This is a genomic window from Pseudomonadota bacterium (assembly GCA_008501635.1).
GTDB lineage: Bacteria > Pseudomonadota > Gammaproteobacteria > QQUJ01 > QQUJ01 > QQUJ01.
In genome coordinates this window covers 57,672-795,078 of record QQUJ01000010.1, presented here as the reverse complement: position 1 = coordinate 795,078, position 737,407 = coordinate 57,672, and the positions used below count along the sequence as shown (strand labels likewise).

Sequence of the window (737,407 nt, the reverse complement as noted above, 5' to 3'; positions counted from 1 at the left end):
CTTTCATCGACTGGGCATCCTCAACCAACGAACCAAACAAATACTGATGCCAAAACAATGGCATCACATCAGTGACTAAGGTGTAAACCATGTGCCCGGTTCAATTCGTAAACAATGTTCGGGTTGCGCAGGAGACTCAGGGAATTGCCGCGCTGCGCAGGGCGCCGCCAAGTGTATCGATGATCTGCGCGATCTGCGCCTCTTCGACGATCAGCGGTGGCGACAGGGCGATGATGTCGCCGGTGGTGCGGATCAGCACGCCGCGCTCGAAGCATTCGCGAAACACGGCCATGGCGCGTGCGGTGGGTTCGCCGGGCTTGGGCTCCAGTTCCACCGCGCCGACCAGCCCGAGGTTGCGGATATCGATCACGTGCGGCAGTCCGCGCAGCGAGTGCAGCGCCTCCTCCCACACAGGTTCCAGTTCGCGGGCGCGTTCGAACAGACCCTCCTCGCGGTAGACCGCCTGCGCCGCCAGCCCCGCAGCGGCGGCCAGCGGGTGGCCGGAGTAGGTATAGCCGTGGAAGAGCTCGATGGCCTGGGGCGGACCCTGCATGAAGGTCTGATAGATATCGCCCTGGACCAGCACCGCGCCCATGGGTACCGCGCCGCTGGTCAGGCCCTTGGCACAGGTGATGAGATCGGGCGTCACGCCGAAACGCTGGGCGGCAAAACTGGTACCCAGGCGCCCGAAGCCGGTGATCACCTCGTCGAAGATCAGCAGAATGCCGTGACGATCGCAGATGGCGCGCAGCCGCTCCAGGTAGCCCTGCGGCGGCAGCAGCACGCCGGCCGATCCCGCCATGGGCTCGACGATCACTGCGGCGATGGTGGAGGCATCGTGCAGTGCCACCAGGCGTTCCAGTTCATCGGCAAGATGCGCGCCCCACGCCGGCTGGCCGCGCGAGTACGCATTGTGCTGCAGATCGTGCGTGTGCGGCAGATGATCCACCCCCGGGAGCAACGGTCCAAACGCCTTGCGGTTGTTTCCCAGGCCGCCCACCGAGATGCCGCCGAACCCGACCCCGTGATAACCCTTCTCGCGCCCGATCAGCCGGGTACGCGACGCCTCGCCGCGCGCGTGGTGATAGGCCAGCGCGATTTTCAACGCGGTGTCCACCGCTTCGGAACCGGAGTTGGTGAAGAAGACGTGATCCAGCCCCGTTGGCGCCAGGTCGGCGAGCCGCTCGGCCAGTTCGAAGACCTTGGGGTGGCCCATTTGAAACGCCGTGGCGTAGTCCATTTCGCCCGCCTGGGCACGGATCGCCTCGACGATACGCGGGTGGCAGTGCCCGGCATTGCAGCACCACAGGCCGGCGATGCCGTCCAGCACCTGACTGCCGTCGACGGTCCGGTAATACATCCCCTGCGCGCCGACCATCAGCCGGGGGTGCTGCTTGAAGGCGCGATTACCGGTGAAGGGCATCCAGTAGGGTTCGAGGTCGAGCGGGGGCGGCTGTATAGCGGTCATGACGCCGATTCCTGGGACAGGTGTGGGGTGTGTGAACAGCCTAGCTTGGCATCGAATTTTTAACAATATTTGAACGCAATGAGTTAACTCATTGTATTTACGATAATAAACTTCTATTTTGTTAAGTATGTTCAACGCTTAAACAGGAGAACTGGACTTTGGACGATATCGGACTTCGTTTGCGCCGCCTGCGCGAGCTCCGCGGTCTCTCGCAGCGCACCCTGGCGCGTCTCTCCGGCGTGAGCAATGCCACCATTTCACTGATCGAGAACCGGCGCACCGACCCCTCGCTGGGGCTGTTGAAAAAGGTCCTCGACGCCATCCCCATCTCGCTGGGCGACTTCTTCGGCATGGACGTGCACCGTGCCGAACAGGTCTTCTACGGTGCAGAAGAGCTGGTGGAGATCGGTAGCGGGCCCATCTCCTATCGCCAGGTGGGGGGCGATCTCGGCCAGAGCAAACTGCAGATGCTGTACGAGACCTATGCGCCGGGTGCCGACACCGGGCAGTCGCTCCTCACTCACGACGGCGAAGAGTCCGGCGTGGTGATCAGCGGGCGCTTGGAAGTGACGGTAGGTGAGCAGGTGCGGGTGCTGCGCGCGGGCGATGCCTACCGCTTCAGCAGCAGCACCCCCCACCGCTTTCACAACGTCGGGCGGGAACCTTGTGTCCTGGTCAGCGCCTGCACGCCACCGAGTTTCTAGAACCTATCCCGCCATTCGCCGAGGATTTCAAGACAGTTTCGAAGGAACTACCCCATCGGGAGCGGTCCAAGAGAAGTCGGGAGGGAGCGCATAGCGCAGGCCGGTGACCACCTGGAAAGGCGGGATACCCACCCGGTGCAACTCGAGAGAAGGACACTATGACACGCAGCCACTTTACCAATCCTTTTGACGCACTGCCAAACACGCTTCCGATCTTCCCTCTGCCAGGGGCGGTGCTCCTGCCCGGTACGCAACTCCCCTTCAATATCTTCGAACCGCGCTACCTCAACATGGTTTTTGATGTGCTGGGAGAGCATCGGCTGATCGGCATGGTGCAACCCAAACCCGCCAGCCTCCACAGCCGCAAACCCGAGGTGATGGGCACGGGCTGCGCGGGACGCATCAGTTCGTACTGCGAAACGGCGGACGGGCGTCTGCTGATAGCGCTGAGCGGGGTGTGTCGGTTCGACGTCGGCGAAGAGATCCCCACCACCCGCGGCTACCGCAAGGTGGTGGCCGACTGGTCGCACTACCAGGGCGACTACGCCATCGAACAAGCCAAGCTGACCGAACGGCGCCTGCTGCTGAGCCGCCTGCGTATCTTTTGCGACACACACCGCATGGAGATCGCCTGGAACGCACTGGAGCGGATGGGCGATGGCGGCATGGTCAATTTCCTCGCTACGCAACTACCGCTGGAAGACGGAGACAAACAGGTGTTGCTGGAGGCACCGGATATCGCCGCGCGGGCACGTCTGCTGATGGGGATGCTGGAACCGGCTCATCGCCGCGAAAAGCGGCCGGGCAGGCTGCACTGAAGCGACGACGACTGGTTCAGGGACACCGGACTTGACAGCTCGCGGTACCCTGGCAGCCCAGCGTTATGGGACGCGATTGCAGGCGCCCGCCACCGATGCATCGGCTCATGTTTCGGGAACCCTGCGCATCACCAGTATTCCGCGGACGAACGCGACGATAGCCATGGGTATCAGAATGAGGAATCCGGCGATAACGAAGGTGATCAGGGCGGCAAAAATAGCGAAGCCCGTATCACCGGGTTTGGATGCCGCCATATTGTTCCAGAGCGGTACCGCCAGCAGCGCCGCCAGCCCCAGATGTGCGGCGAACGGATAGAGCGCGGACACCGCCCCGAAAAGCTTCCGGTAAGAGCGCCGCGTGCTCTGGTTGCGCGCCGCAAACCAGGCGCCCTCCTTGACGCCCCAGACGCTCACTTCGTCGCCCTCGGTGCAGGGCACAAGGAAATTCACCAACTCGACCACGCTGCGATTGCCGTCGCCGTCCTTGAGGTGGATGACCTGATACCGGGTGGTCTTCGATTTGATTTTACCCTTGACCGGCAGTGACATGTTGGGTGCCAGCTTGTGCGCGAGATCCGGGGTGCTGACGCTGCCCGTGGTCTCCGTTTCGCTGCGTGTCACCTCTTTGATGACAGTGCCGGAGACCTCGTACAACGCAAACTTCCGCAACAGTGCACTACCCTCTGCAATTTTCTTCATCGGTGCATCCCCCACGTTCACGTTTCACTCCCATCACGGATTTTCAGGTGATCCGCTACCTGGCAAGCTGCCAGCCGGCATCGGTTTCGACGAAGGCAACCTTCGCCTGCAGCGGCTGACCTGACTTTGCGGCGTTGATGAGCCGTTGCATCTCACCCTGCCGCACCCCCGCGGCGAACTGGGGGTCCAGCGCAAAATCGGGCAGTATCGCCGCGTACTTCGCAACCGCTGTCACGTAGTTACGACCGCCGCGCTGAAACGGCTCCGAGACGTTCACTACGTCCTCAATCTTGGTTGCGGCAAAACAGAGCCCGTTCCGTCCCTTGAAATAGGGCTGGGCCATCCCGGTCAGGGTATAGGTGTGCGCATTCAGCCCCGTTCCGCCCGGCGGTGGTGGCCGCTTCTTGACCGAAACCTCGAACAGGCCAAGTTTTGCCAGGGTTTCGAATTGGTGAATCGTCGCCGTGGAAAGCCGATCGGCTTCCACCGTGACGGGGAAAGCTGTCACGCTCTGCACATCGATGGCGCGCACGCATCCCGCCGGTTCCGCATCGAAGACCCTCTGGACCAGCGCCATCAGCTTTTTTCTGGACGGCCCGCTGCCGGCGCCGGTGAGGCTGCCCGCCAACTCCTGCCAAGCGGCCATGCTCAACTCTTTGGACGTCGTTGCGTCCTTGATGCGGGTGCCGACCAGCATCTTCGGTTTGCCGGCCACCGCCTCCACCGACTTCATCTCGACGGTGACGGTGGTGCCCTTCGGGGTCAGCATGGTCAAGGTATGCGTGCTGCCAAACAGTCCAGGCGCCTCGTAGCTCGAAAACTCATGGCCACTGTCGGGGAGGCTGCAGACGAAAGCACCGAGGCTCGATTCCCCGTCCGGTCCAAGCAACGGGGTTCCAGCCTCCTTGGCGATTCCGTGTTTCTCCAGCGCCTGGTTGCAGGCGATGACTTGCAGTTGTGCATCGATTTCATTGAGCCGCTGCGCGACAGCGGCATGGTAATCGGGAATGTTTCGGGGTGTGGGCTGGTGGGTGAACAAGCCGGCAACCGCCGTGCGAACCTGCTCCTTGCCCTCCGCACTCACGGGGACTGCCTTCAGCTCGGCGACGAACTCCGGCAGCGCCGCCTGCGCCAACTCGTTCAGCTTGGTGGCGTAGGCGTTGTTAAAACCCTTCCAGTTGCGGCTTTTGAGCTTGCCCAGTTCGGTGGCGGTCTTGACCCGGAAGGCGATCATGTCGCGCATTCCCGCGAGCGTCTGCGGAAACTTGTAGAACTCGGCGCTCGCGGTGCTCAGTAACAGGTCCGTGAGTTGAAACGCATGCTCCTGCAGCGCCTTGAGGTGCGACTGGTATTCGGCACCGAGCCCGGCAAGCAGCGGCTCTTTGGTCATCGCTTCGATCTTGGCGATATTCTCCTGCGTGGGCTGCATCCTGCGCATCGCCTCAAGCTGGGCAGCGCGCAGAGCAGCTGCTTCGCCATAGGTTTTGTAGTTCGCCTTCTGGCGTGCCATATCCTCGAGCACGTGGACTTTCTGTCGCGAGATGTTGCGGAAAACGAACATGATGTAGCTGTCGGCGTTGCCGAGCGTCACGCGGCGCGGATCACGCGGCCCGAGCTGGCGAAACAGCCCCCGGTTGGCAAGCCGGCACGACTCGGCTTTCTCGGCCAGTTTGACCAGTTCATCCGGAGTCGCTTCGGGGAACGGCGCACCGAACACCGGCACCCAGTTCTCGTCCTTGAGTCCCGAGAGCAGACCCTTGCCGGAACGGAATTGGTGTTTTGCCATCTGGGTATTGACGTTATCCACCGCTCCCCCTTTGGCGGCCCAGTTTATGATCGCGACACAATCGGGGATGGTGATCCTGGCGGCGACCGGCATGCTCGTCGCAACACCGAGGATCACCGTGAGAAGCGAGGTGGAGATCAGTCTACGGTTCATGACAACTCCCTGGAGATAGAGTGCGGCCCAGGAATTCAGTGTCATGATCTGGAGTGTCGGACGCACCCCCCAATTGGGGGTTTCCATCGCCTGTCAGACGAACTGAGAGGGCAGCGGGAGACGCCCCCAGCTATGGCCTCCGCCATGGCTGGCCATCACATACCGTGAAGAAATACCTGTTCCGACAGGATCTTGCGGACCAGTTCCAGTTGTCTGGCCGAACCGGTCTTCTGCAGTGCCAGCTTGAGATAGCCACGCGCGGTTTCGTAGGTGACACCCATTGCCTCCGCGCTGCCGCGCAGCGTATCGCCCCTGACGAGGTGACGGGCGAGCCGCGCCTCCGCGGAGGTCAGACCGTAACGCCGCCGCAGCCACTCGGCCGGCACCATGGGTTCCGATTCAGGATCGTTGATCAACAAGACAGCGGCATCACGACCGCCAAGAAACGGGGTTTCCACATCGCACGGCAAGGGGAGCGCCATCAGATACAGGGGACGTTTCATGTCGGGACGCCGCAGACTGACCCGACGCGGCACCGCGTCAGCCTGCCCGCCATGGAGATTCAGGGCCAGATGCACCATCCCATCGAGCCTGCGGCGGTCGTCGCGGTGGGCAGCCGTTACCATTCCATCGCGCAGGTAGATGCCGTCGCGCTGATCGAGAAGTGTCTGTGCAAACCGATTCGCCAGCGTAATCCGCGCCTGTCCGTCGAGAAATATCACGCCAAATTTGAGGCGGTCGATGACATGCAGCGCCGCATGCAGCCTATGCTCCTGTATGGCCAAGCGGCGCGCCATGTTTACAGCATGCGCCATATGGCCGGAAAGTTGTCCGAAACGTGTGATTTCCCGGCGGGTGAAAGCTCTGCCGGCTCGCGGTCGGTAAACAAAGAACTTTGTGCGCTGCTGGCCTTGGTGAAGCAGAGTGGTTCCGAGAGTGTGGATAAAATCCTGCGGCTTCATCCACTCGTTGTATAGAGCGGTACGGCGGTAATAGCCGGGGGTGCCGTGGTACTCATCGAGCGAACGGTCGGTGCGGATGGTTCTGGGCGCCTGCAGCTCGGGAATTTTCGCCCAGGGATTCCGTTGCAGGAAGCGTTCGATATACGAGGAGAGATAGTTTTCGTCGACACCACGCAAGTGCAGCAGCGACACATTCGGCGTGCGCCGTTGGGTAGTCTCGAACGTGTACAAGCCGGAGGCGATGCCCCCGAACTGCTCCTGCATCGATGTCAGCGCAACCGGCCAGGCCGATGCATCCAGCGCTGCGCTGTAGATCTGAGCAATGATCGGACCGTTACTATCCATTTCCTGCTCTTCGCCACTCCGGGAGGCAACCACACGGGAATTGGCATTTAACCTGCGGGTATTATGCTTTTTATGCTTTTATAGAAGCCTCTGAGCCGGAGATTGTCAATTTTTTGCGGCGGACTCCCCACCCCGCGCTCCCGACAACGACCGGAACCGGGGAAATGTCAGAGGATTGGCCCGCGAAGGAGAAACCTCATGGAAGCCGGACTTCCGATCAAGGTGCTGCTGCCGTTCGTCATCGCAATCCTGATGTTCGGCATCGGCATGAGTCTTACGCTGGGCAACTTCGTCAGTCTCAAATCGGCACCCAAAGCAGCCGTATTGGGCCTGCTCAACATGTTCGTACTTTTTCCACTACTGGCATTTGTACTCGCGTGGGCATTGGATCTCCCGCCGCACCTTGGCATCGGCCTGGTGTTACTGGCCGCGTGCCCTTCCGGCTCGACATCGAATCTGTTTACCTACCTGGCCCGGGGTGATGTGGCCTTGTCCATCACGTTGACCGCAGTCAGTAAAACGCTACCGGTGCTGACCATCCCCCTCTACGTCGGTCTGGCATCCCTGATATTCGCGGGCGAAGAACGCTCGCTATCGCTCCGCTTCGCCGACATCTCGGAACGCATAGCGGTGGTGGTGCTGTTGCCGACCGCCGCCGGAATGGCGCTGCGCCACTTTCAGTCCGGCTGGGCACAGCGCATCCGCCCGTATGTCACCCGCATCGGCGTGGTGCTGCTGATCGCTCTTATCGCTGCGCTCGTTTGGCGTGAGCGCAACACCCTTCCGGGCATGATGCTCGCTGCCGGCCCCGCGACGCTGGCACTGTGCCTGCTCGGTGTGGCGTGCGCCTATCTCACTGCGACCCTGTTCAGGTTAGCGGATGAGCAGCGCATCACCCTCATCCTCGAGATCTGCATCCAGAGCGGCGGAACCGCTATCGCTATCGCTGCCGGTATCCTCGGCTCTCCTGCGCTGGCGATTCCCGCAGCCGTCTATTCGCTGATCATGTACCTGGTCGCAACGATGATTGTCGTCGGCAAACGCCTGCGCAGCGCGGCTCCTGAGGCGGCACGCGATTCCCTTTCAGGATGAGCCGCACCGGTTCTCGCCTGCAACCGGCAATGGCCCGGATCTGCTCGAGCAATGTACGTGGGGGTTGTTGATCCAGGGAACCTCTGATTAAGTCTGTTTAGATGAGAGTGTTGTCCAGAAACGACGAGTTCAAGGCGGAAAGCGCGGGTAATAGGCAGTTATTACCAAGCTTTCCAACGCCGAAATCGTCGCTTCTGGGCCGCAGAATCGCTGAACACGACTTGATCAGAGGTTCCCTAGGTTACAACTGAATGGCGGGGCCCAGGCTGGCTGGCCGCAATTCGCCGGCTATCGTTCAGAACGCTACGGCAAACGTGAGTGACACTTCCGCCTGCCAGAGCGCATCGCTGTCGAGCGTGATTCGGCAACGGCCATTGGTGCAGAACAATTCGCCTGAGCTGTTGAACGCGGTACCGATGGCTCGCGCCTCGAGGCGCAGATTGGAGCTGCGCGTCACAGGAAACAGGTAACCGGCACCGAGCCCGAGGGAAAACCGGGTTTCGGATTCCAGCAATGCGCCTTGCGGTTCAAAACGGGTAAGCCCCACCGATCCCATCACATAGGGACGGTTGAGCGCGTCGTTCAATTCATAGATACCGCCGATATGCAGATAGCGTACGTTCATGTCGAACAGCGGATCGCCCGTCAAGAGTCCGCCGGCCTGGGTGCGTGTCGATTGTTCCGTGTAGAGAATTTCGACGAAGGTGCGGCTGCTCTGGGCTATGCGCACCACCACACCGCCGCTGGTGCCTTCGTCCAGATCGAGCGTCTCGCCGGTGACGGCATCCTCAAAATTACCGCCCGAACGAAAGCCGCTGAAAATGCCAATGTCGTAGGTCGTGTGCGAGCCATTGCCGTTCTGCCCGAACGCCGCGAACGAAGGCAGGATGAGGCAGACGCCAAGAATCAGTGAACGGGCATTGAGCACGGCAATTTACGATCCGGTGGACACGAGCACGCCCTTAGCTTAGCCCGGGCGGCCCTTGAATACAGGGATCTGGGTCACTCTCGGATTGTGACCTGGTTGCTCACGCGGCATCGACCGCCAGCACTTCTGCAGGGCGCCCCTTGCGATCACGCTGCGCCCAGACCGCATAACGGCCCGCCGCCAGGGGCTGCTGCCGACGTCGATTGATCACCTGTACCGCCTCGGGGCCAAGCTCCAGCACCGGCATGCGTCGATTGCCGAAGGTGCGGAACAGCTGCTCGGCAGCGCGCAGGCGCTGTGCGATCCAGTCCGGCGTTCTACCCGTCACCAGACTGTGATGGGCGTAATCCCACAAAAGGAGCTGCGCAGCGACGGGATCGGCTGCCAGCAGGTCGGCCAGCGCGGCGGCCAACAACCCAAAGGCGTGATCGGGCTGCACGCGATCCGTCGCCAGCGGCTGCGCAGCACCGGTCAGCAGATGATCGAAGAGCTTGCTGACCTGCTCATCGAAGTGGCGGCCGACCATCCAGGCCAGGGTGTTGCGGGCCAATCCACTGTTCCAGAGCCGCTCCAGCAATTCCGCGTAGTGTTTGAAGCGCATCAGTTCGGCATGGGAAAGGTGCGCATGGCAGAGTATTTCGTAGGGAGGCTCGGCATCCCAGCGGTAGCCGAATCGTTCAGCCTGTGCGCGCAATGGTGTGCCTGGCAGCAGTTTGAGAATACCCAGTTGCAGGTGGTCCGCGCAGAGGAGAAACACGGCATCCAGTGATTGACGGCAGGATTCCGCGTCCTCGTCGGGCAAACCGACGATGAGATCCAGATGCACGGGGTGTTTGTGCAGCGCCACCAATTGGCGAATGCGCGCCAGTCCGCGCGGCACATCCATCACCCGCTCGATGCGCTCCAGGACGGGGCCGGACAGCGTCTGCAAGCCAATCTCGAACTGAAATTTGCCGGACGGTGCCTGGGCAAACAGGGCAAGCGCCTGATCGGAGACGCGGTCGGGATTGAGCTCGAGGTGAAAACGCAGGGTATCGGGGGTGGCCAGGAAACGTTCCAGCAACTGCAGGGTGTGCTCGGCACCGAGATGAAAACTTCGGTCGAGCAGTTTGATGGTCTTGTTTTCGAGTCGAGCGAAAACCGCGAGATCCGCATCCACCTGCGCCAGCGATGCCGTGCGCAGGCGATCGGTGCTGCTGGTGCAGAAGGTGCAACGGTAAGGACATCCGCGCGAGGTCTCCCAGTAAACCAGATGCTTGTCCAGCGCGCCCAACCCGCAGCTATAAGGCGACACCCACTGCGACGGATCCAGCATCTGGAGCGCGTTACGGTGAATCCCGGCGCAGTCGTCGCGCCACACCAGCCCGGATACTCTCTCGCGAGCACCGTCCCCGTAGAGGCACCAGCGCGCCAGATCGCGAAACCCCGGCTCGCCCTCGCCATCGATGACAAAGTCGATGCTTGCCTCGTTCGCCAACAGCTCCTCGCCACGCGGCCCTGCCTCCGGGCCGCCGAGCACGATCTGCACGTCGGGCACCAGCTGCTTGAGATTCCTTGCCAGTCGCAGCACGGGCTGGATGTTCCACAGATAGGTCGAGAATCCCACCAGCCGGGGTTGCGCCTCCACCAGTTCGGCGAACAGCGCTTCGTTGCTCGATTTGACCAGCCCTTCATGAATCGAGAGCCCGTCGAAATAGGGCTCGTCGCGGCAGAACGCCGCAATCGAACGCAATGCCAATGAACTGTGGTGATACCCCGCGTGCAGGGTGACCAGGGCAATGCGCTGAAGGGGGCTCTGTTCGATGCTCGAGTTCATTCGCAGCGGAAGGGGTGGCGGCGGTACCTTGCCCATTGTACCCCGCTCATCTCATCCGTGCCCCGATGCGCATCGGCGATGCAATCGACCCTGCAGACAGGGTGCGCGGACGATCCTGGGCAGGTACACTCCCACTGCTCATGGAAATCCTCGCGAACGACATCCTCCCCGATGGGACAACCGACGCCTCCGAACGCCCGTCGCGGCTGCTCAAGTCCCTGGGCGCCGTCCCCTATCTGCGGCTTCGCACCACCGAGCAGGTCGGCGATCTCCCGATCCACTGCGAGGTCTTTGCATCCGCCCCCGCGGCACCGCTGCTGGTTTTTCTGCCGGGCATATCCACCTATTCCGCCCTCTACGCAAAGATGCTCTACCGCCTTTCGCAGCATGGCTTCAACGTCGTGGGCATCGACCTGCGCGGGCACGGTCATTCGGGCGGCCCCCGCGGCGAGTACACGGTGGAGGCGGTACAGGAGGATGTGAGAGCCGTCATCGACCACTTCGCACCACGGTTTGGTGGCCCCGTGATGCTCTATGGATACTCTATCGGCGCCCCCCTGGCGCTGGCAGCCGCCGAAAACGACGAACGGGTCAAGGCGCTACTCTGCCATACACTGTTTGTCAGCGAGCATGCACCGGACCTGCTGCATCTTTGGGGCTGGCACTGGCTGCGCTATCTGAGCTTCTTCGCGCCGCACATGCATCTGACGCTGCAACGCCTGTTTCGTCTGCAGGATCTGATCCCGCAGCGCAGGTTCCACAAGCTGATCGACAAGGATCCGCTGCTGGTCAACAGTTATCCGCTGATGACCTTCTCCAGCGTCTTCAATCGCCGCACTCGCGTGGCGCATGAAGAACTGCCGTTTCGCGCCGCGATTATCTCCGGTGACCAGGATGAACTGGTCTCCTTCGGCTACCTGGAGCGGCTGGTCAGCACGCTGACCCATCCCTTTGAACTGATTCCGATTGCCGGCGGCACCCACATGCTACCCTTCTGGCAACCGGAGCACTGCGCCGAACTGGCGGCAGAGTGGCTGAGACGCGAACCCTGATCGCACCCACACCAAAATGAAAACCATCGGTAGCGAGTCTCGCGCGAAAGGTGAGGCAAAAACCCTTGGAGGATACCCCCGCCACCACACCAGTGCTGGTGCCTGAGGCACCCGCCTCGACCGAAGCGCGCTGGGGAGCGATTTACGCAACCCTGGCCTTTCTCACCTGGGCCGCACTCCCCATCTATTTCAAGGCCGTCGCCGAGGTACCGCCATGGGAGGTGCTTGCGCATCGTGTCTTCTGGTCGGCGTTGTTCGTGGCGTTGCTGCTGTTGCTGTGGCGCAAAGGTGACGGGCTGCTGACGGTACTGCGCAAGGGCCGCCTGATCCTATGGCTGACGCTTTCGGCGCTGCTGGTGTCGACCAACTGGCTGATCTTTATCTGGGCCATCGCCAACGATCACGTGCTCGAATCGAGCCTCGGCTACTACATCAATCCGCTGCTGAATGTCGCATTGGGAGTGCTGGTGTTGCGCGAGCGTCTGCGCCGCGCGCAATGGATAGCCATCGCCATCGGCACTGTTGGCGTTTCCAATCTGATCTGGCAGTACGGACAGATACCGTGGGTGGCACTCAGCCTGGCGCTCACCTTCGCGTTCTACGGGTTGATACGCAAACGCCTGCCGGTGGACGCGTTGACGGGGCTATTCGTCGAAACGGCGCTGCTCGCACCCCTGGCGGCGGGTTACCTGATCTATCTCGGGTTGAGTGATGCCGGCGGCGCCTTTGGCGGCGTGCGCTGGCAACTGGATGTGCTGCTGGCGATAGCGGGCGTATTGACCGCGTCACCGTTGATACTGTTCGCGGCCGCCGCGCGGCGCCTTACCCTCTCGACACTGGGTCAACTGCAATACACCGTACCCACGGGGCACTTTCTATTGGCGGTGCTCGCCTTTGGCGAACCGTTCACCAGCGCGCACGCGGTGACCTTCACCTGTATCTGGATTGCCCTGCTGATCTACGCGCTGGACACCTACCGCAGTGGTGCCACAAGCTTGCGCACCAAGACGCCGCCCGCCAGTTGACCGCTACTCCACCGCCACGGCCGTGCCGGTAATGCTCACCATCAGCATACCGTTCTCCTTGCCGAGCACCTCGTAATCGACGTCGACGCCGACGATGGCGTTGGCGCCCATCTCCTCGGCCTGTTCGGTAAGCTCTTCGAACACCTCTTCGCGCGCTTTGCGCAATACCTTCTCGTACGAACCGGAGCGCCCGCCAACGATGTCACGTATTCCGGCGAACATATCGCGAAATATATTGGCGCCAACGACAGCGTCGCCCGCCACGACACCCTTGTACTCGCGGATCCGTTTGCCGTCGATGCCACCCGTAGTTGTGATGATCATGGAGTTCTCCCTTGCAGGTTATCGCCACTTTTCGCTAATCGTAGCCGAACCGCACCAATGGCGCAGTGGCAAACAACGGTGGCTAGTCGAGCGCTTGCGGCTCGGGGAGCGCAGCGGACGGAGGTTCGATCCCGACTGTCTCCTGGAGCGGACTGTTCAGGGGGTGGCCCTGAAAGAAGCGCCATAGCCACTCCGATACAGGCGGCGCCTCAGGATAACTGAACCGTCCGGGACGTCCTCCGTACCAGCCATGCCCGACTCCCGCCAGGAACAGCGTTTCGATGAAGGTGCGGCGCTGGTCGCCGCGGTATTTCACATGCTCCCACCGCGTAGCTCCTGAAGCACCCCGCCGCGAACTGGCCCGCTTGTGCAGATCGATGCCAAAACAGAGCGCCCAACTGTCGCGGAGATTGCGTGCCGCCTGGATTGCGACCGTTGCATCGTCTTCGGAGTGGACAACGAACAGCGGCACCGGGCGTTTCTTGGCGCCCATCTCCGCATCCATCTCCCGTACCAGTTCGCGGATGGGACGGTAATGCCCGGCAATGTGGTGAACGAACGCCACCGCACGCGCTGTTTCGCCGTAAGGGACTCCGGCAACGGCGGCACCCGACGCGATCTTGGTCGCACGCGCCACCATCAGCGCGACCGCCATACCCGCTCCGGAGGAGAGTCCCGCAACGTGAACACGGTGCCTGTCGACCTGGTAGGTGGCCTGCACCTCGCGCAGTATCTGCCACAGATCTTCGACCTCGCCGGCGCCCGCGTGTATCTCGCTGCGCAGCCACCAGCCCCAGCAATTGCGGTTGCGCAATCCGGAATAGGTGGTGACGAAGGGATACACGACCAGGAACCCTTCCCGATCGGCTACCTTGTCGAAGGCCGAGATGCGCTGGATATCGGCATGGGTCTGCCGGCAACCATGCAACACCATCACCACGGGCAGGGGAGTTCGGCCGTTGTAGTTGGGCGGCACGTGCACCCGGTAGCGGCGATCCCGTGAGCCCGCATAACGACGCGCGCGAAACCGGTAGTCGGCATCCTGTCTGCCCGTCCGGCGCCGTTCCAACCACGATTCCTGAAGGGCGCGCAGCAGCTTTGGGAAACGGGCCACCGATTGCGCCAGCCTGCGCGGTAAAGTCCAGACAGCGGGCGATTGCCGCGTCGCGATGCGCTCAGCCGTCGATGCCAGCCACTGCGTGGCGCCGCGGCGCCACCCGGCCATCGCGTACTTTGTGTTGCCGCTCATCTCGCGCAACCGGCGTACCCATTCACCCATTGCGCTGCGTATCGATCCACACACCGGACACCGGCGCAGCCACGATCCGCTGGGGCGCGGCGGATTACCGCGATACCGGGCACGCGCACGGTCCAACGCCGCGCGGTAGGTGCCGGAGGGAGCGGTGTCTCGTTTCCGTTTTACCATCGAACAATCTGGGATTTCTTCGTCTACGCCGCCGCGGGGGCAACGTTCGAACTGCAACGTATCGTGACCGGGCTTGCCATTCTTTCCCAAGCTGCGCGGACATCGGCCAACGCTGCGCAGCCCGTTGGGAGCAAGGCACAGAGTTCAGGTGTCAACCGCAAGGAGCGCTGAGGAACCTCTATCGAGCTACAGGGACTACGGTGGCCATTGTAGCGTTGATACCCGTTCGACCCGGGTGATCTCGTTCACAGCATCGGCGTGCGTGGAGATCCGACGGCGTTCAGACCGTGGATTTCCAGTGTTCCGTTGGACGCACAAGGCTTCCGCCATCGACGACCGCATCGCTTCCCCTATATACCCGCTTCCTCCTCCTCAAGGATCTCCGACTCCTGATCGGCGTCTGCTGCCCACTTCTGGATATCCGCATCGGCCAACAGGTGATCCATGTAACGGTGCGCCACCGCATCGACCGGCACGTCGTAGGTTTTGAAGCGCAAGACCACGGGTGCGTAGAAGGCATCGGCAATGGAAAATGCACCGTAGAGCCACCCACCGCCGCGGCCAAAGCGCTCGCGCGCTTCACCCCAGACCGACATGATCCTGTCGATATCGCGTTTCAATGCTTTCCCCACATCCACTTTCCGTCCTTGAGCCCTGCAGTTCATGGGCAGGGCCGAGCGCAACGTATCGAATCCTGAATGCATCTCGGCGCACGCTGAGCGCGCATGGGCACGCGCCATTCGCTCTGCCGGCCACAACCGATGGTCGGCGCACTCGTTGAGGTATTCGCAAATCGCCAGGGAGTCCCACACCGATACCCCATCCACCATCAGGACCGGCACGCGCCCCGCCTGCGTATAGTCACCGATGTGGTTATCGAACGCCGGTTGCAGCAGCGAGAGATTGACCTCATCGAACGGCAGGCCGGATTTGCGGGCGGCGAGCCATGCCCGCAGCGACCAGGAGGAATAATTTTTGTTGCCGATTACCAGTGTCAACTTGTTCATGCAGTCCTCACTCAACCTTCCCTCATCGCCACGCGGCCCTACCGCGCACGAAACATAACGCACCCGTATTCGCGCCGCGTCTGAAAATGGGCCAGTTCGTCATCGAGGCGGGCGATTGCCCGCAGCGGATTGTCTTTCTGCAGTTCGACGCTTTCGCAAAGCCCGAACCCGTCCTGTTCATCAGAAGATTGCAGGTTGGGATTGAACTCGTAGCGCCAGTGGGTGCATTGCTCACAATTGCCACACTCAACCATACCGTCGCCCCTGTCAGTTGCCCGTCAACCAAGTGTAGCCGTGCAACACCAACCCATCGACTACCCACATCAAAGCCACATAACGAATGTTCCATGCTACGAAATTAGCGCCTGGAATGCCGAATCTGCCCTGCATTGCCAGGTGCATGCCCGAAAGCGGCGAAGCGCACAGCCCCAGCGACCACGCCATCAGAAAGAGCAGTCCCAACAGGTTTGGATCCGCGACAACGGGCATGAGGATTCCGCCCGCCACCGAAATGCTGATGACCGGATGCACACCGGCGATCGCCAGAAGGATCATGACAGCGAGCAGTCCCGTGGCGTCCAGCGGACCAAAGTCGCTGATCAACGCGCCCAACCCGAGGCCCTCCGCGGTACTTGCAATTCCGGCGGCGAGAACACCGGCGGCCAGGAACAGCAACAGCTCACCGGCCATCTGCGGCAATCCCCGCCGTACATGCCGCGACAGCACTGGCAGCGCACGCGCGCCGTCGCGGTACAGCAAGCCGACGCAGGCGATCAGGGGTGAGAGCAGAGAGATCCAGGTCAGGATGCGCACCTCCGACCAGATCTCGTGCAATACGAGCACGCAGACCGTGAGCAGTGCGGGTAGAGCGAGCGCAGCGAAGTGCATTGGATACCCGCGAAACGCGTTCACCTCAGGATCGCGTCCAAGTCCGAAGCCCGTAACGGCCAATGCCACCAGCGCAACGGGTAACCCGACCATCGACAGGGTCTGCAACTGCGATCCAGGGGCGCTGGTCAGCGCCACACCCATCGCCGCAAAGAACGGAGACCAATTGGCCGCGGTGCTAAATCCGCGTGACAATACCACGGCCTGTAGTCGCGTCAGTGGCGCGCGCGCCGACTGCCTCTCACCGACAATCATGAGCGCCGAGAGATTGATGAACGCACCGAAAAAGTGGATACCCAACAGCGTGCGCCACATAGCGCGTTTACCCTCGGGCAACGACTCGTGCCGCTCGGCGACAGGGAGCGCTATCAAGCGCAGGAAACCCACGCCAACCAGCATTGCCAACAGGATCTGGTTGGCGCTGACAGCCGCACCGAGGCGCGAGCCGACGCCAAGCGTCGTTCCCCAGACCAGTCCTGCGATCCCCACGGTGAGCATGGCAACCACCTGAACGCGCAACGCGCCATTCAGTCGTCTGGCCAGCAGCATTCCCGCGCCCCACCCCGCCAGCCCCGCCCATTCGGCGGGAAACGATCTGCTGAAGCCGTTCACGAGCGAAAGCACAAGAAGCGCCAGCAACAGCCAGCCGGCGCTTGCGTCTTTCAGCTGCTGGTTACTCCCCATCGGTCCAACTATTCCTGCCGTTGCCGGGTTTCATATCCAAAAGCGGTGGCACTCCCCTTGTCTCGATTTCGCCTTGCGATTGCGCGCGACAGGAGCGCAATCTATCATCCTTCAACCATGGAACACGCGCGTTTCTTAAGGAATCACTATTCGATGGGACGAATAGTGGTGATGATTGCCTTGGCACTGACGGTACACGCCTGTGTGCCATCCGCCAATGAGATGCACGCCGATCAAGCCACAGCACAAGCCCTGCAAGCACTGGTCTGGGTGGAGAGCGCTGACGCGAAAGCTGATGCGGAGAAAGCAATTCTGGCCGGCGACTTTCGGGTCTTCGTGCCCGCCGGCCGGGGACAGAGCGTCCCGGGGCTGGCAGTCGAGGATGGGTCCAGAATTCGCCAATCCTGCGGCGAAAAGATTCTACCTGGATCCACCGACGTTGTCCGGGGAGAACGCCATCTGCATCTACTTCAAGCGGTACACCGGTACGCCGAGCACTACAACCGTATCGTGGTCAAACGCTGCGGGTTCTGAAGCGGCGGTGCAATCCCAACAACAGACCGAGTAACGCCAGCGACCAGGGCCCAAACGCACCTCCGCCACCACCTCCGCCACTGCTGAGATTCGTACCGGCATCGACAGACACCGTTCCGTGTTCGCGGTTCGACCCATCGGTAGTGACACAGTTTGTTGGCTCCGACGAGGCAGCACCCGATATCGTGATGTCCGAGTTCGAGATGTCGTAGAAAATATTCGTGCTACAACTGATTCTGATTCTGGCATTTGCGTTATTTGCGGTCGTTACCAAAAGCCCGTTCTCTATTCCGTCATTGGCAGTGTCGTCCGCCAGGAGTGTCGAGCAGTAACTTGTATGGCTGGCATTAAAGGTCAAAAGCTCAATATCCACATTCGCACAGCTCACCGGTGCCAGGTTGGTACTGGCAACGTTCCACGTTACATTCACCGTACCGAATGGAGCCGCCAGATTCTCTCCTCCATTCGGAAAAACCACAGTGAATGGACCAGCTCCACTGTGAACGACAACCTGCATATCATCTTCGTCGACCCCATACCTGCCATCGCGCGCTGTCAAACGAAAATTCAGAGTGCGTGCTGTGGAGGGGAGCGTCTCACCGATATTGGGGATGTTGGTCAGCTGGTCGGCCAGGCGCGGGAAATGTCGATGAGAAACGTCTTTGGGCAGATATGACCGGAACAACGCATTGCTACCCAGGTCAGTTCCAATAGTTCCACCCGTTCCACTGGTCGTAGCAGTACCGACATCCATCTCATCCCATTGATACGACAGCGCGTGTCCATCGGGATCCATGGTGGCCGGATTGGCTGTGAGAACAAACGGCGTCTGCCGGGGTATCGTGAAATTGCCGCCAGCGTTAACCGTCGGTGCACTGTTACCGGTTGCCGAGTTGGAGAAACACGCGCCAGCCCCCACCACATAGGTGTTGATTTCAGCAATACTCGCGGCATGAAAAGTCGCATCACTGCTGGACTGCAGGTTTTCTAAACCACAGATACCTGCATAAGCCATCACGGTGGAGCCGCTACCTGGCTCGTAAGCCGTCGCAGCGTTGCGATTGGGCGCAACACAGTTTGAGGTGGTGCCGTTAAAGGTGTGATTGGCACCCATCTGGTGGCCAATTTCGTGCGCCACATAGTCGATATGGAAGGGATCTCCAGTAGGGCTGGGCAAGCCGGTCGTACCTGCCGCCTTCATCGAATTGTTACACGCAACCCCAAGCCCCGCCAGGCCACCGCTACCGGTGCTGAATACATGGCCGATATCGTAATTCGATGAGCCAATGACGGCGTCCAGATTGGCCTGATTCTGGGCGACTATCACACTCGCATTGCTGTTGTCATAAGGATCCGACGCCGCATTGGTATAGATGATGGAGTCGTTGTTGGAGACCAGAATGAATCCGAGTGCCGTATCCCTGCCATAGATCTGATTGACGCGATTAATGGCCGTAACAATCGCGGCAAGCGCTGAAGATACGCTTCCGCCATGAAAAGCGGTGTACTCGCCGGTTGCAGCCACAGCCAGGCGATAGGTGCGCAACTGATCACCGGTCCGAGGTAACGCAACGCCGCGCCCTTCAGAACTGGCCAAATCACCCTCTTCGGAACCTTCGACCAAACACATCGAACGACCATCGGTCCCACGGCCAAGTGCACGGCCGTAGTCGTGCTTGAAGTAACTGCGGTAGTGACCAGCATCTCCATCAGGATCGATATACAGCGTTTCAGAGGCGCCGATGACCATGGCATGAAAACCCTGGGGCGTGATATCGAGTCGCCCGCTGGCGGTAGGGTCGTCGAGGCCGATCGCGCGATAGGTGCGAATTTCGGGATAGCGCGCCGCCAGGCCCGGTTCCATGATCGGCGATTCCACAATTTCGAAGCGTTGAAACGTGCCGTCCGGGAACGGCAGGCTCAACTCGGCGCCGTGACTGGAGGCGAACTCTCTGGGTGCGGCGTCGAGTTGCGCTTGCAACAGTGCGGTATCCGCACTCAGCGCACGGTAGTAAAGCGGCGGACCGCTGACACGCGACAGCACGGTATCCGTCTGCACATCCTGCCAGACCGTCGTGTCCGCTTTGCTAACCGCTGGCAGGATCGAAAAAACCAGAAGTACAGCGACAGGGCAATACCCTCTACACATCCGCGTTCTCAAACCCGACATCTGCGCCTACTGGAAGACATACCTTATGCACTGCAGGCGTCGCTCACCGTGCAATCTCTGACGACTCGGTTACTCATGATCTGTAGCCGGTACGTATGACCCGGCACCTATTAAAAAGACGATATGGCATGGCCATTATCACCACATCGCACCGTTCAAACCGCGACACCGTGCACGGAGCGAGTACAGACCCAATCAGCTCGGTAATTCGCTCCGACCCATGAGGTATTCGTCGACCGCACGCGCCGCCTGCCGCCCTTCACGTATCGCCCAGACAATCAGCGATTGTCCACGACGCATATCGCCAGCCGTGAACACCTTGTCCACACTGGTGCGATAGCTCTGAGTATCGGCTGCGACGTTGCCGCGCGGATCGTATCCCACCCCGAGTGCATCCAGCATGCCTTCATGCACCGGATTGACGAATCCCATCGCCAGCAGCACCAGATCGGCCTTGATCTCGAACTCACTGCCGGCAATCTCTTTCATCTGCCACTGACCTTGCTCCTGCACCCATTCAACGCGCACGCCGAGCAGCGCCGTGACCTTGCCGTTCTCGCCTTTGAAGCCTTTGGTGGCGACCGCCCAATCGCGTTCGCACCCCTCCTCATGCGAGGTGGAGGTACGCAGACGCATGGGCCAATTGGGCCAGGTGACCGATTTGTCGGCCCGCTCCGGTGGCTTGGGCATCAGTTCGATCTGTGTGACCGAAGCGGCGCCCTGGCGGTTGGATGTGCCTACGCAATCGGCACCGGTGTCGCCACCGCCGATGACGACCACATCCTTACCCGCAGCCGTGAATTGTGGTCCGCCGTTAATCACTTCACCGCCCACACGCCGGTTTTGCTGCACCAGGAAATCCATGGCGAAATGCACACCATCGAGGTCGCTGCCTGGAACGGGGAGAGCACGTGGCTGCTCGGAGCCGCCGGCAAGTACCAGGGCGTCGAACTCCACCATCAGCTTGTCGACGGGCACATTGACGCCGACGTGACTGTTGACCCGAAAGCGCACCCCCTCCGCTTGCATCTGCGCAAGGCGGCGATCGATCACGCCTTTTTCGAGTTTGAAATCCGGTATCCCGTAGCGCAGCAGCCCACCCACCTTCGCGTTCTTTTCGTAGACGATGACCCGATGACCGGCGCGCGCCAGCTGCTGGGCGCACGCCAAACCCGCCGGACCCGAGCCGATGACCGCCACCTTCTTGCCTGTGCGCCGTATCGGGATCTGAGGTCGCACCCAACCCATCTCCCAACCCTTCTCGATGATCGAATACTCGATGGTCTTGATGGTGACGGGCGAATCCTGCAGATTCAGCGTGCAGGCCTCTTCGCAGGGAGCCGGGCAGACGCGCCCGGTAAACTCCGGAAAGTTGTTGGTGGAGTGGAGTACATCCAGCGCATCGCGCCACTGATGGTGGTAAACGAGGTCGTTGAAATCCGGGATGATGTTGTCGACCGGGCAGCCCTGGTGGCAGAACGGAATGCCGCAATCCATGCAGCGCGCACCCTGCTGACTCACTTCGTCCTCGCGCAGCGGGATGACAAACTCGGTGTAACCCTTCTTGCGCTCGCTGACTGGCGCGTAGGCGCGGTCGCGGCGTTTGATCTCCAGGAACCCTGTTGGCTTGCCCATATCGATCAACCCCCAATCGTCAGGTTGACGCCGTTGCGCTCCGTCGGCTTGCTCTGGGCTTGCATCTGTTCCAGGGCGCGACGGTAATCAACCGGCATTACCTTCACAAACTTCGGCAGGTAGTGATCCCACCGCTCCAGGATCGCCTTACCGCGTGAGCTGTCGGTGTAGTGAACGTGCCGTTCGATGATGGAGCGCAGGCGCTGCGCATCATAGCGCGTCATATCGCGCATCAGTTCCACAAGACCGTGAGTTTCGAGATCGCCACCCTGATGCTCGGTCGCCTCCAGCGCCGCATCCTCATCGGCGATAGGCTCGAGATCGACCATCGCCAGATTGCAGCGCGGCTCGAAATCACCGCTTTCATCCAGCACGTAGGCCACTCCGCCGCTCATGCCGGCTGCGAAGTTGCGGCCTGTCTCGCCGAGCACCACCACGCAGCCGCCGGTCATGTACTCGCAACCATGATCACCGACGCCTTCAACAACCGCCACAGCGCCGGAGTTGCGCACAGCAAAACGCTCGCCGGCAACACCGCGGAAATAGCACTCACCACTGATCGCGCCGTAAAGAACGGTATTACCGACGATGATGTTGGCATCGGGCACAATCTTGCTTTCCGCCGGCGGCCGGATCACGATGCGACCACCCGACAAACCCTTGCCCACGTAATCGTTGCCTTCGCCTTCCAGATCCAACGTCACGCCACGCGCCAGCCAAACGCCGAAACTCTGGCCCGCGGTTCCCTTCAACTTGATGAAGACGGTGTCCTCGTTCAGCCCCTTGTGGCCATAACGTTTGGCGACCTCTCCGGAAAGCATGGCGCCCACGGTGCGGTTGGAGTTGCGAATCTCGGACTCGATGCGCACCGGTTCCTGATTCTCCAACGCGGGCCTTGCCTGCTCGATGAGCCAGTTGTCGAGCGCCTTGTCGAGGCCGTGGTCCTGCACCTCGCAATTGAAGATGTTGACGCCCTCGCGCGCGACCGGCTTGTAGAGCACTCGGGACAGATCGAGTCCCTTGGCCTTCCAGTGATTGATGGCTTTCAGCATGTTGAGGCGATCGCTTTGGCCGATCATCTCCTGCCAGGAACGAAAACCCAGCTTGGCCATCAGTTCGCGCACCTCGGCGGCTATGAACATGAAAAAGTTCACCACATGCTCCGGCTGTCCCGGGAAAAGTTTGCGCAGCTCGGGATCCTGCGTCGCCACGCCCACCGGACAGGTGTTGAGATGGCACTTGCGCATCATGATGCAACCCTCGGCGATGAGCGCCGCCGTACCGAAACCCACCTCGTCGGCACCCAGCAACGCGGCCACCACGACATCACGACCCGTGCGCATCCCGCCGTCGGTCTGCACGGCGATGCGGCCGCGCAGCTCGTTGGCCACCAGGGTCTGATGCGTCTCGCTGAGACCGATCTCCCAGTGCGACCCGGCCTGCATTACCGAGGTGATTGGGCTCGCGCCGGTACCGCCGTCGTTACCCGAGATCAGCACATGATCGGCATGCGCCTTGGAGACGCCAGCCGCCACGGTGCCGACACCCACTTCGGACACCAGCTTGACGCTGATGCGTGCGCGCGGATTCACGTTTTTCAGATCATGAATCAGCTGCGCCAGATCCTCGATGGAGTAGATGTCGTGATGCGGCGGCGGCGAGATCAGTCCGACGCCCGGTGTCGAGTGGCGCACCTTGGCGATCCACTGATCGACCTTGTGACCGGGAAGCTGGCCGCCCTCGCCGGGTTTGGCGCCCTGCGCCATCTTGATCTGAATCTCGTCGGCGTTGACCAGATACTCGGTGGTGACACCAAAACGCCCCGAGGCCACCTGCTTCACCGCCGAGCGCATGGTGTCACCGTTCTCCAGTGGCACAAAGCGGCTCTGCTCTTCGCCGCCCTCGCCGGTGTTGGATTTGCCGCCGAGACGGTTCATCGCGATGGCCAGCGTGGTGTGCGCCTCCCAGGAGATGGAACCAAATGACATGGCGCCCGTCGCGAAGCGCTTGACGATCTCGGTGGCCGGTTCCACTTCATCCAGCGGAATCGGTTGCTCGGCATACTTGAACTCGAACAGCCCGCGCAGGTTCTTCAGTTTCTTGCTCTGGTCGTTGACAAGCGCGGTGTACTGACTGAATTTCGCTTCATTGCCTTCGCGCACTGCATGTTGCATCAGCGAAATGGTTTCCGGGGTCCAGACATGCTCCTCACCGCGCAGGCGATAGGCCAACTCACCCCCCACATCCAGCGCCCGGCGATACAAAGGATTGTTGCCGTAGGCGATCTGGTGACGCCGCACCGCCTCTTCAGCGATTTCATCCAGGCCGATGCCGCCGATGGTGCTGGGGGTGCCGGTGAAATAACGATCAAGGAACTCCTGATTGAGCCCCACGGCATCGAAGATCTGCGCGCCGCAATACGACTGATAGGTGGAGATACCCATCTTGGACATCACCTTCAGCATGCCCTTGGCAACCGCCTTGATGTAGCGTTTGTGCGCCTCTTCGACCGTCAGGTCCTCGGGCAGCTCCGGCAACATCGCGGTAATCGAGTCGAAGGCGAGATAGGGGTTGATCGCCTCGGCGCCGTACCCGGCCAACAGGCAGAAGTCATGCACCTGACGCGCTTCACCGGTCTCGATCACCAGCCCCACCTCGGTACGCAGGCCCGCGCGGATCAGGTGATGGTGTACAGCACTCGTAGCCAGCAACGCGGGGATCGCGACATGGCCCGCGTCAACGCAGCGATCGGAAAGCACCAGAATGTTGTGGCCATCCTTGACCACATCGGTCGCAATAGCGCAAAGCCTTTGGATGGCGGAGTTGATGCCTTTGGCGCCCTGCTCTACCGGATAGCAGTAATTCAGCGTATAGGTACGAAATGCCGAATCGACATGGTTTTCGATACGACGGATCTTCTCGAGGTCGACGTTGGAGAGGATCGGCTGGTGCACCTCGAGGCGCTTGTGTTTCCCGCCCGTCTGCAGATCCAGCAGATTCGGCCGCGGCCCGATCAGCGAGACCAGCGACATCACCAGTTCTTCGCGGATCGGATCGATGGGCGGGTTGGTCACCTGGGCGAAATTCTGCTTGAAGTAATCGTAGAGCATCTTCGGCCGATCGGAGAGGACCGCCGGCGGAATGTCGCGGCCCATCGCGCCGATGGGGTCCTGGCCGCTGGTGGCCATCGGCTTGAGGAAGAACTTGAGATCCTCCTGCGTATAACCGAAGGCCTGCTGGGCGCGCAACAGCGAGGGCGCATCGGGCGCCATGGCCGCCACTTCCGGAGGCAGATCTTCAAGCAGGATCTGCGTCTCGTCGAGCCACTCCTGATAGGGGTACTTGCCGGCCAGATCCGCCTTCAATTCCGCATCGTCGATGATGCGCCCCTGCTCCAGATCGATGAGAAACATCTTGCCCGGCTGCAGGCGCCACTTCTTGATGATCTTCTCCTCGGGGATCGGCAGCACCCCCATCTCCGAGGCCATCACCACCAGATCGTCTTCGGTAACCAGATAGCGGGCCGGGCGCAGGCCGTTGCGATCCAGGGTGGCTCCAATCTGCCGGCCATCGGTGAAAGCCACGGCGGCCGGGCCGTCCCACGGCTCCATCAGCGCGGCGTGATACTCGTAGAAGGCGCGACGCTGCTCGTCCATCAGCGGGTTGTCGGCCCACGCCTCGGGAATCATCAGCATCATGGCGTGCGCCAGGGAATAGCCACCGGCCAGGAGCAGTTCAAGCGCATTGTCGAAGGTGGCGGAATCGGAAGCGCCGTCACCGATCAGGGGCCAGAGCTTCTCCAGATCCTCACCGAGGATCTCGGAACTCATCCCCGAGCGGCGAGCGAGCATCCAGTTGATGTTGCCGCGCAGCGTGTTGATCTCGCCGTTGTGGGCCAGATAGCGGAACGGCTGCGCAAGCGGCCAACTGGGAAAGGTATTGGTGGAAAACCGCTGATGCACCAGCGCCAGCGCGGACTCGAATCGTTCGTCCCGCAGATCCTGATAGTAGACGCCCACGTTGTCTGCCAGCACCATCGCCTTGTAGGTGATCGTGCGCGCGGATAGCGAAGGCATATAAAAGGCGCTGTTGGAGATATCGGCGCTGGTGCGATCCCACACCTTGTGATGCGCTTGCTTGCGGATGACGAACAGTTTGCGCTCGAAGGCATCGGCGTCAACGCAATTGTCGCCCCGGCCAACAAACACCTGGCGGATTACCGGCTCTATAGGCTTGACACTCTCACCCAGGCACGAGCTGTCGACCGGCACATCACGCCAGCCCAGGAAATTCTGCCCCTCCGTAACCACCGTCTCCTCGATCGCCTTTTCGCAGATGATGCGCGCCTTTTTCTCCTTGGGCATGAACACCATGCCGACGGCGTATTCACCCACTTCGGGTAGATCGATGCCCAGGCGCCTGGCTTCCGCGCGGATGAAGCGATCGGGCAGTTGAACGAGGAGGCCGGCGCCATCACCGGCCAGCGGGTCCGCGCCCACCGCACCACGATGCGTCAGATTGGTGAGTATCTCGAGCCCCTGTTTGACGATGGCGTGGCTTTTGCGATTCTTGATATCAGCGACAAAGCCGACGCCGCAGGCATCGTGGTCGTTGGCCGGATCGTAGAGCCCCGCAGGTCGAGACACACCAATTTCGTTCATCACGCGTTCCACTCCCAATCTACCGGCACCGGCTCGCAGCAGGGCCGCAGGATCCTGCGTCCGAATTCCCATGCGCGGACGTAACTCTAACTGTCTAAAAACCGTGTGAAAACATAGTCGGCGAAAGCGGCGCCTGTGTCCGATTGTTGTCAATCCTCCTCGGAACAATGCCAGCCTTCCACGCCGTGTCCCTTTGATCGGGCCCACGCCATTGAACTCCTCAGCCATCTCCGCCTCACTGGGCGGCCTGCTCACGGCAACGGGGAGTCCCTTTCGACACTCCCGCCCAGGCGGGCGGAACGGTCGATTGTACGATAGAAGCGCGACCGGCGTCACTTCACCATCGGAGTATCCTTATCAATTTGCTTGGTAATGCAACCGATCCCAACCCGCCCGCCTATTACCCGGCTGGACCCCGGGGAGAATCCGCGACGACGGTGAATTGTCCCTGCGACTCGATGTCTTGAGGCCCTCAGCCAATATTTCAGAAAGGTTATTCTGAAATATTGAATGATTTGACCAGGATTACCTTCTAACAATCGTTCATTGGCCGGACTACAGTTCCGTCATTCATTGATTAATTTGAACATCTTGAGGATAACAACATGCTCATCACCCGAAAAAGCCAGGAGCGCGGCCACGTCAATCATGGTTGGCTGGACAGCTACCACTCCTTCTCGTTTGGCGGCTACTACGATCCGGCGCACATGGGCGTCTCTGTGTTACGGGTCATCAACGAAGACCGCGTCTCTCCCAGCGGCGGCTTTGCGCCCCACGATCACCAGGACATGGAGATCATCAGCTACGTGCTGGAGGGCTCCTTGCGGCACAAAGACAGCATGGGCAATTCCTCGGTGATCCGCCCGGGTGAAATCCAGCGCATGAGCGCCGGCACCGGCGTCACCCACAGTGAATTCAATGCCTCGGACAGCGAACCGGTGCACTTCCTGCAGATCTGGATTCAGCCCGATGTGACCGGGATTGCACCAAGCTACGAGCAGACCCTGTTTCCCGAGGCCGAAAAACGTGGGCGGCTGCGACTGGTTGCCTCCCCGGACGGAGAGGCGGGCTCGGTAACCATCCACCAGAACGCCCGACTCTATTGCGCCCTGGTGGATGGCAACGAAGTGGATACTCACTCTACGAAGGCAGGCCTGCACTATTACGCACAGGTCGCCGCCGGCACCGTGAGCATCAACGGCGTAGCATTGCAGGCCGGCGATGGTGCGACGATAACCGCTGAGCCTGAAATCCGACTCAGTAACGGCCACGGCGCCGAAGTCCTGCTGTTTGAGCTGCCCTAGCCCGCATACCGCGCGAAGGCGGACCGCCGAGAACAGGAACTGCACTCCTGATCAGATGGTTGACGCGAGATCAGCGCCTGGTGGAAGCACGGTTACGGTTTGTCCTGCTCGGGGCAACATAGGGGCTAGGAGTTCACGATGTCCCGATAGAGCGATTCGTCCTCGAGGCTCTCCAGAAACCACTTGAGCGCTTTACCCTTCTCACGGGTGCGCCAGGCCAGGCAGATCTGCGGGTGAGGGACGTCGGATTCAACCCGACGCTCCAGCAGACGCCCCGTCGCCAGATCCTCGGTCACCATGAAGCGCGGTACCGACCCGACGCCCAGGCCGTAGCGATGCGCTTCGATCTTGGCGGCGAGGTCCGGCACCGTAAACACCTCCTGCCCTTTCAGTAACGCCGACGTGACCGGGGGTAGATTCCGCGAACTGTCAGCTGCGGCGATGGCGCGGTGACCAAGGAGATCTGCCTCGGCCAGCGGTTCTGGCAGCAAAGCCAAGGGATGGTGGGGCGCCATCACGAACACGAATGCCACCTCACCCAGAGGTCGGGTGCTTATGCCGCCGCCGGCCGGGCCCGTGCCCGTTGCGGCGATGGCAATATCCGCACGGCCCGACAGCAGGGCATCCCACACGCCCGAGAGCATTTCGCGCAGCAGCCGAATCTCCGTACCGCGTTGCTCAGCGTAGAACCGGGCCAACAGCGGAAAGAGGCGGGTTATGGGATAGATATCGCCCACGGCCAAGGTCAAGGTGCTCTCCCAGCCGGTGGCCACTCGCTTGACGGCGCACTCCAACTCGCTTGCGGCCCGCAGCAGGTGGCGCCCATCTTCGAGCAATTTGCGCCCTGCGGCGGTCAGTTGCGCGCGATGGCCACGACGATCAAACAACAATGCATCGATATCCTGCTCCAGCTTCTGGACGGTATAGGTTATTGCCGAAGGCACCCGGTGCAGCTCGGTCGCGGCCGCGGCAAAACTTCCCTTGCGCTCGATGGCATCGAGCACCGCTAACGCATCGAGCGTGATTCGCAATCCCATAGTCAAACTCCAACACGGTATGAACCACCCCAAGCTTAGCTCAACAGATTCAAAATAACGCGATCACCTGTTATCAAATAGTCTTTAAAAACAATATTAGGTGCCATTAATAATCTGTTTTTATTGGTTTTTTACAGGTTCATGATATTTGAATGTCTCGATGAGATTATTCCAATTTCATTCCCCTCCGTGAACCATTAGCCTGATACGCAACAGTACTACCCGTCACTTTTCAGGAGCCCACCATGACCGCCACGAAACGCAGCGTAGTCCGCACCCTCGCCACCACCGACCAGTCAGGCAGCCTGCTCCTGCGTATACCGCTGGGCATCATCTTTATTGCCCACGGTGCTCAGAAGCTGTTCGGCGCTTTTGGCGGCTATGGCCTGGAGGGCACCGGTCAATGGATGGATTCGATAGGTCTGACCCCCGGCTACGGGATGGCGCTATTGGCGGGCAGCGCGGAATTCTTCGGTGGTATCGCCCTGGTGCTGGGGCTGCTGACCCGCCCGGCGGCCCTTGTTTTGGCCTTCACCATGTTGGTGGCCATCCTCACGGTCCACATCGGCAACGGGCTTTTCATCAGCAACAACGGGTACGAGTTAGGACTCGCGCTACTGGCCGGTTCGCTGGCCCTGACCTTCCAGGGCGGCGGACGCTGGTCGCTGGACCGCCTCATCGTGCAACGCATCGCAAACTGACCCTTGTGCGTGGGCTCCGAGAGGGGCCCCGCCCCGACTTTGGAGTCGTATCCCATGTATCAATTGAACCAAGGCACCTGGCACAGCGACGGCTTTGAGCCCTCGACCCGCAATGGCGAGTTCGACCGTCAGGAGAGCACCTTCCGCGACTGGATCACCGCTGATGGCAGCAGTGGCTACAAGGCCGAACCGGGGCGCTACCACCTGTACGTTTCCCTCGCCTGTCCCTGGGCGCACCGCACGCTTATCGTACGCTCGCTCAAAGGACTGGAAGCGGTGATTTCGGTGGACGTGGTCGAACCCCACATGGGCGAAGAAGGCTGGGTGTTCGGCACCTATCCCGGGAGCAGCCGCGACACCGTCAACGGTTTGCGGACGCTGCACGAGGTCTACCGGATGGCCGACGCGCACTTCAACGGCATCGTTACGGTGCCGGTACTCTGGGACAAACAGCGGCGACGCATCGTCAACAACGAATCGTCCGAGATCATCCGTATGCTCAACACCGCCTTCAACGCCTGGGGCAGGCACCAGGTCGATCTCTACCCGAAGCCTCTGCGTGAGGAGATCGACGCCATCAACCGTTCCATCTACGACTATGTCAACAACGGCGTCTATCGCGCCGGCTTTGCAACCACCCAAACCGCTTACGAACAGGCCGTAGTGCAGCTGTTCGAGATGCTGGATGTGCTGGAGGCGCGATTGGCCGAACAGCGCTATCTGGTGGGCGATCAGATCACCGAGGCCGACTGGCGGTTGTTTACCACCCTGGCGCGCTTCGACACGGTCTACCACACCCACTTCAAATGCAGCCTGCGCCGCCTGGTGGATTATCCCAATTTGTGGGCCTACACGCGTGAGCTGTACCAGATCCCCGGGATCGCGGAGACCGTGAATCTCGATCACATCAAACACCACTACTACACCAGTCATCCCACACTGAATCCCAAGGGCATCGTCCCGATTGGCCCGCAATTGGATTTCACCGCAGCGCACGACCGCGACCGGTTTACGAAGCCTGAATCAGAAAGGAATCCGACATGAATCAGCCCCTCGATGATGCGGCGCTCAACACCCTGTTCCGCACCGCGCGCACTCACAACCGATGGCGGAATCGCGAAGTGCCCGACGAGTTGCTGGTACAGCTCTACGATACGATGAAATGGGGTCCAACCAGCATGAATTGCACGCCTGCACGGCTGGTTTTCATTAAATCCCCTGCGGCCAAGAATCGTCTGAAACCTGCGCTGGCGACCGGCAACCTGGAGAAGACCCTTGCGGCGCCGGTCACCGTGATCGTCGCGCACGATCGCAGATTCTACGAACATATGCCGACACTCTTTCCACACCAGGACGTCAAGTCCCTGTTCGCAGACAATCCCGCACTTGCAGAATCGACCATGACACGCAACGGCACTCTGCAAGGCGCTTATCTGATCATTGCCGCCCGTGCATTGGGGCTCGATGTCGGCCCTATGTCCGGCTTCGACAACGTCAAACTGGACGCCGAGTTTTTTCCGGACGGACGTTATCGCTCGGACTTTCTCGCCAACCTCGGTTACGGAGACGACGAGGGACTCTGCCCGCGCGGGCCGCGGCTGAGTTTCACGCAGGCCGCCACCATCAATTAGCGATCAACGCGCTACGCAAGTTTACAACCAGCTCGGCGTGAAGTGTGTGATATCACGCAATTCGGCTGTGTTAAGCATTTCCAAACGACTAACCACAAAGGGGGGTTTCGGTTACCCCGCCTGTGAGGTGTTCATCGCCCTGCTCCTTCTCAAGAATGTCACGGTCGGATCCGGGGCTGTTGAGCACCTGATTCGGTCCACTATAAGGTTGCGGTGAACAAAGCAAAATCAAGCAACCAATCCATTCATTTAAGGAGGAAAGCCTTTATGAGGAGACAACTCTTTGCGGGGTCGCTCATGCTCGGTTGCTTGAGTCTCGCGCCTACCGCGCAGGCGGCCCAACCCAGTGGAACGATGCTCGCGGCATCGTGTTCGGCCTGCCATGGAACCAGCGGTAGCAGCGTTGGCATCACTCCCAGCCTGGCGGGCATCAACCAAGAGTATTTCGTTGAAACCATGCAGGCGTTCAAGGATGGATCACGCAAAGCCACGGTCATGGATCGCATCGCCAAGGGATATACCGATGCCCACCTCAAGGCCATGGCCGATTACTTCTCGGTGCAACCGCTCAAGCCGATGAAACAGGCCGTCGCGCAGGCCAAAGCCAACACAGGCAAACAGCTGCATCGGCAGTACTGCGAGAAGTGCCACGAGGACGGCGGCCGCAAATCCGATGACGGCGGGATTCTCGCCGGACAGTCCATGCTCTATCTCACCTACTCCATGCAGGACTTCAAGGCCGGGGATCGCGAAGCACCCAAGAAGATGCGCGCCAAGGTCAGAGAGATGCTGCAGGAACACGGCCAGGGTGCCGTGGAATCCGTCATCCACTACTACGGCAGCCAGCAGTAGGGAGAATGCGCATGACTACTATCAATCGTCGCGACTTTATCAAACTCGGCGCCAGCCTTTCCGCTGCAATCGCACTGCCTGGCTGCGCAAACATGTCAAAAAGCAGTGCCGGAGCCTCCGGCAAGGTGGTGATCGTCGGGGGCGGTCCTGGTGGCGCCACTGCGGCCCGCTACCTGCGGATGCAAAACCCCGGCATCGAAGTCACTCTGATCGAAGCCAATCCCACCTATCACACCTGCTTCATGAGTAACGAGGTACTGGCGGGTGACCGCGCGCTCGACTCGATCGCCTTCAGCTACGACGGTCTGCGCGCCCATGGCGTCAAGGTTGTGCACGACACCGTTACCGCCATCGATCCGCAGGCGCGCACAGTACTGACCAGGAGCGGTCAGAAGTTTGCCTATGACCGCGCCATCGTCTCGCCCGGCATCGACTTCAAGTGGGAAACCATCAGTGGTTACGATGAGACGGTTGCGCAGACCATTCCCCACGCCTGGAAAGCCGGACCGCAAACAGCCATTCTGCGCAAGCAGCTCGAGGCAATGCACAATGGTGGTACGGTGGTGATATGTCCGCCGCCCAATCCGTTCCGTTGCCCTCCGGGACCCTACGAGCGGGCCAGCCTGATCGCACACTATCTGAAGCATCACAAGCCAAAATCCAAGATCCTGATTCTGGATGCCAAGCCGAAATTTTCCAAGCAGGGGCTGTTTGTCCAAGGCTGGAAACGGCTCTACGGTTACGGCACGGCGAACAGCATGATCGAGTGGATCAGCGGCGAACAAACCGACAAGGGTATCGAAAGTGTCGATGCCGCCAGCCGCACCGTCACCACCCGCTTCGGCGACAAGCATCGCGGCGATGTGCTCAATCTCATTCCCGCGCAAAAACCAGGAAAGATAGCGTTTGATGCCGGCCTGGTGAACGAAAAAGGGTGGTGCCCGGTAAACAAGAAGAGTTTTGAATCGACCATTCATCCCAACATCCATGTCCTGGGTGATGCCAGCGATGCGACAAAGATGCCGAAATCAGGTTATAGCGCTAACGTACAAGCCAAGGTTTGTGCCGCGGCGGTCATCGATCTGCTCGCCGGCAATGCTCCGGGCGAACCTTCGTACATGAACACCTGTTACAGCATCGTGGGTGAAAAGTACGGAATCTCGGTGAGCTTCGTCTACTCGCTGGACGAGAATGGCAACAGCATCAATCCAGTGAAAGGCTCCGGCGGTTTGACACCCATGGATGCCAGTGAGCAGAACCTGGAACGCGAGATGAACTATGCCCACGGTTGGTTCAACAACATCACCCACGACATCTTCGGTTGAGTTCTCGTTGTAACACATGACTTTTACGGGGCCTCTGGCCCCGTTTTTTTTCGGCCGGCTGCGCCAATTCAACGACCACTTCGGCTAACGCGTACTACCCCGGCAGCTGGCTGACGACCACTGCCCCGTTTCACTCGCCATCTCAACCAATCCGTCGAAAAGGGCCTGTTGCGCCGGATCATCCTCTACGGTGAGTTCCGGATGCCACTGCACAGCGATCAATCGTGGGTTGTCGATCAGCTCGACCGCCTCGATGACACTGTCTTCGGCCCAGGCCACCGCGCGAAGCCCGGCACCCAGGCGATCGATAGCCTGGTGATGCCAGGAGGCAACCGAAGCGCGCTGGCAGCCCATCAGTGTTGTCAGTCGTGAGCGGGGATGGATGAAAACATCGTGTGGCGTAGGGACTCGTGGCGGTGCGCGGTGCGACAGTCCCTCGCCGAAGGCATCCGGAATATGTACATGCAAGGTACCACCAAGAACGGTATTGACCAGCTGCATGCCGCGGCAGATGGCCAGAGTTGGGATCTCCCTTTCAAGAACCAGTCGAGTAAGACGCAACTCTGCGCTGTCGCGCGCTGCATCCACGTTGTAAACGGTCTCGTGACCGGCACCCCGGTAATGCTTCGGGTCCAGATCGCCGCCGCCAACCAATACCAACCCATCCAGGTGCTCCAGCCACTGTTCAGAAAAGTCTGCCGTCACCGACGGGAGCAGAAACGGAACCGCACCGGCCCTAACTACCGCATGCACATACTCCTCGGGCACACGATAATCGGGCTGTTCGATCGTCCCGTAAGTAGTCAGCCCTATAGCAGGTTTGCACACTCTCATCCGGTTACAGTCTGCCCTCGATGGCCTGCATGAAGAGCTCGGTGAGATTCTTCACTGTCAACGGAACCGGATTGGATCCCGAAGAAGGATCGACCACGGCCATCTCCGCCAGTGTCGGCACGTGACCGGGCGTGACACCAAGCTCCGCCAGGGTGTGCGGAATACCGATCTGTTCGCGCAACTCCACCACCCAGTGCAACACTGCATCCGCATTGGAACCGGGTAGGTCGAGATAGCGCGCCAACGCCGCCAGCTTCTCCTCGATAGCCCGTCGATTGAAGGCCAGCACATAGGGCATCACCACGGCATTGGTCAGTCCGTGATGCATGTCCAGCGTCGAACCGCAAGGGTGGCTCATGCTGTGCATCGCGCCGAGCCCTTTCTGGAATGCCGTAGCTCCCATGGAGGATGCGATCATCATGTGCGCGCGGGCTTCCAGGTTGCTGCCATCTGCACACGCAACCGGTAACCACTGTTTGATCAACCGCATGCCCTCCAGCGCGATACCTTGCGCCATCGGATGGTAGGACGGGCTGCAGTACGCCTCCAGGTTGTGAGAGAGCGCATCCATTCCCACGGCAGCGGTCATGGCAGCCGGCAGACCCACGGTCAATTCCGGATCGGCGATAACCAGGGCGGGCAGCATGCGCGGATGGAAAATGATCTTCTTGGTGTGATCGCGCAGATCCGTAATGACCGAAGCGCGGCCCACTTCAGAGCCGGTACCCGAAGTGGTCGGCACCGCCACCACGGGAGCCATGCCCTTGACGTTGACCCGCGTATACCAATCTTCACGGTCTTCGAAATCCCACAATGGCCGCGTCTGCCCGACCATCAACGCCACCGCTTTGGCGGCATCCAACGCACTGCCACCACCGAAGGCAATCACCCCATCGTGGTCACCCCTGCGATACGCCTCCACCCCTGCGGTCACGTTCTCAGCCACCGGATTGCCCCGCACCTCGGAGAACAGTTCGCAGGCCAATCCGTCCTGACGGCACGCCTCCTGCGCCTGCCGAATCATCGGCAGCGCCGCCAGCCCGGGATCGGTTATCAACAGTGGCCGCTGCATTCCCAAGGTGCGGCAGGCATCAGGTAGTTCACGAATACGTCCCACGCCAAAGCGAATCGCCGTTGGGTAGTTCCAGTTACCTTTCAAAGCAGAAACATCGTTCACACAGGTCTCCGTCTAATCGCTGTAGAGATTGAATTGTTGGAAAGCCGGTCGCGCCATTTGAGCCGCGCACTAGCGCCGAAGCATCGTTGCGGCCGAACTCGCAATGGACGCCACCCGACCCGTCTGTTCATCGTGTCCGTTTTTTCAGATGGTAGGATTTCGGGCGCGTGAGATTGTGATAACCGAGTTCGGAAAGCGCCCCGCCGCGCCCGGTTGCCTTGCAGCCGGTCCAGCACAGGCCAGGGTCCAGGTAATCCGCGCGATTCATGTACACGGTACCCGTCTCGATTCGGGCGCCGAGATTTGCCGCACGGACAGGATCGGAGGTCCACAGCGAAGCGGTGAGGCCGTATTCGCTGTCGTTCATCAGCGCGAGCGCCTCTTCATCATTCGCGACCTTCATGATGCCCACAACGGGACCAAAGCTCTCATCGCGCATCACCCGCATGCCGTGATCCACGTTGATCAGCAGCTGCGGCATCAGGTAGGCAGCGCCATCATCGGCTGGAAAGAGCGCCCGATCGATCAGTTCCGTCGCGCCCGCGGCAACTGCTTCGGCGGCCTGAGCGCGAACGACAGCGGCGAAACGTTGGTGCGCCATGGGACCCAGCGTCGTCGTCTCATCGAGGGGATTACCCAATCGATAGCCGGAGACGATGCCAACCGCTCTCTCCACAAAAGCGTCATGGCGGGAGGCCGTAACGTAGATCCTCTCGATTCCGCAACAGCACTGTCCGGAATTGAACATCGCCGCATCTATCAACGTGTCGACCGCAGCATCCAGATCGGCGTCTTCCATCACGTAACCGGGATCCTTGCCGCCCAGTTCGAGCCCCAATCCGACAAAGGTTCCGGCCGCCGCACGTTCGATGGCACGCCCTCCGCCAACCGAACCGGTGAAGTTGATGAAGTCAAAATGCCTGGCGGCGATCAACTTCTCGGTGATCGCGTGATCGAGGAAGAGATTGATGAAGAGACCACGAGGCAACCCCGCTTCTTCGAACGCACGCACCATCCGCTCACCAACGAGCAGGGTCTGTGTGGCGTGTTTTATCACCACCGCGTTACCCGCGATCAACGCGGGCACGACAGTGTTGATCGCGGTGAGGTAGGGGTAGTTCCAGGGCGCAATCACCAGAACAACGCCGTGGGGTTCGCGAACTATGCGCCGCTCGAAATCTGCCGACTCTTCGACGACCAGGGGTGCAAGTGTTCTTTCGGCAATATCGGCCATGTAGGTGGCGCGTTCGTTCACCCCTCTGAACTCGCCACCGTAGCGGATGGGTCGGCCCATCATCCAGGCCAGCTCCGGTACCACTTCATGGGTCATCTCTCCCAGCCGCGCCACACCGGCACGGACCAGCGCTATGCGTTCTCCCAGGGGGCGCTGAGCCCACTCGCGCTGCGCAACCCGCGCCGCACCAACAGTGCGGGCAGCCTCTGCGGGTTCGGCAATTTGGCGCTCGGCGTAAACCGAACCATCAATGGGGGAGATACATTGCAGGACGTTCAGTGCGGACATCTCGCTTAAGCCCTCTCAAAACCGCGCACCACTTCCCAATCAGTAACGCGGCGATCATATTCGAACTGCTCCCAGCGCGCGGCATGGACGTAGTGGTCCACTACCTCATCACTCAACGCAGCGCGCAACATTTTTGAACCCTCCAGTGCCTCCGCTGCTGCGCGCAACGTGGTGGGTATCTCCCGAACTTCGTTACCGCGATAGGCGTTACCCACGAAGGCGGGTTCCAGTTTACGCCGGTTCTCGATTCCATCGATGCCCGCCGCCAGCAGCGCTGCCATTGCAAGATAGGGGTTCAGATCGGCCCCGCCGACACGGCACTCGACACGCACCGACTCACTGTCCGCACCGCAGATACGGTAACCGGCGGTGCGGTTGTCCAAGGACCAAACCGCCTTGGTGGGTGCAAAGGTGCCCGCCATAAAGCGCTTGTAGGAGTTGATGTAAGGTGCCAGAAAATAGGTGATCTCGCTCGCATGGTGCAACAGTCCGGCGAGGTAGTGTCGCATCAGCTCCGACATGCCGTGTTTCGCCTCAGGATCGTAGAACAGCGGTTTTCCATCCACGCTCCACAGCGACTGGTGGACATGCGAAGAGCTACCCGCCGCCGTGTAGCTCCACTTCGCCATGAAACTGACCGCATGCCCCTTGGACCAGGCGATCTCCTTGCATCCGTTTTTGATGATCGCGTGCCGGTCGGCCATGGTCAGCGCATCGGTATAGCAGACGTTGATCTCTCCCTGCCCGGCGCTGGCCTCGCCCTTGGTGTTCTCCACCGGAATATCGGCACCGTTCAAACCCGTGCGGATGGCACGCATAATCTCTTCTTCCTTGGTGGTCTGGAAGATGTGGTAGTCCTCGTTGTAGGCGCTAATCGGTGTCAGGCTGTGGTAACCCCCCTCCTGCGCTGCCTCATAACTTTCTTTAAAAAGGAAAAACTCCAGCTCCGAGGCCATGCATGCCTTCATACCCATTGATTCCAACCGGGCGACCTGTTTTTTCAAAATCGCCCGTGGTGCGTGAACAACCTCCTCATGAGTATGGTGGTCAAGTACATCGCAGATCACCAGTGCCGTTCCCTCCAGCCAGGGTATACGCCGCAGAGTCGAAAGATCCGCCCTCATGGTGTAGTCACCGTACCCTGTCTCCCAGCTCGTGGATTTATATCCGTCGACTGTCTCCATCTCCATGTCGGTGGCGAGCAGATAGTTACAGCTGTGCGTCTCTCGCCAGGCGCTGTCGACAAAATATTCCGCCTGAAAGCGCTTGCCCATCAACCGGCCCTGCATATCGACCTGCGCGGCAATCACGGTGTCGATCTCACCGTTGGCGACAGACTGTTTCAGCTCTGCAAACGTCAGTTTTCCAGCCATCTGGTTTGTCCACTTTTTGGTTGGTGTATGGATTCTATTGGTACCTGCACGCGGTCGGCGTCACTAGGCTATCGTTTCACTTTCGTGCCGAAACACACAACCCCAGGGGGCTGCACCCCCTGGGGTCGCGCCCTTCAGCGCCAGGTCCTTATCAGGTGTAACGATAGGGGCGGCCTGCCTTCGACATGACGTCGTTGTACTCCTTGAGAATCTTGACCACCTTAGCCGCGCGTGGACTCGTCTTGGCGATCTCATCCCAGAACTTGCGCGCCTCCACCTCGACCGTGCTCCACTCCGCATCTGGAATCGTGGTGAGTTTCAGTTTCGTGCCCTTCACGCGCAGATGCGCCTCGCCGCCCCAGTACCAATGCTGCCGGTAATAGTGCGAGCTATCCATAGTGACACGGAACAACTCTTTCAGGTGCTCCGGTACCGCGCTCCAAGAATCAGAGTTGGCGAAGTAAGAGCCAATCCAGGCGCCGGAGATATTGTTGGTCAGAAAGTAGTTGGTCACATCGGCCCAACCGACAGTGTAATCCTCGGTAATGCCGGACCATGCGATGCCATCCAACTCGCCCGTTTGCACCGCGACCTCGATATCCTCCCAGGGAAGCGTTACGGGTACGACACCGAAGCGCGACAGAAACTTACCCGCTGTTGGAAAGGTGAAGACGCGTTTTCCTTTGAGATCCGCCAAACTGTTGATGGGCTCGACGGTGTTGAAGTGACACGGATCCCACGCACCGGCGCTCAACCAGGTCACGCCTTTGACCTCGGAATAAGCCTCTTCCCAAATCTCCCTCAGACCATACTGGTTAAACAGCACAGGCACGTCCAGGCTGTAACGGCAGGCAAAGGGAAAATAGCCGCCAAAGACTGAAACATCCACAGGCGCGGCAATCGAATCGTCATCGCTTTGCACCGCGTCTATGGTGCCCTTCTGCATGGCCCGGAACAACTCGCCGGTAGGCACCAACTGATCGGCAAAATAGAGTTCGATCACCATCTCGCCATTCGCAATCTTGTTAAAGGCATCGATGGACGGCTTGATGACATGCTCTGCCAAGGCAGGACCTGCATAGGTCTGCAGTCGCCATTTGATTGTGGTCTTTTTTTGCGCGTGTACGTAGGGTGCACCGGCAGTTGCGACGACGGCGGCGGTTCCCAGGCTCGCCTTCTTTAAAAACTCTCGTCTGTTGCTCATTCTCTCAACCTCCTCTGGATGAATACTCCACTTATCGTCGATCCACTTTTTATCACCTGAATCCAGGAAGTGCTTTTACCCGGATCAGACAGCGGCGGATTCAGCGTGGACCGGTTGTGATACGCCGCCGGTTTCCATTCTCAAACAGAGCCGTTTTTTCCCTCATTCAACTGCTCGTCGCGTCATTTCCCGTAAACCGTGTCAGGCAGCCACAAGGCGATCCCCGGAAACACCATCACCAGGGCCAGGCCAACCATCATCACCAGCACGAAGGGAATGATCGACCGGTAGATATCCATGAGCGTGACTTCGGGAGGTGCCATGGCGCGCATCAGAAACAGGTTGTAGCCGAACGGCGGCGTCATGTACGCGATCTGGCAGGTAATGGTGTAAAGCACGCCATACCAGATCGGGTCGAAACCCAGGGCGATCACGAGCGGCACATAGAGCGGCGCGACGATAACGAGCATCGCAGTATCGTCGAGAAAGGTGCCCATGATCAGGTAGGAGACCTGCATCATGATCAGCACACCCCATGGGCTGAGACCCCAACGTTCCACAAACAGCGACTCGATCGCCTTGACCGCACCAAGCCCGTCGAATACGGCACCAAATGCAAGCGCGGCGAGTATCACCCACATGAACATGCAACTCACGGCCAATGATTTGCGCAGCGTCTCCTCCATGACATGTCGCGTCAAGCGCCCCTTGACCAGGGCGGCTACAGTAGCGGCCGTTGCGCCCACAGCGGAACTCTCCACCAGACTGGTGATCCCCATGACGAAAAGGCCGGTCATGGAGAAGAAAATCAAAAGCGGGAGTACACCGGCTCTCAGCAGCTTGAGTTTTTCCATCAACGGCATCTGCCGCTCAGCCTCAGCCAGCGGCGGCCCCAAATGCGGCTGCAGCTTGCAACGAATCACGATGTAGAGAATGAACAGACCCGCCAGCATCAGCCCGGGGAACACACCCGCCAGCCACAACTGACCCACCGGTTGCCGAGCGATCATGCCGTAGAGGACCAATACAACGCTGGGTGGCACCAGAATGCCCAGCGAGCTGCCCGCCTGAATGACACCGGTCACCATGACCTTGTCATAACCGCGCCGCAACATCTCGGGCAGTGCGATGCTCGCTCCGATCGCCATGCCGGCCACGCTCAATCCGTTCATCGCCGAGATCACAACCATCAAGCCGATGGTGCCGATAGCCAGTCCACCATTGAGAGGGCCAAACCAGACGTGGAAGGCTCGGTATAGATCACTCGCAATACCCGATTCGGAAAGCATGTAACCCATGTAGATGAACAGTGGCAACGTCAACAGTGGATACCAATTGAACAGCTTGAAGGCCGCGCTGAAGGGCATCTCGGTTCCACCATCGCCCCACAGGAGCAGCGCAAAAACGGTGGCCACAAATCCGATAGCACCAAAGACGCGCTGCCCGGTCAGCAGCATCAGCAGCATCGAGGTAAACATCAACAGAGCAATCAGCTCATAGTTCATGACAAGGTTTTCCCTCGTGCCCTGGCCAGGTCTTTGAAGAAGGTGGCGATCACCTGCAACAGCATCAATGCAATACCGACGGTCATAACAACCTTGATGGGTGCCATGGGTGGTGCCCACGCCGAATAGTTTTTCTGACCGTATTCGATGGCGTACTGAGTGCTCGATACTCCCCCGTACAGGAGGAAGACGATATAGAACAGCAGGCATGCCGAGGTGATCGTGTCGGCAAACGCCTGCCGCTTGGGCGACCACATGCCGTAGACAAGATCCATCCTGACGTGGGCATCGATCTGCATCGAGTATGCTCCGCCCAGGATGTAGTAGGCGGCCATGGTCATCTGCGCCACCTCCACCACCCAGATCAGAGGTACGTCAAAGAAGGTTCGGGATATCGAGGAGTAGAGCAGCACGCCCATCATGACGAAGATGAGATACATCACCGCCCTGCCCACTCGGCGGTTCAAGGCTTCGACGTAGCGCACGTACATTCTTATCGCTTTAGGCATTTACCCGTTTTTCCACCGTTGCCGAAAAATCTCCCGGTGATAGATTTGATTCCCTAATAAACTGCTCCCGCCTTCACCAGATACTTCGACAGCTTCTCTGCCATCGACTGCTGGCTTGACGGACTGTCGATCAGGTCATTTCGAATCTCGATCATCACATTGGGGAGTCCGTATGGAAGTGCATGCTCGGTCAGAGTGTAGGTCACCCCATCTTCGGGTCCGTAGGGCTCATTGCGCCTGACGATCAACGCACTCTCTTCCGCGAAGATCTTTATCAGCGCATCCGCCAATCGGCTATCGACATCGTGCAGAATGCCGATATCCAAATCGCGGCTGACACCCTTGAAAACCGAAGTGAACGAATGAACGGTGACCAGGATCGGGTTGGACCCACGCGCAAGCTTGTGCTGAACGTTGGCATTCAGTGTGTCGCGAAACGGCTCGTAGAACCGACTGACTCGCGCCTGACGATCCTCAGCGGAAAGACCAACATTGCCAGGGATCTCATAGACCTCACTCTCCGTGGCCACCGCGCTCTGCGCCGATGGGGGACGATTACAGTCGTAAACCAGTCGTGAGATCCGGGGTACTATCAATGGTGCATCCAGTTCGACGGACATCGCCTGCGCAACCAGGAAGGCACCGGGATCCCAGGCGATGTGACTTTGCAACACATCCCCCTCGAGCCCGAGATTCTTCAACTCGTCTGGAATGAAATTCGAGGCGTGCTCGCAAACCAGGATGAACTCTCCCGCGCCCGTCGGATTCAGCACCTCTACCACCCTATCGGGGGGCAGAGCATCCGCCGACATGAGATCCTCCATCGTCACACTTGCCTCCCTCTCCACCTGGTTGTATATATTTCTTCACCTTTTTTACTTGTGTCAAGTTGTTTACTGTTTGATTCTTTTCTTCAGAATATTCCATGACGTATATTTTTCAACTGCGTTCGGAATGGGTGCAGCACGCCGTTAGCCAGGGGAACTGAAGGTTATGGATACAACTCAAGAACTTACCGTTGCCGAGCGGGTGCGCAGCCGATTCACGGAGCTGACCCGGGCCGAGCGTCAACTCGCCAATATGATCCTGGAGAACTACCCGGTCTCCGGCTTGGGCAGTATCACCGCCATCGCCGAGACCTCAGGCGTATCGACCGCCACAGTTGTGCGGATGGCCAGAAAACTGGGATTCGATGGCTTCCCGGAACTCCAGGCGATGTTGCGCTCTGAACTGGAAGCGACCATCTCGAACCCCATCACCAAGCACGACCGCTGGGCAGAAAAGGCACCCGACACCCACATCCTCAACCGATTCGCCGATGCTGTCATGGAGAACATGCGGCAAACGCTCCGGCAGTTGAACCCGGAGACATTCAACGCCGTGGTCGCCCTGCTTTCGGATCAGGCTCACACCGTCCACGTGGTCGGCGGTCGTATCACGCGATCGCTGGCCGACTACTTCTTCACGCATATGCAGGTGATACGCAACGGAATGACATTGGTCGCATCAAACTCGAACACCTGGCCCCACTACGTCCTCAACATGCGGCCCGGGGACGTACTCGTCGCCTTCGATATCCGGCGTTATGAAAGGGATATCCTGCGATTGGCCGAAATGGCGTCGTCAAAAGGGGTAACGTTGGTGTTGTTTACCGATCAGTGGGGTTCCCCTGCCGCCAAGCATGCGACGCACAGCTTTCACTCACGCATCGAAGCACCGTCGGCGTGGGACTCATCGGTCGTCACGCTGTTCATCGTGGAAGCGGTCATTGCCGCTGTGCAAACCGCCACCTGGAAGGAGACGAAAAAGCGCATGAACGCGCTCGAGGAATTGTTCGATCAGACGAAGTTGTTCAGAAAGTTTATCTAGCGACGCGCGCCTCCAAACAGGTCAGCGGCCCCTTGCGGAAGCGGTGCTCAGGGATTCAGCGCCCGGTAAGCCACACGCGCGGCCACCAGCAACTGATCGCGTGTCAGCTCCCCGCTCAGCGCATAAGCAAACGAAGTATCAATCCAGTAGAAAACACCCACGCCTTCGCGCACATCGTAACGAAACGCGACCTGCGAATCGCCATGCTGCATACGGCGCACGTAAAGCGTGAGGCGTTTCCCCGAATCATCCTCGTACATGAATTGCGCCGCGGGGCTACCATCGTTTGCCGGCAGCAATCGACCACCTACCAATGCGAATCCTGCCTCCTGCAACGGCGGTATCGTCACCTTAGCGCCTAGCCGCTTGGTGAGCCACGCGGCCAGATGCTTCTCCTCCTGAGCCGATACCTCGACCGGATGCCGCACTTCGGGCGTATAGACGGCGTGGGCCACCAACGCCGGCATAACGAGCGCCTGATGCAGGGGATCCGCTTGCGGAAGATTCGCACCGCGGATCGACCAGCCGATGACCGCCCCAAGCGCGACCCAGCCGATCCCGGCCGCCACTTTGGGCCAGTAGCTTCGCCGTCTCGACCTCAGCACAGCGGCACTCAACTTCCCGGGAACCGGTTCCGCCGCGATCGCCCCGACACCATTACGCAGCACCTCTTCGATGCGCGCATAGGCCCGCAGGCGTTCAGCCTCTTCCGGGTTGGCCGCAAGATACTTCTCGACAGTCGCACGATGCACCGAATCTTCGATCTGCCCATCCATATAGGCATGCAGATCGCGCTCAGTGACTGGCGTTGTGGTGGTCACTATTTGATGCTCCTGAGACGCGGTGCGCTCTCGCCATCCACCCACCGACGCAGTCGTTCCCGGGCCCGAAACAGCCTCGACATCACGGTTCCCAAAGGCACGTCCAACACCAGCGCAACCTCCTCATAGCGCATCCCTTCCACCGCCACCAGCAAAAGCACCGCACGCTGGTCAAGGGGGAGCCGAGCCAATCCCTTTTGCACATCGTGCCACCCGAGGTGCGCATCGGTGCCATCACGGTGGCACCCCTCGGCGCCCGAATCCAAGGGAACCTCCGTGCCGCGGCGGGCCTCCTTACGAATCCTGCTGACATGGAGATTGTGGAGCATCGTAAACAACCAGGCGCGGATATCGGAACCGGTCCGCCACAGCCGCGACTTGCGACAAGCGCGTTCCAGGCAATCCTGCACCAGGTCATCGGCCTGCGTGGAATCCCCCGTCAACGCACACGCATAGCGCCGCAGACGGGGGATCTGCTCGATCAACAGGCCCTGAAAAGCGTCCTCCATAACGTCAGAGAGACTCGAAAGCTATTCGATTCCCAGCAACTTCATCGCCTGAGCCAACGTTTCGACCGACCGCTGATGATCACCTGCCTTGTGCAACGTTTCACCTTCGGCCCGCAGCTTCTTGACCTCTTCCATCTGCGACATGGTCAACTGGGGATTGGCATCCAGGGCCGCATCGATCGTCTTCATATCCTTGGGACAGTGGAAGGCCAATGCCGGGGCACTGAGCAATGACAGGGTTAAACCAAGTACGAGGGTTCCAGCTTTCATAGCGTTGTCTCCAGTTCCAAATTGGGGGTACTCGACGCTGTTAACGCGCAAGGGCCGCGTTTATTCCGGCGGAGCAGGAAATAGTTTAGTACGGAAGTAAGTTTTAGCGCGGGATACCTGGATAATGCCTGTCGCTGCCAAGCAACGGAAAAACTGCAACACGCCGCGTAGGGTTCTCTTCAAATCCTACCTGCCCAACCAATTAAGAAGGGCCCCGCAAGGGGCCCTTCTTAATTTGGCGGAGAGGCAGGGATTCGAACCCTGGGACCTGCAGAGCAGGTCAACGGATTTCGAGTCCGTCCCGTTCGACCACTCCGGCACCTCTCCTAATACTTTGTTATTCAGCAGGTTAGCACGGCATGTCGCGCTTAATCCAAGCTGGCCAACCAGAGGGCCGGGATTCTACACCAGTAAAAAAGCTATGAGTAGCGGGATACCCGTTTGAACCATTGGGGATAGAGCGTTGACATAAGAGTGCAACTGCGAATACTTACGCCATACTTCAATCAAACTGTTTAAACTGGCAGGCTAATCGGATAGAATGTTGCGATGCAACACGAACGCGCCTATTACCGACTGACAGTCGCGGGGATTCTTGCCCTCTCCACCCTGACGCTGTCGGCCTGCAAAAAACCCGTCTCGCATCTCGAGCGCGTAAAGCAGGCGGGTGAACTGGTCGTTGTAACCCGCGACGCTTCCACCAGTTACTTCCAGGGTCCGGATGGTCCCGCCGGCCTGGAGCATGATCTGGCGCTGGGCTTTGCCGAGCATCTGGGGGTGCAGCTTCGGTTGGTTGTCGCCGAGCGAACTGCCGATATTCTCCCCATGGTGGCCAGTGGCGAAGCCGATCTCGCCGCTGGTGTTACGGTACGCCGCCAGCTGGGGAGCCGGGTCCGCTTCACCCCCGACTACCAGAAAATTACCCAGCAGCTCATCTATCGCAGGGGCGAGCGCGACCCCGCCTCCATCGATGACATTTACGAAGGTTATCTTGAGGTGGTCAGCGGCTCCGCCCACGCCGAAACCCTCGAATCCCTGCGCAAGCAATACCCTGAATTGCGTTGGGTGGAAACCCCCGCGGCACGCACCGAGGAGCTGCTCAATCGAGTGTGGGAGAAACGCGTCGACTTCGCGATAGCGGATTCGCACGAGATAGCCTATGTGCGCCGCTTCTATCCCGAACTCAGGGTCGCTTTTGATCTGTCGGAACCCAAGCGCATTGCCTGGGCTTTGCCGCTGTCGACAGACGATACACTCTACCGCGCGGCCACCAAGTTCATCCGCGGCGCCAAGGAAGATGGAACACTCGCGCAGTTGAAGGAACGGTACTTCGGTCATGTCAACGATTTCGACTACGTGCAGACCAAGGTGTTTCTGCGTCACATCGAAAAGCGACTGCCGCGCTACGAGCCCCACTTCCTGACCGCCAGTTCCCGCTACGAGGTGGATTGGCGCCTGCTCGCCGCCATGGGCTATCAGGAATCAGCATGGAATCCCCGCGCAATCTCACCGACCGGTGTACGCGGAATCATGATGCTCACGCTCGCCACGGCCTCGCATGTAGGCATCAAGAACCGGCTCGATCCCGAGCAGAGTATCCTCGGTGGCGCACGCTACTTCAGCCGCATTCTCAGCCAGCTCCCCGAACGCATCACCAATCCGGATCGTACCTGGCTGGCGCTGGCTGCCTACAACGTGGGATTCGGTCATCTGGAAGATGCGCGTGCCCTGACCCAGCACCTGGGCATGGATCCCGATCGCTGGGTCGATGTGAAGAAGCAGCTGCCGTTGCTGCGGAAAAAGGAGTTTTACGCCTACCTCAAGCACGGTTACGCCCGCGGTGACGAGGCGGTTACCTATGTTGAGCGAATCCGCGATTACTACGAGCAGTTGATGCGGCGCTTTCCGCTAACCGATGAAACCCGCCAGAAATTCGCGGAAGATCTGGTTGCCAGCAACACCCCGAGTTCCTGACACACTAGCGTCGTTCGCGGAAAAACTCCCGCACTCTCTCCCCGCACGCCGACTCCAGCACGCCACCCGTCACCTCAATTTGATGATTGAGTTGTGGGTGGCGCACGATATCCATCACACTGCCCGCGGCACCCGTCTTGGGGTCCAGCGCTCCGTAGACAAGTCGCGCAATCCGCGCATGGATCATTGCACCGGCACACATTGCACATGGCTCCAAAGTGACATAGAGCGTAGTGCCCACCAAGCGATAGTTGCCGACCCGCTCCGCGGCCGCGCGCAGCGCCTGTACCTCGGCATGGGCAGTGGGATCATGACTGGTGATCGGTCGATTCCAGCCTTCACCGATGATTTCGCCATCTTTAACCAACACGGCACCTACCGGCACCTCCCCCTCGCCGGCTGCGGATTCAGCCAGCTCCAGAGCGCGCTGCATAAAGTGCGTATCGGTGTCGTTGCTCATTGACCTGTGGTTTGTGCTCTATGATGAACACTTGAAGGAGCAGGGTGGTGGTCGCGCAATTCTACAGTATGCTGTCGTGAGACAACGAACCACACAGGGAACACTCCATGAATCGATTTGTGATAGCCGGGGTACTTGGCCTGATGGCAATCTCCCCCGCGACCGCGGACTCCCAGCCACTCACCTACGATCGCGTCCACTTGAGCGCCGCCGCCAGCGATCAGGTCGAAAATGACATCGTGGTCGCGACGCTCTATGCACAAGAGGAGAGCCAGGACGTGGCGCGGGCCAGCGATCAAGTGAATCGATTGATTGCCGCGGCCCTGCAAACCGCGAAACAGCAGCACGCGATCAAGTCCCAGACTCTGGAGTACCGGACAACTCCGGTCTATCAATCGGGAAAACCGACGGGGCAGTGGCAGGTCCGGCAGGCGATGCGTCTGGAGAGTCGCGACAGCAAGGCCTTGAGCGCATTACTGGGAGAGCTGCAGAAGACGCTGGCCTTGCGTTCGCTCACTTACGAGCTTTCGCCGGAGTTGCGCAAACACATCGAGGATCAGCTCACCCAGCGCGCCATCGAAGCGTTCAAAACCCGTGCGCAACTGATCACACAAGCATGGGGGCGCAACCAATACCGCCTGGTGGATATGCAGGTGTCCGACAGCGGCGGTTCCTCGCCGCAACCGATGTATCGCGGTGCTGAAATGAGTCTTGCACGCTCAGCGCCTACCATCGAGGCGGGCGATCAGCAGGTGACCGTCACCATTCAGGGGACAATCGAATTGCTTGGTACTCTTTCAAAATGCTATTGACGCCTGCAGTTGGTCTGTCAGCGTTCCTGGCAAGGCGCGGCTCGCTGCGAATGGCCTAGTCCTTTGCAAGAGCTGCAACGCCGTCCAGGGACGCTGACAGGCCAACCCGCAGGGCACCCCTCTGGTGTCCCGCCGCGGCGTTGCGCCGCGTGACAAGGGCTGGGCCATTGCCTGCGCAACGCGCCTTGCGGCGAAACACCACAGGGGCGCTGAAGGCGTCAATAGCATCTTGAAAGAGTACTAGGCCGCCTGCGCCAAAGCTTTCTGCTCCGCGTACCGCAGCAGCAACTCTTTCTCGCGGGCAGCGAATACCTCTACTGAGCGCAACTTGACATGCCCGTAGCCGCGCACGGAGGCCGGGAGGTTTGCGATTTCCACGGCCAGATCAAGATTAGCTTTGCTGAGTGTCGGCAATAGCCCTTTGATGGTTTCCCGATAACTTTCAATCAGTCGGCGTTCCATGCGCCGTTCGGCGGTATGGCCAAAGGGATCGAACATTGTGCCGCGCAATCCCTTGAGCCGCGCCAGGCCACGGAACAGGGGAAGCACCCAGGCACCGAAACGTCGTTTCATCGGTAGTCCCGTGACGGGATCCCTGCGAGCCAGAAACGGCGGTGCAAGGTTGAACTCCAACGCGTAGCCGCCCTCGAACTGTTCCGCGATGGTTGCCAGAAACTCGGGCTCGCTGTGCAGTCGCGCCACCTCGTATTCGTCCTTGTACGCCATCAACCTGAACAGGTCGTGCGCCACGGCCCGGGTGAACGCATCAGCGCCCGCGACTCGCTGATCCACGGCTTCCGACACTTCGTGCACAAACCGGCGATAGCGCTCAGCATAGGCGGCATTCTGGTAATTCGTTAAATAATCGACACGACGCGCGACCATTGCCTCGACACTCTCAGTCGATACCGCCCGGTCCCGCGTTTCGCTCGGGTCGATCCATGCGCGCAATGCGTCCGGATACTCGGCGAGCACCCTGCCCAGGGTAAAGACCTGCTGGTTGGCGGCCACGGCGACGCCATTCAACTCGATGGCGCGTTCCAGCGCCGCGCGGCTCACCGGAACCAGACCGCGCTGCCATGCATAGCCAAGCTGCAGAACGTTGGCGCCTGTGGTACTGCCGGTCAGTCGCTCGGCCCAATGGCGAAACGCCGCCGCATCGGTCCGTTCACGACCGACCTGAGCGCGAATGCGTTGCAGCATCAGCGATGCGTTGAGGTCCTTGTCGGGATTCAGCACCAGTTCGGCGGTCGGCATCACGTCCACCGATGCCACCACCCGCGTATCCGCTTTCAGCGCCGCCAGCGGTTCGGGTTGATTGGCCACCACCAGATCGCAGGCGATCAGGGCATCGGCGCGCGCGCGATCGATACGTACCTGGTGGAGTTTCCCGACATCCCTGGCCAGACGCACGTGACTGATCACCGCACCGCCCTTTTGGGCGAAACCCATGAAATCGAGCACCGATGCTGCATGCCCCTCCAGATGCGCGGCAACACAGACGATCGCGCCGACGGTGACGATGCCGGTGCCGCCAACACCGGTCACGAGGAGATTGAAATCGCCGTCGCCCAGCGCCACTGCGGGTTCGGGCAACCCTTGCGCCAGCCGCGCCAACTCATCTTCATTGACGCGCGAATGCTGCCGTAGCCGCCCACCCACCACGGTGACAAAACTGGGGCAGAATCCGTCGTTGCAGCTGTAGTCCTTGTTGCAGGCCGTCTGATCGATGCGCCGCTTCCGCCCCCACTCGGTCTCGACCGGGGTAATCGCCAGACAGTTCGATGCGGTACTGCAATCCCCGCAGCCTTCGCAGACCTGTTCGTTGATCACCAGGCGCCGTGCCGGATCGGGGTACTTACCGCGTTTGCGCCGTCGCCGCTTCTCGGCCGCACAGGTCTGCACGTAGAGCAATACCGAAACGCCCGGCGTGCCGCGCAACCCCTCCTGAACGGAATTCAGCCGATCACGGGGATAGAAGCGCACTCCAGAAGGGAAACGCTCGCGCGCGAACTGCTGGTCATCGTCCGACACCACTGCCAGCGTCTTTACGCCCTCGCCAGCAAGTTGATGGCAGATGGCGTCGACCGTGGGGCTCCCCTCCACCGGTTGACCGCCGGTCATGGCGACCGCATCGTTTACCAGGATCTTGTAGGTAATGTTCACACCCTCAGCGACCGCAGCGCGTATCGCCAGCGATCCGGAGTGCGAGAACGTACCATCGCCCAGATTCTGAAACACATGCCCGGTTTTGGTGAATGGCGCGAGGCCGATCCAGTTGGCACCCTCACCGCCCATCTGAATCAGCCCCTGGGTATTGCGGTCCATCCACGCCGCCATGTAATGGCAGCCGATACCGCCGTAAGCACGGCTGCCCTCGGGCACCCGGGTGGAAGTGTTGTGCGGGCAACCGGGGCAGAAATAGGGCACACGCTGCCCGAGCGACTCCACCGCCGCGGGTGCTTCAATCACCACGGATTCATCGATCAACTTCAACTGCGGCCGTGTACGCACCAACCAACGCCGCAGGACAGAGCGCAAAAGATAGGGCCGTGTCTCATCGACCTCGGGAATCAACGGCATGCCCTTTTCATCGCGTTTTCCCAACACCAGCGTACCGATCCTGCGATGATCAAAAAGCAGTGACTTGAGCTGCTGCTCCACCACCGGCCCCTTCTCCTCCACCACCAGGACTTCATCCAATCCGGCCGCAAATGCAAGCATGCGTTGTGGTTCCAGGGGGAAGCTCAGGCCCACTTTGTAGAGCCGAATTCCGAGGCTACTGAGATCGTCCGGACTTAGACCCAGATCTTCCAATGCCTGCATCAGATCGAGATGTGCCTTGCCGGTGGTGACGATCCCCAGCGTCGCCTCGCGCGGATCGGCCAGCAGGCGGTCTATGGAGTTGACGACGGCGAATGCCCGCACCGCATCGAGCCGGTTCAACATGCGTTGCTCAATCTCGGCGCTGGGCAGATTGGGCCAGCGGTAGTGCAACCCGTCCGCCGGCGCCGTGAACTCCACCGGTACAGCGAAGCGTGGCATGACCTCGGGCACGGTCACCACACCTGCACTCTCCACCGTCTCGGAGATCGCCTTGAACCCCACCCACGCACCTGAAAAGCGCGACAGCGCCCAACCGTAAAGTCCGAATTCGAGATAATCCTGCAGATTGGCCGGATTGAGAATCGGCATATGCCACGCCTGAAGAGCGAGATCGCTCTGGTGCGACATGGACGACGAGACACAGCCATGATCGTCGCCGGCCACCACCAGCACCCCGCCGTGGGGCGAACTGCCGTTGGCGTGGCCGTGCTTCAACGCATCGCCCGCCCTATCGATGCCCGGTCCCTTGGCGTAGAACAGCCCAAAGACACCGTCGCGAGTCGCCGCTGCACCCTCCGCCTCCACTTGCTGCGAACCGGCCACCGCCGTCGCCCCGAGTTCCTCGTTGATGGCAGCGACAAAGTGGATGTCGTGGCGTTCAAGATGCACCTGCGCCTTCCACAGCGCCTGGTCGTAGCCACCCAGTGGAGATCCGCGGTAACCGCTGATGAATCCCGCGGTATCGAGCTTGGCCGCACGGTCGGCGCGCGCCTGCAGCAACGGCAACATCACCAGCGCCTGCGTACCGGTGACATAGAAACAACCGCTTTCGCGGGTATAGCAATCGTCAAGCGCATAGCGCCTATCAACGGTCGTGCTCACACCTCTTCCTCCTGGTGTTCAAGCCGCTCTACGGCGGTTTCATCACGTACAAACAAAGGCTAGCAAGGGTGAAGCGAAATATTTTTGCTATTATTGCGCTGTATTTGCGTCGACGAGCAATTATAGTTCTTATTTCTCATTAAGGAGCAATTTAAATGCCATACGACCGTTATGAAGCAAATATCCTCTCGATACTTCAGCGTGACGGTCGGATAACCAACCAGGCGCTGGCCGAGCAGGTGGGCCTCTCCCCCGCCCCCTGCTGGCGACGGCTGAAGGCCTTGGAGGAGAGCGGCATCATTCGCCGCTATGCTGCGATCCTCGAGCCGGAGAAGGTTGGGATAGGATTTTGTGTCTTCGCACACGTCACCATCACGCGCCACAGCGAAGGCATCGTCGAGCAGTTCGAACGCGCAGTGATGAACCGGCCTGAAATTCTGGAGTGCTACAGCACCATGGGCAGTTCCGACTACCTGCTCAAGATCATGGTGGCAGATGTCGCCGCCTACGATGCCTTTCTCCACAGCTGCCTTTTCGTGCTACCCGGCGTGCGGGGCGTTGAATCTTTCGCGTCGCTGAGGGAGATCAAATACGACACCGCTCTCCCCCTGGCAGACTCCCAAGGCAGTCAAACCACCCTGTAACGCCACTATTGGACTGCTACCCCTCGCCTCACCCGCCCTCAGTCACGCGACGGAGGCGGTCTCGGTGCCCGAACCCAGCGCCTTCGCACCGTTGGGCATCGGGGTGGTAGGGTTGATCGTCGCGAAACGTTACAAGAAAAAAGACTGAGAACCGCCTGATCGCATCGTGCCGAGCCGACACTCCGGGCCAACGCCATCGGTCCGAGGTTCATTCCACGGTTTCTCTGCCCTGCTCAGCCGGCAATCCCTGAGCCCGCAACCGACGTCGCGTCAAAAGGGGCGCCAGCTGTGCGATCAGCATCCCCGCCAGCATCAGCGCGCCGCCCAGGACCCCCCGCCAGCTCAACCCCTCATTGAGCACGATCCAACCCGCCAACGCCGCAAAAACCGCTTCCAGGCTGAGCAGAATCGCCGCATGGGCGGCCGGGGCGTTGCGCTGGCCGACCACCTGCAACGTGTAACCCACCCCCACCGCCAGCAGGCCGCTGTAGAGAACCGCGTCCATCGCTGCGCCGATACCCGCCAGGGAGATCGGCTCGAATACCAGGGCTGCCGCCAGGCTGAGCAGGGCACAGACTGCGAACTGCACGCACGCCAGCGTAATCACCGGTACGCGCCGCGAGTAGCGGCCCAGCACCAGTACATGCACCGCCCAGAACACTGCGCCTAGGAGTTGCAATCCATCACCCAACGAAACGGCGAGATCTTCGGTCACACTGAGAAAATAAAGACCGACGACCGCGAGGATCGCACCGGTCCAAGTGCCTGTCGGCGTACGGTGACTGGCGAGCAGGCCCAGGAGCGGAACGAAGAGTACGTAGAGACCGGTGATAAACCCGGCATTGGCGACGCTGGTCCAGAGCAGGCCCGCCTGCTGCAATCCGGCGGCAATGAAAAGCACACCGCCGGCCAGCAAACCAGCGTTGAGGCTATCGCGGGTGCGGTGAGTTGATACCTCGAATCGCTGCGCGCGGATCGCCCAGGGCAACAGCACCAGCGCGCCGATGGTAAAACGCAGCGCGTTGAAGAGCATGGGGCCGACCGATTCCATGCCGAGACGTTGGGCGACGAAGCCGGTGCCCCAGATGAGGGCGGCCAAGAGCAGCAGAGCGTCGGCGCGGTAAGTGCGTGGAGTCATGGGAATAGCTGTCAAACCAGAACCTCAGATTACCTGCCTGCCCGCGATCACTACGAGTGACATCTGCTGGCAATGCCTCCGAACCACACCTATTCCACCAACCGCGCCTGCGCGATTGAACACGATCCGCATTACTCCCGCCCGATTGCGAATAGCCCGTAAATATTCAGTACTGGCGCGGGTGTTGCGGTGGTCACAAGTGTTGAAATCATGGGAAATGCCACTGTTAGGATTGTTCGGTTATATTCATGCGTGGATTGCACGCAGAAGCGCGCATCGATTCAATTACCCCACCCTATTACAAATTTTGCATCAAAACTTCAGAGATTCTAAAGCCCGGCTTCTTCCATGGTGGTGGTCGGCACCGAACTTGGAATCCAACGGAAGGAACCAGCCATCACCTCGACACCCTCTCAAAAAAAACGCACAGCCTCAAGCCTACGCAGTGCCGGACAACCTGCGTGGCGCCGGCCCGCAGCCGATCAGATGATTCTGCGTTCTTCTCCTGATCATCTGGTGGCGTGTCCAAAACACGCAACAAAATGTATGCTTACGAAACCTCTGATTAAGTCGTGTTCAGTGATTCCTTAATCAGAAGACGTTCAGCGTACTTTGATTCCCGTCAACACATACTCAGGCCGTCACAAATACGTTGCCGTCCGACGCCTAATGGCATCAAACAGATAATGGGTGAACGATATGCGTTACCTGGCACTCGTGACTGACTACGATGGAACATTGGCCTCGGATGACAGCGTGTCGGAGCAGGTGGCACGCGCCCTGGAGCGCGTGAGGGTTTCCGGCAGGCGGACAATCCTGGTCACAGGTCGCCGGCTCGACGATCTGCTGGCGGTTTGTCCCTGCGCGCAGCTGTTCGACATCGTCGTCGCCGAAAACGGCGCCATCGTCTACGATCCCGCAAGCAGGGAAGAGACGCAACTCGCCAATCCACCGTCCAAGCTGCTGATACAGGGCCTGCAGGAGCGCGGGGTTGATCCGCTGGAGATCGGACAGGTGCTGGTGGCGACGCACGCACCGCACCGTGCGGCGGTTCAGGACGTCATCTGGGAACTCGGCCTCGAGGCCCAGGTGATCGGTAATCGCGGCGCGGTCATGATACTGCCGGCCGGCGTCAACAAGGCAACTGGGCTTGAGTACGCACTGCGCGAACTGGGGCTTTCGCGCCACGAGGTGGTGGGCATCGGTGACGCGGAAAACGATCATTCGTTTCTGGAACGCTGTGAATGCGCCGTGGCGGTGGCCAACGCGGCACCCTCCATCAAGGCGATCGCCGACTTCGTGACGGTGGCCGAGAATGGTAACGGGGTTATCGAACTGATCGATGAGTTGATCGCCAACGATTTACGCCGACTGGCAGGTACACTTCCACAACATTTAATTTTGCTCGGGAAACGCGCGGATGCAACCACGGTGCAACTGCCGCCCTACGGCCACAACATGCTGGTTGCCGGGCCTTCCGGCTGCGGCAAATCCACGCTCGCCGCCAGCGTCGTCGAGCGTCTCATCGAGAAGGACTACCAGGTCTGTGTTATCGATCCAGAGGGCGATTACGGAACGCTACGCGACATCGTGACGCTCGGTAACCAGTGGCGCGCTCCCAGCGTCGGCGAAGTGTTGTCGATTCTCGAAGATCCGAAGATCAATGTGGGCGTCAATCTCCTCGGTATTCCGCTGGATGATCGACCGAATTTTTTCGCCCAGCTCATACCGAACCTGCAGGCCATGCGCGCCCGCACCGGGCGGCCGCACTGGCTGGTGGTGGACGAGGCACACCATATGCTGCCCAGCACCTGGGGTCACGCCGCAGCCGTGCTGCCGCAACAGCTCCAGGAGACCATCCTGGTCACCGTGCATCCAGACCATGTGGCGCCGGCCATCCTCACTCCGATCGACGTGGTTGTGGCCATCGGCCATTCGCCGCAAGAGACTCTCAGGAAATTCGCTGACGCAACGGACCAGCCATTGACGTGGCCGGAAGGTCTGTCGTATCAACCGACCAATGTCGTCGTCTGGTTTGTCCGGGATGGGCAGCCACCGTTTTCGATGCAGGCACAGCGCGGGCGGGCCGAGCGCATCCGCCACCTCCGCAAGTACGCAGAAGGCAACCTGCGCTGGCACAGTTTCTATTTCCGCGGCCCCAACAACCAGCACAACCTGAAGGCGCAAAATCTGATGGTTTTCTGCCAGACCGCCCAAGGCATCGATGAGGCGACCTGGATGTACCACCTCCACCGCGGCGATTACTCGCGCTGGTTCCGCCATGCAATCAAGGATGATTACCTCGCCGACGAAACGGAACGTGTCGAACGTCGTACCGACCTCGAACCCTGGCAGACACGGCGGATGATTACAGAGTTGGTGAATGCCCGTTACACACTGCCGGAATAGAAGGCTGGAAGCCGCCGTCGAGCACCCATGTCCCGCTGAAATTGCACCTCGTTCCTCGGCATCGCTTATCTCCTTGGAAAACCAAGCAATGCCGGTTTGCGCACCCTACTGGTTCACTGGTTGAGCCACATTGGCAATCAGGAAAACGCTTGACCATGATCCCGCAATCTGCCCTCGCCATCGTCGCGCTCTTTGCGAGCCTTGTCCTGCTGGTGATGGGGAACTCGTCCCTTGGAACCATCGCCGCGCTGCGCCTGGAGATCGAAGGTTACGAACCCGGCGCCATCGGCATCGTGCTGGCGCTGACCTCGCTCGGCTTCGTCCTGGGCAGTTTGTTTGGCATACGAATCGTCCAGCGCGTCGGTCACATCAGGGCTTTCGCGGTGTTCGCCGGCATCGCGGCCGTGGCCGCGCTGTCACACCCGCTGCATGTCTCGATACCGGGATGGATGTTGTTCCGACTGGTACTTGGGTTCTGCATCGCCGGACTGATGCTGGTGACGGAGAGCTGGATCAACTCGCACGCGACGCCGCAGTCGCGAGGCTCCCTGCTGGCCACCTACATGGTGCTTTTCTTCCTTGCGGCCTCGAGTGGGCAGTTCATCGTAGCGCTTGGTGACCCCGGCATGTATGGGCTGTTCGTGATCGCCGCTATCTTCATCATTCTGTCGCTCGTGCCGATCTCACTGACCCGGTCAACGCCGCCCCAGATGAAGCGTGGGAAGAGGCTCGCCTTCAGTGTTCTGTGGGCCCGCTCGGAGCTGGGACTGGGCGGCGCTGCGGTCAGCGGCGTCGTCCTGGGAGCATTCGGGATCGTCGGCCCTGTATACGGCTATGAAATGGGCTTGACGGTCGAGGAAATTGCCGTCTTCATGGGCATCTCGATCCTCGCGGCGATGGTGGTTCAATGGCCGATGGGGTATTTGTCGGACTACCTGCCGCGCCGCCTGGTAATCGTGTGCGTTACGGGCGCTGCCGTGGGCATGGCGCTGTTCACTGCCGCCTTTGGCCAACGTTCGTCAATGCATCTCTATGGCGGCGTGGCCTTGTTCTATGCACTGGCCGCCTGCATCTATCCGTTGAGTCTGGCGCTGACGCATGACATGCTCGCCAAGCACCAGATCGTGCCGGCAAGTTCACTACTGCTGCTTGCAAACGGCCTGGGTGCAGTGGCCGGGCCGGCCATCGGCGGCGCGGCGATCACTCTGCTTGGGCCGTCGGGGTTGTTCCTGTTCCTTGCCGCCGCGCTGGGGCTGTTGCTGCTGTTGGCGCTGCATTCGTTCGCGAGTGAGAGGGCTCCCCTGGTGCGCGAGCAGTCGCATTGCGTGGGCATCGCGCCGGTATCGACCGCTGTGATCATAGATCTCGATCCGAGGCAAGAATCGGGTTGACCGCCGCGCCGCCAATGTAGACGATTCATACGGCAGGCAGCAGAGCGCTGTGTCGAAACGGTTTGCTCTCGCGGTGCGCTCGCTCCACCAGGCGCGCGACCAGGTTCGTGAGCGTACCGATGAGATAGGTGGTAGCGATGACCGTGATTTCCAGTCGACTGACTGTCGTGCTCTTCACCCCCATGGCAAGCGCCGACAGCATGACCAGAGCCGCCGCCGTGGTCTCGCTCGCCAACGTATCATGTGCCGGGTACCAGCCAGAGGTAAAGGCGAACAGGAGGAGCGGCTCGAGCGTGAGTGCGAGTGCGACGCCAGGCAGCACGGTGTTTCCCGTCATGTTCGCGGTGAACCCGCGACTGAGCCCGGGGTAGCTGAGGGCATCTATGTAGCCGACAGCGAAGGCAAGCGCCAGCAGCAATCCGTTTCTTGTCGTAATCGAGCATGGTTCAACCAATGGAAAATGCGGCTCAGGTGTGATTCGGGAACCTGATCGGTCGCAGTTCCAAAAGTCTATCGCAGTGGCGTGCATATCGAAGCTAACCATTCGACAGTCATGACGCACTCCCGCTTCCGCCCAACCCAAGCTAGACATCATGCACTGACCCGCCCAAGCTCAATGTTCGCGAGGTTCCCTAGGTGTTAAAAGCACACAGCAAGTGGCAGAGCCACATTGGGGGGGGCAGGAGATGAAAAGTGTAACCCAAAAAATAGTGGAGAGTTGAATCCGTACCGCTTTAGCGTTGATCCGGATGCAGCATACTTCAGTCTGGACCTGCACAAAACACCATAGCGGTGTCCAACCTGGTGACAAGCTTTTTCGTCCACAGTGTCGCGTAGGGCAGATGGCGTAAGGGGTGCAAAAACCTCAACTAACACAGAGAAGTCTGTTAAAGGATTCACGCGGCGTAACTTTGAACGGCGAACACATGACAGGAGTGCCGCTAATTTGTAATCTGCGTTTTCTGAAGTGGTTGTGCTCCGTCTTTTGCCGGCATGTTTTATCACCCACGCGACGTAGCGATTCATCCATTCCTGCAGGAACTTCCTGCTGTCTGCACCGATGTCGCCTGACGGGTCAAATTATCCTTCCTTGGTGTGGATGAATGCTTCGGGCTGTCCCAGCGTCGGCACGTCCAGATATGCAAGGGTGGTGCGCAGATGCTGCTGCGCCACCGCCGTGCCGATGGTGCCGATCGAGGCACCCAACACGCTGGCCGGTTTGCCCGCCCAGACGCTTTCTCCATAAGGGCGCGAGGCATGGTCGATCGCGTTCTTGAGCACGCCCGGAATGGAACGGTTGTATTCAGCTGTGACAAACAGCAACCCCCGGGCAGTCTTGATTTGACCTTTCAAGCGCTTGACGGCCTTGGTCTGGTTTGCGCCGTCGTCCTGGTTGTGGAGCGGCAGGTCGCCGATCTCGACTTGGTTGAACGAGAACTCTGGCGGCGCAAGTTTAGCGATTGCAGTCGCGAGCTTGCGATTGAACGAATCACGGTGAAGACTGCCGATCACTACAGCGATGGGGTATGGGCTCATTCGGACTATCGGTACACCAGTCCACCATCTATGAGAGGGGCCTGTCCTGTCATGTAATCAGAATCGGGTCCCGCCAGGAACGACACGAACGCGGCGACGTCCTCCGGCGTCTGCGCCCGGCCGAGCGCGATACCCTCAACATACTTATCGTAAGTCGCGCCCACCGCCGCGCCTGTGAGCTCGGCGAACCGCTTGTCGATCTCTACCCACATATCGGTACCGACGATGCCGGGGCAGTAGGCGTTGACCGTGATCCCGGCATTGGCATACTCCTGCGCCGCCACCTGCGTCAGGGCCCGCACCGCAAACTTGGTCGCGGAGTAGACGCCAAGCATGGCAAAGCCATCGTGTCCGGCGATGGATGCAGCGTTGATGATTTTGCCCTTCTGCTTGCGCTGTTGAAATTTCTTTGCCGCAGCCTGGATACCCCACAGCACGCCGTTGACGTTGACCTTCAGTATCTTGTCCACTTCCTCAGGCGTGACATCGGCGAGCGGCTGAACCTGCGCGATTCCGGCGTTGTTGATCATGACGTCGAAACCGCCGAGCGCCTTCTCGGCGTGCTCGATCGCGGCATAGACATCGTCGCGTTTCGTGACATCGGCCTTGAAGGTCGTTGCCTTACGGCCCAATTTCTTGACCTTATCCGCGACTGCATTCGTCGTCTCGTCGTTGACATCCACGATCGCGATGTGCGCGCCGTCCTTTGCCAGTCTGAGCGCAATCGCGCGGCCGATGCCCTGGCCCGCGCCGGTAATAAGAACCACTTTTCCTTCGATGCTCATGTTTATTCTCCTATCAAAGCGTCGGTGACGTCGAATGAAGCGCTATCGCATCATTCCTGATCTCATCCGTAGATTGACTACTCTCTTAGTCCCCGAACCGATGATTCGAACGTCCATTTCACATCCATATCACTTCGTCTTCCTGAAAACATCGAGCGCGATCTCGTAGCTCGGGTCGGGGTGCTTGAACAGGTATTCACCGTGGCGGATCGATGCCAGCACGCCGGCGCGCTGGCGCACGGCTTCGAACGGTGAACTGGCGTCCAGCACCAGGAAATTGGCCGGCTTGCCCGCTTCGATACCGTACTGGTCGTCCACGTTCAAGGTCCGGGCGCCATTGTAAGTGATCAGGTCCAGGCACCGGTCCAGCTCGTCGAACGACATGGTCTGTGCCAGGTGAATGCCATTGTCCAGAATGTTCATCAGGTTGCCGTTGCCGGCCGGATACCAGGGGTCATTGATCGAGTCCTGGCCGAAACACACATTGATGCCGCTCTCCCAGAACTCCTTCACCCGGGTCAGGCCGCGGCGCTTGGGATAGGTGTCCTGGCGGCCCTGCAGATAGGCATTCTCGGTTGGCAGCGAGATGAAGTTCAGCCCCGAGCGCTGGAACAGCCCCATCATGCGGAAGGCGTAGGCATTGTCCGCCGAGCCAAACGAGCAGGTATGGCTGGCGGCGGTGCGCGTGCCAATCCCTTCGGCCATCACCAGGGCGTTGAGCAGTTCGACGAAGCGGCTCATCACGTCGTCGGTCTCGTCGCAATGCACGTCGATAAGTTTGTCGTGCTTGACGGCCAGTTCAACGGTGCGGTGGATGGACTTCTCGCCGATCTCGCGTGCCCACTCGAAGTGCGGGATGGATCCGACACAGTCCGCGCCCATCTTCAGCGCCTCCTCGATCATCTCGTCACCTCCCTTGTAGGCGTACATGCCCTCCTGCGGGAATGCGACTATCTGAATGGTGACGTTGTCTTTGAGCTGTTCGCGGACTTCCAGCATCGCCTTCAGTCCGGTCAGTGTGGGATCATCCACGTCGATGTGGGTGCGGATGAACTGAACACCTCTGGAAACCTCTTCCCCGATGCCCTTCAGCGCACGCTCTTTGGCGTCTTCGAGCGTCTGGGTTTTCTTGACATCGTGCCAGCGGGCGATGCCCTCGAACAGGGTGCCGCTGGTGTTCGTGGCACCCTCGTTGCCGGCGGTATACACGTAATCCAGGTGCAGGTGGGCATCCACATAGGGCGGGACCACCAGGCGATCCTGCAGGTCGATTTCCTCGTCCGCCTTGGGCAGATTCTTGCCGATCTGTTTGATGACGCCTTTATCGACCAGGATCTCGCTGGCTTCATCGTGCTGCCGGTAGATCAATGCGTTGGTGAATTTCTTCATGGCTTTCTCCTTTACGGATTGACAACTGCAGCTGATGAAGACCGCAGGGTGTGTTTAGCCAGGAGCGCGATGATGATGGCCAGGATAAAGCAGACCAGTGACATGACCACGATGTGTTTGACGCCAGATGACGGAAAATCATTCAGGAACATACCACCGACCCAGGTGGCGATCATGATCGACAGGTTGAAGATGCTGGACTGCAATGAAGTCGCGACATCCTTGGCTTTTTCGATCTGTTTGCTGACGGCGGTCTGGTACATCGTCACCAGCGGGCCGAAGGCCAGGCCCCAAAGGAAAAATGCGGCATGCGAGACAACGATAGTTCCCCTGAAGACCAGGAACATGGCCATGGAAATCGCGCCGATGGCGAGCATGCTGACGATCAGAGGACGCAGATAAGCGTCAATGTATTTCGCGGAAACAATGACCGAGATGACCGAGCCGATGCCAAAGATCAGCAGCGCCAGGCCGATACCGCCCGCGAAGCCGATCATCTCCACCAGCAGGGTAATGTAGGTGTAGATGCCGTAGTGGGCCGCGACTGACAAAAAGGTCAACAGCAGGACGATCTGGATCGACGGCATTTTCAGCACCGCCAGGGGCGAATTGCTCCTGCTGAGCTTCTCACCTTTCACCGCAGGCAAATAGAAATACGCCAGCACGGCAATGACAGCGACAATCACGCCCAGAGCCAGGAAGACACTGCGCCAGCCAAATGTAAGGCCGATCGTCGTCATCACCGGCAGGCCGATGCTGATGCCCAGGGTGTTGCCCGACATGATGACCGTGATGGCCTTGCCGTGCATGTTTTCGGGCACCAGCCGCGTGCCGTAGGCCGCGATCATCGGCCACATCACACCCGCGCAAATGCCGCCGACAATGCGGAAGGCGATGATGACCGCATAGGACGACGACAGACCAACGACGATATTGGAAGCCGCGAAGCCGATCAGCAGCGCCATCAGCAGCGTTTTGCGGTTGACCGCCAGGGTGGCGCTGATCAGGGGAATGGCGGCAATGGCGGAAGCCAACGCATAAACTCCGACCAGAAAACCGATCTCGCTTTCCTCAACGCCCAGCCCCTCGGTCATCTGCGGCAGAATACCCGACGGCACCAGCTCTGACAGAATACCCACAAAGGTAACACTGGCCATCAGGCCGAAGACCAACAATGGAAGGGTCTGCTTTTCGTTAGATGGGGAAACTGCGGACATCGTGCTCTCTCTAGCTGCGACTCGTTTTAGTTTCATTCCTGTCGGAGCAAGGGCGCATTTCGTCGATGTCCGTGGGGCGACTCGACCTGCCAGGGTCAAGCTGACGCGAGCCGCGTCAAATCAGATCTTCACCAATAGGCCACAGTTGCGCATGCCGTAGTCGGTTGAGCCGCTAGCCTTGCACGTCCTTGGCAATCCGATCCCCCAGATCCTTGTCGACCTTGCGCCAGTATGCGAGGGCCCGCTTGAGCACGGGTGCGGAAACACCGGCCTTGAGGTGACCGACGACATTGCCCACCAACCGGTCGCGCGCCGCGGCGTCCATCACGTCGCGAACCAGCGTGCCTGCCTGGCCGAAGTCGTCGTCATCTTTTCGCAAGGTATAGGCCTTGCGTACCATATCACCGTCGGCATGCCACAGCCCGGCCTCGGCGGCTCGTACCGGGTCAGCCTTCGGGCCACCGTATGAGTTGGGCGCGTACACGGGATCGGTGACATTCTCGGTGCGCATGACTCCGTCCTTGCTGTAACTGTGAACCGGCGCCTGGGGTCGATTTACCGGAATCTGCTTGTAATTGACGCCGAGCCGGGCACGGTGCGCGTCGGCGTAGGAGAAGACACGGCCCAGCAGCATCTTGTCCGGGCTCAAGCCGATTCCGGGCACCAGATTGTTCGGCTCGAACGCGGCCTGCTCGATTTCGGTGTGATAGTCGGTTGGATTACGATTCAAGGTCAGTTTGCCGACATCGATCAGCGGGTAATCCTTGTGTGGCCAGACCTTGGTCAGGTCAAAGGGATTGAAGCGGTAGGTTTTGGCGTCTTCGAACGGCATGATCTGCATCTTCAAAGTCCAGCTCGGAAAATCGCCTTTCTTGATCGACTCGAACAAATCCCGCCGATGATAGTCGGCATCCACGCCGGCCAGACGATCGGCCTCGGCCTGGGTCAGAAACTCAATCCCCTGGTCGGTCTTGAAGTGATATTTCACCCAGAACTTCTCGCCTTTGGCATTGACCCACATGTAGGCATGACTGGAGTAGCCGTGCATGTGCCGCCAGGTTTTCGGGATGCCGCGATCACCCATCAACCAGGTGACCTGGTGCGCCGATTCCGGTGACAATGACCAGAAATCCCACTGCATATCATGGTCGCGCAGACCGCTGTCCGCCCGGCGCTTCTGTGATCGGATAAAATGCTGGAACTTCATTGGGTCTCGAATGAAAAAGATCGGCGTATTGTTGCCGACCATGTCGTAGTTGCCCTCGGTGGTGTAGAACTTGAGCGAAAACCCACGTGGATCACGCCAGGTATCGGGACTGCCGCGTTCCCCGGCAACCGTGGAAAAGCGGATCAGCGTGTCGGTCTGCGTGCCGGGCTGAAATACGGCGGCCCGGGTATACGCACTGACATCGCCGGTGACTTCAAAGTGGCCGAATGCACCGCCGCCCTTGGCATGGGGCTGACGTTCGGGGATGCGTTCGCGGTTGAAATTTGCCATCTGCTCGAGCAGATAGTGATCGTGCAATACGATCGGACCATCCGCGCCAATCGTCAGCGAGTGCTCGTCACTCGCAACCGGTATACCGGCATCATTGGTCGTGGGTTTGGTTTTGTCAGTCATCGCTGTGACTCCTGGATATGTTGATGAGCAGGAATAGATCGTGTCCCGCAGAGAGGTATATGAGTGTATGTCTCTGCTCTGAATGTATTCGCGCGCAGCGATCGACTGTCGACAACCGAGCGGTCTGATTGCCGACCAGCGAATTGCAGGCCCGCGTGAGCTTCGCTGGCAAACCATCCGGCCAACGGCGGGCTTTGTTCCTGCCTATACACAGCACACAGTTTTACTTATTCACCGTCGCCCGTTTGAATCAGGCCACGCTTTGATAGACAGTGGAGGTTGGTCCAATCGACCCATGACCACAGACTACGGGGCAATTTACCGGCTGGTCTGTGCGCCAACGTACATAGTGGTCGTTCGTTGCTGCGGCTTCCTATCCTGGTACTTTTCGATCGATATCATGACCGGCCTTGGCGCAGCAGCGTGCAGCATGCATGAGGGGTAAACAACATTGCATAACTTGCGCCAAGATAGCTGGCGTATGCATGTACGATCTCCTTGACGGCTTCGGTGCCTCAAGAAAACCAAAACGCTGCCATGCATACGCTGTTTTTGCGGACGAAGCTGTTTCGCCTTGGATCATTGATTCGGGATCATGCGGGCGTGACCAGACGTCTGGTTATCGGCTCGCTGACCAAGAAGCTGTGAACGTGCTCCTCCACCGCATGATCGGCTCTGGTCACACGTTTGTGTAAGCGCAGATACTCGAGCCATGACTCGACCAAAAAAGTTTCGATGAATTTGCCGCGCTCCGCCGTGTCTTCAAACACGCCCCACGCGTAAGCCCCATCGCGCCGGCGCTGAGCCGACAGGCGATCAAGTGCGGCGAGAAACGGTTCGCGCTGGTTCGGAAGCACGGTGTATTCGATGGTGACCAACACAGGGCCAGCCTCGTTTTCGATTTGATCCGCGACTATGGGCGCCGGCCAATGCATCGAAGGCGCAAGGTCGATTGCGCCGGACCCCTGCAGCTTCCAGCGCCGCGTCAGCGGAATTGCAAGCAGCGCGCACGCCGCTGCAACGAAGTGTGTCATCGACAGACCGATAACGCTGGCCAGCCATCCCCAAAGCGCGCTGCCGAGCGCCATCGCGCCGGAAAAGATGGTGACGTAGATTGCGAGTCCGCGCCCGCGCACCCAATCGGGCAACGAGAACTGCGCCGAAACATTCAGACTCGAGACCGCGGTGATCCAACAGCTACCGGCCAGCAGGCTCGCGACAAGCGCGGTCCACGGCTCGCATGCAACGCCGAACATCCCGAGCGCCAGGGCGGTGCCCATTGCCGCGCCTGCGACCAGCGCGTTAGGAGTGAAGTTGGCCCGGAGCCTGGGCAGTATCATGGCGCCGACGATGGCGCCGCCGCCAATCGCGCTCAGCAAGATCCCATAGAGCGTAGGGCCGCCACCGATCTGCATGCGTGCAACGAGCGGCAACAAGGCCCAATAGGCGCTTGCGAACAGAAAGAATCCTATCGCGCGGAACAATGTCGCACGCAGAGGTGGATTGTTGCGTGCGTAACGGGCACCTGTTCGGATCGCGGCAAGAAAGCGTTCCGCTGGCAACCGACTGCTCCTCTTCTGCAGTGGGCGCCACCACAGCAATCCGCCGATACTGCCAATGTTGGCGACCGCATTAATCCAGAACGGTGCGGCGACTCCGACGCCAACGGTCAGCACACCCACTAACGCCGGACCAATGGCGCGGCTGATGTTCATGCCAACGCTGTTGAGTGCTACAGCCGCAGGAAGCTCTTCTTTGCGCTTGATCAAAAGCGGGACTATTGACTGCAACGGGGGCGTAACGATCGCAGCGCCTGCGCCGAGCAGGAAGGTGAAGATCAATAATGTGACCGGTGTGATGCGGTCGAGCCAGACAAGAGCCGCGAAAGTCGCCGCGATAACGGAAATGCCGCATTCGGCCGAAATCAGCAGGCGCCGCTTGTCAACGATGTCGGCCAGAGCACCTGCCGGTAGCGCCAGCAGGAACATCGGCAGACTCGACGAGACCTGCACCAGCGAGACCATCAACGGATCAACGCTGAGGTCCGTCATCAGCCAAGCCACTGCAGCGGTATACATCCACCAACCGATATTGGTGGCAACCGTTGCCGTCCACAGCACCGCATAGGGCGGATGGCGCAACGGGTGCAAGGCCTCGGCTAGCGCCGAGACATTTTTCAAAGGATTCACCCAGCGTATCCTAGAACGGCGGTGAAATGACAACAGTGCCACTAACGACGAGCGCTGTCGAATAGATTCTGAAAGTTGTTTTCGGGGTAGCGGATTGATTGGCGGTAGATATCGCGGTAGAAGCGCTCCTCAAAGGAATCGCTATACATGACCGGAGCTTCCAAGCACCGTTGACGGGTATCCCGTGATCGCCATTGCCTCACCGCAATCGCCAATTCGCTGCCGGTCTATCCGGCTGCGGCAAGCCCACGCTCACCGCCAGCGTCGACGGGCGTCTCATCGAGAAGGACTACCAGGTCTGTGTTATCGATCCAGAGGGCGATTACGGAACGCTACGCGACATCGTGACGCTCGGTAACCAGTGGTGCGCTTCCAGCGTCGGCGTGAGCGACGTCACGAAGAACAGCAGCCCACGGGACAAGGGCAGCGCATAGAGACAGGTGCAATCGATAAAGCTCATCAGATGCCTTTTCGATCATGTCTGAGGACACGGCGTCGAAAGTTTAATCAGTGGCTTTGCGTAACCGAAAGGCCAGCAACACGAACAACACACCAAAGGCCAGGGCCCAAAAGCCGATGATCCATGCGATCGATACCAGACCGGCATGCGGCAGTGCAATGATCGCCACGCCGAACGCGATGGACAAAAGACCGCTTACGATCAAAATCCATTCCCCCTCGATCTGTTTGCGCAGCTGGATCGCTGCAAAAATCCGCAGTGCCCCACCCAGTATCGCCCATACGGCCACAACGATCAGCAACGCGAAGGCCGACACACCGGGCATCAGCAACATCAATGCACCGGCGATGATGCCCAGGAAACCATCGAGCAGCCGGACCCGCCAATTCTCCTTGTCATTGCGATATCTGATCGCATCCATCGTGCCAAAGACACCGTCCACCAGGATATAGGCCCCGAACATGAACACCAGCACAGCCAGTGTAAGGCCCGGCCAGAGGAACGCGGCCACTCCGAACACAATGGCTGCAATGCCCCGCAACAGAACGATCCCCCAGTTTCGTGCAAGAAAACTCAACGTCGTTTCCATGGTATTTCCCTTCCTGATACTCTAACGACGACGCGCTGTGATGGTTTCTCCACGCGCTGTCTCAAGGATCAATGCGCCGGTATCATCGACGCTGTACGATATGACCTGTGCCAAAAAATCCAGCAGGTTTTGTTCCTGATTGGCCATCGCAGGTGGACAGGCCATCATCGTGGTGCCGGTCAACTCAAGCGTAAGTGCGCCTTCATCCGCTTCGAACAACCCAATCAGACGGTTGCATGTGGTGTTGCCCGCCAGAGAGCCATCGGGCAGGAACTGCAGACTGGCGGGACTGCGGTCGATCACACCACGCCCTGCAATATTCTCGATCAGCCATTCGCGTCCGACCAGCATCGGGGCGTCGTCCTGCGCCATCAGATACGCGGCCACGGCACGGTATGCGGGCAGGGAGGTCGGATCGTTGCCTGCATTATTCGCCACAGGGTGGGACGCGAACCGCACGATGACCATGTCAGCGGTCGGGTCGATCCAGATCGTCTGGCCGTGAACGCCGCGTGCTGCAAATGCACCGTTGTCGTCATGGCTGACCCACCACTGGCCACGATAGGTCCAGCCGGGCAGCAAATCGTAGCCTGCCCTGGTGAAGGCATCGTGGTCGCCGCCCTGCCGGATGCGATCGATGGCCGCCGCAGGAATTACCTGTTTGCCGTTCCATTTACCACGTTGCAGGATCAACTGCCCAAGGCGCCCCATGTCGCGCAGCGTGGCATTGAACCCACCCCCGGAAAACGGTGTGCTGATTGAATCGACCGTATAGAACGCCTCGCGCTCAGCGCCTATCCGGCGCCAGATACGCTCGGACAGATATTGCGCCACCGACACACCCGTCGTGCGTGCGACCAGCCAGCCGACTGCATCCGAATTCACGGTCTTGTAGGCAAAGGCATCGCCATGCGCGTCCTCGTTCTGCTGCACCGTCATCAGGTATTCATAATAGCTGCGCGGCCCCTCATACCCTTCGGGCCTGGGCAACGGGCTTCCGGCCTCGGCGAACCGCCAGAACTCTGCATCCGGATCACTTTCGTCTTCGGAATAATCCAGCGCAGTCGTCATCTCCAACACCTGTACCACGGTCGCATTTCCAAAGGCGCTGTCGGCCAGTTCGGGGATGACATCGGACATCGGTGCGGTCTCATTCAGACGGCCTTCGGCGATCAATGCTTCGGCCATCAGGCCAGTGATACTCTTGGTGACGGACATCGCGCCGTGGAGCGTGCTTTCCGTAAGACACCCATCGTAGCGCTCATAGACAATGCGCCCGTGGTGAAGCACCAAAAGGCCGTCGGTATAGTTGACATCAAAGGCGGCATCGAAGGTCATCTTCTCGTCACTGTTCAGAACCTTGAATTCAACCGCGTCGATACCCGCATCCAGATCGGCGGGCAGCATGCTGACCGATCCACTGGCATTGGGCACGGAAACGGTGGGCATCAGTTCGCGGAAATGACAGACCGTCCAGCGCAGTTTGGGAAACGAGAAGAAATCCGCATCCGTAAACCGGATCGTCATCGCGGGTGCGGGCGGGAAACCCTGCATCCAGCCCATCGTGACAGGGTCCGATGCGGCCGCGTCCAGCGGAGTGTCTTGCGCCATGACCGAGCCTCCGAATGACAGTGTCGCGGCCATGGCCGCCGTCATCAGCTTGTTCATCCAAAGTCTCCTAGGTCAGTTCCTGCACACCGCCGCCTGATACCGTCAGGATTTGACCAGATACCCAGGACGCCGCGTTCGAGCATAAAAACAGAGCCGCGTTCGCCATATCCTGCGGTTCCCCCAGGCGGTTTATCGGGGTATGTCCCAGCATCGCCTTTTCAATGTCGCCCGTCAGGACAGCGTTCAGCGCATCGGTGCGGGTCGCCCCTGGCGCAATGCCGTTGACGCGGATCCCCCTGGGGCCGAGATCGAAGGCGATGTTGCGGATCAAATGATTGGCCGCGGCCTTGGACGATCCGTAAGATGCCATGCGCTGGTTGGCGTTCTCTCCAGCCATCGACGTGATCGCAAGGATCGCACCGCCGCCCGCCTTTTCCATTTCCGGCGCGGCAAGCTGGGCCAGCCGAAACAACGAAAACACATTCAGCTCATAGGCTCGGCGGAAATCATCCATCGGCATATCAAACGGCTTGGGCCCACCGCCGCCTGCATTGCTCACAAGGATGCTCAGTTTGCCAAACGCCTTGAGTGTCGCGCTGACCACCGTCGCCAGATCTTCCGCGCGCGTCACGTTGCAGGCGCTGGAAACCGCCTGTCCCCCTGCCGCTGTGATCTCGTCTGCGACAGCCTGCGCCGTCTCCAGATCAAGGTCGCTGACCATGACATGTGCTCCTGCGGCCCCCAGGGTCGTCGCAATCGCGCGGCCTATTCCTGCACCTGCACCTGTTACAAGGGCGGCGTCACCTTCAACCTTGAAGTGTTTCGGGTCATACATGGCCTTCTCCTTCTGCAGTTTAAGGCTGAGTTAGCCCTTGCGCCCAAACCTCGTGACCCGGCCGTCCGGCCTGGCATTCGGAACGTCGTTATGCGCTGGTGCGCCCGGCGCGCAAGGGTACTTCATGGCTGAATGCGCTCTAGACGCTGGTGTGCTATCGCCTGATTGATCCGGGCAATAAGTGGTGCTTGCAACGGACCAGCCATTGACGTGGCCGGAAGGTCTGTCGTATCAACCAACTAATGTCGTCGTCTGGTTTGTCCGGGATGGACAGCCACCGTTTTCGATGCAGGCACAGCGCGGGCGGGCCGAGCGCATCCGCCACCTCCGCAAGTACGCAGAAGGCGACCTGCGCTGGCACCGTTTCTATTTCCGCGGCCCCGATAACCAGCACAACCTGAAGGCGCAAAATCTTATGGTTTTCTGCCAGACCGCCCAAGGCATCGATGAGGCGACCTGGATGTACCACCTCCGCCGCGGCGATTACTCGCGCTGGTTCCGCCATGCAATCAAGGATGATTATCTCGCCGACGAAACGGAACGTGCCGAGCGGCGTACCGACCTCGAACCCTGGCAGACACGGCGGATGATTACAGAGTTGGTGAATGCCCGTTACACACTGCCGGAATAGATCTTAAGAGCGTCATTAGAACGGCTTTCAAAAGACGATCAAAAACGATAGATCGCAGCAGCGCCGGACTTCGTTGGCATTCGCTCGGCGGGAACGATCACAACCTCGCCACCGGCCTTGAGTACGTGCTCGCCGAGGTCGTCGAGCACATCGTCAACTTCCGGATGGTTCAGATCACTGGGGATGATATCGCCGCTTGCAACATCGATAACTCCAGGAATCAAACGGTCGGCCTCGATCAACAGTGTTGCGACTCGCCCGGCGATGGCGGCCCTGGCAATGTCGCCAGGCTCATCCGCGCCCTGCCCATTTGCAATGGCCGCGCCAAAGGCTTCCACCAGACCCGCCAGCCGCTCGAGGTAATACGGTTGCACCAGTTGCCAGGCACGTTCACGCAGCGCATCGAGCGACAGATCATCCGGGTGAACGTCGAGCGCTTCTTTTATCAATAACGGGTTGCGGCTGATCCTGCGAAACCGATTGTGGTGCTCGGGTAGCGCCGCCAGTATCAGACGCAGCCCTGAGGGTTGCGAACAATGTTGCAACACCACCTGATCGACCGCGCGGAAAAATTGTTGGGTGTCACGGTCTGCGGCATCCTGTTTGACATCGGTGCCATGTCCCGTGGCGCCGCCGGTAGGCCCGTAGGTGCGATGCGCACCTTCACGAGCGTCGGCCTCTTTGCCCAGCAGTTCGGCAGTCGATTGCGGTACGCCTTCGATCGGCAGAATTTCGTCCAGCGCGTCGCGATTACCCTCGAACACCTTGAACGCCCGCCGGTTCAGACCAAGAATCTGGTAGCGGTCGGCCGACTGTGCGATGCGCATCAGCGGTTTGGTGTGAAAACTGTCGGCGACAACCACCAGTTCGGCAACCGGGCGCTGCAGCCTATAAACACGGAACAACCCGGGCGCACTCAGAATCGCGAGCCCGTCCCCAGTGTGATTCCAGAAAGCCCGGTCTTCAGCCAGAGCCTCGAACGGCTGCATAAGCGACTTGATTTTCTGTTTCGGGTATTTCTGCCGCAATGATTCCTCCATCTTCTTCACCAGGTTGCGGAAGCGGATGGGATCCTGCGCATTGTCCGGGTGTTGTCTATATGTCGGCTGATACAGGGAGAGACAGGGCGGTTGGTGATCGCCAGAGAGAATGGCCGGGTAATCCTGTGCAAGTGAATTCATGGTCGTGGTACCTCCAATAGCTTTCTATAAGGCATGTCACAAGCCCCGTCTCGCCGGTTCAATGTCGGAACAGCCGAGGGTTGCGTTCGATGAACTTTCGAATCCAGGCTTCGATGAAAGAGCGTTCGTCGCGTTTCATATACCACCAGCCCAGCGCGCTGATTGCCAGGGCGCCCAGGGCATTGACGATCATATCCCACATGGTGTCGGTCAGTCCCGATGGATCCCCGAGCATGGGTTTCTGCATATTGGTATCGACGATCTGGTCCATAGCGAATTCAAAGATCTCCCATAGCGTGCCGACCGTCACGGCAAACAAAAACGCGAACAACGCCACGAAATGCGCCCGCATATGAACGTCGATGTTTTCGCTCTCGTTGAGCACATAGACGAGCAGAAAACCGAGAATCCCCATCAGCAGCCCGGAACTGGTGTGCAGCGCGATATCCCACCACCAGAACCGCGCATAGTAGCTGTGGATTTCCCCCAGGAATAACGCCGCGAACACGAATACCACGGCCAGCAGTTGAAACTCCGGGGGAATGTACACCCGGAACCGGTGACCAAGCACAGCGGGTGAAAGGGTGATCGCCATGATCGTCATGATCAGGAACGCGTTGATCCACTGCCGCTCATAGAACACCAGTATCAATTCCACCGCCATGATGACCTGGAGGACGATCAGAACCCCACGGTGAACGCGCGTCGAAAAGTCGGTCGTGTTCTTCTCCGCAGTTGAAGGCCCGGGTCTTGTATCCATTCTGCTCAATACAGGTGGCGATCATCTCGCCGACGAGACAGAACGTGTCGAACCGCATGCCGAACCCGCGCCCTGGCAGACGCGGCGGATGATCCCGACGCTGGGGCATACCCGCTACGTAGTGCCGGTATAACCTTCACTGGCGTTTCAAAATTGCGCGCTAGCGGTGGAAGTCACCAGCCCGCTCGGGTTGGTAGACGACTTCCACAAGACGCACCTTCAGTATTCCGCCACCCGGCCGGGGCCACTCGATGTGTTCACCTGCAGACAGCCCCAACAGCGCACTGCCGACGGGTGCGATTATCGAGATACGGTCGGCGCTGCCATCCATATCCTTCGGGTACACCAGTGTCAGGGAGAACTCTTCTCCCGATTCCAGCGCAAAGCGCACCCTGCTGTTCATGGTCACCACATCGGGCGGGATGTCCTGTGGCTCGACGACCTCGGCACGATCGAGTTCCGCCCGCAGCTCGACCTTGCCCGGAAAGGCGTCCGTCGGTAGTGCATCAAGCAGCGTCTCCAGGCGATTCAGATCCTGCGATGTCAGTATAATTCCTGGCCTAGTGTTCATCAGATTGTCTCATAATTCAGTTCACTGCAGACAACCCAAATCGGCTAACCTAAGATTTGGGTCCGTTAGAAAACGCATCTGCCTTCAGGTTCTGGCAGCGACGGTAATGGTGTGATTCCCCTGTGCACTACAGCGGATTTTACCACTCGGGGAAGGGTGCGGGGCAATTAAGACCTCTTCTCGATACGCCCGAGTAAAGTAAGGGCCTATCTTAGACTTATTCGACAAGGCTTAGAAGCCCTACCGGTGCGGACAGGAAACCGACGGCATGCAAAGACACCGAAAACCCCAAAAACCTTTACTCCTACGCACACATCTATGGCAACAGGTGTTGGTCGCCATGGTGCTGGGCATCGGACTGGGACTTCTTCTATCGCCATCCGGTGTCGCATTGTTACCCGAAGAAACGGCTTACAACGTGGCCCAATGGGTCGCAGTGCCCGGCCAATTGTTCCTGGCAATGATCCAGATGGTCGTCATTCCGCTGGTGATCTCCTCGATTATTCTCGGCATTACCTCCAGTGGTGATGCATCTTTTCTGAAAAAAGCCGGTGTGCGAATCGTGCCTTATTTTATTACCACAACCGTTATCGCCGTGGTGCTCGGTATCACTGTGGCGACAATATTGCGTCCCGGTCATTATATCGCTGCTGATCTGGTGCAATCCATGGTTGGTGATACTCCGCATACCGTGACAACGACCAGTGTCGATGCGCAAGATATCAGTCTCCCACAACGCATCGCGAGTCTGGTCCCCGCCAATCCCTTCAGGTCGCTTATCGACAAGGACATGTTCGCCATCGTGGTCTATGCCATTTTTATCGGCGTGGCGCTGATCGCACTGGAAAAACGTCAGAACAAACTAGTCCTCGACCTGTTAAGCAGCATCCAGGCCCTGACAATGAAAATCGTCAACTGGGCGATGACGATCGCGCCCCTGGCCGTATTCGGTCTGCTGTGCGACATCACGATTCGCGTAGGCATCGACGCCCTTCTCGGTATGTCGGTCTATGTGGCCAGCGTGTTACTGGGGTTGCTGTTGTTGTTGGGAATCTATGTATTGATCGTGGTGTTTGCGGCAAAAAAGACACCGGGCGCCTTCCTGCGCGCAATTCGGGAACCACAGCTGCTGGCGTTTTCCACCTCAAGCTCCGCCGCGGTGATGCCGCTGTCGATGCAAACGGCGCACGAGAAGCTGGGTGTGCGCAAATCCATCGCGCAGTTCATCATCCCCCTGGGCGCGACGATCAACATGGACGGCACTGCGCTGTATCAAGTGGTGGCCGCTGTGTTCCTGACCCAGGTGTTCGGCATCGATCTTACATTGAGTGAGTTACTGTTACTCATCGCAATCACTGTCGGCGCTTCCATCGGCACACCGAGTACGCCGGGCGTGGGAATTGTCGTACTCGCGACTATTCTGCAAGGCGTCGGTGTTCCCATCTCTGGCATTGCCTTGATTCTCGGTGTCGACCGGATCCTGGATATGTGCCGAACCACGGTGAATGTCACGGGTGACCTGACCGCGTGTGTCGTGATGGATCGCTGGATCGGTAAGGAGATTGCCGCGGGTGAGCCCACGCAGCCACTGCCGGAAGTAACCTGAGGGAAGCCCTTTTTCGGAACGGCCGAGATTCACGGGTCTCATGAGCCTCCAATAAGCCGGATCGACCCCGCACTTGGTGGCTTGATCAAGCGCCCCTGATTGGAAATATCAGATGCTGTTCGGAGATACGGACTGATGAAAAAGAACGAAGCGAACCTGGGCGACCCTATACCCCTGGCCGATGCCCCCGACGAAACCCTCCGCCATTTCGTCGAGACGGCGCATGCGGTTGATCTGGCTGCCTGGCTTGCGGGGCTTCCACGCGACCTGGCGAAGGGAGAAATTCTGGCGCTGCCCCTGCCCCGGCGGGCCAAAACATTCAGCTATCTACCGTTTGATGTTCAGGCAAAGCTCGTCGGACAGCTGACTCGCGGAGATCTGGCGGAGATCGTTACCCAGATGGATGCTGACGATCGCGCTGACCTGTTCAATCACCTGACGCCGGAGCAGCAGCAGCGGCTGTTACGCGACCTTGCGCGGGAGGAACGCGAGGATATCCGCCGTTTGTCGGCCTATGCCGAAGGAACCGCCGGGGCAGTCATGACCTCGGACTATGCGACGCTTTCCGCACGCATGTCGGCACGTGAGGCCATCGAACTGCTGCGGCGTGAGGCCCCCGAGAAGGAGACCATTTACCGATCCTATATCCTCGACGCCGACCGCCGGCTGATCGGCTCTATTCGGCTGCATGAATTGATTCTGGCCGCTGCCGACACGCGAATCGAAGAGATCATGGACCCTGCCCCGGTATCCGTCACGCTGGATATGAACCAGGAGGAAGTGGCCCGGATGATTGCGCATTATGACCTGCTGGCGCTGCCGGTTATCGATGAGGATGGCAGACTGATCGGCATCATCACGCATGACGATGCGGCGGATGTAATGCAACGGGAGACGACGGAGGATTTCCAGAAGATCGCCACCGTTCTCCCCTTTTCGCAGAGTATGCGCGAGGCGGGCATGGGTGTGCTTTACACCAAGCGAATTTTCTGGCTTGCGTTGCTGGTGTTCGGCAATCTGTTTTCGGGCGCGGGGATCGCGTTCTTCGAGGACATGATTCTGGCCTATGTAGCACTGGTATTCTTTCTTCCATTGCTGATCGACAGTGGCGGCAATGCCGGGTCGCAGTCGGCCACACTGATGGTACGCGCGCTGGCCACGGGCGATGTGGCGCTGAAAGACTGGCGCGAGCTGATCCTGCGTGAACTTATGATCGCGCTGGCGCTGGGGGCAACGATGGCGCTTATCGTCTCGCCGATCGGGGTGCTGCGCGGCGGGTCCGATATCGCGCTGGTGGTGGGGCTGACGATGGTGCTGGTGGTCATCATCGGCAGCCTGGTGGGGATGTCGCTGCCGTTCCTGCTGAGCCGTGTGCGGCTCGATCCCGCGACCGCCAGTGCGCCGCTGGTCACGACGATATCGGATGCAGTCGGCGTGTTGGTCTATTTCTCGATTGCAACGATAGTGCTGAGCCCCTGATCCAGGCTATTCCTCCTCTAGGGCCGTGCGACAAATCAAAACATCACAGGCCGCGCTCCGCAGCACCCGCCGGGTGACGCTGCCAAGCAGCATCCTCCGGATCATGCCCGTGCCTCCGGGACCCAGCACAATCAGGTCCACCTTCGGGCTCCATGTCGCCCGCACCAGGGATTTCGCCGGATGGCCGGCAACGACCCGCACCGTACTTCGTATCGGGCGATGGGCCAGCTGTTTGGACATATCGCGCAGGGAGGCCTTCGCCTTGCGGATCAGGGCATCGCGATGGGCCTCTACACTTTGACCGGTGCCCGCATGCAGCATCGCAGCTTCGAACTGGAGCGGGATCTCCACGACATGGATCAGGCGCAGCCCGGCCAACGGAAACAACGCAGCGACGAAGGGTACCGCCTCACCAGAGTCATCGGATGTGTCAATGGAGACCACAACACGTTGATAGGCTTGCGTGACCGGCCGTTTGACCACCAACACCGGTGCACGGCTTGCGCGGACCACCCGATCAGTCGTCGAACCAATGAGCTTCGCAAGAATCGAGTCGCCCTGATGCGCCCGCATCACGACCAGATCGGCGTTGATCTCATCGATCAGCTCGATCAGGCGCAGGGACGGCGATCCGGTCTCGATACGAATATCGATCTCGGCAACATCGACTACCTGTTTTTCAACCGCGGTCTCGACGTTTTTGCGGGCGGTGAGCCGTATTTGATGCTGGATGCGCCTCAGGTCCATGGACGCAAAATCAAAACCGGTGAGACTGTCGATGACATGAACGATGGTGAGTCGTGCCCGGTGCGCGCGGGCAATCTCCGCGGCGCGCGCCAGCACCGGGTCATCCTGCGGGAACTGGCTCACAGCAGCAACGATGCTTCTTGTCTGATCCATTACACTACTCCCCTATGATTACGCCACATTTATCACAGACTGCAACAGTCCACTATTGGGCCCTCCCGTCTGGCACGTTTATTCAAGGCTTAAGAGAAATCACACCAGGGCGTACCCAATCCTGATCCCATCGTCCTGACTGCGTGCCCCCACTGAGCAGAATGATGTCAGTTTCTGTCATCAGTTTGATGGGGAGTTTCGGGGACAGTTTACCTATCTTGCTCGCCAGCGGCTGGAGCTGGCTTCTTCGCAACCAATGAGCTGCCTCTCAACGACTCTAACTTTTCTACCTGCCCAATGGCCTGCCGGTGCGCTTATAGCGTCTGATCAACTCCGTTTTACCGACCGCCTCATCCGCACCGGCTAAGTATTTCGCCCAGTTGGGTACGCAGCTCAGCAGCGGGCAGACTCGAGCCAGACCATCGTCCTGGCCGTCCCTATGGGCCTTCGCCCCGGACCACCGCCACTGTTCCGGCCTGGTACACCGTCATGACGCGACCGTATTGTTCCCCACATAACGAACCGTCGCCAATAGGTAGCGCTCGTCCATGACACGCGAATGGAATCGCTCTTGCCAGAGATGGCCTCGCCAACCCTCGCGAAAGTTGATTCGGCGACTCTAGCGGCGCTGCACCTTGGCAAGTATTGCCCGCAATCCATCCACCTGTTCCGGCACCATCACAGGTGGACATGATTGGGAATTAGGCAGTAGGCCCAGACCGCGGTGCGCTTCGCCCGCGCAAACTCAGCCACGAGCTCAACATAGTATGCGTAGTTGGCGTCACTGAAGAACGTTTACTGGAGCCGCTTGCCACGCTGTGTGATGTGATGGGAATACCTCGGTACGACGCGACCCGTGCCATCCTGGCCATGATTCCACTCTCTGGTCCGTATGGAAGGGAAAGGGTAAGGGGCGCAATAAGCTAGGGAACCTCTGATTAGGTCTGTTTAGATGAGAGGGTTGTTCAGAGGTTCCTAAACACCCTACTCGCCCAACCCCCAGGGGGTTTCAGAGTACCGGTTCTTTGCTACCCGAGAATCACTTCGTAAAAAGCTGGCTTGGGTTCACCGTCAAACAGTGGCTCGACACGTTTCCACACCTCGGCCTGTGTCGGGCTGGTGCGCATCGCCGAGAACGTTTCGTAGCTCTCATGCTCTACCAAACCCACAAAATTAAACATCCCACCCCCGTGCGGCTTCAACAAACGGCGACTGATGAATCCCTTGTGTTCGGCATATTGCTTGTTCGACCACTCGAACCACTCACGAAACTCAGCCGACTTTCCGGCCTTAACCGGCGGAAACTGGACAATTGTCACGAACATCGCACCAACTCTCGCTCCTCTACCCTTTATGAAATCATCGATAGTGAAATCATCGGCAGAAATCGGGTATAGGAAGAATAAACACCCTTTTTAACCAAGTCCAGAGGTCGTTCACAGCCCGGTACCCTGCGCGGTAGCCATTCGATGCCGTAGAATCCAGCTTGAGTTCCGCTCCAGCGTCCAAACTGAGACTCTTTTTTCTGACATAGGGTCCTTGCTGAACAGGACAACGGGACAGGTTTATGTTTCAGCTCGCAGGCACCATCCAAATAGTAAACCCTGTTTTTTCTATCTTTTTCTCATTTATTTCCGGTATCGCAATACGAAGGGATGAAGCACGCCAACGAAGGCAGCGATGCCCGCGATGGCCCACCTGTTGTGCCTAGAGATGCTCGCCGAGGGGCACGTCATGCCCCGGGATCGGCGCGCTACGCGATCTGTTACTAACGAAAAGGGGCCACCGTTAGCCGACTCCGGCCAAATGCCTGCAAAAGAATCACCAAAAGGTGCTGAGGCATTCAAGAAGCCGCGTGATAGTCTCCATCCCATTGCTCATGCCGGGGAACCCGATAATAGTGCGCATGGGGCGCCGCATCTTGTTTCGGATGAGGCCAAATTCTGACGGACATGGCGTGGATTATGGATAGAGGCTATATCTCCCAATAGAATGGGTGACAGGTGTTGCGCCTAACGAACAAAGCTCGCCAGCCGATCGCCAAATGCGACGGATGAACCCAGCGTTGGGCCTTCAGAGTGAATCAAAGACATGATGGAATATCTCGCCCAGATCATCCTGCTTCTAGCCGTGGCGATCACTGTCGTGGTTATCTTTCAGCGCCTGCATATCCCGACCAGTCTGGGATATTTGCTGGTGGGGATGATCCTGGGGCCGAACACGATCGGACCGGTGGTTTTGATGCCGGAGCTGGCAACGCTCGCCGAATTCGGTGTCGTTTTTCTGCTGTTCACCATAGGTCTTAATTTTTCTCTTCCGCAACTGCACGCGCTGCGACACCAGGTTCTCGGACTGGGCACCGGGCAGGTAGCGTTCACCACCCTGGGGGTTGGGGTGGTGGTGTGGCTCGCGGGGCTGCCCGTTGCCGCCGCGTTCGTGTTCGGCGCCGCTTTCGCGCAATCTTCCACAACCATCATTGCCAGTCTGCTCACCGAGCAGGGCGAAGAAAACACTCAGCATGGCCGCCTCGGGCTTGCGATGTCGGTTTTTCAGGATGTCACGGCCGTTCCGTTTCTCGTGGTCATACCCGTGCTGGGCATGTCGGTCACAGCGGATGTGCTGGCGGGCATGTTGGGTCTGGCCCTTGCCAAGGCCGTGCTCGCCTTCGCGCTGGTTTTCTTTGCCGGACGCTGGTTGCTGCGTCCGTTGTTTCATCTGATTACCAAACGCAGATCGGTCGAAATGTTCACCCTGGCCGTACTGCTGGTCGCCCTGCTCGCCGCCTGGGTCACAAACAGCCTGGGTTTGTCGCTGGCATTCGGAGGGTTTCTTGCCGGAATGATGCTGGGCGAAACGGAGTTTCGCCACCAGGTGGAGTCCAGCATCGGTCCGTTTCGGGACGTGTTGCTGGGCCTGTTCTTTATCGGTATCGGCATGCGTTTCAGTCCGGCGGCGATACCCCCCATCTGGCACTGGGCCGTGCTGGGCGCACTGCTTATTGTCACGAGCAAGACACTGATCGTTGCCGGCATGGTGCGCAGGGTCGGAGTCGATGCCCGGATGACGTGGCGTACCGGACTGATGCTGAGTGTGGGCGGCGAATTCGGGCTCGCGCTCATCGCTATCGCGCTCGATTCCGGCGTGCTCGACATGCAGCTGGGTCAAATCGCGATAAGTTCCGTGCTTTTGTCGATGATTGCCGGCGCGCTGCTGATCCGTTTCAATGGCACGATAGCGGCCTGGCTGGTCAAACCGCCTCGCGCAACGGCTCAGGATAGCGCGGAATTGTCGGAGGTCGCGGAGCAACAAGTGGTGATCGGCGGTTACGGGCGCGTGGGCCACACCATCGCAGTGTTGTTGCACGCAAGCGGCGTTCCCTTTGTGGCTTTTGACACCGATGCGAAGCGGGTGGCCCAGGGGCGGGCGGATCGGCATGCGGTCTGGTTCGGCGACATCGCCGATCCGGGATTGCTGTCTGCCATTCATGTGGAAAGAGCTGCGCTGGTCGTGATTGCCGTTGACAGACCGGACACCGCCTTAGAGGCGATGGCGTATATACATAGAACCTGTCCACAGGTGCCGGTGATCGTGCGGGCAAAGGATCTCGAAACCAGTACACGCCTGCTTGCCGCCGGTGCCGCCCACGCCTATCCCGAAACAATTGAATCGAGTCTGCACCTTGGTGCCACCGCATTAAAAATGCTCAATGTAACTTCCGCTGAAATCGACGAGATGGTCAAAGATGTGAGAGACCGGGGCTACCGGCCCGTTCTGGAGAATGAGGATAGCAAATCGTAAGACGCTTTATTGGCCAAAGATGCCGCCGGCTGGAGCACCAGCTGTTTAGAAAAGAGAGGTCGATCAAAATGAATCTATTTAAGAACATTCTTTACTTGTCCGAAAGCGCTGTGGCCCAGGAGGCCTCGATAATGCGAGCCGTGTCGCTGGCGGAGAACAACCAGGCGGACTTGACCGTCATCGATGTGGTTCCGGTCATGACAGCGGGCATCGGTATGCCGCGCGGCGGTCCGATATCCAAGGAACTTCAGGCCGCCACGGTGAATGAGCATCGCAAAAGACTCGAGTCGCTGATCGAGCCTTACAAGAAACGTCTCCGCATCCAGGTGGACGTACTGGTGGGCAGAAAGTTTCTCCAAGTTACTCGGACCATTTTACGCAATGACCATGATCTGCTGATCAAACCGGCCGAGAATCCGCGTTTTATCGAACGGCTGTTTGGCAGCGACGACATGCAGTTGCTGCGCAACTGCCCCTGTCCGGTATGGTTAACGCGCGCTAACGAAAAATCGAAATACGAGCATATACTCGCCGCCGTCGATTTCGATCCGGATACACCGGATGCAACAGAGCAGGGTCTCAACCGGCAGATACTCGGATTGTCCGGTTCTCTCGCATTCTCCGACTTTGCCGCACTGCATGCGATCCATGTCTGGGATGCCCCGGCCGAGGCGATGTTACGCACATGGGCAGACAACCCGCGGGCGGCAAGCACTGCCTATGTCGAGGCCGTTCGTTCAAGTCATGAAATCGCCTATAAACGCCTGCGGCAACAGCTGATTGAGCACGTCGGCAAAGACGCCAGCGACTATCTTTCTCCTGTATTCCATATACGCCGAGGGGCCGCCGCCACCGTCATACCCGAAATAGCCAAGGAGTTGCAGGCTGATTTGGTCGTAATGGGGACGGTCGCCCGGACAGGTATCGCGGGTTTGCTCATTGGGAATACAGCTGAAGCCATTCTCGAACAGTTGCAATGTTCCGTGCTTGCCGTGAAACCTCCCGGCTTTGTCTCGCCGGTAAAGTTATCTAGGTAGCGGGAGTCAATTCCTGATTTTCCAACAATAGGATTTTGAGAAGGGTTCTAAAATTTGAGGTACTGACAAGCCAACTCTCGACGTCACGTAAATCGCAGCGAATCCGCTCAAGCAACTGCGGCGTTCCGTTCCGCGAACGCGCTTTCCCTGCCAAGGAACCTCTGATTAAGTCGACAAAAGAGTCAAACAGCGTAACCGCTGATACTTGGATGAAATCGGTAGCGTTTGCAGGTGTTCATACGCCCGTCATCTCGAACAGCCAGGTTGACTTGTCATTGCCCTCCCATCACAGACCGTGAACCAGGCAATTGCCGTTGAGGCAAGTTCCTTTGTGGGATCGCATCCCGGCCGCGCGATCAGGCTCACCCGTCTACGGCTGTTTCGGCGTCTTGTACTCGACTTCTTTCTGGAACGATTTCCAGATGGTTTCGTAACCAACAAACCCCTTTTCGTTTGGTGCCATCTGACGCGTTGTAAAAAAACGCGTATTGCCGTCAGGAACTTTAGTGGTGGGTTTTTGCTCGCTCATAAGTCACCTTTTTTGCCGTGAAGCCAGGATTGTAAGTGCAGTTAATAAAGCCAAAATCTGTCCGATCCATCCAATGCCGCTGCTTAAACAGGTCTCATAAGTGACGGGTCGATATCTGCGTCTGCGATGATCGCCTCGCCCGCCCTTGTCTCTTCGTCAGCTGCATCGCGCACGGTCAGTATCTCGAGCGTAAAGACGACCTCTCTGCCGCAAAGCGGATTGTTGCCGTCGACAGTCAGCGTCTTGCCATCCATCCGCGTCACGATAAAGCTACGGGTCTGGCCCTTGTCATTTTCCATGAGGATGAAGCCGCCGATTTGCCGATATTCCTCGGGGACGTTCTCGATGTGATCGGTAAAAACCAGTGATTCGTCTCTGGGACCGAATATCTGATCGCCATCGATTGGCACTTCAATCACGTCGCCAACGGACTTGCCCTCCAGCTCCTTATGGACGGAAGGAGCCAGAATTTCATTGTGTCCGTGAACATAGCCCAACGGGAATTCAACCCTGGTGAGGACATGCCCCGATTTCGTGTCGGTCACCCTGTAGGTTAGTTCGACAAACTTGCCGTCTTGGATGGTTTCACTCATGTCGAATCCGGACGAACTGCTCAAAAGATGGATGCACCAAAAATCTTGACCTCTCCATTCTCATAGCCGAGAACAAGTCTGCCAAGCCATTCGCCTTGCTTTTTAGTGCTCCGCTGTCGGTAAAGAACCGTCACATGTTCGCCGCGGCGGATAATGCCGAGCGAGTCGACTTCTTCAGACAGACTTCTCGCCAGTTCACTTTTTGCGAACTGGTGGCCCGCCACAACATGATTCATGGCAAGCACCATGGGATTGGAGAAGTTCTTGACGAATTCTCCGTATTTGCCTTCGTTCGAATATTTGACGAGGTCGCGCCACAGAGGATCGGCTAAAGCCTGAATCTCTTCATCGGTTTTTTCAATGATGTTCACGCAAGGATCTCGGCGCCCGGGAGAGGCCAGCTTTATGGTACGCACAACACACGACGTACTGGTCTCTTCTGCGCCAGGCAGAGGGTCACCGCGAGCTTCTGCCTGAGGATATTGCTACTCGTCATCCGCAACCAAGTGATAACAAGGCGCCTTCTCCATGGTGTATTCGCCGGTTTCCGGATCGCGCCGCGAAACAGTCAGCACGTGCCAGTTTTCATCGTCCACCTTCATGGCGTCGCCCCGGTAGTAGTAACCCGGCCAACGGGTCTCCTTGCGGAACAGCGTATGCTGCGTGACGCATTCTGCTGCGCGATGACGGTGCTTCAATTCCCACGCACGCAGCAACTCGTGAATATCTTCTGCGGCCAATTTCTCAAGGTCTTCCTCCATGATCTCGAGCTTTTTGAGACCGATATTCAGGAGCTTCTCGTTGGTCATGTAGTTGACGGTCACTCCGCCGCAATACTCGTCCATCAGCTTCTGCAGACGGTCCAGGCCCTGCTTGGGATTGATGTAGTGCGGGTTGACATCGCCCGCCACGATCGCATTGCGGTAGATCTTGTAATGCTCAAGGGGCTTGTAGATCTCTTGCTTGCGGCGGTTGATCTGCTCATTGGACACGACAATGCCTTCGGCCTTTCCGTCATCGATGTATTTACAGGCAGCCTTCGCGGCGAGACGACCTTCGGTGAACGAACCGGATGAGAAGGCGTGCGGCGTGCCGCCGACTGCATCACCGGCGCCGAACAAGCCCTCGATCGTCGTCATGCGATTGTAGCCCCAGAAATACTCGGGAGGGGAAACGTCCTCGGGACCTGAGCACCACGCACCCGATCCGGTGGCGTGGGAGCCCATTACGTAGGGCTCGGATGTGGTCAGTTCGGGATTTTCGTTCTTGGGATCCACATCGGTGGAGGCCCACAGAACCGCCTGGCCGATGGTCATGCCGAGGAAGTTCTCCCAACCGACCTCTTCCAGATGGGGATCCTGGAAGGCCTGCATGGTCACCATGTGAATGGGGCCGCGGCCGGCATTAACTTCGCTGATCAATGCATGGTTACGCAAACAGGTCGGGATCGGCCGATGGGTCAGGTGTGAGGCTTCCGGATCGAGATATTCCTTGCCGACCAGTTTCTGCAATTCGGGGAACCATTTGGATTCGTACTCTTCGCCCAGACCGTTTTGCGTATAGGTCTTAAGGTGCAGGAAGTAGGCGCCGACCGGGCCATAACCGTCCTTGAAACGCGCCAGTACGATACGATTTTCCATCTGCGTCATTTTGGCGCCGGCGTTGATCATGAGCCCATAGGCAGACGCGGACGACCAGGGTGCATACCAGGTGCGGCCGGAACCTTCGCCCACTGAACGCGGTTTGAAGATGTTGGAGGCGCCGCCCGCGCCGCAGATCACAGTCTTGGACTTGAAGACGTGGTAGTTGCCTGTGCGGACGTTGAAACCAACGGCACCGGCAACCCGGTTCTCCTTGCTTTCATCCATCAGCAGGTGGGTGACGCAGATACGGTTGAAGATCTTGTCGGCCGATTTTTTGGCGGCCTCGGCCACGATCGGCTTGTAGGACTCGCCGTGAATCATGATCTGCCATCGCCCTTCACGCAGATAGCGCCCGGTTTTCGGGTCCTTCATGATGGGCAGGCCCCACTCTTCGAACTGATGTACCGCAGAGTCAACGTGACGGGCCATATCGAACAACAGGTCTTCCCGCACCATCCCCATCAGATCGATACGAGCGTAGCGGACATGGTCCTCCGGCTTGTTTTCGCCCCAGCGGGTGCCCATATAGCAGTTGATAGCGTACAGACCCTGGGCGACCGCACCGGAGCGATCGATATTGGCCTTCTCGGCAATGACAATCTTTTTGTTCTGACCCCAGAATCTGGCCTCCCAAGCGGCACCAGTGCCGCCAAGACCCGCACCGACGACCAGAATATCGATGCCTTCTTCGACGATCGTTTCGTAAGCCATCAGTAATACACGCCTTTCTTCATCGTGAGACCATTGGACTTAAGGGTATGCAAACCGCCGTCATCCAAGCGGATATATTTCGGCTCGCTGTACAACAGCTGGCTGTCGCGCATTTCTTGGCTGGGCCCGGGAACATCCGCGAGCTTGGGGTCCGCAGTCCCCCAGGGCTTGGTGGTGATGGGCGACAGGAAGTTCTTTTCCGCACCATTCCGGAATTTGATCTTCCAGGCGATCGTGCCTTTCTCTTCGTCTCGCTGGACACGAACGCTGTGACCGAGTGGGGCAAAGTCGGCATATCCGCGCACATCGATCGCATTCTGCGGACAAGCTTTGACGCAGGAGTAGCACTCCCAGCACATGTTAGGCTCGATGTTGTAGGCACGACGATAGGTCTTATCGATGTGCATGATGTCCGAGGGACAGATGTCGACGCAATGTCCGCATCCGTCGCACCTTGTCATATAGACGAAGGTAGGCATAAGTCGATTCCTTAATCTGCTGTTATAGAATTTGTGGGCTGTTTTTTAATAGTGGCGGGGCGCTTCGCGCTTGATGCCGAGTCCCATGTTCATCGGAGCGTCCCGCAACAGTTCCATAGAGTGTCTTTTCTGTTGTTCGGGATCGTCACGGGTCAGCGTCGGCAAATTCTCGGCTGTACCATTGGCCTTCGACACTCTTTTCTCGAAGGCCGCGGCGGGCTTGAAGAACATATGAGCAAACTTGGACCAGGGCACCGAACCGAACAACACCGTGGTAGCGATGATGTACAGACCGAAGAACACGCCGGCGCCGGAACTGCCGTTCGTTTGCAGGAAGGCCCAGATCAAACCCAGCGTAACGCTGGCCAGCAGCGAAAGTATAAAAAGATCTGCGCGCATGATCCGGAACGGCGTACCGCCCTCTGCGGCAACATCTACCCGGATGAAAAACCAGAACCAGTATCCGCCGGCGCAGACCATCAGGCCGCCGAGCCACCACAGTTGCGGCAGGATCGCGGGTGTTGCCGTCACCGGCGTTGGGTAACCGAAGATCATGATGGCGGTCGTGATCACGTACAGCACGAAACCGTACATGGTCAGTAGATGGGCAATCCGGCGGCGCACGTTGCAGAACTCTCCGGACAGCAGCACATCAACCAGTCCGGTCCTGACGGCAATCGACACCATTTCGCCGCCACCAACCTCTCTCGCGACTGCGCCTCTGGACTTGCGCCAGTTCTCGAAAAAATATTTTGCGCTGCCCTTGTGAATAATGTCGAACAGCGTGCCGGCCACAACCAGCAGGATCATGGCAACGATAAAAGTCTGCATGACTGCGGGCGCTACGGACGCCGAAATTCCGGCAAACGGATTGCTTGTGAACATCAGATCCCCCTTTTTGTGCTGCAGTCATTCTAACAGCACGGGAACTGCCGTGAGAAAAAAAGTTATGCTTTGAGTACAACGTAAGAATAAAGGCCCCTTTTGTTCAAATCCAGTGGCAGATTGCCGTCCACTGCCCGCCACTTTGCCGCCCGAGCACCCTGACTTCACCCTGAATACCCCCTGCCCCGCTTGAATTCGACCTGTTTTCTCTCCACCTGCGATCCCCAGTCTGACATCCGGCAAGCCGTGTCCCCGCTGCGGCATCACTGCACAGATTCTTGAGTCAAGTGGTCAACTTTGGCGATCAGCCAAACAGGCCAACGGGTGGCTCTCGGATAACGGGAAGGTCGCATCACTTTCGGCTTTCTCCTTCGGGTGATCGAGAGTGATGGTGCAGGGATGCACCGTCCACGAACCCAAGGGTGGAATCTTCTTGATCACCGCCGGGGGTACTGACCAGCCAACCCTCAACGCCACGTCAATCGAAGCGAATCCGCTCAAGCAACTGCTGCGTTACATTCTGCGAACCCAGCTTTCCTGCTGATTCGAGAATGGTTGGCACCGCCCAAGTGTCGACCCAAGCCAAACAGGTTCGATACCGCCGCATGACTTGTGAGAAAACGCAGCATTTGCGGCTTGGATTAAACCAAACAGCCTCCACGATACCCGGGGCGGTCCAAGTTGCGGCAGGTCATGGCAGCCCCATTCAGGGGTGCCGTGCCTATCTATAAGCTTTTCCCCCCGATATAATCGGCCGTACACCTATCCCGCCGGGGAGGACATCCGCCATCACCCCGGCTCGCCACCCAGCCGTGGATTGATACCTGAATTTTCCGATTAAACCTTCTGCCGGAATCGGGTCAGTTAGGGTTACCTGTGATTGCCCACGGACCGATAAGGATTCAGCCATGACAAAACAGACCGACGCTTCCAGACCTTTCGCCACTGACGACGCAAAGCCGGCCCGGCAGGAGCAATCTGCAACCGCTGATATTGATCCACCCGCATCGGACCCATCAACCATTCATGACCTCGCGGAAACCCTGAACAAGGCATTCAAGGCCAACCTGGCCCGGATGACCGCGGGCATCAGCCCGGCGGGGCTGGCCAAGGTCTATTTCGACTGGCTGTCGCACCTCGCGCTTTCGCCCGGGAAACAGCTGGAGCTTGCCGACAAGAGCCTGCGTAAGCTGACACAGTTTGCCCGTTACGCGGGCCAGTCGGCTGTCGATCCTAAGACACCACCCACCATCGAGCCGCTGCCGCAGGATCGCCGATTTAGGGACAGCGCCTGGCAGACCTGGCCCTACAATCTCTACTACCAGTATTTCCTGCTCAATCAGCAGTGGTGGCACAACGCCACCACCGGGATCGACGGCCTGTCACCCGAAAGCGAACGGGCTATCTCCTTCGTCGCACGCCAACTGCTGGATCGCTACTCCCCATCCAATACTCTCTGGCTGAATCCGGAGATCAGCCAGGCGACATTGACCAGTGGCGGCATGAATCTGGCCAAAGGCTGGCAAAACCTGGTTGAAGATATGGAGCGGATCGCCACCGGCAAGCCACCGGTGGGTGCCGAGGCCTATCAGCCGGGAAAAAATCTTGCCCTTACGCCCGGCAAAGTGGTCTACCGAAATCATCTGATCGAGCTGATTCAATACAGCCCGACAACCGATCAGACCTATGCTGAGCCGGTATTGATCATGCCGGCCTGGATCATGAAGTACTACATTCTGGATCTGGCCCCGGAGAATTCGCTGGTCAAGTACCTGGTCGACCAGGGACATACGGTGTTTATGATCTCCTGGCGCAACCCGGACTCTGAAGATCGCGACCTTGGCATGGAGGATTACCGCAAACTGGGACCGATGGCGGCGCTTGACGCCATCGCAACCATCATTCCGGAGCAAAAAATCCATGCCGTCGGCTACTGTCTCGGCGGCACCCTGATGTCGATTGCCGCCGCAGCCATGTCCCGGGATGGCGATCAGCGTCTCGCCTCCCTGACCACCCTCGCCACCCAGGTCGACTTCTCCGAGGCCGGTGAACTGATGCTGTTCATTGGCGAGAGCGCAGTGGACTATCTCGAAAGCATGATGTGGAAGCAAGGATACCTGGATGGCTACCAGATGGCGGGCGCTTTCCAGATCCTGCGCTCCAACGACCTGATCTGGTCACACATGATTCACGCCTACCTGCTGGGCGAACGCCGCCCGATGAACAGCCTGATGGCCTGGAATGCCGATCTGACCCGCATGCCCTATCGCATGCACTCCGAATACCTGCGTCAGCTGTTCCTGAACAACGACCTGGCCAGCAGCCGCTACCAAGTGGATGATCGTCCGGTCACCATCAATGACATCCGTGTGCCGATTTTTGCTGTCAGTACGCTCAAGGATCACGTGGCCCCCTGGAGATCCGTGTACAAGATTCACCTGCTGGCGGACACCGATGAGGTAACCTTTCTGCTCACCAGCGGTGGGCACAACGCGGGCATCGTCAGCGAACCCGGCCATCCTCGCCGACGTTTTCAAATACGCACCCGCCGGGAGGGTGAGTGCTATATCGACCCCGACATCTGGCAGCAAACCACACCGGTCACGCAAGGTTCCTGGTGGCCCGCCTGGCAAAGTTGGCTGGCCCGGTACTCATCTGACAAGACGACTCCTCCCACCATGGGAAACAAACAGTATCCCGCCCTATACGATGCACCCGGTGAATATGTACATATGAAATGAGTGGGTTGGTGATCTGGTGCCCGCAGGGCGGGGTGAGGAACGAACCCCGCGATCATGGCGCGCACGCATGAAACACCGTTGAGGTTTTCAGGATCAGCCAAACCTACGGGCTACCCTACCGCGCGGCTGCCGTGTATCGCTGTGTGGCCTGATAGCTGTTAATGTCAGCGACTTTCAGACAACACTCTGCCCAGCCGCTAGATCGGGGTGGCATGCTCCCGCTCCGGGAGATTGCCGGTCAGGCAGCGCCTCATGTGCTTCCATCAGCGGCGTCAGTTCGCTTGGAACCTATCTTAAAATCTCTGAATACGGCGCGTTGTGTCAGGCGCATATGGTATCCCCCCACTCCGACAACAGGCTGTAGTTGATTTTCTTTACGTCGGCTTTCTTTTTGCTTTTGGGCACGATCTTGTGAACAGGGTATAGGAAGCACAAACGCCATTTTCCAACCCATCCCGGCCGGCAGACCAACCGATCCCCTGCCGTGCCCCGCGGGTAACGGCATCCGGTGTTGAACGGGAGCAAAGGCGTCAGCCAAAGAGCACGCCAGGCGGTGCCGGGCCTGCGATGCAGGCAATCACTCACACCGGACCGCCGCATTGGGTAGAGACTTCGATGTCGATGTTGAACACCCGCTTGAGCCGTTGCACCCAGGTCATGGGTGCGCAGCGTCCGGCCGGGGTTCCATCTTCGGACCCGTTTGACGTTGTACCCTTGCTGCCTCTACCCCGCTTGCCCGGGGTCACCCGCGCACGGTGCTTACTGTTCGGCGCGAACACACCGTGAAATCTCGTCAGATTCACGCGCGGCGTCGGCACCAGGGCGGCCATTCTCACGATGAAGTCGACACCATGCTTTGTGTTCAAGATTCGCACACTAAAAGTCCGGGTGCCTTGCCATGTGATTCCAGCCCGTTCTCGGGGACAAAAAACAAGGGGTGAATCCCTTTAGAAATGGGCTGGCAGAGCCAGCCCAGATGCGTTGCAGAACGCCGGTTTTTTATTAGGAGCCGGTTTTCCTGGGTTTTCTGCTCTTAACGGTACCGGTCATGGCCTTCTCTTTCTTTTCAGCGCGTTTCTCTTTCGGGCTTTTGACCGGTTGACGTTTCTCTCGACCTTTCAATTTGTTCGACATGGCAAATCCTCAATTCTTCAATCATGATCATTGATTCAAAAATTTACGCAATGCCACATGTAAAGGCCATTGATCGCAAGGAACCCAGCGTGCCTTAAAAAGCCCCTGGCACATTTTCGGCGTCGCAGAGCGACGATTAAGGCTCGAACGTACGAGGAAAATCCACGCATGTGGCAAGTCCTGAAACAGGTTTGAGATGACTCAAATCGGGTCCAGGCGCTTACCGACGTTTATCCGGAGAATTTCCAAAAACTGTGTACCGGCAGCGATCGAATACATTTATCCGCAGTTCTAATCAGCGAATCACACTTTACACGTGACAAAACCGACTCTGATCCAGCGATCACCTAATGCTGAAATCAGACAAACGTTAAATGGTCCAATTGTCTGCCCACCCTGTTAATGGATTGAGAGGAAGGACATCTGATTAGAGGACAGGCCACCAGACTTGTCAACCGTCTCCGGTAAAACGCGAAACAGTTAACGAACTGATACCGCCGCGCGACATCCGGTTCACGTGTTTATGTGAGCATTCTCAAGAGCCATCATTATCAAGCCGAAAGTCTGTTTTGAATGCCTGGCGGGAAAAGGCCACATCGAAACGAAAATAATCACCCTGGGTAACGGGTTTCCTTCAACGACATCACGGGCGAGCAGAGGCAAAACACGTAACATACGTGTTCAAGCGCAACCGTTGGCCTTTATTCGGAGAACTGCTATGCTCTCGCGTGATTATTTGGCCGGCTGTCCGTTCCGGCCCTTCCACCGCAGGAGTTCGCCATGTCGTTTTGTCCTCTGCATGTCTGCTGCGTCCCGGCCCTGATGATCCCCACCCCGGTCACTATGGGAGCGCGCACCAAAACGCCGCGCTAGACCGGGGCGCGTTTTTCCCGCGCCCCGGGTTTGTTCCACTCGATCCCGATTATTCCACTCTTCCGTGCAGGCGGGCCGCTCATACGAGCGCGATAAATTCGCTGTGCGGAGTGCGGGGATTCCTATTTGTTTACAGGAGCAGTAGCGATGAATCCGCATACCGACAATCTTTCCCTTCACGACGTCCAGCGTCTGACTCGCTTGATCCAGGATATAAACCCGAGCAGTTACGATACCGAATCCCTGGAGCGGCTGATCGACAAACTCCAGGGCGGCGACCAACTGCCGCCACCGGAGATCCCCCGGGATGTGGTCACCATGCACAGTGTGGTGGTGCTGCAGGACCTGGACCACTACAACCCCATGGAATGCACGCTGGTCTTTCCGCACAGTGCTGACGTCACTCGCGGGCGTATCTCGGTCCTTGCGCCGTTAGGCGCGGCCCTGTTCGGGGCACGTGTCGGGGAGATCATTGAGGTGGCGCTGCCAGCCGTCTTGCGTCGCTGGCGGGTGGAATGTCTGCTGTATCAACCGGAAGCAGCCGGGGATTTCGATCTCTAGCGCATCGTTGAAAAAGTCTCGAAAGTTTCCGTTCTATTCGTCTTGTTGGGGAGCCTCGCACATGTCTATTCATCTGCTCGAACAGCTGGTCCGTAAGCGCGGACTCGATATACAGACCGGATTTGCCGCTGAGGCGGCGAAACGGCTTGGTCCGCAACCGATTGCGATGACGGAAGCCACACCGAGGGGCTTGCGCTTGCTGGCCGAAAACGAGCGAGGACTGGCGGAGGCTACAGCCGCGCTGCGTAATCACTACCCGGAGGTCCTCGAGATCGGCGAGCCCAGGGTCCGTTACCAGTCCGAGCCGGAACCGGCCGAGCCCGTGATGTGGATCGTCATCGACATCCCGTCTGTCCACCTGCCGTTGCTGCGCACCAATCTGCTCGGGCGCCGGGCGGTACTGCGCGATTGCGAGACCTCCTCCGCGACTGGCTCGCCCGAACATACCCGGCTGTGCGCGCTGGCTCCGCTGTCGGAGCTGCTTGGCTATGAAACAGAACTCGACTTCCTGGTCGACGGCCACGCGCGACTCGAAATGGGCTTCAGCCACTATGCACCGCTGCACGGCGGCGGACCGGACGGCGCGGCCTGACCCGCAGCGCGGCATTGCCGAAGTCTGTCCAACACGAGCTCGACGGTCTGTACGAGGTTATCAAAACGATTTATCCCAAAGGCCAAGGTGCGGACCGTCCACCGATCGGTATCGAGCGCATGCTGCGCATTCATCTTCTGCAGCACTGGTTCAACCTGTCCGACCCGGCGGTGAAAGAGCACTTGTACGACTCGCGCGCGACACGCCGATTTGTTGGCATCGACCTGGGCCGGGAGCCGGCGCCGGACGAGACAACGATTTTCAAGCTCCGTCATCTTCTGGAGGTGCATCACCTGGGTGACCGGCTGTTTACGTTGGTTTCGCAGTAGCTTCAAGGAAATGGATTGAAGGTCTGCACCGGAACGATCGTCGATACCATGATCATCAACGCACCGAGTTCGACCTGGAATCGGGCGGGGAAACGAGATCCGGAAATGCATCAGACGAAGAAGGGCAATCAATGGTGCTTCAGCATAAAGGCCCATATCGGGGTCGACAGCCGCACCAGGTCGATCCACCCGGTCGCCTCCACAGCGGCCAACGCGCATGACAGTCAGCTGCTGCATCAACTGTTGCATGGTGATGAAACCCGGGCGCGGGGCGATTCGACCTATACCGGGCAAGCCGATGTCATCCACGAGCAGGCTCCGGGTGCGCAGGACTTTACCAACAAGAAAGGTCACCGCTCTCGCCCACTGACGGTTGAGGACAGTGCGAAGAGTATTGTTTTGCAATCGACGTAGGGTCAGTGCGCCTGGAATCCGCCAGTGACACTCGAAACCGTAATCAATGGCAACTTCCGATGATCATTCAGTTCGAACAGAGCTTTTTCAGAGTCGACGGGCATGCCCGTCGAACGATCGCCCTCAGCATGAATTGAGCTGGGCATTCCTTGATTTAACCCTGCGTTTCCACATTACCCCAGGTTCAGTCGCCAGTCGTATTGATGGAGAATTCTCGCACTTGCGGGAGTTCGGCTAACGTTTCAGCCAGTCGACGGAAGTCATCACGTTTACGGGTACGGATGATCATCACGTATTCGAATATCCCTTTGGCGTCTTTCAGTGAATAACTTGGATTGGCAGCTGTGATGCCGTGTTGCATGATCAGTTCTTGCAAGGCCGCTTGCGGCATGATGCTGTCATGCGCAAAACGCACGCTGAGATTGCCGTAGTGCAGGGAAGGAATCGCGTTCTCGACCCAACGGAACAGCGACAACACCACGAGACTTATGACCGCCGCCTGCATAGCTGGCACGTAGAACTCCAGTCCCAGTAGAATGCCGATCGCCGCGGTCATCCAGATCGAAGCGGCAGTCGTCAGACCGCGGATGGTCAGACCTTCCTTCATTACCACACCCGCGCCAAGAAAGCCGATGCCGGTCATGACGCCCTGCCCCATGCGCGTCGGGTCGATGCGAATAGTTTCGAGTGGTATGTCGCCCATAAGACGCAGCTGATGGGTGGCGACCAACATCAGCAGGCTGGAGGAGACACACACCAGTGCGTGAGTGCGAAAGCCGGCGGGCCGGCCGTGTGAGGTGCGCTCCAGCCCGATTAGCCCACCGGTGACGAGTGCGACAAGCAGCGGTACCAGGGTATCGAGGGACAGAATGCTAATGATGTCGGACGTAGGCATGATGGTGTGAAAATGCTCCTGTGGAGTTGTAAGCGAAGCCAAGGCTACAGTCTAAGGCATCTCTGATTAAGTCCCAAGATTTGCGACGATACCCACATCGTCTGGAACCGGTTTATTTTGATGAAACAACAAACGTTCGCCGCTGGAGATTTTGAGCAGTTTCGAAAGTCCATTCGGCAAGAGAGGTTCTTCGCCGAGATGAATTCGGCTGTTCCCTGGGTCCCGCTTTGTGAGCTGATCGAACCCTATTACCCCAAGGCGGGAAACGGACGACCTCCCGCCGGGTTGGAGCGAAGGCTGCTTTTTGTGACATTGGTTCAACCTGTCGGATCCGGGCGCCGAGCAAGCGCCGTATGAATCCCGCTCCATGTGCCGATTTGCAGGCACTGATCTTGGGCGCGAACCGGTTCCCGACGAGACGACGATTCCGAGTTGCCGCCATGTGTTGGAAAATCATGATCCGGGTGAGGCGCTGTTTCAGGTGGTTGGGCAATCCCTCAGGAGCAGGTCCTGAAGATTGCCAGTGGCACCAGCGTGGATGCCAGCATTGTCACGGCGCCGTGTTCGAACAAAAGCGAAGACAAAACGCAGGATCCCGAGATGCGCCAGACCAGAAAGGGGAGCCAATGGTACTTCGGCATGAAGGCGCATATTAGCGTTGACGGCCGAACCAAGATGATTCATTCGGTGCGCCGACAGTGTGCATGACGTGCAGGTGCCTGATGATCTTCTGCATGGGGAGGGAACTTGGATTTGGGGAGACTCGGCTTATGCGGGGCACAGCTCGCGGGGGATTTTGAGACGGGTTCTAAGCATTTGACGTCACACCGACTTGATGTGCTGACCCGTACGGTCGCCTGTGCCTCGAATCGGAATTTGGCAAGCCGGAGTGTCCGCCACAATGGAAAACAATCGCCAGAGATCAATGTGGATGCGGATGCTGGAAAGTCGCGGTCGGATGTATCCATTCATGAATGGGCCCTCCATCATACCGCCGACACTGCCGCCGGCGGCTGGCCAAGGCAGAGCCGGCCTCGCCAGCCCCTTGCCTTGACACCTTCCAAGCGCTACGCTCGAAGAGCATCCCGGACTATCGAGGGTGTGCGCTGGCACAGATCGGTGCCTGTTTCCACAAACTGCTGACCATGACGCCATGAATGCCCCTGACAATCCCCTCACAAAAGAACAGATCACGCATTTCGCGCAACGCATCGAAGCACGCAAGAACCTTTTGCTGGACGAAATCCGCCAGGTGCTCGCACGCTCCAGCACCGAGCACCTTGTCGATCTCATCGGCGGGGCGGGCGATTCCGGCGATGTGGCGGCAGCCTCCGTGCTCCGCGACATCACCGAGGCCGAGATCATCCGCGACGTGGGAGAGGTGCGTGACATCGCCGCGGCGGAGGACCGCATAGCGGCCGGGCGGTACGGCCTGTGCACCGACTGCGGAACGGCCATCCGGTACAAACGACTGGATGCGTATCCGACCGCCAAACGCTGCTTTGCATGTCAGGTGCGCCGCGAGAAACTGCAGGCGCCTTCACCCTACACGGGCCGCTGATCATCGAGATGGGGTAGGTTCCAACCGCGTGAAGCCCAGCCATCAAACCGTGGGTGATGATCCTGGGTTGGTATTTGGAATTCTTTCCGTGTCATTTCGTGGATTCCGTGGCCAAGGATGGTTTAACTGAGCACATCTGGATCATAGCCAGATGAATTCGTGCCAGACCGAAGCGGTTCGGCACCCGCCAGAGGGCGATTCAAGTCGGACACACTCCCCGTAACCCCATCGACGTAACACGCTCAGTTCCTGCTCGGGGTGCGTCTGTTCATCTCGATGCAGCGGTCGTTGCATTGTCAATCGATCGTCCAGGGACTCGTCTTCCGTGAAACACGGAGAGGTCATGCGTACCAACGGAAAAGCAATCATTGAAACGGAGAGACTCCCGATAAAGCTGTGGCTGGATAAGAATCAGATGGAAGAGGGGGCGCTGGAGCAGGCGCGAAACCTGGCAAACCTTCCCTTCGCCTTCAAGCACATCGCCATCATGCCGGACACCCACCAGGGCTACGGCATGCCGATCGGGGCCATCCTGGCCACTCGGGGTGCCATCGTACCCAACGCCGTCGGTGTGGATATCGGCTGCGGCATGTGCTCCTTGCGGACCAATCTGACCGATGTCGCAACCGCGGATCTGAAGGCCATCTTGGGCATCATCCGCGACACCGTTCCGGTGGGCTTCAATCACCACAAAACGCCTCAGAACGAAGCGTGGATGCCCGAAAAAAAGGGGGAGTTGCCCATCGTCGAGCAAGAGTACGCAAGCGCCCTGTATCAGATCGGCACATTGGGTGGAGGCAACCATTTCATCGAAATACAAAAAGGATCGGATGGCTATATCTGGATCATGATCCACTCCGGCTCCCGCAACATCGGTTTCACGGTGGCCAATCATTACGATGACGCGGCCAAACAGTTGAACCAGGCAGCCGGCGAAGATGTGTCCCAGGACTTGGCGTATATCCCGGAATCCTCTGATTATTTCGAGCTGTATTGGAATGAAATGAACTACTGCCTCGAATTTGCCCTGGCCAACAGAAAGCTGATGATGGAGCGGGCAAAATCGGCATTCAGAGAAGTTCTGCCCGAGGTCGAATTCACCGATTTCATCAATAAGCCGCACAACTTTGCCGCCGAGGAGGAGCATTTCGGCGAGACGGTCATCGTGCATCGAAAAGGCGCGACGCGGGCCCGCAAAGGGGAATGGGGCATGATCCCCGGCTCGCAGGGCACGCGGTCTTTTCTCGTCAAGGGCAAGGGAGAGGCGCAGTCCTTCGAATCGTGTGCCCATGGCGCCGGCAGAATCATGAGCCGGGCGAAGGCCCGCAAGACATTGGACTTGAAAGAAGAGATAAAGGCCCTCAAGGAACGCGGCATCTTACACGCCATCCGCCACCGGGAAGATCTGGATGAGGCACCGGGGTCGTACAAGGACATTGATGAGGTGATGAGAAACCAGCTTGACCTGGTCGATGTGCTAATCGAGTTGCAACCGCTGGCCGTTATCAAGGGGTAAGCCCCGCGCACCTGATTGAGGGAAGGCCATGGGAACAGGGATCGGTGAATCGACCGACCAACCTGTCAGTAGACAAAGGAGACCTTCGAGCGGGCGGTGATTCCTTACGGTTTAGTGACTACTCTGACCCGTTGGCCCGGGGTGTCCACACACCGGAGAAACAACCCAATCCCGCGCAGCGATTGGTATGGTGGAATACGGTGGTAACGAGACATGCTCGGTCGAGTTCCACTTAAGCAGATGCCCCAATAACCGGTGACGCATTTGACTCCGCGTAACTGGCCGCATCGCGAACGACTGCCAGGTCTTCATACGTATCAAGTGCTTTGCGTGCGCGTTCAGCACCAGCCGCCCGTGAACTATGGCAGCATCCCTCGTTTCAGGATTTCCAATCGATGTCAGGGGGCCTCTGATTAAGTCTGTCTAGATAAGAGTGTTGTTCAGCAGCGGCAAGTTCAAGGCGGAAAGTGCGGGTAATAGCCCGCTATTGCCAGGCTTTCCAACACCGAAATCGTAGCTTCCGGACAATGAATTTCCCATGTGATTCGCAGAGCTTTGAATCTCCCTCACAACATTTACAATGGAGCGACTTTTACACCGGGCGGAGACCCGTCAATCGAATAACGGGAGCGTACAGTGGAAGAAAGAAACGTTGATGTCGCCATTATCGGCTCCGGCAGTGCCGGACTCTATGCCCTGGGCCGGGTCAAGTCCGCCAGGAAAAGCTTTGTCCTGATCAATGGTGGTGAACCGGGAACCACCTGTGCCCGTGTCGGCTGCATGCCCTCCAAGGCGCTGATCCAGATTGCCGAGGATTTCCACCGCTGTGGCATTCTGGGACGCTACGGCGTCGAGGGGCACAAAGACCTCACACTGGATGGCGGGGAGGCGATGGGCCATGTGCAGGATCTGCGGGACACCTTCGTTGACCGGGTCATTAGCAACAGCACCGCCAATATGAGTGATGAGCTGTTTATCGAAGGCTATGCCCGCTTCCTGGAGCCGCATCTGCTGGAGGTCAACGATATCCGCATCCGCGCCGACAAGATCATCATCGCCACCGGAACCCGCCCCATTGTTCCCAAACCCTGGCACTCGCTCGGTGACCGGATACTGACCACTGACACACTTTTTGAACTGGAAGAACTCCCGAAATCGCTGGCGGTCATCGGCCTGGGGGTTATCGGTCTCGAGATTGGCCAGTCGATGGCCCGACTGGGTGTTGAGACCACCGGTTTCGACCAGCTGGAAACCATTGGCGGGCTGGATGACCCGGCAGTTGCCAAGGCGGCTATTGAGATCATTGGCCGAGATTTTCCGCTCCACCTCGGCCATGCCGCCGAGATCAGCGAAGCGGGCGATAAGCTGCGTGTAACCGCCGGGGATCATTCCGTGCTGGTGGACAAGGTGCTGGCCAGTCTGGGGCGTCGTCCCAATCTGGACAACCTGCAGATTGAGAATGCCGGTATCGACCTGGGGGCAAAAAACTCCATCCCCGCCTATAACCCCCAGACCATGCAGATTGGTGACAGCCATATCTTCCTGGCGGGCGACGTGAATGCGGAGCGCCCACTGCTGCATGAAGCGGGTGACGAGGGCCGGATTGCCGGCCATAACGCCAGCAGCGACCAGATCCAGGCGTTTCAGCGCAAGTTACCCCTGGCAATCAACTTCGTTGACCCGAACATCTGCCATGTCGGCAAACGCTGGTCTGAACTGGATCACGAGCAGGCAGTGGTCGGTGAAGTCAATATGGCACCGGTCGGGCGCGCCCTGATCATGGGCAAAAACAAGGGCATCATCCGGGTCTATGCGGACAAGGTCAGCGGCAGACTGCTGGGCAGTGAGATGATCTGCGCCAAGGGCGAGAATCTGGCCCATCTGCTGGCCTGGTCTATCCAGCAGGAGATGACGGTGGGAGAACTGCTTCAGATGCCGTTCTACCACCCGGTCATTGAAGAGGCGCTGCAGGCAGCACTGTACGATCTTTATGCCAAAGTCGACGCTAAAAACAGCGGTCCCATCACCGAGTTAAGACCGGTGGGGTGATCGACCGATAAACGGGACAGGGACGTCCCAGCCATAACCACCCTTGCAAAGGACTCGTCTTGTCCATCATGACCCAGGCCCAGCTCACCATCTTTCTTGTGCTAGCCGTCACTATTGCGATGTTCCTCTGGGGCCGCTGGCGCCATGACATGATTGCCGTGGGCACACTGCTGACCTGCGTGCTGCTGGGGCTGGTGCCCGGCGCAGAAGCCTTTGCCGGTTTCGGCCACCCCGCGGTCATCACCGTGGCCTGCGTGCTGGTACTCAGCGCGGGCCTGCAGAGCACCGGCGCCGTGGACGTGCTGGCCCAGCGCCTGCTGCCCGTCACGGGTGGGCCGACCCTGACCATCGCAGCGCTCACGGCGCTGGGCGCCCTGCTGTCCGCCTTCATGAACAATGTGGGTGCGCTGGCGCTGCTGATGCCCGTGGCGCTGCAGATCTCGGCGAAGCAGGAACTGCCACCGGGCAAGGTGCTCATGCCGCTGTCCTTCGGTTCCATCCTCGGTGGCATGACCACCATGATCGGCACGCCGCCCAACCTGATCGTGGCCGGTTTTCGCAAGGAGACGGGCATGGGGAGTTTTGCCATGTTCGACTTCACACCCGTGGGTGTGGTGGTGGCGGGCCTGGGCGTGTTGTTCATCGCCCTGCTGGGCTGGCGCCTGGTGCCGACCCGCCAGCAAGCGGACAGCGGCGGCTTCGATACCGGCGCCTACCTGACCGAGGTGCGTCTTGACAAGGGCAGCAAGGCGGTGGACAAGGCCCTGTCCGAGGTGGAGAAGATCCTCGAGGAGGCGGATGCCCAGGTGATCGGCATGGTGCGCAACGAGTTTCGGGTCAGCGCGCCCAACCCACGGCGGATACTGCGGGAAAACGATATCCTGGTCATCGAGGCGGAACCCGAGGCCCTGGCCTCGGTGCTCTCTTCGCTGGGCCTGAAGCTGGAAGAAGAGGTGGCGGGCGCCATCGAAGAAACCATGGACGCCGACGAGGCGCGGGGCAAGGTGGTCGTTGATGTCCTGGAAGGCGGTTCCGGGACCGGGACCGGGACCGGGACCGGGAAGAAAGGTGACAAGAAGGAGGCCGAAGGTGAAGAGAAAGAGGAAAAGAAAGAGGACAAGGGTCGGGGTGAGCGCGAGGAGATCCTGATCCAGGAACTGGCGGTCATGCCCGGGGCCAGCCTGATCGGCCGATCCGCCACCGGCATCCAGTTGCGCACCCGCTATGGCCTCAATCTGCTGGCCGTCTCCCGACAGGGGCATCGGAGCATCAAGCGCCTGCGCTCCACCAATATCCGTGCCGGCGACGTCCTGCTCATGCAGGGGCACCAGGAGGCGCTGGCGGGCTTCGCGGCTGAATATGGCTGCGTGCCGCTGGCGGCTCGCGCCATCCGTATCCCCGACCGGCGCCAGTCGCTGATCGCCATGGTGGTGATGCTCATGGCGGTGGGCGGCGCCGCCCTGGGGCTGTTGCCGGCGGCCATTTCCTTCGCCGGTGGGGTGCTGTTGTACATGGCCTTGCGGGTCATGCCCCTGCGCAAGGTCTACGAGGCCATCGACTGGCCGGTGGTGGTGCTGCTGGCCGCCCTCATTCCTGTGGCCGGTGCCATGGCCACCACGGGCGCGGCCGACCTGCTCGCGCGTGCGCTCCTGGAGTGGGTAGCGCAGGGGCACCCGGTGCTGGCACTGGCCTTGATCCTGGTGGTGACCATGACCTTGTCGGATTTCATGAACAATGCGGCCACCGCTGCGGTGATGTGTCCCATCGCCATCAGCAGTGCCGCGCTGTTGAACGTCAGCCCGGACTCCTTCCTCATGGCGGTGGCCATCGGAGCCTCTTGCGCCTTTCTCACGCCCATCGGGCACCAGAACAACACCCTGATCCTCGGGCCAGGCGGGTTCCGCTTCGGCGATTACTGGCGGCTGGGCCTGCCCGTGGAAATACTGGTGGTGGCGGTCAGTATTCCCATGCTGCTGTTGGTATGGCCCTTGTAGCTGTCGGGCCGCAGCCCGGCAAAGCAGTCTGAAAACAGCTGGAGTACGACATAGTCAGATGATCGACGGAAAACTGAGCGAAGGCTGGCTGGATGCCGGGACGGAGGGTGGTGAGCTCAAGCACCAAGGAATCCCTTTCCGGAGCTGGGTCACGCCCGATAGCAGCCCCGGTTCCAGCGGCAAGGGCGACTTCAAGGCGCCACCGGTCCGTTATCACCTGTATTTCTCCTAGGTCTGCCCCGGGGCGCACCGCACCCTCATCTTCCGCAAGCTGAAGAAACTGGAGGACACGATTCAGTGTGTCCGCGGTGCATCCCCGCTACAGCGGCATCATCACCGTGCCGGTGCTGCGGGACAAGCAAGGCAAGACCATCGTCAACAACGAATCCGCAGGGATCATCCATAGGCTCAATAGTGCCTTCGATGCTTGGGGGGTATAGAAAGCGTAAACGCCAATTTCCGCAGTGCTTAACGGATCATTCACGGCCCCCGCATGGCAACCAGCCCCGAAATCCTGCTCCATTCAGTCCTTGCCATCGAAACAGCCTGCCTCGCCGGTGCCATTTCCGGCCCAACCCGGCCGGCAGACCGACCGATCCCCCGCTGTGCCCGGCGGGTGAAAGCATTCGGTGTTGAACGGGAGGCAAAGGCATCAGCCGCAGGGCACTGCAGGCGGTGCCCAGCTTTCGGGCTTTGGTACATCTTTGCTCTCCAGGTGATCGAGAGGAGTGGTGCAGGGAGGCACCGTTTTCGGACCTAAGGATGGAATCATCTTGATCACCGCCGGGCGTTCGATGCCGGCCGTTGATCAAGTAGTTTGGATTCTCAACCAGCGACAATTATTGATTGCAAAAACAATCACTCAAGAAACAGCTCTATTCCCACTCTATATGTAAATCAGCCTTTTTTGTCTTTTATATTCATTGGCTTATTTTCCTGCTAAACGGTAATATCATGAAAAATACCATGCTCAGAAATTTCTTCAAAATGCTCAAAATAATTGCCTATTGAACACTGGTACACAGTACCGTAGGCAACCTTCCGGGCGTTGACTGCAGGTGAATCCCTTCCTGCTCCTGCAGGTATCGGATCACCGGCAGGATCGATTTTTCCCTGAGTCTGCGATGCTGCGCTAGGAAAATAACCAAGTCTCGAGTGCAGTGCTGACAAAATCTGATGAGATCCTTTCCTGTTCCAATCGGGTAGACAGGAACCGGCCGGCTGCGAGATCAAGGAACAATTGCTGTTCCTGTCCGGTCAACTGTGCGGGTAGCGTGCTCAACGGTTCGGGTTCCTGCACCATCCGCTCTTCGTGCGCATTGAGCGTAGCCACATCCATCATCAATGGCTCCACTGAGGCCAGACTGGCACGAGCATCGCTTAATATGGATAGCCCCCAGCTGTCGATATCGCCCCAATAGCCAACACGTTTCGCCGTCAACCAGGACGCATTCATCCAGCTAACGTTCCGCCCACCACCGATCACGGCAATGGTATCGTCGAGATCGGGTAAAGCCAGACCCGACTGGAGGTTCTCAACCACCAGGATGTTCGTCGCCGGCAGTTCATGCTGCCTGAGTAGATCTGCGCTCAGCTGGAACAGTGGCAGGCCTTGAAAAGCGTGGCGAATACCCGGGCTCAGCGGACGCACGACCGGCACGCCCTGGGCGAGTCCACGTGGACCGGGCAGACAACCGAGCCACGGATTCAGGCCGCCGGACGCCGCAATCTCTCCATTATGTACCGCATCCAGCAACGCTTCGATCAAGCCCGAACAGTTCTCGACAAACTTGGTATCGACACCCTGTAACGGTAGCGCACGCAGGTAACCTCCCGCGCCGAGCCCGCGACGTAACTGCGGCAACACCCGGGCGAGCAATTCGGCATCAGCTTGACCAAGACCTTCCACGATTTCGATGTGCCTGACCAGAACGGGATATACCTGCTCTTGCCGATACCGCTGCAACAGCGGTTGCATGTTCGTCCGCCATCGTGCGGATTGCGCGTTCGCGGACGGACCGCAGAGCTGCGTGAGCTGCTGGAAGTTGCCGATAGTGATTCGCGCGGGCAGTCGCTGTTGGCCCAGTTGGCGAAAACTGACCGTTTTCCAGTGCAGGAGGTCTGGCAAGGTGAATTTTTTCCAGACTTCGATCCAATCCCGCAGGTGCGCCAGATTCTCCAACGGTTGTCTGGCGTTGGGCGATTTCAGGGGGATATGTAGTGGGAAACCCCGCTCACCGGTCATCAAGGCTTTCAAAACCGGGCGATTGTCCCAGTACCTTTTGCGTGCCAGAGCCGCGGCCTGTTCCGGCATGATGCCCCACGCAGGTACTTCCGGCTCAGACATCGCTGGTCATTCCGGGACGGTCTTCAACTTCGATGTTCAGCCGCAGCAGATCATCCGACAGTTTCGCCTCGTGCTGCTCAGCCAGACGCCGATCCACTTCCTCCCAGGTGATTTCACACAGATGGCTTTCGTGTCGCTCCGCATCGCGTTCGGCAATCAATAGCGCACGGGCCGATTCCCGCGCCAGATTCAGGTTCTTGTACGGGGTTATCAGGTTCACATGCATATGCAGGGCTTTGAAGACCTTCAATACCCGGCGACTGACCGCCTCGGCGGTGTTGGAAAAAGCCTCGTCGAGAAACACGGTGCAATACACCGGCCGGTCATGTCCCTCGGGCGTCAGTACGTAAGCCAGGCTCGCGGCTACGATGGTGCCGGCGAAGGATTCCTTTTCGCCGCCAGATTTTCCACTGGAGGAATCCAGCACGTCGCGCGTTTCGCCGTCTTCGAAACCGACTTCCTCGGCAAAGAACGAAAGCTGGTAACGGGGATCGAGCAAACGCATGCTTTCGAGCGTGCCGGCCGTGCCGACTGCGCTGGCCTTTTCCAGCATCGCCACCACCGTTTCCAGTTGCTGGAAACGAGCCTCATGATCATCGCTGGTGACCTGGCTCAGCACCCGGTTCAACTGCTTTTCGAAATCCTGCACGTGCGGGTATTTTTCCCGGCGCGATCCCAGCTTCAGGTAAGAGCCTTGTTTGAACTCGGTACGCGCCAGGACCTGGTTGATAACATCGATGCGCTCGAGTATGTCTTCGCGTTCGCTGTCCAGGCGCGATTTGATTCGTGCCAGTGACTGTGTGGCATGTCTGTTGAGCCGTTCGACGAATTGCTCCACCAGCGCCGGCAAGCCCTCACTGACCAGTCGATCGAGGTGTTCGAGGAAATCCGTCAGGCCGGCCAGACCCGCGGGCCAGTCCGCAGTCAACGACTGCCAGCGATCCTTACCTCGAAACGAGGACATGACACCGACCGCGGAGTTTTCCGCCTGACTCTTGTCGTTACGCGCCCGGGCCAGCAAACCGTCCAGGTCGCGTTCGATGTCGAACATTATCGCGGATACCCTTTCGAGATCGTCGATTGAAATCGTTCTGACCCGCCCGGCGAGTGATTCACGGCAGGATTCAGAAAGCCCTCTTTCAGCATCCGCGGCCGCCTCACTTTTACGGGTTCGGGCGGATGCGAGCTCACTTTCGATGGCGCCGCGCTGGCGGGCCAGTTCGATGATCGCATCCGATATTTCCTGCAACGCCTGCTTGGCGGCCTCCCACCCCTTGCGCGCCTCCTCCAGGTCACCACCGGAGGATCGCAGTCGCTTCAGTTCGTCGTCCAACCGAGCCAACCGGCCGTTCCAGTAAGGCGCGTCAATGCTCTCCCACTCTGTTTCCCTGATCCGTTGCAACAGGCTTTTGCGTTTGCCAAATCGATCCCAGTCCGCACGCGCCTGTTCCACCTGGCCATTCTCCACCGCCAGACGTGTATTCAGCTCCGCCAGGTGCTGGTTCAACAGTTTCAGCCGCGACGCATTGGAAAATCCAAGTTGCCATTCGTTGCGATCGTCGATGTGCGCCAGATCCTTTTTCTCGAAGCGGCCTTTTTCCTTGTGGATCAGGCCTTCGCGCGTCATGGAAAAGGGCGTGACATCCAAAGTCGCGGTATCCGCAACGCAGGACAGGTCAAAGCGCTGCAAATGCTGTTTCAGCCACTCCCGATAACGATGTTGCCGCCACACCAGCTTGCGCAGAAAACCATCGAGGCGAAACTCGGGCATCGGCGCTTTGACCTTCGATTCCCGCACCACCTGAACTCGAACATGCAGGCCGGTATGCCGCGCATTCAGCCATTTGGTGACCATCGAGAAACTTTGTTCAGGCACTGCAAGTGTGGTGCGCAAACCACCCAGGGCGCGTTCAATGGCCCCCTGCCACGACCGCTCTTCGTCCCTGACATCGAGCAATTCGCCGATGAACAGGCAGTCCTCGGCAGGCAGGCCGAGCGAGTCGACCAGCTCGTCACGCAGACGCTGATAGGCGATATGAATATTCGAACCGGGCCGTGCGGTGATTTCGGCGATCTCACCGGTCGTTGTCCTGATCTCCGCTTGCGTTGCGCTCAACTGCGCGCTGGCTTCAGCGAAACGGTCCTGACTTGCCTTGGTATCGTTCTCGATGGATACCAGGCCCTGCTCCGCCGACACCTGATTTTGCTGGAACACCGACGCTTCCAGAGCGTCGGACCATTCCAATTCGCGCGCGGCTCGTTGATAGCGGGATGACTCCTTAGTGACGAACTTCAATCGTTCCCGGGTGTGCTCCAGCTCCTTGTTGAGCGATTCGATCCGATCACCGCCGAGCTGCAGATACGCCTCGTGCCGACGCTCAACCAGCCGGTTCGCATCCTCCTTTGCCTGTTCCCGCTGTTTGATGTTGATTTCCAGATCCTGCCGCTGCGCGTCCAATCCTGCGATCCGCTCGGCAAGCAAAGCGACCAGCAACTCACCGAAATACACCGGCAGGCCCTGCTTTTCCTCGCCCAATAACCGGATTTCGGCTTCCGCTTTGTCGATCACCGCGTTCAACTCCGGCAATCTGGCGAGGTGCGCCTGCTGCTGCCGCGCGTCGAGCAACTGCGCATGTATCGCCACCAGGTCGGCGAACTCGGCAACCACTTTGCGTGCATCGTCACGGACACCGCTGGGCTCCAGCACCAGTTCGCGGATCAGCAAGGTCAGGTCGTCGATCTTTTTCAAGCCGAGCGCGCGTGACAGCAAGGCCGGCGCGTTGCGGTTCTCCATCATCAGCAGCTTGCGGTACAGCTCCTGGTATTCAGCAAAATTCTCGTCGCAGCAGGTAATCGCCTGATCGGCGCGCAGCCATTGTTTGAGCGCCCGCGCATTGCCCTCGCCGAAGGCATCGAGAACGGACTTCAAGCCGACATTCCTGCGCGCCACCGCGTACACGCGTTTGACGTCCGCCAGTGCATTGTTCGCCTGTGTGGTCCAGAACATCGCCAGCAGCGTCAGCTCGCGGCCGTCATCGGCGCGGTAAGCGGCCCTCAGTGCGGTAACCACGGCGCCCTCGCGCTTGCTCTTGACGCGTGTGGTACCGCCATCGTGCGCGGAACCGAAACTGCCGCGCATGTACGACAGCAAAGAGCGGTCCGCCTTGTCGCCTTGCGCGGCCGCGACATTGAAGCTCGCCTTGCCCGCCGGCAGTAACAGCGCCATCAGGGCGTCGATAAAGGTCGATTTTCCGGAACCGTTATCGCCGGTGACCAGAGTACCCTCCGGGTCGATGCGGGCGCTGTGCAGACCGTGAAACGACCCCCAGTTGTACACGGACAACTCACTGAGACGAATCTGCCCCATGGTAAAAAAATCGCGGCTGTAGTTCGTCGCTTCAGTCGTCATCCTGTTGATCGTCTCGTACCTGTTCGTCACCCGACTGCTCGTCAGCCAGCCGACGATACTCATTTAACATATGCTGAAGAAATTCGGCAGATACCACGTGACGAATCAGCGGCGAAATCTCAAAGCGTTCTTCACTGCCGCGAACAACTACCAGGATTCGCTTTTCGATCATGCGTTTCAGCGAAGTGACCAGTTGTTTGCGATCCGAGCGCGTGCTGTTGGTCAATGGTAAGAACGGGCTCAGGCCGGCTTCCATTGTTTCGATATCGATTATAATCTTGTGCTCGCCCTGGGATTCGCGGTCCTGGAAATACTTGCGCAACACCAGGATCAGCAGGGTATCGTAAAGGGTTAGCGTTCGACGGCTGATCAGCCTGACACTCTCGCCACCGTCGTCCTCGTCTTCGGGGTTTTGCGCGTTGGCGATAAACGCGACGCCGTAGCGCTCATCGATGACCAGTCGCAGGTACATATTCTCGAGGTGGTTGCGCAGGGCATCCTGGTAGCGGCAAATTTGTTCGAATATCTCGGTTTTTTGCCGCGCCAGCGCCGAACCCTGGCGCAACAGATACACCAGCACGCGGCGGGCTTCGTGCGGCAAGGATGCCGGTTGATCATCGGCCGGTGACGGCGCATCCGCTGACACCTGCTCAACACCATTGTCCGCATCCACATTCAGCGGATCGGCCTCGACCGTAACGGTCGATTGCGCCTTGATCAGATCGTCGAAGAAGTCCTTCTCATGCATAGGCTATAGCGTCAGCTCGTCGATGTTGGCGGGAAACAAATCGGCGCTCATCAGAAGACCAGGAATCGAGGCCCGTATTCGTGCACCCTGTTTATCGTGGACTTCGACCAGCTCGGTGGTATTGAGGTCCGTCGCGTGAACGGCCCGGGCCACCCTCATGCAGGCAACCAATTCTTCCAACCCCGCCTGTAGCGGTTGATATCGCGATAACGCGGAAATCGTCATCGGGCCATGTTGGCGCAAGGCCTCCAGGGTACGCTCGGCGACTCGGCGGATCTGTACCACCTCCAGACTGTCGAGCATCTCCAGGCTGGGCTCGCGCTGATTGGCCTGTTCCTCAACGCCTGAGGTATCCAGGTTTTCGTCGGGCTGTCGCAGATTCAGGCTTTCGGGGGACCGAATTCCGGGTACGCCAACCTGCAGCTCCAGCCGGGTTCGGGTCTTCAGATCGCAGCCGTTTTCGCGCAAGGCGACGGCGCTGCGTTCCAGCTCGGACAGCAGGCGCGTCACCGCGCGGTTTTCCTGCGCGGCGCCACTTTCGATATACCCGCGCAAGCCCTCTTCGGTACGCCGACGGATGCGGAACACGCGCTCGCTCTCGCGTGACAATTCGCGCATCAGCCGGGCAAGGTACTGGCGTTGCGCGCGATTGAGGTGATGGGCCACCGGCAGGCTGAGGATACCGCGTAACTGATCGCTGAATTCGGTCGAGCGGTTCTGGTCACACAGCAGCTGAAAAAAGCCTTCGAACGCACTGCCCGCATCGGTATTCGCTAGCAGAATCTCCTTCTCCATCAGTTCGAGTAACACGTCTCCGCGGGTGGAATCACCTTCGATGATCTGGATCCTGAGATCCTTGTCAATGCGTCGAATATCATCCTCCACGCGGCGAAAATCACCGGTCAGCACCGACGCCAACTGGTAGATCTCGCGTATGCGTTCACGCTGTTCGGTTTCACTGAGCTCCGCGCTCACGCCCGCACGCAGATCATCTATGCTGCGCTGAATTTCCTGCTGGCGTTGCTCGAGCTGGGCGACCCGCTCGTCAAGATCCGGGTTGATAGCAACGGCGAAATCGCGCACGGCTTCCTGTACGATTCGAAGATGGGAGGCGGAGGTGCCGGCAGCCGGTTCGTCGAGTGACCGGCAGAATCGTAACGCGGTTTCACTGGCGTCGGTTTTACTCAGCAGGTCGTCCATTTCGCGCAACCAGCCCGCGCGTATCCACTGGCTCAGGTAGGCTCCTGCCCCGCTTTCGCTTTGCCAGTAACCCAGTTCCCGGCCGCGTTCCAGTTCCGCATCCAACGCGATGCGCGCCCGCGCGAAGGGCACCTCGTTCTCCTCCGCGAACAGATCGGCAATGAAGGCGAGAATGATGGGGGCATTGTCCGCACGCAACAGTTTCCAGGTCGCGTGTTCATCCTGTAAACGGCGAAACCTGGCCTGCCAGCCGGAAAAATTCACCAGCCCCTCACAAGCATTGTTGCAAACTGCTCACAACGTTCACTCGCATTCGCCACTATGCTGATCATCAGACAAACGGAGCCACATGCCTTAAGCTGCTAGCTCAATCCTGATGTTCTTGCCCAGCGCTCTGGCTGCGCGTTCCAGCGTCAGCAGCGTCACCGAAGGATTATCGGGATCCAGCAACCGTTCCAATGCAGAACGGCTGGTCTTCATCCGCCTGGCCAGCTGGGCCTTGTTGAGTTTCTGCGCCTTCATCAATTCCTCGAGTTGAAAGGCAAGCACACGTTTAACTGCGATAGCTTCCGCTTCCGCAAGCACACCTTCCTCTTCCAGAAAATCATCGAAGTTACTGCCAATGTGTTTGTTCATGTCACTTCTCCAGGTTGGCTTTGCGATCTATAGCCAATTGCAAATCGGCTTGAGGTGTCTTCTGGGATTTCTTGATGAAGCCATGCAGCAAAATCATCTTTTCACCCTTTACTGTAAACAGAATTCGAGCAATACGTTGATCAAACCGACACCTGACTTCCCATAGTCCGGGCTCCATTTTTCGAACCACTGGCATCCCGATAGGCCAGCCATATTGAACGGTTTTAATATCACCACCGATTATCCTTTTGTCCTGTTTGCTCAGCCCCTGCAACCATGCGCGAACCCGGTTCATTTCCCGATTCCGTTCGGTAAAAAACCACTTCAAGAGGCATATCGGCATCCATGCGAAAAAGTGTACCATATTTGGTACACTTTACAAACCTTTGATCATGAAAGCTAGAAATCTGAGAACAAACAACTATGCCGTCCAGAGAGGGAGGAAAGCGATGTGGATAAGTTCATGGTCCTTCGGGCGCCTGATCCATTGTGGCTCGTACTTGGTCACTAATACTGTGACGGGTGAGACACGCATGGCATGGTATGGGTGCGCCACGCTGATTGTGAGCGTGGCGATACCATGATCTATACCATTAGAAAATGGCACTTACTGCTTGTCGATGCCTGCCAGTGCCAGATGTTGCCAGACAGAAGCGAGGATAAGTTATTGGTTTTGTATTTCAACTGCGTCTTGATGCCTGTAGGCGCCTGTCAGTGCTAGAACTGGTCTACTCCCACTCGATCGTTGCTGGCGGTTTGCCGGAGATATCGTAGACCACGCGCGAGACGCCGTTGACTTCGTTGATGATACGGCGCGAGACGTGGTCGAGGAATTCGTAGGGCAGGTGCGCCCAGTGTGCGGTCATGAAATCGATGGTCTCTACGGCGCGCAGGGCGATGACGTTCTCGTAGCGACGCCCGTCGCCGGTGACGCCCACCGACCTCACCGGCAGAAATACGGCGAAGGCCTGGCTCACCTTGTCGTAGAGTTCGTGCTTGCGTAGCTCGGAGATGAAGATGTCGTCGGCGTGGCGCAGAATTTCAGCGGACTCTTTTTTCACTTCGCCGAGAATGCGCACCCCCAGCCCCGGGCCGGGGAAGGGATGGCGGTAGACCATGTCGTAAGGGAGGCCCAGTTCCAGGCCGATCTTGCGCACTTCGTCCTTGAACAATTCGCGCAGCGGTTCGACGAGACCGAGTTTCATGTAATCTGGGAGACCGCCGACATTATGGTGCGATTTGATGACGTGCGCCTTGCCGGTCTTGGCACCCGCCGATTCGATCACATCAGGGTAGATGGTGCCCTGCGCGAGCCACTTCACGTTGGCGAGCCTGGCGGCCTCAGCCTCGAAGATGTCGATGAAAGTGTTGCCGATGAGTTTGCGTTTCTGCTCGGGGTCTTCGACGCCGGCCAGCTTGTCGAGAAACTGCGCCTCGGCATCGACGCGGATCACCTTGACGCCCATGTGTTCGGCAAAAGTGGCCATCACCTGATCGCCTTCGTTGAGACGTAGCAGACCGTTGTCCACGAACACGCAGATCAACTGATCGCCGATCGCCTGATGCAACAGCGCCGCTACCACCGACGAGTCGACGCCGCCGGAGAGGCCCAGCAACACCTGGTCGCTGCCCACCTGTGCGCGGATGGTGTTGATGCTGTCTTCGATGATGTTGCCGGGTGTCCACAGCGCCTCGCAGCCACAGATCTCGTGGATGAAGCGGCTCAGGATGCGCTGCCCCTGACGGGTATGGGTCACTTCGGGATGAAACTGGATGGCATAGTAGCCGCACGTCTCATCGGCCATGCCCGCCAGTGGTGCGTTGTCGGTACTGGCGATGAGCTTGAAGCCCTCGGGCATCTCGACGACGCGGTCGCCGTGGCTCATCCACACATCCAGCAAACCGTAACCATCGGGTGTGGTGTGATCCTCGATCTCTTTCAGCAGCCGTGAGTGGCCGCGCGCGCGTACCTGCGCGTAGCCGTATTCGTGATGGCTGGAGGTCTCCACCTTGCCACCCAATTGCTCGGCCATGGTCTGCATGCCGTAGCAGATGCCGAGCACCGGCACACCGGCGTCGAACACGGCCTGTGGTGCGTGCGGCGATGCGCGGCCCGCGGTGACCGACTCCGGACCACCGGAGAGGATGATGCCGTTGGGTGCGAACTGGCGAATATCGTCGTCGCTGGTATCCCAGGGATGGATTTCGCAGTAAACGCCCGCTTCGCGCACCCGTCGCGCGATGAGTTGAGTGTATTGCGAACCGAAGTCGAGGACGAGGATGCGTTGACTGTGGATGTTCTGAGCGGTTTCTGCGTTCAACGTTGTGATCCCAATCGGTAGGAGCGGCGGAAGCCGCGATGCTTCTTTCAAGCTGCGCCAGTCGCGGCTTCCGCCGCTCCTACGATCAATCGACGCGGTAGTTGGGTGCCTCTTTGGTGATCGTCACATCGTGCACATGGCTTTCGCGAACACCCGCGTTGGTGATACGCACGAACTCGGGTTTGGTGCGCATCTCGTCGATGGTTCCGCAGCCGGTATAGCCCATGCTGGCGCGCAGGCCGCCGAGCATCTGATGAATGATATTGAGCACGCTGCCTTTGTACGGTACGCGGCCCTCGATGCCCTCGGGAACCAGCTTGTCGGTATCGCCCGTGCCTTCCTGGAAATAGCGATCCGCCGAGCCCTGGCGCTGCGACATGGCGCCCAGCGAGCCCATGCCGCGGTAGGATTTGTAGGAACGCCCCTGAAAGATCTCCACCTCGCCCGGCGCCTCGTCGGTACCGGCGAAGACACTGCCCATCATCACCGAATGGGCGCCGGCAACGATGGCCTTGGCGACGTCGCCCGAATAGCGAATGCCGCCATCGGCGATCAGCGGGATATCGGTACCCTTCAATCCTTCAGCCACATTGGCGATGGCGCTGATCTGCGGGACGCCGATGCCGGCCACTATCCGTGTGGTGCAGATCGAGCCCGGACCGATGCCCACCTTGACGGCATCGGCCCCGGCCCTGGCGAGATCCTTGGCCGCCTGCGCGGTGGCGATGTTGCCGCCGATCAATTGCACATCGGGATAGTTCTTCTTGACCCACTTCACCCGCTCCAGCACGCCCTGCGAATGACCGTGGGCGGTATCGACCACCAGCACGTCCACACCCGCCTCCACCAGTGCCGCGACACGCTCCTCGGTGCCGGTGCCGACACCGACCGCTGCACCCACGCGCAGGCGCGCCTGCGCATCCTTACAGGCGTTGGGATTGGCCTTGGCCTTCTGGATATCCTTGACGGTAATCAGCCCGCGCAGCTGGAAGTTGCCGTTCACCACCAGCACCTTTTCGATGCGGTGCTTGTGCAGCAGTTCGATCACCTCTTCGCGCGGCGCGCCCTCTTTGACCGTGATCAGCTTCTCCTTGGGCGTCATCACCGAGGCGACGGTATCACCGAGGCGCGTCTCGAAGCGCAAGTCGCGGCTGGTGACGATACCGATCAGGTCCTCGCCGTCGACCACCGGTACCCCCGAGATCCCGTAGTGGGTCATCAGGTCCACCACCTCGAGGATCGAGACGTTGGGTTTGACGGTGATCGGTTCGCTGATGATGCCCGATTCGAATTTCTTCACCCGCCGCACCTCGGCCGCCTGCGATTCGGCATCCATGTTCTTGTGAATAATGCCGATGCCACCCTCCTGTGCGAGCGTGATGGCCAGACGCGCCTCGGTGACCGTGTCCATCGCCGCCGACATCAAGGGGATGGCCAGCCGAATGCCGCGTGTCAGCTGGGTGCTGAGATCGACTTCCTTGGGCAGGATCGTGCTGTGGGCAGGCAGGAGGAGGACATCGTCGAAAGTGAGGGCTTCTTGAACAATACGCATAACGCTTCCTGTTCCGGGTGGAGCCGGGCGCTGTCGAAAGGCCCGGGCGAGAGAATAACGGGGCATTATAGGAATTTTGTCGGGGCGGGTAAATCAAGATCCCGTTATTGAGGCCCCGCAACAGGTTGATTGCACAATAAAAGTGCCGTAATGGTGGGCGGCGCTGTTTCTACCGGAAGCGGCAGTGCTGATAGCATAGCCCTTATGCCCCCTGCGTCCCCTGCCGATCGCGAGATCTACACCGTCAGCCAGCTCAACACCGAGGCACGGATTCTGCTCGAATCCGGTTTCGGCACCATCTGGGTGGAAGGCGAACTCTCCAACGTGGCGCGCCCCTCGTCCGGCCACATCTACTTCACTCTCAAGGATGCCGGGGCGCAGGTGCGCTGTGCTATGTTTCGCCGGCGCGGCTATCGCCTGAGCTTCCAGCCCGAAGAGGGGATGCAGGTGCTGGTGCGCGCGCGGGTCAGCGTCTATCAGGCGCGCGGCGACTATCAGCTCATCGTCGAGCACCTGGAGGAGGCGGGAGATGGCGCGCTGCGCCGCGCCTTCGAGGAATTGAAGCAGCGGCTCGCGGCCGAGGGTCTGTTTGACGGTGACCACAAGCAGCAGCCGCCCACGCTGCCAAAGCGGGTGGGCGTCATCACCTCTCCTACCGGCGCCGCGATACACGATATTCTCACCACGCTGGCACGACGCTTCCCCGCGCTGCCTGTCATTGTCTACCCGGTGCCGGTACAGGGCCCAGGCGCAGCGGAGAAGATCGCCCGCGCCATCGCACTGGCCGACGCGCGGCAGGAGTGCGACGTACTGATCGTCGCACGCGGCGGCGGCTCGCTCGAAGATCTGATGGCCTTCAACGATGAGGTGGTGGCACGCGCCATCTACGCTTGCGGGATCCCGGTGGTCGTGGGCGTGGGTCACGAGGTCGATATCACCATTGCCAACTTCGTGGCCGATCAGCGCGCACCAACGCCAACAGCGGCTGCGGAACTGGTTTCGCCCCATCGCGATGAGTGGCTGGAGCTACTCGGCCGTTTCGAGCAGCGGCTGGTCCGGCAGATCGCCGTCCACCTGGCAAATGATACGCAGACGCTGACCTGGTTGAATGGCCGCCTCAACAAGGCCCACCCGGGCCGTCGTCTGCAAGAACGTGCACAGCGGCTCGACGAATCAGAGCAAAGATTGCGCTTGGCATGGCGAGCGACGCTGCGCGAACATCAGGCGTCTGTTCAACACGCGAGCGCGCGTCTGCAGCGTCACGATCCAAGTGAACGGATCCGTGCACTTGCCGCGCAACAGACCCAACTCGCGCAACGCCTGACCAACAGTTGGCGCAGAATACTCGCCGATAGGACCCAGCACCTGCAAAGCCTGGGACGGGAACTGCATGCCGTGAGTCCGCTGGCAACACTCGACCGCGGTTACGCCATTGTCCAAACCACGGGGGATATCACCGTGGTTCGCACCTGGAGCCAGGTTGAAATCGGCGACCGAGTCACCGCGCGCTTAGGCAAAGGCAGGCTTGGATGTCGGATTGAAGAGCGCAGCGAGGATTAAGGAACGGTATCTGACGGCATCTGTTTTACCGCAACACCTCCAGAGTACAGCAGTGCAAAATATGCGTGTACCGTGTGAGCATAGCAGCCAGAATACCGGGTTCGATTGGACCAGACCGGCATGAGATCCGTTACATGTTGGGGTAGTTGGGCCCGCCGCCGCCTTCGGGTGATACCCAGGTAATGTTCTGCGTCGGATCCTTGATATCGCAGGTCTTGCAGTGCACACAGTTCTGCGCGTTGATCTGCAGGCGCGGATTGCTGCCGTCGTCATCGCGCACGATCTCGTAGACGCCGGCGGGGCAGTAGCGCTGCTCGGGCGCATCGTACTGCGCTAGATTGATGGTGATCGGCACCGACGCGTCCTTGAGCTGCAGGTGCACTGGCTGATCCTCCTCGTGATTGGTGTTGGAGATGAACACCGAGGAGAGTTTGTCGAAACTGAGTTTGCCGTCGGGCTTCGGGTAATCGATCGTCGCACACTCGGCCACGGGCTTCAGTTGCGCGTGATCGGCCACGTCATCTTTCAAGGTAAAGGGCAGCTTGCCGCCGAACCAGTTCTGATCGATGTAGTTGAAAGCGCCGCCCAGATACGGCCCCCACTTGTGCAAGGCTGGCCCGAAATTACGGCTGCGGTAGAGCTCATCGCAGGCCCAACTCGCCTTGAACTGATCGGTGTAGGCGGTCAACTCCGTGCCGCCCGTGTCACCCGCCTGCACCGCATTCGCTATCACCTCGGCGGCCACCATGGCGGATTTCATCGCGGTGTGAGTACCTTTGATCTTGGCAAAATTGAGCGTTCCCGCATCGCAACCGATCAATAACCCGCCGGGGAAGGTCATCTTGGGCAGCGCGTAAAAACCGCCTTTGGTAATTGCGCGCGCGCCGTAAGCGAGGCGCTTGCCACCCTCAAGGTGCTGCCTGATCACCGGATGATGTTTGAGACGCTGAAATTCGTCGAACGGACTCAGGTGCGGGTTGGCATAGTTGAGGTCGGCGATCAGGCCCACCACGACCTGGTTGTCCTCCAGATGATAGAGGAAGAAGCCGCCGGAGCTGCCACTTTCACTCAGTGGCCAACCGGCGCCATGGACCACCAGACCGGGCCGGTGCTTCTCCGCGTTGACTTCCCACAACTCCTTGAGCCCGATGCCGTAGTGCTGCGCGGTGGCGTTGGCGTCGAGTCGGTAACGCGCCATAAGTTGCTTGCCCAGATGTCCACGACACCCTTCGGCGAACAGCGTGTACTTGGCGTGCAGTTCCATTCCCGGTTCATAACCCTCCTTGGGTTCGCCATCGGCGCCGACACCCATGTCGCCGGTCGCCACCCCTTTGACGCTGCCCTCGTCATTGAAGAGGATCTCGGCCGCGGCAAAGCCGGGGAAGATCTCCACGCCCAGACCCTCGGCCTGCTCGCCCAGCCAGCGGCAGAGATTGCCCAGGCTGATGATGTAGTTGCCGTGGTTGTGCATGGTCTTGGGCACAAAGGCATTGGGGAACTTGACACCCGATTCGGGGCCGCGGAGCAGATAGACCTGATCGGCTGTGACAGTCGTCTTGAGTGGCGCGCCCTGCGCCTTCCAGTCAGGGAGGAGCTCATCCAGGGCGCGCGATTCGATCACCGCGCCGGAGAGTATATGGGCACCCACTTCGGAACCCTTCTCCAGGATGCAGACATTGAGCTCGGCGTTGAGTTGTTTGAGGCGTATCGCTGCCGACAGGCCCGCAGGACCCGCCCCGACAATCACCACATCAAACTCCATCGCTTCTCGTTCCATACTTCCTCCCCGCGCTTTCATTCTGGATCTCGGTCAGCCGAGCGCAGATCATACCAAATTGCTGGATTCCCAACTTTCCAGGAGATCAGCTGCCGCTGAACCGTATCGCAGGCTCCAACCATCGAACCCTCGACGACGCTTTATCCACAGGCAAGCAGAGGCGTGCACCCGATCAATCCAGAAAGAGATCTTGAAATAACTCCCCCTGGGGATCGACCGCATACGATGCGATATCCGTGACGCCTGCTTCAGTCAACACTTCGTCGTCAATGAAGAAATTACCCGTGCATTCACGGCTCTTGCGCGTCAGGATGGCGTAGGCTGCGTCAGCCACAATCTCGGGCTTGCGGCAATTCTCGGGCTTGACCATATCCCCGAGCATGGCGATGGCCGCGGTGTAGATCGCGGTGCGCGGCCATAGCGCATTGACCGCCACGCCCTGCTTGCGAAACTCCTCCGACATACCCAGCACGCACATGCTCATACCGTACTTGGCCATGGTGTAGGCCGTGTGGTGCTTGAACCACTTAGGTTTCATGGAGAGCGGCGGCGACAGCATGAGAATATGCGGATTCTCCGCCTTGAGCAGATGCGGCAGGCAGGCCTGCGAACTGGCGAATGTGCCGCGTGCATTGACCTGGTTCATCAGATCGTAGCGCTTCATCGGGGTTTCCAGGGTGCCGGTGAGGCTGATGGCGCTGGCGTTGTTGACGAGGATATCGATGCCGCCAAACCGATCAACCGTCTTCTGCACCGCGGCGGCGATCTGCTCCTCGTCGCGGATATCGGTTTGTACGGCGAGTGCCTTGCCGCCGGCCGCCTCGATCTCCTCGGCTGCGGTAAAGATCGTGCCCGGCAGTTTGGGATGCGGCTCCGTGGTCTTCGCCGCGATCACAATGTTGGCCCCGTCCTGCGCCGCACGCAGCGCGATCGCCAGGCCTATGCCACGCGTGGCACCGGTAATGAAAATGGTTTTACCCTGCAAAGAACCCATTGTGCCTCTCCTTGTTTCCGCACCACTTTTAGGAAACACACCGGCGCGGAGTTTGAATTGTGCGAAATGGTGGTGGCGTGATTACCGTCCCGTAAACTCGGCTTTTCGTTTGTCGCAGAAGGCGATGACACCCTCGGTAAAATCATTGCTCAATGCACATTCGGAAAAGCTCTCCATCTCCGCATCGAGCTGCGTCGCCATATCGTTGTTCCACGAGGCGTTGAGCAACGCCTTGGTCCTGCCGTACGCAAAAGTGGGACCTGATGCAAAATGCTGCGCCAGTTTCTGCACGGTCGCGTCCAGCAGAGCGGCCGGTACCGCGCGGTTGATCAAACCGATCGCCTCGGCTTTGGCCGCATCGAACCGCTCACCCAACAGCGCCAGCTCCATCGCACGTTTCATGCCCACCATACGCGGCAGCGCATAGGTACTTCCGCCGTCGGGACTGGCACCGATATGACAATAGGCCAACGTGAACCTGGCACTATCGGCTGCGATGGCCAGATCGCAGGCCGCCAACAGGCTCACACCAAATCCCGCAGCGGCACCCTGGATTCGCGCGACCACCGGCTTCGGCATGGTACGCAAGTGGGTAATGGCGGTGTGGACTTCGTCGATGATCGCCCTGATCTCTTCCCGGCGCGTGGCTTCGCTGCCCTGCAAACCAGCGCGAAAATACTCGATGTCACCGCCAGCCTGAAAGTTATCACCGGCCCCTGTCACTACGACGCAGCGCACCTCCGGGTTTTCGGCGAGTGCGCGTGTCGCAATGGCGAGCTCGCGCGCCATTTCCGCATCGAGCGCGTTCAGTCTGTCGGGGCGATTCAGCAGCAGTGTTGCCACGCCATCGACAATCGACGTTTGTACGGTTTTGCTCATCACCCTCTCCTCCTCGTTGTTCTTGGGTTGCGCTGCGCTAGTAGCTTGCTGACTCACACTCGACCCATTGTGTCACCTCGGGCGGAAACGCGGGTGAGTCCTGCCGATAGTCCATACGCTCCAACAGTTTTTCGGTCGGTACCGAACCGCCGCGCCCGCGAAACAGGCCACGCACTGTTGCCACCGAATGAACACCCTTGCTGCTTTCGATACGTTGTTCCATGTAGAACCACTTTTCGTCCCAGCACAACAGGCGTGTTTTCATCGTGAAGCGTTGAAACGGATCCAACGAACGGCGGAAGCGTATGTTGATGTTGCCAACGACCGGCAACCAACGTTCCTGCATCACGGTTCCCAACATCCCCGCACGAATCAGCAGATCGGTGCGTCCCAGATCCATCATGCTGAGGTAACGCGCGTTGGTCATATGCCGGTTGATATCGAGATCGGTCGGCCATACCCGGAAGTTCACCTCCGAGGTATCGAGCACACCGATACGCGGCTTCAGCAGCGCGCGAAACAGTACCCGTAAAAACCGAAAGATCAAGTTCATTAGGAATCTAAGTCTTCTAACGCCAAGTCGCTAAGACGCAAAGATTGCCAAAAAAGCTGCATTCACCAACACTCCCCTTCGCGTCCTTTGCGCCTTAGCGTCTTGGCGTTAAAAGATCCCTATTCAAAACGCCTCGTCGTTAAAGGCCATCATCGATTTTCCACCCGCGAGGATCGCCCCAAAGAGTCCGCCGCCCTGCGGCAAGAGGCGCTGCATATAGAAACGTGCGGTATCGATCTTGGCCTGATAGAACTGACTTTCGCCGCCGTCCACCTTAGCCAGGGCGATCTCGGCCATGCGTGTCCACAGGTAAGCCAGCGTCGTCAGTGCAAACAGCCGCTGATAGTCCACCGATGCGGCACCCGCTTCATTGGGATCGCGCATTCCCTTTTCGGCGATGAAGGCGGTCGCCTTCTGCAGCCGTCCAAACACCTTGGCCAACGGGCCGATGAACTCGGCGAGGGCTTCATCATCCTTATGCGCCTCGATGTAGTCGGCGACCGGGTGGAAGAAACGGCGCAGATAGCGTCCCATATGGGCGGGCAGTTTGCGACCCACCAGATCGAGCGCCTGAATACCGTTGGTACCTTCGTAAATCTGCGTGATACGCGCATCGCGCACGTACTGTTCCATCCCATTTTCGCGGATGTAGCCGTGGCCGCCGTAGACCTGCACACCCAGATTGGCGCACTCGAAGCCCATGTCGGTGCCAAAGGACTTCAACACGGGTATAAGAAGCGCCACCAGATCTTCCGCGGCCTGCACCTCGTCAGCGTTCTCCGAGCGCTGATAGACGTCAATTTCACTGGCCAGCCAGCCAGCCAGGGCACGCGCACCCTCAACATAGGCGCGTTGGGTGAGCAGCATGCGCCGCACGTCGGGATGAACGAAGAGCGGGTCGGCCGCTTTCTCCGGAAACTGCGCCCCCTTCAGGGCACGGCCCTGGATGCGCTCGCGCGCATATTCGACAGCCCCCTGATAAGCGCTTTCACCGAGGCCGATACCCTGAATTCCGACGTCGAGCCGCGCGGTGTTCATCATGGTGAACATGGCGCGCATGCCTTTGTGTGGCTGCCCCAACAGCCAGCCGGTCGCATCGTCAAAATTCATCACGCAGGTCGATGAGGCCTTGATACCCATCTTGTGTTCGATGGAACCGCACACCACCCCGTTGCGCCCGCCCACATCGCCGTTGGCGTCGGGCAGAAACTTGGGCACCAGAAAAAGACTGATACCTTTTATCCCGGCTGGCGCATCGGGAAGGCGCGCCAGTACCAGGTGCACGATGTTCTCGGTGAGATCATGCTCACCGGCGGAGATGAAGATCTTGGTGCCGGTGATCCTGTAGCTGCCATCGCTCTGCGGGACCGCCTTGGTGCGCACCAGACCGAGATCGGTGCCGCACTGAGGCTCGGTAAGGCACATGGTACCGCTCCACGTTCCATCGGTGAGTTTGGGCAGATAGAGATTCTTCAGTTCCTCGCTGCCGTGTGCCTTGATGGCGTTGTAGGCGCCGTGCGAGAGACCGGGATACATACCGAATGAGAGATTGGTGGAACAGATCATCTCCTCGACCATCACGTTGACGGTATTGGGCAGACCCTGGCCACCGTACTCGGTGTCACAGGCAATGGCGGTCCAACCGCCTGCGACGAACTGCTGATAGGCCTCTTTGAACCCGGCCGGCGTGCGCACCTCGCCATTCTCGAAATGGCAGCCCTCCTCATCGCCGCTGCGATTCAGCGGGAACAGCACCTCGGCACACAACTTGCCGGCCTCTTCCAGCACGGCATTGACGAGATCACCATCAAACTCCTCGCAACCGGGCAACGCCTGCAGGCGCGCCGGGTCGAGCAGTTCATGATAAACGAACTGCAGATCACGTAAGGGTGGGTTGTATACGGCCATGGTTAAGCATCCTTAGTTTCGTAGCGGCTTGCCGGTGGTCAGCATGTGTTCCATGCGCGCCAGCGTATCCGGGTGCCTGAGCAGGCGCATGAAGTGCCTGCGCTCCAGAGCCAACAGGTCATCTTCAGTGAGGGATTCGGTCACATCGGTGTCGCCACCGCTGAGGCAGTCGGCCAACGCTGCAGAAACCACCACATCGTGCCGCGTTGCCTTGCCCAGTTTGACGAAACCATCCACCGCCATCTCCATAGCGGTTTTCGCCGTCGGGCCGGGCAGGCTGATCTCGACCGGCTCCGGTGGCGTGTAGTCCGCAGCCAGCGCCAGGGCGCGGGCCTTGGCGTCGACCAGCAGCCGATCACGATTCATGGTGATACCGTCGTCGTGGCGCAGAAACAGGTAGTCCTTGGCCTCCGCCGCGCTCTTGGCGACGCTGGCGACGCTGATGGTCTCGAAAACCTTGATGACCGGCGGCATGGGACCACCCGGACGACGCTTGTTGGTCACCCAGCGGGTCAGCATCTCCTTGCAACCACCCCAACCCGGAATCACACCCACACCCACTTCGACCAGTCCCATGTAGGTCTCGGCGTGTGCCTGTACCGCATCGCAATGCAGCAGGATCTCGCAACCGCCCCCTAACGCCATGCCGGTAGGCGCACCGACGACGGGGAAGGGCGCGTACTTGAGCGCCTTGTAGGCATCCTGCCCCTCCTTCACCATAGCTTCCGTTTCGGCCCACATGGCCAGGTTGGCCGCGTAGAGCACCAAGCCGAGATTGGCACCCACCGAGAAGTTGCTGCCCTCGTTGTGGATCACCAACGCCTTGTAGCCTTTGGCGGGAATCAGTTCGATGGCGGTACGGATCATGGCGAGAATCTGCGGATCCAGCGAGTTCATCTTGGAGGTGAATTCCAGACACACCACACCGTCGCCGATATCCCACAGGCTGGCAGATCCGTTCTTCGCCAGCGGCTCGCTGCGACGCTTGATATCCGCGAGCAAGGTAACACCTTCGGCACGCGGCACATCGCGGTAATCACCGGTCAACGTGAGGTACTGCAGGACGCCGTTGTTGACTCTATAAAACGATTTATCGCCCGCCACCTCGAGTATCGCGGGCACGACGTGACCATCCGTGCGCAGACGATCGGCGAACCAGGCGCCGCCCAGTTGATCGATCAACTCGAAAGGACCGTATTTCCAGGCGTAGCCAAGGCGCATCGCCTCGTCAACGGCATGGATATCGTCGTTGATCTCTGGCACCAGACCGGCCGCATAACCCAGCACCTTGGAGAGTACCTGCCAGGCGTATCGACCACCCAGGTCGGCGTGTTCGACCAGTGCGCGCAAGCCACCTTTGGCCGCATCGACACTATCGAGGCGTGGCTTTTCCGCGACCCGATACTCGCCACTTTGCAGATCGATCGCTTCCTTGACCTTCTGGCCACCGGCTTTGTTGATGCGATAGAAGCCACCCTTGCCTTTACGACCGGTGTAACCGTCGGCGATCATGCGCTCAATGAGCTTGGGGATCTCGGCAACCGTGTGAAAGGGATCACTGGGCGGCAGCGTCGATTTCATGCTGGTCATCAGGTGCGGCATGAGATCGATACCCACCAGATCGGAGAGCCCGAAGACGCCCGTCTTGGGAATACCTACCGGCCTGCTCAGCACGGCATCGGCCTCTTCCACTGTCACACCCATGCGCATCGCTTCGAGAATCGCGGTCTGGATCCAATAGATACCAATGCGATTGGCGATGAAGCCGGGGGTGTCCTTGCAGTCGACCACGCCCTTGCCCAGGCGGCGATCGCAGAAATCACGCACCGTTGGCACTGCGTCCGCGCGGGTTTTGGCACCGCGGACGATCTCCAGCAGGCGCATGTAGCGCGGCGGATTAAAGAAGTGTGTAATCAGAAAATTCTCGGCGAACGGCCCAGATAACCCCTCCACCAGATGGTCCAGCGGGATGGTGGAGGTGTTGGAGGAGACCAATGCATCGGGCTTGCGCACCGCGTCGATCTTCTTGTAGAGCGCCTGTTTGATATCGAGCCGCTCAATGACCGCTTCGATGATCCAGTCGCAGTCGGCAAGCAGTTCCATGTGATCGTCGATATTACCGGTGGTGACCAGCTTGGCGTTCTTTTTGTGCATGAACGCCGCCGGTTCGGTCTTCAGCATCTTCTGCACCGCGGACTCAGCGATCACATTACGGTTATCCGCCCCCTCGGGGACGATGTCGAGCAGTACCACCGGTACCCCGGCGTTGGCGACGTGAGCCGCAATACCGGCCCCCATGACGCCGGCGCCGATGACGGCAACCTTGTTGATTTCCATGTCCGAGTTCCCCTTAAACGGCTTCGAGGATGGTGGCGATACCCTGGCCGCCGCCGATGCACTGCGTAGCGAGGGCAAACTGCTTGCCCTCGCGTTTTAGTAGCGCAGCCGCCTTGCCCGTGATACGCGCGCCGGTGGCGCCCAAGGGATGACCCAAGGCAATGGCGCCGCCGTCGAGATTAATCTTGGCGATATCGAGTTCCAGATCACGGATACAGGCGATGGACTGGCTGGCGAAGGCCTCGTTGAGTTCGATGATGTCGAGATCGGCTGCCTTCAATCCGGCGCGTTCCAGCGCTTTACGGGTCGCCACTACCGGACCGATACCCATGATCTCGGGCGCGCAGCCGGCAACCGCGATACTCTTGATACGCGCCAGCGGTTTCAGGCCGTTGGCCTTGGCGTACTCTTCGCTGCACACCAGCGTGGCGCTGGCACCATCGGTCAATGGTGACGAGGTGCCTGCGGTCACCGTGCCCTTCTCGTCAAAAGCGGGCTTGAGATCGGCCAGCCCTTCCGGGGTGGTCTCGGGGCGAATGCACCCATCCTGATCCACGACACCGTTGCCGGTATCGATGGCGATGATCTCGTCGCTGAGGCGACCACCGGCACGTGCCGCTCCGGCCTTTTGATGACTGGCAGCAGCAAACTCATCCTGCTCCGTGCGGGAGAGGTTGTATTTCTTCGCGACATTTTCTGCCGTCTCACCCATTCCCATATAGGCGGCGGGCATCGCCTCGTAGAGGGCGGGATTGGGCAGAGGATTGAAGCCCATCATCGGCACCCGGGTCATGGACTCGATCCCGGCGCAGATGAAAGCCTCGCCAGCATTCATCTGGATAGCGCCGGCTGCCATGTGAATCGACTGCATGGAGGAGCCGCAGAAACGATTGACCGTGACACCCGCCACCGACAGTGGCAAGCCGACGATAAATCCGATCAGTCGCGCAACATTCAGTCCCTGCTCGCCTTCGGGAAAAGCGCAGCCGAGAATCAGATCCTCAATATCTGCCGTCTTCACGCCGCTTTTGGCAATCAACCCCTTGATGACCTGGGCGGCCAGATCGTCAGGTCGAACCTTTACCAGTTCACCCTTGCGGGCAAAGGTGAAGGGGGAACGTACATATTCAGCGATCACAACGTTTTTCATTGCCACTCTCCGCAAACTCCTTATGGTGTCAATCGATCGAAGGGCATCACCCCTCCACTGTCTCCGTCCGCTCGCGCATCTCGATGGTGGTGAGACACTCCTGGCGGATCTCCTGCAATTCCTGAAGGGCTGTTTCCAGATCCTCGCGCTGTTGCTCCAGCTCGGAGATTCGCCGATCGATCTTCTGGGTGAGCAAACGCAGCTGCTTCCCCTGCAGGGGATCGGCATCGTAGAGATCCAGATACTCACGGATATCCGCCAGCGAAAACCCCAGCCGCTTACCACGCAGAATCAGCTGCATCCGGGCTCTTTCACGATGGGTATAAACCCGCGTAGTGCCCGCGCGCCGTGGTTTGATCAACGCCTTGGTCTCGTAGAAGCGAATGGTACGCGGGGTAATTCCCAGCTCGTCTGCTAGCTCGGTTACGGTGTAGAAATCAGGGGTGCTGGGCTCCATGCGACGTAATATAGACTTTGTTAACCTTTACGTCAACCTTATTACTTATACGTCATTAGCCGCATAGAAAAGTAAACACCAATTGATATTTCAATGTGTTACAGGAATCGATAGCTGCCAAGCCCAGCTCCGGCTGGTTCAGCCAGGTAGTCGCCTTCCCCTAAACGCTCACCCCGCAGCGCGCCTTGCGCAACTCTCCCCGCCGCTTGTCAAGTTCCGGTTCCCAGATGCTGGGTTGCCTAGAGCCGGTGCGATGCTGCTTCACCAGCCCCTTGATATGTTCAATGCGCCCGACGAGCCAACGGCACTTGGCGCTGAGTCCCCTCAGGGTTTCCGGACTCAGTTTCCCGTCGCGGGAGCGCGAATTTCTTTTTGACTTTCTCACAACCGTCGGTGGGTTACTGGCCGGTTTCGGTGGTGATTGAATCAGCGTAGGCTGAAGTGAGGCCCGTGGAACGCGTTTTAATTGCTGCGCGTCGCTCGGTGCACAATCCCCCATATACAACCGACCGGCGGCATCGCGCCACTGGTACACGAACCCATCGGGTATGCAGCGCTCGATACGCTGGACCAGCGGTTCGGCGACCGAGGCTGACGGCATCAGTTGTATGACCAGAAACCAGAGGGGAAGCAAAGGCATCGTGACTCCTTTCACATCAATCGGCCTTCCTGGCCAGTCGTGGGTTTATCGTTTCTTGACGTGCTGCATCATACGCTTGCGCTGTTTGATCTGACGCGGCGTCAATACGTTCTTCTTGCCCTTGAAGGGATTATCACCGGATTTGAAATCCACTGCCAGCGGTGTACCGGTGATACGCAATGCAGCGCGAAAGGTGTTGACAAGATAACGCCGATAAACCTCGGGCACCTGCTCGGTCTGATTGCCGTGGATGATGATGCGCGGTGGATTCTTGCCGCCCTGATGTGCGTAACGCAGCTTGATTCGACGCCCGTGAACCATGGGTGGCTGATGTTGCATGACCGCCTGTTCGAGTATGCGCGTCAGCTCGGGAGTCTTCATCTCCAGCATGGCCGAGCGATAAGCGTGCTTGACCGAACGGAACAGCGTGCCGATGCTGGTTCCGTGCAGCGCGGAGATGAAGTGCGTATCGACAAATTCGAGGAATCCCAGCTTGCGTTCAGCCTCGCGACGCACGCGATCGCGCTGCTCGCCGCTCAGGTTGTCCCACTTATTGATGCCGACCACCAGCGCGCGGCCGCTCTCGAGGATCAACCCAAGGAGCGAGGCATCCTGATCGGTGACACCCTCGCGCGCATCGAGCACTGCGATCACGACATTGGACTGGTCTATCGCCTGCAGCGTCTTGATGACGCTGAACTTCTCCACCGCCTCGACCACCTTGCCGCGCCGTCGCACGCCGGCGGTATCGATCAGCACATAGGGAGTACCGTCACGTTCGAAGGGGATGGCGATGGCATCGCGTGTGGTACCGGGCTGGTCAAAGGTAACCACCCGCTCCTCCCCCAGCAGACGGTTGACCAGTGTCGATTTGCCGACATTGGGTCGGCCCACCACCGCCACCCGTATCCCCTGCGCCGATTCGGTGTCCGCCGCGGTGGAATCATCGACCGGAAAAAGCGTCAGCGCCCGCTCCATCAACGCCTCGACGCCGCGTCCGTGGCTGGCGGAGATGGGAAACGGCTCACCGAGACCGAGGGCGTGAAATTCCGCGCTCAGAATATCGGCATCCTCGCGGTCCACTTTATTGACCACCAAAAAGGTCTGCTTGCCCTCGGTGCGCAGAAACTGCGCGATGAGTTCATCACCGGCGGTCAGTCCGCCACGCGCGTCAACGATAAAGAAGGTGACGTCGGACTCGCGGATCGCCTGACGGCTCTGTTCCGCCATGGCCGCATCGATCCCCGCCTCCTCGCCGCTCAGGCCACCGGTGTCGACCGCGATGAAGCGCCGCTCGCCGATGCGGCCGATACCGTACTGACGATCACGCGTCAGTCCCGGCTGATCGGCCACCAGCGCATCGCGACTGCGGGTGAGTCGGTTGAACAGCGTGGATTTGCCGACATTGGGACGGCCCACGAGGGCGATGACGGGTTGCATGGTCGACTTTGAAAAACCCAGGCGAAAACGGCGACTATTGTACCTGAGTTGGCGTCTTACCCCACACGCGCGAGCAGCCGGTCATGCCATCGCCCCAGCAGCCATTGCGCCCCGAGGGCGCCGCACAGCGCCATAAACATATCCCACTGGGTATCCCAGACATCGCCCTGGAGGGCGAGAAATTCCTCGGCCGAGCCACCCAACAGCGCGGCGGCCCACCACTCGATAAGCTCGTAGAACGCGCTGATCGCCAACGCAGTACAAGTGACCAAAAAGAAGAGCATCTTCCCAGCCGCGAGGGGAGTGCAACGCAGCAGAATTTCGCGCGCCGCCATGGCGGGAATGAAACCCTGCGCCACGTGCCCCAGCCGATCGTAGTTGTTACGCGACAGCTCCAGCCAATCCTGCACCCAGAAGCCGAGCGGTACTCGCGCGTACGTGTAATGGCCGCCCAGGATCAGGATCAATGCATGAACGAAGATCAGGGTGTAGAGCAGGCGGGTCAGGGAAAAACGCTCACGGGTAAGCCAAAGAACCGGGATTACGAGCAGCACGGGCGCCACTTCCAACCACCAGGTGAGCCGGTCGTAAGGCTTCATTCCCGACACCATCAGCGCCACCAGTGTCAGCGAGAGCAGCCCGATTTCGTAGCGCCACGCACGAGATTCAACGGACAACGTCGTTCTCCCTCGCCTGCAGATACTCACGCAGCGCCACAGCATTGTTGAGCTGTTGCTCGCGCGATGCATAGAGCAGTGTCACCGTTCCCGCGGCGCAGTGCTGCAGCAGTTCACGCACCGCGGCCTCCTGCATGCTCAGTTCCTGCGCATCGCGCGCTCGAAATTCATCCCACCTGGCCGGATCGTGTTGGTACCTATGCCGCAGCGCATCACTCGGCGTGCTTGCACGCCGCCACAGATCGATGGCTGCGCGAGCCTTCGATAGGCCGCGTGACCATAAGCGATCCACCAGCACGCGAAAGCCTTTCTCCCCCGCAGGCGGGTCGTAGGCGCGTGTGACGGCGATTGCCGTCATGACTCCTCTAACGCGGCCAACACCGCTTCGAGATCGACGATGCGCATGGCGCTGATCGCGCACTCCCAGCGCCCCTCGTGACAGAGGCCACTTAGACCCGCGTTCTCGTAACCTTCCAGTGCCGCAGCGATGCACGCTTCGCGCACCGCCTCCGCCAACCGCTTGCTGCGCTCTGCAAGAGCTTCTGTCATCGCCGACTCCTTTGCGACAAAACAAACCGATCCAACCCCGGTATCTGATCGGGGCGGGAGACGTTCATGGCCAAATCGCGCAACACACCATCGCTGATGCTGTAGATGACGCCGTGCACCGCTAGCTCCTGCCCCCGCTCCCAGGCATCCTGCACGACGGTCGTAATGCAGACATTGGCAACTTGCTGCATCACGTTGAGTTCGCAGAGCCGATCGATGCGGACCGTTTCGTCCAGCCCATCGATCTCCTCCGCATGATTCAGATAGAGCCGCCTGATCGTGCGCAACCAATTGTCGATCAATCCGAGCTTGGGATTTTCGTAGGCGGCACGAACACCGCCGCAACCGTAGTGTCCGCAGACAATGATGTGTTTGACCTTCAGCACTTCGACGGCGTATTGCACAACTGAAAGACAATTGAGATCGGTCTGGATCACCAGGTTGGCCACGTTGCGGTGTACGAAGAGTTCACCGGGCAGCATTCCCACGATTTCATTGGCCGGTACTCGACTGTCCGAACAACCGATCCATAGATACTGCGGCGATTGCTGTTTGGCGAGTTCCTCGAAAAAGTGGGGATCTTCGGCCGTAATTCGCTCCGCCCACTCCCGATTCCGCTGGAAAAGATCACTCAGGTCGTTCATGTCTTTCAGTCGATCTCCGAGAACAGCGTTGCCCAATCCTGCTCCTGGGTCGCATCGCGCTCTTTGAGCTCAATGCCAATTTGGAACTTGCGGCACAGCTCATCGGCGCTGCACCAGCGCACTTCGCCGCTCAAATAAAACCGGCCGCGCCGCCCTTTGATCTCCACCCACATATCCAGAACACACCCGGGTGGCGCTTCGCGGTCGATTTCGATCTGTAAACCACTGCTGGAAACATCCACCGATGAGCAGTAGATGGTTTTACCACGCAGTGCGGGCACCTGATCGGATTCGATGATCTGGATGAACAACCTCTCCTTTTGCATCAACCGCCGATGCCGGCGGCGTTCGCGTCGTTTTCTCATCTCTCTGTGTCCACGTCCGGGGAGAGCTGCGTTTCCGGCACTGGAGCAGGGGTCATGGCCCGAACCGCTTCGGCCACACGCTCACGCAGACGCTGTTCGACCGCATCGATCATGCCATTGACCCGCTCATGATGTTCGAGATTTCGCGCCAATCGCAAGTGCTCCTGCGTCGCCGGCCAATCCTGCAACTGCAAGGAGACCTCGGCCAACAGGCACTGGATCAGGCTGCGGTCATTTTCGGTCTGGATATCGCCGGCCGCTGCCAGCAGCAGTTGTTCGCGGGCGTCGGGAAAGCGGCATGTCGCCATCAGCGCCACGCCCCGCATCCAGTGGTAATAAGCGCGCTTGTGCGTCGCCAGCAATCGTGGCCAAAGTGTATGACGCAGCGCGCCGCGCAGCGCATCCTGATCGCCGCGTTTGAAGGCGGCGAAAGCCGCGCTCACTCCACCATCGCGTGCGTACTCCCAAAGCAGCCACAGGCCGAGCGCCGCGGCACCCCAGCCCCACGCGTTATCCGCGGCCGCAAGCAAACCGCCGGCCACCAGACCGGCAAGCGCCAGCAGCAGGCGCAGGAGCGGGGAGTTCATGAGGCCAACGGAAGTATGAACATTGAAACGAGGTTATCAGCCACCCCTGGGGCAGACAACCGACATAGCGCATCGGCTCAATTTCCGCCAATACGCAGGCACACGGGCCAGCGTACCAGGCGCCGCTGCGCGGGATCACCCCACGCCTCAAGCAGCGTATCGCGAATCACATCCTGCGGCTCCTCCCCCCGTGCCTTGCGATAGCGTTGTGCCGCCGACCAGGAATCGAGGTAGCCCAGCACGGAGGGCAGATCGAGTTCAGCCTCCATCGCAATCGATGGTACCGGCCACTCTTCGAAAGGAAACACGATCGAACGATACCCTTCCTCCACCAGTCTGCGCTGCGGCGGCCAGTACGGGCCAACGACCGCCTGGTAGTAGTGATCTATCACCGCATCGATCTGCGGCTTGATCTTCATCAGTTCGTAACACCACACGGCCATCACTCCGCCGGCGCGCAGTATGCTCTTTGCCGCAGCAAAAAAACGCGGCGTGTCGAACCAATGCAATGCCTGGGCGACCGTAATCAGATCGCAACTGGCCGCTGCCAGTGGTGGGCGTTCCGCAGCGGCAACCAGATAAGTGACCCGCGCATGCCGTTCAGCATTAGCAATCTGCTGTGTACTGGGATCGCTGGCGATCACGCTTGCGAAATGCCGGGTCAGGGCCAGCGCAGCCTGCCCGCTGCCGGTGCCGCAATCCCACGCCCGCTCGTGGCACCGAACATGGGTGGCAAGATAGTCGAACAGCGCCTGTGGGTAACGGGGTCGAAATCGTGCGTAGACACCCGCATGATCCGAAAAGTGATCGCTGTAGGCACTCAACGTTATTCAGGTCTCGCGGTACGGCGCCAAACCAGGATACGGTTATTCACCGGCATGACGTAGTCGCCCGTGGGCGCCAGGCCCGATTCCAGCGCCAGGCGATTGAGATCATCCACGTCGCGCACCCCCATCCCGGGATCCCGCGCCCTGAGTGATGCATCGAAGCGGGTGTTGCTCTCGCTTATGTGCACGCCGCCGTAGCGAAACGGCCCGTACAGGCAGAACAGACCGCCGCTACGCAGCATCCCGGCCACGCCTCGAAACATCGCCTCCACCTGCGGCCAGTGCAGGATGTGCGCCGTATTGGCGCTGTAGGCGGCATCGACCACCAGATCGGGCCAGGGTTGCTGCAGGACGTCGAGGGCGATGGGCGCGGGAGTATTGGCCAGCGCCGCCTCCTCCAGCCAGGCACCGATACCGGGAAGTCTCTCCGGAAGTTCGCTCGTCTGCCACTGAATATGAGGTAGCTGGCCGGCGAAGTGAACCGCATGCTGCCCCGTGCCGCTCGCGATCTCGAAGACCGTCGCTGGCACGGTCAACAGCTCACGCAACACCGCCAGGATCGGGGCCTTGTTCTGATCGGCGGATTCGCAGAAGGGTTTCATGTGGGCAAGCTTAGGCGCTGAGCGAAGCGCCGGCAATCGGTCGTGATAGAGTACGCGCCATGACCGATCCCAATCTTCACGACTACGCCACCCTGGATCCCGATACCGTGCTCAATGCGGTCGAGAGCCTGGGTTTGCGCAGCGACGCGCGGCTTCTGGCCCTGAACAGCTACGAGAACCGGGTCTATCAGGTAGGCATCGAAGATGGATCGCCGGTAGTCGCCAAGTTCTACCGTCCGCAGCGCTGGAGTGACGAGGCGATCCGTGAAGAGCACCGGTTCACGCAGGCTCTGGCAGAAGCCGAGCTGCCCGTGGTCACCCCTATTTGCGACGCCCAGGGCGAAACACTGCACCACTACGATCGTTTCCGCTTCAGCGTCTATCCGCGCTGCGGTGGTTATTGGCCCGAGCTCGACAGCGAGGAGAAGTACCAGCGCATCGGCCGGCTGCTGGGGCGCATGCACGCGCTGGGCGCGGCGCGGCGTTTCGAACACCGCCCCACGCTGACCATTGCCGAGTTCGGCGACGAAAGCGGTCGTTATCTGCTGGAGAACGGCTTTATTCCGCCCGAGCTCGAGCCCGCCTACCGCACCCTGCACGACGATCTGCTGGCGCGCATTCGCGCGGGCTTCGAGCGCGCCGGGAAACTCCGCCTGTTGCGCCTGCATGGAGACTTTCATCGCGGCAACATTCTGTGGAGCGATGCGGCGATCCATCTGGTGGATTTTGACGACTGTCGCATGGGGCCGGCCGTGCAGGATCTGTGGATGCTGCTGGAGGGAGATCGGGCATCGATGACGCTGCAACTCGACTGGCTGCTGGAGGGCTACAACGCCTTCCACACCTTCGCCACCCGGGAACTGAATCTGATCGAACCGCTGCGCACCCTGCGCATGCTGCACTACTCGGCATGGCTGGCGCGGCGCTGGGACGACCCCGCCTTCCCCCACCACTTCCCCTGGTTCAACACCAACCGCTATTGGCAGGAACAGATCCTCGCGCTCCGGGAACAGGCGGCACTGATGGACGAACCGCCGCTGGAGCTCTACTGAGGCGGTTCCTCGGTCACAGGTAACGGGATCCGGCCAAGCAGCAGGACATCGCCTTTGTAGACATATCGGATGCTCTCCTGGGCGGGAAATCCCAGCGCAGCAACCTGATCGGCGAGCCGTTCATTGATCAGCAGCCAGCTGCCCGGGGCGGGTGGAGATTCACCCGGCAGCGGCTGCAGAAACCCGCTCGTGCTGTAGTACCAGACCGCCCACGGAACCCCGCTGGCCAGCACCACGTCTTCAGGGCCCACCGTGTTGCGAAGCTGACTGGCAATCAGCGGCGCATTGAGTTCCGCGGCAACACGCTGCACCTTGTCCGGCAGAATGAGATTGAAATAGAGCGCCCTTCCCACCAGGTTTATCGCGCAAAAGAGAACCAGTAACCTGAGCATGGGCCGCAGGTTTTCAGAACGCCACAACCACCAAAGCGAACCCGCCCCGGCAAGGACGATTCCCAGCGTCAGCAGCGTTGGCAACAAGGCGGAGCGCTTGGCGTCGACCCACGGCAGCACCATCGAAACCAGCAGCGCCAGCACCAGCACTGCGCCAATTCCCAGACCGGACCAGTGAATCGCACGCAGATAGCGCCGGCCCCAACGACCCACCTTTTCCTGCTCGTGGAACAAGACCTCAAACACCATCGCCGCCATCAGCAGCACAAAGGGAAACATCGGCAGAAAGTAGCGCACCGACACGTCGCCGCGGAACCAGTAGACGGGCAGATTGACCACGACCCCGATGAGGCAAAAAAGGAACAACTCTCCGAACCGTTCGCTGGCACCCCGCCAGACGGCGGGCGCCGCCAACAACGGCAGCAGCAACGAGAACGGCAGCATCGACGCCAGAAGTTCCAGCGGATAGAGCACGATGTGCAGCACGATCCCGCCCCAGCCCTGCGCGGTCAATCCGCGCTCCAGCACTTCGCGCTGCAGGGTATTCCATAATGTTTCCCAGCCGGTCTGCAGCGCCACACCGACCAACCATCCGCCGACGAGTAATGCGGCGACGCCAATGCCGATGAAGTGCCCCCGCTGCAGCAGCATGCGCCACTGGCCCCGCCAGAGCAGAAACGGTGCCACAGCAAGATAGAAGAAGACCGGCGCCGGTTCGCGCTTGGCCAGGTAAGCCAATGCGACCAGCACCAGAGGCAACAGCCACAGCCGCACCCCCGCGGCACCGCGCCGATAGAGCAGAAACCAGCTCCACAACGAAGCGGCCACCAGCAACGCGAAAAGCGTCTCGATCTCGGCCAGCCGTCCCTTGACCAGAAACTCCGGCGCCAGGATCAACGCCGCAGCCAGAAAGGCCAGCGACCAGGGCCGCAACCAGTGCCGCGCCCCCCAAACCATCACCACCGCCAATAACGCGACGCTGATCACCGCCGGCAATCGCGCCGACCACTCATCGAGCTCACCCGTGACGGTCGCGGTCAGGGCAATCAGCCAGTTGAACAGCGGCGGTTTGGCGGTGTAGATCTCCCCCCCGAGTCGCGGCACCCAATAGTCGCCCGTCTCCAGCATGGTGCGGGCGATGAGCGCACGGCGGGGTTCTTCGAGCAGCAGGTCGAGCAGACCCAACCACGGCAGGTAAGTGAGTGCCCAAACCAAGGCTGCCCCAATGCAGCACAGCAGCGCGTAACCGGCTCGCGTTTGTTTTACGGTGTGTGACGCTGAATCATCAGTCAGAGGCATGATTATCGGAATCGACCGAGCGTGGCGAACCGTGGGTGACAACGGAACAGCGGCAGGTTACTGAACCCCCTCAGGCGTGTAAAGGCGGCTTCGCCTCACGAACTGGCCTCCTTCGCGCACGGGTGATAGAGTGCTGCCGATTCCGCATTTGAACTGTCAGCATCTGTGTTCACTCCGCGCCTCCGACAGATACTCGGTATTCTGCTGTTTCTCGCCTTCCTTGCATTCGTGGAATGGTATCTCGGTTGGCTGCGATTATTGCGTCCCTGGAACACGATGCCACCGCTCCAACTTAGTCTGGCCCTTACCTTGATTTTGTTCAGTTACTGGTTGCGGGCGGTACGCCTGTACCGGTACTTTCACCCCGCACTGGAGGACGGATTTCTACTCTGCTGGCGGCTCATGCTGCAACACAATCTGTTCAACAACCTGCTCCCCATGCGCAGCGGTGAACTGTCCTTCCCTATTCTCATGTCACGCTACTTCAGCGTCGAGATGACCCGTTCGATACCAGCGCTACTGTGGTTTCGGTTTCTGGATCTGCACACCCTCGGGTTGCTGGCTCTGCCGACCATAATCTGGCCTCTGCTGGGACCCACAGCCACCATCGGTACCAGCATCTTGTGGATTGCACTTCCCTGGCTGTTCTTTCGCTGGGGTCTACGCATCGAATGGTGGCTTTCTCAGCACACTCAGCAACGATTACCGGGATTGGCCTCGCGTCTGTTGTCAGGCCTGCCGAGAGACAATCGTACCTTTGCCGAGACTTGGTGGTGGACTTTGGTCAACTGGATAGTAAAGCTGGGTGTCTTTGCCTGGGTGCTCCAGCACTTTATTGACGTGGATCTGTCAATCGCATTGCTCGGCGCTATTGGCGGTGAAGTGACCAGCGTATTGCCTATTCACGGTGTGGCGGGGCTGGGTACCTACGAAGCGGGTATAATGGCTGCGCTGCTGCCCTGGGGTTTGGAACCGAAGGCAACCCTGGAGGCGGCTGTCAATCTACATCTGTTTCTACTGGCCGCCAGTCTTGGCGGCGGCATGGTCACGTGGTTGCTGCCCTACCGACCACATAACTCAACCTCCGATATAACACCTTGACGGGAAGCGATCATGGCGGCAGTGAAAACCGCAAATCGGGTCAGTGAACAGCGTCTCTCGCTGATCGTCCCGATGTACAACGAACAAGATAACGCCGTGCTGCTCACCGAAGAGATTCACGCAGCGCTGGCTGATTACCAACATCCATGGGAACTGATCTATGTGGATGATGGCAGCAGCGATGCCACGGTGGCGCGCTTGCACGAGATGCAGGAACGCTTCGGCGAGCACGTACGCGTCGTGGAGCTGCAGCGCAATTTCGGGCAGACCGCCGCCATGCAGGCGGGTATCGATCTGGCGCGCGGCGAGGTGGTGGTCACCATGGACGGCGATCTGCAGAACGATCCCGCCGACATCCCGCGACTGGTGGAGCGATTGCTCGCCGAGGATCTGGATCTACTCACTGGCTGGCGCCAGAAACGCAAAGATAACCTGTGGCTGCGCAAAATCCCTTCCAAGGTTGCCAATTGGCTGATCGGGCGCATCACCGGCGTCGAACTGCACGACTATGGATGCAGCCTCAAGGTCTACCGTCTCGCGGTGATCCGCAATATCCGCCTCTACGGCGAGATGCATCGCTTCATCCCGGCCTGGGTCGCGGCCAACACCAGCCCGGCGCGGATCAAGGAGGCGGTCGTCAACCATCGCCCCCGCAGCTTCGGCGAGTCCAAGTACGGATTATCGCGGGTCTACCGGGTAATCCTTGACCTGCTCACCGTCTACTTCTTCATGCGTTTCATGTCTCGACCGGGCCACTTTTTCGGTCGCATCGGCCTCGGTGTTGGCGCCCTGGGCGGCATAGTTCTCGTTTACCTTGCCGGGGTGAAAATCTTCCTCGGCGAGGACATCGGTACCCGGCCGCTGCTGCTGGCAGGTGTATTGCTGGTGCTGGTCTCCATACAACTGCTGACCACCGGAATACTGGGTGAGATGATGGCGCGCACCTATTTCGAGTCTTCGGGTGCGCGACCCTATGTGATCCGCAATGCCGTCGAACAGGCCGATCCCGATGAGCGGACGACGTGGCGGCGACCGGAGAAAAACCGCCGCACGCACCGTAATGGTGCCGATTCAGCTGCGTAGGGAAAGACCGCGTCCGATGGCGTAATAGCGAAAGCCGCGCTCAGCCAACCGCTTGGGATCGTAGAGATTACGCCCGTCGAAAATCGTGGGTGTCTTGAGTTGCTCGCGAATGAAATCGAAATCGGGGCTGCGAAAGGCGAGCCACTCGGTGGCAATCACCAGGGCATCGGCCCCGCGCAAGGCATCCTCTGGTGTCTTGCACAGCACCAGGTCATCGCGTTGGCCGTAGATTCGCTCCACCTCCTTCATTGCGACCGGATCGTGAGCTTGAACCCGGGCACCCGCCCGCCACAGCGCCTCCATCAAATCGCGACTCGAGGCCTCGCGCATATCATCGGTGTTGGGTTTGAAAGCCAGCCCCCACAGGGCAAAGGTGCGCCCGGTTAGATTCTCGCCGAACTCGCGGGTGATCTTGCTGAACAGCACCTGTTTCTGTCGGTCGTTGACATCGTCCACTGCTTCCAGCAATTCCGGTGCATAGCCGATCTGCGCGGCGGTGCGTATCAACGCCTTGACATCCTTCGGGAAACAGGAGCCACCGTAACCGCAACCCGGATAGATAAAGTGGTAGCCGATGCGCGGGTCGGAACCAATCCCGATGCGCACCTGCTCGACGTCGGCACCGACATGCTCGGCGATATTGGCCAGTTCGTTCATGAAACTGATCTTGGTGGCCAGCATCGCATTCGCGGCGTACTTGGTAAGCTCGGCGGAGCGCACATCCATCACCAACAGACGGTCGTGATTGCGATTGAACGGTGCATAGAGTTCCTGCATCAATTTTTTGCTTTCAGCGCTCTCGGTGCCTACCACGATGCGATCGGGTTTCATGAAATCGTCGATCGCGGCGCCTTCCTTCAAGAATTCCGGATTGGAAACCACGTCGAACGCGAACTCCGCGTTGCGTTCTCCGAGCACCCGCGCCACTGTCTCGCGCACCCGATCGGCGGTACCTACCGGTACCGTGGATTTGTTCACCAGCACACGATGGCCGTCCATGTGGCGGGCGACACCCGCGGCGACTGCCAGCACGTATTGCAGGTCGGCGGATCCGTCTTCGTCAGGAGGGGTGCCCACCGCGATGAACTGAAGCGTACTGTGGGCGGCGGCCGCGGCGGGATCAGTGGTAAAAGTCAGGCGGCCAGCGGCGATGCTGTCGCGTACGATGTTGTCCAACCCGGGTTCATGTATCGGGACCACGCCGTTGCGCAATCCTTCGACACGTTCGGGAATCACATCCACGCACAACACATGATTGCCGACATGAGCGAGACAGGCCCCCGTGACCAGGCCCACATACCCGCATCCGTATACCGTTACTTTCATGCCACTGCTTCCTTCCGCTTGAATACTGCCACAAAGGGATCTCCCCGATCCCGTCGCAAATCGCCGCCCATTCTAACCCACTCCACGTTCCCGCTCACGGCGGAGTGCGATGCCGCGCATCCGCGGGATGCATTCCGCGTCAGGGATGGAACAGCCGCATGAGGACGATTCCTGCTAGACTCTTGCCCGATCCGTTTCCCTACCACCAACGCCCTGTCGCAGCGCTCCCCGCATGAACGAAAACGATCGCACCGAAGAGCCCAAGAGCAAATCCCAGGTCAAGCGCGAGATGCTGGCCGTGCAGAAACTGGGTGAAGAGCTGGTTGGGTTGAGCAGCTCGGAACTGGCGCGCATCGCCCTGCCCGAGGATCTGCGCGAGGCCATCGACCTAGCCCGTCGCCTGCCCCAACGTGGTGCCCATAAGCGTCAGCTGCAATACATCGGACGCCTGATGCGCGGCGTCGACTGCGAACCGATTCAACAGGATCTCGATCGACTGCGCAATCGCGATGCCGCCCAGACAGCCCAACTCCATCGCATCGAGCGCTGGCGCGACCGCCTGCTCGACGAAGGCGACTCCGCGCTCGAGGTGCTCTTTGTGCATCATCCGCTACTCGACCGCCAGCATTTGCGCCAGTTGTTGCGCAACGCACACAAAGAGCAGACGGCCGGAAAGGCGCCGCGCGCGGCACGCGAGATATTCCGCTATCTGCGCGATCACCTTGATAGTGACGAGTCGTCAGCCGAGTAGCCCCGAGGCGCGAGCTCTGCGCAATCAGATCGGGGCGCAGCGAATCCTGCGGTGATCGAGGCTGGGAAAATGACTGCGCATACTGGCAAGACGTTGCAGATCCACCTCGCCCGCGACCACACCTGAACCCCGGGGCAGCCGGTCCAGAACCACACCCCAGGGGTCGACGATCATGCTGTCACCATGGGTTTCACGACCGTTGACATGATAACCGCCCTGGGCGGCGGCGGCCACGTAACAGAGATTTTCGATGGCGCGTGCCCGCACCAAAGACTCCCAATGAGCCCGACCGGTAATGGCCGTAAAGGCGGCGGGAAGCACCATCACATCCACCCCCTGATCCATCAGAGCGCGATACAGCTCCGGGAAACGCAAGTCGTAGCAGATCGTCAGTCCCAGGCGACCGAAAGGGCTGTCGATCGCCACCAGCTGGTCGCCGGGTTCGATGGTTTCGGATTCGGTGTAGTTTTCGTTGCTGTCGAGGACATGCACATCGAAGAGATGGATCTTGTCGTAACGCGCGACCTGCCGGCCCCGGTCATCAAACACCAGGCATGCCGCCCGCACCCTGGCCGGATCGTCGCAAAGCATGGGCACCGTGCCGCCCACCACCCATATGCCGTGCCGGTCCGCCTGTTTGGCGAGGAACTCCTGCATCGGTCCCGATCCGGGAGGTTCGCGCAATTCCACCTTGTCGGTTTCGGCAAGGCCCATGAGCCCGAAGTTCTCGGGCAGCACCACCAGGCCCGCTCCGGCATCGGCAGCCTGCGAGATCAGGCGCGCGGCCTCCAGGAGATTGGCGTTGACGTTGGGTCCCGACGCCATCTGCACAGCAGCTATGGTATTAACGTTTGATCCCTTCATTGCGCAGGCGCCACCCGTAAATCCAACGCGTCATGCTGCCCACTCCCGGCCAGAACCACGATGCGCCGCGAGGGAACCCCCAGAGCGATCAACCAGGAGCGCAGCTCCTGCACCCAGATCACCCCCTCCTCACCGCCCGGGTAGCGAACGATGATGTTCGAGCGCGGCTGGCGTGTGTAATCACCTATTGCCGCCTTCAGCGCAGGCAGTTCGCGCAACGACTCTCCGCTGCGCGGGCGCGACCACTCCTCGGCACTCAGCAGATAACCGCCGTCAGCCAATGACAGTGTCGAAAACAGCAACAGACTGAGCAGCACGCACGATTTCATCGACATGGAGAATACCACCTCCGTCGTCATTGCAGCACGCGGCCCGACAACTTTACCGTTGCGCATCAGCCTGATCAGCAGCGCCCGGCGGTGTGAGTTTCTCCAGCTGGGGGTCGTCCCAACTTCCGGTGACCCGATATCGGAAGCCGGAACTCTCGTCGATCTTTTTGCCGAACATTTTCTGGAAGAAGAGCATCACCGCCCCCACTGCGGGACCGCCTGCCGCCCACCCGGCCAGCGGCAGCCCACCGGTCACATTGGGTATCACCGTCACCAGCTGATCGTAATCGCGTTGCGCGAGACCCGTGCGTCCAATGATCTCGATGCTGGCCGCAGGGCCTTCCACTCGCAAATTGTCGCTGTAGGCATCACCGCTGTTGATACGGAAATCGCCCTTGATCTCATCGAAGCTGAAACCTTTGAGGAAAAAGTCGCGGAAATCAAAGATCAGTCGCCGCGGCAACGCCTGGAAGCTGAGCAGCCCAAAGATCCTTCCGGCACCGGGATCGATGTCCACCAGACGCCCGCCGTTGATGATCAACGCTATTCGCCCGGTCATGCCCTGCATATCGGGGTTTCCCGGCGGGCCCGGCCAGGTCAGCTGCGCCTCGGCAATGGTACGCCCGTTTTTCACGCCCTCGGCATAATCCAAAGCCTTCAACAATCGGCCCAGACTGGCACTCTCCAGACGCATATTGATCGCACTGCGACTGGCGCGCGCATCGCCCATCCACTCGCCCGATGCATCGAACTGCAGATTCTCACCCTGCACCAGGAATCGCGCGATGCGCATTCCACCCTTCACCCGTGTCGTGCGTAGCGCCAGCTTCCCGAGCGCCTCACCGTTCAACTGCAACTCCGTAACGGTGATATCGATGGAAGATGTGCGCTGCGGATCGGGCCACACGCCGTCCTCTTCCGGAGCGGCTAGTGGATCGCGTGCGAGTTGCAGATGATCGAATCGCAGCAATACCGGGTTGTCGCCGGCGCGAACCGGCACCCGCAGATGACCTTTGGCCCCTGCCCCGTTGACCGACCCCTCCCAATAGTCGTTGTCCTTCACCACGGCCAGGCGGATATCGCGAATCTGCTGCCTGGCGACCAGCAGCGTGCCAATGCGCAGCACGATGCGCCGCAACGCTCCGCCACTCAGATTCCACTCCCTACCCCAGCCGCCCAGCGCCGCACGCCACTCGGCAATGGCCAGCTGCTCGACATCCCCCGCCACCGTGAGCCCCGCTTCGCCCGGTAGACGCGCCCGCGCACCGCCGAGGCGCACCTCACCCCGCTCCAGGGCCCAACCTTTGGCATGGTTCAGCAGACGCAGCCTGGCATCAATTCGATCGTTGTAACGCACTGCCACATCAGTGCGTGAACCGGGCGCCAGTTCGATGCTGATCGAGAGCGGTCTCTCTTCCGATGGGGTCTTACCCGCTGGCTGCGGCAGGTCGATTGCCAGGCCCTGGAGAGTGGAGTTCACGTCAAATTCACTTGCGCCGCCCGTGTTGCGGGGCAGTCGCCAGATCGCTTCCCAGCGAGCCTGCCCCGACAGACGCTTACCCAACGCCGGATGCTGGAGCAGAGCCGCCAGTTCGGCGCCCTGGGCGCGGCCCCGCGCCTTGACGGTCCCGGCCGGCCGTTTAGCACGGAATTTCCCCAGCGGCGCCGCGATCTCGATTTGCGCCTCACCGCCCAATATCCGCCCCTGCAGCCCATCGCTTGTCAGCAGCGCTTCGGTAAAACGCAGCCGTCCGCGCAATCCCTCGACCGCCGACGGCAGCGCATCCGATAACAGTCGCGCACCCTTCAGTTCCGCCGTCCCGACGACCGCGGGCTGGGTTCCCTTGCGCAATGGGATGTTGAGACCGAGGTCGAGCGACACCGCGCCCCCGGCCTTGATTCCCGCCAGGTGTTCGCGAAATCCCTCGGACAATGGCGACTCACGCAAAAACCGAATCCCGCTGGCCACGGGGAATTCAATCTTGCCGTCAACCGTGAGCGCAGGATTGCGTTTCAGGTTGGGAATCTCGGCACTGGCCTGCACAATCTTCGCCCCAAGAGTTTCGCCCTGGTGTGCATCTATGCGCATCGCCGCCTCTTCAAACTCTACGGCGGCACCGATCCCTTCGATCCGCGGCCAACCGGCTTGATAATCGAGCACAGCCCCTTGCGCATCAAAACGAACATGAAACCGACCCTCCTGCGCGACAAAGGGAAACCGCTTTACCACTCCGCGGTAAACCAAATCGCCGCGCGGCACTCTGCCAGCCACGATGCCCCTGTCAAGCCACGCCACCGTGTTCTTCGGCATGATGCCGGCAGGCAGATAGGTGGAGGTGTGCGATCCGTCGGCATCGAAAAACGCCGCGCGCAAATCGAGAAACGTGCCCCCCTCGGGTTGCCACTCGATATCCATTGCCGCACGCGCCTTGACCACGGGATCGCTCAGGGCCGCCCGGCGCACCGCCACACCCCACCCCTCACCCACGCGCGACCACTCCAGCGCCGCATTGACGACTTCAGCGCCAAAGGGGGTACGAAACAGCCGGGGCGCATCGACACGCAGGTTGTTGGCCTCGATCTGCGCACGCCCACTCGTCTCATCGGCGATCACGCGTGCTGACAGCCCCTGAATGCCAGGCACCTTGTTCCAGGGTTGGAAACCGAGCTCATCGAAATCCGCCCAAAAGCGGAATCGCGGTTGCTCGTCAAGTTCAGCCTGCAGCTGAGCAGCCGTCACGGCCCCGGAAGGAGCGAGTTGCGTGATAAGCTCGCGCCACCGTTCCGGTATCGCAGGCGCTGCACCCAGCAACGGTGTGAGATCCTCAATGCGCAGATAGTCCCACTGCGCAGTTATCGAAGCAGAGCTTTCAGCCTGTGCCGCTCGATAGCCGACTTGAAAACCACCGACCGGCCAATGCCTCCCGGCCCGGGCGACACCCACATTGCTGCCCCGTAAATCCCACCCCGCGTCGCGGCGCCGCCAAACGAAATCAGCCTTTAATTCATCGATCTGGTAGCGTGCTTCGGTCGTGGATTGGGCAACCAGTCCGACGATTCCCAAACGCCCGAGCAGTGTTTCAATACGGCCCTGGCGCAGTTCGCCCCACAGCTCGAGGTTGCCGGTACCGGCGGCAAACTCGGGAGCGATTTTTCTGAGCTGCGGAGTCAGCGCGGTCATCTGCACACCGTCGAGTCGTACATGCAACCGTGCATCCCAAGCGTCCGGTGATGCGACCAGATTGCGGGCATCCAGAGAGAGCGTCAGACGGTGACCCAGCGACTCCGGCAACTGCAACCGGCCGGCCAGCTGATGATGATCGCCCGCGTTACGCAGCTCCAGATTGATATCACTGAGCTCCAGGGTCGCCGGGTCGCGACGCCGATCGATCAGAGTCAGATCGGCCTTCTCCAGCAACAGATGCTGACGTGAGAACAGCCACGCAACCCCGGCCGCCCTGTTGCCGCCATCTCCCCCTTCGCCGATGCCCAAACCTTGCAACTGCACCCTGCCATCGCTCATCCGCTCCAGTGTGACGCGGGTGCCGATGACGCGAATGGCCGAAGGCTGAAGCCGCAGTTCGCGCAGAGCGGTGAACAGATCGACCCCGATGTGCACCTCATCGAAACGCAACAACACCGGTCCGTCGACGCTATCGCTCAAACGCACATCGAAAAGCGCCAGTTCCGGCCCCCAGCGATGCCAGCGCGCGCTGATATGCCCCACCTCCACGGGATGGCCCAGCGCCTGCGAGGCCCAGGTGGCCAGATCCTCGCGAAAATTCTCCGCCAGGGGCAGCAACAGACGGGTCACGGTAAGCAGCACAGCGGTGACCACAACCATGACGGCGGTGGTCAGCCACAGGGTACGCAGCACTCTCGCCGTCCGTGCCATCGCATCCCTAGACTGAATCGTGGTGGGGAGAAGCAGGCGCTGTCACATCAACACCACATCGAAGTGTTCCTGTGTATACGAGGATTCGACCTGAAACTTGATGGGCTTGCCGATGAAGGCCTCGAGTTCGGCGAGGCTGGTCGACTCCTCATCCAACATCAGATCGACCACCTCTTGGCCGGCCAGCACCAGGAATTTCTTGGCATCGAACTGGCGTGCCTCACGCAGAATTTCACGGAACACCTCGTAGCAGACGGTTTCGGCGGTCTTCAGTGAGCCGCGCCCGCTGCACGCCGAACAGGGTTCGCAGAGCACATGCTCGAGACTCTCGCGGGTCCTTTTGCGCGTCATCTCCACCAACCCCAGCGCTGACACCTCGCTGATGTGGCTGCGTGCGTGATCTTTGGCGAGACTCTTCTCCAACGCCTGCAGCACCTGCAGTTTGTGATCCTCCTCCTGCATGTCGATGAAGTCGATAATGATGATCCCGCCCAGATTTCGCAGCCGCAGTTGACGTGCGATCGCCTGTGCCGCCTCCAGGTTGGTTTTGAAGATCGTCTCCTCGAGATTGCGATGCCCGACGTAACCGCCGGTATTGATGTCGATGGTCGTCATCGCCTCGGTTTGATCGATAATCAAATAGCCGCCGGATTTGAGTTGTACCTTGCGTTCCAACGCCCTGTGGATTTCATCCTCGATGGCGTAGAGATCGAAAATCGGTCTCTCGCCCGGATAGTACTCAATGCATTCGTGCATCTCGGGCACATACTTTTCGACAAATTTCTGAACCTGCTCGTAGGTGGTGCGCGAATCGATGCGCACCTTCTCCACGTCGACGCCCAACAGATCGCGCAGCGTGCGCAGCGCCAGCGGCAGGTCCTCGTGAACCACGTTGCCGCTGGGGATCGAGGGCGCGCGCTCGCTGATGCTGCGCCACAGCTTTTCCAGAAAGTGCATATCGGCCTCCAGGTCCGCGGCGGTCGCCCCCTCGGCAGCCGTACGTACAATGAACGAACCATTGCCGTTTTGCGCCACGAAACCCGCGACAACCTCCTTCAGCCGATTGCGTTCGGTTTCATCCTCTATTTTTTGCGATACGCCGATATTGCTGCCCCCCGGCATGAATACCAGAAAGCGTGACGGTATCGAGATTTGCGTGGTCAGGCGTGCGCCCTTGGTGCCGAGAGGATCCTTGACCACCTGCACCAGCACCTCCTGACCGTCGCGAACCATCTCGGTAATCGATTCCATCCTTGGGTTCGCAGACAGTGCATCCCTGCACGACCTCTCCGTGTGCCGTTCGATACCGTCCGCTTCCTCGGGAGTCGTGATATCCGAGGCGTGCAGAAACGCAGCGCGCGACAGACCGATATCCACGAAGGCCGCCTGCATACCGGGCAACACCCGGGATACGCGGCCCTTATAGATATTGCCCACCAGACCGCGCTTGGCAGCGCGTTCGATGTAGACCTCCTGGAGCACCCCGTTTTCAACGACCGCGACCCGCGTCTCGCGCGGAGTAACGTTGATGAGTATCTCTTCACTCATACGAATTCCTTGAACTCGATGGCCCCCGCAACTCGCGAGCAGGGGTAAGTTATTCTTATCGCGGTGCGCGCTATTCTAGCGAATCAACGCCGCACGGGTGGCGTATTCACCTACTTGAGGTAGACGCCCGCTGCACTCAGCAGTTCACTAGTTTCATAAAGCGGCAAGCCGACGATGCCGCTGTAGCTGCCTGTTATCCTGGTGATGAACACCGCCGCCCGGCCCTGAATCGCATAAGCCCCGGCTTTGTCCCGGGGTTCGCCGCTGGCCCAATAGGCCGCGCACTCCTCGTTCGTCAAACTGCGAAAACTCACTTCGCTTACGCTGATTCTCACCTGCTCACCGTGATCCCAACAAAGCGCCACTCCGGTGAGCACGCGATGCGTGCGGGCAGACAACAGCCTGAGCATCACCAGGCCCTCCTCTTTATCGGCAGGTTTGCCCAGAATGCGATCCCCGAGCACGACAGCGGTGTCCGCGCCGAGCACCGGGCGTGTAGCACCCTTGCCAGCCTGTTGCCATCCGGAGCGGGCCTTCTCCAGGGCCAGGCGCACGACGTAATCTTCAGCCGGTTCATGTGGCGACAATGGAGTTTCATCGACAGCGATCCGCAGAATCTCGTGGGGTACGCCGATCTGGCGCAGCAGTTCGCTGCGCCGGGGTGATTGTGAGGCCAGATAGATCGACACGGTGGCGGACATGACCCCCATGTTAACCCGGATCAGAGCTCGGGCAATGCGCGCCGTCGCACCCCGGGAACTCCGCAGGGCTCACGCGCGATGGTAGGGGTGATGATTCAGCAGACTCCACGCCCGATAGAGCTGTTCGGCAACAATAACGCGCACCAGCGGGTGCGGCAGCGTCAGCCGCGACAGCGACCAGCTCTCTTCGGCGCGTTCGCGGCAGGCTGCGGCCAGACCGTCGGCACCGCCAACCAGCAACGCAACATCGCGGCCGTCGGCCAGCCACCGCTCCAGTCGCCCGGCACATTGTCGCGTATCCCACTCGCGGCCACGCTCGTCCAGAATGACGACATGCGCATTGGCCGGGATCACCGCCAGTTGGCGCTCGCCTTCGGCGGCAATGCGCCGTTCGACGAGAGAGTTCTTGGTCGCCTTCCCGGCAGGGACCTCGATCAGACGTAATGCGCAGGAAGGGGGCAGACGGCGTGCGTACTCTTCGTAAGCACTGTTGACCCAATCATCCATGCGCGTGCCGACGGCGATCAGGTGAATACGCATGCCGGTGAAACTTCGACCTTATCCCGGATCGGCCTGTTCAGAGGCAGGCGGCGCCGTCCACAGCTTTTCCAGCTGATAGAAATCGCGCACCCGCGGCAGCATCACATGCACGATGACATTTCCCAGATCCACCAGCACCCATTCACCGGTATCCTGGCCCTCGACGCCCAACGGCTGCTCGCCGGCCGCTTTGGCCATCTGCACCACGTTGTCGGAAAGTGATTTGACATGACGGTCCGAGTTGCCGCTGGCGATCACCATGGTATCGGTGAAGCTGGTGCGGTCGTGCACATCCAGCACCTTGAGATCGACCGCCTTGAGGTCCTCGAGGGCGTCGACGACCAGGTCACGAAGTTCTGCTGTTTGCATGTCTTGGGTCTGTTTCTCTCAATTCAGTGAAGGTAGAGTCGATGATCGTGGATATACCTGGCCACCGGGGCGGGCAGGAGGAAATCGATCGAGCGGCCTGCCTGCACCGCTGCACGTATCGCCGAGGCAGAGATCTCCAAGGGCGTGACCGCCTGATACCAGATGCAACCAGCCGGGCGTTCCGCCAACGTTGCCTGATCGTCGATCTGGCGGTCTGCCAGCTCGGTGGACGCAGCCGCCGGTAGCGCAGCTTCCCACCCGGGGCGGTGCATCACCACCAGATGAGCCAGCTCGATGAGGCGTTGCCACTCGTGCCACGCGGTGATTCCCGCCAGGGCATCCGCGCCGATCACCAGGCACAATGGTCGTTTCCCCATCTCGGCACGGAGCTCGATCAGGGTATCCACGGTGTACGAGGGTCCGGCGCGCCGCAGTTCGCGCTCATCGCAACGAAGCTGCAACTGCCCCTGCAACGCCAGCCGCACCATTGCCGCCCGCTGCTCGGAGCTGGCATGGGGCTGCTCTCGATGCGGCGGTTGACGGCAGGGGACGAAACGCAGCTCATCCAGGCACAACGCTTCCCGCACCTCAAGTCCGGTACGCAGATGCCCGAAGTGGATGGGATCGAAGGTGCCGCCGAGGATACCGAGCATGGAATGCGTCAAAGTGAAGCGCCATGGGGAAAGGGACGTGGCGGGGGCAATTGCCCGCACCTGCATTGCACACCCATTGCCCTTTTCTCTCTTGCCGTTGCGCTACTCACGTATCTGCCCGTCACCGAGGACGATGTACTTCTGTGAGGTCAGCCCCTCCAGTCCGACCGGTCCGCGGGCGTGGATCTTGTCGGTACTGATGCCGATCTCGGCACCCAACCCGTACTCGAAACCATCGGCAAAGCGGGTCGAGGCATTGACCATCACCGAGCTGGAATCGACTTCGCGCAGAAAGCGCTGGGCGCGCCGATAGTCAGTGGTGACGATGCTCTCGGTGTGGCCGGAACTGTGCCTGGCGATATGCGCCATGGCGGCATCGATATCTTCCACCACCCGAATCGCCAAAACCGGGGCAAGATACTCGGTATCCCAATCTTTTTCGATTGCCGGCCTGACGTCGGGGAGAATCGCCCGCGTCGCCTCGCAGCCGCGCAACTCCACCCCTTTTTCGCCATAGACGGTGGCCAGCTCGGGCAGAACCCGGTCGGCGATGGCGCGTGCCACCAGCAGGGTTTCCATGGCGTTGCACACACCGTAACGATGGGTCTTGGCATTGTCGGCAATCTTCACCGCCATCGCGGGATCGGCACGATCGTCGATATAGACATGACAGATGCCATCGAGGTGTTTGATCACCGGTACGCGCGCTTCATTGGCGATACGCTCGATCAAACCCTTGCCGCCCCGCGGCACGATAACGTCCACATACTTCTGCATGCGTATCAACTCACCGACCGCAGCGCGATCGGTGGTTTCGACCACCTGGATCACATCGGCAGGCAGTCCCGCCTGCGCGAGCCCCGCGTGAAGGCAGGCGGCAATCGCCTGGTTGGAGTGCAGCGCCTCCGAACCGCCGCGCAGTATCGCCGCGTTGCCCGCCTTCAGGCACAGCGCGGCCGCATCGGCGGTGACGTTGGGGCGCGACTCGTAGATGATGCCGATCACGCCCAGCGGTACGCGCATGCGGCCCACCTGGATACCCGAAGGGCGGTAGCTGAGATGGCTGATTTCGCCTACCGGATCGGGCAGCGTGGCAATTTCACGCAGTCCATCAGCCATGGCGGCAATACGATCGGCCGTCAGCGTCAGGCGATCGAGCAACGCGGCATCCAAGCCGCTGGCCTTGCCGGCCTCCAGATCCCTGGCATTCTCGGCCATCAGGCGCGGCTGTTCCTGTTCCAAACGCAGGGCAATCGCCATCAGCGCGGCGTTTTTGACCCTGGTCTCGGCACGGGCGATCGTACGCGCTGCGCTACGCGCCCTTACACCGACCTGTTGCATGTACTGCTCGACATTCATTGTTACCTGCTCAACTACCTTTGCTTGATGAGGGAGTCGCCAACAGTCCGACCATTGCCTGGGCCGGGATACCGCTCATGGCCACCACCAGGGTCTCCAACTCATCCCAGGGTCGTCCCGCAGCCACGCCCTTGATCACTCGATCGATATGCGCGCACTGCAGCAGGAGCCGCTGCCAATGCCCCACATCTCCACGCCGCAGCGCGGCGCCCACCAGCCGTTTACGGCTCTCCCACACCTTTTGTGCCGCCATGGCGTGGGCAGGTGTCCCGCCCTGGCTCACATCATACGCCATGCTCGCCAGGGCCCGCACCTCACGGGTCAGCGCCCACAGCACGAGGACGGGTTCGATACCTTCGCTGCGTAAACCGTGCAACACCCGGCAACAGCGTGCCGTATCTCCCTGCAGCGCGGCATCCGCCAGTTTGTAGACATCGAACCGCGCGCTATCGGCAACCGCCTGTGCAACCGCCTGAGTATCGATGCGACCGCTGCCATGAAGAAGATGCAGGCGTTCGATCTCCTGCGCGGCCGCGAGCAGGTTGCCTTCGACGCGATCGGCAATCATGGCAATCGCCTCGCTATCTGCTGTCAATCCGCGACGGCGCATGCGCTGCTCAATCCAATCGGGGAGCTGTTGCAGGGAAATGGGCCAGATGGTCGCCACCACGCCGGCACGATCCAGCGCGCTGACCCAGCGGCTGTTCTGTGTCGCCTTATCCATACGCCCGGTGACAATCAGGAGGATGGTGTCCGGCGGCGGGTTATCCGCGTAGGTCTCCAGTACCTTGGCGCCCGCCGCGCCCGGTTTCGGTTCCGGCAGGCGCAGTTCCAGCAGACGCTGTTCGGCAAACAACGACAGGCTGTCGGCGGTCTGTCGTAGACTCGCCCAATCGAACGACCCGCCGGCATCGAGCACCTCGCGAGTCACATGGCCAGCCGCGCGCGCCCGCTCACGCACTCCGTCGGCGGCCTCGCCAACCAGCAACGGTTCGTCGCCGGCGATCAGGTAGATGGGGCCGAGGGACTGGCGGAGCTGTTGCGGGAGCTGGTCGGCTTTGATACGCATGGCAACCCGGTTAACTGCCCTGAGCCTGGAGTCGGCGCAACAACAGGATGACCGCCTCACGGCGCATCTCGCGCTTGAGCAACGCTTCTTCCTCGCCCTTGCCGAGCACCTGAGTCTCGCTGAAGCGGAAATCGCGCACCAGGTTTACTGATTGCGGGGCGACCCGCTCTTTGCCGTCGTGGTCAGTCAAAGCGAAGCGTATCGTGTAGTTGAGCTCATACTCCTGCACTTTGCCAGTTACGCTGTTGACCGACAGGACGCGCCGATCATCGTGCACGCCGAGGATCTTGAGGATCGAGGCGCCGGCCTGCGGGGCGCCCACCAACCGAACCCCGGCCGCCTTCAGGGCCTGGCGCAGCTCAACCAGCAGATCCCCGGGAACCTGCTCCCCGGCGATATAGGTGGTTTGCAATGCCGCGGGCAATTCGACTGATCCGCGCAACTTGAAACCGCAGCCACCGCTCAGTGCCAGAACGATGACCAGTGGTACGGTGCAATAGAGCTTGAATCGTGAGCCAAGAGGCGAAGGCGCAAAGACCGCCAAGAAACAGTTGTTTTGCAGTCTCAAAGTATTCCCTTTGCGTCCTTGGCGCCTTTGCGCGAGATTGAGTTCAACTGGCCACTATATTGACCAGCTTCTGCGGTACTACGATCACCTTGCGCACCGTCAGGTTCTCCCGGAAACGCTGCGCGTTGGGCTCGTCGAGTGCTGCCGCCTCAACGGTTGCCGCATCAGCGTCCGCTGCCACCGCGATCTTGCCGCGCAGTTTTCCGTTTACCTGCACCACCATTTCGATGGTGTCAACCTGCAGCGCCGCGGGATCCGCCTGTGGCCAGGGTTGATCGATCACGGCATCCCGGTGACCCAGCGCCTGCCAGTTGGCATGGGCGATATGCGGCACAATGGGCGAAAGCAGTAATGTGACGGTTTCCAGCGCTTCCTGCAGCACCGCGCGCCCCTGCTCGGATTCATCATCCCATTTGTAGAGCGCATTGATCAGCTCCATCACCGCGGCGATGGCGGTATTGAATGTAAAACGCCGACCGATATCGTCGCTCACCTTGGCGATGGTGGCGTGTACCTGGTTGCGCAGTTTGCGCTGTGCCTCGTCGAGCCGCACTGGCTCCAGCGCGACCGCCGACCCCTTTTCCACATGCGCCGCGACCAGCTTCCACAAGCGTTTGAGGAAACGGAATGCCCCCTCGGTCCCGGCGTCCGACCACTCCAGTGTCTGTTCCGGCGGGGCGGCAAACATCATGAAAAGGCGCGCGGTGTCCGCACCGTAGTGCTCGATCAGTGATTGGGGATCGACGCCGTTGTTCTTCGACTTCGACATGGTGCCGATACCGGCGGAAACCACCGGCTGTCCGTCCGCTTTCAGCACGGCGCCGGTGCGCTGACCTTTGTCGTCGGTGACGATCTCCACCGCGGCCGGATTGAAATACTCCCGACGTCCACCTTGCGGATGACGGTAGAAGATCTCGTTGAGCACCATTCCCTGGGTCAGCAGCTTGGTGAACGGCTCATCGAATGCAACCAACCCCAGATCGCGCATCACCTTGGACCAGAAGCGCGAATAGAGCAGATGCAGAATCGCATGTTCAATGCCGCCGATGTACTGATCGACAGGCATCCAGTATTTCACCCGCTCGTCGACCATCGCCTCCCCGTTGTCGCTGCTGCAATAGCGCGAGTAATACCACGACGAATCGACGAAAGTGTCCATGGTATCGGTTTCGCGGCGTGCCGCAGCACCGCACTTCGGGCATGCGCAGTTGAGAAAGTCCGGCCACTTGTTGAGCGGATTACCCGAACCGTCGGGTACGCAGTCTTCGGGCAGCACCACCGGCAGCTGATCGTCGGGGACCGGCACCTCGCCACAGCGATCACAGTGGATGATCGGAATCGGGCAACCCCAGTAGCGTTGGCGCGAAATGCCCCAGTCGCGCAACCGCCACTGCACCTGCTTCTCACCCAGATTCCGGGAGGCAAGATCGGCGGCGATGGCATCCACGGCCGCCTCATAATCCAGGCCGTCGTATTTGCCCGAGTTGACGCACCGGCCGTTGGCCTTGTCGGCGTACCACTCCTGCCAGGCATCGGTGGAATACTCCTTCCCCGGGACCTCAACCACCTGCGCAATCTCCAGCCCGTACTTTTTGGCGAACTCGAAGTCACGCTCGTCGTGGGCCGGCACGGCCATGACCGCACCCTCGCCGTAGCCCATCAGCACGTAGTTGCCGACCCACACTTCCACGGGCTCACCGCTGATCGGATGGGTGACGAACAGATCCGTGGGCATGCCCTTTTTCTCGATGGTGGCCATATCGGCCTCGATGACGCTGCCCGCCTTGCACTCGGCGACAAACGCCGCCAATTGCGGGTTGTTCCTGGCGGCGTATTCCGCCAGCGGATGCTCCGCGGCAACAGCACAGAAGGTGACGCCCATGATGGTGTCGACGCGGGTGGTGAACACCCAGAGCTCCTCCGGCTTACCGTCCAGTTCGTAGGGAAACGCGAAGCGCACACCGTGGCTCTTGCCGATCCAGTTGGCCTGCATGGTCTTCACGCGCTCGGGCCAGCCCGGAAGTTTGTCGAGATCGGCCAGTAGCTCTTCGGCGTAGGCGGTGATCTTGAGGTAGTACATAGGGATCTCGCGCTTCTCCACCAGCGCCCCGGTCCGCCAGCCGCGCCCGTCGATCACCTGTTCGTTGGCAAGTACCGTCTGATCGACCGGGTCCCAGTTGACGGTTCCGGTCTTCTGATAGGCGATACCCTTCTCCAGCATGCGCAGGAAAAACCACTGGTTCCAGCGATAATATTCGGGCGTGCAGGTGGCCAGTTCGCGCTCCCAGTCGATGCCGAAGCCAAGCGACTTCAACTGCTTCTTCATATAGGCGATGTTGTCGTAGGTCCACTGTGCCGGCGGCACGCCATTGGCCATGGCCGCGTTTTCTGCAGGCAGACCGAACGCATCCCAGCCCATGGGCTGCAGCACGTTCCTGCCCTGCATGCGCTGATAGCGGCTCACCACATCGCCAATGGTGTAGTTGCGCACATGCCCCATGTGCAACTTGCCGCTGGGATAGGGGAACATGCACAGGCAGTAGTATTTTTCGCGGCTGTCATCTTCGACGGCGCGGAAGGTGCCGTGCTCGTTCCAGTAGTGCTGGGCCGCCGCCTCGACGGCTGCGGGATCGTAGAAATCGTCCATTTTAGTCAACCGTTTACGGGAGCTGCCCCGCTGGGAGAAAAGGGAGAAGAATACCGTAGGGCCCCGATCAGCCACAACTCGGCAAAGTCTTTGCAGCCCCGGGGGTGTGGGTCCACACATACTGGCACCCATCTCAAAATCCCCCGCGAACGACCGGCACAGCTCGCGGGGGATTTTGAGATGGGTTCTAATAGGAAGGATATTTTTTTTCAAACTGATGAAGGAACCGATGCCATGAGCGATGAAAAACACCAACCCTACGCCACCGACAAGCTGGTTGAGGCGTACGATCGGATGATGCAGCGCACGCAGGAGTTTGTCGAAAAATCGATTCAGGAACCCGTGAACAAAGCGGTGGAAACGGCCATCGAGTTGGGCGAGTTGACGCGTGACGAGGCCGAGCGTGTGGCCATGTACCTCAAGCGCGATATGCAGGAGACCGCACAGCACCTCTCCGAGAGCGGGCGTGAACTACGCGACTGGTTCCGCTTTGATCTGCAGCAGATCGAGGATCGGATGCTGGAGAGCTTCAGCAAGCTGGTTGACTATTCGCGCATCGAACTGGCGCGCATGAGCGGCAAACTCAAGATCGACGCCACCCGGCATACCGGCGAGGTTACGGGCATAGGTACCCTGGCCTGCGTCGGTTGCGGCACCTTGTTGCATTTCCACGAGACCGGTCGCATCCCACCCTGTCCCAAATGTCACGGCACAACTTTCAAACGTGCCACGGAGGAGTAGCTACAACTCGGGATAGGGGGAGCGCCGGCTCAGACGATCACCCGAAACAGCCGCCGCCAGCATGAGCGCCATGACGATCAAAACCGGTGTGAGACCCCAGCGCACGAACGGGGTGGTGCCCGCCATGGGCTTGATTTCGCCGGTCAGGACGGCGGCTTTATGCTGTGGTGTCACCCCCTGCACGCGGCCACGGTTGTCGATGATCGCCGAGATCCCGGTATTGGTGGCCCGCAACAGATAACGCCCCGTTTCAAACGCCCGCATGCGGGCGATCTGCAGATGCTGGTGGGGAGCGAGCGAATCGCCAAACCAGGCATCGTTGCTCACCGTGATCAAAAATGCCGCGGCGGGGAGATTACTGCGTACCAGATCGCTGTAGGCGATCTCGTAACAGATGGTGATACCCGCGGGTTGGCCCTTGACCATCAGCGGCGGTGGATTTGCGACCCCCGGTGCGAAATCAGCCATGGGGACTTCCAGAAAGTTGAGCCAGCGCAATGCTGAACGGAGCGGAAAGTATTCACCGAACGGCACCAGGTGACGCTTGCGGTAGATACCCAGCTCGTCGCCGACCACTGCCACGCTGTTGTAGTACTGCCGCGGCACCTGGCCCAAGGTGGGCACACCAAAAACCAGTTCGGTACCGGTCTCCTCGACCCGCACCGCCAGTTCGGCGATGAAATCGGCCGCATCACGCAAAAACATAGGCACGGCGGTTTCCGGCCAGACGATGAGATCGCGCCCCCATTCGGTTTCGGAGAGCTTGCGGTAGGATTCGAGAATATTGTCCGCCTCGGCCGGTTCCCACTTGCGCGCCTGCTCGATATTGCCCTGGACGATGCTCACGCTCAGCGGTGCACCGCGCGCCTCGACCCAGTTCAAACCATCGAGCAGCGTCGCCCCCACCCAAACCGCCACACCCATCGCCAGCACCGAAACCCTGAGGCGCCTTCGCCCGGTCGCCAGCACCACCAGCACACCGCCGCTGAACGCCACCGCAGCGCTGACACCGTACACGCCCAGCAGGGGCGCAAGACACGCCAGCGGGCTATCGATCTGGCTGTACCCGAGGTCAAGCCAGGGAAAGCCAGTCAGTGCCCAGCCCCGCAGCCACTCCGCCAACACCCACAGGGCAGGAACGCCCAGCAGGGCAAAGAGCGCTTTGTTACGCGCCACCAAGCGCCGCCCCAGATACCCCACCAGGGCCGGGTAGAGGGCGAGTATGGCAACAAAAACCACCGTGACCAGCGGCGCGACAAAGAGGGCGGCATTGCCATACCGTTCGATACTGACGTAGATCCAGGAGACACCCACACCGAACTGCCCGATACCGAATAACCACCCGCGCCAGAAGGCGCGGCGCGGGTCGGCATGGAGCCATGCACCCATCAGCAGCGCGATACTCAGCGGGGCAATGGGATAGAAACCGAAGGGGGCGAAGGCAAGCGGCAAAACAGCACCCGCCATTAACGCCAGGAGGTCGATACCCCACCCAAACTCGAATTGCCGGCTGGTCACGTGGCGCGCATCTGCAACCAGGATGGTGGGGTATTCACTGACTCGTTTCCTGGGCAAGCTCCTCGTCACTCAGAATATGCAGATGCAGCAGGTGCAGGCGCCGGCTGTCGGCGCGCACGACTTTGAAGCGAAAACGACCCAGGGTGACACTTTCACCACGCCGCGGAACGCGACCGAAGTGCTGCAGCACGAGTCCGCCGACCGTGTCGAACTCCTCGTCTTCGAAATCGCAGTGGAAGAATTCGTTAAAATCCTCGATAGGGGTCAGCGCTTTGACGGCGTACTTGCCGTCTTTATGCGTCAGGATAAAGGCGTCCTCTTCGGTATCGTGCTCGTCCTCGATCTCACCGACGATCTGCTCCAGCACATCTTCGATGGTCACGAGCCCTGCCACCCCGCCGTACTCATCCACCACCACCGCCAGATGGTTACGGCTGCTGCGGAAATCACGCAACAGCACATCGAGCCGCTTGCTCTCGGGAATAAAAACGGCGGGGCGCAGCAGATCGCGCAGATGAAACTCCTGGTGCACGTCTTCGAAGCAGTAATTGAGCAAATCCTTGGCAAGCAGAATACCGGCCACTTCATCGCGGCTCTCGCCAATCACCGGAAAACGTGAGTGTGCAGACTCGATGATGATCGGAAGGATGGTATCGAGCGGGGCATCGCGCTCCACCACCACCATCTGCGAGCGGGGAATCATGATGTCGCGCACCCGCATCTCCGAGACCTGCATTACCCCTTCCATCATGGCCAGGGCATTGTGGTCCAGCAGGTCGCGACTCTGGGCGTCGCGCAGCAGGTCGACGAGTTCGTTCTGATCCTTGGGTTCGCCCAGGATGGCCTGGCTCAGTCTTCCCAGCCAGGAAGGGCGCTGGGTGATGCCACTAGGTCGGTCTTCGCTCATTAATGGGTCAATTTTCGTACGGATTTGGATAGCCTAGCCGCCCCATCAGCGTGATTTCAAGCGCTTCCATGGTCCGTGCTTCGCTATCGTCACGATGATCCAGGCCCAGCAGGTGCAAGGTGCCGTGTACCACCATGTGGGCGAAATGGGCTGCGGTCGGCTTATTCTGCTCCTCAGCCTCGCGCAAAACGACCGGGACGCAGATTACCAGGTCACCACAATGGTCGACGGGAACGCCGGCTGGCGCCTCGAACGGGAAGGAGAGCACATTGGTGGGACCGGATTTGCCGCGATAGGTCTTGTTGAGCTCCGCCCCCTCGGCAGTGTCCACCAACCGGATCACCAATTCACCGCTACCGCGCCCCTGCCCTGTCAGCACCTCCCGCGCCCAGCGTTGAAAGTGCCCGCTGGACGGAACCCCGGCCTTGTCGCACGCGTACTGGACCTCGACTTTCAGCGGCGCGTTCACGAGGCGGGCGGCGCACCATCTTTCGGCCCCGGCGCTTCGCTCTCTTCGTAGGCATCGATGATGGCCTGCACCAAGGGGTGGCGCACCACGTCGCGTGAATTGAAGAAGGTGAAGGCGATGCCATCGATCCCTTGCAGGATCTCGATCACGTGGCGCAGCCCTGATTGGCGGTTGCCGGGCAGGTCGATCTGCGTGACATCACCCGTGATGGCCGCGGTGGAGCCGAAACCTATGCGCGTCAGGAACATCTTCATCTGCTCGACCGTCGTGTTCTGCGCCTCGTCGAGGATCACGAAGGACTCGTTGAGCGTCCGACCGCGCATGTAGGCCAGTGGCGCCACTTCGATGACGCTGCGCTCCAGCAGCTTGCCCACCTTCTCAAAGCCGATCATCTCGTAGAGGGCATCGTAGAGTGGGCGCAGGTAGGGATCGACCTTCTGCGCCAGATCACCGGGCAGGAAACCCAGCCGCTCACCCGCTTCCACCGCGGGGCGCACCAGAACCACGCGACGTACCCGCTCACGCTCCAGGGCATCGACGGCGCTGGCCACCGCCAGGTAGGTCTTGCCGGTACCTGCCGGACCGACGCCGAAGTTGATGTCGTGGGTTGCCAGATTACGCAGGTAGTGCTTTTGATTGACGCCGCGGGCGCGTACCAGAACCCGATTGGTGCGCACCAGTGCATGGGTGTCGTCACCGTCGTCGACCGGCAGAGGCGCCGCGGAGTCCTTGAGCAGGAGATGTACCCGCATCGGGGTGAGGGTCTCCTCGCGTGCTGCCTGGTAGAGGCTGCGCAGCACATCCTGGGTCGTCGCAACCGCAGGGGGCTCGCCGATGATGCGGAAGCGATGGCCGCTATTGCTGATCTCCACGCCCAGACGGCGCTCCACCAACCTCAGGTGCTCGTCGAACTGACCACAGAGATTGGCTAGGCGCCCGTTGTCTGCGGGTTCCAGCTCCAGATCCTGGGCGACCGCGTTGTCGTTCAAGCGCAGCGCGCCGAAAGTGGGGTCACCAACTCGCCGCGCAGCGAGTTGGGCAGTGCCTCGGTAATGCGCACCTCAGCGAAATGCCCCATCAACCGCGGGTGGCCGGGGAAGTTGACCACGCGATTGCTCTCGCATCGCCCGGCCAACTGGTTGGGATCCTTGCGCGAGGGGCGTTCGACCAGGACCCGCTGCACGCTGCCCACCAGGCTCTCGCCGATATGCGCGGCACTCTGCCGCAGCCGGTGCTGCAACAGTGCGAGTCGGCGTTTCTTCTCCTCCATGGGCACGTCATCGGCCATCTCGGCCGCCGGGGTGCCGGGGCGCGGACTGTAGATGAAGCTGAAGGAGGTATCGAAACCGACCGCTTCGACCAGGTCGAGGGTGGCCAGGAAATCGGCTTCGGTCTCACCCGGGAAGCCGACGATAAAATCGGTAGCCACAGTCATTCCGGGGCGACGCTCGCGCAGGCGGCGCACCTTGGACTGGTATTCAAGGGCGGTGTAGCCACGCTTCATCAATGCCAGGATGCGATCCGACCCGCTCTGTACCGGCAGATGCAGATGCCCGACCAGTTTCGGGATATCAGCGTAGGCATCGATCAGGGCATCGCTGACCCAGCCCGGATGGGAGGTGGTGTAGCGAATGCGCTCGATATCCCCGATGGCGGCCACCTGGTAGATGAGTTCCGCCAGTTCCGCCTCGCCGCCGTCGACCGCGCCGCGATAGGCGTTGACGTTCTGCCCCAGCAGGTTGACCTCTTTGACACCCTGGTCGGCGAGCGCCAGCACCTCGGCCACCACATCGGCCACCGGACGGCTCACCTCGCCGCCGCGCGTGTAGGGAACCACACAATAGGTGCAGAACTGGCTACAGCCCTCCATCACCGAGACAAAGGCGTTGGGGCCTTCGGCACGGGGCGCGGGCAGGCAGTCGAATTTCTCGATCTCGGGGAAACTGACATCGACCACCGCATGGCGTTCACGCTCCACCTCGGCCAGCATCTGCGGCAGGCGGTGCAGGGTCTGGGGTCCGAAGACCAGATCCACGTAGGGGGCGCGTTCGCGGATGGCCTCACCCTCAGAGCTGGCCACGCACCCACCCACGCCGATCACCAGATGCGCGCGCTGCTCTTTCCATTCCCGCCAGGTACCGAGCTGCGAAAAGACCTTTTCATGGGCCTTCTCGCGGATCGAGCAGGTGTTTATGAGCAGCACGTCGGCCTGCGCCGCATCGTCCGTGCGCACGATGCCGCACTCGGCCGCCAGCACGTCGGCCATTTTGGCCGAGTCGTATTCGTTCATCTGGCAACCGAAGGTCTTGATGTACAGCTTGCGGGTCATGGTGCTTTGGTCGAGAAAGAGACCGCTCGATTATACCTTAACCAAGCGGTTCACTAGGTCTTGGGTCGGCGCGTGGTCAGAAAGGTATATCGTCGTCGAAATCGGCGATCCCACCAGCGGCGGGTTCAGCGTGCGAACTGACAGAACCGTCACGATCGCTGTCGAAGCCGGTGCTGCCGCCGCGGCCGTCGAGCATCTGCATCTCACCGCCGACGATTTCTGTGGTGTAACGGTCGGTGCCACTCTTGTCCTGCCATTTTCGGGTCCGCAGACGGCCCTCCACGTAGAGCTTCGAGCCTTTCTTCAGGTACTCCCCGGCGATCTCGGCCAGCTTGCCGAAGAAGACCACCTGATGCCACTCGGTCTGCTCCTGGCGCTCGCCGGTCTGCTTGTCCTTCCAGCTCTCGGTGGTGGCCACGCGCAGATTGGCTACGGCGCCGCCGCTGGGCATGTAGCGCACCTCCGGGTCTGCACCCAGATTGCCGATCAGAATGACTTTGTTAATCCCTCGTGCCATGTTTGTCCCCTAAATGCGATTGCCGTAACGCGCTGAGCGGAAAATGCGTCGCGGCATGATATCACGCCTTGACGGGCGAGAATTGCTCCAGCGCCGCCTCATCGAAGCAGGTGCTGTCGACCTTGAGGTAGGCCACCTCCTCCTCGCGTACCACGACCGCCTCGGTGACACCGGCTACCTGGCTGAGACGTCCCGCCAACAGGTGGGCCTGGTCGGGCTCCAGCGCCCCGACATGCAGCAGCACATTGCGCAGCTTGCGCGGCGGCTGCATACCCAGGGCCACCACCAACCAGATGCCCGCCAGCGCCGCTCCGGCAACAAACACGCCGTCAATGCCATAGTGACCGTGCAGCCAACCGCCGGCCGCGCCGCCGACGAAGGCACCCAGAAACTGGCTGCTGGAGTAGACGCCCATCGCGGTCCCTTTGCTGTCGGGTCGCACCTTGCGCGAGATCAGCGACGGCAACGAGGCCTCCAGGACATTGAACGCCGTGAAGAAGATCAACAACGCCAGGCCAATGGCGAGCAGTGTGCCATGCCATTGCCACAGCACCAGTTCGGCGACCCCGATCAAGGCCACCGCGCCGATAAAGATCGGCTTCATCAAGCCCTTTTTCTCCGCGACGATGATCAGCGGCAACATCAGCGCCACCGACAGGGTGAGTACGGCGAGATAGAGGTAGCCGTGTTGGGCGACGGGCAGTCCGGCGAGGTCGCGCAGCGCGACCGGCAACACCACAAAGATCGCGGTCAGCATCAGATGCAGGGAGAAAATACCGAAGTCGAGTCGCAACAGCTGGCCATCACGAAGCACGCTGCCGAACTGCCCCCAGACCGGCTCCGTATCGCGATGCACGGACGTGCGCGATGGGGTCGGCACCAGGGTAAAGAGCACCACCACCCCGGCCAGCGCCAGCAAGGCTGTGAACCAGAAAATCCCCGGTACCCCGACCCAGGTGTTCAGCAGCGGACCCAACACCATCGCCAAGGCGAATGAGGCGCCGATGCTGATCCCCATGAAGGCCATCGCCTTGGTGCGCTGTTCATCGCGGGTGAGGTCTGCCAGTGTCGCCATCAACGCCCCGGCTATTGCCCCCGAGCCCTGCAGCGCGCGCCCGGCGATCACGCCATAGACGGTCTCCGCAAGCGCGGCCACCACGCTGCCCAGGGCAAATAGCAGCAGACCGGCGAAAATCACCGGTTTGCGACCCACGCGATCTGAAATCATACCGAAGGGGATCTGGAGCAGCGCCTGCGTCAAACCATAGATGCCGATCGCCAACCCCACCATGGCCGGGGTCACCTGCTCCAGATGTTCGGCGTAGAGGGCAAAGACCGGCAGGATCATGAACAGCCCGGCCATGCGAAAACCGAAGATCAGCGCCAATGAGCCGGCGGCACGACGCTCGCTAGGGGTCATGGTGTGAGTGGGGTCCGGTTTCACTGAGTGGATCGCCTTTGGTCGGGTTTGCGAAAAGGCCGTATAGTAGCAGGTTGGCCGAACCGGACGAATGATCTACCGCACCCATGGATACCATCCGCATCCGCGGCGCCCGCACCCACAATCTGAAGAATATCGATCTCGACCTGCCCCGGGACAAGCTGATCGTGGTCACCGGACTCTCGGGCTCGGGCAAATCCTCCCTCGCCTTCGACACTATCTACGCCGAGGGGCAGCGCCGCTACGTGGAGTCCCTCTCCACCTACGCCCGCCAGTTTCTGTCGATGATGGAAAAACCGGACGTGGACCATATCGAAGGGCTGTCGCCCGCCATCTCCATCGAGCAGAAGGCCACCTCGCACAATCCGCGCTCCACGGTGGGCACCATCACGGAGATCTACGACTACCTGCGCCTGCTCTACGCCCGAGTCGGGACGCCGCGCTGCCCCGACCACGGTGTGGTGCTCGAGGCCCAGACCATCAGCCAGATGGTCGATCAGGTCTTGGCGCTTCCCCATGAGAGCCGCTTGATGCTGCTCGCTCCGATCGTGCGCGAGCGCAAAGGGGAGCATCAGCAGGTGTTTGAAGATCTGCGTCGCCAGGGTTTCGTGCGGGTGCGCGTCGATGGCGAGACCCACGAACTCGACGAAGTACCGGCACTCGATCTGCATCGCAAACACACCATCGAGGCGGTCGTGGACCGCATCAAGGTGCGCCCCGATATCGCCCTGCGCCTGGCGGAATCCTTCGAAACCGCTACACGCCTCTCCGACGGGCTGGCACGGGTCGCCTTTCTCGATGCCGGCGAGCGCGAGGAATTGCTGTTCTCCGCGCGCTATGCCTGCCCCGAGTGCGGCTACAGCCTGCCGGATCTTGAGCCGCGGCTGTTCTCCTTCAACAACCCTTCGGGCGCCTGCCCCACCTGCGATGGCCTGGGGGTCAAGCAGTTCTTTGACGAGGAACGGATCGTCGCTCACCCGCAACTCAGCCTCGCCGGCGGGGCGGTGCGGGGTTGGGATCGGCGCAACGCCTACTACTTCAGCATGATCACCGCCCTCGGCGCCCACTACGGCTTCGATATCGAGGCCCCTTTCGATGCCCTGCCGCCCGCGGCCCGGCAGGCCGTCCTCTATGGGAGTGGCGACGAGGCCATCCAATTCCGCTACCTCACCGAACGCGGCGGCCATGTGATACGCACCCATCCCTTCGAGGGCATCGTCAACAACCTGGAGCGCCGCTATCGCGAGACCGAATCGAGCGTGGTACGCGAGGATCTGGCCAAATACCTCGCGGTCCGTGCCTGCCCGGGATGCGACGGTACCCGACTCAACCGTGCCGCACGCCATGTCTTCGTCGCCGGGCGCATGCTGCCCGAGATGACAGCGTTACCCGTGGGCGCTGCGCTGCATTTCTTCGAGACTCTCGAATTGCCGGGGAGACGCGGTGAGATCGCCGCTAAAATCGTCAAGGAGATCGGTGACCGGCTGCGCTTCCTGGTCAATGTCGGGCTCGACTACCTCGCTCTCGATCGTAGCGCCGATTCGCTCTCGGGGGGGGAAGCCCAGCGCATTCGGCTCGCCAGCCAGATCGGCGCCGGTCTGGTCGGGGTGATGTACATCCTCGACGAACCCTCGATCGGCCTCCATCAGCGCGACAATCAGCGGTTGCTGGAAACCCTGGTTCACCTGCGCGATCTGGGCAACACCGTCATTGTGGTCGAACACGATGAAGAGGCGATTCGCGCCGCCGACCAGGTGGTGGATATCGGACCGGGCGCCGGAGTACGGGGCGGGCGGATCGTCGCCCAGGGCACCCCCGATCAGATCGCCGCCCACCCGGAGTCGCTGACCGGTCAGTTCCTCTCCGGGCGCCGCGCCATCGCGGTCCCCGAAAAACGCACCGCGGCGCAGCCGCAGCACCAGATCACCCTGCGTGGCGCGCGTGGCAACAATCTCAAGGCGTTGGATGTGGCCATCCCGGTGGGACTGCTGACGTGCGTCACCGGGGTTTCGGGCTCCGGCAAATCCACTTTGATCAATGACACCCTGTACGCCTATGCCGCGCGAGAACTCAACAAGGCGACCCTGCCCCAGCCCGCGCCCTTTGATGCCATCGACGGGCTGGAACAGCTCGACAAGGTGGTTGACATCGACCAGAGTCCGATCGGGCGCACACCGCGCTCCAATCCCGCCACCTACACCGGGCTCTTCACCCCGATACGCGATCTCTTCGCGGCGACCCAGGAGGCGCGCTCGCGAGGCTACGGACCCGGCCGTTTCAGCTTTAACGTCAAGGGCGGGCGCTGCGAGGCGTGCCAGGGGGACGGCGTCATCAAGGTCGAGATGCACTTTCTCCCCGATATTTACGTGCCCTGCGATATCTGCAAGGGAAAGCGCTACAACCGGGAAACCCTGGAGATCCGTTACAAAGGGCGGACCATCCACGAAGTACTGGAGATGACCGTCGAGGAGGCCTACGGCTTCTATAACGCGGTCCCCACCATCGCCCGCAAACTTGAGACGCTGATGGACGTGGGTCTGAGCTATATCCGCCTGGGACAGAACGCCACTACCCTCTCCGGGGGCGAGGCACAGCGGGTGAAGCTGGCCAGGGAACTCTCCAAACGCGACACCGGCAACACACTTTACATCCTCGACGAGCCCACCACCGGGCTGCATTTTCACGACATCGAACAACTGCTGGTGGTATTGCACCGGCTGCGTGATCACGGCAATACGGTGGTGGTCATCGAGCACAACCTGGATGTTATAAAAACGGCTGACTGGGTTATTGACCTGGGACCAGAAGGGGGTGATGAGGGCGGTCAAGTGGTTGCCACCGGCACTCCCGAAGAGATTGCTCAAGTCACCCAGTCCTACACCGGGCAATTCCTACGGCGAATCCTGGCAATTCCCGATCAAGTTAGGGCCGGTTGACCCGTCATCGCGTGGACTTTGATACCGCTGCCCTGCCATGGAGCGGTATGCCTCGATACCGCTGCTTCACAAAAGAGCTCGTCAACCTCGGCGAGACCCGACCGGACATTGCCGCAGAAGTGCCCCAGCTGATCGTTGCGCGCGCGGCCTGCTGTTCGGCACCGGGGTACTCGGAGCTCGATTCCAGGAGGCGCGCCCGTCGACCAGCACAGCATTCAAAATAGGGTTGCTCACTGCACGACGAACCCAAAACCTACATTGAGCACATCCAATGAACGTATTCAATCGCAGTGCTTAGTGGTTTAATCAGTTCCTTGGCCGGTTCATATAAGTTAAGGAACCTCTGATTAAGTCTGTCCAGATGGGAGTGTCGTTCGGAAGCGGCGAGTTCAAGGCGGAAAGTGCCGGAAATAGCCTGCTATGGCCAAGCTTTCCAACACCGAAATCGTCGCTCCTGGGCAACAGAATCATTGAACACGGCCTAATCAGAGGTTCCTCAATAATAATGTGAAACATTACGATTTAATCAGACCTTTTGGGGGGATCAAAATGGGATGGTTTAACTCGCGCTTAGAAAATAATTTAAAAGGGCCGATCACGCCGCAAACGGAGCAATCCCTTGCCGAGTTCACCCAAGCCGTTCGATCTATGGCCGCTGGGCATATCGACGTACAGGTATCACTGAATCAATCCGACGAGGAGACGGGTCATCTCGCGATCGCATTAGCTGATTTGCTCGATTATCTTGCGGGCAAAGATACGCTGCATACCCAGCTCTTCGCACTTCAAGCCAGTAAAGACCGCACTTTCCGGGGTTTGGAAAAAATCACGGTCGAATTCTCCGACAGCGTGCGCAAATCGCTTGAACAGCTGGGCGAATCTGCCAGCATGCTCGAGCGTGCCACATCCCGTACCGGCACCAACAACAACCAAGAGGGTAGTGCCTCACTGCTCAGCATCGTCGAACAGGTGGGACATTCATCCCGCGCAGCCGAGGAGGTAAGCAAACGATCCTCAAAGGCGGAAAACCAGGTGAACGAGCTTTCCGAACATATCCGGGGGATTTCTGGTCTGGGCGAGGTTATTCGCAGTATCGCCGACCAGACCAATCTTCTCGCCCTCAACGCTTCCATAGAAGCAGCAAGGGCAGGAGATGCGGGGCGTGGCTTCGCAGTGGTTGCCGATGAGGTAAAAAAACTTTCCAAGCGCACCGCAGAGGCAACACAAGAGATTGACACGCGTGTCGCTGAAATCCGTAGAGCCCTTGCCACCACCGTATCGGACATGGTCGAGGTCAACCAGCGCAATCAGGAAGTGAGTTGCGGACTCTCGCAAGTGCTGACGAACGCGCAGAACTCCGTTAAATCAGTCAGCGAAGCCGCAACCGGTGTGCGCAGTCGAGCCGACTCCATAAACGAGCAGGCCAGCGCTTACTTGAACGAGGTTAAAGTGGTTTACCGAGGAAGCGCAGACGACGCTGAGAAATTGCTCAACGCCGCCTATCAGGCCATAAAAACTTATGGCAAGCAGACCGCTTTCGCACGATTCAATGATATGGAGGGCGGATTTATCGATCGTGACCACTATGTCATCTGTCAGACAATGGAACCCGTTGTACTCTGCCATGCATTCCGCCCCGGTTTGGTTGGACAGAATTTGTATGACCTACGTGATCCAGAGGGGCGTTACTTCGCCAGAGATATCGTTGAAAGCGTGAAAGAAAAATCACGCGGGAAAGTCAGTTACCTATTCACCAACCCAGTGACGGGGACTACTGAACGCAAGACCAGTCTCTGCATGCGTTACGAGGATGTCGTATTGGCGGTCGGATACTACGCTGAAACCGAAGGTGCTAACTCCAAGTAGAGTTGTATTGCACAACTGTTCGATGGATTGCAGCGCAGATTTTAACAATAAGCGGTATGCCACCAAAGTAGACACGCCGGGAAATACTTCGCAGGCCGACCCGAAGGAGAATTGGAAATCAGTGGTGATTATCCATCCTGAAGTACAACCTCGCGGAGACGGCGCGCAGCCTCCTCAGGAGCAATCGTACTGACAAAAAGTCCGGAACCGAGTTCAAACCCCGTAGGTATCGAGGTGCGCGGGCAGATCTCCAGATGCCAGTGATAGCTGGCCGCGCAATCGTGGAATTCGGGACCGTGGGGCAGCGAGTGCAGAAAATAGTTGTACTGCACCCCCCCCACCACCGCGTCGAGTCGCGCCATCGCCCGGCGCACCACGCGCGCCAGATCCTCCAGATCGTCATCCGCCAATGCCGTGTAGTCGCTCTGATGGCTTAGCGGCAGCACCTGAATCTCCCACTCGTAGCGGCTGGCAAAGGGCTTGATGGCCACGAACCGCTGACCGCGCTCGATGACATACTGCCCGACATCGATACGGCGATGGATCTCGCCGCTGTCGCGATCGTAGATCGTCGCTTCGAAGGTCAACGCTTCGTCGATCAGTGCGCAGAAAATGCAGTGATGGTGCTTGCGGAAATAGAGGCGGCTGTTCTCCACTTCATCGTGAACATTCTGCGGCACCACCGGGGTAGCGATGATCTGGCTATGGGTGTGGGGGATGCTGGCGCCCGCGGCTTGACCATAGTTCTTAAAGACGAGCACGTACTTGAGGCGCGGATTGGCGCTATACAATGCCCGCATCCGATCACGGTAGACGGCAAACAACAGGCTTAAATGCTCGGTCTCCATCTCGTGCACCGCAATGCCGTGCCGCGGGTGATCGATGATCACCTCGTGGCGACCATACCCCTCGATAGCCTGCTGCAGGCCAAAATTGATGCCCCGCGTAAGTGCGGCACTCTCGGCCAGCACCGGGTAGAGGTTCTCCACGATACGAACCGACCACTGCACCTCGTCCGGAACCGCCAGTATGGTTGGTGGAGTGAGGTGCTCGTTACCGCGGCAGAAGGGACAGCTCTCGACCCGCTCGCGCGTATCCCTGGCAGGCGGTTCTTCCGCTTTGCGGGGACGGGTGCCGCGTGCCGTCGAGATCAATACCGACTCGGCCGGGACGACGGGATTGACGCGGATCTCCCGCACCGACTCGGTTTTCGATTCTGTCATCGATCTCCTCCTTCAGGAGACCGAGCATACCCAACCCGTACCTCGATCAGGTTTGAAAGCTTCGATACGGCCATTGGTGGCCTTTATGCCGTAGGCCGATTCAGGGTGCGATCAACCGCACCGGGCTGCCGACCTGCAATCCGTAGTTCGCCGCGGCACTGCCCTGGTTGACGGCAATCTCGACCAGGCCATTGGCATTTTCATACCAAAACCCCTTGCCGGCCGGGACTTCACTGAAGGTGCGCGCCCAGTCGAGTTCCACTCCATCGATGGCGAGACAGGTGCCCTCTCCCACACGCGCAGCGCGCAGCCCGGTAAGCGCATTGCCAAAATGATCGAGGTAGATCACCTCAGCGAGGTCATCGGGCCAATCGCGCTTGAGCGTTTCGGGCTTCGTCGCCGCGACCCCCTCCGGGAAGTGACCACGGGCCAGGTCCGCCGCCACGGGGGCGAACAAGTCACGCCCGTGAAAGCTCGAGGAGAGCCGCTCGGGACGCCAGGTGATTTCCCACGCGTCGATCGCCTGCGCCTGTGTCAGCACGGCATGAAAGAGACCATTGTCAGGCCCCACATACCATCGCTCATCCGCGCGCGCCACCACCGCCCGGCGATCGCTTCCGACGCCGGGGTCGATGACGCAGAGAAATACGCTACCCCGCGCAAACTCTCGGGCATAGGCGGCAAGCAGGTAGCTGGCAGCGCGCGGATTGGTGGCAGGCGCATCGGCAAACAGATCGACAACCGGTACTTTGGGCGCCGCGCGATGCAGTACCGCCTTTACTTGGCCTTGGTAGGGTCCGGCCAGACCAAAATCGGTGAACAGGAGGATCATGACCACCCCCCAAAAGGCTTGCTCTTAGTTGCGGGTAGCCCATTGAACAGGGCCAGGGGGAGCCAGAGTACTACGTCTTACCGGATTGGTAAAAAAACAAAAGCCGGGCTGGGAGCCCGGCTTTGGCGCGCTGTTGTTACGGTGGCTGCCTACTAATCCTGGACAGCGACTTCCTCAGCCTCTTCGACCAGCGGACGGTCAACCAACTCGACCAACGCCATCGGCGCATTGTCGCCAGCGCGGTATCCGCATTTCAGAATACGCAGGTACCCACCAGGGCGCTCCTGGTAGCGTGGCCCCAGCTCGTTGAACAGCTTGGTTACCACATCGCGATCACGCAGCCGCGCAAACGCCTGGCGACGACGGGCAACATTGTCGGTTTTGGCCAGGGTGATCAGCGGCTCGGCAACGCGGCGCAGCTCCTTGGCTTTGGGCAGCGTGGTCTTGATGATTTCGTGATGCAGCAGCGAGGCCGCCATGTTCTTGAACATGGCTTTGCGATGAGCGCTGTTGCGGTTCAGTTTTCTACCAGATTGGCGGTGACGCATCGGTTCGATTCCTAGTACATCAATGGTGTTGCAGCGCCGTCAGGAGGCCTTCTCTTCATCCCGCAACCCAGCCGGCGGCCAATTCTCGAGCTTCATTCCGAGCGACAGACCACGCGAGGCGAGCACATCCTTGATCTCGGTCAGCGATTTTTTACCCAGATTCGGGGTCTTCAGCAGTTCCACCTCGGTGCGCTGGATCAGATCGCCAATGTAATAAATGTTCTCGGCCTTGAGGCAATTGGCCGAACGCACCGTCAGCTCCAGATCATCGACGGGGCGCAGCAGAACCGGGTCGATCTGCGGGTCTTCCTTCTTGGGCGCCGATTCTTCCTTGCCATGCAGTTCGACGAAGACGCTGAGCTGATCCTGGAGGATCGTGGCTGCGCGACGAATCGCCTCTTCGGGATCGATCGTGCCATTGGTTTCCAGATCGATGACCAGTTTGTCGAGGTCGGTGCGCTGCTCAACGCGGGCAGCCTCTACAGTGTAGGCAACACGGCGTGCGGGGCTGAAGGATGCATCGAGCTGCAACGCGCCGATCTGCCGGTCCTCCCCCTCGCCAAGTTGACGCAGATTGGCAGGTTCGTAGCCACGGCCACGACGCACTGTGAGCCGCATATTGAGCTCACCGGCCTTGGTCAGGTTGGCCAGCACCAGTTCCGGATTGATGATCTCGACGTCGTGATCCAACTGAATGTCGCCGGCGGTCACCTCGCCTGGGCCCTTCTTGCTGAGCGTCAGATACGCCTCGTCACGGACATGCATCTTAATGGCGAGGTTCTTCAGGTTGAGGAGTATTTCGATCACATCCTCTTGCACGCCCTCGATGCTGGTGTACTCATGGAGTACACCGTCGATTTCAACATCTGTGACTGCACAACCCGGCATCGATGAAAGCAGGATACGGCGCAGCGCATTGCCCAACGTGTGGCCAAACCCACGCTCCATCGGTTCCAGGGTGACGCGAGCACGACGCTCGCTGATCGTCTGTACATCGACAAGTCGTGGCTTTAAAAATTCTGTAACGGAGCCCATCTGCGGTCCTCTTGGGTCGAAACGGCTTCAGTGCCTTACTTGGAGTACAACTCGACAACCAAGTGCTCGTTGATCTCTGGCGGCAAATCGCTGCGCTCGGGTATGGCCTTGAAAACACCGCTCATCTTCTTGGTGTCGACCTCGATCCAGTCCACGAACCCACGCTGCTCCGCCAGCTCCAGTGCCGATTTTACGCGGTCCTGTTTATGTGCTTTCTCCCGTACGGAGATCACGTCACTCGGTTTCACGAGGTAGGACGGAATACTGACCTTCCGTTCGTTGACCAAAATGCCATCGTGGCGCACCAGCTGACGTGCTTCGGTGCGTGACGCGGCAAAGCCCATGCGATGCACCACTGTATCCAGACGCGCCTCCAGCAACTGCAGCAGGTTGGCGCCGGTATCGCCTTTGCGCCGGGCAGCTTCCTTGTAGTAACTGTGGAACTGCCGCTCGAGCACGCCGTAGATGCGGCGCAGCTTCTGTTTCTCGCGCAGCTGCAACGCATAGTCAGACAGACGCGTGCGGCGCTGGCCATGCTGGCCGGGAGGAAACGGACGGGTCTCCACCGGGCATTTGCTGGTGAAACACTTCTCGCCTTTCAGGAACAACTTACCGCCCTCACGGCGGCACAAACGACACTTGGATCCAGTGTACTTTGCCACTTTGTTACTCCAGGATCAGACGCGACGCCGCTTGGGCGGGCGGCAACCATTATGTGGAATCGGGGTGACGTCGGTGATATTGGTCACCTTGACACCAATTGCATTCAGTGCACGTACTGCAGACTCACGCCCCGGACCGGGTCCTTTGACGCGCACTTCGACGTTTTTCAGTCCAAATTCCTGCGCCGCCTCTCCGGCACGCTGCGCGGCCACCTGGGCGGCGAACGGTGTGCTCTTGCGCGAGCCGCGGAAACCGGATCCACCCGATGACGCCCAGGACAGGGCGTTACCCTGGCGATCGGTGATGGTGATAATGGTGTTATTGAACGACGCGTGGACATGCGCGATGCCATCTACGACGTTCTTTTTGACCTTTTTACGGGTGCGGACACTCGGCTTTGCCATATAAATCGCCTTACTCTGATATTCGTAGCGCTGAAGGATGCGTTAACTTACTTGCGGATCGGCTTGCGCGGGCCTTTGCGGGTACGCGCGTTGGTGCGCGTGCGCTGACCGCGTAGCGGCAAACCACGGCGATGACGCAGCCCACGGTAGCACCCGAGGTCCATCAACCGCTTGATATTCATGGAAACTTCACGACGCAGATCGCCTTCGACAGGGATCTTGGCCACTTCGCCGCGCAACTTCTCAACTTCAGCCTCACTGAGATCCTTGATCTTCATCTCGGGCTTGATACCCGCAGCAACGCAGATATCGTGCGCACGCGAACGGCCGATTCCATAGATAGAAGTCAGTGCGATCACCGCATGCTTCTGAACTGGAATATTGATGCCTGCAATACGAGCCATGCAAACCCTCTCCTGAGAAACTATCTTGCCGTCAGCCGCGCGAAACCCGCGAGCTTACCGATATTCGACGACTGAATCAACCGTATTAACCCTGCCGCTGCTTGTGGCGCGCATCCTTACAGATCACCCGCACCGTCCCACGACGGCGCACGATCTTGCAGTTGCGGCAGATCTTCTTAACCGAAGCACGAACCTTCATTACCTAATCTCCCAACAAATACCGGTTAGCGAATCACGCCAGCGCGGCCCTGGCCCTTCAAATTGGCCTTTTTGAGCAAACTGTCATACTGGTGCGACATCAAATGCGCCTGCACCTGGGCCATGAAATCCATCACCACAACCACGATGATGAGCAGCGAGGTGCCACCAAAATAGAACGGTACGTTCCAATAAAGGATCAGGAACTCGGGCAGCAAACAGACCGCCGTGATATAGAGGGCGCCCGCCAGGGTCAGACGCGTCATCACCTGATCGATGTAGCGCCCCGTCTGCTCGCCGGGACGAATTCCCGGAATCAACGCGCCGGACTTCTTCAAATTGTCCGCCGTCTCCTTGGAGTTGAAGACCAGCGCCGTATAGAAGAAGCAGAAAAATATGATCGCCGCTGAATAAAAAGCGATGTACAGCGGCTGCCCCGGCGACAGAGTAGAGGTAATATCCTGCAACCAACCCATACCCTCGGCGCTGCCGAACCACCCCCCCAATGTCGCCGGGAAGAGAATGATGCTGGAGGCGAAAATGGGCGGAATCACACCCGCCATGTTCAGTTTCAACGGCAGGTGGCTGGTCTGCCCCTGATAAATCCGCCGTCCCTGCTGGCGCTTGGCGTAGTTTACCGGTACCCGCCGCTGACCACGTTCGACGAATACCACGAAAGCGGTCACCAGCATTGCCAGGGCAAACAACACCAATATGGTCAATATATTCAACTCGCCGGTACGCCCCAACTCCAAGGTACCACCTACGGCGGAGGGTAACCCTGCGACGATCCCCGCGAAGATGATCAGCGAGATGCCGTTGCCGACGCCGCGCTCGGTGATCTGCTCACCCAGCCACATCAAGAACAGGGTACCGGTCACCAGGGTAACCGCCGCGGTGAATACGAACCCGACTCCTGGATTGATCACTACCGATCCGGATCCCACTGTTTGACTCTGCAGCGCGATGGAAACTCCAATCGCCTGGAAGCTCGCCAGCACCACGGTTCCGTAGCGGGTGTACTGCGTAATCTTACGCCGGCCCGCCTCGCCCTCTTTCTTCAGCTGTTCCAGGGTCGGCACCACGACGGTCAGGAGCTGCATAATGATCGAGGCGGATATATACGGCATGACGCCCAACGCGAAGATACTCAGCCGCTCCAACGCACCGCCGGAGAACATGTTGAACATATCCACGATCGTGCCGCGCTGCTGTTCAAAGAGTTCGGCCAGTACGACGGGGTCTACACCCGGCACGGGTATAAACGTGCCGATACGAAACACCACAAACGCACCCAAGACAAACAGCAGTCGCTGCTTGAGCTCGGTCAGTTTGCCGATGTCACCCAGACCACCGGTCAGTTTCGGCTTCTGTACCGCCACGGAGAACTATTCCTCGACCTTCCCGCCGGCCGCTTCGATTGCCGCCTTGGCGCCTTTGGTCACACCAAGCCCTTTTACCGTAACCGCCTTTTCCAACTTGCCCGAGAGCATCACCTTGGCGTGTTTGACATGCTCCCCGACGAGGCCGGCAGTCTTCAATGCCAACAAGTCGATAGCCTCGGCCTCAACCTTGGCGAGTTCGTGCAGGCGCACTTCGGCCACAAACCGCATCCTGCGCGAGGCAAAGCCTACTTTGGGCAGGCGACGCTGCAGTGGCATCTGGCCGCCCTCGAAGCCGACCTTGTGAAAACCGCCCGCGCGCGCCTTCTGGCCCTTGTGGCCACGCCCGCCGGTCTTGCCCAGCCCACAACCGATACCGCGGCCCACCCGTTTGGCGGACTGCTTGGAACCGGCGGCTGGTTTGAGAGTATTCAGACGCATCTCACTCTCCCTCGACTTTCAGCATGTATGCGATCTTGTTGATCATGCCGCGATTGCAGGGGGTGTCCTGCACCTCCACGGTCTGGTGCAGGCGACGCAACCCCAGCCCTGCGACACATGCCTTGTGGGCAGCCAGTCGCCCGTGCTTGCTCCGCACCAGCGTCACTTTCAGTTTGCTCGACTTTGCCATGACCTATTCCGTGATCTCTTTGACCGTTTTGCCACGTTTCGCCGCCACCTGCTCGGGATCGGTCATCTCGGTCAACCCTTTGATGGTGGCGCGCACCATGTTGATGGGATTGCGCGAACCGATGCACTTCGCCAGCACATCGGTGACTCCCAGCACTTCGAACACCGCGCGCATCGGACCGCCGGCTATGATGCCGGTACCCTTCGAAGCAGGCTGCATGTAGACCTTGGCCGCACCGTGATCGGACATCACCGGATATTGCAGCGTGGTGCCATTGAGGCGGACCCGGCGCATGTCCTTACGCGCTTTCTCCATCGCCTTCTGGATAGCCACCGGCACCTCGCGAGCCTTGCCTTGACCGAAACCGACCCGGCCCTCGCCGTCACCGACCACGGTCAGCGCGGAGAAACCGAAAATCCGGCCGCCTTTGACCACTTTGGCGACACGATTCACCGTTACCAGCTTCTCGCGTAGCCCATCACTGTTTGGCTGTGCGTTCACATTCGACATAACTTAATCCTTAGAACTCCAGTCCGTTTTCACGTGCTGCATCCGCCAGCGCCTTGACCCGCCCGTGGTATTTGAACCCGGAGCGATCAAAGGAGACCTGCGTAATGCCCTTCGCCTTGGCGCGCTCGGCGATTGCCTTTCCTACCGCTGCCGCCGCGTCGCTGTTGCCGGTGTACTTGACGCCACTGCTCAGATCTTTCTGCACCGTGGATGCCGAGGCGATCACCTCGGAACCGTTCGGCGCGATTACCTGTGCATAGATGTGTCGCGGCGTGCGATGCACGCTGAGGCGATACCCACCCAGTTCGCGGATCTTGAAGCGGGCGCGACGGGCGCGGCGCGCACGAGCTGCATTTTTATCCATTGGTCGTTACCCTTGAATTACTTCTTCTTGGCCTCTTTACGGACGACATGCTCATCCGCATAACGAACGCCCTTGCCCTTGTACGGCTCTGGCGGACGGTAGGCACGAATATCCGCGGCCACCTGGCCGACCTGCTGCTTATCGATACCCCTGACCACGATCTCGGTCTGGCTGGGAGTCTCAATGGCGATACCCTTAGGTACCGAATAGTTCACCGGATGCGAAAAACCCAAGGTCAGATCCAGCACCGCACCCTTGGCCTGGGCACGATAGCCAACACCAACCAACTGCAGCTTCTTCTCGAAACCCTCACTGACGCCGGTCACCATGTTACTGACCAGAGCGCGGGTCGTGCCGGCCATGGCCCACTGGCTATCGTTACTGGGCGCAACCTTGAGTGTGTTGTCCTCGCTCGTCACCGTGATGCCATCGGCAATCTGGTGGCGCAGCTCGCCCTTGGAGCCCTTGACCACAAGCTCCGAGCCGTTGAGTTTCACCTCGACCCCTTTGGGAAGGGTAATCGGATTCTTAGCTACTCTGGACATCTGCTATCACCTATCACGATACGTAGCACAGGATCTCGCCGCCTTCGCCAATCTTGCGCGCGGCGCGATCGGTCATCACACCTTTCGGCGTGGAGATGATGGCGATACCCAAACCATCATCGACCTTTGGCAGGTCGTTTTTGCTAGTGTAACGGCGCAGTCCGGGACGGCTGACGCGATCGATGCGATCGATGACCGGCCGCCCCTGGTAGTACTTCAGGCTCACAGCGATCGTCGGCTTGCCGTCGGCGCTCTGTTCCGCAAAATCGACGATATAACCTTCGTCACGAAGTACGCTGGCGATCGCGGTCTTCACCTTCGAGGCCGGTGCCGTAATCTCCGCCTTGCCGGCAGCCTGACCGTTACGGATGCGGGTCAGAAAATCTGCAATGGGATCTGTCATGCTCATGGTGCTGTTCTGCTCCGTGTTGCCTACCAGCTGGCCTTGACCAGACCGGGAATATCGCCGCGCATTGCCGCCTCGCGCAGCTTGTTTCGACCCAAACCAAATTTGCGGTAACTGCCTCTCGGGCGCCCGGTCAGCCGGCAGCGGCGCACCTGGCGTGCGGGACTGGCGTTGCGCGGCAGCTTCTGCAACTGCTCCAGCGCCAGCGCCAGATCTTCCTCGCTGGTCTTCACACTCTTGATCCTGGCCTTCAGCTCTGCGTGCTTCACCGCGTATTTCTGTGCGGTGCGGACACGCTTGAGTTCGCGCGCGACAATCGATTTTTTTGCCATAATTTCGGTCTCTCAGTTCTTGAACGGGAAGCGGAACGCCTCGAGCAGGGCACGGCCTTCCTCGTTACTCCGAGCAGTGGTCGTTATACAAACGTCCAGACCACGCAGCTCGTCAATCTTGTCGTAATCGATCTCAGGAAAGATGATTTGTTCCTTCACGCCAAGCGTATAGTTCCCACGCCCATCGAAGGCTTTGGCGTCGAGGCCGCGAAAATCACGGATACGCGGTATAGCGACCGAGATCAGTCGATCGAGAAATTCATACATCTGCTCGCGGCGCAGCGTGACTTTGCAGCCGATCGGCCAGCCTTCACGAATCTTGAAACCGGCCACGGATTTGCGCGCCATGGTCACCACGGGTTTCTGACCCGCAATCTTGGTCATATCCCCCACGGCATGATCGATAATCTTTTTGTCACCAATCGCCTCACCGACACCCATATTGAGGGTGATCTTGGTGATCTTCGGTACCTGCATGATGCTCTTGTAACCGAAGCGCTCTTGGAGCTGCGGGACAACCGTCTCGCGATAATGCTGTTGTAGTCTTGCCATCGTTCGCTATCCAGATGAGTTCAAACGTCGACGACTTCGCCGTTCGACTTGAAGAAGCGCACCTTGCGGCCATCCTCGAGCGTGCGGAAACCGACACGATCACCCTTGTTGGCTTGTGGATTGAAAATCGCCACGTTCGAAACCTGCAACGCTGCCTCCTTCTCCACTATACCGCCGGTCTCCCCGCGGTTCGGGTTGGGACGCACGTGCTTCTTGACGATGTTGACGCCTTCGACCACGACGCGGTTCTCAGCCAATACCTTCAACACGGTACCGCGCTTACCCTTGTCCTTGCCGGTTATGACGACAACCTCGTCACCCTTTCTGATCTTACGCATTGCTAACTCTCCACCCTACAGAACTTCGGGGGCCAGCGAGATAATCTTCATGAACCGCTCAGAGCGCAGCTCACGCGTGACCGGGCCAAAGATACGGGTACCGATGGGCTGCAACTGATTGTTCAGCAATACCGCCGCATTGGTATCAAAGCGGATGACCGACCCGTCGTTGCGGCGCACACCTTTACGGGTGCGCACGACGACGGCGTTGTACACCTCGCCCTTCTTGACCTTGCCGCGCGGGTTCGCCTCTTTCACGGTAACCTTGATAATGTCACCGACACCGGCGTACCGGCGCTTCGAGCCCCCGAGCACCTTGATGCACTGCAGCCTGCGGGCACCGCTGTTGTCCGCAACCTCCAGACTCGTCTGCATCTGAATCATGGCTGTGTCCGATCGCTTTCTTAACCGTTATCGGGCGCAAGACTCGGCTTCGAGACTTCGCCACATACCTACTCTTAACGAGCCCGCACCAGCACTTCGACCAGGCACCAGGCCTTGGTCTTGGAGATGGGCCGGCACTGCTCTATCGTTACCGTATCGCCCTCGTTGCATTCATTGTTGGCGTCATGCGCATGCAATTTGGTCGAGCGGCGAATGTATTTCCCGTAAATCGGGTGAGGTTCGCGGCGTTCGACCAACACCGTGATGGTGCGATCCATCTTGTTACTCACCACGCGCCCGGTCAGGGTGCGAGCACTCTTTGCAACCTCACTCATGACGCACCACCTGCCTTTTCGTTCAGCACCGTATTGATGCGGGCAATATCCTTGCGCACGCGATTAAACAAATGCGGGCGCGGCTGCTGCCCGGAGCCCCTCTGCATGCGCAGATTGAACTGTTCGCGCAGCAGGCTGTTCAGCTCTTTTTGCAACTCTTCGGTCGACTTCTCTCGCAATTCGCTGGCTTTCATCACATCACCGTCCGGGAAACAAAGGCCGTCTGCACCGGCAGCTTGGCTGCTGCGCGATCGAATGCCTCGCGGGCAACCTCTTCGGTCACGCCCTCGATTTCATAAAGCACGCGTCCAGGCTGAATCTGAGCGATCCAATACTCGACGTTACCCTTACCCTTGCCCATGCGCACTTCGATAGGCTTCTTGGTGATCGGCACATCCGGAAATATACGGATCCACAGTTTTCCGCCGCGCTTGACGTGGCGCGTGATAGCGCGACGGGCGGCCTCGATCTGGCGCGCAGTTACACGTCCGCGAGTCGTCGCCTTGATGCCGAACTGGCCAAAGCTGACCTTGTTGCCAACCTGGGCCAATCCGCGGTTCCGCCCCTTTTGGGTTTTGCGGAATTTGGTACGTTTGGGCTGCAGCATGGTTCGCGTATCTCCTTAGCTCGCCGCCGATTTTTCCGACGCTTCGGTCGGCTGTTCGCCTTCGCCGAAGACCTCACCCTTGAAGATCCACACCTTGACGCCTATGACACCGTAAGTGGTATTCGCCTCGGCGAACCCATAATCGATGTCAGCGCGCAACGTGTGCAGCGGCACGCGGCCCTCACGGTACCACTCGCTGCGAGCAATCTCCGCGCCGTTCAGGCGGCCGGCCACGTGGACCTTGATACCCTGTGCGCCTATGCGCATGGAGTTGGTCACCGCGCGTTTCATGGCACGCCGGAACATGATGCGCCGCTCCAACTGCTGGGCCACACTCTCGGCAACCAACTGGGCATCCAATTCGGGCTTGCGGATCTCCTCGATGCTGATGGTGATCGGGATACCCATGCGCTGCGACACCTCTTTGCGCAGTGCATCGATATCCTCGCCCTTCTTGCCGATAACCACGCCGGGCCGTGCCGTATGGACGGTGATGTGCGCGGTATTGGCGGTGCGATCAATCTGGATACGGCTAACCGATGCCTGATGAAGTTTCTTCTTCAGGAAATCCCGCACCGCGAGATCCGAATTCAGATATTCGGCATAGTGCTTGGAGTCCGCATACCACTTGGACGTCCAATCCTTGACGATGCCGAGGCGTATGCCTGTTGGATGTACCTTTTGACCCATTACGGCCTCTCTTCTTACTTGTCCGCGACCGTCACAGTAATGTGACTGGTCCGTTTCATAATCCGGTTAGCCCGCCCCTTGGCACGCGCCTGAATGCGTTTTTGGGTCGGGCCCTCATCGACCGTAACTTTCGCCACCTTAAGCTCGTCAATATCAGCACCCTCATTGTGCTCGGCATTGGCAACCGCCGATTCGAGCACCTTGCGCATGATGTGCGCCGCCTTCTTCGGGCTGAATTTCAGTAGGTTGAGCGCACGATCGACCGACTGACCGCGAATCTGGTCAGCGATCAACCGGCCCTTCTGGGCCGAGAGACGTGCAAAGCGAAGTGTTGCTGCGACTTCCATCACTCTTCTCCGTATACCCGCTTAGCGCTTGGCTTTCTTGTCGGCCGCATGACCACGATAGGTACGCGTCGGTGCAAATTCACCGAGTTTGTGCCCCACCATGTTCTCGCTGACCAGAACCGGGACGTGCTGACGGCCGTTGTGCACGGCGATCGTCAGACCGACCATATCCGGAAACACCATTGAACGGCGCGACCAGGTCTTGATCGGGCGCTTGCTGTTGGTCTCGCGAGCTTCATCCACCTTTTTCATCAGGTGGAGATCGATAAACGGACCTTTTCGAACTGATCGTGGCACTTTCTCGACCCCTATCCGTTACTTCTTGTTCCGACGACGGACGATCAATTGATCGGTCCGCTTGTTCTTGCGTGTCTTATAACCCTTGGTGGGCACACCCCAGGGTGATACGGGGTGCCGGCCACCGGAGGAGCGGCCCTCGCCGCCACCGTGCGGGTGATCCACCGGGTTCATTACCACACCGCGGACGGTGGGACGTTTACCACGCCAGCGTTGAGCACCCGCTTTACCCAATGAGCGCAGATTGTGCTCGGAATTGCTTACCTCGCCGATCGTAGCCTTGCAATCGGAGTGAACCTTGCGGATCTCCCCCGAACGCAGTCGCAACGTGGCGTACTGGCCTTCACGGGCAACCAGTTGCACCGAGGTTCCCGCACTACGCGCGAGCTGTGCGCCCTTGCCCGGCTTCATCTCAACGCAGTGAATCAGCGAGCCCACCGGAATGTTGCGCAACGGCAGGCTGTTACCCGGTTTGATCGGCGCATCCGATCCGGACATCAATTCCGCGCCTGCGGCCACGTTCTTCGGTGCGACGATGTAGCGACGCTCACCATCGCTATAGAGCACCAAGGCAATATGGGCGCTGCGGTTTGGATCGTATTCCAGGCGTTCGACACGACCTTGAATATTGTCCTTGTCGCGCTTGAAATCGACGATGCGATAGCGCTGCTTGTGACCCCCACCATGGTGACGCGTGGTGATTCGGCCGTGATTGTTACGTCCGCCGGTCTTGGCCTTCTTGGCGATCAGCGCCTGATGCGGCTCGCCTTTGTGCAAAGAAGGCTCAACCACCTTGACGACAAAGCGCCGGCCCGGAGACGTCGGTTTAGTTTTGACAACTGGCATCGTTCGCTACCCGTTACCTGTTCGCTTGCCTTAACCCTGACCCATGAAATCGATATCGTGACCAGGCTTGAGGGTCACGTAGGCCTTCTTCCAGTCGCTGCGGCAACCATGGATGGCCCCGAAACGCTTTTTCTTACCCTTCATGTTGGCCACTTGAACGTGCGCCACCTCGACCTCAAACAGCTTCTCGACCGCTGTTTTGATTTCGGGTTTGGAGGCATCGCTCAACACCCGGAAGGCAAACTGATGATTGGCATCCGCCAAACCCGCGCTCTTTTCGGTGATGATCGGTGACAGCAGTACCTTGGCAAGCCGCTCTTCATTCATGCCAGCTTCTCCTCGATCTGCTTCAGTGCCGCTACGCTCATGACCACTTTATCGAAGGCGACCAGGCTAACCGGATCGAGGCCGACTACGTCGCGCACATCGATACCGATCAGATTGCGCGCCGCCAGATACAGCTTCTCGTCCAACTCGTCGGTCACGACCAACACGTTGCCCTCCAGGCCCATTGCTTTCAGCTTGGCCACCAGCACCTTGGTTTTACCTTCTTCCACTGCAAAATTCTCGACTGCGACCAGGCGGTCCTGGCGCACCAATTCGGAAAGTATCGAGCGCACCGCGGCACGATACATTTTGCGATTGACCTTCTGTTCGTAATTCTGCGGACGCGCTGCAAAGGTCACACCACCCCCGCGCCACAATGGGCTGCGGATGGTGCCGGCACGGGCGCGGCCCGTACCTTTCTGCCGCCACGGCTTGGTACCGCCACCGGAAACATCGGAGCGCGTCTTCTGCGCCACCGTTCCCTGACGGGCGCCTGCCAGATAGGCCGTTACCACCTGGTGCACCAACGCCTCGTTGAAATCTTTTCCGAATACGGCGTCTGAGAGCGTGACCGCTCCGGCCTTACTGCCACCAGTCGCCACCAGATTCAGTTCCATCGTCGACTCCTTACGCCTTTACCGCAGGACGCACGATGACATCGCCGCCTTCAGCGCCCGGCACAGCCCCTTTGATCAGAAGCAGGTTACGCTCGACATCGACACGCACCACCTCAAGGTTCTGCACCGTGCGTTTCGCGTTGCCCATGTGCCCAGCCATCTTCTTGCCTTTGAATACCCGCCCCGGAGACTGGTTCTGACCAATCGAACCCGGCGCGCGATGCGACAATGAGTTACCGTGGGTCGCGTCCTGCATGCGGAAATGGTGACGCTTGACGACGCCAGCGAACCCTTTACCGATGGTGGTGCCGGTCACATCGACTTTCTGTCCCGGCGCAAACAGGTCCGCTTTCAACTCACCACCGCTCGCCAGCTCTTCGCCCTCATTGTCCGCGAGGCGAAACTCCCACAGGCCGCGCCCCGCCTCGACACCCGCTTTGGCATAGTGACCAGCGGCCGGCTTGGTGACCCGCGAAGGGCGGCGCGCGCCGACGGTCACCTGCACGGCGCGGTAGCCGTCACTGTCGACGGTCTTGGCCTGGGTGATGCGATTCGGCTCGACCTCGACCACCGTGACGGGGACCGATACGCCTTCCTCGGTAAATACACGCGTCATGCCGCGCTTACGACCGACAATTCCAATCGTCATTGCTCTGTAACCCCATTGACACGAAAGCGCACTCAAACGCCGCTATCGCCAGACTTGCTCCGATCTCGCCGATACCGGGCGGTATCGACCCACCGGAGCGCCACTACTACACGTTCAGCTCAGTTTGATCTGAACGTCCACACCTGCGGCCAAATCGAGCTTCATCAGCGCGTCGACCGTCTTATCGGTGGGATCAACAATATCCATCAACCGCTTGTGCGTACGAATTTCGTACTGATCCCGCGCATCCTTGTTCACGTGCGGGGAAATCAACACCGTGAATCGCTCTTTCTTTGAGGGCAGCGGAATCGGGCCGCGTACTGTAGCACCGGTACGCTTGGCTGTCTCTACAATTTCGCGCGCCGACTGATCGATCAAGCGATGATCAAATGCTTTAAGGCGAATACGGATCTTCTGGCCAGTCATCTCTTTTACTCGATAATCTTAGCGACGACGCCGGCGCCGACCGTTCGGCCACCTTCGCGAATCGCAAAACGTAGTCCGTCCTCCATCGCAATCGGCGCGATCAGCGACACCGTCATCTTCACGTTGTCCCCCGGCATCACCATCTCCACCCCCTCGGGCAGATCACAGGCACCGGTCACGTCGGTCGTGCGAAAATAAAACTGCGGACGGTAGCCGTTGAAGAACGGCGTGTGACGACCACCCTCCTCCTTCGACAGAATGTAGACTTCGGCCTCAAACTTGGTGTGCGGGGTGATCGATCCGGGCTTGCACAGCACCTGCCCGCGCTCCACATCGTCGCGCTTGGTCCCGCGCAGCAGCACGCCCACGTTGTCGCCCGCCTGCCCCTGATCGAGCAGCTTGCGAAACATCTCCACCCCGGTGACGATGGTCTTGGTGGTGTCGCGGATGCCGACAATCTCAACCTCCTCGCCAACCTTCACCACCCCGCGCTCGACGCGCCCGGTCACCACCGTGCCGCGACCCGAGATCGAGAACACATCCTCGATCGGCATCAGGAACGGCTTCTCAACCTCGCGCTGCGGCTCCGGTATGTAGGAGTCCATCGCCTCGACCAGCTTGATGATCGACGGGGCGCCGATCTCGCTCGCGTCACCCTCCAGCGCCTTGAGCGCCGAACCGGTGATGATCGGGGTGTCGTCACCCGGAAAATCGTAGCTCGAGAGCAGATCACGCACTTCCATCTCCACCAGCTCCAGCAACTCGGCATCGTCAACCATGTCGGCCTTGTTCAAAAACACCACGATGTAGGGTACGCCCACCTGACGGGCCAGCAGAATGTGCTCGCGCGTCTGCGGCATCGGACCATCCGCGGCCGAACACACCAAAATCGCTCCGTCCATCTGCGCCGCACCCGTGATCATGTTCTTCACGTAGTCCGCGTGCCCCGGACAGTCAACGTGCGCGTAGTGACGCGCGGTCGATTCGTACTCCACGTGGGCCGTCGCAATCGTGATCCCGCGTGCCCGCTCTTCCGGGGCGTTGTCAATCTGGTCAAACGCCTTGAACTCGCCGCCGTGCGTCTCCGCCATCACCTTGGTAATCGCCGCCGTCAGCGTCGTCTTACCATGGTCTACGTGACCTATCGTCCCCACATTCACATGCGGCTTCTTACGTTCGAATTTTCCTTTGGACACGGCGCTAAACCCCTTCTGTATCTTTGGTCTGTCTTATGACGCTTTCTTGATGACGGATTCGGCAACGCTGTTCGGCGCTTCCGTATATTTGGCGAATTCCATGGTATAGGTGGCACGACCCTGCGTTGCCGAGCGCAGATCGGTGGCATAGCCGAACATCTCGGCGAGCGGCACATCGGCGCGGATGATCTTGCCCGCAGGCGACTCGTCCATACCCGAGACAATGCCACGGCGGCGATTGAGGTCACCCATGACGTCGCCCAGGTAATCCTCAGGCGTCACGACTTCAACCTTCATAATCGGTTCGAGCAATACCGGGCTCGCCTTGCGCGCCCCTTCCTTGAAGCCCATCGAACCGGCGATCTTGAACGCCATTTCGTTGGAGTCTACCTCGTGGTAGGAGCCATCGAACAGCGTGACCTTGACGTCGACTACCGGGAAACCGGCGATAACGCCGTTTTCCATCTGCTCTTTGACGCCCTTGTCGACAGAGGGGATGTACTCTCTGGGAATGACACCGCCAACGATAGCGTTGACGAACTCGTAGCCGACACCTGGCTCCTGTGGCTCGATCTTCAACCATACATGGCCGAATTGGCCGCGACCGCCCGACTGGCGCACGAACTTGCCTTCCTGCTCGACCGCCTGGCGAATCGTCTCGCGATAGGCTACCTGGGGAGCGCCCACATTGGCCTCCACCTTGAATTCACGCTTCATGCGATCGACGATAATCTCCAGGTGCAACTCACCCATACCGGAGATGATAGTCTGCCCCGACTCCTCGTCGGTACGCACACGAAAAGAGGGGTCTTCTTGCGCCAGTTTGGACAGCGCGATACCCATCTTCTCCTGATCGCTTTTGGTCTTGGGTTCCACCGCAACCGCGATGACTGGTTCCGGAAACTCCATGCGCTCGAGCGTGATGATGTTGTTCAGGGCACACAGGGTATCACCCGTGGTGACGTCCTTAAGGCCTACGGCCGCGGCGATATCGCCAGCGCGCACTTCCTTGATCTCGTCGCGGTGATTGGCGTGCATTTGCAAGATACGCCCAACACGCTCTTTCTTACCCTTCACCGGGTTGTAGACCGTGTCACCGGAGTTGATTACACCGGAGTAAACGCGGAAAAAAGTAAGCGTGCCAACAAAAGGATCGGTAGCGATTTTAAAGGCCAATGCGGAGAAAGGCGCCTCATCCCGGGATTCGCGGGTTGCCTCGGCATCATGGTCATCGATACCACGGATCGCAGCCACATCAATCGGCGCAGGCATGTACTCGATAACGGCATCCAGCATCGCCTGCACGCCCTTGTTCTTAAACGCGCTGCCACAAAGAGCGGGAACGACTTCGTTGGCAAGTGTGCGCAGACGCAAGCCCTTCTTGATCTCTTCGGCCGAGAGATCGACCTCTTCCAGGTACTTCTCCATCAACTCTTCGTTAGCTTCGGCGGCCGCCTCGACCATCTTGTCACGATACATCGTCGCCTGATCCATTAGCTCGGCCGGGATATCGCGCTCTTCGAAGGAGATGCCCATATTGGCCTCATCCCAATAGATGGCCTTCATCTTGATCAAATCGATGACGCCCTCGAACTTTTCCTCTGCACCGATAGGCAGTTGGATAGGCACGGCGTTGGCGCCTAAACGCTTGCGGATCTGCTCTACCACACGCAGAAAATCGGCGCCGGCACGGTCCATCTTGTTGACGAACGCCAGGCGCGGCACACCGTATTTATTGGCCTGGCGCCACACCGTTTCCGACTGCGGCTCAACGCCACCGACCGCGCAGAACACAGCGCATGCGCCGTCCAGCACCCGCAGCGAACGCTCTACCTCAATGGTGAAGTCGACGTGCCCGGGGGTATCGATGATGTTGACGCGATGCTCGGGAAACTGCTTCTCCATACCGCTCCAATATGCGGTAGTCGCAGCGGAAGTGATGGTGATACCACGCTCCTGTTCCTGCTCCATCCAGTCCATGACCGCCGCACCGTCATGCACCTCGCCGATTTTGTGTGAGATACCGGTATAGAAAAGAACGCGCTCGGTCGTCGTCGTCTTACCCGCATCGATATGAGCCATGATGCCGATGTTGCGATAGCGTTCAATAGGAATTTTGCGGGCCACAGCCTTCAGTCCTTACAACAAATCCAATAATTGTTCGATTACCAGCGGTAGTGCGAGAAGGCCTTGTTGGCCTCTGCCATACGGTGTGTGTCTTCGCGCTTCTTCACGGCGTTACCGCGACTCTCCGCAGCATCCATGATCTCGCCGGCGAGACGCAGCGCCATGGTCTTCTCACCGCGCTTGCGCGCAGCGTCGATCATCCAGCGCATCGCCAGCGCGTTACGACGACGCGGGCGAACCTCCACGGGCACCTGATAGGTGGCGCCGCCCACACGGCGACTCTTGACCTCGACCAAGGGGCGAACGTTATCCAAGGCCTTTTCCAGTGCGGCAAGCGAATCGGCGCTACCCTTTTCGGTGACGCGATCCAGCGCCCCGTAGACGATCATCTCGGCGACCGACTTCTTACCGCTGACCATCAGCATATTGATGAACTTGGCCAGCATATCGCTTCCGAACTTGGGATCCGGGAGTACCTGCCTTGGCTCTGCTAATCTTCTTCTCGACATAAGTCCTACTCTTGAAAAATCTTTCTGGATCAGCCTTTTGGACGCTTGGCGCCGTATTTCGAACGAGCCTGGCGGCGCCCGTTGACACCCGAGGTGTCGAGACTGCCGCGCACGGTGTGATAGCGCACACCAGGCAGGTCTTTCACGCGGCCGCCGCGGATCAGAACGACCGAGTGCTCCTGCAGATTATGGCCTTCACCGCCTATGTAGGTGGTTACTTCAAATCCGTTGGTCAGGCGCACGCGCGCCACTTTGCGGAGTGCGGAGTTGGGTTTCTTCGGCGTCGTGGTGTAGACACGCGTGCAGACCCCACGTTTCTGCGGGCATTTCTCCAGCGCCGGCACGGCACTCTTCGCGACCTTACGCTTGCGGGGCTTTCGCACCAGCTGATTGACGGTTGCCATGTATCCCTGAACTCCTGCCTAGACAAAGCCTATAAACAAACGACAGGCCGGTCCGGCCTGTCGAAAGAAGCGGAATTCTATGCACCCTGCCCTGGGGTGTCAAGGGAACCCCGAGAATAACCCGGTATCTCGCTAAAATCCTCCAGGGATCAGGCAAAAAAAACCGGGCCCGCCAGAACCGGCGGGCCCGGTGATTTACGGCTCAGTCAGACCTCAGCATTTTCGCTATCAGAAGCGCTCAGCGCCTCCTTCAATGCCTCTTCCACGTCGCTGGCGGCCATCCCTTCGGATTCCACCATACCCGGTTGACGCTTGCGGCGCCGCTCCGCGTGGTAGGCCTGGCCCGTCCCGGCCGGGATCAGTCGACCGACGATCACGTTCTCCTTCAGACCGCGCAGGTCATCGCGCGTACCTCGAACCGATGCCTCGGTGAGTACACGGGTGGTTTCCTGGAACGAGGCGGCGGAGATGAACGACTCGGTAGCCAGCGATGCCTTGGTAATACCCAGCAGTAACGGCCGGAAGGTGGCCGGTATCTTGTCTTCCGCCGCGACTCGGTCGTTCTCTTCGAGTACCCGCGCACGATCGGCCTGTTCCCCTTTGAGGAATTTGGTGTCACCGGGTGTGATGATTTCCACCTTGCGCAACATCTGCCGATTGATCACCTCGATGTGCTTGTCGTTGATGGTGACACCCTGCAGGCGATAGACATCCTGGATCTCTTTCACCAGGTAGGCCGCCAACTCCCGGACACCCAGCAATCGCAGAATATCGTGCGGGGCCAACTCACCGTCGACCACGACCTCACCACGTTCCACATGCTCGCCTTCGAAGACATTGATGTGACGCCACTTGGGGATGAGCTCTTCATAAGCATCACCCTCGGCAGGGGTGATCACCAGGCGCTGCTTGCCCTTGGTGTCCTTGCCGAAACTGACGGTACCGGTGACTTCCGCCAGGATGGCGGGATCCTTCGGTTTGCGCGCCTCGAAAAGATCGGCCACACGCGGCAAACCACCGGTAATATCGCGGGTTTTCGAGGACTCCTGTGGGATACGGGCTATGACATCACCCACGTCCACGTTGGCGGCATCTTCGACGGTAACGATAGCCCCCGCCGGAAGCAGATAGTGCGCCGGAATGGTGGTGCCCGCCAGGCAGAGATCCGCGCCCTTGTCATCGACCAGTTTCACCATGGGGCGCAGATCTTTGGCCGCAGAACTGCGCTGCTTGGGATCGGTTACCACCAGAGAGGAGAGCCCGGTGACGTCATCGACCTGACGATTGACCGTCACGCCTTCGACGAACTCGCTGAATACCACCTTACCCGCCACCTCGGTGATGACCGGATGGGTATGGGGATCCCAATTGGCAACAATCTGACCAGGTTCGACGTTGGCGCTGTCCTCCACGCTGATCGAAGCACCATAGGGAATCTTGTAGCGCTCACGCTCTCGACCCACATCGTCGATCACGTGAATTTCACCCGAACGCGACACGGCGACCAGGTTACCGGTGCGTAGATGGTTGACCAGTTTCACATTGTGCAAGCGCACCGTACCTTTGGACTTGATCTCGACGTTGGAGATTGCCGCCGCCCGGCTTGCCGCGCCACCGATATGGAAGGTGCGCATGGTGAGCTGCGTGCCTGGCTCGCCAATCGACTGGGCGGCGATGACACCAACCGCCTCGCCGATATTGACGAGATGACCACGCGCCAGATCGCGACCATAGCAGGTCGAGCAAACACCGTAGCGGTTCTCGCAGGTGATGGGGGAACGGACCATGACATGATCAACGCCATGCTCCTCCAGCATGTCGACCAGGCGTTCGTCGAGCAGCGTACCCGCGGTGACCACGGGCTCATCGACACCCGGCACATACACATCTTCTGAAACCACCCGGCCCAGCACGCGCTCGCGCAGCGCCTCGACCACATCGCCACCTTCAACCAGCGGTGTCATCTCGAGACCCTGGGCAGTACCGCAATCGACCTCGTTGACCACCAGATCCTGCGCCACATCGACCAGCCGGCGGGTCAGGTAACCCGAGTTGGCCGTTTTCAGCGCGGTGTCGGCGAGACCTTTACGGGCGCCGTGGGTGGAGATGAAGTACTGCAACACATCCAACCCCTCGCGGAAGTTGGCGGTGATCGGTGTCTCGATGATCGAGCCATCGGGTTTGGCCATCAAGCCGCGCATACCGGCCAACTGGCGGATCTGGGCCGCCGAGCCACGGGCACCGGAATCGGCCATCGTGTAGATCGAATTGAAGGACTGCTGCTTGACCTGCTTGCCGTCGGCGTCGACCACGGCCTCGGTGCCCAACTTATCCATCATCACCTTTGCCACCTGATCGTTGGTGCGCGACCAGATATCAACCACCTTGTTGTAGCGTTCGCCGTTGGTGACCAGACCTGACGCATACTGGTTCTCGATCTCCTTCACCTCGATCTCGGCACGCGCCAGAATCGCCGATTTTTCACCAGGCACCACCATGTCCTCCACACCGATCGAGATGCCGGCGCGGGTCGCATAGGAGAAACCGGTGTACATCAGCTGGTCAGCGAAGATCACCGTCTCCTTGAGACCGACGTTGCGATAGCAGGCATTGACCAGTTTCGAGATCGCCTTTTTATCCAGCGCCCGATTGATCAACTCAAAAGACAGTCCGGTGGGCAGGATCTCCGACAGTAGCGCGCGCCCTGCAGTGGTCTCGCACAAGCGGGTCTTGCTGATCTCGTTACCTTCTTCGTCAAACATGCGTTCAGTAATAAGTGCCTTGATCCTGGCCTGCAACGCCACCTTGCCGCTTTCGTAGGCCCGATGTACTTCGGCGACGTCGGAAAACGCCATTCCCTCGCCGGCTGCATTGATACGCTCGCGCGTCATCCAGTACAGCCCCAGCACCACGTCCTGGGTCGGCACGATGATCGGCTGACCGTTGGCGGGCGACAGAATGTTATTGGTGGACATCATCAGCGTGCGTGCTTCGAGCTGCGCCTCGATGGACAACGGTACGTGCACCGCCATCTGGTCGCCGTCGAAGTCAGCGTTGAACGCGGTACAGACCAGCGGGTGAAGCTGGATCGCCTTGCCTTCAATGAGCACCGGCTCAAAGGCCTGGATACCCAGGCGGTGCAGCGTCGGCGCGCGGTTGAGCATTACGGGGTGTTCGCGGATCACCTCTTCGAGGATATCCCACACCTCGGGACCTTCGCGCTCGACCATTTTTTTCGCTGCCTTGATGGTTGTGGCGAGCCCGCGCAGCTGCAGCTTGGAGAAAATAAAGGGTTTGAACAGCTCCAGCGCCATGCGCTTGGGCAGTCCACACTGGTGCAGCTTCAGGGTCGGACCGACCACGATCACCGAACGGCCGGAGTAGTCGACACGCTTGCCGAGCAGATTCTGCCGGAAGCGCCCCTGTTTGCCCTTGATCATGTCGGCCAGCGACTTCAGCGGGCGCTTGTTCGTGCCGGTGATGGCACGGCCGCGGCGGCCGTTATCGAGCAGCGCATCCACCGACTCCTGGAGCATGCGCTTTTCGTTGCGCACGATGATGTCGGGCGCATTGAGTTCGAGCAGGCGCTTTAGTCGGTTGTTACGGTTGATGACGCGGCGATAGAGATCGTTGAGATCCGAGGTCGCGAAACGGCCACCGTCGAGCGGTACCAGCGGACGCAGCTCGGGCGGCAGCACTGGCAGCACCGTGAAAATCATCCATTCCGGGCGATTCCCCGATTCCAGAAAAGCCTCGATCAACTTCAGCCGCTTGGCCAGCTTCTTGATCTTACCCTCGGAATTGGTCTCGAGAATCTCCCCGCGCAACCGCGCCGCCTCGGGTTCGAGGTCAATCTGACCCAGCAACGCGTGAACCGCCTCGGCGCCCATGCGCGCATCGAACTCATCGCCGTACTCCTCGATCGCCTCCAGATAGGCTTCATCGGAGAGCAGTTGGCAGCGCTCGAGCTGAGTCATGCCGGGATCGACGACCACGAAGGCCTCGAAGTAGAGCACGCGCTCGATATCGCGCAACGTCATATCGAGCAACAGGCCGATGCGCGACGGCAGCGACTTCAGAAACCAGATGTGCGCTACCGGGCTGGCCAGCTCGATGTGGCCCATGCGCTCGCGACGCACCTTGGCCAAGGTCACTTCGACGCCGCACTTCTCGCACACCACACCGCGGTGCTTGAGGCGCTTGTACTTGCCGCACAGGCATTCGAAGTCGCTGGTGGGACCGAAGATCTTGGCGCAGAACAGGCCGTCGCGCTCCGGTTTGAACGTACGATAGTTGATGGTTTCCGGTTTTTTCACTTCACCAAATGACCACGACCGGATCATGTCCGGCGAAGCCACGCTGATGCGAATGCCATCGAAGTCTTCGATCTGTCCCTGATTCTTTAAAAGATTCAGTAGGTCTCTCATGATCTCTCCTACCCGCGGAAAAAGTTACCGTGGTCGTTGGTTACGAGGTTCGTCACTTTTCCCAGCAACTAATCCTGCTCCAGCTCGATGTTGATACCCAGCGCGCGGATCTCTTTGACCAGCACGTTGAAGGATTCGGGCATGCCGGCCTCCATACGGTGATCGCCGTCGACAATGTTCTTGTACATCTTGGTGCGACCCGCCACATCGTCGGACTTGACGGTGAGCATCTCCTGCAGGGTATAGGCGGCGCCGTAGGCCTCGAGGGCCCATACCTCCATCTCGCCGAAGCGCTGCCCCCCGAACTGCGCCTTACCGCCCAGCGGTTGCTGGGTAACGAGACTGTAGGGACCGGTCGAGCGCGCGTGCACCTTGTCGTCGACCAGGTGGTTGAGCTTCAGCATGTACATGTAGCCGACGGTAACCGGACGTTCAAAGGCCTCACCGGTCCGCCCGTTGTAGAGCGTCGTCTGGCCCGACCCCGGGAGGTCTGCCAATGCCAGCATCTGCTTGATCTCCGCTTCGCTGGCGCCGTCGAATACCGGGGTCGCCATGGGCACGCCGGAGCGCAGATTATCCGCCAGCTCGACGATCTCCGCATCGTCCATGCTCTTCAGATCTTCTTTGCGGTTACCACCGGTGTGATAGATCTGATCGAGGAACTTGCGAATCTCGGTGGTTTTGGCCTGAGCATCGAGCATGGCGCCAATCTTGTTGCCCAGTCCCTTGGCGGCCCAACCGAGATGGGTCTCGAGCACCTGCCCGACATTCATTCGCGAGGGAACACCCAGCGGATTGAGTACCACATCAACAGGTGTGCCATCCTCCATGTACGGCATATCCTCCACCGGGACGATGATGGAGATAACACCCTTGTTGCCGTGCCGGCCCGCCATCTTGTCCCCCGGCTGAATGCGGCGTTTTACGGCCAGGTAGACCTTGACCATCTTCAACACGCCCGGCGCCAGATCATCGCCCGAGGTAATCTTGCGCTTCTTCTCCTCATACTTGTGATCGGCTTCCTCGCGCTGCTGTTTGAGCTGCTCGGCGGCCTTCTCCAACTGCCCGTTGGCCTCGTCATTCTTGAGGCGGATCTCAAACCATTTGTCGCGCGGCAGTTCATCAAGGTAGGCCTTGGTCAGCTTGGCGCCCGCCTTGAGCCCCTTGGGTCCGCCTTCAGCCACCTTGCCGACCAGCATCTTCTCGATGCGCTGGAAGACGTCCTCTTCGAGAATACGCAGCTGATCCTTGAGGTCCTTGCGCACCTGACTCAGCTCGGCCTCTTCGATCTGCAGTGCGCGTGCGTCCTTTTCGACTCCGTCACGGGTCAGCACGTGCACGTCGATGACCGTGCCTTCCATACCGGTCGGTACCCGCAGCGAGGTGTCCTTAACATCGGATGCCTTCTCCCCAAAGATGGCGCGCAGCAGCTTCTCCTCGGGGGTTAGCTGTGTCTCACCCTTGGGCGTCACCTTACCCACCAGGATATCGCCCGCCTTGACCTCGGCACCGATATAGACAATGCCAGACTCATCGAGCTTGGAGAGCGCCGCTTCACCGACGTTGGGAATGTCGGCGGTAACCTCTTCGGAACCGAGCTTGGTATCGCGCGCGACGCAGGCGAGCTCTTCGATATGGATGGTAGTGTAGCGATCTTCCTGCACCACACGCTCGGAGATAAGGATCGAATCCTCAAAGTTGTAGCCGTTCCAGGGCATGAAGGCGACCAGCAGATTCTGTCCCAGTGCCAGCTCGCCAAGATCCGTCGAGGGTCCGTCGGCCAGCACGTCAAAGCGGCTGATCTGATCGCCGACTTTCACCAAAGGGCGCTGGTTGATACAGGTGTTCTGGTTGGAGCGAGTGTATTTGGTCAAATTGTAGATATCGACACCGGGTTCGCCGGCGATGGTCTCATCGTCGTTCACACGCACCACGATACGTGCCGCGTCAACCGAATCCACCACGCCGCCGCGCCGCGCAACAACCGTGACACCTGAGTCGATGGCGACCGTCCGCTCGATCCCGGTACCCACGAGCGGTTTCTCGGCACGTAGCGTCGGGACCGCCTGGCGCTGCATGTTCGAACCCATCAGCGCGCGGTTGGCATCGTCGTGCTCGAGAAACGGGATCAGCGCCGCCGCCACCGAGACGATCTGGCGCGGTGATATGTCCATATATTCAACGCGATCCGGCGTCGAGAGAGTGAACTCGTTCTGGTGGCGACAGGAGACCAACTCGTCGGCCAGCTTGCCCTTGTCGTCGAGCGTGGCATTCGCCTGCGCAATGACAAAGTGCGGCTCGTCAATGGCCGAGAGGAACTCCACCTCGTCGGTCACCTTCTGGTTGACCACCTTACGGTAGGGCGTCTCCAGGAAACCATAGTCATTGGTGCGCGCGTAGACCGCCAGCGAGTTGATCAGACCGATATTGGGGCCTTCGGGCGTCTCGATCGGGCAGACACGGCCATAGTGGGTCGGATGCACGTCGCGCACCTCGAAGCCTGCCCGCTCGCGGGTCAACCCACCCGGGCCCAGGGCCGAGATACGGCGCTTGTGCGTCACCTCGGAGAGCGGATTGTTCTGATCCATGAACTGCGACAGCTGCGAGGATCCAAAGAACTCCTTGACTGCAGCCGAGACCGGTTTGGCGTTGATCAGCTCCTGCGGCATCAAGCCTTCGGATTCGGCCAGATTCAGGCGCTCTTTGACGGCGCGCTCGACGCGCACCAGGCCGATGCGGAACTGATTCTCCGCCATTTCGCCGACGCTACGGATGCGACGGTTACCCAGGTGATCGATGTCATCCACCGTGCCCTTGCCGTTACGGATCTCAATCAGCGTGCGGATGACATCCAGTATATCGTCGCTGGAGAGCACGCCGCCGCCCTCGATCTCTTTGCGACCGACGCGACGATTGAACTTCATGCGTCCGACGGCGGAGAGATCGTACCGATCTTCGGAGAAGAACAGGTTGTTGAACAGATTCTGAGCCGCATCGACCGTAGGTGGTTCACCGGGGCGCATCATGCGATAGATCTCCACCAACGCCTCCATCTGGGTCGAGGTGGAATCGATGCGCAGGGTATCGGAGACATACGGCCCGCAGTCGAGATCGTTGGTGTAGATGGTACGGATCTCCTTGGTACCGCTCTCGAGCAGCTTCTCGAGCAGCTCATCGGTGATCTCGTCATTGGCCGCGGCCAGCAGTTCACCGCTCTCGGTGTCGACCACATTGTGTGCCAATGTTTTTCCCATCAGGTACTCGCGCGGCACTTCCAGCTTTTTGACACCTGCGCTTTCCAACTCCTTAATGTGGCGTGCGGTGATGCGGCGCCCCTCTTCGACGATCACCTTGCTCTTGACCTTGATATCAAAACGGGCCGTCTCGCCACGCAGGCGTTCGGGCACCAGCGCCAGACCGAATTTTCCCTTCGCCAGGGTAAAGTGATTGGTGTCGAAAAAGACGCTCAGTATCTGTTCGTTGTCCATGCCCAAGGCGCGCAGCAGGATGGTCGCCGGCAACTTGCGGCGGCGATCGATGCGCACGAAGACGCAATCTTTGGGGTCGAATTCGAAGTCGAGCCACGAGCCGCGGTAAGGAATCACACGCGCCGAAAACAGCAGCTTACCGGATGAGTGGGTCTTGCCCTTGTCGTGCTCGAAGAACACGCCGGGCGAACGGTGGAGCTGCGAGACGATGACACGATCCGTACCGTTGATCACGAAAGTCCCGTTCTCGGTCATCAGCGGCAGTTCACCCATGTAGACTTCCTGCTCGCGGATATCCTTGACCGGTTTCGGGGTGCCGGAAGCTTCCTTGTCGTAAATGACCAGGCGCACCTTGACGCGCAACGGCGCCGCGTAGGTCATGCCACGCAGCTGACACTCCTTGACATCATAGACAGGTTCACCCAGCCGGTAGCTGACATACTCCAGCATTGCATTGCCGGAGTAACTGGCGATGGGAAATACCGACTTGAAAGCGGCATGCAGACCAATGTCGTTGCGACTCTCCGCAGCCTTGTCGGTCTGCAGAAACTTCTTGTAAGAATCAAGCTGGATAGCCAGCAGGTAGGGCACCTCGAGGATGCTGGGACGCTTACCGAAATCCTTGCGAATGCGTTTTTTCTCGGTGTAGGAGTAGCCCATCGGAATTCCTCAGCTCTGCGTTCGATTCGGTTGCCGAGTCATCTCAATTGTCCAGGCTGGCGCCGAGCGCGCGCGTGGACATCTGCTGACTCGTCAGCCACTGACGGGATCGCTTGCCGCCAGTGACATCACAAAAGGGAAAAGGCCGGTGGCCCTGGGGCCACCAGCCGGGTACTGCCACAGTCATGCAAAAGCGCGTCAAACTTATTTGAGCTCGACAGTCGCTCCCGCCTCTTCCAACTGCTTCTTGATCTCCGCTGCCTCGTCCTTGCCGGCGCCTTCCTTGACGGCGGACGGTGCACCTTCGACCAGATCCTTGGCCTCTTTCAGGCCCAGACCGGTAATAGCACGTACCGCCTTGATGACGCCCACCTTATTGGCGCCGAAACTGGCCAGCACAACATCAAACTCGGTCTTCTCTTCGGCAGCGGCTTCACCACCACCGGCGGCAGCCATCGGCATGGCGGCCACGGCAGCGGCGGCGGAAACACCGAACTTCTCTTCCATCGCGGAGATCAGATCAACAACCTCCATAACGCTCATGTTGGAAATGGTTTCCAGAATGTCTTCTTTGGATACAGCCATGGTAAACAACTCCTATCTCACTTTCCGGCCGCAGGGCGTACCGGATGTAACGTTTCGGTAACGCCTTGGTTCAGGCGGCCTGCTTCTGATCCCGGATTGCCGCGAACGTGCGAACCATCTTGGCTGTTGGCTCGTTGAGTGTACGCACGAACTTTTCGATCGGTGCCTTCATGACGGCCATCAGCAAGCTGAGAGCCTCCTCACGGGTCGGCAGACTCGCCACCCGTTCGATCTGCGCAGCGTCGACCAGTTCACCACCGATGGCGATGACCTTGGGTACCAGTTTGTCGTTCGACTTGACGAAATCGCGCACGACACGCGCCGCCGAACCTGGATCCCGCTGCGAGAATGCAAGCACCAAGGGACCGACCAGTGCGCTACCCATGCACTCGAATTCGGTCCCCTCGAAGGCGCGGCGCGCCAACGTGTTCTTCACGACGCGAATAGCGACGCCCGCGTCACGGGCCTTCACCCGCAATTCGGTCATCTGCGCGACGGTCAGACCACGATACTCTGCGGCAACCGCAGATAACGCGCTGCTGGCAACCTCGGCAACTTCAGCAACGACAGCTTGCTTTTGCGCAAGGTTAAGACTCACCAGTTCACCTCCTAAATGACGTCAGCTCAGGCAGCTGCCTTTGCCTCCGTGGTTTCGCAGACAGCCATGCTGCTCGACTGTCCACACCTAACGGCGACCGTCACCAGATAGAAATCTGATTCGGGAGCCACCGTCTGCGCAGGCTGGAGTTGCTCCATTAAGTCAACCGGATGGATCCGGCGACACCTGCGGTCTTTGACGGTCGCCGCGCCAGGATCTGATCGACCCGGACGCGGCGCCCCAAAGTCTGTTATGCAACCGTACTGGTATCGACGGCTACACCCGGCCCCATGGTCGTGGAGACGGTAATTTTCTTGACATAAATTCCCTTGGAAGCGCTCGGTTTGGCCTTCTTCAGGTCACCCATCAGCGCATCCAGATTCTCTTTCAGTGCCGCCACCTCGAAATCGAGCTTGCCGATGGTGCAGTGGATGATGCCGCCCTTATCGGTGCGGTAACGCACCTGACCCGCCTTGGCATTCTTCACCGCGCCCGCGACGTCGGAGGTCACGGTGCCGACCTTGGGGTTGGGCATCAACCCACGCGGGCCGAGGATCTGGCCCAACTGACCGACAACACGCATCGCGTCGGGAGCAGCAATGACGACATCGAAATCCATAGTGCCGCCCTTGACCTTCTCCGCCAGATCGTCCATGCCGACAATATCGGCACCCGCCTCTTTGGCGGCCTCGGCTGCCGCGCCCTGGGCGAAAACCGCGACACGCACCGCCTTGCCGGTACCACGCGGCAGCACGGTCGAACCGCGAACCACCTGATCGGATTTGCGCGGGTCAACACCCAGGTTGACCGCCACATCCACCGACTCGCGGAATTTCGCGCTTGGCACCTCTTTCAATAGCGCCAGCGCCTCGTCCACGGTGTAGAGCTTGCCGAACTGCAGAAGTTCACGAGCGGCCTTGACACGCTTGGTTAACTTGGCCATGGCTTATACCACCTCCGTATCAATGCCCATGCTGCGCGCACTGCCGGCGATGATACGCACGGCGGCATCCAGATCGTTGGCGTTGAGATCCGGCATCTTGATCTTGGCGATCTCCTCCAACTGCTCGCGCGTCGCCTTGCCGACCTTGTCACGATTGGGCACGGCGGATCCACTCTGAAGTCCCAGCGCCTTTTTGAGCAGGACCGAGGCGGGTGGCGTTTTGGTGATAAAGGTAAAACTGCGATCACTGTAGACCGTAATCACCACAGGCGTAGGCAATCCCGCCTCCAGGTTCTGCGTCTGAGCGTTGAAAGCCTTACAGAACTCCATGATGTTGACGCCGTGCTGACCCAGTGCCGGTCCGACCGGTGGGCTGGGGTTGGCCTGACCGGCCTTGACCTGCAGCTTAATATAAGCCTGAACTTTCTTTGCCATGATGGACTCCTTGGGTGCTAGCGCCGTACTCAGCAACGAACCGCGTTTCGGGCTCCCCGGTTGTGACTGATCCGCCGCAGATGGCACTCCGCGGCGGCTTGAAAAAATCTATTGCTACCCCTTCTCGATCTGACCGAACTCCAGTTCGACTGGTGTTGAGCGACCAAAAATCAATACCGCCACCCGCAGGCGGCTCTTCTCGTAATTGACCTCTTCGACCACGCCCGTGAAATCGGCAAAGGGGCCATCCGTTACACGGACCACCTCGCCCGGCTCGAAAAGCACCTTGGGCCGCGGCTTTTCGACACCGTCCTGGACACGTTGCAAAATCGCATCGGCCTCCTTGTCGGAGATCGGTGCCGGGCGATCGCTGGTACCGCCGATAAAACCCATGACGCGCGGCGTATCCTTGACCAAATGCCAGGCCTGATCGTTCATCTCCATCTGCACCAGCACATAGCCGGGGAAGAATTTGCGCTCACTCTTGCGCTGCTGACCACCGCGCATCTCCACCACTTCCTCGGTGGGCACCAGGATCTCACCGAACGAGTCTTCCATGCCGGTGCGCTTGATGCCTTCCAGCAGCGATTTCTTCACCTGGTTCTCGAACCCGGAGTAGGCGTGAACCACATACCACCGTTTGGTCATGCTCAGCCTCCTCGCCCGATCAACTGCTTCACACCCCACCCTAAAAAGGCATCGAGTGCCCACAGGATCAGCGCCACCACGATGACCATCGCCATCACCAGCAGGGTTGTCTGCACCGTCTCCTGGCGGCTCGGCCATACCACCTTGCGCACCTCATTGCGCGAATCCTGGGCCAACCCCCAGAAACGCCGTCCGAGATCGGTGGTGTAGGCAATCGCCGCACTCGCCGCGACCACGACCAGGAGCCCGCCGACGCGGATCAGCAGTGACTGCTCGGCAAAATAGTAAAAGGCTGCTATTCCACCAGCGAGCAGCAGCAGGACCAACCCCAGCTTGACGGTATCGAACCGGGACTCTTCAGCTTCGACCTTGGTGTTCATGAATGACGCTAACGCTTCCCGTTATGCGTGAGTCAGCTATGTGCTTGCAGCCGTCGGTGTGCACTCTGCAGGAGATGGCAGGCCAGGAGGGAATCGAACCCCCAACCTGCGGTTTTGGAGACCGCCGCTCTGCCAATTGAGCTACTGGCCTACAGAACACACTCACCCGATGCGGCAACAGGGAGCACTAGCTCCCTGCTGTCTGCAATCAACAATTTTGCTGAACTGGTTACTCGATAATCTTAGCGACGACGCCGGCGCCGACCGTTCGGCCACCTTCGCGAATCGCAAAACGTAGTCCGTCCTCCATCGCAATCGGCGCGATCAGCGACACCGTCATCTTCACGTTGTCCCCCGGCATCACCATCTCCACCCCCTCGGGCAGATCACAGGCACCGGTCACGTCGGTCGTGCGAAAATAAAACTGCGGACGGTAGCCGTTGAAGAACGGCGTGTGACGACCACCCTCCTCCTTCGACAGAATGTAGACTTCGGCCTCAAACTTGGTGTGCGGGGTGATCGATCCGGGCTTGCACAGCACCTGCCCGCGCTCCACATCGTCGCGCTTGGTCCCGCGCAGCAGCACGCCCACGTTGTCGCCCGCCTGCCCCTGATCGAGCAGCTTGCGAAACATCTCCACCCCGGTGACGATGGTCTTGGTGGTGTCGCGGATGCCGACAATCTCAACCTCCTCGCCAACCTTCACCACCCCGCGCTCGACGCGCCCGGTCACCACCGTGCCGCGACCCGAGATCGAGAACACATCCTCGATCGGCATCAGGAACGGCTTCTCAACCTCGCGCTGCGGCTCCGGTATGTAGGAGTCCATCGCCTCGACCAGCTTGATGATCGACGGGGCGCCGATCTCGCTCGCGTCACCCTCCAGCGCCTTGAGCGCCGAACCGGTGATGATCGGGGTGTCGTCACCCGGAAAATCGTAGCTCGAGAGCAGATCACGCACTTCCATCTCCACCAGCTCCAGCAACTCGGCATCGTCAACCATGTCGGCCTTGTTCAAAAACACCACGATGTAGGGTACGCCCACCTGACGGGCCAGCAGAATGTGCTCGCGCGTCTGCGGCATCGGACCATCCGCGGCCGAACACACCAAAATCGCTCCGTCCATCTGCGCCGCACCCGTGATCATGTTCTTCACGTAGTCCGCGTGCCCCGGACAGTCAACGTGCGCGTAGTGACGCGCGGTCGATTCGTACTCCACGTGGGCCGTCGCAATCGTGATCCCGCGTGCCCGCTCTTCCGGGGCGTTGTCAATCTGGTCAAACGCCTTGAACTCGCCGCCGTGCGTCTCCGCCATCACCTTGGTAATCGCCGCCGTCAGCGTCGTCTTACCATGGTCTACGTGACCTATCGTCCCCACATTCACATGCGGCTTCTTACGTTCGAATTTTCCTTTGGACATCGTACGAACTCCCCAGACTCGAGTTTGCTAGTTTTCGTCCGAGCCAGCCGCTGAACCACTTCAGCGTCTAGCCCCACTACCTACAACCATTCAAAAATATGGAGCCCACAACCGGATTCGAACCGGTGACCTCTTCCTTACCAAGGAAGTGCTCTACCGACTGAGCTATGTGGGCCTAACCGCAAAGCAAAGAAGAAAAGGTGAAAGATACTCAATAGAGAGCGTTGACTAAATCCTTTGCCCTCTACCCCTTCGCCTTGTTCCTGTCCTTTGGAGCGGGTGATGGGAATCGAACCCACGTCATCAGCTTGGAAGGCTGAGGTTCTACCGTTGAACTACACCCGCACAGCCAACCTAAAATTATTGCGGGATCAGCCACCTCGGACCTTGCCGCAGACTTACCAATTCAGCACCTGCTAGACTCATCAACGGTCGAGAGGGGATATCCGCCCTCCGGGCAAGCGTCGCTGCGCGCCGGCTCGTCAAACCTCTGCTCGGCTCTCATCCTCCCCCGGGGAGGGCGATCCGAAGCTCAATGCCGGAATTACACACGGCCGTGCCCGCTACTTGGTGGAGGGGGGAGGATTACTCCAGGCCTTTGGCCTTCCGCCCTCCGGGCCAGCGTCGCTGCGCTCCGCTGTTCTTCGCCGCCGCTACGCGTCGGCTCGTCAAACCTCTGCTCGGTTCTCATCCTCCCCCGGGGAGGGCGATCCGAAGCTCAATGCCGGAATTACACACGGCCGTACCCGCTACTTGGTGGAGGGGGGAGGATTCGAACCTCCGAAGGCTGAGCCGTCAGATTTACAGTCTGATCCCTTTGACCGCTCGGGAACCCCTCCGGGAAAACGCAAGCCGTGTATTTTGCTGTTGGAACAATGACGTGTCAACAGCCAACTCCATTTAAAGTCAACTCACCGGGAACGACGTCTGTCGTCGTCTCGATCCCTGTCCGCTGGCATCACCCTCCCCCGCATGGGGGTAATGCCCTTATCTCCCCTTGGGTATGTCTTGGATTGCTGGGCGTGCTAGAAATTAGCTGACTACAAATGCATCAACCTATAAATAAACGCTTATGCTATTTGAGGAGGAGCACATGCATCGATTTACCCATCGGGCGATTCAAGGCGTATTAGCCGGCTTGGTCTGTTTTTCTGGTCCTGTTCTGGCCACCAACGGCTATTTTGCGCATGGGTACGGCACCAAGAACAACGCGCTGGCGGGGGCGGGTGTCGCACTTCCCCAAGACTCGCTGGCAGCGGCTACCAATCCGGCGGGCATGGCCTGGGTCGGGGACCGCATGGATTTCGGTGTGGGCTTGTTCAACCCCAACCGCGAGTACACCCCCGCAATGCCTACGGGGGCTACCGGTTATGGAGGCGGGGCCGGGTTAGCCAACGGCAACGGCACCACCATTGAAAGCGATAACACACTATTCCTGGTGCCTCATTTTGGTCGCAACTGGTCGCGCTCGGACAACAGCACTTTCGGTGTCACTGTCTACGGCAACGGGGGCATGAACACCGAATACAAGGCAAGCGACACACCAGGAGGGTACGGGACATTCGGCAACGCCATGTCGCCGGCCGGCGACGCAGGGGTGGACCTGATGCAGCTTTTCGTTGCCCCGACCTATGCCAAGAAGGTCAGCGATAAATTTACCTGGGGCGCCAGCGCCATCGTCGCCTATCAGCGATTCGCCGCCAAAGGCCTGATGAACTACGGTGGTCTCTCCACAGATGCGACCAAACTCACCAACAACGGCCACGATGACTCGTTTGGATTGGGTGCGCGAGTAGGCATCCTGGCTCAGGTCAGCCCGGCAGTCACTTTTGGCGCTTCATACCAAACCCGCGTCTACATGCAGGAATTCGACAAATACGCGGGACTCTTTGCCGAGCAGGGTGATTTCGACGTCCCGGCCAACGCCACCATTGGCATTGCCTGGAAGACCTCCGACAAGTCGACCCTGGTTGCTGACCTCCAATGGATAGGCTATAGCGACATCGCAGCCGTCGGAAACCCTATTTCACCCAATATCACTAATTGCATGGGGGCAATGGCGAGCTACTGTTTGGGCGGCGACAACGGCATCGGCTTTGGATGGGACGATATGACCATTCTCAAGCTCGGCTATCAGTGGCAAACCAGCCCGGAGATGACTTGGCGCCTCGGCTACAGCCATGGCGATCAACCGATCCCCACCTCCGAGTTGGTCTTCAATATCCTGGCGCCCGCCGTTATCGAAGATCACGTCACCTTCGGCTTCACCAGACAGACCGGCAAGGATAGCGAATTCAATTTTGCGGTTATGCATGCGCTGGAGAATTCCGTTTCGGGAAATCCAACCGGCGAGCAAGCCATCGAACTCAAAATGAACCAGTGGCAGGTCGAGGCCAGCTGGGGTTGGACATTCTGATCGCTCCCGATGCCGCACCTCCGCCAGTTCCGCTGGTGGGGGTGCGGTGTATGTCTCAGTCGACTTGAACCCTATTGCATCGGTATGGGACTAGAAAATCGGACACGCTGTTGCCTTTTGCCGAATGTGTGAAGCCTCATCACCGCGCGTAGCATTTGATTGAAACGAATCGCCGGCCGCCAGCGGAATGCTCGACGGCGCTGGCAATGGCCTGCGGAACCGCAGGCACGCCACACTGCGGCGGGTGCGATCCAGCCGTAAGAATGGCTCGACGAAGGATTACCGAAGCGCCCGCGCAAATACGGCTCCACCGCCGCGCACTTCGGGATCGATCGGGGTCGTGGCGTTGTAGTCGAGATGGATCGATTTCATCTGCGTGCCTGAATCATCCGTTAACCACCTTTCAGCGCAGCTGGACGGTGCTGCGGCAAGGCGCATCCCGCAGGGAATGGCGTGCACTTTTCAAGGGATGCAACGCCGAGTTGGCCCGTTTACGGGGCTCTTCAAGATGACGAACGGATGAATCATGACGCTAGCGCCAGCTCCAGATCGGCGATGAGATCGGCGACGTCTTCCAATCCCACCGAGAGTCGCACCATCGCGTCGGAGATACCGCGACGCTGGCGCTCCGCGGGCGACAGCCCATGGTGAGTGGTGGTCACCGGTTGGGTGGCGAGGCTCTCCGCGCCACCGAGACTGGCGGCAAGAGTAAAGAGCTGCAGCCGATCGGCGAAGGCGGCGGTTCCGGCAAAGTCAGTGGCCAACTCCAGGGTTAGCATCCCGCCGAAACCCGACATCTGCCGCGCGGCCAGGGCGTGCCCAGGGAACGCCGGCAGGCCTGGATAGAGCACACGGCGGATGCGTGGGTGCCGCGCCATCGCCTCAGCGACCGCCTGGGCGGAGGCATTCTGCTGGCGCACCCGCGGCACCAGCGTACGCAGGCTGCGCGCCAGCAGATTGCAGGTCTCGGGGGCCGGCATGGAACCGAGATTCTTGCGCCACCCCCACACCGGCGCCAGCAGTTCAGCCGGGCCCATCAGCGCGCCCATGGTGAGGTCGCTGTGACCGCCGAGGTACTTAGTGGCGCTGTGCACCACCAGATCCGCCCCCAGCGCCAGGGGCTGCTGGTTGACCGGCGAGGCGAAGGTGTTATCCACCGCCAGCAGCGCGCCATGGGCGTGAACCTGTTCGGCCAGGGCGGCAATGTCGAGTATCTCCAGCGTCGGATTGGTGGGCGTTTCCAGAAAAACCAGCCGCGCCCCTTCCCCGAGCAGGCCATCGAGCCGCTCCAGCTCGGAACCCAGGATCAGGTGGGTGGTGATCCCGAGCAGCGGCAGCTGTTCGCCGATCAGCTCCAGCGTCCCGCCGTAGGCGTCGCCGATGCAGACGATGCCGGCGCGGCCATGAGTGAGGAACAGTGCCGTCTCGGCCGCCATGCCGGAAGAAAATGCCCAGGCCGCTTCCGCCCCTTCCAGGGCGGCAAGCTTGGTTTCGAGACTGCGTATTGTCGGGTTAAGACCATACCGCGTGTAGAGGCTGCCCGTGGTGCGCCCCTCGACCACATCGAGTACTGCCTGGGTGGAATCGAAGGCGAAGGTGGTGCTGGTGTAGATCGGCGAGTGCGGACTGCCGTGGGCGTCGTCCAGCTCGCCCGCATGCACGCAGCGCGTCGCCAGGCCGGTTTGGTTGAGTTCATCGGTCATAAGAACGCCCCTTTGCCTGTTGTTATTGCGTGGCTCAGTAGATCGGGATCAGTGCATAGCCCTGTTTCTGATACCCGATCAGCGAGACAAAGGTGTTACCCACCGGCTTGATGCCTTTGAGGATGGTCTTGTTGTCGATACCGAAAAGCCGTGTCGCCACCGAGCAGGACTCCATTCGGACACCGGGACGTTGATTCATCCGCTGCAGCAGGGCGACGATCTCCTCCAGCGCCTCCTCGTCGTCGAGCGGCAGATTCTGTGGCGCGGTGGAGATCAGCTTCACCACCGGGCCATGGAAGGTAAAGACCATGTCAGGCGTCACATTCTGGCGCTTGAGATCGTCGTAGGTCTCCTCGATCACCTTGAGAAACAGCAGCAAACTCTTGGGGTCACCCTTGGTGATATCCCACACCACCCGGCCTTCGCTGACGCCCTTCAAGGCATCGGCATCGTTGGGCTTTGCAGCATTTGCGACCCCCATAAAGACCATTGAGGCAAGCATGACTGCGAAGAAACGTTTTACTGCATATTTCACGTACATAGTTTTTTCCTCCCACCCACAGGTAATAAACAATGAATCGATATTGTGCCTGAACGGAAAACAATTTGCTCCTGCGTTGAATCTTCAAAAGACAGGCATCCTGTCACATTCCAGTGTTCACTTCGCAAGTTCGTCCATACGGCTGTGCTGAGCGCCATCAGGAACACCGTCACCACGGCATCCAACACCACAACGGCCACCCTCACCGCTATTCAAACTTGCGGAGCCACTATGTCGAGATGGTCGCGCCAAACGACCGCACTCGCGACGGCGGCTACCAGCCCAACCAACAGCAGGGGTCGCATGAGACTACGAACGCTCATCCTTCCCACCCCACTGACGGCGGTTGATGGCGTACTCTGTCACCGGCGCTGCGAACGGCAACCACAGCATGGCAGACAATCGGTCGCACTGCCGCGGATCGCGGAAGGTGCGGATACCGATGATCATCCCCTCATGCCCGCCGCGCGGCTGGGCGCGATATGTTCCAAACAACCTATCCCACCACGGCAGGTTGAATCCGAAATTGCTGTTGGTCTCGTCATCCTCGATAGAGTGGTGGACGCGGTGCATATCCGGGGTGACTACCACCATGCGCAGCAGTCGGTCGATCACCAATGGCAAACGCGCATTCGAGTGATTGAACATTGCCGTGGCGTTGAGCACGATCTCAAATGCGACTACCGCGGCCGCGGGGGGGCCCAACACTGCGATCACTGCGAACTTGATGAGCATCGAGAGGATGATCTCTAGCGGGTGGAAGCGTGCACCGGTGGTGACATCGAAATCGAGATCAGCGTGATGCACGCGATGCAGCCGCCACAGTGCCGGCACCGCATGAAACATCACATGCTGCATATAGATGGCGAAATCGAGGAGCACGACCGAGCCCGCGAAGGCCAGCAACGGGGGAACCGCGTAGTGATTCAACAATCCCCACCCGCCCTGTTCCGCCGCCAACGCCATGCCGACCGCAGCAGCGGGAAAGAGCAGACGCAACAGCACCGTATTGAGCACCACAATACCGATATTGCTCGCCCAGCGACCGGCCTTGCCCACCGTGAGTTGGCGGCGCGGGGCTAGTAGTTCCCAGGACGCCATGACCGCGAAAACGCCAAAAAAGACGCTCAAACGAACCCAGCTCTCGTAGTGAATCAGAAAATCGGACATCGTGTCGCCTCTAATCGGGCGTGTGCAACCCCGTCATCGCGCGTTGCATCTGACCTGCAACTATCTCCGGCAACCAGCGTAGCGCCTTGTCCATCGCACGCTCGATCTCCTGCTTCTCTTCCGAGCGGGGCTTACGCAACACGTAGTCGACCACATCGTCGCTGTGCCCGGGATGACCGACACCCAGTCGCAAGCGGTAGAATTCCTTGCTCCCCAATGCGGCGATGATGTCACGCAATCCGTTGTGTCCACCGTGCCCACCGCCCTGCTTGAGCCTGACGATACCCGGCTCCAGATCAATTTCGTCGTGCACCACAAGAATCGATTCGAGCGGAATGCGATAAAAACCAGTCAGCGCTGCAACTGACTGGCCGCTGCGGTTCATATAGGTGGTCGGTTTCAACAAGCGGACAGCGTGACCATGTACCGAGGCGCGTGCCGTTTCACCATGAAACCGTGCTTCCGGGCGCATGTTTGCGTCACTCAATCGGACTACATCGTCGAGCCACCAGAAGCCGGCATTGTGGCGAGTGTCCCGGTATTCGCTACCGGGGTTTCCGAGTCCGACGATTAACTCAATGGCCAAATGAGTTCCATCCTATCTCGCATACGCTAAAACAGGCGGGGCCGGTACCCTGGTAGGCAACCGGCCCCGCTTCACTGATGGCAGAAGAAAGCGCGCGGTCTTACTCGACCTCACCTTCGCCTTCGCCTTCGCCTTCATCCACACCCTCGGCGGCCTCTCCTTCGTCAGTTTCTTCGGCGCTACCACGACTCAGAATTGATGCCACCGGCTCGTCACCCGCGGAACCGTGGGCCAAAGCATAGATCTCGACTCCCTTGGGCACCACCAGCTGTGCCAAGTGCAGGGTATCACCCAGATTCAAACTCGAAAGATCGACCTCGATGTACTCGGGCAGATCCTTCGGCAGACACTGGATTTCGACATCCGGCATCTGATGCGAAACCAGACCACCCTCACGCACGCCGGGCGCCTGGCTCTCGTTGATGAAGTGCAACGGCACGTGGAGGCGAATTTTCTCTTTGGCGCTGACACGCTGAAGATCCACATGCATTACACGCAGCTTATAGGGGTGACGCTGCAGATCCTTGAGAATGACCTGCTCCTTCTTGCCCGCCACCTCGAGACTGAGGATATGCGAGTAGAAGGCCTCATTGTCCAGGTTGTGCAGCAGTTGATCGTGATCCAGCGTGATGGTGGTCGGTGCCTTGTCGGCGCCGTAAACGATGGCTGGCACGCGGTCGGCACGACGCAGGCGGCGGCTCGCACCTTTCCCCGCGTCCTGGCGCAACTCGGCGCTCAACGTAAAATCAGTTGTCATTGCATTTCACTCCTAACAGTAACGCTAAATCCGCCTCGCGGCGGCCAAATACCCTCCCCCGCGACCAAGGGAGGCATCACAACAGGGTCGCCGAACACCTTCAGGTATTCGGCATACCCCGTTAATCCATATACATCGAACTGACCGATTCGTCTTGCGAGATGCGGCGTATGGTCTCGGCCAGCATTCCGGCGATGCTCAACTGACGAATGCGGGGGCACTCATGCGCAGCACCCTGCAACGGGATGGTATCGGTCACCACCAGCTCATCCAGCACCGAGTTTTCGATATTGGAGATCGCCTTGCCCGACAGTACCGGGTGCGTACAGTACGCCACCACTTTCAATGCGCCGCGCTCTTTCAAGGCCTTGGCGGCGTTGCACAGCGTACCCGCAGTATCGACCAGGTCGTCCACGATCACGCAGCTGCGACCTTTCACATCGCCGATGATGTGCATAATCTCAGACTCGTTGGCACGCGGACGACGTTTGTCGATGATGGCCAGATCGGCATCATCGAGGCGCTTGGCGATCGCCCGGGCGCGCACCACACCACCCACATCCGGCGAAACCACGATCAAATTCGGGTGCTTCTGACGCCAGATATCGCCCAACAGAATGGGGGATGAGTAGACGTTGTCCACGGGTATATCGAAAAACCCCTGGATCTGGTCGGAGTGCAAATCCACCGTCAACACCCTGTCGAAACCCACCCTGCAGATCATGTTGGCAACCATTTTTGCCGAGATCGGCACCTTTACCGAGCGTGGCCGCCGGTCCTGGCGCGAATAGCCGAGATAGGGGATCACCGCCGTCAACCGCGAGGCCGATGCGCGGCGCGCCGCATCCGCCATCAACAGCAGTTCCATCAGGTTGTCATTGGTCGGCGCACAGGTGGGTTGAATGATAAACACATCCTGGCCACGCACACTCTCCATGATCTCGACCATGATCTCGCCGTCACTGAACCGGCTGACCACCCCCTTGCCCAGGGGCAGATTAAGGTGGCTGGTAACCGCGCGCGCCAGATCGGGATTGGCGTTACCGGAGAAAACCATCATCGACGATTCAGGCACTGACTGTTCCCCATAGGGCGGATGATGCGGCGGACTGCTTCAATCGAACGCTTAATATTAAAGCGGTACTGCCTCAATATGGCTGGGGTGCCAGGATTATTCGGACCTGTGGCCCTCACCCCTGCGGGGCCAGCGTCGCTTTCGCGTCGCTGTTCTTCGCCACCGCTGCGCGGCGGCTTGTCGAACCTTCACGGTTCAAACCCTGGCACCAATCAACCTCACCGCCTGAATCAACCTTGCCGTTTCTGGCGGTGATCACTAAATTTGGCTGGGGTGCCAGGATTCGAACCTGGGAATGCTGGTACCAAAAACCAGTGCCTTACCGCTTGGCTACACCCCAACTGAACCTCCCTCTCGATCCTGCCCCGGCATGACATGACCGGCCAGGATTACTCGGGCCTTCGGCCCTCGCCCCTGCGGGGCCAGCGTCGCAGCGCCCAGGCGAGTCGCTAGCCCGCCAACCGGTCCAGCAACGCCGATCGATTACAGCCTTTGGCGACGAAACCCTGCCAGGCCGGTGGCAGATGCGCCAGCAGGTCTGCGGCTGAGCGCTTGTCGGCGAATGAGGCAAAGACACTGCTGCCCGTCCCTGTGAGCCGCGCTACCGCGTATTGATCGAGCCAATCCAGCGCCGCGGCCACCGCCGGGTAACGGGCGCGAACGACTGCCTCACAGTCGTTCCGGCCGCCGGCCGAAAGAAAGTCGGCTATTTTGATTGGCACCGTATCCCGTGTCAATTCTGGATCCGCGAAAACAGCAGCGGTAGACACGGAACAATCAGGAGAAATCACCAAATACCAAGGTTCAGGCAGATCAATGACTTGCAGCTGATCGCCAACACCTTCCGCCCAGGCGGCAGACCCCCGCACAAAGACGGGGACATCCGCCCCAAGTTGCAGGCCCAATCGGGCCAACGCGTCAACTCCAAGCCCCAGCTTCCAGAGCGTGTTCAAAGCCACCAGGGTGGTCGCAGCGTCCGAGCTGCCCCCGCCCAACCCGCCCCCCATCGGAATGCGCTTTTCAATGGCGATGTCCACACCGCATCGATACCCGGTCTGGGCCTGCAGTAGTCGTGCGGCGCGAACAACGAGATCCTGGGCGGCGGGAACAGCACCGATTTCAGAGACCCTGCGCACCTGTTCATCTTCGCGCAGCGTAAAGGTTAGAGAGTCACCAAAATCGAGGAACTGAAATACGGTCTGCAACTCATGGTAACCATCGGTACGCCGCCCCGTAACATGCAGCATCAGATTGAGCTTGGCCGGGGCCGGCCACCGAGCGGAGAACGACACGGTGCTAGCGCCTTGCCTGGGCGGGCAGGGGCAAGGCAGGTAATTCCCAGTCACTGATCACCAGCCGCACCTCGAAATGCTCGTTGCGCATGAACAGTTTGTCGGGGAGGCTGCCGCCGTTGGTTTCGCGATAGCGGAGGAACTCAACTCGCCAATCCGCCTGCTGCAGCTCCGCCAGTCGCCCCCAGGGGTCCAGACTGATTGTCCGTGCAACACCTGATTGCGGCATACCCAGCACCCAGTAGCGCAGCCCCGAAACAGGAATCTGCAGACCCAACACCTCCAGAATCAGTGCATCGGGGTCTTGCGCCTGATACAACCCATCATCAGACGTTTGCAGCACCACGCCCCCGGCACCACCGCGCAGCTGCAAACTTCCGCCGCCCAGGGGTGCGACAACTGAAATCTCGTAACCCTCGGGGTGTTGTGACCAATACAGGCTCGCATTCCAGGCCTCATCCCCATTACTGATTGCCAGACGACCGCTCAAGGTCCAGCTCTCCAGCAAGCGCAGCTCGGTCTCGCGCTGCAGCCATGCCTGCTCGGCGGGCATGGCTGGCGGTGGTAGCGGCGTTGCGGCGCAGCCCGCCAGCAGGACCAGCAGCAGGCCAGTGCTCGGTATTCGCATCAGCGCAGTAACCGCTTCATCGTCTCGTGGATTGCCACCGCATCAGGCGCGTTTTCCAGCGCTTTATTCCAGATCATCCGCGCCTCGCTCTGTTCGCCGGATACCCACAGCACCTCCCCCAGATGGGCGGCGATCTCGGCATCGTGTCCCAACGCCAGCGCCTTGCGCAGATGCTCAATCGACTCGACATTGCGGCCCAGGCGATAGAGCACCCATCCCATACTGTCGAGAATCGCTGGATCATCGGGTTCCAACTCCAGGGCGCGCTGGATGTAACCCAAAGCTTCGGTGTGACGATCGGTACGGTCCGTCAGTGTATAGCCGAGCGCATTGAGCGCTGCGGCATTGTCCGCGTCGGCGGCGAGAATCTCGCGTAAATCGCGTTCCAGCCAATCGATGCGATTGAGCTTCTCCGCCGTGAGTGCGCGCGCGTAGAGCAGATCCTCGTTGCCGGGGTATTCGGTCAGTGCGGCCGTCAAGACCTCGATCTGCGCCTCGACACGTCCCGCTTCGCGCAACACCTCGCCCTCGGCCAGATAAAGACGTACCGCCAGGTCGCGGTTTTCTGAGCGCAGGGACTGCAACAGGGTGCGCGCCGCTTCGACATCACCCTCCTTGGCGGTAACGACCGCCGATCGGATACGCGCCTCGACACCATGCTGATCGCCGCCCACCTTCTGATACCAGTCCCGCGCCTGCGGGTAACGCTTCGCCGACTCGGCCAACTGTCCAAGGTAGAAATGCGCCTCGTCCGCGCGGTGATTCAGTTCCACCAGTCGTTTCAGGTAACGCTCAGCGGTGGCTTCGTGACGCATATTGAGCGCCAGTAGTGCCAGTGGATATATCACCTCGACATCGTCCGGGCTCAACTCGAGCAGCAGTTCAAACTGGGTGTTGGCCGCCTCGTAACGTTTGTTCTCCACCAACGCGCGCGCCAGCACGACGCGCAAACGCGGGTTGTCGTTATGGCGCTCGACCGCTTGCTGCAACTCTGCGAGAGCGAGGTCAAACTTCTCCTGTGCGGCCATTCCCTGCACATACAGCGCCCAGGCGCCGGGCCAGTCGGGACGCAAGGCAATGGCACGCGCCGCCTGTTCCACCGCCAGGTCGTTGCGTTTGGCGTTGAGCGCGAGCACCGCGTAAGCAAAAAGCGCATCCGGCTCCTCCATTCGCGCACTGACCAGCCTCTCGATTACTTTCAGCGCCAGCGCTTTATCCTGCCCGCGCTGCAATAAATTGGTTACCAGGAGATAACCCGCCCCTTTGCGCCGCTGCTCAACGCCATCGAGCAGATACTGCAGGTGCAGAATTGCCTGCGGTGCATTTCCCTCTTGCAGATAGAGCATTGCGACCGCCTGGTGCGCCTCCAGATTATCGGGATCCAGGGCAAGCCAGAGACGTGCGGCTTCAAGTGCATCGGGATGATCCCTGGCTTGCAGCACCAACCTGGCGGCTCGCTCTGCCACCTCGGGATCGCGTGACTTGCGGGCCGCGTGGAGGTAGTGGCGCACGGCCAGGGTCAAATCGCCCTCCTGGTGAGCGAGCTCACCGACCAAAATGTCGTAAAGTACTTCCTGCGAGAGCTCGCCGCTGGCCGCCGCTCGCGAAGGAGGTGCGGGGCGGTCCATCGCAGCAGGGACAGGACTATCGGCGGTCGCGCAGCCGGTAAGCACCGCCAGCGCGGCAGATAGCAGAATCCAGGGATTGACTAAGCGCATATTTCGGACTCGGGCAAAAACAACTAGGGAGAAGCTCGGCGGAATCAGGCCCATCAGCAGATCCGGCAGCCACAGACTCCTGTGCAGCGACCACAGACGCACTATACCGAAGATACCGGAAACGGTCAGCACGGCCCCTTCAACACCGCTGGCACAAGGGGTTCGATACTCCCTGACAGCCGGGGTTCCCGTGTTTGATCCGGTACCGCCAAAACATGGGCCGCTTGTATTCCTACCGGGCATAACGCAGAATTTTTCTGTTTAGCCCTGCAGGTCCGACTTTGATGCCGCTGTTAACCATAGGAATCAACCACACCTCCGCCCCGGTCGCGCTGCGCGAACAGATCGCCTTTGCGCCGGAACGTATGGCGGATGCGTTGCGTGAACTGACGGGTGTCGGGCCGGTCAACGAGGCGGCGATCATATCCACCTGCAACCGCACCGAACTCTACTGCGGGCTGGAAAATCTCGACGACACAGCCGTCATCGACTGGCTGTCACGCTACCATTCGCTTTCGCGCGCCGAAATCGAGCCGTTTCTCTATCGCCACCCCGACAGCGAGGCAGTGCGTCACATCCTGCGCGTGGCAAGCGGCCTCGACTCGATGATCCTCGGCGAACCGCAAATCCTCGGCCAGGTCAAAGACGCCTATCGCACGGCCAGTAATGCCGGCACCCTGGGAAGGCTGCTCGGCAAGCTCTTCCAGCACACCTTTTCAGTCGCCAAGCAGGTCCGAACCGATACCTCCATCGGTACCAGCGCCGTCTCCGTAGCCTTTGCGGCGGTGAGCCTCGCCAAACAGATATTCGGCGACATGAGCCGTCAGACCGCGCTGCTGATCGGCGCCGGAGAGACGATCGAACTGGTGGCGCGTCACCTGCACGAGAACCAGATCGGTCGCATGATCGTCGCCAATCGCACCGCCGAACGCGCCCACCGACTCGCGGCACAATTCGATGGCTATGCGATTGCACTCAAGGAGATGCCTACGCACCTCCCGGAAGCCGACATCGTCATCTCTTCCACGGCGAGTCAGTTGCCCATCCTCGGCAAAGGTGCTGCGGAGCGCGCCATCAAACAGCGCAAACACCGACCCATCCTCATGGTGGATATCGCGGTACCTCGTGACATCGAACCCGAGGTTGGCGAACTGGACGATGTCTACCTCTACACCGTCGATGACCTCCAGGAAGTCATCGAGGAGAACCTGCGTTCACGGCGTGAGGCGGCGAAGCAGGCCGAGGAGATTATCGATGTACAGACTTCGCAGTTTATGAATTGGTTGCGCTCGCTAGGGGCAATCGCAACGATTTGCACCTATCGCGACAATGCCGATGCGGTCCGCCAGGAGGTGTTGAACGCGGCTATGCGGCGACTGCAACGTGGTAACGATCCGGCCCTCGTCCTCCAGTGGCTGGCGCATTCACTGACCAACAAGCTGATTCACGCGCCCAGCACGCGTCTGCGCGAGGCGGGTATGGATGGACAGGATGAACTACTGGAAGCCGCCCGCGAACTTTTCCGGCTCAAGCGTTAGATTTTCGGTACCATCCCCTCCCCATGAAACCGTCTATCCGCAACAAGCTGGAGTCGCTGTCCGAGCGCTATGAAGAAGTAGCGGCATTGTTGGCCGACCCCGATGTGATCGGCGATCAAACCCAGTTCCGCAACCTCTCTATCGAGTACGCGCAAATCGATCCCGTGGTGGCCTGTTTCCGCAACTATCGTGCCGCCAACCAGGCACAGGAATCGGCGCAGACAATGCGCAAGGATCCCGATCCCGAGATCCGCGCCCTGGCGGAGGAGGAGCTGCAGACGGCCCAACAGAAGATCGAGTCGCTGGAGCGCGAATTGCAGATTCTCCTGCTGCCCTCCGATCCCAACGACAACTGCAACGTCTTTCTTGAGATCCGCGCAGGCACGGGCGGCGCCGAGGCGGCGCTGTTTGCCGGCGACCTCTACCGCATGTATACCCGCTATGCCGAGGAACGCGGCTGGCGCACCGAGATTATCAGTGCCAGTGCTGCCGAGCACGGCGGGTACAAGGAGGTGATCCTGCGGGTATCCGGCGACCAGGTCTACGCCCGGCTCAAGTTCGAATCGGGAGCGCATCGTGTTCAGCGGGTACCCGAAACGGAATCGCAGGGTCGAATCCATACGTCGGCATGCACCGTTGCGGTGCTGCCCGAGCCGGACGAGATCGACCAGGTCGAGATCAATCCTGCCGAGTTGAGGATCGACACCTACCGCTCATCCGGCGCCGGCGGCCAGCACGTCAACACCACCGATTCGGCGGTGCGTGTCACCCACCTGCCCACCGGCATTGTGGTCGAGTGCCAGGATGAACGCTCGCAGCATAAAAACCGCGCTCGGGCCATGACGCTGCTGCAAGCGAAACTGCTCGACAGCGAACGGGACAAGCAGGCCACGGAGCAGAGCGAGGCCCGCCGCAAACTGGTGGGCAGCGGCGACCGCTCGGAGCGCATCCGCACCTATAATTTCCCCCAGGGACGTGTGACCGACCATCGCATCAATCTGACCCTTTACAAACTCGACGAGATCATTGAGGGGGATCTCGACCCCGTCATCGATCCTTTGACCAACGAGTATCAGGCGGACCTGCTGGCCGCGCTGGGAGAATGAGCGATCAACCGGCGCCCACGGTGCGCGAACTGCTGGCCTCGGCCGAGGCGCAATCCATTTCCCGGCTCGAAGCGGAGATACTGCTGGCCAATGCGCTCGGCTGGAGCCGAACCCGCCTGCATACCTGGCCGGACAGCCGGCCCGACCGCGAAGCCAATGCGCGGTATCACGACCTGCTACAGCGCCGTGTCCATGGCGAGCCGATCGCCCACATCACAGGCACGCGCGAGTTCTGGTCACTCGAACTCGCCATCTCTCCTGATACCCTGATCCCGCGCCCTGAGACCGAACTGCTGGTGGAGCTTGCTCTGGCGAAAATCCCCGCAGATGCCCACTGGGCGATCGCCGACCTCGGCACCGGCAGCGGCGCAATCGCATTGGCCATAGCCAGCGAACGCCCTCGGTGCCGGATCACGGCAAGCGATAACTCGGTGGCGGCGTTATCCACCGCAGCGGTCAATGCGAGACGATTGCACCTGGAGAACATCCGCTTTGTTCACGGCGATTGGTGGACACCACTTGCCGGGCAGCGTTTCCACATGGTGGTCAGCAACCCCCCCTACATTGCCGAAGATGACCCGCACCTGGTGCAGGGTGATCTACCCCGTGAACCCCGTGCCGCACTGGAATCGGGGCCGGATGGGATGGACGCGATTCGCACCATCGCCACGCGCGTTATCGATCACCTGCAACCACGGGGATGGCTGCTGCTCGAACATGGGTTTACGCAGGGCACGGCGGTGCGCAGATTGTTGCAATACACGGGGCTGATCGATGTGCAGACGCATCGCGATCTCGGGGGGATAGAGCGTACGAGCCTCGGTCAGGCGCCCGACTGAACCGCCCGATACGCCGGCAATTGACCCGCATCAAGGTCCAGCCGCCCATGACCGACTAATCTTGTGCACCGCCAATCTGCTGCGTCGCAACACGCTATCGTGGCGTTTTCGTGAGTGTTTTCCTTGATTTATCACCCCCTAAGTGGTCATCATTCCGGCTTATGAAGCAGCACCAGCTAGAGATCATCAAGCGCCGAGAGATCAGTTTCTGCCATCTCCACCCTGATCCGGAACAGGCCCACACCGCGCTACTGTATCTGAGCGGAATGGACGAGATCGATTCCATACGCCGCCTTGGGAAACACCGTATCGAGGTTACGTATGACCTGCGTCGCATCCGTCTGCAGATCATCAATACGATGCTGGATCGCGCCGGATTCCACCTTGACAACAGCCTCATGGCGCGCATGAAGCGCTCGCTCTACCACTACACCGAACAGGTGGAATTCGAGAACCTGCAGCTGCCCAACCACACCTTCCTCGATACCACCGAGGTCTTCATTAACCGTTATCGCCATCTGCGCCATGGCTGTCGCGACGACCGTCCCGAGCACTGGCGCAAGTACCTCTGACCCGGGACCCAGGCAAAAGCAATGTAAGGCGCTAAGGGCTCCGTGAGTACCGTTGTCTGCTTCTGTCCATACCACCTTTCATCTTTCCCCTTCCCCCTCTACGCTCTACTCCTATGGATGATGCTCAGCTCTTACGCTACAACCGGCAAATGATGCTGCCGCAGGTCGATTTCGACGGCCAGCAGCGCCTCGTTGATTCCCACGCACTGATTGTCGGCGCCGGGGGATTGGGTTCGCCCGTGGCCATGTACCTGGCCGCCGCCGGGGTCGGCCAGATTACGCTGGTCGATTTCGACACCGTCGATCTTTCCAATCTGCAGCGTCAGATCCTCCATGCCACGGACGACGTAGGCCGACTCAAAGTGGAATCGGGGAGGGATACCCTGCTGCGCATCAATCCCCTGATCGATGTGGTACCTATCGCCCATCGACTGGAGGGAGACGCGCTGCGAACCCAGGTCGAACAGGCGCATGTCGTCATCGACGCCAGCGACAATTTCGCCACCCGATTCCAGCTCAACGATATCTGCTGGACGGCAGGAAAACCGCTGGTTTCGGGGGCCGCAATCCGCTTCGAGGGGCAGGTGACCGTGTTCGATCCGCGAGTCGCTGACAGCCCCTGTTACCGCTGTCTCTACCGCGACGAAAACGAGCCCAACGAGCGCTGCAGCGAAACCGGCGTGTTCACACCGGTCGTCGGGATGATCGGCACTACACAGGCCGCCGAGGCACTGAAACTTCTGATCGGTGTTGGCGAACCGTTGATCGGGCGTTTATTGCTGCTCGATGTCCACGCGATGGAGTGGCGCAGTGTTCGCCTGCGCAAGGATCCCCACTGCCCGCTCTGCGCAGCCGCTGGCAAGGAGAAGCCCACCCCATGAGCACCCAGCAGCTCGCCTCCATCACTCTGCCCCGCCCGCTCGTCAATCAGATCCTGCACCATGCGCAGTGTCACGTCGAACGCGAGGTATGCGGGCTCATTGGCGGCATTAAAGGGGTGCCAACGAGTCTCTACCCGGTCACCAACGTCGCCACCGATCCCCGCACTCGCTACGAAATGGACCCCCGCGAGCAGATCACCGCCCAGTGCGCCATGCGCGAACGCGGCGAAGAGCTGTGGGCCATCTATCACTCCCATCCCGAGAGTCCTGCCGTGCCCTCGGCCGAAGATATCAAACGCCTCAGCTATCCCGACGCGCTCTATCTCATCGTTTCGTTGAACACCAAAGGAGTCCTCGAGCTGCAGGGCTTCCGCTGGGCGGATAAGGCGATGCATCCGGTGGAACTCACCATCCAGTGACCGCATGAAGCACCACCCCCTACTGCCGGATCACGAGGAACTGCGGCGCGCCTTCGCCTGGTTGATCGAGCAGAGTGATTTCAGCGCGTGCAGCATCGAGGAGGCTGCCGTACGCTTCGACCTCTCGCCTGCGGATGAGGAGTTTCTGACACAGCATTTTCTCAACCGCAAAGCGGGCGCCAGGGAAAACCCGAGTTAACGATCAAGCGGTGCGTGGTCGCATTTCAGGCCCTTTGCTGCTTCGGCACGACGATGACATGGTCAATGCAATACCCACGACCGACCGGCGAAAACCGGCTGCAGGGAGGGTCTTCCGCTGGTCGCGCCTACAGGCCGTTGCCCACAAGAGACCCTAGTGCCGAGTTGGAGAAATCGCAGCCGGCCCATCTCCTGAAAAAAGATTCTCGGTATCTACGGCATCAAATTCATAGGAGTGCCCGCAGAACTCGCAGTCCACTTTGATCGTGCCCTCATCAGACAAAATCGACTGTACTTCCGCATAACCCAATCCACGCAGTACCGACTCAATCCGGGTGCGCGAGCAACCGCAGCGAAAACTGAGCGGCGTCGGTTCGAAAACACGCAAATCCTCTTCGGAAAACAGGCGGTACATCAGATCCTGCGGCGGCACCTCCAAAAGTTCGCGGCGTGTGAGGGTGGCGCCGAGTTGCTGCACACGGTTCCAGGCATCGGCATCGTCGGCTTCGCCGGGCAGCTGCTGCAGCAGCAATCCGACGGCGCGTTGTTCGTCGGCAGCGAGCCACAGCCGCGTGTCGAGTTGCTCGGACTGTTGGAAATAGGCTTCGAGGGCATGCGCCAGGAGATCGCCCCGGACCTCGACGATGCCCTGATAGCGCTCGCGGCCCTTGACCGGATCGATGGTGATCGCCATGCGGCCACCACCGATCAGCGCTCCCAGCGAATCGCTGTCGGGCGTGCCGTGCCAACGCGCCAGGCCGCGCAGCGTGTTGGCGCTCGTGCACTGCATCACCAACAGGTGCACCGGCCCTTCGCCGGTCACCTGCAAGGTCAGCTTGCCTTCGAACTTGAGCGTCGGTGTAAGCAGCGCCGAAGCGGCCGCCGCCTCACCCAGCAGATTACGCACCGCAGCGGGGTAATCCTGCGAGCCTTGCAGCGCACGCCACGTTGCGTCGAGCCGGACGATCTCGCCGCGGACCTGGTTGCCCTCGAACAGGAAGCGGTGCAGGCTGTCGGTGGTTCTCATTGCGGTGGTGGTTTCGCTTGTTCTGAAAAAATCCATGACCACTAAGTACACGAAGTTCACAAAGCAAAAATATTCATTCCCGTACGGGCAAGGCTGGGCGCTGCGCCCGCTTCACGGCTCGAATAAACTTTGTGTACTTCGTGTCCTTTGTGGTGAAAAAATCCTTCCCGCTCTTCCCACTAACCGATCAACTCCTTGATCAGCTGGTTGACCTGCTCGGGATTTGCCTGCCCTTTGGTGGCCTTCATCACCTGCCCGACGAAAAAACCGAGCATTTTGTCCTTGCCCGCCTTGTACTGCTCGACCTGCCCGGGATTGTCCGCCAGCACCTGCTCGACGATGGGCTTCAAGGCGTCCGCTCCGGAGATCTGTTTGAGACCGCGCGCTGCGATGACGGCATCGGCATCTCCGACACGGTTCCACATCGCCTCAAAGACCTCTTTTGCGATCTTTCCCGAGATTGTGTTATCGACGATACGTTTGAGTAGACCGCCCAGTTGCACCGCGCTCACCGGTGAACCACCGATCTCCAATCCCGCCTTGTTGAGCGCGCCCAAAAGCTCGCCCATGACCCAATTGGCCGCCAGCTTGGGTTCAGCCGATTCCGCCACGGTCGCCTCATAGTAATCTGCCAGTTCACGTGTCGCGGTAAGCACATTGGCGTCATAAGCGGTCAAAGCATACTGTTCCTGAAATCGCTGGCGCTTCTGTGCCGGCAACTCGGGCAGTGTCCGGCGCACCGCCTCAATGTATGCCGCATCCAGCTCCACCGGAAGCAGATCGGGATCGGGGAAATAGCGATAATCGTTGGCCTCCTCCTTGGCGCGCATCGACCGGGTCTCATTACGCTCGGGATCGAAAAGACGCGTCTCCTGCACCACCTTGCCGCCGGCCTCGATCAGTTCGATCTGGCGCTCCACCTCGTGGTTGATCGCGCGCTCAATGAAACGAAACGAGTTGAGGTTCTTGATCTCGGCGCGAGTACCGAATTTCGTGTCGCCCAGAGGACGCACCGAGACATTGGCGTCACAGCGAAACGAACCCTCCTGCATATTGCCATCACAGATACCCAGATAGCGCACCAGCGAGTGCAGCGTTTTCAGGTAAGCGACGGCCTCTTTGGCCGAGCGCAAATCGGGTTCCGAGACAATTTCCAGCAGCGGGGTTCCGGCACGGTTCAGATCGATGCCGCTCATGCCGTGGAAATCCTCGTGCAGCGATTTTCCGGCATCTTCCTCCAGATGCGCACGGGTGATGCCAATACGTTTGACGGTGCCGTCTTCCAGCGTGATATCGAGATGCCCATCGTGCACGATCGGCAATTCATACTGGCTGATCTGGTAGCCCTTGGGAAGGTCCGGATAGAAGTAGTTCTTGCGCGCAAATACCGAGCGTGGCGCCACACGCGAATCCGTCGCCAACCCCAGCATCACCGCCATGCGCACCGCCTCCTTGTTAAGCACCGGAAGCACGCCGGGTAATCCGAGATCCACTGCGCTGGCCTGGGTGTTGGGCGCTGCGCCATACGCGGTGGCCGCGCCCGAAAAGATCTTCGATCGGGTTGCGAGCTGTGCGTGGACCTCGAGCCCGATCACTGTTTCCCATGTCATTACCGAGACCTCTTTTTCAACACAGGGACACGGAGGCGCAGAGGAGTCAGCGAAAAAAGATTCCCAACGATCAAGATCACCCGAAGCCCTCTGCGCCTCTGCGTTCGATGCCGTTACTCATAACCTTCCGGCACACGCTGATGCCAATCCGTCACCTGCTGGTACCGGTGGCCGACGTTGAGCAACCGCGCTTCATCGAAGTAGTTGCCGATCAGCTGCAGGCCCACCGGCTTGCCGCCGGCGAAACCGCACGGCAGCGACACACCGGGCAGCCCCGCAAGATTCACTGCGATGGTGTAGATGTCAGACAGATACATGGTCACCGGATCAGCCGTCTTCTCGCCAATGCCGAATGCCGGAGTCGGCGTGGTCGGTCCGGCAATCACATCCACCTCGGTGAACGCCTGCCGGAAATCGTCGCTGATCAGACGCCGCAGTTGCTGCGCCTTGAGGTAATAGGCATCGTAATAGCCCGCTGACAGTGCATAAGTGCCGACCATGATACGTCGCTTGACCTCGGCACCGAAGCCCTCGCCGCGCGAGCGCTTGTAGAGGTCTTCGAGGTCCTTGGGATCGGTGCACCGATACCCGAAGCGCACGCCGTCAAAGCGCGACAGGTTGGAAGAGCACTCGGCCGGAGCGACGACATAATAGGTCGGCACGGCCAGCTCCGTGTTGGGCAGGCTGATCGATTTCACCACCGCGCCCAGCTTCTGCACTTCGCCTACTGCCTCTTCCACCGCCGCGGCGACCTGCGGATCCAAGCCGGCTCCGAAATACTCGCGCGGCATGCCAATGCGCAGGCCTGCGAGCGGGTTGTCGAGGGTGACCGTGTAATCGGGCACTTCGCAATCGACACTGGTGGAATCGCGCTCATCGAACCCGGCCATACCGCCCAGCAGCAGCGCGGCATCCTCGGCAGTGCGTGTCATGGGTCCGCCCTGATCGAGGCTCGAGGCAAAGGCGATCATCCCCCAGCGTGAGACACGCCCGTAGGTGGGTTTGAGCCCGGTGATGCCGCACATTGCGGCGGGTTGCCGGATCGATCCTCCGGTATCTGTACCCGTCGCGGCAGCACACAAACGTGCCGCCACCGCAGCCGCCGAACCACCCGACGAACCGCCTGGCACGCTCGCCAGATCCCAGGGATTGCGCACCGGCCCGTAGAAACTGGTCTCGTTGGAGGACCCCATGGCGAATTCATCCATATTGGCCTTACCCAGCATGACGGTGCCGGCCGCCTTGAGCCTGGACACCACCGTGGCATCGTAAGGCGCAACGAAAGGATCGAGCATCCGCGAACCGCAGCTCGTTTTCACCCCGGCGGTGCAGAAAATATCCTTGTGGACAATGGGCAGCCCCGTAAGCGCAACCGCCTCGCCGGCGGCGATGCGCAGATCCGCCGCCTCAGCCGCTGCCAGGGCGTCGTCTGCGGTGACCGTGATAAAGCAGTTGAGCTCTGGCGCCAGCCGCTCGATACGCTCCAGATACGCGCGGGTCAACTCGACGCTGGACAGTTCACGCGCCCGCAGGGCTCGCGCCTGCTCGGCCAGTGTTTTGGTGTACATACGGTGCGATCCGGTGTTGGATTATTCGGAATTGGCGGTTGGGATCACTCGATCACCTTGGGCACCAGATAGAGCCCTGCTTCGACCCGCGGCGCCCCCTGCTGGAATAGATCGCGTTGGTCGGTCTCGCTGACCTCGTCGCTGCGCAACCGCTGGTTGGCATCGAGCGGATGGGCCATCGGGATGACGCCGGTGGTATCCACCGCACTCATGCGCGCCACGAAATCGAGGATGTCCGAGAGGTTGCGGGTGTAGTCCGGAATGTCCTCTTCGCGTATCGACAAGCGTGCCAGATGAGCGATGCTTTCCACGTCGGAACGGGTCAGGGACATAGCACCTTCCTCTTCATTTTTTAGCCGGGAAACAAGGGGATGTGAAAGGTATCACAGTTACCCGCCTTGCCCAAATCCCGCCCTTTGTTTACAGTAGCGGCTTATTTTCCTGCCACATAGAAAACACAAAAATGCTCAAGCGTTTACGGGGGCTCTTCTCCAACGATCTATCGATCGACCTGGGCACGGCGAACACCCTGATCTACGTTCGCGGGCAAGGCATCGTTCTCAACGAGCCTTCGGTGGTCGCCATACGCCAGGATCGCGGTCGCGGGGGCGCAAAAAGCATTGCGGCCGTCGGCACCGAAGCCAAGCAGATGCTCGGCCGCACCCCGGGCAACATCGTCGCGATTCGGCCGCTGAAAGACGGTGTGATTGCGGATTTCACCGTCACCGAGAAGATGCTGCAGTACTTCATTCATCGCGTTCACGAATCCCGATTCCTGCGCCCCAGCCCGCGCGTGCTGGTCTGCGTACCCTGCGGCTCGACCCAGGTAGAGCGCCGTGCCATCAAGGAATCGGCTGCCGGAGCGGGCGCGCGCGAGGTTTATCTGATCGAAGAGCCGATGGCGGCAGCCATCGGCGCCGGCCTGCCGGTCGAAGAGGCGCAGGGTTCGATGGTACTCGACATCGGCGGCGGCACTTCAGAGGTAGCGGTGATTTCGCTCAACGGCATCGTCTACGCCGCATCGGTGCGAATCGGGGGTGACAAATTCGACGAGGCGATCATCAGCTACGTGCGCCGCAACTACGGCACCCTGATCGGCGACGCGACCGCGGAACGCATCAAAATGGAGATCGGCTCGGCCTACCCGGGCTCCGAGGTGCTGGAGGCTGATGTCAAAGGGCGCAACCTGGCCGAAGGGGTCCCGCGCAGCTTCACGCTCAACAGCAACGAGATCCTCGAGGCCCTGCAGGAACCCCTGGCGGGTATCGTGGCCGCCGTGAAGACCGCCCTGGAGCAGACCCCGCCCGAGCTGGGTTCTGATGTCGCCGAGCGGGGCATTGTACTGACGGGTGGCGGAGCACTGCTGCGGGACATCGACCGACTCCTGATGGAGGAGACCGGCCTGCCGGTCGTGATCGCCGAGGACCCGTTGACCTGTGTGGCACGTGGGGGTGGTCGCGCACTGGAACTGATCGACGAGCGGGGCGGGGAAATCTTCGCCCTGGAGTAACCGGCGTACGAATCATCGTTGCAGCCTCCGTCCGGTGACTGCCACTGTCGGTTGAGGAGCGAACCACCATCAAGCAGATTTTCACACAAGGCCCCTCCCTCAGTATTCGGGCGGTGATCTTCGTCCTCGGCGCCATCATCCTCATGGCGGTCGATCACCGCCAGCACCGTCTGGAGCAGGTACGCGGCGCGCTCTCCGTCCTCATCTACCCTTTACAATACGCCGTCAACCTCCCGGTTGATCTGGCGGCATGGGTCAACGAGAGCCTGCAGACCCGCGCCCAGCTCCAGGAGGAACTTGCGGCGCAACGCGCTGAACTTCAAACCCTGCGCGCCCAGGCACAGAAATATGCCGCGCTGGAAGCGGAAACCATCCGATTGCGCGAACTGCTCGACTCGTCATTCCGTTTGGGAGACCAGGTGCTGGTGGCCGAACTGCTGGCGGTCGATCTCGATCCGTACCGGCACAAGGTGCTGATCGACAAGGGCACTCAATCAAAGGTCTATGCCGGACAACCGGTGGTCGATGCCCTGGGAGTTACCGGTCAGGTGATTCACACCGGCCCGCTGTCGTCCACGGTCATGCTGTTGACCGATCCCGCCCATGCCATTCCCGTGCAAATCAACCGCAACGGACTGCGCGCCATCGCCACCGGCACCGGCTCGACCGAAAGGCTCAACCTGCCTTTTCTGCCGAACAATGCCGATATACAACCCGGCGATCTGCTGATCTCCTCGGGACTTGGCGGCCGTTTCCCCCGAGGTTATCCGGTGGCCGAGGTGACGGTCGTCAGTCAGAATCCCGGCGCCCCCTTCGCCACGGTCGAAGCCAAGCCCACCGCGCGCATCGACCGCAGCCGGGAAATTCTGCTGGTCTGGCCCGCCGATCGCCTGCCCGACAGCCCCGGTCCCGAGTCCGCAACCACGCCGAACACCGCCTCTCCCGAAGGGGAGGCGCAATGACGCCCCATACCCGGAAGCATCGCGGTGGCTGGGTGATCCTGCTCAGTTTCGTACTGGCCTTCATGCTGACCCTGCTGCCCATTCCCGAGTACGCCCGCCCTTTTCGCCCCGAATGGAGTGCACTGGTGCTGATCTACTGGTGTCTGGCGTTGCCCGAGCGCGTCGGTGTGGGGACTGCTTTTACGGTGGGAGTGCTGCTCGATGTGGTGACCGGCACCCTGCTCGGCCAGCACGCGCTGGGCTTTTCGATCATCGCCTATCTGACGCTGGTCATGCACCAACGCATACGCGTCGCACCGGTCCGCCAGCAGGCTCTCACCGTCCTGGTGCTGCTGCTGCTCAACCAACTGCTGCTGCTGTGGATAATGGGTGTCACGGGCTATCCACCCCAAAGCTGGACCTACTGGACCGCCTCGCTGACCGGCACGCTGCTCTGGCCCTGGACCTTCATCATCATGCGCGAAGTCCGGCGCCGCTATAAGGTGAACTGACAGCACGCGACCTCATGGCCCGCGATTACCTCAAAGATCATCACTTCGAGGCACGACTCTTCCAGGGTCGCGCCATCGCCGCCATGGCGATTATCGGAGCGCTGCTGGTGCTGCTGATTGGTCGTCTGTTTTATCTGCAGGTGGCGAGTCATGATCTGTTTACGACTCTGTCGCAGAACAATCGCGTCAAACTGGAGCCGGTGGCGCCAACCCGCGGGCTTATCTACGATCGAAAAGGGCGCATACTCGCCGAAAACATCCCCTCTTTCAGCTTGGAGGTCATTCCTGAGCGGGTAGCGAATCTGCAGGAAACCTTCGCCCAGCTGGGTCAGATCGTCTCGATCACCGAAGACGATCTGGAACGCTTTCATCGACTGCGCAAACGCAATCGCCGCTTCGAACCACTGCCCATCCGGGTCCAGATGAACGAGGAAGAGGTGGCGGTCTTTGCCATCAACCGCCATCGCTTTCCGGGAATCGACGTTCAAGCGGGATTGATTCGCAACTATCCGCAGGGAGAACTGACCGCTCACGTGCTCGGTTATGTCGGCCGCATCGACGAGGACGAACTCAATACCATCGACACGACCGACTACAGCGCAACCCGGTTTATCGGCAAGGTGGGCGTCGAGAAGAGCTACGAGGAGCTGCTGCACGGACATGTGGGTTCGCGCAAAGTCGAAACCAACGCCGAAGGTCGCGTGTTGCGCGTTCTCGAGCAGGATCCCTCCAGCCCTGGCAGCAATCTGAATCTCAATCTGGATCTCGATCTGCAGCGCGCCGCGCTGGCAGCCCTGGAAGAGCACGACGGTGCGATTGTGGCCATTGAGGTCAAGAGCGGCGCCGTGGCGGCATTGGTGTCAAAGCCTGCGTATGACCCCAATCTCTTCGTTACCGGGATCAGCAGCCGCGATTTCCGCGAACTCCAGGAACGCCCCGACCGCCCGCTCTTCAACCGTGCGCTTGCCGGCCAATATCCTCCCGGATCGACCATCAAGCCCCTCCTGGGTCTCGGTGCCCTGGAGCAGGGCGTGGGTCACGCTGCAGGTCGCAGCTTCTGTATCGGCTACTATCAGCTGGAGGGCGACGAGCGCAAATACCGCGACTGGAAACGGGAAGGACATGGACACACCGATCTGTCCAAGGCAATCGTTGAATCGTGCGATGTATTCTTTTATGAACTGGCCCTGGAGATGGGCATCGACCGGATTCACACCTACCTGAGCCGGTTTGGACTGGGTCAGCGTACCGGCATCGACCTGGCAGGCGAAATGAGCGGACTGTTGCCTTCCCGCGCCTGGAAACGGCGTGATCGCAATCTGCCATGGTTTCCGGGCGAGACCTTGATTACCGGCATCGGCCAGGGTTTTACACTCACGACACCCTTGCAACTCGCGCACGCCATGGCCATTCTGGCCAACAACGGCCTGCGTCTGGAACCGCGGGTCGTGAACACCATGGCAGGCCCCGGTGACCGCGAGCGCTACCCCCTTGAAACCACACTGCGCGAACCGGTGGGCATCGTGAACGAGGCCAACTGGAACCTCATCAAACAGGCCATGGTCGACGTCACGCACAGCTTGCGGGGCACGGCACGGCGCATTGGTGAGAAGGCACCCTATCGCATCGCCGGCAAGACCGGCACCGCGCAGGTCTTCGGGATCAAACAGGATGAGGAGTACGAGGCGGCAGATGTCGCCTATAAACTGCGCGATCATGCCTTGTTCATTGCCTACGCTCCTGCCGACGATCCCAAGATCGCAGTGGCTGTGATCGCCGAGCATGGCGGCAGCGGTGGTTCAGTTGCCGCGCCCATCGCGCGCAAGGTAATGGACGCCTATTTCGAGTTCGCAGCCAAACCATGAAGACCGACACCGGTACCCTGAGCCGCGGCCCCATCGACAGCGCACGCAGCGATTTCCTCAAGCGTCTTCTCGCCCGCCTGCACCTTGATTTGCCGTTACTGTTTTTGCTGCTGCTGCTCTGTGGAGTCGGGCTGCTCATTCTGTTCAGCGCCAGTGAACAGAACCAGGCCCTGATCAACCGTCAACTGCTGCGCCTCGGATTAGCCTTTCTTGCCATGCTGGTCATTGCCCAGATACCACCCCACTATCTGCGCCTCGTCACGCCCTGGCTGTTCGTCGCCTCGTTGGGCATGCTGCTCGCGGTACTGATCATCGGGGATATCGGCAAGGGTGCGCAGCGCTGGCTCAATCTCGGCCTGTTTCGCTTCCAGCCCTCCGAACTCACCAAACTCGCACTACCCATGATTGTGGCCTGGTATCTTGCCGACAAGCCACTGCCGCTCGATGCCAAGCGCATCATCTTCAGTGTGTTATTGATTGTGGTTCCCGTACTGATGATTGCGAAACAACCCGACCTCGGCACCTCGATTCTGGTATTGAGTTCCGGGGTGATGGTCCTGTTTCTCGCCGGACTGAGCTGGCGCTACATCATCGCCGGGGGTGTGCTGGCTGCGGCAACCGCGCCGGTGGTGTGGTATTTCATGCACAATTACCAACGCCAGCGGGTGCTCACCTTTCTCAACCCCGAGTCCGATCCGCTGGGGGCGGGTTACCACATCATCCAATCCAAAATCGCGATCGGCTCCGGGGGTGTTTACGGCAAAGGCTGGCTGAACGGAACTCAATCGCACCTGGAGTTCCTTCCCGAACGCTCCACTGATTTCATTTTCGCCGTGCTTGGCGAAGAACTGGGGCTGGTAGGCTGCGTTGGATTATTGGTGCTCTACTTACTGATCATTATGCGCGGCCTCTACATCGCAACGCAGGGGCAGGATACCTTCTCGCGCCTGCTGGCTGGCGGTTTGATGCTCACCTTTTTCGTCTACCTGTTCATCAACACAGGCATGGTGATAGGGCTCTTACCAGTGGTGGGATTGCCGTTACCACTGATCAGCTACGGAGGCACCTCCATGGTGACCATCATGGCCGGTTTCGGTATCCTGATGTCCATTCACACCCACCGCAAACTGTTGGCGAGGTAATCGGGTCGTTATGAAAAAATACCTGCGGGGTGCAATGTGCACCGTGGCTTTTACAGTCACCGCCTTACCGGCCGGCGCTATCGACAAGGCTATCCAACCCGAGCAGATCAACACCTTTGTCGAGGAGATGGCCGCCAAACATACCTTCGACAAGGCCTCGCTCGCGCTGCTTTTGGGCGCAGCGCAAAAACAGCAGCGCATTCTCGATGCCATTGCCAGCCCGGCGGAAGCAAAACCCTGGTACGCCTACCGACCGATCTTCGTCACTGAATCGCGCATCAGGGAAGGCATTGAGTTCTGGAATGCCAATGCGGCGACGCTGAATCGAGCGGCAGAGGTCTACGGCGTACCACCCGAAATCATCGTCGCCATTATCGGCGTGGAGACCCGCTACGGGCGCCACAAGGGCGGGTTCAGGGTTATCGACTCGCTCGCCACACTGGCCTTCAACTATCCACCGCGCAGTGCCTTTTTCCGCAGCGAACTGGAGCAGTTTCTGTTGCTCGCCCGCGAAGAGAATCTCGATCCCTTACAACCTGTAGGTTCCTATGCAGGCGCGATGGGACGACCTCAGTTTATCTCCAGCAGCTATCGCCGCTACGCTATCGATTTCGACGGTGACGGTTTCCGCGATCTGTGGCAGAACGATGCCGATGCCATCGGCAGCGTGGCCAACTACTTTGCCCGTCATGGGTGGCAAAGCGGCGAGCCGGTCACCTATCGCGCGACCGTGGAAGGCGATGGTTTCAACCAAGTGTTGAGCAGTTCACCCAGAACCGATCGCACGATAGGCGAACTGCACGCGCAGGGCGTGCGTATCGACGCGCCACTGGCAGACGATCAGCCCGCCACGCTCTTTCGTCTGGACACCCGAGGCGATCCGGAATACTGGGTGGGTTTGAAAAACTTCTACGTCATCACCCGTTACAATCACAGCATCCTTTACGCCATGGCGGTGTATCAGTTGAGCCAGGAGATCATGGCACAGCGTGGCGCCAACCCCCAGGCGAGGAGCGGCTAGCAGCGTATGGCAGGCTCCCGTACATACGCTGCGCTACCCATCGCAACGCTGTTGCTGATCAGCGGCTGCAGCAGCGTGGGCCCATTCGCTCCAGAAGACGGCGCACCCGCCGGCGACATCGACGTCGCCGCCATTCCCGATGCCGTACCACGCATCGAGCCGCGGTCGCGATCCGGCAACCCGCCCAACTATGTCGTCAACGGTCGCCGTTATCACCTGCTGGACACGGCGGTCGGGTATCGCGAACGCGGCATTGCCTCCTGGTACGGCACCAAGTTTCACGGTCGACGCACCTCCAGCGGGGAGCCTTACGATATGTACGCGATGACGGCGGCTCACAAATCATTGCCGTTGCCGGCCTATGTGCGGGTCACCAATCTGCAGAACAGGCGCACCACCATCGTACGCGTCAACGATCGCGGACCTTTCCATCCCAACCGCATCATCGATCTCTCGTACGCGGCGGCAAAGAAACTGGGTATTGCTGCCAATGGCACAGGCCTGGTCGAGGTTGAGGCGATTACCCCGGGCCACCCGCCGGCCGCACCACTTCAGGTCACCCCCGCCGCTCCAACCGCATCGGCGTCCACGGGCACGCGACCCGGCCTCTACCTCCAGGTGGGGGCCTTTGTCAGTCGCCACAACGCTGAACGCCTGCAGATGCGCCTCGCCCAATCGAATCTCGGCCGCGTCTATATCCAACCGACAAATGCCGGTGACCAAGCCGTCTACCGGGTCCGCCTGGGACCCATCGGTAATGTCGAGCGGGCCGACCAGCTGGCCGAAACCCTGACCGGGCTGGGCTATGGTGAACCCCACATTGTGGTTGAATAGAGCTCGCATGGCACCCGCCCCCTGCGCCGGCAACCGGCACAATGGGTTAACCCGATTGCCGGCATCGCGTTAGAATGCACCCTCCATCGGCCGGCCCCAGCAGGCCGCGGCATAATAAAACCCCCTGAAGAGACTATGATCATCAAGCACCTAAATCGCTTTCTGTCCCTGCTGTTCACGCTCTCACTCGCGCTACCGGCGCTCTCCCTCCAAGCCGCTCCGCTCCCGGTGCCGGCACCGCCCACGATCAAGGCACCGAGCTACCTGCTGATCGATTTCGACAGCGGTGAGATACTGGCCGAGAAGATGGCCGACCAGAGGGTGGAACCCGCCAGCATCACCAAGCTGATGACCTCCTTTATCGTCCTGCGCGAACTGCGTGCGGGGAAAATCCAGCTCACCGATCAAGCCACGGTCAGCGAAAAGGCCTGGCGTATGGTGGGATCACGGATGTTCATCGAGGCCGGCAAACAGGTCTCGATCGAGGAGTTATTGAAGGGCATGATCATCCAGTCGGGAAACGACGCCAGCGTTGCATTGGCCGAGCATGTGGCCGGCAGCGAGACAGCTTTCGCCGAACTGATGAACTTTCAGGCCGAGCAGCTGGGCATGACGGGTACGCATTTCGTCAACAGCACCGGACTGCCTCATGACGAGCACTATATGACCGCCCGCGACATCGCCACGCTGGCGGCCGCGCTGATCCGCGAGTTTCCTACCCAATATGCGTGGTATGCCGAGAAGAAGTACAGCTACAACGGCATCTCGCAGTGGAACCGCAACAAACTGCTGTGGCGGGATCCCAGCGTCGATGGTGTCAAGACCGGCCACACCGAGTCGGCCGGTTACTGCCTGGTGGCTTCGGCGAAACGCGAACAGATGCGCCTGGTCTCGGTGGTACTCGGTACCGAAAGCGAAGAATCGCGTGCACGCGAGAGCCAGGCACTGCTCAACTACGGTTTCCGATTTTTTGAAACCCACCGGCTCTACGCAGCCGGGAACCCCCTGGCGCACGCGCGCGTCTGGAAAGGCGCTGTGCAGGAACTGCCACTGGGACTCCTGGACAACCTCTACATCACCATCCCGCGGGGCACTTACAAAGCGCTCAAAGCATCGATGGATCTCAACACCAATATCCTGGCGCCCGCACAAAAGGGCCAGACCTACGGCACCGTCAACGTGACCCTCGAAGGAGAAACCAGGGTCCAGCGTCCCTTGGTGGCCTTGCAGGACGTGGCGGAAGGCAGTCTGGTCCAGCGCCTGATGGACAGTGTGCGACTCTGGTTCCACTGAACCCCCAACCTTCCAGAACTTTAGGTATCCACCATGACCAGCGACCGCCTCTGTTATCTCAACGGCCAGTTTCTGCCCCTTGCCGAGGCGCGCATCTCGGTCATGGATCGCGGGTTTCTGTTTGGCGACGGTGTTTACGAGGTGATTCCGGTCTACGGCGGCCGTCTGTTCCGTCTCGGCGAACACCTCAACCGGCTCGCGCAGAGCCTGGAACTGATCCGCCTGCCCGATCCGCTGACACGAGACGCTTGGGCGACCATGCTCAAGGATCTGGTCGACCGTAACGGCGGAGGTCAGCAGTCGCTCTACCTGCAGGTAACGCGCGGCGCGGCACCGGTGCGCGATCACGCGTTTCCAGACCCGATACACCCCACGGTGTTCGCCATGGTTACGCCGCTGACGACACCCGATCCCGCAATCCTGGAGCGCGGTATTCGCGTCGCCACGGTACCCGACATCCGCTGGGACCACTGCCACATCAAGGCCATCACGCTGCTGCCCAACGTATTGCTGAAGCAGCAGGCCCGCGACAGCGGCGCCGACGAAGCGCTACTGATTCGCAACGGCGAGGTCACCGAAGGCTCAGCGAGCAATCTCTTTGTGGTGAGCGCCGGCACACTCATCACGCCTCCCAAGAGCAACCTGCTGCTCCCCGGCATTACACGGGATCTGGTGGTGGAACTCGCCACAGCCAACGGCATCGCCTGCGAAGAGCGATCGGTGCCCGAGGACCTGTTGCGCCGCGCCGACGAAGTGTGGGTGACGAGCTCGACCCGCGAAATAATGCCGGTGATACGCGTGGACGATCAGCCGGTTGGCAGCGGCAAGGCCGGTCCGCTCTGGCAGCGTGTCTATTCAATTTACTGCGACTACAAACGCGCCGTCAGCGCGGGAGAGATCGAATAGGGTCATCGTTACCGCAATGCCGCACCCAGACACACCGCTTGAGTTTCCATGCCGCTTTCCTATCAAGGCGATAGGCGCCGCCGAAGACGATTTCGTCGGCCATGTCCGCACGCTGGTGCAGCGCCATGTCGCGGATCTGCCGGCGGACGCCGTCCGTAGCCGTGACAGCACCGGCAGCCGATTCATTGCCGTTACCGTGACTATCGATGCCACCAGCCGCGCGCAGCTGGATGCGATCTACCGTGAACTGACTGCCAGCGAGCGGGTCAAATTCGCCTTGTGAACTCAGGCACCTCGGAACTCCTCGTCCGCCAGCTCGGTCTGCGGGAATACGTGCCGGTATGGGAGGCAATGCAACACTTTACCGCCGGCCGCGGTCCTGACACCCCCGATGAACTCTGGTGGGTGGAGCATCCTCCGGTCTTCACGCAAGGGCAGGCCGGACGCCCCGAACACCTGCTCGATCCCGGCAGGATCCCGGTGATCAAGATCGATCGCGGCGGCCAGGTTACCTATCACGGTCCCGGCCAACTGGTGGCATACGTGCTCCTCGACCTGCCCCGGCACAGGATGGGTATTCGTCAACTGGTCAGCGCCCTGGAACAATCGATCGTTGATCTACTGGCCGACTACGAGGTGCAGGCTCGTGCTCGCGCCGATGCCCCGGGAGTCTACGTCGGTGAACGTAAAATCGCCTCTCTGGGACTGCGGGTGCGCCGTGGACGCTGCTACCACGGGCTGAGTCTCAACGTGGACATGGACCTGGCGCCCTACGGGGGCATCAATCCCTGCGGATATCCGGCGTTGGAGATGACCCAGCTGCGCGACCTTGCGATTGATCTGAGCGTGGCAGAGGCCGCCGCTGCGCTACTCCCGCACCTGGCGCGCCATCTGAACTACATGCCGCGTCTGGCGGCCGACACGGCGGCCGCACCCTGATCGAACGGCAATACTGATGAGCAATCACACTACCCGCAAATCGGACCGCAGCGTCAAGCAGAAGGGTGCCGCGAAGGTCGCGCGCATCCCGATTCCGGTGGCAAGCACTGCACAACCGCTGCGCAAACCCGACTGGATCAGGGTCCGCATGCCCAACTGTGGAGCGGTGGAACGGCTGAAAGGTGTCCTTCGTGATCACCAGCTGCATACGGTCTGCGAAGAGGCAACGTGTCCCAATATCGGAGAGTGTTTTTCCCATGGCACAGCCACCTTCATGATCATGGGAGACCTCTGTACCCGGCATTGCCCCTTCTGCGGCGTCGGACATGGCCACCCCGCGCCGCTGAATACCGAAGAACCCCGGCAGCTGGCCGCAACCGTCGCCGCCATGGGCCTGCGCTGCGTGGTGATCACCTCGGTCGATCGCGACGATCTGCGCGATGGCGGCGCCGCCCATTTTACCGCCTGTATCAGCGCCGTGCGGCGCAGCATTCCGGGCATCCAGATCGAGACCCTGGTGCCCGATTTTCGCGGCCGCACGGAAGACGCCATCGAGATCCTCGGCGCGACCCCGCCCGATGTCTGCAACCACAACCTGGAAACGGCGCCACGGCTCTACGCCCAGGTGCGCCCGGGCGCGAACTATCACTGGTCGCTGCAACTCCTGAAAAACTTCAAAGCCCGCCACCCCAGCATTCCCACCAAATCCGGGGTGATGTTGGGCCTGGGCGAGACCAACGAGGAGGTGCGGGCGGTGATGCGTGATCTGCGTGCCCACAATTGCGACATGCTCACCCTGGGTCAGTACCTGCAGCCCGCGCTTCATCACCTGGCCGTGCAGCGCTATGCAACGCTGGCGGAATTTCGCGAGCTTGCGCGCTACGGGCAAGCGATCGGGTTTGCCAATGCGGCGAGCGGGCCGCTCGTGCGCTCCTCGTATCACGCCGATCAGCAGGCCGTTCGGGCGTTGAGCGAGTGATTCAGGGCTGAGAACCGAGAAAGCACCGCCCGTGGCCCCTCCCGTGCCCACCCTTTTTTCCAATCAATTGCGTCGATTACTTAAACCTGATAATTCGTTCTCGAAACAAACGATTGATTTCCTTATACTTGCCGCATCGTCCTTGCACCTGAACCGGGCCAAACCGCTTGGGTAACGGGTTACGACGCGGCCACGGGGTGCAGAGGATCTGCACCTCGCGCCGGTAAGCCGGTGACATCTGCCACAAGGTCACCGCACGATAACCATAACGCCACTGACTGCTGATACGTGAAACGCTTCTGGGTCACCGACTGGTTTCTTGCGCTGGTTACCGGCGTGGCCTTGTTCGTGGCCGCACAGGCCTCGTTGACTCAGGATCTCGAGCGCGGCGCCTACGATTTCGGTGTCCGGCTTACCTCGCGCACCCCGGGTGCCGATATCGTCGTCATCGCCATTGACGACGCCAGCCTCGGCAGCCTGGGCGGCTGGCCCTGGTCACGCGACCTGCATGCCGACATGATCGAGGTACTCGAGGGGGCAGGCGCAAAGATCATCGGTTATGACGTGCCCTTCACCGAACCCAAGGTCGATCCCGGTCTCGATTTCGTCAACGAGCTCATCCAGTTCTTTGCCTCCTCCAGCCTCGCGCGCCAGGCGCCCGGTGAGATCCGCAGCCTCGATCAGGCCATGGACAACCTCCGCAATCGCGGCGTCCTGGCGGCGGATCGTGCGCTGGGTCAGGAGATTGAAAAGCTCGACAGGCAGTTTTCCCGCTCCAACCTGCGCCGTAAGCTGCCCCAGGAGCTGCAGGCGATGAATCGCATGCTGCGTCAGGCCGAACGCCAACTCAATATGGATCGGATCTTTGCCGAGCGCCTCGAAAATGCCGGTAACGTGGTTCTCGCCATGCCCGCGGTGCTGGGTGAATCGCCGACGGATGCCACCCTCCCTGATTACATCGCCGTCCATACGCTGCAACCCATCGCAGGCAATGTCCCCTCACTCGAGCGCATCCACCCCCCGATTCCCGACTTTGGTCGGCACGCCAGCGCGATTGGCGTTCGCCCCAGCATCGACGACAGCCCGCACGATGCGCGTCGAATCCCCCTGGTCGTGCGCTACGCCGACCAGTCGTTACCCGCTCTGCCCCTGGTTCTGGCAAGCCGCTATCGCGGCATCGATACCGGCGCGATCACGGTCAAGCCCGGAAGCGGGATTGTCCTCGATCAGCATACCCTCGCCACGGATGACACGCTGCACATGCTGAGTTACTTCTACGGCGATCGCGGAGGACAGCCCGCGTTCCCCATCTACTCCTTTGCCGAAGTACTCAAGGGCGGCGTGCCGGCACAACGCTTTCAGGACAAACTGGTGCTGATAGGCCCAACCGCCAGCGGCGTGGGAGATCGCTACTCGACACCGATCACCCTCTCCCAGCCTGGCGTAATCACCCTGGCTCATACCGTGGCAAGCATCCTCAATCGCCATTCGTTCGTGATCCCCGAATGGTCATTACCGATCGAGTGGGGCGCCTTCCTGCTGGTGCTGCTCTACCTGGTCGTGGTATTGCCGCGCCTGCGCACCGGGATCGGGGTGATATCGACACTGATTCTGTTGAACGTTCTGATCGACTCCCATTTCCTGCTGTTGATGAACCAGGGGGTATGGTTGCAATTGATGACCCCGGCACTGCTGTTGCTGCTGGGCCACCTCCTGCTGCTCGGTAAACGTATGCTCCTGACCGAGCGCTTCCGGGCCCAGCCCGATGCCGAATCCGCCGAGAACACCCGCATGCTCGGTCTTGCCTTCCAGGGCCAGGGACAGCTGGATCTGGCCTTCGAGAAGTTCCGCAAGTGTCCGCTCAATGATTCGCTGATGGATCTGCTCTACAACCTGGCGGGCGACTACGAGCGCAAACGTCAGTATGGCAAGGCAAGCACAGTCTACGAATACATGGCGCAGCACGACTCGGAGTACAAGGATCTGCAAAAACGCATCGATCGCGCGCGCCATATGGAAGAGACCGGCCTGCTCCAGCAGTCGGGCCCTTCAAAGGGGGCCGACACCATAATGCTCGATGTGGATGGCGTCGAGAAACCGATGCTGGGGCGTTATCAGGTGGAGCGCGTGGTGGGACGCGGCGCCATGGGGGTGATCTATCAGGGACGCGATCCCAAGATCAATCGCGTGGTCGCCATCAAAACCCTGGCGCTGGCACAGGAGTTTGAAGGGGATGAGCTGCAGGAGGTAGAAAATCGCTTTTTCCGAGAGGCTGAGACCGCGGGACGGCTCAACCACCCCAACATCGTCACGATCTACGATGCCGGCGAAGAGCAGGATCTCGCCTACATCGCCATGGAGTTCCTCATCGGTCACGACCTCACGCGTTACACGCGACCCAATTCCCTGCTGCCATTGCCCGCCGTATTCCATATCGTCATCAAGGCTGCCGAGGCACTGGAATATGCGCACAGCCAGAACGTGGTCCACCGCGACATCAAACCCGGCAACATCATCTTCGAACCCAAGAGCGGGGACGTGAAGATCACCGATTTCGGCATCGCCCGAATCACCGACTCAAGTAAGACCCGTACCGGTACCGTGCTGGGCACACCCGCCTATATGTCGCCGGAGCAGCTCGCCGGCAAACACCTGGACGGGCGCTCGGACATCTTCTCGCTGGGGGTCATGTTCTATCAGCTGGTGACCGGCCAGTTGCCGTTTCAGGCAGAATCCATGGCCAGCCTGATGTTCAAGATCACCAACGAGGCCCATCTACCCGCAATCTCGCACAACACCGAACTGGAGCCCTGTATCGATGCCATTCTCGATAAGGCGCTCTCCAAAGAGATCAAGTGGCGCTATCAGAGTGGCGCCGAAATGGCGCGCGACCTGCGTGCCTGCGCCCGTCGCGTCATGGCGCAATCCACGCGTAAGGCCGAGCGCGATGCCAATGGTTGACGGTAGCTGCACAGCGCTTGGATGCAGCCATGCGCCCAGCGTATTCCAGTACTAGGGTCAAAAATGGATAAAAAGCTGACACTGGAAATCTCGGGACTCACTGATGCAGGCATCGTCCGGGACCATAACGAAGACGCGATCGGCAGCGCCGCAGATATCGGCCTGGTGATTCTGGCCGATGGCATGGGTGGACATAACGCCGGTGAAATCGCCAGTGAAATGGCCGTTTCCAGCATCGTCGATGCGCTGCGCAACAGCATCCCTCACACCCATACCGCCACCATCGATGAGGAGTCCGGGTACTCCCACGGCACACTGCTGATCCATGACGCCATCCAGAAGGCAAACCGGGAGATCCATGAAGCCGCCAACGACCAGCCGCACTGCCAGGGCATGGGTACAACCCTGGTGGCCGCACTCTATTACGAGGATCGCGTCACTGTCGCCAATGTGGGCGACTCGCGCCTTTACCGTGTGCGGAGCAATCAGCTCGAGCAGGTCACCACCGACCATACGTTGCTGCAGGAGTTGGTCGACCGCGGTTTCTACACCAAGGAAGAGGCCGAGGCCTCACTCAATCGCAACGTAATCACGCGGGCGCTGGGCACCGAAGCGACGGTTCAGGTCGACCTGCAGGAGGAGATCATTCTCCCCGGCGATCTCTACCTCCTGTGCTCAGATGGCTTGAACGACATGATCTCGGACGAAAAAATTCTTACTACACTCAGGATGTTTGGTGGTAATCTTGACAAAATAGGCGAAGAATTGATTCGTCAAGCCAACGCCGCGGGGGGGCGCGACAACGTTTCAGTGATTCTGGTGCGCCCCAAGATCAGCCGTTCAGCCATAAAAGGCTGGTTGAGCAAGATCGTAGCCTGGTTCGACTGATTGAGGGCCGGCGTCACCCAGCGAATCGGCTGCGACTGTAACGCGCATAACAGGACAGGATTATGGGAAAACTCGTTCTGAGCATACAAGGCAAAATTCTGGGTGAGTTCCCGCTCAACCGGGAACGCATCACGATCGGGCGCCTGCAGGATAACGACATCCACGTCGATAACCTCGCCGTGAGCGGCCATCACGCCCTGGTGCTTACCATCCTCAACGACTCCTTCCTCGAAGATCTGGACAGCACCAACGGAACATTCGTCAACAAGAAGCCGATCAAGAAGTACGCGCTGAAACACGGCGATGTGATCGGAATCGGCAAGCACGAGCTCAAGTACATTAACGAAGCGGCGACCTCCAGCCCCGATTTCGAGCAAACGCTCATCATGCGGCCCTCGGCGGCGAACACCGAGTCGCTCGCTTCGCAGCCAAGTTCGAAAGAGGATGCCGCGATGGCTGAAGCCGCGGAAAAAGCCGTTGCCGAAGCCACACCCACGGCCACGCAGGCCGCCGCCGGGCTGCCCCTGGCTCGGCTGCAGGTGCTCAACGGCGCCAATGCCGGGCGCGAGCTGGAGCTCACCAAGGCATTGACCACCTTGGGCAAACCGGGTGTGCAGGTGGCCGCTATCAGCCGTCGCCAACAGGGTTACTACCTGGTGCACGTCGAGAGCAAGAACAACGTCTATCCCAAGGTCAACGGTGACCCGATAGGCCCTCAGGCCCGTTTGTTGAAAGACGGTGATACGGTGGAGATCGCCGGCACCAAAATGGGCGTGTTCATGATCGAATGAGTCTCCTGCCCGGCAGGGACCCGGAATCGCGGGGCCGGCGTCATGCCGGCCCTGCTCCGTTCAGGACCCAGGCGGGAGAGAACCGGACAGGGGATAACGCTCCATCAGATAGCCCAGACAATCCTCGCGTATTACCCGCTCATCGCGGGTGAACATGGAGGGCATTAACGGCACTCTGGTGCGCAACTCGCCATCCACCACCTCGAAGTACTGCGAACCGACCATCTGTCCAAACTCGTCGCGAACCTCGATACAGCGCTCGCACTCTTCGCTCACCCAACCCAGTGCCGTGCCTTCGGGTAGTTCGCGGAAATTGAGATGATCGAGATCGGGCGCCAGGCGCACATCCAGCGCTTCCCCGGCAAAACCAAAGCGCACTTCGTCGGGGATCTTTACGATTCCCACGGTGTGAAAGAGATCGATGTCGTGCGCCGCCACCGGATGATCGGGTATCTGCGCCAGATGCAGGCAGGCGTCGACATACTGCGCTGCGTGATCCACTCCGGAGCGATCTCCCACCTTGCCGCACTCCAGGGTCACCGCAGGGCAGAGTTCGGCGAAGGCGGCCGACTGCACGCCGGTGGGGCGGATGAAATAGACCACGGTACGGCCGAACAGCGTGGCCAGATGATAGAAAGGGTCCCCCAATCGGTTGATGCAGGCGTAGTGGGGATTCACACCGGTGTTGTTATGGATATCCACGCTGGCGAACAGATCGCGCTCGCGCATGATATCGCGCACACGCCGCATCATCGCCACCTCGGGTCCCTCGGGCTCGGCGGTGCCCGGCCAGATGCGGTTGAAGTCGGGTTGGCCGTCCAGGCGTCGCAAACCTTTGCCCGCGGCAGCCACATTACCGATAAACAGCGCCAGTGTGCGTGGCAGCAGACCTTCGCCGTCCGGTTCCAGATAGCGGCGCAACACGCGTTGCATTGCCAGCAACCCGGTATCTTCGTTGCCGTGCAGCAGGATGGAGACGAAGAGCGTCGACTCGCGCCGCCCCGCCAGATGGATCAAGGTCGGCCCTGTCAGGATGTCAGGCAGTTCGCAGGCCTGGGCATCAAAAAAACCCGGCGGTAATCGTTCCAAAACCGTCAACACCTCAAAACCCCCACTCGTGTACCGGTCGACCAGAGCGCTGTCGCTGGAGATAGGCGTAGGTCAACGCCTGCATATCGGGGCCATGCCGTTCCACATAGGCACGCTGCCAGGCTGCGCCATTGCGACCGGAACGAACCCGCCCCTCGATAACGCCCAGGAACTCTTCGATCTCCCCCGGGTTCAGTCCGAAACCCGCGAGACCCTCCCGCGCCAGAGGAAGCAGGTACTGCGCCAGCACATCGCGGATCGGCACCTCGCGGCCATCCAACCAGACGATCGTCGCCTCCAGACCAAAGCGTGCCGCGCGGTAGAAGTTTTCGCGCGCCGTGGTGAAAGCCAGGCCCCGCTCCGGCGGATCCGCGCTGCGCCCGAGCTGCGTGACCGCACCAAAAAACAGCGCGGCGTTGGCGATGCAATCGGTGACGGTGGGACCCGCGGGCACGACGCGATGCTCGATACGCAGATGCGGCACACCCGCGGTGTCGAAACCGATCAGTGGCCGATTCCAACGCCATATGGTGCCGTTATGCAACCGCAGGTGACTCAATTCTCCCGTGGCATCCGACCCCGCTTTGGGCAGGAGAATGGGAAAGGCATCGCGATTCTGGGAGAAACACTCGAACAGCGAGTCACGCAGGTAGTCGAATCCGAAAGTGACCCGATTGGGACTCTGCGGTCCCTCCACCGAGACGGCCTGCTCAAACAGCGGTATGCGCGTCTCATCCCACAGATCGTGGCCAAACAGGTAGGGCGAGTTGGCCGCGACCGCCACCATGGGCGCGGAAAGGATTTTCGACGCATTGTAGAAACGGGCGGCCTCGTGGGGTGCCACCTGCAGATGGATCTGAAACGAGGTTGTGGCTGCCTCCAGCATGAGATTGGCATGCTCGGTGCGCAGACGAGACCGTCCATCGATACGCAATGCGAGCGGTTTGCCACCCCGCAGTCTCAACACCTGCTCGTTGAGTGCCTGGTAGCGCTTCATGGACGACATGTTGTCAAGGTTGAATTCCGACTCGCAGGCGGTCGGCAACGTGCCGATCATCACCAACTCTGCACCCAGTTCCGCAGCGCAGCGGTTGCAGGCGTCCCAGGTCGTCTGCAGATCGTCGCGCATCGTGCCCAGGGCCACACCCTCGAGTTCCTGCGGTGGCGCATTGAGCTCAAGATTGAAGCTGGCCAGCTCGGGGACCACCAGATCACCCCCCACCCGCTCGATAACGGCGGCGTTGACCGGCGCAGGCTGCATCTCGCTGTCCACCAACCAGGATTCCAGCTCGAAACCGCCCACGCCAGTGTGATCGGCGAGCCGCCCCTCCTGAAACCAGTGCTCCAGCAGTTCGGTCTCCGCACGCAGATGCGCGTCGAATTCGGCGAAATCGCTTTCGCTAAAGTGGCTGCTGCTTATCTCTTGCCCCATAGATCACCCTAGGCCCGCGCTGAGCCGCCTTGCGCGGCCGCTAGCTTGTTGGTGGCCAGACGATCGGCCTCGGCGAGTCGCTCGGTCGTGCCGACATCCACCCACTCCCCCGCGTAGTGCTCACCGCTGACCCGACCGCGGGCGGCGACATCCCGCAACAGCGGCGCCAGGGGAAAGCGCTCCCGGGTGCTGCCGGCGAACAGCGCCGGATGATAAACCCCGATCCCGGAAAAGGTGAGCCGTCGGTTCGCAGCGATGCCGACGCGGCCCGCGTGCAACGAAAAATCCCCGCCCGGGTTATGGGGTGGATTGGCCACCAGCACCAGGTGCGCCATCTCCGGAGAGAGGCCCCGCAGGCGCGCGAACGGGTAATCGGTCCAGATATCACCGTTGACCACCAGGAACGGCGCATCACCCAGCAGCGGCAGGGCGCGCAGGACGCCACCCCCCGTTTCGAGCGCAACGCCCTCCGCGGAGTAACGAATACGCAGACCGTAGCGCTCGCCAGCGCCCAGGCGCTCCTCGATCCGTTCGCCAAGGTGGGCGTGGTTGATGACTACCTCGTGGAAACCAGCGGCAGACAAGGCCACCAGGTGGTGTTCGATGAGCGCGCGCCCCCCCGCTTGCAGCAGGGGCTTGGGCATATTGTCCGTCAGGGGACGCAGACGTTCGCCCCGCCCTGCTGCTAGTACCATCGCTTTCATGGCTTCACGTTACCGGGTGGATGGTTGGCCTGACAAGTGCGCAGCTTACTCGGGCAGTGCCCCGAGCGTGCTCAGTAGTTCATGGAGAGCGCACAGTTCAGGATAACGCGACGCGACGTCCGCCACGTAACCCAGGGTACGCGGAATGTCCTGCAGGTAATTGGGTTTGCCATCGCGGTAGTTGAGGCGCGCGAAAATTCCGCTGGCCTTGAGGTGGCGCTGAACACCCATGAGATCGAACCAGCGCAGGAAGCGCAGCTCGTCGAATTGGCGCAACACCCCCGACTGGTGAGCAAGGTTCTGGTAACCGAGCGCCCACTCCTCGACCCGCTCGCGCGGCCAGGCGATGTAGCAATCGCGCAGCAGCGAGACCAGATCGTAGGTTACCGGACCCCACACCGCATCCTGGAAATCGAGTATTCCTGGATTGTTGACCGGCGTGTGCAGCAGATTGCGCGAATGGTAATCGCGATGCACGAACACCTGTGGCTGAGAGAGCGCATTCGCCACCAGCAGCCGGTACGCGGCCTCGATGACCTCGTGCTGCGATCCGGTAAGCTCGAGTTGCAGATGGCGCCCCAGATACCAGTCGCGAAACAGCGCCATCTCCTGCAGCAGCAACGCCTCGTCGTAGGGCGGCAGCGTCTCCCTGACCTCGGCGCCACGCAGCTGCATCACCAGCAACGCACTCAGGGCATCGCCGTACAGCCGCTCGACCCGGGTCTCGTCGAGATGCTCCCGATAGAGCTCGGTGCCAAGATCACTCACCAGCAGGAAACCCAGCTCGGGTTCCTCGGCAAGGATCTCCGGGGCGTTCAATCCCCATCCGCGGAGTTGCCGTGCCACGCGCACGAAGGGCCGATTGTCTTCCTGCGCGGGCGGCGCGTCGACGGCGATGACGCTCTGCCCGTCATAGGTAACGCGAAAATAGCGCCTGAAACTGGCATCCCCCGATGCTGGTTCCAGGGCGAACGGCGGCAATCCCACGGCACCGCCAAGCCACTGCTTCAGTTGTTCGAGTCTCGCGCCCATGCTGTCTATCACCTCGCCAAGCGCGCACAGCTTAACCACTCCGAAGAGCGCGGGCCAGCCGTTTACCTCGGCAAGGGAGGACGAAATCAGTATGCTATTGAGCTTTGTACCACCACCTTGCGAAGACCAACGATCATCGTGTCCACGCCAGCTCCTCCCTGCCGCTGGGTAGTGTTTGCCATCCTGCTTTGCGGGGCGGTATCGATCACCGCTGCCGAAGAGGGAGAGCGTGCGTCCGACGATCCCTGGCGGTTATGCGGTCCATTCCAGCTTTCGGGTACTCTGGTACCGGAAGGCAATCGCGTCGATCCATTGCGCAACAGTGCCCCCATGGTGCTATCGGCCGATGAGGCCGAGACCACCGAACAGAGATCCCTGCTCCGCGGCCAGGTGCAGTTGCAGCGCGCCGACCAACGGGTCAGCGCCGATGAGCTGCGCTATGACGCTGAGACCTCCGAAGTGCAAACCAGCACCGGCTTGCATTATCAGGCGGGCGGCTTTGCGTTGTCGGCCGGCAAGGCCACGCTCAACCTCGACACCGAAACCGGCGAGCTGGAACAGGTCGAATTGGCGGGACGCGAAGACCACGCCCGCGCCGGCGCGGCACGCATGACTCTGGAGGGGCCGGATCGTACCCGGCTCCACGATTTCACCTATACCACCTGCGACGCTGACGCGGAGGCCTGGCGGCTGCGTGGCAGTGAAATCGTACTCGACGAGGCCGCAGGGTTCGGCACCGCTTATCACACCCGGATCGAACTGGGTAATGTGCCGGTTCTCTATCTCCCCTACATCAAGTTCCCCATCACCGATCGACGCATCACCGGATTTCTGCTGCCCGCCGTCAGCAGTTCCAGCAAAACCGGCACTGAAATCCGGGCGCCTTACTACATCAATCTCGCGCCCAATTACGACATGACCCTCACACCGCGGCTGATGTCAAAACGCGGGCTGCTGCTCGGCACCCAGTTTCGCTATCTCACCACCAACAGCAACGGCACCGCCGCGCTCGACTGGCTGCCGAGCGACGATGACTACAACAACGAGGATCGCGGACTGCTGGCCTACGACCACACCAGCCGATGGCGCAGCGGCTGGCAGTCCGAGATCGCGCTGGAATACGTCACCGACCAGGACTACCTGGAAGATTTTGGCGATACGCTGAGCATCTCCAGCACCACCCATCTGGAGAATCGCGCCGACCTCAACTATCTGGGAGCGCTGTGGGATTTCCGCGTTCGCGCCCAGGGCTACCAGACCATAGACCGAGCGATCGCCGAGAGCGACAAACCCTACCGGCGGGTGCCGCAACTGACACTCGGTCTGCGTCGGCCCGCGGCGCTGGGGGGTTGGGAACTCGATCTTGACAGTGAATGGGTCAGTTTCGATCACAGCCTCAATGAACATGGCGCACGCTTCGATCTGCTGCCGAGCATCAGCTATCCCATGAGCCGCGCCTGGGGTTATCTGACACCCAGATTGAGTGCCCGGCATACCGGCTATGAGCTCTCGAACCGCGCTCCGGGGGCACCTCCCCAACCCGAGCGCAACCTCTATCTCTTCAGTGTCGATGGTGGTCTCACCTTTGAACGTACTGTCGCCCTGCGCGGTCATTCCTACACCCAGACGCTGGAGCCGCGCCTGTTCTACCTGCGGGTGCCCTACGAAAACCAGGACGACCTGCCGGTGTTCGATACCACCGAGCCCGATTTCAGCTTCGCCAGCCTGTTCCGTGAAAACCGCTTCAGCGGCGCCGATCGTGTCGGCGACGCCGACCAGCTGACCCTCGCTCTGACCAGCCGGCTGCTCGACGATGCCAGCGGGCGCGAGCAGCTGCGTGCCAGTATCGGTCAGATTCACTATTTTCGTGACCGCCTGGTGCAACTTCCCGGCACTGCGGCGGCGACACGCGAGAAATCCGACATCATTGCCGAACTCGCGGTGCAACTCCCGCACCACTGGAACGCCGCTGCAACGTTGCAGTGGGATCCCGATATTGATCGCGGTACAAAAAACAGTCTGCGCCTCCAGTACCGGCCTTCGAACGAGCGCATCTTCAATTTCGGCTATCGCTTCCAGGAAAACGAGCTCGAACAGACCGACCTCTCGCTACGGTGGCCCTTCAACCCGCGCTGGCACGGCGTCGCGCGCTGGAACTATTCGCTGCTGAACAGCAGGGATCTGGAGACCTTTATCGGTGTCGAATACGAGAGTTGCTGTTGGGCGCTGCGCCTCGTTGGCCGCCGCTTCCTGAACGACGACGACGGGACTTATAACAGCAGCGTCATGCTGCAGCTGGTGCTCAAGGGGCTGGCCAAGTTTGGTGGCAGCGTCGAGAGCGTTTTGGAACGTGGTATCCTTGATTACCATCCCGACTAGACACCCCGAACACCAATGAAATTGCTTACTCCGTTAGTCTTTGCGTGGTCCCTGCTGCCGATGCTACTCGCGCTCAACACCTCCGCGGCACTTGCCGCGACCCAGCGTTCGGAAGTCACTACTCTCGACCGGATCGTCGCGGTGGTCAACGACGATGTGATCGTTGCCAGCGAGTTGGAGGGAAAGATCCAGGAGCTCAGCAAACGCCTGACGCAGCAGGCGACCCGGCTGCCACCCGAGGATGTGCTGCGTCGTCAGTTGCTGGAACGCGAGATCCTCAACCGTATCCAGCTGCAATTGGCGGCGCGCAGCGGCATCACCGTTGACGATCCCAGTCTCAATAACGCCATGCGTGAGCTCGCGCAGCGCAACAAGCTGACCCTCGACCAGTTTCGCCAGGTACTGGAACGCGACGGCTTCGATTACGCCGCGTTCCGCGAGGAGATTCGCGAGGAGATGACCATCTCTCAGCTGCGCCGGCGCGAGGTTGTCAATCGCATCAATGTCAGCGATCGGGAGATCGAGGAGTTCATCGAACGTCACGGCGCACCGGGCCAGAACAATCGCGAGTTCCGCCTGGGCCATATCCTGATCGCCCTACCCGAGGCGGCCACCTCTGATCAGATCAGCGAGGCCCGTGAGCAGGCCGCGCGTACCGCGACCGAGTTACGCAACGGCGCCGATTTCGCGCAGATGGCTCTCGCGGTTTCAGCCGGTCAGCAGGCGCTGCAGGGCGGTGATCTCGGCTGGCGCAAGGCAAGCGAGGTTCCTTCGTTGTTTGCCGAGGCGCTGCGTCAGTTGCAGACCGGCGATATCAGCGATCCGATACGCAGCGCCAGCGGATTTCACATCATCAAACTTCTCGAGACACGCGGCGAAGAGGCCGTGGTGGTAACCCAGACCCACGCGCGACACATCCTGATCCGCACCGATGCCATCACCAGCGATCAGCAGGCGCAGCAGCGGCTCGCCCTGCTGCGCAGTCGTATCCTGGCCGGAGCCGACTTTGCCGAACTGGCGCGCGCCAATTCCCAGGATCCCGGCTCGGCGGTCGCCGGCGGCGATCTGGGCTGGTTTGGTCCGGGACGGATGGTGCCCCAGTTCGAGCAGATGATCGACAGCCTGCCGCTCAATACCCTGAGCGAGCCGTTCCGCACCCGTTATGGCTGGCACCTGGTGGAGGTATTGGGGCGACGCAAACACGACGACACGGCGGAGTATCAGCGCGCACAGGTAATCAACGAGATCCGCAAACACAAGACCGAGGAAGAGCTCGAGCTCTGGTTACGGCGGCTGCGCGACGAGGCTTACGTCGAGCTGCGGCCCGAGGAGTGACCGCTTCCCGGCTATGCCCCCGGTAGCCTCCATTGCCTTCACGCCCGGCGAACCCGCCGGGATCGGTCCGGATCTCTGCGCGCATCTGCTCGATCATCCGTTGCGCCCGCACCTGGTCGCCATCGCCGACCCCGAACTGATACGTGAACGCACCCGCGCCCTGGGCCGGGCAGTCGAACCGGTCGCGGCTGACACCCCGGCCACTGCCGTCCCCGCCAACGGTCTGCGCGTCGAAGCGGTCGCTCTCGCCGTTGCCTCCACCCCCGGGAAGCTCGACACGCGCAACAGCGGGTATGTGCTTGACGCATTGCGCCTCGCCGCTGCCGGCTGCCAGACGGGGCGCTACGCGGCACTGGTGACCGGTCCGGTGCACAAAGGGATCATCAACGAAGCGGGGATCGCGTTCAGCGGTCATACCGAGTTTCTGGCCGAACGCGTCGGCGGTCACCCGGTAATGATGCTCGCCTGCCCCGGATTGCGGGTCGCCCTCGCGACCACGCATCTGTCCCTGCATGCCGTCGCCGCCGCCATCACGCCAACGACCCTGGAAACCGTCATCCGCATCCTCGATCGCGATCTGCGCCAGCGCTTCGGCATCGCCCGGCCGCGGATCGTGGTGTGCGGGCTCAATCCGCACGCCGGCGAAGGCGGCCATCTGGGACGCGAGGAGGTCGAGGTGATCGGGCCCGTTCTGCAGCGCCTCACCGCCGAAGGGATGGTTCTGCAAGGTCCGGTACCGGCCGATACCGTCTTCACACCCCCCTGTCTGGCGCGTACCGACGTGGTATTGGCCATGTACCACGATCAAGGTCTGCCAGTACTCAAGCATCTGGGGTTCGGGCGCAGCGTCAACATCACATTGGGGCTGCCCATCATCCGCACCTCGGTCGATCACGGCACCGCACTGGACTTGGCCGGCAGCGGCAATGCGGATTCAGGCAGCCTGTTCGCCGCCATCGACACCGCATTTGAACTGGCGCGCGTCAGCGCCCGATGAAACACCGTCCGCGTAAACGTTTCGGCCAGAACTTTCTGCACGACCAGAGTGTCATCCAGCGCATTGTCGATGCCATCGATCCGCGCCCCGGACAACACCTCGTCGAAATCGGACCCGGTCAGGGTGCGCTCACGCGGCCACTGCTGGAACGCGCTGGCGCCCTGGAGGTAATCGAACTCGATCGCGACCTCATCGAACCGTTGCGGTTACTCGACAACGCCAACGCACGACTCACGGTATACCAGGCCGACGCCCTGCGCTTCGACTTTGGGCAGCTGGTCCGTGAAGGCAGGCTGCGCGTGGTGGGCAACCTGCCCTACAACATCTCCACACCGCTGCTGTTTCATCTGCTCGATCAGGCAGCGGTGATCGAGGACATGCACTTCATGCTGCAGAAAGAGGTGGTGGAGCGCATGGCCGCCCAACCCGGCGGAGGGGACTGGGGGCGGCTCAGCGTGATGATCCAGTACCGCTGCGCCGTTACGCCACTGTTCGTGGTGCGCCCCGGCGCCTTTCACCCGCCGCCGAAGGTCGATTCCATGATCGTGCGGCTGACTCCCTACGCCACGCCGCCGGTAACGGTCACCGAACCGGCGCTGCTTTCCAAAGTCGTCAATCAAGCCTTCTCCATGCGCCGCAAGACGCTGCGCAACGCTCTCAAGGGATGGGTATCGCCGGAGCAGTGGACGGCGCTGGCGATTGATTCCCGGCGCCGTCCCGAAACTCTGTCGTTGGCGGAGTTCGCTGTGATCACCAACTGCGTACGCGACCCGCGATCAAGCAACGCCTGATCGCTTCACACACCGCCCACTGACGTCGCAGCTACTGCCAGTTGAACGCCGACACCTCGCGCATGAAGGCGCTTGCGGCCGGTGTCAGTTTTCGCCCCGGCATCCGCACCAGGCGGATCTCGCGCATGACTTCGGGATCGATCAGCGGCCTTGCAAGGACGCCATGGTGTGTGATGGAGCATTCCGGCATGAAGGCAAATCCCATCCCCGCCGCCACCATCGCCTGGATCCAATCCTCGCGTTCGCTGCGAAAGTTCGCATAGAGCTTGATGTTGCGCTGGCCGCAGACGCCCATGACAATCTCCCGCAGTTCGCAGGCCAACCGGTCGACATAGTGTTCGTCAGAGACGTCCGCCAGCGCGACCGCAGTCTGATTCTTGAACCGGTGGTGGGGCGGGAAGACTACCAGGTAGCGCTCCGCGTAGATCAACTGCGTGCGGTAACGCTCGTCAAAACCCTGCGGTGACGAGAGGATCGCGATATCCAGCTCATCGTCGCGCAGTTTGCGGTCCAGCTGCTCCAGCGAACCCTCGTGGACTTCAAGATCGACGCCCGGATTTTTGTATTGGTAGGTGGCGAGGCAGTTGCCGATCCGGCTGGGACCGATGGTCGACATGATTCCCACCTTCAACGGCGCCCGCTCCAGCAAGCGGTAACCCTTGGCCGCCTCCTGCGCCGACTCCATCTCGCCCATGAGGCTCTCGAACCGCGGCTGCATCAGTTCACCAAGAGGACTGAGGTTTATTCGGCGGCCCTCGCGGTGAAACAACGGATCTCCCAATTCCGCTTCCAGCTTCTTGATGGCTGTCGTCAACGCCGGCTGCGAGACACCGCACTCCTCGGCGGCCTTGGTAAAGCTGCGATTTCTACAAACGCTCAGAAAGTAGCGAACCTGATGGATTTCCATAAACACCCCCCCAAAAAAGTGCGGCGGATACCCGCCGGAAAACCGCGCCAGAATTCATAAACGTTAGCTATCAAACAATAACCGAACCCTCCTTGTTGCTCGGACCACTGCGGAACAGACTCGTCTCACCATCACAAGCGAGAGGAGCCTGCCATGTCAGTTTATATGGTCGAACGCGATCTGCCGGGCATTTCGATGGAACAGCTGGGCGCGGCGCAACGCTCCGCGATCCAGACCGCCGAGCGGTTCACCCAGGCGGGAAGGTCGGTGCGTTACCTGCACAGCACCTTCGTCCCCAAGGAACATCGGTGCATGTGCCTGTTCGAAGCCAACCGATCCGAAGACGTCGCCGCCGTCAACCAGGAGGCCAACATCCCCTACCAGCGGATTGTTGAGGCACTGGATTTGCGTCCTTGAATCAACTCCGTAACGAACCGAAGGAGGCATACCTCCCGAACCGGAAAACGAATGGTTTAGAGAGTGCAATCACGTGGAAAAGGCGGGCCCGCCGCATAGCGCGACAGGCCCTGAAAAAAACAAGGCAAGTTGGAGAGCAGGCGTGGAGGCTTGCGAGGAGAAGTGTATGAACAGACCCCAATTGAATCCGCTACCGGGAGTGGGCTTTAACCCCGTACTCCTTCTGATCCTGGCTTTCCACCGGATGCTGGCACTGGCTGCCGGTCTGTTCCTGGCAGCGTGCAATGGTGGAACGTCGCCGCCCACCATCACAGTCGGCAGCAGCGGTGGCGGGGCGGATGTGTACTATTTTGAGGCTGACGATGACGTGAGTGGCTACGAGCTGTGGAGAACCGACGGCACTGCGGCCGGCACCTATATGGTGAGGGATATCAATGCTTCCGCGAGTTCGGGGCCCGATGACTTCACTATCTTCAATGGCGAAGTCTACTTCAGCGCAGACGATGGCGTTTTCGGCGAGGAGCTCTGGAAGACCGACGGCACCGTCGGCGGCACCCAGATGGTGCTGGACATCAACGCCACCGGCCCCTGGGGTTCCTCGCCTCAGAACTTTACGATTCTCAATGGCGAGCTCTTTTTCATCGCCGACGACGGGGTGAGTGGCTACGAGCTCTGGAAGACCGATGGCACTACCCATGGCACCGTGATGGTGATGGACATCAACACTGCGGATGGTTCCTACCCGCAAAACTTCGCGGTGTTCAACGGCGAACTCTATTTCAGCGCGGACAACGGCATCGTGGGCCACCAGCTCTGGAAGAGCGACGGCACCGTGGCCGGCACCCATATCGTCAGGTACATCAACTTCACGGGATCCGCCTTTCCCTCCGGCTTCACGGAATTCAACAGCGAGCTCTATTTCAGCGCCGACGACGGCTCCAGCGGCACCGAACTCTGGAAAACCAACGGCACCGAGGCAGGTACCGTGCTGGTGAAGGACATCAATATCGTCGGCGGTGTCGGAGCGGGTTCGGGACCCAGGCGCCTCACTGTCCTGAATGGTGCGCTTTACTTCCTGGCAGACGACGGTTTGGGGGGCCGCGAGCTCTGGCAGACCGACGGTACCGAACCTGGCACCGTGATGGTCAGAGACATTAATCCCAACCCCAATGCAGGCTCCGGCGCCATCGGCCTCGCGCGATTCAACGGCGAACTCTATTTTCAGGCCAATGATGGCAGCGGCAGTGGCGTGGCGCTCTGGAAGAGCGATGGCACAGAGGCAGGCACCGTGGCGGTGAGATATGTCACTCCCTATATCTACGACCTCGAAGACGGTGGTTTCGCGATCTTCAACAACGAGCTCTATTTCCGCGGCAGTGACGGCATAAACGGTGATGAACTCTGGAAAACCGACGGCACCACGGCAGGCACGGTGATGGTGAAGAACATCAATCTGACCGTCAGCGTGAACTCGTACGCCTCCAATTTCAGGCTGCTCGATGGCCTATTGCTGTTCGATGCCGACGATGGTGTCAACGGCAACGAACCCTGGAGGACAGACGGTACGGAGTCCGGTACCGTGATGGTGAGGGACATCTGCCCCGGCCCGTGCTCCGGCATCGATTGAATCGGCCGAAGCCCACAGGCTGGAGGGAGCCATGCCCACAGTACGTTTCTGACTGGATCCCCCATCAGTTCCATCCGCGATCCGCCGTCGTGCGGGCGGATCGCTACTGGTCAGTAACGTGGCAGGGGTAGGAAAGAGTAAACGGGCAAAAGCCCTTTTCATCTGAGGATGTCGCTACTGTCAAACAGGAAGGCCGCAACCTATACAGCAGAATTAGGCTTTGACCCCTTTTTCACTTCACTTTTGACCCCTTTTTCACTTTTTCACCGTGGTGCACCTGCCCACCTTCGCCCAGGTCGTGACCAAAGCCTTCTCCATGCGCCGCAAAACCCTGCGCAAGGCCCTGCCAATCCAGTACCAGTCTGCTAACTTAATGAAAAATCTGCGATATTTTTTGTGTATGTTCCTATCGGTAACACTTCACCGTTACTGGTGCGGCGCGTCAATGTTACTTGCGGTAACAAATAACCCCACTGACAACCCCGACGCATTGGTCACTCAGGCAGTAATCCCCTGCTATCAAGGGCTTGCATGAATTGGCCCAATTCGTGCGCGTAGATTCGTTGATGAACCGGGTAGCCCTTCCACTACGGAGGGAACCTCAGCCTCCAGGAACTCAAGCATCGGCTGGGGAAGAGAGAGGCGATACAACCAGGCCTGGGCATCGGTAACCATCAACTGACATCTACGGAGGGCTCTAAATGAGTGCATCATCAACCTCGGGTGCGGCCTATTGGAAGGCCAACATCCGGCTCGTGACGATTCATTTGATCGTCTGGGCATTAGTTTCTTACGGATTCGGGATCATCCTGCGTCCAGTCCTGTCCGGAATCCCGATCGGCGGCACCGATCTCGGCTTCTGGTTCGCCCAGCAGGGGTCCATGTTCGTCTTCATTGCGCAGATCTTCATCTACGCCGCGCAGATGAACAAACTCGACCGTCTGCACGACGTTCACGAAGACTGAGGGGGATCGGATAAATGGATCTGCAAACACTGACTTTTATCGTTGTCGGCGCCACTTTTGCGCTGTACATCGGTATCGCTATCTGGGCCAAGGCGGCCACCACAGGTGAGTTCTACGCCGCCGGCCGGGGCATTCACCCGGTCGCCAACGGCATGGCCACCGCGGCTGACTGGATGTCCGCAGCCTCTTTCATCTCCATGGCCGGCCTGATCGCCTTCCTCGGCTACGATGCCTCCCTGTTCCTGATGGGCTGGACCGGCGGTTACGTGCTGCTGGCGATGCTGCTCGCGCCCTACCTGCGCAAGTTCGGCAAGTTCACGGTTCCGGAGTTCATCGGCGACCGCTACTACTCGCAGACCGCGCGCATCGTGGCCGTCATCTGCCTGATCGTCGCCTCACTGACCTACGTAATCGGTCAGATGAAGGGTATCGGTGTGGCATTCTCGCGCTTCCTGGAAGTGGATTTCGCGACCGGCCTCTTCACCGGTATGGCCATCGTGTTCATTTACGCCGTCGTCGGTGGCATGAAGGGAATTACCTACACCCAGATCGCCCAGTACTGCGTGCTGATCATGGCCTACACCATCCCCGCAATCTTCATCTCGCTGCAGCTGACCGGCAACCCGATCCCGCAGATGGGCCTGTTCAGCAGCCTCTCGGACGGCACACCGCTGCTCGGCAAGCTGAACAGCATCGTAACGGACCTGGGCTTCGCCGAGTACACGGCACGCAAGACCAGCATGCTGAACATGACGCTCTACACCTTCTCGCTCATGATCGGTACCGCGGGTCTGCCGCACGTCATCATCCGCTTCTTCACGGTGCCGAAGGTGCGTGATGCACGTGCTTCAGCCGGTTGGGCGCTGGTGTTCATCGGCATCCTCTACACCACTGCTCCGGCCGTGGGCGCGATGGCCTTCTACAACCTGGCCAACACCGTGCAGCCGAGCAAGGGTGCGGAGAACTCCATGCAGTACGAAGCCCGTCCCCAGTGGTTCAAGAACTGGGAGAAGACCGGTCTGCTGAAGTTCGAGGACAAGAACAGCGACGGTCGCGTCCAGTACAGCAAGGGCGCCGACAACGAGCTCCAGGTCGACCGCGACATCATGGTGCTGGCCAACCCCGAGATCGCCAAACTGCCCAACTGGGTGATCGCCCTGGTGGCTGCCGGTGGTCTGGCGGCCGCGCTCTCCACTGCGGCGGGTCTGCTCCTGGCGATCGCATCGTCCATCTCGCACGATCTGCTGAAGGGCGTCTTCAACCCGACCATCTCGGAGAAGGGTGAGCTGTTGGCGGCACGTATCGCCATGGCGGGCTCGATCGGTGTGGCCGGCTACTTCGGCCTGCATCCACCGGGATTCGCGGCACAGGTGGTGGCCTTGGCCTTTGGTCTGGCGGCCTCTTCCATCTTCCCCGCGCTGATGATGGGTATCTTCAACAAGCGCGCCAACAACACCGGCGCCGTAATGGGCATGTTGGCCGGTCTGGGATCCACCCTGATCTATATTTTCTGGTTCAAGGGCTGGTTCTTTATCCCGGGCACCGAAATGGCGAAGAACGTCGCCGACAACTGGTTCCTGGGGATCTCTCCGGAGGCCTTCGGTGCCGTGGGCGCGATGATCAACTTCGCGGTCAGCGGTATCGTCTCCAGGGTCACCACTGCGCCACCGGAGCACATCCAGCATCTGGTGGAAGACATCCGCGTGCCGAAAGGTGCGGGTGGTGCTGTCGACCACTGAACACATCGCAATTGATGTGAGCTAGACTAAGGACCCCGCCCAGGCGGGGTCCTTTTTTTTGACCTGCCTCAAGATAACTCTAACGCGAACGCGGTAGAAAAAGGCGAAACACAACGGAGAGCGTAATGGAAGTTGAACTGCTCGAGATCCGGGATTTCCTCGCATCCCACCACCCCTTCGATCAGCTGCCGGACGCTGCGCTATCCGAACTGCCGCCTAAACTGGAAGTGCGCTACTTCCGCCGCGAATCCCCCGTTCCCGACACCGGTTCATTATGGAACAACCTGTCCATCATCCGCACCGGCGCCATCGAATTGCGTAGCCCCGACGATGAGCTCCTGGCGCACCTTGGCGAGGGCGACCTGTTCGGTTATCGCGTCTCCCAGCAGGAGGAGGACAGCCGCTACCGCGGCATCGCCATGGAGGACAGCCTGCTCTATCAACTCGCCCCCGAAGAGGTGGATCAGCTCTGCAACGCCTACGCGCAGTTCGCCTATTTTTTCAGCCCGGTCGGCGGTAAACGCCTGCGTGGCGCTATCGCTCAGGCAGGACAGGAGACCGATACGCAACTCAATCTGATGAGCACGCCGGTGAGCGAGCTGATTGGCAAGCGCGCGCCCATCGCGGTTTCGCCGGAGACATCGATCCGCGAAGCCGCAAGCATCATGAGCGAAAAGCGCATCTCCTCGATTCTGATTGTCGAGCAGGAACATCTGTTCGGCATCGTCACCGACCGCGACCTGCGCACCCGTGTCGTCGCCGAAGGGCTGGATTTCAATCTGCCCATCATGGAGATCGCCACGGTAGCGCCGCTGACGCTCTCCATCGACAGCTTTGCCTTCGACGCCCTGCTGCTGATGGCGCGGCACAATCTGCATCACCTGCCGGTGATGAACGAGCACGAGGTGGTCGGCATGATCACCGCCACCGATCTCACTGAACGCCACACCACCTCGGCGGTCTATCTGGCGGGCGATATCTACAAGCAGCACACCATCGAGGGCTTGCGTGAAGTCAGCGCAAAGATCCCGCAGCTGTTACAGAATCTCGCTGCCGCCGACGCCACGGCGCACAGCTCCGGGCACATCATCACGGCAGTGGGCGATGCGGTCACCACACGCCTGCTGCAGCTCGCCGAGATCAAGTTCGGCCCGCCACCGGTGGACTTCACCTGGGTTGCCGCCGGCTCTCAGGCCCGCAACGAGCAGACCGCCCACTCCGACCAGGACAACTGCATGATCCTGGACAACAGCTACGACCCCGAAGAACATGGTGAGTACTTTCGCGAGTTCACAAAGTTTGTCTGCGATGGTCTCGATGCGTGCGGGTATGTCTACTGCCCGGGAGAGATAATGGCAATGACCGACCAGTGGCGCCAGCCGTTAAAAGGCTGGAAGGAGTACTTCTCCAAGTGGATCAACGAGCCCAATCCCCAGGCGCTGATGCTGACCTGCGTCTTTTTCGATCTGCGCTATATCTACGGTGACGATCAACTGCTCAAGGACCTGCGCCAATTTGTGCTGGAGCGTACCCGCAACAACACCATCTTCCTTGCGTACATGGTGGGCAACGCCCTCACCCATCAACCACCACTGGGTTTCTTCCGCAACTTCGTGCTGATCCGCGGTGGTGAGCACAACAACACCTTCGATCTCAAACACACCGGCATCGCGCCCATCGTCGACCTGGCGCGGGTCTACGCCCTGGCGGCGGGCCACAATGCGGTCAATACCCAGGAACGACTCACTATATCGGCCAGCAGCGGCGAAGTCAGTGAAGAGGGGGCGCGCGATCTGCGCGATGCGCTGGAGTTCATCAGTTCACTGCGCATCCAGCACCAGGCGCGGCGGCTGAAGGCCGGCAAACCGGCCAACAACTACATGTCACCGGACGATCTCTCGAACTTCGAGCGCAATCACCTCAAGGATGCCTTCTCGATCGTTCGAACCATGCAGAGCGTGCTCGCCCAGCGTTACCAGGTTGGGCGGTTCTGATACGCCTGTATGGGACTCTGGAAATCCCTCTTCGGCCTCGACAAACGGCGGCGGCGTCTATTGCGCAAGGTGCCCAAAGGGCCTTTGCGCAACTACTACGAGATCCCCTTCCCCGATCCCGACAGCGACTGGCGGCACGTCAGCTATCTGCCCATCGACCTCGAAACCACTGGCTTGAATCCGAAGAAAGAGGAGATTCTCAGCGTCGGTTACGCAGCCATCCACGGCCAACGCCTCTGTCTGTCTGAGTCGGCCCACTACCTGACCCGCCCGTCACGGGACATCCCCGAGTCGTCCGCCGTTGTTCACGGCATCATGGACGATGAGGCCTCAGGCGCAGCCTCACTGGAGGAGGCCTTGCCACACATGCTGCGCGCCCTGGCGGGCAAGGTGATGGTGGCACACTACGCGGTGATCGAAACCGGTTTCCTCAGCGAAGCGTGCCAGCGGATCTATGGTTTTCCACTGATCGGGCCGGTGGTGGACACATTGGAACTGGATGCACGAATACTGCGCCAGACCGGCCGGATCCCCAAACAGGGCGAGTTGCGCCTGGCGGCGCTGCGCGAGCGCTACGGTCTGCCCCGCTACCCCGCCCACAATGCCCTCATCGACGCCATCGCGGCCGGAGAACTGTTCCTGGCGCAAGCGGCCTATCGATCCGAAGGCAAGCCGTTCCCTCTGAAGCGACTGCTCGCCAATTGACGCGTCGGGTATCAGCGCCGCGTTTTCTTCGGCTCGGCGGTCTCGCCAGGCTTGAGGCCGATGTCGGTGGCCAGCACGTTGTCCACAAAGCGATACCCCACCTTGCGCACCGAGAGCAGCAGAAACAGCGCCTGCGCACCAAAGACGAAGACGTAGGGGCTGGAGATGACGAAGGGCACACCCCACTTCAGCGCCCAGACAACCAGAAAGATCCCCAGATAAAAGACGCTCAAAAAGTAGAGGTCGCGCAGCAGATGCCAGTAGGCACGCGTGCTCATGATCAACGTATTGCCGGCATGCTTGCGGTAAACCGATTCCCAGACCTGAAACTGTACATCCGGCGCGAACGCGGACTCTTTGACTGCGGGATAGGCCTTGAGCACCGCCGCGGAATCGAACGGCTGACGGCGTGTGGTCATAAACACCGTGCACGCCGGGTGCCCGAGTTTCACACTGAAATAGCTCAGCGCATTTTTCCACTCGGCACCCAACCGCACCACCAGCAGCATGCCTGCAACGGCGGCGATCACGGCGGTGGCCGCCACGCTTCCGATCCCCTCTATCTCATCCCAATGGATCAGCGTGGCGGCGAAGGGCTCGTAACCGAAAGGTAGATTGAGCAGAAACAGGTAGATCATCACCGCATTGAAGGTCGTATAGAGCGTGACCATCAGGCGATGGAAATACTGAGCCAATTTCATGGGTTGATTAACCTCGTCATCGACGGCCCGTTGACCGCCTCTCCCCTGAACGCAGGGCCTGATCGTCCATCGTCAGACCTCTGTTCTGCGGCAACCGCCTGGTCGCCTGCCGGACTCACGCTTTGCTGCGTCACCCGGCATCTGTGGCAATACAGTTACGCGCTGAAGAACGCCGTGACCACTTCACAAACCCGATCGATCTGCCCGATCTGCAAATCGGGAAAGATCGGCAGCGACAGCGTCTCGGTGCAGATCTGCTCGACCACCGGCAGATCACCCGCCTTACCACCCAAATGAGCGTAGACCGCCTGCTGGTGCATCGGCAACGGGTAGCACTGCGCGGTGGGAACCCCGTTGTCTCCCAGGTGCCTGCGCAGTGCATCGCGGCGACCGCCCGGCACGCGCAGAGTATAGAGATTGAAAGCGTGACGACCGTTGGCCGGTATCTGCGGCACCATCAGATCGAGTGCGCCGAGGCGTTCCGTGTAGGCGGCCGCCACTGCATTACGGCGCGCGACCGCCTGCTCGATAGTGCGCAGCTTGATGCGCAGCAACGCTGCCTGGACCTCATCGAGCCGGCTGTTGTAGCCCAACTCATCGTGCATGAACGGCGCGCTCGCACCGTGATTGCGCAGCTTCAACAACGCCTCGCGCACCTCCACGCGGTCAGTAAAGATCATCCCGCCATCGCCGTAGCCACCCAAAACCTTGGTCGGGTAGAAACTGGTGCCGCCGGTGTCCCCGATGCTGCCCACCTTGTTGCCGGTGTGTTCGGCGCCGAAGGCCTGGGCCAGATCTTCCACCACCACCAGATTGTGCTGCTCGGCCAATGCCTTGACCCCCGTCATATCGCAGGGGTGACCGAAGATATGCACGGGTAAGACACCCTTGGTGCGGGGCGTGATCTTCGCTTCGATGCTGGCGGGGTGAATGTTGAAACTGACCGGATCGATATCGGCAAAAACCGGCGTCGCTCCAACCATCGAAATCGCCTCGGCGCTGGCAAAGAAGGTAAAGGGCGACGTGATCACTTCGTCGCCGGGACCGACGCCGAGCGCACGCAGCGACAGGATCAGGGCGTCGGTGCCATTGGCAACCGCGATCGCGTGCCGCACGCCTACGTAGGCTGCAATCTCTTCCTCCAGGGCACTGACATTGGGCCCCAGAATCCAGCGTCCCGTGCCACCGGTCTCGGCAATGAGGTTGAACCACTCCTCCTTCAGACCGGCGAATTCGCCACTGAGATCCAGGTAGGGAACGGGTTGGGTGCTCATTGCTCGATCTTCTCCTTCACTTCCATTGCGACACGCAGGGCCTCGAGACCGGTCGCGCCATCGACCAGTGGTTTACCGCCTTTGCGAATGGTTTGCACAAAATCAGCCAGTTCGGCGTCGAGCGGCTGGCAAGGTTCGATCTCGACCTTCTCGCGCACGATCTCCGGCCACTCCTGATCGGCATCGGAACGCAGGGTTTTCACCGAATCGATCTGCTGATCGATGAAATTGAGCGCTTCGTAATTGTTCTCCTCGAATATTCGAATACGTCGCAACCGCTTGTGCGATACCCGGCTGGCGGTGACATTGGCCACGCAGCCGTTTTCAAACTCCAGGCGTGCATTGGCGATATCGACGTGATTGGTGAGTACCGGCAGCCCGGTCGCGGAGATATGACGCAGCGGCGCGCCCACCAGCGAGAGGATGATATCGATATCGTGGATCATCAGATCGGTGACCACATCCACATCGGTGGCGCGTGCCACAAATTCGCCGATGCGGTGCGCCTCGATGAAGCGCGGATTCTTGATGCGCGACGCCAGCTTCATGACACCGGCGTTGTAACGCTCCAGATGACCGATCTGCAGCACCGCGCCTCCCTGTTCGGCGAGCCGGATGATCTCCGCTCCCTGTTCCAGAGTCGAGGCGATCGGCTTTTCCAGCAGCATGTGGATGCCGCGTTCGAGAAACGGGCGTGCAACCTCCAGATGGTAGACCGTAGGCACCACGATGCTTACCGCGTCGATGCCATCGAGCAGCGCCGCGGTTTCGGTGTAGGCTTTGCACCCGCACTCCCTGGCCACCGCCTCGGCGGCAGCGGGATCGGTGTCCACCACGCCGATCAATTCCACGTTCGGCATGCGAGCGTAGATTCGCGCATGGATCTTGCCGAGATAACCCACTCCTACCACACCGACTCGCATCTTATCGGTCATCGCTATTCCACTGGCTGATCAGAGTTCGTTCATTGGGGTGCTGCAGGTGCGTCGACGGCGCGGAAAAGGCCGGCAGCGGACGATGGCAACCTCGCGGCGTAGCGCTACACCACTGGTCCTCGACGGGGGCAATTCGGTGACCGGTGACACAAGAGTTCCAACTGCGTTAAAGTCACCCTCAATGGGTGCGTGATTACAACATATATGCCTGATCTAATAAACCATTCAGGTCACTCTTGGAACGCGGAGAAGCAGTCATGAGCATCTACAAGCACCTCCTGCTGGCACTCGATTTTTCGCCAGAGAGCGCCTACATCGGTCAGCGCGCCAAACAGCTGGCCGATCAGTGCGGCGCGAGCGTCGTACTGATCCACGTCGTGGAGCACGTGCCGCTCGACCTCTCGAACGATCTGATCCTGGCTCAGCCCGTCGATATCGACAGTGAGCTGATCGAAGATGCCCGTGGCAAATTGGCCGAACTCGCCGACACCCTGGGCCTGGCCGCCGCTGAACAGCGGGTGGAGCTGGGCGCCACCAAGAACGAGATCCTGCGAGTCGCTGAAGAGGCGGCCGCCGACCTGATCGTGGTCGGCAGTCACGGTCGGCACGGCTTGGCGCTGCTCATGGGCTCCACCGCCAACGCCGTGCTGCACGGCGCCAAGTGCGATGTGCTGGCGATTCGTGTACCCACCGAGGGGGTACAGGGCAACGACTGACCGCCGATAGAGCCTTTAGGGATCCACCCGCACTGTCGCCAGCGCACCGTGGGACGGTTTGCAGAAGGAGGCCGCCATGGCCCTGTTCGAAGCGTGTCACAACTACTACGAACACCTCGTCTACGAGCACATTCATGAGACGTTGATGGATAGCGGCAAACGCCACGACCCGCAATTTCTCGAGGATGTTGCCTGTGTCGCCCTCAACCAGCTGCCAGCCCGCTATGTGCGCGAAGATGTGGATACCGGATTCTTTCTCAGCGAAGGCGAACTGGAACGCATGGAGATCCTGGTCAATGACGCCGTCCAACACGCCGTAGAGACCGTTCGCGGCCATCCGCTAGGCCCGCATGCCGATGCCGAATCCGCTTCCTGAGCGACCGCGGCGCATATCTCTAATCGGTGGTGCCGGTCATTTCCCGGCTTTGATCTGCTACCCTTGACACCCATTCACACTGACCTTATCGAGCGCTCATGAATTTTCTCGCTGGGGACATCGGCGGCACAACCTCACGTCTCTGGTTGGGCGGGTGGCACGACAAATCGCTGCAAACGGCCGAAGAGCGCTACTACAGCAACGAGGCGTTCGAAAACTTCGGCAACCTTCTCGACACCTTTCTGAAAGAGACCGGCGTCCACTTACCCCTGCAACGTGCCTGCCTGGCGGTCGCCGGACCGATCCGCCACGAGAACGGCGGCACCGTCGCCCGGCTCACCAACTGCCCGTGGGAGATCGTCGCCGACGACATCGCCCTGCAGCTGGGCGCCACCCCCACCCGGCTCATCAACGATTTCGAAGCCATAGGCTGGGGCGTGCGTGCATTGGCGGACGACGCCTACGAGACGATCCAGGCCGGGCACCCCGACCGCAAGGGTCCGCGTGCGGTACTGGGTGCGGGCACCGGGCTCGGCACCGTGCTGGCGATCCCCCACGACAAGCATTGGCACGTATTGCCCTCGGAAGGTGGGCATGTCGATTTCGGGCCGGGCGAGGCGCTCGATCTTCCGTTGCTCGAGGCACTGTGGAAACAGTTTGGCCACGCCTCCTGGGAGCGCGCGGTCTCCGGACCGGGCTTGCTCTTCGTCTATCGCTGGTTGTGTATGCAGCAAGGTACAACCCCGACATTGAAAGACCCGGGTGCCGTCAGCAGCGCCGCCCTGGACAACGCCGATCTTGTCGCGGTCGATGCGCTGACACGCATGTGTCGGCTTTATGGGGCGCAGGCGGGCAACCTCGCTCTGACAACGCTACCGCGAGGCGGACTCTATCTGGCCGGGGGTATCGCCGCGCAAGTGCTCAAAGGCTCGTTTCGCCACGCCTTCGTACGCGGCTTTCTCGATAAGGGTCGGTTGAGCCAACTCATGGAAACCATTCCGATCTACCTCATCACCACGCCGCGAATCGGTCTGCTCGGCGCGGCCTTCTGCGCCGCGGGCCAAGCCGGTCGGTAACCCTCGACGCCTCATCAGGTTGCGAACCCGCTGAAACTGTTTTTTCCCGATTCCCAGGAACCCATTGTTTTCTCGCAGAGACGCACGGAGCGCAATGGAAAACCCGTCTTTTAGCAGCGATGACCCATAGATTGATCGACCCAAGTACCGGACACCCCGGTGAACGACCGTTATACTCCCCGGCTTTCAACGGGGACTGAGAGTAACCATGGCCATCTATGCCATCGGCGATGTCCAGGGCTGTTACGACGAGCTGCTGCACCTGCTCGACCACATCCACTTCGATCCGGGCGCCGACACCCTGTGGTTCACCGGCGATCTGGTCAATCGCGGCCCGAACTCTCTGGAGGTACTGCGCTTCGTGCGCGGGCTCGGCGACAGTGCGGTAACCGTACTCGGCAACCACGACCTGCACCTGCTGGCGATCGCCAGCGGCACGCGGCCACCGCGCAAGAAGGACACCTTCGAGGCAATTCTTCACGCCGACGACCGCACGGAACTGCTCATCTGGCTGCGCAATCGCCCGCTGCTGCATTGGGATCAAGCCTTGGGCTGGGCGATGATCCACGCCGGGCTCCCACCGCAATGGAGCCTGAAAAAGGCCGCCGCCTGCGCAGCCGAACTGGAGAGCGTGCTGCGCGGGGCCAAACACCGGGACTTCTTCACCCACATGTATGGCGACGGCCCAGCAGTGTGGGATGAGAAACTCAAAGGGGTGAAGCGTCTGCGCTTTATCACCAACTGCCTGACACGCTTGCGCTACTGCGATCGCAAGGGCCGGCTGGCACTCGACGCCAAAGGCCCCCCCGGTACCCAGTCACCGAAGACGATGCCGTGGTTCGCCGTACCGGAGCGCGCCAGCGAGGAACAGCGCATCGTCTTCGGCCACTGGTCGACGCTGGGTTTCCATAACGAGCGCGACGCGCACAGCCTGGATACAGGATGTATCTGGGGGGGGCAGCTCACCGCGCTGCGCATCGACAGCGATGACTTGGAACGGCATAGCATCGATTGCGCGCAAGGCTGCAGGCCGGGTACACCATAGAGGTGTTTTTCTTGGAATTACAATTACCCCTGCTGGGCATCCATTTTTTGCACATAAACTACAGTAGAAGCGGTTTGTATAATGCACCGTGAGGAATACAGATACTTGGTTGCCGATAAATAGAACCTTTCCAGTTCTTTTATGAGCCAAACCGTTTGGAAACATGAAATTTCTTGTGGGCGAATCGTTAAAGCAACCTGCAAAATGCACTCGAGTTTCATAATAGGAACACCAATAAAGGAGGGATCTGTTAAATGTCGACAATAGTTAAGATATTGTTCGCACTGTCTGTTTTGACAATTGGCAACGGCTGCGTTGTTCCACAAGCAGTTCCTACGACAGAAGCAAACTCCCCACTGACTCATGGAAATGTACAACTAACACTGAAAAAAGGTGTAACCACACAGCAAGAAGTTTTGGAAAAATTTGGCGCTCCAAACATTGTTACTCACGATTCCGCTGGGCAAGAAGTATGGACCTACCAACGACACGCAACTGTAGCCCAATCGAACTCATCAAGCACCTACGCCACAATAATTCTCTTTGGAGGTTCAAGCCGTTCTTCTGGATTCGAACAATCGCAAAAAACTATGACGCTGATCATCAAGTTTGACGCCAACAAGATGGTGTCAGATTTCAAGAGCATGTACTCGTCATTCTAATTTAGGCTCAAGGAGGGGTAAGAAATGTTCAAAACACAGATTTTAGTTGGTTTGCATATAGGGCTTATGACTCTGTTGCTAGGATGCGCAACTGTAGCTCCTACAAAAAGCGGACTAGAACTTCAAGCTATACAGTCAAAATCATTCGACGCCGACAAAGCAACCGCATTCGCATCTGTCCTGACGGTATTTCAAGATCTAGGGTACATTGTCGAATCGGCGGATAAGGATACTGGATTTATAACTGCCAAAAGTCCGACAAAATCTGGTTTTATGCTTTTTGTTGGGCCAACACGCACATTTACTAAAGCAACAGCGTTCATAGAGTCGCATGGCGATATGAATTCACGTATCAGATTAAATTTCGTTGAGTCCAGAACTGCATCTGGTGCGTATGGGCAGCAACACGGAGAGGACTCTGCAATAGACGATGCTAAAATATATGAAAATGCTTTCGCGAAAATTCGGGAAGCTATATTCATAAGAAATGCTACCAAGTAGATTCTACGCAACGCACACGATCCCAATTGTCGGATGTATTTACTTCAACTGGGATCTAGCCTCATATCTTGAGCCGCCGAGCGCGGCAGCATCTTCTATGCCGATGAAGCGCCGGGCAAGTGCGTCGTCAAGACCTCCACCGAAGTGGAGAAGGAACTCTCCTTTATCCTCGAAGCCGGCGAAACCAAATACGTCAAAACTTCGGTCTCGCTCGGTTTCATGGTGGGGCGCATCCAGCCCGAACCGGTTAACCCCGAGCAGGGAGCCAACGAGATATCAGAGCTGCACTATACCGGCGGTCCCAAACCGTAAGCCTGCTGTCCATCGCAAAGGGCCCCGTAGAACGGGGCTCTTCGCCCGTCCTCACCCATCGATTCACTGCTCGCGTAATCCGCATCGCCATCGAAAGCGCCCGTAGTCAGCTCAATTCAAAACACAGGATGCGGGCCCTTTAGGTTCGCCCTGCGTTCTTGAATGCTCTTGGATTCCGGGATTGGGAGCGTCTATCCTTTTTAAGGAACTTCTGATTAAGTCTGTTTGGATGAGAGTGTTGTTCAGAAGCACCGAGCTCAAGGCGAAAAGTGCAGGTAATAGCCCGCTATTGCCAAGCTTTCCAACACCGAAATCGTCGCTTCCGGGCAACAGAATCACTGAACACGACTTGATCAGAGGTTCCTTGATATTCGCTCAGATGAACACCTCGGTCGTGATTGTTGCCCTGGTTTCAGAGGTCGGGCCTGTGCAATTTTCTCGGCATGGCCAGGTTGCCGGCGGAGATAGTTGAACCCGCGCATCCCTGTCCACGACTAGTTGATTACTGGTTTATCGCGCGCAAACAGAGAAGGAGGAGTCGATGAAGCGAATGGCATTCATGATGGTACTGGTCACCGGATTGGTCTTCCCTCCGGGGGCTTCCAAGGCCATCGCCGCGGAATCCTATCCATTGGTCTGTCGCGGTGGCGGCGCAATGACGACGAGTTACACAATTTGGCGTGGAGGGGAACAGGCGTTTCGCATCCGCTTCGCCAAGGCACGGCAGGGGGCTGGCGCCCGTCAACCTGCCCCGGGTGAATGCGCCTGGGTGGATCGCCCGCTAAACAATAACGAACCGGCCTATCTGGAGTTCTATACCGAACGGGGTTTTCGGGGCATCGATCTGGAGATGCAAGGCAGTAACCTCGTGGCGAAAAGCTACGGTCACGAGGTTGTCCGCTACCTGTCTCAGGCAATTGGCAAGCAGCAGCTTTTTTACGTTCGTGCGTTTAATGAAAGAGGTAAAAATCGACTCCGCATCACTCGCACTGGTCCGTAGTATAGCGGTCAACCAACAGCTGTCGAGTGGAAAACCTGCCACAGCCCGACCGTTGCGCTTCGAACTTGAATTTACCTCCATTACTCGTGCTCGCGTTGCTACGCCTTAACTTGCTGCGATGCGCTCCAGCACCACAAAGGCATAGGGGCAGGGATTGCGTTCGTCCGGCGCGTGGTCGTCGCGTTCGACCTCGCGCCACTCGCTGGCGCTCCATTGGGGAAACCATGCATCACCCTGGAACTCGGCATCGATGAAGGTGAGGTATAAACGATCCGCTTGTGGCAACAGTTGCGCATAGAAACTGGCACCGCCGATCACCATCGCCTCCTCGACATCGGCAACAGCCGCGAGCGCGGACTCGATGGAGTGCACCACTTCGCAGCCGGGTGCGGTGTAACCGGCGTCGCGGGTGATGACGATGTTGCGTCGACCCGGCAATGGCTTGCCGATGGATTCGTAGGTGAGGCGCCCCATGAGTATCGGTTTGCCCATCGTTATTGTCTTGAAGTGCTGCAGATCGGCGGGCAGATGCCACGGCAGTTGATTGTCGTGACCGATGACCCGTCCCCGGCTCATCGCCGCGATGAGCGACAGTGTCGTCATACTGCCACCGCCGCCTTGATGTGGGGATGGCTCTGATAACCCACCAGCTCGAAATCGTCGTAGGTGAAGTCGAACAGCGAGGTGATCGCCGGATTGAGCTTCATGGTGGGCAGCGGATAGGGCGTGCGACCCAACTGTTCGCGGGCCTGTTCCAAGTGGTTGTTGTAGAGATGGGCATCGCCGAAGGTATGGATGAACTCGCCCGGCTGGAGTCCGGTGACCTGCGCCATCATCAGCGTCAGCAGCGCGTAGCTGGCGATGTTGAACGGCACACCGAGAAAGGTATCGGCGCTGCGCTGGTAGAGCTGGCAGGAGAGCCGGCCCTCGGCGACGTAGAACTGGAAAAAGCTGTGACACGCGGCCAGCGCCATGCGCCCGTTGCGCACGTTCTCCTGCGGGCTCACCGACTCGTCGGGCAGATCCGCCACGTTCCACGCCGAGACGATGATGCGGCGGCTGTTGGGATTGGTCTTCAGGGTCTCCACCACTTCGCTGATCTGGTCGATGTGGCGGCCGTCGGGCGCCGGCCACGAGCGCCACTGGTAACCGTATAGCGGGCCCAAACCACCCTGCTCGTCGGCCCACTCGTCCCAGATGCTGACGCCGTTCTCTTTGAGGTAAGCGATATTGGTATCACCCTGCAGGAACCACAGCAGTTCGTGGAGGATGGAGCGCAGGTGCAGTTTCTTGGTGGTCACCAGCGGGAAACCCTGCGCCAGATCGAAGCGCATCTGATGGCCGAACACGCTCAGGGTGCCGGTGCCCGTGCGGTCGCCCTTCTGCACGCCGGTCTCCATGATGCGGCGCATGAGATCGAGGTATTGCTGCATGATTCAGTGCCTTCCGGTACAAATAACCTAAACATCCAACGCGGAGACGCAAAGACGCGTAGGCGTTGGACTTTGTATTTGTGATCTCACACCACGGCCCGCTCCCGCCGATAGGCCAGCGCCAGCAACACCACGCCAACCAGGATCAGCGGCAGCGACAGCAACTGCCCCATGGTCACCCAGCCGAACGCGAGGTAGCCGAGGTGCGCGTCGGGCTCGCGCACGAACTCGACGGCAAAGCGAAACACGCCGTAGCCCAACGCGAACAATCCCGAGGCCGCCATGGTCGGGCGCGGTTTGGTGGTGAAGAGCCAGACGACGGCGAACAGCACCAGGCCCTCCAACGCCGCTTCGTAGAGCTGCGACGGATGACGTGGCACACCCAACGCATCGTGGGGAAAGACCACGCCCCAACCGCCACCGGTGGGTCCGCCCCACAGCTCGCCGTTAATGAAATTGCCCAGCCGCCCCGCTCCCAATCCCAGCGGCACCAGCGGAGCGATGAAATCCACGACCTGCCAGAAACCTTTCCGATGCCGACGCCCATAGAGCCAGGCCGCAATCAGTGCGCCGATCAAGCCGCCGTGAAAGGACATGCCGCCGCGCCAGATGTAGAAGATCTCCAGCGGATTATCGAGAAACGCGGCGAGATTGTAGAAGAGGGTGTAACCCAGGCGCCCGCCCAACACCGCGCCGAGTGCAAAGTAGAAGACCAGATCGCCGATCTGCTCGGGTTTCCACCCCGATCCGGGCTTGGCTGCCCGCACTCGGCCCAGCCACCACCCCAGGGCGAAGGCCACCAGGTACATCACGCCGTACCAGTGCACCTTGAGCGGACCGAGTTGAATCAGAACGGGATCGAGATCGTGGTAGTACATGGGTGCCATAGTGTACCTGTAGGAGCGAATTTATTCGCGATCTGCAGCCCGATTCGCCCACGGCATTCGCGGTTGAAACCGCTCCTACTAGCAGTTCCTCACCACGCGCCCGGCAGCACGCGGGCGAGCACTGCCTTGAGATAGGCGGTCTCGCGAATCGCCGGGTGGATGGGGTGATCGGGCGCCTGATAACCGTGTTCCAGCACCTGCAGGCCGCGATCGAGATGCCGCGCGCCGCGCAGCATCAACTCGACCAGTTTGTCGCGTTCCAGATGGTAGGAGCAGGAGGCCGAGAACAGCAGTCCGCCAGGCTCGATCAACTGCAGAGCCGCCTGGTTGAGGCGCCGGTAGGCCTCCTCCCCCGCCTTCTGATCCTTGCGGCGTTTGATGAACGCCGGCGGATCGAGCACGACGATATCGAAGCGCTGCTGTTCGTGACGCAGGTGCGCGAGCACATCGAAGGCGTCGCCCTTGAGGAACTCGCAGCGCTCCACCACACCGTTGCGCTCGGCGTTGTCGCCGGCCAGTTCCAGTGCCGCCTGCGAGGCATCGACGCAAATCACCTGTCGGGCGCCGGCCACCGCTGCCTGGATGCCCCACCCGCCCGCATAACTGAACAGATCCAGCACCCGCGCCCCTTGCGCATGACGCGCCAGGCGCGCCCGGTTCTCGCGATGGTCAAAGAACCAGCCGGTCTTCTGGCCGGTACCGGGATCGGTTTGAAAGCGGCACCCGTTCTCCTGCACCTCCACCTGCGCCGGGAAATCCCCCAGTGCTGTCTGTACATAACGATCCAGCCCTTCCAGTTCGCGGATGGCGCTGTCGTTGCGCCATAAAAGGGCGGTGGGTTTGATCACCTGGGTCAGCGCCTCGACCACGGCGTCGCGCGCACGCTCCATGCCTGCGGTGGTGATCTGCGCCACCAGATGGTCGCCAAAGCGATCCACCACCAGCCCCGGCAGGCCGTCTGATTCGCCGAACACCAGGCGGTGGAAAGGCTCCGGGTAGTAGCGCTGACGCAGCGCCAAGGCGGTCTCCAGCCGCTCGGCGATCAGCACGGTATCCAGTGTCCGTTGCGGATCGCGACTTATCAAGCGAGCGCTGATCAGTGAGTGAGGATTCACATAACCGCTTCCCACCGGCTTGCCGTTGGCTGCCTCTATGAGCACCGGGTCGCCGGGCTGAAACCCCTTCAGCGGCGTTTTCTCGATATCCACCTCGTTGCTGAACACCCAGCAATGTCCCGCGCGCAGGCGGCGCTCTTCGCCGCGCTTGAGACTCAGGGTAGGCAGGGCAGCGGATTTCGGTTTCTTGGCGGTCATGGGGTGGGTCCGGGCAGGTCGTCGGCGCACAGCTTACGGGTTCAAGGGGGAAAGGCAAGGATTGAACCCTTATCGCGCCAGAACGCAGGGCGGCACAGAGCGGGCCGCGTCACTTGCAGACCTCTTCCAGAGGCATGACACACTCTACATACTGGTTGCTTTGGCGATCTTTGCGTCTTGACGCGAGACTCAGCGCAATTCAGGCGGCTTGAACTCCCCTCATCAACGCCTAAGCTGTTAACCTAGTTAAACACTCAACTTTATCGATGCCCTTATGACCACGCATAGCCCCAACCGCCTCGCTCGGGAGACCAGCCCCTACCTGCTGCAACATGCCGATAACCCGGTCGATTGGTACGCCTGGAACGACGAGGCGTTGCAGAAGGCCCGTGACGAGGACAAACCGATCCTGCTGTCGGTCGGCTACTCGGCCTGCCACTGGTGCCACGTGATGGCCCACGAATCCTTCGAGGACCCCGAGATCGCAGAGCTGATGAACGAGCACTTCGTCAATATCAAGGTCGATCGCGAAGAGCGCCCCGATCTGGACAAGATCTACCAGCTTGCGCATCAACTGCTCACCCAGCGCCCCGGCGGCTGGCCGCTCACTATCTTCATGAGCCCCACCGACCACACCCCCTTCTACGCCGGCACCTACCTCCCGAAAACACCGCGCTACGGCATGGCAAGCTTCCCCGAAGTGATCCATGGCGTGGCGGGCTTCTATCGCGAACACCGCGACGAGGTCGAGAAACAGAACGCCTCGGTGCGCCAGGTGCTGACCAGCCTGCACCGCCAGCACACCCCCGCGCAAGTGATCGATGCCGCACCACTGACGCAGACGCGCAGCGAGTTGGAGCAGAGTTACGACGAGGTGCAGGGCGGCTTCGGCGGCGCCCCCAAGTTCCCGCAGCCCACGGCGCTGGAGCGCCTGCTGGAGCACTGGGCCGAGTCACGCACCAGCGGCCAGCCCGACCTGCACGCCCTCGCCATGGTCACCCACACCCTCACTCGCATGGCACTCGGCGGACTGCAGGATCAACTGGGCGGCGGCTTCTACCGCTACTCAGTGGACGAGCGCTGGATGATCCCGCACTTCGAAAAGATGCTCTACGACAACGGCCCGCTGCTGCACCTCTACGCCTGCGCCGCGCAAGCTACGGGCGATCCCCTGTTCGCGGACACCGCGCACGGCATCGGCGCATGGGCGCTGCGCGAGATGCGCTCGCCGGAGGGGGCCTTCTACGCCACGCTGGATGCCGACTCCGAGAGCCACGAAGGGCTCTTCTACGTCTGGACCCACGAGGCGCTGCGCGACATTCTCGACGACGATCACTACGCACTCGCCATCACCGCCTGGGGGCTGGACCAGAAGGCCAACTTCGAAGGGCGCTGGCACCTCTTCGTCGCGGCGTCTCCTGCGGAGCTGGCCGCCAGGTTTGCGTTACCCGAGGAGACGATCGTCCAGCGGCTGGCCGCCGCGCGTGACCGCCTCTTCCAGGCCCGCGAAACGCGGGTGCGTCCGCACCGCGACGAGAAGATCCTCACCGGTTGGAACGGGCTGATGATCAAGGGCCTGGCAAGCGCCGGGCGGCGTCTCGGCGAGCCGCACCTTGTCGACGCTGCGAATCGAGCGCTGGCCTTCATCCGCGAGCACTTGTGGCACGAGGCAAGACTGCTGGCCGGTTGCAAGGATGGCCGTGCTTCCCTCCCCGCCTACCTCGACGACTACGCCTTCCTCCTCGATGGGATCCTCGAACTGCTGCAGGCACGCTGGCGCAGCGAGGATCTCGAATTCGCCGTCCAGCTCGCCGACGCGCTGTTGGCGCACTTCGAAGACCCCGAACAAGGCGGATTCTTCTTCACTGCTGACGACCACGAAGCGCTGCTCTACCGCCCCAAACCTTATGGCGACGACGCCACGCCGGCGGGCAACGGCATCGCTGCCCATGCGCTGCAGCGTCTCGGACACCTGCTGGGTGACCCGCGCTACATCGCCGCCGCCGAGCGCACCCTCAAGGCCGCCGCTCAGGCCATGGAGCAGGCGCCCTCTTGGCACAACGCTTTGTTGCGCGCCCTTGCCGAGGAGCTGGTGCCACCGCAGTTGGTGATCCTGGTGGGTGACGAGGAGACGCTCGGTGACTGGTTGAAGCACTGTACCGCCGGCTACCAACCCCACCGCATGGTGTTCACCCTGTCCGGGGCCGCGGCGGAGGTGCCACCCGCCCTGCAGCACTATCGCCGCGTCTTCGAACCAATCACCGCCTATGTCTGCAACGGAACACAATGCTCGGCCCCCGTGGGCGATCTGGAGGAGTTCGCCAGACTGCTCGGGTAGGCATCAGTAGCATCGGCTGGGCAATCACGTAGAACCTTGGGATGAACTGCGTTCTTCACCATTCACTTTAGACTCATATGGTTTATCATCGCTGTTGCTGTTCTAATGTGTCACGTTTCAACGCAGAGGTGATCGTACCCCTGCAATCAAGCCTACGGCTTCATCGAGCATGGTTTGGGCGAAGCGCATGTTTCATTGGACTAGTGATGGCATCGATATCCGCGCCCTGCGTTGGATCAGCCTGACCGGCCTGGTAATAGTCGCACCATTTGCCATCATCCATGGCTTACGGGGTGAATGGCTGCTGCTCGCCAGTACCGGCGGGTTCACGTTGGTCTTGATTGTCGTCGCCTGGCAGGTCTGGAAGCCCGCGGGACGGATCGCGCCGAACACCCTCCTGGCCGGAGTCGCCCTCGCGAACATCTCAACGGTCATCGCCGCGATACAAGTGCCTGGCGGAGGCATCTATTGGTGCTTCGCCGCGACGGGTGGGAATGGTTTCGTACTTGGACCCCGGGTCGGTCTTATCTTCAACAGCACGCTGGGTCTCGCAATGCTCGCCACGGTCTCCACCTCGGCGGAGACGGGCGAACTCGTTCGTTTTGGCGCCAGCTTCATATTGCTCAGCACCTTTGTGTATATCTTTTCGATGCGCGTCCATCAGAAGCAGCACGAACTTCAGCGGCTGACTCAGATTGATCCTCTAACCGGTGTGGGCAATCGCCGTTCGTTGGAAAAGGCGTTGCAGAGCGAACTCGCCAAGGCGCGGCGTTACGGCTACACCGCGTCGCTGGTCAGTATCGATCTGGACCACTTCAAGGCGATCAACGATACCCACGGCCATGCGATGGGCGATCGCTTTCTGATCGATTTCGCGCACATGGTCGAAAACCGGGTACGGGATTCAGACCTTGTGTTCCGCATGGGCGGCGAAGAGTTTTTGATACTTGCGCCCGCGACAAGTGCCGCGGGCGCATACGAACTGGCGGAGGACCTGCGCACCGGCATGCCCTCGACCCCCCTAGCCGAACTGACAGGTCACACGTTCTCCGCCGGGATATCCGAATTGCGGCTGGACGATACTGCGGCTGGCTGGCTGAGTCGCGCCGACCAAGCCTTGTACCGCGCCAAAGAGAGCGGGCGCAACCGGGTGACTATGAATCTCCCGTCAGACAATACCAGTGCTGCGGCCCTTGGAAACGCGTAATCCCAGCACGCTGTCACACCCATCCACCCCGCGCTGAATACGCCTAATCACTGTCTGCCGTCATAGTATCGGCGGTAGGTATGGCCGCGGGCGCGCGGTCCAGGGCACTGGCTGCCTGCAGCCAACCGCGAATCGCATCATCAACCTCCATTTGCGGCCAGCGGCGTTCGACCTCGTGGACGACGGCACTCACTTGGTAGCTGAGCTCGCCGACCAGGTGTTCCATCTCCGCCAGTCCCGCTGCATCGTCGCCTAAAAGAGCGACCGTATCGACAGTGGACTCGGAACTCAACCCGATGCGGCTGGCCAGTTGGCGCAGCGCATCAAGCTGTTCGGCGACGAAATTGGCAGTCGGCGTGCTCGGCCAGTTTGCCGGCAGCTGAAGTACGCCACCCAACGTGGCAAGATGCGACCGCAGAGCATCGGCGGTGATGGCATGATCGGCACTCTCGCCGTCGGATTGACCGCACCCCTGACGCAAGATCACCTCGATAAAGGGCGTTACCCGCTCCTGTCCGAAGCGTTCCATATTGAGTTTGAGCATTGCCGCCATGCGTTGCGGATCGGGGCGCGAGCGGGTGCGCTCGAGCATGACCACCACCAGTTCGGTCACCGCCAACATCAATCCCATGGAGTTAACCGCTGCACCGCGCAGGCCGCGAGGGTAGCCGCTGCCATCGAGCCGCTCATGATGATCCAGCACCGCCGAACTGATGCGGGGATGGTATTGAGAAAAAGACTTGAGAATCAAATACGCGACGTAGGGATGAGTATAGATTTGCCGGCGCTCGGCCTGCGAGAGCGGACGGGGGGCGGCAAACAGCTGCGGATCGATGTGCAGCTCGCCAAGATCGTGGAACAGCCCTGCGCTGGCAAGCTCCACCAGTTCGCCGTCGCCCAGGCCCAGATGATCCCCGAGAAACACGCTGGCCAATGCCACGCGCAACAGATGTTTGAACTTTTCCGGCGCCCGTTCGTGGCAGACGGTGAGTTTGAACGAGAGCGCCTCGTTGAGCGCCACCGCGCCCAGCACCCGCATTGGCTCCTGATGCGGCGTCATTTCTATGATCTGCGCCAGGCAGGGTTCGCGATCCAACAGTGACTTGGCCTCGTGCAGCAGTGTCGTGACGGTTACCGGATTATCGACATTCAGCGAACTGTCCAGCGGCTTGAGCAGCTTGTGGCGTACCAGCTTGTCATAGAGTTCACGGTTGATCGACGCGCCGGCCCGCACCAGCCGCATGCCGTCAGCATTCTCGATATGCTCGCTGGCCATCACTGTTCGCCGGTCGCCCAGAGCGGTGACCTGACGCACATAGTGGGCATCGTCGGGAAGTGTTTCTGCCAGCTTCTCCATCGCCTCCCCTTGCCTCTGCCCGTGCTCGTTTGGGTCTCCCCCCAATCTCAAGGATATCCGTAGATTGCGGCACTTCGCCATCCCCTTCATGCCTTGGGGTCGCGGCCGCGCCGCGCCGCGCCCTTGCCGAATCTGCCGCGGATGGCATCCACCACGCCGTCGAGTTGACTGTCGCGCCGGCGCTGCTCCTCAGCGAACAGGTCGGCCTGCTGCAGGTCACTTGCATCGAATCCGCTGACGCCGACACCGAGGAGTCGCACCGGCGGGCGCGGTACCGGGAGACGCGTGCGAAACAGGGTGCCCGCGGCGGCAATGATCTCGCGGCTGATGTCGGTCGGTTGCGCAAGCGTATGGGTGCGGGTCAACGTCGTAAAATCGGCGAAGCGGACCTTGATCTGAATCGTACGCCCAGCGAGCCCGGCGCGGCGCAGCCGCCACCCCACCTGCTCGGCGAGTTGCTGCAGCCAGGTATGGAGCACGGTGTCGTCGGTGAGGTCTTCGTTGAAGGTGGTTTCGTTGGAGATCGACTTGGCCTCGCTCTCCGGCACCACCGGCCGGTCGTCCTGACCGCGGGCAAGCAATCCCAGATGGCGCCCATGGCGGCCAAACAGGTGCTCTACGGCATCCAATGACAGGCGGCGCAGTTGAGCGATGGTGCAGATGGCGTGACGCTCCAGCTCACGCTGCATCGCCGGACCCACTCCCCACAGGCGCGAAACCGGCAGCGGATCGAGGAAATCGGTGACCTCTTCGGCTTTGATGATGCGCAAGCCGTCGGGTTTGTCGATATCGCTGGCGATCTTGGCGAGAAACTTGTTGGGCGCCACTCCCACCGAGGCGACCAGGCCAGTCTCGGCGCGGATCTCCTTTTTGAGCCGGACCCCGATGCCAGGCGCCGGGCCGAACAGCGTTTGACTGCCCGTCACGTCGAGAAACGCTTCGTCCAGAGAGAGGGGTTCCACCAGCGGCGTAAAGCGCTCGAAGATGTCGCGTATCTGTGCCGACATCTCTTCGTAGCGGCTCATGCGCGGCGGCAGGATCACCGCTGCCGGGCACAGGCGCACCGCCCGCGACATGGGCATCGCGGAGCGCACTCCATACCGGCGCGCGACATAGCTCGCCGCCGCCACGACCCCGCGCGCCTCGGGTCGGCCGCCGACCACCACCGGCATGCCGGCGAGGCTGGGATCGTCGAGCACCTCCACGGATGCATAGAACGCATCCATATCCACGTGCAGGATGGCACGCCCAGGCCAGGCCGCGTGATCCACATTCGGGTTGCTGTCAGTCACTGCAAACCAGCACTTTGAGAAAGGCACCGTGCCCCACGGTAACTATCCTACGACGATGTGGCGGGCGAGTGTAACAACAGGCGCCGCCCCTCTGCGTCCCCTTTCAACCACCGCGCTCATCTACCAACGCAGCGCATCGGTGGGAACTGTCCCCAGACCTGGGATACGGGGCCCCATGGCACAACCTGCGCCACTTCTCGCTCAGCCAACCGTAGATCCGGCCTCAGCTTTCTGGGGCTGTACCCCCTCAGAACGGGGCGTTTTAACCAACACCACAAACGTCTACAATCACGAGCCATTTTTTCAAACATTTCTCAGAGATGGATTGTCGCCGTGAATAGCCGTTACATCGCATCCTTACCGCTACTCTTCTCGCTGCTGGTTCCGTTTCCGCTCCACGCCGCCCCCACCATGGATTTCACCAACGCCGACATGCTCAACGGTGAGGAGATCAACGAGGTCTGTGCGGGTTGCCACGGGGCCCTGGGCGAGGGAGGCAAGGAGGGCACGTATCCGCGCTTGGCCGGATTGCCGGCAGCTTACATCGCCAAGGAGATGTTGCGCTTTCGTGACCGCTCGCGTCCAAACATGCCGATGGCGGAGCACGTTGACCATCGTCAGATGCCCGACAACGACATCCGCGACATCTCCGCGTTCCTGGCAAATATCCAGCTGCTCTCCCAGCTACCACCTCTCAAGGAGGGCGAGGAGTTCGATGCCCACGAACGGCTGCAGCTCACCAAACGCTTTCTGAATATCGCCCGCGTCGAAGGCGATCATGAATCCGGACGCAAGATCTACAACAAAGAGTGCAAATCGTGCCATGGCAAGGATGGCGAAGGGAAAGAGAGTCAAGCGGTTCCGATGCTGGCAGGACAGTACACGACCTACCTTGAGCGCAGCATCAAGAAGTACATCGAAAAGATTCGCATTCACGATGAGCACGCACCGGAGGAGAAGTTTCTCTCCCTGTTCACGCCCCAGGAGTTGAGCGATGTGCTTGCCTACCTGTCCACCGTCGACGACTGATTAGCCGCAAAAAAAAGGCACCGCGTCACCGCGGTGCCTTTGCTGGGCCCAGGATTGGGGCTCAGTGCATCTTTTTGCCGTGCCCCATCCCCTCACCCATCTTCATTCCCTCCATCACCTTTTTCACCGGCGCCATCACCATGGTCTCGCTGCCATCCTCAAAGACCAGTGTAAAGCCTACCTCCTGCCCTTCCTTGAGCTCGCTGACGAGGTTGATGAACATCACGTGCAGATCCCCGGGTTTCAGTACCGTCTCGCCACCGGCGGGTATTTCGATCTTTTCGATAGGGCGCATCTTCATCATGCCGCCTTCCATGCGGTGGGTGTGCAGTTCGACATGCTGGCTCGCGCTGCTGCGCCCGGAAACAACTGCGTGCGCCGAAGAGCCGCTGTTCTTCAGCACCATAAAACCGCCCGTATTGGGGGTTCCCGGCGGAACCGCGCGCACATAGGGAGCCTCGACACGAACCTCCTGTGCTGCGTTTCCCGCCCATGCCGCTGCACCAAATTGGCCGACCATCGCGGCACCCAGTACCAATGCATTCCACTTTGTATTCACAGACAACTCCTTTCACGAGGTTTCAGAGAACAGTTCATCGGTCAGTGTTCAGTAGCGTTCGTATCGTCTCGACCATCAGTTCCGGTGCCACGGCGTGGGGCAGCGCAAACAGCAGATTTCCCTGCTGGTCTACCACATGGATATACGAGGAGTGATCCACCAGGTACCCGCCAGCGGTTTTTGCCACACCGATTTGATAGGAAGCGCCGTAACGCCGCGCCACGCCGGCAAGCTGTTCGGCGGTTCCCGTGACGCCCATGATTCGTGGGTGAAAGTAGCCGGTGTATTGCTTCAAGCGCTCCAGCGTGTCGCGGTCAGGATCGACACTGACGAATACCCCTTGCACCTGTGCCAGCTCCTCCTCGCTCATCTGACTGAAACCGGCGGCCATGATGGCGAGATTGGTCGGGCAGGCATCCGGGCAGAAGGTGTAGCCGAAGTAGATCAGCACCACCTTGCCGCGCAGGTCATCCAGAGTCACAGCGCCGTCGGCGGAATCAAGCGTAAAGGGACCACCCATGGCGGCGAGACGCAGATCGAGCGTCCCGGGGGGCAGATCCTGATCGGGCGCTGCGGAGGGCTGAGGCGGCTGTGGCTGCCAGAAGAACGCAGCCCACAGCAAAGCACCCGCCAGCAGTGCAATCAGCGCCATCAAACCGATGTGGAGACCTTTCGCTGCGCTCATCAGCGGTTCCAGGTCACCAGCTGGTAAGGGGCGGCGCGGATGCCTTCGGCGCTACGCACCAGCACTTGAATTGTCCAGTCCATGCGTTCACGGACGCAGATCGGCAAGATCGTGCTGCCGGTAAAACTTCCCGGCGCCTCCTCCACCAGCTCGGGCCGGTTGTAGCCCATGTTCATGCTGACACCCTGGATATCAACAGCGACCGACCATGGTTCGATGCCTTGCGTCTGCACGTGCAGCGCGATCGGTTCCATCATCTCCACCGGACGCGGTGTGATTGTGAACGTGACCGTCGCACCATCACCGAAGGCCAGCGTGCAGGGTCCCTGATGGAGATCGCAGTCGGGATTGTCTTGCGCGGTCTCGATCACCGTGGGATTGAGCACCGGCCATAGCTTGTAACCGACGACGGCCAGCAAACCCAGCACGAGCAGGGCGATAACGACGAGATACGATCGCGAGATTTTGTTCACTTCGAAGACAGCGCTGGATGAATTGACGACCGGAGCCAAGACTACGTGGGGTCAGGATCTCACAATCCGAGGCTTGCAGAGTACCCGTCAAATACCCCACGGGTGCGGCATATGACCCACTTTTCAGCAGACCGGCTCAGGGTAGGTCGGATCGGCGAAAGAGCCAGTAACCGACAGCCGCGCAGAGGGTCCCGACCGCCACCGGGTAGCCCATGGCCCAGACCATGTAACCGGTCTTACCGAAGTGATCGAGGATTACGTAGGCGGTCGGCCCGAGCAGCACCAGCTGCTGATCGAAGAGCATCATCGCGGCCGTGCGAAACACCTGCAGGGGATTCGCCAACGCCAGTGCCACCGCCGTCTCCGCGGGCAGCTGCTCGCGGATCATCACCCCGAGCAGGATGAGATCGAGGAACAGAATCAGGGTCAGCCACACCACGAAGGCCGCCCCCTGCGCCACATCGGCCGAACGTGCCACGGTCGAGATCAGCATCCCCAGTCCGAGAAAACACCAGGCCAATGCCAGCAACAGCCCGGTGTAGAAGAGAAACGGGGTCCAGGGCATCTCCGTTCCCTTGAGCATGCCCCACACCACCGCGCCGAGCATGGCGAGAAACACCGGAAGAAAAACCACGAAAAACCGGCCCAGCAGCTTGCCCCAAAACCAGGCCGCAAGTGGGGTCGGCAGCGATAGCAGATACTCGAACACCCCCGCTTCACGATCCCCCGCCACCGAACGCACTGTCGTAATCAGCACAAATATAGGCAATACCGCCATGCACAGCTGAATATAGGTCAGCAACAGCCGCGACAGCCCGGTAAACCCCATCACCCGCGACTCGGTCAGTCCCAGCAGAAACAGCACCACCACGATACCGCCGAAAACCAGCGAGTAGACGAAGAACCACCGGGCACGCAGCGATTCAACGATATCGGACCAAGCGGTTAGCCAGAGATAGTGCATGGCGAGATGATACTCAGTGGTTGTGGCCGGGGGGGGCGGTGGTGCCGGGTTCGCGCGCGCGTGCATCGGCACGGACATCGGCGCCATGCCTGTTGAACCGCTCCTCGATGGCCAGGACATGGGTCCGTGCATCGGTATAACGCATCGCCCCTTCGAGCGGGGTGTCCTGGGCGCCCAGCCCGTATTCCATGGGGGTCAGCTGACCACCAAGGAAATAGGCCGTGTGCGCATCGATCCAACGTCCGTCGCGGTGGTCGTTAACCCAGACTTCCGTGGATGCAGCCTCTTTCCAGGGCTTGTCCTCCAGCCAGATGACGGCGCAGCCCAGATCGTCAAACCGCATCACCCGCGATCGCCCACCGGGATCGGTGAACCGCACCTGCGCCGCGTGGCGTCGGTCACTCAGCACCATGCGGCAGCGCTCGCAGGCATCGCGATCCCATTTCACCTCGACCGGACCTGCTCCCGGATCACCCCCGCAACCGGCCAGAGGAGCGATGAACGCTGCCAGCAGTGTCGCCTGCAACAGTGCGCGACGCCGCATCAGACCTCCTCGCCACAGGCCAGCGCATCACGATCTGCCACGGTGCCCTGCTCATTCATCTGGATGCCGGCGAGCAGTCCCGCATAGCGCGACAGCACACCGAGAAAACGCAGGCGATCGGGACCGGCCACCTCGCCCTCCCATACCCGCCCCTCGTCGGCCAGACGAAAACCCCAGGGGGTGATCGCCTTGGCGAACGCCGCTTCAGCACGCACCAGGGTGATACGGCACCACAGCCGGCTGGTGAGATCGATTTCATCGGCAACCCGATCATCGAGTACCACCGCGCCCTGATCGAGTTCGATGACGCGATTGACCAGCGAGGCCACCTCGTCGAGCCGATGGCTGGAGATCAGCATTACGACGTGATCCTGCTTCTCCGCCAGCAGTTCAAAGAAGATCGCCCGCGCCTCGGGATCGAGATTGGCAGCGGGTTCATCCATCACCAGCAGGTCGGTTTCGCGGCCCAGGGCGATGGCAATCAGCAGCTTCTGTTTCTGGCCGCCGGAAAGTTTCACAAACGACTGACGCTTCACCTGCCCGGTGTCGAGCCCGAGTCGCTGCGCGACGATGTGAATTGGCTGCTCATCGACTTTGCAGACGCTGGCAGCAAAGCGTATCAGCTGTCCCACCGGCATCTTCAACGGTGGCGGCAGTTGTGGCACGAATCCCACGCGCGACAGCACCTTCTCGCGCTCGCTGCGCGGGTCGAGCCCATCGACCAAGACCTCGCCCTGACAGGTGTATTCGCCCAGCAGGCAGCGGATCAGGGTGGTCTTGCCCGCGCCGTTGGAACCGACCAGCGCAACGCGATCCCCCGCCTTGATCACCAGGTTGACGCTTTTCAGCACCGCATGGCGGCGAAAGGTCTTGGTAATGTTCTGAAAGCGAATCATGATCTTGACCGGCTAGTCCCCGGGGCGTGCATCGCCACCAAAATACCCGCGGCATTGTCGCCGCATTGAGCCCGGGATTCCATCGCGAAGGCGTCCGTCGCGGCAGCTACTGGACTCAGGGCTGCTCGGTGGCAGTCACCCTGGCGCCGCCACCAAACTTGAACTCATACCGTAACGACCCACTGGGGCAGACATCGACGCACAGACCACAGCGCGTACAGTCGGCGCCGATCGGCACCTCCACGTCACGTGCCCGCCCTTTGATCACGGTGTCCAGCACGTGCGGTACCAGGCACACCTTACGGCATTCACCCTCATGCTGGCAGTTGACGAGGTTATAACGGATCCGCAGTGGGGAGGCCGCACCGACGAAACCGTAGGTCATACCGATCGGGCAGACGTAACGGCACCAGGCACGGCGCGAGGCGACAACCTCGAACAGCAAAAGCACGCCGACCCAGATCAATGCCAATCCCGGACCGTAGATAATGGCGCGACTGAGTATGCCGGTCGGCGACACCGACTCGAACACGGTATAACCCGACGCCAGGGTCAGCACCGCAAAGATCACGTAAAAGGCGGTGCGGGTACCGCGGTGAAAATCGATGCCCTTGATGATCTTCTTCTCCACCAGCTTGAGATGCAGCTTTTCCGCCAACTCGGCCACCAGATGGTAGGGACAGACCCAGGAGCAGAAGGTACGGCCACCGAGGAAAAACCAGAGGATGAAGACGGTCACCGTGCCGATCAGCAGATTGATCAGCACCTCCTTGAAGGCGAGCATCACCTGCAGCGCCGAGTTGAGATCGGCCATGTGGAATCCGGCAAAGCGTGAGGCGGTCAACGCTCCCTCGAGCAACTGAATATCCAGCGAGTACGAGAGCACGAAGAGCAGATTCACCGCCAGCAGCGTGGCCCAGCGGATATTGCGCCATTTGTTGGACTTGAGGCGTTGATGCTCCTCGGCCGCGGCCTTGGCATCGAAAACCTGGCCTTTTTTATAGAAATGGATCTCCTGGGCCTGGGGCGCGATCTCCTCATTGTCCGGTTTCCGGGGCTCGCGGCCCAGCAGTTCAGCGAGATGTTGCCCGATGTAGCACATGACAGGTCCCCAGGTCAGCTCTTGAGCACGCTGGCCATGTCGATGACGATGGCGGCGGGTTCGGTCGGACAGACCATTTCGCAGGCCCCGCAACCCACACAACCGTCGTAGACCACTGGCATGAAGCGGGCCATGCCGTCGCCACTGTCAACCGGCTCCAACCCGATGGCCCGTTTGGGCGGGCACTGATTGGGATCGCCCGACGGGGGTTTCCCCGCCTCACACTGATCGGCACGGATCTCGATGGGGCAGTGGACCACGCAAAGGTCGCAGACCTCCCTGTCGAAATCCTGACTGCGCACCGCCACCGGATTCCAGCGATCGACTTCGATGTAGCGAAACTTGCCGGTGAACTCCGGCCCGCGCACCTTGCCCTTGAAGCCTTTGCCGAGGAGCGCCAGGCACTTATCCGGTCGATCAAGGCGTGCGATGCCGATATCCACCTCGTGGGGATACGAGATCTCGTGGGTCAGTGCGCCGGTCGGGCAGGCGAGCACGCACTGCAGTCCATCGCAGGAGAAATCACAAGCCTGGTCGCGAGCGTGAATATAGGGGGCACCAACACCAAAACCCTGATCGAGGTCATCGAGAAAGATCGCCTCCACCGGACAGACCTGCACGCACTGACCGCACTTGATGCAGGCAGCGAGAAACTCCTGCTCCAACAATGCGCCCGGTGGACGCAGGCGTGGTTTCCAGCCGCGGGCCACGGGCATGTAGCCCAGCGCCGCCATCCCCACAACGCCCACCGTCAGCGCGACGGAACGCAGGAAACGCCGCCGCGCCTGTTGGGCGCGCTTCCTGGAGACAGGCAGCATCTCTGTGGGTTTGTCCTTCTTGCTCATACTTCAAGCTCAACGATAAGTGACAACGAGACTCAATTGATGGTGGTCATGCGCGGTGCGGTATCGCGCAGCATCAGACGTGGCGCGCTGAAAGGCGCCAGGCGCTCCAGAAAATCAATCATCTCCAGCATCGGGGCGCCTTTGAAAAACTGCGTGGCCGGCACATCCATCCACATGCGATCGGCATAGGCATAGAGCTCGTAGGGTGTATCGCCTACGCCATTGCGATCACGATCAAAACCCTCGTAGTCCTCCCAGTAATTGCCCTGCCAGATATTACGCGCGGCACTGCCGCCGCTGCCGGCCGCCACCTGTGTGAGATTACCCTTGAAGGTATTGGATTCGAAGACGTTGCCGGGCCAGTCGCTGAGAAAGCGCACACCTACACCGTTGAAACCCACCAGATTATTGCGAAAGATATTGGTGGTATCCGGTTCGTAGGGCGAGACGTCGAGATAGAACCCCGTCCCGCAGTAAAGAACCTGATTACCCTCCAGCAGAAGATTGGAGCTCTCCTTGAATCCGATTCCCACGCCGGTAGGACCCGCCGCATGGGCAATGAAGTTATTCCTGAACACCATGCCGTTGCTGTACATGACGAAGATGCCCACCTGATTGCCGATGAACTTGTTATCGAGCACTTCATTGCGGTTGGAGTACATGAAGTGCAACGAGTAGCGCCCGCCGGAGGATTCGTTGCGGGCTATCACGTTATCCGCGGAATACCAGACCACCATATCGCGTGAACTCTCGATGATGTTGTCGGTGATCTTGTTGTTGAAACTGTACCAGAGGCGTATCGCATCACCACGCAGCCCCACCTCGGTGGGTTTGGAACTGATGCGATTGCGCCGCACGATGTTGTTTTCCGATTGCTGCAGATCGATTCCAAACAAGGTGTTGTCGATAACCGAGTCCTTGATGACGTTAAAACGCCCACGCACCTGTACCCCGGCATCGAGATCGTTATGGGATTCACCCGAATTGGTGAGACGCAAGCCCTTGAGGGTGGCACCGTCGGTGTCAAGGACGATGACCGATCCTTTGCCTCCGGCGTCGATCGTCACCTGCCCGCGCCCATCGATGGTGAGAGGCTTTTGAATATGGACTGGACCTGCGTAAACGCCTGGCTCCGGAACAAGGGGCAGGGCGGGGTCAGCGTTATCCACCAGGATCTGAAACGAGGGTAACGCCGCGAAGGCATTCCCCGCTAAAAGCCAACCTGTGGTGCCAATCACCGCTACCAAGCTCCGGCACACCGCTCGCCTGACTTCCCGCGGGGGCCGCACGACCATGACGCGACTCAGCTTGCCCCTTCAGGCTGCTTGCGACGCAACAGCGCGGCCAACCCTGTTACCAATGAGAGCAGTAACATGACGCCGAATCCGTAGTGCGGATAGGAGTGAGTGGAAAACTGCGCCACCTTGCCCTGGCCGAATACGGTGGGCATGAACGCCTTCACGGTAAAGGCACCCATTTCATTGAGATTATGCCCAAACCACCATAACCATCCGGCGTAGTCGATGAGAAAAAAGACCGGTAACGCCATCGGCACCAGCACCAGCAACCAGCTGAAAGGACGCCACATCCAGGTACCCACCACCAGCGCCACCATCGCTGTGATCAGGCTCCAGAACACCACCGAGGAGACCGCCTTCAAGGTGGCGACCATTGGCGCGATCTCTTCGGGGTTGTTGAAGTAACGGCCCAGGGTCTTCTCGTAATGCCAGACCACCAGTTGCGATCCGCTGCCATCCCAGGTGACATCGCGCCCGCGGCGTTCCTGGTCTTTCTCGAAGGTGATTCTCAGATGCTCGATGTAGGCCTGTTTGCCACGGGCCTGGGGGCTCTGGCTCGGCGCCTCGCCCTCCACCCCGCTCGCCCTCAGTGATTCACGCAACCGCTCGATGACCGCCTCCGATGAAGAGAGTTGGTCAGGGCCGCTGTCCGAATCTCCTGCGTCCTGATCGAGCGCGGTGACCATGGCCTTCAGATAACCTTCGCTCTGGTACTTCAAGCCATCTTCGGTGTGAAAGGTAAGAAACATCCAACCCGCGATCACAACCGAGCCGACCGCCAACGTCGCCACCCGCATCGTACGCTTGCGCACCGCAAAACCGATCACCATCACCCCGAGCAACGAAACCAGATAGGGTGAAAACGCACGCTCGATCGGCGCGCCCGCCGCAATCGGGTACATCCCCACGTAATGGTTGATGGTGTCCATCTCATGGACACAATCCAGCGCGACATCCTCCTGGATCTGACGCCCCTCCTGCTTCTTGCAGCCGTTAAAGACACCGTTCATGTGAAAGTGGATGCGTATGCCATCCGGGAACGCCTCCGCTGGGTAGTTGGGTGCCTTCAGCGAAACCCACCACACCGGCGAGAAGTAGATGACCATGAGCAGCAGCACCGCGACCCCGCACAAGGCGGCGATGAGAATGTTCTTGCTACTGTTGTTGGCTCTGTTCATGGGTAGTGATGCCTTGCCCGACGATTATGGTCGACCCAGAAATCGGTCGGAATTGCCATGCGGTGCAGGGTACTGCGGGGCGCCGCTCCGCCCCGCAGTACCAGCGCTATGTGTAACGTGAAGCTCTAGTCGAAATCAGGATTTCTCCAGTTGGCCGACGGCGCCAGATCTTCCTTGGGCACCTGGATCCAGGAAACATAGTTGATCACCTGCTTCATGTCGTCATCGCTGAACTCACTGATCTGCTTCACCATGTCCGGATTGGCATTGCGGCGTTTGCCGTCACGGATCCACTCGAACTGGCGCACCATGTACTTGTAGTGCTGACCCTCGATGCGCGGATAGAACTTGTCCGGTATGCCTTCACCCCTGTCACCGTGGCAACGGGTGCAGTTGTCCTTGTAGAGCTGCTCGCCCTTGGCATGCTCGGGCGTACCCGGCTTCCACGGACCTTTACCGTTTTCCGGGTTCATCTTCAGTTTCTGGATGTACTCGGTCACGTCGGCCAGCGCCTGCGCATCGCCGATGGATTCGGGCAGCGCGAAAGGATACATGGTCGGGTTGTCGCGATTACCGGCGCGGATATCGGCCATCTGCTTGATCAGCACGCCGCGGTGCTGGCCCGCCAGCTGTGGGAAAGTGCCGTCTTCGGTACCCCAGCCTTCGGGCAGGTGGCACGCGGAACAGACCTCGTAGACATCGAGTCCGTTTTCGATATCAGCTTGCAGGTGCAGCGCTTCGTCCTGTTCGCCACCACCCTCGTTCCAAGCCGCCCAACTCGCACCCGACAAAGCCAGCCCGCCGGCGACCAGCACGGTCATGACCCAATCACGTTTCAACATCTCAGCAACCTCCATCAAATCAAAAAAGGCCCTCTCCGGCCCACCAAAGTCCCCACTATCAATGGCTGTTATATTAGTACTTAATAATATACGAATCAATGTGCCCTATAATGACAAAGGCGGGGTGACCGAACCTTGATTCCCATCAAGGCTCAGCCACCCCGCCTTTTTCAGCTAGATCACTTCACGCCGGCCAACCATTTGGCAATCTCGGCAATCTCGGCATCGTTGACCAGGTGCATGACACCTTTCATGGCCGCGGACTGACCGTTGGCACGCGCACCGCTCTTGATATCCTTCATCTGCGCGACAAGATACTGCTCGTTCTGGCCCGAAATTTTGGGATAGATAGGCAGAATCGGCGCCTTGCCGTCAGCGCCATGGCAGGCGATACAGGTCTTGGACTTATACAACGCGGCGCCATCGGCCATCGCGCTGCCGCTGGCCATCAAAGCGCCCGCGATCATGCCTGCGGCCACGGCCTTGATAGTGAAATTTCGCATGTCAACTCCTCTCTTGTAGATAGAAAAGGGGGGGCCGAAAGCGCTCCCCCCCTGGTTACGAGCGTTACACCAACAGTTTACTTCACTTTCTTGGCGCCATTCTGTTCTAGATGGGTCTTGGCACGCAAACCGAGATCTGCGGTCTTGACCTGATACTGCCACCATTGGTTGGCCCAGAGCATAGCATTCTGCCAATCCTGCTGGGCAGCAGCGGCCTCGGATTTCTTCTTGGCCTCCTCGGCAAAGCCGAGCTGATCGGTGGCATCTTCCACCAAGGCGACGGCCGTCGGGAAGTCCTGATAGTTGTGGCTGGTGATGAAGCCGACCACCTGGTCGATGACCGCCTGGGTCTCGATATTGGTCTTCACCTGCTTGTCGTAGTCAACTTGGGTGTAGGACGTACCTTCCTGCATCATCACCTTCTCGGCCTTGTAGCCCTTGGGGGCGACCAGCAGGTAGCCCTGCATCTCCAGGTGGAGTGCCGAGCAGAACTCGGTGCAGTAGTAGGGGAATACGCCGGGCTTGTCCGCGATGAAGCGCGCGGTGGCCGTCTTGCCAGGCTCGAGCGAGAGCTGGACATTCTGGCCGCGCAATGCAAAGCCGTGCGTCTCGTCCTGTGCACGCTCGAGGTTGGTCAGGTGAATGATGATCTCGTCACCCTCTCGCGCCTCGATGATCTCCGGCGTGATATGCGAACGAATGACGGTACCGAACACCTCGACCTTGCCCGGCGTGGTCTCGGTCTTCTCACGACCGGCACGGGTACGGTAGGGCGAGCGCGCATCGGTACGGCTGTTCCAGCCAGACTTGTAACGCACGACGGGCTTCAGCTTGTCAGCCTTGATGGCCACAGCGTAGTGAGGTTCGCCCAGCGGCAGCGGCATATCGTAGAGCAGCTGCATCTTGTCGCCGCTGATGTCGATCAGCTGGTGGTTCTGCGGATGCAGCGGGCCCACCGGGGCGAAGCGGTCGATGGCCAGCTTATTCAGTGCCACCAGATATTTGCCGTCCGGTGAGACAGAATCGCCTTCCATGGTCATCAAGTGGCCGATATTGTAATGAATGGGCAGTTGATCCAGCACCTTGCCTTCGCAGTAATCCCACTTGGTGACCATGGAGTCGACGTAGATCGAGGTGTAGACCACGCACTTTTTGGAGTCGTACTGGGTATGCAGCGGGCCCAGACCGACAGCGACCTGCGTGTGCAGTGCATCCTTCATCGCAATGATCGGAATCCCGTAGGGATCCTTACCCTCGAACTTGCCGGCCTTGGCGGCGGCCATGATCTTCTCGAAGCTGTAGACCCAGGCATGGCTATCGAGCTTGCCCGAGACGATGATATGCGTGCCATCGGGGTTGACGTCGACGCCGTGCGGGCTCTTCGGCTCGGGCACCAGGTAGAGCATGCCCTCCTTCACCGCCACGTCGATCGGGATCACATCGTGACCGTTGATCTTCTTGGCCTTGCCGGCGGCAACCACCTCGACACCCTTCTTCCAGTTGATCACGTGCAGGAAGTCGGTGTCCTTGGAGGAGCAGCCCGCCTCGAACGGCGGACGACCGCGCTCGATACCACCCACGTAGCGCTCGGAACAGAAGGAGTTGGTGAACGACCATCCGTCGGATGGCCCTTTGCCGGCATCGGAGAGATCCTGGCTGTAGGGGGGCAACTCGACCGAGAATGAATTCTCGGGCTCGATACGGCCCTTCTCGTTGTTGAACTTCCAATACGTCACCGCGCCGCGGTACTTCTCATTGAACTGCTCCAGCGGTACGAACTCCTCGGCCAGCGGGCCGGCGTACTGGCTGGCTTCAATGACGTATTCGGTATTGGGGGTAACGAACGCGCCACCATGCTCGGACTTCATGATCGGATTGACGACGATCTGCTTGGTCTCGAAGTCGTGAAGATCGATCACGGCCAGGCGCGGATTGGCCTTGTCGTTGATGAACAGCCAGCGGCCATTGTAGTCACCATTGGTCTCGGAGAGCGCAGGGTGGTGGGTATCACCAAAGGCAATGTCCTTACCGAGCATTCTGCCCTGCGCCAGTACCGCCTTGGACTCCTCATCAAAGCCATAACCCTGCCACGGTTCGGGCGTAAAGACGCCGATATACTTCAAAATACGCATCGAGGGAATACCGTAGACGATCACCTGACCGCTCTGGCCGCCCGAGCTGAATACGATGTAGTCATCATGCTTGCCAGTCGGCGTATAGGTCTTCGCAGCGGCCAGCAGGTCCTTTTGAGTCAGCCCGCGCTCTTTCATGACCTGATCGAGCGTAGACTGCCCCCAGGCAGTCGATGCGACAGCCAGCCCCATACCGAGGCCGGCCAGCAGCGATGCCGTCCGTTTCAATTGCAGTTTCATTGTTGTTCCCCCTCTCGCGAAAAGCGGGTCGGTTACCGGAAAGGATAAGTCAGGGTAAAGGTGCCAATACACGTCACAACCCGCCTTGATTCAAATCAAGCTGGCTGTGTGATTTGCCACACCACAGCGTTTTATATAACACAACTCATTGGCAAGCTCGTTACCCCAACAGGGATAAGTTGCCTGGCGCAGAAGTAACCGAACGAATCAATCGGCTATAAGGACGGCTGGAATGCGGCGCGAAACCGACTCGTCACCGCAGGTCATCTTGCAGCACTTCGATGAACACACAATCGAGCACATCAAACACATCGCGGCCGACCTTTTCCATCACCTCCAGCGCAGCACGCAGCGCCATATAATCGGGATCCCGGTTTTGCGCCAACTTCGACGTTTTCCTGGTGCCGGTATGCACCGCGGCGTGGGGGCCTCCAACGCAGAGTGGCTGCGCGCGCTGGAGAGGAATTGCCGGCCCCCGCCTACGTGGTACCACTGTCCGAGACGGCAGTTATGATGATCCACGAAATCGAAAACCGGGGTGCGCTTGTTGACTGAAAGACAAGTGTCGACTTTCCGCATGACATGATCGATTTTTGCCAGACTCACAAACACCCGATCAGCCATCACCGACAACTGCTGATTGAAAGCACGCGTGGTTTTTTGAGGTAGGTTCTAAATTTTTCGGTAGCCGAGCCGGCTGTATTGAGAGCAGCTTTGGCAACACCCACCGATTCGGTGAGATTCGCCTGACTATCCGCGATTCCTCCTTTGACGTTCTCATTCTGAAAAGTCATCAGGTCATTCGGTTGCTGTTCTCGCCCGCCGGCCAAGGTCACCCTTTCAAGTTCTTCGCGCAAGGCCCGCACCTGATCTTCCAGCGCTTCGTTTTCCTCCTTGAGCAGATGATTCCGATCCCGCAACCGGGCGGTTTCGGTCTCCAGCGCGCGGTTGCCAAAAACCCATTACTGCTCCTCCGATGGATCACACTGGACCTGTCCGGCATTCATCACACGGAGTTTTTTTATCACAGCCTGCCTGGGATAACGGCACAGGCAACGTTTCCCCGAGCACGCTGCGACTGCCCCAAACAACACTGTCAATACCGCGGCGGACGTAACAGAGCCCCCAGCCCGATCACCACCGCAAACCAGAGCGTCGCCAGTCTGATGATCAACGTCGCGGTGGCCGCCTCCGCTGGCGTCGCACCATTCAGAACCAGCAGCAACGCCATGGTGACCTCGGCACTGCCTAGCCCTCCCGGCAGAAAACTCAATGCCCCCACCAGCATGGAGAAAGCGTAGATGAAGAAAGCGATCGGCAGGGGAACCGGTAAACCCATCTGCTGGAGTAGATAATGAAACGCCAGCGCTTCGGCACCCCAGGCGACCGCACCCAACAAGAGAGCGCTCGTCATAGGCCCTAATGCAAGGAGCCGGCTGGAATGACGCAGTGTGTGGAGGAAATGTTGGAGCAGCGTCACCACTCGCCCCGGTTCCCGCCTCGCGACGCGCTGTTCGAACCGGTCCAGCCACGGCTCCTGCTGCAGCACCCAGAGCACGGCCGGCAACACCAGCAACGCAACGATGACCAGAGGTTGCGCCGGAGGGTAGAACCAAAGCCCCGGAAGACAGAGCAGAACAACGGTAATCAGATCAGCGAACCGCTCGGCAAACAAAGCACCGACACTGACTGTATAGGGAACACCGCGTGGCTTGAGGAACACACCGCGCAGCGCCTCCCCTGCTTTGCCCGGTGTCGTTGTCAGTGCAAAACCGGTGAGATAGGCGTGCAGGCTGAAACCCCAGGGTACTGCGTGCTGCAAGCGCTGCAGATACCCGTGCCAGCGTTGAAAACGCAGCGCGTAATTGACCAGCGAGAGGCCGAGCAATACTGCAACATCGGGAAGGTCGATGCGCTTCAACGCCTCTGCGACATCGCCCCAACCGCCCCACAGGGTGAAGAGCCCGTACCCCCCGATACTGAGGAAAATGGAGATCGTGAGCGTCCGCCGTTGCCAGCCACTGATCAGCGGCATTCTAGGGTCTGTGAACACGATGCGGGTACCCAGGCCCTAGACCAGCATCCATAGCGTTACGCCCAGCCAACCAATAACAGCCCCCAACAGGTGTAGATCCCGAAACAGATCGCGTGAGGGATCCCCACCGCTGCCGGAAGCGTGGAGCAGAAAGACATAGCGAAACAGGCCATAGACGATGAAGGGCACCGTAAAAATCAGGTTATCGGTACCATGCACGGTGATGGTCTCCGGGCTCATGGTGTAGAGGCTGTAACTGATGATCACACCCATGGCAGTGACAGCGATAAAGGTGTCCAGCAACAGCGGTGTGTACTGCGCCAACACGGCACGGTGATACGCTTGATCGCCTTCGCCCACCGCACCCATCTCGGCGCGACGCTTGGCGAAACCGAGAAACAGCGTAACCATCATGCCGCAGAAGAGCAGCCAGTGAGAGGGAGGAATGCCGACGCCCCACGTACCCGCCAGGATGCGCAACATGAACCCTGCCGAAATGATGAAGACATCGAGTATCACCACATGCTTCAACCGCACGCTGTACACCGCGTTCATCACCATGTAACTGACGACGATGATCAACACGCCGGTACCCGCCCATGCGGCCAGCGCCAATCCCGTCAACCCAACCAGGCAGCCCAATCCGAGGGCTGTCGGCATCGCAATGCGGCCGGCGGCTATCGGGCGATTGCGTTTCTCCGGATGACGGCGATCGCGATCGCGATCAATCAGGTCATTGAAAACATAGACCGCACTCGATACCAGGCAGAATGCTGCGAAAGCGCCCAGGATGTGACGGACACTGGTTGGATCGTTCCAGGCATGACCGAACAACAAGCCCATCAGCACAAAGCCGTTCTTGACCCACTGGTGCGGGCGCAGCGTCAACAGCAGGTCTCGGAGTGCAATCAACTCGGCGCTCCCTCGCCGGGGGCAGGCATCGTCCGATAGTAGGCCGTATCCGCCGTTGCCAGAAGTTCTCTATCCCCCCGACTATCGCCATAGGCATAGAGATAATAGCCATCGCGCAAACCCAGCAATTGCTCAAGACGCCGCACCTTTTCCGCACCGTGGCAATTACCCTGCGCGAAACATCCAGTAGCGACCTGACCTGCGCGCAGTTCCAATTCAGTGCCAATGACGTCGTCGAATCCGACAGTACTGGCCCACGGCTGGAGGTAGAGCTGCAATGATGCGCTGATCAGGATACAGCGATGACCCTGTTCGCGATGCCATTGCAGCCGCCGTAACGCCTCCGGACGTACCAGCTGAGGCAGCCGCTCGCGCGCAAATTTTACGCCGATAATATTGAGCGTCGCGATGGGCACCCCGGCGAAAAAGCGCTGCAAAACGCGCTCCTTGGCGATATCGTTGGGTGTTGCACCGACGGCATAGCCAGCGAGCACGGGTAGCGATGCAGTCATCTTGATCAGAAAGCGGCTCGGCCCGGCGGCAAACCGAAGAAACGGAAACAGCGAATCACTGCTCGTTACCGTGCCATCAAAATCAAAGGCCGCCACTATCGGTCGCGTGCGTGCTGTCATGATCAGAGCTTCAGGCGCTTGAACAGTGCTTCCGGAATGGCGCGTATGATCAGCAGAATATAGCGCCAGAACCAGGGCACATAGAACACATCGGCGCGCCCCTCCACTGCGCGCGCGATGCGTCTCCCCACCACCTGCGGATCGGCCACCAGGAAGAGCCCCGGCATTCCATAAGTCATCGCTGTATCCACGAACCCCGGTTTAATGGTGACCACGCGCACGCCGCTGGCGTAAAGACGATTTCGCAACCCCTGCAGGAACAGACTCAATCCGCCTTTGGCCGCACCATAGGGATAATTGCTCTGGCGTCCACGATCACCCGCAACCGAGGTAATGCCAATGATGAAACCTCGACCCTGTTGCTCCAGATAGTTCGAACAATGCGTAAGCAGTGACGCGACACCGGTAAAATTAACGTCGATGGCGTGTACGACCGCGAGCGGATCGCGTGCATCGTGGTCCGGGTCTCCCAAATCACCCAGGGCCGACACAACCCCCGTCAGGTCACCCATCACAGCGATCACCTGATCAATAAACTTCCCATGCGCTTTGACGGCCAGCGCGTCAAGCCGGCCGGTTTCTACGCGCACCCCGTAGCGGATCTGCAAATCGGCCGCCAGGCGCTTCAGCTCCTCACCGTTGCGTCCGGCGAGATAGAGCGCGTGACCGCGCGCGGCAAAAGCGGCGGCACAACCCCGCGCGATGGCCGAAGTCGCACCCAACACCAGCACCGCGCCACTCATGGCCCCGCCTCCAGGCGCAACCGCCGCGACAGACTGGAACTGAAACGCTGATGCGGGTCGAGGCGCTGCTTGATCGCGTGCCATTCAGCAAAGCGCGGATACATCCTGCGAAACGCTACGGGACTGAGGCGCGCATCCTTGGCGAGGTAAACACGGCCACCACACCCCGCGACCCGATCATCCAGTTCGTCGAGCAGCGCCAATAACGTCTCGCCGCGGCGCGGAATATCCACTGCCAACGTGTAGCCCGGCACGGGAAAGGAGAGCATCCCTTTGCTCGCTGCGCCGAATTTCTTGAGCACCGCCAGAAACGAGCCGTACCCCGCCTCTGCCAGACGCCGCAGGATCTCTCTCAACACCTCGACACCGCCAGCGGCCGGCACCGCGCACTGATACTGAAGAAAGCCGCGTTTACCGTAGAGCCGGTTCCAATCGTCGAGCGCATCGAGCGGATGGAAAAATCGGCTGTAATCGACCACGAAGGGCTGTCGACGCGCCCCCTGCCGTTGGTAATAAATGCTGTTGAAGATCCGCAACAGGGCCGGATGAAGCAGTCCGCTGGGAAGATTCATCGGTACCCGCCGCGTCCCGCGATCTGATATCGCCAACGGTTGATCGCGCAGCCGCGCCGGCAGCTCCGACACCGCGGCATGGTGGCCGCGCATGAAGACGCCACGGCCCAGCGAAGCACCGGTGGCCAATCCATCGAGCCAGGCGACGGTGTACTCATCGTCGAAGCTGTTGTCATCGAGGTAGGCGAGGGTCTGATCGAGGTCAGCGGTGGGTTGGTGCTCGGCCACCAGATAGGCGCTGTCGATCGGTCGCATGCGGATACCCACCTCGGCAATGACTCCGGTCAATCCCATACCTCCCACCGTCGCCCAGAAAGCCTCTTTCTCGCGGGTAGGCGAGCACCGCAGGCGCCTGCCCGCGGCCGTGACCAACTGCAGATCGGTGAGGTGTTGTGAGAAAGCCCCATCCCGATGATGATTCTTCCCGTGCACATCGGCTGCCACGCAACCCCCGAGCGTGACGTGCCGTGTCCCCGGTACTACAACGGGAAACCATCCGCGCGGCACGAAGAGACGCAGGATCTCGGCCAGGGTTGTACCGGACTCAGCGCGCAATAATCCTTTGTTTGCATCGAAACTCAGCAGGCGATTGAGACGCTCGGTGAGCAGCACGCGACCCTCGTCGTTGAGCGCGGCGTCACCATAGCTGCGCCCCAGACCGCGAGCGATTCGCGGCGCATCATCGTTGTGCAAACCGGCAGGCGATTCGGGGCGTTGCAGTTCGCAGGTCTGCACCGGATAGCGCCCCCATCCGGCAATCGATTTGCGCAGCACACCCATCTCAGTTCATCGTCTCCCGGTGTTCGGGGAAATAGGCTTCGAGAAATCCACAGCCGCCAACGGGCAGCCAATCAGGTATCTGGTAGTAGCGATCGCGAATCTCGCTCAACACGCCCTGTCGATAGCGCGCATAATCGAAACCGCGGCCCACCATTACGGCGAACGTCGCACCGCGCAGCTCGATCGTGCGCCTCTCAACGCGGTCGAAATAGACCGTGTACCGGGTCAATGCATCCTGCGACGACGCCAGAATCATCGCATCTTTTCCGTTCAACTTTCGAAAGTCGGTAAGCATATCATCCTGCCGCGCGTAACGAGAGCCAACTCCGAACACACCCACAGGACGATCGATCCGATGGGTCAACATGGCCGCAGGCGTGTAACTGGTGGTGAAGAGTGCGCTCTTGTCATCGATGGCATCGAGCGCCTGGGCCACCTCCTCTGTGTGCAATAGAAAGACGATCTCGGGGTACGCCTTGGCAGCACGCCAAACCGTAACCGGCACCACCGACAAAGCAACCAGCACGACCGCGTGCAACAACCCAAATATGATCATAAAGGCGGTGGCACGTTGCAGCTGCTTGCGCTTCAATCCGGCACCGAGCAACAGATAGAGAAACGGGTAGAAGGCAAGCACCCAATGCAATCCCACCTCACGCCGCAGAGAGACAAGAAACAGCAGCCCCAGCGGCACCAGCGCCGCAAAAGCAGGTATCACGAATTCCCCTTGGCCGGCGCGCCACGTCAACCACCGCGCGTTGCGAGCCGCGTAGTAGAGCAATACCGGTGTCAACAGATACAGCTGTACCAGCAGGAACAACGCCGGCTTGTCCCACGAGAACGCGCTTTCGGTGTTGCGATTGAAGAGATTGAAAAGGATATTGTCCCAGCAGTTGAAATAGTTCCACACCGTATTGAGCAATGCGGCCGGAAGGACACCCAGGGTCAAAAGCACCAAACCGCGCCAGCGACGACGCCCATCGGCTGTGAGAACGAAGGCGGCAAGATAAGCGATACCCAACAGCACGGCAAAGTACTTGGCGAGAAATGCCAACCCGAGCAGAAGTCCCGACAACAAATAGCGCCAGCCACGCTCGTGCACCCATGCTTGTGTCAAAGCAAAAACCGACAAGAACACGAAGAGCAGCAACGGCGTATCGGTGGTGGTAATCGGCAGCACCAGATAGACCGGCGTGAACAGGAACAGCAGTGTGACCCATCGCGCCTGTTCATTATTGTAGGGTTCGAGAAAACGATAAATCCCATACCCCAGCAACAGCGGGACAACAACGGCGGGCAAGCGCAATACAAACTCCGCGCTGCTCAGTTTGAGCAACGCAGCGAGCCACCACGCCACCATCGGTGGGTGATCGTAGTAACCGTAATCGAGATGCCTGGCCCAAAGAAAAAAATAAGCCTCGTCACCCGTCACGGGCAAGGCGAAGGCGAGAATCAGTCGGACGACGACCGTAACGGTAATGCAGCGGAGAAAATTTCGCTCGCTGATCATGCGCGACCGATTACTACGCCGGGCGAAATCCGTAGGCTTTTTCGAAGCGATCGAAAAATTCGTCGCGAGTGAAATGGTGATTCTGGGTGCCGTGGTGTTCCACCTTGATCGTACCCAACAGCGAGGCGATGCGTCCGGTCGCCTCCCAATCGAGTTGGTTCATCAGGCCAAACAGCAGCCCCGCGCGATAGGCGTCTCCACAGCCGGTCGGATCCACGGCAGCGGCGCTCATCACCGGGGGAATGTCGATCTGACGGCCTGCGGCGTTGATCTGGGACCCTTCGCCCCCACGGGTCACGATCATCGCCTCGACACGATTGGCGAGGTCTTTCAGCGAATGATTGGTGCGCTCCTGCAACAATTCGCACTCGTAATCGTTTACCGCCACCCAGCTGGCCAGATCGACAAATCGCAACAACTCCTCGCCACTGAAGAGCGGCATCCCCTGCCCGGGATCGAAAATAAAGGGAATGCCCGACGCCGCAAACTGCTCGGCGTGATCCAGCATGCCCTGGCGTCCATCGGGTGAAACCATCCCGATCGTCACGTCGCCCCCCACAGCCACTTGGTTGGCATGCGACTCCTGCATGGCACCCGGATGGAAGGCGGTGATCTGATTGGCATCGAGATCGGTCGTGATGTAGGCCTGCGCGGTGTAGGCACCCTCTATCACTTTGATGTGATCGGTAGCGATGCCGCATTGGTTCATCCACTCGGCATAGGGTCCGAAATCCCGCCCCACAGTCGCCATGGGCAACGCTCTCTCGCCCAGGAGTTGCAAGTTGTAAGCGATATTGCCCGCACAACCGCCAAACTCGCGGCGCATCTCGGGCACCAGGAACGAAACGTTAAGGATGTGTACCTTGTCGGGAATGATATGGTTCTTGAATTGATCCTGAAACACCATGATGGTGTCGTAAGCGATAGACCCGCAGATCAGCGCCGACATGGTTCGCCCTTCTTCAAACTGGAGACCAAAGGGGGGTCATGGTAACGGGAGGGAGGGTGATAGTCTAATTGCCGGCGAGCCCCAACGATGCCCGCAATTCCCGGATCCGCCGCGGCACACTTTCTGCGTGCCCCTCCGCCGATCCCATGAGCTCACGAAAGAAATACGTGGCCGGATGCTGTGTCTGGGCCAGTAACTTTTCGAAGATGGTATTGATCTCGCTCATCTCCAACTCCTCGGTGACCGCGAGTGCCTCATCGAGCGTCAACTGCGGGGCTTTGGCCTGAATGGAGCGCAGTTCGCGGAGCGTCTGCCGGATATCGTGATCGCGCAGCGTCGGAATGTAGCCGAGGAGGGGTGCATTGGTCGCCGTGTACATACAAAGCAGCATCAGCCGTCCATGCTCCTCCTCCTCGGCCTGCAATTCACGGTAGAACTCATGGAGCGCTGGTGTAGCGGTAAAACGCTGCGCCAGCAATCCGTAGATTCGCGCTACGCGAAACTCGATGACCGACGCGATACGGTAGGCATTGCCCGGTTGCCCGGGCAGTGCGATCCCATGCCGGGCCTGGGCCTCGGAGACCGCCTCGAGCAGGCTCTTGCGCGAATCGAGCATCATCCGCAGATAGACACCCAAACCGAAGATCCTGATGATCTGCCGTGGGTGCCGTAGACAGTAATCGCGCGTAGCGGGGTCAGCCATACCGTTCCTCCCCTCGATGTTCTACCCGTTTTGCCAGGGTCCCGCCCGAACCAACCCGATATTTCGGTGACTTCATTTTAGGAGGGTCCGCGCCGGATAGCGATGCCTGCCGAACAAAACGTGCCGCTCCATAGACCGGGTTTAAACCAACACGGCTCAATAAAGTTGGAGACTGAAAATTAGTTATCTATACTTTCATGAAATTGACTTTCATCATGAAAACACAGCGAGGAGAAACCATCATGGCAGCCTACACCTGCGAAAAATGCGGTATGAGCATCGGCACGATGACATGCGGCAAATGCGGCAAAGAGCTCCGGCACAGCACACTCGCCACGGCCGATGGCAAAACCGTGCATATTTCCGAATGCCCCGATGGTCACGGCAAGGTGAAATCGCCGATGTGCTGCGGCCAGGACATGTCTTGCCCGGTTTGAACGTTACACCCGGTACCTGACGACACACCCTGGAAAGGGGCGATGGCCAGAGCCCTCGCCCCTTTTTTAATTCAAGGGGGGGCGCCCCTGCCCGGCTGTTGCCGGTTTCGGCGCAGAACGACACCGAGTCGCGGGTGATCGGCAGTACGTCACCTCAGAAAAACAGGACCAATCCCCAAATCACCCCGACGTTGGCCAGCGAGAGCATCACCGCCGCCGAACCCAGATCCTTGGCGCGTCCCGAGATCGGATGGTGTTCCTCACCAAAACGATCGATGGCGGCTTCGATACCGGAATTGAGAATTTCGACGATCAGCACCAGCATCAGACTGCCGAGCATCAACGCCCATTCGGTCCCGCCCTCACCAAGCCACAGCGCAAGTGGTACGAGCAGCACCACCAGCAGCAATTCCTGGCGAAAGGCCGCCTCGTGGGCGATAGCAGCGCGCAGACCGGCCAGGGAATAGCCGGTTGCGAGCCAGATGCGCTTGAGGCCGGTGTTGCCCCGCGAGGCCACCGTTCAGGCGCTCTGCTTCTGCGCAGGGCGCCAGGCGAGATCCAGCTCACGCGCGGCGCGCACATCGTCGAGTCGGCGCACCGGCTGGGTGTGGGGGGCTGATTTCATCATCTCGGGCTGGTTACGGGCCTCGTCGAGTATCGACACCATGGCGTCGACGAAGATATCCAAGGTCTGTTTCGATTCCGTTTCAGTGGGCTCGATCAGCAGACATTCCGGCACCAACAGGGGGAAGTAGGTGGTCGGGGCATGCTGACCGTAGTCGAGGAGGCGCTTGGCAAAATCCATGGCTGTCGCGCCCAGCTCCTTGGCCGGTCTTTTCAGGGTGACGATGAACTCATGAGCCGCCCGGCGACGCGGAAAGCCCAGATCAAATCCCGCCGCACGCAACCGCGCCATCAGGTAGTTGGCATTGAGTGTCGAGAAATCGGCCACCCGTTCCATGCCCTCGCGACCCACCAGCAGGGCGTAGATATAGGCGCGCATCTGCACGCCCACATTTCCCATGAACGCCGACAGGCGGCCAATGCTCTGCGGGCGGTCCGCATTGCTCAACCAGCGGTAGCGATCACCCTCTCTGGCGACGATCGGGATCGGCAGATACGGCAGCAGCCGCTCGCTCACACCCACCGGGCCCGCGCCCGGTCCACCGCCGCCGTGGGGCGTGGAGAAGGTCTTGTGCAGATTCAGGTGAATGACATCGAAGCCCATATCGCCGGGGCGGACCTTGCCGAGGATGGCGTTGAGGTTGGCGCCGTCGTAGTACAACAGGCCACCCGCCCCGTGGACGATCTTGGCGATCTGCTCGATGCGCCGCTCGAACACGCCCAGGGTCGACGGATTGGTGAGCATGATTCCCGCGGTTTGCGGTCCAACCGCCGCCTTCAGCGCCTCGATATCCACATCACCCTCGGTGTCGGTAGGGATCTCGCGCACCGTATAACCGCACATCACGGCGGTGGCCGGGTTGGTCCCGTGGGCGGCGTCGGGCACCAGCATCTCGGTACGCCGGGTGTCGCCCCGCGAGTGGTGGTAGGCGCGGATCATCGCGACACCGGCAAATTCGCCCTGAGCACCGGCCGCAGGGGTGAGCGATACGCCGCGCATGCCCGTGACCTCTTTGAGTATCTCCTGCAGGTCATGGAGGCACGCCATCAAACCCTGGCCCAACGACTCGGCCGCCAACGGGTGGCGCGCAAGAAATCCCGGTAGCATGGCGAAGCTGTTGGAGGCACGGGGGTTGTACTTCATGGTGCACGAACCCAGCGGATAGAAATGGGTATCGATGGAGAAGTTCTTCTGCGATAGCCGCGTGTAGTGGCGGACCGCATCCATCTCCGAGACCTCGGGCAGCGCTGCGCGCTGCGTGCGTCGCAGTTCCGCCGGAATGGCGGAGAGATCGAAATCACCTTGGGGTGTATGCGCCGGACTGCTCCGACCGGGTTGCGACTGTTCGTAGATCAGCATAGGTCCTTGTTCCGTCAATTAGCGAGAGCGGCCAGCACTGCATCGTAGTCGGGTTCCTGGGTGATTTCAGGGACCAATTCGGTGTAGACGATCTTATTGTTCTCATCGAGCACCACCACGGCACGCGCCGTGATGCCCTGCAGCGGTCCATCGACCATCAGCACACCATAATCCTTGGCAAATTTGCGCGAGCGCATCAGCGACAGGGGCACTACGTTATTGATTCCCTCGGCGCTGCAGAAGCGGGTCTGGGCAAAGGGCAGATCAGCCGCGATCACCAGCACCACGGCGTTGTCGAGACCCGCCGCTTTCTCGTTGAATCTGTGTGTCGAGGCGATGCACGTCGGCGTGTCCAGGCTGGGCACGATACTGAGCACCTTCTTTTTGCCGGCGAAATCAGCCAGCGACACGTCGCTGAGATCGCCGCGCGTCAGAACAAAATCGGGCGCTGTAGTACCGACGGCCGGCAGTTCGCCATTGGTGTTGACGGGTACTCCCCGGCGGGTCACTGTGGCCATGATTTACACCCCATCCAATGATCCGGAGGCAGCTTCCGAGCCTCGGGATCGCTGTGAAACCAATCGCTTGGTTACCGGTATCCAGCGTCGTTGCCACCGATCCACACAGCACCCGCTCATGCCGACAACACCGCTGTGAGCTCGTGTGCAAAGCGCTCGATATCCTGCTCGGTGCGCAGCTCGGTGGCGCACACCAGCAGCGCATCACCCAGCTCGGGGTAGTCGCGGGAAAGATCGTAGCCACCCGCGATTCCTGCATCCGCCAGCGCCTCGATAACACCAGCCGCCGGTTTCGGCAGACGCAAAGCGGCTTCATGGAACCGGGCCCCGGAAAAGATCGGCTCGACACCCTGGATGGTTACCAGGCGCTCGACCAAGCGCCGGGTCGTGTCGTGGCAGGCGGCAGCGACACCCTCCAGGCCCTGTGGGCCGAGCAGCGCCATATGGATGGTGGCCGCCGTCACCATCAACCCTTGATTGGTACAGATGTTCGATGTCGCCTTCGAGCGCCTGATGTGCTGTTCGCGCGCCTGCAGCGTCAGCGTATAGCCGGGTTTACCGGTAACATCCACCGTACGCCCGATGATGCGCCCTGGCATCTGCCGAACCAGCTCCTGCTTGCAGCACAGAAACCCGAAGTAGGGCCCGCCGCCAGCCAGCGGGATACCCAGCGGCTGTCCCTCGCCACAGACGATATCGGCGCCACCGCCTTGCCACTCCCCGGGCGGCGCCAGCAGCGCAAGGGAGACGGGATTGACCACTGCGATGACCAGGGCGCCCTGTTCGTGCGCCCAGCCCGTCAGGCCGTGCACATCCTCCAACACGCCGAAGAAGTTGGGCTGCGGTACCACCACTGCGGCGATGTCCTCGCCCGCATGCGCGGCGAGGGCCGCAGCGTCGGTCCGCCCCGTCGCACCGTCGAACGGCAACTCCACCAGTTCGATGCCCTGGGCACCCACGATTGCCCGTACCGTGGCGCGGTACGCGGGGTGGACCGTACCCGGTATCAGAATGCGCTTCGATTTCGATTTACGGTTGGCCCGCACCGCCATCAGCACCGCCTCCGCCAATGCCGAGGCGCCGTCGTAGAGCGAGGCGTTGGAGGCATCCATGGCGGTGAGCGCCGTCATCATCGACTGGTACTCGTAGAGCAGCTGCAGCGTGCCCTGACTCGCCTCCGCCTGGTAGGGTGTGTAGGCCGAGTAAAACTCGCCACGGATAACGATCTCCCACACCGCCGCCGGAATGTGGTGATCGTAGGCACCGGCGCCGATGAAGCAGAGTGGTTGACCGTCACTTGCAGCGCGCGCGCTCATCAACCGGCCCACTTCGTATTCGCTGCGGCGCAGGGGCACCCGATCGATGGGTGGGCAACGCAGATTGGCGGGAATCTCGTCGAACAGTGCGGCGATGTCATCGACCCCGATGGTCGCCAGCATCTGCCGGATGTCGTCTTCAGTGTGGGGGATGAAAGGCATGGTCTCGTCGCACCTAAAGCGGATTACTCTTCAGCGGCCAGTTGAGCGCTATACGCATCGGCATCCATCAGCCCGGCCAGATCACCCGCGGCCACTCCGGTGAGTCGAAAGATCCAGCCGTCGCCATACGCGTCACCATTGATCAGTTCGGGGGCACCCTCCAGATTGGCGTTGACCTCGCACACCTCGCCCGCCAGCGGGCTGTAGACATCCGCCGCGGCCTTGACCGACTCGATCACCACACACTCCTCGCCTGCCTTCACCGCACGACCGATCTCCGGCAGCTCGACGAAGACCAGATCGCCGAGCTGTTCCTGAGCGTGATCGCTGATTCCCACCGTGACGGTTCCATCGCCATTGTCACGCACCCATTCGTGGCTCTTGGCGTACTTCAACTCGGCTGGCACATTACTCATGGAAGGTTTCCCCTTTCGTTATGGTGGCGGTAAGCACCGCCGGATTAAGCGAACTGTTGGAACCTCGAGTCGCGGTTCAGGTGACCATCAGGCCGTCGATGCAGGATTGGCCACCGCGCACGAAAGGCGCTTTTACCACCCGTGCCCGCAACCATTTGCCACGCACCTCGACCTCGCATTCGCTACCGATCGTGGCCGGCACACGGGCCAGCGCGATGGCGCGCCCCAGGCTGGGCGAGAAGCCGCCGCTGGTGATTTCGCCCGCGCTGCCGTCCGCCAACCGCACCTTGAGGTGATTGCGCAACACGCCGCGATCTTCCAGCAGCAGGCCGACCAACCGGCGCAGGCCACCGGCCGTTTTCTGCTGTGCCAATGCCTGGCGACCGATGAAATCACGGTTCGTCGGCTCCCAGGCCACGGTCCAGCCCAGGCCCGACTCCAACGGGCTGACGCTCTCATCCATATCGGTGCCGTAGAGGTTCATACCTGCTTCGAGGCGCAGGGTATCGCGTGCACCCAGGCCGCAGGGCGCAACGCCCGCTTGGCGTAGCGATTCCCAAAACCCGCCGGCCTCCGCCGCCGGCACCATCACCTCGTAGCCATCTTCACCCGTGTAGCCGGTGCGCGCCACCAGCCAATCTCCGGAGCCCTCGGCGAAGAAGGGTTTCAGGGCGGCGATCGGATCGCGCAACCCCGCGGCGATCACCTGACCCACCTTATCGCGCGCCTGGGGACCCTGCACGGCGATCATCGCCAGGTCATCGCGTTCTTGCACCGTAACGCCAAACGCGGCGGCATGGCGAGTGATCCACGCCAGATCCTTGTCGCGCGTGGCGGCGTTGACGACCATGCGGTAGGTTTCGGGATCAAAGTAATAAACGATCAGATCGTCGATCACGCCGCCCGACTCGAGCAGCATGCAGCTGTAGATCGCCTTACCGGAATCTTTGAGCTTGGCCACATCGTTGGCCAGCAGGTACTGCAGGAACGCCTGGGTGCGCGCCCCGCTGAGATCGATCACCGTCATATGGGAGACGTCGAACATGCCCGCTGCACGACGCACCTGGTGATGCTCCTCCAACTGCGACCCGTAGTGCAGTGGCATCTCCCAACCGGCGAAATCGACGATCTTGCCGCCCGCTGCAAGATGATTGGGATAAAGCGGCGTATGGTTGCCCATCGTGAAGCTCTCTTCAAATCAGTTATTCGATAACCCTAGCGGGTATCGGAAAAAACAAAAGGGCGGCGGCCTGCCCCGCAGACCGCCGCCCCTCTGTCCTAGAAACCTGAGAGATTCAGGAAACCGATCATCGATCGCTTCCAGCCCCGTCGGTGGGTCGCCCTTGGGACGGCCACTCTCCAGAGTCAACCTGAGCCTTTACGGTCCTTTTGCCTGAGCGTTTCCGGGCGTGTTGCGCCTTCGGCGGCCGGTGCAGAGACCGGCCCTCTCCCGCAAGGGTCGAGGAGCTGTTTTGAGCTCCCCGGTTGAGGGCAGGACTATAGCACAATCATCGCCCGCGACCACTTGCTCAGCTAGCGTGTTTTCGCGAACGGGCGATGGAATGACTCAACAGAATAACGGGTACGATGCCGGCCGCCACGATGGCCACTGCCGCGGAGGATGACTCCATCAACCGCTCATCCGAGGCCAGCTCGAAGGCACGCACCGCCAGGGTATTGAAATTGAACGGACGCAGAATCAGCGTCGCAGGCAACTCCTTCATGACATCGACGAAAACCAGCAACACCGCCGTGAGCAGACTGCCGCGGATCATCGGCATGTGCACGAAGCGCAGCACCTCGCCGGGGCGATAACCCAGCGTGCGCGCCGTCTCGTCCATGGTGCGGCGCACCTTGCCCAGTCCGGAATCCACCGTCTGCAGCGCTACGGACAGGAAGCGCACCACGTAGGCAAAGAGCAGCGCAAACAGCGTTCCGCTCAACAGCAGCCCGCTGGAGAACCCGAACTGCGCGCGGAGCCAGCCGTCGAGCGTATTGTCGAACCATCCAAAGGGCAGCAGGACACCGACCGCGATCACCGTGCCGGGAATGGCGTAGCCCATGCCCGCCAGGCGCACCGCGCTGGCAATCGCCAATCCGCCCCGCAAACGCTTGCCGTAGGCCATCACCAGGGCGATTGCCAAGGCGAGTAATGCAGCGGTTGCGGCCAGCAAGACCGTGTTGATCACCAGCCCCACGAACTGCTGATCAACGGTGGTCTCAGCCGTTCTGATTGTCCATACCAGAAGCTGGCCGAACGGCAGCACGAAACCAAGTCCGAGCGGCAATGCACAGGCCGCGAATGCCAGCGCCGCGCGCCCCGGCGCCAGGTGATACCTCGGCAGTGGATGGGAGCGACTGCCGGTATGGTGGTAGCGCTGGCGACGGCGCGCCCACAGTTCGAGCAGAATAAGCGCAAAGACGAAGAACATCAGCAGGGCCGAGAGCTGTGCCGCTGCGGCGCTGTTGCCGAGACCAAACCAGGTACGAAAGATACCGGTGGTGAACGTGCTGACACCGAAATACTGGACCGTGCCGTAGTCGGCCAGAGTCTCCATCTGCGCCAGGGTCATTCCGGCGATCACCGCCGGTCGCGCTGCCGGCAGCGCGACCAGAAAAAAGCTGCGCCAGGGTCCGCAGCCCAGCATGCGCGCCGCATCCAGCGCGTGTACCGACTGCTCGAGAAAGGCGGCGCGCGCCAGCAGATAGACGTAGGGATAGAGCACCAGCGTCAGCATCGCCATCGCACCGCCGAGGGTACGGATCTCCGGAAACCAGTAGTCGCCGTAGCCCCAACCCGTCCAAACACGCAGTGTCTGCTGCACCGGGCCGGCAAAATCGAACAGTCCGGTATAGGTGTAGGCAATGATGTAGGCGGGCATCGCCAATGGCAGGAGCAACGCCCACTCAAAAACGTGGCGGCCCGGGAACCGGCACATCGTCACCAGCCAGGCGCCGGTGACGCCAATGACGCCGGTACCGATTGCCACTCCCAGCATCAGCGCCACGGAGTTGACGACGTAGTCCTGAAGCACGGTATGCAGCAGGTGATCCCACACATCGCCGGCCGGAACAAAGAGAAAAGCGATGATCGTCGCGATGGGCAATGCCAGCACGGCAGCGATGGCGACAGTGGCCAGTGTCCAGCCGTCGCGAAGATACGGCGCACCTGCGCTGCGCGATGCGCCGTGAAGATCGGATAGGGCGATACGATTCATGCCGGGAAAAGACGGAGGCGGCGACCGCCACCCCCGTCAAAGCGGAAGCTTGACGAGAAAACGCTTCCGGCAGCCGACCTCATTTCCAGCCGGCACGATCCATGAGGCGCAACGCTGCGGCGTTGTTTTTGCCCAGCACGGCGAGATTGAGATCATCGGCTTTGAAACTGCCCCAGGAGGCAAGGAGTTCGCTAACTGCTATTCCCGGGCGCACCGGGTACTCGTTGTTGACCTGGGCATACCAGGCCTGGGAATCCTCATTGGCGAGAAACTCCAGCAGTTTGACGGCTTGATCGCGATTCTTCGCGGCAGCGGTAATTCCGGCGCCACTGACATTGACGTGCACACCCCGGCCCGCCTGATTGGGCCAGAAGACACCCATTTTCTGCGCGGCTCTCCGTTGATCAGCATCTTTCTCGTCCCGCAGCATGCCGGCAAGATAGTAGGTGTTGGCGATGGCGATATCGCACTGTCCTGCCGCCGCGGCCTTGATCTGATCGCGGTCGCCCCCCTTGGGTGGCCGGGCCATATTGGCCACCAGCCCCCGAGCCCACTGCTCCGCCTTGGCTTCACCGTGGATATCGATCAACGCCGCTACCAGCGACTGGTTGTAGATGTTGTCGGAGGAGCGGATGCAGATGCGGTTCTTCCAGCGCGGGTCACTGAGATCTTCGTAACTCTTGAGTTCCGCGGGGTCGACCCTGTCTTTTGCATAGAGGATGGTGCGGGCGCGCAGCGATAAGCCAAACCAGTAGCCGTTCGGATCGCGATAGGCCGCTGGAATCGACCGTTCCAACTCGGCGCTTTTCACGGCCTGCAGCACACCCGCCTCCCGGGCACGGTGCAGACGGCCTGCGTCCACGGTCAACAGCACATCGGCCGGGCTGTTGCGGCCTTCGGTCTCCAGGCGCTTGAGCAGGGCATCGGCGTTGCCCGTCACCAGATTGACCGTCACGCCGGTCCGCTCGGTGAACCTGTCGAGCAACGGCTTGATGAGCGCCTCTTTGCGCGCCGAATAGACGTTGACCTCAGCCGCCTGCACGACCACGGTGCCAGCCAGGGCGACGGCAACAAGAATAAGACCAACTAAGCGGGTTCCCATGGGAACGATCTCCTTCACATGACAGCACGAGCTTCAGTGGTGAGGAGCATAACGTTCCTGAAACTATTTGTAAATAGGAATTATTATCATTATCATTTGTTGAGTAAGCTGCTCAACTACTTCGCTTCACCAGGCGCCCGATGGTCAACCCCTGCACGACGATGGAGAAGACCACCACCACATAAGTAACCGCCAGAATCTGCTGGCGGGGTTCGCCCGCCGGTAGTGAGAGTGCCAAGGCCACCGAGATACCCCCGCGCAGCCCGCCCCAGGTGAGTAGCCGTATCACTCCCGGACTGAAGGCCCGCACTCGCCGTAACAGCATCACCGGCAGTGCCACACTGATCAGACGCGCCGCGAGCACCAGGGGAATCATCACCAGGCCGGCGATCAGGTAATCGCCGGTGAAGGTGAGCACCAGGAGTTCAAGTCCGATCAGCAGAAACAGCACCGCGTTGAGCACCTCATCCACCAGCTCCCAAAAGGTATCGAGATGCTGCACGGTGGTGGCCGACATGGCGAACCGCCGTCCCTGATTGCCGATCAGCAGGCCCGCGACGACGATGGCAATGGGCCCCGAGAGGTGCAGCGCACTCGCCAACGCATAGCCCCCGGTAACGAGAGACAGGGTGAGCAGAACCTCCACCTGGTATTGATCGACGCGGGCAAACAGATGATAGACCAGCCAGCCGAGCACCAGTCCCAAAAGCGCGCCGCCGACCGCCTCCTGAAAAAAGAGGCGCAGCACGTCTGTCGGCCCGATCTCGTCTCCACCCTGCACGATGCCCAATAACACCAGAAAGACCACCACCGCCACTCCGTCATTGAAGAGCGACTCACCGGTAATCTTGGTTTCAAGGCTCTTGCTCACCCCCGCTTTTTTCAGGATGCCGAGCACGGCGATCGGATCGGTGGGTGAAATCAGCGCGCCGAACAGCAGGCAGTAGAGGAGAGGCAGCGTCAGCCCCAGGGCGTCGAAGAGCACCCACGCCAGGGTGCCGACCAGAAAGGTCGACACCAGAAGACCGATGGTGGCCAACAGGGTGATGACCCATTTCTGACTGGCAAGATCGTTGAGATTGACGTGCAGCGCCCCGGCAAAGAGCAGAAAACTCAACATGCCATGGAGCAAGGCCTGATTGAAATCGATGCTGCTCAACAAGCGCGCCGCATGGGTATCCAGCGGCAACCCGAAATGACCGGCCAGTACCAGGCCGAGTGACAGCAGCAGCGCGAGCAGCATCACCCCGATCGAGGCGGGCAGACGGATATAGCAATGATTGATGTAACTGAACAGCGCCGAGAGCGTCAGCAGCACAGCGATTACGTCGAATAGCGTCACGCCCCCTCCCCCCCTGCCAGAACGCCCCGCTCAGGCTGCCATCAAGGCTTCGATCGCTTCCGTGGTTTTCGGCAGGTCACGCGACAACACCTCGTTGCCCTGTTTGGTGATCAACACATCGTCTTCAATGCGAATACCGATATCCCACCATTTGCGGGCGATGCCCTTCGAGCCCGCCGGTATGTAGAGCCCCGGCTCGACCGTCATCACCATACCGGGCTCCAGCGTGCGCCATTTACCATCGACCTTGTAATCGCCCACATCGTGAACGTCCATGCCCAGCCAGTGTCCGGTGCGGTGCATATAGAATCGTTTGTAAGCCTCATCCTTGATAAGGCGAGGCACACTGCCCTTGAGCAGCCCCAGCTTCACCAATCCCCTGGTCAGCACCCGCACCGCTGCTTCGTGGGGATCGTTCCAGTGATTGCCGGGTTGCATCTTGTCGATGGCGGCAAGCTGCGCCTCCAGCACGAGATCGTAGAGTGCTTTTTGCGCCGGCGAGTAGCGTCCATTGACCGGGAAGGTGCGGGTAACGTCCGCCGCGTAGCATTCGTATTCGCCCCCGGCATCGATCAAGACCAGATCACCGTCGCGCAGTGCGTCGCTATTCTCGGTGTAGTGAAGTATGCAGCCATTGGCCCCGCCGCCGACGATGGGCGGGTAGGCCGGCGTGCGCGCACCGTGAATCGCAAACTGGTGCAGCAATTCCGCCTCCAGTTGATATTCCATCAGCCCGGGGCGGCAGATCCGCATCGCCTGTTTATGCGCCGCCACAGTCGCTTTGACCGCCTTGCGAATGTGACCTATCTCAGCCCGGCTCTTGAAGAGCCGCAGATCGTGCAGCAGGTGATCGAGCGAGACGAACTCGCCGGGCGGATTGACGCCGGTGCGGGAGCGTGCACGAATCTGATTCAGCCAATCCATCAGCTGCTTGTCGAAGGCGGCATTGCAACCCATGGTGCAGAACACCCGTTCGCGGTTCTCCAGCAACCCGGGCAGGATGTCGTCGATATCGCCGATGGGAAACGCATCGTCGGCGCCGTAGTGCTCGCAGGCCCCCTCCAGGCCGGCCCGCCGGCCGTGCCAGATTTCCATCTCGGGATCGCGCTCGCGGCAGAAAAGGATGTACTCGCCATGGGCACGGCCCGGTACCAGCACCGCTACCGCATCGGGCTCGGCAAACCCGGTCAGGTAGAAAAAATCACTGTCGGGGCGGTACGGATAATCGACATCACGGTTACGTGACCGAACCGGTGCGGCGGGCAGAATCGCCATGGCGTCGCTGTCCATCATGCGCATCAGTTGCCGGCGGCGGCGTGCGAATTCATTGGTGCTCATTGCGAATCGTAACCCTCAATGCAGAAACGGCGTGTCGCGCGGCGGTGCTGGTGGGGGATTCAGCGCCTGCTCGGTTACCAACAGCACCGCAACCCGCACGTACTCGACCAGCTCGGCGTAAGAATCCTCATCCTCGTCCGTTTCGCAATCTTCAGGTTGTGCGCTGATCTGCGAGATCTCGGTGAGATCCTCCAGCACCTCCTGAACCGCCTCGCTGTCGGTTTCGAGTTTGCCCAACCCGGACCCCACAATAAACCCGTGGCACCATTCGCCAAGGGCCGTGGCACGCTCCGCCAGTGTCTCATCGTCCCCCGGCAGCACCAGATCGAATCCGAAAGCGACATCCCCCAATTGCCGGGCAGTCTCATCGACCACGGCACGCAGTCGACCCTCGTCTTCCTCGACCAACGACCCCTCACTGACCAGCTGGGTCAACCACACATCGTGCACAGCCTCGCGCGCCGCGCACAGCAGGCCGCACAGCAGGCCATGGGCTTCCGCGGCACCGATCGCCGATCCGATGCGATCCAGCAGATCGTCGAAGGTCTGGTAAATGGTGAGTTGTGATGGTGTCGACATGTCTATTCCCTGCGCGGGAAGGGCCTCGAACGGTGCTTTACAAGCGCGGCATTCTACCCTTTTAGCCTATCAGGTCACCAAACCTTCGCCAGGCCGCCGTTGTCAAAGTGCAGGCCCAACATCCAAAACAGGCGCTAACACACTCATCAACAAGCGCATTTCTTGTGACAGGAGCCGTTGACCCGCTACCCCCAGCACTCTATATTGACGCGCATGGAAAACGGTAGCGGAAAATCGATGCTGGAAGTGGATCTGATCAGCCTGGAACGTTGGCTCGATGAGCTGATCCGCACCACGGAGCGCCTCAAGGACGAGAACAGGTCGTTGCGCCAACAGCAGCAGACCCTCGCCGCCGAGCGCTCCGGCCTGATTCAGAAGAACGAACTGGCACGCAATCGCATTGAAGCCATGATCGCCCAACTGAAATCGATGGAACACGGCGCGTGAACAGCCAGCCACCCGTACCTGTCACGGTGACCATCATGGACAAGGAGTACCGGGTCGCATGTCCGCCCGACGAGCGTGATGCATTGCTGGCATCGGCCACACTGCTCAACGAGCGCCTGCGCGAAATCCGCGAATCCGGCAAGGTGATCGGTGCCGAGCGCATCGGTGTCATGGCGGCGCTGAATATCGCCCACGAGTTGGTACTGCACAAGGGTACGCCAAGCTCCGACGAGCATCCGGCACGGTCCCGTATCCGTGCCCTCCAGCACAAGATCGAATCGGCGCTGAACGACGGCAAGCAACTCGAACTTTAGGCTACCTCTTCGGCCGTACTGCGCTACAATCAGTGGGCCATTCACCTTTAAGTTGTTTGGTTCCGACATCCCCTGCGGTGTTCGAAACGGGCTCGGAAATCCCTTTGAGCCTTAAATTTGTCGCCTGGGTGCGCGATATGGCGACGCTGGTGTGCATGTCCACTACGGTGGAAAGCCTGAAGCAGTCCCGAGCGCTCCCACTTGAACCGTTGGTTCGAGGGCGGTAGCCCGTTACGGCACAGGCGGGGGGTGTCGCCTATCTCGCACCAATTGCCTGTGATCGACGCCGACAGCGAATATCAATCCCCACTGGACGATCAGGCGCTGCGTGAGCTGCGCCGTGACATGCGCGCACGTCGCCGCCTACTATCGGATACAGACCGCCGCCATCGATCACGAGCGATTATCGGCAATCTCAAGCGTTCGCGTCTGTTCCGCTGCGCGACGCGCATTGCCTGTTACCTGCCCAACGATGGCGAGGCGAATCTCACGCCTTTGATTCGCCAGCTCAACGGTTGGGGAAAACAGTGTTTTCTCCCGGTGTTGGATACCCTGCGCCCGCGGCGCTTGTGGTTTGCACCCTACGACTGCGGTGATCGCCTCATCGACAACCGCTACGGCATCCCGGAGCCCGCCCTGGCGGCGCGGGAGTATGTTGCCGCCTGGCACCTGGACCTCATCCTCGTGCCCCTGGTCGCCTTCGATGACGATGCCAATCGTCTGGGCATGGGTGGTGGTTACTACGACCGCACGCTGGCCTTCCGGCGGCGACGCACCCATTGGCATCGTCCACGTCTGTTGGGCATCGCCTTTGAATGCCAGCGCGTCGACACCCTGCCGGTGCGCCCGTGGGATATTCCGCTGAACGGCGTCATCACGGAAACCCGGACGCTGCTCGTTCGTTGAGGATCCGGACATGAACTACTGGCTGATGAAATCCGAACCCGGCACTTTCAGCATCGACGATCTTGCAAAGTGTCCCGACCAGACCGAACCATGGGACGGGATACGGAACTACCAGGCGCGCAATTTCATGCGCGATGCGATGAAGGTCGGTGATCAGGCTTTTTTCTATCATTCCAGCTGTGAGATACCGGCCATCGTCGGCATCGTCAGGATTGTGCGTGCAGCCTACCCCGATGCGAGCGCTCTCGACCCTCACTCCAGGTACTATGACCCGAAGGCCACACCGGAGAACCCACGCTGGTTTCTGGTCGATGTGAAACTGGTACGCCGGTTAAAGCACCCCATAACGTTGCAGGAACTCAAAGCATGCCCGGAACTGGAGGGGTTTCCGCTGGTACGCCGCGGCAACCGTCTTTCGATCATGCCGGTCAGCGCCGCCCAGTGGCGTTTTATTCTCACCCGGGAATAAATCCTTACGCGCTTCTTATGCGGAGATAAGGAGCCGCGATTGTGCCGACACGCCGGCTGCCGTTAAGATGCCTGGAACCTATCTCAAAATCCCCCGCGTGCTGTGTTGAGCCCCAGAGGTGCGCTGGGTAGGCCCGAAGGCACAGCCAATAGCAACGCTATTGGCAAGTCGAGAACACCGCCAGCGCACGGCACAGCTCGCGGGGGATTTTGAGATAGCTTCTAGCTTCACATGCGGAGACTGTTCATGAATCCAGATGAGATGAAACGCCTTGCCGCCCGTACCGCTCTGGACTACGTCACCAGCGGTGAGGTCATCGGTGTTGGAACCGGTTCCACCGTCAATCACTTCATCGATGCACTGGCAGAAATCAAGGGCCGTATCGAAGGAGCGGTTTCGAGCTCCGAAGCGAGTACGGCACGCCTCAAATCCCATGGCATCCCTGTGGTCGAACTCAACAGTGTCACCGAACTTGCCGTCTACGTAGACGGGGCTGACGAATCCAATCGCCACCTGCATCTCATCAAGGGCGGTGGCGGAGCATTGACACGCGAAAAGATCGTTGCCGCGGCAAGTCGGACGTTTGTCTGCATCGCCGACAGCTCGAAGCTGGTCGATGTGCTGGGGAAATTTCCGCTGCCCGTGGAGGTGATACCCATGGCACGCAGCTACGTGGCGCGACAGTTACGAAGGTTGGGGGGCGATCCGGTGTGGCGCGAGAACGTGGTGACGGACAACGGCAACCTGATACTCGATGTTCACAACCTCGAGATCATGGAACCCGCCAAACTGGAAGCCGAGATCAATAACATCGCCGGCGTGGTAACCAACGGTCTGTTTGCCCTGCGTCCGGCGGACGTACTGCTCTTGGGTACGGCGGACGGTGTGCGCACCATACGGCCCTGATTTCGAACACCTGACCAACTACAACAGCACGCGCTCGATGCCGCCATTGCGGGTGGCGGCAACGAAGGCCTTCTGCCAACCCTCACCCAGTATCCGATGGGCCATCTCGACAACGATGTAGTCCGTCTTCATGTTCGTCTCGTCGCGATAGCGCATCAATCCCTGCTGGCAGGCAGGGCAGGATGTCAGCATCTTGACGTTCCCTGCTTCTGCGCGCGGCGCTCCGCTCAGTCGGGTGATTCCCTGGTGCAACTCCTCCTGCTTGCGAAAACGGACCTGCGTGGCGATGTCAGGGCGCGAAACGGCCAGCGTGCCCGCCTCGCCGCAACAGCGGTCCGACAACGCCACTTCCTGACCCATCAGATTGCTCGCCACGCGTAGTGGATTGTGGGTCTTCATCGGCGTATGACAGGGATCGTGATAGAGGTACTGCACTCCCTCCACGACCTCCAACTTCACGCCTTTCTCCATCAGGTACTCGTGGATATCGAGCAATCGGCAACCAGGGAAGATGCGTTCGAATTCGTACTTCAGCAACTGGTCCATACACGTCCCGCAGGAGACGATGACGGTTTTGATATCGAGGTAGTTGAGCGTGTTCGCCACGCGGTGAAACAGCACGCGGTTATCGATGCTGATCTGGCGCCCCTTCTCGGTATCACCACCCGCCGTTTGCGGATACCCGCAACACAGATAACCCGGCGGTACGACCGTCTGCACACCCTGCGCATAGAGCATCGCCAGTGTCGCCAATCCGATCTCGCTAAAGAGCCGCTCTGAGCCACAACCGGGAAAATAGAAGACCGCCTCTGCACCCTCGCCCGCCCTTTTGGGATCGCGCAGGATGGGCACCGCCTTTGCGTCCTCGATTCCCAGCATGCTGCGCATCGGTTTGGCCGGAAGTCTGTCGGGCAGCGGTTTTTTGACCAGATGAATCACCTGCTCTTTCAGCGCCATCTTCCCGGTCGTGGCCCGTGGCTGCTGGCGCTTTCCGTAGAGCGGAAAAACACGCAACAAACCGGTAGCTTTGCGCTGGACCGCGTAGCCCCACTGGATCACCCCCTTGCGCATCGCCCTCACCGCACGGGGATCGGTGATATTGAGAAACGCCATGGAGAGTTTGGTTCCGAAGTTGTTCCACTTGCGCCCGTGGGCGCGCAGGATCTCGCGCATGCGGATCGTCACATCACCAAAATCGATGTCGACCGGACAGGGGGTCACGCAGCGATGGCAGATCGTGCAGTGGTCGGCGACATCGTTCATTTCGTCGAAATGGCGTATCGAGATACCGCGCCGGGTCTGCTCCTCGTAAAGGAAGGCTTCGATGATGATGCCGGCGGCGAGAATCTTGTTGCGCGGCGAGTAGAGCAGGTTGGCGCGCGGTACGTGAGTCGAGCAGACCGGCTTGCACTTGCCGCAGCGCAGGCAGTTCTTGATATCGTCGTTGAGCGCGCCCAGTTCGCTTGCCTCGAGTATCAGCGCCTCCTGCTGCACCAGACGCAACGAAGGCGTATAGGCGCGGTCGATGGTCACATCCTCGAGCAGCTTGCCTTTGTTGAATCTCCCCTCGGGATCCACGCGGTGTTTGTAATCAGCAAAGGCCCGCACCTTTCCCTCTTCCAGGTAATGGAACTTGGTGATGCCGATACCGTGTTCACCGGAGATCACGCCACCGAGATTCACCGCCAATTGCATAATGCGATCGACGATCTGCTCCGCCTCGTGCAACATGCGGTAGTCGTTGGAAAAGACCGGGATATTGGTGTGCACATTGCCATCGCCGGCGTGCATGTGAGTGGCAACGAACAGGCGACTTGAGCGGATCTCGCTGTGGATGGCATCGAGCCGCTGTCGTATCGTCTCCAGATCCTGGCCACCAAAGATCTGCTTCAACGGACACTCAACCTCATACCGGTAGGAGATGCGCAGATCCCGCCGCAGCATCAGCTGCGCAAAGGTGTCGCCTTCACGAACGCGAGCTCGCGCCTCATCGGTCAACAGCCCGGAGTAAGCGGCCACACCATCATCGAAATGCCGCAGGTAACCGTTCCACCGTTCACGCACCGCGGTGAGATGATCGCGTGCCGCGGTACGCTTGGCTTCGAGAATGCCGTCCTCTTCGGTCTCATCGGCATAGGCGAGCAACTGGCGTAGCTGCGTCGGCAGCTCCTGCTCCAGGTAATCCAGCACGGCATCGACCATACGCAACTTGTTGGCAGTCGAGCACTCGATATTGATGCGTTCGATGCCTTCGCTGTACTCCGCCAACCGCTCGAGCGGAATGACCACATCCTCGTTGATCTTGAACGCATTGGTGTGACGGGCGATGGCGGCGGTACGGGCGCGATCGGCCCAGAAACGTTTACGTGCTTCCGGACTGACCGCCACAAAGCCCTCGGCGCCCCGGATGTTTGCCTTGCGGACCATCTCTGCCGCCGCTGCTGCCACGGCATCTTCGCTATCACCGCCTATATCGCCGATCAAAACCATTTTGGGCAGTTCACCACGCGGTGCCTTGGTGGTGTATTTCACGGCGCGCACGTAACGCTCATCGAGGTGTTCCAGCCCGATGAGCTCGATTCCGGCAGCCGCATCCAGATAGGCCTTGGTTTCGACAATGGCAGGTACCGCATCACGCAGATCGGAACCAAAGAATTCGAGGCAAACGGTACGTATGTGCAGTGGCGCCCGATGCAGCACAAAAACCGCCGAAGTGATGAGGCCGTCGCAGCCCTCTTTCTGCACCCCGGGCAAACCGCCGAGAAACTTGTCGGTGACATCCTTGCCCAGACCCGGCTTGCGGAAGGTGCTACCGGGCAACGCGATCTCCTCCGGCTCAGCGATCGGTGTCGTGCCATCCGCTTCGAAGCGTTTGAGTCGGAACCTGACGGTCGCCTGCTCGTGGATTTTGCCGAGATTGTGGCCCACCCGTTCCACCTCGAGCCAGCGTGCATCAGGCATCACCATGCGCCACGAGGCGAGGTTGTCCAACGTCGTGCCCCAGCGCACCGCCTTCTTGCCGCCGGCGTTCATGGCGATATTGCCACCGATAGTGGAAGCATCCTGGGAAGTAGGATCTACCGCAAAGATCAGCGCATGCGTCTCGGCCAGCTCGGTTACGCGCCGCGTTACTACACCGGCCTCAACGCGAACGGTCGCCACTTCCTGATCCAGCCCCGGTAGTCGACGCTCTTCGATGGAACCAATCCCATCCAGCTTCTCGAGATTGATCACCGCGGTATTGGCGTACAGCGGTACAGCACCGCCAGTGTACCCGGTGCCGCCGCCACGCGGGATAATGGTCAGCCCGAGTTCGATGCAGGCGGCGACAATGGCGCCCAATTCGGCTTCAGCATCGGGATTGATCACCACAAACGGTAGCTCCACGCGCCAGTCGGTGGCATCGGTGACATGCGACACCCGGGCGAATCCATCGAAGCGAATGTTGTCCTTGCGCGTGGTTCTGGCCAATCGCTTCAACGCTTTGCGCCGCAAACTGAGCTGGGTGGAAAACCACATCTCAAATCTGGCGATCGCATGACGCGCCGACTCGATGAGATCCAACGCTCTCGCGTTCTGGTTGGCACGGGCGAGCATCTGATCGAGACGATGATGCAGGGCATGGATCAACGAAGCGCGACGATTGGCATTCTCCAGCAAATCGTCCTGCAGGAAGGGATTTCGCTCCACCGCCCACATATCCCCCAATACCTCGAACAGCATGCGCGCCGAGCGACCGGTGCGCCGCTCGGTGCGCAACTGCTCGATCACGTCCCAGATTTCCGCACCCAGATAACGCAGCACGATCTCTCGGTCGGAGAACGAGGTGTAGTTGTAGGGAATTTCGCGAATGCGAGCGGTGGGCGTACTCTGTTTCATCGACGCATTCTAACCAATTTTCGTACTCTTATTTGCACGGCAACAGAAAGGGAGTCAGGCCTGCACGAGGATCGCCACGACCAGGTAGCGCGCCAATTTACCCAACACAATGAAAAGCGCTGAAATCCCTGCCGGGATTCGCAGCCATCCGGCGACAAAGCACAGCGGATCGCCGACCACCGGCAGCCAGGAGAGCAATAACGCAGGGCTACCCCACCGTTGCAACCAACGCAGAACCCTTTGGTGACGCGGCTTTGCAATGCGCTCGGACGAGTAACCCGACGCCAGCAGATAGCCGAGCAGATAGGTGGTCATACCCCCCATTGCATTACCCGCGGTTGCAGTGGCGATCAGACTGAGTGGCGAGTGGCGACCTTCCAGTATCAACGCACCCAGCGCAATCTCCGAACCACCTGGAAGCAAGGTGGAAGAGAGAAAGGCGTTGACGAACAAAACCCACAACAAACTCGAAGCTTCCACTATATCGGCCGTAGGGGATCGCAGATCCCTGGTTCAAAAATAGAAGGGGCGCCGTAGCGCCCCTGTTGTTTGGCAATCCAGCGGATTATTGTGACCCAACGGTCAACTCCGCACGGTTCGCCTCAACCGTTGCGCGTCCGATACCGGGCACTTGCGTAAGATCGTCCACACTTTTGAACGGTCCATGCTGGTTACGAAAGGCAACGATGGCGGCCGCTTTCTTCTCGCCCACGCCCTTGATGGCTTGAGCGAGAACCGCGACATCAGCGGTATTGATATCGACCGGCTCGGCAAACGCCGGCACGACAGCGAACAGAGAAAGGGTAAAGATGAAACAACGCAACAATCGCCGCATGGCGAATCCTCCCTAAAGGGTTTCCATTTCCTTTTCCGGCCACCGCGATGGCCGGCTCCTTTGACGCAGATCCAGCGCCAGTCCGAAAGTTACCCGAGAAGCCGATTTCGATCAATACCCCCGCAAGTGCCCGGACCGAGGCACCCCCTTATCACCACAAAAAAACGGGCGCCCGAAGGCGCCCGCTTGCATCCAAACCGAGAAGATCGGTTTTAGAAGCTCATGTTGATACCGATCGCAGTGGAATCGGCATCGACGCCGCCAACTTCAACGGAGTCAAAGGTGACGAAGCCGGTCACGTTCTTGCTGAACGCGTGGGCAAGCTCCAACGTCGTCGCAGAGTCACCGTCGTTGGCAGGTGTGATGTCGGAATCACGATTGTAGAGACCCAGCTTGAAGGTGTTGTTGCCGGCGGTGTAAGCAGCCGCCAGACCCATTACCGTGTCACCATCGACCGCACCGGAGCCAAACCCATCTTCCCAGGTAAAGCCGACCATCAGCGGACCGGAGGTCCAGGAGACACCCAGTGACTCGCGGGTGGAATCGCTAGCTGGGGAGTTGTTGGCCTCGACCAGACCAAAACCGGCGTGCCAGGGGCCGCCATTCCACACGAAACGCAGACCGGTGACGTCGATATCGTCCGTGGCGCTGGCGGGGTCGTTGGCAATCAGGGCGGGCACGACATAGAAACCACCCGTGACCGGGGATTTCCACGCGATCAGCTTACCGGTGTGATCGGTCTGCGCGAAGTAGTGGTAACCGCCGTGCTCGAAGATGTCGACCATGGAGTACATGTCGGCGTACTGGCCGCTGGGGGTACGACCGGCCATGACGAAGGTACCGGCACCCTTGGTGGCCAGAATGACGCGGCTACGGCGCACGTTAACGTTACCATCGCCTTCACCGTTACCGGTATTACCACCGTTGGCAGCACTGTCAAGGTCGATCTCGATCTCGGCGATGAACTTGCCGGCGGAGGTATCTTCGGACGCTCTCCAACCCACACGGGCCTTGGTGTTCTTCATTTCCCAGGACGCGTTATCGGCATCGACCAGTTTCCAACCGACCACACCGTAGGTGGTGACGTCCAGCGCCTGAGCGGACAGCGGAGCTGCCAGGGCACCGGCTACAGCGATAGCAAGAAGCTTCTTGTTCATTCGTTCCTCCCAAAGGAAAGTAGTTTATGGTGTCTACTGCGAAACCAGACGGAGAGACTATAGGGAACAGAATGCGGAAATGCAACATGCTTTTCGCTATTTTTACAACAAATTTGCCGGTTCTGTTGTTTTGTTGCAACAACACAACAAAACGGGTGCGCCAGATCAAATTTTTCTGATGGAATCAGCGAATATCTTGAAGCCGCATCGTCTCATCCGGCGCGGCACGGTTGAATGACCACCATGGCGCCACTGACGCAAACACGCCGTTCAAGGAATATTTTTGCCTGTTACGTATCGCGTAATGGCGTTCACGCATGGCAAGGGCTTTCCTCTGCAAGGACACAAAAGGGCTCTGCAATGATCGGAGAGAACCCAGGTTCAGGAATATCGACAGAACCGCGCGGCGCAAACCGCTCCACCTGAACAGTGCAAGAAGTCCCCGTGATTTGGAGACTCCGCCGGGCAACCGGCCTGAAGCCCTGATCAAGGAGACAGGCGGGACCAATTCAGCATACGCATCAATGATCAGTTCCGACTCTGTTTCGGATGGGACGTCGGTGCTGCCCTGGACGCCGAGAGCACGGGCTACCGCTGAGGACACTCTATCAAAGCCACTGGAACCCCTGGGAATAAGCATCAATCGGCTGGCCTGGGATATCGTGGTGCCTCCCGGACGGATCAGCGGGATCGTCAACGGCAAACGGGGAATATCAGCCCATATGGCACGGTGGCTTGTTGGCGCGGAGGTGGAAAAACGGGTGCACCCGTTCGCTGCTTGAGAGTTTGGTGAATCGGGTCAGCTACTTTTTACGTTGGTCCAACGATTTGGCAACAGAAGGCCCCGATGGATTCTCACCCACCGGGGCCGGTTGTCGCGCGGCGCAGGCACCCTCCCTGGATCTTCCCTGCATGGCCGTGTCGTCCTGACTGCCCTCACTGGCGACGGATAAATACTGCAATATACTTATGGTTATTGCAACACCCATAGACGGAAATGACCCCTGTGTCACGCGTCGATTCATCGACAGATGTCGGGTTACGCTGCGCTAACCCGACCTACGGATGGCCCCTGCGCTCTGCGCCGAGCCTGCGGTTCAGCTGGTCGGTATATCTGCCGGGAGCAGATAGTACTTCATGCAACGAACCCGAGGGGTGCCGGCCAGGATGGCGGGCAGTATCACCTGACCAGGTGCTCACCCCTCGACCGCAAGCCATTAAAAAACCCGCCACTACGGGCGGGTTTTTTAATGGCTGGGGGACTAGGATTATTCGGCGCTGCGCGCCTCACCCTTCGGGCCGCCGTCGCTGCGCTCCGACGTTCTGCGCCGAGCCTGCGGCTCGGCTGGTCGAACCTGACTAGGTGCTCACCCCTCGACCCACAAGCCATTAAAAAACCCGCCACTACGGGCGGGTTTTTTAATGGCTGGGGGACTAGGATTCGAACCTAGATTAGCGGAGTCAGAGTCCGCTGTCCTGCCGTTAGACGATCCCCCAGGAACGAGGATCCGATTAACGCTTGGAGAACTGAGTGGCGCGACGGGCCTTGTGCAGACCGACCTTCTTGCGCTCCACTTCGCGGGCATCGCGGGTAACGAAACCAGCTTTGCGCAGCGACGGACGCAGCGTCTCATCATAGGCCATCAATGCACGGGTGATGCCGTGACGAATGGCGCCCGCCTGACCGGTGTTGCCGCCACCCACAACCGTCACCTTGATATCGAACCGGTCGGTCGCCTGAGCGGTCTCCAACGGCTGGCGCACTACCATGCGCGCGGTTTCGCGGCCGAAATACTCATCCAGCGGGCGGCCGTTGACGACGATCGCACCCTTGCCAGGCTTGATGAAGACACGGGCTGTAGAGCTCTTGCGGCGTCCGGTCCCGTAGTGCTGTTGTTCTGCCATCTTGTGCGTTCTCTTGTCGCGGTATGCCGTTGGCTCAGATATCCAGCGGCTGCGGCTGCTGGGACTGATGATTGTGATTGGGACCGGCGTAAACCTTCAGTTTACGGTACATCGCACGCCCCAGTGAGTTCTTGGGCAGCATGCCCTTGACGGCAGTCTCGATCGCCCGTTCCGGATGGCTGGCCAGCAGCTTTTCGAGGCTGACCGATTTGAGATTGCCTATATATCCGGTGTGGCGATGGTAGATCTTGTCCTTCAATTTGTTGCCGGTCACACGCACCTTCTCCGCGTTGACCACAACAATATAATCGCCGGTGTCCACATGAGGGGTAAACTCGGCCTTGTGCTTGCCGCGCAGGCGCAGCGCAATCTCGGTTGCCAGCCGTCCCAGCACCTTGTCCGAGGCATCCACCACGAACCAGTCGCGCTTCACTTCAGCCGGTTTCGCACTAAGCGTAGTCATCTTGAGCCGGGCTCCAACTTGCATTGCCAGAATCGAAAGAGCGGGAAATATACAGAAGTCACCAGGAAGTTACAAGTTTGATTCGGTGTGCAGCCAGCGCCGCACGATGCCCGGTCCCGGGAATATTCAACCGTAGTGTTACAACTTTATGACCCTGATTTTCGGGCAAAAAAAAGCGCGGCAAGTGAGGGCCGCGCTAAATCATCCAGGGAGGATGAGGGATTGGGTGGGACCGACTCTCAATCATACGAATATCGAAAATCCATCCTGCGAACCCGTGAAGGCGTTCAGTTGATAAGAATATACTAATATTCCAATGATCTGTCAAGCCGCTTTTTCCCATAATCGGTTCAGATCCTGAGTCGATCGACGATACGCCCGTGGATCAGGTGCTCCTGAATGATCTCTTCGACGTCGCTCTCGTCGATGAAGGTGTACCAGATCCCTTCGGGGTAGATAACCATCACCGGTCCCTCAGCACAGCGATTCATGCACCCGGCAGTGTTGATTCGTGCCTGCCCCTGACCATAGATATTCAGCTCCTTGCAACGCCTCTTGGCGTAATTGCGCAACGCCAGGCTGTTCATTTGGCTGCAACACTGCTCGCCGTCCTGGCGCTCATTGACGCAGAAGAAGACGTGGTGACGGTAATAGGACATATCGGATTTCCAATGGCCCTGGACGCTATCTATATCGCAGGGGCGGTAGGAGCGGCGGAAGCCGTGAAGAACAAAGGCATAACATTCGCGGCTTCCGCCGCTTCTACTGAGCTATACCTCAACGCCACGACGCAGGTTCCTTCCGTAGAAGATCTCCATCATCTCGCGCTGCAGCTGAGTGCGGATTCTGATCTGCTCCCGAGGCGAGAGATCGTCACGCTCGACGCCGAACAGGTAGTTGTTGAGATCAAACTCTTTGAGAATCATCTTGGTGTGGAAAATATTCTCCTGGTAGACATTGACGTCGATGGTTTGATAGCGCTCCCGTGTCTTGCGATCCAGATAGTTCTGGATGGAGTTGATCTTGTGATCGATGAAGAGCTTCTTGCCGCGCACATCGCGGGTAAAACCACGCACCCGGTAGTCCATGATGACGATATCGGACTCCAGGCTGTGAATCAGATAGTTCAACGCCTTGAGCGGTGAGATGCGCCCGCACGTTGCAACATCGATATCGGCGCGAAAGGTGCTGACACCCTCCTCAGGGTGATTCTCCGGGTAGGTGTGCACCGTAAGGTGGCTTTTATCGAGATGGCAGACCACGGCATCGGGCAGCGGACCCGGTGCTTCGGTATTGGAAAGCTGCTCTGAAAGGATTGGCTCCTCGGAAATCAGCATGGTGACGCTGGCGCCCTGCGGATCGTAGTCCTGGCGTGCGATATTGAGAATATTGGCACCGATGATGTCCGAGACATCCGTAAGAATCTGAGTCAAACGCTCGGCATTGTAGACCTCATCGATATACTCGATGTACTCCTGATGCTGTGCCTGACTCTGCGCGTAGCAGATATCGTAGATGTTGAAGCTCAGAGTCTTGGTCAGATTGTTGAAGCCGTGCAGCTTCAATCTTGAGATTGGTCGTACCAACGCGCAGGCTCCCCCATTAGGATTCTCGGCACCCCTTCCGGCCTCCCAAGCACCAAAGGGGCGCGTATTATGCGCTATTTTGGTCCCGCATCGCACCCCTGACGTGCTCCCAGTCGCGCTCACCAAACTGGCGGCAAATCACCAGCGGCAACGCGATAGAACCCGCTCCAAGCAGCCGATCGTGAAAGGCGCGCAGATCGAACCCCTCGTCCGCCGTCTGAACATAGCCTCGCAGGGCATTGATCATCGACCAGCCCAGGGCGTAACCCATGGGAACCGCCGGCGCGCGACTGTACCAGGCCAGATCGGCCATCGCTTGAGAGCGAGGAAATCCCAGCAGCTCCACCATGCGGTCGGCAGCCTGTTCCAGCGTCGTGCCCCGCACCTGGATCTCGACGTCGATCACCACCCGCAATGCCCGCCACAAGCGGTCCCGCAGCAGGAGAAAGCGTTGCTCGGGCTGAGCCAGGAAGCCTTGCTCGAGCATCAACTGCTCGCAGTACAACGCCCAACCTTCGTAAAGCGTTGCCGAGGGATTGAGCAAGCGCGGCAATGATCTGGCGGCAGGATTGCGATTGGCGGTCACGAACTGCAGATGATGTCCAGGCCATGCCTCGTGGACGCAGGTGTGTTGAATCCCCAGCCGATTGTGCTCCCGCAGGGTTTCATCATCGCTGGCGGGAGTGACGTAGTATTGACCGCGCTGATCGGGATCGTTCGGCGCCGGATCGAGATAAGCGGCAAAGGGGATCTGATGCCGCAGAAAACCGGGAGTCTCAACCACGTTGAGCCGTTCCCGTGCTGGCAGGGAGACAATGTCATGGCTCAATAAAAATTGATGCGCGGCGCGCATCTCACGCCGGTAGACGTCGAGCAGCTCCCGCGCGGGGGGATGGTCTGCGGTGATCTGGCGTGTGAGCGACACCACGTCGTCATCGCCGCGCAACTCACGTGTCACCGCGCGCAACTGCGCGCCGACCTCCTTCACCATGCGCTCGCCAAAGCGCTGCAGCTCGCTTGCCTCCATATCGACAAAATGGCGTTCGCGAAGGAGGCGCTCGAAATGCACCTCGCCAACGGCGAAATCTCCAGCGGCCGAGGGTGCGATCTCCGACTCGAGGAAACGTGCATAGTCAGTGAGTGCCTGCGATGCCTGCTCCTGCAGCATCTGCAACTGGCTCCGCACACCGCTGCCGACAATCTGCGGATGGCTGTCGAGGCGCAGCACGAAATCCGCGCCCGCGCGCGCCTCGGCTACCGCCGAATTCAACCACGGCACGGGTACCAACTCAGGCAGTGTCTTCAACTGCGCACGTGCCCCCCGCAGATGCGCGGGCACCTTTTCCAAACGTGCTCGCAACACAGTGGCCAAATCTGCCATGGGTCGTACCGTGAGCTGGTACAGCGCGTTGACCGGCAGGAAGGCGACGGGATCGCGGCGCCGCCAATCGCGCTCCAACAGGTCATGATGTTCTATCAACGCTGCGCCGCGCAGCACGCGGTAGTCTAGGGCCCGATCGGCATCGAGGAATCGTGGATCGATCTCCTCCAGACCCGCCAACAACTTCTCATTGAGAACAATCAGTGCGCCAACATCGTCGTCATCGTACGGGCGCAGCAGATGTCCGTATCCTGGGACACCCGCGTCCACGGCAGCTTCGGGATGAAACCGAAACCACGCCTGGTAGTAATTGCCGACCAGCTGATCGAACTGCGACTGAGTGCTATCGCTCACCGGGCATACCTTCGCGATCAACCCGAAACGGGGCGGATTTCATAATCGTGGGTTAACTGAGCGGACGCGGCCAGCATGTGCGATACGGAGCAATATTTGTTTGCCGACAAGTCGACGGCGCGGGCGACCTGCTTCTCCTCCAGATCGCGCCCCGCCACGATGTAGTGCAGATGTATCGCCGTAAAGACCTTGGGCACAGTATCCGCTCGCTGCGCCTCGATCTCGATGACGCAGTCTTCTATCTTTTGCCGCGCCTTACGCAGAATCGACACGACATCGAATGCCGTACAACCACCCAGGCCCAACAACACCATCTCCATCGGTCGCGGCCCCAGGTTGCGGCCCCCGCTTTCGGGCGCGCCATCCATCACCAGCGCATGCCCGCTGCCGGTCTCTCCAGCAAACGCGACATGCTCGATCCACTTGATACGTGCTTTCATGGCCACAGCGCTCCGCTCTGCTAAAAAGCCCGCCGCAGATTACCACGGAATACCCGCAGGCACTTAGCGATGAGACTGGACCTTAACCCGGATTTAGGGTCATGATAGAGTGAGTTGGGATCAACATCGACTCAAGGCTCAGAGACACCATGCAGGAAACACCAAAAGACAAAAGCGTCACCGAACGCCTGCTGGCCCACTGTCATCGCCGCCGTTATCCAGGCAAAAGCGTCATCATTTACGAGGGCGATGCGCCGGATGTGCTCTACTACCTGCTCGAAGGCTCGGTCACTGTATTGATCGAGGATGAGGACGGACGCGAAATCGTACTCGCCTATCTCAATCCCGGCGAGTTTTTCGGCGAGATGGGACTGTTCGACAAGGAAGAGGGTCGAAGCGCCTGGGTGCGTACGCGTTCCGAGTGCGAAATCGCTGAAATCAGTTTCTCGCGCTTTCGCCAGTTGGCCAAGGAAGATCCCGATATCCTCCTGCTGCTCGCCTCGCAAATGGCATTTCGTCTGCGCAAGACCAGCCAGAAAGTCGGGCACCTCGCCTTTATGGACGTCACCGGCCGCATCGCACGTACGCTGCTCGATCTCTGCAAGGAACCCGACGCCATGACCCATCCGGATGGTATGCAGATCCGCATCACGCGGCAGGAGATCGGGCGCATCGTCGGCTGCTCGCGTGAAATGGCCGGGCGGGTACTGAAGAATATGGAGGAGCAGGGCCTGATCTATGTCAAGGGGAAAACCATCGTGGTTTTCGGCACCCGGTAGGCAGAAACCCCCATTGCGCGCCCACTATCGCGCTCGCTTCACCTATCTTTGCCGTACAGGCAGCTTAACGCTCAATCGGACACCCCGAACCTCATCCAAACAACGTCTTTAGCTGTTCGCCTGGATCCTCGGCTCGCATAAACGCCTCGCCCACCAGAAAGGCGTGGACATTGTTGGCACGCATCAGATTCACATCGTCTCGACTCAGAATACCGCTCTCGGTCACCACGATACGATCGTTCGGGATCATCGCCAGCAGATCCAGCGTGGTGGAGAGACGCGTCTCGAAGGTGCGCAGATCACGGTTATTGATGCCGACAAGCCGGGTACCCAGCAGGAGTGCACGCTCGAGTTCCTGCGCATCGTGCACCTCGACAAGCACATCCATCCCCAAATGGTGCGCCAACCCGGTAAACTCCGACAGTTGTGCATCATCGAGCGCGGCAACGATCAAGAGAATGCAATCAGCCCCGAGCGTGCGCGCCTCGTAGATCTGATAGGGATCGACTACGAAATCCTTACGGATCACCGGTAACGTGCAGGCGTTGCGCGCCTCTTGAAGGGAAGCATCGGCGCCCTGGAAAAAATCGATGTCGGTAAGTACCGACAAGCACGCCGCGCCGCCGCGTGCGTAACTGGTGGCAATCTCGGCCGGATGGAAATCTTCTCGCAACACGCCTTTACTGGGCGATGCCTTTTTGATCTCGGCAACCACCGCGGCTTCACCCCTGGCGATGTATCGCGCCAAAGCCTCGGCAAAGCCACGTGGCGGTGATGCCTGAGCCAGACGCTGTTTGAGATCGCGGAGCGTCACGCGCTCACAACGTTTGGCAACCTCCTCTTTCTTGCGTTGCAGGATTCGCTTCAGGATGTCGGGCGTTGCAGCCATCATGCCCCCTTGGCCAGGCGCTGACTGACCGCGGCCAGTTGATCCAATCGTCCGGTGGCAGTGCCCGAATCCAGAATCTGCTCAGCCTTGCGCACGCCTGTCTCAAAAGAGGCTGCCAGACCCGCCACATAGAGTGCGGCACCGGCGTTCATCGCGACGATATCGCGCGCGGCGCCCTTTTCCCCGGCAAAAACCTGGCGGATGATGCCCAGGCTTTCATCGGCATCGCCAACCTTCAGCGAAGAGATATCGGCGCGCGTGAGCCCCACCTGCTCGGGTGTGATCTCGTAATTGCGAATGACGCCATCGCGCAGTTCGGCCACCTGCGTGTTCGCGCCGATACTGATTTCATCCATACCATCATCGGCGTGCACGATCATCACATGATGGCTGCCCAGCTTGTGCAACACCTCAGCCAACGGCTGCACCCATTCCTTGCTGAAGACACCCAACAACTGGTTGGGCGCACCCGCCGGATTGGTCAAGGGACCAAGGAGATTGAACACCGTGCGCACCGCCATCTCGCGCCGCGGCCCCACGGCGTACTTCATCGCACCGTGATGACGCGGTGCGAACATGAAACCGACACCCACCTCGTCGATACAGCGCGCCACCTGAGCCGGATCCAGATCGAGATTGACACCCGCTGCTTCGAGCAGGTCGGCACTGCCTGATTTCGAGGACACCGAGCGGTTACCGTGTTTGGCCACCCGTCCACCTGCCGCCGCGACAATGAAACAGCAGGCGGTGGAGATATTGAAAGTGGCAACGCCATCGCCGCCGGTACCCACGATGTCGACCACATGCTCGCTGCCGACCGCCACCCTGGTGGCCAACTCGCGCATGACGGTTGCCGCAGCGGCGATCTCGTCGACCGTCTCTCCCTTCATGCGCAGACCGATCAGAAACCCGCCGATCTGGGCCGGCGTTGCCTCGCCGGTCATAATGGTACGCATGACGCCGGCCATCTCATCACCGCTGAGATTCCGGCGCTCCGTGACCGCGCGTATCGCTGCTTGCAGATCCATGGAATGCTCCCGTAGCTAACTCTTGATGAAGTTTTCCAACAATTGGTGACCGTGTTCGGAGAGGATCGATTCCGGGTGAAACTGCACCCCCTCCACGTCGAGGGACCTGTGCCGAACACCCATGATCTCCTCCAGAGTGCCGTCGGCGCGCTCTGTCCACGCCGTGATCTCCAGGCACTGCGGCAAGCGACCCTGGTCGATGACCAGCGAATGATAGCGGGTCGCGGCAAAGGGCGTCGGCAGCTTCGCGAAGACACCACTGCCATGATGATGCACATCCGAGAGTTTGCCGTGCATCACGTGACCCGCGCGCACGATTCGACCCCCAAACGCCTGGCCTATGCATTGATGCCCGAGGCAGACGCCAAGGATGGGGACCTTGCCGGCGAAGTGTTGAATCAGCGGCACCGAGATACCCGCCTCGTTCGGCGTACAGGGACCCGGCGATACCACGATGCGCTCGGGCTGCAACGCCTCGATCTCTGCGATCGAAATCTGATCGTTGCGGTAGACGCGTACATCCGCACCCAATTCGCCCAGATACTGGACCAGGTTGTAGGTAAAGGAGTCGTAATTGTCGAGCATTAACAGCATTGAGTTCTTTCAACGCAAAGGCGCTAAGACGCAAAGGACGCAAGAGCTACAATTTATTAACCACCCGCTTTATGCCATCCTTCAGCAACGGAACATGAAAGTTGATCAAAAGTCCCAGTCGCCGATTTGCCAGCCGCAGATACGATAGCAGTTGTGCTGCATGCACGGGCAAGAGTGTATCCACCGACTTAACTTCCACAATAATCAATCCTGAAACCTCCAAATCCAATCGATAGGCAGTACCGAACTTCAAACCTTTGTAGGACGCATTCAGTGGCACTTCCTCAGCGCACTTCAGATCCCGCAACCCTAGTTCAAGTGCAAGGCTTCGCCTATATACCGATTCCAGGAGCCCCGGCCCCAGCGTCCGGTGTACCTCAAGCGCTGCATCGACTACTTCTCTCGCGATCCTGTTCTCTTCAATGGCTTCACCATTGCGTCCTTTGCGTCTTTGCGTCTTTGCGTCTTTGCGTCTTTGCGTTGATTCTTTAGATCATTTCTCTGCTTGATCCAACCCCGCCTGCGCCATCGTCACGGCACGGAAAATCGCGCGGGCCTTATTCATGGTCTCATCCCACTCGTTGCGCGGTACGGAATCGGCCACGATACCGGCACCGGCCTGGATATGGAGCAGACCCTCCTTGATCACCGCCGTACGGATGGCGATGGCGGTGTCGAGATTGTCGTTCCAACCGATATAACCCACCGCGCCAGCGTAGATCCCGCGCTTGACCGGTTCCAACTCGTCGATGATCTCCATGGCGCGGATCTTGGGCGCGCCGCTCACGGTGCCCGCGGGAAAAGTGGCGCGCAAGGCATCGATGGCCGACATCCCGGCATGCAACCGCCCCTGCACATTGGAGACGATATGCATCACATGCGAGTAACGTTCGATCAACATCTGCTCGGTAAGCTCTACGCTGCCGATCTCGGAGACCCGTCCCACATCATTGCGCCCCAGATCGATCAGCATCAGATGCTCGGCACGCTCCTTGGGATCGGCAAGCAGATTCTCCTCCAGTGCCTCATCCTCCTCCTGCGTCGCACCGCGCGGCCGCGTGCCGGCGATGGGACGCACGGTGATCACGCCGTCTTCGACGCGGGTGAGAATCTCCGGCGACGAACCCACCACCTGAAAATCCTCCAGATCCAGAAAGAACATATAGGGTGAGGGGTTGAGAGTGCGTAGCGCACGGTAAAGGTCCAGTGGCGCAGCCGCGAAGGGAATCGAGAGGCGCTGCGACAACACCACCTGCATGCAGTCGCCGGCCACGATGTACTCCTTTACACGCTCGACGGCGGTTTCAAATCCCTGCTGCGTGAATCCCGAGACAAAATCCCCCTCCACGACTTTACGCGCAGAGCCTGCGCCCACGGCTTGCGGCGTCGCGCGCCGCAGGCGCGCCTCCAACTCATCGATGCGATAGTGCGCATGGGCCAGGGGATCGGTGGTTGCGGGATCGGCGTGGACGATGACGTGCAATTTGCCGCTCAGATTGTCGAACACCACCACCTCGTCCGACACCATGAGCAGGATATCGGGGTTGTGCAGAGGATCGGGCAAGGGGCATTCCCCCAGTTTTGGCTCCACGTAGCGCACCGTGTCGTAGCCGAAGTAGCCCACCAGACCACCGGTGAACTTCGGGAGTCCCGGCAGGTGTGGGACGCGATAGCGCGACTGAAACGTCTCGATCCAGGCCAGCGGATCGCGGCATTCGGCGGACTCGATCACCGTGCCGCCACGGGTCACCTGGACCGCGTGGCCGCGCACCTCCACAATCGTGCGGGCCGGCAGGCCGATAATGGAGTAACGCCCCCATTTTTCACCGCCCTGAACCGACTCCAGCAGGTAACTGTAGGCGCCATCGCAGAGCTTCAGATAAGCACTCAGCGGGGTATCGAGGTCCGCCAGAATCGTACGGGCGACGGGTATGCGGTTGTAATCTTGCGCGACGAGCGCTTGAAAGAATTCGGGCGTCATCTTCACCACCTGACGGAACGAAACGGTCGGAACAGCACAGTGTAACTACGATGGGTCAGCAGCCTGACAGGCTTAGGGGATCGTGACGAACAGAGAGGGAGAGCGGAGCCATTGTTCCGATTGTTCGTGGAAAATAGTTGTCACTAGTCGACGAGAGGAATCGGGAGAAGGGGCCGCTCTCCAACCGGCGCAGCCGATCACGCCTGAGTCTGTCAGGCTGCTGTCACCATCGCCATCGCAGCATGGCGTCCGGCAGTTGGGTCCGATCAATGGCGTTCATGGCTCATGCGGCTTGTCGGAGCAGTTCGACCAGTTGGGTCAGGTTGTCGATGACGGCGTCGGGGCCAGCCTCGTTGATATCCTCGCCGTGATTGTACCCGTAGGGCACGCAGACGATCTGAGCGCCGGCGGCTCGCGCCGCCTGCACGTCGTTGCGGGAATCGCCCACCATCAACGTGCATTCGGCAGGAACTTTAAAGAACTCGGCCGCATACCGCAAGGGTCGCGGATCAGGCTTTTTCACCGGCAGCGTATCGCCGCTGACCTGCAATCCCAGCAGCGCAGCGATCCCCAATCCTTCCAGCAGCGGCGCGGTAAAGCGCGCCGGCTTGTTGGTGATGCACGCCATCGGGTAGCCCAGGTGATGCAACTGCTTCAAGCCCTCCTCCACACCCGGAAAGAGCCGGCTGTCGACCATCACGTGTCCGGCATAGATCTCGAGAAACAGGGGATAAGCGCGGTCGAAAAGTTCGGCATCGGGTTCATCCTGCATGGCGCCGGTCAGCGCGCGCTTGACCAGACGCTCGGCGCCGTTGCCCACCCAGTGCCGCACCGCCGTCTCACCCGCCGGTGATCGGCCGAGCTCGGTGAGCATCCGATCGACGCTGTAGGCGAGATCCGGGGCGCTGTCGACCAGCGTGCCATCGAGATCGAAAAGAATCGCTTGGGGATTGCGCAACATCAGCGCCGACTCCGGTTGGCAGGGCAACGAAAGGTGCGCAGGGTATCACATGCCGTGATCACCCACCCGCACGGACGACCACCCGATCGTCGCTCAGGCGGCGTTGCGCACCGCCGCCAATTCACGGCGCATCGCATCCACAGTGGCCTTGTAATCGGGTGTGTTGAAGATGGCGGAGCCGGCGACGAAGGTGTCGGCACCTGCCGCGGCGATCTCGGCGATATTGTCCACTTTCACGCCACCATCGATCTCCAGGCGAATATCACGCCCGCTCGCATCGATGATCTGACGCGCCTCACGCAGCTTGTCCAGGGTGGCGGGAATGAACTTCTGACCACCGAAGCCGGGATTGACCGACATCAGCAGCACCATATCGACCTTGTCCAGCACCCAGCGCAGGCAATCGAGCGGCGTTGCGGGATTGAACACCAGGCCCGCTTTGCAGCCGCAGTCGTGAATCAGTTGCAGACTGCGATCGATGTGTTCGCTCCCCTCCGGGTGGAAGGTGATCCAGCTGGCACCCGCGTCGGCGAAATCGGGGATGATGCGATCAACCGGCTTGACCATCAGATGCACGTCGATATCCGCTGTCACACCATGGTTGCGCAGCGCCTTGCAGACCAGCGGTCCGATGGTGAGATTGGGCACGTAGTGGTTGTCCATCACATCGAAGTGGACCACATCCGCCCCAGCGGCCAGCACGTTGTTGACCTCTTCGCCCAGGCGCGCGAAGTCCGCGGACAGGATGGAAGGGGCGATCCAGAAATCGTTCATGGCTAACACCTTTGGCAGCGTTCAGGCAGTCTGACCCGCATTGTAGCGTCTCGATGTTCCAAGCTGGCTTATAATTTCTTATCTGAACATAAAGGGTTTCATGGGGCACCGTGCTGAAACGATTGACTCCGCTAACGCTGATTCTGGTCCTGAACTCGCCGGCGGCACCGGCCGCCGATACAGCGCCACTGGCGCTGGAGCAGGGGCAATGGGTGGAAATAGCCGGCGCCGACAGCCCCTTTGCTGCAATCCTCACCCCGCAACGCGGCGCCAAAGCGGCGGGCGCTATCCTGCTCATCCCGGACCAGGAGAGCCATCCCGATCGCCGCGATGCCACCGGCGTACTGCGCGCAAACCTACCCGAGTTCGGCTGGACGACCCTGGCGATCACGCTCTCCCCGGCGGCCCCGAATGGTCAGACCGACGCGGATCTGCGCCGCATCGGGGCGGCCCTCGCCTACCTGCAGCAGCAAAAAGCCACGCGGATCGTAGTAATCGGGCACGGTCGTGGCGCAACGCTGGCCGCCGCCTATCTGGCCTCCCAACCTCAGGCGCCCGTCGCCGGCCTGGTCGCCCTTGGCTGGTACGATCCCGACGATGCGGAGGGCAACCTCAGCGCGGCAACCGCACTGGCGAACTTCACAACCCCGGTCTACGATCTATACGGCAGCCGCGATCTGAACAAGGCAACCCGGCAAGCGGCTGAACGCCTGGCCGCCGCAGGTGATGCGAACCGCGTTTACCGCCAGCAGACCGTGGAGGGGGCCGACCACGATTTCACCGGCCTCGACCACGCGCTGGTGCAACGTGTACGCGGCTGGATGCAGGTACAAGTCCTGCGCAACTCACCTCTTCGCTAACGCAGAAAGCCCGCACCCCATGGGTATCGCCCTGTCACTGCACCTGCTCGCCGCCACCGTCTGGGTCGGCGGCATGTTCTTCGCCTACCTCTGCCTGCGCCCGGTGGCCGCCGCGCAGCTCGAACCGCCGCTGCGCCTGACGCTCTGGAGTCAGGTCTTTGCCCGGTTCTTCCGCTGGGTGTGGCTGGCGGTAGTGCTGCTGCCCGTCACCGGCTACTGGATGGTCTTTGCCGGATTCGGCGGTATGGAAAACGTGAGTTGGTCGACCCACACCATGCAGGCCACGGGCCTGCTGATGATCGCCATCTATCTGTTTCTCTTCTTCGGGCCCTACCCGGAACTGCGCCGGGCGGTGAGCGACCAGCGCTGGCCCGACGGCGCCGCGGCGCTGAACCGTATCCGCCAGCTGGTGCTGACCAATCTGATCCTGGGACTGATTACGGTGGCGGTGGCCGGCAGCGGGCGGTGGCTGCGTTAACTGAGAAAAGATTCCCACGCAAAGATGCCAAGTGCGCCAGGAATTTTGATTCGCATCCTGGCGCGAGGCCGTCTTTGAATTACTCGCCCCGTCCGCCCATTAGCCAATCGATACCCTCCAGTGCCTGATCCTTCCGCCCGAGACCGGCGAAATCGAACAGCGACGTGTCGGCCAGGTGTGACGGCACCACGTTCTGCAGCGCGGCGAAGATGGTCTCCACGCGTCCGGGGAAGCGTTTCTCCCATTCGCGCAGCATCTCCTTGACCACCTGACGCTGCAGGTTATCCTGCGATCCGCACAGGTTGCAGGGGATGAGCGGAAACGCCTGCGCCTCGGCGTAGGCTTCAATATCGGTCTCGCGACAATAGGCCAGCGGTCGAATGACGATGTGGCCATCGCCCTCGCTTTGCAGCTTGGGCGGCATCGCCTTCAGCTTGCCGCCGAAGAAAAGGTTGAGGAACAGGGTCTCGACGATGTCGTCGCGGTGATGACCGAGCGCGATCTTGGTCATATTGTGCTCGCGGGCGAAGGTGTAGAGCACGCCGCGGCGCAGACGCGAGCAGAGGCTGCAGGTGGTCTTGCCCGCCGGGATGATCTCCTGCACCACACTGTAGGTATCCTGTTCGATGATGTGGTAGGGCACACCGATCGATTCCAGATAGTGCGGCAGCACCTGTTCCGGAAAACCGGGTTGCTTCTGATCGAGATTGACCGCTATCAGCTCGAAGTCCACCGGCGCGCTGCGGCGCAGGCCGAGCAGGATGTCGAGCATTGCATAGGAGTCCTTGCCACCGGAGAGGCACACCATCACCCGATCGCCGGCCTCGATCATATTGAACTCCTGGATCGCCTTGCCGACGTTGCGGCGCAGACGTTTGGCCAGTTTATTGAACTCCAGTTTCTCTTTGTACGCGGCGACGGACATAACTAGAACCTATCTCAGAATCCCCTGCGAGCGAAGCGGCGAAAGCCGCGAATGGGTGTATTGAATTTCTTCAACGCCAAGGTCGCGAAGAACAGATCATTCGATTAAAAAAGTTCGTTTCTCCTTGGCGTTCTATGCGTCTTGGCGCCTTTGCGTTAGAACAACTCAATCAAGATTCGCGGCTTTCGCAGCTCCAACAAGGGCGCGACATTCTAACGCAACTTTTCGAGCGGATCAGGCGCGGCTCATCTTCCAGCAACGGTGAATGCGCGGATTGCGAGCGAAATCCCTGGGCAGCGTCTGGCGGCTGATCTCCTCGATGCTGAGATTACCCAGCGCCGACTCATCGAGTTTGAAACGCCGGAAGTTGGTGGAGAAGAGCAGCACGCCGCCGGGTTCCAACAGGCTCACGGCGTTGCGGATCAGCTCCGCATGATCGCGCTGGGTATCGAACGTCCCCTCCATGCGCTTGGAGGTGGAGAAAGTGGGAGGATCGAGAAAGATCAACCCGTAGCGCTGCCCGGATTCGCCCGCCTGCGCGATCAGCCACTCCCGGCAGTCGGCCTGGATCAGGCTGTGTTGGTCCCCCGTCATGCCGTTGAGGGAGAGGTTGCGCCTGGCCCAATCCAGATAGGTGCGTGACAGGTCCACGCTGGTGGTGCTCCTGGCACCTCCGGCCGCCGCGTAGACGGTCGCGGTGCCTGTATAGCAGAAGAGATTGAGGAAACGCCGCCCCTGGGCGAGTTTGCGCAGCAGCGCGCGGGTCGGACGGTGATCGAGAAACAGGCCGGTATCGAGATAGTCGGTGAAGTTGACGGAGAAGCGCAGCCCGCCCTCGATGACGGTGTGAAATTCCCGTTGCGCGGCCTGTTTCTCATACTGCGCCTTGCCGCGCTGGCGACGACGCACTTTGAGGTGTACCGCTTCGGGGGTCACCTCCAGGACAGCGGGCAACACGGACAACGCCTCGGCGAGGCGTGCCTGCGCCTTGCGCTCCGGCACCGACTCCGGCGCCTCATACTCCTGCACGTGCACCCAGCGACCCCGTTCGCCCTGGTAGAGATCGACCGCCAGGTTGTACTCGGGCATATCGGCATCGTAGAGCCGGTAGCAGTTCACCCCGTTATCGCGCGCCCAACGCGACAGTGCCTTGCGGTTCTTGGTCAGGCGATTGGCGAACATGCGCGCACCGGGGGAATCCGGGTTGCCCTCCGCTGCGCTCGGAACGGTCCCCGGCGGTGGGCGATCGACGTACCAGCGCGGTTCGATCTCGAAATGCAGCAACTGACACTCCAGCGCGCCATTGAACAGTTTATTGATACGCCGCGCCTTGATCCCCATGTGTTTGCCCAGCTCGGGATTACCGGTGAAAACGGCCGCGCGCCAACCGCTGAACTGATCGCGCAGTCGTTGACCGAGTTGGCGATAGAGCGCGCCCAACGTCTCCTGCTCACCCATTCTTTCGCCGTAGGGCGGGTTGGTGACCACCAAGCCGGTAGCGGTAATCTGCGCGGGCCGGGTCAGTTCGGCCAGATCCCGGCGTGTGACAGCGATGTATTCGCCCACCCCGGCACGCTGCGCATTGGCCTGCGCCATCGCCACAGCAGCGCCGTCACTATCGAAACCGTAGAGTCGGGGAATGCGCCGACGGCCTGCCTCCCAACGCTGCTGCGCCGCGGCGCGCAACCCCTTCCACAATGCATCGTCGTGCTGCAGCCAACCGAGAAAACCGAAAAAGTCGCGCCCTAAACCCGGTGCGCGATCCCCTGCCATCAATGCCGCTTCGATGAGCAGCGTCCCGGACCCACACAGGGGATCGACCAGCGCGCCGCCCTGCGTCGCCAGCGCAGGCCAGCCGGCGCGGGCCAGGATGGCGGCCGCCAGATTCTCTTTCAGCGGTGCGCCGCCGCCCTCCGTGCGATAGCCGCGCCGATGCAGACCCTCACCGGCGAGATCGATACTGACGGTGACCTGCGACCGCTTGAAATGCACGTGCAGCGACAGATCAGGGCGCTCGAGGCGCACATCGGGCCGCACACCCGTGCGCTCGCGCAGGCGATCGACAACCGCGTCCTTGATGCGTTGCGCGATGAACTGAGTATGGGTCAGTGCGCCGTGTTGCTGGGTCGCATGGACCGCCAGTGTTGCCGTCGAATTCAGGTGCGACTCCCAGGCGATGGCATGCGCGCCGGCATAGAGCGCATCGGCATCCTGCGCTTCGAACTGCGCCAGCTGCAAAAGAATACGCGAGGCAAACCGCGACCACAGGCAGGCGCGGTAGGCCACCGTGATGTCACCGCGAAACACGACGCCGGCCCCCGCGTCACGGCATTCTGTCGCGCCCAGCTTCTGCAGCTCGGCGACCAGAAGATCGGCAACGCCGCGGGGGGCGACGGCAAACAGATTCAGGGGTGAGTGCATGAGGCACGGGACGGTGAAGTGGGCGCGCGATTATAGCGAACGCCCCTGTGCTTGGCGATGCACGGAAAAAGGTAGCGTGATGAAGCCGCGCCTGGCGCAGCGGGTTGCCGATCCCGCGCCTGCCCTCAATCGACAACCGCTCCCTGTCCCTGAACCCGACGCAGCGCTGCGCTGACGGTCAGATCGGCACTGTCGCGGGCCTCCGCCAGCGCCCGGCGACGCTCGGTATTGGAGGCGAGGCCAAAGTCCAGCGCCTCTTCGTTGCCTGGGCAGGGCTCGATAGGGAAGACCGGGTGGTACTCTGAACGCGGCGGCGCGGGCTGCTGGCCACTCCGGGGCATCAGCTCGATAAATACCCCGCGCGCCCATCGACCAGCGCGAAACGTCACTCTCGACGGCCGGGTGCTGCTATCAGGCAACCCCACTGTCCATCTCAGCCAAGCGACGTACTACCTGTTTGTTGTTGGAGACTGCCCTGCAAACTGCACACTCCGGAACCCGGTAAATACCCTGGAATAACAAAAGGTTGCAGATTGGAGTATGGCGCCCGCCCGGCAGTATCCGGCAAGTGTTGCAAAAGTCAGCGGAAACCGCGGGCCGCTTTTATCTGTTCGTAGGCACTCTTGATCTCGTGCGTCTTCTGCGCCGCAAGCTTCATCATCTCCTCGGGCAAGCCCTTGGCCACCAGCTTGTCGGGGTGGTGCTGATTGAGCAGGCGACGATAGGCCTTTTTGATCTCCGCCTCACCGTTCTGCGGCGTGACGCCCAGCAGTGCGTAGGCATCGGCAATGCTGGCCGGCCGGTCGCCGTTGCGATTGTAGTGGCGTTCCGCACCCGCCATCCCCTCCAATTGAGCGAACTCGGCGCGGGAGATGCCCAGGCGGTCACAGATATGCAGGAGCAGAGCCCGCTCCTCGTGAGCCAGTTCGCCATCGGCGAGCGCCGCCTGGAGTTGGATCTCCACAAACAGGCGCAGCAGCGTATGGCGACGATGACATTCGCGGCGGAACTGCTCCAGGGCCGCATCCAGTGGAAAACCTGGTTTCTTGCCCTCGGTGAAAAGGCGCATGGCGGTGAGTTTGAGATCGGGGTTCAACTCCATCTTCGACATCACCGAGCGGGCGGCGATGATCTCGTCTTCGCTCACCCGGCCGTCAGCCTTGCAGATATGTCCCATCACCGAGAAGGTGGCGGTAAAGAAGGCGGTCTGGACACGCTGTTGATCACCCAGGCGCCAGCCGTTCCCGCGAAAATCACGCAGGCTTTTATCGAAGCCGTGCCCGAGCGCAGCGCCCAGTATCGCGCCCAACGGCCCGCCGATCAGATAGCCGAATGCCCCTCCGAGCAGTTTCCCCCACCAGCCCATGCCAAACCCTGCGCAGGCGTTACCCGCCGGCAACGCGTCAAGAATCACGCCATTGTATACGAAGGGTGATCAGCGATGTGCCGAAGGAGAGGTGGTTTCAACAGGCGGTGCCACCGCTGGTCTGGTCATACGAAGGTGGTGTTTACGGTAGGTAAACGAGGCACCCACTATGTTCCAGAGCAACAGTGCGAAGGAGATGAAAAAAGCGACGGCGGACAGATGAGTCAGAAACACCGGATAGACGATCGCCCCCAGCAACAGCACCATCGCGACCTGATGAACCCGCAGCTGCCGCCGTGCCCATAGATCGGGCACGATCTGCTTCATATTCGGTACCCGCACCAGGGTGACATTAGTGGCGCTCAGCATCTCATTCTGCAGATGGAACCAGACCAGAAACGGCACGATCTTGTACAGCATCCCATTGACCACCGAGAGCGCAAACCCGCCGAGCAGCAGACTACCCAGCAGCAACGGATAGCCGCGGTAGTGGGCAAACTGCGGGACCAGTTGCGCCACCAGCCAGACCAGCCCGGAGAGTACCGCGCACACCATCCCCACGCGCCAGAAATCGGTAGTGACATCAGCCAGACGCCGGCGGCGTTGTGACTGCAGACGCAAGGTGACGATGGCAAAGACAGCGAAAGCACCCAACAGTACGACACCACCGATTCGCCCCACCCACACCCAGCCGGGGTTCCACCAGAAGGCCAGCAGATCACCCACACTCCAGGTCAGCAGCCCGGCAAAAATCACCTTGATCAGCCAGCGGCGCATCCAGTCAGGATAATTGGGTGTGATCTGAAACATGGGCACCACCTGGAAGGAGACACCGACCAGCAGCAGGCCGATCCAACCGGCGATACCCCATCCCAGGTGCGCATCGGTGAGCGGGAATCGATACAGCGGCACATCCTCAAGGGCGTGCCCGAAAGCCAGGACCAACCCCAGGCCAAGCGTCAGTGCCAGGGCGATCACGGCGAGTTCCATACCCAGCACCGTGTCGTGAGCGCGCGGTGCGCGCAGCAGCGTCTGCAGGGCGATAACCACGAAACCGGTGATTCCCAGACCCAGAAAGATCACGGCCACCAGCATCCAGCCGCTGCCCAGACCCAGCAGACCAATTCCCAGACCAGCGACGCCGATAATCAACGCACCGTGGACGATCCCCCCCAGCAGCCGCGGCCGGGCAGCGGGTGACCCCGCTATCACCGCCACCATCTGGATTACCGCACCCACCATCACCATCACCAACACCCCCAGCGTGATGAGATGCGTGAGTGCCAACAACGTCGGCGACCAGCGTGTGGCCAGGGCATCCGGCCCTGCCCATAGCAGCAACAGCGCAGCGGCCATGCCGAACAGCGGTGCCGTCAGGAAAAACCTAAACGGGGTATCGAGCGGTGGCGCCTTGTCAAAGGCCAGATCAGCGTTGTACATGGACGAGTATCGCTTCAGCCATCGCGAGCAGCGATAGCCATCACCGCCCGCCGGGCGATCTCGTCGTCTGCGCGATAGATCAGAACTTCGATGGGCATACCTTCCCGCGTATACCAAGCCATCCCCAGCCGCTCGAGCATGGGATATAGCAGATGCGGCTCCTGGCGATGGATCATGCGTATGTACTCGCCCGCCTGGAGATCGCGCACCGCTTCAAGCGCGCGCTCCATCGGCTCGCACGGCTCCAACTCGCTGACATCGAGAAACCGCTCCCTGGCTTCTCGTTCAGCATCTACCATGGCCGCACCGATCTAGCGTTGCTGCATACGATCCAGCACATCGGTTCCCCCCAGAGCCTGATCGGTCATTGGATAGAGGATCTGCTCCTCTTTGACGTTGTGCTGCTGCATCATGATCAGCAGCGTTTCGGAAACTCCCAGATAGGTATCGACGTCCTGCGCATGCAGCGCGGCTGCCAATTGGCGGATCAGATCGCGCATCTGCTCGTGCTCCATGCGCATCATCTGCGTCGGACCCATGGTGTTTCCGGTGGCCTGTTCGAACTCGGGAAACAGGGTCTCCTCCTCCATCCCCAGATGACGCTCCATCGCCTGCTGGAAGCCCTCGAACTGGACCGCGGCACTCTCCCAATCCTGAGTGCTGACGGCCTCTTCGGCGCTTGCGAACCGCTCGTCGCAGGCACGGTGATCCTGCGTCATGTACTGACTGATTTGACTCAACGACCTATCCTCCAAGTGAGTAAGTGCATGTTAATACTTGCGATAACCGACACCATGGCGCCCAATGCGGGTGGCAATACAGCCTGTCGTATCCCTCCTTTTATCCCCGCAGGACGGTGCCGCCTTATTGGCAAGTATTAATCGGCCCTTGTACTATTGCGTGGCGCCGCCGAAACGTCCTTGATCAGGATCAACCCCCTACTGTTGATCAGGCATCGCAAAGAAGTATTTAAGATACAAGTTAGGGGCACTGATTATCCAACATGAGTACCCAATCGGTCAAAACTGCCTTAGCCGCCGTTCCCCTCTTCCAGGAAGTCGCCGACAGTCACCTTACGGTGATTGCTGCGGAATCCCGTGAATTGACCGTCAAGCGTGGCGCGATACTGTTCAACAAAGGCGACCCCAGCAACGGCTTCTATTTCGTGATTGAAGGTCAGATCAAGCTCGCCTTCCTGACCGAGGACGGCAACGAGAAGGTTCTGGAAATCATCCCCAGTGGCATGAGCTTCGCGGAGGCGGTGATGTTTCTGCGCCGTCCCACCCCGGTCTATGCGCAAGCCACGCGCGAGAGCCGCTTGATATTCATCCCCCGCGATGCGGTTTTCCGCGAGGTCGAGGCCGATCCGCAGTTCGCCCTGGCTATGCTCTCGGGATTGGCGATGCGCCTGCACCGCATCGTGCACGATGTGGAGGACATCACTCTCCACTCCTCCATGCAGCGCGTGATCGGTTACCTGCTGCGCGATGAGATCGGCGGCGACAAGGATCATGGCGCTTATACCCTGGAATTGTCGGCGAGTAAGGCGCTGATCGCTTCGCGCCTCAACCTGACTCCCGAGACCTTTTCACGCGTCCTGCACCACCTGCAGGACGAGGGTCTCGTCACCGTACGGGCCCGCACCATTCACATCCCCGATGTTTGCAAACTGATCAGCTTTGGCGCCTGAACGAGGCGCTGCTAATGTGAAGTGCCTGCGGAGAGCCTGGTCTTGTTCCAGACGTTGTACTTGCCCGAGGGTTTGACCATGGGCAGACGTTTGACCTCCTCGAAGCTAGCCGCGTCATAAACCACAATCGCACCCTCGTTGTCCCAGATGCTGAGCAGCGCGTAGCGGCCATCTTTGGTAAATTCCACATGGGCCGCCGTTTTGCCGGGCGCCGGTTTCAGCGTCTTGACGATTTCGAGCGTACGTTTGTCGATCACATGGACCTCGTCGCGATGCTCGCCGAAAAAGACATCAACCCAGGCGTAGGGTGTGTTTTCGTGGCTGCGCATGAAAAAACCCGGTCCGTGTGTGGGGATCTTTTTGATCAGCTCCCAACTCTTCATGTCGATGATGCTGATGGAGGCTTCGCGCAGATTGGGTGTCGCCATGATGGTGCGCCCCTGATGCTCCCAGGTGATCCCGGATGCCAGGTGCGGCATGCCCGGCAGCTCGGGCTGCGCGATCACGCGTTTGGCATCGAGATCCACCACCTCGCTTTTCCCCTCCCGTGAAGCTCCGATCAGCAGGATGTAGTCCTGGTCGAAGAAGAAATCATCGAGGTAGTGGTTGACCTTGATGGTGCGCACCGGAAACCGCCCCTGCGCATCGCCCTCGCCGGAATCTTCGCGGTAATCGTGCATCCATTTGCCGAAGCCCATCGGCCGTGTGGCCTCGTAGTTGATCTCCCACACCTCCTTGAGATCCTTGAGCGCGACGACGAAGCTGTGGCGCGGTTTCGCCGTATAGACCGCGCTGACCCGCGAACTCCTGCCCGTCTCATCCACCACCGGAATCACTTTGAGAAGCTCCAGATTCTCTGTATCCAGCGCCACCAGGGTATGCGGCAGATAGTTGGCCACCATGATGGTCCTGCCATCGGCGGATACGGCGAGATTGCGGGTATTGATGCCGGCACGAATCTCGGCGACCACCTTGAGGTTGTAGAGATCGAATTTGCTCACCCAACCGTCGCGCGAGGCGAGATAGATAAACCGCCCGTCGGGTGAGTACTTGGGGCCGCCGTGCAGATTGAGACGCGTCTGGAAACGGTGAATCGGTTCCAGCTTGTCGCCGTCGAGAATCGTGGCGTGATGATCGCCCAGCTCAACGGCGATGAAGAGATTCATCACATCGGCGTTGAATACCGGCGTATCGCCGAGCTGCGCCTGCTGAAAATGGATGAGCCGGCTGGATCTGATCTCGCTCTCGCCCCACACCGGAGTTTCTGACAGCGGCGTGTAGATATAGGCCACCAGTTGGTCGATCTCGGCGTCGTTGAGCTTCTCTGCAAAGGGTGGCATCTGGGTAGCGATGCGCCCGCTCCTGATCGTCCTGGCCGCTTCGGGTTTGCGCAGTCGTACCATATTCTCCGGAAGCAGCGCCGGGCCCATGGCACCCAGCCGCCCCAATCCGTGGCACTCGCCGCAGTGTTGGCGATAGAGCGATTCGCCATCTGCCGTGGCAGCGAAGGCACTAAGCGATGGCAACCCGCTCAAGATGACCAGGGCAACTCCAAATAGTGACTGTAAACGCATTTAGAACCTCTGCAATCTCGCGCAAAGACGCAAAGACGCAAAGACCGCGAAGAGAATCTTACGGATCAAACCCAGCCTTACAGTCATACGTGTGCTCGGTAGTGTCCGTACCTCAAACATTCCGATTCACCCCTTTGCGACCTTGGTGTCTTTGCGCGACACAAAAGTGCCCTCATTCAAACCGATCTCCTCGTCCGTGAGATAACAGCCGGGATCCTCAGCCCAGTAATCGCCGGTCATCTGATGCGCGCGAGTGCGTGTGTTGCCGTTGCAGATGTCGAGTGCAGCACAGGCGCCGCAGCGTCCGGTGACCGGGCGCGGGCGCTGCTTGAGTCCCGCCATCAGCGGATCGCTGAGATCCATCCAGATTTTCGAGAACGGACGCTCGCGCACGTTGCCGATGGTGTGGTGCCACCACATGGTATCGGGGTGCACCTTGCCTTCGTTGTCGATATTGGCGACGTTGACGCCCGTCGCGTTGCCGCCCCACTGCACCAGCCGCCGGCGCAGCGTTTCAAGCTGTTGCGGAAACCGTCGCGCCGCCCACTGCAACAGATAGACGCCGTCGGCATCGTTGTTGCCGGTGACGAACTCCTGATGCTCACCCCGTTCCAGGGCGGCGAGTGCGGTATCGAAGAGCAGATCCATGGCATCGCGGGTCATGCGATGGTGGGCATCGTCACGGCGGTTCGTGTTGCCGCGACCGGCGTAGTTGAGGTGCGAGAGATAGAACTTGTCGATCTTCTCGCGCTGCATCAGATCGAGCAGCGCCGGCAGGTCATGGACGTTGTCGCTGGTGAGCGTGAAACGCAGCCCCACCTTGATGCCGTGTTCGCGGCAAAGACGCAAGCCGCTCAGCGCGGCGTCAAACGCGCCCTTCTTGCGGCGAAATCGATCATGAGTTTCGCGCGTGCCATCGATACTGATACCCAGATAGTCATACCCCACCGCGGCGATGGCATTGATGTTGGATTTGTCGATCAGCGTCCCGTTGGTGGAGAGCGCGGTGTAGAAACCCATCGCTTTCGCGCGGTGCGAGATCTCGAAAATATCGGGCCTCAGCAAGGGTTCGCCGCCCGAGAGTATCAGCACCGGAACGCGAAAACCCTTGAGGTCGTCCATCACCGCATAGACCTCATCGGTGTCCAGTTCGCCGGGGAAATCCTTGTCGGCCGAGATGGAGTAACAGTGCTTGCAGGTGAGGTTGCAGCGGCGCACCAGATTCCAGATCACCACCGGTCCGGGTGGCTGACGTGGTGGACCCAGCGGCGTGGGTTCGAGCAGAGTATTGATGTAGTGCGTTATACGGAACATTAAGCCTAATCTCGCGCTAAGACGCCAAGGCGCCAAGGAGTGCCAAGCGATCTGTTGTCAGTTGAGACCACGTGCATACACGCGCTCCCTCGAGCGCAATTCAAGCCGCCCATATCTTTTCTCTTCGCGGTCTTCGCGCCTTTGCGCGAGACCTCGCTCTATACCAGCCGCAATCCGGTTTTCTTCAGGATGCGGCTGCTGTAGAGAATCTCATGACCACGGTCGTCATCGCCCAACATGGCCGCGATGCGCTCCATCTTTTCCTCTACCGTCGCACGATCCGGCCCATGAACCATGATAAAGAGATTGTAGGGCCACTCCGGCGGATGGCGCGGTCGCTGGTAGCAGTGGCTAACGAAATCGAGCGCGCCCAAACGTCGACCGATCTCCACGACGCGCTCGTCGGGCACGTTCCACACGCTCATCCCGTTGCCGCGATACCCGAGGCGATAGTGGTTGGGAACGGCGCCGATGCGGCGTATCACACCGTCATCCAACATGCGCTGCATGCGCGCCATTACCTCGGCGGGTGCGATGCCCACCGCCTCGGCCACCCGATGATAGGGCTGCGGATCGATGGGCAGACCCTCCTGGGTGGCGAGGATGATTGCGCGGTCAGTGGCGTCCACGGTGTGCCATCCCGTCAGATTCAAAAACCGTCTCGCGCCAGGACGCAAAGACGCGAAGCGGCGCAATGTGGCCGACCGCTGACAGATCTGCGGGATGTTTCAAAGGTTGGTGGCATTTGGTCCACATGCCTGCCTGTTCCCTTCATTTCATTCCTCTTGGCGATCTTTGCGTCCTGGCGCGAGACCAGTTCAAATCAAACCTCAAACTTCAGCCCCACGAAGAACTCCTGTTGCTTGGGCATGTTGTAGACGCGATAACCGGTGACCTGCTCGATGTCGGAAATGACTTCATCGATGCGCTGCGGTGACTCGGTCGCCAGCACAAACCACATATTCAGGCGGTGATCGCGCGCGTAGTTGTGGGCGACCTCGGGGAAGGCGTTGACCTGCTCGTTGACGCGCTCGAAATCGTCGGGCGCTATCTCCATGGCGGCCAGCGTCAATCCACCGCCGAGACGCTCGGCGTGATAGAGCGGACCGAAGCGCGTCAGCGTGCCATCCTCGCGCAGTTGCCGGACGCGCTCGATCAAGGTTGATTCGTCCACACCGAGCTCCGCGGCTACCGCGGCGAAAGGGTGTTCGACGATCGGAAAGCCATCCTGCAGCCGGTTGAGGATCTGGCGGTCCAGCGTATCCACGTCAGCCCCGTAGATAGCGCGCGCCGTTTTGCTTGAAACGTCGGCGGCTGAAAAGCACTTCGTGGGGCGTTGCGGCCAGCCGGCACTCATCGACCAGCTGCGCGACATGATCGAGCACCGCATTCCGGTCGCTGCCATGGATCATGCAGTAGAGATTGTAGGGCCATTCCGGCAGATATCGGCGCCGCCGGTAACAGAGGGTAACGAATTCGTAGTTACCAATGCACTCGCCCAACGGCTGCACTTTATCGTCCGGCACATCCCACACCACCATCGCGTTGGCGTGATAACCCAGTTCGTGATGACGCACCACCACACCCATGCGCTTGATGACACCGCGATCCCGGAGCGCGGAAATGCGTGCAATGACATCCTGTTCCGGCATGCCGATGGCATCGCCGATTTCGCGATAGGGCTCGGCCACCAAGGGTAACCCACCCTGAATGGCGGCGATCAGCCGGCGATCGGTGGCATCCAGGGCGGAATCGACGTGGCTCACCATTTCAGCCGGAACCCCAGATCGATATGGAAATCCTCTTCCATTGGCAACGGCAACACGGGAATACCCGTCTCCTCGGCGATACCGTCGAGCACGGCTTCAAGATGCGCTGCATCTTCCGCCGTCACGACAAACCAGAGATTGAAGCGGTGTTCACGCTCGTAGTTGTGATTGACCTCGGGCAGCGCGCTCACCAGACCGGCCACCTCTTCCAGGTACTCGGGAGGTACTGCCATCGCCGCAAGCGTGCTGGCGCCCACACGCTTGGGCCGGAATACCGGACCCACCCGGCTCAAGGCGCCACGTTCCTTGAGCGATTTCAGCGTCTCGACCACCTCGGCCTCCGATACGCCCAAACGCTCGGCCATCTCGGCGAAGGGGCGTGGGCTGAGCGGAAACTCCTGCTGAAACTCATCCAGCAAGCGGCGCTCGAGTGCGGTGAAATCCACGGTCGCGCTCTCTTTGGGCTGTGGTTGGAGGACGGCGGCCATCACTTATAGCCCGATCTTGTGAGCCCGCACAGTGAAGAAAATGCCACTGGGCTTGTTGGCCGGCAATGTCGTCAGGCGCTCAAAAGTCGCCGTGTCGTAAACATCGATGCGATCCTCATCACGTACCGACATCCAGACATGTTCCCCGCGCGGCGTGAACTCCATGTGCAGCACACCCTTACCGGGCTTGAGCGTTTCGATCAGCTTCAGGGTCTGGGTATCGATCACCTGCACGGTGTCGTTCTGCGGGAACGCAAAGTTGACCCACACCTGACGCCCATCGGGCCGCCCCATGACGAAAACCGGCTGGCCATGCACCGGTATGCGCGCAGCCTCTTGCCATGTATTGCGGTCGATCACCAAAACCTGATGCTGTCCGACGCCGGGCACGAACGCATAGTCACCCGCGATCGCCCACCCCTCCAGGTGCGGCATCTTGTAGACCGGCAGCTTCTGCTCGCCTTTGCCGTAGTCGGGAAGAATCCGCTGTACCCCGCGATCAAGGTTCCACAGATCGATCTGTGCCAGTCCGTCCTCGCCGAAAAGCCCCGCCATATAATACCGACCATCGGGTGTGATCAAGGCATCGTAGGGCTGTTTGCCGACAGCGGTGAATTTTTGCAATGCGGGATTGGTCGGGTTGCTCATGTCGAGCACCCAGATCTCGCCCCCTTCAAAGAGGCTGAAAACAAAGCGCTGCCCCGGTGCATCGACCAACCCGACCACCTTGGAACGCTGGGAGCCGTCGCCGTAAGTCGCCGGTATGTCGGCGACCAGCGCCAATGTCTCGGCATCGAACACCTTGACGCCGCCCGGCGTGTAGTTGGAGACCGCTACCAGGCGTCCATCCTGCGAAATGGCGCCACCGATGCTGTTACCCGACTGGATCACGCGCTTGACGATCCGGCGCGCAAGCAGATCCACCTTGGTGAGACCGCCATCGCGTCCGAAGACATAGGCGTGGCGTTCGTCACGCGAGTAGACCACCGATGCGTGGGAGAGGTCACCCAGCCCGGAGATCTGCGCCAGTCGTGAACGACCCGTGGTCTCCACCAGCACCAGTGAACCCACGGCGCGCTCGACTACTACGCCGAGATCACCGGTCCCTCGCGGTGCTGCACAACCGCTCGATGCAGCGAGTCCGCCAAGCAGCACCGTGATTGAAGCGAAACGTGAAATGGTCGCGAAGTTCATGCCCGATGCCTCACTTGGCCACCTCACCGTTGAGCAGTTGCTGCACTATCCAACGCGCCTCTTCGACATCGACGATTCCATTCCATGGCGGCATCGCTGACCCATGGCGACCGTTGAGAATGGTGTGCTCGAGAAACTCGACAGGTTTGCCATGAAGCGCTTCGGGCAACAGGGAGGGGCCGAGCCCGCCTTTAAGCGTCATCCCGTGACAGGAGCCGCACTCGTGGCGCAGCATGTGTATCAATTCCGCTTGTCGGCTGCCATCGACCTCGGCCCTGGCGCCATTCCACAAGGGCATCGCCATCCCCAGGGCAACGAGCGACACAGCGATCAGCCCTTGTAGTCGCATCGATCTACTCGATCACCGTAACACTGCCGCGCATTTCCGGATGCGGACCGCAACGGTAGCTGAAGGTACCCGGCTCATCGAAACTGCGCTCGGTCGTTTCGTCGGGGAAGATATAGGCTGGCTCCGGATCTCCCGCGGCCTCAAACCAGACGCTATGGAACTGCCTTTTTTCACGGTTGATCCAGCGCACGGTAGTTCCCATTTTGACGGTAATCTCGGCAGGGATGAAGGTGAAGTCGCGAATCTCCACCTGCTCCACCGCTTCACCGGCAGGCACTGAGGTGGTGAGAAACATCATTATCATCAGGGTTGTCACCGCGACGAGTCTCATGATTCATGACTTTCAACAGATAGAAACGATTGGCGTCAGTCTACCAGCACCCTCACCGCAATCCTTGATTATCCTCAAAGACGCGGGCGCGCCAGTGGCGCGCCCGATATCCCCCTCCCGCTCCCTTTTGATCACTGCCTGAAGACGTTGATCTCCGCATCGTCAGCGTCAAGGGCCAACTTGTAGCCGAGCGAGACATGGTGGAAGCGGCCGTCCGTGAAATCATCGTGCACCGCAAAGCCGATATTGTAGTAGTTACCCGCTTCGATGCTGACATCACCCGGTTGGTCGGATTTCAGCTTGCGCTTCATCACCACCACCCAGTTGCCCCCTTCCTGGCTGGCGCTGAACTCGGCGCCCTGACCACCCTCCATCACCCGATTGGCCAGGATATAGCCATCCTCGACCTTGTTCGTACCGGCGCTGAAGCGCAGCAGATCCATGAACTTCCCGGCATCGAATTCGGCCTTGATCTCGTCCGCGCTCTTCAGCTTGTCCCAACCACCGCGCGGCTTGCCTTCACGGCCTCTGATCTCGATCTCGGTTCGACTCTCCTGCAGGTACTTGGTAATGCCCTTGCTGACATCGCCCAGCAGATCGGACTTGCCGCCCGCGATGGCTGCCGCATCGGGGGCATCGGTCATACCGCGCGCATCCTGGTGGCAGGTCTGCCAGCAACCCGAACGATCGGCAAATTCCACCTCATCGCTGGAGAGCATCAGGGCGAACTTGGTCGGATTGTCCGGATCCATCTTGCCACCTTCGACGAAGGGAACCGGCACATGGTCGGTCGCAGGCCACTGGAAGCGCATGTAGAGGTACTCGCCGTTGTGCGCGGCCTGGACCTGCATCGGGATACCAGGACGTTTGCCGGGGATAGGCGTGTCCTCAGCCTTCTCGCCCCCTACCATCTTGCCGCCCATCATCTCCTGCTCACCCTCGTGGCAATCGAAGCAACGATCGCCGGCCTTAATGAAGGGGCGGGCACCGCCATGCTGGCTGCCGTTCAAGATCCACTCCATACCGGTCTGACCGGGATAGAAGAGCACCACCTCGCGCGGCTCGACAGCACCCCAGTTCACGCCGGAGCTGTCGCTACCGCCGCTACTGGCAGCGGGTGCCGCGGCAACTGCGGCCTGTGCCACCTTCATCGGCTTGGCCCCAGCCTGGTCCGAGTTGCCGTCACCGTTCATAAAGGCGAGCCATTCCTCGGGCACCTTGCGCACATAAGCGGGCACCGGGGCTTCAAACAGCTCCACTTCCGCATCCGTCAGCTGATCGCGCACGTCTTTGTGCGCGATACCCTTGTGGCAATCGATACAGGTGAGCCCCTCCTGCATCGCGAACAGATGGCGCTTGGCGGCGCGTCGCTTCTGATTGGCGGGATTCATACCCGCGAAATTGTGGCAGTTGCGGCACTCACGCGAATCGGTGGTCTTCATCGCGGTCCAGACATTCTTCGCCAGTTTCAAGCGGTTTTGCTCGAATTTCTCCGGTGTGTCGATAGTACCGAGCACCTTGTGCAGCAGTTCGTTGCTGGCTTTGATCTTGCGTACCACCTTATGCACCCACGGGCGCGGTACGTGGCAATCGGGGCAGGTGGCCTGTACACCGCTGCGATTGGTGTAGTGAACCGTTCCCTTGTACTCCTGGAAGACGTTTTCTTCCATCTCATGACAGGAGATACAGAATTCCATGGTGTTGGTCACCTCCAGCGCGGTATTGAAACCACCCCAAAAGATCACACCAATAACCATAAAGACGAGTGCGGCCCCAACACTGGTGCCCATCACCATCTTACGTGACCAGAATCCCCCTTTGCCGCTATTCGTTGCCATTGTTCGCTCTCGTTTCCCTGCGCCTGCCGTCAGGCGGATGATCAGTTGCCGTTAGGTGCCAGGGAATCTCTGATTAAATCGTGTTCAGTGATTCTGTTGCCCGGAAGTGACGATTTCGGTATTGGAAGGCTTGGCAATAGCGGGCCATTACCTGCACTCGCCGCTTTCGAACAACACTCTCATCTAACCAGACTCAATCAGAGGTTCCCTAGGTTCTGTATTCCGCGTCGCCGCAGCTGTAGTAGAAAAAGGCGGGCACGGTATGCCATGCCCGCCCTTGCTACTTACACATCCTGAACGTTGACTACCGATCAGGTGACGTGATTACTGCGGTTGTACACGTTGAACTTACCGGTGGGTGCAAACAGGCCCTTGATCCGCGTCTTCTCCTCAAGGGTCTTGGCGTCGAACACCACGATTTCACCATTGTCGGTCTTGCTGTCCTTGCGGTTCCATACCGAGGCCCACAACTCGCTGCCGTCAGCATTGAATTCAAAGTGAACAGCGACATAACCCTCGGTGGTGGTCAGACGAATGGTCTTGACCACCTTGCCGGTCTTCTTTTCCACAACCTTGACCGACTGCTGGATTTCCGGCTCGGGATGCAGTGTCTGGTCAACCCAGACGTAGTCGCTCTTCGGATGGGTGCGGACAAACAGGCCAGGGCCATCGGTCTGAGTTTCGTAGCAGATCTTCCAGGCCTTGTCTTTGTGGTTGACAGGATCGTTGCCCCATACCGTGAGTTTGCCTACGCCAAGATGCGGCGTCCCCCCCACCGGACCGCAATTGGGATCATTCCAGTTGGCGCCCGGACCGGGGTGCGGACGTTTGTCGGTATCGATCATGGCTTCCAGCTTGCGCGTCTTGGAATCGATCACCACCATCTTGTTCGAGGCATTGGCCGCGATCTGGAAGTAGCGACCGGTCGGATCGAAGAAGCCGTCATGCAGGAACTTGGCGTTGTCGATCTTGTCGATGCGCAGGTTGTCGATGTCGGAGTAGTCGACCTGCCAGGTCTGGCCCAGCTCCTTCATGTTCACCAGCCAGCTCGATGTCAACGGAGCGTCGTAGATGGCGGCCACACGGGACTCGTTCACATACTGGCCGTCAATATTGACGCCGCGTGCCGAGACCACTTTCAGCGGGTCCATGGTCTTGGCGTCGACGATGACGAAATGCGGCGGCCAATAACCGCCACCGACCACGTACTTGCCGTCACCCGACACCGCCACGTCGCGAGCGTCATAGGCTATCTGGGTTTCAGCTACCAACATCTTGTCCGGGGTCTGCCAGAGGTCGATCTTGGTCAGCTTGCCGTCACGTCCCATGGTGTACCAGAAACGACCGACGTCCTTCGGGTTCTCCGGATGGACCACCTTGTTGTGTTCCAGCGCCTTCAGCACGTGGACCGCATACCCGGTGGGAATGTGGGTAATGACTTCATGCTTGTCACCATCGATGACCGCCACCTTGCCCACATCACGCTCGATGACCACGAAGAAGTTTTCCCAATTGCGCCCATGCAGCGGCTTGGTCGGATAGTCCTTGAGAGCAACGTGAACCTTGGTGCGCTTCTTCATGTCGGCCAGCGACATCTCGGGCGGAATCGGCGGATCGATCTGGATATAGGTCGCCAGATCCTCGACCTCTTTCTTGCTCAGAATGCCGTCGAAGTTGTTCATGCCGCCTTCGGTGCCGAAGGAGATGATGCGCTCGAGACGCTTCTGCCCCAGCTTCAGGGTCTCTTTCGGCTCCAGGTTCTTGCCGGTCGCGCCCTTGCGCAGCACGCCGTGACAGCCGGCACACTGCTGAAAGTAAATCAGTTTGGACGCTTCGAAATCCGCCTCTGACATGGTCGGCTGCGCTGCCGTCGCGGCCATGGCATTGGTGCCAACGGCGCCGACTGCCATGCCCATCGCGAGTGTCAGGGCGGGGATACCAAATTGCATTTTTTTCATCGCTCCCCCCTAAATTGGGTGTGTGAACCACCAGACCGCCTGCGAGCGGCCCTACCAATGGAAACCTTGCATTCGAGAAAATGAACCTGTTGGGCCATTGATTCCTTGATCTGCGTCAAGCGGCCCCCAGCAACATAATAAATGCTTGCAATACCGTAGGTTAGTTGGTGCCCGGTATCTGCCGTAAGACACCTTGGCACAGCCGGAAATCACCTAGTAACCCCGTAAAGAATAGGCAAATCAGTGCCGCTGCTGGTTGGCCGCCTATCAATCGAATTCGCTGTTTGATCGGACATTTGCCGCGGTGTTCGGGCGCACTGTCCGGCCGCGCCGCAACTTTCTGGCACACCTGCCCTGCTTCCGACGCCGCAGCGTCGCCTCAGCGAACCGACACGCCGACTGGTCACCACCGGTCAAGCTGAGTAGGCTGTAGCGTATCGCAAGCGTGGAGAATCGCAATGCCAATATACCGCCGATGGCGCACACTGCTCTGCACCCTCGTGTTGCTCGCCCCCAATGCCCAGGCGCAGGAGATCAACCTGGTGCGGGGGGAGGCTCTCTACCGCAATCACTGCAACGAATGCCACGAAAGTTTGGTCCATATCCGCGATCGCCCACGGGCGAAATCGCGCCAGGAGCTCAGGCTGCAAGTAGTGCGTTGGTCCGATGAGATTGATCAGCAGTGGGGGAGTGACGAGATCGAAGACATCGTCGGTTATCTGGATTTCACCTACTACCGCTTCGCACGCTGAGGCATGCTCAGGGGCGCGCCAGCTTGACCGGCTCGTACTCGGCGCTGAGCCTGGTCAGCGCTGCCTCGTTCGCCAGCAAGGCACGCAATGTCGTCACCTCCTCCTCCACCGGCAGGCACGCACCATCCTCATCCATCATGGACAAGGGCGGTAACTCGATCGTCTGCCCCTCGAGATCTGTAAACCAGAGCTGTCGGTTGGCGTCACGAAACACGAGACCGGGTTGCACATCGACCAACGGATCACCAATACAGTTGGGCGACGCAAAGTAGCGTCGCCGCAGCTCGAAGCCGATTTCGCCGCGGGCACCGACGCGGAAGAGGTACCCCGACGCGCTCAATCCTTCATACCCGCCGTTCGCCGGCGCCATCCCCAGCAGACGCCCCACCGTCACACCACCTTCGCCCTGTAAAACGGCGCTATCCTGCGTGGTTGACGGCGCTGGGGCGGGGATTGGCATTCGCGCCGGAGCGATAACCGGTTCCGTCGCTGTTGCCACCGTGGGATTGCTGGTCAATGCCGCCAGCTGCCCGCGTAACTCTTCGATCTGACGTTGTCCGGCCTGCGCACCTGCCGTGTAGTGCCTCTCCAGATCCGCAAGACTCTGGAGCTGCCACCACACACCACCGCATACCACCAGAACCAACAGCACCAGCAGCGTGGCCACCAGGCGCAAATTGCCGCTACCGCGTGCGCGCTGCTCCTCCCATTGCAGATCCTGCTTCGCCTCGAGGCGCCGCACCATCTCGTCGCTGGTCGAATCGAGATGTCCTTTGATATTGCTCGCAAGCCAGCGCATCTGGCTCTTCTGCGCTATCTGCTCCTCCGCAAGGATCAGGTACATCTGACGGCTCAGCTCCGATTGCATGCGGGTGAGCAGGGACTCCCAATCGGGAGTCTCCGCAGAGGCGTGTCTGCGCCTCTCCAGGGCCTCCCTGTCCGGGCCATTGCCCATGCCCAGTTTGGCGAGCGACTCCTCCAACCGCTCGTGCACGCTCTCTTTGAGGAGCACATCGACCGCGCCCAATGCGCGTGCCTGCCCCAGATAAACCTCGCCCTCCTGTGTGGTGTACATCAACACCGGGATGGTGGCCGTTTCGGGGTTGCTCTTGATGATCTTGACGGTTTCCAAGCCGTCCATCCCGGGCATGTTGTGATCGAGGAAGATGACGTCGGGCTTCTTCGTGCGCAGATGATCCAGTGCGTCTTCGGCCGAATTCACCGACTCGGATCCGACACCGTGTTCCGCCAGCAGCTTGGCGAGAAACCGGCACGCCGATCTGGAGTCATCCACTATCAGGGCTTGTTTGAGCATCCGTTCGCCTCCTCGCTTTCCGGCCTGTGGGCGCGCCCTTCGGCATTGCGCCAGCAGATCACCGCGCCTGCCGCGCGGAGCCCCGCTATCAAGGGCCATCTTATGCTGGTGGGTGCGCCGAAACAAAACTCAACCCCGTCCTGCGAGATCACCAAGCTATAATGAAGCACTTTCATTGCCGGGCGAACCTCTGACACGCCACGCAGTCCCATTCAAGAACCCAGACCACGGCGGAATACCCTTACCATGAGCGAAGTTTTGATCCACCCTGCCTTCGAACTGATCCAGACCGAAACCATCCCCTCATTGCGTACCACAGTCTATGCCTATCGCCACAAGGCGACGGGCGCAACCCACTACCACCTGGAATCGGAAGACCCGAACAATGTCTTTCTGGTGGCGTTTCGTACAGTACCGATGGACTCCACCGGGGTGGCACATATTCTCGAACACACAGCGCTCTGCGGCAGCGAACGCTTTCCGGTGCGTGATCCGTTTTTTATGATGACGCGCCGTTCGCTCAATACCTTCATGAACGCCTTCACCAGCAGCGACTGGACTGCTTATCCGTTTGCCAGTCAAAACCGCAAGGACTTTGAGAATCTGCTGGCCGTCTACCTCGACGCTGCGTTCTTCCCGCGTCTCGATGCCCTGGATTTCGCCCAGGAGGGGCATCGCATCGAGTTTGCCGAAACCGACAATACCGAATCCCCGCTGGTCTTCAAGGGTGTGGTGTTCAATGAGATGAAGGGGGCGATGAGTTCCCCCGTACGCGCACTCTGGGACGCGTTGTCATCGCACCTCTTTCCCACGGTCACCTACCACTACAACAGCGGTGGCGATCCGGCAGCAATCCCGGATCTGACACACGATCAGTTGGTCGCTTTTCATCGCAGCCACTACCACCCCTCCAACGCAGTGTTCATGACCTACGGTGACATACCCGCGGTCGAGCATCAGACGGCATTCGAGGAGCAGGCACTGCACCGCTTCACCGCAGCCGATCTCAACATACACGTAGCCGATGAACAGCGTCTGCCTGCGCCACAAACCGTTGCAGGACGCTACGCCGTGGAGCCCGAGGGAGAGACACGGCGCAAGACCCACATCGTGCTGGGTTGGCTGCTCGACAAGAGCACCGATCTGGAGACCATGCTCACCGCGCATCTGCTCGCCGACGTATTGCTCGACAACAGTGCTTCGCCGTTGCGCCACGCACTGGAAACCTCCGAACTGGGCACTGCGCCCTCGCCGCTCTGCGGCCTTGAGGATTCCAATCGCGAGATGGTCTTCACGTGCGGCGTCGAGGGATCGGAGCCCGAGCATGGCCAGGCCGTCGAAGAGCTTGTGCTTGGCGTCCTCAAGGAGGTCGCCGAACAGGGTGTTCCCCAGGAATTGATCGAGTCGATGCTGCATCAGTTGGAATTGCATCAGCGTGAGATTGGCGGCGACGGTTTTCCCTACGGGCTGCAGATGATGCTCAACGCACTGCCTGCCGCCATCCACCGCGGTAATCCGGCCACCTATCTCAATATCGATCCGGTGCTGGAATCGCTGCGGCAGCGCATCCAGAACCCCGGCTTCATCAAGGAACTGGTACGCACGTGGCTGCTCGACAATCCACACCGTGTCACGCTCACCTTTCGTCCCGACCCCAATCTCGGCGCCGAGCAGGCCCAGGCGGAAACCGAGCGTCTGGCCGCTATCAAGGCCGGACTCGATGCCGATGCCCGCCAGCAGATCATCGAGCAGGCACATGCGCTGGAAGCACGACAAAACACGAAAGACGACCCGGCCGTGCTGCCGAAAGTCGGGCTCGGAGATATCCCGCGTGAACTCAAGATTCCAGAGCCGATACACGTTGCCCGGACGCCCTTGATCAACACGTGGTTCAATGCCGGCACCAATGGGCTGGTTTACGAGCAGTTGATCGTCGATCTGCCGCCAGTCGACGAGACGTTGCTGCCCATGCTACCGCTGTTCACCGCCTATCTCTCGGAGGTCGGCAGCGGCGGGCGCGATTACCGCGCGACCCAGGCGCGCCATGCCGCCGTGACCGGCGGTATCCACGCCAATCTCAGCGTGCACGGAGGTGTCGAGGATATCGCGGCCGGACGGGCGTTTTTCGTGCTCAGCGGCAAGTCGCTCAATCGCAATCAGGGCGCGCTCGGCGAACTGCTGCAGGAGACATTCGAGACCGCCCGTTTCGATGAGCTGTCACGACTGCGCGAGCTGGTTGCCCAGTCCCGTGCCCACGCCGAACAAAGCGTCACCGACAACGGCCACATGCTCGCCATGACGGGCGCCTCCAGCGGTATGAGCCCCGTGGCTGCGCTCGCCCATCAGTGGCGCGGACTGGAGGGCATTCGCCGCCTCAAGGCGCTGGACGATGCGCTAAACAGTCCCGCTGAACTGCAGCATTTTGCCGCCTCTCTCGAGACCCTTCGGCAAAGCCTGCAGAGCGCCCCACGACAATTCCTGCTGGTGGCAGAAGCGGAGCAGCATCAAGTCCTGCACGAACACCTCAGCAGTCTGTGGACCGGGCGCAGCCAGGATACTACCCCGGGGTCATTCCAACCGGCCTTTACTCCCAAACGTGTAAGCGATGCCTGGACCACCAGTACTTCGGTCAATTTTTGCGGACGAGCCTACCCTGCCGTACCCCCCGGCCATGCCGATGCCGCCCCGCTGACCGTGCTGGGCGGCTATCTGCGCAACAATTTCCTGCATCGCGCTATTCGCGAGCAGGGGGGTGCCTACGGGGGCGGAGCAAGCTACGACAGCGATTCGGGATCGTTCCGCTTTTACTCCTACCGTGACCCTCGCCTCGGTGCCACATTGCGCGACTTTGACAGCGCCATCGAGTGGTTGCTGACCGACCAGCACGAACCGCGTTACCTCGAAGAGGCCATTCTTGGCGTCATCGCCCGCATCGACCAGCCTGGTTCGCCGGCCGGTGAAGCCAAAAGTGCCTTTCACAGCAGCCTGCATGGCCGGACACCGGCGCAGCGACGTGAATTCCGTGGCGGTATCGTGGAAGTAACGCTGGACGATCTGCGCCGCGTCGCCAGCCGCTATCTCAAGGACACGGAAGCGCACACCACGGTCATCTGCCCGCCAACGGCCAAAGAGGAAATCGAGCGCCTGGCGTTGACGAACCACAAGCTCTGATAATCAGGAACAGGCGCGCTGGCGCGCAGCGTGGCCGACTCACCCTATTTGCTCAGTACGGCCGGCCAATTGGCATCAGCCTTGGCGATGTTGCCTGGCACATCCTGGCTCCAGCGCCTTTGAACTCCGGTGCTGTAGTTGAGGTAGAGCTTGTTATTGACGATCCGCCAGGCGTCGGGAACGACCGATGCGGTGTAACCCTGCGAGACCGCCCAGGCGCAGTAACCGCCGTATTGCGGGGCGTACCTGCCAGGCTCGGCTGCGAACCGGTCGCGGTTCTCGGCACTGGCGAACCGCCAGGTGGCACCCTGATACTCCAGCGAGAAGCGCGGGTCGCCTTTGACGGGTTTGCCCTGCGCGAAGTAGGCCACCGGATCGTAGCCGCGGATAGCCCCGGCACGGGTCGAGAAGACCGGCTCCTCTGCCGCAGCTGCGGTTCCGCCCGACAACAGAACCAACAGCAAGCCACTTATCCCGAATACCGCGCGGGTCAACATACTCATCGCCATCGCTCCTCTCGGTTGAGTCTACGACGGTGAGTATAGTTTCGGGTTTGTTCTGCTTCGCTAAAGTGATGAAAATGTGAAGGTTATGCCGCGCCTGTCACAAGCGAGGCCGCCAACTTGGGCCCGCCCTATCCGCCCGGTCGTCAGACCAGCACCATGCGGCACAACTTGAGCGTGACCGGTGATTGATGCAGGATACTCCGCACACAAAGCAATCGGACGTAGAAACGAGTGAACCGTCCGACACTAACGGAATAAGACAGGGGGACAATCGTGGTTGAGATACTGATCTTTACGCTCGCGGGTATCGTGCTCTACTTTGCCGCCGACCGCCTGCTCAATGCCATCGAGGTACGGCGCGGCAGTCGCTTCCAATACCGGCAGGTAATCTATTTTGTAATCGTGCTGGCTCTCGCGCTGGGCCTGTTCGAGGTAATTGAACGCTTCGGCCGCTGATGGGCTCGTGCGCAGCGCCATTGTGGTTCCAGAAGGCTTACGGTGCGACGCCCAACTCGTTCCTTCGACGCCCTAGAATGGATTTGAAGACCACGATCAGAAAAAGAATGCCGCCAATGATCGCAATGAATCCACCGAGTCCCATGAAGCCCATGGAGACGATCCGTTCCAGCGAATCGAGACCCTGGGCAGCCCCAGCGGTCTTGCGCTGAATCCCATAACCACCCGACCAGGCCAGTCCGGTGATATGCATCAACTGGCCGCCGCAGTAGATTCGCGACTGCCATACTGCAAGCCCTTGGGAAACTGGTCGATAGCCAAGTTTGGGCAACAAGTGGTAGGTCATGCCCATGAAAGCCAGCGTCACACCCACGATGCTGCCGTGGTAGTGCGCAGGGATGGTCACATTGCTACCCGAGATCAGGAAACCGATCACGCCCCCGGCACCGAATACCAGTAACGACGTCCAGAGTGTGCTGCGCTCGGCGCGTGCGCTTTCATGGGGGGCATCCGCCCGCCACAGCGCCGCCAGCACCACCGCACCGATTACGAGCGCTGCGATCCCCCCACCGTACTGCATCTGATAAGTGAAAAAGATCCGATACAGTGCCGTTTCCGGGCCGTTTCCAATCAGCACAAAAGGTGTTGGAAGAATGGCTGCCACGCCGATCGCGAATACCCACCAGGCAGCTCGCGCACCCAGGCCGGGCCAGGCACCCGAGGCACTGGCCAACCACAACCACGCAACCAGCATCAACTGGGTGTAGACGAACTGCATAAGATGACCGCCGCCCCAAAAGAGCAGTTCGTAATAGGCTTTCGGCTCCAGCGATTCCGGCAGGTCGCCATAGGCCAGAGCGAAAACAATCAATGCCGCCAGACCGGACAAGGCCGAGGTAAACAGCGCAAACCGCAGCGCCCCCTCCCGGCCGGACCAGTCCCTCTCCCGCGCCAGGGAGTAGAGCGCCCGCAGAACCAGAATCGCGAAACCGCCAGCAAAGGCCAACAATCCGGCCATGAATATGGGACTGCGGAGAACCGGTATGTAATTCGCCATTATCGGTTCGGGGCTGCCGACGAACAGGGCCGCCGACATCGATAGCGCGCCAAACAGGGCCAGCAGCAAGGCACCCCATCCGCACAGAGTGCAATACCCACGAACGTTAAGACTCCAGAAAAGGCCCGCAAAGGCGGAAAACCACACCAGCACCGTAAGGTCGACATGCACCACCAGCACGGCACGAAAAAGCCCAACGAAGGGCAACAGATCCTGGAGTCCGGGGACGCGTGCCGACACCACCAGGACGGTGAGCAATCCTGCGATCACCAATGACAGCAAACCGAGAAACAACCACCCTCGGGCCAAAGTGATATCGCCTTTTACAGGCAAAATGTAGTGGGAGTCTTGCTGGGTCATCGGGCTATTCTTTTGGTTGTCGGCGCCACCCCGATTGGGTGCCGCAGAGCGAACTGAAATCGCTTGCGCTAGCCGTCACGTTTCTTGGGTGTGATGAAGCGAAAATAACCCTCTTCGCTGTTGAAGTCGATCGCCAACAATTCACCAGCCTGCAGTTCCACCTCGGCCGATTTGTTGTAGTTGAAACCCTGCTCATGAATGCTGTCGCGCATCCGTATCGTGATAAGGTGGGTCCCCTGTGGAATCTTGATCGTGTGATAGGTGTAGGAGCGGCCGTCCCTGGAGAGACCGGTCGGGCGCAGATGTTCTTTATAGATCAGCTTGTTGTCGATCAGCAATTCGATATCGATCGGCGATCTTTCGCGCTCACAGTCGTCGACCGCCCGCATATTGGGTGGCATCTTCGCCAGTTCCTCCGCTGTACGCTGGCGGCACTCGACCTTGAGTTGCCCGTAGTGGCCAATGCTGTATCTCACCGCCGCCTCATCGGCCTGCAGCGGCGAATAGGTCGGCAAGACCGCAAAGTACCCGACAAACCCCATGAACAGGGCGTACATGAGCGCCTGGCCGAGATAGCGCAGCACCTTATTCATGACTGGACTCCGGCATCGACGCCCGCGCCGCACTAAGTCCGATAGGCGCTTGCGACGACGGGGTCGCGTCACTGGTATCTTGATCGCTGTCCAGCGCCTTGAGCGTCTTAAGATCCGCGACAAACGACTCGATTTCGCGCACCAACGCCTTGCGATCGCCGCGACCGGCCCAGAAAACCTTGACCTGTCGGGTATCTACGCGCTCGCGCAAACGGGGTTCCCGCCGGCCGGCAAACCGTTCTTCCACCCAAGTGTTGCCCAGGCGGTACTGACAGTCTCCCGGTCGGCATCCGGTCAGCAGTACACCGTCCGCGCTCTCCTTGTGTAAGGCGTAGTCAACGAACGATGGCGGCACATTGCCGGTACACGGAAGACCAATCGCCACCACATTGGGCAGATCGAGACTCGCCACATCGATGGCGTGATTGCACCCGTACACCAGCAGCTTGACCGGACTATCCAGGTTGGCAAGCGCGGTGTTGCCGACCTCTCTGAGGTCATGAATCGTAAAGCCAGGCATGTCGATTCCGGTCGGCAGCGCCTCATCGCGGCGGAAAGGCATGGCCGTGGGGCAGGCACCAGCGCAGATGCCGCAACTCGCACACAAAGAGGCATCGACGGTCGCCTCCTGGGTATGCGAGGCGTGACCATCGCTGCGCGGCACCATGGTAATAGCGCCGAACGGGCAATCGGCAAAACAGCGTGCGCAGCCGTTGCAGTGATCCAGATCGACCTTGGCCGTCGGAAGCTGGCGCAGCGGGGGCAACCAGGGCAATACCGAGAAAAAGACGCTGACCCCAAACAATACACCCCACAGCAGGGCGGGTGACCCACTATCCAACAGCGGGTAGGCCAGAAGATAAAACCAATCAAACTCCAGGTTAGTGGCTACGCGTGACAGATCCGCGGGGCCTTGACTCGTGGCGGGCGCGACAAACGAAAGGACCAGCAAAGCCGCCATACTACCCAGCGCCAGTTTGCGCGGTGGATTGATCTTGGGACGACTGATGCGCAGCAGGTGAAACCACACTCCAAAAATCAGAAATATCGGTAATCCGATCAGATGGATAAATGCCATAAGCGTGAAAAACCGGTCGCTCAGCGCATCTTCCGTGAGGAAATTTCGTGCCATAGGATCAGTAAATATTGGGAGCCAGTCCATAAGCTCCGAACTGGCGATAGCCACGTACTGACCCAATTGATCCCACACCAGCCAATACCCGGTAATACCCAGGGGAAAGACCATCCACAGCAAGGGGATGCCGGTAAACCAGGAAAACCAGCGGAAGCCCCGGTGCCGATCCTTGGAAAACTCACCCAGGATGTGCAGGGCCAGGGTTATGATCGCGGCATCCGAGGCATAACGATGCAAGCTGCGCATAACACCGCCGATGTACCACTGCTCATGGGTCAGCCGCTCGACGGATTGGTATGCGCCCCAGACGTTGGTTTCAAAGAAAATGAAGACGTAGATCCCGCTGACCAGCACCACCCAGAAGAAGAAAATGGTCAAACCACCCAGGTAGTGGAAAGGATTGGCTTTTTCGCCAAACAGCAGGTTAAAAAAGCCCTCCACCCTATGCAGCAGCGCATGGGCGGGTGTCTGGATGTACTTAAGCAATGGTGTAAATCTCCGGCCCGATTCGGCTCGATCAGATATCGCGGGCACCATAATACCTGACTAACGCGCAAAGATTAACAACGGGGCCGTAACACCCTCCTTGATACAGATCAAGAGCGCCGGGAACGATAGTAATCCCTGACCAAATACCCTGCTGTCCCCAGGATAATGCTGCCGCCAATGACCAGTCCGATGAAATAGGACATATCGAATCGGTAGGCGTCATTCGCGGGATCGTAGGTGGTGCAGAATAGACGCACCCCCTTAACGAAGGTCGTTGCAAACCCGTCTTCGGGGCGTGCTCCGAGCACCAGCCGCTTGAGCGGCTCTACCAGAAGCGGGGTGCTGAAAATCTCCCCATAGACATGAACGTAGATCTTTCCATCCTGATCGACAACGGTGGTTTGCACCAGGTGATCGAAACCCTTCGGGGACGGTGCATAAGTGAAACCGACATCACTCAGGATTCCGTCGATCGTGGTCTGCTCACCGCTCACAAAATACCAACCTGGCATCTCCACACCCTGATGCTTGGCAAAACTGGCCATGGTCAGAGGATTGTCCTGGGGAGTATCAAAACCAATCGTCAAGACATTGAAGGCGTCGTTTCCCAAAGCATCACGGGCTTTACGCACCGCCTCAGCCAAATAGCGCGTGGTCATCGGACAGGTATGGTAACAGCTGCTATAGACCAGGCTGATCACCAACGGTTTTCCCCGCAAATCATCCAGCTGCACGGTGGCCCCGGCAGAACTGACGAACGAGTAATTAGCGAGTGTCCGACCGATCGCCGCCTGGCTTCGAGCAAGGGCCGTTTTCCCATCAAATATTGGGTTCTGTTCGTTGGTTGGCTGAGTGCCCTTTGGCGCCGCTATCGCGACGGCCGGTATCAATAGGATGATGGAAATGAACAGCTGCGCGGATCGAGCCAACCGCTGCCAATAGCAGGGCCGGTTCTCAGCGGGTGGACGACGAAGATAAATCCGCCGTAACCGGGATTCAATTGGTCGCATAAAACGAAATGGTGGGGGCATGTGTGTTACTGCGCTCGACGGGAACAAAATACACTACCAACAGCGCCTGACCCGCTGTCGGAGTATTGGCCCTGCGGGTCCTCGCGAGACCGAAAAGGTCTCTAGCTCTGCAACGTCAACCTAAAAGTTGAGCGTCCAGAATGCTGGCAACCAGCAGAGAGGTCAGCTGCACGAGTGAAGCAAAAAAACTGGCCCTGGCGACCTTCGGCGTTGGCTCAGCCACCAACTGAAGGTTCTTGAACAGGAAATAGAGGCCGCCTGCGGCGGCGCCCACAAGGTAGATCCAACCCATTCCGTAGAATACGGGCAGCACCGATATGGCGACCATCAGAATCGAGTTGGCGAGAATCACCTCCGCTGCGCGGCGATCACCGACCACCACCGGCAACATGGGAACACCGGCGGCTGCATAGTCTTTATGCAATACGATCGCGAGACTCCAGAAATGCGATGGCGTCCAGAGAAACAGTACGATGGCGAATATCAAAGGAACGGCGGTGATCTGTGGATCCACGGCGGTGGCGCCGGCCAGTATCGCAAAACTTCCCGCTAGCCCGCCGATGACGATATTGAGCCACGTGCGGCGTTTCAGCCATACCGTATAGACAACGGCATAGAAAAAAGCTCCCAGAAACACAAACAGCGCCGCCACCATATTGGTCGCCCACCCGGCCGCTATCACCGAGAATGCCAGCATAGTGGTCAATCCCACCGGCCACATCCAGGTTGGATTGAACTCACCGGTTACAAAGGGGCGAGAGCGCGTCCTTTCCATGCGCGCATCGAGATCACGCTCCACGTACTGATTGAATCCACCGGCACAGGCTGAAGAGATCAACACCGCCAATCCGAGCACAATGATCTGCATCGTCGTCAGCGATGAGCCCGGTGTGATTGCTATCCCCGCTAATGCGGTAAACGCAATGGTCACACCAATACGCAGCTTACAGACGTTGCCTAATTGTTTGATCAACTGCAGTGATCCGCCTGACCATGAGGACTCGGCATGGATAGTGCGCGGCACGTTCTTCTCCACCGGTAAGATGAATCGTAGTCAATCGGGGGCGCGATATCCGCGCCCCCGATACTATCCAGCGTAATCCTAGCTCAAGGGCCAGACCGAGGACAGATACTTCCAGTTGATGAAGTAATAGACCACGAAGATACCCAGGAATGTCAATGCGAGGAGAAATGTGCCGGGGGCGATGAAACCGGCAATCCCGATTCCGGAGTGGTCATCCGCGTCAGCAGCGATTTCCTCCGACTGGATCGGGGTGGTTGGTGCAGCACCATAGGTCGGCGCTTCTCCCACCTTCTTGCCCCACAACAACGATCCCACGGTAATCCAGATGTAGGCTGCTCCACCCACGATGGCGACGACACCGGCAATTCCAGCGATTCCCATCAGCAGATAAGCCGCCGCCGGATACTCGTAACCCAGCGCTGAACCGGTAAACGCCATATCCCAGTGACGCCGTGATACGCCCAGCGTGCCGGCACCCATATGGCCCAATGCAAAGACCGACATACCCAAACCGAACAGATAGGGCTGCCACTTGGCCAGTACCGGGTTGATCACCTCACGCCGGAACAGCGTCGGGATAAGAAAGTAGGTGAGCGCCATGAAAGCAAGGGTCGTTCCTACCACTACGGTGGCATGGAAATGTCCCGGCACATAGATGGTGTTGTGAATGATGAGATTCAACTGCTCGGTACCCATCATGACACCCGAAATACCGCCGAGGAATCCAAATCCGATCAATGATATGAACATGCCGGAGAAAACCGGATTTCCCCACGGCGCCTTGCGGATCCACTCAAACAGGCCGTTGTTGAAGCCCTTCTTGCGCTGCGCCACCTCAATGGAACCTGGTACCGTCAACCCGTGGATCATGCTGGCCAGCACCGCCAGGTACATCGCATAACTGGTGTTGAACATCTTCCATTCGGAACTGATACCCGGATCAGAAAGCAGATGGTGCGCACTGGCGAGCTGCAGAAAGAGGATGTAGAGCAGGAAGGCACCGCGGCTGACTTTCTCTGACATCGGCTTGGCGCCAAATACGATGGCTGCGATCGCATACCATACTGCCACGTGAGCCGAGACATTGATCTGCTGGGAGGAGTGACCCATTGCCCACCAGATCACGCGATACATCAGCGCGTCGATATGACCTATGTACCCGATTGACCAAAGGTAGGTAGGAATCAACAGGATCGCACCCGAGGCGATGGTGAAAATAGCGATGATGACCGCCACGAGCGCACCAAAAGTGACCAACGGCAGCGAGCCGACGTAGGTCTGCTCATCCTTGGCCACCACCAGCGTGCCCAGAAAGACAAAACACCCGATCAACGCGCCCACCGCAAACAGGATGATTCCGAGGTAGAAGTTCGGATTGGCCGGCATCGGCACGTAGGAGGTCATCATGACGCTGGAATCGCCATTCAGGATCGCCAAATTGGTGACCACGCTGCCGATCAGCATCAACGCGAAACCCAACCAGGCGATACGCGGAGTCGCAATACGACAGCCCAAGAGTGTGGTTGCGCAAAAATAGACGATCGCGATTTCGAACGAGATGATCCAGAAGATCAGCATATCCAGACCGTGGGCCGTCAGTGCCTGATAAAACTCGGCGGCTGGCAGCATATGGACCGCCGGCCAGCGGGTTAGCGTCACCAGCAAAGCCAGTACACCGCCAATCAGCAGCCAGACCACACCCATGACGGCATGAGCCTTGATGAGCGTCTCGGCCGGTTTGTGATACCGGAGACCTGTGCTTTCACAGGTTCTAAATTGTGCATCGGCCATGAAAATATCCCCCTATTCTTTTACGTAGATCTTGCCGAGCATCATGTGATGACCGATGCCGCAGAATTCGTTACATACAACCGTAAATTCGCCGGTTGTATCCGGCGTGATTGTCACCACCATTTCGTATCCCGGCACCGCCTGCAGGTTGATGTTGAGCGGTTGCAGCGAAAAACCGTGGTTCCAGTCTACGGAGGAGAGATGCAGCCGGTAGGTCTTATTCTTCTCGAGTTCAAGAAGCGGGTACCACTGCCATAAGCGGGCCAACATATAAACGTCGCTACCTGCCGGAGGCGCAACTACCGGAAGACCCGCCTCTTCGCGAACCTTGTGCTGGTTGACCATGGCCTCCACTTTGCCCGAAAACATCTCGGCAGTGGTGCGATAGGCTTCATTCGAGAGGTTCTGTTTTCCGATCGCATGCCAGAGCGGCATCATGGTGAACATGATCAAACACCAGACCAGCGCCAGTACGACCCAGGTCCCCTCCAAACGATCTATCGGTTGTTTCCACCAGAGACGTCTATTCGGTGGCAGTATGGCACTCATAGGATTTCCCCTTTCGTGAGCGTTCTTGCTGTTTTATCAGATTCCTACCGGACTGTTTTTACTTGGCTATGGGGATGGTTACCACTTCCATAATCCCCCAGATTATGTAAAAGACCGTAGGCATTACGACACCCAAAAACAGGAGTAGGAACGGGTTATCCAATACCTTCTGCATCACCGGGATTTTCTCTTTAGGGTTTGCAGCTTGCCCCCTCGTTTCTTCTTGCATGGCACACCTCGACTTATCGTTTGGATCGAAATTGATGCTCTAACGCGCGCGCTGGCGACTTCAATATTCGTTGAAAAACATGCGCGCTGCGCCTGGAACCGTGGTGATATCCCATAGCGGTGTTAGTTTTCCCCCGCGCTATTCAATAATCGCACTGAAACCCCAGCCTTGATATACGTCAAGAAACTCCACATACCAATGTTGTAAAGGGGGTGCTCGAACCTCGCTTCGCAAGCCACCGATATCCCGCTCGGTCTGGTTGTCAGTTGGTTTTTCAGGCACGCCGCATGCGTAATCAGCTGGGTTAAACGGCGTACAATTAATTTGTTCCTGGTACTCCCCCTTGGTGGCATATAGTCCAAGTACACCCCGTCAATGTCAAGTGCCACACTCAGTCTTACGATGAATTCAAGCTGGTTCGATGGCTGCGCTGAATTCTACCGGCCCGATGTGCAATGATGATGAGATTCGCTCCCATCTATTTCCGAGGCGCGGTATTCGATGGGACTCTCGCGACATTGCACCAACTACAATCGTGCCGTTATGATGCCGCGAGTTGCACACAAACATGCTTCACCCCGCGCAGACACCTTGCCGCCCAAATACTGCGAAAAACTTATTGGTTCAGCGGTCTCTACCAGTTACAGGCATACACTACCAATGCAGCCACAACCCCCGTACGTATTCAGTCGTATTTCTATCTTGGTCTGTACAGCGCTGACGACTATTCTATTGTCCGGTTGTGGCCGATCCAGCGAGGAAACCGCTGCGCCAATACCGCTGGAGCGAATCCACGCCGACGGCGCCGCATACACCGGCAACGGCGATTTCGCCACTGCCCCCTGGTCCTGCGTCCGTGACCCACGTACCAATCTTGTGTGGGAGGTAAAGACCACTGGAGACGGCCTCCACTCAAAAGAGCACACCTACTCCTGGTATGAACCAGACCTCGAGGGCAGCGAGGGCGAACCTGGCATTCCCAACAAGGGCACCTGCAGCCATAGTGACTGCGATACCCGTTCCTTCACATTGGCGGTAAGAGCAGAACGATTGTGTGGTTTTGATGACTGGCGCGTACCTGGCCATGCGGAAATCGGTTCGATCAACGATCTGCGCTTTCGCAATCCCCCTCCGACCATCGATCCCGCCTATTTCCCCAATACACAGGCGGGCGCCTACTGGACGGTTTCCACCTACGGCTTCTACCCCGAGGGCGCCTGGTCCTGGCAGTTCGATCTTGGACACGATCGTGTTGATTGGAAAAGAGAGCCCAAGTACCTGCGCTTGGTGCGGGGTGAAGTCATCCACAGACCCAAGACGAAGTAGCGGTCTGCGATTTTCGCTGACTCGCTTTCCCAACGCTGCCAGCCGTTTACCCGAATGATCTCGCGCCTTGCACTGGCCGCCTGGGTACTTGTTCTGGTGTTGTTGGTGCTGGGCGCCTATTTGCGCCACTCCCATGCGGGTAGTGGTTGCAGTGAGTGGCCCGCATGCTATGGGCGGATTGGCTCGGACCCAACGCTCACCGAGCCGCTCAAAACCGACCACAAACCCTCCCTGAAAGCTCAACCCCATTGGGCGACCCGGGCGCACCGCGCAGTAGCCGGGCTCATCGCCGTGCTGGTGGTGGCTATCGCGGTGCTCTGTGTAGCCAGACGAGAACGCCGAACCGCGCTGATGTTTTCCCTGCTCGCCCTGGCGAACCTCGTTTTTCTTGTGGCATTAGGGCTCTGGGCTGGCGGATCGCGCAGCCCCAGTGTAACCGTTGGCAATCTTTTGGGAGGCATCTCCCTGCTTGGTCTGCTCTGGTGGCTCTATCTCGAAACCCGGTCGCCCGCCACCGCACTCACCAAATCAATGATCGCCATGCCGATCTGGATCGGCATAGGGCTGGTTCTGGTTACGGCTGAAATCGTTCTGGGGGCCATCACCAGTGCCAAGTACGCGGCCCTGGCCTGCGCCAGTGTGCCCGACTGTAACGGCCTGTTGTGGCCTTCGACGGCGCTTGGCGATGCGCTGGATCTGTTTCGCTCGCTGCCTACCGACAGCTCGGGCACGGTCATAGGTGGCGCGGAGCAAATCGCCATCCAACTCAGCCATCGCATCGGCGCGGCAGTTCTGCTGGTCTGGGGCGCGTTTTTCATCTGGAAACTTCTAACCACAGGCCAGCGCCCGCGAGGCTGGGATGCGGCGCTACTCCTGTTGCTCTTGTTTCAATCCGGCTTGGGCATGGGCACTGCAGTGGCGCCCTCCACTCTTGCCATAGCGCTGGGACACAACATCGGCGCACCGTTACTGCTTGTTGCCATGTTGGGCGCACTACACCATCATTTGGCCGCAGGCGCACCGTCACCCCTTAACGCTGATAATTTAAAAGAGTTCGACCATGGCACATCCCATCACTGAAAACCGGCCCGTTGCCCTCTGGCTGTTCGCCTGCTGTGCACTGGTGCTTGCCATGATTGTGCTGGGAGGCGTCACCCGACTCACAGGGTCGGGGCTTTCCATCGTGGAGTGGGATCCGATCATGGGAACCATCCCACCGCTGTCGGACAGTGAATGGGTCAGCACCTTCGAAAAATACAAGCAGTTTCCCGAGTATCAGAAGAAGAACATCGGCATGTCACTGGAAGGTTTCAAGATGATCTTCTGGTTCGAGTACAGCCACCGCCTGCTCGGCCGTCTCATTGGAGCAGCGTTCCTGATTCCCTTCCTGATTTTTCTATTCTTGCGCCGCATCGACCGGGCGCTGATCCCCAAGCTCATTGCCATGTTCATCCTTGGGGGACTCCAAGGTGTATTGGGTTGGTACATGGTGATGAGCGGTCTGGTTCACGATCCCCATGTCAGCCAGTATCGCCTGACAGCGCACCTATCCGCTGCGGTGATTATCTATTCCTATATGCTCTGGACAGCGCTGGATCTTTGGTTCGTAAGGGAGGGGTATGGAGGCGAAGGCAGAGCGCATCCCAGGCGTCGCTTCGCCCTGTTTGTCACCGCCTTCATATTCCTCACTCTGCTCTCGGGTGGTTTCGTCGCCGGCTTGAAGGCCGGTTACTCCTACAATACCTTTCCCAAGATGGGTGATAGCTGGGTGGCGCCGGGAATCATGGTGCTCGAACCGGCCTGGCGCAACCTGTTCGAGAATGCAGCCACTGTTCAGTTCGACCATCGCATACTGGCCATCACCACGCTGATACTGGTGTTTGCCCTATGGGTGAGCAGCGTCGGTAAAGCGCTGGCGCCGCGAGCGCGCCTCGGTCTGCATCTACTGCTATTTGCCGCCCTGGCACAGGTCACGCTGGGTATTTCGACGCTGATTCTGCGCGTGCCGACAACGCTCGCTGCAACGCATCAAGCCGGCGCCGTAGTGCTCCTTACGGCAGCCCTGTTCCTGACCCACGCACTCTATCGAACGCGTCCGCCTCTGTTCACCGCCCAACGTTAAGTGTTACTCGACCCGGCAAAACCTTATGAACGACACCACGAATAACAGAAGACAACGATTAAAAAGTATTGCGATCATCGCGTTAGTGATCGCGACCACGGTCGTAGCGTACTGGATCAATCGCCCAGCCTCTGAAGCCCCGTCGCCAACCCGTATCCCGGCAGCACTCCAATCAGTGCTATGGCCGGAACCGAAACCGTTGCCAGACTTTACCTTGACCGACCATCTGAATCGCCCCTTCACCAAAGAAGCATTCCAGGGGCGCTGGACGTTTCTATTTTTTGGCTACATCTCGTGCCCGGACGTCTGTCCCTCGACGCTGGCGGTTCTGCAGGCTGTTGCCGAGCAGGTGGCGGCGCCGACCGGACTGACTGCCAAACCGCAGTACGTGTTTCTGTCTGTCGATCCTCAGCGCGACACCCCCGAGCGTCTGGGAGAGTATCTCGGATACTTCAACCCGCAGTTTGTTGGTGTAACGGGAACGGAGGAGGCGATTGCAGCGCTAACGCCAAAGTTGTTTGTACTTTACGAGAAAGCGGAGTCGCGCAGCGCCACCGATTACGACATCAACCATACGGCGTCGATCCTGCTGATCGATCCGCAGGCGCGACTGTTCGGTCGGTTCTCGCCTCCGCACACGCCTGCTGATATGGTGACCCTGTTCAGCCAACTTCGCGAACACTATCAGCGCACTGCTCGCTAGCATCTGTTTCAATACGGGGGGATTTGCGTTCAGGCAGGATCCGAACCCTTCGAGATGCGCCGTTTAGTGGAAGCGTCTGAACAGCGCAGATGCGTGCGAACGCCGGATTAAGCGGACAAGGTTAAGGAACCTCTTACATGGACACCGCCCGAAGTCGCTGCCCGACCAGCGTGAACACGCGGTTACGCTACTTTTTTGGTTTGGGTTGCATATTACGAACCACCCACCAGATCGCCAGGCTGGTCAAACTCACATTGAGCACAATTCCAACAATTAAAAAAGTCGACATAACTAACCTCCTTCCGCGATTTCAACTCCCCGCATCGGTTCCTGCCGGCAGTTGACTGTCAGCTTATCCACGGCAATGGGTTGCGTGTAAGCGCCACTGTAACGACATAGCCAAAGGCGAGCAACGATCCCAACCAGGCGATGGTGCGCACACGCCGGCTCAGTACTCCCCGAAAGGCGACAAACCCCAGGCCAATGTGTACCAACAGGCCGACCAGTTTCGCGGTCAACCACGCGTGGGTGCCTGGGTATTGATGCAGGATCATGGTCAACAAGATTCCCGCAGTTAGCAAAACCGTATCATTGATATGAGGAAGCCGTCGCGCCCAGAACGTATCGCACCACGCAGATTCGTTCAGCATCCATATACCCCGCAGGGTATACAGCAAGAAACTTGCCGACACACTCGCAAGATGGATGGTTTTGATCAGAAGGTAATGCTCTGTCATTCGTCGGGTTCCCGGATGGAACCGGGATGGCAGGCTGCGGTAAAGAAGGGGATGGTGATAAAGAACGGCTATCCGGTCAACCCAAATCGAACAATCCCAGTTTCAATGCGGTTCGGGTGTCGGAATGGACAAACCGACGGACGGATAGCGGAGTGCAGCCCGGAGCAGGGATTGCACAACGAAAAAGCGGCGGGGATTTAACCCCGCCGCTGGTCGCGGATCTAGTAAACGTCGTGCTGGGTGTTATAGACGTTGAACTTGCCCGTCGGCGTAATCAGACGCGGATCGTTGATCACGGTCTTTAGCTTCAGTGTCTTGTCGTCAATAACGACGATCGCGGAGGCCTGATCCTTGCCATTCCATACCGAGAACCACACCTCGTCACCCGCCTTGTTGTACTCGGGCTGCACGACACGCTTGGGACCATCGCCCAGATCCGCCCACTCGGCGATCGGCAACACCTTGAAGCCGGCATCCAGGTTGTCAATGTTGAAAACCGCGACCGATTGGCTGATCCCAGCATCGGGATTCAGCGTCGTATCAACATAGAGGTTCTTCGACTTGGGATGGGTCTTGACAAACAGTGAACCGCCACCCTGTGCCTTCAGCGTGCGTACCACCTTCCAGGCGTTCGCCTTGTGCTTGACCGGATCGGTACCGATCAGCGACACCGTATCGTCGCCCAGATGGCTGGTGGCCCATACCGGACCGTGCTTGGGATCGACGAAGTTTGCGCCGCGGCCCGGGTGAGGAATGTTGCCGACATCGACCAGGCCCGCCAGCAAACCCTCTTTCGAGTCGATCACCGCGATCTTGTTGGACTTGTTGGCCGCCGACATGAAGTAGCGCTGGGTCGCGTCCCACCCACCGTCATGCAGATACTGGGCGGCGTCGATGGAGGTAATACGCAGGTTGTCGATGTCTTTGTAGTTCACCAACATCACCTTGCCGGTCTCTTTCACGTTGACGATGAACTCGGGGTGCTGGTGCGAGGCGATGATCGCGGCCACGCGCGGCTCAGGATGGTACTCCTGGGTACCCACTGTCATGCCCCGCGTTCCGACGATCTTCTTCGGTTCGAGCGTATCGCCGTCCATGATCACGAACTGGGGCGGCCAGTAGGTGCCGGCGATGGCGTACTTGTCTTCCCACCCCTTGAATTTGGAGGTTTCAACCGAACGCGCCTCCATGCCTACCTTGATTTCGGCCACTGTCTTCGGCTCCGCCATCCACAGATCGATCAGGTTGATCTTGGCGTCGCGACCGATGACGAACAGATAGCGGCCCGAAGCGGAGATGCGCGAGATGTGCACCGCGTAACCGGTATCGATGACGTGGACGATCTTCTTGCTGTCGCCGTCGATCAGCGCAATCTGGCCGGCGTCACGCAGGGTCACCGAGAAGAGGTTCTCGAGATTGAGCGAATTCATCTTCTTCTTGACGCGCTTCTCGGGCGGAGTGATCACCTTCCAGGTCGCTTTCATGTCGGCCAACCCGAACTCCGGCGGAACCGGGGGCTCGTGCAGCAGGTAGCGCGACATGATGTCGATGTCCGTCTCGCTCAGCTGACCCGAACTACCCCAGTTGGGCATGCCCGCCGGTGAACCGAAGGTGATGAATGCCTTCTGATAGGCCGCACCGCGAGGCAGGGTGATATCCGGCGTCAACGCTTTGCCGGTGGCGCCCTTGCGCAACACGCCGTGACACCCGGCGCAGCGCTCGAAGTAGATCTGCTTGGCGCGGGCAAACTCCGCCTCGCTCATGGCCGGCGCCCCGGGCGTGACCACTGCGCGGGACTTGCCCGCCTCGGCCGCCAATGGCGCACCCTCGTAACGCATCTCCTCTTCGGCCGTGCCCGGGTGTCCGGACGACGTCTGTGCCGCAAGCGGTGGCACAAACGCCAGTACCGTACACGCAGCCACTACGCGTACTGCAACAGACAACTTCTTCTGCATGATTTTCTCCCTCATTATCTGTGATGCTGAAACAAACCCAATTGTTGACTCGAAAAACTCAAAAATCATGGTCTTTGCAAATGCTACTTATTCTTATTGGCGGGAAATGCGCGCCTGGTTGACATTTGCGATCCGGCGTCGGCCAGTTTATCGGCGCACAGGATGCGCGATCCCCTGTCACAAATCAAACAAAACGTAAGCCTCAGGCCGATTTGTCGCTCGGTGGCGGGTTACCCCGCATCAGCTGACTGCGCTCGCGCGCCAGGCGCTTATCGACCAGCGGCGGGCAGCGCTCCTCGCTCCAGTGGGTCACCTGGCACTCGAGACAGTAGTGACATTCATTGGCATTGATCTCGCCGGTGATGCGAATGGCCCGGCTCTCGCACTCATTGGCGCAGATCTGGCACGGGCGACCGCACTCCTTGCGCCGCTGCAGCCAGTCGAAAATACGCAGGCGGGCGGGAATCGCCAGCGCCGCACCCAGCGGACAGAGATAGCGGCAGAAAAACTTTCGAATAAACAGGGCCGTAACCAGCAATCCTACCGCGTAGGCGATGTAACCCCACTCGCGCTGGAAGCGCAGGGTGATGGCGGTCTTGAAGGGCTCTATCTCGACCAGGCTGCCGATATTGCCTATGGACTGTAAAGAGACCGCGAAGAGTCCGAGAAAGACGATGTACTTGATCGCTTCCAGGCGCTGTTGCACCGAGGGCGGCGGCTCCCATCCCCAGGATATGCCCAGCTTGCGTCCGATCTTGTAAATCAACTCCTGCAGCGCGCCGAACGGGCACAACCAGCCGCAATAGATCCCCCGGCCCCACAGCAGCAGCGTGACACCAACAAAGCCCCACAGGATGAAGATCAGCGGATCGACCAGAAAGGTCTCCCAGCGAAAATCGCGCAGCACTGCCTGAATGAAGGTGAACACATTGAGCACCGAGAGCTGTGCGTGGGTGTACCAGCCGATGAAAATCAGTGTAAAGAGCAGGTAGCCATCGCGCAGCCAGCGCAGCATATTGGGCTTGCGCACCAGCCAGTCCTGAAAAATCAGAACCCCCAGCAGGACGGCAAGTCCGATGCCTAACACCACGATCTCCACCTGGCGGTCGTCCCAGATCTCGCGCCATAGATCGGCCGCCGGGTGGGGGGTCGGCCCCACGGACTCGACTGGATCGCTGCCCTTCAGGAGCCCGCGCGATTCTGCCACCTTTCTGATCGACGTGGTGATCGCTTCATTGATCACCATGGCGGTGATCGTGGCGCCGGTGAGACCGTCGATGGCGATGTCGTCGGGCCGCACGGTACGGCCAATACGGATGCGTCGCTCGATGGGTTTGCCCGGGTACTGATCCAGATAGCGCTGCAGGTCCGCCTCCGTCACCCCCGCCTCGAGGATCGGCTCCTGATGGTGGAGGATCTCCACCCCGCGAATCTCCCCCTCCAGACTGAATCCGACCAGGGTGTAGATCGGCGCACCTGAATACCCGGGAATGTGCACGACATCATCGGTGATCAACAGATAGCCGAGCAGCTGCTTACCGGCGTAGACCGAGGCCGCGGGTGGCGTTCCGGAAAATTCGCTGACCGATTGAGCATCGGGGAAGTACTGCTCGGCCAGCGCTTCGATGCGCTTCGTCACCGGTTGCGCAGCCGGCAGGGTTGTCGGCAGCAGGACCAGCCCGATCAAGATCAACCGCAGGAACTGCTGGACCGGTACTGGAATTACCATTACCCAAGGATCCTTAGTGTAGTCGTATGGTCGCATAGGAAATCGGTCTACACGGCGCCGAGGCGCCTGTTAGAGGTCGGCCTCGAAGCGGCAATCGACCAAAGACAAACGGCCAAAAATACTCCCGATTGTGGTTTATGGCGAAGCGATGCTTCTAATTGACGGTCCGTGTTCGACGCCGGCTCGTGCTCTCCATCCCGCCGCTACTCTGGCAAATCTTGAGGCGGGAGGCAAATTACATCGCCCCCGCCCGACCCCGTGATCCGGTCACTGTATCCCGCAAAACCACCCATGCGCACCCGACACCCGGCGGCGCACCGCCAGGTGCGCATGAATCGCCGTCTCCTCCACCTGACATCCTCGCATTTATCGCCGGCGGCAGGGAAGGTAGCTCAATCGCGCAGTGGCTCTGCTCTATCCGGGTTTACCATCCACACGCGGCCGCAGGTAGAGCGGCCCAAAACGCGCCACCCACGCAATGGTAATCCCCAACCACCCGACGGCGGCGATCACGTTGAAATTGATCACGCCATTGAGCACAGAAAATTCGCTCAGCGCCCTGAGCACCGCTACCGCAATCATTCCCCAGAAACAGACCCAGTTATAGGTATCCATCTCCAGTTCGCGCCCTGAATGACCCAGCGAGACGCGGGTGGCCATGCCGACGACCATCGCGCCCAGGAAACCGATGGCGAGCATGTGCAACGGCGCGCGCCCCAGCAGGTCGGCGCCGCCCATCAGCACCGCCAGACTGCGGATACCGAACAGCGTCAGCGCGATGCCGAACATGAAAATGGCAACATGCAGGACGGCGAGCAGCCGGATGGTAAAGCTGCGACCGATCTTCCACGCCACGCTGTGCCAGAAAATCACCGCCGCGAGCGGCAGATCGACCAGAAAAGTCCACGCGGTCGCACCCAGGTACTCCAACAGCGCGTGCAGCGCCAACCCTGCCCAGATCACCGGCAGGCTCCAGCGTGGTTGAATCTGTTCGTAGTCGGGCAGCGCGCAATACGAGAAGAAGGGCACCATGCGATGCGCCACGGTGATGAACACCGGCACCAGGAACAGCCACAGTCCGAGATTCAGCGAGAGTTGCAGCAGTTCCCAGCGCGGCACCAGCAGCCAGGCGAGATAGAGTGCGCCGCCCAACCAACCCAACACGTGCGCCAGATTCAACCAACGCTCATAGCCTTTATCCATGGCCGATGACAGGCGAAAGACACGCCACAGCGCCGCGATGCCGACGCCCCATCCCAGCAAAAACACCCCGACCCCCAATACGGCGATCGGCCGAGCGGTAAAGAGGCCGACGTAGAACAGCAGCAGGCCGCCGAAAAGCAACAGAAAGGACGTCACGTAGTGCGCGCGCTCCACCAACGGGCCGTTCAGCCACCGCGAATAGGTGGTCATCAGAAATCCGAAGATAAAAAACAGAAACAGCCCGTAGAGCATCAGAAACGCGTGTGCCCACGTCGCAGGTACCGTAGTGGCAAAGGGCGCCCACAGGCCGGTATAGCGCCCGATGAGTTCCGCGCTCCAGAACACCAGCGTGGCCACCAACTGGAATACGCCGCCGAAGAACATCATGCGATGCGGGGCGGCAGTGAAGATTTCCCACAATCCGGGATGCAGGGGTTTTGCAGTATCGGACAACACGAATCTCCTAACTCTTACTCATCTGACAAATAGGGTAGCGACGGCAACAAGCGAGAATGATAACGTTTTACGTACCATAATTCGCCCCTCTGCCACTCGATCATCCTGTCAACCGGGCATAGAGCAGCGGTAACTCACGGGGCAGATCGGCCGCGCGGCGGATCACCACATACCCACCCGAACCAAACAGATGCGGCAGGTAATCACCCGCCAGCTCGTCAACGGTGACGCAAAACGGCTGCAATCCCGCCTGTCGCGCTTCGTGCACGGCCTTGCGCGTATCTTCGATACCGTAACGACCTTCATACTGGTCAAGATCGTTGGGTTTGCCGTCGGTGAGAATCAGCAGCAGGCGCTGTGTCGCGCGCTGCTCGGTGAGTATCGTGATGGCCTGGCGTAGCGCAGCCCCCATACGGGTGTAATAGCCCGGCCGAATCACCTGCAACCGCCCCCGCACCTGCGCGTTGTAGCACTCGTTGAAGTCCTTGATCACATGAAAGCGCACATAGTCGCGCCGTCGTGAAGAAAATCCGTAGATACCGAACCGATCGCCCACCGCCTCCAGCGCCTCGGCAAACAGAAACAGGCTGTCGCGGATCACATCGATAACACGCGCGTCGTTGCTCACCCACGCATCGGTGGAGAGCGACAGATCGGCGAGCAGCAGACAGGCCATGTCGCGCGCGTCGTTGCGCATATCGCGATAGAGTCCGCGTTCGGCATCCAGGTGGCCGCGCAGGCGGTCGGCGGCATGATCGAGGCAGGCGCCGAGATCGAGTTCGCTGCCCTCGGGTTGAGCATTGCGCCAGATACGAGTCGGTTGCAGAAATTCGAACTGGGCGCGCACCCGCCGTGCGGATTTTTGCAGATGCAGGGGTAATTCGCTCACTACCGCATCCACGGCGATCATCGGCTGAATGCGGCAGTAACCGGGACGATAGCGCTGTTTGCGCCAATCCCACTCCGGATGCAGGATGCCATCTCCCAACGGCGTATCGTCGCTCTCGGCAGGAGGCAGATCGAGATCGAAGCGCAGCCGCGCCGCGGTGCTCTTGTTATCGCGTGCCACGCTCAAGACATCGAGATCCTGTGCCGCACTCGCGGCATCGGGATCCTCGTCCTCTTCGGTCGCGCGGTTGACCCGGATGTACTCCGCCCAGCTGAGGATGGTCTCCATGCGGTTGAAGACCAGCCCATCATTGCCATCGGGCATCGCGACCCGTTCCGCCTTGCGGCGCCGTACCCCACGCGCCTGTCGACTCTGGCCCTGTTCCGCGGGTTGTTCCTGATCGTTCTCCGCTGCGGGGGCCGGCGCCGGGCGATGCGGGGACGGATAGAGCCACAAGGGCACACCAAGATGGGGGCGGCGCGCCGGTGGCAAATGATCGACGCTGCCCGGTGCATCGAGGGCCTGGCGAATCGCGCGCTCCTGCGCAGCTTCATCCGCCGGCAGACGATCCGGGTGGGGACGCTCCTCGAGGTGGGCCGCGAGAAGTCGACGGTAACGCCCCGCCATGCCCGGGTAGTGCTCCAGCACGCCGCGCGCCAACGCCTGGTTGGCGACAAACCAACCGTCCGCACTCACGGCACCCCGCGCGGCGAGGGCAGCGAGCCATAGATAGAGGTCGCGATTCAGCACACGTTCCGGAAAATGATCGATAAGTGGCGGCAGACGCAGACGCTCGCCATCCCGGGAACAGCGCTCCGAGCGCTGCCCGGTGCCGGCGAACCATTGCAGCAGATTGCGCCGCGCGCCGTGGCGCTCCGGGGTCGCCCCCTCCACGGCCAGCCCGCCATCACCCCCCAGCGCACGGAACATGACACCCGCCGCAATACGCACCTCGTCGAGGTGCACGGCCGCCGCGGGATAACCGGCGCGCGCGGCGCGGGAGATCAGCCGGTGCCAGAGTTTGCCGACCCGCTCTTCCACTCATCCTCCGCCTGATCGAGCGATTGCTCGATCGTTGCATCGTCGCAGCCGCCGGCGCAGCAGCTTCCGACGGGATTGGCTACCGGCATGATCGCACCCGGTGGCGCATGGCGATTCTGCAGAAAACAACGCTCGTCGTAACAGACGTACTTGCGGCCAAAATCGCGCTCGGAGACATCACCGGCGCAGACCCCGCTCACCCACTGCAGCAACGAACCCTGCGGGTTGTCGGCCTGCACTTCGTTGCAGGCCTGGATGCAGCGGCCACACTCGGTACAGGAGAACATCCTGCGCTTGATGGAGCGCGGTTTGAGCCGCATCGGGCAGGCGTTTTCGCACGCCGCGTTGCAGTCGATGCAGGCCTCCTTGCGGGTGTGATCGAAACCGACCGCCAGCGCCCGCTTGTTGAACATCCAGACGTAACTCTGGAACAACCCCACGGCACAGCCGAAGCGACAGAACAGATGTCGCGCCAGCAGAAACTCCACGAAGAACGCGGTGGTCGCGGCAGCGATGAAAATGGTCTGGTTGCGTGTCAGCGTACCGGACAGCAGGTTGCCGTAGATCTCCTGCGGCGGCAGCAGATAGGTGAGCAGAACCACCGCCCAGAGCAGTGCAAAAGCGGCAATGGCCGGCACTGTCAACAACCAGTAGTGTCGATCCGGTGTCTCGATGCGGCCATCGGGCTGGCGCTCCGGCAGCCGCTCCTTCTCCCACAGTGTGGGCTTGCCGCTGGCGCGGCGCATCAGCCCGTTGATCACCTCAACGACCGTGAAGTGGGGACACATCCACCCGCAATAGATGCGGCCGAATTTCCAGGAGATCACGAAACCCGCCGCCACCAGCAACACGATGGGCACGAACCCGAACAGCACGATGCGCAGCGCCGCCTGGTAGGCGGTGATTTCGCCAGCCAGCAGCGCGCCTCCCCCCAGTGTCCAGTCCTGGCCGAAAAGAATCAGATGCCCGAGGCCGAGATCGAGTCGGAAGATATCGAGCGGCGGCGCCAGCACGAACAACAAAAAGAAAGCCGCACGCGCCAACAGACGCTTGCGTTGAATGGATTGCGCTTTGTGCAGACTCACCGCTGTTACCTCTTTACCTCATCGCGCGCGACACCGAACAGCGGATAGCGATAGTGTTGACCCGTCATGGCCCTGGCCAGCCCCACCATTCCGAGCAGGACGAACAGTGGGTGGACAATGACGAAACAGCGCACCACCGCAGGGCGCTGTCCGGGTGGCGGCTGCCACTGATCGCAGCGATCCTCACGAGCCGAACGTGGCATGGGCCACATCCAGCAGCGCCGCGGCGGTCTCTTCGTCATCGGTCAGACTCTCGATCATCGCGGCGCGACAGGCCTCCAGCGGCGGGTAACCGCTGACCATCAGCGTGGCCGCATAGACCAACAGCCGCGTACTCACGCTCTCTTCCAGATCGTGGTCCTTCAGCGCGCGCAGCGAATCCGCCAGGGCCACCAGCTTGCGTGCCCGCAGCTCGTCGATCCCCGACTCGCGGATGACGATGGTCTGCTCCAGTTCGGGCGCGGGAAAATCAAATCGCATCGAGATAAAGCGCTGACGGGTGCTCGGTTTCATCCCCTTCAACAGATTCTGGTAGCCCGGATTGTAGGAGACCACCAACATGAACTCGGGCGGCGCATGCAGCACCTCGCCGGTACGCTCCAGCGGCAGGATGCGCCGGTCGTCGGTCAACGGGTGCAGCACCACGGTGGTGTCCTTGCGCGCCTCCACCACTTCGTCGAGGTAACAGATCCCCCCCTCGCGTACGGCCCGCGTCAACGGTCCATCGGTCCAGTAGGTCTTGTTGTCGCCGATCAGGTAGCGGCCCACCAGATCGGCAGCGGTCAGATCATCGTGGCAGGCGACCGTAAACAGAGGGCGTCCCAATCTGGCCGCCATGTGTGTGATGAAACGCGTCTTGCCGCACCCCGTGGGGCCTTTGATCAGTACCGGCAGCTGATTGCGCCAGGCGTGCTCGAACAGTTCCAACTCGCCATGCTGGGGAAGATAGAACGGGGGTTCAGAACTCGCGGTAGCGATCTCGGACTTCGCGGCTGTCATTTTCGACTCCATGAAAATATGGGTACGTTCACTGGGTGAGTATAAATGCCGTGGCAATGAGCACGCCGAGAACCGCGAGATATCCGTAAAGAATAGCGCGCCAGAACCAACGCACCTGGCGCAGGCCCATGAAGTAATCCACCACCAACCGCCCTTTGAACAGCGCAATCAGGAGCACGCCCAGCACCAGTTCGATACCTGACAGTCCCCAGCGATCGGCGCTGAAGGTCACGGTCGTCAACAACACCATCGCAATGTAAACGAACAATGCGGCGTGGCGTTGCAACCCGTGTGAGCGTGCAGGCATACCTATCTCTCAATGCATCAGGTAGACGAGCGGAAAGAGCACCAACCACACCAGATCGACCATATGCCAGTACGATGCGCCCGATTCCAGCCCATGATGCTCGGCTGCTGTATAACGACCGCCCCGCGCCTTCACCGCCATGAAGCCAACGATCACCATTCCCATCAGCACGTGCATGAAGTGGAAAAAGGTGAGCGACAGATAGAACATGTAGAAGGTGTTGGTGCTCAGTGTCACCCCGGCGTTCACATGGTGCGCAAACTCCGTCAGTTTGATCACGACGAACAGGCCTCCCATCAGGAACGCGGCCCACAACCAGTGACTGCAAGTTCGCGCCTTGCCGGTTTGCGCTGCCTGCACCGCGCGCACCACGAAGTAGCTGCTGGTGATCAGCGCCAGGGTATTGATAAAGCCCGACGTGCGATCCAACGATGCCTGATAGAGATCGAAGAGTGCGACGTTGTGGGTACGCGCAAACGCGTAGGCAACAAAGAAGATCCCGAACACCAGCAGCTCGGCGAGAATGAAAATCCAGATCGCCAGATCGCCGGGCGGCGCCGCGTGCCGAACACGCGGCATCTCGGCGGCAATCACTCCCATCTTCTCCTCGCGCCAGTCACTCAGTTTCACCACCTGTTGTAGGGTTGTGGGCCGTCAGACGTGACTGCGGCCCCTGGTGGGGCCGCAGCCTTGAACCCGAAATGCGCTACCGAAACCGGGCCGGGTTGTCAGGCCCTAGACGCCCGGTTCCCTGTAGGCGGTACCGCTGTGCGCGGCACCCCCGACACGCGCCTCGCCTTTGCGGGGCTTGGCGAAGAAGCTGTACAGATAGACCAGCAGGCCAATAAAGAAGATCAGACCGGCGATCTCACGCATCCAGAAAAACAGCGCGATCTGTTCCTGCACCACCATAAAGGGCAGCGGTGATCCGGAGAAGCGCTGCAACCAGACCTGCAGAATTCCCGCCGCGGTGAGAAACAGGGTGATGAAGACCATCGAGATCGTCATCAGCCAGAACGACCACATCTCCAGCACCTGCGCTCGGCCGTTGTTGGCCGGGGCACCAAAGCGCAGATGCGGCATGGCGTAGGAGATGATCGTCAGGTTGATCAATACGTAGGCGCCGTAGAAGGCCATGTGCCCGTGCGCCGCTGTGATCTGGCTACCGTGGGTGTAGAAGTTCACCGGGGACAGCGTATGCAGGAAGCCCCACACACCGGCACCGAGGAACGCCGTCACCGAAGTTCCCAATGCCCACAACACGGCGGCCTTGTTGGGGTGTTCGCGGCGGCGGCGATTCACCATGTTGAAGGCGAACACCGTCATCATGAAGAACGGGATCGGCTCCAGTGCCGAGAAGATCGACCCCCACCACTGCCAGTACTCCGGCGCGCCGATCCAGTAGTAGTGGTGACCCGTGCCGATGATGCCGGTGATCAGCGCCATGGCGATGATGACGTACAGCCACTTCTCGATGACCTCGCGATCGACGCCGGTCACCTTGATCAGCACGAACGCCAGCATCGCGCCCATGATCAGCTCCCAGACACCCTCCACCCAAAGGTGCACCACCCACCACCAGAAATACTTGTCGAGCACCAAGTTGGTTGGATTGTAGAAGGCAAACAGGAAGAAAAACGCCAGGCCCACCAGTCCGAGCAGCAGCACCAGACTGATGACCGTCTTGCGGCCTTTGAGAATGGTCATCCCGATGTTGTAGAGAAAACCCAGGAGGACGATGACAATACCGACTTTGGTGACGGTAGGTTGTTCGAGAAACTCACGCCCCATGGTGGGCAGCAGATCATTGCCGGTCATCTCCGCCAGCTTGGCATAGGGCACCAGCAGATAGCCCAGCACCGTCAGAACGCTGGCGCCCAGAAACAGCCAGAACAGGGCGATCGCCAGCCTCGGGCTCTCCAATTCGCGCTCCGACTCTTCAGGCACCAGGAAATAAGCGGCGCCCATGAAGCCGAACAGCAACCAGATGATAAGCAGATTGGTGTGGACCATGCGCGCCACGTTGAACGGGATGGCCGGAAACAGGAAATCGCCAATGACGTATTGCAGCCCGAGAATCAGACCGAACAGAATCTGACCGACGAACAGGACGATCGCGGCGATGAAATACGGTTTGGCAACCGCTTGCGATTGGTACTGCATCGTTATATCTCCCTAGCCCTTAGCCTTCGATGTTCGGTGGCCACTTGGCGGTATTGATCTCGCCGGTCCACTTGAGGAACTCAACGAGCGCGTTCAACTCCTCATCGTTGAGATTGAACTGCGGCATCTGTCGACGACCGGGTGTGTTGGTTGGCATCGATTTGATCCAGATCTTGATGAATTCCGGACCGCGGCGAGCATACACATTGCCCAGTTCCGGTGCGTAATAAGCACCCTCGCCCAGCAGGGTGTGACAACCGATGCAGTTGTTGTCCTCCCAGATCTTCTTACCCAGCACTACCGCCGGGGTAATGTTTTCGCGATGGTCGCGCTCCGGTAGTGAACGCGCTGTATCGAAAGTCAGAGAGACAAACAACAGAAAGAAGAAGGCCGCACTGCCGTAAAAAATGTTGCGAGCCATCTCCTTGGTGAATCCTCCACCACTCATCGCTCGTTCCTCTTTGGTTGCATAGTTGATAATGGATAAGAATGGTCAGGCGTTAGCACTCGGTTATCCTTGATATGGGTCAATGCTGCGAGAGCCGGTACTCGATGCATCCACATGGACATTAAACCTTTGATTCAGAATCGTAATTTACGCATTGCGGGCAAGGGGGTACTACCGGCTCTGGGCCTGTTCACGCTGTTCCTGGCCTGCACCGCCCTGGTACTCAAAAGCTTCGGCATCCTCCTTCCCGCAGCGAGCCTCCATCTTTTCCTCGGACTCGGCGTGCTGCCGCTGATCCTCGGAGCGATGGCTCACTTCATTCCGGTACTGACCCGCACCGCCCCCCGTGCGGGTGATCAGCGGCCGGCATTGCTGGGGCTCGCTGCCGGCCTGCTTGCGATCAGCGGACAGCAGTTCTGGTTCCCGCTGATCTATCCGGCGGCGGCCCTGGGTATGGCGGCGGGCATCGATCTGCTGCTGATCGCGCAGCGTCGTGCACGCGACTGCATCGGTGCTCCCCATCCCTGCCTGCGCTGGTATCAGGCAGCGCTTGCATGCCTGGTGCTGGCGCTCGCCGCTCTACTCTTATCCGCGATTTTCCCCCGTCACTGGACCAGTCTGCGCCAACTTCACCTGCACCTCAATCTGCTGGGCTTTGTCGGGATCACCGCGGTGGGCACTTTACAGGTGCTGCTCCCCACAGTGGCAGGTTACACCGACCCGGCCAGCCCTGCGCGCCTACAGAGGGATATTAAATGGGTGATAGGTGGTACGTTGATCGCCGCCCTGGGCGCGATCGCCTGGGGGCCGCTGGGGCTGCTTGGCATCGTCCTCTGGCTGATCCCGGTGCTGCGGTTGATCCTGAGCCTCAGATCGCGGCTTGGCCACCTGCTCAGCTGGCACGGGGCTGGCGTCACACTCACCGGCGCCCTGTTGGGTCTGACGGCGACGCTGGCGCTCACCATCTGGCACGGCGTCATGCCGGGGACCGGACGATCCTTGCTGATAGCCATGCTGGGCCTGTTTCTGCTGCCCCTGATTACCGGGGCGTTAACGCAGCTGCTGCCGGTGTGGCTGCGCCCGGAGCGCGATGATCGCCAGCGTCAACTCTGGCAGCGACGCATCGGCTGGGGTGCGGCTTACCGGCTCACGCTGTTCTGGACCGGTGCCGGCCTGCATCTGGCGGGCTACACCGTCGGGGCTCCCCTGATCGCAGCCGTCGCCGCGCTGTTCGTTGCACAAACCGCGCTCACACTCCTGCGCCCGGTGCCATAGGCGCACACTGCTCGCCGTTCCTCTCTGTTACCCGATGAGCGTTGCTATACTAGCGCCCGCGAAGGGCTGGCCAACCACCCACCGCCCGAACACGACCTCTAATCGACGGATAGACCGCGTGAACCAACGCCTTTCACTGCAACGCCTCTGCGCCTGGGTGGAATCGAGCCGCATCCAACACGCCATACTGGTATTGATCGTCATCAACGCCATCACCCTGGGTATGGAGACCTCCGCTTACATGATGGCGAGGTTCGGCGACCTGTTGCACCTGCTCGACAAGGCGATTCTTACGGTCTTCGTGGTGGAGATCACAATCAAGCTGCTCGCCCGGCGCCTGCGCTTTTTCCTGGAACCCTGGAACGTCTTCGATTTCATCGTGGTGGGCATCGCGTTGGTGCCAGCCTCCGGCCCGTTGGCGGTATTGCGTACCCTGCGCGTTTTGCGCGTCTTGCGTCTGATTTCGCTGGTGCCGCGCATGCGGCTGGTGGTGGAGTCGTTGCTGCACGCCGTCCCCGGCATCGCCTCGATCGCCGGACTGATGCTGATCCTGTTCTACGTCGCCGCAGTGATGGCCACGGGGCTGTTCGGCGGCGCCTTCCCGCAGTGGTTCGGCTCCATCGGCGAGTCCATGTACACCCTGTTTCAGATCATGACGCTGGAGAGCTGGTCGATGGGCATCGTGCGCCCGGTGATGGAGTCCTTCCCCTACGCCTGGATCTTCTTTGTTCCCTTCATCCTGCTCGCCACCTTCACCATGCTCAATCTGTTCATCGCCATCATCGTCAATACCATGCAGGAGATGCATCATCGCGAGGTGCAGCAGGAGCAGGAGGCGATCGAGGAGGCAGTGCATACGGACACCGGCACTGTGCTGGCCGAGATCAGCGCTTTGCGTATGGAGGTCGCCGGCCTGCGGCAACTGCTGGAGCAGGAAAAGAGTTAGGCGAGGTAGTCGGAGAGATCGGAATACGGCGTTCTCCCGCCAAGACGCGAAGTACTACGCGGAGCAAGTGATCGAGACACAGAAATGCTACGGAGCCTGCTCGTATCAGCAGCATGGAGCACTCCTAGTACAGTGTCCTATCGCGGATCTATGTGTCGTTGTCAGTAATCTGTTGACCGGCGACCGCAACCCTGACGCCTGTCATCCGTGAATCCCACCGTCCTTACCGCGCACCGTCGATCGCTCAATTGCCGGCGAAAAGCGGAGCGGCGCTCCACGAATCCGGCCATACCTGGTCGAGTTGGCTGGATCGGCATGGGCTCGATGCGCGAATTACCCCCCATGGTGTCAATCAGGTACTTATAGCGCATCGCGGTCTCGGCATCGACGCCGCGCTTGACGACCACGGGTCGACCCGAAAACAGATGCTCGACGAACTTGGGCTGGAGACGGAACTCTTTGGCCATGGCCTCGCGGACGTTCTCCACGGCCAGCCCCTCCTCCACGACCCCCAGAAATACAACCTGAAACTGATGCGCAGCCATGTATCAATCTGCTTATCTGTTGGTTTGTACAAGTTTAGCGGGTCGATAAAATATAGCCACACTTTTCTTGCCCTTAAATAAATCAAACGCAATCAGAATGTTGGCGGACGATATAGAGGCTTTGGACGGGTATCGTCCGTCCGGTGATGGGAGTTGTTCCCGCTATGCCTCGATTTTTTCTCGCCCTTCATCGTCAACACCCTGCAGAAGATGTGTCATCACAAGGTGCAGCAGCCGGGCGGGATCGAGGGAGCGGTGCACTGGGACGTTGGCAACATACCAGCTAAAGCTCAGCACGTTGCGTAGGAAGGTTGCAGAATTGAGACAGCTGCCGAAGCTGATAAAGACTTAAGAAAGGTTAGAACCTATCTCAAAAATCCCCTTCAGCACAGCCGAGCACCGGAGCGATCAGCGGAACCAAGCGAGCGCATGTTTGAGTGATCCCTCAGGGATCGCGAGTTCGTGAACGCCGCTGAGCGCGGAGGCGCGCAGGGAACCCGCCAAAGGCGGACTGCGCTGTGGGATGTCATTTCCTTTGGCTACTTTTGGATCCAGACGGCCCGTGGTCTGGACCTTTCAGGCGCACTAATGTGCGCCCAATTTCGTTCCCGACGAAATTGTCTTTGGACAAGCAAAGACCAATTCGACGGGATCGAATTGGGGCATCCGAAGGTTGCCCGCAGGGCGAAGACCATGGATGGTCTGAGTCTCACAGTAGTTCGACTTCGGGGGCGGACTCCCCAATTCAATAAACACGCGGCGTAGCCGCACAACTTGACCTCAATCCAATCCTACTGGCTCACAAAAACCGCTTGGCAAAAATCACCTTGCTGTCGCCGATGCGGAAATAATCCATCAACTCTGCAACCTGGCGATACCCGCAGCGGCGATAGAAGCTGCGCGCCGGACGGTAGTGATCGCGACCCGAGGTGTCGACAAAGAGAATCGCGCAACCAAGTTCCACCAGCCGCTCCTCGGTCCGTGTCATCAGCTCCCGGCCTACACCGCCACGTTGCTGACCCGGGTCCACGGCCAACCAATAAAGATCGTAACGCCCCTCGGTGCCCGGGATGGGACCGAAGCAGGCGTAACCCAGCAGTCTCCCCTCCGCCTCGGCAAAGAGAAAGTGATAGCCCGACTCCACCCCGTGCGCCAGGCGCGCCTCGACCAGTTCCCTGGCGATCGCTACCTCCTCGCTGCTGAACACGCCGGTCGCCGCAACCAACGCCCGTACCGCCTCGGCATCCTCCTCGCGTACCGTCTCGCGCCAGGTAACAGCTGAAGTGGGTGCACGCAGCGAACGCTTGCGGCGCCGCGCAGCAGCGGGCGTCGCGGCGCCCTGATCCAGACCAACGAAAAACGAACGTGCGTTGACCCCCAGGGTACGCACCCGGTAACCGCCCTCCTGCACCACCAGCGTGGGCAATCCCAGACCGCCGATCAGCTTGCCGATGCGCACGAAATCGGGTGCTCGATTGGACCATGAACCGGTGGGATCACCGTTCGCGGTGTCGAAACCGGCCGCCACCACCAGAAAATCGGGCCGGAACTGCTCGATACGCCGCAGGGCTCGCACCAGCGCGCGTCGATAGTGCTCGGCATCCAATGCTTCCGGCAACGGGATGTTGAGATTGAATCCGGCGCCGGCGCCAACACCCTCCTCGTCGGCAAAACCGCTGAAGTAGGGATAGGCAAAACTGGGATGACCGTGCAGCGAGACGGTCAGCACATCGCGCCGATCATAGAAGATATCCTGCGTGCCATTGCCATGGTGGTAATCGATATCGAGTACCGCCACCAGCCCGTAACGGCTCAGATAATTGGCCGCAACCGCCGCGTTGTTGAAGTAGCAGAAACCACCGAAGGCACTGCGCTCAGCGTGATGACCGGGCGGGCGCACCAGCGCATAGGCGAAGCGCCGCCCGCCGACCAGTTGCGCGGCGGCGGTGAGCGAACAATCCACCGCGCGTTCGGCCGCAGGATAGGCGTTGCCGTTGATGGGCGTGAAGGTATCGATGCAAAAATAGCCGGCGCGCAGCGGCAGGTCGCGTGGGGGGCGCGTTTGATTGCGGATCGGGAAGACATAGGGGTAGGCCGAACGCTTCACGCCCACCTGCGCGCAGGCGCGGCGCAGGTAATCCACCAGCTGCCCGTCGTGCACCGCCCGGATATGGCTCTGCGGATAGTGCTGAGGCTCGAAGCGCTCGAACAGACCGGTGGGTTCCAGCGCCTTGAGGATCGCCGAGATCCGTACCGGCGCTTCGACGTAGCCGCGTTCGCGCACGTGATGGATATCGTGCTTGTCGTTCACCACCAGCGCGATCGGTGCAGTGCGCTGGGGCACGACCAAAGGCGGCTCACCGCTGAGGTAACGTTGCGCACGCAGTTGCACAGGATCGTCACTAAAGGAGCCGACCACCTTGCGCACATATTCGGGGGGACAGAGATCGCCGTACTTGCGCTCGAGGATTGCGCGTACGACGGTACGCACCTGATCGCGGCTGGGCATTTGCTCCTGGCCCAGACCATCGAAGACCAGGTAAGGCGGATTGTCATCTTCGGGGTTGAGCGGCGTTTCATACGCAGTGTTGGCCACCGGGCGCGCGCCGTAGGACTCGTAGAACTTCAAGCGTTTGGCATTCTCACGACGAATGGCCGGATCACGCGACAACGCGGGATCGTCGGGCAAACATTCAAAAAAGATGCCCATGGCGCCCAGCGCCGCCGCCTCTTCACGAACACGCTCGTAGAGCGCTCCGCCAATGCCGGAGCCGGAACGCTTGGCCGAGGTGGCGATGAAATCGAGATAGCAAAAACGCAGATCCGGCGCATGGAGCAGCAGCGCAAAGCCGCGCACCCGTTCGCGTTCGTCCTCCGCGACGAGCAGCACCGGGCGAAAGCGTTGGCGGAAGGGATCGCGCAGCGCTACGGGAAGTTTATCGATCTCCTCCTGGGCCAGCGCTGGAAAGCGTTCGCGCAGAATGGCCTGAACCTGGATCACGGTCGCGGCATTGGCCGGTGTGGTATCACCGGGCACGTGGCGGATACGAAACATCTAGGAGACTGTCCGGGTTGTGGGCACCGTCACGAGAGCGCGGCACCGCGAGCCATTTCTGGCGTTCATTGGAGAAGCGTAGTGGGCGCTGCGCGACGAGCAGGAGCGCCGGCAAGGGCCGCTGTGGGACACTCGCAGCAGGTGATCCATTGTTCGGGCAGACTCCTAGGCCGCCCGGCGGTTGTGCCGCACCGGCAGCAGGCGCTCGATCAGGGCAGTGTAATTGAGGTCGGCCTGGGCGGCCGCGGCGACATATCCGGCGTCGGGCGTCAGGCACGGGTTGGCGTTGATCTCCAGCACCCAGGGGTTTCCGTGATCATCGACGCGCAGATCGACCCGCGCATAACCGCGCAACCCAAAGAGGCCCCAGCACCGCAGTGCCACCGCCTGCAGTCTGGCAATCAGCTTGTCGTCGCGCCGCGGAAAATCGAAACGCCGCCGGGTGCCGAGGTACGCGGCGCTCTGCGCTGCCCACTTGGCCTCGTAGTCGACGATACGGGGGCGATCCGGAGGAAAATCAACGAACTCGATCTCCGCCACCGGCAACACCTCCGGCCCCTGCGGACCTGCGAGCAGGCTCACGTTGAATTCGCGCCCGTCGATATAGCGTTCGGCGAACCATTCACCGCCGCAGCGCGCGCTGCGCGAACGCAGGCGGGCGGCGAGCACACCGGGTTCGTCCACCACGCTCTCGGCATCGAGCCCCACCGAAGCGTCTTCGGCCACCGGTTTGATGATCCACGGGCCGTCGGCGAACTCATGGCACTCCTTCAAATCACCCGTCGCGCACCATTCCGGCGTGGGGATGCCGGCGTCGCGCATCATCCGCTTGGCGAGCAGCTTGTCGCCGGTGGTAACCACGGCCCGACTGCCGCAGCCGGTAAAGGGTAGGCGCAGATGTTCCAGCAACTCCGCTGCCCAATGCAGCAGGCGCGCATCGCCGTCCACCGATTCCACGAGATTGAACACCAGCGCCGGGCGCAACTCTCTCAAGCGACTCACCACCGCCTGCAGTTGCAGATCAAAAGTGAGCCTGTGCGTCGTCCACCCCAACTGCTCCAGCGCCCGGCTCACCGCCTGCACCTGCGCCAGCGTATCGAGTCTGTCCGGGGCCGCATCGCGTGATACCGCATCGTGCAGTACCACAGCGACGTTGGGTGCGCGTTCCATCAACCGTTCATCTCAAGCGGCGACCGAGCGGGTCAAGCCATGACGCTGAACGGCCGAGTCGACAATGGCATCGATCAACCACGCATGATCGTGGCCCATCAGCCGCGCCAGAATCACCAGATCGGAGCGCACCGGATGCAGACCCGCCAGCGGATTGACCTCCATGAACTGCGGGATGCCGCGGCCGTTGGAGCGCAGGTCCACGCGCCCGCCATCCTCGCAGCGCAGCACCCGCCACGCGGCCAGCGCGGTCTCGGCGGCCATGCGCGCTTCGGCGTCATCGACACGGCGGTAGACAACACGATCCTCGTAGTGCTCCTTGTTCTCGAACGAATAACCAAAGGCCTCGGCGTGGTCGGTAAAGAGGATCTCCATCACGCCGACCGAGCGCGCCTCCGCTCCGCTGCCCAGGATACCGACCGTGAACTCGCGGCCCGGCAGATAATGCTCCAGCAGCACCGGCTGCTGAAAACGCTGCAGCAGATCACGGCACACCGCGTTGAGTTGCCGTGGCCAGGTGATGTGCGACCTGGCACTGATGCCTTTACCGGTACCCTCGGCCAACGGCTTGGCAAACAGCGGGTAGTCGAGATCCACCGTCGCCAGGTCGGCTTCGCCGTAGATCACCGTGAAGGCGGCGGTCGGAATGCCGTGATCGCGCACGATGCGCTTGGTCATCCCCTTGTCCAGGGTGAGCGCCAGGGTGAGCGGATCGGAGAAGGTGTAGGGAATCTCGTAGGCCTCCAGCAGTGCCGGCACCTGCGCCTCGCGGGCCAGCCCGCGCAAGCCTTCGGCGATGTTGAACACCAGATCCCAGCGCTCGCCCGCCACCAGGCGCGCGGCCAATGCGCGCACGTGACCAATCGGCACAACCTCGTGGCCGCGACGCTCCAGAGCGCCACGGATGGCCGCGACGGTATCGGGGCTGTCGAACTCCGCGGTCTCCTCCTCGCCGTAACCGGCCGCGAGATACTCCTCGCGCAGATCGTAGGTCATGCCTATGCGCATGGCGTTGCCTCCCCTCCAGGATCCTGCGGATCGGGATAACGGTAGTGGTTGCCTTCGAAGTTCTGCAACAGCAGATCGTCACCCTCGCGCCCGACGCGATATTCCGGCAGCAGCGGAATCTTGCCGCCGCCGCCCGGCGCGTCGATGACGTAGGTGGGCACCGCGTAACCGGTGGTGTGACCACGCAGGCCGCGCATGATCTCCAGGCCCCGCTCCACCGAGGTGCGAAAATGCGCCGAGCCGTGAATCGGATCGCACTGGTAGAGATAGTAGGGCCGCACGCGGCGCATCAACAGGCCGTGATAGAGCTGTTTCAGCGTCGCCACCTCGTCGTTGATCCCCTTCAGCAGCACCGTCTGACTGCCAAGCGGAATACCCGCGTCGGCCAGGCGTGCGCAGGCCTCGCTCACCTCGGGACTCAGCTCATCGGGATGAGTAAAGTGAATGCTCATCCACAGCGGATGATAGCGGCGCAGCATACGCGTCAGGTTGCGGGTGATACGCATCGGCAGCACCGCGGGCACCTTGGTGCCGATGCGGATGAACTCCACATGCGGAATACGCCGCAAGCGGCTCAGCAGCCACTCGAGCTTGTCGTCGGAGAGGGTCAGCGGATCGCCACCCGAGAGCAGCACATCGCGGATCTCGGGGTGCGCCTCGATATAGGCGATGGCGCGCTCCCATTGCGAGGTGCCGAACTCGTACTCGCCGCTCTCGCCCACCATGCGCGAGCGCGTGCAGTAGCGGCAATAGGTCGAGCAGAAGGGCGAGGTCAGAAACAGCACCCGATCCGGGTAACGGTGCACCAGTCCCGGTACGGCGGTATGGCCGTCCTCGCCCAGGGGATCGCTCGCCTCGCCGGGCGTCTTCAGATATTCGTCGCCCACCGGAATATGAGTGCGGCGCAACGGATTGAGGGCATCGCCCAGATTCATCCTGCTGGCGTAGTACGGCGTGATACTGACCGGCAGCGGCCCTTCGTGACGGGCAATGGCGGCGCGTTCGTCTTGTGAAAGAGCGAAGATGCGTTCCAGCTCACGCAGATCGCGAATGCGGTGGCGCAGCTGCCAGCGCCAGTCACTCCACTCGGCGCTGTTCGTTTGCGTGAAATAGCGGCGACGGAACGCCTGACTCTGGGGACTGATGGGGAAACGGGAGGCCCGCGCGAGTGAGGCGACGCGAGGCGCATGAAAAAGGGGGAGGGAGATTACGTTTTCGGCGGCGTGGCCCGAACTCGGAGGCTCCTCAGCCTGATCGTCAATCAGACAGGTTGGATCTTGATTGGAGGGGGGACGGCCACCTCGCTGGATGATTCGGGTCTTCACTTCATCAGTTCTCCCAACGACAGAATCACGTTTTCGCCTGCCCCCCTTGCCGACCTGTTTTTCTCACAAGCGGGGCTGTGGCGGCGCTAATCTGCGGTGCGCGAAATACAAAAGCAATAGGCAGTAGAACAGAATTTTTTTATGAGCGTCTTACGCTCCTGGTGTACCCCCGGCAGACAGCGAAAACGCGATAAAAGGAGGCGTTGGGATGGGAGAGAAAAGTAGGGGTGCAGGCGCAAGCTGCGCCTCCAACCGCTTCACTGCACACGCTGATCGATGATCAGTTTAACCGGTTCACCTGAGCGCACCGGTACCTGGGCGATACTGCCTTGAAGATCGCCCGTCTGCGCCACCGCGTTACCCGATTTCGATACGCGTGCGCTGACCGTCACCTGCTGCTGGGAAGAGAGTTTGCGCTCCGCCATCATCGCCTGCGTATCATCGAGGGTAACGGTCGTCGGCAGGTCCTTGACCTGCAGACGCACCGCCGCCAACGGCATCGGTGGTCCCTGATCGGGGCGGGCAAAGACGAACACCGTGTCCTCCGGGGCGGCCTGCGCGCTCAGTCCTGCGGCCAGTTCCACCGCGACCACCACCTTGGCCTCGCTGACGGCGGTTACGGATGGCACGGCGCTGTTGCCCTGCAGCTCCCCCTGGACGCGGGCTATGGCATCGTTGACCACGCTGGCATTGTCGCTCTCGGGGGGCAACAGCGAGGCCAGCCTGCGCCACACCGCCACCGCCGAGGCACGCTCTCCCCCCTGATAGGCGGCGATACCGGCCAGCCACAACGCCTTGGTGTTTTCGGGGTCGAGGCGCAGCGCCTCCCTGATCAGCTCCACCGGTCGGCCAGCCATGCTGGCACCGGCGGCCATGGAAAGGGCCTCGGCATAATCGGCCAGCAGTTCGGGTTGATCACTGGCCAGAGCGTAGGCCTTTGCGTAGGCCTGCACCGCTTCAGCATAACGCTCCATCACCAGATAGGAACGCCCCAGCATTACCCATCCCGTCGGGTCATCGGGATTTTTCTCCATGCGCTCGGCAAGACGCGTCACCATCTCCTCCACGGAGGGACCGCGATCCTCGGCCTGGGCAGGGACTCCGTCGATCAAGTGACGGGCACCGAGCTGCCAGTAGAGACCTCCCGCCAACACCGGCAAGGCCAGCGCGACGGCGATCGCCACCCAACGGCCACCCGGGCGGGCACTCCCCTCGATCTCCCCGCCGTCGTCTGCGGTATTCTCCAGAAGGTCGCGCTCCAGTTCGGCGCGCGCCTGCTGGTGTTGCGTCTCGTCGATGGCACCCTCGGCGAGATCCGCATCCAGCTCGCTGAGACGTTCGCGATGGATTACCACGTTGAGTTCCTGGCGTGTTTCGGCACTGCCCCGCCCACGGCCCAGCAACGGCGGCAGCACCAGTCCCAGCGCAGCCAACACCATGGCGGCAGCGATGATCGTAAAGAGGGTCATGAATTTTTGTTCCGGTTGTCGTCCAGGAGATCGTCGAGACGCTGGCGATCGGTGTTGGAGAGTTCAGAGGCCACCGCGGGTTTGGCCGCGCTGGAACGGATGAACCGAACCAACAGGATCAATCCGACGACCCCGATCAGAAAGGGACCGAACCAGAGCAGTGCCGTGGAGGTGTTGACCGGCGGACGGTAGAGCACGAAGTCGCCATAACGCGCCACCATGAAATCGACGACCTGCTGTTTGTCCTGGCCCTCGTTCAACATCTTGTGGATCTCGTTGCGCAGATCCTTGGCCAGGTCGGCGTTGGAATCGGCGATATTCTGGTTCTGACACACCAGGCAGCGCAGCTCGAAGGTGAGCTCCTTGAAGGCCTCCTCCTGTTGCGCATTCGCAAACTCATAGACTTCGATGGCGGCACCGGCCGCACCCGAGATCAGCAGAACCAACAGCGCCAGATAGTGCCGCATCACCCCTTCTCCTCCTGGATCAACCGGATCTTGGGCAGGATCTTCTGCTCCCAATCCTCGGGGCTGATGGGTCCGATGTGTTTGTAGCGGATCATGCCGCTGCGATCGACGACGAAGGTCTCGGGCACGCCGTAGACACCCCAATCGATTCCGACGCGGCCCTTTTCATCGAAGGCGCTGTCCACATAGGGATTGCCCAGTCGCGCCAGCCACTCCTGCGCCGCCGGACGGGTGTCCTTGTAATTGAGCCCGTAGATCGGCACCACGCCCTTGCGGGCGATCTCCACCAGCAGCGGGTGCTCCTGGCGACACGCCACGCACCAGCTGGCCCAGACGTTGAAAAGCGTCACCCCGCCCTGCAGATTCTGTCTGGAGACGCTCTTCTCGGGATCGCTCAGGGCGGGCAGGGAGAACTCCGGCGCTGGCTTGTTGATCAGCGGGGAAGGAACCTCGCGCGGATTGAGCCCAAGCCCGGCGCCGAACAGGATCACCAGGCCGATGAACAGCGCCAGGGGCACCAGGAAACGCGCCTTCATGCGCGCACCTCGGCGCCGCCGGTCGTGGCGCTGGTGGCCGCGACCCGCTGCCGGCGTGCCAAGCGGTAGCGGCGATCGCTGGCGGCCAGCAGACCGCCGATCACCATGAACACCCCACCGAACCAGATCCAGCGTTGGAACGGCTTATGATAGACGCGCACCGCCCAGGCGCCGTTCTCCAGCGGTTCGCCCAGGGCGACGTAGATATCACGGAACAGACCGGGATCGATGGCCGCCTCAGTCATCGGCATGCGCTGTACCGTGTAGATGCGCTTTTCGGGTAACAGCGTGGTGACCGCCCGCCCCTCCTTCAACACTCTGACCTGCCCGTGGGAAGTGGTGTAGTTGGGGCCGCGCCCCTGTTTGACACCATCGAAAACGAAGGTATAGCCGCCCATCTCGACGCTATCGCCCGGCGCCATGCGCAGGTCGCGCTCGATGCTGTAACCATCGGCCAGCGTCACTCCGACGATAAAGACCGCCACCCCGAGATGACCCAGGCTCATGCCGTAGTGGTGGCGCGGCAGACTGCGCAGACCTTCCAGCAAACTGCCCTTGTTTCCGGCGTGGCTCAGCAGATCCTGGACCGTGGCGGCGACCGCCCACACCGCCGCCGCCAATCCCAGCGCCACCATCGGCGCCAACTCGCCCCCCGCCCAATAGGCGAGGATCAGACCCAGCACCACAGCCACCATAAAGGCCAACCGCAATTCGCGGACGGTCTTGCGCGGCTCGTCCTGTTTCCAGCGCACCATCGGGCCGATGCCCATGAGAAAGACCAGCGGCAGCATCAGCGGCACAAAGACCGCGTTGAAATAGGGTGGGCCGACCGAGAGCTTGCCCATGCCCAGCGCGTCGATCACCAGGGGGTAGATGGTCCCCAGCAACACTGTCGCCGTCACCACCAGCAGGATGACGTTGTTGGTCAACAGCAGCGTCTCCCGGGAATAGAGCCGGAAACTGCCGGTGCTTGTCACCTTTGGCGCGCGCCACGCGTAGAGCAGCAGCGAAGAGCCGATCACCACCGCCAGAAAACCGAGGATAAAGATGCCGCGTGTCGGATCGGTAGCGAAGGCATGCACCGAGGTCAGCACGCCCGAGCGCACCAGGAAAGTGCCGAGCAGACTCAGCGAAAAGGCGAAGATGGCGAGCAGTACCGTCCAGTTCTTGAAGACGCTGCGCTTGTCGGTCACCGCCAGTGAGTGGATCAACGCGGTACCCACCAGCCACGGCATGAACGAGGCGTTTTCCACTGGGTCCCAGAACCACCAGCCGCCCCAACCCAGCTCGTAATAGGCCCACCAGCTACCCAATGTGATGCCGGCGGTGAGAAAGACCCACGCCACCGTGGTCCAGGGCCGCGACCAGCGCGCCCAGGCCGCGTCCAGCCTGCCGCTGAGCAGCGCTGCGATCGCAAACGCAAACGCCACCGAGAAACCGACATAGCCCATGTAGAGCATGGGCGGATGCACCACCAGGCCAAAGTCCTGCAGCAGCGGATTGAGATCGCGCCCATCGGCCGGCGGCAATGCCAACCGGGCGAAGGGGTTGGAGGTAAGCAGCAAGAACAGCAGAAAACCGATGCCCACCAGCCCCAGGACTGCCAATACGCGGGCGACCATGTCGCGCGGCAGATTACGGCTCAGACTGGCCACCGCCGCACCCCAGCCGGCAAGGATCAGCACCCACAACAGCAACGAACCCTCGTGTCCGCCCCAGACGGCCGAGATGCGGTACTGGATGGGGAGCCCCGAGTTGGAATTGTTCGCCGCGTAGGCGACCGAGAAATCATTGGTGACGAAACTGTAGGTCAGCGCAGCAAAGGCCAACGCCAGAAACAGAAACTGACCCCAGGCGACGGGACGCGCCAACGCGATCCAGCCCGGGATGCCCTTGGCGGCACCGACCAGCGGCACCACGCCCTGGATCAGCGCCAGACAGAGCGCCAGCACCAGGGCAAAGTGACCCAACTCAGGAATCATCTCTCATACCCTCACTTCTGATCGTGGGGATTGGCCAGCGTCGTCCCGGCCTTCTGCGCCGCCTTGATGGCGCTCTCCACCTCGGGCGGCATGTAGGCCTCGTCGTGCTTGGCCAGCACCTCTTCCGCGTAGAAGATGCCGTCCCCGCCCAGTTTGCCCTTGGTCACCACCCCCTGCCCCTCGTTGAAAAGATCAGGCAGGATGCCGGTGTAGCTCACGGTGACGCTCTTGGCGGTATCGGTGACCATGAAATTCACGGTGAGACCATCCTCACGCCGCACAATGCTGCCCTCCTCCACCAGCCCGCCCAGCCGAAACGCCCGGTCGAGCGGCGCCTCTTTAGCGAGCACCTGTGTCGGGCTGAAGAAATAGGCGATATTGCTCTGCAAGGCGTTCAGCACCAATACCGCGGCAATGCCCACCGCCACCACGGCCGCACCTACAAAAACGAATCGTTTGTGTCTGGCTTTCATTGTCCTGCCTCTGCGCGCATACGCATTAATCGACCCGCACGCGCCAGAATGGTTCGACGCTTGCGCCGCAATTGAATGATTTCGGCGACCAGCAGCACCACGCAGGCCCCGTACGAGCACCAGACATAGAAGGCATAACCGCCCTGGTTGAGGAACTCCATCATCGTCCGCCCTCCTGCCTGATCTGCTGTCCGACCCATTCACTGTCCGCCTCGCGCTCGAGAATGATACTGCGTACCCGCATCAAGGCGGTCACGAAGGAGTACATCCAGAAAGCGAAGGTCAGGGTCAACATGGCGAAGAGAATGTCGGGGTCTATCTGCGACATGGAGGAGCGCTGATGCAACGCGGCGCACTGGTTGGGATCGGGGCAGTTGATCGACCAGAAGATCACCGGAATGCAGACCAGGCCGACGATGGCGAGCAGCGCCGCAGCGCGATCGGCGCGGCGACTGTCATCGATGGCCGAATGCAGCGCCAGATAGCCCCCGTAGAGAAAAAACAGTATCAGCTCCGAAGTGAGCCGCGGGTCCCAGTCCCACCAGGTACCCCAGCTCGGGCGCCCCCAGAACGAGCCGGACCAGAGCGCAATAAAGGTGAAGATCGCCCCGGTGGGCGCCACGGCCGCCGCCATCATGTAGGAGAGGCGGGTGTTGAAGATCAGCCCGATGGCCGACCAGCCCGCCAGCACCACATAGAGCCACATCGACATCCAGGCAGCCGGGACATGCACAAAGATGATGCGATAGTACTCCTTCTGCGGGTTGCTGCCGCCGAGGCGATCCGGGGTCTCGAAAAAGCCCCAGTAGAGCCCCACCACCAGCGTGATCACCGTCAGCACGACGAACCAGGGAATCAGCCGTCCCGCCAATGGGTAAAAGGTGGTCGGCGACGCGTATCGGTACCAGCTGAAATTCATGAGGATTGCCTAGTTCCTATGCTTATTCGATGGAGATGCGCAGCGCCACCGCCGACGCCAGGGGTGAAAACACCAGCGCCAAAATCAGGAAGGCCGCCAACAACGCCAGGAAAGGCTGCACATCGGAAAATCCCAGGGTGCTGACACCTACCGCCCCCGACCCATATACCAAAACGGGGATGTAGAGCGGTAGCACCAGCAGCGACAACAAAATACCGCCACCGCGCAGCCCCAGCGTCAATGCGGCGCCGATGGCACCGACCAGACTCAGCACGGGCGTCCCCAGCAACAGGGAGAGCATCATAACGCCAAGCGCCACATCGGGAAGCCCATACTGCAGCCCGATCAACGGCGCGACCAGCACCAGCGGCAACCCCGTCAATAACCAGTGGGCGAACACCTTTCCCAAAACCAGTACCGCCAGTGGCTGCGGGGTCAGCAGCATCTGCTCCAGCGTGCCATCGGCGTAATCGCCTGCGAAAAGCCGTTCCAGGGCCAGCATCGAGGCGAGGAGCGCGGCCACCCACACCACGCCCGGTCCGAGTTGCTGGAGCACCTGTTTTTCGGTGCCCACTCCCAGCGGAAACAGGCTGACCACGATAATGAAAAAAAACAGCGTGGTCAGAAACTCGGTGCGACGGCGCATGGCCAGGGTGATATCGCGGCGTACGATGCAGAGGAAGGTCTGTAACATGCCTGACTCAGCCGCCCAGATCCAGTGTCTGGATCTGGCTCGAAGTGAGCGCCACTTCCTGATGCGTGGTCAACACCGCCATCCCGCCCTGCTCCACATGCTCGACGATCAGCGCCTGCAGCAGATCCACCGCGCCGGCATCGAGGGCGGTGAAGGGTTCGTCCAGAATCCACAGGCTCGCCTCCGACAGCAGCAAGCGCGCCAGGGCCACCCGTTTCCTCTGACCCTGTGACAGCACCTTGGCGGGCAGATCCTCGAAGCCGGCCAATCCCAGCCGTTTCAGCGCCTCCCACACCTGCGCGGCGGTGACACTGTCGCCATCGAGGGTCGCGGCAATCTGCAGGTTTTCGATCCCGGTCAGCTCGTGCTTGATGCCGTTCAGATGCCCCAGGTAGAGCACCTCGCGGAAGTACTCCTCACGCAGGGAGCGAATGCAGCTGCCATCCCAGCGGATTTCACCCTCCTGGGGCTCGAACAGCCCGCACAGGGCGCGCAGCAGGGTGGTTTTGCCGCAGCCGTTGGGTCCGCGGACGTGGAGCAGCGTCCCGGCTTCGAGCACAAAGTCGAGATGGGTGATCAGGCGCCGATTACCACGGGTGCACTCGAGGTCAACCGCCTCCAGCCGGTGGGGCGTGACCTGGACCCCGGAGCTGGGCACCTCCGTCATGATTGGCATCGATTCGGTGGTCAACTGGGCGAATTGTGGCATCTGGGATGCCGCATTCTACCCGATCGGCCGCCAAATTGGGCCTGATCCGGATCAAGGACGGCCGGGTGAAGAGCGGTGACTACAAGGCATCCCGCACGCGCAGCAGGCGCGCCTTGACCTCCTGGGCAAACGGCTTCATGTCGTCGCGCCCGACAATCGAGAGCATGACGTCGGCGTCGATGAAAAGAACATCAATACCCCCATCCTCCCCCTCACGCACCACCACGTTGCAGGGCAACAACAAACCGATATCGGGCTCCGATTCCAATGCCTGGTGCGCCAGCGGCGGATTGCAGGCACCGAGAATCACATAGGGACGCCGCTCAACACCGAGCTTGGCCTTCAATGTGGCTTTGACATCGATTTCGGTCAGCACCCCGAAGCCCTCGGTTTTCAACGCCTCGGTGACCTTGGTCACTGCGTCATCGAAACCGCCATCAACCCGCTTGGAAAAACCGTACATAAACCACACCTCACTATTTCGCGTAGGACAGGTACAACAGTAGAGGGCGACGACGGCCGGCACAAGCGCCAACCGTCGTCGCCGGGTATTACATGGGCTGGCGAATGGTGAATGCGCCGCGTAGATCGCCCGGCTGGTAACCGCGCGCCTGATCGGTGGGATAGAGCGCCTGCAACTTCGCCTCGACTTCGGCGGGAACGGTGGCGCCGTGGCACTTGGTGCAGACCTCGGCGGTCGGAATCGCCTTCATGTAACGGAACTCGCGCTTGCCACCCTCGGTAACGATCTCGGCATGCTCCAGCTGATCCGGCTTCTCACCGGCGGCCTTGCGCTCCTCGAAACGTTTCAGCACGTGGATTTCCCAGGCGTCGGGTGTGTTGGCGGGATTGCGGATCTTGAGGCTGGTGCGCCCGACCCCCCACCCTTTGGCAGCACTGTGTTGCTTGGCGATGCCCGGCGCCTTCTGGTTGCACACGGCAATGGCATTGACCGGACCACCGCTCTTCATGGCGCCCTCCAGTTCCCCCTTCAGTTCGCCAAAAAAGGCCTTGATGACTGCCCGGCTGTCGGCGGTGCGCTGCTGTGTTTCATCGGCCCCCGCCAGCAGCGGCAAACAGAGCGTGATGCCCATTACTATCAGTTTTCGCATAATCTCCTCCTCGGTGGTTGCGCCCAACGCTGCGTTGCACGCGAGCGCGGCCCTCGAGCTTAGGAAATCCCACTGGTGGCGAAACTACCCCACTTGGGAGGGGTCGGAGGTCAGATCTGCGGCATCTGCCACACCTCGCCGGCGTGTGCAAGGACATAGTCATGGAACACCCGGGCGACCGGTGAGAGTCGCTTGCCCTTACGGTGCACCAGATACCAGTGCCGCATGATCGGGAAGCCGGTCACATTGAGCACCGCCAACCGCCCTGCCTCCAGCTCCAGCTCCAGCGTGTGGGCCGACACCAGGCCCAGCCCCATACCGGCCATTACCGATTGCTTGATGGCCTCGTTGCTGGTCATCTCCATGCCGGTCTGGATGGTAATGTCGCGCTCGCGAAAGAACCGCTCCATGGCGCTGCGGGTGCCCGATCCCCGCTCGCGCACCACGAACACCTCGTCCTGCAACCGTTTCAGCGCAATGCGCTTCTTGTCCGCCAGCGGATGATCCGGGGCGGCTATCACCACCAGCGGATTGTCCATGAACGACTCGGCTTCCAGGTCGAGTTCCTCGGGCGGCTTGCCCATGATGGCCATGTCGGTCTCGTTGTCCATCACCTGGCGCAGCAGGTGCTCACGGTTGGTGATATCGAGACTGATGGTGATGCCCTCGTGCTCACGCGCAAACGCCGACAGCAGGCGCGAGGCAAAATAGCCGGCCGTGCTGGCCACTGCCACCTGCAGACGTCCCTGGCGCACGCCTTTCATGTCCTCGATCATCTCCTCGGTTTCCTTGAGCTGGCGGGAGATCCCGCGGCTGCAGCCAAGCACCTCCTGCCCGGCATCGGTGAGGAACAGGCGTTTGCCGATCTGCTCGAACAGCGGCAGACCGACGTTCTCCTCCAGCTGCTTGATCTGCATCGAGACAGCGGGTTGAGTGAGGTAGAGCTCCTCGGCGGCGCGGGTATAGCTGAGGTGGCGCGCCACCGCTTCGAACACGCGCATCTGGCGCAGAGTCACATGCATGGCTTGGTGTCTCGGTAGGGTCGATTTCAGATAAAGTTTAACTTATCCATCAAATCAAAAGAATTTAATTTTCTATATGACTGACGCCACCTATATTTATACCCTTCAGACAGTGGCAGCCCGCTCCCAGCCTTCAGATCCGGGGGCCATTGCCTGGGGACGATGTGTCGATTCAACCCGTCATTGGGAGCGCCGACAGACATTGGTCATACGGCGGCGGTGGAACGGCACACCCTCTCTCCGCAGCTGGTATTGGAGGCCCGCCAGGGCCTCTTTTTTTGGCACCATTACCGGCAATCCCGCTAAAATGCGTGTTTTCCCCGGCGACGATAAATCCCATGAGCGAGACACCCAAGGTCCTATTCGAATCCCTGCTGACGACGCTGACCCCGATCGCCCGCGGCAAGGTGCGCGACATCTACGCCATCGACGACGAACACATGCTGATCGTCACCACCGATCGCCTCTCCGCATTCGATGTCGTACTGCCCACGGGGATCCCGGGCAAAGGGCGCATATTGACGTCGCTTTCCAATTTCTGGTTCGCCCGCACCGGTCACCTGATTCCCAATCACCTGACCGCCATTCCGCTGGCGCAGGTCCTGCCCGACCCCGCCGAGCGCAATACCGTCGAAGGTCGCGCCATAGTCGTGCGCAGGCTCAAACCGTTGCCCATTGAAGCGATTGTGCGCGGTTATATTGTCGGCTCCGGCTGGAAGGAGTATCAAAAACAAGGCACGGTATGCGGTATCCAGTTGCCGGCCGGCCTGCGTCAGGCCGATCGGCTTCCCGAACCGATCTTCACTCCCTCCACCAAGGCGGAGGTGGGCGATCACGACGAGAACATCAGCTTCGAAAAGGCGGTGGACCTGCTGGGTGAAGGCCTGGCGAATCAGGTACGCGACGTCAGCATCGCCATCTACAAGGAGGCAGCCGCATACGCGCTGGAGCGCGGCATCATCATCGCCGACACCAAGTTCGAGTTCGGTTTGGACGCCGACGATCGGCTGGTGCTGATCGACGAAGTGCTGACACCCGACTCCTCACGCTTCTGGCCGGCAGACTCCTACGAACCCGGATGCAGCCCGCCGAGCTTCGATAAACAGTTTGTGCGCGACTATCTGGAGACCCTGGACTGGGACAAAACACCCCCAGGACCCGAGCTCCCCGACGAGATCGCCGCCAAAACCGCGGAGAAATACCAGGAAGCGCTGCATCGGCTCACCGGCGAATAGCACCCGAACTGGCGCGTGCCCCGCACCCCGTGATCGGGGCGGGGCTCAACCGCCCGGCGCGGCGACCACCAGATACCCGCCCAGCGTCTCCCGCAAATCCGCCAGGCTCAGAGCCCTTTCCCGCGACCAGTCTTCGAATCGCCGTTCGCAACGCAGCTGGCGCACCTCGGGTTGATCCGGGGCGGAAAGATGGAAGACGATTCCCAGCATATAGTCCTCATCCCTCGCGAAGAGACTCGCCCGCCGCAAAGCCCAGCCTTCGACCGCGGCCAATCGCTCCTCGCGTATCCCGGTAATGATGAAACTGCCGCTGCCGTATTCCCGCGCCTGCTCGCTGCGCGCGCTGAAATGGAGATCGAGCGAACAGTGCCAGGTCCACAGATTTAGTCCCCGCGAGGGCTTGATCTCACCCCCCTGAAACCAAAGTGTGGTGCGGCCTCCGGGGTAGGTGAACGGGGTTGCAATCTCCAGGCGGGCGCCAACGGGCAACTGCTGCGCGACCTGCTGCACCGTGTAGCTGGCCTGCGTCGAGCATCCCGTCATCAGTAGTGCACCGAGCGCCGCCACCCATCTTTTGGTCATCACCTTGCACCTCCTCTGCTGACCGGCAACGACCTTTAGACTACCCTCTTAATGCAGAGTGCCCCTAGCGCACGCAATAGGAGATTGCCCCATGACCCACGCCATCCGCATCCATCGCACGGGCGGCCCCGAAGTCATGCAGTGGGAAGCCGTCGAGATCGGTGAACCCGGTCCCGGCGAGGCGCTGGTGCGCCAGGAAGCGGTGGGGCTCAATTTCATTGATGTCTATCACCGCACCGGTCTTTACCCGTTGCCCGGGCTGCCCGCCACTCTCGGCATGGAGGGAGCGGGTGTGGTGGAGGCCGTCGGCGCCGGGGTGACCGAGGTGGCACCGGGCGACCGGGTCGCCTACGCCGGTCTCCCGGTGGGTGCGTACGCCGAGGCGCGACTGCTACCCGGCCACCGCCTGGTCAAACTGCCGCAGGAGATCGATTTCCGCACCGCCGCCGCGGCAATGCTCCAGGGCATGACCGCGCAATACCTGCTGCGCCGCACCTTCCGGGTGGAACCGGGGCAGACCATCCTGCTGCATGCCGCTGCCGGCGGCGTGGGACTGATCGCCTGTCAATGGGCAAAACACCTGGGGGCAACAGTGATCGGCACCGTCGGCAGCCCCGCAAAGGCAGAGCTGGCCCGCGCCCATGGCTGCGATCACACCATCCTTTACCGCGAGGAGAACTTCGTCGAGCGGGTCAAGGCGATCACCGACGGCCAGGGTGTCGCTGTGGTCTACGATGCAGTGGGCAAGGACACCTTCATGCCCTCTCTCGACTGTCTGCGGCCGCTGGGGATGATGGTCACCTTTGGCAATGCTTCGGGACCGGTGCCACCGCTCGATCTGTTGTTGCTGTCGCAGAAAGGATCGCTCTTCGTCACCCGACCCACGCTGATGACCTACACCGCCAGGCGCGAGGATCTGGTAGCGAGCGCAACGGAACTCTTCGAGGTAATAGGCAGCGGCACCGTGCGCATCGCGGTCAATCAGAGCTATCCGCTGGCGGAGGCGGCGCAGGCGCATCGCGACCTCGAGGCGCGCAAAACCAGCGGCTCGACCATCCTGCTGCCCTGACCAGGTGCCCCGGCAAGGCCCTCGCAGTTGATTTCGCGCAATGACGCAGCTGTGCCGAAGGCGCGAAGATAGTGCGCTGAACCGACCTGCAGGCCGCCTGCCCAACCGCGGAGACCCGCTGAACGTCCCCCGATGGAACGATTCGATCTCATCATCTGCGGCGCTGGCCCCGCCGGGGCCGCGCTGGCCAGTGCACTGACACCCTGGCTGAGGCGCATTGCCCTGGTCGACGCGCATGCAGCCCGCCTGGAAGCCGCGCGCGTCACCGACCACCGGGTGCTGGCGCTCGCCGACAGCAGCGTGCGCATACTCGCCGGCTTGGGGCTTTGGCGCCAACTGGGACCGCGCGCGACCGCCATTCGCCAGGTCGAACTTGCTACCGGTGGCAACAGGCCGGGGGCCAGCCTCGATGGCCGTCAGCGGGGATTGGGTGCATTGGGCTACACGCTGCCCGCCGCCGAGCTGATCGCTGTGCTGCACCGCCACCTCTCTCAGCGGGGAGTGAACTGGATCGCCCCGGCCACCCTGGAAGAGGTCACGGTCGGCGCTACCGAGGTGACAGTACATGCCGGCGACAGGCAGCTCGGCGCCCCCCTCCTGGTAGGCGCGGATGGCACGCACTCCCGCGTACGCGAGGCGCTCGGCATCGGCAGCCACGAACACGATTACGCTCAGCAAGCCATCGTAGCCCGGGTTGAATCGACACCCCCCGGCGCCGACATCGCCTACGAAGTACTCACTCCGGGTGGACCGTTGGCCCTGCTGCCCGAAAGTGCGGGTTGGGCGCTGGTCTGGGTGCAACCGCAGGCCGCGAGCGAGGAGCTGCTGGCGCTTGCGGACAGCGACTTCCTCGTTCGTCTGCAGGCACAGCTGGGAACCAGCGTGCGGCTGACGGCACTGAAGGGTCCACGCTCGAGCTACCCGCTCAAGCAGCTCAGCGCCTGGACCCTGACCGCCGAGCGCACGGCGCTTATCGGCAACGCCGCTCACACCGTACACCCGATCGGGGCGCAGGGCTTCAACCTGGGATTGCGCGATGCAGCGACCCTGGCAGAAGGCATTGCCAACGCTGTACGCGCCGGAATGGATCTCGGTGACCCTGCGTTGCTCACCGCCTACGCCGGGCGCCGCCTGGCCGATCATCGACGGGTGCTCGCATTCACCGACGGGCTTGCGCGCCTGCTGGACGAGTGCACACCCGCCAGAAAAAACTGGTTCGGACTCGGACTGGAGCTGTTGCAACGCCTGCCACCACTGCGCAGCGCCCTGGTGCATATCGGTACCGGTGGACTGGATGCGCCTACGCGATTGGGTCGCGGCCTGCCGCTATGAGCCGCCCGGCACCTTCCGTCTCATTCGATATCGTCATTGTCGGCGGCGGCATGGTGGGCGCCGCTCTAGCCGCTGCGCTGAAAGACGCACCGCTCAGCGTAGCGCTGATCGAAGGGCAGGCGCCAACGCCCCTCGACAACCTCCCTCCCGATCTGCGGGTGAGCGCCATCAGTCGCGCCTCACAGCAACTGCTCGAGCGTGTCGATGTCTGGGGCGCACTGGTCGATCGCGCCTGTCCCTTTCGGCATATGCATGTCTGGGACGCGGGCGGAACCGGCAGCACCCACTTCGACGCGACGGAAATCGGAGAACCCGATCTCGGTCATATCGTCGAAAACCGGCGTATCCAACACGCACTCTGGCGGCAACTCGAACAGCAACGCAACCTGCGTCTCCTCTGTCCGGCCCGTTTGACGCACCTGAGCAACACCAGTGCGGCGGCGCAGCTGCGCCTGGACGATGGCACGGAACTGATGGCACGTCTGGCGGTTGGCGCCGACGGCGGCCGTTCCAGGGTGCGGGAGCTGGCGGGGATAGCCACCACGGGCTGGGGCTACGGTCAAAAGACGATTGTCGGCAATGTGCAAACCAGTCGTCCCCATCGCAACACGGCATGGCAGCGCTTCCTGCCCAGTGGTCCTGTCGCCTTTCTGCCCCTCTACGACGGCAGTTGCTCCATCGCCTGGCATACGCGTAGTGCGGAGGCCGATCGCCTCATGGCTCTCGATGACGACGCCTTCTGCGCGGCGTATACCCGCGCGACGGGTCAGGCGCTTGGACGAGTGGAGTCAATCGGACCCCGTGGCTGCTTCCCGCTGCACCGCCGGCATGCCGTCAACTACCATCGCGGACGGATGGTGCTGATCGGCGATGCCGCGCATACCGTGCATCCGCTCGCCGGCCAGGGTGCCAATCTCGGCTTTCTCGATGCCGCAACGCTGGGCCGCCTCCTCTGCGAGGCAGCGCAGGACCGGCAGGATATCGCCGCGCAGAAACTGCTGCAGACCTATGAGCACCGGCGGCGACCCCACAACGCCTCGATCATGCGGGCAATGGATCTTTTCGCAGGGCTGTTCGCGCTGGAGTCTGCGCCGGTGCGCTGGGCCCGGTCCCTGGGGATGGACGTGGCTGATCACTCCGGCCCGCTCAAAAGCTGGGTGATGCGCTATGCCATGGGCATGAATGCCCCTATCTGACCACACCCTGCCTGGTTCCCGTTCGGCGTCCAGGCGGTGCACCGCCTGAAGCACCATAAAATTTACTGATCATCTACATAACTGATTGGTTTACATTCGCCAGGTATAGGCTAGGATGGAAATGGGAAGGTCAGATTGCTCTAGTCCTGTTCGCTGTCGACGCGAACTGGCTGAAACAACAACAAAAACAACCGACAACAGGATGTCACGGAAGGGATCGTCATGCCGCCAGGATCGGGGCAAAAGAGACAACCACCCATCTCCCTGATTGGCTTCCGCACCCTGGCCATTGCGGCGGTGGCAGGCGCAGCCATATCCGGGGCAGCCTTTCTCGCGATCCATACGCTGCAAACCGCTAACACCGAACAGAGCTACCGCAGCGAGAACCAGCGGTTGCTGCGCTTGGCCGGCAACCAGCTCACCGCCGCTTTCGAACACCATTTTGTCCTTCTTCAAGCGCTGGCATCGCACTTTCAGCAGTTACCCGAACCCAAAGACAAAGGTTTCGAGAACCTGGCGCATCGCGCGTTGAGCGCAACACCGGGATTGGCCGCGCTGCTTTGGATCAGGCCCGATGAATCGAGCCGGTCGCGGCTCCATCGCGCCCTCCCGCTTGAAATTGCCGCGCAGTTGTCGGGAGTGATCGGGCCGTCAGCGGGCTTCCCCACCCCACGAACCCAGCCCGTCATAATCAATCTTCCAATGCCGCTCCATCCCAATCAGGACTGGGTCATCGCCATCCCGGCCGGTAAGACCGGGGCGGAGTCAATCGCCGCACTGCTCGATGTCGATCACCTGATCGACACCACCTTGAAGCTCCTCGACAGTCCGAAGCTGAAACTGCGACTCCTGCTCCCAGCCAATGGCGAGGGTTCAACCCGTATCCTGCATCCGATTTCAGCACAACCCACGGAACGTCTTCTGACGACCCGCCTTGATGTGGGCGGCAGAACGCTGCAATTGGATCTCTTTCCTCCGTCTGTCACCGATGCTGCGCTGCATTTCGATCGCAGCGCCTGGCTTGCTCTTGGCGGCGGCGCGCTTCTCACCCTGCTTGGCCTCAGTTACCTGGCGGTTCTGCAACGCAAGGCGGCGCAGTTCGCGCGCCTCCAGCTGACTCAAGGCAAACGCCTGGCGCAACTCGCGCGCCAGGAGATGGAGCAGGACTTGCGACTCAAAAGCAAGGCGATCGAAGCCAGCCACAATGCCATTGTCATCACCGACGCCACCCGCGCCCGCCAGCCCATCATCTACGTCAATAAGGCCTGCGAACGCATCACCGGCTATACGCGCAGCGAACTGCTCGGCCGCAGTCCCGACATCCTGCTTGCACACGAAAAAAATCAACCGGCGATGATCAAACTGCGCACCGCCATCAAGCGCGGCGAGGGCGGTTCCGCAGCGGTTCGCTGCTACCGCAAGGACGGCAGCATGTTCTGGAATGAACTCAGTATTTCCCCTGTCCACGATCCCAGCGGGCGTATTGCTCAACATCTCGCCGTGATGTCCGATGTCACCGATCGCAAACGTTTCGCCGATCAATTGCTGCACCAGGCCACCCACGACCAGCTGACCGGCCTGCCCAACCGCAACCTGATGCAGGATCGGTTGGCACAGGCAATAGCGCATGCCCAACGCTACCAAGGGTTTTGCGGATTGTTGCTGCTCAACGTCGATCGTCTCAAGGCGATCAACGAAAGCCTTGGCCACCGCATCGGAAATCAGGTCCTGAAGGCCACCGCGGAGCGTATCGCGCACTGCGCGCGCAACTTCGATACGGTCGCTCGCCTCTCCGGTGACGAGTTCGTCGTCATACTTCCGGAGCTGCACGAACCCGACGAAATGCTGATTGTTGCAAAACGCATTCTGGAGAGCTTCCTTCAAACCGTTCACGTCGAGGGACACGAGCTCAAGATCACCTGCAGCATCGGTGGCAGCGCGTTTCCGAAAGACAGCGACGATGCCGAAGCGCTGTTGCGCAACGCAGACATCGCCATGGGTCGCGCCAAACAGAAAGGCAAGAACCGTTTCGAGTTTTTCACCCAGGAGATGAACGCCAATGCCGCCGAGCGGCTGCGCATGGAGACCGAACTGCGCCACGCAGTGGAGAACGGCGAGTTGTTGCTGCATTACCAACCCCGCGTCGATCTCACCCATGGACGCGTGGTCGGTGTCGAAGCCCTGGTACGTTGGCAGCATCCGGAGCGCGGCATGGTTCCGCCCGCTGTTTTTATCCCTGTCGCCGAGGACGCCGGCCTGATCCCTCATATCGGCGACTGGGTGCTGCACGCTGCGTGTCGCCAGTTGCGTCAGTGGCAGGATGACGGGCTACCGAGCATTGCGATGGCCGTCAATATTTCGGCCCTGCAGTTGCAACGGCCAGAGCTGCCCCAGGAGATCGGCGATGTGCTGCGCAGTTGTCAGATCGACCCGCGCAATCTCGAGCTGGAACTCACCGAGAGCGTCGTCATGGAAAACGCCGCTGAGGCAATCACGGCGTTGCAACGGCTCAAGGAGATTGGTCTCAACCTGGCAATGGACGATTTCGGCACCGGCTACTCCAGCCTCGCCTACCTGCGCCGCTTCCCCTTCGACTACCTGAAGATCGATCGATCGTTCATCGCCAACCTCACCCGCGATCCAGACGAAGCTTCCATCGCCCGCACCATCATTGCCATGGCCCACAGCCTGCGGCTCAAGGTGATCGCCGAAGGCGTCGAAACCGAGGCGCAAGCACGCTATCTGCAGCACCACCACTGCGATGAGTTGCAAGGCTTTCTGTTCAGTAAACCCATCACGGCGGATGAAGCGGCGGAATTGCTGCGCCTGGGTCGTACGCTCTTTGACACCATGCCGGTTCACAGGAGCAACAAACGCACCGTCCTGATCGTCGACGATCAGATCGAAGCGCTCAACGCGCTGCGCCGGGTGCTGCGCCGTGAGGGTTATCGAATCCTGACAACACCCAGCGCGCTGGAGGGCCTGGAACTTCTCGCCACGGAAGGAGCTGAAGTGGTTATCTCGGATCAACGCATGCCGGAGATGAGCGGTGTTGAATTTCTGAGCAAGGTGCGTGAACTGCACCCCGAGACCATCCGTATTGAACTGACCGGCTCGACTGACATTCAGGCGGCAGCCGAACTTATCAATCGCGGTGCGATCTTTCGCTTTCTCACCAAGCCATGCGATGATGAAGATCTGCGACGCAATGTGCGCGAAGCGTTCAACCAGTACGAAGACGCAAAGCGTTTGAGAGAGGCGCGCGACAAAACCTGACCATCCGTCGCGTATTCTCCCTCGCGCCTCCAACCGACGAAGAGGATACGCATGGAGCCTGACTTCTGGCATCGCCGCTGGTACAAGAACGAAATTGCCTTCCACCAGGAACGCATCAACCTGCACCTGCAGTCGGTCTGGCCGGCACTCGCATCGACACCGCCTGCGACTGTTTTTGTCCCATTGTGCGGAAAAAGCAAAGACATGCTATGGCTGGCCGAACAGGGATTCGATGTCATCGGTATCGAACTCAGCGCAATCGCCGTCGAGGACTTTTTCAAGGAAAACCACCTCGCGCCGACGGTCACAACGGAATCAACATTCAAGCGTTACCAGAGCGGCCGCCTAACGCTGTTGCAGGGCGACTTCTTCGAGCTGCTAACCGCTGACCTGGGCGGGAAGGTCACCGTCTACGACCGCGCGTCGCTCATCGCCTTCCCGCCGGAAATGCGCCCGCGCTACGCGAAGCACCTCTGTGCGCTGCTGACGACAGGAACTCAAATGCTGCTGATCAGCATGGAGTACCCGGAACACGAGATAAAAGGACCGCCATTCTCCGTCCCCGAGAGCGAGGTACGCCGCTTGTTCGAAGACGAGATGCACATCGAGAAGCTGCGCGAGATGGATGTGCTCGCCGAGAATCCACGTTTCATTCAACGCGGCCTCACCTCATTGCAGGAAAAGGTGTTCAAGCTCGTTAAGCGATAATTCCGGCCCCGCGTGCGCCAATGCGCGGCGCCGTTGTTTATTCGGACCCCTCAACACCCACCATCACCATATCGCTTACCGGCAGCCGAATCTGCCGCACCTGCTGATAATCCGGGCTGTGGTAGAAAGACTCGCATGCCGCCTTGGAGGGAAAGCGGATCACGACCAGTCGGCGCGGCTGGAAATAGTCGCCTTCCATGACCTGAAAATCACCTCCCCGCACCAGATATTCACCACCGTGGCGTTCGGCGATCGGCTTGGCACCCAGCATGTAGTTCTTGTACTCATCGGCATCGTCGATACGCACATCGACAATCAAATAGTAAGCGGCCATAACTGAAACCCCAATCTCTGCGCTCGCGGAAGCAACGCCCATGCGTTGCGCTGAAACCAACCTCTCGAGTGTAGCCGAGACCGAGCAAGCCACCACTTCGCCGGCCCGATGAGCCGAACAAAAAAAGGGGCGCTCACGGAGCGCCCCCTTTCATACGCCTGCCAGGTTGTTCAGGTTACCTTGGGATCGAGTTCGCCCGATTGATAACGCGCGGTCATCTGGTCGAGACTCAGTGCGCTCATCTTCGAGGCATTGCCGGCGGTTCCAAAAGCCTCGTAACGCGCCTTGCAGACCGCCTTCATGCCCTTGGTGGCGGCATCGAGGAATTTGCGCGGATCGAACTCCTTGCGATGCTCGGCGAGGAATTTGCGCACCGCACCGGTGGAAGCCATGCGCAGATCGGTGTCGATATTGACTTTGCGTACGCCGTGTTTGATTCCCTCGACGATCTCCTCGACCGGCACGCCATAGGTCTGGCCCATGTCACCGCCATAGTCGTTGATCATCTTCAGCCAGTCCTGCGGCACCGATGAGGAGCCGTGCATCACCAGGTGGGTGTTGGGGATGCGGGCATGGATCTCCTTGACGCGCTGAATAGCGAGGATGTCACCGGTCGGCGGACGGGTGAACTTGTAGGCGCCGTGGCTGGTGCCGATGGCAATCGCCAGTGCATCCACACCGGTCCTCTTGACGAAATCGGCTGCCTCTTCGGGGTCGGTCAGCAACTGCGAATGATCGAGCGTGCCCACCGCGCCGATACCGTCCTCTTCGCCGGCCTGACCGGTCTCGAGCGAACCGAGGCAACCCAACTCGCCTTCCACCGAGACGCCGCCGGCATGCGACATCTCCACCACGCGGCGCGTCACATCGACGTTGTAGTCGTAGCTGGTCGGCGTCTTGCCGTCCTCACCCAGCGAACCATCCATCATCACCGATGAAAACCCGAGCTGGATCGAACGCAGGCAGACGGCTGGCGAGGTGCCGTGATCCTGATGCATGCAGACCGGGATGTGCGGCCACTCCTCGATGGCGGCCAGAATGAGATGACGCAGAAAGGGTGCACCCGCGTACTTGCGGGCGCCGGCCGAGGCCTGCACGATCACCGGGCTATCGGTCTCGGCGGCCGCCTCCATGATGGCGCGCATCTGTTCCAGGTTGTTCACATTGAAAGCCGGTACGCCGTAGCCATGTTCGGCGGCGTGATCGAGCATCTGTCGCAGGCTGATTAGTGCCATGGGTTTACTCCTTAAAAGTTGCTGGCATTGAAAAATGCCGTTCTAAAATCTGAACGCTCTCTAATCCTCTATCGGGACCAATTCGCCGACACGCACGACCTTGATGGCGTTGGTGCCGCCATGCAGTCCCATCAGATCGCCCTTGGTGATGATGACCATGTCACCGTCTTCAACCGCGCCGCGCTTTTTCAGCTCGTCGATGGCGAGACGATTGGCCGTCGTATGATCCGCGGGCGTGGCGCAGGGGACGGGATAGACACCGCGATACAGCGTGACCCGGCGCTGCGTCGACTCGTGGGGTGTCATCGCATAGATCGGAATTCCGGAGCTGATGCGCGACATCCACAGCGGCGTATCGCCCGATTCGGTCATCGCGGCGATTGCCCGCACCGGCAGATGGTTGGCGACGTACATGGCGGCCATGGCCACGGCCTCATCGACACGATGGAACGAGTCATCCATGCGATGATTGGAGCTCATCGCCTCGCGCTGCCGCTCCGCGCTGCGGCAGACGCGGTCCATCGCCGCGATCGCCTTGACCGGGAATTTGCCGGTCGCGGTTTCAGCCGAAAGCATCACGGCATCGGTGCCGTCCAGCACCGCATTGGAGACATCGGAGACCTCGGCCCGCGTGGGTATGGGGCTGTCGACCATCGACTGCAGCATCTGTGTCGCGGTGATCACCACGCGATCGCGCTGGCGCGCCATGCGAATCAGGCGTTTCTGTACGCCAGGCACCTCGGCGTCTCCCAGTTCCACACCGAGATCGCCGCGCGCCACCATGATGGCGTCGGCCGCGGCAATAATGGCCTCGGCATCCTGAACCGCCTCGGTGCGTTCAATCTTGGCAATAATGCGTGATTCGCCGCCCGCCTGTTCCATCAACACGCGCGCCATTTCCACATCGGCCGCATCGCGCGGAAAAGAGAGGGCCAGATAATCGGCGGACAGTTCGGCTGCGATGCGAATGTCCTCGCGGTCCTTGTCGGTCAGCGCGGCTGCCGACAATCCGCCGCCCTGACGATTGATGCCCTTGTTGTTGGAGAGCTTGCCGCCCACTGCGACGCGGGTCTTGATACGCGTCGCGGTGACATCGACCACCGTCAGCATGATGGCGCCGTCGTCGAGCAGCAGCGTATCGCCCGGCACCACGTCGGCGGGCAGTTCCTTGTAGGCGACACCCACCTGCGCCGTGTCTCCGGCATCCGCGGCCAATGTGGTATCGAGTGCGAACAGCGCACCGTCCACCAGCTCTATCGCCCCATCGGCAAACCGTTCGATGCGAATCTTCGGGCCCTGCAGATCCATCAGCACGCCGATGGCGCGACCCGCCGCGGCGGCACGTCGACGCACCAGCTCGACACGACGCCGGTGATCGTCCGGCGACCCGTGAGAAAAGTTGATGCGCGCAACATCGAGGCCCGCCTTGATCATCGCATCCAGCACGGCAGGATCGTCGGTGGCGGGACCCAGCGTCGCGACGATCTTGGTGCGTCGGAGCATTCTGCTGGAATCCCTAGTCGTGTTGGAGTTGGCGCTTATTGTGCCCGCTCCTCGAGGATGGCGACCGCCGGCAGCTTTTTGCCTTCCAGGAACTCAAGGAAGGCGCCGCCGCCCGTCGAGATGTAGGAGATCTGGTCGGCGATACCGTACTTGTCGACCGCCGCCAGAGTATCGCCGCCCCCGGCGATCGAGAAGGCGTTGCTTGCGGCGATGGCCCTGGCGATGGTTTCGGTACCGGTGCCGAACTGATCGAACTCGAACACACCAACCGGACCGTTCCACACCACGGTGCCTGCTTGCAAGATGATGTCCGCCAGCTGCTGTGCGCTCTGCGGGCCAATATCAAAAATCATGTCATCCTCCGCCACCTGCGCGGCATCTTTGACGACGGCCGGCTCGTCGGCGTCGAATTTCTTGCCGACCACGACATCGACGGCAATGGGTATGGTCGCGCCGCGCTGCTGCATCTTGGCCATCAGACTCTTTGCGGTCGGGATGAGATCCAGCTCGGCCAGCGACTTGCCGATCTGCTTGCCGTCCGCCGCCAGAAAGGTATTGGCGATGCCGCCGCCGACCACCAGCTGGTCGACCTTTTCGGCGAGCGATTCCAGCACGGTGAGCTTGGTCGACACCTTGGAACCGCCGACGATCGCCACCATGGGGCGCCTGGGATTGGCCAACGCCTTGTCGAGTGCAACCAGTTCAGCGCTCAACAGCAATCCGGCGCAGGCGACCGGCGCGAACTTCGCCACCCCGTGGGTCGAAGCCTGGGCACGGTGGGCGGTGCCGAAGGCATCCATGACGAACACGTCGCACAGTTGTGCATACCTGCGCGCGGTGTCGTCGAGATTCTTCTTTTCGCCGGTGTTGAAACGCACATTCTCAAGCACGGCCACCTGGCCATCCGCCAACGTCGGCTGCTGATCAAGATAGTCCTTTACCAGGGTCACCGGTTGTCCAATAAGCGCGGACAGATGTTTTGCGACCGGCTGCAGCGAAGCCTCCTCGTCGTACACGCCCTCTTCCGGGCGGCCGAGGTGCGACATCACCATCACGCAGCGGGCCCCTGCCTTCACACAGTGCTCGATAGTGGGCACCGAGGCCTTGATGCGTGCATCGGAGGTGACCTTTCCGTCCTTGACGGGAACATTGAGATCGGCGCGGATCAGAACGCGCTTGCCCTTGAGATCGAGATCGGTCAGCTGGATAACGGACATGTCGGTATTTCTCTTCAATGAATGCTGTTCAGGATCATCAGCGGTCTGCCGCACCAAGGGCTGCATCCCCACTGCGCACGCAGTGGGGATGCAGGAAAGCGCTGCGGATCAGCTACTTCGCGACGTGCTGCAGGAAGCGCAGCATATTGCAGGAGTAACCGTATTCGTTGTCGTACCAGATGACGACCTTGACGAAGGTGGAGTCCAGTGCGATGCCGGCCCCGGCATCAAAGACCGACGGCAGGTTGCAGCCACGGAAATCGGTGGCCACAACCTTGTCCTCGGTGTACCCGAGCACGCCCTTGAGCTCACCCTCCGAGGCCTTTTTCATGACCGCGCAGATCTGCTCGTAGGAGGCCTCCTTGTTGAGTTCCACGGTCAGGTCCACGACCGACACATTGGAAGTCGGCACACGGAAGGCCATACCGGTGAGCTTCTTGTCGAGCTCCGGCAACACCTTGCCGACTGCCTTGGCGGCGCCGGTCGATGACGGGATGATGTTCTCCAGGATGCCGCGGCCGCCGCGCCAGTCCTTGCTGGACGGGCCGTCCACGGTCTTCTGCGTCGCAGTGGCGGCGTGCACGGTGGTCATCAGGCCGCGCTTGATGCCGAAGTTGGCGTGCAACACCTTGGCAACCGGGGCCAGGCAGTTGGTGGTGCAGGAGGCGGCGGACACGATCGCTTCGCCCGCGTACTTGGTGTGGTTGACGCCGTAGACGAACATCGGGGTGTCATCCTTGGAAGGGGCCGACTGCACAACTTTCTTGGCACCGGCGGCAAGGTGTTTCTCGCAGCTTTCCTTGGTCAGGAAGAGGCCGGTGGATTCGATCACGATGTCGGCGCCGACTTCGCCCCACTTCAGCGCGGCCGGGTCCCTCTCAGCGGTGAGCCGAATCTTTTTTCCGTTGACGACCAGATTATTGCCATCGACCTGGATTTCCCCGGGGAAGCGGCCGTGCACCGAGTCGTACTGCAGCATGTAGGCGAGGTAGCTGGGCTCAAGGAGATCGTTGATGCCGACGATCTCGACATCCGGGAACTCCTTTGCGACCGCGCGAAATACCATGCGGCCGATACGACCGAATCCATTGATACCAACTTTGATTGCCATTAGGTTGTCTCCTGAACGAGTTTTTATGAACCGTCACCGCTTGAGGCGCGTGGATGTAGCGGCACTCATGTCGAAAACCGCCGAGTTCGCGCCACTGGGGCCGTGATTTTACAGAATTTCTTGCACAATCTCGGCAACCTTTACCGGCGTGAAGCCGAAATAGTCGAAAAGCTGACCCGCGGGCGCCGATTCACCGAAGCGATCGACGCCAATCACCCGACCGTCGCCCCCCACGTACTTGTACCATCCCGCGGTGACACCCGCCTCAATCGCGACACACCGGATGCCCTTGGGCAGCACCGAATCGCGGTAGGCAGCGTCCTGGGCGTCGAAGGCATCGGTGGAGGGCATCGACACCACGCGCACCCGCTTACCCTTGGCGGCCAGCAGCTGGCGCACCTCCATGGCGAGACCGACCTCGGAGCCGGTGGCGATAATCACGGCGTCAGGTTTACCCCCATCAGCCTCCGCCAGCACGTAACCACCGCGCTTGATGGCATCGATCTGCGCCGCGCTGCGCGGCTGATGCGGCAGATTCTGGCGCGAGAAGATCAGGCTGGTCGGCCCGTCACGGCGCTCGACCGCGCACTGCCAGGCGACCGCGGACTCGACGGTATCGCAGGGTCGCCACACCGACATGTTGGGAATCAGACGCAGCGAGGCGATCTGCTCGACCGGTTGATGCGTAGGGCCATCCTCGCCGAGCCCGATGGAGTCGTGGGTGTAGACAAAGATCGACTGGATCTTCATCAGGGCGGCCATGCGCACGGCGTTGCGCGCATACTCCATGAACATCAGAAACGTGCCGCCGTAAGGCACGAAACCGCCGTGCAGCGCGATGCCGTTCATGATCGCCGACATGCCGAACTCGCGCACGCCGTAGTTGATGTAGTTGCCGTCCGATACGGTACTGGAGAGCGCTTTCGAGCCCTTCCACAAAGTCAGGTTCGAGCCCGCCAGATCGGCCGAGCCGCCGAGCAGCTCGGGAAGCAGCGGCCCGTAGGCATTGATAGCATTCTGGCTCGCCTTGCGCGAAGCGACCGTCTCGCCCTTCTCGGCACAGGCCGCGACGTACGCGGCCGCCTGGGTGGCGAAATCCTTGGGCAGCTCGCCTTTGATCACACGACGCTCGAACTCGGCGGCCAGCTCCGGATGGGCCTTGCGGTAGGCGGCGAATTTCCCGGACCACGCCGCTTCCAACTCGGCGCCCTTGGCGCGCTTGCTCCAGGCGGCCTGGATCTCCTGCGGGATGACAAACGGTTCGTGATTCCAGCCCAGGTTCTCGCGTGTGGCCTTGATTTCGTCATCGCCCAGCGGCGCGCCGTGACAGTCATGGCTGCCGCACAGATTGGGCGCACCGTAGCCGATCACAGTCTTGCAGCAGATCAGTGTGGGTTTGTCGTTGACCGAACGGGCCTCGCGGATCGCCTTGGCGATTGCCTCGGAGTCATGCCCGTCGACGTCGCGCACCACATGCCAGCCGTAGGCCTCGAAGCGCTTCGCCGTGTCGTCGGTGAACCAACCCTCGACATGACCGTCGATCGAGATCCCGTTGTCGTCGTAGAACGCGATCAGCTTGCCGAGACCCAGCGTGCCCGCGAGTGAGCAGGCCTCGTGCGAAATACCCTCCATCAGGCAGCCGTCGCCGACAAAGGTATAGGTGTAGTGATCGACGATAGAGTGTCCATCACGGTTGAACGTGCCCGCCAACACCTTTTCAGCGATCGCCATGCCAACTGCGTTGGTGAGGCCCTGCCCGAGGGGGCCGGTCGTGGTCTCCACACCCGGCGTATAGCCGTACTCCGGGTGACCCGGCGTCTTGGAGTGCAGCTGACGGAAGTTTTTCAGGTCCTCGATGCTCAAGTCGTAGCCGCTCAGGTGCAACAACGAGTAGATCAGCATCGAGCCGTGGCCGTTGGAGAGCACGAAACGGTCGCGATCGGCCCATTCGGGGTTGACCGGATTGTGCTTGAGGAAGTCGTTCCACAGCACTTCGGCGATATCGGCCATGCCCATGGGGGCGCCCGGATGGCCCGATTTGGCCTTCTGGACGGCATCCATGCTGAGGGCGCGAATGGCGTTGGCAAGTTCACGGCGGGAGGGCATGGCGTCTCTCCTAAAATTCTCTAAGTGGTTGACACTAAAGGGCGGATTCGGAAGGTGATCGATAGAGCCACAAACACGGCAAACCCCCGCCCCGTGCTAAGGGGGAGCCATTGTCCCTGAATTATTATGGGTGGGCAATATTAGATAAGGGGTATCTTATCTAAAACTTTTTTATCATAACTGTCTGTCTGGTTTATCACTCCCCCAAAAGAGAGGGGTGGCGGGCCAGGCAGTCCCTGATCTACGGGCAGTCGGCTCTCTCACTCGCCGCGCCATTTGATCGAACATCCCATGCTCGGAATCTGCTCGCGCGGCCCCTTGCCGGTTGCGGCGACCTGCTTCATCGCCTCGAACAGATCGCGCCTTGCTCCCGGCGCCGCCGCCTCTTTCCTGCTGGCATCCAGACGCCCCCGGTACTGCAACTGGAGGTCCGCGTTATAGCCGAAGAAATCCGGGGTGCACACGGCACCGTAGGCCTTGGCCACCGCCTGGGACTCGTCGAGGAGATAGGGAAACGGGAAATCCAGCTGGGCGGCAAGCTGCTGCATGTTCTCGAACGAATCCTCCGGGTAATCGGTGGGGTCGTTGGCCATGATCGCCACACTGCGAATGCCGTAATCGAGCAGCTCGCGCGTATCGCGCACCAGCCGGTCGCTGATCGCTTTGACGTAGGGACAGTGGTTGCAGATGAACATCACCAGCGTTCCCTTTTCCCCGCGGCACTCCTCGAGGCTCCAGACCTTGCCATCGACACCAGGCAGGGAAAAATCAATGGCGGGCGTGCCGAACTCACAGACCGGGGTTTCCAGCAGAATCATAATCGCATCCTCCTCACTCAGTGCTTAGCGTAGCAGTTCATCCCCCGCTGGGGCGCTTGCGGGAAGCTGAAATATCAGCATGCTAGCATCTAGTACTCTTTCAAGATGATAGTGCCGGGCTAACCAAAGGAAGGAGGGCGTAATGGGACTGTTCGACAAAAGCTACCATCCACCCGGTACATCACCGGGCACGCTGCGCACCTCGGGGCATGAGCCGAACGGCGAAGTGCGCCTGCGTCTGGCCCACTACACGCCCGAATCGGTGCTGCTGCGCGATCATGTCAGCGTCCAGGATTGCCTCAAGCAGCGCGGCCCGCACACCATCACCTGGCTCAACATCACCGGCACACCCGATATCGCACTGCTGCGCGAAATCGGTGAAGCCTACGGGCTGCACAATCTGGCACTCGAAGACGTGCTCAATATCGGCCAGCGCCCCAAGCTCGAAACCTACGACGCCCAGCTCTTCGCCATCCTGCGCTACCCGCGACTTAAAGAGAAAACCCTGTTCAACGATCAGCTCAGTCTCTTTCTGGGCGCGGATTTCGTCATCAGCATCTGCTCGGGAACCACGCATCCCTTCCAGCCCGTCTACGACCGGCTGCGCAAACTCGGCAGCACGATCCGCAATCGCGGTCCCGACTATTTGGCCTATGCCCTGGTCGATACGGTGGTCGACCAGGCCTTTCCGGTGCTGGAGTCCCTCGGCGATGAGGTCGAAGAGATCGAGATCGACCTCATCGAAAACCCGCAGCGCGATACCCTGGCGCGTATCCATTGGCTGCGTCGCGAGCTGCTGCTGCTGCGGCGAACGCTGTGGCCGCAGCGCGAGGTGATGAATGGTTTGCTGCGCAATGAAGACCAGCACATGAAGGAGCACACGCTCATCTACCTGCGTGATTGCTACGATCACAGCATACAGGTACTCGAACTGGTGGAAAGCTATCGTGAGATGGTTACCGGCATGCTCGACATCTACCTCTCCAATGTCAGCAACCGAGTCAACCAGACCATGCGGGTGCTGACCGTCATCGCCACCATCTTCATCCCCCTCACCTTCATTGTCGGTGTCTATGGCATGAACTTCGACCGCCAGGCCGGGCCCTGGGCAATGCCCGAACTGAGTTGGGCCTGGGGCTATCCGGGCGTATGGGGTGTAATGATCGTTGTCGCCGTAGCGATGCTGATCGCCTTCAAGCACCGAGGCTGGTTCTGATGACGACAAACAGCGGCGACGGCCTGATTTGCGCCTTCCTGCTCGACCAACAAGGCGGCGGGACGCCGCTGGACTGGGAACAGGCCTCCGCCTGGCAGCCCGATCAGGGGGTGCTGTGGGTGCACATGGATTATTCGGCGCCGCGCTCACAGCAATGGATCAAAGAGCAGAGCGGACTCGATGAGATCATCCAGGAGGCGCTGCTGGCCACCGAGACCCGGCCGCGCTGCGTGCATCTGGGCGAGGGCCTCATCATCACCCTGCGTGGGGTCAACCTCAATCCAGGCTCCGACCCGGAAGATATGGTCTCCATCCGCCTCTGGGCCGACAGCCGGCGCATCATCAGTTTGCGCCACCGGCGGCTGATAGCCGTGCAGGAGATCGGCGGAGAGATCAGGGCGGGGCGGGGCCCGCGTTCCAGCGCTGAATTTCTTGTTGAAATCAGCGAACGTCTGGTGGATCGTATGGCCGATGTCATCCAATCGTTGGACGAGCAGGTCGACGATCTGGAGGAGGCGGTGCTCACCGAACAGAGCCACCAGCTGCGACCGAAACTCGCCCAGATTCGTCGCCAGGCGATCATGCTGCGCCGCTATCTCGCCCCGCAGCGCGAAGCCCTGGCGCGTATCCACGGTGAAAAGCTCAACTGGCTGGGTGAGCGCGAGCAGCTGCAGCTGCGCGAAATCGCCGACCGCACCACGCGTTATGTCGAAGACCTGGACTCGGCGCGCGAACGGGCCGCCGTCACCCAGGAGGAGCTCAACAGCCGTCTTTCCGAGCAGATGGACCGGCGCATGTACGTCATCTCCATCGTTGCCGCGCTCTTTTTGCCGCTGGGTTTTCTCACCGGTCTGCTGGGCATCAATGTCGGCGGCATACCGGGCGCCGATGCCGGTGATGCGTTTTTCATCGTCACCGCGGCGATGGCGGTACTGGTGGGACTGCAGTTGGTACTCTTCAAATGGTGGCGCTGGTTCTGAACCGCGCCGGGCAGGTCCGATAATGCGGCCACTAGCAACGCCATCGGCAAGCCGAGAACACCGCCAGCGCACCTCTGGAGCCAACCGGCAGGGCCGGGCGTGACGAGCGCAGTTGGGTCATTCCCAATGAGTGAGCGTAACACCGCGCTGGAGCCGCGGGCGGCCGGCACAGCTCGCATGGGATTTTGGGATGGGTTCTAGTATCATTTCCGCCTTCATTTGTGCGGCGCAGCGGTCTGCGCCTCTGCCACGGAGCCCTAGACACACGATGAGCAAAAGTTTCCTGTTCACCTCCGAGTCGGTCTCGGAAGGACATCCCGACAAGGTCGCCGACCAGATTTCGGACGCCGTATTGGATGCCTTGATCGCCCGCGACAAACGTTCGCGCGTCGCCTGCGAAACCATGGTCAAGACCGGCGTCGCCATCGTGGCGGGTGAGGTCTCCACTCACGCCTGGGTGGATCTCGAGGATCTGGTGCGCCGGGTGATCTGCGAGATCGGCTACACCAGCTCCGAGGTGGGCTACGACGGCGGCACCTGCGGCGTTCTGAACATCATTGGCAAACAGTCCTCGGACATCGCCCAGGGTGTTGATCGTTCCAATCCCGAAGAGCAAGGCGCCGGCGACCAGGGGCTGATGTTTGGCTACGCCACCAAAGAGACCGATGTGCTGATGCCCGCGCCCGTCACCTACGCCCAGCGGCTGGTGCGGCGCCAGGCCGAGGTGCGCAAGAACGGCCTGCTGCCGTGGCTCCGCCCCGACGCCAAGAGCCAGGTCACCTTCCGCTACGAAGACGGCCAGATCGCCGGAGTGGACGCCGTGGTGCTCTCCACGCAGCACAATCCGGGCGTCAAGACCCAGGATCTTCACGAAGCGGTGATGGAGCTGATCATCAAGCACACGCTGCCCGCCAAGTGGCTGAGCAAGCACACCAAATTCCACATCAACCCGACCGGCAGCTTCGTCATCGGCGGGCCGGTGGGCGATTGCGGCCTCACCGGGCGCAAGATCATCGTGGACACCTACGGCGGCTCCGCCCACCACGGCGGTGGCGCCTTCTCCGGCAAGGATCCCTCCAAGGTGGATCGCTCGGCGGCCTACGCGGCGCGTTATGTGGCGAAGAATATCGTCGCGGCGGGACTCGCCGATCGCTGCGAGATCCAGACCTCCTATGCCATCGGCGTGGCCGAACCCACCTCCATCTCACTGGAGACCTTCGGTACCGGCAAGATCGCCGACGATAAAATCGAACGCCTGGTACGCGAACACTTCGACCTGCGCCCCTACGGGATCATTCAGATGCTCGATCTCATCCATCCCATGTACCAGGCCACCGCTGCCTATGGTCACTTCGGCCGCGAACCGGTTGAGATGACCTATCACTGGGAGGATCGCGAGAACGGCGCAGTAGTGAAAAAAGATGAAACCTTCACCGCCTTCCCCTGGGAGAAAACCGACCGGGCGGAGATGCTGCGCGACGCCGCGGGGCTGTAACACCAACCCCTCACCCTCACCCCAACCCCTCTCCCACGGGGAGAGGGGCGATAGTGTCTTCCCGGATGCGAACGGCGGAGGTGTTGGCCGGCGAGGCAACGCATCCTTGCTTCGCTCTCAGGGAGAGGGGTTGGGGTGAGGGTGGCGTTGGGGTTCCACCCCTCCCCGCTTTTGTGTAAAACTATGCGCCCCACGCCGCCCAGGGCGGCTCGGCAGGTCGAGGAGCGTTGCGACGGGATCATCCGCCAGGCTCGACAAGCCGGTTCCAGGTAGTAACGGCGCTCGTTCAATCATGGAGTCTTTGTGATGAACGATGCAGCCAAGAAGCTTGCCTCCGATTACCACGTAGCCGATATCTCGCTTGCCGACTGGGGTCGCAAGGAGATCGCCATCGCCGAAACCGAGATGCCCGGCCTGATGGCGGTGCGCGACAAGTACCGCGCCGAACAGCCGCTCAAAGGCGCGCGCATCGCCGGTTCCCTGCACATGACCATCCAGACCGCGGTGCTCATCGAGTCGCTGAAGGACCTGGGCGCCGATGTGCGCTGGGCGTCGTGCAACATCTTCTCCACCCAGGACCATGCCGCCGCCGCCATCGCCACGGGCGGCACGCCGGTCTTCGCCTACAAGGGCGAGAGTCTGGAGGAGTACTGGCAGTTTACCCACCGCATCTTCGAGTGGTCGGACGGCGGCAGCGCCAATCTGATTCTCGACGACGGTGGCGACGCCACTCTGCTGATCCACTTGGGGGCTCGCGCCGAAAACGATCCCTCGCTGATCGCCAACCCCACCAACGAAGAAGAGACGGTGCTGTTCGCCGCGATCCGGAAACGCCTCGCCGAACAGCCCGGCTGGTACTCCAAAGTGCTCGCCGGCATCCGCGGCGTCACCGAAGAGACCACCACCGGCGTGCACCGTCTCTACCACTTCGAGAAGGAGGGTTCGCTCCCCTTCCCCGCCATCAACGTCAACGACTCGGTGACCAAATCCAAGTTCGACAACCTCTACGGCTGCCGCGAATCGCTGCTGGACGGCATCAAGCGCGCCACCGATGTCATGATCGCCGGCAAGATCGCCGTGGTGCTGGGCTATGGCGATGTCGGCAAGGGCTGCGCCCAGGCCTTTCGTGGTTTTGGCGCCACCGTGTGGGTCACCGAGATCGATCCCATCTGCGCTCTGCAAGCGGCGATGGAGGGCTATCGCGTGGTCACCATGGACGATGCCTGCAGCAAGGCCGATATCTTCGTCACCACCACCGGCAACATCAATGTCATCAACCACGATCACATGGCGGCGATGAAAAACCAGGCCATCGTCTGCAACATCGGCCACTTCGATTCCGAGATCGACGTTGCGAGCGTGCGCAAGTACCAGTGGGAGAACATCAAACCGCAGGTCGATCACATCATCTTCCCCGACGGCAAGCGCATCATCCTGCTGGCCGAGGGGCGTCTGGTGAATCTGGGCTGCGCCACGGGGCACCCCAGCTTTGTCATGTCCAACTCTTTCACCAATCAGGTGCTGGCGCAGATGGAGCTGTGGCAGCATCCGGAAAACTACGCGAAGCAGGTCTACGTGCTGCCCAAGCATCTGGATGAAGAGGTGGCGCGCCTGCACCTGGCCAAGATCGGGGTGCAGCTCACTCAACTGACACCCGAACAGGCAAAGTACATCGACGTGCCCGTCGAGGGACCTTACAAACCCGAGCGTTACCGTTATTGATGGTTTTAAACGCCTTCAACGCAAAGACGCGAGGACGCCAAGGGCGCAAAGATATAGCAGTGACGGGGAGCGGTAAGATTGCCGGCTCCGCCCTACAAACATCTGGATTTTCTTTGCGTTAACCTGTTTCTTTGCGTTGAAAGAATTCAATCATGAGCACAAACCACACTGCAGGCGAACCAGTATTCAGCTGCGAATTTTTTCCGCCCAAAACCGACGCGGGCGTGGAGAAATTGCGCCGTGCGCGTGACGAGCTTGCGCGTCTCGATCCCGAGTTCTTTTCGGTCACCTACGGCGCCGGTGGTTCCACGCGCGAACGCACCCTGGGAACAGTCTTCGAGATCCAGCAAGCGGGACTGGAGGCCGCCCCGCATATCTCCTGCATCGGTGCGACACGCGACACCATTCGTGAGCTGCTGGATCTTTATAGCGAGCGCGGCATCAAGCGTTTGGTAGCGCTGCGCGGCGACATGCCCTCGGGAATGGCCACACCCGGGGAGTTCCGCTACGCCAACGAGTTGGTCGAGTTCATTCGCAGCGAAACCGGCGCGCGCTTCTTCATCGAAGTGGCCGCCTATCCTGAGTTTCACCCCGAAGCGCACGGAGCGGAAAAGGATCTGGCCAACTTCGCACGCAAGGTCGCGGCCGGCGCCAACGGCGCCATCACTCAGTACTTCTTCAATGCCGACGCCTATTTCCGCTTCATCGATGATTGCCGGCGCCTGCAAATCGACATCCCCATCGTTCCCGGCATCATGCCCATCACCAACTCATCGCAACTGATCCGTTTTTCTGAAGCCTGCGGCGCGGAAATTCCGCGCTGGGTACGCAAGCGGCTGGAAGGATTCGGTGACGACCGGGATTCGATTCGTACCTTCGGGTTGGAAGTCGTTACAGAACTATGCACCAGGCTATTGGCTGGAGGCGCGCCCGGCCTGCATTTTTACACCATGAATCAGTCCGGACCGACCACGGCGATCTGGCAAACGCTGGGGCTGAGATAGATATTCATCGTACCGGATTTGATCCGGAATCCAGAAACACGATCCTTCTGTAGACCCCGGATCTCGTCGGACCGACGGCTCTTTCAGATGTTAAAACTTTGTGTACTTCGTGTACTTTGTGGTTAATTGGATTTGGATAAGAACGAAAATCTTTGACCACAAAGTACTCAAAGTACACGAAGTAAAAACCCAAGGTCAGCTTTGCTCTGTCCCAGCCGAAACTCGGTGGCCAACACACCCGCATCCAGCACTACCGACATACCAGCCTTGAATAGGTAACCGGGGAAACGATGACTGGCTGGACTCCGGATCCCGCCGGAGTGACCGCTCTTTCAGATGTTAAAACTTTGTGCACTTCGTGTACTTTGTGGTTAATAGGGTTTTGGATTCTGATAAAAATGAAAGTCCTGACCACAAAGTACTCAAAGTACACGAAGTAAAACCCAAAATCGGCTTTGCTCTGTCCCAGCCGCAACTCGGTGGCCAACACGCCCGCATCCAGCACTGCCGACATACCCGCCTAAATTAGGTAACCAGGGAAACGATGACTGGCCGGACTCCGGATTTCGTCGGGGTGACGGCCCTTTCATATGCTAAAACTTTGTGTACTTTGTGGTTAATAGGGTTTTGGATTCTGATAAAAATGAAAGTCCTGACCACAAAGTACTCAAAGTACACGAAGTAAAACCCAAAATCGGCTTTGCTCTGTCCCAGCCGCAACTCGGTGGCCAACACGCCCGCATCCAGCACTGCCGACATACCCGCCTAAATTAGGTAACCAGGGAAACGATGACTGGCCGGACTCCGGATTTCGTCGGGGTGACGGCCCTTTCATATGCTAAAACTTTGTGTACTTTGTGGTTAATAGGGTTTTGGATTCTGATAAAAATGAAAGTCCTGACCACAAAGTACTCAAAGTACACGAAGTAAAACCCAAAATCGGCTTTGCTCTGTCCCAGCCGCAACTCGGTGGCCAACACGCCCGCATCCAGCACTGCCGACATACCCGCCTAAATTAGGTAACCAGGGAAACGATGACTGGCCGGACTCCGGATTTCGTCGGGGTGACGGCCTTTTCATATGCTAAAACTTTGTGTACTTTGTGGTTAATAGGGTTTTGGATTCTGATAAAAATGAAAGTCCTGACCACAAAGTACTCAAAGTACACGAAGTAAAAACCCAAAATCGGCTTTGCTCTGTCCCAGCCGAAACTCAATGGCCAACGCGCCTGCATCCAGCACTGCCGACATACCAGCCTTGAATAGGTAACCGGGGAAACGATGACTGGCTGGACTCCGGATCCCGCCGGAGTGACTGCTCTTACAGACGTTAAAACTTTGTGTACTTCGTGTACTTTGTGGTTGATAGGGTTTGGAATTTGAACAACCGTCCGGGGCCGCACCCCACATCCGCCACCGCCGCCAAAACGCCGATACCGCCAAGAATGAGATACGCCGAAAGCTGTAGGGATTTGGTCGTTGTTGTCGCGAAGGGAAGCGGTCGCTATGCGAACTAGCGTACCGGCGGGCCAACGGGCGATAGTATCTTTCGTCCTTGTGGGGTATCGATCACGGCGACCAGATGAGGAGTGGTGCAGCCCACAGGCAGCGGTTCAACCGCGACTCCACTCAGCCCCAGGGTATTCAGCAGACGCGCGACGCGAACCGGATCGGGATGGCGCACCGTCAACTCAACCAGCGAGCATCCACACTCGTCGAGCTGCGACGCGGGATGAACCGCGCTACGCCACTCGATCAATGCGGGCGCGACACCATCAAGCGGTACACGCCCGTCAGCGGGAACTGTAATCAGCCATTCGTACGGGCCGCGACTCATCGCCTCGACCTCCCCCAGCGGTTCGGGACACCCGGCTGTCGAGGCGCGAATATCTTCACTCCGTGCCACCCATGTGGAAAGCGCAGGCTGTGAAACCGCTTTCATTGAGTCGAGACCGAACCAGCGCGACCGGCCGGGAGCAGGCGCCCGAGGATTGGTCGCGATCACCTCGAGATAAAGCGCATCCCCCAAACGCAAGAGCAGATTGTGCGTTCCCATGCGTGGGTGTTCACCGCCGGGCTGCGGCATTACGCCCAGTGTTTGGTACAGATAGTCCGCCCCCCGTTCGAGAGAGGGAGACGTAACCACGATATGGTCGATGTGACAGCGCGGCATTACGCTTCCGCACGATGACAAACGGTTTCGATGTTGTGCCCGTCGGGACCAATTATCTGTCGCGTCTGACCCCATTGTTCACTCAACGGTCCTGCCATATTCGTCAGCTTAGACTAGCCGTGTGGCCATGCAAGACCTGACCCCGTTACTTCCTTAAAAACTGGTGCCGACCGCCGACACGACAATATAGGCACCCAGCAAGAGCAGCGCAACAAAGAACACCTTGCGAAACAGTTCCTCGGCCAACCGTTTCCGAATCTGCTGCCCAACCATCATTCCAATGACGGCGGGAAGAAGCGCTGCCAATGAGAACGCACCCTTCTCAAGCGTGAGCAAGTCGTTCGCCTGCAGCGCCAACGCGAGAGCCAGTGTCGATACGGTAAAAAGCATCCCCATGGCCTGTATCAGAACATCACGCGGCAGGCCGATCGCCTGTAGGAACATCACCCCCGGCACCACGAAAGACCCGGTCATACCGGTCAGGATTCCATTGACAGCGCCGATCAACGGACCAAGCCAGCGCTCGCGCTGTAGCGGGATGGATAACCGATAGCCCCTCAGACTCACGCTGGCGTAAGTTACGAGAAGCACACCCAGAAGTGCAGAGAGTAATGACAGATCAATGCGGATCAGCGCAACGGCTCCCAACGAAACGGTAACTGTTGCCGGCAAAAAGAACGGCCAGAGCCGTCGTACAATGGCATGCCCGTTGCCCCCGCGACTCGCCTGCCAGAGATTGGTGACGAACGACGGTACTACCAGTAGCGCCATCGCACTCGTGAGATCGAAAGCGACTGTTAGCAACGCGAGACTGACCGTTGGAAGGCCGAGACCAATAACGCCCTTGACAGCACCGGCAATCAGGAACGTTCCTGCAATCACCGCGATGGCACCGACGTCAAACATGCTGCTATTCCGTATTCATCCGATCGTACCGGTCCATTCTGTCAAACGACCACTTATGGTTGCGGGGAGCCATTCCAACCCGTGCGGAGCAGCAGTGCGGCGGAGCACTTGAAAAGACGACAACAATCAGTGTTGAGCATCGTTGCCAAGCGTGGCGTTACTCGGATTCTTTCCCCATTTTCTATAGAATGCTTGCAGCATGCGCGCTCTTGGAATGGGGCCAAAGGCGCAATGTAAAGGGCGTCGGCACGCCTGCACTTGTCATGCTGCATCTGCGACCTGCACACATTGTTCGATTGCTTCGCCCGAGGTGCCATCTTCCAGGTGACGAAACAGCGTACCTGCCGCGCCTTTTCCACTACCTTTTATCCACCATTCCAGGCGCGCACCCACATAGCGTGCCCCGCTCCCCGAGACTGCAATTTCCATTTTGAATTGGCGGTCGTCGTATTCCACGACGGCTGTACTGTCTGTGGGATAAAAAACGATAATTGATTTTCCGCTTTCACACTGGTACTTGAAGGACAAACCGGCGTCGCTGGACTGCTCCGTGGACGCGGTGTAATCGGTCGATGGTTGCCCGCAAGCGGGCAGGAAGACAATAAGAGCGATAGGCAAAAAACGCATGAAGTTTCTAACTTTCTTCCATTGCGGCACAACGCTCAAATCAGTGGCGCGGCTTTAGCCGCGCTCTACTGCATTTGCTTGTAATGTGGCTAGTGAGCATTGTTTGGGTATAACCGCTAGTCGGTAAAAGCAGACCCTCAATAAATTCGCTTGAGCGGCGACCTGCGGCACGAAGCAGACCCCCCAGATTGTAGTGCAATGAAAAAAGACAAGGTTGAGTCTGTGATAGTATCTGCTGACCTAAATTCAGTTTGGGTTATTAATGGCAGAGAACCTTCTATCAGGCTAAATTGTAGAACCTATCTCAGAATCCTCCGCGTGCTGTGTAGAGCCCCAGAGGTGCGCTGGGTAGGTCCGAAGGCGCAGCCAATAGCAACGCTATTGGCAAGTCGAGAACACCGCCAGCGCACCTCTGGGGCCAACCCGAAGGGCCGGCCGCTCGTGGCTCCAGCGCGGTGTTGCGGCTCGCTCATTGGGAATGACCCAACCACGCTCGCCACGCCTAGCGCTCGAACCACGAGCGACCGGCACAGCTCGCGGAGGATTCTGAGATAGGTTCTAGTTATCCAGAATGCTGATGCAGCAGATTCAGTGAAGGGAGTGAAACATGAAGACCTTGCTCGCTTGGGTGGCAATCCCGATCAATACGTTTACGGTATCATCGACTGCTTGGGCGCAGCAGCAGGACTGGCCGTACCATGGGCCACACATGTGGAGTGGCGGAGGGTGGATGTTTTTGGGTCCGCTAATGATGATCGTTTTCATCGTGGCCATTGTGGCTGCGGTTGTTCTCATATTCCGCTGGCTCGGGGGAGGACGTGGTGCAGCGCCACCGACCACACCTGGTAGGACCCCTCTCGATATCCTCAAGGAACGTTTCGCGCGAGGCGAGATCGACAAGGAAGAATTTGAGGAACGGCGACGCGTGCTTGATGAATAGAGATAATAAATTGTCGCATAAACGAAAATCACCTTAGCCCTAAGCAACTGCTTTGGATCAATCTAAGAAACTGAGACTGCTAATTAGGGCGTCTGCTGTGTACTAGCTTAAAGTTCTGGAACATCTGAATACTGGCCACATAACGAGCCTGTCGAAAAACCGTGCTGAGACCAACAAACTTCCAGCGCGACAAATATAATTCGGGTTCGTTCATTGTCCCTTGCCGATTATACGGTTCTCTTTGGTTTAACCGGATTCAAGCAACTCTCACTCGCGTTTTCTATCCCCATTCCCATCCATAGCGATGAATTTTCAACATATTATGCAACATCATCATCAGCTTCCATTGCCCGTCCACCTTTCGTTTGCCTCGGTAGTTGAATTGTTTGTTATGCTGCTGATAGCTTCCTCACTTTTAAGGATTTGCGCTTTTTTTCGGCTTCCCATAAATCATACTGCGATTGCTGATTCAGCCAGCTCTCGGAAGACGTTCCGAATGCTAAAGAAAGACGAACCGCCATTTCAGGGCTAATGCCTGCATGGCCATTTAAAATAGCTGACAAAGTCTTTCTGCTAACGCCAAGCGCTTCGGCAGCCTCAGTAATGCTTAACCCCATTGGCTCGATGCAGAGTTCCCTGAGTATTTCACCGGGATGGGGTGGATTGTGCATCTTCATCATTACACCTCAATGGTAATCTTCATAATCGATCGCTTCCGCATCCATTCCTTCAAAACGAAATGTCACACGCCAGTTACCACTAACCCAAACCGACCAGTCTCCTTTCCGACCACCACTTAGCTCATGTAATTTGAGTCCAGGAAGGTCCATGTCATGTGGGTTCGTAGCAGCATTCAGCCGGCCCAGAATCAGTCTTAATCGGGTGGCATGCTTGGCCTGAATTCCCGATTTGGTTCCTTTCAGGAAGAATTTCTCCAGGCCCTTGTGCTTGAAGTTCCTTATCATTCAAGAAGTGTAACCTATTACGTTACGGGTTACGAGTGGTTATTGACAGCATAACGACCAGTTAAACGGCGCGCCGCTTTTAGCGCGTCCGAGCGTAGCGATTTAAACGCCTTGTTATGCATTATATCTCACCGACCTTTTGTTCTACACCATATACATAAATAATGCGTTTACTTACTGAACCGTCTTTGTTGAACCATAACCATTCACCATGTTCTTTTCCGTTTATGTAAGTGCCTTGCACCCATTTATAACCAGACATCCATGCTTCCCATGCTCCATTTTTAGAGGGTTCACAATAACGCATTCGCCCATTCTCACTCCAGCCTCGATATGTTACTTCAGTTCCTTCAGGGCAATTAAATGCTTGTTTTTGCATTGCATCCCACGTCTCTATTGAGGAGCTACCGATATATGAAGATATAACATACATAAATAATAAATATGCGGTTGAAAGACCGCCGATAATATATGCAATGTATTTAATTGATGTTTTCATTTTTTATGCATAACATTTGTATATCGAGTTGGTCCGAGTATCCCGATTACGAGTTTTCCGTGACCATCTACATTGAATTGTTTATGAAGGGATTTTCTTGGATTAGTGGATTCCCTTCCTCGTGTAAGCGCGCTGGTCCCCATATTTAAATACTGGGACCCCTCATATGCCCTGTGAGGATTTCTGTAGTCGGTTGATATTGCACCAAATGTTTGGTCGCCGCTACCCGAAAACGCGCCTTCCCTTCGGGTAAAACGAGCCCGATTCTTGACAATGCGCTGATATACTGTATTTATATACAGCATATTCACACGTTCAAAGGACTGAACATGCCGAGCCCATTTCTTGAATCCGTACGCGCTGAAATTCGACTGCGCGGGTATAGCATGGCGACTGAGAAAGCCTATCTCGGCTGGACTCGTCGCTTCATCTACTTTATTGACAAACGTCATCCCGAGTCCGTAGGTGCCGGGGAGGTGAAAGCCTTTTTGACTTGGCTGGCGGTTGAGAAACAGGTCGCTGTAAATACTCAGAAGTCGGCACTCAATGCACTGGTATTTCTCTATCACAAGGTGTTGAAACGGGAGTTGGGTGAACTCGGCTTTACGCTCGCCACCCGGCAACGGTACCTCCCCACAGTGCTCAACCCCGGCGAAGTACAACGTATTTTGAATCATATGCGGGGCACGCCACGCCTGGTGGTTGAGCTCCTTTACGGTAGCGGACTACGGGTATCGGAATGTCTGCGCTTGCGGGTACAGGATGTGGATCTGGAGCACTTCGCCCTTAACATCCATGACGGTAAGGGCCGGAAAGACCGGCGGGTTTTGCTGAGCCGACGATTGGAGGCTTCCTTGCGCGGACGTATTGCACAGGCGATTGAGCTTCAGCGCAATGACAACCTCCAAGGGGTCGGTTGCTCGCTACCCGCGGCGTTAGGCCGCAAGTATCCCAACGCGCATCGCTCGCCGGGGTGGGCGTTTATCTTCCCCGCGACCGGCTGGTGCGCGCACCCGTTAACGGGTGTTATGTGCCGCCACCATCTGCACCCTTCAGCGATTCGTAAAGCGCTGCACCGGGCAGTCGCCGCCGCCAAAATGAGTTTCAAACGTATCAACTGCCACACCTTCCGCCATTCATTCGCCACCCAATTGCTCTCCAGCGGTACGGATATCCGCACCGTTCAAGAATTGCTCGGGCATAACGATGTGAGCACGACGCAGATCTACACCCACGTGCTAGGGCGTCACTACGCAGGGACCGAAAGCCCGCTCGACAGATTGTGAGCTGAATCGGCAAGAAGCCTGTGAATAACCCTTGATTCCGGATGCAGCGCAGCGAAAGTACGAAGCGGTCGTGCAAGGACGCACCGCTTCCGGAACCAGATTTCCAGTCTTACGCATCGAGCCCAGGGGCACGCCAGGCGCCCGGCAGGGATTGAACGTGAAGATTCTCGGGCACGCCGCCTCGGCAGGGAAACCGGTGGCCATTTTTGACCATGCCGCGTCGCCGTCAAGCCCTCTCGCACGCACTCACCGCCAGCTGTGAGCTGATATAGTTGTCCTCCATCGTACTCACCGCACACACGCCCATGCCCACCACCGACGCCAACCAAAGCTGGATCGAGCGCGATCTCGCCCATGTCTGGCACCCCTGCACCCAGATGAAGGATTACGAATCGTTGCCGCCGATTCCCATCCGGCGCGGCGCGGGGGTCTGGCTGGAGGATTTCGCGGGCAAACGTTACCTGGACGCCGTGAGTTCCTGGTGGGTCAATCTCTTCGGTCACGCAAATCCCAGGATCAACGCCGCCCTGCGCGACCAGTTGGAAAATCTCGAGCATGTCATCCTCGCCGGATTCACCCACCAACCGGTCATCGAGCTCTCCGAACGCCTGGTGGCGCTGACGCCGCCTGGATTGACGCGCTGCTTCTATGCCGACAACGGCTCGTCGGCCGTCGAGGTGGCGCTGAAGATGAGCTATCACTACTGGCGCAATTCCGGCAAGTCGGGAAAAACCCGCTATATCAATCTATCCAACAGCTACCACGGCGAAACCCTGGGCGCGCTGGCGGTGGGCGATGTCGGGCTCTACAAGGAGATTTACGAGCCGCTGCTGCTGCAGCCCATCACCGTCCCCAGCCCGGACTGCTATGAGCGCGGCGCGGGCGTGAGTTGGGAGGAGCATAGCCGCGCGCTGTTCGTCGCGATGGAATCGGCGCTGCAACGCCACGCCGACGAAGTGTGCGCGGTGATCGTCGAACCGCTGGTGCAGTGCGCCGGCGCCATGCGCATGTACCACCCGGTCTACCTTTCGCTGCTGCGCGAGGACTGCGATCGCCATGGCGTACATCTGATCGCCGATGAGATCGCCGTCGGGTTCGGCCGCACCGGAACGCTCTTCGCCTGCGAGCAGGCCGGCATCACGCCCGACTTTATGTGCCTATCGAAAGGACTAACCGGTGGTTACCTGCCGCTGTCGGTGACCCTCACCACCGACGAGACCTACCAGGCCTTTTACGACGACTACGCCACGCTGCGCGCGTTTCTCCACTCCCACAGCTACACCGGCAATCCACTCGGCTGTCGCGCCGCGCTGGCGACCTTGGATATCTTCGCGGAGGAGCCGGTGCTGGAGCGCAACCGACAATTGGCCCACGCCATGGGTGAAGCCTGTGCGCACCTGACCGATCACCCCCACGTGGCCGAGGTGCGCCAGCACGGCATGATCCTCGCCATCGAGATGGTGCAAGACAAGGCGACCCGCACCCCCTACCCCTGGCAGGAGCGGCGCGGTTTGACCGTCTATCGCCATGCCCTGGAACGTGGCGCGCTGTTGCGCCCCTTGGGCAACGTGGTCTACTTCATGCCGCCCTACGTGATCACCGCGGAGGAGATCGGCCTGCTCGCCGAGATCGCCACCGAGGGCATCGACCTGGCCACCCGAGACTAACCCAACTAGAGCAAGTCGCATGCGCATCCCCCGCATCTACCACCCCGAAGCGCTGGCGCCGGGACTTACGATCGATCTCCATGCCGAAGCGGCGCGTCATGTTGCGCGGGTGTTACGCATGACCGCTGATATGCCTTTGGTGCTTTTCGATGGCAGCGGCGGCGAGTATGGAGCAGTGATCGGCACCGTCGATCGCGGGCGCGTCACGGTGACGCTTAAAAGTTTCGTTGCCGACGGTCGTGAGTCGCCGCTGCACACTACCCTGGCGCAGGGCATTTCACGCGGTGAGCGCATGGACTACACCCTGCGCAAGGCGGTGGAACTGGGTGTTTCCGCAATCCAGCCGCTGTTTACCGAATACTGCCAGGTGCAACTCAAGGGGGAGCGTCTCGACAAGCGGATGGCGCACTGGCGCGGTGTAGTGATTGCGGCGTGCGAACAATCGGGACGCAACCGCATCCCTCCGCTGCACACGCCCTGTTCGTTGCCAGAATGGCTGCAACGCCTGCCCAGCGGGCTGCACCTGGCGCTCGACCCGCGGGCTGCCGGCGGTATTTTGCAGCTGGCGACACCCGCGACACCGGTTTCACTTCTGGTCGGGCCGGAGGGGGGATTGAGCGAAAACGAAATGGACCTTTTACGCCGTGCCGGGTACCTGGGGATACGTCTCGGTCCCCGCATCCTGCGCACTGAAACCGCAGCCCTTGCCGCGCTCGCTGCACTGCAGAGCCGCTGGGGCGATATGAGCTGATCCGACCGCGAGCGTTCTGACGAAACCGCCCGAAGCTGCGTTCAGAGTTCGGCGGGTAGCACCTGCTGGCGATCCACCAGACAGCTTTCGATGTGGTCCAGATCGGGAATCGCAGCCGGACGGCCCGCCACCAGCACTTTGCTGGCGACGCCCTCGGCGACCTGGTCATCGCTGCCCAGCGGCGCGATGCTGGCCTTGTCGATGTTGATCAAGGAGGGGAAACCCTGCGTGAGTACGGCGTAAAAACGCAGATACGCGGGATTCGCGCCCACCGTATTGAACACCGCGATTCGGGTGCGCGGGCTGACCTCAGGCGTAGCGCCTCCCGCGACCGCCTCAAAGGAGATAACCGGAATGGTCTGATTGCGCCACGACAGCATGCCGATAAACCACGCCGGCGCACCCGGTACCGCGCGGGTTTCACGGTAGGTGAGGATTTCCGCCACCGCCGAGTTGGGCACCAGCATGTACTGGCCTTCCAGAGGGATCAGAAGACTGCGTATCGCAGAAGTCACATCGCGCGCCATCGGCATCTACCTCAGTGCATCGTGTTGGATTTGGTCTTCTCCAACATCTCGTTGATGGTCTCGACCAGTTCGGCTTCCTGATAGGGTTTGCCGAGGTAACGATCCACACCGAGATCCATGGCGCGCTGGCGGTGCTTTTCTCCGGTGCGCGACGTGATCATGACGATCGGTACGGTTTTCAACCGATCATCGGCACGCATGTGCGCGGCGAGGTCGTAGCCGTCCATGCGCGGCATCTCGATATCGAGCAATACCACGTCGGGCAGCGCCTCCTGCATGACAGCCAGTGCATCGACGCCATCGCGGGCCGTCATCGCCTTCATGTCGTGGCGCTCCAGCAGGCGCGAGGTGACCTTGCGAATGGTGATCGAGTCATCCACCACCAGTACAGTCGGCGGTCCGCCGGACTCCTGGACCGCCTCCGTCGCCTGCCCCTCGGCGGCCTGCTTGACCACCCCGCGGTGCACGAGTGCGGCCATATCCAGGATCAGCACCACGCGGCCATCGGCCAGGATGGTGGCGCCGTAGAGACCGCGCACACTACTCATCTGCCTGCCCAGCGATTTCACCACAACGTCACGGCTACCCAGGACCACATCGACGTGCAGCGCGGTGTAGTTCTCGCCGGAACGCACCATGAGTATCGGAATCCGCGTCTCGTTCGCCGCGAGAGGTTGAGGTTTGCCGCCTAACAGCGCTCCCAGGTGACGGTAGGTATACCGCCCACCGGCGTACTCGTAGTACTCGTTCTCATTGGTCTGGAACCGCTCCACCTCTTCGCTGTTCATGCGCGCGATACCGATGATGTTAGCCAACGGAATTGCGAACAGATCCTCTCCCGTCTGCACCAGCAGCGCGCGGTTGATCGCCAGTGTGAAGGGCAGTCGCAGGATAAAGGTCGTGCCCGTGCCGGGCTGGGTATCGATCTGCATGCTGCCGCCCAGCTGCTTGACCTCACTCACCACCACGTCCATACCCACGCCGCGGCCCGCCAGTTGGGTCACGCGATCGGCGGTACTGAGACCGGACTCGAGAATCAGCTGCACGATGTCTTCGTTTTTCAACTGCACATCGGCACGCAAAATGCCGCGTTCGATCGCCTTGCGGCGAATCGCCTCGATATTGATGCCGGCGCCATCATCCGAGACGCGCAGGACCACATCGGGTCCGTCACGCGAAAGTTCGAGCGCAATGACGCCGGTCTCGTCCTTACCCTGACTGCGCCGCACTTCCGGCGGCTCGATACCGTGCGCGATGGCATTGCGCAACACATGCTCCAATGCCGGCAACATGCGATCGATAACGGTGGTGTCCATCTCGACGCCGGCACCCTCGACCCGCAACTTGGCCCACTTGCCCAGCTCCTGGCAGGTCTGGCGGACGATGCGCCGCATGCGCGGCATCAGACCGCCGAACTGCACCATGCGCGAACGCATCAACCCCTCCTGAAGGGTGTTGGCGACGCGCGACTGCTGCAACAACAGCGTTTCCGATTCGCGGTTCAGATTGCCGAGCATCTCGCGCAGATTGTTGAGGTCGTTGACCGACTCGGCCAGCGCGCGCGACAGCTGCTGCATGGTGGAGAAGCGGTCGAGTTCGAGCGGATCGAAATCTTCCTTGCTCGACTCGCCCTCCTTCTCGTAGCGATAGATGATTTGCGCCTCGGTCTCGATCTCCAGATTACGCAACTGCTGATTGAGGCGCGAAACCGTCTGCTCCAACTCGGTAAGGTTGGAGCGGAAGGTCGTTGCCTGCTGTTCGAGGCGCGAGCGGTAGATACCCACCTCGCCCGCATAATTGACCAGATCATCGATCAAATCGGCGCGCACACGAATGGTCTCGTGCTGGACGCGTGGTGCCTGGCGCCGTTCATCACTGTCAGGGGCGGTCTCTTCCTGCGACTCGTCGCCGGACTCCTCTCCGGCTTCGGCGGCGGTGCGATCTTCATGATCATCGCTGTCGTCGATCGCCTCACCAGTGATCGATTCAAGATCCGACGATACGATCTCATCGGACTCGATCTCAGCGCGCAGCTCTTCACTGGTGGGGACCTCTACGGATTCCGCAGAGAACGCATCCGTCGTAGAGACTTCCTGTTCTTCGCCCTGGATATCTTCATCGGAGACCGCCGCGGTAGACAGGCTCGCCACTTCCGCTTCATCCTCGCGCTCGCTCGGCCCGGTTTCTCCCAGCGACTGAGGTTCGCCGGCAGCGTCGGCAGACTCCAAATCCGGCTCTTCATCTTCGCCGAGCAGGGCCGCGGCCTCTTCCAGCTGTTTGGCCATCCCGGCAGGAATCTCCATGATGGTCGATTCGGTGGCGAAGCTGTCGCGTCCGGTCGCGATCGATTCCAGCAATTCGATGAGTGGGTCGGTGCGTTGCGGACGCTCGCCATGGCGTACCTGCTCGACCATTCCCACCAGGGCGTCCACCGCTTGATGCAGTCCATCGAAGATGTCGCGCGACACCTCCACCCGGCCATCAACCACCGCTTTCAGCAGCGTCTCCATCACGTGACTGAGATCGGCCACCGGGCCGAGTTCGGCCATACGTGCCCCGCCCTTGAGGGTGTGGAGCTGGCGCTCCAATTCGCGAACCAGCGAGGAATTGCCGGGATTGTTGTTCCAGTGTTCCAGCGTGTTCTCGGTGGTGTCGAGGATCTCCTCGGCCTCCTCGAGAAAGATATCGACCAGCTCGCCCAGTGCCTCGTCGTCGGAACCGGGCATGGTTGATTCCATCGATTCGGCTTCATGCCATGAAGCTTCAAGCTCCTCTCGATCGAAGGCCATGGTGGGTGAGAGATCCACTTCAAAGTCGGTGTCCGCTTCAGCAGTGACCTCTTCCACCGTCTCCTGCTCCGGTTCACTGCTTTCCGTGACCGTTACTTCAGCCGGCGGCTCACCGACAGAGGGCGAACGCAATTCGAGCAGCGCTTCCATTTCCGCGATCAGGTCATCAGGCGGGGTCACCGTGGCAACCTGCGCCACCTGACTCAGCATCTCGGCGATGCGATCCACGCTTCGTTGAGTGAGTTCGATGGTTGCAGTATCGTTCACCACCTCGTCGCCCAACGGCTTGAGCAACGATTCGATGGCGTGGGCGAGATTGGCGATGGCGTCATTACCCGCTGTACGCGCACCTCCCTTGAGCGTATGAAGAGTGCGCCGCAACTGAGCGGAATATTGACTATCGGCCGGCGCCTCACTCCACCGCTGTACGCTCTCCTCCGCCGCATCAATAAGATCGGCCGCTTCTTCCAGGAATACACCAGCAGCATCGGTTTTCTCTGCCTCGAGTTCCGCCTCCTCTGCGGACGCGGCAAAAGCATCCAAACCCTCGATACGCATGATCTGCGTGGTGTGTTCCTTGCTCCCCATGACCTGGATGCGATCGACCAACGACGATACATCGGGCAATGGCCGGGCGGGATCATTGAGGTGGGCGAAGGTCTCGCGGATGGCGGCGACGGACAGTGGCAGCACGTCGAGCGTCTCCGGCACAAAGCTGCCTAGATTTTTGTGCAGCATCTTGGCGTAGCGCTCCAACGCGCCGCTGAGATCGGCGATCGTTGTCACACCGGCCATGCGCGCACTGCCATGCAGCGTGTGCAGCGCCCGCAGCAACAGGTCATTGACGCTGCAGTGACCGCCCTGGGCATTGCACGAATCGACGAACTCGTTGATAGCGGCAATATGACCCTCGGTCTCCTGACTGAAAATCTCGTAGAGCACCGGATCCATGGGCTCGGGTTCGAGGCTGACGGTCTCGAAGTCGCCAGCTTCATCCACCGGCGCCTCCGGGGCTTCTTCGGCGGGCACCTCCTCGGCTGCGGCCTCCGCGGCGGGTACTGTCTCGACCGGCTCCTCAACCGCTGCTTCGACGGCAGGCTGAGACGCTGTAATAGCGGCGAGCTCGGCTTCCTGGCGCTCCTTGGGCAGGGAAAGAAATTCCGCCCCACGCATCAGTTCGTAGACCTCCGCAGCCGCCGGGCCTTCACCCCCCTGCAACTGCTCGACCATGGACGGAATAATCTCGACGACCTGCTCCATCAAGTCGAAAAGTGCATTGCTCGGCGTGAGCAGGTGATCGATCAATCGGTTGAGCAGATTCTCGATGGACCAGGCAAACTCGCCCATGCGCATCGCACCCACCAGACGGCCACTTCCTTTCAGGGTGTGAAAACTACGCCGCAATTCGGCAAGTGCCTCCTCGTCGCCCTGATTTTCACGCCACCGTCCAAAAGTTTCGCGGACTACATCGCGGATCTCCTCGGCCTCTTCAAAGAAGATCTCGACTGTTTCCGGATCGGCGTCGGCGCTCAGTACCGGCGCCAGCAGCTCAGCGGCTTCGTCGACGGACACTGCGACGGGCTCCGCTGCCGTCTCTTCTATGGGTGGCTGCGCGCCAGCTCCCTCTTCGGCGAGCAGCGCAGATTCGACAGTCGATTCCTGCGGCGCGAACGTGGGTTCGGCAGGCGTTTCATCCAATGACACTTCATCGACTGGCGACTCGGCGCCGGCGATCGCCTGCTCGACGACCTCACTGGAGAGTTCCATGGTCGGCGCAAAACCGATATCGATCACTTCGTCCGCGCCCTCGATCACCGGTTCGGGAGGCGCTTCGGCCAATCCCTCATCGATGTCGGCTTCATTACCCACCTGCGTTTCGGCAAGCTGCGCTTCGAGATCGATGTCGAGAGCCGACCCGTATTCTTCGAATGCCGACATCTGTTCGAGCGGAAAGCCCAACTGGCGCAGCCGTTCCGCCGCCATCTCCAGCATCTGATCGGCATTGGGGCGCTGTTCGCGTGTCGACTCGACGAAATACTCCAGTCCGGTAATGGCATCTGCCAGTCCGTCGAGCGCTTCACGCGCGGGGACTTCCGTCGTGTTGAGCAACCCCTCGATGAGGTAGTCACCGATGCGCTCGGCGACTTTGGCGGCGCGCTCATGCGAAAGCATCTCCAGGCACCCCGAGACACGCTCGACATAGCGTGGCGTCACCTCCAGAACCCGTTTTTCGTTCGGGTCGGCCAGGAAGGCAAGGATCGCCTCCTTGACCGCGCTCATGTCGTTGATCGCTTCGCGCACAACACCGCCCAGAGCCTCTTCGAACTGGGCGTTGGCCGATGCGCGAGCATCGGCATGCTCGCCGCCGGTGGGGACATGACCCAGTGCCAACTCATCCAGGGCGTTATCGACCGAAAGCAGTACGCCCGCGAGATCCATGATCTGGTCGTCGTCGCAAACAAGCGCGCCCGACACCATGTCGCGAATCTTTTCCACCTGCTGTTCAATCGCCGCTTGCGAGCTTTCGAGATTCACCATCGCCAGTATGTCGGCAACTTTACCCAGCCCCTCGATGAGCGGGGCAAGCTCCGCGGGATCACTGCTTTGACTGGCAACGTAGATATCGAGAACGTCTTTCGCCTTGGCGAGATCTTCTTTCAGCGCGCCCGAAACGGTGCGCAGCAGTTCGAGATTGGGACCGACCGGGCGATTGGACTCCTCCCCCCTGGGTAACAAGGCATCGAGTTGGAAGGTTTCGCGAATCTCGCGAACCTGCTCGCCTTCGGAGGAGCACCGCGACAGTAAATAGAGCATCTCGCGTATCAATCGCTCAGGCGGATGGTCGGCAATCGCCGCCTCGCCCGATTCGACCAATCGCTTGAGCTGCTGATCAAGCTGTCCCAGCAACTGCTTGGCGCGGTTGGCATCGGCGATCGCACCTTCGCCAATCGCCTGGACCAACCCGCCGCCTACCCACCAGAGCTGAATGGCAGCGTAGCGTTGCGCCGCGCCGCTGAGCCGCAACAGCACAGCGCCCAGACGCTGCAGTTGTTCCAGAGAGCGGGGGTTGCGGAACCAGGCAACGAGTGACTTCTGATAGATGGGGCGCAGGCGACGCGCCAGAATCTGCGCATCTTCCTGGTTGTCACCCGCCTCCTCGTCACGTTGCACCGGCATGAAGACGGTGAGGTCGGGTTTGAAGAGCGTGAACTCCTCAAGGAGTTTTTCACCCCGCAGAGCACGCAACTCGTTGATCACGGGCAACAGTGCCAACGGCACATCGAGCTGACCGGATTGAAGCCGCTCCAGTTGATCCGGTAGCTGAAGGATGGCACGGCTCAGCGCATCGATAGCTTCATCTCGGCGTGTGATGGTGCCCCGGCTCAGCGAAGCCGCCATGTTCTCCATCTCCAGCGCCAGAATACCCGGTCCGGAGAGTTCCAGCATGCGCAACGCACCCGAAACCTCGTGCAGGCGGACGTTGCAATTCTTCAACTGAACGGCGTTGTCGTCCGGGTTCTCGACATAGGCCTCGAGCGCCACACCGGCATCCCGGAGCGACGATTCGATCTCGTCTTTCACCCAGTTGAGGCGAATGAAATCTATACTCGCGCCAACGCTCATAACCGGCACCTTCTGCTGCGCCACTGACGCAGACTGGTTGCTGACCCTCGGACCGCCGGCTCGGAATGCGCCCGGAGCGGAATGCTCACGCCTTCATTGCGGCAATAGAGTAACAATCCGATCACCTTCGGCCGTACCGGAATCCTGAAGAGAGGCCGGGTCCTGCCACCCTCTTCCTTGCCACGCGACTACTTGCGACCCGCGTCTGCAGATCTCCCGAGATCGACATCCAGGCCGGTTTCGCCCGTGGCATCCAACTCGGCGGCCAGCTCCTCCAGGACGGCGGCACTCAGCTCATCATCGTGGTCCTCTTCGACGGGAGCATTCCCCTCCTGTTGACTCGTGCCTCCGGTGTCTACCGCTTCGTGAAGCTGGCTCAGCTCGGCCATAAGATCCAACTCGTCCTCTTCGGAACCACCGAGCGATATGGTGTCATCGTCCGGCTCGATGACCGCCTCGGCGCCGAGTTCGGGAATCGATTCACCGACCAGGGTTTCGTACCCTTCCTCATCTTCCATCGGCAGTTTGAAGCCCGCCACCGAGTCATGCAGTTCATTCGCCAGCTCGGCGAGATTTCCGATCGATTCGGCGGTCTCGCTGGTACCGGCCGATACCTGCTTGGTGATGTCCTGGATGACGTTCATGGTGTTGGAAACTTCGGTGGCCGCATGCGTCTGGTTCAGCGAGGTATCGGAAATACTCGTAACCAGATCGAACAGTCGGCCCGACACCGTTTCGATCTCGGTCAGCGCAATACCCGCATCCTCGGCGAGTTTGGCACCGGCCACCACGCCCGCGGTGCTCTGCTCCATGGAGTGTACCGCTTCATTGGTATCGGTCTGGATAGTCTTGATCAACGCCTCGATCTGTTTGGTCGCATCGGTCGAGCGTTCCGCAAGGCGCTGCACCTCGTCCGCTACCACCGCAAAGCCGCGGCCTGCGTCACCCGCCATGGCAGCCTGTATGGCGGCATTCAAAGCGAGAATGTTGGTCTGGTCGGCGATGTCGTTGATAAGACCGACGATGGCACCGATCTCCTGCGAAGATTCACCCAGTCGTTTGATGCGCTTGGACGTCTCCTGGATCTGCTCGCGGATGTTGTCCATACCCATGATCGTGCGCTGCACCGTGTCGGAACCCTTATGGGCGATATCGAGTGAACGCTTCGCCACCTCGGCGGACTCCTGCGCATTCTTCGACACCTGCTCGATAGAGCTTGCCATCTGGTTGATGGATCGGGTGGCGGAGGTGATCTGTTGCGCCTGATGATCGGATGCTTCGGCAAGATTGATCGCCGTGGCTCGTGTCTGTCGTGCCGCACGGGCTACGCGGTCGGAGGTGATGTTGATGGTGGCGACCAGTTTGCGCAACTCGTCGATAGCGTAGTTCACCGAGTCGGCGATGGCGCCGGTGATCTCCTCGGTAACCGTGGCCTTGGTGGTAAGGTCACCGTCGGCGAGTGTGCTCATTTCATCAAGCAGAGTAAGGATAGCCGCCTGGGTGCGCTTGTTGACCTCCTCCGATTCTGAACGTTGCGAATGCGCCTCGTTCTGCAGCGCCTGGCTGCGCGTGACAACCGTGTAGCCAATCAAAAGCAGGAAGAGAACGGCGATCGATCCAGGCAGGAACACCGACTGGGCACTGAAAGCGGCGGACATGCCCTGCGTTTCCACAGCAGCCTGCAGCCCTGCCGCCTCGACCAGCATCTTGTCGCCATCGGTAAGCAAGTTGGCTGTCGATTCGCGCGCCTCGAAAAGCGCCTGGAATGCTTTTCCAAACTGTGCCACCTGGCCATTGAGGACCCCGTAGGCGCTGGCCACTTCACTCAGTTTGCCGCGCACCTGGGCATCGGCAACACGCTCGATTTTCAGTTCACGATCGCCACTGATCAATCCCTGCAGGATCTGGCCGAAGCGCACCGCGTCCGCGACGAACTGATTCGGCGCCCGAGCCGCATCGGGACCACCCTTGAGAATCTCCGTTGAGTTGCGACGCAGCCGCTCGAGGAGTACGAGTTGCTGGCTCGTCAGATTGATCTGGGACGCGGGCGCATTGCTTGCGACCAGACGCTCTGCAACCTCCTCGCTCAGTGACTGTACCTGCTCGAGCTGAGCGTTCAGGGTGCTGGCGAGACCATAGGTCGCGACCAGCGTTTCACGCCGCGCCAGTATACGATCGACGTCTCCGCGCATCTTGGCCCAGATATCGGAGATCTTTTTGACTGCCTGGGTAGCAGCCTCACTGGGCATGGTGAGTTTCTGTATATCCCCGTCGGTGGGAACATCACGCCCTTCAAGCCGACCGACGTTGGCCTCGTATTGTCCGCGCACGTACTCAACTTCGGAGAAAGCCTGGACATTCCCGGACACCGCGCGCAACGCGGCCTTTCCCAGGGACTGCGAATGGACCCGCAGCGCACTTACGTGATTCAGCACCTGGCGCTGCTGCGATTCCCGTTGGTTGATCTGGCTGAAGTTGACAGCCATCCATCCTATACAGGCGATCAACGCCGCAAACAGGAACATGAGGCGGAGCGAATATCCACTGTCGGTCTGGCTGGTTTCCTTCATAACTCTCTCTCCTGGCCGGCTTTCCGTTCACGATGGTTGGGACACATCCCCGGCTCGACTCGAGCTGGCGTCCTACCCGCTGTGAGCGAGCCTCCGTCCTGGGCAATTGTTCAGGTTACGGTTTAACGCACCTCATCAAATGGCGACCTGCATAAAGGTCGGAGTTTCCACCAACCGATGCAGACTAAAAACGCCCCAATACTCTCCATCACGCCAGAATGCTCGCTTCATAAAAGGTCGCATTGCTTCGTCGATTGAAGGGAGTACCGAGGTTCGTTCTTCTTCCCGGAAGTGCCGCAGGCCTAAGACCTCTTCCACCAATACGCCGGTGAAGACCCCTTTATAGTTGGTTGCCAGCACACGACACTGGGGTGCAATCGATGTCGGTGCCCCGTATAGAAAACCGTTCAAATCCAATATCGGCAGGAGATTCCCGCGCACATTGGCGATACCTTTGACCCAGGACTTGGTCATCGGAACCTTGGTCACGGGTGGAATCTCGAGAATCTCCACCACTTCGGCCAATGGTGCCACCAAACGATGACGCCCCAGCCGAAAACCCACACCGCTCCAAACATCCTCGACCTCGACCAGCATCGGCAGGCCGACGGCATGTTCCAGACACCGCCGCTCGATGCTCTGCAGTAGCGCGAAGGGTTCGGGATGAGAACTGGGCATAGTACTCTCGCCGTCAGCCGGCCAGCAGAGCCTTGATCTTGGAGATCAGTTCATCCTCAGAGGCCGGCTTGGTCACATAGTCGCTGGCACCCTGACGCATACCCCATATCTTGTCGGTCTCCTGTCCTTTGGTACTGACGATGATGATCGGAATATCCTTGGTGGCCGCATCCTTGCTGATCGCGCGCGTTGCCTGAAAACCGTTCAATCCCGGCATCACAATATCCATCAGGATCAGATCAGGTTTCTGTTTCTTGGCTACTTCGATACCCTCTTCGCCGGTTTCCGCGGTGATAACTTCATAACCATGTTTTTTCAGCATGCCGCCCAAGACGTGCACCTCGGTGGGAGAGTCATCGATGATCAGTACTCGCGCCATTGGGAAATCCCCTAGTAAATAGTGTTATCGTCCACGACCGACCAGCGCCAGCCGTTGCTGGATCCATTAAATTGCCCTGTTGCCAACCGCAACCACACACCGTCGAATCGCGCCCAGCAGCTCATCTTTGGTAAAGGGCTTCGTCAGATACTGATCTGAGCCAACGATTCGACCCCGGGCTCTGTCGAACAGGCCATCCTTGCTCGAGAGCATGATGACGGGCGTCTGCTTGAACGCCTTGTTATTTTTTATCAATGTACACGTCTGATAGCCATCAAGCCGCGGCATCATGATATCGACAAAGATGATATCCGGACGCTGATCGGCAATCTTCGATAGCGCCTCAAAACCGTCTCCGGCGGTCACGACCTCGCAACCCTCCTTCTTCAACAGTGTCTCGGCGGTTCGACGGATGGTTTTGCTGTCATCGATGACCATTACCTTGAGACCGGATAGATTCTTGTCCCCTGCCTCACTACTCACCAGTTTCATCCACCCTGAATATGCCGATTTCTGCCGAATGTACCCCAAGGCGTTTCATTACACAATACGTAAATTATTCGCCGTAACTATTTATCCCGTCTCACAAATCCATATTTCCAGTTTGCAAATTTCGATTGGTGTCCGGGACATAAACACCAACGCATATCATCCACCAGGCTTTATACTCTGCGACAGTCGCGCAACGATGTGACCGACCGCCAAATCTGTCAAGAGAACTTCTCACCATCAGCGCCAAACACGATAAGTTCCAGTTTAAGCAGCTTTTTTTGGGATAATCACCGCCAGCCATGACCCCCGAGCAACTCAGCGCTGTACCTCATCTCACCACGGCCTTGTCCGGGCCACTCCAACAGATCGAGTCGCATCTGCTCCTGCACCAGGCCCAGATCGAGGCCTGGTTACGTACTCAGTGGCGCGAGACCCGCGCTCCGTTCTACGCGTCGGTGGATCTGCGCAACTCGGGTTTCAAGCTGGCGCCGGTCGATACCAACCTCTTTCCGGCCGGTTTCAACAACCTCAGCAGCAGCTTCACCCCGCTTTGCATCCATGCCGTCCAGTCGGCCATGGAAAAGTACTGCCCAGCGGCATGCCGCGTACTCATAATTCCCGAAAACCACACCCGCAACCTGTTCTATCTGGAAAGCCTGGCCGCACTGCGCGACATAATGCTCAAGGCAGGGTTCGAGGTACGTATCGGCTCACTGCTTCCCGAACTTGAGGGTCCATTGAGCATTGATCTCCCGTCAGGCGGGCAAATCCGGCTGGAACCCGTAGTCCGGCACGGCAATCGCCTGCACCTCGCTCAGTACAATCCCTGCGTGGTCGTGCTCAACAACGATCTTAGCGCTGGCCGTCCCGCACAACTCGAGAATCTTGAGCAGCCGATCGTTCCGCCCATGGAACTGGGCTGGAACAAGCGCCGTAAATCGGCGCACTTCACCCACTACCAGGATGTCGCCCGCGAGTTTTCAAGCCTAGTGGATATCGATCCCTGGCTGATCGATCCGCTGTTTCGAAACTGCGGCGAAATCGATTTCATGAAACGCGAAGGCGAGGATTGCCTGGCTCGCAACTCCAACATCCTGCTCGAAGCCATCACGCTCAAGTACGCCGAGTACGGAATTGATCAGGCGCCCTTCGTTGTCATGAAAGGGGATGCCGGCACTTACGGAATGAATGTGATGGTGGTGCACAGCGCCGAGGAGATGCGGCAGCTCAACCGCAAGCAACGCACCAAGATGTCGGTCAGCAAGGAGGGGCAGAAGGTTACGCGTGTCATCATCCAGGAAGGCGTGCCAACCCTGGAGACCTGGGGGCCGCAGCAAAATGCCGCCGAACCGGTGGTCTACATGATCGATCATTTCGTTGTCGGCGGATTCTACCGCGTCCACACCAAACGCGGGCCGCGCGAGAGCCTCAACGCACCCGGTATGCAGTTCGAACCACTGGCCTTCGCCGACAGCTGCATCACGCCCGACCCCGATCGCCCGCCTGACGCAGAGCCCAACCGCTTCTATGCCTATGGCGTGATCGCGCGTCTCGCACTGGTAGCCGCCGCCCGCGAACTGGCCGACCTGACCTGAGAGCAAAGGATAAAAGGCATTGAGCTCTTTCAATCAGCATACGAGGCACGCATGACCATTCGGCTTGGCGTCGTGATGGACCCCATCGGGACCATCAATTTCAAGAAAGACAGCACACTCGCCATGCTGCTGGCTGCCCAGGCCCGCGGGTGGGATCTCAGCTATCTGGAGCAGCGCGACCTCTATCTGCGTGACGGGACGGCCTACGGACGCGGGCGCGCGCTGCGCGTTCACAACGATCCGCAGCGCTGGTTTGAACTCGCGCAAACGGTGGAGTACCCGCTGTCCGAACTCGATGTGATCCTGATGCGCAAGGATCCGCCCTTCGACATGGAGTACGTCTACACCACTTATCTGCTGGAACGCGCCGAGGAAGCGGGCACGCTGGTGGTAAACCGCCCCCAGGCGCTGCGCGATGCCAACGAAAAACTCTTTACAGCCTGGTTCAGCGACTGTTGTCCGCCGACACTGGTGTCACGTAACGCGGACCAGCTGCGTGCGTTTCTGACCGAGCAGAGCGATGTGATTCTCAAACCACTGGGCTCGATGGGCGGCGCGGGCATCTTCAGGATTACCGCGGCTGACCCGAACATCAACGTGATCATCGAGACCCTTACCGACAACGGCGAGCGCTATGCCATGGCGCAGCGCTTCATCCCCGAGATCAGCGCCGGCGACAAGCGCATCCTGCTGATCGATGGCGAGCCGGTCCCCTATGCCCTGGCGCGCATTCCGGCTCCGGGCGAGACCCGTGGTAACCTGGCGGTTGGCGGTCGCGGTGAAGGGATACCCCTCACGCCCGGCGATTACGCCATCTGCGAGCGGGTGGCACCGGAACTGCGCCGGCGCGGCCTGATATTCGTCGGCCTCGATGTGATTGGCCGCTATCTCACCGAGATCAACGTCACCAGCCCCACCTGCATCCGGGAACTCGACGCCCTGTACGGACTGGATATTGGCAGCCAGTTGATGGACGCCATCGAGCGACGATTGGACGCGGTCAAAAACGCCTCCTTGCTCACCTCATAGTTGACAATTCATAGGGAACTCTCTGAAATGTCGAGAGTTCACGATCTGACGGATCTGAAATCACTGCATGAGCGCCGTAGTAGCCGTACCTCAGATCAGCGCCCGCAATCGGCTCGAGTTGACGCTGTTTGTTGCAGCCGCGCTGCACGCCGTGATCATCCTTGGTGTGGGTTTCGGTCTTGATCAGTTGATCCCGCGCGATCCCGTCCAGCGCATGGAGATAACGCTGGTCCACAGCCGCTCCGACACCGCGCCCGACGATGCCAAGCTGCTCGCGCAAGCCAATCAGAAGGGCGGTGGCGATCTGGACAAGGCCGCGCGCCCTACCAGCCCCGCCTCCACCCCTGCGGAGCTGCCTAACCGGGGCAGCGACGCCTACTCGCAACCGGCTCCGCCGGCCGCCCCGCAACAGCCGGTGCGCCAACAAGTGATGGCCACACCAAGGCCCAGCGTTCGCAAGGCGCCCACCGCGCCTGCCGTCGAGGAAGCGCCGCCGTTACCCGACGCCGCCACACTGATGACACGCTCGTTGCAGATGGCCAGCCTCAGCAGCGAGATCAACCGCGAATGGCAGAACAACGCCGAACGTCCGCGGCAGAAGTTCATCTCCGCCAGCACACGCGAGTACAAATACGCGGCCTACGAAGAGGCATGGCGGCTGAAAATCGAGCGTATCGGCAACCTCAACTACCCCAGTGAGGCCATTCGTCGCAAGCTCTCCGGCGCACTGATGCTTGATGTGGCGATAAAGCCCGACGGTTCGGTGCACAATATCCGCATCGCCAGCAGTTCCGGGCACAAGGCCCTCGATGATGCGGCAATTCGCATCGTCCATCTCGCCGCCCCTTTTGCCCCCTTTCCTCCGAAAATCCGCGCCGAAACCGACATCGTGCGCATCATTCGTACCTGGAAATTCGATAACGACTACCGACTTTCGAGCCGCTGAACCACGGCGCGCCAGCCCACCTCCCTTGTACCCTCCTGGGGATGGGCAGATACTATGTCCATGGCCATGCCCTCGTACCTGACCAACCACTTTCTCATCGCGATGCCGTCCCTCCAAGACCCCAATTTCGCGCGCACGGTGACCTATATCTGCGAGCACAACGACGAGGGGGCGATGGGCATCGTGATCAACAAGCCGCTCGATCTGCACCTGGGCGACGTGCTCAGCCACATGGACATCCAGCCGCGCGGGCAGCAGATCGCCGCGCTGCCGGTGGTGCTCGGCGGGCCGGTCCAGCGTGAACGCGGTTTCGTGCTCCACCAACCTGCCAGCGACTGGGATGCGACACTGCGCGTCACCGAAGAGATAGGCGTCACTACCTCGCGCGACATCCTCGCCGCCATTGCCACCGGCAAAGGCCCGGCGCAGATCCTGGTCGCCCTCGGTTACGCCGGTTGGGCACCGGGCCAATTGGAACAGGAGATGGCCGACAACGCCTGGCTGAGCGGTCCCGCCGACCTGGAGATCCTCTTCGACCTCCCCTACCAAGCCCGATGGGAGAGCGCGGCCGCTCTGCTCGGTGTCGATCTCAACACCCTGTCGGACGAGGTCGGGCACGCGTGACGGCGCGGCCCCGGACCCTACTTGGATTCGACTACGGTTTGAGGCGCATTGGGATTGCAGTGGGCCAGGAGCTGACCGGCACCGCCAATCCGCTGGAGACGCTGCAGATTCCCGACCGCGGTCTCGACTGGAACGCAATCAGCGCCCTGATCGAGGAATGGCAGGCTGATGCCCTGGTCGTGGGGGTTCCCTTCAATATGGATGGCACCGAGCACGAGATGACGCTTGCCGCCCGGCGATTTGCCCGTCGGCTTCAAGGGCGGTATGGTCTGCCGGTTTATGAAATCGACGAACGGCTCTCTTCGGTGGAGGCCGGGCACGCGCTACGCCAGCGTGGGCAGAAAACGGGGCGGAAACACGAACGCGGACAGATCGACTGCGAAGCCGCCCAGATCATCCTGCAGACATGGCTGAACGAACATGCAAGGTAGATCCATGGGTTCCAGCGAAATCGAGCCTCTGATCGCGCAGATGATCGAACAGCTGCGCGAGCGGATTGCCGCACGACCAAAAGCCGCGCCACTGATGATCGGCATTCACACCGGCGGCGTGTGGATCGCCAAACGCCTGCATCAGGAATTAGGGTTGAGCGATCCCCTGGGATCGCTCGACATCACCTTCTACCGCGACGATTTCACCCGCGTCGGACTCAACCCACAGGTCAAGCCCTCGCAACTGCCCGCGGCCGTGGATGGGCGCCACATCATCCTCGTCGATGACGTGCTGCATACCGGACGCACGATTCGCGCGGCCATGAACGAACTCTTCGATTACGGTCGGCCGGCAGCGGTGTCGCTGGTGTGCCTGGTTGACCGTCCGGGCCGCGAATTACCCATTCAGCCCGATGTCGTCGGCCAACACATGGAACTGCAACCCGGAGAGCACGTAAAATTGTCCGGCCCCGAACCGCTGGTGCTGACTGTGCAGAAAACCGCGTGAACCTCTTATCAATCTATTCTCTTGCCGCACCTCCGATGCTCGACCACCCAATTCCATTCCCCGCCACCAGCGTCGCGGGAGGGGGACGCGCATGATTGGCCCCCACGAGGTACAAGTCGATGCCCAGGGGCGGCTGCGTCACTTCCTCACCACGGAGGGGTTGAGTCGCGCGCTGCTGACCGAGATCCTCGATACCGCCGACAGCTTCATGTCAGTGGTCGATCAAAGCGTGAAAAAAGTCCCGCTGCTGCGCGGGCGCACGATAGTCAATCTTTTTTACGAGCCGAGCACGCGCACCCGCACCACTTTCGAGCTGGCCGCCAAGCGACTCTCCGCCGACGTGCTCAATATCGCGGTCAGTACCTCGTCGGCCACCAAAGGCGAGACGTTGCTCGATACCGTGCGCAACCTCGAGGCGATGCATTCGGACATGTTCATCGTGCGCCACAATCAAAGCGGCGCCGCGCACTTCATCGCGCAACACGCCGCTCCCCACGTGGCGGTGATCAACGCCGGCGACGGGCGTCACGCCCACCCGACGCAGGCGATGCTCGACATGCTCACGATTCGCCGTCACAAGGGTTCGTTCCAGGAACTCAGCGTGGTGATCGTCGGCGACATCCTCCACTCGCGGGTGGCGCGCTCCCAGATCCATGCGCTGAACACCCTGGGTGTCGGCGAAGTGCGGGTGGTGGCACCCAAGACGCTTTTGCCGGCCGAGGTGGAATCGCTGGGCGTCAAGGTCTACCACGACCTCGATGCCGGACTCGATAACGTCGATGTCGTCATGATGCTGCGGCTGCAACGCGAACGCATGCGCGGCACCCTGCTGCCCAGCGCCCACGAGTATTTTCAGCTCTTCGGCCTCAGCGCGCGGCGTCTGGAACGCACCAAACCCGACGCCATCGTCATGCATCCCGGCCCCATCAACCGCGGCATAGAGATAGAAAGCGAGGTGGCCGATGGGCCGCGCTCGGTAATCCTGCAGCAGGTCACCCACGGCATCGCGGTGCGCATGGCGGTGATCTCCATGACCATGGGCAGCCGCGTCGCCGAGGGAGCCGACGCATGAGCCGGATTCGTATCAGCAACGGCCGGATCATCGACCCCGCAAGCCGACTCGATCAGGTGACCGATCTCTACGTGGTCGATGGGCGCATCGCAGCGATCGGTGAGAAACCCGCCGATTTTCGGCCCGATAGCGAAATCGACGCCACGGGCCAGCTGGTCTGTCCCGGGCTGATCGATCTCTGTGCCCGCACCCGCGAGCCGGGGGAGGAACCCAAGGGCACGATTGCCAGCGAGACCGCCGCGGCGGCAAGCACAGGCATCACCACCCTGGTCTGCCCGCCGGATACCGATCCGGTCATCGATACCCCCGCCGTTATCGAACTCATCCGCCAACGCAACGAACTGGCCGGCAAGGCACGCATTCTCCCGATCGGAGCGCTGACCCAGGATCTCAACGGCGAGGCGCTGAGCGAAATGGCCGCCTTGAAAGCGGCGGGCGCAGTCGGCATCAGTAACGCCGACCGGCCACTGACCAACACCTTGGCGATGATGCGCGCCCTGGAGTATGCCGCCACCTTCGACATGACCGTTTTTCTGCGTCCTGAAGATCCCGCACTGCGTGACGATGGCCTGGTGCACGAGGGGGCCGTCAGCACCCGCCTGGGACTACCGGGGATACCCGATGCGGCCGAAACGGTCGCCGTGGCGCGCGATCTGGCACTGATCGAACGCAGCGGCATCCGCGCCCATTTTTGTCGGCTCTCCAGCGCTCGATCGGTACGCCTGATCGCCCGGGCCCAGCACGATGGTCTTCCCGTCACCGCCGATGTGGCGGCCCACCAGCTGTTTCTCACCGAAATGGATGTGATGGGATTCAACAGCAACTGCCACGTCTACCCGCCCTTGCGTACCCAGCGCGATCGCGATGCACTGCGCGAGGCGGTGGCGGAAGGCGTTGTCAGCGTCATCTGCTCAGATCATCAGCCTCACGAGCCCGATGCCAAGCTGGCGCCACTCGGCGAAACCGAAGCGGGGATAGCCGGTCTGGAGACCCTGTTACCCCTTACCTTGAGGCTGGTGGACGAAGGCGTAATCGACCTGATGGCGGCAATTGCGCGACTCACCGCGGGTCCTGCCGGCGTGCTCAGGCGCGCGGCCGGGACGCTGACCCCCGGTAACACGGCGGACATCTGCCTGATCGATCCCGAGGTCTTCTGGACACTGACACCCGAGCGGTTGCGCGGACGCGGCCACAACACCCCCTTCATCGGCTGGGAGTTCCGCGGGCAGGTCACCCACACCCTGCTCAACGGCCGGATCGTCTATCAGCGCAACTCCTCGTAGTTTCTTCGGAGCCTTCATGGATCATTCGCACCGCGGCACCATCTTCGTCGAACAGGCCGAAATCCTCGCACATCAAGCCTTCGACGGCGATCAGCAGGTATTGCGCGTCCATGCGCCAAAAACCGCTGCCAACGCCCGGCCCGGGAGTTTCGCCCACCTGCAATGCGCTCCGCACCTGCCGATGCGCCGTCCGCTGTCGATCATGCGCGTCTCGCCCACCGAGGGATGGGTGGATTTTCTCTACAAGGTGGTAGGGCGCGGGACTGCACTGTTGGCCAAACGCAAGGTCGGTGAGACCATCGACCTCCTGGGCCCCATCGGAAAAGCCTTTACCCTGCTCCCGGAGTGCCCCCGGCCGCTGCTGCTGGGTGGCGGCGTCGGTATCCCGCCGATGGTATTTCTGGCCGAATCGATGCGCCCGCAACTCAAGGCTTTGCAACCGCTGGTGCTGATGGGTTCGGAGGTCCCTTTCCCCTTTGCCGCCCGACCTTCGCAGATCCTGGTACCCGGTATTCCCGAAGGAGTAATAGGCTGCATGCCGTTGCTCGACGATTGGGGCATCCCATCGCGGCTCGCCAGTCGGCAATCCTATGCGGGTTGTTTCGATGGTTACATTACCGATTTGGCGCGCGCCTGGCTTGTCAGCCTCGCTGCCGAAGAGCGGGTCAAGGTCGCGGTCTACGCCTGCGGCCCGCACCCGATGCTCGAGGCGGTGGCAGAATTCGCGGCGGAATTCGGCCTGCCGTGCCAGGTCTCGTTGGAGGAGTTCATGGCCTGCGGCGTCGGCGGTTGCGCGGGGTGTGCGGTACAGGTGGAAACACCAGACGGCCCGGCGATGAAACGTGTCTGCGTGGACGGGCCGGTGTTCGATGCACGCGCCGTATTCAACACCGGCGCGTGAGACAGGCCGCTCAGTCGAGTTCGGAATCCACCAAGGTCAACCCATCAGCGGCCGATTGCAGCTGATCGATTCCCCCTTCCTTGCCGAGCTTGATCATCAACCGCACCTCGTTGGGCGAGTCGGCATGCCGTAGCGCCTCCTCGACGGAGATCTCGTCCTCCATGTAAAGCCGGAACAGCGCCTGGTCAAAAGTCACCATCCCCTGTTCGTTGGAGCGCTTCATCACCTCCTTGAGCTTGTGCACCTCTCCCTTGTGAATGAGATCACTCACCAGCGGCGTTCCCAGCAGGATTTCGATAGCCACGCGCCGGCCACTGCCATCCTTGCGCGGCACCAACTGCTGCGCCACCACCGCCTTGAGGTTCAACGAGAGATCGAGCAGGATCTGGTTGCGTTTGTCGTCGGGGAAGAAGTTGATGACACGATCCAGCGCCTGATTGGCGTTGTTGGCATGCAGGGTGGCGAGACAGAGATGACCTGTCTCCGAAAAAGCGATGGCGTATTCCATGGTTTCGCGGCTGCGGATCTCACCGATCAGTATGACGTCGGGAGCCTGGCGCAGTGTGTTCTTCAGCGCCACCTCGAACCCTTCGGTATCGATCCCCACCTCGCGTTGAGTAATGATGCAACCGGCATGTTGGTGAACATACTCGATCGGGTCTTCGATACTGATGATGTGTCCGGTGCTGTTCTGGTTGCGAAAACCGATCATCGAGGCCAGCGATGTCGATTTACCCGTCCCGGTGCCACCGACGAAGATGATCATGCCCCGCTTGGTCATCGCCAGATCCTTGATGATCGAAGGCAGGCAGAGTTCCTCGATGGTTGGGATCTTGGTCTCGATCCGGCGCAACACCATGCCGACGTTGTTGCGCTGCACGAAGGCGCTGACCCTGAAGCGACCCACGCCCGATGCGCTGATGGCAAAGTTACACTCGTGGGTGGCCTCGAACTCCTCGACCTGGCGTTGGTTCATGACACCGAAGACCAGCTCGCGTGTCTGCTCCGGGGTCAGAGGGGCCTTGTTGACCGGCAGCAGCTTGCCGTGCACCTTGATGGTCGGCGGGAAACCTGTAGTGATAAACAGGTCGGAAGCCTTGTTCTGCACCATGAACTTGAGCAGTCCATTGAAATCCATGTCGTCACTCCTGGGGAAATACGTGATCCCCGACTAGCACTAGAAAGTCTCTTTATTGGCTGCGCGTGTGCGGGCATCCTGGCGGGTCACCAGTCCTTTTTGCACCAGATCGGTGAGACACTGATCAAGCGTCTGCATCCCGGATTTGTTACCCGTCTGAATCGCCGAATACATCTGCGCGACCTTGTTTTCGCGAATCAAATTCCGTATCGCCGGCGTACCGATCATGATCTCGTGGGCCGCGATTCGGCCACCGCCCACCTTCTTCATCAAGGTCTGCGAGATGACCGCACGCAGCGCTTCCGAAAGCATGGAACGCACCATGTCCTTCTCGCCCCCTGGAAAGACGTCGACGATACGATCGATGGTCTTGGCGGCAGAGACCGTGTGCAGCGTACCAAACACCAAGTGCCCGGTCTCGGCAGCCGTCAGCGCCAGGCGTATCGTCTCCAGATCGCGCAACTCACCCACCAGAATGGTGTCGGGATCCTCGCGCAGGGCCGAGCGCAGCGCCTCATTGAATCCCAGCGTATCGCGATGAACCTCGCGCTGGTTAACCAAACACTTCTTGCTCTCGTGGACGAATTCGATGGGATCCTCGATGGTAAGGATATGCCCGAACTCATTCTCGTTCTTGTGATTGACCATCGCCGCCAGCGTGGTGGATTTTCCCGATCCCGTGGGCCCAGTCACCAGCACCAGCCCGCGTGGTTGATCGGAGATATCCTTGAAGATCGCCGGGCAGGCCAGATCTTCCAGCGTCAGGACGTTGGAGGGGATGGTACGAAACACCGCACCGGTGCCGCGGTTCTGAGTGAAGGCGTTGACGCGAAAGCGCGCGATGCCCGGCAGCTCAAAGGAGAAATCGGTTTCGTAGAACTCGTCGAAATCCTTGCGCTGCTTGTCGTTCATGATGTCGTAGACCAGCGCATGAACGGTCTTGTGATCCATTGACGGCAGATTGATGCGACGAATATCGCCGTCGACGCGGATCATCGGCGGCAGGCCGGCTGATATATGCAGGTCGGACGACCCGTTTTTCACACCAAACGCCAGCAGTTCGGCTATGTCCATTCACATCCCCCTTACACTACAATCCGAGACTTGCCCGCCGTGCGCTCTTTTGGCCAACCGATCGAGCAACCCTATCATACCAACCATAAAACTTTATTTGGGGCCATGACCGAAAAGCGCGATGCGCGTCTCATAAAAGCACAGCTCGATGCGCTCCGCAAACGTATTCGGGACGCCGAAGGTGCTGCCGGTCGGGCTCCAGGCTGCGTACGGCTGATCGCCGTCAGCAAGACCCGCCCTGCAGAAGATCTGCGCAGCGCCTACGCCGCGGGTCAACGCGACTTCGGTGAAAACTACCTCCAGGAGGCCGTTGCCAAGATGGCGGCACTCACTGATCTTGCGATCACCTGGCACTTTATCGGCCCGATTCAATCAAACAAAAGCCGTACGGTCGCCGAAAGCTTCGATTGGGTGCACAGTGTCGATCGACTGAAGATCGCCAGACGCCTGAGCGAACAGCGCCCCCACGACCGAAAACCGCTGAATATCTGTCTGCAGGTCAACGTCAGTCGCGAGGCCAGCAAATCCGGCATCGATATTGAGCAACTGCCGGCGATCGCCGCAGAAATCGCCATGCTCCCCAACTTGCGCCTGCGCGGACTGATGGCAATTCCCAAACCCAGCGACGACCCCGAGAGCCAGCGCACACCGTTCCGAATTCTGAGGGTGGCGCTGGAGCGACTGCAACAGCAAGGTCCTGGCCTCGACACCCTCTCGATGGGCATGACCGATGACCTGGAGGCCGCCATACTCGAGGGCGCCACCCTGGTGCGCGTTGGCACCGCCATTTTCGGCGCGCGCCACACACACGGAACTTGAGCCCGCCTACCCTGTTGAGTATCTTGGCAACCATGAAATCCCCGACACTGAGCTTCATAGGCGGCGGCAACATGGCCCGCAGCCTGATCGGTGGTTTGATCACCGATCACTACGATCCCGTCCGCATCTGGGCGGCGGACCCGCACACCGAAGGACTCGACCGGCTGCGCGAGGAATTCGGCATTCACACCACGGCGCTCAATCAGGAGGCAGCCGATCACGGCGAGGTGCTGATTCTCGCAATCAAACCGCAAGTACTGCGGGGTGTGGCGCGCGAGCTGGCCGAGATCGTGCAGAAGCGCAAGCCGCTCGTCGTTTCCATCGCCGCCGGAGTGCGCAGCGCCGATATCGAACGCTGGCTGGGTGGCAATATCGCACTGGTACGTACGATGCCCAATACGCCGGCGCTGGTGAAAAGCGGCGCGACGGCGCTCTTTGCCAACGGGCGCGTCAGCCAAACCCAACGCGAACAGGCCGAGACGATCCTGCGCTCGGTGGGTGTCACAATCTGGGTGCTGGAAGAGGCGCAGCTGGATGCGGTCACCGCGCTCTCAGGCAGCGGTCCCGCCTACTTTTTTCTGTTCATGGAACACCTGGAGCGGGTCGCCCGTGAGCTGGGACTGTCCGCGGAGACTGCCCACCTGCTGACGCTCGAAACCGCTTTCGGCGCCGCCCGCATGGCGCTCTCCAGTGAAGACGATGTCGCAACGCTGCGTCGGCGGGTTACCTCGCCGGGCGGTACCACGGAAAAGGCGCTCGAGGCATTCGCCGCGGGCGATTTCGGCGGGCTCGTGGACAAGGCGCTGCATGCCGCCTGTCAACGGTCTCGAGAACTGGCCGATATCCTCGGCAAGGACTGAACGCGTTATGGGCAGCAACTATTTCACCAATCCGCTGGAGTTTTTGATCCAGACCCTGGTCGGGCTCTACCTGCTCTGCGTCATGCTGCGCTTCCTGCTGCAGTGGGTACAGGCTGATTTCTACAACCCGGTCTCGCAGTTTCTGGTCAAAATCACCAACCCGCCTCTGCGACCGCTGCGCCGCCTCATCCCCGGTTGGGCGGGCGTCGACATCGCCGCGCTGGTGTTGATGCTGATCCTGCAGATGGCGGCCCTGCTGTTTGTTGCTCTGCTGCGCGGCGTGGAACCGGGCATCGGCCCATTACTGGTGCTGTCGATCGCCGAACTGATCTCACTGCTCTTCAATGTCTTTCTGGTGACCATCATCATCCAGGCAATTCTCAGCTGGGTGAATCCCGGTCAGCACAATCCGATCACCAGCATGCTCTATTCGTTGAATCGACCACTGCTGGGTCCTGCGCAGCGACTGCTTCCCCCGATGGGCGGCATGGACCTCTCGCCCATCGTCGTGATCATCGGCCTGCAACTCGCCAAGATGCTGATACTGCCGCCGCTTTACCGCCTCGCCAGTTGAGTGAGTCAGCACCCTGGTACCACTGGGAGGGCGAAGCGTTGATCGTCGCCCTGCAGATCCAGCCGCGTGCCAGTCGCGACGAAATCGTGGGACCCCACGGTGCGTACCTGCGGGTACGTATTACTGCCCCGCCGGTAGACGGCAAGGCCAACCGACACCTTTGCGCCTTTCTCGCCAAACTCTGTGGCGTGGCCAAAAGTGCCGTAACACTCGAATCGGGGACCGTCGGTCGCCGCAAACAGGTACGCATTGCCGCGCCCCGCCACCTTCCGCCCTTTGTCGGGTCGGGCACCCTCTGACCACTAACGTTTCGGCAGGACGAAGGTGAAGCAGGTGCCGTGGCCGCATTCGCTGCTGACGCGAATCTCGCAGCCATGCAGATCGAGGATGCGCTTGACGATGGCCAGGCCCAGCCCGACATGCTCATCGCCACTGCCCGCTTTGCTGCCTCGGTAGAAGCGATCGAACACTTGCGGCAGATCGGCCGCATCGATCCCGTCGCCGCTATCCTCGATCCTGACCTCGATGGCCGACCCCTGCTCGACGAGCACGACGCGCACCTGTCCACCAGAGGGCGTATGACGCAGGGCGTTTTCAATCAGGTTATCGAACACCCGCTCGATCATGGCAATGTCGGCGTTCACCCAGCCGATATCGAGGGCGCCGGTCATGCTCAGCACCACGCGGCGCTGCTCGGCGTCAGGCTGAAACTTCTGAATCACATCCTGTACCAGCTCAGCGATGCTGAACGGCTCGTACTGGGGCGGTGTCTCCTGGGCATCGAACTTCGCCAGCTCAAACAGTGCGCCCACGCGTTGGCTCAATCCCTCGCTTTGCCGCAACGCCGCCTGCAGGTACTCCTCCCGCTCCGCTGGCGACAAGGTGCCGCTTTTCAGTTTCAGCGTTTCCAGATAACCACGCAGGGAGGCAAGCGGCGTGCGCAGATCATGCGAGACCTGCGCCACCAGATCGCGGCGTAGCGTGTCTTTCTTCTGCAATGCCTCGATCTGCTCGGAGATGCGCCCGGCCATGGCATCGAAGGTAAGCCCGAGGCGATCAATTTCGTCCGCCGGCCGCTGATCGGGCCGGGAGTAGGCGTTATGGGTGACGAAGCCGCTCTCCTTGAACACTTCCATACCACGCGTCAGCCGCTCCAGGCGTCGCGTGAGCAGATGAAAAACGAGCAGCCCCGCCACCAGGCCCAACGCCAGAGCGACGGCCAGCGCCCAGGCGCTGACGCGCAGGAAGTGGCTGTCACGAATCGCCCGCTCCATGACATCGAAATCCTCGCCGCGCAGCACCACATAGAGATAACCTTCCGGCTTTTCCGCCATTGGCACGGGGGTCACCGAAAACGGCTTGCGCGAATCGTGACCGCGCGGATCATCCCCCAGCAACGGGTAGGTGTCGCCACGCAGAAAGGCACGGACGGGCTCGAGCGAGACACGCTTGCGTTTCACCTTCTCAGGATCCGCCGAAAAGGCGAGGATCGCACCCTCCAGGTCGAGCAGATAGATCTCGATGCTGGGATTGATCACCATGTACTGATGAAAGGTCTCTTTGAGCGCCGCCTCGTCGAGACGGCCCTGCGCGACCAGATTGCGATCGGCCACCAGGTTGCGTGCCAGATCACGATTGAAACGCTGGTTGACCTCCTGCAGATAGCGGTGCATCGAGGACCAGCTCACCGCCAGATAGATGGTGCCCACCGACGCCAGCACCAGCACCAGCACCACCGCCAGCCGTGCATAGAGGGTGCGCAGCATCAGAGATCGTCGGCGAATTTGTAGCCCACACCCCAGACCGTGAGGACGAAACGGGGTTTGGCGGGATTGTGTTCAATCTTGGCGCGCAGGCGATTGATGTGCGAGTTGACGGTATGTTCGTAGCCCTCGTGGCTGTAACCCCATACCTGATCGAGCAGCTGCATGCGCGTATAGACGCGACCGGGATGGCGTGCGAAGTGGACCAGCAGGTCGAACTCCTTGGCGGTCAGCGTCACCTCTTCACCGGCCATTTCGACCCGATGCCGCGCCAGATCGATGTGCATTTCACCCGCATCGAGCGTCTCGTTCTCTGTTGGTGTTTCCACAGGCGCCGCGAGGGCTTCTGCGCGACGCAGGAGCGCCTTCACACGTGCCAGCAGCTCGGGAATGCTGAACGGTTTGGTGAGATAGTCATCCGCACCCATCTCCAATCCCAGCACCCGGTCCAGTTCGGCGGTGCGCGCGGTGAGCATCAGGATCGGGACGTAGCAGGGCTGCTGGCGCAGCTGACGGCATACCTCCAGGCCATCGATTCCCGGCAGCATCAGATCGAGGATCACCAGCGCGTAACGGTCGGGATGGAACCGCGCCAGCGCCTCACGGCCATCGCCGACCACGTCCGCCTCGCACTGAATATCGGAGAGATGCAACTTGACCAGGCGCGCGATGTCGGGACTGTCTTCGACCACCAGCACCTTGCGCGTCATTGCTGCCCTCCGTTGTTGGCGACCTGGGGGGCCGGTGGAAACCCTGCCCGCCGTGCCCCCGGGGTCCGGGTCACTCTACTGCTTGCTCTCCATCTTATCCATTTTCTCGCCCATCTGACCTTCCATCTTGTCCATCTTCTTGTCCATGTTCTCCATCTTGCCGGTCATCTTTTCGTCCATCATCTCCTTTTTCTTCATTTCATCCTGCATCGCAGGCTTGGTCATCATGGTCTCCCCGGACATCGACTTTTTCATCGTATCGCTCTTGTTCATGCTGTCGGCGGAAACCGGCATCGTCGCGCTCAACAAGCCGACACCCAACAGCGGTGCAAGGTAGGACATTCGCATTTTCATAATCACTCTCCTTAATCAGGTCGTTGCAAAAAGCGCCCCGGTACAGCGCATGAAGTGATTACAGGCGAACCACGTGGAGAGCCCATCACGAATTGGTCACGAATCGATCACATCGCGTCGGGTCACCGGTGAAATCGCACCCGCCGCCCGGGCCGGTTCCCGGGTCGATTCCGCCAGATGCGCCATGCGCTCGCGCATCGAGAAAAGATTGTTGCGCTCGATCCAACGCGGCAGCAGAAAAAAGAGCGCGACAAAGAGCAACCCAAGCATCCACGCAAAGTGTCGGTTCTCCAGCACCAGCGCGCCGAAGCTTACGTAGAGGACGGTGAGCGGCAGCATGCCCAGGTAGGTGGCGATACTGAAACGAAGCAGCGACATCTTGGTCAAGCCCGCACCATAACTCACGACATCAAACGAGATGAACGGAATCAATCGCGATACGAAAACCAGTCGACCCAGCAGGTGATCCGAACAAGCCGCGCAGAAATTGATATGCCCGCTCACTACCCTTTCGATCAGCGCCCGCCCCAGAAGCCGCCCCAGCAGAAACGCCATCTGCGCGCCCAGTAACGCTCCCAACGATGCATAGAGCGTGCCCAGTACCGGCCCAAAGAACGAACCCGCCACCACATCCAGCGGCACGCTGGGTAGCGGGCTGAAGACGACGGCCGCCGCCATCAGCGCGATAAACAACAGAGGGGCGGCCATCCCCGCGTCGCCCAGCCAAAGCTGGATCTGGGCGATACTGAACGCATCGCTGATCCCGAATTTGTAGTCCAGCGCGAACACCAGTCCCAGACCCGCGAAAATGGCCAGCGCCTTGAGAGCCAACCAGCGCTGTAGCCTCAGTGTCGGTTGCATCATCACCGCTCTCCCGCAGGGATCTGCATAACCTGACCGGAGCAAGCGACAGAGCCATACCGGAAAATTTTTTCTATGGCGGCATGGAGATCTTTGTTTTGACCCGGGGACCAGGGGGGTTTACCCATGGAAGGTGAACCAATCGATAACGAGTCGATGCAGGAGGAGTAACCATGCTTGTAGAAGAGATTATGACCCGCGGCGTCAAAACCGCCAGACCTGACACACCGGTGCGCGAGATCGCCACGCAGATGGTGCTGAACCACATCAGCGGAATGCCGATCACCGACGCGGATGACCGTATCGTCGGCGTCATCTCGGAGAAGGATGTCCTGCACCACATGTTTCCCAATGTGCAGGATCTGATGGAGAGCGGCCTACGTGACCTGGAGTCCCTGGAAAGCAACTACCACAGCGTTATCGGACTCAAAGCAGCCGACCTGATGACCCGGGCGGTGGCTACCGTGACGCCCGATATGCCGGTATTGAAAGCGGCGGCCATGATGTGGCTACGCAAGGTGCGACGCATTCCGGTCGCAGTCGACGGTCAGCTGGTGGGAATAATCAGCATCGGTGACGTGCATCGTGCCATTTTCCAGTCCAACCTGATGGCCGACCAGAGTCGTCCCGCCGCCAACGGCTAGCTGCCGACCTCATAGGTCGCAACGGAATCGCGAAACGATTGGGGTACGGGCACCGGACGGCCCGTCTCCCGATCGACCATCACGCAAGTGATGAATCCGGTCGCGATCAGTTCTCCATCCACCGCCCGGTGAACCGCCATCTCGCCGGTGAAGCTGCTATTGCCGATACGCGAGATTTTTGTGTGAACATGGAGTTGATCTTCAAAATAAGCACGCCCCTTGAACTGGCAACCGGTATCGACAAAGAAAAAATCCAGTCCCTGCGCACGCAACGCGCGCCAGCCGCAGCCGACGGCCTCCAGATAGGCTGACAACGCTTCATCGCAATAGACGAGATAGTTGGAAAAATAGACATGCCCCTGGCAGTCCGTATCAGCGAAGCGGACCGACAGCGGGTAATAGAAGCATGCTCGGGTGGTAGGGTTGCCTGATTCCACGCTGATCCTTTGTTGCGTCACCGCCTATGAAGTTTAGCCGCAGTGCGCCCCCCCGGGAACCCAAGCGACAGCGGGCCCGCAAGGGGCCTGCTGCCGGTCCATGCGCGCGCTGCGGTCAGCGCTTCTGTAATAACTGCTCGATTCGCTCCAGCCGGTCTTCGATACCGCTGTGCCAGCCTGCCTCCTCCTGGGCATGGTGGCGCATGTACCCGCCGGGGTGACCACGGGAACCCCACCCCTGCATACCCTGGCCGGGCATCATTCCTGGTCCCATCATTCCTGGTCCCATCATTCCTGGTCCCATCATTCCTGGTCCCATCATTCCCGGTCCCATCATTCCCGGTCCCATCATTCCCGGTCCCATCATTCCCGGTCCCATCATCATGCCGGGACCCATACCGCCAGGGGTCTCCGCCATATGCTCGCGCATCAACTTGCGCCGCTCCGCAGGATCCTGGGTTGCGGTCAATTGTTGGATAAAGGCATGCATGCCCACCATGCGCTCTGCCATGATGTCGAGCACCGCATCGGGAACCTGCGCCCCGACTCCGCCCATCATGCCTGGCCCCATAGGTCCAGCGTAGCCCATCATGCCGCGCCCCATCCCGCCACCGGGACCACCCTGCGCCAGTGCCGTTCCGCCTATCGACAAACTCGCCAGCAACAGCACAATCCGTCCTATTCGCTCATATTTCATAACGTTGTCCTCGCGCGCAAAAAAGAGAGGTGCTCCGTCGTTTTGTTCGACGCCCGGAATTGAGACCCGCCCAACGGCGCCGGGTTCCCGCGGTCAGGCACGCATCAGCGTCCACAGCCCAATCAAGACAAAACCAACTCCGGCGACATAGGCCAGGTGTTTCTCGCTCACGTACTGCGCGATCGCACTTCCGGCCAGCACACCGATAGCGGAGGTCGCCACCAACGCCAAAGAGGCGCCGACGAAGACAATCCATCTATTGACCTCTTTGTCGGCGGCGAACAGCAGTGTCGCCAGTTGCGTCTTATCGCCCAGCTCGGCGACAAACACCGTAACGAATACCGTGAGAAATATTCTCCAGTCCATCGCCGTGCTCCAATGCAGACAGGCGGGCACACGCCTGCCCGTCTTTATCCAAGGTCAAATCCGGTCAGCTCTGCTGGTCACGGTTCATGGATTGAATAAAGCGGTCAGCCTCGCGGATCGAGCGTTCCATATCGCGAATCAGCGCAGCGACGTTATTCTCCACGCCCGCCAGCTCACCCTTCAGGGAGGCGATCGCCCGGGCATTGAGATTGTGTTTCAAATAGAGCACCTGATCGCGAAAGGCATTGAGCACCGGCTCGATCTTCCTCTCGGCCCGCTTCATGGCTTGAATCAGCTGCGCGTACTGGCGCTTGGTTTCAGTCAGCTTCTGCTGACTGGAGCGCTTCAAACCGGCGTTGGTGTATTGATCCAGTTCGTCCTGCCATTCGTCGAAGAGCGCCTCGGCGACATCCTCCACCTTGACGATTCGATCGCGCACCTCGCCGGCCCGGTCCTCGCTGCGCTCGAACTCCTTGCTGAGCTGATCGTATTTCTCCTGCAGATCACCGCCCTTGAATCCCAGGACCGCGGAGAATCGCTCCAGAGCGGATTTGAACTGCTCCTTTGCCTCTTCCTGGGCATCGCGTGCCTCGCCCACTCGATCGACCAGAATCTCCCGCTTGTGGACGCCGAATTTCTCCATGGTCGAGTAGTAGGCCGTTTGGCACCCCGACATCACCAGCAACGCGGCCGGTAGCATCCACCTGGCTGCACGATCGATTCGCAGACTCATCATTCCTGCTCCTTCATTGCGACCCTGATCTTCTCGTCGGTCTTGTATTGGTTAAGCGCGTAAACCGACCAAATGGCTGCCGGTATCCAGCCAATCAGCGTGACCTGAAGAATCAGGCAGATGATCCCCGCCAGCGGACGCCCGATGGTGAAGAACTGCAACCAGGGAAGAAATATCGCCAGTACCAAACGCATAAACACCTCGCAATCGACAACCGTTTACACTTCAATAATTCAGGTTAGCGTCATCCACCCGGTGCTGCCACGCCGCGCAGTCTCAGCACACCCAAGGCACTCGCCAGGGTAGCGGCTCCGAACAGAAAAACCAGGGTACCCGCCGTCTGCCGCACCCAGGGTTTGCGCAAATAGACCGACAGCCTGGCGGCCAACAGACCCGATACCAGCAGGGTGGGCAGCGTACCCAACCCGAACGCCAGCATCAACGCCATCCCTTCCACGGGGCCGCCGGCACTCAGGGCCATTATCAAAACACTGTAAACCAGTCCGCAGGGCAGCCATCCCCAGACCGCGCCAACCACCAGGGCGGCACCGGTGTTGCGCACGGGCAGCAGCGGGCGTGCCAGCGGTTCCAGTCTGCGCCATAACGCCGCTCCGCCGCGCTCGATCCGGCCCAGACCCAGCCACCAGCCTCCAAGATAGAGACCCAGTGCGATCATGAATACGCCCGCCAAGGCCTGCAGGAAGGTCTGCACACTGTGCACGGGGAGCAGGCGCGCCGAAGCCAATCCCACGCCCCCGAAGAGCGCACCCGCCATTGCGTAGCTGCCGATACGCCCCAAATTGTAGGCGAAATGGTAGGAAAGGGGACGCAAGGGCTGACCTTGCGCCGCACCGGGAAGGCCCGCAGTGAGCGCACCCACAATGCCGCCGCACATGGCAACACAGTGCACCCCACCGAGAAGCCCGACAGAAAAAGCAGTGAGATAACCGAGGGTCACCGCTTGCTATCCGGGCCGATCGTGACGGGTATCAGATCCGCTCTGGACCTTAAAAGCAGATAGAGCACCAGAAGAATCGCCGGCAGACCGATGGCCGCGGCGTAGACAAAGAAACTGAAGTAACCGTAGCTCTCCACCACCACGCCCGAAAAGCCACCGAGAACCTTCGCCGGCAGCGTCATCAGTGAACTGAAGAGCGCATATTGCGTAGCCGTGTAGGCGCTGTTGGTCAGGCTCGAAAGGTAGGCAATAAAGGCGGCTGTCGCCAATCCGCCGCTGAGATTATCCGCGCTGATCACCACCGCCAGCATTGCGATCTTCGGACCTGTTACTGCCAGAAAGGCAAACAGCAGATTGGTCGCGGCCACCAGTACCGCACCGAGAAACAGGGGGCGCAGAATGCCGTAGCGAACCACCAGAAGCCCACCCAGTGCACTCCCCGCCAGCACCATGAAAAAGCCGAAGAATTTGGCAACGCCGGCGATCTCGCTTTTGCTGAATCCCAGATCGAGGTAGAAGGGATTGGCCATGACACCCATGGTGATATCGCTCAGTTTGTACACCCCGATCAGCAACAGAATCAGCAGGGCGCTACTGCCATTGCGCTGAAAGAAATCACTGAACGGGCAGATCACGGCACCAATGAACCAGGCCCACAGCCGGCGCTGCGCATCCGGCAGATGGACCGAGCGGGTTAGAAACTCCACGACCCGTTGTTCCTGCTCAGCGCTGCCGCCATTACCGGCAGCGCGGGGCTCGGTCACCAACAGCACCGTGACGATCCCCACGCCCATGAGCAGCGCCATTGCCGTGTAGGCAGTCGCCCAATTGGCGATCTCGGCGGTATAGAGGGCGCCGGCACCCGCGACCAGCAACGCCACCCGATAGCCGAATATGTACATTGCCGCCATCGCACCCTGGTACTCGGCGCTGGCCGATTCGATGCGAAAGGCGTCGATCGCCACATCCTGCGTGGCCGAGGCAAAAGCGACCCATACCGCCAATACAGCAAGCTGGACAAGCGAGTGGTGCGGACCGATTACGGCCATGCCCGCCAAACCCAACGCCACGCCGATTTGCGCGGCCAGCATCCAGCTTCGTCGCCGCCCCAGCCGGTGCGTCAAACCCGGAATCGGCACACGATCCACCACGGGCGCCCACACCACTTTGATGGAGAAGGTGATGCCGACCCAACTGAAGAATCCGATCGTCGCACGGCCGACACCCGCCTCGGTAAGCCACGCGGAGAGCGTCGAGAAGACCAGCAGGTAGGGCAGTCCCGCCGCAAACCCGAGAAACAGGATGGCCACCACCCGCGGTTGGGCATAGCTCAGCAGCGCTTCGCGCCAGGTGTGATGGGCGGTATCTGCCACTCGCCGCTACAGCTCCCAGTCGTAATCGATGGTCAGTGGCGCATGGTCGGAGAAACGCTCGGATGTGTAGATAGCGGCACCTCTAACCTTGTCACGCAAACCGGGCGTGACGACATGGTAGTCAATACGCCATCCGACGTTCCTGGCCCACGCCTGCCCACGGTTGGACCACCACGTGTACTGGTCCGGATGAGGATTCACCGCGCGAAAGGCATCCACGAACTTCGCGCTGCCAAACAGTTCGTCCATCCAGGTACGCTCTTCGGGCAGGAATCCCGAGTTTTTCTGGTTGGCGCGCCAGTTCTTGAGGTCGATTGCCCGGTGCGCGATGTTCCAATCTCCACACAGGACGAATTCGCGATGCTTGCGGCGCAGCTCCCGCAGGTGTGGCATAAAGCGGTCAAGGAAACCGAACTTGACCGCCTGGCGCGCTTCGCCGGAAGAGCCGGAGGGGAGATAGAGCGATGCCACGCTGAGCCCCGAAAAATCGACTTGCAGGTAGCGCCCCTCGGCGTCCATATCCTCCCATCCCAATCCATAGTGGATATCGTCGGGCTCGCGGCGCGCATAGACCGCCACTCCGCTGTAACCCTTCCTGTCAGCATCGAAAAAATAGGAATGGTAACCGGGCAGATCGATGATCTCGGTGCTCAATTGATGCGCCTGCGCTTTGGTCTCCTGCAAACAAACGACATCGGCGTTCTGAGTCAGCATCCAGGCGAAAAAGCCCTTGTTGCTCGCGGAACGAATGCCATTGACGTTGCAGCTGATGATGCGCATACCGGGTGTTTGGGTGAAGATTTGGGGTGCGTGTATGATACACGACCGTTTTATGGCCGCTTTCGAAACCACAGCCGAAAACCACGACAGGAATCCAATGCACGCCTACCAGCAAGAGTTTCTTGAATTCGCCATCCAGCAGGAGGTGCTGCGTTTCGGCAGCTTCACCCTTAAATCCGGACGCCTGAGCCCCTATTTCTTCAACGCCGGGCTCTTTAACTCCGGTCAAAGCCTCTCCCGCCTGGGTCGTTACTACGCCCAGTCCATCGAGCACTCCGGCATCGCCTTCGACATGCTGTTCGGCCCCGCCTATAAGGGCATCCCGCTTGCCGCCGCGGCGGTGATCGCCCTGGCCGATCACCACCAGCGTGATGTTCCCTACGCCTTCAACCGCAAGGAAGCCAAGGATCACGGCGAAGGAGGCACCACCGTTGGCGCACCACTCCAGGGACGGGTAATGATCATCGATGATGTTGTCTCGGCTGGCACATCGGTGGGTGAATCGGTCGAGATCATCCGTGCCCAGGGCGCCGAACCGGTCGGCGTGGCTATCGCCCTCGATCGACAGGAGCGCGGTCAGGGCACAAGCTCCGCCGTGCAGGAGATACAGCATCGTTACGGATTGCGGGTCAGCTGCATCGTGGGATTGACGGAGATGATCGAGTACCTGGCGACCCAACCAGACCGTGCCGAGGTCCTCAACAGCATCCGAATCTACCAGACGCAGTACGGCATTCAGCAGTAAAATCGTCGTGATTTTACCGAACTCCTGATAACCCGGCGAAGAATCGACGGTTATACTAGCTCCTATGACTTCAATCCTGTCATCGAAGCATAGAGTACCGCTGACGGTTATCGGCGGACTGGTCGGCATCATGCTTGCGACCAGCATCGCGGCAGAAAGCCGCAAACTTTTCCGCTGGGTGGACGAAGAGGGCAACGTACACTACAGCGACGTCGTGCCCCCCGCGCACGCCAAACAGGGGCGCAGCGAACTCAACGATCGCGGCCTGACGGTGCGCAGTATCGATCGTGCCAAAACCGCTGAAGAGATCGCCGAAGAGCAGCGTCAGGCGCGCATCCGTACCGAACTCGAACGTATCGCGCGCGAGCAAGCCGCCTATGATCGTGCCCTGCTCGACACCTACAGCAGTGTCGAAGTCATGGAACAGACCCGTGACAGTAAAATCTCGGTCCTGCAAGGACAGATAAGGGTCACCGAGGGCAATATCCTCAATCTGCGCAAACAGCTCGATGAGCAGATGAACCGCGCCGCAGCGCTGGAGCGCAACGGTAAAGCGGTCCCGGTAACTCTTCAAAACGAGATCTTCACCACTCAGGATCAGGTCCGACGCGGCTTGGAGTTCATTCTCGACCGGCGCGACGAGATCGAAACACTGCGCCAGCAGTTTGCCAAAGATATTGCGCGCTATCGTGAAGTGACCGAACAGGCCAAGGACGAAGCCGGAGAGAAGCCCCGATCGGCCATGTAGGAGGCAAGACCGCAGCACCTATCCGGTGTTGATCAATGCGGCACAGATCCGCCGCCACTGCACTTCCCAGTTGTCGCTCGGTTTGCGTTTGAATCCGGAACGCACATAGTGCTGCATTTTACCCGCCAGCAGATTGACCAGAAGCTCCGCCACGGCCGGTACCGCCACCCTGCCCTCCTGCGACTGGCTGATCTCGCCTTCGCGCAGCACCTGGCGAAAGTGGGTTTCCAGGCGATCGAAAAACTGCTCCACCCGATCACGCAGCCGGGCAGTCTCACCTACCAGCGCATCACCAATCAGCAGGCGCGTGATACCCGGATTACGCTCGGCGAAAAGCAGCACCAGCGTGACCATCTTGTCGATACGCCCGAGCGTACCCCGCTCCTCCTCCAGGATACGATTGACACGCTCGAAAACGCTCTCTTCAGCAAACTCGAGCAGCCCCTCGTACATCTGCGCCTTGCTGGCGAAATGGCGGTAGAGAGCCGCCTCGGATATATCGAGACTGGCGGCAAGTCCTGCGGTGGTCATGCGTTCACCGGGACTGGTCTCCAGTTGATGGGCGAGCGCCTCGAGTATCTCGCGGCGGCGATCGCCGCGGTGCCGGGTCGTCACAGCGTTGTTCCTCCCCACGCAAAGATCAAAATAAGCGCGGCCGAATACGAACGGCTTTGTACCACCCGGTTCTCTGAATGCGCACCGTTGAACATGAAACGGTCAATACAAGTGGCCGAAGAGAGACGACTCGCCGATTGGGCCTTCATGGGCTTCATGCGTATCGTACGCTTGGTGGTTGATGACGGTATACTGTTACCGACCCGAACGAATCAGCGTGCCCACGCCCTGGTCGGTGAAGATCTCCAGCAATACAGCATGCTCAAGGCGCCCATCGATGATGTGCGCCGCGCTCACACCTCCCTGCACCGCTTCCAGCGCGCAGCGAATCTTCGGCAGCATACCGCCATGAATGGTGCCGTCCTCAATCAGCGCGGCAACCTGAGCGGCGGTCAGTCCAGTAAGAACAGCGCCGTTCCTGTCCAGCAAGCCCGCCGTGTTGGTCAGCAGTATCAGCTTTTCAGCCTTCAGCACCTCTGCCACCTTGCCGGCTACCAGATCGGCGTTGATGTTATAGGAATGACCATCCTCACCCACCCCGATGGGCGCGATCACCGGGATAAAATCACCGTTAGTCAGCATATTCACGATGGCGGTGTCGACGCTCGCCACTTCGCCCACATGGCCGATGTCGATGATCTCGGGCACCTCCAGTTCGGGAGAGGTTCGGGTGATCTTCAGTTTGCGGGCACGAATCAGATCTCCGTCCTTGCCGGTCAGTCCCACCGCGCGGCCACCGTGACGGTTGATGTTGTGCACGATCTCTTTGTTGACCAGGCCGCCGAGCACCATCTCGACCACATCCATGGTCTCGGCGTCGGTCACCCGCATCCCGTCGACGAAACGGCTCTCCTTGCCGATGCGCGCCAGGAGCGAGCCGATTTGCGGCCCTCCACCATGGACCACCACCGGGTTGATGCCGACCAGTTTCATCAGCACCACGTCACGGGCAAAGCCGTTTTTCAGCGCCTCGTCCACCATCGCATTGCCGCCGTACTTAATGACAACCGTCTTGCCGGCAAAGCGCTGGATATAGGGCAGCGCCTCGGTGAGTACCGTGGCGATGTTGAGGGCTGATTGAGAATCGAGTGTCATGCGCTATTTTCCCAAAAACCAAACCGCGGAGGCTTGAGACGCCGGTTCCGGTTCCGACGACATCTCCGCAGCTCCGCGGTCCACAGGATACCCCTGATGCATCGCTACGTGCCCAGGGTTATTTCAACCTAGAACGGCAGCTTGAGATCGGACTTCACTGCCAGCAACTGCTCACGGAAGGCCTCCTGAATGCGCTTCATCGCCTCCGCGGTATCGCCCTCGAAACGCAACACCAGCACAGGCGTTGTGTTGGAGGCGCGCACCAACCCGAAGCCATCGGCAAAATCGGCACGCACGCCGTCGATAACGGTCACCTCGGCATCAGGGAACTGCGCCCGGTTCACCAGCTCTTCCACCAGAGCGTGTTGCTCGCCCTCTTTAACCGGTACGTTGAGCTCCGGCGTGGTAATGCTCTCCGGCAGCTGAGCGAATACCTTACTGGCCGGCACCGTCTCGGCACTGAGGATCTCGAGCAGGCGGGCTGCAGCGTACATGCCGTCATCGAAACCGTACCAGCGCTCCTTGAAGAAAAAGTGCCCGCTCATCTCTCCAGCCAGCAAGGCACCGGTTTTTTTCATGGCGGCCTTGATCAGCGAGTGACCGGTCTTCCACATCATGGGCTGGCCGGCATGCTCGGCGATCACCCGTTTGAGGTTGCGCGTGCATTTGACGTCATAAATGATGCTTGCGCCAGGATGGCGCAGCAGCAGATCCTTGGCAAACAGCATCAACAGGCGGTCTGGATAGATGACTTTGCCCTGTTCGTCCACCACGCCCAGACGATCCCCGTCGCCATCGAAGGCAACGCCGAGATCAGCGCCCGACTCGCGCACCTTGGCGATGAGTTCGCGCAGATTTTCCAGTTTTCCAGGGTCAGGGTGATGATTGGGGAAGGTGCCGTCCACCTCGCAGTAGAGCTCGATCACCTCGCATCCCAGCTCGCGAAGAAGTCGGGGCGCGACCATACCGGCCACGCCGTTGCCGCAATCAACCACGACCTTCAACTTGCGCGCCACCTGCACGTCACCGGTAATACGGGCAACGTAGTCATCAAGCACCGACTGTTCGCTGATGCTGCCGTCGCCCGTCAGCAGATTGCCGGTCTGAATGCGCGAGCGCAGGGCCTGGATCGCCTCACCCGAAAGGGTCTCATCGCGCAGCACCATCTTCAGCCCGTTATAGTTGGGCGGGTTATGACTGCCGGTGACCGCGACCCCGGAACCGGTGCGCAGATAATGGGTGGCAAAATAGAGCACCGGGGTCGGCGCCATTCCGATATCGATCACATCACGCCCGCTGCGCATAAAACCGCGCGCCAGTGCCTCTGACAGCTTGGGGCCGGAGAGGCGGCCATCGCGTCCGATAACCACCAGTTGCTGGCCGCGCTCGAAGGCTTCGCTGCCAATGGCTCTACCGATGGTCTCCACCCCTTCGACAGTGAGCGTCTCATCGACCACACCGCGAATATCGTAGGCCCGAAAGATACTCGACGGGATCTTCTCGAGCTTTGGCGCTTTTACCTGCGGCTCGTCTTCCTCCACCTCTATTCCGCCGGTGTCGGGGAACATGGAACCGCCCACCTCGGGCAGGGGGGCGGATTTGGCAGCGGTCTTGGCCGCCGGCATCGCAGCGAACTCCTGTCCCATGTTCAGCAACAGCTCTACAGTCACGCGGCTATTCGCCAGTTTCACCGGATAGGCCGACGCCAGCTTGCGGTTCAGGATGTCCTTTACCAGGTTCAGTACGGTCACCTGGTCACGGCGCATCGCACCCGACACCATGCGAAACGAGACATAGATCACGAGCCCGAGCAACAACGCCCCGGCCCCGAATACAGCAAGATAGGGGATCAGGCCCTCCGTCAGCCCACCCGACGCCATCGCCGGCCAGTACAGCAATGTCCAGCGTGTCGCCGGCACGTTGACACGCACCGCCGACGCATCAGAACCTGCCGTGCTGCCACGTCGTGCCAGCACCACGTTGGCCTGACGAATCTCGATCGTCCCCTCGCCGACGCGCATCTGCGCCACGGTCTGCTGCAGCCTTTCAGCCGGATAGGTGGCCATGATCACGCCCAACACGCGACCGTCCCCATCCACGACTCGTCGCACCAGATTGAAGTGCGCATGCTCCGTTCCCGGCAAGATCACCTCGACCGGCGGAAACTGATCCGTTTTTTCGGCCTCCCGCAGTTGCTGCAGATCGGCGTAACCCAGCGGCGGGTTACCCTCCTTCTCGACCTGGTCCACACCAGTGGGAAGCACCCGGAAACGCACCGCGCCTGGCACTAGTCGCACCAGCGCTTGCGCCTTGGCGGCGGCGGCAGTGGTATTGCCATTGCGCAGGATCTGCTGCACGTCAGGATCGGCAGCTATGCCGTTCATGGTGCCCATTCCCTGGGTGACCAATCTCTGCAGGCTGCCGGCATAGGAGAAACTGGCAACCTCGGTGGCTTGCTGGCGCAGTACCCCGCCCTGCATCTGGAACATCTGCATCAGGACGAACCCACTCGCCATCAACACCCCTGCCCCGACGAGGAAGAGCAGCAACCCGTAGCTGCCCAGATTCATGCTGCTGCCAGCGCGCCTGGACGCCCTGTCTTGCTTCCCAGCCGCAGCTCGAGCGGTCGAGGCAGCGCCGTTTTTGTCCTTATTCCTTTTCAGCATCGTTTGTGCCAAAGCCTGCGGGATGATCTCCCCGAAGGGCCGCTGCCTTGTTCCTCGTGGCTCGTTATTGGAATGGGATGAAATCGTGTTTCATATTGCTTTCCCTGTCCGTGCTTATAGCTTGTGGTTATCACGCGCCCCGGGAGCGACCATCAGTGTCTTCCCGAATGGCCAAATCCGCCCGATCCGCGATGGCTCTCTTCGAAGTCGTCCACCACCTCGAATTCCGCACGTACAACCGGCACAAAGACCAGTTGGGCAATCCGCTCGCCGATCTCGATGGTAAAGGAGTTGTGACCCCGATTCCAGCAAGAGACAAAGAGCTGCCCCTGGTAGTCGGAATCGATCAAACCCACCAGATTGCCCAGCACGATCCCGTGCTTGTGCCCGAGCCCCGAGCGCGGCAGGATCACCGCCGCCAGGTTGGGATCACCGATATGGATGGCTATGCCGGTGGGGATCAACTGCGTCTCGCCGGCTGCGAGGAGCAGCGGCTCCTCCAAACAGGCGCGCAGATCCAAACCCGCCGATCCATCGGTGGCGTAAGCCGGTAGCGGCAAATCGGTGCCTATGCGGCCGTCGAGAATCTTGACTTCAATCTTGTGCATAAAAACGCTCGGCGATGAGAGATACGAGTTGTTCGGCCAGCCGGGTTTTGCCGGCACTGGGCAGCTCGCAAGCGCCATCCGCCCAGATCACCGTCAGCGCGTTGTGGTCGGTTTCGAATCCCCGCCCGGGGCCCACCTGGTTCGCAGCGATCAGATCAAGACCCTTGTTCTCCAGCTTCTGACGCGCGTACTCCGCCACCCGTTCGGTCTCGGCGGCAAAGCCGACGGTAAATGGCCGTGCCTCGCTGGCCGCGACCGTGCCCAGGATGTCTTCCGTTCGCAGCAGGCCGATACTCAATTCAGCCTGCTCCTTCTTGATCTTCTGTGCGTTCACCTCGGCGGGACGGTAATCGGCAACGGCAGCGGCAGCGATAAAAATGTCGCACCCGTCGAGCCGCTCGACGACCGCCTGGTGCATCTGCGAGGCGCTTTCCACCTCGATGCGCTCCACGCCCGGCGGCGGGGCCAAGGCCACCGGACCGCTCACCAATACGACGCGTGCACCGGCCCGTGCGGCAGCGGCGGCAACCGCATACCCCATTTTTCCGGAGCTACGATTACTGAGAAACCGTACCGGATCGATCGCTTCACGGGTCGGGCCCGCGGTCATCAGAACCCGCAGCCCGCCCAGCAAATCCGTGTCCCCGGCAACCAGCGCAGCAACGAGGTCCAGCGGCTCGAGCATACGCCCCGGCCCGGTTTCCCCACAGGCGAGATCACCGGCGCCAGGCCCGAGCAACCTCACGCCACGCTCGGTCAGAATTCGCACATTGGCCTGCGTCGCCATGTTGGACCACATCCTGGTGTTCATCGCCGGTGCCGCGGCAATTGGCGCCTCGGTGGCCAGGCACAAGGTGCTCAGCAAATCGTCTGCCAGACCATGGGCAAGCTTGGCCAGGAAGTGGGCGCTGGCTGGCGCCACCAGCACCTGATCGGCCCAGCGCGCCAATTCGATATGCCCCATGCCGGCTTCGGCGGCTGGATCCAGCAACTCGGTGTGAACAGGGTGACCGGATACCGCCTGGAGTGTCAGCGGCGTGATGAAGGCCTGGGCGCCACGGGTCATCACCACGCGAACCTCAGCGCCCGCTTCGCCGAGGCGACGGACCAAATCGGCCGTTTTGTAGGCAGCGATCCCGCCGGTCACCCCCACCAGAATTCGTTTTCCATTCAAGCTCATATTGGCACCCGTCGGTTCGGCGCATAAGATAACACTGGTACTCAAACGTTAGCCAACAAACACAAGGAGGTGTTGTCATGGCCATAACCGACTGGCCAGCGGCCGAGCGCCCACGGGAGAAACTGCTGGAACGCGGCCCGCAGGCGCTTTCCGATGCCGAACTGCTCGCCATTTTTCTGCGCACCGGACTCCCCGGTAAAACCGCCGTCGATCTGGCCCGTGAGTTATTGGCAGATTTTGGCGGGCTGCGCCCCTTGCTGGAGGCCGATCGCCGCACGTTCTGCGCGCGCCCCGGTCTCGGTGCCGGCAAGTATGCTCAGCTACAGGCGGTACTGGAGATGGCGTCACGGCACATGGGTGAAGCGCTGCAGCGAGGTGAACTGTTGACCGATCCCAACGCCACCCGCCGTTACCTGGCCGCGCGCCTGCGCGACCGTCCCTACGAAGTGTTCGCCGCGCTGTTTCTGGACAACCGCCATCGCATCATCGCCTTCGAGGAGCTGTTTCGCGGCACCATCAACGGCGCCTCGGTCCACCCCCGCGAGGTACTGCGCCGCTGCCTGAGTCTCAATGCCGCGGCACTCATCATCGCGCACAATCACCCCTCGGGAGTCGCTGAACCCAGCACGGCGGACCGCTCCCTCACCGATCGGTTACGGGACACCCTGGCCCAGATCGACGTACGCCTGCTGGACCACATCATCATCGGCGATGGAGCGAGCGTCTCGCTCGCTGAACGGGGATTGATCTGAAGCGTGCCAGTTGAGGCGAAGCGGCGATTCTGGTATAAAGTCCGGCCTTGCGCCGGGACTCCCGGTGCCGGAAAGTCGAATTTCGAGGGATTTCACGATGTCCAGAGTCTGCCAGGTCACGGGTAAGCGCCCGACCACCGGGAACAACGTCTCGCACGCCCACAACAAGACGCGGCGGCGCTTCCTGCCCAATCTGCATACCCACCGCTTCTGGGTCGAGGCCGAAAAGCGCTACGTGCGCTTGCGCGTCTCCACCAAGGGTATGCGCATCATTGACAAACAGGGCATCGACACCGTGCTCGCCGACATGCGCAAGCGCGGCGAGAAGGTCTGATAAAGGAGCATCGTTATGGCGAAGTCAGCAAGCGACAAGATCAAATTGGTCTCCTCGGCGGGAACCGGTCACTACTACACGACGACCAAGAACAAACGCAATACGCCTGACAAGTTCGAGTTCAAGAAGTACGACCCTGTCGTGCGCAAGCACGTGATCTACAAGGAAGCGAAGATCAAATAGATCACGCACCACCTACCAAAAAAGCCCGGCCTTCGCGCCGGGCTTTTTTTGTTGCGCAATCTGCGCTATCGACACCCCGTTTGGCCGGGATTGATTGGCCCACCCTCGAAGTTGAGGTATCGTGTCAGCCCACCAGCCGCGGGTGCAGATCGGCCCAAGGAATTGAGTAAACATAACGATACCCGCTCGCAGCGGGTAACTGCATAAAAGGGCCTGCAAGTCATGACGAAGTGGATCTACACCTTCGGGGACGGGAGTGCCGAAGGGCGCGCCGACATGAAGAATCTGCTCGGCGGCAAGGGTGCAAATCTCGCGGAGATGTGCAATCTGGGGCTGCCGGTTCCTCCTGGTTTCACTATCACCACCGAGGTCTGCACGGCCTTTTACGAGAATGACAAACAGTACCCCGCTGAGCTCAGCGAGCAACTCGACGCGGCGCTGCTGCGGATCGAGGAAATCGTCGGCGCCAGATTCAACGACCCGCAAAACCCGTTGCTGCTCTCGGTTCGCTCCGGTGCCCGCGCTTCGATGCCGGGGATGATGGACACGGTACTCAATCTTGGTCTCAACGACGCCACGGTCGCCGGACTCGCGGAGCGCTCCGGCGATCCACGCTTCGCCTACGACAGCTATCGCCGTTTCATCCAGATGTATTCCGACGTGGTGCTGGGCGTCGACCATGAGCACTTCGAGGCACTGCTGGAACGCCGTAAACGGGCCAAGGGCGTCGATCTGGATACCGATCTGAGCGCCGACGACTGGAAGGAGTTGGTGGTCGACTATAAGGCAACCGTCCAGAGCATCCTCGACCGGGAGTTTCCACAAGACCCTCACGAACAGCTACGGGGCGCCATCGGAGCTGTGTTCGGCAGCTGGATGAATCAACGCGCCATCACCTACCGTCGACTCAATGGGATTCCCGCCCACTGGGGCACCGCTGTCAACGTCCAGGCCATGGTCTTCGGCAACATGGGTGACGACTGCGCCACCGGCGTCTGTTTCACCCGCAATCCCTCCACCGGCGATAACCACTTCTACGGCGAGTATCTGGTCAACGCCCAGGGCGAAGATGTGGTGGCCGGCATCCGTACCCCACAGCCGCTCACCATCGCCGAACGTGAAGCCGGTGATGGTGATCTGCCGGCCATGGAGGAGGTGATGCCCGGTGTATTCGCCGAGCTGGACGCCATCCGCCACAAGCTCGAGCATCACTATCGCGACATGCAGGACATGGAGTTCACCATCCAGGGCGGCAAGTTGTGGATGCTGCAGACCCGCAACGGCAAGCGCACCGCGCGCGCGGCGCTGAAGATCGCCATCGATCTTTCCAACGAGGGATTGCTCACCCGTGAGGAGGCGGTGCAGCGTATCGACCCCGAACAGCTCAACCATCTGCTGCATCCCACCCTCGATCCCAAGGCGCTGCGTACGGTGATCGGCAAGGGTCTGCCTGCCTCCCCCGGTGCGGCAACCGGAAAGATCGTCTTCAACGCCGAAGACGCCGAGCATTGGCACGAACAGGGCGAGAAGGTGATTCTGGTGCGGATCGAGACCAGCCCCGAAGACATCGGTGGCATGCATGTCGCCCAGGGCATCCTCACCACGCGCGGCGGCATGACCAGCCATGCCGCGGTCGTGGCCCGTGGCATGGGTACACCCTGTGTCGCCGGGGCCGGCAGTCTCAAGGTCGACTACGAGACACAAACCCTCAGGGCGGGAGACACCCTCGTCAAGCAGGGCGAGATCATCACGCTCGACGGCTCGACGGGCCAGGTGATGCTCGGTGAAGTGGAGATGACCCAACCCGAACTCACTGGCGATTTCGGCGTGCTGATGGAGTGGGTCGATGCGATCCGCACGCTCACCGTACGCACCAATGCCGAGACGCCCAGAGACGCGGCTGCCGCACGCCAGTTCGGTGCCGAGGGCATCGGTCTGTGCCGCACCGAGCACATGTTCTTCGATCCACAGCGCATCGTGCACATGCGCCAGATGATCCTCTCCAGCACCGAACAGGAGCGGCGCGCGGCGCTGGCCCACCTCCTCCCCTATCAACGCCAGGATTTTCTCGAACTGTTCAAGATCATGGAGGGTCTGCCGGTCACCATTCGACTGCTCGATCCGCCGTTGCACGAGTTTCTGCCCTACAAGCGTGAAGAGATGGAGGAGGTTGCCGCCTCGGCCGGGGTCGATGTGGAAGTACTGCGCAGTCGCGCCATGGATCTGCACGAATCCAATCCGATGCTCGGCCATCGCGGCTGTCGTCTGGGTGTGACCTACCCGGAGATCTACGAGATGCAGGCCCGCGCCATCTTTGAAGCGGCCGCTGAGGAGACCAAAACCGGCAAGCCGGTAGTCCCCGAGATCATGATCCCACTGGTCGGCACCCGGAAGGAGCTGCAGCTGCTGAAAGAGGTAATCGACGACGTCGCCAAGGAGGTCATCGAGGAGACCGGCATCCAGATCCGTTACCTCGTCGGCACCATGATTGAACTGCCGCGTGCGGCGTTGCTTGCTGGTGAGATTGCCGAATGCGCCGAATTCTTCAGCTTCGGCACCAACGATCTGACCCAAACCACTTTTGGACTGTCACGCGACGATTCCGGGCGGTTTTTGCAGATCTACGAAGAGCGTGGCGTATTTGAAGCCGACCCCTTTGTCACCCTCGACCAGGAGGGCGTCGGCGAACTGATCCAGATCGCCGCCGAGCGCGGGCGGGCAACCCGCAGCTCACTCAAACTGGGGATCTGCGGCGAACACGGGGGAGACCCTGCCTCGATCCACTTCTGCCAGAAGGTGGGACTGGACTATGTCTCCTGCTCGCCCTTCCGCGTACCCATCGCGCGCCTGGCGGCAGCCCAAGCCACCCTGGCGCAATCCGAAGGATCGTGATCGCACACCGCCGATAAAAAACGCCTGGGTGAGATTCGTCCCTCCCGGGCGCTTATCGTCAACGTCCGCCCCCAGTTTTATACGACCGCACTCCGGATACGCTCGGCCAACGCGCCGATCGCTTTCATATCCCCCGGCTTTATTCCCCAGTTGAGCGCGAGCGCATCATCCATCTGCCGCGGCAGCACATGCAGGTGAAAATGCTGCACCGATTGCGCTGCGGCAGGCCCATTGCACTGTAGAAGGTTCAGGCCGGGCGGATCGAGCACTTCTGACACGGCGAGGGCTATCCGCTGCGCTGCCAGCACGGTGGCGCTCAACGCTTCGGGCGCAACCTCAAACAGATTGGCCCAATGCCCCTTGGGGATGATGAGCGCGTGCCCCTCGTTGGCGGGATTGATGTCCATGAATGCCAGCGTGGTCTCGTCCTCGTGGAGTTTGAAGCAGGGGATTTCGCCTGCAACGATTCTGCAGAAAACGCAATCGGCGGCCATGGGCAGCTCCTTCAAGAGGTAATGTGAAGGGTAATACTACCGTGCGGCTCCAGCCCTCGCTCGCTGTTGGTGCAGGGACACGGAAGAAAACCGGTACTCCGATAAATTCAGTGATCGAGACTCAACTCACCCTGATCGATCAGATCAGTCGTAGAAGAGTAGCAGTGGTACAGGTTATCGCCCTGCTGTTTGGCCACGTACATCGCGGCATCAGCGTGGCGCATAAGGGTATCGGCATCGCCGGCATCATCGGGGAATACGCTGATCCCGATACTCGTTCCCACCCGAATACGCGTTTCGCCCAGGACGATCGGATTGGCGAAGCGCGACAATATCTTCGCCGCCACCAGCGAGGCATCGTCAGCCCCATTGACGTCTTCGAGCAAAATGATGAACTCATCCCCGCCGAGTCGCGCGACCGTATCACCCAGACGAACGGACTCACGCAGGCGTTGCGCGCTGCGCTTGAGCACCTCATCACCCACCGCATGCCCGAGGGTATCGTTGACCACCTTGAAATGGTTCAGGTCGAGAAAACAGATCGCGACCCGCGATCCGCTGCGTTGCGCCTTCACAAGCGTTTGTGAGAGGCGATCATTGAACAGCAGTCGGTTGGGCAGGCCCGTCAGCATATCGTGATGCGCCAGATGATCGAGCCGCCGCTCAGCGAGCTTGCGCTCGGTGATATCACGACTGAAGGCCAGCACATGCTCGTTGCCCGCCAGTTCGATGAGGCCCATCCGTACCTCCACCGGAAAGCGGCTCATGTCCTGGCGACAGTATTCGGTTTCCAGGGTGATGGTGCGCCCCTGCTCCAGACCTTTCCACGCCCAGGCATCATCCTCACAATGTTGATCGATATCGCGAATGTTCATGCTCAACATCTCTTCGCGTGTGTATCCGAGGCTCTCGCAGGCAACATGATTGACGTCGATGAGCTGACCGTTGCGATCGTGCACAAAAATCGGATCGACAGCGTACTCCACCACGGTGCGAAAACGCGATTCACTCTCGCGCAGGGCTTCGTCTGCAGCGATGCGCTCGGTAATATCACGCACGATCCCGAACGCCCCGATGGCCTCGGCATTGCTCAACATGGGCGAGGCCGTGATCTCCATGGTGAGCCAGGCTCCGAACTGCGCGCGCAGCCGAAAGGTAAAACGTGGCGGCGTTTTTCCCAGGGCCAGCGCCGAGAGTTGATGCCTGGCGGCCGTGGCATCCTCGGGATGCATCAGATCGATCAGCGACTGCCCCAGCCAATCCTCACGCCCCCAACCCGTCACCTCCTCAAAAGCGGGATTCAACGAGGTGATGCGCCCATCCAGCGAAAGCGTAAAGATGATATCCCTGGCGCTCTCCACGAGGCTGCGGTAACGCTCGCCGGAGACATTGAGCACCTGTTCGGCATCGCCCATCTTGGCCAGGGCATGGGCACAGCAAATCAGACCGGCGGCCCTGCCGCCCTCCATGCTTTGCGGGGCGATCACCAGATACACGCCAACCGAGCCCCCGTAGCGATGGCGCAATCGCACCACCAGATTGACCGCAGGCGCCTTGGGAGAAGGGATCTTCGACAGGCGACGGTGGAGAATGCGCCGCTCCTCGGGCGCGGCAAGTGAATCCAGGGGCTGCCCGACCACTTCGCCGGAGGGATAACCCAGCATCCGCTCCGCCCCGCGGTTCCAGCCAGTGATCTGGCCTGTGGCATCGGTGGTGATTACCGCGCAATGGATCTGCTCCAGCACTTGCCAGCCACGTTTTACGGTGACTTCGCGCAGGCGACGCTCGGTCACATCGTTGACCAGGGCCTGCCAACGGTGGCTACGGCCTTCCAGAAAAACCAGCCACTCCACCCAGCGGAAGCCCTCCTGACCCACCCAGAAGCGCTGTTCAGCCAGCTGCGGATCGCTACCGCTCACCATACGCCGTAGCGCCTTGCGCACGGCATCGCGATCCTCGGGGTGGGCGAGATCGAGCAGGGAGCGCGTATCGCGCCCCGCCCCTGGTACCAGGCGCCGGACCACGGCGTCACCCGCCTGTTCCAGGTCACGATCGGAGGGCGACGGTACCGGGTTGCCACCCGGGAGGGCGGCAAGACCCGACTCATGCAGGTAGGGAAGATCGCTGGCCGGGCGTGCGGGATGTCCCACATTCCAAAACAGGGTAGCGCTCATAAGCGAGCCGAACACCATCATCAGGGCGGCTTGCGGGCCTGCCTGAAACGATTCCGTCAGCAGGGCCAGCAGCGCGAGCCCCAACGCCCCCAACACACCCGCCCGGATGATTTTTCTTGTTTTACGGCGCTCCAACATCCGTGTAGCACCCGCTAGTGAAATTGTAGGATTGCGAATTATCGACGGGCCACCGTTACCCATTCAATAGCAGTTAGAACCGGTTTCTGAGGGGGAATCGGGAAACCGTCTGTAAGCTGCGGATGACAAAGCAAAGAAGGCTGTAAAAACTTTTTCACTTAAGGCAGGTTGGACAGATGAACGGCAGCGTGCTGGCTTGAAGGATCCTCCAGCCAGGGAATCCGTCCGAGCGGAGCGCAACCCCAGCGTCGCTCCAAAGTCGCCACCAACGCCGCCTGACGTTCACAGGCTGGATCCGCCGTATTGGCCACCCAACCCGCCATCGTTAGACCGCAGTGCCGGATACTTTCGACCGTCAGCAGCGCATGGTTGAGGCACCCCAATCGCAATCCCACTACGACGATCACGGGGCAGGCGAGTTCACGCGCCAGATCCACTGTGGTCAATGCATCACCGAGCGGTACGCACCAACCGCCCACCCCTTCGACAACGAAGCGGTCGCATTCCGAGCTCAGCTGCCGACAACGCTCGACCAGGGGTGCGAGACGGATTTCCTCACCTGCCTCGGCGGCAGCGATATGCGGCGCGATGGGCGGCTCGAAGGCATAGGTGTTGATCCTGGCGTACGGTAACGGCAACGTACATTCGGCGCGCAGGCTTTCGGCATCCGCGTTACGCAAACCTTCCGGGGTGGGGCGACACCCGGAGGCGACCGGTTTCATCGCACCGACCCGCCAGCCCAGCTCGCGCCAGCGACGCAACAGTGCGGCCGCTACCAACGTTTTGCCGATGCCCGTATCGGTTCCGGTTACGAAAAAGCCCTGGCCCATGCTCAGCTTCCACGCAGGCGATCGAGTGAGATCGCAACCTCATCGGCGGGGCCGGTGGAACAGACAGCGCCCCCGCCCGTCAGACCCCACGCATGGCCATAGACCACCTCGTAACTGGCCGGTAACAGGCCTTCGCGGCGCAGCGGCTCGTAGGCCTGCTCCACCGCCGCCATCCGACGGCGCCCGGTCAGACCCGGGGGCCGATCGGCGGTCACGTTGTGGGCACCGATCGCCTTGAGGTCGCACATCAGTGCGCGCACGTTCTGGTAGTCGATGCGGATCCGATCCACATCCATCACCGGATCGCCCAATCCCGCGCTCAGCAGTGCATCGCCCACGTCATGCATATCGAGAAAGCGGTTGACGTGACTGCGTTCATCGACCGCCGCCCAGGCGGCGCGCAGCTCGTACAGGGTGTCGGGGCCAAAAGTGCTGAACAGCACCACACCGCCAGGACGCAACACGCGCCGGAACTCGCGGAACGTGGCACCCAGATCGTTGCACCACTGCAGGGTAAGATTGGAGAAGATCAGATCGGCGCTGGCGTCGGCTACAGGTAACCGCTCGGCATCGCCGCAGAGATAGCGGGTCTTGTGAAACCAGCCACCGCCACGGCGCGCCCGCTCCAACATAGCCTCGGCCAGATCAAGCGCCACCAGTCGCCCCTTGCGATAACGTCTCTCCAGGATCCGGGTGCAGTGACCCGTACCGCAACCCAGTTCCAGGATCTGTTGCGGTTGAAATTTGATCCAGTCGAGCCGCTCCAGCAGCCGCTCCCCCACCTCGCGCTGCAGCCCGGCGGCCGCATCGTAACTCGCTGCCGCTCTGTTGAATGCTGCACGCACCGCACGCTTGTCGAGAAGGTGCGGTTCGCTGGTTGCGCCGTTCATGAACAGACAAACTCCTCGATAAGGGACGCAAACTCGGTCCGATGAGACAGGAAAGGCGCGTGCGCAGCACCGCCGATTACCGCGCAGCACCCTTTCGGCATCAAAGGCGACAGACCCTCTTGAACCGAAGCCGGAACGAGCTGATCGCGCTCTCCCAGTACCCAGAGCGCCGGACACCGGATCCGTGCCAGCTCGGCACGCAGATCGGTGTCACGCAACAGCGCCAATCCGCCCTGCACAGCCCGTGGCGCGGGCTCACCGTGACGCAAGAGTCGCTCGCGCAACGCGCGCAGTTCGCCGCGGGCGTGGTCGCTGCCGCGTGACGCCAGGGCGAGAAACCGGTGCAGAGTGCCGCGCAAATCGGCGGCCAGATCGCCGGCGAACTGGGTCAGTACCTCGGGGGCAATACCGCTCGGCCACCCGGCACTCCGCACGAAGCGCGGTGTGCTGCTCGCCATGATCAGTCGCTCCACCCGCTGCGGAAAATCGATGGCCACCTGCTGGCAAATCAGCCCACCCAACGACCAGCCAAGCCAGGTGGCCGGACGCGGCACCGCTCGCGCCAACTCGCTGGCCAACCACGACAAGATGTAGGGCGCGCCGTCCAAGGGGCTGCGCCCGTAGCCGGGCAGATCGAGCACCGTGACCCGAAAACGCCGCGTCAGATCCGCAGCCAACTCGTCCCACACCGCGCCGTTGAGGCCCCAACCGTGCACCAGCACCAGTTCGGGACCCGCACCGTGCGTGCGAGTGTAGAGTGCGGGCTCAGCCAACATCGCCGCACACGCGCCACGCCGCGTCCAGGGCGCTCAGCAGACGATCCACATGGGCCTCGCTGTGCGCGGCAGAGAACGTGATTCGCAGCCGCGCGCTGCCTTGCGGTACGGTCGGGGGGCGGATCGCGGTAATCAGGATACCGCGTTCCCAGAGTGCCGCACTCAAACGCAGCGCCCGCGCCGCATCGCCGGCCACCAATGGCTGGATGGGCGTATGCGAGTCCATGAGCGGCAGACCGATAGCCTGAGCCCCGCGGCGAAAACGCTCGATCAATGCCCTCAGATGCGCCCGCCGCCAACTCTCGTTGTCGATCAGGCGCAGGCTCGCTCGCGTCGCCTCGGCCACCGCAGGCGGCATGGCCGTGGTGTAGATATAGGGGCGAGCCTGCTGGATCAGAGTCTCGACAAGCGCCTCACTGCCGGCAACGAAAGCCCCGGCAGTGCCGCACGCCTTGCCGAGAGTGCCCATCAGCACCGCCACCTCCTCAACGCCCAGCCCGAAGTGCTCGAGCGTGCCGCGGCCCTGCCCGCCCAGCACGCCGATACCGTGGGCATCGTCCACCATCACCCAGGCACCCCGTTCCCGCGCCGTGCGGCAGAGATCAGCCAGCGGTGCGAGATCACCATCCATGCTGAACACACCATCGGTCGCTACCAGCTTGCGCCCCGACTTCGGCGCGAGGCATCGCGCTGCCAGATCCGCCGCATCAGCGTGTGCGTAACGCACATAATCGGCTTGCGCCAACCGTCCGGCGTCGATCAGCGAGGCATGGTTGAGCCGATCCTGGTAGACCGTATCGCCGCGCCCGAGCAGCGCCGCGATCACCCCGAGGTTCGCCATATAGCCGGTGGAGAAGAGCAGCGCGCGGGGGCGTCCGACAAAGGCCGCGAGTTCCTCCTCCAGCGCATGGTGGGCCGCCGAGTGTCCGGTGATCAGATGCGAGGCGCCGCCGCCGACACCGTAACGTTCAGCGCCCGCCTGGAAGGCGGCGATCACTTGCGGGTGGTTGGCCAGCCCCAGATAGTCATTGCTGCAGAAGGTCAGGCACGCGCGGCCATCGACCACCGCCTCGACTGACTGCGGCCCCGCGAGCACCCGGCGGGTGCGGTAGAGGCCCGCGGCGTGGCGTTTCACCAGGGCAGATTGCAGATCGAACTCACTGGGGTCGGCCATGGGTGAAACGCTTTCAACGCCAGGACGCAAAGGCGCGAAGATCGCAAAGAGAGATAGGGTGTTTTGGCCCCCCGCCCCAAATCGGCACATGGCTGTATTGATTTGAGCATCGCAACGTGTTTTTGAAGAACGATCTTTTTCTTTGCGTCCTTGGCGCCTTTGCGTCCTGGCGTTGAAAAGAAAATCTAATGAGAAACACAGGCATTACCGTACAGCGCGGGACCTTTGTCGGTGCCGCCGGTGTGCTCATGATCGGCCGTGTGCTCAGCCACCAGATCGAGGCGTGCGAACAGCGCATCGTCGCGACGCACGCTGGCATTGCCGGCGGTCAGCAATTTTTCACCGTGAAAAATGGAGTTGGCCCCGGCCATGAAACAGAGTGCCTGCAACTCGTCGCTCATCGCCTCGCGCCCGGCAGAGAGCCGTACATAGGATTGCGGCAGCATCAGCCGCGCCACCGCCACGGTGCGCACCAGTTCGAAGGGGTCGAGATCAGGCGCGTTCTCAAGGGGTGTGCCGGGGATCTTCACCAGCTGATTGATCGGCACGCTCTCCGGGTGATGGGGCAGATTGGCGAGCTCCGCCAGCAACCCGACTCGATCCTCACGGCTCTCGCCCATGCCGATGATGCCGCCGCAACAGACCTTGAGACCGGCGTTACGCACATGATTCAAGGTGTCGAGTCGATCACCGTAGGTGCGGGTGGTGATGACCTCGGGGTAATACTCCGGCGAGGTATCGAGATTGTGGTTGTAGTAGTCGAGCCCCGCCTCCTGAAGCGCGGCGGCCTGGGCGTCGGTCAACATGCCCAGCGTCAGGCAGGTCTCCAGTCCGACGGCTTTGACACCGCGCACCATGTGCAACACACGCTCAAAATCACGATCGCTGGGGTTACGCCAGGCCGCGCCCATGCAGAAGCGGCCCGCACCGTTGGCCTTGGCGGCGCGCGCGTTGTCGATCACCTCCGCGACACCGAGCAGGCGCTCCTTCTCCAACCGGGTATCGAAGTGGGCGCTCTGCGGGCAGTAACCGCAATCTTCCGGGCAACCACCCGTTTTGATGCTGAGCAGGGTGCTGACCTGGATCTGCTGTGGTTTAAAATGGCGGCGATGCAGCGACTGGGCCTCGTGGAGCAGATCGAAGAAGGGCCGCTGGAACAGTGCATGCACCTCGGCGCGATTCCAATCGTGGCGCACTGGCGTGGCAGTCAATGGTACTGTGGTCGACATAGGCGATCTCGGCGCTGGCGTTGGGACCGCGGTAGGGTAGCGAATCCTGATACCCGGTCAACTGGAAAGGAATCCGGTGGTTTACGAATGGCTAGGAAGTACGCAAGTGTATACTTTACGCAAAGACGAGGAAACTTCCCGATACCGGGAATATTAGCTTTCTCTGATGTACTTATTTATTACAAAGGATTACAATTCAGCGCTTTCCAGCCGCTATGTAGTGTGCTAAACATTGCTTAGGGGATGGTTGTCTAAGTTTCTGTTACTAATGGGGTTTCGTCCCCAGGTGGGCTCGAAACAGTACGTAACTACTATATGTTGGTGGTTATACACTGACAAACCACAATATGTTGTGGTTTGTTCATGGGTTAGGCTCTGAGCCCTATCGGAGTCTAAGGAGTTGGGCCATGATCAAAGTCTTGAGAATATGCGTCAGGATTCACGTAGAACCTGACGGCGAGGAGTTTTACGCCTATTGCCCTGATCTTAAGGGTGTGCATGTTGGTGGAACTACAGAAGATGAGGCGATTGAGAATGTAAAACACGCGGCAGAGGCTTATATAGTGTCGTTACTCAAGCACGGTGAACCGCTTCCTTTGTGCGTAGAAAAGTTCTCATTCAAGACGTGGTTTTTCCAACCAATAGAGTCGCTTTTTCACAAGAAAGGCTTTTCAAGGATTGAAGAACTTTCGGTCGCCACGTGAGTTTCCACCAAAATATTTGGAATCAACTTAATAACATTACGGCAGGTGAGCTAGTTAAGGCCCTGGAGAAAGACGGCTGGATAAGAGAAGAAACTCGCGGCGCTATTCAAGCATTCAGAAAAGAAAATGACGGTCACACTATCAAGCGTGTGACCGTCCATGTGCACCCTAAAAAAACCTATGGCCCAAAACTGCTAAAAGAACTACTGGTGGAGATTGGGTGGTCAGAAAGTCAGCTAAAAAAGCTCAAATTAATTAAATAGTTGACACTCTTTTATCTACTTATCCTTCTTCGGCTTCTTTTCTGGCTCAGGCCATCCATCCTTAGGCCGCATTTTCTTAACAGCCTTTCCCATAGCACCCCGCCAGTCGCCTACAATCTTCAGCAACTCGGGTTCTGGCCCTCGATTCCGTTTTTCTTTCGCAGCCAACTTTTCCGCTCTATTCGTTTTCCATTCGTTTTGCACTCGCTGCAAATCATTTGCGCCACTTGCAAAGAATCCTTACAACTTGACGCCAATTTCACGCGGGAGTATATTGCAGCCCCATAAGTGAAAGCCCAGAATGCTGACGGCATTCCGGGCTTCCTGAGACTCGGGGCTTATGCCGCGCAAGGCATGACATCCCTTAAACGTTAGTTAACCGTGGCGACGATTAACGATGGATAGACTAAAGAAACACCTTGATTTTGTCAAGGCACAAATCGCCTATAATCATAAGTGCCTACAAAAATTTAGCGAAAACTCAAGGGGTTGGCAAAATTGTGCCGACCGCATCAAGAAATTCGAATCCCTCTACGCCGACTTAGAGCAATTTAGTCGCGGCGAAGCAGCGCAAGTTGATCACCCTACCAGCGATGTACCCAGGCTCACACTGTTGCCGTCAGATCTTGAGGGCCTTCCCGAAGAGTTGATTAAGCAACTCGCTATAGGGCCTAGCGAACAGGCGGATTTCCAGATCCTCTCAATAATTGAGGAATACGGCGGAGTAGCCAGCCTCGATCAAATCATCATTGCGCTGTACAAGAAAACCGGCGAAATCTCTGAGCGATCAAAACTTAATTCGAAGCTGTACAGGATTTCGCAAAAAGGTCTTATCAAGAACGTAGAGGGCAAAAAGGCTGTATACGCCATTAAAGACTATAAAGGGGAAATACCATGAACACTTAAAAACAGAACCGCTCCGAAGAGCGGTTCTGCTTTGCCGGTGTGGCGAAAATGGTATACGCGCTAGGTTTGGGTCCTAGTGGGCTGTGATCCTTTGCCGAGGTAGCCCATGCAGGTTCGATCCCTGTCACCGGCACCACCTTAGGTGGTGGGTTAAGAGAGCGGACCTATCGCCGCTTACCGGTCAGTTGCGCCTGCGATGTTAGTACAGGACCTTAGGTAAGTCTAGTAAGACGCTCTCACCTCTCAACATAGGAGGTGAGATATGAACACTGTAAAAACCGTTCATGTCCGTGCCTATGTGCGTCGCCGCTTCGGTCGTCTGGAGCGAGTATGCGCACATTGGCGCTCTTGGCCGAAATAGGTCAGCAATCGACGGGGCAGGAAACTGCCCCGTCACTCCGCTGGAGCCTTGTACATCAACCGCTTGCCTTCAGCCTTCTTTATAACCGTTATAACTCGCTCACCGTCCGTGATCTTCCGCGTGTTGTATCGGAAGGCGAATTCCCCCACATAGCGGTGCAGATGCTTCTTGCTGACGCTGTGGAACGTGCCGTTGATTCCGCGTTTGAGGATCGAAAAGAAGCCTTCTACGGCGTTCGTGGTCACATCGCCCCGAGAGTACTCGCCTCGGCTGTGAACTACCGTGTGATGACCACCCTCGAACTCTTTGCCCAAACCTTTGTAGAAGCTGGCTTCGTCAGTCATGATCTTGGCGCTTTGGTCCACATTCTCGCGGATCATCCGCTTGAGGTTCTTGGCGTTGACCTTATCAACGACAGCGGCGCGCACGTCGCCATTACGTTCAACGATGGCTACCACGGGTGGCTTGTCAGTCCCACGGCCTCGTTTCTTTGGGTTTTGGGGGCCACGGTGCCGGGGTTTCCCGCCTACGTAGGTTTCATCGACCTCAACCGTTCCAGTCAATGGGCGTGGCGCACCGGGTTCATCCGCCATGGCGAATCGGATGCGGTGCATCATGAACAGAGCGCTTTTATAGGTCACTTGAGTCTGGCGCTTAATCTGAAGGGCTGAAACACCCTTTTTACTGGCACAGGCAGCCCAGAACGCGTAGCACCAGTGGCGCAGGGGAATACGGGAATCTTCAAACACGGTGCCAACGCGAACGGTGTATTGCTTTCCGCAGTCCTTACAACGCCACAGGAACCGCTTGTTACGCTCACCATCACGGCCCTTCATCTGGTAGACGTTCTCAGACTCGCAGTGCGCACAGATTGGCATATCACCCCACCGTTGCGCTTCTAAGAACAGCACGGCAGCGGTTTCATCAGCGCAGGCCCGTGGGATATTGTTAACGATGGTGTCGATTTTCTTGTTCATGGGCTTAGTATTGCCCATTATTATATTTGTGTCAAGTATCATATTAACACACCCCAAGGAGGGGGTGACAAATGACTAAAGATCAATGGTTTGCGTTAGGTACACACTTCCGAGGAAGTATACAGCACTGGCTCTATCCGCCCACCTGCGTCTTGTGCGGAGACCATGCACCCGGCCGGCGCGATCTGTGCCCGGGTTGTCAGCAGGAGCTGACGGTCAGTGACCCCTGCTGCCCGATCTGCGCCCTCCCCACCGCGGCGGGCACCACTCACCTGCCGTGCGGGCGGTGCCTGAAGAAACGCCCGCTGTTTGATCGCTGTCTCACCCCGTTCCGCTATCTGCCACCCGCCGACGAGTTGATCGGCGGGCTCAAATTCCAGGGCCGTCTGAGCCATGCACGGGTGTTGGGTGATCTGCTGGTCGACTACCTGCAACAGCGGCTTACGCCGGGTACCTACCCGCAGGCGCTGATCCCGGTGCCGCTGCACCCGCGGCGCCTGCGCGAACGCGGCTTCAACCAGGCGCTGGAGCTGGCGCGCCCGCTGGCGAGGCGGTTGCAGATCCCGCTGCAACCACAGCGGTGCCGACGACAGCTCCCCACATCCCAGCAGACCGGACTCAGCGCACTGGAGCGACGCCGCAACCTGCACGGCGCTTTTCGTGTCAGGGATCTCCGGAACATCCGCCACGTCGCACTGATCGACGATGTCGTCACCACCGGTGCCACGGTCACCGAACTGACACGCATGCTGCGTCGCGCGGGCGTGGAGCGGGTGGAGGTGTGGGCGGTGTGCCGCACACCGGCGGCGGGGCGGTAGGAGCGGCGGAAGCCGCGAATATTGATTCAGCTTTGTCTCGCGCAAAGAACGCAAAGGGTTTGTTTTGCCTGGCGATCTTGGCGCCTTTGCGCGAGACAAAGTTCAATAATACCCGCAGCCTCTACACCCCAACCCGCCCCCGCGCCCAGAAATCGAGTACCACTCCGCAGAAGACCACCAGACCGAACCAGTTGTTGTGCAAAAATGCCCTGAAACAGGCAGCGGGTTCGCGTTCGCGGATCATCCACTGCTCATAGATCGCCAGCCCGGCCGCGACCGTCAGTCCCATGTAATAGAAGCCGCCCAGTTTGGCCTGCTGCCCGATGAGAAACAGCGCACCCAGCACCAGCGCCTGCAGGATCCCGATGATCAACTTGTCCAGTTCGCCGAACAGGATGGCGGTGGATTTGATGCCGATCTTCAGATCGTCCTTGCGGTCCACCATGGCGTACATGGTGTCGTAGGCGGTGGCCCAGAGGATGGCCGTCACGTACATCAACCAGCCCAGTGCCGGCACCGTACCGGTCTGCGCCGCAAACGCCATCGGCACCGCCCAGCCAAACGCCGCCCCCAGCACCACCTGCGGCAGGTAGGTATGGCGCTTGGAATAGGGGTAGACCGCCGCCAGCGCCAGGCCGATGAGCGAGAGCCCGATGGTGAGCCAGTTCATCAGCAGCACCAGGGCAAAGGCGCACAGCGACAATACCGCAAAGGCCACCACTGCCTCGCGCGGCCGGATGCGACCGGCGGGGATCATGCGCGCCTGGGTGCGGGCCACGTGACCATCGAAGTGACGATCGGCGTAATCGTTGATGGCGCAGCCGGCGGAGCGCATCAGAATCACCCCCGCCACGAACACCGCCACCACCAGCGGATCGGGACGGCCGTCACCGGCAATCCACAACGCCCACAGCGGCGGCCACAACAGCAGGTAGATGCCGATCGGCTTGTCGAGCCGCACCAGGCGCGCAAAATCAGGCAGCCGCCCGGGCAACCGTTCGACCAGACGCGCCATCATCGCGGTCGCCGCCACGGCCGGGTTACTGGGTTGCGAAGCGGGGTGTCACCGCGCATTGTTTGCCTGCACCTCATCGATCAACTGGGCGCGTATTCTACATCTTTGCGGGAAACTGAGGACGGGCTGCGCCTCACACGGTTCCGTAGCGCGGCGCTTCGCCCAACCAACGCCGGATCAGGGGATCCACATGGCCGGGATAACGGCTGAACAGCTCAGCCGCCACCCGCTGCACCTGGGGAATCAGCGCCTGATCGCGCAGTAGATCAGCCACCTTGAGCTGCAACATACCGCTCTGGCGCGTGCCGAGCACCTCGCCGGGACCGCGCAGCTCCAGATCGCGGCGCGCCACCTCGAAGCCATCGTTGGTCTCGCGCAAGATCGCCAGCCGCTCGCGCGCATTGTCCGACAGCGGTGGTTTATAGAGCAGCACACAGTGGCTCTGCGCGGCACCCCGACCCACGCGGCCGCGCAGCTGGTGGAGCTGCGCCAGGCCCAGCCGCTCCGGATTCTCGACGATCATCAGGCTGGCGTTGGGCACGTCCACACCCACCTCGATCACAGTCGTCGCCACCAGCAGATCGATTGCGGCGGCGTTGAAGGCCGCCATCACCCCTTCCTTCACCGCCGCTTTCATGCGCCCGTGCACCAACGCCACACGCAACTGCGGCAACGCCGCCGCCAGCTGCTGTGCAGTCTCCTCCGCGGCCTGCGCCTGCAGCGTCTCCGACTCCTCGATCAGGGTGCACACCCAGTAGGCCTGACCGCCACCCGCGCAGACCGACTCGACCCGCTGCAGAACCTCGCCACGCCGCGTATCGGGCAGCGCCACCGTGGTCACCGGCGAACGCCCCGGCGGAAGCTCATCGATCACCGAGGTGTCGAGATCGGCATAAGCGGTCATCGCCAGGGTGCGCGGGATCGGTGTGGCGGTCATGATCAGCTGGTGCGGATGGCTGTCGCCGGCCTGCCCCTTGTTGCGCAACGCCATGCGTTGGTGAACGCCAAAGCGGTGCTGCTCGTCGACGATGACCAGCCCCAGGTTATTGAAGCGCACGTCATCCTGAAACAGCGCGTGGGTGCCCACCATGAGCTGGGTCGCGCCCGCGCTCAATGCTTCCAGCGCCTGCTGACGGGCGCGTCCGCGACTCTTGCCCCCGAGCCACCCCACAGCGACATTGAGCGGGGTCAACCAATGGGCAAAGTTCTTCAGATGCTGTTCGGCGAGCAGTTCGGTGGGCGCCATCAGCGCCACCTGATAACCCGCCTCGATCGCGCCGAGCGCGCAGAGTGCCGCGACAACGGTTTTACCCGAGCCGACATCCCCCTGCACCAGGCGCAACATCGGGTGGTCTTCGGCAAGGTCTGCGCGCACCTCGTCGATGACGCGCCGTTGGGCGCGGGTGAGTCGAAAGGGCAACGCGGCCGCCAACGCTGAACTGAGCGTGCCATCACCGCGCAGCATCGGCGCCCGATGACGCTTCATACGCTCGCGCAGCCGCCGCAGACTGAGGTGCTGTGCCAACAGTTCTTCAAACGCCAGGCGCTGTTGCGCCGGATGGCGCCCGGTGCGCAGGGCTGCCAGATCCACCTCGGGAGGGGGTCGATGCAGCAGACGTAACGCAGTGTCCAGCACGGGCATTTTGAGCATGCGCAGCACGTCATCGGGCAACCACTCGGTCAATGCGCCCGCGTGCAGCAACAGCAATGCCGCATCGGTCAGGCGCCGCAACGTCGCCTGACCCACGCCCTCGGTCGTCGGGTAGATGGGCGTCAGTGTCTCCTCGGCACCCTCTTCTGCACCCGCAATGACAAAGCGATACTCGGGGTGTACCAGCTCCAGGGTCGCGGGACCGCGGCGCACCTCACCAAAACAGCGTACCCGGCGCCCGCGCTCGAAGGCGCGCTGCTGTTGAGTCGAAAAGTGAAAGAGACGCAAGGTCAGCGAACCGGTGCCGTCGCTCACCCGCACCAGCAGCGCGCGGCGTCTGCCGAAGGCGATCTCGGCGAGCTGCACCTCGCCTTCGATCACCACCTCGTCGCCCGCGCGCAGCGCGCCGATGGCGGTGACGCGGGTGCGATCCTGATAGCGCAACGGCAGGTGAAACAGCACATCCTGGACGGTAACGATGCCCAGGCGTTGCAGACTCTGTGCAACCCGTTCCCCGATGCCCCGCAGTTGCGTCACCGGCAGTTCGGAAAGATTCGCTGCAGCTTGTGAGCGGCTTGAGGACGTGGCCCTGACCTCGATGTGAAAGAAACGAAGGCCCGATTGTAACGCATCGCCAGCGCAATCAGCGCCACGGTCGCGATCTCGGCCTGCGCATCGTGGCCGAAGGTGTGGAGACCGGGGAGCACGCGGCGTATCTACGTCAACGCGAGCGCGATGAGGTGCAGGGCCACAACTTAGCCGGGCCGCTGTCGACGTCCGATTTCGCCAACTGCCCGGCGCAACCGCCTGCGTTCGAATTGATCGGAATGGCGAGCGACAAGACGCATCGCACAGGGTTGACTCGGCGACGACAACGTACTCAACGCGCGGTTGCGCAATGAAAACGACAGGTTACTTGCCGCCAGCGAGCCCGAACCGGCGTTCAGGTTGCTGGCGCGCCATCGCGCGGGCCTGATCATCAGAGATCTGCGCATGCCCAGGATATCGGGGATCGAGTTCATGAAGCGCTGCCGCCAGCTGCGCCCGGAGGCCGCGCGCATCATTCTCTCTGGAGCCGACGAGCGCGATGCCGTACCGACGCCAATCAACGATGTCAGTGTGTACACATATCTCACCAAACCAGGGGACGACAGCGCGTTACGCAACATGGCACGCGAAACGCTCGGTGGCGCCGTTAAGGCACGAACCGAGATCGCCGCCGCGAAGTAGCATTGCTGCTAGCGGGTAAGCTGCTGCTCCAGATAGGTCAAATCCTCTTCCGGCAGATTCTGCTCGGCGAACGGGAAGAGCACGTCTTCCTCAAATCGCACATGTGACTTCAGGCCATCGCCGAGCGCGTTGAGCAGGGGTGCGTCGACGGGGGCGTTGGCACCCGACAGACGGCGCAGCTGCATAACAGAGCGGCGCAGCTGAACGTGCTGGGCCAATGTCTCCATGATCTCCCCGGCATCATCGCCGGCACGCTGCGCTAAAAGAGGGAGGAGCAGTTCCTCCTCGTCGCGAAAGTGCTGCGCAATCTCGGCATCCCAAAAACCTAAAAATGCGAGACCCAGTTCACGCGCCTGTGCGGCGTTGCCGGCAAAGTCGCGCAGCCGCTTTGCCTGCACCAGCGCCGGATGATGTTCGCGGGACAGAGGTTGGAGACCGTCGTGACGCTTCATGAGTCAAATCCTTGCCAGTATGGGAAAGGCAAGGATAACAAAGCTTGCCTCATGTCGTTGAATCACCCGCCCGGCGCCCCCGTCCCTCAAGACGCCGCAGAAACTCCGCGCATACCATCCGGTAGAGCTCATCCTTGAGACAGGCATCCTCAACGCCGGCATCGATATTGGGATTATCGTTGACCTCCATGACGAACAGGCCATCTTCGTTCTGCTTGATATCGACGCCGTACAATCCCTTGCCGATGTTGCGCGCCGCTTTCAGGGCGATGCGCACCACCTCCTTGGGCGCATCGTCAACCAGGTAGCTGCGCGAATCGCCGGCACTCGATTTTCCGTTGGCGCCGTGACGCACGATCTGCCAGTGCTGCTTGCTCATGAAGTACTGGCAAACGAACAGCGGCTCGCCATTGAAGAGCCCGACGCGCCAGTCGAATTCGGTGTAGAGAAACTCCTGCGCCAGTATCAGATCCGATTCGCGAAACAGCCGTTCAGCGTACTCCCGGCACTCGCGCTGATTGCGTGCCTTGTAGACGCCACGCGAGAACGAACCGTGCGGGATTTTTAGAACCAAGGGAAACTCGAGTTGCGCTGCGATATCCACCGGCTCGCCCTTGCGTAACACCAGCGTCTTGGGTGCCGGCACCTTGTGCTGTTGAAACAGTTCGTGCAGGTAGACCTTGTTGGTGCATCGCAGGATGGAATCAGGATCGTCGATGACCACCATGCCTTCGGATTCCGCCTTCTTGGCAAAACGATAGGTGTGATGATTGACCGCGGTGGTTTCGCGAATGAACAGCGCATCGTATTCGGCGAGACTCGCATAATCCTTGCGCTCGATGAGTTCCACGTCGAGTCCCAGCGCACGACCAGCCTTCTGAAAACCCTGCAGTGCGCGTTTATTGGAGGGCGGCAGTTTCTCATTGGGATCCCAAAGAATCGCCATATCGTAGCGATAGACGTTCTTGGTGCGCGGGCGCACCCAGCGGCGATGGGTGTGAGCTTCAAACGCCGCGGCGAACAGCTCCACCTGATCACTCGGCAGGGCGTTCAGATGCGCCGCCTTGAGACTGCCGATACGCCATTTGTCGGCGCGGCGGAACTCCACTTTGAGCAGTGGGGCGCGGTAGAGTTCGAAGAGCTGCCGGCCGAGCTCCTCGAGCTGCGGCTCCTGGGTCTGGCCGAAGATCACCAACACCTCGAAAGCGGTGAAGGTGAGCCCGGCACCGCGCTTTTTCAGGCTCTTGTTGACCAGTGAATCGAGATCCTCCACGCCGAGGCTGTAGATCGCCTTGCTGCTCAGGTCCTGCAGCGTTCGCACCGAGGGAATGACGCGATGATGGCGCGCCTCGGCGAGCAGCGAACAGTAGTAGCCGGTACCGAGGTAGCGATAGCTGCGACACAGGTTGACGACATGCAATCCCTTGGCTTCGAGATAACGGGGATCGGTCAGATAGTCGTTAATGGAGACCAGTTCGGTCTCCGGCAATCCTTCCATCCAATCCTTGGGGTGATCGACGACAACGATGTAATTGCCCATGGCGATTGCGAAACTCCTCTATTTCTTCTGCGCGCCGGCATCTTCGACACGACGTTTGATGATCAGCACCGCCCGCTGGGCCGATTTGCCGTAACGGGCCATACGTTCGAAATCCTTGCGCAGTATCGGCATGTTGATGCAGTCCGACGCCGTCTTGCCCTTCTCCTCGTCGATGTAGGGATCGTGAACATAGATAAAGCGTTCATCGAAGCCGGTGACCACCACCCAGTGGGGGAATTTCTCACGGTAGATGCGGTAGGAACTGACCAGCACCAGGGGAATGGCGCCGGCCGCAAAGTGCGCCTCGAGCCGAGCGACGGGTACCCGATCATGGTAGAGCCGAATCGGCAGTTCCGCGATCTCCTCTTCAAAATCCTCCTGCACCAGCGCGATCACCTCTTTCTTCTCCGGGCTGCGCACCGAGTCGAGGAACAGCGCGCCCGGATCGGAGACATGGATCTCGACATCGAAGCCGCGGTGATAGGCCGCCAACGCCAGCCCGTACGGACCGCAACCGCCGTGACCCGAGGTCATGTAGATCGTGGTCGCCTCGCGCCAGATGCGCAGTTCCAGTTTGCGGTTGAGCACCAGCTGCGGATCCAGCGTCGCCAGCGCCATCATCAGTGCCGCCGGACCGCAGGTGAACTCCAGGCTTTGCCGGTAGTGAGGTACGGTGGCGAGATCCGTCGTCAACTCCGGCGCCAGGGATTTCTCCAGGCGGATCGCATCGGCGTGATCCTCATAGTAGTCCGCGACGTAGCCAAACTGGCGATAGCCCAGCGAGTGATAGAGTTGCAGTGCCGCCGCGTTGTCGGGTCGCAGCTCGAGGCGCATGGAGACGCACTCCCCATCGACCGCTACCTGCTCGGCAGCCTCCGCCAATGCCCGACCGATGGCGTGACCCTGCCAATCGGGATCCACTGCGATCGAGTAGAGACGCGCCAGCGAGGTGCCATCCGAGAATAACACCATGGCGTAGCCGCACACCTGTCCTTCGCGCTCATCGACCAACGTGGCCGCATGGCCCTTGGTCAGCATATAGCGGAAGTTGCGGCGCGACAGCCGGTCGGTTTCAAAGCAGCGGTTTTCGATCTCGACCAGCTGGTCGAGATCTTCCAGAGTGGCGTCACGTATCATCGGTAGTGGTAGGCACGCTCAAAGCCGCCCTATGATGGGGCACTTCGTACCGTTCTGCCATGGACACCCGAAAATATTTTCCAGGCTCACCCCACCCGCTACTGCAGATGGGCGATCAGGCGCACCACCTTCTCGTGTCTTGTGCGTAGAGCTGGGTTGTCGAAACGAAATGCCAGCACCTCGTCCGTTGCACTGCTGACCATATTGAGATAACGCAGCGAGAAGGAACGATTCATCTCCTGCAGCCGCTCCTGTTGGGTTGGATCGGCGGCAGCACTGCGCGGCACTCTTTTGAGGAAGGCGCCCCAACCCCGCGCCAGGTGATGAAACTTGCGTGCGCTGTTGTAGAGCCAATGGGTGAAACGCGCCAACTCGGTGCGTTCGGCGGCCGAGAGTCCGGTGGGCAGCGCCTCGCGGGAGAGCGCGGTCAGCTGTGCACCGATGGCGTGAATCTCCTGCATACGGCGCTCCGCTACCGCGAAACTCCACTGATCGTTGGCGACACGGTTGGCCGCGGCGGGCTCTACGCCCTGCGCCAGGGTGCTGGCAATCGACACCAACAGCGCGATGCAACCGGTCGATTTTCGCCATCGTTTCGTCGCGCGCATCAACCCCCTCTTGACCCGGTCGGCAGTCAAACCTCAACGCTCGTAACGGTACTCCCGTTCCACCTTCACCACCCGCAGGCGAAACTCTGCGTACCACTCGCTACGTCCACGTTCACGCGCAATGCGGTGCTCGGCATGGTCGCGCCAGCGGGCGATGTCGGCTTCGCTACGCCAGTAGGAGACGGTAATCCCCTCTCGCCCGCTACGCACCGACTCGATACCGAGAAAACCGGGTTGTTGAGCAGCCAATTCCACCATGCGCTGTGCAGCAGCATCGTACGCTTTGCCATCGTCCGGTACGCGTGTACTGGTAAAGATGACCGCGTAATACGGCGGTTCGGGGGTATTGGCTATCCAATTCATGCGCGACTCTCTGCAGCCATCATAAGAAGCGCGGGAGCGGCTGTCGACTCAGCGGGCAATGGCGGCAAACCGGGCACGGGTGAGCCGTTGCAGGTCCTCGGGAGCAAGTTCGATCTCCAGACCGCGCCGCCCCGCGCTGACATAGACGGTGTCCATTCCCTGGGCGGAACTGTCGATCAGCGTGGGGAGACATTTCTTCTGCCCCATCGGACTGATGCCGCCCACCACGTAGCCGGTCGCGCGCTCCGCTTCCCGGGTATCGGCCATCTCCGCCTTTTTGGCCCCGCAGGCCACCGCGATTGCCTTCAGGTCCAACTGCCGCACGACGGGGACGATGCCCACCGCGAGGCGTTTAACGTCGCCGTTGAGGCTGACCAGCAGGGTTTTGAAAACACGCTCCGGTACCACACCCAGCGCCTGCGCCGCCTCGATTCCATAAGATGCCGCAGCCGGATCGTGCCGGTACTCGTGGATCTTGTGGGAAATCCTGGCCCGTTTAGCGGCGTCGATAGCGGGTGTCATGGCCGATCAGGTGCAACACTACTGGACGATCGGCTCACGTTACCATAGCCCGGCGCGACCAGGCAGGGTCTTCCTTCGCCGTCTCTCCAGCCAGGTCCGGCTGCTGTTTGTGCTGTACCTGCCACTTGCCTTGTTGATCGCGCACCACTTGCACCCGCAATTCGCTACGCCTGCGGCGGACCCGCGCATAGCGGCCGATCTTGCACACCGCCATCTCCAGCTGAAACTAGGCATTGCTGTCCGCCATCGACATCGTCGCGCTGACGAAACTGCAGACCCGTCATTTGGCCCACGCCGGCCCCGGAGATTCAGGCCTTCTGTCACGGACTGAAAGTGGACGATCCTGCATTTCATCCCAAACAGCGGGTGGGGCTCGGTCCCACTCACTGCCACGAGCACTGCATCGATCTCAGGATCGCGCCCGGCGACCTGTTCCGTTCCTGTCCCGACCCCGAGACCGATGATACGACCTGCGAACTCGATTTCCGCGGTATCCCTCCGCCGAGGGTCAGGGACGTCGCCGACTACCGGCTGTGCTGCGTCGGCCTCTCCGCCTCGCTCAACCGGCACGGCGGGGAGTGGGCACGAGCGGTTCGTGCTGGCGCCTAACCGACCGATGCCTACTGCAGCGGTCAGCGCAACAGGCGGGCAGCCGACCGCGGTCCATCCGCTTCAGGCCACGACGTAGGCCCCGGTCCCTGTGGCTATCAGCTCGCCCTGATCGTTCTTCAGTTCGATGCGCGTCACCGCCACCTTGTTGCCGGTGCGCAGGATGAATCCAGTGGCCTCGAACCATTCGCCGAAACCCGGGCGCAGATAGTCGACACGCAGATCGATGGTGCCCAGCTTGGAAAACCGATCGAGTTTCTTCTCTAGCGCCTCGTCGCCCATCTTGTGTTGAATCCCGAGGAACGCGGTCATGCCGCCGGCGACATCGATCACTGAAGAGATGACCCCGCCGTGCAGATTGCCACGCATGAAGTTGCCGACCAGTTCGGGGCGCATGTCGAAACGGATCGCGGGCGAGTCGTAGTTGAGCGAGTGCACCCGCAGCCCCAGCACCCGGTTGAAGGGGATCTTCTGGTTGAAGACCTCTTCGATGATCTTCAGCAACTCGGCATCCTGTTCGATTTCGGTCATATCGGCTTCTGTCCCGGAAACGTGGGGTGTGCTGCTGGCGGCGGGGGCTCACTTCCCGAGCAGCAGATCCTTGGCTTGATTGATCTTGGCGGCGAGAAACGTGGAGCCGCCGCGATCGGGATGGAGCTTCTGCATCAGGCGCCGGTGCGCGGCGATGACAGCCGCTTCGTCCGCGCCCGGCTCCAGGCCGAGCACCTGATAGGCCTCCTCACGATTCATGGCCGCGCCCAGTGCGCCGTTCCCGCTGCCCGTCCGGCCACCGCGCGCCGTGAAGCGTTCGCGCCAGCTGTCCGGGTGCTCGCGATCGAGGTAGGCCTCGAGCACCGCCGCCGATTGTTCGTCGCTGCGGCATTCGCCGAGCAGCTCCAGCAGCTGATCAAGATCGAGCTCGCTCAGGCGTCTGCCCTTGAACGCGCCCTCCAGCACCAAGCCGGTCAGCGCCCCACTCTGGTGATCGAGGCTCATGCGCAGAAAGCGGGTATTGACCGTGGAACTCCGCCCGCCACTACCTGTTGCCGGCGATCCTCCCAGTCCACCGCCAGGGCCGCCCATCTGGCCCTTGAGGTGCTTGAACAGATTGAACGCGCGCCACGCCATCAGCAGCCGCTGGGCGAAGGGCAACGCGCCGCCGAGCAAAGCCCACAGCCAGTGTGCGCGGCCGCTGGCCGCCAACAGAATCAAGGCACCGGCCGCGATCCACAGCACGGACTGCCGCAGTTTCTGGGCGATCTGCTGCGGCGGGGTGCGCACGAACCAGCGGTAGCCAAAGAAACCGACGATGGCCAATCCGATGAGCAGAACGAGGAGAAAACGCCCGCTCATTGCTTGCCGATCTGGTGGGTCAGCTGCAGCGTCACGCCCCCCTTGCGCTGACTGTAGTCCTCCAGCGCCTTGCGTCCGCCCGCAGCAAAAACCGCTACTGCACTCAATAAATCGCGCAATTGCTGCGCGCTGCCGGCGTCGAAGCGGCAGTAGGCGCCGCGCGACAGTTGCGCGATCTGCCGGAAGGCGTGGGCCGCAACCGGATCGAAACCCTCGTGAAAAACGAACACCGGCACACCGAGCAGACCCAGCTGGCCGGCAAGCTGACCGAGCTGATCGGCATCCTCCTCCATGCAGTCACCAACGAAGACCAGCGCGTTGACGCGCCGACGCTCGGTTTCTTCGATAGTGTGCTGAAAGATGCGGCTGATCTGGGTCTGCCCGGCCAGGCAACTCACCGCCGTCATGCGTTTGAGCAGCGCATCGGCGTCACTGAGCCAGGGCGTGGCGGTGAACTCGAAGAAGCCGCGGTAGAAAGCCAACTGGATGTCGAGCCCGCCCAATGCCGCCGTCTCGGTGAACATCTCGGCCTGGATCTGCGCGGCGCGGTCCCAGGTCGGCCCGCGGCTGGCGGTGGCATCCATGGCGAAGATCAGGCGTCCGCGTTCACCGGCCGCGCGCGTAACCGGCGTCACCGCCAGTTTGTCGATGAAGTCGGCCACTTCGCTGCGACTGGAGCGCGCGGGCAGTTTGTCCTTGGGATCACTCATTCACGATAACAGTTGGTGGTGCCAAACGGCATTCTAACGCACCCATGCACAGACCTCGTGGTTCTCGCCCGGACCGTGACCTGGCCTGCCGGTGGAGCCTGGCGAATCTCGAGGATTGTTTTACCGCGGCGTCCGGCGCGCCGGGTGGAACAACCGCACCCCCTTGCGTTTGAAGGCAGGCAGCAGGGCCATGCCGACAACGAATCCCCCGGCATGGGCCATGAACGCCACCCCGCCTTGACCGGGCGCGGCGAGAGCGGTGTTGATGAGCTGCAGCACGAACCAGAAACCGAGCACCACTAAAGCGGGCAGTCGCAGCGTGTAGAAGATGAACCCGAGCGGGATCGCGACCAGGACCCGGGCATGGGGATAGAGCAACAGGTAGGCCCCCAACACGCCGGAGATGGCGCCGCTGGCACCGATCATGGGAATCACCGACGTGGGATCGATCAACGACTGCGCCAGGGCAGCACCGACACCACTCAACAGATAGAACGCGATGAACCTCCCGTGCCCCATGGCATCCTCGATATTGTTGCCGAAGATCCACAGGTAGAGCATGTTGCCGATCAGGTGCATCCAGCCACCGTGCAGAAACATCGAAGTAAACACCGTCAGCTCCGCCGGCAAAAGATCCAACTCGGGCGGTAGCTGTTTGCTGTCGAACAACACAGCGGGAATGACGCCGAAGCTGTAGATCGCGCGCTGTCCGGCCTCACCCAGCGAGAGCTGCCAGAAAAACGCCAGTACACAGGCAACGATCAGGCCGACGGTGAGAAACGGTGTGATCTCGATCGGATTGTCATCGTGCAGCGGAATCATCTCAGTAAACCGCGGTGACCTTCAGTCCCTGCGCGCGCAGCAGGGCGATCAATCCCGCTTCACCAGGGAGATGGAGCGCGCCAACGGCGATGAAGGCGCCACCTTCACGCAACCGTTTCTGCAACCGTTCGACCATGCGCCGATTACGCTCATCGATGAGGCGCGTCATCAGCGCCTCGCCGGCTTCGCGGTCGCCGAAGTGCAGGTGCTCGTCGCTCAGCTCGACCAGGCGGGTGAGGTTGCGCGAGAGATAGGCGTCGTACAGATCATTAAAGACCTTTTCCAACTGGTCCAGATGATCGAGCGTGTCCTTCAGCGCTGCGATCTGATCTTCCATCGGAATCTGATCGAGCACGGCCACCTGCTCGGCGACAGTCTCCAAGCCGTGAATGCGCTTCCCGAGACCGTCGGCGCGGGTAAAGAGCACCAGATCGAGGATTTCATCGCCGCGCGAACGGGGCGTGCTCAGCGTGGTGAGCACCACCCAGGGCTTGATGCGCGCCACCGCCGCTTCCGGATAACCGTACCCGGCCATGGCAGCGACCGTGCGCCGGTACGCTGATTCGTCGAGAAAATCCTTGAGGCTCTGCTCCGGCGGCAGCATGGAGGCCAGGGTGAGCTCCACGATCGCCGCCTCGTCGAGCACCACCTCCATCACATAGCTGTCGGAGCCATCGAGCGCCGCTTGCACAGGCTGCGGAAGGCGGTTGACCCGCGGGTCATCGGAGTGGATGGTGCCGAACAGATAACTCGGTTTGCCGGCGTCACCGTCGATACGCCACAGCAACCCCTGCTCTGTCGCAGCGGCGCCGCCTGCGAAACACATTGCCGCCAGCAACAGCCAGCGGATAAACATGTCACGACCCCGCAGGGCCATCGGTCCACAACTCGGCAAAACGCAACTCCTAGCCAAGGCTCATCAAGGGAGCACGGACCGGCAGCTGCTACACCTGCTGCCGGCAGTGGGTTTCACGGGTAAAAAGGATCAGCAGCGTCGCCAGCAACGCCCAGCCGAGCATCAGCGCAAAGCCCGCGCGGTAGGCCTCGACACCGTATGTACGCGCCCCGGCGACCAGTTCCCCGGCCCAGTGGCGATCCAGCATCCAGCCCACTGTCGGCTGCAGAACCATGGGACCCAGCATCACCCCCATATTGATCACGCCGGCCACCGTGCCGGAGAGGCGCGGCGGCACCGATTCCCGCCCAAACGCAAAGCCGAGGATCATACTGCCCGAAGCAAATCCGGCCAACAGCATCAAAGCCCAGAGCAGCGGCATCGGCAGCGCCGGCACCAGCAGTATCACGGCCCAGGCCGCCGTGAGGATGATACAGCCCAGCACGTAGAGCGGTTTGCGCCGGCCGATGCGATCGGATAATCCACCGAATACCGGTCCGCCCACCGCCCACGCCACCAACATCACCGAACACATCCCGGCCGCGTCGGCGGTGCTCATCCCGTAGTGGGTGGTGAGATAGGGCACTCCCCATAACCCGGAAAAGGTGAGTATGGATCCCACCACTCCGCCGGGTACCAGAAACAACAACCAGATGTTGCGAAAGCCCAGCACCCGCGCGATCCCCGCCAGTACGCCTTCCGTCGGGGTAGCGGGATCGGCGTGCCCGACGGCGTGGCTGCGATAGCCGCGTTCGCTGGGGTCATCGCGCACCACTACCCAGATGGCGATGGCCACCACCGCGGTTACCACGCCCGAGACCAGCATCACCGGGCGCCAGCCAAACTGATTGACCAGCAGGCGTAAGGGCACGCCCGCCGCCACCGCGCCTACGACACCGACAAAGAGCGCGATACCGCTGGTCAGTGCGAACTGGCGCGGTGCGAACCAATGGGCAGCGAGCTTGAGCATGCAGACGAAGGCCACGGCCACCGATCCACCAATCATCAGACGCCCCAGACTGGCCAATGCCAGGCTCTCCGACAGGGCAAAAAACAGTGTGCCCGCCGCCGCCACGCCCGCCCCCAGGGTGAGCAGACGTCGCGGCCCCCAGCGATCGGCCAGGATCCCGGTCGGTACCTGCATCGCCACGTAGCTGTAGAAATAGAACGCCGAGAGGTTCCCCAGAGCGGCCGCGCCGATGGTGAAATCGGCCATCAGCTCCCGCGTGATCACCGCCGGCGCCACCCGCTGGTAGAAGCCGATCAGATAGAGACAGGCACCCAGACCCCAAACCAGCCAGGCGAGGCGCAACGGCGGATACTGCACAATATTCATGACGGGTCAGAAATCCTTAAGTCAGGGCTTGCTGCGGGTTTACTCGTTGTCGCGGTTCAGGGTAACCAATGGCTTGCCCGACAGCGAGTCGACGACCGACACCACCATCGGCGCACAACAGACCGCGCAGTCCTCGATCCGGGTGTGGTCACCCTCGGACAGATCGAGGCCAATGGTGATGAACTCACCGCAATGCGGGCACGGGAGTTCCACACTATCGATCACAGCGACTCCAGATCCAGCTCGAAGTAACGCACTTCGGGATGGGGGTTGTGGTAGTAGGCCTCGATGGGGACAAAGCCCAGGCCGCGGTAGACCGCGTCGGCGCTCACCATCGAACTCAGGGTATCGAGGCGCATGGTGCGATAGCCGATCTCACGGGCCGTGTCCACCGCGGTGCTGGCCAGGTCCCATCCCAGGCCCAGTCCGCGCGCGATGGGTCGCACGTAGAGCCGCTTCATCTCGCACGCGCCCTCTTCATCGAGACCGCGCAGGCCGACACAGCCCACCGGCTGCCCGTCGACCAGCGCCAGCAGCAGGCGGCCCGCGGGCGGCGCATAGCAACCGGGGAGCGCCGCCAACTCCTGATCGAAGCCCTGGAAACAGAGACTGAATCCCAGTGACTCGCCGTACTCGAGAAACAGTGCGCGTACCGCCTCAATATCGGCATCCGTATGTGCTTGGCGAACCTTGCTCTTTCCCATAGGCCGGGTTTCCTGGTCAGCGACTACGCTACAATGCCGGCCGTTAACGAGACAACCATTGGATCTCCCATGAGTGCTGATTCCGCCGCTCCCACCCGCCGCGCCAACTGGCTGGCGGCCGCACCACCGCTGTTCGTGCTGCTGTGGAGCAGCGGTTTCATCGGCGCCAAGTATGGCCTGCCCTACGCCGAACCCTTCACTTTTCTACTCATCCGCTTTGCCCTGGTCACCGCGATTCTGCTGGTCGTCGCCCTGGCCATGCGCGCGCCCTGGCCCACCCACTGGCGCCTGATCGGTCACATCGCCGTCGCCGGCCTGATGATCCACGCCACCTATCTGGGAGGCGTCTTTACCGCGATCCACCTCGGCCTGCCCGCCGGCACCGCCGCGCTGATCACGGCCCTGCAGCCTTTGCTGACCGCCGTCGCCGCGGGACCGGTGCTCGGGGAACGGGTCACCGGACGCCAATGGCTCGGCTTTGGGCTGGGCCTGTTCGGCGTACTGCTGGTGGTGGCCAACAAAATGCATTTGGCCGAAGCCAATCTGCCCGCCGTGGCCTGCGCGGTGGTCGCGGTCCTGGGCATCACCGCCGGCACCCTTTATCAGAAGCGCCACTGCGGCGGCATGGATCTGCGCACCGGCTCCATCATCCAGTTCGCCGCCTCGGGCGTGGCGATGCTCCTGCTCGCGCCCTGGCTGGAGACCATGACCGTGCAATGGACGGCGGATTTCCTCTTCGCCCTCGGCTGGCTCACCTTCGTGCTGTCGTTGGGTGCCATCAGCCTGTTGCTGGTACTGATCCGCCGCGGGGCGGCGGCCAAGACCGCCAGCCTCTTCTACCTGGTGCCGCCGGTCACGGCGCTGATTGCCTGGGTGATGTTCGGCGAGCGGATGCAGGCGATCGGTATTGCCGGGATGCTGGTCACCATTGTCGGCGTGGCAATGTGTACTGCTTCACCCTTGGATGCCTCTTCAGCGAGTCGCCGCGGGGTCAACTGCAAGGCGCACGAGCGCAGGACTGGTTGACACCAATTCAAGCGAGCGCAACGCCGCAGATGGCCCCGCAACGGCTCGCCCGCAGGGAGCCCCTCAGACTCGCCAGCTCTGCGTTGCAGCGATTGACAAGGGCCTGGGGCCATTGCCTGCGCGCTGCGCCTTGATCTGGCGAGTCTGAGGGGCTCTGAAAAGGCATCCAAGGGTGAAGCAGTACACCATCACTCGGTCACAGGCGCGCTGAGCGTCTCGTGCCGGCGTTTGGCCGCCGCAGTCGGCCGCATAAAGAGGCGGAACAGCAGCGGCACGACGAAAAGCGTGAGCACCGTCGAGAAGGCCAAGCCCCAAACGATGGAGGTGGCCACCGGCCCCCACATGAGCGATTTGCCGCCCAGTCCCGTGGCCAGTGAGAAGAGCCCCGCCACGGTGGTCAGCGCGGTGATCAGTATCGGAATGACGCGCCGGCGTGCGGCGTAGATCGTCGCGTGCAGCACCGACATGCCCGCCTCCAGCCTGGCGTTCGCGGCGCTGATCAGAACGATGGCGGCATTGACCGCGATACCGGCCAGGGCCACCACGCCGTAAAGGGTGAACAGACTCAGCGGATTGCCGGTGATGACCAGGCCGATGGCGACACCGGTGAAGGCCATGGGCACCGAGGCGAGAATCATCAGCGGCTGAAAGTAACTCTTGAACTGGGTGCCGAGGATGGCGTAGATCAGCCCGACGCCGAACAGGAACAGCACGAAGATCGAATCCAGGCTCTCCTGAATGTCGTCGAGCTCGCCGGTAAAATCGAGATCGATGCTGGGGTGGCGCGCGCGGATCTTCTCCCACTCGGCCATGATCCGCTCATTGGCCTGCTTGGTGTCGATCTGCAGCTTGTCGAGGTCGGCCTCGACGGTGATGGTGCGTTTGAAATTGTAGTGGCGAATGCTGCCTTTGGCGATGGCTGCCTCATGGTTCACCAGATTACCCAGCAACGTTATACCACCGCCGGGCAAGGCAACACTCTGACGCAGAATGTTTTCGATATCGAGTTGGGCATCGTCGCGGGCGCGCACCCGCACGTTCACCTTCTCACCCGCGTCCTGCAACGTCGCCACCACCTCGCCATCCACCAGCAGGCGCACGATGCGCGCCACATCGGCGGGATTGAGTCCCGCGCGGCGCACCGCATCGGTATCGAGCCTGAGGTTCAACACGCTGCTGCCGGGGGTGTCATCGGTGACCACGTCGCGCACTGCCGGCATCGTCGCAAGGATCGCTTTCATATCCTCGACCGCGGCACGGATCTGCGGAAAATCGGTGCCGCGTATCTTGACGCTGATCGGTCGGGTGACCGGCGGGCCACCGGCAATGCGCAGGTATGAAACATGGCGCGGGCCGGGGATCTCGTTCAGCACCGGCCGGGTCGCCTCGATAACCTCGTCCACCTCGCGCATGCCATTCCGACGTGGGTTGAGGCTGACCAGGATCTGCCCGTTATGATCGCCGAACAGCGGCTCGGTCTCGGTAAAGCGGATCCCGGCGTAGGAGACGATGGCGCGCAGCTCATGCGGCTCGATACGGCTGCGCACGCGCTCCTCGATGGTCTGCACGGTATTCAGCGTCTTATCGATGGCGGTGCCGGCGGGCATCTCGATGTTGATGTAGTAGAGCCGCACCGGATCGAAGGCGAAAAACTCCATGCGGATCAAGCCGCTGCCTACCGCGCCCAGCGCGCCGAGAAAGAGCACGAAAACCAGCGTCAGGGCGCTCTTCGGCCAGCGCAGGACTTTCACCAGTATGAGCGTGTACTGGATGCGAATCTGATGATTGACGCGCTCGCGCAGCACCTGGATGCGCCCCGGCTTGTCGAATCGCACCTTGAAGGCCGCCACGTGGGCCGGCAGCATCCAATAGGCTTCCAGCAAGCTGATGGCCAGTGCCGTGGTCACCACCAGCGGCACCACGAACATGAACTTGCCGAGGATGCCCGGCATCAGCATCAGCGGGGAAAACGCCGCCATGGTGGTCAGCACCGAAGCGGTCACCGGCGCGAAGACTTCACGCAACGATTCGATGCCCGCCTGCAGCGGTTCCATGCCGCGCACCAATCGATAATAGATCGATTCGACGACGACCACGGCGTCGTCCACCAGCATGCCGAGCACGATCACCACGCCGAGCAGTACCGTCACATTGAGGGTCTGATCCATGGCACTCAATGCCCAGAAGGTGCCCGCCAGGGTGAAGGGAATGCCGATACTGGTGAGCAACGCGATGCGGCTGCCGAGGAACAGCCAGGTGACAAACAGCACCAACGCCAATCCTAACAATGCGTTGCGCTGCATCACCGAAAGCGCCTCGCGGGTGACGACGGTCTGATCGTCGGCCAGCACCATCTCCACACCGCGCACCTGTGAGAGTTCGTTGTAGCGGTCGATGTAGCCGCGGATCTGCTCCACCAGCTCGAGCATGTTGGCGTTGCCCTGTTTCATGATCGAGAGCATGACCGCGGGTCGCCCGTTGAACGAAACCAACCGATCCGGCTCCTCACGACCGCGTTCCACCTCGGCGACTGCGCCCAGCGGCACCTCACCCTGCGCGGTGGAAATGGGGATCTGCGCCAGGTACGAAGGCTCGCTGTCGGTGCCCAGCACACGCACCAGCCACTCCTGATCCCCCAGACGCACGGTACCCGCCGAGGTGTCGCGGAAATTGGCCGCCACGGTGTTGGCGACGTCCACCGCGGTCACCCCCATCCCCTCCAGGCGTTCGGGGATGAAATTGACCTGCAGCTCCGGCTCCAGCAGGCTCATGGCCTGCACCTGATAGACCCCCTTGAGACGCTCCAGGTCACGTTTGACGTTGCGCGCCTGCTTGCGCAGGTTTTCGTCGAACGCCGGCCCCACCACCAGTACCGTGGCGCTGGGAAAGGCGTTGGAAGAGTTGATCTCGAAGATGCGCGGCTGCTCCGCCTCGCTCGGCAGCTCATCGTTGGCTTTGTTCTGGATCTCGCGCCGCAGATCGGTGACCCGCTTGTCGAAGGTCTTCTCGTCGAGTTCGTTGAAGCGCACCAGGATGCTGGAGAGATTATCGCGGCTGGTGGAGGAGATGAAGCGGATATCACTGATCTGCGCCAGTGCATCTTCCAGCGGATCGGTGACCAGTTTCTCGATATCCTCCGCCGCCGCACCAGGATAGACCGTGGTGATCTGGATCCAGTTGAAATTGATGGTCGGATCCTGTTCGCGCGGCAACAGCAGGTACGCGGCCACGCCCATCACCAGAATCAGGACGAAGACAAGATTGGCGAGTACGTGATTGCGCAGCAGGCGTTCGAGCATTGCGCGGCGCCTATTGGCGACGGATGGTGGACCCGTCAACCACATTGACACGCCCGGCGACGATCACCGGCGTATCGGGCGGCAGATCGACGCGGGCGGGTCGCCCTTCCTGGGCGGCGGGCAGGGGGTGAAAGCGTGCCACCTCGCCTTCGGCCAGGAACAGACCCAGGAGACCGTTGCGCCGCACCACCAGATCGGCGGCCACATAGGGCTGATCGTCGCGCCACAAAACACGCCCTGCGGTGCCCGGGAGGGCACGCGTGCCGCTGAACTGCAAGCGCACCTCCTGGGTTCGTGCGCGTGGATCGCGTACCGCAATCACGGCGCGCAGCCGCAGCGGGTAGTGGTCGCCGTCATCCCGGAACTGAATGTCGGGCGAACCCGCCAGGTGCACCGCCTGCGCTCCCGGTACCTGCGCCGACACCTCGATGCTGTCCACATCCTGCAGCTCCACCAGCCCCTTGCCCGGCGCGGCGAGTTCACCGGTCTGCCCCATGCGCTTGACCACCACGCCGTCGAAGGGGGCGCGCAGTTCGCAGCGCGCCACATCTTCGCTCGCGCCGGCCAGCGCGGCGTCGCGCGCGCGGATCTCCGCCTTCAGGGCGGTCAACTCCACCTCGCGCTGGACCAGCAACTCCTCGGAGACATTGCTGCTTTTGGCCAGCGCCCGTGCCCGTTGCAGCCGGTATTCCGCCAGCCGTAGCTGAGCTTTGGAGCCCGCCAGCGCCGCATCGGTCTGGCGCTGGCGGATGCGGTAGTCGGTGCAATCCAGCCGAACCAGCAGATCGCCCTTGCGCACCTTATCGCCGACCTGCACGGCGAGTTCGTCGATCGTGGCCGTGATCTTCGCGCCCACCTGGCTGTGATTGAGGCTGACGACGGTTGCCGGTGCCTCGACCTGCGGGTGGATCGCGAGCTCCTTGAGAGTCTGAACGGAAACCGGAATGGGCTCCGCCGCCCCAACCCGTACGGGCAGCAGGAGTATCAGGATAAGAACACAACGCATGGATCCATCCATTGTTTTTCGATGGGAGTCGGCGCGGGGCACAGTAACGCCCCCACCAAGGGGTGTCAAATGACAGTCAGCAGCGAAAAAACCAGGATCTGTTCACCGCGCGGGCCGCCATTTTCAACCACCCGACCTACATCTCCATCCCCACGGAAAACATGGTATCGAGATCGTGGCGCGAGTAGACCTTGAAGGCGATCAGCGTCTCGGAGTCGGTGATGCCCTCCACCTTCAGCAGATGCCCCGTTACCAGATCGGCCAATTCGTCATTGCTCTCGGCACGGATAATGGCCACCAGGTCGTAACGACCGCTGACAGAGAAGACCTCGGATATCCCCTTGATGTCAGCAAGCTCCTCGGCAACCTGAGGAATGCGGTCGCGAGTGACTTTCAGCATGACGATAGCAGTGATCATTGGAATGCTCCTGGCTCGGTTTCAGTGTAGTAAAAGAGAAGCACAGGCAGGGATCAAGGAGCGGAATCGATTTTCCGCCGCAAGGATTCTCGCGGATCATCTGCTCGCCGGCTCCAGCGGGTGGACCAGACAGGTGGTCCAACCGCCGAAGTACCCCGTGTAAATCCCGTGTTTGGTGGGTCGATTGATCGTCTGCTCGATCAGCCGGCTGGTGGCTGTGCCCGGGAAGCGCCGCAGATAAAACTCCGCCCACGCGGGTCCCTTCAAGGTGCTGTGATAGTGACTGCCCAGGTAGCTGCCCGGAACGGTACCGGAATACAGCATCAACCAATGGACCGTGTCATGCAGGCTTCCTTTGCCATCACTGGATTTCCAGGCATAGACATCCTCGAAGCCAGCCGCCGCGAAAGCCTCAGCCGCCAGGACCTGCATACCGATCGCCATAATCAGGTACTTGATGGCTTGCGTCCCGGAGTAGAGGTCGGCATAGACGTGCCGGCCGTCTTGTGCAACGACCGATTGCCCGAAGCTGAACAACCCCCAACCAGCGCGCAGGGCCTTGGTGTTGCCGCTGACCGCCCCCCAGAGACCGAATCCGGCCGCTTTTGCAGCCCAGCGGTCGTAGCCCTTCTGCAATCGGTCACCGGCACCGAGGATGGCGTCCACAAGGGCATCCCCCCACTCCCTGATTCTGATAGTCCCCGGGTCATCACGACCGTATACCTGCGTTAGATAGTCGTAGGCCAGACTCAGGGGAATGAGCATCAAGGCCTGCACATAAGCGGGTTCGTTGTCGGGTGCATACCCGTTGATTCCAAAATCGTTTCTGTAGCGTTGCAAATAGGCCCGAGATTCGGCTGCTTCGATCAGATAGTCGCGCAGCCGTTCGACATTCTCGCGATCCCCAAACGCCACAGCGTAGGGCAGATAGTTGGAGATCGCGACAATGAATGCCTGCGCCACGGAATTGTAGTTGGTCAAAGATCCGATCAGTTTGACCTCGCGCAGCAGCGGCGGGAAAAGGGTAGCATCATCGTCCGGGCAGAGCCGCGCGCGATCCTCGGGTGCCAATGCCCGCAACGCCTGCTGACGTTGCACCGGTTGCCATACCGACACCGGCACTTTGAACTGAACCGGCAGCTCCGAGCTGTCGGGGATGGTGGCGCAGCCGGTAAAGAAGAATACGGTTGCACAGACGCAGACCAGCACGCGTTTCAAAAAGGCCGGCAACGCTGCCATTCGCATGATCCACCTCCTGCGCAAGACGGGAGAACTCCAGTGGCGGAATATCACAAGGGCGGAGCGGAGGCAATTGTCGGCGATCCGCGTATCCATGCGGGTTGCGCTGCATGCGCTGCCGCAGGTTGCGAACCGCTGCAGAATCCATCACAAAAAAAGGCGGCTCAAGCGAGCCGCCTTCATTCTTCTTTTTCTTTCCCGACACAGTCTGTGAACCCTCATGCGATTCCCAGTGCCGGCATTTACTTTTTGTTGGTTGCCCGATACTCCTCCCGTGCTCACCTGCGCTCAGCGCGACAGGTAATGGGCATTGATTCTATAGGGTCCGGGGGCACTGTCAACCGCACTTGGAATCCGAGCAGGCCAGGCAGGTATCGCAGTTGTCCATGCGTATGACTGCTTGTTCGCCGCACTTGCCACACAGGCGCGCCTCTGCCGGGTACGGTGATTCAGCAGTTGCCTCCTTGGATGCATCCTGCTTTCTCGACTCGTACTGCGCACGCTTGTCGGCGATCAGCTTTTTCTGATGCTCACTCAGCTCTTCGTCTTTCAGCAAGCCGATGAACTTGAGATGGGTTTCGATGGCATCGCCGATCTCCGCCACCAGCGAAGGCATGAACTTGCCGCCCTTTTTGAAGTAACCGCCGCGTGGATCGAACACCGCTTTGAGCTCTTCGACCAGGAAAGTGACATCGCCGCCTTTGCGAAACACCGCCGAGATGATACGGGTGAGCGCAACAATCCACTGGAAGTGATCCATGTTCTTCGAGTTGATGAAGATCTCGAAGGGGCGCCGCAGCTCGTGTTCGGTGCCTTCGTTGAGGATGACATCGTTGATGGTCACGTAGAGCGCATGCTCGGTGAGCGGGGTCTTGATCTTGTAGGTGGAACCGACCAGCATCTCGGGCCGTTCCAGCTTCTCGTGCATATGTATGACGTTGGAGGGTTGCTCGGCTTCAACGGCATCGAAATCCAGATCTTCTTTCGGTTCGTCCTTGGCGACGCCGTAATCGACAATCTTTTTATCAATCTTGGTGGTCATGCTCTTGGTTCTCCCGGGAGGCGATGTTCGGTCTCTATCGAATAGACACCGCAGCCTTAGAATTTTCCGTAGTACCCTTCTTTGAGGGCATCGTAAAGATTGGCGGCGGTATGCATCTCGCCGTCGTATTCCACTTCCTCATTGCCCTTCAACTCCACGGTTGTGCCATCTTCCAACGTAAACCGGTAGGTAGTGCCCTCAAGATCCTTGTCCTTGACCAGCACGCCCTGGAACGCTTCGGGGTTGAAGCGGAAGGTGGTGCAACCTTTCAATCCCTTTGCGTAGGCATAAAGATAGATGCTTTTGAACTCATCATAGGGGTAATCGGTGGGCACGTTGGCGGTCTTGGAAATAGACGAGTCGATCCACTTCTGCGCAGCGGCCTGTACATCGACGTGCGCTTTGGGGGTGATGTCTTCGGCGGCGACGAAGTAATCGGGTAACTGCTCGTCGGCCTTGTCGCTGTTGGGATTGGCCTTGCGATTGATCATTTCACGATAGGCCAGCAACTCAAAGGAGAGGACATCGACCTTCTCCTTGGTCTTGCGCCCTTCACGAATGATGTTGCGCGAATACTGGTGGGCGAAGCTCGGCTCGATGCCGTTGCTGGCATTGTTGGCCAGCGACAGCGAGATGGTGCCGGTCGGCGCAATTGAGCTGTGATGGGTAAACCGCGCCCCGACTTCGGCCAGGCGCCGCACCAGTTGCGGGTCGACTTCGGCGACCTGCTGCATGTAGCGACTGTATTTCGCGTGCAGCACCTTACCCGGCACCTGGTCACCGATCCTGTAGCCATCGTCGGCCATTTCGGGACGCCGGCGCAGCATCTCCGCGGTAACGGTGAACATCTGTTCCAGTATCGGTGCCGGCCCCTTCTCCTCGGCCAGCTCCAACGCCACCTTCCAACCGCTCAGCGCCATCTCACGAGTGACCCGTTCGGTGAACTCCAGCGACTCGGGCGCTCCGTACTTCATGCCCAGCATGGTCAGCGTGGAACCCAAACCCAGATAACCCATGCCGTGACGGCGCTTGGTCATGATCTCCTCGCGCTGCTTGTCGAGCGGCAGACCATTGATCTCGACCACGTTATCGAGCATGCGCGTGAACACCGCGACCACCTCGTCATACTGCTCCCAGTCGAACGACGCCTTATCGGTAAATGGCTCACGCACGAATTTGGTGAGATTGACCGAACCGAGCAGGCAGGAACCGTAGGGTGGGAGAGGCTGCTCACCACAGGGATTCGTTGAGCGGATGTTTTCGCAGAACCAGTTGTTGTTCATCTCGTTGACCTTGTCGATCAGGATGAATCCGGGTTCAGCGTAGTCATACGTCGAGGCCATGATCACATCCCACAGCCGCTGGGCGCGGATGGTCTTGTAGACGCGACACGCCACCTGACCCGATTCGTTGGTGACGTAGCGCCCCTGGACCGGTGATTCGCGCCACACCACCTGCTGCGGGTCGTGGAGGTCGATGCCGTCGGCGATCACTTCATCCTCCGCCAGCGGGAATGCCAGCGGCCATTGGGCATCGTTTTTCACCGCCTCCATGAATTCAGCGGTGATCAGCAGTGAGAGGTTGAACTGGCGCAGCCGGCCATCCTCGCGCTTGGCGCGGACGAACTCCATGATGTCGGGGTGACCGACATCGAAGGTGGCCATCTGCGCACCGCGCCGCCCCCCGGCCGAAGAGACCGTAAAACACATCTTGTCGTAGATATCCATGAACGACAGCGGTCCCGAGGTGTAGGCGCCGGCCCCCGAGACATAGGCGCCGCGCGGGCGCAGGGTGGAGAACTCGTAGCCGATGCCGCACCCGGCCTTCAGCGTCAGACCCGCCTCGTGCACCTTGCCAAGGATGTCGTCCATGGAGTCGTGGATGGTGCCGGAGACCGTGCAGTTGATGGTGGAAGTAGCGGGCTTATGCTCCCACGCCCCGGCATTGGAGGTGATACGGCCGGCCGGGATGGCGCCGTGGCGCAACGCCCAGACGAAGCGCTGGTTCCATTTCTCGCGCAGCTCGGGCGTCTCCTCGACATCGGCCAGGGCGCGGGCGACACGCTGGTAAGTCTCATCGATGGTCTGATCGATGGCCACCCCCTGCTTGCTTTTCAGGCGGTATTTTTTGTCCCAGATATCCAGGGAGGCGGGCTGCAGGGGAATTTCGGAAACAGATTTCTTCACAACTTTAAGCTGCGCGGGTGTCATTGGGCGATGCTCCCTCTCCACTCTGGTTCTTTTTACTTGGCCCCTGGGCGGGACGGCCTGTTTTGGTGCTGCCGGGGGACCGGTTCGGGACGCTGCTTTCCCGAACCGGCAACACAACATGTAGTGTTATGGGTCGAGAAGATTACGCCTTTGGTTTGTTCCGGTCAAGCGCTTCCTGGTGGAGACAATAAGCCATAAAAAACATACAAATAGGAACTGTTTCACAGAAAAAAGATTGCCTTTCCAACATAGACTCACGGGTTCCGCCAGTCAAGCCGGTGCCACAATATATTGTGTTCACAACTTATCCACATCTTGTGCCCAGGCTGCCCACACCGGGATCATCAGTCGCCCTTGAAACCGGATCGACCAGTCCCATATTTCTGCCATCGGCCCCGTATCTTGTGAGTGGGTGAACGAACCATAGGAGAGCAGAAATGGCACTACTACGCTACGACCCTTGGAGCCTGATCAATCAGGTGCAAGAGATCAATCGACTGTTTGACAACCGCACGGCCTCACCCCGCGACGAGGACTCCGGCCACGTAGTGGCCAGCGATTGGGTACCCGCCGTGGACATCAAAGAGGAACAGAATCGCTACGTGATCCTCGCCGACGTTCCGGGCGTTGATCCGGCATCGATCGAGATCACCATGGAAAACGGCGTTCTCACCCTGCGCGGTGAACGGAAGCTGGAATCGGAGGAGGAGCGCGCGGGTTATCGTCGCGTCGAGCGCGTGCGCGGCAGTTTTTACCGCCGCTTCACGCTGCCTGACTCGGTGGATCCCGAAGGCATCACGGCCCGTGGCGACAACGGTGTGCTGGAGATCGTGATCCCCAAGCACGAAAAGCTCCAGCCACGCCGTATTCAGGTGAATGGCTGACGCTCGACTTCCCCAAAGGCGGTGCGGCGCAAGGGGCGGGCGGTCGCGAGACCTACCGCCCCGTTTCATCGGGATGCCGGTACTTCACCTGACCGGGAACCGCAATAGCGAGACATAGGGTTTGCGGGTAAGGCGCTGTGCAGCGGTCCCTCGGGCGCGCGTCGGGAACTCTTGGGGTCACGACGCTGTCTTTGGTAGCGATTCCCGAGCAATGACACTCGACAGAGAATGACCTGAAGAGCACTCACCGGAAGGAGCAGCCATGGGCACACTGGATCAGTTACGGGATGGTTTCGGACGGACACTCTACAGCCTGGCGGAGGGTTGGCATCAATTGCGCCAGCGCGCGGTCAACGCACTGACTCACTTCAACCCGCAACGCGCGCGCAATGGTCTCGAGACCGGCACCGAGCAGATGGTACGGAATGCGCCGCGCTGGGGATTGCTGGCGGCCGAGATCAATGAAGAGGAACAGCAATTTACCGTGCGCCTCGAGGCTCCGGGGCTGGAGCCCGACGACTTCGACATCCAGGTGATCGACGATTACCTGGTCGTGCGCGGCGAGAAGCGGATACAAAATGAACAGCGCCAGGGCCGCTACCACATCATGGAGTGCGCCTACGGCCAATTCGAACGCGCCCTGCCGTTGCCGGGGGCGGTCGATGAGGCACGAACCAAGGCCAACTACCGGCGCGGCATCCTCACCATCACCCTGCCCAAGCTGCAACGTAGCTCCAGCAACCGTATCACCATCAACGTGGAGTCTTAGATGAAAAGACTGGCTGCATTGACCCTGAGCGCGCTGCTGGTCATCGGGCCCGGTGCCGCGCACGCCGCGCTACCCTTTGCCGTCAACGGCGAGGAACTGCCGAGCCTTGCACCCATGCTTGAAAAGGTGACTCCGGCCGTGGTCAACATCGCCACTCGTAGCCGCGTCATCGTCGAGGACAATCCCCTGCTGCAGGATCCGTTCTTCCGCCGCTTCTTCGATCTGCCGCCCAATCAACCACGCGAGCGTCGCACCCGGAGCGCGGGATCCGGCGTCATCATCGACGCCAGGCGCGGTTACCTGCTGACCAACCATCATGTGATCGCCAAAGCGGAAGAGATCGCGGTAACCCTGCGCGACGGGCGCGCCTTCGACGCCAAGCTGGTCGGTTCCGATCCGGAGGCGGATGTCGCCGTCATCCAGATCGAGGCGGAGAATCTGACAGCCGTTGCGTTGGCAGATTCCGACCAGCTGCAGGTGGGAGATTTCGTCGTCGCCATCGGCAATCCCTTTGGTCTCGGACAGACCGTCACTTCGGGTATCGTCTCGGCGTTGGGCCGTACTGGTCTCGGCATCGAGGGTTACGAGGACTTCATTCAAACCGATGCCTCCATCAACCCCGGCAATTCGGGCGGCGCACTGGTCAATCTGCGCGGTGAGCTGGTGGGAATCAATACCGCCATCATCGGACCGGCGGGCGGAAACGTGGGTATCGGCTTCGCCATCCCCAGCAACATGGCCCGCGAGATTACCGAGCAGCTGGTGGAGCACGGCGAAGTACGCCGCGGTCTGTTGGGCGTCGGAGTACAGGATCTCACCCCCGAACTGGCCCGCGCCTTCGATATCAAACAGCATCGCGGCGCCGTGGTCGCGAATATCGTTGAGGGTTCAGCGGCCGACAAAGCGGGGCTGAAGACCGGTGACATTATCCTCACTGTCGGCGGACGTAAGGTGCGCAGTGCATCCGACCTGCGTAACGCAGTCGGTCTGGTGCGCATCGGGGAGAAGCTGGAGATGGGTATTCTGCGCGAGGGCCGCCGCATGACACTGACCGCGGTAATCGCGCCGCCCAAGGTCGACAAAGTGGAGGGCGAGCGTATCCATCCACGACTGACGGGTGCCACCCTCGGCAGCGTAACCGGCGCCGATCCCGAGGGGGTCAGTATCCTGGAAGTGGTACGCGGCAGCGCCGCACAACAGGCCGGGTTACGCAAGGGCGACCTTATTCTCTCGGCCAACCGGCGACCGGTGAGCGATCTCGATGATCTGCGGCGCGTGGTGGCTCCCGATCAACCGCTGCTGATGAATCTGCAACGCGGTAACAGTGGATTCTTTGTCCTGCTGCAGTAACCCCCTGATTAAATGATAAAAAATCCGGCAGCGAATGCCGGGTTTTTTATCGCCTAATACTTGACTATATCCCTCTGTTATCTATAATATTGGCTAATAAGTACATACTTAATTACTTATTTAATTGCTATCCGGAGGTAACCCATGAGCGGATTCATACCAGGATTCCCCCACGACGGCTGCATCACTGTCAACCGCGTCGTTCTCAAGCCCGGCTTCGCCATCGAGGACCTCGAAGAGCGGGTGGCCTACCTGTGCGAAAACGTCAAGACCTATCACTCCGACACCGGTTTCGTCGGCGGTTTCGTCTGCGTCAACAGCGGCAATATCTCCAACGAAGGCAGCACCATCGGGAAGCCGGTGGCGAGCCCCCTGAAAGACCGCGAGGCACTGATCATCACCTTCTGGCGCTCCTTTGCCGAGCACGAGCAATCCCACCGCAGCAGCACCTTCCAACCACTGTTTCAGAAGGTACTGGAGCTGTGCGAGAACGGCAATGAGGAGATCGCCTACGACATGCTCTGGTCGGGCAAGGCGTACGATGAGAAAGAGGCTGCGGCTGCACGACTGTCCAAAGAAAAGCTGCGTCCGACGGCGCATTGAGTTCAAGCCATCCTCCGGTCACGGCGCCTGCGGTATCCCGATGCGCGGAGCAGGCAGACGCGCAAAGAGACGTGATGGTGCAGCTTACCCCGATCGCAGGCAATCAACGTCTCGACCTGGATTCCGAGCGAGCTGACGCCGTATGCGTGGGACTGCCGAGACTCCTGCCGGACACACACCGCGGTCAAGACCAACGCAGGGTGCGATCACTGCACCCCACCAGACGGTCATCTAAGTGGTTATGCGGCGATAGGTGTCCGCCACTTTGTAGGGCAGGGATGCCACATCGGAGACGACCGCAAAATTGGCCGGGCCGTAGAGGTGCGCCAGATAGTCCTGCGCCTCGCGGTCGAGGGTGATACAGAAGGTGTGCAGGCCGCTCTCCATCGCCTCACCCAGGGCACGACGGGTATCCTCGATACCATACTTGCCCCGATAGCCGTCGAAGTCATCGGGCTTGCCATCGGTGATCGTGACTAGGAGCCGGACGCGCGCATCGACGGAACCAAGGAGCTGAGTGAGGTGGCGGATGGCCACACCCATCCGGGTATATTCGCCGGGCCGCACTCCCGCGATGCGCTCGCGCGTCGCCTGATCGTAGGCATCGTCAAAGCGCTTGATGCGGTAGATCTCGCAACGCTGTCGCGTCATTCCTGAAAAGCCGTAGACGGCATACCGGTCGTCCAACATCTCCAGCGATTCGCACAACAGCACCAGCGATTCACGTTCCGCCTCATTGACCCAGCCCTTGGTCGAACCGCTCATATCCACCATGAAGAGCACCGCGATGTCACGCTCCAGTTTGTGGCGCTTGACGTAGAGCCCCTCGGCCGATTCCGCGCCGCGGCGTTGATCCGACCAGCTGTCCACGAGCGCATCGACATCGACCTCGTCACCCTCACGCTGGCGCCGCAACAACCGATCCTCCTCCCGCAGCAGCGCGAAGGTGCGCTTGAGGGTTTTCAGTACCCCCTGGTACTTGTCACAGGTACGCAGGACGAAATCAGCATCACCCGCCGTGGTATCCGTCTCTACCAGCGAACACCAATCGTGGTGATAGTCCTGACGTATATAGTCCCACTCCGGATAGCGTCGAACTTCGGGCAGCCTGGTCGTGCGGTCGCTCTCGCCGGGACTGCCGGGATCGCCGGCGCTCCAGAGATAGAGCCCATCGCCTTCACCCTCCATGTAGTGACGGGGCAGTTCGCCCAGATCCTGGAGGATGGAGTCCATCAGGCTACGGGCTCGGCCCGGGGCCGCCAGCACATCGACCGTCTGCGGCAAAAACTCCACCGGATTCGACTCGTCGCCCAGGCCTTCAGCGTGCTGGGAACGGGCCAGCGGTGTATCGGACGGCTGCGCGGTTGGCGCCGCGCGGGCACCGCTCTCCGCAAACCACTTGCGAAAACGCGTCTCTTCCTCCTCGATGCGACGCTCGCGCACCCTCTCCACGACCTCAGGACGCATCACGCTCTGGTAGGCGTGCGCCGTCGGCGCGGGCAGTGTGTAAACCGTGGCGAGCATCCGGTAACTGTCCTCGACGCCAGCCTGCGGGCGGCACAGACGCTCGTAACACGCAGCCCAGACAGCCGCCTCCGGGTTGGGTGGCAACGGTGCGCGCAAAGCCGCCAGGGCGCGGTCCAAACCCGGCAGTTCGCGCTCAATGCAGGCATCGAGACGCGCGGTCTCCAACGTATTGAAAGCGCAGATCAGGCGTTTCGTATCAACGAACTTCCCCGGTTTGGCGGTGATGCCGATCGCTTCCCACGCCCCCATGCGCCAGAAGCGGGCGGCGTCGAAGACCTCGGTTGTATCCCCGAGAAACCCCGGCAACTGCCAGGTGCCAAAGCGGGTCTGTGCCCAGAGATGTATGGTCAGGGCCCGATAGAGCGCAAGATTCGACTCCCGATCCGGGTAACGATCGATCACCTTGGGCAGGAAGATGATCTCACTGTCGGTGTAGGCGTCATCGTCGGGCTCGATATGCAGCGTTCGGCCGCTCAGCCCGCGCAGGAATATCTCCAGTCGCCGGCGCACCTCCGGCAGCGTTACCGGGCAGGCGGTGGTGGAATGGGTCAGGGAGTATTCCGCGTAGCGATCCAGCTCGGCACGGGCGGACTGCAGGCCCGAATGGTCGAGTGCATCGAGCGTCGCCTTTATCCAGCGTTCGATATCCGTGGCGCTGAGCACCTGGGCGGCCGCCGTGTAGCGCTCGGCGAGGTGGAACGCCAGTTCCAGACTGCTATGGGCAACCACTTCGATCCAGTGGAACGCCAACTCCTGGCGTTCGCGCCGCAGTCGCACCAATTGCAGGGCCGCCCTGGTGGCGGTGCGGCTGAACGACAGCACCGGGGCGAGAATATCCTCCAACCGCTCCTCGATCCGGTAGTGTTTGCGTCGTTCGAGCGTCATCGGTCAGAGCTGAAACGGAGCCTAGAAAACGGCGCCGCAGAATTCGTTGACGGCTGCCAGCACCTCCTGATCGTCGGTCAATGCCTGCGCGATAGCGGCGCGACAGGCACGCTCCGGAGCGATGCCCGCCGCAATGAGTCGGGCGGCGTGCACCAGCAGCCGGGTACTGGCGCCCTCCTCCAGGCCGCTTCCTTTGAGATTGCGCGTCATGTGGGCGAAGCGCACCAGGCGCTGCGCGGTCTGCGGATCGACACCGCTCTCCTGACCGACAATGCGCGCCTCCAGCTCGGGCTGCGGATAATCAAACTCCAGGGCAAGAAAGCGTTGGCGGGTGCTCTGCTTGAGATCCTTGAGCACACTCTGGTAACCGGGATTGTAGGAGACCACCAGACAGAACTCGGGAGGTGCCTCCAGCACCTCACCCAGCTTGTCGATGGGCAGGCGGCGGCGGTCATCCGCCAACGGATGGATCACCACCGTGGTGTCTTTGCGCGCCTCGACAACCTCGTCGAGATAGCAGATCGCCCCGGCGCGTACCGCGCGGGTGAGTGGTCCATCGGTCCATAGCGTCTCACCGCCGCGAATCAGGAAACGCCCGATCAGATCCCCCGCGGTGAGATCGTCGTGGCAGGCCACAGTGATCAGCGGCCGCGCCAGGCGCCACGCCATATGTTCCACGAACCGCGTCTTGCCGCAACCGGTCGGCCCCTTGAGCAGCACCGGCAACCCACTGCGGTAACCGGCCTCGAAGAGGGCAACCTCATCCTGTTGCGGTTCGTAATAAGGTTCGCTACGTAGTGTTTCCATAGCACCGTCACAGTGCGTCGCTTGGTCCATGCTTCCCCCCGGAGGCATTGGTTGCGTCACGTCCTGTACCTACACAACCCAGGTAACTATCCGATTATCGATCGCATCAACATCTGCTGATTGACCCATTTTATTCGGCCATTCGAAATTTGAATCCTTGGCCCCGGTGCGGCGCCGTATCCTATTGGCCTCGACCCGTTACTCGATTTCCAAGCTTCAAGCCGATGAATTGAGCGTAGCACACCCTTCGGCGGGCCGACTGCCAGCGGGTCCCGGTTTCGCCACCAGCGCAATCGCGACAGCACCAAACACACCTCTTGGGGGAGGGACATCAAATGAGCAACGTGATCGCGACCAACCAAACCATATTGGTGGTGGGCGGTGGCATCAGCGGCATCTCCGCGGCCTTGGAAGCCGCCGAATGCGGCAAGCAGGTGGTGCTCGTGGAGAAAGGCCCATCGCTGGGCGGGCGCGTCAGCCAGCTCTACAAGTACTTCCCGAAGCTCTGCTTTCCCACCTGCGGCATCGAGATCAACTATCGCCGCCTGAAGGGCAACCGCAACGTGCGCGTGCTGACCATGACCGAGGTGACCAAGGTCAACGGCGCACCCGGCGACTACGCCGTCACCCTGCGTACTGCGCCGCGTTACGTCACCGAAAACTGCACCGCCTGCGGCGACTGCGCCAAAGCGTTGGAAACCGAGTTTGACGACGAGTTCAACTACGGCCTGGGCAAACGCAAGGGCGCCTACCTGCCCCATACCCACGCCTTTCCGCAGCGCTACGTACTCGATCCACGCGTTGTTGCCAATGGCGACGGCGAAAAGGCCAGGGCAGCCTGCAAGTACGACGCGATCGATCTGGGCATGGGCGAGCAGACCACCGACCTGAAGGTGGGTGCGGTGATCTGGGCGACCGGCTGGCGTCCTTACGATGCCGCCAAGATTCAGCCTTACGGCTACGACCGCTTCGCCAACGTGATCACCAACGTCGAGTTCGAGCGGCTGGCCGATCCCCACGGCCCTACCGGCGGCAAGCTGCTGCGCCCCTCCGACGGCAAGGAGGCGACCAATATCGCCTTCATCCAGTGCGCCGGATCGCGCGATCGCAACCATCTGCGCCACTGCTCGCGCATCTGCTGCATGGCGAGTCTGAAGCAGACCACCTATGTCAGCGAGCGCGGCGCCGAAGGTGCCAAATCCACGATCTACTACATTGATATCCGCGCCATCGATCGCATTGACGACTTCTACCGCACCGTGCAGGAAGACCCCAACGTCGGCTTCGTTAAATCCAAGGTGGCCAACATCACCGAGGACAAAGCGAGCGGCGATCTGATCCTGCACGGCGTCAACACCGAAGGCTATCAGCGCTACGACACCCCGCACGATCTGGTGGTGCTCGCCGTGGGCATGGAGCCGAGCGTACACGCCAGTCAGATCCCGGCTGCCGATCTGCGTGTCAATCCCGATGGATTCCTGGAATTCGAGGCCGATGGCCAGGCGATCTACGCCGCCGGCTGCGCCGGCGATGCGCTGGACGTGAACCGCGCGGTGCAGAACGCCACCGCCAGCGCGTTGCGTGCCATCCAGGTTGTCAACCGCGTCGCCGCGACGGAGGGTCAGTAACATGTCCGAGAAAAAGATCGGCGCCTACATCTGCAGCGGTTGCGGCATCGGCGACCGCCTCGACACCAAACAACTGGCCACCATCGCCGAGCGCGAGGGCAAGGCGGCTTTCGCCAAACAGCACGAGTTCCTCTGTTCTGCCGAGGGTGTAAAGCTGATCCAGGACGATATCGATGCCGGCGAGGTGACTCACTTGATGCTCGGCGCCTGCTCGCGCCGCGTCAAAACCGAAGCTTTCAATTTCGACGGTGTCGCCATGGTGCGTGCCAATCTGCGCGAAGGCGTCATCTGGGTGCGCCCCGACGATCCCGAGGCGGCGGAAACGACGCAGGACATGGCGAACGACTATATCCGCATGGCCTGCGCCGAGGCCAAGTTCACCAAGGTGCCGGAAGCCAACACCAAGGTGGGCGGCAACAAGCGCATCCTGGTGGTGGGTGGCGGCGCCACCGGCCTCACCGCAGCCATCGAGGCGGCCAATGCCGGCTACGAGGTGGCGATCGTCGAGAAGACCGGTAGCCTGGGCGGCAAGGCCGCCCGCCTGTGGCGCGACATCCCGCAGCGCGCGCCCTACGACGGCCCCGCCGATTCCGGTATCGCCGAACTGATCGCGGCTGTCGCGGCGCACGCCAAAATAGCCATCTTCCTTAACAGCACGCTGACCCGGACCAACGGCGCACCGGGCTGTTTCGAGGCCCAGATCACCACCGAAAGCGGAGGCAGCCAGACCGAGCTGTTCGGCGCCATTGTGATGGCTTCGGGTTACGAACCGTACGACGCCAACCAGCTTCCGGAGCTGGGTTTCGGCGCCAGCGCCAACGTGATCGACCAGCTGGCGCTGGAGGATCTGGCGCGCGCGGCCGACGGCGCGCCCATCGCCCGACCCTCGGACGGCAAGCCGGTAAAGAGCGTGGTCTTCGTCCAGTGCGCCGGGCAACGCAGCGACAAGGAGGGCCACCTGCCCTACTGTTCCGGCCACTGCTGCTCGACCAGCATCAAGCAGGCGATGTACTTCAAGGATGCCAATCCCGAGATCGATACCACCATCCTCTACACCGACCTGCGCACCCCAGGGTCCGGCGGTGAGGATTTCTACCGTGCCGGCCAGGACCGCGGCATCACCTTCAGCAAAGGCGTGGTGAGCGCCGTACAACCCGAGGACGACGGCCTGGCGGTGGAGTTTCAGGATCTGATCCTCAACGAACCCGGCCGCATCGACGCCGATCTGGTGGTGCTCGCTACCGGCCAGGTGCCCAACTCCGGCGTCGACATCGAGGCCCAGATCCAGGCCGCAGCCCTCGCGGATAATGCCGAAGAGGCAGAGGTGCCGGAGGTGGAGATCAAGCCCGCCGACTCCATTCTCAACCTCACCTATCGCCAGGGGCCCGATCTGCCCCAGCTCAAGCACGGTTTCAGCGACTCGCACTTCATCTGCTTTCCCTACGAGTCGCGCCGCACCGGCATCTACCCCGCCGGCCCGGTACGCCGGCCCATGGACCTGGCGCAGGCCCGTGAGGACGGCACCGGCGCCGCACTGAAAGCCATCCAGGCGGTGGAGAACGCCGCCCTGGGCCGCGCCGCCCATCCACGCTCGGGCGACCTCAGCTTCCCCAGCTTCCGCAAGGAAGGCTGCACCCAGTGCAAACGCTGCACCGTGGAGTGTCCCTTTGGCGCCATCGACGAGGACGAGAAGCGCTACCCGGTCTTCAATGAGGCGCGCTGCCGGCGCTGTGGCACCTGCATGGGCGCCTGCCCGGTGCGCGTCATCTCCTTCGAGAACTACTCGGTCGAGACCGTCGGTCAGCAACTCAAAGCGGTGGAGATCCCCGACGAGTTCGAGGAGAAGCCGCGGGTACTGATCCTGGCCTGCGAGAACGACGCCTACCCGGCGCTGGACATGGCCGGTGTCACGCGTCAGTCCTACAGCCAGTACGTGCGGGTCATCCCGGTGCGCTGCCTGGGTTCGGTCAACACCATCTGGGTGACGGATGCGCTCAACTCCGGCTACGACGGTGTGCTGCTGATGGGCTGCAAGAAGGGCGACAACTACCAGTGCCACTTCGTCAAGGGCTCGGAACTTGCCTCCTATCGCATGGGCAAGATCGACGACACGCTGCAGACGCTGAATCTGGAGAAGGAGCGGGTGATGACCCACGAAGTGAGCATCACCGACATCCAGCGCATTCCCGAGATCATCAACGACTATATGGGCGTGATCGACAAGATCGGCCTCAGTCCTTTCAAATTTTAGTACTCGTCCACCCCGATATGGACGAATACCCAGGAGATTGGTCATGAATGCTGGCGTTCAACCCGACTACCGCGGCAACTTCCTCCGCGAGGTGGAAGCCAATGTCGAGGAGGGCAAGTGGGTCAAGATGTGCATGCAGTGCGGGGTCTGCTCGGGCTCCTGCCCGCTGGGTCCGCACTGGGAGCACCCGCCCCAGGAACTGTTCATGATGATCCGCGCCAACAAGCGCGAGGAGGTGCTCTCCAGCCCCTCCATGTGGATGTGCACCTCGTGTTACAACTGCATCGTGCGTTGCCCACGCGAGCTGCCAATCACCCACATCATGCACGGGCTGGCGCATTACGCCGCGCGTCAGGGGCTGGCGCCGCAGGGCCAGCCGACCCGCAAATTCGCCGACAAGTTCTGGGACAACCTGATGAAAAAGGGGCGCGTCAACGAGCTCAAGCTGGGTATCGCCCTCTATTTCATGAACGGCTTCGGCGCGGGTATCAAAACCGCCCTCAAGCACAAGGATATCGGCCTCGGCATGCTCAAGGCCAAGCGCATGAGTGTCGGCGAGATGGTCGGCGGTCACCGCATCAAGGACATCAGCGGCCTGCAGGCCATCATCAACAAGGCCCGCGAGATTGAAGAGGCCAAGGCCAAACCGGCTGAAGGGAATTAAGTGCCAAAAGCTCTCATCGCCAAGACACAAAGAGGCCAAGTGCACGAAGGAAATTCGTTGATTCACTGGACAAATAAAAACTTTGCTCCCTTTGCGTCTTTGTGCCTTTGCGTTGCAAGAACTCAATCCAGCAGGTGACCACCATGGCGAAGAAAGAATACGCGTTCTACCCCGGCTGCTCCTCGCAGAGCAAGGCCTCCTCATCCAACTATCAGCAGTCGGTGCAGACGATGTGCGAGGAGCTGGAGGTTCAGCTCAACGAGATACCGGACTGGAACTGCTGCTCGGCCTCCATCGGTTACGCCAAGGGCGGCGAGCTGCCGCGCATCGCGCTGTCGGCGCGCAACATTGCGCTGGCGGAAAAGCATCTGCCGGGTCAGGACATCGTCGCCACCTGCGCGGCCTGCTGGCTTGCCACGCGCGAGGCCAAAGACCGGTTGCTGGAAAACCGGCAGCTGATGGAAGAGGCCAACCAGGCGCTGCAGGTGGGTGGTCTGTCGACCCAGGCCGAGCCCAAAGCACGACACATGGTCGAGGTGCTGATCGAGGACATCGGGCTCGACGCCGTCCAAGCCAAGGTGAAGAAGCCGTTGGAAGGGCTCAAGATCGCCGGCTACGTCGGCTGCCAGACCAACCGCCCCTTCGGGATCGTCGGCGAGAGCTATGAGAACCCGCTCTATCTTGATCGCATGATCGAAGCGACCGGCGCCGATGCGGTGAAAAATTACGACAAAAAGGTGCAGTGCTGCGGCGGTGCGCTGATGTTCTCCGAGCCTGAAAAGAGTCAGGCCATGGTCAAGGACATCATCGAAGCCGCCTACGACGGCGGCGCCGACCTGATCGTCACGCCCTGCCCGGTCTGCCAGATGAACGTCGAGGTCTACCAGGGTCACATCAACCAGACCTACAACACCAAGTTCGAGATGCCGGTGGTCTACTACTCGCAGCTCTTCTCGGTGGCCTTCGGGCGCAACAGCAAGGACGCCGGACTGGACGGCCAGATGATCCGCGCCCGGAAGCTCGAGGAAAAGGCCGGCTGAAGCGCTCGCTGATTCCAGGCAAAAGCCCCCACTCCGGGGGCTTTTTTTCGCCCTCGATCCGGGAGCCTACTTCACCGTGATCTCGATCCGCTTCGACATCACCGGTGGATCATGAGGAATATGGACATGGTCGCCGAGCAGCAGCTGCAGTGTATGCCGGCCCGGGGCCAGCTCGATAGTGGTCTCCGTCTGCCCGCCCCCGAAGTGCTTGTGGCGATCATCGGCCGGTATCGGCACGCCCCTGGGCAGCTCGCCTACGTCGATCAACAAATGATGATGACCGGTTCCCGCCTTCTCGACCCCGGCGGGCGCCACGCCCATGCCCCGCAGTCCGAACCGGATCGTCACAGGGCTGTTCACCGTCTCGCCATCCTTGGGTGAAATGATGTAGAGACTTGCCTCATGTTGGGCCGACATTGCGTTCGGCATCAGAACCATTGCCAACAGAACGGCAATTCCCGGCAGTACTCGTTTCCACATGGTCGTTCTCCTGTCGCGCAAAACCCGGCGTACCGTCGCTCAGTCACGCCCGCGCCAGTCGCAGTTACCTGAATAGGGTATAGCTGATTTTCTGAGTATTGCACTCAAGATTATGAGTGCTGTGAGTGTGGCTTAGAGGATCGGGCCTTCGGCGTGGGTCTCGTCGGGTGTCTCGGGCCACAGCGTCTCGTGGAACTCCTCCACGCTCCCCGCCACCTCGTCAAGACGTCGGAATCGCGCCAGATGGAAGAGCGCATCGCCTTCGTTGGCCAAGGGCAGATTGGTGCGCCCGATGACGATGCCTTCAAAGGGCGCGCGCACCTCTGCCTCACGCTCGCCAAAAGGATCGGCCACCACCGCCAGCAGGCCGTCCTTGCTAATCCGCCCCCCCGGCGGGACCAACATACGCAGCACGCCGCTGATGGGCGCCCGCACCCAGCTGGTCGCACGGGCCACCACTGGTTCAGGGGCTGCGCGCCGGCGTTTTCCCGCGGGAAGCATCTCGAGTATGCGCATGACATTGAGAATGCCGCGTTCTCCGGCGCGAATCGAGATCTCATCGAAGCGCAGCGCCTCGCCGGTTTCAAAAAGCAGCGTCGGGATACCCAGTTCGGCCGCCGCCTGGCGCAATGAACCATCGCGCAGATTGGCGTTGATCAGTACCGGGGCACCAAAGGCACGCGCCAGTTTCAGGGTCTCGGGATCGTCCAGGTTGGCGCGGATCTGCGACAGGTTGGTGCGATGGCCCGCACCGGTGTGCAGATCAACGCCGTGGGTGCACTTTTCGACGATTTCGGAGAGAAACAGCCGCGCCAGGCGGCCGGCGAGCGACCCGGACTCGGAGCCGGGAAAGCTGCGATTGAGATCGCGCCGGTCGGGCAGGTAACGCGAGTGGGAGATGAAGCCGTGGACGTTGACCACGGGAATCGCCACCAGCGTGCCGCGCAGGCTGCGCAGTATCGGCGTCTTGACCAGACGGCGAATGATCTCCACGCCGTTGATCTCATCGCCATGCACAGCGGCACAGACAAACAGCCGCGGCCCGTCGCGCCGCCCGCACACCACATGCACCGGCATCGCCACCGGGGAGTGGGTGAAGAGATGCGGCAGCGGTAGTTCGATGGTCTCGCGGCTGCCGCGCTTGATCTCACGGCCGGCGATGGTGAAGCCCGAACCCGCCTTCGCCATATTGCTTCAGCCCTTGCCGCGGGTACGGGTGCGATTGGGTTTGGCGTTCTTCTCGATGAACTGGATGACCAGGCCGGCGATGTCCTTGCCGGTCGCCTTTTCGATGCCCTCCAGGCCGGGCGACGAGTTGACCTCCAGCACCACCGGACCATGGTTCGAGCGCAGGATATCGACACCGGCTACATTCAAACCCATGGTGCGCGCGGCACGCACGGCGGTAGAGCGCTCCTCCGGCGTCAGCCGGATCAACGTGGCGCTGCCCCCGCGATGCAGATTGGAACGGAACTCACCCGCCTTGGCCTGGCGCTGCATGGCGGCGACCACCTTTTCACCGATGACAAAACAGCGGATGTCCGCGCCCCCCGCCTCCTTGATGAACTCCTGGACCAGGAAATTGGCGTGCAGCTCACGGAAGGCATCGATCAGACTCTCTGCCGCCTTGTGGGTCTCGGCCAGCACCACACCGCGGCCCTGGGTTCCCTCCAGCAGTTTCACCACCAGCGGCGCGCCGCCGACCAAACGGATCAAGTCCTCGGTATCGCTCACCTGATGGGCGAAACCGGTGACCGGCATCCCCACCCCCTTGCGTGACAGCAACTGCAGCGCGCGCAATTTATCGCGTGAGCGGCCGATGGCCACCGACTCATTGAGGGGATAACAGCCCAGCATTTCGAACTGGCGCAACACCGCCAAGCCATAAGTGGTGATCGAAGCGCCAATGCGCGGAATGACGGCATCGAAGTCTTCCAGTTTCTCGCCACGAAAGTAGATGCTCGGGCGCATGGTGGCGATATCCATGTGGCATCGCAACGGATCGACAACCAGTATTTCATGTCCACGCTCCTTGGCCGCTGCAGCCAGGCGTGAGGTGGAGTAGAGCTTACGATTGCGCGAAAGAATGGCGATCTTCATAGACGGCTCCGTGCACGGGTGATTTTTTGCATGGGACGGGTCAACGGTTTCGCGGCGGTCGGCCGAAGAGGTACGACTTGCCCGAGTTGACCAGGAAGTTACCGCACAGGGCGGTGCGCCCCAGTAACATCCTGAAACGCATGGTATCACGGTTGGTGAGCGTCAATTCGATGGGCCAACTCCGCTCCCCCAACTGCGCCTGGGTGACGATCACGTAGCGTTGCTCGCGATGACCACCGGAATCACTCACCCAGCGATAGTCCACCACGTCAGCGCTGGTCTCCACGGTAAGATCGTCGCAATTCTGCAGCGGGTGGATTCCGAAACGCACGCGCATGCGCCCATCCTCTTCGTAGGGCTCGACGAAATAGGCGTGCAGAGCCGAGGTGCGCGCCCCGGTATCCACCTTCGCCTTGATACGATTGATGCCGAGATCGGGGAGCGACACCCACTCGCGCCAACCGATTAATCGCATCTCCTCGCTCATCACAAACCCCTCACGGTAATCTGCGGCGATCATAGGCATCTCCGGCTTCACTGTCAGCCTTCCATGCGCAGATCGCAGCGTATCCCTCTGTGCATGCTGCTCTGCAACATACGTACTGAACATGCTGGAATCCGCCTCCTCATCACGCAGCGTCTCTCCACCCCTAATGTACCTGGCAGTGATCCAAACTAGCGATTGCATCCCCAATGGGGGAAAAATACACTTCACTTTAGAGATATACGTCACGCAGTCAGGGCGGTCACGCCGCAGGAGGATTCATGTCGGACTCCGACAAACCGGGAAAAATCATCATCGAAGGCATTACCCAGAAGGGCAAGACGTTTCGACCCAGCGACTGGGCCGAGCGCATGAGCGGTAACTTCTCAACCTTTCGCGGCCGCCGCATTCAGTACTCGCCGTTTCTCAAACCAGCGGTAAAGAACGGCATCAAATGCATGGTTGTCGACAACTCGCTCAAGGAGAAAGACCCCGAGCAGTATCGGCAGATCATGGAGTTTGCGCGCACCAACGACCTGCGCCTGTGCGACGAGATACCGGGTGACGAAGAGCCCCAGATTATTCCGGAGGCGAAGAAGTAACCCATCGGCATATTCTCCCCAGACAGATGAAAAGGCCCACCGGTCGGTGGGCCTTTTCATTTCGGGGGCGCTGCCTGCTAAAACGATGCCTTACTTGTAACCCCGCAGCTGATCGATGAACTCCGGCAGGAACAGCGAGATCTGCGGAATGTAGGTGATCAGAATCAGGAAAAAGAGCAACAGACCCAGCCACGGCATGGCGGCCTTCACCGCCCACCCCAGGCTGTTGCCGGTGATGCCGGCCGTGACGAAGAGGTTCAACCCGACCGGCGGCGTGATCATACCGATCTCCATGTTCACCACCATGATAATGCCGAGATGGATCGGGTCGATCCCCAGCTGTACCGCGATGGGAAAGAGAATCGGCGCCATGATCAGGATGATCGCCGAGGGCTCCATGAAGTTGCCCGCCGCCAACAACAGCAGGTTGACCACGATCAGGAAGCCCCATGCCGGCAGGCCCCAATGGACGATTACCTCGGTGATCGCGTGGGGGATGCGCTCGGTGGTCAGCACATGGGCGAACAGCATCGCGTTGGCGATGATGAAGAGCAGCATGATGGAAACCTTGGCGGCATCCATCACCACATGGCGCACCTCTTGGTCGCCGATGCATTTGGGCATTGCCCAGGCGATTTGCGCCATGTTGCGCACCACCATCGAGCCAGCGCCCTCACCCGCCTTGCGCCAGGGCACCCGCTTCAGTGGTCCCATGTCGCGATAACCGAAACAGGCGACCAGAAAAGCGTAAACCGCGGATACCGCCGCCGCCTCGGTGGGGCTGGCGATACCACCATAGATCGAGCCGAGCACGATAATGATCAGCATCAATCCACCCAGGGCGCTGAATCCCGAGGCGAAGAGCTCCCTGAATCCCGGCCAATCCTGCGCCGGCAGCCCCTTGACGCGCGCCACGATGTAGATGGCGACCATCAGCAGCAGACCCATCATGATGCCGGGGATGAAACCGGCCATGAACATACGCGCCGCCGACTCCTCTGTCGCGGCCGCATAGACCAGCATCACAATGGACGGGGGTATCAGAATCCCTAACGTACCGGCGTTGGCGATGACGCCCGCGGCGAACTTCTCGGGGTATCCCGACTTCACCATGCCGACGATGACGATGGAGCCGATCGCCGCCACCGTCGCCGGTGACGAGCCCGACACCGCCGCAAACAGCATACAGGCCATGACCGAAGCCATGGCCAGACCGCCGCGGATGTGCCCCACGCAATCGATGGCGAAACGGATGATCCTGCGCGCCACACCGCCGGTGGAGAGGAAGGCCGACGAGAGAATGAAGAACGGGATCGCCAGCAACGTGTAATGTTCGGAAAGCGCCTCGAACAGTTTCAGTGCCACCGAGGCCAGCGAATCGCTGGAGAAGAACAGGATGGTCAGCACGCTGGAGAGGCCCAGAGAGATGGCCACGGGCACGCCCATGAAAATGCAGATGAACAGAATGATGAACAGCGCGGCGGTGGTCATGCCTTGGCCTCCTCTTCCTTATCCTTCTCAGCCAAATGCATGCTCTCCTTGGCCTCGTCGGAGAAGCTGAAGCCGACCGCCTTGCCGACGATCACCGCCCACATCAACATCAGCAGTCGTATCACCAGAAACACGAACCCCACGATCAACATACCATGCGCGATCCACACCGGCAGCGCCGGGTCTTCGGCATCGACACGCAGCGCCTCCCAGGCGGTCTCTTCGGACATCAGCCATAACAGCGCACCGGGAAATTTCACATCCTCCAGCCCAATGCCGATGCTGTACATCTTCGCCAGGTACACCCACGAGCCGACCAGGAACAGCGCGCAGTAGACCAGGCACAGCGCGATGGCCAGAACGCTGACCACGCGGTGCGCCTTGTCGGGCAGCAACCGCACTGCGGCATCGACACCGATGTGGGCACCGACCTTGATGCCGTAGGAGGCCCCAAACAACACGAACCACGCCGACATATGCAGCGTCAGCTCCTGAGCCCACAACAACCCAGTGTTGAAGCCGAACCGCAGCACGACCTCCAGGAACACCAGCAGGGTCATCAAAACGAGGAGGAGGGAGATCACTCCCTCCTCCACTTTGTTGGCGATGTTGAGAAACATCTACGCGACTCCGCAGGGAGTGATTACTTCGCCTTGGCGGCGGCGTTGATCAGATCGGAACCGATCTCGCCTTCAAACTTCTTCCACACCGGCTTCATCGCCTCGACCCACTGGGTGCGTTCGGCGGCACTCAGCTTGATGATCTGGGTGCGGCCGGATTCGGCGATGCGCTTCATGTCGTCGGTGTCCTTGTCGAGCGCCACCTTGTTGCCGAAGGCAATCGCTTCGGCCATCGCCTTGTCGAGCTCGGCGCGGATGTCCTTGGGCAGACCGTTCCAGAACTCCGTCGAGGTCACCACCAGATAGCCCAGGTAACCGTGATCGGACTCGGTGATGTAGTCCTGCACCTCGAAGAACTTCTTCGAGTAGATGTTGGACCAGGTGTTCTCCTGACCGTCGATCGCCTTGGTCTGGAGCAGGGTGAAGACTTCGGAGAAGGGCTTTTTCAGCGGCGTCGCGTTAACCGCTTCGAACTGGGCTGCCAGCACATCGGAAGTCTGGATACGGAACTTCAGTCCGGCGGCGTCGGCAGGTACTTTCAACGGTTTGGAGGAAGAGATCTGCTTCATGCCGTTGTGCAGGAAGCCGAGACCGACCAGGCCCTTCTTCTCCATGGAGCGCATCATTTTGGCGCCGTCCTTGGAATTCATGAAGGCATCGACGGCGGCCATGTCCTTGAACAGGAACGGCAGATCGAAGACCTGAAGTTTCTTCGTGTAACGGTCGAACTTGGACAGCGAGGGTGCGGCCAACTGAACGTCACCCAACAGCATCGCCTCCAGCACCTTGTTGTCGCCGAAAAGCTGGGAGTTGGGATAGACCTCGACAACGACCTTGTCGCCCAGACGCTCGGCAACGAGATCACGGAACTTGTTGGCGGCCTGACCCTTGGGGGTGTTTTCGGCCACCACGTGGGCGAACTTGATGACTATGGGTGCTGCCATCGCCTGCATGGATCCCATGGTCAGGGCGGCGGCGGCAACTGCAGCGGTTGCAAATGTACGAAAACGCATGACTCTCGTCTCCTAGTGGCTTTCTAAAGGTATGAATCTTATGGGTATCCGGCCACGGCATCGGCGGTTCATCGCCGCCGCTGGTTATTGCGGCCGGTTCCACTGGCCAGGTGCAATTCAAGGGCCAACCCTAGCTGGCAGGTGAGGATTCGCAGATCGCACCTGTTATAACAAGGACTTATCTCTGTTATAAGGTTTTCTGTTGCGATGCACCAAGGTGCGAAGATCCGCACATCTGGAAAGTCACTCCGGCGAAACACCACACAGCTCGAGGCCGCGCCTTTTAGGTATAGTCGCTGCGGCTGATGTCGTATTTCTTCATCTTGTCGTAGAGCGTCTTGCGCGGCAGACCGAGCGCCTCGTAAGTCGCCTTGACGTTGCCCTGCTGGTGGGCCAGTTCCTGGACGATGAGGCTCTTTTCGAAGAGCTCCACCTGTTCGGGAAGCGTCAGGGGTGGGTCATTGGCTGCAGCGCCGCCAGGCCCCGCCACGGCCGGTTCGTAGCAGCCCAGCGCAAAGCGTTCGGCCGCGTTCTGCAGTTCGCGTACATTGCCCGGCCAGGATTGGGCAATGAGATCGTGGATGGTCTCCGAAGTGAGCGGCGCGGCGCGGCGTCCGTAGCGCGCGCAGGCGGCGGTGAGAAAGTGTTCGAAAAGCAGCGGTGCGTCTTCGATGCGGTTGCGCAGCGGAGGAATCTCGACACGCACCACATCCAAGCGGTAGAGCAGATCCTCACGAAAGGTGCCCTGCGCCACCAGATCGCGCAGATTGACCTTGGTGGCCGCCACGATGCGCACGTCCACGGCAATACTGTCATTGGAGCCCAGCCGCTCGATGACGCGCTCCTGCAGTACACGCAGCAGCTTTACCTGCAACGGTATCGGCATGCTCTCGATCTCATCGAGAAACACGGTGCCGCCGCTGGCATGCTCGAAGCGGCCGACACGCCGTTTCACGGCGTTGGTGAACGCACCCGGCTCGTGCCCGAAGAGTTCGCTCTCGATCAGCGCCTCGGGGATAGCGCCGCAGTTGAGGGCCACGAAGTTTCTGTTTCGGCGCGGGCTCTGTGCATGAAGGCTGCGCGCGACCAACTCTTTGCCGGTTCCGGTCTCGCCGAGAATCAACACGTCGGCGTCGGTCTCCGCGACATTGGCAATGATCTGGCGCAGGCGAGTGATGGCCGGTGACTTGCCGATGATGACCGGCCCATCGCTGCCCTTTTCCTTGAGTTCCGAGCGCAACACCCGGTTCTCGATCACCAGCCGGCGTTTCTCCAGGGCGCGGCGCACCACATCGATCAGCAGCTCCGCCCGATAGGGCTTTTCGATGAAATCGTAGGCGCCGTCACGGATCGCCTGCACCGCCATGGAGATCTCGCCATGCCCCGTCACCAGCACCACCGGCAGGTCGGTGTCGAGCGCGCGCAGACGCTTGAGCAGTTCGAAGCCATCGATGCGCGGCATCTTCACATCGGTCACCACCACGCCCGGCCAGTCGCTGGCGACATGCGACAACGCCGCATCAGCGCTAGGGCAAGCGATCACCTCGAGCCCAGCCAGCTCCAACGTCTGCCGGCCGGCACTCAGTACGTGCGGTTCGTCGTCGACCAGAATGACCGTGCCTTCACTCATATTGATCCTTTTACTGAATTTCATTCGCGCGAAGACGCAAAGGGGCGCAAAGATATTATTGGGCAGATCGAGCACCCTCGTCGGCCCATGGCCGCACGAGCATACGGTGTGTTCCGCCTTGCCCCCAATTCAGCGTAAATTTTTTTCATGCTTTGCGATTCTTGGCGCCTTTGCGTCTTTGCGCGAGATAAAAGTTCAACGCCCTTCCGCCACGGCCCCCGCCGCCACGCCGGGCGCCTCCTCCTCCGCCAACGGCAACTCCACAGTAAAGATACTGCCACCCTCCGGGTGATTGGCGGCGCGCAGCGCCCCGCCGTAGTCGCGAACGATGCCGTAGGAGATGGAGAGGCCCAGACCCAGCCCCTCACCCACCTCTTTGGTGGTGAAGAAGGGATCGAAAATGTGCGCCAACTGATCCTCGGCAATCCCGCTTCCGGTATCACGAATGGTCAGTATCCCTTTGCCACTGTTCCGCGCATAGCCGATGAAGAGTTCGCGCCGCTCGCTATGGGCCATGGCATCGAGCGCGTTCTGCAGCAGATTCAGAATCACCTGCTCGAGCCGGATCGGATCACCCAGCACCCGGACATCGCCCTCCGGCGCCTCGCGATGCGTCTGAAACCGATCCATCCTGGTGTGCGAGGCGATCAGACCCAGCGCATAGTCCACCACATCGCCCAGCGATACCGGCACCGGCTCGCCGCTGGTGCGACGGGCAAATGCCTTGAGATGCCCGGTGATCTCGGCCATGCGGTCGGTCAGTTCGACGATGGCGCCGAGATTGGATACCGCATCCGCGCGCCGCTGCCGCGCGAGCAGCACGCGTGCGTTGTCGGCATAGGAACGGATCGCCGCCAACGGCTGATTGAGTTCGTGGGTGATGCCCGCCGACATCTGACCGATGGCCGCCAGCTTGGCCGCCTGAACCAGTTCGTCCTGCGCCTGGCGCAGCACCTCTTCGGCACGTTTACGCTCCTGGATCTCCTCCTGCAGACGACGGTTGGCCTCCACCAGATCGGCGGTGCGCACCTTGACCCGCTCTTCCATCTGATCGTGGGCACGGCGCAGCGCCTCTTCGGCGCGCTTGCGTTCGGTAAGGTCGTGCAATGTGACCAGAAATCGTTCTCCGCGTGAAAAGCTCATCCGGCTTACGGCCATCTCCACCGCAAAGGTGGTGCCATCGGTGCGGCAGGCCACGGTCTCCAGCACCTCGGGCTGGGTGTAGACGCGCTGCCGCGCATCGGCCATCCAGCGTTCCACCGACTGCCCATCGGGCAACGAGATCAGATCCGTGAACGGTTGGCCGACCACGTTGGCCGAGCGCACATTGAACAACAGCTCGGCAGTGGGATTGAAGGAGTCGATCCTACCGTCCGTATCGATGGTCACCAGTCCCGCCTGGGTGCTGGAGATGATCGAGCGGGTATTGGCCTCGCTCTGCTCCAGCGCCTCGCGCGCACGGCGCTGAAACTCCATACGCACCATCAGATTGACGCGCCGCTGATAAAGGAAACCACTAGCCAGCACCAACGCCGCCATCAGTACCGCGGCGAGGATCATCTGAATCAGGGCATCCCGCTCCACCGGGTCGGTATCGGTGAGCAGGTGGATGATCCAGTTGGCGTAAGGCACCTGCGAGGTCTGGACCAGATAACGGGTGCTCTGCGCCCTGATGCGGCCCGCCCCACCCGGCTCGCGCAAGGTCAGCAGGCGCCATCCGCCCGGTTGATAATCCTCCCCGCTCACCGGCAGGGGCAGCAGTTCGGCATCGGAATACTGGCGACTGGCCCGGAGCTGTTCACGTTCGGCGGGGTCCAGGGGTTTCACCGTGCGAAACACCCAATCGGGCTTGGTGGAGAGGAAGATCACCCCCTTGGCATCGGTGACGATGACGGTATCGGTATCGTGGGAGAGAAGTCTCTCCAGGCGCTCGGCGCTCACCTTGAGCACGACTACCCCGAGGATGGCCTGGTCCTGCTGCACCGGAAAGGAGAAGTAAAAACCGCGCCGTTGCGAGGTGGTGCCCAGCGCGTAATAGCGCCCCGCATGGCCCTTCATCGCCTCCTGAAAATAGGGGCGGAAGGCGAAACGTTTACCGACGAAGGGCAGTGCGGTGTTCCAGTTGCTGGCGGCAAGCGTCAGGCCGGAGCGATCCATCACGTAGGTATCGGAGGCACCGCTGATCTCGTTGAAGCGTTCCAGATAGCGGTTGATCGGCTCGCCGCCCACGACCGACTCGCCACGCTGCAGCAGTTGGACGACCTCTTTGTTCTGCGCCAGGATGTGCGGCAGAAATTCGAACTTCTCCAGTTCTCCCTGCAGGCTGAATCGATAGAGGTCGAGTTTGTCCGCACCGCGTTCCTGCAGTTGACCCAACCCGTCGTCGGTCGCCTTCGTCCCCACCCACCACAGGACCAGGGGAAAGATCGCCACGATCAGGCCGGCCACGATCCAGCGTATTTGCAACGAACCCGGCATCAATCGCCCCGCCGCCATCGGGCACCGATCCGCATCACGCGCTCGTGTGGTGGGATTTGCAGGATGGGGTCCATGGCAGGGTCTCCCAATGCCCGGCGCATGCCGTTCTTCAGGCAAGTCGCTTGCGAGTAAACCAAGCGTTCACGCTATCACAGCGGTGCATGTGCGGAAACCCGCACATGCACCGCGAGACCGATTACGAGACCGCCGCATCCGCCGCCGCCAGGGCACCCAGGTTGACCGCGCCGCGGGTCGTCACCGTGCGGTTGAGGATGTGCACCGGTTTGGCGGTGCCGAGCAGGATCGGCCCGACCGAGACACCGTTGCCGATCGCCTTGATGGCGTTGAAGGTGATGCTCGCGGCATCCAGGCTGGGCATCACCAGCAGGTTGGCCGAACCGGTGAGCTTGGACTTGGGGAACACCCGTTGCCGCACCTTTTCCGAAAGCGCCGCGTCGGTCTGCATCTCCCCTTCGATCTCGAGTTCCGGCGCACGCTGCTCGATGATGGCCCGCGCTTGACGGAGGCGCAGCGCCGAAGGGCTGTCGACACTCCCGAAGTTGGAGTGCGACACCAGCGCCACCTTGGGTACCATGCCGAAGCGTCGGACTTCGGCCGCCGCCAGCAGCGTGATCTCCACCAGTTCATCGACGCTGGGTTTGTAGTTGATGTAGGCGTCGGCAATGAAATAGGTGCCTTTGTCGAGGATCAGCAGTTGCATCGCCGCCGGCACCCGCACTCCCTCGCGCAGACCGATGATGTCGACGATCTGCTTGTAGTGCTCGTGGAAGCCGCCGCTGGGGCCGGCGATCATCGCATCCGCCTCGCCGCGCCGCAGCAGCAGCGCGGCCAACGCCGTCGGACTGCTGCGCAGGATACCTTCGGCATCGGCGGGCAGCACGCCACGGCGACCCATCAGGTCATGATACTCCGCGGCCAGTTCGCCATACCCACCGTACTCCCCCGGATCGAGCAGTTCGAAGTCGCTATCGGGCCGCACGCGCAGACCCAGGCGCCGGATATTCTGCTCCACCACGGAACGACGACCGACCACCAGCGGCGGCAACGCGTTCTCCTGGAGCAGGGTCTGAACGGTACGCAATACGCGCTCATCCTCACCACCGGAAAAGAGCAGGCGGCGCGGGGCCTCGCGGATGACGTTGAACACGCCCTTCATCACCGTGCCCGAGCGCACCACGTAGCGACTCAGTTGCTCGCGGTAGGCACGCATATCTTCGATGGGACGGGTGGCAACCCCGCTCTCCATCGCAGCCGCCGCCACCGCAGGAGAAATGGCAGTGATCAGGCGTGGGTCGAAGGGCTTGGGGATGATGTAGTCGGGACCGAAAACGAGCGACTGCCCCTGATACGCGTCTGCCACCACATCGGAGACCTCGGCCAAGGCGAGATCGGCTATCGCCTTGACGCAGGCGATCTTCATCGCCTCGTTGATGGTGGTCGCCCCCACATCCAGCGCTCCGCGAAAGATGAACGGGAAACAGAGCACGTTGTTGATCTGGTTCGGGTAATCGGAGCGCCCGGTGGCGATGATCGCATCGTCGCGCACCGCCAGCACCTCCTCGGGCATGATCTCGGGTGTTGGATTGGCGAGTGCGAAGATCAGCGGACGCGGCGCCATGCGCGCCACCTGCTCGCCCTGCAACACCCGTGGCGCCGAGAGGCCGAGAAAGATATCCGCCCCGTCGATAACGTCGTCCAGCGTGCGCGCCTCGGTAACAATGGCGTAGCGCGCCTTGTAGGGGTCCATCTGTTCGCTGCGTCCCTGGTAGACCACACCCGCAATATCGGTGACCGTGATGTTTTCCGGTTTCATCCCCAGCGCCACCAGCAGATCGAGACAGGCGAGCGCAGCGGCGCCGGCGCCGGAGGCCACCAGGCGCACCTGCCCGATCTCTTTTTCCACCACTCGCAGTCCATTGAGAACACCGGCCGCTGTACAGATCGCGGTGCCATGCTGATCGTCGTGAAAGACCGGGATCTTCATCCGTGCGCGCAGCGCCTTCTCGACGATGAAACACTCGGGCGCCTTGATATCTTCGAGATTGATGGCCCCGAAGGTCGGTTCCAATCCGGCGATGGTCTCGATCAACTGCTCGGGATCGTCCTGATGGATCTCGATATCGAAGACGTCGATGCCGGCGAACTGTTTGAAGAGCACCGCCTTGCCCTCCATCACCGGCTTGGAGGCGAGCGCGCCGATCGGGCCCAGCCCGAGCACCGCGCTGCCATTGGTGATCACGCCGACCAGATTGCCGCGCGAAGTGAACTCCGCCGCGCTGGTGGGATCGTTGACGATCTCCTCGCAGGCGAAGGCGACACCGGGCGAATAGGCCATGGCCAGATCGCGCTGATTGGCCAGCGGTTTGGTGGCCTGGATGGCCAGCTTCCCGGGTTTGGGGTAGCGGTGGTAGTGGAGCGAACTCTCGCGCAGATCTTCTGCCATGGTTGTACCTTCAGCCGACGATGGAGGGGTGATAAGAAAAGATTCGGTAAGCAATGGCCGTACCAAGCGTCGATCCAACCCTGCCTGGCCGCGTGGTGCTTGCAGCGTATCACCTCAAGCTTAGACAGCCGCGGATGAAGTCGCTCAAGCCGGGGTGAAAATCTGCCGTTATAGAACCTGACGTGTGTGGACAACCGCACACTCCGATACACGCGTGAATCACTCCGCCCTTACGGGATGCACCGGCAGCGTGACTTGACCGTCCATTAAGCAACTGCTAAACAACTGATCCATACGCACAATGATTTTGGGGAATTCATCTAAACCACGCCGGCTGGCCACGCGGCCATCGGGTGGATAACAACAACAAACGCGGCCGCCAACGCCGCCATTGACCGAAACGCGTATTCGCCCGTGCAGCAGACCATCAGGCTAGTGGTGCCCGCGTTGACCCGACCAGAGGACAAGGGCACGCAGTAGATGAAGCAGTCCAACGAGCCACCAGGCATGCGGGCCGAAGCGGCGTGGAGCGCCGATATCGACGGTCGCCTCGCGGGCCGACTGAACATCCTGCTGGTGGAGGACAATCCCGGCGACGCGCGCCTGATCGTCGAGGCGTTGAAGGATGTGCCCGAGATCGACGCCGAGATTACAGCAACCGCCCGGATCTCTGAAGCGGAGCGCCTGCTCCAAGCCCCGCACGCCTTTACCCTGATCCTGCTCGACCTCCACCTGGACGACTGTGAAGGTATCGAATGCCTGGTGCGCACCCGCAACGCTGCACCCGACCTCCCCGTCGTCGTACTCACCGGTCAGCAGGACGATGAGCAGGCCCGACGCTATATCGAGCTCGGCGCCCAGGACTACCTGATCAAAGGCGAGACCGATCGCGACATCCTGGTCCGCACGCTGCGCTATGCCCTGTCGCGCGCCAGCATCGTTCACCACCTGCGCCAGCAGACCGAGGCACTGGAGGCGGCGCGTACCGAGCTCACCACGCGCGTCGCCGAGCGCACCGCGGAACTCACCCACCTCAACCGCGCCCATCGTGCGCTGAGCGCCGCCAACCACGCGGTGATGCGTGCCGAATCGGAACAGCAGCTGCTCCAGGAGGTGTGTCGCGTCATCACCGAGATCGCCGGCTACGAGCTGGCGTGGGTGGGCATTCCGCAGCAGGATGAAGCGACCACCGTGCGCGTCGCGGCCGGTGCGGGCACTGCCGCCAAATACCTCGAAAGTCTCCGCGTTACCTGGGGCGCCGACTCCAAATTCGGCAACGGGCCGGTGGGCAAGGCGCTGCGTGAAAGGCGCACGGTGGTGATCCGCGATATCGAACTCGATCAAGGGTTCGAACCGTGGCGTGAACAGGCGCTGGCCAGCGGTTTCCGTTCGGTGACCGGCATTCCGCTTATTGAAGAGGGCGCATCCTGGGCGGCACTGGCGATCTACTCCAGCGACGGCAATGCGTTCGACAGCGCCGAAGTGACGCTGCTCAAACAGCTGGGTGCCGATCTCAGCTACGGGATGCGCACTCTGCGCCTGCGCGACCAACACGCCCGCACGCTGCACCAGCTGGCCGATCGCGAGCAGATGCTGCACAGCCTGGTCCAGATCGCACCGACACTGATCGTGCTCTGGCATCCCGAGGAGGGCATCCAGCTCTTCAACAGAACCTCCGAGACGTTGAGCGGCTATCGCTCCGAGGAGGTGCTGGGAAAAAATCTCATCGACCTCTTCGTGGACGATGAGGAACGGCAAGCCAGCCGTGAAACCATCGACCGGATCGTGGCAACCGGCGGCACCGCGGAGTGCGAGGTGACCTGCCTCACCCGTGGCGGCGAGCAGCGCCGCATCGAATGGCACTGCACCGCACTCGCCCGCCCTGACGAAACGAATTCGGTACTCAGCATCGGCGTCGATATCACCGAACGGCGCCAGCGTGAACACCAGATGCGCCAGCTCTCCAGCGCCATCGAGGCCGCCGCCGAGATCGTCGCCATTACCAACCGCAACGGGATCATCGAGTACGTCAACCCCGCCTTCGAGGAGAGCTCGGGCTACAGCAGCGCTGAAGTTCTCGGGCGCACGCCGGTGTTGCTCCAGTCCGGCCTGCACGATGAGGCGTTCTACAGCGATCTGTGGCAGACCATTCTTGGCGGCGATACCTTCCGCGCCGTCTTCATGAACCGGCGCAAGGATGGCGAGCTTTTCTATGAAGACAAGACCATCACGCCGCTGATGGACGCCGACGGCGAGGTGACGCACTTCATCACCACCGGGCGCAACGTCACCAAGGAGCGGCAGGCCGCCGAGCAGATTCATCTGCTCTCCAGTTACGATGCACTCACCGGTCTGCCCAACCGGGCCCATTTCGTCGATCGTCTGGAGCAGACCCTCCATCACCGCAAGGGCGGTGATAGCATACTCGCCACGCTGTTTCTCGACGTCGATCGTTTCAAGGTGATCAACGAGACGCTCGGCCACGCTGCCGGCGACCAGTTGATCCGCGATATCGCCAGGCGCATCAACGACTGCGTGCGCGGCGGCGATATCCTCGCGCGCCTTGGCGGCGACGAGTTCGCCATCCTGATGCAGAACTACGAGGCCAACGACGATGTCGCCCCCTTTGCCACGCGCATCCTCAACACCTTCAAGGAACCGTTCTCGATCGACAGCAAGGAACTCTTCGTCACTGCCAGCGTGGGCATCAGCCAGTACCCCGCCGACGGCAAGGATGCCAGCCAGCTGTTGGGCCGCGCCGAAGAGGCGATGTATCAAGCCAAGGAGCGCGGCAAGAATCGCTTTCAGTTCTACAGCGCGGACACCAGCTCGCGCAGCTTTGAACAGCTCTCGCTGGAGACCTCACTGCGCAAGGCGCTGGAACGCGATGAGTTCGTGCTGCATTTCCAGCCGCAGGTGGATATCCACACCGGCGCTGTCGAGGCGGTTGAGGCGCTGATCCGCTGGCAACATCCCGATCTCGGGCTGGTCGCACCCGCTGACTTCATTCCCCTGCTCGAGGAGACCGGGCTCATCGTCCCGGTCGGCGAGTGGGTACTGCACGCCGCCGCCGAACAGCACGTCGCCTGGCGCGAGGCCGGCCTGCCGCCGCTGGAGATGGCCATCAACCTCTCGGCCCTTCAACTGCATCAGGAGAACCTGATTGCGGTGGTGGAGACGATACTGCGGGAGTCCGGCATGGAGGCCCGCTATCTGGAGCTCGAGATCACCGAGAGCGCGGTCATGCAGCGTATCAAGGAGGTGGCCAAGCTGCTGCGCAGCTTCAAGGCGATGGACATCCGTTTGACCGTGGACGATTTCGGCACCGGTTACTCCTCGCTCAGCTACCTCACCCAACTGCCGATCGACGCGCTCAAGGTGGATCGCTCCTTCGTGCGCAACGTCCCGGACAGCGAGCAGGATGCGGAAGTCACCCAGGCGGTGGTGGCGCTGGCGCATTCGCTGCGCTTGATGGTGGTGGCCGAGGGCATCGAAACCGAGCAGCAGCTGCAGTTCCTGCGCTCGATCGGCTGTCACCGCGCACAGGGCTTTCTCTTCAGCCGCCCGGTGCCCGCGGATCAGATTCCGGCTCTGCTCTCCGCGCCGCTGATGCATTGATCGCCGCGCCGAGCCAAGCCCCGATCTTTCGCGATGCGCATTCGCCGTAAACTCCAGGTCACGCTGCTCGCCCTGTTATTGGTGCCGTTGGCCGTCGTCAGCCTCTACGCGTTGCAGAGCATCGAACGCTATTTCGTCTCCGCCGCGCAGGAAGAGCTGCACAGTCACGCCATCACCGTTGCCGGCCTGATCCGCACGTCGCTCGCCGCCAAGCAGGCGCGCGCCGAGGATTTTGCCTCGGACGGATTCATCCGTTCCCGGCTGGCCAGGCTGCAAATGATACCGGCTGCGAGGTACAACGATGAGAATGCCCTGCTGCTGACGCGTCATCTGCAGCAGAACAAACTGGTTCTCGACCGTGATCTGCGCGACATCCACGTGATAAACAGTCTGGGTATCGTCGTTGCCGACACCGACCTCGACGAGATTGGCGAGACGCAGAGTGGCGAAGAGTTGCGGATTCGCGGCATCCAGGAGACCTACCTGGTCAGTGCCTTCAACTCCGAGATTGAAGGCGTCGAGTTGCCGCATCTCGGCGTGGCTACCCCCATTACCGATCTGGCGGACGGAAAGATAATCGGCGCATTGATCAACCTCTACGACTACGGGTTTCTTGACGCCGCACTGAAAAACGTGAAAGCGCACCGGCATCGAGTGACCGAGGGTGGGAGTGACGGCATCAAGGTAGAGGGTTGGATATTCGACGACGAGAGACGACCGCTGGTCGCCAATAGCCTTGCGGGGACCGACTCCGCCCTGCTCGCAACCTCGCTATACCCGCTCATCGAGTGGTGCCGCGATCACAACAAGGGCGTCATCAGCACGTTCGAGCACCCCGGTCAGGGGGTTGTTTGGGCTGCGGGCGCCTGTATAGATACCGATCACGGGCGTCGTTGGACGGTAGTACTCCACCAGCCGGCCGCCGCCGCGCTGGGACCACTGCGCACCTTGCAGGGCTCGATGCTGGGTCTCGCGGCGATCATGACCTGGCTCGGCTGGCTGACGGCGCAGCGTACCGCGTACACGATTGCCGAACCCATCGAGGCGCTGCGCAAAGGCGCCGGCATCATCGGCAGCGGACAACTGAATCATCGTGTCGCGACCAACAGCAACGATGAGGTTGGCGACCTGAGCCGCGCTATTGATGCGATGAGCGAGAATCTGCAAAAGATCACCGCATCACGCGACGAACTCGAAGAGGAAATCACCGCGCGGCAGACAGCGGAGGCGGCGCTGGCGCTCTCGGAAAAGAGATACCACGGCATCTTCGAGCAGGCACCCATCGCCATTGCCATGCTCGACCACGACGGCCTCTGCGTTGACGGCAACCCCATGTTTCACACCCTGATGGGGCGTGAAAACGAAGACTCAGAACCCGTTAACCTCTTCGACCATCCGGCGATCATCGCCGCGGGCCTGACCCGCAACCTGGTCCGTCTGTTACACGCAGGCATACCGTTCTCCCAGCCCGCCGTCAATCTCCTCGATCCCGCGACGCACAAGCCGCTGCGCATCGAGGTGCGCGCGGTGCCGATTCTGCTTGGCAATGAGATCAACGGTGGCATCATTCTGTTCGAGGACACCACCGAACTGCACCAACTGACCGAGGAGCTGGAGAGCGCGGCACTGGAGCTGGCACGTTCCAATCAGGAACTGGGGCAATTCGCCTACATCGCCTCGCACGATCTGCAGGAGCCGCTGCGCATGATCTCCAGTTATCTGCAACTGCTGGAACGGCGTTACAAGCCGCAGCTCGATCAGGATGCCCGGGAGTTCATCGACTACGCCGTCGACGGCGCCAGGCGGCTGCAGGCGATGATCCAGAGCCTGCTGGAATACTCGCGCATCGAGACACGCGGCGAGCCGCTGGCGCCGATAGCCCTGCAGGAGTGTTTTGAGGAGGCGCGCAAGGCGCTCGCGCACAGCATCAGGGATCGCCAGGCGGAGATCGTTTGCGATGACCTGCCGCGGATCCGGGGGGATCGACACCAGATGGTTCGTCTGTTGCAGAACCTGATCGGCAACGGTATCAAGTACACCGGCGACCGGACTCCCCGTATCGAGGTGCGGGCAATGGCCCTCGCGCAGGTGCCGCGGGAGCTGCTGCCCGATGGCGTGCAGCTGCACTCGGGGTGGTTGATCATCGTGGCCGACAACGGCATCGGTATTGCGCCCGAGCACCACGAGCGCATCTTCAACATCTTCCAACGCCTGCACGGCCGCGGTGAATACGAAGGAACGGGCATCGGGCTGTCGATCTGCCGGCGTATCGTCGAGCGCCACGGCGGGCAGATCTGGCTGCGCAGCACCGCAGGCAACGGCTCCACCTTCTACTTCACACTGCCCTATCCGGCGTACGATAAAACCGCGCAGGCACCGATACGCCAACCCTGTGAGGAGGAAGCGCTATGAATCCCCGCGATGGTGTTCCCGTCGAGATATTATTGGTGGAAGACAATCCAGGCGATGTGCGGCTGACCCGCGAGGCACTCAGCGACGCCAAGGTGGCCAACAACCTGCACGTGGTGGAAGACGGTGTCGAGGCACTGGATTTTTTACGTCGCAATGGCAACCACTCCAGTAAACCGCGCCCGCATCTGGTGCTGCTCGATCTCAATCTGCCGCGCAAGGATGGCCGCGAGGTGCTGGAGGAGATGAAGTCCGATCCCAAACTGAAACGCATCCCGGTGATTGTACTGACCACCTCCGATTCGGATGAAGACGTCCTGCGCGCCTACGATCTGCACGTGAACGCTTACATCACCAAACCGCTCGACCTCGATCAGTTCGGCAAGGTAGTCAACGCCATCGACGAGTTCTGGTTCAGCATCGTGGCGTTGCCGCCCGAATAAAAAAAGGCGGGATCCTGGGCAGGACCCCGCCAAACGCCAGCTTCGTTTGGGGATAAACCCGGGGCGAAGCTAAGTACCCCGGGCGGGTGGGACGGCAATCCTTTCTTCGAGAATCATTCCGTCCGCAATTCGTCAGCGCTGTTGTTGCGCCGTTTAAAAACAATCACCCGGCACGCGCACCCAGCCCTCCATCAGCACCCGGGCGCTGCGACTCATCACCACCTTGTCGACGCTCCATTCGCCCTCGCGTTGACTCGCTGACGCGCCCACTTTCAAGGTACCGGAGGGATGCCCGAAGGTGACCACGTTACGCTCACCGCCGCCGGCGGCGAGATTGACCAGGGTGCCGGGAATCGCCGCAGCGGTGCCGATGGCGACGGCGGCGGTGCCCATCATGGCGTGGTGCAGCTTGCCCATGGAGAGGGCGCGCACATTGAGGTCGATATCGCTCACCTGAATCAGTTTGCCGCTGGAAGCGGTGTAGTCGGCGGGTGGCGCAACGAAAGCCACCTTGGGTGTGTGCTGGCGCGCCGCCGCCTCGCTCACATCGCCGATCAGCCCCATGCGCAGCGCGCCGTGGGCGCGGATGGTCTCGAATCGGGCCAGCGCTGTGGGATCACCGTTGATCGCCTCCTGCAGCTCGGTACCGCTGTAACCGATGTCGGCGGCGTTGAGAAACACCGTGGGGATACCGGCGTTGATCATGGTGGCCTTGAAGGTGCCGATACCCGGAACGTCCAGGTCGTCGACCAGATTACCGGTGGGGAACATCGCCTCTTCCGCATCGACCGGACTCATGAACTCCACCTGCACTTCCGCCGCCGGAAAGGTGACACCATCAAGCTCGAAGTCACCGGTCTCCTGCACCTCGCCGTTGGTGATTGGCACGTGGGCGATGATGGTCTTCTCGATGTTCTTCTGCCAGATGCGCACCACGGCGATGCCGTTGTCGGGGATGCGTGACGCTTCCACCAGACCGCTGGCGATGGCGAACGAACCCACCGCTGCGCTGAGGTTGCCGCAGTTGCCGCTCCAGTCGACAAAGGGCTTGTCGATGGCCACCTGGCCGAAGAGGTAGTCGACATCGTGATCGGGGCGTTCGCTTTTCGCCAGGATCACGGCCTTGCTGGTGCTCGAGGTGGCGCCGCCCATCCCGTCAGTGTGTTTGCCGTAGGGGTCGGGGCTGCCGATGACGCGCAGCAGGAGCTGGTCGCGCGCCGCGCCCGGCACCTGCGCCGCCTCGGGCAGGTCGGCGAGATTGAAAAAGACGCCCTTGCTGGTGCCGCCGCGCATGTAGGTGGCGGGTATCCTTATCTGGGGTGCGTATGCCATTGGTATGCCTTCATGGTTCAATCATCGCGAATGAATTCGCGCCTGCAATGGTGCGGTCACCCTGTGGGAGCGGTCTCAACCGCGACCGCCGAGTCGAATCGGAGTACGGATCGCGGCAGGGCCGTCGCCCCTGCACCTCAGGCGGCCGCACCCGATTCGAGGAAGTCCTGCGCGAAACGCTGCAGCACACCACCGGCCTCATAGATGGTCACCTCCTCGGCGGTATCCAGGCGGCAGGTGACCGGTACCTCGACGGTCTCGCCGCTCTTGCGGTGGATGACCAGAGTGAGCTCGGCGCGCGGGGTGCGCTCACCGACAACGTCGTAGGTCTCGGTACCGTCGAGTGCCAGGGTCTTGCGGTTGGTACCCGCCTTGAACTCCAGCGGCAGCACGCCCATGCCCACCAGGTTGGTGCGGTGGATGCGCTCGAAGCCCTCGGCCACGATCGCCTCGACACCCGCCAGACGCACGCCCTTGGCGGCCCAGTCGCGCGAGGAACCCTGTCCGTAATCGGCACCGGCGACGATGATCAGCGGCTGCTTGCGCGCCATGTAGGTCTCGATCGCCTCCCACATGCGTGTCACCTTGCCCTCCGGCTCGATGCGCGCCAGCGAACCCTGCTTCACGTTGCCCTCCTCGTCGCGCACCATCTCGTTGAACAGTTTCGGGTTGGCGAAGGTGGCACGTTGCGCGGTCAGGTGATCGCCGCGGTGGGTGGCGTAGGAGTTGAAGTCCTCTTCCGGCAGGCCCATTTTGGTCAGGTACTCGCCGGCCGCGCTGCTCGCCAGGATGGCGCTCGACGGCGAGAGGTGATCGGTGGTGATGTTGTCACCGACAACCACCAGCGGACGCATCCCCCGCAGTGTGCGTTCGCCCGCCAACGCGCCCTCCCAGTAGGGCGGACGACGGATGTAGGTGCTCTGCGGACGCCAGTCGTAGAGTGGACTCTGGGCCGCTTCCACCTGACCCAGATCGAACATCGGCGTGTAGATGGCCTTGAACTGCTCGGGCTTGACGCTGGCCCTGACGATGGCGTCGACCTCCTCGTCGCTCGGCCAGATGTCCTTCAGCGTGATGGGTTTGCCGTTTTTGTCGACGCCCAACGTATCCTGCTCGATATCGAAGCGGATGGTGCCGGCGATGGCGTAGGCGACCACCAGCGGTGGCGAGGCGAGGAAGGCCTGCTTGGCATAGGGGTGGATGCGGCCATCGAAGTTGCGGTTGCCGGAGAGCACCGCCGTGGCGTAGAGGTCGCGGTCGATGATCTCCTGCTGGATCTTCGGGTCGAGCGCGCCGCTCATGCCGTTACACGTGGTACAGGCAAAGCCGACGATACCAAAGCCGAGCTTTTCCAGTTCGGGCAGCAGCTTGGCCTCTTCCAGGTAGAGCTGGACCACCTTCGAGCCGGGCGCCAGCGAACTCTTCACCCACGGCTTGCGGGTCAGGCCCAGCGCGTTGGCCTTCTTCGCCAGCAGCGCGGCGGCGATGACGTTGCGCGGATTGCTGGTGTTGGTGCAGCTGGTGATGGCGGCGATGATCACCGCCCCGTCGGGCATCAGGCCCGCTTCGTTTTCCACCGTGCCGGCAATACCGCGCCTGGCGAGTTCGGAAGTCGGCACGCGGCGGTGCGGATTGGAGGGCCCGGCGATGTTGCGGCCCACGCTGGAGAGATCGAACTGGAGCACCCGTTCGTACTCGGCGTTCTTCAGGCTGTCCGCCCACAGGCCGGCGGTTTTGGCGTAGGTCTCCACCAGCCGCACCTGTTCGGGTTCGCGCCCGGTCAGCTTCAGGTAATCGATGGTCTGCTGGTCGATGTAGAACATCGCCGCGGTGGCGCCGAACTCCGGCGTCATGTTGGAGATGGTGGCGCGGTCGCCCAGCGTGAGCTGCGCCACGCCCTCACCATAGAATTCCAGGTAACTGGAGACCACCTTTTCGGCGCGCAGGAACTCGGTCAACGCCAGCACCACGTCGGTGGCGGTGATGCCCGGCCGGCGGGTACCGGTGATCTCGACACCGATGATGTCGGGCAGGCGCATCCAGGAGGCACGGCCCAGCATCACGCTCTCGGCTTCGAGGCCGCCGACACCGATGGCGATCACGCCCAGCGCATCCACGTGCGGTGTGTGGCTGTCGGTACCGACCAGGGTATCGGGGAAGGCCACGCCGTCACGGGCGTGGATCACCGGCGACATCTTCTCGAGGTTTATCTGGTGCATGATGCCGTTGCCGGGCCCGATCACTTCGACATTTTTGAACGCGGTCTTGGTCCAGTTGATGAAGTGGAAGCGGTCCTCGTTTCGCCGATCCTCGATGGCGCGGTTCTTCTCGAAGGCGTCCTTTTCGAAACCGGCATGCTCGACGGCCAGCGAGTGATCGACGATCAGCTGCGTCGGCACCACCGGGTTGACTTGCGACGGGTCGCCGCCCTTCTCGGCGATGGCGTCGCGCAGCCCGGCGAGATCGACCAGGGCTGTCTGACCGAGGATGTCGTGGCAGACCACCCGCGCCGGGAACCAGGGAAAGTCGCGCTCGCGCTTGCGCTCGATGATCTGCCTGAGCGAGGCGTCCAGCTCAGCGGGATCGCAGCGGCGCACCAGGTTCTCGGCCAGCACGCGCGAGGTGTAGGGCAGCGTGTCATAGGCACCGGGCTGAATCGCCTCGACCGCCTCGCGGGCGTCGAAGTAGTCCAGAGCGGTACCCGGCAGGGGTTTACGGTATGCAGTGTTCATAGGTCACCTACCAATCCGGCAATGCTCGGTAAAGGGTTTGATCCACGAGGCCGGCTGCGGATGGCCTCGCGGGACCGATCCCGATCAGCGGCGTTTTTCGATCGGCACGAACTTCTGGTTCTCCGGACCGATGTAGTTGGCGCTCGGGCGGATGATCTTGCCGTCGATGCGCTGTTCGATGATGTGCGCGGCCCAGCCGGCGGTGCGTGCGATGACGAACAGCGGCGTGAACATGGTGGTGGGCACGCCCATCATGTGATACGAAACGGCACTGAACCAGTCGAGGTTGGGGAACATCTTCTTTGCGTCCCACATCGTCGCCTCGAGGCGATCGGCGATGTTGAAGAGCTTCAGGTTGCCCGCCTCCTTGGAGAGCTCTTTTGCCAGCTTCTTGATCACCTGATTGCGCGGATCGCTGATGGTGTAGACCGGATGGCCGAAACCGATGATGATCTCCTTGTTCTCGACGCGGCGGCGGATATCGGCTTCGGCCTCATCGGGATCGTTGTAGCGGCTCTGGGTGATGAACGCCTCCTCATTGGCGCCGCCATGTTTCGGTCCGCGCAGGGCGCCGATGGCGCCGGTCATGGCCGAATAGATATCGGTGTTGGTGCCGGTAATCACCCGCGCGGTGAAAGTGGACGCGTTGAACTCGTGCTCGGCATAGAGCACCAGCGAGATGTGCATCGCCCGCACCCAGGATTCTTGCGGTGCAGTACCGTGCAGCAGGTGCAGGAAGTGGCCGCCGATGGAGTCGTCGTCGGTCTCGACATCGATGAAGTTGCCGTTCACCGCATAGTGATACCAGTAGAGCAGCATCGAACCGAGGCTCGCCATCATGCGATCGGCGATATCGCGCGCTTCCGCGATGGGGTGGCTGTCTTTCTCCGGCAGGCAGGTACCGAGCACCGAGATGCCGGTGCGCATTACATCCATGGGATGCGCCGAGGGCGGGATCGCCTCCAGCGTCTGCTTTACGGCGGCGGGCAGGCCGCGCAGCGATTTCAGCTTCGCCTTATAGGCCGCGAGCTCCGCCCTGTTGGGCAGTTTTTCGTGAATCAGCAGATGGGCGATCTCTTCGAATTCGCAGCGTTCGGCGAGATCGAGGATGTCGTAGCCGCGGTAGTGCAGATCGTTGCCGGTGCGCCCCACCGTGCAGACGGCCGTATTGCCCGCCGCAGTGCCGGAGAGCGCGACGGATTTCTTTACCTTCTTCGAGAGATCTTCTTTCTTGGCCTGGCTCATTATTGGGTCTCCTTGGTAACTGAAAACAGGGCGTCGAGTTTTTGCTCGTACGCGTGGTATCCGAGATAGTCGTAGAGATCGGCACGGCTCTGCATGGTATCGACGACGTTCATCTGCGTTCCCTCTTTGCGCAACGTCTGATAGACATTGAGCGCGGCGGCGGCGGCGGCGCGAAACGTGGACAGCGGATAGAGCACCAGCGAGACGCCATTGGCGCCCAGCTCTTCGGTGGTAAACAGTGGCGTCGAACCGAACTCGGTGATGTTGGCCAGCACCGGCACGCGCACCGCGTCGGCAAACTGATGGTACATGGCGAGTTCGGTGATCGCCTCGGGGAAGATCATGTCGGCGCCCGCCTCTACGCAGGCCGAGGCGCGATCGATGGCCGACTGCAGCCCTTCGACGGCCAGCGCGTCGGTGCGCGCCATGATGACGAAGTTGTCGTCGGTCCTGGCATCCACCGCCGCCTTGACGCGATCCACCATCTCCTCCTGCGAAACGATGGCCTTGCCGGGACGATGGCCGCAGCGCTTCTGCGCCACCTGATCTTCGATATGCACTGCGGCCACTCCCGCCTTGATCATCGACTTGACGGTACGGGCGATGTTGAAGGCGCCGCCCCAGCCGGTATCGATATCCACCAGCAACGGCAGATCGGTGACATCGGTGATACGCCTGGCGTCGATCAGCACATCTTCCAGGGTGGTGATGCCGAGATCGGGGATGCCGCACGAGCAGGCCGCGACACCGCCGCCCGACAGATACAACGCCCGGTAGCCGCTACGCTCCGCCAGACGGGCAAAGTAGGCATTGACGCAGCCGACCACTTGCAACGGCGTCTCTTCTTTGACGGCAGCGCGAAAGCGCGCGCCGGAACTGGATAACTGGGACATGACAATCACTCCATCAATACATTGCGGATACAACCGTAATGTAGGAGCGGCGGAAGCCGCGAACCGCTGATAGGGACGGTCGCAATCGCGGCTTCCGCCGCTCCTACAACGTCGGATCTACGCGCTCTTGGGATAGCCCAAACCTTTCAACGAGCCGGTAATCTCCTCGAGGATGGCCGGGTCGTCGATGGTAGCGGGTACCCTGACCTCCTTGCCGTCGGCGATCTGCTTCATGGTGCCGCGCAGGATCTTGCCCGAACGCGTCTTGGGCAGACGCTGCACCGTGGTCACCAGCTTGAAGGCCGCCACGGGACCGATCTTCTCGCGCACCAGGCTGACCAGCTCCTTGCGCACCTCGTCCTCACTGCGATCAGCACCCGCCTTGAGCACGACCATACCCAGCGGCAGCTCGCCCTTGAAGCTGTCCTCGACGCCGAACACCGCGCACTCGGCCACATCCGGATGCGCGGCCAGCACCTCCTCCATGGCACCCGTGGAGAGGCGGTGACCGGCGACATTGATGACGTCGTCGATGCGGCTCATGATCCACAGGTATCCGTCGTCGTCCTTGAATCCGGCATCGCCGGTGAGGTAGTACCCTTCGTAGCGCGACAGATAGGAGTCCTTGTAGCGCTGGTCGGCATTCCACAGGGTGGGCAGCGTGCCCGGGGGCAGCGGCAGTTTGATCACGATGGCGCCGATATCGCCGTGCTTGACCTGCCTGCCCTCTTCGTCGAGCACCTGCACGTCGTAACCGCACACCGCGCGGGTGGGCGAGCCGGCCTTGATCTCCAGCGCCTCGATCCCCAGGCAGTTGGCGGCGATGGCCCAGCCGGTCTCGGTCTGCCACCAGTGATCGACCACCGGCACCCGGAGCTTCTCCTGCGCCCAGAACAGGGTGTCGGGATCGCAGCGCTCGCCGGCCAGAAACAGGGCGCGGAAGTTGGCGAGATCGTACTTCTTGATGTGCTCGCCCTCGGGATCTTCCTTCTTGATGGCGCGAAACGCGGTCGGTGCGGTGAATAGCGTGCGTACGTTGTGCTCGCTGATGATGCGCCAGAAGGTGCCCGGATCGGGCGTGCCCACCGGCTTGCCTTCGAAGACGATGGTGGTGTTGCCGTTCAGCAGCGGTCCATAAACGATGTAGGAGTGCCCGACGACCCAGCCCACATCCGAAGCCGCCCAATAGACCTCGCCGGGCTGTACACCGTAGACATACTCCATGGACCAGCGCAGCGCGACCGCATGGCCGCCGTTGTCGCGCACCACGCCCTTGGGCTGGCCGGTGGTGCCGGAGGTGTAGAGGATGTAGAGCGGGTCGGTGGCCGCGACCGGCACGCAATCGGCCGGCTCGACGCCCTGCTGCGCGGCGTTCCATTCCAGATCGCGACCCTCGATCAGCGTCGCCTCCGCCTGCGGCCGCTGCAGGATGATGCACTTCTCGGGCTTGTGGGTGGCCAGTTCGATCGCACCGTCCAGCAGCGGCTTGTAGGCGACCACGCGGCTCGGCTCGATGCCGCAGCTGGCGGAGACCATCACTCTGGGCTTGGCATCGTCGATACGGGTGGCCAGCTCCTTGGCGGCGAAACCGCCGAATACCACCGAATGGATCGCGCCGAGGCGCGCGCAGGCAAGCATGGCGATCGCCGCCTCGGGCACCATGGGCATGTAGATGATGACGCGGTCGCCCTTGGTGACACCCTGCGCCTTCAAGGCGCCGGCGAACAGGGCAACGGCATCGCGCAGCTCGCGGTAACTGTAGGTGCGCTTGGTGTTGGTGACGGGACTGTCGTAGATGATGGCTGCCTGGTCGGCGCGACCCTTTTCCACGTGACGATCGACCGCGTTGTAGCAGGTATTGAGTTCACCGCCCTGATACCAGCGGTAGAAGGGAGGATTGGAGTCATCGAGCACCTTGTCCCATTTTCTGTACCAATCGATCCCGGCCGCGGCATCGGCCCAGAAACCGGCCTTGTCGTCGATGGAGCGCTGGTACATCGCGTCTGGCTTGCTGGTCATGATCTCCCCCTCCTCGTTATGTTCCGGTTGCCTGGACCCGCAGGGGTCTGGCCGCACGAAATTTCTCGGGTGCTTCTCGGGTGTAGCAGTCGAAGTGACTTCCTTCAACTGGACGCACGGGGGGATGGTGCCTGTACCTGACCCGTGGCCGGGAACTGATGTGGCAGAATTCTACGCGAAGAAAAATAAAATAAGCAAGTATATCAATTACTTATAACGATTGGGCATAAAAGCCATAACTGCTGGTTATCAAAGAGCCTACTACAATGCCGTACGGTTACTTATTGAGTTTCACGCACTTTCACGGCGCATCAGCCACGCTTCCAGGCCTTGGGCATTGACCTCGATGTCATCGCCGATACGGGCGAAGAGCTCTGCGTTGCTGAAGGGCGAGCCGTGCGCGTGCAGGCGCTCGGCCATCTGCATGGCCAGTGCGTTGCGCAGGGCACCATGGTTGCCGGCGTTCTCCAGCGCCAGCTCCACGCACGCCTCGATCAGGTGATGCAGGTCATCGGCCAGGCGCTCCACCTGCTCGATGCGGCTGTAGTGGGTCGGGTACATGCAAACCGGGGAGAAGGCCATCATACGCTCCAGCGAGGCGTGCCACGCCTGGGGATCGAACTGGGTGGGGGCGCTGGGCAGATAGACGAAGGGACCTTTGTCGGTGTCGAAGGTGCGCAACGACATGCCGAAGGTATCGCCGGTGAAGAAGCCGCGGCTGCGTTCATCCCAGACACAGAAATGATGGTAGGCGTGTCCCGGTGTATCGATGAACTTCAACACCCGGCCATTGAAATCGAGTTCGAAGCCGTCGGGTGCCTCGATGACGCGCTCGGCGGCGACCGGTACGGCCTCGCCGTAGGTCGTGCGCATCACCTCCGCGCCATAGACAGCCGTGGCACCGGCCCACAGTTTGGCGGGATCGATCATGTGCCGTGCCCCGCGCGGGTGGATCACCAGGCGCGCGTTGGGCAGCGCCGCCATCAGACTGCCGGCGCCGCCGGCGTGATCGAGGTGGACATGGGTGGGGATGACGTAATCGACCGCCGCACGATCGATGCCACGCGCGTCTAGGGTGGCGAGCAGATGCGGCACCCCCAGCGCCGTACCGGTTTCGACGAAGGCGTAGCGTCCCCCTGAGCCCATCAGGTAGCTGGCGGCCAGTTCCGGCTGCAGGAAGCCGGTATCGATACAGAGGATATCGTCGGGCAGTTCTCGCGGGGGTCGGTGTTCCACGGTGCAACTCACAGGGTCATGGGCCGGGGGGCTCATGCTGGCAGCTCACACCGGGGGCGTCAACGCACCCGCGTCATCCCCCGCCACCCCGGGGTGCGGCGCTTTCGACTATTCCGCCGCCCCTTCGCGATCGCGCATCGCAATCGACATCTCGCCGAACAGCACCTGCTTGAGGAAGCGATAGCCGAACTCCAGCAGCGCCACCTCATCGTTCTTGAGCTGGTCGAGCAACTCATCGTCGATCACGTAGGCCTGCTGAAAACCGCTGCTCAATACGAACCCGCGGAAATCGTCGAGGTTGTAGCAGGTCATGAAAAAGAGCCGCAGGCTGCGCTCCGAGGGCTTGCCAACGGCGGGTCCCGCTGATTTTTTCTTCAGTATCAGTTCGCGCCAGCCGAGACTGTGAGCATCGTATTCATCGAGACCCTGTTCCTCGCGGTACTCATCGATGGTCAGTTCGTTGTCTTCCTCGTGCCCCTTGCAATGCTCCTCCTTGACTACCGCGTAGTAATCCTTCTGCCCGCTCGTGCCCGTTTCGTGCAGCGAGAGCAGCCCCACCGGGTAGTAACGGCAGGCCGCCGGGCGGTCCTCGTAGACGCTGCACCCCTCATCGGTCATGAACAGGCACTGCGGACTGTCGTCCAGGGTGCGCAGCTTGACCCCGGCAATCCCCTTGGGCTCGAACTCGAAGGGTACGGCATAGTCGCGCAAAAAGGCGTCGGAGCGCAGGCCCAGCCGATTCTTCAGGCGCACGATGTCGTAGGGCGTCAGCGTGACATCGGCGTTCTTGCAGCAGGCATTGAAACACGAGATGCCCTTGTAGCAGCGGAAACGGATCTTGTGCGAGCCCTCGTAGCGTACGGGGACAACGGGACTGGTCCAGGATTTGGCGTCAGACTGGCTCATAAAAGGATCTCCACAATCGAGAGCGGGCCCGTAAGGGCAATGCAGGAGCGGCGGAAGCCGCGTATTTTGGGCCATTGCCCTGCGCGGCTTCCGCCGCTCCTGCAAAGAGAGGTTAGCTGCGAGTTTCTGCAATTGTTTCAACAATTGGTGCGCGTGACTACCACACAATTCGGCGTGAATTCGCAACTGTGAAATGAAGCCGGGCGCCCTCAGGCGCCCGGCATTTTGGTGCTATACCGCGAACACTGCTTCGCGGCTGCCGCCGCTCCTACTTGAAGAGCTTCGACTTGTCGACCAGATCGACGTGCTCGCGCTTGAACACGTTCCACTTCTTCGACGTCTTGTCGTAGGTGGAGTTGACGAAGCACTTCCAGTTCTCTTCGTCCACATAGTTGTGGTCCATACGATAGTAGAAACCGGGGTAACGGCTCTCTTCGCGGAACTGGATGTGCTTCATGTGGGCTTCCGCCGTCAGGATGCGGTGGTAGTTCTCCCAGGCACGCAGCAGTTCGTGCAGATCCTTGGCCCGCATCTTCTGGGCGTCTTCCTTCAGCATCTCCAGCTTGGCTTCGGCCACATCCAGCATCTTGGCGTTGGTTTTGTACCAGGTCGCCACACCCGCCACGTACTCGTCCATGATCTTCTGCAGGCGGAACTGCAGCATCTTGGGCGTGATGAAGTGGGGATTGACGTCGATGGCGGAGCTGTAGTCCTTGTGCTCGATGTAGTTGCGCACCGGCTTGTAGATCTCTTCGACCAACTGTTCCACGGAGGCATCGAGCTCGGGCTTCAGATCCTTGTTGTCCATCACGTACTTGACCATCGCCTTGGCCGCGAGACGGCCTTCGGCGTGCGAGCCGGAGGAGAACTTGTGACCGGAGGCACCCACGCCGTCACCGGCGGTGAACAGGCCGTTGATGGTGGTCATGGAGCGATAACCCCAGTTCCACTCGGCCGGCGCGCCCAGATCCTCGGGACCGGAGACCCAGATGCCGCAGCAGCCGGAGTGCGAGCCCAGCAGGTAGGGTTCGGTGGGCATCAGCTCGGAGTTGGTCTTCTCCGGCTCGATGTTCTCACCCGCCCAGACACCGGCCTGGCCGATACACATGTCGAGAAAGTCCTCCCACGCCTCGGCTTCGAGGTGCTTCACCTCTTTCGGGGTCAGGCTCTCGCGCAGATCGGCCAATGCGGTGACGGTATCCATGTAGATCGGGCCGCGGCCTTCGATCATCTCGTGCATCATGAGATGGTTGCGCAGGCAGGAGGCCGGAACGGCGGCCTGACCGTAGGGCGGATACTGATCCAGCATCGCCTTGTTGGTCTCCATATAGACATCGCCAAAGGCGTTGGTGGCCTTGGATTTGAACAGCAGGAACCAGGCGCCGACCGGGCCGTAACCGTCCTTGAAGCGGGCGGGCACGAAACGGTTTTCCATCATGGTGAGCTCGGCACCGGCCTCGGCGGCCATGGCATAGGTGGAACCCGCGTTCCACACCGGGTACCAGGCACGACCCGTGCCCTCGCCGACGGAGCGCGGACGGAAGATGTTCACCGCGCCGCCGCACACCAGCAGACAGGCCTTGAACTTGTAGACGACCACTTTGTGCTCGCGCACCGAGAAACCAACGGCACCGGCGATACGCTTGGGATCGTTCTTGTCATTGATCAACTTGACGATGAAGATACGCTCTTCGATGTTGTCCACACCCAGCGCCTTCTGCGCCGCCTCGGCGACGATCCACTTGTAGGATTCGCCGTTGATCATGATCTGCCACTTACCCGAACGCACCGGCTTGGCACCATCGCGCAGTGAAGGGATGCCCTCGCGCTGGGCCGCGGCACCGTCATGGCGCACGCCCTCGGCGTCGGTCTTCCAGATCGGCAGGCCCCAGTCCTCGAACAGGTGCACCGAATCGTCGACGTGACGGCCCAGGTCGTAGGCCAGATCGTCGCGGGTGATACCCATCAGATCGTTAGAGACCATGCGCGCGTAGTCGGCCGGATCCTGCTCGGTGCCGATGTAGGTGTTGATCGCCGAGAGGCCCTGCGCCACCGCACCCGAGCGCGGCAGAGCGGCCTTGTCGACCAGCTTGACCTTGATGTCGACGCCGGCCTCTTTGGCAGCTTCGACCCACGGCACGATTTCATAAGCGGCACCGCAGGCGGCCATACCGCCACCGATGATGAGGATGTCCACCTCTTCCTGGACAACCTCGGGATTTCCAAATGTTCCTTCAGCCATTTTCGTTACCTCGTTGCCTTTTCGACATTCGACGCCGTCGCAACCCGTGGGAGCGGCGGCAGCCGCGATAATTCGCGCCTTCCAGCGCTCCTACAAGCGGGTCAGCTCGCTGCGATTGCCCGGTTTCTGAACTCCGCCCAGGTTGAAGAATCCTGCCTCGCCGATCTTGCTGATGTCGGCCTTGGGCTTACCGGTGTAGGGCTCGATGGAGCCCTCCGGGGTGGTGCGGATCGGGAACTTGAAGCGTTTCATGGTCCCGTTACGGAACTTGATGGTCCAGATGATGGAGTCGGACCCGCGCAATGGCTGGACGCTGGCGCCCATGGGCACGATGTCGGCGTAGTGACGCGCCTCGATGGCCTGCTGCGGGCAGATCTTCACGCAGGAGTAGCACTCCCAGCACTGCTCCGGCTCCTGATTGTAGGCCTTCATGGCGTGGCCGGTGACGGAACCGTCTTTGTCCAGCGCCATCAGGTCATGGGGGCAGATGTACATGCAAGCGGTCTTGTCCTGACCCTTGCAGCCATCGCACTTGTCGGTACGTACGAATGTTGGCATCGTCTTTCTCTCCACTGCAGTTGGAATTTGATCGGGCCATGAAATCGATCGTCGTGATCGATTCATGGTGCGACAAGGGCGGTACATGTCCGCCCTTGTCTCACGCGGTTTTCTTCCGCGCCGAGGCGTCCCTGCCTCGGCTACCCACCGGCAATGGCCATTGCCGGATGGGTGGGTACATCCCGGGGATGCGGCCGGGACAAAGGCCCCGGAAAATCGATAACGCCGTCAGCGCGCCGAGTGGCCGCTCAACTTCACCTCGACCTTCTCACCGTCTTTGAGACTGGCGTAGTACTCGCGCAGAATGGCCAGCACCTCGGGACGACTGAAGTTATGCGGCACCTCGGTACCCTCCGAGAGCGCCTTGCGCAATTTGGTGCCAGAGAGCATCAGGCGATCTTCGGCGCTGTGCGGGCAGGTCTTCATCGACGACATGCCTTCGCACTTGTCGCACCAGAAGGTCCAGTCGATCTTCAGCGGCTGGGTCTCCAGGGCATCAGCCGGAATCTCACCGAAGATGTGATGGGCGTCGAAGGGGCCGTAATAGTCACCGACACCGGCGTGATCGCGCCCGACGATCAGGTGCGAGCAGCCGTAGTTCTGGCGGAACAGCGCGTGCAGCAGCGCCTCACGCGGCCCCGCGTAGCGCATATCGAGCGGGTAACCCGCCTGCACCACGGTGTCCTGCACGAAGTAGTTCTCCATCAGGGTGTCGATGGCGCGCACCCGCACTTCGGCCGGGATATCGCCGGGCTTCAGTTTGCCGAGCAGCGAGTGCACCAGCACGCCGTCGCAGATCTCGACCGCGATCTTGGCCAGGTACTCGTGCGAGCGGTGCATCGGGTTGCGGGTCTGGAACGCGGCAACCGTGCTCCAGCCTTTGGAGGTGAACAGTTCGCGCGTCTCGGCGGGGGTCAGGAAGATGCCCGGATACTTTTCCGGGAAGCCACCCAGCGACAGCACCTTGATCGGACCGGCGAGATTGACGTCGCCCTGGCCCATCACCATCTGCACGCCCGGGTGCTCGTCGTCGGTGGTCTTGAACACCGTCATGCACTCATGGGCCTTGTCGATGGTGTACTTCTCGGTCACCTGCATGGTGGCCATGATCTCGCCGTCGACGGTGACCAGGGCAATGTCCTGACCCTCCTTGATGCTGGCGGCGCTCAGCGTGTCGGTGGACAACGTGATCGGGATCGGCCAGAAGAGGCCGCTGGCTGTCTTCATACCATCGCAGACACCGGACCAATCGGCGTGCGTCATGAAACCGGTCAGCGGCGTAAAACCGCCGATACCCATCATTACCAGATCGCCCGCTTCGCGCGAGCTGACGCGCACTTGCGGCAATGCGGCGGCGCGGGTCTGCTCCTGCTCCAGAGCGGCACCGGCCAGCAACAGGGGCTTGAGCTCTCCCCCCCCATGGGGATTCACCAGCTTGGACATGATTCGATTCTCTATTTGTCAGCCCGTGTAGCGAAATGCGAGTGGTTGACACGCAAAACACGGGCGTAGGGCTGCACCAGGAAGAAAAACCTTAAGGGAGCCGGCAGGGGGGTGCCAAACAGGTATTATCACTGCGGGTATAAAGACGCCTTATTTAACCGACGCGCGCGTCAATCCCATCGCCTGTCTTGCTGTGAACCTTTCTCAAAATCCCCCGCCTGCTGTGCCGGTCGCTCGTGGTTCCGGCGCCAGGCGCGGCGAGCGTGGTTGGGTCATCCCAATGAGCGAGCCGCAACGCCGCGTCATCCCAGCAACATGCGTAACCCGACGACGGCGAGAAAAAGCGCAAAAAAGCGCTTCAGACCCTGGGCGGGAATCTGGTGCGCCCAACGCGCCCCCAGCGGAGCAAACAGCACGCTGGCAACGGCAATGCCGGCAACGGCGGGCCAGTAGAGATAGCCCGTGCTCCACGCTGGCAGGCCCGGTTCGTTCAGGCCCGTCACCAGGAAGCCGGCACTCCCGGCAATCGCAATCGGGAGCCCGCAGGCGGCGGAGATCGCCACAGCGTTGCGCATCGCAACGTTGCACCAGACCAGGAACGGCACGGCCAAACTCCCGCCGCCTATCCCCACCACCGCCGAAACGGCACCGATGACGATGCCCACCGCGCTGCTGGCGAGTGTGCCGGGCAGCTCGCGGTGCGGTGCGGGTTTGGCGCCCAAACCCATCTGCGCGGCGACCAGCAGCACGAAAACGGCGAACACCCGGCGCAGCACATCGGCCGGCAGCCAGTCGGCGATCACCGCCCCGAGCAGGCTGCCCACGACGATACCCGGTGTCAGCCGCCAGAATACCGGCCACCGCACCGCGCCGTGCAGGTGATGGGCGCGCACCGATGAGATCGAGGTAAGCACGATGGTCGCCAGCGAGGTGCCGACCGCCATGTGCACCAGTAACGCCTCGTTGAATCCCTGGGCATGAAAGATGAACACCAGCGCCGGCACGATGACGAGACCGCCGCCGACACCCAGCAGTCCGGCCAGCGTGCCCGCCAGCGCTCCGGTGACGAGGTAGATGAGTAAGAATTCCATGAGTGGCAATACCACTGTTGCTCTTCGCCGGTTAGCCTACACGGATTCTCGCGAGATGCCAGAAACCGAGCCTACACTTCAAGTGAGGCTGGACAATCAACAACGGAGCGAATCATGCAAGAGCGAACCGTATGTATCCTCGGTGGTACCGGTTTCGTCGGTAGCTGGATGGTCACCCGCCTGGTCGATGCCGGCTACCAGGTGCGGATCCCGACGCGCCACGCCCACCGGGCACGGCATCTGCGGCTGCTGCCCACTGCGCAGGTGATCGAGGCCAACGTGTACGACCCCGACACACTGGAAGGCTTGGTCTCCGGCTGCGCGGCGGCGATCAACCTGGTGGGCATCCTCAACGAACGAGGGCGCGATGGCAGCGGGTTTCGCAAGGCGCATGTCGAGCTGCCCGAGCGACTGATCGCCGCCTGCCAGGCGCGCGGGGTAACGCGGCTGCTGCACATGAGCGCATTGCATGCCGATGCCCACGGCGGCTTGAGCCACTACCTGCGCACCAAGGGCGAAGCGGAAGCGCTGGTCCATGCCGCGCCCAACCTGGAGACGACCAGCTTTCGCCCGTCGGTGATCTTCGGACCCGGCGACAGCTTCTTCAACCGCTTCGCCAAGCTGCTGCGCCTGACGCCGTGGATCTTCCCACTGGCCTGCCCCGAGTCACGCTTCGCCCCGATCTACGTCGATGACGTCGCCAGCGCCTTTGTCCATGCCCTCGACAATCCGGCCACTATCGGCCAACGTTACGATCTCTGCGGCCCGCAGATCTTCACCCTGCGCGAACTGGTCGCCTATGCCAGCCGCCAGATCGGTAAGCGGCATTGGATCCTGGGATTGAGCGACGGCCTGTCGAAGCTGCAGGCGCGGTTGCTGGAGTTCGTCCCGGGCAAACCGATGTCGCTCGACAACTACCACTCGCTGCAGACCGACAGCATCTGTAGCGGTCCCATCGCGGAAGAACTGGGTGTCGTCCCTACGGCAATCGATTCGGTCGTGCCGCAGTACCTGGGTCGCCGGAGTCAACGCGCGAGCTACGACGCGTTGCGACAGGTGACCCGTCGCGGCTAAGCGCCGCCAGACGCTGTTTTCGCTCCTCCGGCGCCAGGCCGCCGATGCGTTTCGCAGCACGATAGAAGGCGGCGAAATCGCCGTGCTCGTTCTCCAGCAGCGCCGCGAAGGCCGGCACCCAACTCCGATAGGTGGCGACGGCGCTCAGTTTGGCGTTGTTGAGATCGCTGGCGAACCATGCGTCGTAACCACGGTAGTCTCCCCAGCGATCACGCAGCGCGGCGTACTGCATGCGCATCCGCTGATAGATCTCTGCCTTCGCATGGCGCTTACCGGAATCCGGCTCAGCGTTGGCGTAGAGTTGCACCAGTTGCTCGCGCGTCGCGGACACCAACGCCAGGAACTCGCCCTGACGCCCCTGCTGATCGGCATACGCCACCCGCTCCGACGCTTCGCCGTACTGTTGCAGATAGCGCCGCACACCGGCCAGCTGCACCGCCGTCGCGAAACTTTCGTTAAAGGCACTGTCATCGTCGATATAGAGCTGCTGGTGAGCCAGCTCATGGAACACCAAGCCCGCCAGTTGATGGCGCGGCAGATCCAAAAAGGTGTTGAGCACCGGATCGTCGAACCAACCCAGCGTCGAGTAGGCGCGAATTCCCGCCACCGACACATCCTTGCCCTCGGCCTTCAGTCCGGCGGCGAACAGGCGTGCATCGCGTTCATCGAAATAGCCCCGGTAAGCCAGACAGCCCACCATCAAAAAACACCACTGCTCCGGTTGCAGTGAAAACTCCGGCGTGGCAAAGACATTCCACACCGCGTAGGGGCGATCGAGATCGGCGTAGATCCGGTAACTGTCGTTGTCGGGCAGCGCCAATTCGCGCGTGGCGAAGTCGCGGATCTTCAGCACTTCGAGCAGTTTTTCGCGGGTTGCAGTCGGCACTGTTTCATCGGCTGCCACTTCGCTGATGGGGCGGCGTTTGCTCATCAGGTCGAGTTGGCCGGTGATGGATTGGGAGTAATAGCTGAGGTTGGAGCAGCCGGTGAGCAGAAGGGTTGCTACGAGTGTGACTAGGGATTTAAGGTTCATTCAGACCGTCTGCCGGGACTCTGTTTCGTCATGCCTTCAAAGCCTGCCCCGGTATGGTAATGGCCTGGGCCGGTATCCAGGAGTTTAACGGGTTAAGTGCGGCTGCGCTGAAGGGGATGGGAACGTCAGAACCGGAACCCTGGATTGTGGGTGCGTTATGCGCACCGGCTCAGCAGACAAAAACAACCCGTAGGGCGCAATAACCGAAGGGCATTGCACCGCATGTCGATTCCATCCCTCAATCCCGTCTCACCAACCCCAGCCCCTCCTTATTGATAATTGGTCAATCACCTCACGCCGTTTGCCATTGGACATGGAAAAACGGACGGAATACCGGGATAGATTCAATTTCCACTAATACTTGAGTGTTCAAATAATCGCACTCACACCTCTGCGCTACTCGGCGTTGCCGACGGTGAGCACTAGTATCGTCGCAGTCAGCAGAAAACAAATCTGCCACCTTAACGTTCCGTCACCTATACGCCACTTTTCTGCCTTTTCCGGGAACTCCCCTTATCGCTTCAACCATTCGATTGCGCCATCGAAATGGTCGAACACTTTGATCGTAAATCCTCGATTGACCGCAATGCTCTAAAAAAGGAGCTCATGGGCAGTGAGGCGGGAATACAAGACCGCGCTCTTGAGATTCCGGAGCCCTTCGGCCAACTCATCTTGCGGGTTTGCCGTTTCGAATGCCTGCGCCACTCCGGTGATGACCTTTGTCTTTGTCAAGTCGTACAGAAAGAGACGGCATTTGTGCTCAGAGGAAATCCGCAACGTGGCCCCTTGCAGCGCTACACTGTCCTTCGGGCTATGAAACTCACCAGTCACGTGACCGTGCAGATACCCCGTGTCGTATCGAGATCGTAGTCGTACTCCATAATTCATCGCCCAAAGGTTTCTTACAGTTCCGGAGAAATTTTACTTGGCTGCATATTCAATCGTCAGGCGCGCAAAGCGCACCTCGCAATCCCTGGTTCCGGTGTTGACGTTCCCGCCTCTTTGAGGCCTGATCCAAGCCAAGCTGCACTACTCGGCGCTACCGACGGGGCGGGAACATCAGAATCAGAACCCTAGCCTGTGGGTGTGCTATGCACACCAGAAAATTGCAATCCTAACAGGGTCGTCTCATAGACTTTCTTATTTCACCGTAATTGCCTATCCGTTAACCCCGACTGATCCCCGTTCACCCCCTCATATACCTTGGACCGTGGTCAGTTCGACGTCGAGGGTCATACCACCATCGACCGCAAATGCCTGCCAGCGCAGGATGACTTCGTCCTGGAGAACCTCGCGCTGATCCGCGCTTGCCTTGCCAACTAGCTCGGCAAGCGGTGTGCTAAAGATGTACTGCCAGATGAAATCCTGCGGCGCGGGGAGCAGGAGCGTTCTGTTTGTCTTTTGAATTTCGATGTCGGAAAAACCAGCGTCAGCCATGAGACTTCTGAGCCTATCGGCATCGTGGAGCGAGAAGACCACATTGACGAAGGCAGCGCACTTGGGATCGATGTTTTTGGCGAGCGCCTCCGCAAGCGCGACAAAGATCGCCGGCGTGGGACCCGGCAGGTTCAGAATCACACGACCACCCCGCTTGAGTATCCGTCGAATTTCTTTGAGGGCCTTGAGCTTGTCGGGAATGAACTGCAAGCCCATCTGGCACAGGACGACGTCGAATGACGCATCTGCAAGCGGCATCGCCTCGGCGCTGGTTTCGTACCAATCAATCGCCAGATCCTTCGGCGTCACAGTTCGGGCAACGGAGAGCATTCCGGGATTCACATCCAGTCCGGCGACGGTTGCGCCCTGGCAAACCTGTTGGGCAGCGAGCCGGGTCACGACGCCGGTGCCGCATGCGACATCGAGAACTTTCTCCCCCGGTTTCAGGTCGGCCGCTACGATGAGATCGTTCGCAAGTGGCTCGCCGATGGCCGGCACGAAGAATCGCTCGTAATTCTCTGGTCCGGTACCGCAGTAATTTGCTTCATCGAATGCTAGCTGAGTCATGGTGTCCTCCTTGGGTGAGACAGGATGTCTACTCTTCGACAACCAATCATAGGAGGGCCAACCAGGTGTTTCATCGCGCAAATTGACCATCGGCGTTCAGTTCAATGATGGTTAATTTTGACTATTCACGGGTTCCGACGAGGTCGTTTGCAAACGCATAGGCGCTCGCCGCTGTTCGTGATGTAACACCGATCTTGGTGAAGATGTTACTGACGTGGCGCGCTACAGTGTGCTCGCTGATATCGAGGTCCGCCGCGATCTGACGGTTGGTCTTCCCCGCGGCGATGAGTGAGAGTACTTGCCTTTCGCGTGAGGTAAGGTCAGCCACGCCGCCCCCCGGTCTCTTGCCACCGCGCAGCTGATCCAATTCCGGACGTGCCCCCAGGCGCCCGAATACCAACGCGGCCGCCTCATAGTGCATGGTGGCCGTATCGAAATCACCAAGTTGTTCGCACGCGCGACCAATCAGAACGCGAACCCGCGCCGACTCGAATGGTGCCTGAAATCTCTGCCACAGGGTCCAAGCCTCACGCAGACTGGCCAGTGCCTGCTGGGGTTCACCGCTGGCCAAGGTGACCGCCCCCTTGGCCTGAGCGGCTATTGCCTGCAGCAACGGCGCTTTCATCTCACTCGCAATCGCGGAAAGCTCCTCTGCGGCCGACCGAGCAGACTCCAGTTCATCGATGGCGAGCATGATCTCCACGAAAGGACCGAGGATCTTGATCTGCTGCGTGCCAGCGCCCGGCCCCTGCTGACTCCCAGCCTCGTTCACCACGCGGCGGATCGACGCGGCTGCCGCCTTCGCATCTCCCTGCGCCAGTCGCAAAAGTGACACACCCGGCTGCGGCTCGAACTCCTTTTTGCCTGCTTCGCGGTAAGCCGTGTCGGCCAGCGCCAACTCCCCGGCGAGACGATGAAGTTCCGCTTGTTGATAAAATGCACGACCTGCCAACTGTTGCTCAGAGTCTCTGGAGAGAAGCTCGCACGCCCGCTCTGCTTCGCTCAGGGCGGCACGCCAATCGCCCTTGAACTGCATCAACTCCGATCGATGAATGAGGCATTGGCCGCGAAATGCAACTAACTCGGGTTGCGACCTGCACCATCTGTCTAGAGCCACGGTCCACTCGTGGGCACGATCAAGATCGTAAATGCGTTCGCAGGTCATAATCACCGCGCAATAGACGATACCCGCCATAATCGGAGTCGCCCGGCCCGACGTCACAGTAACCATAGCCTCATCGAGCAGAACAACACCTTCGTCGGTGTGCCGCATTTGGATCAAAACCTGTCCGTGGCTTAGCAGTGCAGCGGCCAGAAGGTCGGAATCACTGAACCGCTCACCCAAATGCGTTGCTCGTGTAAACTGCGAGCAAGCTTCTTCACTCCGCCCTTTGAACATGGACAAGAGTCCTGAAACCACAAGAAGTAGTCCGCGTTCAGAGCATTCACCTTGCTCCTTGCTGATGAGTCGCTGGCACTTTGACAGCCAGCCGCGGCTTTGAGCGCCATTGCCTCCAAGCAGAAGACAAAGACTCAACCAGAACCCAACTCGGACAGCTCGCAGACAATCGCCCTGTTCCACAAGCGCGTTGTGTGCTCTCGTCCAGGTCGAGATGGCCCTATCGTCTTCGCCGATGAGGTAGGCGGCACGACCGAGCTGTTCGAGATCAGAAGCGACGAGCGGCGATTCGGCATCCGCTGTCGAGAGCAGGTCAAAGGCAACTCTCCATTGACATTGCTTAAATGCCCGTCTCCCCGATTCCAATGCCCGAGACGTTTCCACTAGCGTTTCCTTAAGCTTGGTAGCCCGGATGAAGGCCGCAATCTGGGGGGTTGTGTCGCCGGCCAATTCCCCGGATTTCGCTGCGCTTCATCCGGGCTACGTTCGCCACGAAATCAAATCAGCGGGTGGGACTAAAAGGGGTCGGACTAAAAGGGGTCAGTACCCTTTAATTCGTTCCCTGATAGCGAAACCGCTCGGTTAAAGGGTACTGACCCCTTTTCGGCCTGACCCCTTTTCGGCCTTTTCGCGCGCCGCAGATGCGCTTTGCTCAATCAGCGATCACCCCGCGGGTCATCGGTGCCGGTGTCTCTGCGCCTGAGGCCTTCTTTCTGCATCTGCTTGGCAGCTTCCAGATTGGCGGCCGACGGCGCGCTGTCCGGGTTGGGATTCACCACGATGGATTCACCGGGATTGAGCCGCGGGGCCGGTACGAATCCGCCACCTTCACGCCCTCCCGGGTTGACCCGGTTTACCGCGCCGGGATCAACGCCATCGATCCGGCATTTCCATGGCATGGTATAGCACAGCGTGGCGGTTCCCTGGCCGCTGTCGGAATCGGGGTCGATGGTGCGGTCGAATTGCGGGTCACGCACCGGCGGGTCAGTTTTGTCACCGCCGAGTTCGCGTCCCGGGTGGGTGTATGTGGAGCTCACCCGGCCGCTAGCGTCGCGGGTCTCCTGGGTCTCCTGAACTATGGCGCCGGATTGACCCGAGCGCACATCGTGGGTTCCTGCGGTTCGCACCAGCAGTGTCGAGGTGGAAGAGCCATCGGCACGGGTGTGAGTGCGAGATGAGGAGATGAACTCGCCGGTTTCGGCATCATAGGTGGATCGGGTGTCAACAGTTCCACCCTGACCATCGCTCTTTCTGCCGGTGTAGTAGATGGTGCCGCCTTCATCGTGCCGGGTCATTCCGCCCTGGCTGGCGGCCCCGCTGGCCCAATCTTTTGGGTTTGCCGAGGGAACCAAGGGGTTCTTTCCGCGACCCCGGTTGTTGTCCGGCAGATCCGGTGCATAGCGCCCGAGGGGATTCTCAAAACCCTTCGAGTTCTGCTGCCCGGGCAGTTTGTTCCAGTCGGTACCACCCTTGCTGTTTCTGCCGAGGGTTGAGCCCGGTATGTCGGTAATATTGCCCTGGCGTGCCGGAGCCCCCGGTACTTGTGGAATGGCGTCTTTGGCGCTGCCCAGGCCGCGTGCTGCGTTGTTCTCCGGCAGCTTTCGCAGTGCCGGATTGTCCAGTCTGCCGGGCCCGGTTGCCGAGCCGGGGCCCTGTACGGCAGGCAGGCGAATGCCGGGGTTTTTCGGAATCTGTTCGCTATTGGCTGGCTGCTCGGACGCAGTGGTAGCGGGCTTCTGCGTGATCGCCATGACGGATGGGGCTTTCGTCGGCTTTTTTGTTACTGCCTTCAGGTCGGGATTCGCCCCTGCAGCCGAGGCGTTGATACTGAAAAGTATCGGAATGACCGCTCCGTAGAGTCGCAGCTTCATAGTCCCTCTCCAATTCCTTGACTGTTAAGTTCATAGTGGGTGAGTCGGCCAGGAACGAATTGGGTTCAATCTGATCGCATTTTCCCCACATCAGGTGGTGAGGTTAGCGTAATCCCCTATGAGGGATAAAGGACTATACGCTCAGATTCTGGGCATTGAGCGAGGGAATAACCGGGGTCAGAGCATGTTCCGCACGGTACCCATGCGCATCTCATTGAGGGCCTTCATTATCGACGACAACAGGTTGTAGAGTTGATTCGACTTCTGATCAAAGTTCTGAAAGGCTGTGGTGGCCATCTGTCGGTTGTTGCGAACGGTCTCCTTTATCGACTCGACCTCCTTGATGGCGTTATTCAATTCAGATCGATCCAGGCGCTTGACCTTGGCGGCGACCCTCCGCTTGTTGATCCGCTCGTTCAGGACCTTGGTTTCCGCCCCGAGGCGTTCCATATCGGTCCGTTTCAATGTTCCGCCCTGCGCTTTCCTTGCTAAACCTTCGAGGCGACTGGCCAGTGCCCTCGCGGCGTCGGCGTTCGCCTGCAGCTCGCGCTGAGTAGCTGCAACGCTTGTCCGCTCTTTCTGATTCAGGCCCGCAGGCATCTTGGTGCTGGCGTGCATTTGCATTGCCTTGCCGATCTCGCGCAACTCATAGGCATGGCGCCACAGATCCCGACCAACCTTGTCTATATCAGTCCCGGCCGGTTTCGCTGCCCAGCTCGCAGCAAAGACCATGAAGAGCGTCAAGACGCCGAGTCTTGCCAACACTTTCATTGCAATGACCTTACGTTACTCATGTTGTCACCGGCATGCACTTCAGAGGCGAATCCGCACAGGTTGATATGCGGAAGATGGCCAGCTGACTCCCTGCAGCCTGTTTCCAATGTTCAAAAACCTTATCCCCATCTTTCCGACAGTTCAACAGCTTTTCTGACGCCCAGTGTTGACGTTCCCCTCCCGTCGGCAGCGCCGAGTAGCGCAGCTTGGCTTGGATCAGGCCCGCAGGGGCGAGCCAGGGAGGGCTCGCCTCGCCGTCAGCGCGGGGTGAGGCGGATCAGGCCTGCGATCCAGTGAATCGCAGGCCCGCCGAACGGGTCGATCAGGAGGGTCGACCCCGGGGTTTTGAGCGTAGCAGGGATAGCGAAGCTTAAAACCGCTGTCGGTGTAGCACCAAGCCAAGCGAGCAACGCAGGGAACCACTCGCAGAGGAGCGCAGCCGTTGGGTGTCCTTTCTTTTGGTAACTTTTGGATCCAGGCCGTCCATGGTCTAGACCTTTCAGGCGCACTAAAGTGCGCCCAATTTCGTTCCCGACGAAATTGTCTTTGGACAAGCAAAGAAAAGTTACCCGGCCGCGGGGGCGGACTCCCCGCATTCAATCACCGTGGCGTAGCCACACCTAATCCCCCTTCTGCCCCACCAAATGCACATCCCGCTGCGGAAACGGAATCCTGATCCCGGCCTCCTTGAAACGCCGCCAGATCCCCAGATTCACTTCCGAACGCACATTGGCAATGCCGTTCTCGGGATCCGCGATCCACACCCGCAACTCCAGCAAGATTCCGTTGTCACCGAACTCCATCAGACGCACCACCGGCAGAGGATCTTGAAGCACCCGCGCGGAATCCTGCGCCGCATCCAGCAATAACTGCATCGCCTGTTCCGGATCATCGCCGTAGCTGATCTGAACCGGGCAGCGCACACGTATGTTGCGATCACTGTAGCTCCAGTTGATCACCTCGTTGGAGATGAAGGTCTCGTTGGGGATCAAGGTCTCCACGCCATCGCGATTGCGCACCACCAGATAACGCGCACGCAGCTCCAACACCCAGCCGAAGGTGTTACCCACGGTAATGATGTCACCGGGGCGAATGGAGCGATCGAAAATCAGAATGAATCCACTGATGAAATTGCTGGCAATGCGTTGCAGACCGAACCCGAGCCCGACACCCACAGCACCGCCAAAGACTGCGAACGCAGTCAAATTGATGCCAGCGGCCTCCACCGTCATCAGCGCGGCCACGGTCACCAGAATGAATTTGACGAACTTGGAGACACCAACCTTCAAGGTCGGACTCAAGGTCTGCGAGCGCGCCAGACGCTGTTCCACCATCTTGGCCAGCCACAGGGCGGCGGTGAAGAGGAAGACGAGGAACATCACCACCTTGATACTCGCCAGCGCGGTGATGCGCACCGACCCCACCTGGAATCCGAGTCCGTCCAGCGCCTTGGTGACGGGGTCCAGCCAATTGAGCAGGTGCAACGCGACCACGACCCAGATCGTAAACGCGATGAGGTTCTCCCATGCCTTGAGTGCGGGCGAGGGCGCAAAACTCTTGCGCAGCATGTAGATCACGACACGGACCGCGGCGAGCGACAGCATCAGCGGTACGGCAATATCCAGCAACGCGGTGGGCAAACCCAAAGCACTGGTCACCGCACGCCCGAGCAATGCCACCCCGAGCAACACCAGCGGAAACGCGAGGCGCTGCAAACTGCGCCGGGTCAGCTTGCGCAATCCCACTCCGGCCGCCTCACCACGAAAGCGCCCACCCAGCCAGCGGTGCACCAGCATCGCTACGGTACCCGCCACGACCAGCAACCCCACCTGCAGCCAGAACTGCGGCTCCTCGATTCCGCCGAATTCAGCCCTCAGTTTGTGAAACAGTGAATCGATTTGATCCAATGTGGGTTTCCTCGCAACCGGACAGACGGTTTTTTGTATGGCGTACGTTCACTACAATAGCACCTCCCCACCGGCCCGCCGAACCCCAACCGCTCATGACCGATCGCCCCGACAGCGCTGCAGCGCAACGCCGTATCCGCAGTTTCGTACGCCGTGAGGGGCGCATGACCGACGCCCAGCGTGCCGCGCTGGAGACGCTGTGGCCGCGCTACGGGATCGATCCCGATTCGGGTCCGCTCGATTTCACGGCCTGGTTCGGGCGTAACGCCCCCGTACACCTGGAAATCGGCTTCGGCATGGGCCAGAGTCTGGCGCACATGGCGGCGGAGAACAGCGCGGCGAACTATCTGGGTATCGAGGTCTACCGTCCCGGCGTGGGCCATCTGCTGCGCGAACTGAAGGAACGCGCCATCGATAACGTGAGAGTCATCTGCGCCGACGCCGTCGAGGTGCTGGAGCGCAACATCCTCCCTGACAGCCTCGCGGCGGTGTATCTCTTTTTCCCCGATCCCTGGCCCAAGAAACGCCACCACAAACGGCGCATCGTGCAACCCGAGTGGGTGCGTCTGGTGCATTCGCGCCTCGCGCGAGGTGGTCGCTTGCACATGGCCACCGACTGGGAAGATTACGCCGAACAGATGCGCGCGGTGATGGCTGCGGCGCAGGGGTTTCACAACCTCGGCGATGCTGACGGCTATGCCCAACGACCCGACTATCGACCTGAGACCAAATTCGAGCGCCGCGGGCTGCGCCTGGGACACGGGGTATGGGACCTGATTTACGCGAAGGCGTGATCGATACCCGGCAGCGCCGGGGGTTACCGGTGCGGCGCAAACGCGCTGGTGGATACTCTTCGCCCGCAGCAACCGTTACGATGGGCGCCCGACCCGATGGCCAACCCCACTGCTACCGATTGAGCCCGATTTGGAATTCCTCGATCCCCAGGTTCTGATCATTCTGATGGCGCTATCGTTTGCGGCGGGTTTTATCGACGCCGTAGCCGGCGGCGGCGGCGCGATCCTGCTCCCGGCGCTGCTTACCGCGGGGATACCCGGCCATCTTGCGCTGGGCACCAACAAACTCGCCGCCACCTTCGGCTCCACCACCGCGGCGCTGACCTATGTCCGCAAGGGACTGTTCCGCCCGCCACTGTGGAAAGCGGCGATGATAGGCACCTTTGTCGGTGCCTGCACCGGCACCTTGACGACGTTTCTCTTTTCCTCCGACGAGTTGGACAGACTGCTGCCACCGCTCATCGTCGCGGCGGCCATCTGGCTGCTGATACAACGTCGCCGCGGCGCCATCGAGAATCCCGTGCGTTTCCAACCGCCCAGCCGTTCGAGCGGAGCACTCGGCGGCACCCTCGGTTTCTACGACGGGTTCTTCGGTCCGGGCACCGGCAGCTTCTGGACTACACTGCTAATGAACCTCTACCCGGTGGGCATCGTCGAGGCATCGGGCGCGGCGCGCTTCATGAACTGGATCAGCAACGCCGTCTCCATGCTCACCTTCATGGCCCTGGGCAGCGTGCGTTACGAGGTGGGGATTCCGCTGGGACTGACGCTGATGATCGGTGCCTGGCTCGGTGCGCATTCGGCGATTCGTTTCGGCGGCCGCTTTATCCGCCCCGTCCTGATCCTGGTGACACTCGCCCTTGCCGGGCGGCTGATCTGGGTGGAGTGGCTGCAATAAACGACGAGAGTGAGCGATGACTGAAGAACTGTTCCGTGAAGACGCCTACCAACGCGAGTGCGAGGCTCTCATCACCGCCGCCGACGAGCGCGGCATACGACTCGATCGCACCGTTTTCTACCCGCAGGGCGGTGGGCAGCCGGGCGATCAAGGTATTCTGCGAATGAGCGATGGACGCGAGATCGTCATCATCGATACCCGCAAGGGCGAAGACGACATCCTGCACATTTCGGCCCCGGGCAGCCCAATGCCGAAAGTCGGATCGCCGGTCACCGCCATGCTCGACTGGTCGGTGCGCTATCCACGCATGCGCATGCACACCTGCCTGCATCTGTTGAGCGCCGTGCTGCCCTATCCGGTGACCGGCGGTTCGGTGCGCGACGACAGCGGCCGCCTCGACTTCGATCTGCCCGAGAGCCCCGACAAAGAGCAAGCGAGCGCCGAACTCAACCGCCTGATCACCGCCGACCGCCCCGTCACCTACCGCTGGATCAGCGACGCTGAACTCGATGCGCAGCCCGACCTGGTCAAGACCCTGTCGGTGCAACCGCCGCGCGGACAGGGCCAGGTGCGCCTGGTGGACATCGCCGATACCGATCTGCAGCCCTGCGGCGGCACCCACGTGGCGCGCACCGGCGAGATCGGACGCGTGCGCATCAGCAAGATCGAGAAAAAGGGGCGCCAGAACCGCCGCGTGAATATCGTTTTCGACCCGTAGGAGCAGCGGAAGCCGCGAATATCGCCTGGCAGAATAGATCCTTTGCGGCTTGGTGAGAGGACATCATTGGTAGCTGTTTCAATAAAACCTGTCCCTCTCGCCAAGCCGCCAAGGGCGCGAGGGGCGCCAAGAACGGCCTATAATTTCTTACTCTTTCTTTGCGAACTTGGCGTCTTAGCGCGAAACAGAGCCCCATAGAAAATCGCGGCTTCCGCCGCTCCTACCGTCAAGCAACCCATGGAGAACACCATGACCCAACCCCGCCACCACATCCATGCGCTCGAACTCGGCCCGATGGAAAATTTCGTCTACATCATCCACGATCAGGCCAGCGGCCGCGCCGCAGTGGTCGATCCGGCGTGGGATGTGCCCGAGGTTTTGAAGCTGGCGGCGGCGCAGAACATACGCATCAGCGACATCCTGCTCACCCACAGCCATCACGACCACGTCAACGGCATCGAGGAACTGTTGAGCGCGACCGACGCGCAGCTTCATCTCCTCAAGGCCGAGGCCGATTTCTGGGGCGCCGAACTGCCGCGCCCCAAATTGCACCACGGCGGTGACCGGATCATCCTCGGCGAGACCACCATCGATATTCTGCATACACCCGGCCACACCCCCGGCTCGGCGTGTTACCTGGTGGATGGCGATCTGGTTTCCGGCGATACGCTGTTCGTGTTCGGCTGCGGGCGCTGCGATCTCAGCGGCGGCAATCCCGAACAGATGTACGACACGCTGCGCCATCTGCGTGACGATCTGCCGGAAGGCACGATCATCCGCCCCGGTCACAACTACGCGGTCAAAGAGACTTCGACCATGGCCGAGCAGCGCGAGGGCAATCCCTTTATGCACTTTCACGACGTGGATGCCTTCGTCCACTACCGCATGCACGAGCACGACCGCATCCGCAACAGCCCCTACGGTCCGGTGCCGGCCGGCAAGCTCGCGTAGGAGCGGCGGAAGCCGCGAATGAATTGAGTCGAATCTCTCGTAAAGACGCCAAGGCCAGCTCGCTAGTTTCCTTGATTCATCCTTAGCGAACCCGGTGTCTCTACCGCTTTGCGCAAACCAGTAATCAACCAATATTCGCCGCTGCCGCCGCTCCTGCCACAACCGCCTTTCAACGGCGACGGTGGCGCCAGAGGCATTTCGCATTCCCCACCGCTCGCTGTATGCTCGACAGCACTCCTCACAATCGGGATGTACCATGTTCGAAGTCGCCGAGTTGGGCCACAAGGTCGCCAAGAAGGAGTACCACGAGCGGGTTCCCGCACTGCGTACCGAACTGCTGGTGGCACAGCAGGCGCTGCGCAAGGCCGATTTTCCCGTCCTGATTCTGGTATCCGGCGCCGATGGCGCGGGCAAAGGTTCCACGGTCAATCTGATCAACGAGTGGCTCGACCCGCGCTATGTGCGCACCTATGCTTTCGGACCACCCACCGACGAAGAGCGCGAACGCCCGCCTTATTGGCGCTACTGGAGCGCGCTGCCCGCCAAAGGGCGTATCGGTTTGTACGTCGGCTCCTGGTACAGCGATCCCATCGCCCACCGGGTGCGTAGCGATTACACCGACGCCGAATTCGACACCGCACTCGCCCGCATCAATGCCTTTGAAAAGACCCTGGTCGACGACGGCGCGCTGATCATCAAGTTCTGGCTGCACCTCAGCAAACGGGAACAGAAGAAACGGCTGCAACGCCTGGAGGAGGATCCCGAAACCCGCTGGCGCGTAAGCAAACAGGACTGGGAACAACTGAAGATCTACGACCGCTTCGTGCACATTGCCGAGCACACATTGCGCGCCACCAGCACCGGCGAGGCGTCGTGGACCATCGTCGAGGGTTCGGACGCGCGCTATCGCAATCTCACGGTCGGTCAGTGCATCCTTGACCGCATCAACCATCGGCTGACGGAAAACATCCAACGCGACCCGCCGCAACCGCATCTGCTGCCCATCGCCGCGCCCGCGCCGGGAACCGAGCCGGTGAGTGTCCTGCAAGCGGTGGACCTGAAGAAAACGCTCGGCAAGGACGCCTACAAGACGCAGCTCAAAACCCTGCAATCACGACTGGGCAAGCTGTCACGCAAGGCGCTGACGAAAAAGGTCTCCAGCATGGTGATGCTGGAAGGTTGGGATGCCGCCGGCAAAGGCGGTTTGATTCGACGCATGACCGCGGCCATGGACGCGCGCGTCTATCAGGTCATCCCCGTAGCCGCCCCGACCGATGAAGAGACGGCCCACCACTATCTGTGGCGCTTCTGGCGGCACATCCCTCGCGCCGGGCATGTCACTATCTATGATCGCAGCTGGTACGGACGGGTGCTGGTCGAGCGCATCGAAGGCTATACCCACCAGCAGGACTGGATGCGCGCCTATACCGAGATCTGCGACTTCGAGGAACAGCTGACCCGCCATGGCATCGTGATCGTAAAGTTCTGGGTGCATATCGATCGCGAGGAGCAGCTGGCGCGTTTCAAGGCCCGTGAACAGACGCCGCACAAGCAGCACAAGATCACCGAAGAGGATTACCGCAACCGCGAGAAGTGGAAAGCGTACGAGCACGCGGTCAACGACATGATCGAGCGCACCAGCACCGATTACGCACCCTGGACCATCATCGCCGGCAACGACAAAAAGTACGCCCGTGTTCAGGCGCTCGAAGTGTTCTGTGACAGATTGGAAAAGGCGCTGTAGTCACTTCTGCGACGATTGCTTCCACCCGCTCGACTTTAAACGGTCAGTCGGTTACTGCTTCACCTGCGCGCTGTCGCGCCCCTCCGTATACTGCGGCAGTCCGTCGTTTATCACCGCCCAGTTCGCGCCGTAGGCGACGAAGATGTGGGCGTCCGGCTGTATTGGAATCGTTCCATCTACCGTGCCCAGCGCGATCTCGATGACATCTTCAGGGGCTTTGGGACTGAAAAACATCAAGCTCGAACCACAATGACCGCAGAACGTGCGGGTCGTGCCGTTACCCGCCGTATACCCTTTAAGTAGATGCTCTCCCGCAATCCAGCGAAACTTTGCGCGCGGCACGCTGGCATAGGTGGCGTAGGCTGCGCCGTGGAATTTACGACACATCGAGCAATGGCAATGGGCGACATGGGGTAGAAATTCGTCAAACTCGAATTTAACTCCGCCGCACAGGCAGCAACCGCGGTACGGATTGGGCATATTTGGTCCTCTGGCGCCAATTAACGTTCCGCATCGGCTCGCTAGCGCCGACCTCGCGCGGAACCGGTTGTCAGGTCCCCGTTTCCCCTTCTCACTTCGTTGCTGAAACAAGAGAGGAAGACAAAGAAGCGAAAAGGGGAGAATTGTTCTTCTTGTTAATGGCCTGGCTATTATGTCCCCGCTGCACCACGTGATGCGGACACTTCACAATCGCCATGCCCCCATTCCTGGCAGTACATGACCCCTTGTCACAGCCTATGTCATCAACAGACTACCCACCCAATTCGTAAAAGTTAACCCGCCCATTCTTCAATCAAACATACTCACGCAGCAACTGTATGAACGCATCGGCCACCGGATGATCGAGACTGGCGCGATTGCGCACGATCCACAGCGTTCGCACCACCTTGAACTGACTGACCCGAATAGGGTGCAACTCGCCCTGCGCCAGGGCCTCGTCGACCAGAAATCGCGGCAGAAAACTGACGTGCCGATTGTGCGCGAGGATCTCCATGATCGCACCAGAGGAACTGACCTCCATGGCGACCGGCAACGGCTCGATGTTGTTGGTACGTAGCGCCTGATCAAGGCTGTCCCGCAACCCGGAGCTGTCTTCCCGCAGTGCGAAGCTCAGCGAATGGAGCTGGTTCACCGCGATCTCGTTGACGCTCGCCAGCGGATGCCCTTTGCCGCAGACCAGGATCAGTTCGTCTTCTTTCCACTTCTGGACCAGGATTTCGGGATGCTCGGGAGCGGTTTCAACCAGCGCCAGGTCGGCGAGATCGGTCACCAGGCGCGTTTGAATCGCGCGGCTGTAACCGAGGCTGAGGCGAATCTTGTACTCGGGGAAGCGTTCCGAAAACCCCACCAGTATCCGCGGCAGTAGATGCTCGCCAATGGTGAAGGTCGATTCCAGGCGCAGCTGGCGAATACCGGAGCTGGTGGTTTTGAGATCCGTGATCAGCGCCTGCTGACGATCGAGCGTCTCGGCGGCAAGCGCATAGACCTTGCGGCCCGCCGGCGTGAGCGAGAGGCGACCACCGCGCCGCTCCAGCAGTGGGACCCCGTAGCATGCCTCCAATGCCTGTAACCGCTTGGTAACCGCAGGCTGCCCGACGTTGAGGGATTTTGCCGCCTCGCTGACACCACCGCGCTCCACCACCTCGCGTAGCGCTGCCCAGTGATCCAGGCCCGGGAGTCGCATTAATATTTCTCCGGCATATTCTTAATCAGAATTTCAGAATAAATTTATTCATTGGACATCGCCAGAGGCACGCTTCTATAGTCACAGCCCATCAGGGACGAATCCGCGCAGTAGAAACAACACAGCTACGCGCTGGAATACGGGCGGCCTCTACCCTTTTGGGTATTCTTCTTCAGAATATTTTCGATTGGAATATCCCAGTGGGGCGGATCATGCTCACGGTCCAGGGGACCGGATACGCCAATAACTGACATCTGTTGCCCGCCGCAGACCGCGCTGGGGGGATCTGGGAGAACGCTGTATATGGCCGAGACCGGCGCGCTGACCATGGAAATGATCGCCGTTCTGGCGATACTCGGATTCACCGTTTTCCTATTTGTCTCTGAAATCGTCCGCGTCGATGTTGCCGCCATCCTCATTATGGTGCTGATCGGCCTGACCAGCCTGATACCAGGTTACGATGGATTGATCTCCGCCGAGCACCTGTTCGACGGATTCGCCACCAACGCAGTCATCTCGATCATCGCCGTCATGATTATCGGCGCCGGGCTCGATAAAACCGGCCTGATGAGCCTGCTGGCCGCCAAAATCCTCAAGATCGGCGGCACCACCGAAAAGCGCATCATTCCGCTGATCTCGAGCACCGTGGGCTTCATCTCCAGCTTTATGCAGAACGTTGGCGCAGCGGCACTGTTCCTGCCGGTGGTCCACCGTATCTCGGTGCGCACCGGCCTGCCCATGTCGCGGCTGCTGATGCCGATGGGCTTTTGCGCCATTCTCGGCGGTACGGTGACCATGATCGGTTCCAGCCCGCTGATTCTGCTCAACGATCTCATCCTGACCTCCAACCGCGCGCTGCCGGCCAACGTGGAGAAGATGCAGACCTTCGAGCTGTTCGCAGTGACGCCGATCGGTATCGCGCTGCTCGCCACCGGCATCCTTTACTTTGTCATTGCCGGTCGCTTCGTACTGCCCGCCATACCGTCCGAGGGCACCGCCAGCCGCCGCGACAGCACCCTCGAATACCTGCAGAAGACCTACGGACTGCGCGGCGACCTGTTCGAAGCGGTCGTACCCGCCTCCAGCGAGCTGGTCGGAAAGACCGTGCAGGAACTTGAGCAGTTGAGCGGCTGGCGGCTGTTGCTGGTGGGCATGAAGGGCGGCAACAAAACCCTGCTCTCGCCGGCGCGCGATGTCGAGACCATCGCCGGCGCCGAACTGGCGCTGATCGGTTCGTCCGATGCCATTCAGGAACTCGTCGACAAATACGGTCTGCGGCTGCGCCGCTCGCTGACCACCTTTGCCGAATCGCTCACCCCCAGCAAGGCGGGCATCGCGGAGATCGTTATTCCACCCGGATCGGCGCATATCGGCACCAGCATGAGCGAACTGCGCATGCGCAAGACCTATGGCACCACGGTACTGGCCGTACACCGCGGTGGCGAGACGCTGAGCACAGGGCTGCGCGATCTGCAGTTTCAGGCCGGCGACACCCTTATCGCGCACATCACCTGGGAAGATCTCGGGCGTCTGGCGAAGGATCGTAATTTCGTCGTCGTAACCACCGGCTACCCACACGAGGAACTGCGCCCGCACAAGGTGAGTTGGGCCGTGCTCTTTTTTGCCATCGCCCTGACCCTGGTGCTGTTCACCGATTTGCGGCTCTCCATCGCCCTGCTGGTAGGTGCCATGGGCATGGTGGTGAGCGGCGTCCTCACCATCGACGAGGCGTACCGCTCGGTGAGCTGGCAGACCGTATTTCTGCTTGCCAGTCTGATTCCGCTGGGTCTGGCGGTTGAGGAGACCGGTACCGCCGCGTGGGTGGCACGACAGACGCTGGAGATCGTCGGTGATGTACCCACATGGGTACTGCAGGCGGTAATCGCGGTACTGGCCACGGGATTCACATTGGTGATGTCCAACGTGGGTGCCACGGTGTTATTGGTTCCGTTGGCGGTGAACATCGCGCTGGGTGCAGGCGCTGATCCAGCCCTGTTCGCTCTCACGGTTGCACTGGCAACATCCAACTCCTTCCTGATCCCCACCCACCAGGTCAATGCACTGATCATGGGTCCGGCAGGCTACCGGGTCGCAGATTTCATGCGTGCCGGCGGTGTCATGACCGTGTTATTCCTGATCGTCATGATCGCGATGCTGAACCTGGTGTTCTGACACACCGCTCCCGGCACGATCGGAGAGTCTGAGCACGATCTGCACCTGTGCTCGCCGGACACTGAAGCGATCGACTCTTGCTTATCGAGACGATAAATTCTCCTCGATTGACCGCTCAAGACAATTAGCTTTAATTTATTGTTAGTGGATTAATCATAAAGATTACCGATGGGCATATAGCAGATTGTGAATGCTCTTTCGATCTCTGATCTGCTACAAAATTGACCTATCTGCAGCGCTGGCAACAGCATCCTCCGACCCACAGGTAGAGCGCGTATCGGGACAGCAGCGGCGGGCAGGGGGAAGATGAATCGTACTATCGGGCCGGGCGTTGTCCTCTCCGGCAGTCTCGAAAGCGTACCTGCACCCGCCATTGGCGCAAGGCGGGCCCTGTAACTGTGGAGATACTCTATGTCGTCCAAGCATCCGATCATCGCCATTACCGGTTCATCCGGTGCCGGCACCAGCACCGTCAAGGTGGCTTTTGAACACATCTTCTATCGCGAAGGCGTCAATGCCGCGGTACTCGAGGGCGATAGCTTTCACCGCTTCAACCGCGCCGAGATGAAAGAGGCGGTAGCGATTGCTCATAAAGACTGCGTTCCGCTGAGTCACTTCGGACCGCGCGCCAATCTGCTCGAAGAGCTGGAGAGCCTGTTCCACAACTACGGTGAGACCGGCACCGGCAAACGCCGCTATTACCTGCACAACAAGGAAGAGGCCGCCCCCTGGAATCAGGAGCCGGGCACTTTTACGCCTTGGGAAGATCTGCCGGAGAACACCGACCTGCTGTTCTACGAAGGGCTGCACGGCGGCGTGGTGTGCGAGAACGTCAACGTCGCCCAGTGGGTGGATCTGCTGGTGGGCGTGGTGCCGATCGTGAATCTGGAGTGGATTCAGAAGATCCATCGCGACACGGCGGCGCGCGGCTATTCCGCGGAGGCGGTGACCGATACCATTCTGCGCCGCATGCACGATTACGTTCACTACATCACGCCGCAGTTCTCGCGCAGCGACATCAACTTCCAGCGCGTACCCACGGTCGATACCTCCAACCCCTTCATCGCCCGCGATATCCCGACACCCGACGAGAGCTTCGTGGTAATCCGTTTCCGCGACCCGAAATCGCTGGATGTGGATTTCCCGAATCTGCTGTCGATGATCCACGACTCGTTCATGTCACGTCGCAATACGATTGTGGTTCCTGGTGGCAAGATGGGGTTCGCCATGGAACTGGTCTTTGCACCCCTCATCGAGTCGCTGCTGAAGAAACGGCAAGCAGCAATCTGATGTAGACGTTTGATCGACTTTTTGTTTGTCGGGGGCCCGGTAGCGATATCGGGCCTCTTTTGTTTGTTGGGATATGTGCGGCTGCACCGCAGTGTTATTGAATGCGGGTTCTCGCACCCGCAGGGCGAGGTACTTTTGTTTCGGCAAAAGTACCCAAAACCATTGTCCCGGCGAACGCGCCGCCCGTTGGGCGGTTCCCTGCGCTTCTCGCCAACGGGGGGCTCGCCAGAAGGGCCGTCCTGGCCCTACTGGCGAGGGCGTGCATCCGTGCACGCCCCCTCACGGGCCTGATCCCCGTTGACTGCGATGCTCGGCGCTGCCGAACGGGACGGGCAGGTCAAAGGCAAAAAGGACAAAACCCAAACTCTCGGGGTGACAACTCGATGTGCCCGATCGTTCTGCCGTGGGGGTGTTGACGTTAGCCTCCCGTCGGCAGCGCCGAGTAGCGCAGGGCTGTGAGGTCAAGGCCCGCAGGGGCGAGCCAGGGATGGCGAAGCTTTCATCGCCAGCACAGGAAGTGCTGTCGATGAAACCCCTCACAGACCGAGCAACGCAGGGAACCGGCAAAGCCGGCGCGGCCGTTGGGCGCACTTTCTTTCGTCTCTTTCTTTGGGCGAGCAAAGAAAGGGACCTGCGCTGCGGGCGCGGAACCCCGCCCTAAATTAATCGTGGCGCAGCCACACAAAAACTATACCGGGTTCGGGGGCGGACTCCCGATTTAACATACCGCGGCGCAGCCGCACCCTCAATTCACCCTGTCTATACTTGCCCTTGCCACTCACCTTAGCGCCGCACAGGAAGACATCGTACCCATGCGCTACACCACGCTCGGCCGCACCGACATCAAAGTCAGCCGCATCTGTCTCGGCACCATGACCTGGGGCCAGCAGAACAGCGAAAGCGAAGCCCACGCGCAACTCGACCGGGCCCTCGCGGCGGGCATCAACTTCATCGACACCGCCGAGCTCTATCCGGTGCCGCCCAAAGCGGAAACCCAGGGACGCACCGAAGCCTACATCGGCAGTTGGCTGCAGCAACGCGGCTGTCGCGATCAGGTGGTATTGGCCAGCAAGGTCACCGGTCCCGCGGAACGCGCGCAACACATCCGCACCAACCTGCGGCTGGATCGGCACAACATCGAAGCGGCCATCGATACCAGCCTCCAGCGCTTACGGACCGACTATCTCGACCTCTACCAACTGCACTGGCCCGACCGACCCGCCAACTATTTCGGTCAGTTGGGCTACACCCACAGCGCAGACGAACAGCCAATCCCCATCGAGGAGACGCTAACCGTGATGGGCGATCTGGTGCGCGCCGGGAAAGTTCGTCAGGTGGGCATCTCCAACGAAACACCGTGGGGTGCGATGGAGTACCTGCGCGTAGCCAAAGAGCTCGACCTTCCGCGCATCGTCACCATTCAGAATCCGTACAACCTGCTCAACCGGAGTTTTGAAATCGGACTGGCAGAGATCGCACACCGCGAAGATGTCGGTTTGATGGCCTACTCACCACTGGCCTTCGGCATGCTGTCGGGCAAGTATGCGGCTGGGGCAAAACCGGCCGGTGCGCGCTTGACGTTATGGAGCTACTTTGATCGCTACGCCAATCCACAAGCTTTGGCGGCCGCCGAAGCCTACGTCAATCTGGCCCGCACCCATGGACTCAGCCCTGCGCAAATGGCGTTGGCCTACGTGAACAGCCGCCCCTTCCTCACGGCCAATATCATCGGGGCCACCGATCTCGCACAGCTTGAGGAAAATATCGCGAGCGATGAGATCACCTTGTCGGAAGAGCTTTTGGCTGGGATCGACGCAATCCAAAAAGAGCATCCCAATCCCGCGCCGTAAGCAATAAGGAAAGCCGCCACCTCCGAATCGGCGTGGCGGCTTCCACGCTCTACTATCCCGGCAGCAACATCCCGGTCAACCGGCGATCAGCGGGTCCAACCGTTCCAGATCGTTGATGACACGCCATCTGCCCCCCGCGCTTTCGACACGCTTGCGCCAGTTCTCCAGGCGATTGAGGTAGTCGCGCGGATCGAAGTTATCGCTGCGCAGTTTGGTGACATTGACCGCGACGACATCAAAACCATCCACCGGTATCTTGAAATCGCGCACATACCCCTTGGCCAGATCCTCCTCCAGATCGGAGAAAATCAACACCGTCTTACGGCCGGTTCCGGCTTCGTTGAGGTATTCCACCGCCTGCAGCAATCCCCCCGACACATCGGTGTGCGGGCTGCCCTTTCTCAGACCTTTTACAAACTCGTCGATGGTCTGCTGAAAGGCGCGCTTCTGTTGATTGGTCACCGACGGTCGTGAATCGAAGGTGATCCTGGCGACGATATCCTTCTCGCTGAAACTACCGGTATCGATACGCGCGACGGCGAACGAGTCCCCGGGATGCAGGTTGGCCAGTACGTAATTGATGATCTGCTGCGCCTTGGCGATCTCCTGTGTGTAGGTGCCCGAAGTATCGATCAGCATGTAGTAGCCGCGTGCGTGCGATGCCGGCTCCGAGCAGCCACCGAGCCACAGCACCAGCATTGCCAGCAGATAGGGACGCATCGGCCTCATGGCGACACCTCGCGCGCGCGCGCCGCGCTTTCGGTGAAGACGCCGCTGTCGGTCAGCGCCTTGTGGATGGTCTGATGCAAACCACTGCGCGCGGGTTCCGCTGTCCTGGTCCCCGATTTGCGGATGACGTCCTCCAACCACAAGGGTGCGAAGATGACCAGATCATAAATTCGCACCAGCATACGCGCACCCTGCCAGGCAAGATTGCCGATCAGGCGCAATGCCGCGGCTATCAGGCGCAGCACACCCACCGCCACCATACCGAGCACGGTACGCGAAGCATGAACGAACGATTCCAGCGGAATGGCGACAAAGATCAGGGCGAAGGGCAAAACAAATCCCATCACCATCTGTCCGACAGTGGGAATCCAGCGATTGTCCGCCGCCACCATCGCCGCACCACCGGCCAACGATTGGCGCAGCGCTTCGACGTCAGCCGCGATCAAATCACGCATATAGGCCAGCGCAGACTCGACGCTGGCGAGCGTAAAGAGGATGGCAAAGGTAATCCAGATCATGCGCACCCGCAGGCGGTCATCCAGCGCGCCGATCACAGGGAACAGGCGTGTGACCCGCAGCGACTCCATCAAAAAGAGCCCCATGGCCACCTCGACCAGAATGATAACCATGGCTGCGACATCGGCGGTGCGAAACGCACCGATATAGCTCGCGCCTCCCACCATCTCCTGCATCGGATAAGCGATGAGATTGAAGTTGATCACGGCACCACCGATCGCCACCAGCAGCACAAATGCGGAGATAACGAACTGGGTGAACGAGGACGAGGCCAGGGTGCGCAGGGCGCGATCCGTACCCTGGGTCATCTCCTCATACTCAGCCAGTTGCTTGTCGACATGCTGCGTGCGTTCGAGCAGCCGATTGATGCTCTTTTCAGTGCTGTCGAGCGTCTGCGCCAGCCTGCGCCAGTATGGCATCATGCGCGCCAGCAGGCGATGGCGCTCTTTTCCCGATTGGCGATACGCGGAGATCGCCTGGCCATGTGATTTTTCAAATGAGCGATGAATGTCCTCGAGCACCTCCGCCACGCGTGGTTCACTGACCGACTGGATCTTCGCAACGGCTTCGATGGCATCTACCCAGCCCGGAATCTCCGGCGCTATCTCAGCGGTACCACGGTAATCCTCATCGATAGCAGTCACCTGCTCCATCACCTTGCGATGCATCGCAGGATAGCCGGCCAGATCGCGTTGGGTGGTCGCTTCGATGCGGCGAAACTCGCGTTCGATGAGCCGCTCTGCCGACTCACGTCCGGCGGCGAGCAATACCTCGCGATTGCGCAATTCCAAGCGCTCGCGGGCCAGACTCACAGAGCGGGACGCGACTCGCAACGCATTATGAATGACCTTGCCGAGACCCATCATCGCCTGATGAACGGGATTGCGTGCCATGTAGAGCAAGACGATGGCGACCAGCGCCCATACGATTGCCGACAACCCCGGCTGATTGGGCCAGATCATAAACATTCCATTTGCGTTCATTCATTGTCCTCCTGCGAAAACACGCGCTGCAGCGCAGCGCTCTGCCTCGCTGTTGTGTCCTATTGGTATTGGACGCCCGCTTTCACGGCGGGTCTGTCGACCGGTTCACACTGAAAGCGGGCCTGGTGCGGGTATTTGGTGGGTTCATTGCGGGTGGATTCGCCGCATCGCTTGCGGCACCATCGTCGCTACCATGAAACCACTGTTTGCTCATTCTTGGAACGTCACGCCCAAAGAGGCAATCGCGATTCAGCAGGAGCTTCGGGAGCAGGTGGTATGCCAAGGCGCATTGACCAACATCCGTACCGCTGCCGGTATCGATGTGGGTTTCCCGGGCGGTCGCGGTGTGACGCGCGCCGCGGTTGTCGTGTTGCATTACCCTGAACTGGCACTCAGCAACCAGGCCATCGCCGAACTGCCGACCCGCTTTCCCTACGTGCCCGGTCTGTTATCGTTTCGTGAGGTGCCTGCAGTTTTGGCCGCCCTCGAACAACTGCAAGATCCGCCTGATCTGTTGCTTTGTGACGGTCAGGGCATCGCTCACCCACGCCGTTTCGGTATCGCCTGTCATCTTGGCGTGCTCACCGGCATACCCAGCATTGGTGTTGCCAAGAGTCGACTGGTTGGTTGCCACGACCCGGTACCCGACACACGGGGTGCGTGGGTACCGTTGCTGGACAGTGGGCAGACGATCGGTGCGGTGCTGCGCACTCGCCCGGGCGTCAAACCGCTCTACGTCTCTCCGGGACATCGCATCGACCTGAGCTCGTCAATTCGCTGGGTCATGGCCTGCACGACACGCTATCGCTTACCAGAGACCACCCGTCAGGCCCATCATCTGGCCTCGCATCCGCGTGCAACGCACAAGCAACCGGCACGCCGCTAAGCCCGGCGCAGGATTTTGAGATGGGTTCTAGACAAGGCATCGCTTAACCATGGCTCGAAACGGCCGATAACGGGCTTAGGAGAGCGCTATCGAGACAGGATGCCCTACCAGTATTGAAACGGGCCTCAAAATCGCCACGACCGGTCCAGTGATGGGCGGGATCTGGGCTAAGACCTGTATAGGAGGTGAACCATGGTGATCGTCTTCGATATGCGCACCGGCGAAGTGATTGAACAGTCGGTACTCGACACCGACGCGGCAATGGCAGATTCGCGCAAACGAGCAGAGTCACCCCGCGTCAGCGCCGCGTTACAATGGGTGGAACACGACCAAGCACATCCGGCCACGCGGGTATTGCCCGCCGTTTTACCGGGCTGCTATTTCGATGAAAGCGGTGATTGAACGGCGGGTCGTTCGGCAGCGTTCCCACCAAGCCATCCACAAAAATGCGGTCTGGGATTCAACGAACTCGCGTCCCAGACCGCAATGGCTTTGAGGGTGCCAAAAAACGGGCAGAAACTTGGAGCCTATCTCAAAATCCGGCGCGTGCTGCGTTGAGCCCCAGAGGTCCCCTTACTCCTCGCGCACCAGGCGGAAACCCAGATTGTCGAGGCGAGTATCGAGGGTAAAGCGTTCCCGGTTCACCGAGCGCAGCGCTTTGCTCGAACTGGCAAACGATCCACCGCGCACCACCCGCTCGGTACATTCTCCAGTCTCCCAGGCACTGCCATCTGCGGGTGCGCCTTCATAACTCGCGTGATAGCAATCGCGCGTCCACTCCGCCACATTGCCCGCCGTATCGTGGATTCCAAACGGGTTGGCGCGAAAACTGCCGACAGGCGCCGGCTGTAGTCCATCCCACTGGCTGCCGCAGTTAAAGCAATTCGCGTTGCTGATGCCCACCGCGCTGCCCCACCAATAGGAGCCCTTCTGTCCCGCCCGAGCGGCGTACTCCCACTCTGCCTCGGTGGGCAGACGATAGCGGTGCCCGGTCTGCTCGCTCAGCCAGGCGGCGTACACGCGCGCGTCGTTCCATGAGACATTGACAACAGGGTGCTTGCCACGTCCGCGACCCTGATCATCGGGAGCTTCCCGCCCCGTCGCCTGGGCAAACAATTCATAATCTTCAAAAGTGATCTCATTCTGGCCAATGGCAAAGGCGTCAATATTGACCGTATGCTGGGGTCTGACCGTGATATCGGAGGCCGTATCATCTCCCATCACAAAATCGCCCGCTGGGATGCGCACCATGACCGGCGCCAAACCACCGCCGCGCAGCGGATCCTGAACAGTGTCGCCGCGAATCGTTTCGGTAGAGCGCCGCACGGGCGGTGGTGCTTGCACCGGTGCCGGCGCCTGCACGGGTGCCGGTTTGGCTTGCGGTTTGGGCGCAGCCGCGGATTGCGAACCAGCCGGCTGCGGAGCTGCCGGTTTGGCACTGGATTGCGCTGGAGCGGGGGACACCGGCGCACTGGCGGATGGCGGGGCTACTTCAGGCGCGGGAGATATCCCCAAGATCGACATCAACTGATCCTTGAAAACAAACGCCGTCACACCACCCACTGTAAGCAGTACCAGAAAGAGAATTAAACCTGTGCTGCCCTTTTTCTCCTGCGGCTTATGGCGCCCGGTGACCGTTTGTGTGGCGCGTATGCGCTCAGCCCCCAACGTCACCTCACGCTCCGAGCGGCTAGAAGCATCCTGAAAGTTCGACTTTGCCACCACCGGTAGCGGTGCCGCGACCGCATCTTTCGCCATGAATCGATTGGTTTCCAATTCGAGACGGCGCTGTATCTCCTGCTCAGTCTCGGAGCGCACCCGCTGCAGGTCGGTTTGTGCGCTGCGCACCTGATCGTTGGATTTCTGGATCGCCTCCACAGCCTCGCGCCGCGCCCGGGCAACCTCTTGTTCGGCCTGCTTGCGCGACTGCCACGCATCCTCCTTCTCGCTCTCGGCCTCTTTGACCAGACGCCGCAGGCGCTCCATCTCTTGCGCCATACGCTGGATGCGATCTTCGTGCGTCTTGCGTGTGCTATCTGCCTCTTCGGTGATTCGCCCGACCTGATTGAGCTCCTCCTCCATGCGGGCAAGAACGGTCTGATACTCCTGAATCTGGCCCTCCAGCTCCTGTTGGCGCTGATCGTTGGTGGAGAACACTTTGTTGGCGCGCTCCTCGGCCTCGAGACGCGCTCTTTCAGCCTCTTCGCGCACCGCTTGCGCAGACTCAAGGCGCTGTTGGTACTGGGCGATCTCCTTCTGTAAACGATCGAGCTCAGCCTTCAGTTCCCGATCGCGATCCTTACGTTCATTGTGGGCCTGCTCCGCGGCCGCTTCTGCGGTCTGGCGAGCCTGCTGAGCTTCGTCTCGCTCTGCAACAGCCTGATCTCTGGCCTGGCGCAGCGCTGCAGTCTCGGCCCTGAGCTGTTCGAGTTCGCTGTCGCGCCGCTCGCGCTCGCTTCGCTCCTGCTCCAACTGATCCTGGGCTTTGGCCAATTTCGTTTCAGCGCCCTCCTTGTCCATCAGCGCTTTGGTTACCGTGCGCTGAGTGAAATCCAGTTCCTCCTGTGTCCGTTTCTGATCGGCTACCGCCTGCTCGGCAAGCTCCGTTGCCCGCTGTTGCTCCTCACTCGCTGTCTGTTTCTCGTTCTCAGCTTGTTGAGCCTTTGCACGCAATGCCTCGACGTCACTACGCAACTGCTCCAACTGCTGTGCGGCCACCTGCCCCTGCTCCAGCTCTCCGGCCAACTGCTTGACCTGCGCCTCCAGCTGAACACGAACCGCATCTGTGGACTGCTGCTGCTTCTGCGCGTCGACCAGGCGCCCATCCAGCGTGGCCAGCTCCGCACTCTGTTGAGTCAGGGCAGCCTGCAGACTCTCCACCTGCTGCTCCAACTCCCGCTGCCCGGCGGTAGCGTTTTTCAACGCTTCGGTTTCACGCCTGGCTTCGGTGAGCCGGTCGTTGAGTTCCGCCAACTCGCCACTTTGACGTTCCTTTGTACTCCGCAACTGGCCTTCCAGCTCATTGCGCTCCGAGCGCAACTTCTCCGTCAGCTCATCGGTGGTACGCTGCCCGCTCTGGGCCTGCGCCTCGGCCTGGTCTCGCGCACGCCGCACCTCATTGAGTTGGCGTTCCAGATCCTCCCGATCGCGCTGGTGGCGCGCTATCTCTTCACCGAGCTTCCTTTCCCACTCGGTGGATTGGGCTTTTTGCTCCTGACGCAGCTTCTCCATCGCGTCACGCGTTTCGTCGTTTTCGCGGCGTGCACTGCTCCTCTCGCTCTCCAGGACACGCAGTTTTTCATTCAACGCATCCAGGTCGACGCGGTTGCGGGCCCGCTCGGCATCGAGTCGCTGCTGCAACTCCTCAGCCGCACTCTTGCCTGAGCTCTGCTGCTTGACCAACGCCACCTCGAGACGTTGATTCTCCTGCAGCATCTCCTCCAACTGCTGATTGATACGGTGCAGATCCTCTTCAGCACGCTGCAGCTCCTGCTGCAGCAGCATGTTGGAGGCCTGTGCCTCTTGCAGGATTTTTGTAGTGCGCTGCTGCTCCTCTGATGCGGACCCCATGGCTTTCGCGGGGGTATTCGCAGCCGCAGGCGCTGCCGCTTTTGCTGGCGCCGTCTCCGGGCCTTTGTGCTTGACACGCCGTGCCTGTTCCAACGCCTCGCGTGCACGCGCCAGCACATCCTGCGTAGTCGTCGTACTCTTGGTTGACTCGGGCTTCGCCGTGCTCACCGGTTTCCCCGGTACCGGGGTCGGCTTGGCGGGAGGGCTCGTCGCTTTCTTTGGATCTGACCGCTTGGCCTCTTCCTTTTTGGATTCAACACGCTTGTTCTCGGCGTCCTTGGCTCCCTGCCTGACAATCTGCGACGAGATCATCTCGATTCCGGCACGATTGGCATCTTCTTTATTGTCTGAAACCAAAAACACTTCCGGCGGCAGACTCATCAGGCCACCACCTAAAACATAGGCATCGAATCCCTGTTCGCTCATCAGAAAGGCGGCGGTGGAACTGCGCCGACCGGTATCGCAATAAATTACGTAACTGCGGCGTTTATCGAGCTGCTTGAGTTGCAAACGCAAGGTCGGCAAAGGAATGTTGATCGCATCCGAGATATGCGAATTGGCGTACTCGTCGGGCAGGCGTACATCCAACCAGGCCGCCCCATCACTGACCAACACCTCGGATTTGTAGTAGTCGACGATATTGTGCAGCGGATCGGAGATGAGTTTGACGAAGTCCTTTTTGGCCAGTCGCATCAAGACGCCATCCGTCAACATACGCACCGTGGCGTTACGATTCTCCTCCGAAACCAACGCCTCCTCGCCAAAGGACTCCCCTGCCGGCAGCTCGGCCAACTTCACCTCGGGTGCATCGGGACGCGGCTGTCGTAGCACCTGACAGCGGCCGCTGCGGATGTAATAGTAGTAATCGCCCTCTTCGCCCTGGCGGATGATGGTGTCGCCTTCGCTGACCTCCATGTCCTCCATCAACATCATTATCTTCTGGATATTGGCCGGCGGCAGCTTGAGGAACAGGCGATTCTGGAGCATGCGCGTCATCCAGTCGCTGGAACTGTCCTGATTGATCTCGCCGACCTCCACGGAGGACTGCTGCCAGGTGAGCACCATGTCGACCAGGTTGGTTTCGACCTGAATACAGGTAACGGCGCTGCGTGCCACCGCGTCGACCTGACGTGGTTGATGCTGCCCGATAGGGTGCCTTGCGGTTTCGGAGCCGGCCTCGACGTGCACCGATTGGCCTCCGGCGACAAGATCGATGTCGCCCGAGAGAAGATAGAGTGTGTTTCCGTCCCGCTGATTCTTTTTGAACAGGTAGTCGCCGGGTTTGTATTCCGCCAGAACCGCCTTCTTGGCGATCTGACGCAGGCTGTTTTCGGCTAGTGCGCTAATGGGGACGAACCGCTTGAGCAGCCCCTCTTCGACAATAGCCTTTGGTTCACCCATGGATAACGACCCTTATAAGCGCGAATAACGGTGATCGAGGGCGTTACTCAGACACACCCGCGGTGTGCCACCCCACTCGCGCGGCATTGATTTCTTGCGTGGCATCGCGCAAACCGCAATTCGCCCCGAGGATGCTCCTGAATTTTCCGCACTACCGCCAGCTTTTCATTTTTTACCGCAGCGGCAGGCCCTCACTGTGACGAATTCCTAACTTTTACAGGATTCTAGGTGACTTTTCTAGAAATGACACCCAATCCACCCAAGCGCTCGAATGGCTGGTTTGTCATAATGGTGGTCACGAACACAACCCTCTGCCACCGCTCATGGCATCAAACAACTATAAAGGTGTGGTCGCCGCCGGCCATAAGGAGACCGTCGCTGCAGCCGAACTCATACTGAGCGAGGGCGGCAATGCCTTTGACGCCGTGATCGGCGCTTTTTTTACCGCCTGCGTGGCCGAACCGGTGCTGGCGTCTCTTGGTGGAGGCGGCTTTCTGCTCGCCCACCGTCCGCAGCATGCCCCGCGTTTGTACGATTTCTTCGTTCAGACCCCGCGTCGAAAGCGCCCGCAGAATGACCTGGATTTTTACCCGATTGTGGCGGACTTCGGTACCACAACCCAGGAATTTCATATCGGCATGGGCTCAATCGCAGTGCCGGGCGCGGTGCGCGGGATGTTTGAGATCCATCGCGATCTCGGCAGTATGCCGCTCGGCGAGATCATCCAGCCGGCCATCGTCAGCGCCCGCGAAGGCGTGCGCATGAACGCGTTGCAGTCTTACATCTTCGACGTCGTGGGTGCCATCTATCGGTCCGGCGCGGACTCTTTTGCCACATTTCGAAGCGCCACCGACATCGCGCGGCTTATTGGCGAGGACGAATGGCTGCGCCTACCGGTGTTCGCCGATTTTCTTGAAGTGCTAGCCCGTGAAGGAGATCGACTGTTCTATGAAGGTGAGGTTGCACAACACCTGATCCGCGACTGTGCGCAACACGGTGGGCAGCTCTCTGCGGAAGATATGCGCCGCTACAGGGTCGAACAGCGCACTCCGCTACACCTCTCGTACCATAGCGCCCAGATACTGACCAACCCGCCGCCGTCTTGCGGCGGTCTGCTGATCGCGTTCGCACTACGCCTGCTGGAAGGCGCCGATATCGCGGCCAAAGGATTCGGCAGCCACCATCACCTGGCCGTACTCGCACACGCAATGGCTGTGACCAACAAGGCGCGGATCGATGCCGACCTGCACCATAGGCACCATGCTCCCGATATAGAGCGGATTCTCGTCGATCCTTTCATCGATGCCTATCGCGACGAGGTACTGGACCGCGCGACGTTCACCCGCGGAACAACGCACATCAGCGTCATGGACCGCAACGGCGGCGTGGCCAGCATGACCGTCACCAACGGCGAAGGTTGCGGTTATCTGATCCCTCACACCGGTGTCATGCTGAACAATATGCTCGGCGAGGAGGATCTTCACCCGATGGGATTTCACCGCTGGCAGTGCGACCAGCGTATCACCTCGATGATGGCGCCGACCGTGCTCCTTGATCCAGCACACGGTGTGGTTGCGTGCGGATCCGGGGGCTCGAATCGGATTCGCACGGCGATTCTGCAGTTCCTGATCAACACCATCGATTTCGGCATGGATCTCGAGGAAGCGGTGAATGCCCCAAGGATACACTTCGAGAACGGACGCCTGAGCAGCGAGCCGGGATTCGCGGCCGGAGTGCTCGGCGAACTTGAATCTGACTATCAGGAGTCACAGCGCTGGGAGCAGCAGAATCTCTTTTTTGGGGGAATTCATGCCGTAAAGGAGTCGCCCTGCGGGCACATGTTGAGCGGCTTTGGCGACCCGCGGCGGGGCGGCATAGCAAAACTCGTTCACTAATTCCCGTAAAAGTTTGCCAAACAGCGTTATTTGCTTGCCAAAAGCGTTTTGGTTTGTGCTATTTTTGCGCCCACACGCGTATGTTTCGCCACTACCAACCGGGAGACCTCCATGGCAGCAAAGAAAAAGGCAGCACCCAAAAAGGCCGCGGCAAAAAAAGCCGCACCGAAAAAGAGCAGCAAAAAGACCGCAAAAGCCGTAGCCGTCCCCAAAGTCCTCAAACCCATTGCTACCAAGCAGACCAAAAATCAGATCATCGCAACCATCACTGAAGAGACCGGTGTCGCCCGTAAGGATGTCGTCGCTGTACTGGGCTCCATGGGAGATCTGGTTAACCGCCACATGAAGAAACGTGGCTCGGGCGAGATCACGATTCCGGAAACCGGTGTCAAGGTACGCCGCGTAACCAAGCCGCGGACCAAGGCCCGTGTTGGCCGCAATCCCTTCACTGGTGCGGAGATCAAGATTCCGGCCAAACCGGCGCGTACCGCCGTCCGTGTAACAGCGTTAAAAGCACTGAAAGAGACCGTCAACTCGTAAATCGGGGCGCTCAGGTTTCAAAAAGCGGCAGGCTGCGAAGAGCAATCTTTGCGGCCTGCCCGCCTGTTCGATAAATACCCCACAGCCACGGCACCGCTTTCAGACCTTCTGTTCCGAGCGAGCGCCCACCCCTACGACCCACCCTCCTCGCTTTCGGCACCCGGCCCAAGCGGCTGGCCATAACTGAACTCCACCGCGTTGCCATCCGGATCGAGCACACCACAATAGTAACCGACGGGGTATGGTTCCTGGCGCGGCTCCCAGAGCAGACATCCGTTCAGGCGCGCCTTGCGGGCTACGCTATCCACCGCGGCGCGGTCCGCCAGGGCAAACCCGAGATGCCCGAAGTCGTTGTCTGCCCGTTGTTGACCTGGACCGCCTGGGAGCAGAACGAAGATCAGTTCCTGCTCCCGCCCAGGCTCGGCCATCCAGACGATGCGCGAACCTTTGCCGGTGCGCTCGTGCACAATCGCCATGCCGCAATAGCTGCGATAGAAATCAATGCAGGCATCGAGATCGCGCACATGCAGGGCGAGATGAGTAAAAACCGGGTCCATCAGGGATTCTCGATGGGGCTGCCCAGGCGCTGCTCAACCCGCAGTTTGGCAGCAATAAAATCACGGTGTGCCACATGCAGCAGATCGGCAAGCTTGCGGATGGTGTACTCCTCGTAACGATCCAGCCGACCGTCGGTAAATGCCACCTCCCACAGCAGTTCGACCACATGGATTTTCTCGCCTGCGCTCAGCCTGGCATCGACCAGCCGCGTGAACTCGAAAAGACTCACCGCCTCTTCACTCTCGCTATGCGCAAGGTCCACCAGGTGCTGCGTGTCCTCGACAGAGAGGTCGAACCGAGTCTTGAGAAGCCCCGCAATGATGGTGAGTTCCTGATCACCGATATGGTGATCGGCGCGCGAGACTTCGAACAACAATGCCCCGGTGGCAAGTCGATAGGCATGCTCACGATGCGCGGCGCCGGGGTGCTCCAACTCCGGCTCTATGTACTTGTCGAAAAACCGGCGGATAACGTCAATCATGATCAATCAGAGTGGCTCGCGGTTTGTCTGGTTCAGTTTTCGCGGCGCATCGTCTGATATTGCCCACCGTCAAAGCTGGTAAAGAACTTGCCAAGCAAGGGGTGATTTACCGCCACACCACTGGCATCGCTCTCGAGATTGCGTTCTGCAACATACGTGGTGTGATCGGCGCCATCCACCAGCACGTGATACCAGGGCCGGTCTTTCGGCGGATGCGAGCGTGCCACCTGTTCATACCACGCGTCGGAGCCCATAAACACGGCATCGACATCAAAGATGACGCCGCGATAGTCGAAAAGCTTGTGATGGACCAACTGGCCTACGCTATAGCGGGCTTGCGGTATGACCATGACGCTACCTCCAGGAAAAACACCTCACCTTAAAAGTAGCACTGCCAATGCCGAACGTCCGATCAACCGAGCGGTTGCACCTCCGCGGAGACCCAGATTTTGCGACCACAGACGTTGACGAACGGTGCTTCACAGCCCTTGAACAGGGCGACATGGGCGGCAACCAGGCTTGCGGCATCGGTACCGGTATCGCCGAAGCGCTCGCGCTCCTCCTCCAGCACGGCGCGCTCGAGATTCTCCACAGCCTCGGAAGGTTTGACCCCCTCGAAATAGCGGCGCAGCAACGCATTGTCAGATTCTGCCAACTGCTTGGCCCGCCGCCTCACCAGCAGCTTGATACCTTGACTGGAGGTGGACTTGAAGGCACCGGCACGAATGACCCAGTGGCGGCTCCTGCCGGTTTCGAGCGCCCACTGCTCGATCGCCGCTTTGGAATGACCCATGGCGCCGTAGGTGATCTTTTGGTGCTCGAGATTATAGAAGGTCGAATAGGCCACGAGGTTACCGATATCGAATCGCGCCTCCAACACGCGAAGCGGATCGACACTGAGGCGATTCGATGCGTCAATCTGTTCGGCAGTCGCTTCGTTGACAGGAAAACCGACCTCGCCGTGGGCCGTGGCATAAAGGCACCAGTCGAACTGCTTGCCTGCCTGATCGGCAATCTGCTCGTAGAGAGCCAGATCGGTGATGTCGCCAAACAGCGTATGATTCGCGCCATCCACCTTGTGTTCAGGATCGGGCTTGCCGTACCACACACCGGTAATCTCCGCGGCCTCGCCATACACCTCGCGCACGGCGGCAATTCCCGAGCTACCCGCTACTCCCGTAGCACCAATAACCAGTACGCGCATCTGTCAGTCCCCTTCACGATGAAAGCGCGCACATTCTGCCACAGGGTACGGAGCGTGGCACGATTTGGCGCTGCCACGCTCTCAGCGTGTAGCGGCGTAAATCTCGCTCCCGGGTCGAAATGCCAACCAGGCAAAGGCAAAGTGGACACCGCCAGGCAGCGGGGTCAACTGTGCGCCGCGCAGCCTCCCGTCCACGGCCGTACCGAACAGATTCCACCGGCTCCCGGTTTCACGATCGTAAATGCCGTCATCACGAACCTCGAAGGTAAGCAGTCGATTTCCGAGATCGCGCCGATAGGCTGTGGCCGACGGCACAGTACGCGACTCCTTGATCTCCCCGCTATCGAGCACCGAGAGCGTGCCCTCTTTGCTGAACACCACCACGGGGACATCGCCAAGCAGATCATTGATCACCGGTGCGCTGCGCAGTGTTTCGAACGGGTAGACGCGGTGCCGATCCCCGTTGCTCACGCCAATGACGCGCTCCATTGCGGGCAGGCGCTCATCAGCGGGGTCCTGGAGTAAAAACGGAATATTGCCGATCCGATCGTAGCCGCGGTAAGGATTGCGGCCATAAGGACGAAAATGGCCCGTCTTGCGCGAGAGCACCCTGCCCTGCGGGTAGGTGCTGCTGAACGCTTCAAAGGCAACGATGCTGGAGGGTGCCTGGCGCAATTCGGCACCGTTGAGTTCGCCGATGATCGCGGTCCCTGTGAACTGCTGCCACCAGCTCTCGGTCTGGCGGTCGTACATCACCAGATCGCTCTTGCGCAGCAGCCCGGTGGTACCGAAATCGAGTACGCGACCCGCGACGCGTCGCTCGTACACGATCGAGGCATTGCACAGCGGGCAGAAGGTGACCGCCAACGGGTCGCCACCGACGCTATCGTTGACGATTTCGTGGTAGATGAGGATCTGCAGCGGATAGGCGCGTGCGTCACCGTTACGCTCGACGCTGATCACCGGTTCGCGTGGATCGAGCCACTCGGCCGCTTCCGTGGGTGTAACGAACAGCGGTCTGTCGATGGCAGGTATTCCGTCCTTGGGCGGCCCGCCTGACACGATCTCATCGAGTGCGACCGAACGTCTGTCAAAGTCGGTATCCGGCCAGGCACTGATGAAAGCGGGCGCAGCAACGGCGCTGGTGGCGAAAAACTGGATCACCCACCAGCCGATTACCACCACGATGCCGAGTCGCAGAACGGCAACACCCCGATGCCGGAAAAACAGTAGCACGCGCATAAGCTCTCTCCTGCGTTACGCCAACAACCAAGAGCCCACAAAAAAGCCGACCCTGTGCAGACAGGACCGGCCGGCGCGGCAAAGGCTTTCAGCAGATCGTGCGGCTACTTCTCCAGCAACCGCGGCATCAACTCGACGAAATTACACGGACGGGTGCGGTAATCGAGCTGCGTTTTAATGATCTCGTCCCAGCCGGTTCGACAGGCACCTGTCGACCCGGGCAGGCAAAACAGGTACGTGCCGTTCGCGACCCCGGCAAGACAGCGCGATTGCAACGACGATGTCCCGATATCGCGGAACGAAATGCTGCGAAACAGCTCGCCGAAACCCTGCAGTTCCTTGTCGAGCAGCGGCGATACCGCCTCGGGAGTGCCATCGCGCCCGGTCACTCCGGTACCGCCGGTGGTGATCACCGCCTGGATATCGGGATCGGCAATCCAGCGCGAGATGACCGCCCGAATCCGGTATTTGTCGTCGGCCACGATAGCTTTCTCGGCCAAGTGGTGTCCCGCATCCTGAATTCGTTCGACCAAGGTGTGGCCGGACTTATCGTCAGCCTCGGTGCGGGAATCCGATACCGTCAGAATGGCGATATTGACTGGAACAAATCGGCGTTCGGCACTCATGGACTGTCTCCCGGGTTGAATGATCCGATGCGAAGATCAGATCCCATGGTTCAGATGATCACTCAGCTGGCGATCGGCCAGATTGAGATGGACGACGAGCCACTCCCGAATGCGGCGTTGCAGACGAATGGCCAACGCCGAGGTCGGCCCGCTGGTGCACAACTCCGCCTTCAAGCGCTCAATATCGCCTGCCAGCGACTCGTGCTCCTGTTTATGCACTGCATATCCGGGAAAACCCGTCTCGCGCATACACGACTCTTCGTGTAAAAAATCCTGGTGTGCGTAACTTTCAGATTCGGTGAGCAGCGCCTCAACCTCTTCCGCACTACGACCCTCCGCAACCGCTCGTTGCAGCGACTTTGCGAGCCTGACGAGATCAGCATGCACGCTATCGACGGCTTCGATACCGGTTTTCAGATCATCTTTCAGGAAATCCATTCCGCACCTGGGTGGCTGGGTGCGCGCTGCGCGCCATCCGGCCTCGCATTGTGCCACCCGCAACCCGGCAAAAAAAGATCAAGCCGATGGGGTATCGTGTGACGGCCCGGATACTGGCATGCTGTAGACCAAGGATTCACAAGCTGAAAGACATTGCCATGCCCCTAGCACCCCATCAAATCCACCGCATCAGCGCTGAAGGTGGTGCGTGATGAATCGCGGACTGCGCAACGCGCTGGTGGTGGCGACCATTGCGGCCCTGGTGACCGGTGCCTACCTCTGGTTTTCGCGCCCCCAGCCTATCCCCGTGGTGCTGCACTCACTGGAAACCGGGCCGGTGCAATCGACGGTCGCCAACACCCGCGCCGGCACGGTGAAGGCCTGTAACCGCGCGCGCCTCTCGCCCGCCGCTGGCGGTCAGGTGACCCAGCTCACCGTGCGCGAAGGTGCGCGCGTCGAGAAGGGACAACTGCTGCTCGAGTTATGGAACGAGGATGTGCGCGCCGAGGTGTTGCTGGCACAGCGCGATGCGATTGCCGCCGTCGCCAAGGCGGACGAGGTCTGCCTGCAGGCGGAAGTGGCCGATCGCGAAGCCCAGCGCCAGGTGCGCCTCAAGCAGCAGAATCTGATCTCCGAGGATCAGGTTGACCGTGCGGTGACCGATGCCCGCGCCCGCCAGGCCGGCTGTCGTGCCGCACGCACCGTCGCCGGCGTCAGTGCAGCCAGGGTCGAGGTGGCAAACGCCGCCTTGGAACGCACCCGCCTCTATGCCCCCTTTACGGGCGTGGTGGCCGAAGTGACCGGCGAGGTTGGCGAGTACGCCACGCCCTCGCCGCCCGGCATTCCCACTCCGCCGGCCATCGATCTGATCGACGATCAGTGCCGCTACATCAGCGCCCCTATCGACGAGGTGGACGCCCCCGCCATTCAGGTCGGCATGCCGGCCAAGGTGAGTCTGGACGCCTTCCGCGGCAAACCCTTCCCGGGCCGGGTGCGGCGCATCGCCCCCTACGTGCTGGACCTGGAGAAGCAGGCACGCACCGTGGAGGTCGAGGTGGAACTGACCGATTCGGAGGCCAACGCAGCGCTCCTGCCGGGCTACAGCGCTGATATCGAGGTAATACTGGAGATGCGTGACAACGTGCTGCGTGTACCCGCAGAGGCCGTGCTCGAGGGCAATCGCGTACTGGTGTTGCGTCCCGCTGACAATACCCTGGAGGAGCGCACCTTCGAGCCGGGGCTCGCCAACTGGGAGTTCGCCGAAGTGCGCAGTGGCCTCAGCACGGGCGACCGGATCGTGCTCTCGGTGGATCGCAAAGGCGTCAGCGCCGGCGCGCTGGTGAAACCGGAACCATGATCCGCCTGGAGGGCGTTTGCCGTAACTATCAAGTCGGAGACCAGACGGTCAAGGCGTTGCACGACGTGGACCTGACCGTTGCACCCGGCGAGTATATCTCGATCATGGGCCCCTCGGGTTCGGGCAAATCCACCCTGCTCAACGTGCTTGGCCTGCTCGACCGTCCTACCGCGGGACGTTACCTTCTCGACGGCGACGATGTTACCGGGCTCTCCGACCGGCAACTGGCCGATGTGCGCCGCAACCGCATCGGTTTCGTGTTCCAGTTCTTTCATCTGGTACCACGCCTGTCGGCGGCCGAGAACATCGCGCTGCCGCTGGTCCTTGCCGGCATGGAGCCCAGGGAGCGCGCCGAACGGGTGGCAGTCGCGCTGCAAGAGGTCGGGCTGTCCGATCGCTCCGACCACCGCCCCGAGCAGCTCTCCGGCGGCCAGCGTCAGCGCGTGGCGATGGCGCGCGCCACCATCCTGAACCCGGAGATCATCCTTGCCGACGAACCCACCGGCAACCTCGACCGCCACTCAGGAGCCGAGGTACTGACACTGCTGGAAAACCTCAACGCCAAGGGCATCACCCTGCTCATCGTCACCCACGACCCGGAGATCGGCGGGCGCGCTCACCGTCGCATTCGCATGGTGGACGGGGATATCGAGAGCGACACCGTGACCGATGCGTAGCGCCGACACCTTCAGCTACGCTCGCACCGCCCTGCGCGGCCACAGCGCCCGCACGCTGCTGATGCTGCTTGCCATGGCCATCGGTGTCGCCGCGGTGGTGGTGCTCACCGGTCTCGGCGAAGGGGCGCGGCGCTATGTCACCGGGGAGTTCAGCTCGCTCGGCACTGAACTGCTGATCGTGCTGCCGGGTCGTTCCGAGACCACCGGCGGGGCGCCGCCGATGCTGGGGCAGACCCCGCGCGACCTTACCATCGACGACGCCTATGCGCTGACCCGCAGTCGTGCGGTAAAACGCATCGCTCCCATCAGCGTCGGCCAGGCACCGGTCTCCTGGGGTGGCCGTGAACGCGAGGTGACACTGCTCGGCTCGACGCCGGAACTGTTGGAGGTGCGCCATCTCACCCTGGCGCGGGGGCGCTTTCTGCCGGCGGGCGACCCGCGCCGCGCCGCGCCCGTCTGCGTGCTCGGCGCCAAGGTCCGCGATGAGCTGTTTCGCAACACGCCGGCGGTTGGCGAATGGATGCGCATGGGGGAGTACCGCTGCCGCGTGATCGGCGTGCTCGGCGCCGGCGGGCATTCCCTCGGCCTCGATCTGGAAGAGGTGGTCGTGGTGCCGGTCGCCACCGCCCAGGCGTTGTTCGACAATCCCTCGCTGTTTCGTATCCTGGTCGAGGCGACCCACCGCGATACCATGGAGAGTGCCAAGCGTGATGTGCTGCGCATCATCCGCGAACGCCACGACGACGAGGATGACATCACCGTCATCACCCAGGACTCGGTACTCGCCACCTTCGATCGCATTCTCAGCGCCTTGACGCTCACCGTCGGCGGCATCGCCGCGATCAGCCTGTTGGTTGCCGGCATTCTGATCATGAACGTGATGCTGGTGGCGGTCGCGCAGCGTGCCGCCGAGATCGGCCTGCTCAAGGCACTCGGTGCCACGCGGCGTGACGTACAGACGCTCTTCATCACCGAAGCGGGCATGCTGTCGTTGGCGGGCGGGTTGATCGGACTAGGCATCGGTGTCGTCACCAACCTCACCCTGGGTCAAATCTATCCGACACTCTCGTTCACCGCACCCCGGTGGGCTGTGCTAGCGGCACTGGGAGTCGCCATCGGCAGCGGCTTGCTGTTCGGCATTTTGCCAGCGCGACGGGCGGCACGGCTCGACCCCATTCAGGCGTTGTCACGCAGATAGCCATGCTGATTCGCGATCTAGGCCAATTGGCTCTACGCAGTGTCAGTGCCTATCGCCTGCGCAGTTTCCTCACCGCGCTGGGCATCGCCATCGGCATCGCGGCGGTGGTATTGCTCACCGCCATCGGACAGGGCATTCAACGCTTCGTCATCGCCGAGTTCACCCAGTTCGGCACCAACCTGATCGCGGTCAACCCCGGCAAGACCACTACGTTCGGCGTATCGGGCGCAGTCATCAGCACCGTCCGTCCCTTGACGCTCGACGATGCCGAGGCGTTGGAACGCCTGCCGGATATCGAAGCGGTGGTGCCGTTTGTGCAGGGCAATGCCGCCATCGAATGGGGCAACCGATCGCGGCGCACCTACATTTTTGGCGCTGACGCCGATCTACTCGCCGTGTGGAATTCACGGGTCACCACCGGGCGCTTCCTGCCGGTGGAGGACAACGCCTCGCCGCGCGCCTTCGCCGTGCTGGGCGCCAAAGTGCGCGATGAACTGTTCGGCGACGCCAATCCGCTCGGTGCGCGCGTGCGTGTCGGTGGGGAGCGTTACCGTGTCATCGGTGTGATGGAACCCAAGGGTCAGATGCTGGGTTTCGATCTCGACGATGCAGTCTACATCCCGGTGACCAAGGCGATGGAACTCTTCAATCGCGACAGCCTGATGGAGATCGACCTGCTCTACCGCTCCGAGGCCGATCCCAAAGAGGTGGCCGAAAGGATCAAGCGCCTGCTGATCCAACGCCATGGCCGCGAGGACTTCACCCTGATAACGCAGGAACAGATGATGGACGTGCTGGGTTCGGTGCTCGACGTGCTGACCTTCGCGGTAGCCGCGTTGGGCAGTATTTCGCTATTGGTCGGTGGCGTCGGCATCCTCACCATCATGACCATCGCCGTTACCGAGCGTACCAATGAGATCGGTCTGCTGAGCGCGCTGGGCGCCACCCGCACCCATGTGCTGACGCTGTTCCTCGCCGAGGCGACGCTGTTGGCCGCTGTCGGCGGGGCTTTCGGTCTGGTACTGGGTGGCGGCGGTGCCTGGCTGCTCGGTCAGGCGATACCCGCGCTGCCGGTGCATATCTCATGGCGCTATGTCGTCGCCGCCGAACTGCTGGCCGCCGTGATCGGCATGCTGGCCGGTGTACTGCCGGCAAGGCACGCGGCACGCATGGACCCCGTCGAGGCGTTGCGGGCCGAATAGCGCTCTATGCCGGTCGATCTCGCCACCCTGGCTGGTTTCATCGCCGCGAGCCTGGCGATCGTGCTCTCGCCCGGTCCCGATACGCTGCTGATCCTGCGCTACACACTCGCCTCCGGACAGCGTGTCGGCCTGGCCACGGTCGCCGGCGTTCAGCTCGGGTTGCTGGGACACACGCTGTTGGCCGTGCTCGGCGTCTCGCTCATCATCGCCACCTCGCCGCTGTTGTTTCGCAGCGTCGCCATCGCCGGAGCACTCTACCTCGGCTGGTTGGGCGTACAGGGGATACGTCCGCACGGTTTGATGCGGCTCGACAGTACCCGCAACACCGTCAGTGCCCGCAAGGCCTGTCGCGATGCCCTGTTCACCAATCTCCTCAACCCCAAAGTGATTCTGCTCTTTCTTGCGCTGCTGCCCAATTTCGTCGCCCCGGAGCGGGGTCGGGTGGCGCTGCAGCTGATTATTCTGGGGATCACACTGATCATCGTGAACACGCTCTGGCAGCTGCCCCTGGCATGGGGTGCGCAGCGCATTCGACATTGGATGAGCAGACCCCGGGTGGAGCGCGCGGTATCGGTCACCACCGGAGTGATTCTGCTGGCCATCGCGCTGCTGATGCTGTGGGAGAACCTGGGTGCCGGGGGCTGAATCCGGCGCTCATGCAGAGAGGTCTGTCAGCCGACATTGAAGCGCCCGACCTGGCGACGCAATTGCTCTGAAAGCTGCAGCAATTGCTCGCTGGCGGCGGAGGTGTGTTGCGCCCCTTCCGCGCTCACGTCGGCGACGTGGCTGATATTGTTGGCATTGCGATTGATCTCGGCCGCTACCGCGCTCTGCTCTTCGGCGGCACTGGCGATCTGGGTGTTCATATCGTTGATGGTTCCTACTGCCGCGGCGATGTTGTCGAGCGAAGAGCCGGCCTTGATCGCCTGATCCACACATGCACCGGCGCGGTCACGGCTGATCTCCATCGCTTTGACGGCTTCACCGGCCCCTGTCTGCAGGCGTTCGATCATGTCGTGTATTTCGCGCGTCGACTGCTGTGTGCGCGAAGCGAGCGTGCGCACCTCATCCGCCACCACTGCAAATCCGCGACCCTGTTCGCCGGCGCGCGCCGCCTCGATGGCCGCATTCAGCGCCAGGAGATTGGTCTGTTCCGCAATGCCCTTGATCACGTCCAGCACCGCGCCGATGGTGTCGGTCTCGTTCTCCAGGCGCAAGATGACGGCGGAGGCCGATTCCACTTCCTTGGCCAAAGACTCGATCACACTGACGGCATCCGCGACCACCTTGCGCCCGCTGCTCGATTCCTGATCGGCCTGCTGCGCCGCATCGGCCGCGGAATTGGCGTTACCTGCCACCTGCTGGACCGTTGCCGCCATCTCCGTCATTGCTGAGGCGATATAGGCCATCTCCTTCTGCAGCTCCTGGATACCCTGGTTGGTGCCGCTGGCCACGTTCTCCAGCGAGTTCGCCTGGCTCATGAGTTGATGCGAGATATCGATCACCCCCAGCACATCAGCGCGGACACTACCGATCAAATCGGAGAGGGCGCGGGTGATGGCCGCGAGTTCCTTGAGCCCTTTGGCACTGGGGATCACCGTCAGGTCGCCGGCTGCGACTCTCTCCATCGCCTGCACGGTTTCAGTGACCGGGATAAACAGCGCCTTGCGAAGCACCCAGAGCGACGCGAAGATACCGAACCCGATGAGGGCGGCAAAGGCGGCGAGAATCTGCCACTGAATCGCGGCGATCCTGGCGTTGAGGTCGCTGAAATCCTCGACCGCTTCGATGCGCAGCACGCCATCGGCGCCAAGGTCCGGCATGTGGACCGGGACCACGTGCTGGTTGGCCTCGGCATCGGTCCGCCAGGACTCGCTTTTTTCGAGCTCGATGCCGGCCATGCTAACCAGCCGCACCGGCATGTCGATCGCCGTGCCGAGCTGACGCAATGCGTGGATGGGATTGGCGACCACCTCCAGATAACCGGCCAGTCTCAGGCCGCCCACAGGGATCAATGTCGAATGCACCGGCCGGTCGTTCCAATTCCACAAACCCCCGATGCGCTTCATGCGATCCGCCCCCTCGCGAGCCCCGGCCAGCGCCCGCAATCCCGAATTCATCGCCTCCGGGGCTGTCGTTCCCTCTGCGGCGGTCTGCACGAGCAGATTCAGTTGCTTGTCGTAAAGGCGCAGCAGCACCAGATCGACGATGCCCGTGGTGACAAAGCGCTGATTGAACTGCGATTGCAGAAGTTCAAGCAGACGCTGCCTGGCCTCCACGTCTTCACCTGATCTCAGCTTTCCGATCAGACTTTTAAAGTTGTTGTCCTTGAGTGCAAACTCGCCGAGTTCGGCGGCTCTTTTCTCCAACGCACGCATCTCGGTCTGCGCGGCACTGGCGATCATCCGCTGCAGCGATTGCTCCTGAAACTCGAGTGAGGCCTGGCGAAACTTCTGTGTCATGAACAGCGACAGCACCATAACCACGATGCCAAGGCCACCGAGCATCGCCAGGATGAAGTGTTTGATGGAAATGCGTTCAAACCACATTGTCAGTCCCTATCCCGCCAAATCAGGAGTTGCCGGGGAGCCGCCCCGCGAACGGAGCACCCCCGGTCTACTCAAAGCGTCTTTCCCATCGGGATCAATGCGCGACCGGCATCCCTTTGGCCGTCCATTCGCCCCACCCGCCGCGGAACCAATAGACATTGCTGTAACCTTCGGCCAGTGCCATCTGACAGGATGTCACACTACGCCCGCACTTGACGCCGTTGCAGTAGAACAGGACCGGCGTCGTCTTGGTGGGGATATGAGCTGCCAAGCTTGCAGGTGTGGTCTCGGTATCGGGCAGTGAGATGGCGCCTTCGATAAAACCGGCTGAGTTATCCTTTTTCGTGCGCGCATCGATAATCACCAGGTCATCGAATTTGCCCACCAGTGCCACGACATCCTCGGCGGTGACGCGAGTCGTCCCGGGAATCTGTTCCGGTGTATCTTCGGCTGCCCAACCCGCAGACGAGGCAAAAAGAAGCAAAACAGCAGTAGACAGAATACGAAGCACTTTCATGAAGACTCCCCTATCAAGGTTTAAATTCGCACATTGGCGCCCGGCTGAAACGAGCGGTCTCATGCCGCATTTCGCTCACTGAATTCAACGGATCGCGCCGGTCGCAGCTTATTGCCACGTAGTTGGCTGCACCGCGTTCCATGCATCGGCCGGTGCCGCCAATTCCTTAGTCTGCCGATCTCTATTTTTTCGCCATAAGCATATTACCCTGCGCTATAGGCAGGTATTGCTCTTGGCTTGAAAAGCCTGGCTCACCCGTCACGCACCTCCCGACGGTGTTTCCGGAGGCACAAAAAGAGAGGCCCCGAAGGGCCTCTCTGGTGGCTGTTGCGTGGGTGCGGGGAGGGCGGGTCAATGCTCCAGAATCTGACTTAAGAAGAGCTTGGTTCTGTCGTTTTGCGGATTGTTGAAGAACTCGTGAGGTTCGTTCTCCTCGATGATCTCGCCGCCATCCATGAAGATCACCCGGTCGGCGACCGTTTTGGCAAACCCCATCTCGTGAGTGACGCACAGCATAGTCATGCCGGTACCCGCCAGTTCGACCATGACATCCAGCACCTCCTTGATCATCTCGGGATCGAGTGCCGAGGTGGGTTCGTCGAAGAGCATGATCTTGGGACTCATACAGAGACTGCGGGCGATCGCCACACGCTGCTGCTGACCACCCGAAAGCTGGCCGGGATACTTCTTCGCCTGCTCGGGTATCTTCACCCGCTCCAGGTACTGCATGGCAAGTTCTTCGGCTTCCCGGCGCGGCGTCTTGCGCACCCAGATCGGCGCCAGGGCGCAGTTCTCGAGCACGGTGAGATGTGGAAACAGGTTGAAATGCTGGAACACCATGCCGACTTCCTTGCGGATCTGCTCGACGTGTTTGAGGTCGCCGGTCAACTCGACGCCGTCGACGAAGATCTGTCCGCGCTGATGCTCCTCCAGCCGGTTGATACAGCGGATCATGGTCGATTTACCCGATCCCGAAGGGCCGCAGATCACAATACGTTCACCTTTGGTGACCGTCAGGTTGATATCTTTCAGCACATGGAACTTGTCGTACCACTTGTGCATGCCACGCAGTTCGATCATCAGCTCCGTTGAGGCAGCGCTGGGTGTTCTATCCGATGCGGTTTCCGTCATGGTGGACTCCGTACTCTATAAACTAGCGGCGCTTGTGGCCGGTGTGCAGTTTGCGTTCCAGTTGCTGACTGTAGCGCGACATGCCGAAACAGAAGATCCAGAACATCAGTGCGGTGAAGACATACCCCTCGGTGGAGTAGCCCAACCAGTTGGGATCGTTGAGTGCGTTCTGAACCATGCCGAGCAGTTCCAGGAGGCCAATGATCAGCACCAGCGTGGTGTCTTTGAAGAGCGCGATAAAGGTGTTTACGATGCCCGGTATGACAATCTTCAACGCCTGCGGCAGGATGATCAGCCCCATTTTTTTCCAATAACCGAACCCCATCGCATCGGCGGCTTCGTACTGCCCGCTGGGAATCGCCTGCAGACCACCGCGCACCACCTCGGCCATATAGGCCGACTGGAACAGCGTAATGCCGATCAGCGCGCGCATCAGTTTGTCGAAGGTCACCCCCTCGGGGAGGAAGAGCGGCAGCATCACCGAGGACATGAAGAGCACGGTGATCAAAGGCACGCCGCGCCAGAACTCGATGAACACGACGCAGATCGATTTGACGATCGGCATATTGGTCGCGCGTCGCCCGAGAGCCAGCACCACACCCAGCGGCAATGCTGCGACACAACCGATGCCGGCCAGGATCAGTGTCAGCGTCAAGCCGCCCCACTTGGTCGTTTCGATGGGTTCCAGCCCGAACACACCACCCCCGAGCAACACGAAAGCGAGGATGGGGAACACAAAGAGAATGAATCCGCCCAGCCAGACCTTGTAGACAAACTGTTTGAGAAACAGCGGAATCATCAACAGAAAGAGCGAGCCGTAGACCAGATTCACTCGCCACTGTTCAGCCTCGGGGTAGAAGCCGTACATGAAGGTATTGAAACGTACGTTGACAAACACCCAGCATGCGCCACCGCTATTACACGCTTCGCGGCTGTCGCCCACCCAGTCGGCCTTGATCAGCGCCCAATCGAGCAGGGGCGGGATCATGATGTAGATCAGGTAAATGGCCAGTAACGTCAAACCCGTGTTGAGCCAATCCGAGAAGAGATTGCGGCGCAACCAGCCGATCACACCCACCTCTGTGATCGGTGGCGGCAGATCAGGATGCGGCTTGAAGTCAGTCATGGCTCAGCGCTCCCGCAACGCCATCTTGGCGTTGTACCAGTTCATGAACATTGAGATCACCAGACTGATGGTGAGATAGACCGCCATGGTCATGGCGATGATCTCCACCGCCTGTCCGGTCTGATTGAGTGTCGTGCCCGCGAACACCGCCACCAGATCGGGATACCCAACCGCTGCAGCAAGCGATGAGTTTTTGGTGAGATTGAGATACTGACTGGTGAGTGGCGGAATGATCACCCGCATCGCCTGCGGAATGATGATCAGGCGCAGCGTCCAGGACTCACGCAGTCCCAACGCTCGGGCCGCTTCGGTTTGTCCGTGCGAGACCGCCTGGATACCCGATCGCACCGTTTCGGCGATAAAGGTTCCGGTGTAAACCGTCAGCGCCAACACCAGCGAGAAGAGTTCCGGGATGATCGCAATACCACCGCTGAAGTTGAAACCCTTGAGCTCCGGGTACTCCCACGACAGTGGCGACCCGGTTATGAGAAACACCGCCCCCGGCAAGCCGATGAGTATCGCCAGCGATACATAAAAAGTATGGAACAACTGCCCGGTCTGCTCCTGACGTTTACGTGCCCATTTTGCCACTACGATCACCGCGACTATCGCCGTCGCTACGGCCAGCAGCGTCAGCCAGAAGAGCTCGCCCTGTACGGGTCGTGGAATGTAGATGCCCCGGTTGCTGAGAAAAGCAACATCGCTGAGTGCGATGCTCTGACGCGGATGGGGAAGATTGATGCCGACGGCGAAGTACCAGAAGAAGATCTGCAGCAGCAGCGGGATGTTGCGGAATATCTCGATATAGGTCGCGGCGATACGCGCGATGAGCCAGTTGGTCGACAGACGCGCCACACCCATGATGAATCCCAGCAGCGTAGCGAAGAATATGCCGAGCGCAGAAACCAACAGGGTATTGAGCAACCCGACCAGAAAGGTACGCCCATAGGAGTACGTCTCATCGTAGTCGATGAGCGATTGCAGGACCCCAAATCCCGCCTCATTGGAAAGAAATCCGAAACCGGTCGCTATACCGCGCAGCTCCATGTTGTGAAGCGTGTTGCGCACGATATAGACAATAAACAGGGCAAGCGCGGCGCTGATGATGACCTGAAAGGCGATTGCCCGGAACTTCGGATCGGTCCACAGGGGTGGCTTGCTGGGCAGCTCCCCGACTTTTTGTTCATCTGCCATGGCGAGGACTCGAATCCCTCATTGCGGTGACGCGAGAAGATACCCGGGGCGCGCTCAGCAGCGCCCCGGGTAATCTGTCACAGGGTCGCGTATTTCGACCCATCAACAACGCTTAACGAATCGGCGGTGCGTACTGCAGTCCACCCTTGTTCCACAGGGCGTTCTGGCCACGGGCGATGCCCAGCGGGCTGCCCTTGCCGACATTGCGCTCGAACATCTCGCCGTAGTTACCGACCTGCTTGATGATGTAGTAAGCCCACTTGTCGGATAGCTTCAGCCCTTCACCCTTGATGCCTTCCAGCCCCAGCAGCCGGCGAATGTTAGGGTCGCTGCTCTCCATCATCTTATCGACATTATCAGAGGTCACACCCATCTCTTCGGCGTTGATCTGTGCAAACAGCGCCCAGCGCACAATGTTGAACCACTCGTCATCGCCCTGACGCACTACCGGTCCCAGAGGCTCCTTGGAGATGATTTCGGGCAGCACGAAGGCGCTGCTGGGGTCGGACAGCTTGATGCGCAGCGCGTAGAGTTGCGACTGGTCGGAGGTCAGCACGTCGCAACGCCCTGATTCGAAACCCTTGACGGTCTCGTCGGAGGAATCGTAGGTGATCGGCTGATACTTCATATTGTTGGCGCGGAAGTGGTCGGCGAGGTTCAGCTCGGTGGTGGTGCCGGCCTGGATACAGACCGAAGCGCCGTCCAACTCCAACGCGCTCTTCACACCCAGCTTCTTGGTGACCATGTAGCCCTGACCGTCGTAGTAGGTGACGCCGGTAAAGTTCAAGCCCAGGTTGGTATCGCGGGTGATTGTCCATGTGGTATTGCGCGACAGCATGTCGATCTCACCCGACTGCAGCGCAGTAAAGCGCTCTTTCGCGGTCAAGGGGCTGTATTTGACGCGTTCGGAATCGCCAAATACGGCTGCGGCAACGGCACGGCACACATCGACATCGATACCGTTCCAGTTACCCTTTTCGTCGGCCGTCGAGAATCCCGGCAGCCCGGTACTCACGCCACACTGAACAAAACCCTTCTTCTTGACGTTGTCCACAGTGGCGCCCGCCTGTGCCTGGCTCATTGCCAACAAACCGGCAGCTGCCGCTGCGGCTACAAAAATGGAGGTACGTTTCATATCCCTCTGCTCCTTACATTGCTCTTCGGTTGATTTTGGGGAATTGCCTCTTTCATCGGTCGGTAACCAAGAAAACCGGACCACCGTACGCTTAATTAAAGACGAACAACGGCTAATGTCTTGCTCTGTCTTGGGAAATCTCAGGATTCGGGGGTTCCAGTTTGTTCTTTTTCGGGTTGTGAAGATCGACGTGATGACTATCCGGGCAGTTCAAACGAACGTTCAAATTAAAGTGACCCATCATCGAATTTGCAACCCCTTTTGATGTTGCGTTGCACTAGGTCAGTCCAATCCCGGGTCCTGCACAGCGCTATACTCGTGCCTTCCAGGGCACGAAGCACCATGAGAAAACGGGAATGACCATCAAGATCTTCACCACCGGCGGCACCATCGACAAAATCTACTTCGACGCCAAGAGCACTTATCAGATCGGCGATCCGCAGATTACCCGGTTGCTTGCAGAGGCACGCTTCACCCTCGACTGCTCGGTTACCTCGTTGATGCGCAAAGACAGCCTGGAGATGACCGACGCGGATCGTCAGATCGTCGTGGAGGCGGTACGCAGAGAACCCGCCAAGCGCATTCTGATCACGCACGGCACCGATACCATGCTGTTGACGGCTGAAGCGCTGCGGCAGATCCCTGATAAAACCATGGTGCTGACCGGCGCCATGCAGCCGGCCCGGTTTCACTCCAGTGATGCCATCTTCAACATCGGCTTTGCGCTCGCCGCAGTCCAGCTGCTGCCGCCGGGGGCGTACGTCACCATGAACGGGGAGGTCTTCGAACCGGGCAAGGCGCGCAAGAATATCGACGCCGGGCGATTCGAGCGGTTGTAGGGGGCTGCCGGTCACCGGACGGAACGGCGAAAAAAAAGCGGTGTCCGATGACACCGCTCAACCGTCACCCCGAGCAGTCGGGCTTACCCGGAGAGTGAGAAACCGATTTGAGACAACCGCACCATCCCGCGCGAGCCGCCGACCTCTGCAGGTACCACCCCGATGATGACCCCGGGGTTCGCGGCACCGCGCGTCAACTCTTTATGGTCCTCCTGAGCTGATTGCGGGCGCGGTTTTTCCGCGCCAACTACTCTCGGCATCACGTTTACCGGGCATTGGGGAAAAACGCCTGATTGCCCTTGATCTGATAATCGCCGATCACCTTCTGCCCTGCCGCGGAAATCACCCAGTCGATGAACTGCTGGCCATCCGCCGCTTTTACATGCGGGTGCTTCTGCGCATTGACGAGAATGATCCCGTATTGATTGAACAAGCGTGAATCACCTTCCACCAGAATCTCCAATCCCCCTTTGTTGCCGAAATTGAGCCAGGTGGCGCGATCGCTCAACACATAACCGCCCATACCGCTGGCGGCGTTGAGGGTCGCCCCCATTCCCGAGCCCGTCTCGCGGTACCAGCTGCCGCTCGCGGCCTTGATGTCGACACCGGCCAGCTGCCACAGCGACTGCTCCTTCTTGTGCGTGCCGCTGTCGTCCCCGCGCGAGGCGAAGACGGCTTTGCTGGCCGCGATCTTTCCCAGCGCCGCCGCGACATCTTTCATACCGCGCACCGCCGCTGGATCGCTGCTCGGCCCGATAACAACAAAATCGTTGTACATCACATCGAACCGCTGGACGCCAAAACCCGCGGCGACAAACTTCTCCTCGGAGGGCTTGTGATGCACAAACAGCACATCGGCATCACCGTTCCGGGCGTTGCGAATCGCCTGCCCGGTACCCACCGCCACTACTCGCACCTCGATCCCCGTCTGCTGTTGGAACTTGGGCAACATGTAGTCGAAAAGCCCGGAGTTCTGCGTCGATGTCGTCGACGCCACCGTGATAAAGCGATCGGCGGCCTGCGACGTCACGCTCGCAATCGCCAGCAGCGCACCCGCCGCAACTGAAACCCATCTGCACCTCATGGTACTGCTCTCCTCTCTCTGGTTTTGGATTACCACAGCAGGTCACCCGCCAGAAACGCTGCGGCCGTCTCGCTGTGTGGTTTGTGGAAAAATCGGTTGGCGGGCGTGTGCTCCAACAATTGCCCGCGGTGCATAAAGATCACCTCATCGGCCAGCCGGCGCGCCTGACCCAGATCATGTGTGGTCATCACCACCTTGGTCCCGCCGGCCCGAATCGCATCCACCAGTTTCTCGACGGTGCGCGTCGCCGCGGGATCGAGGCTGGCAGTGGGTTCATCGAGGAACAGCACGCGCGGCTCCAGCGCCCAGGCGCGCGCCAATGCCAGGCGCTGCTGCTCGCCACCGCTCAACACCCGCGCGGGGCGCTGCGCGATCTCACCGAGCCCGGTACGCTGCAGTGCGGCCGCGGCCCTCTCGCGGCGTTCCCGACCCGGAACGCCCTGGATAGCAAGCGCGTACTCGACATTGGCAATCACCGAACGGCGCAGCAGGACCGGACGCTGAAACACAAAGGCCTGCAGACGGGGCGCTGAAGCGGGACATTCACCGCACCAGAGCACCCTGCCCTGCGTCGGCTGCAGCAAACCGTGACAGATGCGCAGCAACAGGCTCTTGCCGGCACCGTTGGGTCCCAGCACCACGGTCCGGGCGCCGGCATCCAGTTGCAGGTTGATGTCATCGAGCAGCGTGTTGCCATTCGATTCAAAACCGACCGCTTCGAGTCGTAACGGCAAAATCGGATCGCGCGCTCCCTCGCCGATCGAACGCTGAAAATCGAGGATCTTGGGGCGCACCGTCATCCCTGATAACGCCGTGCCAGATTCTGTACCCCGGTCAGGGCTGCGGTCACCGCCACCGCCAGCAACAGCAGCACCACACCCAGACCCACCGCCAGCGCCAGATTCCCTTTGCTGGTCTCGAGAGCAATGGTGGTGGTCATGACCCGGGTCACATGATTGATGTTGCCGCCGACGATGATGACCGCCCCCACCTCGGCGGTGGCGCGGCCAAATCCCGCCAGCACCCCGGTCAGCAGGCTGAAGCGCCCGTCCCAGAGCAACGTCGGAACCGCACGCAGCGCACTAACATTCAGGGACCCCAGCTGTTCCCGATACTCTTCATGCAGGTCAGCGATCACCTGGCGCGTGAGGGCCGCGATGATCGGTGTCACCAACAGGCATTGGACGATGATCATCGCCGTGGGCGTGTACAACAGACCCCAACTGCCCAGCGGTCCGGCACGCGACAGCAGCAGGTAGATCATCAATCCCGCCACCACCGGAGGGAGCCCCATCAACGCATTGAGCACGATCACCACCGCACCACGGCCAGGGAACCGCCACAGCGCCAGCGCCGCACCCAGCGGCAATGCGATCAGCGTCGCCAGCACCACTGCCGTCAGACTGACCCGCAACGAAAGGCCAACGATCTCCAGAAAATCCGGATCCAGAGTCCAGATCATCTGAAAGGCGACATTGAAGGCGTTACTGCTGGATTCCATAGGAATTGTTTGAACTCAAACAGTGCAGATGCCTGACTAATTAACGCTGCGTTCCCAAAAAATGCAAGTCGCGGTAATATATGCAGTCATCAGCACTACAATGCAGCATGGATTATTGGATGAACCCACAAGAACCATGGGAAAAGGATGCTACTCATGAGTCAGGAACTGCTCACGACATCGGAATTGGCAGAGTATCTGCGCCTCGGTGAACGCAAGGTTTACGACCTCGTCGCCAAGCGCGAAATCCCCTGCACCCGGGTAGCCGGCAAGTGGCTCTTTCCCCGTGATCTGGTGGATGCCTGGCTGCGCGAGCGCAGCGAGGGACCCGCCGCAGGGCATCTGCGCGCCGACCCGCCACCTATCGTGGCCGGCAGTCACGACCCCTTGCTGGAGTGGGCGGTGCGCGAATCGGGCTCGGGTTTAGCCATATTGTTCGATGGCTCGCTGGATGGATTGGAACGACTCGCGCGCCGTCAGGCGGTTGCCGGCGGCATGCATGTCATCGAAGGCGACGCGGAGAGCTACAACGTCGGCACGGTGCAGCACCGCCTGCCCGATCAGCCGGTGGTACTGATCGAGTGGGCACTGCGCGAACAGGGTTTGATCGTCGCGCCTGGCAATCCGCTGGGGATACGCGGCATCACCGATCTGCCCGGCAAGCGGTTCGTTTTCCGCCAGACCAAAGCGGGCAGCCACGTCTTGCTGGAGACCCTGCTGGCCACGGCGGGAATCGAACGTGACGCTCTGATCCGCGCAGGCGATGCAGCGCGCAACGAAACCGAGGTGGCACTCGCGGTGGTCGAGGGTCGGGCCGATGTGGGACTGGGGGTCTCCAGCATGGCGCGTCAGTTCCGGCTCGACTACCTGCCCCTGGCGCGCGAGCGTTACGATCTGCTGGTCTGGCGGCGCTGCTGGTTCGAACCGCCGCTACAGCTGCTCGACACCTTCACCAGAAGATCCGCCTTCCGGCGCAAGGCCGAGGAGCTGGGCGGCTATGACCTGAGCGGTCACGGCACAGTGCGCTATAACGGACCGTAGCCGCCTTTGCCGCTACACGATTCTGGCGCGTGACCGATAACTCCCTTTATAGTGTGGTTGCGCAACGACGCGAGAAACCCCCAAATAAGCCCCCAAATAAGAAGGTATGGAGCCCGCTGTGAATGTCGAGTTTATCAATCCGTTCCTGAAGTCCATCGTCAACGTGCTTGCCACGATGGCGAAGCTGGAGGCCAAAGCCGGCAAACCGCTTCTGAAGAAAGGCCAGGTCGCCAGAGGCGACGTCACAGGCCTGATCGGCATGACCAGTGAAAAGGCCAAGGGCTCTTTGGCTATCACCTTTACCGAATCAGTGGTGCTGGAAATCAACCGGCGCATGCTCGGTGAAGCACCGGCCGCCATTGACGAGTCCGTTGTCGATCTGGTGGGCGAGATCACCAACATGGTCTGCGGCGGCGCCAAGAGCGAACTCGCCAACAAAGGCTACGATTTCGATCTGGCCATCCCCGGCATGATCGCCGGCAAGAACCACAGCGTTACCCACAAGGCCAAGGGACCCGCAATTCTGGTACCCTTCACCACCGAATACGGTGACTTCTACGTCGAAGTCGCCTTCGAGTAAATCCACCGATAGCCGCTATGATTTCCGCACATCCGGGCGCTATCCATGGGAAAACTTTTCACACTCGTCTCGTCCACACTACGGTCGCTACGGTTTTTGTTCGGCCGCCTCATTACAGTTGCAGCCAGCACTGCCGAGCAGCGCGGCGCGACGCCGCCCCGCTGATCCTCGATGAAGCCAGATGAGCGGTCTGCCCGGCAAGTGGGTCGAGCGTGTATTCCACCCCGCTTGACCAATCCGGTGACCGCACCGTCAAACCGTGTCAAAGAATCATTGAAATGGCTCTTGCTCTTCGGCATGGCATTGGCGATATATCTCGTCGGTGCCGGCGCCTTGCGCGCCGATGAGGGTTGGCGGCTCCTTTTTCACTCGTTGACCGAAGCGTTGCCGGCGCAAGACCAGCAAGCGATCTACGCCCAGATGGGCCTGGCAATCAGCGCTGACGGCAGGTATCTGCTGGTCCCCGACGTCGAAGCAGCGGGACCGGTCACCATCAAGGCTTCGCGCCAAGACCTCAACGGCGACGGACAGGATGAGATCTTTCTCCTCGGCGGCAATGCCTACCTGTCGGGTGGCACCGGCAGCTCGATCTGGCTGTTCATCAAGTCGGCAACCGATCAGACCTGGCGCATGCACCTGGGATTCCCGGCCGCTGCCTATACCGTGCTCGACGAGCGCAACGCGGGTTTCCCTGATCTGCGCTTCGGCGGCATGGGTTGGTGCGATGGGATCTGGCGCTGGGACGGCAGCGGCTACGCCCACCACCGCAACGTGGCCACCGCACCGGGTGGATGTGATCACCTCGCTCGCCCCCGCTCCTTGCGCTGACACCGCGTAGGTGCCGCCGAAAAGGGCGACTACAATCACTCCGTTGCCCGGATCGCCGCAACCCTCCCAACGGACACGGAACGGCGGCCCGCCCGAAATGCGGTAGGCCGCAGCAACTCCACCGCCACTGCTACGGGAGTTCCTTAAGCGGCGGTAAACCCAGCTTTTTACGCTTGACGTTTTCGAGGTAGAGCAGCCGCGCCTGCCGTTTCGCCTCCATGGCATCGGCGCGCGCCTTCTGCTTCGCGGCCACGGCTGCCGCATAGTCCGCCTGGCGCTTGGCTGCCGCCGCGGCCGCTTCCTCCTGCGCCTTCAGTTTGGCGGCTGCAGCCTCTTCCGCGGCCTTCTTTGAATCCGTCGCCGCGGTCTCCACCGCCGCCTTTTGCTGCGCCTGTGCATCTGCCGCAGCCTTGGCGCGATTGGCCTCGGCTTCCGTGACCAGCCTGGCCACCGTCATCTCGGATGAGGGCGTGATGCGGTAGCGCTTCACCACATCGCCATCGACCGCTAGGAATGTCAGTACGCCATCGCCACCCATCTCCCACCAGCCCGGCGTACGCATAAAATCGTTGGCCGCGAACTTTACCGTTGGCTCTCCATCGGCGTAGACGGTGAGATACTGCCCGGGTTTGTCACCGGCTTCCGATGCCAGCCAGAACAGGTGCCGGCTGTCCGGCGTAAATTCGGGGCTGCCGATAGAGCGCGGCGACGGATACACCAGCGTGCCGTCAACATACAAACCCACCGTCGAGCGATCACCGGTACCGGCCACTTGAGCGAGGTGCTTGCCGTCGTCGCTCAACAGGTACCACTTTGAGGGCAGCGGCCTGGCCCACTGGTGAAACTCCAGAGGCGTCAGCGCCTCGTTGAGCTTACCGTCCACCACCAGTCCGGTGACCTCGTTGCGCCCCACCGGTCCGACGACATACACGAAACGCGAGCCGTCCGCGCTGAATGTCAGCGAGCCATCGTTAGGAGAGAGGTTCGGGGGCAGTACCGACTGACCGTCCACGACCACCGAAAACACGCGATTCGAACCATCGCGTGTCCCGAAAGCGTAACGGTTACCTTGCGCAGCCATCGCAATGGGCGACTCCATCAGCCCGCCGATCAGGCTGGTGATCGGGAACTCCTGATTCTCGACGATCAGAAAATTGCGGCCGCCGCTCGCGGCGGTGTAGATCAGCTTCGAAGAGTCGGGGGTCCAGTACGGCTCGTTGATCGAAAGGGTCTGGTACTCCTGACCCTTCCTGCCATCGACCACCATGAAGGCGGAGCGCGCCACGTCGTTCACGCAGGCCACCGCGTAACGCTTCCCGTCGGGGCTGAACCAGACCTGCTGGGCGCCTTCGGTGCCGGGCACCTCCCTGCCGTCGAGGTAGAGCATCGGGACACCCTTACCGTTTTCGACCCGCGCCAGATCAATGGCGGCGTAGCGGTTACCCACCGGCGCGGTCACCACTTTACCGACCCCCTGCCCGCTGGAGACCACCTTGCCGTTAACCTGCAATTTGCGTTTGTAGTCGATGGTCCCGATGGTCAACAGCAGCTTGCCGTCGGCGGTGAACATCGGCTCCATGCCGATGTAGTCGGCCACCTTGCCGTCCACCACCAGGAAGTACTTGTCTTTGTCCTCAGGGCTGACGGCGGTGTAGGCGTAACGGGAATCGTCGGAACTGAAGACCGGCAGCATGTCCTGATGCCCGCTCCAGGGCCCCGGCTTACCGTCCATGACCAGCCGCTGCAGCGTACGCCCGCCCTGTTTCTCCTGCTCGTTCCAGTGCACATGATTGCCGCCGGGTGAAAGGGTCAGTTGTCCGTAGTTCAACGCAAGCGCTGGCCGCGGCCCGCGGGCGATCTCCTTGCCGTCGTGAATGACGACGTATTCATTACCCTGACGACCGGCGTAGGCATAGTGCTTGCCGTCGGGACTCATGATCACCGGGCCGCGTTGCGCGGCGATATTGCTCCTTCCCCCGGCGCTTGCCGTCATCGGCGAGACCCTTGGCGGGGAGTAAAAGCTCTGGCCACGGGGCGTGAACAAATCGTCCATGACCGGCCCCTCGACCCCGTCGACAGCCACCACCAATCGACTGCCCTTGGTGTTGATATAGGCCACGCGCACGCCGCTCGGACTGACCGCGTAAACACCGCCCGCAGTAACCGGTCCGATGACCTGCTCGTCGATTTTTACCGCCGCGTGGGAGGAGAACGCCACGAACAGCGTGGCGGCCATAATTAGCGAACAAGGGATTTTTTTCATCCTGGTATCCAGTCGCAATAAGGGTGATCAGGGGGTCGCGAAACGGGAGCGCGAGACTTGCACGTCATCCGCCGCGGTGGTCCCAGCAGCACATCGCTGTGAGTTAGAAGCAAAGCGGAACCACCGGGCGAACGCGGGAACATCGAGGCACACCACTACACCGGGGCTGTCATCGTTCATACCAACTCCGACGGACGCACAGTGGTTAAGGCGATTTGGGGAACCTCTGATTAGGTCGTGCTCAGTGATCCCCTGGCTCTGGTGAATTGAGTAATGCACAGATTTTTACGCCGTCAAGAACGCGCGCAGAAAAATGTGCGGTCGACGCTCGATATCCCCCTACATCCAGTCCGATATTTTTTAACCCACCCACACAACTGCTCGACCCTGCTTCGAACAGTTGCCCATTCACTGCCGGCTTGCGCACTGTCACGCTCCCGAAGCGGCCGATTGCCTTCGGTGTGGCGGGCACTACCGGAGACGGATTCAACACGCAGGCGCTACGGGCACTGTTCACAGGATCGCAGGGAGCGGAACTCGGGGACGGGGGGATGCTGTTAGACGGAGTTCGTGTAGGCGGCCGATCCGGGATCTGTGCACATCGCCCGTGCGATGACTCACCCAACCCATCGAGCAATTCGCAAACGAGTTCCCAACAGATCGTTCCGTGGTTGCAGGACCACAACTTTTTTTACAGGTGCTTTTCGACCTCCGACAACCCCGTTCCCCGATCGAACGGACGGGCGGCGTTACTCGGTGAGTCTCGCGGACAAGGATGAAAGTTCGGTCGTAATCGACAACCAACGCACCACAAGGGTCTATGGGGACGATGCGCTGCGCCGCGGCTATCGCTATTGCGGCGCAGGCCTTAGAATCAGCCCAGCGGATACCCAAAGTCAGCCGGCGATATCACGCTTGGTGGTGCTCGAAAACGGCACACCGCCAGGACCGGCCCACTCCCCGGTTCGCGAGGCGTTGGATATCGGCCAGGGACGCAATCGTCACTGGCATGACGGTTCAGCAGAACGGTTGTTTTTTCCACACTGGACAACAGCGCTTCGCGCACCAACGGGCGAACCTATACCATCACAGCGAAACAACAAGTGAACAATAGTAGGTCGAAAAACTTCTGGGCGGGCAACGCCATCCTGGCGCTGGCGCTGATCGTCCTGCTGGCCCTGGGCAGGCTATCGGAAATACTCGGCATCTGGGCCATGGTGCTGTGGATCGCGTTGGTAGGTCTGGGTGTGTATCTACTGATGCGTGATAAAGGCGAACCGCCGTCACTTTCCGACTGACCTCCCGAGCTGAGCGAAAGCACATTCCCGCCTCCCTATGAGCGCCCCGTCGAACGCTACCGTTTCTACAGCCCTGGAAGCCGCCCTGCGCAGCCGCGGGCTGGTATTGGTTGCCCTTTCGGCGCTCCTCTTCAGCAGCGGCGGTCTGATCGTACGTTCGCTCGACACCGCCGATCCCTGGACTACGGTGTTCTGGCGTTCGGTATTCGCCGCGCTCTTTCTGCTCGGCTACATCGTCTGGCGCGAGCGCGGCAACACATTCACCGTCTTTCGTCAGATGGGAGGGGCCGGTCTGGTGGTCGCCGCCTGCTTCACCGCCGCCTCCATCGGCCTGGTGATCGCTCTCAGCCTGACGACCGTGGCCAACACGCTGATCATCCTCAGCATCTCACCGCTGGTCGCCGCCGGTATCGGTCGTGTGGTACTGGGGGAGAAACCCTCGCCCAGCAGTTGGTTGGCGATGTTCGCAGCCTTTTGCGGCATCGCGCTGATGGTATCGGAATCGGCGGGTCGCGGCGCGCTTGCCGGCGACCTGATCGCACTCACCGTTGCCAGCGCACTGGCGATCGCCATCGTTACCATCCGCCGGCATCGCCACCTGCGCATGACGCCCGCCAGCTGTCTCGCCACCCTCCTCGCCGCCACCATTGCCTTTCCATTGGCGACGCCGCTCGCTGTATCGACCCATGATTTTTCACTATTGATCTTTTTTGGAGCGGGGCAGTTGGGATTGGGGCTGGCGCTGTTTACGGCCGGGGCACGCCATGCGCCTGCTGCGGAGGTGGCATTGATCGGATTGTTGGAGCCGATACTCGGACCGGTTTGGGTGTGGCTTTTTCTGGGTGAAGAGCCAAGCGCCACCGCGCTGCTCGGTGCCGGCGTGGTCATGGGCGCGTTGATTGCTCACACCCTGCTCGACCGCCGCCGCGTGCGGGCCGTACCACCCACGCTCTGAGGATCAACCGCTCGGGCGCCGGCCGCTGCCTGGCGCGGATGGCGGCCGGGTTGCTAGGGCCTGGTCTGGTCCAGAAGGTACTGCAGATACTCCAATCGCCTGCGCGACACCGCTATCTTCTCTTCGAGCACCTCATTCGCTTCATCGATGGCGTGGAAGGTGTCCGGATAGAAGAACACATTAAAACTGTCGAGATAGCGTATGTCCTGTTTGTTGTCGAGCACCAGGTTGTCCATGCCGTACAGGTCGATCACCTTCATCTCCGACGACTCGTACCACCGATGCGCCGCGCTCACGAAGTCCCGCAATTGTGCCCGCGCCTTGGTCAGATTACGCAACAGGGGCACCACATCGTCCTCGAAGGTCGGATTGGCGATGTTGAACCAGCGGGTGACGGCGCGCGCCACCGCCACCACCGTCACCTCACCGTCGACACGGGTTTGCAGAAACATCGCCTTGGGAACCATCGGCCCCAACTGGGCGCGCAGTTCCATGTAATCCTGCTGGTAGAACTGAATCTCGCGCATGCTGCACGGCAGTCGGTAACGCTTGATGATGTAGTTGCGAATCAACCTTTTGTCATCGCGCAGGAACAGCCGGCTCACCTGCCAGGCGTCGCAGTAGAAGCCGAGGCCCGACATGAACTGGGCGCGCAGATTCGGAGTGTCCAGACAACCGATGTCGTTGGGAATCTCTAGATCGGATCGACCCACGGCTAGCTTTACTTCGCTGGCGATTCAGAGGAATCGGAAGGGGAGTCAGGATGAAGCAATCGATTCAAGAATGGAACCTCAAAACCCCTCAGGGCTGAAAGTTTGAAGCGGGCCGCCCCACTGGTGAAAACCGGTGAAACGTTGTTGCTCTCATCTGCTACGGCTGGAAAATCCCAATCAATCCGGCAGTTCGTACTCAAATAACCAGAAGTTTTCGAGGGGTTTGTACCAACAGGTCTTTGCCGCAAACGACAAAGCCAATTCATACAACTCTGCTTCGGACGGAAAATTCTTGAGGACCCGATGCACCGAGCCGTCCCGCAGGGGTCTTTGTTGATAGGTGTTCCCCTGCTCATCGCGCTCGGCAATCGGAAACTCGCGGCACTGCACTTCGGAGTTGTCTATCAGCACAACGCGGGAGCCGGGTTCCAGCAAGCCATGCAGGCTACGGAAAAACTCCGCCCGACGTTCGACGGGTACATGAGAGAGCCAAAGACCCGCAAACGCGCCGTTGAAACGCCCCAGACCATTGGGCAACGCGTAGGCGTCGGCCACCCTGCATTGAGCGTGAAGAATCCCGGGTCGTTGCCGTGCAAACTCCAAAGGCTCCGCAATCCCATCCGTGGCGACGTACGATAGACAGACAGGCGCGATGTACTGCGACCAGTAGCCCGTTCCACACGCAACTTCAACGACGTTGCGACCCGCCAAACGAACGGGCAAGTACTCGCGGAGAAATGCGATATCGTTCTGGCGTTCGGGTTTCTCGTAAACCGCATCGTAGTAGCTCGCACGCGCGGAGTAGTAAGCCTTCATCGCGGTTTCGGGTATACGCAAGGCAGGCTCTCTGGTTCGACTAGCGGGAATTTATCGCCCGCTCTCAACCGCTTTTCCGCCGCGCTCGACGAGAGCCTTGAGATTGAGACCCTCGACACGCATATGCTCACGTACGGCGTCGAGCTCGCGTTTGTGGAGTCTTGCCGCGAGCGGTCCCATGCGCAGGTGAATCTCGGCGACAAAACGGCAGAGGCCCGGCGACGGCTGTTCGATGTGGAAGATCAGGCGCGGCAGAAACAACCTGAGCAACCAGAACGTTGGCGCGAACTCGATATGTGTGTGGCACTCGATGCGCGTAAAGACAACCTTCTTCTTCAGCAGCTTTCCGGCTATGACCTCCTCGAAGTAAAAGACATTACCCTCGGCCAGACCGCGGCCGGAGACCCACCGAAACAGTTTGTGGTCGGGGTGCCACTGCAGGTAGTGGCCTTCCATCTCCTCGAAGAACTGAAAGATGGCCTTCGGCGTGGCGTGGACATCCGTAGTCTCTCGGAGGATCACGACGGACTCACCCGGATGGGTGCGTGCTGCTGGAAGACCGGTCATTCACCCTGCTATTTCCCATGCGTCTCAAAAAACTCCCAGATAACCTCCGTAGCGCTCAGGGCGGAACTTGGCGCGTCGCCCCTGCGGCTGCCCTTCTGCCCACCCGGCCAGGCATGGCCATTGTCCTTGACAAGGTAGATCTCGACGGCTCTGCCAGCCGGGCAACGGTAGCGCCACAAAACGTATCGGCCCCTATCAAGCTTGGCCGGCTCTTTTCCGCAGCCATTGACGTTCGCCCAGAAACCCGCCTGCTCCAGCGCCGGCCTGGCGGGTACGCCGTCCCAGGCGTCGGCGAAACGCCCGCCGGAGGGACCGCCCTGATAAGGAACCGACTCATCGAGCATGCCATTGATCATGATGGCTGACACCGGATGCCGGGGCCGGACTTCGTCGCCGAACACCGTTGCGACCACCGGCGCGATCGCGGCCAGTTTGTGCGCGAGTTCGATGCCAAGCCGGTGCGCCATCATCCCCCCGTTCGACATTCCCGTAACGTAGACCCGCCGTGGATCAATCGGGTACTCCGCGATGAGTTTGTCAATGAGTGTGCCGATGAAGTCGACGTCCTTCGTTCGGTTTTTCATCGCGTAGCCGCAGCAATGCCCCGCATTCCAGGTCAGCAGCTTGCCATTGAAACGGCCTGTGCCTTCGGGATAGGCAACGATGAAGCCCCGAGTTTTCGCCTGCTCCGTAAAACCCGTCATTCGTTCGGCATTGAAGGCATTGCCACCGCCGCCGTGCAGAACCAGCACGAGCGGCATCCGCACATTGCGCGATGGCATCGCGCGTGGAGTACGCGCGACATAGGTCCGTGTGATCCCGTTGTGAACCAGAGTTTGTCGTTGCTCGACGGGTGCGGCGTCACGATCCGTGGCGAAACCGGTTGAGCCGCAACCCAGCGACAGTCCTGCCGCCACCATCGGGAAAATCAGCCGGTTGATGCTCTGCATGTTCAACAACTATCTCCCAATGTGATTTAGAACTTCCTGGCAAGCGATTATGAGATAGCCGGGGATACACCCATTTGTTGGTTCTTCGCAGCAACCGGATCCATCAAACCATAGCCCGTCTCCGATTACTTCGGGGCCCTCTGATCAAGCCGTGTTCAATGATTCTGTTGCCCAGTATTTCTCAGACCAGCTTTTCCAGGTACTCTTTCAAGACAAGGGCGTGAGTATGTTTTTTGTCTTTCGCACCATAGAGGAGGATAAGGTTTTTCTGACTCACTTCTTCCAGGTGTTCTTTCGCCTCCTTTTTATTTTTACTCAGTTCGCTCAGATATATTTTTCTGAATTCGCCCCATTTTTCCGGATCATGGTCAAACCACTTACGCAGATCGTTACTTGGAGCCAGATCCTTCCAATGACCGTCAAGGCCAGCTCTATCTTTTGAAATGCCACGCGGCCACAAACGATCCACAAGGGCATGATATCCCTGCGGCGGATCATCATCATAAATACGGTGAATCAAAATATTCATTTCTCTTCCCTTTTTTCGTCGCACTTGCAAACAATAACACCACAATATTTAACGACTGAGCCAAGTCGCAACCAGCGAAGTTGGTGTCGGCTTGGGCGATTGGTTATACCGCTTAACCAACTTTTTTAAGTTCTTCACGTATGATGCGCCTAAGGGTTTTTGCGTCTACCGCGGGTTCGGCTTTTGACAATGCCCCCCTTAACGCATCATTGATAAGCGTCTGGTAACCCCGACCGAGTTCATCGCCTTTCTCCCGAAAGGCAGCAATGATGTCGTCGTCCAGATAAATAGTAATGCGAGTCTTACCAGTATTTTTTGCCACCGGTCCCCGCTTGCCTTTACTAAAATCGTATTCCTGCCTCATAACTCTTTCGCTCTGATTTGGTCGCCCTACGCGCGGAAATAACGCGTATCGAATTACCACGATAGGCGTATACCACCACCACAATCGTGCCCAAGGCATCCGTACCTACCAAGATGAATCGCTCTTCAGTCGATGCCCCTGGATCGGGCATTGAAATTGCGTACTGATCGTAGAACGCTGTTTCTACGTCAGAAAAGCAAATTCCATGCTTGGTGAGATTTGACCTTGCTTTTGCAGGGTCCCATTCAAAGTCCATGAAAAAAGAATATGTATTATATATGCATATGTCAAGTATGCATGCCGCAGCTAGACAGCGGTACAACGTTTAAGCTGTGCGGCGCCAACGAAGCGCAGCGTAGTTTGCGTCCGAACGAGCGCCTTGTTAGGCGAGATTACTGAAATAACTCTTTCTTTATTTTTTTCCATGCTGTTTCAGGCTTAACTGGTAGTTTGAGGTTTTTAAAGTTTACTTCAGCTATGTCATCGAATATGGCTTTAGTGTCGTTCATATTTAATTCCATATTAGTAATAATTTTCGAGGCGCGACTAATAACGCCGGGTGCGATCATGGCATGCGATTTCTGAAATGGTGGAAATTCTTTCGAAGTATATCCGCCAGTGTTACATGGACCATTGACATCTAAATAAGTTACTTCAAGGAATATAGATAAGGCCTGTTTAGATTTTGATTCTGCTGAGAGTATTTCAGCCATAGCAAATTTAGTGTTTCTATATAGCCCCCAATTACCACTGCTGGCGTTATCTATCAGCTCTTTATTCAGCAAAGACCATTTAATATCATTTTCGGATGGTTCTCGACCAAATTTCTTTGTAAGTGATTTTCTCTTATTTTCAATTATTTTCTTCTTTTGTTTGTACTCTGAATGAGTGCCATCAATAATTGACCATTGTTCTTCGATAGTGTCGATTTGGGTCTCAGTAATTAGAATTTTTTCTCCAGTTTTCGGACTGGTGCGCACATAAATGAAATTGTTGCACCCTGGGCATTTCTTTTTTCGACCTGGCTTTTTATCAAGCGCATAATTGCAATATGGACATATGGCTTCCACATTACCAACCATTGGAAATTTTCTTTTCCGATAGTGTGTTATTATTGATTTAAATATTCCCATATCTTACTCTTTTACCAGTGTCTAATACGGAATTGGCTTGCCACAATGGGCACAGGTAACAGATTTTAACTCACTAACTTGTATAGGATACCCGTGTATTTTATTTGAGTCAGAATGGCATACAACTTTCACAGCTGACATATCACCCATAAATTTACCACCTTGTAAGGCAATACCTATTGTCTCGGAACCTACCCATACAATATTTGTTCTGTTTTTATCATCTATTTGCACATGACCCGATGATACTGCCGTAACTATATAATTTTGATAACTCTCAGACGAAACCCCAGTAAATACGGTTCTATAGTCAGCATATGAATTAGGCAATGTATGCTTTATATATTTCTCTAATTTGTAGTTATTGTCAGCAAGAGTATTTCCTTGCGGTGGCGACCTCAACATTCTTTTTTGCGCCGCACACTCATGACAATAGTAAATACTCATTTTTTCCTTTCGCCTAACATTTGTATATCGAGCTGGTCCCGGTATCCCGATTACGACTTTTCCGTGATCACCTACACTGAATTGTTTATGAAGGGATTTTCTTGGCTCGGTGAATTCCCTTCCCCGTGCAAACACGCTGGTCCCGTTATTTGGAATCTATCTCAAAATCCCACGCGAGCTGTGCCGCTCGCTCGTGACTTCATCGCCGGGTTAAATGGAAAAGCGAGCCGTTTTCCCGAATATATCGAGATACATCGTGCCGTCAAGCAAAAACACCGATTAGCGTTGACCCAGAGTAGCACTACTACACGCTCCTCGATTACATGTGGCACGCCTCGCCCAGCGTCACATGCAGAGTAGCGGCGCGACTGTCGGTACCTGATACTGCACTGCATTCAGAGCTGAACTACACTGGCTAAAATCCGGGGAGACTCTAACCAGGCCATCAATCCTGGCGGTCCCTCGCAAGAACTCGGAATCGAGTACTCTCTAGACGTTGTGTTACCGGGTTCCCGCTTTTGCGGAAATGACGACAAGTACAACAGACAGAACCCCCTGAACGACAGCGAACGCTTATGAAACAGATCCTGGTTTACGGTGATTCACTCTCCTGGGGCATCATTCCCGATACCCGCCACCGACATCCCTTCCACGTGCGCTGGCCCGGCGTGCTGGAGCTGGAACTCAATGCCGACGGCGAGTCGGTGCGGATCATCGAGGACTGCCTCAACGGCCGGCGCACGCTGTGGGAGGACCCTTTCAAAGCGGGACGCAACGGCCTGCAGGGATTGGCGCAGCGCATCGAGATTCACTCGCCACTGGCACTGGTCGTGCTGATGCTGGGGGGCAACGACTTTCAATCGATGCACCCGCACAACGCGTGGCACTCGGCGCAGGGGACCGCGACGCTGGTGGACACCATCCGCACCGCTCCCATCGAACCGGGCATGCCGCAGCCGCCGATATTGATTCTGTGCCCGCCGGCCATCGGCACGCCGCGGGGAATCATCGCGCCGAAGTTTGCCGGAGGCGACAGGAAATACGCAGGACTGCCCGCCGAACTGAAAGCGGTGGCCGATTTGAAGCAGTGCGCTTTTTTCGATACCAACAGCGTCATCAGCGCCAGCCCCGTGGATGGCGTACACCTGGATGCCGAAACGCACATCACTCTGGGCAAAACGTTGGCGCCCATCGTTCGCCCGCTGCTCGCCGGCGGCCACTGAACCGACACCACAGCGCAGGAGGTCCTTACCATGGCGTGGCCCGAAGCCGCCGAACAACTCGCGCAGCGCATCCGTCCGCTCCTGCAGGCCCATCCCGGTTTTGACGAGAAGAGGATGTTTGGCGGCCTCTGTTTCCTGCTCAACGGCAACATGTGCTGCGGCGTTACCAAGGAGGCACGGCTCATGGTGCGCGTGGGTGGCGATGCCTATGACGATGCGTTGCGCCAACCCCACGCCACGGAGATGGATTTCACCGGCCGGCCGCTGAAAGGGATGGTGTTTGTCGATGCGCCTGGATTTGCACACGACAACCAGCTTGCGGAATGGATAGATCGCGGCATCGCCTTCTGCGGGCAACTTCCCGAAAAATCGGCTGCTGCCAAATCCAGGCGAACCAAACGCCGTTAAGGAATTCTCTGGTTGCGCGCCCCGCCGCGCTGAACACGACGAAGAGCCGGAGCAATGGCGCAGGGAGCGTCGTTAGCGGGCTCCGCGATGCAAGCCCGCAATTTCCAGTCAGCGCGTTACTGGATTCCCACTTTCGCGGGAATCACGATACGATGATCGATCAGGGACTCCTGTGCCCACTATCATTTCATTTAAACGGGAACTCGCCCACTATGTCTGACACATCTCTGCCGCAGATACGCCCTGAACAAGCGAGCGATATTGCCGCTATCCACCAGGTGAATGAGCTCGCCTTCGGCCAAGCGATAGAGGCTGATCTGGTCGATGAACTGCGCCGGGAATGCCCGGAGTTTCATTCGTGGGTGGCGGTCGTCGACGAACGGGTCGTCGGGCACATCCTGTTCACGCCCGCCATACTGGAGACCGGTGATCAGGTCCTTTACGGGATGGCGCTCGCGCCCGTTGCGGTGTTGCCCGAGTTTCAGAAACAGGGCATCGGCGCGGCGTTGATCGAAGCCGGCATCGCGCACCTCGACGCCGCGGCGTGCCCCTTCCTCATCGTCCTCGGCCACCCCGCCTATTACCCGCGCTTCGGCTTCATCCCCGCGGATGAGTTCGAGATTCGCTGTCAGTGGGAGGTACCGGAGGAAGCCTTCATGATGCGCTTTCCGGGCGTGCCACCGGCCAACCTGCGTGGTGGTGTGGCGTTCTACCGCAAGGAGTTCGATACCGCGGTCTGAGAGGTCATCTCTCAATTCGACCCTTGTGGTTGAAGCCCTGTGGTCCACACTCTGAAGAGGGTTGGGGCCTGCAACGGGGAGGCAAACATGCAAAGGCAGCTCATTTCCAGCGGCAGTCCGTACGAGTCGATACTGGGTTTTTCCCGCGCCGTGCGGGTGGGTCCGGTCATATCGGTAGGCGGCACCGCGCCGCTGGGGCCGGATGGCAAGACCGTCGGTGCGGGCGATCCGGCGGCGCAAGCACGGCGCTGCATCGAGATCATCAAAGCGGCACTGGAAGAGGCCGGATCGGGACTGCACGATGTGGTGCGCACGCGCATTCTGCTGACGCGCATCGAGGATTGGGAAGCGGTGGGGAGGGTGCACGGCGAATACTTCCGCGATATCCGCCCGGTGGACACCATCATGCAGGTGACGCGCTTCATCGATCCCGAATGGCTGGTGGAGTTCGAGGCCGACGCCTTCGTGGCTCATGCCTGTTGAGACCAGCGCCACTGCCAGGAGCCTGCTCGCCGAACTCGAACGCCTGGGCGATCCCAAGGATGCCGAGTTTCTAAAGCGCTTTTTTAAAACCGCCCCCGGCGAGTACGGCGCCGGCGATCGTTTTTTGGGAATCCGCGTACCGGTCACCCGCAAACTGGTCCGCCAACACCGCGCGCTGCCGCTCCAACAGATCACCGCGTTGCTGCATTCGCAGTGGCATGAGGCGCGCCTGCTGGCGTTGCTGATATTGGTGGACCAGCATCGTCGCGCCGCAGCCGATCAGCAGTCCGTGATCCACCGTCTCTATCTGGACAATACCCGCCACATCAACAACTGGGATCTGGTCGATCTTTCGGCCGAGCACCTGGTCGGACCGCATATCGCAGAGAACGCCGCGCTACTGCCGGCACTCGCCGCATCGGCTTCGCTGTGGGAGCGACGCATCGCCATCATGGCGACATTTCACCCGATTCGTCGCGGCGAATTCGCTCCAACGCTGCGGATCGCCGAGCTGCTGCTCGACGACGAACACGACCTGATCCACAAAGCGGTGGGGTGGATGCTGCGCGAGGTGGGCAACCGCGACCGCGCGATCGAGGAGCGTTTCCTGAAACCGCACTATCAAAGAATGCCGCGCACCATGCTGCGCTACGCCATCGAGAAGTTTCCCGAAGCGTTGCGGCAGCGCTATCTCAAAGGCAAGGTGTGAGCCGCACTCAGGCCGTTGCGGCACCCTTGCACCGCTCTGCATAGACTCACCGCAGCACCGATTCCCGGCGGCTCAATCAAAGAATCGCCCTGGCGTTTTCCCCAATGCTTTTTTGAACATGGCGATGAAGGCGCTCTGCTTTTCATAGCCGAGGCCGGCCGCGACCGCGGCAACCGATTGCCCCTGTGCCAATCCCTCCAGCGCCGCCAGCAGGCGCACCTGTTGACGCCATTGACCGAAGGTGTAGCCGGTCTCGCGCTGGAACAGCCGCGCCAGGGTGCGAGCGCTCGCCCCGACACGATGGCCCCACTCCTCCAACGACTTTGTATCAGCCGGGTCGTGCTGCAAGGCAAGGGTAATGGAGCGGATGCGCGGCTCCTCCGGCAGCGGGAGATGCAGCGGCGCGATGGGCAGGATCTTGATCTGATCGACGATGACCTGCATCAGCCGGCCGGCGGCACCCGCTTCGTCGTAGAGCGGTTCCAGCGACACGGCATAGAGGATCAGCTCGCGCAGCAGCGGCGAGACCGTTACCACGCAACAGGCGGCGGGCAGTTCGGCGCAGCAACCCGGCTCGAAGTAGAGATTGCGCAACGCCAGCGGCCCCGGCGAACTCACCGCATGCTCGGTGGCCGGCGGCAGCCAAACGGCGCGCTGCGGCGGCACCACCCAGATCCCGCGTGGGGTATGGACCTGCATCACCCCGCGGCTGGCGTAGAGCAGCTGGGCGCGTCGATGGGTATGCATCGCCACGATATGAGGACCATCGTAGTCCCGCGAGCGAAAAGTCACCGGACGCGGAACGGCCTCCACATCGATACTGTCGTCCGGGACCGCGAAGGCCTCCCTTAAGCTTGTCTCGATTGGGGTATTTTCTGTCGTCATCGTCTGTATAAGACAACGCGGTTAGCGGCTATTGTCAACAATAGCTGAGCGCGACCCATTGGAATTGACGAGGCACTCCGTTGAATCAGACCCCTGCCCGCGACTGGCGGACCCCGACCACCCTGCTGTTTATCATGGCCGCGGCCATGCCGCTGTCGCTGGGTACCTGGATGGCGCTGATCAACAACTTCGCCGTGGAGCGCGCCGCCTTCACCGGTGCCGACATGGGCATCCTGCAGAGCCTGCGCGAGGTGCCCGGCTTTCTTTCGTTCGCGGTGATCTTCCTGCTGCTGGTGTTTCGCGAGCAGACGCTGGCGCTGGTCTCCCTGCTGCTGCTCGGCATCGGCACGGCGCTGACCGGCGTCTTTCCCAGCTTCTGGGGACTGATCTTCACCACCGTGCTGATGTCCATCGGCTTTCACTACTACGAAACGGTCAATCAGTCGCTGCAGTTGCAGTGGCTGAAGAAGGGCGAAACCGCGGCAGTGCTCGGCAAACTGATCGCCGCCGGCGCGACCGCTTCGCTGAGCGTCTACAGCATCATCTACCTGGCGCTGGAACTGGGCGATCTGCCGATGGAGTGGGTCTACCTTCTGGGCGGTGGGATCACCGCCGCCGTCGCCCTGTTCGCCTGGATTGTCTTCCCGCATTTCCCGGAGAAGGTGGAACAGCACAAGAGATTGATCCTGCGCCGCCGCTACTGGCTCTACTATGCGCTCACCTTCATGAGCGGCGCGCGGCGGCAGATCTTCATGGTCTTTGCCGGCTTCCTCATGGTGGAGAAGTTCGGCTTCGACGCGGCGGCCATCACGCTGATGTTCCTCGCCAACATGGCCATCAATATCGTCGCCGCGCCGCGTATCGGCCGCCTGATCGGTCGCTGGGGTGAACGGCGCGCCCTGACCGTGGAGTACATCGGGCTGATCGTCGTCTTCAGCGCGTACGCCATCGTCGATCATCCGTGGGTGGCGGTCGGTCTCTATATCCTCGACCACCTCTTCTTCGCCATGGCCATCGCCATGAAGACCTACTTCCAGAAGATCGCCGATCCCGCCGACATCGCCCCCACCGCGGGTGTTGCCTTCTCCATCAATCACATCGCCGCGGTGGTGATTCCGGCGGCCTTCGGGCTGCTGTGGCTGGTCTCACCGGCGGCGGTGTTTCTCGCCGGCGCTGTCATGGCGGGTATCTCGCTGTTCCTTTCGCGGCTGGTGCCGTTGGCGCCGCAACCTGGCAATGAGGTGGCTGTAGGGCGCGCGCGTCTACAACGGGCCGAGGAAATCGGCTAGCGCGTAGCCCATGATCCGCTGCGCTTTTGCATCCCAGTTGCATGAGCCGGCGACTCTCTTCAAACTGAGCCGGATTTCCGCAGCGGGCACCGGAGTCCGAGCACGATGCACGACCCCCATAGCCATGAAGAAGGCGGAATCGCCGCCGAGCACCACCTTGACCACCGCGTTACGCCGCGAAGGTATGCACCCAACAGGGCGCTTGTGCCGATCATCGTGCTTGCAGCCATACTTCAGGGCTGTGCTTCGATGGCGGAAGGTGTCACCAAAGCAGTGCTCGAAAACCGCAGCAGTGCGGAGAATACACTGCGCTGCGAATTGACCGGGCCGGCCTTTGGCGGCATGGCAAGCCTCTACCGTGCAACACCGGCGGCGGACGCCATCCAGACACTCAAGGTCTTGATGGTCCACGGCATCGGCAGCGCCAAACCCGGCTACTCGGCCCGCCTGCAGACACACCTCATCCAGGCGCTGCACTTGGAGAAAGTCGCCACCACCGTCAAGCAGATCACCCTGCAATCCCAGGAGCCGATACCGGGACCGCTGGGCGAAGTACACGTGACGCGCTACCTCAGCAAAGACGAAAAGCGCGCGCTGGAATTCTACGAACTCACCTGGTCTGCAATCACCCGCATCGAAAAAGAGGCCGCGCTCGCCTACGACGTGTCCGGCAACTACCGGCACCGGCGCGCGGGCGTCAATCAATCGATAAAGGAGTTCGTGAACTCGCACGCCGCCGATCCCATGATGTATCGCGGCACGTCACGGACCGCGATTCTGGAAGCCGCCAGCCAGGCAGCCTGTTGGGCGCTGTCGAGCACCTGGTCGGAACTGCCGGCAACTTCGGCGCAAAGTTGCGATCGACTCAACGCCCTGCGGTTTTTCGCACCCCACACGCAACGCACGCCCGACACGGAGTTCGTCTTCATCACTCACAGTCTTGGCAGTCAGGTGGTCGTCGACATGCTGCAACAGGAGGCCGAACGTTGGCGCGCCTTTCTTGACGAGGCAGAAACCAATAGCGACCGACAACGACTCGAACACCTCAACGAAGGGATACGCAACTACTCCGCGCGTGTCTACATGCTGGCCAATCAACTGCCTTTGTTGCGCCTGGGTCGCGAACCTCCGGCAATAGAGGGCCGCTGGGATGCCTATTGCAGACCCGGGGGGCGCTCTTACAACAAGCGGCTCTTCAAGGAACTGTTCATCGTCGCATTCAGCGATCCCAACGATCTGTTGAGCTACGCCATTCCGCCGGGTTTTGCGGAGAACTTCATGGATTCGCGTCTCTGCGCGAAGATCGTCAACGTCAGCGTCAACGTCACACCCACACTCAATATCTTCCAGATCGGTTCCATCGCCGACCCGGTGGCGGCGCATGTAAACTACGATGCCGACCCGCGCGTCATCGAGTTGATGGTCAATGGTACCGCTAACGCGACGCCGGAGGCTGAGCAGCCATTGCAGTGCCGCTGGCTTGAGGCGGTGGATAAGTAGGCGGACGGTGTCTTTATGTCCAGACGGAAGCTGATCTGGTACTACGACTTTTTGTCGCCCTACTCCTACATCGCGCATGAGCAGCTGCAGCGACTGCCTGGCGATGTAGATCTTGTCTACACGCCGGTACTGTTTGCCGGGCTGCTGAAGCATTGGGGTACCAAAGGGCCCGCCGAACTGGAACGCCAGCGCCTGTTCACCTTTCGCTATTGCCACTGGCTGGCGCAACGAAAAGAGATTGCGTTCCGCACCCCTGACGCCCATCCATTCAATCCACTTCCGCCGCTGCGCCTGTCGCTGGCGCTGAACAACGACCCATCGGCTGTCGCCAGGATTTTTACTTACCTCTGGCAGGACGGGCACATTCCGGAGCAGACCGCAGCGTGGAACGCGCTGGTCGACTCCTTCGCGGATGATGAACTGCGGACCCGCATCGATGCTTCCGAAGTGAAGCAGCGTCTGCGCGACAATACGCAATTAGCCATTGAGCAGGGCGTTTTCGGCGTGCCGACTTTTATCGTCGCCGGCGAACTGTTCTGGGGACAGGACGGCTTCGACTTCCTGTTGGACTATCTTGCCAACCCCGCGCTTTTCGCAAGTACGGAGATGCAACGCATCGCCCGACTGCCGGTGAGCGCAACGCGCACGACCCGTTAGCGGTATTCACTGCGTCAACGGCTGGATGCAGGCGGGATCGTCGTTGGCGGGACTGTTCACATGCCGGCTCACCGCATCGGCGACCAACCAGTTCTCCGCACACGGTCGGAGTAGCGCCTGCAACACCTCTGGTGAGGCGTCTGCAGCGAGCCACGCCGCATGATCGGCCCGGTCCAGGATCACCGGCATACGGTCGTGCACCGGGGCGATCGTGACATTGGCAGCGGTGGTCAGAATGGTGCAGCTGCGTAACACCTGACCCTGCGCCTCCCAGTGTTCCCACAGCCCGGCGAAGGCCATGAGCCCACCCCCAGCGGGGTGAATGTGATAGGGCTGCTTGCCGTCGGAGCGCGTCTGCCACTCGTAGAATCCGGAGGCTGGAATCAGGCAGCGTCGACGACGGAACGCCGCACGAAACGATGGTTTGGTCGCCGCGGTTTCCGCTCGCGCGTTTATCATGCGATTGCCGATGCCCGGGTCCCTGGCCCAGGAAGGGATCAGACCCCAGCGCAGCATCACCACCTGCCGTGCGCCTTCGATCAGTACCACCGCGGGCACCTCCTGAGTCGGCGCAATGTTGTAGCGGGGCGTCAGCTCCGGGCAGTAGAGTACGTTGAAAAACTCCACCAGCCCCTGGGCATCGGTGATGAGATTGAAACGACCGCACATCGGAAATCAATCCGCCTCTAGCGGTTCAGGGCCCCATGGGTGAGGCGGCGCAACGCAAAGCGATAACACCAGAACCCCGCTACGCCGAGCAGCCACAAGCCCACCGCGGCGGGCAGTAAAACAATGGCGGGGGGGTGCCCACCCCCTTGCGCCATGAGCACCGACAGCACCAGCCAACCTGCTGTCCATACCACCAGAAGCGCGATAAACACGGGACCGGTGCGCGCCGCTCTCGCGGGATCAGCGCCGGCAACCTGAACCGCGTGGAGCCGGTAGCGCGCCACCAACCAACCGAGCGCCGCGCCTCCCAGCATCAGCGCAACGCCCATCATCGCTACCGCCATCACCAATTGCAGCCAGATCATCGTCGCTACTCACGCCGGCAGGGGATACAAACGAAGTTCATTCGCAGAGGCACCGCCAACCCATTATCCTGAAAATTTATAAGGAATTACCGTGGTACCACACGCATAACGGTACTGGTTCACACTCCCAAGTTTCAAATCTTTCACCGGTACAAGTCACTCGCATCATGCGACTATTTGGTTTACAAATGCTCATGTAACAAGTTGTATCCACAAACTATCGGTATGAGAAATAAGCAGAAAAGGTTGATATCTTGGCAAAACACCATCAACCACCCGCTAGTGAGACAGAAGCTGTCAATGCTCTGGACGACGCGCTGGTCAGTCGAACTGACCATCGGTCCGTAGTAGACCACATCTTTTTTCAAGCCTCGCAGCAGGTCTCTCACGAGCAGTCGCAGGCGATCGCGCGTATCACCATACTCGGACTGGTGATGCTGTTTCTCGTTACCAATACCGCGCTCAACGGCCTCACGCCCACCGCTGCGGAAAACCTGGCCGTTGGATTCAGCTGGCTGTTCTACAGTCTGATTCACCTCTGGTGGACCCGACGCTATCCAGAGCGCTTCATCGGGCGGCGCTACCTGGCCATCGTCGGCGACCTCGTCTGTACCTCCTATGTCACCTACAGTTTCGGACTCGCCGGCCTCGGCTTCTATCCGCTTTTCTTGTGGATCATGATCGGCAACGGGTTGCGTTTCGGGCCTCGCTACCTCTTCTCCGCTACCCTGATCGGCATCAGCGGCTTCCTTGTCGCCAATGTCCTTGACGACGTGCTGTTTCAGCATCCGGGCGTCGTCACTGGTCTGTTGATCGGCCTGATCATCATGCCGAAGTTCTTCCTGGTGATGATCCGCCGCCTCGCCGAAGCCAACCACGCACTGCGGGAGCAGAAGGAGGAGGCGGAATATCTGGCCCGCCATGATCGGCTGACCGACCTGCCCAACCGCGTCATGCTCGAGGACCGCTTGGGCCTCGCGCTGCGCAAGGCATCCCGCCACGGATCGCGACCCGCCGTGGTGTTCATCGACCTCGACGGCTTCAAGGCGATCAACGACAACTTTGGCCACGAATACGGCGACCTGCTGCTGCAGAAGATCGCCGCCTGCCTGAAGGCCTCGGTACGCCGCGGCGACACGGTGGCGCGCCTCGGCGGAGACGAATTCATCATTCTCATTGAAGAGACCAACGGGCCCAGCGAGGTCGCCGCAGTCGTCGAGCAGCTTTTCTCCTGCGTTGGACGCTACTATCAGTTGGGCGAATACCGTGCCTTCGTGACCTGGAGTTGCGGGGTTGCGATCTTCCCCAACGACGGCAGCGACAGCCAGACGCTGATCAAGAACGCCGACACCGCCATGTATCGCGCCAAGGCTTCCGGCACCAATCAGTTCCGACTCTACGATCCCGCCATGTCCAGCGAGGTGGCCACCCAACTCGCGCTGCGCGATCAACTGCGCCAAGCCATCGAGACCCAGCAGTTCAAGATTCTTTACCAGCCTATAGGCCGCTACCCCGCAGCGGTGATCGACAGCATCGAGGCGCAAATCTATTGGCACCGCGACCAACGCGGCATGGTTCCGCTGAGCGAATTCAGTGAGTTCATCGAGCTATCGGGCATGAGTGCCACGCTCGGCAAACTGACGCTGGAACGAGCCGTAACCGACGCCGCTGCCTGGCGCCGGGCGGGACTCAGCCAACCTATCGTCCATGTTGAGATCACCGCCCAACAGCTGGCGAACACCAATTTTCTCACGCACCTGCAGCGGTTGCTTGCGGAACACGACCTGCCTACCAGCGCGCTCGCGCTCCAGATGAACGAGACCCTCCTGATCGAAGACTCCGACCCCGTGACGGCGATGATTCGCGCATTGCACGAAACGGGCATTCGCATTGTGGTGAACAATTTCGGCACCGGTTACACGGCATTGAGATTTCTTACGCGATACCCCATCGACCGGATTGTGATTGCTCCTTCGCTGGTTACCCATCTGCCGGATGACCCCATCAGTTGCACCCTGGTGGAGGCGCTGCTGGCCATTGCCGAGCGCACTCGGATCGAGGTGGTGGCGGACGGTGTCGACACCGACGCGCAGTTGCGCTGGCTGGCTTCGCGTGGTTGCAACCTGATGCAGGGCGCGCGCATCAGTAAACCGCTGAATACCCTCGACCTCGAAGCGTTGATGCGCGAAGGGTCTTTGGTACAACTGGCGCAGGTGGCAGGTCAGTAACGGTTTTGCAGCGCCATGCCACCAACGTTCATGCCTGATCGCCCGGCAGGGATCGCAGCACAGACAGGGAGTGCGACACCATGATCGACAAACGTTTCACCGCATTGGAGGGTCTCACCAACCCTGACGACTACCTGATCTGCACCTATTCCTACCAGACGCACCAGAATCCTATTCGCGCTGCGGTGGAATTGTGCAAATCGCGCAGCACCTCCGGCGCAGGCTGGGGAACCAGTGGTACAGTGGCCGGCGAAAATCGCGCGATTGTCGAGCGTTACGGCGCCAAACTGCTCCACTACGATATCGTTGAAGCCGGAGATCTACCCGATATGCCGCCGGTCGCGCCCAAACTTCAGCGCAATGGGTACGGCAAGCTCTGGCGGGCGAGCGCGCGTATCGCGATACCGGTAGGCAACCTCGGATCAAGCATCGCACTGTTGCTCACCGCGGTAGCCGGCGAGATCCACAACCTCGAGCCCTTCATCTCCATCAAGCTGGTCGATGTTGAATTTCCCATCGTCTATCTGGAGCGCTACGCCGGACCCAAGTTCGGGGCCACGGATGTTCGTAAGCGCTTGGGGGCGGAAATCGGGAGACCGCTGCTGATCGGCGCTATAAAACCCAGCCCGGCGCCCACCGGCCTGTTCGCCGAACTGGCCTACCAGAGCCTGATCGGCGGTCTCGACATGGTGAAAGACGACGAGTTGCTGGTGGACATCGACGAGTCTCCCCTGGTGAGCCGGGTGCGCGCCGTCAGCGATGCGGCCAAACGCGCCGCCGATCACCTGGGTCGCAAGGTTTACTACCAGGCCAATATCACCGCTGATCTCGATCAACTTCTGCGCAATCATGACCTGGCGGTCGCCAACGGCGCAGACCTGGTCATGGTCAACGCGATGGCCGTGGGACTCGCCGGTACCCGTTTATTGACTCAGCACAGCGAAGTGCCGGTGACGTCGCATTTCGGCATGACCGCCTGCAACGCCAAGGTTCCGTTCCATGGCGTCAGCCATAAAGTCTGGGCCAAACTCCAGCGGCTGGCGGGTCTCGATAACGTCATGGTCCCCGCGCCCGGGGCCACGCAGATGGAGTACTCCAGCGACATCGCGGATGAGATCGCCGTCCACCAGGAACCCATGGGTTCGATACGGCCGTCGCAACCCTTGTTCGGCGGTGGCGTGAAGGCAACCAACCTCGGCGCGATATTGGACGCGGGCGGCATACGGGAAGTGGGGATGATAATCGGACACGGAGTCTACGCCCATCCCGCTGGCGCCCTGGCGGGAGCGCGCAGCGTGGTACAAGCGTGGGAAGCGTACCGCGATGGCATTGCTGCGCGACACTACGCGCTCAGTCACCCCGAGTTACGGAGTGCCTTCGATCACTTCGAGAAACCCCCGCAAGAGGAAAATAGGGAACCCCACCACCGGGCGAGTTAGTCGACCAGATCCGAGTCGTTCAACGATTCTGCAAGAACCGCAACGGCGACCGGCCGACCGAGTAAAAACCCTTGCGCGTACTCGCAGCCGATATGGGCTAGCTGCGCCAGCTGATCTTCGGTTTCAACACCCTCTGCGACGACGCGCATCTGCAGGCTGCGCGCAATGGCGACGATGGCTTCGACCAGATTGGTATCACGGGGGTTGTGTCCCAACTCGCGCATGAAGGAGCGATCCACTTTGAGCACCGAAACGGGAAAGCGGCGCAGATAACCGAGTGACGAATAGCCGGTGCCGAAATCGTCCACCGACAGCGCCACACCCATCTCGCGCAACTCGACCAGCGTCTGGTGGACTCGATTGTCCTCTTCCACCAACAGCGACTCGGTAATCTCCAGCGCGAGTCGATCAGCCGGATATCCCGTCTCTTCCAGAATGCGCGCGACAAGCGCGGCATCGAATCCCAATCGGAACTGCCGACTCGATACATTGACCGCCAGGCGCAACGGGTCTCTACCCAGCGCCGCCCCCAGTTCCATGTTCTCCCGGCAGGCGGTGCGCAACACCCAAATCCCCAGGCGATGGATCAACCCGGTCTCTTCGGCGACAGGGATGAACTTGTCGGGGCCCACCATTCCCAGCTCCGGATGTTCCCATCGCACCAGCGCCTCGACACCAGCGACCTTACGGGCGGTGACCTGAAAGATCGGTTGATATTCCATGCGCAGCTCACCGCGTTCCAATGCCCGGCGTAGATCCTTCTCCACCGCGACGAACGATTCGGCGCGCTCGGTCATCTCGGCGCTGAAACACTGAAAAGCGTTGCGACCCTGATCCTTGGCCTGGTACATCGCCATATCAGCGTTCTTGAGCAGCGTGCTGGGTGCGAGGCCATCCCCCGGTGAAAAGGTAATACCGATGCTCGCACCCGAGTACACCTCGTGGCCCATCAGTTGATAGGGTTCCGCGAGCTTGCGAATCAGTTTCTCGGCGATCACCGTCGCGTTGTCGGGGTGCGTGAGTTCGGGAAGTATTACGGTGAACTCATCACCGCCAAGCCGTGCCACGGTGTCGCTGCCGCGTATCAGTTCGCGAATTCGTCCTGCCGCTTCATGCAGCAACAGATCGCCGACATCGTGTCCCAGGGTGTCATTGACGATCTTGAAACGATCGAGGTCGATATACATCAACGCCAGGATCTTTCCCTGCCGGTTGTTGCGCTTGATCGCCTTCTCCAGCACTTCGAGAAACAGTACTCGATTCGGCAGGGCGGTCAGGGAGTCGTAATAGGCGCGTTGGCGGATCTGTTCTTCGGTGCGCTTTACATCGGTGACATCGGAAAAGACCACGACACCACCGATGATCTCACCGGCATCGTCGCGCACCGGGCCCGAATTGGCCAGTACCCAACGTTCGTTGGGTGTCCCCTTGTGCAACAACAGCTCCATGTTGCGCGGGCTCTCGCCATGGTGGATGGCGCGCGATAGCGGCAATTCGTCATCATCAAAAACTCTTCCATCCAAATGGTAGGTGGGAACAAGCCGCCCCAGTTCTATGTAGGACTTGCCGCAGATCTCTTCCTCTGCCAGACCCCGGATCTTCAGCGCCGCCGAGTTGACTACGCGGATCTCCCCGCCCGGCGCATCGGCTAGGATGATGCCGGCGGGGCTCTGCTCCAGCGCGGCGAGCAGCTTTGCCTGTGCCTGCAGCAGGCGCAACTCGGATTCCCGTCGCTCTTTGAGATAGCGCCGCCAAAAGGCAGCGAACACCAAGGCCATGGCCGCAAACACCACCGTGGCTGTGCGCAGTTGCCACACGTCGGGATGATCGACCTGCCAGCCTCCGCTGGGAATGGCAGCGATGCGCCACGTGCCCAGGGGCAGCGAAATGGTCTGCGACACCGGTTGTTGTTTGAAAACTTCGGGATCGCCGAAAAACACGTCACCGATATCTCCAGAGCCATCTTTGCCCCGCAGCGCGACCTGTAGGTTTGCTCCGACATTTACCAGACCGGCGGCGCGATAGAGCGCTTTCGTGTCGATGACCGCAGCGATCAAACCCCAGAACCGACCGGCTTGCCCGGTTGCGGGATCGCGCACGAAGACCGGTGCTCTGGCTATCAGACCGACACCGCCCTGCACCAGGTTGACCGGTCCGGCGACGACGATCTTGCCGCTTTCGCGCACGCGTATGGCCGCCTCGCGCTGCTGGGGATGCGTCATGTAGTTGAGCCCTAACGAGGCTCTATTAGCTTCCACGGGGTAGACATGCGAGATGACCATGTCGCGAGCCAGTGCAATGTTGCGCATTTGCGAGGGTTGGCGGAACAGTTCGCGTGCCAGATCCACAAACTCGTTTTGATCAATATCGGGTTTGGTGGCGACAACCGCGACCAGCCCCTGCGCCAGGCTGATATTGCTGTTGAGAGCCCCTTCGAGCTGGGCGCGCAGGGTGGAGAGCGCGCTGACCGTGCGCAGGCGCAGATCCTGTTCCGCCCGTTGCGCAAGATAAGCCTCGTAGATGAGGCCGGCGCACACGACAAGAAGTGGTGCGGCGACAATCCACCAGACGTTCCAGCGCGATCTGTCCGCCGCTTTATGAGTCGTTGTCTTCATCGTCTTTTATGGTGAGGCGCATCTTCTCTGTTATCGGCCTCGATGGTCCCGCAGCGCCAGCGCGGTTCACTGCACGTCCGTCTTCAGGGTATTAGCCTGGAAGTGTCGTTGGGCAATGATACCCCCAACTATCAGGACCAGACCAATCACTGTTGAGGAGTAGATCGGCTCGCCCACTGTAAAATGAATGAAAAACAGCGAAATAAAGGGTGAAAGAAAAATCAGCCCGCTCACCTGTGCGGCGTTGCGCGCATAGCGCAGGGCGCTCAGCCACCAGACAAAGGTCAGGCCCATCTCGAAGCAACCGACATAGGCCGCGCCCATCAGACCCCGCACGCCCGGCATGCGCAAGGGTTCGACGCACAACACGTAGATCAGGATGGCGATACTGCCAAACAGAAAACTCACCCACAGACGCACTACCGGATCACGACGATCGCGCAGCGTGAGCAGCCAGTAACTGGCCCAAATCACCGTACTGGCGAGCGCCAGCGACACGCCGGCGGGATCGGTAAAACGCATCGCCAGCAATTCACCGCGCGTAGAGATCACCGCCACCCCGGCGAGGCTCACCCCCATCGCCAGCAATATTGCCGGCTTGAGGCGCTGGCCCAGGAAAACCGCCGCGAGCAACACCAGCACAATGGGCCAGGCGTAGTTGAGTGGCTGCGCCTCCTGCGCGGGGAGTCGATCGTAGGCGCCGAACAACACCAGGTAGTAGAGAAACGGATTGAGCAATCCCAGTCCAAAGCTGGCAAGATAATCCGCTCCCCGCCACTCGCGCAAACTGCGCCAGCCATGTTGCCAGGCGATCACCACGGCCAGCACCAAGGTGGAGGTAAGCGACGCGTAGAGCAGCAACTCGGCAGGCGAGAGTTCCCGCAGACTCAGCTTGAAGGCCGATGCGACGGTCGACCAGGCGGCAATGGCGAGTCCCGCAAAGAGATACGCCTTCCGGTCGCGATTCATTGTCTGTCGCTGTGGTGCCAATGCGGAAAGCGCGGCAGAGTGAGATGCCAGCGCAGTGCGACCAAGCGGATGCCCAGTGTCACCAGCGCGGCTGCACCCACGTTGCCCGGCGAGTGCCCCCAGTTCTGCGCCAGCAGCACATAGATCAGCGCGCCGATCAGCGAGGCGGTTGCGTAGATTTCGCGGCGCAACACCAGTGGCACCTCACCGGAGAGCACATCGCGAAGCATGCCGCCCACCACGCCGGTCATGACCCCCATCATCACCGCGATCACCGGCGTCGCACCCTGATCCATCGCAATGCGCGTACCGATCACGGTAAAGGTGGCGAGACCCACGGCATCGGCCACCGCCAGCATGCCAATCAGGCACCGCGCGTAACGCGCCATCACGAAAGCGGCGATGCCGGCGCCGACGGCGAGCACGATATAAGTGGCATCGCCCACCCAGAAGACCGGTGTACGCCCCAGCACCAGATCGCGAAAGGTTCCGCCGCCGACCGCCGTTACCAGCGCGAGCACCACCGCGCCGAACAGGTCCATCTGCTTGCGTCCCGCGGAAAGCGCTCCGGAGATCGCAAAAACCCCCGTACCGAACAGATCGAGGCCGTAAACCGCAGTACCAAGCACCGTGAAGGGCTCCTTGTCCGTGAGGGTTCGGGCTGCGACTTCCGTCACAGGCGCGTGTTTGCCACCACATCAGACTTGGGATTGTGGCAAATCTGCCGATATCAACCTAGAGTATTTATACACGTATTGAATATGGGTATTTAATGAACACCACCGAACTCGTCGAGCGCCTCGCCAAACAACTGGCCATCAGCAAGGCTGAGGCGAAGCGCTTGGTGCAGGCCCACCTGGAGGCGATCACCCACCACCTGGCGATGGGTGACAGCGTGGTGCTGCGCGGTTTCGGCACCTTCGGTATCAAGCACACGCACACCCACAAAGGTTATTTGCCAAACGCCGACGCCGAGGCCCTGATACCCGGACATCGCCGTCCGCATTTTCGCCCTGCGGCCAAACTCAAGGCCGAAATCCAGGAACCTGAACCCTCATGACCCGGCGGGTTTTCACCGGCGCGTTGAGCAAGGAGATCGCCAAGGCCGAGGGCCAGGCCGATGTTCGCGAGCGCGTGACGTTGCTGCATCAGGCGGCCAAGGGAATGCTCGATCTGATCCGCGACGGTCTGATCCGCGATGGTGCGGTGCGGCTGCATCAGTTCGGCACCTTTCGCCTCAAAGCGGTCGCCGCCCGCAAGGGCATCAATCCGCGGACCGGCGCGCCGCTGGTCATCGCCGCTCATCGGCGGGTGCTTTTTACACCGGCCAAGGCACTGCTCGACCGGATCGAACCCATCCATCCCATCCCGGTCCCGCTGCCGGTCGCCGAGGCCGAGGCCGTGCCAAAGGCGATAGCCTCGGCAACGGCACCGCCGATACGACCCGCGGCCAGGGCTCCAGAGCCGGATGCGGGGCGCGTCATCGGCGCCCCACCTCCCGAGGCGCCGGCCGCAAGGCAACAACCCGAGCGTCGCTGGATGGCGGCTGCCGCGCTCCTCGCCGCTGTCGCGGTGTTGGTGATACTGCTGCTACCCAGCAAAGATGAGCGTGTGACCACCCGCGTGGTCGACACCGAAAAATCGGTAGCGCCGCCGCTCTTACCGGACACCGCGACCGAGCCCGGCGCCACAACCAGTATGCAAGCACTGACAGCGCCCCGGCCCATGGAAAACGACACCGCGTCATCCGGGGAGATGCCCGCCACTGAACCGCCGGCCAGCGTCGCAACGACAGAAGAACCGCCTCCGCCACTCGCTGCACCGCTCGAGCATCAACCCGACACTGCTGCGCCCATCCGCGGGGAGGCCAGGGTCTCCACACCTGCGGAACCCGACACCTGGCAAACTCATCGGCCCGACGCCCTGGCTCGCGAGATGGGTGAAGCGCTGCCCGAATCAGGGCAACCGATCGCCTCTACCACACCGCCTGTAGAACCGGTACTCAACGCGGCCGGAGCCGATCTTTCGACCGCGGCGACAACCACCACGATCGACACACCCGAGCGCTCACCCATCGCACAGGTGCCCACCTCCACCAGTGGCGCGCTACAGCCTTTTTTCAGTGCCATAACCTATTCGGTCAGCACCGGCGACAGCCTGTGGCGGCTGTCGGATCGGCACTATGAGGAACCGATCCTGTGGCCGCACATCTATCGCGCCAACCATCCGCGCGTGGATAATCCAAACCTGATTTATATCGGTGACCCGCTGACGCTGCCTGAACTGCAGGGCGCGCCCAGCGAGTTGAGCGCTCAGGATCGCCAACGGATCGCGGAAGGGTATTACCTGGTCTACCAGTTCTACGAGGCGCAACGCCATCCGGATGCCATCTACGCCCTGATCGGCGCACGCTGGTTCGACCCCGCGGTCTATGAGCGCCACCGCAACGATCTCAGCCGTCAGCGGCTGCGCATCATGGAGCTGAGTCCCCTGCACGGCGACAGCGTACCCCGGCTGCTGGCGGCCACTTTCAATCGTCCTAACCGCTAAGGCGCGGTTTGTCTTGAGAGTTTTGCCGGCGTTCTTCGCGCCAGCACAAGCATCGGAACCGGTGCCAAAGAACGATCACTACTCCTTGAGACGCGTCGGAACGCGTATTTCTGCATGCAACGTGCGATGCACCGGGCAGCGATCGGCGATCTCCAACAGGCGCTGACGCTGCTCATCATCGAGCGGCCCGATCAGCTCCACCTCGCGCTCGATCTGGTCGATCATTCCGGAGGTGGTTTCGCACTCGTCGCAATCGTTGGCGTGAATCTTCTGATGGTGGAGGTAGACCTGCGCCGCCTCCAGCGGCCATTTCTTGCGCTTGGCGTACATCTGCAGAGTCATCGTGGTGCAAGCGCCCAGTGCCGCTGCGAGCAGCTCATAGGGGGAAGGTCCCGCATTGGCCCCACCCACCGCGATCGGTTCATCAGCGATCAAGGCATGGCCGTTGGCACAGATCTCCGTCGTGAAGCTTCCCGATCCGGTGCGCGAGACCACCCGATTGTCGCCCAGCCTGTCGCCGCACAGGTCGCGGGGATGCGCTTCCAGATAGTTCGCCGCCCACGCTGCGATGACCGAACCGGCATAGAGGGAGTCGCGCTCCTGGCTGAGCAGATGATCGGCCTTGTCGAGAGAGATGTAACTCTTTGGGTGCATGGCAGCCTGAAAGATACGCGCGGCGTTCTCCACACCCACCGTGGCGTCGAGCGGCGAATGAAGGATGAGCAGCGGCTTGCGCAGCGTATGGATGGTTTCACGCATCTTCTGTTCGGCAAGATCGTCGAGAAAGGTTTTCCTGATACGGAAGGTGCGGCCCGCCAGGGTTACTTCGGCCTCACCCCGTTCCGCAATGACGGCTTTTTGGTCACCCAGCAAGCGCGTCACATGTTCGGGATCGCTGGGCGCACCGATGGTGGCCACCGCGGCGACCGATGCAATACGGCCGGCGGCCTGCAACACCGCAGCACCGCCCAGCGAATGGCCGATGAGAATGCTCGGCGCCTGATGCTGCTGGCTGAGAAATGCGGCGGCCGCGATCAGATCGTCGACATTGGAGGAGAAATGGGTGTCAGCGAAATCTCCTTCGCTCTCTCCCAACCCCGTGAAATCGAAGCGCAGCGTAGCAATCCCCTCGCGCGCCAGTGCGCGGGTAATGTTGGCGACCGCCTTGAGATTCTTGCTGCAGGTAAAGCAGTGCGCGAACAGCGCGTAGGCCACCGCCTGACCGGTCACCGGCAGATCGAGCCGCGCAGCCAGTTGCTGCCCCTGGGCGTTGGGAAACGTAAGGCTAGTCGACTGCATCATTCGTCCTTCCAGTTAAAGCGTTACAACACTACGGCCAGCTGGGCATGGCGTAGGTCTACACCCGGATCTCCGGTTCATCGATTTCGAAAACGGAATCCACCGTACCACTCACTCCGCCCAGCGCATCAAAACTGCGCTCGACAAACCGAACCCTGCCCTCGACATCCCATAACAGGACCGTCGAGCAACGTGTTCCGTAACCGGGTGCGGCGATAAATCGGGACGAGAGCAGCCGCTCCCACTCCTCGCCGATGCCGGTGTGCGGAAGGTGCTCATCCGTCACGGGGCGGCGGTCGGCCAACAGGGCCAGCAATGCATCCACGTCGGGATCGCCCCCTGTCGCTACCGCGGCATCCAGTGACGCCCGCCCCCGCGTCACCTTGGCCCAAGGCTCATCCAACAGCCCGTTGCTGATACCGTGCACACCCGGCTGCAGCTGTTGGACAGCGTCGCCCCGGTTGGAGTACCCGTAGAGCGCGTGCCGATCCGCGACCAGCAGATTGAAGCCGTTGTAGGCACCGGCCTGCCGGGATAGCGTATCAAGGTAGGTGGCCGGCGTCTGATCCCCTTCCAGATACCCGGTCACCAGCGCACCCCGCGAGGGCGCCTCCGGTCGATGGGCCGGAGGATCCCGGTAATTGGTCAGCGCCGCGAAACGCCCGCCGCGCGTCACACCCAGCCAGGTACCACCCGCCTCGAGGTCGCGGCCCGCCAGCACCCTGCGACGACTCCCCCACCACGCTGCGGGCGCGGTGGGACGCTGGAAAAACTCGTCACGGTTGGCGGCAATGATCAGGTGATAGCGCGGATGGTGACGATAGGCGACCAGGATCAGACACATGCTCCGAGGCTAGTCGTCTCCACATACCAGCGCAACACCGGAACAGGTATCAAACACGGAGGCGCCAAAAGAACGGGGCTGATGCACTGAGTGCATCAGCCCCATTCTCCAATCCGGTTTGGACCGGTTACTGCGCGGCTTTACGCAATGCCGCCATCGTGGCGCTATCCAGATCGCCGGTAACGGTCAGTTTGTTATCGGTCTGAAACGCGCGAATCGCCGCGCGGGAATTTCTGCCCATCAGGCCATCGGGCGTGCCGGCTGGATAGCCGAGTTTGTTGAGCAGTGTCTGCATCGTCTTGACCTCGGCTCGGCTGGGGCCGGAGCTGGCCATGGGCTTGGCGCCGGCACCACCGTGGCGATAAAACTGCTGCGGAGTGTGCTTGACAACGACGTTCACCGCTTCGTTGATCACCTGCCGCAACGCCTTTTCGATGGGGGTGTTCTTCCAACTGCTGAGCGCGCCGCCGAGGGCACCGCCCCCGTAATAGTTGCCAAGCGCGCCGCCAAGATTGACGTCGGTCGATTCACCCTCGACGCTGGTTGCATAGAGCACGCGGGACGACGTTGCATCGACCAGCCGCAGATCGATCGCCATGTGCGCTTTACGGATACCGCCGAAGATGGAGCCGAGCAAACCGCCGCTGCTACCCCCTACACCACCTTTGGTGCCACCCGCGTTGCCTGAGAACTCGGTAACGGCAGCCACGACCAGAATCTCCGCGCCTTCGATCTCACCGATCTTCGCTTCCGTGCCCTGTTTGATGCGGCCGCCGCCCCCCAGATCCTGTTCTCCGAGCACTTCACCCAGTGCCTGTCGCTCCAGCACGATGAAGCGGTTGGATTGCACCAGCGCGGTGGTGAGTTGGTCGGCCATACCGTCTCCCAGCGAGCGGTTATACCAGCCGCCTCCTGACTTATCGGTGAAACGGGCAACGGCGATGCGTGCCTTGGGTCCATCGTAGGCCTCGGCTCTGGCCTGGTTGATGTCCTGGCTGCTCTGCGAGGTGACATTGGTTTTGGTGCCGCCACCATCGAGGGTGACGCAGCCGCCCAGGAAAAGGGTGGTAAACAGCGCGATCCAAAATGCACGACCGTAAGGAAATGGTGATGAAAATGACATGGTCAGACTCCCTGTGGTTTTTTGCTTGTATGTTTGGCACGCGGCTTTGAACTTCCGCCGAACCCTCCCGGCAGACGCCGAACGATGTTTATGAGGCCCACTTATTCGTGCAGGCGAGTGCGAGGGATTACCAAACTCACTCGCCCCTTCGCGTAGCGTAAGTCGTTCCAGCTACGCCTATGGTTCATCGGTCTCCTGCGCAGCAACGCGATTCGCTCGAGTTTCACACTCCCGAATATAGCACGTCAATTTCTTATGGAAACCTCGGCCACCAAGAAGTTTGACGCGAATCACGTCGGATCGCTGTCGTTCGCGACAAATCGGGCGACCACTCACCTGCGTCGCCTACTTGAGCAAACGCCTGCGCACCAGCACCACGGCGATGTAGTAGCCCACTCCCGCATACGCGAGCATTACGGCGATATGCAGCAACACATTGGTCACTTCCAACCCGGCAATCAGGGGTCGCACCAACATCACCGCATGCGCCAGCGGCAACAGCTGTATCACCGATTGCACCACGCTGGGAAGCGTATCGACGGGGTAGAAAACACCGCACAGCAGAAACATCGGCGTCAACGCCAGCGTCTGGTAGTAGACGAAGAAATCGTAGTTGGGCGAGAGTGCGGTCATGATCAGCGCGGGTCCGGCGAAACAGAGCCCTACGACAAAGATCACCGGTATCGCCAACAGGGGACGCACCCCCTCCACCGCGCCCAACAGATAGGCGACGATGAGTATGGCGATACCCGAGAGCAGCGCCTTCGAGGCACACCACAGCATCTCCCCGGCGAGCACGTCCTCCACCTCCAGCGGCGTGGCAAGCTGCGCTTCGAAGGTGTTCTGCGGCACCATGCGCGTAAAGACCGAATACATCGCTTCGAAGGTTGCAGTCTGCATGGCGGAAGCGGCGACAATACCGGTGGCAAGGAAAGTGAGGTAGGGCATACCTGCCATTTCGCCGATGAAAAAGCCCAAGCCGTACCCCAAACCGAGCAGATAGAGGAACGGCTCGCCGAAATTGATGGTAATACTGGCGAGCATCAATTTGCGCCAGACCATGACGTTGCGTCGCCACACCGTGAGCGCATCGCGTCGCAGCCGCGGCAACCGCCAATTGGATTGCACGGGCAGCGTATTGGCTCGCTCAGTCACGCAGCTCATGTCCCGTCAGTTTCAAAAAGACATCCTCGAGATTTCCAGGCCGATGCAGGTAGACCAGATCGGGGTCTCCCTTGAGCCGTTCCAGCAGTGCTTCACCATCGCGCGTGTAGCAGTAAACCGTATCACCCACCTCTTCGGCACGCACTTCCGGTATCGCCTTCAACCGTTCCTGCAACCCCGCGGAGAAGGCGCGAAGTTCCACCACCTCGCTCTCCACATGCCGTTGGACGAGCTGCGGCGGTGAACCGCGCTCGAGAATGCTGCCCTTATCCATGATGATGAGTTCATCGCAGAGACGCTCCGCCTCTTCCATGTAATGCGTCGTCAGCAACAAGGTCTTGCCGGCCTTCTTCAGCTCCCGCAACCGCCCCCAGATCATATGCCGCACCTGGGGATCGAGGCCGGTCGTGGGCTCGTCGAGTATCAGCAGATCAGGATCGTTGACCAGTGCCCTGGCGATGGAGAGACGACGTTTCATGCCCCCCGACAGTGTCTCGATGCGCACATCGCGCTTCTCGGTAAGCTCGACAAACTTTATCAGCTCGTCGATGCGCCGCTCGAGCGCACTTCCGCTCAGGCGGAAGTAGCTGGCGTAGATCCGCAGATTCTCCACGACCGTAAAATCCGGATCGAGGTTGTCGATCTGCGGCACCACACCCATGCGCGCGCGCACCGCACGACCCGCGCCGGGAACCGGCTCGCCAAATACGCTGAGGTGACCCCCGCTGGGATCGGAGATGCCGAGAATCATACGCAGTGTGGTGGTCTTGCCCGCACCGTTGGGGCCCAGCAAGCCGAAGCAACTCCCCTGTCGAACGTCGAAGTCGATACCGCGCACCACTTCGCTGGCACCAAAGCGCTTGGTCAGACCACGCGCCAGCACGACCGGTTGGGTATTGGGCGATGGCGGCTTCAGATACGGCGGTGTAGTTTGCATTGATGCAGGATCTTGGTGGCGATTTCCTCGATGGAAACCGCAGTGGCGTTGGCGCAGGGAATACCCTCCGCGTCAAGCAGTTGCTCGGCGAGCTGCGTCTCGTGCCGGCACTGCTCAAGGGAGGCGTATTCGCTGTCGGGTTTGCGCTGATTGCGAATCTGATGCAGGCGCTCGGGATCGATGGTCAGCCCGAACAGCCGTTCGCGACAAGGTTTCAGTTTCACGGGCAGCTCGCCGCCCTCCAGGTGCGCCAGCTGCAGCGTGTAGTTGGCGGCGCGCAGACCGAACTGCAACGCCAGATAGAGGCAGGTCGGTGTCTTGCCGGAGCGCGAGACGCCCACCAGAATAAGGTCCGCCTCATCGTAGTCTTTAACACGCAGGTGTTCATCGTTGAGTTGAGCAAACTGCACCGCATCGATACGGACCTTGTAACGTTCGTAGTCAACCATCCCATGCGACAATCCCACCGTCGGTGTTGGAGTGACTCCCAACTCCTCGCCGAGAGGCTCGATGAAGCGGCCGAGAAAATCGAAAAAAAGCCCATTACATTGCGCCACGATCCGGCGCACCTCGGATGAGATCAGGGTCGTGAAAACGATGGGGCGCACCCCGTCATGCTGGGCCGCGGCATCGATATGGGCCACCGCTTCGTGCGCCCGCTCGATCGTGTTTACGTAGGGCATCAGGACATGCTCGAAGGGGATACCGTGAAACTGGGTGAGCAGGCCCTGCCCGAGGGTCTCCACGCTTATCCCGGTGTGACAGGAGACGTAGAAGATACTGCGCCGCATTGCGCCGGCTTGCAGTGCCGGATTTCCGTTTGCGGTCAAGGCTGGTTCCGTTTACTCAAGATCGCTTTGAACCACAAAGCGCATGAAACAGGAACGACCGCAAGATCTGCAATCGGAACGGTTATGGTGTCAGCGCTTTTCATTGATCTTCGCTTTGTCTACTTCGTGTACTTTGTGGTGAATCGATTTTGCTTGGTATAAAACAATCAATACAATCGCCGCTTGATGCGCGCGCGCTGCAGGATGGTGGTGGCGATCTCCTCGATCGAACTGGTGGAAGTGTCGTACACCATCACTCCTTCGTTGCGAAACATCGCTTCCGCCAAACGCACCTCTTTACGACACTCCTCCAATGAAGCATAGCGGCTATGGGGACGGCGTTCCTGACGAATGTCGGAAAGCCGGTGCGCATCGATGGTCAGTCCGAACACCTTGTGTTTGAAGGCGCTGAGTTCGGCGGGCAGGCGATGCGAGGTGAAATCCTCCTCGGTCAGCGGGTAGTTGGCGGCAAAGATTCCGAACTGCAGCGCCATGTAGAGGCAGGTGGGCGTCTTACCGCAACGCGAGACACCGGCCAGGATCAGATCGGCGTACTCATAGCGATGTGAGGATATGCCGTCATCGGTCTCCAGGGCGAAATTGACCGCATCCATACGTACCATGTAGCGCGCCTCGTCGGAGACACCGTGCGATAGACCTATCGTATGCGTCGACTGGAGATGAAACTCCTCCTCCAAGGGTCCAATGAAGGCATCGAAGAAATCAAAGAAGACGCCCTTGCTCTGCATCACAGTCAACCGCAGCTCATCGACGATCAGCGTCGAGAAGACCAGCGGGCGCACGCCACGCTCCTCGGTGACGCGATTGATCTCGGCAACAACCTGCTCGGCACGCTCAACGCTGTCGACAAAGGGCAGGGAGTGTTGTTCGAACTCAACACCTGCAAACTGGGTCAGCAGGCTATGCCCCAGCGTCTCTGCAGTGATGCCGGTGCGATCCGAAACGAAGAAAACCGGCCGCCGTTGCGGACTAGCCAATCGCGTTCCTTAACTTCTTCCCGGCGCCCGGGCGTGCCCCGCCATTCGCAGCACCTCGTGGACCAGTTTCTCGATTCCCTCGGCCGCCTCGCCGATGCTTTGCGCCAACATATAGGCGGGAGTGCTGACCAGTTTGTTCTCCTCGTCTACCACGTACTCACGCACCGGACATTCCACGTGCACGCCGCCCATGGATTCGATGGCCGTTGCCGTATCGGCATCGGTGCCTATGGTCACGGTGGCATTGGCGTAGATACGCGGTACCATCGCCGGCGCGATACAGACGAAACCTACCGGCTTGCCCGCTTCAGCCATCGCCTTGATGAAACGCTCGACATCCGGCTGCACGGTACATTCGGCGCCTTTAACGGCAAAATCGCAAAGGTTCTTGGCAGCACCGAATCCCCCAGGAAGAATCAGGGCATCGAAATCATCGGCGCTCGCCTTGGCGATATCCTTGATGTCGCCACGTGCGATGCGCGCCGCCTCCACCAGTACATTGCGCGACTCGCCCTCGGCCACTTCCCCTGTGAGATGATTGACCACATGCATCTGGTCGATATTCGGTGCCAGGCAACTGTACCTGGCACCCGCACGATCCAGCGCCAGCAATGTCAAGACGCTTTCGTGAATCTCGGCGCCGTCGAATACCCCGCAGCCCGACAGAATTACCGCCACTTTGGTCATGGTGCCTCTCCTCGATATATGGCCAGAGAACCCCAGCGATCTCCGCACTGCATGTTACCCGGATGGTTCCATTCCCCGTCTCTCTCTGGGGGGACGTTCAACTTCTGTGACAACTCACCGCCGCATCTGCTCCCGCCACGAGCAGGAAAAGGCATTCCTGCCGGCCGACCACCCATCGCCGCTTGTCGTTCTACAGCGCAACATCTCATGGGAGATGTGGTCGCGCCAGATATTCGTGCGATTGCATTTCGTGCAGGCGGCTCCTGGTACGTTCAAATTCAGAGTCCAATCGGGCTCCGGTGTAGAGGTCATCGACATCCGCCTCCGCCGAGATCACCATTTTTACATTACGATCGTAGAACTCGTCGACCAGACTGATGAAACGCCGCGCCTCATCGTCGCGCTCCGCCCCCATGCGCGGGACATTGGCAAGCAGAACGGTCTGGTAACAACGCGACAGCTCTATGTAGTCACCCGTACCACGCGGCCCGTCGCAAAGCTCCGCAAACTCGAACCACACCACGCCGTCGGCATGGCGTACTGTCTGCAGCGGTCGACCCTCGATCATAAGTACCACACCGGCAACACCTGCCTCGGGTGCCACGTCCTCGAACGTAGCGCTTAAGCTGGAATCGGCACCATCATCGAGCGGGAAATGATAGATCTCGGCACGCTCCAGCGCGCGCAGCCGGTAATCGGTGCCGCCATCGACATTGACCACGGCGGTGTGCCGTTTGAGAAGCTCGATGGCCGGCAGGAAGCGCGCGCGCTGCAGGCCGTTGCGATAGAGTGCATCGGGGGGGTTATTGGAGGTGATCAGTAGTGCAACACCCTCCTCGAGGAGGCCGGCCAACAATCCCGACAGCAGCATGGCGTCGCCGATATCGATGACGCTAAATTCGTCGAGACAGAGCACGCGCGTGCGTGCGGCCAGGCGCCCGGCGATGACCTTCAACGGATCGGCCTGACGATCCATCCCGGCAAGTCCTTCATGGATGCCGCGCATGAAGCGGTGAAAATGAACCCGCTGCTTATCGACAAACGGCAGGCACTCATAAAAGGTATCCATGAGATAAGTCTTGCCACGCCCCACACCACCCCAAAAGTAGAGTCCCTGGGGCGGCTGGCGGCTTTTGCCCAGCCAGCGCCCGAGCAGTCTGTTGGGTTTGACCGGGCCGGCACGACCGAGCTCGTCGAACAGACGTTGCAGATGCGCGACGGCGCGCTCCTGCGCACTGTCCGCCACGAACCCAGGCAACCGCAGATCATGCGCATAGCGCTGCTGCGGCGTTGTCGGTTCCGAGCTGTGCAGGGCGGTCTGGTCCACGGCAAATCTTGTCGACGGGAGAGGGCGGAAAATACTCTAACAGCCATGCTGCACTGCAAACAAGGCGCCCACGGCCGCCCTATGCTCCCTGACGACTTGATGCTAGATTACGCCACCGCTCGCGCCCTGTGACCGAGGCCGGCGCATCACATCGAGTCGGTCACGCCTTGCGAGATTCTTCCGGCCATGCCAGTCATTCTGCAAACCGCGGGACTGCTCATCCTCTCCAACGCTTTCATGACCTTCGCCTGGTACGCGCACCTCAAGAACCTCAACGACAAGACGTGGATCGTCGCCGCATTGGTGAGTTGGGGCATCGCGCTCTTTGAGTACCTGTTGCAGGTACCCGCCAACCGCATTGGCTACACCGAACTGAATCTGGGGCAGTTGAAGATCATGCAGGAGGTGATCACGCTGTTGGTGTTCGTCCCCTTCGCGGTCTACTACATGCAGCAGCCGCTCAAACTCGACTTTCTTTGGGCTGCGCTCTGCCTGATGGGCGCGGTCTACTTCATCTTTCGCCCCTGAGACCAGTGAACTGCTGATCGGAGCCTGAACGGAGGTTCCTTAACTCAGCATGGCCGCATACTTGCCTGCGAAGCGCAGCACCGGCTCCCCGCCGGCTGTCACCTCGATGGTGAGAGTCAATCGGGCTCGCCCGCGTTTCCCCAACTGCTCGTAGAAGGTGCGCAAAGCCGCCGCCGACGGTTGCGATGCAAGGGCGCGAAAGTCAGCCGTGGCCGGCTTCAGATAGCGCACTTGACTGTCCGATATCACCGCCTGCCCCGACAGATCGGCATCGCGCAGCAGCAGCATCACCTGTGACCATCCGGCAAGCACCGCCACCGTGAAGAGGCTGCCGGCAAATCCGGTGTTTTTGTCATTGTGATTGAGGCTCAGCGGGGCCCTCAACTCGATGCTCTGCGCATCGAGTCGCGTCACCTGCAACCCCATCGCCGCCGTGATCGGGATTTCACGATGCAGATACGATTGCCATTCTGCGCACTCCGGCCTGTTCATTCCGGCACTCCCCACCTTTTACACGCAACAGTATACCTGCGTGATACCGTCATAAACGTCGTAATCTCCTGCATTGATCAGCTGCCACCCCCCATTCGATCTATAGTATTTTCACGGTTCAGAACTACGTTGATAGTGTCAGGCAGCACACCCGCCACTAGAAAGGAGGCCCGTCATGGCAAAGAAAAAAGAGGTCGCAGGCAAGGGTAAACAGGTCGCGACTCCGGCGCGTCAACCCGTGAGTCTGTTGGACGAGATGGATCGCTTCTTCCACAGCGGTTTTCCAATGCGCGGGTGGCCTACCCACTGGCCCAGCTGGCCGGAGGTGGCGCGCGGCGGAATGCCGGCGGTCGACGTTATCGATCGCGAGAAAGAGGTGCTGGTGCGCGCCGAACTTCCCGGTGTCAAAAAGGATGAGATCGACGTCACGGTCACCGACGATCGCATCACCATCAAGGGCGAGTACCGCAAGGAGGACAAGGAAGAGAAAGGCGAGTACCACCGCATGGAGACGCGTTACGGGAGCTTCTCGCGCACGGTCGAACTGCCCGCCGATGTGGATGCGGCCAAGGCAGCGGCGAAGTTTCAGGATGGGGTATTGGAGATAACGCTGCCCAAGGTTGCCACCGCCAAGAAGAGATCGATCAAGGTGAGTTAGTGGAGAATTGATCGTGGTTTTTTACAAAGCGCCCTTCGGGGCGCTTTTTGTTTTTTTGTGTGGCTGCACCACGATTAATTTAGGGCGGGGTTCCGCGCCCGCAGCGCAGGTCCCTTTCTTTGCTCGCCCAAAGAAAGAGACGAAAGAAAGTGCGCCCAACGGGCGGCGCGTACGCCGGGACAATGGTTTTGGGTACTTTTGCCGAAACAAAAGTACCTCGCCCTGCGGGTGCGAGAACCCGCAACCAATCAACCGCAGCGTAGCCGTACAAAACCCATATTGAGTTACGGGGGACGGACTCCCCGATTCAATTAACCGCGGCGCAGCCGCACAAAACCAAAACTAGTAAACCCCCAAATCCAGATAGGTCCGCGAAATCTTCTCGATCGCAATCACAAACGCCGCCGTACGCAGATCATCCACCTTGGGATTGCTGGCCAGCTTCTCGCTCATCTCCTGATAGGCCAGGCGCATGGTGTCATCGAGACCGGAACGCACCAGATCGATCTCCGAGGCACCCTTGGCGATATCGTTCTTCATCTTCTCCGACACCGCCGTACCGGTCATCTCCTCGAGCATGGTGGCGACCTGATGGCCGCGCATCTCTTCGTGACGGCGTTGCATGCGGCCGAAGCGGATGTGCGAGATGTTGCGGATCCACTCGAAGTAGGAGACGGTCACGCCACCGGCGTTGACATAGACATCGGGCATGATAGTGACGCCGCGCTCGCGCAAGATCTCGTTGGCCTCATAAGTGACCGGCCCGTTGGCGGCCTCGACGATCAAGCGTGCCCTGACGCGCTCGGCGTTGCTGGCGGTGATCTGTCCCTCCAGTGCGGCGGGAATCAGGATGTCGCACTCCAGTTCCAGTCCCGCGGCGCCTTTGCGGTCGAACTTGGTGCCTTTACACCCCTCGACGGTACCCTTGGCCAGCATGTGCTGGTAGAGCGCCTCGATATCGATCCCTTTATCGTTGGTGACCACCCCGTGGCGTTCGATGACGGCGATGATCTTGGCCCCATCTTCTTCGGAGAGGAATTTGGCGGCGTGATAACCCACATTACCCAGGCCTTGGACGACGATCCGCTTGCCGCCCAACCCGCCCTTCATACCGGCCTTTTTCACATCGGCCTTGTGGCGGAAAAACTCCTGGATGGCGTACTGCACGCCGCGCCCGGTCGCCTCGACACGCCCGCGAATGCCGCCGTGATGCACCGGCTTGCCGGTGACGCAGGCCGAGTAGTTGATATCCTCGGGGCACAGGTGCTTGTAGGTATCGGCCATCCACGCCATCTCGCGCTGCCCGGTGCCCACATCCGGGGCGGGGACGTTGGTGGCGGGACTGAGAAACCCCTTGCGGGTCAGCTCCAGCGTGAAGCGCCGGGTGATCTGCTGCATCTCGTCGCGGTTGTACTGGGTCGGATCGATGAGCAGCGCCCCCTTGGAGCCTCCGAAAGGCACATCGACCAGCGCGCACTTGTAACTCATCAGCGCCGCCAGCGCCTCGACCTCGTCCTGATCGACATAGGGGGCGTAACGGATGCCGCCCTTGACCGGCAGGCGGTGCGTGGAGTGCACCGCGCGCCAACCGGTAAACACCTCGGTGCGGCCGTCGCTGAGCCGTACCGGAAAGCGCGTCTGGAAGACCGATTCACAGGCCTTGATGGCGCGCGCCGTACCCTCTTCGAGATCGAGCACGGCGAGGGCGCGATCGACCATCCTGTCGGTGCTTTCGCGGAAGGTGAGTTGTTTGCGGGAGCTTTTCTTGGTCATGGTTGTCATCCCCGAGGTGGCAGGCAGGCGAAAATCCCCATTGCTTTTACGGAGACTAGCTGAGCCGCCGGCGCTCCGCTAGCGTCGGTTTGCTACCCTTACCTGGCCTTCAGCGGGAGGAGTCATCGGTGTCGAAAGCGAACCATCCTTTTCTGCGTCCCGCGGTGATCACCGTCGGTAATGAGCTGATCTACGGGGAACGCAGCAACGACAATCAGGCCTGGCTGCTGAAACGCCTCTGGGAATGCGGCCTATCGGCGCGTATCGCGCTCAGCCTCGCCGATGACTCCACACAGATCGCAGAGGAGGTAAAGCATCTGAAGAGCACGGAGTACTTTCCGATTCTGGTTTCCGGCGGTATCGGCGGTACCCACGACGATGTCACCCGCCAGGGCATCGCGGCGGGACTGGCAGTGCCCTTGGAGCAGCACGCCGAGTGCCTGGCGATCCTGGCCGAGCGCTATGGCGATCAGTTTACTCCGCAGCGCCAACGCATGGCCGAACTTCCCCAGGGCAGCGAACTCATCACCAACCCTCTCGGCGCCCCCGGTTTTCACTGTCAGGGCGTCTATGGTTTCCCCGGTTTTCCCAACATGCTGCAACCGATGATCGAGAGCGTGCTGCCCGCACTGCTGGGCGACGGCGCACGCCAACCCCTGCTGACGCGTGAATACACTCTGCCCACCGGCGAAGGGACGATCGCCTCGCCACTCGAAGCATTCAGTATCGCCCACCCCAGCGTCAGCATCGGGATCTACCCCAGCAACACCCGTCTGCGGCGCGAGGTAACGGTGCGCTTGCGCTACCCGCCCGCAGCTCAGGCCATCGCGGACGACTTTGACACGCTCATCGCGAAGCTGCGCGGACAACTGCCTGCCGATTAGGGCCTAGCCGGCCGCTTTTGCCTATAATCGGGCGCTCCCCCCAACCACCACGGCCGAGCCATGCGCTACCATGATCTGCGGGACTTCATCACCCAGCTCGAAGCCCTGAACGAGCTCAAGCGCGTGCGACCCGCCGTCTCTCCGCACCTCGAGATCACCGAGATCTGCGACCGCACCCTGCGCCAGGCGGGCCCGGCGCTGCTTTTCGAACATCCCACCGGCCATGACATCCCTCTGCTCGGCAACCTGTTCGGCACCCCACGCCGGGTGGCATTGGGCATGGGCCAGAATTCGGTGGCGGCGCTGCGCGAGGTGGGACGGGTGCTGGCCTACCTCAGGGAACCCGAACCGCCCAAGGGGATCAGGGATGCCTTCGACAAACTGCCGCTGCTGAAGCAGGTCTTCTCCATGAGCCCCAAGGTGGTGAAGAAGGCCGCCTGTCAGGAGCATGTGATCGAAGGTGAGGCGGTCGATCTCGGCCGCCTGCCCATCCAGACCTGCTGGCCCGATGACGTGGCGCCGCTCATCACCTGGGCGCTGGTGGTCACCAAGGGCCCGCACCAAGAGCGCCAGAACACCGGTATCTACCGCCTGCAGGTGATCGGCAGGAACAAGGTCATCATGCGCTGGCTCGCCCATCGCGGCGGTGCGCAGGATTACGCGGAGTGGCAGAAGCGCCACCCCGGCGAACGTTTTCCGGTGGCGGTGGCGCTGGGTGCCGATCCGGCAACCCTGCTGGCGGCCGTCACCCCGATTCCCGATACCTTGTCCGAATACGCCTTCGCCGGGCTGTTGCGCGGTTCCAAGACCGAACTGGTCAAGTGCCGCACCCACGATCTGCAGGTGCCCGCCAACGCCGAATTCGTCCTCGAGGGCTACATCACTCCCGGCGAAGAGGCCGACGAAGGGCCCTACGCCGATCACACCGGCTACTACAACGAGGTGGAGCGCTTCCCGGTCTTCACCATCGAACGCATCACCCATCGCGACCACCCGATCTACCACAGCACCTACACCGGCCGCCCGCCCGACGAACCGGCCGTGCTGGGTGTGGCGCTCAACGAGGTCTTCGTGCCGATCCTGCAGAAGCAGTTTCCCGAGATCGTCGACTTCTACCTGCCGCCGGAGGGATGCTCCTACCGCATGGCCTGCGTCAGCATCCGCAAAGGCTACGCGGGACACGCCAAGCGCGTCATGCTCGGCATCTGGTCGTACCTGCGCCAGTTCATGTACACCAAATTCATCGTCGTGACCGACGATGACATCGACGTGCGCAGCTGGGAGGACGTGATCTGGGCGTTGACCACGCGTGTCGACCCGCTGCGCGACACCACGCTGCTGGCCAACACCCCCATCGATTACCTCGACTTCGCTTCGTCGGTCGCCGGGCTGGGCTCCAAGATGGGCATCGACGCCACCAACAAGTGGCCGGGCGAGACCGACCGCGAATGGGGTCGTCCGGCCACCATGAGCGACGAGGTGAAACGGCGGATCGATGGAATCTGGGGAGAGTTGGGAATCTGAGGCTCGCAGCAGCGGCGCAAACCGCTCCTGCAACTCCCTCGTCGCTACCTCGACCCCTGCTGGCGCACCGCCAATACCGCTTGGTTGCGCAGCGTCTTGAGCAGCCGCTCCATCGCCGCAGCGGGCACGCGATGCGGCTCTTCCCAATCCACCAGAATCAACCCCAGCGGTGCCTGCTTGATCATCAGGGGATAGAGCAGCAGCGTCCGGGCCGACAACCGCGTGCGGCACCATTCGGGAATCTGTGCCGCAACCTTCGACTCCCGCGTGTCGGCGACGGCCACATCGGTACCCTCGCGCAACGCCCGATTGAAAAGGTCCTCGCCCTCACCCAGCGAAAAGCGCAGTTGCCCCAGCAGGTGATCGATATCCTTACCGAATCCGAAGCGGGTCACCATCTGCCGGTGCTTGGGGTCACGCACCCAGAACAGCACACGCGTCGGTTGCAGCCCGCGGTAGATCACCTCCAGAACCATGGTCAGCAGTTCATTGAGGGGGCACTCCTCGAGCATGGCGTGGGTAATCTCCTGCACACCCGCCATCAGGGTGGCGGTGGCATCGGCCTGCGGATGTTGCCCGGCGGGAACCCCCTCCGCCAGCGGCGACCCGCTTTCTTCAGCCTCATCAACCTCGCCAAGCTGCTCGCTGCGCCACTCACGAACCTGGCGCAGCAACGAACTGCCACGGGTCGGCAAGTGCATCATCTCGGCATGCTCGCGAATCTCCTCCAGTGTCGTTTCCACCAGGCTGAGCAGTGCTTTGTCGTCCAGGGCCAGGGTGTCACCGAAACGTTCCCGAATACCCGCCAGCGCCTGATTGCGCGCACCACCCCGCTGAGTGGCAAAAGCGCGGCATACCTCGTTGCTGATACCCGCCAACTGGTGGAGTTTGGCGTCACGAGTGCCCGCGCGCGGCAGCTTGCCGGACGGCAGTGCGGCAATGCTGGCGCTCAAGGCCGGCGGAAATCCCCAGGAGCGCGCCACACCAACCCCGATATCGGCGTAGCTGACCCCCAGCACCGCCCGGGCTGCTGACTGTTCGCTGTCGTTGCGGTGGGCCATGCGCTCCTGGATCACGCGGTACTCCTCCGGGAAGTAATAGATCACCAGATGCCGGCCGAGACCGTGGAACATGGCGCACACGTAGGCCTCCTCCGGCTCTTCGAGGCGCAGCTTGCCGGCCAGGCGGTGGGCCATGAGACCGCTCATCAGCGCACCGACGGCGGCATCGCGCAGCTCGTCGGCGCCATCGCCACCTTGCAGGTGCTCGAACAGCAGCAGGCTGAGTGCCGCAAGCCGCACCTGCTTGAACCCGAGAATGACGATGGCGCGTGAGATGGTGCTGATCTCGCGCCCGTACTGGCCGAACAGGGGCGAGTTGACCAGGCGCAGCAGCTTGGTCGTCAGCGAATAGTCGTTCAGCACCAGATTGGCGAGAACATTCGCCGACCAATCGCTGCCATCGGCGGACATGCGGTTGATCTCCGCCACATGCTGCGACATGGCAGGAAAATCGGGTTTGTGGCGCATGCGCCGCAGCAGAAACTCCAGGGTGCCCGAGCCCGCGGACGATGCGGCCTCACCCTCCTCGCGTCCCCGCGACTGATAGATACGCAGCGCAGCCAGAAACTCGGCGGCGTCGGCGTAGCGTCGCCCCGGCTCTTTCTCCAGCGCCCGGAGGATGAGTGCATCCACCGCGCCATCGATCTCCTTGCGCACCTGCGATGGGGGTGGAATCTCCTCATGCGACATCTGCAAGAGCTGTACATTGAGATTGCCCGCCTGAATCGGCAAGCGCCCCGCCACCAGTTGATAGAGCACCATACCGACCGCAAAAATATCGAGTTCGCGGCGCAGGGGACGCGATTCGAGCTGCTCGGGCGGCATGTAGCCGGCCGAACCCGTCATGTCGCCTGGCACCTTCTGCCCCAGCAGACCCGCTATACCGAAATCGGCGATCCGCGGCACGCCCCGGTCGTCTATAAGGATATTGGCGGGCTTGAGATCACGATGCACCACGCCCTGTTCGTGGGCGTAATGGACGGCTTCGAGAATGGGGGTGACGATCTCCATGGCGCGGTTCGGCGTCATCGGACCCTCGGCGGTGGAGATCTCCTGGAGGGAGACCCCCTCGACATACTCGAAGACCACGTAAGGCAGCCCTGCACTGGTACCGCAGTCGAACACCCGGACGATGTTCGGGTGCTGCAGCCGCGCCGCGAGACGCGCCTCCTTGAGCAGCTCCTCGGCCCCCGAACTCGCAGACAGCGTCCGCGCCAGGGTCTTGATGGCCACCTCGCGTTCGAGCTTGGGATCGAAGGCGAGCAGCACCACACCCTGCGCGCCTCGACCCAGAACGCGACGCACCTGGAAGCGATCGATCTGGCGCGGTAGTGTTTTGGTCGTCGGATCCCCCATGACACCCACTGTCTGCAGCACACCTGAACTCAAGTGTACCCGGACCGGGAATATTGCGGCATTCTGGCACCCGACGGTGTATTCCTGCTATGGTGCGGCCGATGGGGAGGAAGGAATACCCCGGATAAGAAGAGACCCCAACCCGGAGAATCTGCACAAGGGGGCGCCTATGCGCACAATCATGTTGCTCAATCCCAAGGGGGGCTGCGGCAAAAGCACCCTGACCACCAACCTCGCCAGCTATTACGCCAGCCAAGGTCAGAGTGTCACCTTGGCCGATCTCGACCCGCAAGGATCGAGTCTGGAATGGCTGCAGGCGCGACCACCCACCCGCCCCGAGATTCACGGCATCGCCGCCTGGAAGGAGCCGTTGCGGGTCCCCAAAGGGTGCGATGTGGTACTGCTGGACGCTCCGGCCGGTACCCACGGCAAGGCGCTCACCGCGCTGATCCGCCGCACCGAAACCTTGCTCGTACCGGTACTTCCCTCACCCATCGACATCCGCGCGGCGGGACACTTCGTGCAGGAGCTGCTCGCCAGTGGGCGGGTACAGAACGACAAAACCCGTATTGCGCTGGTGGCAAACCGGGTGCGCGAGCACACCCGCATCTTCCATGAGCTTGAGGCGTTTCTGAAACACCTCAAGGTGCCCTTCGTAGGGTCGTTGCGCGATACCCAGAACTACATTCGCGCCGCGGCCGGCGGCGTGGGGATCTTTGAGCTGGCGCCCTCCTCGGTAGAGCGGGATCTTGAGCAGTGGCAACCGTTGTTGCGCTGGCTGCGCAGCAAGCGCAGCCACCCCACCGAGTAACCGGAGTTTGTGCGGATCACCCGCCCTGGGTGACAATGGCTCTTTCACTGTTTCAGAAGTTTATTGATGCCATTCACCGTCACCCTCGCTCACTCCAACGTCCACTTCCAGGCCCAGGAGAACGAAACTCTGCTGGATGCCGCGTTGCGCGCCGGTGTGGAACTCCCCTACGGCTGTCGCAACGGGGCCTGCGGCAGCTGTCGTGCCCGACTGGTCAGCGGAGCGGTACGCTATCCGCTTGATCTGGTGCCGCCCGCACTGCGTCCGGATGAGGTGGGCGATGGAGCGGTGCTGGTATGCAGTGCCTTCGCCACGGAAGATCTGGTGCTCGAAGTCAACACCACCCAGGATCACGAGTTGCCACCACCGCGTATCGTGCCGGCCCGGGTCGAGCAGATCGAGCATGTCAGCCCCGACGTGATGCGCCTGCGCCTGAAACTACCCGAGACCGTGCGCATGCCGTTTCGGGCTGGCCAATACCTCAACATCCTGTTGCGCGACGGCAAACGCCGCGCCTTCTCGATCGCCAACGCCCCCCACGACGATGAGTTCATCGAGCTGCACGTGCGCTACATCAAGGGTGGGGAATTCAGCGCGCATGTATTTGCCGATATGAAGGAGCGCGAGATCCTGCGCCTCGAGGGTCCCCTGGGAGATTTCTACCTGCGCGAAGGTTCCTCGCGGCCGGCCCTGCTGGTGGGAGGAGGAACCGGATTCGCCCCGCTCAAGGCAATGATCGAGCACGCGATCTACATCGGTCTCGGCAAACCCCTGCACCTCTATTGGGGAGGGCGCACCGAAAGCGATATCTATCTGCGCGAACTGGCCGAGCACTGGGTGGCCAGCCACCCTCATATCCAGTTCACGCCAGTGGTTGAGGATCCGCTGCCGGAGAGCAGCTGGGTGGGCCGAACGGGGCTGGTAACTCACGCCGTTGTGGAGGATTACCCGGATCTGCGCGCCCACGAGGTCTACGCCAGCGGTCCGCCGGCCATGGTTGAGGCAGCGGCGCGACTCTACATCTCCCATGGCTTGTCGGCCGATCACATGTTCAACGACGCCTTCACCTTCGCGCACGACGGTTCGCCGCAGCAGAAACAGGCCTAGGCCTGATCGCCCCAGGGTTGTCAGCAGGTTTTAGCTTTTCTCGAGCTGGGCAATACCGGAGTCACCGCCGCCGGAGATCTCTGTCTCCTCGTGTTCAGGCGCCGGCGCGGGCAACGCGAGCGCGCTGCCGGTCGCCAGCTGCAGACCCTTGCGGTAGTAATCCATGGCGCTGTCGCGATCGCCCAGCTGTTCGAGCAGGGCACCGAGATCGCTGTAAGCCTCGACCCTGGCCCCGGCGCTGATGCTCGATTCCAGATAGATCCGCGCCTTGCCCCACAAGCGGTTACGCAGGGCCAACTGCGCCAGTGTATAGAGCAGCGTCGCTTCCTGGGGGTGTGCCTTGAGCCACCCCTCGGCGTGGGCCAGTTGCCGCGCCGCATCCGGTCCCTGTAATTGGCCGTAGAGCGCCACCAGCCGATCGTCCCACTGCTCGCCAAGCGCCTTTGCCACCAGTCGCTCGGCGGTCAGGCCCTCTCCCAGTTCGACCAGGTGCTGCACGTAGTTGAGGAGCAGCTCAACGTCGCTGTGCAGTTCACGTGGCATCGCTTTCCATACCGCCTGCAGGCGTTGGGCGTCGCGTTCGCGCGCGGCGTTGTCGAGGCGATGGCTGCACACCTCGCGCGTCAGTCGCCGCAGCTGCGCCTCATCCAGCACCTTACGCTTGCGCAGCTCAGGCAGCAGCTCATGCAGCCGCTCCCAGTCGCGCAGTTCGCGATAGAGCTTGGCCAACAGCTTGAGAACGTGGGCATGATGCGGCGCCACCTGCTTGAGATGGGTGGCGGTCGCCAGCGCCTGCTCCAACTGCCCTTGAGCGAGCTGCAGATCGGCCTGGGTCAGTCCCACCGCCACATCCGCCTCGGGCATGCTGTGATGGGCGTGTTGCAGATAGACGTCGCGCTGATCCGAGTCGCCGCGCTGTTGGGCGGCGCGCGCGGCGCCGAGATAGTTCAACAGCTTGGTGTCGCTGTCGTGCACGTGGCGCAACAGGTGTTTCTCGGCCGCCCCCCAATTACCCTCCGCCAGCTCCACCAGGCCCTGAGAGAGATAGCGCCGTGCCCTTTCGCCGCGCTTGATCTGCCGCCAGTGCCGGAAGCGGCGCGGCATTCCACGGACGTTGGCCAATGTCCGCAAGGCATAGTAGAGGGTGAGAAAGGTCAGTACGGTGACAATCACCGCAACCGCAACCGAGGTCTCCAATGTCCAGTGACCGTAGCCGACCAGCAGGTATCCAGGATCTTCCATCAGCAGCAGCGAGAGTCCCGCGGCCGCCAGCAGGACCACCATGATCCCGATCAGCAGCTTCATCGTCTACTCCTGCCGTGCCGTCTGGCGCATATGGGCGCGCAGCGCATTGAGCGAGCCCGAGATATCGGGCAGCGCCGGACGAATCTCCACGCCCGCGATGGCGCTGATCTCCTCCTGCATGCCACGCGCCACCTCGGAGCGCTCATCGAAGTACAGCCCTATCCACTCCTGCGCCGTCTGCAACGCCATGCGCAACTGCTCGGTATCGGTTCGCAGCAACGCCAGCCGGGCCGCCTCGAGCTGCAGCCGCAGGTTTTGCCGCAGGAAATACTGCTGCTCGGGGGCCAGCATGGGGCGCACGGCCTCCTCGGTGCGGCGTACCGTGACCAATCCTTTGAGATCACTCCAGATACCCTGGATCAGGCGGCGCCAGGCCGGCGCCTCAGCTGCGGCGACCGCATCCCCTCCGCGGGTGGCCTGCGCAGGTTGGTAGCCACCCTTGAGCGTCAGGCGTTCGACCTGCCCGCCGAGTCCCATCAAGCGCAGAGCCAGGCCGGTGAGATCGGGACGCGCGATGGTGTTCAGCGCCGTGATTTCGGCGGCGAGCTTCTCCCGCACCTCGATCAGTGCCGGATCGCCGATCTCACGCAGCCGCTCATCGGCGATCTGCAACGCCGCCACCGCGGTAACGACATCGCGCTCGAGTTGCAGGCGGTGGTTGGCCACCAGCATCAGATACTCCGTCTCCGCCATGACCCAACCGGACTGATCCCGCCCGATCTGCGCGCGCAGGGCGCCGATGGCTTCCTCCAGATTACCGCTCTGTCGCGCCAGGGCCGCTTTCTGCTCTTCGATGGCACTGCTCAGATCGGCGCTGCGCTGTTCCTCGCTACTGAGGCGCCCGGCATTGCGTTCGATCGCGGGAGGCAGCGCGCTGAACTGGTTGTCGAGCTGCTGAAAACGGTAATGGCCGAGTCCGGCGACACCCGCTGCAAGCAGCAGGGCAACGACGGCGAGGATCAGTGCCGCCCTGCCACCGCGCCTGGCGGGGGGCGACGACACCGGGGCCGCATCATCCGGTTCGGGTGCGGAATCGTCGCTGGCGGTATCGACAGGAGCCTCTTTCGAATCGTCAGGGGTCGCCTCGATAATCGCTCGCTCCGCCTCGACCTCGGGGTCTTGTTTGTCGTTCTCACTCATCGGTGCCTGTGCTCCGTTATCGCCTCAGCGCGACCACCGCATCACTCACAGCGTCTTCACCGGCGCCCCTCGCGACCCGGACGGGTCCTTCGAATCCCAGCCCTCTGGCCAGTTGTAACATACGTTCGCTCACCACCACCAGCGGCAGCCGGAGGAGCAAATCCTTGCCCTCCCGCCCTGCCAATGCCACCAGGTTCTCCAGTCCCGCCGGACTGGTGGTCGTGACCACGTCGAGCTGATCGGCAACCAACCAGTCGGTCAGGCGATCATCCGTTGCCGCGGGCAGGGCACGGCGGTAGACCTCCGCGTACTCGACCTTGGCGCCCCGCTTCGCCAGGGTCTGTCCCAGCAGCTCGCGCCCCCCGACACCGCGGACGATCAGAATCCGCTGCCCGGCCACCTTCTGCAGCGCCGGCAGCGCCAGCAGCGCTTCGCTGTCCTCTCCCTGCGCGGGGACCAGTCCAGCCGCAATACCCCGCTCGCCCAGGCAACGTCCGGTGGCCTTTCCGACTGCGGCGACCTTGACGCCCTGCGGCCAACCGCCCGCCTGTTCGATCAGCCTTACACCCTGCTCGACCGCATTGGCGCTGACGAAAATCAGGCAATCGACGCTGCGGCCCGGCTGGAACTTGGCCAGTAATGATTCGCTCTGCGCTACCGGAACGATCTCGATGGTGGGATACAGCAGCACCCGTGCTCCGAGCGCCTGCAGCGCAGACTGCAGACCCTGCGCCTGATGCTGCGGGCGCGTGACCAGCACCGCACACCCTGCCAATGGCGCCGGGCCGCCCATTCAGCCCGCCCTGACGGACTCGAGGATCGGGCCGGCGCCCTGATCCAGAAGGGACTCGGCAACCCGCCGACCGAGAGCTTCGGCCTCGGCGACGGGGGCGCGGCCCTCGGCGCGCAGCACCAGCGACCCATCGGGCCTTCCCACCAGGCCGCGGAGCAGGAGCATACCGTCCGTCAACTCGGCGAACCCCGCGATCGGTACCTGGCATCCCCCCATCAACCGGCTGTTCATGGCCCGCTCGGCGCCGATACGGGCGTGGGTATCGGTATCGTCGAGCACCGCGATCAACCCATGGACCCGCTCGTCATCACCGCGGCATTCGATACCGATTGCGCCCTGGCCGATGGCGGGAAGACTCTCCTCGGGGCTCAGGTGGCTGCGGATGCGTTCGTCAAAACCCAGGCGCTTGAGGCCGGCGCAGGCGAGAATGATGGCGTCGTACTCCCCCGCGTCCAGCTTCGCCAAGCGGGTATTGACGTTGCCGCGCAGATCGAGGATCTCCAGATCGGGACGCCGCTCGCGCAGTTGCACCTGCCGGCGCAGGCTGGAGGTGCCCACCCGCGCGCCCAGCGGCAGCTCATCGAGTCGCGCGTAGCGATTCGCAACAAAGGCATCCCGCGGATCCTCACGCGCCAGGATCACCGGCAAATGCAACCCTTCCGGGAGATCCACCGGCACATCTTTCATGGAGTGCACGGCGATATCGGCGCTGCCCGCCAGCATGCCTTGCTCCAGCTCCTTGACGAACAGGCCCTTGCCGCCCACCTTCGCCAGCGGACTATCGAGCATCTGGTCCCCCTTGGTGGTCATGCCGACCAACTCGATCAGCAGATCGGGGTGGGCAGTTTTCAGTCGTGTGGCAACGTGTTCTGCCTGCCACAACGCCAGGGGGCTTTTGCGGGTGGCGATACGGAGAGTCTGTGAGCGGGTCATGGGGTCTTGTCTTGCGGCTGCGGCGAATCGAGGTGTCGTCTTGCTCGGCGGTGACCGTGTCTGGTACCGGGCGCATCCTAGCAGACCTCTCCCTGGGAAGGGAGCACCGCGCCCGGGGTGGGCCGCAGGCGCATCACCCGCAGGGTGGGGGTTTCGCAGCCCAGGCGCAGCGTGCGAAGAGCGAGTGAACCCGATTCGTTCGGGTTATGACGATCACTTGAACGGGAGGCACACCGCGACGTTCCCTCAACGCAGATCGCGCAGGCGCCTGCGCACCGCCGGGAGGTGGCGACGGCTCACCTCGAGTTTGTCAGCGATGCCGCGAAACGCGATCACCGCGTGGCCACCGCTCTCCGACTCCAGCCCACCCATGTGTGCCTCAGCGACCAGGGCATTGCGATGGATGCGCAGAAAGCGCTCGCCAAACTCCTCCTCGAGGGATTTCAGCGACTCCTCGATCAACACGCTGCCCCCGGCATGGCGCACCGTGACGTATTTCTGGTCGGCCTGAAAGTAGATCACATCGGCCACCGGCACCAGCTCCAACGCCCCCCGGTAGCGGGCGCAGAGGTGGGTACGGGCACGCTCCTCGACCGCCTCGGAGTGCAGGGAGGCGAGCACTGCACGGGTCGGGCGCTGGGCACGCCCCAGGGCCTGGGCAAGCCGCTCGCGTCGAATCGGCTTGAGCAGATAATCGACCGCCTGTGCCTCGAACGCCGCCAGGGCGTGATCGCCATAGGCCGTGGTGAAGATCACCGCCGGCGGTTCCTCCAGCTGAGCCATGTGCCGTGCGGCTTCCAGACCATCCATGCCCGGCATGCGGATGTCGAGCAGCACGATGTCGGGGCGCTCGCTTTCGATCATCCCCAGCGCGTCGCGGCCGTTGGCCGCTTCGCCGACGACCTCCCATCCCTCCAATTGCTCCACCAGGCCCCGCAGGCGCGAGCGCGCCAGGCTCTCATCGTCGACGATCAGCAGTTTCATGTCGCACCTCCCCTGGGCAGCGGTAAGCGCAGATGCACCGCATAGCTGTCGGGCGTCTCATCAACGGTGACCCGATCGCCGCCAAAGGCCGCCTGCAGCCGCTGGCGCACGTTCTCCAGCGCGGTGCGCGTGCCCTGCGAACGCAGCCGCGAGCCGGAGGGCGGGCGCGGATTGCTGATACTCAACCACGCCTCATTGCCCTCCAGCCGCCCCATGATGCGGATCGTGCCTCCGCCGGCCAGGGGCTCGATACCGTGATAGATGGCGTTCTCCAGCAACGGTTGCAGCGTCAATGCCGGCAAGGGCAACTCCCTGGGCAGGGACTCGACCGACCACTCCACGCGCAGGCGCTCCTCGAGCCGCATCCGTTCGATGTTGAGGTAGCGCTGCGCGTGCAACAGCTCATCGTCCAGACTCACCAGCCGACGCCCTTCACTCAAGGTCACGCGAAACAGATCGGCAAGATCCTCGATCATCTGCTCGGCCAGCGCCGGATCGCTGCGCGTCAGGCTGGCAATGGTATTCATGCTGTTGAAAAGGAAGTGGGGCCGGATGCGCGCCTGCAACGCCTCGAAACGCGAACGGGTCTCCGCCTCGATATTGCGCTTCCACTGAAACTGTACATAGAAATAGCGCAGCACCAGCGCGCTGACGATGGCGGAGATGAGGAGATTGCGCAGCACGAAATCGAGGTGCCACTCGGCGGGGGCCGCCACCGGCCCCACCAGCCGGTAGGCTGCCTCACTGATCGCCAGGGTCACGATCAGCAACAGTCCGTAACTGATCAGCGCGGCCCTGAGGTTGCCGTGGGGAACCAGCCAGCGCCGCACACCGCAAAGCAGCGCTGCGCCTGTCAGCGCCACCCACTGCACGAACAGCGATACCAGGCTGAGATTGGTCCAGGCATCGCCACTCCCGGCGCCGCCAAGCACCAGAACGAATGCCAGCAACTGGGCGATGATCACAATGCCGAACACTGCCCGGATCGCGCAGAAATCGGGCAGAAAAAGCGCGTCGCCTGCGTTGCCGGCCTCCTTGGCCACGGTGTTGTTTGCTGTCATCTTGTTCTTCGGGTCGTAGGCAAAGTCGAGTCTGCCCCATGAACATGCACACTGGCAACGATGCCGCGCACAGCTTCGCGCGTCGCGGCAGGACGAGCTGGTATACTGCGGGCCCGTATTTCCCAATGAATACCGGACCGACGCGATGAGCGACAGCAGCAAAGACAAACCCTGGGGCGGGCGCTTCACCGAGGGCACCGACGCATTCGTCGAAACCTTCACCGCCTCGGTCGACTTCGACCAGCGCATGTACCGCCAGGATATCGCGGGATCCATTGCGCATGCCCGGATGCTGGCGCATGTCGGTGTACTCAGCGCCGCGGATGCCGAGACGATCATCGCCGGATTGGAGGCCATCCTGCTGGATATCGAGCGTGGCGATTTCGCCTGGTCGGTGGCGCTGGAGGATGTGCACATGAATATCGAAGCGCGCCTTACCGAGCGTGTCGGGGAGGCCGGCAAGCGGCTGCACACCGGTCGCTCGCGCAATGATCAGGTCGCCACCGATATCCGTTTGTGGCTGCGCGATGAGATCGATGCCATCGATAGCGAACTGGCGCGACTGCAGCACGGACTGATCAGTGTCGCCGAACGCGAATCCGATACTGTTATGCCGGGCTTCACCCATCTGCAGGTAGCGCAGCCGGTCACCTTCGGCCATCACCTGATGGCCTGGTACGAGATGCTGCGCCGCGATCGCGAGCGCTTGGCCGATTGTCGCAAACGCGTCAATGTCATGCCCCTGGGGGCTGCGGCCCTGGCGGGTACGAGTTATCCCATCGACCGCGACTACAGCGCGCGACTGCTCGGTTTCGACCGGCCGGCAGAGAACTCGCTCGATGCGGTGAGCGATCGTGATTTCGCCATCGAGTTCACCGCTGCGGGGGCGTTGATCATGATGCACCTGTCGCGCTTCTCGGAGGAACTCGTGCTGTGGGCCAGCGCGCAGTTCGATTTCATCGATCTGCCGGACAAATTCTGCACCGGTTCATCGATCATGCCGCAGAAGAAGAACCCCGATGTACCGGAGCTGGTGCGCGGCAAGAGCGGGCGGGTCAGCGGCCACCTGGTGGCGTTGCTCACTCTGATGAAGGGGCAGCCGCTGGCCTACAACAAGGACAATCAGGAAGACAAAGAGCCGCTTTACGACACCGTCGACACCCTGCGCGGCGCCCTGCGCGCCTTTGCCGATATGGTGCCGCACATCGAGGTCAAACGTGACAACATGCGCGAGGCGGCACGCAAAGGCTTCGCCACCGCAACCGATCTCGCCGACTATCTGGTCGGTAAAGGATTGGCATTCCGCGATGCCCACGAGGTGGTGGGCCGCGCGGTGCGTCTGGGGGTGGAGACCGCGCGCGATCTGTCACAGATGTCGCTCGAGGAGCTACAGACTTTCGAACCGCGTATCGCCGGCGACGTCTTCGAGGTGCTCACCCTCGAGGGCTCGGTCGCCGCACGCGACCACCTCGGCGGCACCGCGCCCAACCAGGTGCGCGCGGCGATTCAGCGGGCACGGCTGTGGATGGAGGCTTTCGGCCGCCCTGATCCCGAGGAGTTCGACGACGGCGACTGATTCAGCTGTCGGCTCCAGAACGGAGCGGATCCGGCACCTCCGCCGTGCGAATCGCAGGAACCCGACTGCACCCAACCGCCACGCACACAACGAAGCCGTTCAGAGCCGCTGCAGACGAAGGCACCAATCTGATAAACATTTTCGTTGAAGTAACAGACCGGCACTTCATCCAACTCCTGGCCCGCAAACTCAAACTCCTCGTCGGTCTCCACAATGATCGGCGAGTTGCGCCGCTCGGGATCGGGTGCTCCGATCCGTACTGCCTGGCCCGCCTTGGTTGGTACACCCTGCGCTCTCCGGTAGGATAGTCGCACCGGTGCATTTCGCATCGGCGATGCGAACCGGAGCAGACGATGGCGGTGACGCGGCCCACAGCCTCGACCTTACCCGATGCGAAAACGTTGCGCGATGTGCGACGCCGCTTTCTGGTGGTCAATCGCGATCGCCTCAATCGCGCGCAGGAGACTCTCAAGCTCAAGCAGCGCACCTTTCTCGAGCTGCTGCCCCTGATTTTTCATCTCAACAGTGAGCACCTGCCGGGCTATGTCGACAAAGACACCCCGTTCGGGATCTCCGACTACTCGCCCACCCGGGCGGCCATCGATACCGCCAAAAAGCAGAACAAACGGTTCCGCTATCGCAAGCGCGCACTGCGAGCCTACGAGCTTGAATCGATCTTCTTTATCGGCAGCACCGGCACCGTCGCCTATACCGACCGCAGCGACTTCGACATCTGGCTCTGCCACCGTCCGCGCATGGCGCCCAACCGCCGTGCCGACCTGCAACGCAAGGCAGCAGCGGTGCAGGACTGGGCGCAAAGCCTCGATCTCGAAGTGCATTTCTTCCTGATGGATGCAAACCGCTTTCGCGATGGTGAACTCGATGCCCTGTCACAGGAGAGCAGCGGCAGCGCCCAGCGCCACCTGCTGCTCGACGAGTTCTATCGCACCAGCGTGCTGGTGGCGGGCAAACCGTTGCTGTGGTGGACGATCCCGCCCGACCGCGAAGAGCTCTATTACCCGACGCGCGATGCCCTGGTGCGCAACAACCAGCTGCGCGAGGTTGAGTTCATCGACTTTGGTCCGCTGTCGGATATCCCGGCCGGCGAGTTTGTCAGCGCCGCATTGTGGCAGATCTACAAGGCCATCGACTCACCCTACAAATCGGTTTTGAAGATCCAACTGCTCGAATCCTATGCCGATGGCTCGGACACCAGCGACACCCTGAGCCGCCGCTACAAGCAGGCGGTGTGGGACGGTACGTTGCAGCTCGATGAGCTCGATCCCTACGTGATGATGTGCAACAAGGTGGAGGAGTATCTGATCTCGCGCGGGCAGACCGATCGCCTGGAACTGGCGCGCCGCTGCTTCTACTACAAAGTCGGTGAACCGCTCAGCAAGAGCACCGGCAAGCGGCGCAAATACGACTGGCGACGCGAGGCGATGGCCGGTCTGGCGCAACGCTGGCACTGGGATGACGCCCATCTCACCATGCTCGATTCACGCCCCGACTGGAAGATCCATCGCGTACTTGACGAGCGCAAGGCCTTGGTCAACGAGGTGACCTACAGTTATCGCCTGCTGTCCGATTACGCGGCGCGCGCCGACGCCACCAATCTCATCGATCCCGTGGATCTCAATCTCCTGGGGCGCAAGCTCTACACCGCCTTCGAGCGCAAGGCGGGCAAGGTCGATCTGGTCAATCCGGGAATTTCGCGCAGCCTGATGGAGCTCGAACTGAGCGTGCACGAGGTGGCCAGCCCCGACGAGATGACCAGCTGGGTACTCTATCGCGGCAAGGTCGATCGCACTGAAGCTCTGCGCAATCAGCCGCTGCGCCGTGCCCATAGCGTCGTGGAACTGCTGGCCTGGTCGCATTTCAACGGTCTGATCGGCCCGCACACCCGACTCTATCTGCAGACCCGCATCAACGAACTCACCATCAAGGAGCTGCGCGAGGTCGCCGATGCCCTGCAGCGGCTCTACCCCGACGGCCAGGCCTACATACCCGACATGGACGACCTGGGGCGCCCGGCACGCGTGATTGCCAGTGCGCTGTACATCAATCTCGGCATCGACCCCATGGCCGAACTTACCCGCCAGGGCTATCACCTGGTAAGCGAATGGACCGACGCGCTCAACTACGGCGGCGCCCGCAAGAATCTGGCGCTCAGTTTCGATCAGATTCTGATCACCAGCTGGGGCGAGGTGCTCACCTATCGCTACGAGGGCCTGACCGGGTTGCTCGACTGCCTGTGCCAGTACCTGAAATGGGCACCCCCCTCGGTCAGCAAAGCCCCTCCGGCGATCGCCGCCTTCAGTTTCTCGCATAGCCGCGGCACCTCCATTGCGCGCCGCATCGAGGAGTTGTTCAGCGATGTCATTCACTGCTACTACACCGAAAGGCGTCTCGAAACCACGCGCTATCTGTTCGAAGTAGAGCATCGCTATCTGCTGTTGCGCCTGGAGAACGACCTCTTCCATCACCAGCGCTCGGACACCCTGCCCGAACTGCTGGAGCTTCTGGCAACACCGCACCGCGAGTACAGCCCCACCGTCGTCGATCCCCGTGCGCTCAGCGATACCCCGGTGCCGTTGATCTTCGAGACCGATCGTGAACGGCTGATCCAGGTCTATTACCACGTCAGGGCGCAGCGGGCCGATATCTACATCGCCGACGAGAAGTCGTCGCTCTTCCACCAGGAGGTCGAGTACTTCGACAGTGCGACGCTGCTCAACCAGCTCAGCCTGTTCATCGATGCGGTGCGCCGCCGTCGCAATCTGATGACCACACCTGACGGTAACGGCATCGCTGTGCCGCGCGTGGAGTATTTCGAAATCGTGCGCGATCGCAACGGACTGTTGCGCCTGAAAGTCCAGGAGCCCGGCCTGCTCGGACCGCCGATCAACTATCTCAGCATCCAGGTCATCAGCGAAGAGACGGCGGATGGCCACGCACGCTACACCGTCTATTGCCGCGACCGCGAGTTTTCATCCCTGCAGTTCGGCACCGAACTGTTTCGTGAAGTGGCGCGCTTTATCGTCGAACAACGCTCCAGCGGCGAGCGCTATCCGATCTACATTACGGATATCGATATTTCGGGTATGGGTTACGACCAGGAGGGGGAGTTGCAGCGTCAAACCATCCACTACCTGAACTTCAAGAAGAGCTTCGAGGAACGGCTCAACCGGGCTCTGTCACATCTCTGACGGTTTGTCAGGTGACTGCCTTCTTGCGATTCACCGTCAGGCTGGCCAGGCGTTTGACCAACAGCTGGCACTGGGTACGAAAAACCTGATATTCCTCGGCGCTGATCGACCTGCGCGAGATGCCGCGATCGGCGTAGCACAGCCCGAAGGGACGTTCCTCGAGAAAGATGGAGTGCGCCATGAATTCCTCCACCTCGAGCACCTTGTGCACGTGATCGGTGAGCAGCGGTTTCATGCGTTCACGGTTGGCGTCGTTCAGGATGAGTGCTGCCGGTTTGTCCATCAGACGGGCAAACACCGTACGGCCATGGCGTTCGAATTCAAAGCGGTGCAGGGGCGAATTGGCCTGGACCCCGCCGAAGAAGCGGCCCTGCAGCATGGCATGATCGGGACTCAACAATGCAAACACCACCCGATCGACTCCCAACCCCTCGCGCAGCGCCGCAGTGAACAGTTCGAGTATCCGTTGCGGCGTGAGCCGATCGGTCTCGCTGCTGGCGAAAGCGGCCTGTAAGCGCTGCAACGCCTCGGGTTTCGCCCGCACCGGCGCGGGCTTGGCGCCCTCGAAACTGTCGATCGGTTCGGGCGGAAAAAATTCGACGAACGTTGCGTCCGGTTCCACCGGCAGACGCTCCTGCAGATAGGCGGCCGCCTCGCTGTTGGCGTGAAAAACAATCGCCTTCACCTCCTCCGCGCCTACCGCCAGCAGTTCCGCCACCCGCAGCACCAGGCGGTCTTCGCTCAGCGGCAACAGCAGCAGCGGTCCAACGTGCATCATCCCCGCGGCAAGATCGACCAACTCGGTGCGCTTGTCCTGAAAATGGTCGTCATCCAGGGATGCCTGCAGCAACGCGGGGAGGTGCCAGGCGCGGGCCAGCCCACACGATAGCTGGTGAAAATCAAATCCCAGCACCTCCTGCGCCGCTTCCGACCTTCCTATCTTGCGTTGTTGCGCCTGGCGGACGATGGCAGGGATGTACTTCGGGACGAAAACGCGGGTTACCAGCTCGCCAAGGTTGTGCAGAAGCCCGGCGAAATAGGAGTCGCTGTAGTGATGGTCGCGTTTTTGTTTGGTGAGATCGCGCGCCAGATACCCAACATGAAATGAAAAACGGTAGAGCTGCAGCAGCGGCTGCAGCGCCGGTTCCGGCACCACCTCCTCGATGACCGGCACCGAACGCGCCAGCTCTTCGAGCAGGCCCTCGCCGCACATCACCACCGCCTGCTCCAGGGTGGCCACGCGACCTTCGGGCGAACGTTGATTGGCACGGCGCAGCAGGTGCACGCACAACAGGGGATCGTGCGCCAGATGCCGGGTCAGTTCGCCGCCATTGTAGGTACCGCGATCAATCAACTGGCGAAGTGCATTGCGCGTGCTGCGCAATACCGGCAGCGGCTGCGCCGAGAGCTTTTCGATCCAGATATCGAGATGCTTCGACGTCGTCATATCGGTTACAACCGCCAGAGGTGGAGGACAGAACCGCGCCGATCGCCCACGACTATCTGTTCATCGGGCTCTATGCCGGGCACGTCAAAGCTATTGCTGATGAACAGGCTCCCCGGTCGCATTTCCGCCTTGGCCTTGTCCCATAGTCGCCGCATCGGCGCCGGCGAGAGAAACGCATAGATCACATCGTAGTCATGCAGCGGTTCCGCCCACAGGTTCCGCCAACGTATCTCGGCATTGCTGAAGCGCATCAGCCGCAGCCGACTCAACAGCCACAGCAGTGGACTATTCTCCACACCTGCAAACCGGATCTCCGGATGACGCGGAGCCAGCCACGCCAGACCTCCACCCAGGCCCGATCCCAGATCGAGCACGCGCGCACCGGGAGTGTGCGGTAAGTGCTGCTCCAGGTGCGCCCATACCGCGGCACTGCTGAGATAGAGCGGTACGCGATCGGCCACACTGTTACTCAGCAGCAGCAGGCAGAGAATCAACAGGGCCAGGTAGATCCACGGGGGAAGCGCCAACTGCAGCGCCCAATAGAGGGCGGGCGCAAAGAAGAGTTGAATCAACCGCCACCAGCCGGGTAGACCCCAACGCGACCCCAAAGCCATGGCCACCCAACCGATTGGCCATACCAGCACCGACCAACGCGGCTCGCCGCCAAACAACTGGGCACCGACCAACGCGGCCAGCACGATCAGTGTCACCGCCGCAAGTTGAGCGGCCGTGGCGAGAACGATGGGCGGGAGTTCCTGAATGCGCATGGTGTGTACCCGCATCGTCGCTCCTCAACGCTGATCCGCGCCCGGGATCGCCGGCAAGATCGGTGGACTAATGGGATTGAGCGGGTTGCGGCGCAGCGGCGGCAGCTTGGGTTGTTCGGCCGGCGCTGCCTGCTCCGCGGGGGCCTCCGTATTGCGTGATGCGGGCGGCAGCGCGGCACCGGATCCGTTGCCACGGGTCCGGGACGGCTCGGCGGCCGGACCCGGCGATGGATTCTGCCGCGGTGTCTCCACCCGGCCCGGCACGGGTGGCAGGCCCGGCGGCAGCACAGGGTTGAGTTCGTTACGGCGCACCGGGGTCGGGTCCGCCAATTCCGGTTCCGGTTGCGGCGGCAGTTCGGGTTCCTGCTCCGTTGCCTCGACCGACGCCTCTCCGATCTCCAGCTCATTGTCGGGTTCCTTCAACAGCTCCTCTTCCGCCGCCTTGTTGAGCACGACGATGGTGATGCGCCGGTTGACCGGGCTGGTGGGATCGTCGCGCACCAGCGGCACTGCCGATGCCAGCCCGGTGACACGAATCACCTTGTCGTCGGGTAGCGCGTTGCGCACCATTTCCCTGCGCGCAGCGTTGGCGCGGTCGGCCGACAGCTCCCAGTTGGTATAGCCGCGCTCGTTGGGTCCGTAGGGAATGGAATCCGTATGCCCGGTGATACTGATCCGGTTGGGGAGGCCATTGAGGAGCGGCGTGATTTCGGCAATGATCTCACGCGCGTGAGGCTCCATGCGGTCACTTCCCGCCGCAAACATGGGGCGATCCTTCTCATCGATGATCTGAATGCGCAGCCCTTCGCTGGTCAGATCGATCTTGAGTTGATTCTTGAATTTCTTTAATACCGGACTTTCTTCGACCAGCGTTTTCAACGCCGTGCCCAGTTGATTGAGCCGGCCCGTGGACTCTTCCGACACGCGGGTGACGATCTCGCGCGTTCCGGTCTGCGTGCGCTTCACCTGTCCCGTCGAGCGGGTGAGATCCTCACCTCCGCCCTGGATGATCGACGTGGCATCACCCGCTCCCGACCCACCCATCAACGACACCTTCAGCGGATTCTGGAAGTACTCGGCAATACCCTGGCGATCCGCCTGTGTCGTCGATCCCAACAGCCACATGAGCAGAAAGAACGCCATCATTGCAGTCACGAAGTCGGCGTAGGCGATCTTCCAGGCGCCACCATGGTGGCCATGGGCGGCCTTCTTGACCTTCTTGATGATGATGGGGCGTTTTTCGTCCAGGCTCATGATTGCGTGGCTCGCTCAGCGCAGGCGGATGGCTAGCCCTTGGCTTTACGCAAGTGTTCTTCCAGTTCAATGAAGCTGGGCCGCTCGGTCGAGTAAGCCACTTTGCGGGCGAACTCCACCGCCGTGGGGGGTGGTGAGCCATTGACGAAGGCGATCATGCCGGACTTGATGGTCTGCAGGTATTTGGTGGCCTCATGGACGTGAACCTCCAGCAGATTCGCCACCGGACTCACGAAGCCGTAGGCCAGCAGAATACCGAGAAAGGTGCCCACCAGTGCCGCGGCGATCAGTTTACCGAGTTCCGCCGGGGGAACACCCACCGATTCCATGGTATGCACAACGCCCAGCACCGCCGCCACGATACCGAAAGCGGGCAGGCCATCGGCCAATTTGCGAATCGCATCCACCGGCTTCAGCGCTTCATCGTGATGAGTCTCGATCTCCAGATCCATCAGGTTATCGAGTTCATGAGAATCGAGATTGCCGCTGACCATCAAACGCAGGTAATCGGTGATGAACTCGACGGCATGATGGTCCTTGAGCACCTTGGGGGCCTTCTGAAACAGAGCGCTGTTGGCGGGGGTTTCGATATCGTCTTCGATCGACATCAGCCCGTCGCGCCGCGCCTTGTTGAAGATCTCGCTGAGCAGCGTCAGCGTCTCCATGTACAGCGCTTTGTTGTAGGGCGACCCCCCCAGAACCTTGGTCAGCGAGCCCAGGGTGGCCTTCAAGGTTTTGCCTCCCGCGCTGATTGCGAACGCAGCCAGCGCCGAACCCCCGATGATCAATACCTCCACGGGCTGCCAGAGGATGGCGAGATGGCCGCCGGCCATCAAAAAACCGCCCAGTACGGCACCAATGACCACGAGATATCCGATGATTACAATCATGCCTATCGACTCAACTGCGCTGGGGGACTAATCCCCGCCCACGGGTATGAAAAACTGGATAACCGGCATGGTAAAACATCCGAAAAAGGGAAAAAAGGCAACCAGATCATAAATTTGAAGCCATAATTTTATGTTCTATCGATGAATAGCCTACATCAGGTGTGCTGGGTATACTCATACGCTGCTTTCATCCAATAACGACCGACAAGGAATGCCTGGGAGGGTTAATGCGGCTATCTGCTCGTCACCTTTTATTAACGTCATCTGCCGCGCTTTCTTTACTCGCCTCCACCCTGACTTTCGCCGACGGCCAATTCGGAATCGGCATCGGCGTGCAGCAGCTCTCCTGGCAGGAGTTCAACAGCAGCACCAACACGCGCATCCTGGAGGAGAAAGGACAACGCTATACCGGCCACTTTTCCTATGACGACTACGATCGCGCTGAAGCGGGTTTATTGATCGGAATCGACGTCAACGGTCACCTCGGCGAGGTGGATTACCGCGGACGCACACTGAACAACGTCACCCTTGACACCACGACCTCCTACATCGGTGTCAACACCAAGCTCACACTGGGCCATCGTCGCCCGGATGTCTGGAACGGCTACTCACGGGACTGGCTGGGCGGCTTCGGCTTCGATTACTGGGAACGCGAAATCAAGGACGGGTTCGACGCCATGAGCAATCCCGTAGCGGGATACCTCGAAACCTATTCCGCGCTTTATGTCCATGCCGGCATCGGATTCTTCCGCCGCCAGGGCCGGTGGAGCCGCTACCTCCAGGCGGGTCTCAAATACCCCATCGAGGTCAACGAAACCATCAGCGCGCCTTTCAATATGAAACTCGAACCCGGCAACAACATGTCGGGTTTCGTCAGTCTGACCTTTTATCGACACGGGGATAACGATCAGCGGGATCTTGCCGTCTCCATCTACTACGACACCCACCGTTTTTCGGATTCACCCAGCGTACTGGGTGATCTCGATGCCAACAACAACAGCATCAGAGACGACTACTTCTATCAACCAAAATCAGATCAGGACATCGCCGGAATCCGGATCAGCATGTTCTTCTAGTCGGTCGGCAGGGCTGTGCCGGATCAAGAACACGACAGGCACCACCGTATCGAGCGCGGTGAGGCAGCCGACCCGGCGTTCGAAGATTCAACCTACGCTGACTGCGCCTGCTGTAACTCCAACTTCGAGCAGCTTGCTGCCTGATTGGGGGGGCGTTGCGATCAACCGGCGGCTTGCCCTGGATTCCGTGGCACGTTTACACCCGCTATGGGATCATCTGGAGAGCCGCCCCGTGATGTTGAGCGGCAACGCTCCTCCCTGCTGTCTCACACCCGCCCCACGCAACAAACTGTGCACAGCCGGCGGCGCATCGCCCTTGGCAGAGACTCGCCCGCCGACCCGATAGCTGCCATCGCTTTTCAGCGACAGCACGGCATCCACCACCAGCGGACCTTCGCGATCACGCACCCCGGCACGCACGCCCTCGGTATCGGTGCTGAACGTCGCCGAGAAGGTGCCAAGGTCGAGCGGCTGCGGCAGCGCAATTCTGGCCTGCCGCCATATCACCTCACCTTCGGCATGGACCGGAATGCGGCCATCCAGATCGAGGCGCGTGATGTCGAGTTCAATCCGCCCTTCGGGTCGCAGCCCCTGCAGTTGCAGCAGCGGTGCCACTGCTGCCGCAGAGACATCACCGCTGAGATCCTGCATGAATCCGTGGCCGCCCATCCGCATACCGCCAACACTCCGCGCCTTGCCGAACGGGCCATCGACAACAAGATCGGCACCAAGCTCGCCCGTCAACAACGCTAGCGGCCGCAGCGACCAGCTGACCGAACCCACCGTGTGAGGTGGATAACTCAACCGTGCCGCACGCCCCGACCAGACGCTCCCCTCCAGGCCACTCAAAGCAAGCGGCCGCAGCGCACCCTGCAGGTAGGGGTAGGCCACCGCTGCCGGCAGCGTGGCGAACAACACGATGGCGTACGCCGCCACCCCGATCAGCAGGTAGCGCAACCACCAGCGTTTCATTTGGGGCTTTCCAGCGTCAGGCGTGCGCTTACCCGGCCCGCCGTCTCGCCTCGCTCGACATTGAGCGCCTCAAGCGCCACACCGTGGCCCTGCTCCAGCGTTCCCAGCCACCGCATCACATCGTCAAAGGCGGCATTCTCCAGCCAGACGCGAACACTGTGGGTACCGTCGGGCTGCACCCGCTTGACGGCGTCGGACAGCTGCTGCGCCCGCGCTGTTTGATCGATCAACCCCAGCAGCGACTGCCCGGTTGCCGGGCGTCGATTCGCAGTGCGCGCGCTCAACTGGCGAATTTCAGCGGCGCTCTGCTGCATCCAGCGCAGTGTCTCGCGCTGCTGCTCGAACTGTTCGGTGAGGCTGGTGCGACTGCTCTGCAGCGGCAACCAGATTGCAACATAGAGCATCAGGAGAATCAGCAGTCCCGCGCCCCCTGCGATAAGTTGCTGTTCCCGCGGCGCCAGGCCGTCCCACCACGCCTTCATGACCCGCCCCCCACACGCAGGCGCCCGGCCACTTTGTCGCCCTGGGTGGCTGCCGAGACGATCTCGGCTTCGGTTTTAAGGCGCTGTGATGCCTGCTGCTTGATGCGATCCAGCGCCTGGATGTCCTTGAGTTCAAGGTCCAGATCCAGGCGGCCGCCGCGAAAACTCGCTGCGTTGAGTCGCGTCGTGGCATCTTCCTGGAGAATCTCGCCGACACCTGCCAACAAGGCCAACGCGCCACCGCTCTGGCCCCCGCCGCGCAGCGCCCGCAGTTTCTGCTCCATCTGGGCTCGGGGATCGACCATCCTTTGGACCTCCGGGAGTGCGGAGCGAAACAGTTGACCGATCTGTTGTTCCTGCGTGGCAATCGCGCTCTTGAGGCGCCAGATATCGTAGCCTGCGAGGCCGCTTTCCAGTACCACCCAGGCGGCGGCCAGAGCCGCCACGGTCCGCCACGGACGCCACATGCGCCCGATCTGTTCGTGACGGCTGAAACTGCCTTGCAGCAGATCGATGGCAGGTGTCTCGTCCAACCCCACCGCAAGCACTTCGAGCCCCGTAGCCACCTCCGAGCGGACCACCTCCAGACCATCCGGGGTAACCGGCGAACCGGTAGCGGCGACGACATCGACACGCAGTCGCTGCGGCGGGTGATCGCCCGCCTCCCTGAGCGCCGCTTCCAGCATCAACGACAAGTGGGTCGCCTCCGCGTATCCACCCTGGGTGGCCGCGGTGCGCAGGATGGCATCATCGCCGTCGACCAGCAGCGACCACTCGTTATCCGCGAGGGGCAGCCCCAAGGTATCGGGCACCAGCAGATCGGGCCGCACGCCCGCCTCCTGTAACCGATCGAGCCACATCGACATCTGCGCCCGGGCCACGACAGCGACCGCGATGCCACCGTCGGCGGTTTCCGGCCCGAGGGCGAAGTGCAGCGTCGCCACATCGTCGGCCAACTGCTCCTCCAACGCATAGGGAATGGCCTGCAGCAGCCGATGCCGGTTGCGGGTCGGGACGGACGCCCTGGTCAGCAGCACTTCCGCTGCCGGCACCAGAACCACCACCTGCCGCCCCGCGCCGCTCGCAGCGCACTGTTCCAGCTCACCGCGGTAGACCCCGCCCTGCAGCCGTCCCTGCGCGTCGGTGAGTGCCCAGCTGGCGTTCTGCCCGGGACGGTATGGCCAGCGGATGACCAGTCGTTCGCGCATCTCACAACCCTCCGTAACTGCGCGCCAATACCGCGAGACTGCTGGCGTCGGTGCGTTGAATCAGACTGGTCAACTGCAAACGCCCCGCACCAATCTGCGCATCGCTGGTCACCGAGAAATACTCGCTGCTGACGCCGAGACGCTGATTGCCCAACGATTTCCCCTCGAATACCGGATGACGCAGGAAATCTTCGACACTGGCAAAGGCCTCTTCCTCGCGCGCTTCCACCAACTGTTCGACAGCCGCAGAATCGAGATCGGGCAGCAACGACTGCAACACCACTTCGGTGGCCGTGTTGATGTTGATTGCGGTGGCGACCGGCAGCGCGCTCACGTGGGGAAGCAGCTTGTCCACGGACTCCGCAGTGAAACCTTTGACCAGACGCAGTTCGCTCACGCTGATCATCGGCCGGTTGGCAGCCCGGTAGGGCGCTTCGCCGCCGAGATAGCTGTCGTCTTCGGCGCCATCGGGAAAGCGCGGCTCGATATCGCTGTCCACCCAGTCGGCAATCGTCCCCGCCAACGCGGGCTCCAACCCCACGCTCTCCAGTATGCGGCGCAGGCGATCCAGGTCGATCGCCGTGCTTTCACCGTTGACGGCGAGGTTGTTGATGTTGAAGCGCCCCTGCATATCCTCAATGTACCCGGATACGCTACCCCCATCCACCGGTAACGGAGGTATCTGCCTGGCCCAATCCTCGCCCGGATGGTCGATCTCGGAGTCTCTGCGATCGCGCGCCAGGATCGCCATGGCCCACGATTCACCGCCCCGCGCATAGAGCAGTGCCTGATCGGTCGTGAAGAGATTTTCGCTGCGCCGAATATCGATGTGTTGACGGGTCGCGATCGCCACTCCGGCAGCGACTGCCATTGCCACGACCAGCAGTGCGGTAATGAGCGCAACCCCCGATTCGTTTTTGAGTAGGTACCCGTGTCGCATATCAGCCCGGCAGGGCGAACAGTCGTGTGATCCGCCCCCAATCCTCCAGTTCCAGTGTCACTTCGATGGCCCGTGGCAACCGTGCATCGGCACTGTCGCGATTGGGTGGTGGCCAGGTGCTTTGCCACTCGCGTGACTCATCGAGAAAACGCAGGGCGACGTTGCGCACCCCGGCAAGCAACACCCGCTCGAGCGGCTGGCTGTCCTGGGCACGATCCAGTGCCCGCCAACGCCAGCGGCTCAATTCGTTGAGCTTCAACTGATAGGCGACACGCTGCAACGTGCTGCGTTGCACACCCGCCGGGTTGCGATAGCCGGCGCGCGTGAACTCCAGCAAGGGAATGAACCCCTCGCCGCCCTTGAGCGGCCCCAACTCGCCGCCCAGTTCGTCCCGCACCCAGCGCGGGGAGGCCTGCTGGATATCTCTGCCGATGATCAGCCACGCCGTCTGGACCGCGCGCAAGCGATCGGCATGCTGTTCGATAGCGGCACGATTGGCCAGCACTGCATTCAAACCCTGGTAGGCGATCAGCGCCAGGACCGCGAAGACGGCCATGGCCACCAGCAGCTCCAGTAGCGTGAATCCCGTCGTCTGCGGCGATGATACGCGCTTCATTGGCCACCATAGCGTCCGATGAAACCCACCGCGGTCGCCACCACCGGTTGATCGGCCGATTCCTGGCGCACCTCCACTTCGGCGCGGCGCAAATCCTGATCCGGGGTACCGGCGATTGTGAGCGTCCAATGCCATTCGCGTTCCGCCAGAACGACGGTGCCTTTGGAAATCGCGATACGCGGAAAGGCGCCGCTCAGCTGCTGCTCGGTGATCTTGTTGAGCGCCACCCAATGGGCAAAGGTCTTGTCGCGCAAGCGTGCTGCATTGTCGGTGGTTTTGCCAACGCCGGCGATCAGCGCGCCGAGCGCCACTGCGAGCAACGCAAACGCAACCAGCACTTCAAGCAGCGTAAAACCCTCAACCCGTCGTTTAACCATCACCCGCCATCCGCGTCAGCGTCACCGCCGTGTCTTCCCGGCCGGCCACGCGCCACAGCACCGATTGGTCCGAAGTGGCCAAGGTCACGACGAAGGGACTCGACTCGCCACTGGAGAGCAGAAATACATGGGGCGTCTCCTTCTCGGGCTCCGCGCCGAGCACCACCTCATCGTCTTCCAACTCCAACACCAGTTCGACACCGGATGGCAACATGCGTTGACGCAACAGTTCGTCATCACCCAACGGCAACCACTTCTCTTCCGTAAGTTGCAAAAACCGGTATCCGTCGCGACGGAACTCGATCGCCAGTTCCTGTGACCGCAGCACCGCCTCTTCCCGAGCCAGTTCGATGAGCGCCGCGAGTCGCCGCGCCTCCTCCTCGGTCTGGCGCGCCGCGCCTCCCGTGCCAATGGATAGCGTCACGAAGCCGACCGTCAGGCCAATGATCAGCAAAACGACCAGCACCTCGATCAGGGTGAAACCACTCGATGCTTTTGGTGGGGGGCGCTGCATAAGGCTAGGTGGCAAATCGACCACCGCAGGTGAACCGGCGTGTGTCAGAGCTGCCAATTGCCAATATCGTCTTCACTTGGCCGACCATCGGGACCCAGGGAAAAAATATCTATCTCGCTGCGGCTGCCAGGGCTCAGAAACTGATAGGCATTACCCCAGGGATCGTCGCGCAGCCGATCAACGTATCCACCCTGTTTCCAGTTCTTGGGTTCCGGAGAGGATTCCGGTTTCTCCACCAGTGCCTGCAGACCCTGGTCAGTGCTGGGGTACTGAAAATTGTCGAGTTTATACATTTTCAAGGCGCTATCGAGAGCGCGGATATCCGCCTGCGCCTTGGTGATGCGCGCCTTGTCGGGCTGGTCCATGATGCGCGGCACCACCAGTGCTGCAAGAATACCGAGAATGACGATCACCACCATCACCTCGATCAGTGTGAATCCGGTGCATTGGCGATTGCGGTGTAGATCCGAGGTATGCAGATCAGACAACATTGGCGCGATCCATGGCTGGTTACGTTGCCCAGCATATTAGCAGATACCCTAAAGCCATTAATGAGGAAAAAAGCTCACTTCAGCCTGCTGATCGACCATGCCCTGCCGCTGACACTCGCTGCAGCGGTACTGGCATTAGCCAGCTTTGGCGATGTCACGCAGGGGCTGCTGCGCTACGACCGCACGGCGATCGGTAACGGTGAATGGTGGCGCGGGTTGACCGGGCACCTGGTGCACCTCAACAGCACTCACCTTGCGCTGAACCTGATCGGTTTGGTGCTGTGCGCTCCGCTCGTGGGAGCCGGCCTGCGGGGTATCAAGGGTGTTGCCATTCTCTGCGGCGCGGCAGCGGCCTGCAGTCTCGGTCTTTGGCTGTTCAACCCCGAGGTGCAGTGGTACAGCGGATTGTCCGGTGTGCTCCATGGGCTGCTATTGGGAGGTGCGCTGGGTTTGCCGTCTCATCAGAGGCGCTGGCGCGGGATTATCGGCATGCTGATCATTGTCAAGCTGCTCGGCGAACAGCTGATCGGGCCTTCGTTATCGACCCAGAACCTGATCGGATACGCGGTGGTTGTCGATGCCCATCTTTATGGGGCGGTCGGTGGCGTGTTCGGTTGGCTGGTCTATCGCCAGGTCAGGAACTGGTACACGTGCCCGCGGCACCGGTAACCGTCGGTTAGCGAACCAGCTGATTGAGATCGAAGACAGGAAGCAGGATGGCCACGACAATGAGCAGCACCAGCCCTCCCATCAACAGGATCAGCAAGGGTTCGAAAAGTCCCAGCAATGCCGCAGTGAACGTTTCCAGTTCGCGTTCCTGATTGCTGGCGGCGCGCTCCAGCATCTCCTCCAGATTACCGCTCGCCTCACCACTGGCGATAAGATGAATGACCATAGGTGGGAAATGCCCGATTTTCTCCAGAGCGGAATGGATGCTGCTTCCCTCGCGCACACGATCCGCGACCTGCAGCACGGCGTGGCGCATCGGCAGATTGGCCAGCACCTGCGCTGAAATGCGCAACGCCTCCAGCACCGGTACACCGCTGCCCATGAGGATGCTGAAGGTGCGCGCAAACCGCGCCGCGTTGGAACCTCGCACCAACTTGGCGAGCAGTGGCATGCGCAGCAACAAACGATGAGCAAATAGGCGCACAGGCTCGCGACGCAGCAACCAGAACCACAGCGCCACCAAGCCGGCACCCAGTACCAGCATCAACAGACCATTGGCCTGGAGAAACTCACTGATCGCAATCAAAGCACGTGTGAGCGGCGGCAGCTGTTGACCGATGTCGGCAAAGACCTGCACCACTTCGGGTACCACGAAAGCAAGCAACAGACCCGTGATCAGGAAAGCCATCACCGTCAGCAGAATCGGGTAGAAAAGCGCCAGCCCCATCTTTTGGCGCAGGATCTGACGCCTTTCCGTGTAATCCGCGAGACGTTCGAGCACGGTATCGAGATGACCCGATTGTTCCCCGGCCGCAACGGTGGCACGAAACAGTTCCGGGAAAACCCGCGGGAACGACTGCAAACCGGAAGCGAGCGAGTGCCCCTCGGTCACCTTGGCGCGCACCGCCAGCAGTATCGCCTTGATGCGCGATTTCTCGGTCTGCCGCGCCACAGCCTGCAACGCCTCCTCTACCGGCAGCGCGGAACGTACCAGCGTGGCCAGTTGCCGGGTCAGCAAGGCGAGATCGGTGGAACTGATACCCCGCAGCCCGACAAACCGCCTTTCCCGGCTACCGCCCTCGCGCTGCGCGATCTCATGCACTTCGAGCGGTGTCCAGCGCGCATCGCGCAACTGTTGCCGGATCTGGCGCGCCGTATCCGCCTCGCGCATACCTTTGCGCTGACGACCCTGCTCATCCAAAGCGACAAATTCGAAAGCGCCCATGATCGACCCTGCTGCCCTACTCCTCGCGCGTCACACGGATCACCTCTTCGGTAGAGGTGTCGCCCGCCACGATACGTCGCAACCCATCCTGGCGGATGCTGGGCGACAACTTGCGCGCATACTGCTCAAGCGCCTGCTCGCCGGCGCCGTCATGGATCATCGTGCGTAACCGGTCATCCACGGGTATCAGTTCATAAATGCCGGTGCGGCCCCGATATCCCTGGCCGTTGCAGGCGTCACAACCCACCGCGCGATATAGCGTCGCCGGTTCATCCGGCGGCAAACCCATGGCGCGTTTTTCCGACTCCAGCGGCGCATAGGCTTCTTTGCATTGCGGGCAAAGCAGACGCACCAAACGCTGCGCGAGGACCCCGATCAGGCTCGACGACAGCAGGAAAGGTTCAACGCCCATATCGCGCAGTCGCGTTACCGCGCCTACCGCGCTGTTGGTGTGCAACGTAGAGAGCACCAGGTGCCCGGTGAGACTGGCCTGAACCGCGATCTGTGCCGTTTCGAGATCGCGGATCTCGCCCACCATCACCACATCGGGATCCTGACGCAGTATGGCGCGCAAACCGCGCGCAAAGCTCATATCGATACGCGTGTTGACGTGGGTCTGGCTGACGCCATCGAGGTAGTACTCGATAGGATCCTCGACGGTCATTATGTTGCGCACGCGATCGTTGAGCCGCGTCAGCCCGGCGTAGAGCGTGGTCGTCTTGCCGCTGCCGGTGGGCCCGGTAACCAACAGTATGCCGTTTGGTTTGTGAATCAACTGATCGATGGTGTGCATCGCCTTGGCTGACATGCCGAGTTGCGCAAGATCAAGCCTTCCCGCCTGCTTGTCGAGCAACCGCAACACCACGCGCTCACCATGTCCGGTGGGCAGCGTCGAAACACGTACATCCACAGGCCGTCCGGCGATGCGCAACGATATGCGCCCATCCTGCGGCAAACGTTTCTCGGCGATATCGAGCTTCGCCATCACCTTGATGCGCGAGACCAGCAGGGGCGCCAGCACCCGGCGCGGCGCGAGCACTTCGCGCAGCACGCCATCGACACGCATCCGCACCACGAGTCGATCTTCGTAGGGTTCGACGTGAATATCGGAAGCGTTCTCCTTGATCGCCTCGGTCAGCAGCGCATTGATGAGACGGATGATGGGTGCGTCGTCTTCGCTTTCGAGAAGATCCTCGGGTTCCGGCAGATGCTGGGCGATACTCAGCAGATCGTCGCCTTCGCCGATGTCTTCCATGGCGAGCATCGCCTGGTTGCGATCACTCTCGTAGAGTTCACGCAGACGCCGCTCAAAGGCTTCATCGGTGAGCGGCTGCAATTCGAGTGGGCGGCCGAGGTAACGACGTGCCTCGTTGAGCGCCTGCACGCTGACACCCGGTTTGTGAAAAAGCAGCGCCGTCTCTTCGTTCAGTCCGGCACAGATGACGCCGAAACGCTTGGCGAAACCGAAAGGCAACCGGGTTGAGCGTTGCGCTACCGGAATCTCGGCGACACTGTCCGCGCTGTCACTGGGTGCTTTCATGAGCGGGCGGGGCGAAGGCGGTAGGAGCGGTCTCTTCAAAAGGCGGCGGCAGAGCCAGGATCAGGCTTTCCGCCACGGGCAGCACCGGCACCTCCTGGTTACCAAGCACACCCGCCACTTTCTTGCGCAGCTCCAGCTGGCCGTCGCGCAGCGCCGTGTACTTGCCACCTGTTGCCTGGATTCCATCCTGGGCGCTGCGGAGAATGGTGGGTTTGAGGAAAACCATCAAATTGCGTTTGACCTTGGTGGTCTTCTTCGACTTGAAGAGCCACCCCAATAACGGGATGTCACCCAGCCCCGGCACCTTCTGCTCGACCTCGGTGACATTGTCATCGACCAGACCGCCCAGAACCAGAATATGGCCATCGTCGACCAACACCGCGGTCTTCACCGCACGTTTGTTGGTAATGATATCCGACGCCTGCTGAGAGCTGGCCGCAACGTTCGATACCTCCTGCTCCACCTCCAACTTGACCGCATTGCCTTCGTTGATCTGCGGCTTGACACGCAGGATGATGCCCACATCCTCGCGCTGAATGGTCTGGAAAGGATTGGTCGCGCTGTCACCGGAACCGGTGCTGGTGTACTGACCGGTCACAAAGGGCACGTTCTGCGCGACGACGATTTCGGCCTGCTCATTGTCGAGCGTGACCAGGGAAGGCGTCGAAAGGATGTTGGTCGTTGCGTCGGAGGAAAGCGCACTGAGCAGGGCGGCAAAATCATTGGAGCCGCTGGTACTGCCTATCCCCAGGCTGGCTCCTGCCGCACCGGCAATGCTTGGTGGATTTGTGAGTGCTTCGGCGATGGAGACCCCCGCCGCCTGAAAGTTGATGAGACCCACCGCACTGCCATCGCCCGATCCGTCGATGACCCACTGTACGCCGAGCTGCTCCGATTTGTCGGTGGAGATCTCGGCGATGATCGCCTCAACGAGCACCTGTGCTCGACGTATGTCGAGTCGCCGGATGACGTCGCGCAACGACCGCAATACGTCCGGGGGTGCATTCACCACCAATGCATTGGTGCTCTCGTGAGCCTGGATCTTCACTTCATTGCTCGAGGGGGTTGCCGCCTTGCCCGCCTTTTCTGCCTGGATACCCGCGGCGACACCGTTCAGCACCGGCTCCAGATCCTTGGCTTTGGCGTAGCGGAGATAGATAACCTGGGTGTTGCCGCCGCTGGCAAGCGGACGGTCCAGCTCTTCGATCAGCTTGCGCAGCTGCCTGCGCATCTGCTGATCGGCGCTCACCAGCACACTGTTGGTCCGCTCGTCCGCGACCAGCGTCGGCAGCTCGCCCGCCTTCTCCCCGGCCTTGGCTTCGCTGCGCAACAGCGTGGTCAGGGTACGCACCACCTCGCTTGCCGAAGCATGCTTCAGCAGCACCATCTCTATTTCGGCGTCGCCGGCCTTATCAATGCGCTGCACCACGCTCATCAGCCGATCGATGTTGGTGGCCCGATCGGTGATGATCAGCACGTTGGTACCGGGATAGGCGGCAATATGGCTCTGCTGGGATACCAACGGCCGCAGGATCGGCACCAGTTTCGCGGCGCCCACATTGTCCACCTGAATGATGCGCGTGATCAGCTCATCACCCCCTCCGGAGTCACCATCACCTTCCACCGGCACACCCGTCTGCCGGGCGGAGACGTCGGGAATGATCTTGATGACCCGTCCGCTGGGCACTGCTGAGAACCCGTGTACCTGCAACACCGACAGGAAGGCCTGGTAGAGCGCCTGCTCGTCCATGGGTTTGGATGAGATGACGGTGACCTTGCCCTTGACGCGCGGATCAATAATGAAATTCTTGCCGGTGACTTCGGAGACAGTGCCGATCAGCGCGCGAATATCGGCATCCTTGAGGTTGAGTGTTACGGTCGCCGCGGAGATCACCAGAGGCAACAGCGTCAGGCATGCAGCGACGCACGCGAGCACTCCTCGCCACACGCCCTTCGATCGATTCACGCACATTCCAGTCACTTGCTCCGACGCCCTCTCAATCCAATGAGACATTCAGCACCTGCGGATTACCATTGCGCATCACAGTGATCTCCAACGCGGATTGCGCCTCGGTTATCTGACGCATCGCCTCCAGGCCCTTGATGGGATTGTCGAGCTGCACGCCATTGACGGCCGTAACGATATCCCCGCGCTGAAAACCCAGTCGCTCCAGCAGATGAGTCTGACTACCGGCCATCACCCTGAAACCCTTGAACTCGTCGCCTTGCTGTATCGGCACCACGCGCAGCAGCCGGTTGACCGCATCCGGATCAGCGATCAGCGCATCGCGTATTTCGCGCAACGGACGGGTGCGCAAATCTCCCAGCGCATCACTGCCCGGCAGCATAGCCGCCTCGCCCGCAGGACTCGCCGCTTCGTTAACGACGTCACCGACACTCTCCTTGGGCATACGCAGCACTTCGAAACGCCCCGCGCGTTCCAGAAGAATGCTGTCAGCCCGGATTTCGCTGACCGTGACCCCCCCCGGAATCTCCTGCCCGATGGCGTAGGCGTTCTCCTGACCATCCGCAGCCGCAACTATGGCGCGCGCCAGTTGCGAATTATCGTGAGCGACAACGCCGCGCAGCGTCAGCCGCAACCGCGTGTCCGGCGCCTGCACGGGCCGAACCGGGGCGGTTGCCTGTTGCGCGGTGGCAATGCCAAACAGATGCCGCCCCGCCACCTCTTCGGCGAGTTGTCGGGCGTCAGGGCCCGTGTTTCGCTGCAGCCCTGTAATCGTAGTCGATACCTGCGTTGCGGTTTCGGCCGTGCCCGGTATCAGCTTCCAGGTGAGGTCGGCGGCAAGCGCGGCAATGGCGACTACGAACAGCACGGCTGTCCACCGTGCCGCCGTCTCGTTCAGCGCCGGAGTAAATTTGAATGCGATAGCCACGGGAACAACCGGGGACCGCCCCTTCTCCCTCTTGGTGAATATGGTTCGTTTAAGGTGCCACTTTTACCTAAATAAGTACTGGAAGTCTATCACGTAACTATTGGTTTTTTGGGCAATGAATCCTTTTGGAGTGAATCCAGCCGCCTACCAATCGGCCGGGTTCCATCAGATCCTGGTGGGCGCATCCACAGCCGGATTCCGTCGGGCCGATCGATCAGGGTCGGTTTCGTAGAGCCGTGGCGCCGCGCTTTTCACGCCATCGGGGTCTGATTCACCAAGTTGCGCGCATCTTTCGCTACCCACTCTGCGCCTCCGCTGCCGCCTGCTCCAGCTTCAATCTGTCCGGGTGTTGCAAACAGGCCCTGCGCCCTGAATCAATGGGAATCCATCTTAGAAACCCGCTAGAATGGCTTGAATACTTAAGAAAACCTTACCCATACCGGGTTTTACTGACGGACGGATAGGCTCAACTCATGTGCAGCACAGCAAGACAGGGAGCGTTGATTCTGGCGCTGGCACTCGCCGGCGGCAACGCCGCGGCGGCAAGCTGTGCGGAGAGCCCCGCGTTGCCTCAGGGAATAGCCCAGCTCTACAGCGATGGACTCAACCGCGCAGTATTGCGTGAAGGTGACGGACGGTTCTGGCGTTTGCAGGCAGTCGGCAATCAGATGGTCCTCGAGCCCATGGAGCGGCCCGCCGATCCACCCCTGGCATCAGACGATGCGCTCCCCGATACCCTGATCAGCACCGGCCAACGCGATATCCGTCGCGCCTGGCTGGCGGGGCCCACCGACCGCTATCGTCACGGCGTATTGGGGGATGCGATCGAAGCCACCACGCTCCGCGTTGAGATGGCCGACGGACGCAACCTGGAATATCTCCTGGATGAACAGTCGGTATTCGAAGACCGCTACCCGCGCATCGTCGATCTGGACGGCGACGGCCGTGAAGAGCTGGTCCTGGTGCGCAGCTATCTCGACCAGGGGGCTGCCCTGGCGGTATTTGGCGTGCGCGGTGAAAGGATCGAGCTGCTGGCTGAAACCCCGCCCATCGGTACGCCGTTTCGCTGGCTCAATCCCGCCGGTTTTCCCGACCTGGACGGCGATGGCAAACCGGAGATCGCCGTTGTCATCACGCCGCACGTCGGTGGCGTGCTGCAGATCTACCGGTACGGCGAGGGGGTGCTTACGCCCACCTGGCGTATGGAAGGATTCTCCAACCACGTCGCGGGATCGTCCGAACTGGCGATGGCGGTGGTCACCGATCTCAACCGCGATGGTCGTCACGAGTTGATCATCCCCGCCGATGGGCGTCTGATTCTAAATCAGGTGTGGCTGACCTCCGAAGGGCTGCGGGTCTGGCGCATGGCCCGGCATCCCGATCCCATCAACACAGCGATCCTTGCCGGTGACTTCGACAGTGACGGGCGCCTGGAACTGCTCTATGGGCTGCAGGATGGACGTCTGGTCTTCTGTTCGCTCTGAGCTCAACGGTTGCGACAGCGTCAGCCATCGGACCGTCTGAAAAATCGACCGGAGAGGGTCACATCCTCATTCCCCTATCCAACATCGAGCCCAGCGCATGAAGCAGCCTGAAGGCCATCACACTCTCGACGAAACCTTCGGTTATCAGCGCGTGGCGAGCGACGAGCGCAGCCGCCGCATTCGGCGCGTCTTCGAGCAGGTAGCACCGCGTTACGATCTCATGAACGATCTGATGAGTTTCGGTATCCACCGGTTGTGGAAACGAAACCTGGTGAAAACCACCCTCAGCCAACCCGTCGAACTGCTCGTCGATCTGGCCGGCGGCACCGGAGACGTGGCACGTCAGTTGCGCGGTGCCGGTCGCCGCGTGGTGATCGTGGATCCCAGCCTCGCGATGATGAACGCGGGGCGGGCGCGCACCGGGGCGGGCGTCAGCTATCTGGCCGGGATCGGCGAATCGATCCCCCTGGCGGACCATTCCGTCGACGCGCTCACCATCGCCTTCGGCATCCGCAACGTCACCAGCATGCCCCGTGCTCTTGCCGAGATCACCCGTGTCCTCAAGCCGGGTGGCCGCTGTCTTTGCCTGGAGTTCTCCAAGCCCGCTGCCTGGCTGCGTCCCTTCTACAACGCCTACTCGTTTCTGGTTATTCCACGGCTTGGCGCCTGGGTGGCGCGTGCGCCGGAGGCCTATACGTATCTGGTGGAGTCGATCCGCAAGTTTCCGGACCAGGAGGAGATGAAAGCGCTCATGGAGACGGCCGGGCTGAGCGACGTCACTTTCCGCAACCTCTCCTTCGGTATCGCCTGCCTGCATGTGGGCACCAAACCCTGACCCGGTGGCGAAACTATCAACGCTATGCTTGCCAAGCTTGAAATTATGCCCTCGATAGAGTCCCCTTCGATCGCATGAGCTTCACAGTCACACTGCAACCCAGCGGTCGACGCTTTTTGGTCGAGCACGGTGAAACCTTACTGGAGGCCGCGCTGCGCTCCGGGATATCGCTGGACTACAAATGCATCAATGGCACCTGCGGCGAGTGCCGGGCGCGCATCGTCAGCGGCGAAGTGGGCGCCATCGCGCAGCATGATTTCGTCATTCGCGAAGTCGACAAGCGCCAGGGTGTGGTCCTGCTGTGCCGCACGGTACCCGCCACGGATCTCGTCGTCGAGGCATTGGTGGCGCGAACGCCGGAGGACATCCCTCGGCAGACTGTCATAACTCGGGTGGATCGAATCGACGAACCGACGCCCCAGGTGCGCATTATTCAGTTGCGCACGCCACGCAGCCAGACGCTGCGGTTTCTGGCGGGACAAACCGCCAGCCTTGAAATCGACGGAGTGGCATCGAGCACGCGCGCCATCGCCAGCTGCCCGTGCAACGGAATGTTTCTGCAGTTCCATATTCGACGCAACGACGATGACCCGTTTGCCCGGCATGTGTTCGAAGCACTTCGACTCCGCGACTGCATCACCGTTGCGGGGCCTCAAGGTCGGTTTATCCTCGATGAGGAATCCACCCGCCCCCTCATTTTTCTTGCCCGTGGAACCGGGTTCGCACCCATCAAGAGCCTGATCGAGCAGTGCTTCAACCTTGAGCTGACCCAGTCGGTCACACTCTACTGGGACAGCGACTTCGCGCGGCAACCTTACCTCGCCAACTATTGCCGCTCCTGGGAAGATGCCTTCGACAATTTCCGCTATGTGCCGATGGTCGACGAGACCCGCCGGCGCACCCCCTCCGAGCAGCTCGCGCAGGTGGCGCGATGCATCTGCAGCGACCATCCTGACCTCGAGCGCAGCGATCTTTACGCCAGCATCGGAGAGAGCAACTTCGAAACCGCGCAAGGATTACTGCTTGAGGGCGATCTCCCGGCGAATCGGCTTTTTATCGATAGATCGCTGTGAGCCTGCCGCCGATTAAAAAGTACCGGGCAACCGGGCGCAATGCGGTGTGTTGCCGATCAGAAGGCCAGCGAGACGTCCCGATGCTCTGCCTGGCATGCTGCGATCTCCTCCGCTTCAGCGGTTGTCAAACGCTTCTGTTGCCGCAGTCCAATCGAGTGACGAATCACCGCCTCGTACTCATTCAGCGCGGACAGCAGCTGCGAGGAGGCGCGGGTCAGCCAGGCCACGTCGGCCCGATACTGCGCGATTCCCTGCGCCAACCACTCCAGCGCTTCCGCACCCCTGGGTGAGTCGCCACGCAACGCGCGTCGCGCTTTGTAGAGCAGGGACTTGGTTGCGCTGCCCCCCGCTATGCTTTCCAGCTGCCGTTCAACCGCCTGGATCGATTCGGTCGCTTGCGCGGCGGTTTGCTCATTGATCACTGATTGCAGCTGAACAATATCGCCTTCCAGGGCGGCCAGTTCACTGCTTTGGCTGAGGAGGTCGCGCAGGCCAACGATACCCTCGTAAGCCTCATCCACATTGCGCCGGTAGGCGAGGCGAGCCAGCTTCTCCTCCTTGGAGAGTTTGGAGTAGCCATCGTGTGTCGCTTTCCAATCACTGGGAATGCGCGCGGCAATCGCCTCCCTCTCGGCACGGACCCGCGCGATCCTGCTTTGCAAGCGCTGCGCCCGTTCCTCGTCGCCGCTGCTGGAGAACCAGTTGAGATTACGCTCGTGCTCCTCCAGCTTCTTCTCCATCTTGCGGATCTCGAACTGCATCTGGCGCACGTCGCGTTGCAGCGGACGATAGTCGACGGCGTATTCGCTCGCAACCGCCGTTGCCGCGCGTACCCGGGCGACATAATCAAACGTGGCGGCCGCCTTGGCCAGGCTCGCCTCCAGTTGATCGCGATAGTCCTTCGGCAGATAACCGATATCCAGCGCCTGCATCCTGGCAGTGGCGCGGCGCAGCTCTTCACCGCGCTCATCGTAGTAGTCGAAAAGGTAGTCTTCGAGGCAGTCCTGCAGGCGGGGATTCACCGGGGGCGGCGCTGTGTCCGATGTCAGGTAAGCACGCTGGGGCAGGTAGTTGACCAGACTCGGATAGACGCCGGCGACCGTCAAGCCGATCAGTTGCAGCACGATAAATGCCACCGCACCTTTGTAAATGTGCGTCGTCTTGACCTCCGGGGGTGACACACCCCGCAAATAGAACAGCGCAAAACCGAAGGGTGGTGTCAGAAACGACGTCTGGATATTGAGCCCCACCATCACACCCAGCCAAACCGCCGTGATGTTCGCGCTGGGGTCGGCCAAAAGAATGGGGGCGACGATGGGCACGACGACCACCGCAATCTCGATGAAGTCGAGAAAGAAACCGAGCAGGAAGATGACCGCCATGACAACGATGAACTGCGTCCAGAAACCGCCGGGCAGTCCGGTGAGGAAATCGCGCACCAACTCCTCGCCGCCGAAGGCGCGGAACGCCGAGGTCAGCATGGCAGCGCCGATGAGAATAATGAAGACCATGGACGTTGTGTGCGCCGTGGCCATCATCACTTCGCGCAAGGTGTTCTCGACCTTGTACGCCCGCCAGGCGCTCCAGGCGATGGCGGCGGACAGACCGGCCACACCGATTCCTGCCACCACGACGGCGAGCACGTCGGTCGCAGTTTGCATGTTCTTGACATTGATGGTGAAGAACGCCAGGGCCGAGAAAATAACGATGAGCGACGCAGACGCGAGTATCGCCGGGTAGTAGGCGTTGCGCTTGCCGGCAGCGAGACGATAGCTTCCCATGATCATCGCACCGATGGCGCCGATGGCCCCCGCCTGATTGACGGTCGCGATGCCGAGCACGATCGAACCCAACACGGCGAAGATCAGGGTCAGCGGTGGTACCAGCGCAAGGAATACCTTGAGAGCGAACTGACGATCGAACTTCCCTTCAAAATGCACCGGGGGCGCCGTTTTGGGGCGCACCAGAGCAGAGATCAGGATATACAGCATGTAGATGCCGACCAGCACCAGTCCGGGGATGAACGCGCCCATGAACATATCGCCCGCGCTGGCGGAGGTGATGTCGAACTCCGATGGCATGGAGAACTCGCCCGTCGCCTCCTTGAAATCGGCCTTGCGCATGGTGCTCGCCTGATCGACCGCGCTGGAGAGCTGATCGGCAAGAATGATCAGGACGATCGAGGGCGGGATGATCTGCCCCAGAGTCCCGGAGGCGCAGATCGTGCCGGTGGCCAATGTCTTGGAGTAGTTGTTACGCAGCATCGCGGGCAGGGAGATCAGCCCCATCGCAATCACCGTCGCGCCGACAATACCCGTTGTAGCGGCGAGTAACGCGCCTACGAAAACCACCGAGATACCCAGGCCGCCGGGGACGGGGCCGAACAGCTGCGCCATCGTGACCAGCAGATCCTCGGCGATCTTTGAACGCTGGAGCATGATGCCCATGAAGATAAACAGCGGGATCGCGATCAGCGTGTCGCGCTCCACATCCCAGTAGAGGCTGCGAAAGTTGGTAACACCCGCCGTCAACCACTGTACCGGCCCCCCCTGCGCGAAGTAGGCATCGGGATTGCCGGTGATGAAGTAGCCGAAGAGTGCGGCGATCGTAATGGTCAGGATGGCAGAACCGGGTAGCGCAAACGCCACGGGGAAACCGGAGGTCAGCGCTACAACCATCAGCAGTACGAGGAGGGCGAGAAAGACGAGTTCCATTGTTTTGCGTATGCCTCGCCTTATGATTCTGAAGTGACCATGGCCGGATGATACCCGTACCACACGCACCGGCGGTGCGCGCGGGCCATAGAACCCGCGAACATGATGCATCCGGCAGGCACGTCAGATCTCGGCATCCGTTGATTCCTGCTCGCCGTCCGGCTCACCACGAAGATCTGCCATGCAGGTCAGGAAATAACTCGCAAACTGCACCGCCATCGAGACCGCAAACACCACCAGGAAGCCGGCCATCAGATACTTGACGTACATGCCGTATCCGCTCTGCGATATTTCATAGGTCAGCAGCGGGCTGGTGATACTGCTGCCCCGGTCCGCCATCCCGGTACCAAGAATGACCCAACACAGCGGAATACCCAAAAAGAGCGATCCCAGCCCATTGGACCACGCCTTACCCCGCTTGCTGAAGTGCACATAGAGGACATCCACGCGCACATGGGCTTCGTGGACAAGGGCATGCGCGCTGGCAAACAGAAACAGCGCGGCGTACCAGAACCGGACCAGGTCTCCCATGAAGGCTTGTTCATAGGAAAAAACAAAGCGCGACAGCACGATCTGCGCTTCGGCAACCACCACCAGAAACGCCAGCCAGCTGAAGTTCACGGAGCGCACGAAAAAGGCGACAACAAGGGCCAGCACCACCAGCGGATAGTGGACGTAGAGCCCGCGGAACGAGGGACGCCCGAGATCGTTGATGCGTGTTTCACTCAGGAACGGACCCAAAAACCCTTCGACCCGTAGGAATGAGATCAGCATGTCGACGATTCCGACCGCGATCACAATCCAGACGGCAGCGCGGATGATGTAAGCGGAAAATGACGAGAGCATCCCGGCATCGGCGCGCAAGGCGCGATCGCGCGTCAAAAAAACGTAGCCGGCGATACCGGCGATAAAGCCGGGATAACTACTGGCCTGCAACAAACCCAGGGCGTAGACGCCACCCGTCAGCGGTTCATCGGGTTTGTCAAAGGCCGGCCAACCAAGCTGGCCGAGAAACGCGGCGGGGCCCGGCCACTCCCACCAGTAGGTAAGGACATTGTTAACGATAAAAAGAAGAGTGACCGCGACGATGGAGAGGGCGAGGATACGCAATAGCAAACCGGAGACAGCGCCTGGAACGGACTGCGGCAAGGTTGCGACGATATCAGTGTGGTTTTGCATCAATTGAGCGGCACAAAAAAGAGGAAAGCGGAGCGCTAACTCCGCTTTCCCTTGCTATCGTTACCTTCGCGTCAGAGTCCGAGAACCCGGTTACGCTGTGCGACGTACGCCTGGTCGGAGATTTTCGCCCAGGCGCCGACATCGGCGCGGGCTCGTACGAAACTCTCGTGGATGCGCTTGGCCAGCGGACTGTGCTCGCGTACGGTCTGGAAAACCGACTCGGCCGCTTCACCAAAGCTGTCGTAGATTTCGTCGCTGAACTCACGCAACTTGACGCCTTGCTCTTTTATGAGTTTGGCAAGGTACTCACCATTTTTCGCATTGTACTCGGCCATCATCACGTCGTTTTCCATCGACGCAGCCGCCTCAACCATCAACTTGTCGGATTTGGAGAGACCTTCCCAGAACTTCTTGTTTATCCCGACGGCCAGCATCGCACCCGGCTCGTGCATGCCCGGATAGTAGTAGTACTTGGCCGCCTCGTAGAACTTCATGAAGGCGTCGTTCCAGGGACCCACCCACTCGGTGGCATCGATCGATCCCGAAACGAGGTTCTCATAGATCTGACCGCCCGGCAGTGAAACCGGTGAAGCGCCGAGTTTGGCCATGACATCGCCACCCAGGCCGGGTATGCGCATCTTGAGGCCTTTGAGATCGGCGGCGGTATTGATCTCTTTGCGGAACCAACCCCCCATCTGCACGCCGGTATTGCCGCACATCACACCCTTGATGCCGAACTCGGCGCCGAGTTCATCCCACAACTCCTGCCCGCCGCCGAAGCGAATCCAGGCATTCATCTCGGTATAGGTCAGACCGAATGGCACCGCGGTGAAGTAGGCCCAACTGGGGTGCTTGCCTTTCCAGTAGTAATCGGCCCCGTGGTACATCTGGGCGTTACCGGATGCCACTTCGTCAAACGAATCGAAAGGCTTGACGCGCTCGCCGCCGGCAAAATAATTGACCTGCATGCGGCCACCGCTCATTTCCGCCAGGCGCGCGGCGAAACGCTGGGCGCCGGTGCCCAGCCCTGGGAAATCCCGCGGCCAGGTGGTGACCATGGTGATCTCGATGCGCTCCTTGGCAATAGCAGGTGCGGCGATCGTGGCCGCTCCGGCGACGGCCCCGAGGCCGACTGCGCTTTTTGTAATGAATTCTCGACGCTTCATTGGGACATTCCTCCTCAACTCTTAATTTTTATCATCCACAAGAAGGGGAAGGTCGGTCCCTCCCCGTAAACATGTTTGAGCGTAGTTGAGGCTATTGGGCAGCGCAACCTGTAGTTGTACTGCTCGCAACCCGCAAATCAGAATTCGATGACGATTTGCAGTGCAGCACGCCGCTGCGGTCAAACCAATCCCTCCCGGCTACTTGCGCCAGGCTTCGGGCAGGTTGCTCAGATCGAGTCCCCAGATTGCCGGCAAAACCACGGTCACGAACAGCGTTATCATCCCAAATCCGAGCAAGTTGAGCCAGATACCTGCACGCGCCATCTGCGGGATCGAGACACAGCGACTGGCAAACACCACGGCATTGGGCGGTGTCGCTACCGGTAACATAAAAGCGAACGAAGCGGCCAGCGCGGCCGCCGCCATCGGCCCCAGGGGATGGATACCGGCGCCCGCCGCGATGCTCGCAACGATCGGCAACAGCATGGTGGCGGTCGCGGTATTGGAGGTCACTTCGGTGAGAAAGATGGTAAGCAATGCGACCGCCGCAACGATTGCGACCCAACCCACGCCCGAGAGGCCGGCCAGTTGCGTGGCGATCCACTCCGCCAGGCCACTACGCGCAAAGCCATCGGCCAACGCAAACCCGCCACCAAAGAGCAGAATGATATCCCAGGGAATCTTCACCGCTGTCGGCCAGTCGAGCAGCCGCCCGCCGTGACCATCTTTAGCGGGGAGCAGAAACAGCGCGATGGCGCCCGCTATCGCGATGGATGAGTCCTGCAACTTCGCCAGCCACGTCCACGGCGCCAGTCCGTGCCCGATCCAGGCAGCCGCCACGCTCACGAAGACTGCCAACACCGCTTTTTCCTGAAAGGTCAGCGGCCCAATTCGTTGAATCTCGTTACGGATCGTCTCCTTGCCGGTACCGCGCACCCGCGGCAAGCGCGTAAAGGAAAGCCGCGTCAGATACCACCACGCCAGCACCAGCATCACCACACTCAGCGGCAGACCAAAGACAATCCAATCGGCAAAGGTGATCTTGAATCCGTAGAGCTTCTCCACCACTCCAGCCAGCACCGCATTGGGTGGCGTCCCGATCAGCGTTGCCACGCCGCCGATCGAAGCGGCATAGGCGATCCCCAACATCAGCGCCGTGCCGAAGGGGTTCACCAGCGGCTCGCCCGCATCCCGCTGCAACGCCTCGGGCGCGATCCGACTCAACACCGCCATACCGATGGGCAGCATCATCATGGTCGTTGCGGTATTGCTGAGCCACATGGAGAGAAATGCCGTGGCCACCATAAAACCCAGCACCACGCGGTGCGGGCTGGTGCCGACGATGCGGATGGTGTGCAGCGCGATACGCCGGTGCAGATTCCAACGTTCCAGCGTCGCCGCTATCCAGAAGCCGCCGAGAAAAAGAAAGATCAAATGATGAGCATAGTTGGCCGCCACCGCGCCAGCACTCCCTACGCCCAAGAGGGGGAACAACACGATGGGTAACAACGCCGTCGCCGGAATGGGGATCGCCTCGGTGATCCACCAGATGGCCATCAGCAATGCCACTGCAGCGGTGAATTGAGCCACGTCAGTCAGCCCTTGCGGACTGGGCGCCCACACCACAAACAGGAAAACAACGGGCCCAACTATCAACCCTACGCGACCAAGCGAAGGTCGTTTTACAGAGCCCTGCTGCTGCCATTCAGCCGGTGGCATAAGTAGCGCGCCAGGAACCCAAACCGCGAATCACGTTCGTCTTAATCATCCACCAGCCGCTGCCCCTGCAAAGAGAACCCGCTTCTACAACGCCAATGCGTATCCGATCCCAAACAACAGCAATAGTCTACCCGTCCAGGGCGGAAGCGATTGTCTCGCATCGGTATAAAGGTGACGCATCACAGGTATCAGTAGCGGCACGGGTAAAATCAACCAGAGCGGATTGGACAACAATCCGATCAGCGAATAGACGATCGACAGCGCGAACGCGGCTAACGCCAGCGCCCAAAAGAGGCCCCGCGCCCTGGCCAGCCCTATCCTCACCGCCAGCGTGGCGACGCCCTCGCCGCGATCGCGTTCAATGTCGCGGATTTCGTTGCTGAGCAGCAACAGGGAAACCAGGCAGCTGACCGGCAGTGCATGCCAGAAGACCTGCCACGAAAGCGTGCCCGTCACGGCCAGATAGGCGCCCTCCACCATCATCACGCCCATCAACCAGAAGACCATCATCACGCCCAGGCCGCGGCGTTTGTAATTGATGGGCTCCAGGGTATAGGCGAAGGCGCCGATGACGCCGGCGATGCCGATGGTCAGCAGGGGCCAGCCACGCAGCATCACCAACGCCAGGCCGATCCCGACGGCGATGCCGAAACAGATCAGGCCCAGGCGATAGCTCAGGCGTATCCTGGCGCGCCTGGTCTTCGTTGCGGGCGCATCGCCCCGCAACAGGTGCAGATCCGAACGGTCGTTGATGAGATTGACGCCGATCTGCAGCAGCAATCCCGCGACCAGCACACCGACCACGATCAGCAGAGGCGCCACGGTTTCGCGCAGTCCCAGGTAAACCCCCAGGCCACAGCTGACCACCGCGACCACCAGGGAGAAGGGACGCGCCGATTTAACCAGCGACAAGGTTTCGTTGGTCATGAAGGCGCGCGACCGCTACCAGCAACAAAATGGGGATCAGCATCAACAGGCCGTACATCACCGGTACGATGGACATGGTCGGGTTGGCCAACACGCCCTGGGTCACAACCAGCGCCATGCCGCCGTGCTGCATGCCTACCTCGATGCTGATGGTCTTGGTCTGCGCGGTATCGAGTCGGCCGATACGCGCCACCGCCCAACCCAACGCCATGGCGCAGACGATCATCACGAGGCAGACTACACCCGACAGAGCGAGAAACTGGGCCAGGCGTTCCCACTGATCGATTACCATCGACAGTATCACTGTGGCGAACAGCACTACCGACGCCCGATGCACCGATGGCTGCCAGCGTCGGCATGCCGCCGGTCTGCGCGACTTCCAGATCATGCCAATCAAAACCGGCAGCAGTACAACCACGGCGAGCTGCAGCATGGTCGTCACCACCGGGAAGGGCACCGGCTGTGCGGCGCCCATCTGCCACTCCAGCACCCAACGGGTAAGCAACGGAACGGTAAACGGCGTCACTACCGAGGCAACCGCGGTCAGGCTGATCGACAGCGCGACATCGGCACGCGCCAGGTAGGAAAAGAGATTGCTCGTCGTGCCGCTGGGACAGAAACTCAGCACGAGGAGCCCTACCGCCAACTCCCCGGGCAGCTTGAACAACTCGACCAACACCAGCGCCAACAGCGGCAACAGCACCAGTTGGGCGGAGAACCCGAGAGCGAAAGCCCGTGGCCGATTCACCACCCGACGAAAATCGCCCGCCCCCAGAGTCATGCCCATGCCCAGCATCACCGCGAACAAGGCGACCGGCAGGCCGATCCGAATTATCAGTGCCAGTTCCATCCCGAAATACCGCGCCCTTTCCAAAAAACCCAGTCAGTGTATCGGTCTCTTCCCTGGCCCACCACCCGATTGGCCGATGACCGACGCGATAGCTTTCCCCGGGCTTGAATCCATGGCCGCCACTCCTGTCGCAAGCCCACCGCCAGCATCGAATCACGGCGGCTGCCCAACCAGTCTGCGGCTTCCACTCTTGACGCGGAGATCTCGCCGGTGTCTTATTTCCCGTCGTGACCTGCGAGTCACTTTCCTGGGCGTTCGCCCGGGCGCCTTGGCGATCCCCTCGGGGCCGCCACTTTCTACTTAACCCGCAACCAGAGGTTTCAATCATGTCGCAGAATGCCACGCTGACCATTGGTAACGAGCAGTTCGAATTCCCCATTACGGAGGGCAACGAAGGCGAACGCGGCATCGACATCCGGGAATTGCGCAACCGTACCGGCCTCATCACCCTCGATCCCGGCTACGGCAACACCGGCAGCTGCGAAAGCGCCATCACCTTCATCGATGGTGAAAAGGGCATCCTGCGCTATCGCGGCATTCCCATCGAACAGTTCGAGGCGACGCCCAACTTCGTCGAAGTGGCGTGGCTGTTGATCTTCGGGCGGCTCCCAACGGAGGACGAATACAAAGGCTTCTCGGCGCTGCTCACCGATCACGCCAACATCGACGAGTCGATGAAGCACCACTTCGCGGGCTTCCCGCGCACCGCTCCCCCCATGGCCATACTCTCGGCCATGATCAACGCGCTCTCCTGCTTCTATCCGGAGCTTTTCGAGCTCGAGGATCATGATCTTTTTCAGCTCGCCGCCGCGCGCCTGATCAGTAAAGTGCGCACCATCGCGGCCTTCGCCTATCGCCGCTCCAAGGGCCAGCCCTACATCTACCCGGACCCGGCGCTGCGTTACGTGCCCAACTTCCTGCACATGATGTTCTCGCAGCCCTACTCGCAGCATCTCTGCTCGGAGACGGTGCGCGATGCGCTCAACCTGATCCTGATCCTGCACGCCGATCACGAACAGAACTGCTCTACCTCCACGGTGCGCATGGTCGGCTCCAGTCAGGCCAATCTGTTTGCTTCCTGCGCCGCCGGCGTCTGCGCGCTGTGGGGGCCGCTGCACGGCGGCGCCAACGTCGAGGTGCTCAACATGCTGGAAGATATCCACCGCGGCAACACCTCGGCCGAGGAGTACGTGAAACTGGCAAAGGCCAAGGACAGCAAGGTGCGCCTGATGGGTTTCGGACACCGCGTTTACAAAAACTTCGACCCGCGCGCCAGGATCCTGGGCCGCATCGCCGAAAAGCTGCTGCCGCAGCTGGAGGTCCACGATCCGCTGCTCGACATCGCCCGCAAGCTCGAAGAGATCGCGCTCAAGGATCCCTACTTCATCGACCGCAACCTCTATCCCAACGTCGACTTCTACAGCGGCATCATTCTGCGCGCCATCGGCATCCCGACCAATATGTTTACCGTCATCTTCGCCATCGGCCGCCTGCCGGGCTGGATCGCGCACTGGCGCGAGCAGGATGAAACCCTGGGCACCAAGATCGCGCGGCCGCGCCAGATCTATACCGGCAATACCGTGACCGACTACGTGCCGATCGAGAAGCGGGTGAGCGGCTGAACGATCCAGGAGGGTGGTAACAGCACGACACCCCTTCGGAACCAGGGAGCTGATCACCGCCAGGCACTATACTGTCCCAGGCGTTACCGCTGAATAGCAGGAGATGGCCATGAAAACAGTGTCGACCCCCTTGATGAGCTGCGCCTTGGCGCTGGCTGTCTTGACGGCGCCATTGGCCGTCAATCTGCTCGGCCACTCCAGTCACGGCGTCGCGCTGGCGGCCAAGGGTGGCAATGGAGGAGGCAATGGCCACGGCGGCGGACTCGGCAACAACGGCAAGGGCAACGCCTTCGGTCATGACAGGCAGGGCCAGGAAACCCGCGGCAACGGCAAAGCTAGGAGTCATAGCGACAATCTTGGCAACAGCCGGGGCAGGATCACCAGCACCTTGGGACGCCTGAACGCCGCCCATGCCTCAACCAACGCGCGGGCCAACGCGTCACCCCATTCTGCCGTGGGGCGCGTTGCGGCCTATGAGGCGGCTGCACGCGTCAACGCCGCGGTGACCACCCTGAACGATCCCGATTCCACTCAGGCGCAGATTGATGCCGCCCGAGAAACGCTTGCCACGCTCGGCCTCGACCCGAGTAGTCCGCCCTCACCCGAGGAGGCGGCGACCGCCGAAGTGGAAGCCCTGGCTGCGGCCGCCAACAAAAGCATTGCGCCCCTTGGGCCCGATGACGACCAGGATGGCAACATGGTCAGCGACGCCATCCAGGGGCGGGTCAACGCCCTACTGGGTCTCGACGCCAACCAGTAGCTCGACACCGGGGGGAAACCGCATGAAACAGGCCGCACTCATCGGCGCCCTCGCCGCCTCACCCGCGCGGGCGAAGAAAAAGCACGACCCGCTTACTACCGGCCTGTAGAAGAAGGCGGCCGAGGGCCAACCGCTGCCGCCGGGCCGGCAGAAGAAACTGGCGGTAGGGACCAGCCTCGACACACAGATCTATCACGTCGGTCAGGTGGTGATGCCGGCGGATGATCAGGGCCTGCTCACCATCCGCGTCGCGGGCGGACTGATTCGGCGCTTCGAGGCGACGCGGGAGATCGTCGGGATCCTCGAGTAGCCCTAGGAGAACCAACGTCGCAGAGTGTCGATAAAAGGCGACGGCAGGGTACCGTTGGCACGGCGCAGCAGGTCCAGAATCTCGGGTGTGAGCACGATCTCGCCCTCGTCCCCCGGCAGACCCAGAAAACGCGCCAGCGCCGCTGCGCTTCGCGCCCCCCAAACCCCATCCACGGGACCCGGATCGTAACCGAGGTGTGCCAGCGTCACCTGCACGTAGGTGATGGCCGGCGGCGATTGCCAGCCGTCTTTCCCGAGAAAAACGCGCGCCGGCGCACCCCCTGACTGCCCCGCCAGCTTGCGTTCCAGCGGCTGCGCCTGCGGGTGGTTCTGGCGGGCAGCCAGGCCCAGCCAGCCCCGCGCCCGCAGCGGCTGCTTCGGAACACCCAGCCCGGAGGAGTAGCAGACCCCCAGGCTGAACTGAGCCGCCGCCAGACCCTGCTGGGCAGAGCGCCCATACCACATGGCGGCCCACGCCGGATCAGGCGCAACGCCCCAGCCGTTAAGGTAGATATCGCCGAGATGATACTGAGCGTTGGCATCGCCCTGATAAGCCGCCTGCTCCAACCAATAGCGGGCCCGGGGATAGCTCTGACGCACACCCCGCCCCACATGGTAGGCCATGCCGAGAAAATACTGCGCCTTGCGGTGACCCTGCTCCGCGGCCTGCTCGAAGAGACGGTTGGCGGCGGCGTAATCCTGCTCGGCCTCCGGAGCGCCGAGCCGCACCAACGCCTGCTGATAGAGCGACTCGGCATCCGGCGCCGATGCCTCGCTCTCCCAGGAGGAGGAGAGATTGCGCTGCGCACAGGCGCTCAGCAAGACCGCGAGCAACGGAATCATCCAAACGCGAGGCCAGGTCGCCCTCATGACACGTGTGAAAAACAGGGGGCGGAACCCCACCCCCTGCAGCTCCGTTTACAACCGCTCGTAGACCGCGGCGATGCCCTGGCCACCGCCGATGCACATGGTCACCAGCCCGTACCTGCCGCCGATGCGCTGCAGTTCGTAGAGCGCCTTGACGGTCAGCACGGCACCCGTCGCGCCGACCGGATGGCCCAACGCCACCGCACCGCCGTTGGGGTTGGTCTTGGCCGGATCGAACTCCAGGCCCTTGCAGACCGCCAGCGCCTGGGCGGCAAAGGCTTCGTTGGACTCGATCACATCGAGATCCGCGACGCTCAACCCGGCGCGCGCCAGCGCCACCTTGACCGCGGGTATCGGGCCTTCACCCATGTAAGCCGGATCGACACCGGCAAAGCCATAGGAGACCAGCCGGGCGATGGGCTTGAGCCCCTGCTTCTCGGCCACTGACGCCTCGGCCAGCACGACCGCCGCCGCGCCGTCGTTGATCCCGGAAGCATTGCCCGCCGTGACGCTGCCGTCCTTCTTGAAGACCGCACGCAGCTTGGCCATGCCTTCGAGCGTGGCGTCAGCGCGGGCATGTTCATCGGTGTCGAAGATCGTGGTGCCTTTGCGGGTTTTCAGCTCCACCGGCACGATCTGCTCCTTGAAGCGTCCTTCGGTAATGGCCGCGATGGCACGGCGGTGACTCTCCACCGCAAACTCATCCTGGGCCTCGCGGGTCAGACCCCACTTCTCCGCGACGTTCTCGGCCGTGACACCCATATGCACGGTAGCGAAGGGATCGGTGAGCGCACCCACCATCATATCGACCATCGCGGCATCGCCCATGCGCGCACCCCAGCGGGCCGCCGGCAATGTATAGGCCGCCCGGCTCATGGACTCGGTGCCGCCGCCCACAGCGAAGTCGGCATCACCCAGCATCACCAGCTGCGCGGCGGATACGATCGCCTGCAGACCCGAACCGCAGAGGCGATTGACCGTCAGCGCCTGCGAGTGGTGCGACATGCCGCCGTTGATACAGGCCACGCGTGAGGCGTACATATCCTTCGCTTCACCGTGGATGACATTGCCGATCACACCATGGTTGATCTGGTCAGGATTGACCTGGGAGCGGGCGATCGCCTCGCGCACCGCGATCGCACCCAACTCGGTGGCGCCCAACTCTTTCAGAGATCCGCCGTAATCGCCAATCGCCGTGCGCACGCCGCTCAGCACCACCACATCACGTCTATTGCTCATCCTTACATCCTTTCACAACCTGTCGGGAGTTTTGATTTCCCCAAACGCAGTGGCCAGTGTCTGGCTTCTTCTGAGTTCGATTTGAGCCTCTGAATCACAGTCCGGAGAGACGCTATAGATCCAGCACCTCTCGCAACCAGGTTCCGATATCACGGATCTCTTCGGCACACACCGCATGCTCCATGCGGTAGCTGTGCAGACGCGCAGGATACCCCAGATCCTCCAGCACGCGACAGGAACGCGAACCATGCAGGTAGGGCACAACGGGATCATGAAGCCCGTGCCCCATGAATATCGGTGTGCCCCGGTTCGCCGCGCTCGCCTCTGCGGCCAGATCGCCGGCCAGAGGTAGATAGGTGGAGAGTGCCAGTATCCCGGCCAAGGGCAGCGGGTAACGCAGTCCTGCATGCAGGGCAATGGCGCCACCCTGGGAGAATCCCGCCACCACGAGGCGCTGCGCATCGATGCCGCGACCGCGTTCGCGATCGATCAGGTCGACCAACCGCGCTGCGGAGGCGCGGATACCCGCCGCATCCTGGCGCGCCGTGATATCCACCTCAGCGAGGTCGTACCAGGCCGGCATCACCATCCCACCATTGATGGTCACCGCCCGTTCCGGCGCGTGGGGGAAAACAAAACGCACACCGTGATCCGACGGCAGGTCCAACTCCGCGACGATCGGCGCGAAGTCGTGGCCGTCGGCACCCAGGCCATGAAGCAGAATCACCGTGGCGACGGCCGCACCGCACGGCGCGTCGAGCTCCAATGTCGCTAGGGGTGTTTCAGGCATGGAAGGGTCACTGGCTGGCGGGCGACCTCTGAAGAATAGCAGCCGCTTCCGGCGACGGTGGTTAGGCAGCGACCGGCAGGGCGTTTATACTGGCCGCCGTTGCCGCCACCCGACCACCCATCGGAACCTGAAGCCTATGCCCCGTCCGGCTTTCGCGCTGTTCGCATTGTTACTCGCCACCCTGCTGGCACTTTCCGCGTGCGGCCAGACCGGCGCGCTCTACCTGCCGGATGATCAATCCGAAACTGTTCAGCGCGACAAGAAACAACCCGAGTAGCCCTAACCGCGGACACGCCATGGATCATTTCGAATACCGCAACGGCACGCTGCACGCCGAAGATGTCGACCTGCACCGTATCGCCGCCCAGTACGGCACCCCCTGCTATGTCTACTCGCGCGCCACCCTGGAGCGCCACTGGCGGGCCTTCGACGACGCCTTTGCCGATACTGACCACCTGATCTGTTACGCGGTGAAGGCAAACTCCAACCTTGGTGTTCTCAACGTCCTCGTGCGGCTCGGTTCAGGCTTCGATATCGTCTCGCTCGGCGAACTGGAGCGCGTGCTCAAGGCCGGGGGCGATCCTGCCAGAATCCTCTTCTCCGGCGTTGGCAAACGAGTCGACGAGATGCGTCGCGCGCTGGAAGTGGGCATTCACTGTTTCAACGTTGAGTCCGAGGCCGAACTGGAACAACTCGACCAATTGGCGCGCGCAATGGGCAAGCGGGCCCCGGTTTCGCTGCGCGTCAATCCCGATGTCGACGCGCAGACCCACCCCTACATTTCCACCGGACTCAAAGAGAACAAGTTCGGCATCGACATCGCCACCGCCGAGCGCGTCTACCAGCGCGCCGCGGAGATGGCGGGTATCGAGATCGTGGGGGTGGATTGTCACATCGGCTCACAGCTCACGCAGCTCAGCCCCTTTACCGAGGCGCTGGATCGGATGCTGGCGTTGATCGCGCGGCTGGCCGATCGCGGCATCGCCATCAAGCACATCGATCTCGGCGGCGGGCTTGGCATCCCCTACCGTGACGAGCAGCCCCCGGCACCGGCCCAGTACAGCGCGGCGCTCTACGAACGCCTCGGCGACCTGCCCTACACGCTGATCGTCGAACCCGGGCGCGCCATCGCCGGCAACGCCGGGATACTGCTGACCCGGGTCGAATACCTCAAACAGACGCCACACAAGAATTTCGCCATCGTCGATGCGGCGATGAACGACCTCATCCGCCCCGCTCTCTATCAGGTCTGGCAAGCCATCCTGCCGGTGATCGAGCACGGCATGGGTGACAGGCGTGTCTACGACGTGGTCGGACCGGTATGCGAAACCGGCGACTGGCTGGGCAAGGAGCGCGAGTTGGCCGTCGTCACCGGCGACCTGCTGGCGGTACGCTCGGCGGGCGCCTACGGATTCGTGATGAGTTCCAACTACAACGCGCGGCCGCGCGCGGCCGAGGTGATGGTGGACGGCGATCAGACCTATCTGGTGCGCGAGCGCGAGTCGATCGAAGACCTCTACGCCGGCGAACACCTGCTGCCGCGCGACGCGTCATGATCGAGCGTATTCCCGAGCCCGAACTGATGGGCGAGGAGGCGCAGGCCCGCGCCTACTCGGAAGCCGATTTCGCCGAACCCCACGACAACTTCGTCGCCCAGTTCCTGGAACGCTTCCCGCGCTTACCGGTGGGTGCGCAAGTGCTGGACATGGGCTGCGGCCCGGCCGACATCACCTGCCGCTTCGCCCGCGCCATTCCCGAGTGCCGGATCGACGGGGTCGACGGCGCGGCCGCGATGCTGCGTTTCGGTGAGCAGCGTGTTCAGGATTCGGGGCTCGGCGGGCGCATTCGCCTCATCGAAGGTTATCTGCCCGGCGCCACACTGCCACGGGAACGTTACGAAGTACTGATCTCCAACAGCCTGTTGCATCATCTGCCCGACCCTCAAACCCTGTGGTCTACCGTCAATCGCCATGCCGCGGCCGGCGCCATCGTCTTCATCATGGATTTGATGCGCCCAGCCAGCCGCGAACGCGCCCAAGCGTTGGTGGATCACTACACGGCCGGCGAACCCGAGGTTCTGCGCCGTGATTTCTACCACTCGTTGTTGGCCGCCTTCACCCCTGCCGAAGTGCAAACACAGCTGACGGCCGCCTCGCTGGGACAGCTCGAACTCGAGGTCATCAACGATCGACACCTGATCGTCAGTGGTCGCATCTAGCGTTTTCTTGCCGGCAATCCGCACGGTTCCCATCCCTCCGGCATCCCGGTAATCTGTGAGCATGCAACGCAATTTCACCAAGATGCACGGCCTGGGCAACGATTTCGTCGTCTTCGACGCGATCAGCCAACCCCTGCGGCTCACACCCGAACAGATCCGTCGTATCGCAGATCGCCACTTCGGTATCGGCTGTGATCAGGTGCTGGTGGTGGAGCCACCGCGCAGCGATGCGGCCGATTTCGGCTACCGCATCTACAACGCCGACGGGGGTGAGGTCGAGCAGTGCGGCAACGGCGCGCGCTGTTTTGCACGCTTCATTCACGAACAGGGTCTCACGGACAAGGCCGAGGTTGTCGTCGAAACCTCATCCCGCCTGATTCGCCTGTCGCGGCCCGTCGATAACCAGGTCACGGTGGATATGGGCGTGCCTGTTCTCGAACCCGCGCGCATCCCTTTCGACGCGCCGACGCGTCAGGCACGCTACCCGCTCAAGCTTGAAGGCGGCGCCGTCGAGATTGGCGCCGTATCGATGGGTAACCCGCACGCGGTACTGCAGGTCAGCGACGTCGAAACCGCGCCCGTCAGCGAGCTGGGCGCGCTCATCGAGCACCATCCGCGCTTCCCGCAGCGGGTCAATGTCGGATTCATGCAGGTCGTCACACCCACCCACATTCGGCTGCGGGTGTTCGAACGCGGCGTTGGCGAGACGCTCGCCTGCGGTACCGGCGCCTGCGCGGCGGTGGTCGTCGGTAATCTGCAGGGCTTGCTGCAGTCGCAGGTCGAGGTCGACCTGCGCGGTGGCAGACTTGTGTTAAGCTGGCCCGGTGAAGGCGCATCGGTGCATATGACCGGCCCGGCTGAGCGGGTATTCCAGGGGCAGATCGAATTATGAGCACGCAGCAGCAGCGCGAAGAACCCTCCGAAGAGATCAGCGAATCATTGGTAGCCGGTTACCTGGCACGCCATCCCGATTTCTTTGCCAACCACCCGAACCTGCTCTCCGAAATTCAACTTTCTCACAACTGCGGTTCAGCGGTATCGCTCATCGAACACCAGGTTGAGGCGCTGCGCGCTCAAAACCGCCAGCTGCGCAACAAGCTGATGGAGTTGGTCGACGTGGCGCGCGATAACGATCGCACCAACGAACGCCTGCACCGGCTTTCCGTCGCACTGCTGGGCAGCAGCGGTCCCGAAGAGACGGTAGGCACCCTGAACGACAGTCTGCGCGAGGTCTTCGGTGCCGACGCCGTCACACTGCGCATCTTTGGCGATCCCGACAACGATACGCTGGGCCCTTATCGCGTGGCACGCGACGATCTGGCGCTGGTCCCCTTCGTCGAGTTCTTCCGCAACCCAAAACCGCAATGCGGACGGCTGAAACCGGCCCAGCTGGAGTATCTGTTCGGCGATCGCGCAGCGGAAATCAAATCGGCCGCCCTGATCCCGCTCGCCGCCGACGAGCCCCTGGGTTTCCTTGCCGTGGGCAGCTGCGATGCCGAGCGTTTCCTGCTCGCCATGGGCACCATCTTCCTCGCCCGCCTCGGTGAACTGATCGGCTATCTGTTGAAACCCCACGTGGCATGAACGCATCGGCCGGGCAGTGGTTGGAGCGTTTCATCCACCACCTGCAACACGAACGGCGCCTCTCACCGCTGACCTGTGAAAACTACCGCCGCGACCTTGCGTCCCTGAGCCTGCATTGCGACCAGGAGGGTGTCGATCAATGGCAGGGTGTCGATGCGCATCTGATGCGCCGCTACGTCGCGGCCCGCCATCGTCGCGGCATCGGCCCACGCAGTCTGCAGCGGGCGCTCTCGGCGATACGCAGCTTCTACCATTACCTGCTGCGTGAGGGGGAGGTGGGACACAATCCGGCGATCGGTATCCCTGCACCCAAAGCCGCTCGCAAGCTGCCGCAGACCCTCGACGTCGATCAGGTGGCGGGGCTGATGGAGATTCCAGGCGATGATCCCCTGACGGTGCGTGACCGGGCGATGCTGGAACTGACCTATTCCTGCGGACTGCGATTGGCGGAGCTGTTGTCGCTGAACCTGGGCGACGTGGACCTCGGCGATGCCACCGCGCGCGTCACCGGCAAGGGAAACAAAACACGGATCCTGCCGGTCGGACGCCAGGCGCGCCAGGCGCTGCGCGAGTGGCTGAAGGCGCGGGCCGGTGTGCAAAGCGATCCCGCGGAGCAGGCGCTGTTTCTCAGTCGCCGGGGCACTCGACTGAGCCATCGCGGTTTTCAGGAGCGCCTGCGCTATTGGGCGCGCCGCCAGGGCACGCCGGGGCGCATTCATCCCCACCTGCTGCGCCACTCCTTCGCCAGTCACCTGCTGGAATCGAGTGGCGATCTGCGTGCGGTGCAGGAGTTACTGGGCCACGCCGATATCAGCACCACCCAGATCTATACCCATGTGGATTTCCAGCATCTGGCGCGAGTCTACGACCAGGCCCATCCCCGCGCCAAGAAGCGTCGGGGGTGAGGGATTTATTGAATCCATCTCGCGCAAAGCCGCCAAGACGCCAAGATCGCTAAGGGATCAAGGGTGAAAGACAGGGTTGTTTGTAAGAGCGAGCCAGCTTGCTCCCGCGATTGGTTGTCAAGGCGTTCGGTTTCTTTGCGCCCTTGGCGTCTTGACGGCTTTGCGCGAGACCAGTTGATTAGAACCTAAGCCTGTTCACCGAGCCAATCACGTGGTTTGAGGTAGACCGAGTAGAGCGCCGATTCGGGGGTGCCCGGTTCGGGATGCCAGTCGTAGCGCCATTTCACCAGGGGCGGCAGTGACATCAGGATCGATTCGGTGCGTCCGCCCGATTGCAGTCCAAAGGTCGTGCCACGATCATAGACCAGGTTGAACTCCACATAGCGTCCCCGCCGGTAGAGCTGAAAATCGCGTTCACGGTCACCGTACACGGTCGCCTTGCGGCGTGCTACGATGGGCAGATAGGCCTTCAGGTAGTGCTCACCCACCTGGCGCACGAATTGGAAGGTGCGGGCGAAACCCCATTCGTTGAGATCGTCGAAGAAAAGCCCACCCAGTCCACGCGGTTCGTTGCGGTGTTCGATGAAGAAATACTCGTCACACCACTGCTTGAAACGCGGGTAGACCTTGGCGCCGAACGGCGTGCAGGCGGCCTGTGCCGTGCGATGCCAGTGCACGGCATCCTCTTCGAAGCCGTAGTAGGGCGTCAGGTCGAAACCGCCGCCGAACCACCATAACGGTTCGCACCCCTCACGCTCGGCAAGAAAGAAGCGCAGGTTCATGTGCGAAGTCGGCACATAGGGGTTGTGCGGATGCGCCACCAGGGAGATGCCGGTCGCGCGAAAACCGCTCCTCACCAGATCGGGACGCCGCTCCGAAGCGGCGGGCGGGAGGCGCGGCCCGAGCACGTCGGAGAAGTTGACCCCCACCTGTTCGAATACCGCGCCCTCGCTCAGTACACGGCTACGGCCGCCACCACCCTCATCGCGCTCCCACTTGTCTTCGCGAAACTGACCCGCGCCGTCTTCGTGCTGAAAAGCGGCGCAGATACGCTCCTGAAGATCGCGAAAATAGCCAACGACGGCATCAATGTAAGTGGAGTCACCCATGCACGAGGTCCACAAGAATGTGCCCGGGGTCTGTCAACGCACCCTAACTCGTGATTTCGAGGATCGTCGCGGCAACGGTGAACCCTGATCCGTCGGGTGCCGGATCGCAGCGGGACACCTGGGCCAGCGCCGCGAGTGCGCCAGTGATGCTGCTCTGCGGTTCGATGCGGATGTTCAGCCCGGTGCCAATCTCCAGGGACTCCTGAAGCTCCATCAGCACGCCGCTGGCGCTCAGGTTGCGGCAGATGCCGTGCCCGTCCTGCTGACTGCCGGTCACCCGAAAGCTGATCGGGCAATCTACCGCCATGCGGTAGAAATCGCGTTTCTCATCGTAGTTGCGTTCGTCGCGATTCATGCCGTCCCCCACCTCAGTAGTCGGCCGATCCGTGGTTGGTCTGGTGCCGTTCCAAGCATAACCCATTCCTCCCAGGGGCGGTACGATACGGCGGATACCCATCTGTTTGGGTATCATGCCTGCAAGCACTATCGGGCCATAGAGCGTGACATCCCACGCATACCATTGATCATACCGGGGAATACGCGTCACCCCGATGCAGGTAAACTAGACGCTTACTGCTAGTGAGAATCGGTGTATTCCCAACCCTGATGCTGGAGTTGCAATGAAGTGTGTCGACGATTTCCGCCTGCAACTGGGCGGCCGGGAATGCGTACCGATCATGATCGGTGGAATGGGCGTGGACATCTCCACCGTGGACCTGGCCTTGGTCGCCGCCCGCCTCGGGGGCATCGGCCACATCTCCGACGCCATGGTGCCCACCGTCTCCGACAGGCGTTACAAGACCCGCTTCGTCAAAGACAAGCTCGAAAAGTACAAACTCAACGTCGACAATCGCGACAAGACCAACATCCATTTCGATCTCGGCGAACTCGCCGAAGCGACACGCCTGCACGTCAACAAGGCCATGGAGGCCAAGCAGGGCGAGGGACTCATCTTCGTCAACTGCATGGAGAAACTCTCCATGAACAATCCGCGCGAAACCCTCAGAGTGCGGCTCGAGGCGGCGATGAACGCGGGTATCGACGGCATCACCCTGAGCGCCGGACTGCACCTCGGCTCGTTCGGATTGATCGCCGATCATCCGCGCTTTCACGACTGCCAGTTGGGCATCATCGTCTCCTCCGCGCGCGCGCTGAACCTCTTTCTGCGCAAGAACAGCGCACTCAATCGCCTACCCGATTACATCATCGTCGAGGGTCCCCTGGCGGGAGGACATCTCGGCTTCGGCGTCGACGACTGGTTCAAATACGACCTGCACACCATCACCGTGGAGGTGATGGCGTTCCTCAAAGAGAAGGAGTTGAACATCCCGGTCATACCGGCAGGCGGCATCTTCACAGGAACCGATGCGACGGCGTACATGGAGATGGGCGCCGCCGCCGTTCAGGTCGCCACCCGCTTCACCGTCGCCAGGGAGTGCGGCCTGCCGGCGAAGGTGCAACAGGAATATTTCAAAGCCAACGAGGAAGACATCGAGGTCAACACCCTCTCGCCCACCGGTTACCCGATGCGCATGATCAGCTCCTGCCCCGCCATCGGCTCCGGCATCCGCCCCGGCTGCGAGGCCTACGGCTACCTGCTCGACAGCAAAGGCAACTGCGCCTACATCGAAGCTTACAATCGCGCCATCGAGAAGAATCCGGGCGTCAAGAGCAAGGAGCTGGTGGTGCCCGACAAGACCTGTCTCTGTACCCACATGCGCAATTTCGCCTGTTGGACGTGCGGGCATTACACCTACAAGTTGAAAGAGACGACGCATCGGCTAGCGGATGGGTCGTATCAGTTGTTGGATGCGGAGCATATCTTTCGGGATTATCAGTTCAGTAAGGATCACAAGGTGATGTTGCCGGAGTTGTCAAGCGACAAGTGACACGGAGCTGCGTCCTGGCAAGTTTGAGCTGGAAACGTTCGCTGTTCCCCCAAACCCAATGCGTCCTTGCGCAAAGCAGCATCGTTTCCCTTCCCCGTAGCGTAAAAATAACGCTGAGCGGCTTATCGAATCGTGTCTGATCCACTATTTGTTTGGTGCCTGCTCCTGGGGGCCTCATTTCTCGGCGGAGGTCTGAATGCGGTCGCTGGCGGCGGAAGTTTCTTCACGTTTCCCGCGCTGGTCTATGCGGGTGTACCCGCTGTAGCTGCAAATGCTACCGGCACTCTTGCGCTGCTCCCCGGCTACATCGCCAGCACCTGGGGATTTCGCGAAGACCTCCAGGCGCGCAAGTCGCTTTCGCTGCGCACGCTCATTGTATCGAGCATGAGCGGTGGCGCGATCGGCGCGATGCTGCTTCTCGTTACACCCGACGCCACGTTCCGGGCGATTGTCCCGTGGCTACTACTGGTGGCAACCCTCTTGTTCGCCATTGGACCCCGATTGCTGCGTATGATGGATCGCGAAGACGAGGCAAACGCGATCACCCAGACACTCAGCCTGTTCGCTGTCAGCATTTACGGCGGCTACTTCAACGGCGGTCTTGGCATAGTGTTGCTTGCAGCCTTCAGCCTGCTCGGTCATCAAAATCTCAACGCAATGAATGGTCTGAAAAATCTGGCTTCAGCGGTGCTCACCACGATCGCAGTCTGTCTCTACGCTTATGGTGGTGCCATCGTTTGGCTGGAAGCCACCGTTATGATGATCTCAGCGATCATCGGCGGGTACGTGGCAGCACGTATTGCACGGCGACTCCCCGTCGTGGTCGTACGCACTGTCGTGATAGCCACCGGAACGGTCATGACGGTGGTGTTCTTTGTGGCTTGATGGTGTGCGATACCCGGTCAACCAGCAACTTGGACGCAGCCTTATAACTGGGACGCAGCGAGATCCGCGTGAGCTCCGCTAACCCTACGCTCACTTCAAACTACAATCTTGTTCATATCTTGAGTGGCTACGCCACGTTTTATTTAGGGCGGGGTTCCGCGCCCGCAGCGCAGGTCCCTATTCTTTGCTCGCCCAAAGAAAGAGACGAAAGAAAGTGCGCCCAACGCCCGCGCCGGCTTTGCCGGTTCCCTGCGTTGCTCAGTCTGTGAGGGGTTAACTTCGACACCGACATGCGGCGCAATGCGATTGCGCCTCACGCGGGCTGAAGTCTTGTGTGGCTGCGCCACGGTAATTTGAATCGGGGAGTCCGCCCCCGAACTCGGACTACTTTTCTTTGCTTGTCCAAAGAAAAGTAGTCAAAAGAAATGACACCCTACATCGCAGCCCACCTCCGGTGGGTATCCTACGCGCCTCCACAAACAACGGCGCTCGCGAACTCGCGATCCATTCAGGATCGCTCAGACATGCGCTCGCTCTATTCCGCTGTTTGCTCCGGTGCTCAGCTGCGCTGGAGGGGAAATGGGTGGTTACCCCCTCGAAGGCGGCACCGACTACCACAGTGCTATGAGCTTCAATTCATAGGGCGCAATGCCCTTCGGTTGTTGCGCCCTACGACACCAATCAAACGAAGAGTTGCACACGAAAACCGTAGTACGGGTAATACGCATTCTACTTACTCGTAAATTTTGGCCACTGATTGTATCCAATGACCGGATCGTTTGATTGCAGCTTATGTACGAACTCAATCTCTTTTTGATTTACTTCCGCATTTGACGCCGTTGCTGACTCCCACAAGATCTCCTTGCGGATTACAAAATCTCTTCGTTGGGCAGGAGTGAAATCATTTGCGATCAACTCACTACTAACACTGCCAAAGTAGTTGATACTGTCAGTAAGATCTTTGCCGACATAGATCTTGCCGTTCGGGTAGGTGATTTTGTATATGCCTTTCATACGAACAATAGTCGTTCATTATGATTGCACCCTACAACACCTCAACGGAAAAATAAGCAGTAGAGGAAGATGGCATCAATTGCCGCGAGTTTCGTCTTTGACTTGCCCCCCGTCGGCAGCGCCGAGTAGCGGAGGGCTGTGAGGATCAGGCCCGCAGGAGCGAAGCCAGGGATGGCGAGCTTTCATCGCCAGCACAGGAGGTGCTGTCGATGAAACCCCTCACAGACCGAGCAACGCAGGGAACCCCTCGCCAGAGGGGCGCGGCCGTTGGGAACGCTTCTTTGGTGACTTTCTTGTCGTCACAAGAAAGTCACCCGGCCGCGGGGACGGAATCCCCGCTTTCAATAAAACGCGGTAAAGCCGCACAAGACGCTGGATGCCGGCTTTCGCCGGCATGACGAAAAGGGGGTTCGGGGGCAGACTCCCCGATTCAATACACCGTGGCACAGCCCCACAAAAAAGGCCCGCCGAAGCGGGCCCTAATTCATAACGATCAAACCTCTAATTCAACGCCTCCAACTTGGCATACGCCACCACCAACCACTTCGCCCCCACCTCCTCAAAGTTCACCTGCAACCGCGCATTGCTCCCGGCGCCTTCATGATTGAGCACGATCCCCTCGCCAAATTTCGTATGCCGTACCCGCTGCCCCAGTCGATACCCATCCGGCGGCGCGTTGAAGAACTCGTGCACGACCGAGGATTGCGACAGGAAGGGTGCCGCCTGCTGCATCCTGACCTCTTCGATCAATTCGGTGGGAATCTCCTGAATGAAACGCGACGGCCGCGAGTAACGTTCCAGGCCGCGCATGCGTCGCGTCTCGGCGTGACAGAGAAAGAGGCGCTTTTTGGCGCGCGTCATGCCGACATAACAGAGCCGGCGCTCCTCTTCCAATGAGTCGCTCTCCTCCAGCGAGCGCTCGTGGGGAAACAGCCCCTCCTCCAGCCCGCACAAAAAGACCGTGTTGAACTCCAACCCCTTCGCCGAATGCAGCGTCATCAATTGAACACAGTCCTCCCACGCCTCGCCCTGCGCCTCGCCCGACTCCAGCGCAGCATGCGCGAGAAAGCCTTCGAGCTCACCCATCTCCACCGCTTCGTCGGGGACGAACTGGCGCGCAGCGGTGACCAGCTCTTCCAGGTTCTCCACCCGCGCCTCGGCCTTTTCGCCCTTCTCCATCCGATAGTGTTCCAGCAGTCCGCTGGCGTGAATCACATGATTGACGCGCTCGGCCAGGTCAAACTCGGCAGTGGCCGCTGCGAGTTCGTCGATGAGATCGAGAAACGCCTGCACCGCATTGCGCGCCCGCGCCGCCAGCGTCCCCTGTTGGCATACCGTCTGCGCCGCCTGCCACAATGAGACATTCTGTTTACGCGCCTGCTCGCGCAGCACCTCGACGGTGCGTTGACCGACGCCACGCGTCGGCGTGTTCACCACCCGCTCGAAGGAAGTGTCATCGTCACGATAGGCCACCAGGCGCAGATACCCAAGGGCATCCTTGATCTCCATGCGCTCGAAGAAGCGCGGTCCGCCATAGACGCGATACGGCATCCCCGCGCGCAGCAGCGCCTCTTCAAAGACCCGGGATTGCGCGTTGGAGCGATAGAGCACCGCCATGCCCGACAGCGCCTCGCCGCGATCGCGCGCCGCGGCCATGGTGTCGATGACGTACTGCGCCTCCTCCAACTCGCTCAACGCGCGGTAGCGGCGGATCGGATCGCCTTCCTCGTCTTCGGTCCAGAGGTTCTTGCCCAGCCGCCCGCTGTTGCTGGCGATCATGGCGTTGGCGGCGGCGAGTATGGTGGCGGTTGAGCGATAGTTCTGTTCCAGGCGCACCATGCGCGTCCGGGGATAGTCGTGGTGGAAGCGCTGGATGTTGGCGATGTTGGCGCCGCGCCAACCGTAGATGGATTGATCATCGTCACCCACCACGAAGAGGTTGCCCTGTTCGCCGCCCAACAGGCGCAGCCAGGCGTACTGGATGGTGTTGGTGTCCTGGAACTCGTCGACCAGCACGTGGCGGAACCGTTCCTGGTAGTGCGCCAACAGAGCGGGATTGTGCAGCCACAGCTCATGGGCGCGCAGCAGCAGTTCGGCGAAGTCGACCAGACCGGCGCGCTGACACGCCTCTTCGTAGGCCTGATACAGGCGCACCAACTGCTTCTCTACCGCATCGTGCCCAGGGTCGATGTGCTCGGGACGCAGCCCCTCGTCTTTTTTGGCGTTGATATACCACTGCAGGCGTTTCGGTTTCCAATGGGCCTCATCCACGTTGAGGTTCTTCAACACTCTTCGGATCAGCCGGTACTGATCGTCGGAATCGAGAATCTGAAAACTCTCGGGCAGCTTCGCCTCTTTATAATGGGCGCGCAGCAGGCGATGGGCGAGGCTGTGGAAGGTGCCGATCCACAGGCCGCGCACCGGAATCCCGAGCAGCCCCTCGGCGCGGGCACGCATCTCGCCGGCGGCCTTGTTGGTAAAGGTGACCGCGAGAATCCCGTGGGGCGAGACATGCTCGACCTGGATGAGCCAGGCCAAGCGGTGGATCAATACCCGGGTCTTGCCGCTGCCGGCGCCTGCCAGCACCAGTGTCTGGCCGGTAGGGGTGGTGACCGCTTCGCGTTGGGCATCGTTGAGAGGGTCGAGAAGAGGGGAAACATCCATGGGCGAATTCTAACAGAAGCGCCACTGCGTTCCGGCCATAAACACGGCCCGGGAGAACGCCTACAATGACGCTGGGGACTTTATGGAGGGAAATCACCATGCAGCGCAAAGAGCATTGGGATCAGGTCTACAACGAACGCACGCCCGAGCAGGTCAGTTGGTATCAGACCCACCCGCAACCCTCGTGGTCGATGATCGAGCACAGCGGGATTCGTCCCGCTGAGGCGATCATCGATGTCGGCGGCGGCGCCTCCAACCTGGTGGATCATCTGCTCGCTTCGGGCTGGGAGGCGGTGACGGTGCTCGATCTATCCGCGGCCGCGCTGCGCCTGGCCGGGGAGCGACTGGGATCCAAAGCTGACCGGGTCACCTGGATCGACGCCGATGTCACCGCTTTCGCACCACCCCAACGCTACCGCCTCTGGCACGATCGCGCCGTTTTGCATTTTCTCACCGACGCCGATGACCGCGCCCGCTATCGCAGCGTATTGAAAGAGGCTGTAGCCCCCGGCGGGCAGGTCATCATCGGCGCCTTTGCCCTCGACGGACCCGACCAGTGCAGCGGGCTGCCCGTGGTGCGTTACAGCCCCCATTCGCTGGCGGCGCTGCTGGGCGAGCACTACGCGCTCAAGGAGAGCCGCCATGTTGCCCATCGCACCCCTTGGGAGTCGGCACAGAACTTCGTCTTTTGCCGCTTCCAGTATCAGCCGGATGCTGAATGAGTGACTGGGTAGAGGACGTCGCCACAGCGATTGGCGCTGCCACCGGGCATCCCTGCACGCTGGCGAACCCGCGCAGCATCGGCGGCGGGTGCATCAATAGCGCCTACGCCGTCGATGCCGGTGAACGGCGCTTTTTCGTCAAGATAAACCGCGCGCAGCGGCTCGCCATGTTCGAGGCCGAGCTGGCCGGATTGGCGGAGTTGGCAGCAACGCAGACGGTACGTGTCCCCGCCCCCATCTGCGCGGGCACCTCCGGCGATCACGCCTTTCTGGCGATGGAATTCCTGCAGCTGGACGGCAATGGCCGGGGCAGCGCCGAACGCCTGGGCCACCAACTGGCGGCATTGCACCGCTCGAGCAGTGATTGCTTCGGCTGGCAGCGCGACAACACCATCGGCAGCACGCCGCAGATCAACACGCCCTCCACCGACTGGATCGACTTCTGGCGCGAGCATCGTCTTGGCTATCAACTGCGGCTGGCGGCCAGAAACGGGTCGGGCGCACGCCTGATTGACCGCGGCAACCGGCTCAAGGAGTTGGTGCCTGGCCTGTTTGCAGACTACGCCCCCCAACCGTCGCTGCTGCACGGCGATCTGTGGGGTGGCAACTGGGCGACGACCGCAGGCGGCGAGCCCGTGCTGTTCGATCCAGCGGTCTATTTCGGTGACCGCGAGACCGATCTCGCCATGACCGAGCTGTTCGGCGGTTTCCCACCCACCTTCTATGCGGCTTACAAATCGAGCTGGCCGTTGGATTCAGGCTACTCGGTGCGCAAACAGCTCTACAACCTTTACCACGTTCTCAATCACCTCAATCTGTTTGGCGGCGGCTACCAGCGACAGGCTGAGACCCTGATCGAGCGGCTGACAGCGGAACTAAGGTAGAAAACGCGAAGGCGTTAACAGAAGTTTCTGATAATCTGTACCAGTCTTGTTGATCTCAGAATAATAAAACGAGGAGCGCATGTCGGATATCGAACTACAGCGCCTGAGCATGGAGGTGGTCCGCCTGACGCGCGAGCGTGACGAGGCGCGACGCCTGGCGCGGCGCCTCGATCAATCGCTGGAAATGGCGCTGCGCAACTCCACCCGCGACGAACTATCCGGCATGATCAATCGTCGCGCCGGCGCTGCCAGCTTTCATGTGGAACTGGGGCGCGGGCTGCGCGAAGGCACACCCACCGCACTGCTGGTGCTGGATCTCGACGAATTCAAACAGGTCAACGACCGCCTCGGGCACGATCGCGGCGATGCCCTCCTGGCGCGTGTCTCCAAACAGATAGGCTCGGTGCTGCGCGAGTACGACGTCCCGATCCGCTGGGGCGGCGACGAATTCTGCATCATCCTGCCCAACACCGACGCCGCGCGCGCCGAGGTAGTGGGCAAAAAGGTGCTGCGCGCCATTCGCCAGACACCCTTCGACCCGCCGATCACACTGACCGCATCGTGCGGGGTTGCCGTTTCCAATGAAGAGGGCGTCGAGGAGCTGATGGCCGACATCGATCTGGAGAACGGGCGCATAGATACAATCCATGGCGAGAGCTACAACCGCGCCGACGTCATCGAGACCATGGTCTCGCGCCTGCAACGCTACCTGTTCAAGGTCGCCGATCTGCGTTGCTACTGCGCCAAACACCGCTACGGCAACAACACGCGCATCACCGGCTTCCAGTGCCAGGGCTGCGCCCATATCGAGACCAAGTGCGTCCAAACCCAGGAGCGCGACAAGATCCGGCGCTTCTACTGGCGCCAGGACGGCAGCAAATGGCTGCCCCAGATGGCGGTGCTGGAGCAGGTTTGACCCGCTCAGCGGCCTAAACCGAACCCCGGTCTGAGCCTGACTCCCAACCAGTTCCCCACCAGCGCGGCGGCGATCCACAGCCAGCCGTGCAGACTGGTGGACGCCACCCCGGAGAAGAACGCACCGATATTGCAGCCAAACGCGATGCGTGCGCCGTAACCCATCAGCAATCCACCGAGCAGCGCCGCTGCCCATACCCGCGCCGGTGTCACCGTCTGTCCCCGGGCGAAGCGGCCGGCGAGCGCCGCCGCGGCCAGTGCGCCGACCATGATCCCCAGATCCATCACCGAGGTAACATCCTCCAGCACGCCGCGCCCCAGAGCGTAGGCGGGGAACCCGCCGCTCCAGAAGACGCTGGCGCTGGGATCCCAGCCGGCGAGGGCCGCCAGTTTCGCGCCCCACAGACTGAATGCCCAGGTGATGGTCCAGGGATGACCGGCCACCACCAGGGTGACCGCATTAAGCGCTGCCAGGACCAGTGCACCCGCCAGCAGCGGCCAGGGGCCGCGGAGCCAGCGATGCCTGGAACTCGGCGGTGCATCAGCACCCGGGGGGACTCGCCTCCAACGCCGCAACAGCCACCAGCACACCCCGAGTACACTCAGTTGAAACGCAACCGCCCGCGGCCATCCCCAGGCCTGGCCCAGCGCGATGACACCCCAGCCCGGCAACTGCTGCCACCAGCCCATGTGCAGACTCGCCCAGAACGACCCGGCGATAAACGCCGCCAGGGTGACGATCTGCCGCGCGCCTCCGCCACCGACAGCAAACAGGGTTCCCGAACCACAGCCGCCGCCCAGTTGCATCCCGACACCAAAGAGCAAGGCACCGACAGCCACCTGCCACCCGACGGGCGCCACCGCGCCGCCGAGCGCCTGGCCGAACAGTTCGCCCTGTGCCAGCAGGGGTGCGAACAGCAACGATGCCGCGGCCACCATCACCAGTTGCGCCTCGACGCCGCGCGTGTCGCGCTGGGTAAACAGGCGGTGGTAGGCGCCGGTAAAACCAAAGGCGGCGTGATAGAGCGTGAATCCGAGCAGCAGGCCAATCGTCAACAGCAGCGCCAGGCGTCCGCCGCCGGAGATGGCCTGGGCGAACAGACCGTGCGCGGCAAGGGCGGCGATGCCCAATCCCCACCACTGGGTGCGGGGCGCCGCACCGGGAGTCCGAGCCAGCGATCCGGCATCACTCGCCAACGGCATAGCGGGCGATACGCGCAAAGATGGGATCGAGTTCTGCGGCCATGGCGTCGAGGTCGGAATGTGCATATGGGGCGAACACCGCGCTCGGGCGTCGGTAGCGCAGTGTGGCCGTGCCGTCAGGATTCTCGGTCAGGTAAAAGCGCAACGGGGCTTCGAAGCCCGCGGATACGCTGGCCGCCAGCATGCGCAGCGCGTAATCGTTGCGAAAGACCATCAACACCGCGTTGCCGGGGATGGTCACGCCGCGTGAGGCAGCCCCCCGGCTGGCGCTGGCCTGGGCGACCAGGCCCATACCCTGATCGGCGATCGCCGTGACCAGGCGCTGCTCCAGCGTCGCGAAATCATGACGCGATGTCAGGGTCTCCATGCTCGGGGATGCCGCCAGGACGCCGCCTGTCATCGCCAGCAGCAGTCCGACCCACAATCCGGTGTGCATCGCTTCAGCCCTCGACGATCAACCGGTAGTCCGGCGTCGGGTTGAGCGGGCAGGAGTAGACGTACTCGCCCGGTTTGAGTTCGATCTCGTAGTCCCGGCTCTTGCCGGTGACCAGCCCGCCGCCCGAAACACTGGGCAGACGCACCCGGTCGATGAGGCTCGCGGCGCGCAACCAGAATCCCAACTGATAGGGCACGTCGCGATTGGCGACACGGAAGGTGTACTTGCCCGGTTTCAGGCGCAACGGCTGCGCCTGCTGCAGGCGCTGCTCGGCGGTGCGCTCGTTGATGGCCTCGCAATCCGCGGCGCGGGTGGTGCGGTAGCCGAGTTCCTTCCCGCCCTCGCTCTCAATGAACTGACACCCGGTCTGGGTGAACTCGATCACCTGCCCTCCGGCAGCCGCAGCAATCTGGCCACCCCCCAACGCGGCGACGATCAGCAGTGTGGTCACCACGGCCCTTGAATAGTCAATGGATTTCATCTCCGACCTCCTTGCTGTGCACGAGCGTATTGGGATTTGGCGCCTGCACCGATGGATGGCGCACCGCCAGCGATTCGCGTATGCGACGCATTTGCCGGGGTACGTCGATCGGCAAACTGCCGGTCACCTCCAGATCGCGGTCTTCGTAGACATCGCGCTCCGGGTGGCGCTCCCGCCAATCGGCGACGACGCGGTCACGTTGTTCGAGCAAGGCCGCGATCTGCGGGTGGAAGAGCTGGATCATGGCACCGATCCAGCGATTGACCGGCCACGAGGGGAACGCGTGATCGATAACGAAACGATCCAACAGGGCAATGGCATCCGCAGCGCTGTACCAGGTCTCGCCCGTGACCCAGCGATTGACCGCGAACAGCTGCAAGGGATAGCCGTAGTCATCCATGGCGATGGCGATCAGATGGGCGATCGCCGCGTCACCCAACGGGCGCTCCCCGTCGCCGGCATCGGACGCCGGTTGCATCCCCTCGGGCAGCCCTTTGGCGCGCACGAAGGTGTGGAAGTGGCCGTGCTCGCCAGCCTCGTGGCGGTGCGCATGGTAGTAGTACTGAGCATGCGTCGCGTTGTCGTAGACGTCGTCGGCCGGGTAGTGCTCCATCTCGTAGAAGGTGCCCGCACCCTTGAGGATCTCGCCGACGATGTTGATGCCACCTCGCTTCAATACCCGGTAACACTCCTCGATCTCCTCCGCGGCGTGCGCCATGCGTTGCAGGCGCTCGGTGGAGAGCGTGTTCCAACCAGGTTCCCGATAGTCGACCGACGGCATCTCACTCACTCCTCGCGCACCAGGCGAAAGCCGATCAGGACGTGCTTCAAGGCGACCGGCCGGCCGTGTCCGGCTGCCGGGCGGCACACCCCGCAGCCGCGATCGTCCCACGAACCGCCCTTGACCAGCGCCCGCCCCGGGCCCGCCGGCATGGCGGTCCATTCGTAGACCTGTCCTGCCACACCCGACAGCCCGAAGGGACTGGCGCCCCGCGGGTAACGGCCGACCGGAACGGTGTCGAAGGGGCCCGCGGGAATGGTAATAAGCTCTGGTAGCGCTTGGCCGAAAGCGGCACCCGCACCCAGCAGTGCCAGAAGGGCTATCGGCCCTCCTGGCCCCCGCAGGCGAACACTGGCGCGCCCCGGGATCATCTCAAGTTACTGCGCCTTGCAGGGATTCGCGGCGGCACACGGATTGGCCGCCCCACACGGGTTCTTGGCACCGCAGGTGTGCATCACTTTCTTCGCTGCACACGGATTGGCCACGCAAGGATTGGCGGCGGCACACGGATTCTTGGCGCCGCAGGTGTGGGTCATCGCCTGTGCGCCACAGGGGCTCTTCCCGGCACAGGGATTGGCCTGCGCGGCCATCGGCAATGCGGCGCCCATGGCGAGGGCGGCGGCGCCGGCGATCAGCAGTTTACGGGCACGGGGGTTTTTCATGGTGGTTCCTCCTGATTTAACAAGGGTCGGCACCGAAGTGCCGGTCCGGCCTGGTCCCTGATCAATAAGCACGACAGGGGTTTTTCGCCGCACAAGGGTTCCTGGCGGCACATGGATTTTTTGCGGCGCACGGGTTGCCCGCACAGGGGTTCTTGGCGGCACAGGGGTTCATCGCAACCTTACGGAAGCCCTTCTGCACCTCGGCGGTGTAAGCGGTCAGGGCGCCCAACTCCCTGGAGTTCCACGCCAGCGGCGTGCCTTTCATGGGTACCACCAGGCACAACTGCACCATCTCATCGAGATCGATTTTGCTGATCCCCGAGGCGTCGGCCATGTTGACCTTGTGCGGGAAGGGGTGGTTGAAGGTGGCACCGAAGCTGCCGTAGTTGCTGTGACAGGTGCTGCAGGAGAGACCGTTGGTGCTGAGCGAGCTGTCGTTCCACAGCTTCTCACCCGCCTTGACCAGATCCTTGCTGCTGCCCTTGGTGTAGAGTTTGGTTCCCTGGGGGCGCACCACCTGGTTGCGCAGCGCGGCGCTGCTCAACCGGGCGGCGCAGGGATTGGCCGCACAGGGATTGCGCGCACCACAAGGGCCGCAAGGACTCGCTTTGACGCTACAGGGATTCTTGGCAGCGCAAGGATTCTTTACGGCACTGGGGTTTTTCGCGGCGCAGGGATTCTTGCTCCACGCCTGGCACGGGTTTTTGCCCGCACAGGGATTGCGCGCGCCGCAGGCCGCAAAAACAGCCGCGCCGCCCACCGCCAGCGTGGCCACACCAGCAAATAGCGAAGCGCGTACCGCCTGCGCAGAAGGTTTGAGTCTCGGGAACATGGGGAACTCCTCCGGTTACTGAAGTACAGTTTGATTGTCAGGGATCAATCAGGCGATTGGCCTTATTACCCTTCCCTTGGTTGGGAAACCAGACAACAAACCAGACCGGAGCAGTTGGGTATTTCTTTCAGGGGTGTTGAATTTTTTGGGGGTCTCGAAGGAGGCCCCGATGGCGGGTCGTGGCGGCAGGATCGGCCGCTGGAAGGCTACTCTTTGACGATGATTACATGCAGGCGGCGCGGGCCGTGGGCACCTAACTGCATGGTCTGCTCCACGTCGGCGGTCCGCGACGGGCCGGTGATGAAATTGACCGTCCGCCCCAATCCCGCCTTGCGCAGCTTGGGCCAGACGTCCTCCAGATGCAGCACCAGCCGCCCGGCGCGCAGCACGACGATATGGAAATCGCTGAGGAAATTGAGCGTGGTGGGATTCTCCGGCCCGGAGCGCAGCACCAGACTGCCGGTCTCCACGACACCGGCAAAGGCGACCGAGAGGGCCACTGCCGGATTCATTTTGCCGCGCGGCCGCTCTACCTGCATACCATCGGGCCAGCTGACGGCGTCCAACTGCGGGTCGTCGGTGCGGGTCAGGCGCAACGGTCGCCCGGCGCCATGCAGGTAGAGCGCCACCGCTTCACCCACCTGCGACCAGCGGTCGACCAGCGTCACGGTCGCGGCGGCGGCCTTCAGCTTGTCGACGAAACGCTGACCCGCGCCCTGCTTCTCGACCCGGGGACGGGCCCGTTGGGTGGGCGGCGCCATGCGCAGTCCCTCGACGGAGGGGCGGCGCAGCCGCTTGAAGATGGCGCTGCGCGCATCGCTCATGGGGAACCTCCGCGTTGCTTGTGCCAAGCAGAGACAAAACCCTGCCCCTGCGGGGCGGGAAGGTCGCGATCGAAGGTCCACGCCTTGGCGAAGGGTAGCCGCGACAACCGCCCCGTCCGGCCGGCCGCTTTGGCCAGCACGCTGGCATTGAACCCCATCAGCAGCCGATAGAGCCGCGGCCGGCGCGCCACGAAACCCCACGCCATCAACGCAAACCGCTGGCGTTGCGCATCGAGCCCTTTGCGGTGTTGCTCGGTGCGGTGGGCGCGCAGCATACGCGGCAGCGGGATGCTCATGGGGCAGACCGCTTCGCAGCGCCCGCACAGCGTCGAGGCGTTGGGTAGATCGCGCGTCTCCTTGAGCCCGAGCATCAACGGCGTCAGCACCGAACCCATGGGGCCGGGGTAGACCCAGCCGTAGGCGTGGCCGCCCACGGTGCCGTAGACCGGGCAGTGGTTGAGACAGGCACCGCACTTGATACAGCGCAGCATCTCCTGGAACTCGGTGCCGAGCATCTTGGAGCGCCCGTTGTCGAGCAGCACCACATGAAACTCATTGGGCCCGTCGGGATCTTCAGCGCGACGCGGGCCGGTGAAGAGCGTGGTGTAGACCGACATCTCCTGACCGCTGGCGCTGCGCCCCAGCAGGCGCAGCATCGTGGTGGCATCTTCCAGCGTCGGTACCACCTTTTCGATGCTGGCGGTGACGATGTGCACGCGCGGCAGCGTCGCGCTGAGATCGCCGTTGCCCTCGTTGGTCACCAGTACCACGCTGCCGGTTTCGGCCACCAGGAAGTTGCCGCCGGTGATCCCCACGTCACCGCTGACGAAATGGCCGCGCAGCACGCGGCGTGCCTCGGTGACCAGTTCGGCCACCTCGTTCTGCTGCGGCCCCAGCCGCGAGTCATGGTGGGACTTGCGGAACAGATCGCCGATCTGCTCGCGGGTCTTGTGGATGGCCGGCGCGATGATGTGGCTGGGCGGTTCGTGGGCGAGCTGGATGATGTACTCGCCGAGATCGGTCTCGATCGCCTCGAAACCGGCCTCGGCCAGCGCCTCGTTGACCTCGGCCTCCTCGCCGATCATCGACTTGCCCTTGAGCACCTTGCGTCCGCCGCTGGTGCGCGCGATCTCGGTGACGATACGCGCCAGATCGGCCGGGGTCTCCGCCCAGTGCACCTGACCACCGCTGGCCGCCACCTGGGCCTCGAACTTCTCCAGGTAGTGATCGAGATGCGCCAGGGTGTGATCCTTGATCGCCTTGGCGGTGGCGCGGATCGCCTCGAACTCGGGCAGCGCCTCGACCGCCTTGCTGCGCTTGAGGATGAAGCCTTGCTTGGCGCGACCCAGCGCTTTCTGCAGCGTCACATCGCCCAGCGCCTTGCGCACGTTGGCGCCGAACTGGTGGGTGATCGGCTTCATGGCTCCGCTCCGTCGCCGATGCCCGGTCCCTCGGTCATGCCGGCGAGAATCTCGGCGACGTGGAAGCAGCGGATCGGACTGCCGCCGCGCTTCAGCCATCCGGCGATATTGAGCAGGCAGCCCAGATCGCCGGCAGCCAGCGTATCGGCGCCGGTCGCTTTCACATCTCCCGCCTTGGCCGCCACCATGGTCGTGGAGATTTCGGGGAATTTGACGCAGAAGGTGCCGCCAAAACCGCAGCACGCCTCGGGATCGCTGAGTTCGACGCGCGCCAGCCCCTTCATACTCGCGAGCAGACGGCGCGGCTGTTCGCGGATGCCGAGCTCACGGAGCCCCGAACAGGAGTCGTGGTAAGCCAGCTTGCCGGTAAATCCACTGGCTACGGTTTTCACACCGCGCACATCGACCAGAAAGGAGACCAGTTCGTAGGTTTTGGCAGCAAGCTGCGCGGCCCGCTCGCGCCATTTGGCATCATCGGCGAAGAGCTCCGGATAGTGCACGCGGATCATCGCCGCGCAGGAGCCGGAGGGCAGCACCACGTAATCGTAGCCTTCGCACTGTTCGATCACCCGCCGCGCCAGATCACGCGCGGTCCTGGCGTCGCCGCTGTTGAAGGCGGGTTGGCCGCAACAGGTCTGTTCTGGGGGCACTTCCACCTGGCAGCCCGCCTGTTCCAGCAATTTGGCGCTGGCGAAGCCGACGCTGGGGCGGAACAGGTCGACCAGACAGGTCGCGTAAAGCGCCACGCGCGGGCTGGCAGCGGAATCATTCGGGGGCATGGATTATCGTTTTCTCGTCGCGGCAACGATGGATTTGCTACCCATTGTAGATGTTCGCGCGGCGCGATACGTGACCGGATCGGCGTTTAACGGCCGGCGCGCTGCAGGGCAGGGTGGTGCATCAAGGCCCCCAGTTCGTCGGTTTCCACCAGTCCGCAACCACGCTCGGCGAAGGCCAGGGCCAACGCGGCATCGTTGACATCGTAGACCACCCAGCGCCAGGGGCCGGGCCACAGTTTGTCGGTACCCGGTGGTATGTCCTCGGCGCTGACAAAGAGATACTCCGGCGCCAACCGCCGCGCCTCCTCACGGCTCGGCGCATCGTACCGGCGCAGCACCCATCCCACCGGAGCACCCAGATCGGCCTTGGCCGTCGCCACCACCGCATCGACAAACGAAATGATCACCCAGGGAAAGCGCGCCGCGGCCAGGGCCTCGGCCACCGCTTTGAGCACCGACCCCACCCCAAAGCGTTCGACGCTGTGGCGCTTGATTTCGACGAACGCGGTGACCGCGGGCGATCGATTGAGCAGTTCCACCACCTCAGTCAAGGCCGGGACGGTCACCTGCGCATAGCGTTCACCAAAGCGCCGCGCCTCGCCGACCTGCATGGTCTGTGCTATCGCACTCGACATCTCGCGCACATCCCCCGCGCACCCGCCGGTACGCTCCAGGGTCGGGTCGTGCAGCAACACCGGCACGCCATCGGCGGTGAGCTGGATATCGAACTCGACATACAGGGCGCCCAGGGCCACCGCCCCCGCCAGCGCCGGCAAGGTGTTTTCGGGAAAGCGCGCGCGATCGCCGCGATGGGCGACCAGCTGGGGTTGGGTAATCACTGGGCGATCAACTCCTGCAAGGCGCAACAGAACCGAGTATATCGCTGGTGCAACTGCGGCGCCGGTTGCGCCGCGAAGTGCATCGCCCGCGGCGACGCCCACTGGACCGGCCGTCCCGCCGCCAGCCAGGCGATACCACGCGCTGTCGCCTCGGTCTCCTGTGCGCGACGTACCGGCAGGCCGCTGAGATCCGCCAACCGCTGACAAAGCCCGTCCAGCTGTGC

Annotated in this window: 684 protein-coding genes, 8 tRNA genes, 2 other RNA genes, 14 pseudogenes and 2 riboswitches (1 of these 710 running past the window's edge); of the genes and pseudogenes, 228 read left to right on the top strand and 480 right to left on the bottom strand. The window is 60.6% G+C overall.

The window, feature by feature from the left end; genetic code table 11:
- Positions 1-136: 136 nt before the first annotated feature.
- Positions 137-1,468: an aspartate aminotransferase family protein gene (locus DWQ09_06220; protein KAA3629817.1), complete on the bottom strand. Its 1,332-nt coding sequence runs from the start codon at positions 1,466-1,468 to the stop codon at positions 137-139.
- Positions 1,469-1,626: 158 nt separating this feature from the next.
- Between DWQ09_06220 and DWQ09_06215 the strand changes: the two genes are divergently transcribed.
- Together DWQ09_06215 and DWQ09_06210 are read left to right on the top strand one after the other, a co-directional pair.
- Positions 1,627-2,172: a cupin domain-containing protein gene (locus DWQ09_06215; GenBank protein ID KAA3629816.1), complete on the top strand. Its 546-nt coding sequence runs from the start codon at positions 1,627-1,629 to the stop codon at positions 2,170-2,172.
- A gap of 158 nt (positions 2,173-2,330) precedes the next feature.
- Positions 2,331-2,990, top strand: a complete 660-nt coding sequence (locus DWQ09_06210) for a peptidase S16 (GenBank protein KAA3629815.1) — start codon at positions 2,331-2,333, stop codon at positions 2,988-2,990.
- Positions 2,991-3,095: 105 nt separating this feature from the next.
- Here the strand turns inward: DWQ09_06210 and DWQ09_06205 are convergent, their stop codons facing one another.
- The 3 genes from DWQ09_06205 to DWQ09_06195 all read right to left on the bottom strand — a co-directional run bounded on the left by DWQ09_06205 (position 3,096) and on the right by DWQ09_06195 (position 6,935).
- Positions 3,096-3,689, bottom strand: coding sequence for a hypothetical protein (locus tag DWQ09_06205; GenBank protein ID KAA3629814.1), 594 nt, complete (start codon positions 3,687-3,689; stop codon positions 3,096-3,098).
- Positions 3,690-3,744: 55 nt separating this feature from the next.
- Positions 3,745-5,673, bottom strand: a complete 1,929-nt coding sequence (locus DWQ09_06200) for a hypothetical protein (GenBank protein KAA3629813.1) — start codon at positions 5,671-5,673, stop codon at positions 3,745-3,747.
- Between the two features lie 110 nt (positions 5,674-5,783).
- Positions 5,784-6,935 (bottom strand): helix-turn-helix transcriptional regulator, encoded by a 1,152-nt coding sequence (locus DWQ09_06195; protein KAA3629812.1) that lies wholly within the window; start codon positions 6,933-6,935, stop codon positions 5,784-5,786.
- A 198-nt stretch (positions 6,936-7,133) separates the two neighbouring features.
- On the opposite strand from DWQ09_06195, the gene DWQ09_06190 reads away from it, so the two are divergent.
- Positions 7,134-8,027 carry a bile acid:sodium symporter family protein gene (locus tag DWQ09_06190; protein ID KAA3629811.1) on the top strand — a complete coding sequence of 298 codons (894 nt, stop codon included), beginning with the start codon at positions 7,134-7,136 and terminating at the stop codon, positions 8,025-8,027.
- A gap of 295 nt (positions 8,028-8,322) precedes the next feature.
- Here DWQ09_06190 and DWQ09_06185 read toward each other — a convergent pair whose 3' ends face one another.
- Both DWQ09_06185 and DWQ09_06180 read right to left on the bottom strand, forming a co-directional pair.
- Positions 8,323-8,961: a hypothetical protein gene (locus DWQ09_06185; protein ID KAA3629810.1), complete on the bottom strand. Its 639-nt coding sequence runs from the start codon at positions 8,959-8,961 to the stop codon at positions 8,323-8,325.
- A gap of 94 nt (positions 8,962-9,055) precedes the next feature.
- A complete protein-coding gene (locus DWQ09_06180) occupies positions 9,056-10,771 on the bottom strand; it encodes a DUF4080 domain-containing protein (GenBank protein KAA3629873.1) in 1,716 nt (571 codons plus the stop codon).
- A gap of 35 nt (positions 10,772-10,806) precedes the next feature.
- Here DWQ09_06180 and DWQ09_06175 point away from each other — a divergent pair, with 35 nt between their 5' ends.
- Both DWQ09_06175 and rarD read left to right on the top strand, forming a co-directional pair.
- On the top strand, positions 10,807-11,823 hold the full coding sequence (locus DWQ09_06175; protein ID KAA3629809.1) for an alpha/beta fold hydrolase: 1,017 nt from the start codon (positions 10,807-10,809) through the stop codon (positions 11,821-11,823).
- A 98-nt stretch (positions 11,824-11,921) separates the two neighbouring features.
- On the top strand, positions 11,922-12,848 hold the full coding sequence (gene rarD, locus DWQ09_06170) for an EamA family transporter RarD (GenBank protein KAA3629872.1): 927 nt from the start codon (positions 11,922-11,924) through the stop codon (positions 12,846-12,848).
- A gap of 3 nt (positions 12,849-12,851) precedes the next feature.
- On the opposite strand, the gene DWQ09_06165 is transcribed toward rarD, so the two are convergent.
- The 5 genes from DWQ09_06165 to DWQ09_06145 form a co-directional block, all read right to left on the bottom strand.
- Positions 12,852-13,172, bottom strand: coding sequence for a hypothetical protein (locus tag DWQ09_06165; protein KAA3629808.1), 321 nt, complete (start codon positions 13,170-13,172; stop codon positions 12,852-12,854).
- A gap of 82 nt (positions 13,173-13,254) precedes the next feature.
- On the bottom strand, positions 13,255-14,598 hold the full coding sequence (locus DWQ09_06160; protein ID KAA3629807.1) for a hypothetical protein: 1,344 nt from the start codon (positions 14,596-14,598) through the stop codon (positions 13,255-13,257).
- Positions 14,599-14,948: 350 nt separating this feature from the next.
- A complete protein-coding gene (locus DWQ09_06155) occupies positions 14,949-15,605 on the bottom strand; it encodes a glutathione S-transferase family protein (protein KAA3629806.1) in 657 nt (218 codons plus the stop codon).
- A 38-nt stretch (positions 15,606-15,643) separates the two neighbouring features.
- Positions 15,644-15,859 (bottom strand): hypothetical protein, encoded by a 216-nt coding sequence (locus DWQ09_06150; GenBank protein KAA3629805.1) that lies wholly within the window; start codon positions 15,857-15,859, stop codon positions 15,644-15,646.
- A 13-nt stretch (positions 15,860-15,872) separates the two neighbouring features.
- The gene (locus tag DWQ09_06145) at positions 15,873-17,177 is read right to left on the bottom strand and encodes a hypothetical protein (protein ID KAA3629804.1); all 1,305 of its coding nucleotides are present in this window, start codon (positions 17,175-17,177) and stop codon (positions 15,873-15,875) included.
- Between the two features lie 171 nt (positions 17,178-17,348).
- On the opposite strand from DWQ09_06145, the gene DWQ09_06140 reads away from it, so the two are divergent.
- On the top strand, positions 17,349-17,711 hold the full coding sequence (locus tag DWQ09_06140; GenBank protein KAA3629803.1) for a glutamyl-tRNA amidotransferase: 363 nt from the start codon (positions 17,349-17,351) through the stop codon (positions 17,709-17,711).
- Here the strand turns inward: DWQ09_06140 and DWQ09_06135 are convergent.
- The 3 genes from DWQ09_06135 to DWQ09_06125 form a co-directional block, all read right to left on the bottom strand.
- Entirely contained in the window at positions 17,692-19,881 is a 2,190-nt protein-coding gene (locus tag DWQ09_06135) for a hypothetical protein (protein ID KAA3629802.1), read from the bottom strand. The genes DWQ09_06140 and DWQ09_06135 overlap by 20 nt on opposite strands.
- A gap of 195 nt (positions 19,882-20,076) precedes the next feature.
- Positions 20,077-21,516, bottom strand: a complete 1,440-nt coding sequence (locus DWQ09_06130; GenBank protein KAA3629871.1) for a glutamate synthase subunit beta — start codon at positions 21,514-21,516, stop codon at positions 20,077-20,079.
- Between the two features lie 5 nt (positions 21,517-21,521).
- The gene (locus DWQ09_06125) at positions 21,522-26,177 is read right to left on the bottom strand and encodes a glutamate synthase large subunit (protein ID KAA3629801.1); all 4,656 of its coding nucleotides are present in this window, start codon (positions 26,175-26,177) and stop codon (positions 21,522-21,524) included.
- Between the two features lie 605 nt (positions 26,178-26,782).
- Between DWQ09_06125 and DWQ09_06120 the strand changes: the two genes are divergently transcribed.
- A complete protein-coding gene (locus DWQ09_06120) occupies positions 26,783-27,481 on the top strand; it encodes a pirin family protein (protein KAA3629800.1) in 699 nt (232 codons plus the stop codon).
- A 125-nt stretch (positions 27,482-27,606) separates the two neighbouring features.
- Here DWQ09_06120 and DWQ09_06115 read toward each other — a convergent pair whose 3' ends face one another.
- The gene (locus DWQ09_06115) at positions 27,607-28,518 is read right to left on the bottom strand and encodes a LysR family transcriptional regulator (GenBank protein KAA3629799.1); all 912 of its coding nucleotides are present in this window, start codon (positions 28,516-28,518) and stop codon (positions 27,607-27,609) included.
- A 245-nt stretch (positions 28,519-28,763) separates the two neighbouring features.
- Between DWQ09_06115 and DWQ09_06110 the strand changes: the two genes are divergently transcribed.
- The 5 genes from DWQ09_06110 (at position 28,764) to DWQ09_06090 (ending at position 33,027) form a co-directional block, all read left to right on the top strand.
- Positions 28,764-29,219, top strand: coding sequence for a DoxX family protein (locus DWQ09_06110; protein ID KAA3629798.1), 456 nt, complete (start codon positions 28,764-28,766; stop codon positions 29,217-29,219).
- Positions 29,220-29,273: 54 nt separating this feature from the next.
- Positions 29,274-30,263: a glutathione S-transferase family protein gene (locus DWQ09_06105; protein ID KAA3629797.1), complete on the top strand. Its 990-nt coding sequence runs from the start codon at positions 29,274-29,276 to the stop codon at positions 30,261-30,263.
- Positions 30,260-30,850 (top strand): malonic semialdehyde reductase, encoded by a 591-nt coding sequence (locus tag DWQ09_06100; protein ID KAA3629796.1) that lies wholly within the window; start codon positions 30,260-30,262, stop codon positions 30,848-30,850. Before DWQ09_06105 ends, DWQ09_06100 begins: the two co-directional genes overlap by 4 nt.
- A 297-nt stretch (positions 30,851-31,147) precedes the next feature.
- Entirely contained in the window at positions 31,148-31,702 is a 555-nt protein-coding gene (locus DWQ09_06095; protein ID KAA3629795.1) for a cytochrome c4, read from the top strand.
- Between the two features lie 5 nt (positions 31,703-31,707).
- Positions 31,708-33,027, top strand: coding sequence for a cytochrome C (locus DWQ09_06090; GenBank protein ID KAA3629794.1), 1,320 nt, complete (start codon positions 31,708-31,710; stop codon positions 33,025-33,027).
- A gap of 84 nt (positions 33,028-33,111) precedes the next feature.
- On the opposite strand, the gene DWQ09_06085 is transcribed toward DWQ09_06090, so the two are convergent.
- The 8 genes from DWQ09_06085 to DWQ09_06050 all read right to left on the bottom strand — a co-directional run bounded on the left by DWQ09_06085 (position 33,112) and on the right by DWQ09_06050 (position 41,963).
- Complete coding sequence (locus tag DWQ09_06085; protein KAA3629793.1) at positions 33,112-33,861, bottom strand: gamma-glutamyl-gamma-aminobutyrate hydrolase family protein; 750 nt, start codon at positions 33,859-33,861, stop codon at positions 33,112-33,114.
- Between the two features lie 4 nt (positions 33,862-33,865).
- A complete protein-coding gene (locus DWQ09_06080; protein ID KAA3629792.1) occupies positions 33,866-35,038 on the bottom strand; it encodes an iron-containing alcohol dehydrogenase in 1,173 nt (390 codons plus the stop codon).
- 127 nt (positions 35,039-35,165) lie between these two features.
- Positions 35,166-36,551: an aldehyde dehydrogenase family protein gene (locus DWQ09_06075; GenBank protein KAA3629870.1), complete on the bottom strand. Its 1,386-nt coding sequence runs from the start codon at positions 36,549-36,551 to the stop codon at positions 35,166-35,168.
- Positions 36,552-36,565: 14 nt separating this feature from the next.
- Positions 36,566-37,933 carry a glutamine synthetase gene (locus DWQ09_06070; protein ID KAA3629791.1) on the bottom strand — a complete coding sequence of 456 codons (1,368 nt, stop codon included), beginning with the start codon at positions 37,931-37,933 and terminating at the stop codon, positions 36,566-36,568.
- A 151-nt stretch (positions 37,934-38,084) separates the two neighbouring features.
- Positions 38,085-39,137 (bottom strand): C4-dicarboxylate ABC transporter, encoded by a 1,053-nt coding sequence (locus tag DWQ09_06065; protein KAA3629790.1) that lies wholly within the window; start codon positions 39,135-39,137, stop codon positions 38,085-38,087.
- A gap of 182 nt (positions 39,138-39,319) precedes the next feature.
- Positions 39,320-40,642, bottom strand: a complete 1,323-nt coding sequence (locus tag DWQ09_06060; GenBank protein KAA3629789.1) for a C4-dicarboxylate ABC transporter — start codon at positions 40,640-40,642, stop codon at positions 39,320-39,322.
- The gene (locus tag DWQ09_06055; GenBank protein KAA3629788.1) at positions 40,639-41,151 is read right to left on the bottom strand and encodes a TRAP transporter small permease; all 513 of its coding nucleotides are present in this window, start codon (positions 41,149-41,151) and stop codon (positions 40,639-40,641) included. The genes DWQ09_06060 and DWQ09_06055 overlap by 4 nt, the downstream gene beginning before the upstream one ends.
- 53 nt (positions 41,152-41,204) lie before the next feature.
- On the bottom strand, positions 41,205-41,963 hold the full coding sequence (locus DWQ09_06050) for an N-formylglutamate amidohydrolase (protein KAA3629869.1): 759 nt from the start codon (positions 41,961-41,963) through the stop codon (positions 41,205-41,207).
- Positions 41,964-42,144: 181 nt separating this feature from the next.
- On the opposite strand from DWQ09_06050, the gene DWQ09_06045 reads away from it, so the two are divergent.
- On the top strand, positions 42,145-43,020 hold the full coding sequence (locus DWQ09_06045; GenBank protein KAA3629787.1) for a MurR/RpiR family transcriptional regulator: 876 nt from the start codon (positions 42,145-42,147) through the stop codon (positions 43,018-43,020).
- A 47-nt stretch (positions 43,021-43,067) separates the two neighbouring features.
- Here DWQ09_06045 and DWQ09_06040 read toward each other — a convergent pair whose 3' ends face one another.
- The 4 genes from DWQ09_06040 to DWQ09_06025 all read right to left on the bottom strand — a co-directional run bounded on the left by DWQ09_06040 (position 43,068) and on the right by DWQ09_06025 (position 44,947).
- On the bottom strand, positions 43,068-43,796 hold the full coding sequence (locus DWQ09_06040) for an anti-sigma factor (protein KAA3629868.1): 729 nt from the start codon (positions 43,794-43,796) through the stop codon (positions 43,068-43,070).
- A gap of 44 nt (positions 43,797-43,840) precedes the next feature.
- Positions 43,841-44,350 (bottom strand): RNA polymerase sigma factor, encoded by a 510-nt coding sequence (locus DWQ09_06035; GenBank protein KAA3629786.1) that lies wholly within the window; start codon positions 44,348-44,350, stop codon positions 43,841-43,843.
- 21 nt (positions 44,351-44,371) lie between these two features.
- A complete protein-coding gene (locus DWQ09_06030; GenBank protein ID KAA3629785.1) occupies positions 44,372-44,620 on the bottom strand; it encodes a hypothetical protein in 249 nt (82 codons plus the stop codon).
- Between the two features lie 236 nt (positions 44,621-44,856).
- A tRNA-Ser gene (locus DWQ09_06025) sits at positions 44,857-44,947 on the bottom strand.
- A gap of 222 nt (positions 44,948-45,169) precedes the next feature.
- On the opposite strand from DWQ09_06025, the gene DWQ09_06020 reads away from it, so the two are divergent.
- Positions 45,170-46,594 carry a membrane-bound lytic murein transglycosylase MltF gene (locus tag DWQ09_06020; GenBank protein KAA3629784.1) on the top strand — a complete coding sequence of 475 codons (1,425 nt, stop codon included), beginning with the start codon at positions 45,170-45,172 and terminating at the stop codon, positions 46,592-46,594.
- A gap of 4 nt (positions 46,595-46,598) precedes the next feature.
- Here the strand turns inward: DWQ09_06020 and DWQ09_06015 are convergent, their stop codons facing one another.
- The gene (locus tag DWQ09_06015; GenBank protein ID KAA3629783.1) at positions 46,599-47,054 is read right to left on the bottom strand and encodes a tRNA adenosine(34) deaminase TadA; all 456 of its coding nucleotides are present in this window, start codon (positions 47,052-47,054) and stop codon (positions 46,599-46,601) included.
- Positions 47,055-47,161: 107 nt separating this feature from the next.
- On the opposite strand from DWQ09_06015, the gene DWQ09_06010 reads away from it, so the two are divergent.
- Positions 47,162-47,866 carry a DUF541 domain-containing protein gene (locus DWQ09_06010; GenBank protein KAA3629782.1) on the top strand — a complete coding sequence of 235 codons (705 nt, stop codon included), beginning with the start codon at positions 47,162-47,164 and terminating at the stop codon, positions 47,864-47,866.
- Positions 47,862-48,110: pseudogene (locus DWQ09_06005) on the top strand (hypothetical protein). Before DWQ09_06010 ends, DWQ09_06005 begins: the two are co-directional and overlap by 5 nt.
- On the opposite strand, the gene DWQ09_06000 reads toward DWQ09_06005, so the two are convergent.
- A complete protein-coding gene (locus DWQ09_06000; GenBank protein ID KAA3629781.1) occupies positions 48,107-51,574 on the bottom strand; it encodes an indolepyruvate ferredoxin oxidoreductase family protein in 3,468 nt (1,155 codons plus the stop codon). The pseudogene DWQ09_06005 and the gene DWQ09_06000 overlap by 4 nt on opposite strands.
- Before the next feature lie 155 nt (positions 51,575-51,729).
- On the opposite strand from DWQ09_06000, the gene DWQ09_05995 reads away from it, so the two are divergent.
- Positions 51,730-52,218, top strand: a complete 489-nt coding sequence (locus DWQ09_05995; GenBank protein KAA3629780.1) for an Lrp/AsnC family transcriptional regulator — start codon at positions 51,730-51,732, stop codon at positions 52,216-52,218.
- Positions 52,219-52,225: 7 nt separating this feature from the next.
- The gene (locus DWQ09_05990; protein ID KAA3629779.1) at positions 52,226-52,366 is read left to right on the top strand and encodes a PEP-CTERM sorting domain-containing protein; all 141 of its coding nucleotides are present in this window, start codon (positions 52,226-52,228) and stop codon (positions 52,364-52,366) included.
- Positions 52,367-52,426: 60 nt separating this feature from the next.
- Here DWQ09_05990 and DWQ09_05985 read toward each other — a convergent pair whose 3' ends face one another.
- Positions 52,427-53,356, bottom strand: a complete 930-nt coding sequence (locus tag DWQ09_05985; protein ID KAA3629778.1) for a DMT family transporter — start codon at positions 53,354-53,356, stop codon at positions 52,427-52,429.
- 699 nt (positions 53,357-54,055) lie between these two features.
- Between DWQ09_05985 and DWQ09_05980 the strand changes: the two genes are divergently transcribed.
- Positions 54,056-55,765: an HAD-IIB family hydrolase gene (locus tag DWQ09_05980; protein KAA3629777.1), complete on the top strand. Its 1,710-nt coding sequence runs from the start codon at positions 54,056-54,058 to the stop codon at positions 55,763-55,765.
- Positions 55,766-55,920: 155 nt separating this feature from the next.
- Entirely contained in the window at positions 55,921-57,156 is a 1,236-nt protein-coding gene (locus tag DWQ09_05975) for an MFS transporter (protein KAA3629776.1), read from the top strand.
- A gap of 25 nt (positions 57,157-57,181) precedes the next feature.
- On the opposite strand, the gene DWQ09_05970 is transcribed toward DWQ09_05975, so the two are convergent.
- The 7 genes and pseudogenes from DWQ09_05970 to DWQ09_05940 form a co-directional block, all read right to left on the bottom strand.
- On the bottom strand, positions 57,182-57,751 hold the full coding sequence (locus tag DWQ09_05970; protein KAA3629775.1) for a DUF1275 domain-containing protein: 570 nt from the start codon (positions 57,749-57,751) through the stop codon (positions 57,182-57,184).
- A gap of 44 nt (positions 57,752-57,795) precedes the next feature.
- Positions 57,796-58,692 (bottom strand): annotated as a pseudogene (locus DWQ09_05965) (NADPH-dependent oxidoreductase).
- A gap of 5 nt (positions 58,693-58,697) precedes the next feature.
- Positions 58,698-59,477, bottom strand: coding sequence for an SDR family NAD(P)-dependent oxidoreductase (locus DWQ09_05960; GenBank protein ID KAA3629774.1), 780 nt, complete (start codon positions 59,475-59,477; stop codon positions 58,698-58,700).
- 129 nt (positions 59,478-59,606) lie between these two features.
- Entirely contained in the window at positions 59,607-60,866 is a 1,260-nt protein-coding gene (locus DWQ09_05955; protein ID KAA3629773.1) for a cytosine deaminase, read from the bottom strand.
- Positions 60,867-60,877: 11 nt separating this feature from the next.
- Positions 60,878-62,023 (bottom strand): MFS transporter, encoded by a 1,146-nt coding sequence (locus DWQ09_05950; GenBank protein KAA3629867.1) that lies wholly within the window; start codon positions 62,021-62,023, stop codon positions 60,878-60,880.
- A 232-nt stretch (positions 62,024-62,255) separates the two neighbouring features.
- Entirely contained in the window at positions 62,256-63,704 is a 1,449-nt protein-coding gene (locus tag DWQ09_05945) for a catalase (protein ID KAA3629772.1), read from the bottom strand.
- A gap of 593 nt (positions 63,705-64,297) precedes the next feature.
- A complete protein-coding gene (locus DWQ09_05940; GenBank protein KAA3629866.1) occupies positions 64,298-65,902 on the bottom strand; it encodes an MFS transporter in 1,605 nt (534 codons plus the stop codon).
- Positions 65,903-66,087: 185 nt separating this feature from the next.
- Here DWQ09_05940 and DWQ09_05935 point away from each other — a divergent pair, with 185 nt between their 5' ends.
- Positions 66,088-66,327, top strand: coding sequence for a hypothetical protein (locus tag DWQ09_05935; protein ID KAA3629771.1), 240 nt, complete (start codon positions 66,088-66,090; stop codon positions 66,325-66,327).
- Positions 66,328-66,396: 69 nt separating this feature from the next.
- Here DWQ09_05935 and DWQ09_05930 read toward each other — a convergent pair whose 3' ends face one another.
- The 3 genes and pseudogenes from DWQ09_05930 to DWQ09_05920 form a co-directional block, all read right to left on the bottom strand.
- A complete protein-coding gene (locus tag DWQ09_05930) occupies positions 66,397-66,942 on the bottom strand; it encodes an HdeD family acid-resistance protein (protein ID KAA3629770.1) in 546 nt (181 codons plus the stop codon).
- Between the two features lie 363 nt (positions 66,943-67,305).
- A pseudogene (locus tag DWQ09_05925) lies at positions 67,306-68,598 on the bottom strand (class C beta-lactamase-related serine hydrolase).
- A gap of 22 nt (positions 68,599-68,620) precedes the next feature.
- On the bottom strand, positions 68,621-69,388 hold the full coding sequence (locus DWQ09_05920; GenBank protein KAA3629769.1) for a 7-alpha-hydroxysteroid dehydrogenase: 768 nt from the start codon (positions 69,386-69,388) through the stop codon (positions 68,621-68,623).
- A gap of 286 nt (positions 69,389-69,674) precedes the next feature.
- Here DWQ09_05920 and DWQ09_05915 point away from each other — a divergent pair, with 286 nt between their 5' ends.
- A complete protein-coding gene (locus DWQ09_05915; GenBank protein ID KAA3629768.1) occupies positions 69,675-70,019 on the top strand; it encodes a hypothetical protein in 345 nt (114 codons plus the stop codon).
- A 38-nt stretch (positions 70,020-70,057) separates the two neighbouring features.
- On the opposite strand, the gene DWQ09_05910 is transcribed toward DWQ09_05915, so the two are convergent.
- The 3 genes from DWQ09_05910 to DWQ09_05900 all read right to left on the bottom strand — a co-directional run bounded on the left by DWQ09_05910 (position 70,058) and on the right by DWQ09_05900 (position 72,531).
- Positions 70,058-71,200, bottom strand: coding sequence for a hypothetical protein (locus tag DWQ09_05910; protein KAA3629767.1), 1,143 nt, complete (start codon positions 71,198-71,200; stop codon positions 70,058-70,060).
- A 58-nt stretch (positions 71,201-71,258) separates the two neighbouring features.
- Positions 71,259-71,960, bottom strand: a complete 702-nt coding sequence (locus DWQ09_05905) for a hypothetical protein (protein ID KAA3629766.1) — start codon at positions 71,958-71,960, stop codon at positions 71,259-71,261.
- A 160-nt stretch (positions 71,961-72,120) separates the two neighbouring features.
- Positions 72,121-72,531, bottom strand: a complete 411-nt coding sequence (locus DWQ09_05900) for a nucleoside diphosphate kinase regulator (GenBank protein KAA3629765.1) — start codon at positions 72,529-72,531, stop codon at positions 72,121-72,123.
- Between the two features lie 268 nt (positions 72,532-72,799).
- Here DWQ09_05900 and DWQ09_05895 point away from each other — a divergent pair, with 268 nt between their 5' ends.
- Both DWQ09_05895 and mgtE read left to right on the top strand, forming a co-directional pair.
- On the top strand, positions 72,800-74,137 hold the full coding sequence (locus DWQ09_05895; protein ID KAA3629764.1) for a dicarboxylate/amino acid:cation symporter: 1,338 nt from the start codon (positions 72,800-72,802) through the stop codon (positions 74,135-74,137).
- A gap of 135 nt (positions 74,138-74,272) precedes the next feature.
- The gene (mgtE, locus tag DWQ09_05890) at positions 74,273-75,616 is read left to right on the top strand and encodes a magnesium transporter (protein KAA3629763.1); all 1,344 of its coding nucleotides are present in this window, start codon (positions 74,273-74,275) and stop codon (positions 75,614-75,616) included.
- Positions 75,617-75,622: 6 nt separating this feature from the next.
- Here mgtE and DWQ09_05885 read toward each other — a convergent pair whose 3' ends face one another.
- From DWQ09_05885 to DWQ09_05875, 3 genes and pseudogenes are all read right to left on the bottom strand, one after another.
- Positions 75,623-76,516, bottom strand: a complete 894-nt coding sequence (locus DWQ09_05885; protein KAA3629762.1) for a universal stress protein — start codon at positions 76,514-76,516, stop codon at positions 75,623-75,625.
- 209 nt (positions 76,517-76,725) lie between these two features.
- Positions 76,726-77,269 (bottom strand): annotated as a pseudogene (locus DWQ09_05880) (transposase).
- A 275-nt stretch (positions 77,270-77,544) separates the two neighbouring features.
- Entirely contained in the window at positions 77,545-77,841 is a 297-nt protein-coding gene (locus DWQ09_05875) for an antibiotic biosynthesis monooxygenase (protein ID KAA3629761.1), read from the bottom strand.
- Between the two features lie 766 nt (positions 77,842-78,607).
- Between DWQ09_05875 and DWQ09_05870 the strand changes: the two genes are divergently transcribed.
- A complete protein-coding gene (locus DWQ09_05870) occupies positions 78,608-80,314 on the top strand; it encodes a sodium:proton exchanger (GenBank protein KAA3629760.1) in 1,707 nt (568 codons plus the stop codon).
- A gap of 68 nt (positions 80,315-80,382) precedes the next feature.
- A complete protein-coding gene (locus DWQ09_05865; GenBank protein KAA3629759.1) occupies positions 80,383-81,351 on the top strand; it encodes a universal stress protein in 969 nt (322 codons plus the stop codon).
- A 612-nt stretch (positions 81,352-81,963) separates the two neighbouring features.
- Here the strand turns inward: DWQ09_05865 and DWQ09_05860 are convergent.
- The 5 genes from DWQ09_05860 to DWQ09_05840 all read right to left on the bottom strand — a co-directional run bounded on the left by DWQ09_05860 (position 81,964) and on the right by DWQ09_05840 (position 86,191).
- Positions 81,964-82,473, bottom strand: coding sequence for a peptidylprolyl isomerase (locus DWQ09_05860; GenBank protein KAA3629758.1), 510 nt, complete (start codon positions 82,471-82,473; stop codon positions 81,964-81,966).
- Between the two features lie 20 nt (positions 82,474-82,493).
- Positions 82,494-82,844, bottom strand: coding sequence for a hypothetical protein (locus tag DWQ09_05855; protein KAA3629757.1), 351 nt, complete (start codon positions 82,842-82,844; stop codon positions 82,494-82,496).
- A 114-nt stretch (positions 82,845-82,958) separates the two neighbouring features.
- Positions 82,959-84,827 carry an adenylyl-sulfate reductase subunit alpha gene (locus DWQ09_05850; protein ID KAA3629756.1) on the bottom strand — a complete coding sequence of 623 codons (1,869 nt, stop codon included), beginning with the start codon at positions 84,825-84,827 and terminating at the stop codon, positions 82,959-82,961.
- Entirely contained in the window at positions 84,827-85,306 is a 480-nt protein-coding gene (aprB, locus tag DWQ09_05845; GenBank protein KAA3629755.1) for an adenylyl-sulfate reductase subunit beta, read from the bottom strand. The genes DWQ09_05850 and aprB (DWQ09_05845) overlap by 1 nt, the downstream gene beginning before the upstream one ends.
- Before the next feature lie 45 nt (positions 85,307-85,351).
- Positions 85,352-86,191, bottom strand: a complete 840-nt coding sequence (locus DWQ09_05840) for an adenylyl-sulfate reductase (protein KAA3629754.1) — start codon at positions 86,189-86,191, stop codon at positions 85,352-85,354.
- A gap of 908 nt (positions 86,192-87,099) precedes the next feature.
- Between DWQ09_05840 and DWQ09_05835 the strand changes: the two genes are divergently transcribed.
- Complete coding sequence (locus DWQ09_05835; GenBank protein KAA3629753.1) at positions 87,100-88,932, top strand: alpha/beta fold hydrolase; 1,833 nt, start codon at positions 87,100-87,102, stop codon at positions 88,930-88,932.
- Positions 88,933-89,516: 584 nt separating this feature from the next.
- Here DWQ09_05835 and DWQ09_05830 read toward each other — a convergent pair.
- A pseudogene (locus tag DWQ09_05830) lies at positions 89,517-89,777 on the bottom strand (IS91 family transposase).
- A gap of 1,309 nt (positions 89,778-91,086) precedes the next feature.
- Between DWQ09_05830 and DWQ09_05825 the strand changes: the two are divergent.
- From DWQ09_05825 to DWQ09_05810, 4 genes are all read left to right on the top strand, one after another.
- Positions 91,087-91,500, top strand: a complete 414-nt coding sequence (locus DWQ09_05825; GenBank protein KAA3629752.1) for a transcription elongation factor GreAB — start codon at positions 91,087-91,089, stop codon at positions 91,498-91,500.
- 61 nt (positions 91,501-91,561) lie between these two features.
- Positions 91,562-92,092 (top strand): hypothetical protein, encoded by a 531-nt coding sequence (locus tag DWQ09_05820; protein ID KAA3629751.1) that lies wholly within the window; start codon positions 91,562-91,564, stop codon positions 92,090-92,092.
- Positions 92,093-92,106: 14 nt separating this feature from the next.
- Positions 92,107-92,421: a transposase gene (locus tag DWQ09_05815; GenBank protein KAA3629750.1), complete on the top strand. Its 315-nt coding sequence runs from the start codon at positions 92,107-92,109 to the stop codon at positions 92,419-92,421.
- A 15-nt stretch (positions 92,422-92,436) separates the two neighbouring features.
- Positions 92,437-92,835: an IS4/IS5 family transposase gene (locus DWQ09_05810; GenBank protein KAA3629749.1), complete on the top strand. Its 399-nt coding sequence runs from the start codon at positions 92,437-92,439 to the stop codon at positions 92,833-92,835.
- Positions 92,836-93,019: 184 nt separating this feature from the next.
- Here the strand turns inward: DWQ09_05810 and DWQ09_05805 are convergent, their stop codons facing one another.
- Entirely contained in the window at positions 93,020-93,730 is a 711-nt protein-coding gene (locus tag DWQ09_05805; protein ID KAA3629748.1) for an MgtC/SapB family protein, read from the bottom strand.
- Between the two features lie 322 nt (positions 93,731-94,052).
- Between DWQ09_05805 and DWQ09_05800 the strand changes: the two genes are divergently transcribed.
- The 7 genes and pseudogenes from DWQ09_05800 to DWQ09_05770 all read left to right on the top strand — a co-directional run bounded on the left by DWQ09_05800 (position 94,053) and on the right by DWQ09_05770 (position 101,290).
- On the top strand, positions 94,053-94,244 hold the full coding sequence (locus DWQ09_05800) for a transposase (GenBank protein ID KAA3629747.1): 192 nt from the start codon (positions 94,053-94,055) through the stop codon (positions 94,242-94,244).
- Positions 94,223-94,438: a hypothetical protein gene (locus tag DWQ09_05795; GenBank protein ID KAA3629746.1), complete on the top strand. Its 216-nt coding sequence runs from the start codon at positions 94,223-94,225 to the stop codon at positions 94,436-94,438. Before DWQ09_05800 ends, DWQ09_05795 begins: the two co-directional genes overlap by 22 nt.
- Positions 94,439-94,883: 445 nt before the next feature.
- Positions 94,884-95,291 carry a TraR/DksA family transcriptional regulator gene (locus DWQ09_05790; GenBank protein ID KAA3629745.1) on the top strand — a complete coding sequence of 136 codons (408 nt, stop codon included), beginning with the start codon at positions 94,884-94,886 and terminating at the stop codon, positions 95,289-95,291.
- Positions 95,292-95,616: 325 nt separating this feature from the next.
- Positions 95,617-96,807, top strand: a complete 1,191-nt coding sequence (locus tag DWQ09_05785; protein KAA3629744.1) for an RtcB family protein — start codon at positions 95,617-95,619, stop codon at positions 96,805-96,807.
- Positions 96,808-97,443: 636 nt separating this feature from the next.
- Complete coding sequence (locus DWQ09_05780) at positions 97,444-98,856, top strand: dihydrolipoyl dehydrogenase (GenBank protein KAA3629743.1); 1,413 nt, start codon at positions 97,444-97,446, stop codon at positions 98,854-98,856.
- Positions 98,857-98,924: 68 nt separating this feature from the next.
- Positions 98,925-100,850 (top strand): SLC13 family permease, encoded by a 1,926-nt coding sequence (locus DWQ09_05775; GenBank protein KAA3629742.1) that lies wholly within the window; start codon positions 98,925-98,927, stop codon positions 100,848-100,850.
- A gap of 58 nt (positions 100,851-100,908) precedes the next feature.
- Positions 100,909-101,290, top strand: a pseudogene (locus tag DWQ09_05770) (hypothetical protein).
- A 692-nt stretch (positions 101,291-101,982) separates the two neighbouring features.
- Here the strand turns inward: DWQ09_05770 and DWQ09_05765 are convergent.
- The 8 genes from DWQ09_05765 to DWQ09_05730 form a co-directional block, all read right to left on the bottom strand.
- A complete protein-coding gene (locus tag DWQ09_05765) occupies positions 101,983-103,197 on the bottom strand; it encodes a hypothetical protein (protein KAA3629741.1) in 1,215 nt (404 codons plus the stop codon).
- Complete coding sequence (locus DWQ09_05760) at positions 103,190-106,564, bottom strand: hypothetical protein (protein ID KAA3629865.1); 3,375 nt, start codon at positions 106,562-106,564, stop codon at positions 103,190-103,192. Before DWQ09_05760 ends, DWQ09_05765 begins: the two co-directional genes overlap by 8 nt.
- 31 nt (positions 106,565-106,595) lie before the next feature.
- The gene (locus DWQ09_05755) at positions 106,596-107,354 is read right to left on the bottom strand and encodes a DUF4194 domain-containing protein (GenBank protein KAA3629740.1); all 759 of its coding nucleotides are present in this window, start codon (positions 107,352-107,354) and stop codon (positions 106,596-106,598) included.
- Positions 107,355-107,357: 3 nt separating this feature from the next.
- A complete protein-coding gene (locus DWQ09_05750) occupies positions 107,358-108,818 on the bottom strand; it encodes a DUF3375 domain-containing protein (GenBank protein KAA3629739.1) in 1,461 nt (486 codons plus the stop codon).
- Between the two features lie 90 nt (positions 108,819-108,908).
- Positions 108,909-109,190 carry a Fis family transcriptional regulator gene (locus DWQ09_05745; protein KAA3629738.1) on the bottom strand — a complete coding sequence of 94 codons (282 nt, stop codon included), beginning with the start codon at positions 109,188-109,190 and terminating at the stop codon, positions 108,909-108,911.
- 1 nt (position 109,191) lies between these two features.
- Positions 109,192-109,554: a type II toxin-antitoxin system RelE/ParE family toxin gene (locus tag DWQ09_05740; protein ID KAA3629737.1), complete on the bottom strand. Its 363-nt coding sequence runs from the start codon at positions 109,552-109,554 to the stop codon at positions 109,192-109,194.
- A gap of 364 nt (positions 109,555-109,918) precedes the next feature.
- Positions 109,919-111,511, bottom strand: a complete 1,593-nt coding sequence (locus DWQ09_05735; GenBank protein KAA3629736.1) for a glutamine-hydrolyzing GMP synthase — start codon at positions 111,509-111,511, stop codon at positions 109,919-109,921.
- A gap of 85 nt (positions 111,512-111,596) precedes the next feature.
- On the bottom strand, positions 111,597-113,063 hold the full coding sequence (locus tag DWQ09_05730; GenBank protein ID KAA3629735.1) for an IMP dehydrogenase: 1,467 nt from the start codon (positions 113,061-113,063) through the stop codon (positions 111,597-111,599).
- 204 nt (positions 113,064-113,267) lie between these two features.
- Between DWQ09_05730 and DWQ09_05725 the strand changes: the two genes are divergently transcribed.
- Positions 113,268-114,623 carry an exodeoxyribonuclease VII large subunit gene (locus DWQ09_05725; protein ID KAA3629734.1) on the top strand — a complete coding sequence of 452 codons (1,356 nt, stop codon included), beginning with the start codon at positions 113,268-113,270 and terminating at the stop codon, positions 114,621-114,623.
- A gap of 130 nt (positions 114,624-114,753) precedes the next feature.
- On the opposite strand, the gene DWQ09_05720 is transcribed toward DWQ09_05725, so the two are convergent.
- From DWQ09_05720 to DWQ09_05635, 18 genes are all read right to left on the bottom strand, one after another.
- Positions 114,754-116,400, bottom strand: coding sequence for an electron transfer flavoprotein-ubiquinone oxidoreductase (locus DWQ09_05720; GenBank protein KAA3629733.1), 1,647 nt, complete (start codon positions 116,398-116,400; stop codon positions 114,754-114,756).
- Positions 116,401-116,572: 172 nt separating this feature from the next.
- Positions 116,573-117,394, bottom strand: coding sequence for an NAD(P)-dependent oxidoreductase (locus DWQ09_05715; GenBank protein KAA3629732.1), 822 nt, complete (start codon positions 117,392-117,394; stop codon positions 116,573-116,575).
- A gap of 81 nt (positions 117,395-117,475) precedes the next feature.
- On the bottom strand, positions 117,476-118,273 hold the full coding sequence (locus DWQ09_05710) for an enoyl-CoA hydratase (GenBank protein KAA3629731.1): 798 nt from the start codon (positions 118,271-118,273) through the stop codon (positions 117,476-117,478).
- Between the two features lie 37 nt (positions 118,274-118,310).
- Entirely contained in the window at positions 118,311-118,826 is a 516-nt protein-coding gene (locus tag DWQ09_05705) for a thioesterase (GenBank protein KAA3629730.1), read from the bottom strand.
- A gap of 123 nt (positions 118,827-118,949) precedes the next feature.
- A complete protein-coding gene (locus DWQ09_05700; protein KAA3629729.1) occupies positions 118,950-120,734 on the bottom strand; it encodes an acyl-CoA dehydrogenase in 1,785 nt (594 codons plus the stop codon).
- A 12-nt stretch (positions 120,735-120,746) separates the two neighbouring features.
- Entirely contained in the window at positions 120,747-123,071 is a 2,325-nt protein-coding gene (locus tag DWQ09_05695) for a 3-hydroxyacyl-CoA dehydrogenase/enoyl-CoA hydratase family protein (protein KAA3629728.1), read from the bottom strand.
- 13 nt (positions 123,072-123,084) lie between these two features.
- On the bottom strand, positions 123,085-124,221 hold the full coding sequence (locus DWQ09_05690) for a thiolase family protein (protein KAA3629727.1): 1,137 nt from the start codon (positions 124,219-124,221) through the stop codon (positions 123,085-123,087).
- A gap of 46 nt (positions 124,222-124,267) precedes the next feature.
- Positions 124,268-124,678: a MerR family DNA-binding transcriptional regulator gene (locus tag DWQ09_05685; GenBank protein ID KAA3629726.1), complete on the bottom strand. Its 411-nt coding sequence runs from the start codon at positions 124,676-124,678 to the stop codon at positions 124,268-124,270.
- A 160-nt stretch (positions 124,679-124,838) separates the two neighbouring features.
- Positions 124,839-125,318 (bottom strand): hypothetical protein, encoded by a 480-nt coding sequence (locus tag DWQ09_05680; GenBank protein KAA3629725.1) that lies wholly within the window; start codon positions 125,316-125,318, stop codon positions 124,839-124,841.
- Between the two features lie 45 nt (positions 125,319-125,363).
- The gene (gene der, locus DWQ09_05675; GenBank protein ID KAA3629724.1) at positions 125,364-126,758 is read right to left on the bottom strand and encodes a ribosome biogenesis GTPase Der; all 1,395 of its coding nucleotides are present in this window, start codon (positions 126,756-126,758) and stop codon (positions 125,364-125,366) included.
- 56 nt (positions 126,759-126,814) lie between these two features.
- Complete coding sequence (locus DWQ09_05670) at positions 126,815-127,480, bottom strand: DUF2238 domain-containing protein (protein KAA3629723.1); 666 nt, start codon at positions 127,478-127,480, stop codon at positions 126,815-126,817.
- Positions 127,425-127,793 (bottom strand): DUF488 family protein, encoded by a 369-nt coding sequence (locus tag DWQ09_05665; protein KAA3629722.1) that lies wholly within the window; start codon positions 127,791-127,793, stop codon positions 127,425-127,427. The genes DWQ09_05670 and DWQ09_05665 overlap by 56 nt, the downstream gene beginning before the upstream one ends.
- Complete coding sequence (locus DWQ09_05660) at positions 127,790-127,984, bottom strand: acetyltransferase (GenBank protein KAA3629721.1); 195 nt, start codon at positions 127,982-127,984, stop codon at positions 127,790-127,792. The genes DWQ09_05665 and DWQ09_05660 overlap by 4 nt, the downstream gene beginning before the upstream one ends.
- A complete protein-coding gene (locus tag DWQ09_05655) occupies positions 127,981-128,628 on the bottom strand; it encodes a carbonate dehydratase (GenBank protein ID KAA3629720.1) in 648 nt (215 codons plus the stop codon). Before DWQ09_05655 ends, DWQ09_05660 begins: the two co-directional genes overlap by 4 nt.
- 5 nt (positions 128,629-128,633) lie before the next feature.
- Positions 128,634-128,993, bottom strand: coding sequence for a PilZ domain-containing protein (locus DWQ09_05650; GenBank protein KAA3629719.1), 360 nt, complete (start codon positions 128,991-128,993; stop codon positions 128,634-128,636).
- Positions 128,990-129,580 (bottom strand): hypothetical protein, encoded by a 591-nt coding sequence (locus tag DWQ09_05645; protein KAA3629718.1) that lies wholly within the window; start codon positions 129,578-129,580, stop codon positions 128,990-128,992. The genes DWQ09_05650 and DWQ09_05645 overlap by 4 nt, the downstream gene beginning before the upstream one ends.
- A 77-nt stretch (positions 129,581-129,657) precedes the next feature.
- The gene (locus tag DWQ09_05640) at positions 129,658-130,404 is read right to left on the bottom strand and encodes a class I SAM-dependent methyltransferase (protein KAA3629717.1); all 747 of its coding nucleotides are present in this window, start codon (positions 130,402-130,404) and stop codon (positions 129,658-129,660) included.
- 2 nt (positions 130,405-130,406) lie between these two features.
- A complete protein-coding gene (locus DWQ09_05635) occupies positions 130,407-131,009 on the bottom strand; it encodes a DUF938 domain-containing protein (protein KAA3629716.1) in 603 nt (200 codons plus the stop codon).
- 59 nt (positions 131,010-131,068) lie between these two features.
- Here DWQ09_05635 and DWQ09_05630 point away from each other — a divergent pair, with 59 nt between their 5' ends.
- A complete protein-coding gene (locus tag DWQ09_05630) occupies positions 131,069-132,061 on the top strand; it encodes a serine/threonine protein kinase (GenBank protein ID KAA3629715.1) in 993 nt (330 codons plus the stop codon).
- Here the strand turns inward: DWQ09_05630 and DWQ09_05625 are convergent.
- A complete protein-coding gene (locus DWQ09_05625; protein KAA3629714.1) occupies positions 132,055-133,752 on the bottom strand; it encodes a hypothetical protein in 1,698 nt (565 codons plus the stop codon). The genes DWQ09_05630 and DWQ09_05625 overlap by 7 nt on opposite strands.
- A 153-nt stretch (positions 133,753-133,905) precedes the next feature.
- Between DWQ09_05625 and DWQ09_05620 the strand changes: the two genes are divergently transcribed.
- Together DWQ09_05620 and DWQ09_05615 are read left to right on the top strand one after the other, a co-directional pair.
- Positions 133,906-134,853 carry a UPF0104 family protein gene (locus DWQ09_05620; protein KAA3629713.1) on the top strand — a complete coding sequence of 316 codons (948 nt, stop codon included), beginning with the start codon at positions 133,906-133,908 and terminating at the stop codon, positions 134,851-134,853.
- 12 nt (positions 134,854-134,865) lie between these two features.
- Positions 134,866-135,936: a glycosyltransferase gene (locus tag DWQ09_05615; GenBank protein KAA3629712.1), complete on the top strand. Its 1,071-nt coding sequence runs from the start codon at positions 134,866-134,868 to the stop codon at positions 135,934-135,936.
- Here the strand turns inward: DWQ09_05615 and DWQ09_05610 are convergent.
- Complete coding sequence (locus DWQ09_05610) at positions 135,925-137,262, bottom strand: UDP-glucose/GDP-mannose dehydrogenase family protein (GenBank protein KAA3629711.1); 1,338 nt, start codon at positions 137,260-137,262, stop codon at positions 135,925-135,927. The two genes, DWQ09_05615 and DWQ09_05610, sit on opposite strands and share 12 nt — an antisense overlap.
- A gap of 232 nt (positions 137,263-137,494) precedes the next feature.
- Between DWQ09_05610 and DWQ09_05605 the strand changes: the two genes are divergently transcribed.
- Positions 137,495-138,013 carry a DUF615 domain-containing protein gene (locus tag DWQ09_05605; GenBank protein KAA3629710.1) on the top strand — a complete coding sequence of 173 codons (519 nt, stop codon included), beginning with the start codon at positions 137,495-137,497 and terminating at the stop codon, positions 138,011-138,013.
- A gap of 24 nt (positions 138,014-138,037) precedes the next feature.
- Here the strand turns inward: DWQ09_05605 and DWQ09_05600 are convergent, their stop codons facing one another.
- From DWQ09_05600 to DWQ09_05545, 12 genes are all read right to left on the bottom strand, one after another.
- A complete protein-coding gene (locus DWQ09_05600; protein ID KAA3629709.1) occupies positions 138,038-138,877 on the bottom strand; it encodes a carbon-nitrogen hydrolase family protein in 840 nt (279 codons plus the stop codon).
- Entirely contained in the window at positions 138,874-139,272 is a 399-nt protein-coding gene (locus tag DWQ09_05595) for a hypothetical protein (protein ID KAA3629708.1), read from the bottom strand. The genes DWQ09_05600 and DWQ09_05595 overlap by 4 nt, the downstream gene beginning before the upstream one ends.
- On the bottom strand, positions 139,259-143,101 hold the full coding sequence (locus DWQ09_05590) for a TIGR02099 family protein (GenBank protein KAA3629707.1): 3,843 nt from the start codon (positions 143,099-143,101) through the stop codon (positions 139,259-139,261). The genes DWQ09_05595 and DWQ09_05590 overlap by 14 nt, the downstream gene beginning before the upstream one ends.
- Positions 143,102-143,143: 42 nt before the next feature.
- Complete coding sequence (locus tag DWQ09_05585) at positions 143,144-144,649, bottom strand: ribonuclease G (GenBank protein KAA3629706.1); 1,506 nt, start codon at positions 144,647-144,649, stop codon at positions 143,144-143,146.
- 110 nt (positions 144,650-144,759) lie between these two features.
- On the bottom strand, positions 144,760-145,350 hold the full coding sequence (locus tag DWQ09_05580; GenBank protein KAA3629705.1) for a septum formation inhibitor Maf: 591 nt from the start codon (positions 145,348-145,350) through the stop codon (positions 144,760-144,762).
- Positions 145,351-145,419: 69 nt separating this feature from the next.
- Complete coding sequence (locus tag DWQ09_05575; GenBank protein KAA3629704.1) at positions 145,420-145,890, bottom strand: 23S rRNA (pseudouridine(1915)-N(3))-methyltransferase RlmH; 471 nt, start codon at positions 145,888-145,890, stop codon at positions 145,420-145,422.
- Positions 145,891-145,908: 18 nt separating this feature from the next.
- Positions 145,909-146,259: a ribosome silencing factor gene (rsfS, locus tag DWQ09_05570; GenBank protein ID KAA3629703.1), complete on the bottom strand. Its 351-nt coding sequence runs from the start codon at positions 146,257-146,259 to the stop codon at positions 145,909-145,911.
- Between the two features lie 23 nt (positions 146,260-146,282).
- The gene (locus DWQ09_05565) at positions 146,283-146,912 is read right to left on the bottom strand and encodes a nicotinate-nucleotide adenylyltransferase (GenBank protein KAA3629702.1); all 630 of its coding nucleotides are present in this window, start codon (positions 146,910-146,912) and stop codon (positions 146,283-146,285) included.
- Between the two features lie 102 nt (positions 146,913-147,014).
- On the bottom strand, positions 147,015-148,271 hold the full coding sequence (locus DWQ09_05560) for a glutamate-5-semialdehyde dehydrogenase (protein KAA3629701.1): 1,257 nt from the start codon (positions 148,269-148,271) through the stop codon (positions 147,015-147,017).
- A gap of 10 nt (positions 148,272-148,281) precedes the next feature.
- On the bottom strand, positions 148,282-149,340 hold the full coding sequence (locus tag DWQ09_05555; GenBank protein ID KAA3629700.1) for a DNA polymerase III subunit delta: 1,059 nt from the start codon (positions 149,338-149,340) through the stop codon (positions 148,282-148,284).
- A gap of 10 nt (positions 149,341-149,350) precedes the next feature.
- Positions 149,351-149,908, bottom strand: coding sequence for a hypothetical protein (locus DWQ09_05550; GenBank protein KAA3629699.1), 558 nt, complete (start codon positions 149,906-149,908; stop codon positions 149,351-149,353).
- 43 nt (positions 149,909-149,951) lie between these two features.
- On the bottom strand, positions 149,952-152,555 hold the full coding sequence (locus DWQ09_05545; GenBank protein KAA3629698.1) for a leucine--tRNA ligase: 2,604 nt from the start codon (positions 152,553-152,555) through the stop codon (positions 149,952-149,954).
- 234 nt (positions 152,556-152,789) lie between these two features.
- On the opposite strand from DWQ09_05545, the gene DWQ09_05540 reads away from it, so the two are divergent.
- Entirely contained in the window at positions 152,790-153,296 is a 507-nt protein-coding gene (locus DWQ09_05540) for a hypothetical protein (GenBank protein ID KAA3629864.1), read from the top strand.
- Here the strand turns inward: DWQ09_05540 and DWQ09_05535 are convergent, their stop codons facing one another.
- The 7 genes from DWQ09_05535 to DWQ09_05505 form a co-directional block, all read right to left on the bottom strand.
- The gene (locus DWQ09_05535) at positions 153,297-154,763 is read right to left on the bottom strand and encodes an apolipoprotein N-acyltransferase (protein ID KAA3629863.1); all 1,467 of its coding nucleotides are present in this window, start codon (positions 154,761-154,763) and stop codon (positions 153,297-153,299) included.
- 85 nt (positions 154,764-154,848) lie between these two features.
- On the bottom strand, positions 154,849-155,721 hold the full coding sequence (locus DWQ09_05530) for a CBS domain-containing protein (protein KAA3629697.1): 873 nt from the start codon (positions 155,719-155,721) through the stop codon (positions 154,849-154,851).
- 7 nt (positions 155,722-155,728) lie between these two features.
- Positions 155,729-156,178, bottom strand: coding sequence for an rRNA maturation RNase YbeY (locus tag DWQ09_05525; protein ID KAA3629862.1), 450 nt, complete (start codon positions 156,176-156,178; stop codon positions 155,729-155,731).
- Between the two features lie 8 nt (positions 156,179-156,186).
- Positions 156,187-157,185, bottom strand: coding sequence for a PhoH family protein (locus DWQ09_05520; protein ID KAA3629696.1), 999 nt, complete (start codon positions 157,183-157,185; stop codon positions 156,187-156,189).
- Positions 157,176-158,519 carry a tRNA (N6-isopentenyl adenosine(37)-C2)-methylthiotransferase MiaB gene (locus DWQ09_05515; GenBank protein KAA3629695.1) on the bottom strand — a complete coding sequence of 448 codons (1,344 nt, stop codon included), beginning with the start codon at positions 158,517-158,519 and terminating at the stop codon, positions 157,176-157,178. Before DWQ09_05515 ends, DWQ09_05520 begins: the two co-directional genes overlap by 10 nt.
- Positions 158,520-158,595: 76 nt before the next feature.
- Positions 158,596-159,036 (bottom strand): single-stranded DNA-binding protein, encoded by a 441-nt coding sequence (gene ssb, locus DWQ09_05510; protein ID KAA3629694.1) that lies wholly within the window; start codon positions 159,034-159,036, stop codon positions 158,596-158,598.
- A 61-nt stretch (positions 159,037-159,097) separates the two neighbouring features.
- Complete coding sequence (locus DWQ09_05505) at positions 159,098-160,456, bottom strand: MFS transporter (GenBank protein ID KAA3629693.1); 1,359 nt, start codon at positions 160,454-160,456, stop codon at positions 159,098-159,100.
- 107 nt (positions 160,457-160,563) lie between these two features.
- Here DWQ09_05505 and DWQ09_05500 point away from each other — a divergent pair, with 107 nt between their 5' ends.
- Entirely contained in the window at positions 160,564-163,413 is a 2,850-nt protein-coding gene (locus tag DWQ09_05500; protein KAA3629692.1) for an excinuclease ABC subunit UvrA, read from the top strand.
- A gap of 549 nt (positions 163,414-163,962) precedes the next feature.
- Positions 163,963-165,279, top strand: a complete 1,317-nt coding sequence (locus DWQ09_05495) for a hypothetical protein (protein ID KAA3629691.1) — start codon at positions 163,963-163,965, stop codon at positions 165,277-165,279.
- A gap of 128 nt (positions 165,280-165,407) precedes the next feature.
- Here DWQ09_05495 and DWQ09_05490 read toward each other — a convergent pair whose 3' ends face one another.
- From DWQ09_05490 to DWQ09_05260, 47 genes are all read right to left on the bottom strand, one after another.
- Complete coding sequence (locus DWQ09_05490) at positions 165,408-166,502, bottom strand: DUF4921 family protein (GenBank protein KAA3629690.1); 1,095 nt, start codon at positions 166,500-166,502, stop codon at positions 165,408-165,410.
- Between the two features lie 100 nt (positions 166,503-166,602).
- Positions 166,603-167,334, bottom strand: a complete 732-nt coding sequence (locus DWQ09_05485; protein KAA3629689.1) for a hypothetical protein — start codon at positions 167,332-167,334, stop codon at positions 166,603-166,605.
- 152 nt (positions 167,335-167,486) lie between these two features.
- On the bottom strand, positions 167,487-167,882 hold the full coding sequence (rplQ, locus tag DWQ09_05480) for a 50S ribosomal protein L17 (GenBank protein KAA3629688.1): 396 nt from the start codon (positions 167,880-167,882) through the stop codon (positions 167,487-167,489).
- A gap of 39 nt (positions 167,883-167,921) precedes the next feature.
- Positions 167,922-168,917: a DNA-directed RNA polymerase subunit alpha gene (locus DWQ09_05475; protein KAA3629687.1), complete on the bottom strand. Its 996-nt coding sequence runs from the start codon at positions 168,915-168,917 to the stop codon at positions 167,922-167,924.
- 35 nt (positions 168,918-168,952) lie between these two features.
- Positions 168,953-169,579 (bottom strand): 30S ribosomal protein S4, encoded by a 627-nt coding sequence (locus DWQ09_05470; protein KAA3629686.1) that lies wholly within the window; start codon positions 169,577-169,579, stop codon positions 168,953-168,955.
- 15 nt (positions 169,580-169,594) lie between these two features.
- On the bottom strand, positions 169,595-169,984 hold the full coding sequence (locus DWQ09_05465) for a 30S ribosomal protein S11 (GenBank protein KAA3629685.1): 390 nt from the start codon (positions 169,982-169,984) through the stop codon (positions 169,595-169,597).
- Positions 169,985-170,031: 47 nt separating this feature from the next.
- Entirely contained in the window at positions 170,032-170,388 is a 357-nt protein-coding gene (locus DWQ09_05460; protein KAA3629684.1) for a 30S ribosomal protein S13, read from the bottom strand.
- An 85-nt stretch (positions 170,389-170,473) separates the two neighbouring features.
- Positions 170,474-170,587 carry a 50S ribosomal protein L36 gene (locus DWQ09_05455; GenBank protein ID KAA3629683.1) on the bottom strand — a complete coding sequence of 38 codons (114 nt, stop codon included), beginning with the start codon at positions 170,585-170,587 and terminating at the stop codon, positions 170,474-170,476.
- A 25-nt stretch (positions 170,588-170,612) separates the two neighbouring features.
- Positions 170,613-171,968 (bottom strand): preprotein translocase subunit SecY, encoded by a 1,356-nt coding sequence (locus tag DWQ09_05450; GenBank protein KAA3629682.1) that lies wholly within the window; start codon positions 171,966-171,968, stop codon positions 170,613-170,615.
- A gap of 6 nt (positions 171,969-171,974) precedes the next feature.
- On the bottom strand, positions 171,975-172,409 hold the full coding sequence (locus DWQ09_05445) for a 50S ribosomal protein L15 (protein KAA3629681.1): 435 nt from the start codon (positions 172,407-172,409) through the stop codon (positions 171,975-171,977).
- A gap of 1 nt (position 172,410) precedes the next feature.
- Complete coding sequence (locus DWQ09_05440) at positions 172,411-172,599, bottom strand: 50S ribosomal protein L30 (GenBank protein KAA3629680.1); 189 nt, start codon at positions 172,597-172,599, stop codon at positions 172,411-172,413.
- A gap of 3 nt (positions 172,600-172,602) precedes the next feature.
- Positions 172,603-173,109 (bottom strand): 30S ribosomal protein S5, encoded by a 507-nt coding sequence (locus DWQ09_05435; GenBank protein ID KAA3629679.1) that lies wholly within the window; start codon positions 173,107-173,109, stop codon positions 172,603-172,605.
- Positions 173,110-173,119: 10 nt separating this feature from the next.
- Positions 173,120-173,473 carry a 50S ribosomal protein L18 gene (locus DWQ09_05430; GenBank protein ID KAA3629678.1) on the bottom strand — a complete coding sequence of 118 codons (354 nt, stop codon included), beginning with the start codon at positions 173,471-173,473 and terminating at the stop codon, positions 173,120-173,122.
- Positions 173,474-173,490: 17 nt separating this feature from the next.
- Positions 173,491-174,018 carry a 50S ribosomal protein L6 gene (locus DWQ09_05425; GenBank protein KAA3629677.1) on the bottom strand — a complete coding sequence of 176 codons (528 nt, stop codon included), beginning with the start codon at positions 174,016-174,018 and terminating at the stop codon, positions 173,491-173,493.
- Between the two features lie 13 nt (positions 174,019-174,031).
- Positions 174,032-174,427, bottom strand: a complete 396-nt coding sequence (locus DWQ09_05420) for a 30S ribosomal protein S8 (GenBank protein ID KAA3629676.1) — start codon at positions 174,425-174,427, stop codon at positions 174,032-174,034.
- Positions 174,428-174,450: 23 nt separating this feature from the next.
- Positions 174,451-174,756: a 30S ribosomal protein S14 gene (locus tag DWQ09_05415; protein KAA3629675.1), complete on the bottom strand. Its 306-nt coding sequence runs from the start codon at positions 174,754-174,756 to the stop codon at positions 174,451-174,453.
- Between the two features lie 12 nt (positions 174,757-174,768).
- Entirely contained in the window at positions 174,769-175,308 is a 540-nt protein-coding gene (locus DWQ09_05410; GenBank protein KAA3629674.1) for a 50S ribosomal protein L5, read from the bottom strand.
- Positions 175,309-175,328: 20 nt separating this feature from the next.
- A complete protein-coding gene (locus tag DWQ09_05405; protein KAA3629673.1) occupies positions 175,329-175,646 on the bottom strand; it encodes a 50S ribosomal protein L24 in 318 nt (105 codons plus the stop codon).
- Between the two features lie 15 nt (positions 175,647-175,661).
- Positions 175,662-176,030: a 50S ribosomal protein L14 gene (locus tag DWQ09_05400; protein KAA3629672.1), complete on the bottom strand. Its 369-nt coding sequence runs from the start codon at positions 176,028-176,030 to the stop codon at positions 175,662-175,664.
- A 74-nt stretch (positions 176,031-176,104) separates the two neighbouring features.
- Positions 176,105-176,365: a 30S ribosomal protein S17 gene (gene rpsQ / locus DWQ09_05395; protein ID KAA3629671.1), complete on the bottom strand. Its 261-nt coding sequence runs from the start codon at positions 176,363-176,365 to the stop codon at positions 176,105-176,107.
- Complete coding sequence (locus tag DWQ09_05390; GenBank protein KAA3629670.1) at positions 176,362-176,559, bottom strand: 50S ribosomal protein L29; 198 nt, start codon at positions 176,557-176,559, stop codon at positions 176,362-176,364. Before DWQ09_05390 ends, rpsQ begins: the two co-directional genes overlap by 4 nt.
- Positions 176,559-176,972 carry a 50S ribosomal protein L16 gene (locus DWQ09_05385; GenBank protein KAA3629669.1) on the bottom strand — a complete coding sequence of 138 codons (414 nt, stop codon included), beginning with the start codon at positions 176,970-176,972 and terminating at the stop codon, positions 176,559-176,561. Before DWQ09_05385 ends, DWQ09_05390 begins: the two co-directional genes overlap by 1 nt.
- Positions 176,973-176,987: 15 nt before the next feature.
- Positions 176,988-177,662, bottom strand: coding sequence for a 30S ribosomal protein S3 (locus DWQ09_05380; GenBank protein ID KAA3629668.1), 675 nt, complete (start codon positions 177,660-177,662; stop codon positions 176,988-176,990).
- Positions 177,663-177,676: 14 nt separating this feature from the next.
- Entirely contained in the window at positions 177,677-178,009 is a 333-nt protein-coding gene (locus tag DWQ09_05375) for a 50S ribosomal protein L22 (protein KAA3629667.1), read from the bottom strand.
- A 21-nt stretch (positions 178,010-178,030) separates the two neighbouring features.
- Entirely contained in the window at positions 178,031-178,306 is a 276-nt protein-coding gene (locus DWQ09_05370; protein ID KAA3629666.1) for a 30S ribosomal protein S19, read from the bottom strand.
- 18 nt (positions 178,307-178,324) lie between these two features.
- Positions 178,325-179,152, bottom strand: coding sequence for a 50S ribosomal protein L2 (locus DWQ09_05365; protein KAA3629665.1), 828 nt, complete (start codon positions 179,150-179,152; stop codon positions 178,325-178,327).
- 30 nt (positions 179,153-179,182) lie between these two features.
- On the bottom strand, positions 179,183-179,479 hold the full coding sequence (locus DWQ09_05360; GenBank protein ID KAA3629664.1) for a 50S ribosomal protein L23: 297 nt from the start codon (positions 179,477-179,479) through the stop codon (positions 179,183-179,185).
- Positions 179,476-180,096 carry a 50S ribosomal protein L4 gene (locus DWQ09_05355; protein ID KAA3629663.1) on the bottom strand — a complete coding sequence of 207 codons (621 nt, stop codon included), beginning with the start codon at positions 180,094-180,096 and terminating at the stop codon, positions 179,476-179,478. The genes DWQ09_05360 and DWQ09_05355 overlap by 4 nt, the downstream gene beginning before the upstream one ends.
- Before the next feature lie 10 nt (positions 180,097-180,106).
- Entirely contained in the window at positions 180,107-180,745 is a 639-nt protein-coding gene (locus tag DWQ09_05350) for a 50S ribosomal protein L3 (GenBank protein KAA3629662.1), read from the bottom strand.
- A gap of 114 nt (positions 180,746-180,859) precedes the next feature.
- Positions 180,860-181,171, bottom strand: a complete 312-nt coding sequence (locus DWQ09_05345; GenBank protein ID KAA3629661.1) for a 30S ribosomal protein S10 — start codon at positions 181,169-181,171, stop codon at positions 180,860-180,862.
- Positions 181,172-181,176: 5 nt separating this feature from the next.
- On the bottom strand, positions 181,177-182,367 hold the full coding sequence (tuf, locus tag DWQ09_05340) for an elongation factor Tu (protein ID KAA3629660.1): 1,191 nt from the start codon (positions 182,365-182,367) through the stop codon (positions 181,177-181,179).
- A 33-nt stretch (positions 182,368-182,400) separates the two neighbouring features.
- Entirely contained in the window at positions 182,401-184,494 is a 2,094-nt protein-coding gene (gene fusA, locus DWQ09_05335; GenBank protein ID KAA3629659.1) for an elongation factor G, read from the bottom strand.
- A gap of 38 nt (positions 184,495-184,532) precedes the next feature.
- Positions 184,533-185,003, bottom strand: coding sequence for a 30S ribosomal protein S7 (locus DWQ09_05330; protein ID KAA3629658.1), 471 nt, complete (start codon positions 185,001-185,003; stop codon positions 184,533-184,535).
- Between the two features lie 29 nt (positions 185,004-185,032).
- The gene (locus tag DWQ09_05325) at positions 185,033-185,407 is read right to left on the bottom strand and encodes a 30S ribosomal protein S12 (GenBank protein ID KAA3629657.1); all 375 of its coding nucleotides are present in this window, start codon (positions 185,405-185,407) and stop codon (positions 185,033-185,035) included.
- 206 nt (positions 185,408-185,613) lie between these two features.
- Positions 185,614-189,834, bottom strand: coding sequence for a DNA-directed RNA polymerase subunit beta' (gene rpoC / locus DWQ09_05320; GenBank protein ID KAA3629656.1), 4,221 nt, complete (start codon positions 189,832-189,834; stop codon positions 185,614-185,616).
- A gap of 68 nt (positions 189,835-189,902) precedes the next feature.
- The gene (gene rpoB, locus DWQ09_05315) at positions 189,903-193,982 is read right to left on the bottom strand and encodes a DNA-directed RNA polymerase subunit beta (protein KAA3629655.1); all 4,080 of its coding nucleotides are present in this window, start codon (positions 193,980-193,982) and stop codon (positions 189,903-189,905) included.
- 204 nt (positions 193,983-194,186) lie between these two features.
- Positions 194,187-194,567, bottom strand: a complete 381-nt coding sequence (locus tag DWQ09_05310) for a 50S ribosomal protein L7/L12 (protein ID KAA3629654.1) — start codon at positions 194,565-194,567, stop codon at positions 194,187-194,189.
- A 70-nt stretch (positions 194,568-194,637) separates the two neighbouring features.
- Positions 194,638-195,165, bottom strand: a complete 528-nt coding sequence (locus DWQ09_05305; GenBank protein KAA3629653.1) for a 50S ribosomal protein L10 — start codon at positions 195,163-195,165, stop codon at positions 194,638-194,640.
- Between the two features lie 250 nt (positions 195,166-195,415).
- Positions 195,416-196,108: a 50S ribosomal protein L1 gene (locus DWQ09_05300; GenBank protein KAA3629652.1), complete on the bottom strand. Its 693-nt coding sequence runs from the start codon at positions 196,106-196,108 to the stop codon at positions 195,416-195,418.
- A gap of 3 nt (positions 196,109-196,111) precedes the next feature.
- Positions 196,112-196,543 (bottom strand): 50S ribosomal protein L11, encoded by a 432-nt coding sequence (gene rplK / locus DWQ09_05295; protein ID KAA3629651.1) that lies wholly within the window; start codon positions 196,541-196,543, stop codon positions 196,112-196,114.
- A gap of 114 nt (positions 196,544-196,657) precedes the next feature.
- Positions 196,658-197,191 (bottom strand): transcription termination/antitermination protein NusG, encoded by a 534-nt coding sequence (locus DWQ09_05290; GenBank protein KAA3629650.1) that lies wholly within the window; start codon positions 197,189-197,191, stop codon positions 196,658-196,660.
- A 2-nt stretch (positions 197,192-197,193) separates the two neighbouring features.
- Positions 197,194-197,571, bottom strand: coding sequence for a preprotein translocase subunit SecE (locus DWQ09_05285; protein ID KAA3629649.1), 378 nt, complete (start codon positions 197,569-197,571; stop codon positions 197,194-197,196).
- A 75-nt stretch (positions 197,572-197,646) separates the two neighbouring features.
- A tRNA-Trp gene (locus DWQ09_05280) sits at positions 197,647-197,722 on the bottom strand.
- A gap of 78 nt (positions 197,723-197,800) precedes the next feature.
- The gene (tuf, locus tag DWQ09_05275; protein KAA3629648.1) at positions 197,801-198,991 is read right to left on the bottom strand and encodes an elongation factor Tu; all 1,191 of its coding nucleotides are present in this window, start codon (positions 198,989-198,991) and stop codon (positions 197,801-197,803) included.
- A gap of 99 nt (positions 198,992-199,090) precedes the next feature.
- Positions 199,091-199,166: transfer RNA gene (locus tag DWQ09_05270), tRNA-Thr, on the bottom strand.
- Between the two features lie 96 nt (positions 199,167-199,262).
- Positions 199,263-199,336 (bottom strand) — tRNA-Gly (locus tag DWQ09_05265).
- A 409-nt stretch (positions 199,337-199,745) separates the two neighbouring features.
- Positions 199,746-199,830 (bottom strand) — tRNA-Tyr (locus DWQ09_05260).
- Between the two features lie 254 nt (positions 199,831-200,084).
- On the opposite strand from DWQ09_05260, the gene DWQ09_05255 reads away from it, so the two are divergent.
- Positions 200,085-201,407: a hypothetical protein gene (locus DWQ09_05255; GenBank protein ID KAA3629647.1), complete on the top strand. Its 1,323-nt coding sequence runs from the start codon at positions 200,085-200,087 to the stop codon at positions 201,405-201,407.
- Between the two features lie 524 nt (positions 201,408-201,931).
- On the opposite strand, the gene DWQ09_05250 is transcribed toward DWQ09_05255, so the two are convergent.
- From DWQ09_05250 to DWQ09_05205, 10 genes are all read right to left on the bottom strand, one after another.
- A complete protein-coding gene (locus tag DWQ09_05250; GenBank protein KAA3629646.1) occupies positions 201,932-203,110 on the bottom strand; it encodes a cystathionine gamma-synthase in 1,179 nt (392 codons plus the stop codon).
- 34 nt (positions 203,111-203,144) lie between these two features.
- On the bottom strand, positions 203,145-203,651 hold the full coding sequence (locus tag DWQ09_05245; protein ID KAA3629645.1) for a hypothetical protein: 507 nt from the start codon (positions 203,649-203,651) through the stop codon (positions 203,145-203,147).
- A 309-nt stretch (positions 203,652-203,960) separates the two neighbouring features.
- Positions 203,961-204,821 carry a sterol desaturase family protein gene (locus tag DWQ09_05240; GenBank protein ID KAA3629644.1) on the bottom strand — a complete coding sequence of 287 codons (861 nt, stop codon included), beginning with the start codon at positions 204,819-204,821 and terminating at the stop codon, positions 203,961-203,963.
- Between the two features lie 10 nt (positions 204,822-204,831).
- Entirely contained in the window at positions 204,832-205,407 is a 576-nt protein-coding gene (locus DWQ09_05235) for an aminoacyl-tRNA hydrolase (protein ID KAA3629643.1), read from the bottom strand.
- A 100-nt stretch (positions 205,408-205,507) separates the two neighbouring features.
- Positions 205,508-206,164 (bottom strand): 50S ribosomal protein L25/general stress protein Ctc, encoded by a 657-nt coding sequence (locus DWQ09_05230; protein ID KAA3629642.1) that lies wholly within the window; start codon positions 206,162-206,164, stop codon positions 205,508-205,510.
- A 121-nt stretch (positions 206,165-206,285) separates the two neighbouring features.
- Positions 206,286-207,224: a ribose-phosphate diphosphokinase gene (locus DWQ09_05225; GenBank protein ID KAA3629641.1), complete on the bottom strand. Its 939-nt coding sequence runs from the start codon at positions 207,222-207,224 to the stop codon at positions 206,286-206,288.
- A 280-nt stretch (positions 207,225-207,504) separates the two neighbouring features.
- Positions 207,505-207,579 (bottom strand) — tRNA-Gln (locus tag DWQ09_05220).
- 109 nt (positions 207,580-207,688) lie between these two features.
- Positions 207,689-208,486 carry a 4-(cytidine 5'-diphospho)-2-C-methyl-D-erythritol kinase gene (locus tag DWQ09_05215; GenBank protein KAA3629861.1) on the bottom strand — a complete coding sequence of 266 codons (798 nt, stop codon included), beginning with the start codon at positions 208,484-208,486 and terminating at the stop codon, positions 207,689-207,691.
- 49 nt (positions 208,487-208,535) lie between these two features.
- Entirely contained in the window at positions 208,536-209,159 is a 624-nt protein-coding gene (gene lolB, locus DWQ09_05210; GenBank protein ID KAA3629640.1) for an outer membrane lipoprotein LolB, read from the bottom strand.
- Positions 209,159-211,120, bottom strand: a complete 1,962-nt coding sequence (locus DWQ09_05205) for a hypothetical protein (GenBank protein ID KAA3629639.1) — start codon at positions 211,118-211,120, stop codon at positions 209,159-209,161. The genes lolB and DWQ09_05205 overlap by 1 nt, the downstream gene beginning before the upstream one ends.
- A gap of 41 nt (positions 211,121-211,161) precedes the next feature.
- Here DWQ09_05205 and DWQ09_05200 point away from each other — a divergent pair, with 41 nt between their 5' ends.
- From DWQ09_05200 to DWQ09_05170, 7 genes are all read left to right on the top strand, one after another.
- Positions 211,162-212,415, top strand: coding sequence for a glutamyl-tRNA reductase (locus DWQ09_05200; protein KAA3629638.1), 1,254 nt, complete (start codon positions 211,162-211,164; stop codon positions 212,413-212,415).
- Positions 212,416-212,438: 23 nt separating this feature from the next.
- The gene (gene prfA, locus DWQ09_05195; protein KAA3629637.1) at positions 212,439-213,521 is read left to right on the top strand and encodes a peptide chain release factor 1; all 1,083 of its coding nucleotides are present in this window, start codon (positions 212,439-212,441) and stop codon (positions 213,519-213,521) included.
- Positions 213,518-214,360: a peptide chain release factor N(5)-glutamine methyltransferase gene (gene prmC, locus DWQ09_05190; protein ID KAA3629636.1), complete on the top strand. Its 843-nt coding sequence runs from the start codon at positions 213,518-213,520 to the stop codon at positions 214,358-214,360. The genes prfA and prmC overlap by 4 nt, the downstream gene beginning before the upstream one ends.
- Positions 214,361-214,521: 161 nt before the next feature.
- Positions 214,522-214,932, top strand: coding sequence for a hypothetical protein (locus DWQ09_05185; GenBank protein KAA3629635.1), 411 nt, complete (start codon positions 214,522-214,524; stop codon positions 214,930-214,932).
- Positions 214,933-215,045: 113 nt separating this feature from the next.
- Positions 215,046-215,813, top strand: coding sequence for a molybdopterin-synthase adenylyltransferase MoeB (locus DWQ09_05180; GenBank protein ID KAA3629634.1), 768 nt, complete (start codon positions 215,046-215,048; stop codon positions 215,811-215,813).
- Positions 215,810-216,232, top strand: coding sequence for a hypothetical protein (locus tag DWQ09_05175; GenBank protein KAA3629633.1), 423 nt, complete (start codon positions 215,810-215,812; stop codon positions 216,230-216,232). Before DWQ09_05180 ends, DWQ09_05175 begins: the two co-directional genes overlap by 4 nt.
- Positions 216,233-216,236: 4 nt before the next feature.
- Entirely contained in the window at positions 216,237-216,431 is a 195-nt protein-coding gene (locus DWQ09_05170; protein KAA3629632.1) for a hypothetical protein, read from the top strand.
- Between the two features lie 153 nt (positions 216,432-216,584).
- On the opposite strand, the gene DWQ09_05165 is transcribed toward DWQ09_05170, so the two are convergent.
- The 4 genes from DWQ09_05165 to DWQ09_05150 form a co-directional block, all read right to left on the bottom strand.
- Positions 216,585-217,457, bottom strand: a complete 873-nt coding sequence (locus tag DWQ09_05165; protein KAA3629860.1) for an Hsp33 family molecular chaperone HslO — start codon at positions 217,455-217,457, stop codon at positions 216,585-216,587.
- Positions 217,458-217,636: 179 nt separating this feature from the next.
- Entirely contained in the window at positions 217,637-219,067 is a 1,431-nt protein-coding gene (locus DWQ09_05160) for an Asp-tRNA(Asn)/Glu-tRNA(Gln) amidotransferase subunit GatB (protein ID KAA3629631.1), read from the bottom strand.
- 113 nt (positions 219,068-219,180) lie between these two features.
- Positions 219,181-220,635 (bottom strand): Asp-tRNA(Asn)/Glu-tRNA(Gln) amidotransferase subunit GatA, encoded by a 1,455-nt coding sequence (locus DWQ09_05155; protein KAA3629630.1) that lies wholly within the window; start codon positions 220,633-220,635, stop codon positions 219,181-219,183.
- Between the two features lie 44 nt (positions 220,636-220,679).
- Positions 220,680-220,967 carry an Asp-tRNA(Asn)/Glu-tRNA(Gln) amidotransferase subunit GatC gene (locus tag DWQ09_05150; GenBank protein KAA3629629.1) on the bottom strand — a complete coding sequence of 96 codons (288 nt, stop codon included), beginning with the start codon at positions 220,965-220,967 and terminating at the stop codon, positions 220,680-220,682.
- A gap of 131 nt (positions 220,968-221,098) precedes the next feature.
- On the opposite strand from DWQ09_05150, the gene DWQ09_05145 reads away from it, so the two are divergent.
- The 15 genes from DWQ09_05145 (at position 221,099) to DWQ09_05075 (ending at position 237,217) form a co-directional block, all read left to right on the top strand.
- Complete coding sequence (locus DWQ09_05145; GenBank protein ID KAA3629628.1) at positions 221,099-222,145, top strand: rod shape-determining protein; 1,047 nt, start codon at positions 221,099-221,101, stop codon at positions 222,143-222,145.
- 44 nt (positions 222,146-222,189) lie between these two features.
- Positions 222,190-223,107 carry a rod shape-determining protein MreC gene (locus DWQ09_05140; protein KAA3629627.1) on the top strand — a complete coding sequence of 306 codons (918 nt, stop codon included), beginning with the start codon at positions 222,190-222,192 and terminating at the stop codon, positions 223,105-223,107.
- The gene (mreD, locus tag DWQ09_05135) at positions 223,104-223,598 is read left to right on the top strand and encodes a rod shape-determining protein MreD (GenBank protein KAA3629626.1); all 495 of its coding nucleotides are present in this window, start codon (positions 223,104-223,106) and stop codon (positions 223,596-223,598) included. The genes DWQ09_05140 and mreD overlap by 4 nt, the downstream gene beginning before the upstream one ends.
- A gap of 14 nt (positions 223,599-223,612) precedes the next feature.
- Positions 223,613-225,463 (top strand): penicillin-binding protein 2, encoded by a 1,851-nt coding sequence (gene mrdA / locus DWQ09_05130; GenBank protein KAA3629625.1) that lies wholly within the window; start codon positions 223,613-223,615, stop codon positions 225,461-225,463.
- The gene (locus tag DWQ09_05125) at positions 225,460-226,605 is read left to right on the top strand and encodes a rod shape-determining protein RodA (GenBank protein ID KAA3629624.1); all 1,146 of its coding nucleotides are present in this window, start codon (positions 225,460-225,462) and stop codon (positions 226,603-226,605) included. The genes mrdA and DWQ09_05125 overlap by 4 nt, the downstream gene beginning before the upstream one ends.
- Positions 226,606-226,615: 10 nt before the next feature.
- Positions 226,616-227,626: a lytic murein transglycosylase B gene (mltB, locus tag DWQ09_05120; GenBank protein ID KAA3629623.1), complete on the top strand. Its 1,011-nt coding sequence runs from the start codon at positions 226,616-226,618 to the stop codon at positions 227,624-227,626.
- Between the two features lie 6 nt (positions 227,627-227,632).
- On the top strand, positions 227,633-228,460 hold the full coding sequence (locus DWQ09_05115) for a septal ring lytic transglycosylase RlpA family protein (protein KAA3629622.1): 828 nt from the start codon (positions 227,633-227,635) through the stop codon (positions 228,458-228,460).
- 135 nt (positions 228,461-228,595) lie between these two features.
- On the top strand, positions 228,596-229,753 hold the full coding sequence (locus DWQ09_05110; GenBank protein KAA3629621.1) for a D-alanyl-D-alanine carboxypeptidase: 1,158 nt from the start codon (positions 228,596-228,598) through the stop codon (positions 229,751-229,753).
- 33 nt (positions 229,754-229,786) lie between these two features.
- Positions 229,787-230,659, top strand: a complete 873-nt coding sequence (locus DWQ09_05105; GenBank protein KAA3629620.1) for a D-amino acid aminotransferase — start codon at positions 229,787-229,789, stop codon at positions 230,657-230,659.
- A 16-nt stretch (positions 230,660-230,675) separates the two neighbouring features.
- Positions 230,676-230,942, top strand: a complete 267-nt coding sequence (locus DWQ09_05100) for a DUF493 domain-containing protein (protein ID KAA3629619.1) — start codon at positions 230,676-230,678, stop codon at positions 230,940-230,942.
- The gene (locus tag DWQ09_05095) at positions 230,939-231,598 is read left to right on the top strand and encodes a lipoyl(octanoyl) transferase LipB (protein KAA3629618.1); all 660 of its coding nucleotides are present in this window, start codon (positions 230,939-230,941) and stop codon (positions 231,596-231,598) included. The genes DWQ09_05100 and DWQ09_05095 overlap by 4 nt, the downstream gene beginning before the upstream one ends.
- Positions 231,599-231,614: 16 nt before the next feature.
- A complete protein-coding gene (gene lipA, locus DWQ09_05090; GenBank protein ID KAA3629617.1) occupies positions 231,615-232,577 on the top strand; it encodes a lipoyl synthase in 963 nt (320 codons plus the stop codon).
- Positions 232,578-232,865: 288 nt separating this feature from the next.
- Entirely contained in the window at positions 232,866-235,538 is a 2,673-nt protein-coding gene (locus tag DWQ09_05085; protein KAA3629616.1) for a CHASE2 domain-containing protein, read from the top strand.
- 63 nt (positions 235,539-235,601) lie between these two features.
- On the top strand, positions 235,602-236,426 hold the full coding sequence (locus DWQ09_05080) for a Stp1/IreP family PP2C-type Ser/Thr phosphatase (protein ID KAA3629615.1): 825 nt from the start codon (positions 235,602-235,604) through the stop codon (positions 236,424-236,426).
- A 62-nt stretch (positions 236,427-236,488) separates the two neighbouring features.
- Entirely contained in the window at positions 236,489-237,217 is a 729-nt protein-coding gene (locus DWQ09_05075) for an FHA domain-containing protein (protein ID KAA3629614.1), read from the top strand.
- A gap of 60 nt (positions 237,218-237,277) precedes the next feature.
- Here the strand turns inward: DWQ09_05075 and DWQ09_05070 are convergent, their stop codons facing one another.
- Genes DWQ09_05070 through DWQ09_05055 form a run of 4 tightly spaced genes read right to left on the bottom strand, consistent with a single transcriptional unit; the run spans position 237,278 to position 241,474 of the window.
- Complete coding sequence (locus DWQ09_05070; protein KAA3629613.1) at positions 237,278-238,318, bottom strand: peptidase M14; 1,041 nt, start codon at positions 238,316-238,318, stop codon at positions 237,278-237,280.
- 1 nt (position 238,319) lies between these two features.
- Positions 238,320-239,738, bottom strand: coding sequence for a glutamate--cysteine ligase (locus DWQ09_05065; GenBank protein KAA3629612.1), 1,419 nt, complete (start codon positions 239,736-239,738; stop codon positions 238,320-238,322).
- Between the two features lie 8 nt (positions 239,739-239,746).
- On the bottom strand, positions 239,747-240,442 hold the full coding sequence (locus DWQ09_05060) for a nucleotidyltransferase family protein (GenBank protein KAA3629611.1): 696 nt from the start codon (positions 240,440-240,442) through the stop codon (positions 239,747-239,749).
- Positions 240,443-240,487: 45 nt separating this feature from the next.
- Positions 240,488-241,474, bottom strand: coding sequence for an aminoglycoside phosphotransferase (locus tag DWQ09_05055; GenBank protein KAA3629610.1), 987 nt, complete (start codon positions 241,472-241,474; stop codon positions 240,488-240,490).
- 171 nt (positions 241,475-241,645) lie between these two features.
- On the opposite strand from DWQ09_05055, the gene DWQ09_05050 reads away from it, so the two are divergent.
- The 4 genes from DWQ09_05050 to DWQ09_05035 are packed head-to-tail and all read left to right on the top strand — an operon-like array spanning position 241,646 to position 246,976.
- A complete protein-coding gene (locus tag DWQ09_05050; GenBank protein KAA3629609.1) occupies positions 241,646-243,853 on the top strand; it encodes an LPS-assembly protein LptD in 2,208 nt (735 codons plus the stop codon).
- 15 nt (positions 243,854-243,868) lie between these two features.
- Positions 243,869-245,188 (top strand): molecular chaperone SurA, encoded by a 1,320-nt coding sequence (locus tag DWQ09_05045; GenBank protein KAA3629608.1) that lies wholly within the window; start codon positions 243,869-243,871, stop codon positions 245,186-245,188.
- 13 nt (positions 245,189-245,201) lie between these two features.
- On the top strand, positions 245,202-246,185 hold the full coding sequence (pdxA, locus tag DWQ09_05040) for a 4-hydroxythreonine-4-phosphate dehydrogenase PdxA (protein ID KAA3629607.1): 984 nt from the start codon (positions 245,202-245,204) through the stop codon (positions 246,183-246,185).
- A complete protein-coding gene (locus DWQ09_05035) occupies positions 246,182-246,976 on the top strand; it encodes a 16S rRNA (adenine(1518)-N(6)/adenine(1519)-N(6))-dimethyltransferase RsmA (protein ID KAA3629606.1) in 795 nt (264 codons plus the stop codon). Before pdxA ends, DWQ09_05035 begins: the two co-directional genes overlap by 4 nt.
- Before the next feature lie 31 nt (positions 246,977-247,007).
- Here DWQ09_05035 and DWQ09_05030 read toward each other — a convergent pair whose 3' ends face one another.
- Positions 247,008-247,883, bottom strand: a complete 876-nt coding sequence (locus DWQ09_05030; GenBank protein ID KAA3629605.1) for a LysR family transcriptional regulator — start codon at positions 247,881-247,883, stop codon at positions 247,008-247,010.
- Positions 247,884-248,036: 153 nt separating this feature from the next.
- Between DWQ09_05030 and DWQ09_05025 the strand changes: the two genes are divergently transcribed.
- The 6 genes from DWQ09_05025 (at position 248,037) to DWQ09_05000 (ending at position 255,330) form a co-directional block, all read left to right on the top strand.
- Positions 248,037-248,300: a DUF4242 domain-containing protein gene (locus DWQ09_05025; GenBank protein KAA3629604.1), complete on the top strand. Its 264-nt coding sequence runs from the start codon at positions 248,037-248,039 to the stop codon at positions 248,298-248,300.
- 166 nt (positions 248,301-248,466) lie between these two features.
- Entirely contained in the window at positions 248,467-249,927 is a 1,461-nt protein-coding gene (locus DWQ09_05020) for a hypothetical protein (protein ID KAA3629603.1), read from the top strand.
- A 701-nt stretch (positions 249,928-250,628) separates the two neighbouring features.
- The gene (locus tag DWQ09_05015) at positions 250,629-250,892 is read left to right on the top strand and encodes a DUF4212 domain-containing protein (protein KAA3629602.1); all 264 of its coding nucleotides are present in this window, start codon (positions 250,629-250,631) and stop codon (positions 250,890-250,892) included.
- A gap of 14 nt (positions 250,893-250,906) precedes the next feature.
- Positions 250,907-252,631: a cation acetate symporter gene (locus DWQ09_05010; GenBank protein KAA3629601.1), complete on the top strand. Its 1,725-nt coding sequence runs from the start codon at positions 250,907-250,909 to the stop codon at positions 252,629-252,631.
- A 125-nt stretch (positions 252,632-252,756) separates the two neighbouring features.
- Positions 252,757-254,625 carry a cyclic nucleotide-binding/CBS domain-containing protein gene (locus DWQ09_05005; GenBank protein KAA3629600.1) on the top strand — a complete coding sequence of 623 codons (1,869 nt, stop codon included), beginning with the start codon at positions 252,757-252,759 and terminating at the stop codon, positions 254,623-254,625.
- 9 nt (positions 254,626-254,634) lie between these two features.
- Complete coding sequence (locus tag DWQ09_05000; GenBank protein KAA3629599.1) at positions 254,635-255,330, top strand: 3'-5' exonuclease; 696 nt, start codon at positions 254,635-254,637, stop codon at positions 255,328-255,330.
- Between the two features lie 11 nt (positions 255,331-255,341).
- Here DWQ09_05000 and DWQ09_04995 read toward each other — a convergent pair whose 3' ends face one another.
- The 3 genes from DWQ09_04995 to DWQ09_04985 all read right to left on the bottom strand — a co-directional run bounded on the left by DWQ09_04995 (position 255,342) and on the right by DWQ09_04985 (position 258,240).
- Complete coding sequence (locus DWQ09_04995) at positions 255,342-256,031, bottom strand: hypothetical protein (GenBank protein ID KAA3629598.1); 690 nt, start codon at positions 256,029-256,031, stop codon at positions 255,342-255,344.
- Between the two features lie 155 nt (positions 256,032-256,186).
- Positions 256,187-257,305, bottom strand: a complete 1,119-nt coding sequence (locus tag DWQ09_04990) for a DegT/DnrJ/EryC1/StrS family aminotransferase (protein ID KAA3629597.1) — start codon at positions 257,303-257,305, stop codon at positions 256,187-256,189.
- Positions 257,302-258,240, bottom strand: coding sequence for a gfo/Idh/MocA family oxidoreductase (locus tag DWQ09_04985; GenBank protein ID KAA3629596.1), 939 nt, complete (start codon positions 258,238-258,240; stop codon positions 257,302-257,304). Before DWQ09_04985 ends, DWQ09_04990 begins: the two co-directional genes overlap by 4 nt.
- A 257-nt stretch (positions 258,241-258,497) precedes the next feature.
- Between DWQ09_04985 and DWQ09_04980 the strand changes: the two genes are divergently transcribed.
- The 7 genes from DWQ09_04980 (at position 258,498) to DWQ09_04950 (ending at position 263,928) form a co-directional block, all read left to right on the top strand.
- Positions 258,498-258,956, top strand: a complete 459-nt coding sequence (locus tag DWQ09_04980) for a universal stress protein (GenBank protein KAA3629595.1) — start codon at positions 258,498-258,500, stop codon at positions 258,954-258,956.
- A gap of 76 nt (positions 258,957-259,032) precedes the next feature.
- Positions 259,033-259,332, top strand: a complete 300-nt coding sequence (locus tag DWQ09_04975) for a competence protein ComFB (protein ID KAA3629594.1) — start codon at positions 259,033-259,035, stop codon at positions 259,330-259,332.
- 98 nt (positions 259,333-259,430) lie between these two features.
- Positions 259,431-260,408, top strand: coding sequence for a glucokinase (glk, locus tag DWQ09_04970; GenBank protein KAA3629593.1), 978 nt, complete (start codon positions 259,431-259,433; stop codon positions 260,406-260,408).
- Positions 260,409-260,616: 208 nt separating this feature from the next.
- On the top strand, positions 260,617-261,453 hold the full coding sequence (locus DWQ09_04965) for a symmetrical bis(5'-nucleosyl)-tetraphosphatase (protein ID KAA3629592.1): 837 nt from the start codon (positions 260,617-260,619) through the stop codon (positions 261,451-261,453).
- A gap of 254 nt (positions 261,454-261,707) precedes the next feature.
- On the top strand, positions 261,708-262,115 hold the full coding sequence (locus DWQ09_04960; protein KAA3629591.1) for a hypothetical protein: 408 nt from the start codon (positions 261,708-261,710) through the stop codon (positions 262,113-262,115).
- Positions 262,116-262,139: 24 nt separating this feature from the next.
- On the top strand, positions 262,140-262,616 hold the full coding sequence (locus tag DWQ09_04955; protein ID KAA3629590.1) for a hypothetical protein: 477 nt from the start codon (positions 262,140-262,142) through the stop codon (positions 262,614-262,616).
- 853 nt (positions 262,617-263,469) lie between these two features.
- Entirely contained in the window at positions 263,470-263,928 is a 459-nt protein-coding gene (locus DWQ09_04950) for a hypothetical protein (protein ID KAA3629589.1), read from the top strand.
- A gap of 105 nt (positions 263,929-264,033) precedes the next feature.
- Here DWQ09_04950 and DWQ09_04945 read toward each other — a convergent pair whose 3' ends face one another.
- The 4 genes from DWQ09_04945 to DWQ09_04930 all read right to left on the bottom strand — a co-directional run bounded on the left by DWQ09_04945 (position 264,034) and on the right by DWQ09_04930 (position 267,561).
- On the bottom strand, positions 264,034-264,531 hold the full coding sequence (locus tag DWQ09_04945; protein ID KAA3629588.1) for a type 3 dihydrofolate reductase: 498 nt from the start codon (positions 264,529-264,531) through the stop codon (positions 264,034-264,036).
- Positions 264,528-265,361 (bottom strand): thymidylate synthase, encoded by an 834-nt coding sequence (locus tag DWQ09_04940; GenBank protein KAA3629587.1) that lies wholly within the window; start codon positions 265,359-265,361, stop codon positions 264,528-264,530. The genes DWQ09_04945 and DWQ09_04940 overlap by 4 nt, the downstream gene beginning before the upstream one ends.
- A gap of 86 nt (positions 265,362-265,447) precedes the next feature.
- Positions 265,448-266,239: a prolipoprotein diacylglyceryl transferase gene (locus DWQ09_04935; GenBank protein ID KAA3629586.1), complete on the bottom strand. Its 792-nt coding sequence runs from the start codon at positions 266,237-266,239 to the stop codon at positions 265,448-265,450.
- 98 nt (positions 266,240-266,337) lie between these two features.
- Complete coding sequence (locus DWQ09_04930; protein KAA3629585.1) at positions 266,338-267,561, bottom strand: class I SAM-dependent rRNA methyltransferase; 1,224 nt, start codon at positions 267,559-267,561, stop codon at positions 266,338-266,340.
- A 274-nt stretch (positions 267,562-267,835) separates the two neighbouring features.
- Between DWQ09_04930 and DWQ09_04925 the strand changes: the two genes are divergently transcribed.
- Both DWQ09_04925 and DWQ09_04920 read left to right on the top strand, forming a co-directional pair.
- Positions 267,836-269,899 (top strand): thioredoxin domain-containing protein, encoded by a 2,064-nt coding sequence (locus tag DWQ09_04925; GenBank protein KAA3629584.1) that lies wholly within the window; start codon positions 267,836-267,838, stop codon positions 269,897-269,899.
- Between the two features lie 169 nt (positions 269,900-270,068).
- A complete protein-coding gene (locus tag DWQ09_04920; GenBank protein KAA3629583.1) occupies positions 270,069-271,106 on the top strand; it encodes a sensor domain-containing diguanylate cyclase in 1,038 nt (345 codons plus the stop codon).
- Positions 271,107-271,149: 43 nt separating this feature from the next.
- Here the strand turns inward: DWQ09_04920 and DWQ09_04915 are convergent, their stop codons facing one another.
- A complete protein-coding gene (locus DWQ09_04915) occupies positions 271,150-272,553 on the bottom strand; it encodes an HD domain-containing protein (GenBank protein KAA3629582.1) in 1,404 nt (467 codons plus the stop codon).
- Positions 272,550-273,734 carry a DNA polymerase IV gene (locus tag DWQ09_04910; protein ID KAA3629581.1) on the bottom strand — a complete coding sequence of 395 codons (1,185 nt, stop codon included), beginning with the start codon at positions 273,732-273,734 and terminating at the stop codon, positions 272,550-272,552. Before DWQ09_04910 ends, DWQ09_04915 begins: the two co-directional genes overlap by 4 nt.
- A 432-nt stretch (positions 273,735-274,166) precedes the next feature.
- On the opposite strand from DWQ09_04910, the gene DWQ09_04905 reads away from it, so the two are divergent.
- Positions 274,167-274,784 (top strand): cytochrome C, encoded by a 618-nt coding sequence (locus DWQ09_04905; GenBank protein ID KAA3629859.1) that lies wholly within the window; start codon positions 274,167-274,169, stop codon positions 274,782-274,784.
- A gap of 61 nt (positions 274,785-274,845) precedes the next feature.
- Here DWQ09_04905 and DWQ09_04900 read toward each other — a convergent pair whose 3' ends face one another.
- The 22 genes from DWQ09_04900 to DWQ09_04795 all read right to left on the bottom strand — a co-directional run bounded on the left by DWQ09_04900 (position 274,846) and on the right by DWQ09_04795 (position 295,881).
- Entirely contained in the window at positions 274,846-275,343 is a 498-nt protein-coding gene (locus DWQ09_04900; GenBank protein ID KAA3629580.1) for a copper chaperone PCu(A)C, read from the bottom strand.
- Between the two features lie 34 nt (positions 275,344-275,377).
- Entirely contained in the window at positions 275,378-276,028 is a 651-nt protein-coding gene (locus DWQ09_04895; GenBank protein ID KAA3629579.1) for an SCO family protein, read from the bottom strand.
- Positions 276,028-276,540, bottom strand: a complete 513-nt coding sequence (locus DWQ09_04890; protein ID KAA3629578.1) for a hypothetical protein — start codon at positions 276,538-276,540, stop codon at positions 276,028-276,030. Before DWQ09_04890 ends, DWQ09_04895 begins: the two co-directional genes overlap by 1 nt.
- A gap of 97 nt (positions 276,541-276,637) precedes the next feature.
- Positions 276,638-277,465 (bottom strand): ABC transporter permease, encoded by an 828-nt coding sequence (locus DWQ09_04885; GenBank protein KAA3629577.1) that lies wholly within the window; start codon positions 277,463-277,465, stop codon positions 276,638-276,640.
- Positions 277,466-277,478: 13 nt separating this feature from the next.
- On the bottom strand, positions 277,479-278,009 hold the full coding sequence (locus DWQ09_04880) for a hypothetical protein (GenBank protein ID KAA3629576.1): 531 nt from the start codon (positions 278,007-278,009) through the stop codon (positions 277,479-277,481).
- A complete protein-coding gene (locus DWQ09_04875) occupies positions 278,009-278,905 on the bottom strand; it encodes an ABC transporter ATP-binding protein (protein KAA3629575.1) in 897 nt (298 codons plus the stop codon). Before DWQ09_04875 ends, DWQ09_04880 begins: the two co-directional genes overlap by 1 nt.
- 115 nt (positions 278,906-279,020) lie before the next feature.
- On the bottom strand, positions 279,021-280,007 hold the full coding sequence (locus DWQ09_04870; protein KAA3629574.1) for a NapH/MauN family ferredoxin-type protein: 987 nt from the start codon (positions 280,005-280,007) through the stop codon (positions 279,021-279,023).
- A gap of 14 nt (positions 280,008-280,021) precedes the next feature.
- The gene (locus tag DWQ09_04865; GenBank protein ID KAA3629573.1) at positions 280,022-280,852 is read right to left on the bottom strand and encodes a 4Fe-4S dicluster domain-containing protein; all 831 of its coding nucleotides are present in this window, start codon (positions 280,850-280,852) and stop codon (positions 280,022-280,024) included.
- A gap of 32 nt (positions 280,853-280,884) precedes the next feature.
- The gene (gene nosD, locus DWQ09_04860; GenBank protein ID KAA3629572.1) at positions 280,885-282,147 is read right to left on the bottom strand and encodes a nitrous oxide reductase family maturation protein NosD; all 1,263 of its coding nucleotides are present in this window, start codon (positions 282,145-282,147) and stop codon (positions 280,885-280,887) included.
- An 8-nt stretch (positions 282,148-282,155) separates the two neighbouring features.
- Entirely contained in the window at positions 282,156-283,328 is a 1,173-nt protein-coding gene (locus DWQ09_04855; GenBank protein KAA3629571.1) for a hypothetical protein, read from the bottom strand.
- Positions 283,329-283,453: 125 nt separating this feature from the next.
- Positions 283,454-284,185: a cytochrome C gene (locus tag DWQ09_04850; protein KAA3629570.1), complete on the bottom strand. Its 732-nt coding sequence runs from the start codon at positions 284,183-284,185 to the stop codon at positions 283,454-283,456.
- 164 nt (positions 284,186-284,349) lie between these two features.
- Positions 284,350-284,673, bottom strand: a complete 324-nt coding sequence (locus DWQ09_04845; protein KAA3629569.1) for a cytochrome c — start codon at positions 284,671-284,673, stop codon at positions 284,350-284,352.
- A gap of 77 nt (positions 284,674-284,750) precedes the next feature.
- Positions 284,751-287,045 carry a Sec-dependent nitrous-oxide reductase gene (gene nosZ / locus DWQ09_04840; protein KAA3629568.1) on the bottom strand — a complete coding sequence of 765 codons (2,295 nt, stop codon included), beginning with the start codon at positions 287,043-287,045 and terminating at the stop codon, positions 284,751-284,753.
- Positions 287,046-287,668: 623 nt separating this feature from the next.
- Positions 287,669-287,965, bottom strand: coding sequence for a hypothetical protein (locus DWQ09_04835; GenBank protein KAA3629567.1), 297 nt, complete (start codon positions 287,963-287,965; stop codon positions 287,669-287,671).
- A gap of 176 nt (positions 287,966-288,141) precedes the next feature.
- A complete protein-coding gene (locus DWQ09_04830; protein ID KAA3629566.1) occupies positions 288,142-289,080 on the bottom strand; it encodes a UPF0104 family protein in 939 nt (312 codons plus the stop codon).
- A 36-nt stretch (positions 289,081-289,116) separates the two neighbouring features.
- The gene (locus DWQ09_04825) at positions 289,117-289,992 is read right to left on the bottom strand and encodes a decaprenyl-phosphate phosphoribosyltransferase (GenBank protein KAA3629565.1); all 876 of its coding nucleotides are present in this window, start codon (positions 289,990-289,992) and stop codon (positions 289,117-289,119) included.
- Positions 289,989-290,624 carry an HAD family hydrolase gene (locus tag DWQ09_04820; GenBank protein ID KAA3629564.1) on the bottom strand — a complete coding sequence of 212 codons (636 nt, stop codon included), beginning with the start codon at positions 290,622-290,624 and terminating at the stop codon, positions 289,989-289,991. Before DWQ09_04820 ends, DWQ09_04825 begins: the two co-directional genes overlap by 4 nt.
- 2 nt (positions 290,625-290,626) lie before the next feature.
- Positions 290,627-291,367: a short-chain dehydrogenase gene (locus DWQ09_04815; protein KAA3629563.1), complete on the bottom strand. Its 741-nt coding sequence runs from the start codon at positions 291,365-291,367 to the stop codon at positions 290,627-290,629.
- Positions 291,364-292,719, bottom strand: coding sequence for an FAD-binding oxidoreductase (locus DWQ09_04810; protein ID KAA3629562.1), 1,356 nt, complete (start codon positions 292,717-292,719; stop codon positions 291,364-291,366). Before DWQ09_04810 ends, DWQ09_04815 begins: the two co-directional genes overlap by 4 nt.
- A 1-nt stretch (position 292,720) precedes the next feature.
- Positions 292,721-294,229, bottom strand: a complete 1,509-nt coding sequence (locus tag DWQ09_04805) for a hypothetical protein (protein ID KAA3629561.1) — start codon at positions 294,227-294,229, stop codon at positions 292,721-292,723.
- 13 nt (positions 294,230-294,242) lie between these two features.
- Positions 294,243-295,178 (bottom strand): carbohydrate kinase family protein, encoded by a 936-nt coding sequence (locus DWQ09_04800; GenBank protein ID KAA3629560.1) that lies wholly within the window; start codon positions 295,176-295,178, stop codon positions 294,243-294,245.
- Between the two features lie 64 nt (positions 295,179-295,242).
- Complete coding sequence (locus tag DWQ09_04795) at positions 295,243-295,881, bottom strand: hypothetical protein (GenBank protein KAA3629559.1); 639 nt, start codon at positions 295,879-295,881, stop codon at positions 295,243-295,245.
- Positions 295,882-296,123: 242 nt separating this feature from the next.
- On the opposite strand from DWQ09_04795, the gene DWQ09_04790 reads away from it, so the two are divergent.
- The gene (locus DWQ09_04790) at positions 296,124-296,318 is read left to right on the top strand and encodes a hypothetical protein (GenBank protein ID KAA3629858.1); all 195 of its coding nucleotides are present in this window, start codon (positions 296,124-296,126) and stop codon (positions 296,316-296,318) included.
- 154 nt (positions 296,319-296,472) lie between these two features.
- Here the strand turns inward: DWQ09_04790 and DWQ09_04785 are convergent, their stop codons facing one another.
- The 11 genes from DWQ09_04785 to DWQ09_04735 form a co-directional block, all read right to left on the bottom strand.
- Entirely contained in the window at positions 296,473-296,835 is a 363-nt protein-coding gene (locus tag DWQ09_04785; protein ID KAA3629558.1) for a diacylglycerol kinase, read from the bottom strand.
- Between the two features lie 3 nt (positions 296,836-296,838).
- Positions 296,839-298,302, bottom strand: a complete 1,464-nt coding sequence (locus DWQ09_04780) for a glycine dehydrogenase subunit 2 (protein ID KAA3629557.1) — start codon at positions 298,300-298,302, stop codon at positions 296,839-296,841.
- Between the two features lie 14 nt (positions 298,303-298,316).
- Positions 298,317-298,820 carry a thiol peroxidase gene (locus tag DWQ09_04775; GenBank protein ID KAA3629556.1) on the bottom strand — a complete coding sequence of 168 codons (504 nt, stop codon included), beginning with the start codon at positions 298,818-298,820 and terminating at the stop codon, positions 298,317-298,319.
- A 116-nt stretch (positions 298,821-298,936) separates the two neighbouring features.
- A complete protein-coding gene (locus DWQ09_04770; GenBank protein ID KAA3629555.1) occupies positions 298,937-300,298 on the bottom strand; it encodes an aminomethyl-transferring glycine dehydrogenase subunit GcvPA in 1,362 nt (453 codons plus the stop codon).
- 23 nt (positions 300,299-300,321) lie between these two features.
- Positions 300,322-300,714, bottom strand: coding sequence for a glycine cleavage system protein GcvH (gcvH, locus tag DWQ09_04765; GenBank protein KAA3629554.1), 393 nt, complete (start codon positions 300,712-300,714; stop codon positions 300,322-300,324).
- Between the two features lie 76 nt (positions 300,715-300,790).
- The gene (gcvT, locus tag DWQ09_04760; protein ID KAA3629553.1) at positions 300,791-301,894 is read right to left on the bottom strand and encodes a glycine cleavage system aminomethyltransferase GcvT; all 1,104 of its coding nucleotides are present in this window, start codon (positions 301,892-301,894) and stop codon (positions 300,791-300,793) included.
- Positions 301,895-302,085: 191 nt separating this feature from the next.
- Positions 302,086-302,177: riboswitch (glycine riboswitch) on the bottom strand.
- 66 nt (positions 302,178-302,243) lie between these two features.
- Positions 302,244-303,932 carry an iron ABC transporter permease gene (locus tag DWQ09_04755; GenBank protein ID KAA3629552.1) on the bottom strand — a complete coding sequence of 563 codons (1,689 nt, stop codon included), beginning with the start codon at positions 303,930-303,932 and terminating at the stop codon, positions 302,244-302,246.
- A gap of 79 nt (positions 303,933-304,011) precedes the next feature.
- Entirely contained in the window at positions 304,012-305,034 is a 1,023-nt protein-coding gene (locus DWQ09_04750; protein ID KAA3629551.1) for an iron ABC transporter substrate-binding protein, read from the bottom strand.
- A 112-nt stretch (positions 305,035-305,146) separates the two neighbouring features.
- Entirely contained in the window at positions 305,147-306,376 is a 1,230-nt protein-coding gene (locus DWQ09_04745; GenBank protein KAA3629550.1) for a sodium:proton antiporter, read from the bottom strand.
- Positions 306,377-306,406: 30 nt separating this feature from the next.
- Entirely contained in the window at positions 306,407-307,714 is a 1,308-nt protein-coding gene (locus tag DWQ09_04740) for a Xaa-Pro aminopeptidase (GenBank protein KAA3629549.1), read from the bottom strand.
- A gap of 15 nt (positions 307,715-307,729) precedes the next feature.
- A complete protein-coding gene (locus DWQ09_04735) occupies positions 307,730-308,293 on the bottom strand; it encodes a YecA family protein (protein KAA3629548.1) in 564 nt (187 codons plus the stop codon).
- Between the two features lie 213 nt (positions 308,294-308,506).
- Between DWQ09_04735 and DWQ09_04730 the strand changes: the two genes are divergently transcribed.
- The 6 genes from DWQ09_04730 to DWQ09_04705 all read left to right on the top strand — a co-directional run bounded on the left by DWQ09_04730 (position 308,507) and on the right by DWQ09_04705 (position 311,335).
- A complete protein-coding gene (locus DWQ09_04730) occupies positions 308,507-308,740 on the top strand; it encodes a TIGR02449 family protein (protein KAA3629857.1) in 234 nt (77 codons plus the stop codon).
- A 35-nt stretch (positions 308,741-308,775) separates the two neighbouring features.
- Positions 308,776-309,054, top strand: coding sequence for a cell division protein ZapA (locus DWQ09_04725; GenBank protein ID KAA3629856.1), 279 nt, complete (start codon positions 308,776-308,778; stop codon positions 309,052-309,054).
- Between the two features lie 66 nt (positions 309,055-309,120).
- Positions 309,121-309,307: non-coding RNA, 6S RNA (gene ssrS / locus DWQ09_04720), on the top strand.
- Between the two features lie 92 nt (positions 309,308-309,399).
- Positions 309,400-309,960: a 5-formyltetrahydrofolate cyclo-ligase gene (locus tag DWQ09_04715; protein KAA3629855.1), complete on the top strand. Its 561-nt coding sequence runs from the start codon at positions 309,400-309,402 to the stop codon at positions 309,958-309,960.
- Positions 309,961-309,970: 10 nt separating this feature from the next.
- A complete protein-coding gene (locus DWQ09_04710; protein ID KAA3629547.1) occupies positions 309,971-310,429 on the top strand; it encodes an EVE domain-containing protein in 459 nt (152 codons plus the stop codon).
- Positions 310,430-310,675: 246 nt separating this feature from the next.
- The gene (locus DWQ09_04705) at positions 310,676-311,335 is read left to right on the top strand and encodes a ribose-5-phosphate isomerase RpiA (GenBank protein KAA3629546.1); all 660 of its coding nucleotides are present in this window, start codon (positions 310,676-310,678) and stop codon (positions 311,333-311,335) included.
- 18 nt (positions 311,336-311,353) lie between these two features.
- Here DWQ09_04705 and DWQ09_04700 read toward each other — a convergent pair whose 3' ends face one another.
- The 4 genes from DWQ09_04700 to DWQ09_04685 form a co-directional block, all read right to left on the bottom strand.
- A complete protein-coding gene (locus DWQ09_04700) occupies positions 311,354-315,214 on the bottom strand; it encodes a DUF3683 domain-containing protein (protein KAA3629545.1) in 3,861 nt (1,286 codons plus the stop codon).
- 54 nt (positions 315,215-315,268) lie between these two features.
- Positions 315,269-315,697, bottom strand: coding sequence for a DedA family protein (locus DWQ09_04695; GenBank protein KAA3629544.1), 429 nt, complete (start codon positions 315,695-315,697; stop codon positions 315,269-315,271).
- Positions 315,698-315,779: 82 nt separating this feature from the next.
- Positions 315,780-316,049, bottom strand: a complete 270-nt coding sequence (locus tag DWQ09_04690) for a helix-hairpin-helix domain-containing protein (protein KAA3629543.1) — start codon at positions 316,047-316,049, stop codon at positions 315,780-315,782.
- A 212-nt stretch (positions 316,050-316,261) separates the two neighbouring features.
- Entirely contained in the window at positions 316,262-317,206 is a 945-nt protein-coding gene (locus DWQ09_04685) for a hypothetical protein (protein ID KAA3629542.1), read from the bottom strand.
- A 317-nt stretch (positions 317,207-317,523) separates the two neighbouring features.
- Here DWQ09_04685 and DWQ09_04680 point away from each other — a divergent pair.
- Positions 317,524-317,804, top strand: a pseudogene (locus DWQ09_04680) (excinuclease ABC subunit A).
- The gene (locus DWQ09_04675; protein KAA3629541.1) at positions 317,767-317,988 is read left to right on the top strand and encodes a hypothetical protein; all 222 of its coding nucleotides are present in this window, start codon (positions 317,767-317,769) and stop codon (positions 317,986-317,988) included. The pseudogene DWQ09_04680 and the gene DWQ09_04675 overlap by 38 nt, the downstream one beginning before the upstream one ends.
- A 469-nt stretch (positions 317,989-318,457) precedes the next feature.
- Here the strand turns inward: DWQ09_04675 and DWQ09_04670 are convergent.
- The 8 genes from DWQ09_04670 to DWQ09_04635 form a co-directional block, all read right to left on the bottom strand.
- Positions 318,458-318,596, bottom strand: a non-coding RNA gene (locus DWQ09_04670) — RtT sRNA.
- Between the two features lie 33 nt (positions 318,597-318,629).
- Positions 318,630-318,703 (bottom strand) — tRNA-Gln (locus DWQ09_04665).
- Between the two features lie 15 nt (positions 318,704-318,718).
- Positions 318,719-319,111, bottom strand: coding sequence for a 30S ribosomal protein S9 (locus tag DWQ09_04660; protein ID KAA3629540.1), 393 nt, complete (start codon positions 319,109-319,111; stop codon positions 318,719-318,721).
- Positions 319,112-319,145: 34 nt separating this feature from the next.
- Positions 319,146-319,574 (bottom strand): 50S ribosomal protein L13, encoded by a 429-nt coding sequence (locus tag DWQ09_04655; GenBank protein KAA3629539.1) that lies wholly within the window; start codon positions 319,572-319,574, stop codon positions 319,146-319,148.
- Positions 319,575-319,924: 350 nt separating this feature from the next.
- Positions 319,925-320,233: a (2Fe-2S) ferredoxin domain-containing protein gene (locus DWQ09_04650; protein KAA3629538.1), complete on the bottom strand. Its 309-nt coding sequence runs from the start codon at positions 320,231-320,233 to the stop codon at positions 319,925-319,927.
- Positions 320,234-320,344: 111 nt separating this feature from the next.
- Positions 320,345-321,148, bottom strand: a complete 804-nt coding sequence (gene speD / locus DWQ09_04645) for an adenosylmethionine decarboxylase (protein ID KAA3629854.1) — start codon at positions 321,146-321,148, stop codon at positions 320,345-320,347.
- A gap of 79 nt (positions 321,149-321,227) precedes the next feature.
- On the bottom strand, positions 321,228-322,916 hold the full coding sequence (locus DWQ09_04640) for a DUF885 domain-containing protein (GenBank protein KAA3629537.1): 1,689 nt from the start codon (positions 322,914-322,916) through the stop codon (positions 321,228-321,230).
- Complete coding sequence (locus DWQ09_04635) at positions 322,913-323,335, bottom strand: OsmC family protein (protein KAA3629536.1); 423 nt, start codon at positions 323,333-323,335, stop codon at positions 322,913-322,915. Before DWQ09_04635 ends, DWQ09_04640 begins: the two co-directional genes overlap by 4 nt.
- Before the next feature lie 149 nt (positions 323,336-323,484).
- Here DWQ09_04635 and DWQ09_04630 point away from each other — a divergent pair, with 149 nt between their 5' ends.
- Positions 323,485-324,114, top strand: coding sequence for a cAMP-activated global transcriptional regulator CRP (locus DWQ09_04630; protein ID KAA3629535.1), 630 nt, complete (start codon positions 323,485-323,487; stop codon positions 324,112-324,114).
- Positions 324,115-324,205: 91 nt separating this feature from the next.
- On the opposite strand, the gene DWQ09_04625 is transcribed toward DWQ09_04630, so the two are convergent.
- The 7 genes from DWQ09_04625 to DWQ09_04595 form a co-directional block, all read right to left on the bottom strand.
- Positions 324,206-325,003, bottom strand: coding sequence for an indole-3-glycerol phosphate synthase TrpC (locus DWQ09_04625; protein KAA3629853.1), 798 nt, complete (start codon positions 325,001-325,003; stop codon positions 324,206-324,208).
- Complete coding sequence (trpD, locus tag DWQ09_04620; protein KAA3629534.1) at positions 325,003-326,031, bottom strand: anthranilate phosphoribosyltransferase; 1,029 nt, start codon at positions 326,029-326,031, stop codon at positions 325,003-325,005. The genes DWQ09_04625 and trpD overlap by 1 nt, the downstream gene beginning before the upstream one ends.
- 15 nt (positions 326,032-326,046) lie before the next feature.
- Complete coding sequence (locus DWQ09_04615) at positions 326,047-326,625, bottom strand: aminodeoxychorismate/anthranilate synthase component II (protein ID KAA3629533.1); 579 nt, start codon at positions 326,623-326,625, stop codon at positions 326,047-326,049.
- A 46-nt stretch (positions 326,626-326,671) separates the two neighbouring features.
- The gene (locus DWQ09_04610) at positions 326,672-327,049 is read right to left on the bottom strand and encodes a GxxExxY protein (GenBank protein ID KAA3629532.1); all 378 of its coding nucleotides are present in this window, start codon (positions 327,047-327,049) and stop codon (positions 326,672-326,674) included.
- Between the two features lie 69 nt (positions 327,050-327,118).
- Positions 327,119-328,606 (bottom strand): anthranilate synthase component I, encoded by a 1,488-nt coding sequence (locus tag DWQ09_04605; GenBank protein ID KAA3629531.1) that lies wholly within the window; start codon positions 328,604-328,606, stop codon positions 327,119-327,121.
- 283 nt (positions 328,607-328,889) lie between these two features.
- Entirely contained in the window at positions 328,890-329,567 is a 678-nt protein-coding gene (locus DWQ09_04600; protein KAA3629530.1) for a phosphoglycolate phosphatase, read from the bottom strand.
- A gap of 93 nt (positions 329,568-329,660) precedes the next feature.
- The gene (locus DWQ09_04595; GenBank protein ID KAA3629529.1) at positions 329,661-330,341 is read right to left on the bottom strand and encodes a ribulose-phosphate 3-epimerase; all 681 of its coding nucleotides are present in this window, start codon (positions 330,339-330,341) and stop codon (positions 329,661-329,663) included.
- Between the two features lie 110 nt (positions 330,342-330,451).
- On the opposite strand from DWQ09_04595, the gene DWQ09_04590 reads away from it, so the two are divergent.
- Entirely contained in the window at positions 330,452-331,201 is a 750-nt protein-coding gene (locus DWQ09_04590; protein ID KAA3629528.1) for a DUF3530 family protein, read from the top strand.
- A gap of 19 nt (positions 331,202-331,220) precedes the next feature.
- Positions 331,221-331,679: a hypothetical protein gene (locus tag DWQ09_04585; protein ID KAA3629527.1), complete on the top strand. Its 459-nt coding sequence runs from the start codon at positions 331,221-331,223 to the stop codon at positions 331,677-331,679.
- 79 nt (positions 331,680-331,758) lie between these two features.
- Here DWQ09_04585 and DWQ09_04580 read toward each other — a convergent pair whose 3' ends face one another.
- From DWQ09_04580 to DWQ09_04550, 7 genes are all read right to left on the bottom strand, one after another.
- A complete protein-coding gene (locus DWQ09_04580; protein ID KAA3629526.1) occupies positions 331,759-332,604 on the bottom strand; it encodes a tRNA 2-thiocytidine(32) synthetase TtcA in 846 nt (281 codons plus the stop codon).
- A 234-nt stretch (positions 332,605-332,838) separates the two neighbouring features.
- A complete protein-coding gene (locus DWQ09_04575) occupies positions 332,839-335,025 on the bottom strand; it encodes a bifunctional 23S rRNA (guanine(2069)-N(7))-methyltransferase RlmK/23S rRNA (guanine(2445)-N(2))-methyltransferase RlmL (GenBank protein ID KAA3629525.1) in 2,187 nt (728 codons plus the stop codon).
- A gap of 125 nt (positions 335,026-335,150) precedes the next feature.
- The gene (locus tag DWQ09_04570; protein ID KAA3629524.1) at positions 335,151-335,414 is read right to left on the bottom strand and encodes a hypothetical protein; all 264 of its coding nucleotides are present in this window, start codon (positions 335,412-335,414) and stop codon (positions 335,151-335,153) included.
- A 191-nt stretch (positions 335,415-335,605) separates the two neighbouring features.
- On the bottom strand, positions 335,606-336,391 hold the full coding sequence (locus DWQ09_04565) for a co-chaperone DjlA (GenBank protein KAA3629523.1): 786 nt from the start codon (positions 336,389-336,391) through the stop codon (positions 335,606-335,608).
- A 69-nt stretch (positions 336,392-336,460) separates the two neighbouring features.
- A complete protein-coding gene (locus DWQ09_04560; protein ID KAA3629522.1) occupies positions 336,461-337,831 on the bottom strand; it encodes a hypothetical protein in 1,371 nt (456 codons plus the stop codon).
- A gap of 14 nt (positions 337,832-337,845) precedes the next feature.
- On the bottom strand, positions 337,846-338,130 hold the full coding sequence (locus DWQ09_04555) for a DUF2249 domain-containing protein (GenBank protein KAA3629521.1): 285 nt from the start codon (positions 338,128-338,130) through the stop codon (positions 337,846-337,848).
- 12 nt (positions 338,131-338,142) lie between these two features.
- Positions 338,143-338,571: a hemerythrin domain-containing protein gene (locus tag DWQ09_04550; protein KAA3629520.1), complete on the bottom strand. Its 429-nt coding sequence runs from the start codon at positions 338,569-338,571 to the stop codon at positions 338,143-338,145.
- Positions 338,572-338,834: 263 nt separating this feature from the next.
- On the opposite strand from DWQ09_04550, the gene DWQ09_04545 reads away from it, so the two are divergent.
- Positions 338,835-339,521: a Crp/Fnr family transcriptional regulator gene (locus tag DWQ09_04545; protein ID KAA3629519.1), complete on the top strand. Its 687-nt coding sequence runs from the start codon at positions 338,835-338,837 to the stop codon at positions 339,519-339,521.
- Positions 339,522-339,532: 11 nt separating this feature from the next.
- On the opposite strand, the gene DWQ09_04540 is transcribed toward DWQ09_04545, so the two are convergent.
- From DWQ09_04540 to DWQ09_04490, 11 genes are all read right to left on the bottom strand, one after another.
- Positions 339,533-341,095, bottom strand: coding sequence for a cytochrome C oxidase Cbb3 (locus DWQ09_04540; protein KAA3629518.1), 1,563 nt, complete (start codon positions 341,093-341,095; stop codon positions 339,533-339,535).
- A 126-nt stretch (positions 341,096-341,221) separates the two neighbouring features.
- A complete protein-coding gene (gene nirJ / locus DWQ09_04535) occupies positions 341,222-342,409 on the bottom strand; it encodes a heme d1 biosynthesis radical SAM protein NirJ (protein ID KAA3629517.1) in 1,188 nt (395 codons plus the stop codon).
- 158 nt (positions 342,410-342,567) lie between these two features.
- Positions 342,568-343,062: an Lrp/AsnC family transcriptional regulator gene (locus tag DWQ09_04530; protein ID KAA3629516.1), complete on the bottom strand. Its 495-nt coding sequence runs from the start codon at positions 343,060-343,062 to the stop codon at positions 342,568-342,570.
- Positions 343,063-343,232: 170 nt separating this feature from the next.
- Positions 343,233-343,766: an Lrp/AsnC family transcriptional regulator gene (locus DWQ09_04525; GenBank protein KAA3629515.1), complete on the bottom strand. Its 534-nt coding sequence runs from the start codon at positions 343,764-343,766 to the stop codon at positions 343,233-343,235.
- Positions 343,678-344,178, bottom strand: coding sequence for an Lrp/AsnC family transcriptional regulator (locus DWQ09_04520; GenBank protein KAA3629514.1), 501 nt, complete (start codon positions 344,176-344,178; stop codon positions 343,678-343,680). Before DWQ09_04520 ends, DWQ09_04525 begins: the two co-directional genes overlap by 89 nt.
- On the bottom strand, positions 344,172-344,666 hold the full coding sequence (locus DWQ09_04515) for an Lrp/AsnC family transcriptional regulator (GenBank protein ID KAA3629513.1): 495 nt from the start codon (positions 344,664-344,666) through the stop codon (positions 344,172-344,174). Before DWQ09_04515 ends, DWQ09_04520 begins: the two co-directional genes overlap by 7 nt.
- Positions 344,667-344,669: 3 nt before the next feature.
- Positions 344,670-345,860 (bottom strand): protein nirF, encoded by a 1,191-nt coding sequence (locus DWQ09_04510; protein KAA3629512.1) that lies wholly within the window; start codon positions 345,858-345,860, stop codon positions 344,670-344,672.
- Between the two features lie 10 nt (positions 345,861-345,870).
- Positions 345,871-346,164 carry a cytochrome c gene (locus tag DWQ09_04505; GenBank protein ID KAA3629852.1) on the bottom strand — a complete coding sequence of 98 codons (294 nt, stop codon included), beginning with the start codon at positions 346,162-346,164 and terminating at the stop codon, positions 345,871-345,873.
- Positions 346,165-346,213: 49 nt separating this feature from the next.
- Positions 346,214-346,540 carry a plastocyanin gene (locus DWQ09_04500; protein ID KAA3629511.1) on the bottom strand — a complete coding sequence of 109 codons (327 nt, stop codon included), beginning with the start codon at positions 346,538-346,540 and terminating at the stop codon, positions 346,214-346,216.
- Between the two features lie 131 nt (positions 346,541-346,671).
- Positions 346,672-348,378 (bottom strand): cytochrome C552, encoded by a 1,707-nt coding sequence (locus DWQ09_04495; protein ID KAA3629510.1) that lies wholly within the window; start codon positions 348,376-348,378, stop codon positions 346,672-346,674.
- Positions 348,379-348,689: 311 nt separating this feature from the next.
- Positions 348,690-350,336, bottom strand: coding sequence for a nitrite reductase (locus DWQ09_04490; GenBank protein KAA3629509.1), 1,647 nt, complete (start codon positions 350,334-350,336; stop codon positions 348,690-348,692).
- 458 nt (positions 350,337-350,794) lie between these two features.
- On the opposite strand from DWQ09_04490, the gene DWQ09_04485 reads away from it, so the two are divergent.
- Positions 350,795-351,088, top strand: a complete 294-nt coding sequence (locus DWQ09_04485; GenBank protein KAA3629508.1) for a cytochrome C — start codon at positions 350,795-350,797, stop codon at positions 351,086-351,088.
- Positions 351,089-351,095: 7 nt separating this feature from the next.
- Here DWQ09_04485 and DWQ09_04480 read toward each other — a convergent pair whose 3' ends face one another.
- Positions 351,096-352,502, bottom strand: a complete 1,407-nt coding sequence (locus DWQ09_04480; protein ID KAA3629507.1) for a response regulator — start codon at positions 352,500-352,502, stop codon at positions 351,096-351,098.
- Positions 352,503-352,649: 147 nt separating this feature from the next.
- Between DWQ09_04480 and DWQ09_04475 the strand changes: the two genes are divergently transcribed.
- Positions 352,650-355,574 carry a peptidase M16 gene (locus DWQ09_04475; GenBank protein KAA3629506.1) on the top strand — a complete coding sequence of 975 codons (2,925 nt, stop codon included), beginning with the start codon at positions 352,650-352,652 and terminating at the stop codon, positions 355,572-355,574.
- Between the two features lie 44 nt (positions 355,575-355,618).
- Here DWQ09_04475 and DWQ09_04470 read toward each other — a convergent pair whose 3' ends face one another.
- Positions 355,619-356,077, bottom strand: coding sequence for a YHS domain-containing protein (locus tag DWQ09_04470; protein ID KAA3629851.1), 459 nt, complete (start codon positions 356,075-356,077; stop codon positions 355,619-355,621).
- 276 nt (positions 356,078-356,353) lie between these two features.
- Between DWQ09_04470 and DWQ09_04465 the strand changes: the two genes are divergently transcribed.
- Entirely contained in the window at positions 356,354-356,536 is a 183-nt protein-coding gene (locus DWQ09_04465) for a hypothetical protein (GenBank protein ID KAA3629505.1), read from the top strand.
- Positions 356,537-356,573: 37 nt separating this feature from the next.
- Here DWQ09_04465 and DWQ09_04460 read toward each other — a convergent pair whose 3' ends face one another.
- The 7 genes from DWQ09_04460 to DWQ09_04430 all read right to left on the bottom strand — a co-directional run bounded on the left by DWQ09_04460 (position 356,574) and on the right by DWQ09_04430 (position 364,565).
- A complete protein-coding gene (locus DWQ09_04460; GenBank protein ID KAA3629504.1) occupies positions 356,574-357,953 on the bottom strand; it encodes a cytochrome C oxidase subunit I in 1,380 nt (459 codons plus the stop codon).
- A gap of 68 nt (positions 357,954-358,021) precedes the next feature.
- The gene (locus DWQ09_04455) at positions 358,022-358,546 is read right to left on the bottom strand and encodes a hypothetical protein (GenBank protein ID KAA3629503.1); all 525 of its coding nucleotides are present in this window, start codon (positions 358,544-358,546) and stop codon (positions 358,022-358,024) included.
- The gene (locus DWQ09_04450) at positions 358,539-360,218 is read right to left on the bottom strand and encodes a hydrogenase iron-sulfur subunit (protein ID KAA3629502.1); all 1,680 of its coding nucleotides are present in this window, start codon (positions 360,216-360,218) and stop codon (positions 358,539-358,541) included. The genes DWQ09_04455 and DWQ09_04450 overlap by 8 nt, the downstream gene beginning before the upstream one ends.
- A 59-nt stretch (positions 360,219-360,277) precedes the next feature.
- A complete protein-coding gene (locus DWQ09_04445) occupies positions 360,278-361,201 on the bottom strand; it encodes an SCO family protein (GenBank protein ID KAA3629501.1) in 924 nt (307 codons plus the stop codon).
- 115 nt (positions 361,202-361,316) lie between these two features.
- Positions 361,317-362,213 carry a protoheme IX farnesyltransferase gene (gene cyoE / locus DWQ09_04440; protein KAA3629850.1) on the bottom strand — a complete coding sequence of 299 codons (897 nt, stop codon included), beginning with the start codon at positions 362,211-362,213 and terminating at the stop codon, positions 361,317-361,319.
- Positions 362,214-362,303: 90 nt separating this feature from the next.
- Positions 362,304-364,016 carry a cytochrome C oxidase subunit I gene (locus DWQ09_04435; GenBank protein KAA3629500.1) on the bottom strand — a complete coding sequence of 571 codons (1,713 nt, stop codon included), beginning with the start codon at positions 364,014-364,016 and terminating at the stop codon, positions 362,304-362,306.
- A gap of 12 nt (positions 364,017-364,028) precedes the next feature.
- The gene (locus DWQ09_04430; protein ID KAA3629499.1) at positions 364,029-364,565 is read right to left on the bottom strand and encodes a cytochrome C oxidase subunit II; all 537 of its coding nucleotides are present in this window, start codon (positions 364,563-364,565) and stop codon (positions 364,029-364,031) included.
- A gap of 730 nt (positions 364,566-365,295) precedes the next feature.
- On the opposite strand from DWQ09_04430, the gene DWQ09_04425 reads away from it, so the two are divergent.
- From DWQ09_04425 to DWQ09_04410, 4 genes are read left to right on the top strand one after another with little or no spacing between them, the layout of a single operon-like run.
- Positions 365,296-366,120: a DUF1566 domain-containing protein gene (locus tag DWQ09_04425; protein ID KAA3629498.1), complete on the top strand. Its 825-nt coding sequence runs from the start codon at positions 365,296-365,298 to the stop codon at positions 366,118-366,120.
- Positions 366,121-366,174: 54 nt separating this feature from the next.
- Positions 366,175-367,200 (top strand): hypothetical protein, encoded by a 1,026-nt coding sequence (locus DWQ09_04420; GenBank protein ID KAA3629497.1) that lies wholly within the window; start codon positions 366,175-366,177, stop codon positions 367,198-367,200.
- Entirely contained in the window at positions 367,181-368,242 is a 1,062-nt protein-coding gene (locus DWQ09_04415; protein KAA3629496.1) for a heme A synthase, read from the top strand. The genes DWQ09_04420 and DWQ09_04415 overlap by 20 nt, the downstream gene beginning before the upstream one ends.
- A 25-nt stretch (positions 368,243-368,267) precedes the next feature.
- Positions 368,268-368,945, top strand: a complete 678-nt coding sequence (locus DWQ09_04410; GenBank protein KAA3629495.1) for an SCO family protein — start codon at positions 368,268-368,270, stop codon at positions 368,943-368,945.
- A gap of 347 nt (positions 368,946-369,292) precedes the next feature.
- Here the strand turns inward: DWQ09_04410 and DWQ09_04405 are convergent, their stop codons facing one another.
- The 12 genes from DWQ09_04405 to DWQ09_04350 form a co-directional block, all read right to left on the bottom strand.
- Complete coding sequence (locus tag DWQ09_04405) at positions 369,293-369,682, bottom strand: regulator SirB (protein ID KAA3629494.1); 390 nt, start codon at positions 369,680-369,682, stop codon at positions 369,293-369,295.
- Between the two features lie 221 nt (positions 369,683-369,903).
- Entirely contained in the window at positions 369,904-371,652 is a 1,749-nt protein-coding gene (locus tag DWQ09_04400; protein KAA3629849.1) for a nitrite reductase, read from the bottom strand.
- Positions 371,653-371,839: 187 nt separating this feature from the next.
- Positions 371,840-373,402 (bottom strand): 4Fe-4S binding protein, encoded by a 1,563-nt coding sequence (locus DWQ09_04395; protein KAA3629493.1) that lies wholly within the window; start codon positions 373,400-373,402, stop codon positions 371,840-371,842.
- A 378-nt stretch (positions 373,403-373,780) separates the two neighbouring features.
- A complete protein-coding gene (locus DWQ09_04390) occupies positions 373,781-375,022 on the bottom strand; it encodes an NnrS family protein (GenBank protein ID KAA3629492.1) in 1,242 nt (413 codons plus the stop codon).
- Between the two features lie 103 nt (positions 375,023-375,125).
- Positions 375,126-376,955: a VWA domain-containing protein gene (locus tag DWQ09_04385; GenBank protein ID KAA3629491.1), complete on the bottom strand. Its 1,830-nt coding sequence runs from the start codon at positions 376,953-376,955 to the stop codon at positions 375,126-375,128.
- Positions 376,919-378,040, bottom strand: a complete 1,122-nt coding sequence (locus DWQ09_04380; GenBank protein KAA3629490.1) for a 4Fe-4S binding protein — start codon at positions 378,038-378,040, stop codon at positions 376,919-376,921. The genes DWQ09_04385 and DWQ09_04380 overlap by 37 nt, the downstream gene beginning before the upstream one ends.
- 5 nt (positions 378,041-378,045) lie before the next feature.
- Positions 378,046-378,243, bottom strand: coding sequence for a hypothetical protein (locus tag DWQ09_04375; GenBank protein KAA3629489.1), 198 nt, complete (start codon positions 378,241-378,243; stop codon positions 378,046-378,048).
- A complete protein-coding gene (locus tag DWQ09_04370) occupies positions 378,224-379,039 on the bottom strand; it encodes a CbbQ/NirQ/NorQ/GpvN family protein (protein KAA3629488.1) in 816 nt (271 codons plus the stop codon). The genes DWQ09_04375 and DWQ09_04370 overlap by 20 nt, the downstream gene beginning before the upstream one ends.
- 28 nt (positions 379,040-379,067) lie before the next feature.
- Positions 379,068-379,346, bottom strand: a complete 279-nt coding sequence (locus DWQ09_04365) for a hypothetical protein (GenBank protein KAA3629487.1) — start codon at positions 379,344-379,346, stop codon at positions 379,068-379,070.
- A gap of 9 nt (positions 379,347-379,355) precedes the next feature.
- Positions 379,356-379,946 carry a cytochrome c oxidase subunit 3 family protein gene (locus DWQ09_04360; protein ID KAA3629848.1) on the bottom strand — a complete coding sequence of 197 codons (591 nt, stop codon included), beginning with the start codon at positions 379,944-379,946 and terminating at the stop codon, positions 379,356-379,358.
- 135 nt (positions 379,947-380,081) lie between these two features.
- On the bottom strand, positions 380,082-381,509 hold the full coding sequence (locus DWQ09_04355) for a nitric-oxide reductase large subunit (GenBank protein KAA3629486.1): 1,428 nt from the start codon (positions 381,507-381,509) through the stop codon (positions 380,082-380,084).
- Between the two features lie 19 nt (positions 381,510-381,528).
- A complete protein-coding gene (locus DWQ09_04350) occupies positions 381,529-381,957 on the bottom strand; it encodes a cytochrome c (protein ID KAA3629485.1) in 429 nt (142 codons plus the stop codon).
- Positions 381,958-382,071: 114 nt separating this feature from the next.
- Here DWQ09_04350 and DWQ09_04345 point away from each other — a divergent pair, with 114 nt between their 5' ends.
- Both DWQ09_04345 and DWQ09_04340 read left to right on the top strand, forming a co-directional pair.
- Positions 382,072-383,232 carry a hypothetical protein gene (locus DWQ09_04345; GenBank protein ID KAA3629484.1) on the top strand — a complete coding sequence of 387 codons (1,161 nt, stop codon included), beginning with the start codon at positions 382,072-382,074 and terminating at the stop codon, positions 383,230-383,232.
- 34 nt (positions 383,233-383,266) lie between these two features.
- The gene (locus DWQ09_04340) at positions 383,267-384,178 is read left to right on the top strand and encodes an ion transporter (GenBank protein KAA3629483.1); all 912 of its coding nucleotides are present in this window, start codon (positions 383,267-383,269) and stop codon (positions 384,176-384,178) included.
- Between the two features lie 161 nt (positions 384,179-384,339).
- On the opposite strand, the gene DWQ09_04335 is transcribed toward DWQ09_04340, so the two are convergent.
- From DWQ09_04335 to DWQ09_04255, 17 genes are all read right to left on the bottom strand, one after another.
- A complete protein-coding gene (locus DWQ09_04335) occupies positions 384,340-384,723 on the bottom strand; it encodes a hypothetical protein (protein ID KAA3629482.1) in 384 nt (127 codons plus the stop codon).
- 799 nt (positions 384,724-385,522) lie between these two features.
- A complete protein-coding gene (locus DWQ09_04330) occupies positions 385,523-387,778 on the bottom strand; it encodes a GNAT family N-acetyltransferase (protein ID KAA3629481.1) in 2,256 nt (751 codons plus the stop codon).
- 165 nt (positions 387,779-387,943) lie between these two features.
- Positions 387,944-388,948, bottom strand: coding sequence for an ATP-grasp domain-containing protein (locus DWQ09_04325; GenBank protein KAA3629480.1), 1,005 nt, complete (start codon positions 388,946-388,948; stop codon positions 387,944-387,946).
- A 12-nt stretch (positions 388,949-388,960) separates the two neighbouring features.
- Complete coding sequence (locus DWQ09_04320; GenBank protein KAA3629479.1) at positions 388,961-389,956, bottom strand: D-alanine--D-alanine ligase; 996 nt, start codon at positions 389,954-389,956, stop codon at positions 388,961-388,963.
- Complete coding sequence (locus DWQ09_04315; protein KAA3629847.1) at positions 389,947-391,221, bottom strand: KamA family radical SAM protein; 1,275 nt, start codon at positions 391,219-391,221, stop codon at positions 389,947-389,949. Before DWQ09_04315 ends, DWQ09_04320 begins: the two co-directional genes overlap by 10 nt.
- 317 nt (positions 391,222-391,538) lie before the next feature.
- Positions 391,539-392,750, bottom strand: coding sequence for a c-type cytochrome biogenesis protein CcmI (gene ccmI, locus DWQ09_04310; GenBank protein ID KAA3629478.1), 1,212 nt, complete (start codon positions 392,748-392,750; stop codon positions 391,539-391,541).
- Positions 392,747-393,217, bottom strand: a complete 471-nt coding sequence (locus DWQ09_04305; GenBank protein ID KAA3629477.1) for a cytochrome c-type biogenesis protein CcmH — start codon at positions 393,215-393,217, stop codon at positions 392,747-392,749. The genes ccmI and DWQ09_04305 overlap by 4 nt, the downstream gene beginning before the upstream one ends.
- Entirely contained in the window at positions 393,217-393,753 is a 537-nt protein-coding gene (locus DWQ09_04300) for a DsbE family thiol:disulfide interchange protein (GenBank protein KAA3629476.1), read from the bottom strand. The genes DWQ09_04305 and DWQ09_04300 overlap by 1 nt, the downstream gene beginning before the upstream one ends.
- Positions 393,750-395,735: a heme lyase CcmF/NrfE family subunit gene (locus DWQ09_04295; protein ID KAA3629475.1), complete on the bottom strand. Its 1,986-nt coding sequence runs from the start codon at positions 395,733-395,735 to the stop codon at positions 393,750-393,752. The genes DWQ09_04300 and DWQ09_04295 overlap by 4 nt, the downstream gene beginning before the upstream one ends.
- 11 nt (positions 395,736-395,746) lie before the next feature.
- Positions 395,747-396,208, bottom strand: a complete 462-nt coding sequence (locus DWQ09_04290; protein ID KAA3629474.1) for a cytochrome c maturation protein CcmE — start codon at positions 396,206-396,208, stop codon at positions 395,747-395,749.
- Positions 396,205-396,372: a heme exporter protein CcmD gene (gene ccmD, locus DWQ09_04285; protein ID KAA3629473.1), complete on the bottom strand. Its 168-nt coding sequence runs from the start codon at positions 396,370-396,372 to the stop codon at positions 396,205-396,207. Before ccmD ends, DWQ09_04290 begins: the two co-directional genes overlap by 4 nt.
- A complete protein-coding gene (locus DWQ09_04280) occupies positions 396,369-397,127 on the bottom strand; it encodes a heme ABC transporter permease (protein KAA3629472.1) in 759 nt (252 codons plus the stop codon). The genes ccmD and DWQ09_04280 overlap by 4 nt, the downstream gene beginning before the upstream one ends.
- Positions 397,128-397,149: 22 nt before the next feature.
- The gene (ccmB, locus tag DWQ09_04275) at positions 397,150-397,821 is read right to left on the bottom strand and encodes a heme exporter protein CcmB (GenBank protein KAA3629471.1); all 672 of its coding nucleotides are present in this window, start codon (positions 397,819-397,821) and stop codon (positions 397,150-397,152) included.
- 7 nt (positions 397,822-397,828) lie between these two features.
- Positions 397,829-398,488 carry a cytochrome c biogenesis heme-transporting ATPase CcmA gene (locus DWQ09_04270; protein KAA3629470.1) on the bottom strand — a complete coding sequence of 220 codons (660 nt, stop codon included), beginning with the start codon at positions 398,486-398,488 and terminating at the stop codon, positions 397,829-397,831.
- A 121-nt stretch (positions 398,489-398,609) separates the two neighbouring features.
- A complete protein-coding gene (locus DWQ09_04265; protein KAA3629469.1) occupies positions 398,610-398,993 on the bottom strand; it encodes a DUF302 domain-containing protein in 384 nt (127 codons plus the stop codon).
- Positions 398,994-399,081: 88 nt separating this feature from the next.
- The gene (locus DWQ09_04260; protein KAA3629468.1) at positions 399,082-399,642 is read right to left on the bottom strand and encodes a DUF3365 domain-containing protein; all 561 of its coding nucleotides are present in this window, start codon (positions 399,640-399,642) and stop codon (positions 399,082-399,084) included.
- A gap of 110 nt (positions 399,643-399,752) precedes the next feature.
- Positions 399,753-400,664, bottom strand: a complete 912-nt coding sequence (locus DWQ09_04255; protein KAA3629467.1) for a LysR family transcriptional regulator — start codon at positions 400,662-400,664, stop codon at positions 399,753-399,755.
- Positions 400,665-401,002: 338 nt separating this feature from the next.
- On the opposite strand from DWQ09_04255, the gene DWQ09_04250 reads away from it, so the two are divergent.
- Positions 401,003-401,899 carry a phosphoribosylaminoimidazolesuccinocarboxamide synthase gene (locus DWQ09_04250; GenBank protein KAA3629466.1) on the top strand — a complete coding sequence of 299 codons (897 nt, stop codon included), beginning with the start codon at positions 401,003-401,005 and terminating at the stop codon, positions 401,897-401,899.
- Between the two features lie 45 nt (positions 401,900-401,944).
- Here the strand turns inward: DWQ09_04250 and DWQ09_04245 are convergent, their stop codons facing one another.
- The gene (locus tag DWQ09_04245) at positions 401,945-402,481 is read right to left on the bottom strand and encodes a hypothetical protein (GenBank protein ID KAA3629465.1); all 537 of its coding nucleotides are present in this window, start codon (positions 402,479-402,481) and stop codon (positions 401,945-401,947) included.
- A 91-nt stretch (positions 402,482-402,572) separates the two neighbouring features.
- Between DWQ09_04245 and DWQ09_04240 the strand changes: the two genes are divergently transcribed.
- The 5 genes from DWQ09_04240 to DWQ09_04220 all read left to right on the top strand — a co-directional run bounded on the left by DWQ09_04240 (position 402,573) and on the right by DWQ09_04220 (position 410,062).
- Positions 402,573-403,550 (top strand): quinone oxidoreductase, encoded by a 978-nt coding sequence (locus DWQ09_04240; protein KAA3629464.1) that lies wholly within the window; start codon positions 402,573-402,575, stop codon positions 403,548-403,550.
- 132 nt (positions 403,551-403,682) lie between these two features.
- Positions 403,683-404,882, top strand: a complete 1,200-nt coding sequence (locus tag DWQ09_04235) for a 2-octaprenyl-6-methoxyphenyl hydroxylase (GenBank protein ID KAA3629463.1) — start codon at positions 403,683-403,685, stop codon at positions 404,880-404,882.
- Complete coding sequence (locus DWQ09_04230) at positions 404,879-406,078, top strand: 2-octaprenyl-3-methyl-6-methoxy-1,4-benzoquinol hydroxylase (GenBank protein KAA3629462.1); 1,200 nt, start codon at positions 404,879-404,881, stop codon at positions 406,076-406,078. The genes DWQ09_04235 and DWQ09_04230 overlap by 4 nt, the downstream gene beginning before the upstream one ends.
- A gap of 222 nt (positions 406,079-406,300) precedes the next feature.
- Complete coding sequence (locus tag DWQ09_04225) at positions 406,301-409,354, top strand: EAL domain-containing protein (protein KAA3629461.1); 3,054 nt, start codon at positions 406,301-406,303, stop codon at positions 409,352-409,354.
- A gap of 51 nt (positions 409,355-409,405) precedes the next feature.
- Positions 409,406-410,062: a thiopurine S-methyltransferase gene (locus tag DWQ09_04220; protein KAA3629460.1), complete on the top strand. Its 657-nt coding sequence runs from the start codon at positions 409,406-409,408 to the stop codon at positions 410,060-410,062.
- Positions 410,063-410,099: 37 nt separating this feature from the next.
- On the opposite strand, the gene DWQ09_04215 is transcribed toward DWQ09_04220, so the two are convergent.
- From DWQ09_04215 to DWQ09_04185, 7 genes are all read right to left on the bottom strand, one after another.
- Entirely contained in the window at positions 410,100-410,396 is a 297-nt protein-coding gene (locus DWQ09_04215) for a DUF1330 domain-containing protein (protein KAA3629459.1), read from the bottom strand.
- Between the two features lie 170 nt (positions 410,397-410,566).
- Positions 410,567-411,631 carry a fructose-bisphosphate aldolase class II gene (locus DWQ09_04210; protein KAA3629458.1) on the bottom strand — a complete coding sequence of 355 codons (1,065 nt, stop codon included), beginning with the start codon at positions 411,629-411,631 and terminating at the stop codon, positions 410,567-410,569.
- A 60-nt stretch (positions 411,632-411,691) separates the two neighbouring features.
- Complete coding sequence (pyk, locus tag DWQ09_04205) at positions 411,692-413,134, bottom strand: pyruvate kinase (GenBank protein KAA3629457.1); 1,443 nt, start codon at positions 413,132-413,134, stop codon at positions 411,692-411,694.
- 35 nt (positions 413,135-413,169) lie between these two features.
- Complete coding sequence (locus DWQ09_04200) at positions 413,170-414,351, bottom strand: phosphoglycerate kinase (protein ID KAA3629846.1); 1,182 nt, start codon at positions 414,349-414,351, stop codon at positions 413,170-413,172.
- A 112-nt stretch (positions 414,352-414,463) separates the two neighbouring features.
- Positions 414,464-415,462, bottom strand: a complete 999-nt coding sequence (gene gap / locus DWQ09_04195; GenBank protein KAA3629456.1) for a type I glyceraldehyde-3-phosphate dehydrogenase — start codon at positions 415,460-415,462, stop codon at positions 414,464-414,466.
- 108 nt (positions 415,463-415,570) lie between these two features.
- Positions 415,571-417,568: a transketolase gene (gene tkt, locus DWQ09_04190; protein ID KAA3629455.1), complete on the bottom strand. Its 1,998-nt coding sequence runs from the start codon at positions 417,566-417,568 to the stop codon at positions 415,571-415,573.
- A gap of 260 nt (positions 417,569-417,828) precedes the next feature.
- Positions 417,829-418,386, bottom strand: coding sequence for a thioredoxin family protein (locus DWQ09_04185; protein ID KAA3629454.1), 558 nt, complete (start codon positions 418,384-418,386; stop codon positions 417,829-417,831).
- A gap of 142 nt (positions 418,387-418,528) precedes the next feature.
- Here DWQ09_04185 and corA point away from each other — a divergent pair, with 142 nt between their 5' ends.
- The 5 genes from corA (at position 418,529) to metF (ending at position 424,803) form a co-directional block, all read left to right on the top strand.
- Positions 418,529-419,602 (top strand): magnesium and cobalt transport protein CorA, encoded by a 1,074-nt coding sequence (gene corA / locus DWQ09_04180; GenBank protein KAA3629453.1) that lies wholly within the window; start codon positions 418,529-418,531, stop codon positions 419,600-419,602.
- Entirely contained in the window at positions 419,602-420,582 is a 981-nt protein-coding gene (locus DWQ09_04175) for a zinc transporter ZntB (protein ID KAA3629452.1), read from the top strand. Before corA ends, DWQ09_04175 begins: the two co-directional genes overlap by 1 nt.
- A gap of 268 nt (positions 420,583-420,850) precedes the next feature.
- On the top strand, positions 420,851-422,077 hold the full coding sequence (locus DWQ09_04170; protein KAA3629451.1) for a methionine adenosyltransferase: 1,227 nt from the start codon (positions 420,851-420,853) through the stop codon (positions 422,075-422,077).
- Positions 422,078-422,290: 213 nt separating this feature from the next.
- Positions 422,291-422,368: riboswitch (S-adenosyl-L-homocysteine riboswitch) on the top strand.
- A 15-nt stretch (positions 422,369-422,383) separates the two neighbouring features.
- A complete protein-coding gene (locus DWQ09_04165) occupies positions 422,384-423,799 on the top strand; it encodes an adenosylhomocysteinase (protein ID KAA3629450.1) in 1,416 nt (471 codons plus the stop codon).
- Between the two features lie 152 nt (positions 423,800-423,951).
- The gene (metF, locus tag DWQ09_04160) at positions 423,952-424,803 is read left to right on the top strand and encodes a methylenetetrahydrofolate reductase [NAD(P)H] (GenBank protein KAA3629449.1); all 852 of its coding nucleotides are present in this window, start codon (positions 423,952-423,954) and stop codon (positions 424,801-424,803) included.
- Positions 424,804-425,328: 525 nt separating this feature from the next.
- On the opposite strand, the gene DWQ09_04155 is transcribed toward metF, so the two are convergent.
- The 6 genes from DWQ09_04155 to DWQ09_04130 all read right to left on the bottom strand — a co-directional run bounded on the left by DWQ09_04155 (position 425,329) and on the right by DWQ09_04130 (position 428,508).
- Complete coding sequence (locus tag DWQ09_04155; protein ID KAA3629448.1) at positions 425,329-425,562, bottom strand: hypothetical protein; 234 nt, start codon at positions 425,560-425,562, stop codon at positions 425,329-425,331.
- An 11-nt stretch (positions 425,563-425,573) separates the two neighbouring features.
- On the bottom strand, positions 425,574-425,807 hold the full coding sequence (locus DWQ09_04150) for a hypothetical protein (GenBank protein ID KAA3629447.1): 234 nt from the start codon (positions 425,805-425,807) through the stop codon (positions 425,574-425,576).
- Between the two features lie 11 nt (positions 425,808-425,818).
- Positions 425,819-426,037: a hypothetical protein gene (locus DWQ09_04145; GenBank protein KAA3629446.1), complete on the bottom strand. Its 219-nt coding sequence runs from the start codon at positions 426,035-426,037 to the stop codon at positions 425,819-425,821.
- A gap of 278 nt (positions 426,038-426,315) precedes the next feature.
- Complete coding sequence (locus DWQ09_04140) at positions 426,316-426,975, bottom strand: VOC family protein (GenBank protein KAA3629445.1); 660 nt, start codon at positions 426,973-426,975, stop codon at positions 426,316-426,318.
- Positions 426,976-427,128: 153 nt separating this feature from the next.
- A complete protein-coding gene (locus DWQ09_04135) occupies positions 427,129-427,881 on the bottom strand; it encodes a sulfite exporter TauE/SafE family protein (GenBank protein ID KAA3629444.1) in 753 nt (250 codons plus the stop codon).
- A 261-nt stretch (positions 427,882-428,142) separates the two neighbouring features.
- Positions 428,143-428,508, bottom strand: a complete 366-nt coding sequence (locus DWQ09_04130) for a hypothetical protein (GenBank protein KAA3629443.1) — start codon at positions 428,506-428,508, stop codon at positions 428,143-428,145.
- Between the two features lie 709 nt (positions 428,509-429,217).
- Here DWQ09_04130 and DWQ09_04125 point away from each other — a divergent pair.
- Positions 429,218-429,448, top strand: coding sequence for an SHOCT domain-containing protein (locus DWQ09_04125; protein ID KAA3629845.1), 231 nt, complete (start codon positions 429,218-429,220; stop codon positions 429,446-429,448).
- Between the two features lie 389 nt (positions 429,449-429,837).
- Here the strand turns inward: DWQ09_04125 and higA are convergent, their stop codons facing one another.
- Together higA and DWQ09_04115 are read right to left on the bottom strand one after the other, a co-directional pair.
- Positions 429,838-430,125, bottom strand: a complete 288-nt coding sequence (gene higA / locus DWQ09_04120) for an addiction module antidote protein, HigA family (GenBank protein ID KAA3629844.1) — start codon at positions 430,123-430,125, stop codon at positions 429,838-429,840.
- A 9-nt stretch (positions 430,126-430,134) separates the two neighbouring features.
- Positions 430,135-430,413 (bottom strand): peptidase, encoded by a 279-nt coding sequence (locus DWQ09_04115; protein KAA3629442.1) that lies wholly within the window; start codon positions 430,411-430,413, stop codon positions 430,135-430,137.
- An 828-nt stretch (positions 430,414-431,241) separates the two neighbouring features.
- Here DWQ09_04115 and DWQ09_04110 point away from each other — a divergent pair.
- From DWQ09_04110 to DWQ09_04100, 3 genes are all read left to right on the top strand, one after another.
- The gene (locus DWQ09_04110) at positions 431,242-432,198 is read left to right on the top strand and encodes an integron integrase (GenBank protein KAA3629441.1); all 957 of its coding nucleotides are present in this window, start codon (positions 431,242-431,244) and stop codon (positions 432,196-432,198) included.
- Between the two features lie 305 nt (positions 432,199-432,503).
- Positions 432,504-433,865, top strand: a complete 1,362-nt coding sequence (locus tag DWQ09_04105; GenBank protein ID KAA3629843.1) for an adenosylmethionine--8-amino-7-oxononanoate transaminase — start codon at positions 432,504-432,506, stop codon at positions 433,863-433,865.
- A gap of 19 nt (positions 433,866-433,884) precedes the next feature.
- On the top strand, positions 433,885-434,616 hold the full coding sequence (locus tag DWQ09_04100) for a 16S rRNA (uracil(1498)-N(3))-methyltransferase (GenBank protein ID KAA3629440.1): 732 nt from the start codon (positions 433,885-433,887) through the stop codon (positions 434,614-434,616).
- A 41-nt stretch (positions 434,617-434,657) separates the two neighbouring features.
- Here DWQ09_04100 and DWQ09_04095 read toward each other — a convergent pair whose 3' ends face one another.
- The 6 genes from DWQ09_04095 to DWQ09_04070 all read right to left on the bottom strand — a co-directional run bounded on the left by DWQ09_04095 (position 434,658) and on the right by DWQ09_04070 (position 445,675).
- On the bottom strand, positions 434,658-435,149 hold the full coding sequence (locus tag DWQ09_04095; protein KAA3629439.1) for a chemotaxis protein CheW: 492 nt from the start codon (positions 435,147-435,149) through the stop codon (positions 434,658-434,660).
- 5 nt (positions 435,150-435,154) lie between these two features.
- Positions 435,155-441,556 carry a response regulator gene (locus tag DWQ09_04090; GenBank protein ID KAA3629438.1) on the bottom strand — a complete coding sequence of 2,134 codons (6,402 nt, stop codon included), beginning with the start codon at positions 441,554-441,556 and terminating at the stop codon, positions 435,155-435,157.
- Positions 441,557-441,744: 188 nt separating this feature from the next.
- On the bottom strand, positions 441,745-444,126 hold the full coding sequence (locus DWQ09_04085) for a chemotaxis protein (GenBank protein ID KAA3629437.1): 2,382 nt from the start codon (positions 444,124-444,126) through the stop codon (positions 441,745-441,747).
- 135 nt (positions 444,127-444,261) lie between these two features.
- Positions 444,262-444,804 carry a chemotaxis protein CheW gene (locus tag DWQ09_04080; protein ID KAA3629436.1) on the bottom strand — a complete coding sequence of 181 codons (543 nt, stop codon included), beginning with the start codon at positions 444,802-444,804 and terminating at the stop codon, positions 444,262-444,264.
- A gap of 13 nt (positions 444,805-444,817) precedes the next feature.
- Positions 444,818-445,183, bottom strand: a complete 366-nt coding sequence (locus DWQ09_04075) for a response regulator (protein ID KAA3629435.1) — start codon at positions 445,181-445,183, stop codon at positions 444,818-444,820.
- Between the two features lie 66 nt (positions 445,184-445,249).
- On the bottom strand, positions 445,250-445,675 hold the full coding sequence (locus DWQ09_04070; protein ID KAA3629434.1) for a response regulator: 426 nt from the start codon (positions 445,673-445,675) through the stop codon (positions 445,250-445,252).
- A gap of 299 nt (positions 445,676-445,974) precedes the next feature.
- Between DWQ09_04070 and gshA the strand changes: the two genes are divergently transcribed.
- The 9 genes from gshA (at position 445,975) to DWQ09_04025 (ending at position 454,064) form a co-directional block, all read left to right on the top strand.
- Positions 445,975-447,270, top strand: a complete 1,296-nt coding sequence (gene gshA / locus DWQ09_04065) for a glutamate--cysteine ligase (GenBank protein KAA3629433.1) — start codon at positions 445,975-445,977, stop codon at positions 447,268-447,270.
- 51 nt (positions 447,271-447,321) lie between these two features.
- The gene (locus DWQ09_04060) at positions 447,322-448,299 is read left to right on the top strand and encodes a glutathione synthase (GenBank protein KAA3629432.1); all 978 of its coding nucleotides are present in this window, start codon (positions 447,322-447,324) and stop codon (positions 448,297-448,299) included.
- A gap of 67 nt (positions 448,300-448,366) precedes the next feature.
- Positions 448,367-449,245, top strand: a complete 879-nt coding sequence (locus DWQ09_04055; GenBank protein ID KAA3629431.1) for an energy transducer TonB — start codon at positions 448,367-448,369, stop codon at positions 449,243-449,245.
- Between the two features lie 60 nt (positions 449,246-449,305).
- Complete coding sequence (locus DWQ09_04050; GenBank protein ID KAA3629842.1) at positions 449,306-449,869, top strand: YqgE/AlgH family protein; 564 nt, start codon at positions 449,306-449,308, stop codon at positions 449,867-449,869.
- On the top strand, positions 449,800-450,300 hold the full coding sequence (locus DWQ09_04045) for a Holliday junction resolvase RuvX (GenBank protein ID KAA3629430.1): 501 nt from the start codon (positions 449,800-449,802) through the stop codon (positions 450,298-450,300). Before DWQ09_04050 ends, DWQ09_04045 begins: the two co-directional genes overlap by 70 nt.
- Positions 450,290-450,808, top strand: a complete 519-nt coding sequence (locus tag DWQ09_04040; protein ID KAA3629429.1) for a bifunctional pyr operon transcriptional regulator/uracil phosphoribosyltransferase PyrR — start codon at positions 450,290-450,292, stop codon at positions 450,806-450,808. The genes DWQ09_04045 and DWQ09_04040 overlap by 11 nt, the downstream gene beginning before the upstream one ends.
- Before the next feature lie 91 nt (positions 450,809-450,899).
- Positions 450,900-451,880 (top strand): aspartate carbamoyltransferase catalytic subunit, encoded by a 981-nt coding sequence (locus DWQ09_04035; GenBank protein KAA3629428.1) that lies wholly within the window; start codon positions 450,900-450,902, stop codon positions 451,878-451,880.
- Positions 451,877-453,163 carry a dihydroorotase gene (locus tag DWQ09_04030; protein ID KAA3629427.1) on the top strand — a complete coding sequence of 429 codons (1,287 nt, stop codon included), beginning with the start codon at positions 451,877-451,879 and terminating at the stop codon, positions 453,161-453,163. Before DWQ09_04035 ends, DWQ09_04030 begins: the two co-directional genes overlap by 4 nt.
- 16 nt (positions 453,164-453,179) lie before the next feature.
- Positions 453,180-454,064 (top strand): dihydroorotate dehydrogenase electron transfer subunit, encoded by an 885-nt coding sequence (locus DWQ09_04025; GenBank protein ID KAA3629426.1) that lies wholly within the window; start codon positions 453,180-453,182, stop codon positions 454,062-454,064.
- 10 nt (positions 454,065-454,074) lie between these two features.
- On the opposite strand, the gene DWQ09_04020 is transcribed toward DWQ09_04025, so the two are convergent.
- Together DWQ09_04020 and DWQ09_04015 are read right to left on the bottom strand one after the other, a co-directional pair.
- Positions 454,075-455,202: a PilT/PilU family type 4a pilus ATPase gene (locus tag DWQ09_04020; protein KAA3629425.1), complete on the bottom strand. Its 1,128-nt coding sequence runs from the start codon at positions 455,200-455,202 to the stop codon at positions 454,075-454,077.
- Positions 455,203-455,241: 39 nt separating this feature from the next.
- On the bottom strand, positions 455,242-456,276 hold the full coding sequence (locus tag DWQ09_04015; GenBank protein KAA3629424.1) for a type IV pilus twitching motility protein PilT: 1,035 nt from the start codon (positions 456,274-456,276) through the stop codon (positions 455,242-455,244).
- Positions 456,277-456,381: 105 nt separating this feature from the next.
- Here DWQ09_04015 and DWQ09_04010 point away from each other — a divergent pair, with 105 nt between their 5' ends.
- The 4 genes from DWQ09_04010 to DWQ09_03995 are packed head-to-tail and all read left to right on the top strand — an operon-like array spanning position 456,382 to position 458,828.
- Entirely contained in the window at positions 456,382-457,095 is a 714-nt protein-coding gene (locus DWQ09_04010) for a YggS family pyridoxal phosphate-dependent enzyme (GenBank protein ID KAA3629841.1), read from the top strand.
- Positions 457,096-457,127: 32 nt separating this feature from the next.
- Positions 457,128-457,955, top strand: coding sequence for a pyrroline-5-carboxylate reductase (locus DWQ09_04005; protein KAA3629423.1), 828 nt, complete (start codon positions 457,128-457,130; stop codon positions 457,953-457,955).
- Positions 457,956-457,962: 7 nt separating this feature from the next.
- Positions 457,963-458,529 carry a YggT family protein gene (locus DWQ09_04000; GenBank protein KAA3629422.1) on the top strand — a complete coding sequence of 189 codons (567 nt, stop codon included), beginning with the start codon at positions 457,963-457,965 and terminating at the stop codon, positions 458,527-458,529.
- Entirely contained in the window at positions 458,526-458,828 is a 303-nt protein-coding gene (locus DWQ09_03995) for a YggU family protein (protein ID KAA3629421.1), read from the top strand. Before DWQ09_04000 ends, DWQ09_03995 begins: the two co-directional genes overlap by 4 nt.
- Before the next feature lie 3 nt (positions 458,829-458,831).
- Here the strand turns inward: DWQ09_03995 and DWQ09_03990 are convergent, their stop codons facing one another.
- From DWQ09_03990 to DWQ09_03975, 4 genes are all read right to left on the bottom strand, one after another.
- A complete protein-coding gene (locus DWQ09_03990) occupies positions 458,832-460,295 on the bottom strand; it encodes a sensor histidine kinase (protein ID KAA3629420.1) in 1,464 nt (487 codons plus the stop codon).
- Entirely contained in the window at positions 460,295-461,002 is a 708-nt protein-coding gene (locus DWQ09_03985; GenBank protein KAA3629419.1) for a DNA-binding response regulator, read from the bottom strand. Before DWQ09_03985 ends, DWQ09_03990 begins: the two co-directional genes overlap by 1 nt.
- 75 nt (positions 461,003-461,077) lie before the next feature.
- Positions 461,078-461,356 (bottom strand): hypothetical protein, encoded by a 279-nt coding sequence (locus DWQ09_03980; GenBank protein ID KAA3629418.1) that lies wholly within the window; start codon positions 461,354-461,356, stop codon positions 461,078-461,080.
- 96 nt (positions 461,357-461,452) lie between these two features.
- Positions 461,453-462,220, bottom strand: coding sequence for a TVP38/TMEM64 family protein (locus DWQ09_03975; protein ID KAA3629417.1), 768 nt, complete (start codon positions 462,218-462,220; stop codon positions 461,453-461,455).
- Between the two features lie 170 nt (positions 462,221-462,390).
- Between DWQ09_03975 and DWQ09_03970 the strand changes: the two genes are divergently transcribed.
- Entirely contained in the window at positions 462,391-462,861 is a 471-nt protein-coding gene (locus tag DWQ09_03970; GenBank protein KAA3629416.1) for a CBS domain-containing protein, read from the top strand.
- Here the strand turns inward: DWQ09_03970 and DWQ09_03965 are convergent.
- The 8 genes and pseudogenes from DWQ09_03965 to xth form a co-directional block, all read right to left on the bottom strand.
- A complete protein-coding gene (locus tag DWQ09_03965; GenBank protein ID KAA3629415.1) occupies positions 462,858-463,319 on the bottom strand; it encodes an acyl-CoA thioesterase in 462 nt (153 codons plus the stop codon). The genes DWQ09_03970 and DWQ09_03965 overlap by 4 nt on opposite strands.
- A 241-nt stretch (positions 463,320-463,560) precedes the next feature.
- Positions 463,561-463,899: pseudogene (locus DWQ09_03960) on the bottom strand (hypothetical protein).
- A gap of 189 nt (positions 463,900-464,088) precedes the next feature.
- Positions 464,089-464,361, bottom strand: a complete 273-nt coding sequence (locus DWQ09_03955; protein ID KAA3629414.1) for a UPF0016 family protein — start codon at positions 464,359-464,361, stop codon at positions 464,089-464,091.
- Between the two features lie 64 nt (positions 464,362-464,425).
- Positions 464,426-465,097 (bottom strand): DUF2959 domain-containing protein, encoded by a 672-nt coding sequence (locus tag DWQ09_03950; protein ID KAA3629413.1) that lies wholly within the window; start codon positions 465,095-465,097, stop codon positions 464,426-464,428.
- Positions 465,094-465,288: a YqaE/Pmp3 family membrane protein gene (locus tag DWQ09_03945; protein KAA3629412.1), complete on the bottom strand. Its 195-nt coding sequence runs from the start codon at positions 465,286-465,288 to the stop codon at positions 465,094-465,096. The genes DWQ09_03950 and DWQ09_03945 overlap by 4 nt, the downstream gene beginning before the upstream one ends.
- Positions 465,289-465,338: 50 nt before the next feature.
- Positions 465,339-465,989: a sulfite exporter TauE/SafE family protein gene (locus DWQ09_03940; GenBank protein ID KAA3629840.1), complete on the bottom strand. Its 651-nt coding sequence runs from the start codon at positions 465,987-465,989 to the stop codon at positions 465,339-465,341.
- 59 nt (positions 465,990-466,048) lie between these two features.
- On the bottom strand, positions 466,049-467,356 hold the full coding sequence (locus DWQ09_03935; GenBank protein ID KAA3629839.1) for an MFS transporter: 1,308 nt from the start codon (positions 467,354-467,356) through the stop codon (positions 466,049-466,051).
- 75 nt (positions 467,357-467,431) lie between these two features.
- Positions 467,432-468,205, bottom strand: a complete 774-nt coding sequence (gene xth, locus DWQ09_03930; protein KAA3629411.1) for an exodeoxyribonuclease III — start codon at positions 468,203-468,205, stop codon at positions 467,432-467,434.
- A 97-nt stretch (positions 468,206-468,302) separates the two neighbouring features.
- Here xth and DWQ09_03925 point away from each other — a divergent pair, with 97 nt between their 5' ends.
- Positions 468,303-468,950 (top strand): orotate phosphoribosyltransferase, encoded by a 648-nt coding sequence (locus DWQ09_03925; GenBank protein KAA3629838.1) that lies wholly within the window; start codon positions 468,303-468,305, stop codon positions 468,948-468,950.
- Between the two features lie 64 nt (positions 468,951-469,014).
- Positions 469,015-469,698 (top strand): DUF4124 domain-containing protein, encoded by a 684-nt coding sequence (locus DWQ09_03920; protein ID KAA3629410.1) that lies wholly within the window; start codon positions 469,015-469,017, stop codon positions 469,696-469,698.
- A gap of 18 nt (positions 469,699-469,716) precedes the next feature.
- Here the strand turns inward: DWQ09_03920 and DWQ09_03915 are convergent, their stop codons facing one another.
- The 5 genes from DWQ09_03915 to coaBC form a co-directional block, all read right to left on the bottom strand.
- The gene (locus DWQ09_03915; GenBank protein KAA3629409.1) at positions 469,717-470,313 is read right to left on the bottom strand and encodes a nucleoid occlusion factor SlmA; all 597 of its coding nucleotides are present in this window, start codon (positions 470,311-470,313) and stop codon (positions 469,717-469,719) included.
- Between the two features lie 195 nt (positions 470,314-470,508).
- Entirely contained in the window at positions 470,509-471,408 is a 900-nt protein-coding gene (gene argB, locus DWQ09_03910) for an acetylglutamate kinase (GenBank protein ID KAA3629408.1), read from the bottom strand.
- 128 nt (positions 471,409-471,536) lie between these two features.
- Positions 471,537-474,074: a phosphomannomutase/phosphoglucomutase gene (locus tag DWQ09_03905; protein ID KAA3629407.1), complete on the bottom strand. Its 2,538-nt coding sequence runs from the start codon at positions 474,072-474,074 to the stop codon at positions 471,537-471,539.
- A 152-nt stretch (positions 474,075-474,226) separates the two neighbouring features.
- Complete coding sequence (locus tag DWQ09_03900; protein ID KAA3629406.1) at positions 474,227-474,682, bottom strand: dUTP diphosphatase; 456 nt, start codon at positions 474,680-474,682, stop codon at positions 474,227-474,229.
- Entirely contained in the window at positions 474,669-475,862 is a 1,194-nt protein-coding gene (coaBC, locus tag DWQ09_03895) for a bifunctional phosphopantothenoylcysteine decarboxylase/phosphopantothenate--cysteine ligase CoaBC (GenBank protein ID KAA3629405.1), read from the bottom strand. The genes DWQ09_03900 and coaBC overlap by 14 nt, the downstream gene beginning before the upstream one ends.
- 77 nt (positions 475,863-475,939) lie before the next feature.
- Between coaBC and DWQ09_03890 the strand changes: the two genes are divergently transcribed.
- The 4 genes from DWQ09_03890 (at position 475,940) to DWQ09_03875 (ending at position 480,023) form a co-directional block, all read left to right on the top strand.
- The gene (locus DWQ09_03890) at positions 475,940-476,614 is read left to right on the top strand and encodes a JAB domain-containing protein (GenBank protein ID KAA3629404.1); all 675 of its coding nucleotides are present in this window, start codon (positions 475,940-475,942) and stop codon (positions 476,612-476,614) included.
- A 97-nt stretch (positions 476,615-476,711) separates the two neighbouring features.
- Positions 476,712-476,948: a 50S ribosomal protein L28 gene (locus tag DWQ09_03885; protein KAA3629403.1), complete on the top strand. Its 237-nt coding sequence runs from the start codon at positions 476,712-476,714 to the stop codon at positions 476,946-476,948.
- Positions 476,949-476,963: 15 nt separating this feature from the next.
- Positions 476,964-477,131, top strand: coding sequence for a 50S ribosomal protein L33 (gene rpmG / locus DWQ09_03880; GenBank protein ID KAA3629402.1), 168 nt, complete (start codon positions 476,964-476,966; stop codon positions 477,129-477,131).
- Between the two features lie 222 nt (positions 477,132-477,353).
- Positions 477,354-480,023 carry a pyruvate, phosphate dikinase gene (locus DWQ09_03875; GenBank protein KAA3629401.1) on the top strand — a complete coding sequence of 890 codons (2,670 nt, stop codon included), beginning with the start codon at positions 477,354-477,356 and terminating at the stop codon, positions 480,021-480,023.
- Between the two features lie 77 nt (positions 480,024-480,100).
- On the opposite strand, the gene DWQ09_03870 is transcribed toward DWQ09_03875, so the two are convergent.
- From DWQ09_03870 to bioB, 7 genes are all read right to left on the bottom strand, one after another.
- On the bottom strand, positions 480,101-480,517 hold the full coding sequence (locus tag DWQ09_03870) for an HIT family protein (protein KAA3629400.1): 417 nt from the start codon (positions 480,515-480,517) through the stop codon (positions 480,101-480,103).
- Between the two features lie 107 nt (positions 480,518-480,624).
- Entirely contained in the window at positions 480,625-482,892 is a 2,268-nt protein-coding gene (locus DWQ09_03865; GenBank protein ID KAA3629399.1) for a sensor domain-containing diguanylate cyclase, read from the bottom strand.
- Positions 482,893-482,987: 95 nt separating this feature from the next.
- Complete coding sequence (gene bioD / locus DWQ09_03860) at positions 482,988-483,659, bottom strand: dethiobiotin synthase (GenBank protein KAA3629398.1); 672 nt, start codon at positions 483,657-483,659, stop codon at positions 482,988-482,990.
- 2 nt (positions 483,660-483,661) lie between these two features.
- Positions 483,662-484,549, bottom strand: coding sequence for a malonyl-[acyl-carrier protein] O-methyltransferase BioC (gene bioC, locus DWQ09_03855; protein ID KAA3629397.1), 888 nt, complete (start codon positions 484,547-484,549; stop codon positions 483,662-483,664).
- Complete coding sequence (gene bioH, locus DWQ09_03850) at positions 484,546-485,325, bottom strand: pimeloyl-[acyl-carrier protein] methyl ester esterase (GenBank protein ID KAA3629396.1); 780 nt, start codon at positions 485,323-485,325, stop codon at positions 484,546-484,548. The genes bioC and bioH overlap by 4 nt, the downstream gene beginning before the upstream one ends.
- Complete coding sequence (gene bioF, locus DWQ09_03845; protein KAA3629395.1) at positions 485,315-486,499, bottom strand: 8-amino-7-oxononanoate synthase; 1,185 nt, start codon at positions 486,497-486,499, stop codon at positions 485,315-485,317. The genes bioH and bioF overlap by 11 nt, the downstream gene beginning before the upstream one ends.
- 185 nt (positions 486,500-486,684) lie before the next feature.
- Positions 486,685-487,728, bottom strand: a complete 1,044-nt coding sequence (bioB, locus tag DWQ09_03840; protein KAA3629394.1) for a biotin synthase BioB — start codon at positions 487,726-487,728, stop codon at positions 486,685-486,687.
- Between the two features lie 407 nt (positions 487,729-488,135).
- Here bioB and DWQ09_03835 point away from each other — a divergent pair, with 407 nt between their 5' ends.
- The 4 genes from DWQ09_03835 (at position 488,136) to DWQ09_03820 (ending at position 489,737) form a co-directional block, all read left to right on the top strand.
- Positions 488,136-488,432: a type II toxin-antitoxin system HicB family antitoxin gene (locus DWQ09_03835; protein ID KAA3629393.1), complete on the top strand. Its 297-nt coding sequence runs from the start codon at positions 488,136-488,138 to the stop codon at positions 488,430-488,432.
- A complete protein-coding gene (locus DWQ09_03830; protein KAA3629392.1) occupies positions 488,429-488,695 on the top strand; it encodes an addiction module toxin, HicA family in 267 nt (88 codons plus the stop codon). The genes DWQ09_03835 and DWQ09_03830 overlap by 4 nt, the downstream gene beginning before the upstream one ends.
- A gap of 397 nt (positions 488,696-489,092) precedes the next feature.
- Positions 489,093-489,593, top strand: a complete 501-nt coding sequence (locus DWQ09_03825) for a hypothetical protein (GenBank protein KAA3629391.1) — start codon at positions 489,093-489,095, stop codon at positions 489,591-489,593.
- A 41-nt stretch (positions 489,594-489,634) separates the two neighbouring features.
- Positions 489,635-489,737 (top strand) — tRNA-Pro (locus DWQ09_03820).
- Positions 489,738-489,994: 257 nt separating this feature from the next.
- Here the strand turns inward: DWQ09_03820 and DWQ09_03815 are convergent.
- Positions 489,995-490,981, bottom strand: a complete 987-nt coding sequence (locus DWQ09_03815) for an IS1595 family transposase (protein ID KAA3629390.1) — start codon at positions 490,979-490,981, stop codon at positions 489,995-489,997.
- 29 nt (positions 490,982-491,010) lie between these two features.
- On the opposite strand from DWQ09_03815, the gene DWQ09_03810 reads away from it, so the two are divergent.
- A complete protein-coding gene (locus DWQ09_03810; GenBank protein KAA3629389.1) occupies positions 491,011-491,757 on the top strand; it encodes a ComF family protein in 747 nt (248 codons plus the stop codon).
- 121 nt (positions 491,758-491,878) lie between these two features.
- On the opposite strand, the gene DWQ09_03805 is transcribed toward DWQ09_03810, so the two are convergent.
- Positions 491,879-492,775, bottom strand: a complete 897-nt coding sequence (locus DWQ09_03805) for a 4-hydroxybenzoate octaprenyltransferase (GenBank protein KAA3629388.1) — start codon at positions 492,773-492,775, stop codon at positions 491,879-491,881.
- Positions 492,776-492,905: 130 nt separating this feature from the next.
- A complete protein-coding gene (locus DWQ09_03800; GenBank protein ID KAA3629387.1) occupies positions 492,906-495,023 on the bottom strand; it encodes an ATP-dependent DNA helicase RecG in 2,118 nt (705 codons plus the stop codon).
- A 291-nt stretch (positions 495,024-495,314) separates the two neighbouring features.
- Here DWQ09_03800 and DWQ09_03795 point away from each other — a divergent pair, with 291 nt between their 5' ends.
- Positions 495,315-495,653 (top strand): response regulator, encoded by a 339-nt coding sequence (locus DWQ09_03795; protein ID KAA3629386.1) that lies wholly within the window; start codon positions 495,315-495,317, stop codon positions 495,651-495,653.
- 8 nt (positions 495,654-495,661) lie between these two features.
- On the opposite strand, the gene DWQ09_03790 is transcribed toward DWQ09_03795, so the two are convergent.
- The 6 genes from DWQ09_03790 to ybaK all read right to left on the bottom strand — a co-directional run bounded on the left by DWQ09_03790 (position 495,662) and on the right by ybaK (position 500,275).
- Complete coding sequence (locus DWQ09_03790; protein ID KAA3629385.1) at positions 495,662-496,105, bottom strand: hemerythrin domain-containing protein; 444 nt, start codon at positions 496,103-496,105, stop codon at positions 495,662-495,664.
- A gap of 49 nt (positions 496,106-496,154) precedes the next feature.
- Entirely contained in the window at positions 496,155-497,645 is a 1,491-nt protein-coding gene (locus tag DWQ09_03785) for an ATP-grasp domain-containing protein (protein ID KAA3629384.1), read from the bottom strand.
- Between the two features lie 18 nt (positions 497,646-497,663).
- On the bottom strand, positions 497,664-498,782 hold the full coding sequence (locus DWQ09_03780; protein KAA3629383.1) for a GNAT family N-acetyltransferase: 1,119 nt from the start codon (positions 498,780-498,782) through the stop codon (positions 497,664-497,666).
- Positions 498,783-498,880: 98 nt separating this feature from the next.
- Positions 498,881-499,390 (bottom strand): hypothetical protein, encoded by a 510-nt coding sequence (locus DWQ09_03775; GenBank protein ID KAA3629382.1) that lies wholly within the window; start codon positions 499,388-499,390, stop codon positions 498,881-498,883.
- 33 nt (positions 499,391-499,423) lie between these two features.
- A complete protein-coding gene (locus DWQ09_03770; GenBank protein KAA3629381.1) occupies positions 499,424-499,753 on the bottom strand; it encodes an antibiotic biosynthesis monooxygenase in 330 nt (109 codons plus the stop codon).
- Positions 499,754-499,801: 48 nt separating this feature from the next.
- Positions 499,802-500,275 (bottom strand): Cys-tRNA(Pro) deacylase, encoded by a 474-nt coding sequence (ybaK, locus tag DWQ09_03765; protein ID KAA3629380.1) that lies wholly within the window; start codon positions 500,273-500,275, stop codon positions 499,802-499,804.
- 333 nt (positions 500,276-500,608) lie between these two features.
- On the opposite strand from ybaK, the gene DWQ09_03760 reads away from it, so the two are divergent.
- Positions 500,609-500,884 (top strand): hypothetical protein, encoded by a 276-nt coding sequence (locus tag DWQ09_03760; GenBank protein ID KAA3629379.1) that lies wholly within the window; start codon positions 500,609-500,611, stop codon positions 500,882-500,884.
- Positions 500,885-500,947: 63 nt separating this feature from the next.
- Here the strand turns inward: DWQ09_03760 and DWQ09_03755 are convergent, their stop codons facing one another.
- The 8 genes from DWQ09_03755 to DWQ09_03720 all read right to left on the bottom strand — a co-directional run bounded on the left by DWQ09_03755 (position 500,948) and on the right by DWQ09_03720 (position 506,704).
- Positions 500,948-501,415 (bottom strand): thioesterase family protein, encoded by a 468-nt coding sequence (locus DWQ09_03755; protein ID KAA3629378.1) that lies wholly within the window; start codon positions 501,413-501,415, stop codon positions 500,948-500,950.
- Between the two features lie 48 nt (positions 501,416-501,463).
- Positions 501,464-502,237 carry a molecular chaperone DnaJ gene (locus DWQ09_03750; protein ID KAA3629377.1) on the bottom strand — a complete coding sequence of 258 codons (774 nt, stop codon included), beginning with the start codon at positions 502,235-502,237 and terminating at the stop codon, positions 501,464-501,466.
- On the bottom strand, positions 502,234-502,947 hold the full coding sequence (locus tag DWQ09_03745) for a VWA domain-containing protein (protein KAA3629376.1): 714 nt from the start codon (positions 502,945-502,947) through the stop codon (positions 502,234-502,236). The genes DWQ09_03750 and DWQ09_03745 overlap by 4 nt, the downstream gene beginning before the upstream one ends.
- A gap of 120 nt (positions 502,948-503,067) precedes the next feature.
- Positions 503,068-503,769: a rhomboid family intramembrane serine protease gene (locus DWQ09_03740; GenBank protein ID KAA3629375.1), complete on the bottom strand. Its 702-nt coding sequence runs from the start codon at positions 503,767-503,769 to the stop codon at positions 503,068-503,070.
- 1 nt (position 503,770) lies between these two features.
- Positions 503,771-504,646, bottom strand: a complete 876-nt coding sequence (locus DWQ09_03735; protein ID KAA3629374.1) for a TraB/GumN family protein — start codon at positions 504,644-504,646, stop codon at positions 503,771-503,773.
- Between the two features lie 67 nt (positions 504,647-504,713).
- A complete protein-coding gene (locus DWQ09_03730; protein KAA3629373.1) occupies positions 504,714-506,000 on the bottom strand; it encodes an MFS transporter in 1,287 nt (428 codons plus the stop codon).
- A 39-nt stretch (positions 506,001-506,039) separates the two neighbouring features.
- Positions 506,040-506,222, bottom strand: a complete 183-nt coding sequence (locus DWQ09_03725) for a CPXCG motif-containing cysteine-rich protein (protein ID KAA3629837.1) — start codon at positions 506,220-506,222, stop codon at positions 506,040-506,042.
- Positions 506,222-506,704 carry a GNAT family N-acetyltransferase gene (locus DWQ09_03720; protein KAA3629372.1) on the bottom strand — a complete coding sequence of 161 codons (483 nt, stop codon included), beginning with the start codon at positions 506,702-506,704 and terminating at the stop codon, positions 506,222-506,224. Before DWQ09_03720 ends, DWQ09_03725 begins: the two co-directional genes overlap by 1 nt.
- 69 nt (positions 506,705-506,773) lie before the next feature.
- Between DWQ09_03720 and DWQ09_03715 the strand changes: the two genes are divergently transcribed.
- Positions 506,774-507,730: a DMT family transporter gene (locus DWQ09_03715; protein ID KAA3629371.1), complete on the top strand. Its 957-nt coding sequence runs from the start codon at positions 506,774-506,776 to the stop codon at positions 507,728-507,730.
- A 188-nt stretch (positions 507,731-507,918) separates the two neighbouring features.
- Here the strand turns inward: DWQ09_03715 and DWQ09_03710 are convergent, their stop codons facing one another.
- The 6 genes from DWQ09_03710 to DWQ09_03685 form a co-directional block, all read right to left on the bottom strand.
- Positions 507,919-511,029 (bottom strand): AcrB/AcrD/AcrF family protein, encoded by a 3,111-nt coding sequence (locus DWQ09_03710; GenBank protein ID KAA3629370.1) that lies wholly within the window; start codon positions 511,027-511,029, stop codon positions 507,919-507,921.
- A gap of 10 nt (positions 511,030-511,039) precedes the next feature.
- A complete protein-coding gene (locus tag DWQ09_03705; protein ID KAA3629369.1) occupies positions 511,040-512,047 on the bottom strand; it encodes an efflux RND transporter periplasmic adaptor subunit in 1,008 nt (335 codons plus the stop codon).
- 124 nt (positions 512,048-512,171) lie between these two features.
- Positions 512,172-512,453 carry an Lrp/AsnC family transcriptional regulator gene (locus DWQ09_03700; protein KAA3629368.1) on the bottom strand — a complete coding sequence of 94 codons (282 nt, stop codon included), beginning with the start codon at positions 512,451-512,453 and terminating at the stop codon, positions 512,172-512,174.
- Between the two features lie 96 nt (positions 512,454-512,549).
- The gene (locus DWQ09_03695; GenBank protein ID KAA3629367.1) at positions 512,550-513,692 is read right to left on the bottom strand and encodes a hypothetical protein; all 1,143 of its coding nucleotides are present in this window, start codon (positions 513,690-513,692) and stop codon (positions 512,550-512,552) included.
- A gap of 337 nt (positions 513,693-514,029) precedes the next feature.
- A complete protein-coding gene (locus DWQ09_03690; GenBank protein ID KAA3629366.1) occupies positions 514,030-514,734 on the bottom strand; it encodes an NrdJb in 705 nt (234 codons plus the stop codon).
- Between the two features lie 56 nt (positions 514,735-514,790).
- The gene (locus tag DWQ09_03685; GenBank protein ID KAA3629365.1) at positions 514,791-516,944 is read right to left on the bottom strand and encodes an adenosylcobalamin-dependent ribonucleoside-diphosphate reductase; all 2,154 of its coding nucleotides are present in this window, start codon (positions 516,942-516,944) and stop codon (positions 514,791-514,793) included.
- Positions 516,945-517,381: 437 nt separating this feature from the next.
- Between DWQ09_03685 and DWQ09_03680 the strand changes: the two genes are divergently transcribed.
- The 4 genes from DWQ09_03680 to DWQ09_03665 all read left to right on the top strand — a co-directional run bounded on the left by DWQ09_03680 (position 517,382) and on the right by DWQ09_03665 (position 520,550).
- Positions 517,382-517,828 carry an Hsp20/alpha crystallin family protein gene (locus DWQ09_03680; GenBank protein ID KAA3629364.1) on the top strand — a complete coding sequence of 149 codons (447 nt, stop codon included), beginning with the start codon at positions 517,382-517,384 and terminating at the stop codon, positions 517,826-517,828.
- Between the two features lie 262 nt (positions 517,829-518,090).
- A complete protein-coding gene (locus tag DWQ09_03675) occupies positions 518,091-518,597 on the top strand; it encodes an Hsp20/alpha crystallin family protein (protein KAA3629363.1) in 507 nt (168 codons plus the stop codon).
- Entirely contained in the window at positions 518,598-519,947 is a 1,350-nt protein-coding gene (locus tag DWQ09_03670) for a DegQ family serine endoprotease (GenBank protein KAA3629362.1), read from the top strand.
- 144 nt (positions 519,948-520,091) lie between these two features.
- Positions 520,092-520,550: a ligand-binding protein SH3 gene (locus DWQ09_03665; GenBank protein ID KAA3629361.1), complete on the top strand. Its 459-nt coding sequence runs from the start codon at positions 520,092-520,094 to the stop codon at positions 520,548-520,550.
- A gap of 231 nt (positions 520,551-520,781) precedes the next feature.
- Here the strand turns inward: DWQ09_03665 and DWQ09_03660 are convergent, their stop codons facing one another.
- Together DWQ09_03660 and DWQ09_03655 are read right to left on the bottom strand one after the other, a co-directional pair.
- The gene (locus DWQ09_03660) at positions 520,782-522,962 is read right to left on the bottom strand and encodes a hypothetical protein (protein ID KAA3629360.1); all 2,181 of its coding nucleotides are present in this window, start codon (positions 522,960-522,962) and stop codon (positions 520,782-520,784) included.
- A 21-nt stretch (positions 522,963-522,983) separates the two neighbouring features.
- Positions 522,984-523,769: a CbbQ/NirQ/NorQ/GpvN family protein gene (locus DWQ09_03655; protein KAA3629359.1), complete on the bottom strand. Its 786-nt coding sequence runs from the start codon at positions 523,767-523,769 to the stop codon at positions 522,984-522,986.
- A gap of 335 nt (positions 523,770-524,104) precedes the next feature.
- Between DWQ09_03655 and DWQ09_03650 the strand changes: the two genes are divergently transcribed.
- From DWQ09_03650 to DWQ09_03635, 4 genes are all read left to right on the top strand, one after another.
- Positions 524,105-525,397 (top strand): CoB--CoM heterodisulfide reductase iron-sulfur subunit A family protein, encoded by a 1,293-nt coding sequence (locus tag DWQ09_03650; GenBank protein ID KAA3629358.1) that lies wholly within the window; start codon positions 524,105-524,107, stop codon positions 525,395-525,397.
- Between the two features lies 1 nt (position 525,398).
- Positions 525,399-527,648: an FAD-dependent oxidoreductase gene (locus DWQ09_03645; protein ID KAA3629357.1), complete on the top strand. Its 2,250-nt coding sequence runs from the start codon at positions 525,399-525,401 to the stop codon at positions 527,646-527,648.
- A 43-nt stretch (positions 527,649-527,691) separates the two neighbouring features.
- Positions 527,692-528,312, top strand: coding sequence for a 4Fe-4S dicluster domain-containing protein (locus DWQ09_03640; protein ID KAA3629356.1), 621 nt, complete (start codon positions 527,692-527,694; stop codon positions 528,310-528,312).
- Positions 528,313-528,455: 143 nt separating this feature from the next.
- A complete protein-coding gene (locus DWQ09_03635; GenBank protein ID KAA3629355.1) occupies positions 528,456-529,352 on the top strand; it encodes a heterodisulfide reductase in 897 nt (298 codons plus the stop codon).
- Positions 529,353-529,418: 66 nt separating this feature from the next.
- On the opposite strand, the gene DWQ09_03630 is transcribed toward DWQ09_03635, so the two are convergent.
- The 4 genes from DWQ09_03630 to DWQ09_03615 form a co-directional block, all read right to left on the bottom strand.
- Positions 529,419-529,832, bottom strand: a complete 414-nt coding sequence (locus DWQ09_03630; GenBank protein ID KAA3629354.1) for a DUF4399 domain-containing protein — start codon at positions 529,830-529,832, stop codon at positions 529,419-529,421.
- A 132-nt stretch (positions 529,833-529,964) separates the two neighbouring features.
- The gene (locus DWQ09_03625) at positions 529,965-531,020 is read right to left on the bottom strand and encodes a succinylglutamate desuccinylase (GenBank protein ID KAA3629353.1); all 1,056 of its coding nucleotides are present in this window, start codon (positions 531,018-531,020) and stop codon (positions 529,965-529,967) included.
- 6 nt (positions 531,021-531,026) lie between these two features.
- The gene (locus DWQ09_03620; GenBank protein KAA3629352.1) at positions 531,027-531,932 is read right to left on the bottom strand and encodes a 30S ribosomal protein S6--L-glutamate ligase; all 906 of its coding nucleotides are present in this window, start codon (positions 531,930-531,932) and stop codon (positions 531,027-531,029) included.
- Positions 531,933-531,972: 40 nt separating this feature from the next.
- Positions 531,973-532,458: an ATP-dependent zinc protease gene (locus tag DWQ09_03615; GenBank protein ID KAA3629836.1), complete on the bottom strand. Its 486-nt coding sequence runs from the start codon at positions 532,456-532,458 to the stop codon at positions 531,973-531,975.
- A 239-nt stretch (positions 532,459-532,697) separates the two neighbouring features.
- Between DWQ09_03615 and DWQ09_03610 the strand changes: the two genes are divergently transcribed.
- A complete protein-coding gene (locus DWQ09_03610) occupies positions 532,698-533,018 on the top strand; it encodes a DUF3579 domain-containing protein (protein KAA3629351.1) in 321 nt (106 codons plus the stop codon).
- Between the two features lie 90 nt (positions 533,019-533,108).
- Here the strand turns inward: DWQ09_03610 and DWQ09_03605 are convergent, their stop codons facing one another.
- The 6 genes from DWQ09_03605 to DWQ09_03580 all read right to left on the bottom strand — a co-directional run bounded on the left by DWQ09_03605 (position 533,109) and on the right by DWQ09_03580 (position 542,714).
- Positions 533,109-534,509 carry a C4-dicarboxylate ABC transporter permease gene (locus DWQ09_03605; protein ID KAA3629350.1) on the bottom strand — a complete coding sequence of 467 codons (1,401 nt, stop codon included), beginning with the start codon at positions 534,507-534,509 and terminating at the stop codon, positions 533,109-533,111.
- Positions 534,506-535,129 carry a TRAP transporter small permease gene (locus DWQ09_03600; GenBank protein KAA3629349.1) on the bottom strand — a complete coding sequence of 208 codons (624 nt, stop codon included), beginning with the start codon at positions 535,127-535,129 and terminating at the stop codon, positions 534,506-534,508. The genes DWQ09_03605 and DWQ09_03600 overlap by 4 nt, the downstream gene beginning before the upstream one ends.
- A gap of 23 nt (positions 535,130-535,152) precedes the next feature.
- Positions 535,153-536,142, bottom strand: a complete 990-nt coding sequence (locus tag DWQ09_03595) for a C4-dicarboxylate ABC transporter (protein KAA3629348.1) — start codon at positions 536,140-536,142, stop codon at positions 535,153-535,155.
- A 283-nt stretch (positions 536,143-536,425) separates the two neighbouring features.
- Positions 536,426-537,772, bottom strand: coding sequence for a sigma-54-dependent Fis family transcriptional regulator (locus DWQ09_03590; protein KAA3629835.1), 1,347 nt, complete (start codon positions 537,770-537,772; stop codon positions 536,426-536,428).
- 195 nt (positions 537,773-537,967) lie between these two features.
- Positions 537,968-540,268 (bottom strand): PAS domain S-box protein, encoded by a 2,301-nt coding sequence (locus DWQ09_03585; GenBank protein KAA3629347.1) that lies wholly within the window; start codon positions 540,266-540,268, stop codon positions 537,968-537,970.
- Between the two features lie 178 nt (positions 540,269-540,446).
- Positions 540,447-542,714, bottom strand: coding sequence for an NADP-dependent malic enzyme (locus DWQ09_03580; protein KAA3629346.1), 2,268 nt, complete (start codon positions 542,712-542,714; stop codon positions 540,447-540,449).
- 480 nt (positions 542,715-543,194) lie between these two features.
- Here DWQ09_03580 and DWQ09_03575 point away from each other — a divergent pair, with 480 nt between their 5' ends.
- Genes DWQ09_03575 through DWQ09_03565 form a run of 3 tightly spaced genes read left to right on the top strand, consistent with a single transcriptional unit; the run spans position 543,195 to position 549,184 of the window.
- Complete coding sequence (locus DWQ09_03575; GenBank protein KAA3629345.1) at positions 543,195-546,332, top strand: EAL domain-containing protein; 3,138 nt, start codon at positions 543,195-543,197, stop codon at positions 546,330-546,332.
- 33 nt (positions 546,333-546,365) lie between these two features.
- A complete protein-coding gene (locus DWQ09_03570; GenBank protein KAA3629344.1) occupies positions 546,366-548,744 on the top strand; it encodes a HAMP domain-containing protein in 2,379 nt (792 codons plus the stop codon).
- A complete protein-coding gene (locus DWQ09_03565) occupies positions 548,741-549,184 on the top strand; it encodes a response regulator (GenBank protein ID KAA3629343.1) in 444 nt (147 codons plus the stop codon). The genes DWQ09_03570 and DWQ09_03565 overlap by 4 nt, the downstream gene beginning before the upstream one ends.
- Positions 549,185-549,337: 153 nt before the next feature.
- Here the strand turns inward: DWQ09_03565 and prpF are convergent, their stop codons facing one another.
- From prpF to DWQ09_03510, 11 genes are all read right to left on the bottom strand, one after another.
- Positions 549,338-550,516: a 2-methylaconitate cis-trans isomerase PrpF gene (gene prpF, locus DWQ09_03560; GenBank protein ID KAA3629342.1), complete on the bottom strand. Its 1,179-nt coding sequence runs from the start codon at positions 550,514-550,516 to the stop codon at positions 549,338-549,340.
- 137 nt (positions 550,517-550,653) lie between these two features.
- Positions 550,654-553,248 carry a Fe/S-dependent 2-methylisocitrate dehydratase AcnD gene (gene acnD / locus DWQ09_03555; GenBank protein ID KAA3629341.1) on the bottom strand — a complete coding sequence of 865 codons (2,595 nt, stop codon included), beginning with the start codon at positions 553,246-553,248 and terminating at the stop codon, positions 550,654-550,656.
- Positions 553,249-553,332: 84 nt separating this feature from the next.
- On the bottom strand, positions 553,333-554,493 hold the full coding sequence (locus DWQ09_03550; GenBank protein ID KAA3629340.1) for a 2-methylcitrate synthase: 1,161 nt from the start codon (positions 554,491-554,493) through the stop codon (positions 553,333-553,335).
- Complete coding sequence (locus DWQ09_03545) at positions 554,493-555,386, bottom strand: methylisocitrate lyase (GenBank protein KAA3629339.1); 894 nt, start codon at positions 555,384-555,386, stop codon at positions 554,493-554,495. The genes DWQ09_03550 and DWQ09_03545 overlap by 1 nt, the downstream gene beginning before the upstream one ends.
- A 117-nt stretch (positions 555,387-555,503) precedes the next feature.
- Positions 555,504-557,405 (bottom strand): propionyl-CoA synthetase, encoded by a 1,902-nt coding sequence (locus DWQ09_03540; GenBank protein ID KAA3629338.1) that lies wholly within the window; start codon positions 557,403-557,405, stop codon positions 555,504-555,506.
- A gap of 291 nt (positions 557,406-557,696) precedes the next feature.
- The gene (locus DWQ09_03535; protein KAA3629337.1) at positions 557,697-558,677 is read right to left on the bottom strand and encodes an MBL fold metallo-hydrolase; all 981 of its coding nucleotides are present in this window, start codon (positions 558,675-558,677) and stop codon (positions 557,697-557,699) included.
- A gap of 72 nt (positions 558,678-558,749) precedes the next feature.
- Positions 558,750-559,622 (bottom strand): YkgJ family cysteine cluster protein, encoded by an 873-nt coding sequence (locus tag DWQ09_03530; protein ID KAA3629336.1) that lies wholly within the window; start codon positions 559,620-559,622, stop codon positions 558,750-558,752.
- Positions 559,623-559,815: 193 nt separating this feature from the next.
- On the bottom strand, positions 559,816-561,789 hold the full coding sequence (locus DWQ09_03525; protein KAA3629335.1) for an adenylyl-sulfate reductase subunit alpha: 1,974 nt from the start codon (positions 561,787-561,789) through the stop codon (positions 559,816-559,818).
- Positions 561,790-561,879: 90 nt separating this feature from the next.
- Entirely contained in the window at positions 561,880-562,347 is a 468-nt protein-coding gene (gene aprB / locus DWQ09_03520) for an adenylyl-sulfate reductase subunit beta (GenBank protein KAA3629334.1), read from the bottom strand.
- A gap of 228 nt (positions 562,348-562,575) precedes the next feature.
- Entirely contained in the window at positions 562,576-563,790 is a 1,215-nt protein-coding gene (gene sat, locus DWQ09_03515; GenBank protein KAA3629333.1) for a sulfate adenylyltransferase, read from the bottom strand.
- A gap of 302 nt (positions 563,791-564,092) precedes the next feature.
- On the bottom strand, positions 564,093-564,881 hold the full coding sequence (locus DWQ09_03510) for a sulfite exporter TauE/SafE family protein (GenBank protein ID KAA3629332.1): 789 nt from the start codon (positions 564,879-564,881) through the stop codon (positions 564,093-564,095).
- 114 nt (positions 564,882-564,995) lie between these two features.
- On the opposite strand from DWQ09_03510, the gene DWQ09_03505 reads away from it, so the two are divergent.
- Positions 564,996-565,955, top strand: coding sequence for a complex I NDUFA9 subunit family protein (locus DWQ09_03505; protein ID KAA3629331.1), 960 nt, complete (start codon positions 564,996-564,998; stop codon positions 565,953-565,955).
- On the opposite strand, the gene DWQ09_03500 is transcribed toward DWQ09_03505, so the two are convergent.
- The 7 genes from DWQ09_03500 to DWQ09_03470 all read right to left on the bottom strand — a co-directional run bounded on the left by DWQ09_03500 (position 565,861) and on the right by DWQ09_03470 (position 574,832).
- The gene (locus DWQ09_03500) at positions 565,861-566,988 is read right to left on the bottom strand and encodes an aminopeptidase (GenBank protein KAA3629330.1); all 1,128 of its coding nucleotides are present in this window, start codon (positions 566,986-566,988) and stop codon (positions 565,861-565,863) included. The two genes, DWQ09_03505 and DWQ09_03500, sit on opposite strands and share 95 nt — an antisense overlap.
- A gap of 591 nt (positions 566,989-567,579) precedes the next feature.
- Positions 567,580-567,876 carry a hypothetical protein gene (locus DWQ09_03495; GenBank protein ID KAA3629329.1) on the bottom strand — a complete coding sequence of 99 codons (297 nt, stop codon included), beginning with the start codon at positions 567,874-567,876 and terminating at the stop codon, positions 567,580-567,582.
- Between the two features lie 306 nt (positions 567,877-568,182).
- The gene (locus tag DWQ09_03490; GenBank protein KAA3629328.1) at positions 568,183-569,082 is read right to left on the bottom strand and encodes a methyltransferase domain-containing protein; all 900 of its coding nucleotides are present in this window, start codon (positions 569,080-569,082) and stop codon (positions 568,183-568,185) included.
- A gap of 31 nt (positions 569,083-569,113) precedes the next feature.
- The gene (locus DWQ09_03485) at positions 569,114-570,841 is read right to left on the bottom strand and encodes a LuxR family transcriptional regulator (GenBank protein ID KAA3629327.1); all 1,728 of its coding nucleotides are present in this window, start codon (positions 570,839-570,841) and stop codon (positions 569,114-569,116) included.
- Positions 570,842-571,047: 206 nt separating this feature from the next.
- Positions 571,048-572,262 (bottom strand): hypothetical protein, encoded by a 1,215-nt coding sequence (locus tag DWQ09_03480; protein ID KAA3629326.1) that lies wholly within the window; start codon positions 572,260-572,262, stop codon positions 571,048-571,050.
- A 177-nt stretch (positions 572,263-572,439) separates the two neighbouring features.
- Positions 572,440-573,033, bottom strand: a complete 594-nt coding sequence (locus DWQ09_03475) for a hypothetical protein (protein KAA3629325.1) — start codon at positions 573,031-573,033, stop codon at positions 572,440-572,442.
- A 623-nt stretch (positions 573,034-573,656) separates the two neighbouring features.
- A complete protein-coding gene (locus DWQ09_03470) occupies positions 573,657-574,832 on the bottom strand; it encodes a mechanosensitive ion channel protein MscS (protein KAA3629834.1) in 1,176 nt (391 codons plus the stop codon).
- Positions 574,833-575,038: 206 nt separating this feature from the next.
- Between DWQ09_03470 and DWQ09_03465 the strand changes: the two genes are divergently transcribed.
- The 5 genes from DWQ09_03465 (at position 575,039) to pap (ending at position 580,048) form a co-directional block, all read left to right on the top strand.
- On the top strand, positions 575,039-575,737 hold the full coding sequence (locus DWQ09_03465; protein KAA3629324.1) for a tRNA (guanosine(46)-N7)-methyltransferase TrmB: 699 nt from the start codon (positions 575,039-575,041) through the stop codon (positions 575,735-575,737).
- A 130-nt stretch (positions 575,738-575,867) separates the two neighbouring features.
- Positions 575,868-576,635: a hypothetical protein gene (locus DWQ09_03460; protein ID KAA3629323.1), complete on the top strand. Its 768-nt coding sequence runs from the start codon at positions 575,868-575,870 to the stop codon at positions 576,633-576,635.
- 16 nt (positions 576,636-576,651) lie between these two features.
- On the top strand, positions 576,652-577,353 hold the full coding sequence (locus tag DWQ09_03455; GenBank protein KAA3629322.1) for an alanyl-tRNA editing protein: 702 nt from the start codon (positions 576,652-576,654) through the stop codon (positions 577,351-577,353).
- A 237-nt stretch (positions 577,354-577,590) separates the two neighbouring features.
- Positions 577,591-578,304, top strand: coding sequence for an MBL fold metallo-hydrolase (locus tag DWQ09_03450; protein KAA3629321.1), 714 nt, complete (start codon positions 577,591-577,593; stop codon positions 578,302-578,304).
- Positions 578,305-578,560: 256 nt separating this feature from the next.
- The gene (gene pap, locus DWQ09_03445) at positions 578,561-580,048 is read left to right on the top strand and encodes a polyphosphate:AMP phosphotransferase (protein ID KAA3629320.1); all 1,488 of its coding nucleotides are present in this window, start codon (positions 578,561-578,563) and stop codon (positions 580,046-580,048) included.
- A gap of 51 nt (positions 580,049-580,099) precedes the next feature.
- Here the strand turns inward: pap and DWQ09_03440 are convergent, their stop codons facing one another.
- Together DWQ09_03440 and DWQ09_03435 are read right to left on the bottom strand one after the other, a co-directional pair.
- Positions 580,100-580,528 carry a GFA family protein gene (locus tag DWQ09_03440; GenBank protein ID KAA3629319.1) on the bottom strand — a complete coding sequence of 143 codons (429 nt, stop codon included), beginning with the start codon at positions 580,526-580,528 and terminating at the stop codon, positions 580,100-580,102.
- Between the two features lie 313 nt (positions 580,529-580,841).
- Positions 580,842-581,732, bottom strand: a complete 891-nt coding sequence (locus tag DWQ09_03435; GenBank protein ID KAA3629318.1) for a LysR family transcriptional regulator — start codon at positions 581,730-581,732, stop codon at positions 580,842-580,844.
- Positions 581,733-582,035: 303 nt separating this feature from the next.
- On the opposite strand from DWQ09_03435, the gene DWQ09_03430 reads away from it, so the two are divergent.
- From DWQ09_03430 to DWQ09_03420, 3 genes are all read left to right on the top strand, one after another.
- Positions 582,036-583,904, top strand: a complete 1,869-nt coding sequence (locus DWQ09_03430) for an SLC13 family permease (protein ID KAA3629317.1) — start codon at positions 582,036-582,038, stop codon at positions 583,902-583,904.
- Positions 583,905-584,315: 411 nt separating this feature from the next.
- A complete protein-coding gene (locus DWQ09_03425; GenBank protein ID KAA3629316.1) occupies positions 584,316-585,194 on the top strand; it encodes a phosphoribulokinase in 879 nt (292 codons plus the stop codon).
- 812 nt (positions 585,195-586,006) lie between these two features.
- Positions 586,007-587,044 (top strand): NADP(H)-dependent aldo-keto reductase, encoded by a 1,038-nt coding sequence (locus DWQ09_03420; GenBank protein KAA3629315.1) that lies wholly within the window; start codon positions 586,007-586,009, stop codon positions 587,042-587,044.
- 75 nt (positions 587,045-587,119) lie between these two features.
- Here DWQ09_03420 and DWQ09_03415 read toward each other — a convergent pair whose 3' ends face one another.
- Both DWQ09_03415 and DWQ09_03410 read right to left on the bottom strand, forming a co-directional pair.
- Positions 587,120-587,743, bottom strand: coding sequence for a VWA domain-containing protein (locus tag DWQ09_03415; protein KAA3629833.1), 624 nt, complete (start codon positions 587,741-587,743; stop codon positions 587,120-587,122).
- Positions 587,744-587,769: 26 nt separating this feature from the next.
- Positions 587,770-589,272: a hypothetical protein gene (locus DWQ09_03410; GenBank protein KAA3629314.1), complete on the bottom strand. Its 1,503-nt coding sequence runs from the start codon at positions 589,270-589,272 to the stop codon at positions 587,770-587,772.
- A gap of 202 nt (positions 589,273-589,474) precedes the next feature.
- Here DWQ09_03410 and DWQ09_03405 point away from each other — a divergent pair, with 202 nt between their 5' ends.
- Both DWQ09_03405 and DWQ09_03400 read left to right on the top strand, forming a co-directional pair.
- Entirely contained in the window at positions 589,475-590,158 is a 684-nt protein-coding gene (locus DWQ09_03405) for a deoxyribonuclease V (protein ID KAA3629832.1), read from the top strand.
- A gap of 192 nt (positions 590,159-590,350) precedes the next feature.
- Positions 590,351-590,560, top strand: a complete 210-nt coding sequence (locus DWQ09_03400) for a hypothetical protein (GenBank protein KAA3629313.1) — start codon at positions 590,351-590,353, stop codon at positions 590,558-590,560.
- 171 nt (positions 590,561-590,731) lie between these two features.
- On the opposite strand, the gene DWQ09_03395 is transcribed toward DWQ09_03400, so the two are convergent.
- Positions 590,732-595,129 carry a hypothetical protein gene (locus DWQ09_03395; protein ID KAA3629312.1) on the bottom strand — a complete coding sequence of 1,466 codons (4,398 nt, stop codon included), beginning with the start codon at positions 595,127-595,129 and terminating at the stop codon, positions 590,732-590,734.
- Between the two features lie 323 nt (positions 595,130-595,452).
- On the opposite strand from DWQ09_03395, the gene ggt reads away from it, so the two are divergent.
- Complete coding sequence (ggt, locus tag DWQ09_03390; GenBank protein KAA3629311.1) at positions 595,453-597,024, top strand: gamma-glutamyltransferase; 1,572 nt, start codon at positions 595,453-595,455, stop codon at positions 597,022-597,024.
- 111 nt (positions 597,025-597,135) lie between these two features.
- Positions 597,136-597,564 carry a DNA-binding protein gene (locus DWQ09_03385; protein ID KAA3629310.1) on the top strand — a complete coding sequence of 143 codons (429 nt, stop codon included), beginning with the start codon at positions 597,136-597,138 and terminating at the stop codon, positions 597,562-597,564.
- A gap of 131 nt (positions 597,565-597,695) precedes the next feature.
- On the opposite strand, the gene DWQ09_03380 is transcribed toward DWQ09_03385, so the two are convergent.
- From DWQ09_03380 to DWQ09_03350, 7 genes are all read right to left on the bottom strand, one after another.
- Complete coding sequence (locus DWQ09_03380; protein ID KAA3629309.1) at positions 597,696-598,121, bottom strand: VOC family protein; 426 nt, start codon at positions 598,119-598,121, stop codon at positions 597,696-597,698.
- Positions 598,121-598,603, bottom strand: coding sequence for a TerB family tellurite resistance protein (locus DWQ09_03375; GenBank protein ID KAA3629308.1), 483 nt, complete (start codon positions 598,601-598,603; stop codon positions 598,121-598,123). Before DWQ09_03375 ends, DWQ09_03380 begins: the two co-directional genes overlap by 1 nt.
- Before the next feature lie 32 nt (positions 598,604-598,635).
- Positions 598,636-598,953, bottom strand: a complete 318-nt coding sequence (hspQ, locus tag DWQ09_03370; protein ID KAA3629307.1) for a heat shock protein HspQ — start codon at positions 598,951-598,953, stop codon at positions 598,636-598,638.
- 62 nt (positions 598,954-599,015) lie between these two features.
- Positions 599,016-599,807 carry a hypothetical protein gene (locus tag DWQ09_03365; GenBank protein KAA3629306.1) on the bottom strand — a complete coding sequence of 264 codons (792 nt, stop codon included), beginning with the start codon at positions 599,805-599,807 and terminating at the stop codon, positions 599,016-599,018.
- Between the two features lie 81 nt (positions 599,808-599,888).
- Positions 599,889-601,049 (bottom strand): DUF3179 domain-containing protein, encoded by a 1,161-nt coding sequence (locus tag DWQ09_03360; GenBank protein KAA3629305.1) that lies wholly within the window; start codon positions 601,047-601,049, stop codon positions 599,889-599,891.
- A 104-nt stretch (positions 601,050-601,153) separates the two neighbouring features.
- Entirely contained in the window at positions 601,154-601,675 is a 522-nt protein-coding gene (moaB, locus tag DWQ09_03355; GenBank protein KAA3629304.1) for a molybdenum cofactor biosynthesis protein B, read from the bottom strand.
- A gap of 36 nt (positions 601,676-601,711) precedes the next feature.
- Positions 601,712-602,113, bottom strand: coding sequence for a hypothetical protein (locus DWQ09_03350; protein KAA3629303.1), 402 nt, complete (start codon positions 602,111-602,113; stop codon positions 601,712-601,714).
- 211 nt (positions 602,114-602,324) lie between these two features.
- Between DWQ09_03350 and DWQ09_03345 the strand changes: the two genes are divergently transcribed.
- From DWQ09_03345 to DWQ09_03325, 5 genes are read left to right on the top strand one after another with little or no spacing between them, the layout of a single operon-like run.
- Positions 602,325-603,470: an efflux RND transporter periplasmic adaptor subunit gene (locus DWQ09_03345; protein KAA3629302.1), complete on the top strand. Its 1,146-nt coding sequence runs from the start codon at positions 602,325-602,327 to the stop codon at positions 603,468-603,470.
- Complete coding sequence (locus tag DWQ09_03340; protein ID KAA3629301.1) at positions 603,467-604,147, top strand: ABC transporter ATP-binding protein; 681 nt, start codon at positions 603,467-603,469, stop codon at positions 604,145-604,147. The genes DWQ09_03345 and DWQ09_03340 overlap by 4 nt, the downstream gene beginning before the upstream one ends.
- Positions 604,140-605,345: an ABC transporter permease gene (locus DWQ09_03335; protein KAA3629300.1), complete on the top strand. Its 1,206-nt coding sequence runs from the start codon at positions 604,140-604,142 to the stop codon at positions 605,343-605,345. The genes DWQ09_03340 and DWQ09_03335 overlap by 8 nt, the downstream gene beginning before the upstream one ends.
- Before the next feature lie 2 nt (positions 605,346-605,347).
- The gene (locus tag DWQ09_03330; protein KAA3629299.1) at positions 605,348-606,547 is read left to right on the top strand and encodes an ABC transporter permease; all 1,200 of its coding nucleotides are present in this window, start codon (positions 605,348-605,350) and stop codon (positions 606,545-606,547) included.
- Positions 606,548-606,553: 6 nt separating this feature from the next.
- Entirely contained in the window at positions 606,554-607,192 is a 639-nt protein-coding gene (locus DWQ09_03325) for a LysE family translocator (GenBank protein KAA3629298.1), read from the top strand.
- Between the two features lie 26 nt (positions 607,193-607,218).
- Here DWQ09_03325 and DWQ09_03320 read toward each other — a convergent pair whose 3' ends face one another.
- From DWQ09_03320 to DWQ09_03295, 6 genes are all read right to left on the bottom strand, one after another.
- Positions 607,219-609,096, bottom strand: a complete 1,878-nt coding sequence (locus tag DWQ09_03320; protein KAA3629297.1) for a methyl-accepting chemotaxis protein — start codon at positions 609,094-609,096, stop codon at positions 607,219-607,221.
- Between the two features lie 94 nt (positions 609,097-609,190).
- A complete protein-coding gene (locus DWQ09_03315) occupies positions 609,191-609,676 on the bottom strand; it encodes a rhodanese-like domain-containing protein (GenBank protein KAA3629296.1) in 486 nt (161 codons plus the stop codon).
- Between the two features lie 288 nt (positions 609,677-609,964).
- Complete coding sequence (locus DWQ09_03310; protein ID KAA3629295.1) at positions 609,965-610,744, bottom strand: amino acid ABC transporter ATP-binding protein; 780 nt, start codon at positions 610,742-610,744, stop codon at positions 609,965-609,967.
- Positions 610,745-610,766: 22 nt separating this feature from the next.
- The gene (locus tag DWQ09_03305; protein ID KAA3629294.1) at positions 610,767-611,870 is read right to left on the bottom strand and encodes an amino acid ABC transporter permease; all 1,104 of its coding nucleotides are present in this window, start codon (positions 611,868-611,870) and stop codon (positions 610,767-610,769) included.
- A gap of 3 nt (positions 611,871-611,873) precedes the next feature.
- Complete coding sequence (locus tag DWQ09_03300; GenBank protein ID KAA3629293.1) at positions 611,874-613,064, bottom strand: ABC transporter permease subunit; 1,191 nt, start codon at positions 613,062-613,064, stop codon at positions 611,874-611,876.
- Positions 613,065-613,176: 112 nt separating this feature from the next.
- Positions 613,177-614,199, bottom strand: a complete 1,023-nt coding sequence (locus tag DWQ09_03295; protein KAA3629292.1) for an amino acid ABC transporter substrate-binding protein — start codon at positions 614,197-614,199, stop codon at positions 613,177-613,179.
- A 356-nt stretch (positions 614,200-614,555) separates the two neighbouring features.
- Here DWQ09_03295 and DWQ09_03290 point away from each other — a divergent pair, with 356 nt between their 5' ends.
- Complete coding sequence (locus DWQ09_03290) at positions 614,556-615,038, top strand: asparaginase (protein ID KAA3629291.1); 483 nt, start codon at positions 614,556-614,558, stop codon at positions 615,036-615,038.
- A gap of 265 nt (positions 615,039-615,303) precedes the next feature.
- On the opposite strand, the gene DWQ09_03285 is transcribed toward DWQ09_03290, so the two are convergent.
- The 3 genes from DWQ09_03285 to DWQ09_03275 are packed head-to-tail and all read right to left on the bottom strand — an operon-like array spanning position 615,304 to position 617,623.
- Positions 615,304-616,122 (bottom strand): sulfate transporter, encoded by an 819-nt coding sequence (locus tag DWQ09_03285; protein ID KAA3629290.1) that lies wholly within the window; start codon positions 616,120-616,122, stop codon positions 615,304-615,306.
- Between the two features lie 29 nt (positions 616,123-616,151).
- Positions 616,152-616,922 carry an ATP-binding cassette domain-containing protein gene (locus tag DWQ09_03280; GenBank protein ID KAA3629289.1) on the bottom strand — a complete coding sequence of 257 codons (771 nt, stop codon included), beginning with the start codon at positions 616,920-616,922 and terminating at the stop codon, positions 616,152-616,154.
- Positions 616,919-617,623 carry an ABC transporter permease subunit gene (locus DWQ09_03275; GenBank protein ID KAA3629288.1) on the bottom strand — a complete coding sequence of 235 codons (705 nt, stop codon included), beginning with the start codon at positions 617,621-617,623 and terminating at the stop codon, positions 616,919-616,921. The genes DWQ09_03280 and DWQ09_03275 overlap by 4 nt, the downstream gene beginning before the upstream one ends.
- Before the next feature lie 147 nt (positions 617,624-617,770).
- Here DWQ09_03275 and DWQ09_03270 point away from each other — a divergent pair, with 147 nt between their 5' ends.
- The 3 genes from DWQ09_03270 to DWQ09_03260 all read left to right on the top strand — a co-directional run bounded on the left by DWQ09_03270 (position 617,771) and on the right by DWQ09_03260 (position 620,072).
- Positions 617,771-618,664 (top strand): helix-turn-helix domain-containing protein, encoded by an 894-nt coding sequence (locus tag DWQ09_03270; GenBank protein ID KAA3629287.1) that lies wholly within the window; start codon positions 617,771-617,773, stop codon positions 618,662-618,664.
- 118 nt (positions 618,665-618,782) lie between these two features.
- Entirely contained in the window at positions 618,783-619,244 is a 462-nt protein-coding gene (locus tag DWQ09_03265) for a chemotaxis protein CheX (GenBank protein KAA3629831.1), read from the top strand.
- Positions 619,245-619,472: 228 nt separating this feature from the next.
- Entirely contained in the window at positions 619,473-620,072 is a 600-nt protein-coding gene (locus tag DWQ09_03260; protein ID KAA3629286.1) for a hypothetical protein, read from the top strand.
- Between the two features lie 130 nt (positions 620,073-620,202).
- On the opposite strand, the gene DWQ09_03255 is transcribed toward DWQ09_03260, so the two are convergent.
- Positions 620,203-622,308: a hypothetical protein gene (locus DWQ09_03255; GenBank protein KAA3629285.1), complete on the bottom strand. Its 2,106-nt coding sequence runs from the start codon at positions 622,306-622,308 to the stop codon at positions 620,203-620,205.
- A 1,130-nt stretch (positions 622,309-623,438) separates the two neighbouring features.
- Here DWQ09_03255 and DWQ09_03250 point away from each other — a divergent pair.
- Both DWQ09_03250 and DWQ09_03245 read left to right on the top strand, forming a co-directional pair.
- A complete protein-coding gene (locus DWQ09_03250; GenBank protein ID KAA3629284.1) occupies positions 623,439-623,633 on the top strand; it encodes a hypothetical protein in 195 nt (64 codons plus the stop codon).
- 37 nt (positions 623,634-623,670) lie between these two features.
- On the top strand, positions 623,671-624,588 hold the full coding sequence (locus DWQ09_03245; GenBank protein KAA3629283.1) for a DMT family transporter: 918 nt from the start codon (positions 623,671-623,673) through the stop codon (positions 624,586-624,588).
- 53 nt (positions 624,589-624,641) lie between these two features.
- On the opposite strand, the gene DWQ09_03240 is transcribed toward DWQ09_03245, so the two are convergent.
- From DWQ09_03240 to DWQ09_03210, 7 genes are all read right to left on the bottom strand, one after another.
- Positions 624,642-625,301, bottom strand: coding sequence for a hypothetical protein (locus tag DWQ09_03240; protein ID KAA3629282.1), 660 nt, complete (start codon positions 625,299-625,301; stop codon positions 624,642-624,644).
- Positions 625,302-625,478: 177 nt separating this feature from the next.
- On the bottom strand, positions 625,479-626,117 hold the full coding sequence (locus DWQ09_03235; GenBank protein KAA3629281.1) for a class I SAM-dependent methyltransferase: 639 nt from the start codon (positions 626,115-626,117) through the stop codon (positions 625,479-625,481).
- Between the two features lie 51 nt (positions 626,118-626,168).
- Complete coding sequence (locus tag DWQ09_03230) at positions 626,169-626,639, bottom strand: SRPBCC family protein (GenBank protein ID KAA3629830.1); 471 nt, start codon at positions 626,637-626,639, stop codon at positions 626,169-626,171.
- A gap of 53 nt (positions 626,640-626,692) precedes the next feature.
- Entirely contained in the window at positions 626,693-627,634 is a 942-nt protein-coding gene (locus tag DWQ09_03225) for a polyhydroxybutyrate depolymerase (GenBank protein ID KAA3629280.1), read from the bottom strand.
- A 181-nt stretch (positions 627,635-627,815) separates the two neighbouring features.
- A complete protein-coding gene (locus DWQ09_03220; GenBank protein ID KAA3629279.1) occupies positions 627,816-628,163 on the bottom strand; it encodes a DUF488 family protein in 348 nt (115 codons plus the stop codon).
- A 112-nt stretch (positions 628,164-628,275) separates the two neighbouring features.
- On the bottom strand, positions 628,276-628,527 hold the full coding sequence (locus DWQ09_03215) for a CopG family transcriptional regulator (protein ID KAA3629278.1): 252 nt from the start codon (positions 628,525-628,527) through the stop codon (positions 628,276-628,278).
- Positions 628,505-628,783: a hypothetical protein gene (locus tag DWQ09_03210; GenBank protein KAA3629277.1), complete on the bottom strand. Its 279-nt coding sequence runs from the start codon at positions 628,781-628,783 to the stop codon at positions 628,505-628,507. Before DWQ09_03210 ends, DWQ09_03215 begins: the two co-directional genes overlap by 23 nt.
- 1,899 nt (positions 628,784-630,682) lie before the next feature.
- Here DWQ09_03210 and DWQ09_03205 point away from each other — a divergent pair.
- The 5 genes from DWQ09_03205 (at position 630,683) to DWQ09_03185 (ending at position 633,670) form a co-directional block, all read left to right on the top strand.
- Positions 630,683-631,330, top strand: a complete 648-nt coding sequence (locus DWQ09_03205) for a GDSL family lipase (GenBank protein ID KAA3629276.1) — start codon at positions 630,683-630,685, stop codon at positions 631,328-631,330.
- 30 nt (positions 631,331-631,360) lie between these two features.
- Positions 631,361-631,738, top strand: coding sequence for an RNA methyltransferase (locus tag DWQ09_03200; protein KAA3629275.1), 378 nt, complete (start codon positions 631,361-631,363; stop codon positions 631,736-631,738).
- Positions 631,654-632,478 (top strand): N-acetyltransferase, encoded by an 825-nt coding sequence (locus tag DWQ09_03195; protein ID KAA3629274.1) that lies wholly within the window; start codon positions 631,654-631,656, stop codon positions 632,476-632,478. The genes DWQ09_03200 and DWQ09_03195 overlap by 85 nt, the downstream gene beginning before the upstream one ends.
- A gap of 87 nt (positions 632,479-632,565) precedes the next feature.
- Complete coding sequence (locus tag DWQ09_03190) at positions 632,566-632,961, top strand: RidA family protein (protein ID KAA3629273.1); 396 nt, start codon at positions 632,566-632,568, stop codon at positions 632,959-632,961.
- Positions 632,951-633,670, top strand: coding sequence for a DNA alkylation repair protein (locus DWQ09_03185; protein ID KAA3629272.1), 720 nt, complete (start codon positions 632,951-632,953; stop codon positions 633,668-633,670). Before DWQ09_03190 ends, DWQ09_03185 begins: the two co-directional genes overlap by 11 nt.
- Positions 633,671-633,742: 72 nt before the next feature.
- On the opposite strand, the gene DWQ09_03180 is transcribed toward DWQ09_03185, so the two are convergent.
- Complete coding sequence (locus tag DWQ09_03180; protein KAA3629271.1) at positions 633,743-634,555, bottom strand: AraC family transcriptional regulator; 813 nt, start codon at positions 634,553-634,555, stop codon at positions 633,743-633,745.
- Between the two features lie 134 nt (positions 634,556-634,689).
- Here DWQ09_03180 and DWQ09_03175 point away from each other — a divergent pair, with 134 nt between their 5' ends.
- From DWQ09_03175 to DWQ09_03165, 3 genes are all read left to right on the top strand, one after another.
- Positions 634,690-635,844, top strand: coding sequence for an MFS transporter (locus DWQ09_03175; GenBank protein ID KAA3629829.1), 1,155 nt, complete (start codon positions 634,690-634,692; stop codon positions 635,842-635,844).
- Between the two features lie 105 nt (positions 635,845-635,949).
- Positions 635,950-637,344 (top strand): hypothetical protein, encoded by a 1,395-nt coding sequence (locus tag DWQ09_03170; protein ID KAA3629270.1) that lies wholly within the window; start codon positions 635,950-635,952, stop codon positions 637,342-637,344.
- 15 nt (positions 637,345-637,359) lie between these two features.
- Positions 637,360-638,001 (top strand): 2-hydroxychromene-2-carboxylate isomerase, encoded by a 642-nt coding sequence (locus DWQ09_03165; protein KAA3629269.1) that lies wholly within the window; start codon positions 637,360-637,362, stop codon positions 637,999-638,001.
- Between the two features lie 6 nt (positions 638,002-638,007).
- Here DWQ09_03165 and DWQ09_03160 read toward each other — a convergent pair whose 3' ends face one another.
- Both DWQ09_03160 and DWQ09_03155 read right to left on the bottom strand, forming a co-directional pair.
- A complete protein-coding gene (locus DWQ09_03160; GenBank protein KAA3629268.1) occupies positions 638,008-638,670 on the bottom strand; it encodes an SOS response-associated peptidase in 663 nt (220 codons plus the stop codon).
- Between the two features lie 17 nt (positions 638,671-638,687).
- Complete coding sequence (locus tag DWQ09_03155) at positions 638,688-639,035, bottom strand: hypothetical protein (GenBank protein KAA3629267.1); 348 nt, start codon at positions 639,033-639,035, stop codon at positions 638,688-638,690.
- 254 nt (positions 639,036-639,289) lie between these two features.
- Between DWQ09_03155 and DWQ09_03150 the strand changes: the two genes are divergently transcribed.
- Together DWQ09_03150 and DWQ09_03145 are read left to right on the top strand one after the other, a co-directional pair.
- A complete protein-coding gene (locus DWQ09_03150) occupies positions 639,290-641,263 on the top strand; it encodes an EAL domain-containing protein (GenBank protein ID KAA3629266.1) in 1,974 nt (657 codons plus the stop codon).
- Between the two features lie 80 nt (positions 641,264-641,343).
- Entirely contained in the window at positions 641,344-642,702 is a 1,359-nt protein-coding gene (locus DWQ09_03145; protein KAA3629265.1) for a ribulose 1,5-bisphosphate carboxylase, read from the top strand.
- On the opposite strand, the gene DWQ09_03140 is transcribed toward DWQ09_03145, so the two are convergent.
- The 3 genes and pseudogenes from DWQ09_03140 to DWQ09_03130 all read right to left on the bottom strand — a co-directional run bounded on the left by DWQ09_03140 (position 642,699) and on the right by DWQ09_03130 (position 646,909).
- Positions 642,699-645,317 (bottom strand): EAL domain-containing protein, encoded by a 2,619-nt coding sequence (locus tag DWQ09_03140; GenBank protein ID KAA3629264.1) that lies wholly within the window; start codon positions 645,315-645,317, stop codon positions 642,699-642,701. The two genes, DWQ09_03145 and DWQ09_03140, sit on opposite strands and share 4 nt — an antisense overlap.
- 66 nt (positions 645,318-645,383) lie before the next feature.
- Entirely contained in the window at positions 645,384-646,286 is a 903-nt protein-coding gene (locus DWQ09_03135; GenBank protein ID KAA3629263.1) for a DMT family transporter, read from the bottom strand.
- A pseudogene (locus tag DWQ09_03130) lies at positions 646,283-646,909 on the bottom strand (trimeric intracellular cation channel family protein). The gene DWQ09_03135 and the pseudogene DWQ09_03130 overlap by 4 nt, the downstream one beginning before the upstream one ends.
- Positions 646,910-647,058: 149 nt before the next feature.
- On the opposite strand from DWQ09_03130, the gene DWQ09_03125 reads away from it, so the two are divergent.
- Positions 647,059-647,346, top strand: a complete 288-nt coding sequence (locus tag DWQ09_03125) for an HU family DNA-binding protein (protein ID KAA3629262.1) — start codon at positions 647,059-647,061, stop codon at positions 647,344-647,346.
- A complete protein-coding gene (locus DWQ09_03120) occupies positions 647,343-648,836 on the top strand; it encodes a LysM peptidoglycan-binding domain-containing protein (GenBank protein KAA3629261.1) in 1,494 nt (497 codons plus the stop codon). Before DWQ09_03125 ends, DWQ09_03120 begins: the two co-directional genes overlap by 4 nt.
- A 78-nt stretch (positions 648,837-648,914) precedes the next feature.
- On the opposite strand, the gene DWQ09_03115 is transcribed toward DWQ09_03120, so the two are convergent.
- The 9 genes from DWQ09_03115 to DWQ09_03075 form a co-directional block, all read right to left on the bottom strand.
- Positions 648,915-650,135, bottom strand: a complete 1,221-nt coding sequence (locus tag DWQ09_03115) for an alpha/beta fold hydrolase (protein KAA3629828.1) — start codon at positions 650,133-650,135, stop codon at positions 648,915-648,917.
- 58 nt (positions 650,136-650,193) lie between these two features.
- Positions 650,194-650,979, bottom strand: a complete 786-nt coding sequence (locus DWQ09_03110; protein KAA3629260.1) for an NRDE family protein — start codon at positions 650,977-650,979, stop codon at positions 650,194-650,196.
- Positions 650,980-651,106: 127 nt separating this feature from the next.
- Positions 651,107-652,102: a hypothetical protein gene (locus tag DWQ09_03105; protein KAA3629259.1), complete on the bottom strand. Its 996-nt coding sequence runs from the start codon at positions 652,100-652,102 to the stop codon at positions 651,107-651,109.
- Between the two features lie 345 nt (positions 652,103-652,447).
- Positions 652,448-653,266 (bottom strand): nodulation protein NodJ, encoded by an 819-nt coding sequence (locus DWQ09_03100; protein KAA3629258.1) that lies wholly within the window; start codon positions 653,264-653,266, stop codon positions 652,448-652,450.
- Positions 653,250-654,203: an ATP-binding cassette domain-containing protein gene (locus DWQ09_03095; GenBank protein KAA3629257.1), complete on the bottom strand. Its 954-nt coding sequence runs from the start codon at positions 654,201-654,203 to the stop codon at positions 653,250-653,252. The genes DWQ09_03100 and DWQ09_03095 overlap by 17 nt, the downstream gene beginning before the upstream one ends.
- Positions 654,179-654,994 (bottom strand): kinase/pyrophosphorylase, encoded by an 816-nt coding sequence (locus DWQ09_03090; GenBank protein KAA3629256.1) that lies wholly within the window; start codon positions 654,992-654,994, stop codon positions 654,179-654,181. The genes DWQ09_03095 and DWQ09_03090 overlap by 25 nt, the downstream gene beginning before the upstream one ends.
- A gap of 206 nt (positions 654,995-655,200) precedes the next feature.
- Positions 655,201-656,031 carry a kinase/pyrophosphorylase gene (locus tag DWQ09_03085; protein KAA3629255.1) on the bottom strand — a complete coding sequence of 277 codons (831 nt, stop codon included), beginning with the start codon at positions 656,029-656,031 and terminating at the stop codon, positions 655,201-655,203.
- A gap of 9 nt (positions 656,032-656,040) precedes the next feature.
- Positions 656,041-656,718, bottom strand: coding sequence for an isoprenoid biosynthesis protein ElbB (locus DWQ09_03080; protein ID KAA3629254.1), 678 nt, complete (start codon positions 656,716-656,718; stop codon positions 656,041-656,043).
- A gap of 205 nt (positions 656,719-656,923) precedes the next feature.
- Entirely contained in the window at positions 656,924-658,030 is a 1,107-nt protein-coding gene (locus tag DWQ09_03075) for an AFG1 family ATPase (GenBank protein ID KAA3629827.1), read from the bottom strand.
- A 201-nt stretch (positions 658,031-658,231) separates the two neighbouring features.
- On the opposite strand from DWQ09_03075, the gene DWQ09_03070 reads away from it, so the two are divergent.
- The gene (locus DWQ09_03070; protein ID KAA3629253.1) at positions 658,232-658,573 is read left to right on the top strand and encodes a hypothetical protein; all 342 of its coding nucleotides are present in this window, start codon (positions 658,232-658,234) and stop codon (positions 658,571-658,573) included.
- Between the two features lie 39 nt (positions 658,574-658,612).
- Here the strand turns inward: DWQ09_03070 and DWQ09_03065 are convergent, their stop codons facing one another.
- Positions 658,613-659,065: a DUF4442 domain-containing protein gene (locus tag DWQ09_03065; protein ID KAA3629252.1), complete on the bottom strand. Its 453-nt coding sequence runs from the start codon at positions 659,063-659,065 to the stop codon at positions 658,613-658,615.
- 175 nt (positions 659,066-659,240) lie between these two features.
- Between DWQ09_03065 and DWQ09_03060 the strand changes: the two genes are divergently transcribed.
- On the top strand, positions 659,241-659,723 hold the full coding sequence (locus DWQ09_03060; protein ID KAA3629251.1) for an Hsp20/alpha crystallin family protein: 483 nt from the start codon (positions 659,241-659,243) through the stop codon (positions 659,721-659,723).
- Positions 659,724-660,065: 342 nt separating this feature from the next.
- Here DWQ09_03060 and DWQ09_03055 read toward each other — a convergent pair whose 3' ends face one another.
- Positions 660,066-661,442, bottom strand: a complete 1,377-nt coding sequence (locus tag DWQ09_03055; GenBank protein KAA3629826.1) for a Glu/Leu/Phe/Val dehydrogenase — start codon at positions 661,440-661,442, stop codon at positions 660,066-660,068.
- Positions 661,443-661,555: 113 nt separating this feature from the next.
- Here DWQ09_03055 and DWQ09_03050 point away from each other — a divergent pair, with 113 nt between their 5' ends.
- Together DWQ09_03050 and DWQ09_03045 are read left to right on the top strand one after the other, a co-directional pair.
- Complete coding sequence (locus tag DWQ09_03050; protein ID KAA3629250.1) at positions 661,556-662,380, top strand: competence/damage-inducible protein A; 825 nt, start codon at positions 661,556-661,558, stop codon at positions 662,378-662,380.
- A 60-nt stretch (positions 662,381-662,440) separates the two neighbouring features.
- On the top strand, positions 662,441-663,904 hold the full coding sequence (locus tag DWQ09_03045; GenBank protein ID KAA3629249.1) for a 4-hydroxy-3-polyprenylbenzoate decarboxylase: 1,464 nt from the start codon (positions 662,441-662,443) through the stop codon (positions 663,902-663,904).
- A gap of 44 nt (positions 663,905-663,948) precedes the next feature.
- Here the strand turns inward: DWQ09_03045 and DWQ09_03040 are convergent, their stop codons facing one another.
- Positions 663,949-666,342: a serine/threonine protein kinase gene (locus DWQ09_03040; GenBank protein ID KAA3629248.1), complete on the bottom strand. Its 2,394-nt coding sequence runs from the start codon at positions 666,340-666,342 to the stop codon at positions 663,949-663,951.
- A 148-nt stretch (positions 666,343-666,490) separates the two neighbouring features.
- Here DWQ09_03040 and DWQ09_03035 point away from each other — a divergent pair, with 148 nt between their 5' ends.
- Together DWQ09_03035 and DWQ09_03030 are read left to right on the top strand one after the other, a co-directional pair.
- On the top strand, positions 666,491-667,132 hold the full coding sequence (locus DWQ09_03035; protein KAA3629247.1) for a chromosome partitioning protein: 642 nt from the start codon (positions 666,491-666,493) through the stop codon (positions 667,130-667,132).
- A 66-nt stretch (positions 667,133-667,198) separates the two neighbouring features.
- Positions 667,199-668,239 carry a CDP-6-deoxy-delta-3,4-glucoseen reductase gene (locus DWQ09_03030; protein ID KAA3629246.1) on the top strand — a complete coding sequence of 347 codons (1,041 nt, stop codon included), beginning with the start codon at positions 667,199-667,201 and terminating at the stop codon, positions 668,237-668,239.
- Positions 668,240-668,269: 30 nt separating this feature from the next.
- Here DWQ09_03030 and DWQ09_03025 read toward each other — a convergent pair whose 3' ends face one another.
- The 6 genes from DWQ09_03025 to DWQ09_03000 all read right to left on the bottom strand — a co-directional run bounded on the left by DWQ09_03025 (position 668,270) and on the right by DWQ09_03000 (position 674,371).
- Positions 668,270-669,544, bottom strand: coding sequence for a heme biosynthesis protein HemY (locus tag DWQ09_03025; GenBank protein KAA3629245.1), 1,275 nt, complete (start codon positions 669,542-669,544; stop codon positions 668,270-668,272).
- Between the two features lie 3 nt (positions 669,545-669,547).
- A complete protein-coding gene (locus tag DWQ09_03020; GenBank protein ID KAA3629244.1) occupies positions 669,548-670,684 on the bottom strand; it encodes a hypothetical protein in 1,137 nt (378 codons plus the stop codon).
- Between the two features lie 16 nt (positions 670,685-670,700).
- The gene (locus DWQ09_03015; GenBank protein KAA3629243.1) at positions 670,701-671,477 is read right to left on the bottom strand and encodes a uroporphyrinogen-III synthase; all 777 of its coding nucleotides are present in this window, start codon (positions 671,475-671,477) and stop codon (positions 670,701-670,703) included.
- A complete protein-coding gene (locus DWQ09_03010) occupies positions 671,478-672,410 on the bottom strand; it encodes a hydroxymethylbilane synthase (GenBank protein ID KAA3629242.1) in 933 nt (310 codons plus the stop codon).
- Positions 672,411-672,656: 246 nt separating this feature from the next.
- Positions 672,657-673,394, bottom strand: a complete 738-nt coding sequence (locus DWQ09_03005) for a DNA-binding response regulator (protein ID KAA3629241.1) — start codon at positions 673,392-673,394, stop codon at positions 672,657-672,659.
- Positions 673,391-674,371: a sensor histidine kinase gene (locus tag DWQ09_03000; protein KAA3629825.1), complete on the bottom strand. Its 981-nt coding sequence runs from the start codon at positions 674,369-674,371 to the stop codon at positions 673,391-673,393. Before DWQ09_03000 ends, DWQ09_03005 begins: the two co-directional genes overlap by 4 nt.
- Before the next feature lie 229 nt (positions 674,372-674,600).
- Here DWQ09_03000 and argH point away from each other — a divergent pair, with 229 nt between their 5' ends.
- On the top strand, positions 674,601-676,031 hold the full coding sequence (gene argH, locus DWQ09_02995; GenBank protein KAA3629240.1) for an argininosuccinate lyase: 1,431 nt from the start codon (positions 674,601-674,603) through the stop codon (positions 676,029-676,031).
- Positions 676,032-676,093: 62 nt separating this feature from the next.
- Here the strand turns inward: argH and DWQ09_02990 are convergent.
- Positions 676,094-676,285, bottom strand: a pseudogene (locus DWQ09_02990) (hypothetical protein).
- A 99-nt stretch (positions 676,286-676,384) separates the two neighbouring features.
- Between DWQ09_02990 and DWQ09_02985 the strand changes: the two are divergent.
- Entirely contained in the window at positions 676,385-679,240 is a 2,856-nt protein-coding gene (locus tag DWQ09_02985) for an adenylate cyclase (GenBank protein ID KAA3629239.1), read from the top strand.
- Positions 679,241-679,247: 7 nt separating this feature from the next.
- On the opposite strand, the gene DWQ09_02980 is transcribed toward DWQ09_02985, so the two are convergent.
- Genes DWQ09_02980 through motA form a run of 4 tightly spaced genes read right to left on the bottom strand, consistent with a single transcriptional unit; the run spans position 679,248 to position 683,598 of the window.
- Entirely contained in the window at positions 679,248-680,687 is a 1,440-nt protein-coding gene (locus DWQ09_02980; GenBank protein KAA3629238.1) for an HDOD domain-containing protein, read from the bottom strand.
- 5 nt (positions 680,688-680,692) lie between these two features.
- Positions 680,693-681,469 carry a class I SAM-dependent methyltransferase gene (locus DWQ09_02975; protein KAA3629237.1) on the bottom strand — a complete coding sequence of 259 codons (777 nt, stop codon included), beginning with the start codon at positions 681,467-681,469 and terminating at the stop codon, positions 680,693-680,695.
- Between the two features lie 9 nt (positions 681,470-681,478).
- Entirely contained in the window at positions 681,479-682,708 is a 1,230-nt protein-coding gene (locus tag DWQ09_02970) for a motility protein MotB (protein KAA3629236.1), read from the bottom strand.
- Positions 682,709-682,740: 32 nt separating this feature from the next.
- Positions 682,741-683,598, bottom strand: coding sequence for a flagellar motor stator protein MotA (gene motA, locus DWQ09_02965; protein ID KAA3629235.1), 858 nt, complete (start codon positions 683,596-683,598; stop codon positions 682,741-682,743).
- A 332-nt stretch (positions 683,599-683,930) separates the two neighbouring features.
- Here motA and DWQ09_02960 point away from each other — a divergent pair, with 332 nt between their 5' ends.
- Positions 683,931-684,674 carry a hypothetical protein gene (locus DWQ09_02960; GenBank protein KAA3629234.1) on the top strand — a complete coding sequence of 248 codons (744 nt, stop codon included), beginning with the start codon at positions 683,931-683,933 and terminating at the stop codon, positions 684,672-684,674.
- A 213-nt stretch (positions 684,675-684,887) separates the two neighbouring features.
- Here DWQ09_02960 and DWQ09_02955 read toward each other — a convergent pair whose 3' ends face one another.
- Genes DWQ09_02955 through gspG form a run of 8 tightly spaced genes read right to left on the bottom strand, consistent with a single transcriptional unit; the run spans position 684,888 to position 690,262 of the window.
- Complete coding sequence (locus DWQ09_02955) at positions 684,888-685,646, bottom strand: type II secretion system protein N (protein KAA3629233.1); 759 nt, start codon at positions 685,644-685,646, stop codon at positions 684,888-684,890.
- Positions 685,643-686,128, bottom strand: a complete 486-nt coding sequence (locus DWQ09_02950) for a type II secretion system protein M (protein ID KAA3629232.1) — start codon at positions 686,126-686,128, stop codon at positions 685,643-685,645. The genes DWQ09_02955 and DWQ09_02950 overlap by 4 nt, the downstream gene beginning before the upstream one ends.
- On the bottom strand, positions 686,125-687,336 hold the full coding sequence (gene gspL / locus DWQ09_02945) for a type II secretion system protein GspL (protein ID KAA3629231.1): 1,212 nt from the start codon (positions 687,334-687,336) through the stop codon (positions 686,125-686,127). The genes DWQ09_02950 and gspL overlap by 4 nt, the downstream gene beginning before the upstream one ends.
- A 1-nt stretch (position 687,337) precedes the next feature.
- The gene (locus tag DWQ09_02940) at positions 687,338-688,276 is read right to left on the bottom strand and encodes a general secretion pathway protein GspK (GenBank protein KAA3629230.1); all 939 of its coding nucleotides are present in this window, start codon (positions 688,274-688,276) and stop codon (positions 687,338-687,340) included.
- A gap of 1 nt (position 688,277) precedes the next feature.
- Positions 688,278-688,892, bottom strand: a complete 615-nt coding sequence (gene gspJ, locus DWQ09_02935) for a type II secretion system protein GspJ (GenBank protein ID KAA3629229.1) — start codon at positions 688,890-688,892, stop codon at positions 688,278-688,280.
- Complete coding sequence (gspI, locus tag DWQ09_02930; protein ID KAA3629228.1) at positions 688,889-689,269, bottom strand: type II secretion system protein GspI; 381 nt, start codon at positions 689,267-689,269, stop codon at positions 688,889-688,891. The genes gspJ and gspI overlap by 4 nt, the downstream gene beginning before the upstream one ends.
- On the bottom strand, positions 689,262-689,783 hold the full coding sequence (gene gspH / locus DWQ09_02925; GenBank protein ID KAA3629227.1) for a type II secretion system protein GspH: 522 nt from the start codon (positions 689,781-689,783) through the stop codon (positions 689,262-689,264). Before gspH ends, gspI begins: the two co-directional genes overlap by 8 nt.
- 44 nt (positions 689,784-689,827) lie before the next feature.
- Positions 689,828-690,262 (bottom strand): type II secretion system protein GspG, encoded by a 435-nt coding sequence (gene gspG, locus DWQ09_02920; GenBank protein ID KAA3629824.1) that lies wholly within the window; start codon positions 690,260-690,262, stop codon positions 689,828-689,830.
- Here gspG and rrtA point away from each other — a divergent pair.
- On the top strand, positions 690,257-690,943 hold the full coding sequence (rrtA, locus tag DWQ09_02915) for a rhombosortase (protein ID KAA3629226.1): 687 nt from the start codon (positions 690,257-690,259) through the stop codon (positions 690,941-690,943). The two genes, gspG and rrtA, sit on opposite strands and share 6 nt — an antisense overlap.
- Positions 690,944-690,950: 7 nt before the next feature.
- On the opposite strand, the gene gspF is transcribed toward rrtA, so the two are convergent.
- Genes gspF through gspC form a run of 4 tightly spaced genes read right to left on the bottom strand, consistent with a single transcriptional unit; the run spans position 690,951 to position 696,644 of the window.
- Entirely contained in the window at positions 690,951-692,168 is a 1,218-nt protein-coding gene (gene gspF, locus DWQ09_02910; GenBank protein ID KAA3629225.1) for a type II secretion system protein GspF, read from the bottom strand.
- Positions 692,169-692,184: 16 nt separating this feature from the next.
- Positions 692,185-693,708: a type II secretion system protein GspE gene (gspE, locus tag DWQ09_02905; protein KAA3629224.1), complete on the bottom strand. Its 1,524-nt coding sequence runs from the start codon at positions 693,706-693,708 to the stop codon at positions 692,185-692,187.
- Complete coding sequence (gspD, locus tag DWQ09_02900) at positions 693,692-695,722, bottom strand: type II secretion system protein GspD (protein KAA3629223.1); 2,031 nt, start codon at positions 695,720-695,722, stop codon at positions 693,692-693,694. The genes gspE and gspD overlap by 17 nt, the downstream gene beginning before the upstream one ends.
- Positions 695,706-696,644, bottom strand: coding sequence for a type II secretion system protein GspC (gspC, locus tag DWQ09_02895; GenBank protein ID KAA3629222.1), 939 nt, complete (start codon positions 696,642-696,644; stop codon positions 695,706-695,708). Before gspC ends, gspD begins: the two co-directional genes overlap by 17 nt.
- Before the next feature lie 431 nt (positions 696,645-697,075).
- On the opposite strand from gspC, the gene DWQ09_02890 reads away from it, so the two are divergent.
- From DWQ09_02890 to DWQ09_02880, 3 genes are all read left to right on the top strand, one after another.
- Entirely contained in the window at positions 697,076-698,086 is a 1,011-nt protein-coding gene (locus DWQ09_02890) for a VCBS repeat-containing protein (protein ID KAA3629221.1), read from the top strand.
- Between the two features lie 97 nt (positions 698,087-698,183).
- Positions 698,184-698,921, top strand: a complete 738-nt coding sequence (locus DWQ09_02885; protein KAA3629220.1) for a class I SAM-dependent methyltransferase — start codon at positions 698,184-698,186, stop codon at positions 698,919-698,921.
- Between the two features lie 74 nt (positions 698,922-698,995).
- Positions 698,996-699,994 (top strand): flavodoxin oxidoreductase, encoded by a 999-nt coding sequence (locus DWQ09_02880; GenBank protein KAA3629219.1) that lies wholly within the window; start codon positions 698,996-698,998, stop codon positions 699,992-699,994.
- 56 nt (positions 699,995-700,050) lie between these two features.
- Here the strand turns inward: DWQ09_02880 and DWQ09_02875 are convergent, their stop codons facing one another.
- The 6 genes from DWQ09_02875 to DWQ09_02850 all read right to left on the bottom strand — a co-directional run bounded on the left by DWQ09_02875 (position 700,051) and on the right by DWQ09_02850 (position 708,549).
- Positions 700,051-702,708 carry a C4-dicarboxylate ABC transporter permease gene (locus DWQ09_02875; protein KAA3629218.1) on the bottom strand — a complete coding sequence of 886 codons (2,658 nt, stop codon included), beginning with the start codon at positions 702,706-702,708 and terminating at the stop codon, positions 700,051-700,053.
- Between the two features lie 123 nt (positions 702,709-702,831).
- Positions 702,832-703,887 carry a hypothetical protein gene (locus DWQ09_02870; protein ID KAA3629823.1) on the bottom strand — a complete coding sequence of 352 codons (1,056 nt, stop codon included), beginning with the start codon at positions 703,885-703,887 and terminating at the stop codon, positions 702,832-702,834.
- Between the two features lie 71 nt (positions 703,888-703,958).
- The gene (locus DWQ09_02865) at positions 703,959-705,053 is read right to left on the bottom strand and encodes an ABC transporter substrate-binding protein (GenBank protein KAA3629217.1); all 1,095 of its coding nucleotides are present in this window, start codon (positions 705,051-705,053) and stop codon (positions 703,959-703,961) included.
- Positions 705,054-705,251: 198 nt separating this feature from the next.
- Positions 705,252-706,772 (bottom strand): SLC13/DASS family transporter, encoded by a 1,521-nt coding sequence (locus DWQ09_02860; GenBank protein KAA3629216.1) that lies wholly within the window; start codon positions 706,770-706,772, stop codon positions 705,252-705,254.
- 84 nt (positions 706,773-706,856) lie between these two features.
- Complete coding sequence (locus DWQ09_02855; GenBank protein ID KAA3629215.1) at positions 706,857-707,699, bottom strand: prenyltransferase; 843 nt, start codon at positions 707,697-707,699, stop codon at positions 706,857-706,859.
- A complete protein-coding gene (locus DWQ09_02850) occupies positions 707,671-708,549 on the bottom strand; it encodes a bile acid:sodium symporter family protein (GenBank protein KAA3629214.1) in 879 nt (292 codons plus the stop codon). The genes DWQ09_02855 and DWQ09_02850 overlap by 29 nt, the downstream gene beginning before the upstream one ends.
- A gap of 326 nt (positions 708,550-708,875) precedes the next feature.
- Here DWQ09_02850 and DWQ09_02845 point away from each other — a divergent pair, with 326 nt between their 5' ends.
- Positions 708,876-710,171, top strand: a complete 1,296-nt coding sequence (locus tag DWQ09_02845; GenBank protein KAA3629213.1) for a citrate synthase — start codon at positions 708,876-708,878, stop codon at positions 710,169-710,171.
- 109 nt (positions 710,172-710,280) lie between these two features.
- Positions 710,281-710,931, top strand: a complete 651-nt coding sequence (locus DWQ09_02840) for a hypothetical protein (protein ID KAA3629212.1) — start codon at positions 710,281-710,283, stop codon at positions 710,929-710,931.
- Positions 710,932-711,243: 312 nt separating this feature from the next.
- Here the strand turns inward: DWQ09_02840 and DWQ09_02835 are convergent, their stop codons facing one another.
- The 3 genes from DWQ09_02835 to DWQ09_02825 form a co-directional block, all read right to left on the bottom strand.
- Positions 711,244-712,143, bottom strand: a complete 900-nt coding sequence (locus DWQ09_02835; protein ID KAA3629211.1) for a hypothetical protein — start codon at positions 712,141-712,143, stop codon at positions 711,244-711,246.
- A 15-nt stretch (positions 712,144-712,158) separates the two neighbouring features.
- Positions 712,159-713,346: an acetyl-CoA C-acyltransferase gene (locus tag DWQ09_02830; GenBank protein KAA3629210.1), complete on the bottom strand. Its 1,188-nt coding sequence runs from the start codon at positions 713,344-713,346 to the stop codon at positions 712,159-712,161.
- 112 nt (positions 713,347-713,458) lie between these two features.
- Complete coding sequence (locus tag DWQ09_02825; protein KAA3629209.1) at positions 713,459-714,136, bottom strand: carboxylesterase; 678 nt, start codon at positions 714,134-714,136, stop codon at positions 713,459-713,461.
- Positions 714,137-714,272: 136 nt separating this feature from the next.
- On the opposite strand from DWQ09_02825, the gene DWQ09_02820 reads away from it, so the two are divergent.
- The 6 genes from DWQ09_02820 (at position 714,273) to xerC (ending at position 718,843) form a co-directional block, all read left to right on the top strand.
- Positions 714,273-714,413 (top strand): lipopeptide, encoded by a 141-nt coding sequence (locus DWQ09_02820; protein ID KAA3629208.1) that lies wholly within the window; start codon positions 714,273-714,275, stop codon positions 714,411-714,413.
- A 19-nt stretch (positions 714,414-714,432) separates the two neighbouring features.
- Positions 714,433-715,692, top strand: coding sequence for a diaminopimelate decarboxylase (lysA, locus tag DWQ09_02815; protein ID KAA3629207.1), 1,260 nt, complete (start codon positions 714,433-714,435; stop codon positions 715,690-715,692).
- Positions 715,689-716,354 (top strand): class I SAM-dependent methyltransferase, encoded by a 666-nt coding sequence (locus tag DWQ09_02810; protein KAA3629206.1) that lies wholly within the window; start codon positions 715,689-715,691, stop codon positions 716,352-716,354. Before lysA ends, DWQ09_02810 begins: the two co-directional genes overlap by 4 nt.
- A gap of 61 nt (positions 716,355-716,415) precedes the next feature.
- Positions 716,416-717,246, top strand: a complete 831-nt coding sequence (locus tag DWQ09_02805) for a diaminopimelate epimerase (GenBank protein ID KAA3629205.1) — start codon at positions 716,416-716,418, stop codon at positions 717,244-717,246.
- Positions 717,243-717,938, top strand: a complete 696-nt coding sequence (locus DWQ09_02800; GenBank protein ID KAA3629204.1) for a DUF484 family protein — start codon at positions 717,243-717,245, stop codon at positions 717,936-717,938. Before DWQ09_02805 ends, DWQ09_02800 begins: the two co-directional genes overlap by 4 nt.
- On the top strand, positions 717,935-718,843 hold the full coding sequence (gene xerC, locus DWQ09_02795) for a tyrosine recombinase XerC (GenBank protein ID KAA3629203.1): 909 nt from the start codon (positions 717,935-717,937) through the stop codon (positions 718,841-718,843). Before DWQ09_02800 ends, xerC begins: the two co-directional genes overlap by 4 nt.
- A 185-nt stretch (positions 718,844-719,028) precedes the next feature.
- On the opposite strand, the gene DWQ09_02790 is transcribed toward xerC, so the two are convergent.
- Together DWQ09_02790 and DWQ09_02785 are read right to left on the bottom strand one after the other, a co-directional pair.
- Complete coding sequence (locus tag DWQ09_02790; GenBank protein KAA3629202.1) at positions 719,029-719,952, bottom strand: oxygen-dependent coproporphyrinogen oxidase; 924 nt, start codon at positions 719,950-719,952, stop codon at positions 719,029-719,031.
- Positions 719,953-719,995: 43 nt separating this feature from the next.
- Positions 719,996-720,424, bottom strand: a complete 429-nt coding sequence (locus DWQ09_02785) for a PilZ domain-containing protein (protein ID KAA3629201.1) — start codon at positions 720,422-720,424, stop codon at positions 719,996-719,998.
- Between the two features lie 148 nt (positions 720,425-720,572).
- Between DWQ09_02785 and DWQ09_02780 the strand changes: the two genes are divergently transcribed.
- Complete coding sequence (locus DWQ09_02780) at positions 720,573-721,841, top strand: nitronate monooxygenase (protein ID KAA3629200.1); 1,269 nt, start codon at positions 720,573-720,575, stop codon at positions 721,839-721,841.
- Between the two features lie 132 nt (positions 721,842-721,973).
- On the top strand, positions 721,974-722,726 hold the full coding sequence (locus DWQ09_02775; GenBank protein KAA3629199.1) for a sulfite exporter TauE/SafE family protein: 753 nt from the start codon (positions 721,974-721,976) through the stop codon (positions 722,724-722,726).
- A 729-nt stretch (positions 722,727-723,455) separates the two neighbouring features.
- On the opposite strand, the gene DWQ09_02770 is transcribed toward DWQ09_02775, so the two are convergent.
- The gene (locus DWQ09_02770) at positions 723,456-723,740 is read right to left on the bottom strand and encodes a GIY-YIG nuclease family protein (protein ID KAA3629198.1); all 285 of its coding nucleotides are present in this window, start codon (positions 723,738-723,740) and stop codon (positions 723,456-723,458) included.
- Positions 723,741-724,241: 501 nt separating this feature from the next.
- Positions 724,242-726,404, bottom strand: coding sequence for a DNA helicase II (locus DWQ09_02765; protein ID KAA3629197.1), 2,163 nt, complete (start codon positions 726,402-726,404; stop codon positions 724,242-724,244).
- 98 nt (positions 726,405-726,502) lie between these two features.
- Here DWQ09_02765 and DWQ09_02760 point away from each other — a divergent pair, with 98 nt between their 5' ends.
- The 3 genes from DWQ09_02760 (at position 726,503) to DWQ09_02750 (ending at position 728,926) form a co-directional block, all read left to right on the top strand.
- Entirely contained in the window at positions 726,503-727,126 is a 624-nt protein-coding gene (locus DWQ09_02760) for a class I SAM-dependent methyltransferase (GenBank protein KAA3629196.1), read from the top strand.
- Positions 727,123-728,010 (top strand): fructosamine kinase family protein, encoded by an 888-nt coding sequence (locus DWQ09_02755; protein ID KAA3629195.1) that lies wholly within the window; start codon positions 727,123-727,125, stop codon positions 728,008-728,010. Before DWQ09_02760 ends, DWQ09_02755 begins: the two co-directional genes overlap by 4 nt.
- 79 nt (positions 728,011-728,089) lie before the next feature.
- Positions 728,090-728,926: a GGDEF domain-containing protein gene (locus tag DWQ09_02750; protein KAA3629194.1), complete on the top strand. Its 837-nt coding sequence runs from the start codon at positions 728,090-728,092 to the stop codon at positions 728,924-728,926.
- 5 nt (positions 728,927-728,931) lie between these two features.
- Here DWQ09_02750 and DWQ09_02745 read toward each other — a convergent pair whose 3' ends face one another.
- From DWQ09_02745 to DWQ09_02685, 13 genes and pseudogenes are all read right to left on the bottom strand, one after another.
- Entirely contained in the window at positions 728,932-730,122 is a 1,191-nt protein-coding gene (locus DWQ09_02745) for a YeeE/YedE family protein (GenBank protein ID KAA3629822.1), read from the bottom strand.
- Positions 730,112-730,564 carry a DUF302 domain-containing protein gene (locus tag DWQ09_02740; GenBank protein ID KAA3629193.1) on the bottom strand — a complete coding sequence of 151 codons (453 nt, stop codon included), beginning with the start codon at positions 730,562-730,564 and terminating at the stop codon, positions 730,112-730,114. The genes DWQ09_02745 and DWQ09_02740 overlap by 11 nt, the downstream gene beginning before the upstream one ends.
- A 4-nt stretch (positions 730,565-730,568) precedes the next feature.
- Positions 730,569-731,045, bottom strand: coding sequence for a hypothetical protein (locus tag DWQ09_02735; protein KAA3629192.1), 477 nt, complete (start codon positions 731,043-731,045; stop codon positions 730,569-730,571).
- A gap of 67 nt (positions 731,046-731,112) precedes the next feature.
- Positions 731,113-731,835, bottom strand: a pseudogene (locus tag DWQ09_02730) (hypothetical protein).
- A complete protein-coding gene (locus tag DWQ09_02725; protein KAA3629191.1) occupies positions 731,832-732,197 on the bottom strand; it encodes a hypothetical protein in 366 nt (121 codons plus the stop codon). The pseudogene DWQ09_02730 and the gene DWQ09_02725 overlap by 4 nt, the downstream one beginning before the upstream one ends.
- A 9-nt stretch (positions 732,198-732,206) precedes the next feature.
- Positions 732,207-732,344 (bottom strand): annotated as a pseudogene (locus tag DWQ09_02720) (cytochrome C peroxidase).
- A gap of 322 nt (positions 732,345-732,666) precedes the next feature.
- Positions 732,667-733,005 (bottom strand): annotated as a pseudogene (locus DWQ09_02715) (cytochrome C peroxidase).
- A gap of 45 nt (positions 733,006-733,050) precedes the next feature.
- Positions 733,051-733,320 (bottom strand): annotated as a pseudogene (locus DWQ09_02710) (hypothetical protein).
- Positions 733,321-733,526: 206 nt separating this feature from the next.
- Entirely contained in the window at positions 733,527-734,144 is a 618-nt protein-coding gene (locus tag DWQ09_02705; protein KAA3629190.1) for a lactate utilization protein C, read from the bottom strand.
- Positions 734,141-735,565 (bottom strand): iron-sulfur cluster-binding protein, encoded by a 1,425-nt coding sequence (locus DWQ09_02700; protein ID KAA3629189.1) that lies wholly within the window; start codon positions 735,563-735,565, stop codon positions 734,141-734,143. Before DWQ09_02700 ends, DWQ09_02705 begins: the two co-directional genes overlap by 4 nt.
- On the bottom strand, positions 735,562-736,344 hold the full coding sequence (locus DWQ09_02695) for a (Fe-S)-binding protein (GenBank protein ID KAA3629188.1): 783 nt from the start codon (positions 736,342-736,344) through the stop codon (positions 735,562-735,564). Before DWQ09_02695 ends, DWQ09_02700 begins: the two co-directional genes overlap by 4 nt.
- An 86-nt stretch (positions 736,345-736,430) precedes the next feature.
- On the bottom strand, positions 736,431-737,390 hold the full coding sequence (locus DWQ09_02690; GenBank protein ID KAA3629187.1) for a glycerophosphodiester phosphodiesterase: 960 nt from the start codon (positions 737,388-737,390) through the stop codon (positions 736,431-736,433).
- Positions 737,180-737,407, bottom strand: the end of a protein-coding gene (locus DWQ09_02685) for a hypothetical protein (protein ID KAA3629186.1). Its footprint extends 1,206 nt past the window's final position; the window shows 228 of its 1,434 coding nt (coding positions 1,207-1,434); its start codon lies beyond the right edge, outside the window — the gene reads right to left on this strand; its stop codon occupies positions 737,180-737,182. Before DWQ09_02685 ends, DWQ09_02690 begins: the two co-directional genes overlap by 211 nt.

Bases quoted from the DNA above. Each gene is read 5' to 3' on its own strand.
- DWQ09_06220 (KAA3629817.1), bottom strand. From the start codon at position 1,468: ATGACCGCTATACAGCCGCCCCCGCTCGACCTCGAACCCTACTGGATG.
- DWQ09_06210 (KAA3629815.1), top strand. From the start codon at position 2,331: ATGACACGCAGCCACTTTACCAATCCTTTTGACGCACTGCCAAACACG.
- DWQ09_06205 (KAA3629814.1), bottom strand. From the start codon at position 3,689: ATGAAGAAAATTGCAGAGGGTAGTGCACTGTTGCGGAAGTTTGCGTTG.
- DWQ09_06200 (KAA3629813.1), bottom strand. From the start codon at position 5,673: ATGACACTGAATTCCTGGGCCGCACTCTATCTCCAGGGAGTTGTCATG.
- DWQ09_06195 (KAA3629812.1), bottom strand. From the start codon at position 6,935: ATGGATAGTAACGGTCCGATCATTGCTCAGATCTACAGCGCAGCGCTG.
- DWQ09_06190 (KAA3629811.1), top strand. From the start codon at position 7,134: ATGGAAGCCGGACTTCCGATCAAGGTGCTGCTGCCGTTCGTCATCGCA.
- DWQ09_06180 (KAA3629873.1), bottom strand. From the start codon at position 10,771: ATGAACTCGAGCATCGAACAGAGCCCCCTTCAGCGCATTGCCCTGGTC.
- DWQ09_06165 (KAA3629808.1), bottom strand. From the start codon at position 13,172: ATGATCATCACAACTACGGGTGGCATCGACGGCAAACGGATCCGCGAG.
- DWQ09_06160 (KAA3629807.1), bottom strand. From the start codon at position 14,598: ATGGTAAAACGGAAACGAGACACCGCTCCCTCCGGCACCTACCGCGCG.
- DWQ09_06155 (KAA3629806.1), bottom strand. From the start codon at position 15,605: ATGAACAAGTTGACACTGGTAATCGGCAACAAAAATTATTCCTCCTGG.
- DWQ09_06150 (KAA3629805.1), bottom strand. From the start codon at position 15,859: ATGGTTGAGTGTGGCAATTGTGAGCAATGCACCCACTGGCGCTACGAG.
- DWQ09_06145 (KAA3629804.1), bottom strand. From the start codon at position 17,177: ATGGGGAGTAACCAGCAGCTGAAAGACGCAAGCGCCGGCTGGCTGTTG.
- DWQ09_06140 (KAA3629803.1), top strand. From the start codon at position 17,349: ATGATTGCCTTGGCACTGACGGTACACGCCTGTGTGCCATCCGCCAAT.
- DWQ09_06135 (KAA3629802.1), bottom strand. From the start codon at position 19,881: ATGTCGGGTTTGAGAACGCGGATGTGTAGAGGGTATTGCCCTGTCGCT.
- DWQ09_06130 (KAA3629871.1), bottom strand. From the start codon at position 21,516: ATGGGCAAGCCAACAGGGTTCCTGGAGATCAAACGCCGCGACCGCGCC.
- DWQ09_06125 (KAA3629801.1), bottom strand. From the start codon at position 26,177: ATGAACGAAATTGGTGTGTCTCGACCTGCGGGGCTCTACGATCCGGCC.
- DWQ09_06120 (KAA3629800.1), top strand. From the start codon at position 26,783: ATGCTCATCACCCGAAAAAGCCAGGAGCGCGGCCACGTCAATCATGGT.
- DWQ09_06115 (KAA3629799.1), bottom strand. From the start codon at position 28,518: ATGGGATTGCGAATCACGCTCGATGCGTTAGCGGTGCTCGATGCCATC.
- DWQ09_06110 (KAA3629798.1), top strand. From the start codon at position 28,764: ATGACCGCCACGAAACGCAGCGTAGTCCGCACCCTCGCCACCACCGAC.
- DWQ09_06105 (KAA3629797.1), top strand. From the start codon at position 29,274: ATGTATCAATTGAACCAAGGCACCTGGCACAGCGACGGCTTTGAGCCC.
- DWQ09_06100 (KAA3629796.1), top strand. From the start codon at position 30,260: ATGAATCAGCCCCTCGATGATGCGGCGCTCAACACCCTGTTCCGCACC.
- DWQ09_06095 (KAA3629795.1), top strand. From the start codon at position 31,148: ATGCTCGGTTGCTTGAGTCTCGCGCCTACCGCGCAGGCGGCCCAACCC.
- DWQ09_06090 (KAA3629794.1), top strand. From the start codon at position 31,708: ATGCGCATGACTACTATCAATCGTCGCGACTTTATCAAACTCGGCGCC.
- DWQ09_06085 (KAA3629793.1), bottom strand. From the start codon at position 33,861: ATGAGAGTGTGCAAACCTGCTATAGGGCTGACTACTTACGGGACGATC.
- DWQ09_06070 (KAA3629791.1), bottom strand. From the start codon at position 37,933: ATGGCTGGAAAACTGACGTTTGCAGAGCTGAAACAGTCTGTCGCCAAC.
- DWQ09_06065 (KAA3629790.1), bottom strand. From the start codon at position 39,137: ATGAGCAACAGACGAGAGTTTTTAAAGAAGGCGAGCCTGGGAACCGCC.
- DWQ09_06060 (KAA3629789.1), bottom strand. From the start codon at position 40,642: ATGAACTATGAGCTGATTGCTCTGTTGATGTTTACCTCGATGCTGCTG.
- DWQ09_06055 (KAA3629788.1), bottom strand. From the start codon at position 41,151: ATGCCTAAAGCGATAAGAATGTACGTGCGCTACGTCGAAGCCTTGAAC.
- DWQ09_06050 (KAA3629869.1), bottom strand. From the start codon at position 41,963: ATGTCGGCGGATGCTCTGCCCCCCGATAGGGTGGTAGAGGTGCTGAAT.
- DWQ09_06045 (KAA3629787.1), top strand. From the start codon at position 42,145: ATGGATACAACTCAAGAACTTACCGTTGCCGAGCGGGTGCGCAGCCGA.
- DWQ09_06040 (KAA3629868.1), bottom strand. From the start codon at position 43,796: ATGGATGGGCAGATCGAAGATTCGGTGCATCGTGCGACTGTCGAGAAG.
- DWQ09_06035 (KAA3629786.1), bottom strand. From the start codon at position 44,350: ATGGAGGACGCTTTTCAGGGCCTGTTGATCGAGCAGATCCCCCGTCTG.
- DWQ09_06030 (KAA3629785.1), bottom strand. From the start codon at position 44,620: ATGAAAGCTGGAACCCTCGTACTTGGTTTAACCCTGTCATTGCTCAGT.
- DWQ09_06020 (KAA3629784.1), top strand. From the start codon at position 45,170: ATGCAACACGAACGCGCCTATTACCGACTGACAGTCGCGGGGATTCTT.
- DWQ09_06015 (KAA3629783.1), bottom strand. From the start codon at position 47,054: ATGAGCAACGACACCGATACGCACTTTATGCAGCGCGCTCTGGAGCTG.
- DWQ09_06010 (KAA3629782.1), top strand. From the start codon at position 47,162: ATGAATCGATTTGTGATAGCCGGGGTACTTGGCCTGATGGCAATCTCC.
- DWQ09_05995 (KAA3629780.1), top strand. From the start codon at position 51,730: ATGCCATACGACCGTTATGAAGCAAATATCCTCTCGATACTTCAGCGT.
- DWQ09_05985 (KAA3629778.1), bottom strand. From the start codon at position 53,356: ATGACTCCACGCACTTACCGCGCCGACGCTCTGCTGCTCTTGGCCGCC.
- DWQ09_05980 (KAA3629777.1), top strand. From the start codon at position 54,056: ATGCGTTACCTGGCACTCGTGACTGACTACGATGGAACATTGGCCTCG.
- DWQ09_05975 (KAA3629776.1), top strand. From the start codon at position 55,921: ATGATCCCGCAATCTGCCCTCGCCATCGTCGCGCTCTTTGCGAGCCTT.
- DWQ09_05970 (KAA3629775.1), bottom strand. From the start codon at position 57,751: ATGATGTCTAGCTTGGGTTGGGCGGAAGCGGGAGTGCGTCATGACTGT.
- DWQ09_05960 (KAA3629774.1), bottom strand. From the start codon at position 59,477: ATGAGCATCGAAGGAAAAGTGGTTCTTATTACCGGCGCGGGCCAGGGC.
- DWQ09_05955 (KAA3629773.1), bottom strand. From the start codon at position 60,866: ATGAAGAAATTCACCAACGCATTGATCTACCGGCAGCACGATGAAGCC.
- DWQ09_05950 (KAA3629867.1), bottom strand. From the start codon at position 62,023: ATGGCCAGTGTTACCTTTGTGGGTATTCTGTCAGAGCTGGTGCCGTCG.
- DWQ09_05945 (KAA3629772.1), bottom strand. From the start codon at position 63,704: ATGACTGACAAAACCAAACCCACGACCAATGATGCCGGTATACCGGTT.
- DWQ09_05930 (KAA3629770.1), bottom strand. From the start codon at position 66,942: ATGGAAACGACGTTGAGTTTTCTTGCACGAAACTGGGGGATCGTTCTG.
- DWQ09_05920 (KAA3629769.1), bottom strand. From the start codon at position 69,388: ATGTATGACCCGAAACACTTCAAGGTTGAAGGTGACGCCGCCCTTGTA.
- DWQ09_05915 (KAA3629768.1), top strand. From the start codon at position 69,675: ATGCAGGCACAGCGCGGGCGGGCCGAGCGCATCCGCCACCTCCGCAAG.
- DWQ09_05910 (KAA3629767.1), bottom strand. From the start codon at position 71,200: ATGAATTCACTTGCACAGGATTACCCGGCCATTCTCTCTGGCGATCAC.
- DWQ09_05905 (KAA3629766.1), bottom strand. From the start codon at position 71,960: ATGGATACAAGACCCGGGCCTTCAACTGCGGAGAAGAACACGACCGAC.
- DWQ09_05900 (KAA3629765.1), bottom strand. From the start codon at position 72,531: ATGAACACTAGGCCAGGAATTATACTGACATCGCAGGATCTGAATCGC.
- DWQ09_05895 (KAA3629764.1), top strand. From the start codon at position 72,800: ATGCAAAGACACCGAAAACCCCAAAAACCTTTACTCCTACGCACACAT.
- mgtE (KAA3629763.1), top strand. From the start codon at position 74,273: ATGAAAAAGAACGAAGCGAACCTGGGCGACCCTATACCCCTGGCCGAT.
- DWQ09_05885 (KAA3629762.1), bottom strand. From the start codon at position 76,516: ATGGATCAGACAAGAAGCATCGTTGCTGCTGTGAGCCAGTTCCCGCAG.
- DWQ09_05875 (KAA3629761.1), bottom strand. From the start codon at position 77,841: ATGTTCGTGACAATTGTCCAGTTTCCGCCGGTTAAGGCCGGAAAGTCG.
- DWQ09_05870 (KAA3629760.1), top strand. From the start codon at position 78,608: ATGATGGAATATCTCGCCCAGATCATCCTGCTTCTAGCCGTGGCGATC.
- DWQ09_05865 (KAA3629759.1), top strand. From the start codon at position 80,383: ATGAATCTATTTAAGAACATTCTTTACTTGTCCGAAAGCGCTGTGGCC.
- DWQ09_05860 (KAA3629758.1), bottom strand. From the start codon at position 82,473: ATGAGTGAAACCATCCAAGACGGCAAGTTTGTCGAACTAACCTACAGG.
- DWQ09_05850 (KAA3629756.1), bottom strand. From the start codon at position 84,827: ATGGCTTACGAAACGATCGTCGAAGAAGGCATCGATATTCTGGTCGTC.
- aprB (KAA3629755.1), bottom strand. From the start codon at position 85,306: ATGCCTACCTTCGTCTATATGACAAGGTGCGACGGATGCGGACATTGC.
- DWQ09_05840 (KAA3629754.1), bottom strand. From the start codon at position 86,191: ATGTTCACAAGCAATCCGTTTGCCGGAATTTCGGCGTCCGTAGCGCCC.
- DWQ09_05835 (KAA3629753.1), top strand. From the start codon at position 87,100: ATGACAAAACAGACCGACGCTTCCAGACCTTTCGCCACTGACGACGCA.
- DWQ09_05825 (KAA3629752.1), top strand. From the start codon at position 91,087: ATGAATCCGCATACCGACAATCTTTCCCTTCACGACGTCCAGCGTCTG.
- DWQ09_05820 (KAA3629751.1), top strand. From the start codon at position 91,562: ATGTCTATTCATCTGCTCGAACAGCTGGTCCGTAAGCGCGGACTCGAT.
- DWQ09_05805 (KAA3629748.1), bottom strand. From the start codon at position 93,730: ATGCCTACGTCCGACATCATTAGCATTCTGTCCCTCGATACCCTGGTA.
- DWQ09_05790 (KAA3629745.1), top strand. From the start codon at position 94,884: ATGAATGCCCCTGACAATCCCCTCACAAAAGAACAGATCACGCATTTC.
- DWQ09_05775 (KAA3629742.1), top strand. From the start codon at position 98,925: ATGACCCAGGCCCAGCTCACCATCTTTCTTGTGCTAGCCGTCACTATT.
- DWQ09_05765 (KAA3629741.1), bottom strand. From the start codon at position 103,197: ATGTCTGAGCCGGAAGTACCTGCGTGGGGCATCATGCCGGAACAGGCC.
- DWQ09_05760 (KAA3629865.1), bottom strand. From the start codon at position 106,564: ATGGGGCAGATTCGTCTCAGTGAGTTGTCCGTGTACAACTGGGGGTCG.
- DWQ09_05755 (KAA3629740.1), bottom strand. From the start codon at position 107,354: ATGCATGAGAAGGACTTCTTCGACGATCTGATCAAGGCGCAATCGACC.
- DWQ09_05745 (KAA3629738.1), bottom strand. From the start codon at position 109,190: ATGAACAAACACATTGGCAGTAACTTCGATGATTTTCTGGAAGAGGAA.
- DWQ09_05740 (KAA3629737.1), bottom strand. From the start codon at position 109,554: ATGGTACACTTTTTCGCATGGATGCCGATATGCCTCTTGAAGTGGTTT.
- DWQ09_05730 (KAA3629735.1), bottom strand. From the start codon at position 113,063: ATGCGTATTGTTCAAGAAGCCCTCACTTTCGACGATGTCCTCCTCCTG.
- DWQ09_05725 (KAA3629734.1), top strand. From the start codon at position 113,268: ATGCCCCCTGCGTCCCCTGCCGATCGCGAGATCTACACCGTCAGCCAG.
- DWQ09_05720 (KAA3629733.1), bottom strand. From the start codon at position 116,400: ATGGAACGAGAAGCGATGGAGTTTGATGTGGTGATTGTCGGGGCGGGT.
- DWQ09_05715 (KAA3629732.1), bottom strand. From the start codon at position 117,394: ATGGGTTCTTTGCAGGGTAAAACCATTTTCATTACCGGTGCCACGCGT.
- DWQ09_05710 (KAA3629731.1), bottom strand. From the start codon at position 118,273: ATGAGCAAAACCGTACAAACGTCGATTGTCGATGGCGTGGCAACACTG.
- DWQ09_05705 (KAA3629730.1), bottom strand. From the start codon at position 118,826: ATGAACTTGATCTTTCGGTTTTTACGGGTACTGTTTCGCGCGCTGCTG.
- DWQ09_05700 (KAA3629729.1), bottom strand. From the start codon at position 120,734: ATGGCCGTATACAACCCACCCTTACGTGATCTGCAGTTCGTTTATCAT.
- DWQ09_05695 (KAA3629728.1), bottom strand. From the start codon at position 123,071: ATGGAAATCAACAAGGTTGCCGTCATCGGCGCCGGCGTCATGGGGGCC.
- DWQ09_05690 (KAA3629727.1), bottom strand. From the start codon at position 124,221: ATGAAAAACGTTGTGATCGCTGAATATGTACGTTCCCCCTTCACCTTT.
- DWQ09_05685 (KAA3629726.1), bottom strand. From the start codon at position 124,678: ATGGAGCCCAGCACCCCTGATTTCTACACCGTAACCGAGCTAGCAGAC.
- DWQ09_05680 (KAA3629725.1), bottom strand. From the start codon at position 125,318: ATGCCTTTGCTTCCCCTCTGGTTTCTGGTCATACAACTGATGCCGTCA.
- der (KAA3629724.1), bottom strand. From the start codon at position 126,758: ATGCAACCCGTCATCGCCCTCGTGGGCCGTCCCAATGTCGGCAAATCC.
- DWQ09_05670 (KAA3629723.1), bottom strand. From the start codon at position 127,480: ATGCTGTGGCGCTGCGTGAGTATCTGCAGGCGAGGGAGAACGACGTTG.
- DWQ09_05665 (KAA3629722.1), bottom strand. From the start codon at position 127,793: ATGACGGCAATCGCCGTCACACGCGCCTACGACCCGCCTGCGGGGGAG.
- DWQ09_05660 (KAA3629721.1), bottom strand. From the start codon at position 127,984: ATGACAGAAGCTCTTGCAGAGCGCAGCAAGCGGTTGGCGGAGGCGGTG.
- DWQ09_05655 (KAA3629720.1), bottom strand. From the start codon at position 128,628: ATGAACGACCTGAGTGATCTTTTCCAGCGGAATCGGGAGTGGGCGGAG.
- DWQ09_05650 (KAA3629719.1), bottom strand. From the start codon at position 128,993: ATGAGAAAACGACGCGAACGCCGCCGGCATCGGCGGTTGATGCAAAAG.
- DWQ09_05645 (KAA3629718.1), bottom strand. From the start codon at position 129,580: ATGAACTCCCCGCTCCTGCGCCTGCTGCTGGCGCTTGCCGGTCTGGTG.
- DWQ09_05635 (KAA3629716.1), bottom strand. From the start codon at position 131,009: ATGAAACCCTTCTGCGAATCCGCCGATCAGAACAAGGCCCCGATCCTG.
- DWQ09_05630 (KAA3629715.1), top strand. From the start codon at position 131,069: ATGACCGATCCCAATCTTCACGACTACGCCACCCTGGATCCCGATACC.
- DWQ09_05625 (KAA3629714.1), bottom strand. From the start codon at position 133,752: ATGCCTCTGACTGATGATTCAGCGTCACACACCGTAAAACAAACGCGA.
- DWQ09_05615 (KAA3629712.1), top strand. From the start codon at position 134,866: ATGGCGGCAGTGAAAACCGCAAATCGGGTCAGTGAACAGCGTCTCTCG.
- DWQ09_05610 (KAA3629711.1), bottom strand. From the start codon at position 137,262: ATGAAAGTAACGGTATACGGATGCGGGTATGTGGGCCTGGTCACGGGG.
- DWQ09_05605 (KAA3629710.1), top strand. From the start codon at position 137,495: ATGAACGAAAACGATCGCACCGAAGAGCCCAAGAGCAAATCCCAGGTC.
- DWQ09_05600 (KAA3629709.1), bottom strand. From the start codon at position 138,877: ATGAAGGGATCAAACGTTAATACCATAGCTGCTGTGCAGATGGCGTCG.
- DWQ09_05595 (KAA3629708.1), bottom strand. From the start codon at position 139,272: ATGCGCAACGGTAAAGTTGTCGGGCCGCGTGCTGCAATGACGACGGAG.
- DWQ09_05590 (KAA3629707.1), bottom strand. From the start codon at position 143,101: ATGGCACGGACGGCGAGAGTGCTGCGTACCCTGTGGCTGACCACCGCC.
- DWQ09_05585 (KAA3629706.1), bottom strand. From the start codon at position 144,649: ATGAGTGAAGAGATACTCATCAACGTTACTCCGCGCGAGACGCGGGTC.
- DWQ09_05580 (KAA3629705.1), bottom strand. From the start codon at position 145,350: ATGTCCGCCACCGTGTCGATCTATCTGGCCTCACAATCACCCCGGCGC.
- DWQ09_05575 (KAA3629704.1), bottom strand. From the start codon at position 145,890: ATGCGTATTCACCTGATCGCCGTCGGCACGCGCATGGATGATTGGGTC.
- rsfS (KAA3629703.1), bottom strand. From the start codon at position 146,259: ATGCAAACAGCAGAACTTCGTGACCTGGTCGTCGACGCCCTCGAGGAC.
- DWQ09_05565 (KAA3629702.1), bottom strand. From the start codon at position 146,912: ATGCTCGGTATCCTCGGCGGCACCTTCGATCCCATCCACTTCGGGCAT.
- DWQ09_05560 (KAA3629701.1), bottom strand. From the start codon at position 148,271: ATGAATGTCGAGCAGTACATGCAACAGGTCGGTGTAAGGGCGCGTAGC.
- DWQ09_05555 (KAA3629700.1), bottom strand. From the start codon at position 149,340: ATGCGTATCAAAGCCGACCAGCTCCCGCAACAGCTCCGCCAGTCCCTC.
- DWQ09_05545 (KAA3629698.1), bottom strand. From the start codon at position 152,555: ATGGACGATTTCTACGATCCCGCAGCCGTCGAGGCGGCGGCCCAGCAC.
- DWQ09_05540 (KAA3629864.1), top strand. From the start codon at position 152,790: ATGAGCGATGAAAAACACCAACCCTACGCCACCGACAAGCTGGTTGAG.
- DWQ09_05535 (KAA3629863.1), bottom strand. From the start codon at position 154,763: ATGGCGGGTGCTGTTTTGCCGCTTGCCTTCGCCCCCTTCGGTTTCTAT.
- DWQ09_05530 (KAA3629697.1), bottom strand. From the start codon at position 155,721: ATGAGCGAAGACCGACCTAGTGGCATCACCCAGCGCCCTTCCTGGCTG.
- DWQ09_05515 (KAA3629695.1), bottom strand. From the start codon at position 158,519: ATGACCCGCAAGCTGTACATCAAGACCTTCGGTTGCCAGATGAACGAA.
- ssb (KAA3629694.1), bottom strand. From the start codon at position 159,036: ATGGCACGAGGGATTAACAAAGTCATTCTGATCGGCAATCTGGGTGCA.
- DWQ09_05505 (KAA3629693.1), bottom strand. From the start codon at position 160,456: ATGACCCCTAGCGAGCGTCGTGCCGCCGGCTCATTGGCGCTGATCTTC.
- DWQ09_05500 (KAA3629692.1), top strand. From the start codon at position 160,564: ATGGATACCATCCGCATCCGCGGCGCCCGCACCCACAATCTGAAGAAT.
- DWQ09_05495 (KAA3629691.1), top strand. From the start codon at position 163,963: ATGGGATGGTTTAACTCGCGCTTAGAAAATAATTTAAAAGGGCCGATC.
- DWQ09_05490 (KAA3629690.1), bottom strand. From the start codon at position 166,502: ATGACAGAATCGAAAACCGAGTCGGTGCGGGAGATCCGCGTCAATCCC.
- DWQ09_05485 (KAA3629689.1), bottom strand. From the start codon at position 167,334: ATGATCCTCCTGTTCACCGATTTTGGTCTGGCCGGACCCTACCAAGGC.
- rplQ (KAA3629688.1), bottom strand. From the start codon at position 167,882: ATGCGTCACCGCCAATCTGGTAGAAAACTGAACCGCAACAGCGCTCAT.
- DWQ09_05475 (KAA3629687.1), bottom strand. From the start codon at position 168,917: ATGGGCTCCGTTACAGAATTTTTAAAGCCACGACTTGTCGATGTACAG.
- DWQ09_05465 (KAA3629685.1), bottom strand. From the start codon at position 169,984: ATGGCAAAGCCGAGTGTCCGCACCCGTAAAAAGGTCAAAAAGAACGTC.
- DWQ09_05460 (KAA3629684.1), bottom strand. From the start codon at position 170,388: ATGGCTCGTATTGCAGGCATCAATATTCCAGTTCAGAAGCATGCGGTG.
- DWQ09_05455 (KAA3629683.1), bottom strand. From the start codon at position 170,587: ATGAAGGTTCGTGCTTCGGTTAAGAAGATCTGCCGCAACTGCAAGATC.
- DWQ09_05445 (KAA3629681.1), bottom strand. From the start codon at position 172,409: ATGCGTCTGAATACTCTCAAACCAGCCGCCGGTTCCAAGCAGTCCGCC.
- DWQ09_05440 (KAA3629680.1), bottom strand. From the start codon at position 172,599: ATGGCAAAGTCGAGCAAACTGAAAGTGACGCTGGTGCGGAGCAAGCAC.
- DWQ09_05435 (KAA3629679.1), bottom strand. From the start codon at position 173,109: ATGTCGAATGTGAACGCACAGCCAAACAGTGATGGGCTACGCGAGAAG.
- DWQ09_05430 (KAA3629678.1), bottom strand. From the start codon at position 173,473: ATGGATAAAAATGCAGCTCGTGCGCGCCGCGCCCGTCGCGCCCGCTTC.
- DWQ09_05425 (KAA3629677.1), bottom strand. From the start codon at position 174,018: ATGTCCAGAGTAGCTAAGAATCCGATTACCCTTCCCAAAGGGGTCGAG.
- DWQ09_05420 (KAA3629676.1), bottom strand. From the start codon at position 174,427: ATGAGCATGACAGATCCCATTGCAGATTTTCTGACCCGCATCCGTAAC.
- DWQ09_05415 (KAA3629675.1), bottom strand. From the start codon at position 174,756: ATGGCAAAAAAATCGATTGTCGCGCGCGAACTCAAGCGTGTCCGCACC.
- DWQ09_05410 (KAA3629674.1), bottom strand. From the start codon at position 175,308: ATGGCAAGACTACAACAGCATTATCGCGAGACGGTTGTCCCGCAGCTC.
- DWQ09_05405 (KAA3629673.1), bottom strand. From the start codon at position 175,646: ATGCGTAAGATCAGAAAGGGTGACGAGGTTGTCGTCATAACCGGCAAG.
- DWQ09_05400 (KAA3629672.1), bottom strand. From the start codon at position 176,030: ATGATTCAGATGCAGACGAGTCTGGAGGTTGCGGACAACAGCGGTGCC.
- rpsQ (KAA3629671.1), bottom strand. From the start codon at position 176,365: ATGAGTGAGGTTGCAAAGAGTGCTCGCACCCTGACCGGGCGCGTGGTG.
- DWQ09_05390 (KAA3629670.1), bottom strand. From the start codon at position 176,559: ATGAAAGCCAGCGAATTGCGAGAGAAGTCGACCGAAGAGTTGCAAAAA.
- DWQ09_05385 (KAA3629669.1), bottom strand. From the start codon at position 176,972: ATGCTGCAGCCCAAACGTACCAAATTCCGCAAAACCCAAAAGGGGCGG.
- DWQ09_05380 (KAA3629668.1), bottom strand. From the start codon at position 177,662: ATGGGTCAAAAGGTACATCCAACAGGCATACGCCTCGGCATCGTCAAG.
- DWQ09_05375 (KAA3629667.1), bottom strand. From the start codon at position 178,009: ATGGAAGTCGCAGCAACACTTCGCTTTGCACGTCTCTCGGCCCAGAAG.
- DWQ09_05365 (KAA3629665.1), bottom strand. From the start codon at position 179,152: ATGCCAGTTGTCAAAACTAAACCGACGTCTCCGGGCCGGCGCTTTGTC.
- DWQ09_05360 (KAA3629664.1), bottom strand. From the start codon at position 179,479: ATGAATGAAGAGCGGCTTGCCAAGGTACTGCTGTCACCGATCATCACC.
- DWQ09_05355 (KAA3629663.1), bottom strand. From the start codon at position 180,096: ATGGAACTGAATCTGGTGGCGACTGGTGGCAGTAAGGCCGGAGCGGTC.
- DWQ09_05350 (KAA3629662.1), bottom strand. From the start codon at position 180,745: ATGACGATTGGAATTGTCGGTCGTAAGCGCGGCATGACGCGTGTATTT.
- DWQ09_05345 (KAA3629661.1), bottom strand. From the start codon at position 181,171: ATGACTGGCCAGAAGATCCGTATTCGCCTTAAAGCATTTGATCATCGC.
- DWQ09_05330 (KAA3629658.1), bottom strand. From the start codon at position 185,003: ATGTCGAGAAGAAGATTAGCAGAGCCAAGGCAGGTACTCCCGGATCCC.
- DWQ09_05325 (KAA3629657.1), bottom strand. From the start codon at position 185,407: ATGGCAACCGTCAATCAGCTGGTGCGAAAGCCCCGCAAGCGTAAGGTC.
- rpoC (KAA3629656.1), bottom strand. From the start codon at position 189,834: ATGAGAGACCTACTGAATCTTTTAAAGAATCAGGGACAGATCGAAGAC.
- rpoB (KAA3629655.1), bottom strand. From the start codon at position 193,982: ATGGGCTACTCCTACACCGAGAAAAAACGCATTCGCAAGGATTTCGGT.
- DWQ09_05310 (KAA3629654.1), bottom strand. From the start codon at position 194,567: ATGGCTGTATCCAAAGAAGACATTCTGGAAACCATTTCCAACATGAGC.
- DWQ09_05300 (KAA3629652.1), bottom strand. From the start codon at position 196,108: ATGGCCAAGTTAACCAAGCGTGTCAAGGCCGCTCGTGAACTTCTGCAG.
- rplK (KAA3629651.1), bottom strand. From the start codon at position 196,543: ATGGCAAAGAAAGTTCAGGCTTATATTAAGCTGCAGGTCAAGGCCGGT.
- DWQ09_05290 (KAA3629650.1), bottom strand. From the start codon at position 197,191: ATGACCAAACGGTGGTATGTGGTTCACGCCTACTCCGGGTTCGAGAAC.
- DWQ09_05285 (KAA3629649.1), bottom strand. From the start codon at position 197,571: ATGAACACCAAGGTCGAAGCTGAAGAGTCCCGGTTCGATACCGTCAAG.
- tuf (KAA3629648.1), bottom strand. From the start codon at position 198,991: ATGTCCAAAGGAAAATTCGAACGTAAGAAGCCGCATGTGAATGTGGGG.
- DWQ09_05255 (KAA3629647.1), top strand. From the start codon at position 200,085: ATGCATCGATTTACCCATCGGGCGATTCAAGGCGTATTAGCCGGCTTG.
- DWQ09_05250 (KAA3629646.1), bottom strand. From the start codon at position 203,110: ATGACCGATGAACTCAACCAAACCGGCCTGGCGACGCGCTGCGTGCAT.
- DWQ09_05245 (KAA3629645.1), bottom strand. From the start codon at position 203,651: ATGTACGTGAAATATGCAGTAAAACGTTTCTTCGCAGTCATGCTTGCC.
- DWQ09_05240 (KAA3629644.1), bottom strand. From the start codon at position 204,821: ATGTCCGATTTTCTGATTCACTACGAGAGCTGGGTTCGTTTGAGCGTC.
- DWQ09_05230 (KAA3629642.1), bottom strand. From the start codon at position 206,164: ATGACAACTGATTTTACGTTGAGCGCCGAGTTGCGCCAGGACGCGGGG.
- DWQ09_05225 (KAA3629641.1), bottom strand. From the start codon at position 207,224: ATGATGGTTTTCTCCGGTAACGCCAATCCCGATCTGGCGCGCGCGGTT.
- DWQ09_05215 (KAA3629861.1), bottom strand. From the start codon at position 208,486: ATGCTGCATGTTACGGGGCGGCGTACCGATGGTTACCATGAGTTGCAG.
- lolB (KAA3629640.1), bottom strand. From the start codon at position 209,159: ATGCGAATACCGAGCACTGGCCTGCTGCTGGTCCTGCTGGCGGGCTGC.
- DWQ09_05205 (KAA3629639.1), bottom strand. From the start codon at position 211,120: ATGCCCGGTAGGAATACAAGCGGCCCATGTTTTGGCGGTACCGGATCA.
- DWQ09_05200 (KAA3629638.1), top strand. From the start codon at position 211,162: ATGCCGCTGTTAACCATAGGAATCAACCACACCTCCGCCCCGGTCGCG.
- prfA (KAA3629637.1), top strand. From the start codon at position 212,439: ATGAAACCGTCTATCCGCAACAAGCTGGAGTCGCTGTCCGAGCGCTAT.
- prmC (KAA3629636.1), top strand. From the start codon at position 213,518: ATGAGCGATCAACCGGCGCCCACGGTGCGCGAACTGCTGGCCTCGGCC.
- DWQ09_05185 (KAA3629635.1), top strand. From the start codon at position 214,522: ATGAAGCAGCACCAGCTAGAGATCATCAAGCGCCGAGAGATCAGTTTC.
- DWQ09_05180 (KAA3629634.1), top strand. From the start codon at position 215,046: ATGGATGATGCTCAGCTCTTACGCTACAACCGGCAAATGATGCTGCCG.
- DWQ09_05175 (KAA3629633.1), top strand. From the start codon at position 215,810: ATGAGCACCCAGCAGCTCGCCTCCATCACTCTGCCCCGCCCGCTCGTC.
- DWQ09_05170 (KAA3629632.1), top strand. From the start codon at position 216,237: ATGAAGCACCACCCCCTACTGCCGGATCACGAGGAACTGCGGCGCGCC.
- DWQ09_05165 (KAA3629860.1), bottom strand. From the start codon at position 217,457: ATGAGAACCACCGACAGCCTGCACCGCTTCCTGTTCGAGGGCAACCAG.
- DWQ09_05160 (KAA3629631.1), bottom strand. From the start codon at position 219,067: ATGACATGGGAAACAGTGATCGGGCTCGAGGTCCACGCACAGCTCGCA.
- DWQ09_05155 (KAA3629630.1), bottom strand. From the start codon at position 220,635: ATGTACACCAAAACACTGGCCGAGCAGGCGCGAGCCCTGCGGGCGCGT.
- DWQ09_05150 (KAA3629629.1), bottom strand. From the start codon at position 220,967: ATGTCCCTGACCCGTTCCGACGTGGAAAGCATCGCTCATCTGGCACGC.
- DWQ09_05145 (KAA3629628.1), top strand. From the start codon at position 221,099: ATGCTCAAGCGTTTACGGGGGCTCTTCTCCAACGATCTATCGATCGAC.
- mreD (KAA3629626.1), top strand. From the start codon at position 223,104: ATGACGCCCCATACCCGGAAGCATCGCGGTGGCTGGGTGATCCTGCTC.
- mrdA (KAA3629625.1), top strand. From the start codon at position 223,613: ATGGCCCGCGATTACCTCAAAGATCATCACTTCGAGGCACGACTCTTC.
- DWQ09_05125 (KAA3629624.1), top strand. From the start codon at position 225,460: ATGAAGACCGACACCGGTACCCTGAGCCGCGGCCCCATCGACAGCGCA.
- mltB (KAA3629623.1), top strand. From the start codon at position 226,616: ATGAAAAAATACCTGCGGGGTGCAATGTGCACCGTGGCTTTTACAGTC.
- DWQ09_05115 (KAA3629622.1), top strand. From the start codon at position 227,633: ATGGCAGGCTCCCGTACATACGCTGCGCTACCCATCGCAACGCTGTTG.
- DWQ09_05110 (KAA3629621.1), top strand. From the start codon at position 228,596: ATGATCATCAAGCACCTAAATCGCTTTCTGTCCCTGCTGTTCACGCTC.
- DWQ09_05105 (KAA3629620.1), top strand. From the start codon at position 229,787: ATGACCAGCGACCGCCTCTGTTATCTCAACGGCCAGTTTCTGCCCCTT.
- DWQ09_05100 (KAA3629619.1), top strand. From the start codon at position 230,676: ATGCCGCACCCAGACACACCGCTTGAGTTTCCATGCCGCTTTCCTATC.
- lipA (KAA3629617.1), top strand. From the start codon at position 231,615: ATGAGCAATCACACTACCCGCAAATCGGACCGCAGCGTCAAGCAGAAG.
- DWQ09_05080 (KAA3629615.1), top strand. From the start codon at position 235,602: ATGGATAAAAAGCTGACACTGGAAATCTCGGGACTCACTGATGCAGGC.
- DWQ09_05075 (KAA3629614.1), top strand. From the start codon at position 236,489: ATGGGAAAACTCGTTCTGAGCATACAAGGCAAAATTCTGGGTGAGTTC.
- DWQ09_05065 (KAA3629612.1), bottom strand. From the start codon at position 239,738: ATGGGGCAAGAGATAAGCAGCAGCCACTTTAGCGAAAGCGATTTCGCC.
- DWQ09_05060 (KAA3629611.1), bottom strand. From the start codon at position 240,442: ATGAAAGCGATGGTACTAGCAGCAGGGCGGGGCGAACGTCTGCGTCCC.
- DWQ09_05055 (KAA3629610.1), bottom strand. From the start codon at position 241,474: ATGGGCGCGAGACTCGAACAACTGAAGCAGTGGCTTGGCGGTGCCGTG.
- DWQ09_05045 (KAA3629608.1), top strand. From the start codon at position 243,869: ATGAAATTGCTTACTCCGTTAGTCTTTGCGTGGTCCCTGCTGCCGATG.
- pdxA (KAA3629607.1), top strand. From the start codon at position 245,202: ATGCCCCCGGTAGCCTCCATTGCCTTCACGCCCGGCGAACCCGCCGGG.
- DWQ09_05035 (KAA3629606.1), top strand. From the start codon at position 246,182: ATGAAACACCGTCCGCGTAAACGTTTCGGCCAGAACTTTCTGCACGAC.
- DWQ09_05030 (KAA3629605.1), bottom strand. From the start codon at position 247,883: ATGGAAATCCATCAGGTTCGCTACTTTCTGAGCGTTTGTAGAAATCGC.
- DWQ09_05025 (KAA3629604.1), top strand. From the start codon at position 248,037: ATGTCAGTTTATATGGTCGAACGCGATCTGCCGGGCATTTCGATGGAA.
- DWQ09_05020 (KAA3629603.1), top strand. From the start codon at position 248,467: ATGAACAGACCCCAATTGAATCCGCTACCGGGAGTGGGCTTTAACCCC.
- DWQ09_05015 (KAA3629602.1), top strand. From the start codon at position 250,629: ATGAGTGCATCATCAACCTCGGGTGCGGCCTATTGGAAGGCCAACATC.
- DWQ09_05010 (KAA3629601.1), top strand. From the start codon at position 250,907: ATGGATCTGCAAACACTGACTTTTATCGTTGTCGGCGCCACTTTTGCG.
- DWQ09_05005 (KAA3629600.1), top strand. From the start codon at position 252,757: ATGGAAGTTGAACTGCTCGAGATCCGGGATTTCCTCGCATCCCACCAC.
- DWQ09_05000 (KAA3629599.1), top strand. From the start codon at position 254,635: ATGGGACTCTGGAAATCCCTCTTCGGCCTCGACAAACGGCGGCGGCGT.
- DWQ09_04995 (KAA3629598.1), bottom strand. From the start codon at position 256,031: ATGAAATTGGCTCAGTATTTCCATCGCCTGATGGTCACGCTCTATACG.
- DWQ09_04990 (KAA3629597.1), bottom strand. From the start codon at position 257,305: ATGAGCACCCAACCCGTTCCCTACCTGGATCTCAGTGGCGAATTCGCC.
- DWQ09_04985 (KAA3629596.1), bottom strand. From the start codon at position 258,240: ATGACCGATAAGATGCGAGTCGGTGTGGTAGGAGTGGGTTATCTCGGC.
- DWQ09_04980 (KAA3629595.1), top strand. From the start codon at position 258,498: ATGAGCATCTACAAGCACCTCCTGCTGGCACTCGATTTTTCGCCAGAG.
- DWQ09_04975 (KAA3629594.1), top strand. From the start codon at position 259,033: ATGGCCCTGTTCGAAGCGTGTCACAACTACTACGAACACCTCGTCTAC.
- glk (KAA3629593.1), top strand. From the start codon at position 259,431: ATGAATTTTCTCGCTGGGGACATCGGCGGCACAACCTCACGTCTCTGG.
- DWQ09_04965 (KAA3629592.1), top strand. From the start codon at position 260,617: ATGGCCATCTATGCCATCGGCGATGTCCAGGGCTGTTACGACGAGCTG.
- DWQ09_04960 (KAA3629591.1), top strand. From the start codon at position 261,708: ATGTCGACAATAGTTAAGATATTGTTCGCACTGTCTGTTTTGACAATT.
- DWQ09_04955 (KAA3629590.1), top strand. From the start codon at position 262,140: ATGTTCAAAACACAGATTTTAGTTGGTTTGCATATAGGGCTTATGACT.
- DWQ09_04950 (KAA3629589.1), top strand. From the start codon at position 263,470: ATGAAGCGAATGGCATTCATGATGGTACTGGTCACCGGATTGGTCTTC.
- DWQ09_04945 (KAA3629588.1), bottom strand. From the start codon at position 264,531: ATGACGACACTGTCGCTCATCGCGGCGATGAGCCGGGGACGGGTCATC.
- DWQ09_04940 (KAA3629587.1), bottom strand. From the start codon at position 265,361: ATGCAGCAATACCTCGATCTCATGCGCCGCATCATGGAGACCGGCGTG.
- DWQ09_04935 (KAA3629586.1), bottom strand. From the start codon at position 266,239: ATGTACTACCACGATCTCGATCCCGTTCTGATTCAACTCGGTCCGCTC.
- DWQ09_04930 (KAA3629585.1), bottom strand. From the start codon at position 267,561: ATGACCGCCAAGAAACCGAAATCCGCTGCCCTGCCTACCCTGAGTCTC.
- DWQ09_04925 (KAA3629584.1), top strand. From the start codon at position 267,836: ATGACCACGCATAGCCCCAACCGCCTCGCTCGGGAGACCAGCCCCTAC.
- DWQ09_04920 (KAA3629583.1), top strand. From the start codon at position 270,069: ATGGTTTGGGCGAAGCGCATGTTTCATTGGACTAGTGATGGCATCGAT.
- DWQ09_04915 (KAA3629582.1), bottom strand. From the start codon at position 272,553: ATGAAGGGGATGGCGAAGTGCCGCAATCTACGGATATCCTTGAGATTG.
- DWQ09_04905 (KAA3629859.1), top strand. From the start codon at position 274,167: ATGGATTTCACCAACGCCGACATGCTCAACGGTGAGGAGATCAACGAG.
- DWQ09_04895 (KAA3629579.1), bottom strand. From the start codon at position 276,028: ATGAGCGCAGCGAAAGGTCTCCACATCGGTTTGATGGCGCTGATTGCA.
- DWQ09_04885 (KAA3629577.1), bottom strand. From the start codon at position 277,465: ATGCACTATCTCTGGCTAACCGCTTGGTCCGATATCGTTGAATCGCTG.
- DWQ09_04880 (KAA3629576.1), bottom strand. From the start codon at position 278,009: ATGCGGCGTCGCGCACTGTTGCAGGCGACACTGCTGGCAGCGTTCATC.
- DWQ09_04875 (KAA3629575.1), bottom strand. From the start codon at position 278,905: ATGATTCGCTTTCAGAACATTACCAAGACCTTTCGCCGCCATGCGGTG.
- DWQ09_04870 (KAA3629574.1), bottom strand. From the start codon at position 280,007: ATGTGCTACATCGGGCAACATCTCGCTGAACTGCTGGGCCGCGAGCCC.
- DWQ09_04865 (KAA3629573.1), bottom strand. From the start codon at position 280,852: ATGAGCAAGAAGGACAAACCCACAGAGATGCTGCCTGTCTCCAGGAAG.
- nosD (KAA3629572.1), bottom strand. From the start codon at position 282,147: ATGGTCGTGCGGCCCCCGCGGGAAGTCAGGCGAGCGGTGTGCCGGAGC.
- DWQ09_04855 (KAA3629571.1), bottom strand. From the start codon at position 283,328: ATGAACAGAGCCAACAACAGTAGCAAGAACATTCTCATCGCCGCCTTG.
- DWQ09_04850 (KAA3629570.1), bottom strand. From the start codon at position 284,185: ATGGAGGTTGCTGAGATGTTGAAACGTGATTGGGTCATGACCGTGCTG.
- DWQ09_04845 (KAA3629569.1), bottom strand. From the start codon at position 284,673: ATGCGAAATTTCACTATCAAGGCCGTGGCCGCAGGCATGATCGCGGGC.
- nosZ (KAA3629568.1), bottom strand. From the start codon at position 287,045: ATGAAACTGCAATTGAAACGGACGGCATCGCTGCTGGCCGGCCTCGGT.
- DWQ09_04830 (KAA3629566.1), bottom strand. From the start codon at position 289,080: ATGCCGCTGATCAGTGGCTGGCAACGGCGGACGCTCACGATCTCCATT.
- DWQ09_04820 (KAA3629564.1), bottom strand. From the start codon at position 290,624: ATGACAGCACGCACGCGACCGATAGTGGCGGCCTTTGATTTTGATGGC.
- DWQ09_04815 (KAA3629563.1), bottom strand. From the start codon at position 291,367: ATGAGTGGCGCGGTGCTGGTGTTGGGTGCGACTTCGGCCATCGCGCGG.
- DWQ09_04810 (KAA3629562.1), bottom strand. From the start codon at position 292,719: ATGGGTGTGCTGCGCAAATCGATTGCCGGATGGGGGCGCTATCCGGTG.
- DWQ09_04805 (KAA3629561.1), bottom strand. From the start codon at position 294,229: ATGATCAGCGAGCGAAATTTTCTCCGCTGCATTACCGTTACGGTCGTC.
- DWQ09_04800 (KAA3629560.1), bottom strand. From the start codon at position 295,178: ATGTCGGCGCTGATCTGCGGGTCTATCGCTTACGACACCATCATGGTG.
- DWQ09_04795 (KAA3629559.1), bottom strand. From the start codon at position 295,881: ATGGCTGACCCCGCTACGCGCGATTACTGTCTACGGCACCCACGGCAG.
- DWQ09_04790 (KAA3629858.1), top strand. From the start codon at position 296,124: ATGGCAGCCTACACCTGCGAAAAATGCGGTATGAGCATCGGCACGATG.
- DWQ09_04780 (KAA3629557.1), bottom strand. From the start codon at position 298,302: ATGCTGATCTACGAACAGTCGCAACCCGGTCGGAGCAGTCCGGCGCAT.
- DWQ09_04775 (KAA3629556.1), bottom strand. From the start codon at position 298,820: ATGGCCACAGTGACCCGCCGGGGAGTACCCGTCAACACCAATGGCGAA.
- DWQ09_04770 (KAA3629555.1), bottom strand. From the start codon at position 300,298: ATGCCTTTCATCCCCCACACTGAAGACGACATCCGGCAGATGCTGGCG.
- gcvH (KAA3629554.1), bottom strand. From the start codon at position 300,714: ATGAGTAATGTGCCAGCCGAGTTGAAGTACGCCAAGAGCCACGAATGG.
- gcvT (KAA3629553.1), bottom strand. From the start codon at position 301,894: ATGGGCAACCATACGCCGCTTTATCCCAATCATCTTGCAGCGGGCGGC.
- DWQ09_04755 (KAA3629552.1), bottom strand. From the start codon at position 303,932: ATGAATCGTATCGCCCTATCCGATCTTCACGGCGCATCGCGCAGCGCA.
- DWQ09_04750 (KAA3629551.1), bottom strand. From the start codon at position 305,034: ATGGGAACCCGCTTAGTTGGTCTTATTCTTGTTGCCGTCGCCCTGGCT.
- DWQ09_04740 (KAA3629549.1), bottom strand. From the start codon at position 307,714: ATGAGCACCAATGAATTCGCACGCCGCCGCCGGCAACTGATGCGCATG.
- DWQ09_04735 (KAA3629548.1), bottom strand. From the start codon at position 308,293: ATGTCGACACCATCACAACTCACCATTTACCAGACCTTCGACGATCTG.
- DWQ09_04730 (KAA3629857.1), top strand. From the start codon at position 308,507: ATGGAAAACGGTAGCGGAAAATCGATGCTGGAAGTGGATCTGATCAGC.
- DWQ09_04725 (KAA3629856.1), top strand. From the start codon at position 308,776: ATGGACAAGGAGTACCGGGTCGCATGTCCGCCCGACGAGCGTGATGCA.
- DWQ09_04715 (KAA3629855.1), top strand. From the start codon at position 309,400: ATGCGCGCACGTCGCCGCCTACTATCGGATACAGACCGCCGCCATCGA.
- DWQ09_04710 (KAA3629547.1), top strand. From the start codon at position 309,971: ATGAACTACTGGCTGATGAAATCCGAACCCGGCACTTTCAGCATCGAC.
- DWQ09_04705 (KAA3629546.1), top strand. From the start codon at position 310,676: ATGAATCCAGATGAGATGAAACGCCTTGCCGCCCGTACCGCTCTGGAC.
- DWQ09_04700 (KAA3629545.1), bottom strand. From the start codon at position 315,214: ATGAAACAGAGTACGCCCACCGCTCGCATTCGCGAAATTCCCTACAAC.
- DWQ09_04690 (KAA3629543.1), bottom strand. From the start codon at position 316,049: ATGCGGCGATTGTTGCGTTGTTTCATCTTTACCCTTTCTCTGTTCGCT.
- DWQ09_04685 (KAA3629542.1), bottom strand. From the start codon at position 317,206: ATGAACAAGAAGCTTCTTGCTATCGCTGTAGCCGGTGCCCTGGCAGCT.
- DWQ09_04660 (KAA3629540.1), bottom strand. From the start codon at position 319,111: ATGGCAGAACAACAGCACTACGGGACCGGACGCCGCAAGAGCTCTACA.
- DWQ09_04655 (KAA3629539.1), bottom strand. From the start codon at position 319,574: ATGACTACGCTTAGTGCGAAACCGGCTGAAGTGAAGCGCGACTGGTTC.
- DWQ09_04650 (KAA3629538.1), bottom strand. From the start codon at position 320,233: ATGTCCTATTACCGTCACCACGTCTTCTTCTGCGTCAATGAGCGCCAG.
- DWQ09_04635 (KAA3629536.1), bottom strand. From the start codon at position 323,335: ATGAAAGCACGTATCAAGTGGATCGAGCATGTCGCGTTTGCTGGAGAG.
- DWQ09_04630 (KAA3629535.1), top strand. From the start codon at position 323,485: ATGCAGGAAACACCAAAAGACAAAAGCGTCACCGAACGCCTGCTGGCC.
- DWQ09_04625 (KAA3629853.1), bottom strand. From the start codon at position 325,003: ATGGCTGCAACGCCCGACATCCTGAAGCGAATCCTGCAACGCAAGAAA.
- trpD (KAA3629534.1), bottom strand. From the start codon at position 326,031: ATGGATCTGCAAGCAGCGATACGCGCGGTCACGGAGCGCCGGAATCTC.
- DWQ09_04615 (KAA3629533.1), bottom strand. From the start codon at position 326,625: ATGCTGTTAATGCTCGACAATTACGACTCCTTTACCTACAACCTGGTC.
- DWQ09_04605 (KAA3629531.1), bottom strand. From the start codon at position 328,606: ATGACGCCCGAATTCTTTCAAGCGCTCGTCGCGCAAGATTACAACCGC.
- DWQ09_04600 (KAA3629530.1), bottom strand. From the start codon at position 329,567: ATGTTGCGCAATCCCCAAGCGATTCTTTTCGATCTCGATGGCACGCTG.
- DWQ09_04595 (KAA3629529.1), bottom strand. From the start codon at position 330,341: ATGAACGATTTCTGGATCGCCCCTTCCATCCTGTCCGCGGACTTCGCG.
- DWQ09_04585 (KAA3629527.1), top strand. From the start codon at position 331,221: ATGGGTATCGCCCTGTCACTGCACCTGCTCGCCGCCACCGTCTGGGTC.
- DWQ09_04580 (KAA3629526.1), bottom strand. From the start codon at position 332,604: ATGTCCGTCGCCGCGTACAAAGAGAAACTGGAGTTCAATAAACTGGCC.
- DWQ09_04575 (KAA3629525.1), bottom strand. From the start codon at position 335,025: ATGCACTCACCCCTGAATCTGTTTGCCGTCGCCCCCCGCGGCGTTGCC.
- DWQ09_04565 (KAA3629523.1), bottom strand. From the start codon at position 336,391: ATGGGCTGGTGGGGGAAACTGCTCGGAGGGGCATTCGGCTATCTGATC.
- DWQ09_04560 (KAA3629522.1), bottom strand. From the start codon at position 337,831: ATGTACAACGCTGATCTGGCCTTTGACAAGGCGCCACCGCTCGATACC.
- DWQ09_04555 (KAA3629521.1), bottom strand. From the start codon at position 338,130: ATGGTAGATGCTGAACGAGAAGCCAGGGAGCGGTTTCTCGATGTCAGC.
- DWQ09_04545 (KAA3629519.1), top strand. From the start codon at position 338,835: ATGAGTACCCAATCGGTCAAAACTGCCTTAGCCGCCGTTCCCCTCTTC.
- DWQ09_04540 (KAA3629518.1), bottom strand. From the start codon at position 341,095: ATGCGTTTACAGTCACTATTTGGAGTTGCCCTGGTCATCTTGAGCGGG.
- nirJ (KAA3629517.1), bottom strand. From the start codon at position 342,409: ATGTTCCGTATAACGCACTACATCAATACTCTGCTCGAACCCACGCCG.
- DWQ09_04525 (KAA3629515.1), bottom strand. From the start codon at position 343,766: ATGAGTGCCGGCTGGCCGCAACGCCCCACGAAGTGCTTTTCAGCCGCC.
- DWQ09_04520 (KAA3629514.1), bottom strand. From the start codon at position 344,178: ATGGTGAGCCACGTCGATTCCGCCCTGGATGCCACCGATCGCCGGCTG.
- DWQ09_04515 (KAA3629513.1), bottom strand. From the start codon at position 344,666: ATGGCCGCCGTCCTCCAACCACAGCCCAAAGAGAGCGCGACCGTGGAT.
- DWQ09_04510 (KAA3629512.1), bottom strand. From the start codon at position 345,860: ATGAACTTCGCGACCATTTCACGTTTCGCTTCAATCACGGTGCTGCTT.
- DWQ09_04505 (KAA3629852.1), bottom strand. From the start codon at position 346,164: ATGGCGATGCCCTTGTGGAATGGCGCCAGGGCCGAGGTCGATGGCAGC.
- DWQ09_04500 (KAA3629511.1), bottom strand. From the start codon at position 346,540: ATGAGACTCGTCGCGGTGACAACCCTGATGATAATGATGTTTCTCACC.
- DWQ09_04495 (KAA3629510.1), bottom strand. From the start codon at position 348,378: ATGGCAACGAATAGCGGCAAAGGGGGATTCTGGTCACGTAAGATGGTG.
- DWQ09_04490 (KAA3629509.1), bottom strand. From the start codon at position 350,336: ATGAAAAAAATGCAATTTGGTATCCCCGCCCTGACACTCGCGATGGGC.
- DWQ09_04485 (KAA3629508.1), top strand. From the start codon at position 350,795: ATGCCAATATACCGCCGATGGCGCACACTGCTCTGCACCCTCGTGTTG.
- DWQ09_04480 (KAA3629507.1), bottom strand. From the start codon at position 352,502: ATGGCCCTTGATAGCGGGGCTCCGCGCGGCAGGCGCGGTGATCTGCTG.
- DWQ09_04475 (KAA3629506.1), top strand. From the start codon at position 352,650: ATGAGCGAAGTTTTGATCCACCCTGCCTTCGAACTGATCCAGACCGAA.
- DWQ09_04470 (KAA3629851.1), bottom strand. From the start codon at position 356,077: ATGAGTATGTTGACCCGCGCGGTATTCGGGATAAGTGGCTTGCTGTTG.
- DWQ09_04460 (KAA3629504.1), bottom strand. From the start codon at position 357,953: ATGACCCAGCAAGACTCCCACTACATTTTGCCTGTAAAAGGCGATATC.
- DWQ09_04455 (KAA3629503.1), bottom strand. From the start codon at position 358,546: ATGAATAAGGTGCTGCGCTATCTCGGCCAGGCGCTCATGTACGCCCTG.
- DWQ09_04450 (KAA3629502.1), bottom strand. From the start codon at position 360,218: ATGGTGCCCGCGATATCTGATCGAGCCGAATCGGGCCGGAGATTTACA.
- DWQ09_04445 (KAA3629501.1), bottom strand. From the start codon at position 361,201: ATGCCCCCACCATTTCGTTTTATGCGACCAATTGAATCCCGGTTACGG.
- DWQ09_04435 (KAA3629500.1), bottom strand. From the start codon at position 364,016: ATGGCCGATGCACAATTTAGAACCTGTGAAAGCACAGGTCTCCGGTAT.
- DWQ09_04430 (KAA3629499.1), bottom strand. From the start codon at position 364,565: ATGAGTGCCATACTGCCACCGAATAGACGTCTCTGGTGGAAACAACCG.
- DWQ09_04425 (KAA3629498.1), top strand. From the start codon at position 365,296: ATGGGACTCTCGCGACATTGCACCAACTACAATCGTGCCGTTATGATG.
- DWQ09_04420 (KAA3629497.1), top strand. From the start codon at position 366,175: ATGATCTCGCGCCTTGCACTGGCCGCCTGGGTACTTGTTCTGGTGTTG.
- DWQ09_04415 (KAA3629496.1), top strand. From the start codon at position 367,181: ATGGCACATCCCATCACTGAAAACCGGCCCGTTGCCCTCTGGCTGTTC.
- DWQ09_04410 (KAA3629495.1), top strand. From the start codon at position 368,268: ATGAACGACACCACGAATAACAGAAGACAACGATTAAAAAGTATTGCG.
- DWQ09_04405 (KAA3629494.1), bottom strand. From the start codon at position 369,682: ATGACAGAGCATTACCTTCTGATCAAAACCATCCATCTTGCGAGTGTG.
- DWQ09_04400 (KAA3629849.1), bottom strand. From the start codon at position 371,652: ATGAGGGAGAAAATCATGCAGAAGAAGTTGTCTGTTGCAGTACGCGTA.
- DWQ09_04395 (KAA3629493.1), bottom strand. From the start codon at position 373,402: ATGCGACCATACGACTACACTAAGGATCCTTGGGTAATGGTAATTCCA.
- DWQ09_04375 (KAA3629489.1), bottom strand. From the start codon at position 378,243: ATGCCACGTTCGGCTCGTGAGGATCGCTGCGATCAGTGGCAGCCGCCA.
- DWQ09_04370 (KAA3629488.1), bottom strand. From the start codon at position 379,039: ATGACAGCCGCGAAGTCCGAGATCGCTACCGCGAGTTCTGAACCCCCG.
- DWQ09_04365 (KAA3629487.1), bottom strand. From the start codon at position 379,346: ATGCCTGCACGCTCACACGGGTTGCAACGCCACGCCGCATTGTTCGTT.
- DWQ09_04360 (KAA3629848.1), bottom strand. From the start codon at position 379,946: ATGGGAGTGATTGCCGCCGAGATGCCGCGTGTTCGGCACGCGGCGCCG.
- DWQ09_04355 (KAA3629486.1), bottom strand. From the start codon at position 381,509: ATGCAGTACCAATCGCAAGCGGTTGCCAAACCGTATTTCATCGCCGCG.
- DWQ09_04350 (KAA3629485.1), bottom strand. From the start codon at position 381,957: ATGAGTGGTGGAGGATTCACCAAGGAGATGGCTCGCAACATTTTTTAC.
- DWQ09_04345 (KAA3629484.1), top strand. From the start codon at position 382,072: ATGGACATTAAACCTTTGATTCAGAATCGTAATTTACGCATTGCGGGC.
- DWQ09_04340 (KAA3629483.1), top strand. From the start codon at position 383,267: ATGAGCGTTGCTATACTAGCGCCCGCGAAGGGCTGGCCAACCACCCAC.
- DWQ09_04335 (KAA3629482.1), bottom strand. From the start codon at position 384,723: ATGGCTGCGCATCAGTTTCAGGTTGTATTTCTGGGGGTCGTGGAGGAG.
- DWQ09_04330 (KAA3629481.1), bottom strand. From the start codon at position 387,778: ATGTTTCGTATCCGCCACGTGCCCGGTGATACCACACCGGCCAATGCC.
- DWQ09_04325 (KAA3629480.1), bottom strand. From the start codon at position 388,948: ATGGAACGCGCACCCAACGTCGCTGTGGTACTGCACGATGCGGTATCA.
- DWQ09_04320 (KAA3629479.1), bottom strand. From the start codon at position 389,956: ATGCGCATAGGCATGACCTACGATCTGCGCGAGGAGTATCTCGCGGCC.
- ccmI (KAA3629478.1), bottom strand. From the start codon at position 392,750: ATGACCCTCTTTACGATCATCGCTGCCGCCATGGTGTTGGCTGCGCTG.
- DWQ09_04305 (KAA3629477.1), bottom strand. From the start codon at position 393,217: ATGCGGCACTATCTGGCGCTGTTGGTTCTGCTGATCTCGGGTGCGGCC.
- DWQ09_04300 (KAA3629476.1), bottom strand. From the start codon at position 393,753: ATGAAGGCGCGTTTCCTGGTGCCCCTGGCGCTGTTCATCGGCCTGGTG.
- DWQ09_04295 (KAA3629475.1), bottom strand. From the start codon at position 395,735: ATGATTCCTGAGTTGGGTCACTTTGCCCTGGTGCTGGCGCTCTGTCTG.
- DWQ09_04290 (KAA3629474.1), bottom strand. From the start codon at position 396,208: ATGAAAGCCAGACACAAACGATTCGTTTTTGTAGGTGCGGCCGTGGTG.
- ccmD (KAA3629473.1), bottom strand. From the start codon at position 396,372: ATGATGGAGTTCCTCAACCAGGGCGGTTATGCCTTCTATGTCTGGTGC.
- DWQ09_04280 (KAA3629472.1), bottom strand. From the start codon at position 397,127: ATGAATTTCAGCTGGTACCGATACGCGTCGCCGACCACCTTTTACCCA.
- ccmB (KAA3629471.1), bottom strand. From the start codon at position 397,821: ATGTTACAGACCTTCCTCTGCATCGTACGCCGCGATATCACCCTGGCC.
- DWQ09_04270 (KAA3629470.1), bottom strand. From the start codon at position 398,488: ATGACGGAGGTGCCCAGCTCCGGGGTCCAGGTCACGCCCCACCGGCTG.
- DWQ09_04265 (KAA3629469.1), bottom strand. From the start codon at position 398,993: ATGTACGGTTTTTCCAAGCGGGTTGATGGCGGTTTCGATGACGCAGTG.
- DWQ09_04260 (KAA3629468.1), bottom strand. From the start codon at position 399,642: ATGCGAAAACTGATAGTAATGGGCATCACGCTCTGTTTGCCGCTGCTG.
- DWQ09_04255 (KAA3629467.1), bottom strand. From the start codon at position 400,664: ATGCATGTGACTCTGCGCCAGATGCGCGTGTTCGAAGCGGTGGCGCGC.
- DWQ09_04250 (KAA3629466.1), top strand. From the start codon at position 401,003: ATGAGCGAGACACCCAAGGTCCTATTCGAATCCCTGCTGACGACGCTG.
- DWQ09_04245 (KAA3629465.1), bottom strand. From the start codon at position 402,481: ATGACCAAAAGATGGGTGGCGGCGCTCGGTGCACTACTGATGACGGGA.
- DWQ09_04240 (KAA3629464.1), top strand. From the start codon at position 402,573: ATGACCCACGCCATCCGCATCCATCGCACGGGCGGCCCCGAAGTCATG.
- DWQ09_04235 (KAA3629463.1), top strand. From the start codon at position 403,683: ATGGAACGATTCGATCTCATCATCTGCGGCGCTGGCCCCGCCGGGGCC.
- DWQ09_04230 (KAA3629462.1), top strand. From the start codon at position 404,879: ATGAGCCGCCCGGCACCTTCCGTCTCATTCGATATCGTCATTGTCGGC.
- DWQ09_04225 (KAA3629461.1), top strand. From the start codon at position 406,301: ATGCCGCCAGGATCGGGGCAAAAGAGACAACCACCCATCTCCCTGATT.
- DWQ09_04220 (KAA3629460.1), top strand. From the start codon at position 409,406: ATGGAGCCTGACTTCTGGCATCGCCGCTGGTACAAGAACGAAATTGCC.
- DWQ09_04215 (KAA3629459.1), bottom strand. From the start codon at position 410,396: ATGGCCGCTTACTATTTGATTGTCGATGTGCGTATCGACGATGCCGAT.
- DWQ09_04210 (KAA3629458.1), bottom strand. From the start codon at position 411,631: ATGGCACTAATCAGCCTGCGACAGATGCTCGATCACGCCGCCGAACAT.
- pyk (KAA3629457.1), bottom strand. From the start codon at position 413,134: ATGCTCCGACGCACCAAGATCGTCGCGACGCTGGGTCCCGCCACCGAC.
- DWQ09_04200 (KAA3629846.1), bottom strand. From the start codon at position 414,351: ATGTCCGTTATCCAGCTGACCGATCTCGATCTCAAGGGCAAGCGCGTT.
- gap (KAA3629456.1), bottom strand. From the start codon at position 415,462: ATGGCAATCAAAGTTGGTATCAATGGATTCGGTCGTATCGGCCGCATG.
- tkt (KAA3629455.1), bottom strand. From the start codon at position 417,568: ATGCCCTCCCGCCGTGAACTTGCCAACGCCATTCGCGCCCTCAGCATG.
- DWQ09_04185 (KAA3629454.1), bottom strand. From the start codon at position 418,386: ATGATTCTGCTGGAAACCCCGGTCTGTGAGTTCGGCACGCCCGCCATT.
- corA (KAA3629453.1), top strand. From the start codon at position 418,529: ATGGGACTGTTCGACAAAAGCTACCATCCACCCGGTACATCACCGGGC.
- DWQ09_04175 (KAA3629452.1), top strand. From the start codon at position 419,602: ATGACGACAAACAGCGGCGACGGCCTGATTTGCGCCTTCCTGCTCGAC.
- DWQ09_04170 (KAA3629451.1), top strand. From the start codon at position 420,851: ATGAGCAAAAGTTTCCTGTTCACCTCCGAGTCGGTCTCGGAAGGACAT.
- DWQ09_04165 (KAA3629450.1), top strand. From the start codon at position 422,384: ATGAACGATGCAGCCAAGAAGCTTGCCTCCGATTACCACGTAGCCGAT.
- metF (KAA3629449.1), top strand. From the start codon at position 423,952: ATGAGCACAAACCACACTGCAGGCGAACCAGTATTCAGCTGCGAATTT.
- DWQ09_04155 (KAA3629448.1), bottom strand. From the start codon at position 425,562: ATGTCGGCAGTGCTGGATGCGGGCGTGTTGGCCACCGAGTTGCGGCTG.
- DWQ09_04150 (KAA3629447.1), bottom strand. From the start codon at position 425,807: ATGTCGGCAGTGCTGGATGCGGGCGTGTTGGCCACCGAGTTGCGGCTG.
- DWQ09_04145 (KAA3629446.1), bottom strand. From the start codon at position 426,037: ATGCAGGCGCGTTGGCCATTGAGTTTCGGCTGGGACAGAGCAAAGCCG.
- DWQ09_04140 (KAA3629445.1), bottom strand. From the start codon at position 426,975: ATGCCGCGCTGTCACATCGACCATATCGTGGTTACGTCTCCCTCTCTC.
- DWQ09_04135 (KAA3629444.1), bottom strand. From the start codon at position 427,881: ATGTTTGACGTCGGTGCCATCGCGGTGATTGCAGGAACGTTCCTGATT.
- DWQ09_04130 (KAA3629443.1), bottom strand. From the start codon at position 428,508: ATGCGTTTTTTGCCTATCGCTCTTATTGTCTTCCTGCCCGCTTGCGGG.
- DWQ09_04125 (KAA3629845.1), top strand. From the start codon at position 429,218: ATGTGGAGTGGCGGAGGGTGGATGTTTTTGGGTCCGCTAATGATGATC.
- higA (KAA3629844.1), bottom strand. From the start codon at position 430,125: ATGAAGATGCACAATCCACCCCATCCCGGTGAAATACTCAGGGAACTC.
- DWQ09_04115 (KAA3629442.1), bottom strand. From the start codon at position 430,413: ATGATAAGGAACTTCAAGCACAAGGGCCTGGAGAAATTCTTCCTGAAA.
- DWQ09_04110 (KAA3629441.1), top strand. From the start codon at position 431,242: ATGCCGAGCCCATTTCTTGAATCCGTACGCGCTGAAATTCGACTGCGC.
- DWQ09_04105 (KAA3629843.1), top strand. From the start codon at position 432,504: ATGCCCACCACCGACGCCAACCAAAGCTGGATCGAGCGCGATCTCGCC.
- DWQ09_04100 (KAA3629440.1), top strand. From the start codon at position 433,885: ATGCGCATCCCCCGCATCTACCACCCCGAAGCGCTGGCGCCGGGACTT.
- DWQ09_04095 (KAA3629439.1), bottom strand. From the start codon at position 435,149: ATGCCGATGGCGCGCGATGTGACTTCTGCGATACGCAGTCTTCTGATC.
- DWQ09_04090 (KAA3629438.1), bottom strand. From the start codon at position 441,556: ATGAGCGTTGGCGCGAGTATAGATTTCATTCGCCTCAACTGGGTGAAA.
- DWQ09_04085 (KAA3629437.1), bottom strand. From the start codon at position 444,126: ATGAAGGAAACCAGCCAGACCGACAGTGGATATTCGCTCCGCCTCATG.
- DWQ09_04080 (KAA3629436.1), bottom strand. From the start codon at position 444,804: ATGCCCAGTTCTCATCCCGAACCCTTCGCGCTACTGCAGAGCATCGAG.
- DWQ09_04075 (KAA3629435.1), bottom strand. From the start codon at position 445,183: ATGGCGCGAGTACTGATCATCGATGACTCTCCCACCGAGGTGCACGTC.
- DWQ09_04070 (KAA3629434.1), bottom strand. From the start codon at position 445,675: ATGAAACTGGTGAGTAGTGAGGCAGGGGACAAGAATCTATCCGGTCTC.
- gshA (KAA3629433.1), top strand. From the start codon at position 445,975: ATGACCCCCGAGCAACTCAGCGCTGTACCTCATCTCACCACGGCCTTG.
- DWQ09_04060 (KAA3629432.1), top strand. From the start codon at position 447,322: ATGACCATTCGGCTTGGCGTCGTGATGGACCCCATCGGGACCATCAAT.
- DWQ09_04055 (KAA3629431.1), top strand. From the start codon at position 448,367: ATGAGCGCCGTAGTAGCCGTACCTCAGATCAGCGCCCGCAATCGGCTC.
- DWQ09_04050 (KAA3629842.1), top strand. From the start codon at position 449,306: ATGGCCATGCCCTCGTACCTGACCAACCACTTTCTCATCGCGATGCCG.
- DWQ09_04045 (KAA3629430.1), top strand. From the start codon at position 449,800: ATGGGAGAGCGCGGCCGCTCTGCTCGGTGTCGATCTCAACACCCTGTC.
- DWQ09_04040 (KAA3629429.1), top strand. From the start codon at position 450,290: ATGCAAGGTAGATCCATGGGTTCCAGCGAAATCGAGCCTCTGATCGCG.
- DWQ09_04035 (KAA3629428.1), top strand. From the start codon at position 450,900: ATGATTGGCCCCCACGAGGTACAAGTCGATGCCCAGGGGCGGCTGCGT.
- DWQ09_04030 (KAA3629427.1), top strand. From the start codon at position 451,877: ATGAGCCGGATTCGTATCAGCAACGGCCGGATCATCGACCCCGCAAGC.
- DWQ09_04025 (KAA3629426.1), top strand. From the start codon at position 453,180: ATGGATCATTCGCACCGCGGCACCATCTTCGTCGAACAGGCCGAAATC.
- DWQ09_04020 (KAA3629425.1), bottom strand. From the start codon at position 455,202: ATGGATTTCAATGGACTGCTCAAGTTCATGGTGCAGAACAAGGCTTCC.
- DWQ09_04015 (KAA3629424.1), bottom strand. From the start codon at position 456,276: ATGGACATAGCCGAACTGCTGGCGTTTGGTGTGAAAAACGGGTCGTCC.
- DWQ09_04010 (KAA3629841.1), top strand. From the start codon at position 456,382: ATGACCGAAAAGCGCGATGCGCGTCTCATAAAAGCACAGCTCGATGCG.
- DWQ09_04005 (KAA3629423.1), top strand. From the start codon at position 457,128: ATGAAATCCCCGACACTGAGCTTCATAGGCGGCGGCAACATGGCCCGC.
- DWQ09_04000 (KAA3629422.1), top strand. From the start codon at position 457,963: ATGGGCAGCAACTATTTCACCAATCCGCTGGAGTTTTTGATCCAGACC.
- DWQ09_03990 (KAA3629420.1), bottom strand. From the start codon at position 460,295: ATGCTGCGCACCCTCTATGCACGGCTGGCGGTGGTGCTGGTGCTGGTG.
- DWQ09_03985 (KAA3629419.1), bottom strand. From the start codon at position 461,002: ATGACGCGCAAGGTGCTGGTGGTCGAAGACAGTCCCGACATCGCGCGC.
- DWQ09_03980 (KAA3629418.1), bottom strand. From the start codon at position 461,356: ATGAAAATGCGAATGTCCTACCTTGCACCGCTGTTGGGTGTCGGCTTG.
- DWQ09_03975 (KAA3629417.1), bottom strand. From the start codon at position 462,220: ATGATGCAACCGACACTGAGGCTACAGCGCTGGTTGGCTCTCAAGGCG.
- DWQ09_03970 (KAA3629416.1), top strand. From the start codon at position 462,391: ATGCTTGTAGAAGAGATTATGACCCGCGGCGTCAAAACCGCCAGACCT.
- DWQ09_03955 (KAA3629414.1), bottom strand. From the start codon at position 464,361: ATGGACTGGAGAATATTTCTCACGGTATTCGTTACGGTGTTTGTCGCC.
- DWQ09_03950 (KAA3629413.1), bottom strand. From the start codon at position 465,097: ATGATGAGTCTGCGAATCGATCGTGCAGCCAGGTGGATGCTACCGGCC.
- DWQ09_03945 (KAA3629412.1), bottom strand. From the start codon at position 465,288: ATGCGTTTGGTACTGGCGATATTTCTTCCCTGGTTGCAGTTCTTCACC.
- DWQ09_03940 (KAA3629840.1), bottom strand. From the start codon at position 465,989: ATGTGCGGCGGCATTGTGGGTGCGCTCACTGCGGGCCTTCCCGGTGCG.
- xth (KAA3629411.1), bottom strand. From the start codon at position 468,205: ATGCGCATCATCAGCTGCAACGTCAATGGCATTCGTTCCGCGAGCAAC.
- DWQ09_03925 (KAA3629838.1), top strand. From the start codon at position 468,303: ATGCACGCCTACCAGCAAGAGTTTCTTGAATTCGCCATCCAGCAGGAG.
- DWQ09_03920 (KAA3629410.1), top strand. From the start codon at position 469,015: ATGACTTCAATCCTGTCATCGAAGCATAGAGTACCGCTGACGGTTATC.
- argB (KAA3629408.1), bottom strand. From the start codon at position 471,408: ATGACACTCGATTCTCAATCAGCCCTCAACATCGCCACGGTACTCACC.
- DWQ09_03905 (KAA3629407.1), bottom strand. From the start codon at position 474,074: ATGCTGAAAAGGAATAAGGACAAAAACGGCGCTGCCTCGACCGCTCGA.
- DWQ09_03900 (KAA3629406.1), bottom strand. From the start codon at position 474,682: ATGCACAAGATTGAAGTCAAGATTCTCGACGGCCGCATAGGCACCGAT.
- coaBC (KAA3629405.1), bottom strand. From the start codon at position 475,862: ATGAGCTTGAATGGAAAACGAATTCTGGTGGGGGTGACCGGCGGGATC.
- DWQ09_03890 (KAA3629404.1), top strand. From the start codon at position 475,940: ATGGCCATAACCGACTGGCCAGCGGCCGAGCGCCCACGGGAGAAACTG.
- DWQ09_03885 (KAA3629403.1), top strand. From the start codon at position 476,712: ATGTCCAGAGTCTGCCAGGTCACGGGTAAGCGCCCGACCACCGGGAAC.
- rpmG (KAA3629402.1), top strand. From the start codon at position 476,964: ATGGCGAAGTCAGCAAGCGACAAGATCAAATTGGTCTCCTCGGCGGGA.
- DWQ09_03875 (KAA3629401.1), top strand. From the start codon at position 477,354: ATGACGAAGTGGATCTACACCTTCGGGGACGGGAGTGCCGAAGGGCGC.
- DWQ09_03870 (KAA3629400.1), bottom strand. From the start codon at position 480,517: ATGGCCGCCGATTGCGTTTTCTGCAGAATCGTTGCAGGCGAAATCCCC.
- DWQ09_03865 (KAA3629399.1), bottom strand. From the start codon at position 482,892: ATGGGTAACGGTGGCCCGTCGATAATTCGCAATCCTACAATTTCACTA.
- bioD (KAA3629398.1), bottom strand. From the start codon at position 483,659: ATGGGCCAGGGCTTTTTCGTAACCGGAACCGATACGGGCATCGGCAAA.
- bioC (KAA3629397.1), bottom strand. From the start codon at position 484,549: ATGAACGGCGCAACCAGCGAACCGCACCTTCTCGACAAGCGTGCGGTG.
- bioH (KAA3629396.1), bottom strand. From the start codon at position 485,325: ATGTTGGCTGAGCCCGCACTCTACACTCGCACGCACGGTGCGGGTCCC.
- bioF (KAA3629395.1), bottom strand. From the start codon at position 486,499: ATGGCCGACCCCAGTGAGTTCGATCTGCAATCTGCCCTGGTGAAACGC.
- bioB (KAA3629394.1), bottom strand. From the start codon at position 487,728: ATGTCGACCACAGTACCATTGACTGCCACGCCAGTGCGCCACGATTGG.
- DWQ09_03835 (KAA3629393.1), top strand. From the start codon at position 488,136: ATGATCAAAGTCTTGAGAATATGCGTCAGGATTCACGTAGAACCTGAC.
- DWQ09_03825 (KAA3629391.1), top strand. From the start codon at position 489,093: ATGGATAGACTAAAGAAACACCTTGATTTTGTCAAGGCACAAATCGCC.
- DWQ09_03815 (KAA3629390.1), bottom strand. From the start codon at position 490,981: ATGATACTTGACACAAATATAATAATGGGCAATACTAAGCCCATGAAC.
- DWQ09_03810 (KAA3629389.1), top strand. From the start codon at position 491,011: ATGACTAAAGATCAATGGTTTGCGTTAGGTACACACTTCCGAGGAAGT.
- DWQ09_03805 (KAA3629388.1), bottom strand. From the start codon at position 492,775: ATGATGGCGCGTCTGGTCGAACGGTTGCCCGGGCGGCTGCCTGATTTT.
- DWQ09_03790 (KAA3629385.1), bottom strand. From the start codon at position 496,105: ATGAAGCGTCACGACGGTCTCCAACCTCTGTCCCGCGAACATCATCCG.
- DWQ09_03785 (KAA3629384.1), bottom strand. From the start codon at position 497,645: ATGGGCAATTACATCGTTGTCGTCGATCACCCCAAGGATTGGATGGAA.
- DWQ09_03780 (KAA3629383.1), bottom strand. From the start codon at position 498,782: ATGATACGTGACGCCACTCTGGAAGATCTCGACCAGCTGGTCGAGATC.
- DWQ09_03775 (KAA3629382.1), bottom strand. From the start codon at position 499,390: ATGCGCGCGACGAAACGATGGCGAAAATCGACCGGTTGCATCGCGCTG.
- DWQ09_03770 (KAA3629381.1), bottom strand. From the start codon at position 499,753: ATGAATTGGATAGCCAATACCCCCGAACCGCCGTATTACGCGGTCATC.
- ybaK (KAA3629380.1), bottom strand. From the start codon at position 500,275: ATGACACCCGCTATCGACGCCGCTAAACGGGCCAGGATTTCCCACAAG.
- DWQ09_03755 (KAA3629378.1), bottom strand. From the start codon at position 501,415: ATGACCGAAATCGAACAGGATGCCGAGTTGCTGAAGATCATCGAAGAG.
- DWQ09_03750 (KAA3629377.1), bottom strand. From the start codon at position 502,237: ATGAGCGGGCGTTTTCTCCTCGTTCTGCTCATCGGATTGGCCATCGTC.
- DWQ09_03745 (KAA3629376.1), bottom strand. From the start codon at position 502,947: ATGAGTGATCCCAAGGACAAACTGCCCGCGCGCTCCAGTCGCAGCGAA.
- DWQ09_03740 (KAA3629375.1), bottom strand. From the start codon at position 503,769: ATGATTCCGCTGCACGATGACAATCCGATCGAGATCACACCGTTTCTC.
- DWQ09_03735 (KAA3629374.1), bottom strand. From the start codon at position 504,646: ATGGCCCTGCGGGGTCGTGACATGTTTATCCGCTGGCTGTTGCTGGCG.
- DWQ09_03730 (KAA3629373.1), bottom strand. From the start codon at position 506,000: ATGAATATTGTGCAGTATCCGCCGTTGCGCCTCGCCTGGCTGGTTTGG.
- DWQ09_03720 (KAA3629372.1), bottom strand. From the start codon at position 506,704: ATGGGAAAGAGCAAGGTTCGCCAAGCACATACGGATGCCGATATTGAG.
- DWQ09_03715 (KAA3629371.1), top strand. From the start codon at position 506,774: ATGAGTGCTGATTCCGCCGCTCCCACCCGCCGCGCCAACTGGCTGGCG.
- DWQ09_03710 (KAA3629370.1), bottom strand. From the start codon at position 511,029: ATGCTCGAACGCCTGCTGCGCAATCACGTACTCGCCAATCTTGTCTTC.
- DWQ09_03705 (KAA3629369.1), bottom strand. From the start codon at position 512,047: ATGGATGGATCCATGCGTTGTGTTCTTATCCTGATACTCCTGCTGCCC.
- DWQ09_03700 (KAA3629368.1), bottom strand. From the start codon at position 512,453: ATGATCACTGCTATCGTCATGCTGAAAGTCACTCGCGACCGCATTCCT.
- DWQ09_03695 (KAA3629367.1), bottom strand. From the start codon at position 513,692: ATGGCAGCGTTGCCGGCCTTTTTGAAACGCGTGCTGGTCTGCGTCTGT.
- DWQ09_03690 (KAA3629366.1), bottom strand. From the start codon at position 514,734: ATGACCACCAAGATTGATAAAAAGATTGTCGATTACGGCGTCGCCAAG.
- DWQ09_03685 (KAA3629365.1), bottom strand. From the start codon at position 516,944: ATGACACCCGCGCAGCTTAAAGTTGTGAAGAAATCTGTTTCCGAAATT.
- DWQ09_03680 (KAA3629364.1), top strand. From the start codon at position 517,382: ATGGCACTACTACGCTACGACCCTTGGAGCCTGATCAATCAGGTGCAA.
- DWQ09_03675 (KAA3629363.1), top strand. From the start codon at position 518,091: ATGGGCACACTGGATCAGTTACGGGATGGTTTCGGACGGACACTCTAC.
- DWQ09_03670 (KAA3629362.1), top strand. From the start codon at position 518,598: ATGAAAAGACTGGCTGCATTGACCCTGAGCGCGCTGCTGGTCATCGGG.
- DWQ09_03665 (KAA3629361.1), top strand. From the start codon at position 520,092: ATGAGCGGATTCATACCAGGATTCCCCCACGACGGCTGCATCACTGTC.
- DWQ09_03660 (KAA3629360.1), bottom strand. From the start codon at position 522,962: ATGACGCTCGAACGACGCAAACACTACCGGATCGAGGAGCGGTTGGAG.
- DWQ09_03655 (KAA3629359.1), bottom strand. From the start codon at position 523,769: ATGGAAACACTACGTAGCGAACCTTATTACGAACCGCAACAGGATGAG.
- DWQ09_03650 (KAA3629358.1), top strand. From the start codon at position 524,105: ATGAGCAACGTGATCGCGACCAACCAAACCATATTGGTGGTGGGCGGT.
- DWQ09_03645 (KAA3629357.1), top strand. From the start codon at position 525,399: ATGTCCGAGAAAAAGATCGGCGCCTACATCTGCAGCGGTTGCGGCATC.
- DWQ09_03640 (KAA3629356.1), top strand. From the start codon at position 527,692: ATGAATGCTGGCGTTCAACCCGACTACCGCGGCAACTTCCTCCGCGAG.
- DWQ09_03635 (KAA3629355.1), top strand. From the start codon at position 528,456: ATGGCGAAGAAAGAATACGCGTTCTACCCCGGCTGCTCCTCGCAGAGC.
- DWQ09_03630 (KAA3629354.1), bottom strand. From the start codon at position 529,832: ATGTGGAAACGAGTACTGCCGGGAATTGCCGTTCTGTTGGCAATGGTT.
- DWQ09_03625 (KAA3629353.1), bottom strand. From the start codon at position 531,020: ATGGCGAAGGCGGGTTCGGGCTTCACCATCGCCGGCCGTGAGATCAAG.
- DWQ09_03620 (KAA3629352.1), bottom strand. From the start codon at position 531,932: ATGAAGATCGCCATTCTTTCGCGCAATCGTAAGCTCTACTCCACCTCA.
- DWQ09_03615 (KAA3629836.1), bottom strand. From the start codon at position 532,458: ATGCCTATGATCGCCGCAGATTACCGTGAGGGGTTTGTGATGAGCGAG.
- DWQ09_03610 (KAA3629351.1), top strand. From the start codon at position 532,698: ATGTCGGACTCCGACAAACCGGGAAAAATCATCATCGAAGGCATTACC.
- DWQ09_03605 (KAA3629350.1), bottom strand. From the start codon at position 534,509: ATGACCACCGCCGCGCTGTTCATCATTCTGTTCATCTGCATTTTCATG.
- DWQ09_03600 (KAA3629349.1), bottom strand. From the start codon at position 535,129: ATGTTTCTCAACATCGCCAACAAAGTGGAGGAGGGAGTGATCTCCCTC.
- DWQ09_03595 (KAA3629348.1), bottom strand. From the start codon at position 536,142: ATGCGTTTTCGTACATTTGCAACCGCTGCAGTTGCCGCCGCCGCCCTG.
- DWQ09_03590 (KAA3629835.1), bottom strand. From the start codon at position 537,772: ATGAGTGAAGGCACGGTCATTCTGGTCGACGACGAACCGCACGTACTG.
- DWQ09_03585 (KAA3629347.1), bottom strand. From the start codon at position 540,268: ATGGCGGCGGGGCGATTGATGCCGGGTTCGTTGCAAATACGCTGGATC.
- DWQ09_03580 (KAA3629346.1), bottom strand. From the start codon at position 542,714: ATGGCAGAAGATCTGCGCGAGAGTTCGCTCCACTACCACCGCTACCCC.
- DWQ09_03575 (KAA3629345.1), top strand. From the start codon at position 543,195: ATGAAGCAGTCCAACGAGCCACCAGGCATGCGGGCCGAAGCGGCGTGG.
- DWQ09_03570 (KAA3629344.1), top strand. From the start codon at position 546,366: ATGCGCATTCGCCGTAAACTCCAGGTCACGCTGCTCGCCCTGTTATTG.
- DWQ09_03565 (KAA3629343.1), top strand. From the start codon at position 548,741: ATGAATCCCCGCGATGGTGTTCCCGTCGAGATATTATTGGTGGAAGAC.
- prpF (KAA3629342.1), bottom strand. From the start codon at position 550,516: ATGGCATACGCACCCCAGATAAGGATACCCGCCACCTACATGCGCGGC.
- acnD (KAA3629341.1), bottom strand. From the start codon at position 553,248: ATGAACACTGCATACCGTAAACCCCTGCCGGGTACCGCTCTGGACTAC.
- DWQ09_03550 (KAA3629340.1), bottom strand. From the start codon at position 554,493: ATGAGCCAGGCCAAGAAAGAAGATCTCTCGAAGAAGGTAAAGAAATCC.
- DWQ09_03545 (KAA3629339.1), bottom strand. From the start codon at position 555,386: ATGTCCCAGTTATCCAGTTCCGGCGCGCGCTTTCGCGCTGCCGTCAAA.
- DWQ09_03540 (KAA3629338.1), bottom strand. From the start codon at position 557,405: ATGACCAGCAAGCCAGACGCGATGTACCAGCGCTCCATCGACGACAAG.
- DWQ09_03535 (KAA3629337.1), bottom strand. From the start codon at position 558,677: ATGAGCCCCCCGGCCCATGACCCTGTGAGTTGCACCGTGGAACACCGA.
- DWQ09_03530 (KAA3629336.1), bottom strand. From the start codon at position 559,622: ATGGCCCAAAATACGCGGCTTCCGCCGCTCCTGCATTGCCCTTACGGG.
- DWQ09_03525 (KAA3629335.1), bottom strand. From the start codon at position 561,789: ATGGCTGAAGGAACATTTGGAAATCCCGAGGTTGTCCAGGAAGAGGTG.
- aprB (KAA3629334.1), bottom strand. From the start codon at position 562,347: ATGCCAACATTCGTACGTACCGACAAGTGCGATGGCTGCAAGGGTCAG.
- sat (KAA3629333.1), bottom strand. From the start codon at position 563,790: ATGTCCAAGCTGGTGAATCCCCATGGGGGGGGAGAGCTCAAGCCCCTG.
- DWQ09_03510 (KAA3629332.1), bottom strand. From the start codon at position 564,881: ATGGAATTCTTACTCATCTACCTCGTCACCGGAGCGCTGGCGGGCACG.
- DWQ09_03505 (KAA3629331.1), top strand. From the start codon at position 564,996: ATGCAAGAGCGAACCGTATGTATCCTCGGTGGTACCGGTTTCGTCGGT.
- DWQ09_03500 (KAA3629330.1), bottom strand. From the start codon at position 566,988: ATGAACCTTAAATCCCTAGTCACACTCGTAGCAACCCTTCTGCTCACC.
- DWQ09_03495 (KAA3629329.1), bottom strand. From the start codon at position 567,876: ATGAATTATGGAGTACGACTACGATCTCGATACGACACGGGGTATCTG.
- DWQ09_03490 (KAA3629328.1), bottom strand. From the start codon at position 569,082: ATGGTCAATTTGCGCGATGAAACACCTGGTTGGCCCTCCTATGATTGG.
- DWQ09_03480 (KAA3629326.1), bottom strand. From the start codon at position 572,262: ATGAAGCTGCGACTCTACGGAGCGGTCATTCCGATACTTTTCAGTATC.
- DWQ09_03475 (KAA3629325.1), bottom strand. From the start codon at position 573,033: ATGAAAGTGTTGGCAAGACTCGGCGTCTTGACGCTCTTCATGGTCTTT.
- DWQ09_03470 (KAA3629834.1), bottom strand. From the start codon at position 574,832: ATGCTGGTGCACCGCTGGCTGGGTGGGCGCTTTCGTGGTGAGGCGGCC.
- DWQ09_03465 (KAA3629324.1), top strand. From the start codon at position 575,039: ATGACCGATCGCCCCGACAGCGCTGCAGCGCAACGCCGTATCCGCAGT.
- DWQ09_03455 (KAA3629322.1), top strand. From the start codon at position 576,652: ATGACTGAAGAACTGTTCCGTGAAGACGCCTACCAACGCGAGTGCGAG.
- DWQ09_03450 (KAA3629321.1), top strand. From the start codon at position 577,591: ATGGAGAACACCATGACCCAACCCCGCCACCACATCCATGCGCTCGAA.
- pap (KAA3629320.1), top strand. From the start codon at position 578,561: ATGTTCGAAGTCGCCGAGTTGGGCCACAAGGTCGCCAAGAAGGAGTAC.
- DWQ09_03440 (KAA3629319.1), bottom strand. From the start codon at position 580,528: ATGCCCAATCCGTACCGCGGTTGCTGCCTGTGCGGCGGAGTTAAATTC.
- DWQ09_03435 (KAA3629318.1), bottom strand. From the start codon at position 581,732: ATGCGACTCCCGGGCCTGGATCACTGGGCAGCGCTACGCGAGGTGGTG.
- DWQ09_03430 (KAA3629317.1), top strand. From the start codon at position 582,036: ATGGCCGAGACCGGCGCGCTGACCATGGAAATGATCGCCGTTCTGGCG.
- DWQ09_03425 (KAA3629316.1), top strand. From the start codon at position 584,316: ATGTCGTCCAAGCATCCGATCATCGCCATTACCGGTTCATCCGGTGCC.
- DWQ09_03420 (KAA3629315.1), top strand. From the start codon at position 586,007: ATGCGCTACACCACGCTCGGCCGCACCGACATCAAAGTCAGCCGCATC.
- DWQ09_03415 (KAA3629833.1), bottom strand. From the start codon at position 587,743: ATGCTGGTGCTGTGGCTCGGTGGCTGCTCGGAGCCGGCATCGCACGCA.
- DWQ09_03410 (KAA3629314.1), bottom strand. From the start codon at position 589,272: ATGAACGCAAATGGAATGTTTATGATCTGGCCCAATCAGCCGGGGTTG.
- DWQ09_03400 (KAA3629313.1), top strand. From the start codon at position 590,351: ATGGTGATCGTCTTCGATATGCGCACCGGCGAAGTGATTGAACAGTCG.
- DWQ09_03395 (KAA3629312.1), bottom strand. From the start codon at position 595,129: ATGGGTGAACCAAAGGCTATTGTCGAAGAGGGGCTGCTCAAGCGGTTC.
- ggt (KAA3629311.1), top strand. From the start codon at position 595,453: ATGGCATCAAACAACTATAAAGGTGTGGTCGCCGCCGGCCATAAGGAG.
- DWQ09_03385 (KAA3629310.1), top strand. From the start codon at position 597,136: ATGGCAGCAAAGAAAAAGGCAGCACCCAAAAAGGCCGCGGCAAAAAAA.
- DWQ09_03380 (KAA3629309.1), bottom strand. From the start codon at position 598,121: ATGGACCCGGTTTTTACTCATCTCGCCCTGCATGTGCGCGATCTCGAT.
- DWQ09_03375 (KAA3629308.1), bottom strand. From the start codon at position 598,603: ATGATTGACGTTATCCGCCGGTTTTTCGACAAGTACATAGAGCCGGAG.
- hspQ (KAA3629307.1), bottom strand. From the start codon at position 598,953: ATGGTCATACCGCAAGCCCGCTATAGCGTAGGCCAGTTGGTCCATCAC.
- DWQ09_03365 (KAA3629306.1), bottom strand. From the start codon at position 599,807: ATGCGCGTACTGGTTATTGGTGCTACGGGAGTAGCGGGTAGCTCGGGA.
- DWQ09_03360 (KAA3629305.1), bottom strand. From the start codon at position 601,049: ATGCGCGTGCTACTGTTTTTCCGGCATCGGGGTGTTGCCGTTCTGCGA.
- moaB (KAA3629304.1), bottom strand. From the start codon at position 601,675: ATGAGTGCCGAACGCCGATTTGTTCCAGTCAATATCGCCATTCTGACG.
- DWQ09_03350 (KAA3629303.1), bottom strand. From the start codon at position 602,113: ATGGATTTCCTGAAAGATGATCTGAAAACCGGTATCGAAGCCGTCGAT.
- DWQ09_03345 (KAA3629302.1), top strand. From the start codon at position 602,325: ATGAATCGCGGACTGCGCAACGCGCTGGTGGTGGCGACCATTGCGGCC.
- DWQ09_03340 (KAA3629301.1), top strand. From the start codon at position 603,467: ATGATCCGCCTGGAGGGCGTTTGCCGTAACTATCAAGTCGGAGACCAG.
- DWQ09_03335 (KAA3629300.1), top strand. From the start codon at position 604,140: ATGCGTAGCGCCGACACCTTCAGCTACGCTCGCACCGCCCTGCGCGGC.
- DWQ09_03330 (KAA3629299.1), top strand. From the start codon at position 605,348: ATGCTGATTCGCGATCTAGGCCAATTGGCTCTACGCAGTGTCAGTGCC.
- DWQ09_03325 (KAA3629298.1), top strand. From the start codon at position 606,554: ATGCCGGTCGATCTCGCCACCCTGGCTGGTTTCATCGCCGCGAGCCTG.
- DWQ09_03320 (KAA3629297.1), bottom strand. From the start codon at position 609,096: ATGTGGTTTGAACGCATTTCCATCAAACACTTCATCCTGGCGATGCTC.
- DWQ09_03315 (KAA3629296.1), bottom strand. From the start codon at position 609,676: ATGAGACCGCTCGTTTCAGCCGGGCGCCAATGTGCGAATTTAAACCTT.
- DWQ09_03310 (KAA3629295.1), bottom strand. From the start codon at position 610,744: ATGACGGAAACCGCATCGGATAGAACACCCAGCGCTGCCTCAACGGAG.
- DWQ09_03305 (KAA3629294.1), bottom strand. From the start codon at position 611,870: ATGACTGACTTCAAGCCGCATCCTGATCTGCCGCCACCGATCACAGAG.
- DWQ09_03300 (KAA3629293.1), bottom strand. From the start codon at position 613,064: ATGGCAGATGAACAAAAAGTCGGGGAGCTGCCCAGCAAGCCACCCCTG.
- DWQ09_03295 (KAA3629292.1), bottom strand. From the start codon at position 614,199: ATGAAACGTACCTCCATTTTTGTAGCCGCAGCGGCAGCTGCCGGTTTG.
- DWQ09_03290 (KAA3629291.1), top strand. From the start codon at position 614,556: ATGACCATCAAGATCTTCACCACCGGCGGCACCATCGACAAAATCTAC.
- DWQ09_03285 (KAA3629290.1), bottom strand. From the start codon at position 616,122: ATGAGGTGCAGATGGGTTTCAGTTGCGGCGGGTGCGCTGCTGGCGATT.
- DWQ09_03280 (KAA3629289.1), bottom strand. From the start codon at position 616,922: ATGACGGTGCGCCCCAAGATCCTCGATTTTCAGCGTTCGATCGGCGAG.
- DWQ09_03275 (KAA3629288.1), bottom strand. From the start codon at position 617,623: ATGGAATCCAGCAGTAACGCCTTCAATGTCGCCTTTCAGATGATCTGG.
- DWQ09_03270 (KAA3629287.1), top strand. From the start codon at position 617,771: ATGCTACTCATGAGTCAGGAACTGCTCACGACATCGGAATTGGCAGAG.
- DWQ09_03255 (KAA3629285.1), bottom strand. From the start codon at position 622,308: ATGGCCGCCACGCTGTTCGTGGCGTTCTCCTCCCACGCGGCGGTAAAA.
- DWQ09_03245 (KAA3629283.1), top strand. From the start codon at position 623,671: ATGAGCGCCCCGTCGAACGCTACCGTTTCTACAGCCCTGGAAGCCGCC.
- DWQ09_03235 (KAA3629281.1), bottom strand. From the start codon at position 626,117: ATGAAGGCTTACTACTCCGCGCGTGCGAGCTACTACGATGCGGTTTAC.
- DWQ09_03225 (KAA3629280.1), bottom strand. From the start codon at position 627,634: ATGCAGAGCATCAACCGGCTGATTTTCCCGATGGTGGCGGCAGGACTG.
- DWQ09_03220 (KAA3629279.1), bottom strand. From the start codon at position 628,163: ATGAATATTTTGATTCACCGTATTTATGATGATGATCCGCCGCAGGGA.
- DWQ09_03215 (KAA3629278.1), bottom strand. From the start codon at position 628,527: ATGAGGCAGGAATACGATTTTAGTAAAGGCAAGCGGGGACCGGTGGCA.
- DWQ09_03210 (KAA3629277.1), bottom strand. From the start codon at position 628,783: ATGGACTTTGAATGGGACCCTGCAAAAGCAAGGTCAAATCTCACCAAG.
- DWQ09_03205 (KAA3629276.1), top strand. From the start codon at position 630,683: ATGAAACAGATCCTGGTTTACGGTGATTCACTCTCCTGGGGCATCATT.
- DWQ09_03200 (KAA3629275.1), top strand. From the start codon at position 631,361: ATGGCGTGGCCCGAAGCCGCCGAACAACTCGCGCAGCGCATCCGTCCG.
- DWQ09_03195 (KAA3629274.1), top strand. From the start codon at position 631,654: ATGGATAGATCGCGGCATCGCCTTCTGCGGGCAACTTCCCGAAAAATC.
- DWQ09_03190 (KAA3629273.1), top strand. From the start codon at position 632,566: ATGCAAAGGCAGCTCATTTCCAGCGGCAGTCCGTACGAGTCGATACTG.
- DWQ09_03185 (KAA3629272.1), top strand. From the start codon at position 632,951: ATGCCTGTTGAGACCAGCGCCACTGCCAGGAGCCTGCTCGCCGAACTC.
- DWQ09_03180 (KAA3629271.1), bottom strand. From the start codon at position 634,555: ATGACGACAGAAAATACCCCAATCGAGACAAGCTTAAGGGAGGCCTTC.
- DWQ09_03175 (KAA3629829.1), top strand. From the start codon at position 634,690: ATGGCCGCGGCCATGCCGCTGTCGCTGGGTACCTGGATGGCGCTGATC.
- DWQ09_03170 (KAA3629270.1), top strand. From the start codon at position 635,950: ATGCACGACCCCCATAGCCATGAAGAAGGCGGAATCGCCGCCGAGCAC.
- DWQ09_03165 (KAA3629269.1), top strand. From the start codon at position 637,360: ATGTCCAGACGGAAGCTGATCTGGTACTACGACTTTTTGTCGCCCTAC.
- DWQ09_03160 (KAA3629268.1), bottom strand. From the start codon at position 638,670: ATGTGCGGTCGTTTCAATCTCATCACCGATGCCCAGGGGCTGGTGGAG.
- DWQ09_03155 (KAA3629267.1), bottom strand. From the start codon at position 639,035: ATGATCTGGCTGCAATTGGTGATGGCGGTAGCGATGATGGGCGTTGCG.
- DWQ09_03145 (KAA3629265.1), top strand. From the start codon at position 641,344: ATGATCGACAAACGTTTCACCGCATTGGAGGGTCTCACCAACCCTGAC.
- DWQ09_03140 (KAA3629264.1), bottom strand. From the start codon at position 645,317: ATGAAGACAACGACTCATAAAGCGGCGGACAGATCGCGCTGGAACGTC.
- DWQ09_03135 (KAA3629263.1), bottom strand. From the start codon at position 646,286: ATGAATCGCGACCGGAAGGCGTATCTCTTTGCGGGACTCGCCATTGCC.
- DWQ09_03125 (KAA3629262.1), top strand. From the start codon at position 647,059: ATGAACACCACCGAACTCGTCGAGCGCCTCGCCAAACAACTGGCCATC.
- DWQ09_03120 (KAA3629261.1), top strand. From the start codon at position 647,343: ATGACCCGGCGGGTTTTCACCGGCGCGTTGAGCAAGGAGATCGCCAAG.
- DWQ09_03115 (KAA3629828.1), bottom strand. From the start codon at position 650,135: ATGCAGTCGACTAGCCTTACGTTTCCCAACGCCCAGGGGCAGCAACTG.
- DWQ09_03110 (KAA3629260.1), bottom strand. From the start codon at position 650,979: ATGTGTCTGATCCTGGTCGCCTATCGTCACCATCCGCGCTATCACCTG.
- DWQ09_03105 (KAA3629259.1), bottom strand. From the start codon at position 652,102: ATGTCATTTTCATCACCATTTCCTTACGGTCGTGCATTTTGGATCGCG.
- DWQ09_03100 (KAA3629258.1), bottom strand. From the start codon at position 653,266: ATGAGCTGCGTGACTGAGCGAGCCAATACGCTGCCCGTGCAATCCAAT.
- DWQ09_03095 (KAA3629257.1), bottom strand. From the start codon at position 654,203: ATGCAAACTACACCGCCGTATCTGAAGCCGCCATCGCCCAATACCCAA.
- DWQ09_03090 (KAA3629256.1), bottom strand. From the start codon at position 654,994: ATGCGGCGCAGTATCTTCTACGTCTCCTGTCACACCGGGATAAGCGTG.
- DWQ09_03080 (KAA3629254.1), bottom strand. From the start codon at position 656,718: ATGACCAAAGTGGCGGTAATTCTGTCGGGCTGCGGGGTATTCGACGGC.
- DWQ09_03070 (KAA3629253.1), top strand. From the start codon at position 658,232: ATGCCAGTCATTCTGCAAACCGCGGGACTGCTCATCCTCTCCAACGCT.
- DWQ09_03065 (KAA3629252.1), bottom strand. From the start codon at position 659,065: ATGAACAGGCCGGAGTGCGCAGAATGGCAATCGTATCTGCATCGTGAA.
- DWQ09_03060 (KAA3629251.1), top strand. From the start codon at position 659,241: ATGGCAAAGAAAAAAGAGGTCGCAGGCAAGGGTAAACAGGTCGCGACT.
- DWQ09_03055 (KAA3629826.1), bottom strand. From the start codon at position 661,442: ATGGTCGATCGCGCCCTCGCCGTGCTCGATCTCGAAGAGGGTACGGCG.
- DWQ09_03045 (KAA3629249.1), top strand. From the start codon at position 662,441: ATGCGCTACCATGATCTGCGGGACTTCATCACCCAGCTCGAAGCCCTG.
- DWQ09_03035 (KAA3629247.1), top strand. From the start codon at position 666,491: ATGCGCACAATCATGTTGCTCAATCCCAAGGGGGGCTGCGGCAAAAGC.
- DWQ09_03030 (KAA3629246.1), top strand. From the start codon at position 667,199: ATGCCATTCACCGTCACCCTCGCTCACTCCAACGTCCACTTCCAGGCC.
- DWQ09_03025 (KAA3629245.1), bottom strand. From the start codon at position 669,544: ATGAAGCTGCTGATCGGGATCATGGTGGTCCTGCTGGCGGCCGCGGGA.
- DWQ09_03020 (KAA3629244.1), bottom strand. From the start codon at position 670,684: ATGAGTGAGAACGACAAACAAGACCCCGAGGTCGAGGCGGAGCGAGCG.
- DWQ09_03015 (KAA3629243.1), bottom strand. From the start codon at position 671,477: ATGGGCGGCCCGGCGCCATTGGCAGGGTGTGCGGTGCTGGTCACGCGC.
- DWQ09_03010 (KAA3629242.1), bottom strand. From the start codon at position 672,410: ATGACCCGCTCACAGACTCTCCGTATCGCCACCCGCAAAAGCCCCCTG.
- DWQ09_03005 (KAA3629241.1), bottom strand. From the start codon at position 673,394: ATGAAACTGCTGATCGTCGACGATGAGAGCCTGGCGCGCTCGCGCCTG.
- argH (KAA3629240.1), top strand. From the start codon at position 674,601: ATGAGCGACAGCAGCAAAGACAAACCCTGGGGCGGGCGCTTCACCGAG.
- DWQ09_02985 (KAA3629239.1), top strand. From the start codon at position 676,385: ATGGCGGTGACGCGGCCCACAGCCTCGACCTTACCCGATGCGAAAACG.
- DWQ09_02980 (KAA3629238.1), bottom strand. From the start codon at position 680,687: ATGACGACGTCGAAGCATCTCGATATCTGGATCGAAAAGCTCTCGGCG.
- DWQ09_02975 (KAA3629237.1), bottom strand. From the start codon at position 681,469: ATGCGGGTACACACCATGCGCATTCAGGAACTCCCGCCCATCGTTCTC.
- DWQ09_02970 (KAA3629236.1), bottom strand. From the start codon at position 682,708: ATGAGCCTGGACGAAAAACGCCCCATCATCATCAAGAAGGTCAAGAAG.
- motA (KAA3629235.1), bottom strand. From the start codon at position 683,598: ATGATTGTAATCATCGGATATCTCGTGGTCATTGGTGCCGTACTGGGC.
- DWQ09_02955 (KAA3629233.1), bottom strand. From the start codon at position 685,646: ATGAAACGCTGGTGGTTGCGCTACCTGCTGATCGGGGTGGCGGCGTAC.
- DWQ09_02950 (KAA3629232.1), bottom strand. From the start codon at position 686,128: ATGAAGGCGTGGTGGGACGGCCTGGCGCCGCGGGAACAGCAACTTATC.
- gspL (KAA3629231.1), bottom strand. From the start codon at position 687,336: ATGCGCGAACGACTGGTCATCCGCTGGCCATACCGTCCCGGGCAGAAC.
- DWQ09_02940 (KAA3629230.1), bottom strand. From the start codon at position 688,276: ATGCGACACGGGTACCTACTCAAAAACGAATCGGGGGTTGCGCTCATT.
- gspJ (KAA3629229.1), bottom strand. From the start codon at position 688,892: ATGAAGCGCGTATCATCGCCGCAGACGACGGGATTCACGCTACTGGAG.
- gspI (KAA3629228.1), bottom strand. From the start codon at position 689,269: ATGGTTAAACGACGGGTTGAGGGTTTTACGCTGCTTGAAGTGCTGGTT.
- gspH (KAA3629227.1), bottom strand. From the start codon at position 689,783: ATGCAGCGCCCCCCACCAAAAGCATCGAGTGGTTTCACCCTGATCGAG.
- rrtA (KAA3629226.1), top strand. From the start codon at position 690,257: ATGCAGATCAGACAACATTGGCGCGATCCATGGCTGGTTACGTTGCCC.
- gspF (KAA3629225.1), bottom strand. From the start codon at position 692,168: ATGGGCGCTTTCGAATTTGTCGCTTTGGATGAGCAGGGTCGTCAGCGC.
- gspE (KAA3629224.1), bottom strand. From the start codon at position 693,708: ATGAAAGCACCCAGTGACAGCGCGGACAGTGTCGCCGAGATTCCGGTA.
- gspD (KAA3629223.1), bottom strand. From the start codon at position 695,722: ATGTCTCATTGGATTGAGAGGGCGTCGGAGCAAGTGACTGGAATGTGC.
- DWQ09_02890 (KAA3629221.1), top strand. From the start codon at position 697,076: ATGTGCAGCACAGCAAGACAGGGAGCGTTGATTCTGGCGCTGGCACTC.
- DWQ09_02885 (KAA3629220.1), top strand. From the start codon at position 698,184: ATGAAGCAGCCTGAAGGCCATCACACTCTCGACGAAACCTTCGGTTAT.
- DWQ09_02880 (KAA3629219.1), top strand. From the start codon at position 698,996: ATGAGCTTCACAGTCACACTGCAACCCAGCGGTCGACGCTTTTTGGTC.
- DWQ09_02875 (KAA3629218.1), bottom strand. From the start codon at position 702,708: ATGGAACTCGTCTTTCTCGCCCTCCTCGTACTGCTGATGGTTGTAGCG.
- DWQ09_02870 (KAA3629823.1), bottom strand. From the start codon at position 703,887: ATGCAAAACCACACTGATATCGTCGCAACCTTGCCGCAGTCCGTTCCA.
- DWQ09_02865 (KAA3629217.1), bottom strand. From the start codon at position 705,053: ATGAAGCGTCGAGAATTCATTACAAAAAGCGCAGTCGGCCTCGGGGCC.
- DWQ09_02860 (KAA3629216.1), bottom strand. From the start codon at position 706,772: ATGCCACCGGCTGAATGGCAGCAGCAGGGCTCTGTAAAACGACCTTCG.
- DWQ09_02855 (KAA3629215.1), bottom strand. From the start codon at position 707,699: ATGACCAACGAAACCTTGTCGCTGGTTAAATCGGCGCGTCCCTTCTCC.
- DWQ09_02850 (KAA3629214.1), bottom strand. From the start codon at position 708,549: ATGGAACTGGCACTGATAATTCGGATCGGCCTGCCGGTCGCCTTGTTC.
- DWQ09_02845 (KAA3629213.1), top strand. From the start codon at position 708,876: ATGTCGCAGAATGCCACGCTGACCATTGGTAACGAGCAGTTCGAATTC.
- DWQ09_02840 (KAA3629212.1), top strand. From the start codon at position 710,281: ATGAAAACAGTGTCGACCCCCTTGATGAGCTGCGCCTTGGCGCTGGCT.
- DWQ09_02830 (KAA3629210.1), bottom strand. From the start codon at position 713,346: ATGAGCAATAGACGTGATGTGGTGGTGCTGAGCGGCGTGCGCACGGCG.
- DWQ09_02825 (KAA3629209.1), bottom strand. From the start codon at position 714,136: ATGCCTGAAACACCCCTAGCGACATTGGAGCTCGACGCGCCGTGCGGT.
- DWQ09_02820 (KAA3629208.1), top strand. From the start codon at position 714,273: ATGCCCCGTCCGGCTTTCGCGCTGTTCGCATTGTTACTCGCCACCCTG.
- lysA (KAA3629207.1), top strand. From the start codon at position 714,433: ATGGATCATTTCGAATACCGCAACGGCACGCTGCACGCCGAAGATGTC.
- DWQ09_02810 (KAA3629206.1), top strand. From the start codon at position 715,689: ATGATCGAGCGTATTCCCGAGCCCGAACTGATGGGCGAGGAGGCGCAG.
- DWQ09_02805 (KAA3629205.1), top strand. From the start codon at position 716,416: ATGCAACGCAATTTCACCAAGATGCACGGCCTGGGCAACGATTTCGTC.
- DWQ09_02800 (KAA3629204.1), top strand. From the start codon at position 717,243: ATGAGCACGCAGCAGCAGCGCGAAGAACCCTCCGAAGAGATCAGCGAA.
- xerC (KAA3629203.1), top strand. From the start codon at position 717,935: ATGAACGCATCGGCCGGGCAGTGGTTGGAGCGTTTCATCCACCACCTG.
- DWQ09_02790 (KAA3629202.1), bottom strand. From the start codon at position 719,952: ATGGGTGACTCCACTTACATTGATGCCGTCGTTGGCTATTTTCGCGAT.
- DWQ09_02785 (KAA3629201.1), bottom strand. From the start codon at position 720,424: ATGATACCCAAACAGATGGGTATCCGCCGTATCGTACCGCCCCTGGGA.
- DWQ09_02780 (KAA3629200.1), top strand. From the start codon at position 720,573: ATGAAGTGTGTCGACGATTTCCGCCTGCAACTGGGCGGCCGGGAATGC.
- DWQ09_02770 (KAA3629198.1), bottom strand. From the start codon at position 723,740: ATGAAAGGCATATACAAAATCACCTACCCGAACGGCAAGATCTATGTC.
- DWQ09_02765 (KAA3629197.1), bottom strand. From the start codon at position 726,404: ATGGATGTTTCCCCTCTTCTCGACCCTCTCAACGATGCCCAACGCGAA.
- DWQ09_02760 (KAA3629196.1), top strand. From the start codon at position 726,503: ATGCAGCGCAAAGAGCATTGGGATCAGGTCTACAACGAACGCACGCCC.
- DWQ09_02755 (KAA3629195.1), top strand. From the start codon at position 727,123: ATGAGTGACTGGGTAGAGGACGTCGCCACAGCGATTGGCGCTGCCACC.
- DWQ09_02750 (KAA3629194.1), top strand. From the start codon at position 728,090: ATGTCGGATATCGAACTACAGCGCCTGAGCATGGAGGTGGTCCGCCTG.
- DWQ09_02740 (KAA3629193.1), bottom strand. From the start codon at position 730,564: ATGCACACCGGATTGTGGGTCGGACTGCTGCTGGCGATGACAGGCGGC.
- DWQ09_02735 (KAA3629192.1), bottom strand. From the start codon at position 731,045: ATGAAATCCATTGACTATTCAAGGGCCGTGGTGACCACACTGCTGATC.
- DWQ09_02725 (KAA3629191.1), bottom strand. From the start codon at position 732,197: ATGATCCCGGGGCGCGCCAGTGTTCGCCTGCGGGGGCCAGGAGGGCCG.
- DWQ09_02705 (KAA3629190.1), bottom strand. From the start codon at position 734,144: ATGAGCGATGCGCGCAGCGCCATCTTCAAGCGGCTGCGCCGCCCCTCC.
- DWQ09_02700 (KAA3629189.1), bottom strand. From the start codon at position 735,565: ATGAAGCCGATCACCCACCAGTTCGGCGCCAACGTGCGCAAGGCGCTG.
- DWQ09_02695 (KAA3629188.1), bottom strand. From the start codon at position 736,344: ATGCCCCCGAATGATTCCGCTGCCAGCCCGCGCGTGGCGCTTTACGCG.